The organism is Agrobacterium sp. GW821-FHT14E08, assembly GCF_058803865.1.
On the sequence record NZ_JBXAPJ010000001.1, the window covers coordinates 5481 to 704537 of the forward strand.

Here is a 699057-nt window from a genome sequence, read left to right on the forward strand (position 1 = left end):
GCTGAGACCGGCAATCTGATCCGAAGTGAGCGCCTGGATGCGGTCGGTCGAGAGGGCTTCGAGTTGTGTCGAGGAGAGTGCTGCGACCTGTGCTCGGCTCAGGGCGGCGATGGTGCCGGTGGTCAGTTTGCTGGCATCGAGGCCGGCAAAGGCTCTGGTGCTGATGGCCTTGATCTCATCGGTAGAGAAGGTTGCCAGATTGTCGGTCGACAATGCACCAAGCTGAGTCGAGGACAGGGCCGCGATCTGCGCTTTCGTCAGTGCCGCGGCATTGGTGCTGCTGAGGCCGGAGAGGGCGGCTGCGGAAAGGCCGGTGATGGCGTTGACGCTGATGGCCTTGATCTCATCGGTGGAGAAAAGCGCGAGTTCGGCGCTGCTGAGGGTACCGATCTGTGCGGAGCTGAGACCGGCAATCTGATCCGAGGTGAGCGCCTGGACGCGATCGGTCGAGAGGGCTTCGAGTTGTGCCGAAGAGAGTGCTGCGACCTGTGCTCGGCTCAGGGCTGCGATGGCGCCGGTGGTCAGCTTGCTGGCATCGAGGCCGGCGAGAGCTCTGGTGTTGATTGTCTTGATCGCGTCGGTGGAGAAGGTGGCGAGGCTCTCGGAGGACAGAGCGCCAAGCTGTGTGGAGGACAGGGCTGCGATCTGCGCTTTTGTCAGGGCCGCAGCGTTGGTGCCGCTGAGACCGGAGAGAGCGGCCGCGGAAAGGCCGGTGATGGCGTTGACGCTGATGGCCTTGATCTCATCGGTGGAGAAAAGCGCGAGTTCGGCGCTGCTGAGGGTACCGATCTGCGCGGAGCTGAGACCGGCGATCTGATCCGAGGTGAGCGCCTGTATCCGATCGGTCGAGAGGGCTTCGAGTTGTGTCGAGGAGAGTGCTGCGACCTGTGCTCGGCTCAGGGCGGCGATGGTGCCGGTGGTCAGTTTGCTGGCATCGAGGCCGGCAAAGGCCCTGGTGCTGATGGCCTTGATCTCATCGGTAGAGAAGGTGGCGAGGTTGTCGGTCGACAATGCGCCAAGCTGTGTCGAGGACAGGGCTGCGATCTGTGTCTTCGTCAGTGCCGCCGCGTTTTCGGTGCTGAGACCGGAGAGGGCGGCCGCGGAAAGGCTGGCGATGGCGTTGACGCTGATGGCCTTGATCTCATCGGTGGAGAAAAGTGCGAGTTCGGCGCTGCTGAGGGTACCGATCTGCGCGGAGCTGAGGCCGGCAATCTGAGTAGAGTTCAGCGCTTTGATCTGTTCGGTCGACAGGGCTTCAATCTGGCTGACGTACAGCGCCGTGACCTGAGATGCCGACAGGCTGTTGATCTGAGCGGAGCTCAGTTTTGCGATCTGGGACAGGGTCAGTCCCTTGACGGCGCTTACCGAGATGGCGCGAAGGTCTTCGGAGCCGAAAAGAGCAAGGTTATCTGTGCTCAAAGAGGCGATCTGAGACGAGGTGAGTGCCTTGATCCTGTTGTTATCCAGGGCATTGACGTCCGCCGAGGTCAGGCCGGCGATTGTGGACGTGGAAAGCCTGGAAATCTGCACAGCAGATAGTGAAGAGAGAATTGAAGTCATGAACGTGTCCCTTTAACCGGATGGCGACTGGTCACGCCTATCTGCCGCCAGACACCGTTCTTGATGGCAACGGTCCGACATCTGCAAATAAAGCGAAATTGTGAAGAACATGGCTCATGTGAACCTGCGCCGGAAAAGCATCATGCAATTCGAGCCGGAGAATTGGCCCGGATTTTCCACGCTAGCTTGTGCGAATGCCGCTCAATAATTTCTATCGCCTAAGAATTGTTGCGATATGAGGTTCATATCATTTAAACATTTAAAGTCGAGTTAATACTTGATGATTGTAAATTTAATTCTTTTATATTTCTAGTTATATATATTTATAAAAAATAAAATACTTAAGTTTCATATATTTATTTTTATATAAATTAATATATATGCATATTTAATTCGATTTTATCCAATAGATGCGTTATCAATTGATTTTTGTGCTTAGCCAACGAAGTATTTTTCTGAATTTAATCTAGAGAGATTGCGCGGATTTTGACGAGAAGATGCAGGGCTCCGTATGACTGCGCTTCTCTTGGGTCCCGCAGGCAGGTTCACTCCCCATGACGTGTCATGCTGCCAAGCTCAGGGAGCGTGACGGTGAGAATCGTCTTCATAGGGTCGGTTTGGGGACTCGCCGGTCATGCCGACGGCAAACATCTATTTTTTCTAATTTAAAGAATAGGCGACAAATACGAGAATATTTGATAGATTCAAAGTTACCGGTTGCGGTTTGACGCATGGATAAAAAATCACCGGGCGTCCCTATGCCGCCGGCCGGATCATGGCGCAGGAGGAGAGATGCTATGACGGCATTCCATGTCATGGCCGGCGCGAGTGGCGAATTTGCACGCCCCGAAGTCCGGAAGATAAATGTAGCGGATCTTGTGGATGCCCTGAAGTTGGGGCTTGAGGACTTTCGAGAGAAACCCTCCCATTACGTTTTTATCTGTCTTATGTATCCGATCGCGGGTGTTTTTCTCATCATGTGGAGTTCCGGCGCCAATCTGCTGCCGCTGATTTATCCTTTGATGTCAGGTTTTGCCTTGATTGGCCCGATCGCGGCCATCGGTCTTTATGAAATCAGTCGACGCCGTGAGCAGGGGTTGGATAGTTCCTGGCGTCACGCACTGGAGGTTCGGCACTCTCCGGCGTTGCCGTCGATCATTGCCGTCGGTGTCATGCTGTTTGCGCTTTTCGTCGTCTGGCTGATTGTCGCACAGCACATCTACACCACGAGTTTCGAGGCGGTTGGCCCGGTCTCGTTCTCAACATTTGTGTCAGACGTTCTGACGACCCCGCAAGGGCTGTCCCTCATCATTTGGGGTAACCTTGCCGGTTTCGTTTTCGCGGTCATTGTGCTGGCGACAACGGTGGTGGCTTTCCCGCTGATGCTGGACCGGGATGTGGGCGCGGTTGCGGCGGTGGATGCGAGCATACGCGCCACGCTTGCCAATCCGGTTCCGGTTGCGCTCTGGGGGCTGATTGTCGCAGCGCTGCTCGTCGTCGGCACGATCCCGGTTTTCATCGGTCTCGCGGTCGTTATGCCCATCCTCGGACATTCGACCTGGCATCTCTATCGGAAATTGATCGTTCCCGTTTATCCAAACCGTAAGCCTTGAATTCATAACGAAACCTAGTTGTCGATCACCCTTCCCGCCGTTGCGGCTTCCCCCAAAGGGAGCCGTGCCGGCCGGGATGGCGATGGAGCGCGTGAGGATGTCATGTTGTATCGATTTCTTGCCGTCTGTCTGCTTTTCCCCATTACCCTTCCGCTTGAGGCGCGCGCGCAGGAGGGCGACCCTGCCGCAGGCGCCACCATTTTCAAGAAATGCGGCATTTGCCATGTGGCCGAAACGGACCAGAACAAGGTAGGGCCCTCGCTGAACGGCCTGTTCGGCAGAACCGCCGGCACACATCCGAATTTCGCCTATTCACAGGCGATGCAGGATGCCGGCAAGGCCGGGCTGGTGTGGAACGAGACGTCGCTTCGCGATTATCTGCACGACCCCAAGGCGAAGGTTAAGGGCACGAAAATGGCCTTTGTCGGGCTGAAGGACGACACCGAAATCACCAATCTGATCGCCTATCTGAAGCAATATTCCAAGTAGCGGGATGACGCGTGGAAGAGCCGGGTCGGACTGACGTGATAAGGCCGAAAGAGGGGCGAACCGCCATTGCCGTCGCGATTGCCCGCCCGACGCGTTCATGAGATAATGCTAATACATTTCGCGACAGGATTGTGGAAATATTCGCGGCCGCGTCAGGGAAGTGTCAGGGGAGGAGGCGATGGCTGTCGTTGTGGTTCTCGTTCTACTGGTGGTGGGATCGATCATATTCCATCTTCTCAGCCCTTGGTGGTGGACGCCAATCGCGTCGAACTGGAGCTATATCGACAATACGATCACCATCACCTTCTGGATTACCGGCTTCGTTTTCTCGGCCGTCGTATTGTTTGTCGCCTATTGCGTGTTCCGCTTCAGGCACCGCCCCGGAAACCGGGCCGCATATCAGCCCGAGAACAAGCGTCTGGAATGGTGGCTGGCGGGCGGAACCGGGGTCGGGGTGGCCGCGATGCTGTTGCCGGGCCTCTTTGTGTGGAAACAATTCGTCACTGTTCCGGATGGTGCGGGTGAGGTGGAAGTCGTCGGTCAGCAATGGCAATGGAGTTTTCGGTTGCCGGGAGCGGACGGACGGCTCGGACGTGCGGATACGCGCGCCATTGCGCCTGACAATCCGCTCGGTGTGAACAGAAACGATCCTGCCGGAATGGACGACGTCATCGTCGAGGGCGGCGAGTTGCATTTGCCCGTCGGCACGCCGGTGAAAATGCTGCTGCGCGCGGTCGACGTGGTGCATGATTTCTACGTGCCGGAATTCCGGGCCAAGATGGACATGATCCCCGGTTCGGTCACCTATTACTGGTTCACGCCGACACGGACCGGAACCTTCGAGGTTCTCTGCGCGGAACTGTGCGGCGTCGGCCATCCGCAGATGCGCGGCACCGTCGTTGTCGATACCGAGGCCGACTATCAGGCCTGGTTACAGCAGCAGCCGACTTTCTCGAAATCGCTGGCCCTGGCGGAAAAGTCGGCGGCCAGATGAGCGCCACGCATCGTTGACGGAAAAACCGCGTCGGAGGAAACAGGGAGGACAGGAGATGGTCGAGATTGGGTCCGGCGCGGGGCAGGTCATCCAGCCAGCCGAGGTCGAGGATGTCGAGCTTTATCACCCGAAAAGCTGGTGGACGAAATATGTCTTCAGCCAGGATGCCAAGATCATCGCCATCCAGTATTTTCTGACCGCGACGGCAATCGGCATGGTGGCGCTGGTGCTTTCCTGGTTGATGCGCCTGCAACTTGGCTTTCCCGGCTATTTCTCCTTCATCGACGCCGAACACTATTATCAGTTCATCACCATGCACGGCATGATCATGGTGATCTATCTGCTGACCGCATTGTTTCTCGGCGGTTTCGGCAATTATCTGATCCCCTTGATGCTCGGCGCCCGCGACATGGTGTTTCCCTATGCGAACATGCTGAGCTACTGGCTTTATCTGCTCGCCGTGCTCGTGCTGGTCGCCGGCTTCTTCGCGCCCGGCGGGCCAACGGGCGCCGGATGGACGCTTTATCCACCGCAGTCCCTGCTTTCGGGAACACCGGGCGGGCGCGACTGGGGCATCATCCTGATGCTTTCATCGCTGATCCTGTTCATCATCGGCTTCACTTTGGGCGGGCTGAATTACGTCGTCACCGTGTTGCAGGGGCGAACGCGCGGCATGACACTGATGCGCATGCCCCTGACGATATGGGGCATATTCACGGCGACCGTCATGGCGCTGCTTGCCTTCCCGGCGCTCTTCGTCGCCGCCGTGATGATGTTGTTCGACCGGTTGCTCGGCACGAGTTTCTTCATGCCCGCCATCGTCGAGATGGGCGAACAGTTGAAGCAGGGCGGCGGCAGTCCCATCCTGTTCCAGCACCTCTTCTGGTTCTTCGGCCATCCGGAGGTCTATATCGTCGCGCTTCCTGCTTTTGGCATCGTCTCGGATCTGATCAGCACCCATGCGCGCAAGAACATCTTCGGTTACCGGATGATGGTCTGGGCGATCGTCATCATCGCGGCGCTGAGCTTTGTCGTCTGGGCACATCATATGTATGTCAGCGGCATGAATCCGAATTTCGGGTTCTTTTTCGCCACCACGACACTGATCATCGCCGTGCCGACGGCGATCAAGGTCTATAATTGGGTGCTGACGCTCTGGCGCGGCGATATCCATCTGAATTTGCCGATGCTGTTTGCGCTCGCCTTCATCGTCACCTTCATCAATGGCGGCTTGACCGGTCTCTTCCTCGGCAATGTCGTCGTCGACGTGCCGCTTTCGGATACGATGTTCGTTGTCGCCCATTTCCACATGGTGATGGGGGTTGCGCCCATCATGGTGGTCTTCGGCGCAATCCATCACTGGTATCCGAAAGTCACCGGCCGCATGCTGAATGCGGCGATGGGGCATATCCATTTCTGGATCACCTTTCTCGGCGCCTATGCCATCTTCTTCCCGATGCATTATCTTGGCCTGATGGGCGTACCGCGCCGCTATTACGAACTGGGCGAGACTGCATTCATTCCGCCTTCGGCGCATACGCTGAACATGTTCATCACCGTCGCCGCGCTGATCGTCGGCGCGGCGCAATTGCTGTTCCTGTTCAATCTCGCCTGGAGCCTGCGCTGGGGCAAAGAGGCGGGCGGCAATCCGTGGCGGGCAACGACACTGGAATGGCAGACGCCACAAACGCCGCCGGTTCACGGAAACTGGGGCAAGGAACTGCCGGTCGTCTATCGCTGGCCCTATGACTACAGCGTTCCCGGCGCGGCTGAGGACTTCCTGCCGCAAAACCAGCCGGCTGCGGCGGGACCGTCCGAGAGGGCGTTGTCATGAGCGCCATTCTCATTTTCATGGCCGGTATTGCCTGCATTATCGGCTGGTGGATGGCCAGCCAGCGGTTAACCTCGAAGCCCTGGCTGGAAGCGGGTGTGTCAGACGATGCGCCGGGGATGCGGGGCTCATCGGAAACAATCGCGAAACTTGGGCTCGGCATTTTTCTTGCTGTCGTCGGCGCCCTGTTCACACTGTTCATCAGCGCCTATCTCGGCCGCATGGGCGGTGCCGACTGGTGGGGTATCCCGATCCCGCGGTTGCTGTGGGTAAATACGGTGGCCCTTGCCGCCAGCAGCGTCGCGCTGCAATGGGCTAAAACCGAAGCCCGCGTAGATCGGCGCGAAATGCTGGATGTGGCGCTTGCCGTGGCGTTCGTGACGGCTGTTCTCTTTGTTGCCGGGCAGGGTCTGGCGTGGCGGCAACTGGTGTCCGCGGGTTATGTGCTGGCGGATAACCCATCGAACAGCTTCTTCTACATGATCACCGGATTGCATGGCCTGCACATATTGGGCGGGCTTTTCGTGCTCGGGCGCACGGCAATCCGCGCCCGGATCGGCCCTGCTGCGGGAGTTCGCCTGAGCGTGGATCTCTGCGCCATCTACTGGCATTTCATGTTCGTCGTCTGGCTGATCCTTTTTGCAATCTTCGCCGGCTGGGCGAATAGTTTTGTCGATCTCTGCCGTCAATTGGTCACGTGAGGAGTGTCGATCATGACCGCATCCACGGAAAGACCCTTAAGCGATCCACATCTGCGGCCCACGGGACGGCGCGGCGTTGCCGCTGATCTGTCATCGGACCAGCGGGCGTTCAAGAGCGTCTCCTGGGGCAAGGCGATGATGTGGATTTTCATCCTGAGCGACACCTTCATTTTCGGCTGCTTTCTCCTTGCCTATATGTCCGCGCGCATGTCGACCACCGCTACCTGGCCCAATCCCAGCGAGGTTTTCGCCCTGACGATCGGTGGCGAGGATATTCCGCTGATCCTGATTGCGATCATGACCTTCGTCCTCATCAGCAGCAGCGGCACGATGGCCATGGCCGTCAATTTCGGATACCGCCGCGATCGGCGCAAAACCGCCGCGCTGATGCTGGTGACTGCCGCCCTCGGTGCGACATTCGTCGGAATGCAGGCATTTGAATGGACGAAACTGATCGCGGAGGGTGTTCGCCCCTGGGAAAACCCCTTCGGTGCCGCTCAATTCGGTTCGTCCTTCTTCATGATCACGGGTTTTCACGGCACCCATGTTTCGATCGGGGTGGTGTTCCTTCTGATCGTGGCGCGAAAGGTCTGGCGGGGAGATTTCGATCAGGAAAGACGAGGATTTTTCACCAGCCGGAAAGGCAATTACGAGATCGTCGAGATAACCGGGCTTTACTGGCACTTCGTGGATCTGGTGTGGGTCTTCATCTTTGCATTCTTCTATCTGTGGTGAGAGGATGGCATCATGGCGCAGCAACAGTCACAACAGGGACAGCAGCATCCGATAAAACTTTATATGGTGGTCTGGGGACTGCTTTTTGTCCTCAGCGCCTGCTCCTATCTCGTCGACTATCTCGGCATCCAGAGCTATCCCAGATGGTCGCTGATCCTCCTGTTCATGGCGCTGAAGGCCGGGCTGATCATTGCGATTTTCATGCATATGGCCTGGGAACGGCTGATCTTGATCTATGCCGTCCTTCTTCCCCCCGTCCTCGTGCTGGTTTTCACAGCTTTGATGGTCTCGGAATCGCACTACACGCTCCTGACCCGTCTGGCTTTTCTGGGGGCTGGTTCATAGCTGCCGATCTCTGGGCTTTTGCCGCGCGCTGGACAGGTCTGGACGTGAAGGCGATGGAGGGCTGACTCACATCAGGAACTCGCCAATGATCCTGCTGTGGATCGCTCGGAAGATGTAATGGTGTTCAAGCCCGGAAGAACGGCGCGGATATGGTCGCCGAGAACTCGGACGGTCGAGGATGTCTGCGGATCGGCAAATTCCATCGCAATGCCGATGGTCGGCAGGGGCGGCAGCCCCTTTTCCACGATATGAAGATCAGGCGGAACGGCTGTCCTTGTCAGGACACTGATCGCATGGCCGGAGCGGGCGATGGCGATGAGGCCGGCAAGGCTGTTGCTGGCAAAGGCAACACGGTAACGGCGATTGGCAGCTTCCATGGCATCGCAGGCCGCACGGTGGTCAAGTGTCGCCGGTGCCGAAAGAGCAAGCGGCAGAATGTCCTTGGCAAGCAGATCCGGTTCCGGCTTATCCGCAACCCAGACGAAGCTCTCCCTGCGCAGGACGTCGTCATGGTCCGGATCGGATTGGGAGACCAGCGCGATGTCGATCTGCCGCCGCTGCAGGAGCGGGCGCAATTCTATTGTCGGCGCGCAGACCATGCGCAGTTCGACTTTGGGGTGGCTGGCGCAGAAGCCGCGCAGCAGTTCCGGCAGGAAGGCAATCGAATAATCCTCAGGGCACCCCAGGCTGACGGCGCCCTGCAATGTCTCCCCGTTCATGTCGGCAAGGATTTCGTCGTGCCGGGCAAGGAGCGCGCTGGCATGGGCGAGAAGTTTCTCGCCGGCAGCAGTCACCCGCACGCCGGAGCCCGTTCGCTGAAGCAGGGTGTGGCCGACCAGTTCTTCAAGCCGCTGCATCTGCGTGCTCAGCGCCGATTGCGTGCGCCCAACCTGCATCGCAGCCACGCTGATGGAGCCGGCACGGGCAACGATGACAAAGTTCTTCAGGAGCGTCAGGTCGAGCATGGCGATATCAAAATTATCAATATCTGAGTAAAATACTATCAATTAGACTGGGGCGGCAAGCGCCTGTTATTCTCCGCGAAGATAAAATTGGGGAATGCATCATGAACAATCTCGCAAAAAGCTTTGCCTCGCTCAATGATGAGCCTGCCTTCTGGGCAGCTGCCAACACACATCTGACCCGTTACGGGCCCGCCTTCGAGGATATCATCGTCGAGCGCGCCGAGGGCAGTTTTGTCTATGATGCGGATGACCGCGCCATTCTCGATTTCACCTCGGGCCAGATGAGCGCTTTGCTCGGCCATACCCACCCGGATATCGTCACCACCGTCAACCGGCAGATGGCTTCGGTTGCGCATCTCTTTTCCGGCATGCTGTCGCGCCCGGTGGTCGAGCTTGCGACGCGGCTGGCGGCTCTGGCGCCGGGGCTGGACCGCGTGCAATTGCTGACGACCGGGGCGGAATCCAACGAAGCGGCAATCCGCATGGCAAAGCTCGTCACCGGCGGTCACGAGATCGTCGCCTTCGCGCAGAGCTGGCATGGCATGACGGGCGCTGCGGCTTCGGCCACCTATAGCGCTGGCCGGCGAGGTTATGGCCCGGCCACGGCCGGCTCGCTGGTCATACCGGCCCCGAATGCCTATCGCCCGCGCTTCAAGAACCCCGATGGATCAAACGACTGGCAGGCGGAGCTGGACGATGCTTTCGAGCTGATCGACCGTCAGTCGACCGGGAACCTGGCTGCCTTCATCGCCGAACCCATCCTGTCGAGCGGCGGTATTCTCGAACTCCCGCTCGGTTATCTCGCCGCCCTGAAGAAGAAATGCGAGGAGCGCGGCATGCTGCTCATCCTCGATGAAGCCCAGACCGGCGTTGGCCGTACCGGGCACATGTTCGCCTTTCAGCGCGACGGCGTGACGCCTGATATCATGACGCTGTCGAAGACGCTCGGCGCCGGCTTGCCGCTTGCTGCCGTCATGACCAGCGCAGAGATCGAGCAGAAGGCATTCGAGAGGGGCTTTCTGTTCTATACCACCCATGTTTCCGATCCGCTGCCGGCGGCTGTCGGTGTGACGGTTCTCGATGTCGTGGCGCGCGATGGCCTGGTCGAGCAGGCGATCGCCCGTGGAAACCGTCTGAAAGAAGGTCTCCTCTCGCTGCAACAGCGGTTCGAATGTGTCGGCGATGTGCGCGGGCGCGGGCTTCTGCTCGGACTGGAAGTTGTCGCCGACCGGCACACGAAAGCCCCCGGTTTCGAGCTTGGCGCCCGTATCATGCAGGAAGCGATGCTGCGGGGCATGAGCATGAATATCGTCAAGTTGCCCGGCATGGGCGGCGTCTTCCGTATTGCACCGGCCTTGACCGTCTCGGATGCCGAGATCGATCTTGGACTGGATATATTGGCGTCGTCGATCGAAGCGGCGCAGAAGGCCGGCTAGGTTCGCCGCAGTCGTGATTTGCCTCTCGCCGGTGTCTGCAAACGCCGGCGAGAGGCAGGGTTACGTAGATTATGCCCGTTTGCTGACGGTGTTCGTTCCGAAGATGAGCTGCTGCGCCATCGGCCGACCGATGAAGCGCTCCGGGAAGATCGGCTGTGGAGCGCTGGCCCTGTTCAGTCGCTCAAGCTGATCCTGGGTGAAGGAAATGCTCAAGGCGCCGAAATTATCCTCGGCCTGCTCAAGGGTGCGTGCGCCCATGACCGGGGAAACGACTGCGGGATTGATCAGCGTCCAGGCAAGGGCGACCTGCGATCGCGAAACGCCGAGTTCCTCCGCGACTGTGCCGACGACATCGGCGACGGCGAGCGAGCGTTCATTGAGGTGGCCGGTCGATGCGATCACGCCCTTGCGGGTTGCCGCGACATTCGCCCCATTCTCGTCGCTCAGATCCGCGCGGCCATATTTGCCAGTGAGGATGCCGCCGCCGAGCGGGGACCATGGAAGAACACCGAGGCCGAGCGCCCTGGCCATGGGCATAAGCTCATGCTCGACGGTCCGCTCGACCAGGCTGTATTCGATCTGAAGCGCCACGAAGGGTGACCAGCCGCGGAGATCGGCAAGGGTCTGCATCTGCGCTACGCGCCATGCGGGCGTGTTACAAATGCCGACATAGAGGATCTTGCCGGCTCTCACGAGATCATCGAGCGAGCGCATGGCTTCTTCGGGCGATGTCGTGAAATCCCAGGCATGCAGGTAGAGGAGATCGATCCGGTCCGTGTCCAGCTGGCGCAGGCTCGTCTCCACCGACCGCACGAGGTTGAAACGATGGTTGCCGCCGGAATTGATATTCGCCGGATCAAGGGCCATCGTAAATTTGGTCGCAAGCACGATATTATCGCGCTTTTCTTTGATGAAGCCGCCAAGAAGGCGTTCCGAGGCTCCGTTGGTGTAGTTGACGGCGGTATCGATGAAGTTGCCGCCTCTGTCGACATATGCATCGAAAATGCGTCTGGCTTCTTCAGCGTCGGCTCCCCAACCCCAGTCAGACCCGAAGGTCATCGTGCCAAGCGAGAGCGGCGAGACACGCAGCCCGGATCGGCCGAGCAGTCTGTATTGATCGAGTGATTTCACTTCAGCCATGTTGGTATACTCCATTGGTCTTCGTTGAAGCGCTGGGATGCGCCGGGTGGGTGACACCTTTTTCCGCGAAAAACCTGTGAGGGCGGTAGATCGGATTTCCGGAATTCTTGCACGATTGTCTCAAGTGGGCAGGCCAGGACTGCCTTGCCCGACCGAAACATTGTCCGTGATTCTTGCACGATTGTCCGATAGGCGCGGTTCAGACTTTCGTCACGCGGACGCATATGAGATAAATGGCGAATGACCCCGGACCGCCACATCGTCGATATCATCACCCGACACGCGCCGCGAGACGGCACTTTTGAATGCCGGTTGCCGGGGGTGAAGCTCATCCGCTGTTCCCACCCGACCCTCCCCATGCCGGTGATCTATGAGCCGACGCTTTGCCTTGTGGCGCAGGGCCGCAAGCAGGCTGTGCTGGGGCAATCGGCCTTCATCTATGACAAATCGCGTTATCTGATCGCTTCCGTCGATCTTCCCGTCATGGGCTCCGTCATCGAGGCGAGTGCGGAAGAGCCATATCTGTGCATGCAGCTCGATCTCGATACGGTCGAGCTGGCGGAACTGGCGATCCGCTATCCGTCGAAATCTTCCGGAAAATCCCGGCCGCCGGCCGGTCTGCTGCTGAATGAGACCAATCCGGGGGTGCTCAATGCGACGGCACGCCTGTTGGGCCTTCTGGATACGCCTGACGATATTGACGCGATTGCGCCGCTGGCGCTTCGGGAAATACTCTATCGGCTGCTGACCGGGCCGGGCGGTGACGTTGTCCGGCACATGGCACAGGCGGGTACCCATCTCCATCAGATTGCCCGGTCAATCGTCTGGATCAGAAGCCATTTTCGCGAAGCCTGCCCCATAGAGACAGCGGCCGAAATAGCCGGAATGAGCCGCTCCACCTTTCACGCTCATTTCAAGGCGATCACCTTGATGAGCCCGTTGGAATTCCGGGCGGAACTGCGATTGCAGGAGGCGAGACGCCTGATGCTCAGCGAGGGGCTGGATGCAGCAACCGCGGGGTTTCAGGTTGGCTATTCAAGCCCGTCGCAGTTTTCGCGCGAATATGTTCGGGTTTTCGGAATGCCGCCATCGAAGCACGCCAATCTCCTGCGTCATCCTGTCGATGATCGGCCAGTGCCCCAGAGCACGGCAGCCAGCTAGGCAATAGCTGGGCCGGCACCCTATTTCATGTGGTCGGTGCCTGCCGGAAAAGTCAGCTGCACCCTTGCGCCTTCGCCGGGTTTTGAGCGGATATGCGCCTCGCCGCCGCTCTGGCGGACGAAGCCGTAGACCATGGCGAGGCCGAGACCCGCGCCGCCATATTCTTCGCGTGTGGTGAAATAGGGTTCGAATGCCTTGTCCACGGCCTCGGGCGTCATGCCGATGCCCTCGTCGGTAACGGCAATGACCAGCACATCCTTCTCGGCCGTGGCCTCGATCAAGATCAGGCCGCCGTCCGGCATGGCGGCTGCGGCATTCAGGCAGAGATTGAGAATGGACTGTTCGAAGAGCGCAGGATCGAGTTGGATCGACGGAAGGTCGTCATCGATATCAAGCGCGATGCGGCATTTCGGGCCGACTGCGATCTCGAGAATATCGGCCATGCCGCGCAGCAGGTTTGCGACGTTGATGTGGCTGGCATGGATCGGCTGCTGGCTGCCGATCGTCAGCATGCTGCTGGCGAGAGACCGGCCGCGATCCGCCGCCTTGCGGATACGGGCGATGTGCCGTTTCTGGCGGTCGTTGAAACCGGCTTCCCGCTCCAGGAGACCGAGACTGCCGGTGATGATGCCGATCATGTTGCCCACCTCATGGCTGACCTGGTGGGTCATGCGCATGATACCGTCCAGTCGCTGGGCCTTTACGGCTTCTGCTTCCTGGCGATCGAGAGCCGTCACATCACGGGCGAGCAGGACGATGCCGCCATCCGGCTGGCGTGACATCGAGACTTCGATCACCAGCTGATCTGCTGTGCGATGGCGCACGACGGCGCGGTCCATCAACTCGCCATGCCCGCTTTCAAAGGGCAATAATGCGGGGTCGATTTCCGGGACGGGTTCGACAAAACGGCGAAGCGGCAGCTTTCGCGATGAGCCGGAGCGTCCGACGAGCTCGATGATGCGGCGGTTCATGGTGATCGGCCGGCCAGCCGGATCAAACAGTGCTATTCCCTCATTCATGTTGCGGAAGGTCGAGCGGATGGTGCGCGCCGCCGCTTCCGCCGTGCGTCTGAGGCGCGAGACCCGGTCGACGCTGTCATGGAAGGCACGGAAGGCATCTAGCAGGCGGATCAACTCCGTCTCGGGCCCGGTGTAGGAAGGCGGGCCGACATCCTTCTCTCCCTTGGCAAGCGCGTTCATGCCGTTGGAGAGAGAGGCGATGCCGCGCGAGACGCGCATCACCGAGCGGATCGAGAAAATCGCCACCACCAGAACCAGAAGGGAAGCGACGGCGACGATGACCAGCAGCCGGCTAAGCGCATCGGAGGTCGAGATCAGGTCCTCGTTCAGGCTGCGGGCAACCGCGTCGCCCTGGGTTTCCGTGACATGGGAGAGATCGCGCGACACGGTGTGAAGCCGCGATACCGACGCACGGATTGCGAACATTTCCAGAAGATAGCGGCTCTGGGCCTCGAAAACCCGCTCATAGGGCTGCATTTCCGCCACCGGAAGACGCTCGCCGGGATAACCTTCCTGACGTGCCGTGGTTTCGGCGACGTAGCGGCGGCGCAGTTCGCCCAGCTGGAACAGGCTGTCGGAGGCGGATGCGGCCTGCACGATGCCGTTCATCCGCCGGCGCAATTCAGGATCGACGATACCCCGGCCAGTGGCGATTTCGCCGAGCGCCGCTGCCGCGTCCGCCTTGTGGCCTTGCGCCGCATCGGCATCCTTTGCCAGATCCAGCGTCTGCGCCCTGATAAGCTGGAGAAGTTCGACAATGCGGTCGTTGGAAAAGCCGCGTGTGACCCGATCGTCGCTGCCCGGCCCTGTCATTTCCAGCAGAATATCAACCTGCTGAACGACGGACCGGCTCTCGCTGGAAACGCGATAGGGAGAGGCGGCGTTCATCAGGAAGGGGGCGCTGGAGACGAGGTCCGAGACCTGTCGCGACACCAGGGACGCCTTGGCGAGGCTGGAAAAGGCCTGCAACCCATAGGCCGCCATTTCATCACGCGCGCGCTGCAGGCCGTAAATGGCGATGGCCGAGAGGCTGAAGACAAGGATGCAGATGAAGACGATCGCAAAGGGCAGGCGAAAGGCGATGGAGGAGAGGAAGGAGCGGCTGATCACGGGGAAAGCTCGCCCTCGTCGGTATGCAGCACATAACCCTTTCCGCGCCGTGTCTTGATGTGACGCGGCAGGTCCGGATTACGTTCGATCTTGCGCCTCAGCCGCAGCACCAGCACATCGACATTTCTGTCGATGTAGCGGTCGCTTTCAGAACCCAGTCTGTCGAGTATCTGCGAGCGGCTGACGGGCTGGTTGGGCGTTTCGGCCAGAATCTCCAGAAGCGCGAATTCGGCGCTCGTCAGCGTCTTGCTGCGATCGCTGAGGCAGACCGCCCGGCGCGCATCAAGATCAATCGCCCAGTCGCCGAGGTTGAGTGTCGCGCGGCCATGATCGCGCTCGCTATCCTTTTCCTGTTTCAGCGAGGGGATCGTCCGGCGCAGAACGGCCTTGATCCGGGCCGTGAGTTCGATGGGTTCGAAGGGTTTGACCACGTAATCGTCGGCGGCCGTCTCGAGGCCCAGAACCCGGTCGGCGGCGCTGCCGGCAGCTGTTACCATGACGATGCCGATGTCGATCTGGCTGCGCAACCGCTGGGCAAAGGTCCGGCCTGATGTGCCGGGCAGATTGTGGTCGACGAGTACAAGCTGCATCCTGTCCTTCGCCAATATCTCGTCAGCTTCCTCGGCGGAGCGCGCGCAGGTGGGCAGCCAGCCCTCGGCCTCCACGAGGTCCGAGATGAGCTCTGCCATATCCGGATCGTCCTCGACGATCAGAATGCGAACCTTCTGATTAAGCACTTTGTATTCCTCCCACCATCATCATAGGCACGGTGCCGACTATCTTCAAAGGCTCGCTGGTTATCTCTCCTGTCATAATTGTAATATCTGTAATCTTGTTCGGCGGTGCGGTGAAAGATTGGTAACCATTCTTCGATTGCGGCGCGGGCAGGATGTGACATGCTGTTGGTGGAGACTGGAACGGGGAGGTTCCAGGCAGGGAGGCTTAATTGAAAGCATTGACCGCACTTGCGGCGAGCATGGTCCTATGGCTGTGCGGCGCAGGGCATGGCATGGCCGAGCCGAAGTTGAACGTCCTTTGCGGCGTCGACGAGGCTTGGTGTTTGACCATGCAGCGGGCTTTCGAAGCCAAGGCAGGTCTCGAGATTTCGATGGTGAGGAAGAGCACCGGCGAAATTCTCGACCAGATTCGTGCCGAACGATCCCATCCCACTGTCGACGTCTGGTGGGGCGGTACTGGCGATACCCATTTGCAGGCCGGCTCGGAAGGCCTGCTGGAAGAGTACACGCCCGTGAATCAGCGGGATCTGCTGCCCTGGGCGCAGAATTTCTATGCGATGTCCGGCTCGAAATCGGCTGGCATCTATGCCGGTGCACTGGGTTTTGCCTATAATTCGGAACTGCTCGCGAAGAACGACCTGCCCGCACCCACCTGCTGGAAGGATCTGGCGAAGGATATCTATCGCGGCCACATCCTGACCGGCAATCCGAACTATTCCGGCACAGCCTTCACCATGCTGGCCACCCTCGTTCAGCTCTTCGGCGAGGAGGAGGCTTTTGGTTTCATGGCGAAGCTCAATCAGAACGTCGTGAGCTATACCAAGGTTGGTGCAGCGCCGGTCAAGGCGGCGGCGCGGGGCGAGATCATGATCGGCATTTCTTTCATGCATGATGCCGTGACCCAGAAAATCGAAGGTTTCCCGCTGGTGATCGTCGCGCCCTGCGAGGGGACAGGCTATGAGATCGGGGCGGTCAGCATCGTCAAGGGCAACCACAATGATGCGCTGGCACAGGCCTTCGTTGAATTCGCGCTGAGCCCGGAGGGGCAGGCGACCGGGGCCAAGGCCGGGCAAAATCAGGTGCCATCAAACGCCCGGGCGACATTGCCGCTGACGGCGCCTGACATATCGATGATCAAGATGGTGGATTACGACTTCGCCACCTTCGGACAGCCGGAAGAGCGAAGTCGGTTATTGAGCCGCTTCGATAGCGAAATCCACCCGAGGCAGACCCAGTAGGGCCAGAAACCAACACCTCAAAAAGACAGCGCGCGCGCCGCAGGGCGCCGCGACCGGCAGCGCCATGTTCGCGCATGGCCCAAGAATTCAGACGCAAGCTACAGGAGGATAACCATGCGACTGACGATACTTTCTACCCTGCTTTTTGCCGGCACGGCACTGAGCGCCGTTTCCGCACAGGCGGCGGGCGAACTCAACCTCATCTGCTCGGCCGATGTCGTCATCTGCGAACAGATGAAGGGCGATTTCGAAAAGTCGCATGACATCAAGGTCAATATGGTGCGCCTGTCTTCCGGCGAAACCTATGCCAAGGTGCGCGCGGAAGCCCGTAACCCGAAGACCGATATCTGGTGGGCCGGCACCGGCGATCCGCATATGCAGGCGGCCTCGGAAAACCTGACGCTGGAATACAAGTCGCCGATGCTTGACCAGTTGCAGGACTGGGCCGTCAAACAGGCGGAAAGCACGGGTTACAGAACTGTCGGCGTTTATGCCGGTGCGCTGGGCTGGGGCTACAACACCGAAATCTTCAAGTCCAAGGGTTACAAGGAGCCGAAGTGCTGGGCCGATCTGCTGGCGTCGGAACTGAAAGGCGAAATCCAGATCGCCAATCCTAACTCTTCGGGCACCGCCTATACCGCGCTTGCCTCGCTCGCGCAGATCATGGGTGAAGATCAGGCGATCGACTATCTGAAGAAGCTCAACGTCAATATCTCGCAATATACCAAGTCGGGTTCCGCGCCGGTCAAGGCAGCGGCGCGTGGCGAGACGGCGCTCGGCATCGTCTTCATGCATGATGCGGTGGCGCAGACGGCGGAAGGTTTCCCGGTCAAGTCCATCGCGCCCTGCGAAGGTACTGGCTATGAAATCGGCTCCATGTCGATCATCAAGGGTGCCCGCAACCTCGACAATGCGAAGACCTGGTACGACTGGGCGCTCACGCCGGAAGTCCAGTCGCGCATGAAGGACGCCAAGTCCTTCCAGCTTCCCTCCAACAAGACGGCGGAAGTGCCGAAGGAAGCGCCGAAGTTCGAGGACATCAAGCTCATCGACTACGACTTCAAGACCTATGGCGATCCGGCCAAGCGCAAGGCGCTGCTGGAACGCTGGGACCGCGAGGTCGGTGCGGTCGCAAACTGATCTGAACCGCTGATCTTAACTCCGGCGACAGGCATCCCGGCTTTTAAAGCCGGGGTGTCCGCCACTCTTTCATCGGCATGAAACAAGCGAGGTCGGCCATGACACGTGGCAATTGCAGGCTGGACATCGTCCTGGCGTTCGGGGCTTTTGCCCTCATTCTTCTTCCCTGGTATCGCATCGAAGGCGGCTTTTTCAGCTTCCGCTGGCTTTCCGGATTTTTCTCGTCGGCCAGCAATGCGCCCGGTGTGCTGCAGATCCTGTCCTATGGAAAACCATGGTTGGTTGGAATCGTTGCCTTTTTCCTTGCCGCGTGTCTTGTCCGGCCTATCGGCGATCCGATGCGGCGCGGCAGACTGCTTGCCATTATCGGTGCTATCGGCCTCGTTTTCCTCGCCTTGCAGGGGCTGGCCATCGGCTTTACCGGCTGGAGCTGGACGGTGAGTGAAAACCTCTTCGGCATGCTTGCCGATGGTCAGCCCTCCATGGGGGCAGGGGCTGTCGTCATGTCGTTCGTCTTCGTGCTGCTTTTCGCCTTCGGGCTTGCCGAACGCGGCGTCATGAAAGGAGACGCCTTTGTCGTCGGCGCAATTTCCGTTCTGGTTTTCCTCGTCACGGTTTTTGTTTTCTATCCGATCGGCAGCATGCTGGTCGCTTCCGTTCAGGATTTCGATGGCTCCTTCAACGCCGATGGCTTCATTCGTAATATTCAGGATCCCGGCATCTGGAGCCTTGGCTGCGTCACAGGCGAAGAGCGCTGCGGCGTTGCCTGGCGCACGTTGTTCCTTGCCCTGATGACCGCCTTCGGCTCGACCGTGCTCGGTCTCGGCTTTGCGCTGATCGCCACCCGCACGCGCTTTCCCTTCAAGAAGGGCCTGCGGCTTCTCACCGTTCTGCCGATCATCACGCCGCCTTTCGTCATCGGCCTTGCCCTGACGCTGCTTTTCGGTCGCGCTGGTGTCGTCACCGAGTGGCTTTCCTATCTCTTCGGCGTTGAGCCGGGTCGCTGGCTTTATGGCATGACCGGCATCTGGATCGCGCAGGTTCTTTCCTTCACGCCCATTTCGTTTCTGGTGCTGATCGGCGTGGTCGAAGGCGTTAGCCCGTCGATGGAAGAGGCGTCGCAGACGCTGCGCGCCGACCGCTGGCGCACCTTCTGGCGGGTGTCGCTGCCGCTGATGAAACCCGGTCTCGCCAATGCCTTCCTTATCGGCTTTATCGAGAGCATGGCGGATTTCGGCAATCCGCTGGTGCTTGGCGGCACCCATGGCGTGCTGTCGACGGAAATCTTCTTCGCTGTCGTCGGCTCGCAGAACGATCCCTCGCGTGCGGCGGTTCTGGCAATCATCCTCCTGTGCTTCACGCTTTCGGCCTTCCTTGCCCAGCGCTTCTGGCTGGCGGGCAAGAATTTCGCCACGGTGACGGGCAAGGGCGATAGCGGCGCGCATATTGCCCTGCCGCGCGGCCTGTCCATCGGCGTCCATGCGGTCGTCGTGCCGTGGATGATCTTCACCATCGTTGTTTATGGCATGATCCTTGTCGGCGGTTTCGTGAAGACCTGGGGTCTCGATAATTCACTGACGCTTGACCACTATATCCGCGCCTTTTCCGTCGGCTTTTCCAATGGCTCGATTGCCTGGACCGGCGTTGCCTGGAACTCGTTCTGGACGACCATGGAGATCGCGCTGGTTTCGGCACCGTTGACCGCTGCCGTCGGTCTTCTCACGGCCTATATCATCGTGCGGCAGAAGTTTGCCGGTCGGAACCTGTTCGAATTTGCGCTGATGATGAGCTTTGCCATTCCCGGCACGGTCATCGGCGTCAGCTACATCATGGCCTTCAACCTGCCACCGGTGGAAATGACCGGTTCGGCGCTGATCCTCATCGCCTGCTTCGTGTTCCGTAACATGCCGGTCGGCGTGCGCGGCGGCATTGCGGCGATGAGCCAGCTCGACAAGAGCCTCGATGAAGCCTCGCTGACGCTGCGGGCCAATAGTTTCCGCACCATCCGCAAGGTCATCCTGCCGCTCTTGAGGCCCGCAATCACGGCCGCACTGGTCTATTCCTTCGTGCGCGCCATCACCTCCATCAGCGCCGTCATCTTCCTTGTCAGCGCGCAGTACAACATGGCGACGTCCTATATCGTCGGTCTCGTCGAAAACGGCGAATACGGTGTGGCCATTGCCTATTCCTCCATGCTGATCGTTGTGATGATCACGGTCATTACCGGCTTCCAGCTTCTTGTGGGTGAGCGCCGTCTGCGTCGCGAAAACCGCGTCGCCGGCCTGCCGTCCGCTTCCTCCGTTCCTCTCGCTCAGGAGAAAACCGCATGATTTCCGTAAAGCCCGGTTCCGTCACCTTTCAGAATGTCCGCAAGACTTTCGGGGCCTTCACCGCCATTCCCGACCTGTCGCTCACCATCGAGCCTGGCACGCTGGTGACCCTGCTTGGTCCCTCCGGCTGCGGCAAGACGACGACGCTGCGCATGCTGGCGGGTCTCGAACACCCGACCTCCGGCCGCATCCTCATCGGTGACAAGGATGTCACCATGCTGCCGGCCAATGAGCGCGATGTCTCGATGGTCTTCCAGTCCTATGCGCTTTTCCCGCACATGACCGCGCTCGACAATGTTGCCTATGGCCTGCAATCCTCGGGATTGCGCAAGACGGAAGCGCGGGAAAAGGCGGAAGAGGGGCTGAAGCTCGTCGGCCTCGCCGGCATGGGCCATCGGCTGCCGGCAGAACTTTCCGGCGGCCAGCAGCAGCGCGTCGCGGTTGCCCGCGCTCTGGTGCTGGAACCGCAGGTATTGCTGCTCGATGAGCCGCTTTCCAACCTCGACGCCCGCCTTCGCCGCCGGGTGCGCACCGAAATCCGCGAATTGCAGCAGCGGCTGGGTTTTACCGCCGTTTACGTGACGCATGATCAGGATGAGGCGCTGGCGGTTTCCGACCGGATCATCGTGATGAAGGAAGGTGAGATCGCCCAGTCGGGTGCGCCACGCGACCTTTATGAAGCGCCAGCCTCCGCCTTCATCGCCGATTTCATGGGCGAGGCGAATGTCGTTGGCTGCGAAGTGTTGAGCCTTGAGGGGCCAGATGCGCTGATCCGCGTCGGCGGTGTGGATCACAGGGTTGCGGCACGCAACGCCCGGCCCGGCCCGGCAAAGCTTGCGGTTCGCCCCGGCTCGATTTCCATCGGCCAGCCGGGCGGGCAGGGGCTTGCGGGGCGGGTGCTGCACAGCGCCTATCTCGGTGGTCATGTCGAATATGAAGTCGAGACCGATATCGGCACGCTCTTCATCGTCGACCATGCGGTTGAGACCAGTCTGCCGCCGGCAAGCGATGTCACGCTCGGTTTCAGGAACCGTGGCATTGCATTGATTCAGGCCTGAGTTTTTCACCGATCTCACCCAGGGAGGGGGCAGACGTGGTTCTGCCCCCGGCATTTTTCTGTCCGGTCATGTCAAATAAATGTCTCACCGGGTCGCCTTAAGACTGGCTTAAGGTGCCGGCTGACTGTGTGTCGCCAAACAGGAGACATGCCGCAGAATGTACGACAGACCAATATTCATCAGCCGCAGAAATCTTCTCGCTCTGGGAGCCGCAAGTCTTCTGGCAAGCTGCGCCACATCCGGCCAGCCGCCGATGACGGCAACGCCGGTAAAGAGCGACGAACCTTTGCCAGAGGCCGCAACGCCGGTGACCCCGGCGATGTATGCGGCGATGCCGGACGAGACCTTTCCGATCCCGGCGGTAAACATCAAGCAGGTGGACCCGAAATACTGGCGGCAGGTCGTCGATTATCCGACCGAAGAGAAGCCCGGCACGCTGATCGTCGATACGCCGAACAAATTTCTCTATCACGTGCTTCCCGGCGGGAAGGCGAGGCGTTACGGGATTGGCGTCGGGCGTGACGGCTTTTCATGGTCCGGCCGGGCGACGGTCGCCTACAAGCGTGCGTGGCCGAAATGGACGCCGCCGGACGAGATGGTGGCGCGGCAACCCGCACTCCAGCCCTATAGCATCGCGAATGGCGGCATGCCCCCCGGTCTTAAAAACCCTCTGGGGGCGCGTGCGCTTTATATTCATCAGGGCGGCAGGGACACGCTTTATCGCCTGCATGGAACGCCGGAGGCCTTCTCCATCGGCAAGGCGGTATCCTCGGGCTGTATTCGCCTGCTGAATCAGGACGTCATCGATCTCTTCAACAATGTCAGGGATGGCAGCCCCATCGTGGTTATCCCCGATCCCTCGAAGCGCTCGCAACTCGGCGTCTGACTGCCGGCATATGAACGAGAGACCTATCACCATGAACGACATTCGAAACCGCGCGGATGAGGCAGGCTTTGCTGGCCTCAGACGCCGCGCCTTTCTCCTTGGCTCGCTTTCGGCTGTTTCCGCCGCTGCTTTTCCGGCTGCCGCATCCGCAAACAGCCTCAGGCTTGAGATGATCCTGCGTGATCCCGCCGCACCTGTTTCCGGCAATCCCGCCGGCAAACTCACCATGGTCACCTTCCTCGATTATAATTGCCCGTGGTGCAAGAAGACGGCCGTTCCCATGCGCGATGCGGTCTTGAAGGACGGGGATATCAGGGTGGTCTACAAGGACTGGCCGATCATTACGAAAGATTCCGTCGAGGGCGCCCGTCTGGCGCTGGCGGCAAATTACCAGGGTGGTTACGAGATCGTGCATCATGCGCTGATGGCGATCAAAGCCCGCAGGGCGGAAGCGGACGAGATGCGCGCTGCCGTGCGCGCGACAGGCATTGATTTCGCGCGCCTTGAGAGTGATCTCAAATCCAGGGCGACGGAGATCAATGCGCTGATTGAGCGCAATCATGAACAGGCAATGTCGCTGCAGCTGACCGGAACACCGGCCTTCATCATCGGCAAGTTTCTCGTTCCCGGCGCTATTCGGAGCGCGGAGGAATTCACCAGCCTTTTCGAAAAGGCACGCGAGCAGGTTTAGTTTTGCCGGATAATGGTGGTTTCAGGTCCGGTCGGACAGGAAGCCACCATTCTGCCAATCTGGCATCTGCGTTTCTCGCTAGCCTCGCGCCTTTGCGATTGCCTCCGTCAGGCCCTTGCGGTCGAGGACGCCGGCAAAGCTTGTTGATCCCACGACAAATGAGGGTGTGCCGACGAATTTAAAGGCGGCGGCCTGGATCCAGTTCCGATCCAGCAGGCCGGAAATCCATGCCTGATGCTGGACGACGGCCTTGCCGACGTCTTCGAAGGTGAGGCCTGCCTTTGCAAGGGCTTTTTCGACATCGTCCTGCTGCAATTTGTTCGGCGTATGAAACATCGCATCAAGTGTTTTTTCGTATTTGCCGAGCTTGGCGCTCGCAAGCACCGCCTGCGCCGCCATGACCGATGCACCTCCGAAGACCGGCCAGTCTTTCAGCACGAGCTTGACCTTGCCGTCTTTCTCCACCACGTCGCGGACCATCTCGTAGGACGTTTTGCAGTAGGGGCACTGGTAATCGAAATATTCCACGACCGTCACGTCGCCCTTCGGATTGCCGAGCACCGGCGCCTGCGGATCGTGCAGCACCATTTCCCGGCTGGTCGGGTCGCTTTTGGCGGCAGCGAATGACGGCGCGATGGCCGCAAGGCCGGCCATTGCGACGAGGTTTCGGCGTGTGAGGGTCATTGGCGAATTCCTGAGATGTTGGTAATTGCGGGTTTCACGGAGGCTTGCTGCGTCTGCGTGGCCGCGTCGATGACGGATCGCACCGAAATCTCGCCCACCATGCGGGCAGAGGAGAGTTCCGTCCCGCTTCTATCGAAGAACAGCATGGTCGGCGGGCCGATAACGTTGTTGTCTTTCATCAGTTGCTGTTTTTCGGGCGTGAGGTCTGAAAGATCGACGGAGACGAGGTTCGTATCCGCAAGGCTTTGAGCGACCTGCGGATCGGCAAGGACCGAGCGCTCTATGACCCGGCAGGAAACGCACCAGTCCGCGGTGAAATAGACGAGGCTTGGTTTTCCCGCCTCACTTACCGTTGCTCTCAGTTCATTGTCCGAAGCGACGGTGGTGAAGTTTGCCTTTGTCAGGCCGGTCGGGGAGGAGGCAATGACAGAATTTTGGGAGCCCTGGAGTGGCTGAAGCATGTTCGTGCCGCCGCTTGCCGCGCCGAAAGCGAGGAACGCACCATAAAGCACGGAAAGAAGACTTGCGGATTTCATGAGCCGGCGACCGACACCCGCCTGTGGTGACAGCGTATCGAAAGCACCGAAGAAGACACCAAGGGTCACGAGCAATGCTGCGGAAAGCGCGAGTGTTGCGGGTGCGGGAATGAGCCGGTCCAGATACCAGATGGCGGTGCCGAGGAAGATGAAGCCGAACAGCCAGCGGACCTGCGCCATCCAGGCACCCGCGCGCGGCAGGAGTGCTGCGCCGGAGGTGCCGATGAGGATGAGCGGAATGCCTTTGCCGATACCCAGTGCAAAGAGCGCCGCCGCGCCGAGCAACATGTTTCCGGTCTTGGCGATATAGAGCAACGCGCCTGCAAGCGGCGCCGTCACGCAGGGGCCGATCAGCAGCGCCGAACTGAAACCGAGAATGGCGGTCGAGCCGAAGGATCCGCCGAGCGAGCGTTGCGACCGCGCCAGCCGATCCCGCAGCCCCGATGGAAGCTGTACCTCGACCACGCCAAAACTGGCGATGGCAAGAAGGATGAAGACAGCGGCGGTGATGAGGATGGCCACCGGCGATTGAAGGGCAATCTGAAAGCTCTGGCCGAACCATGCGGCAAGGATGCCGAACAGGCTGAAGGCGCCGGCAAGGGCAACGACATAGGTTGAGGACAGCATGAAGCTGCGTCCAGGTGACAGGGAGGCTCCCTGACGACCCAGCGTGGCCGCAAGGATCGGGTACATGGGAAAGACGCAGGGCGTGAAGGCGAGCAGCACGCCAAGGCCCATGAAGGAGACGAGCAGAAGCGCTGTGCCGCCCTGATCCAGCATCCCCTCCACCATTCCCGGCTCGGCGGCGGGCGCAGGCCGGTCTATTTTTTCCGACTGTGCGGCGGGGGACATGGGGATGAAGGACTGGAATGCCGGCGGCGGTGACGGGTTCATCCCGAACGGCGCATCCACCTCGATCTGCGATCCGGTGATGGTGACGGTTCGCACCGGATAGCAGATGCCGCCATCCTGGCATCCCTGAAATGTCATTTTCATCGTCTGGGGCGCATCGGCGAGCGTGGCGGCCGCCTGCCCGAAATAGACCTCCGTATTACCGAAGCCGGGATCGTCCTTCATCTCGCCGGGCGATGTCTGAAGATCGAGCTGTTTTCCGTCACTGTCAGTGGCGTTGAGGGCGTCTCGATAGAGATAATATCCCTCTGCTATTTGCCAGCGGAAGGTGGCGGCTGTTCCCGTGCGGTCGATCGAGAGCTTGAACGCGTCTGCCATGTCCATCGGGGGATTGAGCGCGAAGGCGGGTCCGCAGACGGTGAAGAAGACGAGGAGCACGAACGAAAAATTGAGACGCATTCTTTTTCCTTATGGGATAGGCCTTTTAGGAGAGGCCTATGGGATAGTCCATGAGTGGCGCAGGCTTCCGGTGGCAAGCTTAAGCCAGCCTTAAGGTTCGTTTTTCAGGTTCCCGCACGTCAAAACATCCGTGCACCGGAATGATGGAGTAGTTTATGCGTCTGTTAGTGGTCGAGGACGATGATGTCCTGCTGGATGGTCTTCGTGTCGGGCTGCAGCTTGCCGGCTTCACCGTCGATGCCGTCACGACCCTTGAAGATGCAAAAACGGCCATCGACAGTTGCCGTTTCGACGCCGTCGTTCTCGACCTGATGCTGCCCGACGGTTCCGGCCTCGATCTTTTGCGTCACACCCGCAATGAGCGCAATCGGGTGCCGATCCTGCTGCTGACGGCGAAGGACGCGACCACGGACAAGATTTGCGGCCTCGATGCCGGTGCCGACGATTATCTGGGCAAGCCCTTCGATCTGGACGAAGTCGCCGCCCGCCTGCGGGCCATCATCCGCCGCGGCGAAGGCCGTTCGGAGGGGACGCTGTCCGCATTGGGCGTGACGCTCGATCCGGCGAAGATGGTGGCGAAGAGGGCCGACAGCATCATTCCCCTGTCGCGTCGTGAATTCGCGATCATCCATGCCCTCATGCAAAATCCCGGCATGATCTTCTCCAAACCGGTTCTCGAGGAGAAGCTTTATGGCTGGCAGGAGGATGTGGAAAGCAACACCATCGAGGTTCACATCCACAAGCTTCGCTCGAAGCTGGGTGCCGGCTTCATCGAAACGGTGCGGGGCGTGGGCTACCGTGTCGGGAGGGCTGCGTGATGTCCATTCGGGCAAGATTGTTCACCGTGCTGCTGTTGATGACGGGCGTCGTCTGGCTGTCCGGCTGCGTGTGGATTTATACCAGCACGAAGGCGCGGCTGGAGCATGTTCTGGATGCGCGTCTGATGGAATCGGCAAGCATGGTCGCTTCTCTCGTCGGCCACCGTCCGGTCGATATTGGCGTTGTCGGCCACATGCCCGCCACGGATGGTCATGCGGATGACGATGCGGTCGCGTCGATACCTTCTTATGAACGCCAGCTTGCCTGCCAGATCTGGTCGGTCAACGGTCGTCTCCTGAGCAAATCGGACAGTGCGCCCACCGCTTCCCTGTCTGAACATGTCTCGGGTTTTCAGAACACGGTCATCAATGGTGTCGAATGGCGCGTTTATGCCGTGGTCAAGCCCGATCTCGGCGTCAGGGTTCTGGTGGGAGACAGCATTCAGGTCCGCGACCGTCTTGTCGATGATGTGATCAAGGGACTTCTTTATCCGGCGCTTTTCATCATGCCGTTGATGGCCGGCCTCATCTGGTTCTGTGTTTCGCGGGGTCTTGCTCCCCTGCAGAAGCTCGCGAACGGTCTGAAAGCACGCGATGCAACCGAGCTTCATGCCTTCGCCGACAGGGGAACGCCATCGGAGCTTCGGCCGATGATCCACGCCTTGAACAGCCTTCTTGCGCGCGTTCAGGCGACGCGGGAAAGGGAGCGTGAATTCACGACCTATGCGGCCCATGAGTTGAAGACACCGCTTGCCGGCCTGAAGACGCAGGCGCAGGTGGCGATGCGTTCGACCGATCCCGAGGTTCAGCAACAGGCGCTCAGGCGTATCGAGCAGAGCGTCGACCGGACAAGCCGGATGGCGAAGCAGCTTATCGATCTGGCCGCCGTCGATGCCACCGAAACGCGGACGGCGAAAACCGGCGTGGATGTTCCCCGGCTCATTCTGGATGTCATTCAGGAACTTGAGCCGCTGAGACGACTACGGGAGGTGGATATTGCCTGCCAGCTCCCGGAAGAGGCGGATACGATTCTCGTCGAAGCGGACCGCTCGCTCCTTCGGCTTGCCATCAGGAATGTCATGGAGAATGCCGTGCAGCACTCGCCGAAGGGCTCGACAGTCGAATGCCGCGCCGAGTTGATCGGCGGCAAGGTCAACGTCGTTGTCATCGATGAAGGGGCGGGGATTGCCGTGGAGGAGCAGGAGCGTGTGCTGCAGCGTTTCTACCGTTCGCCGCGATCGGAACCGGGCGGAAGCGGCCTTGGGCTTGCGATCGTCAAGATGGCTATCGACCGTCTGGGAGGGCGATTGCAGTTCTTGAGATTCGATCAACGGTTTGCGGTGTCTCTGGAGGTTTGAAACGAGGGCCGCAATGCTGCGGCTCCCGTTTGTCTCAAATGTCCTTTGCGAGACGCAGCGCATCGTAGATCGCCGCATGGGTGTTGCGCGCCGCAACCGCGTCGCCGATGCGGAACAGCCGATAGGTTCCGGCAGGATTGCGCTCGACGGTCTGGGCAGTGCCCGCAAGCAGGGCGTCATAGGATATTTCGCCGAGGTTCTTCGAGCCGGGCTTGAGTTCGAAATAGAGATCGTCCAGCGGGATCGTGCCGTGATTGACGACGATCTGTTCCACGGTTCTCGATTTCGTCACGCCGCCATAATCGCTGCCGATGTGGGCGATGAGCTGGTTGCCGCTTCTTTCCGCGGCCTCCAGGCGGTAGGTGACGGTGAAGGTGACGTCGCGCTTTTGCAGCGAGCGCATGTAGGGAACGAGGTTCATCGCCATGACCTCAGGGGCAAAGGCACGGCCCGGCGTCATGATCTCGACTTTCGCGCCTGTCTTCGCGAGACATTCGGCGGCCTGCAGGCCCGCATGGTCGCCGGCATCGTCGAAAACCAGCACATTGGTGCCCGGCTTGACGTCGCCGGAAATGATATCCCATGCCGAGACGATGAGATCGTTGCCTTTTGAAAGCACGTCGGTGTGCGGCAGCCCGCCGGTGGCGATGATCACCACGTCGGGATTTTCCGAAAGAACCGTGTCCGCTTCCGCCCATGTGTTGAAATGGAAGGTGACGCCGAGCCTTTCGCACTGGCTCATGCGCCAGTCGATGATGCCAATCATTTCGCGGCGGCGTTCGCTTTGCACGGTCAGGCGGATCTGGCCGCCGGGATTGTTTGCGGCCTCAAAGACGATGACCTCATGGCCACGCTCGGCACTGACACGCGCGGCCTCGAGGCCAGCCGGGCCGGCGCCGACGATGACGATCTTCCGCCGTTCAGCTGCCTTGGTTATCTCATGCGGCATGGTTTCCTCGCGGCCCGTTGCCGCATTGTGAATGCAGAAAGCGAGGCCGCCCTGATAGATGCGGTCGAGACAGTAATTGGCTCCAACGCAGGGGCGAATGTCGTCTTCCCGCTTTTCCATGATCTTGCGCACGATATGCGGGTCGGTCATGTGGGCGCGCGTCATTCCGACCATATCGACCTTGCCGGAGGCGATCGCATATCGGGCGGTGGCCACATCCTGGATCTTGGCGGCGTGAAAGGTGGGGAAGCTGGTCGCGGCGCGGATTTCACCGGCAAAGTCCAGATGCGGGGCATTGGCCATGCCCTGAATGGGAATGACGTCGGTCAGACCGGGATCGGTATCGATATGGCCGCGAATGACGTTCAGATAGTCGATCAGGCCGCTCTCCTTCAGCCGTCTGGAGATTTCTAGGCCCTCTGCCTTTCCGGTGCCGCCCTCGAGACATTCATCGGCTGTATAGCGCACGCCGAGGATGAAATCGTCGCCGACGCGTTCGCGCATCGCCTTGAAGACGTCGAGACAGAAGCGCATGCGGTTTTCCAGCGAACCGCCATAGGGGGCGTCCAGCTCGTTTGTCAGCGGTGAGACGAACTGGTCGATGAGATGGCCGTAGGCCTCCAGCTCGATGCCGTCCATGCCACCTGCTTTCATGCGTTCTGCGGCATCGGCAAAATCCTTGATGATGCGCTCGATATCCCAGTCCTCGATCTTTTTCGGGAAAGCGCGGTGGGCAGCTTCGCGGTGATGGGAGGGGGCGAGGATCGGCAGCCAGTCACCCTTGTCCCAGCGGGTGCGGCGGCCAAGATGGGTCAGCTGGATCATGATGGCCGCGCCCTCTTCATGCACGGCGTCGGTCATTTCCCTGATCCATGGAACGATTTCATCCTTATAGGCCAGCAGGTTGTTGAAAACGGGCGGGCTGTCCTTCGAGACGGCGGCGGAACCGGCCGTCATCGTCATCGCCACCCCGCCTTTCGCCCGCTCGACCGTATAGGCGCGGTAACGCTCCTTCGGCATGCCGTCTTCCGGATAGGCGGGTTCATGCGAGGTGACGATGATGCGGTTGCGCAGGGTGAGATGCTTTAGCCGGTAAGGCTGAAGAAGGGGATCATTCGACATTGCCGTTCTCCGGATGGTGCTGATGGGAGAAGGCTAGGTGGAAATGTACATAAGTGTCAATTAATAAAACACATGTGTTTATGCTTTCGACAGGGGTGGACATTCGGCTTGTCGCAACCAGGCCTATTTGATAGGAAATCACCATGGAAGCGACATTGAACGAGACCGGTTGGCGCGGATCGCAGGAAGGGTGGCTGGAGGCTGCCTATCAGGCTCTGCTCGAGTCCGGTGTGGATTCCGTCAAAATCCTGCCGCTGGCGAAAAAGCTGAGCCTGTCGCGTACCAGTTTCTACTGGTTCTTCCGGGATCGGGAGGAATTGCTGGCAGCACTTGTCTCCCGCTGGCGCGAGAAGAATACCGGGAGCATCGTCAGGCAGTCGGAGGCCTATGCGGAAACATTGGCGGAAGCGATGCTGAATGTTTTCGATTGCTGGCTGGATCCCGGCCTTTTCGACAGCAAGTTCGAATTCGCGGTTCGAAGCTGGGCGCTTCAGTCGGATGATATTCTTGCCGAGGTGCGCAAAGCCGACCAGACGAGAATGGATGCGCTTTCGCGCATGTTCATGCGTTTTGGCCATTCCGAAACCATGGCGGATGTGCGCGCCAGAACCACCTATCTCGTCCAGATCGGCTATATCTCCATGCAATCGGAGGAGGATGTGGCCGTGCGGATGAAAAGGATCCCGGACTATATTGCGATTTATACCGGCGAGGTGCCGCAACAGCGCGAGCTTGACCGATTCTATGCAAGGCATGGATACAGGCCCGAGGCAAATACCTAGCGTGTGTTCGGAAGACGCTTTCTGAGAAGTCGCGCGATGGCGGTCGGCTTGTGTCTGGTGCTAAAGAAGAGTCCGGCTCCCGCCTGCAATGTAACTGCAATATTCACCGACCAGTGGTGGGCTGCAAGAACTCACCTTTGAGGAAAAGTCGTTGCGAATCCTGCTTCTTGAGGATGAACCCGAAATGGCGCGAGCGCTGCTCGAGGCCCTGCGCCGGCGCGATGTGCTTGCGGATCACGTCAGCACCATCAGCGATGCCGATGCCCTTGCCCGCGACGGGGCCTATGATGTGCTCGTTCTGGATCGCCGCCTTCCTGATGGTGAGGGGCTGAACCTCGTGTCGTCGCTTCGTCGGCGCAAACATTCCGTGCCGATCCTTGTGTTGACGGCGCTTGGAAGTGTCGATCATCGCGTTGATGGGCTCGATGCCGGAGCGGATGATTATCTCGCCAAGCCCTTTGCAATCGAGGAATTGCTGGCTCGCCTTCGCGCGCTGCACAGGCGCGGCCCTTCGCTTTCCGATAAATATGTGAGTTTTGGAAATCTGAGCATCGATCCGAAGAGCAACGAAATCAGTATTGCCGGTTCCATCATCGAGTTTCGGCGCCGGGAGTATCTGGTGCTTGAAGCCCTGATGCGACGGCCGAACCGTATCGTGACGCGATCCAATCTGATCGAGGCGGTTTACACCCTGGACGACGAGATCGAGTCGAATGCTCTCGATGCCCATATTTCCCGGATCAGGAAGAAGCTTGCACAGGCCGAAGCCACGGTCGAGATAAGGGCCGTGCGCAACATCGGCTATCTCATCCGGTCGACGGCATGAAGGAAAGACGCAATCGATCCCTGCGATGGGCGCTTATGAAGCGCCTTTTCGCCTTGCAGGCGTTCCTGCTCGTTCTTTTTGTCATTCTCCTCGTCGGCTGGATCTGGATCATCGATCCACGGCTGGAGGGCGCCAATGAGGAGGCTGCCCGCATTATCGCGGAAAGTGTGACAAAGGATGCGCAGGGCCGGGCGCAGGTGTCGGCCACGCCCGGATTGATGGAGCTGAAACAGCGGTATCCAAATCTGTGGTTCGTGGTGCGGGATGCCGATGGAATCGTCCTGCAATATGGAGAAGTCCCGGCACCTGCCCTGGCGGCGGCATTCCCCCGGAGCATTGAAAGGGCGCGCGTGGAAGCCGGGGAAACAGTCCGGGCCACGATGGAGAACCGCGATACGCCTGCGGGGCGGCTGCAATTCATTGCCGGGACGGAGAAAGGCTTCCCGAATGACGGCCTCAGTCTCTGGATCAACATCCAGCTGGATCTGGAAAAGGATGCCAATGGCGACATACGCTGGCTTACCGTGCTGCCGGGTGTAGGCTTCATCATCCTTATCGTCGTCGTGCCCATGCTGATCCTGACCGGCATCGCGACGTTGCTCGTAACCCCGAGAGCGGTCGGCCGTTCATTGAGTGGTCTGATCGAAACAGTCAAACAGGCGAAGTCGATCAATTTCGAAAACCGTTCCGCCCGTATCGACCGTTCCAAGGTGCCCAGTGAAATCATTCCGCTGGTGGACGCCTTCAATGTCGCGCTCTCCAAGCTGGATGAGGGATATAATCGTCGTAACCGCTTTCTTGCGGATGCCGCGCATGAGTTGCGAACGCCGATTGCAATTGCGCGTGTCCGGGCCGACCTTTTGCCCGATGACGCGCTGAGCCGGCAGCTCCGGGCCGATATTGATCGTCTCACACGCGTCGCCCATCAGCTGCTGGAGATGCAGGCGGTCGGCGCGGTGGAATTGCCTGCCGTGCAGCAGGATCTGAACACACTTGTCGAGCGCATCGCGACTGATCTTGCCCCGATCGCGATGGATGCCGGTTACGAGTTCGATTTCGAACCGAGCGAAAGCCATGTCGTGTTGACGATGCAGACGTCGATTGTCGAGATGGCGGTCGTCAACCTCGTCCGCAACGCCATCGATCATGGCGGCGGCAAGGGCGCTATCATGATCCGGGTCGGTGCTGCGGGCTTCATTGATGTTTGCGATGAAGGCCCGGGCATTCCCGTCTCCGAGCGCGAGCAGGTGTTCGAGCCGTTTCACCGCATCAACACGAATTCGCCGGGAGCCGGCCTCGGCTTGAACCTGGTCCAGAAGGCGGCCGAGCTTCATGGCGGACGTGTGCTGTTTGTCGATCTCGATACCGGTTTTTGTGTGCGGCTGGAAATTCAATCCATCTCATCGAAAAACGTTGCAGTTGGAAGCGAATAGGCTGCGCACGGCGCGATGAATCGCGTCCGTGACAATGAAATTCCTTACGATTTAGTTAAAGAAATTCTTCTAAGTATATTAAATAAATCACTTATTTTGAAGAAAATTTACGGCGTGCAATGCAGGCGTAACTCTCGCGGGGAAAATGCCCTTATCTGCTGAGCTCATCCGCATCTCGTGCTGATTTGCGCAAGCAGGCTAACGGGAGCCGGTTTCCGGTTCTTCAACGCGAACTGAAACCCTGCAAGCGCCTATGGCGCATCGGTTTCCCCTGGAGTCATTCATGTCGATCATCAAAAAATCGCTTGTCGCCGTGACCATCGCCATTGCGGCTGCAACAGGCGCCTATTCCGCCGATCTTACGAATTACAATACGCAGCAATCTTTTGATTACGGCAATCAGCCGGCCTTCTCATGGGGCGGCGCCTATGTCGGTGCGCATGGCGGCGTCGCCTCCCCAAGGTTGAACCCATTGGCCAGCGGCCGTGGACTGACAGGGGGCGTACAGGCCGGTTATAATTTCCAGTTCGGCTCCGGCGTTGTCGGCGCTGAAATCGAAGGTTCTTACCTCGGGAACGACGCGCGCGTGCCGAACGGCCGGTTGAGGGAGCGTTTCCGTGGTGCGGCCAAGATGAAGGCAGGCGTGGCGCTTGACCGCACGCTTGTTTACGGCACCGCCGGCCTGACCACCACGAAGTTCAAGGATGGAAACGGCGTCACGGGCCCCGATGGCTGGAAGCAGGGCTATCTGGTTGGTGCGGGTGTTGAGCAGAGCTTCGGCGGCGGCCTGTCGGCCAAGTTTGAATATAATTATGTCAGCACCGGAAATGTGTCGACAACGACTGCCAGCGGCAGGTCGAAGACCGATGTGAGTGATCATGTCATCAAGGCCGGCCTGAACTATCGCTTCTGACCGGTTCATCCGATGACAGATTTCAAGGAGAATGTTCAAAAGAACGCCGCCGCTTTAAGCATCAAAGCGGCGGTCAAACAGGCTGGAGTTTGAAATCCCGAAACGGTCATTCGCATTCTAGCGAAGGCTGCCGGAAACTCGTGACATACCATTCTCCACCGGAATTGCGTGTGAAGAACGTGTAGAAGCACTCTATGCGCTCCACATAACCCGGCGTCTCGGACACTTCGTAACGCTCGCCACGCCGTGTTGTCCGTACCTCACCACTCGACGATCCCGCGACCGCCTGCGTCTTGTTTTTTCGCCACTGATAGGCCTGCTGTCCTGAGCCGAGGCTGTAAATATTGTCCGGCGGCCCGTAATCCAGCATCACGCTGCTGATGGGAGCGCCGATGTAGCTTTTCATGACTGTCGAGGCACAGGCCGAAAGCAGGATCGACGCGGTGACGAGGGCAATCGCCGCCGGGAAGGCGGGTGACGATCTGTCGGACATGGGTAATTCTCCTCCGCTGCGGTAAGTTTCCACAGGGATAGGAACCAGCCATTACAAGTACATTGCACGTGAAGACCGCGATGCGGGCAGTGAGTCTCCGGGTGATCAGAGACTGGCGATGTTGCGGCCGATATGGCGCAGGATGCTTTTGAAAAGTTTCACTTCCGCAGGATCGAGGCCCTCGATTGCGGTTTTTTCGAACATGGCGGCGATGGGCATGAGTTCGTCGGCAAGTTCCTCGCCCTTTGGCGTCAGCGTGATGCGCACGATGCGGGCATTATCGGCCGGCCTGACGCGGCTGACGAGGTTGCGCCTGACGAGCAGGCCAACGAGCCGTGAGAGCGTGGAAATCTCCACCGACACCATGTCGGAAAGCTCGGTCAGCGTTTTGCTCTCATCCTGTCTCAACGCCGCCAGCACACGGTACATCGGCAGGGTCATGTCGTAGGAGGCAAGCCTCACGGAGAAGCGCTCTCCAAGCCGAACGCCCACCCAGTTGAGCAGGTAGGGTACCGAGTCAGTGAACTGATAGGACACAAGCAAAACCCCGATTGAGAACCACGTGCGCAGATGATGCGGCGCACCCATCGGCTGTACCGGCATAATCCATCAGTTTCAATAGCTTCGCTCCAGAAGATAGGGGGATGCGAGGCAAATTCGCGGCATTTAACAGTGGAAAAACATTTGCATTGACAAATGTTGCAAATGAAAATAACTAAGAATGCAGGATTTGGGAGGATCTCATGACATCAGCATTGTTTGGCCTGAACAATCTTGCGCCTGAAGGTGTCGGCCAGAATTTCCGTACGACGATGCGCCGTTTTCCGGCGACCGTGACGGTCATCACTGCCTGTGCCTCGGGTGATCAGCGCGATCACGGCATGACGGTCACGGCCGTCACCTCCGTCTCGATGGAGCCGCCCTCTCTTCTGGTTTGCCTGAACAACCGCACGCTGCTGCACGAATTGCTGCTCTGCCGGCCGGATTTCATCGTCAATGTGCTGACGCAGGATCAAATCGCCTTGTCCGATGCTTTCAGCGGCAAGGTTTCGCCGGAGGAGCGTTTCCGCGACGGCAACTGGCAGCGCCATGACAACGGCGTTCTCTATCTGCCCCAGGCCCATGCCGCCATTGCCTGCCGCCGTGTCGCGGCGATGCCATATGGAACGCATACGGTCTTTATCGGGCAGGTGGTTTCGGCCGATGTCAGCGAGACGACGCGGCCACTGCTTTACGAAAACGCGCAATATTGCGCCGCAAGCCCGGCACACGTGCCCGCCTGATATTTTTCGGCCGCATAATTCCCGGCCCAGTCATTTCCGGAAGGAGACAATCATGAACGATATGAGCCATGCGCCGCAGCCGGCGCAAACGAACCCGCGTGTTCGCCTCGCCAGCCGCGTTGCCGGCATAGCCGATCTTTTCCGGTCCAGCGCCAGACAGACAGAGGAAGCGCGGCGCGTTCCCGCCGCACATATCGAGGCGCTGCGCGGCATCGGCTATTTCGATATCGTCAAGCCCCGGGCTTTCGGTGGCAAGGGCGGCGACTTCGCCGAGCTTGTGGAAGCCAATATAGAGCTCTCGGCTGCCTGTGCGTCGACCGGCTGGGTGGCCGGCCTGCTTTCCGCCCATCAATGGCTGCTGGCGATGTTTCCTGCGGAGGCGCAGGCCGATGTGTGGAGTGAAAATCCCGACGCGCTTCTGTGCGGTTCCTATGCACCGGTGAAGATGGCGGAGGCAGCCGATGGCGGTTATCGCCTGAGCGGCAAATGGGCCTTCGCCTCGGGCTGCGAGAATGCCCAATGGTCTCTCTGCGCCGCCATCCTGCCGCCGCAGGGCGAGGGCAAGCCGGTTCCCGCTTTTCTTCTGGTTCCCGCCAGCCAATATGTCATTGAAGATACCTGGCATGTGGTGGGACTGGCCGGCACGGGTTCCAAGACGCTGGTTCTTGATGATGTCTTCGTTCCCAGACATCGGGTTCTGACCTTTCCCGACGCGACGAGCGGCCATACGCCCGGCGGACATTATTATGCCGAGGAAGGTCTCTTCAACATGCCGCTTCTGACCGGCATTCCCTCCTGTCTCGCGGCGGCCGGCGTTGGCGCGGCCAAGGGCGCGCTCGCCGCCTATGTTGACCATGTCGGTGGCCGGGTGACGCGCGGTGCAGTGGCGGGCGGCAATAACCGCATGGCTGAATTTCCCACCATCCAGCTGCGTGTGGCGGAAGCAGCGGCGAGTGTGGACGCGGCCTGCGAAATCCTGCTGCGCGATGTTGCTCGGGCACAGGCGCTTTCGCAGGCGAGGGTCGAGGGCCGGGCGGAATTCACGGTGGATGACCGCCTTCTCAGCCGTCGTGGCCAGTCCTTTTCGGTGTCGCTGGCGCTGCGCGCCGTGCAGGCGCTCAACGATTCCACCGGCGGCGTCGGGCTCGATCTTTCCAATCCGGTACAGCGCGCCTGGCGGGATGCGAATGCGGTCGGCCGTCACATCAGCATGAACTGGGATGCCGTGGGCACCATGATCGGCCAGAGCATGCTGGGTCTCGAACCCAAGGGTCAATATTGACCGCTTATCTGGCGGCACATGAACAGCGATTTCGGAGGAAACAACATGCAAGGCAAGGTCGCTCTCGAGGAGCATTTCGCAATCCCGGAAACACTTCAGGATTCGGCCGGGTTCGTGCCCGGCGATTACTGGAAGGAATTGCAGCACCGCCTGCTCGACATTCAGGATACGCGCCTGAGGCTGATGGATGCGCATGGCATCGAAACCATGATCCTGTCGCTGAATGCGCCGGCGGTGCAGGCCATTCCCGACACGAAGAAGGCGATAGAGATCGCGCGGCGTGCCAATGACGTTCTGGCCGAAGAATGCGCCAAGCGGCCGGATCGCTTCCTCGCTTTCGCAGCGCTGCCTTTGCAGGACCCGGATGCGGCGACCGAGGAATTGCAGCGTTGTATCAACGATCTCGGTTTCGTCGGTGCGCTCGTCAACGGTTTCAGCCAGGAAGGTGACGGCCAGACGCCGCTTTATTACGACTTGCCGCAATATCGTCCGTTCTGGGGCGAGGTCGAAAAGCTCGACGTGCCTTTCTACCTGCACCCGCGTAACCCGCTGCCGCAGGATTCGCGCATCTATGACGGCCACCCCTGGCTGCTTGGTCCCACCTGGGCATTCGCGCAGGAAACGGCGGTCCATGCGCTGCGCCTCATGGCGTCCGGCCTGTTCGACGAGCATCCGCGTCTCAACATCATTCTCGGCCATATGGGTGAGGGCCTGCCCTACATGATGTGGCGCATCGACCACCGCAATGCCTGGGTGAAACTGCCGCCGCGCTATCCGGCCAAGCGCCGTTTCGTGGATTATTTCAACGAGAATTTCCACATCACCACCTCGGGCAATTTCCGCACCCAGACGCTGATCGACGCCATTCTGGAAATCGGTGCTGACCGCATCCTGTTTTCCACCGACTGGCCCTTCGAGAATATCGACCACGCCTCCGACTGGTTCAACGCGACGAGCATTGCCGAGGCCGACCGGGTGAAGATCGGCCGCACCAATGCCCGCCGCCTGTTCAAGCTCGACGGGACCTGAGCCATGCAGCCCTTCGTCTATATGGCGGCCCCGGCCCGCATCGTCTTCGGCGCGGGTAGTTCGGTGGGCGTGGCGGAGGAAATCCGCCGTCTTGGCCTGTCTCGGGCACTGGTGCTTTCCACGCCGCAGCAGAAGGGTGATGCGGAGGCTTTGGCGGCCCGGCTTGGCCGGCTTGCCGACGGCGTCTTCTCCGATGCGGCCATGCACACGCCGGTCGAGGTGACGAAAAGGGCGGTCGATGCTTATCGCGCCGCCGGTGCGGATTGTGTCGTGTCGCTCGGCGGCGGCTCTACCACCGGTCTTGGCAAGGCGATCGCCTTGCGCACCGATGCGGCACAGATCGTCATCCCAACGACCTATGCCGGCTCGGAGGTGACGCCCATTCTCGGCCAGACGGAAAATGGCGTGAAGACCACCATGCGCGGGCCGGAAATCCTGCCGGAAGTGGTGATTTACGATGCGGAACTGACACTTGGTCTTCCGGTTGCCATCAGCATGACGAGCGGATTGAACGCCATGGCCCATGCGGCTGAGGCCCTTTATGCTCGGGATCGCAATCCCATCGCCAGCCTGATGGCGGTGGAAGGGCTGCGGGCGATGTTCGAGGCGCTTCCCGGTGTGAGGGCTGCGCCGCAGGATATCAGTTCGCGTGAAAGCGCGCTTTATGGGGCATGGCTATGCGGCACGGTGCTGGGTGCCGTCGGCATGTCGCTGCATCACAAGCTTTGCCACACGCTTGGCGGCAGTCTCGATCTGCCGCATGCGGAAACCCATGCGGTGCTGCTGCCGCACACCATCGCCTATGTGGAAGAGGCGGTGCCGGATCTGCTGGCGCCGCTGGCGGCACTGGTTGGTGGCAGGGCGGGAGCGGGGCTTTACGACTTCGCCGCCCGGCTCGGTGCGCCCGCCAGCCTCGCAGCCCTTGGCGTGCGGCCGGACGATCTCGACCCCATGGCCGAGCTTGCAACGGCCAATCCTTACTGGTGCCCGCGGCCAATCGAAAAAACCGCGATCCGCACCCTGTTGCAACGCGCCTTCGATGGTGCGCGGCCGGAGTGATCCGGCAAACAGGGCGCGGCAATGATGGGAGGAGAAGATTATGGACATGAAAACGACCGGTGACGACGGTTATTTCGTCGAGGAACGGTCGGCCGAGACCGTGATTGCCCGTATGCGGGACTGTGATGATCCGCGTCTCAAGGAGATCATGGCGGTCGTCACCCGCAAGCTTCATGAGGCGGTGAAAGAGATCGAGCCGACCGAGGAAGAATGGATGAAGGCTATCCATTTTCTGACCGAGGTTGGCCAGATCTGCAATGAATGGCGGCAGGAGTGGATCCTGTTCTCCGATATTCTCGGCGTTTCCATGCTGGTCGACGCCATCAACCATCGCAAGCCCAGCGGCGCGTCCGAATCCACCGTTCTTGGGCCTTTTCATGTGGCCGATGCGCCGGAAATGCCGATGGGCGCCAATATCTGCCTTGATGGCAAGGGCGAGGATATGGTGGTGACCGGCCTTATTCTGGATACTGACGGGGCGCCGGTCGCAGGTGCGCGCATCGATGTCTGGCAGGCCAATGATGAAGGTTTCTACGACGTGCAGCAAAAGGGCATTCAGCCCGATTTCAACCTGCGCGGCGTCTTCATCACCGGCGAGGACGGGCGCTACTGGTTCCGCGCCACCAAACCGAAATATTACCCGATACCGGATGACGGCCCTGTCGGGCAGTTGCTGCGGGCCATGGGGCGTCATCCCTACCGGCCGGCGCATCTGCACTATATCGTTTCGGCGCAGGGCTTCACCACGCTTGTCACCCATATTTTCGATCCCGATGATCCCTATATCCGTTCGGACGCGGTTTTCGGCGTGAAGGAAAGCCTGCTGGCCGATTTCCAGCGGGTGGAAGATGCGGAAAAGGCTGGGGATCTGGGTTTCACCGGCGACTGGTTCTGGTCGGTGAACCACGATTTCGTGCTCGCCCGATGACAGGCGCGAGCGATCGTCCCAGCTATTATGTACGTTTTGCAGAGAGCGATCCCGCTGCCGTGGAGCAGCGGGCGGCACAGATGGATGCTCACAAGGCTCATTTGCGTAACGAGGACGGTTTGCCGCAAGGGTTCAGAATTCTTGCATCCGGGCCGATGCAGGCTGAGAGCGGCGGGTCTGCAGCCGCCCTCATCATTGCCGAAGCTCTCTGCATCGAGGATGTGATTGCTTTCAGCGACGCCGATCCTTTTGTCATCCACGGCGTCTATAACCGCATTCGTATTTTGAACTGGACGCCGACATTATCGAGGATTTCAGGGCTGCGGCGCGACTGAAACCCACGTCAGTCATGGCAGCTGATGGCCGTTAATATTTCAATTGCAATTTTTGCAAACGCAACATTTAATCGAAGACGGGTGATATCGGCGATAGGTGTCTTGACAGGAGCGGGACACACATCAGGGTGGAGCAAGCCGGGTACCCACGGAGCAATCGCAAGAACGGGAAGACGCCGATCCATTCCGGATGGCGCGGTCATGCGTGAAAGGGAGGAATATGTCCACGAATTATATGAGCGCCGCTTCAGTGCGGACGAAGAACCCGGCCGGCGTCATCGCGACATGCGGTCTGATGATCATGTTCGATGGGTACGATCTGGTCGTTTACGGCGCGGTTGCACCGGCATTGCTGAAAGAAGGAGCATGGGCGCTCAATCCCGCCATGGTTGGGCGGGCTGCGGCGCTGACGCTGTTCGGCATGCTGCTCGGCGCATTATTCGCCGGCACCATGGCGGACCGCATCGGCCGCCGGAAGGTCGTTATCATCAGCCTCGCCGGATTCTCAGCGATGATGATCGCCTCGGCCATGACGCCGAACTTCCTCGCTTTTGAAATCACGCGTTTCCTGGCCGGTCTGGGGCTCGGCGCTCTCCTGCCGACGGTGACGGCGCTGGTGCTGGAATTCTCGCCGCCCAAACGCAGAGCGCAGGCAAATTCCCTGTCGTTCCTCGGCTACCTTATCGGCGGCATCATTTCCGGCCTCATGGGCATCCTTCTTCTGGAAAGCTATGGCTGGCGTCCGCTGATGCTGATCGGCGGCCTGCCGCTCATTCTTCTGCCGCTGTTCATGCGGTTCCTGCCGGAATCGCCGGAATGGCTGGCGAGCAAGGGCCGGCAGGCGGAAGCTGACGGAATTTGCGACACCTACGGCCTGCAACGCATCGTGCCGCATGCCAAAATTCAAAAGGGCGGCGTTGGCGCGCTGTTCTCGGAAGGCCGGCTGCTTTCAACACTGAATGCCTGGGGCATTCACTTTTGCTCGCTGCTCTTGACCTTCGGCATGGTCAACTGGCTGCCCACCATCATGAACAAGATGGGCTACGATATCAGCTCGGCACTCAGCTTCTCGATCATGCTCAATGTCGGGGCCGCGATCGGCATTCTCGTGGGCGGACGCTTTGCCGACAAGGGGAACGTCAAGGTGGTCGTGGCGGTTCTCTTCGCCATCGGTGCCGCCTCCATCTGGGCCCTGACAGTCAACAAGGGGCCGCTTCTCTATTTCTTCGTCGCCCTTGCCGGTGCCGGAACGATTGGAACCCAGATTCTTGCCAATGTTCTGGTTGGACGGCTTTACCCCGTCCATATTCGTGGCACGGGTCTCGGTTTTTCGCTGGCAGTCGGACGGCTGGGCGGCATTGCCGGTCCCATGATCGGTGGCCTCGTCCTGCAACGGGGGCTGGCGCCTGAGTGGAACTTCTACATTTTCGGCTCGGTAGCGCTGCTGGGGCTGGCGCTGACCGTCCTGACCCTGCTTTACCGGACGTCCAACGACGGACGAGCTTGACGGAGACCCTGCTGGCCGCGGGATGAAACCTGCGGCCAGCAGCGGCGAAAACAGTGCCTCAAGCGCGCATTGCCGATGACCGGCTGCCGCGCTACGGGATTTTACCTGGAGACGGGCGCGATGGCAGCCATTTGTTGCAATGTCCGTTCATTCGTGCGCTTTGCCCGTGCCAGCGCATCGTCGCGATCTTCCGGCAGCGTGTAGGTCATATAGGATAGCGATGTTTCGAGGTCGTTGTTGTTGTGGCCGAGAATGGCGGCGAAATAGCTGTTCTTGGTGACGTGGGGCGGCGCGAAATTATGATAGGCCACCTCGGCGTATAAGTGTCTGAGGCCATAGGGCTTGGGAAGTTCTTGCCGCGGCCAGAGATCCTCGAACAGATTAAAGACCGTGTCCCGCAGCAGCAGGCGGGTTTCGGACGAAAAATCGTCGATCGACATGCCGTGCCACAGTTTTCCCTGCCCGCTCGTGCGCAGGCGCTCATAGGCGGACAGAATGGTGGCGGAGCGGGCAAGAACCGGAATTTCGTAGGTAATCCCGAACTTCGTTCCTTCGCCCTGTTTCGTCTTGGCCTGGCCGTTGAAAAGGATGCTCCATTTGGAAACGCCCTTGCCATAGGGCGCCGGTGAAAACTCGGCCTGGGTAAAAATCTCATAGGGGCGTCGCCCCGTCATACCGATCAGGCCGATGCCGATCATCAGGGGATCGGCGGACAGGAGTTTATCGGCGCAAATCTTCAGAACCTGCTGGTAATTGTCGAAGGTGATCAGCGCGCCATGCTTGTTGGCGATCTTCTCCATCTTCACCCGGCGGGCGTCTTCATACATGGCGGCATCGCCGGTGGCGATCTTCAGCATCGGGTGATCGTCGCCGAAGGCTTCGCGGATGGCGTTGCGATATTTCGTGATGTAGGAAATGATCGTTGTCTGCGCCCGGCCCTTCATGGTGTCGATTTCAGCGTTCCACAAAGCCTGCATCTCTTCTTTGGCACCCATGCCGTTCATTGCCGAAATGAAATCGGCGATGCGCAGAAGAACGGTCGGCTTGCGACCGGCGGTGTTGAATTCCGCCCGTTCGATTTTTTCGACAATGGATGCCGCCACGCCGGTTTTCGGATAGTCCGCCCGCTCGATATAGGTGTTCAGCCGCTCACGCAGCTTTTTCATGTTGCAGATGGCAAGCGGCGTGCTCTTTGGGCCGAACTCGGCCTTCAGCGCATAGCGATATTTCATGATGTAAAGTTCGAGCGTCTTTTCCGTGCGGCCATTGTCGAAATGGTAGCGAACCTCGGCGTCCCACAGATCGCGGATTTTCCGGTTTCGCAAGGTGTCGTCGCTTTTCATCGCCTCCCTGACCCGGCCGACGAATTGATCGATCCGTTCCACGAGAACTGGTGTTTTTGTCTTTCTTTTTGACGTGGACATGCGGCGGCTCCCTGAACCGGTCGGGAAATATAAATCTGTGGTTGGCAATCAACAGAAGCATGGTTGTGGGAATACCATGAACATCCAGCGCCGGCCGGTTTCTTTTGAATAATACTTTAAGCGATTCCGCAAGCAGGGCCGCGAAGCGGGGACCATCAGGCAAGGTATTGGAACCGCATCGTCCATTCGGCGATGCCTGAAAGCCGCCAGTCGGGGACGGTCAGTCTGGTCAGTTTATTTGGGAAGCCTGGTCTTCAGCGATGTCACGATCCTGTTGGCAAGCGCTTCGTAATCCTCGTCGAAATGGTGGCCGCCTTCAATGCCGAGCGTTTCCACGCCCTTCGCCTTCAGGCCGGGGCAGGGGTCTTCATCCTCTTCCTCCGTGCCGTAAATGCACTGCACCAGTTTCGGATCGATCTTGGCGATGTCGTCCACCGTCTTGCCGCCCTTGCCTTCGCCGGCAACGCCGAGCCATCCCTGAACGGAAATCTCGAAATCCACCTCCGTGGACAGCCCCATGAGCGTGAGTTGCACGACATGCGATTTCGCGCGTTCCGGCAGCAGGTTGAAGGTCGCCGGAATGATATCGGCACCGAAGGAATAGCCGATCAGCACAACGTTTCGAACCTTCCATTCCTTGCGGTAGGTGTCGATGATGCGTGCAAGGTCGCCTGCGACTTCTTGTGGCTGTTTTTCTTTCCAGAAATAACGCAGGGCATCGACACCGATCACGGGTATGCCCTGCTTTTGCAGTGCGCCGCCCACTTCTTCATCGAGATCGCGCCAGCCGCCGTCACCGGAATAGATCACCGCCATGGTGTCCATCACAGGGCTTGTTTCCAGAACCTTGATCGGCAGGCCGAGCGGGCTGTCGGTATCGCCGGCGGCATCGACCTGATCGGACAGGGTCTGGGTCAGGACCTCGTCCGCCTTGTCGGTCACGTCCGTCACGTCGATATCGGGATGCAGCTTCACAAGCGCATTGACGTGGTCGCGGCCCTTCTGGTCCGCAGCGGGCGTGAACAGCACGCTGACGGGCGCAGGCAACGGGCCATCGGTCAGGCCATAGACCGTTTCACCATCCACCTTGTCCTTGGTGGCGGGGGTGCAAAGTATCTTTTCAAGCGGCAGGCCCGCCTTGGGGTCGACGGCGATGGCTTCCCGCACGGTGGAGACCGGGCTCTGTGCAATCATTGCCAGCGCCAGCGTTCCGCCCTTGCCGATGCCAGTGAGGATGGGTTGGCGGTAGCTGCTGGTGCCGGCGGTGCGCTGGATCTGCTGCGAGAGCGACTCGATGTCTGAGATCATATAGATGCACTCGTCCTCATCGGCCTCGAGCGCCTTCAGATACTCCTTGAAATCGATACCGACCACGGCGGCACCTTTTTCCACCAGCGCTTTGGCGCGGGTCTCATCGGCAGCCGTCCATCCGTCAGCATCGGAAATCAGGAAGACGCTGGCGAGAATTTCGCCATCCGGCACCATGATATGCTCGGAGGGGATCATGCCGGTCTCATAGGCCGGCTTATCCTGCGCGAAGGCGGCGCTGGACATAAACAGCGAGGAAGCGAACAGGGTGGAAGCGGCAAGCGCGGCCTTCAACATGGTGGGTTTCCTCATTTTCCGATCACTCCTCTGACGCCGCCGCTGATCAGAACCGTCGCATCCATCAACGCCAGAGCGGCGTCCGCACCGTTTTGCACGGCGAGGTAACGGGGTTCCCATTTCGGGTGGAACTTCGCCTTGAAGGCGCGAAGGCCCTTGAAGTTGTAAAAACGGTCGCCGTGTTCGAACAGCGTGCTGCCGATACGGTCCCAGACCGGCGCCGCATCACGCTTCGACATGCCGGACATGGGCGCCATGCCGAGGTTGAAGCTTTCATATCCAGCCTCGCGCAGATGCTGCATGATGCTGACGAAGAGAAAATCCATCGCGCCGCGCGGCGCATCCGGCGAAAAACGCATGAGATCGACGGTGGCTTCCTTTTTCGTGTCCGTTACCATCAAATTGGCGAAAGCGGTGATCTTTCCATCCTTGCGCAATACGGCGACGGGCTGCGACAGGATGTAATCCGGCTCGAAAGCGCCAAGCGAAAAGCGCTTTTCCCGTGTGTTGTGATGCGCAAGCCAGCTGTCGGAGACTTGTTTCAGCTCTTCCAGAATATCCGCCACATGCGCCTTTTCGACGACCTCGAAGCTCAGCCCGTCCCGCGCACCGCGGCTCAGCGACTGGCGAAGGGTCGCGAGCTTGCCACCCTTCAGCTCAAAGGCGGTGAGATCGACCAGCGCCAGTTCCCCAAGCTTGAAGGCGCGCAGGCCCGCATCGGCGCAATGGGAGAGCAGGAAAGGCGAAATCTGGTAAAAGGCCGCGCGTGCGCCCGCCGAACGTGCGGCTTCGACGAATTGCCAGACCAGATCGGGGAAATCCTCTTCGTCGCCCACCGGGTCGGCGAAGGCGATCCAGGAGCGGCCCTGAATACCGTACATGATGAAGGCATTGCCGCTTTCCGAGAACATCACGTGCTTGTCGCCCATACGCACCAGATTGGCGTCGGCCGCGTCCTGTTTCAGCACGATGTCGGTGGCGCTTGCCACGTCGTCGGCCTCGATTGCGTCCGGCCTGTAGGCCACCGGCCGCATGAGGCTGAAGATGGCGATTGTGGAGGAGGCGAGCACGAGGCCGAGAAGGGCGCGTAATCCGCGCGGCGCTTCCTCGGAGAATTCGAACTGCCACCACAATGTCTGACTGTAATCCGTATCGCGATAGACGAAGAGCAGAATGGTTGCCGCGCCCGCGACGATGACCGCCATGGCCGCAAGCCAGCTTGGCCCCAGCGCCTGTTTCACCAGCGAGGCATGGCGATTGAAGCTGCGCATATTGGCGGCAAGGGCGGCGATGAAGACACCGAGAATGGCCGCTTCGAAAACGGCGATGGCCTTGAGGAGGGAGAGAACCAGCGCCAGCGACGCGGCGACCAGCGCGATCCACCAGGCGCCGTCCAGCCGCTGTCCGAGGCCGCGCGAGGCGACGACGAGCACGAGGCCGAGAATGCTGGTGAGAAAATGCGCCGCCTCAATGATCGGCAGCGGCACGAAATTGGACAGGAAATCCAGATTGCTGTCCGGCGTTGGCGTCACGCTCGAGAAGATCAGCATGGTGCCGAGGATCATCGCGAAGGTTGACAGCAGCGGCGGGGCAAGGCGCACGGCAAGCTGGCTGATGTCGGAGACAACAGGCTTTGCCGCAAACTGCTTCATCTCCGAGACGAGCATCACCAGAATGGCGACCACCAGCGGCAGGACGTGATAGATCACGCGGTAAAGCACGAGGCTTCCGAGCAGCTGGTCAACGCTGATGGCGTTGCCGAGCCCTGCGACCATTACGGTTTCGAAGACGCCGAGACCGGCCGGCACATGGCTGAGGACGCCGAGACCGACGGCGGTAGCGTAGATCGCGAAAAATGTCGGCCAGCCGAGATGGGTGTCGGGCAGCAGCACATAAAGCACGGAGGCGGAGGCGGCGATATCAAAGGCCGAGACGAGGAACTGGCGGGAAGAGGTGCGGCTGTCCGGGAGGCGCAGACGCCAGGCGCCAAGCTTGATCGTGTGACCGTTGCGTCCGATATAGGCCGCAATGACAAGCGCGGCGATGACGGCCAGCGCGGCCCCTCTGAGGATCAGAGCATCGACGCCGATGATGGAGGCGATGCGCGGCGCGACGATGAAGGTGGAGATGGCGCTGACCGAAAGCAGACCAAGCCCGAAGGACAGGGTGACGAAGGCGATGACGCGGGCGATTTCGCCGGGTGAAAGCCCAAGCCGCGAATAGGCGCGAAAGCGGATTGCGCCGCCGCTCAAGGGTCCGAAACCGGCGGTATTGCCGATGGCGTAGGCAGCAAAGGCGGTTGCCGCCATGGGCGGAAACGGCAGCTTGCGGCCGATATATTCGATGGCATTGGCGTCGTAGAGTATCAGCGCGAAAAAGCTGAGCGCCGTGAAGACGATGGCGAGCAGGACCGCGGAGGCCGAGGTCTGCGTCAGCGCGTCGATGACATCGTCATAACGGACTTCCGACGTCAGGTGATAAATGGCGAAGGTCATCATCACGAAGACCAGCGTGATGGCGATCGCGGTCAGATAGGGTCGGTTTCTGGCAAAGAAGCTTTCAACCGCGGATTCTGCGAGGTCGGTCTGTGTGATTTCGCTCTTGTCTGCCATGTGCTTTATCCAGCGCCCGTTCCCAAGGTTGGCGAACCACAGGAATGTGTCGCTAATTCGTTTCGGTTGAGGAAATGTGATTAGCAGAAAAGCATGAAGTGTCGATGTGAAGTTTGTGACCGATTATCCCTGAATTGCGCCAAGTCTAAAGGCAAAAATGCAACTATGGAATGCATGATTTGCAGGATTGTTCCGAAAGGCGGCCAATTGACCGTCACGGTTGCTTGGTGGTGAGGTTTGATGCGACTACACGCTCCTTTCAATTGAAGGAGAATGCAAATGAACATGCCCACAAGAATAGTGCTTTCGCTCGTCGCCGCCATCGTAGTTGGTGGCGGCTTCATGACCTATGATAAGATGCGGGGTGCCGAATGGGTCGTTTCGCCGCAGCAGATCGATGAAGCCAGGGCCAGCGGACAGGCCGGTTATGAATCGCGTCCGGGCACCGTGACCGTTCGCCCGATCCGCAGTGAAACGGCGGATGTGCTGCCGATGAAATGGGCGATGTTTGCTCTGGTCGCAGGCCTTCTTGCCTTCCGGGCGACGGGCAAGAAAAAAGCGGCGAAGGCTTAAGGCCTGCCGCTTCATGTCTCCGGCGTTTCTGCGCCGGAGATGAATCTCAATTTATGCCTCATGCGCCCCAGGTCTTTTCCAGCACACGGATCCAGTTGCCGTGGCAGATTTTGGCAAGCGCCTCGTCGTCATAACCGCCGTTGCGCAGAGCCTCGACCAGCAATTGCAGGTCGGCCGCATCCTTCATGGCGGCGGGAATGGTGGTTCCGTCGAAATCCGAACCGAGGGCGACGTGATCGATGCCGATGCGGTTGACGATATAGTCCACGTGGCGGACCAGTTCGTTCAGGTCCGTATTCGGGTTCTTCACGCCATCCTGACGCAGGAACAGAACGCCGAAATTGATGCCGGCAAGGCCGCCCGTGTCGCGGATGGCGTCCAGCTGGCGGTCCGTCAGGTTGCGGCTGTGATTGCACAGCGCATAGGCGTTGGAATGCGATGCCACCAACGGCGCATCGGAAATATTGGCGATATCCCAGAAACCCTGCTCGTTCATGTGCGACAGGTCGACCATGATGTTCAGTTCGTTGCAGGTCTTCACCAGCCGCTTGCCGGCGTCCGTGAGGCCAGGGCCGATATCCGGGGTTGAGGGGAAACGGAAAGGCACACCGTAAGCGAAGATGTTCGGGCGGCTCCAGACCGGACCGAGCGTGCGAAGGCCCGCTTCGTAGAGAACGTGGAGCGCATCCAGATCGGCGCCGATCGCTTCCGCACCTTCGATATGGAAGACGGAAGCGAAAGCGCCCTCGGCTATCGCGTCGCGGATATCGGCGGCCGTGCGGCAAACCTTGAGCGCGCCTGCGGATTGTTTCTCCGCCCGGAACAAAAGGCCGGCCATGGCAAGCGTCGCCTTCAGCGCATCCGCCTCATTGGGTGTCGAGTAATCGCCATTGGCGTCCTTGTCCATGCTGGGCGAGGGCACATAGGCGGCGCAGAGGCCGCCGGCCAGGCCGCCCTTCTTGGCGCGCGGCAGGTCGATGTGGCCGACCGTATCCCCTTCGATGAGAAGCGTTTCGGGAGAAGCGTTGCCCGATCGCCATAACCGCAGAAGCACGTCGTTGTGGCCGTCGAAGACGGGTACGGTTTTTTCATCGGTCATGGTCATTCACCTTTGGATATGCGGAGCCGCGCGGGCGCGCGTCCGTCAGACTTTGTGGGAATTGGTAGAGGAAAGGTCAAGGCGGGAGCAAATGCAATCCGTGCATAGGCTCTGCCAAATTTGGAATTGGTCGCGCCTCGTTTGCTCATGGTAATCGCGGGGAAACATAAAAAAAATGACTGGATTGGGGCAGACCCATACCGTTTTCCGAAAAATAAGGTCCGAAAGGGGATTTTCGATGATTTCAAGACGCAACCTGCTGATTGCCGGCGCAGCCGTACCGTTCCTGTCCTATGCGCGCATTCCGGCATTTGCCGCGACACCCAAGGATATTCTGGTGGTGGCCCAGCAGCTGGACAATATGACGAGCCTTGACCCGCATGAAGGTTTCGAAGCCGTCGGCGGTGAAATCATCTCCAACATGTATCAGAAGCTGGTACGCGCCAATCGCGAAGATTCCACCAAGGTCGATCCGGTCATCGCGAAATCCTGGGAAGCCGATGCGGACAGCAAGGTCTTCACCTTTGTGATCGGTGACGAAGCGACCTTCTCCAGCGGTGCGAAAGTGACTGCGGAAGACGTTGCCTTCTCGCTGCAGCGCGCCATCAAGATGAACAAGAGCCCGGCCTTCATCATCAGCCAGTTCGGCTTCACGCCCGACAATGCCGAAACGACCATCGTTGCCGCCGACGACAAGACGGTGAAGCTGACGACGGCAAAGCCGACCGCCATCTCCTTCCTGCTGTATTGCCTCTCCGCCAATATCGGCGCGATCGTCGAAAAGAAGGCGGTTCTCGCCAATGCTTCCGGCGAAGACCTCGGCAATGGCTGGCTGCAGAAGAACAGCGCCGGTTCCGGCGATTTCGTCCTGCAGGCCTGGAAGCCGAGCGAAAGCGTAGCACTCACCGTCAACCCGAACGGTCCTTACAAGGGCAATATCAAGCGCATCGTGCTGCGTCACGTCACCGATCCGTCTTCCCAGCTCCTGATGCTGCAGAAGGGCGATATCGACATTGCCCGCGACCTCACCTCGGAGCAGCTGCGTACCGTCAAGAACGACGAGAACATCGAACTCGAGCGCAAGAGCATCGCTTCGCTGGTTCTGATCTCGCTCAACCAGGGCAATGAGAACCTCGCCAAGCCGCAGGTCTGGCAGGCGATCAAGTGGGCGCTGGACTATAAGGGCATGCAGGAAAACATCGTGCCGCTGACGCATGAAGTGCACCAGAGCTTCGAGCCGGAAGGCTTCCCGGGCGCCGTCAACGATATCCCGTTCCAGCGCGATGTCGAAAAGGCCAAGGCACTGATGGCCGAGGCCGGCCTTGCCGACGGTTTCGAAATCAGCATGGATCACTATTCCGCCCAGCCTTACCCGGATCTGGCGCAGGCCATCCAGGCGAACCTTGCCGATATCGGCATCAAGGTTCGTCTGCAATCGGCTGAAAACCGTCAGGTTCTGACCAAGATGCGCGCCCGCGAACACCAGATGGCGCTTTCGGCATGGGGCACGGATTATTTCGATCCGCACTCCAACGCCGATGTCTTCAACATCAACAAGGACAATGGCGACGACGCCAAGTCGAAGCCCTTCCTGTGGCGTTCGCGTTTCAAGAACGACGACTTTGCCGCCAAGGCGGAAGCCGCCCGTGACGAGAAGGACCCGGCAAAGCGCGTGGAGCTTTATGAAGCCCTGCAGCGCGAGCACATGCAGAACAGCCCGTTCGTGTTCATGTTCCAGACCACGAAGACGGCTGCCTTCCGCAAGGGCGTATCCGGTTTCGAACTCGGTGTTCTCTCCGAAGGCAATTCCTACCACGATGCGAAGAAAGCGTGACATTGAACAAGCGCGTCAAAAGCATATCGTCGATACTGGGCAGCGTCATTCTGACGCTGTTCGGTTTGATGGTCATCACCTTCATGATCGGGCGCGTCATGCCTGTCGATCCCGTCATCGCGGCGGTCGGCGACAACGCGCCTGAAGACGTCATCGTGCGCGTGCGTGCGGAAATGGGCCTCGACCAGCCGCTGGTCGTGCAGTTCTTCCATTACGTCTCGCAGGTCCTGCACGGTGATTTCGGCAATTCCATCCTGACCCGCAATCCGGTCTGGGTGGATATTACCCGTGTCTTCCCCGCCACGTTCGAACTTGCCACGGCAGCGCTCATTCTTGCAGCCCTGATCGGCATTCCGCTCGGCGTCTGGGCCGCGGTGAAGCAGGGCAAGCTGACGGACCAGATCATCCGCGTCGTCTGCCTTGCCGGCCATTCCGTGCCGGTCTTCATGCTGGCGCTGATTTCGCTGCTGGTGTTTTATGCCACGCTTGGCGTCGCACCCGGACCGGGCCGTCAGGACATCATCTATGACGGCATGATCACGCAGGTCACCGGCCTGATGACGGTCGACACGCTGCTTGCCGGTGACTGGGACGCCTTTTACGACGCCATCGCCCATATGGTGCAGCCGGTCTGCATTCTCGCCTATTTCAGCATGGCCTATATCACCCGCATGACGCGCGCCTTCATGATCGACGCGTTGAAGGGCGAATATGTCATAACCGCCCGCGCCAAGGGGCTTTCGGCCATGACCGTGATCTGGGGCCACGCCTTCCCGACGGTCGCCGTGCAGCTCGTCACGGTTCTGGCGCTCACCTATGCAGGCCTTCTCGAAGGCGCAGTGGTGACGGAAACCGTCTTCAGCTGGCCGGGCCTTGGCCAATACCTCACCGTCTCGCTCATGAACGCGGACATGAACCCCGTCGTCGGAGCAACCCTGTTGATCGGCCTGATCTATGTTGGCCTCAACCTGCTCGCAGACGTGCTTTACCGAGTAATGGATCCCCGCGTTCGATGATGTTAGCTAATTTCAGAAACTGGGCTCTGGATGAGACGCCGCATTCCCGCACACAGGCTGCCTGGGGAAACCGGTATCGTATCTGGCTGAACCTCAAGTCCAACCCGCTGGCGGTGATCGGTCTGACCATCATCGTCGTTTTCATCGCGCTGTCGCTGCTGGCGCCGTTCATCGCGCCCTATGATCCGGCGACGCAGAACCTCGGCAATCGCCTTGCCTTCCCGAGTGCCGAGCACTGGTTCGGCACGGATGAGCTTGGCCGCGACATTCTTTCGCGCATCCTTTATGGCGGCCGAGTCACGCTCGGCATGGTCATCGCCGTCGTCGTTCTGGTCGCGCCGATCGGCCTCGCCATCGGCTGCATCGCCGGTTATTTCGGCGGTATCGTCGATACGGTGCTGATGCGGGTGACGGACGTATTCCTGGCCTTCCCGCGCCTCATCCTCGCGCTTGCCTTCGTCGCGGCGCTGAAGCCCGGCGTTGAAAGCGCCATTCTCGCCATCGCGCTCACCGCATGGCCGCCCTATGCGCGTCTTGCCCGCGCCGAAACCATGACGGTGCGCGGCAGCGATTTCGTCGCGGCCTATCGCCTGACCGGCGCTTCCGCCTGGCGCATCATTGCCCGCCATATCGCGCCGCTTTGCGTGCCGAGCCTTATCGTGCGCATCACGCTCGACATGAGCTCGATCATCATCACGGCTGCAAGCCTCGGCTTCCTCGGCATGGGCGCACAGCCGCCTTCGCCGGAATGGGGTGCGATGATCGCCACCGCCAAGCGCTTCATCTTCGAACAATGGTGGGTCGCCACCATTCCCGGCATCGCCATCTTCCTCGTTTCGCTCGCCTTCAACTTCCTTGGCGATGGCCTGCGCGACGTTCTCGACCCGAAGGGACATTGAGCCATGCTGGTCGAAATCGAAAATCTGAAGATTGCTTTCCAGACCCGTACCAGCCGTTTCGAGGCGGTTCGTGGTGTTTCCATGAAGCTTGGCACAGAAAAGCTCGGCATTGTTGGCGAATCCGGCTCCGGCAAGAGCCTCACGGCGCGCGCGCTGATGAAGCTTCTGCCCTCCAATGCCGATATCCGTGCCGACAAGCTCTCCTTTGATGGCATCGACGTGCTTTCCGCCGGTGAAAAGCAGATGCGCCAGATCCGGGGAAAACGAGCGGGTTTCATTCTTCAGGACCCGAAATATTCGCTGAATCCGGTCAAGACCATGGGTGCGCAGATCGCGGAAGCCTGGCGCGCCCATAAGGGCGGCAGCAAGCGTGCCGCGATGGAAGCGGCAATCGCCCTGCTCGATCAGGTGAAGATCCGCAATCCGCGTCAGGTCGCCTCGTCCTATGCGCATGAGGTTTCCGGCGGCATGGGCCAGCGCGTGATGATCGCCATGATGCTCGCGCCCGATCCGGAATTGCTGATCGCCGACGAGCCGACCAGCGCGCTTGATGCGACGGTGCAGGCGGAAATCCTGCGGCTGATCGAGGAGCTGGTATCGGAACGCGGCATGGGCCTTATCCTCATCAGCCACGACCTGCCGCTCGTTTCGCATTTCTGCGATCGTGTCGCCGTCATGTATTCCGGCCGGGTGATGGAGGAGCTGAAGGCTTCCGAACTCCTGAAAGCCGAACATCCCTATACAAAGGGACTTCTGAACTGCATTCCCTCGCTGACGCATCCGCGCGAGCGTCTTCCCGTTCTCAACCGTGATGCAGCGTGGTCCAGCCAATGATCGACGTCGATAATCTCCGTATCAAGTTCGGCGACCGCGAAGTGGTGAAGGGCGTGTCCTTTTCGGTGGAAAAGGGCGGCAGCTTCGGCATCGTCGGCGAAAGCGGCTCGGGCAAGTCCACCATCCTGCGCGCCATGGCCGGCCTCAACGAAAGCTGGGAAGGCCGCATCGCCTTTGCCGGCAAGGACGCACCGCTGAAGCGCACGCCGGAATTCTTCCGGCAGGTGCAGATGGTGTTTCAGGACCCCTATGGATCGCTGCATCCGCGCCAGACCATAGACCGCATTCTCAGCGAATTACCGCTGGTGCACGGCATGGACAATATTGAAAAGCGCATCCAGCAGGCCTTGTCCGACGTGGCGCTGCCGCAGGCGGTGCGGTTCCGTTTTCCGCATCAGCTCTCCGGCGGCCAGCGCCAGCGCGTGGCGATTGCCCGTGCGTTGATTGCCGACCCGCAGGTGCTGCTGCTCGATGAGCCGACTTCGGCGCTCGATGTCTCGGTGCAGGCGGAAATTCTGAACCTGTTGCAGGACCTGCGTGCGGCACGCAACCTCACCTATATTCTCGTCAGCCACAATCTGGCTGTTATCGCGCATCTGTGCCCGCAGGTTGGCGTGATGTTGAACGGGGAAATGGTGGAGCAGCTGAGTGCGGGCGATCTGCGTGAGGGGCGGACCAAACACCCGCATACGGAAGAGCTGCGCAGCCTGAGCATCCGGCTGGAAGAGCCGGCTTAACGGCCGGTCACCTAGCCTCCGTTACACATGGATCGAGCGGGTGCCGCCCGCTTCTTCTCCCCGAGGGGGAGAAGTCCGCGGCAGCGGGATGAGGGGCAAGGGTGCGGTCTATCGCTGGCGTTGCCCCCTCATCCGACCCTTCGGGCCACCTTCTCCCCGGCGGGGAGAAGAAACAAGCGGTGACGCCGAGGCCAGCCGCGTCGAAACGAAGACACGAGACCGAACCATGCCACAGCAATTCGACTGGAACGCCGCTTCAACCCTTTCAGAGAGCTTCGTCTCGCAATGGGCGAGCAACGAGCCGGGCGGGGCGGTCATCGGTTTCGATCTCGATGGCATTCGCTTCGCCCATGCGGGCGGTGTCGAGAGCCTTTCGACATTCGCACCTTTCACGCCGCAGAGCGTGGTGCGTTATGCCTCCGTTACCAAACATGCCTTCTGCGCCATGGTGCTTGCGCATTCCGATCTGATCGGCCTCGACGACCCACTCGGCAAACATCTGCCGGAGCTGCAATCACCGCTTCGCGAGGTGACGGTGGGGCAGGCGCTGGATATGAGTGGCGGCCTGCCGGATACGCGTGAATGCCTCTCGCTGCTTGGCCTTTCCGTCTATACGGAAACGAAGGCCGGACCGCTTCTCGACTATCTGTCGCGGCTAAACCGGCTGAATTTCCCGGCCGGCAGCGAGGTGTCCTATTCCAATACCGGTTACCGGCTGGTGGAGGCGGCGCTGGAGCGTCGCGGTTTCCGTTTCGATGATTTTGTGCAGACACAGATTGCCGATCCCTTTGGCGTGTTTCTGAAGGCGCCGGATGTCTGGAACGATCCAGTCGACGGGCTGGTGCCGGGTTACTGGAAAGCCGAAGACAACTGGCAGCTTTCGGCCGCCGGCCTGCATATTTCCGCTTCGGGTAGCCTTGCGGGCAGCGCCGAAGCACTTACCCGTTGGTTGCAGGGTCTGATGCGCGGCGAGGGCAGCTTCGCGGGTGTTCTTGACGCGCTTTCGGCCGAGCGGCCGCTCGCGGATGGGCGGATGAGCGAATATGGTCTCGGCCTGCGCTGGTCGCATCTGGGAGACAGGCGCTTCGTCGGCCATGGCGGTTCGCATCCGGGCTACAAGACCTATTTCCTGCTCGATCCGGAAAATGGCACGGGTTTTGTCGTGGTGTCGAACCGAGAGGACACCAACGGCTTCAAGATCGCGCTTGAAAGCATGGCGGCCCTCACCGGCCTGCCTTTGCCCAAGCCGGCCGCCAGCCTGCCGGAAGGCCTTTACGTGACCGAAAGCGGGCCGTGGTGGCTGGAAATCAAGGGCAGCACATCCACCTTTATCGATGGTGACGACACGCTTTATGAAGATGTCGATGGCTGGGTCTCTTCCCGCTCCGCATCTTCTCCGATGCGTCTCAGGTTAGACGGTGATGCCATTGTCGGTGAGGCCGGTCACGCCGCCCGCCGTTTCCTGCCGGTCGGCGATCATGCCGTGCCGGATGATCTTTCGGGCTCGTGGCGCTCCGATGAGGGAGCGGAATTTTCGATCAGCGGCTCGTTGCTGACGATGGGCATCGGCCCGACGCGTCGCAGCATGCCTCTGAAGGCGCTCGGCAATGGCCGTTTCCTCTTCACGCTGATTGACGGGCCGTGGACGAAGCGCGTTTGCCTCAATCGTCTTGGCGCTGACCGGATCGAGCTGGTTTCCAGCCGGGCGCGGATGATCGAATATTCGCGAAGCCGCTAACGCTTGAGGCCAATCCCATCGCGTCTCGCAAACGCGACGTCATCCTCGGGCTCGACCCGAGGATCCATTGTCGCGCGTGGTTGTGGATCCTCGGGTCGAGCCCGAGGATGACGCAAGCGGCCCTTCGTCAGTTTCCTAAACGGCCCGAAGCTTTCTAAAGGGTTTCAATCAGCCCTTATTGCTCCTAATAAAGACCCCATGTTCCGGTTGAAGGCTGGGACAACATCTTTGTGGGAGAACAGGCCCTTGGAAGTCAAATGGCTCGAGGATTTCCTGGCGCTGGCCGGAACGCTCAATTTCTCGAAGGCGGCGGATGAGCGGCATGTGACGCAATCCGCCTTCAGCCGGCGTATCAAGCAGCTGGAAGCCTGGGTGGGTGCCACGCTGGTTGACCGCGCCTCCTATCCTTCCCGGCTGACCGAAGCGGGTGTGAAATTCGTGCCGGTGGCGCAGGAAACGCTGAAGCAGCTTTATCATGCCCGGCGCACGCTGCTTCAGGAAGAGGGGGCGGATGCCAGAACCGTTCGGCTGACGGCGCTGCATACCCTGTCCTTCACCTTCTTTCCCGACTGGCTGAAGCGGGTGAACGAAAAGGCGGGACCGCTGTTTTCGGTTTTGCGGCCGGATTCCGGCAGCATGGAGGAAAACCTCAATTCGCTGGTGGATGGGCAGAGCGATTTCCTTCTGACCTATGCCCATCCCGAAGTGCCGATGCTGCTCGATGCGCAGACCTTTGAGTTCCGCGCGCTGGGTGCGGAAAACATCATTCCCGTTTCCGCGCCGGCGAAAGATGGTTCACCGCTGCATGAACTCGTGGAAAATGCACGGAAACCCTTTGCCTATCTGGATTATGAAAAGGCCTCGTTCTTCGGGCCGTTGCTGCGCGATCTCCTGAGCGCGCGCCTGCCGCAATTCGAGCGGGTGCATGAGGGCAGCATGTCGGTGGGGCTGAAAGCCATGGCGATGGCCGGCTGGGGTGTCGCCTGGGTGCCGGAAAGTCTGATGCGGCAGGAGCTGGACAGCGGCGCGCTGGTGCGCGCCGCCGATGACAGTTTCGATATTGCCGTCGATATCCGGCTTTATCGTTCCAAGGAGAACCGCCGGCCCGTTGTCGAGCGTATATGGGCGGTTCTCGAAGGCTGATGTTTGCTTAAATCGCGGTTCGGCGGGCGTTTTCCAGATAGAGCGCGCGCAGACGGCTGACGAGCGGGCCGGGCTTGCCATTGCCAACCGGCTTGCCGTCGATCTTCGTCACCGAGACCACGAAGTTGGAGGCGCTGGTCAGGCAGGCTTCATCGGCATTCAGCGCCTCTTCCAGCGTGAAGGGCCGCTCTTCCAGAGTGAAGCCGGCTTCCCTGGCCAGTTGCAGGGCTGCGAGGCGGGTGCAGCCGGGCAGGGTCTTGTTGCTGTTGCCGCGGGTGATGATCTTCTTGTCGCCGGTGATGATATAGGCAGTGGAGGAAGCGCCTTCGGTCACGAAACCATCCTCGATCATCCAGGCTTCGTCGCAGCCCTCGGCCTTGGCGATGCGTTTTGCCATGACCTGCGGCAGCAGGCAGACGGTCTTGATGTCGCGGCGTTCCCAGCGCTGGTCGGGAACGGATTTGACGGCGATGCCGGCTTCCTCGACGGGGGTGCCGATCAGCTTCTTGGCCTGGGTGAACATGACCAGCGTCGGCTTCAGATCGGCGGAGAACAGGAAGTTGCGGTCTTCCGCGCCGCGCGTCAGCTGCAGATAGATCATGCCTTCGACGAGGTTGTTGTCTGTGATCAGGCGGCGTTCGGCCTCGACGATTTCCTTGGTCGTGACCGGCAGCGGCACGTCGATTTCGCGGGCGCTGCGTTCCAGCCGGGCCATGTGCAGGTCGCTGTCGATCAGCTTGCCTTCCAGAACGGAGGTAACTTCATAGATGCCGTCGCCGAACAGGAAACCGCGGTCGAAGATGGAAAGGCGGGCGTCCGCTTCGGGCAGGAATTCGCCGTTGACGTAAACGATGCGACCGGATGGGCTAGTCATGAAAACTCCGTCTGGAAAAGTCAGGCTGAAAGAAGGGTTTTAAGGGCGTCGATGGAAATGGCCTCGACCGTGGAGGCCTTGCCGGTGCCGGCATTGAAGCCCGTGGTCGTGGTTGCCGCGCAGAGCGAATTGAGGATCGCCTCCTCGGTTGCCTCTATAGCTGCCTCGAAGAGCGGCGAAATCGCGTCGTTGGAAAGTTCTGGATAGTCTGCGACGGCCTTGCGGCGCGCGGGCGTGCGGCGAAGGCGCTCATTGGTGGAAAATGCCAGTGCATAGTCACCTGAACCATTGCTGAGTGCGGCGCCCGTGCGGGCCAGTCCACCAAAGCTTCTGGCCGCCAGGCGTTTCAGATTGCGGGAGGAAAGCGGCGCGTCGGTGGCGACAATGATGACGATCGAGCCGTCCTTGTCCTTATGATCAGGGCTGACATAGGGCTTGCCGCAGACCAGCAGATGGCCGCCATAATTAGACTGCACCAGCACGCCGAGCGTATAGGTCGCCCCGGCGATGGTGACGATGCGGGATGCGGTGCCGATGCCGCCCTTCATGCCAAAGGCCACCGTGCCGGTTCCGGCACCAATGCCGCCCTCGGCCATGGGGCCTGTGGCAGCGTTTTGCAGCGCGGTTGAGATTTCCTCGACGGTCGGGCGCCCAGCGCGGATGTCGTTCAGGCGGGAGTCGTTGGTCTCTCCGACGACAGCATTGATCGAGACGACTTTCTCATTGCCCTGCTGTGCCAGCGTATGGCGGTTGATCGCCTCGATAGCCCGGCCCGTTGCCAGCGTATTGGTCAGAATAACAGGTGTTTCGAGTTCGCCGAGTTCCTCGATCTGGGTGGAGCCGGCAAATTTGCCGAAGCCGTTATAGACGGCGAAGGCGGCGGGCACCTTGTCCTGAAAGAGATTACCGCCATGCGGCAGGATCGCCGTTGCGCCGGTGCGGATCGTGTCGCCTTCGATGACGGTCGAATGGCCGATGGTCACGCCTTCGACATCGGTGATGGCGTTGAGCGGGCCGGTCTCGAAATGGCCGGGCCGGAAACCGATATCGCGCAGTCTCGGGCGGGTCGTCTGATGCATCGGGCGATCACTTTTGCGGAATGCAGGCTGAAATTGGAGCGGGCGCGGCTTGCGAAAAGCTTTGCCTGTCCGAACGTTAGCCTAGTTCTCCGCGAAACGGCATCGCAAAAATGGAATAGTTTTATGCGGGCAATGGATGCGCTCAGGAGGCGCGTAGCGCGGCTTCGCCTTCACGCTCCAGCCATTGGCGCATGGCTTCCTCGGTCTCATCGCGTGTGGGTGCGCCGATGCGGCCGCCGAAGATCGTGCATTTCAGCGCGGCGGCAACGGAGGAGAGCTGGATGGCCGCACGGCTTTCCATGCCCTCAGCCATCGCCAGCGCAAAGGTGCCGTGGAAGATGTCGCCCGCCGCCAGCGTATCCACTGCCTTAACCTGCATCGTCGTCTGGAAATGCACGGTCGGATCGCCGGCCTCCGTCCACCAGCAACCCGCCGGTCCGGCGGTGACGGCGATAAAGGTTTGCGGATAGCGGGCGTGTAGCACCGGTAGCATGTCTTTTACAGTTTCGATGCCCGTCAGCCCGGCGGCGGCGGGTTCGGAAAAGACGATATGGGTTGCGGCAGGGGCCAGCTTCTCAAGGGTTTCGATGGGTGCAACGTCGCCATCCAGAATGGCTGGTTTGCCCAGAGTGCGTGCCACAGTCAGAACATCGAGCGCCAGTTCCGGCCAACGCACATCCACCAGAACGGCGTCGAAAGGGGCAATATCTTCCGGCGTGCAGGAGCGTTTTTTCTCATGCAGCCGATGATCATAGAAAGGCACGATCAGCCGTTCTCCCCGGTCGTCGATGATGATCGTCGAGAGTGCCGAGCGCGCGCCGGAAGCGATCGTCATGCCGGCAACATCGATGCCGCTTTCGGCGAGATCGCGCAGGATGCGGGTACCGGTCTCGTCATCGCCCACCGCACCCCACAGGCTGGCGCGGCCACCCATGAGATGCACGGCATAGGCGGCGCTCGACGCCATGCCTTCGGCGATCTGCAACATCTCGTAGGGCAAAACCTTGCCCTCACCCTTGGGCATCTCATGCACGCGAAACAGGGTATCAAGCACGGCGGCTCCGACGCACAGCACATGCTTGCCGCCCTGTTTGTCTGCCATGCTGTTCACTCCCGTGATCTGTCAGATACGCTTGCCGCTGTCCTTGTCGAACAGATGCACGGTTGCAGGATCGATGGCAATGTGGATCGTATCGCCGAAGCGGACATTGAGGCGTTCGCGGAACAGGCAGGCGATCTCGTCGCCCTTGCAATTGAGCTTGGCGTAGATTTCCGAGCCCGTGCCTTCGACCAGTTCGACCCGTCCTTCGATACCGGTCTCGGCGGCGCGGATATGTTCCGGCCGCACGCCGTAGACGAGGTCACGGCCGCCTAGTTTGCCGATATCGGCATTGGCGGGCAACGGCAGGCTGAGGCCCTTTGCGGTGCGGAACACACCTTCTTCGACGCGGCCGCGAATGAAATTCATGGCGGGTGAACCGATGAAGCCGGCGACGAAGAGGTTGGCGGGATTGTCGTAAAGCTCCAGCGGCGCGCCGATCTGCTCGATAACGCCATCATGCAGCACCACGATCTTGTCGGCCATGGTCATGGCTTCCACCTGATCGTGGGTGACATAGATGGTGGTGGTGCCGATGCGCTGGTGCATGGCCTTGATCTCACCGCGCATCTGCACGCGCAGCTTGGCATCGAGGTTGGAGAGCGGCTCGTCGAACAGGAAGACCTGCGGATCGCGCACCAGTGCGCGGCCCATGGCGACACGCTGGCGCTGGCCGCCGGAAAGCTGGCGCGGATAACGGTCCAGCAGCTTTTCCAGCCCCAGAATGGCGGCGGCCCTGTCGACCTTGGCCCTGGTTTCCTCGGCGCTCACCTTCTTCAGCTTCAGCGCGAAGCCCATATTGTCCTTCACCGTCATATGCGGATAAAGCGCGTAGTTCTGGAAGACCATGGCGATATCGCGGTCGCGGGCCGGCAGGTGGCTTACCTCGCGCGCGCCGATGTGGATTTCGCCATCGCTCAGCTCTTCCAGCCCGGCGATCATGCGCAGCAGAGTGGATTTGCCGCAGCCGGAAGGGCCGACGAGCACGACGAATTCGCCATCCTTGATGTCGATATCGATGCCGTGGATGATGTTGACCGCGCCGAAGCGCTTCTGGACGTTCAGGATATTGACCGGTGCCATTGTAAAGGTTCCCGTTATAATTTGTTGGTTCAACCGCCCTTGACGGCGCCGGCGGTCAGGCCCGCCACGATCTGTTTCTGTGCGAACATGGTGAGCAGCAGCACCGGCAGCGTGACGATGAGCGCGGCTGCGGCCAGCGGACCCCAGCTTACCTGTTCGAAGGACAGCATGTTGTAGACCGCGACCGGCAGGGTGCGTGTTTCACGGCTGGCCAGCACGATGCCGAAGACGAAGTTGTTCCACGAGAAGATGACGGCGAGGATGAAGGAGACGACGATGCCGGGCTTGGCAATCGGCAGCGCCACCAGCCGGAACACCTGCCAGGAGGATGCGCCATCGATGCTCGCGGCCTCTTCCAGTTCCTTCGGCGTGGTCTCGAAATAACCGATCATGATCCAGACGACGATCGGAACCGTCACCACCAGATGGATGATGATCTGTGGCCAGAGTGTGCCCAAGAGGTTCAGCCATTGGAACAGCAGGAACAGCGGAATGAGGAAGGAGAGGCCGGGCGTCATGCGGGCGATCATGATGACGACGGCGGATTTTTCCGCCTTAAGCCGGGCGATGCCGTAACCGGCGGGCACGCCGATGACGAGCGCCAGAATGGTGGCGGCACCGGTGACGAGGACCGAATTCCAGAAATAGAGGAAGAAATTATTCTCCTCGAACACCTTCACATAGTTCGACCAGGCGAAACGTTCGGGAATGAGGATCGGCGGATAGGCGCCGTTGTCGATTTCATATTTCAGCGACAGCGAGATCATCCACATGAAGAACAGGATGACCGGCGAGATCATCACCAGCGCCACGAAGAACAGGCCGATGCGATCAAGCGTCTTGCGTTTCAGGATTTTTGCAGACATCAGCGATCCTCCATCTCGTTCCATTGCGAGCGCTGGCGCACCATCAGAAGCACGAAGGAGAGCGCCACGATGATGATGAAGAAGACGACGGCCATGGCCGAGCCGTAACCGATGTCGTAATAGGCGAATGCCGTGTTGTAGAGATAGATATTGATGGTTTCCGACGCCGTGCCGGGCCCGCCTTGAGTCATCGCATAGATGATGTCGAAGCTTTTGACGGCATCGATGGAGCGGATGATGACGGCGATCATCAGGAACGGCGCGATCATCGGCATGGTCAGATAACGGAATTTCTGCCAGGCATTGGCGCCGTCGATTTCGGCGCTCTCATAGGGCTCGCGCGGCACGGCAGCGAGACCACCGAGCACGATCAGCATGACGAGCGGCGTCCATTGCCAGGTCTCCACCAGCACCAGCGAGGGGATGACGGTGGACTGGTTGTAAATCCATTCCAGCGGGCCGATGCCGATGAAGGAGAGCAGATAGTTCAGGACGCCGAGCTGCGGGTGGAACATCATGGTCCAGACGAGCGCGATGGCGACCGGGGTCGCCATCATCGGCATCACGAAGACGCCGCGCAGGAAACCGCGCAGCGGAAACTGCGCATCGAAAACCAGCGCCGCCAATGTTCCGAGGAACAGCGGAGCGACGACCGACAGCACGGTATAGATGAGCGTGTGCCAGAGCGATTCCCAGAACCGTCCGTCACTGGCGAGCCGGATGTAGTTCTCGAAACCGATAAAGCTCTGCTCCTGTCCGAGCGTCCAGCGATGTGCGCTCATCCAGAGGGTGAACACCCATGGAAAAACGATTACCGCCGAAATGACGACAAGTGCCGGTATGACAAAGGGCCAGTAGTTGGGAGCAAGCCTTGCCGGCCTGCTCCCTTCTTTACGACTGACGCCTGTTTTGGTGTTTTCGATGCTCACGGAGGCCATTATCCCTCGCTACGCGCCAGAACGGGTGCGAACTGTTCCGTCGCCTTCTTGAGTTCGGCTGCCGGGTCTGCACCGCCGATCATGTTGGTGAGGCCGACGCCGTAGATGTCGCGGAATTCCGTCACAGGAATGATGACGGGCAGCGCAAGCTGCGAGACCTTGCCGGAACCGACGACCGCATCCAGCCAGGCAGCCGGCATCTTCACGCCTTCGCGCACCTTCTGGTCTTCGAGGATGGACTGGCGGAATGGAACGCCGGCGCCGGCCTGCAACAGACGCGCGCCCATTTCATGCGAAATCGCCCATTGGCAGAAGAGGTAAGCGGCTTCCTTCTTGCTGCTGGCTTCGACAACGCCGAGACCATCGCCGAAGGTGCCGGCGGCCTGGGTTGCAGGGCCCTTCGGCATGACGCCGTAACCGACCTTGCCGACGACGCGGGATTTTTCCGGATTCTCGATTGGCGGTGCAAAACCGACGCCATCGAACCACATGCCGATCTTGCCCTGCAGGAAGGCCGACTGCGCTTCCGCCCAGTTGAAGCCGGAGACGCCGGGAGGGGCTGCCTTGGTCATCAGGCGCTGGTAAAGCGCTGCCGCTTCCACCGCTTCCTTGGATTCGGTATCGATCTTTCCATCTGCGCTGATCGGCTTTGCGCCGTAACCCAGCATCAGCGAGGTCCAGACGGGGGTATTGGCGTTCTTCAGGCCACGGGCGACGAAACCATAGGTGTTGGTGGAAGGATCGGTGATCTTTTCCGCCGCGGTCACCAGTTCCTCGAAGGTCTCAGGGTATTTCAGGCCCTTTGCTTCGAAGAGTTCCTTGTTCCAGTAGACGATCCAGTAATCCACAGAGAAGGGCAGCGAGCGCAGCACGCCGTCACTATCCTTGGCAAACAGCATGCCGGCTTCGGCGAAATCCTTTTCGACGAGCGACGGATCGGTCAGCGACGGATCCTTCAGGAAGCCGCTGATATCGGCCAGCCACTTGCCCTTTTCGAACTGGCGCTTCTGAACGTGATAGCTCAGATGCACCACGTCGAAGCTCGGCTTGCCGGAGGAAAGCTCGATGACGACTTTCTGGCGCTGCTGCTGTTCGGGGGTTGCTTCGGCATTGACCTTGATGCCGGTCAGTTCTTCGAATTCGCCGAGATATTTGATCAGCGTTTCGCTGCGCGGGCTTTTGACGAGGTTGACTTCAAGCGTGGTGCCGGCGTGTTTTTTCCAGTTCACCGCTGCCGATGCCGGGCGAATGCCGAGCATCGCGCCGCCGCCAAGCGCCGCCGTGCCTGCCAGAAAGGCGCGACGCGTGGGGTTGAGCAATGAATGCGTCATGTCAGTTCTCCTCCAGATTAGCCGGAAATTCTCCTCACCCCGGCTTGTTGCTTATTTTCCTGCAATCCCGGCGCAGGACCCTCTTCAGTCCCTGCCGGAATTGCCCTAAACCGCCAGCGCCCTGTCCCTTGCGTTGCGGATATGGGCGGTCAGCCGCTCCACGGCGTCTTCGACGGATCGCCGCTCGATGGCCTCTAGAATGGCGAGATGTTCCTTCATCACCGATTTGACGTGACCGGCGATACGAAAGCGCTCCTGATTGATGAGGCGCATCTTGATGGAATTGACCCGATAGGCGTTCGAGATGATCGAATTGCCGAGCGCATCGATGAAGGCATCGTGCATGCCCCAGTCCACCTGCTGTGCATGCTGGTCCAGTTCCGGTGATTCCCCGCCGTTTTCAGCCGCTTCGGCAATATCGCGATGCTGTTTCAGGAGCTTCGCGATGGTTTCGTCGGAGGCCGAACGGGTAAAGAGCGCCACGGCCTCCTTTTCGAGAAAGATACGGAACTGGAACGCCTCGCGGATGAGGTTGAGGTCGATATGGGCGACCTGCAAGCCCCGCTGCGGCACGGTCTTGATCAGGCCCTCCGCCTCCAGCCGCGGAATTGCCTCCCGGATCGCCCCCAGCGGCAGACCCGTCAATTCCACGAGGCGGCGTTGCGAGATGAATTGCCCCGGGCGAACGTCACGCGAGAGAAGGTGATGCGTAAAACTCTCATACGCCCGTTCCCGCAATGTCTGTTCGCCGGTATCTTCCATGCTCAACCTTTCAAGGTCTGTTCAGGCGGCCTGTTTGCGAAACAGCGCATCGAAAGCGCCTTCGATCTGCCGCCGGTCCTCCGGTGAAATGGCGACGAGCGGCGCGCGCACGTCCGCCCAGATATTTTCGCCTGTCGTGTGTGATACCAGCACCTTGACGGCGGGCGTAACCGGGAATTTCAGAAGTTCCACAACAAGATCGACGATGCGCTGATCGTCCTTGCCATCGACGGCCATGGCGCGGACTTCCTGTGTCAGGAAATTGGCGACGCCGGAGATGGCGCCCTGGCCGCCGAGGCGAACGCCCCTTGCCAGATCGCGTTCATCGCCAATCAGGATGGCGAGATCGCCATGGTCCTTCAGCAGACGCTCGGTATGGCTCCAGTTGCCGGAGGAGTCCTTCACGCCGGTGACGATGCCGGGGAATGCCTTTTTCAGCCGTCCCACCAGCTCGACCGACAGTGTCACCATGGTCACGGAGGGGATGTTGTAGACGAGAATATCGCGCGCGCCCTTGCCGATCTTTTCGAAGACCGCCGAGAACCATGCAAACAGGCCGTCATCGCTGACATTCTTGAAATAGGAGGGTGGGGCGAGAAGAATATTGCGGGCGCCGGCCTTCAGGGCTTCGGCCGATTGCTCGGCCGCGTCCTCGATGGAATCCACCAGAACGCCGGTGACCAGACGGGAGGGCGCAATACCAGCCGCGATGAAGCGGGAGAGAATGTCTTGCCGTTCACGGCTGCCGACCGAACAACCTTCGCCCGTGGTACCGAAGAGCGTTACGCTGTCGCAGCCATTTTCAAGGCAGCGACGGGCATGGGCGATCATGGTGTCGATATCGACCGTTCCATCCGCTTTGAAAGGGGTCGTCAGGGCTGCCGAAAGGCCGAATTTCTGGGTCAATTAAGATGCTCCTCCAAGGTGACCGCGAATTGATAGCGCACTGACATGTTAGTTGTAAAGAGGTGATTGCAGTTTGATTGATCGAGGGGTGGCGATGACGGAACTCGCCCTGAAATCCGGTTGAGGAGCAAGCCTGCGAGGCTGGGATGGAACCGCGCCATCGGTCGAAGTGGGTGCTGTTCTATCAGCGGGCCGGTTGGTCTATCCTCTTTGCGGAGGCAAGCGGATAAATGCGAAAATAAAATTTGACTGTTGGAGTAAAGATTTTTATCAGGCAGTCTGAATATAGGGATAAAGGGACTATCATCATGACCATTGCGGAGCCGTCAGCGCCTGTAGCAGAGATCGAGCAGAGCCGTGTCAAGCGCCTCAAGGCGGCAACGCGCGGCGCTCATGGCGGTCTCGATGCCTTTATCATGGCGTCCAAGCCGTTCGAGAGCCGGGAGAACTTCGGCAAATTCGTGGAAACGCAGTATCTTTTCCATCGCGACCTTGATGTCTTCTTCTCCAATGCGACGCTTGACGGCCTGCTTCCCGATCTCAAGGGCCGCCGCCGTCTCTCCATGATCGAGCAGGACCTTGCCGATCTCGGTCTTGCCATTCCCGAAACGGTGGAGCCACGCTTTACCGGTGAAACGCCGTTCGATCTGCCCGAGGCCATGGGTTGGCTTTATGTGGTTGAAGGCTCCAATCTGGGCGCTGCTTTCCTGCTGAAGGATGCAGCGAAGCTTGGGCTTGGCGAAGAATTCGGCGCGCGTCATCTGGCCGGCGCTCCGGAAGGACGCGGCCTGCACTGGCGCACCTTCACCGCCGCGCTCGATGAAATTTCGCTGACGGTTGAAGAGGAAGAGCGGGTTGTCGCGGGCGCCGAGGCTGCCTTCCGGGCTGTGCATGCTTATGCGCAGCAGCGCCTCGTCTGAGGTTTTGGCATAGCTTTGCGATTGTTGTCCTCATCGCGCAGACGTGCCCCATTGCGCGGGTGTGTTCGATTGAGTCGTAAAATCCCTGCGGCGTTACCCCGGACTTGATCCGGGGTCCAGTGCGATCAAGTCCTTGATCGCGAAAGACTCCTCTCACGGCGCAGAGCGCCGTGGCTGGATGCCGGATCAAGTTCGGCATGACGGAGGTGAGCATTTCGGATGCCGTGCCACGCTCTGCTACCGTTTAGAGGGTCTCCCATTTCCCGCACATTGTATTCGGTATTTGCTGAATAAACAGGCAAATATTTTTACCAAATGATAAAAATTTTATCTTTTGGTCAAGGCTTGATGCGCCTCAAAATTTTATCCATTTGATAAAATTATTTTATTTGGTCTGGCACAGAACCTGCTACTCTTTTGTCAAGTCAGGAGACACCTGACGCTAAAAAGGGAACAGCAAAATGGAAGTTGGTGTTTTTATCCCGATCGGGAACAATGGGTGGCTTCTTTCCGAAAACGCGCCGCAATACAAACCGAGCTTCGATCTGAACAAGGCGATCACGCTCAAGGCGGAGCAATATGGTTTCGACTTCGCGCTGTCGATGATCAAGCTGCGCGGTTTTGGCGGCAAGACCGAATTCTGGGACTATAATCTGGAATCCTTCACGCTGATGGCGGGCCTTGCCGCCGTCACCTCCAAGATCAAGCTGTTCGGCACGGCCGCTACGCTGGTCATGCCACCGGCCATCGTTGCGCGCATGGCGACGACGATCGATTCCATTTCCGGCGGCCGTTTCGGCATCAACCTGATTACCGGCTGGCAGCGTCCGGAATATAGCCAGATGGGGCTTTGGCCGGGCGACGACTATTTCGGCGACCGCTACGAATATCTCGGCGAATATACCTCCATCTTGAAAGAGCTGCTGACGGAGGGCCAGTCGGACTACAAGGGCAAGTTCTTCCAGATGGACGATTGCCGCATGAAGCCGGTGCCTCAGGGCGACGTCAAACTCATCTGCGCCGGTTCCTCCAACTCCGGCATGGCGTTTTCAGCCAAGTTCGCCGATTACAGCTTCTGCTTCGGTGTCGGCGTCAATACGCCGAAAGCTTTCGCGCCCACCAATGAGCGGCTGCTGGCGGCAACGGAGAAGACCGGCCGCGAGGTTAAATCTGTCGTGCTGACGATGGTGCTTGCCGAGGAAAAATCCGAGGATGCCTGGGCGAAATGGGAGCATTACAAGGCCGGTGCGGATGAGGATGCGATCAAGTGGCTCGGCCTGCAAAGCGCTGTCGATACCAAATCCGGCTCCGACACCAATGTCCGGCACATGTCCAACCCCGTCTCGGCGGTCAATATCAACATGGGAACGCTGATCGGCTCCTATGAGGAAGTGGCGGCCATGCTGGACGAGATGAGCGAAGTGCCGGGAACGGGCGGCGTGATGCTGACCTTCGACGACTTCCTCGAAGGCGTCGAGAAATTCGGCAAATATGTGCAGCCGTTGATGAAGAGCCGCGCGCATGTTCAGGCTGCACTGGAGGCTGCGGAATGAGTGAAGCCGTCGTGGCGGGTTACAAGGGGCCGGAAAGCCGTTCGGAAAGCGTGACGCTTCCCGCCCGGCCGGAGCCGATCACCCTCAAGCCCAGCGAGACCGCCGTTGTCGTGGTCGACATGCAGAACGCCTATTCGACCGAGGGCGGTTATGTCGATCTGGCCGGTTTCGATATTTCCGGGGCCAAGGGCACCATTGCCAACATCAAGAAGACGCTGGATGCGGCACGGGCGGCGGGTGTTCAGGTCATTTATTTCCAGAATGGCTGGGACAAGGACTATGTCGAGGCGGGCGGCCCGGGTTCGCCCAACTGGCATAAGTCCAACGCCCTGAAAACGATGCGCAAAAGGCCGGAGTTGCAGGGCCAGCTGCTGGCCAAGGGGACGTGGGACTATGCCATCGTCGACGAGCTGCAGCCGCAGCCCGGCGATATTCTGGTGCCGAAGACGCGTTACAGCGGTTTCTTCAATACCAATATGGACAGCGTTCTGCGCGCCCGCGGCATCCGCAATCTGGTCTTCGTCGGCATCGCCACCAATGTCTGCGTGGAAAGCTCGCTGCGCGACGCCTTCCATCTCGAATATTTCGGGGTGATGCTGGAGGATGCCACGCATCATCTCGGGCCGGACTATATCCAGCAGGCGACGGTCTACAATGTCGAGAAATTTTTCGGCTGGGTCGCCACCGTCAATGATTTCTGCGGCGTCATCTCGCAGGCCGCACCCGTCAGCGCTTGATATCCAACCACAAGAGGAGAACGAAATGCCGAAGAAGATCGTTGTGCCCGCCGGCACCAGCAAACCCATCGCTCCCTTTTCGCCGGGAACCCTTGCCGATGGCGTGGTTTACGTTTCCGGTACGCTGCCTTTCGACAAGGACAATAATGTCGTGCATGTGGGCGATGCCAGCGCGCAGACCCGTCATGTTCTGGAGACCATCAAGTCCGTCATCGAAACCGCCGGCGGCACGATGGAGGACGTGACGATGAACCATATCTTCATCACCGACTGGGCGAATTACCAGGCCGTCAACACGGTCTATGCCGAATATTTCCCCGGCGACAAGCCGGCGCGTTATTGCATCCAGTGCGGCCTCGTGAAGCCCGACGCGCTGGTGGAAATCGCTACCGTCGCCCATATCGGCAAATAGGGCGAAACGGCAGATGATGCATTTCGAGGTTCATGGCCGGACTGATCCTGAGGCGCCCACAATCCTGCTGTCATCCGGGCTGGGCGGATCGGGCTCTTATTGGGCGCCGCAGATCGAAGCCCTTTCCGATCATTTCCGGATCGTCACCTACGATCATCGCGGAACCGGCAGGACCGGTGGCGAGGTGCCGCTGGAGGGCGGCATATCGGCGATGGCGGATGATGTGCTGGAAATCGCTTCGGCGCTGAACCTCGAGAAATTCCACTTCATGGGTCATGCGCTTGGCGGTCTGATCGGCCTCGATATCGCGCTGCGCCAATCCGGTCTCATCGACAGGCTTGTTCTGATCAATGCCTGGAGCAAGGCCGATCCGCATTCCGGGCGCTGCTTCGATGTGCGGATCGAGCTTCTGGAGAAATCCGGTGTCGAGGCGTTCGTGAAAGCCCAGCCGCTGTTTCTTTATCCGGCCGCCTGGATGTCGGAACATCAGGAGCGGCTGGCGCGGGACGATGCCCATGGCGTCGCGCATTTTCAGGGCAGGGCGAATGTGCTTCGGCGCATCGCGGCGCTGAGGGCTTTTGATGTCGATGGCCGCCTCGGCGATGTCGGCAACCCGGTACTGGTGGTTGGAACGAAGGACGATCTTCTGGTGCCCTATACCCGCTCGCTGCGGCTGGCGGATGGCCTGCCGAAGGGTGAACTCTGCCTTCTCGATTTCGGGGCGCATGCGGTCAATATTACCGAAGCTGACCTTTTCAACGCTCGGCTTTTGCAGTTTCTGCTACCGGCAACATGAACATTCTGACGGGATTTTTAGGACAATGACGACAGCACTCGACGACAAGGCACTTGCAGCACTTTTCACCGCGGCACGCACCCATAATGGCTGGGCTGACAGGCCGGTCGGCGACGAGACGCTGAGAGAGCTTTACGATCTGACGAAGATGGGTCCGACCTCGGCCAATTGCTCGCCGGGGCGTTTCGTATTCGTCCGCAGCCAGGAAGCGAAAGAAAAACTACGGCCGGCGCTTTCGTCGGGCAATCTCGAAAAGACCATGGCAGCACCCGTCACCGTGATTGCCGCCATCGACCGTGAATTTTACGAGAAACTGCCGATGCTGTTTCCGCATGCCGATGCCCGTTCGTGGTTCACGTCCAGCCCGGATGTGGCCGAGGAAACGGCCTTCCGCAATGCCACGCTGCAGGCGGGTTATCTCATCCTTGCAGCCCGCTCCTTGGGACTGGATACCGGGGCAATGTCCGGTTTCGACAAAGGCAAGGTGGATACGGCGTTTTTCGCAGGCACGACGTGGAAGTCCAATTTCCTGATCAATCTCGGCTATGGCGATCCGTCGAAACTCTTCGGTCGCCTGCCGCGCCTCGGCTTTGAAGAGGCCTGTGTCCTGGCTTGAGGGCCTGTTAAGGAAGGGTAGTTTAGATGCAGATGATGTCTCTTGAAAAGGAAGCGGATATGGAGACGAAGACTGCACAGCAGCGCAGCCTCGAATACAGAAACGCCATGGCGCGGCTCGGTGCGGCGGTCAATATCGTCACCACGGATGGTGCGGCAGGCCGGGCGGGTTTTGCGGCGACGGCGGTTTGCAGCGTTTCCGACAATCCGCCCACGCTTCTCGTCTGCCTCAACCGCAATGCCTCCGCGTATAAGGTGGTGAAGGCCAACGGCGTCATCTGCATCAATACGCTTGCTTCAAAACACGAGGTGCTGAGCACCCTCTTCGGCGGCAAGACGCCGGCGGAAGAGCGTTTCGCCGCCGGGAGCTGGGGTGTGCTTGAAACCGGTGCCCCGGTTCTGGAGGACGCGCTCGTTTCCTTCGATTGCCGCATCCGCGAGGCGCATGACGGCGGTACGCATGATATCCTGATCTGCGAGGTTGTGGATATGAAGATCAATGAAGGTGATGAGGCGCTGATGTATTTCAACCGGCGTTACCGGGTGCTTTGAGGCGGCCGTTTTGGCCGAGCACCAGCTCGAACCTCACCGTCGTCATCCTCGGGCTTGACCCGAGGATCTACGATCCGACGCGCGATGGATCCTCGGGTCAAGCCCGAGGATGACGTTCAGTGAAATCAAAAAAAGGGCGTTTCCGGCCTCCCGGAAACGCCCTTTTCATTTACTTGATCAGCGGCAGAAGATCGTTGATCGACTTCTTGGCGTCACCATAGAACATGCGGGTATTGTCCTTGTAGAACAATGGGTTCTCGATGCCGGAATAACCCGTGCCCTGGCCACGCTTGGAGACGATGACCAGTTTGGACTTCCACACTTCCAGAACCGGCATGCCGGCAATCGGCGAGTTCGGATCGTCCTGGGCGGCCGGATTGACGATGTCGTTGGAGCCGATGACGATGACGACGTCGGTATTGGGGAAGTCGTCGTTGATCTCGTCCATTTCCAGCACGATGTCGTAGGGCACCTTGGCTTCGGCCAGCAGCACGTTCATGTGGCCGGGAAGACGGCCTGCCACCGGATGGATGGCGAAGCGCACGGTCTTGCCGTCGGCGCGCAGCTTGCGGGTCAGTTCGGAGACCGCGGCCTGCGCCTGCGCCACCGCCATGCCGTAACCGGGCACGATGATGACGCTGTCGGCGTCATTCAGCGCGGCCGCCACGCCTTCGGCGTCGATCGCCACCTGCTCACCCTCGATTTCCATCGCCGGACCCGTCGTGCCGCCGAAGCCGCCGAGGATGACCGAGATGAAGGAGCGGTTCATGGCCTTGCACATGATGTAGGAGAGGATCGCACCCGAGGAGCCGACCAGCGCGCCTGTCACGATCAGCAGATCGTTGCCGAGCGTGAAGCCGATGGCGGCCGCCGCCCAGCCGGAATAGCTGTTCAGCATCGAAACGACGACAGGCATGTCGGCGCCGCCGATACCCATGATCAGGTGATAACCGATGAAGAAGGCCGCAAGTGTCATCAGCACCAGCGTCCAAGCGCCGGCGCCGTTGCAATACATGATGAGCAGCACGAGCGACAGGATCGCAGCGCCGGCATTGAGCAGATGTCCGCCGGGCAGCTTCTTCGCCTTGCCGTCCACCTTGCCGGCAAGTTTGCCGAAGGCGACGACGGAGCCGGTGAAGGTGACCGCACCGATGAAGACGCCAAGGAAGACCTCGACCTTCATGATCGCCAGTTCCACTGGCGTCTTATGGGCGAGGATGGCGGAAAAGCCGGTCAGCAACGAACGCGCGGTCTCATCGAGCGAGGCGACATGCGCTTCCTCGATATGGGCGTTGAAGCCGATGAAGACGGCGGCGAGGCCGACGAAGGAGTGAAGGGCTGCAACAAGCTGCGGCATCTCGGTCATCTGCACCCGGCTTGCGACGAAATAACCGAGAACGGAGCCACCCGCCAGCATCAGCAGCACGACGAGCCACTGCCCGACGCCCTTGCTGATCTCAGGTCCGAAGACGGTGGCGACAATGGCGAGGCCCATGCCTGTTATGCCGTACCAGACGGCGCGTTTTGCGCTTTCCTGTCCGGAAAGGCCGCCAAGAGAAAGGATGAAAAGAACGGCTGCGGCAACATAGGCCGCGGAAACGATACCAATGGTCATAAACTGTCCCCTACACGGCTCAGGACTTCTGGAACATGGCGAGCATGCGCCGTGTCACGAGGAAACCGCCGACGATGTTGATCGTCGCGATCAGGACGGAAAGCGAGGCGAGGATCACCACCAGCCAGTTGCCGGAACCGATCTGCAGCAGCGCGCCGATGATGACGATGCCGGAAATCGCGTTCGTCACCGCCATCAGCGGCGTGTGCAGCGAGTGGCTGACATTCCAGATGACCTGGAAGCCGACAAAGCAGGCGAGCACGAAGACGATGAAATGGCTCATGAAGCTTGCCGGCGCATAAAGGCCGACGAGAAGCAGTACAGCAGTACCGGCGACGAGCAGACCGACCTGGCTTTTCGTCTGCGCTTTGAACTCGGCACGTTCCTTGGCGTGCTTTTCCTCCGGCGTCAGCTCCTTTGCTTTTTCCTTTGGTTTCTGCGCGGCAATGGCCTGGATCTTCGGCGGCGGCGGCGGGAAGGTAATTTCACCCTGATAGGTGACCGTCGCGCCACGGATGACATCGTCTTCCATGTTGTGAACCGGCTTGCCGTCCTTGGCGGGCGTCAGATCGGTCATCATGTGACGGATGTTGGTGGAATAGAGCGTCGAGGCCTGCGTCGCCATGCGGCTCGGGAAATCCGTGTAGCCGATGACGATGACGCCATTGTTGGAAACGACACGCTGGTCGGGAACCGTGAGATCGCAATTGCCGCCGCGCTCGGCGGCGAGGTCGATGATGACCGAACCCGGCCTCATCATCGCCACCATGTCGGCGAGCCACAGTTTCGGGGCGTCGCGGCCCGGGATCAGCGCCGTGGTAATGACGATATCGATCTGCGGTGCAAGCTCGCGGAATTTCTCGAGCTGCTTCTCGCGGAATTCCGGCGAGGAGGGAGCGGCATAACCGCCGGTGGCGGCGCCATCCTGCTGCTGGTCGGCGAAATCGAGATAGACGAATTCAGCGCCCATGGATTCGATCTGTTCGGCCACTTCAGGGCGAACGTCGAAGGCATAGGTGATGGCGCCGAGCGAGGTGGCCGTGCCGATGGCGGCGAGACCGGCAACACCTGCGCCGATGACCAGCACCTTGGCGGGCGGCACCTTGCCGGCGGCGGTGACCTGACCGGTGAAGAAGCGGCCGAAATTATTGCCGGCCTCGATGACCGCGCGATAACCGGCGATATTGGCCATGGAGGACAGCGCATCCATCTTCTGGGCGCGGGAAATGCGCGGCACCATGTCCATGGCGATGACATTTGCGCCCTTTTCCTTCGCCTGTTCCAGAAGGTCCTTGTTCTGGGCTGGGTAGAAGAACGAGATCAGCGTCTTGTCCGAAGACAGGCGATCAATCTCCGACGTTTCCGGCGGACGAACCTTGGCGATGATGTCGGAACCGGCGTAAAGCGCATCGGCGCTGTCGACGATTGTTACACCGGCGGCGCGATAGGCGTCGTCGGAAAATCCCGCCGCCTTGCCTGCTCCGGTTTCGAGGATGCAATCATATCCGAGTTTCTGCAATGCCTGGGCGCTGTCGGGCGTCATACCGACGCGCGCTTCGCCCTCATATAATTCCTTAGGCGTCCCGATCTTCAAAATGGCTCTCCCTCTGCCTGAAAATACAGGGGGGTCATAACCTATTCAGGGGGGCTTTGTCTCCATATTGATTTTGTCTTGCCTGCGACGCAATGACAGCCCCCTGCGACAGTTCGTTCGATATCGCTGCGTGTGGAGCAATAAAAGAACCCGGCACCTGTGCGCCGGGTTCCGAAAATGTCCGTCAGGACGTGGTTCAATCCATGGTGTGGATGTCGCGATCCTTGGTTTCCGGCAGGAACAGCAGACCGACGACCAGCGTGATGCCTGCAAAAACGATCGGATACCAGAGACCATAGTAGATATCGCCCTTCGCCGCGCTCATCGCAAAGGCGGTGGCGGGCAGAAGGCCGCCGAACCAGCCGTTGCCGATGTGATAGGGCAGCGACATGCCGGAATAGCGGATGCGGGTCGGGAACAGCTCGACCAGCAGCGCCGCGATCGGGCCGTAGACCATCGTCACATAGATGACGAGGACGGTCAGAACGGCGATGATGACGACCCAGTTCACGGCGGCCGGATCGGCGACCATGGCGAAGGTGCCACCGCCGGCAATCGTGTAGACGGCCATTTCCGCCGCTCCGGCGGTCTCGGCCGGCGTCAGCAGCTTGTCCGCCACCAGCTTGTCGGTCGCAACCATCTTCTTGTCGGCGGCACGAACGGCTACCGCATTGAGGTTGAGTTCCGGGTTGGCGGCGATGAAGGCATCCAGTTTCGCATCCGGCACCTGCGCTGCGCCGCGCACCAGCGGATAGCCGCCGTCGTGCAATGCGATGTTGACCTGCTTCTGGAAGGCCTTGTCCTTCGCGGAAGCATCCGCGCCGGCTGCGATGGCGTCGTAGCTGGCGATGGTGGCGTCGCCGATCTTGACGCTCGCCGGCTCACCGGCCGCTCCCGCAACGACGTCATAGGGAACGGAGTTGCGTGTCAGGAACGAGGTGGCGATATCGCAGGATGTGGTGAATTTTGCCGTGCCTGTCGGGTTGAACTGGAACTTGCAGTCACCCGGAGCGGCAGTCACGGTGGCGCGAACGCTGGCCTGTGCTTGCGCAAGTGCCGGGTTGCCCGCCCAGGTGAGCGCCTTGAACAGCGGGAAGTAGGTCAGCATGGCGAGAACGAGGCCGGCCATGATGATCGGCTTGCGGCCGATCTTGTCGGAAAGCCAGCCGAAGAGCACGAAGAAGCCCGTGCCGAGGATGAGCGCTGCCGCGACCATGATGTTGGCGGACTGGCCGTCCACTTTCAGAATGCTCTGCAGGAAGAACAGCGCGTAGAACTGGCCTGTGTACCAGACGACGGCCTGACCGATGACGGCGCCGACGAGGGCAAGCAGGGCGATCTTGGCATTTTTCCACTGGCCGAAGGCTTCGCTGAGCGGTGCCTTTGAGGTCTTGCCCTCTTCCTTCATCTTCTTGAAGGCGGGGGATTCGTTCATTTTCAGACGAATCCAGACCGATACGCCGAGCAGCAGAACCGAGACGAGGAAGGGAATGCGCCAGCCCCAGGCGGCGAAGGCTTCCTTGCCGAGTGCGAACTGCACGCCGAGAATGACCACCAGCGACAGGAACAGGCCGAGCGTCGCCGTCGTCTGGATCCAGGAGGTGTAATAACCCCTGCGGCCATTCGGGGCGTGTTCGGCCACGTAAGTGGCGGCACCGCCATATTCGCCGCCGAGCGCCAGACCCTGAAGCATGCGCAGGACGATCAGGATGATCGGGGCTGCGATGCCGATCTGGGATGCGCCGGGCAGGACACCGACGAGGAAGGTCGAAACGCCCATGATGAGAATGGTGATCAGGAAGGTATATTTGCGGCCGACAATGTCACCCAGACGGCCGAACACCAGCGCGCCGAAGGGGCGCACGAGGAAGCCTGCGGCAAAGGCCAGAAGCGCGAAGATATTACGTGTCGTTTCCGGATACTGGCTGAAGAAGTTCGCGCCGATATAGATCGCGAGTGAGCCGTACAGATAGAAATCGTACCATTCGAAGACTGTTCCGAGAGAAGAGGCGAAAATCACCTTCTTCTCCTCACCCGTCATGGGACGGGCGGCGCCGCTCACGGCTGCAACGTTTGCCATTGTCTGTCCTCCACAGATGTCAAATGAGCGCATTGCGGAGCCCTGTCTCTCCTCCGGACTCCCCCTTGAGGGTGCAATGCGCATGACATCAGAGTGACAGAAAATTAACCCCAATAAGAGCGATGCTTTCGGATTATGACTTTAGTCTAATGTATAACGTGCAAAAATGTCGCAGGGCGGTTTTTGCATCTTCGCGCCGGGTGGCCCGGGACATGCCTTTTTTCTTGACACAACAGAGAAACCTTCTAATAGCTTCTCGCGAAGAAGGAGCATCACATTGCGCAGGCATGTTGCAGACATGATTGTCATGGAAGGACCGGCACAATCCGCCGGCGATGATCCGCGTCTTTCTTATTCTATCCGAATTACGGCCAAAACGACGATTAAAACCGTCTAACGTCTCTGGCCACCGCTCTCTCCCCGGTTTGGCTGGGGATCGAGGAAGCCGCAATGCGATGCGGGTTCCCACCTCACCCAAAAGAGGAGAGACAGAAAGAGAGCTTGATCATGGGTTTCAAAGTTGCAATTGCAGGCGCCACCGGCAACGTCGGTCGCGAAATGCTCAATATCCTGGCCGAACGCGGTTTTCCCGCAGATGAGATCGTGCCGCTCGCTTCCGCCCGTTCGCAGGGCACGGAAGTCTCCTATGGCGATCGCACGCTGAAGGTTTCCAACCTCGAAAACTACGATTTTTCCGACACGGATATTTGCCTGATGTCGGCCGGCGGCGACGTTTCCAAGAAGTGGTCGCCGAAGATCGGCCAGCAGGGCTGCGTTGTCATCGATAACTCGTCCGCATGGCGCTACGATCAGGACGTTCCGCTGATCGTTCCGGAAGTCAATGCCGATGCGGTCGAGGGCTTCACCCGCAAGAACATCATCGCCAACCCGAATTGCTCCACGGCCCAGCTGGTCGTCGCGCTGAAGCCGCTGCATGACTTCGCCAAGATCAAGCGCGTCGTCGTCTCAACCTATCAGTCGGTTTCCGGCGCCGGCAAGGAAGGCATGGACGAGCTGTTCCAGCAGACCCGCGCCGTCTTTGTTGCCGATCCGGTCGAAACCAAGAAGTTCACCAAGCGCATCGCCTTCAACGTCATTCCGCACATCGACGTCTTCATGGAAGACGGCTACACCAAGGAAGAGTGGAAGGTTCTGGCTGAAACCAAGAAGATGCTCGATCCGAAGATCAAGGTAACCTGCACGGCCGTGCGCGTTCCGGTCTTCATCGGCCATTCGGAATCGGTCAATATCGAGTTCGAAAACGAGATCACCGCCGATCAGGCACGTGACATCCTGCGCGAAGCGCCGGGTTGCCTTGTCATCGACAAGCGTGAAAATGGCGGTTACATCACCCCGGTCGAATCCGCCGGTGAGGATGCGACCTATATTTCGCGTATCCGTGAGGATGCGACGGTCGAAAACGGCCTCAACCTGTGGGTGGTTTCCGACAATCTGCGCAAGGGCGCGGCTCTCAACGCCGTCCAGATCGCCGAACTCCTGGTCAATCGTGGTCTCATCAAGCCCCGCAAGGCGGCAGCCTGATACGATTTTTTAAGGTTCGTTAAGTATAACCCGTCTGTTCTGTGTGGGGCAGGCGGGTTTCCTGATTGGCGATGATCACGGCCAGTTTATTTGCAGGCCTAGCTGCCGAAAGGCAATTTAGGCCGCCAAAAGGCAATTTGGCACCTGAATTCATACAGCGGTGACGTTTTGTTCTCGGGATGAGTTCCCGAAAGTATATCGAAGGCAGATTTTGATGCGGGCAATGAAGGCAATTCTGGCTGGTGTGGCCATGGTCTCGGTTTTGGCAGCGACGCCGGTTCTGGCTGCGCAATGCGGCAATACTTCGGCAGGGTTCGAGGCCTGGGTCGGCGCTTTCAAACAGGAAGCGGCGGGCCGCGGCGTCAGCGCTTCGGTGCTTGATCGCGCCTTCTCCGGCGTTTCCTACAACCGGGCTACCATCAGCGCCGACCGCGGTCAGCACAGCTTCAAGCTGTCCTTCGAACAGTTCATGCAGAAGCGCGGCGGTCAGACGATCATTTCGCGCGGCAAGACCATGAAGAAGAACAATGCCTCTCTCTTCGCCTCGATCGAAAGGACTTACGGCGTGCCGGCCGGTCCGCTGCTCGCCATCTGGGGCATGGAAACCGGTTTTGGCAGCTTCATGGGTAACCAGCACACGCTTTCCGCCGTGGCGACGCTTTCCTTCGACTGCCGCCGTTCGGACTATTTCACCGAGCAGCTCTATGCGGCCCTGAAGCTGGTCGGCAGCGGTTCGCTGAACGTCAATGCCAAGGGTGCAGCCCATGGTGAGATCGGCCAGACGCAGTTCCTGCCGTTGAACGTCGTCCGTTACGGCGTCGATTTCGACCGCGACGGACGGATCGATCTCGTCGGTTCGCGCGCCGATGCGCTGGCTTCCACGGCCAATTTCCTTGTCGGCCACGGCTGGCAGCGTGGCGCTGGCTATCAGCAGGGACAGGCAAATTATGCGGCCATCCAGGGCTGGAACGCTGCAAGCGTCTATCAGCAGGCCATCGCCTTCATCGGCAAGGCGATTGACGGCCAATAAGGCCGCTTCTACGGACTAAGGCCCACTTTCGTCATGCCGGGCTTGATCCGGCATGCAGCCACGGCGCGTCCGGCAAAAGTCTCCCGCATAATCGACGTCATCCTCGGGCTTGACCCGAGGATCCATCGCGCGTCAGGTTGTGGATCCTCGGGTCAAGCCCGAGGATGACGAAGGAGAGGTTGGTAGCCGTTGGACTTGCGGCTGATACGATCCTGTCGTTCTTTCAACCAAAAACCTATTTTCACAGATCCGGGCGACGAAAATCGCCCGTTTTGCCGTCCATCACCCACAATTCGCCGGTCGAAATATCGAACCAAGCGCCATGCAGCTTGACCTTGCCGGCGGTTTCCTGCGCCTTGACGAAGGGGAAGCCGCGCAGATTGGCGATGGAGTTGCGGATGGAAACCCGTTCCAGCGCCGTCTGGCGCTCCGACGCGGTCATGACATCGTTGCTCTGGATCTGCTCGGCGGCCGACTTGACCATGTTCATCCATTTGCCGATGAAGTCGCCCGGCGACAGGGGTTCGAGATTGGGATCGAGTGCGGCCTGAATGCCGCCGCAGCGGCCGTGGCCCATGACAACGATATCCTTCACCTTCAGAACCTGAACGGCATATTCGATGGCCGCCGAAGTGGCGTGGTACTGCCCGTCCGGCTCGAAGGGCGGCACCATGTTGGCGACGTTGCGGACGACAAAAAGCTCTCCCGGCCCGCAGTCGAAAATGGTTTCCGGCGCCGAGCGGGAGTCACAACAGGCAATGAACAGGGTCTGCGGTTTCTGCCCGGTGTCGGCCAGAACGCGGTATCTTTCGCGTTCATCGACATAGCGACCGCTCATGAAGTTCTTGTAGCCGTTGAGAAGGGTTTCCGGAAAATCTTTCATCTATCGCAGTACCGTTATGCTTGGACCAAGATCACGGGGCGAACCTGGTGCGTTGAAGACCAATTCCTGAAGCGCTATTTGCGCTTGCTGCGTGAAGGATGCAAGAGATGACGCATCTGCACCATGGCCATGGGTGTGGAAAGACTTGAAGAATCGGTCTCAAGCGTCAGTTCGTTCATCTCGCGTTTTTTCGTGCGGGCCAGAATTTCGAACACGCTGGCGGTGGCCAGCTGCAGCGCCTTTTCATCATCCAGGCCTTCGAGCAGGCGGGCGAGGAACAGCGCGGACATGAGGTCACCAAGTCCGTTCGGCGCATTCTCGATGGCGCGGTGTTCGGCAAGCAGGGCGTGCCGGCCGCTGAGATAAAGATTGCCGGTGCCGCCCGCCATCATCGGCACGGCCGAGGTGACCAGCATTTTCGGCGGCCCGAGTGCGAGCGCCGCATCCATGATGGCATTGTTGGTTTCAAGCTCGGCGCCGCTCATCCAAGCCAGTTCGTAGCGGTTCGGGGTCGCGACGGTCGCAAGCGGGATGAGGTGATCGCGGATGGCTTCGGCGGTCTCAAGGGGAATGTAAAGCCCGCCCAGATCGCCCATAACCGGGTCGCAGGCATAAATCAGCGCCGGGTTCTTTTCCTTCAGATTGCGGATCAGCCTTGCGACGGCGCGCACCTGTGCTGCACTTCCGAAATAACCGGTCAGAACGGCTTTGACCTCGCCAATCCATTTGGCGTTTTCAAGATCGGTCATGGCCTTGTCGAAGTCGTCGTCCTGAAAGCGCATCCGTGTGGAGGGGCCGTGGCCGGGGTGCCAGGGCATGACGATGGTGGGCACCGCCCAGACCGGATAACCCAGCGTCTCCAGCGCAAAGACCGCTGCGCGATTGCCGACGGAACCACGCATGACGTGGCTGGAAATGACGATGACGGCGCCTTGGGTATTTTCCTGCATCACGGCCTTCTTGCTTTCAAACATCGCAGAAAGCCCGCAAGAACCCCTGCCTAAAGATCAAGATGCGCTCTCATGACATATCGCAAGGCCGGTTTCCACCGTTAATCCCGCAAGGGTCTGTCCCGCAAAAGGATGGGCGGGAAGCTTGGGTTCCGCTCACCGACCGCGTCTGCATCGCCGGGTTGTGATCGCTGGACGGGCAAACCGCTCAACCATTCTGTTCAGGCATCGGGTTTTCCGAAAACCGCGATACACTTTTCGGTCCGATGCCCTATAGTTGCATCATGCTCGATCTCGTCATCGCCTATTGGCCGCATATCCTTGCCGTTCTCTCCATTTTGATGGGAACAGTGGCAGCCGTGCATGCAACCATGACGAAGGAGGAGGTCCGCTCGGCGCTTGGCTGGGTCGGCGTCATCGTCCTGTCGCCGATTGTCGGTGCCGTCATCTATGCCATTGCCGGCATCAACCGCATTCGCCGGTCCAACATCACCCAGCAGCGATCCTTCATGCTGGACGAGATCATGGATCGCGTGGCGCGTCTCGACGCGAGCGGCGAACTCATCGCCGCGCGGTTCGGACGCCGTTTCGAGGCGATGAAGACGCTGGGTGACCGGGTGACGCGCCATGCGCTGACAACGGGAAACACAATCGAGCCGCTTGTGACCGGCGATGTCGCTTATGCCGCCATGCTGGAAGCGATCGGGGAGGCGAAGCGGTCGATCATTCTCGAAACATATATTTTCGACAATGACAGGATCGGCGCGCGCTTTGTGGCGGCGCTGGAAAGGGCGAAGTTTCGCGGGGTTGAAGTCAGGGTGCTCATCGATGCCGTGGGTGCGCGTTATTCCGTACCGAGCATTCTGCCGACGCTCAGGGAAAAGGGCATCGTCGCGGATGTCTTCAACGGCAATGTCATCATGGGGCTTCGGCTGCCCTATGCCAATCTGCGGACCCACCGCAAGATTCTCGTGGTGGACGGACGCATTGCCTTTAGCGGCGGCATGAATATCCGCGAGGGTTTCACACTGGAATTCGGCGGCGAAAAACAGTCGCACGACACCCATTTCAGGATCAGCGGCCCGGTGGTATCGGATTTTTTCTCCATCGCGGCAGAGGACTGGCGGTTCACGACGGGGGAGCTTCTTGATACGCCCGTCTGGGACATTGCCATTCCCGATGGTGTGCCAGGATCGCAGATCGTCGCCCGGGTATCCTCCTCCGGGCCGGACAGGAGCATCGAGACCAGTCACAAGATGCTGATGGGTGCGTTTTCCGTCGCCCGCTCCTCCATTCTCATCATGTCGCCCTATTTTCTCCCCGATCGGGAGCTTATTTCGGCACTCATTACCGCAGCGAGGCGGGGGGTCGTGGTGGATATCATCGTGCCGCAAAGCAACAATCTGGTGCTGGTGGACAGGGCGATGACGGCGCAGTTCGACCAGATGCTGAAGAATTACTGCCGCATCTGGCGGGCAACGGGAGCTTTCAACCATTCCAAGCTTCTGGTGATTGACGGGTGCTGGACCTATATCGGTTCCTCCAACCTCGATCCGCGTTCCTTACGGCTGAACTTCGAGATCGATCTCGAAGTCATGGATAAGGAATTCGCTGGGGCGATCGGAAACCGCATCCGCGATGCGCGGGCAACCGCTTTACCTGTCCGGCTGAGCGAACTGAATGCGCGGCCATTCGTTGTCCGTTTAGTGGAGCGTGTCCTTTGGCTCGCTTCGCCCTATCTTTGACCGGAGGCATTGCAGCGTGAAGAAAAACGGTTTGCTGAACAGCGAAAAAACGGCTCTGGCGGCGAACAGCAGTTTGCCCGCCTTCGTCATGCAGTCGCTCCGCGACCGTCGCCAACGGCAGAATGCGGTGCAGGCGGGAAAAGATCATTCCTTCCCCGTCATCGCTTCCTATAATGTGCATAAATGTGTGGGCCGCGACCGCAAGTTCGATCCGGATCGTACCAGCCGCGTCATTCAGGAAATCGGTGCAGACATCATCGCGTTGCAGGAAGCCGACAGCCGTTTCGGCGAGCGAACGGGCCTGCTCGATCTTGCCCGGCTGGAGCGGGAAAGCGGGCTCGTTCCCGTGCCGGTACAGGCAGGCGTCAAGGCGCATGGATGGCACGGCAATGTCGTGCTGTTCCGGGAAGGCGCGGTCCGGGACGTGCATACATTGAAATTGCCGGGGCTGGAGCCGCGCGGTGCGCTTGTCGTGGAACTCGACCTGAAGAGCGGCGGCACGCTGCGCATCATCGCCGCGCATTTCGGTCTTCTGAGACATTCCCGCGCCCAGCAGGCCAAGGCGCTTATCGGCCTTCTGGAAGCGCGCAACGAATGCGCGACCATTCTGATGGGAGACCTGAATGAATGGCGGCTCGGCAATGGCTCGTCGCTCAATACTTTCAGGGACGCCTTCGGCGGCTTGCCGCCCGCGGTGCCGAGTTTTCCATCCAACCTGCCGGTGCTGGCGCTCGACAGGATCATCGCCAATCGCGAGGGGCTGATCGAGCAGGTGGAAGCGCATGACAGCGCGCTGGCGCGTGTCGCTTCGGACCACCTGCCACTGAAAGCGGCGATCCGGACCGACCTTCTTCCGACCTAAGTTCCCGCAATATCAGGTAAAGCGTTCAGAGCCTGTGCGCTGCCGCAAGGTGGCTCCGCGAACGGGCTTCCAGCAACGATGTGCGGATGGCCTCCATCAGCCGCTCGCGGTTGTTTCTGGTCTTGCCCCTGTCCAGATTCTGCGCGGAAAGCGCCAGGTCCAGACCTTCATGCATCACTATCGAATAGGCAACGGTTGTTGCCCAGGATTCGTAATCCTGCTCCATCATGTAGCCCCTGAACTAAATCATTTAGTCCGAATCACCCTGTTCTTGGAAATTACCACAAAATACAAAGCATAAAATAGCATTGTTTCTTTTGATGTTCGTCAATGCGGCCGAATATATTAAGTTTCCGGAGCTTCTAGTGAGATGCAATGTCCGGATTGTTGTCGCTTAAGTATTTGAAACAGATTCTATTTCAGAAAAATCGCATGAACGTTTTGTGTCATGAAAAACGCCGCGCATCGGGGGGATGCGCGGCGGGCTTGCGTCGAAGGTGGCGGTGGATGGGAGTGTGGTTTCAGCCGGCCTTTTCGAGCTTGTAGTCCGAATTGGCCGGTTCTTCCTGCTTGTGTTGGATGAGCGGACGGTTGCCCGCCAGCTTGCGAACCAGCACATAGAATACCGGTGTCATGAAGATACCGAAGAACGTCACGCCGATCATGCCGGAGAATACCGCGACACCCATGGCGGCGCGCATTTCCGCGCCCGCACCGGTGGAGACGACCAGCGGCACCACGCCCATGATGAAGGCGAGCGAGGTCATCAGGATCGGGCGCAGGCGAAGCCGGCTTGCCTCGATGGCCGCCTGAAGCGGCGTTCGTCCCTCGAATTCCAGCTCGCGGGCGAATTCCACGATCAGGATCGCGTTTTTCGCCGAGAGGCCGACAAGGACGACAAGGCCGATCTGCGTAAAGATGTTGTTATCCCCTCCTGTCAGCCAGACGCCTGTTAGAGCTGCGAGCACGCCGAGCGGAACGATCAGGATGATGGCGATCGGCAATGTGAGGCTTTCATATTGCGCGGCCAGAACCAGATAGACCAACAGCAACGCCAGCGGGAAGACCACGATGCTGGAGTTACCGGCCAGAATCTGCTGGTAGGTCAGGTCCGTCCACTCGTAGTCAATGCCGGCAGGCAGGGTTTCAGCGAGGATTTTTTCAATCGCCGCCTGCGCCTGTCCCGAGGAGTAACCCGGTGCCGGACCGCCGTTGATATCGGCCGCAAGGAAGCCGTTATAACGGTTGGTGCGCTCCGGTCCCGTCGTTGCATCCACCTTCAGCAGCGTGGAAAGCGGGATCATCTGACCCGTTGCCGAACGCACCTTCAGGCGGCCGATATCTTCCGCATGGGCGCGGAATTGCGCGTCTGCCTGCACACGCACGCTGTATGTCCGTCCGAAGGCGTTGAAGTCGTTGACATAGAGCGAACCCAGATAGATCTGCAGCGTCTGGAAGACGTCGCTGACCGAAACGCCCAGCTGCTCGGCCTTGGCGCGGTCGAGATCGGCGAAGAGTTGCGGCACGTTGATCTGGTAGCTGGAGAAGATGCCCGCCAGCTCCGGCGTCTGATAGGCCTTGGCGATGACCGCCTTGGTCGCTTCATCGAGCGCCTGATAGCCGTAGCCGGCGCGGTCCTCGATCTGCAGCTTGAAGCCGCCTGTCTGGCCGAGGCCGTTGACCGGCGGCGGCGGGAACATGGCGATGAAGGCATCCTGAATGCCTGCGAACTTCTGGTTCAGCTGCATGGCGATGGCGCCACCGGAGAGTTCCGGCGTCTTGCGGTTTTCGAAGTCATCGAGAACAGCAAAGACGATGCCGGAATTGGAGCCGATGGTGAAACCGTTGATCGACAGGCCGGGGAAGGCGATGGCGTGGCTGACGCCCGGCTGTTCCATGGCGATGTCGCTCATCCGCTTGATGACACTTTCCGTGCGGTCAAGCGTTGCGCCGTCCGGAAGCTGTGCGAAGCCGATCAGGTACTGCTTGTCCTGCGCCGGCACGAAGCCGCTCGGAACGGTGCTGAACATGCTGTAGGTGGCTGCGACCAGCGCCATATAGACGATCATCACCAGGCTCTTGCGCGTCACCAGCCCGCCCACGGTTTTGCCGTAGCCATTGGAGGCGGCCCCGAAGGCGCGGTTGAAGCCACGGAAGAACCAGCCGAAAAGCCGGTCCATGACGCGGGTCAGCCAGTCTTTCGGTGCGCCGTGTTCCTTCAGCAGCAGGGCTGCCAGAGCGGGCGACAGCGTCAGCGAGTTGATCGCCGAAATGACGGTGGAGATGGCGATGGTCAGCGCGAACTGCCGGTAGAACTGGCCGGAAAGGCCTGAAATAAAGGCGAGCGGCACGAAGACGGCGACCAGAACCAGCGCAATGGCGATGATCGGCCCGGACACTTCGCGCATCGCCTTATAGGTGGCGTCACGTGGCGAGAGGCCGTTTTCGATGTTTCGCTCGACGTTTTCAACGACCACGATGGCGTCATCCACCACGATGCCGATGGCGAGCACGAGCCCGAACAGCGTCAACGCGTTGATGGAGAAGCCGAAGGCATACATGACGGCGAAGGTGCCGATGATCGAGACCGGAACGGCGATCAGCGGAATGATCGAGGCGCGCCAGGTCTGCAGGAAGAGGATGACGACAAGCACCACGAGGCCAACGGCCTCGAGGAGTGTATCGACAACCTTCTCGATGGAGGAGCGTACGAATTTCGTCGTATCGTAGACGATCTCGTATTTCACACCGTCAGGCATTGCGAGCTGCAGATTGTCCATTGTGGCGCGGACATTGTCGGCGATTTCGATGGCATTGGAGCCGGGAGCCTGCAACACGGCGACAGCCACGGCGGGTTCGCCGTCGAGCAGCGAGCGCAGCGTATAGTCGGCAGCGCCGAGTTCGATGCGGGCGACATCGCGCAGGCGGGTGATTTCACCGTTGGCGCCGCTCTTGACGATGATGTTGCCGAATTCTTCCGGCGTCGTCAGACGGCCCTGGGCATTGACGTTGAGCTGCAGATCGACGCCGTTCGGGCTTGGGGAGGCACCGATAACGCCGGCTGCGGCCTGCACGTTCTGCTGGCGGATGGCATCGGAAACGTCGCTGGCGGCCAGATCATGCTCGGCGACCTTCTGCGGGTCGAGCCAGACGCGCATGGAATAGTCGCCTGCGCCGAAGACCTGAACCTGACCTACGCCTTCGATACGGGCAAGCCGGTCCTTGACGTTCAGCGTCGCATAGTTGCGCAGATAGGTGATGTCATAGGCATCGGTCTTCGAGACGAGGTTGACGACCATGATGAAGTCGGGCGAGCTCTTGACGGTGGTGATGCCAAGTGCGCGGACTTCCGCCGGCAGGCGCGGTTCGGCCTGCGACACGCGGTTCTGCACCAGCTGCTGCGCCTTGTCGGGGTCGGTGCCGAGCTTGAAGGTAACGGTCAGCGTCAGCACGCCGTCGGAGGTTGCCTGGCTGCCCATATAGAGCATGTCCTCGACGCCGTTGATCTGTTCTTCAAGCGGTGTCGCGACGGTTTCAGCGATAACGGCCGGGTTCGCGCCGGGATAGGTGGCGCGGACGACGACGGATGGCGGAACGACTTCCGGATATTCGGAAATCGGCAGGGCGCGCATGCCAAGAAGGCCTGCCACCACGATCAGGATCGACAGCACGCCGGCGAACACCGGCCTGTCGACAAAAAATCTGGAAATATTCATATCCAGTCCCTCTCCGGGTATATTTTGGAAATGCAAAGGCCGTTCCGGCGGCTTTTATGCCGCCGGTTCTGGCCGGTTCTGTGTAGAGTGCGTCTCGCGGGGGAGCGGGACGGGATTACTGCGAGGCGGCGACCTTGTCTTCCGCCTGCGGGGCGATGGTGGCGCCGGGGCGAATGCGCTGCAGACCGTTGACGACGATCGTATCGCCGGCGGCAAGACCGCTGTCGATGATACGCTGGCCATCGGCCGGTGCGCCGGGCTTGATCTGGCGGTAGCTCACCTTGTTTTCGGCATCGACCACGAAGACGAAGCGCTTGTCCTGATCCGTGCCGATGGCGCGATCACTGATGACGATGCGGTTTTCCGGCTTGGGTTCACCCATGCGTACCCGCACGAACTGACCCGGAATGAGCCTGCCGTCAGGATTTTCGAAGACCGCGCGGACACCGATGGTGCCGCTTGCCGAATCCACCTGGTTGTCGATCAGGTGCAGCGTGCCCTTGATCGGCGTGCCTTCATCCGAAAGCGTGCCGATTTCCACCGGGATCTGTTCGAGGGCGGGCAGCGCGCCGTCCGTCTGCGGCAGTTCGGCAAGCGCCTTGGCCACGACGCCTTCGCTGGCGTTGAAGCTGGCATAGATCGGGTTGACCGATACCAGCGTCGTCAGGGCAGGCGAGGTGGAGCCGGCGGCGACGAGGTTGCCGGCGGTGATTTCGATGCGGCCGACCTTGCCGGAAACCGGGGCGCGGATTTCGGTATAACCGAGATCGAGCTCAGCCGTCGTCAAAGCGGCGCGGGCGGCGCGAAGCTGGGCTTCGGCATCCGCAAACGAGCTTTGCCGCTGGTCGAGATCGCTCTGGGAGATGGTGCGATTGTCGGAAAGCCTGCGGCCACGGTCGAGTTCGGTCTTTGCAAGGCTTACCTTGGCTTCGGCCGAGGCGACCTGCGCTTCGGCGCCGGCGACGGCAGCCTGATAGGGGGCCGGATCGATGGTGAAGAGGGCGTCGCCTTCCTTCACCAGCGCGCCTTCGCGGAAATGCACGGCCTGTATCTGGCCGGCGACGCGGGAGCGGATCTGCACCCGGTCGACGGCTTCCAGACGGCCGGAAAACTCTTCCCAGCGCATGACGTCACGGCTTTCCACCTTGGCGACGGTAACGGGGATTGCGGGCGTTTCGGCAGGCGTGGAGGCAGCTGTCGCATCGCGGCTGGCGGGGAGGTCGAAAATGAGTGCTGCGGCTGCAACGGACATAGCAAGCCCGATACCGGCGCCCGTCAGGGCCCGGCGCTTTGTGGTCAGCGTCATGGGTTTCTCCTTGGCTCCGATCAGGAGCCGATCAGTTTCTCTATCTCTTTGTTTTGTCGCATGATCCGGAGGTAAAACCGCTACGCACTTTTACGGGACATGCTCAAAATACGGTATTCAGTGTCTTATCTGGTCAACGAAGGTCTTGAACTCCGAACAGACGGATGAGACCCATCCGCCGCCCTCTCCTTGATAAAGCCCCGTCCAGCCGATGCCGGCGGGGAAAACATGCTGCCGGACGCCGACACCGGAGGCGATGAGCCTGTCGGCATAACCGACCGTTTCGTCGCGCAGAGGGTCGTCCTCGGCGGTAAAGATCAGCGCCGGCGCCACCCGGTTCAGCCGCGTACACTGGCAGGGCGCGGCATAGGGGTGGAAAAACCCGCAGGCCTTGGCAAGGTAATGGCTCCAGCCATCGGCCCACCTTTGGCGCATGCCGATCCTGTCCGCGTCGCGGAAGGATTCCGTCGTCATCATCGGGTCGATCATGGGCGACAGAAGTATCTGACCGGCAAGCTTGCCAGGCATGCGGTCCCGGGCCTTGAGCGCAAGTCCCGCCGCCACATTGCCGCCTGCCTCTTCACCGGCCACGAACAGCAGCGATTTCGCGCCGCCATAATGCTTGCGATCCCGGCTCAGATGATCGAGCGCCTCATAGGCGCAATCGATCACCATCGGAAATTCGTTGCCGGAAGGCTTGCTATAGTCAGCCTCGACAACGATCGCACCACATTCCGCCAGGGCGCGGGCCACGGGAAGCTCCGGGCAATTGCCGCCCTTCTCCAGAAACGAACCGCCCCGCAAATAAAGGACGACGGGCGGGTGGCTGCACAGGCCGGCGCTTTCATATCGGCGCACCGAAAGCCCCGATGCGGAGCCTCCGCAGCTTTCGATATTTTCCCAATGCGCTTTCATCTGATCCGGTCCCGTCAGCCGCCGTTGGCAGCTCACCATATTTGCAAAATCTGAAATGCATATTATTGTTCGGACGAAAACGATCAAGTATGTCAAAATGAATTCACTATTCCAAATTAACGGACAATAGCTTCATGGATCAGCTTTCCGCCATGCGGGTCTTCACACGTGTCGTCGAAACCGGCAATTTCAGCCGTGCCGCCACCGCGCTGAACATGCCCAAAACCACCGTCACCAATATGGTGCAGGCGCTGGAGGCGCATCTGCAAACAACGCTTCTCAACCGCACCACGCGGCGGGTGATGCTGACGACGGACGGCGCTCTCTATTATGAGCGGGCCTCGCAGATTTTGTCGGAAATCGAAGAACTTGATGGCAGCATGTCCAGCGCTCAGGTTCAACCCTCCGGCCGATTGCGGGTGGAGATGGCCGGTGTCTTCGCGGACTTGGTGGTTATCCCACATCTCTGCGAATTTTACCAGCGTTATCCGCAAATCCGTCTCGACCTGGGTGTCGGAGATCGTCTGGTCGATTATATCGCGGAAAATGTCGATTGCGCGCTCCGGGTCGGCGTGCTGCGCGATCAGTCGCTGATTGCCCGTAAAGTCGGCGAGCTCAGCTTCGAGACATTCGCAGCCCCTTTTTACATCGAAAATTTCGGCATGCCCGAGAAACCAGAGGATTTGGAGAACGGCCACTATTCCGTGGGCTACCTCAATGCCACCACGGGCCAGATCATGCCGATCTCCTTCGACAATGGGGTTCGAAGTGTTGAGCTTACGCCCAATTACGTCGTGTCGGTAAATGACAGTCGCACCTATCTCAATGCGGCGCTGGCGGGTATGGGCATCGTGCAATTGCCGGTTTTCATGGTCAAGGATGCCTTGGCGCGCGGCGAACTGGTACCGGTTCTGCCGGAATGGCGGCGCGAACCGATGCCGATTTATGTGGTCTATCCGCAGACACGGCACGTCACCAACAAAGTCCGGGTCTTTGTCGACTGGCTGGCAAAGCTGGTTCACGGCATGGTTTGAGATCAGCTGCCGCCCGGTCCTTGCGGCGACAAAACTAATGGCAGCACGCGAACATGCGCGGCCATGTGTTCATTGCCGGCGAAAACGGCGTGCGAGTGCTTGCGCGGCTGCGCATCACTGAGACATTTGGAGAGAAATTGTCCGTCTGATCTGGAAAACTGGAGCGGGCGAAGGGATTTGAACCCTCGACCCCAACCTTGGCAAGGTTGTGCTCTACCCCTGAGCTACACCCGCTCAAAAACCGCTGGTCCGGGGTAGTTCGCTGGACTGCGGGCCGCCGAAGCGGCGACGGGTGCTATATCGCTCAATCGATTTTGGAATGCAATAGCTTCTTTGCGGTTTTGGCGGAAATTCCTCTGTCGCACATCATTATCCGGGCATGGTGAGCGAAGCCGTCCAAAATACCGGGCTTGCCGGTGAAGCCATTGTTAAAATTGATCTTTGCAGCTTTGTCTTTGGCTGGCACATGTCGTGTAACAGAAAAAATCACCTATTTACATTTGGTTAAAATCTGATTCGACAAGTGATTCGTTCGGGTGTACAAATTCCCTGTCCACAAGAAAAATCGAAACGATATTGGGAACGATACTTGGCATATCATCATCGGGAGGATGAGCCTTGTCGTACGCAGCTTTTGAACGGGTTGGCGCACAATTGTCGCCAGAGCAGATCACCGATCTGCAGACTATTTTCGATGGCGTATGTTTCGAATGCTTTCAAGACCGCAGCAGCCATGTTGCCAATGAGTGCGCGGCGGTTTTGATCCGCAGCGCCCAGCGCGGCATTCTCGACCACGAGATGTTGCGCGATATCGGTCTTGCGGTTTTACGTCGGCACTGATTGCGCCATATCGCAATAAAAAAGCGCCCGAGCATCTCGGGCGCTTTCGTGTGTGTTGTGGCGGCCGCTTCCGGCTCAGCTCTTCTCCTGAACATGCGCTTCGAGGAACCACAGCGACTTGTCGAGATCGCGCGAGGCGGCGGTGAAGATATCAGCCGTCGTCGGGTCGCCGGCCTCGTCGGAATCGTCGATGGCCTTGCGGATCATGTTCGCGACCTCGCCATAACGTTCGATCAGTTCTTCGAGATGGTCGTGGATCTTGTAGATATCGGTCGGATAGGCCTTGAGCTTCGTCGTCGAGGAAATCGATTGCAGGCTGCCGAGCGCCGTGCCGCCAAGCTGGACCACACGTTCGGCGATGGTGTCGCCGTGATTGTCGAGCTGGGTGCGGAAGGTGTCGAGAAGCTCATGCACGGCGATGAATTGCGGGCCCTTGAGGTTCCAGTGCGCCTGCTTGGTGATGAGTGCAAGGTCGATCACCGAGGCCAGCGATTCGTTGAGAATGCCGATCACGGTCGACTTGGCGTTGGAAGGCAGGTCGTTCTTCGTCTTGTGCGTCTTCATCGATGTCTCCTGAAGTTGCGGACGGAATGCCGCTTTGGAAAAGTCCGTCGTTTAACGTCCGGGCCTGAGGCCCTGTTCCATGTTAGGGAACGCGACGACAAAAATCCTGCACAATCATCATGTCATTCGTAAAACAGGCAGATGCGCCGGCCGTCTATCTCATTGACGCGGATCGGCATGTCGTAGATGTCCTTGAGGACGTCCGGACGAATGATCTCTTCCGCCGGCCCCTGATGGCAGATGCGGCCTTCGCGCATGGCGATGATGGTGTCTGAATACCAGGAGGCGAAGTTGATGTCGTGCAGCACCAGAACCACGGTCTTCTTCAGCTCGTCAGCGGCCTTGCGCATGATCTTCATCATGCCGGAGGCGTGTTTCATGTCGAGATTGTTGAGCGGCTCGTCGAGCAGCACACAATCGGTATCCTGGCACAGCACCATAGCCACGAAGGCGCGTTGGCGCTGGCCGCCGGAAAGCTCGTCCAGAAACCGGCCGGCAAGGGCTTCGAGATGCAGATATTCCAGCGCCCGGTCGATATGGACCTTGTCCTCGATGGTGGGGCGGCCCTTAGAATAGGGGTAACGGCCGAAACCGACGAGGTCGCGAACCGTCAGGCGTGAGGAGATGTGGTTGTCCTGCCGCAATATGGAGAGCCGCTTGGCCAGCGTGTCGGAAGGGGTTTTCGTGACATCCAGACCGTCCACCGTCACCGTTCCGGCATCCATCGACATCAGCCTTGCGATGATAGAGAGCAGCGTCGATTTTCCCGCACCATTCGGCCCGATGATGGAGGTGACGCCGCTTGCCGGAATGGAGACGGAGACGCCATCGACGACGAGGCTGTCGCCATAGGATTTGCTGATCTGACTGGCGATGATCATCGCGCACCCCGCTTCAAAATAAGACCGATAAAGACGATGCCGCCGAGAAATTCGATGATGATCAAGAGCGCCGTATCGAAGGCGAAGACCCGCTCCAGCACCACCTGACCGCCGACGAGGCAGATCACGGCGATGAGGATCGCCGCCGGCAGCACATAGGCGTGTTTGCCGTTGCCGGTGAGATAATGGGCAAGGGCTGCGACCAGCAGGCCAAAGAACATGACTGGGCCGACGAGCGCGGTAGAGACGGCGACGAGCACGGAGACCAGCACGAGGATGATGGTGACGGTGCGCTTGTATTCGACGCCGAGGCTGATGGCCGTGGCGCGGCCGAGCGAGAGGACGTCGAGCGTGTGCATGAGCCTGAGCCCGATGATGGTCACCACGCCTATGATGACGGCGGAGACGGCAAGAAGCGTCGGATCGATGGAATTGAAGCTGGCGAAGAGCACATCCTGCAGCACCGTATATTCATTGGGGTCCAGCACGCGCTGCATGAAGCCCGAGAGGCTGCGGAAGAAGACGCCGAAGACGATGCCGACCAGCACGAGAAGATGCAGGCTGCGTTCCGCGCCGACGAAAAGCCAGCGATAGAGCAGGGCGGAAAAGGCGACGAGCAGGCTGGTTTCAGCGAGAAATTTCAGCTGCGGATCGATCATGACAACGGTTGCCGAGCCGAAGACGAAGATCAGCCCGGTCTGCATCAGCACATAAAGCGAATCGAAACCCATCACCGAAGGGGTGAGGATGCGGTTGTTGGTGACCGTCTGGAACAGTACGGTGGAGACCGCGATGGCATAGGCCACCAGCAAGAGCGACAGAAGCTTGATGCCGCGAAACGGCAGCACGAAGCTCCAGCTGCCCTTGGCGCCCAGCGTCATGAAGGCGGCCATGGAGATGAGTGCGAATGCCGCAAGCACGAGCAGAACGGCTTTCGCACGCTGGTCGGGATGGCTCTCACGCATGGTGGCGTTTCCGCAGCAGGAGATAGAGGAACAGCGCGCTGCCGATGACGCCGACCACGGTTCCGATGGGTATTTCGTAAGGCGCACGCACGGTCCGGCCGATGATGTCGCAGGAAAGCACAAAGACCGCGCCCAGCGTCGCGACCCAGGGTACCGAGCGGCGCATATTGTCGCCGATCATCAGGCTGACGACATTCGGCACGATCAGCCCGAGAAAGGGAATCATGCCGACGGTGACGACGACGACCGCGCTCACCAGCGAGACGATGGTGAGGCCGAGCGCCATGACCCGGCGATAGTTGAGGCCGAGATTGGTGGTGAAATCGCGGCCCATGCCGGCCACGGTGAAGCGGTCGGCGGCGAGATAAGCGGCGATGGCGAAAAGGAAGCCGATCCACAGCAATTCATAACGGCCGCGCAGCACACCGGAAAAATCCCCCGTCATCCATGCGCCCAGCGATTGCAGGAGATCGAAACGATAGGCGAAGAAGGTGGTGACGGCGGAGATGACGCCGCCGAGCATGATGCCGATCAGCGGCACCAGCAGCACGTCGCGCAGCGGCACCTGCCTCAGGATACGCAGGAAAAGCGCGGTGCCGGCGAGCGCGAAGACGGCGGCCACCAGCATTTTGCCGAAGATTGGCGTGTCCGGCGCCAGCAGGGTGACGGTGAGCAGGCCGAGGCCGGCGGATTCGGTGGTGCCCGCCGTCGAAGGCTCCACGAAGCGGTTACGCACCAGCATCTGCATGATGAGACCGGCAATCGCCATCGAGCTTCCGGCCAGTATCAGAGCCAGCGTGCGCGGAATGCGGCTGACGAGCAGCACGCGCAGCGCGTCCGCGCTGGTATCAGGCGAAAAGAGCGTGGCGAGCGAGACATTGCTGACGCCGACGAACAGGCTGGTAATGGCGAGCACCAGAGCCAGAAGAAGGGCAAGGATGAGAGACAGGGATTTCACTTCGGCGGTTTTTCGAAAATGGTGAAAGCTCCCGGTGGCTTCGCAGGCTGTCGAAACAGTTGTTCGACCTCTCCTTTGTCATCCTCGGGTCAAGCCCGAGGATGACGTCGGGTGTGGAGCAGCCTTCAGGATCGGATGCCCGGCAGTCTTTACGACTTCTTCTCGGAGACGGCCTTGTAGACCTGATCGAGCAGGGTGGAGAGCGCCGTATAACCGCTGCTGACGATATAGGCCGCCTGCGGATCGAGATAAACGATCTGCTTTTTCTTCCAGGCATTGGTCTGGTGCACCAGCTCGTTGTCCAGCACCTGCGCTGCTGCCTTGCCGGGGTCGGTGGCGCGGCCGATGCCGGCATCGCGGTCGATCACGAACAGCCATTCGGGGTTAACCTCGGCCAGATATTCGAAGGAGACGACATCGCCGCGGTCGAAGCGGTCGTCGATGTCGGCTGCGACCGGCTTGAAGCCGATTTCGGTGTGCAGCCAGCCGGTGCGCGAACTCGGGCCATAAACGCCGACCTTGCCGGCATTGGTGAGGAGGATCATCGCGGTGCCGGAATTGGGTGCGATTTCCTTCAGCTTGGCCACTTTTTCATCGATGGCGGCATCGAGCTTCCTGGCTTCTTCCTGCTTGCCGAAGATATCGCCGAGCTTGGTGATGTTGGCTTTGACGCTGCCGATGAATTCCTTGGAATCCACCGACATGTCGATGGCGGGCGTGATCTTCGCAACGTCTGGATATTTCGCGCGCGAACGGCCGCCGACGATGACGAGATCGGCCTCGGCCGCATTGATCGCCTCATAATCGGGCTCAAACAGCGTGCCGACCTTCAGATATTTGCCATCGGCATATTTCTGCAGATAGGTCGGCAGGTTGGAGCTGACCACACCTGTCGGCTCGACACCGAGCGCATCGAGATTGTCGAGCGAGGGAATATCGAGAACCAGAACCTTCTTCGGCGCCGCCTTCAGCACGGTTTCGCCCTGCGCGTGCTTGATCGTCATTTCTTCGGCACTTGCCGTCATCGCGCCGAGGCTGAAGGCCGCTGCCGCCAGCAGCCGAACGGGGAAGGTGAAGTTGATGGCCACTGATATGTCCCTTGCAATATGGTTCCGAGCCGGCGAACGTGATCCCGCCGGGTTAACTTGATGTTGACGATCAGCTTTATTGGCAAGGTCGGCGGAAATCAAAATTATGTTTTAGAACGGTTCTGAATTGCCGTGAGCGGGAAAGGGGGAGCCGCGCGTAGCAAGACTCGTTGTGATCGCCGGATGTAAGACGCAGCCTAGCCGCGACATCCGTCATGCCGGACTTGATCCGGCATACAGCCGACGCGCGTCTGCGCGGCGATGAGGGTTCTTTCAGCCCAAGGACTTGGGCTGGCTGGATGCCGGATCAAGTCCGGCATGACGGGGTCTCAATAGCAGCAACAGGTAAGCAGGTTCCCCTCACTCCGGTGGCCAGTCACCGACGATTTCGCGTCTCTCCAGTTTCAGGGAGCGGTCCGGTTGCACGCGGTAGGTTTCGATCGCCAGCCGCCCGTCGCCCATGACGAATTCATTGCTGAGCGTGCTGCCGATGGGGGATTTGGTCAGTTTGGTGCGCGGCTGCCCGCCATAGGTGATGCTGCCGGGAATGGGTTCAACATCGGGGGCGGTGGTGCAGCCGGTAAGCGCCAGAACCATCATGATCGCGATCGTGCGCATGTTTTTCTCCTGCGTTTGGGGCGGATCATATCATGGCCGCGCCTGCGTCACACATCCCGTTGGCGTGAATAAAAAAGCCCCGCATCCGAAGATACGGGGCCAGTTGCCTTGGGAGGCTCTTGGTTTCTCAGTCCTCGTTGGCGGCAAGCTGCGTCAGCACCTCGCCACGGCCGCGGATACGCATGATAAGCGGGATGATGAAGGCGGCTGCCGCGACAGCGAACAGGCCGACGGCGATGGGTGAGGTGAACAGCACCGTCGGATCGCCCTGACCGATGGCCAGTGCGCGGCGAAGCTGCTGTTCCGCAAGCGGGCCGAGGATCAGGCCGACGACCGCAGGCGCAATCGGATAACCGAAGATGCGCATGACATAGCCGAGGATACCGAAGGCGAGCAGCATGCCGAGTTCGAAGACCGACGGGTTGGCGCCAATGGTGCCGAGCGTCGCGAACAGCAGAATACCCGCATAAAGCCAGGGCTTCGGAATGGTCAGCAGCTTCACCCACAGGCCGACGAGCGGCAGGTTCAGAACCAGCAGCATGAGGTTGGCGATGAACAGGCTGGCGATCAGACCCCAGACGAGCTGCGGATTGGTGGCGAACAGCAGCGGGCCAGGCTGCAGGCCGAACTGCTGGAAGCCGGCGAGCATGATGGCGGCGGTCGCCGTCGTCGGCAAGCCGAGTGTCAGGAGCGGCACGAGCGTACCGGCGGCGGACGCATTGTTGGCCGCTTCCGGACCGGCAACGCCTTCAATGGCGCCATGGCCGAATTCTTCCGGATATTTGGTCAGCTTCTTTTCGGTCGCATAGGACAGGAAGGTGCCGATTTCAGCGCCGCCCGCCGGCATGGCGCCGATGGGGAAGCCGATCAGGGTGCCGCGCAGCCAGGCTTTCCAGGAACGCGCCCAGTCCTGCGCACTCATCCAGACCGAACCCTTGACGGCTTCGACCTTGTCGTCGCCAGTCTGGCCCTGCGCGACAATGAAGAGCGTTTCGCCGATGGCGAACATGGCGACCGCAAGCGTCGTCACTTCGACGCCGTCGAGCAGGTCGGGAATGCCGAAGCTCATGCGCGTCTGGCCGGTCAGCTGGTCGATACCGACGATGGCAAGCGCAAAGCCGATGAACAGCGAGGTGAGGCCGCGCAGCGCCGAATCCCCGAAGGCGGAGGAAACGGTGACAAAAGCCAGCACCATCAGCGCGAAATATTCGCGCGGGCCGAAAACCAGCGCCAGCTTGACGATAAAGGGTGCAACGAAGGCCAGCGCGATGGTGGCGATGAGGCCGGCGACGAAGGAGCCGATGGCGGCGGTGGCCAGCGCCGGGCCGCCTCTGCCCTTGCGGGCCATCTTGTTGCCTTCGAGCGCTGTGACGATCGAGGCGCTTTCGCCCGGCGTGTTGAGCAGGATCGAGGTGGTCGAGCCGCCATACATGCCGCCATAATAGATGCCGGCGAACATGATGAGCGAACCGGCGGGATCGAGCCGGTAGGTGACGGGCAGAAGCAGCGCCACGGTCAGCGCAGGGCCGATACCGGGCAGAACGCCGACGGCGGTGCCGAGCGTGACGCCGATCAGCGCATAGAGCAGGTTCATGGGTTGGGCGGCAACCTCAAGACCGTGCAGCAGGAATTCAAAGGTACTCATGGACAGATGTCCCCCTGTCGGGCGGAACGGCTGGCTTTTGCGTCATCGCGCGCCAATTGTTCCTGTGATCTCGAATTTTGGTCGGAATGGCTGTTAGAAGAGCAGCCGTTCCAGAGGCCCGGCGGGCAGTGAAAGCTGCAGCAGCCGCGCGAAGATGAACCAGATGAAGAAGCTCAGGGCGATGCCGATGGGGATCGAATACCAGAGCTTGCGTTTACCGAAGGCGCGCGCCGTGAAGGCGAAGAGCAGGCCGGTGGCGATGGAGAAACCGGCAATGTTCAGCAGCAGCATCTGCGCGGCAAGGCCGGCGACGACCCAGATAACCGGGGCGATTTCCTGTTTGTCGCGTTCGGGAAAATCACCGCGCCAGGCCTCGATGGCCGTCCACAGCGCCAGGCCGATAAGACAGAAGCCGATAGCGTAAGGCACCGTTGCCGGGCCGACCGGCGAATAACCGGTGACGCTTGCGAGACGCGCGCTGTCCCAGAAGATCACCGAGGCGATGATGACGAGGAAGATGGCGATCGCCAGCGCCGCCCAATCAGGGCGGCGCTTTTGATGCTGCGAAGGGTTAGAACCCTGGCTCATTTTACCAGTCCGATGTCTTTGAGGATGGCGGCGGTGGCGTCGGTATCCTTGGCGAGCTGCGCCTTGAATTCGTCACCGGCGAGATAGGTGTCCATCCAGCTCTTGGTCTTCAGGGTTTCCTGCCACTTGGCGGACTTCACCAGCTTTTCGATGTCGGCATTGACGGCCTTTTCCTGTTCCGGCGTCAGGCCGGGAGGAGCAGCGACCATGCGCCAGTTCTGGACGACGACATCAAGGCCGCTTTCCTTCAGCGTCGGCGCATCAACGCCTTCCAGCTTCTCTTCACTGGAAACCGCGAGCAGGCGCAGCGTGCCAGCCTTTACCTGGCTTTCGAATTCGCCGTAGCTCGAAATACCGGCAGTCACCTGCGAGCCGAGGATCGAGGCAAGTGCTTCGCCGCCGCCGGAATAAGCGATGTAGTTGATCTTGGTCGGATCGACGCCGGCCGCCTTGGCGATCAGGCCAACCGCGATGTGGTCGGTGCCGCCAGCAGAGCCGCCGCCCCAGGAAACGCTGCCCGGATCCTTCTTGAGCTGGTCGACGAGGTCGCCGATGGTCTTCAGCGGCGAGGATGCCGGAACGACGATGGCTTCATATTCGCCGGTCAGACGGGCGATCGGCGTAACTTCCTTGAGGGTGACGGGCGCGTTGTTGGTAAGGATCGCGCCGACCATGACGTAACCGCCGACGATGAGGGCGTTCGGGTTGCCCTTCTGCTGGCTGGCGAACTGCGCAAGACCGATGGTGCCGCCGGCGCCTGGTACGTTCTGCACCTGAACGCTCTTGGAAATGCCTTCTTCCTGCAGCACGCTCTGCAGGGAGCGCGCGGTCTGGTCCCAGCCGCCGCCGGGATTGGCCGGCGCGATGATGGTGTAATCCGCTGCAACCGCCGGAAGAGCGATCACGCCCGCCAGAAATGTGCCGATAAGAAAATGCTTCACTTGGAAAACCCTCCTCAGGATGCCCTTTTGGGCGTCGTTTTTCGTTTATGCGGGGGGCTTTTCGGACGCGTCTGTACCGGCGCTGAATGCTCAGCGTGGGGCCTTGCAACCGTCCTGGATTTCCTCCCGCATCTTCTTCCGCCTCCACGGAATGAAGAAGAATTGCAGAGCATCACAAAAAGCTGTCATCTAACTGACGCTACGCAAGTCCTTGCGCATTTACTCTCTATTAATTTGTATCGGACGTCTACTGTGGCGTGTGTGGGTGGCCTTGTTTTGCGCCATTGAAGCTTGGTCCACACCCTCATTCCTGTGCTTGTCACAGGAATCCAGCCGACATGTGTCTACGCGGCGAGAAGAGTCCTTTCAGGCCAAGGACTTGGGCTTGCTAGATTCCTGTGACGAGCACAGGAATGAGGGGGAGCCTATTGCGACCGCAACGCCTCGTTCCAGCGCTCGATCAGGCGGCTGCGCTTGACCTGATCCAGATAGACCATCAGGCCGGGGCTGACCGGGACCGGGCGCAGTTGCGCGCCGTGGATGGCCTGCATGGTGTTGGCGGTGTTTTCGCCCGCCACTTCCGGGCTGACGGCGGGGATCTGCAGCTGCCGGGCCATGATCGTCTGGCCCTCCTTCGACATGAAGAATTCCAGATAACGGCGGCCGAGCGCCGGGTTGGCGGCGGCTTCCGGCACCAGACCAATGCGCGACATGACGACGGTATAGTCTTTCGGCAGCACGATGCCGACATCGGGGTGGCGCGAGGCCCAGTCCGCCGCATAGGAACCGAGAATATTGTAGCCCAGCACGAAACGGCCGTCGGAAACGCGTTCCAGAATGGCCGAGGAGGTGGAATAGACCTTCACGCCTGCCGCGCCCATGGCCTTGATGACGCTCCATATATCGCCGAACTGTTCCTGATCCCGTGACATGAACAGGAAGCCGACACCGGAGCGTTCGATGTCGTAAGTGGCGATGCGGCCGTGGATTTCCTTTGCATGACGTTCGAGATAATCAACGAATTCGGCACGGGTGGCCGGCGGTTTTTCGGTGGTGAAGCTCGGCTTGTGATAAACAAAGACCGCGGGTTCGAAGGTCAGCGCATAGGCGGTGTTGCGCCAGTTGGCCCAGGCGGGCCAGCGGGCGCTCATGGCGAGGTCAGAACGCTGGGCATAACCGTCATTGCTCAGCTTCACCTGCAGATCCATGGCGGATGAAAAGGCGAAATCGGCGGTCTTTTTGCCGGCATCGGTTTCTTTGACGATGCGGTCGTAAATCTCGCCCGTCAGCATATCCTCATAATGGACGGCGATATCGGGATTGGCCCTCTGGAAACCCTCGATCATCGGCGTCGCCAGCGGCTCATCCAGCGAGGAATAGACCACCAGCGTCTCGGCATCCGCCTTGCCGGAGGGTGCCGGAAAGATGGCGACTTGCGCAAGCGCCGGCGAGGCCATGCAAAGACAGAGACAGAGGAGAAGGCAGATACGCATGGAAAAGATCATGCAGCAGGCGCTGGCCATTCACAAGCGGTAAGGGTCTGGTTAAACTCGGCAATGCTGTGGGAGGGAAGATTTGCGTATTTTGCTGGTCGAGGACAATCAGGTGCTGTCGGAGGGGCTGTCGGCGCTTCTGCGCGGCAGCGGTTATGCGGTGGATGTGGTGTCCGATGGCGCTTCCGCCGATGCGGCGATTGCGGCTGAAAGTTTCGATCTGGTCATTCTCGATCTCAACCTGCCGGAGATGGACGGTATCGAGGTGCTGCGCTCCATGCGCTCGCGCCAGGACAAGGCGGCGGTGCTGATCCTGACGGCGCGCGGCACGCCGGAGGAAAAGGTCAAGGGGCTCGATCTTGGCGCTGACGACTACATGATCAAGCCTTTCGACATCACCGAATTCGAGGCGAGGGTGCGGGTGCTGCTGCGCCGCAATGCCGGTCTGCGCTCCTCGGCGCTGAGTTTCGGCAAGGTGCTTTTCGATCTCAATTCCCGCACCTTTTCGGCGGATGGACGTCCGCTCGATATTCCGGCGCGCGAGGTGGCGCTGCTCGAAGTGCTGTTCATGCGGGCCGGCAAGGTCGTCGCCAAGGAAGCGATCGTGCAGTCGCTGACCGGCTTCGACGACGATATTTCCGCCAATGCCATCGAGCAATATGTCAGCCGCCTGCGCAAGCGGCTCGCGCCCCACGGGCTGACGGTGAAGACGGCGCGCGGCATCGGTTATTATCTCGAAAAGCTGCCGGAGATGGCTGAATGAGACAGGCCGCCTATTCGCTCAGGCGGCGACTTTTAGGCTGGCTTCTCATTTCCACCGCCATCATCGGCTGTGTTGCGCTGACCGATACATGGCGCGAGGCGGTCAATACCGCCAATGTCGTTTCGGACCGGGTGCTTTCCGGTTCCGCACTTGCCATCGCCGAGCGGGTGGTGGTGGCAGAAGACGGCTCGCTGGAAGTCGATATTCCCTATGTCGCGCTGGAAATGCTGACATCGGCCGCGCAGGACCGGGTGTTTTACCGTGTCGACGGGCCGAACGGGCAATTCCTCACCGGTTACCAGAACCTGCCGACGGTGGAGAACCCGGCGGGTGATACCCCCGCCTATCGCGATGCCGTGTTCCGCGATGAACCGATCCGCATCGCTGCGATCAGGCGTTTCGCTTCCACCGGCATCAATTCCGTGCCCTTTTCCGTAACGGTTGCCGAAACCACCATTGCCCGCAGCCAGCTGGCGCAGGCGATCATCCTGCGCTCTGCGCTGCGCCTGCTGTTGATGATCGTCGGGGCGGCGATCATCGTCTGGATCGCGGTGACGATTTCGCTGCGTCCGCTTTACCGGCTCAGCGAAGCCATTGCCGAACGCAGCCCGAACGATCTGCACCCCATCCGCCAATCCGTGCCGGTGGAGGTGGAAAATCTGGTGGAAACGGTCAATTCCTTCATGGTGCGGCTGCAATCGGCGCTCGATGCCCTCCGGCATTTCACCGGCAATGCCAGCCACCAGCTGCGCACGCCGCTCGCCATCATCAGCACCCAGCTTGCGCTTTCAGCCCGTGCGGGAAGTTTAGAGGAAGCGCAGGCGGCGGCGCTGAAGGGCGGGGCGTCCGTGGCCCATGCCGAACATATCCTCGCCCAGCTGCTGCGCATGGCCAATATCGATGCCGCCGGCTCGAGCGAAAAACATGATTTTTCCGCGATCGATCTCGTGGCCGTTGCGCAGAATGTGACAGCCGATTTCGTGCCGCGCGCGTCGGAGGCCGGCATCGATCTCGGTTTTGAAGGTGAGGGCGAAGCGACCATTCTCGCCGAACCGCTCCTCATCGGGGAGCTGATCGGCAATCTCGTTTCCAATGCCATCAACTATGCCGGTCGCGGTGCGGAAGTCACCGTGCGTGTCGGCAGGGAGACGAGCGCCGTCTGGCTGGAAGTGGAGGATAACGGCCCCGGCATTCCACCGGAAAAACGCGCCATGGTGCGCCAGCGCTTCGCCCGAGGCGAAGCCAACGCCGCCCCCGGCGCCGGCCTCGGCCTTGCCATCATCGAAGAGATCGCCGGGCTGTTCGGCGGGCGGCTGACACTGGAGGATGGCGCGGAGGGGCGTGGGCTGAGGGCGCGGGTGGTGTTCGGTGGCGTGGAAAAGGCGCCATAACCCGTCGGTTTATCAGGCGGCCGTGTCCGCAGGCGATTTCGCCACTAGCGAGAGCCTGTAGCCCAGCGCGTCCGCGACCTTGGCAATCGTCGCCAGTTCCGGATTTCCCTCACCGCTCAGTGCCTTGTACAAGGTCTGGCGGGGAAGGCCGGTTTGTCTCGAAAGGTCAGTCATACCCTTGGCCCGCGCCACGACGCCCAGCGCATGCGCAAGCTCCTGTGCGTCGCCGCTCTCTGTGGCGTCGGCGATGTAAGCGGCAAGCGCTTCGTCACTATCAAGGTAGCGGGCAGCATCGTAATCGCGTGTCACAAGTGGCATGGTCTCACTCCTTGAGCGCTCTGGCCAGTTTCTTGGCTCTGGCGATGTCGCGGGACTGCGATGCCTTGTCGCCGCCACACAGCAATATAATGACGACATCACCGTGCCGGACAAAATAGACCCGATATCCGGGTCCAAGGTCGATCCTGAGTTCGCTGACGCCTTCGCCAACCGGTTTCACGTCTCCGGGATTGCCATCCGCCAGCCGGTAAATGCGGCGTGCGATGCGCGCGCGCCTGCACGTCGCGCAGACCCGCCAGCCAGTCGGCAAACTCGCTTGTTTCCCGGATTGTGAGCATGGCGCAATGTAAACTGTGGTTGTCATTTCGTCAATGACGAAGGTTTCATCCCATCCGCTCGGAAGCATAACTTCCCGGGCTTGGCGGGAAGACGACGGTGCGGTTGCCGTTGATGAAGGTGCGGTGGTGGATATGGGCGTGGATGGCGCGGGCCAGCACCTGGCTTTCCACATCGCGACCGAGCGAGACATAATCGTCGGCCGATTGAGCGTGGGTGATGCGCACCGTGTCCTGCTCGATGATCGGGCCTTCGTCGAGATCGGCGGTGACGTAATGGGCCGTCGCGCCAATCAGCTTCACACCGCGCTCATAGGCCTGCTTGTAAGGGTTGGCGCCCTTGAAGGAGGGGAGGAAGGAGTGGTGGATGTTGATGATCTGGCCCGACATCTTGCGGCACAAGTCGTCGGAGAGCACCTGCATGTAACGGGCGAGCACCACCAGTTCGGTGCCGCTCGTCTCGATCAGGTCCATCAGCTGCGCTTCGGCCCTGGGCTTGTTCTCCTTCGTCACCTTGATGTGGTGGAAGGGAATGTCGTGATTGACCACCACTTTCTGATATTCGAAATGGTTGGAGACGACGCCGACGATATCGATGGGCAGCGCGCCGATCTTCCAGCGGTAGAGCAGGTCGTTGAGGCAATGGCCGAAGCGCGACACCATCAACATTGTCTTCATGCGCTGGCCGTCGCCGTAAATGCGGGCCTCCATGCCGAATTTTTCGGCTACCGGCTGAAAGCCCTCGGTGATTGCCTGCAGCGTGGCGCCTTCCTCGGAAATAAAGGAGACGCGCATGAAGAACTTGCCGGTCTCGAGGTCGTCGAACTGCGAACTGTCGATGATATTGCAGCCCTTTTCCGCCAGATAACCGGAAATCGCGGCGACGATGCCGCGGGTCGATTTGCAGGCTACTGTCAGAACATAGGATGTCATCGTTTTCCCTCAAAGACTTTGCACCGGATGAGCCGGCGTAATTGGCGCGTTCCATAGCGCAGCTCTGCGGCGGAGCAAAGCGCCAAGAAGAATGCAGCCAAAGTCATAGGACGGGAAATGGGTGCGCGCCGTGCCGGAAGCGACATGGAATGTTCCACTGCCAGCACGGGGGTGTGCGGTGTTGCGGCGAGCCGCGGCCGCCTCAGGCGCGGCGCAGCCGCATGACCGCACGGCCGCGGCCGTCGATCAGTTCCAGCGTGCCCCGTCGCGGCTCCAGCCGGAAGGAACGGGCGCCTTCCAGTGCTTCGATGAATTGCCGTTCCTGGCGCATGATATCGGGTGCGCAGGCCATCTGTGTGGAAATCATCCGGCCGAAATTGACGCGGTTGCGGCTGATCTTCACTTCACCGCCGATGCCATTGCAGCCGGCATTGCCGGAAACGCGGCCTTCGCGGGAAATTTCCAGCGTCGCCTCACGGCGGCCGCGAACCCGTTCGCCGCGAATGTCCTGCACCAGCCAGCGTCCGTCGATACCGGCTTCCGGCTCCGGCCTGCCCGGGCCTGCCCCAACGCGCTCAAGCACGAGGTCGGTATCGTCGCGACCGCCGGTCAGCACCGAATAACGGCGGGTGGTGGTGAAAAGCAGCCGGTCGCGGTCGCGGATTTCGGCGCTCAGCGCATAGGAGCGGCGGGCGCGGATATCGCGGTCGTCATAACGCAGCACGAAGGGCACGGGCACCTGCCCGCGCGGACGGATGGTCGTTTCGGCGATCGTCTGCGAAGGCGCATCCGCGAGCGACACATCGATAAGGCGCACGGTGACGGTCACGCCCGGGGGCAGGGCGATCCGCTCGCGATAGGATACGCTGCCGCGCAGGCTTGCCGGTGCGGCTGCCGCGCGGCCCGCCGCAAAAAGCGGTGCAAGCGCGACAAGCCCGGCGAAACTGCGGCGCGAAAGAAGTGGCTGGCGGTCGTTCATGGTGCTTGCTCCGTGCTGATGCGGGTCGAATTTCAGCGGATGATAGAAAAAGGCACTGAACGGGCGATGAACCGGTGGAAATTTCCTTACGAGTCAGACGGAGACATCCCGGGTGGATGATGACGGGTGTGATCGCGAGAGCCGATGCCAGTGCATCCCCACCACCCTCATTCCTGTGCTTGTCACAGGAATCCAGCCGACGCACGTCTGTGCGGCGGAAAGGGTCTTCTCAGCCCAATGACTTGGGCTGGCTAGATTCCTGTGACAAGCACAGGAATGAGGAGGGAGGGAAACCGCCGGCGGAAGCAATATCCCGGCAGCGGCGGCCCCCATTCACTCAGCCGCGCAAACCGTCCCGCAGCGCTTCGAACTTTGCGAGCTGTTCGGCTCGCAGTTCCTTGTTCTCGTCACGGCGGACGAAAATCTTGAACATGGCGCCGCCCGCGGCATTCATGAACCAGACGGAACAGGAGCGCCGGCCGTGGAAACCGCGATCGACGAAAGTGATGCCGGCGCAATTGTCCTTCTTGATGTGACCGCCGATGGGGCTGTCGCCATGGATGTTGAACCAGCCGTGGCTTTCGCTGCCTTCCGGCAACTCGCCTGGCACTTCCAGCACGATATCGCCGGTCTGGACGATCATCAGGACTTCGCCCCAGCCGCGCATCTCGTTCCAGATCGCGTCGAAGCGGTCGGCGGGCGCGGAAACGGCCGCACCCTCGGGCAGGATCGCCAGAATCTCGGCAGGCGTCACCTCGGCCTTGGCGGCGATGGCTTCCACGATACCATCAGGCTTTTCGGCGAGCGCCGCGGCGGCGCGGGCCTGCCTGTCGTCATCGTTCTTTTGGGCTGCGATGCTCATCGGGCGGCCTCAGGCGGCAATCGAACGGCGTTCGCCATTCTTGTCTTCGTGGATGATGACGTCAAAGCCTTCAAAATGCGGACCGGAGAGATATTCCACCTTGCCGCGGTTTTCGCCGGCCTTGGCGTGGGCGGCGCGGAACTGTTCGGATTTCGTCCAGGCGAGGAAATCGTCCTTGGTGGCCCAGACTGTGTGCGAGGCATAAAGCGTGTGGTCATCCGCCTTCGGGCCTTTCAGCATGTGGAATTCAATATAGCCCTGCAATTCGCTGAGGTGCGATTTGCGCTCGCGCCAGATGGATTCGAAGGTTTCCTCGTAACCCGGCACGACACGAAAACGGTTCATTGCGATAAACATGAAATCCTCCCTTTAAGTTTCCAGTTTCAGTCAGGATATCCAGCCGTGGCCAAGTTGGAAAGAGGCTCACGGCAAAGCGAACAAAATTACTCCACTTATCGATTGCGCCTTCTATAAACATGTGCAAATAACTCAAGTTAAATAAGATGGGCAGGCCCATATCTGCCCGTGCCAGCTTGTGTTTCAGGATAGCGCCATGTTGAACTTTCGCCTTCGTCCGTTCGTTTTCGCCGCCCTCGTGCCTGCTGTGATTGCGGTTGCCGCGCCCGGTGCGCAGGCCTCCGACAAGGGCAATCCGGAGGCGAAACGCATCGTTGCCGTCGGTGGCACGGTGACGGAAATTCTCTATGCTCTCGGCGCTGAAGACCGCATCGTTGCGCGCGACAGCACCAGCAGCTATCCGGCGGATGCGCTTTCGAAGCCGGATATCGGCTATATGCGGGCGCTGTCGTCGGAGGGCATTCTGTCGCAGAAGCCCGATCTCATCCTGTCGGAAGACGGTTCCGGCCCGGCGGATGTCATCGCCATCCTCAAGGCCAGCGCGGTGCCTTTCGTCACCGTCGATACCCCGCCGAGCGGCGATGCTATTGCGAAGAAGATCGAGGATGTCGGTGCGGCGGTCGGTCTTTCCGACAAGGCGAAGGCGCTGGCCGCCGAGACCAAAGCCGGGCTGGACGCGCTGGCCAAGGATGTGTCGGCCGTGCCTGAAAAGAACAGGAAGCGTGTGCTCTTCGTGCTCTCCAGCGCCGGCGGCCGCATCATGGCAGCGGGCAAGGACACCGAAGCAGCCGCAATTATCGAGATGGCCGGTGGCATCAATGCCGCGCAGGAAATCAGCGGTTACAAGCCGCTCACGGATGAGGCAGTCATTGCCTCAGCACCGGACGTGGTGTTGACCATGGCGCGTGGCGACCATGCCGCCAAGGCGGCCGAGATTTTCGCGCTTCCCGCCTTCCAGTCCACGCCGGCTGCTGCAAGCAAGGCACTCATCAGCATGGACGGGCTTTATCTCATCGGTTTCGGCCCACGCACCCCGGCCGCCGGCCGTGAACTGGCAAACAAGCTCTACCCGGAGGCGGTGAAGCCGTGAGCCTCGCCGTCTTGAGTTCCACCGAAGGCGCCGCACCGGGTGACAGGTCCCGTCAGGGTGTCATCACCCTCGCGGTGCTTGTCGGCATCCTGCTGTTTGCCTGTGGTGTGTCGCTTGTCAGCGGTCCCACGGGTGTCGGCATTTCCGAACTCTGGGCTTATCTTACCGGCGGTGCTGCGGAACTCGATGCGCGTGACAGGGTCATTCTCGAGGCGGTGCGCCTGCCGCGCACGGCGCTCGGCATGTTGATCGGCGCGGGGCTTGGCGTCTCGGGCGCGATGATGCAGGGGCTGTTCCGCAATCCGCTTGCCGATCCCGGCATTGTCGGTGTCACTTCGGGTGCCGCGCTGTTTGCGGTTGCGGCCATTTCTCTCGGGGAAGGCGCGCTTGCCACGGTCGCCGTGTTTTTCGGACCGCATTTCCTGCCGCTGATGGCGTTTTTCGGCGGGCTTTTGAACACCTGGGTGCTTTATCTCATCGCCACGAAGGACGGGGCAACCTCCACCACCACGCTCATTCTGGCCGGTATCGCGGTGGCGGCAATCAGCGGTGCGCTGACGGGCCTGATGATCTTCGTGGCCGACGACCGGGCGCTGCGCGATATCACCTTCTGGTCGCTCGGTTCGCTCGGCGGGGCCACACCCGCCAAGGTGCTTGCCACCCTGCCGTTCATCGTCGTCGTGCTTGCCATCATTCCCTTCGTCGCCAGGGGGCTGGATGCGCTGATCCTTGGCGATGCCGCCGCTTTTCACATGGGCATTCCCGTGCAGCGGCTGAAACGGGTCGTCATTCTGGCCGTTGCCGCTGCCTGCGGGGCAAGCGTGGCGGCTGCCGGCTCCATCGGTTTTGTCGGCATCGTCGTGCCGCATCTTTTACGGCTTGCCATTGGCCCGTCGCACCGCTTCCTGTTGCCCGCCTCGGCGCTTGGCGGCGCGGCACTTCTGCTTCTGGCCGATAGTTTCGCCCGCACCGTCGCGTCACCGGCGGAATTGCCCATCGGTGTCGTCACGGCGCTCATCGGCGCTCCGGTCTTCCTGTTCCTGCTGCTTGGCCGCGGCAGCTTTTCCATGCGGAACATGCCATGATCCGGGCCGAAAACCTCACCCTTATCCGTTCCGGCCGCCGCCTGCTCGACGCGGTCAACGTCGATCTGAAGCCGGGTAAGGTCAATGTCATCATCGGTCCGAACGGTGCCGGAAAATCGACGCTGATGAAGGTTCTCTCAGGCGAGATGCGCGCCGAGGCCGGGTCTGTGACCTATAATGACATCGCCCTGCCGTTATTCACACCGGTTCAGCTTGCGCGCCTCAGGGCCGTGCTGCCGCAGAATACCCAGCTTGCCTTTCCCTTCACCGCGCTCGAAATCGTGCGCATGGGCGCTGTTGCACAAGGGTCGCGTGCGCCGGAAGAGCAGGCCCGCCGGGCGCTCACCAAGGCCGGGCTTCGCGGGTTCGAGCAGCGTTCCTACAACATGCTGTCGGGCGGCGAGCAGCAGCGGGTGCAATTTGCTCGGGCGTTGGCTCAGGTGCCGCATCCCGTGGAAAATGGCGAGGTAAGGGCGCTGTTTCTGGATGAGCCGACGGCCAGTCTCGATATTGGCCACCAGATAGCGGTGCTGGAAACGGCGCGCGATTTCGCCGCTGGCGGCGGTCTGGTGCTTGCCATCCTGCACGACCTCAACCTTGCGGCGGAATTTGCCGATCAACTTATCGTCATGCATGGCGGCAGGGTGACGGCGAGCGGGCCGTCGCTGGAAACGATCAGCGACGAGACGATCGCAAGGGTCTATGGCATTGGCGGCGTCGTCGGCCGGCTGCCGGCACGGCATATTCCTTACGTGCTGCCGCAATCGCGGCACCGCTGAGGCGGGGTCGTCGTCAGCTTTCCGGTCGGGTGACGATGAAGAGTGCGGAACCCAGCATGACGGCGGCGACGATGGCTGCGCGCAGAAGCGGCGGGTCGCTCAGAAACCAGAAAGCGGCGTAACTTACCGACATTGCCGAGAGTGCGGCGATCTTCGCCTTGCGGGCGATTGCGCCGCTCTCGCGCCAGCGGCGAAGCGAGGGGCCAAATCTGGGATGGGCCAGAAGCCATGCCTCCAGTTTCGGCGAAGAGCGGGAAAAGCACCACAGCGCCAGAAGCAGGAACGGCGTGGTTGGCAAAACGGGAAGAAACGCGCCGACGATGCCGGTCGCGACCATAAGCCAGCCAAGACAGAGGTAAAGAAGGCGCATGGATATGCCGGTATCATGAGTTCTCTACTCATGATAGAGCGGCGTGGCGAAAACTCTGTGCCGTGTTGCCGCAGGCCCTTGACCGCAAGGGAAAACCGGCGGCTTTCACCATCACATTTGCCGTGATCGAACCGTTGCCCGCCGTGGCAAGGCGCCTTTAGGGTTGAAAGCGCGGCGCTCTGTCTTTATCCCCTTGGTCCGCATGCCCGGAAGATAACCGGGCCACGACGAGGTACGAAGCAGAAGGAAACACCATGGCCAAGTTGATCCACTCGATGGTCCGGGTGCTGGACGAAAAGCGTTCGGTGGAATTTTACACGCAGGCTTTTGGGCTGGAGGTTGCGGAACGCGCCGAGTTCGAAAACTTCACGCTGATCTATCTCAGCAATGCCGAAGGCGATTTCGAGCTGGAACTGACCGTCAACCGTGGTCGCGAAGTGCCCTATGCGCTGGGCGACGGCTATGGCCATCTCGCTGTCAGCGTTGCCGATGTGGATGGCGAGCATCAGCGTTTCATCGAGCTAGGCCTGTCTCCCGGCAAGATCATCGAAGCCGACTATAAGGGCCAGCCTTTCGCGAAATATTTCTTCATTTGCGATCCCGACGGCTACAAGATCGAAGTGCTGCAGCGCGGCAACCGGTTCAAATAAAAAGAGGCACATCATGGCAGAGGCAGGCGTCAAACTTGAAGATAGCTGGAAACGCGTTCTTTCCACCGAATTCGCCAGCCCCTACATGCTCAAGCTGAAAGATTTCCTGCTTGCCGAAAAAACCGCCGGCAAGCGCATCTTTCCCAAGGGCGCGGAATATTTCCGGGCGCTGGATCTGACGCCGCTGGACCAGGTCAAGGTCGTCATTCTGGGGCAGGACCCCTATCACGGGCACGGGCAGGCGCATGGCTTATGTTTTTCCGTCCAGCCCGGCGTGCGCATTCCGCCCTCGCTCGTCAATATCTACAAGGAATTGCAGGCCGACCTTGGCATCCGGCCGGTCAATCACGGCTTTCTGGAAAGCTGGGCGAAACAGGGCGTGCTGCTGCTCAACAGCGTGCTGACGGTGGAAGAATCACGCGCGGCCTCGCATCAGGGGCAGGGCTGGGAAAAATTCACCGATGCCGTCATCCGCGCCGTCAACGACGAATGCGACCATGTGGTTTTCCTGCTGTGGGGTTCCTATGCCCAGAAGAAGGCGGCCTTCGTGGATCAGCGCAAGCATCTCGTGCTGCGCTCGCCGCACCCGTCACCGCTTTCGGCCCATAACGGCTTTTTCGGCAACGGCCATTTTTCCAAGGCAAACGCCTTTCTCGTCTCCAACGGCCGTCAGCCGATCGACTGGCAATTGCCGGAAACGGCTTAAGCGATTTTACCAGTCCCTCCGTCATTCCGGCCTTGAGCCGGAATCTAGGTTGCGCGCGTCCGCGCGCCGGGAAAAGTCCTTTCAGCCGAAGGACTTGGGCTGGCTGGATTCCGGCTCAAGGCCGGAATGACGGGGAGTGCAGCAAACATCTTTACAGCGTAGTCGCGTCCGGTTTAAGAATACTCGACTACAAAGTGAAGGATTTATGCCCGTGTCTCTTCTGTCTGCCGAAACTTCTGTCTCGCTGCCCGATCCCGCGTCGATTGTCGATGCTTTCGAGGATCATTTCTCCGAACATATGGAGATGGAGCGGGAAGGGACGACGGTGCGTTTCAAGGCGGAATACGGCCATGGCAGCTTCAGCGCCGAAGGCGGCCGGTTCGCCGCCCGGGTCAGCTGCGTGTCCGAACATATATTGATGTCGGTGAAGGCCATGGTGGCCGAGCATATTGTCGAGTTTTCCGGCAAGACGGGGCTCGATTTCCGCTGGAGCGGCCACGGCGCCTATCAGCGCGAGCTGCCCAATCTTTTCGTCGGCAAGGTTGCCCGCGCCTATAATCTGACGCCGCATATGCGCCGGCTCGTGGTTTCCGTTGAAAGCGGCATCGAAAGGCTCGTCACCGGCGGCATGCATGTCCGCCTGCTGCTGGTGCCGGATCAGGCCCGTGCACCGGTCTGGCCTTATCTCGCCCCCACTGGCGCCATCGTCTGGCCAGCGGATGACGATCTTCTGACACGGCGCGTCTATACCATCCGCTCCGGCGATGTCGGTCGCGGCGAGGTGGATATCGATTTCGTCATGCATGAGGGCGATGACATGCCGGGCGCGAATTTCGGCGCCACGGCAAAGCCGGGCGACGTTCTCGGCATCATCGGCCCGAGCGGCACTTGCCCGGAGGCGGACCGTTATGTCTTTGCCGGTGACGAGACAGCGCTGCCGGTGATGCTGCGCATGGCGGCGGAAATGCCGACCGGCAAAAAGCTCAGCGTTTACGCTGAAATCGACGATGAGGCGGAACGGCAGGAGATCGTCTGCGCCGCCGATGTCGAATGGACATGGCTTTACCGTCGCGGCAAGCCCGCCGGTACGGCTGGCCTGATCGAACAGGCGCTGCGCAGCCATGCATGGACGGGTGACCACGAAGGCCTGCATGTCTTCGTCGCCTGCGAGAAATCCGAGGCGAGGGCGGCGAAATCCTTCCTCACCGACGAGATCACCTTTCCCAAGGCGTCGCTGCGCGCCGTCGGCTACTGGACCATGGGCCTTGCAGACGATCATTGATCTGTGCCTTTAGGCTTGGTTGAACAGTAGGTTTGATCGTTCACCAATCGGGAACAATCCGTTCCTGTTGCCGGTCTATGCCTGCCGCGCCTCTTACCCCATCTTTACGCCATGAACAGGGCGGGCCCGATTGCGAGGCCTGCCAGTGCGAAAGGGGTTTACCATGCTGAACCAGATCAAGGGCCTGCACCACGTCACCTCCATGGCGGCGAGCGCACGGCAGAACAATGGCTTCTTCACCGATACGCTCGGGCTGCGCCGGGTGAAGAAGACCGTCAATTTCGACGCGCCTGACGTCTATCATCTTTATTATGGCGATGAGCTCGGCACACCCGGCTCCGTCATGACCTATTTCCCGTTCCCGCATATCGCCCGTGGCCGTCCCGGCACCGGTGAAGTGGGCACCACGCTGTTTTCCGTCCCGGCAGGATCGCTCGGCTACTGGCAGGAGCGCCTTTCGAAGGCCGGCGTGGATGGCCTGAAGGCCGACGAGGCCTTCGGCGACAAGCGCCTGCATTTTGCCGGCCCGGATGGCGACGGTTTCGCGCTGGTGGAGGTCAGGGACGACAGCCGCGCGCAGTGGATCGGCAATGGCGTCGGTGCGGATCAGGCGATCCACGGCTTTCAGGGTGCCTCGCTGCGTCTTCGCGATGAAGGGGCGACGGCCGAGCTTTTGAAATTCATGGGTTATCAGGAAGTGGATCGTCAGGACGGCGTTCTGCGCCTCGGTATTCCCGGCGGTAACGGTGCTGACTTTATCGACATCGAAACCATGCCGAATATTTCCGGCGCACGCCTGGGTGCGGGGTCCGTGCACCACATCGCCTTTGCGGTCGAAAACCGCGAAAAGCAGCTTGAGGTGCGCAAGGCGCTGATGGATACGGGCTATCAGGTGACGCCGGTGATCGACCGCGATTATTTCTGGGCGATCTATTTCCGCACGCCGGGCGGCGTGCTGTTCGAGGTGGCGACCAACGAGCCCGGTTTCGACCGGGACGAGGACACCGCCCATCTCGGCGAAGCGCTGAAGCTGCCGACCCAGCATGCGCATCTGCGCTCCGTGCTGGAAAAGCAGCTGGAGCCGCTGGGGGATGAGAAGGCGGTTTGATCATCCGGGCTTGGCCATTGAGTTTGGCAGGACGTTGCCACACGTTTCTTCTCCCCGTTCGGGGAGAAGAAACCAGCGGAAGCCCCTCACTCCATATGATTGCTCCGCTTGGCCGAAGAGACCTTGCGGAAGCCTTTGACCATCTTCCTTCCAGAAAGGATTCTTTCATGACCAAGGACAGCTATTTCCACAAATCCCGCGCCGGTTCTGCCGGTGCTCCGCTTTTCGTTTTGCTGCACGGCACCGGCGGCGATGAGAACCAGTTTTTCGATTTCGGCTCCCGCCTGCTGCCTGAGGCCACCATTCTCTCGCCGGTCGGCGATGTTTCCGAACATGGCGCGGCGCGGTTTTTCCGGCGTACGGGCGAGGGCGTCTACGACATGGCCGACCTTGAACGGGCAACCGCCAAGATGGCGGATTTCATTAAGGCGAACCGGGAGCATTATCAGGCCGGCCCGGTCATCGGTCTCGGCTTTTCCAATGGTGCGAATATTCTCGCCAATGTGCTGATCGAACAGCCCGAGCTTTTCGATGCTGCGGTGCTGATGCATCCGCTCATCCCGTTCGAGCCGAAGATTTCCCCCGCCAAATCAACGCGCCGGGTGCTTATCACGGCGGGTGAGCGCGATCCGATCTGCCCGGTGCCGCTGACGAAGGCGCTGGAAACGAGCCTTCAGGCGCAGGGCGGCACGGTGGAAACCGTGTGGCATCCGGGCGGGCATGAAATCCGCTCGGGCGAGATCGATGCAGTCAGGGGGTTTCTGGCGGCTTATGGAGGGTAGCTTTCTGCCCGACCTCATTCTTCACCGTCATGCCGGACTTGATCCGGCATCCAGCCAAGGCGCGTCTGCGCCGTGAAAAGAGTCTCTTGCGATCAAGGACTTGATCGCGCTGGACCCCGGATCAAGTCCGGGGTGACGGAGAGGGTAGGTGATCTGCCTTTCCACGTCGCATGCAGACAAATGGTCCTGCTACTCCAACTTCAGCGATATCCGCATTGCTGCAACTGCGCCTCGTAACGCAGCGCCATGTTGGCGGAGCGGCGGGCGGCCTTCTGGACCGCGGAATTGTTGCGCCAGCTGCCCTTCGCATAACCGGCATGGCCGGAATAATAAGCGAGGTAGAGATTATAGGGGTCGTTCAGCGAAATGCCGTTTTCGCGGCGGCTCTTGGCGTGGTACCAGCCGACGAAATGGATCGCATCGGTGAAATCGGTGCGGCTTGCCGACCAGCGGCCGGTTTCGCGCTGGTAGACACCCCATGTGCCGTCCAGCGCCTGAGCATAACCGTAAGCGGTGGACTGGCGTTTCCACGGAATGAAGCCGAGAAGTTTGGTGCGCGGCGGCCGCGCATAGGGGCGGAAGGCGGATTCGGTGTAGATCGTCGCCATCATGACAGGCACGGGTACGCCGAACTCGCGCTCGGCCGCCTTGGCGTCGCGTCGCCAGTTGTTGAAGATACCGTTCCGCTGCTCGAAAATCGCACAGGCATTGGTGACCTGTGACGGTGCGGTGGCACAACCAGCCAGAACGAGCATCAGAAAAACTACGGCAAATACGCCACGCATAACGGAACCCTTTCGTTCCGCTATTCTTAAATTGCTAACCATTAACGTCGGGTTTTAAGACAAGGTTAATTCAAATGCCGCCGATCAAGGGCTTGTTAACCCGCTGAAAATTCCTGTGTCCGGGATGGGGCGAAAGCGTGTGCCGCGCCTCTCCTGCGCGCCTTTTTTGAAATGCATTTATCCCCGCGCGTCCCCGGCCCAGCCGGGTCCGCTACACTCGCTCCATCCCGGTCATCGAGCGTGCGCGCGGCGCAAGGTGGGTGGGGCAGGCAGCCGAAACCGGGAAGTTTCCCAATGTCACGGTCAAGGCGGCCGGCATATGTCCATCCTCCAAACAGGAACCGGTTTGGCGGGCGGATCATATGTTGAAACCGGGGCCGCATCGTCTGCAAGACCCTGCACTACCCTTTGATACCCCCGCAGCGATGCGGCCCATTTATCGCGTCTCAACGCTGCGCCGGAATTCGGCGCGGTGATATCGGCGCATATTCGAAAAAAAGCGTCCGCTGTACAAAAATGAAAACCGATAAAATTGTAGCAATCGGCTTAAAGCGGCTGAAAACAGTGCTGTGCCATTGTGGGATCACAGACAAGGAGCGGACATCCTGCGCAGACAGGGGCTCCACAAAACAGAAATCGAGACCGGCCCAAGCCGGCGGATCGCCAAACGGGGTATGAAATGCTGAAGAAGATTATTGCTGCCGCCATCTGCGGAATTGCCATCGCTTCCATGTCCACCCATGCCGATGCGGCCGGTGCCGCCGGTTTTGCCCGTGGTTTTGCCGCTGTCGAGAAGAGCGCGGTGACGCAGATCGGTGTTTCGGCTCCGGGCGGGTTTGATGGCTGCGTTCTTTCCGCCGGCCAATGTGTTTCGACGATCGCCGCGCCGCTGACCGGCGAGCGCCGTGAAGAACTGCTGCGCGTCAACCGTGATGTGAACGCCACCATGGGCGCGCTTGATGATTATTTCTCCGGTTTCGGAGCCGGTGTCCCGGCAACGCCGTCGCTGAGCGCTGAGGATTGTGGCGATTGCGCCGCGATCAAGCGCACTGCCCTTGCCGGTGCCGGCTGGTCTTCCGCTGCGCTGCGCCTTGCCTTCGCCCTGAATGATGACGGATCGCTCGAAAAAGTGCTGATCGTTACCACCGACAAGGGCGATATCGTGCTCGGCAACGCCGTCTTTTCTCCGGCCGAGCGCGAAACCGCGCTTTAAGCCCATCTTTTCATGCCTGCCAGACTGCGCCGGTTTCTCCTGATCCTTGTGGGATCAGGGAGCCGGCGATTTTTTTCGTTCGGCAACGGCAATGCCCGCCAGCGCCATGACCAGTGCTGCGATCTGGTAGGTGTGCAGGGTTTCGCTGAGCACCACAACGGACAAAAGCGTGCCGAAAACGGGCACGAGGTTGATGAAGAGGCCGGCGCGGTTGGCGCCGATCTGTTCCACGCCCTTGATGTACAGGATCTGCGCGATGAGCGACGCAAAAATCGCGGCATAGACCACCAGCACCCAGCCCTTCTGATCCGGCCAGACAACGCTGTTTCGCGACATTTCCCAGAAGACCAGCGGCACCGAGGTGAGGAGGGCGAAAAAGGCAGGTATCGCCATCAGCGTGCGCCAGTCGACGGCGGGTTTCCAGCGCAGGATGACGGTGTAGATGGCATAGACCAGCACGGCCAGGAGCATGATGGCGTCGCCCGCATTCATTTCCAGCTGCAGCAGCGAAACCGGATCGCCATGGGAGGCGAGCAGCGCCACGCCTGCTATGGTGAGGCAGAAACCGGCGATCTGGCCGAACAGCACGCGGGTGCGGAACAGGATGAAGTTCAGCACGAAGATGACCATGGGAATGCCGGCCTGGATGACGGCGGCATTGATGGCTGAGGTGTGCTGCAGGGCCGTGTAGAGAAAGACGTTGAAGGCGGTGTAACCAACGCTGCCGAGCACGAAGAAATAGGGCAGGCGCTTTTTCACCACCGGCCAGTCCCTGATCAGCTGCGGCACGGAAATGGCGAAGATGATGGCGACGGCCAAAACCCAGCGCAGGAAGGTAAAGGCCATGGGGCTGATGTGGCCGACGGCCAGCTTTCCGGCAACGGTGTTGCCGCCCCAGCAGAGCGTGGCGATGATGAGGGCGATGTAGGCTTTCGAAGGCACGCTGATGTTTCGCTTCTTCAAGGGGCGGGAAAATGAAGGCGGGTGAACGGGGCCTTGCGCTTGCGCTTGTCCCCCCACGGGGCGAGATAATGCGGAATTCGGCGTTTTGTCACGGAAAAAGCAAAATTCACCATAAGAAACAGGGTCGCTTTCCGTAAAACAACACAGTATACATTCGCGGGTTTGGGTTTCCCATCGGGTTATCGGGCGCGCGAGCGCCATGAGCAGGAAAGCAAGAAATGACGAATGTTGTGGTGGTCGGCTCGCAGTGGGGCGACGAAGGCAAAGGCAAGATTGTCGACTGGCTGTCCGAGCGGGCAGATGTCGTCGTGCGGTATCAGGGCGGCCATAATGCCGGCCATACGCTTGTCATCGACGGTGTCAGCTACAAGCTTTCGCTTCTGCCGTCCGGCGTTGTGCGTCCCGGCAAGCTCGCCGTCATCGGCAATGGCGTCGTGGTCGATCCGCATGCGCTGATCGCCGAAATCGGCCGTCTGGAAGTTCAGGGCGTCAAGGTCACGCCGGAAAACCTGCGCATTGCCGACAATGCCACGCTCATTCTTTCGCTCCACCGCGAGCTGGACGGCATGCGCGAAGACGCTGCCTCCAACAGCGGCACCAAGATCGGCACAACGCGTCGCGGCATCGGCCCGGCTTACGAAGACAAGGTCGGCCGTCGCGCCATCCGTGTGATGGATCTCGCCGACATGGAAGCGCTTTCGGTCAAGGTTGATCGCATCCTGACGCATCACAATGCGCTTCGCCGCGGTTTCGGCGCTGCCGAAGTCTCGCATGAGACGATCATGGAAGAGCTGGGCTCGATTGCCGAGCGCATTCTGCCCTTCAGCGAAACCGTCTGGCTGCTGCTCGACAAGAAGCGCCGCGCCGGTGCGCGCATCCTGTTCGAAGGTGCGCAGGGCTCGCTGCTCGATATCGACCACGGCACCTATCCCTATGTGACCTCGTCCAATACAGTCGCTGGCCAGGCCGCTGCCGGTTCGGGCATGGGTCCGGGTTCGCTGGGTTATATTCTCGGCATCACCAAGGCTTACACCACCCGCGTCGGCGAAGGTCCGTTCCCGACCGAGCTGAACGACGAGATCGGCCAGTTCCTGGGCGAAAAGGGCCATGAATTCGGCACCGTCACCGGCCGCAAGCGCCGCTGCGGCTGGTTCGATGCCGCACTGGTGCGCCAGTCGGTCGCCACCAATGGTATTACCGGCATTGCGCTCACCAAGCTCGACGTTCTTGACGGTCTCGACGAGCTGAAAATCTGCGTCGGCTACAAGCTTGACGGGCAGGAAATCGACCATCTTCCGGCGAGCCAGGGCGCGCAGGCGCGGGTCGAGCCGATCTATGTCACACTGGAAGGCTGGAAAGAATCCACCGTCGGTGCCCGAAAATGGGCGGATTTGCCTGCTCAGGCAATCAAATATGTCCGTCAGGTCGAGGAATTGATCGGGGCGCCTGTCGCGCTTCTGTCGACAAGTCCGGAGCGTGACGACACCATACTTGTGACTGATCCGTTTGAGGATTAATGTCCTCGGCGATCTAGATTCATAAACCATATCGGGCCGGTACGTCGCCGGTCACGACGAGAAAGTGCTTATGGCGGATTTTGTAGCAGTCATTCGCAAGGCCGTGGATGGCTTGGCGAACAATACTCCCGAAAACCGGGCGAAGGTTTACGACAAGGCGCGCAGTGCGGTTGTGCGCCAACTCGAGAATATGAAGCCACGTCCGCCGGAAGAATTGTTGCGCCGGCAGATCGCCAAGCTGGACGCCGCCATTGCCGAGGTGGACAGCGAATATGCCGAGGCGCTTCCGGCGCTGGAGGACGATGATACCCTCCAGCCGGCGGCCGAAGAGACGGCAACATCCTATTATCAACAGGATGTTGCCGACGAACCCGAAGCCCATGCCGCCGAGCCGGACCATGCCGCCGAGCGGCAGGAGGAACGGTACGAGCCGGTTGAGGAAGAGCCTGCCCCGGTTGTGGCCGCGCAGCCCGAGCCGGTTTATGAAGAACCCGCCCGTGAGGAAGAGCCTCTCCACGAGACGCCCGTTTCCACCGCTGCTTCGCATGACGAGGAACGTTACGCGGAGCGCGAGCCGGAAGAGCTTTACGACGCGCCGGAACCCGTTCATGTGGCGCCGGCTCATGCTGCCGTTTCCCATGAAGAGGTCGGCACCTATTTTACCCGAGCGGAAGAGGAACCGGCTTATCAGCCGGAAGCCGAGCGCGATATCGCGCCTGAAACAACGCCTGTCCATGCCGACGATTCCGTGCCGCCCCATTGGGCGCAGCCGGTTGACGAGGATGATTGGCGCAAGCTTGATCAAGCCGAGGATGAGGAAGTCCGCCCGGCCGCTGAGGACTATGCCGAAGTCCGCAACGAGCGGGATGAACGTCCTGTTGTCGCCGGTTATGCCGCGCAGCATTATCAGGCCCCGGATGTGAGCTTCGAGCCTGAAAGGCGCAATGAGGAAGAGCATGCCGGCCATCGTGCCGGTGTTGATCACGATCCGATTTTCGGCGGACAGGGCGATTTTTCCGAACCCCGTCAGGCGGAAGACACGGCTCCGAAAAAAGCGGCCGTCGTCGAGGATTTCTCGTCCTATTTCCAGGACACGGATATTGCCATTCCCGCGAAGGACGCGCCGGCGCTGCCGCGCGCCGATAATGATCCCTTTGATGACCGGGCCGCGGCCAAGGAAAACAAGGAGCGCACCCCCTGGGACGATCTGGACGAGCTGATCGGTTACGACGGCGCGTCCTCCTCCAATCGGGCGACTGCGGATGAAACGCCCGCTTTGGGCGCGGGGGCCACAACACCGGCCTACATGGTCAAGAAGAAGCCGCGCCGCAACTATGCGTCGCTGGTGCTTGCCCTTGTCGGTGTCGGGCTTCTTGCCGGCGGCGGTTATGCGCTCTGGCAAAACCGTGACGCGCTGAACGACATGGTTGGCGGCCTGGTGCAATCGGCACAGAAGGGCGGGGAAACCCAGACACCTTCGCCCGATACGGCGCAGACGCAGACATCCACGCCGCCGGCCGGCCAGCAGCCACCGGCGACCGGGCAGCAACCCGCGACAAATCCGACCAACCACCAGGCGCAGCCGCATGGTGACGACGGTTCCGTCACCGGCACGAAATTCACCCAGCGGCTTCTGGCCGACGGGACAGAGCGTGACGAAGGGCCTGCTCCGGGTGCCAATGGCCAGCCGGTGACGGCGGAAGGCCAGTCGGTCTACGAACAGAACGTCGCGCCGCCGCCTGCGGGTGAGGCTCCGGCCAATACTGCGGGCGCGCCCGCGGGAACGCCTGCCGGCACGCCGCCGGCGCAGCAGCCCGCCGCTGCCGCCACCGGGGACCGCATGTTCCTTTACGAGGAAGTGCTGGGCCAGACGGTTCCGACCGCCATTCAGGGCAGCGTTTCCTGGTCGTTGCAGCAGGAAAACGACGCGGACGGCAAACCCTCGCCGACCGTGCAGGGCCAGATCACCGTTCCCGGCCGTGGCCTCAGCGCGCTGATCACCTTCAAGCGTAACACCGACCCGTCTCTGCCCGCAAGCCATCTGATCGAGATCGTCTTCTCGGTTTCGCCCGGCTTCGAGGGTGGTGCGATCGACAGCGTCCAGCGCATCGCGATGAAGAGCACGGAGCAGGATCGTGGCAACGCCCTGATTGCGGTTCCGGCCAAGATCACCGATGATTTCCACATGATCGCGCTCAACGACTTCCCGGATGCGATGAAGACGAATCTGGAGCTTTTGAAGAGCCGCAACTGGATCGATATTCCGGTTTCCTATCGCAACGGCCGGCGCGCACTGCTGACCCTGCAAAAGGGCAATGACGGCATCGCCGCCTTCGACAAGGCGCTCAGCGAATGGGCCGCTGCAACGCCGGCTGCCGGCGGACAGTGAGGATTGAAAGGGCGGCTCGGGTCGCCCTTTTTCGTTATATGGCTACGACGGTGTCTTTGCGTTTGTCGGGTGATGGGTGGGTTAGTTGGTGCCGGTGGGTGTGGCTCACCCCCTCTGCCCTGCCGGGCATCTCCCCCACAAGGGGGGAGATCTATATGCCGCGAGGTCTCGACCAACTCAACGGACGAGGATGAAGCGGCGGTAGAGCGTCTTGCCGATCTCCCTCCTTGTGGGGGAGATGCCCGGCAGGGCAGAGGGGGGTAAGCGGCATCCCCCGAAGCATGGATATTTTTCCTGCCGGTTTTCCTCCAGCGCAATCGCCGGTCTCGGATGGCAGGCCATTTCCAGTCGTCAGCCTTTTACCAACAAAAAATCCCCGGCCGAGGGCCGAGGATGATCCATGGCACGGACGCAAACCGCTCCGCACTTTTGCTGGATATGCTTTACGCATCCACCACGCGCAATGCGCGCGCAGCTTCCAACGCTTCCTTCTGCACCGCTTCCTGAACCTTTTCGAAGGCGCGAACCTCGATCTGGCGCACGCGTTCGCGGCTGATGTCGAACTCGGACGAGAGTTCTTCCAGCGTTACCGGGTCTTCCGCGAGGCGGCGGGCCTCGAAGATGCGGCGTTCACGGTCGTTCAGCACGCCCATGGCTTTCGCCAGCATGCGGCGGCGGGTTTCCAGCTCGTCCTGCTCGATCAGCACGGCTTCCTGGCTGTCGTGGTCGTCCACCAGCCAATCCTGCCACTGGCCGGATTCGCCTTCGGAGGCCTTGATCGGCGCATTCAGCGAGGCGTCGCCATGCAGGCGGCGGTTCATCGAGATGACTTCTTCTTCCGACACCTGCAGCTTGGTGGCGATTTCCTTGACGTGTTCCGGCTTCAGATCGCCATCGTCAATCGCCTGGATACGGCCTTTGAGCCGGCGCAGGTTGAAGAACAGGCGTTTCTGGTTGGCGGTGGTACCCATCTTCACCAGCGACCATGAGCGCAGGATATATTCCTGGATCGAGGCCTTGATCCACCACATGGCATAGGTGGCCAGACGGAAACCGCGTTCCGGATCGAACTTCTTCACCGCCTGCATCAGGCCGACATTGCCTTCGGACACGACTTCGCCGATCGGCAGGCCGTAACCGCGGTAACCCATGGCGATCTTGGCGACGAGACGAAGATGGCTGGTGACAAGCCTGTGGGCGGCGTCGCGGTCACCATGCTCGGCGTAACGCTTGCCAAGCATGTATTCTTCCTGCGGCTCCAGCATCGGAAATTTACGGATTTCGTCGAGATATCTATTGAGACCGGCTTCGCCGGCGGTAATCGTAGGCAAACTATTGCGGGCCATAAAGCACCCCCTTATCTATGGTCTGGAACGGTACCCTCTTTGGCCTGGCAAATCGCCCGCCCGAGGCACACCGTAAGCTGCGGGTCGTTACCGACCCCGCACGAACCCATGTGACAGATATGTATGCACCCGCCGCGTTTCAAGCGAACGCTGCGTTCACACATACGTTATGTTCCGGCGAAACTGTCTCTGACCTGTTTAACTTTCGAGCGGTAGATTCGTTCCGAAAATCCACCCAGTCCTGAACGTATCATCAGCTCATACATTACCCGCCTGCGCATGGGGTTATGCAGACGCACGACGGCAGAGCCGAGAAACTGCGTTTCGGCATGGCCAAGCGCCCGCAAGTCGGGTTCCTCGGCAATTGCACCGGCGTAAACCGCGTGAAACTCGCGGCGGCAGACATAGGTTTTATATTTGGTCATGGCGAAGCAGGCGAGGCTGTGGCCATGGGTGCGCAGGAAATCGGCAACCCCCACCGTCACTTCCGGCCAGGCGGGATTGAAAGTGTCGTCGAAGACGATGACGCCATGCGGGGCGATCACCTCCATCGCCAGCTTCGCATCCGCCAGAACATGGTGCAGGTGGTGCCCGCCATCAATGCTGAAGAAGCGCACGGGGCCGATCCGCGAGGTGATGTCGGCGGGTGCGAGCCGGGTGCTGTCACCCTTGATGATCAGGTCCTCATCCATCGCAAAGCCCAGCCGCCGGCCGTTTTCCATCAGGCGGTCATATTGGTCGAGGCTGCCATCCTCCGGCGGGTCCATTTCGAACAGGTCGACACCCAGAACCTTTTCCTGCCCCTGCGCGAATTTGCGCAGCAGGAAATAGGAGCGGCCATAATAAACGCCGATTTCCGCCATGCCGCCTTCAAACTGGTTTCTGGTCTGCGCCTGCAGCAGCGCCTTGAAAACAAGCGCATCGGGCGGATCGATATAGCCTTCGACGCTGCGCAAATCCTGAAATATAAACCGGCGTTCATCGATGTTCATGCGCGATAGATTCCCGTCATCATGCCGGTTCCGTTCGAGGGGAGGCGGATCGAACGAAAGGCGTCCCCCTGCGGCGTCTGTTGCTCGGCAGGTTTCAAGCCTTGCGGGGGCCGAGGAGGTGCGATGATTGAAGCGAAATTGGGGCGGTCTATAAAAAGGACCGACTGCGGAATATCGCTATCCGCTAATCTTTTTTTATTATCCGGGGCTTCCGGCGAGATGGGAGGCGCGGTTTTTTTGACCGCGCCATGCAGGTTTTCAGCTGCGCAGGGCGGTAAGCAGCTCCTGCATGTCATCCGGCATGTCGGTTTCGAACTCCATCACTTCGCCGGTGCGGGGGTGTTCGAAGGCCAGAAGATAGGCATGCAGCGCCTGTCGCGGGAAGCGGTTGACGGTGCTTCTGGCCGGCTCTTCAAGCAGGTTCGCCTTGGTGCGAAAGGCCGCGCCATATTCGGGATCGCCGATCAGCGGGTGGCCGATATGGGCCATATGCACCCGGATCTGGTGCGTGCGGCCCGTCTCCAGCCGGCATTCCACCATGGAGGCGAGGCAGGAAGCGTCGGACCGTTCGTGAAAACGTTCCATCACCTCGTAATGGGTGATCGCCTCGCGGGCATCATCGGCATCCTCACGCTTGACGGCGCGTTTGGTGCGGTCTGCGCCGCGGCCAAGTGCGGCGTCGATGGTACCGCGCAGGGTGCGCGGGCGACCCCAGACGACGGCCTTATAGGCCCTCTCGAGCGGTCCGGTGCGGCCGTGATCGGCAAATTGCGCGGCGAGATGGCGATGGGCATTGTCGTTTTTCGCCACGACCATGACACCGGAGGTTTCCTTGTCCAGCCGGTGCACGATGCCCGGCCGCTTGACGCCGCCAATGCCGGAAAGGCTGTCGCCGCAATGGTGGATGAGGGCATTGACCAGCGTTCCGGTCCAGTTGCCGGCGCCCGGATGCACGACGAGACCGGCCGGCTTGACGAGCACGATCAGGTCTTCGTCTTCATATTCAACGTCGAGCGGAATATCCTCGCCCTGCGGCTCGGGGTCTTCCGGCTCCGGCATGACGATCGCGATGCGGTCTTTCGGATGCACCTTCTTTTTCGGCTCCGTCACCGGCTTGTCGTTGACGAGAACCGCGCCCTGCTCGATCAGCGCCTTGATACGGCTGCGTGACAGATCGCCGCCGACTTCGCCCGCCAGCCAGGAATCCAGGCGGCCTTCGGCGTCTTCCCCGGCAATCAGGACTTTCCTTGCGTCTCCGCCTTGTTTAAAGGGGTCGTTCATTCTTATTTTTCCGATCCATCAGCATTTCAGGGAACCCGATGACGCAGATCGAGCAAGACGAACAGGAAGACAAGCCGCTTGATCCGGCCATGGAAAAAGTTCGCCGCAAGATGATCCGTTTGCAGATCGTGTCGGGCTCCGTGATGTTTATCAGCCTTATGGCCGTCTTCGGTGCGGTTGTCTACAAGGCGATGGGGCCGTCGAAGGCCGTCCAGACGCAGAGCGAAGCGCCGAACCTCGCGGTTCCCACCGGCAATGGGCCGCTGGCCGTCACCGCCAGCCTGCCGCAGGGCTTTGTGATCGACAATGTCAGCTATTCCGGCGGCGACATGCTGTTTTATGGCAGGCTGGCCAATGGCACCCGCAAGGCGCTGGTCTTCAACGTCGCGGCCGGCCGGTTCCTTGCCGATGTAACGGTCGATGGCCAGTGAAGCCAATAATCTGCTGGACGGCCGGGCGTTGATCCCGGTCGACGATCCGGCCGATCCGCGCATCGCCGCCTTTCGCGATATTCGCGAGCGCGACCTGACCGGGCGTCAGGGCCGCTTCATTGCCGAAGGCACGGTGGTGTTGCGCATGCTGGCCGCCGCCCATAAAGCGGGCGGTGCCTTTGCGGCGGAAAGCATCCTCATCCTTCGCAACCGGCTTGCCGGTGTCGCCGATATCCTTGCCGATTTCCCTGATGATGTTCCTGTTTATGTGGCCGAAGCGCCGGTGCTGGATGGCATTGTTGGGTTCCACCTGCATCGCGGCATTCTGGCGCTCGGACGGCGGGTTCAGGATCGCGGGCTGGAGGAGATGACGGCGGCGCTTCCCGCCTCGTCGCTGGTGCTCGTGGGCTGCGGCATTTCCAACCACGACAATCTCGGTGCGATGTTCCGTAACGCGGCGGCGTTTTATGCCGATGCGGTATTTCTGGACGAGACCTGCTGCGATCCGCTTTATCGCAAGGCACTCAGGGTGTCCGTTGGTTCGGTCCTGTCGGTTCCTTATCATCGCGGCGGCGGCGCGGTGGAGATGCTGGAGCGGCTCTCGGAGGCCGGGTTTGCGATCTGGAGCCTTTCGCCCAATGGCAAGACCGAAATACGCGACATTCCTCGATCCGAGCGCATGGCGCTGGTGATCGGCACCGAAGGCGAGGGGTTGCCGCAATCGGTGCTCTCGCGTTTTCACACGGCGCGGATTGCGCAGTCGCCGCAGCTGGACAGCCTGAATGCGGGGACGGCTTCGGGGCTGGCGCTTTATCAGATGGCGGGGGCGATAGGGCGGGTGTGATGCCGAGGCGTATGCGGCTTACCCCCCTCTGCCCTGCCGGGCATCTCCCCCTCAAGGGGGGAGATCGATATGCGGCACTCTTCAGACCATCTCTAACGTTGCGAATGCGCGAGGGTTAGCTCCCAGCTGATCTCCCCCCTTGAGGGGGAGATGCCCGGCAGGGCAGAGGGGGGTAAACCACACCCGCCGAGGGCCTAGTGTTTCCGCTTCTCCATCACTACCTTCGCCCGCTTCGCAAGGCTCTCCCGCCCCGATGAGCCAGAGGCCTTGGCCAGCAGCGCCGGAATGGGCGATTTTTCGCCCTCCTGCGCGGCGGTGAGCGCGATCATCTCGGCGGCAATCCTTGCGATTTCGCGGCGGATCGGTTCGTCATTGCCCGTGCCGCGTACGTTCAGCAGCCGTTCGGTGAGCGCCGTTCCCTGATTGCGGATATCCTCGATTTCCTGCTCCAGACCTTGCGACGCCGCTGATTCCGTCACGACGGGGGGGGCTGGTTCCTCTGCGGCCATTGCCGGTGCCGCCTCTTCTTCGTCGGCGGGTGCGGTTTCAAGCGCGGCGACTGGGGCAGGGGCCGCCGGTTGCGGCGGGTTAACCGTTTTCTCGACCGGCACGGCCGGGTTCGGCAGGCGAATGATCATGTCGTTGCTGCGGCCACCGGTTGCGGCCAGCTGTTCCTTGAGGCGGGCGACCTCCTGGTTGCGCAGCGTCAGCATCGTGTCGAGATCGGCGTTTTTCGCCATGACGGTCGCGACCTGTTCTTCCAGCCGGGTGACCTTGCGGCTTTCGCGGGCAACCGCCGTCATCGCCTCCTTGTTGCGGGCCGCCACATCCTGCAATTCGCGGGTCGCGGTCTCGCCTTCCTTGCGGAAACGCGTGGCGCTCTGCTTGGCCTGCTCCGCCTCAAGGTCGCGGGTCGCGGCGGTGATTTTCGAATCATCCAGTTCGCGCGTCAGGTTGGTCAGGCGGGCGGTGAGGTCCGACATCTGCGTGGCGCGCTCGTTTGCGGCCTGTTCCTGCTGCAGAAGGTTCGATTGTATGGTGCCGGCGCGTTCTTCGCTGGCATCGAGGGCGGCGCGCAATTCGCCGATCTCCAGCGTCAGTTCCTCGATTTTCAGGGAAAAGCCGCGATTCTGCTCGCCAAGGCGGTAGGCGTCGCTGGAGGCAGCCTCGTTGGCGAGGCGCAGCGAGGTGTTCTTCTCCCGTTCGGTGTCCAGTTCCTGGCGGACCTTGGCGTTTTCGGCCGCATACAGCGCGCGCGCCATGTCTTTCTGGGCGCGGACTTCCTGCGGGCTGATGGGCATGGTCGCGCGCAGGCGGTTTTCCGTATAGGCGACGATGCGGCGATGGATCGCGGGCGCGATCATCAGAGCCAGCAGGGTTGCGGTGAGAAAACCCAATCCGAAAAGAATGGCATATTCGATCACGCGGGACAGTCTCCGAAACTCAGATACGCGCGCATTCGGAAAGAGGGGCGCGAAAGCACGTTACGCTATTATTGCAACCGTGGGGAGGGGGCTCCCGGCAATTGCACAGGCGGTGTCGGCACCGCTTGTTTCTTCTCCCCTAGGGGAGAAGTCCGCGGCAGCGGGATGAGGGGGCAAGGATAGAGGGATACGGCAAGGTTGCCCCCTCATCCGACCCTTCGGGCCACCTTCTCCCCGGCGGGGAGAAGAAAGATGCCGCACCGTCCCGTCTTATCAGAAGGGGTTCCAGGTCGGCTGCTGGGTGAGCTTCAGGTAACCGACATTGATGCCGAGGCGCGCGCCGATGCCGGTGCGGATGGGTGCCAGCGTGACATCGCTGCTCTTCAGATAAGTCATGCCGACGCCGGCGACGATGAAGGCCGAGCCGCTGACGCCGCCGAAACGGCGGTAAAGCGCGTCGACCGAGGGCAGGTTGTAGACCAGCATCATGGCGCGGGTGCCCTGGCCGCCATAATCAAGCCCGAGCGAAGGACCCTGCCAGAAGACAGGGTGCTGGCCGGCATTCTTGGTGTAAAGCGTGCCTTCGCCATAGGTGAGGCCGGCAACGAAGGCGCCGGAGCCTTCCTGGCCGAGAATGTAACCGTTCGGAAGACCGTATTGCTGGAAGGCGCGCTCCACCACCTTGGCAAGGCCGCCGGTGGTTTCACCGAAGAATCCGTGGCCTGCATCCACGACTTCCTGCATGGAATATTGATCGCTGTTCTGGGCCGCTGCCGGTGCGACCCACATCAGGAGGCTCGCAAGGAGCGCGACAATCTTTCCCAGTCCGAGGCGTGCAATGGTGCGGGTTTTCGTAAGGCGCATCGTCATGTCCGTCCGTCTGTTTTGTTAACGCATCAGCCCGAAAAACCGAATCGGTTTTCGCAGGGGCCGGCGCGTAGAGTCAAAGTTCTACAGCATCTGTCGTGCGTCCTAGCGGATACACGGGGCTCCAATGTGGCCTGTTAAGGCATTTGGCATTTTGAAACCATCCTATTAACAATCGGTTTACCAAATATGGTGTCATTATGGCTTAACAATTTCCACACCGTCCGCGCCTCCCTTGCGCAGGAGAGAATTTTATGACGAGCAAACTCAATATCACGCTGTCCGGTCCCGATCTGGCGGCTCTTCTGTGCAGCCGTGTGTGCCATGATGTGATTTCTCCTGTTGGCGCCATCAATAACGGCCTCGAACTGCTGGACGAGGGCGGCACGGATGACGATGCGCTCGATCTCATCCGCACGTCAGCCCTTAACGCATCCGTGCGGCTGAAGTTCGCCCGCCTTGCTTTCGGTGCGTCGGGTTCCGCCGGCGCTTCGATCGATACGGGCGAGGCCGAAAAAGCCGCCAAGGATTTCGCCGCCGCCGAAAAGAAAGCGGAAGTCAGCTGGAACGGTCCGCGCGCCATCGTTGCGAAGAATCGTGTCAAACTCTTGCTCAACCTCTTCCTCGTCGCTTATGGCGCAATCCCGCGCGGCGGCAATGTGGATGTGCTGCTGGAAAGCCCCGACGGTGAAGCCAAGTTCGAAATCACCGTCAAGGGCCGGATGATGCGCGTTCCGGCCAAATTCGCCGAGATTTACGAAGGCAGGCTGGAAGAGGCCGTCGATGCCCATTCCGTGCAGCCCTATTACACGCTGCTTCTGGCCGAAGAGGCCAATATGGCGGTGGAATACAAGGTGCATGAGGATCGCATCGTCTTCACCGCGAAAACGATTGCCGAGTGACCGTTCAATTGCGGGCATGATTTTTCAGGAAAGGGCCGGGCTGCGTCTGCCGACGCACCGGCCTTTTTTCCGTTTTGGGGAGCACGTTCATGACACGCCTGACAACCGCCCGCCTCATCCTGCGGCCGCATGCTATCGGGGATGAAGCGCTTTATTGCGCCTTCTGGGGCGCGGATGTCCTGCCTATCGATGGTGTCAAATCGATTGCTCCGCTGGATGCGGAACTCGCTTTTGCCCGCCTCCTGCGCTTCATCGGCCACTGGTCCGCCTTCGGCTTCGGTCCCTTTGTCGTGGAGGAGGCAAAAACGGGGCGCATCGTGGGCGAGGTGGGTTTTGCCCATATGCGCCGCGGAAACGGGGCGGATTTTGACGGCGTGCCGGAGGCGATGTGGAAAATCGACAGAGAACTGGCCGGAAAGGGTGCCGCGACCGAAGCGGTGGCGGCCGCAACCGGATGGTTCGACAGTCGCGGGATTTCGCAGCGGACTGTCTGCATGATCGATCCGCTGAACAGCCCCTCCCTGGCCATTGCCGCCCGATTCGGCTTTCAGCCGTTTCGCGATACGATGTTTCGGAACAGTCCCGTGCGGCTTTTCGAGCGGTTGTCTGCGGCCTAGCGCCCTTATTCATGGGGCGGTCCGGTGAAGATGCTGTCTCGATCGCGTTTGAGGGCGTCCTGAAACCTGTTTGAGGTCTCAGGCGGAGGCGTTTTGCGGCAGGGGTTGGCCCAGATCAACTTCTGGAGCATCCCATGCGTCATTCTCTTCTGGCAGCAATCGTCATTTTCTTCGCCGCTCACGCGGCAATGGCGCAAAGCGCCATCGGTTTCAGGCAGATAGAATTGCCTGACGGGGCCGGCGCGAGAGCGCTTGCCGTCTCATTTTGGTATCCGGCGGCGCCCTCGGACAAAAGCGAGGTCGTGGGCGAGAACGCGGCCTTTTACGGTCTCGATGTTCAGCCGTCCGCCCCTCTCCTGGCCGGCGCGCGTCCTCTCGTGCTGCTGTCGCACGGGTTTGGCGGTAGCTGGCGCAATCTGAACTGGATTGCCGGCGAACTTGTTCAGCAGGGTTATGTCGTGGCTGCGCCGGATCATAACGGCGAATCATTTACCGAAGAGAATGCGACGGAGATCGTTCCCCTCTGGGAGCGGCCGCGCGACATCAGCAGGACGCTGACGGCGCTGCTCGACAGTGATCGGCTTGCGGGCAAGATCGACAGCAAGCGTATTGCCGTGATCGGTCATTCTCTCGGGGGCTGGACCGCGATGGAGCTGGTCGGGGCCCGCTATAGCGCCGAACTTGCCTTAAGGGACTGCCATGGAGAGAAAGCGCCGCCGCAATGCAAGGCGCCCCGGCTTTTGGCCAAGGTGGGGATCGTCGGTGACGGCAAGGCAGATCCACGCCTTTCGATGGATTTGAGCGATGTTCGCATCCGGGCGGCCATCGCGCTCGATCTCGGGCCGGCTTCCGGTTTTCTGCCGGAGACGCTGCAAGGTGTGGACGTTCCGGTTCTGGTTCTGGCTGCGGGTGTCGAGACACCCGAGATTGCCGCCATCAAGGCCGATTCTGACTATATCGCCCGCCATTTGCCGAAGGCGACGACCCTCTATCGGGAAATATCGGACGCCAGCCATTTCAGCTTCATGCAGATTTGCAAACCGAATGGCGAAAAAATCGTGGAGGAGCTTTCGCCGGGTGAAGGTTTCGTCTGCCGCGACGGGGGAGGCCGGGACCGCACAGCCATCCATGTGCAAATCGCGGAAGCAATTATCGGCTTCCTGAAAGTCGAAATGCGTTAACACCGGTGTCCGGGACGTCTCCACGCGGCGTGATGGTCGTGAGACGTCCCGATCTTTCAAGCGCCATTGGCCGGGTGATAGCGATAAACGAGGTCTTCGGGGTCGGAACGTGGTGCCGATGGATCGAGGGCGCCACCGATGCGCTCGGCGACAGCCGCTGATTTGCGGTTTTGCGGCGAGACGTAGCTGACGAGGGTTGGCAGGTTCAGGGTCTTGAAGGCCCAGTCGCGCATTGCCACAGCGGCTTCCGCAGCATAACCGCGCCCTTCGTGGCCATCGTAAAGCAGCCAGCCCAGCTCCTTTTCGGGAAAGAGCGGGCCGTGATTGATGCCGATCTGGCCGATGCATTCACCCGTGTCACCACGATCGATCATCAGCGCGCCGTGGCCGAAAAAGTACCAGTTGGCCAGATCGTGGCAGAACACGCCCCATGTCTTCCAGAGGTCATATGGCCCGCCGACGCCCATGGAGCGCGGCGACGCCATGAAGTCCTGATAGGCAGGAAAGTCTTCCATGACCAATGGGCGCAGCGTCAGGCGTTCAGTCTTAAGCGTGGGGATAGGGTGGTTCATGTGCCTTCGTCCTTTTTGGGAGCGTAGCTAGGCCCTTGTCATTACATGCCGATGACGTTGTCGCTTCTCCCTTGAAATCACAACAAAAAACCCGCTGTCGCCAGCGGGTCTTTTAAAAACTGTCCTGTCCTTGAGGGGTCAGGCGGTTTCCAGGAATTCCGTGGCGCCATCCGGCTCGCGCAGAACATAGCCGCGGCCCCAGACGGTTTCGATGTAGTTTGCGCCGCCTGCGGCATTTGCGAGCTTCTTGCGCAGCTTGCAGATGAAGACGTCGATGATCTTCAGTTCCGGTTCGTCCATGCCGCCATAAAGGTGGTTCAGGAACATTTCCTTGGTCAGCGTCGTGCCCTTGCGCAGCGAAAGCAGCTCGAGCATCTGATATTCCTTGCCGGTCAGGTGAACGCGCTGGCCGCCCACTTCAACCGTCTTGGCATCGAGATTGACGATCAGCTCGCCGGTGGCGATGACCGATTGCGCGTGGCCCTTGGAACGGCGGACGATTGCGTGAATGCGGGCAACAAGCTCATCCTTGTGGAAGGGCTTTGTCATGTAATCGTCAGCGCCGAAGCCGAGACCGCGAACCTTGTCCTCGATGCCGGCCATGCCGGAGAGAATGAGGATCGGCGTCTTGACCTTGGAAAGGCGCAAGGTTCTCAGGACCTCGTAACCCGACATGTCGGGCAGGTTGAGATCGAGAAGAATAATGTCGTAATCATAGAGCTTGCCGAGGTCCACGCCTTCCTCACCGAGGTCGGTCGTATAGACGTTAAAGCTCTCCGACTTGAGCATCAGTTCAATGCTCTGCGCTGTCGCGCTGTCGTCTTCAATAAGTAGAACCCGCATAATTATCCCCTTTGCCGCCCGCGAACCGGTAAAACATTGCCTCGCGCGATGCGGATCCAGACGTTGCCTGATTTGCAGGCTGCCACCAAATGGTTAACAAATTCTAATTGCCTTTGGCAAGGTGTATCGAATTTATTAAGCAAAGTAGGCATTTCGCTGTTTTTGCACGTGAATCCACCATCGCCAAAATTGAAGCTTAACGTGAGGATTTCCCGCTAAGTGATTCAATCGACTCTTACATCGTCTGGCCCGTTTTTTTGGACCTGGCATTTACCGACCCTTAAATGATCGTGTTTATCATTAACGATGCCCGTAAACGAAAGGTTAACGGCGGCGGTTTTTTATTAACGCCGGGTAACTTTTAGGAATCATTCCGGCACAACGGGTTAACCCGGCCGGTTGAACGGGCGGGTTAAACGGGCCGATCAGGGGGGCATAGTGCCTTTTTGATCCGGGTCTCGCTATCCATGGAGTATTGCGTATGAAGTCGCGTGACAGCCTGGTTCGCCTGAAGGAATTTCAGGTTAATGAAAAACGCCGGCAGCTTAACCAGCTGCAGCAGATGATGTCCGAGTTCGAGCGGATGGCAAAGGAACTGGTGCATCAGATATCTCTGGAAGAGAGCAAGTCGGGCATTACCGATCCGACGCATTTCGCCTATCCGACCTTCGCCAAGGCCGCGCGCCAGCGGGCCGATAATCTTCAGGTCTCGATCCGCGAGCTGAAGGCCCAGCAGGAAGCCGCCGAAGCTTCGCTGGAAGAGGTGCAGGCCGAATATGAAAAGGCCGCGGCACTGGAAAACCGCGACGGAGCGATCCGCGCCCGCGCCTGACGACCGGCGCAAATTCGATGAACGATCGTCCTCATTGACGGCTGCCGGTGGATCAGGAGGCGGCTTTCAATGACGGGACGCCGTGCATTTTTTTAACAAAAGGCCGCCCTTTGAGGCGGCCTTTTGTTTTTCCTGCACCTGGTTTTTCCGGTCAGGTTTCCGCCGGGGGCCCTGGGCGGGCATTTCGGTGTTTTCAATTGTCCGGGACGGGGGAAAGGCGTAATTTAACGGGGTTCCGATCAAGAACCGGAGGTTTTACGCGCGCGTCCCGAATATCCCCGCGCGGGTGGGCACGGGCGGTAACAGCAGGGAGGAAGAAATGGCTCGCCAATATATCGATTGCCGCGAATTCCCCAGTGACAGCAAATGCACCATCGCCATCTCCGCAGATACGCCGGAGGAGCTGATGGACGCGGCCGTTCAGCATGCCGTGGCAGTGCACGGTGCCGAGGACACGGCTGAATTCCGCGAGGAAATCCGCAGGAGCATGCATGCCGGAATGCCGCCGCTGAAGGTGGCGTGACGGGAGGACCGACGCGTACTTATGAATGACGCAAGATGGGAAGGGGTTGCGAGAGACCGGGGCGTATGCCGCTTGCTTCTTCTCCCCGCCGGGGAGAAGTCCGCGGCAGCGGGATGAGGGGGCAAGGGTAGAGATATCCGGCAACGTTGCCCCCTCATCCGACCCTTCGGGCCACCTTCTCCCCCTCGGGGAGAAGAAATATGCCGCGACGTTTGTGAATATTCTGCCCTTTTACAGAATTAAGCGCCCTTACCCGTTTATAACATCCGCCCATTCAGGATGGCGCAGCGTCTGGGCCTTGAAGAACGGGCAGAGCGGAATGATTTTCCAGCCGCCCTTGCGGGCCTCGTCGATGGCGTGGGCCGCGAGCGCCTGGCCGACGCCCTTGCCGCGCAGGGCATCGGGCACGCCGGTATGGTCGATAATGATCAGCGAAGGGGAGGTGCGGGAATAGGTCATCTCGGCCTTGTGGCCTTCGACGGTTGCCGAATATTCGCCGTGCGATCCGGTTTCGGTGCTGAGAATGTCCATGGTTTTCGCCTCCTTGTTGCGTTCGTTGTTTCCACTGTAACGGCTCGCGCCCGAATTGAAACAGCGGGAAAGAGAACGCAGCGGACACAAACCGGCGACAATGGTTTTACCGAAGGAAGGGTTCACCGAAGCAGGACAGGCCTTGCGGGGAGAAATCCGAAATCAAACCGAAAACCCCGTCGATAATCCGGCGGGGCGTTTTTGAGAATTCGGCTTTGGCGCGTTGCCGCGCGGGCGCAATATTAGTGGCGATATTGCTGGATGCGCGTGGTGCGCAGGCCTGCAAGGCCATGATCGGCAATCGAGGACTGCCAGGACAGGAATTCTTCAACGGTAAGCGTATAACGCTCGCAGGCTTCCTCGAGGCTCAAAAGTCCTCCGCGAACCGCTGCAACCACCTCCGCCTTTCTGCGAATGACCCAGCGACGGGTATTGGCAGGCGGAAGATCCGCAATCGTCAGAGGGCTGCCATCGGGGCCGATGACATATTTAACTCGTGGGCGTATCATTTCGGTCATTGGACACTCTATACAAACTCAAGACCATATGACGGGAACTTTAGCCCCGTACCTTTAAAAATTGCCTAAGCAGCTCTAGACAATTTATTAAGAATTTGAACGGTTTCGCCTGATTTGTTCGAGTCGCCTTATTTTGCGGGGGAAAAATTTTTCCAGAAATCGCATTTTTTATCGTCCATCGGTTGTTTCCCTCACAGCGCCGCAAGCGAAAGGCACGTTTTTCCGCTGCCATGGGTAAATTCCGCCGATCCCTCATGCTGCAGCCGCAGGCGGTCGCCGGCATTGAGCGGAAGAATGAAGGTGGCCGATTGTGAAGCGCCGGCGCTGGAGGCGTTTCCGGCAATGTTGCAATTGCCCGCCGTGCCGTTGACCGACAGCGAGACCCGGTGGCCGGAGGAGGAGGCTACGGCAAGCGACAGAATGGCGAGATAAAGACCCTTTGCAGGAACGATCAGTTCCCTTCCTTCGCCCGTGCCAACCGGGTCGCCGAGCGCAAAACCGCCCTCATCGATGAAGAGCAGGGAAAAACCCGCTGCCGAACCGTTGGCCGGTTTTGTCGTGCCCGCCGGCAGTCCTGCCAGCACTATGGCCCGGTTGGGCAGCGAGACGCGGCCGTCGGCGCTGCATGAAAGCGCTATATGCCAAGTGGCGCCATCAGCGCTGGTCTTGATTGCAAAGCCGTCACTGCCGGCAAGGCCCATTTCCGCCCGGCCGCTCCAGCCGGACTGGAACAGCAGCGATGCGGTATCGGCTTTCGCTGCCTTGTTGATCGCCATGCGATGGCTGCCATTCGCCTGGCCGTGGGTAAAAAGGCTGGCAGGGGCGGCGAGCGCCAGGCGGTTGCTGGCATCGGCCTCGGTGCCTATGCCCAGCCTTTGGAACGTGCCGGTTGCGGGCAGCGGCATGTCCTGCCATGTGCCCTCCCGCAACACACGATATTTCCCCTCGTCGATAAACCATGCCGTCCAGCCGGGCTGCGGCATTATCGAGAGCCAGGCGCCATCCTGCCGGAAGGCGAGCCTTCCGCCGTTGCCCACCCAGTCTCCCGTGGCATCAGGGGACAACAGGAAGCAGCTTCCCTCCGGCGCGGTTTCGGGCGGTGCGGCGACCACACCCCTGACGACCAGCTGGACGATCGCGTCCAGCCGTTGCAGCGCCTCATTATGGGTCACGTGTTTCTGCGCCTGGGAGGGCAGGATGTAGGGAAGCCGAAGTCTCGCCGTCTGTTCCGTCATGGTGTTTTTTCCGCGCTCGTGTCGTCTGCCGTGATTTTGATGCGGCGGGGCAGGGCGGGGATGAGCGGGGATGAGATTATTTCGGTTTGATGGGGGTTGGGGTGGTTTCTGTGTTTGCGGGAACGGCATCGGACGGAGAGGCGGTGTTCTGGCTTCGGCGTATGGGGCTTACCCCCCTCTGCCCTGCCGGGCATCTCCCCCTCAAGGGGGGGGGATCGACTCGCGGCGACGTTTCGCCCATCTCGACGTTTGAGGCTAAAATGGTGGTAAAGCTCCTTGCCGATCTCCCCCCTTGAGGGGGAGATGCCCGGCAGGGCAGAGGGGGGTGAAGCCGCATACGCGAAGCTTACCAAAACAGAAATCTGATACCGCGCGTCGCGGTAGTTCCCAGAGATGAAGTATTCTCGGGGTTACCCCGCCATCGCCCCTTCGGCGATGAAATCCGGATTGGCCAGCGCATCCTCGCCGTCGCCTCTCACCTCATAGGCAAGCGGTTGGCCGTCGCAATCCAGCGTTCTGCCGCCGGCGGCGCGCAGCACGGCATCGCCGGCGGCCGTATCCCACATCATGGTGCGGCTGAAGCGGGGGTAGATATCGGCCGCGCCTTCCGCCAGCATGCAGAATTTCAGCGAGGAGCCGACGGAAATGCAGTCTTTCAGCCCGTGTTCGGCGACGAAGGCTTCCGTTTTTGCCGTACAGTGCGAGCGGCTGATCAGCGCCACGGGCGAAGCGCCGCGCTGGCGGGCCCGGATGGGATGGCGCGCCAGGATCGTACCTTCGCCTGATATTGCGAGTTTTTCGGCGCTGCCGTCCTTGCCGGTCCATGCCTGGCCGCGGCAGGGGGCGTAAACCACGCCTGCCACCGGAACGCCGTTTCTGATCAGGGCGATATTGACGGTGAAATCGTCTTTGCCGGAAATGAATTCCTTGGTTCCATCCAGCGGGTCGACCAGAAAAAATTCCTTGCCCGTCTCCGGCAGGATGCCGTTCGAGACCGCCTCTTCGGCGACAACGGGAATTTCGGGAAAATTGGCGGCCAGCGCCTCAAGAATGATCGTCTCGGCGCGCTGGTCGGCCTCGGTTACCGGCGAGCAGTCATCCTTATAGGACACATTCGGGCCGGCGCGATGGACCGCCATGATCGCCTGCCCGGCGTCCAGCGCCGCTTTCGTCAATATGTCGATCATCTCTTTGCCGTTGCCATCCCATCGCCACCCCGTGGCGGGACCTTGCTATACAACCTGGCTACTCCTTTGGCCGTCATCCGTCAAACAATGGCGGCCGACAGGGCTAAAATAGGCATTCAGTCGCTATTTTTTTAGCACTTCCTGCCGAAATCATGGCTCTTTTGATCGGGAAACGGGCAACTGGTGTGGAAATTCCAAATTTTGTGCAGGATCGCCCGTTTTTGACTTCACATTTTTAACGAACACGATATGCATTTTGGTGTTGGGGGTAAGCTTGCGAGGGCTCCCCTATAATTAACATAACGAGGCGTGGCTCATCAGAGGTCATGCCCAGGGGAAAGACATGGAGTATTTTATCCAGCAGCTCATCAACGGGCTGACTCTTGGATCGATCTACGGCCTCATCGCAATTGGCTATACGATGGTCTACGGCATCATCGGCATGATCAACTTCGCCCATGGCGATATTTTCATGCTTGGCGGTTTCGCCGCGCTGATTGTTTTTCTGGTCGTGACATCTTTTGTCGCCGGCATTCCGGTGGCGCTTCTTCTGCTTTTGATGATGGTCATCGCCATGCTGATGACCGGATTGTGGAACTGGGTCATCGAGCGCGTCGCCTACCGGCCTCTGCGCGGCTCGTTCCGCCTGGCGCCGCTGATCACCGCCATCGGCATGTCGATCGCGCTGTCCAACTTCATCCAGGTCACGCAGGGTCCGCGCAACAAGCCGATCCCGTCGCTGGTGACGGAAAGCTACCATCTCGGTGCGATCACCGTTTCGCTGAAGCAGCTCATCATCATGGTGGTGACATCCGTGCTGCTCTTCGCCTTCTGGTACATCGTCAACAAGACACCGCTCGGGCGGGCGCAGCGCGCCACCGAACAGGACCGCAAGATGGCGGCGCTTCTGGGCGTTGATGTCGACAAGACGATCTCCATCACCTTCATCATGGGTGCGGCGCTCGCTTCGGTCGCAGGCACGATGTATCTGATGTATTACGGCGTCGCCTCGTTCAATGACGGCTTCATTCCGGGCGTCAAGGCGTTCACGGCGGCCGTTCTCGGTGGTATCGGCTCGCTTCCGGGCGCTGTTCTCGGCGGTCTGCTGATCGGCCTCATCGAGTCGCTCTGGTCGGCCTATTTCTCCATCGCCTACAAGGACGTCGCGGCATTCGGCATCCTGGCTTTCGTGCTGATCTTCAAGCCGACCGGCATTCTCGGTCGTCCGGAAGTCGAGAAGGTGTGAAACCATGACCAATATCGCTTCCGAACACGACACTTCCAACCCGAGCCTGATGGCAACGGCGGTGAAGGAAGGCATCTTTGCGGGCATCGTCTCGCTCGGCATGTTCATTCTCTACGTCGGCATCGTCACCTATCAGGACATCAACAACCAGCTCATCTGGGGCACCCGCTGGGGCCTGCTGGCGGTCTTCGTGGGTGTTGCCGCCGTCGGCCGTTTCCTGATGGTGGGCTTCATCAAGCCGTCGCTGGACCGCCGCAAGCTTGCCAAGGCCAAAAGCGGCATTCTGGAAATTTCCGAGGAAAAAGGCTTTTTCCACAAGCACTTCCTGAAACTGGCGCTGGTTCTGCTGCTGCTTTATCCCGTGATCGCCGTGCAATTGTTCGGCTTTCAGGGTTCGCTGAAATTTGTCGACAATTTCGGCATTCAGATCCTGATCTACGTGATGCTGGCCTGGGGCCTCAATATCGTCGTCGGCCTCGCCGGCCTGCTCGATCTCGGTTACGTGGCCTTCTATGCCGTCGGCGCCTATTCCTATGCGCTGCTCTCAAGCCATTTCGGCCTGTCCTTCTGGGTGCTTTTGCCGGTTGCCGGCATTCTTGCGGGTTTCTGGGGCATCATTCTCGGTTTCCCGGTCCTGCGGCTTCGCGGCGACTATCTTGCGATCGTCACGCTCGCCTTCGGTGAGATCATCCGCCTTGTCTTGCTCAACTGGACGGAAGTGACCAAGGGCACCTTCGGCATTTCCGGCATCGCCAAGGCGTCCGTCTTCGGCATCTGGTCCTTCGATGTCGGCGCGTCGAACAATTTCGCCAAGGCCTTCGGCCTGTCGATGTCGTCGGCCTATTACAAGATCTTCCTGTTCTACGTGATCCTGCTTCTGTGCATGCTGACGGCTTATGTCACCATCAAGCTGCGCCGCATGCCGATCGGCCGCGCCTGGGAGGCGCTGCGTGAGGACGAAATCGCCTGCCGTTCGCTCGGTATCGATACCGTCATCACCAAGCTCACCGCCTTTGCGACGGGTGCCATGTTCGGCGGTTTCGCCGGCTCGTTCTTCGCCGCGCGTCAGGGTTTCGTGTCACCGGAAAGCTTCGTCTTCCTGGAATCGGCCGTCATCCTCGCCATCGTCGTTCTCGGCGGCATGGGGTCGCTCACGGGCATCGCCATTGCGGCGCTGGTCATGGTCGGCGGCACCGAGGCGCTGCGTGAAATGGAATTCCTGAAGCATGTCTTCGGGCCCGATTTCACGCCGGAACTTTACCGCATGCTGCTGTTCGGTCTCGCCATGGTCATCGTCATGCTGTTCAAGCCGCGCGGTTTCGTCGGCTCGCGTGAACCCACGGCCTTCCTCAAAGAACGCAAGGCCGTCTCCGGCAGCTTTACCAAGGAAGGTCACGGTTGATGGCTTCCGGAACGACAACAATGGCAAATGATACGATCCTCAAGGTCGAACATCTCTCGATGCGCTTCGGCGGCCTGATGGCCATCAACGACTTCTCCTTCGAGGCGAAGCGCGGAGAGATCACGGCGCTTATCGGTCCCAACGGTGCCGGGAAGACCACGGTTTTCAACTGCATCACCGGCTTCTACAAGCCGACGATGGGCATGATCACCATGCGCCAGCAAAATGGCGAGGCGCATCTTCTGGAGCGGCTGCCTGATTTCGAAATCACCAAGAAGGCGAAGGTGGCGCGCACCTTCCAGAACATCCGCCTGTTCTCGGGTCTGACAGTTCTGGAAAACCTGCTGGTGGCGCAGCACAATGCGCTGATGAAGGCCTCGGGTTACACCATTCTCGGCCTTCTTGGCCTGCCGGCCTACAAAAAGGCGGTCAACAACTCGATCGAGAAAGCCAAATACTGGCTGGACAAGGCCGACCTGACCGACCGCGCCGATGATCCGGCCGGCGACCTGCCTTATGGCGCGCAGCGCCGTCTGGAAATCGCCCGCGCCATGTGCACGGGGCCGGAACTCCTCTGCCTCGATGAACCGGCTGCGGGTCTCAACCCGAAGGAATCGCTGGCCCTCAACGCGCTGCTGCGCGGTATCCGCGACGAGGGGACGTCTCTGCTTCTGATCGAGCACGACATGTCGGTGGTGATGCAGATTTCGGACCATGTCGTGGTTCTCGAATATGGCCAGAAGATTTCCGACGGTTCGCCTGACCATGTGAAGAACGACCCCAAGGTCATCGCCGCCTATCTGGGTGTCGAGGATGATGAAGTGGAAGACGTGATTGCGGAAGAACTCGACGGAGGAGCGGCCTGATGTCTGGTGAACCGCTTCTTAAAGTTCAGGGTGTCGAAACCTATTATGGCAATATCCGCGCTCTGGCGGGTGTCGATGTCGAAGTCAACAAGGGTGAGATCGTCAGCCTGATCGGCGCCAATGGCGCCGGCAAGTCGACGCTGATGATGACCATCTGCGGCAGCCCGCAGGCGCGTGTCGGCCAGGTGACTTTCGACGGTGAGGATATTACCCGTCTGCCCACCCATCTGATCGCCCGCAAACGCATTGCCCAGTCACCTGAAGGCCGCCGGATTTTCCCGCGCATGACGGTGCTGGAAAACCTGCAGATGGGCGCCAATCTCGACAATCTCAAATATTTCAAAGAGGACGTCGAAAAAATCTTCGTCATGTTCCCGCGGCTGAAAGAGCGCCAGAGCCAGCGCGGCGGCACGCTTTCCGGCGGCGAGCAGCAGATGCTCTCCATCGGCCGCGCGCTGATGGCAAGGCCGAAGCTTCTGCTTCTCGACGAACCGTCGCTGGGTCTCGCACCGCTGATCGTCAAGGGCATCTTCGAAGCGATCAAAAAACTCAACCAGGAGGAGGGGCTGACGGTCTTCCTCGTGGAGCAGAACGCCTTTGCCGCGCTCAAGCTTTCCGACCGCGCCTATGTGATGGTCAACGGCAAGGTGACGATGAGCGGTTCGGGCAGGGAGCTGCTGGCCGATCCGCAGGTACGCGCCGCCTATCTGGAAGGCGGCCGGCACTGAAAGATTTTACTTGCGCCGAAAATTTTGCGGCGCAAGATTGCAAACAGCATCCCGCCGGGCCTTCGGGCAAACGGCGGGATGTAAACAATAAAATGCCCTCCGGGAAAACGGCGGGACGACAGACAAGGCAGGGCTGGCGCATCGCGCCCGGCACTGATGGGGAAAGAGATGCAGGGCCTTTTTTTCGAGACCGATAGCGGCGTGCGTTATATTCTGCGCGCATTGGTTGTTCTTCTGGGTTTCTGGACCGCCTGGCGCGCGGGAAAATCCGTCGCCGATGGCTGGGGTGGTTACCCGCGTGTGGTCATCTACACGCTGGCATTGGGGCTCGTCATGCGGTTTCTGCATCATGCGCTCTTCAACGGACCGTTCATAAACGGTTTTTACTATGTGTTTGACGTCGTTCTTCTTCTGGTCTTTTCCAGCATCGGTTTCCGCATGCGCCGGACGAACCAGATGGTCAATAACTACTATTGGCTTTACGATCGCACGTCGGCATTCTCCTATAAGAAGAAGGATTGACAGTCGGATTCGTCCGGCTGCACAATGCTCGTCAGAGTGGAACAGTTTCCTGTTCAGTGAAGGTGGGTACTGAACAGGCCCTAGTAACCAACCCATCCAAAGGAACTGGGAGTAAAGTAATGAAGAAGTCTCTTCTTTCCGCCGTTGCGCTGACCGCCATGGTCGCCTTCAGCGGTTCGGCCTGGGCCGATGTCCTGATCGCTGTCGGCGGCCCGCTGACCGGCCCGAACGCTGCTTTCGGTGCTCAGCTTCAGAAGGGTGCCGAGCAGGCTGCGAAAGACATCAACGCTGCCGGCGGTATCAACGGCGAACAGATCAAGATCGTGCTGGGCGATGACGTTTCCGACCCCAAGCAGGGTATCTCGGTTGCCAACAAATTCGTTGCTGATGGCGTGAAATTCGTCGTCGGTCACTTCAACTCCGGCGTTTCCATTCCTGCCTCCGAAGTTTATGCCGAAAACGGCATTCTCGAAGTAACGCCTGCCGCGACCAACCCTGTTTTCACCGAGCGCGGCCTGTGGAACACCTTCCGCACCTGCGGTCGTGACGACCAGCAGGGCGGCATCGCCGGCAAGTATCTGGCCGACCACTACAAGGACGCCAAGATCGCCATCATTCACGACAAGACCCCCTATGGTCAGGGCCTTGCCGACGAAACCAAGAAGGCAGCCAATGCGGCCGGCCTGACGGAAGCCATGTATGAAGGCGTCAATGTCGGCGACAAGGACTTCTCCGCGCTGATCTCCAAGATGAAGGAAGCCGGCGTCACGGTTATCTATTGGGGTGGCCTGCACACGGAAGCCGGTCTGATCATCCGCCAGGCGGCCGATCAGGGCCTGAAGGCGAAGCTCATCTCGGGTGACGGCATCGTCTCGAACGAACTCGCCTCCATCGCCGGCGACGCTGTCGAAGGCACGCTCAACACCTTCGGTCCCGATCCGACGCTGCGTCCTGAAAACAAGGAACTGGTAGAGAAGTTCAAGGCCGCCGGCTTCAACCCGGAAGCCTACACCCTCTACTCCTACGCCGCCCTGCAGGCGATTGCCGGCGCTGCCAAGGCTGCCGGTTCGGTTGAGCCGGAAAAGGTTGCCGAAGCTCTGAAGAAGGGCACCTTCCCGACCGCGCTCGGCGACATCTCCTTCGACGAGAAGGGCGACCCGAAGCTTCCCGGCTACGTCATGTACGAGTGGAAGAAGGGCCCGGACGGCAAGTTCAGCTACTTCCAGCAGGGGACGTGAGTCTTACTGGATAATTGCCTATCGAAGCCCGGCAGCGATGCCGGGCTTTTTGTTTTAGGCCAAGTGGTCCGCTGAGACCTTTATGGTCTTGTTATCCTCGGGCTTCACCCGAGGATCCACCGCCGCGCGAGGAATGGATCCTCGGGTCGAGCCCGAGGATGACGTCGAGTGCGGGTTGTGTTGGCAGGCAAAATACACTCGGGATACGCCTTCAGCCCGCTTTCTCAGCCACCCTCTCCAGCACGATATCGGCGCGCTCCGAAACCGGAGCTTTCGGCAGCACCACAGTCTCATAATCCAGCCGGGCGTAATCACGCAGCAGGCGTTCATACTCCTCCACCGCCGCATCCAAACCGTGTTTGCGCTCGCTGTCTCCCCGGTAAATTTCCGGCCAGGGTGGGGTGAGGAAAACCAGTCGGTTATAGCGGTGCGTGTTTTGCAGCGTATCGATAAAGCTGTCACCGCTGACATGGCGAAGTGCCGAGGCGGCGTCGATCAGGCCTCGGTCGAAAAAGACGAGGCCATGCGGCGGGGCTTTTTGCCGGTCTTCGAGTGCGATGGCGATGGCGCGGCGGGCGAAGGCTTCGATGTCGATCCATGGCAGGGCCGTGCCGCCATTGCGGGTTTCTTCGATGACGATGCGGCGGCCGGGCTCTTCCACGGTGGCGAAACCGCGTCGGGCAAGCTCGGCGAGAAGCGTGGATTTTCCGCCGCCGGAGCAGCCGGAAAGGATGATGAAACGGTTCATGGGAACGTCCTCCTTGTTGGGGGATGCGAGGCATGTATGTGGGAATGGGTTGAGGCGTTGCCGCTTGTTTCTTCTCCCCGAGGGGGAGAAGGTGGCCCGAAGGGTCGGATGAGGGGGGAAACGTTGCCGGATTTCGGGGAGCTAGCCCCCTCATCCCGCTGCCGCGGACTTCTCCCCCTCGGGGAGAAGAAACAAGGGGCCGCCGCTCGACCAATAAGCGGACGCTGCGCTCAAGGAGAAAATATATGTTGGCCGAACCTTACCACATTAACGGCTGTCGTCACCCCTGATGCAGAATATGCGCTGCCTTCACAGCCGCCGATGCCCGGTTTTCCACCCCGAGCTTCACATAAATCTGCTCCAGATGCTTGTTCACCGTTCGCGCGGAAAGGCCGAGAATATCGCCGATATCGCGGTTGGATTTGCCCTTGGCGATCCACAGCAGCACTTCCGATTCCCGCGCGGTGAGGGAAAAATGCTCGCGCAGCAGGTGATCGCCGGATTTCTCATTGGCGGCGGTGAGGCGGAAGAGGAATTCATCCGGCCCCATGGCGCCGAGGAAGGACAGCTGCAGGGCGGGCCGCCCGGCCTCGGTGATGGTCAGCGGCAGGTCGCGGCCGGTTTCCGCCGCCGCCCGTTCTGCGAGCCAGCGGCCGATATGGCTGGTGACGATTTCCATGCCGTCGTCGCGGCCGGTGGCGGCGTTGACGAGGCGCGTCGCCTGTGGCGTCGACCAGTGGATGGCGCCATTGGCGCGCACGGCAAGCAGGTGGCGGCCGGCGGCGTCGAGCGCGACGCGGGCGCTTTGTGCCGAGCGGGCATTGGAGAGATGGACGCGGATGCGGGCGCGCAGCTCGTCGATGTTGATCGGCTTGGTCAGATAATCGACGCCGCCGGATTCGAGCGCCCGCACCACATGTTCGGTCTCGGTCAGCCCGGTCATGAAGATGACGGGCACCTGCGCCACCGCCGCATTGGCCTTCAGGCGGCGGCAGGTCTCGAAACCGTCCATGGCCGGCATGACGGCGTCGAGCAGGATGATATCGGGCGTGATGCGTTCGGCAATGTTGAGCGCGGCCTGGCCGGAGGTGGCGATGAGGGCGGAAAAGCCTGACTGTTCCAGCGCATCGGTAAGAAACCCGAGAGCTTCCGGGCTGTCATCCACCAGCAATACGATGTCTCTCGGGGCCGCCGCCTGACCGCTCATGCCTTGCCGTCTCCCGTGTCGTTATCCGCAAACCGTTTGAGAAAATGCGCGTAACCGGCCAGATCGAAGGCCTGCACATAGGTGCCGAGCTCCTGCGTGAAGGGCAGGTTTTCCGTGTTGCGGGCAAGATCGGCGAGTTTCGCCTCGATGCCGCGTATGTAGCCTATTTCGCCGAGCCGCTGCAAATCCTGAATGTGAATTGCACCGGGATGGACGATCTGCGCCACCGGCGGCGGCGATGGCGCGGGCGGCATATCCGCCTCGTAGATCCATTTCAGGCCGAGATGGACGGCAAGCCTGTCGCAAAGCTGGCGGATATCGACGGGCTTGGCGATGGCGTCATTGTGGTTGTCTTCTCCAGCACCCGCCACGGTCCCGTCGCCGATATTGGCCGAGAGCATGATGAGCGGTGCAGTCTGGCCGGCTTCACGCAGTTTCGTCACAAGCTGCCAGCCGGTCATGCCGGGCATGGAAATATCGATGAGAAAGAGGTCGGGCTTCACGCCTTCTATGAGCGTCAGGCATTCCGGCCCGCTCTGGGCGGTCAGCACCACGAAATCGAGCGGCACCAGCACCTGCCGCATCAGCTCGCGGTGATCCTCATTGTCATCGACCACGACGATGGTGCGGCGCGGGCCGGAATAGGAACGGATGGTCTTTTCCGCCGCCGGCGCCGTGCTTGGTCGGTGCACGGCTGACAGCATGAGGCGCACGCGGAAGGTGGAACCCTCATCCTTTGCGCTGGAAACGGAAATTTCGCCACCGAGCGTATTGGTGAGGAGCCTTGTGATGGTGAGGCCAAGGCCGAGGCCGGGCATGGGGCGCACGCTGTCTGCCTCGCCGCGCTGGAAGGGTTCGTAGATGCGGGCGAGGTCTTTTTCGGCAATGCCGCGGCCGGTATCGGAGACGGTGAAACTGGCCACCTGGCTGCGATAACCGACATCGAAGGTGACGGCGCCCTCATCGGTGAATTTGATGGCGTTGGAGATGAGGTTGACGAGGATCTGGCGCAGCCGCTTTTCATCGGTGCGGACATATTGCGGCAGGGCCCGCGACCGGTCATGGCGGAACTCCAGCCCCTTGGCCTGCGCCTGCGGGCGGAACATGTCGACGATCTGGTCGAGGAAATCCTGAATATTGATCTCGTTGGAATAGACCTGCAGACGGCCCGCCTCGATCTTGGAAATATCCAGAAGCCCGTCGATCAGGCCAGACAGGTGATCGGCTGAACGGCGGATGACCTTGATTGCCGATTGCCGGGGCGGGGGAATGGTGTCGTCGCGCTCGAGAATCTGGGCATAACCAAGAACCGCATTGAGCGGCGTGCGCAATTCATGGCTGAGGCCGACGACATAACGGCTCTTGGCGCGGTTAGCGGCCTCGGCCGTTTCCTTGGCGTCCTGAAGGGCGGCGTCGGTCTTCTTGTGAGCGGCGATTTCCTTCAGCAGCAATGTGTTCTGGCGGGAGGATTCCTCTTCCGCCACCACCCGGCTGTCATGGGCAAGCACGAGGAACCAGCAGACGATGCCGGCAATGACGGCGAAGACGAAAAACACGATGAGGATGGTGCGGTTCACCACATCGGCCGTTTCCGGCGAGGCGGTGCCGACCTGATGGGCGATCATCGCGAGAATGCCGCCGATGGCGGTGGCGGCAATCGCCGCCGCCATGCCGTAGCGGCCGAGCCGGGTGGCAAGCTTCGCCACCAGCTGATCCGGCAGGAAAGATTTCGCGACGGTGGCGACCTGATAGTTCAGCTTGGCCTTCGGCTTGCACATGTCGTGACAGCGGCTGTCCAGCGAGCAGCAGAGCGAACAGATCGGCGCGGCATAGGCCGGGCACCAGGCCATGTCCTCCGGCTCGAAAGGGTGTTCGCAGATGGAGCAGGTGATGCTGCTCTCTTCACGCCATTTCTGGCGCGGTTTGCGGGCAAGATAGAATTTGCCCTTCGTGCCCCAGGCAATCAGCGGCGAGGCGATGAAGGCGACGATCAGCGTCAGATAGGGTGCGAGCGATGCGGCGAGCGGTCCGAAGGCCCCGAAATGCGCCATCAGTGCAATGGTGGCCGCAAGCGCCATGGAGCCGACGCCGACGGGATTGATATCGTAAAGATGGGCGCGCTTGAATTCGATCCCGGGCGGGGCAAGGCCAAGCGGCTTGTTGATGAAGAGATCGGCGGAAATGGTGCAGAGCCACGCCATGGCGATGATGGAGAAGATGCCGAGTGTTTCTTCCAGCAGCCGGTAGATGCCGAGTTCCATCAGAAGCAGCGCGATCGCGACATTGAAGACCAGCCAGACGACGCGGCCGGGATGACTGTGGGTGAGCCGCGAGAAGAAATTCGACCAGGCGAGCGAACCCGCATAGGCATTCATGACGTTGATCTTCAGCTGCGAGACGACCACGAAGGCGACCATCAGCAGCATCGCCGCCGTCTCGTTGGGGATCATGTAACCGAAGGCGGTGAGATACATCTGCGCCGGATCGGCGGCGCGATCCACCGAGACGCCGGAGCTGAAGGTGAGCACCACGAGGAAGGAGCCGGCGAGCAGCTTCGGCACGCCGACGACGACCCAGCCGGAGCCCGCCAGGAACACCGCAATGCGGTGGCGCAGGCGGCTTTGCCCCTCGGCCGGCAGGAAGCGCAGGAAATCCACCTGTTCGCCGATCTGCGACATTAGCGCCAGAATGACGGCGGAGGCCGCGCCAAATTCCACGAGGTTGAAATCCGCGACCGTTCCCGGCGGGCCGGAAGCATGGTGAATACCGGCAAAGGCGCGCCAGAGATCGTATTTCTCCCAGTCCGACAAAGCGATGAACACGAAAGGCAGGACGTTGAGGATGATCCAGAAGGGCTGGGTGATGATCTGGAAACGGCTGATGAGCCGCACGCCATGGGTGACCAGCGGAATGACCATGACGGCCGAGATGATGTAGCCGATCCACAAGGGTATGCCGAGCGCCAGTTCCAGCGCGCCGGACATGATCGACGCTTCAATGGCGAAGAGCATGAAGGTGAAGGCGGCATAGATCAGCGAGGTGATGGTGGAGCCGATATAACCGAAGCTCGCGCCGCGCGTCAAAAGATCGATATCGACACCGTGACGGATGGCATAACGGCTGATCGGCAGGCCGACGGCCAGCATGGCGACGGCGGCGACGAGGATGGCGTAAAAGGCGTTGGTGGTGCCATAGGAGAGCGTGATCGCCCCGCCGATGGCTTCCAGCGCCAGAAAGGAAATCGCGCCGATGGCGGTGTGGGAAATGCGGTTGGAGGAAAATTGCCGGGCGCTCTTGGCGGTGAAGCGCAGCGCATAATCTTCCAGCGTCTGGTTGGCGACCCAGCGGTTATATTCGCGCCTGACGGGGATGATGCGTTGCCGTGCGGCCATGCCTATCGAGCACCTTTCCGCAACGGGCCTCTCACAGCCGCACCGACATGCCGCCATCCACCGTCAGCACATGGCCGTTGACGAAGGAGGCCGCGTCGCTGGCCAGAAACAGGGCAGCGCCGGCGATTTCATCCGGCCGGCCCCAGCGCTCCAGCGGCACCCGCAGCCTGGCGAAGGCCACCATCTCAGGATTTTCGGCAAGGGCGGCATTGGTTTCTGTCGCGAACATGCCGGGCGCGATGGCGTTGCTGGTGATGCCGCGTGCGCCATATTCCACGGCAATCGCCCGCATCAGGCCGGTCAGCCCCTGTTTGGCGACGGGATAGATCGCATCCCCCGGCCGGACGATATGGCCGAGAATGGAGGTGATGGTGATGATGCGGCCGTAACCATTGGTGTTCATGGCCTCCGCCGCATCCCGTGACAGCGAGATGGAGGAGGTGAGGTCGGTGCGGATCAATTCCAACACGTCCTCGTCGCTGAATTCGGCAAGCGGGCGGCGGTCGCGCGCGCCGACATTGTTGACGAGGATATCGAGATGGCCGAACTCGTCCATGATATGGCGAACAAGGGCGCTGCCGGCTGCGGTATCGGCAATATCGAAGGCGGCGTAATCGGCCTTGCCGCCAGCCTTGCGCAACGTGTCGACCGCCTGTTCCAGCGTTTCGGCATTGCGGCCGGTCAGCCACACATGCGCGCCCGCTTCGGCAAAGGCGCTGGCGATTTCAAAACCGAGGCCGCGGCCGCTGCCGGTGATGATGGCCGTGCGGTTTTCGAGAGAGAATTTCTGGAGAATGCCCATCGCTCACCTTCTTGCTTTAGAGCGTCGGACCGAAAACGACGGTGCGGTTTTCGGAAAATCCGAGGCTGTTGGTCAAAGCCACGCCGCTTGTTTGAGGTTGCGTATGGGAAGACTATGCCGTGTGCGGCGCTCGGCGAAAGGTCGCCTGACCGGCCCGGCCGTTCGGTGGACAGAAAAATGGCGTCGCCCGGTTGCGGGCGACGCCATGTCTTGGCTTATCAGGCAGCAGCCGACTTTGCGAGCGGCACTTCTGCGATCGTCTTCAGAACGACGGAAGCGATCTGGTAAGGGCAGCCCTGCGAGTTCGGACGACGGTCTTCAAGGTAACCCTTGTAACCGTTGTTGACGAAGGAATGCGGAACGCGGATCGAGGCGCCACGGTCGGCAACGCCGTAGGAGAACTTGTTCCACGGAGCGGTTTCGTGCTTGCCGGTCAGGCGCAGGTGGTTGTCCGGACCGTAAACGTCGATATGCTCTTTCCAGTTCTTGGCGAAAGCGGCCATGAGGGCTTCGAAATAGTCCTTGCCGCCAACTTCGCGCATGAACTTGGTGGAGAAGTTGCAATGCATGCCCGAACCGTTCCAGTCGGTGTCGCCGAGCGGCTTGCAATGGAATTCGACGTCGATGCCGTACTGTTCGCAAAGACGAAGGAGCAGGTAACGGGCGATCCAGATCTGGTCGGCGGCGCGCTTGGAGCCCTTGCCGAATACCTGGAATTCCCACTGGCCCTTGGCCACTTCGGCGTTGATGCCTTCGTGGTTGATGCCGGCTTCGAGGCAGAGGTCGAGGTGCTCTTCAACGATTTCGCGGGCAACCGAACCGACATTCTTGAAGCCGACGCCGGTGTAATAAGGACCCTGCGGAGCCGGGTAACCCTGTTCCGGGAAGCCGAGCGGGCGGCCGTCCTGGTAGAAGAAATATTCCTGTTCGAAGCCGAACCATGCGTCCTCGTCGTCGAGGATGGTTGCGCGGCTGTTCGAAGCATGCGGGGTGACGCCATCGGGCATCATGACTTCGCACATGACGAGTGCACCGTTGGAGCGGGCCGGGTCGGGATAGATCGCGACGGGCTTCAGCACGCAATCCGACGAGTGGCCTTCGGCCTGCTGCGTGGACGAGCCATCAAAGCCCCAAAGCGGCAGCTGCTCGAGTGTGGGGAATTCGTCGAATTCCTTGATCTGGGTCTTGCCGCGCAGGTTGGGGACCGGCTTGTATCCGTCCAGCCAGATGTACTCGAGTTTGAACTTAGTCATTACGAACCTCTCATAGGTAACAATGCGAAGCCTTGAGGCCTCCCGTGGCTTTGGCCACCGAAGCGCATTCGCGTTCAAGGGCTGACCCCTTAGATGCATGCCGCGTGCCAGATTGGCGATATCAGGCGATTTTTTCGAAAAATCTTTCAGGCCCCCTGTCGCGCAGGAGCCTGGATATCGCGCGTGGCTGGTTCTGCTGCGCTGCGGCAGGCAAATTCACCCCTCATGTTTCATCATTGAATCCTGATAGATAGCTGGCGTCTCCCGGCGGAATGCCCTGCTGCGGTGCAATGATTTCGGTTGCGCGCGAGGGATTGGCATTTGCCCCAAAAACCGGCGCTTTCGGAATGGTTTTTCTTGTAGATGAGACGATTAATGCCTATATTTTTCGCAAGGTGATTTTTTTTTAATCAAACGGAGCGAATCTGGCCTTTGCGGGTTAGCTCCAGACATAAAGTGCTTCGATGCAAACAAAGTGAGATGATCGAAATGGCAACTGGCATTCATCGCGAGACGGCAACGATCTATCAATTCCCGGTCGGCGGGCGCGCGGGTCTTTCCAAGTTCCGCAACAGCAGCCTCAGCGACCTCGAGCGTCAGGCGCAGGAGCCGCATATCGATTTCGGTTCGTGGTATCACGACGATGCGATCCGCGACGAAGAGCGGAATGACAAGCCGCATTCCTGATGGTCGCATTCCTGATGTGAGACCGTGCCGCGCATTTCTTCTCCCCGCCGGGGAGAAGGTGACCCGAAGGGTCGGATGAGGGGGCAACCCCTCCGTATATCGCGGCGCTCGCCCCCTCATCCCGCCGCCGCGGACTTCTCCCCGGCGGGGAGAAGAAACAAGCTGAGGCCTCCTGCTTCACAGACAAGCACCTTCAGGTTCAGCTTATTCCCAACCCCTCATGCATCTTTCGCCACCCCGCCTACGTCAATTGACGTATACGGTTTCGCTCTCACGAGATCGATAGTCCCTTCCAGCAGCGGCCGCAGATGCCGCTGAGCCTCCACGAGAGGCCAACAAGGAGAGGGGTTCTTCCGATGATATTCCGCAAGACGCTTAGTGCCGCGCTGCTTGGCGCGATCCTGTCCACCACCGCCTTCCACGGTGCTTTTGCCGCTGACGACACCATCAAGGTTGGCGTGCTGCATTCGCTGTCCGGCACCATGGCCATTTCAGAGACGACGCTGAAGGACGCCATGCTGATGCTCATCGACGAGCAGAACAAGAAGGGCGGCGTGCTCGGCAAGAAACTCGAAGCCGTGGTGGTCGATCCGGCTTCCGACTGGCCGCTTTTCGCCGAAAAGGCCCGCCAGCTGATTTCGCAGGACAAGGTCGCCGCCGTTTTCGGCTGCTGGACGTCTTCCTCGCGCAAGTCGGTTCTGCCGGTCTTCGAGGAACTGAACTCGATCCTGTTCTATCCGGTTCAGTACGAGGGTGAAGAATCCTCGCGCAACATCTTCTACACGGGTGCTGCGCCGAACCAGCAGGCCATTCCGGCCGTAGACTACCTCGCCAATACCGAAGGTGTCGAGCGCTGGGTTCTGGCCGGCACGGACTATGTCTATCCGCAGACCACCAACAAGATCCTGAAGGCCTACCTGATGTCGAAGGGCGTCAAGGAAGAGGACATCATGATCAACTACACGCCGTTCGGTCATTCCGACTGGCAGACGATCGTGTCCGACATCAAGAAGTTCGGCTCGGCCGGCAAGAAGACCGCCGTGGTCTCCACCATCAACGGCGACGCCAACGTGCCTTTCTACAAGGAACTGGCGAACCAGGGCATCAAGGCTGAAGACATTCCGGTCGTCGCCTTCTCGGTCGGTGAAGAAGAGCTTGCCGGTCTCGATACCGCACCGCTGGTCGGCCACCTTGCCGCCTGGAACTACTTCCAGTCCGTCGATGCGCCGGTCAATGCCGAATTCATCAAGACCTGGCATGCCTTTACCAAGAACGACAAGCGCGTGACCAACGACCCGATGGAAGCCGCCTATATCGGCTTCAACGCCTGGGTAAAGGCCGTCGAATCCGCCGGCACGACGGATACGGACAAGGTTCTCGACTCGATCATCGGCGTTTCCGTGCCGAACCTTTCGGGCGGCTACTCCACCGTCATGCCGAACCACCACATCACCAAGCCGGTGCTGATCGGCGAAATCCAGGCCGATGGCCAGTTCGAAATCGTGCAGCAGACGCCGCAGGTCGTGGGTGACGAGTGGTCGGATTATCTGCCAGACTCGAAGGATCTGATCTCGGACTGGAGGAAGCCGATGTCTTGCGGCAACTTCAATGTGGCCAGTGGGAAGTGCGGCGGCAAGGGTAGCTGATTAGCGGGTGGTTGCCGCCCCCGTTGTTGGGGGCGGTTTTATCATTGGAAACTGAGCAAGAATTACCCCCTCTGCCCTGCCGGGCATCTCCCCCTCAAGGGGGGAGATCGGCAAGGTGCTTTCTCGCCGCTTCATTCTCAAACATCGAGATGGGCGAGACCTCGCCACAGGTCGATCTCCCCCTTGAGGGGGAGATGCCCGGCAGGGCAGAGGGGGGTAAAGCCGCATATTCAGGTCGCGCCAAATTCAAACGCCCTGTCGTAAAACGCCCAAGGAACCCGACATGACGATCCGATCTTTTCTCGGAGCCATCTTCCTCTGGCTCAACCTGGGGATCGCAGCCCAATCCTTCGCGCAAAGCGAGCCGAAGGCGCTGATCGACCAGCTCGGCACGGCGGATTTCAAGCAGGCCGAAGTGCTGATCGGGCAGATTGCCGCCACGGGCGATGCGCGTGTCGTGCCGGCGCTCGAGGCTTTCGCGGCGGGCGATCTTTATGTGCGCAAGGCCGACAATCTGGTGTTCATGACGAAACCGGCAGGTTCCAATTTTACGCTGATCGATCCGCTGACCGGCGAAAGTGCGGGTGAAGCGCCGAAGGCGGCTGTCAGCAAGATCAAGGTCAACAATAATCTGCGCCGGGTCATCCGCGCCGCACTCGGCGGCCTGACCCTGCTCAGCCCGGAAAAATCCGTGCGGCTTTCCGCGGCCGATGCGGTTCTGAAAGCGCCGAGCGCGGAAAATCTCGAATTGCTGGAAGCGGCCATCGCCAAGGAGACCGATACTGAGGTGCGGACCCGGATGGAGGAGGCGCGGGCTGTCTCGCTGCTCTCCTCCGAACGGTCGCTCGAAGAGAAGAGGCAAGCAATCGCCACCATCAAGAGCCTTGGCGGGCGCGATGCCATCGGCATTCTGATGGCGGCTTCCGCGTCGGTGGATCAGAGCCTGAAACCGGATATCGACAGCGCCATATCGAGCATCGTAAGCTCCCTTGCCTTCTGGGACTATGCGCAGAATGTCTGGTACGGCCTGTCGCTCGGTTCCGTTCTGCTGCTCGCCGCTATCGGCCTTGCCATCACCTTCGGCGTGATGGGCATCATCAATATGGCGCATGGCGAGATGGTGATGATCGGCGCTTACTCCACCTTCATGGTGCAGGAGGTGATCCGCACGCATTTCCCCGGCCTGTTCGACTGGTCGCTCGCCATTGCTCTGCCCGCCGCCTTTCTGGTGACGGCCTTCGTCGGCCTCGTGATGGAGCGCGGCGTCATTCGTTTCCTTTACGGGCGGCCGCTCGAAACGCTTCTCGCCACCTGGGGCATCTCGCTCATCCTGCAACAGGGCGTGCGCTCCATCTTCGGGCCTACCAATCGTGAGGTCGGCAGCCCGAGCTGGATGTCCGGCTCCTTCAGCGTCGGTTATCTCAATTTCACCTGGAACCGGGTGTGGATCGTCTGCTTCTCGCTTTCGGTCTTCTTCGCGCTGCTGGTTCTCCTGAAGCGCTCCGCCTTTGGCCTGCAGATGCGCGCCGTGACGCAGAACCGCCGCATGGCCTCCTCCATGGGCATCCGCACCCCTTGGGTGGATGCCTTCACCTTCGCGCTCGGTTCGGGCGTTGCCGGTCTTGCCGGCGTGGCGCTGTCGCAGATCGACAATGTCTCGCCCAATCTCGGCCAGAGCTACATCATCGACAGTTTCATGGTGGTGGTGTTCGGCGGCGTCGGCAATCTCTGGGGAACGCTGGTTGGCGCCCTGTCTCTCGGTGTGCTCAACAAGTTCCTCGAACCGACGGTCGGCGCCGTGCTCGGCAAGATCCTCGTGCTCGTTCTCATCATCCTGTTCATCCAGAAGCGGCCGCGCGGTCTCTTCGCACTCAAGGGAAGGGCGATCGAAGCATGATTACCGGCTTCCTCCTGCGCGCGCTCGACCGCCGCATCTCCATCGCCATCGGCATCATTCTGGCCATCGCCGTGCTGGTGCCTGCCTCCAACCTGCTTTTGCCGGCCGACAGCGCGTTGCGCATCCCGACCTATATCATGTCGATGCTCGGCAAATATCTGGCCTATGCGCTGCTGGCGCTCGCGCTCGATCTCGTCTGGGGTTATTGCGGCATTCTCTCGCTTGGCCATGCCGCCTTCTTCGCGCTCGGCGGTTATGCCATGGGCATGTATCTGATGCGGCAGATCGGCACGCGCGGAGTTTATGGCCATCCGGTGCTGCCTGATTTCATGGTGTTCCTCAACTGGAAGGAGCTGCCGTGGTTCTGGCAGGGCTTCGACATGTTCTGGTTTGCGGCGCTGATGGTGCTTGTCGTGCCGGGGCTGCTGGCCTTCGTGTTCGGCTGGTTCGCTTTCCGCTCGCGTGTCAACGGCGTTTATCTCTCCATCATCACCCAGGCCATGACCTATGCGCTGCTGCTCGCCTTCTTCCGCAACGACATGGGTTTCGGCGGCAATAATGGGCTGACCGATTTCAAGGATATTCTCGGCTTTTCCGTACAGGCGGATGGCACTCGCGCCGTGCTGTTTGCCATGACGGCGGTGATGCTGGCGATCTCGCTGCTGATTGCGTCTGGCATCGTCAATTCCAAATTCGGCAAGGTGCTGGTGGGCGTGCGCGATGCCGAAAGCCGGGTTCGTTTCCTCGGCTTCAGGGTGGAAAACATCAAGCTCTTCACCTTCGTCGTTTCGGCCATGATGGCGGGCATTGCCGGTGCGCTGTTCGTGCCGCAGGTGGGCATCATCAATCCCGGCGAATTCTCTCCCGCCAACTCCATCGAAGTGGTGGTGTGGACGGCGGTGGGCGGGCGCGGGACGCTTATCGGGCCGATTATCGGTGCGCTGCTGGTGAATGGCGGGAAAAGCTACTTCACCGGCGCTTTCCCCGAATTCTGGCTGTTTGCGCTGGGCGGGCTGTTCATCGCGGTGACGCTGTTCTTCCCCAAAGGCATCGTCGGCACGCTGCAACACTATCTGGCCCGGCGGCGCGAAAAGCGGGTCGCGCTTACGGCAGGCGACGTCCAGCCGGGCAATGACAGCGGCTCGACAGTGACGCAACAGGCGGCGGAGTGAGGCGGATATGAACACGATTTCCGAAAACAGAACGAAAAGCCTGCTTTATCTCGACGGCGTCTCGGTGTCCTTCGATGGTTTCAGGGCGCTCAATTCCCTCTCCTTCGTGGTGGAACCCGGTGAGCTTCGCGCCATCATCGGCCCGAACGGTGCTGGCAAGACGACGATGATGGACATCATCACCGGCAAGACAAGGCCGGATACGGGCACGGTCCTGTTCGAAGACAGCATCGACCTCACCAAAAAGGACGAGGCGGATATCGCCCAGCTCGGCATAGGGCGGAAGTTCCAGAAACCGACGGTGTTTGAAAGCCATACCGTCTGGGACAATCTGGAGCTGGCGCTCAACCGCAAGCGCGGCGTGTTCGCGACGCTGTTTTACCGGCTGACGGAGGAAGACAAGGCCCGCATCGAGGAAATCCTCGCGACCGTGCGCCTCGGCCACCGCCGCGGCGACCTCGCCGCCAACCTCTCGCACGGCCAGAAACAATGGCTGGAAATCGGCATGCTCTTGGCGCAGGAGCCGAAGCTCTTGCTGGTGGACGAGCCGGTGGCCGGCATGACGGATGCGGAAACCGCCGAAACCGCCGTGCTTTTGAAGGAAATCGCCAAGACCCGTTCGGTGGTGGTGGTGGAGCATGACATGGGTTTCATTCGCGAGCTGGGAGTGAAGGTGACGTGCCTTGCCGAAGGCTCGGTGCTGGCTGAGGGGTCGATCGATTTTGTGTCGAACGATCCGAAGGTGATCGAGAATTATCTGGGGCGGTGATGGTGGTGTTTGCGCTCGTGATACCCCCCTCTGCCCTGCCGGGCATCTCCCCCTCAAGGGGGGAGATCAGATGCCGCACCCGCCCGTTCCATGGGCAGAGTTTTCGCCGCTTGCCGATCTCCCCCCTTGAGGGGGAGATGCCCGGCAGGGCAGAGGGGGGTAACGCCTCCCACCAATGCGCCAATGGAGTCTCACCATGCTGAACGTCGACAACATCAACCTCCATTACGGCGCAGCCCAAGCGCTCCGTGGCGTTTCGCTGACGGCGGAGATGGGCAAGATCACCTGTGTGCTCGGCCGCAACGGGGTGGGCAAAAGCTCGCTGCTGCGGGCCGTTACCGGGCAGCACGCCATTAGTGCCGGGACGATCAGCTTTGAAGGGGCGGCGCTGGACGGGCTGGCGCCTTACCACCGGGCCAAGCGCGGTGTCGGCTACGTGCCGCAGGGGCGGGAAATCTTTCCGCTGCTCAGCGTGCAGGAGAATCTCGAAAGCGGCTATGCGCCGCTGCCGCGTAAGGAACGGTTCATTCCCGACGATATTTTCAGCCTGTTTCCGGTGCTGCAATCCATGCTGGGAAGGCGCGGCGGCGATCTCTCCGGCGGCCAGCAGCAGCAGCTTGCCATCGGCCGGGCTTTGGTGACGCGGCCGAAGATCCTGGTTCTCGACGAGCCCACCGAGGGCATTCAGCCGTCGATCATCAAGGATATCGGCCGGGCGATCAAATATCTGCGCGATTCCACCGGCATGGCGATCCTGCTGGTCGAGCAATATCTGGATTTCTGCCGCGAGCTTGCCGATTACGTCTACATCATGGACCGCGGCGAAATCGTGCATGAGGGGCTGGCCGAAACGCTGGACACGCCGGAAGCGCGGCGTCACCTGACAGTATAAACCGAGACTAAAACCCCTGTGCGCCGATCACGGCGTGCAAACGGCCGATTAATATTTTGAAAGCCTATGCGTCTCGACATGGCATTCATGCGTAATTTTAGCATTTCATTGAATAAAAGCCTGTGATATTGGCAGCGCAAATGCTGCATGCGAGACACAGGAAAAGTCTATTCGCACGCCGCGACAGTTGATCCCTTACATTCCACGCACGTCCGACGTATCGTCGGGGAAACCGTGCCCAATAAAGGCGTGTCAATGAACCAAGACTTTGCCATTGGCCGGGCCGCCCGGCTGTTCCGCTCCGCCCGCACCCTCTTTCTGGGTCTTGCGATGTGCGCGAGCGCGGGTGTCGCAGCGTCGGCATCGACCTGCGGTCAGTTGCCCGGACCCGGCATGGAACCGGGCAGGCATGATTTTTCCATTCTCTCCAACGGTGAAAAACGCGACGGCGTCTATTTTGTTCCCTCGGCCTATGATGGAAAAAAGCCGCTGCCCGTGGTGTTCGATTTCCATGGCTCCAACAGCAATCCGCACGGCCAGCTGAACCGCAGCGGCTGGGACAAGCTGGCGGAACGTGACGGTCTGGTGGTCGTGGCGCTGGCCGGCAGCCTGAATGGCGAATTGCCCGGCACCCATGCCTGGAATGTTCCCGGCGTCACCAAGCGTCCGGGCGGGCTGGACGAGGTCGGCTTCATTCGCGATGCCATCACCATGGTGAAGGGCAAGTTCTGCGTGGATGAGGAGCGTTTTTACGGTTCCGGTTATTCCGGCGGCGGGCGCATGCTGTCGCAATTCATCTGCAATGGCAGCGCGGATTTCACCGCTGCCGGTTTCGTCGCCTCGCTGCGCGCGGGTTATCCGCTGGAGACCGAGGGCAAATGGGCACCGGATGCGGCAAGCTGCACGCCGGCGCGGCCGATGTCGATCATCGCCTTTGCCGGGCTGAAGGATCCGGCCAACCCCTATCAGGGCGGCGGTAAGTCCTATTGGCAATATGGCGGCGAGACGGCGCTGAAGCGCTGGGCCGAAATGGATGGCTGCAAGGGCGCTGCCAAAAGCAAGGTGGGCGAGAGCTTCACCGTTAATTCTTACGATGTCTGCAAGGCTGGTGCGCGCATCCAGTCCTATGTCATCGAAAACTGGGACCATGCCTGGCCGCGCGCCACCATGAAAGCCGAAGTGCTGGCCGCGAGCGCCGTCGTTACCCGCAAACCCGGCGGCGAACAGACGCCGAAGGCCGAACCCGCCGTGGAGCGCAAGATGCCCACAGGCGAAGTGACGCGCACGGTTGATGCGGCCGAAAGAATGTGGGATTTCTTCCGTAATACGGAAGGGCAGCTGGTGGTGGACGCCGTCGTCAAGAAGGATTGTGGTGCAAAGGCCGCGTCCGCTTCCGCAAGTACATCGGAGACCGCGTGCAGCAGCAACAGCAAGCCATCGGCCCTTCCGGTTGTGAAGACGCTCAACAACCTGTCCGGCAGCAGCGCGCCCGTGGCAGAGGACGCATTGTAACCAAAGCCGTTGAAGGGCGCAGCCGGCTGGAGGAACTGTTCCAGGAAGGTTGCGCCAAAATCCGCCTGCCGGAAACCTTTTCGAACGAAGCCGAAGCCATTCTCATCAATTCCTCCGGCGGCCTGACCGGCGGGGACGAACTCGAATGGCAGGCGGTTGCCGGCGCAGGCACCTCGCTGGTGGTGACCACGCAGGCCTGCGAGAAGGTCTACAAGGCATCCTCCGGAACCGCCACCGTTACCGCCCGGGTTTCCGCCGGGCCGGGCGCCCGATTGCACTGGCTGCCGCAGGAAACCATTCTCTTCGACCGGGCCTCGCTGACCCGCCGGCTGGAAGCCGATCTCGACCAATCTTCCGAATTCATCGCCGTCGAAGCCGTGCTGCTCGGTCGCCAGGCCATGGGCGAGGCGATGGCGCATGGCCTTTTTCGCGACCGCTGGCGTATTCGCCACGGGGGTAAGCTGGTGCATGCCGAAGAGCTTCTGCTGGAAGGCGAGGTAGCGGAGCTAACCGCAAAATCGGCGGTTCTGGCCGGTCAGGTCGCCTTTGCGACGCTGCTTTATATCGGGCCTCTGGCCGAGGCGCTTTTGCCTAAAATCCGGGCTATTGCCGGGGAAAGCGGCGGCGCCAGCGAATGGCAGGGCAAGCTTGTTGTCCGGGTCTCTGCCGCCGATGGTTTCTCCTTGAGAAAATTGCTTTTTCCGATCATTTCGCTCTTGCGAAACGGCGCGCCAGTGCCGAAAGTCTGGAATCTGTAAACCCTTCGGATCGTCGGCAACCGGCGTCCTTCGGGGTCTGTCAAACAAGTCGAATTTGGCCCCGGAAACGCTTTGATTTGCGGGGCAGGTGCGAAAGCTGCGGGACCACGATGAACCTTAGCCCAAGAGAAAAAGACAAGCTGCTGATTTCCATGGCCGCCATGGTGGCGCGCCGCCGGCTGGAACGCGGCGTGAAGCTGAACTATCCCGAAGCGATTGCGCTGATTACCGATTTCGTGGTCGAGGGCGCCCGCGACGGCCGTGCCGTGGCCGAGCTGATGGAAGCCGGCGCGCATGTCATTTCCCGCGACCAGGTGATGGAAGGCATCGCCGAAATGATCCATGATGTGCAGGTGGAAGCGACGTTTCCCGATGGCACCAAGCTGGTGACCGTTCACGAACCGATACGGTAAAGGGGCGAATATGGCGCTGGAGCTTCGACCCAATTGCGAATGCTGCGACCGCGATCTTGCTCCCGACAGCCGGGATGCGATGATCTGCTCGTTCGAATGCACCTTCTGCGTCGATTGCGTGACGGATGTGCTTGATGGCGCCTGCCCGAATTGCGGCGGTGAGCTGGTTCGCAGGCCCGTTCGCCCGGCGGCGAAACTCGTCAATAATCCGGCGTCGACACGGCGCGTCCTGAAGGCCGAAGGCTGCACGGCGGCCAACGCTGCCTGAGACAAAAGGGGAAATACTATGAAACCCGGCGAAATCATTACCGCAGAGGGCAGCATCGAACTCAATGCCGGCCAGCCGACCGTGACCATCGAAGTCGCCAATTCGGGCGACCGGCCGGTGCAGGTGGGCAGCCACTATCATTTCTATGAGACCAATGCGGGTCTTCTCTTTGACCGCGACAAGGCGCGCGGCATGCGCCTCGATATTCCCGCCGGCACGGCGGTGCGTTTCGAACCCGGCCAGAAGCGGGAGGTGACGCTGGTGCCGCTTTCCGGCAAGCGCGAGGTTTACGGTTTCCGTCAACAGGTCATGGGGAGGTTATGAAATGGCGACGGCGCATTATCATGGAAGCTGCCAGTGTGGCGATGTGAGCTTCGAGGTCGATGCCGATCTCGACCATACCGTCATCTGTAATTGTTCGCGCTGCAAGCGCCTGGGTTCCACGCTCGCCTTTGCGCCGCGTGAGAAATTCACGCTGCTTTCCGGCGAGGACAAGCTGGCGGAATATCTCTTTAACAAACACAAGATCCATCATCTTTTCTGCTCCACCTGCGGCATCGAGAGCTTTGCTTATGCCGATGGGCCGGACGGAACGCCGATGGTGGCGGTCAATGCCAATTGTCTCGATGGTGTCGATCCCCGGGCGCTGAAGCCGCAGGCTTTCGATGGCGCGGCGGCCTGAGCGATGGAGATGAGCCGAAAAAACGTCCTTCTGGCGGCGGTGTTTCTTTGTGCGACGGCCGGCCTGTCCATGCCGGCCGCTGCGCAGGGCGAGCCGGATTGCAAGGCCCCGCAGACGCAGGCGGACATGACCATCTGCGCCGGCAAGGATTACGAAAAGGCCGACAAGCAGTTGAACGCCGAATATCAGAAGCTGCGCAAGCTGCTCACCGAGCGCGACAAGGCGGCGGATGCAGATGGCAAGGGTGCGACCGACGCGCTGGTGACTGCCCAGCGCGCCTGGGTGGCGTTTCGTGACGCCAATTGCGCGCTTTCAGGCTTTCAGGCGCGCGGCGGTTCGATGGAGCCGATGCTGATTTCCTCCTGCCTTGCCGAGATGAGCGGCAAGCGGGCGGAAGAGCTGCGCCAGCTGTCGGAAGGTTTCTGAACGCATGGGGCGGCGCATCACGATCGTTGGAAACGGGGAACTGCCGCCGGGTGCTGCTGATTTCATCGATTGTTCCGATATCGTCATCCGCTTCAATGATTGCCGGTCGCTCGGGCCAGGCGGCACACGCACCGATGTGGTGGCGGTGTGCAATACCGGGCGGCCGGGCCTTGAGATGACTGAGGGGAGCGAATGGCGCGAGAGTGACGGCGTGCGGCAGGCCTCCGCCATCTGGTCTGTGCGCGATCCGGCAAAGTTTGCCGAAATGGAGCCGGATATCCGCGCGCGCTGGCCGGAACTGACCGATTTCTGCGCCGATTATACTCCGGGTTTTGCCGCCATCGCACGAGAAGCCGGCAAGGCTCACATCGTCATTCCGCGCGGTGTGCATGAAAGGCTTGATGCCGCGCTCCAAGCCTATGCGCCCGCGCCCTATGTCTGCCCCAGCACCGGCCTTTTCGCCATCGCCCATGTCCTCGAGAGCGTGAGTGACGATGGTGACGAGGTGGCGATTGCCGGTTTCGGCCATCAGGGCTGGAGCGGGCATCCGTTTGCCGCCGAACAACAGCTGGTCGAGGCCCTGGCGTCTCAGGGCAGGCTGACACGAATTTCTCCCACATCGATTTTCTCCGCGTCCGAAGGAGCCTGAGCCTATGCCTTACAAGATTTCCCGCGCCGCCTATGCCGGCATGTTCGGCCCAACCGTCGGCGACAAGGTACGTCTTGCCGATACCGAACTCTTCATCGAGATCGAGAAGGACCACACGACCTATGGCGAGGAAGTGAAATTCGGCGGCGGCAAGGTCATTCGCGACGGCATGGGCCAGAGCCAGGCGACACGGGCGGAAGGCGCTGTCGATACCGTCATCACCAATGTGGTGATCGTTGACCATAGCGGCATCTACAAGGCGGATGTTGGCCTGAAGAACGGCCGCATCCACGCCATCGGCAAGGCGGGCAACCCGGATACGCAGCCCGGCGTGACGATCATCGTCGGCCCTTCGACGGAGGCGATTGCCGGCGAAGGCAAGATCCTGACGGCTGGCGGCATGGACGCGCACATTCACTACATCTGCCCGCAGCAGATCGAGGAAGCGCTGATGAGCGGCGTGACCTGCATGCTGGGCGGCGGCTCCGGCCCGGCGCATGGCACGCTCGCCACCACCTGCACCGGCGCGTGGCATATCGAGCGGATGATCGAAAGCTTCGATGCTTTTCCGATGAATCTGGCGCTGGCAGGCAAGGGCAATGCATCGCTGCCCGCACCGCTGGAGGAGATGATCCTTGCCGGTGCCTCCTCGCTGAAGCTGCATGAGGACTGGGGCACGACGCCGGCCGCCATCGACAATTGCCTGACGGTGGCCGATCAATACGATGTGCAGGTGATGATCCACACCGACACGCTGAACGAAAGCGGCTTCGTGGAAGATACGGTCGCCGCCATCAAGGGCCGCACCATCCATGCCTTCCATACCGAAGGGGCTGGTGGCGGGCACGCGCCTGATATCATCAAGGTCTGCGGAAATCCCAACGTCATTCCGTCTTCCACCAACCCGACGCGGCCCTATACCGTCAATACGCTTGCCGAACATCTGGACATGCTGATGGTGTGCCACCACCTGTCGCCGTCCATTCCCGAAGATATCGCCTTTGCCGAAAGCCGCATCCGCAAGGAAACCATCGCGGCGGAGGATATTCTCCATGATATCGGCGCGTTTTCGATCATCTCTTCCGACAGCCAGGCCATGGGCCGCGTCGGTGAAGTGGCGATTCGCACCTGGCAGACGGCCGACAAGATGAAGCGCCAGCGCGGCCGCCTGAAGGAAGAGACCGGCGAAAACGACAATTTCCGTGTCCGCCGTTACATCGCCAAATATACCATCAACCCGGCCATCGCCCAGGGTGTCAGCCACGAGATCGGCTCCATCGAAGTCGGCAAGCGCGCCGATCTCGTCTTGTGGAACCCGGCCTTTTTCGGGGTGAAACCGGAGATGGTGCTGCTCGGCGGCTCGATTGCCGCCGCACCGATGGGCGATCCGAATGCTTCCATTCCCACGCCGCAGCCGATGCATTACCGGCCGATGTTTGCCGCTTATGGCAAGTTGCGCACCAATTCCTCGGTCACTTTCGTGTCGCAGGCGTCGCTGGATGCGGGCCTTGCCCAGCGCCTCGGGGTCGCCAAGAAGCTGCTGCCGGTGAAGAATGTGCGCGGTGGTATTTCCAAGGCGTCGATGATCCACAATTCGCTCACCCCACATATCGAGGTCGATCCGGAAACCTACGAAGTGCGCGCCGATGGCGAGCTTCTGACCTGCGAGCCGGCGACGGTGCTGCCAATGGCACAGCGTTATTTCCTGTTTTAACGGCGCCTCGTGTTGAGATCGATCAGAAGGTGGATCGGCGGCGGCCTGCTGCTGATCGTCCTGCTCCTTGTGTTCGGCACCATCGTGCCGCGCCCCTTTTTCGCCGATGGTGCAGGCGGCCCGAGGGATCGCGAGATATTGCTATTATCCAATCCGATCCACACCGATATCGCCCTGCCGGTCGATGAGGATCTGCGGCGGACATTTGCCGAATTGCAGGAAGACGGTATTGCGGTCAACCATCCGGCGGCGGCCTATCTGGTGTTCGGCTGGGGCGGCCGGTCGTTTTATACCGAGACGCCTACCTGGGCCGATCTGAAACCCATGCCGGTCCTGCGTTCGTTTACGCTGGATCAGTCGGTGATGCATGTGGATGTGACCGGGGATTTTCCCGCCGATCTGGCCGGGGTGAAACGCCTGCGCATTTCCGAAGCGGGGTATCAGCGCCTTCTCGCTGGTATCGGGGGGAGTTTTGTCAGGAGAGACCGCAAGGTTCAGCTTATCCCCGGTGTCGCCTATGGTTTCAATGACGCGTTTTTTGAGGCGAATGGCTGGTTCAATGCGTTTGCCGGCTGCAACACATGGTCGGCCGCCATGCTGCGGCAAGCCGGAATTCGCACCGGCTGGTGGACGCCCTTGCCCCCATTGCTGCGCTGGTCGGTCGATCTCCACAATTGATCCTCCGCCGATGCGGCATTTCATACATTCAACGACCTCAATCCGATTTTTATGCTGCACCGCAGCGCGTCTTGCGTTATGGAAACCGCAAAAGAATTCCGCGCGGATCGATCCCAAGCGATCCGCGTAAAACACCTGATCAGGAGAAAAGACATGCTCGGCAAAAAAGTGCCCGCCGTAACCTTCCGCACGCGTGTTCGCGACGAGGCCGTTGGTGGCCCCAACCCGTTCCGCTGGCAGGACATGACCTCCGACGATTATTTCAAGGGCAAGAAGGTCGTTCTCTTCTCGCTGCCCGGCGCCTTCACGCCGACCTGCTCGACCTACCAGCTGCCCGATTTCGAAAAGCTGGCGGGTGAATTCCGCGCGCTCGGCGTGGATGACATCTATTGCCTGTCGGTCAATGACGCCTTCGTCATGAATGCCTGGGCAAAGGGCCAGAACCTCGAAAACGTCAAGGTCATTCCGGATGGTTCGGGTGAGTTCACCCGCAAGATGGGCATGCTGGTCGCCAAGGACAATCTCGGCTTCGGCATGCGCTCCTGGCGTTACGCCGCCGTCATCAACGACGGTCTGGTGGAGCAGTGGTTCGAGGAAGAGGGTTATTCGGACAATTGCGAATCCGATCCTTACGGCGTTTCCGCGCCGCAGAACATTCTGGAAAACCTGAAGGCACGCGCTGCGGCCTGATTTTGGTTTTTGCGAAGGCCCGGCACCGATGCCGTGTCTTCGGGTGCCGACAGGAGGCGAAAACCTCTCCTCCGTCATCCTCGCCCTTGAGGCGAGGATCCATAGGCGTCTGACGGGTGGATCCTCGGGTCAAGCCCGAGGATGACGTCGAAAGTGGAGAAAGGTTTGCACCTGGCCCGGCTGTGATGCCGGGCTTTGTCATTCTTGTGGCCATGTGCCCTGAAATCGCGCCTTGAAATCACCCCGCCTATCCGGCAAAAATCAGACCCCCAAGACAGTTTCTGAAACGGATCATTCCATGCTGCGCGTCACCTCCTATCATCCGGCCGGAACCCCCGCCGACGAAGCCTCCGGTTATGTTACCCTGGCGCATGACCAGCGGCATCTGCGCCGCAAGCTGCTGCATCTGCAAAATGACGAGATGGTGATGCTGGACCTGAAGGAAGCCGTGCTGTTTGCCCATGGCGATCTTCTGGTGGTGGAGAACGGCGACTTGATCGAGGTCCGTGCGGCGGATGAAAAGCTGTTCGAAATCAAGGCGAAGGACCGCCTTCACCTGATCGAGCTTGCCTGGCATCTGGGCAACCGCCACCTTTCCGCGCAGATCGAGGAGGAACGCATTCTCATCCTACGCGACCACGTCATCCGCGCCATGCTGGAAGGTCTGGGCGCCACCGTGCGCGAGGTGGAAGAGCCATTCCAGCCTGCCCGCGGCGCCTATCACGCCCATGGCGGCCATTCCCATGGCCACGGGCATGATCACGGCCATCACCATCACGATCACGGTTGAGCCGTGAGCGAAGATCGCGGCGTTGCCGCGCTGTTGCGGCTCATGGCCTGGCTGTCGCCGGCCTTTCCCGTCGGTGGTTTTTCCTATTCCGGCGGGCTTGAAAAGGCGGTGGAGGATCGGCGTGTGCGCGATGCCGCTGAACTGGGCGGCTGGGTGGAGACGCTTCTGCGTCACGGCAGTCTCTGGAACGACGCGCTATTTCTGGCGGAAGCCTGGCGCAACGGTGAGGACGCCGCCGTCTTAAGCGAAACGGCCGATCTGGCACGGGCGCTGGCCGGTTCGGCGGAGCGCTATCGCGAGACGGTGCTTCTTGGTGATGCCTTCGTTGCCGCCGCCGGGGCCTGGCCGCATGCGGTTCTGGACCTGTTGCCGAAGGATGTTCCCTATCCCGTCGCCGTCGGTGCGGTGGCTGCCGGTCATGCGGTGCCGCTCAGGGAAACGATTGCCGCCTTTTTGCACGCCGGCGTCTCGCAGCTCGTTTCGGCGGGCATCCGCCTCGGGGTTGCGGGACAGAAGGATGGCGTCGCCATTCTGGCCGCAAGCGAGGCGATCATCGCGGAGATGGCGGCGCGGGCAATGCAATCCACGCTTGACGATCTCGGCAGCGCGACGATCATCGCCGACACGGCAGCCATGCGTCATGAAACGCAGGGCACGCGGCTTTTCCGGTCCTGATCGCGCTGCATGACGATCGTATTGAACGAGCGTATGCCGCTTGTTTCTTCTGCCCGCCGGGGAGAAGGTCGCGGCAGCGGGATGAGGGGGCGAGGGTAGCGATATTCGGAGAGGGTGCCCCCTCATCCGACCCTTCGGGCCACCTTCTCCCCGGCGGGGAGAAGAAACGCGCGGCACGATCTTTGCATATATTGAAGCGTCCCGTTGAGGGACTATGGTGAAACAAGACCAAAGCATATCGAAGGGAACAGCGTGATGAAATCGGGTAATGGGCCGCTGCGCGTCGGCATTGGCGGGCCGGTCGGTTCTGGCAAGACGGCGTTGACGGAAAAGCTCTGCAAGGCGATGAGCGCCGATTATTCGGTCGCGGTCGTCACCAATGATATCTACACCAAGGAAGATGCCGAGGCGCTGGTGCGCATGCAGGCGCTGCCGTCCGAGCGTATTGTCGGGGTCGAGACGGGTGGTTGCCCACACACCGCCATTCGTGAGGATGCCACGATCAATCTGCAGGCGATTGCCGGGCTTAATGCGCGGTTTCCCGATCTCGATGTGGTCTTCATCGAATCCGGCGGCGACAATCTCGCCGCGACCTTTTCGCCCGATCTGGCCGATATCACCATCTATGTGATCTCCGTCTGCCAGGGCGAGGAAATTCCGCGCAAGGGCGGGCCGGGCATTACCCGCTCCGATCTGCTGGTCATCAACAAGAAGGACCTCGCCCCCTATGTCGGTGCTGATCTCACCGTCATGGACAGCGATGCGACCCGCATGCGCAACGCCATGCCTTTCGTGTTCACCGACATGAAACGGGGCGATGGCGTGGAACGCATCATCGGTTTCCTGAAAGAACAGGGCGGCCTCTGAAATATGGCTATCTCCCGCCGTTTCGGCGCTTACGAGGTTTCCCGTTTTGTCGACGGTGTCTACAAGGCGCCGGTCGGCCATCTCATCCACCGGCAGGGCGCGGATGCGCTGGCCGGGGCTCTTGCCGGGCATGAGGGTGAAACGGTGGATATGGATGTCAACTGCTTTGCGCTGTCCGGGCCTGAAGGCATCTGGCTGATCGATGCCGGTTGCGGCACGGCCTGGGGTGCAGCCTATGGTCATGCCCGCGCGGCGATGATCGCCGCCGGGATCCAGCCCGCCGATGTGAAGCGCGTTATCCTCACCCATATTCATGGCGACCATGCGCTTGGCCTCATCGATGGCGACCGGCCTTATTTTCCCAATGCGGACATATGGGTTCCCGAGGCCGATCTCGGCTTTTTCAGCAGCGCGGAGGCGCGCAAGAGCCTGCCGCCCGCCCGGCAGGGCGGGTTCGATCTCGCCGCGCGGCTGCTCGATATTTGCGGCGCCATGCTGCGGCCGATCCCGACGGGAAAGATAGCGGATGATGTGGAGGCCATCGCCATGCCGGGCCACACGCCCGGACATACGGGCTATCTTATCGGCAAGGGCGATGAACGGCTGTTATTATGGGGCGATGTGCTGCATGTGAGCGCGTTGCAGGCACAGGATCCGGGTATCGGCTTCGTCTATGATATCGATTCCGAACTTGCCTATTCGACGCGTTTAAAGGCGCTTGGCGAAGTTGCCGATAATGACTGGCTCGTTTCCGGCGGCCATCTTGGCGGATATTTCCGTGTTGAGCGAGAGGGCGATAGTTTTCGCTTCGTGCCACAGCCGTTTTGATATCCGGGTGCAGGAAAATTCGAGGACGGGATACCGGCAGGTGTCCCGTCCTCGTCCTTCCCCCGGTATTGGCTTCATATCTGTTTCAGCGCCGCGACATCATTGACCTGGACGATGCGGCCGCGCACGGTGACCCCGGCTTTTTTCAAGGTCGAGAAGGCGCGCGAGAGGGCTTCCGGCGCAAGGCCGAGCTTGCCGGCGAGCAGGCTTTTCTGGAATGGCAACCGCAGTGAAAAGGATGTCGCGTCACGTGGGCCCTGATTGATGAGGTAATGGGCGACACGCTGCGGCGCTGTCTGCAGCCGGTCATTGGCGATGCAATCCATGGTTCCGAGCAGGCTGTTGGACAGGCAGCGCATGACGGCCTTGGCGATTGCCGGCTCCTGATCGATCAGGCTGCGGATTCTTGTCAGTTCGAAACGCGCCACGGTGCAGTTTTCCGCCGCCTGCGCGCTGTAACGATAGCTGTCGCTGCCGAAGATCAGGCATTCATTGAAGGTTTCGCCCGGGCCGCTGACGCGCACATCCGCCTCGCGCCCGTGCCGGTCCAGCCGGTAGAGCCTGACATAACCTGATAGAACGCAGTAGAAATATTGCGCCGTCTCGCCTTCCTTGAAGAGCACGTGGCGGGCGTTCACATTGATGACGCTGGCCGCCTCCATCAGCTTCAATGCAGCCGCGTCATCCGCTATCCCGATCAGGGGTGCGCGCAGCAGAATGTTCCTGTCCCTGTTGCTCAGCTTCACGGTCTTGTTCACGTCCATCCGGCTCCCGCTCAAACCTTTTGCCGGGCTGTCCGAAGCGATACGAAACCGGGGATGTTCCTTTTCCCTCACGCCTATCTGAAAAGAGCTCATCGCATTATCCTTCGACCGGCAACTCCCGATGCGAGGGAGATTAGCAGTTCACCTGAAAAGCGAATTGATTTCGATCAAATGGGTTTGCAGTCGTTAAGGGGGGAAATGACTGGGCTATTCGTGCTTCGAAGCACAGGGGAAAACATGGAGCGGGTGAGCGCCACATATTTCTTCTCCCCTAGGGGGAGAAGTCCGCGGCAGCGGGATGAGGGGGCGAGGGTAGAGATATGCGGAGAGCTAACCCCCTCATCCGACCCTTCGGGCCACCTTCTCCCCGGCGGGGAGAAGAAAGAAGCGGCGACGTTTTAGCCTTTAAACACCCGTAAAAGAAAACGCCGGGCACAGGGCCCGGCGTCTCAATCGTTATTCTGCAAGCTTCACTCCGCAGCGAGCGGCGGCAGCCGTAAGATGTTGCTGCCCTTGTCTGCGGTCTTGTCGCCGGTGCCCTTTTCCATGCTGGCGACCCGCGCCTCGAGCGAGGAGAGCGCCAGGCTGTTTTCGCGGGCGATCTCCGAGAGTTTCTCGTTGGAGAGGGCCTCTTCCTCCTCTTCCTTCTTACCGACGAAGCGGCCGAAGAGGTGGGCGAGCAGGCGCGAAAAGTCGTCCATGATCAGGAAGAAGGCGGGCACCACGATGAGCGACAGCACCGTCGAGACGATGATGCCGCCGATCACCGCAATCGCCATCGGCGCGCGGAACGAGCCGCCTTCGCCGACGCCGAGCGCGGAGGGCAACATGCCCGCCGACATGGCGATGGAGGTCATGATGATCGGGCGGGCGCGCTTGCGGCCGGCCTCGACCATGGCATGCACCCGTTCCATGCCGTGGCGGCGCATTTCGATGGCGAAGTCCACGAGCAGGATGGCGTTCTTCGTCACGATGCCCATCAGCATCAGGATGCCGATGAGAACGGGCATGGACAGCGCGTTCTGTGTGATGATGAGCGCGACTGCCACGCCGCCGATGGCAAGCGGCAGCGAGAACAGGATGGTGAAAGGCTGGATGACATCCTTGAACAGCAGGATGAGCACCACCAGCACCAGCATCAGGCCAAGCAGCATGGCGTTGACGAAGCCCTGCTGCATTTCGCCCTGCACCTTGGCGTCGCCGCTTTCGGCAAGGCGAACGCTTGCCGGCAGATCGGTTTCCGCTACGATGCGCTTGAACTCGGCCGTCGATGTATCGAGCGCCGTGCCGAAGGGCACGTCGGAGCCGATGGAGACGACGCGGTTGCGGTCGTTGCGCTTGATTGAGCTTGGGCCTTCCGAATAGTCGATATCGGCAACGCTATAGAGCGGCACCAGCGACCCGGAGGCGGTCTTGATCTTCAGCGCGCGGATGGTGGCGAGGTCGCGGCGGGTATCGAGCGATGCCTGTACGCGGATCGGGATCTGCCGGTCATCCAGCGAAATCTTCGTCAGCTGTGCGTCGATATCGCCGATGGTGGCGACACGCACGGTCTGAGAAATCTGCTGTGGCGTGATGCCGAGGCGGGCGATTTCATCCTTGCGCGGGCGGATCTGCAGTTCCGGACGGGGCAGGGCGCCTTCCGAGCTGACATTGGCAAGGATTGGCGAAGCGCGCAGGCGGCTCTCGAGCACGCCGACGGCGTCGTTCAGGTCCTTTTCGTTCGACGAGAGGAAGTTGAAGCTCAATTCACGTTCCGCGCGGTCATTCAGCTTGATGATGCGCACATCGGGGATGGTGCGGACCTTGGCGAAAATATCCCGTTCCACATCCCATTGTGGACGGAGGCGGCCCTTTTCTTCCACCTTTGGCAGATATTGGCCGATGAGCGGAAGGGAGCCGAGACCCTTGTTGACCAAGGTTTTCAGCAGCGAGTGATCGATATGCTGAAGGATGACGTTGACCGTGGCGCGACGAAGCTCCAGATCGCCCTTGGGCGAAGCGCCGCCGAGGATGAAGACGCTTTCCACACCGTCAATATCGCGGATGGCATGGAAAATTTCGGTCGTCGTGCGGTCGGTTTCGTCCAGCGTCGCATTGGGCGGCAGTTCCACCGAAAGCGTCACGCGGGAAGCATCGTCCGGCGGCAGGAAGCTGCCCGGTACCTGGCTCAGAAGATAGACGGATGCGACCAGAAAGCCGATGGCGCCGATGAGCGTCAGGTAACGCGCCCACCACTTGCGGGTGGTGGCGGAAACCATGCGCGTATAGGATTTCATCAGCCAGCCGTCATTGTCGGCATGGTCGTCCATCGCGTCTTCGGCACGCATCAGATAGGCCGCCATCAGGGGTGTGATGAGGCGGGCCACCGCCAGCGAGAAGAACACCGAGAAGGCGACCGTCAGGCCGAACTGGATGAAGTACTGGCCGGGAATGCCGGGCATGAAGGAGACAGGCACGAAGACGGCGATGATGGTGAAGCTGGTGGCGATGACGGCGAGGCCGATTTCATCCGCCGCTTCGAGTGCCGCCCGATAGGGCGTCTTGCCCATCTTGATATGGCGGGCGATGTTCTCGATTTCCACGATGGCGTCATCCACGAGAATACCCGTGGCGAGCGTCAGCGCCAGGAAACTGACGAGGTTGAGCGAGAAGCCCATCAGATCCATGATCCAGAAGGTCGGGATCGCGGAGAGCGGCAGGGCCACGGCGGCAATCAGGGTCGCGCGCCAGTTCCTGAGGAAGAGCAGGACCACGATGACGGCGAGGATCGCGCCTTCGATCAGCGTATCGAGCGCCGCCTTATAGTTGCCATAGGTGAAATAGACGGCGTCGTCGACCATTTCTATCGACACGTCGGGATGATCCTTGCGGACCTGATCCAGGCTTTCCGCCACGGTTTCGGCCACCGAAACCTCGCTTGCACCCTTGGAGCGGAACACCGCAAAGGTGACGGCGGGGTTGCCGTTGAAGCGCGAGAAGGACTTCTGCTCCTCATAGGTGTCCTTGACCGTGCCAAGCTCGGAGAGCTTCACGAAGCGGCCGTTGGAGAGCGCGATGGTGGTGTTGGCGAGCTGGGTGACGTCACGCGTATCGCCGAGCGTGCGGATCGTCTGCTCGTTGCCGCCAACCTGGCCGCGGCCGGAACCGAGATCGATGTTGGTGCCGCGCAGCTGGCTGTTCACCTCGGTGGCGGTGATGCCGTAAGCGTCGAGCTTTTCGGGGCTGAGCGAAACGCGCACCTCGCGGTCCGCGCCGCCATAACGGTCGACCTTGCCGATGCCGGACTGGCCCTGGAGCGAGCGCTTGATCGTGTCATCCACGAACCAGGAAAGCTCTTCCAGCGTCATGTTCGGCGAGGAGACGGCAAATGTCTGGATTGCCTGTCCTTCGACGTCGATCTTGCTGACAACAGGCACCTCGATATCGGCGGGCAGATCGCTACGGATCTTGTCGATGGCGTCCTTGGTGTCCTGAACGGCCTCTTCCGTCGGCTTCTCGATGCGGAAGACGACGGTGGTAAGCGATTGTCCGTCGGTGACGGTCGACTGGATTTCGTCGACGCCACTGATGGCGGCGACGGCGTCCTCGATCTCCTTCGTCACCTGCATCTCGAGCTCGGAGGGCGAAGCGCCGCTCTGGGTCACGGTGACGGCGACGACGGGGACGTCGATATTGGGAAAACGGGTGATTGGCAGGGCGTTGAAAGCCTGCATGCCAAGGACCATCAAAAGCGCGAAGCCAAGCAGCGGCGCAATCGGGTTACGGATTGACCATGCGGAAAAGTTCATCTCATTCCCTCAGTCAGTTGGACGCAGCCGTCTGGGCTTCAACCGGTCTTATCCGGTCGCCATCACGCACGAATGCTCCAGCTTTCTCGACAACCTTGTCACCAGCGGCAAGCCCGCTGACAATCTCGATAAAACCGCCGTCCTCTATGCCGGTCTCGATCTTCACCTGCTTGACGACGTCGCCTTCCACCTTGCGGGTGGTCGAGCCTTCGCGTCCGGAGGTGACGGCCGATAGCGGCAATGCGAGCGCGTTCGTCTGCTCGACGACTATTTCGGCGCTGGCATACATGCCTGATCGCGCCGGGCTGTTTTCCGGCAGCACCACATGTACGGAGCCGAGGCGCGTCGTCGGATCGACGGTGGGTGAAACGAGGCGCACCTTGCCCTCTATTTTCTCAGCTCCGCCGGCAACCGTCAAATAGGCTTTCTGACCGGTCTTGACCTTGAGGATATCCGTCTCGGAAAGATCGGCGACGAGTTCGATCGCGCCATCCTTGATGACGGTGAAAAGCGGGTTGCCCGCGCCGCTGGCAATGGCGCCAACCTTGGCGTTCTTGGCCGATACGATGCCGGTGACGGGGGTTTTAACACCCGTCCGCGTCAGCTTCAGATCGATGTCGTCGATCTGCGCGTCAACGACCTTGATGTCGGCTTCACCGGCGGAAACGGCCTGTTTGGCCGCATCGAGGCGGGCCTGCGCAACTTGAGCGGCGGCTTCGGTTTTTTCCGTCTCGGAGACGGAGCCCGAACCGCTCTGGCCGAGCTTTGCGGCGCGGTCGCGCTGGCGAAGGGCGTCGGCCAGATTGGCCTGCGCTTCCAGCACCTGCGCCTTGGACTGGGTGACGGAGGCTTCGGCTTTGGCCTTGTTGGCTTCGAGCTGGCTCTTTTGCAGGACAAGACTATCGGAAGACAGCACGGCCAGAACGGCATTCGCCTCCACCCGGTCGCCGATATCGGCGTTCAACGTGTCGATCGACAGGCCGTCAACCAGCGGCTGGACGTAAATCTCGTCCACGGGGCGGATCGTGCCGGTCGCGATGATGCGGTCCACAAGATCGCGTTTTGCGGCATGTGCGACGATGATCGAGGGGAGGTTCTGCTGTTTGACCGGTGCCTGCGTCTCCCCTTCGGCTGCTGCCGAAAAGGGCAGGGCCGTTGCGGAAAGAAGAAGGAATACAAAGCGGTTAAACGTGACTTTATGCTGCATGTGTCTTGGCTCGCGCAATATTCGATCGCATGTCCTGCAGCCTCTCGGCGTATATTAGAAGGTCATGCTGAAACGAATGTGAAACAAGGGATCACAATACTTCCTTTTCGATCCTCCCGATTCGAACGCCCCTCAACGCGAATCTTCAGCACTTTGCCGTCGTGCTTTTCTTACAAGATCAAATTTGGCAGTCTTGTGGGCGGGACTCTAATTGTTGTTGTCGTACAAATCAATCCGCATAGCCGCGATGCTTGATATACATTTTTGTATAGGTCGGGATATTGTAATTCGTCAAATACGTCACCAGCGAAAAAAGAAACGCGCGGACGGTGCCGCGCGTTCCATGCGTTCGGGTTCGATTTTACTATTTCAGCGCCGCATCGGTGATTTCGGTGGTGAAGGCGCCGGAGGGTTCCTTGGTGATGACCGGATCGGAACCGCCGCCAAGCAGCGTCTTGACGGTACGGTCATAGTCCGCCTTGTCGAGTGCGCCCTTCGAGCCGGCGGTCAGTTTTGCCACTTCGCCCATCATGCGCTTCTGGTGTTTTTCGGTTTGTGCGCCGGAGGCGTCGTTTTCAAGCACGATGCCGGCCGCATCGTCAGGGTTTTCTTCCGCCCATTTCCAGCCCTTCATCGAAGCGCGGACGAATTTGACCATGTCTTCCTTGAACTTGGCGTCCTTCAGCTTGTCTTCCAGAACGTAAAGCCCGTCTTCCAGCGTCGCCACGCCTTCCGCCTCGTATTTGAAGGTGACGAGTTCCTCCGGCTTGATGCCGGCATCGATGACCTGCCAATATTCATTATAGGTCATGGTGGAAATGCAGGCGGCCTGTTTCTGCAGCAGCGGATCGACATTGAAGCCCTGTTTGAGAACGGTCACGCCGTCCGCCCCGCCGGTGGTCGGGATTTTCAGATGCGCCATCCAGGACAGGAACGGATATTCATTGCCGAAGAACCAGACGCCCAGCGTCTTGCCCTTGAAATCTTCCGGCTTGGTGATGCCGGTTTCTTTCAGGCAGGTCAGCATCATGCCTGACGATTTGAACGGCTGGGCGATATTGACCAGCGGCACGCCTTTTTCGCGGGTGGCGAGTGCGGATGGCATCCAGTCGACGATGACGTCCGCACCGCCGCCGGCCAGAACCTGTGCCGGCGCAATGTCCGGGCCGCCGGGCTTGATGTCGACATCGAGGCCTTCGGCTTCGTAGAAACCCTTGTCCTTAGCGACGTAATATCCGGCGAACTGCGCCTGGGTGACCCATTTGAGTTGAAGGGTAATCTTGTCGGCGGCCTGCGCTCCGAATGCGGTCAGGAGTGACGCGCCGGCAAGAAGCATGGATGCAAGTTTCATTTTCATCGCTGTTCCCTTTTTCGTTATTACGTTCGTCCCCCACGGACGGACGGATGCCAGAAGGTGACGGCCCGCTCCGCGAGCGCCACGAGACCATAAAAGCCGGAGCCGGCGAGCGCGGCGAGCGCGATTTCGGCCCAGACCATATCGACATTGCTGCGGCCCATTTCCGCCGAGATGCGGAAACCCATGCCGACGATGGGCGTGCCGAAAAATTCCGCGACGATGGCGCCGATCAGCGCCAGCGTGGAATTGATCTTCAGCGCGTTGAAGATGAAGGGCCAGGCGGCTGGCAGGCGCAGCTTCACCAATGTCTGCCACCAGCCGGCGGCATAGGTGCGCATCAGGTCGCGTTCCATGTGGCTGGAAGCGGCAAGCCCTTGAACCGTGTTCACCAGCATGGGGAAGAAGGTCATGATGACGACGACGGCGACTTTCGACTGCCAGTCGAAGCCGAACCACATGACCATGATGGGTGCTACGCCGACGACCGGCAGAGCCGAGACGAAATTGCCGATGGGCAGCAGCCCGCGCTGGAGGAAAGGCGAGCGGTCGATGAGAATGGCGACGGCAAAGCCGAGGCCGCAGCCGAGCACATAACCCGTCAGTACCGATTTGATGAAGGTCTGGCGGAAATCGGCCCAGAGGATCGGCAGGGAGCCGGCGAGCCGTGCGAGGATGGCGCTCGGAGCCGGCAGCAGGATGGGCGGCACGGAAAAACCGCGCACCACGCCTTCCCAAAGCGCGAGGATGGCCAGCCCAAAGAGGAGCGGCACGGCGATGCGGCCGATGCGTTTTGCCGCTGGTGTGGAGAAACGGCGGCGCACCAGCCATTCGTTGAAGGCCCAGGCGGCAAGCCAGAACAGGATCGCGCCGAAAAACCAGCCGGGATGGGTCATGGCCGCGCTCCCATTCTCTTGAGGACGGCGGCATGGGCGATGCCTATGATGGACACCAGCAGCGCAGCCACACCGGCGGCCATGAACAGCGCCGCCCATATCTGCACCGTCTGGCCGTAATAGGAGCCGGAAAGCAGGCGCGCGCCGAGCCCGGCAACGGCCCCTGTCGGCAATTCACCGACGATGGCGCCGACCAATGCGATGGCGACGGCGATCTTCAGCGAGGTGAAGAGATAGGGCAGCGCCGAGGGCCAGCGCAGCTTCCAGAAGATCTGGCCGGGCGAGGCATTATAGGTGTGCATCAGGTCCAGCTGTATGGTTTCCGGGCTTCTGAGGCCCTTCACCATGCCGACGACGATGGGGAAGAAGGAAAGATAGGTGGAGATCAGCGCCTTCGGCAGCAGCCCGGAAATGCCGATGGAGTTCAGGACGACGATGATCATCGGTGCGACGGCGAGGATCGGGATCGTCTGGCTGGCGATGATCCACGGCATGACGGAGCGGTCCATGGCGCGGTTATGCACGATGGCGACGGCAAGCAGGATGCCGAGCGCTGCACCGATGGCGAAACCGAGCAGCGTGGCCGAGAGCGTGACGCCGGCGTGGTAAATGAGGCTGCGCTTGGAGGTGATGGCCTTGTTGACCGTGGTGTCCCACAGTTCTGCGGCAATCTGGTGCGGGGCGGGGAGAACCGGGCGCTCCTGGGCGAAGGTTTGCGGCAGGAGTTCGAAGAAGCCCGGTGTTTGACCGGCGCGGGTGGCCTGGTCGCGGGCGAAGGGCATGTTGAGGTAGATGACGGCGAGGTGCCAGAGGATGAGGATGGCGAGGAGGACGGTGAGGATGGGGAGGATGCGGTGGCGGAGGAGGGTCATGGGTTTTTGCTCCGTCGCTCACTGCGAGGGTGCGGTTTACCCCCCTCTGTCCTGCCGGACATCTCCCCCTCAAGGGGGGAGATCGACTCGTGGTTGGGTCTTGGCCATCTCAGCGTTTGCGAATGGAGCGGTGGTAGGGCCTCCTGCCGATCTCCCCCCTTGAGGGGGAGATGCCCGGCAGGGCAGAGGGGGGTAAAGCTGGCGATGACCTCACCCCTCATAGCTATGCCCCGCCTTCAGCCCCTCACGCACCCGATGCGCAATCGCCAGAAATTCCGGTGTCTCGCGAATCTCGAGCGGCCTTTCCCGTGGAAGGGTGGATGTGATCACATCCGTAACCCGGCCCGGCCGGGGCGACATGACGACGATCTTGGTCGAAAGGTAGACCGCTTCGGGAATGGAATGGGTGACGAAGCAGATGGTCTTGCCGGTCGTATCCCAGAGTTTCAGCAGCTGTTCGTTGAGGTGATCGCGCACGATCTCATCCAGCGCGCCGAAGGGCTCGTCCATCAACAGCAGGTCGGCATCGAAGGCGAGCGCGCGGGCGATGGAGGCGCGCTGCTGCATGCCGCCGGAAAGCTGCCATGGATATTTCTTGCCGAACCCGTTGAGGTTGACGAGATCGAGCGTGCGCTCGATGCGCTCGCGCTGCTCGGCCTTGGTATAGCCCATGATTTCGAGCGGCAGGGCGATGTTCTTTTCGATGCTGCGCCAGGGATAAAGGGCGGCGGCCTGGAAAACGTAACCGTAAGAGCGGTCCCGGCGGGCGTTTTCCGGCGTCGTGCCGTTGACGGTGATGTCGCCGGACGTGTGTTTTTCCAGATCGGCGATGACCCGCAGAAAGGTGGTCTTGCCGCAGCCGGAAGGGCCGATGAAGGAGACGAAATCGCCCTTGCCGACCTCCAGGTCGACATTGGAGAGTGCGTGCACCGGGCCATCACCCGTTTCGAAGGTGAGGCCGAGATTTCTGGCGGAAACGACGGAATAGGGGGAGGCCTGGTTCATCTGGGCTTGGTTTCGCTTTCCGTCAGGGCCGCGCGCGCCAGCGGCAGCATTTGGGTTTCCGTAAGCCTTGCGATCGTTATGCCGGTGTGGCGGTCGAGATCGAGCCAGCGCACTTCCTCTATTTCCGCCCGCGGGGCGACCTCTGTCTGAAGTCTGGCGATGAATGTATGGGCGACGACGTCGGCCCCCGTCTCATTGGCGGCCTCCTCGCGAAAGACGCCTTCATAACGGACGGCATTTTCGGGCAGCGTCAGGCCGATTTCCTCGGCAAGTTCGCGGTGAAGCGCCTGTTCCGGCGTTTCGCCCGGATCGATCTTGCCGCCCGGCTGCATGAATTGCGTGGTGCCGCGCTTGCGCACGACAAGCATCTGCCGCCGCTCATTGAGGAGAACGGCTGCGGCGATGACGATTTCGCGTTTCGGCCCGGCGCTCACGGTCATACACCCGATGCCGGGATGCCGCTGCGCTCCACCTTGCGCGGCGCGACGAGTTCCTTCCAGGTGGAAAGCGCCCGGCTGACGGCTGGATAAGGATCGCGGGCGATGAACTGGCCGTGACCCGGCTGCGTTTCGATGGTGGCCTCCTCGATGCTGACGAGACCGCGCGACAGGGTGTAGCGCGGCAGGCCTTTGACCTTCTGCCCTTCGAACACGTTGTAATCGATGGCCGATTGCTGGCTCGCCGCGCTGATGGTCTTTTCCAGCGCCGGATCCCAGACGACGATATCGGCATCGCTGCCGACGAGGATCGCGCCCTTTCTGGGATAGATGTTGAGGATCTTGGCGATGTTGGTGGAGGTGACGGCGACGAATTCGTTCATCGTCAGCCGACCGGTCGTCACGCCATGGGTCCAGAGCAGCGGCATGCGATCTTCCAGCCCGCCGGTGCCGTTCGGTATCCTGCGGAAATCGCCAAGGCCGAAACGTTTCTGCTCGGTGGTGAAGGCGCAATGGTCGGTCGCCACGCATTGCAGCGAGCCGGAGGCGAGGCCCGCCCAGAGGCTGTCCTGATGCTGCCGGTTGCGGAAGGGCGGGGACATCACCCGGCGGGCGGCGTGATCCCAGTCGGCATTGGCATATTCGCTTTCATCGAGGATCAGGTGCTGGATCAGCGGTTCGCCATAGACCCGCATGCCATTTTGCCGGGCGCGGCGGATCGCTTCATGCGCCTGTTCGCAGGAGGTGTGGACGACGTAAAGCGGGGCGCCCGCCATATCGGCGATGATGATGGCGCGGTTGGTGGCCTCGCCTTCCACCGAGGGCGGGCGGGAATAGGCATGCGCCTCCGGCCCGACATTGCCTTCCGCCATCAGTTTTTCCTGCATCTGCGCGACGATATCGCCGTTTTCCGCATGCACGAAGGGGATGGCGCCCAGTTCGGCGCAGCGCGAGAAGGAGGCGAACATCTCGTCGTCATTCACCATCAGCGCGCCCTTATAGGCCATGAAGTGCTTGAAGGAGTTGATGCCCTTTTCCCGAACCACCGTCTTCATCTCGTTGAAGACCTGCTCGCCCCACCAGGTGACGGCCATGTGGAAGGAATAATCGCAATTGGCGCGCGTCGCCTTGTTGTCCCATCGCTGCAGGGCATCAAGAAGCGACTGGCCGGGCTCCGGCAGGCAGAAATCCACCACCATGGTGGTGCCGCCGGCAAGCGCTGCGCGCGTGCCGCTCTCGAAGTCATCGGCGGAATAGGTGCCCATGAAGGGCATTTCCAGATGCACATGCGGATCGATGCCGCCGGGCATGACATAACATGCGGTGGCATCGAGTACCGTACCGCCGGTTAGATCGGGCCCGATCTCGGTGATCCTGCCGCCTTCGATCTTCACATCGGCCTTAAAGGTGAGGTCGGCGGTGACGACGGTGCCGTTCTTGATGATGGTGGCGGTCATTCCACGATCTCCGCAGTCTCGAGCACCGCATGCAGCAGCACATCGCAGCCGGCGGCGGCCCATTCCGGCGAAATTTCCTCGGCTTCGTTGTGGGAAAGCCCGTCCACGCAGGGGCAGAAGATCATGGTGGAGGGAGCGACCCTTGCCGTCCAGCAGGCATCGTGGCCGGCGCCGGAGATGATGTCCATGTGACTGTAGCCGAGTTTTTCGGCGGCAGAGCGCACGCGGCCGACCAGAACGGGGTCGAAGGTGACGGGATCGAAATGGCCGATGGCTTCGATCGAGCAGCCGACGCCGAGTTCTTCGGCGATCTGCGGCACTTCGCGTTCGAAGATGGCGCGCATGCTGTCGAGTTTCGCCTGTGAGGGGGTTCTGAGGTCGATGGTGAAGACCACCTTGCCGGGCAGTACATTGCGGGAATTGGGTGTGAAGATCATCTGGCCGACGCCGGCGACGGCGCCCGGCTGGTGGGCCATGGCCACCTCCTGCACCTTTTCGAGAATGCGGGCGGCGGCAAGGCCGGCATTGACGCGCATGGCCATCGGGGTGGAGCCGGTATGGGCTTCCTTGCCGGTCAGTGTCACTTCTAGCCACCACAGGCCCTGGCAATGGGTGACGACGCCGATCTGTTTGCCTTCCGCTTCCAGGATCGGCCCCTGTTCGATGTGATATTCGAAATAGGCGTGCATTTTGCGCGCGCCCACCTCTTCCTCGCCCAGCCAGCCGATGCGCTTCAGCTCTTCGCCATAGGTCTTGCCGTCGGTATCAGTGCGGCTATAGGCATAATCGAGATCGTGAATGCCGGCGAAGACGCCGGAGGCCAGCATGGCCGGGGCAAAGCGCGCGCCTTCCTCGTTTGACCAGTTGGTGACGGTGATCGGATGTTTGGTCTTGATATTGAGGTCGTTCAGGCTGCGCACCACCTCCAGCCCGGCCAGCACACCGAGCACGCCATCGAACTTGCCGCCGGTCGGCTGGGTGTCGAGGTGGCTGCCGATATAAACGGGAAGCGCGTCCGGGTCCTCGCCTGGGCGGGTGGCGAACATGGTGCCCATGCGGTCGACGCCCATCGTCAGCCCGGCCGCTTCACACCAGCGCTGGAACAGGCTGCGGCCTTCCGCATCCTCATCCGTCAGCGTGCGGCGATTATTGCCGCCGGCAATGCCGGGGCCGATCTTCGCCATATCCATCAGACTGTCCCACAGACGGTCGCCATTGACCGTCAAGTTCTTACCCGCCGCCATGAAGTGTCGTCCTCACCTGTTTTGTTTTTATCGAAGCAAAGCTTGTGCCGTTCCCTTTTTTGCCGGTTAAGATAACAGCCATTGCCTTGTGATGGCGATGGGGGATAAATTGACCGGCTGGTAAACATTGCAAATTCGCCATGGCGTCAGCAAGGGATTTTCGTGACGAATCGCACAAATTTTGCCTAAACTGTACGCGGAGATTATTTTTTAAGCATACTGTAACGGCAATTGCATCGAAAAGAAACAGAGAGCTGAGAATGGCCATACCGCGAGCAGCAAAAACACAGAAGCGGACCCGCATTCAGGAAGAAAAGCAGGAGGCGATTCTCGAGGCTGCGCTCAGTGTATTCTCCATCAACGGCTTTCGCGGCTCCACCATCGACCAGATTGCCGAGGCGGCCGGCATGTCGAAGCCGAATGTGCTTTATTATTTCCGTACCAAGGAGGCGATGCATCGCGCGCTGATCGAGCGGGTGCTGGACACATGGCTTGACCCGCTGCGCGCTTTTGATGCCAAGGGCAATCCCGAAAGCGAGATCCGCTCCTATATTCGTCGCAAGCTGGAAATGTCGCGCGATTTCCCGCGCGAAAGCCGCCTGTTCGCCAATGAAATCCTGCAGGGCGCGCCGCATATCGAGGACGAGCTGAAAGGGCCGCTGAAACAACTGGTGGATGAAAAGGCCGAGGTCATCCGCGCCTGGGTGAAGGCGGGGCGGATGGCCAAATGCGATCCCTATCACCTGATTTTCTCGATCTGGTCGACCACGCAGCATTATGCGGATTTCGATGTGCAGGTGCGGGCGGTGCTGGGTGAGAAGAATGGCGGCGAGGGCCGTTTTGAGGATGCGGCCCGGCATCTGGAGCAGCTTTTCATGGGCGGATTGCGGATAACCGGTTAAGCGGGGCGGTTCTCGCGAATATGTGATCGTTTCTTTCTGTCAAAACATGAGGAAAATTATCACCTTTATACTTTACTCCAAAACTCATCTTTATTATGGTGCCGGCATCCCCAACGTCGGGGCATTGAAAAATCAACCGGCAGGTGAGGGAATGGCACGCAAGGAAAAGAAGAAGGCCGAACGCGGCGGCAAGCAGGGCAAGGGCGCTCCCCAGACCGAGCGTGACGTGGCCGAACAGCAGCTTTCCGGCCCGAAAAGCTTTCTTTATGTCGGCGGCCGTGACTGTCAGGTTGCGCATCTTCGCCAGATCGCCAGCAATTTCGGCGCGGAGCTCATTCATCACGATGGCGGCCTGCGTGAAGCCGTCTCCCGCATCGATACCGTGCTTCCCTCCGTCGACTGCGTTTTCTGCCCGATCGACTGTATCAGCCACGATGCGTGTCTGCGGGTGAAGTCCGGTTGCAAGAAATTCGGCAAGACGTTCATTCCGCTGCGCAACGGCAGCAAATCCAGTCTGGAGCGGGCGCTGCAGACGATGAATGAACGGACCTCGAACGATGAGCGACGAGCGCAATAATTTTAAGGATGGAGTGCCAGCGGCGGCGGAAGCCTGCCGCGTGGAACTGCACAAGATGGCCGAACAGGCCGCCGATCCGGCGTTGCCGGACATCTATGAAATCATCGGTGAACGCGAAAGGCGCAACCGCCTTACCGGAAGCGGCGGCAATGTCGTGACCTTTCCCTATCTGCGCACCCGTCAGCCCGGTGAAACACCATCCTTCGAAATCGGCGCGGCGGCCGAAGAGGGCCGCAATATCCTGTCGTTTCGCTGGACGCGGCGTAAGGGCTAAAACTTAGCCCTTCGGCTTTAGAAATGCTCCGGCGCACAGCACCAGCCATCCGGCAATCATGCCGAGGCCACCTGTGGGTGCGGCGTAGGGAAACAGGCTGTGGCCGGAAAAATGCCGGGTGACGAGATCGCCGACAAAAACCGCAGTGCCGAGGCCGAGGATCAGGCCCGCGGGAATGGCGGTTCTGATGCGATCCGCGCCGATATGAAGCGCCACAAGCACCGGCGCATGCGCCAGCGCCATGGCCGAGGCATTGCCGAGCATATAGGTTTCGCCGGTATGGGTGGCGGCGGCTGCGAGCATCACGCCGGCCGCGCCCGTGAGGCCGCCCAGCAACAGAATAAAGGCCCGCAATCTTTCGCGGGGCAGGCTTGCGATGGTCGCGCTCTGCATGGTCATTGGTTGTCCGCCTCCTGGTTCTGCATGTGAAAGGCCAGCCGCTCGACCGGCGTCCAGATGATCTCGCGAAGCTTCGGATTTTCGATGGTCTCGTCCATGGCGCGGCGGAAGCAGAGCAGCCATTCATCCCGCTCGGCGGGGCCGATGGGGGCGACGAAGTGGCGGCGGCGGAGCATCGGGTGGCCGTGTTTCTCGACATAGACGGGCGGTCCGCCAAGATATCCCGTCAGATAATCGTAAAACTTCGCCTCGCTGCCAGAAAGATCGGCGGGATGGATCGCGCGGCAATGTGCCGCTTCGGGCAGGGTGTCCATCAATTCATAGAAACGCCGGGTCAGCGCCCTGACGGTCGCATCGCCACCGATCGCTTCATAAAGGGTAATGGTCTCGCCGCTCATAATCCGCCTCTTGTTGGCCCTCCGGTCCTTATCGCTCCATGGAGCCCGAAGAGCAACAGGGCACGGGCGGGGTGCGACATTTGCGACACCGCGCTGATAAGTTCTCAGTTTTCATTTTCGACGGATCGTTGAAGAGCCTCAACAGCGATTTTGAGCGGCGCCACATGTTCGGTGACCACGGCCCAAACGACGTCATCCGCGATCTTGTGGTACTCATGACGCAGAATATTGCCGATCCCACGAATCTGTTTCCACGGTACGTCCGGCGTAAGCTCCAGCAAGTCATCGGGTAGGTGACGGGACGCTTCGGAAACGATTTCGAGGGCGCGTTGCACGGCGAGTTTGAGGAGCCAATTTTGCTGGAAATCAGCGAGTGACAGGCCTGCGGTGTGGGTCTCAATGCCGTTTATGGCCTCCAGAATTTCGGCGAGAACCGGCCCGACCCTACGTCTGGTCATCAAAATATCCGTACTGCGGATTGTTCGATGTCATTCCGGAGCAGCGGGTGAAGGCTGTTGCGCGTCGTCACGTCGACTTCCACGGCCAATTCTTCTTCCAGAAACTGCTTGATACCGACGAGATCGATCAACGAGAAACTGCGTCCCGGATCATAGTCGATGAAGAGGTCCAGATCGCTGGAGGCAAGGGCCTCATCGCGGGCCGTCGATCCAAAAAGATAGAGAGACGTCGCGCCCATGCTTTTCACTGCATGGGCGTATTGCTTGAGTTTCCTTATTGCGTCCGTTCTCTTCATGCCCGCAGCTTACACCATCGCGTATGCGGCATCCACTCTCACCCAAAATTACGGATGAGATCGAGCCCCTTGTTCAGAAGCGTTTCGGCTTCATCCTGATTGGCGGCCTCGACATAACAGCGCATTTCGGGAGCGTTGCCGGAGGGGCGGAAATGGATGGTGCTGCCGTCGGTCAGCGCCACACGCAGGCCGTCTATGTCGCTGAGCGTTTTCACCGCGCCGACCGGGGCGAGGAAGGTTTCGAGATTGCTGCGTGAGGCGCGCAGATGCGCCATCAGGGCGGCGCTCTTTTCCTGCGCGAAGTTCTCCAGACGGTCGGCGGCGGCAACCGGCAGCCTGTAGGCGGCTGCGATTTGCGACAGGGGTTTTTTCTGTTCGGCGGACAGAAGCAACACGGCGAGGACAGGCAGGAAGCTGTCACGCGTCGGCAGCGGCGAAAGTGCCCTGCCGTTAAGTGTGAAGGCGGAGGCAGTCAACAGGCCGCCATTGGCCTCGAAGCCCATGACGCCGTTCTTTCCCTCGGCAAGCGCTTCACCCATGCCGGCGATCACGAAAGGCGAGCCGACCTTGGTGCGGACAACTTCGAACGAACCGCTCGCTTCAATGCCGGAATTGGAGGTGACGGGGGTGACGACCACGCCCGCATCGAGAAAATTGGCTGTGATGAGCCCGATCAGGTCGCCGCGCAGCGGCACGCCGTTTTCATCGGCGAGCAGGGGACGGTCGCCGTCGCCATCGGCGGAAACGATGGCGTCCAGACCGTGTTGCGGCGCCCATTCTTTGAGAAGCGCCAGCGTTTCCGGTGAGACCGCCTCGGTATCGACGGGAATGAAGGTCTCGGAGCGGCCGAGCGGCACGACATCAGCGCCATAATGGGCGAGAACGTCGACGAAGAGATCGCGCGCCACCGTGCTGTGCTGATAAACGCCGATCTTCAGGCCCGACAACGCCTTTTCCGGCAGCAGCGCGATATTGCGCTCGTAGAAAAGTTCGGCGGCGATTGCGGAGTGATCCTCTGCCGTTTCCGCCTCGTCGCTGATGCCTTCAGCCTCGACCTTTGCTGCGAGTGCGGCAATCGCCGTTTCATCCCGTTTGTCGATTTCGCCGTCGGGACGATAGAACTTGATGCCGTTGCGGTCGGCCGGAATATGCGAGCCGGTGATCATCAGGGCTCCGGCCTTGAGGGAAAGTCCGTAAAGCGCCAGCGCCGGGGTCGGCACCGTGCCGCAATCAAGCGGTGTCAGGCCGGCCTTTTTCAGCGCGGCAATGCAGGTTGCGGACACATCCGGGCTCGAATCGCGAAAATCGCGGGCCACAAGAATGGGGTCTCCCGCCTTTGCCTGGCCCGATGCGAGAAGGTGTCTTGCAAATGCCGTGGCATAGACGGCAGAGGCTTTTCCTTTCAGATCGACAGAGAGGCCGCGAAGGCCGCTCGTTCCAAATTTCAGGCTCATGCCAAACTCCGTTTCGATAAAATCTTTGAGGTTCAAATGGATAATGTAAAAATATAACGCCTGAAAGAACCGTATCGATCCATTCAAGTCAATCGTCTCTTTCATGGTGGTCGCGAATAGGCAATGATGACGGGCATGAGGCGGGTAACCTAAAATTCACCCGTCATATTTAAACTTGCCCGTTGATAGCGGCCTTGGCGACGGTGAAAACAATCCGTTGCCGGCCTTTTTGTGGTTCGTTCGAGTTGGATTGGCTGATGTACAGGCTTCAAAAGGCGGGACATAAGCAGGCACGTCCGCTGGATGAAAAAGCGGCGCCCGCCGCCAGACCCCATGGTTCCCTGCTGGACGATCTGGCGGACGAGGACGAGGTTTTCGAACGCACGGTGCTGAAAGAGCATCTTGAGCCGAAGCCGGCGGCCGCCATTGCCGAACCAGCTCCGGCCGCGCAATCCGTCAAGGCGACCTCGCCGAGCGCCAGTCTGGCGAATGCGCTGCCAGGCCTGAAATATATCGACAGGATCGGCCTGGACGATGTGCTCATCTGGCTGCGAAACGGCATTGTGTGGATCGTGCTTGCGATCATTCTCTGTGTCGCCGCGTCACTTTCCTATGCCTATATGACGCCGCCGCGCTACACGGCCTATACGGATATCGTCGTCAACCCCTCCAACCTCAACGTCGTCAGCGACGGGGTATTCTCGCCGAACCAGCAACGCGACACCCAGATTCTCGAGGTGGAGAGCAAGCTGCGCACCATTACCTCGCGCAATGTGCTGGCGCGGGTGGTGGATGAGCTGAAGCTTGACCAGGATGCGGAATTCATCAAGCCGCCGCCGCTTGCGCGGTTGAAGGCGATTTTTTCATCGAAACCGGAGGATGGCGACAACAGGGTCGGCGCGCTTCGTTCGCTCGGAGACCGGGTGGCGGCGGAACGCGATCCACGTTCCTTCGTGGTGACGCTTTCGGTCTGGACCAATGACGCGGAAAAATCCGTGATGGTCTCGAAAGCCATCGTCAAGGCTTTCGAAAGCGAGCTGTTCCAGACGACATCCGACAGCAGCCAGCGCATCGTCGATGATCTGAGGACCAGGCTGGAGGAAATGCGTGAGAACGTGACGGTGGCCGAAAAGCGCGTCGCGGATTTCCGCCGCGAAAACGGCCTGCAGGAAAATAACGGCCAGCTGGTCAGCAATCTTGCGTCCGGTGAGTTGAATGCGCAGGTGCTGGCGGCGCAGCAGCGTGTCATTCAGGAGGAATCACGCCTCAAGCAGATGGAGGCGGCGATTGCGCAGAACCGCACGCAGAGCGACGCCATCTTCGACAGCCAGACCATGAACACCATCCGCGCGCAATACAGCACCCTGCAGCAGCAGATCGGCGCGATGACGCTGACCTATGGCGCGCGACATCCCCGTCTGGCGACGGCGGGGGCGGAACGCGACATGCTGGAGCGCGGCATGGCGGACGAGGCGCGGCGCATTTTGCAGGCGGCGAAGACCAATGTCGCCGAGGCCCGTTCCTCGCTCGACGCCCTCAGGCTGAAAGCCGTGGCGGAGCGCGCCAATGTCTTTACCGACAACGAGGCGCAGGTGCGGCTGCGCGATCTGGAACGCGACGCCAATTCGGCCGCGGCGATCTACGAGACCTATCTCAACCGCTCGCGGCAGATCGCCGAGCAGCAGACGATCGATGCCACCAATGTGCGGGTGATTTCGCAGCCGGTGGCGCCCAATTCCAGAAGCTGGCCGCCGGGCAAGCTGATCTTCCTGATCGCCGGCGGCGTGGGCGGTCTGTTCCTCGGTCTTGGCATTGCCATAGCGCTCGGGCTTCTGGGTTATCTGCGCCGCAAGGATCATGCGGACATCGCGGCGCGCTAGCTCGAATGGGAGCGCTCGGGTCCGATTATTCCTCGGAAATCAGGCCGTCATAAACCTCGAGCAGGGCAGCGGCGATGGCAGCGCCCAGGGCATTGCCCGCATCACGGATGCCAGCCTCGTCGCCGTCACGGACGGAGACGGCAAGATCGGACGCTTCGTTTGCGACGATTTCTTTCGCCCGCTCTATCGCCCAAAGGCCGAAATCGCCGCGGTTGTCGATCGATATGGTTTCCATGGCCGGGACCTTTCCTTTGGTTTGGTTTCGTCGTCCCTTAACCCATCGGTAGCAAAACCGGAATAGGACGGAGAGGGAATGGCAAGGGTCACTCAACCTTCAGGCGTATAAATTGCTTGCCTCAAGCTCAGGATTTATAAAAATATTAATGATAGTTCTTCGTAGTGTTTGAAGCCTTATGGCCTAGCATCTGCGTGAATATAACAATGAAACGATGCCTATCTTGGACACCGGACAGAATATGACAGGGAGAGACATCCCGGATTCGGAAGGACCTGGCACAATCTGGCCGGTCATTCCGCTTGCGGCTTTGCCCATCACTGACGCGACGATCGACGAGACGGCACAGGATTTCATCCTGCGCGCGGAAGGCGAGCGCGCGGCCGGCTCCAGGCCGTTTTATTCGACCTCGGCGAATGGCCAGGTGATTGCGCTCTGCCATCAGGACAAGGAATTCGACGCCATGCTGCGGCAGGCGGACCAGATTCACGCCGATGGCATGTCGCTGGTGATCTTTTCCCGCAAATTCTGCACCACGGCGCTGCGGGAACGTGTCGCGACCACGGATCTCGTTCATGCGGTGGCCCGCCGGGCGGAAGAGACGGGCACGCGGTTTTATTTCCTCGGCGGTTCCGAAGATGTGAACCGCGCCGCCGTTGAGGAAATGCAGAGGCTTTATCCGCGTCTGGTCTTCTCGGGTCGGCGCAACGGCTATTTCAGGCGGGATGAAGAGGAGGCGATCCTCGCTGATATCGCCGCATCACAGACGGATATTCTCTGGGTTGGCTTCGGCATACCGCTGGAGCAACGTTTCGTTTCGCGCAATCTCGACGGGCTTTCCGGCATCGCGGTGATAAAGACCTGCGGTGGCCTGTTCGACTTTCTCGCTGGCAAGAACAGCAGGGCGCCGCAATGGATGCAGGATATGGGGCTGGAATGGCTCTACAGGGCCATGCTCGAGCCGAAACGTCTCGGCAAGCGTTATCTGCTGACCAATCCGATCGCCATTTATTCGCTGCTGAAACATCGCTATAGCGCTTCCGGTCAGAGCCGGTAGGGTCTCGCTGCGGCAAGGTCTGGCGCTGCTCCCGTCTCCCGCACCTTACTTAAGGCCATTCTAACTTATTGAATGAATGCGTCCCCGTGCCGAAATTCGTTGCAACTGCGCGCAACGGCGCTACATTAGGCGGATATTAGAAATTTATTCGAATCAGAGATATTTGAGGACAGCGATGGTTATTACGTCCGTTTCTCTTTTCATATATGGAATTGGTACCGTTACCTCTCTTGCCATGACCTATATCGAAGGCGCCCGCCGTGACAGGGATTGGGACCTTTATCGGGTGACCGGTATCATCCTTTGCTTCTTCTGGCCGGTTCTTGTGCCGCTTCTCATTCTCGCGGCTGTGTTTTCGTCATTCGGCTTCCAGAAACGGCATTTGAATCCTGTCTCGCTGCACAGGGAAAAAACCCTGAGCTGAGACTTGCGAGCCGAGATTTGCGCTGCAGACGGAACTCGTCCGTTTCAGGCCTTTTTCGCCGGTGCCTTGTAGGGGGTCAGCGTAATGCCGAGGCTCGCCAGCACACGGCCGATGGACATGAGCGGCGGATGGGTGGCGGGCAGCAGCGACCCGGTTTTAAAGAATGCGGAAACGGCGCGGACCACTGAAAGACACAGGCTGACGGCGTTTTTGGCGGTTAGCAGCAGCCCGCCCTTCAGGCCGGGGCGTCGGGCGCGGTCAATGCTGTAGTTGATGATGCCCGTCCTGAGCGAGCGCTCCATGATCCAGCGCGGCGCCATGCGGTTTTCCGGCACATATTCGATGATGAGGGCTTGGGCATTCCAGGCGAATTTGAAACCGGCCTTGCGGCAGCGGGTGAAGAAATCCATGTCGCCGCCGCCGAGGAAATTGAATTGCACGTCGAATTCCGGTTTTGCCAGCGTTTCGAAAACTCGTCTGGAGATCAGGCAATTGCCCGATCCGTGAATCTGATCGACGGGACCGGTTGGGGATTCGATGGAGCCGAATAGCGGATGCGACAGAACCGCCTTCGATGCGGGTGCGTCGAATTCGCGGTTGACCGGACCGCCAACGATATCAGCGCCGAAAGATCTTGCAGCCGAGACCATCTCGGCGAGCCAGACCGGGGAGGCCGCCTCGTCGTCGTCGATCATCAGGAACCACTCAGCGGAAGGATAACTCTGCCGGGCGGTGCGGAATGCGGTGTTGATGGCGTAACAATTGCCCTGTGTCGGTTCCACCAGAGCCTGACCTGTCACTTCATTTTCGGCAAAGAAGGAGCGCGCAACGGCAAGACCTGCCTGGCCTGCGCCATCATTGTCGACCACGACGATGGCGAAGGGAAAATCGACCTTCTGGGCCAAAAGCGACGCCAATGTCTTCCGCAAGCCTTCGGGCCTGCGGAAACTGGGAATGCACACCACCGCTTCCGGCATGATTTCGGACATGGAAACTCCTAAATACCGGCAAGCGCTGCGGCGGAAAAAACGACGGCCCTGAGGCTTTGGCGCGGGCGATTGAGGAATGTGTCGGCAAGCGCCGAAACGGCCTCACGATAACGGCGGGCGCGAAAGGCCTGCGCCACCGTATAGGCATTCATGTGATTTTCGGACCTGTGACGGAGCCGCCTCAGTTCCTGCGGCGTGATGGCGGCGACGATGGCGGGGTCCGAAAAAACCGCCTCGATCGCCGGTTCACAGTCCCGGAACGTCAAAAGCCGGTTCATCATCACGCTCGTCCTGTGCACCCGGTAATCGAGAACATGCTGGCCCGGCAGATAGACGAAGCGGCCGGCGGCGGCCAGCCTGCACCAGCCATACCAGTCTTCCGCGTAACGCAACGTCTCGTCAAAACCGCCGAAATCCTGAAAGATGCGCGTTCGGACCAGCATGATGCCGCCATTGACGATGAAATTTCCGCCCAAAAGCGGCTGCAGGATGAAACCATCAGGCTTTTCCCGCCGGCGGATGAGATTGCGACGGCCGATCTTGGCGCCATTTTCGTCTATACGCTCGTAATCGCCATAAACTGCAACGACATCTGGTCCGGAGACGCCGGCGCCAAGGGCGGCGATGGCGCCCGCTTTCAGGCGGTCGTCGGCATCGAGAAACATCGTCCACTCGCCGCGCGCCTGCGAAAGGCCGAAATTGCGCACGGCGGAAACGCCCTGCCGTCCCTGTGGCCGGGCCAGCAGTTTAACGCGGGGATCGGAGAAACCTTGCACCTTCTGTGCCGTTGCGTCGGTGGAGCCGTCATCGACGACCAGCACTTCGCAAACGGTTTCGCCCTGGAACAACACGCTTTCGATCGCTTCCACGATGTAACGCTCACCGTTGCGAACGGGAATGACAATCGAGACGGAAACCAAGACTTTAAACTCCATGGGGCGTGGGCCAAGAATTCGCACAGCGAAGTTACTACCCGATTAAGCGGGCTCGCGCCAATTATGACGTGGTATAGCGTCAGTTAACCTTGCAAATCTTTAATATCCTTTTGGCATGATTGAGATGTTATGTTTTGAGAATTAGAGCGCCCTTCGTCCTTCCGGATGTATCAGGACGCTCTGAAACTTTTGATCTGCGTATCGTTCCTGTCGAGAATCCATTCCGATTTTCGACCGATGCGCCGGGGTTGCGGAGGCGGGTAAATGCGGATCGGGCGACGGAATTTTCTCGGTGGTGCGGCATGTGCCGGCCTGTTGCATGGCATGGCTGGCCAGGGATTTGCCGCGCAGAAGAAAGCGCCGGTTAAAACAGCTCCCTATGGTGCGGCCGTTTATCTTCCTGACCTCACCGCCGATAGCCGCATCGGCGAGGCGGTGGTCAAATATTGCTCACGCATCACCCCCGTTACCGAAATGAAATGGGAGGTCATGCGACCTTCCGAAGAAGTGTTCGATTTTGCCGCCGCCGATGCGCTCGCCAATTTTGCGCGCCAGCACAATCTTTCCATGCATGGCCATCCGCTCATCTGGTACGCCTCCAACGCGCCCTGGCTTGCCGGCGTCCGCGGTGCGAAGGTCGAAAAGCTGATGGAAACGCACATCGTCAAGGTGATGGAGCGCTACAAGGATGTGATCCATAGCTGGGATGTGGTCAATGAGCCGATCCCCGACGTGCCCGGCAATGTCCGTTCGCGGCGCGACGCCTGGTATTACGGCGCGGGTCCGGACGCGATCAAAAAAGCCTTCGAGATCGCCCATGCCGTCGATCCGAAAGCCCAGCTGGTCCTCAACGAATATGATGTGGAGTTTTCGGTCGAAAAATCGCCGGCCAAGCGGGCAGCCTTCCGTAACCTAATTCTCGAACTGCTCGAGAAGGGCGCGCCCATCAACGCCGTTGGCCTGCAGGGGCATCTGCGCGGCGGCTGGCCCATCGCCAAGGATGAGCTTGCCGCCTTTACCAAGGAAATGCGCAGTTACGGTCTTGCCGTTCTGGTGACGGAACTGGATGTGATGGACCAGACGCTGCCCGCGCCGGAAGCCGAACGTGACATGCTGATAAACCAGCAGGTCCGTGATTTTCTCGAAGCGGCTTCAGAAGGCGGGCCGCTTTCCTCCATCACCACATGGGGCATTTCGGACCAATATACCTGGATCCGCTGGGCCTATCCGCGCCGGGACGGCACCGTGAACCGGCCGCTGCCGCTGGACTGGAGCTTCAACGAAAAGCCGATGATGGCCGTCATCAATGAATTCCGGAACCGTGGTGCATGACTATGAGTGCTGAAATGCCGCTTCCTCCCGTACAAAAGGCGCTGCAAATCAATCTTCATCCCTTCGATGCGCCGCATGCGGCCCTTACCCTTCCGCATCAGCTGCGGGTCTGGGGCGGGCAGGTGGACCGCATTCTCCTGACGGTCGATACCGGCCAGGTGGGGGCAGGGCGTTACAAGGGCAATGGCTTTGCGGCGGCGAGCAAACGCCTGTTCGACATGCTGGAGGAAATGCAGACCAACTATCCGCATCTCCATGTGGATGTCGTCGACTACAGCGATGCTGCGCGCCATGCCGTGACGGAGACGTTCTTTTCGCGCTCGCCGATCCCCTATCCCGCCAAGGCCTTCGACGGCGGCCCTTTCCATGTCTATTTCCACGGGCTGAAACGCGCCAATGCCCGTTATGTGATGCATATGGACAGCGACATGATGTTTGGCGGCGGCAGCCAGAGCTGGTTCGACGAAGCCATTGCGCTTCAGAAAGCCAATCCGGACGCGCTCTGTATCACGCCCTTTTCCGGGCCGCCGACCGTGCGCGGCGATCTCGATGTTTCGCGCCATGTCGGCATGCCGGGGGTTCGAAACATTCCCGAACCGCGCAAGCTGCCGTCACGCATTCCCACATGGCGCTTCGCCACCGTTTCCACCCGTCTTTTCATGATCGACATGGACCGTTTCGCAAAGCGTATCGGTTCGCTCGAATTGCTGAGGCCGGATGTCAAGCGGCGTATCCGTTCCTATGCCTATAACCAGCAACCGGTCTCGATGCCCGCCGAAGAGGTGCTGAGCACCAATATGATGCGCGTCGGCGTTCACCGGCTGGATTTTCTCGGCACCACAAAGGGCATGTATTCGCTGCACCCGCCTTATCGCTCGCCTGAATTTTACGCGGCGCTGGGCTCCATTGTCGAGCGTATCGAAAAGGGCGATATTCCCGAAGGCCAGCTCGGCGATTTCGACATCAACGGATCGATGGTGGACTGGACGAGCGCGCTTGCCGCCAAGACGCGCTCCAAACGTTATGCGAAGGCGCTGCGCCACCTGTTCTCGGCGAATGTGCAGCGTTTTACCAAGGCCTAACCGGGGTCGTAAGCCGGGCGCCTCATCATCGGCGCGGAGGCGCAGGTCTCAATAGTCGGTGATGAGCTTGCTCCAGCTCTCCGAACTCAGCCCGCCAATATAGATATCGCCGGCAAGCGCCCTTTCCCTGAGCGCTTCGTCCCGGGTGGCCATGCAGAAATAACCGCGATGACGGAACGTCATGTGGTTCTGGCGGTAAAGCGCGTTCATGAGAAAGGGCTGTGACATGCCCGTGACATGGGCATAGCCCTGATCGTCGAAATGCCGGAACAGGGCGTTGAGCACGTCGTTTTCGCGGCCGGCGTCGCAGACAAGGTTCAGCACATAGGCGGTCCGTCCCGCCTGTCCGAAGAACAGGGCAGCGCCGATGGCCTGGCCTTCGGCGTTTTCAATCGCGACGCTGCTCAATTCGCCGAGCGTGTCGTTGGCTCTGCTCATTTCTATCAGCCAGTGGAATTCCCCGTGGGACCATTCCGGGCGAACGGAAAAGCGCTCGATCATCGTCAGCGCCGTGCAGCGGAACGTTTCGAAATCCACCGGTCTCACTTTGGTGCCGGCGACCTCCTGCGGTCTGATGCCTTTTTTCCAGGAGCGCAGGATGCGGTCGGCAAAGCCGAGCACCATCAGAGCGGGCGTGGATTTTGCCAGCTGCGAACGGCGGGGCATGCCCAGCGCTATGGCGCAGAAAGGCTTCAGCGCCTTGTGCCATTGCAGACTTTCCATCGGCAGCATATTGCCGCCGATCGCGATCCAATGATCGGCACTGACGGGGGAAGCGGTGTCCGAAAACAGCATATCGTGTTTCGTCGCCCGCATGCCGCGGGACAGGCGCGCGGCTCCAAGCGCCCCGAGTTTTCCTTTCGACGCGAAAGCGCACAGCAATCTCGCCGTTATGGTTTCTCCGTTCGCGACAAATCGCATGGGTATGGCAAGGATGACGCTTGTGACCCCGTTTTCGCCCGCGTCGTAGACGACGCTGCCGTGATCAGGGTGAAAGGCGGGACTGCCAAAAAACAATGTCTCGATGTAAGAACGGAAGTCGAAGCTTCCTTCACGTCCGGTCTTCTTGAAAGCGCTATCGAGCACGACCTCGACGGCCGGGACGTCCTCCCTGAGCATGGGACGAACACCGGTTGCACCCGTCTGAACCGGGCGTTGTGTTGACTGATCGTTGTTGCTATCGTCCATATTGGTGTGTATCGGAACGTCCACCTTAGGTTTCCAGCCCTTTGCGTTTATGAAATCAACAAGCCAAAGATATATCGTTAGTTGTTAATATACGCTAAACAGAGTTTCGGATTATTACTTTAGTATATTCGTAATACAGCAAAATGTCGTCGCCGTTAAACAGAGGCAGGCGACCTCTTTCAGTGGCCTGTGTTTATCAAACAATAGGGAAATCAGCAACTTAAATTTGGAAGATGAAGATGGATCACGATGGAAATTCTATGTATTTCCATATGGTTACTTTCAAGTATCGTCTTCGGCTCCGTTCTTTCGGGGCAGGGACAGATCGCGTAAATACTATTCTTCCGTGTATTATGTATAACTAAAAAATAGGATTTTGGCGGGATATTCATATTATCGAAATGACGCATCGGTCACGATGCGGGCAGGCATGGAAAAAGGAAGAGAAAAACCCCTTATGGATGCAGCGCACGAACAGCAGGGGCGTGGCTACTGGCGGGACGTCCTGTTTTATGTGACGTTCCTTTATTTCACGGTCGGCTTTTTGCCCTATGTCTCGCTCTCGTCGACGTATATGGGGTCCGCAATGGCGGCCGGATCCAACCTGCTCAACCAGCTCACCGCCATCATTCTGCTGTTCAGTTTCGTGGCGTTCATGGCAAAGGAACGCTCTTTCTCCATCATCTTCACGCCGCGTCTGCTCATGGTGGCGATTTTCGGCTGGTATGTCTTCACCTCGCTGGTGGGCGAAGCGCCGATGTTTTCGCTGCGGCGGCTGTTCATGTGCGCGATCATCTGCGTGCTCGCCGACTGCTTTCTGCAGCTACCGCGCACGGAACGCCACTTCGCCACGCTGCTTGCCACCTGCACGATCATCATCCTGTTCCTGTGCTATTTCGGCGTCGTTGTCCTGCCTTCACGGTCTATCCATCAGGCGAGCGACGCGCTGGAGCCGCTTCTGGCGGGTAACTGGCGCGGGGTTTTCCGGCACAAGAACGAGGCCGCCTCCGTCATGACGGTGCTGATCATCGTTGCGATTTATCTCTGCAAGCGCTGGTCCTTTGTCGGCGGCTTGGCCCTGTTGCTGCTATCGCTGGTCTTTCTGGTCAAGTCGGGCGGCAAGACAGCGCTCGGCCTGTTGCCGATCATTATCGCGACGGGCTGGTTCATCATGCGCTGGCCCCGCTGGCGCTACGCGGTGGTGACCCTGCTTCTCGCCGTCTTCGCCGTGATTATCGTCGGCACCACGGTCGATCCGGTCTTTTCGCAGATGCTGACGAAAATGAAGATCGACGCAACCTTCACCGGGAGAACCGACATCTGGACCGTCGCCATCGATTATATCCGCCAAAGCCCGTTCATCGGTTATGGCTACCAGGCGTTCTGGCGAAGCGACGCGTTGATGACGAGTTTCACCGAGAACAATACCTGGGCGACGACGGCGCCGGATTCGCACAATGGCTATTTCGACCTTCTGCTTGCGGGCGGTGTGCCGGGCCTGGTGCTGGTGCTGATGTGGCTTTATCTGCTGCCGCTCCACTATCTCGGCAAAATGGATGACGCCACGCGCAACAGTCCTTTGACGAGGCTTTATGTCGGTGTGTGGCTCTATGTGCTGCTCTTCGGTTTTCTGGAAACGATTTTTTTCCTCAGTACGGGTTTCGTCTGGTTTTTCCTCGTCGTTGCCGTGATGGGTCTGCGTTTGCAGGCGAATGCCAGCCTCGTCGAGGATGAGGCGGAGCTGGAGCCGGCCCCGACTGCTGCGGGGGCGGATATGGTGCCCGAACATATTCGGCACCAGCCATCCCAGGCCATCCACCCCAGATGATATTTCGACGGCGCGGCTGCATCTGAAGCCGGTGCTTCATTTCCCATGGCTGGATTTCGGGCTGCCTGCACATTGCGCGCGGCTTCGCCAGCCTTTGCAGAATGGCATGCCGTGACGATCCGCAATGCTTCGGGACGGGGAAGCAGCCTCTGTTTTCCATTTTGCTGGGTCATATTTTTTCCGCCCGCCGGGGCATGAAGGAATTATAAAGTTTTTAATCATAATGATTTTGCAGGGCAATGAATTGAGGCGTGGGTGGAAACCCGTTGCTGCACTCTTTTCCCTGAAAACTTGGCTCGGCATTTCAGCTTGCTGGCGATAGTGCCGCACGGCCGGGGGAGAGTGGTCCGCCATTATTTGGAGGGCGGGGCAGGTTGTCTTCGGCGCATGTTTGATGCGGCCGCGACCAAAGCCGATGAGCGGCTTACCGAAGCCTTGATGATCGAGGTGTTCGACGTGCAATGTAAGTCTTGCCGAACACCTCCGGCACGGGGAAGGAGCGGTTTTTCATTGACGTGAGGTTTTCCGTGTCTTTTCTTCAAAATGCCAGCATCCGCACCAAGATCCTGTCGCTCATTCTGCCGCTCTGTATTGTCGGCCTCGGCGCCACCGCGTTCATGTCCAGCCGCTTCAAGGAAGCGGACACGGCCTATTCGTTCTTCATCGCCAATGATAATGCCGGTCTGGTGGAGCTTTCGCGTGCCAACCGAAACCTCGCTGCGGTGGCTTATGGCGCCTATCAGGTGATGGCCTATGATGCGAACGGCCCGGATATAAAGGTTGCCCGGGAATTCTACACCGAAAGCAAACGGCTTTTGGCGGTGCGTCTGAACAATGTCAAAGCGGCTTTCCCGAAAGAAGCGGCGACCATTGACGGTTTCATCGCCAAATCGCAGGAGATCGTCGCAGTCACCGACAAGGCCGTGGAATTCGGCGTGGCTGACCGCAATGCGGAAGCGGCGGCGGAGATGCTGAAGGCCGATAACTCCATTCGTCCGACAGCCAATGATATGGCGGCGTTTCTGGACAAGCTGGCCAAGGGCGTCATCAAGGGAAGTGACGATCTGACGGACAAGACCAATTCGACGATCCTGACGTCACTGGCAGTGATTGGGGTTGTTTTCTCCATCGGTATCATTCTCGCGCTGTTCGTCGCATCCCGCGGCATTACGGCGCCGATCGCCCGCCTGCGCGGACGCATGGTGTCGCTCGCAGCCGGCGAGACGTCAGCCGAGATCGACGGCACCAGCCGCAAGGACGAAGTTGGCCAGATGGCAAAAGCCGTTCAGGTGTTCCGCGAAAGCGCCATCGAGCGCATTCGTCTGGAACAGGAAACCGAAGCCAATCGCAGCCTGTCGGAAAAAGAGCGCATCGAGCGCGAGCAACAGAAGGCAAGGGAAGCGGCCGACGTCAAATTCGCCGTCGACAATCTGGCCGCCGGTCTCTCGAAGCTTTCGGAAGGCGATGTTTCCTATCGCATCGGCCAGCCGTTTACCGCGACGCTCGATGCCGTTCGCAATGATTTCAACATGTCCGCTGAAAAGCTGCAGGCCGCATTGACCAAGGTTGCGCAGAATGCCGGCGGCATTGGTGCTGGCGCCAATGAGATCAAGTCGGCTGCCGACGATCTGGCCAAGCGCACGGAACAGCAGGCTGCGGCCGTGGAAGAAACTGCCGCCGCCCTGGAGGAGATCACCACGACGGTGAGGGATTCCACCAAGCGCGCGCAGGAAGCCGGCCAGATCGTGAGCCGTGCGAAGGCAGGCGCCGAACAATCGGGCGAAGTGGTGCGCCGCGCCGTGGTCGCCATGGAGCAGATCTCCAAATCGGCCAATGAGATCAGCAACATCATCGGCGTGATCGACGAGATCGCCTTCCAGACCAACCTTCTGGCGCTGAACGCCGGTGTGGAAGCCGCCCGTGCCGGTGAGGCCGGCAAGGGTTTTGCCGTCGTCGCCCAGGAAGTGCGCGAGCTTGCCCAGCGCTCCGCCAATGCGGCAAAGGAAATCAAGGCGCTGATTACCACCTCCAACGATCAGGTACAGCAGGGCGTTCAGCTGGTGGGCGATACCGGCAAGGCGCTGGAAACCATCGTGCTCGAAGTGCAGGAAATCAACCGCCATGTCGTCTCGATAGTGGAATCCGCACAGGAGCAGTCCTCTGGTCTCCAGCAGATCAATACGGCCGTCAACCAGATGGATCAGGACACCCAGAAAAATGCGGCGATGGTGGAGGAAACCAATGCCGCAAGCCACAACCTCGCCAAGGAGGTGGCTTCGCTCAACCAGTTGCTCTCGCAGTTCAGGCTTGCCGATACCGCCTATCAGCAGAGAAGCCAGCCCGCGCCGGTTCGCAGTGCCGGTGGCAACGACAAATATGTGGCATCGCCCGTGCGCGCCCTTGGCCGCAAGATCGCCTCGGCATTCTCGGGCAGTGCCGCAGTCGATACGTCAAAGGACGACTGGCAGGAATTTTAAGACCGTCTGCCAGGACCATAACACGCCGGCGGAGCTGATATCCGGCCGGTAACCGGTAACATGCCGCACAAGACCTGATCTCTTGTGCGGCATGTTGGCGTTTTCATGCCTTCCGGCAAGCCTGACCGCCGACGCGGGGCGCTGCAGGATAGAGGTCACTTACCTTGAGGACACGGGATGTGGGCGGCGGAAACCGCTGCCGGCATGGCAGTCTTCCTGGGTCACCTCTTGCCCTCACGCAGCCTCCGCATCATTTCGATGTTGTTGAGTGACGTCTCCGACGTGGCGCGCATGGTTTCCATGGCGATCAAACCTTGCTGGTCCCGGCGCTGCTGCTGCTGGAGCATGCATTGGGTATAAGACTGCGAACCATATTGCGAACCGAAATTGGCGCATGTGTTTCCGTCCTGGTACAGATTTGCCCGGCGCTGCTCTTCAGGCGACATGCATCCGGTGAGCGCGAGGGTGAGGGCGAGCAGGCCGAGTGTCGTCCGGGTAAGCGCCTTCGTTTCAAGATTGGCCATTTGGTTTTTGATCCTTGGTTGTGATTGTTGCTGAAGCCCGCCGCAGGTCGATGACGATGTGGAAGGCGCAGGTGATCGGCAGCGCACCGGGAGTGCGACTTCGTTTTCATCGGGGGAATGATCAGTGGGTAATGTGGCCGCGACGGCCGCCCGCTCAGATGATACGGGGAATGATGTATATTGCTTCCAGAACCTCGTAGATCGCGGCAACCGCAAGGGCGAGGATGACAAGGCAATATATATTGGCAAGGGGAACAAGCCCGGCTTTCCAGGCTTCCCAGCGGGTGCTGACCCTGTATTCGCTTATCCGTAGAAATGTGCGTCCATGCACATAGGCGCCGAAAGCGGCCAGCACATAGGCCTGCCCCTCGATCAGAAGGGTTATGGAATGGGGTATGAGCATTGCCGTATGGGGCCCGAGGGGTGCGAACATGATGCCCCACAGGATACCGCGATGTAACGTCGCCAATATGCCGATGAAGGGGATGATCAGCGACGGCAAAGTCGTCATGACAAAGGCGACCAACAGGTTGATGATGAAAGTCATGCCCATCGCCTTGGGAAGATTCTGGGCGCCATAGGCTTCGGCGACGGTATTGAAGACACCTGGGCGCAGGTAAGCCTCATCAATACCGGTTTTCAGATAGGCCTGTATCTCAGGCAGCAGCATCGTCATCAGCATCGAGACGGCGAAGAGGCCATAAAAAGCTATATTGAGTGTGAGAAAAGCTCTCCTGTGCTTTCTGATGACGGCGACGGGACCATGTAAGACGTCCATTGGAGGTTCCATTGATTTTCAAGCGAGAGACCGGAACGGCCGATACGGCCATATGATAGGGCCCATACAGACTATATTGGTCTGTAATGGACCATTTTGGTCTATATGGGATTTTTTTGCCCGTCAAGTCTGGCGCGCTGGCGCTTTTTCCGGGAGGAAAGCCGCGTTTTTCTCTTTGTGGTGGGATTTTTCCGGTAAGGGGCAACGCCATTCCTTCCGCAAAACCGGTGTGGGACAGGCGGGTAGTGTCGGCCGCGCACAGCAAGGTTGCGTGGTTGCACGCGCAGAATCCTGCTGCAAACAGGGAATGGTCAGTGGTCTGGCGGGGTGGCCGCTAGGTCTGGGCTTATGCGGCGCGGTGGCCCAAGGCATCCATTGCCGCAGTGACGATCAGCCCGCGCCATTCCTGGGTCAGCTTTGTGCCAACCGCCAGGCTGGCGCAGACGCCCAGGCCAGAAAATGCGCTGGTGACCCGGATCAACCGCTCCATGTCGAGATTGCCCATATCGATGCCCAGCGCCTCATACATCATGAACCCGATTTCGTTCATCTGTACGTCTTCCGGGTTGGGATCCAGCGCTATGCGGTTGGAAAGTGCCGACACTCCCGGTTGGCGAAAGGCAAAATCGACAGCCGCTTCCACGACGGCGAGATCGCGTTCCCGGCCGACAGGCAGGGATTCGACGTTGCCACGGACCTCCTGCACATGTTCCCGGAGCGCTTTGACAACGGCGTCATACATCGCCTGCTTGCTGGGAAAATGGTGCAGTAACCCCGTCTTGGAGTAACCGACAGTGTCCGCGATTTGTTGAACCGAAGTATGCGCGAAGCCATGCTTGGCAAACAGTCCGGCAGCACAGTCGATGATCTCGGCTTCAATCTGGGATTTCGTCGGTCGGAGCATGTCTTGAACGTTTTATTCGATGATTGAGCATGTGACGGACACGTCGTCCGCACGCGCAGCATAGGAGAGTGGGCGGTGTTTGTCTTTCGATTATTCTTCGCAGACAAACGACGGTTCGCTTCGCGATAGGCTTAAGTGATGAGGGGCGTTGCGGACATTGGCATCGGGTGGCGAGCAACGTCTCCAGATAGTTTTGTGAAACGTCCGGCAGTCCCCGCCATCGCCAAAGCCGCTACTCTCTCGCTGGCCCCCCCCATTCACGGCACGCTGGAACGGTAAAGGTTCTGAAACCCCTCGAACATGGCGAAGCGTCTGTCGTGCCAGGCGGCGGATGGCGCGGAAGGATTGTAGGCGTTGCCGAGCACCGACATCCTTCGCATTGCGGTAACGAGATCAGGCTGGTGGCCGCTTGCCACCGCGGCGAGGATGGCGGACCCCAGCAGTACCGGCTCGGCGGTGCCCGCAGCGCGGATGCGCAGGCCGCAGGAATCTGCCAGAACCTGCCGGACGAGATCGCTTTCCCCGGCGCCGCCGCTGATGACGATGGTATCGACCGTCAGGCCTGCTTCCACCTGTGCCCTGAGAATCTGGCGAAGGCCGTAGCCGAGGCCGCAGAGCCCGGCCACATAAAGGCCGATCAGGCTCTCAAGACCATCGTTGAGGTCAAGACCGGCAATAATCGCCCGTGCATCGGGATCGGCATGTGGGGCGCGATTGCCCAGAAACTCCGGCACCACCATGATCTCACCCGCCAGCAGGGGGGCTTCGGAAAGGTTATCGACCCTTTCCAGGATGCGGTCGATCAGCCAGGCTGGCAGTGACTTTCCGGCCGTGCGGGCCTTGGCATTCGCTTCGGCTGACATTGGATGCATTTTCAGGAGGTGAGCGATCGCCGCACCGGCGGCAGACTGGCCGCCTTCATTCAACCAGAGGCCCGGCACCATTGCGGAGGCATAGGGCCCCCAGACACCCGGAACGAAACTGGGCTCGACGGAGGAGCTGAGGGTACAGGCCGAGGTGCCAAAGACATAGGCCATGCGTTGGGCCGGACCTTCGCCCTCGGCCTCTGCCCCAACGGTGCCAATCCCGCCGGCATGGGCGTCGATCAGGCCGGCGCCCACGGGGATGCCTGCCCGCAATCCGAGTTCTGCGGCTGCTTTTTCACTCAGCCCGTCGCCGACCGGAGCGCCGGCGTCCAGGATCGTCGTGCCGATGCGGCTGAAATCCTCGTCCGCAAGTTCACCGAGGCCGATGGCCCTGAAATAACTGGCATCCCAGCGCTTCTCATGGGCCAGATACGTCCATTTGCAGGTCACGGTGCAGACGGAGCGCGCGTCGTTGCCGGTTGCGCGCCAGGTCAGGAAGTCGGTGAGGTCGAAAAACGCACCGGCGCCCTTGAAAATTTCGGGCCGATTTTCCTTCAGCCATAGAAGTTTGGGCGTCTGCATTTCGGGCGAGATATGGCCGCCGACATAATCGAGCACCGGATGTTTGAGACTGTTGATGTGCGCTGCCTGTGGAATGGCGCGATGATCCATCCAAACGATAACATCGCGGTCCGGGTCTTCCGACGGGCCGACGGGAAGCGGATTGCCTGCCTGATCGAGCACGACGAGCGAGCAGGTGGCGTCGAAACCGATGCCGCCGATATGATCCGCGCTCAGGCCGGCTGCCTGCAATGCTCCTTGAACCGATCGGCACACGGCATGCCAGATTTTTGCGCTCGATTGTTCGACGATGTGGCTACCCTCGCGATAGAGGGGAATGTCGTGCTTCGCCGTGCCGAGCAGGACGCCGGCCGTATCGAAAATACCGGCGCGCGCGCTGCCCGTACCCACATCCACACCGATAAAGCAGGGCGCGCCGGTGGCGCTGTCCGTCGTTCCTGTCACCATAATCCTGCCCGACCCTGCCTTGACGGCGGCACGCAGCCGCCGAAACCTCCATTTCCTCTATAAATCTACATTATTGGGCAGGATGACAAGATCGCGGATGACGACATTGCGCGGACGCGACAGCATGAACAGCACGGCCTCCGCGACTTCTACGGGCTGCATCAGGCTGCCATTGGCCAGCGCCTCGGCCATTTTTTCCTTCGGCCAGTCGTCCAGAAGAGCCGTTACCACCGGGCCCGGCAATATTGCCCCGACCCGCACGCCATGCGGTGCGACCTGTCGGCGCGTGGTGTGGACAAAGGCCTGCACCGCGAATTTCGAAGCGGTATAGACAGGCTCCCAGACGACAGGGACCACCCCCGCCACCGAGCTGGTGAAAAGGATGTCACCTGATTTCTGCTCCACCATGTAAGGCAGAACCGCGTGCACGGAACGGAAGGCGGCGTTGATGTTGAGGTTCAGCATCCGGTCCCAGGCGTCCGGATCGCCCTCCGTGACCGGACCTCCGACATAAGCGCCGGCATTTGCGTGGAAAATGTCGAGCCGGCCGGTACGGTCGAGAATGCGGGGCAGAAGTCCCGAACACTGTGCGGTGTCGAGCAGGTCCGCGACCAGCGGCACCGCCCGTTCGCCGATGTCGTCGCAAAGCGCTTTCAGCCGCTCGCCGGCGCGGTCGATCAGGACGACGGTTGCCCCTGCCGCCGCCAGCGTTCTGGCGCATTCCAGCCCGATGCCCGAAGCCGCACCGGTGATTGCGGCGACCTTGCCTTTCATGATCTCAGCCATTTCTCGATATCCCCCCGGTCGTTCCCGCTCAGAAACGGATCTGCAGCTTCACATCTTCCGGCAGCCCCTTGGCGGCCCGCTCGAATGCGGCGATGCTGTCCTTGAATGCGAAGGTGTCGGTAATCAGCGGTTTCAAATCCACCTTGCCGGATGCGATCAGGTTGACAGCGCGGTCGAAATTGTTGGCGTAGCGGAACACGGTCTCGACGCGTGCTTCCTTGATGATGGCACCGGCGACGTCGAAGGCCGTCTGTTCCACCGGCAAGCCGACCAGTACCACGGCACCGCCCGGACGAAGCAGATCGAAGATGCCGCTATACGCCTTTGGGCTGCCACTGGCCTCGAACACGATATCGGCACCCCAGCCGTCTGTTGCCGCCTTTACGGCTTCGGGCAGCGAAGCCCGCGTAATATCCACCGTCTCGATGCCATCATATTGCGCGGCGATTTTCAGCTTCGGAACGGAAAGGTCCGAGATGATAACGCGCGAGCAGCCGCCCGCCAGCGCCGCCAGCGCCGTCATGATGCCGATGGGGCCGCAGCCGATGACGACAGCCACATCGCCGGGGGTGATGCGGGCGCGGGTCGCCGCCTGCAAGCCAACGGCAAAGGGCTCGACCATGGCGCCTTCCGCAAAGGACACATTGTCCGGCAGCTTGTAGGTGAAGGCGGCGGGATGGACCACTTCCGGCGTCAGCACGCCATGGATCGGTGGCGTTGCCCAGAAACGCACGTCGGGATCGACATTGTAGATGCCGAGCTTGGCGGCCCGCGACGAGAGGTTGGGTACGCCCGGTTCCATGCAGACGCGGTCGCCGACCGCAAATCCTTTCACCCGGTCGCCAACGGCCGTAACCGTGCCGGCCGCCTCATGGCCGAGCACCATCGGTTCGCGCACCACGAAGGAGCCGATGGCGCCGTGGGTGTAATAATGCACGTCGCTGCCGCAGACGCCTACGGTATGGATGGCGATCTTGACGTCATCCGGGCCGACCCTGCTCGGCAGATCGATGTCCCGGAGCGACAATTCGCCTTTACGTTCGAGTACAAGAGCAATCATGGTGTATCCGCCCATTCTTCCGGAGATCAGAGCGCCTTGCCTTCGGCGTCGAAAAGATAAATGTGGCCCGCATCGATGCCGGCGGTGAAGCTGGTGCCGACGGCAAGGTCGGGCCGGCCGGGGGCGACGATGATGATCGGCGTGTCATGCGCCTTGGCATAGATCTGCGTAGCGCCACCGAGGTTTTCGGAAAAATCCGCCTCAAGGGCGAGAATCGCCGTGCCGCCATTGATCACCAGATGCTCGGGGCGCAGGCCGACGGTTACGGTGTCGCCGACTTTGGCGTGCGTGGCGCGCTGCACCGTTAGCGTGCCGCCGATGAAGGCGGTGTGGGCAAGCGTCAGCGTGCCATCCGTGACCGCCGACACCCTGGCTGCGATGAAATTCATCTTCGGCGAGCCGATGAAACCTGCGACAAAGGTGTTGGCGGGGCGGTCATAGAGTTCGGTCGGCGTACCGATCTGCTCGACCAGGCCCGCCCGCAGAACCACGATACGGTCGGCAAGCGTCATCGCTTCCACCTGATCGTGTGTGACATAGACCATGGTTGCGCCGAGATTGCGGTGCAGCTTGGCAATTTCGACGCGCATCTGCGTGCGCAGGTCAGCATCGAGGTTCGAAAGCGGCTCGTCGAACAGGAAGATTTTCGGATTGCGAACGATGGACCGGCCGATTGCCACGCGCTGCCGCTGGCCGCCGGAAAGGGCGCGCGGCTTGCGCTCCAGAAGCTGTTCTAGCTGGAGGATGCGGGCTGCTTCGGCGACACGGGCCTTGATCTCGTTTTCCGGCAGCTTTGCCATCCGCAGGCCGAAAGCCATGTTCTCGAACACGCTCATATGCGGGTAGAGCGCATAGGACTGGAACACCATGGAAACCTCGCGCTTGGCGGGTTCCTCATAGGTGACGTCCTTGCCGTCGATGGTCAGAATGCCGTCGCTGACGTCCTCCAGCCCGGCGATCATGCGCAGGAGCGTTGACTTGCCACAACCGGACGGGCCGACGAAAACGACGAATTCACCTTTCGTTGCGGAAAAGCTCACGCCCTTGATGACGGAGATTTCTCCGAACTTCTTCTGAATATTATTGAGTTGCAGGAACGTCATGGATTTCAAACTCCGGATCACTTGGCGTTACGGCATATCGCCGGCGGGAAGGCGCGGGTTTTCGCCCGCGCGCTCCAGCAGCGCTGCCGCACATTCTTCGTCAGTCACGAGCCGTCTGATGTAGCCGGCCTTGATGATGGCATGGATAACGGGCACCTTGTGCAGTCCACCCGAAGCGAGGATGGAATGCCGCACGTTCTTGAGCTCGAGGAGACTGAGCGAGAGAACCCGCTCATTCAGGGGGTGATCGACCGGATTGCCATCCGCATCGAGAAAGACCCCCAGCAGGTCGCCGACTGCACCGGCCGCGATCAGAGCGTCGACATTTTCCGCCACCGTCGGGACTTTGATCAGCAACGAGCGCTCGGTCATGTCGCCACAGGACAGAAGCGCTACATCAACTGCCCTGGCCCGCCGCATGGTTTCACGAATACCGTGATGCGAGAGCAGGATTTCGCGGCTTTCAACGGTCGGGAAGTAGAGCGGCGCAACCAGATAATAGCAATCCGCCGCGATGATCCGCGCATAGCCTGTCGCCACTTCGAAGGTGCTGGAGCCGGAGCCGCGTGTCACGCCGCCCATCAGCGAGGTTACCCAGCTATCGGGCAGCGAACGGGGCGTCATGCGGCGCAGTCCGGCGGCAAGCGTCTTGCCCCAGCCGACGCCGAGACCCATGCCGTTTTCGAGAAGGCTATCGAGCAGAGTGCCGGCGGCGTCGCCAATCACCCGCTGCTGCTCCCCGGCGTCGGGCAGGGTGGGCACGACCGTGACGTGATCCAGCCCGAAGCGGGCCTTGAGCTGCTGTTCGAGGTTGACGCAATTGACCAGCGGGAGACGTATATCCACCACGACCGACCCATCGGAGCGAACCTGGCCGAGGATCTTGTTCACGCGCAGGCGCGTCACGCCCACCCGGTCGGCGATCTCCTGCTGTGTCAGACCGCCGACGAAATAGAACCAGGCCACGCGCGCCTTGAGCTGCTCGGCTTCCATGTCCCGCACGGTGCCGGTGTTTGCGTCGAAATTATTGTTGCCATCGTCCATGTCTGGTTCCGTTCTCATGCAAAAGCGTTGCGGAGAAGCGACGCGGATTTTTCGACGGCGTCAAGGATGGAAGCGTCATCCTGTTCAAAAGGATAGAACACTTCGAGGAAGACGGGCGCACCCGCCAGCCCCGTTCTGCGGACGAGCGACGCCACCTCCGCCGGATCGACCCGGCCTTGTGTGGTGAAATCCCAGTGGCGATCGAACTGGAAATCGGTCTGCTGGACGTGCAGCGCGCTGACGACATCGCGAAGGCCGCTTAACCACGGCTCCATGTCTGCGCCGGCTTTGCCATAGAGCGGCTCCACAGTTCCGTGGCCCCAGTCGAGACAATAGTTCCAGGCTACGGCGCTTGCCGAAACGTCGTCCATCATCCGCCGCGCCTGCGCCACCGTCCAAGGCCATTCGCGGCGCAAGGGGGTCGGTTCGACATAAAGACGGGTCAGGCCTTCGGTTTTTGCCCGATCCGCAAGACGTATCATGCGGGCGATGAGGTCGGTATAGTCCGCGTCGGGGATCGCATCCGCCTCCCTGCCGTCAATCCGCGAGGCCGTCGCCCCGAGCGGACCGCCGACGCTTTTTATTCCGGCCCTGGCGGCAAAGGCATAGGCACGACCGAGCCACGCTTCGGCATAGTCGCGTACATCCGGATCCGGATGAAGCAGCTGGTTGAAGGTGTAATGCGCAAGCCCGATGAAGGCGCTATGGATGGTGATGCCGGTGACGGCTGCATCCCTGCGGATCGTATCGGCATGACGGTCCAGCACGGCGGATGGCCACATGGGATCGACGAGATCCAGCGAAAACTGCACGAGATCGACTCCCATGCGCTCGCGCACCAAGGGAGCCCAAAGTCCGGATGTAACCCAGCGCTTGACGCAGAAGGAAAGGTTGAGGCCAAAGGCGATGGGATCCGTCACTTGGTCGCCCCCATGGTCAGGCCGCGCACCATATGGCGCGATACGATGAGGGCAAAGATCGTGACCGGCAGCACGATCACCGTTCCGGTGGCCATGATCTTGCCCCAGGGCAACTCGTAACCGGACATGAAGCTGGTCGCGATTACGGGCGCTGTCTGCACGTTGCGGCGGGTCAGCACCAGCGCGTAGAGCAGCTCGTTCCAGGAGAAGATGAAGGAGAAGATGGCCGAGACGGCAATCCCCGGCGCACCGAGCGGCAGGTAGATTTTGCGGAAGATGGTGAACTGATCGGCGCCGTCCAGTCGTGCCGCCTGCTCCAGGTCGGAAGGGATCGACTTGAACTGGTCGGTGCAGATCCATACGACGATCGGCAGGTTGAAGGTCAGATAGATCAGGATCAGCACGATATGGGTATCGAGCAGATTGGCCTGCATCGCCAGCAGATAGACCGGGAGCGCAAGCACGATCGGGCTCGTCATGCGGTTCGAGATGAACCAGAACCACAGGTCCGACTTGCCGCGAAATTCATAACGGGCCAGCGCGAAGGCGGCCGGCGCACCGAGAATGACCGCAAGAATGGTGGTGGCTGAGGCGATCAGCAATGAATGCCCCACCGCGCCGAGCACCTTGGAATCGGCGAAGATGGCCTCGTAATTTTCCAGAGTGGGGGTGAAAAACCACATCGGCGGCGAGGCGAGAATATCCGATTGCGTCTTGAAGCTCGCCGCAACCATCCAGAGGAACGGGAAAAGCGAGAAGAGGACAACTGCGGTCAGGCCGATGGCATGCAGGACGGTGCCGGATGAGAGACGCATCAGTTAACCTCCTTGTAGAATACGCGAATATAGAGACGACTGATCAGCACTGTGAGGATGAGCAGCAGGATCGCCTGCGCCGAGGCCGTGCCGAGGTCGAAGATGCGGAAGCCGACGCGCTGGATGTAGATGGACACGAGATCGGTCGCGGAACCCGGTCCGCCGCGCGTCATCACGAACACCATATCGAACAGTTTGAGGACGTCGGCCGAGCGAAGGATCATCACGGCGGTGAGGCCGGGCATGAGGTAGGGCAGCTGCACGTAGCGCAGCAGCGAGAGTTTCGACGAGGTCTCAAGTCTCGCCGCTTCCTCGATCTCGCCGGGCACCATGGAAAGGCCGGCCAGGAAGATGAGGGCGCAGAACGGTGTCCACTGCCATACATCCATGATGACGATGGCGGCGAAGGCGCCGCCGGGCGAGCCGAGCCAGTCGAAGCTTTCAAAACCGAACATGCCGAGAAACTGGTTCGCAACGCCGAAATCGCGGTTGAAGATCAACCGGCCGATAAGGCCGACGACGGCATAGGTGGTGGCAAGCGGCACGACGAGCGTAACGCGGGCCAGCGATTTCAGAAGGCCGAGACCGGTCTTGTGGAGCAGCAGGGCAACCCCCATACCAAGCGCGATCTGAATCGGCAGCACCGTCACGTAGAATTTGGCGGTAAGGAAGAGGCTTGCCCAGAAGGTGCTGTCCGTCAGAACCGAGGCGTAGTTTTCAAAACCGATGAAGGGAAAGCCCTCACGCGGGCGGGCGATGTTGTATCGCCGGAACGAGGTGACGATCGCAAAGAGCGTGGGGTAGATGCCGATCAGGAACAGCGCGATAACCGCGGGCGCCAGAAACCATGCCGGCGTCCAGCGTCCATATCCTCGGTTTGGTTTGGTTTGAATCATAACGTCCTCTCAGGCACCGGGTGCGGCCGCATCGGTGAAGTCACTCGAGATTGGTGTGGTTCGCCCGCATGGCGTCGGCGGAAATGCCGAGGCGTGCACGAAGCGAAAGGATCAGAAGTTCGAAGAGCACATAAAGTGCTCCCTCATAGAGCGAGCCCATGGGCAACACCGATATATCGGAGCCCTGGTCGTTCGCCATGGTTTGCGCCGGAACAGTGAGAATGGTGTCGGCGCGGCGCGCGGCCTTGCCGTCTGCCTGCGCGGTGACGAGCAGGATGCGTGCACCCGCCTCATGCGCAACGCCCATCAGGGCGGAAACTGTCGAGAAGTCGCCCGGACCGGCCGAAACGATCAGAAGATCACCCCTGCCGAGGCTCGGCGTCGTCATGTCGCCGACGACGGATGTGGCAAGGCCGAGATGGAACAGCCGCATGGCCAGCCCCCTGATCTGAAGTCCTTCGCGACCGACGCCGTAAAGCGCGATCCTGCGGGCATCGGCAATTTCGCGGACGCTGGCGTCGAAGTCGGCGGGATTTATCCGTTCGAGGCTTTCGGCGATTTCTTCAAGGGCCTGTCGGGAGTGTTCTAGCATTACGGGTCAACCGGAACTCTTGTGAAGAAGGAAGAAAGGACGGCGGGGGATGAGACCCGCCGTCCTCCGGGAGGTCGGGATTACTGCAGCAGCTTCTTCTTGCCGTCGTAATAACCATCCTTGCCAAGGATTTCCTCGGTGCGTGTGCCGATTTCCTTGGCGCCGTTCTCCACGGTCACTTCACCAAGCTGCATCTTTGAGCCCCATTCGGCGACGACTTCGGAAATGGCAGGCCAGGCCGGGAAGCGCGGACGGAACTCAGGGACGCCGGCCTGCCAGGAGGCGACCATCGGGTCGACGAACTTATACTTCGCCTTGATTGCCGGGTCGTCATAGACAGCCTTGCGGCCGGAAACGCCGCCAGCTTCAACATAGTCCTTGGCGATGGCTTCCGACGTTGCCCATTGAATGAACAGCCAGCTTGCCTTCTTCTGCTCTTCGGAGGCCTGTTCGGCGACGGCGAGAGAGAAGCCGCCAAGCGCAGGCAGGCGACCGGCCGGGCCGGCGGGTTCGGGCGCGACCGCAAGGCAATCGCCGAGCTTCGATGTCGCCGGATCGACCAAGGTACCGTAGAAGGCCGACCATTCGGTGATCATCGATACCTGGCCCTGCGCAAGCGCGTTGACTGCCTCCGCGTGATCCCAGCTCACGACGCCCGGCGGCATGTACTTGGCCAGATCCTGACGGAAGGTCAGGCCGGTCTGGCTTTCCTTGCTTAGAAGATTGGACTTGAACTCCTTGGTGAGCAGCGAGCCGCCGAATGGCCACAGGAAGCGCATAAAGCTGTCGGCCGATTGCGTTTCGCCGCGACGGGACTGAAGCGCATAGGCATACTGGTTCTTGGAAGCGTCCGTCAGCTTGGGGCCGTAGACGTCCTTGAGTTCCTGCCATGTGGCCGGCGGCTTGTCGAAACCCGCCTCCTTCAGCTTGCACGAATTATAGAACAGCAGGCCCGAATAGTTATCGAACGGCAGACCGTAGGTGGTGCCGCCCCATGAACCGAAGGCGTCGAGCAGTAGCGGGAAGAAGCCATCGAGCTTGAGGTTCGGGTCGGTGATGGATTTGTCCTTGGTCAGATCGTCAATCGGTACGATCCAGCCGCTTTCGGCAAATTCGCCAATCCATACGAGGTCGACCAGCGCAAGGGTCAAATCCCCGCGCGAGGTGAAGTTCAGCACCTGCTTTTCGCGGGTGTTCTCATAGGGAACGATCTCGTAGTTCACCTTGATGCCGGTCTTCTTTTCGAATTCCGGAAGCAGCTTGATGATGGCGCGGTAGCCGGGACGATCCAGGAAAATGCCGCTGATTTCGGTGCCCTTGAGCGGGGCCGCCGCCGTTTCCAGCCAGTCTGCCGCAGACGCGACGGACGGCAGGCTCGAAGACGCGACGGCAATCGCCAGAGCGCTCACAATGGTGCTAAATTTTGCTTTCATTTCTTTCCTCCTTCGTGCCGGCTGCTTTCGGGCTGGCCTGGCTTTCTCTCCGGTAATTGTCAGTTCAACCTGATGCTGTGCGGCATTTTTTGCAGGGCGTTGATCCTGCGGAAGCACCGTTCAAAAGCAGTCGATGGTTGGGTTTCGTCTGATGCGGAGCAAAGCTCCGCCCTCCGCAAAAGACGGATAGTTTATGAATTTCAGTTGTTTATAAAAATGCATTCTTCACATTTCCACTATTCGATACATTTGTATTTTAAAATTTGCAATAGCATCGATCGTAAAAATATGGCATCAGAGCGCGGTAGGGGGAGGAATGGTAAAAGATGCTTCCGAAGCGCAATTCCACAGATGAGATCGGCGTTCGTGCGGCATTCGCGCGCAAGATCGCCCGGCGCGCCGGTAGCAAGGCAAAGCGCCTTTTCTCCCATCCGAGGCGGTTGACCGCCCAGGTCAAAAGCTCGCCGCAGGATCTGGTCAGCGAGGCGGACCGGTCGGTCGAGGCCTATCTCCGGCACCAGATTTCCAGCCATTTTCCTGATGATGCGATTATCGGCGAGGAAAACGCCCCGACTGACGGCCGCTCCACTTTCAAATGGGTTATCGATCCGATCGATGGAACGATGGCCTTTCTGACGGGCCAACCCAACTGGACGGTTTCAATCGCCGTCCTGGAGGGAGACGAGCTTGTCGCCGGGGTCGTTTTTGCGCCGGTTCTCAAGGAAATCTACCATGCGATGCGGGGGCAGGGCGCCTGGCTCAATGGCCGGCAGCTCCTTATGCGGGACGACTGGACGATCGCCACGATCCCCGTTGGCTTCGGCGCGACGGAACGCGCGGACGCCGATCAGGCCGGAGAGTTCGTGACCAGGCTTTATCGTGAGGGTGGCGTGATTTTCCGTGTCGGCTCCGGTGCATTGATGCTCGCCTATGTCGCGGCCAGCCGCTTGTGCGGCTATTATGATCCACGTCTTTTCAGTTGGGACTGCATGGCGGGCCTGCTTCTTATCCGGGAGGCTGGAGGGCAGGCGGAATTTACCGGAACCCTTTTGGATCCGGGACCAATCTGGGCGGGAAATGCCCATGTTTTCGCCGATCTGAAGCGTATAAGCGAAGCCGCTGAGCCGGAGGCCGGGGCGAGGAGATAGTGTGCTGTCTGGTTGACGCGCCTTTCTCCACGCCGACTTTCCGCCTCCGGGACTATGGCGAATAGCCGGTTAGCCGGCACTCTGCGACATTCGCCACAACAGGCTGTCGATCAGTCGATCGGGAAGCAGCCAGGTAAGAAACATAATCAATTTGGCACCGCCGCCGGTAGCATAGCGCGGGCGCGGATTGCGCGCCGCCACGACCTTGCCGATCGTCCGCGCAACGACTTCAGGCGGAGAGGCCATGCTTGAAGCGTCGGCGCTTTTCAGCATCGCGGCATGGCGTCGAGCATAGGGGCCGTAGGCCGTGACTCCTGATCGCGCAAGCAAGCTGTCGCGCGCGATTTCGTTCCATTCGCTGCGGATTGCGCCGGGTTCGATAACGATCACGCGAATGCCAAATGGTTTGAGTTCGAGCCGCATGCAATCGGAGAGCCCTTCCACCGCGAACTTGGTGGCGTGATACCAGCTGCCGAACGGCTCGCCGAGTTTGCCGCCGACCGAAGTGACATTGACGATCGTTCCAGACTTTTGCGCCCGCATGAGCGGAATGACGAGTTGGCTGAGCCGCGCCAGACCCATCAAGTTCACTTCGACCTGGCGGCGGCCCTCTCCCATCGGCACATCCTCAAGCGCGCCATAGCTACCATAGCCGGCATTGTTGACGAGCACGTCGAGCCGCCCGCCCGCAGCGCGTTCGACGTCCGCCACCGCAGCGACGATCGAGGCGTCGTCAGTGAGATCGAGCGGAACAAGTGTCACTCCCAAGGCTTCAAGCGGTTTCATCCGGTCGAGTCGCCGGGCGGCGGCGAATACCTTGTAGCCGTCTTTGACGAGCTGACGGGTCGTCGCTTCGCCGATTCCCGACGATGCGCCGGTCACAAGAGCAGTTTTCATGTCGATTTTTGACTCCTATTCAATAGAGCCGCACTCTATAAGGGTGGAGTATGGTCCATGGTCAATAGGTAATTTCGTCATGCTGATTTCGGAATTTGCGCGCGCGGCGGGAATGAGTGTCGATACCGTCCGCTTTTATGTGCGCCAGGGGCTGCTCCACCCGCAGACGGGTATGAAGGGGGGCGCCAATCCCTATCAGATATTCGACGCTGAACAGGTCAATGGCGCACGCGTCATTCGCCTGATGCAGAGCCTCGGCTTCTCGTTGAAAGAAATCGGCGGCATTGCCGACGAATATCATCGTGGCGATATAACGCCCGAGCGCGGGCGCGCGATCATGGCCAGCCAACTCGGCAAACTGGAGGCCAAGCGGGACGGGCTCGACACGATGATCGCCTATACGCGCGCAAAAATCGCCTGGATGGACGGCGGGAACAAGGGTCCGGAGCCCAAACTGGCTGGTTTCGATGCGTGCGGCGTCGATGCGACACAGCCGGTGACTTCGGCCGCCTCATGAGCCCGTTTGGATTCGGTTGCAGGCTCTTACGACCACTTTCGCGACTTCATTGAGCGTCGAACGCGTCAATGGGCAGATTGTATCATGTTGCGAAGGGCTGAAATGGCGCACCCGACAGGATTCGAACCTGTGACCTTTGGAATCGGAATTGGAAGATATCGGTTATAAAGCTTTGTTTTAATTGGTCGTCGAAAAGAGCTGTGCTAGAACTGCGCTGCTCCGTTGCGCGATCCGTCGATGATTGGCGACGTCAGTCTGTTTGTTCGTCGCCTTGCTTGCCGTAGACAGTTATGTTGAGATTTGTATCTCTCGCGAAGTTGAGGGTATTTCAGCAGCTTAGAAATTCATGCAGCTTAAGTCTTAACGATTCAACGGTCTTGGTTTCACATTCCCAAACGATTAACGCAGACCATCCTCTTTCATGTAGCTGGCGCAAGGCTGCCTGATCTCGCGAAACATTACCTGCCAGTTTCTCGATCCAGAAGTCCGTCCTTGTCTTCGGTATGTTGGCATTTCGACATCCACTGTGCTGGTGCCAGAAGCATCCGTGCACGAAGATTAACTTTTTTCTTGATCGAAACACGATATCCGGCCGGCCTGGCAGGTCAGCACCATGCAGACGGTATCTGAAGCCATCGGCAAAGAGCAGGCGACGAACAGTTAGCTCCGGCTTTGTATCTTTGCCTCGGATACGTGACATGTTCCAAGCGCGGTGCGCAGGCGTGCCAGGCTTCGGGGACATGGGCGCTCGTCGAGACATTGAAATACCTAAACGCGTTGCTGAGCAGACACGCTCTATCGCGAAGATATAGGAACTTCAATCAACTCTGCTAAGGGCGGGTTGGCCTTGCCGACCATAGTATGCTGCAAAGCGCGCTGTGACGTCTTTTACAAAGGCTGGAGCTATCTGCAGAAGGGGCTTCTCGAAATCCTCTTTGAACTTCTTCTTTGAGATCGAGATTATGTCTTCAAAATCAATGTATCCCCCGACAAAAAAAGCGGTCTTAGGCAGCGCGTGATAGGATGACTTGTTGTTCCCATCCAGGTTTTTTTTCAAAGTGTTTCTACCGTCCGAGTTTTGCTTATTTTCAGGCAGATGCGCCTCGCATTCGGCAAGCGTCGATATCCTGCAAAGCATAATCATTCTCGCATTAAATTCCCCATTTGCTCTGAAAGTGAGATCACAAAGTGGATTTATAACGAGATAGTATTCCTTCGAACCACTGGGGCTAACAACGCTTCCGGTTCTTAAGACGTCGCCTATCGGAGGATAGATATAAAATTCCTCTGCGACACAGCTTTCCTCATCGAGATCGACCATTTGAATAAGGTGATTGAGAACATGTCGCATCAACGCTTTTTCTGATTTTTCAGAATTAGCCGCGCCATAAGCTTTCCATGCGGCCTTTTGATTCAAAATGTTCTTTTTATATACGTCGCTTAATGATTTCTCGAGAAGTCCCCGCGAACCCATTACTTTCGTTAGTCCCGAAGCGTGGATTTGCCTAAAGTCCTCTAATATGATGAGATTATCCGCTTCTCCTTTTTTTTGTACGTCAATGTGAACGTAAGCATAATCGGCCTCACTGGGCGTTCCAGTCAGTACGACTATCGGCATTCTGAGATTCCATTCATCAACCAGTTTTAGAATCTCATTTCCTTCGCCGCCTTTATCTCCCAATTTCATATCGATTACAGCACCATCGAAGCTGCGATCAATTTTCCCTAGTGCATCGTCCAATGTCTTACACTCGACGACGGATATCTCCGTCTTCTTTTCATGGTTGAAGCGCTCAACACTTTGAAGGAAGCCCTTACGATCTTCCTCGTTGTCCTCGACAAGTAAAAGCTTAATGCTCACAGTTCGCCCCCACTCACTGGCTGAAGTCTAAAATATGCCCCATCGGCCGATTCTAATACCTTGAGTTCAAGTCCATTTCTCGCAGCTGCCTCACCTGCAATTGCGAGACCAAGACCTGTACCGTCCGTCTTTGTCGAGAACTCTGGATCAAAAATAACCTCCGTTTCGATAAGAGCTTTGTCGATTCCCGGGCCATTGTCCCGATAGTCAATGTGGGCCAGCTTGCCTTCTTCAATTTCAAACCGGATTGTAATTTTTGGTAAGGTTACCCTCTTCTCCCGCAACCAATAGGTGCTGTTATCGATAAGGTTCGTGAAGATCGCGTAGAAGTCTTCTTTCCACCCTAAGAACTCGAAGTCTGATGGGCCTTCCAGAGCGGCTTCAATGCCGAGGTCGTTCATGGTCGTCTCGAAAACTTTAAGCGCACCATTGAGCGTGCTCGCGAGCTTAAAAAGATGCGATTCAGCACGTTTCCCAGAAGCCAATGGATCAAGACGGCTAAAGAGTTCAACAAACACCTTCGCGTTGTGGCCTAGCTCATTAGCTATCGGGAGGATCTTGGATAAATTTTCTGATGTAGGATTTTCGTTGAAGACCCTTGCCCAGTAATCAAGGTTAGGGACTTGATTTTTGAAGAAATTAAGAGGCCTACGCCCTTCATGGAGAACGACGTTGACAATTTTGCCGAGAGTTGCCTGGCCCTGATAGACAGCTACCGTCTGCCTTATGCTCTCAGCAGCTTTGTTCTTTTCGGCCATATCACGGGAAAGTATGTCGGAGATTTCCCGAGTGACCTTGGCATCAATCCCGGACCTTTCCAGTCTCGTGACAATATCGACTTTCACATGGTCATTTGTGAAGAGCTGACTTATTTGCTTTTCAACTCTAGATTTTGGTTTGCCTAGTTCCAGGGACCTACGAAGGGCAAATCTCCGTCGTTCGAGCTGCTCAATGACGCTCTGAGTGATTTCGATAAGTCTGTTGTAGGCCGCATTTTCTTTGAGGCCATCACGCGCGCTTTTTTCAACGAGGCCCGACTTCTCCTCTGATTCAATATGCACGAATCCGATGACTTGGTTGCTGCCGATTTTCCTCGATGGGTTTTGGATGCGCTGTTGGTTTAGTTTCAACCAATCGTATTGCGCATCGCCGAGCGGACGAATCCTGAACCCGTTTCTATAGACGCCGATACCGTTGTTAAGGTTCAGCAATTGGCGCGCGGCCAAATTCCCTATGTAGTTCCCTTCGCGATCCTTCAGACCTCTACGGATGATCTGATCAATGTCATCCTTATCGCGGTCATAAACTCTGATGTCGAATTTAAGAGATCCGCATGTCTTTTCATACAGGTCGGAAAAATCGACATCGAATTCTTCGCTGCTGGCATTGTCTATTTTCTGAGTAGAGTATTTTAATTTGCCGATGCCGCGATCATCAATATGCCCCGAGACCATGTAATCGTAAAACTCAAGTATAGGGAACGAATCAATAGTCTCGTCGGCATCCGGTACGCCTGCGAATCCGGAAATTTTTAGTCGTATGTCAAACTTTTCCTGCTTAACCTCAATGCCGGATATAGCAGCTGTAGGGGGTGTAAGCTTTCGGAGCTCGTACTTCAGTCTTTTGAACTGTGCGTCATTCCACTCTTCAAGCCCCTCGCGGCTTCCCTGCATTGTAAGAATAGTCCCCGGCGTCTGGGAGACTGTCTCCGTGTCGATCAACAGGTCAACTTCATCCAAATAGTCGGCTTGCTCGAAAACATCCCACTGAATGAACACCGAGGTTTTTTCACCGCTCTTGTTCGTGGTTTCGAGAAGCAGATCATCGCCAAGAATTGATGCCGCAAACCGACCAACCCCCTTCCTGCCTTGTAAAATGCGGCCATTGGGGCTCGTTCTACGGTGCAGCTTGTCACTAGTAGAGGGAACGAGCCATCTATTCACTACATCGCTTCGCGACATTCCGTGGCCTCCATCGGAAACCACTATCGTGTACTTGCCTGCCTCGGCATCTGCATTGAATTCAAGCAGTACGTACTCGGAGTCCGCATCGAAGGCGTTTTTGACCAGCTCAACAACGGCTGCATAGGGATCTTGGATGAGATCGCGCCCAATCGTAAGAATATGTCTACCCGCTGGCCGGATAGAAAATGTGCCGTCATCAATCATTTCCAATTCCTCCGAATTGACTCGGCTATTCGCCGTGCAAGCAGAACGGGGACCGCGTTACCTATCTGCTTGTACGCCGCCGTACGGCTGGGTTGGCCGCTTGCACTTTCGAAAAAATAATCGTCTGGGAATGTTTGAAGCCTTGCGACTTCTCTTGGCGTCAGCGACCGGTTCTGCGTGAGGTCCGGGTGGATGTAGTAATTGCCGTCCTTAGCGATATGAGCCACAATCGTATGAGAAAAACTTACATCAGGGGCCACAACTTTAAACCGGTCAGTGAACGACGTCCGATTCTTGTGAGTTTTGAGCTTTTCGGGAAGCTCGTCATAGGACAGCCGTTCCTTCAGCTTGACCCACCGGTTTACAACTTCTCTGAAGATGCTCAAGTCCCTGTCGTTATGGGGACGGGCGGCATGCCATGTAACCTGATTATTGGACGCTAATATTCCAGACTGGCGAAGCCATGAACTCGGTTTCGCGGCGACTGCCGTGACATAGGGAGTGCCTTGGCCTGCTCTTAAAGATGGTAGGTCGCCGATTGCGTCTTGGACCAGAAAATGGGCATCGACCTCTGCAATCTCAGGGAAAAAGCCATTTTCGGTGCCGAGTTTTCCGACGAGGATTACGCGTTTGCGTTTCTGAGGCACACCGAATTTTTCAGCGGATAGAACTTTCCATTCCACCGAGTAACCCGCGTCCTTGAACAGGGACAGCATCATATCTAAGTAGCGGCGCCCTTCTTTCTCCCGCGCAGAAAGGAGACCTACAACATTCTCAAAGACAAAGTATTTCGGTTTGTAGCGCCTAAGAAATTCGACATAATAGATAAAAAGGTAATTTCTCTTGTCGCCGACCATCTTAAAATCGGATCTGGCTCTTCCAACCAACGAGTAAGCCTGACAAGGAGGACCGCCAACAATGAGATCTGGTTTGCAGTCACCTATCAGATCATCGACCCGCTGGAATATCTGATCCAATTCCTCTTGGCCAATGGTCGCGTTGATCACGCGTGTCGGTGCCTGAGAAAGTTCGTAAAGCTCCGATCTCGATAGTCTGCCAGCCAAGTAATCGTTGTATTTCGATGAGAGCCCCATCGATTTCAACCGATAATAGGCCTCCCTAGTGCGCAACGTAAATGACGCGGCAAGGTCCGCTTCAACATGAGCAACTGGCTCAAATCCTGCTTGAATAAACCCTTCAGACAGTCCGCCAGCCCCCGCGAACAAGTCAATAAAGGTTAGTGGCGCTGAATGGCCCTTTTGGTCAAACATATAAAACCGAATAATGCACGATCCGAATCACAACGGATGCAGCGGTGCCCCCCGACGCATCACATCCGTTGATACTCTATAAGGAGTGTCGAGGCTACTGTAGTTTTAAAAGGTTTGAAACCTGTCGTTGTTCAGATAAAACCGCGTTGCTTAGGCAATTGCGCGCATGGCATTGGCGTAAGTACGTCATGTTAGTTGCAATTTTTTATTCGGTCTCTTTGCTCATTTCGCAAGGCCCGCAACATCTCGCCTCGATATGCGTGCGGCTGATTACTGCACTCGAGGAACAACGTGACCGCCAGATATGCCAAGCTAAGCCAGTCGAAAATATCAGCGAAGGAATGGATACGGCGCGTCACCGCGCCGATTGTCGGCGCTTGTGTAGTGATTACGTGTTGGGTTCTTTACGTGGAGTTATCGGCAGTACCTCCTTACATTTTGCCTGGGCCTGGTAGCGTTGCCATGGTGATTGTAAACGATTGGCCAATATTGGGCGCGGCGCTTTGGGTGACCGCTCAAACGACTTTTGTGGCGCTGCTCCTGGCTGTGGCAGGAGGGGTGCGCGCGGCGGTGATATTGGAACAATCTCGATGGATCGAGGCGTTGTTATCGCCGGTCATGGTGACATTGCAGGTAACACCAATTGTTGCGATAGCGCCGCTGATCCTGATCTACGCGCCGACGCCCTGGATTGCGCAGTTGATATGTGCGTTCCTCGTGACCTTCTTCCCGATCATGCTGAATACGCTACAAGGCTTGAAGAGCGCCGACCGAAACCACGCCGATCTGCTGAAGACCTATGGTGCGTCCCGTTGGCAGACCCTCGTTTATCTGAAACTGCCATCGGCACTACCGAGTTTCTTCGCGGGTCTCAAAATCGGAGGTGGGCTTGCGTTGGTGGCGGCGGTTGTAGGGGAGTTTGCGGCAGGACAGGCTGGTAACAATGCGGGCTTGGCCTTTCGCCTGCTAGAAGCGCAATACCGGCTCAACATGCCGCGCCTTTTTGCATGCCTTCTGCTGCTCGCCGTCCTCGGGGCAGCAATCTTTCGCGTAACCTCGATAATATCCAAATGTGCTCTTCGTCGTTGGCATGAGAGCGAGCAAAATTAGCCACTGCGAAGCCTTCAGAATCGAAACCTAACGAAACACACGTTTTCTGACGTTTGCGCTCTGGATGGCGCTGACGCCTTGATCCCGCAGGGCAATTCCTCGCTTCAAGCTGACGCTCGCCCTTCCTGCTCATCGGCAACATAACGAAAGGCATGGAAATTCTGCCTTTCATGAGGTTCTGATGAAGCAAGCTCGGGTTTTAACGGATGTCGAATTCAAGCGGTTGCTTGCGGTGGTGGCACAGATGAAACATGCGGGGCGAAACAGGCTTGCGCTGATGTTGTCGCACCTCGCAGGGTTGCGTGTCGGTGAGATTGCCGCCCTGACGGTGCGCGATGTTCTCGACAGCGACGGGAAGGTTCGCGAGCAACTGCGGCTGCGGGCCGAGATCACTAAGGGCGGTCATGCGCGTGTGGTGTTTCTCAACGAGAAGCTACGCAGGGAGATCGAACGGCATCGCAGCGAATGGCCCGAAAACAAGGACGCCGATGCACCGCTGCTGGTGACGCAGAAGCGGACGGCGTTTTCCGCAAACACGCTCTGCCAGTTGATGGGACAATTATATAAGAGCGCCGGTCTCGACGGGGCGACCTCGCATAGCGGTCGCCGATGGTTCATCACGCGGCTTGCACATTCCGGCGTCAGCCCGAAGGTCATCATGACGCTGGCAGGCCACCGCAACTTGACGACCACACAACGTTACATCGATGTACGAGACGACATGATGAAAGCGGCGGTCGATTTGCTTTGACCGTCGCCCATTCCGGTATGGCGAAAAGTTCGCTCACGAACTTTTCTGAGGAACACTATAGGGGCTTGGCGACCTCGATCCGCTTTGGCTTTGCGCCCCAGCAGGCCGTTTCGAATTCCTTCTTATCGAGCGAATGAGAACCTGCCTTCATGCGCAAACCAAGCTGGCCAAATTTTTCAACGAGCAGTTCATGTCCCTTCCGCATCTTTTTCGTCCGGTCGTCGTCACCGTTTGCGAACGTGCTTTCGCCTGACAGTTCTTCCAGAACCATGTTCCAGCAGGTCATGGACGAGTAGCCGAGTGAGACGGCTTGCAGCACGAGATATGTGTCTTCGCCATGTGTGCGGAAGCTTGGATCAGAGAGCAGCGGTTTCCGACCCTCTTTCTCAAAGTTACGGACAACGATCATGCTGCCTTTCAGGTCCGTGCTCTTCTTGAAGACGTGATTGTTCGTATACGGATTTCCAGGGGTATTGAGTTCTTTGCTGAAAGGAGCCTTCCTCCCATAGATCGGGGCAAAAACATCAACGCCACCATAGGCATTTTTCCGGTTCGCGGCCATTTCCGCAAACAGACGGTAGCTGCTGTTATGGCTTTCGGCCTGCATCAGCACTGCGTCGTCATCCATGATGATGCCCCAATCGAAATCGCTGGCATATAGCTGCTTGAGGCAATCGATGCGGTTTTCGATCAGGATGCGGGGACCGACGCGCGTGATGCCGCCGCCATGCTCGGCAAGCAGACCAAGCTCCTTGCTGGCGGCGATTTCTTCGTCGGTCCAATTGGACGCAATGACGTGAACCGGAATATCCGTCATCCGCCGCCACCATTCGAGTTGCCATTCGAAATCGAATTTTCGGTCGGCTCGGTGTTCGGCGTCGTCAGGCAAGAAACTCGTAATGAAGGCACCGAATGCGCGGCCGCTGGACGAGGGCATGGCCGGAAACGTCGTCTTTGCCCGCCTGTTCTTTTCGATCAACGCAAAGTTTCGGGGGCGATGATTGGGAGCGGCTGTAGCACTCGTAGCAGTGCTTGCAGAGGCCGATCCCGTTTTCGTTGTCCCCGAATGCGAAGAGCCGCCGGAGTTTCCTGATCGTGTTGAACCTTTCGATCCCGGCGGCGGCGTTTGCGGTGCAGGCGGCGTTGGTGCGGTTGCCGGAACGAACGGTTCGCAAATCTGCGTCGGGTCCATCTTCCTGCCGATGATCAACGGCGATCTGTATTCGACGGTATCGCCATTGACGAAGGTATGCCCGATGCAAAATGCAGCGTCTTCTACTTCGCCATGCGCGATGTACCCGCCAATGTCTTCACCATAGGCGAGGAACGAATTCCAGACAGCCTGCGCATCAGCGAGCAAAAGCTCGTTTTGGGGCAACGTGGCCGTCGCTTCCTTGAACGCTACAGACGGATAGTTGGTGTTCATCATGCCGGACGTCTGTTCGAAGCCGAGTTCGATATGCTTGCCGTTAGACACCCATTGGAACCGCTTGGGGCGCGAAATCGGCATCGTCCTTTGCGCGTTCGCCTTCTGAAACAGGGTCATCGCGATATCGAGATTCTTGCTATCTCGCTGCATCGCATCCAGCGACATCGTGAAGTGCCGTGTGCGCAATCCGAGTTTGCGGCCCTGCCGAAGCTTTTTATCTGCATAATCAGACACCGGCAACAATGTCAGACGCGTGGGGGACTTAGCGTTGTCGGCCAATATCAGCCCACCATTGTCCTCGCGGATCGTCCAGGCAGTGTCCTGCTGGAACTGCTGCCGGAAGATATCGGCATCGGCCAGATCGAGTATGAATTGACCCTTGCGGTTTAATTCGGGCAGCGCATTGGCCAGCGTGACGGTGGCATGCGTGAAGCTGTAGGCGTCGGAAAGAAAGCGGAGTTTTGTAACAGGGCCATCTTTGGCATCCTCGTTCCAGATGGCGATGCATTGCAACTGACCTGCCGATGACGGCTTGCAGGCGCCAGAAATCAGATCGACGGCGCGATACAGAGAAAACAGCGGCTTGTCAGCAAGCGGATGAGTGGTGACGGCCCTGTCACCAATCGCTTCCAGCAGGTACTTCTCGATTGTCGCGTCGCTATCGTCTTCCCGGATATCGACAAGGAAGGTCTGGCCACCCTGCGAAAACAGCATCGACCGATGAAAACCATCCGGCAGGCTGACACCCGGCAAAGCGGTTCTTACAATCGGCTTGCGCTTCAATTCTTCCGATATCGTACTCAACCGAATCGAGCGGAGCTTTTCGGCCTTGGCTGTCGCCGGTCGTGCAAAGTGCTGGACAGCGAGAGTGTAGCAGCCCGACACCCCACCGTTGCTGACGAGCCAATCGACAAATTGCTGATCGCCAATTGTTTCTGCCGCGAGAGCGAGAACATTGCTCATCTGGCTGCGCCACGATTTACTCCGCTTATCGGAGAAGGCCAGATCGACAAGGGCATTATAGGGATTGGCCTTCGTCACCTTGTTGCTAGCTTTTTCGTGATCACTCAGGAAGCCTTCAAGTGCCTGCGGGTCTTGGCGGATGCTTTCAACGAATTCGAAAATCTTGTCCAACGCGACATGCAGCAGGTTTTCTGTCTTGCTCTCGTGTTGCTCGAATGCGCTGGCTGCACTTTTGATCGTGGCGAACTGTGCTTCGTAATAATTTTGGTCGCGAATTGTTTGTTTTTTAACCGCTATTCCCACTGGATGCCTCACGCATTTTATTCAACGTGGCGCAATCAGACCGAGCAATCCTTAAAATTTGCAGACGGTCCCAATGCGAAAATTCTTTGATGGACGACATGTTTAACAAGCCCTCAAAATATGCCATCTACACCCCCGCTATCAGTCAGGAATTTGCGAAGCTCGGATATTCGCAGCACCTCAAGCGCAGCTTTGCGTTTCTCGAAACCGATCTGAACTTTCTCGACCCGAAGAGCGGCCTGTTTCACTACCCCTGTGCGCTTTATAGCGCAGGTCAGGCCGCAAAGACGGCGAACTCCGCACTCGAAGACAACATCGTAAAATTGCGCGACCGGAAGGCGACCACGGTCATCGGAGATAGCGGCGGTTTCCAGATACAGGGCAACCGGATCAAGTTCACTGGCGATCCGACATGCGAGCGCATGTTGCGGTGGCTGGAAACACATTCCGACTATTCGATGTCGCTGGACTTCCCAACCGGCGGCATCACACCCGGCAATGTCGCCATGCATGCCGAACGGCTGATAGCCGAAGGTCACAATCTCGATGCGATGTGCGCGGCCAACGGCCAGTCACTGGATTTCAACGCCTGCCTGAAGCAGTCTTTGCTCAATCTGGATTATTTCGTGCAAAACCGAAAACCGGGGGCCACGGAACTGCTGAATGTCCTGCAGGGCCGGAACGAGGCAGAAAGCAAAACATGGTATGAGGCCGTGAAGGGTTACGGCCTCGAAGGCTGGGCATTTGCAGGTGCTCACCAGAACTCCTTTTCGTTGTTGCTCAATCGCCTTCACGACATGCGCAACGATGGCCTGCTGCAAACAGCGAAGTGGATACACATATTGGGCATTTCCACGCCCTCAATCGCCTACCTGTTCAACGCGCTGCAACGCTGCGTGACCGAAATCAATCCCGATCTCCAGATCACGTTCGATACGGCAGGCCCGTTTATTTCTGCTGCGAAGTTTCAGGCGATGATGGCCCACAGGCTCGATAAAGACGGCTGGGCGTTCGCCGCTCCCGCATCAATGCCAAACGAGGGAAGCCCATCAGATCATCGAACTCTTAACGAGCTTGCATGGGAAATGGCGCAACGACGCCCCAAGGCCAAGCGGGGAAACAGCGTCTCGCAAAACGAGCACACCTTTTATGCGATCCCCGCGTCAACGACGATTGGCGCACGGGTAAAGATCAGCGAAATTCGCGCGGGCTCAGGCGGCTCTTCCGATCTCGACAATGACAGCATCATGATCCTCATGAACCATAACGCCGAAGCCTATGTCCGTGTGTTTCAGCAGGTGAACAGGATTTTCGATAATCCCGAGGAATACGAGAACGATGTTCCCGTCATCCTGAAAGGGTTTCGTTTCGCTATCGAGGATATTTGGGCTGACCCACAATCGAAGACGACGCAATGGCAATCATTCCTCGATTGTGGCCTCCGATAATTGAGGGGCTACTGTCTGTAAGCTAGCCCTCAGCTTAGTTCTTCGGCTTACAGTTTGAAATTGAGGGTCGTCGTGCGCCGTCAGTACCAACTACACAGTGGCAATCGCAATTACCTTCATATGAAGCGCAATTTCCATCACAACAACAGCTCCCGACCTTCTGAACATAGCTTGGGATCGACATTTTCTGTGATGGCATTATCCCCGCAAGAATAGTTCCGTCAGCGCATTGTTCACTGACAGTGTTAGTATAGTTTGTTGTTCCTCCTAATGAGTAGTTCATTGAAGAGATGGATGTCCCCTCAGCAAATGTAGCTTGGCACAACATCAACATAAACACGCTTAGCAAAAAAGAGCGGATAGCCATAGTCAAACTCTCCCCATTGCGTTTCGACCAATAGTTGCTAACAATAGCTTAGATCGACTTCACCCACAATGTGTGTTTGTAGGAATCGCGATGAGTCCATCTGACTGCGGTAAAAGACGTTATCCGGTTCAGCCAGTCGCTGTGACACGCCGCCAAGCCATCATTCTCGGAGTTTTCGCCCTCGCGATACCTCTACGCGTTGCTCATAGCCGTTCCTTCTCAGATCAGCGCGAAGCAGCGGAAAAGGCTTATCAACATATAGTTTCCCGAACACCTTTTCCCGGTTCCAGTAGTGCAATTGACTATCGCGACATGGAGGGGAAGCTTCGATACGAAATACTCCGTGCGTTAACGCCGCTCTCAATTCCCGCGCCTTTCCCAAGGGGAGAATGGGGGGCACTAATCAACGTTCAAGTCGTTGAGCGGAAATCCGACCGAGAGCCTTATCTGTTTGCGATCAGCTTGGTTGGTGCTGGCGCAACATATGCAGCCGCGTATAGTTCAGGACTGACAAAGGGATGGCAGCGCCAAAAACCAGGAGCAAATTATGTTGCGCGCGAGGATTTGAGCTTTTTTCTTTGGGTTCACAGGGACGGTCTGAATACTCCAATTTGGTTGACTTCCGAGACACCGCTCGAAGTGGACGAACTTAAGAAGCGGTTTCGTGCGGCGCGCGAGAAACTGGAATCTGTCACGACCAATGATGCGCGAGAAGTCAACGCGAAATCGTTGGGCTTGGCTGCATTCGAACAAGGGCGTTGGGCGGCTGAAGAGGGCGTACTCGATGAAAGCTCGGGCCTTCTCAATATTGGTGTGGCGCTAACAGACATCGCGCTTGGACTGCTCCCGGGCATTGGCCTTGCCAAAGACGCCTATGAGGGATTGACGGGAACACACCTGCTCACCGGAGCAGAACTGTCCAATACCGAGCGACTATTGGCGCTAGCGGGCATATTCGCGTTGGGGTTTGGTGGTGCTATAACCGCAGGAATAAAGGGTACTGGCAAAATCTTGGAGGCCACTTCAACCGCAAGGAAAATCAACAACACGACTCGTCGTTACATCAAACACCTTGAAGGTCCGGCTTCTGTCGTTACGAAACGATCCGCAGCTAGCGTAAATGCCGATTTCATCGCGCAAATCGTGAAAGATCACCCTCAAATCGTGGCCCCTCAACCGCCATGGTCCGATAGCAAAGCAGTTTTTGACTTCGTGGCATCTCGTGATTTTACCGTTTGGCGCGTGCACAAAAGTCCGATTGACGGTATCAATCCAGCCGCTGGTGATTGGGTAATGCGCGTGATGCCAAGCGGCCTCAGCCCCGCTGACGTTAAGGAACTTTACGCGCTACCGGCTGCCGATCCGATGATGCTCAAATCTATCTCAACGCTAAAAATTCCAAAGGGAACGGCGTTGCGTGTCGGTGAGGCAGGCCCGAATACCTTTGGTAGCGGGGGAATGGTACAATGGCAAATCTTAGATAAGGTGAAGCCGGAATGGGTCGTGGAAACACGGGCATTTCCCTAACCTAAATTGATGGATCTATGCCATTTGCCATGAGACTATCATTACGTGCTCACGAGAGGGACATGATCGCGCTAACCGCAGTTGGTCAGAAATGATGGGGTTCGTAAGCCCACGGTGAGGGCCGTCTTGCGAGATTGATGCGAACATCGGAAGTCCTAGTGCAAACACTAGGAGTAGTCCTATGACCAAACATCCGATTGAAGTGATCACGTCTGTCGAGCGCCGTCGGCGCTGGTCCCGCGAAGACAAGGAGCGGCTCGTTGCGGTCTGTCTTGAGCCCGGTGCGGTGCTTTCCGAGATCGCGCGATCAGCCGGCATCCACGTGAGCCAGCTCTTTCGGTGGCGCAAGGAGTTTTGCCGGATAGAGGAGCCGTCAGCACAGGCGGCGAACATGCTGGTGCCGGTGATCGTCTCGCAGGCCGTGTCGGCAGCCCAGCCCTTGGCCACGGAAGCGCCAGCCCCATCGCAGTCCCGCCGGAAGCGTAGCGATGTGACGATTGAGCTGGGCCACGGTCGCCGTGTGCGCGTGGACAGCGACATAAGCACAGAGGCGCTTGGCCGCATTCTCGATTGTGTACTGGGTCGGCGATGATCCCGGTTCCTGCTGGTGTGAAGGTCTGGTTGGCGAAAGGCTTTCCCAGTCTGTCGCTGATGGTGCAAGAGACGCTGAAGCGCGATCCGATGTGCGGGCATCTGTTCGTTTTCCGCGGTCGTGGCGGTGGTCTGATCAAGGTCATCTGGCATGATGGCCAAGGAGCCTGCCTGTTCACGAAGAAGCTGGAGCGGGGACGCTTCATATGGCCGTCGGCGGCCGAGGGGCCGGTCGTGATTACGCCTGGGCAGCTCGGTTATCTGCTGGAAGGCATCGACTGGCGGATGCCGCAAAGGACCTGGCGACCAACATCGGCTGGATGAGCAAAAACACTGGAATGGCGGGGGCGAATATGATTCCATCTCCCCATGAGCAACCCCATCGACCAGCTTCCAAATGACCTTGCCAGTGCGCTCGCACTGCTGGCCGAAGAGCGTTCGCGGCGTGTTGTTGCCGAGGTGGAAGCGGCGACTGCCAAGGCGGAAGCTGCCAGCGCAAAGGCGCTCGTGTCACATTCAGAGGCGCTGATCGCGCGGCTGAAGCTGGAGATAGAGAAGGTCCGCCGAAAGCTTTACGGCAGTCGCTCGGAGCGCAAGGCGCGGCTTCTCGAACAGATGGAACTGCAGCTCGAAGAACTCGAAGCTGATGCCGGCGAAGACGAGCTCGCGGCGGAGATGGCTGCCAAGGGCGCGAACGTCAGGGCCTTCGAGCGTAAGCGTCTGTCACGCAAGTCCTTTCCTGAACACCTGCCGCGCGAACGTGTCGTTATCGCCGCCCCAGCCAGTTGCCCCTGCTGCGGCTCGGCCAAGCTGTCGAAGCTTGGTGAGGACATTACCGAGACGCTGGAGGTCATTCCGCGTCAGTGGAAGGTCATCCAGACGGTGCGGGAGAAGTTCTCCTGCCGCGAGTGCGAGAAGATCACGCAAGCCCCAGCACCCTGTTTGCCGGCTCGGATCGTGGTGCTGAACGTGCGGCGTTCATGGCGACACTGATCATGAGCGCCAAGCTCAATCACATCGACCCACAGGCTTGGCTTGCCGACGTCCTCGCCAACATTGCGGACACGCCGGTCACAAAGCTGGAGCAACTGCTGCCGTGGAACTGGACAGCCAGGACGCCGAACGCTCAAGCGACCTGACCTGCGGCCTTCGCCGGATGCTCACTCGGGTTCTAAAGACTGAGTTTTATAACCCGATTTTGCGGCACGTTTACTGGTGGGCTACGATTTCTTCAAATTCAGCCCGACGCCCTTGCAGGAAAAGCGGGTATCAAATGCCTTGGTGTAATCGGTATCCGGTTTGAGCAGCTTAACCTTCAGGAGTTCGTCGGCAAGCTGCTTGTAGCGTTCGGTGGTCATGCAACCGATACCCTTGTCGAGCGCATCGCCGCTATCGACAATTCCGTATTGCTTCATCTTGTCGATGGCATATTCGATCTGGCCGTCTGTCATTTCGGGGTTCGTCGCTTTGATCAACGCATTCGCCGCGCCGTTGTCCCCGTACAGGTAGTTGTACCAGCCCTCGATTGAGGCATCTACGAACCGCTGCACGAGATCAGGGTTCATGTCGATGAGGCTTCGCTGAACGGTAATCGTGGTGGCATAGGGTTTATAGCCACTGTCTGCGAGTAGAAATATCTTCGGTTCGATGCCGGTCTGCTTCTTTATCTCATAAGGCTCTGCCGTAATCAGACCCTGTTGGGCAGAGTTCTGGTCGGCAATAAACGGTGCAGGGCTGAAATTGTAAGGCCTGTACTGTTCGTCGCGGAAGCCGCCGAAATTGGCCTTAATCCACTCGAAATATGCACCGAACCCGCCCTGCGTCATGAAAATCGTTTCGAGCTTGGCCAAGTCCTCGAACTTTTCGACGCCACTATCGGAGTGGGCCAAGATGACCTGAGCGTTCTTTTGATAGAAGGCGGCGACATCAACCAAGGGAATGCCCTGCTCGATGCCAACAAGCTGTTCCTGTTGGGTGCCCAAATAAAAGTCGAGCTTGCCAGTTAGCAGCAGGGCGCGGTTTTGTGCTCCCGGCCCGCCCTGTTGGATTTCAACGTCGAGGCCATATTTGGCGTAGGTGCCATCAGCAACGGCCTGATAGAAACCGCCATGATCAGCCTCGGCGAGCCAATCGGTGCCGAAGCGAACTTTATCGAGGGAATAGGCGGGCGAGGCGATGGAAACTGCGGAGATTGCCAGCGCGGCAGCAATCGCTGCCTTGCCGGATGAGATATGCGCGTTCATTGGAAATTCCTGATACGGAAAGATGCGGAAGTTAAACATGGTGATTGTATTGGCCGGCTGTTGGCCAAACGTTAAAGCAGATGTCGGCTGACTCCCCGCCTATCGAAATCACCAAAATTTCATCAAGTTGTCAGAGATCAGCGCGCGCAAGCACACGGGTTATCTTCCACCTCGTTCCGCGAAATCCGAGATAGCAGTGATATGCAGCATCAGGCACGGGGCCTCCCACATCTGCAAAAATAGGAATATCTGCGAACAGTTGACGGCCATCGGCAGTCATCTCGCACAAGGCATAGTTTTTCTCGGTGCTTACTCTTCGAACGACCGCGATGTTTTCCCTCCGGTACGCAGGCGGCGCTTGACTTGGAAACAAGTTCGATGGACCAGTCCAAGCCACCATTTCCTCAAGTTCGCGGAAGTTCCAGCGTGAAGGTGTACGTCCCTCTACAGCCGCAGCATCTGACAGTTTTTGTTCTAGGCTGTTATCGAATTTGCCAATGGCGAGATTAAACCGCTCGACGCTATGCGGATCGATATCTTCACTCGGCGTCGCGAGAATTCGGGTTTTTAGAGGTGCAAACAATGGCCCAGGTTGAATATCCCAGAGCATGCAAGCGAGATCAATGGCGCGACTTAGCTGCATGTTCAAAGGCGACAGCCGCCAACGCGCATCTTGCCCATCCACCCGACCTTGGCCATCCGCCCCACGTTCACTCCTTGGGTCGCCATCGTTCGGTGGGAATGGGTCCGTCAACGGCAGCGAAGGGTGTCTAATCAGCGAAAGGAGAGCGGGGCCTGTGCTGTTACCTGCATAAAAAATTTCTTGTTTACTCGATTGTCGATGCGTTGCCTGAAAGATGTAATATTCTCGCGTCAGTTCACGAGCACAGCCCTGCCGCGATTGCCCGCGCAAGAGCGTGCATCGAGATATCGGCACAATTTCGTAATCTTCGACAAGCTGTTGCTTCTCCTCGTCGCCTCGGCAGAAAATTGGCACTTGAGCATTATCCTTCACTGTTACGACCCAACTTCAAAATACATGGATCAGCAGTACTAAAGGCGGGGTAAATCTCTGATCGTGATTTTCCCCCGGCGACGGCAATGTATGCGAAAGACGGAAGAGAGGAGTTATTTCTCGCAATCTTTTGCCGAGCCTTTGTGATGTCGGCGAATGTCTGTGATTGCCCTTCTGGTGATCTCGTTCGCGAGCTTCTGCTGGAAATCTAGCAGTGCCGGGTAGTTGTCCAACCGCATTCGTTTCAGCCGCCATGAGATTCCGCAAAGCGTGGCAAGCCCCGGCTCTCGATCGACGGCGATGAGGTGCGAATAATAGCGTGGGCTACGTCCGAGCCATATTCGCGAGAATTCCATCTGTGAATTGGTCAGCCCATCCGCCCGCAATGCCTCGTAGATGTCTTTGATCTTCATTCTGCTATCTCCTTGAAACAAATATTTATTTCCAAGAAGGCACGGCGCTAAAATGGTGCTGGATAAATAGCACGTTATTTCAGCAGGGGATTTTCAATGAAGACAAGGATGGAACAGCTACAGGCAGATATGATGACGAAGGGTGTCTTCACCCGATATGAACGCCGCCAAATCAAAACGTTGACGAAAGCGAATGAAGCCCAGCGCCAATATGTGAGGGCGGCGCTTCCAGCGAACCATCTGGCCCGACGCTGGATGGACACTTGTGGCGAGGTCGATGATTACGGCAACATCGATTATTGCGGTGTCCCGCTTTGTCCGCGCTGCCATATGCGGGAACGCGCAGTGCAAACGGGAAAGGCCATCAAGAAGATATTCTGCGATGCAGCCAACGAGGAGCTTGCGTTTGCAACGATCCTGCTGCCGCCGCAACTCGACTTCACCGGGATGACCGATCTCGTCGAGAATGAAAAACGCCGTCTTCGCACGTTCATAGATCGCCAGCGCAAGAAGGATAGCCGATGGGATGATTTCCAATTGTTAGGTTGGTGGGAAATCGACCGCATGAGCTTTGGTGATTTCGAAACCTGTGGCCGCAAGACGCGATTGGCTTTGGATGCGTTGGGCTTTCCGCTGATGGAAGCCCCGGACAAAACAATCTGGCGTCCGCATCTTCATGCAATTGTCCGCAAGGGCGGATTGACCACGGAAGAAATCGCCAGCGCCTTACGCAAGGAAACCCACACGGCAAAATATCAGGTGGATATCCAGCCATTTCGCGCATATCGCGATGCCGGCGACAATATTCAGAATATCGTCCGCTATTGCCTGAAATTCCGCATCGAGTGCGGCTACAAGCGGCCAGATGCTCAGGATTTCATTGAGGCAGAACAAGCCGATGAGGCAAAGCCAGCCGAACGCAATTGGTGGCCAGCCGAAGATATCCGCGCATATGTGGACTGGCTATGTCTGGAGCGATCCGGCTTTCGATCGCTTCGCGTTGTTGTCGGGCAAGCCAAAGACAAATCGGCTAGTGGTGTTCAACATGTCATGTCTTCGAGCATTTCAATTGGTGAAGAGATTGAAGACGGTGAGAAATCGACAAATGCGATGCCTGACCGTTCTGGTACTCGAAACCATATTGATGAGATGGAAGTAAGTTCCGGTGTATCGGATATGAATGGGATTTTCGTTGTCGAAGACAATCGCGGTGTTTCAAGGAGTAATGCGGATATCTGCGATGTGGGAAATGGCGTAACGCGTTGTGTGTATAATAATATTGTACAGGATACTAACTGGACTGATGCCAGCAAAAGCAACCTCTTACAGCGACCGGGCGCTGGCGACATTCCTGCTGGTGTGATTGCTGTCAGCAAGACATCCAGATGCGCCGGAAACGGCGCTAGCCTTGCCGAGCGGCTGCGTAGTATCGCGGATATAAGGCAAGCCAGTGGTGATCGACGCGGCGGTGCGATGTATTGACAAAAGTTCGCTCACCGAACTTTTTGCCTCCGTTCATACAAACGAATAATCATCGTATATGGTCAGTCCCCGCAGCGCCTCCAATGCAGGATTTTCCCGGCACGCTTGATCGAAGACGCTGCGAACTGCCTTCGATGACGGCTGCGTTGCAAGCCGGGGAATACTCCCGGTGAGCGGCAAACCGGAAAGCTCCAGCTCTTCGACAATCCGTCCAGTCATCGCGGCGGCTTCCAGATATGCGCTGATCGGCAACGTCGGCGCGAAAGTCTGGTCGCGCACCAGATTGATGCCGAGCATCGGACGCAGCGCCATGATGTCGGAAATCCACAGCGATTGAAACACCGGCCCGTCATCAGTGAGATTGTGCAGAGCATCGACGGCATGCCCGCAGAGCCGGCTCCGTGTCAGCAGCATGACTGAATTGCCATCGGGATCGTAAAGCCGAGCGACCGGCGGGAAATTCGCATTCGGTCGCGCATGCCATTGAAGACGGTGAAGCAGGGTTTTCGGGAACACGCGTCGGTATCGCCCCGGCTGGTCCATCTCGTGGACGGCGACGTTTTTGCCCTCGGTCAGCGCAAACAACAAAATGGCCCGCCACGACAACGCCGACAGATAGCTGCGCTGGTGCATTTCTCCGTCGATTTCATAACGCAGGTTCAGCGACGTACCTTTGCGTTTGATCTTGTAGAGCCGTTCGGCTCCCACATGCAGATCGGCCATGAACAGCATGGCCAGGTCGATTTGCGCCTGCGTGGGCTTGTCGTCGTGATTGCCGGGTAAATGATCTTGCATCTGGGCTCCGCTCGATTTCGGCGGAAACAAAATTCCAGATGGTGCAAAGGGCGAGTTCAAAGACCCGCCCGAACGAATGGCGACAGTGCGTGTGCTTTCGGGGTCAAGCTTGACGGGCAACGCGCATCAAGCTGAAGCACAGAAGTGTCAAGGAACGTGGCCCAGCCCGAAAACAGTACCGCGCAGCGCCCCGCACCGAACGCGCGTCCATGGCGCTCTCTGACAGCGTTCCGGCCTATGCCGGAACGCACGAAGGGCATGGGACCAAGTATGATCCCATGCCCTTCGGATGCTTGTCCCGCAAAAACTGCGCCGGTTTACGCCAACTCCTAGCACTGACCTGAAATGAGTGGCTTGTTTTGCGATATGCAGGAGAAACGGGATAATATGCATCGTTGGGGAGAAATTGCGTTATCCTCAAATACTTGAGATTTGGACATGATCGATATTATTCATGATGGAATAGAACATGGCCCCGACGGATTTATTTATGAAAGAGACATTCGACTATCATAAGGCAAATCCCCACGTATCCCTTGAAGGTCATGTGAAAAGCCGAATTGTCGAGCTGGGCCGGGCACTGGATGGCAAGACCCCGATTTATCTCGACACGAATTTCTGGGTAAATTTGCAAAAAGCGGCCCACACGGATAAGGCGCCGGAAGACCACCGCAAGCTGCTGCGGCTTCTGCGGGACGCTGCCGCCAAAGGGCGAGTTTTCTGTCCGGCTAGCGAAAGCATATTCCTCGAACTTTTAAAGCAGTCGGACCTCAAATCGAGGCTGGAAACTGCCGCTCTTATTGACGAGTTGAGCCTCGGCGTCGCGATGCTTGAGCCGCAGGCAAGGGCTGCAACCGAGCTGGCGCATTTCGTTCACTCCATTGCCGGAGACAAAAACACCCTGCACCCTCTGAGTCATCTGGTGTGGCACAAGGTCCCCTATGTTCTTGGCCTGACCCATCCGAACCCCACACCGTTTGACGAAGAAACTCGGCTGGTCATTCAGAAGGCGTTCTTCGATGAAATGTGGGACATCCCTTTGGCGAAGATGGTCGGGATGTTGACCGAGTTGCCCGACCCGGTGGAATTAAACCTCGACGACAGCGCGGCCATCTTGAACGCCGGAATAGCTGAAAACGCCGATAGCATACGAAGCTTCCAGCAGGTTTTCGAGGCGGAGCTTCAGGGCGTGGCCGATCTTTATGCAGACACACTCGCCGATATCATCAATCAAATGAACCCCGATGAAAAAGCGCGTACAGCCCCGAAGGACGAAACAGAAAAGGCTGAGGTTCGCCGGATGGCCTATAATCTGCTGTTTCACGCCCTCAAATCCAACAAGGAGGTGCGACGCAGTCTGCCGTCCCTCTATGTTCACGCATGCCTTCACGCTGCTATCCGGTGGGACAAGCTCCGGCGATTGAAGGGCAACGACCTCTATGATTTCAATCACGCGTCTGCCGCGCTCGCTCATTGTCGCCTTTTTTTTACTGAACGCCCACTTCATGCTCTTGCTGCCGGAAAAAATATCGGCCTGGATAGGCTGTTTGATTGCCAGATCGTCTCCAGCGTACCCGACGCTATCGCCTGCCTCGAAAATCTTCCGAAGGCTTCTTGACGCCGTCAACACAGCGACAGCGTAGCTATGTATTGACGGCCTGACGCTGTGCTTGAAACCGGGTCAGTCGCTCAAACAAGGAGGGTTGCGGTGTCGTGAAGATGAATTGGCGAACAAAGTCGAGTTGGCTATCGTCGCGGCCATAGGCATATTTTTCGGCTTGGCCGACGACCTGCTCATTCATCGCTCTCACAAGCTCTCTGCGGTTGCCCGCCCATATACGCTGGGCAATCGCTACATCTTTGGCGGCCGCGAAGATTTTCGTCGGTCCAAGAGGCATCAGGATAAAGCCCTCCTGAGTGAGAAAATTTGGGGGTGCGACGACGGGCCGATCCGAAGTCAGCAGTTCAATGCTTGTGTCCGCCGCGTCGATCACCATCCATCGCATGTTGTTAATGCCACCACATATGTTGGGGTGGTCGATCAGTCTTCGCAGCATCAACGTCGCGTTGCGCTGGGCCAGATCGGGTTCCAGCAGGGCCACCGCTTCCCGTATCGTTGCAGGCTCATCCGGCTTCCTGACGGCCTGCCATCTCTCATCGAGTTGTTCGATCCCTTCCATCAGCTTCGTGAGATAGTCCTGCCGAAAATGTTTGAGATCGTTGGGCGCACGCAGCAGCAATGACAACATGAACCGTGACCACGCGCTGCGCATTGGCGGATTGTCAGTCATAGTATTGTCGCTCTCAAGCAAGGCCATTGCCTGATTTGCAAGCGTGTCTACCTGTTTGAAAAAGCCGTCTTCAACGATCTGTGCCTGCTCTGCCGGAACGCCCTTGATTTCATAAAGGCCACGTTCATGTCCCGTCTGCGTGGGCGAAACCCTCTTGGGCTGAATGCTGTTCTTCGCGGGATTTGGGCGGCTGAATTCACACAGAATCTTCTCAACGCCGCTGGCCCACCGCTTGGTGTAAAATTCAGGCAGGTAATGGTGTTTCAGGGACACTTGTTTCATGGGCGCTTCCGTGATCGAAAAAACTCAATTACGCGCTTTGAATCTGGAACGGCGAGAAAACCGATCAGCCCGCCAAGCACAGTGAAGACGAGAACTCCGGAAATTCCGCCAAACCCACCGACAATACCTGTCCCGGCACCAAGAAACGCACCGAGCAGACAGCCAGCCAAACTCCCGAAAATTCTAAATTTCATGTCATCACCCCAAGGCGTGCCTAAACTTAGTGCCAGATTTTTGCCAACGGCGGAGGCGGCCTTGACCAGCGTATCCGTCGTTGTTTGGATCGAGAAGACGGCCAGGCTGGATCAGGCTCGTCTTTGTACACCGTGCCATGTTCGACTTCGAGATATTCTCCACCGCCATTCATGTTCGATCTGGAACTCGAGCGTGCGCTTGATGGCGGTCGCCGTGACGTCATCATACATACCTTCATCTCTTCTGCTCTTGGTTTCCCTTCGCATCGTGCAGATGCGCAGAACTGTCAAGGAACGCGGCCTAGCCCGAAAACAGTACCGTGCAGCGCCCCGCATCGAACGCGCGTCCCTGACGCTCCTTGATGGCGTTCTAGCAACGCCGGAACGCACGAAGGGCATGGGATCAAATGATCCCATGCCCTTCGGATGCTTGCCCGGTAAAAACTGCGCTGTTTATGCGGACTTGCGCAGCATCTTGCCGCGTTCGACGGCAGCAGCGGTTAACTGCGCGTCGAGTTCGCCCGCGCGTACCGCCTCGATCAGCGTGTCGATGACCTTCGGCAGCGCCGAAAGCTCACCGATCTCGACAGCGTTCTTGTCCTTGGCGAATTCGATGGTCTTGCCCGCATAACGCAGGGCGAAAAACACCTTTCCGTTGCCGTCGGTGAACCAACCCTGACGCACACGCTTGGGCGCTTCGACCTCGACGCGGACACCTTCGGCATTCTTTTTGCGGACGATATGCGTCGGCGTGAACGCCTGACCGGCGATCTTTGCTTCCGCCATCTGCTTCTGCTCGGCCAGTGCGGCAATCATCTTTTCCCGCGAACGCTGCACTGGATCGGCGGTTGCGCGAGCCGGAACGGCGGAAGTGAGCTTGAGAGGCTTGAGGTGAGACATGCTGTGATCCTTTCCGAAACCATTGAACGTGTTTCCCGGATACAGCCGTCTGCCAAAAGGTCGAGCAAAGAGTTCATCCCGTTTGCGTGGTCCATTTTACCGAGAGTAACGAACAACTAAACGATATGGCGTATAAGCCGCCTCGGTTTCAAAGAACGGGGCATCGCGAGAAAATGGTTCAGCGCCACATGGTCGTCATTCCGAAGGATGACGGCGGAATTGAAGTTTATCCTCTGAAAAACTGGCTGCGTCAAAACCCTGAATACTTACCGGCGGGACTCGATGCAACGAGCAATACCTCGCATCAATTGCGCGCGGCCCTACGGCAAACCGGATGGACCATGCAGGAAACCCCGGACGAAGTGCGGTTGATTTTCCCCGGACATTCCGCGCATGTCGTGGAGGATCTGTTGGGCGGTGCCCACGACACCGAGAATGAAACCGGAAACGATGCTGCCCCGTATTTTTCACTCGAGTACCAGCTTCGAGATTTTCTGGCATCCAACCTTTCGTCTATCGATTTTGGAGGAAGACGGCTTCGGCTCTACGTCGATCCAACAGGACGGGATGGTATCGAATATCCCACGGCTGTCGGCCCTATCGACATTCTGGCCGTGGACGACACCGGAGCGTTTTTTGTCTTCGAACTCAAACGCGCCCAAAGTTCGGATCGCGTGTTGGGTCAAATCGCGCGATACATGGGGTGGGTCAAACAGACGATAGGCCGCGACGTAGAGGTTTCCGGCATCATCGTGTCCAAGTCGGTTAGCCGCAACCTGAAATATGCGCGCATGGTCGTCCCGAACATCCATCTTTTTGAATATGCCGTCAGCTTCAGCGTATCTCCGGCACACGACATCGCAACCGAGTGAAAGCGCACGTCAAGGAAGCCATCGCCGTTCGTTTGAAATTTAACAACTTCGAAAACGTGAACTAAATCTTCGCGACTTATGATTGCGGACATGGGCAAATTTTCGCTTTTGGTTATCGCGTCTTCGGCTACTGCCTTCCTTGCGGGAGGCGGTTACTCTCTCCTCCCACGTGGATGGTACGATCCCGCATGCAATATCCAAGGCAACATCTCGATCAATTCCGGTCAGCGGATTTTCCATGTGCCGGGGCAAGAGGACTACGACGCGACAATCATCCGCGCGAGATATGGTGAACGCTGGTTCTGTTCTGAGGCAGAGGCGCGAGAAGCCGGTTGGCGGAAAGCGTCGAGATGATAACCGTAAGGAGCAACGTATTGCGCAAGATCATTGGTTTCGTTTGTTTTCTGGTTCTGTCGTTCGGCTCGTTAACCCCGGCGAAGGCCGATAAACTTGGCTTCGCAGGAAACTGGCGGCAAATCGTCTCGAATGCCGGGAAATGCGACAAATGCCGGATCACCATCAAGCAACAAGGATCTATCCTGCGCGTTACGTCAAACAACGGCTGGTTTGCTATTGTTGAGACGGACAAGCGTGGAAAATCCAACACTTTGACAGGCGTCGGTCGGTGGAAGCCAGGGCATGGCGGCAGCTACAGCCGTGCGTCCTTTGACATTCATTTTACACTGACAGATGGCCAGCTTTATATGAACATGACCGTTCCGATGACGAACAGACCTACTCAGGTCATCAAGGCGATTTTTGATAAGCTGCCATCAAGCAATCGCGACAACGGTTCCATGATAAAGGCGTAGCTCGTGGCTGTGAAGCTGGTTCGGGTGTAGGCTTCATCGGAACAGTTGCAGTATGTTGTCGGCATTGCTGTTGGCGATCTGCAGGGACTGGATCGCAAGCTGTTCCTGTGTTTGCAGTGCCTTGAGCCGGGTCGAAGCCTCGTTCATATCGGCATCGACAAGACGGCGGATACCCTTGTCGATGCTGTCCATGAGCGTCTGCGCGAACTCTGTCTGCATATCGACGCGGGTCTTGACCGCGCCAAGTGTCGATCCGCCTGAGATGACCTTTTGCAGCATCGCATCGACGCCGGACAAGTAGTTGTCGAGGCTGTTGGTGGGATCGGTGATATCCACGTCGAGAATGTCGAAATCCGGCGCAGGACCGATATTGTCGGTGACGTTGCCGACCACCAGCGAGGAACGATAGCCCATCTGCGGGTAGACTGCGGGATCGACATCGAAGACGACGTTGCCGCTGGCTTCTGACACAATGAGGCCTTGGCTGGAAACGGCAGCATTGAGCACTGCCGCGAGATCGGTTGCGGAGTTGACCATGCCGTCTGATGTTCCGAGCGTGGCATCCACCAGATCACGGTCCACGGTGACCGTTTGCGTAGGATTGCTGTTGACGCTGAAGTCGAATGAGAATGCTACATCGCGATAGACGCGGAACGGTGACGTGAAAGCGAGTTGGTCCGTTGCGTAGCCACCCGGCCTATCTGAAATGGGTGTTCCCATGAGCCCGCCCGCATCGTTACCTGTGCTGTCCGATACGGCGCTCACCGCAATTGTAGACGCGTTTGCTCCGGTGTTTTCCAAGCTAGCGAGATCGAGCCCTGGTTGAAAGGGCGGACCGAAGACATTGCGGTCTGCCTTCACCAACGAAGATATTCCAGCCTCCGAGAAGGCTTGGTTGAGGACATCGGCATAATCGTTGATATTGTTTATGACTCCGTCTGTCGTGCCGAGCGCCGTATCGATCGTGTTCTTAGAGAAGGTAACCGTATGCGAGGCGCTTCCGTCGATCAGAATTTCGAAGCTAATTGTGTCGGCGACATCAAGGGTAACTGATCCGGTCATTGCGAAACCTTGCCCGCCCGCTGCGGAGTGGGCGTTCAGGCTGGCGTTTCTGAAGCCAGCAATGTCCGCAAGCGCGCGCGGGTCTTTTTGAAGTGCGCCTCCACCGCCCACGTTGAATAGGCTGAGATCGGCAAGATCGATGTCTGTGGTGCCGACACGCACTGAACCGTCAGCCGATCGGATGAACGACGACGTTATGCCCGTCGGCAGCGACGACAATTCCCAAAGGTTTTCTGGCGCATTGGTGTTGAGCCAGTTGACCCCCTTGAAGCTGGCCGATGTGGCTATGGAAAGCAGTTGATCTTTGAGTTGGTCAAGCTCGGTCTGGATTTTACCCTTGTCCAAACCGTCTTCTTTGGCGGCAACCAGCTTTGCCCGGAACCGGCTGAGAATATCAATCGTGCTTTCCATGCCCGCGTAAGCGACATCAACCTTTGCGGCACCAAGCCCCAAAGCGTCCAACACGGCCGAGAGTGCCATATTGTCGGAACGCATCGTTGTGGAGATCGACCAGTAGGCGGCATTGTCGGCTGCGGTTTGCACGCGAAGCCCTGAACTTACCTGCCGCTGCGTGTCGGCCATGTTGCTGCCAATCATGCGCAGGGTCTGCAGTGCTGCCAGTGCCGAGGTGTTCGTCAGAATGCTGGTCATGTTCGTGGCCTGCGGTCGATGTTGCCGTTATCCGTCAGCCGCACCAGCGTCCCGCTAAATGTCTTTGCACTCGACGGAAATTAACCTCTTGTTAACAGTACAGACCGCAGTAATCTCAATGAAACCTACGGTGATTTGCGTCGTAGATTTACAACTCACTCCCGCAAGCCACAGCCTTACGCCGATATAGACATTTGCACCCGGCGCTTCTCACGCTCGCCCGCCCGACAGCCCCATGTTAGCGGATCGCAACATGAGGAGGCCGCTATGGGCACCCAAGACAACAATGCATTTCCGATCCGGGCCTATTCCTACGTCCGTATGAGCACCCGCAAGCAGCTTCGCGGTGACAGCTTGCGTCGGCAGCTTGAGCGGTCGAAGGCGTTTGCGGACGAACACTCTCTGCTTCTGGACGACAGCTTGCAGGACTTGGGTGTCAGCGCGTGGAGGGGCAGGAACTTCAAGACTGGGGCGCTCGGCAAGTTTCTGTCCATGGTCGAAAGTGGCGAAATCCCAAAGGGCAGCTATCTGCTGATCGAGAGCCTCGACCGTCTGTCGCGAGAAGCTGTCCCGGACGCGCTGACGCTGTTCATGGCGATCATCAATGCGGGCATCATCATTGCGACCCTTGGCGAAGACAGGCAAATCTACAGTCGTGACCGGCTTAACGGGGATTGGACCAAGCTAATTATCGGGCTTGCGGTGATGTCGCGCGGTCACGAGGAAAGCCAGACGAAGAGCGAACGCATCAGTGCTGTTGCCAAGCGGAAGCGGGAACAAGCCCGCGAGGGTAAGGGCCACATCACCAGCATCACACCCGCATGGATAGATGCCAAACGGATCGACGCGAACCGATACGAGTTCACGCTGAACCATCACGCGGAGACGGTGAGGGCTATCTACGAGATGGCAATGCGCGGGCTCGGCGCGACGGCAATTGCTCGAAAGCTCAATGTGGACGGCGTTCCGGCCTTCAAGAGCAAGGACGGATGGTATCAGAGCATCATCAAGGCACTACTCACTCGGCACGATGTCATTGGCACATTCCAGCCGCATCGTATGCAGGACGGCAAGCGCGTACCGGATGGCGATCCCATTGAGGGTTATTTCCCCGCCGCCATCGAAAAGGACTTATTCCTGCGCGTTCAGGCCATGCGAAGCAACCCCGGCAGACCGGGTCGCAAAGGCGATACGTTCGCGAATCTATTTACTGGCCTGTGCCATTGCGCCCACTGCGGCGGATCGATGACAATGAAGCTCAGCCGTGTGAAGGGCAATGAGAACGGGCGCTATCTCGTCTGTGCCAACTATGTTCGAGGTCATCGCTGCAAAGACGGCAAGCGGCATTTCCGATACGAGCCGTTGGAGGCAGTAATCCTCGATCACGTTAAGGAGATAAATCTGGCGGAGACACTGCATGCGGCAAAGTTCGATGACACCCTGCGAGAGCTTGATGAGGCCATTGCCGGGTTGACGCTGCAACTTGAAGGGCTACGTAGAAGGGAGCAGCGGCTGGCTCAGGCCATTGAAGACGAAAACGAGCCGCCGAATGCCATTCTCAATCTGCTCAGGGCGAGGCAGAGCGAACGGCAAGCGGTCGAGGCAGAGTTACGGCATCAACAGACAGAACGCCAGCGTCAATCAATCCGACACGATAACTCTGCCAACATGGCCGACCGTATCGCAAAGCTTCGAGTGGCGTGGGAAAAAGCGGAAGAAGCCACGCGCTACGAACTTCGCTCAGAAGCCCACAACGCGATAAGGGAGCTTATGACGGAAATCAGTTTTGACAGCCCCAGTTATACGGCGGTCGTGATCATAGAAAACGGCGTGTCGGCCTACAGGATAAAAGACGGAATGATTAGCGCACTGTTCCGGGCATTTGCGGCGTGAATATCGGTGGGTGTTCCCATGCGAAAAGTTCGTTCGAACGAACTTTTCCGCCTGAGCAATTGCTAAAGCCGCGAAGCCATCCGCCGCAGGCTCAGCCTATCCGGCTCGTTTCTCGGCGTACCGCTTTGCGATTTGTTGCTCCGTGGACCCGTCCTTGCTGCCCCGCTTCAATTCCTCGATGCGTTCTTCGAGAAGCTTGATTTCAGCGTAGGCATCGTCATCCAACAGAACGGGTTCATTTGCATAGTCCTCTTGTCCAGGCCGGAGGAAGTCTTTGATCTGCTCGGTGTTCACTTGCGCATAGTGCTTATCGATCATCGCGAGTGACGTGCGTGTATTGCGGGCAACGTGGTGGACAGAGACGTTGTTTGCGAGCATCTGTGAGATATAGAAGTGCCGGAACGAATAGGACGTGCGACGAATGCCGCGATTGTCCTTTTCCAACCCTGCCGCAATCAGCAAGGCGTTGAGGCTTTTCTTGAACGACAGGATGCGATTGCCTTTCTCATCGACGAAAACCGGATCATCGTCCTGCGGCTCGCGTCCTATGTCATTGACGAACAGGTCCCAAAGCATGCCGAGTGCAGATAGTGCGCCGTAAAGCGGTACTGCGCTACCATGCTTGCTTTTGCCGTGAACCGCCAAACGAGCGTCCTGTTGATAGAGAGGGAGGTGTCGCGTTTCGCGAAACAGTGAGATATCGCCCCATGTAAGGTTCTTGGCTTCTGTAGGGCGTAGGCCGGAATTGGCCATCAGTTCGATATAGGCGTGCAGCCGAACGCGGTCAGCGCGAATTCCTTCGGTAACGGCCTTTTGGGTCCAGACACGCCCGTCCTTCGCCTTGATGACCTTGAGCTTCAAATGATGTTCGTTGATCCGCTCGGTACTTTTGGCGATGAGCTTCTCGTATTCCTCCGGCTTGAAGCCGGGACGACGATTGTCGGGCTTTTTCTTCGCTTCGACGGTTGGCAATTCCAAAGGCTTACAATAGCCCCATCGTGATGCCTGACGGAAAAGCTCGCGGATGATGACCATTTCGCCCTTCATGGTCGCCAAAGCAGCGACTTTGCGTGGTGCAGCGCGAGAGAAAACGCGACCATCTTCCCGCTCGCATCGGATTTTCTCGATCTTTGATCCCGGCCCCGTTGTCCAATAGGTCTTGCGCCATTCCAGATAGCGTTCGACGTCGGCGGTCGTGATGAGGTCTATTGCCTTGCCCCCGAAATAGCCGACCGGAAAACGCCGGATGATCGGGGGCCAGAAGGTCGGGTGATATTGGCTGCGTTCGTCACGCTCCGCTTCCGCGCAGACCTTTTCGATAAATTCTTCGGCCACCTCACAGAAGGGATGCTGGACCAGCGACAGGCCTTGCTTATGTCGATACTTCTGTTCGTGATAAATCTCGTTCGCCCGCTGTAGGGCGGCATCGTACTCGGCAATACCGAGCGACTTCTTGATCTGCCTGCCACCGAGCGAATAGCGCATGGACCAGTTTCGGGTGCCTTCACGCTGAAAAAGCGTGAAGGGGGCGTTTGGTGATTCGGGGGGGTGCTGCAACATAACCTGGGCTCCAATGGAGTTACTTCGGTCGGAGCACTGCGCTGGAACTGCGCTAGCTCCGAGACCGAGCCCGGAAACGCTACATTGAAATCATTGAGAAATTCCGAAGGATATGCGCTACTGAGCTAGGACTGAGCTAGCTTATTTCCAGTGCATATGAGGACAAGCAAAGACTGATAAATCAATGATTTCAAGAAGTTCGGTGGCGCACCCGACAGGATTCGAACCTGTGACCTTTGGAATCGGAATCCAACACTCTATCCAGCTGAGCTACGGGTGCAGCGGTCACGCTTGAATCGCGTGCAGCGGTTGGTTCATACCCCAGCTTTCTTTCTGCATCAATGTCTAAAAATCAAAGATTTGCGAAAGGGTGCCTGTTTTTCTGCAGGGTGAGGGCGGGGCCTGTTTCGGGGTGGCGACATTCGTCGTTGCCTGAAAGTGGCGATGTGTTGTCTGGCGTATTGCGTTTTTTGTGGAAAATTTTTTTCGCTTTTAAGTAGTATGTTATCGCCGAATCCGGCGGCGGTTTCGGCACCGTCGTGCGCAGGTGGCCGAATTGATGCAATGCCTTTGAAACAAGGCGGGTGAAATGCATTCAGCCCCTCAAAATCGGCGGGTAAATAGTCATACTTTTCTTATTCGCGAGATGTTGATCTGCTGTCAGAGTTCGGTTATCCGGGGATTAACTGTCAAATTATTATACAATATTAGTATCATCTACATTTATTTGGGATACAGTTTCGCAACATTGTCGGTTATGATTTCGGCAGGGTAAAGGAACGAATCAGGCGGGGGATCGGATGGCTTTGCGATTGGCACATAGCAACGGGCCGCGGGCGGAAAAGGCTGAAAGCGGTGGCACGGAGGCGGCGCATCCTGCGGCAATCGACTATGGGTTGCTGACGACTGCGATCGGTTATCATTTGCGGCACTCTCAACTTGCCGTGGCAAACGGGTTCTCCGATGTGCTGGCGGAACTGGGATTGCGGCCGGCCGATTTTTCCGTTCTCGTCATCGTTGGCGGCAATCCGGGGCTCAAGCAGAGCGATGTCGCCGAAGCGCTTGGCATCCAGCGTGCCAACTTTGTCGCGATTGTTGACAGCATGGAAGAGAAGAAGCTGCTTGTCCGCCGCAGATCGGAAGAGGACAGGCGCGTTCATTTTCTCGATATGACGGATGAAGGCGGCCGCCTTCTTGACCGCCTGTCTGACGCATGGCGGGACCGTGAGGAAAAGCTGATCGACCGGATCGGCGGCAAAAAAGCCCGTGACCAGTTGCTGGCGCTGCTCGGACGCCTGCGGGACTAAAAAACATCGATCACGCGACGCGGGGTCGGTACTCGTGGGCTGTGCCTCACGCAGTGCCGTCTTTGGGCCGTTTCTGACCTGTTGCGGCTTTCGGCGCCAGGCCAATCTTCAGCTTTCACGACAGCCTGATCGGCTGCGGATTGATTTACATTGCAATTTGCCTGTGAAACGGCCAAGACGCACTAGCCTGTCTGCGCCCTGACGCGCCGCACGATGGCAATGCAATGTAACGTGATGGGAAGGCCCGGACGGGGGACGCCATGCTGAATATCGATACGAGCCATCCGCTTTATCGCCCGCTGTGGGTCAGGCTGCTGATCGTCGGCTTTTGTGCGGCATGGGCCGTCATCGAATTCGTCAATCGCGAGTTTTTCTGGGGAACGATCGTCGGCGGCGTTGCGGCCTATGCGGCCTATGAGCTGTTGGTGAAGTTCAAACCAGCGAATAGCAGCGATGTCAGCAAGGATGACGCAGGGAAGGCTGCATCGGATGATGCCGCCGAAAGCGCGCCGGCGGAGAGGAACGATGCCGGCTGAGACACTCCTTATCTCTGGCCTGCACATTTCCGGGGCCTGACGCGGGATATTTTTACCGGAAATGCGCCCGCGCCCGCAGCATTCGGATCGCCTGGTCGATCAGGAGATTTGCCGCGGTCATGCGCAAGGTCGCATTGTGCCGGAATTCCGGCTTCACCCCATCGGGATGATTGAGCCGGGCAAAAGCGCGGCGTTTTTCCGCAAGTGTTGCTGCTGTATCGGTTTCATCGATTGCCAGCTCCACTGAGACGTCGGCGAGCGACGTCTTTTCGAGATAAGCCGGCATCGGCTCGGGCTCAGGCTCGCTTTCCGGCTCCGGTGGCGGAGCGGGATCCGGCAGAAAGGCGAGATAGGCGTCGAGATTGCCGTTTCCGGGTGGCGGCGCCTCAGGATGCGTGTCGGCGACGAAACCCGAACTGAAACCGGCGATGCGATGGCCGGCGGGCGGCGGCTGCTCCGCGCTTTCGTCTTCTTTTTCCTGTTTCAGTCTTTCGACGACCGACTGGAAGACGGATTGTCCGAAGAGCATGCGGCTTTTCCCTGCATCAGCCTGAATAAATCCGGCCTTATATAGAATGAAGTTGGCGTCTGGCTTGCCGCGTCAGATTCCAGTGAGTTTACGGCTTTCATCCAGAACCAGATCATAAAGCAGGCGGGCGCTGGGCGGCAAAACGCGGCCTTTGGTGGTGATGATGCTATAGGGCTTGACCACGAGTTCGAACTCCGTCGGCAGGATGCGCGTGCGGCCGATATCGGCCTGCTGGCCCGTCACGAACTCGGCCATATCCTGGGCGATCGGCGCTATCGCATCGGTGTTGCAGATGAGGGCGAGCGTCAGGAGCATGGAGGGCGTGTTGATGATGTTGCGCGGCATGGCGACGCCATGGGTGAGAAACACGTCTTCCATCGTTCTGCGCAAGAGCGCGCCGGGCGGCTGGAACACCCAGTCATAGGCGGAAAGGTCATTGAGGGTAACGGGTTCGCTGCCAAGCAGGGGGTGGCCCTCACGCACCACCAGACAGGCGCGCTCTATGCCGATTTCATGGACGGAGAACAGGCCGGGATCGAAATCATCCGGAATGCGGCCAATGATGAAATCATGCCGTGCGACCAGCAGTTCACGGGCCAGCACGTTGCTGCTTTCCACCTGCACGTTGATCTCGATGCCGGGATAGGTGTCCATCGCCCGTTTTATGGCGGGAACAACGAGGCTGACGGCCGGTGCGGTGACGGAGCCAATATAGACCGATCCGCCGCTGCCGGATTTCATCTGGTTGAGTTCGCGGCTCGCCTCGCGCAGTTCCAGCAATATGGTACGGGCCCGGCGGGCCAGCGCCTCACCGAATTTCGTCAGCACCACGCCGCGCGAGGCTCTTTGACAGAGCGGGCTTTTGACGATCGCTTCCATTTCCGAGAGCATGCGCGACGCCGCCGGCTGCGTCATGTTCATTGCTGCCGCCGCGGCGCTCACCTGTCCGTGCTCCTCGATCATGACAAGCATGCGAAGATGGCTCATCTTTAATCCGGCCCGCAGAAGCGGGTTGTCTTCAAAGACAAAAAGCGCGTCCGCTGTTTGCGTCTGCTCATACACTTTCTGGTTGTTCATGTGTCGCCTCATACCCCTCTATGGTTATTGTATCGATTTAATATATCACAATTGATATATGTTGGGCGACATATTCTATTTGACAGTTATATGGATTCAGAACAGTTTGCGAAATGCCGGGGAGGAGCGGCATCTGTTCCATTTCGCATCTGCGAGATCGGGACGGGCTAAATGCGGCTTCTTCCTCTGACGGCATGAATTTCATGGTGCACCGCAACAAGCGGCACCAGAGAAGGGTTCAAGGGAGAGAGTTAATGAAGTCCATTATTTCGCTGATGGCGGCTTGTGCCATCGGTGCTGCTTCCTTCGCAGCGCCGGCTTTTGCGCAGGACAAGGGTTCCGTCGGCATCGCCATGCCGACCAAGTCTTCCGCTCGCTGGATTGATGACGGCAACAACATCGTCAAGCAGCTGCAGGAAGCCGGTTACACCACCGACCTGCAATATGCCGACGACGATATTCCGAACCAGCTTTCCCAGATCGAAAACATGGTCACCAAGGGCGTCAAGGTCCTCGTGATCGCGTCGATCGACGGCACGACGCTGTCGGACGTTCTGAAGCAGGCTGGCCAGCAGGGCATCAAGGTCATCGCTTATGACCGCCTGATCCGCAACAGCGGCGACGTCAGCTACTACGCCACCTTCGACAACTTCCAGGTTGGCGTTCTGCAGGCGACTTCGATCGTCGACAAGCTTGGCCTGAAGGACGGCAAGGGTCCGTTCAACATCGAACTCTTCGGTGGTTCTCCGGACGACAACAACGCCTTCTTCTTCTATGACGGCGCGATGTCGGTTCTCCAGCCTTACATCGACAGCGGCAAGCTGGTCGTAAAGTCCGGCCAGACCGGCATGGACAAGGTCGGTACGCTGCGTTGGGATCCGGCAACGGCCCAGGCCCGTATGGATAACCTGCTGTCGGCCTATTACACCGACGCCAAGGTTGACGCCGTTCTGTCGCCTTACGATGGTCTGTCCATCGGCATCATCTCCTCGCTGAAGGGCGTTGGTTATGGCACGAAGGACCAGCCGCTGCCGGTCGTTTCCGGCCAGGACGCTGAAGTTCCTTCCGTCAAGTCGATCATTGCCGGCGAACAGTATTCCACCATCTTCAAGGACACCCGCGAACTCGCGAAGGTCACTGTTGGCATGGTCAACGCCGTTCTGCAGGGCAAGGAGCCTGAGGTAAACGACACCAAGACCTATGAAAATGGCGTCAAGGTCGTTCCGTCCTACCTGCTGAAGCCGGTTGCCGTGACCAAGGAGAACTACAAGCAGGTTCTCGTTGACGGCGGTTATTACAAAGAAGACCAGCTGAAATAAGCCTGAAGACACATGCGGGGATGACTTGGCGTCATCCCCGTTTTTCCATAAAAATAAAAACGCCGAAATTAATCGGGCGCTGGATTGCGATATGGCCAATACCATTCTCGAAATGCGGAACATCACCAAGACGTTTCCGGGCGTGAAAGCGCTTGAGAACGTCAACCTCAAGGTTAAAGAGGGTGAGATCCACGCACTCGTCGGTGAGAACGGCGCGGGAAAGTCGACCTTGATGAAGGTCCTTTCCGGTGTTTACCCCGCCGGCACCTATGAGGGCGAAATCCACTATGAAGGCGCAGTGCGGAATTTTCGCGCCATCAATGATAGCGAAGATATTGGTATCATCATCATTCACCAGGAGCTGGCGCTTGTGCCGCTCCTGTCGATTGCGGAAAACATCTTCCTCGGCAACGAGGTCGCTTCGAACGGCGTCATCAGCTGGCAGCAGACCTTCAACCGGACCCGCGAACTTTTAAAGAAGGTGGGCCTGAAGGAATCGCCGGAGACGCTGATTACCGATATCGGCGTCGGCAAGCAGCAGCTGGTCGAAATCGCCAAGGCGCTGTCGAAGAGCGTGAAGCTGCTCATCCTCGACGAGCCGACCGCCTCGCTCAACGAAAGCGATTCCGAGGCGCTGCTCAACCTTTTGATCGAATTCCGCAAGCAGGGCATGACCTCGATCATCATCACCCACAAGCTCAACGAAGTGCGCAAGGTGGCCGACCAGATCACCGTGCTGCGTGATGGCATGACGGTGAAGACGCTCGACTGTCATCAGGAAGAAATCAGCGAGGATGTCATCATCCGCAACATGGTGGGGCGCGATCTCGAGGATCGTTATCCGCCGCGCGACGTGCCGATCGGCGAGACCATTCTCGAAGTGAAGAACTGGAACGCCTATCACCAGCAGCACCGCGACCGGAAGGTTCTGCACGATATCAACGTTACCGTCCGCAAGGGCGAAGTCGTCGGCATTGCCGGACTGATGGGCGCAGGGCGCACCGAATTTGCGATGAGCGTGTTCGGCAAGTCCTATGGCCACAAGATCAGCGGCGAAGTGCTGATCGACGGCAAGCCGGTCGATGTCAGCACCGTGCGCAAGGCCATCGATGCCGGTCTCGCCTATGTGACGGAAGACCGCAAACATCTCGGTCTCGTGCTCAACGACAACATTCTGCACAACACCACGCTTGCCAATCTGGCCGGCGTGTCGAATGCCAGCGTCATCGACGACATCAAGGAAATGAAGGTGGCGAGCGATTTCCGCACACGCCTTCGCATCCGCTCCTCGGGCATCTTCCAGGAAACGGTCAATCTTTCGGGCGGCAACCAGCAGAAGGTGGTTCTGTCCAAGTGGCTGTTCTCCAATCCCGACGTGCTGATCCTCGACGAGCCGACCCGCGGTATCGACGTCGGTGCGAAATATGAAATTTACACCATCATCAACCAGCTCGCTGCCGACGGCAAAGGCGTTCTGATGATATCATCGGAAATGCCCGAACTGCTCGGCAATTGCGACCGCATCTACGTCATGAACGAAGGCCGTATCGTCGCTGAATTGCCGAAGGGAGAGGCGAGCCAGGAAAGCATCATGCGCGCTATCATGCGCTCAGGGGAGAAGAACTCATGAGTTCGGCAAACACAACAAGCGAAGAAAGTAACGTCATCTCGGTCGCGTCCTATATTCGCTCCAATATCCGCGAATATGGCATGTTGATCGCGCTCGTCGCCATCATGGTTTTCTTCCAGTTCTATACTGGCGGCATCCTGTTCCGTCCGGTCAACCTCACCAACCTCATCCTGCAGAACTCGTTCATCGTCATCATGGCGCTTGGCATGCTGCTCGTCATTGTGGCAGGCCACATCGACCTGTCGGTCGGTTCCATCGTCGCCTTCGTTGGCGCGATAGCGGCGATATTGACCGTGCAATGGGGCATGAACCCGTTTCTGGCGGCGCTGATTTGTCTCGTCATTGGCGGCATCATCGGTGCGGCCCAGGGTTACTGGATCGCTTACCACCGCATTCCCTCGTTCATCGTGACGCTGGCGGGCATGCTGGTGTTCCGCGGCCTGACACTCTTCGTGCTCGGCGGCAAGAACATCGGTCCGTTCCCGACCGATTTCCAGATCATCAGCACCGGCTTCCTGCCCGATATCGGCGGTATCGAAGGTCTCAACACCACGTCGATGATCCTGACGGTGCTGATCACGGTCGTGCTGTTCTATCTCGCATGGCGTCGTCGCGTCGTGAACGTGAAGCACGGCATCGATGTCGAGCCGTTCGGCTTCTTCATCGGCCAGAATATTCTGATCGCCGCTGCCATCCTGTTCCTCGGCTACCAGCTGTCGACCTATCGCGGCCTGCCCAACGTTCTGATCGTGATGCTGGTGCTGATCGCGCTCTACAGCTTCGTGACGCGCCGCACGACCATTGGCCGCCGCGTTTACGCCATGGGCGGTAATGAGAAGGCGACAAAGCTTTCCGGTATCAACACCGAACGCCTGAGCTTCCTCACCTTCGTCAACATGGGCGTGCTGGCCGGTCTTGCCGGCATGATCATCGCGACCCGCCTCAACTCGGCGACGCCGAAGGCGGGTGTGGGCTTCGAGCTTGACGTTATCGCGGCCTGCTTCATCGGCGGTGCTTCGGCATCCGGCGGCGTTGGCAAGATCACCGGTGCGGTCATCGGCGCCTTCATCATGGGCGTCATGAACAACGGCATGTCGATCGTCGGCCTCGGCATCGATTTCCAGCAGATGGTCAAGGGTCTCGTGCTGCTCGCCGCCGTGTTCTTCGACGTCTACAACAAGAACAAGGGCTGATCGCCCAACCCACATCGCAAGTCAAAAAAGTGGCCGGTTTCCGGCCACTTTCATAAGGTGCAGGCGCAATCGCCGAAGAAGATAAGGCGCGTGGCGCCAGAGGAAGGAAATCCCGTGCTCATTTCACAGATCAAGGATTCTAGCGGCGCGATCATCGTGGCCGTTCGCGAAGAGGGCGGCGAAGCGCGCGCCATCAAGGGTGCCCAGTCGGTTTACGCCCTCGCCATGGAAGCCGCCAATGGCGGCAAGAGCCTTGCCGATGTCATTTCCGCCCATGGTTTTGGCGATGCCGTCGATCTCGAAAAGGCCTATGCCGAAGGCCGTTTCCTGCCGCCGATCACCCATCCCGATCCGGCGCATCTGCATCTGACCGGTACGGGCCTTACCCATCTCGGTTCCGCCGCGACCCGCGACAGCATGCACAAGAAGACCACGGAAGCGGCGGAAGAAAACCTGACGGACTCCATGAAGATGTTCCGCATGGGTCTGGAAAATGGCAAGCCGAAGGCTGGTGAAAAGGGCGTTCAGCCCGAATGGTTCTACAAGGGCAACGGCCATGTGGCGGCGGCACCGGGTGCCGCGCTCACCTCTCCGTCCTTCGCGCTCGATGGCGGCGAAGAGCCGGAAATGGCCGGCATCTACGTGATCTCCGACAAGGGCGAAGCGGTGCGTATCGGCTTTGCCGTCTCCAACGAGTTTTCCGATCACGTCACCGAGCGGATCAACTATCTCTATCTCGCCCATTCCAAGCTGCGCCCCGCAAGCTTCGGCCCGGAAATCCGCGTCGGCGCCCCGCCGTCCGATATTCGCGGCACGTCGCGTATCCGTCGCGGCGACAAGGTCATCTTCGAAAAGCCCTTCGTTTCGGGTGAGGACAACATGTCCCACACCTTCGCGAATCTCGAATATCACCATTTCAAATACGGCCTGTTCCGCGCACCGGGCGACGTGCATGTGCACATGTTCGGCACCGCGACGCTCTCCTTCGCAGAAGGCATCAAGCCGGAAGCGGGCGATGTGTTCGAGATCGAGGCCGCCGGTTTCGGCCTGCCGCTGAAGAACCCGCTGGCGGTGCAGGCGGAAGAAGAGATCGCCGTTCGGCAGATCTGATCTGCGGACTGTGTGTGAAAAATGGTCGGGGGTGGGTCATCCCTCCCTCGACGTCATCCTCGCGCTTGTCCCGAGGATCTGCGACCGATTGATTTTACTCGACGTGGATAGATCCTCGGGACAAGCCCGAGGATGACGCCAGATAATAGCTCTTTCATCCGATTATCCCTTTGTGCGTCGCAACTTTCAAGCGCTTGCCTTATCAAACCCCCCACAGCTTTCCTTCCCCAACCTCCACCGAATTACCCGCCGGGTCTCGGATATAGACGGAATAGCTGTCATTCGGCCAATGGTGATAGTGTTCGATGGCGATGCCTAGCTCTTCGAAGCGTGCTTTCCAGCCGTCCACTTCCGCCTTGTCTTTCGCATAAAAGCAGAAATGGCCTTGCCCGGTTGCGCCATGGCGCGGGATCGGATTGTCCGGCGTGGCCTTACGCGATTGTTGCGGATCGAAGATCAGCAGCATCTGCCGGCCGCATTTGAAGAATACGAACTGCCCGGCTAGCCTGCGCACCACCTCCAGCCCGAAGACATCGCGGTAAAAGGCCTCGGCGGCGTCGAGATCATCCGCGTAGATCGCGGTTTCCATAATGGCGGCTGGCGGGCGCATGGTTTCCTCCGGTCATCCATGGGCTGTCCGGCGCGGGACAGGCGGCTTCAAGTTTTCGTGCTGTAGGTCAGCACGGTCAAATCGTGTTTGCCGACACCGCGTTCAAGGACGGTCCAGCCGCAATTGATATAGTAGGTTTCGAGATCGCGCTCACAACACAGATAGCTGATGTGGTGACCGAGTTCGGCCGCCCTTTTCGTCGCGGCCTGCATCAGCGCCCGGGCGACGCCCGAGCGCCGGCGGTCTTCTTCCACCCACAGGGCGGCGACCCAGGGCAGATATTGCGGACGTTCTTCCAGATCGCAATGGATGAGGAAGGCGGAACCGACGTAGCCGTTGTCATCATGGGCGACGAAGCCGGTTGGCAGGGTATGGGGATTGGTCATGTCCTTCAGATGTTCCGCAACATCGCCGACATGCAGGCCGCTATCCTGCCACCACGCCGTCCAGACCCGTTCAGCGATGATGGGCGCATGGGACTGGCAGTCCCGATAGTCGGAAATCCTGTACAAAATTGTCTCCCGGCCGTCTTCTCGCCCATGGGCTGAAGCCGGACCATGCCATGTAAATCAATGCCGTGATTTAACCGGTCGAGACGCGCTTTCGCAACCTGCGAGTTCCTGAAAAAAGGATCAGGATTTCGTTGCCGTGACATGCAGCCAGTCGGTCGGGACCTTGTCATATCCGCTGCCCTTCCGGGCTTCTATCTCCAGGCTTGTCCAGCCAAGCCGTCCGTACAGGTTTTCCAGCCAGGCTTTCGAAGGATAGTTGTAATAACGGCCGAATGTGTCACGGCCTTCCGCTTCTCCCGCCTTGAAGCTGGCGTAAAAAACGCCGCCCTGCTTCAGCGCCGCATGGATGCGGCCGATGATGCCGGGGAGGGCGGGGCGGGGCACGTGCAGCAGGCAGGCATTGGCCCAGATACCGTCATAACGGTCCCTGTCGCCAATATCCTCGAACAGCAATGTTTTGACGGGAATGCCAAGCCGGGCTTCCGCAGCCCTGGCGATATCGGGTGTTCCATCCGTCGGGTGGACGTCGAAACCCGAAGCCAGCATGAATTCGCTGTCCCGTCCGCCGCCGCATCCCAGTTCGAGGATACTTGCGCCAGCCGGCAGGCGCGACAGAAACTGATCCAGATGAGGCCGGTCCGGCGCCTGTCCCCTTGATGTATAGGCGCCGGCATTATCGGTGTAAAAGCCGATGGTATCGTCGTCTCTGGCGGTCATTGTCTCAACTCTGCGACTGGCTCTGGCTTTGCGTTTCCTGCACCGTTACCGAAACGCTCAGCGTTTCGCCGGCCGGACCGATGCGCATGCCTGATATCGGTGCGCAATCGCGGTAGCAGAGGCCGGAGGCGATGCGGACATAATGATCATCCGGGCAGATGTTGTTGGCGGCGTCGAAACCGACCCAGCCAAGCCCCTGAAGATGCACCTCGGCCCAGGCGTGGGTGGCCGTCTGCTGCGCCACTTCGTCCATCATCAGATAACCGGAGACATAACGGGCGGGCAGGCCGATCAGCCGTGCGGCCGAAATCAGGATATGGGCGTGGTCCTGGCAGACGCCCTTGCCGGCCTCCAGTGCCGTTTCCGCCGTGGTTTCAGTGTCGGTCGAGCCCGGCACATATTGAACCTTGCGGTGAATATTTTCCATGAGGTCATGCAGGCGGGCAAGCTCGCTGTCCCCGTTGCTGGTCTTTGCCATTTCGCGCACCAGTTTTCCCGGCTTGGTCAGCGGCGTCTCGCGCATGAAGAGCCACAGCGGCGCATTGCCGGTATGGGTACCGAACACACCGGCCTTGTCCTCGGTGATGACGAGGCCGCTTGCCAGAACCTTGACCTTCCGTTGCGGGCCTTCCGTTTCCACCAGGGCAACCCGGTTGCCGAAATGGTCGTCATAGGTCACTTCCACGGTCGCGCCATCGACCGAGACATCCCAGTCCTCAACCGTCTGGCACGGGCCGGTCTGCGGTGTCAGGCGCAGCCGCTGCAATGCATAGGGCATCGGCTCGTCATAGACATATTCCGTCGTATGGGTGATTTTCAGACGCATAAGATGTCCCCGTCCACGCGCTTACTGATAAAAGCGGTAGCCTTCCACGATTTCCTGGCCCAGCTGACCGTTGCGGTTGACAAATCTCTCCAGAAACTCGTGCAGACCTTCATCCATGACACGGCCGATGGTCGTTTTGCGCAGACTGTCGCGAATGCTTTCTGCCGTCTCATGCGCCTTGTGCCTTTCGCCGTAATCCTCGGCTATGTAATTGAGGTTGCTGGCGATCTTTTCGTAGCAATAGGCGAGCGAGCGCGGCATGCGGCCGTTGAGAATAAGGAAATCGGCAATATTGGCCGGTTTGTATTCCGCATCATAGACCCAGCCATAGGAGCGGTGGGCCGAGACCGACCGCAGGATGGATTCCCACTGCGCATTGTCGAGCGAGGAGCCGACATGGGCCACAGCCGGCAGCAGCACGTAATATTTCACGTCCAGAATGCGGGCGGTATTGTCGGCGCGCTCGATGAAGGTGCCGATGCGGGAGAAATTATAGAGATCGTTGCGCAGCATCGAACCATGGAAGGCGCCACGCACCAGACCGGCGCGATGTTTGATGACATCGATGGTCTGCGGCAGTTCGGCATGGTTGAGCTTGCGGCCGAGAATATTCTTCAGCTCGATCCAGAATTCATTGGTGGCTTCCCACGTTTCGCGCGTCAGCGCCGTGCGCACCATGCGGGCATTGTTTCGGCCCGCCTCGATGCACGACATGACGCTGGAAGGGTTCGCCTTGTCCCGCAGGAGGTAATCGATTGCATTGGCCGCCGTTACCTTCTCGCGTGTTTCGAGAAAGGCTTCATGGACGCCCGCACTTTGCAACACGCCGTCCCAGTCCTCATCGCCGCTGCCTGAGCGCGTCAGTGAAACGCGCAGGCCCGCATCGATCAGCCGGGCGATGTTTTCAGCGCGCTCGATATACCGGAACATCCAGTAGAGCCCGTTTGCCGTTCTGCCCAGCATGGCTTAGTCCTCCAGTACCCAGGTATCCTTGGTGCCGCCGCCCTGGCTGGAATTGACCACCAGCGAGCCCTGCTTGAGGGCAACGCGGGTCAATCCGCCCGGAATGATCTTCACCTTGTCCGACACCAGCACATAGGGACGCAGATCGACATGGCGCGGCGCGATGCCGTTCTTCACCATGATCGGCACGGTGGAAAGCGAAAGCGTCGGCTGCGCAATGTAGTTGGAGGGGCGGGCTTTCAGCTTGTCTGCAAACAGCGCCCGTTCCTTTTTCGTCGCGGTGGGGCCGACCAGCATGCCGTAACCGCCCGAACCGTGAACTTCCTTGACGACGAGATCGGCAAGGTTGTCGAGAACGTATTTCAGGCTGTCCGGCTCCGAACAGCGCCAAGTCGGCACGTTTTCCAGAAGCGGCTTGCGGCCGGTATAGAATTCGACGATTTCGGGCATGTAGGAATAGATCGCCTTGTCATCGGAAATGCCGGTGCCGGGGGCATTGGCGATGGTGATGTTGCCGGCGCGGTAGACATCCATGATGCCGGGCACGCCAAGCGCCGAATCCGGCCGGAAGGTCAGCGGATCGAGGAAGTCGTCGTCGACGCGACGATAGAGAACATCGATGGCCTCATAACCGCGGGTGGTGCGCATCTTGACCTTGCCGTCCATGACGCGCAGGTCGGAGCCTTCCACCAGTTCCACGCCCATCATGTCGGCGAGGAAGGAATGTTCGTAATAGGCGGAATTATAGATGCCGGGGGTCAGCACCGCGACGCGCGGCTTGCCGGAACAGCCGGGCGGGGCGAGCGAGGCGAGCGACTGGCGCAGCAGATAGGGGTAGTCCTCGACCCGCCGCACCCGGTTTTCGTGGAAGAGTTCCGGGAACATCTGCATCATCGTTTCGCGGTTTTCCAGCATATAGCTGACACCGGACGGTGTGCGGGCATTGTCTTCCAGAACATAGAACTGGTCTTCGCCGGTGCGGACGATATCCGTGCCGACAATATGGGTATAGACGCCGCCGGGCGGAGTAAAACCGATCATTTCCGGCAGGAAGGCTTCGTTTTTCTCGATGATTTCGCGGGGAATGCGCCCGGCGCGGATGATTTCCTGCTTGTGGTAGATATCGTCGAGGAAAGCGTTGAGAGCGAGAACCCGCTGTTCGATACCCTGGGCCAGCTTGCGCCACTCACGGCCGGAAATGATGCGCGGGATGATATCGAAGGGGATCAGTTTTTCTGAACTGTCGGCATGGCCATAGACTGCGAAAGTAATGCCGGTTTTTCGAAAGATGTTTTCCGCGTCTTTTGATTTCTGGATCAGGTGTGCCCTGTCCTGCCGGCTGTACCACTCGTTATAGTTTTCATATGGGCTTCGCGGCGTTTCGTCCGCATTTATCATTTCGTCAAATGCCAACTTCGATGTCCCCTTTTTTACCATATGAATACAACGCCAAATGCAATGCAAGAACTATGCGGAGGCCGTCGTGAAGATTTTTCAGCGCCCTAGAGTTTTAAAAAAGAAGCGTTTTTTGAGTTTCAGCCTATAAATGCGGCATCGGCAAATTGGTTGCGCGGCGTGGCGGGGCGTAACCGGGTGGTGGCGTTGTGCGCGCCATGGGCGAATGCATAAATTTTGTTCGTTCGCTTTCGGTTGATGGCTTGCTGGAGCTGCATCAGAAAATCTGAAACATGGCATCACGAAAAGGCCTTTGACCTTTTGCGGGGGTGGAGATATCGCCTTGCAGAGACGGCTCCGGTTTCTCCGCGGGGTGTTTGCCCGGCACCCGGCCCGCTCATTTTCCGGTTTGCCGAAGCCGCAGAAGTATCAATTCTCCGCATGTCTTATCGTTCCGGCCATATCCGGTGACCATGCCATGCGGCACAGGGGATGTTCCCATGTCGCTCGACCGTCTGGCTCCGGCCATCTTCGTCTTTCTGTGGTCGACCGGCTGGGTCACCGCCAAATATGCCGTCTATTATACCGGACCGCTGACATTCCTCTGCCTGCGTTACATCCTGGCCGGTGCGCTGCTGTGGGGGATCTGCCGGCTCTCCTCCATTCCGTGGCCGGAGCGGCGGGGCGATGTTTTCCGGGCGATCCTGTCCGGCATTTTCCTGCATGGCCTTTATCTCGGCATGATCTGGTGGGCGATAGGGCAGGGCGTGCCGGCGGCGATTGGCGGCATCATCGCCGGTTTGCAGCCGTTGATGACGGCGGTGGCCGCCCGTTACATGATCGGCGAAAAAATCTCGCCGCTGCAGAGGGCTGGCCTGCTTATCGGTTTTGCGGGCATTGCCATTGCCGTTCTGCCGAAGGTCATGGCGGCAGGCGCGCTTGGCCTGTCCGTGCCGCTTTACGCGGTGGCGGTGAATGTCCTTGGCATGACGTCGGTGACCTATGGCACGCTCTACCAGAAGAAATACGTCCATGGCGGAAACATCATGGCGGTGGCCACACTGCAATATGTCGGCGCGCTTCTGGTGACAGTTCCCTTTGCGCTGCTGCTGGAGGATGGGCATGTGGACTGGAGCCTTGGGCTTGCCGCCACGCTTGCCTGGTCCGTCGGGGCGATCTCCATCGGGGCGGTGGCGCTGCTTCTTTATCTGATCCGGCGCGGGCAGGTCTCGCGGGCCGCCTCGCTGATCTATCTGGTGCCGCCGCTTGCGGCCGTGGAAGCCGCCCTGCTTTTCGGCGAAACGCTGACGCCGGCCATGATTGCCGGCACGGTTCTGGCGGTGACGGGGGTTTACCTCGCCAACCGCAAGCCTGCCGCAGCGGTTGCGGTACGTTAATTACCACAACCTCATATTAGGGGTTTGTTAACCATAAAATTATACCTCTCGTTAATCTAGAGATTTGGCGGGGGTTACATGTCTATTTCACGTCGTGGTGTTCTGTTTGGATTGCCGCTGTTTCTGGCCGGCTGCGCCAATACCGGCATCGGCCAGCAGAGGCTGAATTATGGGGCGAAGCCGGAGGAGAAATTCCCGCTTCCCGCCATGCATCTGGACAAGGTCAAGCCGGAGCTCCGCCGGCAGGAAGTCACCTATGACACTGCGCATCCGGCCGGAACGGTGGTTGTGGATACGCCGGCGCGGCGGCTCTATTATGTGCTGGGCGATGGCCGGGCCATGCGTTACGGCGTGGGTGTCGGTCGTCAGGGTCTTGCGCTGAAGGGCGATGCCTATATCGGCCGTAAGGCGGAATGGCCCTCCTGGACGCCGACCGCGAACATGATGCGCCGCGATCCGCGCAACCTGAAATTTGCCGGCGGCATGGCGGGCGGCCCGAACAATCCGCTCGGCGCGCGTGCCCTTTATCTTTATCGCGGCGGCAACGACACGATGTTCCGTCTGCACGGCACCAACCAGCCGCAATCCATCGGCCACGCCATGTCGAGCGGCTGCATCCGCATGCTCAACCACGACATCATCGATCTCTACAGCCGCGTGCCGGTCGGCTCAAAGGTGGTTGTGTTGCAGGCTTGAGGGCGAGGCGGATTTTTCCGCCTTTGCCACACGAAAAAATGTCTGAAGCCCTGAGTTGATTTTTCCGGATCGATGTGAGTTTTATACGGTGAAATCAACTATTTGTTGAAAATCGACTTTTGCTTATTTTAGGTAGTCCTGCAATATCGGAAACGTGATTTCCGCTCTTCGGGACGTGTATCCATAAACGTGCCAGCGCGCTCTGACAGGCGCTTCATCACTTCAACGGGGACACATCTACATGGCAGCTTTCGACAATCTCTCCCGCTACCGACCTTACGCCCTTGCAGCGCTGCGCATCATCGCGGCGCTGCTTTTCATCGAGCACGGAACACAGAAGCTCTTCGGCTTCCCGGCATCGCAGATGCAGGGTTCGCTGCCGACGATGCTGTTGGTGGCGGCGCTTCTGGAACTCGTCGGCGGCATTCTCGTGCTGATCGGCCTGTTCACGCGTCCGGTCGCCTTCATTCTTTCCGGCCAGATGGCCGTCGCCTATTTCATGGCGCATGCGCCAAGCAGCTTTTTCCCGGCCCTGAACGGCGGTGACGCAGCCATCCTGTTCTGCTTTGTCTTCCTTTATCTGGTCTTTGCCGGTCCGGGCGCTTTCTCGGCGGATGAACGCCGGGCCTGATCTGCGAGACCATTGTTCACCGGTCTCTTTTACCAAAGCCCCGCATGGTGATGGCCATGCGGGGTTTCATGTTTTCAAAGGGTGAAAACTTCGGCCGCCGCCGAAGCATAGATGGTTGTTTTCGGAGTAGGAACGGTTCATCCTGAACGCTGTTGGAAAAATCGATCCGTGACCTCTCAAAATCCCATTGCCCGCGAATTGTTGTTACTCGCCCTGCTGTCCACGCTGTGGGCGGCATCCTATACCTTCATCAAGATCGGGGTGGAGACGATACCGCCGATCACCTTCATCGCACTTAGAACCCTGATTGCCGGGCTTTTGCTGCTGGCGGTCATCCGGCTGCGCGGGCTGCGTTTGCCGCGGGATTTTGCGACTTGGCGGCTTTTCTTCATTCAGGCCTGCATCAACAGCGTGTTACCCTTCACGCTGATCGCCTGGGCGGAACAGAGCATCGATGCCGGTCTTGCCGTCATTCTCAATGCGACAACGCCGATCTTCACCTTTCTTCTCACGGCACTCGTCATCCGCCACGAACAGGTCAGCGGGCGAAAGCTGTTCGGCACCATTGCGGGCATGACGGGTGTGTGCCTGATCATCGGTCTGGATGCGCTTGGTGGTGCGGGCGAGGCGCTATGGGGCCAGCTTGCGATGCTGACAGCGGCCTTTTCCTATGCCTGCGCCGCCATTTTCAGCAAGAACTTCAAGGGGCTCGATCCGATCATGCCGGCTGCCGGCTCGATGATTTGCGGTGCGGTCCTGCTATTGCCGGTAAGCCTGATCGTTGACCGGCCCTGGACATTGTCGCCTTCATCCGCGTCGCTTATCGCGCTTGTATGCCTCAGCGTCTTTTCAACCGCCCTTGCCTTCATGATCTATTTCCGGCTGATGCAGACGCTGGGTTCGGTCGGCACCACCTCGCAGGCCTATTTGAGGGTCCCGGTGGGTGTCGCCATCGGCATGGTGTTTCTGGGTGAAGTGCCGACGACCGCCATGTGGGTGGGGCTCGTCTGCGTGATCGCCGGTGTACTGGCCATGACCTTGCCATCGCGGCGTCGCCCGGTCGTGCAGGGCGGGTGAGGGGGCAAGGGTAGAGATATACCGAGAGGGCACCCCCTCATCCGACCCTTCGGGCCACCTTCTCCCCGGCGGGGAGAAGAAACGCGCGACAACGCCGAGCCCGGAAAGATTTGCGCCCTTTGTCGTGCAGGGCGGTTGAAGGCAAAGAAAAACCCCGCTGGCGGTGGCCAGCGGGGTTCGATTGGTGAGCGAGCGATTGCGTCTTGTCGCCTTCTCCCACTGGGACAAGAAACGCCCGGCAATGCCGAGCGTCTCCAACCCAGGCAGGGCAAGTTAGCGGTTGCGGCCGCGATTGCCGTTGCCGGAAGCGCGCTTTTCCTGGCCATTGCCGCCAGCAGGCGCGTGGCGGTTGGCGCCGTTGCCGCCGGGCTTGCGGGCGGGGCGGCGGTGCTTGCGGGGGCCGGCGGGACGACCTGCATCGCCTTCAGCCTGCTTCACGCGCTTGAAGTCCGACGTGACTTCCAGATCGTTATCGGCATCACGCGGTGCGTGGTTGCGGGAAGGACGGGATTCACCATTGTGGCGTCCGCCTTCGCGGGGGCCGCGCTGCTGGTGGCCGCCATTATTGTTGCGGCCGCGATTGTTGTTCGGGCGCGTCGGGCTGGCGAGGCCGGCCGGGCGTTCGCCTGATGCAACCGGAATATCGATCTTCATCAGCTTTTCGATGTCGTGCAGCAGGCGGGTTTCGTCCGGCGCACAAAATGCGATGGCGATGCCGTCGCGACCGGCGCGGGCGGTACGGCCGATGCGGTGAACATAAGCGTCGGGCACTTCCGGCAGGTCGTAGTTGAAGACATGCGTTACGGCCGGAATGTCGATGCCGCGGGCGGCGACGTCGGTTGCGACCAGCACCTTGATGTCACCATCCTTGAAGCCCTTCAGCGCCCGCTCGCGCTGGCCCTGGCTCTTGTTGCCGTGGATGGAGGCGACCTTGAAACCGATATGTTCGAGATGCTTGTAAAGCTTTTCCGCGCCATGCTTGGTGCGCAGGAAAACGATGGCGCGGCCATCCGGGTTCTCGTTCAGCGACTTCTTCAGGAGATCGGTCTTGTCGTTCTTGCCGGCGACGAAATGCACGTACTGCTCGACCTTGTCGGCAGCCTTGCCCGGAGGGGTCACTTCCACCTTGACCGGATCGGTCAGGTAGCTGTGCGAGAGATCGGCGATCGCCTTCGGCATGGTGGCCGAGAACAGAAGCGTCTGGCGCTTGGCCGGGACCATTCTGGAAATCTTGCGCAGGTCATGGATGAAGCCGAGGTCGAGCATCTGGTCAGCTTCGTCAAGCACCAGATAGGTCACCTTGGAGAGCGAGATGGCGTTGCGGGCGATGAGGTCCAGCAGGCGGCCGGGGGTCGCCACCAGAATGTCCGTGCCTTTTTCGAGCTGAAGCTGCTGCTTGTTGATCGACGCGCCGCCGACAACCTGGTTGATGCGCAGCGGCGTCTTCTTCACGAAGGAGCGCAGGTTGTCGCCGATCTGGTTTACCAGTTCGCGGGTCGGGGCAAGGATGAGGGTGCGGGCGGTGCGGTTTGCCGGACGGTCGGCCTGCTTCATCAGCATTTCGATGATCGGCAGGCCGAAGGCGGCGGTCTTGCCCGTACCGGTCTGTGCGAGGCCGATCAGGTCACGGCCTTCGAGCAGCAGCGGAATGGCCTTTGCCTGAATGGGGGTGGGAGTGGTGTAGCCAAGCTGGGCAACGCTGGCCACGATCTTTTCGGAGAGGCCGAGTTCGCTAAAACTGGTCAATATAGTGCCTTTCGGGGCGCCAAAACAAACTCAGCCGGAACAGGGCTGCTGTCCGGTGGTTTCGGCGTCAAGAACCCCGCGTGAATTGGGAACTTGTGGGTTGGAATAACTTTCTGCGCATCAGTGCGGCAAATGCCGTCTTCTGTATTCGTTGCGCTTTTCCTTCATGCGGGCCAGGTCTTCCTGATCATACGCTGCAGCTCACGCGGCTGCCGAAGGTGAAAGCTTGACGGGCATGTGGGCGTTTTGTCGGTTAAAGTCAAGCAATAGTTTTGTAACGCCGCTGCCCGGCGGCGCATGGCAGCCATGCGCAAGGTCGGTCGTTTAGGGTCGGAATGGTGCGGCCGGGGCGAATAATTATGGTTAAAAAAGGGTAACGGTACCGTCTCGTACATAGCAAAGAGCGATTTTCTCACATAACGTTTTTTGCAACGACGTCCGGAAATATTTGATTCGACAGGGATGGAACTGCACGGTGTGGAGTATCGATTGACCGAAGGCAGCGGGTTGCTGGAAAAAGCTTACAGGGCCGTTGCGGCTCTGGACCTGCCCGCGTGCATCAAGGACAGCGAGCTTCGCTATCTCATGGTCAATTCGGCCTATGCCCGGGTCATGGGGCGACCGGCAGCGGCGTTTCCGGGCCATACCAGCTTTTCACTTTCCGCTGACATTTACGACGCCGAGCGCGAGGACAGGGAGCGCCGCTCGCTGGTCTTTGCCACGGACGAGGTGATCAGCTGCCATGGCGCGGCCTCCTCCGGTCCTCACAGGCTTCGCTGCGAGCGCTTTATCGGCGACGATGGCAATCTGTTCCTGTTCGAAGTGTTTGAGGAAATGCCGTCCGCAATCGTTGAAGGTTTTCCGGGCGGTGGCGGCAGTGCCTTTGACCTGTTGTTCGGCAGCGGCGTCATCGATCTCATCGATGCCGGCATCGTGATTTATGACCGTGACAACCGGCTGATCTATTGCAACACGCGCTTTGCGGAATTCTACAGCGCCTTCGGCGTCGAGCTGAAGCCCGGCGTGCGGCTTGAGACGTTGATGGAGGCGGTCTATTTTTCGAGCGGCTACAGCAGCGGAAAAAAAGACGATTCCGCATTCGAAGGGTGGATGCGGGAGCAATTGCGGGATTTTTCCCTCCCCTATCTCGAAAGGGTAGAGCAGTTTGCCGATGGCCGCTGGGTGCGCATGGTCAACAAGCGGCTGGAAAACGGCATGCTGGTCGGGCTGCGCGTCGATGTGACGGAGTTCAAGGCGCACGAGGCGCTTCTCAGCACACAGATCCGCGAGACCTGGCTGCTACGGGCGGCGCTGGAGCAATTGCCGGTGGCTGTCTTCCTGCGGGACGATGAGCGTCGGCTGACCTTTGCCAATACGGCTTACGAACAATTCCTCGGAGGCGATCTCACCCGCTATATCGGCATGACCGAAAGCGAGATGTTTCCGGATGACAGTGAACGGTTCCGGATTGAAAACGAGCGGCTTCTTGCAACCGGCGAAGCGATAGAGAAAGCAGAGACCCTGCCGCTGCCGGATGGCGGCTCCGTTCCCGTGATAACCCGGGTTGGCCGGGTGGCGACACCCGACGACGAATATTATCTGGTCGGCTCCATCACCGATGTCAGCCTGCTTGATGAACGGGAAAAGGCGCTGATCGCCGCACAGGCGCAGGCTGAGGCGCTGCACCGCCAGCTGGAGGCGGTTCTCCACGCCCTGCCTGTCGGCGTGCTGCTCCTCAACGCCGATCTCGTCATCGAATATGTCAATCCGTTCTTCCATGAAGTCTGGGGCGAAATCGGCGGCGAGAAGTCGCTCGTCGGCAAAAGCTATCGGGAATTCATGGAAATGAATTTCGACAGCGGCCTTTACGACTATGGCGACATGCCCTTCGAGGAGCTTTATAACCAGCGCGCGGAGCGGCTTCTCAAGGAAGAGGTTTTCACGCCGCGCGAGGTTCGCAGCAAAAGCGGCAAGGTGACCGTCATTTCGAAAACCCGTCTTGATGGCGGGAAAATCCTCAGCACCTATGCGGATGTGACTGATGTGCGCATGCGCGACGCCGAGATCAGCAAGGCGAAGGCCGAGCTGGAGCGTGTCGGCGAATATATGCAGGGCGCCACGCGCGCCATGGCGCAGGGGCTTGTGCTTGTCGAGCAGGGCACGATCATCATGTCCAACGAGGCCATGGCGCGAATGTTCGACGTGCCGCCCCATTTGCTGGAAAAAGGCAGGAACTGGTCTGGTTTCTTTGCCCATTGCGCCGGGCGCGGGGATTTCGGCAGTGACGAGGCGGCGGCAGGGACGCTCGCCGCCTGGAGAGAGAATATCGCCGCCAACAGGCCGTTCTCCTGGCTCATTCACGTCGCCGGCAAGACCTGGCTCAATCTGGAGGCGACAAACAGTTCCGGCAATTACTGGCTCATCATCGTCACCGACGTAACCGACATGAAGATGCGTGAGGAAGAATTGCAGCGGCTGCTTTCACGCGCGGAGGCTGCGGACCGCGCCAAATCGGAGTTCCTGGCCAATATGAGCCACGAAATCCGCACGCCCATGAACGGCGTGCTCGGCATGGCGGAGCTGCTGGCCAAGTCCAATCTCGATACGCGCCAGAAGACCTTCACCGATATTATCGTCAAATCCGGCAATGCGCTTCTGACGATCATCAACGACATTCTCGATTTCTCCAAGATCGAGGCAGGGCAGATGCGGCTGCGCAGCGTGCCTTTCGATCCTGCCGAGGCGGTGGAGGACGTGGTTTCCCTGCTGTCTTCGGCGGCGCTGGAAAAGGACATCGAACTGGTCGTCCGGATCGATCCTTCGGCTTTCGGCAAGGTCATGGGTGACGCCGGACGGTTCCGCCAGATCGTCACCAACCTTGTTGGAAACGCCGTCAAGTTCACGGAAACGGGGCACGTGCTGATCGAGCTTTCGGCGCAGTCGGCGGAGGCGTCCGAGGCGATCCTGTCGTTGCGGGTGGAAGACAGCGGCATCGGCATTCCGGCCGACAAGCTGGAAACGATCTTCGACAAGTTCAGCCAGGTGGACGGTTCAGCGACGCGCCGGCATGAGGGAACGGGGCTGGGACTGGCGATCACCGTCGGCCTCGTCGGTCTTTTCGACGGCGTGATCAATGTCGTGAGCGAGATCGGCAAAGGATCGACCTTCGACGTCAATATTCCTTTCCAGCTCATCGAAAGACGGCGCGATGTTCCGCTTCCGGTCATGGCGATCGACGATATCCGGGTGCTCGTCATCGATGACAATGATGTCAATCGCCGCATATTGACCGAGCAGCTGAGGACATGGGGTATCGACGGCCATGCGGTCGAGGATGGGCCTTCCGGCCTTGCCGTGCTGCAGGAGGCCGCCGCCCTCGGCTTTGCCATCGACGCCATCATCCTCGACTATCACATGCCCGTTATGAACGGGCTGGATGTGGTCGAAAGGATCAGGGCGGATCGTCGTTTCGATGACATCGCCATCGTGTTCCTGACCTCCATGGATGTCGTCGGTGACGAAACGCTGTTTACGGATCTCAGCGTGCAGGCGCATCTTATGAAACCGGCACGGGCGCGTCTTTTACGCTCGACCCTGTTCGATGTGGTGCGGGATGTGCGGTTGAAGCGCGCCCGTCAGCATCCGTCCGCGCCGGGCGGGGCAGAGTGGGGCAATGCGCCTGTCCGGCCGGAAAGCAGCCCTGCCGAAAAGAAGCAGAAGGCTGTCCCGGCGGCGGCATCCAGCCGGCGTCGGCCCTGTCTTGTCGACGTGCTGGTTGCCGAGGACAATGACGTCAACCAGATCGTCTTCACCCAGATATTGCAGCAGGCCGGTTTGCGGTTCCTGATCGTCGGCAATGGCAAGAAGGCTGTTCAGGCCTGGGAAGAATATAATCCCGCCGTCATCCTCATGGACGTTTCCATGCCTATCATGAACGGGCATCAGGCGACACTGGCGATCCGGGCCGCCGAACAGGCCGCCGCCGACGGCCGGCATGTTCCGATCATCGGCGTTACCGCCCATACGCAGGACGCGGATCGCGAGCTCTGCCTTGCGGCCGGCATGGATGATTACCTGTCGAAGCCCATCAGTCCTGAAATCCTTGAGGACAAGATCGCGCAATGGCTGGGAGACAGCGGCGCGCGCCGCGACGCACCGAGCGTCTGACGATCCGGCGACGCGGGCAACTTAGCCGGACCGCTTGGTGCCGCAGAGCATTTCCCGTTTTCCCGCAAAACCCTTGCGGCGCTCCAGGTCAAAACCGGCAGCGATGAGATTGCGGCGGACGAAGCCAGCAGCGGCATAGGTGGCGAACGTGCCTTCCTGTGCGGTCTTGCCGAACAGCGTCTGCATGATTTCCAGCGACCACATGTCCGGATTGCGGGCAGGCGCGAAACCATCCAGAAACCAGGCGTCGAAGCTTTCGGTTCGGCTTGCAATGCCGGCGAGCGCTTCGCCGCACACCACCGTCAGGCGCGTGTCTGCGTCCAGCTCGATCTCGACTTCGCCTTTGGGTTCCTCGGGCCAGCGGGCAACCAGCGCCCTGCGTTCGGCATCCACTTCCGGCCAGCGGGAAAGCGCCCGGTCGATCTCGTCCGCCTTCATGGGGTAAAGTTCGAAGGACATGAAATGCAGTGTGGAACGGCCGTTGTGTGCTTCTTTCCGGGCCTGTTTCCACTGCCGCCAGGTTTCGCAGAGATTGAGGCCGGTGCCGAAGCCGAGTTCGCCGATGCGGAAGACGCCCTCCCGCTCAAGCCAGCGCTGCGGCAGGCCGTTTCCGGAGAGGAAGACATGGCCGCATTCCAGCCTGCCATCCGTCTGGCAATAAAAATGATCGTCAAAGGCCAGCGAATAGGGCATATCCCCCTCACGCCAGTCGAGGGCCGTCTGGTTTTTTCCGGTTGCCGAACCTGTAGCCGGGCCGGTCTCTGCGATAGTTTCGTTGGAATGTTTCATGGCTAAAGCCGATAATCCCGCTTTCGAACAGGGTCAATCGCCAAGATTGCAGGGCTCCGTGCCGCTGCTTATCGTCGGCGGCGGTATCATGGGCCTGTGGGCCGCCATCAAGGCGGAACGGCTCGGTATCGATGCCCTGCTGGTGGAAGCGGACCGGACTGGCGGCGGTGCGAGCGGCGGGCTTCTGGGCGCGCTGATGCCACATATGCCCGACCGCTGGTCGGACAAGAAGCAGTTCCAGTTCGATGCCCTTGTCGCGCTCGAAAAGGAGATCGCCGACCTGGAGGCTGAGACCGGGCTTTCCGCGGGTTATCGGCGGTGCGGCAGGATCATTCCCCTGCCGAAACCGCATCTGCGCACCATCGCTGAAAGGCACCAGCGGGATGCCGGGGAAAACTGGATATCGGGGGAGCGCTCGTTCCATTGGCATGTCGGTGACAGCCCTTCCGTTGCCGGATGGGTGGATGATGCGGCGGGAGAGGCGGGCTTCGTGCTCGATACGCTGGCGGCGAGGGTTGCCCCGCGTGCCATGATCGCCCTTCTCTCGGCTTTCCTGGGCAAGGCCCGGCATGTCAGCGTTGTCGAACAGTGCCGTGTTGTTTCGCTCGATCCGCATAGCGGACGGGCAATGCTGTCGTCGGGAGACGAGCTGCTCTTCGGCCATGTCATAGTTGCGAATGGGCATGGTTCTTTCCCCATGATCCGTGATGCGCTGGGTCTCGAAGCCGGTGTCGGGCTTGGTCAGGCGGTGAAGGGGCAGGCGGCCCTTCTTGACGCGGCGGCCGATCCGGCAATGCCTGTCGTGTTCCTGAATGGGCTTTATATCGTGCCGCATGAGGACGGCACCGTCGCCATTGGCAGTACCAGCGAAGATTGTTTTTCCGAGCCTTTCAGTACCGATGAAAAGCTGGAAAAACTACTTGCCGAGGCCTGTCGGGTGGTGCCCTCGCTTGCCCGCGCGCCGGTGCTGGAGCGCTGGGCCGGTCTGCGGCCCAAGGCGATTGGAAGGGACCCGATGGTTGGGTCGGTTGCCGGCCATCCGACGCTTGTCGCGCTGTCGGGCGGCTTCAAGGTCAGCTTCGGCCTTGCCCATTTTCTTGCCGATGCGGCGCTGCAAACCGTGTGCGGTCACACACCTGTCATCCCTTCCGGGTTCCGTCTTCAAGAACACGTGAGTATTGCCGTTGCGGACTTTAGAAAGTCCTGATCAGGCCCGCCACGTCGTTAATCTGTCACGCAAATCACTTATCTGCTGGCCTGCAACGAGGCCGTTTTGGCCGTTTTGCGTCGAGGTGACAGCGCATGCGATACGCCATTCATTTCACGCCTTCCCCCAATGACCCCCTGACGCAGGCGGCAGCTGCGTGGTTGGGGCGCGATGCCTATTCCGGTCAGGCGGTGGAGCCGCCCGGCATGATCGATCTCGGCATGCAGGAGATTTCCTACCATACGGCACTGCCGCGCCGTTATGGTTTCCATGGCACGATAAAGGCGCCTTTCCGGCTTGCCGAAGGCCATTCGGAAGCCGCGCTTCTGCGCGACCTGATGTATTTTTCCGGTAAGCAGGAACCCTTCGTGTTGCCACAACTAGTGGTGGCAAGGCAGGAGAATGTTTTCAGCCTCGTTCCCGAGCGTCCCTGCGAAGTGCTGCATTTTTTTGCCGCCCGGGTGGTGCAGGAATTCGACCGTTACCGCGCGCCGCTTTCCGAAGCGGAAATAGAGCGGGCGGATCCCGACCGGCTTTCTGCTTCGCAGCTGACCAATCTGCATCGCTGGGGCAGCCCGCATGTGATGGATGAGTTCCGCTTTCAGATGTCGCTGACGGGTGGCGTCGAACCCTCCAGCAGCCAGAGGATCGAGCGCGCCGTGCGCAAGGTTTTCGAGCCGCTCCTGACGCGGACGCTGCCGTTTTCCAGCCTCGCGCTGTTCATCGAGGATGAACCCGGTGCGCCTTTCCGGGTGCACTCGCTTCATCCCATGGGCCGCGTTTCCGCCCGCAGGATCGCCTGACAAACGCCGCACAGAAATCGTACACAAAAAAGCATCGGAATGTCGGCAAAATTCATCTCGACATTCCGGATGCGGATGCTACCGTCGCCGCATCGCATGTCTGAAGCGTGTCGAGTTCTCCCGTTTCCGGGATCGGGCTCTTCAGAGGCTTGTTTGCTTCCCGAGAGCGGTTTCCGCTTTGGGAGAGATGTTTTGGGTGGCTGAATGATTTCCGAGAACTATTCCCGCAATCTGGTGGGCTACGGTCGCAATGTTCCCGACCCGAAATGGCCGGGTGGCGCGCGTATCGCAGTGCAATTCGTGATCAATTACGAGGAGGGTGGCGAGAGCTGCATTCTCGACAATGACAAGGCGTCGGAATCGCTGCTGTCGGAAATCGTCGGCGCCCAGCCCTGGCCTGGCCAGCGGAACCTGAACATGGAATCGATCTATGAATATGGTTCGCGCGCCGGTTTCTGGCGGCTGTGGCGCATGTTCACCGGTCTCGGCGTCACCACCACCGTTTATGGCGTGACTGCCGCCATGGCCCGTAATCCGGAAGCCGTTGCGGCGATGAAGGAAGCGGGCTGGGAGATCGCCAGCCACGGCTATCGCTGGCTGGAATACAAGGATTTTTCCGAGGAGGAGGAACGCAAGCACATAAGCGAAGCCGTGCACCTGCATAAGGAGGTTACCGGCGAGCGTCCCTATGGCATGTATCAGGGCAAGCCTTCGGACAATACGCTGCGCCTTGTCATGGAAGAGGGCGGTTTCCTCTATTCGTCGGATTCCTATGCCGACGATCTGCCCTATTGGGTGAAGGGCGTGAAAGACGAGCCGTTCCTGATCATTCCCTATACGCTTGAAACCAACGATATGCGTTTTGCCACGCCGCAGGGCTTCAATTCCGGCGACCAGTTCTTCACCTATCTGAAGGATGCTTTCGATGTGCTTTATCAGGAAGGCGTCGAGGGCGCGCCGAAGATGATGAGCGTCGGCCTGCATTGCCGTCTTGTCGGCCGTCCCGGCCGTGCGGCGGCTCTTCGCCGTTTCATCGAATATGTGCTTGGCCATGAGAAGGTGTGGATCCCGCAGCGCATCGAGATCGCCCGTCACTGGCATCAACATCACAAGCCGGAGACGCTTTGATGACGCGTGAGGACTTTGTCAGCCGTTTCGGCGGCGTGTTCGAACATTCGCCCTTTATCGCCGAACGGGCCTATGATGCTGGCGGGATCAGTGCTGCCTTGACGGTGAAGGCGGTTCACGCCGCACTCACCGCGCAATTCCGCGCCGCTTCAGAGGCCGAACGGCTTGGTGTATTGCGGGCGCATCCCGATCTTGCCGGCAAGCTGGCGATTGCGGGGGAGTTGACGGCCGACAGCCGCAACGAACAGGCCGGCGCAGGGCTCGACCGGCTCACCCCGGAAGAGCACGCGCGTTTTACCGAATTAAACGGCGCCTATACCGAAAAATTCGGCTTTCCCTTCATCATTGCGGTCAAGGGGCTGAACAGGCACGATATTCTTTCCGCCTTCGAAACGCGCATCGGCAACGGTACGACCGAAGAATTTGAGACGGCGACAGCGCAGGTGGAGAAGATTGCCTGGCTGCGCCTTTCCGCGATGCTGCCGGAAGGCTGAATTGGCGAGTGGTGGCCGTTCTGCTAGAATCGCGCCGTCTGGAGATTGAGACCATGAGACCTTCCGAGGTGCTGGAAAGGAACAGGGAAGCGATCCGCGAAGCGACGAAACGCTTCAACGCGGCAAACCCGCGCGTGTTCGGCTCCGTCGCCCGCGGCGAGGACCGGCCGGACAGCGATCTCGATATTCTGGTGGATGCGCTGCCTGGCACGACATTGTTCGATCTCGGCGGTTTGCTGGAGGAATTGAAGGCGCTGCTTGGTGTGGAGGTCGACGTCGTCACCTCAGGCGGCCTGCATTCGGATATACGGGCGCGCGTTCTGAAGGAAGCCAAAGCGGTATGAGTACGGATCGGCTTCTGCTCTATCTGAAGGAGATGGATGTTGCCGCCTCCAGAATACAGGATTTCATTCAGGATATGGATGAGGCCGCTTTTTCCTCCGACACGCGGACGCAGATGGCGGTCATGATGGGTCTTGCCCTGATCGGCGAGGCGGTCGCCAAGCTGGACAAGCACTACCCCGCATTTTTACAGCAACACCCGGAAATCCCCTGGATCAAGATGAAGGGTATGCGCAATCTGATCGTGCATGATTATTTCCGGGCGGAGCTCTCGGTCGTCTGGAAAACGATAACGCAGAGCATTCCGGATCTGCAGGCGCGTCTCTCCCTCCTCCGAAACTGGCATGCCCAAGGTGAATGACATTTGACTGATTTTCTCGAGATAAAACCTCTTAGCAAAGAGGCTTTCGCATCCTTCGGCGATGTGATCGAAACGACACCCTCTTCCATGCGGCATATCAATGGCGGCCAGACCGAGCGGCATCATGCGCTCGCAGCCCCGGAGGCGGCGGGTGAGGGGGCGCGTATCATTCTCAACATTTTCCGTGGGCAGCCGCGCGCTTTTCCCCATGCAATCGAGATGATGGAGCGGCATCCGCTCGGCAGCCAGAGTTTTTCGCCGCTTTCCGGCCGGCCTTTCCTCGTGGTCGTCGCCGATGACGATGGCGGTCGGCCCGGCCGGCCGCAGGTGTTTCTGGCGCGGGGCGATCAGGGCGTGAATTACCGCCGCAATGTCTGGCATTATCCGCTGATGCCGTTGCAGGCGGTTTCGGATTTTCTGGTTGCCGACCGCGATGGGCCGGGTAACAATCTGGAAGAGTATTTTTTTGACAAGCCCTATACGATCGCGGAGCCCAAGCCATGACCGGTTTGACCACCCATGTCCTCGACGCCGCCCATGGTACGCCGGCCGAAGGGCTGACCATCGAGCTTTACCGGCTTTCCGGTGATCGCCGCGAGAAGCTGAAGACGGTAAAGACCAATAGCGACGGCCGTGTGGATGGCGGGCCGCTGCTTTTGGGTGAGAGTTTCAAGGCCGGGGAATATGAGCTGGTTTTCCACGCCGGCGATTATCTGCGCGGCAGGGGCGTCCAACTGGCGGAGCCGGCCTTTCTCGACATTATTCCCATCCGTTTCGGCATTGCCGATGAAAGCGGCCATTACCATGTGCCGCTCCTGCTTTCGCCCTATAGCTATTCCACCTATCGAGGAAGCTGATTGCCATGATCTTTGCCGCCATTGCCGATATTCACGGAAACTGCGCCGCTCTCGAGGCTGTGCTTGAGGATATCGCCAAGCTTGGCATCAAGGACATCGTCAATCTCGGCGATTGTTTCAGCGGTCCGCTGGAGGCGGGGTTCACGGGTGATGTGCTTGTTAGTAACTGGATTCCCAGCATTCGCGGCAATCATGACCGGGAACTGCTCGAGCGGGCGCCGGAGGAGATGGGAAGCTGGGAAAGACCGGCGCATGCGCAGCTGAGCGCCGCCCATCTGGACTGGCTGCGCACCCTGCCGTTCAGCATGGTTTTCAAGGATGTCGCTTATTGCTGCCACGGTTCGCCGCGCGGCGATCTGGAATATTGGCTGGAGACGCTTTCGGCGGAAGGCGTGCTGAAACTGCGGCCGCTGGCGGAGATCGAAGCTATCGCTGACGGCATCACCCAGCCGCTGATGCTCTGCGGTCACACGCATATTCCTCGTGCGGTACAGCTTTCCGACGGCCGGCTGATAGTCAATCCCGGCAGCGTCGGTTGCCCCGGCTGGAAGGATGACATGCCTTTTGATCATCACGTCGAGGCGGGCCATCCGCTCGCGACCTATGCCGTGCTGGAAGAGACAGCGCGCGGCTGGCAGGTCTATTTCCGGAATATCCGCTACGACAATCTGGCCATGGCCGAGATGGCGAAGGCCAACGGGATTCCGTATCTGGCCGATGCTCTGGCGAGCGGTTGGCTTCGCAAACGGACTTGAATTTTCCAGAGAGTTGTACTATTTATTGTACAACTTCCATCGGGATTTATCCATGCGTACCGTTATGTTTTCAAAAGCACGCGAATCTCTTGCATCGCTTCTGGATGAAGTGTCGCAGGACCGCGTGGCTGTGGAAATCGTGCGCCGCGACAAGCCGTCCGCCGTTCTTATAGATAAGGACGAATATGAAGGCTTGATGGAAACCTTGCATCTCTGCTCGTCGCCGGAGAATTTCGCCAGACTTAAAAAGTCGATGTCCGATGTGGACGCCGGCACTTTCGAAAGTCATGACCTTATCGACTGATTTTTCAAACCCATCGCGCATGAGTGCGAGCTTCTATCAGGAGAAACTCTCATGCAGCAAAAGGGCGCGATTGCTCTCGGCTGGAGCCATCAGGGCTGGGAAGACTATCTGCACTGGCAGCAATATGATCGCAAGATGCTCGAACGCATCAATGAACTCATCAAGGATTGTCGACGGCATCCATTTGAATGGATCGGAAAACCCGAGCCACTGCGTTTTCAGTTAAAGGGCCTATGGTCACGCCGGATTTCGCAGGAGCATCGGCTTGTCTACGAGTTGCGCGGCGAAGCCGAAAAGACGGTCCTGATCATTCACCCGTGCCGTTTCCACTACTGATCCTCACCCCTCGCTGGTCATCACCACACAGGCATAGGATTGCGCCTTCAGTTCCTTGCAGGCGGAAACCGCTGAGGACTGGTCTTCAAAGCCGGTGAAGCGGGCGCGGTAGAGCGTCGCCGATCCGCTTTGCACGGCTTCGGTATAGGGGGCGATCCCGGCATAGCTGCCGATGTTGGAGCGGGCATTGGCGAGCAGCGAGCGGGCGGCGGCTTCGCTGTCGGTCGCGGCAATCTGCACTTCCCAGCGGCTTCTCTGGCCCGTGGGCTGGCCGATGGCAGCGGTGGGGGCAGGTCTCGGAATGGCCGAGACCTGGATCATATCCGCCATCTGGTTATTGGCCGTGGCGATCTGCATGGCGACCGGGTCGGAGCGGCGCTCGGCGAACATCGGCAGTGGTACGGCAGCGGGCGGCACATCGAAGGTGCGGCTGACATTGGCGCTGGCGACGAGTTGTTCCGTGTTGCGGCTTCTCGATGCCTGCGGCACGGCCTTGTCGAGAAGGGCGGCCATCTGCGCATCGCGGCTACGCGCCGTCTTGCCGCCCAGCACGACGCCGACAACGCGGCGACCATTGTGATTGATGGCGCTGACAAGGTTGAAGCCGGAGGCATTGGTGTAACCGGTCTTGATGCCGTCCATGCCCTGATAACGATACATCAGATTATTGTGGCCACGGATGCGCTTGCCGCGGAAACTGAAGGATTCCATGGCGAAGAGGCCATATTCCTTGGGAAAGTCCCGCTGCAGCGCAAGGCCGAGCCTGGCCATGTCACGCGCCGTCGTCACCTGCGATTTGCTGGGCAGGCCGGAAGCGTTGCGGAACACCGTTTTCGTCATGCCGAGCTGGCGGGCCTTGCGGGTCATCATTTCGGCAAACCTTGCCTCGGAGCCGCCGAGGTGATCGCCCATGCCTTCCGCCATGTCGTTGGCGGATTTGACGATCATGCCATAAACGGCCTCACGCACGGTGAAGGTCTGGCCCTGGCGCACATAAAGCTTCGAGGGGATGGTGGCTGCGCCGTTCTTGGACATGGTGATCTTCTGGTCCCAGCGAAGCCGGCCGGCATGCAGCGCCTCGAAGGTCATGTAGAGCGTCATCATCTTGGTCAGCGAAGCGGGGTGGTTCAGCACATCGGCATTGCGGGCTGCCAGAACCTTGCCAGTATTGGCATCCATGATGAAGTGGGCGTAGCCGGCCTGCGCAGGCGATGCCTGCAATGAGAGGATCGCGCAAAAGAAGGTGAGTGCGAAGACCCATGCACCCGCCATTCCCCGTTTGACCGTTCCCGACATAATCCACCCCTTTTGTTCGATCGCCGCAATGAGCGAAGTTTTACTGACACTTTCCGGCAACAAAACCGCTAAAACTTTAGAGATCGCTTTCATGCTTAATTAAGAATGAATTTCAACCCGTATGCCGCCCTCACAATTTCCTTGAAAAGAAACCAACCATCCGGTATGTTAAGCGGCATGACAAATGCACATGAACGTAAAAAGCAGCCCGAGGTCGTGCGTCGCAATCTTCTGGATTGCGCGGCGAAACTTGCTGCTGATCAGGGTGTTGCCGCACTTTCGGTGCAGGCGGTGGCCAATGCGGCCGGGGTGACGAAGGGCGGGCTGTTCCACCATTTCGCCTCCAAGCAGGTTCTGCTGGAAGCGGTGATGGCGGACCTGATTTCGGCGCTGGATGCGGAAATCGATGCGCTCATCTCACAGGATTGTGAAGCCTACGGATGCTTCACGCGGGCCTATGTGAACGCGGTTTTTGCCGATCGCGGCCGGGATTCGGGCAGGCAATGGGCCGCGCTATCGGTTTCCATGGTCGGTGAGCCGTCGCTTCGGCGCATGTGGACCAGCTGGTTCGAGGGGCGCCTGAGCCGTCATAAAGAAACGGATGACCGGGTGATACTGGAACTGGTGCGGCTTGCGGCTGACGGCATCTGGTTTGCCGATCTTCTGGCCGATGATGGCAGGGCAGGTGGTGACAGGGCGGCTCTCAAAACGCAGATGATCGCCCAGACGAAAAAGGAAATGGAACGATGAATGCGGCTGTCTTTACCTATGGAGCGCTTGTCGCTGCCATTGTCTGCGAGGTGATCGCGACCTCATTCCTGCAGCAGTCGCAGCAGTTCACCCGGCTTTTGCCGACAGTGCTGATGGCGCTGTTTTATGGCGCGGCCTTTTATCTGCTGTCGTTTACGCTGCGGGCCATGCCGGTCGGCGTGGCCTATGCGATCTGGAGCGGGCTAGGCATCGTGCTGATTTCCTGCATCGGCTATTTCGTATTCCGCCAGACGCTGGATTTCGCCGCCGTGGTTGGTCTCGGGTTTATCGTGACGGGGGTGGTGATCGTGAATGTGTTTTCGAAGACGGTGGGGCATTGAGACTGGCAGCTGAGGTCCTTCGCGAGGGCAACATCCGCACGCCGTCACCCCGGACCTGATCCGGGGTCCAGCGCGATCAAGTCCTTGATCGTATAATACGCTCTTCACGGCGCAGACGCGCCGTGGCTGGATGCCGGATCAAGTCCGGCATGACGGCAGAGAATGGAGCGGCCTCCGACGTATCGCCGCGGCGCCTTCCGCCTTGTCCAACATCACGCCAGAATGCTGCGGTCCACATCCGTAATCAGCCGCTTGCCGCAAAGCGCCATGCTGACATCCATCTCCTTGCGGATGATCTCCAGCGCCGTGGTCACGCCCTGTTTGCCATCGGCACCGAGGCCGTAAAGGAAGGGTCGGCCGATATAGGTGCCCTTGGCGCCGAGCGCCACGGCTTTCAGCACGTCCTGACCGGAGCGGATGCCGCCATCCATATGCACCTCGACTTTATCGCCGACTGCATCGACGATCTTCGGCAGCATGGCGATCGAGGAGTGCGCACCGTCGAGCTGGCGACCGCCATGGTTGGAGACGATGATGGCGTCGGCGCCGGTATCGAGCGAGGCGCGGGCGTCTTCCTCGTCAAGGATGCCCTTAAGGATCAGCTTGCCGCCCCAGCGTTCCTTGATCCATTCGACATCCTTCCACGACAGGCGCGGATCGAACTGCTCCGCCGTCCAGGAGGAGAGCGAGGAGAGATCGGAGACATTTTTGGCGTGGCCGACGATGTTGCCGAAGCTGCGGCGCTTGGTGCGGGCCATGTCCATGCACCATTGCGGCCGGGTCGCCATCTGCCAGATATGTTTCGGGGTAAATTTTGGCGGTGCGGAGAGGCCGTTGCGCAAATCCTTGTGGCGCTGGCCGAGAATTTGCAGGTCGAGTGTGAGCACCAGCGCCGAGCAGCCGGCGGCCTTGGCCCGGTCGATGAGATTATTGACGAAATCCCGGTCCTTCATCACGTAAAGCTGGAACCAGAAGGGTTTCGAGGTGACGGAAGCGACATCCTCGATGGAGCAGATGCTCATGGTGGAAAGCGTGAAAGGCACGCCGAATTCTTCGGCTGCTTTGGCGGCCAGCATTTCGCCATCGGCATGCTGCATGCCCGTCAGCCCGGTGGGGGAGAGCGCGACCGGCATCGAAACCTTCTCACCGATCATCTCGGTGGCAAGCGACCGGTCGGTCATATCCACCAGCACGCGCTGGCGCAGCTTTATCTTTGCAAAATCATCCTCATTGGCGCGGTAGGTGCTTTCCGTCCACGCGCCGCTATCGGCATAGTCGAAAAACATTTTTGGCACACGGCGCTGAGCCTGTTGCTTCAGGTCCGCTATGGTCAGGATTTTGCCCATGGATAAAGCCTTCACATTTGAATGATGGCTTCACATAACATGAATGGGACGGCTGCAACATCAAAATCGACGGGGTTGATCACCAGAAAGCCCGCAAAAACAGCTCGGCTCCCAATAAAAGCAGGCAGATGAGAAACCAGCGCCGGAATGTGGCCGGGCTGACGATGTTACGGATCTTCTGGCCGAGCCACATGCCGAGAAGCGCAGGCAGCACGGCGAGTGCGGAAAGCGACAGATGCTCGACGCGGAAGGCGCCTTGCGAGGCGAGGCCGGCGGCAAGTGCAATGGTCGAAACAGTGAAGGAAAGGCCAAGCGCCTGCACGAGATCGTCGCGGTTGAAACCGAGCGACTGGATATAGGGCACGGCGGGCACGACGAAAATTCCGGTACCGCCGGTCAGCAGGCCGGTTGTCAGCCCTATGGCCGGCGAGAGCCTGGATTCCAGCCGTGCCGGAACGGAGAGGGGTTTGGCGAAGAGGCTATAGGCCGCGTAAGCCGCAAGGCACAGGCCGAGCGCCGAGGTGGTCCAGACGCCGGTTCCTGCCGTCATCAGCCGGATGCCGATGAGGGTGCCGCCGGCGATGGCGATCATCATCGGCCACAGCCGCGCGACGATGGCCCTGAAATCCGGCCCGGCCAGCAATTGCCAGATATTGGTGACGAAGGAGGGCAGGATCAGTAGCCCGGCGGCAAGGACGGGCGGCATGAACAGGCCGAGCACGCCCATGGCGACGGTGGGCAGTCCCATGCCGGTCACGCCCTTGACGATGCCCGCGATGATGAATGTCGCGAGGACCATGAGCATTGTGGTTGTGTCTAAATCCGGCACGGGGCACTCCAGAGGTCATTCGCGTTTTTGCCGACTGGTGTCAGGCAATCATAGGACGCGAGTGGGTGCGGCGGATTCCTTCTCCCCGCCGGGGAGAAGGTGGCCCGAAGGGTCGGATGAGGGGGCAACGTTGCCGTATCTCACCACCCTTGCCCCCTCATCCCGCTGCCGCGGACTTCTCCCCGGCGGGGAGAAGAAAGACGCGGCACCCGCTCACTCCAATGTGTGACCGATATAAATGAGGCCGCAGCTTTATGTTTCGGCCCCAGCCGAACTATGGCAGCACGCTCTTCATCGCCCTGCCGGCCACATAGGTTTCCACCACCGTGCGGTCATCACCCATGGTCAGCATCAGGAAGAGTTCTTCCGTCAGGCTGTTCACCACTTCCATTTTCAGCGCCATGGCAGGTGTCGAGGAAGCGTTCAGCACCGTGATGTCGGCGTCCGTGCCGGCCTCCAGCGTGCCGATGCGGTCGACCATCGAGAGGGCTTCGGCATTACCGCGCGTCATCAGATACCAGCTTTCCAGCGGGTTCAGGCGCTCGCCCAGCAATTGCTGGACCTTGTAGGCCTCATCCATGGTGCGCAGCATGGAATAGCTCGATCCGCCGCCGATATCGGTCGCAACCGCGATCCGCACCGGCTTTTCGCGCCGCTGCAGTTTTTTCATCGGGAAGAGGCCGGAGCCGATGAAGAGGTTCGAGGTGGGGCAATGCACCGCCACCGCGCCGGTTTCCGACAGCACGTCCGCCTCGCGATCCGAGAGGTGGATGGCGTGGCCGAGCAGGGTCTTTTTGCCCATCAGGCCGTAGCGCACATAGATATCGGTATAGTCGGTCGCTTCGGGGTAAAGCTCGCAGGTATATTTGATCTCGTCGAGATTTTCCGAGAGATGCGTCTGGATGAAGAGATCGGGGAATTCCTGCGCCAGCGCCTGGGCGGCTTCCATCTGCTTCGGGGTGGAGGTGATGGCGAAGCGGGGGGTGATGGCGACGTGGTTGCGGCCCTTGCCGTGCCAGTCGGCGATGACAGCGCGGGTCTCGTCATAGGAGGTTTCCGGCGTGTCCAGCAGGCCCTGTGGGGCGTTGCGGTCCATCATCACCTTGCCGCCCACCATCAGCATGTTGCGCTTCATGGCTTCCGCGAAAAAGGCGTCGGCGGAGGTCTTGTGCACGGAGCAATAGGCGGCGGCCGTGGTGGTGCCGTGGCGCAGAAGCTCGTCGTAAAAATGCGTGGCGATGCGCTGGGCATGGGCGCTTTCGACGAAACGGCATTCCTCCGGGAAAGTATAGGTGTTCAGCCATTCCAGCAGGTTGGCGGCATAGGAGCCGATGACCTGCATCTGCGGGAAATGCAGGTGCATGTCTATCAGGCCCGGCACGATGAGGTGCGGCCTGTGATCCTTTTCCTCGATGTCTTCGGGGGCCTGCTTGCGGATATCGGCGTATTCGCCGATGGCGGCGATCCGGCCGTCTTCGATCAGCAGGCCACCGTCTTCGATATAGAGATAGCTTTGCGTATCGTCGATCGAAAGCGGCGCGCGGCGGAAGCTCAGCAGGCGGCCACGCAGCAGAACCATGCTCATTCAGTCTTTCCTTCGGCTTTTCCAGCCCCGGAAACCGCACTTTCATACCATGCGGTCAGCACCTTGCGCTCATCCGGGGTGATGGCGGTGATGTTGCCGGGAGGCATGGCATGGCTGCGGCCGGCTTGCAAATAGATTTCGCGCGCATGGGCGGCGATCTGCTCGTCGGTTTCGAGCTTCACGGATTTTGGCGTGAAGGGCACGCCTTCCCACACCGGCTCGGCCGCATGGCACATGGAACAGCGGCCCTGAACCACATCGCGGGCCTTGGCGAAATGGGCGTCACTGACGAATTGCTGCTGCATCGGCGAAAGGGTGGCGGCCTTCTGTTCCTCCTCGCCGGTCAGCACCTTCGGCACGGTGGAAAGCCACATGATGACGATGAAGATGAGGGCGGTCAGCAGCCAGGTCCATGTAGGTTTTCCCTTGCGGGCATGGGTGGTGTTGAACCAGTGGCGGATGGTGACGCCCATCAGGAAGACCAGTGCGGCGATGATCCAGTTAAACTGCGTGGCAAAGGCTAGCGGATAATGGTTCGACAGCATGAAGAAGATGACGGGCAGCGTCAGATAGTTGTTGTGCAGCGAGCGCTGCTTGGCGATGCGACCATATTTCGGGTCCGGCGTGCGCCCGGCGATGAGGTCGGCCACGACGATCTTCTGGTTCGGAATGATGATGAAGAACACATTCGCCGACATGATGGTGGCGGTGAAGGCACCGAGATGCAGGAACGCGGCGCGGCCGGTGAAGACCTGCGTATAACCCCATGCCATCGCCACCAGCGCGACATAGAGCACGATCATCAGGCCCCAGGTATTGTTGCCAAGCGGCGATTTGCAGAGGAAATCGTAAAACAGCCAACCGATGGCAAGCGAAGCGAGCGACAGACAGATGGCCTGGAACTGGGTGAGCGCCAGCACCGAATGGTCGATGAGGAAGAGATCCGCGCCGCCATAATAAACGATGCAGAGCATGGCAAAGCCGGAAAGCCAGGTGACATAGCTTTCCCATTTGAACCAAGTCAGGTGCTCGGGCATCTGGGCAGGCGCGACCAAATATTTCTGGATGTGGTAAAAGCCGCCGCCATGCACCTGCCATTCCTCGCCATAGGCCCCCGGCGGCAGATGCGGCCGTTTGACCAGCCCGAGATCGAGCGCGATGAAATAAAAGGATGAGCCGATCCAGGCGATGGCGGTGATGACGTGGAGCCAGCGGACGGCAAAGGCCATCCATTCCCACGCAATGGCATATTCGTACATGCGGTTCCCCTGATCCTTGTGCAGCGCACCTTGCGAGAAATTTGACCTTTAGGAAAGGGAAAAGCAAAGGGCGGGAGGTGATTGTTCACAATCCGGTTCGCTTGTGTCCACAACATAGGCCGAAGTGGATCGCCTCTGGTGGCAGGCCCGGTAAAGTTGCAGCGGAGGTTTGCTGTCGCATAGTTTGTGCTTAGCTGGCTAACGCGACTCAGCTATTATCCTTTGTGCAGCCTGCCAATGTGCTAAAATAAAAGGCTGCGGAGCTTTGGAGTGCCCTGCGTCCGAAAGGACGCGACAAAGGACGCTCTAACTTTTTAAGTGGCGCATCGTTCCTGTCGAAAATCGGTCTCGATTTTCAAGCCGATGCGCAGGGCTCCCATGACATGTTTCGCTGGCGGTTCATGCCGAAAGCGGGTGCTGCGAACCCTGGGGCGGGGGCAGTTTAGGGGGCAGGTGTCGCAGTTCCCGGTGCCATCGCGTCCGGGTGCGTGTTGATGTGTGGAATTTGAATAAAGGGACGCAATGACCTTCCGGCAACCGCCGTTGTTTCAACGGAGACCATGCCGATGCGCCTTGTTCTGACGGTTCTCTTCCTGCTTTTGGCGTTCACCGCCACAGCGCTTGCCCATGAATCCCACAAGGGGTTCAAATATGAAAGCTATTGCTGCAACGGCGATGCCCAGACGGGAGATTGCCAGATGATCCCCACGCGAAGCGTTCGTGTCACACCGGATGGTTATGAGGTGTCGCTGGCCCCCGGCGATCATCGCATGGTCACGCGGCGGCATGTCTTCAACTGGTCGCAACGCGAGGCAAGACGGTCTGAGGATGGCGAATATCACCTCTGCCTCTTCCCGGATGAAGACACGCCGCGCTGTTTTTATGCGCCGGACATGGGGTATTGAGATGGCTGCGGCCGGCTTTCCTCGATCCGCTGCAATATCCAGTCGCGAAACAGCCTTATCTTGCGAATGTTCCTGCGGTTTTCCGGATAGACCAGCCAATAGTTCTGTCCTTCGCTGCTAAGATGCTCGAAGGGTTGATACAGCCGGCCGAGTGCAATTTCGTCCGCATAAAGTTCAGGGGTGAGCATGGCCACGCCCTGGCTGGCGATGGCCGCCGCGGCTTCGAATGCCTGGACGTTAAGGCGGCTGCGCGGATAACGGTCGAGGCCCGGATTTTCGACACCTACTTCCTGGAACCATTGGCTCCACCAGATGTCGCCGGGATCGATGATGCGCAGGCGCAGAAGATCCTCCGGCTTTTTCAATCCGCCGATGGTTTCGGCAAGGTCGGGATGCAGCATCGGCGTATAAACGCCCCTGACAAGCCGGTGATAAATCAATCCCTTGCCATCGTCGTTGCTCCAGCGGATGGCGACATCGCAATCGGACTGCGCAAAATCGATCAAGGCGTTGGAGGTTTCCAGCCGGACGGCGATCGAAGGATGTTCAAGCTGGAACGCCCCCAGATGTCGTGAAAGCCAGCGTGATGCGAAAGTGGCGGTGGAATGAATGGTCAGCGTCGTGTCTGACGTGTCACGCACATTGTCGACGGCCTCCCGCAGGCTGTTAAAGGCTTCGGCCACTCTTGGCGCCAGCTTCTGCCCGGCCTCGGTCAGCTGAACCTGGCGCGCTTTGCGTATGAAGAGCGGCTCACCGATATTCTCCTCCAGCAGCTTCACCTGATAGCTGACCGCCGTCTGCGTCATGCCCAGTTCCTCACCAGCCCTGGTGAAACTCAGATGCCTGGCAGCGGCTTCGAACACGCGCAAGGCATTCAGCGGGAACTGGCGAGACATTTTCATGGATAAGTTCTCTTTATGCTAATCGCCAAAGGTTTCATTGGTTTTTACTCATAAATCAGAGCATTTTTAGTCCAACTCATCAACTGAGCTTCTGACATTTTTTGAATGGAGACGAACATGCGCACAGCACTCTTGCGCGCGTGGTCCCGCCTGCGCGCGGGCCTGCGGACAGCGGAACGGTTTGCCCTTGAAAGCATTGCGCCCGACAATCTGGCGGATGAAAGCCTGCCCGACGGGCTCAGGCGTGATCTTGGCCTTGAGGATGGCCGTGTCGATTTTCGTTGCGACGGATTTCGGCAGCGGAAAATGCTTGCAACAACTCGGCTGCCACAAGGGCCGCTATGACGGCGGGGCGCTTGTCCCTGACGCTATTGCCACCGATGGGCAAAGTGAGTTTTGCAAGGCGGGAAGGCGGTTCGCCCTCCCGCTCCAGCCAATGGGAGAAGGTGGCGCGTTTGGTCTTTGAACCGATCATGCCGACATAGGCGAGATCGTCGCGGGCAAGCGCTTCCTTGGCTATGAGGAAATCGAGTGCGTGATCATGGGTGACGATGATCGCTGCCCCGTTTGCCGGGATTTTCGCGACGAGCGCCTCCGGCATGGGAGTGAGCACGGATGTGGCATCGGCTGGAAGATCGTGCAACTCCGTTTTTCGGGTCTCCACCACTGTCAGCGTCAGGGGCAGCAGCGACAGTGCTTCCGCCAACGCCTTGCCGACATGACCAGCCCCGAAAATGAAGACGGCGGCCTGCTGTTCGGCTTCGCCTTTCAGCCGCGTCTCTAGAGCGAGCGCGATCTCCTTCGTCACCCGCTGGAAGCGGATGAGGGTGCGGCCGCCGCAGCATTGGCCGATTTCCGGGCCGAGCGGAATATCCATGCGGTCCTCGGCCACACCGCTCCTCAGCATGGCGCGGGCATGGTCCATCGCCATATATTCGAACTGCCCGCCACCGATTGTTGCCCACAGCGCATCCTGACTTACCAGCATGAAGGTTCCGGCTTCACGCGGCGAGGAGCCTTTGACAGCCTCGATTTCCACGAGGATCGCGGCGGGGGAGCGGGCGAGGAAGTTGGAAAGGGAGGTGTCAGGCATTTGTTGGCCCCCTCACACCTTCTTCAGCCGTTCCACCGCCATCAGAACCCGTTCGGGCGTTGCCGGCGCATCGAGGCGCGGGCAGACCTTGTAGTCGGCGACGGAGGCGACCGCCATGGAGAGAGCTTCAAGAACCGAGATCGCCAGCATGAAGGGCGGTTCGCCCACGGCCTTGGAGCGGCCGATGGTGGGTTCGGCATTTTCCGCCCATTCCGCCAGCTTGACGTTGAAACTCTTCGGCCGGTCGGAGGCGAGCGGTATCTTGTAGGTAGAAGGCGCGTGGGTGCGCAGCCGTCCCTTGCCATCCCACCACAATTCTTCCGTCGTGAGCCAGCCCATGCCCTGCACGAAGGCGCCTTCCACCTGGCCGATATCAATGGCCGGGTTCAGCGACTTGCCGACATCGTGGAGGATATCGGTGCGTTCCATCAGGTATTCGCCGGTGAGCGTATCGATCGACACTTCCGAGCAGGCCGCGCCATAGGCGAAATAATAAAATGGCGTGCCACGGCCGGCGGTGCGATCCCAGTGGATTTTTGGCGTCTTGTAAAAACCGGCGGCGGAAAGCTGCACGCGGGCGAAATAGGCCTTTTTGATGAAGTCGTTGAAGGGGATTTCCTCGAGGCCGATGCGCACCCGGTTCGGCAGGAAGACGACTTCCTCTTCCGGCACATTCCAGTTCTCGGCGGCGAATTTGACCAGCCGCTCGCGGATCTGGCGGGCGGCGTCATAGGCTGCCATGCCGTTCAGGTCCGTACCGGAGGAGGCGGCGGTGGCCGAGGTGTTCGGTACCTTGCCGGTGGTCGTTGCGGTGATTTTCACCCGGCCGATATCCACCTGGAAGGCATCGGCCACCACCTGCGCCACCTTGGTATAAAGGCCCTGACCCATTTCGGTGCCGCCATGGTTCAGGTGGATGGAGCCGTCATTATAGATATGCACCAGCGCGCCCGCCTGATTGAAGGCGGTCATGGTGAAGGAGATGCCGAACTTGACAGGCGTGAGCGCGATGCCCTTGCGGATGATCGGGCTCGTTTTGTTGAACTCGATGATGGCGTCTCGTCGCGCGCGGTAGTCGCTGGAGGTTTCCAGCTCCTCGACGATGCGGGCGATGATGTTGTCCTCGACCTCCTGATGATAGGGCGTCGTGGTGCGGCCCGAGCCGGTCTCGCCGTAGAAATTCAGCTTGCGGATATCGAGCGGATCCTTGCCCACCGCATAGGCGATTTCTTCGATGAAACGTTCCGCGCCCAGCATGCCCTGCGGGCCGCCGAAACCACGAAAGGCGGTGTTGGAGACGGTGTGGGTTTTCAGCGGCCGCGAGGTCAGGTGCACATGCGGATAGAAATAGCTGGAATCGGCGTGAAACAGGGCGCGATCCGTGACCGGGCCGGAGAGATCGGAGGAAAAGCCGCAGCGGGCGGCATAGGTGGCATCGACGGCGTGGATGCGGCCTTCCTCATCGAAGCCAAGCTCGTAATCGACGCGGAAATCGTGGCGTTTGCCGGTCGCTGTCATGTCCTCGTCGCGGTCCGGGCGGATTTTCACGGCCCGGTTCAGCTTCTTGGCGGCGATGGCGCAGAGGGCGGCGAACTGGTTGCCCTGCGTTTCCTTGCCGCCGAAACCGCCACCCATGCGGCGCACCTGCACCGTGACGGCATTGGACGGCACCTGCAGGATATGGCTGACAATGTGCTGGATTTCGCTCGGATGCTGAGTGGAACTCCACAGCGTCACCTCGTCATCCTCGCCCGGCACGGCCATGGCGATGTGGCTTTCGAGATAAAAATGCTCCTGCCCGCCGATCCGCATGGTGCCGGTGAGACGGCGGGGTGCGACATCCATTTCGATCTTGGCATCGCCACGCTTAAGCGTCATCGGATCGATGACGAGCGCGCCGCCATTTTCAATCGCCGTGTCGATATCGGTGAAATGCGGCAGGTCCTTATAAGTGACCTTCGCCTTGCGGGCCGCCTTTCTGGCGATATCGCGGGTTTCGGCGAAGACCGCGAAGATCGGCTGGCCGTGGAATTCGACCTTTGTCTCGGCCAGCAAAGGTTCGTCGTGACGGCCGCCTGACGAGACATCGTTTTCGCCGGGCACATCCTTGCCAACCATGACCCACAGGACGCCCGGTGTAGCCTCGACTTCGGACAGGTCCATGGAGACGATTTCCGCATGCGCCCGGTCGGAAAGGCCAAGCGCGCCGTGAACGAGGCCGGCGGGTTCGGGAATATCGTCGATATATTCGGCGCTGCCCGTCACATGTTTATGGGCGGAATCGTGCCGGAGCGAGGCGTGTACAGGGCCGTCGATTTCGGTTTTGGTCTTGTCGAAGCTTGTCGTGTCCATGGTTCAAGCCTCCCCTTCATCAATTGCGGCATATGACAGCGACAATAAACCCTCATTCCTGTGCTTGTCACAGGAATCCAGCCAGCCCAAGTCTTTGGGCTGAAAGGGTTGTCTCGTCGCGCAGACGCGCGCCAACTGGATTCCTGTGACAAGCACAGGAATGAGGGAGGTTGTGGGTGTCGCCAACGTCATCGTCATCGTCATCGTCAAGCCTCCGCCAGTGAGAAACGGCTGAGTTCCTGCTTTTCGCCCGAAGTCTCGAGGAAGAACCGCGTCAGCAGGTTCTTGGCCGTCAGTTGCCGGTATTCGGCGGTGGCGCGCCAGTCGGTGAGCGGGGTGAAATCCTTGTCCAGCGCATCGCGCGCCGCATCGATCGTTTCCTGCGACCACTCTTTGCCGAGAAGTGCCGCCTCAAGATGCGCGGCGCGTTTCGGCGTGCCGGCCATGCCGCCAAAGGCGATGCGGATATCTTCGACGGTGCCGTCGGCATCGAGCGTCAGGTTGAAGGCGGCGCAGAGCGCGGAAATATCCTCGTCGCGCCGCTTGGAGATTTTGTAGACCGCGTAGTGGCTTTCGGCTTTCTGGAACGGGATGAAGAGTTTTTCGACGAATTCGCCGCTCAGCCGGTCCTGTTTGCCATAGTCGATGAAGTAGCTTTCCAGCGGCACGGTGCGGCTGCCGGAGGAGGAGCGCAAGGTTAGCGTTGCTCCAAGCGCGATCAGCGCCGGAGGCGTATCGCCGATGGGCGAACCGTTGGCGATATTGCCGCCGATGGTGCCCATATTGCGCACCTGCTCGCCGCCGAGGCGGTCGAACAGCCGGGCAAGCGGCGGGAAATGTTCCGCAATGGTCTTGAAGGCCTGGCTGTAGGTGACGCCGGCGCCGAGTGTCACGCCGTCCTCATCCACGCTGATGGTTTGCAAATCCCCGAGATTGTTAATGAAGATCACCGGGTTCAGCGCCCGCATCTGCTTCGTGACCCACAGGCCGACATCGGTGGAGCCAGCAACGATGGTTGCCTTTGGTTCAGCAGCGTAAATCTCGGTCAACTCGGCCAGTGTCGCTGGAATGATGGTGCGGTCCTCGCCGTGGGTGACGGTGATCGTCTCATTGGCGCGAATGGCCCAGAGCCTGGCCATGATATCGGTGCGGTCCCGTTGCAGCGGGTCGAAGAGCGCGCTCGGGCGGGCAGCGGCGATCTTTTCGGCGGCGCGCACGATCGGCTCATAGCCCGTGCATCGACAGAGGTTGCCTTGCAGCGCCTTTTCAATGTCGGCGCGGCCGGGGTTTTCACTGGAAAGCCAGAGACCGTAAAGCGACATGATGAAGCCCGGCGTGCAGAAACCGCATTGCGAGCCGTGGAAATCCACCATCGCCTGCTGCACGGGGTGAAGCGTGCCATCGCGCGCGGCCAGATGCTCGACTGTCACGATATGGGTGCCGTGCAGCGAACCTAAAAAGCGGATGCAGGCATTGACGCTTTCATAACGCAGCGAACCGTCCAGCAGCCGCCCGACCAGCACCGTGCAGGCGCCGCAATCGCCTTCCGCGCAGCCTTCCTTGGTCCCGGTCAACCGCTTGCTGATGCGGAGATAATCGAGAAGCGTGTCTGTCGGTCCGAAATCCTTCAGCGAGATGGTTTCGCTGTTGAGGATGAAGCTGATCGCGTCGTTCATGCAATGCCCTGCTTTTTTTGACCGGCTGCCGAGCCGGTTTCTTGTCATTGTCCCTGCGCATCATATGCACGCCCGCAGGCGTATATCGATTTCCGTTTTGGCAATTCATTGTTTCCAAAACGGAAATAAATTTCGGCAATTATTGCGCCGTCCAGCCGCCATCCACGGAAATATGGGTGCCGGTAATGTTGCTTGCGGCATCGCTTGCCAGAAACAGCGCGGCGGCGGCCACATCGTCGACGGTGACGAACTGCTTGGTCGCCTGCAGTTCCAGCATCACGTCGTTCTTCACCGCTTCTTCGCTGATGCCGCGCACCTTCGCCATTTCCGGTATCTGCTTTTCGACGAGCGGGGTCAGCACATAACCGGGACAGATGGCGTTGACGGTAACCCCGGTCTGAGCAAGCTCGAGCGCTGCCGTCTTCGTCAGGCCCATGATGCCGTGCTTGGCCGCCACATAGGCCGATTTGAACGGCGAGGCGACGAGACCGTGGGCGGATGCGATGTTGATGATACGGCCTTTTCCGGCCTTCTTCATCAGCGGTATCGCAGCCCGCATGGTATGGAAGGAACTGGTCAGATTGATGGCGATGATCCAGTCCCATTTCTCCGGCGGAAATTCCTCGATGGGCGCGATATGCTGGATGCCGGCATTGTTGACGAGCACATCCACCGAACCGAGTTTTTCGTTGGCGGAATTGATGAGGTCGGCGATCTCGTCCGGTTTCGTCATATCCGCCGGGTGGTAAAGCACACGCCCGCCGCTTTCTGCTTCCAGCAGAAGACGAAGCTTCTCAATCTCGTCCTCGTCACCAAAGCCGTTCAGCACGATATTGGCGCCCTCCCGCGCAAATCGCTGGGCGATGCCGAGGCCGATACCGCTTGTGGAGCCTGTCACGATAACTGTCCGATGCATGCTTTCCCCTTTTTGCATTACTTCGCACATATTTAAGCAGGGTATGCCCAAAGGGGGCGGGCTGGCAATCGCCCATTTCGGGGGAGCACAGTGGAGCGGCGAAACAGGCTGTGGCCATCCAATTTTTCGAAGCTAAGCATCCAGATTCTGCATTTGTGTGCGGGGCCTTCCGTTCCTATCTCTCAGGCAAGCAAACAGAGGTATCGTTATGGAACTCGGTCTTTACACATTCGCCGATGTCAATCCCAATCCTGCCGATGGTCGTGGCCCGGAAGGCGCGCGCCGGCTTAAGGATCTCCTGGAGGAAATCGAGCTTGCCGATCAGGTCGGGCTCGATGTTTTCGGGCTGGGCGAGCACCACCGCCCCGACTATGTCGCTTCCTCGCCCTCCACCGTTCTCGCGGCGGCGGCGGTGAAGACGAAGAATATCCGCCTGACGAGCGCCGTTTCGGTGTTGAGTTCGGATGATCCGGTGCGGGTGCTCCAGCAGTTTTCGACCGTCGATCTCCTGTCGAACGGCCGCGCCGAGATCATGGCGGGGCGCGGGTCCTTCATCGAATCCTACCCGCTGTTCGGTTACGATCTCGAGGATTACGACGTGCTCTTTGCCGAAAAGCTCGATCTGCTGCTGGCGTTGCGGGAGCAGGAAATCGTGACCTGGTCCGGCACCAAGCACCCCGCCATTCACGGGCGCGGCGTTTATCCGCGGCCCCTGCAGGAGCGTCTGCCGGTGTGGATCGCGGTTGGCGGCACGCCGCAATCGGTGGCGCGGGCAGGCGCCATGGGTCTGCCGGTGGCGCTTGCCATCATCGGCGGTGAATATCGCCGCTTTGCGCCGCTGTTCGATCTCTATCATGAGGCCGCGCGCCGCGCCGGGCAGGAAAAGACCAAGCTGCGCACCAGCATCAATGTGCACGGCTTCATTGCCGACACCACCGACAAGGCGGCGGACCAGTTTTACGGACCGCAGGCGGAGGTGATGAACCGCATCGGCCGCGAGCGTGGCTGGGGGCCGACGAACCGCGCGCATTTCGACGCTGCACGCGGGCCGGAGGGTAATCTCTTTCTCGGTGAGCCGGAGCTGGTGGCGGAAAAGATCATCAAGGCGCATGGCGTGTTCAGGAATGACCGCTTCCTGCTGCAGATGGCCATCGGCCTGATGCCGCACGATCAGATCATGCGCGGCATCGAGCTTTATGGTACGAAAGTCGCCCCTATCGTCAGAAAAGAATTGACGGGGAGCGCCGATCCGGTGAAAGCCACGGCCTGATGATTGCCAAGGCGGGCGCTTTCAGACCCGCCATACAGAACGACGGACAGAGACATGGTCATTTCCACCGAAGAAGAACTGGTTCTGCTGAAGGACATCGGCCGTTTGTGCGCCGTCGCGATGCAGACCATGGCGGACGCGCTGGAACCCGGCATCACCACGGCCGAGCTGGATGCCATCGGCCGCAAGGTGCTGGAGGATAACGGTGCGCAATCGGCGCCGGAATTCTGCTACAAGTTTCCCGGCGCGACCTGCATCAGCGTCAATGAGGAAGTGGCTCACGGCATTCCGGGTCCCCGCATTATCAAGGCGGGCGATCTCGTCAATATCGATGTCTCGGCGGTAAAGAACGGCTTTTTCGGCGATACGGGTTCATCTTTCGCCGTGCCGCCGGTGAAGAAGGACATCGAGCGGCTGTGCCGCGATGGCAAGCGCGCCATGTGGACGGGCCTGCAGCAGGTGAAGACCGGCCGGCCTTTTGCCGATATCGGCAATGCCATCGGCGCTTTTGCCAAGAAGAACCGCTATACGCTGATCACCAATCTGGCCAGCCACGGCATCGGCCGCTCGCTGCATGAGGAACCGAAGGAACTGGCGACCTGGCCGGACAAGGACGAGCGGCGCATCATGCAGGAAGGCATGGTGTTCACCGTCGAGCCGTTTCTCTCGACGGGCGCCTATTGGGCCGAGGATGGCGATGATGATCCATGGACGCTCTATAGCGATCCGAGCGCGCCGACGGTGCAGTATGAGCATACCGTGGTTGCGACCAAGAACGGGCCGCTGGTGCTGACGCTGGCTGAGTGAGGGGCGGGGACTGGCTTCCGTTCATCAAGGGCAAATTACAAAGGTCCATTGTCTCGTCTTGGCCCTTGGGTGAGGCGAGCGGGTGCCGCTTGTTTCTTCTCCCCGAGGGGGAGAAGTCCGCGGCAGCGGGATGAGGGTGCACCCTCGCTGGATTTCGGAGAGCTTGCCCCCTCATCCGACCCTTCGGGCCACCTTCTCCCCGGCGGGGAGAAGAAACAAGCGGCGACATCCGACGATTCATGACAGATAACGACCGCTTATAACGCCGATCAAAATAACTCGCTTGTCCCTTATCCGCCCCGTTGCGATAAGCCATGCATGAGCATCGACAAGCCACTTTCCGCCAAACATCTGACTGCACTTGGATTTTCCGGGGCGCTGATGATGGCCTCCGCCATGGGTTTCGGCCGCTTTTCCTTCACCCCCATTCTACCCGGCATGATGGCGGATGTTCCGCTTTCGGCGGGGGATGCGGGGATCGTGGCGGCTGGGAATTTCGCCGGTTATCTGGCGGGGGCGGTTCTGGCGGCCTATTCGTGGGGTTCGGGGCGGGAACGGCTGGTGGCGCTTTGCGGCCTGTTTTCCACCGGGGCATTGTTGCTTGCCATGGCGGCTTTCAACTCCGTCGCGGCCTTCACCGTCATCCGGTTTCTGGCCGGTGTCGCCAGCGCGCTGACCATGATCTTCACCTCGCAGATCGTTATCGGCCATGCCGTCAAGGCGGGCAGGGACAGCGTTCAGGCGCTGCATTATGGCGGCGTCGGTGCGGGCATCGCGATCTCCTCGCTTGCGGTCTATCTGATCGGCGTCGTTTTTGACGGCGGCGGTTCCTCATGGCGGGAGGAGTGGATTGCAGGCGCTGTCTTTTCCTTCATCACATTCATTCTCGTCTGGCGGGTGCTGCCCGCAGGCCCGCCGCGACATGCATCCTCGGTCGCGGAGCCGCCGCTCCACTGGACGCGGCCGCTCTTCCTGACGACGCTGGCCTATGGGCTTTTCGGCTTCGGTTACGTCATCACCGCGACCTTCATCGTGGCGATCGCCCGCATGGCCGCCGCCGGTGCTTTCGTGGAGTTTCTGGCCTGGTTCATCACCGGCTGCGCGGCTGCCATTTCGCTTTTTCTCTGGAAGCCTGTCTTGAAATCGCAGGGGCTGAAACGCGCTTTCGTGATCGTTCTTGCCGTCGAAGCCGTCGGTGTTTTCGCTTCCGTCATGCTGCCGCCGGTGCCGGGCGTGCTGGCAGGTGGTCTGCTTCTGGGGCTGACCTTCATGGTCATCACCGCTTATGGCCTGCAGCTCGGTCGGGAATTTGCCGGGCCGAGCCCGCGTCGTGCCTTTGCGCTGATGACGGCTGCTTTCGGCACGGGCCAGATCGTCGGGCCGCTCGCCGCCGGCTGGATTGCCGAGGTGACGGGCAGTTTCACCGCGCCCAGCATTCTCGCTTCGGCCGTGCTCGTCGTCAGCATTCTGCTGATGCTGCCAGTGCTTGCCACGGAGCAACGGCGTTAAGTCTTTGACGGCGTCCTGACCGGCCCGAATTCACGCTGTTTTGCGGGGATCGCGCCACCATCTGCGCCTTACATCTTGTTAAGGTCGTCGCTTCTCCGTTGCTGTGCACAAATTTCTGCCCTAGGTTCGGGCCATCTAGTGCTTCGCCAATAATGGCTGATTTCAAACGCGCGTGAGTTCGAAACGTGTTTCATTCCTTTTTTCCCAAACCGAAAATCTTCTTCACGTCGGCCATTATCTGGGCTTTTTTCGCCATTCTCGGATGGTACTTCATCGTTGAAGGGTTAGGTCGGTCTTGGGGCTATGTAATGCCTGAACAGGAACCCTACGATCTCAGCTACTTCCTGGTGCCGGCAAACCTGTTCTTCTACGGCTATCTGGCCTTGTGTCTGGCGGCGTTCGGCGGTGTATGGACTGTTATCGCCAAGGATCATCCCTGGAAATTCTGGTCCATCTGGGGATCGCTGCTGATTATCGCGGTGACCTATTTCGGCGTTCAGATTTCCGTCGTCATCAACAATTTCCGGCGGCCTTTTGGCGACCTTTTGCAAAATGCCCTGTCGAAACAGCCAGGTATCGAGGTCTGGGATTTTTACAGCCTTCAAATTGTCTTCGCCAAGATTGCCTTCCTCAGTATGGCGGTTTCGATCCTGACGGATTTCTTTACCAGCCATTATATCTTCCGCTGGCGCACCGCGATGAACGACTTCTACATGTCCAAATGGGAAAAGCTGCGCCATATCGAAGGTGCCTCCCAGCGTGTTCAGGAAGATACGATGCGGTTCTCCTCAACGCTTGAGGGGTTGGGCATCACGCTCATCAACTCGGTGATGACGCTCGTCGTCTTCCTGCCGATCCTGTTTGCGCTGTCGTCCTATGTCTCGGAACTGCCGATCCTCGGTGAAGTGCCGCATGCGCTGTTCTGGCTGGCGATTGTCTGGTCGGTATTTGGTACGGTGCTTCTGGCGACAGTCGGCATCAAGCTGCCCGGCCTGAACTTCCGCAACCAGCGTGTGGAAGCCGCCTATCGCAAGGAACTGGTCTATGGCGAGGACCACGCCGACCGCGCCCAGCCGCCGACAGTCAAGGAACTCTACTCCAATGTGCGGAAAAACTATTTCCGCATGTACTGGCACTATCTCTATTTCAACGTCGCACGGTATTTCTACATTCAGGCCGATGCGGTGTTCCTGCTTCTGATGCTCGTTCCGACCATCGTGGCGGGCAAGATCACCTATGGTATCTACCAGCAGATCGCCACGGCCTTCGGTCAGGTCAGCAATTCGTTCCAGTATCTGGTCAATTCCTGGACCACGATCATCGAGCTGCTTTCCATCCACAAACGTCTTGTGGCCTTCGAGGCCGCGATCGACGACAAGCCGCTGCCGGATATTGACGAGCGCTATCTTCAGCGGGAAGCGGAAGCCGGCGAGCTGGCGGCCAACAAGCCCTGAAAAAAGGCGGTCGATTGGCCGCCTTCAGGTCTTGAGCACGTCGTACGGAGACGATGTGTTTGGTGAACTGCCTCATCCGCACCCGTCACCCCGGACTAGATCCGGGGTCCAGCGCGATCAAGTCCTTGATCGCAAAAGACTCTTATCACGGCGCAGACGCGCCGTGGCTGGATGCCGGGTCAAGCCCGGCAGACGGAGGAGGGGTGTTCGACCTTGTCACGAACCGGAGAGTATGAGGAAGTTTACCCCTCGGTCTTCTGTTTCTTCCGCGCCTCGATCATCGGCATCGCCTCGGCATAGCTCACACAGGCGACATCCTGTCTGCCGCAGACTTCGCGCAGCAGCCGCTCATAGGCGTTCCAATAGGCGCCGCCATTCATCTTCACGAAGTGAAAGCCCATCTGCAGCGGAATGCGCTCGCCATTATATTGCCTGTCAAAAGCTTTGCGGAAGGCCGTATAGGCGCGTTCCTCGAATTCCTTCGAACGATCGGGCGTTTCGACGCCGATGGAGTGGCGGATGAAGAGATTATAGTCCATGGCGATGATCGGGCGGTTTTCCGGACCTTCGGGAATGAGCGGCAGGCCGAAATGCTCTATGCCCTCGCGCTCCACCGGCCATTCCGGCCCCTTGGTGATGCTGGTGGCGTCATAAACGAAGCCGTGCTTTTTCTGCGCGGCGGTCAGTGCCGGCCCCTGTGAGAGATAGGGCGCGCGAAAACCGTTGATCTTTTTCACCATGTTGCGCCAGCCTTCGGGTTCCTCGCCCTTTTTGCCGATCATCTGCCAGGCATTTTCCAGCGTGCTGGTGAAGGTAGTGAATTCGCCGTCCCATTGTTCGGCGGTCCATTGCCCGCCATCGAAATGGCCGCAGGTGTGGTTGCCGATCTCGTGGCCTTCGCGATAGGCCGCCCAGATGTTTCTGAGCCTTGCCTCCACCTCTTCGGGTGACTGGCCGAAACCGACATTGGAGCGACCCGCCTTCTGGCCGGGCCCCTGATAGGTCTTGGCGCTGGTCTTGCGGTCCATCACCAGCGTGCAGGCCAGGAAATAGGTGAAATGCGCGCCGACTTGCTTGCCGGTCGCACGGCTTCTTTCCCACAGCGTATTGTCGCCCGCACCGTCGAAGGACACGATGACGAGCTGCTTCGGCTTCTCAGCCTCTTCGGCAAAAGCGGGAAGGGCAGCGAGAAGCGACAGGGAAAAAGCGGCAAGTGAGCGAAACATCAGTCATCCGTCATATGAAACATCCTGGCCTTTTGCGGGTGGAATAAGGCGAAGCTTTGAATAGTCTGGCGTTTTCGTGACTTTCGGCCTAATTCCTGTTGCAGCTTGCGGTGATAGGGCCGCTTCGTTCCACCGGGGGACCGTGTTTCATGATTTTTCTCGCACTCTGTCTTGCCTTGTTTTTGCTGACGCATCTTTTGAAGGTGGTCGCACCGCAGTTTCGCACCCGGATGATCGCGGCGATGGGAGAGGGGCCTTTCAAGGGCGTCTATTCCCTTGTCAGCCTCATCACGCTCGGCCTCGTCATTTATGCCTTCGGTGAAGCGCGGCAGGAAACCGGAATGTTGTGGTATCCGCCGGTGTGGATGAGCCACATTGCCGTGACCCTGATGCTGCCGGCGATGATCTGTCTTATCGCCAGCCTCATACCGGCTGGCCACATCGCGACGAAGACGAAACATCCGCTCATCCTTTCGGTCAAGATCTGGGCGCTTGCGCATCTTCTGGCCAATGGCGAGACGTCTTCGATCCTTCTTTTCGTATCGTTCCTTGCCTGGGGCGTGGTGATGCGGATTTCGCTGAAGCGCCGAGAACGAGCAGGCGAAAAAGTGGTCCGGGACTTCGTTTCAAGCCGCTACGATCTGGTGGCCATTGTCGGCGGCATCGTTCTGTGGGGTGCATTCATCCTGAAACTGCACGAATGGTTGATCGGCGTTCAGCCCATCGCCATGTAGGAAATCAACGTTTCCCCCTTACATATCAGGCAAAATAGGCTAGAAGGCCGACCATGACCCGGTTGGCCTGACTTTTGCTGACCCGGGTAAGCGGCTTGGTATGTCCGCGAACGGATGGATCGGCGACGATCTCCGCGCGGGTAACGGAGAATTTGATGGCAAACGAAAATGATACCTTTATCCGCGAAGTGAACGAGCAGATCCGTTCCGAGCAGCTGTCGCGCTTCTGGGGCCGTTACGGTATCGTGGTCGTTGGCGCCGCCATTCTTGTGGTTGTCGGCGCTGCCGGTGCCGGCATCTACGAATACTGGAACACCAGCCGCGCTTCGAATTCCGGGGACCAGTTCCTTGCTGCGCTGAAGCTTGCTTCCGAAAACAAGACGGACGATGCGCTGAAGGCCTTTGCCGATCTGGAAACCTCCGGTCACGGCAATTACCCTGTCCTGGCGAAGTTCCGTTCCGCCACGCTGCTGTCGCAGAAGGGTGATGCGGCCGGCGCCATCGCCGCCTTCACCGCCATCGGCAACGACACATCTGCACCGCAGGTCTTCCGCGATACCGCCAAGGTGCGCGCGGCGTGGCTGCTGGTGGATAACGGCACCTATGATCAGGTCGTCACACTGGCCGAGCCGCTCAGCGCCGAAGGCCAGACCATGCGGGCGTCTGCCCGTGAGGCGCTGGGTCTTGCCGCCTACAAGGCCGGCGATTTCGTCAAGGCCAAACAATGGTTCGAGCAGATCGTCGGCGACGCGCAGGCGCCGCGCAACGTGACGAACCGCGCACAGATCATGCTCGACAATATCACCGCTTCGGGCAAAGCTGCTTAACGCCGCTTCGCCACGCGAGATCGCCCCGGCATTTCTTCGCATTGCCAAAGCGATCCAACTCTTTATTTTACGCATGTCTTTTGCCCAAAACAGGTAACGTTTTGGGCAGACTTGCTTCAAGGAACCAGGATCAATGAGCTTCACCGTCGCCATAGTCGGGCGCCCCAATGTCGGCAAGTCCACGCTTTTCAACCGTCTCGTCGGAAAGAAGCTGGCGCTGGTGGACGATACGCCAGGTGTGACCCGCGACCGCCGCCCCGGCGAGGCGAAGCTTGTTGACCTGCGTTTCACCATCATCGATACCGCCGGTCTGGAGCAATCCGGGCCGGAAACGCTTCAGGGACGCATGTGGGCGCAGACGGAAGCGGCAATCGACGAAGCCGATGTGACGCTGTTCGTCGTCGACGCCAAGGCCGGCCTGACGCCCGCTGACGAGACGCTGGGCGAAATGCTGCGCCGTCGTGGCAAGCCGGTGGTGCTGGTGGCCAACAAGTCCGAAGCGCGCGGTTCCGATGCCGGTTTCTACGACGCCTTCACGCTCGGCCTCGGTGACCCTTGCCCGATCTCGGCCGAACACGGTCAGGGCATGATCGACCTGCGCGACGCCATTGTCGAGGCAATCGGCGAAGATGTCGCTTTCCCGCCTGATGTGGATGAGGCGGAAACGGATATCGTTCTGCCGCGCAGCGAGCCGGGCAGCGAGGACGAGGAAGACGAAGAGCCGGTTTATGACGAGACCAAGCCGCTGCGCGTCGCCATTATCGGCCGGCCGAATGCGGGAAAGTCGACGCTGATCAACCGTTTTCTCGGTGAAGACCGGCTGCTGACCGGCCCGGAAGCGGGCATTACCCGCGACAGTATTTCGGTCGAATGGGACTGGCGCGGCCGTACCATCAAGATGTTCGACACGGCGGGCATGCGCCGCAAGGCCAAGGTGACCGAGAAGCTGGAAAAGCTTTCGGTGGCGGATTCGCTGCGCTCCATCCGCTTTGCCGAAACCGTGGTGATCGTGTTCGACAGCACCATTCCCTTCGAAAAGCAGGATTTGCAGCTGGTCGATCTCGTCATCCGCGAAGGCCGCGCCGCCGTGCTCGCCTTCAACAAATGGGATCTGGTGGAAGACCCGCAGGCCTATCTGGCCGATCTGCGTGAAAAGACCGAGCGTCTGCTGCCGCAGGCGCGCGGCATTCGCGCCGTGCCGATTTCCGGCCAGACGGGTTATGGCCTCGACCGGCTGATGCAGAATATCATCGATACCGACAAGATCTGGAACCGCCGCATCTCCACGGCCAAGCTGAACCGCTGGCTGGATTCGCAGACGACGCAGCATCCGCCACCGGCCGTTTCCGGCCGTCGTCTCAAGCTGAAATATATGACGCAGGTAAAGGCTCGCCCGCCAGCCTTCATGATTTCCTGCACGCGGCCGGAAGCTATCCCGGAAAGCTATACGCGTTATCTCGTGAACGGTCTGCGCAAGGATTTCGACATGCCGGGTGTGCCGATCCGTGTGCATTATCGTGGGTCTGATAATCCGTTTGAGAGCAAGGCGAAGAAGCGGCGTTGATTTTGACGCAGGGCGTCGCGGCCTGTTTCTTCTCCCCGCCGGGGAGAAGATGGCCCGAAGGGTCAGATGAGGGGGCAAGCTCTCCGCATATCGCTGGCCTCGCCCCCTCATCCCGCTGCCGCGGACTTCTCCCCGACGGGGAGAAGAAACAAGCGGCATCCGCTCGTTCCAATTTCACTGGCCGGTTTTGAAGAGTAAAAGACCATGCTGATCAAGCAGACCGACTATCACCGGATTTACCGCGTCATCAACAGCCTGCTCATCAGCCAGAATGCCGATCCTGCCTCGGCCTCCATGTATTTCAGCACTTTCGGCGCCTTCATCCTGCAGCAGCATTACAAGGTGAAAGCCGTGCCGAAGGGCGGGCTTTCGGCCTATAATCTCGGTGGAACCGTGCTGCTGTTCGCCGATCACCGCGAAGACGGTTATGTGACGGGTGCGGGCGAGAATTTCCACTGCTGGATCGAGGCGGATGGCTGGGCCATCGATTTCATGGCGCCGGCATTTTCGGAAGGTGCCGATGGGCTTTCCGTGTCGGCGAAAATGTTCCAGCGACCGCTTGCCGCCATGGCGGCATCCATCAACGATCTCGGGCAATCCGGCGATTTCTTCTATCGCTCCGAACCCGAAGCCACGGCCAAGCGCTTTGCCGACTGGCACAGGCAGGCGATGATCGGCGATATGGCGAGCGTTGCCGCCAACTGGTTCCGCAAGTCACCGAAACAGATGGCCGCATCGCTTTCGGTAACGGATCGCGACGGCAAGGCGCGGACCGTGCCGCTTTCCGGCCAGATGCTCACCGGAGCATGGTGAAAGCAGATTACGCCGCGCAGTGTCGATCCCGAAGGTTTTGTCAGCAAAAGGTCTTTTGATTTATAAGGCCAATGTTGCTACGCAGACTGGGCTTCAACAGCGACGGGATTGACGTGTTCCTATGGCCGATGACACCATTTCAATAAGCTTCACGCCCGATCCGAAACATGTTCCCGACTATGTCCACGGCTATCAACATCAGGCCTACGAAAATTACAGCATGATTTTCGACAAGTCCTGGGCGCGCCATTTTGCCTCGGCGAGAGTCAAGCTGTCCCTGTTTGCGGGAGCGGCTGCCGGTTTCATCTATTCCCTGAGTCTGCCGTGGTTTCCGGGTGTCTGGCCGGTGGTCGGTTATTGGGTGTTTGCACCCGCACCGTTTGTGGCCCTCGCCATATGGTTCATTATCTGGCGGGGCTCGAGAAAGGAGATGAAATCCGACTACGAGGTCCTGGCACATTGGAATATCGCCAATGATCGGATGTATTCGCCTCACACGGAGGTCGAGATAGGACCCGAGGGCTACAAGCAGGTCACACGGCTGGACACGGTACAGCTGAGCTGGGCGCGCTATCACCTCGCCATCACGCCGCCGGACAATCTGGTTCTGGTTTTCCACGGGACGGTGGTTGTCATACCCAACAACGCCCTGCCGATCCCTGCAAAGGACATCATCGAGAAGATCAATCACTGGTCCGCAGCCCAGCAGAAAGAGCTTCTTCCCTTATCCTGAAGCGGCATTGAAAATGGCGGTATCATCCGGAAACAGAGGACGGCCAGCGTGTTCTCGCGGCAGCCGCCTGACGTCAATCAGCAGCCCGACCCCGTTCTAAAGATAACGGCAGTCGCGTCCTGATTGCCTTGTGACATTCCCGCTTTGGTTCGTCCACTGTCTCGCAGCAAAAAAGGCAAGTGTTTGCCTTCAGGCAAGCTGCGACCGGGACAGAAGTGGCAGGGATTTTCCCGCCGCGTGGATGACATTGTCGAGGAATTGCCGCGATGCCTTTTCCCAGCTGTAGCTTCTGGAAAGCGCAAGCGCCTCCTGTGGCGAACAATTCAGGGCCGCGAGACAGGCATCGCGAAGATTGTCGTCCAGCGCACCGGCTGCCGGGTTGCCGCCGAGAATATCGATCGGTCCGGTGACGGGGAAGGCGGCCACGGGCACGCCGCTTGCCAGCGCTTCCAGGATGGTGTTGCCGAAGGTATCGGTCTTGGAGGGGAAAACGAAGACATCGGCCTGCGCATAGGCATCGGCCAGTTCCTCGCCGGTCTTGACGCCAGTAAACAGCACGCCGGGATATTTCTCCTGCAACTCGTGGCGGGCAGGCCCGTCGCCGATAACGACTTTCGATCCGGGCAGGTCGAGCTCGAGGAATTCCGGCAGGTTTTTCTCCACTGCTACCCGCCCGACCGTCATGAAGATCGGTCTTGGCAGATCGAAAGGCAGCGTGGTTTTCGGGCGGGGATGGAAGAGTTCGGCGTCGATGCCGCGGCTCCAGCGTTTCAGGTTCCTCACACCACGGGCTTCCAGTTCGGTCTCGAGGCTCTGGGTTGCAACCATGCAGGTGTTGCCGCCATTGTGGAACCAGCGCACGAAGGCATAAAGCCAGCTTTCCGGGATGGGAAAACGCGCCGCGACATATTCGGGAAAGCGGGTGTGATAGCTGGTGGAAAACCGCATATGGTTCTTCACACACCAGCGCCGCGCCATGAAACCAAGCGGGCCTTCCGTGGCGATATGCACGAAGGAAGGCTGGCTTTTTTCGATCTCCACGGCCACACGACGATAACCCGCGACCGAAAGGCGGATTTCCGGATAGGTGGGGCAGGGGATGCTGTAGAAACTCTGCGGCGTGACCATGTGCACATCCACGCCCAGCCGCGCAAGTTCGGTATTGGTGTTTTCTATCGAGCGAACCACGCCGTTGACCTGCGGGTGCCAGGCATCTGTGACAATCGTGATTCTCGTCATGAAACACTGATCCTGCTCATCTGCGCGTAGGCGATTCCCCATTGCCCGGCTTCCGCCCGTATATGCGGCGTGCGTGTTACAGGATCATGTCAGCGTCTTTGACGGCGGGGAAGCGTGGTTTGCGCGCAGAAGTTTGCGGTTGTCAACGGCGCTCCTTCTTTCCTCATCCCTGTGACAGGCAAAGGAATGAGGGGCGGAGGGGGCTATCCCACCAGTGGAAGGAGTTCGGGGCTGATGAGCGCGCCGTGATGGCCGATGACGGTTGCGGCCGCCCTTGCGGCAAAAACGGCGGCTTCCTGCGGCGAACTGCCTGTCACGTAACGGGCGAGAAAGGCACCGTTGAAGCTGTCGCCCGCACTCGTCGTGTCCACTACCTCCACGGCCTCCACCGCCGGCGCATGGCTGCGGCTGCCGCCGAAATCGAGCGTCGCGCCCTTGGCGCCGTCCTTGACGACGACATTGGCGACGCCGAGCGCTCGGTAACGGTCGATGGTGGCTTCCACGGTGGTATCGCCGAAATGGCTGGCTTCGTCATCGAAGCTCGGCATGACAAGCGTTGCGGCTCGCGCGCCGTTGGTGATCGTCTGCAGCATCGTGTCCTTGTCCGTCCACAGACGCGGGCGGATATTCGGGTCGAAGATCACGGGCTTGCCCACCGCTTTCGCCCGGCGCAGTTCCGCAAGGAAGGTATCGACATCGTGCGGCGAGGCGAGAATGGCGAGGGTGATGCCGGAGAAATAGATGACATCGGCGCTTTCCACCGTCCTGCGCAGGTGATCCGCATCGGCCGCCAGCTGCCTTGCGGCGGCGGCGTTGCGCCAATAGCTGAAGGTGCGTTCGCCGTCCTTGAGGTTGATCAGGTAGAGACCGGGCGTGCCGCCCTTGATGCGGCGGATTTTTTCCGTGCCTATGCCGGCATCCGCGATGAAGGTGAGCATGTCTTCAGAGAGAGGATCGTCGCCGAGCGCGGTGAAATAATCAACGGACCAATCTTCGGGCAGGCAGGCGCGCGCATACCAGGCGGTATTGAAGGTATCACCGGCAAAACCCTTGCGCAGCAGCCCGTTGCCGGCCTGCGACAGTTCCACCATACATTCGCCAATCGACAGAAACCGTCCGCCCACGCCGTCATCCTCCCGTTTTTTCCAGCCATGCGGCTTACGACGAGTGCGCGCCGCTGACAAGGGCGGTTCTGGCCGTTTGTGCATGTGCGAAGTTCCGGTTTACGCCGCCGCGATGGCTTTATATTCTCCTGCCAGACAACAGGAGATTGCCGATGACGCTACCCCATGCCCCGGCCCATAAACCTCAAGCGCAATCGGACTGGTGGAAGGGGGCGGTGATCTATCAGGTCTATCCGCGCTCGTTTCAGGATACGACCGGCGACGGATATGGCGATCTTGCCGGGGTGACGAAACGGCTGTCCTATATCGCCTCGCTCGGCGTGGACGGCATCTGGCTTTCGCCGTTCTTTACCTCGCCCATGGCCGATATGGGCTATGACGTTTCCGATTATTGCAATGTCGATCCGATGTTCGGCACGCTTGCCGATTTCGATGCGCTGATGGCCGAGGCGCATCGGCTGGGGCTGAAGGTCATCATCGATCAGGTCATCTCCCATACGTCTGACAAACATCCCTGGTTCGTGGACAGCCGTGCAAGCCGCACCAACAGCAAGGCCGACTGGTATGTCTGGGCCAATCCCAAGCCGGATGGCACCGCACCCACCAACTGGCTTTCCGTCTTCGGCGGCCCGGCATGGGAATGGGACGGCGTGCGCAAGCAATATTACATGCACAGCTTTCTCGCCTCGCAACCGGATCTCAATTTCCATAATCCGGATGTGCAGGACGCTCTTCTGGAAACCGTGCGGTTCTGGCTCGATCGCGGCGTGGACGGTTTCCGGCTCGATACCGTCAACCATTATTTCCACGACAGGCTTCTGCGCGACAACCCGCCGCTTCTCGACGAGGAGAGCTTTGGTCTCGATGCCTCCGACGTCAATCCCTATGGCATGCAGGACCATCTCTACGACAAGACACGGCCGGAAAACGTGGCTTTCCTGAAGCGTTTTCGCGCGCTTCTCGACGACTATGAGGGCCGCGCCACGGTGGGCGAGGTGGGCGACGGCGCGCGGTCGCTGAAGACGGTTGCGGCCTATACGTCCGGCAATGACAAGCTCAACATGTGCTATACGTTCGATCTGTTGGGGCCTGATTTCAGCGCAAAACACCTTCGTGGCTCGGTCGAAACTTTCGGCAAAATAGTCAAGGATGGCTGGGTGTGCTGGGCCTTTTCCAATCACGATGTGGTGCGCCACCTCAGCCGGTTTTCCGAAGGCGCGCAGGAGCAGACGCGGGTAGCGAAACTTGCCATCTGCGTTCTCGCCAGCCTGCGCGGCTCGATATGCCTTTATCAGGGAGAAGAACTGGGACTGACCGAGGCGGAACTTGCCTTCGAGGATCTGCGCGATCCCTACGGCATTCGTTTCTGGCCCGCCTTCAAGGGGCGGGACGGGTGCCGCACGCCGATGGTGTGGGAGACCGGCAAGCCGAATGCCGGTTTTTCCAGCGCAGAAAAGCCGTGGTTGCCGGTGCCCTATGCCCACGTCATGCAGGCGGTGGATGCGCAGGAGCGCAAGCCGGACTCGGTTCTGAACCACTATCGTGCGGTTTTGTCCTTCCGGAAAACCCATGGCGCGCTGCGCGACGGTGATATTGATTTCATCAAGACCAATCGCGATGTGCTGGCCTTCACGCGCCACAAGGGCGATGAAAAACTGCTCTTCGTTTTCAACCTCACCCGCGAACCGGTGGAATTCCCGATACCGAAGGCCATGCGGGTCACTGATATACTGCCGATGCCGGGTTTCGCACCGCTATTCGATGCGGGGGTCGTGAAGCTCGAGGGGCTGGATGTGTTTTGCGGGGTCGTTGGATGAGCGGGCAATTTGCCATCGAGACGGCTGGCGAATCATCGCTCGATGAGTGGTCGCTTCTGCGGCACCGCTTGTGGCCGGATGCTTCACCCGCCGAACACCGGTCGGAATTGCAGGACGTCTCCTACAATGAGGTTGGATTTATTGCCTATGATCCGGCGGGCATCGCCATCGGTTTCGCTGAAGCCAGCCTGCGGCAGGACTATGTCAACGGATGCGATACATCCCCCGTGGCGTTTCTCGAAGGTGTTTATGTGGAGGAGGCGTTTCGCAAACAGGGCGTTGCGGCTGCATTGATTGCCGAGGTAACCCGTTGGGCGACCAGCAAGGGTGTGAACGAACTTGCTTCCGATGCCGATATTTCCAATGTCGATTCACACCGCATGCATGCGGCGCTGGGATTTGAGGAAACGCAGCGGGTGGTTTATTTTCGCAAGCTTCTGCCTCCGGATTGAGGGATTGGGCACAGCAGAAGATGCAGCGATCTCTGCTGATTACGCATCCTGTTTCCCTCATTCCTGTGCTTGTCACAGGAATCTAGCCAGCCCAAGTCATTGGGCTGAAAAGACTCTCTCGCCGCGCAGACGCGCGTCGACTAGATTCCTGTCACAAGCACAGAAATGAGGAGGTCGGTGCGTCTTATGCGCTTTTACCGTCTTCCGCCGAGGCATTTTCCGCCAATCAGATCAGCGCAAACCGATCCACATCCACCATGCCCATGTCGGAAATCTTGAGATGCGGGATGACAGGCAGGGGCAGGAAGGCGACCTGCAGGAAGGGTTCTTCCAGCGTCGTGCCGAGCGCATAAGCTGCTTTTCTAAGCGTGTGCAGCGTATCGCGAACGGTCTCATAGGGTTCGAGGCTCATCAGCCCGGCGACGGGCAAAGCGATCTCGCCCGTCACCCTGCCATCTTCCACCACGACGAAACCGCCCTTGATTTCGCCGAGCCGGTTGGCGGCCAGCGCCATGTCGTCTTCGCTCACGCCAACGACGCAGATATTGTGGCTGTCATGGCCGACGGTGGAGGCTATGGCACCTTTCTTCAGGCCGAAGCCCTGAACGAAGCCGTTGGCGTGGTTGCCGTTCTTGCCGTGGCGTTCGATGACGGCGACCTTGATGATGTCGTTCGTGAGATCGACGGTGGTCTGGTTGCCATCCGTCGGCAGCCTGTAGCGGCGGTGCTCGGTAATGATCTTGCCGGGAAGCACGCCCATGACCGGGCTTTCGCCCTCCGTGACCGGCACGCCGAAATGCGAGGCGAGCACGGGTCTTGCCTTGACGCTGTCCAGACCGACGGGAGCGACCGGTTTGCGGGTTGCAAAGAGCGCATCATCGACGATCCGGCCGCCGGAAAGCACCATGCCGGCCTTGCAATTCTGCAGGCTGTCGACCACCACGAGATCGGCACGCCAGCCGGGCGCAATGAGACCACGATCGCGCAGGCCGAAGGCTTTGGCGGCGGAAATCGAGGCGGCACGGTAGATGGCGAGCGGCTCCACGCCGCTGGCGATGGCCGTGCGGATCATGTAATCGAGATGGCCCTGTTCGGCGATATCGAGCGGGTTGCGGTCATCCGTGCAGAGCGCCAGATAGGGCGAAAGGCGCTCGGTGATGATTGGCATCAGAGCATGCAGGTCTTTCGAGACCGAGCCTTCGCGCACCAGAATATGCATGCCCTTGCGGATCTTCTCCAGCGCTTCGGCGGCACTCGTGCATTCATGTTCGGTACGGATGCCGGCCGAGAGGTAGCCGTTCAGCGCCGTTCCCGACAGAAGCGGTGCATGCCCGTCGATATGCTGGCCCTGAAAGGCTTCCAGCTTCGCTATACATACCGGGTCCTTGTGGATGACGCCCGGGAAATTCATGAATTCGGCAAGCCCGATAACCTTTGGATGATCGCGAAACGGCAGCAGCTTTTCGATCGGCAGATCGGCGCCGGAGGTTTCCAGATGGGTCGCTGGCACGCAGGAGGAGAGCTGCACCCGGATATCCATGATGGTTTCCATGGCACTGTCGAGGAAGAATTGAAGCCCTTCCGCGCCCAGTACATTGGCGATTTCATGCGGGTCGCAGATGGCCGTGGTGACGCCATAGGGCAAAACGCAGCGGTCGAATTCATGTGGGGTGACCAGCGACGATTCGATATGAAGGTGAGTATCGATGAAGCCTGGAACCACGATTTTACCGGAAATATCGATTTCCCGGCGGCCACTGTAGCTTTCGCAGGTTCCGACGATGGTATCGCCACAGATGGCGATATCGGAGGCAACTAGTTCCCCGGTCACGAGATCGAAGAATCGCCCGCCTTTGAGAACAATATCTGCCGGTTCGCGGCCTGTACCCTGATCGATGCGTGTTTCAATTTTCGAATTCATGCGGGTTTTCTTCGGCTCCTGGTTTACGTCGTATGCGAGAATTTACAGTATTTACATTCTTGGGTTGTTCCTTGACTTATTCATGTTGATTCTTTGTGTTTTAAATATAACGAGAGTAAAAAATTTTCATATTTGTGTTATCTTATATTTAAAGTTCAGCATTTGAATAATTTTGGGAAAGTGTAACTTCATCTTTAAGGGCGGGCCGGTCCTGTGCTGGCGTTTCCAAGATAGCGGTTGAGGTTACCATCCCCGGGAAGGAAAATAAAAGCGTCTGATGCTCAAACGAATTTCCACCCAGCAATTGACTGTTGGCATGTTTATCGAAGCGGTCGAAGGAGCGCTTTCGAACAATGATTTTTTACGGCGGCACCGTTTCCTTTTGCGGCATGAGGAATTGATGCGTCAATTAAAACTGAGCGGCGCCGAAACCATCATCATCAACACTGCCAAGGGAAGCGACGTTGACGGTCGGCCGCGCTCGGGCGCGACCATTCCGCCGAAACCGGAAAATTGCCCGGAAACGATCGCCGCCGTGACCCATGCCGTGCGCTCGGCCGCCGACGCTATAGCCGAGACCTTTGCGGTCGCCGAAGCAGGCGGCTGCGTATCGCTGAAGGGCATGGCGTCCGCGGCGGGCAAGATTTCCGATGCGGTGCAGTCGAGCCCGGCGATCTTCATCGGCGTCACCCGTTTGAAATCGAAGGACGAGACGACATTCGTGCACTCGGTCTCCGTCAGCGGTTTGATGATCCATTTTGGAAATTATCTCGGGCTGGACAGGGGAACTGTCGATCTGCTCGGCATCAGCGGGCTGCTGCACGATATCGGCAAGGTGGAAATTCCCTCGTCGATCCTCAACAAGGCAGAAGGGCTGAGCGCCAGCGAGCGGGAAATCATCAATCTTCACCCGGCTTTCGGCCGGGATATATTGTCACGCAATGAACAGATGCCGGCCATGGTTCTCGACGTCTGCTTCAATCATCACGAACGGATAGATGGCGGCGGTTATCCAAGCGGGCGCGTCGGAAACGAAATCAGCCTTTACGCGCGGATCGCGGCAATCTGCGACGTCTATGACGCCGTCACCTCGGTCAGGCCCTACAAGAAGCCATGGACGGCGAATGATGCCCTGACCTGGATGCTGCGCCGGGAAGGCCATTTCGACACGCAGCTTCTGAAGAAATTCGCGCTGTGCATTTCCGCCTCGCTGCCGAGGGGTTAGGCGACCGAAAAAACACGAAGTCCGCAGGCTGCCTTTATCAGGGGAGGATCGGCGACGCTGAAGCAACGCCGCCGATGCAGAATGTTCAGGCCGCCTTCGTCTTCGCCTTGCGGGTCAGATGCACCACGACATTTTCGATCATCCGCATGCCGGCATCCTGGCCGAGCGTCATGATCGATTCCGGGTGGAACTGAACGGCAGCGACCGGCTCCTTGGCGTGTTCGATGCCCATGATCGTGCCATCCTCGCTTTCCGCCGTGATGATGAAATCACGCGGAAGGGTGGAGGGGTCGGCGAAGATCGAGTGGTAACGGCCAACGGTCACTTCCTTGCCGAGACCGGAGAAGACGAGGCCCGGTTCCAGCACGCGGATGCGTGAGGGCTTGCCGTGCATCGGCACCGCAAGCTGGCGGAGCTCGCCGCCATAGGCTTCCGCCAGTGCCTGAAGGCCGAGGCAGACGCCGAAGATCGGCAGTTCGCGGGCGCGGGCCGCCTTGATCGTCGCCTTGCAGTCGAAATCCGTCGGGCTGCCCGGTCCGGGAGAGAGCACGACGAGATCGGGCTGGAAGCGATCGAAGACCTCTGCCGCAACCGGCGTTCTGACTGTCGACACCGTTGCGCCGGTCTGGCGGAAATAATTCGCCAACGTATGAACGAAGCTGTCCTCGTGATCGACCAGCAGGATCTTGACGCCGTTACCCACCTTGGCGGCGTCACGCTTGGTGGCGGCGGCGTTGGTGCCTTTGGCATCGCGAATGGCTGATATCATGGCGGAGGCTTTCAGCTCGGTTTCGGCTTCTTCTTCCTGCGGATTGGAATCGTTTAGCAGCGTCGCACCCGCACGCACCTCGGCAATGCCGTCCTTGATGCGGATGGTGCGCAGCGTCAGCCCCGTATTCATGTCACCGTTGAAACCGACCATGCCGATCGCGCCGCCATACCAGGCGCGCGGGCTCTTTTCATGGCCTTCGATGAAGCGCATGGCCCACAGCTTCGGCGCACCGGTGACGGTGACGGCCCAGGCGTGGCTGAGGAAACCGTCAAAGGCGTCCATGTCATCGCGCAGGCGGCCTTCAATGTGGTCCACCGTGTGGATGAGGCGCGAATACATCTCGATCTGGCGGCGGCCGATGACCTTTACCGAACCCGGCTCGCAGACGCGGCTTTTGTCGTTACGGTCCACATCCGAACACATGGTGAGTTCGGATTCGTCCTTCTTCGAATTCAGCAGTTTCAGGATCTGCTCGCTATCGGCAATCGGATCGTCGCCGCGCTTGATGGTGCCGGAAATCGGGCAGGTCTCGATGCGGCGGCCCGAGACGCGCACGAACATTTCCGGTGAGGCGCCAACCAGATATTCCTGATGGCCGAGATTGATGAAGAAGGAATAGGGCGAAGGATTGATCGCCTTCAGACGGCGGGAGATCGCCGACGGATTGCTTTCACAACGCTCCATGAATTTCTGGCCGGGAACGACTTCGAACAGATCGCCGCGGCGGAAGCTTTCCTTGGCTTTCACCACCAGTTCGGAATATTCGCCGGGACGGTGATCGCCCTTGGGCGGGATGGTATCGGTGGTTTTGAACGGGTCGGGTGTGATCTCCGAGGATTTGCCGTCCGTGGTCACGCCAGCCTTTTCGAAATCGTAACGGTCGATCCAGGCCTTGGCGGAATAGTGGTCTACGACGAGGATTTCGTCGGGCAGGAACAGGACCATGTCGCGCTGGTCTTCCGGGCGCGCCAGCGACAGCTTGATCGCATCGAACTGGAAGGCAAGATCGTAACCGAAGGCGCCGAACAGGCCGATGGCCGAATCCGCATTCGAATAGAAGAGGTCGACGATGGCGCGCAGCGCCGTGAAGACAGTCGGGATTTTCGAACGCTCTTCCTCGGTGAAAACGCGGTCCGGTTCGTTGACGGTGAGGTCAAGGCGGCGGGCGGAGGAAGCGCCGAGGGTAAGATCGGGCGTGCCCTTCAGCTTTTCGGTGATGAAGGAAAGCAGCACTTCGCCGCGGCCATTATAGGCCTCGATCCACATCTTGCGGCCGAAACAGGAAATGCCGAGCGGCGGATCGACGATGGCTGTATCCCAGCGGGTGTAACGGCCCGGATATTCGTAGTTGGACGAAAAAACCGCGCCGCGATGGGAATCGAGCTTTTCGATATAATTATCGATGGCGCTGGCGTAATCGGCGGGCCGGCGCTTTCGGCTGACCTTGATGCCGCCTTTCGTCTCGTAGGTTTCCGCTCCGTCATCCTGAATGATCGTTACCATTTCTTTCGCACTTCCCGTTTTTCAGGCCCGATGACAGGCGGCAGAATAACAAAAAAGCCGCCTGAAAATTCGGGCGGCTTGGACTTTGTCTGAAGACATGACTGGTCAAGGCCGCGTAAAGCTGCTCCACCACCAGTTAGCAATGTTCATAGACACGATGTTCATGGGAAAATTGTTAGCGTGCACAATTGGCCTTGGCAAGGGGATTCCGACGGCGGAATGAACCTTACCGGGCGCCGTCGCGTTCCTGCCCTGCCGAAACGGTCAGGAGTGCCCCGCAAAATGCTTCATCGTCTGTGTTTTCTGGTGATCAGCCTCACATTGATTTCCGCTTCCGAACCGCCGCCGCAGGTGCCGGTGCCGCAACCGAAACCGGTTGAGGGGAAAGCTCCCGCCGGGGCGGAAAAACCGATGGAAGAGGATACGCAAAAGCCGGCTGAAGCGCCAAAGCCCGCCCCAAAACCGGAGATGCCGAAAGAGCAGCAACCCGATGGCAAGGAGTTTCCAGCCGGGAAGGGCTCCGACGGTGCGAAGAATGAGGGGGAGCGCAACGAAGACAAAGACAAAGACAAAGAGGGCGAGCGCCAGAAGCCGGCTGACGAGGCGGCAAAACCGGAGGAGAAACAGGCCGAACCGGTGAAGCCGGAAGATCCGGCCGCGTTGCAGGCCTGCCTTGGTGCCTTGAAGGAGATCGGTGCGGAGTTCAAGCAGCTTGAACCGATCCGGGATGAGGAGCAGGGCTGCGGCATTGAAGCGCCGATCGAGCTTTCCGTGGTCCTGCCGGGCATCAAGCTTGAGCCGTCAGGCACCATGCGTTGTGAAACCGCCCTTGCACTATCGCGCTGGACCAGGGAGATGATGCTGCCGGCGGCAGCCCTTGCCCTGCCGGAGAAGAAGGTGACGGCGATCGCCAATGCCTCGACCTATATCTGCCGCAACCGCAACAGTGCTGAAAACGGCAAGATTTCCGAACACGCAAAGGGCAATGCCGTGGATATTTCCACCATTGCCTTCGACAAGGGCGAGCCGCTGGTGATGAAGCCGCGCAGTGAGGATGGAACGCCCGAAGGCGCTTTCCAGCGAGCCATCACGGCAGCCGCCTGCCTGTTTTTCCGCACCGTTCTTTCCCCCGGCAGTGACGCCACCCATCAGGACCACCTGCATCTCGACGTGCTGGAACGGAAGGGCGGCTATCTCTATTGCCGCTGATAAAAAAAGGGCGACCCGAAGGCCGCCCCGACTGGAGATGATGTTTCTGACCCGTCTTAGAACTTCTGGGTCAGGGAGATTTTGAAGGTGCGGCCTGCTTCCGTGTAGAAGTCGACTGGCTGATTGACGCTGCTGACGGTGTTGGGATTGACGTCGCGAACGCCGACCGCATTCCAATATTGCCTGTCGAACAGGTTGTAGATGCCGGCCTGAATGCGCAGACCCTTGGTCTGTTCGGGCTCCCACCATCCGGTCAGGTTGAAGATGCCGTAACCGGGTGCGTCAAAGGTTGTCGCCACCTTGTCGTCGCGCATTCCCGAGGAGAAGATGCCGGTAAATTCCGTGCCCCATGTCTCCTGGGCGTAACCCACGCCAAGGACGGATTTGAACGGCGCGACCGTACGGATGAATTCGTTGGTGTCGGTATCCTTGCCATAGGCATAAGCAAGCGAGGCATGGGCGAAGAAGCCGTTTGCGAGTTCCTTGCGGACCTTGGCTTCCACACCGGAGATTTCGACATTGGCGCGGTTGCGATAGGTGAAGAGCGAGCCGTTGCCCCTGCCGCCGAAGCCGGGGAAGAGGGTGGTCGAGGTCGTGTATTGCTCGATGAAGTTCTTGTATTTGTTGTGGAACAGCGTCAGGCTTCCCGTCAGGTCCCCAGATGCGTAGTTCGCGCCGATTTCAAAGCCATTGCTGGTTTCGGGGTTGAGGGCAGAGTTGCCGACCACAGCATAACCGGAGCTGATGTTCGAGAAGTTCAGGTACAATTCGTTGATGGTCGGCGCACGATAGGCCATCGACCATTGGGCGAAGAGCTGGAGTTCCGGTGTGACGTCATAGGTAGCAAGCAGTTTCGGCGAGAAACGCGAGCCGCTATTGCCGCTCGGCAGGCCGAAGGTGTTGTAACCACTATTGCTGGATACAGAGCCATCCGGATCGTAATCGTAGGAGTCGAAGCGCAGGCCGGGGGTGAGGCGGAAGCCGTTGCCAAATGCGATTTCGTCATCGAGATAAAGGCCGAGGCTCTTGCCGCTGACGTCAGGCATGTCCGACTGCGAGGACGAGGTCACTCCGGCCGTGTTGGCGAAAAGCTCCTGGCTGAAATCGGTGGTCATGGCGTTGCCGCCGAAGCGCACCGTATGTTGCACGCCACCGAGTTCGAAACCGGATTCAAGACCGCCGACGATGCCGAAAGCGCTGTTGCGCATGCTGTCTTCGCGAATATAGAGCGAATTGTTGGTTAGGCGATCGCCCGCGCCGGATTCCTTGGAGAGGCGTGTCCAGTAAAGCGAAAGATTGGCGGCATCGATGAAGCCGTCGGTCGAGGGCGCCTCATATTCGTAGTCGAGCGATACGCGGTCGCGTTCCGTGTCCTCATAACCCCTGTAATCGCCGATCCGGTAGGTCGATCCTGAAACGCTGACGCCCTGCAGGGTCTTCATGTCGCTGCGGTTTCTCAGCGAATAACGCTCGGCCGTCAGGCCGATGCGGTGGCCGCCTTCCAGATCCTGGCGGATCTTGAACATCAGGTTGCTTTCATAGGTGTCGGCAGGGTTGGGCTTGGTACGGCGTGTTCCGTAAATGTCGGCGCTGCCCTTGTTGTCCGTCTCGTTGCCGCGCTTGTAGGACCCCTGGAACAGGACCGAGGTGTTCTCGATCTTCTTGGCGACGGCGAGCGATCCGCCGGCGCTTCTATCCTCGCTGTCATAAGTGGTCTTGGCAACGCCGCCCCAATCCCTGCCTTCGCCGATCAGGTCTTCCGGCTCGAGCGTGCGCAGCACCAGCGCACCGCCAAGAGCGCCGGAGCCGATGCGGCTGGAATCAGCGCCGCGCACCACGTCGACCGTCGAAAGCGATGAAAAATCAAAGCTCGAATTCGTATTGCTCAAGGTGGTGGTGGCCTGACCCTGGCGGGCGAAGTTTTCGAAGAAAGGAACGGGGATATTGTCGATCAGCGTTACGACACGTGCGCCGCCGAGGCCGCGAATGAACAATCCGCCGGGCCGGCCGGGCTTGGAATCCACGTAATCGACGCCCGGCTCGGTCGAGTTGCCGAGATCCTTGATGCTGCCGATGTCCTTCTCGCGGATGTCTTCGGCGGTGGTCTGGCTCGCCAGCGGGGTGTCGGCAGCGGCATTGGCGCTTTTAACGCGCTTGCCCTTGACCACGATCTTTTCGAGCGTGGTGGCGCCGTTCGCCTGCGAAGCGGCATCCTGGGCAAATGCTGGGCCAGCAAGCGGTAGAAGAGACATGGCGGTGCACAAAAGCAGCGTGGAATGCTTGCGCGAGATGGACATTAAAAACCCCCGGATAGGCGCGTGCATAAACCACGGCGCGCAAAAACGCGCCGCGCCTGCTGTCGCGGCTGAAACTGTTTTGATTTGTTACGGGCAAGCCGATAAGCGAGGACTAAAAAACATGACGATAACTGTCAACATATTATATATGACTTTTTACATCATGTTTTAAAGCATAACAGTGCGTTGCAAAAATGTGACGCTTCACCATGCCGCATCCAAAGCGGCAGATAGGGGCGAAAACGCCGCCATGCGGCCAAAGTCCCGACATTGCCGCTTGCTAGGATATTCGCAGCCAGTTTAGATGGCGACATAAAGAATGCCCTAACAATAAACAGATCATTAATCGGATACGGAAATGAAGTCTCTTGAACTGCTCGTCGAGCGGATCATTCTCTCCAGCCGCTGGCTGCTCGTTGTATTTTATCTCGGGCTCGTCGCGGCGCTGGCGGTTTACGCCTTCTCCTTCATGCTCAAGTTCCTGAAGGTTGCGAAAAACGTCTTCACCTACGATGAAGCGGACATGATCCTCGCCATGCTCGGGCTGATCGATGCGGCGCTGGTCGCCAGTCTCATCGTGATGGTGATGATCTCCGGCTACGAGAATTTCGTCAGCCGCTTCGATCAGGCGGATGACGAAGTTTCGTTTCTGGGCAAGCTCGACTCGGGCAGTCTGAAAATCAAGGTCGCCTCGTCGATCGTGGCGATTTCGTCGATCCACCTGCTGCAGATCTTCCTCAATGCCAGCCAGTATACGGACAGCCAGCTGATGTGGTTCACCATCATCCATCTGGCTTTTGTCGTTTCGGCGGTCATGCTCGGCTTCCTGGAAAAACTGATGGCCAAGCCGAAGGACAAATCTGAGAAACAGGTCATTTGATGAAGGTGGTCCGCTGAATATGAAGGTCGAAACCGTGTCTGCCCGCGCCGTATGTCCCATGCTTCGGCGTATCCCGGCCCCCCTTGGTGGCGGTGCCTGAATGCCGAAGACGGAGCGCCAGGCCAGCCTTTGCCGGGATCTGTCGGCTGCCGCCGACAGGCAGCAATGGCTGGTGGCGCTCCAGGCGGTGATGCAGGCTTTCGGCTATTCCCATGTGACCCTTCTCAGATTGCCGGGCTTCGGCAACGCCCAGGCCTTGCCGACGGTGGTGGAAAGCAGTCTGCCGGTCTGGGTCGTGAATGCGATGACCAAGAACGGTGCGCTTGGCGATTGCCCGGTCATCAAGCGCGGCGCCTCTTCGATGATGCCGCAATATTGGTCGCTCGATGATGCGGAGCTTGCCTGTGAGTCGCTGGCGGAGGCGGGGGCCTCGCTCAGCAGCATAGGCATCACTTCCGGTCTCATGGTGCCGGTCAACGGCATGAACGGATATCGTCATCTGATGAATTTCGCCGGCGACCGCGATGCCCTGTCGCAGGCGTCGCTGAACGAGCTGGGCATGATCGCGCTGCATGCGCTCGAAGCCTATGACCGCCTTTGCCGAAGCGGCTTCAAAGGCCCGTCACCGCTGACGAAGCGGGAGCTTGAGGTGGTGCGCTGGACGGCGCAGGGAAAGACGTCGGTGGAAATCGCCGAGCTTCTGTCCATCTCGGAACACACCGTCAACGCCTATCTGAACAACGCCATGCGCAAGCTGGACTGCGTCAACCGCACGCAACTGGTGGCCAAGGCCATACGCCAGCGCCTGATAGATTGAGCCGGCCGCAGGGCCGGCACCGTTAGCGGTCGAGAACCGAGCGGAGTTCGACGAGGTTCGAGCGAACCCGCAGAACGTAAAAACCCATGGTGGCGAGATGCGATGGCATGATCCAGCCGCTTTCCTCGCCGTTGGAAATGATCGCCGGCTGGATGCGCAGCGCCGCACGGGTCTGGAGCAGCGTGTCGTTCCACAGATTGGTCAGGTTGCGTTCGCGGATAACCTGCGCGAAGTCCGATCCGGCGGCGGAAAGCACGCCGTAATAGCCATAGAGCTGGCCATAGGCGAACCAGAAACGGTCATCGGCGCGGGTATCGAACCAGCCGCCATTATAGTTTTCCGACCGCTCCCGCAGGATGGCGGATGTCGAACCGATATCGCCGGCAATGCGATCGATAAACTGGATGAGGTTGTCGGCGCGGGTATCGAAGACGGCCTTGCAGGCGGTCAGTTCGCCATTGAAGGCCTGGAAGCTGCGGATGGCGGCGCGATAATAGCTGGGCGTCGGCGTCTTCGGGCCAAAGGGATCAAGGCCGAAATACCAGGAATATTCGCTGAACTGCATGTTGCCACGCGCTTCCTGGAGATTGTTGTTGATGCCGGAGGTTCCACGAACGCGGCCGAGCGTATCCACCAGTTCCACAGAGGTTCGGCGCACGGCCTGGTTCACGCCGCGCTGGAAGGACGCCTTGTTGTCGAGAAACGGCGTGCTGTCCCAGTCCATGCCGAAAAGGCCGAGGCGATAGAGCAGCATGGAGGAAATCCATGCGTTCTGGTTGACGTTGAAATCGGTGAGATCGGCCGCGGCATCGACGATGGCAGAGCGCTGGCACACCGGCGCTGAGGTGTTTGCGGCAGCGCCGGTTGCACCGGCGGGTGCAGCGGGGTTCGCGGCCGGCAATTCCTGTCCCGGCGGCACGGTGCGTTCGGCAAGCTTGTAACGGGAAATGTAATCCGGGTCGAAATTGCTCCAGACCTGCGTTTGCCACACGAAATATCCGTAGAAGCCGGCAAGGAGAATGAGCACCAGAGCGATCGGGCCCTTTACGATCCAGTTGCGGCCGCTATACCAGCCATGGGCGGCCATGAAAGGCCATAAAAGCCAGGCGACGACGAGACCGGCGGCCCTGCCGATGGCGCTGAAGGCTGCCTGAATCAAAGCGGTGATCCGGTCGATCATGTCGTCATAGTCTCCTCTGCCCGTGGGGCTGGATGCCGCCTGGAAAAGCTGCATCCGCGCCGCGCGTTCCCGGCATTTCATCAAACCGCGGTCATTTACTGCCTTGCAGATATGTCCCGCTCACCCGGGATACAACATGATTGCGAAACTTTTCTCAACCTGTGGTCCGCGCCGGCCGTTCCGGTATTCACAGCAGGCTTAACCGAACATCACCGGCCGCGGACAGTTGAGGATGCTCTTAGAGGCCGAGCCTGGCGATCTCGGCATTCAGCCGGTCGCGTGCCTTTTTCGGCAGTTTGCCATTCTTGAGGACATCCAGATTGGCCGGCGCGGCATCACCGACAACGACGAGCGCGACCATGCCCATGCCGAGATGCGGCGTGCATTTGATGACGTAGGCGCCTTCCTTGTCCACCGTCACCTTCACGGCCTCGTTCATTTTACCCTTGAAGTCAGCAGCCCCCTCGGGGATCATTTCCTTGACGGCTGCAGCATCGTGGCCCTTGTCGACGGGGACGAAGGTAATGGTGTCGCCGACGGCCGCCTTGATGCTTGCAGGTTCAAACACCATCGCCTGGCCGTCGCTACCTTTGTTGAGCATCTTCACCTCGATGTCCGCCGAGAGGGCGGGAAAGGCAAAAAGGCCGGCTGCGATGGCGAGGCCGGTTATGGTGGCAGTTTTGTTGTGCATATCTTTTGCTCCTGGGAGAAGGCACATCCACGCGAATGTGTCTTTGCGGTTCTAGCGCGGGAGCGGGCGGGTCATCCTTGCGAAAAATCAAATGCGGCAACCGGACGCAGGGTCAGAGTGTTTTCGCTTTTCTTCGAATCGAGAAAACACTCTAACTCTTTGTTAGTCGCACTTCCGGGCGGAAAACGGGGGCACTTTTTCTGGAAATGCTCTATTCGCCCTTGACCGTTTCCACCCAGTGGCGGCGGCAGAAGGAGACATATTTTTCGTTGCCGCCGACATCGATCTGCGCGCCTTCCCTGACCACATTGCCTTCATTGTCAAAGCGGGCGACCATCGTCGCCTTGCGGCCGCAATGGCAGATGGTGCGGATTTCGCGAAGCTCGTCGGCAATGGCGAGCAGTTCCCTGGAGGCCGGGAAGAGCTTGCCCTGAAAATCCGTGCGCAGGCCATAGGCCATGACGGGGATGTTCAGCCGATCGGCAATGCCGGCAAGCTGCCAGACGTGGTGTTCGGACAGAAAATTGGCTTCATCGATAAAAACGCAGGCGACCGGCGCTTCGGCGTGCAGGGCCGATACTTCGGAGAAAATATCGGTGTTTTCATCGAAGGTGCGGGCGTCGGAAGACAGGCCGATGCGTGAGGCGACGCGGCCGACGCCCGCCCGGTCGTCAAAGGCCGCCGTGAAAATCAGGGTGCGCATGCCGCGCTCCTGATAATTATAGGATGCCTGCAGCAGCATGGTCGATTTGCCTGCGTTCATCGCCGCATAATTGAAATAGAGTTTTGCCATCATCCACTCCCGGAGCGCCTTGCAGGGCTGCTCCAACCTCTTCAATCGGCACATCGCATTCCGCGGAATCGATGCCAGTCTATAAGCCGATGCTGTATTGAGCGTCTTTTGACGGCGAAGAAGCGGGTTGAAAAGTGCCGAGGCAGGAAAAACACAGATTTCCGCAACCTGCCATTTCCCGCATCATGGGGCTGAAACCGCCTAATTTGCGCGTTTTGTCGCAAACGGTGCGCCAAAGCACGCAAATGCACGCGAGTTGATTGTGTCCGGCAGATATTGATAATGGCAAGGGAACGAAAAAACAGGGAGCAAGCGAATGTTTGCAAATAGAAGTCGCTGTCTGGCTTTGGCCGCAGCAATCTCCGTCATGACGTTCAGTGCGGCCGGTGCCGCGGAGCCGGCAAGTTGCGGCACGGTGCGTTTCTCCGATGTGGGCTGGACCGATATCACGGCCACGACGGCGACCGCCACGGTACTCCTGAAAAGCCTTGGTTATGAAACCGACGTCAAGCTTCTCTCGGTGCCCGTGACCTACACTTCGCTGAAGAACAAGGACATCGATGTCTTCCTGGGCAACTGGATGCCGACCATGGAAGGCGACATCGCGCCTTACCGTGCGGACAAGTCGGTTGAAACGCTGCGTGAAAACCTGACGGGTGCGAAATACACGCTTGCGACCAATGCCAAGGGCGCCGAACTCGGCATCAAGGATTTCAAGGACATCGCCGCCCATAGCGCTGATCTCGGCGGCAAGATTTATGGTATCGAGCCGGGCAATGACGGCAATCGCCTGATCCTTGACATGGTGTCCAAGGACAGTTTCGGTCTGAAGTCATTCGAGGTGGTCGAGTCGTCCGAACAGGGGATGCTCTCCCAGGTGGCCCGCGCTGAAAAATCCGGCGAGCCCATCGTCTTCCTCGGCTGGGAACCGCATCCCATGAATGCGAATTTCAAGCTGACCTATCTGACCGGCGGTGACGACGTCTTCGGCCCCAATCTCGGCGGCGCGACGATCCATACCAATGTCCGCAAGGGTTACGTCGAGGAATGCCCGAATGTCGGTGCTTTCCTCAAGAACCTGCAATTTTCCCTGCCCATGGAAAACGAGATCATGGGCAAGATCCTGAATGACGGCCTTGAAGGCGAGGCGGCTGCAACCGCCTGGCTGAAGGCCAATCCGGCGGCGATCGAGCCCTGGCTCGCCAACGTCAAGACCAAGGACGGCAGCGCTGACGCCCTGCCTGCTGCCAAGAAGGCTCTCGGCCTCTAAGCTGCAAGACGATGCATGACTGTATCCGGCCTGCGCGGCGGGCCGGATCAGCGGGAAATAACGATGCCCATGCATGACCTTGCCTGTGAATTTTCAGACATTGAAGGTCATGCGCCAGCACCGCGTCCGGCAGTTCCGCTGCCGGCCGTCATTTCTGCATTGGAGCAATTCCGGTGAAACGGGATGACGATGCTCTATTTCTTTGTTGTCTGCGCAATTCCGGACGCAAAACCGCTCTGCACTTTTGCCGGAATTGTTTTAGTTCACGAAAGGTCTTTTCTTACCGTGGAATGGCTCAGCGCTCCTGAAAACCGCCTGCCCGTCGGCCGATATGCCAAGGAGGCCATTGACTGGCTGACCGGCAATCTCGCTTTTTTCTTCGATTGGCTTTCCTTCATTTTCCAAAGCGTCATCAATGCCCTGCTTTTCGTTCTGCAGGCGCCGCATCCGCTTGTCATCGTCGCGATCCTGACGGCTCTTTCGGCCTGGACGCGCCGCTCCTTCGGCATGCCGGTCTTCACGGCGCTTGGCCTTCTGCTCATCATCAATCTCGGATACTGGAAGGCGACGACGGAAACGCTGGCGCTGGTCATTGCTGCAAGCGCCGTGTGCATGATCATCGGCATACCGCTCGGCATATTGGCGGCGCGTCGCAAGTGGATCTATGCCGGCATGCGCCCGGTACTGGACCTGATGCAGACGATCCCAACCTTCGTTTATCTCATTCCGGCGCTGGTGCTGTTCGGTCTTGGCATGGTTCCGGGTCTCATTGCCACCGTCATCTTCGCCATTCCGGCACCCGTGCGGCTCACCCGTCTCGGCATCGTCTCGACGCCGCCGGCGCTGGTGGAGGCGGCCGTCGCCTTCGGTGCCACGCCATCGCAGGTGCTGCGCAAGGTGGAGCTTCCCTTCGCCGCGCCGCAGATCATGGCCGGCCTTACCCAGACGATCATGCTTTCGCTGTCGATGGTGGTGATTTCCGCCCTCGTCGGCGCCAATGGTCTTGGCGTACCCGTGGTGCGCGCCCTGAATACCGTCAACATCGCCATGGGCTTCGAAGCGGGACTGTGCATCGTCATACTGGCGATCGTTCTGGACCGGCTTTTCCGTCTTCCCGGCGCGGAGGATGATCTATGAGCGACGCCATCATCTTCGGAAATGTCGATATCGTCTTCGGCGACCGGCCCGACGCGGCGCTGCCGCTGATCGACAAGGGCAGCACGCGTGACGAGATCAATACCGAAACCGGACTGGTTCTCGGTGTCGCCAATGCTTCGCTCTCGGTCAGCGAGGGCGAGATACTCGTGCTGATGGGGCTTTCCGGCTCGGGCAAGTCGACCCTGCTCAGGGCCGTCAACGGGCTTGCGCCGGTGGTGCGCGGCAATGTCGGCGTGAAGACCAAGTCCGGCTATGTCGATCCCTATCGCTCGACGGCGAAAGCGCTGCGCGACCTGCGCATGCACACGGTCTCCATGGTCTTCCAGCAATTCGGCCTTCTGCCCTGGCGCAATGTGGCCGACAATGTCGGTTTTGGGCTTGAGCTTTCCGGCGTGCCGGAAGCCGAGCGCAAGCGCATGGTGGCCGAGCAGCTGGAACTGGTGAACCTGTCCGCCTGGGCCGACCGCAAGGTGGGGGAGCTTTCCGGCGGCATGCAGCAGCGTGTGGGGCTGGCGAGAGCCTTTGCCACCGGCGCGCCCATTCTTTTGATGGACGAGCCGTTCTCCGCGCTCGACCCGCTCATCAGAAGCCGCCTGCAGGACGAGCTTCTGGAGTTTCAAAGCCGGCTGAAGAAGACCATTCTTTTCGTCAGCCACGATCTGGACGAGGCATTCCGCATCGGCAACCGCATCGCCATGATGGAAGGCGGGCGCATCATCCAGTGCGGCACACCGCAGCAGATCGTCAGGCAGCCCGCCACGCAATATGTCGCGGATTTCGTGCAGAACATGAACCCGATCTCGATGCTGACCGCGGCTGACGTGATGAAGCCGGGTGTAGATGAGCGAAACGGCCGGCTGAATGTGGCAGCCACTGCCCGTCCGTCATCGCCGCTGATCGACATTCTCGATGCACTTGCGAAACATTCCGGCGCAATCGGCATCGTCGACAACGGCGCTATCGTCGGCACGATTTCAGCCGATGAAGTTGTGGCCGGACTGACCCGTCACCGCAAAAAATAATATTGCATCCTGCCTGAAACACAAAAAGGGCCTTCCACAACGGAAGGCCCTTTTTGTGTTTCAGGCGTTTCTTGCCGCGCAAGCTATACCTTCCCACAGTAGCAAAGAATATTTTTATCGGCATAAGTTATGCATTAAAATAATTGCTAATAAAAATCATATTGCAAACTTAGAGAAAATTGCGCAAAGTTAATCTAGATTCTGTTGCTCGCTGCTAAATTTAAGGTGGTAAAAGATTGTGGCCTTAAAATCCGGCATTGGGAATCAAGATTTCGACGCTCAACTTTTGATCGTTTGTTGCTTATAAATACTGCCGCTAATACATATCTTTATTGCTGAATTGACAAAAAACAGGCAAAAAGCTGATAATTTGGTCACAGTGTCTTAAGTAAATAACCAGTGAAGAATAGTCTTTGAAAGGGACACGATATAAGCAAGATTTAGGTATATACAACGTATCAACCGAATTATAAAAACATCTTTTGGAACACCTATAATAGCCACCATGACCGTCTTTTTGACTGTCATCAGGAGACTTGAGCGTATGGATAACCAATCTCTGTCGGAACATAGCATCGCCGCTGCAGACTTGCTCTCAGCGATGGCGAATCCCAAGCGCCTGATGATCTTATGTACGCTGGTGGATACGGAAGTGCCGGTCGGTGTTCTCGCCTCACAGGTTGGTCTCAGCCAGTCCGCTCTCTCGCAGCATCTTTCGAAATTGCGTGCGCAGCGGCTGGTAAAGACACGACGGGACGCGCAGACCATTTATTATTCCAGCAATTCCGAATCCGTCAAAAAGATCCTCGCTTCACTCGAGGAAATTTATTGCCAGGCGCAGAAGAGCAGCAAGACCGCCGCCTGATCCCACGGCCATCATTATAAGGCCCGGCGGCCCCAATCCGTTGAAACCGGCGCACGACGCCGGTTTTTCGTTTTCTGGCCCATCGTCCATTTTGACTGGTAAAAACGACCGGGTGGACAGATCGCGCCAGGGACGGCCTTCAGGGTTGTGACGCCGCCAATATCTGCTGCTTGAGCCGGCTTGCCGCGGCTGCATAACCGCCGTCCGCGCCGTCCACGAAATGCATGTGGTCCTTCGACAGCGGGGAAGGCACGATACAGGTCATCAAGGCGGCATCCTGTTCGTGCAGGCCGAAATAACAGGTTCCGGAGATACGCCCCGATTCCAGCCGTGCGCGGATTTTTTCGAGCCTGATGGCGTCTATATCCACCGTCATCTTCAGGCCGTCATCGAATTTCCTGAAATCGGTGTTGCTGGCGACCGAGCGCCTGTAACGATCCGCATTAAATCGTCCGAGCGACAGTCCCGTCAAACCGAGGAGATTGACGAGAAAGCTTTCGCCGAGGATACGGAGCGAACGGCGTATCTTGCCCCAGCTATCGCGATATGCCGCCCCGGCCCGGGCTTCGAGGCCGAGCCCCTCCCGCACGAAGCCGAGTTTCGGCCCATCCTCCGGCACGGGGTGGCCATGTCTTGCATCCTGTTCGGCCAGATCGACGAGATCGATGACGAGCTGGCGGAATGCCGGCATATCCCGTGAGGGACCGGGCACGGCGATGATCGACACCACCTTGCCATGGGTTGCCGGAATGGGGTTCCAGCGACACGAAAGCCCGGTCAGGTCCGGTCGCCCGCCTGTCGTTGCTGCGGGGAGAGCATATTGCCCATCCTTCATCCGCGCTTCCGCCCAGCTGTTGCCGCCGCCCGAAAACATCGCATAGGACACGTCCTCGCTCGCCTGGAAGCGGGCAACGCGAATATCGAAGCCGTTGTCGCGGATATCCTCTATGGGAACCAGCGCCACCCGCATTGCGAGGCTGAGGTCGTCCTTGACCCAGCGCTGCACGTTGGAAAGCGCGATGCCCGCAATAGATAGCCCGTCTGGCGGCACGGCGACGGCGGCGCCATCGCCGCCGAAAACGAAGGGCAGGTCGTGGCGCCCGAGGCTGTTGGAGATGCTGGAAATGACGGCGGCACCGGCCATGTTGACGGCCTTGTATCTGCCGGTGCCGATTGCCGAGGTCGAATCGATGATGTCGGCAATGGCCAGCCCCCATCCCGGCGGCAGGGCGCGATAAAGCGCCGGGTCGGCCACGTCTTCAAAATGCTGGAAGACGGGCAGGCCCGTCAGAAATTCGTCGTCTGCTGCGATCATGGCGTATTATCCCCGAGCCGTGGCCAAACGCAAAGGATTTACGCTGTCCCTCATTCGTTTCGATGACGCGATCTTGGCCAGCTTCGCGATTGATTTACCGCGAATAGACCTTATCCAGCAAAGGTGACTTGCATAAATCATCAAACCTTCCGTATGAGTTGAGTTGAAGGCTCGGAATTCAAACATGGAACGGGTTTTCGCCGGGAGGCGTCCGATAAGTTTCACTCGGTCGACGCCCAAGGCGCTCATCGGGTCCGCGACCCCCTATCCAAGGAGACACCAGGATGAAACTGAAGACATTGACCAGCGTGACGCTCGCAGCGTCCTTCGCATTCGCACCACTTGCCCATGCCGAAATCGTCATCGGCCTGATTGCGCCCCTGACCGGTCCTGTCGCCGCCTATGGCGACCAGGTCAAGAACGGCGCTCAGACGGCAGTCAATGAAATCAACAAGAAGGGCGGCATTCTCGGAGAACAGGTTGTTCTGAAGCTCGCCGATGACGGCGGTGAGCCGAAGCAGGGCGTTTCCGCTGCCAACCAGCTCGTTGCCGAAGGCATCCACTTCGTGGTCGGTCCGGTCACATCCGGCGTCGCCATTCCTGCATCGGATGTCTTTGCTGAAAACGGCGTCCTGATGATCACGCCGACGGCGACCGCGCCGGGCCTGACGAACCGTGGCCTTGCCAATGTTTTCCGTACCTGCGGCCGTGACGACCAGCAGGCAGAGGTTGCAGCGAAATACGTGCTTGGCAACCTCAAGGACAAGAAGATCGCCATCATTCACGACAAGGGCGCTTACGGCAAGGGTCTGGCGGATGCCTTCAAGACGACGCTGAATGCCGGCGGCGTTACCGAAGTTCTCTACGATGCCCTGACGCCCGGCGAAAAGGACCTCGGCGCGCTGACGGCCCGCCTGAAGTCTGAAAATGTCGACATCGTCTATTTCGGCGGTTACCACCCGGAAGCCGGTCTTCTTGTGCGCCAGCTGAACGATATCGGCGCCAAGGCTGCCGTTATCGGCGGTGACGGCCTCTCGAACAGCGAGTTCTGGAACATCGGCTCGAAGGCCGGCGAAGGCACGATCTTCACCAATGCTTCCGACGCGCTGAAGAATGACGATTCCAAGGCCGCCGCCGAGGCGCTGAAGGCCGCCAATATTCCCGCGGAAGCCTTCACGCTTAACGCCTATGCCGCCGTCGAAGTGCTCAAAGCAGGCATCGAGAAGGCTGGCAGCGCCAAGGATTCCGAAGCGGTCGCCACTGCTCTGAAAAGCGGCGATGCTTTCGCAACCGCAATCGGCAAGGTCACCTATGGCGAAAACGGCGACCTGACGTCGCAGGCCTTCTCGCTCTACAAGTGGCAGGACGGCAAGATCGTCGCCGCCGAATAAGGCGATAAGTACCGGCCGCACCCGCTGCGGCCGGTACCGTTTCCAAACGTCTGGAAAAGGGAATGCAGAATGGGCAACGATCTTAATGCCCCGGATGTGAGCGCCGCAGGCGCGGAGGACCTTCCGGACATCGGCTTCCGCCAGATATTCCCGATCATCAGAATTTTCGATGAAGCCAAGGCGCGGGAATTCTACGTCGATTTTCTCGGCTTCCAGATCGACTGGGAACATCGTTTCGGCGAAAACTTTCCGCTCTATATGCAGGTTTCCCGGGCCGGAATGGCGCTTCACCTCAGCGGTCATCACGGCGATGCGACGCCGGGCTCCAACGTCTTCGTCACCATGCGGGGCGTCCAAGCCTTTCAGCAGGAACTGGCGGGCAAGGATTATCGCTTCCTGAAGCCGGGGGTTGAGGCATTGCCCTGGGGCGAGATGATGGAAGTCATCGACCCGTTCGGCAACCGAATCCGTTTTTGCGAACAGAAAAGCGAGGCGTGACAGCCTTGGCGCGGCCTTGAGGGTCTTGACCTCGGCTGCGGTTTGAACGATAGAAAACGCAAATAGCGAACCGCGCGCACGGAAAACCCGTGCGCGCGGTTCGTGCGTTTTGGCAGTCGGTTCTGCAATTCGTTCGCATCCGCACGGGGGCAAAAAATGAACAGTGAAGGCAATGCACTGGTAAGGAAGCTCGCATTCTGGGGCATTCCGCTTTCTTTCGGCGTGCTGGGTCTCAAGCTCGTGGCCTGGTGGGTCACGGGGTCGGTTGCGCTGCTGTCCGACGGTCTGGAATCGACCGTTAATGTGGTCGCGGCCTTCATTGCCTATTTCGTCATTCGTTATGCGCAGAAGCCTGCCGATGACGATCACCAGTTCGGCCACCACAAGGCGGAGTATATCTCCGCCGTGGTGGAAGGCGTGCTGATTGTCGTTGCCGCACTGCTGATCGTGCAGGAGGCCTGGGGCGGTCTGTTCAACCCGCGGCTGCCGGAAGCGCCGGTTCTGGGTCTTGCCATCAACGCGTTTGCAGCTGTCATCAATGCGGTATGGGCAACGACCCTGATCCGCGTCGGCAGAAAATATGCCTCGCCGGCGCTTGCCGCTGATGGCCACCACATCATGTCCGACGTCGTGACCTCGGCGGGTGTTCTCGTCGGCCTCATTCTGGCTCTCGTGACGGGTTACGCCATTCTCGATCCGCTGCTCGCCATTCTGGTGGCTATCAATATCCTGTTTCAGGGATCGAAGGTCATTCTGCATTCGCTTGGCGGGCTGATGGACCGGGCCGTGGAGCCGGAAGAGGACGAGGCGATCAAGAAGGCCATCGCCGAACATTCCGGCGGCGTCATTGGCGTACATGACCTCAGGACGCGCCGCGCCGGCGCGGCCGCCTTCATCGATTTTCACGTCGTTGTCCCCGCAACGATGACGGTGCGGGCGGCGCATGATATTTGCGACCGCCTTGAAGATGCCATAAGGGACGTCATACCGGGCGCAAGCCTTGCCATTCACGTCGAGCCGGAAGGCGAAAAGGCGCATGGCGTCAAAGTGATTGTTTGAATAGTCAGGAGTTTTCCATGTCCGTGACGGATGTTTCCGGCCTGTCGCAGCTGGGCACGAAGGTCGATACGCCAGAGAGCCCGGAAAAGGCCATTCTCGAAAAAGTGCCGAACGGCAATGCCGGCACCGATTACGTGGTGCGTTTCACCGCGCCCGAATTCACCTCGCTTTGCCCGATGACCGGCCAGCCGGATTTCGCCCATATCGTCATCGACTATATTCCGGGTGACTTTCTGGTGGAATCCAAGTCGCTGAAGCTGTTCCTGCAATCCTTCCGCAATCACGGCGCTTTCCACGAGGATTGCTCCGTCTATATCGCCAAGCGGCTTGTGGACCTGTTGCAGCCGAAATGGCTGAGGATCGGCGCTTATTGGTATCCGCGCGGCGGCATTCCGATCGATGTTTTCTGGCAGACCGGAGCGGTGCCCGAAGGCGTGTGGCTGCCGGATCAGGGTGTTGCGCCCTATCGCGGTCGCGGCTGATCCGGCTGTTTAAAGTCACGAAGATTCAGGCGAACGAACCGTCGTCGCCTGAATCGGAATCCGCATCGTCAGCGCTGTCATCGTAGTCGGCCTGCTGGATATCGTCATCGTCGTTATTCTGCGGGTTGTTGCTGTCGCCGTAGTAATTGTTGATGACGGTTTCCTCGACGGGGGCGTTGCCGGCGGCAGTCCCGCCGCCGAAGGGCGACCCCAGGCCGAGTGACGACATGTGGCTGCCGAAAATTCCGCTCAGCGAATTGGCAAGCAGCATGCCGCCAGCGACGCCGGCGGCGGTGCCGAGCGCCCCCTGCAAAAAGCCGCCACCTGAACGGCCGACTGCGCCGGGCTGCTGGCTCCAGGGGCCGCCGGGTTGCTGTTGACCGGCTGGCGATCCCCAGGGACCGGCTGTCTGGCCGGCGGTATCGTTACGCCAGGATGTCTGTGGGGCAGGGGCGGGCGTCGGGGCAGGCGGCTGTGGCTGGCCGGTGCCGAAGATGGAACTCAGAAAACCACCCTGAGCGGCCGCCTGCGGGGCGGCATTGCCGCTTTCCAGCGCGTGGATGCGGTCTTCGAGCTGTTTGATATGGGCTGCCGCCGCTTCGAGACCCTTTTCCTGAACGATCACCGCCTGGGCGAGATAATAGGGGGCTGCGGGCTGATCGCGCACGGCGTCTGCGATCAATGTTTCCGCCTCGCGGTCACGCGGGGTGGCGGATGCGGTTCTGGTCCTGTCGAACAGGGCCTTGAGAAGCTGGCTTTCTTCCGGTGACATATGATGCCTCCTTACCGTGAAGCGAAAATCCACGATAAGGAGGTAGGCCTCAATTCCGGCTTTTCAAAGCGGTCCGAATTTTAAATTTCGGTAATGATCGTCAGCCGCCGAAGGCGAGCGACAGGCCCGCTATCGCCGTCAGCGCGCCGACGGTGCGGCTTGCGACTGTGCCGAAACGCGCAATGCCGAGGCCGAGTGCAATACCGGCCGCATGCAGGATGGCTGTCGCGATCATGAAGCCGATGCCGAATTGCCATGCGCCTGCGCTGCCGAGTTCACCGCCATGGGCGTGGCCGTGGAAAAGGGCGAAAGCGCCGACCACCGCAGCGGCGGCGGCCGTCGGAAGCCTTGCCGCCATGGCAACCAGCAGGCCGAGGCCGATGACGGAAGCGAGAATGGCAGGTTCGACGAAGGGAAGCCCGATGCCGTAGACCGCCATCACGAACCCGGCGGCCATGGTGCCGACAAAGGCGGAAGGCACGATCCACAATGCCTTGCGGTCGTTCTGCGCCACGGCGATCTGCGAGGCCCAGATGCCGACGGCCACCATCGCCAGAATGTGGTCCGCACCGAAGAAGGGATGGGAAACACCGGCCATGAAGGAACCGTGTTCTTCCGGGTTCAGATGGGCGAAAGCGGGCAGGGTGGTAATGCCCAGTGCGACGGCAGTGAGGCTTAGTCTTTTCAGCATGGTTCCCTCTTTTGATTGTCGCCGCCGGCATGGGAATCTTGGGGTTTCCCGCAACAGCGGCACTGCAATGAGGGGCCGACGATATCGCGAATGGCGAGAGGCTGTCCATGCGTCATCTGCCGGGGGTAATGTTTATTGTTCAGGCGCAAACCTTGCCTTTTTCTCTCATTGCCTTACGTAACAAGTCGCACTATGTCCGAAGGGCATGCACGAATTACGCTGGAGAGAGCCGTTGATGAACGAAGACGAAGACGACAAGAGCAAGGAACTGCCGATCGGCAAGGAAACGGAAGCGAATCTTTTCAAGTCGCGTTCGATCTTCATCTATGGTGGCATCACGCAGGAACTGGCGCAGAAGGTCTGCACGCAGCTCGTGGCCCTTGCCGCCGCCAGCGACGACGACATTCGCGTTTACGTCAATTCGCCGGGCGGCCATGTCGAATCGGGTGATTCCATCCATGACATGATCAAGTTCATCAAGCCGAAGGTCTATATCATCGGCACGGGCTGGGTCGCCTCCGCCGGCGCGCTGATATATGTATCGGTGCCGAAGGAACGCCGCCTTTGCCTGCCGAACACCCGCTTCCTGCTGCACCAACCCTCCGGCGGTACGCGCGGCATGGCATCCGACATCGAAATCCAGGCTCGCGAAATCATCAAGATGAACCAGCGCCTGATCAAGATCTTCTCCAAGGCTACCGGCCAGAGCGAAGAAAAGATCGCCAAGGATATCGACCGCGACTACTGGCTGAGCGCGGAAGAAGCCAAGGATTACGGCCTCGTCGGCAAGATCGTCGAAAGCCAGTCGGAACTTTAAGTTTCTGACTTTCCGTTGAAAAAGCCCGTGCCGGTGAGAACCGGCGCGGGCTTTTTCCATTCAGGCTAGAGCATTTCCAGTAAAAGCGGGATCGCCTTTACGTCAGGACAATGCGTAAAAACAAAGAGACAGAGTGTTTTCGCGTTTCGGAGAAAAGCGGAAATGCTCTGGTGTCATTTCATGGTGTCACAGGCCTTCATCATGTCGGCCTTTTTCATCTTGTCCATTTCCATGCCGGCCTTGTGCATGCAGTCCTTCTTGCTGGCCATGGACATGCCGTCCTTTTTCATCGTCTCCGTCTTCATGGTGTCGCTGTGCATGGTATCCTTCTTCATCGCATCGGTTTTCATGCTGTCGGCTTGGGCAATGCCTGCGAAAGACAGTGCTGACAGCATCGAGGCGGTGGCGATGGCGGCAAAAATGCGGGTCATGAAGGGTCTCCTCTGGACGTCGTTTTATGTCCGCCGGCATTGTGCCGGGGGCTCACTCTTGTCCATTCGGTCGGGAGTGGCCCATCGTTACAGCTTCACGCGCTTGTGACGAGATATTCGGGCGAGATTTTTTTCAGACCATTATGTAACAATATCCTGCGGACTGCGAATAACCTGATAGTGACGATGACAGGCAGCCTTTCGGAAGAAACATTAAAAATGCTGATGCTGCGTTCCCTTGACGGGGACGAAGGCGCCTATAGGCATTTGCTTCATGCCCTGCGCAGGCTGCTGATCGCCTATTACGGACGCCGCATGGCGTCCTCCTCCAGAGGTGATCTGGAGGATCTTGTGCAGGAGACGCTGTTATCGCTCCACGCCAAGCGGGAGACCTATGACCGTGCGCGACCCTTTACGGCGTGGTTTTTTTCGATAGCGCGCTACAAGCTCATCGACCACTATCGGGGCAGGGGCGCGCGCAGGCTGGCGGAAGTCGAGCTGGATGAGACGCTGGAGGCGGAATCGTCCGTCGACGCGGTCACGGCGCGCATGGATGTCGAGCGGTTGCTCGATGATTTGCCGGAGCGGCAACGCGACCTCATTCGACGGGTAAAACTCGAAGGTCAGTCAATCGCCGAAGCGGCAGAAAAATCCGGCCAGACCGAGCTTGCAGCGAGGGTCGGCATTCACAGGACATTGAAAATCCTGGCGGCAAAGTTGCGGGGAGACACGTGAGAAAGACGGATGACATCATTGACCGACTGGCAGGCGATCTGAAGCCTGTCCCCGCTTTTGCGCTGGAGCGCAGGCTGGCGCTTGCCGTCCTGGCGGGGATTGTTGTTTCGCTGCTGCTGCTGCTCTTCATTCTCGGGCTGCGCGGCGATATGGGCGATGCGATGACCGAAGTGGGTTTCTGGATCAAGTCCGCCTATAATGCCTTGCTGGCCGTGGCTGCTTTTTTTGCTGTCAGACGCCTTGCCCGGCCCGATGGCGAGAGCGGCCGTCTTTTCGTGTGGCTCGCGGTGATTTTCGTTGCAATGGCGGCGATAGCGCTCGTTCAGCTGGGGTTCGCCTTGCCGGGCAATTACGGTGCCCTGATCATGGGATCTTCGGCGCTGCATTGCCCGTTTCTGATCGTTGCTTTTGCGCTTCCCATCTTTCTGGCGAATTTTTCGGTTCTCAAGCGTTCCGCCCCCGCCGATCCGACACTTGCGGGTTTTGCCGCAGGCATCGCGGCAGGTGCGGCGGGAGCCTGGGTCTATTCGTGGTTCTGCACCGAAAACGGCATGGCATTCGTGCTGATCTGGTATTCGCTCGGCATTCTCTTGACCGGCTTTATCGGCGCTTTTGCCGGCGCACGTCTTCTGCGCTGGTAAAGGGCGCATCCATTGCCTGCAGCGCCTCTATTAGCCGATGCCGGCCCGGACGTCGTCCGGCCGGCATTTTGCTTTGGTCGATGTTACTCACTGACCCAGATTGGCGGGAATTGCGAAAGCCGCGAATTGGGTGAACTGTTTGCCCGCATTAAAATTGTCGTCCGAGGCGATGACGAATATCTGCTTGCCATCCACGACCGGCCCAAAGGCGAAGCTTTCGATATTGTCGATATCGAGGCCGAAATCGCCTTCGTTGATTTCGAACCACGGCGTTTTCGATACGGGACGCAGATTTGCCACGTCGATCCTGTCTTTGCCGAGGATATTCTCCGCTTTGGAAAGGTCCACGATGAAAAAGCGGATATGATTGCCGACGCCGGACGCGAAATTACGTTCCACGGCGACGAAACGGCCATCCGGCATGGCCGCCAGCGCTGAGAGACCGTTATCGTTATATTTCGGTTCGGCGGAAGTCGGGGTCTTGGAGATCGCTTCCGTGACGTAGACATGTTCCGCGACAGGTTTCAGCGTTGCAGTATCGATCACGAGGAAGCGCGCGGGGCTGCCGGCCTGCGGGGTGGCCTTCTGACCGTCCTGTGTCAGCGCATTTTCCGTGGCGGCGATGAGCTTTCCGGATGCCAGTGTCAGCCCCTCGAAGCCGAGATTGTTCTGCACGCCCCTGGTCTTCGCGTCATCGACGAGATAGGCGTTGGGCAGTTCCAGCCGCTTCACATTGCTGCCATCGAGGTCCGAGACATAAAGCGCTGGCTGGTTCTTCAGGTCGCGCTCCGAGGACCAGTAGAGCTTGCCGCCCTTGCGGTCGAGCGCGATGCCTTCGGCATCGATGCCCTTCGCGGCGAAAGCGGCGCCGGTCTCGTCCTTCAATTCCCGCGTGGCGGCGATGTTCAGCGTGACGACGCCTTCCGTGACTGCCAGTTCCAGTTCGTAATACCGGGCCGGGCCTTTTTCGACACGGTCATCGGAGATGGCGAGATAACGTCCGGTTTGGCTGTCGAAGCTCAGATCGGAAATGCCACCGAAGGTGACGCCATTGATGGAGAGGCCCGAAGGCACGACGATCTGGCCGAGAAAGGCCGGTGCTGGCGGGGTTTGCGCTGCGGCTGGAAGGGCAGCGAAACAGAAAGCGGCGATGGTGACGATGCGAAGCATGGAGACGACCCCTGTTGTGGCGGATGCCCTGTAATGACGACTGCCGAGAGGATTAGCGCCCTGCCGCTAAACTTTGATGACGTTTTCCATACCGCCGTACCTGAACTCTGACACCTCATCTTGCCAAGCCGCTTCTTTTTTGATTCTGAATAGATCAGTGCTTCATCCAAAGCGTGTCGCCATCTCCGGATGCACGCAGGCACGCTTCAAGTTTTGTTTTCCGCCTGTCGCCAGTGCAGCCGCTGTGCGTCTTCTGCGACGGGCAGCAGGCCGCAGAGTGCTTTTATGCTGAGAGATTTTTCCGTCCAGAGCCTGTTCATGGGGTGCCTGACCGCCTTTGTCGGCTTCGCCAGTTCCTTTGCCGTCGTGTTGCAGGGCCTGAAGGCTGTCGGCGCGACGGATTTCGAGGCGGCATCCGGGCTGATGGCCCTTTCGGTGGCGATGGGGGTTTGCGCCATCGCTCTTTCCGTCGCCACCCGGCTCCCCATCAGCATCGCATGGTCGACGCCAGGCGCCGCGCTGCTTGCGACCACCGGCGTCATTGAGGGCGGCTTTCCGGCGGCCGTCGGCGGGTTCATCATCTGCGCGATCCTGATCATTATCGCTGGCCTGTTCCGGCCGCTTGGAAAGGCGGTCGCCTCCATTCCAGCGCCGCTTGCCAATGCCATGCTCTCCGGCGTCATCATCGGCCTGTGTTTTGCGCCGATCAAGGCGATCGGCTTCAACCCGGCGCTTGGCCTGCCGATCATCCTCGCCTGGATCGTGGTGGGCGCTTTCCGGCGGCTTTTCGCCGTGCCGGCGGCCCTTGCCGCCTTCGTGCTGGTGATGATTTTCGGCGTTGAAATTCCGGCGGGTGCACTTGATAGCGTGGCGCAATCGCTGACACCGCCGATGGAATGGGTAACGCCCGTCTTCAGTCTCCACGCGGTTGTTTCCATCGCGCTGCCGCTCTTCATCGTCACCATGGCCTCGCAGAATATTCCCGGTATCGCGGTGCTGAAGGTCAATCATTACGATCCGCAGCCCGGACCGCTTTTCGCCTCGACCGGCTTCTTCTCGCTGCTTTCCGCACCCTTTGGCGGCCATGCCGTCAATCTCGCGGCGATTACGGCGGCCATGTGCGCGGGCGAGGACGCCCATCCTGATCCAAAGAGGCGTTACTGGGCGGCGATCATTGGCGGTGTCGGCTATATTATTTTCGGTCTTTTGGCGGGCGTGGTCACGGCCTTCGTGGCGCTGGCGCCGCCTATTCTCATTCAGGCGGTGGCAGGGTTGGCACTGGTTGGGGCCTTTTCCGGCTCCGCTGTCGCAGCCTTCAGGGAGCCGGAAACCCGCGAGGCGGCGGCCATCACCTTTCTCATCACCGCATCCGGCCTTTCCTTCGGCGGCATTTCCGGGGCCTTCTGGGGTTTGATCGGTGGGGGGCTGATGATGGCGTTGCAGCGGGTGGTGAAGCGTGGTTAGATAGGGAGCTTATTGTTTTAAAGAAAAATTATTTATGGATTTCGAATTCGATCCTGCCAAAAGTGAAAGTAACAAAGACAAACACGGAATAGATTTCGTCGAGGCAAGAGCGCTTTGGCTGGACGAGAAAAGACTGGTCGTTCCTCTCGAAACCACCTCCGAAGAGCGGTATATTATGATCGCTCAGTTGCGCGGAAAGTGCTGGAGCGCCGTCTATACCTACAGAAATGACCGGTTGCGGATCATTTCCGTCAGGCGTTCCAGAGACAAGGAGAAGCATCGTTATGAAGACGATAAGCGCTGAAGATTTCGACAAAAAATTCGATGATGGCGAAGATCTGGATGACTATGTCGACTGGTCCAAGGCAACCCGTCCCGGGCTGGAGTTGGTGCATGTCGATGTTGATCTTCCTGAAGAGGTTTTGCGGAAAGTGGATGCGGAAGCGGCGCGCCTTGGCAGGACGCGTCAATCCCTGATGGCTGAATGGATCGCCGAAAGGCTGGAGAGCGGCAGGCCGGGAAAATAACCGGCGCACGGCACAAGATCACTTGTCAGACCGCCAGCCGCTGTTTATACACATCGCCATGAGCAACAGCATCGCAACCATTTCCGGCATGAGCGCGCAGATTTCTGCGATGGCCTCGCCGTGCGGTGCACTCTCGCTTCTTAGCCTCGACCTTACACGCGGTTGCCGGGTCCAGTGAGGAGCGCCCGGCGGCCGAAAGCCCGCTGGCGCTAACGCTCCTCATCTCGAAATCTCATTTTATACTGGATTTAGGCTCTAAAGGGCCGCGCATCCGCCGATGGCTTGAAGAAGCCCGCGGACTGCGCAAGGAGGAAGCGAAATGGACGGCAAGATCACCAATATTTCCAAGGGCATGTCAGACGCGAGCGTGAAGTATCGCCCTTACCCGACCATCAATATCCCCGACCGCACATGGCCTGGCAAGACCATCGACAAGGCGCCGATCTGGTGTTCGGTGGACCTGCGCGACGGCAACCAGTCGCTGGTCAACCCAATGGGCCACGACCGCAAGGCCCGCATGTTCAAGCTGCTGCTCGAAATGGGTTTCAAGGAAATCGAGATCGGTTTCCCTTCCGCCTCGCAGACGGACTTCGATTTCGCCCGCTGGTGCGTGGAAGAAGGCAATGTGCCTGATGATGTTTCCCTGCAGGTGCTGGTGCAATGCCGCCCGGAGCTGATTACCCGCACGTTTGAAGCGCTGGAAGGCGCCAACAAGCCGATCATCCATTTCTACAATTCCACTTCCGAATTGCAGCGCCGCGTGGTGTTCGGCAAGGATGTGCACGGCATCAAGCAGATCGCCGTCGATGCGGCCAAGATGATCACCGACATGGCGGCCAAGGCCGGCGGCGGCTACCGCTTCGAATATTCGCCCGAGAGCTTTACCGGCACCGAGCTGGAAGTGGCGCTGGAAATATGCAACGCCGTGGTCGAGGTGGTGAAGCCGACGGCCGACAACAAGCTGATCCTGAACCTGCCTTCGACGGTGGAAATGGCGACGCCGAACATCTATGCCGACCAGATCGAATGGATGTGCCGCAACATCGACAATCGCGAAAACGTCATCATCTCGCTGCATCCGCATAATGACCGCGGTACCGGCATTGCCGCGACCGAACTGGGCCTGATGGCGGGTGCTGACCGCGTGGAAGGCACGCTGTTCGGCAATGGCGAACGCACGGGCAATGTCGACGTCGTGACGCTGGCGCTGAACATGTATACGCAGGGCGTGGACCCTGAGCTGGATTGCCGCGATATCGAGCGCATCAAGGATGTCTACGAATATTCCAACGAGATGACGATCCCCGAGCGTCATCCTTATGTGGGCGAACTGGTCTACACCGCCTTTTCCGGCTCGCATCAGGATGCGATCAACAAGGGCATGAAGGCGATCAAGGTCGCCAATCATCCCGTCTGGGAAGTGCCCTATCTGCCGATCGACCCGAAGGATGTCGGCCGCTCCTATGAGGCGATCATCCGCATCAACTCGCAATCCGGCAAGGGCGGCATCGCCTATATTCTCCAGCAGGACTACGGCATCAACCTGCCGCGCAACCTGCAGGTGGAATTCCGTGAGGATATCCAGCGCATCACCGATGAAGAGGGCGTGGAGCTGCCGGCCAAGCGCATCTACGAGCGCTTTATCGAGCGTTACGTGACGCAGCCGAATGCGCGCATCAAGTTCGTGGATCACCACACCTATCCGGCCGGTGATTTCAAGGGCGTGCGCATCGTGGCTGCCGAAATCACTGATAATGGCGAGGTGAAGCGTATCGAGGGCAAGGGCACCGGTCCGATCGACGGGTTCATCAATGCGCTGTCGGTTTATCTCGGGATTGACCTGTCGGTGAATGACTATTCCGAGCATTCGCTGCAGCATGGCTCGAACGCTTCGGCCATTGCCTATGTCGAGATGGAACATCCGGGCGGCAAGCTGTTCGGGGCAGGCGTCAATACGAATATCGTGGCGGCTTCGCTGGAGGCGATTGTTTCGGCCGCCAATCGGGTGCTGGAAGAGCGGGCAAAGTAAGTTTGCCTTGAGGGTGGGGCTTACCCCCCTCTGCCCTGCCGGGCATCTCCCCCTCAAGGGGGGAGATCGGCGGGAGGCCCTACCACCGCTCCATTCGCAAACGTTGAGATGGGCGAGACCCAACCACGAGTCGATCTCCCCCCTTGAGGGGGAGATGCCCGGCAGGGCAGAGGGGGGTAAGCCCCACGCGCCCGCGCCTGCCGTTGAAGCCGTGCTTAATCCGGCAGTTTCGGCACCACCCGGCGTGAGGGAAACAGCTCCCGCGTCACCGTCATGGCGATCAGCGACAGCGGCAGCGCCAGCATGGCCCCGGCCGCCCCCCACATCCACGTCCAGAAGATGATCATCACGAAGACGAGGAAGGGGTTTATCTCCATGTTGCGGCCCACCACCGCCGGAAAGGCGAGGTTTTCCATCAACAGGTGAATGGTGAAGAAGATCGCCGCAGGCAGAAGCGCGAGAATGATGTTGTCATGGGTGATGATGCCCGCCACCGTCAGCGAAATCGTCATGGCGGTGATGCCGAGAAATGGTACGAAGCTGGAGAGGAAGGCGAACAGCCCCCAGAGCAGCGGCATGGCCAGCCCGCCCAGATAGGCGATGACCACCATCGTCACCCCGAGCCCGGCATAGATCAGCGCTGCCGTGGCGAAATAGGTGCCGAGCACCTCTTCCACCGAGGCGATGATGCGGATGGTCCGCAGCCGTTGATGGCGGGCCGGAAAGGCCATGATGATCGCCTTGCGCAGCCGCAGGCGGCTGTAAAGGAACATCAGCAGCGCGGCGAGGAAGATCATGCCCTGAATAACGGCCGGAGTAACATTTGAACCGAGCACGGAAATGATCTCACCACTGCGCGAAATCAGCGATTCCATCGACATTGAGCCCATGCTGAAGGTTGCCGCCGAGATATTCAGCCATCGCAGGTTTTGCAGATAGGGCAGAAAGCGGTCGATGCTGCGCTCCACCAATGCCGGTCCTTCGGAGGCCAGTTGCGACACCGGGTCGATCAGCGAATTGACCACGAAGAACATCACCGCCGCCACCAGGGTGGAAAGAATGAGCGCGACGCCAAAGCCGGGAATGCCATAGGAGCCGAGTTTTTCAGCGGCGATGCCGAGTATCATTCCCACCACGATCGCCATGACCACCGGAATGAGAATGAGCGACAATTCGTGGATGACGGCCATCATCACGACCAGAAAAATGCCGATTATCGACCATGCCACGACGACATCCAGCGCTTCGCGGCCAAGCGGCTGCTGGCTGCGGGCATCGTCGCGGTGCGATCCGGACGCAAGCCCCTCAAGCGGGTCGGCCCTCGTGGCACCGGCAACGCCTGTGCCCGCACCCGTGCGGCCACCAATATTGCCCAAATTGCCGGCTTTTTCCGGTCTGGCATTCTCATTCATCGAACTGTCCCCCAATAAGACGACAAACGTTCGAAAAATGAGGCGGTTCCGGGGCGGTGAAAATTTCTGCCGCCCCGTCTTCCTTTACGCGGAAAGCTTCAGCCCGATGCCCCAGGGATCCTTCAGAACGATACCGTCGCTCTGCCGTTCCGTGGCGATTTCCAGCCGGTCGAGAGCCGCCGTCGCACGGTCAAGGGCATCACGCTCGTTGAATTTCAGCGAGTAGCCGGAAAGGCCGGTCATGCTGTCCTTGCGGGCCGTGGCGCCACGGCTGTTCCAGATATTGGCCGCCACATGGTGGTGATAGGCCCCGGAACCGAAGAAGCTCGCACCCGGATACCGCGCCATGATCTTTAGCCCCAGCACGTCCTGATAAAACTCGTCCGCCTGCGGAATATTGCCGACCTGCAGATGGATATGGCCGATGGCGGTTCCCTCTGCAGCGCCTTCGAACGCCGTCTTCGGCGCACTGTCGTAAAGCGCCTGAAGATTGAGGCCGAGCGTCGCCATCTCCACCGTGCCGTCCTGCTGATAGGTCCATTCCTCCGGCGAACGGTCGCGATACACCTCGATGCCGTTGCCTTCCGGGTCGGCAAGATAGATGGCCTCGCTGACCAGATGGTCGGACGCGCCCTGAAGCTGGATGTTGTTATGGGCGGCATGCGCCAGCCAGTGCGCCAGATCCTGCCGGCTCGGCATCAGGAAGGCGGTGTGGAACAGGCCCGCGGCATTGCGCGGCGCGCGTTCCGCCGCAGTTGAGGTGGAAAGCGTCAGCAACGGCTGGCCGTTGACGCCGAGAACCTCGCCGCTCGGGCTCTTTTCGATGACCGAAAGACCGATGATCTTCCGGTAAAAATCCGAAACGCGCGGCAGATCGTGAACGACGAGATGAGCCTGACCGACATAAGCCGGACGCGTCAGGGCGAATTGTTTGATTTCACTCATCATAATCTCCATATTGAATCTGACGCGCCGAGGGCCGATCGGTGGCCGCCGGCATCGTCCGACGCCGCTTTGCGGCGTTTGTCGAAAGCGAATATGGGCGGATTTCATCGTTCAGCAAAGATCGCCATCCGGCGATTGACCGTCCACAATTCGTTGACAATGCCCGCCCAAGCATGTCTCCCGGCTTTGACTTCGATCAAGGCGGAGGGCGTGCCGGCGGGGAATATGAGCTTGAGCCAAGAGAAACGGCAGATTACGCCAAAGGAGACAGCCATGTACAAAAAGATCATCGTACCGGTAGACCTCAGCGCCACCGACAAGGGTGAAAAAATCCTCGCCAAAGCCAAGGCGCTGCTGGATGCCGATGGCGAGATCGTCCTCATCAACGTGGTTGAGGAACTGCCCGGCTACATGGCTATCGACCTGCCCGTCGACCTCATTGAAAATGCCATCAAGGACGCCAAGGCGAAACTTTCTGACTTGAAGGCCAAGGTCGGTTTTAACGGCAGCCAGGAAATCCGCAGCGGCGCGCCCGCGCGTGAGATCATTGCCGCTGCCGAAGAGCACAAGGCGGACCTCATCATCATCGCGTCGCATACGCCGGACTTTACCAATTATTTCATCGGCGCCACCGCCGACCGCGTGGTGCGCCACGCCAAGTGCTCGGTGCTGATCGACCGCTAAAGTGAGTTGAAATCTTGGGGTTGCGGGCGATTTTCGCCCGCACCGGCTGGAGGAAAAGACTATGAATGTCGAAAGTTACGAGAAAATCCTGCGAGACCGCCAGCGCGAGCTTTATCGCCGCCTGCACAAAATCGAGGAGGATTTCGAGCAGCCGCGCAATCCCGATGACGATGACCGCGCCATCGAGCGCAGCAATGACGAGGTGCTGGACGAACTGGGACAGGTGGGGCAGGACGAACTGCGCGCCATCGACGCAGCACTCGACCGCATCGCAAACGGCACTTTCGGCATCTGCGTCAAATGCGGCAAACCGATTTCGGAGGATCGGTTGAAGGCCGTTCCCTATACGCCGTTCTGCCAGGAATGCGCTGCGGCGCTGTGAGGCGCGGCGTTGCCCCCTCGTTTCTTCTCCCCGCCGGGGAGAAGGTGGCTCGAAGGGCCGGATGAGGGGGCAAGCTCTCCGCACATCTCTGCCGTCGCCCCCTCATCCCGCTGCCGCGGACTTCTCCCCGGCGGGGAGAAGAACAAGCGGCACTCACTCGCTCCACGGTGATGGCTCTGGCTCGAGGCGACCCGCAACCTCTCCTTTCGCAACAACCCCGAACGCAATTTGATCGCCGTTAACCGGCTGCTGTCTTGTTCCTGTCTAATATTGTCTTCATGCTTGGTCGGAAGCACGCAGACGGGAATGGCCCATGAGTGAGTTATGGCGGTTCGGGCGCCAGTATGATTTTCACGAGATAGTCGCCGATGGCATCGTCCACGGCGTCGGCATTGTGTTCGCGCTGATCGGCGCCACGGCGCTGATTTTTTACGCGACCGTCTGGGGCAGCCTCAGCGCCATCGCGGCCGCGTGGATTTACGGCCTCGGTCTTGTTGCCTGTCTTTCCGTCTCCTTCACCTACAATATCTGGCCGCACTCCAGAGTGAAGTGGTTCCTGCGCCGGCTCGATCATTCGGCGATCTTCATATTGATCGCCGCCACCTACACGCCTTTCCTGATGCGCGGCATCCACGATCCGCTGATCGCCACCATGCTGGGGCTGATCTGGCTTGCCGCCATCTGCGGCATATTGCTGAAATGTCTGTTTCCCGGCCGTTATGATCGCGTCGCCATCGGCCTTTATCTTGCCATGGGCTGGAGCGGCATCATGGTGGTCGAGCCGCTCTCGTCGCATCTCGCCCCTGTCACGCTCTGGCTGATCGTTGCCGGCGGCGTCATCTATTCGCTGGGCGTGATTTTCCATGTCTGGGAAAAGCTGCGGTTCCAGAACGCCATCTGGCACGGTTTCGTCGTCGCTGCTGCCGTGGTGCATTATTTTGCCGTGGTCACCTCTTTCAGCCTTGTTCCCCTGGCCTCCTGAAGAGTGACGTCGTGACGTGATTTCCCGAAATCGTGGGCACTGGACAGCTATACGCGTCATCGCCTAATGCTCGCCCGAAGATCGTGCCCGGGAGGGCGCGGTGACGGCAAAATGAAGGCGAAGAATAATGAGCGTGGAACTGCGCGATGCGACAGTGGATGATCTCTCCGGCATCATGGAGATTTACAACGACGCGGTTCTGAATACGACGGCGATCTGGAACGAGGTGCTGGTCGATCTGGACAATCGCAAGGAATGGTTTTCCGCCCGAAAGTCACGCGGCTTTCCGGTGATCGTCGCGATCCTCGACGGCAAGGTTGCCGGCTACGCTTCCTATGGCGACTGGCGCGCCTTCGACGGCTATCGCCACACCCGCGAACATTCGGTCTATGTCCACAAGGACGCACGCGGCCACGGCATCGGCAAAAAGCTGATGCAGGCGCTGATCGACCATGCATCCGGCAATGACGTGCATGTGCTGATCGCCGCAATCGAATCGGAAAATCACGCCTCCATCCGCCTGCATGAAAGCCTGGGTTTCAGGGTTGTCGGCCGGTTTTCGGAAGTGGGCACCAAATTCGGCCGCTGGCTGGACCTGACCTGCATGGAGCTGAAGCTGAATTAGCAGCCCGGCCGGGATTTTTCTCAGGCCGGACGCCGGGCAAAGGCGAGCATGACGCCGAAGGCCATCATCATGGAGCCGCTGATCCGGTTCACGCGCTTCAGGGCGCGCGCATTGCGCATGAGACCGGACAGCCGCGAGCCGATAAAGGCATAAACGGTGATGGCCACCACCTCGAGCAGAAGGAAAATCACGCCGAGCGTGGCAAAACTCTGCCAATAGGCGTCCTTCTCGATGAATTGCGGGAAAAAGGCCGTGAATATCAGGATAGCCTTCGGATTGCCGGAGGCGACGAAGAACTCCTGCCGCAGATAGGTCCTGAGAATGGTGCCGCCGCCCGAGGAGACATCCGGAGCCGCGATATCGGCCCTGGAGCGGATGAGCTTGAAGCCGATCCACAGCAGGTAAGCAACACCGATCCATTTGATCAGCGAAAACATCATCTCGGACGCCATCAAAAGCGCGCCGAGCCCCAGCGCGGCAATCGCGATCATGCCTGCGAAAGCAACAAGCCTGCCGCTCGCCGCCACCACCGCCGTGGCCATGCCGTATCGCGCGCCGACCGTCATCGACAGGAGGTTATTGGGCCCGAACGCCATGTTCAGGGCAAAACAGGCGGGAATGAAAATGAGGATGGTTTCGAGTGCCATGGTGGTGATCCGGAAGGAGTGAGGTTGCGATAATCTCACTCTCCGCTCCGGCTGTCGAGACGGCCGCATCAGCAAAGAAGGCGGGTGAGGGCAGCCCGCCTTCTACGTGTCTTTTATCAGATCGGCTCGAACACCATCGAATGGCCGTTGATACAGTAACGCAGGCCTGTCGGCTTCGGGCCGTCGGGGAAGACGTGGCCAAGATGGCCGCCGCAATTGGCGCAGCGGATTTCCGTGCGCACCATGCCGTAGCTGGCGTCGCGGTGTTCCGTCACGGCGCCGGGCTTCACCGGCTCGAAATAGCTCGGCCAACCGCAGCCCGCATCGAACTTCGTATCGGAGAGGAACAGCGGTTCGTCACAGGCGGCGCAGCGGTAGAGGCCTTTCTGGAACGTGTCCCAGTAGGGGCCGGTAAAGGCGCGCTCGGTGCCATGTTCGCGCAGGATGTGATATTGCTCCGGCGTCAGCTGTTCGCGCCAGTCGGCATCGCTCTTGTTCACTTTGGGGGATGTCAGATCGCTCATGGAATGATCCTTTCTATTCCTGCCAGAAATAGTCATCGTCGTTGCCGATTGAAAGAGGGTACGTCCCATAACAAGTCCGTTATGGCAGGGATCGGGAGTCGATTTGGGTTGAGAAGGCGGTTCCTATGCCTTAACTGAAAAAATCGATTTGAAAGAAGAACGCCATTCATTGGCGCGCAGGGGTGGGGGACACCCCGGGAGATGTGAATGACATCAGATGTCACGCCGCTGACATTCCTGTCGCTGTTTTTGCCGTTTCTGGCAGCGCTCGCCGCGCCGGCGCTTGTGAAAAGGTTCGGTCACAATGCCGCGTGGATCCTGGCGCTCGCGCCAGGGCTGGCATTTGTCCATTTCGCCCTGATGCTGCCCGAGATCGCGGCGGGTGGCGTGGTCACCGGCGGTTATGCCTGGGTTCCGAGCTTCAACCTCAGCTTTTCCTGGTTCATCGACGGCTTGTCGCTGACATTTGCCCTTCTCATCACCGGCATCGGCCTGCTGATCGTGCTTTACGCCGGCGGTTATATGAAGGGCCATCCGCAGCAGGGCCGGTTCCTGTCTTTCCTGCTCCTGTTCATGGGGGCCATGCTTGGCGTCGTCGTCTCCGACAGCCTGCTGATGCTCTTCGTTTTCTGGGAACTGACCTCCATCACCTCCTTCCTGCTGATCGGCTTTGACCACGAGCGCGCGGCCTCGCGCCGCGCCGCGCTGCAGGCGCTGGTGGTGACGGGCGGCGGCGGTCTCTTGCTGCTCGCCGGGCTGATTTTCATCTGGGACATCAGCGGCATAACGCAATTGTCCATGCTGGTGCGCGGCGGCGACATATTGCGCGACAGCCCGTTTTATCTCGCCGCGCTGCTTCTGGTTCTTGGCGGCGCCTTCACCAAGTCGGCGCAGTTTCCCTTCCATTTCTGGCTGCCCAACGCCATGGAAGCGCCGACACCTGTTTCCGCCTATCTGCATTCGGCAACCATGGTGAAAGCGGGCGTCTATCTTTTGATGCGTCTCAACCCGGTTCTCGGTGATACCGCCGCCTGGCAGATATTGCTGCCCTTCTTCGGTGGCCTGACCATGCTGACGGGCGCGCTGCTTGCCGTGCGCCAGACCGACCTGAAACTGATGCTCGCTTATACTACGGTCTCATCGCTCGGCCTGCTGGTCATGCTCACCGGCTTCGGCGCGGATCATGCGATTGAGGCGGCGGTGCTTTATCTGGTGGCGCATTCGCTGTTCAAGGGCGCACTGTTCATGGTCGCCGGCATCATCGACCATGAGACCGGCACCCGCGACGTGACGAAGCTTGGCGGCCTGCGAAAAGCCATGCCGATCACCTTCGCGGCAGCGCTGGCGGCTGCGATTTCCATGGCCGGCTTGCCGCCCTTCTTCGGTTTTCTCGCCAAGGAAGAGATTTATTATGCGCTGGCGCATGGCAATCCGCGCGCCGTGCTGTTCACCGGCATCGCCATTCTCGGCAACGCGCTGATGTTCGCCGTGGCCTTCGCCGTGGCGCTGAAACCCTTCCTCGGCAAGCCGGTGAAAACCCCGAAACACGCCCATGAGGGGCCGCTTCTGCTCTGGCTCGGCCCGGCGCTGCTGGCGGTGAAGGGGCTGACCATCGCTCTCTTCTCCGGTATCGCGCATTTCTATATTTCGACGCCCATGGCAAGCGCGGTCGCGGGTGAGGCCCGTCCGGTGGAAATCTCGCTCATTCCCCATATCGGCGTGCCGCTCGGCCTGTCGCTGCTGACGATCGCGCTCGGCATCGTCCTCTATACGCGGCTTGTCGCCCTTCGCAGTCTGATGGACCGCACGTTCAGGGCGCTGGGGGCGGGGCCGGACAGGGGGTTCGATGTCTTCATCGAAGCGCTGGTGAAAATCTCGTTCCATGTGGCGAGGCTCATCCAGCCCGGCAGGCTGGAATTTTATGTCACCGCCACTTTCGCCGTCATCGCCGCCGTGCTGCTGACGCCACTGTTTCTTTATGGCGAACTTCCGTCAGTACCGGCATGGCCGCATGATGTTCAGATCCACGAGCTGACCTTCATCGCCATTGCCGTGGCAGGCCTTGTGGCGGTGCTGACCGCCTCCAGCCGGCTCACCGCCATCATTGCGCTCGGCATTCAGGGTTTTGCCGTGGCGGTCATCTTCCTGCTGTTCGGTGCGCCGGATCTTTCCTTCACGCAGTTCATGGTCGAGACGCTGTCGGTGGTCATCCTGACGCTGGTGATGACACGGCTTCGCCTGTCGCCGTCGGATCATCGTGGCCTTGGCCAAAAGCTGCTGGACAGTACCATCGCCATTGCCTGCGGAACCGGCTTCGCTTTGTTCCTGATGCGGGCGACGGAGGCGAGTTTCGACAATCGTCTGACCGATTTCTACAACACCTATTCCAAGGTCATCGCCCACGGCGCCAATGTCGTGAACGTCATCATCGTCGATTTCCGCGGCACGGATACGCTCGGCGAAATCGCAGTCGTGATGATCACGGGTCTCGCCATTCTCGCGCTCATCCGCATTCGCCCGGCCGCCGCCGTCAAGGGACCTGCCAAGACCGCTAAGAAGAAGGGAGCGCGGGCATGAACACGCTTATCCTGCGCACCGTCGCCCCCGTCGTCACCAGCCTCATGGTGCTGTTTTCCATCTTCGTGCTGCTGCGCGGCCATAACGAACCGGGCGGCGGGTTCATCGGCGGGCTGATTGCGGTCTCGGCGCTGGCAATCTATGGCATCGCTTATGGTGTGGCGGCAGTCCGCCGCGCCATCGTGTTTCATCCGCTCTCCATTGCCGGGGCAGGGCTGCTGATGGCGATGCTGTCTGGCATCGTGTCGATTGCCGCAGGCGTGCCCTTCATGACCGGGCTCTGGGTCTATCCAAGCCTGTTCGGCGTCGAGTTGCCGCTCTCCACCGTCATGTCCTTCGATATCGGCGTCTACCTCGTCGTGGTCGGCGCCATCACCTCCATTGCCTTGGCACTGGAAGAAAGGGAAAGCGACTGATGGAAGCGGTTTTCTCCATTCTCGTCGGCATCTTCTTTTCGGTGGCGATCTATCTCATGCTGTCGCGCCACAGCATCCGCATGCTGCTGGGCATCGCCATTCTTGGCAATGCAGTCAATCTTTTGCTGTTTACGGCGGGCCGGTTGACGCGCGAAGTGCCGCCGATCATTCCGGCCGGCATGGACACGCTGCCGGCGGGCGCCGCCAATCCACTGCCGCAGGCGCTGATCCTGACGGCAATCGTCATTTCCTTTTCCTTCTTCTGTTTCCTTCTGGTGCTGACCTGGCGCGCGTTCCAGGAATTGCAGACCGACGACACCGACGAAATGCGTACCGCAGAACCCGCAGGCGAGCCTTTGCCGCCGCTCGGTTATTGAGCGGGGCGAGGCGTAGACACATGGCTTCATCCACCACATCAGCAGTTTCCGATCTTTCCGCAGCGCTCGTTGTTGCTCCCGTACCGCTGTCCGACTGGCTGATCATCCTCCCGGTCGCGCTCTGCATCGGCGCAGGCGCCGTCCTGATGATGATGCGCCACGCCATCCGTCGGCATGCGGCAATTGCCATCACGGCGCTCGCCCTGCTGGTGATTCTCGATGCCGCCCTGTTGTGGAAGGTGGTGACGCAGGGACCGTTCACCATGGTCATGGGCCGCTGGCTGCCGCCCTTCGGCATCGCCTTTACTGCGGACCTCACCGGCGCCCTGCTGTCGCTTGCGGCGGCCATTGTGGCGCTTGCGGGCGCCATCCACGCCAGCGCCGATATTGACGCCAGCGGCAGGCGATATGGTTTTTATCCCTTCCTGATGCTGCTGATGGCGGGCGTCACCGGCGCGTTCCTCACCGGCGACCTCTTCAACCTCTATGTCTGGTTCGAGGTTCTGCTGATCTCGTCCTTCGGGCTGATCGTGCTCGGCTCGACGCGCGAGCAGATCGACGGCGCGCTGAAATATGCCATTCTGAACCTCATCGGCACGACGCTGTTCCTGATCACGGTCGGTTATCTCTATGCCATCTTCGGCACGCTCAATATGGCCGACATCGCGCTGAAGACGACCGACCTGCGCGGCACGGCGCCGCTGATGACGCTTGCCAGCCTCTTTACGCTTGCCTTCGCCATGAAAGCCGCGGCCTTTCCTGTGAATTTCTGGCTGCCCGCCTCCTATCACACGCCACGTATCGTCGTTTCCGCCCTGTTCGGTGGCTTGCTCACCAAGGTCGGCATCTATTCGCTGCTGCGCGTCATGGTCATGCTGTTTCCGGTGGAGCGCGAGGAACTCAGCATCGTCATCGCCATCTCTGCGGCGCTCACGATGGTGCTGGGCGCCATGGGAGCGCTCGCGCAGAACGACATCCGCCGTATGCTCGGTTATGTCGTCATATCCGGCATCGGTTACATGATGGCCGGCATCGCCATCGGCACGCCCTCCGGCGTGTCAGGCGCGATCTTCTACGCCTTGCACTCCATGGTGCTGATGACGGCGCTTTATCTCGCCGCAGGCCATGCCGCCCGTCTTGGCGGCAGCTTCAGCATGCGTGCGCTCAGTGGCCTTTACCGGCAGGCCCCATGGTTTTCGGCGCTGGCGCTGGCGCTGTTTTTCGCCGGCTCCGGCCTGCCGCCCTTTTCCGGTTTCTGGCCGAAGGCGGTGCTCGTCAAATCGGCGATCGATATCGGCGCATGGTGGCTCGCCGCTGCCATTCTCGCCTCCGGCTTCATTGCCACCATTGCCTTCGGACGGGTCTTCCTTCTGTGCTTCTGGCGTCCGGTAACGGTCTCGCCCGGCCAATCACCCGCACCGGCCGTGTCGCCTCCGGCGGCACCGTCGCTCGTGCCGCTGGTGGGCCTCACCGCGCTGGTGGTGGTCTTTGGCCTGTTTCCGGAAAGCCTGCTCAATCTCAGCCAGCAGGCGGCGGCCGGGCTTGGTGATCCGCAGGCCTATATCCAGTCGGTCTTTTCCAGGGGGGGCAGACCATGAGCCTCTATATCGTGCAGCTGCTTTTCGTCGCCGTCTGGCTTGCCGTGAGCGGCAGCGTCTCGGTGGCGAATATTGTCTTCGCACTCATCGTTTCGACGCTGGCGCTCGGCCTTATCCGCCACCAGCTTCCCGGCGGTGATAATCACTGGCTGCGTCTCACCCGGGTGTTGTCGCTCGTGCTCCTGTTCTTCAAGGAGCTGGCGCTATCTGCCTGGAAGGTGGCAGTGCTGGTGACGCGGCCGAAACTTGACGTCAAGCCCGGCATCTTCGCCTATCCGCTGACGGTGACCACGGATTTCCAGATCACATTGCTTGCCAACCTCATCACGCTGACTCCCGGCACGCTGTCGGTCGATGTCTCGGCCGACAGGAAAACGCTCTACGTCCACGCAATCGATTGCAGCGATATCGAAGCCACAAAGAACGACATCAGAAATGGCTTCGAAAAAAAGATCATGGAGGCGTTTCAGGGATGACGCCGGAACTAATAGTTTCATTTGCAACTATACTTGCGTCGGTTGTACTGTCGATCGCCTTTTTGCTGACAGTATATCGGGTTGTCGCAGGTCCGACCTTGCCGGACCGGATCGTTGCGCTCGACATGCTGGTCGGTATCGCCATCGGTTTCATCGCCGTCATCGCCATCCGTACCGGCTTCAACCTCTATGTCGATATTGCCATTGCACTCGGCCTCGTCGGCTTCCTGGCCACGGTCGCCTTTGCCCGTTTCGTGCTGTCGCGCGGGCCGGATGGCACGCGACGGTCGAAGACGGTGCTGGATGGGGAAAAGGCGTCGGAAGCTGTTGAAAAAACAGTGAAATCAGGACGGAATTCCGAAAAGGGAAGGGGTGGGCGATGATGGGCTGGATCGTGGCTATTCTTGTTGCGGCGCTGACTGTCTCGGGAGCGGCGTTCTCGCTGATCGCGGCGATAGGGATCAATCGCCTGCCGGATGTCTATACCCGTATGCATGCGGCTTCAAAGGCGGGCACGGTCGGGTCGGGCCTGCTTCTTCTCGCTGTCGGCATTCACTCCATGGAAATATCGACACTGGCGCGGGCGCTGGCCGGTTTCTTCTTTTTTGTCCTGACCGCGCCGGTCTCGGCACATCTTCTTGCAATGGCCGCGCACAAGGCAGGTTATCTACTGGATGTTAAATCGGTAGTTGATGACTTGAAGAAAATTTGAAGTTGAATTACCCCCAAAATAACGGGGGTATCCATTTTTCATTACTACTTGGCATAGTATTTTATCACCCGTGATTTTTTGTATTGGAATTAGACTGTTTTGAACTGAAAAATCCACAATAGGAATTTGACTTTTGCTGTTTTGCTGTTATCCCAATTAAGTGTAAAGTTGCTAATCGCGATTTGCATCTAGCCTCTTCATAGTCGGCATAGGCATTTTATTAATGTCTAATCTATGGCCCATCGGGCCATTGCTGCCCATGTCGCGGGCCGTAAGTTGAATCTCGGATCAATTCGTTTCCGGTTTTCGCTTGAAATCTAGGGGTAGATTTCATGTTGGTTTCAACAGGGCGAAGGTGGGGCACCGGGTAACTTCACATCGCTCGATGCGGCGTTCGCCCGCGTCTGGGGATCAATAAACAGGAGATACTTAAATGACGGAAACTGCATACGGTAACGCCCAGGATCTGCTGGTCGAACTGACGGCGGATATTGTGGCTGCCTATGTTAGCAACCACGTCGTTCCGGTAACAGAGCTTCCCGGCCTTATTTCGGATGTTCACACGGCACTCAGCGGAACATCGGCACCGACATCGGTGGCGGTCAATGTTGAGAAGCAGAAACCTGCCGTCTCCGTTCGCAAATCTGTACAGGACGATCACATCGTCTGTTTGGAATGCGGCGGCTCGTTCAAGTCGCTCAAGCGCCACCTGACGACGCATCACAGCATGACGCCGGAAGAATACCGCGAAAAATGGGACCTGCCGGTCGATTATCCCATGGTTGCGCCCGCCTATGCCGAAGCCCGCTCGCGGCTTGCCAAGGAAATGGGTCTCGGCCAGCGCCGCAAGGCCAGCCGCTGATTTTTCTAAGGCGGACCGGCCACTTCTTCTCCCCGCCGGGGAGACGGTGGCCCGAAGGGTCGGATGAGGGGGCAATGCCAGCGATAAATCGCACGCTTGCCCCCCTTATCCCGCTGCCGCGACCTTCTCCCCGGCGGGGACACGGCGGCAAACGAAACGCGGTCGTTCCATATGCAGCCTTGAAACCAAGCGTGGCCTCAAAGGCCATGACGTGCGGGAAGTACCTGCTCCCTTCATGAAAATGTCCCAGCCGGTCCGTTGACCGGCTTTTTTATTGCCGCACTTCTTGTCGATAGAGGAAAAAAATCCTTGATCGGCGTTGGCTATTTATCAAAAATAAAGCGAAATCAATCTCGTATTTTTCGCCGCCAAATTTGCGCTTCCCCGTAATCATCTCCGGGTGTATGAATTAATTCCTATTCGTAAAGGAGTTGCATATGCCGTCGGATATCTCGTCTTTGCCTCCCCCAGCGCTGCCCCACCCAAAGGCAGCTGATCGCCATCTTCGCAACTGGTCGCCTGCGGCCGGGCGTGATGAGATTTCGCGCATCTGCCGGCTGGTTCGCCAGCTGACAGGCGAAATAGTCCAGCTGATCGGCGATCGCCTGGCTGCCCGCCGCGACAGGCGGCGCACCGAATGCCACATTCGCCAGATCGCCATGTATGTGTGCCATGTGCAGCTTGGCATTCCCATGTCGGATATCGGCGTCTGTTTCGGCAGGGACAGAACGACGGTCGGCCATGCCTGCCAGGTGGTGGAGGACCGGCGCGACGAACCGGCTTTCGACGAATTTGTCGCCACGCTCGAGCGGCTCGCCGGCAGCATTTTCAGCGTGATGAGGGGTGGCCGCGATGAGTGAGGCGAAAACCGCGCCCGCCGCCGGCCGCAATCCTGTCCTCCTGCGATTTTTGCGTTTTATCGCGGCAGGCATGGCTGAGATTTCGCAGGATGGCGGCGATATGGTCTTGCGGCGACCCGCGGCTGGAAAGGAAAGGGCATCGCCGTTTCCGAGTGAAATCGTGCGGTTTGCCGTCTCCTCCGGGCTGGTTGACAGGCAGGGAAACACGCTTTCCGCCGCGCCGCCGCTTGCCGCCTATCTGAAACGTGCGATCGCGAAGGATCGCGACGAGATTTTTCAGGAGCAGCACCGGGACGTGCAGGCTGTGGTGGTGGATGTCGGTGAGGGCAGGCAGTCGGCCCGGCGCAACCTCAATACATCTCCACTGACCAGCCTTTCGCGCCTCAAGGAGCGCGACGGCTCGGCCTTTTTTACCGGCGATGCCTTGCAGGCCGGCGAACGTCTCGCCGCCGATTTTCACCGGGCGCATCTCAACCCCAGGGTCACGGCGACATGGGAGCCGAGAATTGCGAGCCGCACCAAGGGGGAGGCGGGTGGCGCGCTCGATCTTACCGAGGCGGCGATGGCGGCACGAACACGGTTTTCCCACGCCGCCGACGCGATGGGGCCTGAATTGTCCGGCGTCGCCATCGATATCTGCTGTTTCGAAAAGGGGCTGGAAACGGTGGAGCGGGAGAGGCAATGGCCGGCGCGTTCGGCAAAACTCATGTTGCGTGCAGCCCTGCAGTCGCTTGCCCGGCATTATGCGCCCCGGCCGCAGGGCACCAGAAGGACAAGCCACCATTGGGGCGATGAGGATTATCGCCCTTCGATGACGGCAATGGTGGTGACGGGGTGAGGGGTCAGGCGGCGAGCAGCCGGGCTTCCTCGCGTATACGCTTGACCATGGAGCGCAGACCGTTTGCCCGCTGCGCGGAGAGATGCTCCACCAGCCCGATTTTGTCGAACACCTCGATGGCGTCGAGGCCGGCGATCTCGGAGGCCTTCTTGCCGGAATAGACGGCAAGAACAATCGCGACGAGGCCGCGCACGATATGCGCGTCGGAATCGCCTTCGAAACTCATCAGCGGGTCTTCCGCGCCATCGCTGTGACTGACGAGCCAGACCTGACTTGCGCAGCCCTGCACCTTGTTTTCGGCGGTACGCTTGTCTTCCGGCAGATCGGGCAGCGCCTTGCCGAGTTCGATGACATAACGATAGCGGTCCTCCCAGTCGTCAAGGAAAGCGAAATCGTCAAGGATCGTGTCGAGAGAGGCCATTTGCGCGCCGTATCGTCCGTTATTGCATGTCTTTGCTACGATATAGGCGAAGTGCGGACGGTTTTGAACCATGGATAAAGAAAAAGCCCACGGAAAACGGGTTTCCGTGGGCAAGTCAGGCAGGCAGTCACGCAGGCGGACATATCCGGCTGCAAGCTCATGGTGGCGCGCTAACACGCGGCCGGGTAAAAATATCAGGGAGCGGGGCGCTTCTGCGGCAGGGGAATGATGGTGCCGGTCTTCAGCGTGTCGGCATTCCCAGGGAATTCGACGCTGATTGCGGGCGCTTCGGCCAGTTTTTCGCTCTCGCTGGCAAGCTCGGCTGCGGGAGCGGTCTTGTCACCGCTGGCAAGCTGCGCGTCGAGCAATTCATAGGCGACCTTGGCGCCTTCCTTTGCCCGTTCGCCAAGTGCGTGGAAGGTTTCTGCGCCCTTGACGCAGACATCGGGCTTTTCGATGCAGATGGCGCTGACATAACGATAGGCTTCACCGGCTGCCGAAACGGCGCTGGGAAGATCGAATGCCGAAGGTTCCTTGGCGGGATCGTTGTAGCTGCCGAAATAGGACAGCGCGACCAGCACCAGCGAAAACCAGAATGTTCCTTTGATCAGAAACCACATTGTCAGACTACCCTGCCAGATGATCTTGTTTTGAAGCCCCGCCCGTTTTGGGTCATCGGCCTTTGTCCCGTTTCCCGGGCTTGAGGAGAAGCTACAGGTGACCGGCGAACAGCCGATTGCAAAAAGCCGCGCAATTTAATTCAAATTGTATCTATTCTCCTCGTATCGGCACGCGGGCCGCCAATTCATTCGCATTTTAACAGTCCATGTTAAGCATAATTGCGACAGAGACCGCCTGTTCCGGGGCAAAGCGGCCGCCCGCTTTGCCACAAAGGTTAACACGATGGCAAAAATGAAGCGAAATCCGTCGCTTACCCGTCATTAACCATGATTGGCAAAGCTTCGAATAAATGCCCCGTAATGGGACTGCGGCGCATTTCGCAGGCCTTTGGCGTCATTCTTTTTATCCATTCCTTAAGCCGCCGCCTTCTATTGTCGGAGCCGTTAGATCCGCCTCAGGGATTCGGTATTGGTATTGCGTAATATGAGAGAAAAAGCGGTCGCACTGGTCGACCATGCAGCGGGCAGATGGCTCGCGCGCATGGAAGAGGACGCCGAAAGGCGCGCCGGAACCGTTGCGCGCCTGCGCCGGCTGATTGCCTTCGGTGCTGTCGGCCTTGTTGTTGTGCCCGCCCTCTTCAGCCTTGTCTTCAGCCCCGCCATTGCTCTGCCCATCGGTGCAGCACTGGTGCTGGCGCTGTTCCTGTCGGCCGCCGCCCTGTCGATCGCCTTTTCCCGCCCCGTGCGTGGCGTGGCGTCCTTTTCCGCTCCTGCCGGTGGCGATGACCTCATCGCGGCCTCGCAAGTGCCGGGCCTCGTGCTCACCATCAATGAAAACGGCCTCGTCGAACGGGTTTCCGGCCGCGACCTCGACAGGTTTCCGGCTGATCTCCAGGCCTGCAAGGGCCATGTCTTTGCCGAACATGTCTATGTCTCGGACCGTCTGGAACTGATGCAGGCTTTCGACCTTCTGCGGCAGGGCGAGGACAAGGCCAGCGCGGAACTCCGGTTCGAAACCGGCGCGAAATCGCGCCAGGCGCAGTTCATGCATGCGCGCATCGAGATGACGGCGATCCGCAGCGCGGCCGGCCGGCTGCGTCGGGTCGTCGCCCAACTCTCCGATGTCACCGAGATGGAGCTGCTGCGCCGCGATGTCGCCCGCAAGGCGGCCGAGGCGGAATCGGCCAATGACGCCAAGTCGCGTTTTCTCGCCGCCGTCAGCCATGAGCTGCGCACGCCACTCAATGCCGTCCTCGGCTTTTCCGATATCCTCGCCGGTGAATATTTCGGCAGGCTGGAAAACGACCGCCAGCGGGAATATGTCGGCTTGATCCGCCAGTCCGGCGCGCATCTCCTGTCGGTGGTCAACACCATGCTGGATATGAGCAAGCTGGAAGCGGGCCGTTACGAATTGCTGATGGAAAGCTTCCCGATTGCCGAAACCATCTCGTCCTGCGAAGCCATGCTCGGCCTGCAGGCGAAGGAAAAAGGCCTGACTTTGACGAGCCGCATCCAGCGCGGCATCGGTGAAATTTCCGCTGATCAGCGCGCCATCCGCCAGGTTCTCATCAATCTGGCCGGCAATGCCATAAAATTCACCGATGCGGGTGGTGTGGTATCGATCGATGCGGCGCGTGAAGGCCGGATGCTGAAACTGACGGTCAGCGATACCGGCATCGGCATCGCCTCCGACAAGATTGACCTTCTGGGCCAGCCTTTCATGCAGGTTCAGAACGAATATACCCGTCGCTATGAGGGCACGGGTCTGGGATTGTCCCTGGTCAAGGGCCTTGTGGCACTGCATGGCGGCACTTTCGCCATTGCCAGCAAGCCGGGCGAGGGGACAGTCGTAACGATCATGTTGCCTGCCGACGGTTCCGGCATGGCAGGTGGCGAAAACGCTGAAACCGAAAGCATGGTGGAATTTCCGCCGCGCATCAGGCAACTCGGCGAAATGGCCGCGATTATGAAGAAGGATGGTGACGATGGCCCCGCGAAAGCGAAAATCGCCTAAGAAAACAACGGCCCAGATCGGAGCCGGGCTTGTTTCCTTGGTGGTTTCGGCCATCGGGCGCGAAATCCTGCGCCATCCGAAGCTGGTAGGCGGCTCGGGCGCCTTCGCCGTTGTCTTCGGTTTTGTCGCCGCCAATGCGCTCTGGTATCAACCGGGCGTGCATCCGTCGCCTTTCCTGCGCACGCGGGATGCGGAAAACCCGAACGGTATTGCCGGTTATCGCCCGGCAGAGCCGCTCGGCACCCACGGCAACGTCACCACCTTTCGCATAGAGCGGCCGGCCGAGACGGAAGCGACGCAGCAACCGGCCGCCGAGACTGCGGCGCTGCCGCCAGCCGAAAGCCAGAAGCCGCAGCAGATCGTTGCCGATATTCAGGGCGAACTGAAAAAACGCGGACTTTACGAAGGCGACGCGGATGGCCGGATGGGGCCGAAGACCGCCGCCGCCATCATGTTCTTCGAAGAAACGCTCGGCATGGAACAGACCGGCGAGCCGACGACACGCGTGCTGGCAGCCCTCAGGATCGACGGCGCGACCGTTGCGGCAATTCCAAAGGACCGGCCGTCCGACACCAACACTGGTGGCGGAGTGGAAATCGACCCGGTCGCCGCCGCCATCCGCAAGGCGGAAAAGCCGCAGGTAAAGGCCGAACCAGCCTCCCTCAACAGCGCGGCTGCCGGCGCCAAACCCGCAAGCAGCGCACTGATCGCCAAGATCCAGCAGGGGCTGATCAATATCGCCTATGCCGACGTGAAGGTGGACGGCGTGGCCGGCCAGCAGACCCGCAACGCCATTCGCGCCTTTGAAAAACACTATCGCCTGCCGGAAACCGGCGAGCCGAGCGAGGCCGTGTTGAAGAAACTGAAGTCGATCGGGGCGATTTAGAGGTTTAGGATCGACGTTGCGGCAGGGTCGACGCATGCCGTGTTTTGTGGCACATCCACTTCCGTCATTCCGGCCTTGAGCCGGAATCCAGCCAGCCCAAGTCCTTGGGCTGAAAGGACTCTCTCGCCGCGCAGACGCGCATCGGCTGGATTCCGGCTCAAGGCCGGAATGACGGAAGTGGTGCCTGTATCGCCTCAATAAAGCCGTTGCCTATCTGAAAGCACCGCCAATGCGCCTCAAATCCGAAATCTTCGTCTCAGCCCTCATCCGCCGCGTTTTTGCCGCCGGCGGATTTGCCGCTGTCGAAAAAAAGGGGGCGGAGGATGCGGGTGCGATCTTTATCCGCCAGCGCTTTCGCGATGGCCGTGAAAACCTCTATGGACCGGCCCCGCAAAGTTTTGCCGATGACGAGGAAATCCGCACTGAGCGCCGTTTTGAAACGCGGCTTGCAGGTGTTGAGGGGGAGGAGGCCGCCGCCCTTCTGGAGAAGGAGCGCCGGTTCGACAGCGATTTGTGGATCGTCGAAATAGAAACCGATGAGATCGGCGCTCTCCTGACGCTGGTCGATCAGGTCTAGGCGAGCTTAACCCAGCGTTCCGGTTCTTTGAGCAGCCGGCGCGCTGCGGCCCGGCCGTTCGCGGCCATGTGTATAGCTGTCGGCCCTGCGCCAGCTTTCCACCCGCTCTTCGCATTCCACGGTATCGAGACGGTCGAGCAGGGCTTCGGCGCGGCTCATGTCGCCTTCGGTGGCGGCAAGATGCGGGTAGAAACATTGCAGGATGAAGGCGGCTTCGGAAAACTCCATGCCGAGCCCGATCAGCGTGGTGGCAAGCTGCGCGCCTGATATATCGAGCATGATGCGCTCCGACAGCCAGAAGCTGGACGATAGTGAATCCGCCAGTGCCACCGCAAATTGCCGGGCATTGCGCTCACGGGCAAACCGCACCAGCAGGGCATCCTGCACGTCGCTCAGGCGGCGCAGACCAAGAACGTCGTTTTCCGGACGGTTGAGATGATGCGCCATCTGTTTGATGCGCTGGCGCATTTCCTCTTCGAGTGCGGATGCGGCCGCAATGCCTGCCGCTTCTTCCGCCACCTTCGTTTCTTCGGCGGCGACCGTCACCTGCGGGGCGGCGGCATTCGCTTCCTCGTCCGGCCGCTTCAGATCTTCGGCATGGCGAAGACCCACGAGCGCATCGATGACGGTGGGGGAGAGGTCGTCCCGGCGCACGATGGCGCGCGCATGGGCAGCACCCTGGGTGCGGGCAATGGTTATCAGCGTTTCGTCATCAAGGCACTTCGAGGAAATGAGGAACGGGGCGGCGAGAGAAATCGGCTGGCAGGCGATAAAGAAGGCGACGGCTGAAGGCACGCTCGGGTGCTGGGAAAGCGCGGCGATCGCCTCCCGCTTGGCTTCTTCGGTGGACGCGTTGAAAAGCGGCATGAAGAGTTCGGCGAACTGCCGAAGGTCCGTTTTTGACGGATGGGACACATTCTCGAAATTCGTCACGGTGGCCATCAGCACCACATCTTTCTTCCTCACGGCTCTTGGCCTCTCAAGTTCTCGAAACCGGTCGGTCAACGCACTACCCAACAAACGCAAACACAATATCGGCTCAAATTAGAGCAAATCCGTTGACGCCCTGTTAACTATGGGCGGTGGCAAGGGATATTCTGCCTCTATCAACAAGGAAATTTTAAAACCTTCATCGCGGAGAAAAACGCATGGAACCTTGTCGCATCGCCTTTGTTTTCAACGGATGCAGGGTTCTGGCGGATAAGTTGCCGCCTGGAGATTAAGGTTAACGGATCATTAACCTCTGTCTGTTTGTAATTTCATGGGCAGTATTAGGAATTCATGTTATTCTGAAGTCCGGAATAAGAGCCAAAATGGCATCGAGATGCCTGAATGTCCGCATAGTCCTTCGGTAAGACGCTTTCGGTTTTAAGGGACATGCGAAAACCAGTCTGTGGGCTGGGTTATGCGCAATGTGATGGTGATGAAATTCCCGACGCAAGACGAGGCTTGCGCGGTTCCCATGGGCAACATTGACTCCCGAAGAGGAGAAAAGCATGGCAGACATTATTCCAATCGGCGACGCACGACGAAGCCTGCGCCCGGCCACCATGGCTGGCAAGGTCATCGGCCCTGCAAAGGTCGTGCTGTTTACCGGCGTGCGTTATGAAAAACGCGATGCCGAGCCGTCCGACAAGGTTGCGCGCAAGCGCAAGCCCGCACCGGAAACTGCTGCAAAGTCCTGATTACGCGTGATAAACCGGCGTTATTTCCACGGCGTCGGCTGGCATTTAGCCTCGTTCAAGAACCGTTCCGCTTCTTCCCCGAAACTTGGCTGCGGTACCATGGTCCGCAATACCACATATCCTTCCGACTGATCCGATTCCGCCAGAATGGCCTGTGACAGCGATGGCGGCTGCGCCTTGCGGATCGCCGCTATCTGCACCGCATCCGCCACCAGAATATCCATCACCCCGCCGGCGGACGTGCGGTCGTTCATGCTGAACACCTCGTTCGACGCCTTGTCGTAAACCGCGACCGACCAGAAGGGCACGGCGCCGAGTGCGGTAAGCCTGATCGGCTTTTCCTCGATATTGAAGGTGCAGACCGCGACCCGCATGAAGGGATCGCCGCTTCCCAGCGTCTTTTTCTCCGTCGTTTCTTCGAGCAGATGAAACAGATGCGGCTTTCCTTCCGCCACCGCGCGCGTATAGGCGTCGCGATTGCTGAAATGCGGTATCGCCAGAAGAATGATGACATGCAGCACGGCGGCGGCAACAAGGCCGGTAAGGATGGCAAGAAGGATCCTAAGCATTGCCACACCCCAGCTTGCGGATTTGCGGCATGGCGATGTCGATCAGGCCGGAACTGCCGGCGACCGGCGTGTCCAGCAGCGTCATCACCAGCTTGAAGGTCTGGCCCTGCGGCACCGCCAGCCAGTTGTAAGTCTGGGCGTCGGGCGCAATGGTGACGTCGATGCCGCCGTCCGCACTGCGCAGAAGCGTGCGGGAATTGAGCGCGAAGGGCCGTCCGGCATCTTCTGCCAGCACATTGCCCTGCTGGTCGGCGGTATAAAGCGTCCAGAACCGCGAAGGTGGTACAGCCCCCGCCAGCCGGTAGCGGCATTCGCCGCTCAGGCGCTGGCCGTCGCTATCCACGGAGGCGGTAAAAGCCAGCCCCTCGGCCGTTCCGTAAAGCAGCTTGCCGGCGTCGGCGCGGTGCGACTTGGCGTAGGGATCGGCCTCGATCGTCTGTGCTTCCGGAAAGGCATCCCATGAGCCGATGCGGATCGAGCCGAAGCCGGATGTCGCCTCAAGCGCTGCCAGTGTTGCGGTTATGCCGCCGCCAAAGGCGATCAATAGAGCGATGCCGACAAGGAATGGAACTCGAAACACGCTGTTTTCCCGTTTTTGTACAGGTCGAGGACTATCACTGATTCCCTGTTTGGAAAATGGTGCGCCTTGTTTAGTCTCTGTGGAAATGACCAGAAGAGGGGATTCCACCATGTCGCGACAATCCGCCATCGACCGCGCTATCGGCTTTTTTGATGATGGCACGTTCGAGCAGGACCTGTCGCGACGGGTTTCGTTGCGCACCGAAAGCCAGAATGAGGAGCGGAGTTCCGAACTCATCCTGTATCTCGAGCGGGAAATGATGCCCGCTTTCACCGCGATGGGTTTTTCCTGCACCATCCTGCGCGATCCAGCGGCGGATTTGCCGTTTCTGATCGCCGAACGGTTCGAGGACGACAATCTGCCGACCGTGCTGGGTTATGGCCACGGCGATGTGGTTCGCGGTCTGGAAGACGGCTGGGCGGAGGGTCTTTCGCCCTTTGTGATGTCAGAGCGCAATGGCAGGTGGTACGGGCGCGGCACCGCCGACAATAAGGGCCAGCATTCGGTCAACATGGCCGCGCTGAAGGCGGTGCTCGAGACGCGGGGAAGACTTGGTTTCAATGCCAAATACCTGATCGAGATGGGTGAGGAGAGGGGCTCCCCAGGCTTGCGGGAGATTTGCCGAAACCATGGCGAGCGGCTGAAAGCCGATCTCCTGATCGCTTCGGACGGCCCGCGCCTGAATGCGGAACGGCCGACCGTGTTTCTTGGCGCCCGCGGCGGCATTACCTTCGATCTTGTGATCGAGGCGCGCGAGGGCGGCCACCATTCCGGCAATTGGGGCGGGGCGCTTTCCAATCCCGGCGTGCAGATGGCGCATGCCATAGCGAGCCTTGTCGGCCCCTCGGGGCAAATCCGCGTGCCGGAACTGGTGCCGGAGGAACTGCCGCAGGCGGTGCGCGATGCGCTTGCCGATTGCGAGATCGATGGCGGGCCGGATGGCCCAACCATCGATCCGGACTGGGGCGAGCCCGGCCTTTCGACGGCCGAGCGGGTTTTCGGCTGGTGCACGCTGGAGGTGCTGGCCTTCGAGACCGGCACGCCGCGCGCACCAGTCAATGCCATTCCGCCACGGGCATGGGCGCGGCTGCAACTGCGCTTTGTCGTCGGCATCGATCCGGAAGCGGTGCTGCCCGCCGTGCGGCGTCACCTCGACAGGCAGGGTTTCGGCATGGTGCGGATCGCGCCCGCGGAGGATGAGATTTTCCGTGCCACCCGGCTTGATCCGCAGGATCCATGGGTTGGTTTCACCCTGCGTTCCCTTGCCAGCACCACGGGCAGAAAACCGGCGCTTCTTCCCAATCTCGGTGGTTCGCTGCCCAACGATATCTTCGCCGATATATTAAAACTGCGCACCATCTGGGTGCCGCATTCCTATCCCGGCTGCTCGCAGCACGCGCCGAACGAACATCTGCCGAAAGAGATTGCCCGCGAGGCCCTTGCCATCATGGCCGGACTTTATTGGGATATTGGCGAAGGGAACACGCCGCCGCTCTAAGCACCCATCACCAGCTTGAAGGCGATGGCCCACATGGTGACGGCGATGACGCCTTCGAGAATGCGCCATGCGGCAGGCTTTTCGAAGATCGGCCGCAGCCAGCGCGCGCCGTAGCCCAGTGAAAAGAAGAACAGCAACGAGCCGGTCGCCGCACCCGCGGCGAAGGTCTTTTCAAAGCCGGGAAACTGAGTCGAGATCGTGCCAAGCAGCACCACGGTATCGAGATAGACATGCGGATTGAGAAAGGTCAGCGCCAGGCAGATGGCCAGCGTCTGCCAGAGGCTGACCTCCCGCCTTTCCGCGACGGAAAGCGCCTCGGACGAGCGCAGGGCCGAATGCAGGCTTTTGGCGCCATACCAGACAAGGAAAGCAGCGCCCGCATAACGCATGACGGGATCGAGCGCCGGCATGACCGCACTTATCCGCTGAAAGCCGAAAACACCGACGGTAATCAGCAGCGCATCGGAAATGGCGCAGGTGGCGCAGACGGCAAAGACATGCGAGCGCGCCAGTCCCTGTTTCAGAACGAAAGCGTTCTGCGCGCCGATGGCGACGATGAGGCTGAGACCCATCGTCAGGCCGGTGAAGAATATTTGGATGTCCATGCCCGTCGTGGCCCCTGCCTCTGTCCATTGCGGAGTGGCCGAAGGTGTTGCTTCCGGACCGAGTGCTTGGATATTTTCATTGGATGGTTTAATCCAGTTAAATAATCTCAATCCGGATAAGCAGAGCTAATGTTGGTTGAATCATGTGGAAGGCTGATTTCATGCGCCGTCGCTCCCGTCCTTCCCTCATTTCTATGCTCGTCACAGGAATCCAGCCAGCCCAAGTCCTTGGGCTGAAAGAGCTCTCCCGCCGCGCAGACGCGCGTCGCCTGGATTCCTGTGACGAGCACAGGAATGAGGGTGGAGGAAAGCGCCACGAAAGACCGCGGGCCTTGTGCCTGCCATGCCCGTATCAGCCTCAGCATGGAGACCATTGTGCTTGACTATCCTTCCATGCGGGCGGTTGCGCTCGTGGCCCAGACCGGCAGCTTCGAAAAGGCGGCGCAGGTTCTGTGTGTCACGCCCTCGGCCGTCTCCCAGCGCATCAAGCAGCTGGAGGAGCGGCTGGGCGTGGTGCTGATCGTGCGCGGCAACCCCTGCGTGGCGACGGAAAAGGGCGAATGGCTCTGCCGCCACATGGATCATGTCGGCATGCTGGAAAGCGAATTGTTCCGCCAGCTTCCGTCGCTGCTGGAGGCGGGGGAGGTGCCAGAGCGCGTCACACTCAACATCGCCACCAATGCCGACAGCCTCGGCACCTGGTTTCTGGACGCGGTCTCGAAATTCACCGGCCGGTTCGATTATCTCGTCAATGTCGCGGTGGACGATCAGGACCACACGGTGGAATGGTTGCGCGGCGGCAGGGTGCTTGCCGCCGTCACCGCCCATGCCAAGCCGGTGCAGGGCTGCCGGGTCCTTGCGCTTGGCGTGCTCAGATACCATGCCACCGCCAGCCCGGATTTCATGGCGCGCCATTTCGCCGATGGCGTCACCCCCGCCTCGCTTGCCCGCGCGCCGGGCCTGACCTTCAACCAGAAGGACAGGCTGCAGGCGAGCTGGGTCAACAAGGTGCTGGGAGAGGATATTGCCTACCCCACCCATTGGCTGCCTTCTACGGATGGTTTCGTGAAGGCAAGCCTTTCCGGCATGGGCTGGGGGCTCAATCCGGTGCAGCTTGTCGGGGAGCACCTCAAATCGGGGAGGCTGGTGGAAGTCGTTCCCGGCACCCCGCTCGATATTCCGCTTTACTGGCAGGTCAACCGGCTCGCGGCGGAGCGGCTTGGCGGGTTTACGGCGGATGTGGTGGAGACGGCGCGCAGGGCACTTCTTTCTTGAGACGCGTCAAATAGTTTGCCATTCACTCCAACTCAACACGCGCGGAATCTGCGGTTTTGCGTCACCGCCAAGAAACGCGATATATTCCAGCGAGTGACCATCGGGATCCCTGAAGTAGACGCTGGCTGCTGGCATCCATGGGAAGACGACGGGCTCGTCGATCTCGTTTTCGCCGTCAAAGCCGAGGGGCGCCACGTTGTTCCGGCGTAGATAGTCCGGCGCGGCGAGAAGCTGATCAAACTCGACGCTGAAGGCAATGTGGAGCTTCATGTTGATGGGCGCGGAATGGATTGACCATAGGCCAAGCATCGATTGCCCACGTTCGCCGGTCCAGAAGAACGCTACATTTCTTTCCGGAAACCTTTGTGCCAACTCCAGGCCGACGACATTGCGATAAAAATCAACCGATCGTTCCAGATTCGAAACGGTCAAATGCGTCTCGAACAATGCTTTTACTTTCACCATTTCCTGTCCTCAATTGCCTGGCGCCTGCCCCTTCCGGGCATTCGCTCTCTTGCAACAGGACTGTGCAACCTCAACCATAATTGAGGTCAAGCACCCAATGCTGATTTTTCAAATCGGCGTGCAGTCTGCGGTCTTGAGGGAAGAACGCCTTTAGTGCGGATGAGCCGAGGCGGCCACGCCCTCAGCGCCTTTCCGCCTCATCCCTGCCGTCGCGAATGGCGGCTTCGGCTACTTTCTGCGTCGTCACGCTGAGCGCCGAAGCGTCTTTCATCTTCTTGGCGATGGAGCGGATGACGCGGGTGGCTTCCGCCGAGAGCGAGCGCGGGCGGGTGAGCGCCGGCATGGTGGGCGTGTTGGCGGATGCGCCGGCCACCTGTGCCGAAGGCTGCGGACGCGCGCCCGTCGGCAGCGGGTTCTGGATGCCGGGAATGGGGCGCAGCTCCATGCCCTGATGGGCATAGTCCATCAGCCGCTTGTAGGTCATGGCCGGAAGCGCGCCGCCGGTCATATTGTTCATCGGCGTGAAATCGTCGTTTCCGAACCAGACCGCCGTGGTGTAGTTGCCGGTGAAACCAATGTACCAGGCATCGCGATAAGCCTGCGACGTGCCGGTCTTGCCGCCGGAAACGATGCCGTTTTCCAGTGCGCCGCGCCGGGCCGTGCCCATGACGGGAATGGTCACCAGCATCTGGTTCATCTTCGCATTGGCGTCTTCGGAAAGCACCCGCTTGGCGGGCGGCTCGTCATGGCTGAAGTCGTAGAGAACGTTACCCTCATAATCCAGCACCTGCTCGATGCCGTGGCGGCGTGATTGCATGCCATCGGCCGGGAACACCGCATAGGCCGTCGCCTGATCGAGCACCGTCACTTCCGATGTGCCGAGCGGGATGGTCTTGTCGCTGCGCAGCGGCGTGGTGACCCCCATCGCCTTCGCCGTGTCGACGATCACCTGCGTGCCGAGCACATCCTTGGCCAGCCGCACCGGCACGGTATTGTAGGATTTGGCAAGCGCCACCTGGAGCGTCACCTTGCCGGCATAGGAGCGGCCGTAATTCTGTGGCGACCAGCCGCGCCAGGTCACGGGCGCATCGGAAATCACGGTATCGGGCTTCATGCCCTTTTCCATGGCGGCCGAGTAGGTATAGACCTTGAACGAGGAGCCCGGCTGGCGAAGTGCTGCGGTTGCGCGGTTGAACTGGCTTTCGCCGTAATCGCGCCCGCCGACCATGGCGCGCACGCCGCCGCCATTTTCGATCATCACCATCGCGCCCTGCTTGACGCGGTAACCCTCGCCATATTCGCGCAGCTCCATTTCCATCGCCTGCTCGGCGGCCTGTTGCAGGCCGGTGTCGATGGTGGTGCGCACGACCACGGTGTGGTCCTTGAACTTGCCTTCGGCGGCCAGCCGCTGCACTTCGTCGAATGCCCAGTCGAGGAAATAATCCGGCGCCTTCACGTCGGCGCGGTCGATGACGGTGGCCGGGTTGCGCCTTGCGCCGATCACCTGACCTTCGGTCATCAACCCGCTCTGCACCAGATTTGACAGGACGGTGTTGGCGCGCGCACGCGCGGCGGGCAGGTTGACGTGTGGCGCATATTTGGCTGGCGCCTTGAAAAGGCCGGCCAGAATGGCGGATTCGGCAAGCGTCACATCCGTCAGGTTCTTGCCGAAATAAAATTGCGCCGCCGCCGCCGCCCCGAAGGTGCCGCCGCCCATATAGGCGCGGTCGAGATAAAGGCTGAGGATTTCCTTCTTCGACATGTTGCTCTCAAGCCAGAGCGCGAGGAAGGCTTCCTTGATCTTGCGCTCCAGCGAGCGCTCATTGGTGAGGAACAGGTTCTTGGCAAGCTGCTGCGTCAGCGTCGAGCCGCCCTGCACGACGCCGCCGGCGCGGGCGTTTTCGCTCATGGCGCGGGCAAGGCCGATGAAATCGATACCGAAATGGTCGAAGAAACGCCGGTCTTCTGTCGCCAGAACCGCCTTGATGAAATGGTCAGGCATCTGGTCGATCGGAACGGAATCCTCGTGGATGATGCCGCGATGACCGATGGTGTTGCCGTAGCGATCAAGGAAGGTCACGGCGAAATCGCCGCGATAACGCCAGTCCTTCTTGGTTTCCTCAAAGGCGGGCATGGCAAGGGCCAGAACCACGACGGAACCTGCCGTTCCGAAGGTCAGCGCGTCGCCGGTCAGGTTGACGAGAAGCTTCTTCCAGCCGCGTACATGCAATTTGCGCGAGGCGATGGTGACATCTTCCCAGAAATCCACCAGCCTTGCCGCAGCCGTCCACAGGCCGGAATCGATGAAGCTATCGATCTTCAGCAGGATATGCCGTTTTTTACGGCCTTTTTTATCGTCTTTTTCTTCCTGCACCTGGCGATGTTTTCCTGTTCGACGCAACGCGGCCCATCGATATGTCTGCCCGATATTTCTGCTTCAACCAATTCCCGACGCAAAACCATGGCATGGTTGTGTCGGAATTGCTTGACGTGGCGGCCGCCGGCGGGCCAATGACCCCTTGGCGCCTGCCAATGTGCTAAAATATCGTACAAACCAGTCCTTGGCGATACGATATAAAGGATTAGGGACCGGTTAAACACTCCCGTCCAAGAGATCAAAATGAAACGGAAATGTTAACGATGAATGACGCGCCGTTCTGGAAAACCAAATCGCTCACCGAGATGACCGGTGAGGAATGGGAAAGCCTGTGCGACGGCTGCGGCCTGTGCTGTCTGAACAAGCTGGAGGACTGGGACACCGGTGAAGTGGTGTTCACCTCGGTGCGATGTCAGTTGCTCGATGGCGAAAGCTGTCGATGTTCCGACTATGAAAACCGCCGCGCCACGGTGCCGGACTGTATCCAGCTGGATTTGAAGAAGGTGCACGAAATCGGCTGGCTGCCACCCACCTGCGCCTATGCGCTGGTGCGCGACGGCAGGGATCTTTACTGGTGGCACTATCTCGTCTCCGGCGATACCGCCACGGTGCATCAGGCCGGCATTTCCGCGCGTGGCCGCACTGTCAGCGAACTGGATGTCCATGTTGACGACTTCGAGGATTATGTGGTCGACTGGCCGCTGACCGTGGGTGAGACGGTGGGCGAAAAAGAGAGGAGCTGAGGGAGAAGCCAATTTTTCCTTTGGTCCTATTCCTGCCCCATCGTTCTCCTAAACCGCTCTTCACCATTCCGGCAAATGATCCGCAAAATGCGGACGAGGGACATCAAAACGCATGCGCTACCGGCTGCCCGCCATCGTTCTTTCGTGCCTTGCCCTTCCGGGCATTTTGCCGCTTTCCGCTTCCGCCCAGCAACAGCCGCAGGCTTTTGAATGTACGCTGGTCACCTCGATCGAAACCGGCGCCGTCATCAACCAGCAGGGCGCCTGCGACCAGCGCGTGGCACCGGCTTCCACCTTCAAGGTGCCGCTTGCGCTGATCGGTTACGATGCCGGCATCCTTCAGGATGACAAGACACCCGCTTGGGACTGGAAACCCGGCACCGAGGCCCGCGCGCAGGACCGCAAGACGGTCGATCCCACCATATGGGAACAGGATTCGGTGTTATGGTATTCGCGTGAGATCACGCGCCGCCTCGGCCCAGAAAAATTCGCCGCCTATGTGAAGCGCCTCGGTTACGGCAATACGGATGTGTCCGGCGAACCGGGCAAGAACAATGGGCTTACCCATGCCTGGCTCGGTGCATCGCTGACGATCTCGCCCGTGGAGCAGGTCGGCTTCATTCGCCGCCTGCTGGCCGGCAACCTGCCTTTTTCCCGCGACGCGCAGGCAAAGACCCGCGCGATCGTGCCCGTCTTCGATGCGCCGGAGAGCTGGGCCGTACATGGCAAGACCGGCACCGGCTATATGCGCGACGAAAAGGGCAACCCTGATCGCAACCGCCCCTTCGGCTGGTTCGTCGGCTGGGCCGAGCGCGAAGGCCAGCACATCGTCTTCGCAAGGCTGCGCGTCTCCGACAAGCCATCGAACGAACCGCTCGGCCCCGCCGTGCGCGACGCCTTCCTGCGCGATATTCCCCGGCTGGCGGTACACCGGTGATGACGCCGCCTGCCTGACCCTTGCCCGAAAGGATAAGTGCATGTCGGACACCTCCAATGATGTCATCAGGCTCTACAATGAGCACGGCGCCGATTTCGACAGTCAGCGCGGCCGTTCGCTTGCCGAGAAGCCCTGGCTGGACAGGTTCACATCGCTCCTGCCACAGGGCGCATCCATTCTCGACATTGGCTGCGGTTCCGGGGAGCCGATCGCCGGCTACTTCATTGGCAATGGTTATGATGTGACGGGCATCGATTCGTCATTGCCGCTGATCGAACTTTGCCGCGCCAGATTTCCGGAAAAGCTCTGGGCGGTCGCGGATATGCGAAAGCTTGCGCTTGGCCGCCGCTTCGACGGGTTGATTGCCTGGCACAGTTTTTTCCATCTGAAGGCGGAAGATCAGCGCCGCATGTTCGGAATTTTTGGGCAGCACGCCAATGACGGAGCAGCACTGATGTTTACGGCCGGACCGGGAGAGGGGCAAGCGATCGGGACCTTTCAGGGCAAGCCGCTTTATCACGCAAGCCTTGCCCGGGAAGAATATGAAAGCCTGCTTGCAGCACACGGGTTCCGGCTTCTCGATCACGTCGTTGAGGATCCCGATTGCGGCGGAGCGACGATTTACCTCGCCAGACGCGTCGCGGCTTGACCCATCGCTTGCGCCGCCCGGTTGGATCGCGCATACGATCTCGCAAACCAGCTGTTTCCGGGGCGGCCTGATGCTTGAAAAGCTCAAACGATGGGCGAAATCCATTAAGCGTGACGTTCACGCCCTTTATCTTGCCGCGCGCGACCCACGCACGCCATTGCTTGCCAAGGCGGTGGCCGTGGTGGTGGCCGCCTATGCGCTTTCACCGATCGATCTCATCCCGGATTTCATACCTGTCATTGGATATCTGGACGATCTTCTCATCGTTCCGCTTGGTATCATGCTGGCCGCGCGCCTCGTGCCACCGCAACTGCTCGCCGAACATCGGCTGGCTGCCGAAGCCGCTCAATCGCGACCCGTCAGCCGCGTGGCCGCCGCGATATTCGTGCTTTTATGGGTTGTGGCGGCGCTCACGATTCTGTGTGCAGCAAAAAACTTCCTCTTCCCTTGACCTTCCCATCATGGGAATCTCTACATAGGGTCTCGAAAGGGGATTTCCCATGAACGAGACAGTCAGACACGCCCATTCACAAGATCCGGTTTCCATTCCAGTCGAAGGCATGACCTGCGCCTCCTGCGTGCGGCGCGTGGAAACGGCGGCGGCCAAGGTGCCCGGCGTCCTATCCAGCTCCGTGAACTTCGCCACGAAGAAACTCACCATCGAACCCGCCGACGGGTTTTCGGCCAGGGTGCTGGGCGCCGCCATCAAGAAGGTCGGTTACGACATCGCCCCGGAGCGGCAGGAATTCGTAGCGGAAGGTTTGCACGGCGAAGCGAATGCGGAACGGCTGAAAGCCGTTCTGGAGGCGGTCGCCACAATCGTTGCCGTCAAGGTCGATGCTGCCTCGGCCAAAGTTGCCGTGGAAATGATCGGCGGCCGGCGCGAACGCGATGCGCTTGTTGAAACGGCAAGACTTGCCGGTTTTACGCTGAAGACGCCGAGGGCGCACGATCATTCGGCCCATCACGGGCACCATGGACATCATCAGGCTCACGCTCATGAGGCAGCCGGCGCAACCGGCGGCCACGACCATATGCAGCATGCGGGCGAAGAGGGGGCGCTGAAGCGCGACCTGACGATTGCCGCGATCCTGACCGCGCCGCTTTTCGTGCTGGAAATGGGTGGTCACCTTTATGAGCCGATGCATCACTGGCTGATGGGCATCATCGAGACGCAGAACCTCTATTACATCTATTTCGCACTGGCGACGGCGGTGATCTTCGGGCCGGGCCTGCGTTTCCTGAAGACCGGTTTTCCGGCGCTTTTGCGCGGCGCGCCGGAAATGAACTCGCTGGTGGCGCTGGGCGTCACCGCCGCCTATCTCTATTCGGTCGTCGTCACCTTCGCGCCCGACCTGCTGCCGGAAGAGGCGCAGTTCGTTTATTACGAGGCGGCCACCGTCATCGTGACGCTGATCCTGACCGGACGGCTTCTCGAAGCCCGCGCCAGCGGCCGCACCGGGGACGCCATCCGTAAACTGATGAGCCTGCAGGCAAAGACCGCCCGGGTGGAGCGCGATGGTACCACCATCGATATTTCCCCTGAGGACCTGATGGCCGGCGATATCGTCGTCATCCGCCCCGGTGAAAGGCTGGCGGTGGATGGCGAAGTTGTCGAAGGCTCCTCCTATGTCGATGAATCGATGATATCAGGCGAACCCGTGCCGGTGGAAAAGACCATTGGCGCAACGGTTGTCGGCGGCACCATCAACAAGACAGGTGCTTTCAAGTTCAAGGCGACCAAGGTGGGCGCGGATACCATGCTGTCGCAGATCATCCGCATGGTGGAGGAGGCGCAAGGGTCGAAGCTGCCGATCCAGCTGCTGGTGGACCGCGTCACCGCGCTCTTCGTGCCCGTTGTCATCGCCATCGCGGTGCTGACCTTCATCGTCTGGGCGATCTTCGGTCCCGAGCCTGCCTATACTTTCGCGCTGGTCAATGCCGTGGCGGTGCTCATCATCGCCTGCCCCTGCGCCATGGGTCTCGCCACGCCCACCTCGATCATGGTCGGCACCGGCCGGGCGGCGGAGCTGGGCGTGCTGTTCCGCAAGGGACAGGCGCTGCAGGAATTGCGCTCGGCTGAGATCGTCGTGGTCGACAAGACCGGCACTGTCACCAAGGGTCGCCCGGAACTGACCGATCTGGTGGTTGCGGAAGGCTTCGCCGATAATGAGGTGCTGATGCTGGTCGCCGCCGTCGAGGGCCGCTCGGAACATCCGATTGCCGAAGCCATCGTCCGGGCTGCGGAAGAAAAGAAGGGTGCGACCCCTGCAGGACTAGAACCTGCGACCGTCGAAAACTTCGAAAGCGTGACGGGTTATGGCATCGCCGCCACCGTCAATGGCCGCAGGGTCGAAGTCGGCGCGGATCGGTTCATGGCCAAACTCGGCCATTCCGTGGATATCTTCGCTGAGGCTGCCGCAAGGCTGGGTGACGAGGGCAAGACGCCGCTTTATGCCGCCATCGACGGCAGGCTGGCAGCCGCGATTGCCGTCGCCGATCCGCTGAAACCCTCGAGTGTGACTGCCATCAGGGCGCTACAGGTCATGGGCATCGAAGTGGCGATGGTGACGGGCGACAATGAACGCACGGCGAATGCAATCGCCCGGCAAGTCGGCATTTCCCGCGTGGTGGCCGAAGTATTGCCCGAGGGCAAGGTGAAGGCGATCCACGAGATGCGCGCAGGCGGCAAGGTGCTGGCCTTCGTCGGTGACGGCATCAACGATGCGCCGGCGCTCGCCGAGGCCGATATCGGCATCGCAGTCGGTACGGGAACGGATGTCGCCATCGAAAGCGCCGATGTGGTGCTGGTCGGCGGCGATCTTCTGGGCGCGGTCAACGCCATCGAGATGAGCCGCGCGACCATCCGCAACATCAAGGAAAACCTGTTCTGGGCCTTTGGTTATAATGCGGCGCTGATACCGGTCGCGGCGGGTGTGCTTTATCCCGCCTTCGGCATCACGCTGTCGCCAATGATCGGCGCGGGCGCCATGGCGCTGTCCAGCGTCTTTGTTCTCGCCAATGCGCTGCGGTTGAAACGGGCGAAGGTGGCCCATCGGGAGGTGATGTCATGAATATCGGCCAGGCATCGGAAGCATCGGGCGTTTCCGCCAAGATGATCCGTTATTACGAGCAGATCGGCCTCATCACGCCGGCCGCCCGCACCGGCAATAATTACCGGGTCTATGGCGAGCAGGACGTGCATAATCTGCGCTTCATCAAGCGGGCGCGCACGCTCGGTTTTTCGCTCGAAGAAACCGAGACGCTGCTGAAACTCTGGCAGGACAAGACCCGCGAGAGTTCGGCGGTCAAGGAAATCGCGCTCGTCCACATCGCCGATCTCGAACAGAAGATCGCCGAGATGAAGAGCATGGTGAAGACGCTCTCCCATCTCGCCCATTGCTGCGGCGGCGACCACCGGCCCGACTGCCCCATCCTCGACGATCTCGCGGGCGCCGATAAGACCGACGCCCGGCCTGCGAGAACCCACTGAGCTTTAATGACAGCCGGTGCGAGAACATCGCGACCGGCGATAAGGAGACAACCATGAGTGCAACCACCTTCCTCATTCCTGATATGACCTGCGGCCATTGCGAAAAGACGCTGCGCGGCGCTCTCACGGAGGTACTGCCCGGCGCGTCCGTCAGCATCGACCTCGATGCCCACAAACTGACGGTTACGGGCGACGCCGCAACTGCGGAAGCGGCGATCCGCGACGCCGGTTATTCGCCGGAACGGGCGGGCTGAAGCATCTCGTTGCTGGAATGAACAGGAAAGATGTGCTACTGAGTAGCATCATCTTTCCTGTCGAGGGAGTGCCATCATGTCCGTCAAGGCCTCAGTTTCCATCTCCGATCAACAGGACAGTTTCGCCCGAAGGCTGGTGGAGGAAGGGCGTTACGCCAGCCTCAGTGCCGTCGTGCAGCGTGGGCTGGAACTGCTTCGGCAGGAAACGGAACTGAAGGACGCCGAACTTGCCGCGCTTCGTGATTTGCTGGTTGAGCGAGGGCAGGGCGACTTCGTCTCCGTGGAAGACGGCAAGGAAAGAACGGCGGCGATGATAGCAGCCCGGAAGGCCAGCCATGGCCTTTAAGGTCCTGCGTTCAACGCAGACGGATCAGGACCTCGGCCTCATTCTCGACCATCTCATCCAGTCCTATCTTGACCTCGGCGATGCCTTACCAGCGGCTTTCACACGCGCCGCGCGACGTGTGGGATCAATTGAAGCGGATATGGAAGCGCTTCACAAAGCACCTTTTCAGGGGGCATTATTGCCGGAAATATTGCCCGACCTTCGCCGGGTAACAAAAAATAAGGCTGTCTTTTATTTCGATGTCGATGAGGCAGAAAAGACCGTGCGTATTCTCGCCGTCTTCTTCGGCGGACAGGACCATCAGCGCCATATGTTGAAGCGCCTCTCGTCAGGCCCGGCCGCCGCCGCCAGTTAGACCTCGTCGAAAGCCCCGCCTTCCCGCGAAGGATTGCGGTCGATTACCCGTTCCTCGGCATCGTCGGGCAGGGCTTCGTCGCTTTCCTGATAGGGATCGTCCTCGCTCTCTGCCTCTTCCTCCTCGATTTCCTGTTCGATCGATTGCGGAATTTCTCCCTTGGCCGGAAGGGCGTCGATGTCGAGATCGAGCAGGTCCTCGCCCATGGCGTCTTCGTTGCGGGGCATGATTTTCTCGCGGTCCATGACGGTGTCCTTTCTGTCGGTCATTGAGCAAACGGTCGGGGACGCGGAGAGTTCCTGAGTCAGGTTATTTCGTTCAATCGCTATCGCGTGAAAAAGGCGTCTTGACCTCAACAGTGCTTGAGGTTCTAGTTTGCCCGCCGTACCCGAAAAAATGGAAAGGATACGGTTTTGACGAGTGTGGAAATGACGGAGAAAAACGGCTGGAGCGAATTGTTGAGCGGGGCGAACCTCTCGCTTCTGACCGTCATTTCCTCCGGTATCGGCCTGCATGCCTTCAATCAGTTTGCGGTGGTGACGGCCTTGCCGGTCGCGGTGCGTGAAATTGGTGGTGCTGCCTTTTACAGCTGGGCCTATAGCCTTTATTTCGTCGGTTCCGTGGCGGGGGGTGTCACCGCCGTTCTGTTTCGCGAGCGATTTGGCGCGCGCGCCGTCCTCCTCCTATGCTGCCTGATCTTTTCCATCGGCTCGGTCATGTCGGCGCTCGCCGACAGCTTTTTATGGGTCGTCATAGGCCGGGCATTGCAGGGGCTCGCCGACGGTCTGATCGTGGCGGTGTGCTACAGCCTCATACCCGCCGGCTTCCGTTCCGCCCTTCTGCCCAAGGTCTTCGCCATCGAGGCGGCCATCTGGGCGGTCGCGTCTTTCATCGGGCCGTTGACCGGTGGTTTTGCCACCGAGCACGTGTCATGGCGTGCCACCTTCCTTTTGTCGGCGCCCCTGATCGCGCTGTTGCTGGCCTATACGAACTCTGCCGTATCCGCCGAGAGGCCTGTGGTAGCGACGCGCAAACCGCTGGTGCCCTTGTCCCTTTGCCTTGTTGGCGCCCTCGCTTTTTCGGCGCCTTCCGCCTTTGAGGATGCGAGCCTGCGCGTCATCGCCCTGCTTGCCGGGGCAGCGCTGTTATGGGCGGCGCTGAAGGCAGGCATCCGCCCCTCCACCGCTCTTTTCCCGAAAGATTCCTTCCGGCTGAAAACGGTGCTCGGCAGTGGTTTCTGGGTGCTGTTCCTGATGTCCTATGCCCATGCGCTGGGCAGCGTCTATCTGGCTTACGTCGCCATCAATCTCTGGCAATACGAACCGACTTTCGCGGGCTTCATCGTCGTGACCATGCCGCTTGCCTGGAGCCTGGTGGCCATGCTCATCGGCAGCCTGCGCTCCGACCGCCTGCGGGAAATTTGCCTGCATTACGGTCCTTATCAGATGGTGCCGGGATGCGCCCTGCTTGGACTGGGGCTTTCGACGGGGAACTGGGCGGAAATGCTGGCCGGGCAAATCCTCATCGGTTCGGCCTTCGGCATGTCATGGGCAGGCATCAGCCAGGCGGCCATGGAGGCGGCACCTGAAGAGGAGCGCAAGATGACGGGCGCGCTTCTGCCCACGGTCGCGACACTCGGAGCCGCGGCCGGAGCGGGCGCAAGCGGCACGGTGGCGGCCGCAACCGATCTGGTCACGCAGATCGATCTCGCCGATGTGACAATGCCGATGGTTTATCTTTATGGGCTGGGCGTTCTCGTTTCGCTGCTGGCGATCCTGACCACGCGCGGTCTGCGAAGCGCGGAGCGTTAAATCTCCGCCACGTGGCGCGCGGCTTACGACTGGGTGGCGGCGATGGTGATCGCCGCCAGATAGACGACGAAGGACATGATCGCGATTGCGCCGATAATGATGATGATGCCCTTGCCGGCACGTTTTTTCTCGGCCTTGTTTTCATTGGCCTCGGTCGGAAACAGGATGGGATCGCTGGTATCGCGGATTTTGGTCATGCCGGTTCTCCTTTCGGCGGATGTATCGGGCGGTTTCGATCTATCAACCGCCCGATCCGCCAAAAGGTTCCTCAGGGTTTCAGCGCCCAGCTGGTGGCATGCACCACCGCGCCGGGGGCGGCCTTCAGCAGTGCCGAGCGAACCGGTTCGAAACCCTCAATGCGCTTGGTGCCCACATATCGGCCGCGATTGGCGAAGACTTCGATGGAGCCGTAATCGAGAAAGATGCGGATGCGCGAGGCTCTTGCGCCCCTGCCGATGTAATGCGGCGAAGGACCTTCCCGCCCGTCTTCGTGGCGGATCCACAGGCCCGTTTCATCGGAAACGACGCCCAGCCTGACCGCCGGATGATCGAGCACCAGTTCGAAGGGCGTGCCGGGCGAGGCAAGCTCGAACAATATTTCCACTGCCCCGTTGATGAAGGTAACGCGTTCGCCGGCGGCAAGCCGCGTGCGGTCGAGAATATGGCTGCGCAGGCTTTCCGCCGCACCGATGGGCGGGGTCAGAAGCTCGCCGTTTGCATAGTGAATCCGGCGCGGCAGCGTCATGGAGGTGGGGAAATCGATCTCCGGATTGGCATCCGCCCAATTGGCCAGCCAGCCGATGCCGATGATGCTGTCGCCATCCAGAAAGGCCTGGAAGGCGTAATTGTCGGTGCCGAAATCCAGTTCCTGCCCGGATTCCTTGGTGAAGACCTTGCCGTCGAACCAGCCGACATCGGCCATGGTCAGGTTCCTGCGGCCGGTTTCCGGGTCCTCCGAATGCATCAGCCCATAGACCAGCACCCAGCGGGTGGAGCGGGCATTGGCGGGTCCATCGAGCGGCAGCAGGCATGGGCATTCGATGGCCGTGGTTTTATAACGCGTTTCCACCCACAGCTTGCCCACATAGGTCCAGCCCGATGCGGCGGTGGGGTCCAGCGTCTCGTAAAGCAGGATCACACCGCCGCCATCGCTCTGGCTGCCGAGCACCATTTTCCACAGGCCGTCGGGGCCGCGAAAGACGTAAGGATCGCGGAAATCCGGCGTCAGCCCCTGTCCGTCCGGGCGGTGGCCGAGAATGACCTCGGCCTGTCCGGCCATGATGAGATCGGAGGAGGTGGCAGTGAGCTGTATCTGCTGTTCGGGAATGCGGTCCTGCACCTGCTCGGTGAAGAAGACGCGGATGCCCATGCCTTCCACCAGCGGAATGGTGGAGCCGGAATAGGCGCCGCCGCGCTTGTCGGGCCGCGTCGTCAGATCCTCTGAGGGAAAGAGGAAAATCGGCAGGTGCCGCCAGCGCAGATAATCCGACGAGACGGCATGGCCCCAATGCATGGTGTTCCAGCGCAGCCCGTGGGAATAATGCTGATAAAACAGATGCGGCCGCCCCTCGAAACGACCGAAACCGTTCGGGTCGTTCATCCAGCCGAAGGGCGGGCGGAAGTGATAGCTGCCGGGAAGCTCCGGTGCGGCATTATCAGGCTTGGTATGGACGACGGTAATGCCGGTTTCGAGCACATCCGACGCCGTGAACCAGTAGATGACGGAAACGGCTGTTGTGACCGTGTCGTAACTCAGCTCCACATGGCCGCCGCCGAAAACCTGATAGATTCGAAAACCGAACTCTTCCGTGTTGACGCTTGAAACCTCAGCGAATTTTCCATTCTGATTGGAAAAGGAGACGGCACCCGGCTCGGCATCTTTCTTCGCCTTCAGCCAGACATGGAAGGTGGCGTTGACGGGCAGATCGGTATGAATGGTGCGGATGGCGCTTTCCGGCTCGGCTGTAGCTTCAACGACGGTCATTGCTTTTCCTTTCCTTCGGCATTCTGCGGGTCAAGCATAGGAACGATGATGGCGCGGGAAAGTTCATTGCGCAAAATTGAATGAAGCGATGGAGGAGTGCGGCATTTATCGCTCGCATCCGTCGCCTTCCGGCCCCATATAGGGGCAAAGCAGGGAGTTTATCCGTGATGAAATTCGACAATTCCTATGCCCGCCTGCCGGAACGGTTCAGCGCCGCCGTGCTGCCGACGCCGGTGAAGGCGCCGCGGCTCATCGCCTTCAATCGCGGGCTGGCCGATGAACTTCTTCTCGATGTGGCCGGCCTTGACGATGAAAGGCTGGCGGCGATCTTTTCCGGCAATGTCGTGCCGCAGGGGGCCGAGCCGCTGGCCATGGCCTATGCCGGCCACCAGTTCGGTGGTTTCGTGCCGCAGCTCGGCGATGGCCGCGCCATTCTGCTCGGCGAGGTGATCGACAGGAATGGCAAGCGCCGCGATATCCAGCTCAAGGGCTCCGGCCCAACGCCGTTTTCGCGCAGGGGCGACGGTCGCGCGGCCCTTGGCCCGGTGCTGCGCGAATATATCGTGTCGGAGGCGATGTTTGCGCTCGGCATTCCCGCCACGCGGGCGCTCGCGGCCGTCCTCTCCGGCGAGAGGGTGCAGCGCGAAGTCGGCCTGCCGGGCGGCGTTTTCACCCGCGTGGCGGCAAGCCATATCCGTGTCGGCACGTTCCAGTTCTTCGCGGCGCGCGAGGATGACGAGGCGATCAGGAACCTTGCCGACTATGTGATCGACCGTCATTATCCCGAGGCGAAAGAGGCAGGCAATCCTTACCTCGCCCTGCTGCGCGGCATCGCGGAGAGGCAATGCGACCTCATCGCCCGATGGATGATGGTGGGCTTCATCCATGGCGTGATGAATACCGACAATATGGCGGTGTCAGGCGAAACCATCGATTTCGGCCCCTGCGCCTTCCTTGACGAATATCACCCCAACAAGGTCTTTTCATCCATCGATGCACAGGGCCGTTATGCCTTCAACAACCAGCCGGGCATCGCGCAATGGAACATTGCAAGGCTGGCGGAATGCCTGTTGCCGCTGCTCGATCCGCAGGTGGAGAAAGCCGCCGAACTCGCCAATGCCGTTCTCGCCGATTTCGCTGCCGCCTTTCCCAAACGCTGGCTTGCCGGCATGCGCGAAAAGCTTGGCCTGACGGTGGAGGAAGAGGGCGACATCGATCTGGTGCAGGCGCTGCTGGCGCTGATGCAGGCATCGGAAGCGGATTATACGCTGACCTTCCGGCGTCTTTCCAATGCGGCCAATGGCGATGCCGAACCGTTTCGCGGCATGTTCATCGATATTGCGGGGGCAGACGAATTTCTGGCGCGCTGGCGGGAAAGGGCCGGTCGCGAGGGGATTTCCGATTCCGAACGATCAGCGGCGATGCTCTCCGTCAATCCCGCCATCATCCCGCGCAACCATCGGATCGAGGAACTGATCGAGGCAGCGGTGGAAGAGGGGGATTTCGAGCCCTTCCACGCCATGCTGAGAGCAATCGCCACGCCTTTCGAGGAGCGGCCAGATAATTTCGTCTATATGCAGCCGCCGATGAGCCATGAGCGGGTGTTTCGGACGTTTTGCGGGACGTAACGGGTTCGTCAATCCTCGCCGTCATGCCGGACTTGACCCGGCATCCAGCCGCCGCGCGTCTGAGCGGCGAGAGAAGCCTTTTCAGCCCAAGGACTTGGGCTGGCTGGATACCGGCTCGAGGCCGGTATGACGGAGGAATGGGAGGAGATGTTCTCTCGCCCTTTTTCTCTTTTTCACCCAACCCGGGCCAGCGGCTCATGCGAACCGTAATAGTGGCCGAACCGGTTTTCGAGGAATTTCGGCAGCGCAACTTCCTCCTGTCGCACAAAGCCCTTCTGCGGCAGGGTGCCTTCGGCGAGCAGATCGAGAACCGTGCAGATGCCGGCGGCTGTGGTGATCTGGATGGCGCTCATCATCCGGCCGGAAACCGGGCCGGCATAGACCTTGTTGGCATAGGTTTCCTGCAGGAAACGCCCGTTGCGGGTGCCGCAGACGGTGACGAAGACGATGACCACATCCTGCATGGTGCCGGGCAGGGCGTTTTCGAACAGGTCCTTCAGCACATCGCGGCGATTGCGCAGGTTGAGATCGTTCAACAGCGCCTTCATGATCGCCACATGGCCGGGATAACGGATGGTGCGGTAATTCATCGTCCGCACCTTGCCTTCCAGCGTGGCGCAGAGCGTGCCAAGCCCGCCCGAGGTGTTGAAGGCCTCATAGGTGACGCCATCGAGTGAAAATTCCTCACGTTCCTCCAGCGCCGGAACGGCGGTCAGGCGGCCCTCGACGATCGCTTCGCAGGGCTCGATATATTCGTTGATCAGCCCGTCCGTGCTCCAGGTGAGGTTGTAGTTGAGCGCATTGGACGGATATTGCGGCAGCGCGCCGACGCGCATGCGCACGCTGTCCAGCTTGTCGAACTTGGCGGCCAGATCGGCGGCGACGATGGAGATGAAGCCGGGCGCAAGGCCGCATTGCGGGATGAGCGTCGTCTCGGCCGTTTCCGCCAAAGCCTTGACCTTGCGGGTGGATTCGACGTCTTCGGTGAGATCGAGATAATGCGTGCCGACGGTAACGGCCGCTTCGGCAATGCCCGCCGTCAGGTGGAACGGGGCGGCGGAGAGCACGGCGAATTTGCCTTTCAGCAGTGCTTCCAGAGCGGGGCGGTCGGTAATGTCGACGATTTCGGTATCGACCCGTTCATGCGCCGGCACATTGGCCAGCTGATCGGCCGAACGGTCGGCGACGGTGATGCGATAATCGCCTGATGCGGCCAGCATCCAGGCGATGGCCGACCCGATATTGCCCGCGCCGATGACGACAATGTTTTTCATGTTTTTGTTCCCCGCAGTGAATGCAAATGTGTCAGCGCAGATGCGCTTCAGGAACAGAATGCCAGTTTTTATTGACGATTCGCAGCTTCACTATGTGCGGATAGCGGGTTAATATTAGGCAATAAGACGACAGGATTGGTCACTATGACGATTGCCGACAAGGACCGGGCGCTGCTCGCCCTGCTTTCCGAAAATGCCCGCATGCCGGTGGCGGAACTGGCGCGCAAACTCGGCCTTTCGCGCACCACGGTACAGGCCCGAATCGAGCGGCTGGAAGCGGACGGGGTGATCGCGGGTTATGGCCTCAGGCTTTCGGAAAGTTATCTTTCAGGACTGGTGCGCGCCCATGTGCTGATCACCATCGGGCCGAAGGCGCTGCCCGGTGTGACGGCGGCGCTCGCCGCCATCAAGGAGGTGACGACGCTGCATTCGGTGAGCGGCACCTTCGACCTCATCGCCATTCTGGCCGCACCTTCGATCCTTGATCTCGACCGGTTGATCGACAGGATCGGCGCGCTTGACGGCGTGGAGCGGACGTTGTCGTCGATCATTCTGTCGACGCGGATTTCGCGGTAGGAGCGTTTGAGGGAGTGGAAGATACGCGAAACCCGCTTCCGTCATGCCGGACTTGATCCGGCATCCAGCCGACGCTCGCCTGCGCGGCGAATAGAGTCTTTTCAGCCCAAGGACTTGGGCTGGCTGGATACCGGATCAAGTCCGGTATGACGGAAGCGATGGTCTGCAAAACGAAGCGGCAAAGGAGTTTGCCGCTCCCATGTTTCTGTCGCTACGCGGACGCGAAGACCATCTAAACCACCACCCGCTCATCATAAGCCCTCTGCGCCGCCATCACCGCCTCGATATTCCCCTCCGCCCAATGGGCAAGCGCCGCCACCGTGTCGGTCAGCGTCCGCCCCAGCGGCGTCAGCGAATATTCGACCGTCACCGGCACGGTCGGGAACACCTGCCGGAAAATCAGCCCGTCGCGCTCGAGCTTCTTGAGCGTCTGCGACAGGACTTTCTGCGAAATGCCCTTGATCTCCCGCCGCAGCAGATTGAAGCGCACCGCTTCCACCCGCAGCCGGTCGAGGATCAGCAGCGCCCATTTGTCGGCAATCCTGTCCAGCACCATGCGGGTGGGGCAGCGGTCTTCATAGACGTCATAGATACGTTCCATGGGTTTGTTCCGTCGTTTCAGGGTCATGCCGGTTTCCGAAAGGAAACCAGATAACCGAAAAGTGCTCTCTTTTCATGATTTCGCAAACGCAGTACCTGTGTTTTCGAAACATGGTTTCCATTAGATACTACGGAGATTTGAGATGACAGGCAAGATACTCGTAATCGGTTCCACCGGCACCATCGGCACGCCGCTGGTGAAAGCGCTCCTTTCCAAGGGCGAAAGCGTGAAGGCCGCCTCGCGCAGCGGCAAGGCCACGGACGGCGCGGAAGGCGTGCGTTTCGATTATACCGACGCATCGACTTATGCGGATGCTTTCGACGGTGTTGACCGTCTGTTCCTCATTCTGGCGGGCGGGCGTCTGGATGCCATCGACGCGCTGACGCCTGTGGTCGAGGAGGCGGCGCGCCGCAAGGTAAAGATCGTGTTCTTGAGCGTCCTTGGCGTCGATGCCGATGATTCCATTCCCTATCGCCAGATCGAGCTGAAGATCATCGCTTCGGGCACGCCTTACGTCATCCTGCGACCCAACTGGTTTGCCGATAATTTCCACAGCTACTGGAAGGCCGGCATCGACCACGGAGAGATCGCCGTGCCGGCCGGCGAGGGCAAGTCGAGCTTCATCGACGTGCGCGACATCGCCGACAGCGCTGCCGCAGCCCTGACCTCTGACGCCTTTAACGGCAAGGCTTTCAACCTGACGGGTCCGAAAGCCCTAGGTTACGGCGAAGCGGCCGCGCTGATATCGCAGGCGATCGGCAAGCCGGTTTCTTACACTGCCGTTTCGGATGAGGTCTTCATCGGCATTCTCACCGGTGCAGGCGTGCCGCAGGACTATGCCTCGTTCCTCGCCTCGATCTTCTATCCCGTGCGCGAAGGCTGGACAGCACTGGTGACCGGCGATGTCGAGACGCTGACCGGCCATGCGCCGCGTTCACTGGAGACCTATATCGCCGACAATCTGGACCGGCTGAAGGGCTGAGGCTCCAGGCGAGCCTGCCGCGCTCACGCCGGATCGGTGGAGCCGCGGCGGGCCTTGAAGAACATCTTCAGCCGCTGGATCTCCTCGGGGTTCCAGCCGCTTGGCGCGGTCACCTCCGTCCATGCATCGATATAATGTTCCGGCGCATAGACATGGCCATAACCGATGGGCGCGGTGGTGGCGGCGGCGACATCGAGGCCGAGCTGCAGCAGGGTGACGACCGGGAACCAGCGGAAGGATGTGGAAACGTCAGGTCCGTGGTGCGCCATCCATTGCGGCCGCCGGTAAAGCGAGGCGGCCTCGAAGAAGGTGATCGGGTCGCTGGCATATTGCAGATAGACGATCCGCATCGGCCCCCATTCCGCATCGGGCATATGCGCGGTCGTATATTGGTTGGCGAAGCGGATGACGGAGGAATCGCGGAAACGCGGCAGCCATTCCGGCGTGCCCTTCACCCGGCCATTGGTGGCCATGCGCCATGTCGGGCTGGAAAAGGGCGGTCCGCTCCACAGCGCGCCCTGGAACGGGTCGGAGAGCACATCGTAGAGATCCGAGGATTTCTGCGAGTTGAGCGAACCGAGGCTGAGGCCATGCAGGTAAAGCTTCGGCCGCGTTTCCTTCGGTAGCGTGGTCCAGTAGCCATAGACGGCCTCGAACAAAGCGTGTGCCGTCTCGACACCGTAATCCGGCTCCGTCAGCAGCGCGATCCAGCTCGAGAGATAGGAATATTGCACGGCGACGCTGGCGATATCGCCATCATGCAGATATTCGACCGTATCGAGCGCTTCCGGGTCGATCCAGCCGGTCCCGGTGGGAATGACCACCAGAAGCACCTTGCGCTCGAAACCGCCGACGCGTTTCAGCTCCTCCAGCGCTAAGGCCGCTCTTTCTTCCGGCGTCGAAGCCGAGTTGAGGCCCGCATAGACCCTGAGCGGCTCCTTTGCCGGGCGATGGGTGAAGGCGGATATTTCGGTGGCCGCCGGGCCTTCGGCGACGAATTCGCGCCCGCGTCGGCCGAGCGATTCCCATGTCATCAGCGAGGCGCTGCTGCCGGTCTTGAGTGCGTCTGACGGGCGCGGCACGTCGGGTTCGATCAGCGCATCCACCTGCTTCAGCGAGGAATCGGCAAATCTGAGGCCGATATCGAAGATCAGCCCATTAAGCAGCATCCATGAGAGGATGATTGCCACTGCGATACCAAGCACATTGGCAAGGCGGCGTGGCAGGAAATGACGGCTGCGCGCCGCGAAGAACCGACGGATAAGCTGAAACAGCCGGCCGGCGCCGATGAGGATGGCGGCGACCAGCACGGCAAGGCCGCCGGTCTTGGTGGGGTGGGCGCTCGGCAGCGGATCGAGCTCCATCAACACGCGGATGGAATTCTGCCAGTCCTTCGCTTGCCATAAAAACGCGATGGCCGTGATGGCGGCAGCGAGCGCAATGAGAAAACGAATGCCGCGCGCATTGTGGCGCGAGGGTTCGGGCAGCTCCAGATAGGCCCAGATGGCGTGCAAAGCGACACCGATCAGATAACCGATGGCGAAGGAAAAGCCGCACAGCACCCCCTGCATCAGCCATGTACGCGGCAGGAGCGAGGGCGTGAGCGAAGCGCAGAACAGAATAGTGCCGAAGACGATGCCGGTTGCCGAAAGACCCGCAAACAACCGCTCAACCCATTGTTTCACCAACTTGACTTGCCCCTTGTGCTCATCGCCTGGTGCTGAGTGTAATATGTGACGGACGAGGGTGCAAATCCTGTTGGCAGGATAAAAATCACGATTATAGGAAAATAATCCTTTACAGCGTGACGGTGGTTTGATAGTGTTTGGCTACAGTCGGAGATTTGCGGCTGAAGACGGCGCACGGTCAAAAGGGTTGTCTCCGGTTTGATGGCAAGCTTCCCTTATAGTCGGTGCCATATTGTTGCCCATCCAGCCGCCGTCCAGTTTTGTTCTCTGCGCCAGAGCCCTTCTCCTCGTCATGCCGGGCTTGACCCGGCATCCAGCCGGCGCGCGTCTGCGCGGCGAAAAGACTTTTCAGCCCAATGACTTGGGCTGGCTGGATTCCGGCTCAGGGCCGGAATGACGGGGAAAAGATGTTCCGGCGCATAACCGCAATCGCTGCCATTTCTCTCGCAGGCCAATCCCATGACAATCTCCAGCAATTGCGATCCGGCGCTCTACGGCGTCTGGCCGGAAACGCCCGCCTATGCGGCTGAGGACATCCCGGAAGCCGCGCCGGAGACGAAGTCGCGGGCCGACAGGCTGGCCGCCGAAGATGCGGCGCGCAACGGCAGTTTGCGGCAATTGCTGAATGAGCTGACGGAGGAGATGCGCGAGCAGTTCTGCCTGTACCGCAATCTCCGCCAAGCGAGCGAAGCGGCCTTTCTGGCGACGGCGGAGGATGCTTCGGGCAAGCTGGCGCGCGCCGATGTGAAGGCTGCGACGGACCAGCTTTCGCTGATCGTCCGCACGCTGGAGCGGATCGACGCCCTGCAACGGGTGCTGGCGGAAGAAAGGGAAGCTCTTTTTAGCGAAGACGAAACCGAGGCCGGGGATTACGAAGCGGCGGTGGCGCATTTCCTCAACCGCATCGATGAACTGGCTGAACAGAAATGCCGCGCGAAGATGGAGGTCGATCCCGCCTGCAGCCCCCCGGCAGAAGCCGACACATGACGGATATGCCGACCGGACCCCATCTGCCGGCGCAGGTCTTCAACCTCCTGCGCGACTGGCGTTTCATCGGCAACCTGCCGCAGCAGCCGCCGGAGGGCGACTGGCGGACATGGCTTCTGATCGGCGGGCGCGGTTCCGGCAAGACCCGCGCCGGAGCGGAATGGGTGCATCGTGTCGCCTCCGTCGGTAAGCAGTCGGATTTGCGCATCGCGCTCGTGGCCGAAACGCTGGGTGACGCCCGTGAGGTGATGATCGACGGCATTTCCGGCATCTGCCGCATCGCCCGTCGCCATCGCCCCGCCTTCGAGGTGTCGCGCCGACGGCTCCTCTGGCCGAATGGCGCGATGGCGCAGGTGTTTTCTTCGGAAGACCCGGAAAGCCTGCGCGGTCCGCAATTCCACATGGCCTGGGCGGATGAGCTGGGCAAATGGAAATATCCGCAGGAAACCTGGGACATGCTGCAATTCGGCCTGCGTCTGGGTGAAACGCCCCGGCAACTGGTGACCACCACGCCACGGCCCATTCCGCTTTTAAAGGCGCTTCTTGCCGATCCCTCGACGCGGGTGGCGCGGATGCCGACGGCCATGAATGCGCGCAATCTCTCGCCTGGTTTTCTCAAAGCCATGCAGGACCGTTACGGTGGCACGCGGCTGGGGCGTCAGGAAATCGGCGGTGAATTGATCGACGAGCGTGAGGGCGCGCTGTGGAAACGCGCCGATCTGGAGGCGATTATCGAGGCGGCGCATGAGCCGCTCACGCGGATCGTGATGGCGGTAGACCCGCCCGCCGGCGTTGGCGAACATTCCTGCTGCGGCATTGTCGTGGCAGGGCTCGGCATGTCCGGGCGGCTTACCGTGCTGGCGGATTGTTCGGTGGAAGGCGAAACGCCGGCCGGCTGGGCCCGCGCCGTGGTCGCCGCCTTTCGTCGCCACGAGGCCGACCGAGTGGTGGCGGAGGTCAATCAGGGCGGGGAAATGGTGCGCGCCATGCTGCAGAGCATCGACGCCAACCTGCCGCTGACGCTGGTGCGGGCGAGCCGCGGCAAGTTCACCCGCGCCGAGCCGGTTGCCGCACTCTACGAGCAGGGCAGGGTGCGCCACGCCACGCGGTTTGAAAAGCTGGAAGACCAGATGACGGATTTCGGCCGCGACGGCCTATCCTCCGGGCGCTCGCCGGACAGGCTGGATGCGCTCGTCTGGGCGATAACGGCGCTGACGACGATGGTGGTGAGTGAACCGAAGGTGCGGGGCATGTGAGGACGGCGATTATTGGCTGCCGCGAAGGAGAGCCAATTACCGGTCGAGCGGATGCCCCCGGCTTCTTCTCCCCGAGCGGTCAGAAGGTGGCGCGCAGCGCCGGATGAGGGGGCCACGGTCAAGATGTGCTGAGAGAGTAGAGAGATGCGGAGAGCTTGCTCCCTCATCTGACCCTTCGGGCCATCTTCTCCCCGGCGGGGAGAAGAAAAGCCGAGGCACCGTCAACGCCCATTTCGGGCGTCTGGCCGGTCTTATTTCTTCGGGGATTGCGCCGGTTTCGGCTGGGAGCCGGTTTCACGCATCTGGCGCCACTCGTTCTCGAGACGGTCATAAACGTTCTGGGGGATTGTCGCTGTCATTGTGGCATTCCTCCTTGAATGATCGCCGCTGCTGAATTGCGCGGTGAGTGGAGTTAGCGCGCCAAGCTTCGGGAATTCAAGGAATTTTTTACCTCAAAACCGCAGCCTCCGGATTAAAATCGATTAAGGTTTTTTCAAATCGATTTAGTCCTGACGGCCGTCATGTGGAAAAACCGGGTGTTACGGCATCCCCGATTTTCAGGAGCCGGATTGGTCTGTGACGAGGTACGATTCTTAGCGTCGGCGCGGATTGAACCGGGGCGGACCAGATGATAACCCGTTACTCACACGCCGAGGGCGCAATTGAGTTTTGCATGACAGGTGACACCGTGATCCGCCATATCGTCTTTTTCACCGTTCCCGAGGAAAATCGCGACGCCGTGCGCCGGGGCCTTTCCGGGCTTACCGCCATACCGCATTCGCTGAAGCTGGAAATCGGCGAAAACGTGAAGAAGGATCAATGGGGCAATTCGGTCGATTTCATCGTTTATGGCGAGTTCGAAAATGAGGCGGCGCTGGCGGCCTATAAGGCCGACCCCGCCTATGATCTTTCCACCCGCACCGTGAAACCGCTGCGCGAGACCCGCATTGCCGCCGATTTCAACAGCGATACGGCGGTGAAAGCGCCGATCCGGTAATATCCGGTTTCGCCGAAGAGGGCTGGAGGGCGCGCACGCACTCCCGGACTGACAATGTGCGCAGACTTTTCTTTCGTCATGCAGGCTCAGGCATCCTTTCACCCTCATTCCTGTGCTTGTCACAGTAATCCAGCCACCGCGCGTCTGCGCGACGGAAAGAATCTTTTCAGCCCAAGGACTTGGGCTGGCTGGATCCCTGTGACAGGCACAGGGATGAGGTCGTGCGGACGGTCTGAGCCGACATTCAGATAAGGACAACTCCATGCGATTTCCCTTCTCCCTGCCGTGGCTGCGCCCGGCGGATGGCAAAGCTGTGCCTGAAAGCCAGAAAATGGCTGGTGGCTTCATGGCGGTGGCGGTGCAGGGCGGGCAGGCCTTCTGGTCCGGCCGGTCCTATGCGGCGCTCGCCCGCGAAGGCTTCATGAAAAACCCCGTGGCGCACCGTGCCGCCCGCATGGTGGCGGAAACATCCGCCGCGGTTAGCTGGCTGCTTTATGATGGCGACGAGGAATTGGCCGATCACCCGTTTTTGGCGCTGCTTTCCAGACCGAGCGCCCATATGGGCGGGCCGGATTTCTTCGAAGCGCTTTATGGCCACCTCATGCTGGCCGGAAATGCCTATATCGAGCCGTTAATGGTGGGCGAACGCCTGCGAGAGCTGCATCTGTTGAGGCCCGACCGGGTCAGCATCGTCGAAGGGCCTGATGGCTGGCCGGTGGGCTACGATTATCGTGCCGAGGGCCGCGCCATCAGGCGCATTGCCAGCGACCGTGACGGGCTGGGCCTGCTGCACCTGAAACTTTTTCACCCGCTGGACGACAGGGCGGGTTTTGCGCCGCTTGCTTCCGCAGGGGCCGCTCTCGATCTGCACAATGCCGCGAGCCAGTGGAACAAGCGCCTGCTCGACAATTCCGCCCGGCCTTCCGGCGCGCTGATCTATCAGCCGAAAGAAGGCGGCAATCTTTCCACCGAGCAATATGAACGGCTGAAACGGGAGCTGGAAGAGGGCTATCAGGGCGCGATGAATGCCGGCCGGCCGCTTCTTCTGGAGGGCGGGCTGGACTGGAAGGCCATGGGGCTTTCGCCCCGCGACATGGATTTTCTGGAGGCGCGCAACGGTGCCGCACGCGATATAGCGCTTGCTCTCGGCGTGCCGCCGATGCTGATCGGCATTCCCGGCGACAATACCTATGCCAATTACCAGGAGGCGAACCGCGCCTTTTATCGTCTCACCGTACTGCCGCTCGTTTATCGCACGGCGGCAAGGCTGTGCGGCTGGCTCGCGCCGGTCTTCGGCGCGGGGCTGCGCCTGGAGCCCGATCTCGACCGGATCGCCGGCCTCTCCGGCGAGCGGGATGCGCTCTGGGCTCGCATCGGCGCGGCCTCGTTCCTGAGCGACGAAGAAAAGCGCGAAGCCGTCGGTTACTGATCACGGCCGGGGAGGGCGAAGCTGCACCTTCCCTGATGAATCAATTTCTGAAGAAGCGGAATCTCTCCGTGAGACTTTCCGTCCAAGCGATTCCGAAGATTCGTAAAATCATCCATCGCGGGCGCGCAAAGAGCGCCTGCGGGCGACGCGGCGCGTCCGCCCGATAACCACATCCTAGAACGGAATGATTACCCATGTCTGAATTCGCCAATGAGGCCGGCATCTGGGCCGCCCGCATCACCGGCGCCGTGGCGGGCGCGGGTGTGTCGCTCGTTTATCTCCTGCCGAAAAGCAAACGCGAAGCCGCCAGCCGCTTCATCACCGGCGTTTCCTGCGGCATGATCTTCGGCGGGCCGGTCGGCCTCTGGATCGTGCAGCAGCTCGATATTGCCGGTGCGCTTTCGGGCCACGAGATCATGGTGGCGGGCTCGGCCGCCGCCAGCATGGTGGCCTGGTGGGGGCTTGGCCTGCTGGTGCGTGTGGCCGACCGTTACAACGCCCGTCCCCGCACCTAGCCTCCACACGGCCCCCTTTCCCGATTGCAGGAGTTACCCATGCACGCCTATCGCGGGCCACGTCCCGCCACGCGCAAATTCGCCAGTCTGGAACTGCGCGGCATATCCGGTGACGGCACGTTTTCCGGTTATGCCAGCGTTTTCGGCGAGGTCGATCTCGGTCGCGACGTGATCGAGCGCGGCGCTTTTCACCGCTCCATCGAGGAACGCGGCGCAGCCGGCATCCGCATGCTTTACCAACATGATCCGGCCGAGCCGATCGGCGCATGGCGCACCATCCGCGAAGATGAGCGCGGGCTTTACGTCGAGGGGGTTCTCGCCCCCGGCGTCGCCCGCTCCCGTGAGGTCCATTCGCTGATGAAGACGGGCGCGCTGGACGGGCTGTCGATCGGTTTTCGCACCGTACGTTCCAGCAGGGAGGGGCGTTCCGGCAAGGCGGCGCGCTCCGGCGTCCGGCGCATTCTGGAGGCCGATCTGTGGGAAATCTCGGTCGTCACCTTTCCGATGCTGCCTTCGGCACGGGTCTCCGACGTCAAGCATGCCCGCTTCTTCCGCGACCGCGAGACCGAACTGGTGCGCAGCATGCGCCGCGCCGCGCGCTCGCTTTTCGACACCGCCTTCAAACGCTGATTTTTCAACAGATACTTCCGACACAAGGATGGCGACATGACAGACCAGACCACCAAACCGGCCGCAATGACGGTCGCGCCGCAGATAAAGGCGGTGCCCGACACCATGACGGCCGCCTTCGACGAATTCATGGAGGCCTTTGAGGCCTTCCGCGACACCAACGACCAGCGGCTTGCCGATATCGAACGCAAGATGGGCGCCGACGTCGTGACCCGCGACAAGCTCGACCGCATCGACAAGGCGCTGGACGACAACCGCAGGATCATGGACGATCTGGCACTGAAGAAGGCGCGGCCCGCTCTCGGCCGCAGGGAAGCGCTCTCCCATGACGCGGATGAACACAAGGCCGCCTTCGAGGCCTATATCCGCCGGGGCGAGGAGGGCGCGCTGCGCGATCTGGAGGCCAAGGCCTTTGCCGGCTCGACCGGCGCCGATGGTGGTTTTCTGCTGCCGAGCGAGACGGATGGCGAGATCGGCCGGCGCATGACGGCGATTTCGCCGATCCGGGCGCTTGCAACGGTGCGGCAGGTGTCCACCGCGGTGTTGAAGAAACCCTTTTCGCCCGGAGGGTTTGCCACCGGCTGGGTCTCCGAAACGGCGGCTCGACCGGAGACGACGACGCCGAAGCTCTCCGAGCTTTCCTTTCCGACCATGGAACTCTACGCCATGCCGGCCGCCACACAGGGCCTGCTGGATGATGCGGCGGTCGATATCGAGACCTGGATCGCTTCGGAAGTGGACATTGCCTTTGCCGAACAGGAGGCTGCCGCCTTCGTCACCGGTGATGGCGTCAACAAACCGAAAGGTTTCCTCTCCTATACGGCCGTCACCAACGATAGCTGGAGCTGGGGCAATATCGGTTACGTCGCAACCGGCGTTTCGGCCGGCTTTGCCTCTGCCGGGCCGATGGATGTGCTGCTGGATACTGTCTATGGGCTGAAGGCCGGCCATCGCCAGAACGGCAACTTCGTGATGAACCGCAAGACGCAGGCGGCGCTGCGCCGCTTCAAGGATACGACCGGCGCCTATCTGTGGCATCCGCCTGCCGCCGCCGGCCAGCCCGCTTCGCTGATGGGCTTTCCGGTGGTGGAAGCCGAAGACATGCCGAATGTGGCCGCCAACAGCTTCGCCATCGCTTTTGGAGATTTCCGCGCCGGCTACCTCGTCGTCGACCGCACCGGCGTGCGCATCCTGCGCGATCCCTATTCGGCCAAACCCTATGTGCTGTTCTACACCACCAAACGCGTGGGCGGCGGCATGCAGAATTTCGAGGCGATCAAGCTGGTGAAATTCGGGGTGAATTAAGAACAGACTTCGCGGCCCATTTCCTCTCCCCGAGGGGGGAGAAGATGCCCCGAAGGGGCAGATGAGGGGGCAAGCTCTCCGCTTATTTCTGCCGTCGCCCCCTCATCCCGCTGCCGCGGACTTCTCCCCGGCGGGGAGAAGAAACAAGCGGTACCCGCTCGCTAATGCGATTACCTTCCTTCCGGAGACCCCATGACCTATGCCCTCATTCATCCGCCACAGGCGGAGCCGCTGACGCTTGCCGAGGTCAAGGCGCATCTGCGTCTCGACAGCGGCGACGAGGACGTGCTGCTCACGGCACTCATCCGCACTGCCCGCGAGCATCTGGAACGCACGACCGGCCTTTGCCTCCTGCGTCAGACATGGCGGCTTTATCTCGATCGATGGCCGCCGGGCAATGTGATTCCGATTGGCAAGGGACCGGTGCAAGCCATCGAAACGATTCTGGTTTTTGATGGTGACGGACGCGCCGCCGACATCACCGCCAATGACAAATTGCTTGATGGCGAGGCGCGGCCCGCAAGGCTGTGGCTGCGCGATCGGCCGATCCCTGGACGCGCGATGAACGGCATCGAGATCGATTTCATTGCCGGTTATGGCGAGGCAGGAACGGATGTGCCCGACACGCTGAAACGCGCCATGCTCCTGCATGTGGCCCAGATGTTCGCCTTTCGGGGCGCCGTCGCCTTGGAAAACCAGCCGGCAGGCGTTCCCGCCGGTTACGAGCGGCTGGTATCACCTTTCTGCCGCGTGGGTCTTTCGTCATGAACCTCGTTTTTCTCGACCCCGGCAAGCTGACGGCGCGGCTGGAACTGGAAGGGCGCACCGAGACGCCGGACGGGCAGGGCGGCGCTGTGGAAAGCTGGAATGTCCTGTGCTCGCTCTGGGCCGCGATCGAACCCGTATCGGACGCGTCCCATGAACGTGCCTCGGTCGAGAGCGTGACGATCACCCATCGCGTCTGGCTGAGCCATCGCAGCGACATCGCCGCCGGCATGCGCTTTCGCAAGGGTCGGCGCATTCTGGCGATCCGCACCGTGATGGACCCGGACGAAACCGGCCGCTTCATCGTCTGCCGTTGCGAGGAGGAAAGCCCGTGAGTGCAGCGAACCTGCTTCTGCAGGCGATTTTCGCACGGCTTGCCGGTGACGCCACGCTGGTGGGGCTTGTCCCCGGCGGTATTGCCGACCGGCTTTTACCGCGCGGGCTATTGCCCTCAATCATTATCGGAAACCTTGAAAGCCGCGACTATTCGACGGCGACGGAAAAGGCGGAGGAACATTTTCTGGCGCTGGAAATCTGGAGCGACGCCAACGGACGCGGACGCGCGGGCGAGATTGCCGAGCGGGTGAAAACCCTGCTCGACGATGCACCCCTTCCGCTTGCCGGCGTCTCGCTCGTCAGTCTGCAATTCCTTTCCAGCCGCTCGCGGCGGGAGCCGAAGACGCGGAATTTCCTTGCGGAAATGCGTTTCAGGGCGGTGACGGAATAGCGTCGTTTCAGGAGCCCTGCCTGCGCACGGCTTTCCACAGGACGATCAGCAGCAGAAATGAAATGCCGATCAACACGGAAGCGATGGTGAGCATCGCCGATACCCCGCCACGATCCAGCGCCATCGTGAAGACGACGGGTGCAACGGCAATGGCAAGGTTTTGCGGCAGCGAGATGCGCGCGGCCTGAAGGCCATATTCCTCCGGCGAAAACACCGCCAGCGGCAACACCGCCCGGCTGACGGTGAGAACGCCCGCACCGAAGCCGAAGAACACGATGAAGGCGATGAAAGCGGGCACGGCCGGGGCAAAAGCGAGCAGCAGCAGGAGCGAGAGCAGCAGAAGACAGAAGCCGATCATGGCTGTGACGAAAGGATTGCCGTGTTTTCCAAGCAGGAAATCCAGTCCGCGCGCTGTAATCGCAAGCACGCTGCGCGCCGCCGCCAGCTGCACGGCAAGCGATTGCGTGGCGCCCGCCTGCACCAGCAAAAGGGGCAGCAGCGGCGACAGGCCGAAGGTCGTGAAAGCGCTGATCGTCGTCATGGCGGCCAGCAGCAGAAAGGCGCGTCTCGTATCGACAGGCGAAGGTGCAATCGCGGCCGCTTCGCCTGACTTTGCGGTTCTACGGGCCGGGCGTCCCGGAAGGACGAAGACATAAAGAGGCAGAAGAACGAAGAGTTGCAGACAGGCATAAGCGATGAGGGTGCCGCGCCAGCCGAAGTGCTCGGCCGCAAGCGCGGTAAGCGGCAGGAAAACCGCCGCAGAAAGCCCGGTAAACAGCATCAGAAGCGTCAGCAACCGGCCGCTTTCCGCGCCGACGCGCTCAACAACGGCGGCATGGGCCGCTGTCGTCAGGCCGCAGGCAGCGGCAAGACCTATCACGGCCCAGCCGATGGCATAGCTTATCACGCCGCCTGCAAAGGCAAGCAGGGTAAAACCGGCGGCAAACAGCAACGAACCAGCAACAAGCACAGGCGCTGCGCCGTGGCGCACGAGCGTTTTCCCGAGATACGGACCACATAGCGCGCTGATGGTCATCATGACGGTGAGGCCGGCGAAAACCACCTCATTCGCGATGGCCAGCTCCTGTCCGATCCGTGGCCCAAGCACGGCCAGCATGTCGAAACCGCTACCCCAGCTGATGATCTGCCCGACCGCAAGCACGCCGATAAGGCGCACGCGAGACGTGGAGGGGGCGGTGTCGGACATGATGAAAATCGGGGGTGCGAGATGCGGGAGAGCTTTTGGTAGCAGGCCTATTGCTAGCCGGCAACATCAATCGAGACGACATCAACTGAAACGGCCCTGGCCGACACGAGAGGGAGAACATCATGGTGGCGCAGAAGGGCAAGGACCTGCTGCTGAAGATCAACAATGCCGGTTCCTATGTGACCGTGGCGGGGCTCAGAACCAAGCGGCTGGCCTTCAATGCGCAGGCCGTCGACATAACCGACGGTGAAAGCGCCGGACGCTGGCGCGAGCTTCTGGCCGGCGCAGGCGTGCAGCGGGCGTCGCTGACGGCGTCCGGCATCTTCAAGGATCTGGCGAGCGATGCGCTGGTGCGCGGCGCGTTTTTTGCCGGCACCATTCCGGGCTGGCAAGTCGTCATTCCCGATTTCGGCACCATCACCGGGCCGCTCCAGATCGTCGCGCTTGAATATTCCGGCCGTCACGATGGTGAGGTGCAATTCGAGATCGCGCTGGAATCGGCCGGTCTCCTCACATTTGGAGCGCTCTGATGCCGCAGGGATTGCGTTACGGGCGGGCGAACCGCCATCGCGGCGAGATCGAGGCGCTGATTGACGGCGAAAGGCGTATCCTCTGCCTGACGCTCGGCGCCCTCGCCGAACTCGAAACCGCCTTTCAGGCCGATGATCTCACCGCGCTTGCCGAACGTTTTGCAGGCGGGCGCATGAAGGCCGCCGACATCATCCGGGTGATCGGTGCGGGCCTGCGCGGTGCGGGCAATGTGTTTTCCGATGAGGATGTGGCAGCAGCAACCGTCGAGGGCGGCATTGCCGGCCACGCCGCGATTGTCGCCGATCTTTTGACCGCGACCTTCGCCGGTTCGAGGGGAGAGACGTCGCCGGACCCTTGAGCGCCGCAGCGGGCGGGGCAGGCGATACTACAGTGCGTCCGTTCCCCTGGGAGGCGGTAATCCACACCGGCTTCTGCCTGCTGCGGCTCTCTTCCGAAACCTTCTGGTGCCTGACGCCGAGGGAATTCTTCGCCATGACGGGTGGCACACGCGCTCTTTTCCGCACGGTCGACCGTCAGTCGATGGAGGCGATGATGCGGCGTTTTCCGGATGGGTAAGGTGGTCAGGAGATTTTTTTCGGACGACCGCCCTTCGCGCCGTTGGCGCGGCTGGCGGCGGCCTTGGCAGGCGAGCGGGATTGCCCACCCTTGCGCTGCGCTTCCATGAAAGTGCGGGTGCCGAAAATGCCATTCATCAGCCCGCTGATCGTATAGTCGATATCAAGGCTTTCCCAATGCAGGCCGGTCTCGCCAAGAAGCTCGACGTCGGCCATCTGTTGGGCTGTGGCGTCTTGCAAGCCTTCCAGTGCTCGGGCAGGAAACATGAACGAAGCGCCGTTGGTGAAATCAACGATGACGCGGGCCGATGCCGCTTCGAAACGCACTGAAATGGGAATGGGCCGTTCCGCACGTTCATGCTGCCAGCGCTTCTTGGCGGCGGCAAGTTCGGCGTCGCTGACCTCAACCATGATATCGTCTCCAGGTTTCCAGAAAAAGCGTCCGGTTTTCCTTGATCACCGCGACGGCACGCCTCACATTCCTGTCCGACATGCCGCCTTGCGTGATGACCGTGAGGCTTGTGATGTCGATACGGGCCTCACCTTCGCCATAGACATGAGCGTGCGGCGGCTCGTGGTCGGCCGTGTAGATGACAAAGCGCATGCCATGCTGACGCAGAACCGTGACCATGAAGACAATAACCCAAGAAGTTAGGTTTTTAAAGAGACGAAGTGGTTGCGGCAGCCGATTTTTGAAAGCTGTTTCAGCACCATGCATTCCCCAGTTGAATCAGAAAGGCAAGCGCGATGGCAGGCGAAGGATCGATTGCGGAAAGCCGCGGGGAGGCGGAAGCCCTTCTGGACGTGATGGGCGATCTCGAGCGGCGGTCCGAGAGGTTCGGTGCGGCTCTTGCCGCCGCCATGCAGTCAGCGACGACGGGTGGCAAGGGGCTGGACGAGGTGCTGCGCGGGCTGGGCGAACGGCTCTCCGGCATGGCGCTTTCCGCCGGGCTGAAGCCGTTTGAGACCATGATCGGCAACGCCGTCAGCGGGCTTTTGAACGGTGGCGGTTCGTTGTTCGCCTTTGCCGATGGTGGCGTGCCGGGGCGCAGCATCACGCCTTTTGCGGATGGCGGCGTGGTTTCCAGCCCCGCTTTTTTCCCGATGGGCGGCGGGCTTGGCCTGATGGGCGAGGCGGGGGCGGAGGCGATCCTGCCCTTGAAGCGCGGCTCGGATGGCGCTCTCGGTGTCGCCGCGCCGGCAGGCGGCGGTGGCGCGCAGATCGTTTTCAACGTGACGGCGACCGATGCGGCGAGCTTCAAGAAAACCGAAGGCCAGATCGCCGCCATGCTTGCCCGCAGCGTCGGGCGCGGCCAGCGCGGATTGTGACGTGCGGCATGTCCTCTTTGTCCCCATTCCCCTGATGAACGCAGGGATGGGGACGGCGGGATGCCATGAACGACGGCCCTGTTTTGCGAGCGGGCACCTTGATTTCTCCAACACAGTAAAAAGATTCGTGGAACAACAAGATGGCGGCATTTCATGAAGTGCGGTTTCCGCTGAGGCTTGCGCTTGGCGTGAGCGGCGGGCCGGTGAGGCGAACCGATATCGTCAACCTTTCCAGCGGCCGGGAAAACCGCAATCAGCGCTGGAAGAATGCCAGGCGCGCCTATGACGCCGGATCCGGCATTCGCTCCGTTGCCGATCTTTACGAGGTGCTCTCCTTTTTCGAGGCGCGTCGCGGCGAGCTTTACGGTTTCAGGTTTCGCGATCCAGTGGACTTCAAATCCTGCCCGCCGGGCGAGGCGCCTGCCGCGACCGACCAGAAGATCGGCACCGGCGACGGGATGATGGCGCGTTTTCAGCTGGTGAAGACCTATGCCGATGCCGGCGGTTCCTTCACGCGGCGGGTGGAGAAACCGGTCGAGGCTTCGGTCTCCGTCTCGGTTGAGGGTGTGAGGGCCTTGCCGTCGGATTTTTCGGTCGATCATGCGACCGGCATGGTGACGTTCAGCCCCGGGCGGGTGCCGCCCGCCGGTGCCGTAATCCGCGCGGGCTTCGAATTCGATGTGCCGGTGCGGTTTGCGATCGACCGTATCGATCTGAACCTGACCGCCTTCGAGGCGGGCCGCATTCCCTCCATTCCGCTGATGGAAATCCTGCCATGAAGATCGTTCCCCTAGCCCTTGCCGAGCATCTCGGGGGCGATGCGACGACCACATGCCATTGCTGGAAGGTGATGCTGAAGGATGGCATGGTGATCGGCTTTACCGACCATGACGAGGCCCTTTCCTTCGCCGGTGTGACCTATCTGGCCGAAAGCGGCTTCCAGGCCAGTGATAGCGATAGCGAAACCGGGCTGGGTGCGAGTGCAGGCGAAGTGACCGGCGGTTTCTCCAGCGAGGCGATTTCCGAAGTTGATCTGGCTGCCGGGCGGTTTGATGGGGCGAAGGTGGCGCTTTTCCTCGTCAACTGGCAGGCGCCGGAACAGCATATGCTGCTCAACATGCGCGAAATCGGCGAGGTGACCCGGGCGGGCGGCGCGTTTCGCGCTGAGCTGCGCAGCATCGCCCATCGTCTGTCCCAGCCGCAGGGCAGGGTCTATGGCCGCCGCTGCGATGCTGCACTGGGTGACCGGCGATGCGGCGTCGATCTTGCGCGGTTCACCGGCAGCGGCAGCGTTACGGGCGTGGATGTGGCCGGTAATCTGCTGGCGGCCGGGCTTGATGCTTTCGCCGATGGTTTCTTCAGCCGTGGAAAGCTGCGGTTTGTAACCGGCGGGCTCACGGGCAGGAGTTTCGATCTCGATGGGCATGACAAGCGCGATGGTGGTACGCGCCTGTCCTTCTGGCTGGCCCCGGAACGGGCGCCGTCGCCGGGGGATGTTTTTTCAGTCACGGCCGGCTGCGACAAGAGCTTCGCGACCTGCAAGGCGAAATTTGCCAATCACCTGAATTTTCGCGGCTTCCCGCATCTGCCGGGGGCTGATTTTGCCTATTCCTACGCCCGCGGCGGCGAGACCCATGATGGCAAGGCGTTGTTTCCATGACGAAGACCGGAGAAAAAGTGCTGGCGCTGGCACAAGGCTGGATCGGCACGCCTTACCGGCATCAGGCGTCTTTGCAGGGCGTTGGTTGCGATTGTCTCGGCCTCGTCAGGGGTATCTGGCGCTCGCTTTACGGCAAGGAACCGGAACTGCCGCCGCCCTACGCGCCTGACTGGGCCGAACGCGGTGGCGGGGACCGGCTGATGGATGCCGCGCAGCGGTATTTCCTGGAGCTACAAGGCATGGAGGAGGCGCTGCCGGGAGACCTGCTGCTGTTCCGCTGGCGGACTGAAGCGGCAGCGAAACATCTCGGCATTCTCGCAGGACCTCAGCATTTCATCCATGCCTATGAACAGGCGGCGGTGCTGCGTTCTGTACTGGTGCCCGGCTGGAAGCGGCGCATTGCCGGCATCTTCCGTTTTCCCGATCCCTGATATTTTCCGAGGCGACCATGGCGACCATTCTCTTTCAGGCGGCGGGCGCAGCACTCGGCGGCATTTTCGGCCCGGTTGGCGCCATCATCGGCCGTGCCGCCGGCGCGCTAGCGGGCAATGCCGTCGACCGCGCCCTGCTTTCGAACGGGCGGACTGTATCGGGCGCAAGGCTTTCGACGGCGCGCATTCCCGGTGCGGATGAGGGCGCAGCCATCAACCGGCTCTACGGCACGGCGCGGATCGGCGGCACGCTTATATGGGCGACGCGGTTTGAGGAAAGCATCGAGGTTGAGCGGCGTGGCGGCAAGGGTAATCGCGGCCCGAAAGTGGAGACCTATCGATACTTCGCCAATCTCGCCATCGGGCTATGCGAAGGTGAGGCGGCCATGGTGCGGCGCGTCTGGGCCGATGGGCGAGAACTGGACTTGACTGGCGTCGAGATGCGTTTTTATTCCGGCAGCGAGACGCAATTGCCCGATCCGCTGATCGAGGCGAAACAGGGTGCTGGCAATGCGCCGGCCTTTCGCGGCCTTGCCTATGTGGTGTTCGAACGCCTGCCACTCGACAATTATGGCAACCGCATCCCGCTCATGCAGTTCGAGGTGGTGCGCCCGGTTGGAAGGCTGGAAAAAGCCATCCGCGCCATCACCGTCATCCCCGGTGCGACGGAACACGGTTACGCCACGGCGCAGGTCTCGGAACGCACCGGCATGGGTGAGAGCCGCGTCATGAACCGCAACGGCCTGACGGCTGCGACCGACTGGCAGGCCGCAATCGACGAGTTGCAGGCGCTTTGCCCCAATCTTGGGAGCGTGGCGCTGGTGGTAAGCTGGTTCGGTACCGACATGCGGGCGGGCGAATGCCGTGTTCTGCCGGGCGTGGAAGTTGCAGGCCGTGACGGGGAAACCGCGCCATGGTCCGTTGCCGGTGTTGCACGCGGGCAAGCGCACCTCGTCAGCCATCACCGCGGCGGCCCGGCCTATGGTGGCACGCCCAGCGACGAAAGCGTGTTGCAGGCCATGGCCGACCTCAAGGCGCGGGGTCTTAAAGTGTGCCTTTATCCCTTCATGATGATGGATGTTCCCACAGGCAACGGTCTGCCGGACCCCTATGGCAAAAATGAGCAGGACGCTTATGCCTGGCGCGGCCGCGTCACCTGCTTTCCCGCACCCGGCAGGCGCAACTCTCCGGACCGCAGCGCCGGCGCGCGGGCGGAGGTTCTTGCCTTCTGCAATCGCGACGAAGGTTATCGCCGCATGGTGCTGCATTATGCGGCATTGGCGGCTCGGGCGGGCGGGGTGGATGCCTTCCTGATCGGCTCGGAACTGCGCGGGCTGACGGCGCTGAGGGACCAGAACGATGCCTTTCCCTTCGTCGAGGAACTCGTGCGCCTCGCACGCGATGTGCGCGCAATTCTCGGACCGGCGACGAAGCTGACCTATGCGGCGGACTGGAGCGAATATTTCGGCTACCAGCCGGCCGATGGCTCGGGCGATGTCTTCTACAATCTCGATCCGCTCTGGGCGAGCCCCGATATCGATGCCATCGGTATCGACAATTACATGCCGCTTTCCGACTGGCGCGACGAAGATGCCGCAAACGGCAATCCTGACGGCATGATCGGCCCGGATGATGCTGGTGCCTTCCGCCGCGCCATCACGGCGGGGGAGGGTTTCGACTGGTATTATGCCAGCGATGCCGACCGCGCCGCGCAGCGGCGCACGCCCGTTACCGATGGGCTGAAGGGCAAGCCATGGGTTTTCCGTTACAAGGATCTGCGAAGCTGGTGGCTGAATGCCCATTACGACCGGGTGCGAGGTGCGGAGAAATCGACGCCGACCGCATGGTTGCCGGGCGCAAAGCCGATCTGGTTCACCGAACTCGGTTGCCCGGCGGTGGACAAGAGCGCGACGCGTCCGAATGTCTTTCCCGATCCGAAATCGGCGGAAAACGCCTTTCCCTATTTTTCCCACCGAAGCCGCGCTGATAGCCAGCAGCGGCGGTTCCTGGAGGCGCATCTCGACCACTGGGGAAAGGGTGATGCGGCGATGGTCGATGCAAACAGGGTCTATCTATGGACCTGGGATGCGCGACCCTTTCCCGCCTTTCCGCAGAATGGTGCGGCCTGGAGCGATGGCGGCAACTGGCGCACCGGCCACTGGCTGAACGGGAGGCTGGGCACGGCAACGCTCGCCGATGCCATCGCCGCCATCCTCACCGATCACGGTTTTTCAGATTTCGACGTTTCCGCCGTCAGCGGCGATCTGGGAGGTTATGTGCAGGGTGACGTGACCTCGGCCCGAAACCTGCTGGAGCCGCTGATGGCGGCGTTTCAGGTGGATGTGGCGGAAGATGGCGGAACCCTGCGTTTCCGTTCCCGTAACTCGGCGGTCCTGCCTGTCCGCGATATTGCCGTACTTGCCGATCTGGAGGATGAGCCGCTGTGGTCGGAAAATCGCGGCCATGACAGCGATTTCGCTGCCGAGGCGGTGCTGACCTCGTTCAATCCGGCGCTCGATTACGAGCAGGCGAGCCTGCGTTCGCGCCGCATCGACAATGCCGGCAGCCGCGTGATGCGGCTTGACCTCAACGCAGCCGCGCCAGCCGAAACAGTGGAAGCGGCGGCCGATGCCCTTTTGCGCGACAATCGGCAGGCGCGTCGCACATTGCGCTTTGCGCTGACGCCGACGGAGATCGATCTGGAGCCCGGCGACTGCATCCGTCTTCCGCAGGATGTTTTCCCGCAGGCTCCTGCGGGACGCTTTCTGGTCAGCCGGATCGAGGATGGCGCGGTGCGGCAGGTGGAAGCCCGCGCCTTTTCTGCGGCTTTCTCCACCTTTACGGGCGCTGCGGAGGAGCGGCGCAGCAGCGGTGAAAGCGGTGCCGAAGGTTTTGCCCCGGAAGTGCTGTTCCTCGACCTGCCGCGCCATGACGGCATCGCGCCGGACGATTCGGCGCGCATTGCCGTCCTTGCAAAACCCTGGCGGCCAATCCTCGTTTCCGCATCACCCGGCACGGAAGGGTACCGGCAGCGCGTTGTGCTCGACCGGCCGGCAATGATCGGTCGGCTGGTCGTGCCGCTGATGTCCGGTCCCTCCGGTCGTTTCGATCGCAAAAACACCATCCTGCTCGATCTGCCCTTCGGCGAACTTTCCTCAGCGCCGGAACTGTCGGTGCTGAACGGCGAAAATCGCATCGCCGTCAGGGCCGCAAACGGCGTGTGGGAGATTGTCGGCTTTACGCGGGCTGAGGAAATCGCACCCTCGCGCTGGCGGCTTTCCACTCTGCTGCGCGGGCTTGGCGGCACGGAAGACGCGCTGGCGGCAGGCGCGACCATGGGTAGCCCGGTCGTGGTGCTGGATGCTGCGGTCCAGCCGCTCGGTCTTGCCGCAAGCGAGCGCGGACGCCGCCTGAACTGGATCGCGGAAGCCGCGGGCAAGGCGGGTCCCCCTGCCGGGCCTTTCGTTTTCGAAGGCGGTCTGCGCGCCGAAACACCGCTCGCGCCGGTGCATATTTCCGCAGAGCGGCGCAAGGACGGCATTCTGTTTAAATGGATGCGCCGGGGGCGGATGGAGGCCGATGGCTGGGACGCGACGGAGATACCGCTGGATGAACCTTCCGAGCGTTACCGCGTCGAGGTGCTGGATGGCGGGGCCGCCAGACGCATGGCGGAGGTCTCCGAACCTGTCTGGCTCTATGCTGCGGCGGACGAACTCACAGATTTCCCGACCTTGCGGGATCACATTTCCGTGCGTGTCCGACAGCTGGGCCGTGCGGTGCCTTCGGGAGTGGTGGCGCAGGCCATTCTCCCGCTCTGACATGTGCCTGAAAAACAACGAAAAGGACGAGATTATGGAGAGTACCAAACCATGGTATCAATCGCGCACGATCTGGGGTGCTTTGATTGCGGTTTTTGCACCGCTTTTCAGCATTGCCGGCCTTGACCTGCCTGCCGGCCTGCAGGGCGAACTGGCGGAAGGGCTGGTGACGGTGGCAGGCGGAATTGGCGGCCTGATCGCACTTTACGGCCGCCTTTCGGCGACCCGCGCCATTCGCTGAGCATGCCTGTCGGGATGCCGTTCCCGTCATCGCCCTTCACGGCGGGGGCGGCATTCATTTGCCATTCAGACGCTTTGCGCTACATATTCGGTCACAATAGGGTTCGAGACGCACCCGGTTTTTTGTGGAAGTTTGTAGAATGGCATCACCTCTCATCATCGCGACGCTTGCAGCCGGGCTTTCCGGTTTCACGGCGCCCGAGGCTGATTTGCAGGGCCATTACATCCTTGCTGCCAGCGATTGCGGCGCAGCCGTCGCCCGCGTCGTGCGCGAAACAGGCGGCCAGCTTCTTTCAGTCTATCCTTCCGGCGACGGTCAGTCCTGTGTCGTCACCGTTCTCGTCCAGGGCAATGGCGAGCGCCCGCGCAAGGTGACGATGCGCGTGCCGATGTAGCCTTGCCCGCATCGCCGAAATATCGGAAAACAATCCGAGACACTTAGCATGACCGGAACGCAGGCGGGCCGGGACACAGGAAAGGGCGGACAATGCGTATTCTCGTGGTTGAGGACGATGCCAATCTCAATCGTCAGCTGACCGATGCTCTGAAAGAGGCCGGTTATGTTGTCGATCAGGCATTTGACGGCGAGGAAGGGCATTATCTCGGCGATACCGAGCCCTATGACGCCATCGTTCTCGATATCGGCCTGCCGCAGCTTGATGGCATCACCGTCGTCGAGAAATGGCGTGCGGCCGGCAAGGCCATGCCCGTCCTCATCCTCACCGCCCGCGATCGCTGGAGCGACAAGGTGGCGGGCATCGATGCCGGCGCCGATGATTACGTTACCAAGCCTTTCCATGTCGAAGAGGTTCTCGCCCGCGTGCGTGCGCTCATCCGCCGCGCCGCCGGCCATGCTTCCTCCGAACTGGTCTGCGGCCCCGTCCGGCTCGATACCAAATCCTCCAAGGCGACCGTCAACGGCACGACGCTGAAGCTCACCTCGCACGAGTTCCGGCTCCTGTCCTATCTCATGCATCACATGGGCGAGGTCGTCTCGCGCACGGAACTGGTCGAACATATGTACGATCAGGATTTCGACCGGGATTCCAACACGATCGAGGTGTTCGTCGGCCGTTTGCGCAAGAAGCTCGGCGTTGATCTGATCGAGACGATCCGTGGTCTCGGTTACCGGATGCAAGCGCCGGCAGATGCGAAGTAATTCTCTCACCGCCCGCGTTTTGCTGCTCGCGTCTGCCTGGTCGGCGCTGGCGCTGGTGGTGATCGCCGTGGTGATCTCCACGCTCTACCGCCAGGGGGTGGAGCGCAGCTTCACCGATCTTCTCAGAGCGCAGCTCTATAACGTCATCAACTCCGTGACGATTTCCAACGAGAACACGCTTGCCGGCAGTCCGCAGCTCGGCGATCTCCGGTTTTCGCAGCCCGATACCGGCTGGTACTGGGTGGTGGAGCCGCTTGGCAATTTCCAGACCGCGCCGCTGGTGTCTTCCTCACTCGGCGTGTCAACGCTGCCGGTGCCGAGCATTCTCGACGCCCCCTTCGACAACAGATATGAGCGCTTTTATGCCGCTACCGACGAGGCGGGCAACAAGGTGCGCGTGGCGGAAACGGAGGTCGTGCTGGACGGTGAGGGCCGTGCGGCGCGGTTTCGGGTCTCCGGCAATCTGAACGTCGTCGAAGACGATGTGCGCGATTTCTCCAACAGCCTTTATCTGGCGCTCGCTGTTTTTGGCGTCGGCAGTCTGGTCGTCAACGGTCTGGCCATTCTCTACAGTCTGCGGCCGCTCGATCAGGCCCGTGTCGCGCTCGGCAAGATCCGGGGCGGTGAGGCGGAAAGCCTCGAAGGCGAATTCCCGCGCGAAATCCAGCCGCTCGCCAATGAGGTCAATGCGCTGATCGACAGCAACCGCCGGCTCGTGGAGCGCGCCCGCATGCAGGTCGGCAACCTCGCGCATTCGCTGAAAACGCCGATCGCCGTTCTTCTGAACGAGGCCCGCACGCTGGAGCCGCAGCATGGCGATCTGGTGCGGGCGCAGGCCGACGCCATGCAGGCGCAGGTGCAATCCTATCTTTCCCGCGCCCGCATCGCCGCCCAGCGCGGCTCGATCCTCGCCCGCGTCGAAGCTGAACCGGCGCTGGAACGGCTGGTGCGCGTGATGCGCCGCCTGAACCCCGACAAGCAGTTCGTGCTGAATTTCGAACAGCCCGGCGCCGTCCTCGGCATGGAGCAGCAGGATCTGGAAGAGGTCGTCGGCAATCTTCTGGAAAATGCCGCCCGTTTTGCCCAGACGCGCGTGGTCGTCACGCTTGCGACCGGCACGCACCCGTCCTCCGATGCGGAAATCGCCCGTCGTTCCTGGGTGGAACTGACGGTGGAGGATGACGGGCCGGGGCTTGAGCCGGAACAGATCAGCGAAGCGATGAAGCGCGGACGAAGGCTGGATGAGAGCCGGCCGGGCACCGGACTGGGACTTTCCATCGTTTCCGAGGTGGTGTCAGAGTACCATGGCCGCTTTTCGCTGTCGCGCAGTGGCATCGGTGGGCTGAAAGCCGATCTGATTTTGCCGGGCCTCTCGAAAGAGCTTGCGTGAGGCAAGAAAAAAAGCAAGAAATTCAATGGTAGCATATTAGGTGCGATGCGGTAGGAAGAGGACAGGGTTTGGTTGACGTGTATGATGGCTGTCGCTCCGTGACGATGCGTTCGCTGGTGTCACGCCCGGCACTTCTCTCTATCCTGTGCGTTTCGATGCTGAGCGCCTGCACCACCACGGGCACCCGCCCGGCGGGCGGCGGCCTGTTCGGCCGATCGTCGCAGCCTTCGACGCCTTTCCTTGCCAATCTTGAGGGTGGCATTGTCGGGCGAAGCGGCGTGCAACTTGACAGGGGCGACCAGACGAAGGCGCTGGAGGCCGAATACAAGGCGCTGGAAACGGCCCCGGTCGGCACGCCGGTATCCTGGACCGGCGATGACGCCAAGGGTCAGGTGGTCGCCAATGCGCCTTATCAGGTCGGCAACCAGAATTGCCGGCAATATTCCCACAGCCTGACGGTTGACGGGCGCGAAACCAGGGTGCGCGGCGCGGCCTGCCGCAATGCCGATGGAAGCTGGTCTCCCCTGACCTAAATCACTTTGACGTAAATCAAGGTCGCGAACCCCGCGCAATGACAGGAAGAGGCATGGCGGCACAGGCGGAATGTGCCGGCGGTGCGGCGTGATGTCTCAAATTCACGTCATTGCCGCGCTTCATGTTTCCATGTGCCGCGCATTCGAGTAATTGAGCCTTATGTTCTGGATTGTCGTTGCGATACTGACGGCGGCTGTCGCCATCGTCCTGATGTACCCGCTGATGCGGAAGACCGAGGTGGCTGAGACGCGCCGCGACGGCGAAGTTGCCGTCTATCGCGACCAGCTTGCCGAACTGGACCGTGAACGCGCCGCAGGCCTGATCGGCGAGACGGAGGCCGAATATGCCCGCGCCGAAATCGGCCGCCGGCTGCTTGCCGCTGCCGATGCCGGACAAAATGCTGAGAGCAGCACCCGACCGCTGAGGCACAATCTCGCCGCGACCCTCATCACCGTGCTGCTGCCGGCACTCGGGCTCTGTCTTTACATCTGGAACGGCAGTCCGGATGCGCCGGACATGCCGCTCGAGGCACGTCTTGAAAAACCCGGCAACGACATGAACCTGCTGATCGCCCGGGCTGAAAGGCATCTGGCGGAGAACCCGAATGACGGCGCCGGCTGGGATATTCTCGCGCCGATCTATTTCAAGACGATGCGGCTCGGCGATGCCGAGCTTGCCTATCGCAACGCTATTCGTATTCTCGGATCGAGCCCGGAACGGCTGACGGGCCTTGGCGAGACGCTGGTGGCGGGCAATGATGGTATCGTCATCGAGTCCGCGCGCGACGCTTTTGCTGAGGCCGAACGGCTGAAGTCGGGCAATCCGCGCGCCCGCTTTTACCTGGCGCTTGCGCTGGAGCAGGCGGGCAAGGCGGAAGAGGCGCGTGCAGCCTTTGCCGCGCTGGCCGCCGATGCGCCGGCCGGCGCGCCATGGCTGCCGCTGGTGCGCGAACACCTTGCCCGGACCGGTGGCGCGGCGACCCCTGCCGCACCCGGCCCAACCACAGGTGACGTGGCAGCGGCAAACGACATGACGCCTGCCGACCGGCAGGCGATGATCGAGGGCATGGTGGCAAGCCTTGACGCCAAGCTGAAAGATAACCCGGCTGATTTTGAGGGCTGGATGCGGCTGGTGCGCGCCTATTCCGTGCTGAAGAACGAAGCCAAGGCCGGAGAGGCCCTGCGGGCGGGACTGAAGGCTTTTCCGCCGGAGGGTGAGCAGGGCAGGCAGCTTCTGGCGCTGGCGAAGGAGCTGGGCGTTTCGGCCGGGCCGCTTCGGGGGAACGCGCCGCAGAATGCGATGCCGCAGGGAGTGACGCAATGACCCGCAAACAGAAACGACTGGCGATCATCGGCGGCGGCATGAGCTTCATCGTTGCAGCCGTGCTGCTCGTCATGTTCGCCTTCGGCCAGTCCATTGCCTATTTCTACATGCCGGCCGATCTGGAGAAGACGCCGGTCGATCCCGGCACCCGCATTCGCCTTGGCGGGCTGGTGGCGGAAGGCTCCGTCAAGCGCGGCGAGGGCCGCACGGTGAGCTTCACCGTGACCGACGGCGAAGCGAACGTGCCGGTCAGCTATACCGGCATCCTGCCCGATCTCTTCCGCGAAGGGCAGGGCGTGGTGACGGAAGGCGTTTTTGATGCCGCCACCCACGGCTTCGTGGCCGACAGCGTGCTGGCCAAGCATGATGAGAACTACATGCCGAAGGAAGTGGCCGACCGGCTGAAGGACAAGGGCCTATGGCAGCACACGGAAGAGGGCGGACAGCCTTCGGGCGCTGCGACTGAGGGGGCTTCGGCCGACAAGACCGGAGCGACAAAATGATCAACGAGATCGGCCACTATGTTCTGGTTCTGGCGCTCGCCGTGGGGCTGATCGTCTCGACCCTGCCGGTGATCGGCGCGCGGCGCAACGACCGGGCGCTGATGGATGTCGCCTCGCTCGGCTCCATCGTGATGTTCCTGCTGGTGGCCTTGTCTTTTGCTGCATTGACAAGGGCCTATGCCGTCTCGGATTTTTCCGTTCGTAACGTCTGGGAAAATTCCCATTCGCTGATGCCGACGCTTTACAAGCTGACGGGTGTGTGGGGCAACCACGAAGGCTCGATGCTGTTGTGGTTGCTCATTCTGGTGTTTTTCAGCGCGCTTGTTGCCGTCTTCGGTCGCAATCTTCCGGAAACGCTGAAAGCCAATGTGCTTTCCGTACAGGCCTGGATTTCCGTCGCCTTCCTGCTGTTCATCCTCCTGACGTCCAATCCGTTCCTGCGTCTGGAGCCGGTGCCGGCCGAGGGGCAGGACCTGAACCCGATCCTTCAGGATTTCGGTCTCGCGATCCATCCGCCGCTGCTTTATCTCGGTTATGTCGGCTTTTCCGTCTGCTTCTCCTTCGCTGTCGCAGCCCTTCTGGAAGGCCGCATCGATGCGGCCTGGGCACGCTGGGTCAGGCCATGGACGCTTGCCGCCTGGACCTTCCTGACCGCCGGCATCTCCATGGGTTCCTATTGGGCCTATTACGAACTCGGCTGGGGCGGCTGGTGGTTCTGGGATCCGGTGGAAAACGCTTCTTTCATGCCGTGGCTTGCCGGAACCGCGCTCCTGCATTCGGCGCTCGTCATGGAAAAGCGCGAGGCGTTGAAAATCTGGACCGTGCTTCTGGCGATCATGACCTTTTCCCTGTCGCTGCTCGGCACCTTCCTCGTCCGCTCCGGCGTTTTGACCTCGGTCCACGCCTTTGCCACCGATCCGAGCCGCGGCATCTTCATTCTCGGCATTCTCACGATCTTCATCGGCGGAGCCTTCGCGCTGTTTGCATGGCGTGCGCCTTCGCTGAAAGCTGGCGGCCTGTTCGCGCCGATCTCGCGCGAGGGTGCGCTCGTCCTCAACAATCTGATCCTGACGGTCTCGACCGCGACCGTGCTGATCGGCACGCTTTACCCGCTCATTCTCGAGACCCTGACGGGCGAAAAGATTTCGGTCGGCGCGCCGTTCTTCAACCTCACCTTCGGCCTGCTGATGATCCCGATCCTGATCGTCACGCCCTTTGGCCCGATGCTGGCTTGGAAACGCGGCGATCTGCTGGGCGCCTTCCAGCGGCTTTATGTGGCGGCGGCGATTGCTGCCATTGCCGGGCTGACGCTCTGGTACGTGGAAAATGGCGGTCCGGTGCTGGCGGCGCTCGGCATCGCGGCCGGTTTCTGGCTGATCCTCGGCGCGTTGGCCGATCTCTGGTATCGCGCCAATTTCGGCAAGCTGGCCTTCGGTATCGCGTTCCGTCGCCTGAAGGGCCTGCCGCGCTCGGCCTTCGGCACCGCGCTGGCGCATATGGGGCTTGGCATCACCGTGCTCGGCATCGTCATCGTCACCACCTTCGAGACCGAAACGGTGCTGGAAATGAAACAGGGCACGGTGGCGGAGGCGGGCGGCTACAGCCTCACCTTCGATGGTATCCGCCATGCCGTCGGCCCGAACTTCACCGAGGATCGCGGCCATTTCACCATCCGCAAGGCGGGCGTGGAGGTGGCCGATGTCTGGTCGTCCAAACGGCTCTATACCGCGCGCCGCATGCCGACGACGGAAGCCGGCATCCTGACCTTCGGCCTCAGCCAGCTTTACGTCTCGCTGGGTGACCCCATGGACGATGGCGGCATGGTGGTGCGCATCTGGTGGAAACCCTTCATCCTGTGCATCTGGGGCGGCACGCTGTTCATGATGGCGGGCGGTTTCATCTCGCTCTCCGACCGGCGGTTGCGGGTAGGTGCGCCGAACCGCAAGGCGAAGCCTGTGCGGGCTGCAATGCCGGAGGCGGCGGAATGAGGGAGAGAGTGGTAGGGCTGGCTCTTTTTCTCACCCTCATCTTCGCTGCAGCCTCTCCGGCCTTCGCCTTCAATCCGGACGAGGTGCTGAAAGACCCCGTGCTGGAGCAGCGCGCCCGGAACCTCACCTCGCAACTGCGCTGCATGGTCTGCCAGAACCAGTCGATCGATGACAGCAATGCCGAACTGGCGCGTGATCTGCGCGTTCTGGTGCGTGAGCGGCTGGTTCAGGGCGATAGCGACAATGCCGTCATCGACTATGTCGTATCGCGTTACGGTGAATTCGTGCTGCTGAAACCGCGCCTCAGCCTGCGCACCGTGCTTTTGTGGGGGGCGCCGATCGGCCTCACGCTTGCGGGAATTTTCGCCGTCTTCGTCTTTTCGCGCCGTCGCGCAACAGAGGAGCGGCCGCAGAAACTGAGTGCGGACGAAGAAGAGAGAATTCGCAATCTCATTGAAAAATAACCGGTTTCCATTTCCGTCCCCGGTTCTTTTTCAACATTACGGATTTTTCATTCGTCAGACACTTCGCCGTAAGGTGTTGCCTCCTATATCTTCATCATCCACCGCTTCTCCCCCGGTCAAACGGGCTCCAGTTGAATGAAGAAAGAAGGTACCCATGTCTCACTCGCAAAACGGACGTTTCCCGCTGAAGACGGCCCTGAAGGCCACGACCGTCGGCGGTCTTGCCGCTCTGATGCTTTCGACCGGTATCGCCGCGCCGATTTCCTTTGCCGCCCCCGTCGAAGTGAATGCGCCGCAGGTTCCGAGCTTCGCCAATGTGGTCGATGCGGTTTCGCCGGCCGTCGTTTCCGTTCGCGTGCAGTCGAACGTGCAGCCCGCTTCCGATGATTCCAGCAACTTCTCCTTCAATTTCGGCGGCCGTGGTCTCGACCAGCTGCCGGACGATCATCCGCTGAAGCGCTTCTTCAAGGAATTTGGCGGCCCCAATCAGGACCGTTCCGAGCGTGGCCCGAACCGCCACCGTGACGGCAAGGGTCCGCTGCGCCCGGTCGCCCAGGGCTCCGGTTTCTTCATTTCCGAAGACGGTTATGTCGTCACCAACAATCACGTGGTCGATGACGGCTCCGCCTATACGATCGTGATGAATGACGGCACCGAACTCGACGCCAAGCTCGTCGGCCGCGATCCGCGCACCGATCTCGCGCTGCTGAAGGTCGATGTGAACCGCAAGTTCACCTATGTGAAATTCGCTGATGACACCAAGATCCGCGTCGGTGACTGGGTCGTCGCCGTCGGCAACCCCTTCGGTCTCGGCGGCACGGTGACATCGGGCATCATTTCCGCCCGTGGCCGCGATATCGGCTCCGGCCCATATGACGATTACCTGCAGATCGACGCGGCCGTGAACCGTGGTAACTCGGGTGGCCCCGCCTTCAACCTCAACGGTGAAGTCGTCGGCATCAACACCGCCATCTTCTCGCCCTCGGGCGGCAATGTCGGTATCGCCTTCGCTATCCCCGCATCGGTTGCCAAGGACGTGATTGCCGACCTGCAGAAGGACGGCAAGGTTGAACGCGGCTGGCTCGGCGTGCAGATCCAGCCGGTCAGCAAGGATATCGCCGAATCGCTCGGCCTTTCCGAAGCCAGCGGTGCGCTCGTCGTGTCGCCGCAGGCCGGCTCGCCGGGCGACAAGGCCGGCATCAAGCAGGGCGACATCATCACCGCCGTCAATGGCGAGCCGGTCAAGGATGCCCGCGACCTGTCGCGCCGCATCGGCGGCATGGCTCCCAATGCCAAGGTTGAAATCTCGCTCTGGCGCGGCGGCAAGTCGCAGTCGGTCACGGTGACGCTTGGCGATCTCGCCAGCGACGACGCTTCAAAGGCGACGCCGACCCAGAACGACGACAAGGGCAGCCAGTCCTCCAGCGAGAAGGTACTGTCCAGCCTTGGCCTGACGGTGACCCCCGCCGATGACGGCAATGGCCTTGCCATCACAGATGTCGACCCCGACAGCGACGCCGCTGCCCGTGGCCTGAAGACGGGTGAGAAGATCACCTCCGTCAACAACCAGCAGGTTGCCTCCGCCGCCGATATCGAGAAGATCCTCGAACAGGCCAAGAAGGACGGTCGCTCCAAGGCGCTGTTCCAGATCCAGACGGACGACGGCAGCCGCTTCATCGCGCTGGATATCGACCAGGGTTGATAACTCGAATGGCGATGCCGGTTCTTCGGGAGCCGGCGTCGCATCGCGCTCTTGAGACGGGGCGGTTGAGTATGGCAGGGCGCTACGGCCCGTTTCTTCTCCCCGCCGGGGAGAAGGTGGCCCGAAGGGTCGGATGAGGGGGGAACCTCTCGGTAAATCTCTGGCCTCGCCCCCTCATCCCGCTGCCGCGACCTTCTCCCCGGCGGGGAGAAGAAATAAGCGGCGCCCGCCTGATCCATAGGCGATTGTTCCGCCTTGAAGCGCGATGGTGCTTCAAGGCCAGGTCTTCGGAGGAAATCTCATGGAAAACAAGGTTCAGGAAATGTCTGTCGCATCTCTTTCCGGTTGTGCGGAAAAGGGCGAGGGCGCTATTGTCCCGCACATGAAGATTCTTGTCATTGAAGACGACCTCGAGGCTGCGGCCTATATGACCAAGGCGTTCCGCGAAGCCGGGATCGTCGCCGATCACGCCAGCGACGGCGAGAGCGGCCTGTTCATGGGCTGCGAGAATGCCTACGACGTGATGGTGATCGACCGCATGTTGCCGCGCCGCGACGGGCTTTCCGTCATCAGCGAGCTGCGCCGCCGCGGCATCGAGACACCGGTTCTGATCCTTTCCGCGCTGGGGCAGGTGGATGACCGCGTCACCGGCCTGCGCGCCGGCGGCGACGACTATCTGCCGAAGCCCTATGCCTTTTCCGAACTGCTCGCCCGCATCGAGGTGCTTGGCCGCCGCAAGGGCAAACCCGAGCAGGACATGGTCTACCGCGTCGGCGATCTTGAGCTTGACCGGCTGTCGCATGATGTCCGCCGGGGCGGCAAGGAAATCCTGCTGCAGCCGCGTGAATTCCGCCTGCTGGAATATCTGATGAAGAATGCCGGCCAGGTGGTGACCCGCACCATGCTTCTCGAAAATGTCTGGGACTATCATTTCGACCCGCAGACCAATGTCATCGACGTACATGTCTCCCGTCTGCGCTCGAAGATCGAGAAGGACTTCGAGAAGCCGCTTCTGAAGACCATTCGCGGCGCTGGCTATATGATGAAGGACGAGGGCTGATTGGCGAAAATGGCCCGCCTCAGAATAGTGTTCCGGTCAACAGCGGTGCGCCTTTCGGCGCTCTATATTCTGCTGTTTGCGCTCTGCGCCGCCTTCCTGGTCTTTTATGTCACCGCCCTTTCCGAACGGCTGCTGAACCAGCAGACGCGCGATGCTGTGCTGCAGGAAGTCTCGGATGTGCAGCGCATCTATAGTCGCGGCGGCATCAACCCGCTGCTGAGGATGATGGAGCGCCGTGCCCGCCAGCCGGGGGCAAGCCTTTACGTCATCGCCGGGCCGAATGGCGAAATCCTTGCCGGCAACGTCGCCTCCGTGCAGCCGGGCGTCTTCGACAAGGAGGGCTGGACTGGCTTTCCTTTCCGTTACGAGCGTTATTCCGAAAGCGGCGACAGCGTCCAGCATCTGGCGACGGCCAATATCTTTCTGCTGGATAACGGGTTGCGCATCCTGATCGGCCGCGACCTTGGCGAACCGACCAAGTTCCGGGCGCTGGTGCGCAACGCGCTGATGGTGGCGCTGGCCATCATGGGCGGCGGCGCGCTGCTCATCTGGTTCGGCATCGGCCGCAATGCGCTGAAACGTATCGACCGCATGTCGGCGGCAACCAAGAAGATCATGGCGGGCGATCTATCCCAACGCCTGCCGCAGGGCCGTTCCGGCGACGAGTTCGACCGGCTTTCCGGTTCTCTCAACGCCATGCTCGGCCGTATCGAGAAACTGAATGAGGGTCTGCGGCAGGTCTCCGATAATATCGCCCACGACCTCAAGACACCGCTGACGCGGCTGCGCAACAAGGCGGCCGCAGCACTTGACGACGATGACGAAAGCAGACGGCGTGCCGCACTTGAGGGCATCATTGCCGAATCCGACCAGCTCATTCGTACCTTCAACGCGCTGTTGATGATTTCCCGCGTCGAGGCCGGCTCGATTGCCGCCGAAATGACCGATGTGGACATGTCGGCAATCGCCGCCGACAGCGCCGAGCTTTACGAGCCGGTGGCCGAGGATGCCGGGCTTGTGCTTGAGGCCGAAATCGAGCCTGGCCTGTCCGTAAAGGGCAATCGAGAGCTGATTGGACAGGCGCTGTCAAACCTCATCGACAATGCCATGAAATATGCCTGTGAGGGCGAAGGTGACAAGAAACTCGTCGTTCGCCTTGTGACGGAGCCGGAAGCCATCGTGCTTTCCGTTGCGGACCATGGCCCCGGCATCCCCGCCGACAAGCGCGGCGAGGTGCTGAAACGCTTCGTGCGGCTGGACGAAAGCCGCTCCAAACCCGGCACGGGACTTGGCCTGTCTCTGGTAGAGGCCGTGATGGAACTGCATGGCGGATCGCTCGTGCTTTCAGACACGGACGCCTCGAATGCGGCCTGCCCGGGATTGACCGTTTCGATGGTGTTTCCCCTTCCCAAGCCGTAGACTGTGCCGTCTGGCGAGATTATCGCCGGCGAGATCGCTTCGTGATCGACAAAAGGACCTGCGACGGATGGCAAGCACATCTCCCTCGACCGGCGACCGACACCACCCGATCATTCTGTTCGATGCCGAATGCGTGCTGTGTTCCGTGAATGCGCATTTCGTGCTGCGGCATGACGCGGCCGGATATTTCCGGCTGGCATCCATGCAGGGAGACGTCGGTGCGGAAATTTACCGGCGACATGGCATGGACCCGAAAAACCCGGCCAGCCTGCTCGTCGTGGAAGGCGAAAGGGTGCGACAGGACAGCGACGCTATTCTGAGCATCTATGAGGCGCTTGGCTTGCCGTGGCGGCTGCTCACCGTCCTGCGCGTCATTCCCGCATTTTTGCGGGATCCCGTTTATCGTTTTGCCGCGCGCAATCGCTACCGTTGGTTCGGAAAACGCGAGCAATGCTGGGTCGCGCCGCCGGAATACAGGGACAGGATCCTTTGACCTGGTGCGGGCTTCGGCCCGCAGCATGCGGTAATCTCCGTGCAAGGGAAAGATGCGCGACTGACTTCGGCCGCGCACCTTCTTTCAGGCGGGATGCTCCGGATCAGAAGGTGTAGGCGACGCCCAGCATCGCGAATGGCTGGATGTCCTTTTTCGACAGGGGGCTGTCCTTGGCATCGCCCAGCAGGAAGCCGACGCCACCGGTGCCGGTGATCGACCAGTTCTCGGTCATAAGATACGTCACGGAGGCGCTGGCATCGATGCGCTTGAAGCCCGATTTGGCGTCAAAGCGGCGCAGGCCCGAACGGGCGGACTGGGCCGCGGTGACGCCGAAATAGGATTTCATGTGCTTGTCATCCGCCCAGGTCGCGGAAAGGTCCGCGCCGAGGATGAACTGGTCGACTTTGTGCGAAACGCTGGCGCCGACGGTTGCCGTCAGACCTTCGCTGCCGTTGATGGTCTTGTCCACCTTCGCATAGACTTCGAAGGGATCGATGCCATAGGCAATGACGCCGCCGACCACGCCGCCCGCCTTGATGTCACCCATTCCGCGAAGGTTTTTCTTGTCGTCCTTTTCCTTGCGCCCGGCTTCCCATCCGCCCTTCACACCCAGTCTGAAGCCGTTGTGGTTCAGCAGGTTGACGGTGACGCCGCTGAAATCGATGCTGAGCGTGTCTCCATACTGGACGGACACCAGCGGAACCGCACCCGCTTCCAGCTTGTCCGAGCCTTCATATTTGGGAGCGTAGGCAGCACCCACGCCAAGCGTGATCTTCCACTCGCTGGAACTGCTGTAACGGGCATTGTCGAAATTGCCCTGCGGTTCGGCGAACCTGTCGGATTTGCCGATATCGGCAGCGAAGACGGGCGTAGAGACGGCCTGCGCCAGGGGCAGCGTGCCCAGGCACAAGGCCATCGCACGCAGGTTCTTTTGCCATTTCACTGTAAAAATCTGTTTCATGATCATATCCGTTGCAGCATCAAGCCTTGCAAAACCTGGGAGTCGGGTTTCGTTGAGGAGGACGCTACGCGGGCACAATTGCGGAGACATTACGCGAGATTGCCGGCCACGACCGAAATGGCGCTTCCGCATGCCGGGACCTGGAAAAGATCGGTAAAAACGGTTTTCCTGATCGCAAAGCGCCCCGCATTTGTTACAACGCGGGGTGTATGCGCCCGAAAGCTTCGACAATCGCGGCGGCAGGACGATTTTGCGGGGAGTGATCCTTCCCGAAAATCAGGCAGCGTCGAAGCGCAGGGCGCCCGGGAGAGGGAGAGAGACAGTGACGAAACGGGAAACCGCTGAAAGGCGGCTGAGCGAGGTTCTGCCGGGTGTGATCCGCCCCTATACGCAGACGGAACTGAAATCCGTTCTCTCGACGCTCAAGGATATCGCCAAGGCCGAACCGGCGGTGGCGGCGCTGCTCGCCGCCGAAAGCCCGCTGAAGGATTTCATCGCTGCGGCTTTCACGCTCTCGCCCTATCTGCGCGACATGGCGGCGGCGGATGAGGGGCTGCTGACGCTTGCGATTTCAAAGCCGCTGGAGCCGCTGCTTGCCGATCTCGTCCGTGAAGCGCGCGATTGCTGGAGGCCGGGCGAAGAGGGTGGCGTGCCCGTGGAAAACGAAGTGATGTCACGGCTGAGGATCGCCAAGCGGCGGCTTTCCTTCGTTGCGGCGCTTGCCGATCTGGCGCGCATCTTCACCGCCCGTGATACGACACGCTGGCTGAGCGACATGGCGGATGCATCGCTTTCCGCCGCTATCGATCACCTGCTGCTGGCCGCCCATGAGAGCGGCAAGCTCAAACTGAAGAACGTGGCCGCCCCAAGCGAGGGTTCCGGCCTGATCGTGCTTGGTATGGGCAAGCTCGGCGCGCGCGAACTGAATTATTCCTCCGATATCGACGCCGTGGTGTTCTTCGAACCTTCAGCCGGTATCATGGACGATCCCTACGATGCGACGGAGAATTTCGGCCGTATGATGCGCCGTCTGGTGCGCATCATGCAGGAGCGCACGGCCGATGGTTACGTCTTCCGCACCGATCTGCGGCTGCGGCCAGATCCCGGCTCGACGCCACTCGCCATTCCCGTGGAGGCGGCGCTGCTTTATTACGAGGGCAGGGGCCAGAACTGGGAACGCGCAGCCTATATCAAGGCGCGGCCGGTGGCGGGTGACATCAAGGCGGGCGAAAACTTCCTGCGCGAGTTGACGCCCTTCATATTCCGCAAATATCTCGATTACGCGGCGATTGCCGATATTCACTCCATCAAGCGGCAGATCCACGCCCATAAGGGCCATGGCGCGATTGCGGTGAAGGGCCACAATGTCAAGCTCGGGCGCGGCGGCATTCGCGAGATCGAGTTCTTCGCCCAGACCCAGCAGCTGATTGCCGGCGGGCGTATGCCGGCGCTCCGGGTGCGCGCAACGCAGGAGGCGCTTGCGGCGCTGACTGAGGCGAAATGGATCGATGCCGAAACGCGTGACAGCCTGACGGACGCCTATTGGTTCCTGCGCGAGGTGGAGCACCGCATCCAGATGGTGCGCGACGAGCAGACACATGTGCTGCCCGACACCGAAACCGAATTGAAGCGCATCGCCTTCATGCTCGGTTTTGAAGATACCAAGGCCTTTTCCGAAAAGCTGGAAGAGGTGCTGCGGCTGGTGGAGCGTCGTTATTCGGCCCTGTTCGAACAGGAAACGAAGCTCTCCGGTGAGGCCGGCAATCTGGTCTTCACCGGCCAGAAGGATGACCCCGATACGTTAAAGACGCTGTCAGCGCTCGGTTTCGGACGACCGGAGGATATTTCCCGCGTCATCCGCACCTGGCACAACGGCCGTTACCGGGCGACGCAATCGGTGGAAGCGCGCGAGCGGCTGACGGAGCTGACGCCGGACCTGCTGCGCGCCTTCGGTGAAAGCAAGCGGGCGGACGAGGCGCTGCTGCGTTTCGACAATTTCCTCTCCGGTCTGCCGGCCGGCATCCAGCTCTTCTCGTTGCTCGGCAACAATCAGGCGCTGCTGTCGCTTCTGGTGATGATCATGTCTTCGGCCCCGCGTCTTGCGGAAATCATCGCCGCCCGCCCGCATGTCTTCGACGGCATGCTGGACCCGGCATTGATGAGCGACGTGCCGACGCGCGACTATCTCGCCCACCGCATGGGCAATTTCCTCTCCAATGCCCGCCATTACGAGGATATTCTCGACCGTCTGCGCATCTTCGCCGCCGAACAGCGTTTCCTGATCGGCGTTCGGCTGCTGACCGGCGCGATCCGTGGCGAGGTCGCCGCCCGCGCCTTCACCCATCTGGCCGATCTGGTGATAGAGGCGGCGCTCAATGCCGTTCTGGCGGAAATGGAAGCGGCGCATGGGCCTTATCCGGGCGGGCGCGTCGCTGTCATGGGCATGGGCAAGCTCGGCTCCTTTGAGCTGACGGCGGGCTCGGATGTCGATCTTATCCTGCTTTATGACTATGACGATGCCGCTCATGAATCCACCGGCGCAAAACCGCTCGATGTGGTTCGCTATTTCACCCGCGTCACGCAAAGGCTGATTGCGGCGCTTTCCGCGCCAACAGCGGAGGGCGTGCTTTACGAGGTGGACATGCGGCTTCGCCCCTCCGGCAACAAGGGCCCGGTGGCGACGCGCATTTCCGCCTTCGAGAAATACCAGCGCGAGGAAGCCTGGACCTGGGAGCATATGGCGCTCTCCCGCGCCCGCCTGATCTGCGGCGATGCCTCGCTGATGGAAGATGCACGCCGCATCATCGCCTCCATCCTTTCCCAGAAACGTGACGTGGCCAAGGTCTCCGCCGATGTGTTGGAGATGCGCAGCCTGATCGAGCAGGAAAAGCCGCCGGAAAACAACTGGGATTTCAAGCTCATCAATGGCGGGCTGATCGACCTCGAATTCATTGCCCAATACCTGGCGCTGGTGGGGCCGGTGAAGGGGCTTGCCGGGCATGAACCGGGGCGCAACACGGCCGAGGCGCTGCAGGCGCTCGCTGCCCCTGTCATGGAGCCGCAGGCCTTTGATGAATGCATGGCGGCGATGGCGCTCTACACCGAAATCTCGCAGATCGTACGGCTATGCATCGATGGCGCCTTCAACCCGAAGGAAGCGCCGGCGGGCCTCACCGATCTCGTTTGCCGGGCGGGGGATTGCCCTGACATTCCCACACTGGAGGGGGAGGTGAAGCGGCTGGCGAAAGCGGTGCGGAAGGCGTTTGTGGCGACGGTGAAGAATGGTGGGTGAGGCTTCACCCCCCTCTGCCCTGCCGGGCATCTCCCCCTCAAGGGGGGAGATCGATATGCGGCACTCTTCAGCCCATCTCTAACGTTGCGAATGAGCGAGCGTTAGCTCCCAGCTGATCTCCCCACCTGTGGGGGAGATGCCCGGCAGGGCAGAGGGGGGTATCGCGCATTCGAGCTTTACGTATTGCAGGACAGTCAGCGCGTCCGACGCCACCTCAATGCACCGTCCCGCAGCACCCCGCCGCATGCGGAATGATGATCGTCACCACCGTGCCACGGCCCTCACACGAGCGGATTTTCATCGTGCCGCCATGCAGCTTCACGAGCGAGCGGGAAATGGCGAGCCCGAGGCCGGAGCCGCCCTGGCTCTTGGCATATTGGCTCTGCACCTGTTCGAAAGGCTGGCCGATCTTGTTGAGCGCCTGGGCGGGAATGCCGATGCCGGTGTCTGCGATGGTAAGGATCATCGCGGCCTGATGCACATGGGTGCGCAGCGCGATGCGACCGCCATCGCCGGTGAATTTCACGGCGTTGGAGAGCAGGTTGAGCATGATCTGCTTCATGGCGCGGCGGTCACCCTGCATGGTGAGACCGGCGCAGACCTTCTGCTGCACGGTGATGTTCTTCTGCTCGGCCTGAATGGCCGTCAGGCGCAGGGTCTCCTCGATCAGCGGCGCGAGATCGATGGTCTCGCGGTTGATGCGCATATGGCCCGCCTCGATCTTCGACATGTCGAGAATATCGTTGATGACGTTGAGCAGGTGTTTGCCGCTATCGTGAATATCGCGGGCATATTCGGAATATTTCGGCGAGCCGACCGGTCCGAACATTTCGTTTTGCAGGATGTCGGAAAAGCCGAGAATGGCGTTGAGCGGCGTGCGCAGCTCATGGCTCATATTGGCAAGGAATTCGGATTTCGCCCGGTTGGCGGCCTGCGCACGCTCTTTTTCGGCGAGGTAATTGGCATTGGCGTCGGAAAGCTCGGTCTTCTGCCGCTCCAGCTTGTGTTGCGAGGCGGAGAGGTCGCCGATGGTGGCCATCAGCCGGCGCTCGGAATCGCGCAGGCGCTCCTGATGGCGCTTCAGAAGGGTGATATCGGTGCCGACCGCGACGAGGCCGCCATCGCGGGTGCGGCGCTCGTTGATCTGCAGCCAGCGGTCATCGGCAAGCTGCACTTCGGTGGTGCGCGATAGGCCTGATTGATCGGGGTCAGCAACCCGCCGCTCCACCACCGGGCGGGCGGCGGCCGCATGCACGGTGCTTTTTTCCGTGCCTGCCACCAGCACGCTGTCCGGCAGGCCATAGGCCTTCTGGTAATGGGTGTTGCACATCACCAGACGGTCGTTCTTGTCCCACAACACGAAGGCTTCCGAGGTGGATTCGATGGCGTCGGCAAGGCGCTGGTCGGCCTCGGCGTAGCGTTGCGCAAGGCGGTGCTGCTCGGTCACATCCATGGCGATGCCGATGACGCGCGGGCCGTTATTGGTGCGGATGACCTGGGCGCGGGCGCGCAGCCAGACATAATGGCCCTTGGCATGGCGCATGCGGAAGATCTGGTCGATCTGGCGCAGGTTGCCGCAGCCGACGGCGCGGGCAAGCTCATAGAGATTGCCGTCTTCGGAATGCATCATGCGGGCGGCGTCGGAGAAGGACAGCGGTGCGGCCTTCGGCGGCAGCCCGAGAATTTCGTAAAGCGAACCGGACCAGAACATGCGCCGGCTGGAAAGATCGAAATCCCACAATCCGCAGCGGCCGCGAGACAGCGCGGTTTCGACCCGCAGGTTGGATTCGGCGAAGATATCGTCGGCGTCGCGGGCGCGCTTCACCTGCATGTAATAGGCATAGAGCACGACCAGCAGGATCGAGGAAATGCCGGCGAACAGCGTCACGTTCATGGCGATTTCGCTGCGCCAGAAAGAACGGATCGGTTGCAGCGAACGGGCCGCGATCACCATCGCGCCATCGTCACCGAAGGGGATCATCGTCGCATAGTGCTGCTGGCCGTCGATATTGGTCTCGATGGTACCGGGTGCGCCGGGGAAACGCTGCACGATGGCGATTTCCGGAAGCAAAGCCGGCAGCGACGTGCCGATATAAAGCATCGCTTCCTTGCCAGCGCCTGCGAAAATGCGGCCATTGCTGCCGGAGAGAAGCACCATGGTGCCATCGGCAAGGCTGCCGGACGGCAGCGCCGCAACGAGAGCAGCTTCTGCCTGGGTGCGCTCCTGCGAGGCGAAGACCGAACCGTTGTTGAGAAGAGCCGCCTTGGCAGTCAGCGCCGTCAACGCCGTGGAGTGGCGGGCGGCCTCTTCCATGCGGCCGTATTCGGCAGCGATGCCCAGCATGCGTGACGCAGCGACGACGACGAGGAAGGCGAGGATGAGAATGGGGATCAGGCGCTTCAGCAGGGTCTCGACCTGCAAGACCGGGCGGTCGGAGCCATTCATCAAACCCATCAGGTCGCTGGAGAGCCTTTCGCTCCAGGCCGCAAGATCAGAAAATTTGGCATACGGCCGCTCATCGCCCGCAGTCGCCCGCCGCACGTTCGTCATTGTCCCGCCTTCAAGATGTCCCCACTGATTCGAAGCGCCGCCGCTCGAATATGACTAGTGAATCAAATGCGATTCGCCGTGTCCAGAGGCAAAAGTTAAAAGAATTTTAACCCCTTGAACCGACTCCGTATTTTTTCGGGACGGTCTGTTTCCGCTTTGGCTAAGGCGGGAATTATGAACGAAATCAGTGAGCCGGCAATCTGATCCGGTCTTTGCGGAACGTCGCTGGAACAGGCGTCAGGCTCCGTCGAAGGCCTCGAGAGCCGGGCCAAGCGCACTGATCACGCCATTGCCCGCAGCGGGAAGACCGGTCAGCAACGCACTGATGATATCGTCGCGGCTTGCGCCCCGCACCTTGGCTTCCATCACGTGAAAGGCGAGACCGCTTTCCAGACGCAGGGCGGCAAGAATGCCGATATAGATCAGGCTCTGCGTTTTCACATCAAGCGTGGACGCCGCCCCTAGACCCTGCACGGCCTGAAACCATGCCGCCTTGTGGGCCGGAGCATCGGTCATGAGGCGCTGAAACGAAGCGCTGGTCTTGGACATGTCCGTCATCTGAAATTCCTTTCCGGTCTCTTCAGCCGTTCCCGGCCTCTCGCGAACCATCATGTCGCGCAACGCGATACGCCGCCTTGATGGCGATCAAGACGGCGTATCGGCATTGTCCGGAGTTTTGGCGTGGGGCGGTCAGCCCTTCAGGATGCGCCCGACGATGTCGCTTACATCCGTCGACAGTCCCTTGGCGTCGGCGATCGTCGAAAGCGCCGCCTTGGCGTGTTCGGCGCGGCTTGCCTCCAGCGACCGCCAGGAGCGCATGGATGTGAGAATGCGGGCGGCAAGCTGCGGGTTGCGCTTGTCGATGGCGATGATCTGTTCCGCCAGGAACCGGTAGGCCGCGCCATCGGCACGGTGGAAGCCGGTGGGGTTGGCGAAGGCAAGCGTGCCGACGAGCGAGCGTACCCGGTTCGGGTTGGTGGCGATGAAATGTTTGGATTTCATCAGCGCCTTGATCCGGTCGAGCGCACCGTCGCCCGGAATGGCGGCCTGCAGCGAGAACCACTTGTCGAGCACCAGCGCATTGTCGGCGAAGCGTGTTTCGAAGGCGGCAAGCGCTTCCTTTGTTTCCGTGCTTTCCGGGAAACGCTGGGTCAGGACGCTGAGCGCATGGGCGAGATCGGTCATGTTGGTGGCGTCGGCAAAGGCCTTCGCCGCGCGGGCCGGCGTCTCCTCGGCAAAGGCGAGATAGGTAAGCGCGCCGTTGCGCAACGAGCGGCGTCCAGCGCTTTCTGCGTCCGGGCTGTAAGCCTCGCCATCAGCCGTGCTGTCGGCAAGCCGCCGCAGCGTTTCGAGCCCGGCTGTCGCAATGGCCTTGATGGTGGCGTTGCGCGCCTTGTGGATGGCGTCCGGATCGTTGTCGCCGCCCATTTCGCGAGCAATATCCGTTTCGCTCGGCAAGGCCAGCGCCTGAGCCCGGAAGGCGGGCTCAAGGGCGTCGTTGCCGATGATTTCGATGAGCGTTGCGGTCAGTTCCGCATCCGTTTGAACGTCCTTGCCATTCTGAACGGCCCTGGTGGCGGCAATCAGCGCCGGCAGGGCAAGATCGGTCAGCGCCTGGAAACGGGCGAACATATCCGTCTCATGCCGGGCGATCTGCACCAGATCGGCCGCATTCTGCTCGAAATCCAGATTGATCGGCGCCGAGAAGCTACGATTGATCGACAGCACCGGCCGCGAGGAAATGCCGGAGAAGGAGAATGTCTGGTTGCGTTCGGTCAGATGCAGCACGCCGTCGCGATAGTCGCCGCCTTCGACGGTCTGCGGTTCGGCGATCTGGCCATTGTCGAGGATCAGCGCCAGCGACAGCGGAATATGACGCGGCTGTTTCACCGGCTGGCCGGGTGTCGGCGCGGTCGTCTGCTCCAGCGTCAGCCTGAAGGTGGCGTTGCCGGCGTCGTAAGCCGAGGAGACGGAGACGAGCGGCGTGCCCGCTTCGGTGTACCACAGAGAAAACTGCGAGAGGTTACGGCCGCTGGCATCCGCGAAGCTCCTGACGAAATCCTCGACGGTGGCGGCTTCGCCGTCATGGCGCTCGAAATAGAGGTCCATGCCCTTCTTGAAGTCGTTTTCCCCAAGGATCGTGGCGATCATGCGGGTGACTTCGGCACCCTTTTCATAAACGGTCGTGGTGTAGAAATTGTTGATTTCACGATAGGTATCGGGGCGCGGCGGGTGTGCCAGCGGGCCGGAATCCTCGGGAAACTGTTCCGATTTCAGGTGACGCACATCGGCGATGCGCTTGACCGGGCGTGAGCGCATGTCGGCGGAAAATTCCTGATCGCGATAAACCGTCAGGCCTTCCTTCAGGCAGAGCTGGAACCAGTCGCGGCAGGTGATGCGGTTGCCCGTCCAGTTGTGGAAATATTCATGCGCGATGATGCGCTCGATATTGGCGTAGTCAGCATCGGAGGCTGTTTCCGGGTCGGCCAGCACGAATTTGTCGTTGAAGACGTTGAGACCCTTGTTCTCCATCGCGCCCATGTTGAAATCCGATACGGCGACGATCATGAAAATATCGAGGTCGTATTCGCGGCCGAAACGCTCTTCGTCCCACTTCATTGAACGCTTCAGCGCGTCCATCGCATAGGCCGCACGCGGCTCCTTGCCGTGCTCGACGTATATCTTCAGCGCCACGTCGCGGCCGGACATGGTGGTGAATGTGTCTTCGACCACGCCGAGATCGCCGGCGACAAGCGCGAAGAGATAGCTGGGTTTCGGATGCGGATCGAACCATGCCGCAAAGTGACGGCCTTCATCGTAATTGCCGCCGCCGAGGAAATTGCCGTTCGACAGCAGTAGCGGATTGCCTTCCTTCGCCGCGATGATCGTCACCGTATAGGGCGCCAGAACATCCGGGCGGTCGGGGAAATAGGTGATGCGGCGGAAACCTTCCGCCTCGCATTGGGTGCAATAGACGCCATTGGTGCGGTAAAGCCCCATCAGCTGCGTATTGACCTGCGGATTGATGTAATTGGTGACGCAGATTTCGAAGGGCGCCTCAATCGGCAGATTGCGGATGCTCAGGCTTTCCGGCGTGGCGTCATATTGGCCGGCGGGAAGCTCCACCTGGTCGAGCAGCAGCCCCGAAAGCTTCAGCTCGTCGCCATCGAGAACGAGGGGAGCTGTCTCGTCAGCGCCTTCCCGGCGGTGGAAGATCAGACGGGCTTCGACCTTGGTATTCTTGGGGTCGAGTTCGAAGGTGAGATCCACCCGCTCCAGAACGAAATCGGTGGGGCGGTAATCTGCCAGGTGAACGATCTGGCCCGTGTCTGTTCGCATGACTGTTCCTGAATAACTTTGTCGTTGTCCTCCGGGCATCATGTCGTCATAAGGCCCGGATGTAAAATAGGTGCAGTATTCGTCACGTTCATGTGCGCGTCGGAGGACATTCTGTCCCGCCATGGAAGGCTTTTCCGGCCCCGCAGACGATCCTCCCGCTGCCGGACCTGCGGACCATCGCAGCAAATGTTGAACGATTGCTGAAATTGTATTTTATTTTCTTCAAATTTTAGCATGCCTCGCCTGTATTGGACGAAAGCAATGTCCTGTTACGGTCGGATCAACCGAATTCATGGGCGAATAACATTTTTTGATGTAAAGCGCCGGAGGAATGCTCTAGCCTTGCATAAATCCAATTCCCCTGCGTTGTCCTTCCCTGCATGAAAATTTCCCGATGGCGTGTTTGCGCAGCCGATATGAGTAACTGCCAATGAACGCCGAGCCGACAAATCCCTTTCGCGGGATAAGCATGAAGCTGATTTCGGTCGGCTTTTTTCTTGTCATGCAGACCTGTATCAAGGCCGCCGGTCCCGATGTGCCGGCCGGCCAGATCACCTTCTTCCGCTCCGCTTTCGCCATCATCCCCATCGTCGTTTATCTGGCCTGGCTGCATGCGCTGACAAGCGCGCTGCACACCAACAATCTGCTTGGCCATTTCAAGCGCGGTTTTCTCGGCATCCTGTCCATGGCCTGCGGTTTTTATGGGCTGACCATGCTGCCGCTGCCGGAATTCATCGCCATCGGTTACGCGTCGCCGCTGCTGGCCGTGGTCTTTGCGGCCTTCATTCTGCGTGAGAAAGTGCGTATCTATCGCTGGAGCGCGGTTTTCGTCGGCATGATGGGCGTGCTGGTGATTTTATGGCCGAAGATGACGCTTCTGAGAGAAGGCGGCTTTGCCTCCGGCGAAGGGCTGGGCGCGATTGCCGTGCTTTGCGGCGCAGCACTCGGTGGCCTCGCCATGATTCAGGTGCGGCAATTGGTGGACACGGAAAAGACGCCGACTATCGTGCTTTATTTCTCACTCACCGCCACATTGCTGTCGCTGGTGAGCGTGCCCTTCGGCTGGAGCGACCTGGATATGAGGCAGTCCATCCTGCTGATTACCAGCGGCATTTGCGGCGGCGTCGCGCAAATCTTCCTGACGGAGAGCTATCGCCACGCGGAAGTCTCCACCATCGCGCCTTTCGAATACAGCTCCATCGTCTTCGGCATTGTCGTCTCCTATATACTGTTCGGAGACGTGCCCACCATCACCATGCTGATCGGCACGGCAATCGTTATCATGGCGGGCATCTTCATCATCTTCCGCGAGCATCAGCTGGGGCTGGCGAGACGGGCGGCGCGCAAGGCCTCGACCCCGCAGGGGTGAGGGAGCCCAAATCTACGCGTCCTGCATGTTCTCAGGATAGGCGCGCGGCATTCTCATCCGCTGAATCTCACGAAAAATGCTTCTTCTCCGTCATCCCGGCCCTGAGCCGGGATTCAGCCGACGCGCGTCTGCGCGGCGAGACGAGCCGTTTCAGCCCAAGGACTTGGGCTGGCTGGATTGCGGCTCAAGGCCGAATGACGGAGCCGGAAGACGCATGGCCGAGGACGAGACAAAAGTGCAGTTTTCGCCTCAACTGGCGTTGGCGGAAGAAGGGACGGCCGGGCGGCACTGCAACCCTGTGAGTCGGCTCAAGACCTTGTCACAGCCTCGCGAAAAACACGCAAAAGCAAAAGGCGCCTTCCCGAAGAAAGACGCCAGCGCGCAATCATCTATATGGACAGGATTTTACGCCTGCCTGAATGCTCTCAGCGCTCGCGGAAATCCGCGAAGACAGCTGCGGGACGTGTGACGCGAACCTGCTGCATGGCAGCACGTGCGGTCAGCTGTTCGTTAGCGGCAGCGCCGAAACGATGGTAACCCTGACTGGAACGAGGGCCGAGGCCTGCCAGACGGAGTGTTTCAAAGCCGGAATGCACCGGACGGAAGCGAGTGGTCATTGCCTTGGTTCCTTAAACCGAATTCCTCCCAAGACATGGCGCCTATATCGCAGCGCAGCATGGATTCGGCAAGGCGGCCAAATGCGCCGCTGTTATGCGCATTGTGCATGGCTTTTTTCATAATTCGTTTACACTGAGCAAGAATAAGGCAATCAGCCTTCGGAGATTTTTGCCTGAAACGCTAATAAATCCTGCCATGCCAATGACTTGGAGGCAGGCGCGTTCAAAAGTTCCTGCGGATGCAGGCTGGCCAGAGCCGGTAAAACCATATGTCCGGCTGCGACATCACGCCACTGTCCGCGCAGCGTATGGATCGTTCCGGTGCCGCCAAAAAAGAAACGTGCGGTCAAGTTGCCCAGAAGCAACAGGTATTTCGGCTCCGCAAGAGCGATCTGACGCTCGATGAAGGGGCGGCAAATATCGATTTCGGCCTGAGTCGGCGGGCGGTTGCCCGGCGGTCGCCAGGGCAGGACATTGCCGAGCAGGATCGCGCTGCGCTCAAGGCCGATGGCCGCCAGCATCCTGTCGAGCAGCAGCCCCGTCTTGCCGGCGAAGGGCAGGCCCTCGCGGTCGTCATCCGCATCCGGCATGGGACCGATGACCATGATGGCGGAGGCAGGATCGCCCTCAGTGAACACCGTGTTACGGGCGCTGTTCTTGAGGTTGCAGCCGCTGAACCCCTCAAGCGCGGTTTTCAGTTCGGAAAGAGACCGCGCACTTTCCGCCGCAAAACGGGCGGCTGCCACGGCCTGTTCGTCCGGCACGGCGACATTTTGCTGAACGGCCGGTTGCTGAAGTGCGCCAGCCTGCGCAGCACCTCTTGCCGGAGCGTTGCGCCCCGGCGCCTGCCGCTGCGACGTCTCGGCATGGCGTTCTGCCCCACCGGTCTCCACTCGGCGGGCGGGTGCCTCTTGCCCCGCTACCGGGCGGGCAGCGCGGGCGGCGGCAAATTCGGCGAAACGGTCGAGCGGACTGTCCTCCAGCAACCAGTCCACGCCCGCATCCGCATGGAAATGCAGGAGGGCGGCAAGTTCGGCCGGGGAGAGGTCGTGAGCGGCGATCATGGCTGGAAATTATCCCATGTTCGCCGCCCGGGGAACCCGTAAATCACGCTGTCCAGCGCTGAATGTCACCGCTTTCGCCGATCATTGCGAGACCATGGGCAATCGAGAGCAATTCGCCACCGGTTTCGATCCGGTCCGCATCGAAACGGCGGGTGAAAAGCTCCCGCACCGCCGGTACGAAGGAGGTGCCGCCGGTCAGGAACACCTTGTCGATTGCATCAGGTGCGACCTGCGTCTTTTCCAGAACCTCGTCCAGCGCGCCCTCGATCTTGGCAAGGTCCTCGGCGATCCAGCTGTTGAAATCGCTGCGCTTGACCGTCTTGCGACCGGCCCTACCGAGCGGCGCGAAATTGAACTCCGCTTCCTCGGAGGAGGACAGGGCCATCTTGGTGGCGGAAATCGACTGATAGAGCGGATAACCCTCATCATGCTCCACCAGGTCGATGAAGAGTTCGAGTTTTTCCGGTTCCAGCGCCGAGCGCACCAGCGATTTCAGGTCGGTGAATTCCTTCGAGGTCTTGAAGATCGACAGCTGGTTCCAGCGGCCGAAATTGACGTAATAGCCGGAGGGCACATCCAGCACCTTGTCGAAGCTTTTGAACTTGCTGCCCTTGCCGATTTCCGGCGAGACGAGATTGTCGATCATGCGGAAATCGAAATGGTCGCCCGCAACACCCACGCCCGAATGACCGATGGGGGTGGCGGAAAGCTTGCCGGCATGGGTCTCGAAACGGATCAGCGAATAGTCGGTGGTACCGCCGCCGAAATCCGCCACCAGCACGTTGGCATCCTTTTTCAGGCTCTGGGCGAAATAATAGGCGGCCGCCACCGGCTCGTAGACATAGTGGATTTCCGGAAAACCGGCCCGGCCCAGCGCCTCGTTATAACGGGCAAGCGCCAGCGCCTCGTCCGGATTGCTGCCGGCGAAACGCACCGGCCGGCCGGCGATGACGGTGGAGACGTCGCCCGGCCATTCCGCACCCGCATAGGTCTTCAGCTTGCGCAGGAATACATCCATCAGATCTTCGAAGCTCTGGCGCTTGGCGAAGATGAGCGTGCCCTGGAAGAGCGGCGAGGCCGCGAAGGTCTTGATGGATTGCAGAAAACGGCAATCGCCCGCATTGTCGATGAATTGCCGGATGGCGGCATGGCCAGCTTCCACATGCAGGGCGGCAGCGCCCAGGCCAGAATCCTTCATGAAGGAGAGTGCCGTGCGCATGCTGTCATCCGTGCCCGCGCTGCTGGTGAAACGCATGGAGCGGCTGTCGCCGCCGCCATTGGAAAGAGCCATGACCGTGTTGGTCGTGCCGAAATCGAGGCCGAGAGCCCGCTTTTGCGTCATCGCCATATTCCTTGTCGCCGATAGATATAACCGCCCGGCCTTGGAAGCGGCCCGGCGTGAAAATAAGGGATGCCCTTGGCGTCCCGATGTCAGAGGAGGGCGGTTGATTGCACAAGCCCGGCGGAATGGCAAGCGCCGCGCTCGCGTTTATTGTGACATTTGCATGAAGTAATCACCGTCGACGGAACGGAGTCTTGTCGGTTGCATTAAATATTTTTTTGCATAAGCCGAGTATAAGGCTGAAATATAGCGTTTAAGAGCAGTTTATTTTTATATTTGTTGCGTTTGTAGACGGAGCCTCAATGTCCCGCAAGTCGGCCCGTTCCTTGCCTGAAGAAGTGCCGTCGGAGCAGCCCGCCCTCGTGCGCGGCGACGCGGAAGACCTTAATCGTCACCTCATGGAGCTGATGGAAGCGTCGCAGCAGGGTTATGCCCTTTTTGACGGCGGCGACACGCTGCGTTTTGCCAACTCCGCGTTCCGCCTGGCCCTTGGCATGGGGCCGGAAGATTTCCCGACATGGGTGGAGCTGATGCGCAGCGGCTACCACAACGCCAGTGGCACGGCCATAGAGACCACCGATTTCGAACTGTGGCTGCGTTCCGCCAGAACGAGGCGCGGCAAATTACCCTTCCGCACCATCGAGACCAGCCTGACTGACGGGCGCTGGATATTGACCACGGAAACGACGCTGCCCGGCGGCTGGATGCTGTGCGTGGTCACCGATGTCTCCGAACTCGGCATCGAATTGCGCGATCTGCGGCAGGAGCGTGACAGGGCGCTGAAATCGGCGCTGAGCGACGAACTCACCGGCCTCGGCAACCGCCGTTACGCCATGGATAGCCTCAACCACATGCTCGGTCCCAACAAGGCCCAGGCCCTTGCCGTCATCATCATGGATATAGACCACTTCAAGGCGGTGAATGACCGTTTCGGCCATGCGAGCGGCGATATGGTGCTGAAGGATTTCGCCGGTCGCCTCTGCGCCGCCGGCGGCCGCGACGATCTGATCGGGCGGATCGGCGGCGAGGAGTTTCTGCTCGTTCTCGGCGGCTCGCGCATGCTGAGTGCGCAAAACATCATGCAGACATTGCTGGCATCGTTGCGCGAGGCATCACCGCTGAGTGATGTGCCGGATTTCCGCTATAGCTGCTCGGCCGGCATTGCCTTTGCCAATCCCGGAGAGAGCGCCAGCGATGTGTTGCGCCGTGCCGACACGGCGCTTTATGAGGCCAAGAATACGGGCCGAAACCGCGTCGTGGTCTACGGAGCGGCCTCTTGAGCGGCCCGGTTCCTTTCGGCGTCAGTTAGACTTCGCCGCGCCGCCATCTACCCTGAGCATCGTGCCGGTGATGTAGCTTGCCGGTACCGAGCAGAGGAAAGCGCCGGCGGCGGCGAATTCTTCCACCGTGCCGAGCCGGCCGGCCGGAATGCTCTTGACGGAGGCCTCGCGAATTTCCTCGACGCTTTTGCCCAGACGCTTGGCGTTGGCGCCATCCAGCTCGTCGATGCGGTCGGTGTGGATGCGGCCGGGCAGGAGCAGGTTGGAGGTGATGCCGAAACCGGCGACTTCCGAGGACAGCGTCTTGCTCCAGCCCACCAGCGCCCCGCGCAGCGTATTGGAGAGCGCCAGATTGGGGATGGGTTCGAACACGCCGGAGGAGGCGACGGTCAGGATGCGGCCAAAGCCCTGTTCCTTCATCTGCGGCAAAAGCGCGTTGGTGAGCGTGATGACGCGCAGCACCATCGACTGGAAGAACGTCTCCAGCTTGTCCGTCGTGATCTCCTGTGCAAGGCCCGGTGTCGGGCCGCCGGTGTTGTTGACGAGAATGTCGATGCCGCCGAGCTTGTCCTTGACCGCCTGAACCATGCTCTCGACGAAATTGTCATCGGCAAGATCGCCCCAGACCCAGTCGGCCTTGCCCTTGCCGAGCGCATTGATCGCCTTGCAGTTCGCATCCAGCTTCTCACCGCTTCTGCCGACGAGAAGGACATTGGCGCCTTCTTTCGCCAGCGCCGTGGCAATGCCCAGCCCAAGGCCGCGTGAGGAGGCGAGAACGAGAGCGCGTTTGCCGGAAATGCCGAGATCCATGGGTTGTGTCCTGTCTTGTTTGCAGCAGATCGTGATTTCGAACGGGATTTCAGGCTAAAATCGCATGGATTTTTCGCTATCCCGCCCGGTCTGCCCTGTTTATAGGAAGGCAACGCCCGCTTTTGAAGGTCAAATACGCGCCATGACAGAACAATCTCTGCTAAAATTCTCCATCGCCGTCACTGTTCTTCTGGCCGCCTTCGGCATCGGCGCAGGCTTGTTCTCCGGCTCCTTCGCGGTGGTGTTCGACGGGGTTTATGCCCTGACCGATGCTTTCATGACGGTGCTGGCGCTGCTCGTGGCGCGGCTGATCGCCGCCTCCGCAGCGCCCAGGCCGGGTGGCAGGCTGGCAGAGCGTTTCACCATGGGTTTCTGGCATTTGGAGCCGATGGTGCTTGGCCTTAACGGCACACTTTTGATGGGGGCTGCGATCTATGCCCTGATCAATGCCGTCGACAGCCTGATGGATGGCGGCAGATCGATCGAGTTCGATTATGCCATCATCGTCACCTTTGTCAGCTTTGCGGTCTCGCTTGCCATGGCATGGTTCGTCAAACGCCAGAACCGCCGGCTGAAATCGGCTTTCGTGGCGCTGGACGCCAAAAGCTGGCTGATGAGCGCGCTCCTGAGCGTCGCGCTCTTCCTAGCCTTCGCCATCGGTTACGGGCTGACCGGGACAGGTCAGGCGTGGATCGCCCCCTATATCGACCCCGCCGTGCTGGCCCTGGTCTGCCTTGTCATCATCCCCATGCCACTCGGCAATGTGAAGCAGGCGCTCGCCGACATCCTTCTGGTGACGCCGCTGGAATTCAAGCAGCATGTGGACCGGGTGGCGGCGGAAACCGTCGAAAAATTCGGTTTCGCCTCGCATTATTCCTATGTCGCCCGCGTCGGCCGCGGCCGTCAGATCGAACTCTTCTTCATCGTGCCGAAGAACTGGCCGGCCCGGCGTCTGGAAGAATGGGACGCGATCCGTGACGAGATCGGCGACGCGCTTGGTGGCGAGGATGCGGATCGCTGGCTGACGATTGTGTTTACGACGGATGAGGAATGGGCGATCTGAGCGGGACGCCCGAGACTGGCCGCACGCAGTGCTCGAAAATAAGGACATCGACGCCCGAAAATCGGCGGTCGCAACGCATGGCCAGTGTTAGCAGTTTTCCGGATTGTTGCAGCGGCTTCGGCCGCCTGTAACGACTGATTGGATGAGCAAAAGCTCGGCAATATCGATCACAGGAGAGACCGCTATGAACAGTCAAATCGAACGTGCGGAAATATTCCGCAGCTTGCACATTCCGGGTGATCCCATCGTCCTCTACAACATCTGGGATGCGGGAAGTGCGGTGGCCGTTGCGCGTGGCGGGGCGAAGGCGATAGCCACCGGAAGCTGGTCTGTCGCCGCGGCACAGGGTTATTCGGATGGTGAGGAAATGCCACTGGATGACGCATTGTCAGTCGTCGCACGCATAACGAAAAGTATTGATCTGCCTCTCACCGTGGATTTTGAAGGCGGTTACGCAGATACCCCCGCCGCCGTCAGGCAAAATGTTGGCCGCCTGTTTGCCCTCGGCGTCATCGGATTGAACTTCGAAGATCAGGTGGTGCACGGCAAGGGTCTGCATGACATCGGTCACCAGTCGGATCGGCTTCGGGCGGTCCGCAGCGCGGCAAGTGATGCCGGTATCCCGGTTTTCATCAATGCACGAACGGATGTGTTTCTGAAGTCAGCGGAAGGGGTGGATCATGCAACCCTGCTGGACGAAATATTCGCCCGCGAGGCCGCCTATGCTGCAGCAGGCGCGGATGGCTTTTTCGTGCCTGGGCTGAAGGATAAAAAGCTGATCGAAAAAATATGCCGACAGACAACGCTGCCGATCAACGTCATGACATCGGGAGATACGGAAGAGGTTCGCGCATTGGCAGAGATCGGCGTCGCCCGGATCAGTTTCGGACCCGCTCCCTACGCAAGGGTCAGTCACGACCTGGAAAGCAGAGCGCGTATTTTTGCCTGAAAAGAGGCGCGCGCTTCACTCAAAATCCGGCTGTCAATCGGTATCGAACATCCGGGCGATCTTGTCGCCGACCTTGCCCTTTCGCTGGACAAGTGCTGACCTCTTCGGAGAGGAACAGTCCGGCAAGGTGAAAATGGCCACGGTAACAACCATACTGTGGCCGGCCGGACCACATTTGCGCGATCCCGGCAGGGGCGTAACTCGCCCTGAGCCGTCTTGCATCTGTCCGCTCGAAACCTACATGGGCGGGGTTATTGGCAAATGGGTATTCATGGACAAGTCAAGTTTTTCGTCGCTACAGACGCCACGTCTGATCCTCCGCCCGTTCCGGGATGAGGATTTCCCGTCTTATGCCGACTATCACGGTCGCAGCGACGTCTACAGATTTCTATACGCCTCACCGCCCCGGAAGACGGCGCTCGCGGCTCAGTTCGCCGAGATAGTGGTGGGTTCATTCAAAGAGGATGGCGATACGCTGCGGCTTGCGGTAATCCGGCGCGATGATGACGCGCTGATTGGCGAGGTGCTTCTGAAAATCGCCAGCCGGGAAGCGCTGCAGGCTGAAGTCGGTTATATCTTCAATCCGTCCTTCTCTGGAAAGGGTTATGCCACCGAGGCCGTGCAGGCGATGATCGGGCTGGGTTTTGACGTATTTGGATTTCACCGGATTTTTGCCCGGCTGGACACCCTGAACCGCGGCTCGATCGGGATCGTCGAACGTCTCAAAATGCGCCGGGAAGCACATCTCATTCAGAATGACCGCTTCAATGGCACGTGGGGTGACGAGTTCATCTATGCTGTTTTGAAGGACGAGTGGAAAACCCTGTCGCAGGCCTCGCCAGAATAACGCCCTGGATGGAGGGTTGGTATCAGCTATCGACCTCTAACGGTCAAACGCCGAGGGCTGAAGTTTCCCGGACCGCAGAAGATGCTGAAGCGTGTAGGCAACCGACAGGGCATCATCCAGCGCATCGTGTCCTTTGAGAACGGGGTGATCGATACCATAATAATCCGCAAGTTTGTTGCTTGGTGTTCGGGCAAGGTCTTCAAGGGGCATTCCGGCGGCAAGCAGCAGCTTGACGGCGTTATCGAACCGGGATGCAGGAATTGGCGGGCTTATACCGGCAATATAGCAACTGATCGCCATCATATTCAGTTCGTCTTTCCCCCAGGACCACAATTTCGCTCCTTGTGAGAACATTTCCACATCCGCCAGCGCCTTATGAAGGCTTGTGCCCTTCTCATCGATCTGTTCTTCGGTAATTCCGGTGAGGTTTGTAAAATATGGATCGAGCGCATATCTGTCGCCATACCGGTCAACAGGCGTGACATAGGATTTGAAGGTCTCCAGAACAGGGAAATCGGCTTCAAGGCCGATCCTCACCGCGCCGATCTGGGCGATGACGGGATCAGGATCGATTGCCGCACACCAGAACCGGCCTTGCGACCCCTGAATGCAGAGAAATTCACAGTCGAAGACGATAGCTGTTTTCATGTGTCTTGCCTGCCAATCGGATCGCTCGTCTTTGCCACACTAGTCCCGATCACCAGAATGGCAATGGTGGCTGCCAGCGCCTTGCCGGGGAGTAACTGGCGCTCGCCAAACGGTAACGGCTCTTGACGCCTAAACATGTCACCCTTATCCTCATATTACGTGAACGTAAAAGTAATAAATTACTCATCAGGTTGTCTGACAATTAAGTGGCGTGCGACATGTTTTGCCGCTATAGAAGCTCGACAAAGGCGTCCTGCTTTGCGAAGACAGGCGCTGGTGAATGCGGTGTCGCGGATGGCTTTTGACCGGCGCAGCCAATGCGGCGAAGATGCCAAAAAGCGGATATAACAACAGCCGGATGGGACCGGCGATGCGGAGAGGACAAGATGACGGAAGCGATGGAACTGCCCGAACGCGAAGCGATGGAATTCGACGTTGTGATTGTCGGCGCGGGTCCTGCGGGTCTTGCCGCCGCGATCCGCCTGAAGCAGGTGGAGCCGGAGCTTTCGGTTGTCGTTCTCGAAAAGGGCGCGGAAGTCGGTGCGCATATTCTCTCCGGCGCCGTGGTTGATCCCATCGGCATAGACAGGCTGCTGCCCGGCTGGCGGGAAGAGGAGGGGCATCCCTTCAAGACCGAGGTCAAGGACGACCAGTTCATGTTCTTAGGGCCGGCCGGCTCCATCCGCCTGCCGAATTTCATGATGCCGCCCTTGATGAACAATCACGGCAATTACATCGTTTCGCTTGGCCTCGTCTGTCGCTGGCTGGCGGAAAAGGCGGAAGCGCTCGGCGTCGAGATCTATCCGGGCTTTGCCGCCACCGAAGTGCTTTATAATGACGAGGGTGCGGTGATCGGTGTCGCCACCGGCGACATGGGCATCGAGAAGAATGGCGAACCGGGTCCTGCCTTCACCCGCGGCATGGAACTGCATGGCAAATATGTGCTGATCGGCGAAGGTGTGCGTGGCTCGCTCGCCAAGCAGCTGATTTCCAAATTCGAGCTTTCCAGAGATCGCGAGCCGCAGAAATTCGGCATCGGCATCAAGGAACTGTGGCAGGTCAAGCCGGAACACCACAAACAGGGCCTCGTGCAGCATTCCTTCGGCTGGCCGCTCGGTTTCAAGACCGGCGGCGGTTCCTTCCTCTACCATCTCGAGGATAATCTGGTCGCCGTCGGCTTCGTCGTCCATCTCAATTACAAGAACCCCTATCTTTATCCTTTCGAGGAATTCCAGCGCTTCAAGACGCATCCGGCCATCCGCGATACTTTCGAGGGTGGAAAGCGCATTTCCTATGGCGCACGCGCCATCACCGAGGGCGGTTACCAGTCGGTGCCGAAGCTGACTTTCCCCGGCGGCGCGCTGATCGGCTGTTCCGCCGGTTTCGTCAATGTGCCGCGTATCAAGGGCAGCCACAATGCGGTGTTGTCGGGCATGCTGGCGGCGGAAAAGATCGCCGCGGCGATTGCGGCCGGCCGTGTCCATGATGAGGTCGTGGAGATCGAGGCCGAATGGCGCGACGGCGATATCGGCAAGGACCTGAAGCGGGTGCGCAACGTCAAGCCGCTGTGGTCGAAATTCGGCACGCTCATCGGTGTCGGCCTTGGCGGTCTCGACATGTGGACGAACCAGTTGTTCGGCTTCTCCTTCTTCGGCACGCTGAAGCATGGCAAGACGGATGCAGAGAGCCTCGAACCGGCCTCGAAACACAAGCCGATCACCTATCCGAAACCCGATGGCGTTCTGACCTTCGATCGCCTGTCCTCGGTGTTCCTCTCCTCCACCAACCATGAGGAGGATCAGCCGGTGCATCTTCAGGTGAAGGACATGGCGTTGCAGAAGCGCTCCGAACACGACGTCTATGCCGGGCCCTCGACACGTTATTGTCCAGCCGGCGTCTACGAATGGGTGGAGAAGGATGGCGAGGAAACCTACGTCATCAACGCCCAGAACTGCGTGCACTGCAAGACCTGCGACATCAAGGATCCCAACCAGAACATCAACTGGGTGCCGCCGCAGGGTGGCGAGGGGCCGGTTTACGCCAATATGTGATGACGATTACGGCTGAAGCCTTCTTCTCTATCATGCTCGGGGCTGTCCCGAGCATCTGCAACGGGTTGATTTTACGATACGTGGATAGATCCTCGGGACAGACCCTAGGATGATGTCGAGCGTGGGAAGATCGCTCGCAATCACTCTCGACCGTTATTTTCGGAACGAGCAAGTCTTTGATTGCAGGGACTCATTCCCCACGACGCAGACGCGCCCTGACTGGTTGCCGGGTCAAGCCCGGCTTGACGGGATGTGGTATCCACAGCCCTGTTGCCCCCTGTCTATTTGTGGATTGCTCTTCGATTTCTTACATATAGGATGTTGGGGTGTTGCATGGTCGTGTGGCCCATGGATTGTGGTTCGGCGATGCGGTAACGCCTTCAATATGCATATGGTCCTAGGTCCGTCGCCCGGCGACAGGGAGTTACGAGAATGTCCGGCTTTCAAAGGCTGAATATCGTGCGGAAGACAAGGTTTGGTGCCGCTCTGGCGGCAGGCGTCATCGTCATCGTCTCATTGAGCGGCGGTCCGCTGGTGGCTGCCAGCTGCCGCACCGATGCCATGGCCGGCATCGACTGGCGCGAATGCAACAAGCGCCTTCTGATGCTGGGCGGCAGCAATCTCGATTCGGCGATGCTTTACGGCACGGATTTCACCTATACCGATTTGCGTGGCTCGTCGTTGAAGGGCGCCAATCTCGAGAAAGCCAAGCTCATCCGCACGGCACTGGGGGAGGCGAACCTGCAGGGCGCCAATCTGACCAAGGTTGAGGCCTATCGCAGCGACTTTACCGCCGCCGATGCGACCAATGCCAAGTTCATCAATGCCGAAATGCAGCGAACCAAATTCGAGAATACCAAGCTCGACGGTACAGATTTCACCAAGGCCGAACTCGGGCGGGCCGATTTTGAGGGCGCGACGCTGAACGGCTCGAAATTCTCCCTCACCAACCTGTCGCGCGCCCGCTTCGGCGGGGCAAAACTCGGCGGCCCGGTGGATTTCACCAGCGCCTTCCTGCTTTTGACAAGGATCGAAGGGCTCGATCTCTCCACGGCAACCGGCCTCGACCAGAAACAGATCGATATTGCCTGCGGTGACGCCAAGACCAAATTGCCGAACGGCCTGACTGCACCCGCCTCCTGGCCGTGCCCGGAAGAGCCGGACGACGACTGAAGGCATTCCGGCCCATTCATTGCAGTTGGGTTGCCGCAGCCGTATAGATGCGGTGCCCTTAGCCCGGCCGGGAGAGTTTGACCTGGCAAGGGGATCAGCCGGGGCTTCGAAAGAAGCAGAAGGGTTTCTCCCGCCCTCCCAGCACCAGACCGATCCGCCTGCCGGATGCGCGGGAAGCTTAAAAGCCCGAAAGCACGATCTTGCCCTTGGCCTTGTTGCTTTCGATCAGCGCATGCGCCTTGATCAGATTTGCGGCATTGATGGTGCCGAAAACCTCCGTCAGCGTCGTCTTGATCTTGCCGGCATCGACCAATGCGGCAACGTGGTTGAGCAGCTTATGCTGTTCGATCATGTCGGGCGTTTCAAAAACCGCGCGGGCGAACATCATTTCCCAATGGATCGACACGCATTTGCGCTTGAAAGCCATGACGTCGAAACCGCCGGCAGGGTCGTCAATCAGTGCGAAACGGCCCTGTGGCGCGATGGCCGCCACGCTGTCGGCGGCATGGATGTCGCTATGGGTGGTGGAGAAGACGAAGCCCGGCGCACCGAGACCGAGCGCCTCCACCTGCGGAGCGATCGGCTTGCTGTGGTCGATGACGTGATGCGCACCGAGTTCCTTTACCCACGCAATCGTCTCAGGCCGTGAAGCGGTGGCAATGACGGTCAGATCGGTCAGCGCCCGCAGGAGCTGGACGGCGATGGAGCCCACACCACCGGCGCCACCGATCACCAGAACGGCGTTCGCGGCACCTGGAACCGGCTCCTTCACCCGCAGCCGGTCGAACAGCGTTTCATAAGCGGTGATCGCGGTCAGCGGCAGGGCGGCGGCTTCCTCGAAATTCAGCGATTTCGGCTTGGCGCCGACGATGCGCTCGTCGACCAGATGGAATTCGCTATTGGAGCCGGGGCGGTTGATGACACCGGCGTAAAACACCTCGTCGCCGGGCTTGAACAGCGAAACCTTGTCGCCGACGGCCTTCACCACACCCGCCGCGTCGAAGCCGAGCACGCGAGCCGCGCCGTTTTCCGGAGCCTGATTTCGGCGCACCTTGGTATCGACGGGGTTTACCGAAACGGCCTTCACCTCCACCAGAATATCGTGCCCCTTCGCCTCCGGCTGGGGCAGGTCGATATCGACAAGGGCTTCTTTTGCAGTGATTGGCTGGTTCGTCCTGTAACCGATGGCGCGCATGAACAGTCTCCTTTGCTTGTTTGCGTGCCTCTTACTTGATACATATGAACATCGATCGCAAGAATGCACATTTTGTGATGATACATACAAAAAGGATACTGTGATGTCGCGACCGCGTGCCAAACTGACCGGCAACTTTCCCGGCTGCCCGGTGGAATCGGCCTTAAGTTTCCTCGATGGAAAATGGAAGGGTGTGATCCTTTATCACCTCATCAATGAGGGGACGCTGCGTTTCAACGAGCTGCGCCGCCATATTCCCAGCGTCACCCAGCGCATGCTGACGAAGCAGCTGCGCGAGCTGGAAGAGGCGGGCCTGATTTCGCGCACCGTCTTTCCGGTGGTGCCGCCGCGCGTGGACTATGCGCTGACACCGCTTGGCGAGACCATGCGGCCGGTAATCTCGGCGCTGAAAGTCTGGGGCGACGCCCATGTCGTCTGCAAGAACGGCGCAAAATATACCCAGCTTCCGCAGGCTGCTGAGAAGGCGGCCTGAAAAATCACGGGTAAAACCACGCCTGTGCTTGAGGGTTGCCGATGGTGCAATGCAACACGGATTTGCCCCGATTGATGCATAATGCTGCCATCGTGATTCGCAGCAGGGACATCAAAGCACATGAGCATGGGTTGGATGGAGGCCGGATTCCTCGGCCTTTTGCAAGGACTTACGGAATTTCTTCCGATTTCTTCAAGCGCGCATCTGCGGATCGCCGGGGAGTTTTTGCCCTCCGGCACGGATCCGGGTGCCGCCTTCACCGCGATTACCCAAATCGGCACGGAAATGGCAGTGCTGGTTTACTTCTGGTCCGACATCATGCGGATCGCCGCCGCCTGGCTGCGGCAGAACCTTCGCCTCGGCCCCTATGACAAGGCCGATGCCCGGCTAGGCTGGCTGATCATCGTCGGTTCGGTGCCGATCGTCTTTCTCGGCCTGTTCTTCAAGGATGCCATCGAACATTCGCTGCGTAACCTCTATATCACTGCCGTGATGCTCATCGTCTTCGGCATCGTTCTCGGTATCGCCGACAGGATCGGTGAAAAGCGTTACAAGCTGAACCAGCTGATCTGGCGTGACGGTATCCTGTTCGGTTTCGCGCAGGCCATGGCGCTTATCCCGGGTGTTTCGCGCTCCGGCGGCACCATCAGCGCCGGCCTGCTTTTGGGCTATACCCGCGAGGCGGCAGCGCGTTATTCCTTCCTGCTCGCCGTTCCCGCCGTCTTCGGCTCCGGTTTCTACCAGCTCTTCAAGAGCATCGGCGAGGATAATCCGGTCGGCTGGGGACCGACGGGACTTGCAACCCTGATCGCCTTCATCGTCGGTTATGCCGTGATTGTCGTGTTCCTCAAGCTGGTCTCGACCAAGAGCTATATGCCCTTCGTCTGGTACCGCGTGGTCATCGGCTTCATCCTGCTGGGGCTCCTGGGAACGGGTGTTATCAGCGCCGGTGGGTGAGGGGAGCCTCACTCTCCGTCATCCTCGGGCTTGACCCGAGGATCCATCGTGCGCCGGGTTGTGGATCCTCGGGTCAAGCCCGAGGATGACGATGGCGAGATTTCGATTTGTAAAAGTAAGGCCCGCTTTTTCCGAGCGGGCCTTTCGTCTTTTAGAGCAACGTGCCGCTCAGGATCACCAGCGCCACCGAGAAGTAGATGACGAGGCCGCTGACATCCACCAGCGTGGCGACGAAGGGGGCCGATGCGCTGGCGGGGTCAAGCCGCAGGCGCTGCAGCACGAAGGGTAACATGGAGCCGGCGAGCGAACCGAAGGTGACGATGCCGACCAGTGCCGAAAACACGGTGGCGCCCACCAGCAGCCAGTGGTCGCCGTAGTCGTAAAAGCCCGCCTGCTGCCAGACCGTCAGACGGAGGAAGCCGATGGCGCCCAGAATGCAGCCGAGCGTCAGGCCCGTCGGGATTTCCCTGAGCAGCACCCGCCACCAGTCGGAGAGCTTGAGTTCACCGAGCGCCAGCGCCCGGATGATAAGCGAGGTGGCCTGCGAACCGGAGTTGCCGCCCGACGACATGATGAGCGGAATGAACAGCGTCAACACCACGGCCTTTTCCAGCTCACCCTCGAAATGCTGCATGGCGCTGGCCGTCAGCATTTCACCGAGGAAGAGTGCTGCGAGCCAGCCGGCGCGCTTGCGGATCATGTCCGGAAAACCGATCGTCATATAGGGCTTGCCCAGCGCTTCCATACCACCGAACTTGTGGGCGTCTTCCGTGGTATCGGCGATCATGGTGTCGATCACGTCGTCAACGGTGACGATGCCGAGAATATGCGAGCGATCGTCGATGACGGGCAGCGCCAGAAGGTCGTGCTTGCGGATCAGCCGGGCGACATCCTCCTGCGACATCAGGGGGCTGGCGCAGACGATGCCTTCCTTCGATGCGACGGAGAGGATGGAAGCGCCGGGCTCACCGGTCACAAGGCGACGCAGCGTCACGACGGTGGAGAGCGTTCCGTCCTGCGCCAGCACATAGATGGCATAGACCGTTTCACGCGACCGCTCGACGACGCGGATGTGCGAAAGGGTCTGTTCCACCGTCCAGTCATCAGGCACGCTGACGAATTCGGTGGTCATGATCGAGCCGGCGGTGCGCGGCGGATACCCCATCAGATGCTTGATGGAGAGCGCCGTCGTGCGGTCCAGCCGGGAAAACAGCTTTGCGCGCGGTTCTTCCGCCATTTCCGCCATGACGTCGGCCACCCGGTCGTCAGACATCAGGTTGACGAAGCGGGCTGCCTGTTCGACAGGAATATGGGCGATGATGGCGGCTGCGCCATGCAGTTCCGGCCGGTCGAGAATGGCGACGGCCTTTGCCTGCGGCATGGCGAGGAGGGCGGTTGCGGCATCGCTGACATCGAGCGTGTTGAGGTGCTCGACGCGTTCGGCGATGGTGGTGGAGGAACCGGCGTTTCCGCTACGAAGAAGACGTGCGGCCTTGCTGGCCCTCTGGGAGAGGTTGTGGAAGTTCATGATTGCTCACCTTTCCGTCGATTCGCCGATAGCGGCGAACGCGGTGGTGAGCCGACAATGGTCGGATCAGTTCACGTTCGCCGGTCTCGGCAAAGGCAATCGACTGCTACTGTCGCTAGACATCCAATGATGCTCCGTTGAAATCCGCGCCGTGCTGGTTGGCATGCGCGTAAGGCCGTGTTGCGCCTGAAACCGAAAAGAGTCAAGCACCCGATTATGAAATTTCCGCAAGGTTCTGCACCGCGCCGAGGGGCGGCGATGCAGGCTGTAAAAAAGGCGACTTCAAGCCGCCTTTTCGCGTCGTTCGACGGTGACGGAAACGAGGAAAACACCAAGCCCGAGAAGGGAAAGAACCGCGCCGACATAACCTGTCGAGGCATAGCCATAACCCATGGCGATGACGAGGCCGCCGAGCCAGGCGCCGAGCGCATTGGCGATGTTGAAGGCCGAATGGTTGGACGCGGCGGCAAGCGTCTGGGCATCCTGCGCCACATCCATCAGCCGTGTCTGCACCGCCGGACAGGCGGCAAAACCGCAGCCGATCAGGAAGACGCAGAGGCACAGCATGAAAGGATCATGCGCCGTCATGCCGAACACCGCCATGACCAGCACGTTAAAGGCGAGCATGCCGCCGATCGTGCCGTTGAGCGAGATATCGGCCAGCCGCGAGCCGACCACATTGCCGACATTCATGCCGATGCCGAACAGCGCCAGCACCATGGAGACGGTTGAAACCGGCATCATCGCGACATCGGTGGTGGTCTTGGCGATATAGCTGAACACCGAGAACATGCCGCCGAAACCGACGGACGCGATGGCAAGCGTCAGCCAAACCTGTACGCGGCGGAAAGCGCCGAGTTCGCGCCAGACACTCGCCCCTTCCTCCACCCGGTCACGCGGCTGGAAGAACCAGAGCAGGGCCACCGTCAGAAGCGCTATGCCGCCCACCAGCATGAAGGCCGCGCGCCAGGACAGCAGCTGGCCGAAGAAGGTTGCAAGCGGCGTGCCGAGCAGCGTGGCGATGGTGAGGCCGAGCATGACACGGCCGACGGCGCGGGCACGCTTGTGGATCGGCGCCATGGAGGCCGCTACCAGCGCCGCAACGCCGAAATAGGCGCCATGCGGCAGGCCGGTGATGAAGCGCAGAATGGTGAAGCTCAGAAAGTCAGGTGCAATGGCGCTTAAGATGTTGCCGGCCGCAAACAGCCCCATCAGGCCAAGGAGCAAAGCGCGCCGCGTCATGCGTGCGGCAAGGACGGCGATGATCGGTGCGCCGATGACGACACCCAGCGCATAGGCCGTGATCACGTAGCCCGCCTGCGGCACCGTTACGCCATAGGTCGTGGCGACATCGGGCAGCAGGCCCATGATGGCGAATTCGCCGGTGCCGATGCCGAAGCCGCCGGCGGCAAGCGCCAGTTCAATCAGGGCGATGGCAAGCGGGGAAAGGGCCACAGCCGGGGCAGCCGTGTAAACGGTTTCATTCTCCGCATCAGAGCGGACTTCGGAAATTTTCGACTGGCTCATTGTGACCTGAGAAGGGGAGGGCCCCACAGAAAAAAGGGCAAGACCGTATGGGAGCGGTCTGCCCTGACTGGAGATGCGCGGTCATGAAAATGACCTTAAGTCATCCCTAACATGAAATGATGCGTTGCGGTAGAGCGATTCTCGGCAAAAGAGCATCTTCACGCGATGGTGTTTGGAACCCTATATAAGCCCAGGCATTTACGCGCGGCTGCCTCACGGGATCAGGTTGGAACATGAAGCTCATTGCAATTTTCAATCGTGACGGCGGCACCTTTCGCACCACGGATATGGATGCCTATTGCGACCACGCCCGTGAGGTCTTTTCCCGCGCAGGGCACGAGATCGATTGCCGTCTCGTATCAGGCAGGGACATTGTCGAAGAAATGGAGCGTGCCGCCGAGGAGCCGGGCATCGAAGGCATCATTGCCGGCGGCGGCGACGGCACCATTTCGGCCGCCGCCGGTATAGCCTGGAAACAGGGCATTGTGCTCGGCATTGTGCCCGCCGGCACCATGAACCTGTTTGCCCGCTCGCTGAAGCTGCCGCTTGATATCCGTCAGTCTCTGGAGACGCTGGCGAATGGCGAGGTCGCCAGTGTCGACATTGCCAGCGCCAATGGCAGGCTTTTCGTCCACCAGTTCTCCGCGGGCCTGCATTCGCGTATGGTGCGCTACCGCAACAATCTCGCCTTCGCCTCGCGCCTCGGCAAGATCAAGGCAAGCATCCGCGCCGCCATCAGCGTCATTCTCAATCCGCCGGTCTTTGAGGTGGAATATACCGTCAATGGCGAAACCCAGCACCGCAAGGTCTCGGCCATTTCCGTCTCGAACAATGAGTTTGGCCAGAATTCGCTGCTGGTGGCGGATAGCGTGTCGGGCGGCCATCTCGGTTTTTACCTCACCGATCCGCTGCCTCCCTCGGGTGTCGCAAAGCTCGTTTTCGACATTCTGCGTGGCAGGTTGAAGGAAAACGCCGCCGTAACGGCCATGACCGTGACGGATGTGGAGCTGCATTTCCCCAAGAAACGCCATGATGTGCGCTGCGTCATCGACGGCGAATTGCTGCCGATGGAACGGGACGTGGCGCTGGAGGTTCACGCCGGCGAATTGAAGGTGCTGGTGGGCCGGGCGTTTTTCGCATAGCGCGAACGGCGTACGTTTGGATTGGGAGCGCGCCGCTTGTTTCTTCTCCCCGAGGGGGAGAAGTCCGCGGCAGCGGGATGAGGGGGCGAGCTCTCCGTATACCGCTAGCGTTGCCCCCCCATCCGACCCTTGGGGCTACCTTCTCCCCGGCGGGGAGAAGAAACCGGCCACCTCCGCTCGTCCAGGCCGCCCCCTAAAAAACGCCAGTCTTGCCAAATCGAGGCCGCCCGGCCATGTTCGGCGGGCGCGGCAGCGTGAGCGCCGTCGCCTTTATGGGAGTGCGATCTGTCATGAATGAAGTCTCCAAGCCGATGTCCAATCTCGCCGCCATCGATGCCGCCCATCACCTTCACCCCTTTTCCGACATGGGCAAGCTGAATGCCGCCGGCACCCGCATCATCGAGCGCGCGGAAGGAGTGTTCATCTATGACAGCACCGGCAGGAAATATCTCGACGCCTTTGCCGGCCTCTGGTGCGTGAATATCGGTTACGGACGCCGCGAGATCGCCGATGTCGTGCAGCGCCAGATGAACGAGCTGCCCTATTACAACGCCTTTTTCGGCACCACCACGCCGCCCGCGACGCTTCTGGCGCAGAAGATCGCGTCGCGCGCCGGGCCGAAGATGAACCATGTCTTCTTCACCAATTCCGGCTCGGAAGCGACCGACACCTGGTTCCGCATGGCGCGCGTCTACTGGAAAGCGCTCGGCCATCCGACGAAAACCAAGGTGATTGCCCGCCGCAACGGCTATCACGGGTCGACGGTGGCCGGTGCATCGCTCGGGGGCATGAAATGGATGCATGAGCAGGGGAACCTGCCGATCGAGGGCGTGGCCCATATCGGCCAGCCCTATTGGTATGCCGAGGGCGGCGATCTCTCACCCGCGGAATTCGGCCTGAAAGTCGCCCGCGAACTGGAAGCGAAGATCGACGAGCTTGGCGAAGAGAATGTCGCCGCTTTCGTAGCGGAACCCATTCAGGGTGCCGGCGGCGTCATCGTGCCGCCGGAAACCTACTGGCCGGAAATCGCCCGCATCTGCAAGGCGCGCAACATTCTGCTGGTGTCGGATGAGGTGATCTGTGGTTTCGGCCGTCTCGGCTCCTGGTTCGGTTATCAGCATTTCGGCGTGGAGCCGGACCTCGCCCCCGTCGCCAAGGGCCTGTCATCAGGCTATCTGCCGATTGGCGGCGTCATCGTCTCGGATCGGGTGGCGGAGGTGATGTTGTCTGAGGTCGGTGATTTCAACCACGGCTTCACCTATTCCGGCCATCCCGTCTGCGCCGCCGCCGCCCTGGAAAACCTCCGCATCATCGAGGAGGAGGGACTGGTGGAGCGTGTGCGCGACGATATCGGCCCTTATTTTTCCGAGGGCTGGAAAAGCCTGACGGATCACGAATTGGTCGGCGAGGCGGTGAATGTCGGCCTGATGGGCGGCCTGCAGATAACGGCTGACAAGGCGACGCGCCGGCGTTTCGCCAAGCCGGACGACATCGGAACCGCCGTGCGCAACCATTGCCTGGCAAACGGCCTCGTCATGCGCGCCACCGGCGACCGCATGCTGGCCTCACCGGCGCTGACGATCAGCCGTTCGGAAGTGGATGAGATCATCGAGACCTTACGCAAGGGGCTCGATCACCTGCGTGATACGCGAGAGCATTTCCAGTAAAACTGCGTAGCGGTTTTACGTCCGGAAAATGCGACGAAAAACTCTTAGGGAGGACTAAAATGGCAGGACAGGAACATCATTACGCCGTGCAGGTGAAATGGACCGGCAATCGCGGCAAGGGGACTTCGGGTTATCGCGACTATGAACGCGACTACACGATTTCCACTTCGGGAAAGGCTGACATCGCCGGCTCCTCCGACCCCGCCTTCCGCGGCGATCCCGCCCGCTGGAACCCGGAAGACCTGCTGGTCGCCTCGCTCTCTGCCTGCCACAAGCTCTGGTACCTGCATTTCTGCTCGGTCAATGGCATCATCGTCGAAGACTATGTCGACAATGCCGAAGGTACGCTGGTGATGGAAAAGGATGGCGCGGGGCAATTCAGCGAAGTGGTGCTGAAACCGGTGATCACCATTTCGAAGGGCGATCCGGCCAGAGCGGATGAGCTGCACCATGATGCACACGAGAAATGCTTCATCGCACGCTCGGTGAATTTTCCCATCCGCGTGGAGGGGACGGTGAAGGTGGTTTGAGGCTCACGCCAGTCGCAGACCGAGATGATCGGCCATCGGCTGAAAGTCTCGGTCGTTTTGCAACAGCTTGTGCCCGTGCTCGATACAGTAGGTACCGATAATGAGGTCAGCGGTTTTACGCACGGTTTTCCCTGCGCCGCGAAGTTTTCGGTAGTTAGCGGCGGCTTTCACGGCAAGTTCGGGTGTCGGCATCGATACGAACCCGAAGCGCTTCAGTCGATCATGTATCGCCGCCGCCAGTTTGTCGTTGCGTTCTCCCTGCAGGATTTCGAGGAGAATAATGTCGCCGATGATGACGTTGGTAAGATCGCGAATATTGTCGAGCGCTGCGACTTGCGGTGTGGATTTATTCTGGAACCAGTCAATCCAGACAGATGTATCGACAACGATCATTCTGCGGCGTCTTGCGACTTGGTATCTTCTGCGCTCCAGCTATTGCGCACATCTTCCAGATCGCCACTCCAGCCGATGCCTCTCAGTTCCTGCAACGCTTTGCGTCGCCCGAGATTTTCCACCAGATCGCGCAACGCCTTTTCCACCGTTGCCTTTTTTGTCGAAAGGCCGGTGATTTCCATCGCCTCGGCGATCAAGGCGTCATCGAGTTCAATGTTGGTACGCATCGAAAATCCTTGGTGTATCGATTTTCGAAACAATACACCAAGGACGCTTTCTGCGATATCTGTTTTTACTGGAACGCCGTCTCGTAAAAGCTTCGAAGCTTGCGCGAATGCAGCGTTTCCGTCGGCATCGCGGCCAGTTTCTGCACGGCGCGAATGCCGATTTGCAGATGCTGGGCGACCTGGGTGCGGTAAAACTCCGTCGCCATGCCCGGAAGTTTCAGTTCGCCATGCAACGGCTTGTCGGAAACGCAGAGCAGGGTGCCGTAGGGCACGCGGAAGCGGAAGCCGTTGGCGGCGATGGTCGCCGATTCCATGTCGAGCGCTATGGCACGGGACTGCGACAGGCGTTTGACGGGACCGGCCTGATCGCGAAGTTCCCAGTTGCGGTTGTCGATGGTGGCGACGGTGCCGGTGCGCATGATGCGCTTCAACTCGAAGCCTTCGTAACCGGTGACTTCCGCGACAGCGCCTTCCAGCGCCAGCTGCACTTCGGCGAGCGCCGGGATCGGCACCCAGACCGGCAGGTCGTCGTCGAGAACGTGGTCCTCACGCACATAGGCATGCGCCAGAACATAATCGCCCAGTCGCTGACTGTTGCGCAGGCCGGCGCAATGGCCGACCATCAGCCAGGCATGCGGGCGCAGCACGGCGATGTGGTCGGTGATCGTCTTGGCGTTGGAAGGGCCGACGCCGATATTGACCAGCGTAATGCCGGCATGGCCCTTTTTCTTCAGGTGATAGGCGGGCATCTGCGGCAGGCGGGCCAGCACGGCGTCCGTTTCCGGCTTGTCTGAGTCGGCCGGGGTGACGATGTTGCCGGGCTCCACGAAGGCGGTGTAACCCTCGCCGCCATTCTTCATCAACTGACGCGCCCACGCGGCGAATTCATCGATATAGAACTGGTAATTGGTGAACAGCACGAAGTTCTGGAAATGGCTGGCGCTGGTTGCCGTATAATGGCTGAGACGGGCCAGCGAATAATCGATGCGCTGCGCGGTAAAGGGCGCGAGCGGTGCCGGTTCGCCGGGCACCTGATCATATTCGCCATTGGCGATGAGATCGTCGGTGTTGTTGAGATCGGGCGTATCGAACAGATCGCGCAGCGGCACGTCAGACAGCGAGGAGGCCGCCGCCGCCTCGACATAGGCGCCTTCGCCGAAAGCGAAATGCAGCGGAATGGGCGTGGCCGATTCCGACACTGTGACCGGAACGCCGTGGTTCTTCATCAGAAGCCCCAGCTGTTCCTTGAGATAATGGCGGAAAAGCTCCGGCCGGGTGATCGTCGTGGTGTAGACGCCGGGGGCGGTGACATGGCCGTAGGAGAGACGCGAATCGACATGGCCGAAGGTTGCGGTCTCAAGGCTGACCTGCGGATAGCAGGCGCGATAGCGGCCGGCAATCGGCGCGCCCTTGGCCAGTTCGGTGAAGGAATTGATCAGGAACGCCGTATTGCGTTCGTAGAGCGCGTTCAAAGCCGCCACGGCTTCTTTCGGGTCCGTGAATGTCTGCGGCGCGAAAGGCTCAGGAGTGACGAAGGTGAGGGGCGGAATCGTTGGTTTTGCTATTGTCATGGCCCATTATAAGAGGGCAATTTCGACAGGCAAGCGACAGAAATACGAAGAAACTGAAAAGAAACGGAAAATACGGCCGGGGCGAGGGTGGGGTGCCGGAATTTCAGCCGAGCGCGCCGCGTTGCAGGCTCATCAGAAGCACGAAACCGGCGCCCTTGGATGCCGGGCGGGGATCGGCCTTGTAAACCGCAAGTCCCGCCACCGGGCCGAGAAAGATCGATGCCATCAGCACCAGCCGCAGAGCGGAGAAGAGGCCGTTTGAAAAGCTGTTTATCATCGGCCGGTCCTCAAAGTACGACGGGGCAATTGGCGGCGGGCGCCGGGCTGTGCTGGCAGGCGATGGCCGCGCCGGCATTCACCCGCTGGAAACTGCGGTTGGGATTGACGACGAGCGAAGCGAAGGACATGGCGAAGATCGCCATGAGAAACGCGAAGATTGCCAGCCGGCTGATCAGCTTTGCCATGTCCATTCCCCTTTATTGGAGTTGATGGACAGAGTTTTGCCATAGTCGGACTGAACGGACCCTGAGACCCCGGTTCATATGGCATTCAGGGAGGTTAACGGGGTACGCTGCGGGTCAATTGAAGCTTTCGATGGCTTCGGAGCGTGCACAACCACCTGTCGAATCATGCCGGAGAGGCGCTGGCACGCTCGACAAATTCGGTGACAAGGCTGTCGAGTGCGGCGGGGTTTTCAACATCGACAAGCGGCATGCCGAGTTGCCGCGCCGATGCCAGCATCTCGGCATTTTCGCGCAGCGAGCGTTCGATGAAGGCATCCATGATTCGGCGCTGGCCGCTCGCTGCATCCTTGTACCGTGCTTGCGAGCGCATTCTCTCCAGAAGAAAGTCGTTCTCGGCATGGAGAAAGACACCGGCGGTCGCCTCGCCAAAAAGGGGCGCGACGAATTCCGGCCGCAGGGCCGCGCCCTCGAAAACGGCTTGATGGCCGGTGCGCGCTTTGCTGTCGATCAGCCCGCGGATCAGCGGCCAGATATTCTGGTGGTGGACCTTCAGAAACCAATGGATCGTTTCTGCCGATAGCTGTGTGTAATATTCCTCGACAGGCGTCGGTATGCCGGGCCAGGGCCGTCCCGGGTGGCGCGCGAGACTATCGGTCGATATTGCCTCGCACCCAAGCTTTGCGCCCAACAGACCGGCAAGGGTGCTTTTGCCGACATGTGAGGTGCCCGAGATCAGGATCGTGGAAAGGGTGGGTCGCATGCGTCGATCTTAATCGTGTTCGGCGGGACCGCAACGATACATCAACGGGTATGTCCGTTCCCCGCCACATCCGCCTGCGACGGCAGGCGAGCTTTCAAAGGCTCACCCGCCGTGCCTGATTTTACAGCCGCGTCCAGGTCTGCGACTTGCACAGTATCTTCAGAACGCAACCCTTCATGCTCAGCGAATTGCCGGAAACGGTGCCGGAGCCGCTATAGGTCTTGTCATTGGCGGGGTCGGTAATGTCACCGGCATAGCTGTTTCCCTTGCCGGAAAGCTTGCCGATCTGTTTTCCGGCATGTTTGCCGGTCTTCAGCGTCACGCAAAAAGCCGCGCCGCAGGGACCGATTGCGGCTGTCTCGCCGCTTGCCGTCTTCCAGTTGCCTTCAATGGGCTCGGCCGCAAAGGCAAGGTTGCCACCCATCGTCAGGGCGGCGGCAATCATCATTACACGCTTCATAAAAACTCCTCCCGAAATTCGCGCCGCCTCCCTGAACCGTGTCAGGGACCAATGCGCAGATCCAAACCCGTTGGCATGCCAAGCGCCATCCATGATGCACAGCCGCCCGGCGGCGCAACGATTGCTCGCTACGCCTGCTTTGTCCTTTGCCTGTTTCATCCTCATGACAGGCAGGCGGATGTTATTTTACGTTCACGTAAAAGGAAACAGAAATTTGCGGTCTTTATGGGGCCTCTTCACCCGCTGAAGGAGCGGAAAAGCGGGAAATCCAAAAATCGTTGTTTTGATCGTGGTGAATGAAGGGTTGAAATCCAATTCTGAAGTTTTCGTAAAATTCGCCGCAAAGTCCTTAATTTCCGCACCTTGCGATATTTAACAAAAAACCAATTTTACCAATCGTTTGCAGTTTGTTTGCGTCACATTAATCATGCCTTTTAAGCGCCCGTTGAAGGCCTCATGGCATATTCAACTCATCAAAAGCGCAGGGAAAACCTGCCGGCCGGAAGGACAAAAAAGCCGCATAAGACGGCAGGTTCGAACGGTAGCCTCGGCAAGAAGGCAATTGATGAAACAGGCGAGAAGACAGGGATAAAAACGATGGCACGCTTTGAAATTCGCGATATCGAAATGGCAGTTGCCGGTGGCGAAACCCGCGCCGACACCCTTTGCAATCTCGGCCTGGTCTATGCGACCGGGCGGGGATGCAAGGTGGATCTGGTCGCGGCCCACAAATGGCTCAACATCGCCGCGATCCGCGGATCGGAAAGAGCCGCTTCGCTGCGTGCCGATCTTGCCCGCAACATGACCAAGGCGGAACTGGCCGAAGCGCTGCGTGCCGCCCGCGACTGGATGACGATGCACTGACGCATCCGCATCCGCGATAGAATTTCCGGTCCGGTTCCCTCCAGTCCCGATGACCGGTGCAAACGAAAGTAAACCCGAAGGGGAATGCGGCGAGGGCTTCTGAACAGAAGCTTTTGCGCTGACACATCAAACCGCGACCGGCAGGAACAAGGCCGGCGCGGTTTTCTTATGTTTGGCGATGTCCTCTGCTGGAAAATGATTCGCGGGCAGGGGCTTGCGGGCGGATTTTGAATCGCATTCGCATCATATGGCAATTAGTTGGAGCCGGTACGGCAGTCCGCTTGGTTGTTTGAGTCCAAAACACTTCTCTCCCGTCATTCCGGCCTTGAGCCGGAATCCAGCCAGCCCAAGTCTTTGGGCTGAAAGGACTCTCTCCGCCGCGCAGACGCGCGTCGACTGGATTCCGGCTCAGGGCCGGAATGACGGAAGCGAGGGGATGTCGCCCGCCTCACCCAATCGCCTTGATGACCTTCGGCAACGCCTGCTCAAAGAGATCGAGCTTGTCATCCGGTCCCACACTCACACGAATGCAGCGATTGAGCGGGGCGATGCCCGGCATGCGGATGAATACGCCATGCTCCATCAATCCATCGACGATGGCGCGGGCGTAAGCACCATCGCGGTGACAATCGATGGTGACGAAATTGGTGGCCGAGGGGAGCGGCGAAAACCCGTTATCGCGGGCAATCGCGGCAATACGCTCGCGGGCGTTTGAGATTTTTCCGACGACCTCATGCAGATAGGCTTGGTCCTTCAGCGCCGCCAATGCGCCGGCGACGGAAATGCGCGCCATGCCGAAATGATTGCGGATCTTGTCGAAGGCTTCGACATTGCCAAGCGTGCCGATGGCATAACCCACGCGGGCGCCGGCCAGCCCATAGGCCTTCGAGAAAGTGCGCATGCGCAGGATGTTCGGCTGGCCGATCAGCGCGTCGATGGCCGGCACGGCGCTTGCGGGTGCGGTCTCGCAATAGGCTTCGTCCAGAATGAGCAGGCAGGTTTCCGGCAACGCCCGGGCAAAGGCGACGACCTCGCTTGCCTCCCACCAGCTTCCCATCGGATTGTCGGGATTGGCGAAATAGACCAGCGGCGCATTTTCCCGGATAACGAGATCGAGAAGCCCGTCGAGATCCTCGTGATCGTCGACATAGGGTGTGGTGACGAGTTTTCCGCCAAACCCGTTCACGTGATAATTGAAGGTGGGATAACCGCCGAGCGACGTGACCACCGGCGTTCCCGGCTCGACGATCAGCCTGGCGATCTCACCCAGCAACCCATCGACACCGCCGCCGATGGCGATATTGCCGCGCGCAACGCCGTGGTGGATGGCCAGCGCCTCCTTCAACTCGAAATTTTCCGGATCGCTATACATCCAGGTATCGGCGGCAGCATCGCGCATGGCCAGAAGCACGGAAGGGGCGGGGCCGAAGCCGCTTTCATTGGCGCCGATCCGTGCTTCCACCTTCAGGCCACGGTTCCGCTCGATGGCTTCAGGGCCGACGAAAGGAACGGTTGAGGGGAGCGAGACGGCAAGCGGCGTAAGGCGTGAGAAAGCGGACATTGGCTGAGAGTTCCGGTACCTGTTTTAAAACCCGGCACACAATAGGTGCAAAAAAACCGGACGCAAGCCGCGCCCGGTTATTGGATGACTGTTTTGGAACAGTTTTTTCCTCCGCCACTTCCCGACGGAAAAACCTGCCGGCGAATCGGGCGGCAGGCTGTGTCAGGTTCAGGCGCTGGTCTCGAAACTCAATCTGCGCACATGGTGCAGGAATTCGGCGTCGATCAGCATGTTAAAGCCGATCGTGACCTTTTCTTCCTCCCGGCGGATCAGCGTGCAGCCGATTTCGTCGCGAATACCGAGAATTTCCAGATAGAAATTGGCGGGCATCTCCAGATTCGGGCTGACTTCGAGTTCCGCGCCGTAAAGCGAGATGGTGCGCACCAGGCAGCGCATGGTGTCCTTGGCACTGAGGTGGTGCCCGATGAAGGTGATCTTGCCGGGTCGGTCGATCTGAAATTTCTCGTACTTCTCGTCCTGGGGGACGTTCTGACGGGGATCCATATGCAAAGCCATGACAACCTCCCGGATTGCCTCTTCCTGGTGCTGATTTTAACGCGGCTTCCTTGCCAGCGCGTGAAGGAAATTCGCGCAATTGTCTGTTTTCCGTCTCGACATGGGCCAACGCCCCTTACGCAATCCGATGTTTCCCTTGGGGAAAATGCGCTCGGCTTTGTCTGGTTGCAGGCGTGTCGCAGCCTGAGCTGATAATGTGTCATGCTTGCACCGGGCTGGCGTTGCCGTGCGGTTGACGCGGGCCGTACTTGGCGTTACGCCTGATCGGGCAATATGGCTTTGCGCGAGTGGGTGGGACTTGCCCGTCGCGATTCGTGTCTGGGAGTTGAATGTGACGGGTAGGCTGGTAATCGTCGGGGCGGGGCAGGCCGCTTTCGCGCTGGCAGCAAAGCTCAGGGCGCTGAAGGATGAGCGCCCCATCACCATCATCGGTTCCGAGGATGCCTATCCTTACCAGCGGCCGCCGCTTTCCAAAAAATACCTTCTCGGCGAAATGAGCTTCGACCGGCTGATGTTCCGGCCGGAAGAATGGTACGCGGAAAACAATGTCGATATCCGGCTCTCCACCTGGGTGGAGGAAATCGATCGCGCGGCCAAATCGTTGCGCATGCAGGATGGCAGCACGCTTTCCTACGACAGGCTGGTGTTGGCGACCGGTGCCGCCCCCCGCCTGCTGCCAGCCAGCATCGGCGGCGATCTCGAAGGCGTTCTGACCGTTCGCGACAAGCGCGATGCCGACCGGCTGATGGTGGAGATGAAGCCCGGCCGCCGGCTGCTGGTCATCGGCGGTGGTTATATAGGTCTGGAGGCGGCGGCCGTCGCCCGCAAGCTCGGCCTCGATGTGACGCTGATCGAAATGGCCGACCGTATTCTCCAGCGCGTGGCGGCGAAGGAAACGGCCGACATCATGCGCGGCATTCATCAGGCAAATGGCGTCGCGATCCGCGAAAAGACCGGCCTTGTGCGCCTTGTCGGCATGGATGGCCGGGTGGCTGCAGCCGAGCTTTCGGATGGTTCGACGCTCGACGTGGATTTCGTCATCGTCGGTATCGGCGTGACGCCGAACGACCGCCTTGCGCGCGAATCGGGCCTCGATGTCGGCAATGGCATAGTGGTGGACGAATATACCCGCAGTTCGGACAGCGATATTCATGCGGTGGGCGATTGTGCCTTGCTGCCCTGGCGCGGCCAGCATGTGCGAATCGAATCGGTCCAGAACGCGGTCGATCAGGCCGAGGCCGCCGCTTATGTGCTGGCCGGCACAGAAATCGCCTATGACGCCAAGCCGTGGTTCTGGTCGGATCAATACGAGGTGAAGCTGCAGATTGCCGGTTTCAATCTCGGTTATGACGAGACGGTGCTGCGGCCCGGCGCACGCGAAGGCAGCTGGTCTGTCTGGTATTTCCGCGATGGCCGCTTCGTGGCCGTCGATGCCGTCAATGATGCCAAGGCCTATGTTGCCGGCAAGAAATTGCTCGATACCGGCGCTGAACCGGACCGCGCCATCCTGGCGGACCCCTCCGCCGATCTGAAATTACTGCTCTCCTGAGGATATCATGCCCGCTCCAGAAAACCGTTTCAAAACCGCCATCCACGCCGGCAGGCCGCAGATTGGTCTCTGGCTCGACATGGGTGAGGCCATCACGGCGGAAATCGCCGGAACGGCGGGGTTCGACTGGCTGGTGATTGACGGCGAGCACGGGCCGAACGATCTGCGCAGCATCATCGACCAGCTGCGCGCCCTTGCCACGTCGCCCGCCGAGCCGGTGGTGCGCGTGCCGGTTGGCGAAAGCTGGATGATCAAGCAGCTCCTGGATGCGGGCGCCCGCACGCTGCTCGTTCCCATGGTCGATTCGGCGGCGCAGGCGGAAGCCCTGGTGAGCGCCATGCATTATCCGCCGCGCGGTATTCGCGGCATGGGGGCTGCCGTTGCCCGCGCCTCCGCTTTCAATACCATCACCGATTACGCCGACAGCGCCTCCGACAGTGTCTGCCTTCTGGTGCAGGCCGAAACGCGCGCCGCGATCCACGATCTCGACAATATTCTCGCGGTGGAGGGTGTGGACGGCGTCTTTATCGGCCCGGCGGATCTCGCGGCGGATATGGGTTATCTCGGCAAGCTGGATGAGCCGGAAGTGCAGGCGGTCATCGAGGCGGCAATCGTCAAGATCGTCGCGGCCGGCAAGGCCGCCGGCATTCTCACCTTCAACGAGACCTTCAATCGCCGTTATCTCGAACTCGGCGCGTCTTTTGTGGCTGTCGGTGCCGATGTCACGGAATTTTCCAACACGCTGCGCTCGCTTTCCAGCCGTTACAAAGGTGGGGCAGCACCTGCGGCGAAATCCGGATATTAAAGCTCAATCGTCGTTGCTGGCATTCAGCTTTTCCGGCGGAATGCCCTCTTCGCCGGAGGCAAGGTAGCCGCTGTTAATGAGGGCGGCGCGGACGATGCGCTGGATCGCCTCATCCCTGTCGAAGCCGTGATCTCTCGCAAAATCCGACAATGCCTCTTCAAGATCATCGCTAAACTGCATTTTCGCCCCCATTCTTCATGTCTTCAAACCAATACGAACAGGCAAGGCGAAATAAATCCCGCCTCGCCTGAATTTTGTCCTGTCACGCAGTCGATTAGCGCCAGCGATAAAGGCTGCTATTCGACGAGCTCTGCTGCGTGCCGGCGCCGACCGCATAACCGATCGCGAAACCGAGTGCGCCGACGATCGTCAGCAGCGAGGTTGCGGTGCCCGGATTTTCCTTGACCGCTTCCACCACATTCTGGCCCTGGGCGCGGACATTGCTCGCTGCCTTGCGAACGCGGCCGCGCGCCTCATCCAGAAATTCCGATGCGTCTTCACCAACGCCTTCCGCGCGGGCGGAAACCGATTTGGAGAGAGACGCGATTTGCGTGCGCAACTCCGCAATCTGATTTTCGATCGTGTCTTCGACAACATTCAGTTTGGTCTGAGCCATTAGAACACCTCTTTTGTTACCGAAGTGAGAACGTGCCGGCCTTAAAGAAGTTCCCCAATTCTCCCGTAAAGTTTGACCGACCGCCCTCCGTCCAACAGGTTTTTCGGCTTCTTGGCGAAAAAGCCTTGCATTCATTTTTTTTACGCAATAATCAGGCCGCACCGGAGAGGTGGCCGAGTGGTCGAAGGCGCTCCCCTGCTAAGGGAGTATACGTCAAAAGCGTATCGTGGGTTCGAATCCCATCCTCTCCGCCACTTCAGCGCATAGCGTAACTCCTCCCGAAAAAATCGTCTCAAGCCGACTCATAGTCGCTGCTCATGAAATCTCATGTGGCCGAAACGACGATACCCCTTATATGCAAATCATCAGTCAAAGCTTCTGTCGAAGCAGGTCTGCCGAATCGTTATCCGGTGAATCGGTGGCAGACGGCATGTGTTTCCCGATACACGCTGCGACATCATGCCAAGGGCCGGGCCGAGAACAGGCAAATATTTCCATCATTACTGGCCGGCGCAGCAACGGATCGCCGAAAAGGCGTGTAGTTTAGAAAGACCTTGTTAACTGCGCTAACTAACGGATTTTCAAGGAACTTCTTAACGCATCGTAAAGCCGCTTATCCTTTGGTGGTGCACTGTGTGTTGTTTCCGCAACAAACCGAAATGAAGCATATACGTAAATGCGGTTTATCGGATGTTGGCGATTGCAAGCCGCGAAACCTTTTGTATTTTCACGACCAGAAGCGAGGCGGTGGATCGTTTGGCTTCTAAGAACACGGGAATGGGGCAGGGAATGCTGTCCTTCAGCGAAAGTACCCAGACCCTTTTAAAAACTTTGACTGGAGGTCAACCATGAACATCAAGAGCCTTCTGATCGGCTCCGCTGCGGCTCTCGCAGCAGTATCCGGCGCCCAGGCTGCTGACGCTATCGTCGCTGCTGAGCCTGAGCCCCTTGAATACGTTCGCGTTTGCGACGCTTTCGGCACCGGCTTCTTCTACATCCCCGGCACCGAAACCTGCCTGAAGTTCGGCGGTTACGTTCGTTTCCAGACCAACATTGGCCGCGATGCCAAGGGTACGTCTGACTGGAACTCGTTCACGCGCGCCCAGTTCGAAGTTGACACCCGCACCGACACCGAACTCGGTGCTCTGCGTGGCTTCATCGGCTTCCGTGGCAATGCCGACAACGGCACTGCTTCTGGTTCCAGCGTTTTCGTTGACCAGGCCTTCATCGAACTCGGCGGCCTGAAGGTCGGTAAGTTCTACAGCTGGTGGGACGATAGCCTTTCTGGCGAAACGGACGAGCTGTCTTCCAACGCTCTGTTCAACTCCATTCGTTACACCTACGATGCTGGCTCGTTCTGGGCAGGCGTTTCGGTTGACGAACTCGAAGGCATCACTGTTGGTCCGTTTAACGAAACCGACAACAACGTTGGTGTTGCTCTCGGCGTTGGCGCCAAGCTCGGCGCTGCTTCCTTCCAGCTCATCGGTGGCTACGACACCGACCGCGAAAATGGCTCTGTACGCCTGATCGCAACGGCTGACGTTGGTCCGGGCACGCTTGGCCTGGCTGGTGTTTGGGCTTCCGGCGCAAACGCTTACTACAACGTCTCCGAGTGGGCAGTTGCTGCGGAATACGCCATCAAGGCAACCGACAAGCTGACGATCACCCCCGGCGTTCAGTACTACGGCAACTACGGCCTGGTTTCCTGGGATGACTTCTCGAACGACGACGGCTGGACAGCTGGTCTGACGCTCGACTACAAGATCACGCAGGGCCTCTCCACGAAGATCGCTGTTAACTACGTTGACATCGACAACCGTGACGACCAGGTTAAGGGTTTCGTTCGCCTTCAGCGTTCGTTCTAATCTGATCTGACATTGTCAGTGATGGAAAGCCCGGCTCTCGAGCCGGGCTTTTTCGTTTCTGTAACGCCTTTCCGGCAAGAGGTGTGGGGATCATCGCCACGCCAGTGGCCGGGTGCCGATTGGCTTTGATGTTTCGACCCGGCGTCGCAGCGGATGACTGGCCTTGATGGCAATTGCGGCTGTTGATTCGTGCGGGATCCTCTGCCTCCGGAAATGTACGAAGGTGGGACAACGAGTCGATTTTAAGCGCTGTCTGTGAATTCTGGAGAGCCGCAAATCCCTTTTTTGGACAATCTCACATGGCCTGATTGCGTCGGTATTTTGTTTTTGCGACGGATTTGACTCATGAGAAAGATTTGCCACTTTCCGCAAGTGCTTGAAATAAATCAAAAATTAACGATTTGTTAAGAAGTGCGTCGGGGTCGGTTAGAATTGTAGCTATTTCGCAACAATGAAAAACTAAGGACACCTTACTGTCTTCCTTTCGTCATGATTGCGATTGCCTGTCCGCCAGGTTTTGGCTCTAATCAGCTCCATAAGCGGCACGCATTCGTTAGTGCTTTCCCACCCGCTGCTTAGAAAATTGGCGTTTGACTGGAGGTCAACCATGAACATCAAGAGCCTTCTCATCGGCTCCGCTGCGGCTCTCGCAGCAGTATCCGGCGCACAGGCCGCTGACGCTATCGTCGCTGCCGAGCCTGAGCCCCTTGAATACGTTCGCGTTTGCGACGCTTTCGGCACCGGCTTCTTCTACATCCCCGGCACCGAAACCTGCCTGAAGTTCGGCGGTTACATCCGTTTCCAGACCAACTTTGGCCGTGACGCCAAGGGTACGTCTGACTGGAATTCGTTCACGCGCGCCCAGTTCGAAGTTGACACCCGCACCGACACCGAACTCGGTGCTCTGCGTGGCTTCATCGGCTTCCGTGGCAATGCCGACAACGGCACTGCTTCTGGTTCCAGCGTTTTCGTTGACCAGGCCTTCATCGAACTCGGCGGCCTGAAGGTCGGTAAGTTCTACAGCTGGTGGGACGACGATCTGAATGGCGAAACCGACATTCTGTCCACGAACACCCTGTTCAACTCGATCAAGTACACCTACGACGCTGGTTCTTTCCAGGCTGCTCTCTCGGTTGACGAGCTTGAAGGTTCGTACGGTCAGTACCAGTACGGTCCGGACAACAACGTCGGCATCGGCGGCATGATCGGCGGCAAGTTCGGCGCAGTTACCGCCAACCTGATCGCCAGCTACGACTTCGATGCAGAAAACGTTGCTATCCGCAGCATCCTGTTCGCTGACATTGGTCCGGGCACCTTCGGTCTTGCTGGTGTATGGGCTTCGGGCGACAACGCTTACTACGCAAAGTCTGAATGGGCTGTTGCTGTTGAGTACGCGATCAAGGCTACGGATCGTCTGACGCTTACCCCAGGCTTCGAATACCTCAGCAAGCTGGACGTCAACCCTGTTGACGGCGACTTCGTTGGCGACCGTGACGCCTGGACTGCTGGTCTGACGGTTGACTACAAGATCACCGAAGGTCTGGCTACCAAGATCACCGCCAACTACTACGACGAAGATGGTCGTGACGATGAAGTCACCGGCTTCGTTCGCCTTCAGCGCACGTTCTAATCTGATCTGACATTGTCAGTGATGGGAAAGCCCGGCTCTAGAGCCGGGCTTTTTCGTTTGAATATTTGCTGAAGCGGAAAACCGCGTGGCTTGGATAGGGAAACAAAAAAGCACCGGGCCAGCCGGTGCTTCGATGGTCTCACAGTGCTCGGCCGATGAACTTGACCTTTATCCCGCCCGTCCATGGCGCAGATCGTCGACAATATCGGCCTGTTGTCCCAGCCGTGACTTGTAGACCTGATAATTCTCCATCACCCGCTGCACATAATTGCGCGTTTCGGGGAAGGGGATGCGTTCGATCCAGTCGACCACCTCGTCGATGGGCTTGCCGCGCGGGTCGCCGTAACGGGCGATCCATTCCGGCACGCGCTTGGGGCCGGCATTATAGGCGATGAAGGTGAGGATATAGGAGCCGCCGAAACTGTCGATCTGCTCGCGAAGATAGTGAGCACCGAGTGTGGCGTTATATCCCGCGTCGCTCGTCAGCATCGCCTGCGTATAGGGCAGGCCATGGCGTCCGGCCACGCCCTTGGCGGTTCCCGGCAACAATTGCAGCAACCCGCGGGCATTGGCGGCGGAGACGGCGGCCGGGTTGAAGGCGCTCTCCTGCCGGGCGATGGCATAGGCAAGTGCCTTGCCGGAGCCGGCAATATTGGCGCTGGCGGGAATGACGCCGAGCGGATAGGCGAGGGCGGCCGCATCGATGCCGCGGCTGAACGCCGTCTTGCCGATCTGCAGCGAGACCTGATGGTTACCGTTGCTTTCCGCCCTTGCGGCCAGAATGGCAAGTTCGCCCGGGCTGTCGAGCTGATCGGCCAGTGACCGGTAAAGGCTGTCGGCCCGCCAGCCATAGCCCGCGGCCTCCAGCCGGTCGATGGCGCGCACGGCCTCTCTGCCAGCAAAGCGCTCCCGATCACCACCGCTTGGGCTGGGATAAGTGACGTTCAGCGTCTTTGTGCCGATCCGTGCTGCGGCAAGCTGGCCGTAAAAGGTGCCGGGATGGGCGGCAGCCCTGGTAAAGAAGTCGCGGGCATTGCCCGGCCCACCCGCTTCCGCTGTCCGCCCGAGCCAATAATAGGCGCGCGAAGCCGAAAGCGGCCGGTTCGAGGTCTGCAAAAGCGTATTGAAGTGGCGGGAAGCCGCCGCGGGGTCACGCAGCGCCCGAAGCGCGTACCAGCCGGCATGGAATTCCGCATCGGCAATATCGACGGCGGAGGTGGCCGAATGATTGGCGACAATGCGGTAGGCTTCGGCGAAATCGCCGAGATCGGCAAGGCCGCGGGCGATGATGCGTCGCTCATTCCACCATTCTCCGGGATTGACGAGCTTGCCCGCTTCCTTCGGCGCCTGCCGCAACAGGACCGCTGCTTCCGGATATTTCTGCTGGTTGCGCAGATTTTCAACCCGCGCGAAGAGAAAGGCCGTGTCGTTGCGCCATGTCGCGTCGACCTTGCCCAGAAGCGCGCCCGCATTGGCGGATCGCTGCAACACGGCGGCCCAGGCATTGTAAAGCGACTGCGCCTTGCCCAGATCGCCAAAGCGCTTGGCCTGGCCGATGCGGCTGCGATACATCAGATAGTCCATGCGCGCCTTGTGGTCGGCGGGCGTCAGATAGCTCGGGAATTCGGCAAGAACACGGTCTTCCATGTCCTTGTCCATGCCTTCGCTGACCCAGAGCCGGCGAATGAGGCTCTGCGCTTCCGCGCCCTTGCCGGAAGAAGCGAGGGCCTTGGCGAGTACCACGGTGCCTTCGGCGGTCTCCGGCCGGCTGCTGCCGAAAGCGGCAAGCACCTGGGACGCGGGTGGATCTTCACGGTAAAGCGCTTTTTCTGAATTGGCGCGCAAGGTTGCCGCACCCGGCCAGCCGGTCAATTCGCGCTGGGCTGCGGCGATCTCGGCGGAAGGCACATCCTTCTGGCCGGAAACGGCAATCGCCCAGGAGAGGATATGCCGGTCGAGGCTTCCCGTCGGCATGGCGTTGCGCAGCGCAATGGCGCGCGCGGCATCGCGGCTGGAAAGGGCGTCGAGGCCCGCTTTCAGCTGGCCCGCGTCATCAGGCCGGTTGAGGCGTGGTATCGCGCCGGTGATTTCGGGGGAGGCGGGCATGAAGGCGGGAACGGTCGGGGCATTCGGCTTCACATAGGGAAGCGGCACCGCACCCTCCGGCACGGGGCCGGCCAGTGCGTTCCAAACGGTCGCGGCAAGACCTGCCGCCATCAATGCCCAAACTGTCTTTTTCATACCGCTCTTCATTACCGGACGGAAACAATCGACCTTCTTGTATTGTCAATTCATTGCAGCGGGATTGCGGGAAGCGCCTGTGGTTCTGGTCCGAAATCCCGCCCTCAAATCTACGGAGAGTGAGGTTAACGAAACCTTACCTGCGGCTGCGCAATCCTATCAACTTTTATTCACCGGCCTGCGAGCGGCGCCTATTTCCACCGCCTCGTTTTTTCAGCTGCCGCATGACGCTCGCAGAGTGTCACACTTCCGACAATTTCGGACAAAATAGGCTTCCTTTGCGCTTGTCGGCGCCAAGGGCTGGCACTAATGTGTGCCGGTTTTAACCATCGAATGCGGCCGAAGCATGAACCGGCTCGGCGCCAGGAGCTTTGCATGTTCAAGGGATCAATTCCCGCCCTCATTACCCCGTTCACGGACAATGGCGCCGTGGACGAACAGGCGTTTGCCGCCCATGTGGAATGGCAGATCGCCGAAGGCAGCAACGGACTTGTGCCTGTTGGCACGACGGGGGAATCTCCAACCCTGTCCCACGACGAGCACAAACGTGTGGTCGAGCTGTGCATTGAGGTAGCGGCGAAACGGGTTCCGGTCATTGCGGGCGCTGGCTCCAACAATACCGATGAGGCGATCGAGCTTGCCCTGCACGCGCAGGAAGCCGGTGCGGATGCACTGCTGGTTGTCACCCCCTATTATAACAAGCCGACGCAGAAGGGCCTGTTCGCCCATTTTGCCGCTGTCGCCGAAGCGGTGAAGCTGCCGATCGTCATCTACAATATCCCGCCGCGCTCGGTGGTGGATATGTCGCCGGAAACCATGGGCGCGCTGGTCAAGGCGCACAAGAACATCGTCGGCGTCAAGGATGCGACGGGCAAGCTCGACCGCGTCTCCGAACAGCGCATTTCCTGCGGCAAGGATTTCATCCAGTTGTCGGGCGAAGATGGCACGGCGCTCGGCTTCAACGCCCATGGCGGCGTCGGCTGTATTTCGGTCACCGCCAATGTCGCTCCACGTCTCTGTTCGGAGTTCCAGGCGGCGATGCTTGCCGGCGATTACGCGAAGGCCCTGGAATATCAGGATCGCCTGATGCCGCTGCACAAGGCCATCTTCATGGAGCCCGGCGTCTGCGGCACCAAATATGCGCTTTCGAAGACACGCGCCGGCAATCGCCGGGTCCGCTCGCCGTTGATGAGCACGCTGGAACCGGCAACCGAAGCAGCCATCGACGCGGCGCTGAAGCATGCCGGCCTGATGAACTGAGACACGCCTGAGGCCTGAGAGGCGCGCAATGGACCGCTTCGCGACAGAAGCGTTCCGCGCGCCTTTTCTTTTTACGGCGACGATACTAAATAGAGCATGTCTCCCAAAAGTGGTCACCGGTTTTGGGACAAGGACATGCGCAAAAATATAGCTCGAAAACCGCTCCGACCGACAGGTCGCAGGCGCAATAAGAAAAACAAGGGATTGAAATATCATGGCCCCCAAAGGCAGCCAGCGCGTGGTGAACAAGATCGTTGCGGAAAACCGCAAGGCCCGGTTCAACTACGAAATCATCGACACCTATGAGGCAGGGCTGGTGCTGACCGGCACCGAGGTCAAGTCTTTGCGCGAAGGCAAGGCGAACATCGCCGAATCCTACGCCTCGGATGAGGGCGATGAAATCTGGCTGATCAACTCCCACCTGCCGGAATATCTGCAGGCCAACCGCTTCAACCACGAGCCGCGCCGCCGTCGCAAGCTGCTTTTGAGCAAACGCGAAATCAGCCGCCTGCGCGCCGGCATCAACCGCGACGGCATGACGCTGGTGCCGCTGAAGGTCTATTTCAACGAAAAGGGCCGCGCGAAGCTGGAACTGGCGCTCGCCAAGGGCAAGAAGCTGCACGACAAGCGCGAGACGGAGAAGGAACGCGACTGGAACCGGCAGAAGTCGCGTCTGCTGAAGGGTAACAACGCCTAAAATCTGCCTCCCTCATTCCTGTGCCTGTCACAGGAATCCAGCCAGCCCAAGTCCTTGGGCTGAAAGGACTCTCCCCGCCACGCCGACGCGTGTCGACTGGATTCCTGTGACGAGCACAGGAATGAGGAGAGGGAAAGCGCTTGATGTCGCTCAAGCAGCCCGATATGTCCGCTCCACATGCGCCCTCGAAGCCGAAACGCTGAATCTGCTGACAAGCGCCGCAAGATTGGCGCTGACATCGCTCAGATTATGCGTCGCCGCATTGGTTTCTTCCACCATGGCCGCATTCTTCTGGGTCAGATTGTCCATGCTGTTGATGGCGGCGCTGATTTCCTGAATGCCGACGGACTGCTCCTGCGCCGCCTTGGTCAGCGAGGTGATGTGATCCTGGATGTGATCCACCTTGTTGCCGATCGTATTCAGGGATTCGCCAGTCTTGTTGACCAGCGACACACCCTGCATCACATCATCGGAGGATTTGGCGATCAGGGTCTTGATTTCCTTGGCGGCGGTGGCCGAACGCTGCGCCAGCTCGCGCACTTCCTGGGCGACAACGGCAAAACCCTTGCCAGCATCGCCGGCACGGGCGGCTTCCACGCCGGCATTCAGCGCCAGAAGATTGGTCTGGAACGAAATCTCGTCGATGACGGAAATGATCTGGGTGATCTTCTGTGACGATTCCTCGATGGCGCCCATCGCTTTTACCGCTTCCGTCACCACATCGCGCGACCGTGCCGCCTCGACAGCCGAGCTTTCGACGATGGCCTTGGCCTCTTCGGAGCGCTGCGCCGAAAGCCTGGAAATGGTGGTGATTTCTTCGACGGCGGCGGCGGTTTCCTCAAGGGCTGCCGCCTGCTGCTCCGTCCGGCGGGCCATGTCGTCGGTCGCAGACGTCAACTCGCGGGTATTGCCCGATATCTTGTTGGCTTCCTCGACGATCTGCGCAAATGCACCGGAGAGATTGCCGACGGCCGTATTGAAATTGGCGATTAGCCCTTCGAATTGCGGCGCGGTTTTTTCGCCGATGCTGGAGGTGAGGTCGCCATTCGCCAGCTTGTTGAGCGCGTTGTTGAGCAGTTCGAGAACGTGGTCCTGCTCCTTCTTCATCTGCGCCTGCTCTGCCTCGACCTTCAGCCGTTCGGTTGCGAGCACGTCGAGGTAAACGGAGATGGAATAGTCCATGTCTAGAAGGGCGGCCTTGACGGTCACCGTCAGGGCGTCCTTCAGCTTTCTGGCCTTCTTTTCCACGAAAAGGCCCTTCAATTCGGAATCGATGACGGCTTTTACGATGCCATCAAGCATCAGCGCGTAACCGCCAATATACCATCGTGGCTCCAGCCCCAGCTTGGCATGGGTGCGGCCAATGGCGGTCACGGCATCGGTGTAATCCGAATTGAACGTACCGGAGGCAATGCGCGTCCAGTGCTTTACCTGCATGCTCTTGGCGTGCTGGATATGCGCATCGCTGGCGAAAAACTTCGCCGTCTCCGGCACCGTGCGCACCTTCGCATAAAAACGATCGAGAGACGCATCGAGAGAACCGGTGATGACGCCCTTCATGTCTGAAAGGTTTTGCCGCTGCTCGTGGCCAAGCCCCAGAAAATTCAGTCTCTCATCGAGTTGTCGGTCGTTTTTTGCTTGGCCATGCATGTCTAGTCATCCTGATTTGGCACCGAAATCATGTGGTTGGCGCCGTTGGGGTGATTTAGACACGTCTAAAATTAACCAAGTTATAATTTTGACTGTCTGAATTTGATGTTTGTTAATTTCAAAGGCAATTTTTACCTCACCGGCAGGACGGTTTCACCCTGCAATGTCGCCAAACAAAAACGCGCCCGCCTTTCGGACGGACGCGTTCGTGATTTAATCGCAGCAAAAACCGGGATCAGATCGTCTCAGGGCTCTCGACATGCCGGGCAGGGCGCTCGTTCGGATCGCGACCGATTTCGGCCTTCAGCGTCATCAGATCGATGAAGTGATCGGCCTGCCGGCGCAGATCGTCGGCGATCATGGCGGGCTGCGTTGCCATGGTGGAAACCACGGAAACCTTGCGGCCCTTGCGTTGCAGCGCGTCCACCAGCGTGGTGAAATCGCCGTCGCCGGAGAACAGGACGAGGTGGTCGACTGTTTCGGACTGTTCCATGGCATCGACCGCCAGTTCGATATCCATGTTGCCCTTGATCTTGCGGCGGCCGAGCGCGTCGGTGAATTCCTTCGCCGGCTTCGTCACGACCTTGTAGCCGTTATAGTCCAGCCAGTCGATCAGCGGGCGGATCGAGGAATATTCCTGATCTTCGATCAATGCGGTGTAATAATAGGCGCGCAGCAGGTATCCACGCTTTTGAAACGCCTTGAGGAGCTTGCGGTAGTCGATATCGAATCCCAGGCTTTTCGATGCTGCATAAAGATTGGCTCCATCTATGAAGAGCGCAATTTTCTCCCGTGGATCGAACATTCCATCCCATTCCTTTTTTTGGAAAGGCCATTATCTGGCTTTTATTTCCGGTCGCTAACGCAAAAAAACATGTCGTATCAACGAAGTTTGCGCATCGCCGTTGCGTTTTAAGTAAGGTAACTTCACCCGTATTCCAAGACAATTCTTCTAGACATTTTGTTCATCAGACGCCAAACATGGGCAATAAGGTGCCAAAAGACGCCAAAGACAGGAAAAACTTGAATTCCGCGGCCAATGGCTGTATCGGAAGCTGGAAAGCTTCGTCGCGAGAAATCCTGAATGTTTTTCGCAGGGCACGAAGCGCAGATTCAATAGGTTAGAGCATCCCTTGTGCACCCCAAACATTGCACGGCGCTCTGATCCACGACATTACGACACGCAAAGGACAGGCAATGGCCCGCGTCACAGTTGAAGATTGCATTGATAAAGTAGACAACCGTTTCGAGCTGGTGCTTCTCGCCAGCCACCGTGCGCGCCAGATTTCTCAAGGCTCCTCCATCACGGTTGACCGCGACAACGACAAGAACCCCGTCGTGGCGCTGCGCGAAATCGCAGAGGAGACGCTGTCTCCCGACGATCTGAAGGAAGACCTCATCCATTCGCTGCAGAAGCATGTGGAAGTGGACGAGCCCGAGCCCGATCCGGTCACGCTCGCAGCCTCCGCTGTCGCCGATGGCGAAGACGACGACCAGCCTGAAACGGTTACTTTCGACCAGATGTCGGAAGAAGAACTGCTGGCCGGTATCGAAGGCCTTGTGCCGCCGGAAAAAAATGACGACTATTGATCTGACTTTATGACGCCATTGGCGGGCGGTGGTTACCGTCTGTCAATATTTGCCGTCATAATCTGATCCCTATTGATGCAGCATTGTGCGCCGACCCTCAGGTTGGCGCGCTTTCTTTTTGTGGAATATCGCATGATGCGGCAATACGAACTCGTTGAGCGGGTTCAAAAATATAAACCGGATGCGAATGAGGCCCTGCTGAACAAGGCCTATGTTTACGCCATGCAGAAACATGGCCAGCAGAAGCGGGCCAATGGCGACCCCTATATATCGCATCCGCTGGAAGTTGCCGCGATCCTCACCGAAATGCATCTCGACGAATCGACCATTGCGGTGGCGTTGCTGCACGATACGATCGAGGATACCACCGCCACGCGCGCCGAAATCGATGAGCTCTTCGGCGAGGATATCGGCCGGCTGGTGGAAGGGTTGACCAAGCTCAAGAAGCTCGATCTCGTTACGCGCAAGGCCAAGCAGGCCGAAAACCTGCGCAAGCTGCTGCTTGCCATTTCAGATGACGTGCGCGTTCTGCTGGTGAAGCTCGCCGACCGCCTGCACAATATGCGCACCATGGAATATATGCCGGCCGACAAGCGCAGCCGCATTTCCGAAGAGACCATGGAAATCTATGCGCCGCTCGCCGGCCGCATGGGCATGCAGGATATGCGCGATGAGCTGGAGGACCTGTCCTTCCGTTATCTCAACCCGGAAGCCTACGAGACGGTGACCAACCGCCTGCAGGAACTGGAAACGCGCAATGAAGGGTTGATCAAGAAGATCGAGGACGAGCTGCGCGAGCTTCTCGTGGCGAACGGCCTCATCGGAGCCAATGTCAAAGGGCGTCAGAAGAAACCCTATTCGGTGTTCCGCAAGATGCAGTCGAAGTCGCTGTCTTTCGAGCAGCTTTCCGATGTCTACGGTTTCCGCATTCTGGTGGACGACATTCCCTCCTGCTACCGGGCGCTGGGCATAGTTCACACCCGCTGGCGCGTGGTGCCGGGCCGCTTCAAGGACTACATCTCCACGCCGAAGCAGAACGACTATCGCTCCATCCACACCACCATCGTCGGCCCATCACGCCAGCGTATTGAGCTGCAGATCCGCACCAAGCGCATGCATGAGATCGCCGAATTCGGCATCGCCGCCCATGCGCTCTACAAGGATGGTGAAAACGGGGAGGGCGATCTGCTCTCGCCGGAATCGAATGCCTATTCCTGGCTGCGCCACACCATCGAATCGCTGGCCGAAGGGGACAGCCCGGAAGAATTCCTCGAGCACACCAAGCTCGAGCTTTTCCAGGATCAGGTGTTCTGCTTCACGCCCAAGGGCAAGCTGATCGCGCTGCCGCGCGGCGCGACGCCCATCGATTTCGCCTATGCCGTTCACACCAATATCGGCGACACCACGGTTGGCGCGAAGATCAACGGTCGGATCATGCCGCTCGTCACCCGCCTGAACAACGGCGACGAGGTGGAGATCATTCGCTCCGGCGTGCAGGTGCCGCCGGCCGCTTGGGAAGAGGTGGTGGTGACGGGCAAGGCCCGCTCGGCCATCCGCCGCGCCACCCGAATGGCCATCCGCAAGCAATATTCCGGCCTCGGTTACCGCATTCTGGAGCGCACCTTCGAGCGCGCCGGCAAGGCCTTCTCCCGTGAAGCGCTGAAGCCCGTGCTGCATCGTCTGGCGCAGAAGGATGTCGAAGACGCCATCGCCGCCGTCGGCCGCGGTGAGGTCTCCTCGCTGGATGTGCTGCGCGCGGTCTATCCCGATTATCAGGATGAGCGCGTCACGGTGAAGATGACCGGCGATGATGGCTGGTTCAACATGCGCAGCGCCTCCGGCATGGTCTTCAAGATCCCCGGCAAGTCGCGCTCGGTTCTCGAGGACGACGGTGCGGCCGAGATGCTGGATGGGCCGGACCCGCTGCCCATCCGTGGCCTTTCCGGCAATGTCGACGTGCATTTCGGTGCCGCCGGCGCCGTTCCGGGTGACCGCATCGTCGGCATCATGGAAAAAGGCAAGGGCATCACCATCTATCCGATTCAGGCACCGGCGCTGCAACGCTTCGACGACGAGCCGGAGCGCTGGATCGATGTGCGCTGGGATCTCGATGAGGCGAACAAGTCGCGTTTCATGGCGCGGGTGATGATCAATGCGCTGAACGAGCCGGGCACGCTCGCCTCGGTGGCGCAATCGATCGCGACGCTTGATGTCAATATTCGCGGCCTCAACATGGTGCGCATCGGCACGGATTTCTCCGAGCTGGCGCTGGATGTCGAAGTCTGGGATCTCAGGCAGCTGAACCAGCTCCTGTCGCAGCTCAAGGATCTCGATTGCGTCTCGACAGTGACGCGTGCCTTCGATTGAGGCATTTTTGATCCTTTGCAAATACTAAAAAGGCCGCTGTTATGCGCTGAATGCATGGCAGCGGCCTTTTCCTGTCTCTGGTCGTGGAGGCGGTTTGCGACTATTTTCATCTCAGAAATTGAAGAGAAGGAAATGCGGCGTGCCGGTGGATGAACACCGATGAGAAACGCCAGTTCCAAACCGAAAGGACCGAAAATCATGTTTACTCCGCTTCGCAAGATCGCCCGTGCCGTTCGTGGCAAGACCACTCAGGAACGCGAATTCGAATATCTCAGCGCCTCCGTTTCGAATGTCGACCTGGAATTCCGCCAGCGCGAAATCGACCGTGGCCTGTTCCGCCGGTAATGCACACAGCGCATGGCAGCCAATCGCCATGCGTATGGAGCCAGCAGGTGCAGCCGTATCGGCCTGTGTATTGCTGTGTCTCGCAAAACTATGTGAATGCGCGCTTCAAGCGGGCGTCCCAAACTGGTTGACCCAATACGCCGCAAAAAAATCCGGCTCAGTCCCCTGTCGCAATAGGCGACACTAAATTGGGACTGATATCGAAGGCTCGATATTCACTGTATTCGTGACATCCCGCGTCCGCCATGCCGGACTTGATCCGGCATCCAGCCAGCCCAAGTCCTTGGGCTGGAAAGAGTCTTCTCGCCGCGCAGACGCACGTCGGCTGGATTCCGGCTCAAGGCCGGAATGACGGAAGCGGAGAATACACCTGCAAAAGAAATCCCTGCGTCATCTATGATGCTCTTGGCTCAGCCCGGGCGATGAAATAGACTGAGCCCATGCCGTTTCGCCGCCGTGAACCCGTTGGTTTTTCAGAGAAGATTCGCGACCTCTTCTGGCCGCGCACGGGTTTTACCCGTTCGCTGCGCTATATGAAGCTGCGTCTGCTGCGGCTTTCCGCTTCTCCGCATTCCGTTGCCGCCGGTGTCGCCATTGGTGTCGGCGTGGCATGGACGCCGTTTCTCGGCATTCATATCATCATCGCCATGGCGCTTGGCTTCCTCATGCGCGTCAATCTCGTTGCGGCCGCACTCGGCACCACCTTCGCCAATCCGCTGACATTTCCCTTTATATGGGCGTCCACCTGGGAACTGGGGCATTTCATCCTCGGTCGGCAGAGGGCGGAAAGCGCTGCCCATGTGGATTTCGTGGCGCTGTTCAGCCATCTTGAATTCCGGCAGATATGGACGCCGGTGCTGGAACCCATGACCATCGGCGCGATTCTGCCCGCAGCCATCAGCGCCGTCATCGCCTATGTCGCCGTTTATGGCCTCATCAGCGGCTTTCAGCGGCGCAAGATGGAAAATCTCGCGCACCGCGCCGCCAATAAAAATGCCTCTCTGGAGATGTTGAAATGATCATTGGATTGGGTAGCGACCTGATCGACATTCGTCGCGTTGAAAAGTCGATCGATCGTTTCGGCGACCGCTTCACCCATCGCTGTTTTACCGATATCGAGCGGGCCAAATCCGATGGCCGCAGGAACCGCGCGGCTTCTTATGCCAAGCGCTTCGCCGCCAAGGAAGCCTGTTCCAAGGCGCTGGGGACCGGACTTGCGAACGGTGTTTTCTGGAAGGACATGGGTGTCGTTAACCTGCCGGGTGGCAAGCCGACCATGGTATTGACCAATGGGGCAGGGGAAAGGCTGGCGGCGCTGCTGCCCGCCGGCCACCGCGCCAATATTCACCTGACGATCACGGACGACTTCCCCTATGCTCAGGCATTCGTGATTATCGAGGCGCTTCCCGTGAACGGGTAAGACGCGACGCTGCCGCATTGCCGCTCTATTTGCGGGCGTGTGACAGAAGCGCTTCCCTTCGGGCTGGAAAGGTTCTAGAGAAGTCGCAGAAATATGAAAGCGTTGCCGGCTGCGTAAAAACCGCTTGCCCGCCGCATATGCGATAAAACAACGGCCCGGAGGCCTTCGTGAAACCGAAGAAGCCGGGAAACAATCAGGCAGGTCTTTAAGTGTCCGAAAAAGCTGAAAAGAAGCAGAACGCCCTCTGGGAGAACGTCAAGGTCATCATTCAGGCGCTGCTGCTGGCCATGGTCATCCGCACCGTGCTGTTTCAGCCCTTCACCATCCCCTCCGGCTCGATGATGCCGACGCTTCTGGTTGGCGATTATCTTTTCGTCAACAAGTTCTCTTACGGCTATTCGAAATATTCGCTGCCCTTTTCGCCGAACCTGTTTTCGGGCCGCATTCTCGAATTCAGCAAGCCCAAGCGCGGCGATGTCGTGGTGTTCCGCCTGCCGCCCAATCCTGAAGTGGATTACATCAAGCGTCTGGTGGGCCTGCCGGGCGACCGCATCCAGGTGACGAACGGCGTGCTGTTCATCAACGGCCAGCCGGTGCCGAAGCAGCCCGATGGCACCTTCACCTCGGACTACCGTGCCGATCCGGGCGCCAATGTGCCCGTCTTCCGTGAAACGCTCGACAATGGCGTCACCTACGACACGCTGGACCAGTCGCCCGATTCTCGTGGCGACAACACGCGCGAATTCGTGGTGCCAGAAGGCCATTATTTCATGATGGGCGACAACAGAGACAATTCGCTCGATAGCCGTTTCGACGTCGGTTTCGTACCGGAAGAAAACCTGATCGGCCGCGCCAGCGTCATCTTCTTCTCGCTGGGCAATGACACGCCGTTCAGCCGCATTTGGGAATGGCCGGCCAACATGCGTTGGGACCGCCTCTTCAAGGTTGTGGAATGAGCAAGACCAAGCCGCTTTCGGCGGACGAGATTTCCCGTCTGGAAGCGTTGATCGGATATGAGTTCAAGGAAAAGGCCCGGCTCGACCGGGCCTTGACCCATGCCAGCGCCCGCTCGGCGGCGGCCGGCAATTATGAGCGGCTGGAATTTCTGGGCGACCGTGTCCTCGGTCTCTGCGTCGCCGAATTGCTGTTCTCCACCTTCCGCAACGCCACCGAAGGCGAGCTTTCGGTCCGTCTGAACCAGCTCGTCAGCGCCGAATCCTGCGCCGCGATCGGCGACGAGATGGGCCTGCATAATTTCATCCGCACCGGCTCGGATGTGAAGAAGCTGACCGGCAAGGCGATGCTGAACGTGCGCGCCGATGTCGTCGAAAGCCTGATCGCCACCATCTATCTGGACGGCGGGCTGGAAGCATCGCGTAAATTCATTCTGAAATACTGGCAGGGCCGCGCAACCAGCGTGGATGCCGGGCGACGCGACGCCAAGACCGAGTTGCAGGAATGGGCGCATGCCAGATTTGCGACCACACCCTCTTACCGGGTTGACGATCGTTCCGGACCGGATCACGATCCCCGCTTTACGGTGACTGTCGAAATTCCCGGCGTGAAGCCGGAAACCGGTGTCGAGCGCTCCAAGCGCGCGGCCGAACAGGTGGCGGCAACAAGATTGCTGGAACGCGAAGGCGTCTGGCAGAAGACCTCCACCCGGAACTGAGCACCCGGCGAACCGGGTGCCAAAATCGAGCGCATGGCGGACCCGCGGGCCGCATGTTGAATACCTCTGACCTTGATGGATAACATGACCGATCACGAAAACCCCGCCATTGAAGGCGAAGACAATAACCTTCCGACCCGTTCCGGCTTTGTGGCCCTTATCGGCCCGACCAATGCCGGCAAGTCGACGCTGGTCAACAGGCTGGTGGGCGCCAAGGTTTCGATCGTCAGCCACAAGGTGCAGACGACGCGCGCCGTCATGCGCGGTATCGCCATTCACAAGAATGCGCAGATCGTTTTCATGGACACGCCCGGCATCTTCAAGCCGCGCCGTAGGCTCGACCGCGCCATGGTCACCTCCGCCTGGGGCGGCGCGAAGGATGCCGATCTCATCCTGCTTTTGATCGACAGCGAGCGTGGTCTTAAAGGTGATGCCGAGGCCATTCTCGAAGGCCTGAAGGATGTTCCGCAGAAGAAGATCCTCTGCCTCAACAAGATCGACCAGGTGAAGCGCGAAGACCTGCTGAAGCTGGCCGCCGCCGCCAATGAGACGGTCGCCTTCGACCGCACCTTCATGATTTCGGCCACCAACGGTTCTGGTTGCGAAGACCTGATGGATTATCTGGTGGAGGCTCTGCCGGAAGGTCCGTGGTATTATCCGGAGGACCAGATTTCCGATCTGCCGATGCGCCAACTCGCCGCCGAAATCACGCGCGAAAAACTGTTCCTGCGCCTGCATCAGGAACTTCCCTACGCCTCGCATGTCGAGACCGAAAAGTGGGAAGAACGCAAGGACGGCTCGGTGCGCATCGAGCAGGTGATCTATGTCGAACGCGACAGCCAGAAGAAGATTGCGCTCGGCAAGAACGGCGATGCCATCAAGGCCATCTCCACCGCCTCGCGCAAGGAGCTGTCGGAAATCCTCGAACAGCCGGTGCATCTCTTCCTGTTCGTCAAGGTGCGCGAGAACTGGGGCGACGATCCCGAGCGCTTCCGTGAAATGGGACTGGAATTCCCGCGCGGCTAGCGCATCGGCGCGATGAGAACGTGCGCCCGCCTCCGTCATTCCGGCCTTGAGCCGGAATCCAGCCAGCCCAAGTCCTTGGGCTGAAGGAACTCTCTCGCCGCGCAGACGCGCGTCGACTGGATTCCGGCTTAAGGCCGGAATGACGAGCGGTAAATGTCGCGAACCAACGCGAACATCGAGATTGCCTCCAAAGCCTTCGTTTTTGTGTGTTGAAGCGTAGGGCGCGCCGCGATCCTTGAATGACTTGAATATCTTCACTCACCATCGGGAACCGAATGCGTTCGGGCGGGTTGTTCCAAAACAATTGGGCGCAACCTTTTTCGATGACGGGCATTCATGTCGCCAAAAAAACCGAACGGTATCTCCACCACGCCTTGCCAGCACTGTCCCCTGCGTGATCTGCCGCATTTCAGGGATTTTTCATCGCCCGAGCTGGATTTCGTTTCGCGTTTCAAGACGGGAGAGCTGGCGGTCGAAAGCGGCTCCGTGATCCTGATGGAGGGATCGCACAGCGCCCATCTTTATACGGTGCTGCATGGATGGGCTTTCCGTTACAAGACGCTGGAAGACGGCAGGCGGCAGATTCTCAACTACGTCATGCCCGGCGATCTCGTCGGCCTGCAGGGCACTGTGATGGGGGAGATGCAGCATTCAGTGGAAGCACTGTCTCCTGTCACCCTATGCGTCTTTGAACGGTCCCGTCTCAACAACCTCTTCACCGATCATCCGAGCCTTGCCTATGACCTCACCTGGATCGCGGCGAGCGAGGAACGCATGCTCGACAGCCATCTTCTGAGCATCGGCCGGCGCACCGCGCTGGAGCGCGCGGCCTATCTTATCGCGTTCCTCTACAGCAAGGCGAAAGCGGTCCATCTTGTGCAGGGCGAAACGCCTATCCCGGTCACCCAGCAGCATGTTGCCGATACGCTCGGCCTTTCCATCGTCCATACCAATAAGACCCTGAGAAAGCTCGTCGATCGCGGCCTGATCCGCTGGACGGACAAGGGTTGCCTGGTGCTGGACAATGCCGGATTGAGCCATGTGGCCGGCTGGGAAAGCGACGAAAAGCGGCAAAGACCCTTCATCTGATCTTCTTCGGACATGTCTTTTTTAAATGACGTTAGGGCCGTAATTTGCGACTCCTGTCCTGATATCTCGCAGGAGATTAATTAGGAGCCCACTGTCGCAGAACTGGTTGGCTCCTTCGTCTGGGAAGAAGAAAACATATGTTGCCACAACGGGTTATCATCGTTGAGGATGAATATCTGGTGGCGCTTGATGTCGAGGCTGTTCTCCAGTCCATGGGGGTCGAAATCATCGTCATCGCCACGACGCTCGCACAGGCCCGCGACGCCATCGAACAGGACGGCGCCGATTGCGTGCTTCTCGATGTCAGCCTTTCCGATGGCAAGAGTTACGATTTCGCGCGCCAGCTGCGGCAGGCGGGCATTCCCTTCGGTTTTGTCAGCGGTTACGGCGATACGACGGGGTTTCCCGAGGACCTTGCGAAGGCGCCCCTGCTCGGCAAGCCTTTCGGGGAAAATGAAATCATGGATTTCGTTCTCGGCCTCGTCAGCGTGGTCAATGACGCCGTAAAAGAATAACGTTTCCCCGCTGGATCGGTTATGATCGGGCCTGAATCGAAATTCGGACATGTTTCATGCAGTGGCAGGACGAGGCGATCATTCTTGGTGTCAAGCGTCACGGTGAGACAAGCGTCATCGCCGAGGTGATGACCCGTTCGCGCGGCCGTCATCTGGGGCTGGTGCGCTCCGGGCGCTCGCGCAGCATGCAGCCGGTGCTGCAGGCAGGAAACCGGGTGGATGTCATCTGGCGCGCGCGGCTTGACGATCATCTCGGCGAATACCGCATCGAGCCGCTGCAATTGCGGGCGGCACAGCTGATGGAAACGGCAACCGCCGTTTATGGCGTGCAGGCCATGGGCGCCTTGCTGCGCCTCTTGCCGGAGCGTGACCCGCATCCGCATCTCTATCAGGCGCTCGACGTCATTCTCGACAATCTCCATGATCCGGCTGACGCGGGCGAATTGTTCGTGCGCTTCGAACTGGCGGTGTTGAACGATCTCGGTTTCGGACTTGATCTCACCGAATGTGCGGCGACGGGGCTGCGTACCGATCTCATCTATGTATCGCCAAAAACGGGCAGGGCGGTCTGCCGCACCGCGGGCGCGCCCTATGCGGAGCGGATGCTGTCGCTACCGGCTTTCCTAAGCGAAGGCCAGTCGAAGGCGGCAGATCGCGACAGCCTTGCAGCTGCCTTTCGCCTCACCGCCCATTTCCTCAACCGGCATGTCTATGATCCGCGCGGCCTCCATGAAAACGCCGCCCGCGACGGTTTCGTGCAGGCGGCGTTGAAGGCGCTGGATCGCAAGGCGGTGCAGCCCATGCTCGATAAGGCTGTATAGTTTCAGGCTATCGCAGGCCGCGGTGCCGGCCGCTCCTGAATGGGCCAATGCACGATGGCCGCAAAAATTCCCATGCCGACGCCGAGCCACCAGACGAGATCATAAGAGCCGAGCCGGTCGTAAAGAAAACCGCCCAGCCAGACGCCGAGGAACGAGCCGATCTGGTGCGACAGGAACACAACGCCGCCCAGCATGCCGAGATGGCGGGTGCCGAACATGATCGCCACCAGCGCATTGGTTGGCGGTACTGTCGAAAGCCAGAGAATGCCCATCACGGCCGCGAAGATGATGACCGAAAGCGGCGACTGCGGCAGAAGCAGGAAGGCTGTGACGGCGATAGAGCGGGCGATATAGATGTAGGCCAGCATATAGGGCTTCGAATAACGCTGGGCGATGACGCCTGCCGCCAGCGAGCCGATGATGTTGAAAAAACCGATCAGCGCCATGGCGATCACCGCATAGCGCGGCTCGATACCGATATCGCCGAGATAGGCCGGGAAATGCGCAGTGATGAAGGCCACCTGGAAACCGCAGACAAAGAAGCCGGTGGTCAAAAGCAGGTAGCTCTTATGGCTGAGCGCTTCCCTCAGGGCCTCTCCTGCCGTCTGCTGGAACTGCGCCTGCGACTGGCTGCCGGAAGAGGAGTTGCCGCGCATCGGATAGGCCAGCAGCGGCACCAGCATCATCATCACGGCAAGCCAGACGAGACTGTCCGACCAGCCATAGGTCGAAATCAGGCCCTGGCTGATCGGCGCGAACAGGAACATGCCGGCCGAGCCCGCCGCCGTGCCGATGCCGAAGGCGAGCGAGCGCTGCTGCGGCGTGACGTGGCGTGCGAAAGCGGACAGGATGACGCTGAAGGAGCCGGCGGCGATGCCAAGCCCGACGAGAACGCCGCCGCCGAAATGCAGCCAGAAGGGCGAGGTGCCGAAGGACATGCAGATGAGGCCGGCCGCATAGAGGAAGCCGGAAAGCACGAGTACACGGCCGGTGCCAAACTTGTCGGCGATGGCGCCGAAGAACGGCTGGCCGAGACCCCAGAAGAGGTTCTGCAACGCCATGGCCAGACCGAAGGTGGACCGGTCCCAGCCGGTATCGGCGAGCATGGGCAGCTGGAAAAAGCCCATGGCTGACCGTGGCCCGAAGGTCATGACCGCAATCAGCGACCCGGCGACGATAATCAGCCAGGGCATCGTCTGGCGTGTGGCTTGCGACATGAAAATTCTCCCGCTGAAGCACCTTGCGGATTGGCGCAAGGCTTGCTGCAGATTCCCCGTTGATGAGAGGAATATTATCTTTTGTCAGGCCGCCCCACTAGCGACTTTTCTTGACGGCATTATTCGTGCGATTGATGAGACGCCCAGGATTGAATGCCATCGGGTAAGGTGAGGAAGCGATGAAGCAGAATATTTATGACGACCCGCAGTTTTTCGAGCGCTATAGCGCCATGCCACGCTCGCTTGAAGGGTTGAGGCAGGCGGGCGAATGGCATGAACTGCGCGCCATGTTGCCCCCTTTGAAAAACAGGACCGTTCTCGATCTCGGCTGCGGTTTCGGCTGGCATTGCCGTTATGCGGCGGAAGAGGGCGCGGCGCATGTTGTCGGTGTCGATCTTTCGGAGAACATGCTGCGCCGTGCCGCCGAGATAAACGGCGGACCCGGTATCGAATATCGCCGCGCCGCGATCGAGGATATCGACTTTGCGCCTGATAGTTTCGATCTGGTGCTGAGTTCGCTCGCTTTGCATTACGTTCGCGATCTTGATGTGGCCTTCGCGAAGGTTTTCACCGTCCTAAAATCCGGCGGCGACTTCGTCTTTTCCATCGAGCATCCCGTGTTCACGGCGCTGGACAAGCAGGATTGGTTCTATGGCGAGGAAGGCGAAATCCTGCACTGGCCGCTGGACAACTATCAGCATGAAGGCGTGCGCCATTCCAACTGGATGGCGGATGATGTCGTCAAATATCACCGCACGGTGTCAGGCATTCTGAACGCCCTGCTGGCCGCCGGTTTTGCGATCACGCGAATGGCGGAACCGAGGCCAGATCCAGCCTTGCTGGCGGAGCGGCCGGAACTGAAACACGAAGACCGCCGCCCGATTTTCCTGATTGTTGGGGCGCGTAAGCCGTGACATCACGCCGTACGTTGTATCGCTGGGGTGACACAATGATTGAGATCGCTGCGTCAGGCTCGAAGCTTGCCGTTGTCCATAATGCTCCGCCCCATCCTCATCCCTGTGCTTGTCACAGGGATCCAGCCAGCCCAAGTCCTTGGGCTGAAAGGACTCTTCTCGCCGCGCAGACGCGCGTCGACTGGATTCCTGTGACAAGCACAGGAATGAGGGGAGCGAGGGTGTACCGGAGTATCAGAACACCGCGCCATTTGCTGTGGGTTCGATTTGAATCGGACCGGCGACTTACCGCCGCTTGATCGCCCAGCCGTCTGGCCGTTCCTCGACCACCCTTGCCACATCGCCGACAGACAGCCTGCCTTCGCCGCGCGGTGTGACATTCCAGCCGAAAAGCGGGCCGGGCACGCGCCGGTCGCCGGACATACGGATACGGCCCATGGCCTTCATGGGGGAGGGCACATCGCGAGAACCGGTTGTCTGGTCCTGCGTGGTCATGATGCAGCGGGCGCAGGGTTTGACGAGGTCGAAACGGATGCCGCCGATCTCGATGGCCGCCCAGCGGTCCTCGGCCCACGGCTCGTCTGTTTCCAGCACGATATTGGGCCGGAACCGCTCCATGCCGACGGCGTCCTCGCCATTGTCGCGCATATTGTCGTTAAGGGCTGCAAGCGAGGCGGTGGTGGTAACGAGAATCTGGTAACCATCCGCAAAGGTGACGGGCGTTTCATTGCCGGTCCATTCAAGGCTTGCGATGCGTCTGGAGGCGTCGTCGAAAAACACCAGCTTCACCTCGCGCCCCAGCCATGCCGAAAGCGTGTCGTTGGTTTCGTCATCAGCAATATTGGCGCTGACGATCGATTTCCACACCGCTACGTCCATGCGCTCTCCGGAAGGCCGCGCGAAAATCTCGCTGCCCGCTTCTCTCGAAAGCGCCATGCCGCCATTCTCATGGCGCGCCAGAATAGTGGCGATATCAGGCAATTCGCGCTGCGTGATGAAATGGCCGGAAGGATCGGTCAGCATGGCGCGGCGGTCGCCGGGCAGGCCTTCCGCCGAGACATCGCTTTGCGAGAGGACGATGCCGCGCCCGCTCTTCAGCGGGTAGATGTTGAGTTCGGTCACACGCATGTCGCGTCTCCTCAGATTTCGTCGAGAAACAGGTCCAGCACCTGTTGCAGGCGTTCATGGCGGGCCTTGGCCATCTGCCGGCCCGTCTCGGTGCGAAAGCCGTCGGCCAGCTTGAACAGCTTGGTTTCGAAATGGTCGATGGCAAAGGCGCGGTCGTCAAGCGGCCGCTCCTTCGCCAGCGGGTCGACCGGGTCGTAGAGAGCCGAGCCCATGCGTCCGGCAATATAAAAGCAGCGCGCCGCCCCCACCATACCGATGGCGTCCAGCCGGTCGGCGTCCTGAAGGATTTTTGCCTCCAGCGTCTGCGGCTCGATATTGGCGGAAAAGCTGTGGGTGGTGATGGCATGGGCGGCGGCGTCGATATCGCTGCGTCGCCAGCCAAGGGCTTCAAGAATGCCGGCAGCTTTTTCCGCCGCCAGCCGCGATGCCTGCGCGCGGAGCGGCGAGTTCTTCTCCACCGCCACGCAATCATGCAAAAGCACGCTGGCCGCCAGCACCGTGCCGTCACCACCTTCGCCCGCATGGATGCGCATGGCGTTGCGGAAGACCCGGTGAATATGGGCAAGATCATGCGAGCCGTCGCCCGCATCGGCGGCGTGCGGTATCAGTTCCTGCGCAAGCGCCTCAAAAGGCGCGAAAGCCTCGGGCGCGATCATGCCTGCGGCTTCCGGGTGAGGATTTTCTGGTAGAACAGGCCGATGCCAATCAGCACCGCGCCAAGCCCGATGAAGGACAGCGCCCGCAGCACCCCTTCAAGATTGCTCATATCGATCAGGAAGGCCTTGGCGACGGAGATCAGCACGAAGGCGGCGGATGCCAGACGCAGGCTGCGGGCATTGAAGCGCGAGCCGAGCACGAGCAGCAGCACGCCGATCAGCAGCCACACCACCGAATAGCTGTAGGTTTCACCCTGCAAAAAGCCCTTCCAGTCGGCAATGTTCTCGCCCTGCCAGAAGCGGCGGACCGAAAGTGTGGCCCAGGCAAAACCGAGTGCCGCACCTGCCACCGCCAGCAGGCTGACATAGGGCGGGGGACGTTTGCCGCGCGCATACCAGGCGAGACCGCCATAGGCGAGCGCCGGCAGGAGGTAACCGATCAGCAGCAGATTGAGGAACGGGATGCGGCCGGTATTTTCGCCGGTGAAATAGGGATTGAGCGTGAAGAAATGCATCGTCAGCACGTTGATGACGGCGATCACGCCGGCAATCATCGAGCCGTAACGGAAGACGGGGCTGGGGCTCTTGAGATCCAGCGTCATCAGCACGCCTGAAAAACCGATGGTCAGCAGCGTATAGATCGACTGTTCGCCGAGCGTCGGCACGCTGTCATTGAGAGTGCCGCCATTCATCGCGTGGCGGATGAGGATGGCGACCGCCAGCAAACCCATGACGCTGGCGATGGCCTGCAGAAAGTTCTTTGCCCGGAAGTTCGGCCAGTCGCGCAGCATCCAGGCCGAGACGATGGCGAGCAGCGCCGGAATGCCATAACCCGGCAGCAGCGCGTTGAAGACCGGCGTGAGCCCAAGATTTTGCGGCCCGACAATGGTGGGTTCCCAGGCGATGCGGCCAAGAACGGCAACACTTGCCACCGCCATCACCCAGGGCAGAATATCCCAGTTGCGATGGCGGGTCGCCAGCACATAACCGAAGCCGATGACGGAGAGCAGCACGGTTGTGGCGAGCCCTTCCGTCAGCGTGTGCAGGCACAGTGCGAAGGCGGCAAACGAGCCGAGCACGAGGATGTTGAGCGGTTTGCGATAGGCATCATTGTTCTGCCGATGCAGCCATTCCGCGCCGGCGATCAGCACGAGGCCGAGGCCAAGACCATAGGCCGCATGCAGCCAGTCACGGCCGAGATTGCCATATTCGACGAAGCTTGCCGTGCCGAGCCAGACCGGGAAAAGCGCTGCAATCCCCGCCCAGAGCTGGGAGAAATCCGGATCATCCGCGCCCTTGCGTTTCAGGAAAGAGAAACCGCAGAGGAGAAGGATGACGCCAAGGCCGAGCGCCATGGCGATGGCCGCGGTGTAGCCCGTTCCGACGGGAGGAAGCGTGACGGCGGTATCATTTATCAGGCCGATGAAATCGATACCCTGCCGCGACATCAGGGATACTGCAGCCTGTGCGCCGAGTGCGGCGATAATGGCCGGCCACACCGCATTGTGTCGCGCAGCGCCAAGGGCGGCAAGCGTTGCGATGAGGACGGAAACGACGAGGGCCGGATGGGTGTCGATGCTGCCGTCGGTGAAGAGGAAGCCGATTGCCGGCAGGACCACGGCCATCGAGACAGTGAGGCTGATGGCAAGCGACGGGCGCAACAAAAGCCGCATGGCGCGAATGGCGCGCCGCTCAGGCGTGGTGCTGGCTTCGCTTTCCTCGGCGGGCGGCGTGTCGAAGTGCCTGCCGGGCCAGAGGAAGAGGGTGCCGGCCAGCATGACAAGCAGTGAAAGCGTCGGCGGCTCGGCGCTGATCGTCTCGGAAAAAGCGATATAGCCGAGCACCCAGAGGCCGAGGCCCGCATTGGCAAGCGAGGGAACCACGGTCCAGCCCTGCCTGCGCGCGGCCGCCGCGGTGGCAAGCCACGAGATCGTCAGGAAAACGAACAGCGCCCAGATATTCGGTGTTTCGCTGGAAATCAGCGCCGGCGTCAGCATCGACCCCAACAGGCCGAGACCGGCGAGCGCCTGTCCGTGCAGAAGCGAAAGGCCGATGGTGGCGAAGGCCACGAGCCCAAGCAGAATGAAGGCGGTGCCGGAGCCGATATAGTCATAAATGCCATAGGCCGCATAAACCACGCCGAACAGCGTCAAGGCACCGGCGGCCGTCAGCACGCCCGGTATCATGGCGTTGGCGTAAGTGGTGGCGATGCCCGGCACAGCCTTGCGGCGGATCGCCTCGCCGGCAAGGCCAAGAACGAGACCGAAAATGGCGGCGAGCGAAAGCCGCACGGCCGGGCTCAGGAGCCCCGCTTCGATGGAATATTTGACAAGGAAAATGCCGCCAAGCGCTAGCGCCAGGCCGCCAGCCCAGACGGCCCAGCGCGCGCCGAGCAGGCTTTCGAAGCTTTCCTTGGTTGCCGGTGCGGATGCAGCCTCACGGGCAAGCACGCGCTCCTCTTCCTTGCTGGCAAGGTCCTCCGCCTCCGCCATGGCGGCGGCCACTTCTGCTTCGGACGGGTGTTCGGCGTGGAGGGCTGCGTCTTCCTCAGATGCCGCGCTTTCCTCTTCCGCGTCGAAATCCGCTCTCTCCGCCCAATCGGCCGTCTCCGCCTGCGCTGCCACAGGGGAAGCCACCCCGGCCGCCATCAGCCGCTTAAGGCTGACAACCTCGCGCTCGAGAGACTTGATTCGGCTTGAATTGCGGATGCTTGCGACCAGCGTGTAGATGAAGGCCGCGATGACGGCGAGGATAAGCAGCGGGATTTCCAAACAGAACTCTCCAATTACGAAGCTGTTTTTAAAGCCCTTTTGGCGAATTTATGCAAGGCCCGGTTGATGAATGGCTGGGCCGCTGGGGAGTAAGCGTGTGCCGCTTGTTTCTTCTCCCCGCCGGGGAGAAGTCCGCGGCAGCGGGATGAGGGGGTGACGGTAGAGATATTCGGAAACGTCGCCCCCTCATCCGACCCTTCGGGCCACCTTCTCCCCGGCGGGGAGAAGAAGCCAAGAGGCGACGCTGTATCTTCAGATGGTCACGCCGCAAGCCAGCGCCGCGCCGCCTCGATATCTGCAAGCCCAAGCTCGTGTCCGTCATCCACCGTTTCCACCCCGGCCTGCGCGCCGCTGGAGGAAATCCTGTCTCGCAGCTCCGTCGCCTTGTCGCGGTATTTATCGCGTTCGCCGGCCACAAGCAGGAAGTTCCGCCCGGAAAGATCGGTTTCCGGCCAGGTTTCGAGAACCGGCATAGGCCGATAGAGCAGCGCGTCTCCGGCAAGCTCCGGATAAAGCGCTGCAAAGGCGGTATAGAAATTCGCGCCATTGGAATGGCCGACAAAACGAAGCCTCGAAGGATCAAGGCCATAGGACCGGATCGCGCTATCGACAAAGGCGGCAAAGGCTTCCGCCTCGGAGACGATATCCTTCTGGTCGAAGCTGAAATCGGGGTAACGGCGGAACCAGCGGGCGATGTCCTCTTCCGTGCTGCGGCCGCGAACGCCGAGAAGCGTGGCGCCCGGTGCCGCCCGGTGCGCCAGCGGCATCAGGCTCGTCTCGCTGCCGCCGGAACCGTGCAGCAGGATGAGGGTGCTACCGTCAGGCTTTTCGGGCGTGTAGAAGCGGTGCACGAAAGGCAGGTCGCGATAGACGATACGCTCTTCGCCGGGCATCGAAAATTGCGGCAGCGCGACGCGCACATCCGCCTCATCCTTCATGAAAAGCGGCGGAATGAACAGCTTTTCGCCAAGCGCTTCCAGGGGCTCGTCAACGGTCATGCCGGGCGCGTCGGTCGCCATTTCGATCAGAACTCCACCCGGTTCGCGGACATAAAGCGAATGGAAATATTTTCGGTCATGAGCATTTGTGGTGCTGGAATTCAGCGATTTCAGTTCACCCAGCACCGCGTTTAGCTCGTCCAAATCCTGCGCGCGGAAAGCGATATGATCGACGGTGCCGGTGCCCGGCGCGCTGGACCAGAAGCCGGTGGCGTCACGCACGTCGATAATGTCATCGCTCTTCGAAACGAGCCGGCGGATAGCGCCCGTCTGGCTTTCCTGCTGGTAACCGAAATATTTTGTGAGGAAAGCCACCGTTTCTTCCGGCACCTCGCTCAGCACGGTTGCGCCATAGATGCGGCGAATGGCGTCTTCTGCCGGAATGTCGTTGGTTACATGTGGTGTGGCATCGGGGAAGGCGTGGGTGCCGACCAGCTTGACGATGAGGCCATCAGGGTCTTTCAGCCGGATGACCGGGGCGCCGAATTCGTCGGATGGTCCCTCGGCGCGGATGCCGAATTTCAGCGCCCGCGTCAGCCAGAAACCGATGCTGGCGGGATCGATCGCCAGCGACACTTCCAGCGTCTGGCCATAACCTACACGGCCCTGGCCGCCATCTTCCCAGACCAGAAAGGTCAGAAGCGAGCCTGGCGAGGCGATGTCATCGCCATAGAGCAGATGAAGCTGCATGGCGTCTTCGAAGCCGGCCGTGCGCTTGGCCAGCCTTAAACCCAGGAAGCCGGCGTAAAAATCGACATTCGCCTGCACCTTCCGGGTGATCATGGTGATGTGGTGTATGCCCAGTGCAGAATTCATCGTGCCGTCCCGTCGTTTTGCCTGCCATTCGTGGCTCTATTTGTCTTACCCTGCACCTGATCCGCAACCCCGGCAAATGAGAACGCTGTGTTCTCTGCATGAACGGAATTGCCCTGGCTTCGTTGCATGCGAGATGGGCAGAGATAGGGCTTTTTGCCTCCATATCAATCAACGATGCATATAAAATAAGCATACAAAATAACGGCTATTTTGTATGCAATTTGATCTTGCCTTGAGGGCTGGAATTGGGTCTTATGCAACCAATCCAACAAAACCATCAGGGGGAATAGATGATGTTAACGCGCAGGTTGTTGTCCAGGGCTCTGGCCATTGCCGCTGTCGGCGCTGCCACCGGATTTACGCTGCCCGTAACGGGTGCTCATGCCGAAACGCCGGTGAAATTCACGCTCGACTGGAAGTTCGAAGGCCCCGCCGCCGGCTTCCTGCTGGCGCTCGACAAGGGATACTTCAAGGCTGAAGGCCTCGATGTGACGATCGACAGCGGCAACGGCTCGGTGGAAGCCATTCCGCGCGTCGCGACCGGCGCCTATCAGATGGGTTTCGGCGACATCAATTCGGTGATGAAGTTCCTCGATGAGGATCCGAGCCAGAAGATCAAGGCCGTCTACATGGTCTATGAACGCCCGACATTTGCCGTTGTCGGCCGCAAGTCGCTCGGCGTCACCGGCGATCCGAAGTCGCTGGAAGGCAAGAAGCTCGGCGCACCGCCGCCGGATGGCGCTTTCGCGCAATGGCCGGCCTTCAAGCAGGTCGCCGGGCTTGATGACAGCAAGATCAAGATCGAATCGATTGGCTTCCCGGTGCGTGAGCCGATGCTGGCCAAGGGTGATGTCGATGCCGTTTTCGGTTTCGCCTTTTCCGTGATCCTCAACTTGAAGAAGCAGGGCATTGCCGATGACGATATCTCGACCATTCTGATGGCCGAGCACGGTTTGAATCTTTATGGCAATGCGGTGCTGGTAAACACTGATTTCGCTGAGAAAAACCCGGATGCCGTCAAGGGGTTCCTGAAGGCGCTGGCCAAGGGCTTCGCCGATTCCGTCAAGACCCCGGAAGAGGGCGTGGCGGCCGTGCTCAAGCGCAACGAAACGCTCGACAGCGCCATCGAGCTCGAGCGCCTCAACATGGCCAACAGCATGAACATCAAGACGCCCTATGTGGTGGCAAACGGCATGGGCGGTGTTGATCCGGCAAGGCTCGCCGCTTCCGTCGAGACGTTGAAAGTCTCGCTTGGGCTCAAGGGTAACGTCAAGGCGGATCAGGTCTTCGACGCAACATACCTGCCGGCCAAGGAAGAGCGCATGCTTCCCTGAGGGGGGAGCTGTTGCGGACAGAACGAGCGGGTGCCGCGAATTTCTTCTCCCCGCCGGGGAGAAGGTCGCGGCAGCGGGATGAGGGGGAAACGTCCACCGTATTCGGAGAGCCTGCCCCCTCATCCGACCCTTCGGGCCACCTTCTCCCCGGCGGGGAGAAGAAAAATGCGGCGACGCCGGGCATAATCGGCGGCTTTGGAAGTGAGGCGGGACAACGAAGGCTGTAGACGCCCGTACCGGCCGAAAAAATGGGGACTGCGATGTCACATCTCGTGGAAATAGACAATGTCGACATGCGCTACGGCGGGTCGGCCGGCACGCTGGCCGTATCCGGCCTTAATCTGACGGTCGACAAGGGTGAGTTCGCGGCCGTCGTCGGCCCCTCGGGCTGTGGCAAGTCGACGCTCATGAAGCTGGTGACGGGGCTGCATATTCCGCAGAAGGGCAATGTCATCGTTGCCGGGCGGCAGGTCACGGAGCCGGTTTCCATCGTCGGCATGGCATTTCAGAACCCGACGATGCTGCCCTGGCGCACCACGCTTGAAAACATCCTGCTGCCGCTGGAGATCGTCGAGAAACATCGCCGGCGCCTGCGCGCCCACAAAGCTGAATATGTCGCGAAAGCCGAGCGGCTGCTGGAGATTGTCGGTCTCAAAGGCTTCGGCTCGAAATATCCCTGGCAGCTTTCCGGTGGCATGCAGCAGCGCGCCAATCTGTGTCGCGCCTTGATCCACGAGCCGGATCTCCTGATGCTGGATGAACCCTTCGGCGCGCTCGACGCCTTCACCCGCGAGGAATTATGGTGCGTCATCCGCGATCTGCACGCGGCGCAACGCGTCACCATCATCCTTGTGACCCATGATCTGCGCGAAGCGACCTTTCTGGCTGACAAGATTTTCGTGATGAGCGCAAGGCCCGGCCGGGTGCTGGCCGAGCACCGCGTGCCGTTTGCCCGTCCGCGCCAGCTCGATATCATGTATGACAGGGGTTTCAACGACATGGTGCAGGAACTGCATGGCGAGATCGCGCAGGCGAGGGTGGCAGCATGAGCGCGATTGTTGAAAGCACCGTGGCGGACGCGCCGCGCAAGCCCCTGATCGACCGGGTCAACTGGGTGAAAGCCGCCCCCTGGCTTTATACGCTGGCGCTGTTCCTGCTGTGGGAATTGCTGGTCTATGCGCTGAAAATGCCGCCGACCATTCTGCCGTCGCCAGTCAGGGTCGGTCAGGCCATCGTGCAATATTGGTCGCCGATCTGGAAGAATTCGCTGCAGACCCTTTATACAACGACGCTGGGCTTCGCCATTGCGGTGGCCGCCGGGCTCGCCATCGGCCTTTTTATCGGCTGGTCGAAAACCATCTATGCCGGGCTTTATCCGCTGATGATCGGTTTTAACGCCATCCCGAAAGTGGCGCTGGTGCCGATCCTCGTCATCTGGTTTGGCATTGGCACCGTGCCTGCGGTTCTTACCGCCTTCCTGATCTCCTTCTTCCCGATTGTCGTCAACGTCGCGACCGGCCTTGCCACCATCGAGCCGGAAACAGAGGATGTGCTGCGGGCACTCGGTGCAAAGAAGATGGACATCATGCTGAAGGTCGGCATTCCGCGCTCCATGCCTTACTTCTTCGGCTCCCTGAAAATCGCCATAACGCTCGCTTTCGTCGGCTCGGTCGTCTCTGAAACCGTCGCCTCGAATTATGGTCTCGGCAACATGATGAGTTCGGCGCAGAGCCAGTTCAATGTGCCGCTGGTCTTCGCCGGCCTGCTGATGCTCGCCGTGGAAGGCATCGTCATGTACGCGATCATGGCGTGGCTCGAAAAGCGCATGACCGGCTGGGCGCACCGCTCGACCATGGGGCAGTGAACTGTCGGCATGGCATGAGGCCGTCGCCGCTTGTTTCTTCTCCCCGAGGGGGAGAAGGTGGCCCGAAGGGTCGGATGAGGGGGCAAGCTCTCCGCATATCTCGACCCTCGCCCCCTCATCCCGCTGCCGCGACCTTCTCCCCCTCGGGGAGAAGGCGAAAACCTCATGCGCTCGCTTCTGGCGAAAACGCCATGCCTGCAAAGGGCTCAATGCGCCGCCATTTCCTTCACGATCTCGGGACCGTCCATCATGAAGGGATAATAGGTCGGCCAATTGGTCACCTCGTCGAGCAGCGCCTTGCGGTCATTGCCCCAATAAAGGTGGTAATGGCCGGCCTTGGCGGGCGCGATGGTGTGGTCGCTGAACTGGACGAATTGCGGAGCCGCAGCATCTCCAATGGTCTTCTTGAAAATGTACCTGACGCCGCGATTGCCCTTCTTGTAGGTCAGGATTTCGTAGCCGTCGGCGGCATAGGTAGCCTCAATGGGCTTGGCTCCGCGATAGAAGGAAAAGCTGTTGCCCTTGATGACGATGCGATTGACGTCCGTCTTGTAGCCAATGGCATAATAAGCGCGGTATTCTTCGGCGCTCTTGTCACCATGCGCTGCCTTTTCCGCCATCACCGGGTCGAGGGAGCCGTTCAGCAGATAGGGGTAGACCGACTGCCAGTCGCCTTCCCAGTCGGAAAGCGTGCGCGGCTTCACCTGGGCATCCTCGAAATAACCCTTGTATATCTGTTTTTCGGCTTCGGTCTGGCCATGGCTGTGGTCGTGGCTATGAGCGGAGGAAGCCTTGTCTTTGCCGGCCGCCAGTGCCGAGGCTGTCATCAACAGCATGGAACCGATTGCAAGCGCGCCGGTGACGCGGGTGATCGTTTTTTGCATTCTTCTGGCCCTTTGTGTCTATAGAACGAAATAAGTTATGTAATAACATTACGATCATGTCGTATAAACACGTCTATCTGTAGACGCAAGGTGCCTGCCATCATCTCAGCCTGAAAACGACGAAAGCCGGCTGAGCGCCGGCTATCCTGTCTGGAGAAAGGTTGAGAAAGGGATCTGGTCAGGAAACGCTGTTCTCAGGCGGGTTGCACGCTTATGTTCGCCTTGCGCTCGTCGAAAGCGAGTTTCATCGCCTTCGTCACCTCACGCGTGGTCACGAAATAATTGTCGCTGCGCACCCAATAGCGCAATTTCACCGTGGCGCTGTCGGCGCTGATCGAATCGACGAAGGTAACGGGGGCGGGGTCCAGCAACACCCGGCTTTCCGAACGCACCACGCGCATCAGCATGTCCTGCGCCGCACCCATATCCTCGTCATTCTTGACCGTCAGGCTCAATTCGTGGCGGCGCGAGGGGAAGCGGCTGTAGTTGGTGATCGGCACGTTCCACAGCGTGGAATTGGGCGCGAGGCGGTAAAGCCCGTCGCTGGTCTTAAGCTCGGTCGCAAACAGCCCGATTTCCATGACCGTACCGCTGACCGAGCTGGTCTCGATATATTCGCCGACCCGGAAAGGGCGCAGTACCAGAAGCATGATGCCGGCGGCGATGTTCTGTAACGTGCCCTGCAGCGCAAGGCCGATGGCGAGACCGGCGGCGCCGAGCGCGGCGAGAATGGAGGCCGTCTGCACCCCGAACTGGCCGAGTACCATGACCAGCACCAGAATGAGCACCACGTAACGAATGGCGCCTGCGAAGAAACCGGCAAGCGTCGCATCGAAGCCGCGGATGCGCGACAGGCCCTGAAAAGCCCAGCGCTGCAGGAATGTGGCGGCCAGCCAGCCAACGATGAGCAGCAGAAGCGCGCCGACGATCGAGAAGGAATATTGCACCGCAAGGGCACTCGCCTGCCGCACCGCGGCCTGCGATGCGACGATGATATCGGTTGCCTGTTGTTCCATGAATTATCCCGTGATTTTCATTGCTGTTCAGGGTTGGTAACGACCGGGTGCCGCAGGGGTTCCGCAAAAATGGAAGCTGTCAGGCACTGAGCGGCAATATGAACGGCACGTTGCCATCCGTATCCGCGCCCCTGCCGATTGCCTTGATCGCCTTGACCAGCCTGCCGTCCCGCCCGAGCAGCCGGTCGCCAATGGCGATGATGCGGGCATTGGGCGTGGCATAGGGCGAGGCGGCGCGCAGGCTGAGAGCAAGCGCCATATCGTCCTGATCCGGGTTGAGGCTGAGCGCTGTGATGACGGCAGCGGCGGGTGAGCGCGACACCCCCATCCAGCAATGGATGAGCAGCGGCGCCGACTGGTCCCATTCCCGCGCGAAATCGATCAGCTTCTGCACATGCGCGTCATCGGGCGCGATGAGGTCGCCCGTGCCCTTGAAGGCGATATCGTTCATGACAAGCGTCAGATGCCGCTCGGCAGCTATCACCGCCGGGCGGTGAAAGCTTTGCTCTTTGGCGATCAGCGTCACCATTTCGCGGGCCTTGTGCTTCACGGCCATTTCCGCGATCCGCGATAGCGGCGATACGACAATGGCCGTCATGTCGCACTCCCGGTCTTGACCGCGCGCAGCGCCTCGATTGCATCGAAACGTGCGATGAACAGCCTTTGCGCTTCGGTAGAAGGAAGCGGCGTGATGTCGAACATGTCGCGGGTAATGCCGCGGGGCAGTCCGAAGAATTTCTGTGCCTCGGCGATGGAAAAGCCGGCAAGCTCCGTCGCCTCGAAAAAGGCGGCAACCGTATCCGCCTTCTTGATCCGGTCCTTCAATTCGCGCGACGCGTGCGGCGGCAGGCCGAAGCGCAGATGCACAGCGGCTTCCAGCCGTTTTTCGACGGTTTTGTAACCGCCGCCGACAACCGATTTGAACGGCGAGATCATGTCGCCGATGACATATTCAGGGGCATCATGCAGAAGCGCCATCTGCATATCGTCGGGCGTGGCGCTCGCACACATGCGGCAGAAGATGGTTTCCACGATAAGGCAGTGCTGGGCGACGGAAAAGGCGTGATCGCCGCGCGTCTGGCCGTTCCAGCGGGCGACGCGGGCAAGACCGTGGGCGATATCGGCGATTTCCACATCAAGCGGCGAAGGATCGAGCAGATCAAGCCGCCGCCCGGAAAGCATGCGCTGCCAGGCGCGCGGACTTTTCGCAGACGCCACGCTTATTCCTCCGCCCGTGTTGCCGGGTCAGCCGCCGGGAAGGAAATGCCGGTCCAGGTCGGCAGGGTCACGGAGACGGTAATGTTATCCGCAAGCAAAGGCGTGCCGGATGCAAGCGCATCGGCAATGCGGTCGATCCGCACGATGGCAAGCGCCCTGCCGCCGCAAACTGTTCCAAGCGCGCCGACAGGTTTTCCATTGGCGGTAATCTCCGTCCCGGTGGCGGGAAGATCGCCGTGGGCGGTAACGGTAACGACGCGCCGCCGTGCCGTGCCGCGATGCTTCATACGCGAGACGACCTCCTGCCCGACGAAGCAGCCCTTTTTGAAGGAAACGCCGTCATTCACATCCATCAGCACGTCATGGGGAAAAGTGTCCTGCAGCGGATAATCCCGGCCGGATTCGGCAATGCCGTGGTCGATGCGCAGGGCGTCATAGGCGGCGGCCTCTCCGGAGGCCGATGCGCCCGCAACGCGGAACAGATCGATACCGGCCTTGGCAAAACGGCCATCCCGCACACCGGCTTCAGGCGCGTTTTCATTCCAGAACAGGCTCATGCCTTCCACGGGCTCGAGTTTGAGATCGACGGGTGCGCGCAGCTTGTACATGGTAAGGCGGCGCAGCAGCGCATCCTGTTCGCCAGCACCCGTTTCGATCAGATAATCCGGCCCATCGCGCGTTATCAGGAAATCGAACAGGATCTTGCCCTGCGGCGTTAGAAGTGCCGAGGCGCGGGCCTCTCCCTGCGGCAGATTTTCAACATCAGCCGTAATCAGATTGTTCAGAAACTCCCCGGCGCCTGTGCCGGAAACTCTGATCAGGCGGCGGTCGGCAAGAAAGGCGGAAGGCATGGCGTCACCGTTCGGTTCATCGAGTGCATGCCCGGCAAGGGTTGCTCCAGGCAGCCCAGGGCGATTGCGGATATGCTCTCTTTTGTTCTCGCGCAATTCCCGGCGCAAATCAGCAATGCGCTTTGGCCGGGCAGCTCATTTCGAACAGTTAGGATTTTTGCAAAAGAACGGCAAGCACCGCGACGCGATCAATCGCCGGCGGTGAAGAACTTCCACTTGCCATCAGGCGAGATGCCGATGCGGTAAAAGCTGTAATTGCCGTATTCCTGCATGTCCGCCAGATCGCCCGCCGTAATGATGCGCAGAAGCTCCACCTTTTCCGGCGCGGTCAGCGTATTGAGCGGCTTGCCGGCAAAATAGGGGAAAACATAGGCCTCATCGGGCGTACCGGCGTCGACATGAGCATAACCGGTCGACAGCAGGTCGATGATGATCGCCATCACCTCAAGGCCGTCGGGATCGCCCGAATAGCTTTTCAGCGCCGCGATCGGATCCTCGCCGTCATTGCCGTCTATGCGGAATTCCTTCTGGCCGGCCGCGATGAAGGGCCGCAATTTTTCAATATCGCCCGATGCGGCCGCGTCCATGATCTCCTGGCGCAGCTTGCGCACGGCTTCCGGTGCCTTGGAAATGTCATGCTCAATCACGACGGACATTTCGGGGGCGTTGTCCGGGGTGGCGGGCTTCTGGTTTGCCTGACCGGCGGAACGGTCGACCAGCGGATCGGGCAGGGGAATACCTTCCGAATCACCTTCGATCTCATCCGGCTCCGTCGGCTGGGGCTGCTGCGGCTCTCCGCCGTTTTGGGCCTGCGGCTCGCTTTCGGTATTTTGCGCCGGTTTCAGCTCGGAAAGGGCAAGGGCACGGCTTGGCAAGCCGATGGACCCCGCGGTCAGGGCAAGCAGGATGGACAGCATGGCGGAAGAGCGCAAAAGCCCCTTGCTCAGGCAAGACATGATAGACCCCTGCTTTACTGTATCACCCGCTGCGGAGAAAATTCGCCTTCAAGCATGCGCTGGCGCAGCGATTCCAGCATTGCTTCAGCGCCGGCCTCGCCATGCATGCGAATGGTTTCGCGCATGGCCAGAGCGATTGCGGCATCGGCGATGATCTCCGGCTCGATGCCGTCGGCCATGCCGTCAGCCCATGCCTCGTTCTGGTGTTCCAGAGCGACCTGCATCTTTTCATGCACGATCATATCGTCGATTTCGTTACGGCTCGTCTGCATTTTTCATCCTCGACAGGGCGGGCAAGTCCTTACCACCCTGTTAACAACACTATCAGTCTTTTATCAAAACGGCACGGCCTGCGGCGAAAAGAGGTTAATAAACCGCTAATTTCCGAACCTGGACGCGATTTCCTGAGCAAGTGTTGCCCCTTCGTTACGGTAGCTCTCTTCTGCCATGACAGCGGCGCGTGTGCAACTGGTGTGGATGGCCGCAAAGGAGCGGTATCCACGGTTGAATGCAGCCGTCATGCGCTGACGCCGCTCGGGCTCGTTGGCTGTGTCCGCAGCCAGAAGATCGCTCATGGATCTGCGCCAGTCCTCTGGACCGGAGGAGGGGCACAGGGTTCTCAAATATTGCACCGCTCCCAATATTTCCGAAAGCCGGGCCAGCCTGTCGTCATAGGGGGCGGGTTTGGGCGGCTGCGCCTCCGGCGGGCGTGCCTCCTTGGAAATGGCATTGGAAGGCTGCGCATAAGCGACGCCCACTTGCCCGGCCATGGTCAACATGGTCAGCAAAAGAGACAGGAAAATGGTTGGTCGCATCAAAATTATAGTCTGCCCCACACATACTCGTGAACTGTTGGCTCGTGAACATCCGGCGGGCGGATGGGTCCTAGATAATCGCGATTCTGGCTGGCTGGCAATCATGCAAGCAGACGCTCGGCACATTCCACCACACTTTCAGGAGCCGGCAGCCGGCGTATTTCCGCCAATGTGTACCAGCCCGCATCCGCAGCATCATCCGCCGCTGTCACCGCCGGGTTCGCATCCGTTTCCACGGTGAAGACGGAAAGGAAATAGTGGCTCGTCAGCGTGCCCTGCGCATCGTGCGACGGCAGATCATAGGTCGCGAATAATTGCGGTTTGCGCGCGACGATACCGGTTTCCTCGTGAAGTTCGCGAAGTGCCGTCTCTGCCGGTGTTTCCCCCTCTTCGCCGCGCCCGCCCGGAAAGGCGAACATGTCCTTGGAAGGCGGATTGATGCGGCGAACGAGCAGCAGCCGGTCTCCATTTCTGACGATCGCGGATGAGGCGGGGCGGGGCTTGATACGAAGGGTCATGAATGCTTTCGTCTGTCTCAGCCATTTGTGGCCTGTCTATCGGGTGCATGGACCCGGTGAACCGAATATGCGCCGCGCAAAAATCGATTCCGGTTTCTGCAGCGATGTTATAGTCGGGAATCGGTTGGATTGTGCACGCAGAAGACGGTGGAATGAAGGTCTATCTTATTTATGTTCTGGCCGCCCTTGCCGAAATTGCCGGCTGCTTTTCCTTCTGGGCCTGGCTCAAACTCGGCAAGACGGGATGGATATTGCTGCCGGGCATGCTGGCGCTTGCTGCTTTTGCCTGGCTTTTGACATTGGTGCCGACAGAGGCGGCGGGCAGGGCCTATGCCGCCTATGGCGGGATTTATATTGCCGCATCGCTGTTCTGGCTCTGGGGCGTTGAAGGGCATGTGCCGGATAAATGGGATGTCGCCGGCGGGGCCGTCTGCCTTGCGGGCACCGCTCTTATTCTATTCGGCCCGCGCAGCTGAGGAGACGAGAATGTGCGGACGTTTCGTCCTGAAAGCGACGCCGGAAGAAATCGCCGACTATCTTGATCTGATCGGCCTTGAGGGTTTTCCCGCCCGCTTCAACATCGCGCCCACACAGCCGATTCTGGTGGTGCTGGAGGGTGAGCGACAGGAGCGGGGCAGCAACCTGCCCAACCGCCGGGCCGTACTGGTGCGCTGGGGGTTCATGCCCGGCTGGGTGAAGGACCCCAAGGACTTTCCTCTGCTTATCAATGCGCGCTCGGAAACGGCCATCGGCAAGGCATCCTTCCGCGCCGCCATGCGCCATCGTCGCGTGCTTGTGCCAGCAACCGGCTTTTACGAATGGCGACGCCCACCCAAAGAGGAGGGCGGCAAACCCCAGCCCTATTTCATTCGCCCGAAAAATGGCGGCATCGTCGCTTTTGCCGGCCTTATGGAAACATGGTCTTCCGCCGACGGATCCGAAGTCGATACCGGCGCGATCCTCACCACCGCCGCCAATAGCGCAATCGGCCGCATCCACGACCGCATGCCGGTGGTGATCGCGCCCGAGGATTTCAGCCGCTGGCTGGACTGCAAGACACAGGAGCCCCGCGAGGTGGCCGATCTGATGCGGCCGGTTCAGGATGATTTTTTCGAAATGATCCCGGTATCGGACAGGGTCAACAAGGTCGCCAATGTCGGTGCCGACCTCATCGAGCCGGTGCCGGAAAGCGCACCGCTGGCAAAGATCAAGCCGCCGAAGGACGAGGGGCAGATGTCGCTGTTTTGATGTGCTTTTCAAACATTCGAGGCTGATCATTGCCGCTTGTTTCTTCTCCCCGCCGGGGAGAAGGTGGCCCGAAGGGTCGGATGAGGGGGCTAGCTCTCGGTTTATCGCTACCGTCGCCCCCTCATCCCGCTGCCGCGACCTTCTCCCCGGCGGGGAGAAGAAACAAGCGGTACCCGCGTGATCCACAGGCGATTGTCCTACCTTATCTGGAGGCGCTCAGCCGTTCCGCCCGATCTTCTGCAGCCCTTCCTGGATCATGATGTCGGAATAGACGCGGTTGCGGCCATTTGCCTTGGCAAGATAGAGCAGCTGGTCTGCGGCATTCAGCTGGTTGTCGAAGGGTTCGCCCTTTTCGATTTCCACGACGCCGAGGGAAATCGTCAATGCCATGCTGCTGCCGCTTAGCTGGCGGCCATTGCTCTCGACGGCGCCGCGCAGATCCTCGCAAAATTGATAGGCTGCATGCGCATCCAGCCCGCGCAGGAAGACGGCGAATTCCTCGCCGCCAAGGCGCGCGGGAATATGGCGCTGTTCATGGCACATGTCGTGGAGCAGTTCGGCGAGCTTCTTCAGAGCCCTGTCGCCGGCATCGTGTCCCAGCGTGTCATTGATCTTCTTGAAGTGGTCGATGTCGAGAATGGCGACCGCGCCGTTCTCGTCATTGTCGTTGATGACATCCATCAGCGCCCGCGTCCGCTCGAAGAAGGAGCGGCGGTTCGGCAGGCCGGTAAGGTGGTCTCGCTCCGCCAGTTCGCGCAGCCGTTTGAGCTGTTTCAGCGTTTCGATATTATTGTCGATGCGGCACTGCAGCTCTTCCGGCACGAAGGGGCGGTAGACGAAATCCGATGCTCCGGCTTTCAGGAAGCTTGCCGAAAGCAGCCGGTCCGTGGACGACGATATGCCGATGACCCGCAAATCTTCCGAGGAACGACTGTCGCGGATACGGCGCGTCAGCTCATAGCCGTCCATATCGGGCATATGGTAATCGGTGATGACGAGCTGGATCGACGGGTCCTGTGACAGGATTTCCAGGGCCCGCTTGCCGGAATGGGCCTCGCTGACCTTGAAATTCTGCCGCTCGAGAATTTCCACGAGGCCGGAGCGCGCCGTGCGCGCATCATCCACCACCAGCACGGAAAACAGCCTGTTTGTCAAAATCCGGTCGACCGTCTTGACGACGGCATCAACGGTGCGATGGCCATCCTTGACGATGTAGTCGATGATCTTCTTTTCGGCATAACGCTTGCGCGCCTCTTCATCCACCGTGGCGGTGAAAACGATGGCGGGCACCTTGTGGTCGGAGAGAAGTGCGAGAATTTCACCCTTCGGCGCATCGGGCAGATTAAGACCCGTCAGCGCCAGCGTGAAATCATGGGCGCGCAGCAGGGTATCGGCCTGTGCCATGCTGTCGCAATGGACAACCTCGGCTGCCGTTTCCTCCGAAAGCCGCGACTTCAGCAGCATGGAAAGAGCAACGGAATCTTCAATCAGAAGGATTTTATCCTGCATGCCTTATGAAGCCCCCCATGGCCCGTCTTCGTGGTTTTTCCCGCAACACCCGACTTGGTCCCATACCGCGCATAAGCAGCATCGGAGATCGGCTTTATTCGCTGTAGCAGGAAGAATCGCTAAAGTAGAAAATTTTTTGATGCCCAGTAATCGATACGAGACCATCCGTACAGTCGTCCCGTGGAAGTCGAATAGTCTACTTCGTTTTCGTTGCAGCTTCGTTACGGATTGGGGAACTTTATCAAGCAAGCCAGTTTATGCGGTTTCTTATGGATGACGCATAAATGGAAACGGCGCTAATATTAGCGCCGCGCCTTTATCGGGATGTTTTTGAATTCACTGTGGCCCGTCGCAAGGCCAGTCGCGGCCGAAGACGGTGAGCTTTTAAGAAAAGCGAATGTTTTCAGGCGGTTTTGGCGGCTGGCTTGCGTTTCAGCATCAGGGCTGCGGCCGCAACGGCCTTCAGTCCGAGCGGTCGGTAGTGGCTGTTGAGGTCGGGCTTCGCCTGCGGCTGCGCCTTCGTCTCGTTCGTCATTTCTCTTTCTCCACGATTCACGCCAATCGCCGTTTCGATGCGTGTGAACCACCTCTTTCGAGGGTAATCTTGACGGATTCGAGGCGAAACGAACCGAAGCCCGCTTTTCGGGCTGCGACATTTTGCGTCACATCAAGTGCTGGTTCGTACGGGAAAAATAATACCTGCGGTTTCAAATACCGCGATCGAGGCCGTTTCCGCCATTGGCATCGTCGTGCGCGTCTTCCTCGATCGTCAGCGTTCCATAGCGGCGGTGCCAGAGGCTGGCGCTGATGGGAATGAAGACGAGATAGGCGGCAACGGTCAGAACCAGCACTTCCCAGGTGAAGCTCATCAGCATCGCCACATAAAGCACGACGACGAGGATCACCGGCAGCACCAGATCGCGGCGGATGCGGCTGGTGCCGGATTTACCCGACCAGACCGGCAGGCGGCTGATAAGAAGATACCCGATCAGCACGGTATACGCGGCCGCGATATAAGCGAAAGGCTTGCCCGGCTCCACGCCAAGAAAACCGAGATAAACCGGCAGAAGCACCAGCATGGCGCCCATCGGGGCCGGCACGCCCACGAAAAACTCGTTCTGCCAGGGCGCTTTCACCGGCCGCTCTATCATGACGTTGAAGCGGGCCAGGCGCAGGCCGGCGGCGATGACGTAGATCAGGGCGGCGATCCAGCCGATCGAGCGCGCCTGGTCGAGAAGGTAGGCATAGACCACAAGGGCAGGGGCGACACCGAAATTGACGATATCGGCCAGACTATCCATCTGTTCGCCGAATTTGGAAGTCGCCTTCATCATGCGGGCGATACGCCCGTCAATGCCGTCGAGGAAGGCGGCGAGCAGCACCATGCCGACGGCCAGCTCGAAGCGGCCTTCGATGGCGAGGCGAACGCCGCTCAGGCCCGCACAGATGGCCAGAACGGTGATGAGGTTGGGAACCACGAGGCGAAAGGGAATTTCCCTCAGGCGCGGCCCACGGCCGCTATCGTTGCGGCCCTCAGGTTTTCCGTTCTGTTGTGGCTCCGAGATCGGCGTTTCCATGCGCATGCCCTTCCTGTTGCCGTTTCCGTCAGCCGCGGCGGCTGACGACCGGACCCTTGGCGGAACCGAATTCGGCAAGCACGGTTTCACCCGCAATCGCCGTCTGGCCCACCGAAACGCGCGGCTGGAAACCTTCGGGAAGGAAGATATCGAGACGCGAGCCGAAACGGATAAGACCGAAACGCTCGCCGGCATCAACCGGTTCATTCGGCTTGACCCAGCAGACGATGCGGCGCGCGACCATGCCGGCGATCTGCACGACGCCGACCTTGCCATGGGCGGTCTCGATGACGAGGCCGTTGCGTTCATTGTCTTCGGAGGCCTTGTCCACTTCCGCATTGAGGAACAGGCCGGGACGATAGGCGACATTGACGATGCGGCCGCGCACCGGCGCGCGGTTCACGTGGCAGTTGAAAACATTCATGAACACGGAGACGCGAACCATCGGCTCCTTGCCGAGTTCCAGCTCCAGCGGCGGTACGACGGTCTGGATGGCGGAGACCTTGCCATCGGCGGGGCTGATGATCAGATCGTCGTCCTGTGGTGTCACACGCTCGGGATCGCGGAAGAAATAGGCGCACCAGGCCGTCAGCACGAGACCGACCCAGAACAGCGGTTCGGAAATCCAGCCGAGCACCAGCGATGCGACGAAGAAGGCGGCTACGAAGACATAACCTTCCTTGTGGATCGGTACGATGGTGTTGCGAATGGTGTCGAACAGATTCATGAGATTCCTTGCTCCGGTTGCCGTCTGTCGCGTCCATATATGGTCGTGATACGACACGATCCACACGGCAATACGACAAATTTTGCCTAGCTGGTTACAGCCAAACGCCCCGCCCGGCAATGGCCGGTTACCGTAACACCCCAAGTTCCCCGGGGTTTCTGCCCGTCAATGCGCGGGTTCGCCGCGGTCGACCACACCCAGATCGTCGGTTTCGCGAACATGGCGCAGCATCTCTTCCGCCCGGATCGCTTCGCGCTGGCGGCTCCACATCGAGGCATAGAGGCCGTTATGCGCCATCAGTGAGGCGTGTGTTCCGCGTTCGGCGATGAGCCCTTCCTTCAGAACGATGATTTCGTCCGCGTGGATGACGGTGGAAAGACGATGGGCGATGACCAGTGTGGTGCGGTTTTTCGAGACGATATCGAGCGCGCTCTGGATTTCCTGTTCGGTATGGGTGTCGAGCGCTGAGGTCGCCTCGTCGAGGATGAGGATCGGCGGCGCTTTGAGAATGGTTCTTGCAATCGCCACGCGTTGTTTTTCGCCGCCCGACAGTTTCAGGCCACGTTCGCCGACCATGGTGGCGTAACCTTCCGGCAGCTTGCCGATGAAGGCGCTGATCTGCGCCGCATCCGCCGCCGCCGTGACATCCTCATTCGTCGCCGACGGGCGGCCATAACGAATGTTGTAGGCGAGCGTGTCGTTGAACAGCACCGTATCCTGCGGAACCATGCCGATCACCGAGCGCAGGCTCTTTTGCGTCACGTCGCGAATATTCTGCCCATCAATCGTAACCGCGCCTTCCTGAATATCGTAGAAACGGTAAAGCAGCCGCGAGATCGTCGATTTTCCCGCACCCGAAGGCCCGACGATTGCCACCGTCTTACCCGCCGGCACATCGAAGGAAACACCCTTCAGAATCGGCCTCTCCGGATCATAGGCAAAATGCACGTCGCGGAACGAGATCGCGCCGGGTCCGCTGGCGAGCGGTTTTGCATACGGCCTGTCGGTAACCTCGGCCTCGACCTCCAGAAGCTCGAACATCTGTTCGATGTCGGTCAGGCCCTGGCGGATTTCGCGGTAGACGAAACCGATGAAGTTCAGCGGTACCGAAAGCTGCAGCAGAAGGGCATTGACGAAGACGAAATCGCCGATGGTCTGTTCGCCGCGCTGCACGGCAAGCGCCGACATCACCATCATGACGGTGGAGCCGATACCGAAGATCACGCCCTGGCCGAAGTTCAGCCAGCCGAGCGAGGTCCAGATCGAGATCGCCGATTTTTCGTAACGCTCCATGGCGACATCGAAGCGTTTCGCCTCCATCTCCTCGTTGCCGAAATATTTGACGGTCTCGAAGTTCAGGAGCGAGTCGATCGCCTTGGTATTGGCGTCGGTATCACTGTCGTTCATGGCGCGGCGAATGGAGATGCGCCAGTTGCTGGCCCGGACGGTGAACCAGATATAGGCCCAGACGGTGATGACCGTGACCAGCACATAGGAAAAGCCGTAGGACGCCCAGAAGATGATGGCCGTCAGCAGGAATTCGATGAAGGTCGGGGCGGTGTTGAGAATGGTGAAGCGGACGATGGTTTCGATGCCCTTGGTGCCACGCTCGATAACTCGGGAAAGCCCGCCGGTCTTGCGCTCCAGATGGAAACGCAGGGAAAGCCGGTGCATGTGTACGAAGGTCTTGTAGGCGAGCTGGCGCACCGCATGCTGGCCGACGCTGGCAAACAGCGAATCGCGCAGCTGATTGAGGCCGACCTGGATCAGCCGCGTCAGATTATAGGCAATGACCAGCGCGACTGCGCCGAGCAGGAAGGCCGGGACCAGTCCTGCCATGTCGAGCTTGCCATTCAGCGCATCCGTCGCCCATTTGAAGAAATAGGGAACGGCAATCAGCACAAGCTTGGCGACAACAAGGAATATCGTCGCCCACACCACCCGCATCTTCAGGTCCCAGCGGCCCTCCGGCCACATATAGGGCCAGAGATTGATCAGCGTCTGGGTCGGGTTGCTGGAATCCGCCGAAATGGTTTTTTTCTTCGTGGCCATCATTCTCTCCGGTCACTGCCGGAAGCCGACAGCAGGACGGCGGCTTTGCTCAAGCCGCCGCGCGTGTCACAGATAGGATCGTCGCGGGTTCACCGCAACGATTCAAATGCTCAGGAGCCGCCCTTCAGCCGCTTGCGGTGAAGTTCCTCAGCATTCGGCAGGGCCTCTTTCGGCACGCCGAAAATCTGGCCGGGCTCAATCAGGTCAGGGTTTTTGATCTGGTCCTCATTGGCGAGATAGATCGTGGTGTAGCGCACGCCCTGTCCATAAACGCGGCGGGAAATCTGCCACAGCGTATCGCCGCGGCGGATGATGACGCTGTTCTGGCTTTCGGCGAGCGGCGCCTGTTCGAAGGTCTGCGGACCGGCAGGTGCCTGCGGCGCGGGAGCGGCCGGCGCCGTAATGTGGAGTTCGGCGAGGCGGCTTGCGAGCGAAGCGATGCCCTTGCCGATTGCCGCCACGTCGTTCGGCCACGCCTCGACCGATGTCAGCAGCTGACGTGCCTTGGCGGCGATGTCGCCCGCAAAGGCGGTGAAGGCCGGTTCGGTGGCTGCGGCAGTACGGAACTCGGAGAGCGACTTCAGGCCGATCACCACGGCGGAGCGGCCGGCAATTGCCTGGTCGAGTGCAGGTGTGGCCTGATCCTTGTAGAGATTGGAGAGAATGCCGAAAGCCTTGGCAACATCCGTGCGCAGCTTTTCGAAGGCAGCGCGGTCGCTTGCCGTGCTCTGGTTCTCAGCGGGGGCAGCCGTTGCGGTGGCGGCGGAAGGTGCCTGCATGGCGACGGTCGCCTGATCGGTCTGCGGACGCTCGAAAGGAACGCGCACGCGCACCTTCACCGTGCCGTCGGCATTCAGCTCTTCGACGGTGATGATATGGCTGCCAACGGTCAGGTCGACATTACCTTCGATGACGAAATGGCCGGAGGCTTCCGCCGTGGTCTTGCCGATTTCCTGGTCGTCGACCAGCGCGCGCACCGTCGAGGCAGCAGGCGCGGAGCCGGCAACGAAAATCTTCGATCCCTCGAATTCAACGGCGCTGACCTGAACGGTCGATGTCAGCGGCGCAGCGGCCGGAGCCGTGGCGCCGGCGGCAGGGGCGGGCGTGTTGCTGGCGCCTGTTTCGGAGGTGGCCGCAGGCTGCTGCGATTGCGCGGTTTGCTGGGGTTGAAGCGCTGGAGGTGCGGCCTCCGGCATTGCCAGCACGCGGCTTGCCTTGCCGGGTTTGGAAACCATGGCCAGAAGTTCGCCCGCCTTGTTTTCGGGCACGGAAACGGTTGCGACTTCTTCCGATTGCGTCGCCTTGCCGCTCGCGTCGGTCGAACGCAGCACCAGCTCGTGGTCGCCGGGGGGCAGGGGATTGTCGAAGACGGCGGCGAAATCACCGGTGCCGTCGATCGTCGTCTGCGCGATCACCTTGCCGTTGCTGAGAATTTCGAGCTTCGCGCCGGGCTGTGCCTTGCCCGCGACGACGGCCGAGCCATCCGGCTCGACGCGCAGCACGTCGAAAGTCGGCGCGCCGGGCGTGGCCTGGGCGGCATCGCCGGGTGCGGGTGCCGCTGCGGGCTGCGCCGGCTGGGCTGCGCCATCATCGGTGCCGGCAAAAACGCCTGCCAGGCGACGCACCTGTGCTGCCGCCGCCGCCGCGTTGTCGGGCAAGCCGCGCAGGAAGGCCGTGGTGCGTTCGGCCGCCGAACGGGCCGTGGTGATCAGCCGCGACGTGGTTTCATCCAGCGTTTCAGGAATTTCGATGTTGGTGAGTTCTTTGAGCGATGCCTCGACCTTCTTGCGCGCTGTCGCGAAATCGGCGTCGGAAGGAACCTTGCTATCGGCGAAAAGTGTGGTCAGATCCTTGATCGACTGGGTCGCGGAAGCGGCGAGACGCCCGACCTTGTCGGCAATATTGGCAGTCTCCTGGGCGGCGTCGGACAGAATGTCTCCGGCCTTGTCGCTGCCCATTTCGACGCTGTTCTTCACGGCATTGCCCGCCTCGTTGATGGCGTCGCCGATCGGTTTGCCGTCATTGGAAATCCTCGGCAGGACGAAAAAGATCATGAGCAGGGACGCAATCCCCAACACGATCAGCGCCAGCAAACCGGCTTTATTGTTTTTCATCCTGGAATCTCCGGGTATTTCAAGCGTTTCACACAAGTTGAGATTGCTAGCGTCTTACCTTGCCCCAGACAAGCGGCGTGTGGGCAAAAGGCCACATTTGCAAGGGATTTCCCAAATTTTCTTGACGCGCCGCATCCTGCATTGTTCCTTCCCCTCATGACGGACAAAAATACAGCGATTCGATCCATCTGCGTTTATTGCGGTTCCCAGCCCGGACGTGATCCGGCTCACATGGAGGCCGGCCGCGCACTTGGGAAATCCATTGCCGAAAACGGCATTCGCCTCGTTTATGGCGGCGGCACCAAGGGCATCATGGGTGCGGTTGCCAGCGGCGTTCTTTCCAATGGCGGCGAAGTAACCGGCATCATACCGGAGTTTCTGGTCGATATGGAGGCGACGCGCCATTCTCTCGGACAATTGAACGAGCTTGTCGTCACCAAGGACATGCATGAGCGCAAACATATGATGTTCGAGCGCTCGGATGCCTTCGTGACGCTGCCGGGCGGCGTCGGCACGCTGGAAGAGATCGTCGAGATAATGACCTGGGCGCAGCTCGGCCGCCACGCCAAGCCGATGGTCTTCGCCAATATCAACGGCTTCTGGAACCCGATGCTGGAACTGGTGCAGCACATGCGCGACCAGGGCTTCATTCACCGTGCCCATCTTCTGAACCCGCTGGTCATCGACGAGGTGAAGGACATCGTGCCCGCCATCATCGACCGGGCGCTGGCGCAGCAGAACCCTGAAGGCGATCCTTCGGTCATATCCCGCCTGTAATCCATGCGGCCCCAGCGTGGGCAGCGGTTTCGGGGTAACGATCTCCATCACTCAGCAAAAGAGCGTTAACGAGCCGCCAAGCGGTTCGTTATAATTTTAAGTGTATATTAATACAGTTTTAACTGCGGCATTGCCCCGCCCGCTCTTTTCATGGCCCCGTGACCGATCCTGTGCCAGCGTCAACAAGGCGTTGGTTGACCGCGAAATTTGTTTCGCCGCCAAGAGCGTGGGTGTTATCGGAAATGATTGCTTTTGTGGTGCGGCTAAAAAGCCGGGCGCATTTCATTATTCAAAGAAGTCCACTGCGGAGCAGGGAGGCCATCCTCGGCTCCGCCGCCCGCCGCAGGGTCGATGCGAAAATGCGGCTCGGGTTGCTCATCGCGGTCTTCGCGGTCCTTTATGGTGTGGTTGCCGCGCGCCTTGTTCAATATGGTTTTGCCGAACCTGTCACGACCGCCTGGATCAATAGCGGCGCGACCGCAGTCGCATCCCGCCCCGATATTGTGGACCGCAATGGCCGGTTGCTGGCGACCGATCTCAACATGGTGTCGCTCTATGCGGATCCGCGCAGGGTCGTGGACGCCGATGAAGTCGTCGAAAAGCTCGCAACCGTCATTCCCAATCTCGACTGGCGCGAGACACATCGCAGATTGCGTATGGACAGCGGCTTCCAATGGCTGCGACGCCAGCTCACGCCCCGGCAGCAGGCGGATATCTTGAACCTCGGCATACCGGGCATCGGCTTCCGGCCGGAAAAACGACGTTTTTATCCGGGCGGCCCCACGGCTTCGCATATCATTGGCCACGTCAATGTCGATAATCAGGGCCTTGCCGGCATGGAGCGTTATCTCGACCAGCAGGGTCTGGCCGATCTGCGCGCAACCGGTCTTGCAAGCGGCGTGGCGCTGGAGCCGGTAAGACTGTCGATCGATCTGCGGGTGCAGAATATCGTCCGTGAGATCGTCGTGAAGGCGAAAAACGACTATCAGGCGGAAGCGGCCGGTGCGGTGATCGTGGATGTGGAAACGGGCGAAGTGCTGGCCATGGCCTCGGTGCCCGATTACGATCCGAACGAACCGTCCCGTACCCTTGCCGATGGCAGCATCGACAGGGAGTATGAGAAAGGCTGGTTCAACCGAATGAGCAACGCCACCTTCGAGATGGGCTCCACCTTCAAGAGCTTCACGCTGGCCATGGGGCTGGATGCAGGCGCGATCACGCTGAATTCAGTGGTTGACGCAACGCGGCCGATCCGCATTGGCGGCTTCACCATCAAGGATTTCTGGGGCAGGAACCGCCCGCTTTCAATCCCGGAAGTATTTCAATACTCGTCCAATATCGGCACGGCGGCGGTTGCCGACATGGTTGGCGTCGAAAGCCATCAGCAGTTTCTGACGAAACTCGGGCTTCTGTCGCGGATGGAAACGGAGATGCCCGGCGTCGCCACGCCCACCCAGCCGCGGGCATGGAAGAAGATCAATTCCGTCACCATTTCCTTCGGGCACGGCATCGCCACCACCCCGTTGCAGACGGCGGTTGCCGCCGCAGCGCTCATCAATGGCGGAAACCTGATTTCGCCGACCTTCCTGTCGCGCTCTAGGGAGGAGGCCGCCGTGATTTCCCGTGCCGTCATCAATGGCAAGACCAGCGCCGACATGCGTTATCTTTTCAACTGGAACGGCATCAAGGGCTCGGGCAGGCGTGCGCAGGTCGATGGATTTCACGTGGGCGGCAAGACCGGCACCGCCGACAAGGTTATCAACGGCCGTTATGCCAAGGACATCAACTTCAACAGCTTCGTTGCCGCCTTTCCGATGCACAAGCCGAGATATGTGGTCCTGTCGATGATCGATGCGCCGAAGACGGGCGAAAACGGTGGCCGTACGGCAGCCTCGACGGCAGCACCGATGATCCGCGAAATCGTCACCCAGACGGCGGCACTTCTCGGCGTCAAGCCGCGTTTCGGTTACGAAGCGAACCCGCAGCTGCTGATGGATTATTGACCTCGGAGCGCTGTGCCTCTGCAAGGAGCGCTATGGTGGCATCCCCTCATTCCTGTGCTTGTCACAGGAATCCAGCCGACGCGCGTCTGCGCGGCGGAAAGACTCCTCTCAGCCCAAGGACTTGGGCTGGCTAGATTCCTGTGACGAGCACAGGAATGAGGGAGAGAAACTTCGACGGACTTCGTTACCGCTTGAGCCGCATCAGGCTCGAACCGGTATAGATCGCCAGCGCCAGCCAGATCATCGCAAAGGCCGCCATCCGCACCATGTCGAAAGGCTCCTTGAAGATGAAAATGGCGATCAGGAAGATCATTGTCGGTGCGATATATTGCATGATGCCAATGGTCGAGAGCCGCAGGAGTTTTGCGCCATTGCCGTAAAGAATGAGCGGAACGGCGGTGATGAGGCCGCTGGCGACCAGAAGCCAGGTGTCCGTCGCATTGCCCGCCATGAAATGCGCCTGTCCACTGAAGCCCAGCCATGCCATGACCAGCACGGCCGGGATGGACAGCAGCATGACTTCCAGCAGAAAGCCCTGTGTCGCACCAATCGGCAATGTCTTGCGGAAGAAGGCGTAAAAACCCCAGGAGACGGTCAGCACAATGGAAACCCATGGCAGGCTGCCCGCATGCCAGGTGAGGATCGCGACCGCAAGCGCCACCAGAACGATGGCGGCGATCTGCGCCGGATAGAGTTTTTCCTTCAGAAGCACTGCGCCGAGGAAGATGCTGAACAGCGGATTGATGAAATAACCAAGGGCGGCATCAAGCGCGCGGCCGGCGCCGATAGACCAGATATAGACGCCCCAGTTGATGCTGATAAGGGCAGCCGTCAGGCTTGCCATGGCAAGCATTTTCGGGTTCTTCAGCGCCGCCCTGATTTCCGTTGTTCGCCCGAGTGCGATCAGCACCGCCGCCGCGATCGGTACCGACCAGATGACGCGGTGAACGATGACCTCGATCGGCGAAATATGCGCGACCGCTTTCATGTAGAGGGGAAGAAACCCCCACAGCAGATATGCGGAAAGCGCGAAAGCAAAACCGCGCGCGCTGTCGCCGCCCTCTTGGGCCGGGAGCGTTTTGTCGAGTGCCATGGGAGTACCGCCAAATTGTTCGGATGGTCCTTTCATAGCGGATCGGCGTGGCGGGAGCCAATTCATTTCCGTGAAGGGTTCATGAGAAAAACTGCATGAATAAAAGGCGCATTGCTCTTGAAACAGGCGATTTTCACGACCGGAGGGATGATCCATGCCCGAAAACCCGCGTGAATCATTGTCTCATCCGGTCGTTTCAAGCATCTGAAAGAACTTATTATTTTCCTGCGAACCGGTCGTTTGCGCGGATCAGCTGGTCAAGAATGCCGGGTTCGCTCATGGCATGTCCGGCGGCCTCGACGATATGGAAATCGGCCTTTGGCCAGGCCTTGGCCAGCTGCCAGGCATATTTCAGCGGGCAGGGCATGTCATAGCGTCCATGGACGATGACGCCCGGAATATCGCTGAGCTTGCCGGCATCGCGCAGCAATTGCCCCTCTTCCAGCCAGCCGCCATTCACGAAGAAATGGTTCTCGATGCGGGCGAAAGCGATCGCATATTTGTCTTCGCCGAAATCCTCGACACGGTCAGGATCGGTGACGAGCGCGATGGTCGCGCCTTCCCACTGGCTCCATGCCTTGGCGCATTCAAGCTTCTTTGCCTCGTCGGTGCCGGTGAGATAGCGGTTATAGGCCTGCATCATCTCGCCGCGCTCGGCTTCCGGGATGGGCGCGATGAAGTTTTCCCAGCGATCGGGATACATTTCGGAAACGCCGAACTGGTAATACCAGTCCAGTTCCGGCCTGGTGACGGTGTAAATGCCGCGCAGAACCAGTTCGCTGACGCGGTCGGGATGGGTCTCGGCATAGGCGAGCGCCAGCGTCGAGCCCCAGGAGCCGCCGAAAACCAGCCATTTTTCGAAGCCGCAGAGTTCGCGCAGCCTTTCGATATCGGCAACGAGATGCCATGTGGTGTTGGCTTCAAGCTCCGCATGCGGCGTGGAGCGGCCGCAGCCGCGCTGATCGAACAGGATGACGTCGTAAAGGGCGGGATCGAAGACGCGGCGATGCGTGGGGTTCACCCCGCCGCCGGGACCGCCATGCAGGAATACCGCCGGTTTTCCACCGCGCGTGCCAACCCTTTCCCAATAGATCGTGTGGCCGTCGCCGACGTCGAGCATGCCGGTCTCGAGCGGTTCTATCTCGGGGTAAAAGCCGCGCAATTCTTCGGTCATGGGTCATCATCCTTCGTTGGCCATTCGGCCGTATCATGGTCCGGGTGCTGCAGGTTGTTCACCCGAGGGGGAGGGTTATCCGTTGCAGGTTCCGGCTCGACCGGCAAGCCATCGAGTGCGCCGAACCAGTGCATCTTGCCGGCGAGATTGGACTGCGCCTCGGGCCTTACCCGCTGCGGCTCGTCCAGCGAGCCGAGGGTGATATTGATGAAATCGGCACCCGGCATGTCGTAGAACAGCGGCGTGCCGCATCGGCCGCAGAAACCGCGGCGCACGTGATCGGAGGACTGGAACCATGCTGCTTCGCCGCGGGTCATTTCAAACTGCGTGAGCGTACTTGCGGCAAGCGGCATGAAATAATTGCCCGATGCCTTCTGGCACATGCGGCAATGGCACAGATGCGGATAACGCAGACCGCCTCCTATCCGATAACGCACCGCGCCGCACTGACATCCACCGCTGAAACCCTCGGCTCCGCTCATGCGCGCTCGTCTTCCGGCGGCCAGACCTGCGTGTCGTGATCCGGGTGCTGATAGGAGGTGATCTCCGCCTCGTCCACGCCCTGTTCCACGGCCGGTTTGCCGAACAGCTGCTCGATCCACGGCATGCGCCTGTGGAAATTGACCTGCACCTGCGGCTCGATCCGCTCCGGTTCATCGAAAGCGCCGATGGCTATCTCCACGCCGCCGGGATAATGATAGGTCAGCGGCGTGCCGCATTTGTTGCAGAAACCGCGATGGATTTTTCCCGAGGAGCGGAAAAGGGCAGGCTGGCCGCGTGTCCAGGTCAGATGCGCCTGATCGGCGCTGACCAGCGCGCCGAAGAAATTGCCGAAATGTTTCTGGCACATGCGGCAATGGCAGATTGAGGCCCGGCCGAGCTTGCCCGCATGGAAACGCACGGCGCCGCACTGGCATCCGCCGGAAAATCCCGTTTCGCTCATTATCTGTTCTCCGGTGGCCAGTTTTCAGTGTCGTGGTCGGGATGCTGGTAGGAAACGAGATCGGCGAGGTAATCCACCTGCGTCAGGTCGTCTTCGGTGGCAACGGCAGGCAGCGTGTGAAGCGTGTCGACGAAATCGATCTTGCGCTCCACGCCCCACTGAATGGTCGGCGGCAACGCGGCGGGATCGTCAAAAGCCCCGGCCGCCACCGCCACACCGTCAGGCGCTTCATAGGTCAGCGGCGTTCCGCATTCGGGGCAGAAACCGCGCTTGACGACACTGGAAGACTGGAAGCGTTTCGGCTCTCCCCGGGTCCATTCAAACTCCACGCCGCGCACCGAAACCAGCGGCGCGTAATAGGCCCCGAAAGCCTTCTGGCACATGCGGCAATGGCAGATGGAACTGTCTTTCAGTTCCCCGGAGGCGCGAAAACGGATCGCACCGCACTGGCATCCGCCGGTATATGTCGTCATGGTCGGTCCTCCTTCACCGTTCGGATAATGTGGAGACAGACATTGTCGATGTCTCTGAGGATATCCTCGTTCCAGAAACGGAGGACTGTCCAGCCAAGTTCCTCAAACGTCCGTGTTCTCTCTTGGTCATAAGCTGCCGCAGCATCGTCCGCGTGCTGAAACCCGTCCAGTTCGACAATGATCTTATGCGAGGGGCAAGCGAAATCAACGATATATCCGGCGACCGGCAGCTGGCGTCTGAAAGACAGGCCGTCAAGGGGGTGAGCGCGGACGGCGTTCCAGAACTTCAGCTCTGCGTCGGTCATGGCCTTTCGCATCTGTCGGGCATACGCGCGGTGTTTTAGCTCGACCTTGGCATGGGGCATGAGGGTGCTCGCGGCTTGAAAGGGTGCCGTGAGACTGGAGTATGGCGTGGTCGAAAGCAAGGGCGTGTCGTGGGGCTCCCCCCCCTCTGCCCTGCCGGGCATCTCCCCCTCAAGGGGGGAGATCGGCAGGAGGTGCTACCTCAACTTCACTCTTAAGCGTTGAGATGGGCGAGACCGTGCCACAGATCGATCTCCCCCCTTGAGGGGGAGATGCCCGGCAGGGCAGAGGGGGGTAAGCCGCAAGCCGCAGCAGCAAATTACCGCTTCAACTCCCACGTCGTCGTCCGCTCCCCGGTCTCCTTGTCCTTGCCATCCTTCAGCTGAATGCCCTTCTCGGAAAGCTCATCACGCAAACGATCCGCTTCCGCAAAGTTCTTCGCCTTCAACATTTCCAGACGCAACTGCACCAGCGCATCGACAGCCGAAACGATGGCCTCGTCCATTTCCGCTTTCTTCGGCAGGACACCCAGCAGGGCAGCACTCGCCGCAAAGGCGGGCAGCCTGGATGGGTCCAGATTGGCGGCGTGGGCCAGCGCATGCAGCGCCTGCACGGCGGCAACGGTATTGAGATCGTCGGCAAGCGCTTCGAGCACGGTGTCATCCGGTGCAGCATCGGAGGCTTCCGCTGCTGGCCACTTGGCGAGCAGGCGTTCGGCCTCTTCCAGACGCTTCACCGAAAAATCGATCGGCTCGCGATAATGCGTCATCAGCATGGCAAGGCGCAGAACCTCGCCCGGCCATTTCCGGCCGCCGAATTTCTCCGTGTGCAGCAATTCGTAGATCGTCACGAAGTTGCCCTCGGACTTCGACATCTTGCGGCCTTCCACCTGCACGAAGCCGTTATGCATCCACACATTGGCCATGACATGCGTGCCATTGGCGCAACGTGATTGCGCGATTTCGTTCTCATGATGCGGGAAAATGAGGTCGAGCCCGCCGCCATGAATATCGAAAACTTCACCGAGGTAGCGACCGGCCATGGCCGAGCATTCGATGTGCCAGCCGGGACGGCCGCGGCCCCAGGGGCTTTCCCAACCCGGTTCATTATCCGAGGACAGTTTCCACAGCACGAAATCGCCGGGGGTCTTCTTGTGGGCTTCCACCGCCACGCGCGCGCCGGCTTGCTGCTCGTCCAGCGGCCGCTTGGAAAGCTGGCCATAATCGGCCATCGAGCGGGTGTCGAACAACACCTCTCCGCCGGCCGTATAGGCATGGCCGCGGGCGATCAGCTTCTCGATGAGGTCGATCATTTCCGCGATGTAGTCGGTGGCGCGCGGTTCGACGGTCGGCGGAAGGCAGCCGAGCGTGGCCACATCCTCATGGAACTGGTCGGCGGTCTTTTTCGTCACCGCATGAATGGCGTCGTTCAGCGGCAGATGCGGATAATCCCTCAGCGCCCGCGCGTTGATCTTGTCGTCTAGATCCGTGATGTTGCGGGCATAGGTCACATGGTCTTCGCCAAAGACGTGGCGCAGCAGCCGGTAGAGAACATCGAACACGATGACCGGGCGCGCATTGCCGATATGGGCAAAATCATAAACCGTCGGACCGCAGACATACATGCGCACATTGTCAGCGTCGATCGGTGCAAATTCCGCTTTTTCGCGTGTGAGTGTATTGTGAAATTTCAGGCGCAAGGACATGCGGCAGTTCCCTAAAGGCAGAATATTATCCTGGCCGGAACGTTTATCTTTCTTGACCTTGCGGGAGACGAAAACGATCTGGCCGGTGGCGAACCAGCAAAAAAAATCTCAGCAGCAGGTGCAGATCATCGTTCTCATATCTTGCTTTATGGCGTGGCGGTGCGGCCCGGTCAAGAGCAACCGTGGTGACCAAATCGCCGCTCCGAGCGGAAAATATTCACTCCGGCTGGCGGTAGTCCGCGAATTTCCCCTCGCGCACGAGGAAGAGTTTGCCGGTTTCGGTCAGATCGGGCGAGGCGAGCGGAAGAATGGCCGCGGCCACCTCTGATGGATGCGGCACGGTGGCCGGGTCTTCACCGGGCATGGCCTGCGCACGCATCGCCGTGCGTGTCGCACCGGGATTGATGCTGTTGACGCGAAGCGCGCTCTTCTGCGTTTCCGCCGCCCAGGTGCGGGCCAGCGCTTCGACTGCCGCCTTGGAGGTGGAATAGACACCCCAGAAGGGGCGACAGCTATGGGCGGCGCCCGAAGACAGGATCAGCGCGCGGCCGGCATCCGACTTCAGAAGCAGCGGTTCGACCGAGCGGATCAGCCGCCAGGTGGCGGTGACGTTGATGTTCATGACCCTTTCGAAGACTTTCGCCTCGATATGTCCGACCGGTGAGATCACGCCGAGAACGCCCGCATTGGCGACGAGAATATCGAGCTTGCCCCAGCGCTCGAAGATATTCGCGCCCAGCGCATCGATGGCTTTCATGTCGGAAAGATCGAAGGGAACGAGCGTCGCCGTGCCGCCGACGGCCTTGATGGCGTCGTCCAACTCCTCAAGGCCGCCCACCGTGCGGGCGCAGGCGATGACATGCGCGCCCGCCCTGGCGAGTTCCAGCGCCGTGAAATAGCCGATGCCGCGCGACGCGCCGGTAACGAGAGCGATGCGGCCCTTGAGATTGATGGTCATGGTCCCCCCGAAAATGATTGCACTTCCTTCTACGAAGCGCCACGGGCCTTTCACAAGCGATTATATCGTCGCAGGCGAGGGCCTGAACAAAAGGCAAGAAAAAAGCGGCCACCGGAAGCCGGATGGCCGCTTTGTGTGAGGCGTATCAGCCGTTGCTGGCCAGCATGGAAATCTTGCTGCCCATCGCCTCGCCATTCTGGTCGAGAAGGCGGGTCGGATAATCGCCGGTGAAATAATGGTCCGTGAACTGCGGACGGGCCGGATTGCGGTTTTCCCCGCCAACGGCGCGGTAAAGTCCGTCGATGGACAGGAAGGCCAGCGAATCGGCGCCAATGAATTTCGCCATCGCCTCGACATCGGCATATTGGTTGGCGAGCAGCTTGTCTGCGTCCGGCGTGTCGATGCCGTAGAAATCCGGATGGAAGATCATTGGGCTCGCAACGCGGATATGAACTTCCTTGGCGCCGGCCTCGCGGATCATCTGCACGATCTTCACCGAGGTCGTGCCGCGCACGATGGAATCATCCACCAGCACCACGCGCTTGCCTTCGATCATCGCCCGGTTGGCGGAATGCTTGAGCTTGACGCCGAAAGCACGGATTTGCTGCGTCGGCTCGATGAAGGTGCGCCCGACATAATGGTTGCGGATGATGCCGTATTCGAAGGGAATACCGCTTTCCTGCGCAAAACCAAGTGCTGCCGGCGTGCCGCCATCGGGAACCGGAACCACCACATCGGCTTCCAGCGGCGCTTCCTTGGCCAGGTTCATGCCCATGTTCTTGCGCGTCGTATAGACGTTGCGGCCGCCGACGACGGAATCGGGGCGGGCGAAATAGACATATTCGAACAGGCAGAGACGCTCCGGCTGCGGCTTCGAGGGCTTGCGCGCATCGATGGTGATCGAACCATCAGGCTGGATTTCGCAGATGATGACTTCGCCGTTCTCCACGTCGCGAACGAATTTCGCACCGATGATATCGAGAGCGCAGGTTTCCGAGCAGAAGATAGGCTTGCCATCAAGCTCACCCATGACCAGCGGGCGGATGCCGATCGGGTCGCGGGCGGCAATCAGCTTGGTGCGCGTCATTGCCAGCATCGAATAACCGCCTTCCATCTGCCTGATGGCATCGATGAAACGATCGGCGGTGGAGGAGTGGCGCGAGCGGGCGATGAGGTGAAGGACGACTTCGGTATCGGAGGTAGACTGACAGATGGCGCCGGTGGCGATGATCTGGCGGCGAAGCGTCAGGCCGTTGGTGAAATTGCCGTTATGGGCAATGGAAATGCCGCCTTCTTCCAGTTCGGCAAATAGCGGCTGCACGTTGCGCATCGCCACTTCGCCGGTCGTGGAATAACGCGTGTGGCCAATCGCGATGGAGCCGGGCAGGCGGGCAAGGGTTGCCGGATCGGTATAATGATCGCCGACGAGGCCCATGTGGCGTTCCTGGTGGAAGCGCTTGCCATCGAAGGAGACGATGCCTGCTGCTTCCTGGCCGCGATGCTGAAGCGCATGCAGGCCAAGGGCAGTCAGCGCCGAGGCGTCGGCATGGCCGAGAATGCCGAACACGCCGCATTCTTCATGCAGCGTGTCGCCGTCGATCTCTTCCTTGAAAGTGGCCCCACGGAACGGGGAATGCGAAAGCGGCTCAATCATCCGGCTTGCCCTTGCTCTCTACCGAGAAAAAAAGAAAGACCTCTCCGGTGAGTATTTCCCCCGGTCGGTCCGTCTGTGTCGTGCTTGATATTTAGCACAAATAGCGCGCCTTGCATGCATTGCAAGGCGCGACACTGTGTCAATTATTCGTTGCCGGCGGATTTGTTGCCGGCACATCTTCCGCAGGCGCCTGCGTGGCCGTCGGCTCCTGTGGTTTTCCGAGGATGCGGGCGCGGATCTGCGGTTCGATATCGTCAGGCAGAACCGCCTCCAGCTTGCCCACCAGCCCATCGAGGAAGGGCTTGGACTTCGCCTGTGTCACCCATTCCGGTTGCGTCTTCACATCCACCAGCCAGTTCCAGAAGGCGACCGCGACGACAAGCAGCAGAATGCCGCGCGCTGCGCCGAACAGGAAACCGAGCGTGCGATCCAGCGCGCCGATGCGGCTGTCGATGATGAAATCGGCAATGCGCGAGGTGATGAAGGAAATCACGATCAGCGAGACGAGGAAGACGACGCCTGCCGAACCGGCAATAGCGATCTTGTCGTCATCGGTATAGTTGCGCGCATAGGGCAGCAGGACCGGATAGAGATAATAGGCAGCGGCGACCGAGCCGCCCCAGCTTGCAATCGACAGAATCTCGCGTGAAAAACCGCGCACCATTGCTAGAAGGGCGGAGAAAAGAACAACGGCGATGACGATGCCGTCGAAAATTGTAATGGGCATATACCAACTCCGGAGGTGCGACGCCTTGTCAGACGCTGCCTTGCCAATTTTGCGATCCTCTTACACCACTGTTTCCCTTGGCGAAAGGATCAATATTCGTCGTCCTCAACCTGTTTGAACCGGTTGCCGGAGCCGGCGATGCGGGCCACGAGGTCCGGAAGGCTTTCGATTTCCGTCCAGCGTCCCTTGCCGCCTTTCGGCAATTCAGCCGAAGCAGAAGGCAGAAGTGCGGCGGAAAAGCCAAGTTTTTCAGCTTCTTTCAATCGCTGGCCCGTATGCGAGACCGGCCGAACCGCGCCCGACAGGCTGATTTCGCCGAAATAAACACAATCGGCAGGCAGGGCAAGACCGGCAAGCGAGGAAACCAGCGCCGAGGCAATCGCCATATCGGCGGCCGGTTCGGAAATACGGTAGCCGCCGGCGACATTCAAATAAACGTCATGCTGGCCGAGCTTCACGCCGCAATGGGCCTCCAGCACGGCCAGAATCATGGCGAGGCGGGAACTGTCCCAGCCGACCACGGCGCGACGCGGCGTACCCAGCGACGTGGCAGCGACCAGCGCCTGCACTTCGACAAGCACGGGTCGCGTGCCCTCGATGCCGGCAAAAACCGCAGCACCCGGCGACTTTTCGTTGCGCTCGCCGAGAAACAGTTCGGAGGGGTTGGAGACTTCCCGGAGGCCGCGATCCGACATTTCGAACACACCGATTTCATCGGTCGGCCCGAAGCGATTCTTGACGGTGCGCAGGATGCGATGATGATGTCCGCGGTCGCCTTCGAAATAAAGCACGGCATCGACCATGTGCTCGACCACGCGCGGGCCGGCGATCTGGCCTTCCTTGGTGACATGGCCGACGAGCACCATGGTCGCGCCTGTCTGCTTGGCGAAACGGATCATCGCCTGCACGCCGGTGCGCACCTGCGTCACCGTGCCGGGGGCGGAATCGGCCGTATCGCTCCACAGCGTCTGAATGGAATCGATGATGACGAGATCGGGCCGCTTGCCTTCGGAAATCGTGGCGAGAATATCCTCGACATTGGTTTCCGCCGCCAGCAGCACATCGGTTTCCGCAGCCCCGAGACGCTGCGCGCGCAGTCGCACCTGCGCTACCGCCTCTTCACCCGAGACATAGATGATGCGATGCCCGCGCCGCGAAAGAGCCGCTGCGGCCTGCATCAGCAACGTCGATTTACCGATACCCGGATCCCCGCCGATCAGAACCGCCGAACCGCGCACGAAACCGCCGCCGGTCGCCCGGTCGAGTTCGCTGATGCCGGTCGGAATGCGCGGCGCTTCCTCGATCTCGCCGGAAAGCGAGGTGAGGGTGACAGGCCGACCCTTCTTGGGGGTCTTGCCCGGCCCGGAGCCGATGCCGCCCATCGGGTCTTCCTCGACGATGGTATTCCACTCGCCGCAGCCTTCGCATTTTCCCGCCCAGCGGGTGTGAACCGTGCCGCAGTTCTGGCACACAAATTGGGTCTTGGCTTTGGCCATCTTGTGTCAGTTTTCTTCTTGTTTGAAATGGTCGGCGGAGATGTCTTGGTGGCCGTGAAGCACGCGCAGCACATACATTTTATTATCATCGACAATGAAATAGATGCATCGCTCACGATAAGGGAAAGCCCGCAAATTCGGCGCGAAACTTCGAGGTACGCCCGTTATCCCATATCGCGCCAGCGAGATCATTTTGCCGTTGATGTCGTCTAGAAAGCGTCTGGCAGCAACGGGATTGAATTGGGCAATGTAATTATGATCGGCCAGAAGATCGTTCAGCGCCTGTGCGGTGACCACTAGACGCCTTCGCTTCATTCTGCTCCTCCGCCAGCTTCATAATGTGTGCGGTAAAATCATCTGCACTGGAGAACTCCATAACCCGGCCAGCCTCCACATCATCAAGCCCTTCCTGAATCAGTCGTTGAAGCTCTACAAGCTTGCCTTCCCTGCTGCCCAGCAAACGCAGACCAGCTGAGACGACCGAATCCGCGTCCTTAAAGACGCCCGCCGCCACCTGCTCCTCGATGAACTTCTCGTCCTGCTCGCTCAAATGGATTTCGGGCATTTCGATCTCCTTTTGTTCTCTTCTAGCACAGGTCACGGCAGCTTTCCAAGGGCTAAAGGCGTGGCTCAGTCGTCGGCCATCAGATATTGCCGCTCGTAACGCAGGCCAAGCCCCGTCAGCATTTCATAACCGATGGTGCCGGCCGCCCGCGCGGTCTCATCGACCGGCACATTGGGACCGAAAAGCTCGATATAGTCGCCGGCACGGATGGCGTTGGCCGGAATATCCGTCACGTCGAAAATGGTGAGGTCCATGGTCACACGGCCGGCGACCAGCACCCTGTGGCCGTTGACGACGCCATAGGCACCGCCATGGCCCATTTCGCGCAGTGGAATGCCTGAGCCGGAAAGCGAACGCTGGTATCCATCGGCATAACCCACGGAAGCGATGGCAAGGCGGCTTGCGCGCTTCAGCAGGAAAGTGCCGCCATAACTCACGGTCTGGCCTTCGCCCGCCTCACGAATCTGGATGATCCTCGCTTCGGCCTTGGCGACAGGCCGCATGGGATTGACCACCTCGTTGACCGCTTCGCCACCATAAAGCGCGATGCCGGGGCGGGTGAGATCGAAATGATAGTCATGTCCCAGAAAGATGCCGGCAGAAGCCGACAGGCTTGATTCGATTCCTTCGAAAGCGGCGCTAACCTTTCGGAATGATTCGAGTTGAACCCTGTTCATTGGCGAGGAGGGCGTGTCGGCGCAGGCGAGGTGCGACAGCACCAGAACCGGATCGAAACTCGCCGGCCGCGTCACGTCGTCGGCCAGAAACAGCGCGTCCTCGAGTGGCAGTCCGAGCCGGTTGAAACCGGTATCGACATGCAGCGCGCAGGGGTGATCGCCGCGCTCGGCAACCGTCGCCATCCAGAAAGAAAGCTGCTCCTCCGAGGCCAGAACCGGCGCCAGATCATTGTCGAAGACCTGACGTTCCTGACCCTGCCATATGCCTGACAGCACGAAAATGCGCGCTTCGGGGGCATAGGAACGCAGCGTCGCCCCCTCGGCCACCGTCGCCACGAAGAAATCGCGCGCGCCGGCATGGTAAAGCGTCGCCCCGCAATCCTCGATACCGAGACCATAGGCATCGGCCTTGACGACAGCAGCCGTCCGCGCCTCGCCGGACCGCTTCTTCATGTCCCGCCAATTATCGGCGAGCGCGCCGAGATCAACGGTCAGCCTCAGTGGCGCGTGTTCAAAAGCGTCGGTTTCGTTCTCAGCAAATGTATCTTCGAAGTCGTCTGTCATGCCATGCGTCCGGTTGATTTGGAACCGGCCAGACCCTAGCACTTTTGTTCAAGACGGTAAGGATCGAATGCTTTAAACTCGGCTCATGCACAATGTTTCGCAGGAACAGGCCATAGATGTCATGCCTATTGCCGCGACGGAAACCACGCGTTTCTGGCGCGACCGGCGTTTTGGCGGCATGGAATGTCTGAGCGCGACGTTCCTGACGCATGAATATTCCCCACATGCGCATGACACCTTCTCCATCGGCGCGATTGAAAGCGGCTCGCAGATTTCCACCATTCAGGGCACCACCGAACAGACGGGGCCGGGTCATCTCTATCTGATCAACCCGGACGAGATTCACGATGGCGCGCCGGGCGGCGGCGGTTATCGCTACCGCATGATCTATCCCGACAGATTGCTGCTGCGCGACATTATCGAGGATGTGACGGGCAGGGCCTTTCACGGCACGCCGTCTTTCCCCCGGTTTCTGCCGCGCGATCCACAGATGGCCATCGCTTTCCAGATGGCGCATCGCCGGCTGGAGGCCGGGTCCGGCGCTCTGGAAGCGGATGAGGGCATGTTCTCGGTTCTCGCCGCCTTGTTCGGCAGGCACGGCAGCGCCATCATCCTGCCCGTCAAAACCCGCGAGAAAACCGCGGTCCATACCGCGAGGGATTATCTTTCCGACAATTACGAGACCGATATCGGCCTTGAGGAACTGGCCTCGATTGCCGGCCTCAGTCGCGCCCACCTTATCCGCGCCTTTCGCAAGGAGTTTCATATCACCCCGCACGCCTATCTGACGGATGTGCGCATCCGGCAGGCGCGCCGTCTTCTGCGTGCGGGTGAGACGCCGGCCGAAGTGGCGGCGCTGTGCGGTTTTGCCGATCAGGCGCATTTTACCCGGCATTTCAAGGCGCGCACCGGCGTCACGCCAGGGCAATTCCGCGTGGCGTGATCCCGCCCGCGTTTCTTCGCCACAATGTCACTTTCGTTCAAGACGAGGTGGCTTGCCGGGCGTAATCGCCTTCTTCTGCAAGGGAGAATGCGATGTTCGTATCGGAAAAGCGCTCGGAATTCGGCGCGGGGTTGAGGGCCGCCGCCCCGCTGCTTGTCGCCATGGTGCCGATTGGCGTGGTGTTCGGCGCGGTCGCCATTGGCAAGGGCCTGTCGCCGCTGGAAGCCTCGCTGATGTCGCTGCTGGTCTTTGCCGGCGGCTCGCAATTTGTGGCCATGGATCTGTGGATGCATCCGGCAAGCTGGAGCGCGCTAGGTTTCGCAGCACTGCTGGTCAATCTGCGCCACGTGCTGATGAGCGCCTCCATCGCCGGCAAGCTGGACGATTTTACCGGCTGGCGAAAATACGCGGCCATGCTGGTGTTGACCGACGAATCCTGGGCGCTGTCGGAATTCAGGGTCATTGCCGGCAGGCTGACGGCAGCCTTCTTCACGGGGGCCGCGCTATCGATCTATTTTGTCTGGAACCTCGCCACTCTGGCAGGCGCGCTGCTCGGTTCCGTCATGGGTGATATGTCGGTGATCGGTCTGGATTTCGCCTTCCCGGCTGTCTTCATCGTGTTGCTCATGGGCTTTTGGAAGGGCAGGGAAACCGGTTTCGTGCTGCTGGCAAGTGCCGCCGCCGCCTATCTCACCCATACGCTGGTTGCGGGCGCCTGGTATATTGCAGCCGGCGCGCTGGCAGGGCTTGCCGTCGCGGCCTTCGGTCATGAAGAGCAGGCGGAGCAGCCGGTATGACGCTCGATATGAATACCCTGCTGGCGATTCTGGCCATGATGGCGGCAACCGTCGCCACGCGTCTTGGCGGTCTGCTGCTGGTCAGTCATTTCACCCTGACACCGCGTCTGAAAAAGGCGCTCGGTGTGGTTCCGCCTGCCGTTCTGATGGCCGTCGTCACGCCGACGGCGCTGGCAAGCGGACTGGCGGAGACAATTGCCTGCGCGGTAACCGCAATCGCGGCACTCCGCCTCAGCCTGCTGCCAGCCGCCACACTCGGCGTCGTCAGCGTCGCGCTGCTGCGCGGAATCGGATTGTGAAACAATACGGCCAAGGCCCTGAAAAGACTCCGTTCGTTCCATTCCAAACCTGAGGCATAGGTTGAGGGCGAAAACCATTCGCCCTCAAATATCCATATGGGATCAATGCTCTTCGTATTGGCTGAAGCTCGGGTCGGCCAGATCCGCAAAGCGGGTGAATTCGGACTGGAAGGCGAGCTTTACCGTGCCTGTCGGTCCGTGGCGCTGCTTGGCGATGATGACATCAGCCGTGCCCTTCACCCGGTCGAAATGTGCTTCCCATTCGGCATATTTCACATCGCCGGGGTCACGCGGCTCCATGTTTTTCACATAATATTCCTCACGGAACACGAACAGCACCACGTCGGCGTCCTGCTCGATGGAGCCCGATTCACGCAGGTCGGAAAGTTGCGGGCGCTTGTCCTCGCGGCTTTCCACCGCACGGGAGAGCTGTGACAGCGCGATGATGGGAACATTGAGTTCTTTGCCAAGCGCCTTCAGGCCCGTGGTGATCTGGGTGATTTCCTGCACGCGGTTTTCGCCGCCCTTGCCGCCACCGGTCATCAGCTGAATATAGTCCACGACCAGAACATCGAGGCCGCGCTGACGCTTCAGGCGACGGGCGCGGGCGGAAAGCTGGGCGATGGAGATACCACCGGTCTGGTCGATGTAAAGCGGCACCTTCTGCATCATCTGGGAGCAGGCGACGAGCTTTTCGAAATCGGCCTCGGTAATGTCACCGCGACGGATTTTCGAGGACGACACTTCGGTCTGCTCGGAAATGATACGGGTCGCGAGCTGTTCGGACGACATTTCGAGCGAGTAGAAGCCGACGACACCGCCGTTTTTCGCCTTGAACGAACCATCGGGCTGCACTTCCTGATCATAGGACGCGGCGATGTTGTAGGCGATGTTGGTGGCAAGCGAGGTCTTGCCCATACCGGGGCGACCGGCAAGCACGATAAGGTCGGAACGCTGCAAACCGCCCATGCGGGCGTCGAGGGAATGAATGCCGGTGGAGATGCCGGAGAGATTGCCGTCGCGCTCGAAGGCGGCCCCCGCCATGTCGATCGCCAGCGCCACTGCGTCGTTGAACGACTGGAAGCCGCCATCGTAACGGCCGGTTTCCGCCAGTTCGAACAGGCGGCGCTCGGTGTCCTCGATCTGCGCCTGCGGCGGCATGTCGAGCGGCGCGTCATAGGCGATGTTGACGACATCCTCGCCGATCTGGATCAGCGCGCGGCGCAGCGCCAGATCGTAAATCGCGCGGCCGTAATCTTCGGCATTGATGATGGAGACGGCTTCCGCCGCCAGGCGCGCGAGATATTGCGCCACCGTCAGGTCGCCGATCTTGTCGTCGGCCGGCAGGAAGGTCTTGATCGTCACCGGATTGGCGGTTTTGCCCATGCGGATGATATCGCCCGCCACCTCGAAAATCTTGCGATGCAAGGGTTCGTAAAGATGCACGGGCTTCAGGAAGTCCGAGACGCGGTAATAGGCGTCGTTATTGACGAGGATGGCGCCGAGCAGCGCCTGTTCGGCCTCGATGTTGTTCGGCGCTTCGCGGTAATGCGGTTCCGCCGGCTGCGCGGGGGTGATCTTTCTCACAGCGTCGTTCATGGTTTGCGCGATCTCCCTTTGCCTTGTCCTTAAACCTCGGGTTTGGCTTCCTGGGGCATGGCAGTCAATGATATTGTTGCAACACTATACGGCAGGCTGACGTCCGTTCTGAAAAGCTGGATCACATCTTCAGTTGTCCCCAGCAATCCACAGGCGGGTGGGAACGAGGTGCCGGAATTTCCCGGCAACGTGATTCGCTGCCATGAGTTTACCGCATGGCAGACCCGGCATGAAAGAAACTTGAAAATCGTCAGGCTTCCGAATAAATAGGCAGAAAATAAGTAGTGTGCTAATTATAAGGCTGGCTGATATGTCCCGCGAGACCGACAAGGAACAGCTACTCGATGAAGTCTCCGCTTTTACCCGCAAACTGCGCGCGTTTTTCGACGCGAGGGTAGGGGAAAGCGGCCTTACGCTGGCGCGTGCGCGTGCCCTTTTTGCCCTGTCGCGGCGCGGGCCTTTAACCCAGACTGAACTTGCCGAGGAAATGGAAATCGAAACGCCCACGCTGGTGCGTGTGCTGGATGGCATGGAAAAACAGAACCTCATCGAACGCCGCTCCGACGAAAACGATCGCCGCGCCAAACGCATTCACATGACAGCGGAGGGAGAGAAGACCTCGCAGACGGTGCAGGCGGTGGCGAAATCGCTGCGTTCGGAGATCGCTGCCGATATTTCCTCGCAGGAACTCGCAATGGCGCTTGATGTCATGCGCCGGCTTTCCGCCAATCTGCAAAATCTGGCAAGCGGGAGGGTGCAATCGTGAGCACCGTGTTGCCGCAGACAACGGATGAGGCCGCTTCCGCAAATACAGAAGCGACCGTCAAGCCGGACGACATTCCGGAAGAGCAGGCCGGCACGTCGCTGAGCGATGCAGACACAGGCGAGACCGCGCCGGAAGCTGCCGTTCCCGCCGCGCCGCAACCGGTGGAGCGGCCGGTGTGGCTGCGGCTGTGCTTCATTTTTGCGGGCCTGTCGTTCTTCATTACCCAGGGTCTGGGCATGAACCTCGTCATGGCCAATATCTACCAGCTTCAGGGCGAGTTTTCCGCAACGGTGGCGGAAGTGGCATGGCTCTCCGCCGCCTATATGGCGCCCTATGCCACGTTTTCCATCGCTCTCTTCAAGATCAGGGCGCAATATGGCCTGCGGCCCTTTGCCGAACTCTCGATCATCGCCTTTGTGGTCGCTTCCTGCCTCAACCTCTTCGTGACGGACCTGCATTCGGCCATCGTCATCCGCTTCGTCAGCGGCATGGCCGCCGCGCCGATTTCGTCGCTCGGCTTTCTCTACATTCTGGAAGCCTTTCCGCCCGCGCGGAAATTCTCGCTCGGTTTCAGCATCGCGCTGACCGGCACCTTGCTGTCGGCGCCCATAGCCCGCATCGTTTCGCCCTCTCTTTTGGAAATCGATGGCTGGAACGCGCTTTATTCCATGGAGGTGGGGTTTGCGCTGATCTCCTTCGCGATGATCTATGTCCTGAAAGTCACGCCGCCGCCGCGTGCGAAGGTCATCGAACGCATGGATATTCTGAGCTATCTGCTGTTTGCAGGTGGTCTCGGCTGTCTTGCCGTCATGCTCACCCTTGGCCGGTTCTACTGGTGGTTCGAAACATGGTGGCTGGGCGTGCTTCTGGCAACGTCGATCGCGCTCCTGACGCTGATGGCCTTCATCGAATTGCCGCGCAAAAACCCGCTGCTCGACCTGCGCTGGATTTTTTCGAAGACCAACCTGCATATTATTGCGGTGCTGCTCGTTTATCGCGCGGTTTCTTCCGAACAATCCTCAACAGCGGTCAGCTTCTACCAGCAGCTTGGCCTGCTGAACGACCAGACGACGACGCTTTATGCGCTGGTGTTGCTGGCGACGGTGCTTGGCGGTGCGGCCTGCGCCTGGCTGATGCTGACGAAATACGTGGATACGGCGCATGTGATTGCGCTGGCGCTGATCGCCGCCGGCTCGTTCATGGACAGCCAGTCCACCAATCTGACACGGCCGGGCGAAATGTATCTCAGCCAGATGATGATTGCCTTCGGCGCGGCCATGTTCCTGCCGCCCGTCATGTCCAAGGGTTTTGCCGCAGCACTTGCCAGAGGCGCACCCTATCTGGTGAATTTCATCACCATCTTCCTGTTCACCCAGATCACGGGTTCGATGCTGATGACCGGGCTGCTCGGTAGCTTCGTGACGCTGCGCGAAAAATTCCATTCCAATATACTGGTGGAAAATGTCCTGCTCACCAATCCTGTGGTCGCCCAGCGCGTATCCCAGCTTTCCGGCGCCTACAGCCATGTCATTACCGACCCGGCGCTGCTGAAGGCCGAGGGGCTTTCCCTTCTCGGTCAGCAGGTCAGCAAGGAGGCCTATGTGCTTGCCTATAATGATACGTTCCTGCTGATCTCCGTTGTTTCGGCGCTGGCGCTCGTCGCGCTTTTGATCCACCTTGCATGGCTGCGCATCCGCCCGTTCCTCCTGAGGGACAATGTCGATGCCGCACCGGCACAACAGTCTTGAACCTTCCAAGAGTGATACAATGCTGAAGAAGTTTTTTACCCCCGTTTCCATTCTCGTCCTGCTCGGCGGGCTCGCCGGCGTCGCACTGGTGCTTTACGCCTGGCGGCTGCCGCCGTTCCTCTCCACGGTCGAAATGACCGACAACGCCTTCGTGCGCGGTTACGTCACCACCATGAGCCCGCAGGTCAGCGGTTATGTCGTGGACGTGCCGGTGAAGGACTATCAGGAGGTCAAGAAGGGCACCTTGCTGGCGAAGATCGATGACCGCATCTATCGCCAGAAACAGGCGCAGGCGGCCGCCACGCTCGATACGCAGAAGGCGGCGCTCGACAATTCCCGTCAGCAGGAAAACGCCGCCAATGCCAATATCCTTTCCAGCCAGGCGGCTGTCGATGCCGCTGAGGCCTCTCTGAAGCAGGCGCAGCTTGCATCCGGCCGGCAGGATAATCTCATCAAGAGCGGTGTCGGAACCTCAAGCCTTCAGGAAGAGGCGCATGCCGCTCTTGAAAAGGCGCGCGCATCTCTGTCACAGGCGAAAGCGGCCCTCGAGGTCTCGCGGCAGGATCTGCAGACGATCATCGTCAATCGCAGTTCGCTGCAGGCGGCTGTCGCCAATGCCGAAGCTGCGGTGGAACTTGCGAAGATCGACCTCGACAATACGGAGATTCATGCGCCGGTAGATGGCAGGCTCGGTGAAATCGGCGTGCGCACCGGTCAATATGTCACGGCGGGAACACAATTGATGGCGGTCGTGCCGCATGATGTCTGGGTCATCGCCAATTTCAAGGAGACCCAGCTTTCCGGTATGCAGGTCGGCCAGCCGGTGACGATCTCGGTGGATGCCCTGCATCGTCGCAAGCTCAACGGCCGCGTCGAGCGGTTCTCGCCCGCCACGGGATCGGAATTCGCCGTCATCAAGCCGGACAACGCGACCGGCAATTTCGTGAAGATCGCCCAGCGTGTCGGCGTGCGCATCGCAATTGATGCAGATCAGCCGCTGGCGGCGGATCTGTCGCCGGGCATGTCGGTGGTCGTGCATGTGGATAAGAGCGTGGCGCCGGAGGGGGCGGAGACGGCGGCGAGGTAGTCGGTGCGGCAGGGAGCGCGTGGTTCACCCCCCCTCTGTCCTGCCGGACATCTCCCCCTCAAGGGGAGAGATCGATATGCCGCACTCGCTCGTTCCATAGGCAGGGTGCCGTCCGCTTGCCGATCTCCCCCCTTGAGGGGGAGATGCCCGGCAGGGCAGAGGGGGGTATCCAACGGCAAACTCCAACCCCAGAAACAAAAAACCCCGGATGTTTCCATCCGGGGTTTTTCTTCGGCCGCTAGGCCAAATCTTATTCGTCGTCGCCGTCGCGGTCTGCTTCCGGATCGAAGAAGTCTTCCGGACGCAGGGCGTCTTCGTCAACGCCGTAGATGGCGTCGGCGGAGGTGAGGCTTTCGCCCTTGGACTGACGCTCGGCTTCTTCGGCGGAACGGGCAACGTTCAGCTCGACCTGAAGCTCGACTTCGGCGTGCAGGTGCAGGGTGACGTTGTGCAGGCCGATGGTCTTGATCGGCGTGTTCAGTTCAACCTGGTTGCGGCCGATGTTGAAGCCTTCGGCAGCCAGGATTTCAACGACGTCGCGAGCAGCAACAGAGCCGTACAGCTGGCCGGTTTCGCCAGCCGAACGAACGACGATGAAGGACTTGCCTTCGAGTGCTTCGGCAACCTTCTGGGCTTCCGACTTGCGCTCGAGGTTACGGGCTTCAAGCGTTGCGCGCTCGGTTTCGAAACGGGTCTTGTTGGCGGCGTTGGCGCGCAGCGCCTTGCCCTGCGGCAGCAGGAAGTTACGGGCGTAACCGTCGCGAACCTTTACGGTTTCGCCCATCTGGCCGAGCTTGTTGATGCGTTCGAGAAGAATAACGTCCATCTTCTTGATCCTTTCTAGTTGTTGGTTTCGTTCGTATTGTCGGTTTTCCGTGCAGGCGTCAGCGAGATCGTGCTGCGCACGTCGCTCAAGCCGAGCACGAGAATGATGAACAGCGGAAAGACAAAGACCGCCGAGAGATAAGCGAGGATGAGAACCGGCAGACGCCAGTCCTTGCCGCGCGCTTTTTTATGCAGCGATGCATAACCTGCCATCAGGAAGCCCGCGCCGAAGGTGCCGCAGATGACGGCGCCAACCATGGCGGCGACGCCGCCGAAGAACATGGCCACGATGCCGGCCAGAAAAATGAAAATGGCGTTGCGGTGCATGCGCAGTGCGGAAGCAATGTCCTCACGCGGGCGGAGGCCCTTGCCGAAGGAACCGACCAGCCGGGTTGCGAAATAATAGGCCGCGAACAAAAGGATGACCCACAGGCCACCCTGAACGATCGGCAGCATCAGCACCAGCAGCGATTTTGTCTGGGCGAGCGCCTCGGCATTGGGCTCGAACAGTGGCTCGCGGTTCTGCACCGAGGTCATCATGATATCGACCATGCGGGCGACGAGATCAGGGCCGTAACCGATCATCCAGCCAAGAATGACGACGGCAACCGCAACCAGGAGGCAAAGATGCAGGACGATGCCGGAGAGCGGATACCAAGCAAGCAGATCATCCGGGCCGCCGAGTTCGGAGGCCGGGCGCGCCAGATTGGCGAGATGCGAAAGCCAGCCCGCCGGGATCAGCGTGAAGATCGCGATGGTCAGCGCAAACAGCGGCGACATGACAAGCGCGCCGATGATGGCCGTGGTGATGATCGCAACGACGGCGGCGCGGTTGCCCCAGCCCATGCCGGCGATGAAGATGGGCATGGCCGAGCCGGCATAGAGCAGGAAGGAAAAGGACGACTGTGCCGTTGCGCCAAGCGTTAGAAACGCGGCGCATATGCCGGCGAGAACGCCGGTGATCAGCACTGTCTGGTTCAACTTTTGCACTTCGCTGTCCTGCTGAAACTAAAGCAGTTAGAGGATCGCTCCTGAGAGCCTCATCCCCAACATGGGTTTTATGGTATCGATCCGCGCCCAACGCGGAAGGATTTGGAAGCCTTCAACCTACTGCTTAGAAGGCAGTAGCTTCAAAGGAGAAAGCGAGGCCGCGCCGAAACGCAGCCTCGCTTCAATTCATTACGCTACGACGTAAGGCAGCAGGCCGAGGAAACGGGCGCGCTTGATCGCCTGGGCGAGTTCGCGCTGCTTCTTCTGGGAAACGGCCGTGATGCGGGAAGGAACGATCTTGCCGCGCTCGGAAATGTAGCGCTGCAGGAGACGAACGTCCTTGTAGTCGATCTTCGGAGCGTTTGCGCCGGAGAAGGGGCACGTCTTGCGACGGCGGTGGAACGGGCGGCGTGCCTGGGAAGAGGATGCGTCAGCCATTGGTCAAAACTCCTTCTTATGCACGGTCTTCGCGCGGACGGCGCGGACGGTCTTCGCGGTCGCCGAAGCCACCTTCGCGCGGTGCGCGCGGGCCACGATCTTCACGCGGGCCACGGTCCGGACGGTCGCCGTCACGGCGCGGACGGTCGTCGCGATCGCGCTTCTGCATCATCGCGGACGGGCCTTCTTCGTGGGCTTCGACGGCGATGGTCATGTAGCGAAGAACGTCTTCGTTGATGCGCATCTGGCGCTCGACTTCATGGACTGCAGCCGCCGGAGCGTCGATGTCCATGAGAGCGTAGTGAGCCTTGCGGTTCTTCTTGATGCGGTAGGTGAGGGACTTCAGACCCCAGTTCTCGACGCGTCCGACTTTACCGCCGAACGATTCGATAACGCCCTTGTACTGCTCGACAAGTGCGTCGACCTGCTGGGCAGAAATATCCTGCCGGGCAAGGAAGATGTGTTCGTAAAGAGCCATTTAAGCTTTGCCTTTCTTGCGTTTCGTCCTTCACCCGGCAACGGCGCTAAGCCTCAACGACTGCTCTTGGGTAGGCGGTAAAGCCTTAAAGCAAGAAAAGCGTTGTTCGAGACGGTCGAGAGCGGAGACACGGGAGGCCGGAAAAACCTTATGGTTCCTGCTGTTTCGTCACCGAAACCAGCCCTCCGTTCAGCCACCAGCCAATTGGACCGGGTGTTGTGAACAGCGCGCTTATACGGATTTTTTGCATTTTGGCAATGGTTTTGTCAGTGAAGCGCGTTTTTCTTCAAAACGACGAACCATTTATGCGTGGTGTCGGCAATGTGGCCGCTTTCACTGAGTGGGATCGTTTTCTTCGTGACAGAGTCGAGAACGTTGAAGCCAATGACGTCGATTTCTCCGGGCCGTCTGGCAACGACAATATCGGTATGCGACTTATAGGTCCCGACTTTGTCGTAATATCCCTGGGCTTTTTGGAAGCTCACTTTCTCATAAGTATAGCCCACAATATCGCCCACATCCGGTGTCGCGCCGGGCTCTTTAAGGCGATACCCATGATAAAGGGCGTTTGTCGCGTTTTGCTGTCGCGCCTTTATGAAATGGCGAATCCAGACGGAATGGGCTTGCGCGAAGGGGAACTCTTTCTTGCTGAACTGTGCGGCATGAAAGACATATGAAATTCCGACGGCAGACCAGAAATACTCGTCGTTCATAATCTCGTCTTCAGTCGGTGTTCCGCCACCTACAGCATTGTAGTTTTTGATGACGTGCTTCGCGAATACGGGGTCATCATCTTTATGCCGGATGTTCTTGGCGCCAGTAGAAAGGTTCCATGTGGAATTGCCCCAATGGTTCCATTCGTTGCCAGCTATATTGAGAATGTCTGTGACCGTCTTCGCCATCGAACTCTCCCATTTGTAATATATTTTTTCGTTGAAAAATATCTATTCTATTCTGGATAAAAATCAAAAATTCACCGGAATATATATAAATATACGCCGGTGAAGATGATAATACAGAGTTTATTAAGTATTGAAAGCCGGTTTATTTTAATTTCGGCTTGAGGATAGTTCAGATCGGCATCGGATATTGCCGGTGGATCGCCGCGATCCCCTTCAGCACCTCGTCCGACAGCGTCACGTCGGCCGCCGCAATATCCACCTTCAGCTGCTCGATCGTTGTGGCGCCGATGATGGCCGAGGCCATGAAGGGGCGCGTGAGGCAGAAGGCGATGGCCAGCTTCGCCGGATCGATGCCATGCTGGGCCGCAAGCTCCAGATAGGCCTTGACCGGTGCTTCCTGAAACGGCTGCAGCCGACCGCCGAGGTCCTTGTTGATGGTGGCGCGCGAACCCGCCGGGCGTGCGCCGTTCTGGTATTTGCCCGTGAGCAGCCCCGCCGCCAGCGGCGAATAGGCGAGCAGGCCGACATCCTCGTGATGGGCGACTTCCGCCATGTCGAGATCGAAGCTGCGATAGAGCAGGTTATATTCGTTCTGGATGGTGGCGACGCGCGGCAAGCCGTGGGCCTCGGCGATGTCGATATATTTCTGCGTGCCCCAGGCGCTCTCGTTGGAAAGGCCGATGGCGCGGATCTTGCCGGCTTTCACCAGTTCGCCGAGCGTCTCGAGCTTCTCGGTGATTTCGGCGAGCGTGCGCTGCTTTTCCTGACCCGAGGCGTCGAAACTCCAGGCGCCGCGGAAATGATAGGTGCCGCGGTTCGGCCAGTGGATCTGGTAGAGGTCGATGTAATCGGTCTTCAGGCGCTTGAGGCTTGTATCTACCGCCTCGCGAATGGCTGCGGCGTCGATGTCGCGGCCGCCGCGAATATAGTCGCGACCGGAGCCGGCAACCTTGGTGGCGAGCACGACCTGGTCGCGCTTGCCGGTCTTTTCGAACCATGTGCCGATATAGTCTTCGGTGCGCCCCTGGGTTTCGGCGGAAACCGGCGTGGTGGGGTAAAGTTCGGCGGTATCGAAGAAATTGACGCCGTTCTCAACGGCATAATCCATCTGCGCATGCGCGTCGGCTTCGGTGTTCTGCGTGCCCCACGTCATCGTGCCAAGGCAAATTTCGGACACGGAAATACCCGTGCGGCCCAATAGTCTCTGTTTCATGGAAATGTCCCGGTACTTGGCGAGATGTTTTGAAAGGTGGCATGAAAGTAATGGGGAATTGCCGCAGTGCAAGAAAAAATATGATGAAAAGAATGCGGAAAATAGGTCGGCAAAACCCCGCGAGTGGGGCTGTCCGAGGGCTTCAAGCCTTGACTTCGCGGGCGGGAATGTGAATGGAAGTCCGAAAGAATAAAGGCAAGGCCAGACAAGAAGGACCACATCCCATGGGTATTGCATTCACATTTCCCGGTCAGGGGAGCCAGGCCGTCGGCATGGGCAAGGAACTCGCCGACACTTATGTCGAGGCGCGCGCCGTCTTCGAGGAAGTCGATGAGGCGCTTGGCCAGAAGCTTTCCGACATCATGTGGAATGGTCCGGAGGAAACGCTGACGCTGACGGCGAATGCCCAGCCGGCGCTCATGGCGGTGTCCATGGCGGTGATGCGGGTTCTGGAAGCACGCGGCCTGAAGCTCTCCGACGCCGTCTCTTATGTTGCGGGCCATTCGCTCGGTGAATATTCGGCGCTCTGTGCCGCCGGCACCTTCTCGATTGCAGACACCGCCCGTCTTCTTCGCATCCGCGGCAATGCCATGCAGGCCGCCGTGCCCGTTGGCGAGGGCGCCATGGCGGCGATCATCGGGCTGGAGCATGATGCGGTTTCGGCGATCTGCGGGGAGGCCGCCATTCTTGGCATCTGCCAGATCGCCAATGACAATGGCGGCGGCCAGCTGGTCATTTCCGGATCCAAGGCTGCGGTTGAAAAGGCTGCGGCCATCGCTTCCGAAAAGGGCGCCAAGCGCGCCATCATGCTGCCGGTTTCCGCGCCCTTCCACTCGGCGTTGATGGCGCCTGCCGCAGAAGCGATGCGCGAGGCGCTGGCGAGCGTCGAAAAGAACAACCCGGTCGTGCCGGTTATCGCCAATGTGCGCGCCGCTCCCGTTTCCGACGCCAATGAGATCGCCGCCTTGCTGGTTGAGCAGGTGACGGGCCAGGTGCGCTGGCGCGAAACGGTTGAATGGTTCGCCGCCAACAATGTGACGCAGCTTTACGAGATCGGCTCCGGCAAGGTGCTGACGGGCCTTGCCCGCCGCATCGACAAGACGGTGAACGGCGTGGCCGTCAACGGCGCTGCCGATATCGATCAGCTGCTTGCCACTCTCATCGGCTGAGAACAGGCTCACGCCCGTAACGGCTTTCTGTTTTACGATAATTCCCGATGCAAAACCGCTAAAAGGCTTTTTGCGGAATTGCTCTAAAGAAGGAACGGACCATGTTTGATCTGACAGGCCGCAAGGCTCTCGTAACCGGCGCGACCGGCGGCATCGGCGAAGAAATCGCCCGCCTTCTGCACAGCCAGGGTGCAACCGTCGGCCTGCACGGCACGCGCGTTGAAAAGCTCGAAGCGCTGGCGGCGGAACTTGGCGAGCGCGTCAAGATTTTCCCGGCTAACCTTGCCGACCGCGCCGAGGTCAAGGCGCTCGGCGAAAAGGCCGAAGCCGAGCTGGAAGGCGTCGATATCCTCGTCAACAATGCCGGCATCACCAAGGACGGCCTCTTCGTACGCATGAGCGACGAGGACTGGGACAATGTCATCGAAGTGAACCTGACGGCGATGTTCCGCCTGACGCGCGAACTGACGCATCCGATGATGCGCCGCCGTTTCGGCCGCATCATCAACATCACCTCCATCGTCGGCGTCACCGGCAATCCCGGTCAGGCCAACTATTGCGCCTCCAAGGCCGGCATGATCGGTTTTTCGAAGTCGTTGGCGCAGGAAATCGCCACCCGCAACGTCACCGTCAACTGCGTGGCGCCGGGCTTTATCGAAAGCGCCATGACCGGCAAGCTGAACGACAAGCAGAAAGACGCCATCATGGGCGCCATTCCCATGAAGCGCATGGGAACCGGTGCCGAAGTCGCTTCGGCCGTTCTTTATCTGGCTTCCAATGAAGCCGCCTACATGACCGGCCAGACCCTGCACGTCAACGGCGGCATGGCGATGATCTGACGGCGCTCAAGGCCGTCGTTAAAAGGATTGCGGCGCTGTTTAAGCACCTTCTTGGGTGCATGGCGTCGCAAGGCCCCGCCGGCCGGTTTCCGGCGAAATTGCCTGTCATACGCTGTGCTTAGCGCGTTTTCAGGCTTTTCGACCGGTTGAAACCGTGTTAAGCGGGCCAAGACTGTGAACAGTCGTCCCGGAGAGACAGGAAGCCGTTGCGATTTTGCGTGACGATGTCTAGCTTGGACCGGGTTGAACGGGTTTGCCCGCAGTGCCGGATTTGAACGGCGCATGAGGGCTCTAACAGGGCAGGGTGCCGCGAGGCATTCCCTTCAAAATAAAGGTCGAGGAAACCGACATGAGCGATATCGCAGAACGCGTAAAGAAAATTGTAATTGATCATCTTGGCGTTGACGCCGACAAGGTTGTTGAAGGCGCCAGCTTCATTGACGATCTGGGCGCTGATTCGCTCGATACCGTTGAACTGGTCATGGCTTTCGAAGAAGAATTCGGCGTCGAAATTCCCGACGACGCAGCTGACTCGATCCTGACTGTCGGCGACGCCGTCAAGTTCATCGAGAAGGCCCAGGCCTGATCGACCTTCGTGGGGAGGTGAAATACCCTCCCGTCTTGGCCCGGCTTGTCCGGGCCAATATTTTATCGTGAGACGGCACGCGCCGACAATGGTGCGCGTACTGGCTGATATCCGACCTTTCGACCGCAACCGGTCTGCGGCGGGTGTCATGCGAAAACTGAAAAATATTGCATCGTCGCTTGCGCCGCGTTCCATGGCGCCGGGCGCTGCAAAAGACCGATGATTTGGATAAGGGCGGAGCGTTGGCGATGAGGCGTGTCGTTATCACCGGTACCGGCATGGTATCTCCTCTTGGATGCGGAACGGAAGTGACCTGGGAGCGGCTGCTGGCCGGCCAGAACGGCGCCCGTCTCGTGACTGAATTCGAAGTCGAAGACTTGCCAGCCAAGATCGCCTGCCGCATTCCCGTCGGCGATGGCTCCAACGGCACCTTCAATGCCGATGACTGGATGGAAGTCAAAGAACAGCGCAAGATCGATCCGTTCATCCTTTATGGCGTGGCCGCCGCCGACATGGCGCTTGCCGATGCTGGCTGGCATCCCGAAACGGACGAGGACCAGATCGCGACAGGCGTTCTGATCGGTTCCGGCATTGGTGGTCTGGAAGGCATTGTCGAGGCGGGTTATACGCTGCGCGACAAGGGTCCGCGCCGCATTTCTCCATTCTTCATTCCCGGCCGTCTGATCAACCTCGTTTCCGGCCAGGTCTCCATCCGCCACAAGCTGCGCGGACCGAACCATGCCGTTGTGACGGCCTGCTCGACCGGCGCGCACGCCATTGGCGATGCCGCCCGGCTGATCGCTTTCGGCGATGCCGACGTCATGGTCGCGGGTGGCGCCGAATCGCCGGTCTGCCGCATTGCGCTTGCCGGTTTCGCCGCCTGCAAGGCGCTCTCCACCCAGCACAATGATGATCCGCAGAAGGCGTCCCGCCCCTATGACCGTGACCGTGACGGTTTCGTCATGGGCGAAGGTGCGGGCATCGTCGTTCTGGAAGAGCTGGAACATGCCAAGGCGCGCGGCGCGAAGATTTATGCCGAAGTCGTCGGTTATGGCCTTTCCGGTGACGCCTATCACATCACGGCTCCGTCCGAGGACGGCGAGGGTGCCTATCGCTGCATGGCGATGGCGCTGAAGCGCGCCGGCCTCACGCCTGATGATATCGACTATATCAACGCCCACGGTACCTCCACCATGGCCGACACGATCGAACTCGGCGCCGTCGAGCGGCTCGTGGGCGATTCGGCCCCGAAGATCTCGATGTCGTCGACCAAATCGGCCACTGGCCATCTTCTCGGTGCGGCGGGTGCGATCGAAGCCATTTTCGCCACGCTTGCGATCCGCGACAACATCGTACCGCCGACGTTGAACCTCGATAATCCCGATGTGGAAACGAAGATCGATCTGGTGCCGCACAAGGCGCGCAAGCGCCAGGTCAATGTGGCGCTCTCGAACTCCTTCGGTTTCGGCGGCACCAACGCCTCCCTCGTGCTGCGTCGTTACGAAGCCTAGACCATGTCTCCCAAAAATGCGCAGCGGTTTTGGGGTAAGGACATGCGGGGACCAGAAGATTAATCGCGGCGGTTCTTGCCGTCGCGGTTGCGACCCGGTGCCGCAGACCGTTTCAAGCGGGTGCGGCTCCTTCCCGCCGGGCGCATGAGGCGCGCTCTTTCATTTGAAGAACGCATTGCGGCCTGCGAAAGCCATTTCGATTTTCGCGCCGATATTGTAGTCGTTTATGGAAAGTTGGTTGCCGTTTCAGGGTGATCTGCCGCTGCAAACAGCTTCCCTTGACCGGCTTTGTCCGAAACGACGATTCGTGAAGTAAGACAAAGACGACTTCACGATATCTCTATGTGGTGCAGGAAGACATTCCGAACCTGTTTTTGCCGCATTACCTGCGCAAAAAGCGCTGACAACGCCGAACTGAAAAGGACCGACGGTGAGCGACACGAACCAGAACAGCCAGGGACAAAACGGTGCGGGCGAAGGCAATCGCGGCCCGATCATTCCGAAATCCCCGACGGAAGCGCTGCGGCCGGAAAAGGTGCCGGCACCGCCGAAGCGCTCCCGCAAGGCCCATGGCCAGCTGGTGATCTTCCTGAATTTCCTGATGACGCTTGCGGTTGCCGTCTGCGTTCTGGCCATTGCAGCCTTCTATTACATGATAAATGCGTTCCAGGAGCCAGGCCCGCTGCAGACGAACACGCATTTCACGGTGCGCAATGGCGCCGGTCTCATCGAGATCGCCAATAATCTCGAGCGTAACGATGTCGTCTCGAACGCCCGTGTCTTCCGCCTGATGACCGGCAGCTACCTGCAAAAGGACCAGACCCTTAAGGCGGGTGAATACGAGATCAAGGCCGGCGCATCGATGAAAGACATCATGATGCTGCTGGAATCCGGCAAGTCGATTCTTTACTCCGTTTCCCTTCCCGAAGGCCTCACCGTCAAGCAGATGTTCGCGCGTCTTGGAGCGGATGAAGTGCTGGACGGCGAATTGCCTTCGGCCCTGCCGCCGGAAGGCAGCCTGCGCCCCGATACCTACCGCTTCACCCGCGGCACCAAGCGCGAGGAAATCATCAACCAGATGAGTGCCGCGCAGGACAAGCTGATCGATATGATCTGGGAGCGTCGCGACCCCGATTTGCCAATCAAGACGGTCGAAGAATTCGTGACGCTCGCCTCTATTGTGGAAAAGGAAACCGGCAAGGATGACGAGCGGGCCCATGTCGCTTCGGTCTTCTACAATCGTCTGAAGAAGGGCATGCGCCTGCAATCCGACCCGACGATCATCTATGGTCTGTTCGGCGGTGACGGCAAGCCGTCCGACAGGCCGATCTACCAGTCGGACCTACAGAAGCAGACGCCGTTCAATACCTATGTTATCAAGGGCTTGCCACCGTCTCCCATCGCCAATCCGGGACGTGCCGCACTTGAGGCTGTCGCCAATCCATGGCGCACCGACGACCTTTATTTCGTGGCTGATGGCACGGGCGGTCACGTCTTTGCCAAGACGCTGGACGAGCACAACGCCAATGTGCGCCGCTGGCGTAAGATCGAAGCGGAAAAGGCGGCCGCCGGCGCCAATCCCGATGTTGCCGTGGATGGTCAGCCCGGCGGCGCAGAGGCGGAAAAACCCGCTAACAACTGATAATCCTGACCGGGCCCTGTGATCGCAAGGCCCGGTTTTTAAGGCATGATGGGGGCTTTCTGACGATGACATTGCAATCGATGACCGGCTTCGCGCGCAGCGAGGGAACATCCGGTCGTTACCGCTGGGCGTGGGAGCTGCGTTCGGTCAATGGCAAGGGTCTGGATATGCGCCTGCGTCTGCCGACCGGTCTGGAAGCGCTGGAAACGAGCCTGCGGGAGATCGCCGGTGCGCATCTGTCCCGTGGCAATATCCAGGCGGGATTGACGCTGTCTATTGCGGAAAACCGGCTGGAAGCGGTGATCAACCGCGATGCCCTTGCGGCGGTTCTCGCCCTGAAGAAAGAGCTTGGTGATGTCGTTGACGACAAGCCATTGAGCTTCGATACGTTGCTGTCGCTGCGCGGTCTGGTCGATTTTCGCGAGGCGGAAGATGACGCCGAGGCGCAGGCGGCGCGCAACAGTGATGTACTTGCCGGTTTTGCCGCCGCCGTCGAAAAGCTGAAGGACATGCGCGAGCGGGAAGGTGCGTCCCTGTTTGCCATCCTCTCCGGCCATATCGACAGGATCGAACAGCTTGCCGCCATCATTGAAAACGATCCTTCCCGCCAGCCCGAACAGATCGCCGCACGGCTTGCCCAGCAGATCGCCCTGATCGGCGAGGGCATGCATGGGCTTGATCGTGACCGTCTTCACGCGGAGGCGGCGCTGATCGCCACCAAGGCCGATCTGCGTGAAGAGATCGACCGGCTGCATTCCCATGTACAGGCATCACGCGAGCTTTTGAAAAATGGCGGGCCTGTCGGCCGCAAGCTCGATTTTCTTGCACAGGAATTTAACCGCGAGTCGAATACAATCTGTTCCAAATCGAACGCCAGTGCGGTAACCGCAGCAGGCATAGAGCTGAAAGTGGTTATCGACCAGTTCCGCGAGCAGGTCCAAAATCTGGAGTAGACCCATGGTCCCGATGAACGATTCCCCCGTCACGATTGCCCGTCGAGGGCTGATGCTGGTGATTTCGTCGCCATCGGGCGCAGGCAAATCCACGATCGCCCGCAACCTGCTCGAAAAGGACAAGAATATCAGCCTGTCCGTCAGCGTCACCACGCGCGCGCGCCGTCATAGCGAGATAGAAGGCATCCACTACCACTTCATCTCCAAGCGCGATTTTGAGCGCATGCGCGATAACGAAGAACTGCTGGAGTGGGCGGAAGTTCACGGCAATTTTTACGGCACGCCGCGCGAGCCGGTGGAAGTGGCAATGGCTGCCGGACGCGACATGCTGTTCGATATCGACTGGCAGGGTGCCGAACAGCTGCAGGACAAGATGAAGGCGGATGTCGTGTCCATCTTCATCCTGCCGCCGACCATGACAGAGCTGCAATCGCGCCTGCACCGCCGCGCCGAAGATACCGAAGAAGTGATAAAGACCCGGCTCCTCAATTCTCGCTCCGAAATAGAGCACTGGCGCGATTATGACTATGTCATCCTCAATGATGACCTGCAGGCCGCCTTCGAGGCGATTGAGGCGATCGTCAAGGCCGAACGCGTCCGCCGCGACCGCCGCCACGGCATGTTCGATTTCGTGCGCGCATTGCTGGAGGAAGAGCCGCAGCTCTGATCGCTGCGCTCAGGCTGCGATACCTAGCTTGTTTTATGGTCACATAGCCATTGGCGGGACAGGCGTTCATCCGCCGCATCTGGCGCCCAGCCATGACCCGTGGTGATCGTCTCCAGCACAACATTGGCCCCTGCTTTTTCAAGCTGATCTGCCAGATACGGCGCGTCCGCAGGATGTCGCCGCTCGTCATGGGTGCCCGCAAGCAGAAGCGTGGGATATCCGGTCAGGGCCGGAAAATGCTGGCCATGCCGCGGCGATAGCGGTCGAAGCAGAATGGCGCCTCTCGACAGACGGTGATTTTGATAAAGCGTTTCAGCCGCGATGATCGCCCCGTTCGAATATCCAACGAGGAAGGGACGCTCTCCCGTCTTCTGAAACACGACGTCGACGAACCGACAAAGGCTCTCGGCCTGATGTTTCAGATCGTCGAGATCCAGCCGCCTGTCGGGCGTCCTGCGGAAAAATGCGAACCCGTCTTCCCAGGGGATCGCGCCTCTCGGTGCAAAGAGAATTCCATTGGGAAAGACAGAGCGGCCAAACGAAACAAGATCATCTTCCGTCCGGCCTGAACCGTGCAGTAACACGACCGCGCAATCAGGATCGCTGGCAGGAGGGTCGAGCTTGTAGCGAAAGCCGGCATTCTCCATGCGCTCGTCCCTCTATTCGACTTCCTTGCCGCGTATCGCCAACGCGTCGCATGGCATTGGAATTTACAGGCTATTCGCCAATATCACGAATTCCTCGACCGACAGCGTTTCCGCCCGGCGTGTGGGATCAATACCCGCCTTTTCCAGCAGCGCCTCGCCACCAAGACTTTTTACGCTCTGGCGCAGCATCTTGCGACGCTGGCCGAAGGCGGCCTCGGTTACCTTTTCGAGCTTTGCGACATCGCAGGGAAGCGGCTTTTCCTTCGGCAGCAGGTGCACAACGGTAGAAGTGACCTTTGGCGGCGGGCTGAAGGCCTGCGGCGGAACGTCGAAGGCCATTTCCGATACCGTGCGCCAGCCGGCGAGAACGCCGAGGCGGCCATAATGGTTGTCGCCTTCTTCCGCCACGATGCGCTGGCCGACTTCCTTCTGGAACATCAGCGTCATGGAAAGCCAGAAGGGCGGCCATTCTTTCGGCAGAAGCCAGTTGACGAGCAGTTGCGTTCCGACATTGTAAGGCAGATTGGCGATGATCCGCACGGGTTCGCCGGCAGGAACCATCGTCTCGAAATCGGTCTTGAGGGCATCGCCTTCGATCACCTCGAGGCGTCCGGGATAATGCGCTTCGATTTCGGCAAGCGCCGGCAGGCAGCGGCTGTCACGTTCGACGGCAATGACCTTCTTGGCGCCGAGCGAAAGAATGGCGCGGGTGAGGCCGCCCGGGCCGGGGCCGACCTCGATGACCGTCACGCCCTCAAGCGGCCCTGCCGTTCTGGCGATCTTCTGGGTGAGGTTGAGATCGAACAGGAAATTCTGCCCAAGCGATTTCTTCGCATCCAGTCCATGCCGCTGGATGACATCGCGCAGCGGCGGCAGTCCGTCTATGGCCGCCATTATGCGCTGACCTGGCTGCGGGCGGAAATCTCCGCCGCCATCTTCAGTGCCGCGACCAGGCTCGCCTCATTGGCAATACCCTGACCGGCAATGCCGAAGGCTGTGCCATGGTCGGGCGAGGTGCGGATGAAGGGCAGGCCGAGCGTGACATTGACGGAATCGTCAAAGCCGAGCGCCTTGGCCGGAATGAGCGCCTGATCATGATACATGCACACGGCGACATCATAGCGCCGGCGGGCGGCATCGTGGAACATCGTATCGGCGGGCAGGGGGCCGAAAGCATCGATCCCGTCCTTCCGCAACCGAATGGTCGCGGGATGAACCACGTCGCGATCCTCGGTGCCGAGCGCACCATCCTCGCCCGCATGCGGATTGAGCCCGGCAACCGCCAGACGCGGCGCCTCGATGCCGAATTTCTGCCGGAGGTCCGCATCGATGATTCGGCAGGTCGTGACGATAAGCTCTTCGGTCAGCGCCACCGGCACGTCTTTGACCGGAATATGGATCGTCACCGGCACGACACGGACCTTGGGTCCGGCGATCATCATGACCGGTGTCACCTGCCTGCCGGTAAGACGCAAGGCAAGATCGGCGAGAAATTCCGTATGGCCGGGGAAACCGAAACCCGCCTCGTAAAGCACGGACTTGGCAATCGGATTGGTCACCACGGCTGAAGCCTTGCCCTCGACCGTCAGGGAAACGGCGGTCTCGATGGCCTTGATCGTTGCATGGGCCGCACCGACATGCGGCTGGCCTGCCTGAACCTCGAAGCCGACGGGAAGAGGAAGCACGGGAAAAGCGTCATCGAACAGGCTGACGGCATTCGCCGCATCGCAGGTCTCGATGTTGACCGGGATGCCGATCAGCGCCGCGCGGCTCGCCACCACATCCGGATCGCCGATGAAGACGAAGGGCGCTACGCCGTTTTCCCGACGCCTGGCCCAGGCGGTGATGGCGATATCGGGGCCGATACCGGCTGGGTCTCCCTGTGTCAGGGCAAGCGGCAGGGATGCATGTGTCACGGAAAGACCGGCTCTCGTATCAGGTGTTGACGATCTGCGCCTTCTTGCGCAGCTCATCCATATATTTCTTTTCGTTCGGGTTCTCGCCTTCCTTGGCCTTCATCAGGTCTTCGGACTTGAACACCATTTCCGCAGCATAATCGTCTGAAACCTGACGCTGCTTGCAGATCGCCAGATATTCGACGCCCTTTTCGGTCACGCGCGTGCCGGTAGTGCCGCCTTCCTTGGTTTTTTCCACCAGCGCCTTCCAGTCTTCCGGCAGTTCGGGCGCAAGAATACGTCCAAGATCCTTGATCGCCACGTCCCGCATGGTCGCAGCGAAGGTCATGGCCTGGTCGCAGCCGGGATAACGCTTGCGCGAGGCTTCGGCTTCGGACTTGCGCTTGCCGGTGATGGAGTTGCGCTTTGATTCCGGGATGACGAAGATCACCTGCTGCAGGAAATATTCCGTTGTGACCGGCTTGTCGCCACGTTCCTTCAGACGGGTGACGAGATCCTGCGTCGACATCTTGCCGCGTGCACCGTAGCGGGCATTGACGAGGCGCGGCCAGCTCATCTGGACGGCAATGAAGGATTTGAAATGGTCGGCGCCGACGCCAGCCTGCGACAGCACCTTGGTCAATTGCTGCGGGGTCATCTTGTTGTTGCCGGCAAAACGCGCAAAAGCGGCATCGACGTCTTCGGTGCTGACCGACATTTTCACGCGGCCGATTTCCTCGCGTTTCAGCGCCTCGTCGACGAGCTGCTCACGGGCTTTTTCGTTGAGATTGCCGGACTGGCGCTGCAGCTTCAGGAAGGCGACGCGCTTGGCAATATCGTCATTGGTAATCGGGGTCTTGTTGACGACGATCTTGACGGTGTTATCGGCGAAGGCCTGGCCGGCATAGGGCACAGCGACCATGGGAACGGCGAATATCGCAAAGGCAAAAGCAGCGCCACGCAAAGCCGTCTTTCCGAAATTCATCATGTCCTTCTCCCTTTCGTCGGTCAGGGTCCTGTTTCCCGTCCCGCCAATCTGTTCTGTCTGACGATGGGGTAATTCTGCACCCCGGCCTTTCAGACCTGCACCTGTGCATCCGCACCGCGAATTTGCCACGTATATACCATCGTGATCCGCAAAACGGCAATGTGTCGGTTGTTGAAAGAAAACCCGATATGGTCTTATGCCAAGCCGACACTGGCGTGTTGTTGCGGCAAAACCGTGACTTTTACTGGCCAAATGGCAAAAAGGCAGACCGCAATGCTGTGCGATCTGCCTTTAAACTCAGTAATTGTTCGGCTTCCAGCCGATATCCATATCGGCCCAGTCTTCGTTTGCAGAGCCGATGCTGACATCGCCAAGCGTACGGAAAGCCAGGCGGGCATTGATCGACCAGTCATTGGCGGCCTGCCGGCTGGAATTGATATTGCCCTCGTCGGAATAGCTGACCGTCAGGATCGTGCACTCATCCTGATAGGCAATGCCGATGCGGCGTTCAGCGGCAAACTTTCCGTTCAGATCGTAATTGATCGAGCCGAACAGCGACCAGTTGTCGTCCATGCGCAATGTGCCTGACGCCTGGATGATATCGCGGTCTTCGTTATAGCCATATTTCGGCTGCGCCTTGACCTGCGTATAGCTGAGCTTGCCGGTGAGGCGGCGGTCCGAATAGCTGATGCCCGTCTCCGACCGGTTGATGTCGAGATCGTCCTTGTCGAGACGCAGGCTCGACGACAGCGAAAGGCCGATCGGCGCATCGAAAGCCGCCATGGCGACGTAATCCGAACGGTCGGATTCAAGGCCCGAATTGGCGCCTGCATTGACGAGATCGTAGGAAGCGAAGGAATTGTCGCCTGCCAGATGGAAGGACTGGCCGGCAATGGCGCGAACGCCGTAGCCATTGTCGAAGGTGCCGTTATAGCGGAAGCCGATATTGGCGCGCGTGCCGCCTTCGATCCGGTCGAAACCGGAGAACTTGTCGCGCTCGAACAGGTTGGTCGCGTCAAACACGAAGGCCTGCGCATCCTCGTTGGGAAGCCGGCCGGCATATTGCTCATTCGGACGCACGAAGATCTGCGCGATCGGTTCGATCACGTGGCTGCTGTTGAGCGCCGTGAAGAGCCACGGATAACGCACTTCCAGACCACCGGTGACCATGCCGCGAAACGCTGCGTCGTCATGCATCATGCCCTGATAGGCATAGGATGTGCCGCCGGAGGTGAAGCTTGCCGGCGACATGTCTGTCCACATCGCATCACCGCGTGCGGCCAGAATTGGCGTGATCTGCAGGCCGCTATCCATCGTGAAGGTGCGTTTCCACTCGGCTTCGGTGGAAAGACGCGTGTAATCACCTTCAAGCCCGTTGAAGCGTGAATAGCCTCCAAGCGCGTAGGCATCCTGTTTGAGACGGGTGATGCTCGTCAGGTTGGTCGTCAGCGAAAGTTCGCCGCCATAGATCGGATCCGGCACGAAATAGCGGTAGTCGACGACCGGATGAACGATCGCCTGCTTGCGCTCCAGGGATTCGGTATTGTCCGTATCCTGAACATTAAAATAGTAGCCGCGTGCGTCGAAGCTGTTCCGCTCACCCGTGCCCGTCAAATAAATCTGATTGGTCTGAACGTCGTTCTTGTAACCCTTCAGCCCGTAAGTGCGCGAAAAGTTATTGTCGGTCTGCACCATTGCATCCCAGCCGAATGCCCAGCGGGGATTGATGGTGAAATCACCCTTGCTGGCGATCATGCCACGATTATCGTTGAGCGCGTCGCTGGTTCCGGCCGTGAAAGTATCGGACTTCTGCTGGCTGATGCCGGCAATCGTGAGCGTGTGCATGCCGGTTTCGAAACGCTGGCGCAATTCCGCCTGCAGAAGCAGACCCTGCGTCGTGTAATAGGTCGGCGTGACGGTCACATCCGATGTGTCGGAAAGGACCTGGAAATAGGGCACGCCGATGCCGAAACCGAGATTGTCGGTGATGCTCATCTGCGGGAACAGGAAGCCGGACTTGCGCTTCACCGTATTATCGGGAACCGTCAGGAACGGCACATAGGCGATCGAATGGCCAAAAAGCTGCAGGCGCGCCTTTTCGAGCCGGATCGTATGGGTCTTGCCATCCTGAACGACGCGCTCGGCCTTGACCTGCCACAGCGGCGCCTTTTCAGGCTTGGCGGCGCAAGGCAGACAGGCCGTATAGACGCCGTTGTTGAGGACCATCAGATCGCCTTCGAGGCGCTCGGCGCTTTCGCCCGCGATACGGGTATTGTCCGGGGTCTCGACACGCAACGCATTGACGAAGCCCTGACCGAAATCGTCAGTAACATCCATCTCGTCGGCATAAATCTTGTTACCGCCCGGCTCGATCAATTCGATGTTGCCATGGGCGATCACGCGGCCGGTCTGCTGATTATATTCCACTTGCTGGGCCACCATGCGGTAGCCCGAATACTTCATGCGAACCACGCCCTTCGCGATCACGCGCTGGGAATCGCGATTATAGGTCAGTTCATTTGCTGTAAGCAGGAGTTTCGAATCGTCTTGGCTTGCCGACGCGAGCAATCCATCCTGGCCGAAAGCGACCGGGCTGGATGCCAAATACGCGCACACAGCGGCACCTGTCAGAAGGGCCGTCCAAAGCCGCCTGATATTCCCGCGGTCATATACCGCCACTAGCCGTCCTCCTGATGAAGCAGAATGGTTGCCCCCAAAGCCAACGCCACGATAACTGGAACCCAGACCGCGACGGTGGGAGGGACAACACCACCACTCCCGAATGCCCTTACGAGCACGGTTACTACATAAAGCACGAAGCCGGAAACGATTCCACCCAGAATCACGGAGCGCGACTGGGCGAAGCGGCTGAACTTTAATGAAACGGTCGCGGCGATCAAGGTCATCGCAACCAGAAGCAGGGGCGTCGATAGCAGGAAATGATACTGCGTCTCAAGCGCCTTTGAAGATAGTCCAAAAGACTTTGCAACTTCGATCTTGTGAGAAAGGTCAAAGAAAGCAACGGTTTCCGTCTGTGTCATCCGTTCCTGGACGAATTCCCGTCTCAGATTGGTACTGATCCGCACGCTCTCTTGCCGAACTGGCACATGCCCGGCGCGCGTTTCCGTAACGCCGTTAAGAAGCCAGTAACCATCTTCCAACTTTGCCGACTTGGCATCCTGCCGCGAGACGATGTTTCCGTCCTTGTCGAGGTGGATGAGAACCACGTCGAGAAGCAGGGTTCCGTTGTCCTCGAAGCTCTTGGCGCCGATGATCGTGTCCTGGCCGCCGCTTGCCTGGCGCATCCACGGAACGATCTCCTGCTGGCGTCCGCCATTGGCTTCGTTGCGCAGGCCCGCCTCCATCGCCAGCGACCGGTTCTGGCCCCAGGCGGCAATGGGATTGAGGACGACGACGGACAGAATGCCGATCAGGACAGAGCCGAGGACGAAGGGAAGGATGAATTGCCAGGCGGAAATGCCGGCCGCGCGCGTGACAACCAACTCGTAACGCCGGTTGAGCGAGATCAGCGTCGTCATGCCGACGAAGAGCGCAATGAAGGGAACGGTCTGCTGCAGGATAAGCGGCAGGCGAAGCGCGGTCAGGCCAAGTGCTGCCGGAACGGTATAGCCGGGCAGGCCGGACATGCGCCTAGCCGTTTCGCTGAAGTCGGCAAGATAGATGATCGACGATACACCGAGCACGAACCAGACGGCCGTCATCAGATATCGTTTCAGGAAATAGCGGGCCAGCGTGTTGAAAATCATGCGTTACCGCTCCCCGAGCTTCGTGCCAGCCGGCTGGAGAAAAGACGGCGCAGACGACCGGCCGCATCGGCGATGACCTTCGGCATTTTCGGCTTGCGGCCCGTGATGAGAATGAAGGCGGCAGCGGCGCCGCTGAGACCCGGCACGGCATAGACCAGCGGAATGAAGGCCGCGCTCTGCTTGACCTGATTGGTAACATAAAAGCCCAGCCAGCGAAGCATGAATGCCGTCACCAGCGCAGCGACCATCGGATGCATGCGCGCCTCGCGATGCGAACGGGCATCGGCGGCGATGACCAGCGAGATCAGCGCGAAAGCGAATGCGAACATCCAGTCCGACAGCCGCTTGTGCAATTCACTGCGGAAGTTCTCCGGTGATCGCTTGTAACTCGCATTGTTTTCGTCGGGCGAGAGAAGGAAGCCGAGGCTCGCATCGCCGGGAGAAAGCGAGGGTTCCGAATCCTGCTTTTCCGACATCGTCGAAAGATCGAAGGCATAGGACAGGAACTTGACGATCGAGACCTTGCCGTCCGGCGTCTTCTGCTGCACTTCGCCGTCGCGCATGGTCAGCGATGTACCGCTTTCATCGATCATGCCTTCCTTGGCGTAATAGATGAGGTCGAAATTCGGATCGCGACGGTCGGCGACGAACAGGCCTTTGAGGATACGGCCCTGGCGCTGGGCGATCTGCACGTAAAGGCCGTCCTGAATGGTGCGGAAGGTCTTTTCCTCGATCACCGAGGACAGGAGGTCGGCATAGGCCGCGGCCACCATCTGCCGTGCGGAGCTTCGTGCAGGCGGCTCGATAAAATTGGTGATGGTAAAGGAAAGCGCGCTGAGAACGGCGGCCAGAATGAGAACCGGGCGAAACATGATCGAACGCGGCGCGCCTGCCGCATCGATGATGGCAAGCTCGGAATCATTGTTCATCGCCGTGAATATCTGGGTGATGCCGATGACGAGGGCGAAAGGCAGGACAACGGGGATCAGCGTCGGGAGAATCATCGTCGCGAGCGCCATGAAGGAGCCCATCGACTGGCCGGTATCGGTGACGAGATTGATTCTCTGGAGAACCTGGATGGTCCATATGATCGCGAGCACTGGCAGCAGCGCGACCAGAAACATCTGCGTTGTCCGCCGCAGGATATAGTTCTCGAGAAGCTTCATACGGCCCTGTTCGACATTGTTTTCCCGTGCGATCGCCCGCCGGATTTCCGCTTATCTAATCGCATCATTTGCAATTGGCTATTCCGGCATGCTCACAAATATGTTTTGCGCGACGATTTTTCCGCAGCCTGTGTCTTTTTGTGGAACAAGCTGTCGGTTTCATGACGTGACCGTGCATTCCACAAAAATACCTTTCCTTTAAAGAATATGGATCTTTAAAGAAGCCAGGCCTTTAAAAATGCGGGGTTGCGCCACGGGCCGAAAAGGCCATGATCAGACGCATCACGCCAGTCGTCCACGAAGAGCAGGAAAACATGTCCGCCAAATTCGATATTTCTTTCGCCAATTCCGCCTCGCTTGAAAACGCCCTTGCCGTTACGCTGCAGGCGTCGGGTGACGCACAGGCTGCTGCCGGCGCATCCGAAGCCGATCCGGGCGGCGTGATTGCCCGGGCGGCAAAGATTTCGGGCTTTTCCGCAAAATCGATGGCAACGCTCGATGTGATCGCGCCGCAGGGCTCGAGCGCCGACCGGCTTCTCGTCATCGGTCTCGGCAAGCCCGCGAAACTGGTCGCGCATGACTGGCTGCGCGCAGGCGGCACCGCCGCCGCCAACTTCAAAAAGGCCGACAAGGTTGCGATCTACCTCGATGCTCCGGGCGTCGAGGTTGGCGCGCAGGCGGCTGCGGATTTCGCGCTTGGCATTCTTTTGCGCGCCTACAGCTTCGATGCCTATAAGACCAAGAAGAAATCCGACGACGAAAAGACCCCGAAGAAAGTCGAAGTCGTCATCGTCACGGCCGCCCATCAGGAAGCGGAAAAGGCCTTTGCCGTGTCCGAAGCCGTTGCTGGCGGCGTGATTCTGGCGCGCGACCTCGTCAACCTGCCGCCGAACGTTCTCGGCCCGGTTGAGTTTGCCGAAAAGGCGGAAGAACTGCGCAAGCTTGGTGTCGAAGTCGAAATTCTCGGCGAGAAGGAATTGAAGAAGCTCGGCATGAACGCGCTTCTCGGTGTGGCGCAGGGCTCTGCGCGTCCGCCCCGTCTTGCGGTCATGCAGTGGAACGGCGGCTCCAAGAAGGACGAGCCTATCGCCTTTGTCGGCAAGGGCGTCGTTTTCGATACCGGCGGCATTTCGCTGAAGCCCGGTCTCAACATGGAAGATATGAAGGGCGACATGGGTGGCGCTGCCGCCGTCACAGGCCTCATGCATGCGCTTGCGGCCCGCAAGGCGAAGGCGAATGTGATCGGTGTGATCGGTCTCGTCGAAAACATGCCTGATGGTAACGCTCAACGGCCCGGCGACATTGTCACCTCCATGTCCGGCCAGACCATCGAGATCATCAATACCGATGCCGAAGGCCGTTTGGTTCTGGCCGATGCGCTCTGGTATACCAAGGAGCAGTTCAAGCCGAAATTCATGATCAACCTCGCCACCTTGACAGGCGCGATCACGGTTGCGCTCGGCAATCTTCAGGCCGGCCTTTTCTCCAATGATGACGAGCTTGCAACGCGCCTTGCGCAGGCAGGCGAGGTCACGGCGGAAAAACTGTGGCGCATGCCGCTCGGCAAGGATTACGACAAGATCATCGATTCCAAGTTCGCGGACATGAAGAACAGCTCGGGTCGTCTGGCTGGCTCCGTCACCGCCGCGCAGTTCCTCAAGCGCTTCGTGGGCGAAACGCCATGGGCGCATCTCGACATCGCCGGTACCGCCATGGGATCGCCGCTGACGGAGATCAACCAGTCCTGGGGATCGGGTTATGGCGTGCGTCTGCTGAACGAGCTCGTTCGCGCCCATTACGAAGATTGAAGCGAGCGGAGCGGTACGTCTGCGGATGACTGAAATTCTGTTCTACCATCTGACGGAATCGAAGCTGGAGGATGCGCTGCCGCCTTTGCTCGAGAAATCGCTGGAACGCGGCTGGAAGGTCGCGATCCAGACGGTGGACGAGGAGCGGCGCGATTTCCTCGACACCCATCTCTGGACCTTCCGTGACGACAGTTTTCTGCCGCACGCGACGGACAGCTCATCCGCAGCACAAAGCCAGCCGATTCTTTTGACGGCGTCTGTCGGCAACGCCAACGGGGCGAGCGTGCGTTTTCTGGTCGACGGCGCCGAACCGCCGGCGGTGGAGGCCTATGAGCGCATCGTTTTCATGTTCGACGGATATGATGCCTATCAACTCGAAATGGCGAGAAATCACTGGAAAAGGCTGAAGACCGAAGGTCATGCTTTGACTTATTGGCAGCAATCGCCGGAGGGGCGCTGGCAGAAGAAGGCCTGATCGCGTGGCATCGGGTTTCCGCGCAATTGGTTCCATATGCAAACAGACCGGCGAAAATTCGCATGTGGCGTCAACTGCCGGTTTTTGCATTATGCGCCAAAAGGGAGCGCACCTTAAACGGGCGCCCGATTTGATCGAGGCGTTCCGGTTGATCCGTCTGCCCTGATCAGGGGCGGCAGCCACGGGCGAAACAGCAGAAGGACATGAGCATGGGACAGGCGATATCGCGACCGGAGAGAGAAACCGAGCGTTTGGTCGCGGTTCGATCAATCATGTCCTTCAAGAATGCGGAAATGCCGGAACTGGAAGTGCTGTCGCAACTGGGGCAGGGGGTTTTTGAGGTACCGCGCGCAGCTGTGCATATCGTCGACGAAGATTGGCTCCATATTGCCGAACAGGCAGGGATGCAGCTTTCGGAATGCCCGCGCGATCTGTCTATCTGCAATCGCGTCATCGCCAGGCAGGATGTCGTGGTCATTTCCGATCTGACCCAGCACCCGGATTTCCGCTTCATGTCCTATGTAAAAGGCGGTCCGGAATTGCGTTCCTATGCCGGCGCTCCAATCGAGCTGGAACCCGGGCTGGTCGTCGGTGCCTTTTGCCTTGTCGATACGGTGCCGAGAAAATTCTCCCACGGCGAAATCGACAATCTGAAGCACTTCGCATTGCTGGCGGCTGCACTCCTGCGTCTTCAGAAAGCCAATTTCACGATGAGCCTGGCGGAGCGCGAATTGCGGGATGCGGCGATGACCGATCCGCTGACCGGCTTTTACAATCGCAAGGCGCTGGAGGCGATTGTCGACAGCCAGCTCGGCGCGGCCCTGCGGGAGAACGAGGCCTTCGGCGTGCTTTATCTCGATCTGGATGGCTTCAAGACGATCAACGACACATTCGGCCATCCGGCGGGAGACCGGGTGTTGACCGCCGCTGCCGCACGCATTCGCAATGCGATCCGCGCCGAGGATACGGTGGTGCGCATGGGCGGTGACGAATTCGCCATTTTCATCCCCCGTCCCAGCACATCTGAGGTGATGAACGGGCTGGCCGACAGGCTTCTGGCCGCTTTCCGCGAGCCCTTCGATGTCGACGGGCAGGCGGTCGGCGCCCGTCTCAGCATCGGTGGCGCAATCGCTCCGCAGGCGGGTTCGGACCGTGCCACGCTTTTGCGCAGCGTCGACGAGGCGCTGTATCAGGCCAAAAAATCAGGGCGCGACCGCTTCGTCAGCCGCGCCCTTTGATATATCTGGCTTCCGGCAACCCCTTGGCCTTCTCAGTCGTAGAAGGAATCCACGAATTTGTGGCGGCCGAGCAGGAAGGCGTCAGCCACATGGGTTAGCGGTGCAAGGTCGACGTCAGAGCGGCCGGCCTTGATGATCTCCGCGAAGCGCTCGTAAAGCGCCGGATATTCCCGTTCCGGCTGCGACAGTTTTTCTTCGCCGTTGATCGAAAGCTTCGCGCCGCCTTCCGACAGAACCATCCGTCCGGCCGCGGTTTCGGCAACGATATCCCAGCTTTGCTTGCCGGTCTGGCGCCAGTCGAATTCGGCGTGCACCGGCATTTTCGTCACGTCCGAAAAATGCAGGTCGGCGGCGATGGGCGCGTCACGGTTCTCCGGGAACTCAAGGGTGGCCTTGGTCAGGAACAGCGCGCGCGGCAGGATGTGGGTGATGATCGACAGCGCATTGATGCCGGGGTCGAACACGCCGAGACCGCCCGCCTGCCAGATCCATGCCTGGTTCGGGTGCCAGTGGCGCACATCCTCTTTCCAGATCACATGTACATTGTCGATTGTCGTCGAGGCGAGAAACGCCTTTGCGGCTTCCACCGCTGGCGCATAACGCGAGTGCCAGCTTGCAAACAGCGAGAGGCCTTTGGAATCCGCAAGGCGGACAAGGTCCTGAACCTCCGAAAGGGTCGCACCCGGCGGCTTTTCAAGAAAGACATGCTTGCCCGCATTCAGCGCGGCATAGGCGGCCTCGTAACGATATTGCGGCGGCATGCACAGCGATACCGCCTCGATCTGCGCAACGGCTTCCAGCATCGCCTCGATGGTGCCGTAGGAAGCCACGCCATCCACCGTGCCGTGGCGGCTCGCCGTGGCGATCAATTCGAAATCCGGATTGCCTGCAATGGCTGGAAGATGCTGGTCGCGAACGATTTTGCCGACGCCGACAATGGCAAGCTTGGTGGCTGACATGGACTGGAACCTGTTTGATTACGTCATGGGATAAAGTGTGACTTTACAAGTTTTTAGCAGAAACAATCAAAGGAGCAAGGTGATCGGCCTCGCAGGATCAGTGTTTTTTCGGTTCGTTACACTTGCAGCAAAAATAGCAGTTATTGCGCATTTATATTGTATTATTTCCGAGTTTTGCAAATATTATCTCGAAATATGAAGTTTTGATTTTTTGTTTTGAATGGATGTGGTTTAATGTATATTCAGTAAATATTCGATGATGACTTTATGAATTTTAGATTTCTCTTTAATAGATTCAAAAGAGCAAGTGTATGTTATTTTTATTTGAGGATGACCGTTCGTCCGGCTTCGTTCAGAAAGTCAACGAAAGCAATCGTCAATTCAATACATATGGATTGGTTTTCGGCATCCTCCTCTATAATCTGTACATATTCGTCGACATGACGCTGGTGCCCGAGATCATCTGGCTGGATCTCGTCGTGCGGTTGTTCATTATCACGCCGCTCCTGTTCCTTTATTTTCCCGCGCGCTATTATGCGGTACGGTTACGACCCGATGCGATCACCCATGAAGCGCTTCACGCGCTGGGTTGTGTTATCGTCGTCGGATCGCTGATGTTCATATATGCTAATGCGCAGACCGCGGCGGCGAGCGAATATTACATGGGCATCGTCACGGTCGTTCTTTACATGAATACGATCCATCGTGGACCGTTTCAGTGTGCCGCTATGGGAACGGTCGGATGCATGGCCGTTTTCATCATCGGCATGCAATATGTGACGGTGACGAGCGAGGTGGCCAAAATGCCGGCGATCATGTGTTCGGTCGGCATCAGCATTGTTTCATTATTCGCGGCCTATCGCATCGAAGAAGTTGATCGGCGGGATTATCTGGCGTCACTACGTGAAAAGACGCTGCTGCAACGTATTCAAAATGCCAATCATGAGCTTAAGCAGCTTTCGCATACCGATCAGCTGACCGGAATCCGCAACCGTCGCAGTTTTGACGAGGCGGCGGACAACGCTTCCGGCAATGGCGGCAGGCCACGGGCGCTCATCCTTCTCGATGTCGACTATTTCAAGAATTACAATGATTCAGAGGGGCATGTGGCGGGTGATGATTGTCTGCGAATGATTGCCGGCAGACTGCGCGGAGCGCTCCGCAAGGATGATGACGACAGAAGTTTCGTCGCGCGTTATGGCGGCGAGGAATTCGTGGTTTTGCTCGACAATTGCGCCGCGCCCGCAGCACTTGCCGTCGGGGAAAGGCTGAGACTGGCCGTGTCCGACGGGGCCATAAGGCATCCGAGCCGTCCCGACGGGCTCGCCATCGTCACCGTCAGTCTGGGAATAGCAGTTTCGATCGATGGCAGGGAAATAACATCGGAAATGTTGAACCGGGCAGATGTTGCGCTTTACGAGGCGAAGCGTCAGGGCCGTGACCGGTTGGTTCTGGCCACCGGGCATAGTGGGGCGATTGCGGGCCCGAAAGGCTTCGCCGGTGCCGAAACCGCCCCGGTAACATAGGCCGGCCGGATCGGTCTGCGGTGTATTTGAATATGGTCCCGCCAAAGGCGGGATTTGTGAAGGCCAAGTGCCGGAACGCCGGCGCCATAACAATAAAGACCGGGGGATATGCAGATGATGGAATTGATCGCCACCCAGGCGGCGGCATCCGCCGCCGAGCTTCCATTTCTGCTGCTCCAGGCCGCCGCCGTCGTCGGCATGGTGTCGGTGCTCATCCTCCTGCGGCGAAACATAGCTCTCGATGACACGCGCTATAAAATCTACTATGGCATTGTCTTCGGAGCGGCCGGCTTTCTTCTGACGCTGCTGGTTTCCGAGTTCATCAAGTTGCCCTCCAAGCCCTACATCCGCTCCGACCTCTTGTTCTTGGCAGGGGTATTGGGTTCATGGCAGGGCGGCTTGATAAGTCTGACACTTATCTCGGCAGGGCGTTTCCTGTTCGGGGGTCCTGCACTCTTTGGGGCCGCATTTCTGGATATGAGCATCATCTCGGCTTTCGGGATCATGATGTATGGCTGGATGCGCAGGCGCAGTCTCACCGAACTCGGTGTTCGGGAAGTCGTTGGCGTATTCGCGATCAGGATTTGCGCGGCATTGCTTGCTGTTTGTGTGACCTACAGTCTCAGCATGATAAGCCAGGATGTTTTTCTGAGTAATGTCGGGCGGCGCATCTTCGGCTCGGTCGTCGGTCTACCCATGATCGCCTGCCTGTTTCTGGTGTTGCGCAGTGAGGCGCGGGCGCGGGACGAGGTCAGGAAACGCGACGCTGCGGCCCGTACGGATTCATTGACAGGCCTGCCCAACAGGCGCGCCCTCAAGGATTATATCGAAACCGCGACGCGGCTCGACCCAGCCGTTCCGCACGCTCTCGTGCTGATCGAAATCGTCAATATCGCCGATGTCGCCGCCTGTGAGGGCGAAGATTGGGGCGATCTTTTCTGGCCGAGGCTGGCGCAGGAGATCTGCGACGATGACAACGGGCTGCTGTCGAAATCAAACGCGCCACGCAGCTTCATGTTCGGCGATACCACGCTTGCCGTCGTCCTGCGGGGAATTGCGCTCGAAAAGTCGGAAGGGACGAGATTGATGATGCGTCTCCACGATGGGCTGAGCGCATTTTCCAGGTCGACGGGGGCGGGACCGGCTCCGTATCTGAAAATCGGTGCCGCCAACCTCGATATGCTTTCCCGGCAGAATGTCGCCTCCTTCCTCCGGCATCTCAGTCTGGCGCTGAAGGGAGGCGAAAACCCGGTGCAGATTTTCCCCTTTTCTTTCGCCGAGAAAGCGACAAGGGACGAAGGGGTGCGGCAGATGCTGGTCAGCTGGATCAAATCCGGCGAGCCGCCGATCTATTATCAGCCGAAATTTGAAATGCATAATCGCCGCATGATTGGCGCGGAGGCCCTTTTGCGGGCGGTGGATGTGCGCGGACAGCCGCTCTCGCCCTATTATGTGCTGGAGATCGCCGAGCGCCACCGGCTGCTTGTGGAGTTCGAGTGGTCGACGATCGAAGCCGTTGTCCGCGATCTCGCCGACCTGCATAGCCTCGATCCGGATTTTCATCTGGCGGTGAATATTTCCGCCTCGTCCTTTGCCTCGCCGCGTTTCGCAGACCGGGTCGTGGCGCTTCTGGACAAAATGGCGGTGCCGGCGCATCGCCTGTCGATCGAGGTGACGGAGATGAGCAGGATACCCACCACGGACATCGTGCAGCAGAATTTCGACAGGCTGAGCGCTGCCGGCGTACGGCTGTCGCTGGATGATTTCGGCACGGGTTACGCCGCACTCACCCTGCTGGCGAGGTTCCCCTTCGAGGAGGTTAAGATCGATCACTGGATGACCTCCCGGCTCGACCAGTCAAGGTTCAGGGAGGCCATCGCGCTCGCCTTCGAAAGCGCCGAGCGTTACGGCGCCAAGCTGGTGACGGAAGGCATCGAAACGGAGGAGCAGAGCAGGCTTCTCATGCAGATGGGCATCCGTTTCGGCCAGGGTTATCTCTATTCACCTGCCGTGCCGCTTGAGCGATTGCAGCCGCGCAGGGAATGCGCCTAGTCCTGTCAAATGAAATTCGGCGTCCTGCGGATTGAATGTTGCCCTGGTCTGTGCTGAGGAAGTTCTTCAACGAACCCATGGTCCGACCGTGTTTTCCGGTCACGCGAGCGAACGCATGTTTGAAAACAACGACGCTGGGAACGACAGACCCGGCAAACCTTTGCCAGAGACGGCGTCCGCGCGGGCAACGGGCGCCAGCCCATTCCTGCGCATTGTCGCTGGTGCTGCGTCCGGTCGCCAGGGCATGCCGGGCGACCCGCGCCTGCCGGCCGCACGGTCCTTGCTCAGGACGCTGCTGGTCTGGGCGCTTTTTATGGTGGCGGTCATTTCCGCCCTGGCGGCTTATCAATATGTGAGCCTGCTTGGCGAACTGGAGCGGCAGAGCGATGCCCTGCAGGCTGAAGCCTCGCGCCGCGCGGACCAGCACGACGCCCATGTGACCGCGCTTTCGGCGGTGGTGCAGGCGGAGCAGGGTGCCAACCACAGCCTGCTGCTCGAAGTGGCGGCGCCGATCCTGCAATTTTACCCGCGTATCGACGAAGTCCAGCTGGTTTCCCTCAACGGCGAAAGTCCTGCCATCGGTACCCGGCCGCTCGAAGATGAACTGGCGACGGCGATCCGCAAGGCGGCATCGGTCTTTACCGGCCGGCCCGCATTGCTGGCGAGCGCATTCAGGCCCGGGCACTATATGATCGTCAAACGCAGCCCCAACAGCGAGACGGCGTCGAAAGTGCTGGTGCTTGCCGTGGACAGTGCGGGACTTTTGGCCTCCGATGCGCCATTCTGGTCGTCGAAACAGGCCGTGATCCGGCTGAAAATGCCGGATGGTACAGTGCTGTTCGGTCCGCAGGAGCCGACTGAAAAACCGCAATATGTCCGGCAGCTGAGCAGCGCCAGCCAGCCGCTGCTTCTGGAGGTTGCCCTGTCCATCACCTGGCGGGACCTTTTACCCGGCCGGGCTCTGCTGGCGGGGGTGACGGGCGCCAGTGTCATTTTCCTCCTCGGCATCGTGATGGCAAGGCAGAGGACGCGCATGCGGGTCGCCGAAAGGCGGGCCGAACTGAGCGGCATGGAAGCAAGGCTCACCCATGCGTCGCGCGTCAATGCGCTGGGCGAGATGGCCAGTGGCCTTGCACATGAACTGACCCAGCCCCTGACGGCGATATTGGCGCAGGCGCAGGCCGGCCGCCGGCTTCTTGCCCGTCATGACCTGGCAACACTTTCCGGGGCTCTGGATGACATGGTCGAGCAGGCGCGATGCGCTTCCAACATGCTCGACCGCTTCCGCAACTGGTCTCTGCCGCACCGCCAGCCGGCGATGGCGCATGACCTGCGCGTGGCGCTACGCAATGTCAATGCGCTGCTGGCCGGTGAGGCGGCGCGTCAGCATGTGGTTATCGATATCGCCGTGCCGGACGTGCCGCTTGCCGTGAGAGTTGACCCGGTGGAAATCGAGCAGGTGATGTTCAATCTCCTGCGCAACGCCCTCGATTCTCTCGGTAGCTCGGAGGTGAGAGGCGTAGTCACTGCCAGTCTAAGCCGGCAGGGCGATTTTGCGGTGCTGGAAGTCACTGACAATGGCCCCGGTGTCGCGCCGGAACTACGCGACCGGCTGTTCACGCCTTTCGCGACCACCAAAAACAACGGCATGGGACTGGGACTTGCGCTCAGCCAAAGGCTGGTGGAGCGCGCCAACGGTGAAATCCTTTATCTCGATGGTGAAAAGGGTGCCGTTTTCCGGGTCGTCCTGCCCATGGCGGAGGCACATAGACCATGACGTTGCCCGTCTATCTTGTTGATGACGATGCGGCGGTGCGCAAGGCGCTGATCCTCCTGTTGTCCACCGTTGGCATCAAGGCGAGGGGCTTTGCCGATCCCATGGTTTTTCTCGGGCAATTGCCGAGCCTCGAGCCGGGCTGCCTCATCCTCGACATCCGCATGCCGGCGATCACCGGCTTGAAGCTGCAGGAAAAGCTGTTGCAGGAAGGTGTCGACTGGCCGGTCATCATCATTTCCGGCCATGGCAATATCGATGCCTGCCGCCGTGCCTTTCGCAACGGCGCGGTGGATTTCCTCTCCAAGCCCGTGGATGAGCAGGATCTGATCGACGCGATCCAGAAGGCGCACCAGACGCTTGCCCGGACGCTGGATGCAAAGGCGCAGCAGGCCGAGACCGTGGCGCTGTTGTCGCTGCTGACAGCCCGTGAGCGGGAGATACTCGAACGCATCGCGCTCGGATTTACCACCCGCCAGATTGCCGATGGGCTTGGCCTGTCGCCGCGCACGGTCGACAGCCACCGCGCCGCCATCGGCCTCAAGCTCGGAACCACATCTCAGGCGGAAATGACAAGGCTGTGGCTGGAAGGCGGCGGGGACCGCTAGACGCGGATCGGTAGAACTACCGACTGGCCGGCCAGTCTTACGGATTCGCGGCTGGGCGCCTTGCGACTAGGGTGCAGTCCTCACCACGCAAGAGGACCTTTCCATGCTCCGTAACCTTTTTATCGCTTCGCTTCTGATTGCCCCTTCGGCAGCCTTCGCACAGTCCTTGCCGACCGCGCCCTATCTGCCGCTCGAAATGGCGGAGAAGGCAGCCAAGGCAGCGCTTCAGGCCTGCACCGCAAAGGGCAGCGCCGTCACCGTCACCATTGTCGCCCGTGACGGTGCCACCAAGGTGACGCTGAAGGCCGACGGTTCCGGCCCGCATACGGTCTCCAGCGCAACCGGCAAGGCCTTTGCGGCCGCATCGCTTGGCCGTGACATTGGCGAGATTGCCGACTTCATCGCTTCCAAGCCTGCCAATGAAGGTCTGCGGACCATGGATGAGCGTCTGGTCATTCAGGCTGGCGGCCTGCCGATCAAGATCGGTGAAGCCCTGGTTGGCGGTATCGGCGTCGGCGGCGCACCGTCGGGCGCCATTGATGCCGAATGCGCCCGCGAAGGCCTCACCGCCATCGGCGCGAAATAAGCATCGTCAATATGGATCCGGCGGCTTCGCAGGAAGCCGCCGTTCTGCACGCCAGCGCCGCGCCGTCGCGCATCAGCCCGCCATTGCTTCCTCATATTCGCCGGAAAGCAGCAGCCATTGCTCTTCCGCATCGGAAAGTTTGGCGGCGGCTTCGCCACGCTCTTTCACCTTCTGCGCGGCCTTGGCGGGCGCTTTTTCATACAGGGCAGGGTCCGCCAGTTCCGTGTCGAGCGCCTGAATCATTTTCTCAAGCTTCGCCGTCAGGGATTCGATTTCATTGATCTTTTTCTTGAGCGGGGCGAGCTGGGCGCGCTTTTCCGCATTGGCCTTACGCTGGTCGGCTTTCGATGCCTGATCGGCGGCGGCCTCGACCTTGTCTTCCTTCTTCTTGCCGGAGGAAACGACGAGATCGCGATATTCCTCCATATCACCTTCGAAGGTTTTGACCGTGCCGTCGGCCACAAGCCACAGGCGATCCACCGTCGCCTCGATAAGATGCCGGTCGTGCGAGATCAGGATGACGGCGCCGTTATAATCGTTCAGCGCCTCGATCAGCGCCCGGCGGCTGTCAATGTCGAGATGGTTGGTCGGCTCGTCGAGGATGAGCAGGTTGGGCGCATGAAAGGCCGCAAGCCCCATCAGCAGCCGGGCCTTTTCGCCGCCCGACAGGTCCTTTGCCGCCGTCGCCATCTTCTCCGTCGCAAGGCCCATCTGCGCCACCCGTGACCGCACCTGGGCCTCCGGCGCCAGCGGCATCAGCTTGCGCACATGTTCGACCGGCGTTTCATCCGGCACGAGGTCATCCAGCTGGTGCTGCGCGAAAAAGCCGATCTTCAGGCCGGGCGCGACCCGGAGATCACCCGCCTGCGGGGCAAGCCGGCCGGAGATGAATTTTGCAAAGGTCGATTTGCCGTTGCCGTTTGAGCCGAGCAGCGCGATGCGGTCGTCATTGTCGATCCGCAGATTGAGCTGTTTCAGGATCGATTTGCCCGGCTCGTAACCCACAGCGCCGCCATTGATGGCGACGATGGGTGATGCCGGCTGCTTTTCCGGTTCGGGAAATGTGATCGGCTGGACATGATCCTCGATCACGGCGGCGACGGTGCCCATGCGCTCCAGCGCCTTGATGCGGCTTTGCGCCTGGCGCGCCTTGGTGGCCTTGGCGCGAAAACGGTCAATGAAGCTTTGCAGATGTTTGCGCGCAGCGTCGTTCTTGACCTTGGCCTTCATCTGCAATTCGTCGGCCTCGGCCTTCTGCCGCTCGAACTGGTCGTAACCGCCGCGATAGAAGGTCAGCTTCTTCTGATCCAGATGCACGATGGAGTTGACGGCGTTGTTCAGAAGATCGCGGTCGTGGCTGATGATGATGACGGTATGCGGATAACGGCGGATATAGTCTTCCAGCCAGAGCGTGCCTTCGAGGTCGAGATAGTTGGTCGGCTCGTCAAGCAGCAAAAGGTCCGGTTCAGCAAACAGCACGGAGGCAAGCGCCACGCGCATGCGCCAGCCGCCAGAGAAGGAGGAGGCGGGGCGAAGCTGAGCCTCGTGATCGAAACCGAGGCCGGCAAGAATGCTCGACGCGCGGGCCTCCGCCGAATGGGCGTCGATATCGACGAGCCGCATCTGGATTTCGGCGATCCGGTGGGGATCGGTTGCTGTTTCCGCCTCGGCCAGCAGCGCGCTTCGTTCCTTGTCGGCGGAAAGCACGATGGAAATCAGCGATTCTTCCGTTCCCGGTGCTTCCTGTGCCACTTGGCCGATGCGCGCCTGTTTCGGGATCATTACCGAACCGCTTTCTGCCGAAAAATCGCCGGTGATGACCCGGAACAGGGTGGATTTGCCGGCGCCGTTGCGGCCAACGAGGCCCGCCTTCACGCCCGCGGGAAGCGTCACGCTGGCATGGTCAAGAAGCAGGCGCCCGGCGATGCGTGCGGAAAGATCGGTAATCGTAATCATGGCGCCGTTTTGGCTGAACTGCGTGGCCAAGGCAAGAGCGCCCGCGCCACACCACATCAGAATGCAGCGTCAACAGCCCAGCTGCGCCAGATAGCTGCTGCGGCTGTGCTGCGCCACGTCGCGGGAGTAGCCGGTGACGCAATTGCGCATGCCGCAGCGGGCGGAGAGCAGGGCGAGTTCGGCATGGCTGAAAAACTCGGCGGGCGTCGTCGTGCCGTCCACTGCCGCAACCCCGATCGATACCGTCAGATGTTCGCCTTCGCCCTCGCTGGTTACGAAGCGCAGGGCCGCCACGTTTTGCCGCAACCGCTCGGCAATCGCTTCGGCCGTATTTTGCGAGACGCCGGCAAACAGGAAGGCGAATTCATTGCCGCCGATGCGGGCCACGAAATCGTCCTTCTTGATCGTCTTGCGGAAGAGCGCGGCGAGCCGTCGAAGCGCCTTGTTACCGGCGGTGGGGCCGTATTTGCCGTTGATTTCGCGGAAGCGATCAATGTTGAGCAGCACCAGCGAGGTGGCGGACGCCGCCTGATCGCCCGCATAGAGATCCCCGAGTTTTTCAAAGAATGCCGCCCTGTTGGGAAGCGCCGTCAGGGCGTCACGCAGGGAATTCGCCTGAAGCTCGGCCCGGCGTTTTTCGACCTCGCGGATTTTCATCACGCCCATGGAGACGAAATGTTTGAGGCTGGTCTGTTCCTCGTGAATGTCGCCCATCAATTGCGCAAGCCGCTCCAGTGACGGTGGCTCATGCCGGTCTTCATCGGTAAGGCTGGTGACGAATGTTTCAGTCCGCTGCAGGCCGGCCTCCAGCCGCGCGGAAATCTGCTTGAGGGTTTCGAATGCCTCTGTCGCCATCTGTTCCGCCTCGATCCGGGAGAAACCGGGCAGATTGTGTCTCTGACCGACAATGTCGATTTCATGCTGTTGCGGCGCGTTGCCAAGTGCCAGAATATCGCGCCCCATCGCCGGATTATGTCCGGACAATATTTCATAGATCAGTTCATAATTGCGGGGCAGCGGCGCAATGTTCATCTTGGCGATGAATTGCGTGATCCTGGTAACGACAAGACCGTTTCTGGACTGTTCGCGTTTTTTATCGCCAGCAGATGTCGTCACGGTCAGCCCCAAAGAGATCGTATTTACGAATTCGCCGAAATAGTCGGTTTCCGAGTGGGGTTACTTATACACGCGACGGTTTAAAATAGCCTAAACTCGCGAGAGATTTTCGCCTTCTTCAAGCATAAACTGCGGCGTGGCGAAGGTCGTCCGTCGCAAACGGCTTTTGATCGATAACATGACAAATCCTGATTTGATTTCAGGCGACGGCCGTTCTTATATCGCCTCTCCGATAGTACAGAAGAGGGTGCAGCCTATGACGACCTCCAGAACCTTGTATTCGCTTTGCGGAAGTGACAGCTCCCGGCCGTTTTCTCCCCATTGCTGGAAAACAGTGCTTTCGCTGGCGCATAAGGGACTGGATTTCGAGGAACGCCCTTTGCCATTCACGGTGATACCCACCGTGGAGGATGGTTTTTCGAAGACGGTGCCGATCCTTCGTGATGGCGACCAGCTGGTGAGCGACAGCTTTGAAATCGCCCTTTATCTCGATGATGCCTATCCGGAGCGCCCGTCGCTTTTCAACGGGGAGGGCGGCAAGGCAATGGCGCGTTTTGTTGAAAGCTGGTCGCAGACCCAGCTTCACCCGGCCATCGTCCGCATTGCCGTGCTCGATATCCACGACATGCTGGACGAGCCGGATCGCCGTTATTTCCGTGACAGCCGGACGAAGGCGCTGGGACGGCCGCTGGAGGATGTGGTGGCGAACCGCGAGGCGGAGATCGCTGCCTTTCCGCTCCTGCTGGCGCCAATCCGCCGTATGCTGAGCTTCCAGCCCTTCATTGGCGGCACATCGCCGCTATTTGCGGATTACATCGTTTTCGGCGCGCTGCAATGGGCAAGGATCACCACCGGGGCGGATTTGTTTTCCGAAAACGATCCGGTCCGCGACTGGTTCGAAGGTTGCCTCGATCTCTACGATGCGAGAGGCCGCAGTGTGACAGCGGCGTGAAATGTCTGTTCTCATCGCTGCAATATGGGTGAACCCCCTTGTTTTCGGGAGTTTGGGCGGGTAAAGACCGCCCACTTTCTCTGAAGGAAAAGGAAACGGACACATGGCGATTGAACGCACATTTTCGATGATCAAGCCGGACGCAACCAAGCGTAACCTGACGGGCGCGATCACCAAGGTATTTGAAGACAACGGCCTGCGCGTCGTCGCCTCCAAGCGCGTCTGGATGAGCAAGCGCGAAGCCGAAGGCTTCTACGCCGTTCACAAGGAGCGTCCCTTCTTCGGCGAACTCGTTGAAGGCATGACCTCCGGCCCGACCATCGTACAGGTTCTGGAAGGCGAAAACGCCATCCTCAAGAACCGCGAAATCATGGGCGCCACCAACCCGGCCCAGGCTGCGGAAGGCACCATCCGCAAGACGTTTGCGCTCTCCATCGGCGAAAACTCCGTTCACGGTTCCGACGCTCCGGAAACCGCCGCACAGGAAATCGCCTACTGGTTCGCTGAAACCGAAATCGTCGGCTGATTCAAAATATCAACGGCTTGAATCGCCCTCTCAGGTGATTATGTGAAGCCGCTGAAAAGACTCTATGAAACGGAGCCGAAGGGCTCCGTTTTTTTATTTGTTCAGGAGGCGGGGCACCCCTCGACCGGCCGCATATCCATCGTGCCATCAGGTTTGAACACCTCTGGATTGGGCGTATAGAGCGGCCCGACCACCAGCGGCTTGGCCGGAAGAAGCGACTGGTCCGTGTCGGAGCGGATCGTCGTCTCTATCGTCTGCAGAATATCGCCTTCCGGCCCCTTGATGCGGATGGTGACCTTGTAGGGCCGGTCCTGTTTCACGCATTCGACCGGCGGGCTTTGAATGGCAATCTTTTCATCCATCGGGAAAATCTTCTCCCGGGTCGTCAACTCAGCGCCGCCTCGGGGGTTTTCGAAGGTCGCCTCCACCGTACTGCCGTCGCGGATGGGCGCAACGCGTTGCAGGGTTACCAGATAGGTCGCAATCGCCACCCGATAGTTGAAGACGAACATACGGCCCGAAACCCTCGCGACATCGCGCGGCTCATCCCGCTGGCAACCGGAGAGGGCCAGCGTCGCCGCAATCGCCAGCAATGAAACGGCAATTCCTTTCATTCCTCTGCCTCCTTCTTCCGATGATAGTGCCGGCTGGCCTTCTGTCGGTTGCCGCACACCGCCATGTCGCACCAGATCCGGCTTCTGTTCTTGCTGCGGTCAATGAAGAGCCAGCCGCAATTGCCGCAAATCTTCAGCCGCTCCTGCGTCTCTACTGCCAGCAGCGACAGGGCGGAATGGGCGGTCGCATTGCCGAGGCTCGTGGCGGACGGAAACGACCGTAATGCCGCGCCGCAGGCGAAAAGAAGCTCCGCCAGCCTGCCGTCATCATTATCGCCAATGGCGATCGAAGAACGGAAATAGCCGTCAATAGCTTCCCGCAGACCGAGAAAAACCGGCCGCTTTTCCGCTTCGGGGGCGATGAGCGCGGGAAATCTGCCTCGCTCTGCGCTGAGACGTATCGCGGCTTCGGCAAAGGCAACGATCTGCTCCTGCGTGGCAAAACGGTCGATCGATTTTGCCGCGTCGGAACGCAAGATGATGCTGTTGGCGACATCAAGTGCCAATGCGCCGCCTGCGAAACGATGAGCTGTCCAGCGAAAGGTCATGGCGCATATTATAACTATCAAAACGTATTTTAACAGTTATAATAATGATGGGAGGACGCGCTTGGCCTATTTCCTGCAACAATTGCTGAATGCCGTGCCGGTCGCCTCGCTTTATGCGGTTCTGGCCTTCGGCTACGCGATCGCCTTTTCGATCACCCGACGGGCGGATGTCACCTATGGCGCGATTTTCGCCTTCGCGGGCCAGACCTGCCTGCTATTTGCCGATTTCGGCTGGAACCGGCTGTGGCTGGTCCTGCCCGCAACCCTTGCCCTTGGGGCGGGGATGGGTCTCTTCGGTGGGCTTTGGGCGGCGGCCTTCATCGGCAGGGCGGTGATGCGGCCGCTGGCGAAAGCCTCTCCCAATGCGGTGACGGTCGCCTCCATCGGCGTGCTGATCGCGCTCACCGAAAGCGCCAGACTCGCCGCCGGCACCCGGCAATTATGGCTGCCGCCGCTTTTGTCCGAACCGGTGCATTTCTGGGCTGAGGGCGATTTTGCCGTTACCCTGACGCCGATGCAGATGCTGAATACGGCTGTTTTCTGCCTGCTCGTTCTCGCAGGCTATTTCTATTTGCGGCGTTCCGGCTTTGGCAGACGCTGGAAGGCGGTGTCGGACGATGCTTTCGCCGCCTCGCTCTGCGGGGTGAATGCGGGCAGAATATTCCTGCTGTCCTATTGCGCGGCGGGCCTTATCGCCGCAATCGCCGGCGTATTGGCGACCTTTTATTACGGCACAATGGATTTCGGCGCCGGGCTGGTATTCGGCCTGAAGGTCGTACTCATTTCGGCGGCGGGCGGTTATGCCAGCCCGCTCGTCTGCGCGCTCGGGGCCGCTGCCGTCGGTTTTGCCGAAACCCTGTGGGTTGGTTACGGGCCTGTCATCTGGCGGGATGCGGCCGTTCTGACGCTTCTGGTCGGTTGGCTGATCGTCATGCGCAGCAGGGTGGAAGCGCCCTAGAGCATTCCGAGGAGAAGTCGACGCCAGTTTTCCGTCCGGAAATGCGAAAACGACGAAGCGTCACCGCCACTTGTCCTTGGCCGTGTCATCCGTCGCCTTCGCCGCGATCCAATCGCCCGTCGTTCCATCCTTGCCATGTTCCTTTTTCCAGAACGGGGCGGATGTCTTGAGGTAGTCCATCACGAAATTGGCGCCGTCGAAGGCGGCCTGCCGATGCCGGGCTGCGGCGATGACGAGGACGATATTTTCGCCGGCAGCAATCTTGCCGTGGCGATGGATGGCAGTGAGACCGAGAAGGGCGAAACGCTCGATGGCGAGATCGGCGATACGGGTCATTTCCGCTTCGGCCATGCCGGGATAATGTTCAAGCTCCAGCGCTGCCAGCGTGCCGCCATCGTCACGGCAAAGCCCGGTAAAGGCCACCACCGCGCCGATGCTCCCGTCGCCTTCCGTCAGCCTGCGGGTTTCTTCCCCAGCATCGAAGTCTTCGCGTTGCACGCGGATCGTCGGCTTGACGGCTGGCTGCATCCGCTCATCCCCCGGTCATTGGCGGGAAAATGCCGATCTCGCGCGCGCCGGCAATACTCTCGTCATGCTCGACATGTTCCTGATTGACCGCAACGCGGATCACATCCGGAAATTCGAAGGCGGCTTCGTAGTTTTCGCCACGGGTCGCAAGATAGGCGATCAGCTCACCGGCCGTGGTGACGGAGGAGGGGATGTCCAGCTCCTCCTCGGCCGTACCGATCTTTTCGCGAACCCAGGCGAAATAAACGATCCGTGCCATCATTCTTCGTCCACGATGTGCTTGAGGCCCGCCTTGAAGTAGTCGTAGCCGGTATACATGGTCAGCGCTGCCGCGAGCCAGAGAAGCGTAATCCCCATCTCGGTCGTGTAGGGCAGAACCTTGTCGCCCGCAGGGCCAGCGAGAAGAAAGGCGATGGCCACCATCTGGATGGTGGTCTTCCACTTGGCGATGCGGGTGACGGGAACGCTGACCTTCAACGCCGCCAGATATTCGCGCAGGCCAGAGACCAGAATTTCGCGGCAGAGAATGGTAATGGCGGCCCAGAGCGACCAGCCGGCAATGGTGCCGTCAGCGGCCATCAGGAGCAGCACCGAGGCCACCAGCAGCTTGTCGGCAATGGGGTCCAGCATGCGGCCGATATTGGAGGTCTGGTTCCAGATACGCGCCAGATAACCATCGAGAAAATCGGTCAGCGAGGCGATGATGAACAGCCAGAGAGCCGTCCAGCGCGCGAAATCCGAGCTTTCCAGCTTTCCTTCGACGTAAAAACACAAAACGATGACAGGAACCGCCAGAATGCGGGCATAGGTGAGAAGATTGGGAATGTTATATGCGCGCGAAGCCATGGGAAACCTGTCAGTCTGGATAAGCTGCCTTGATGCCGCCCCTGACGCATAGGGTCAACACGTTATTATGTTTTTTTAGCAGTTCGTTGCGATACCGCGCCTTCAATCGCCACTGCTCTCATGGAAGTGATTGTAGATTTGCCGCGCCACCGCTTCTGAAATGCCGGTGACGTTCATCAGATCGTTGAGGCCTGCGCGGGAAACCGCCTTCGCCGTGCCGAAATGCTGCAGAAGCGAGCGCTTGCGTCCGGGGCCGATCCCCGAAATTTCATCCAGCGGATTGCGCACCATTTCCTTCTTGCGCCGCGCCCGGTGTGAGCCGATGGCGAAACGGTGCGCCTCATCACGCATGCGTTGAATGAAATAGAGCACGGGATCCCGTGGCGGCAGGGAAAAATCGCTGCGCCCATCCGCGAAGAAACGCTCGCGGCCCGCATCGCGGTCCACACCCTTGGCGACACCGATGGCGATCACGCTGTCGCGTATGTCGAGTTCATCAAGGATGGCCCGCACCGCCGTCATCTGGCCCTGACCGCCGTCGATCAGGATCACATCCGGCCAGGTGGGGAAGGGCATGTCGGCGGCTTCCTCCGGCGTTGGCGTCTGCGTCTGCCCGCGGTCGGGCTTGCCCTCTTCCTTCAACAGGCGCGAAAAGCGGCGGGTCATCACCTCGCGCATCATGCCGAAGTCGTCGCCCGGGGTGATGTCGGTCGATTTGATGTTGAACTTGCGATACTGGTTCTTCACGAAACCTTCCGGCCCCGCCACCACCATGCCGCCCACGGCATTGGTGCCCATGATATGCGAGTTATCGTAAATCTCGATCCGGCGCGGCACATAGGGAAGGTTGAAGGTTTCCGCAAAACCCTTCAGCAGCCGCGCCTGGGACGAGGTTTCGGCCAGCTTGCGGCCATGCGCCTCGCGCGCATTGGCAAGAACATGGTCGGTAATGTCCTTCTTCTCGCCGCGCTGCGGCACGCTGATCGTCACCTTGTGTCCCGCTTTTTCACCAAGGGCAGCCGCCAGAAGTTCCTGTTCCTCCACGGTTTCGGAAAGCAGGATCTGTTTCGGTACCGGTTTGTCGTCGTAGAACTGCGCAAGGAACGCATTGAGGATTTCCGAGCCGGGCAGCGATGGGTCCGCCTTCGGGAAATAGGCGCGGTTGCCCCAGTTCTGACCGGTGCGGAAAAAGAACACCTGAATGCAGGAAATGCCGCCTTCGTGATGAATGGCGAAGACATCCGCTTCCTCGATGCCGGCGGGGTTGATGCCCTGATGGCTCTGGACATGGGAAAGTGCGGCCAGCCGGTCGCGATAGACGGCGGCGCGCTCGAAATCGAGATCCTCGGCCGCCTCGTTCATCTGCCGTGCAATCGCGGTCTTGACGCTCTGGCTTTTGCCGGACAGGAAATCCTTGGCTTCCTTGACGAGTTCCGCATACCCCTGATCGCTGATCTCATGCGTACAGGGGCCGGAACAGCGCTTGATCTGGTAGAGAAGACAGGGACGTGTGCGCGTTTCGAAAACACTGTCGGTACAGGTGCGGATCAGGAAGGCGCGCTGCAGAGAATTGATCGTTCGGCCGACTGCGCCGGCCGACGCGAAGGGTCCGAAATAATCGCCCTTGCGCGCCCGCGCACCGCGATGCTTGAAGATCGCCGGTGCGCGGTTGTCGGCGGTAATGAGAATATAGGGAAAGGACTTGTCGTCACGCAAAAGCACGTTAAAGCGCGGCCGCAAGCGCTTGATGAGGTTGGCTTCAAGCAGAAGCGCCTCAGTCTCCGTGCGGGTGGTGACGAATTCCATATGGGTGGTGAAACGCACCATCTGGGCGATGCGGTTGGAATGGACACGGCCCTGCGCATAGTTGCCGACGCGCTTCTTCAGCGAGCGCGCCTTGCCGACATAAAGCACGTCGCCCGCCTCGTTGAACATGCGGTAGACACCCGGCGAATTCGGCAGGTGTTTGACGAATTCGCCGATGAGGTCCATGCCCTTCAGGCCGGATTCATTCTTCCAGCCCGCATTCCAGTCCATGCCGGCAACGTCGCGCGGAGCCTCGGCCGCTTCTGTTACGGCAAGGCTTGCATCGTCGTCTTCGTCGTCGGTTTCATCGAAGAGAATACCGCCATCAGGCAGCTTCTTTCCGTTCATTCATTAATCTCCGCCACATCAGGGGTTTCCCAGCCAAGGTGCTGGCCGCCGTCGAGCGCGATCATTTGTCCGGTGACCGACGGCGTGTCGAAAAGAAAGCGAATCGTCCGCCCGAACTCATCTGCGGCAGGACCACGCTTTAATATAAGGCCGTCGATCTGCGCCTGAAAGTCCTCCGGCGCCTGTCTTTCGCTTTTGAAGGTGGGACCCGGTCCGATGGCATTGACCCGGACGCGTGGTGCAAAGCTCTGCGCCATCGTCCGCGTCGCGGTCCAAAGGGCGGATTTCGAAAGCGTGTAGGAGTAAAAACGCGGCGTGAGCGCAAGCACGCGCTGGTCGATGATATTGACGATCAGCCCGGATTTATCCTGTGGCAATTGTTCGATGAAGGCGGCCGCGATGAGGGAAGGGGCCCTGACATGCACGGCAAAATGCGCATCGAAGACCGCCGGATCGGGAGCCTCAGCCGAATCGTTGAGGAAAACGGACGCATTATTGACGACGACGCCGATGGGGCCGAGCGCGGAAGATGCCTGTTCGACAAGCGCCATTGTCGGCGCAGATTGTGTCAGATCCGCCTGAACGGCGAGGGCTTTGCCACCGTTTTGCCTTATTTCGTTAGCGAATTCCTCGGCTTCAGCCATCGAGGCATTGGCATGGACGGCGATTGCAAAGCCGTGGGCGGCCAAATCCGTGGCGATCGCCCGCCCAAGCCTTCGGGCGGCTCCGGTTATCAAGACTGTCTTCGGTATATTTTCTTTCACGGCGGACCTGCATTTGCTCATCTCAGCCCTATTTGCTGGATATAAATGCAAATCGCAAGCTGTCCGTCGGCCCCAAAAGAATTGGGCGATTTTTTATTCACAATGCAATTTCGGTTTAATTTGAATATAACTAAGTTTAAAGCCAATCTATTGCTGATTAGGCTTCTGTTAGGGTTAATAAAACCCTTGTGGCAATTAGGCAACGTCTAATTCTAGTCACGTCTCTGCCCCAAACAATTCACATTTTGGCTCTTTGATCTCCGCATTCTCCCATCAAGTTCAGTTTCCAGAGGGGCGATTAACCCGACGATTTTTACACCGCGTCTGAAAACAATGTTTTGAGTGCAGAGCGGTCCTGAAAGGAGAATAGCATGCGTATTTTCGTAGCAACCCTTATGGCTTCGACCATGGCAGCCGCCGGCTTCTCGGCTGCTCACGCCGCTGACGCCGTAAACGAAGTGCCCCAGGCACCGGTGTCCTACGACCAGCCCGCACCGGTCAAGGATTGGTCCGGCGCTTACCTCGGTGGTACGGTCAACTATGACTGGGGCCGTTTCAGCTCCAGCAATGACGGCCGTGACGCCAAGGGCTTCGGTGGCGGCCTCTACGGTGGTTACAACATGCAGAGCGGCCAGATCGTTTACGGTGCTGAAGCAGACGTGAACCTGGGCGACGAGAAGGGCTCCGCCGGTACGGTTGCCGGTAACGCCGTCGAAGGCAAGCAGGGCGTCAACGGCTCGCTGCGTGGCCGCGTTGGTTACGACATGAACCCGTTCCTGCTCTATGGTACGGCCGGTCTTGCTGTCTCCGACAACAAGGTTCGTGACGCGACCTCCAAGGACAGCGCCACCGCCCTCGGTTACACCGTTGGTGCCGGTGTTGAAGCCATGGTTACGGACAACATCACCGCCCGTCTGGAATATCGCTACAGCGACTACCAGAAGAAGGACTACGGTCTCGACTCCGGCGCGTTCTCGCGTGGTTTCGACGATCACTCCGTCAAGGCCGGTATCGGCGTCAAGTTCTGATCCTTCTCGGATCGGTAAAGGAAAAGCCGGGGTTTACGCCCCGGCTTTTTTGTTTCTGCGGCATGTGCCCAGAATAAATGCCCGGCGATCAGGCCGGGCATCTGTCTTGCTTCTGCGTCAGGCGGCGGCCTTCATTTCGGCGTAGGCTTCGAAACGCTTGCCGAATGTCTCGGGCCACTGCGCCAGCGCATCTCGCCCTTCGGCCCATTCACCGGCGAAACGCAGATCGAGATAACCGATCATCGCCGCAAGCGCGAAATGGCCGCCATGCAGTTTCTTGCCGGTTTTCGGCAGGTTTGCATTCAGATGGTCGAGGCCCTTCACCACCTTTTTCCACTGCTTGTCGATCCATGGCTGGTGAATCTTGTCTTCGGGGCGAAAACGGCGCTCGTAAACGATGGCGAGCAGGCAATCCATGATGCCGTCGCAAAGCGCCTCCAGAATTTCCACTTCCGTGCGCTTGCCATTCTTCTTCGGGTAGAGCTTGCCGCCCGAAAGGCGATCCAGATAGTGCATGATCGCCACGCTGTCATAGACCGAACCGCCATCATCCAGCAGCAGGACCGGGATCTTGCCGAGCGGATTATTGTCCATCAGCGTTGCCGGCTCGGCATTGGTGTCGACGCGCACGGAGGTGATGTCGATGCCGAGATGGCGGGCGGCCATGCGCACCTTGGCGGAGTAGGGGGAGGCGGGCGAATAGAGCAGTTCCATGGTCGGGTCCTATGGGTTGACGTCGGGTAACTAGAGTATGTCCAACAAACTACGTAGCGGCTTTATGTCTGGAAAATATGTAAAATAAAGAAATAGGGCGCATCCGGTCCGCCTTAGCGAATGGGAACGATTTCTGTCGCACTGGCGCGGCAGCCCTTGCGGTCCAGCTCGGGGCACTCACGGAATGTCATGTCCCTGTTGAGGCAGATGCGGACTTCCTCGAGGCGCTTTCCATCGCAGCTGATCGAGACGCCGCGTTTCGACATGCCGGGATTGGCATCGGTGAAGGCTGTTTCTATTGCGTCCGCAGAGAGGCTGGCCGCTCCGGCACCCGAGGCAATCCTCTCCGGCAGCCTGACCGTCTCGAAGGCGGCCCGGGTTGCCGAGAAATAGTCCTTCTGCGAAAGGCCGGAGCACGAGCCGTGTTTGCGCCACTGGTGGCCGATCAGGCCCATGGAAGGCATGATGTCGAACATGGTACGGCCGATCGCGTCAGGCACACGGTCCGGTTCGCTGCTTTTGCAGAATTCGGGATAGCCAGTCTCGTTTTGCGGCCAAAGCCCATGCACGACGAAACCGTAACGCCGGTCGCTGCCGCATTGCTGGCGGTTACCGGAGCCTTCGGAACTGGCGCAGAATGCCGGCGACCAGGATAGGGAGAGAACGTAAAAATCGAAGCCGGTTCCGCGGGCTGCAGATTTGCCGCCAGCGTCGTTCCGGGCATTGTCCGGCTGGGAGCGCCCGGCCGGTTGCGACGGCGGATAGATGGTCCAGCCATTTGATGAATTGCTCGGGGCGGGTTTTTCCTGCGCAAACCAAAGCGCTGCAAGCGACAGAAGACCCAAGGCGATGAAACCCGCATAACGCTTCATTCCGCGCACGTTCCCCCGAAAATGGACGACCTCATATCACCGTCGGCGACAAATCGGTCTTACATAAATTTGTGAACGGGGCAAACGGGCAATCTTCCATGAAAAGGTTGAAAGCTTCGCCGCATAACGAATAAAGTCAGACGAATCTTCCGCGAAAGACGGAAGTTGGGCTGGGGTGAAGCTGGGGGAAATAGGCGGGCATGGCCGCATGACATTGAAGAAATACATCTGGCCCGTCGTTGGTCTGGCGACAATCGGTTTTTCAGCCTGGCTGCTCTATCATGAGCTGCGCGGCCTCTCGCTTGATGACCTGTGGGAAAGCCTGATGGCAATTCGCACGCGGGACTGGCTGTGTTCCGGCCTCTCGACGCTGGTGGCCTATGCCGCCCTTGCCGGTTACGACCGTATTGCGCTCCAGCATCTCGGCCGCAAGGTGAACTGGTTCTTCATCACGCTTACCTCTTTCACCACCTATGCGCTTTCCCACAATGTCGGCGCGTCAGTCTTTTCCGGTGCCGTGGTGCGATATCGCGCCTATACGTCCAAGGGGCTGAGTGTCGGGGAAGTTGGCGTGCTCGTCGCCCTTTGCTCTTTCACCTTCACCATCGGCACGATCATGCTTATCGGCATGGTGCTGGTCTATGAGCCTGACATTACCGAACGCTTTACCGGTATCCTGCCCGTAGAGGCATCGACGACAACCGGCATCCTGCTGCTTGTCGTTGTCGGTCTTTATGTGCTCGGCAGTCTCCTGAAGCTGAAACCGCTGAAAATCCGCTCGTTTTTCCTGCCCTATCCCGCGCCCAGACTGGTGGCGCAACAGCTGGTCATCGGTCCGATCGAGCTGATCGGCGCGGCGGGCATCATCTATTTCGCGCTGCCAGAGGCGGGAAATCCGGGGTTCATGATCATCCTCGGCATATTCCTGATTTCATTCTCGGCGGCGCTGATTTCGCACGCGCCGGGTGGGCTCGGCGTGCTGGAACTGGTCTTCGTCACCGGCCTGCCGGATATGAACCCGGCGGACGTGATTGCGGCGCTGCTCGTCTTCCGGCTGTTCTACCTCATCATTCCCTTCATCATGGCCCTGTTCGTGATCCTGTTCTTCGAGCGATCACAGCTTGCGCAGGCGCAGAAACGGGAAGGGCTGAGGTAGGCCCTCAATCCTCCTCCGGCTTTTCCTCGCCGCGCAGCCAGAAGGCGCGGTGCGAAGCGTACCGGTCCTGCGCCATCACTGTTTTCAGGAATGGCAGCAGCGTGTGCAGCTCGTCCTTCAGCGTATAGGGCGGGTTGACGATGATGAGACCGGAACCGCTTAAGCCATCCAGCCGGTCGCTTTTCACGGAAAGCTCGGCGCACAGCATCTTCGGAATCTCGAAGGATTGCAGCCGCTCGTGAAAATCCTTGATCGGCGCACCCTTTTTTAGCGGATACCACAGGCAATAGGTGCCGGTGGAAAAACGCCGATAGGCCTTGTTCAGGCCATCCGCGAGCCGCTGATATTCGTTCTCCAGCTCGAACGGCGGATCGACGAGGATAAGGCCGCGCTTTTCCTTTGGCGGCAGATGTGCGCCTAGCGACAGCCATCCATCCAGTTCGGTGACGCGCACCTGATAATCGCCCTCGAACAGGCGCGCGAGCGCCCGGCTGTCGTCCGGATGCAGTTCCATCGCCGAAAGCCGGTCCTGCGGGCGAAACAGCATGCGCGCGAGTTTCGGCGAACCCGGGTAGAATTGCACGCCGCCATCCGGATTGAGCTCCCTGACGGCGGAAAGATAGGGTTCCAGCAATTCGGCGATGGGAGCCGGCAGATCGGCCTCCATCAGCTTGCCGATGCCCGTCTGCCATTCGCCCGTCTTTTGCGCCTCTTCCGAGGACAGGTCGTAAAGGCCGATGCCAGCATGGGTATCCAGCACGCGAAACGCCTTGTCCTTGTTCTGCAGGTAGCGAACGAGGCGCGCGAGAATAGCGTGTTTGAGAACATCCGCGAAATTGCCGGCGTGGTAGATGTGGCGGTAGTTCATGGATCTGTCTCGCTTGCCGATGGTCAGGATGAATATTCTTGATGGACGTCACTTCGGCCTTTTTGCCGCATCGCTGATGCAATATAGAAAAGACATGAACCTTGCGACCCCGATTTCCGCTAAAAACGCCACTCCGAAGGCCGAAACCCGCATCGGCCACACGGTCTGCCCGCACGACTGTCCGAGCGCCTGCGCGCTGGAAGTCGATATCAATGCCGAAGGCCGCATCGGCCGTGTGCGCGGTGCCAATGCCAATACGTACACCGCCGGCGTCATCTGCGCCAAGGTGGCGCGTTACTCCGAACGTATCTATCATCCCGGTCGTTTGCTGACCCCGAAGCGCCGCAAGGGCGCAAAGGGGGCTGGCGACTGGCAGGAGCTTTCCTGGGAAGCGGCGCTGGACGAGATCGCCGACGCCTTCGTCAAGGCGGAAGCCCGGCACGGCGCGGAGGCCATCTGGCCCTATTTCTACGCGGGAACCATGGGGCAGGTGCAGCGCGATTCCATCGAGCGCCTGCGCCATGCCAAGAAATATTCCGGCTTTTTCGGTTCGATCTGCACCAACATGGCCTGGACGGGTTATGTCATGGGCACGGGCGCGCTGCGTGGTCCCGATCCGCGCGAGATCGCCAAAGCCGATGTCGTCGTCATCTGGGGCACCAATGCGGTCGCCACCCAGGTCAATGTCATGACCCATGCGGTCAAGGCCCGCAAGGAACGCGGCGCGAAGATCGTCGTCGTCGATATCTACGACAATCCGACCATGAAACAGGCGGATATGCGCATCGTCGTGCGTCCGGGCACGGACGCCGCGCTTGCCTGCGCCATCATGCACATCGCCTTCCGCGATGGTTATGCCGACCGCGACTACATGGCGCGGTTTGCGGACGATCCGGCCGGACTGGAGGCGCATCTGAAGACAAAAACGCCGCAATGGGCGTCTGAAATCACCGGTCTCTCCGTCGAGGAGATCGAGGATTTCGCAAGGCTCGTCGGGACGACAAAAAAGACCTTCTTCCGTCTGGGTTACGGTTTTGCCCGCCAGCGTAACGGCGCGGTCGCCATGCATGCTGCGCTGTCTATCGCGACGGTTCTCGGCTCCTGGCAATATGAGGGCGGCGGCGCCTTTCATAACAATGGTGATATCTTCCGGCTCAACAAGGCGGAGTTGATGGGCACGGCCTATGCCGACCCTGAGGTGCGCCAGCTCGACCAGTCGCAGATCGGCCGCGTGCTGACGGGTGACGCGGAAGCGCTGCGTCATGGTGGCCCGGTGACGGCGCTGCTCATCCAGAATACCAATCCCGTCAATGTCGCACCCGAGCAGCGGCTGGTGAAGCAGGGTTTCCTGCGCGACGATCTTTTCGTTGCCGTGCATGAGCAGTTCATGACGGAGACGGCTGAAGTTGCCGATATCGTGCTGCCCGCGACCATGTTCCTCGAACATGACGATATCTACCGCGCCGGCGGCCAGAACCACATTCTGCTCGGCCCCAAACTGGTGGAGCCGCCCGAAACGGTGCGCACCAATCTCTTCGTTATCGAAGAACTGGCGAAACGTCTCGGCATCGACCATATGCCGGGCTTTGGCCTTTCGGCCCGCGACCATGTTGACCGCATGTTGAAAGTCAGCGGCTGGGGCGATTTCGACACGCTGGCGGAAGACAAATGGATCGATGCGCAGCCCTCTTTCGAGGTGGCGCATTATCTCGAGGGTTTCGGTTATGGCGACGGAAAATTCCGCTTCAGCCCCGAATGGGCGACAGGGCCTTCTCCCAACCGGCCGCCGAAAAATATCGGCGTGATGGGCCCCGTTTCGCAATTCCCAAAATTCCCGGATCAGGTGGACGTTATCGAAACGGCCGATCAGGATCATCCCTTCCGGCTGGCGACATCGCCGGCGCGCAACTTCCTGAACTCCACTTTCGCGGAAACGAAAACCTCCGTGCAGAAGGAAGGCCGTCCGGAACTGATGATCTGTCCCGAGGACGCCAGCCGCAACGATATTGCCGATGGCGACATCGTGCGCATCGGCAATGGCCGCGGTGACGTGCGGCTCCATGCAAAAATCGTGGAGGGCGCCAGATCCGGCGTTCTGGTCGCCGAAGGGCTGTGGCCGAACAAGGCGCATCTGGACGGAGAGGGCATCAACGTGCTGACCGGCGCCGATGCCGTTGCCCCCTATGGCGGCGCGGCTTTCCACGACAACAAGGTGTGGCTGCGCCGGGAAGATCAGACCAGCGAGACTTGATATTGCGCCGCAACAGGGGCAGGCTCAGATAATTGCACGACAGGCAGGGACATATCCGGTGACACAGACGCAAGCGAAGAACATTCCGGCCGATACGGATGCGGGCAGAATTCGGCTGGTGGAAAAAGAAACCGTCTGGAAGGGCTTCGTGCATATGCAGAAGCTCGTTTTCGACCAGCGCATGCCGGATGGCAAAACGATCCGCATCGTGCGTGAAGTTCACGACCATGGCAGCGCCGCCGCCATCCTGCTTTACGATCAAAAACGCGACAGTGTGGTGATGGTGCGCCAGTTCCGCCCCGCCGCCTTCGTGAATGGCGATCAGAGCTTCATGATTGAAGTGCCGGCGGGACTTCTCGACGACGACAACGCCGCCGACGCCATTCGCCGCGAGGCGATGGAGGAATCCGGCTATGCGGTCGAGAAAGTTGACTACCTCTTCGACATGTATGCCAGCCCGGGAACACTGACGGAAAAAGTCAGCCTCTTCGTCGCCCGCATCGATCTCGACGTACAGGCCGGCGAGGGCGGCGGGCTGGAAACCGAAGGCGAGGATCTGGAAGTTCTGACCTACGGGCTGGACGAAGCCTTCGCGATGATCGCATCGGGTGAAATCACCGATTCCAAGACGATTATTTTGCTGCAATGGGCGATGTTGAATCGCACCCGGCTTTGACGTCGGTTTGATATGCGTGAGGGTCGCAGCACTCGCGACGAAATCGGCTACTTGCGACCCTTGTTTTTCCAGGCATTGATCCGATCCAGGGCCGCTTGTTTTCGTTGCGCCCGTTCTGCCCTTGTTGCGGCGATGAGAACTCGCCGGGCTTGGAGATCATTTGCCTTCACAAGATGCACCACAACCTCGTTTGTATTTCCCGACGATAGGCGAGGAGCAGGCTTGGCCAAGTAAGCTTATGGGGCGGGTGTCGCTGTCGGCTCAAAACCTTCCCTTGATGCCAGCCCCCACGAAAATCGACTGCAAGTCACCGCCGCCGGCATTTTTCTCCGATGACAGGTTTCCAGCGCCTGCGCCGCTATAGTGAGTGTCTCCGCGACCGAGGCTGGTGTAGTCATACGCGCCGTCGAGATAGATCGAGGCGTTCTCCGTCAGGTCATAGGCAACGCCCGCCTTTACCCCGAACATGCCGGCAACGTCGAATTTGTCGGTGAAGCGCATGTCGCGCATCCAGTGGTCGTCCGTGGCCTTGGCATAGACCATTGCGCCGCCCTCCACACCGGCATTGAGCGACCAGTTGCCGAACCTTTGGCCGCCCGTCAGGTTACCGTAGAAAACCGGGATTTGCTGGCGGTATGTTATCCCTTTCTCACCGTCGTTGAATTTGATGCTCAAATCCCTTCGCGAGAAAAGACTGTAAACGGCGCTGCCGCCATAGGCCGACCATTGCACATCCGTATAGCGAAAACCGACGCCGGCGCTGAGATATTGCTGCGGATCGTCCAGCAACATGCGATTGAGTTCGAGGCTTCCCGAAAAATAATGGTCGAGCCGCGTATCGTCATGCTGGGAACGGTGGCTCCAATTGTCCTTGGAGCTATCTCTGGAAAAAGGCCAAACCCAGTCATAGTCGGTCATATAGCCGTCGCCCTCGAAGCCGACGCGGCCTTCGGCCTTCACCCGCCAGCCGGGCGCAAGCTCAAGCCCGAGTGAGCCTCGCAGCGCCATGGCGTTTTTTGTTTCCCATTCGAGTTCGCTTAGCTTGCTACCGCCGATATGGACCGTTTCCGTCGCTTTGAGATTGAGAACGCCGGCATCGAGCGAAGCAGTGATGCCACCCTGTTCAGCGGCAAGCGGCAGGCTTGTGCCTATCAGCAAGAGGGCCGAAAGCGGAAGGGGAAATCTCAAAAACAGCATAATCGCTCCTGAATGACCGGAGGGCCTGAAATATGGGCCGTTGCGGGCATTAAAGGTGATTATGGTAAATGATTGGTTTATTTTGCCGAAAATACCATTTTAGGCATTTTTGTACTTTAGAAATACCTCTATCAAGACGCAGAAATCAGATTGGTATATTCAGATTTACTTGCGCCGTCCGTAATGACGGCTCTGCCGCCCTCCATCCGCACCTTGCCTTCCGCAAGCAGCTTCAGGGCCAGCGGATAAAGCTGGTGCTCGACGGTCAGAATCCGAGCCGCGAGTGTGTCTGCCGTATCGCCGGACATGACCGGCACCGCGCCCTGTGCAATCGTCGGGCCTTCATCCATGCCTTCGGTGACGAAATGCACGGTGCAGCCGGAAATCTTCATGCCGCTGTCGATGGCGCGCTGGTGGGTGTGCAGCCCGGGGAAAAGCGGCAGCAGGGAAGGGTGGATATTGATGATGCGACCTTCATAGGGAGCGATGAAGTCTCCCGAGATCAGCCGCATGTAACCGGCAAGACAGATGATGTCAGGTGCAATCTCGCCAAGCGCAGCCAGGATGGCACCCTCATGCTCGGCCTTGCTGGCATAGGTCTTGCGCTCGAAGACCAGCGTGGGAATGCCCAGCTCCCGTGCCTTTTCCAATCCGCCCGCCGAGGCCTTGTCCGATATCACGCAGACGATTTCCGCCGGGAAATCCACCGCCTGACAGGCCTTGGCCAGCGACACCATGTTGGAGCCGCCGCCGGAGATGAAAACGACGACACGTGCGCGGCTGGACGGGAGCGCGGCACTCATCATAGGCTGAGAGCGCCCTTGTAGATCGTGCCGTGCGCGCCCTCTTCGCGGGCCACCATGCGGCCGAGCGGGAAAACGGTCTCGCCTTCCGCTGTTAGGGCGTTCGTGACCTTCTCGGCATTTTCAGCCGAAACGACCACGATCATGCCGACGCCGCAATTGAAGGTTCGCAGCATTTCCTTGGCTTCGACGCCGCCGGTTTTTGCCAGCCACGAAAAGACGGCCGGAACCTTGATCGCGTCGAGATCGATTTCAGCTGCGAGATGCTTGGGCAGAACGCGCGGAATATTCTCCGGGAAACCGCCGCCGGTAATATGCGCCAGTGCCTTCAGCGCGCCGGTCTCGCGGATCGCCTTCAAAAGCGGCTTCACATAGATGCGGGTCGGCGTCAGCAGCGCTTCGCCGAGCTTCTTGCCGTCGGCGAAGGGGGCAGGGGCGTCCCAGGCGAGGCCGGAGATGGATACGATCTTGCGCACCAGCGAGAAACCGTTCGAGTGCACGCCGGAGGATGAAAGCCCGAGAATGACGTCGCCTTCGGAAATATCACCGGCCGGCAGAAGCTGGCCGCGTTCGGCAGCACCCACGGCAAAGCCTGCGAGATCGTAGTCGCCGTCGGAATACATGCCGGGCATTTCAGCGGTTTCGCCGCCGATCAGCGCACAGCCGGATTCGCGGCAGCCGGCGGCAATGCCGGAAACGATCGCCGCACCCTGGTCGGGGTCGAGCTTGCCGGTGGCGAAATAATCGAGGAAGAACAGCGGCTCCGCGCCCTGGACGACGAGATCGTTGACGCACATGGCGACGAGATCGATGCCGACGGTGTCATGATAGTCAGCATCGATGGCGATCTTCAGCTTGGTGCCGACGCCGTCATTGGCGGCCACCAGAACCGGATCGGTGAAGCCCGCGGCTTTCAAATCGAACAGGCCGCCGAAGCCGCCGATTTCGCCATCCGCACCGGGACGCCGCGTTGAACGCACCGCCGGTTTGATCTTTTCGACCATCAGGTTGCCGGCGTCGATATCCACACCTGCGTCACTATAGGTAAGACCGTTCTTGCCCGACTGGCTCATGGCTCTCGTCTCCGCTGGTTCCTTTGGCGTCGCCATTCGCACGGCACGGGGCCTGATGCAAGGGTTTGCGTGGCAAAAGCTCCGGTTTTTAACGGCTTTGCGAAGGTTTGACATTTTACCTGCCTCGGGTTTCTGGACCGGGAATGGTCCGTGCAGGCTTGAAAACGGGCCCTCGATGCACCTGTCCGGCGCCTGCCTGCCAGACGCTGCCGGATTGCCGGTCTTGACCATGTGCACATGCGCATCCTATCTCCATCATGGGCGGTTAAGGGACGGCGACAAGAGGATGAACGGATGCAACCCCATGTGAGTGGTACGAACCTGCGCCGACAGGTGTTTTTCTGGATCGGCGTGCTTGCCGTCTTTATCCTTTTCCTGATGGTCTTCAGCTCCATTCTCCTGCCTTTCGTGGCGGGCATGGCGCTTGCCTATTTTCTCGATCCGGTCGCCGACTGGCTGGAACGGCGCGGCCTCAGCCGGTTGATGGCAACCGTCGTCATTCTCGTTTCCTTCGTGCTGATCTTCGCGCTGTCGCTCATCATCATCATTCCGGTGATTGCCGCCCAGGCGTCGGAATTCATCACCCGAATCCCGCAATATATATCGTCCCTGCAGCAGCTGATCGCGGGTGCGGATACCAACCTCCTGCCTGATTGGGTGAGCAGCCAGATCAACTCGGTGAAGGAGAATTTTTCAAAGCTCCTGACGGAGGGCGCCGGCTTTATCGGCACCCTGCTGACGCAGATATGGAATTCCGGCAAATCGCTGGTCGACGTCGTGTCGCTGCTGGTCGTCACGCCCGTCGTCGCTTTCTATCTGCTGCTCGACTGGGACAGGATGATCGACAAGGTCGACAGCTGGATACCGCGCGACTACGTGCATACCGTCCGCCAGATCGCCCGCGACATGGACAATACGATTGCCGGTTTCGTGCGCGGGCAGGGGTCGCTCTGCCTTATCCTCGGCGTTTATTATGCTGTCGGCCTGTCGCTGGTGGGCCTCAATTTCGGCCTGCTGATCGGCCTTTTCTCCGGCCTCATCAGCTTTATCCCCTATATTGGTTCGATGGTCGGCCTCATCCTCGCCGTCGGCGTCGCCATCGTGCAGTTCTGGCCGGACTATATTTATGTCTTTCTGACGCTTGCCGTGTTCTTCTCCGGCCAGTTCATCGAGGGCAACATCCTCCAGCCGAAGCTCGTTGGCAAAAGCGTCGGCCTGCATCCGGTGTGGCTGATGTTTGCCCTGTTCGCCTTCGGCGCGCTTTTCGGCTTTGTCGGCCTTCTGGTTGCGGTGCCGGCCGCGGCGGCAGTCGGCGTGCTTGTCCGCTTCGCCTTGTCGCGGTATCTTGAAAGCGATCTTTACCACGGACACGCCGCCAACCTTCCGTGGGAGGCCAACCCTGCCTTGGAAGAAAGGGAAACGTCCTCCACCAAGGCGGACGGTCAGGGCTGACGATGACTGACCAGATCAAAACCGACAACGCCCGGTCGAAGGCCGAGCAGCTGCCGCTCGTATTTTCGCACCAGGCCGCCTCCGGCAGGGAAGACCTTCTCGTATCCGCTTCGCTCGAGGCTGCGGTCAGCCTCGTTGATGAATGGCCGAACTGGCCGTCGCCCGTGGTTGTGCTCGCCGGGCCGCCGGGTTCGGGGAAGTCGCACCTTGCCAATATCTGGAAAAACATCAGCGGCGCCGTGGAAATCCACCCGCAGGTCGGTGCGGATGCCGCGCGAGCGGCCGAGAGCGCACCGGTGCTTTTCGAAGATGCCGATCGCCGCGGTTTCGACGATACCGAACTCTTCCACGTCATCAACAGCGTGCGCCAGCACGGCAAGACGCTTTTGATGACCAGCCGACAATGGCCGGCCGCATGGCCGGTGACGCTGCCGGATCTGCGTTCGCGTCTCAAAGCCGTAACCGTGGTGGAGACCGGCGAGCCGGACGAGGGGCTTCTGGCACAGGTGCTGATGAAACTCTTCGCCGACCGTCAGCTTTACATGGATGACAAACTCATAGGTTACATCGTCAATAGAATGGAGCGTTCGCTCGATACGGCGCAGACGATCGTGGACCGGATCGACAGGCTGGCGCTCTCGCGTGGAACAAGGATTACCCGTCCGCTGGCGGCGGAAGTTCTCAACGCGATGGAAAGCGCAGCGGCGGGCGGGGGACTGGACGGCGATTGACTGTCACAGTTCCGTCGTCAAACTGTTATACGGGCAAGAAGGACGATCACGCGATGCAGCAGGATCACGGGACGGAATTAGGTCAGGGGATGGAACAGGGCATGGACGCAGTAGCGCAGGACAATTTGGACAAGGTTCAGCCGGTGATCGAGGGCGAGAACCTCTGGGACAGCCCCGCCCGTTTCATCAACCGCGAATTCTCCTGGCTCCAGTTCAACCGCCGTGTTCTTGAAGAAACGCTGAATACGGATCACCCGCTTCTGGAGCGGCTGCGTTTTCTCTCCATCTCCGCCGCCAATCTTGACGAGTTCTTTATGGTTCGCGTCGCCGGCCTTGAAGGGCAGGTGCGCCAGAAGATCACGGTCAAGACGCCCGATGGCAAGACGCCGGCCGAGCAGCTGGAAGACATTCTGAAGGAAATCGACAATCTGCAGATGGAGCAGCAGGCCTCGCTTGCCGTTCTGCAGCAATATCTCGCCAAGGAAGACATCTTCGTCGTGCGCCCTGCGGCACTTTCCGATGCGGATCGGACCTGGCTGGGCACCGAATTCGAGGAACGCATTTTCCCGGTGCTGACGCCGCTGTCCATCGACCCTGCGCACCCGTTCCCCTTCATTCCGAACCTCGGCTTCTCCATGGGCCTGCAGCTCGACAGCGTCAATGGCCGCGAGCCGATGACCGCGCTTCTGCGCCTGCCGCCGGCGCTCGACCGTTTCGTGCGTCTGCCGGATGACAGGAACGCCATCCGCTACATCACGCTTGAAGATGTGGTGGGCCTGTTCATTCACCGGCTTTATCCCGGCTATACGGTGCGTGGTTTCGGCACCTTCCGCATCATCCGCGACAGCGATATCGAAGTGGAGGAAGAGGCGGAAGATCTGGTCCGTTTCTTTGAAAGCGCCCTGAAGCGCCGCCGCCGCGGCTCCGTCATCCGCATCGAGACTGACAGCGAAATGCCGCAGTCGCTGCGCCAGTTCGTGGTGCATGAACTTGGCGTGCCGGATAATCGCGTCGCCGTTCTGCCCGGCCTTCTCGCGCTCAACACCATTTCGGAAATCGTGCGCGCGCCGCGCGACGACCTGAAATTCGAACCCTACAACGCCCGTTTCCCCGAGCGTGTGCGCGAACATGCCGGCGATTGCCTTGCCGCCATTCGCGAAAAGGACATGGTGGTTCACCACCCCTATGAAAGCTTCGACGTGGTCGTGCAGTTCCTGCTGCAAGCCGCACGCGACCCCGAAGTGCTCGCCATCAAGCAGACGCTCTATCGCACCTCCAATGACAGCCCGATCGTTCGCGCGCTGATCGATGCGGCCGAAGCGGGTAAATCCGTCACCGCGCTTGTCGAGCTGAAGGCACGTTTCGATGAAGAAGCCAATATCCGCTGGGCGCGCGACCTGGAGCGGGCCGGCGTGCAGGTGGTGTTTGGCTTCATCGAACTGAAGACCCATGCCAAGATGTCGATGGTGGTGCGCCGCGAGGACGGCAAACTCCGGACCTATTGCCACCTCGGCACCGGCAACTATCACCCGATCACGGCCAAGATTTACACCGACCTTTCCTTCTTCACCTGCAACCCGAAGATCGCCCACGACATGGCGAATATCTTCAACTTCATCACGGGTTATGGTGAGCCGGAAGAGGGCATGAAGCTTGCCATTTCGCCCTATACGCTGCGCTCGCGCATCGTGAAGCACATCAATGAAGAGATCGAACACGCCAAGCGCGGTGCGCCGGCGGCGATCTGGATGAAGATGAATTCGCTGGTCGACCCTGAAATCATCGATTCCCTTTACCGCGCCAGCGCGGCTGGCGTCGAGATCGATCTCGTCGTGCGCGGCATCTGCTGCCTGCGCCCGCAGGTGGCGGGACTGTCGGACAATATCCGCGTCAAATCGATCGTCGGCCGCTTCCTCGAACACAGCCGCATCTTCTGCTTCGGCAATGGTTTCGGCCTGCCTTCCGACAAGGCGCTGGTCTATATCGGCTCGGCCGACATGATGCCGCGTAACCTCGACCGCCGTGTCGAAACCTTGGTGCCGCTCACCAACCCCACCGTGCACGAGCAGGTTCTTTCACAGATTATGCTGGGCAATCTCATTGACAACCAGCAGAGCTACGAGATACTTGCGGACGGAACGTCGAGGCGCATCGAGGTGCGTAAAGGCGAAGAACCGTTCAACGCGCAGCACTATTTCATGACCAATCCCAGCCTTTCCGGACGTGGTGAAGCCTTGAAATCCAGTGCGCCCAAATTGATTGCCGGGTTGATTTCGTCCCGCAAGAAACAGGCTGAATGACTCGATCAGAAGCACAGGGGCGGCTGACCGGCCTTGCCCCCGTTTCCGTCATAGATATTGGTTCGAACTCCGTTCGTCTCGTCGTATATGAAGGCCTCTCCCGCGCGCCCGCCGTGCTGTTCAACGAAAAGGTCCTTTGCGGTCTTGGCAAGGGGCTGGCGCTGACGGGCCGCATGCATGAGGAAGGTGTTGGCCGGGCATTGATGGCCCTGCGGCGCTTCCATGCGCTTTCCGAACAGGCGCAGGCGCAGCAGCTCTACGTGCTGGCGACGGCGGCGGCGCGTGAAGCGGAAAACGGTCCGGATTTCATCCGCGAAGCCGAAGCGATCCTTGGTTGCGAGATCGAGGTGCTGTCAGGCGAGAAGGAAGCGCTTTATTCCGCCTATGGCGTTATCAGCGGTTTCCACGAGCCGGATGGTATTGCCGGCGACCTGGGCGGTGGTTCGCTTGAACTCATCGACATCAGGGGCAAAAGCTGCGGCGAGGGCATCACCCTGCCGCTCGGCGGCCTGCGACTGTCGGAGCAATCGGACGGCTCACTGGAAAAAGCCGCGACCATTGCCAGAAAACACGTCAAATCCTTCGCAAAACTTCTGGCGGCCGGCGAGGGGCGTACCTTTTATGCCGTGGGCGGCACATGGCGAAATATCGCCAAGCTGCACATGGAAATCACCGGCTATCCGCTGCACATGATGCAGGGTTACGAATTACCGCTGGAAGAAATGCTGAATTTTCTGGAAGAGGTTATCGTCTCCAGGGACAGCAAGGACCCGGCCTGGCAGGCGGTCTCCAAGAACCGCCGTTCGCTGCTGCCCTTCGGCGCCATCGCCATGCGCGAAGTTCTGAAGGTCATGAAACCGGCAAAGATCGCCTTCTCGGCGCAGGGCGTACGCGAAGGTTATCTCTATTCGCTCCTGACTGAGACCGAGCGGGATTCCGATCCGCTGCTGGTCACGGCCGACGAACTTGCCATTCTGCGCGCCCGTTCGCCTGAACATGCGCGTGAACTGGCGGACTGGAGCGGCCGCACCTTTCCGGTCTTCGGCATTGAAGAGACGGAAGAGGAAAGCCGTTACCGGCAGGCGGCCTGCCTTCTGGCCGATATCAGCTGGCGCGCCCATCCGGACTATCGTGGCCTGCAGGCATTGAACATCATCGCCCATTCCTCCTTCGTGGCGATCACCCATCCGGGCCGCGCCTATATCGCGCTTGCCAATTATTACCGTTTCGAGGGGCTGAACGATAACGGCACCACCCAACCGCTCGCCGCCATGGCGGGCGATCGCCTGCTGGAGCTGGGGAAGCTTCTCGGCGGCCTGCTGCGCGTCGTCTACCTCTTCTCGGCCTCGATGCCTGGCGTCGTCGACCACCTTAAATTCCGCAAATCCACCAATCCGGATGTGGATCTGGAATTCGTCGTACCGCACGACTATTGCGATTTCGCTGGTGAGCGTCTGGACGGACGTTTGCAGCAGCTTGCGAAGCTGACGGGCAAGCGATTGGCGTTCGTATTTGAGTAGCGAACGGATGTCAGCTTTCCGTAAATCAATGTAATGAATTGATCACGGCTATCGTGACAAGAGAATTCAATATTATACTCAATCAACAAGGGCTTCTAACCAGTTAGTTTTGCGATGACGCAAGAAAATTCCCCAGTTGTGCGGCGTATGGTGGCACTCATCAAGATCGTGTGGGTGGTGTCGATTATCGTTGCAGCAACCACCGTGGGAGCTTTGATTGGCTGGGAGCATCATGGATTTGTTGGAGCGTTAGTTCTTGGATTCGTCGGCTTCATTATTGGCGGCTTCCTAAGTTCGCCTTCTCTGCTTTTGCAACTGATAACTTAATGTTTCGCCAACCCGAGCCGCTTCGCATCAAGTTGTTTTCAACGCTTTCCGTCAGAACCGGTGCTGCGGCGTACGCTATGACCAGCGCTCGCAAAAGGCTTCTATATCGCTCGACTGAAAGTCGGAAAGCCGCGCCATGATCGTTTCGAATGGCCATTCCCACCACGCGATTGATGCAAGCTTTTCCGCGATGGATCGCGAAAATCGTTCGCGAATGATCTTCGCGGGAACGCCGCCGACGATGGTGTAGGGCAGCACATCTTTGGTGACGACCGCGCCCGCGGCGAGCACTGCCCCGTCTCCAACAGTGACACCCGGCAAGACGATAACCCCGTGACCGATCCAGACATCGTGACCGATGACGGCGCGGTCCTCCCTGCGCCGGTCGAAAAAGGCGTCATCGCGCACGGCATCCGCAGAATAATATTCAGGGCAATAGCTGAAACGGTGCATGGATGGCCGGTCCATCGGATGGTTCGGAGCGCCTATCCTGACCCCTGCGGCGATGGCGCAGAATTTTCCGGTCGTTGCATCGCCCACCATGCAACGGGGGCCAAGATAGGAGTAATTGCCGAGTTCGGCATTGTGCAGGGAGGTGTCAGCCAGAATTTCGCAGCATTCGCCGACGCTTGAATTTCTTATGCTCGCCGTCGCATGGATGACGGTCTCAGCGATTTTCGGGCGCTTGATCTGTGCGGTCGAATCCATTCCAGCCTCCGGATTTGCGCCTGCTTAACCGGTGATGATGAAGGTGCTGTGACGTGGAGTGGTCAAAGGAGTCCGGCCGGGCCGGGCATCCTTTCTAAAACGCAGATCACGCGCGATACCGCGTGACGCGAAATCCTGTCTTCACGCGGAATGTATCACTTGCCGGGGACACCCGCCGTGGCAAGCGTTTTCTTCCAGTAGTGGTCGGATATGTTTTGCGCGTTCCGAATGATGTGGCCGGCGATTTCGGGGTCTCCGCCCTCGAAGGTTTTCGGGTCGGCGCCGCATAACATCAGGAAGAGCTGCTGATGGGCGACGGCGGCAAAATAGTCGTGGGGCGGCGGCTGCATGTCTGAATCCAAGGCCCGGAATGCCTCAGTGACCTCTTTGCTGGCGCGTTCGAGCGCTGCGTGAATGGTGGCCATCATCGCTGCCTCCGTGCGCTCCAATATGGCCTGTACCTGCCGTTCCGCCGGTGTCAGGACCGGGCAACTCTCACTCATCGAATATCTCTCCTGTCGGTGCAACCATTCCACCGGGCGATATTATCGCAAGGATTGTGTCTGCTTTGCGGGAAAGATTGAAATCGTGGTCCTGAAACGCAACACGCTGGCTGACCACCGTGCCGCGATGCGTGGATCGAAACGGCAATGGGCTGGCACTGCTTTGCAAACGGCTCAGCCGTGCCCGAGCGCCTTGCGGATGCAGGCGCTGAGATAGGCATATTGCAACGGCGTTATCGTCGCCATGGCTTCCGTGCGGCTGGCAAGCCTGTCCTGATAGCCGACCGGAATATCGAACTGGCTGAAGGTGAAATCCCAGCGAATATCCTCGATGATATTGTAAAAATGGTCCGCGCCGCTGACGGCGGTTTTGGCGAGTTCGCCACCGAAAATATCCTGAATCACCAGCGCTGTGACGCCGCCCTGTCCCCGGGCGGGATTTTCGCGCGACCAGAGGGTGCTGGTCTCGCCCGACCAGCTTTTCCTTAAGGCATAATAGAGTCGTTCGGCATGGTCCTGCATGTGGGTCTTCCCTGTTTCGGAACCGCGTTCCGGGTCAGGCATGGTCAGAGGAGAAACGGAGCGCCGCGCAGCCTGAGAAGGCTGTGGGACGCTCCGACCGTTGAATTCGCACCAGGTGCGGACGGTACCGGAATGGATTCCGGCACCTTTTTTACTTCGCGTCGAGCAGGTCCTTGACCTCAAGCAGGACGAACTCGTTGTCATCGGCCTTGTCCAGCGCACGGCCGGCGGAGAAGGGCAGGTTGTTGTCGTTGCCGACGATGATATGCGTGGCGTCAACGCGATCGACATTCTCGATGGTGACGAAAGGCATGTCGTAGAAACCGTTGCTGCCGCCCTGACGCTTCTTGTTATCAGGATCGGAGATTTTCAGCAGATCGATATAGCCGATCTTGCGCGCGGCCTTGCCGACATTGGCGTCATTGAACTCGATCTTGTAGATGCGCTTGACCTTGGAGGGCACGGCAAAGCAGTTTGCTTCCGGCTTCTTCGGGTCGGCGCAGGCCTTGTCGGCGGTGCCGGCGCCATTGTCACGCTCGATGACCAGCGCCGTGCTGTCGTCCAGCATATTGAAGTCGCCGATGGCTTCGCCGCCTTGGGCCAAGGGGTAAAGCCAGGTGCGGCCGGTCCATTCCTTCTTGGCGGTGTCGAGTTCGATGATGCGCAGTGCGGTCGAACCGTCTTCGGTTTTCTCCACCTGGCCGTCGGCGGTGTAGAGCGGGCCTTCGAGAAGGCCATAGAGCCTGGAGCCATCCTTGGAGAGCGCCATGCCTTCATAACCGCCTGAACGCTTCAGGTTGAAAGCCGGCATTTTCTGTGTCGGGTTGCCGGGCAGTGCCAGGGTCGGATGATCCGGGGACTTCACCTCGATGTCGCCAGCCTTGGTGGTAATGACGTCGGTCAACTTGCCGTCGCGGGTGAATTTCAGGATGTAAGGCCCGAATTCCTCGCCCACCCAGAAACCATCGGCAACCGGCTGAATGGATTCGACGTCGAAATCCGCACCCGTCAGGTAACGCTTGCTCGAGCCTTCCAGAACGATCGGGAAGGGGGCCTTCATATCAGGGTCGGAGAGGAACACGGTTTCAAGCGCATTGACCTTGCCGGCGTCCCAGTCGAATTTCAGGTGGTGAAGCATCAGCATGGCGTCGCTGGAATTGAGCTTGGAACCGAAACCATTGTCGGAAAGGCTCCAGAAGCTGCCATCGGGCATGGCCTTGATGCCGGAAAAGCCCTGCATGGGCTGGCCGTTGAACGGCATGGAAAGGCCGGTCAGCCGCACACCGTCCTTGCCGGGCACGGTGCCGAGACCTTCAGCGCGCTTGCGGTCGGCCGTCGTGAACTTGGCGGAGGTCTTGAGGTGCTCCGGCGCATCGGCGGGTGCTGCGATGATGGTATTGGCCGGCAGAATGGCGTGGGAGACCAGCTTTGCCGGAAACTCCTTCTCAGCCGCATGCGAAGCGGTAGCGAGCGCAAGAAGAGCGCAGGATGCGAAAAGAACGTGCTTCATGATGGAGACCCCTCATTTCCTGTTGAAGACAGGATTGAGGCGATATGGTCGTCGCATGACAGGCAGGTGATTGTCGTTTGAAGCTTTGATGAATTTTGATGACGATGCCCTAAAAAGCCAGTATCGCCCCGCGTCTTGGCTTAAGCAGCAGGGGCCTGATACTGGCTGAGCGTACACACGCCGAGCGTCTGGCCGCGGCCCTTGACCGCGTGTTCGCCGAGATATTCGCTGCGCACGCCCTTGGGAAGCACAAGCTGATGCGCAAGATCGGCGGAAATCAGCACGGGGTGCCCCAGCATCTTGCTCAGCGATTCGAGCCGTGAGGTGGTGTTCACCGTGTCGCCGAAATAGGTGATCTTGTGATGGTCAACGCCGATTTCAGCGGTGATGACCGGTCCGCCATGGATGGCGAAGCGCAGGCGCGGCACTTCGCCGAAGCGGGCAAGCCACATATCGCGATTGCTTTCGATGGTCGCCTGGACGTCGAAAACGCAGCGCACGCAGGCCGCCCGCCTTATCGCCATGTGATAGGGCCAGGTGATGATGGCGGCGTCACCGATATAGTCGTCGATGACACCGCCGTGTTTTCTGACCGGCGCGGCATAGCTTGCGAAGATTTCACCGAGAAACTCCTGCGCCTTCAGGTCACCATGGGTTTCGGCGAAGGAGGTGGAGCCGACGAGATCGATAAAGATGAAGACCCGGTCTTCGCTCACCGGGCGTCTGTAGCGCCCGAGAATAAGGTCGATGAAGATATCGCGGCCGAGAAGCTCACGCACGCGCATGATGAAAACGATGATGCCGCAGACGATGAGGGTAAAGACGAGGGTTTGCACCTCGGCATGCACCGCCCGCTTCCAGGTGCCGGGAAATATCCCGCTGAGCCACAGGATCGTGCCGCCAAGCCCGAAGCCGCAAAAGACGAGGATGGCGTAGATGATGAGGCCGACGGCGATATAGGCCGGTGTCGGCAGGGCGCTGACCTGCCGCGACAGGCCCGGCATGATGTAGCCGCGCTCGAAAGCAAGGATGGGCGTGCAGGCGAACAGCGCATAGGTAGCACCGATCAGCGCGCCGCCGCCATATTCCAGAAGCGCATAGGCCACGCCGCTGCCGGCCACGGCAACGAAGAGCACCACGTAATCCAGAATGGGCAGCAATTTTCTCATATCGGTTCTTGATCTCGGGAAGGGAAGCCCGCCGTTCCCGCCGGGCGAAGCTTCTGTTCAGGTCATATGCGACATTAATGCGGAAAATGCGCTGCAAAAAGTGACCTTTCGGTAAGGTCACATGAAGGATTGGAAAGGTTGTTGCCCTGTTGCCGCAAAACGGGTGCTGATACCGCGCTACGTCTAATAGGATGTTCTGTAATAGACTGTTTCAAGCGGGGATTGCGGTCGGTCGTCCGGCGAGCGGTTCGACCATTTGATTGGAAAGGCGGCAAAGCGCAGCCGATTGCCCTCTATCCATGCCCGGTCGAACAGGGTTTCTCCTCTGCCGGCGAAAGTGATTGCAGCGCAGGTTTTGCCGTCGACATCGAAAGGAATATTCTCTTTCCAGCCGCTCAGGCCACAACCGGTGCCTTTCGGGTCGCCATTATAATGGTCGACGACAGCGGGGTCGTTCGGCGTCATGGTGATCGAGGTGACGGTATGGGCAAACAGCAGGCTGTCATGGTCTTTCAGCCCGCCATCCAGCGCGCCTTCGTAACGCACCTGCACCGTGGGCTGCTGGCAGCTGTTGCGGGCGTAGATCTGCGAGACGGCATGTATGCTTTCGCCACGTATCGTGATGCGCGTAACGATGCCGTGCCGGTCATTCTTGCCGATCTTCAGACAGTCGGTCGTCCATTCTCCCTGAAGATCGACCTTGCCATCGTCGGCGTGGCTGCTTGCGGGAGCAGGGAGGATGCCTGCGACCGCCACGGAGGCGGCCACCAGAAGCGTGCTGGCAGGTTTCATGGCAATACCCTCAAAGCGCAACTATCGGCACAGAGATGGAATGCGATGCGGGCGAAATTACGGTCCGGCGTGCGGGCGATTACGGCTCGCTCGCTGCCACCTCAACCGCCTCGACCTTCTTGCCGGCAAAACGCAGCGCCACTTCGCCGTTGATGAGTTTCAGCGCCACATCACCGAAGAGTTCCCGCCGCCAGCCGGTCAATGCGGCCACGCTCGCCTTCTCGCCCTCCGAGGCGATCTTGTCCAGATCCTCGCTATTGGCGATGACCTTGGCGGCGACGCCATGCTTGTCGGCGGTCAGCTTCAGGAGGACCTTCAGCAGTTCCACGGCAGCACCCGAGCCTTCCGGCGCGTGGCTGTGACGCGGTGCCTTCGGCATGTCTTCCTTGGGAAGCGCCAGCGCCGCATTCACGGTTTCGATAATCGCCGTGCCAGAAGCGGAACGCTCCCAGCCCTTCGGGATGGTGCGAAGCCGCGACAGGGCCTCGGCATCCTTCGGCTGCTGCTGGGCGATTTCGAAGATCGCATCGTCCTTCAGCACGCGTGAACGCGGCACGTTGCGCGACCGCGCCTCACGCTCGCGCCAGGCGGCGACGAATTTGAGGATCGCAAGTTCCGTCGGCTTGCGCAGACGCGATTTCAGCCGCAGCCACGCATCGTCGGGATGCATGTCGTAGGTATCGCGCGATTCGAGAATGTCCATCTCTTCGGTCAGCCACAGCGAGCGGCCTTCGCGCTCCAGCTGCGCCTTCAGCGCCAGATAGACATCGCGCAGATGGGTCACGTCGGCCAGTGCGTAGTCCAGCTGCTTGTCGGTCAGCGGGCGGCGGCTCCAGTCGGTGAAACGTGAGGATTTGTCGATCTGCACATTCTTGATCTTCTGCACCAGCTGGTCGTAGGAGATCGAATCGCCGAAACCGCAGACCATGGCGGCGACCTGGGTGTCGAAGATCGGATGCGGAATAAGCCCGCCGAGATGGTAGATGATTTCGATATCCTGGCGCGCGGCGTGGAAAACCTTCACGACGGCAGGATTGGCCATCAGCTCGAAAAGCGGGGTCAGGTCGAGACCCTTGGCGAGCGGATCGACCAGCACCTCGAGCGTCGGGCTCGCCATCTGCACAAGGCAGAGTTCCGGCCAGAAGGTCGTTTCCCGCAGAAATTCGGTGTCGATGGTGATGAATTCCGATTTCGCCAGTTCCGTGCAGGCTTCGGCGAGGGCGGCAGTCGTTTCAATCATTGCAAATGGCCACTCGTGAAAATTATCCGTCTTACTTTCCCTTTGCCGGGCGCATGTCAATACAAAGCCCGCTTTTGAAGGCTTAAGGATCGTTTTTCTCGGGCGGATTTGGCTCCTGCCCGTCCTTTTTGGGCGGCGGGGGCGCGGCGAGCTTCTGGAAATAGGCGGATGTGCGCAAAAGCGAGCGGAACCGCCAGTTCCTCTCCTCCACGGGAACGCCCTCGCGCATCCGCAGCCGGTATATGGTGTAGGCGATGAAAACGATCTGGATCGCGGCCGTATAGCTGAACAGCGCTTTCGGACCGAACTGGTCGATCAGCACGGAGGCAAGCAGCGGCCCGACGGTTGCGCCCACCGACCAGAAGAACAGCAGCCCGGCGGAAACCATCGCATGTTCGCCCTCCTTGGCATGGTCGTTGCCGTGAGCGGAACTCAACGAATAGAGCGGCAGGGCGAAGGCGCCGAAGATGAAGACGCCGATGATGTTGCTCCACTCATCCGTGCCGGCAAAGAAGGCGAGAAACAGGCCGACGATCACCGACCCGGCCGTGGTGGCGAGAATGATGATGCGCCGGTCGTAGCGGTCGGAATAGACGCCGAGCGGATATTGCAGCACCACACCGCCGATGATGCCGGCGCTCATGAAGGTGGCGATGGCGGTAACGGAAAGCCCGATCTGTTCGGCATAGATCGGGCCGATATTGCGAAACGCCGCCATGCTGAGGCCGACGGCCACGCAGCCGACCACGGCAAGCGGCGAGATGCGCCAGACCGCGAAAAGATTGAAAGGAATCTGTTTCGGCGGCGCGGGGTTGGATTTGTCGGCAAGCGAGATCGGCACCAGCGACAGCGTGAGCGCCATGGCGATCAGCGAAAACACCACCGGTCCGTCAATGCCGGCGACGGGAATGATATATTGTGCGAGCGTCACGGAGCCGAGATCGACGAAGCGATAGATGGAGAGCGTGCGCGCCCGGTTGGAATTCGTCACCTGCGCGTTGATCCAGCTTTCTATCGCCGCGAAAAGACAGGCGACAGCAATGCCGATGACGAAACGCATCAGCATCCAGAACAGCGGATGAATGACCAGCGGTATGGCGATCGACGCGGCCGACGCGACGGCCGCCATGGTGGCGAAGGTGCGGATATGGCCGATCTTGCGCAGAAGCCGCGTCACCGAAATGCAGCCAAGCGCAAATCCGATGCTGTAGGCGGCGCTGATGAGGCCGATGGTGCTGGCCGAAAATCCTTCGGAGAGGCCACGCAAGGCGATATAGGTTCCCTGCAGGCCGTTACCGCCGATCAGAATGCCGGCGGTGACGAGAAGCGGGATAAGAGGTCTGATCTGGCTCATTGCGGGCCGACTCGGTTTGGCGGGCTGATTAGGACTATCTAAAGCCAAGGAGGGGGAAAGGACAGCCAGAAGGCGACATTGTTGTGCTTTGCCTTGACAAATCAGGCTGGCCATGCGCTTTTCCGGCAAATTTCGACAGTGCCGCCCATCTGGCCTCCATCAGGCCCACGACACGTTCCAGGATAAAAAAATGCATCGTTACCGCAGCCACACCTGTGCCGCTCTCCGCAAGTCCGACGTCGGCGAAACCGTTCGCCTTTCCGGTTGGGTTCATCGCGTGCGAGATCATGGCGGCGTTCTCTTCATCGACCTTCGCGACCATTACGGCATCACCCAGGTGGTGGCCGATCCTGACAGCCCGGCCTTCAAGGTTGCCGAGACGGTTCGCGGTGAATGGGTCATCCGCATCGATGGCCTCGTCAAGGCGCGCTCGGAAGACACCGTCAACAAGGGCATGGCGACCGGCGAGATCGAGCTTTATGCGCAGGAAATCGAGGTTCTCGGCGTTGCCAAGGAACTGCCGCTGCCGGTCTTCGGCGAGCCTGACTATCCTGAAGACGTTCGCCTGAAATACCGCTTCCTCGATCTTCGCCGCGAAACGCTGCACAAGAACATCGTCAAGCGCACGCAGATCATTTCCGCCATGCGCACCGGCATGGCCGATGCCGGCTTTGCCGAATATACGACGCCGATCCTCACCGCTTCCTCGCCGGAAGGCGCGCGCGACTTCCTCGTGCCCTCGCGTATCCATGAAGGCAAGTTCTTCGCGCTGCCGCAGGCGCCGCAGCAGTATAAGCAGCTTCTGATGGTGGCCGGTTTCGACCGTTATTTCCAGATCGCGCCGTGCTTCCGCGATGAAGACCCGCGCGCTGACCGCCTGCCGGGCGAGTTCTACCAGCTCGACGTCGAAATGAGCTTCGTGACCCAGGAAGATGTCTGGACCACGATGGAGCCGATGATGACGGCCGTGTTCGAGAAATTCGCCGAAGGCAAGCCGGTTACGAAACAGTGGCCGCGCATTCCCTATGACGAGGCGATCCGCAAATATGGTTCCGACAAGCCGGACCTGCGCAACCCGATCGTCATGGAAGCCGTGACCGAACATTTCGACGGTTCGGGTTTCAAGGTCTTCGCCAACATGATCGCTTCCAACCCCAAGGTTCAGGTCTGGGCCATTCCGGCCAAGACCGGCGGTTCGCGCGCTTTCTGCGACCGCATGAACGCATGGGCGCAGTCTCAGGGCCAGCCCGGCCTCGGCTACATCTTCTGGAAGGAAGAGGAAGGCAAGGTCGGCGGTTCCGGTCCGCTCGCCAAGAATATCGGCGAAGAACGCACCGAGGCGCTGCGCCAGCAGCTCGGCCTTGAGGCAGGCGATGCCTGCTTCTTCGTCGCCGGCGATCCCGCCAAGTTTTACAAGTTTGCCGGTGAGGCGCGCACCCGCGCTGCCGACGAGCTGAACCTGATCGACCGCGACCGTTTCGAAATGTGCTGGATCGTCGATTTCCCCTTCTTCGAATATAACGAGGAAGAAAAGAAGATCGACTTCGCCCATAACCCCTTCTCCATGCCGCAGGGCGGTCTGGAAGCGCTGGAAGGGCAGGATCCGCTCTCCATTAAGGCGTTCCAGTATGACGCGGTCTGCAACGGCTTCGAAATCGCCTCCGGCTCGATCCGTAACCAGTCGCCTGAGCTGATGGTCAAGGCTTTCGAAAAGGTCGGCCTGTCGCAGAGCGATGTGGAAGAGCGCTTCGGCGGTCTCTACCGTGCCTTCCAGTACGGCGCGCCTCCGCATGGCGGTTGCGCATTCGGCATCGACCGCGTGGTCATGCTGCTGGTTGGCGCGAAGAACCTGCGCGAAATCACGCTGTTCCCGATGAACCAGCAGGCACAGGACCTCCTGATGAACGCGCCGTCGCCGGCAACGCCGACCCAGCTTCGTGAGCTGGCGCTGCGCGTCGTTCCGTCCAAGAAGGACTGATATGGTGAAGACGCTGCTCGACCGGGTTCGTGCAGCCTTCACCCGTGCATTGGCGGCCGCACTTGCGGCCGCTTTTGCGTTCTGGGTCGCGCATCGGTGGCTGGGCCATCCGCAACCCGTCTTTGCCGCAATCAGCGCGCTTATCTGCCTTGCTCCGGGAATTCCAAGCCATGTTCGCCAGGGCCTTGGCCTGATGGTTGGTGTCACCATCGGCATTCTCGTCGGGGAGATTGCGCTCCTCGTCCCGCATGATGTTGCTGAAATCCGGCTGGCCTCGGCGACCTTCATCGCCATGATCCTCGCCTCCATGTTCGGCCTGCCGCCGGTCGTGCCGATACAGGCTGGCGCCTCGGCCATGCTGGTGCTTTTGATGGGGCCGCAGGCTGCCGGTTTTGTCCGTTTTGTCGATGTGATCGTGGGTGTGGCGACCGGTGTGGCCGTAGCGCTCGTCTTCTTTCGCGAGCGGCTGAAGCTCTAGCGGTCTTGTCATAAAACCTTAATTAAACTGACAAATCCGGTAGATGAGTTCTTAAACCTTCTCAATCATTCATCCCATCGTGAAATCTGCAAACGAGGGTTGAATGTTTTCGCTGATCTCGACGTTTAGAATTGCGCATCGCGTATCCATGCTCGCACTGGCTGCGCTGTGCGGGATCGCCGTCATCGCGGGCATGCTGCTCTGGCAAAGACAGATGGAGGCGCGTTATCGTGTCGCCGAAGAGACGCTGATCGAGCGGGACGGGGTGCTGGCGGCGCTGGAGGACGGTTTGCATGAAAGCCGTCTTCATCAGAGAGATTTTCTGCTGACCCGCGATATGAAATCCGTTGCGCGGTTTGACCAGACGATGGATCAGGTCCGGCAGTCTTTGAACCATCTCGCAGACGAGGCCACACCGCAGACCCGGACGCGGCTCGAAGCGCTCGCGCAGGGTGCTGCTGCCTATTCCGACCGCATGAAGGCGCTGGTCGCCAAGAATGCGGAACTGGGCCTCACGCCGACAGAGGGCCTTGAGGGCGCCATGCGCAATGGCGTGCATTCCATCGAAAAGCTCATCGACACCGTCGCCAATGCCGAAATCCGTGCCAGCATGCTGATGATGCGCCGGCATGAAAAGGATTTCATTTTGCGGCGCGATGAAGCCTACACGGGCAAACATGCCGCCGAGGTGGAAACCTTCAAGGCGCTGGTGAAGCAGGAATACCGGCCGGGCGCGGAGCGCCAGCGCATCATGGATGCTCTGGAAATTTACACTGCCTCCTTCCGCTTTTATGCGCAGGCCGTGCTGGAGGAGCAGAAGGCGCGCGAAACGGTCGCCACTGCGTATAATGCGCTGCTGCCCGTTGTCGCGGATATTTCCACGGCCTATCAGCAGGAGCGGGAAGCCAGCGCGCTGAAAAATCAGACTGCGGCGGAAACAACCGTTTCCATCGTTGTCGCGCTTATCGCGCTCGCCGTTATCAGCCTTTTTGCCGGAGTTTATCTCATTGGCCGTTCGATAACCCGTCCAGCCACCGCCATTACCGGCGCGATGCGTCGTCTGGCGGGAGGTGAGACGGAGCTCGACGTCCCCGGCCTTCGCCGCAGTGACGAGTTTGGCGCCATGGCGCAGGCGCTTGAGGTTTTCCGGCAGGCGGCCATCGCCAAGATAGAGCTGGAGACCGAAGCCCTTGTCGCCCGCCGGCAGGCCGAAGAGGAAAAAGCGCGGTTCCAGCGCGAGGCGGAGGCCGAGGCGAAGACGCGGCTGATGCAGGCGACGACGGGACTTGCGGCGGCGCTGCATCGCCTTGCCGCCGGCGACCTCTCCTTCGAACTCCATGAGCCTTTCGCCCCGGATTTCGAAGCCCTGCGCCACGATCTCAACCGGACGATCCGCCAGCTCGATGTCGCCATGTCCGGTGTCGTGCAGTCGAGCGTGGCGATTGATGGCGGCAGCCAGGAGATCAGCCAGAGCGCTGCCGATCTCGCCCGCCGCACCGAGCAGCAGGCCGCCTCGCTGGAGGAAACCGCTGCCGCGCTGGATGAATTGACAACGAATATCCGCATTTCGGCGGAGCGTGCGGTGGAAGCCCGCGCGGTCGCCCATTCGGCAGACGAGGACGCCAGCCGCACGGCCGATCTCGTTGTCGATACGATCATGGCGATGGAAAAGATCGAACAGTCATCGGGCAAGATCGGAAGCATCATCAGTGTCATCGATGAGATTGCCTTTCAGACCAATCTTCTTGCACTCAATGCCGGTGTCGAGGCGGCACGTGCGGGCGAGGCGGGACGCGGTTTCGCCGTCGTTGCCCAGGAAGTGCGGGAACTGGCGCAACGCTCCGCAAAGGCGGCCGCCGAGATCAAGGTGCTCATTCGCAACTCCGGTACGGAGGTAAAGGACGGTGCGCGTTTCGTGCGCGAAACAGGGGCCGCCCTCTCGCGTATCGGCGGCTCGGTCAAGACAATCAACGATCATATCGAGGCGATCGCCGTCGCCACGAAGGAGCAGTCGCTCGGACTTTCCGAAATCAACGCCACCGTCAACCACCTGGATCAGGGCACGCAGCAGAACGCCGCCATGGTCGAGGAAAACAATGCCGCCAGCGCCATGCTGGCCGGCGAGACGGCGCGGCTGAAGGAACTGGTCTATCAATTCCAGCTGAGCGAGACGGACGTGCAGATGCAGAGGATGAGCCAGCGCGAAGCGGCCTGATATAGGTCCAGCCATTGAAAAGCGGGTGCGCAACTTGCCGCCCGCTTTTTTGCTGTCTATAGATGGGTCACTCACCACGGACCCGGTGAAACCCCGGGTGGCTCTTCTGGCCGCCGATCCGCCAGACAACGCAAAGCACCGACATTCCTTTTCAATCTACCGGACATGGCTCCGGCCGGTGCGTCATTCTTTGCGAAAAAATCAAATGAACAGATTTCAGACTTACAGACGTGAGTGGTTTTCCAATATTCGCGGCGATCTCCTTTCCGGCATCGTCGTGGCACTCGCCCTCATTCCCGAAGCCATCGGCTTTTCCGTCATCGCCGGGGTCGATCCGAAGGTGGGATTGTTCGCCTCCTTTGCGATTGCCTGCGTTTCCGCCTTTACCGGCGGCAGACCGGGCATGATCTCGGCGGCAACCGCCGCCACCGCCGTCCTGATGGTCACGCTCGTCAAGGAACACGGGCTGCAATATCTCTTCGCCGCCACCATCCTCATGGGCGTGCTGCAAATTCTGGCGGGCCTTGTAAAACTCGGCCGGGTGATGCGCTTCGTCTCGCGTTCGGTCATGACCGGCTTCGTCAACGCGCTGGCGATCCTGATCTTCATGGCGCAATTGCCCGAGCTGATCGGCGTGCCGGTCGAGACCTATGTCATGATCGCGGCCGGTCTTGCGATCATCTATCTCTTCCCGCTGGTCACCAAAATAGTGCCGTCGCCGCTGGTCGCCATTATCGTTCTCACCTGTGTTGCCGTCTTCTCCGGCATGGATATCCGCACGGTCGGCGATCTCGGTGAGTTGCCCTCGACGCTGCCGATATTCGCCCTGCCGCAGGTGCCGCTGACCTTCGAGACGTTGCAGATTATCTTTCCCTATTCCGTCGCGCTCGCCGCCGTCGGTCTGCTGGAATCGCTGCTGACGGCGCAGATCGTCGACGACATGACGGATACGGGCAGCAACAAGAGCCAGGAATGCATCGGGCAGGGGACGAGCAATATCGCCTCCGCCCTCATCGGCGGCATGGGCGGCTGCGCCATGATCGGCCAGTCCGTCATCAATGTCAGCTCCGGCGGTCGGGGCCGCTTATCCACCTTCGTCGCGGGCGCGTTTCTGCTGTTCCTCATACTGGTGCTGGACGATCTCGTGCGCATCATTCCCATGGCCGCGCTGGTGGCGGTGATGATCATGGTCTCCATCGGCACCTTCTCGTGGCGTTCCATCCTCGATCTGCGCCGCAACCCGCCATCTTCCAGCATCGTCATGCTGATCACGGTCGGCACGGTGCTTGCGACCCACGATCTTGCAAAGGGCGTGTTGGCCGGCGTCCTTCTCTCCGGGGTGTTTTTCGCGGGCAAGGTGTCGAAACTCTTCCATGTCCGGCCGGAGCTTTCAGCCGATGGCCGGGAGCGGGTCTATCGCGTCGATGGCCAGATTTTCTTCGCCTCGACGGAAAGCTTCATCGCCGCCTTCGATTTTGCCGATGAGGTTGAGGCGGTGACAATCGATGTCACCCAGGCGCATCTGTGGGATATTTCCGCGGTCGGCGCGCTGGATAAGGTGGTCCTGAAATTCCGCAAGGCCGGCAGGCGGGTTGAGGTGATCGGCGTCAACGAGGCAAGCGCCCACATGATCGACCGCTTCGCCCTGCACGATAAACAGGACGGCGCTGTCGCGCCGCTGCACTGAGTGCAAAAGAAAAGCCCCGGCATGACCGGGGCTTTTTGGTTCTATTCGTTTGCCGTTACCGTCACGCCGAGCATTTTCGGCAGGGTATTCGGCGCGCCCATCGCAGCGCCCATGATCATCGGGAACGGAACCGGCTTTTCCGGCTCTGCCGTGATCGAGAAGTTCTTCGGATTGTCGATATAGGTGTTGATCGCCGCCGACACCATGTTCTGCAATTCCGGAACGTTGAGCGAAGCCATCATGATCGGCGCCATGCCCTTGATGGTCTGGGCAAGCTGGTCGCCCGTCATGCCCTGCTGGCTTGCCGCATAGTCGATGGCGCGCTTGGTGATGCTGGCGTCTTCGAAGCTGATCTCGGCGTTGACGAAGGAGAGCTGCTGCATCAGGCCGAGCATGGCGAGGCTTGCTGCCTGGTCCGCCTGTTCCTTGTTCGGATTGGCGGCCTGCGCCTTCACCGTTTCCTGCATCGACTTGATGAAGTCGAGCGTGTAGCCGGAGAAACCGAACGACATGTTGAGACGGCCGACATTGTCGAGGTCGATGGCATATTCTTCGACGTCGATGGTGCCGGAGGCCACTTCCCAGCTGCCGCTCATGGTCATGTCGCCGGAAAGCGCCTGCAGATTGAGCTTTTCAATCGCGTCCTTCGTGCCGGGATCGGTCACGTCGCTGAGATCGGCCTTGAAGCCGGATGCGTCGAGTTCGAAACCGATAGAAGCCTTGTCGTCGCTGACGGACATGGTTGCGGTGCTTTCCTCGAGCGAGAAAGCCGGCTTGCCGTCGATGGAAACGGAAACCGGACCGCTATGCGCCTCATCGTAGAACATCAGCGCATCGATGGTGCCGGTGGTCGCATCGCCCGGAATGACGAGGCCGGACATGTAGATGTCGCTTGCCTTGATCTCCACATTTTCCTGCTTGTAGTCGATATTATCGAAGCGGGCGTTCTTGATCTTGTAGCCGCCGTTGTTTTCCTCGACGCCTTCGAGCGTCACATTGCCGACCGGGATCTTCTTGGCCGGATCGGCTGCCGCGTTGAAGGTCACGCTGTTCAGGGTCACCGTCGAGCCGTTGACGGCGACGGAACCGGCAGCGATCTCGCCGCCCTGCGCGGCATAGGCCGCATTGATCTTCTTCAGCACATCCCCGCCATCCAGCGCGAAGGCCGGTGCCGAAAGCGTAAGAAGCGCGGCACTCGCGAAAAGAACCTGCCGGGTGGATTTCAGTCTCATGATGTTTCTTCCCTCAACGTACGGCTGTGCACCGTGTCCGAATTCGAATGGTGATACTTATATTCGCGATTATTCAAAGGTCTATAGGATTTAGATCGATTCCCATGACGGCGGCATTGCGGCATTTGCAACGCGGTTAACAAAAAACAGCATGAAAGAGTTGCTTTCATCCACAGGGCAGACCCCCGAATTTCTTGCCGGGAATCGGCATTTCCGCTAGTCAAGCACCATGGGAAAAAATCTTGTACCTCCGTCAGGCGGAGACGATAACATTCATCCGGTCGATTTGAAGGCGGCGCTTGAAGAGCGCTACCTCGCTTACGCCTTGTCCACGATCATGCATCGTGCGCTGCCGGATGTGCGCGACGGCCTGAAGCCGGTTCACCGCCGCATCATTCATGCCATGAGTGAAATGGGCATTCGCCCCAACTCCGCCTTCAAGAAATGCGCCCGTATCGTCGGTGACGTGATCGGTAAATTCCACCCGCATGGCGACCAGTCGGTCTATGATGCGCTGGTGCGTCTAGCGCAGGATTTCTCCCAGCGTTATCCGATTGTCGACGGACAGGGCAATTTCGGCAATATCGATGGCGACGGCGCCGCCGCCTATCGTTACACCGAAGCGCGCATGACCGAGGTTGCGGCGCTGCTGCTCGAGGGCATCGGCGAGGATGCGGTGGATTTCCGCGCCACCTATAACGAAGAAGACGAGGAACCGGTCGTCCTGCCGGGCGCATTCCCCAATCTGCTCGCCAACGGCGCCTCCGGCATTGCGGTGGGCATGGCGACCTCGATCCCGCCGCACAACGCCCATGAACTTTGCGACGCGGCGCTTTACCTCATCAAGCATCCCGATGCGACGGTGGAAAAGCTGGTGGAATTCATTCCCGGCCCCGACCTGCCGACGGGCGGCGTGATCGTTGAGAGCCGTGAGAATATTCTTGATGCCTATAAGACCGGCCGCGGCGGTTTCCGCGTGCGCGCCAAATGGGAGACGGAAGATCTCGGCCGCGGCGGTTATCAGATCGTCATCACCGAAATTCCCTTCCAGGTGCAGAAATCGCGCCTGATCGAGAAGATCGCCGAGCTGCTGATTGCCCGCAAGCTGCCGCTGCTCGAGGATATTCGCGACGAATCGGCCGAAGACGTGCGCATCGTGCTGGTGCCGAAGAGCCGTACCGTCGATGCGACGCTGCTGATGGAATCGCTGTTCCGCCTGTCCGACCTCGAAAGCCGCCTGCCGCTCAACATGAACGTGCTGTCGCTCGGCAAGGTGCCGAAGGTGATGGCGCTGAACGAGGTGCTGAGCGAGTGGCTGGCGCACCGCAAGGATGTGCTGGTCCGCCGTTCCCGCCACCGTCTCGCGGCCATCGACCGCAGGCTCGAGATTCTCGGCGGCCTGCTCGTCGCTTATCTCAATCTCGATGAGGTCATCCGCATCATCCGCGAAGAGGATGAGCCGAAACATGTGATGATGGCCAAGTGGTCGCTCACCGACAATCAGGCCGAAGCCATCCTTAACATGCGGCTGCGCAACCTGCGCAAGCTCGAGGAATTCGAAATCCGCAAGGAGTTCGATGAACTCAGCAGCGAAAAGGCCGAGATCGAGGCGCTGCTCGCTTCCGATGACAAGCAATGGCAGACCGTCGCCTGGGAAATCGGCGAGGTCAAAAAGAAATATGCCAAGGCAACCGAGATCGGCCGCCGCCGCACCCAGTTCGCGGATGCGCCGGATGCCGATATCGAGGCCATCCAGCAGGCGATGATCGAGAAAGAACCGGTCACCATCGTCATCTCGCAGAAGGGTTGGATCCGGGCGCTGAAGGGGCATATGTCCGACACCTCGTCGCTCACCTTCAAGGAAGGCGATGGCCCGAAGCTGGCCTTCCCGGCGCAGACGACGGACAAGCTGCTGCTGCTGACGACAGGCGGCAAGGCCTATACGCTCGGCGCCGACAAGCTGCCGGGCGGTCGCGGCCATGGCGAGCCGATCCGCATCATGGTCGACATGGAGAACGATCAGGACATCTTGACCGCCTTCGTGCACGATCCATCGCGCAAGCTGCTGCTCGTCTCCACGGCTGGCAACGGTTTCATTGTACCCGAGAGTGAAATGGTCGCTAATACCCGCAAGGGCAAGCAGATCATGAATGTCTCGATGCCGGATGAAGCCAAGCTCGCCGTGCCGGTGACGGGCGACCATGTCGCCGTCGTCGGCGAAAACCGCAAGCTTCTGGCCTTCCCGCTTTCGCAGGTGCCGGAAATGTCGCGCGGCAAGGGTGTGCGCCTGCAGCGCTACAAGGACGGCGGCGTCGTTGACGTGAAGTGTTTCGCGCTTGCCGAAGGCTTGTCATGGTCCGACACGGCCGGCCGTCTGTTCAACAAGGTGGGTGAGGAATTGCGCGAATGGCTGGCCGACCGTGCCACTGTTGGCCGCACCGTGCCGAAGGGCTTTCCGCGCAGCGGGAAATTTGGCGGGTAACACGTAAATGACGTTCCCGGTTGCAAAGCCGGGACGTCTTTCCTGCTTTACTTACAAGAGCTCGGCATTCGCTGAGGCTTTACGAGAGTTCATTTTTCTTCAGGGTGGTAAACCTCCCACCCGCGTGGGGTCAGATGCTCCTGCGGATGGTAGCGGGTCTTGTAGCCCATCTTTTCCGAACCATCGACCCAGTAGCCGAGATAGACATGCGGCAGGCCAAGCGCGCGGGTGCGGGTGATGTGATCGATGATCATGAAGGTGCCGAGCGAGCGTTTTTCCAGATCGGGATTGAAGAAGGAATAGACCATCGACAGGCCGTCGCTCATCACGTCGCTGAGCGCCACGGCCAGAAGTTCGCCGCGCTTGCTGGAATCGATGCCGGAGCCGGGTTCGCGCACGCGATATTCGATGATGCGGGTGTTCACATGCGTGTCTTCCACCATGATCGCATAGTCCAGCGCCGACATGTCGGACATGCCGCCCGACTGGTGGCGGTGGTCGAGATAGCGGCGAAACAGGGCGAATTGTTCGGTGGAAGGCTCGGCGGCATGAACCGTGGCGACGACGTCCCTGTTGGCGGCCAGAACCCGCCGCATCGATTTCGTCGGCTGGAACTGTTCGGTCAGGATACGCACGGACACGCAGGCTCGGCAGTTTTCGCAGGCCGGGCGATAGGCGATGTTCTGCGAGCGCCTGAAACCGCCCTGGGTCAGAAGATCGTTCATTTCCGAAGCGCGCGGACCGACCAGATGGGTGAAGACCTTCCGCTCCATCTGGTTCGGCAGATAGGGGCAGGTGGCCGGCGCCGTAAGATAGAATTGGGGAGAGGGCGTCGCCTGCGTGTTCATCGAACCGTGATCGCCTCCTGCGTCTGTTATGAAAGCGCGCCGCGATTTCACGGGGTTGGCGGCGGCGCTTCAAGCGACATGCATAATGTCACAGAATGGCAAAATGCCGGAAAACGTCAACTGCGAGATGCGGCATTTGCGGGGTTTGAAAGCCACGTTTGCGTGGCTTTCCTCGATATCAGCGCGTTCTGACGATGACGGTGCCGAGCAGGAAGTCGTGAACGAGGCGCGAACGCTCGGTAAACAGGCCTGCAAGCAGGATCAGCGGCGTCAAAACCGAGTTGATGACCCAGAAAAGCACGATGTGAACGGTCGACAGCAGGAAATCGATTCGCCGTCCGTCCATCCGCGCCATGGCTATCCCCATCGCCCGCATGCCGGGGGTCGCCTGCGAGGGGCCGCCGAGCGTCATGCCGAAATAAAGCACGGCAACGATGACGAACAGCGCTGGATAGAGGAAGAAGCCGAGGCCGAGGGTAATCACGCCGAGAAAGAAGACGATGACCGCGGCCGGAATGCACAACAGGAGAACGATCGCATAATCGATCAGGAACGCGAAGACCCGCCGGCTCAGGACGCCGCTATAGGCGCGCCAGTCATCCGGTGCGGCATAGGTGGGGTTCTGGTCGAGGCTCATCGGTCGTTTTCTCCTGAGAAGGCATGACAGCGCGGCATGAGTGCCGTGTCAGCAGACAATATGGGAAGAAAACGACCGAATACAATAAGTGCGGGCTTCAGCCCTTTGCCAGTTTGCGTGCGGCCTCGATGGCGAAATAGGTGAGAACGCCATCGCAACCGGCACGCTTGAAACAGAGAAGCGTTTCCATCATCACGCGCTCGCCATCGATCCAGCCGTTCATCGCGGCAGCCTTGATCTGGGTATATTCGCCGGACACCTGATAGGCGAAGGTCGGCAGGCCGAAATTCTCCTTCAGCCGCCAGCAGATGTCGAGATAGGGCAGGCCGGGCTTGACCATCAGCATATCCGCACCTTCCTCCACGTCGAGAGCGGCATCGCGGATCGCCTCCATGCCATTTGCGGGGCTGATGTAATAGCTGTTCTTGTCGCCCTTCAGAAGGCCGGCCGTGGAAATGGCCTCGCGATAGGGGCCGTAATAACCGGAAGCGAATTTCGTCGCATAGGACATGATGCCGACATTCTGGTGTCCGGCGGCATCGAGACCGCGACGGATGGCGCCGATCCGGCCATCCATCATCTCCGATGGAGAAATAATGTCCGATCCGGCTTCCGCCTGCAGGATCGCCGCCTTGATAATCTGTTCCACCGTCTCGTCATTGACGATCTCGTCGCCGCGCAGAATGCCGTCATGGCCGTGGCTGGTGAAGGGGTCGAGCGCAACATCGGTGATCATGCCGATATTGGGAACGGCTTTCTTGACGGCGATGGTTGCCTTATTGATGAGATTATTCGCCTCGAGTGCGTTAGAACCGGTCTCGTCGCGCAGCTCCATTTCGATGTTCGGGAAGGTAGCAATTGCCGGAATGCCGAGATCGGCGGCCTCTTTTGCGGCTTCCACCAGCTTGTCGACGCTCATGCGGTTGACGCCCGGCATCGCCGGAATGGGATCGAGAATATTGCTGCCCGGCACGATGAAGACCGGCCAGATGAGATCGTCAACGGTGAGGCGGCTTTCCTGCACCAGACGGCGCGTCCAATCCGCCTTGCGATTGCGCCGCATGCGACGATGGCCGGTGATCTCGTCGACTAGATGCGTTTTGTCCTGCATGTAAGAATGTCCTTCGATCAAATTTGGAAAGCTGCATAACATGAAGCGCGGCCCATGCGAATGCGACAATCTTCCCTCATCGGCGTCCCGCACCGGCGTGATGTTTTGACAAGGCAGGCCGTGGAATTCAATATGGGCTGGTCGCCCGTTCGTCGAGACCGTATCTTCCGGCCATGGAACCTGATTCTCAACCTCTGCCGAAGCGTCCGCTTACGGAAATCCTCTTTCTGGTCTTCATGAGGCTGGTCGCGGTCTCCTGTTTCTGGTTTGGCCTGCAATATTGGGCGATGCTGACGGGATATTCGCTGGGCGGGCAGGGCCGGTTCGACATGCTGAACCTGCCCTGGCGGGTGGCGGGCAGTGCGCTGGCGGTGATTTTCCCGGTTGCCGCACTCGGCCTCTGGCTCGGCGCCTCTTGGGGGGCGGTCATCTGGGTCATGGGCGCGGGCGCGCAGATCGCCATGTACAAGGTGTGGCCGCATATCTTCGGCGCCAACACGCTGGTGCCCGTCATGCACGGTCTGGTGGCAACCATTTATATACTATTTCTGGTCGCTTTCTGGCTGGATCAGCGCCAAAATGAAGAGCGCGCAAGAATTGATTTACCATAAGAATAAAGCAATTCGGCCTGATTTTGGGCTGTATTTCAAGGCTAAGCTATTGATTTATAATGGGTTGGCCTGAAGCATTCCCGCTTCGCCACAAGTTGGGCCCTCCGGGGAAAATGCAGGTAACCATTTGTTAATCGTAGCTTTTAAGTAGAATTTTATGCGCATTGATTAGGTTCTCACTCAAGGCGGGAGACAAACAAACACACCGCCAAACAAAACAGTGAGGCAGTCATGATCAATAGCAAAGTTAAGCCGCAGGCCGTTGTTGCCGATGCACATGAAGATACCATCCGCTCGCTCTACATGGAGTCGCTGCACCTGGTGGAACGTCTCCACCGCCGCCTCCTCGATGTCATCAAGGATGAGTTCGACCGTCAGGGTCGCGATGACGTCAACGCCGTTCAGGCCCTGCTGCTGTTCAACATCGGCAATTCCGAACTGACGGCCGGCGAGCTTCGTTCGCGTGGTTATTACCTCGGCTCGAACGTCTCCTACAACGTCAAGAAGCTGGTCGACCTCGGTCTCATCAACCACCAGCGCTCGCGTGTCGACCGTCGCTCGGTCCGCATCAGCCTGACGGAAAAGGGCCAGGAAATCGCCGAAACGGTTGCCCGCCTTTATGAACGCCACGTCGGCTCGATCGAAAAGGTCGGCGGCATCGGCACCGGCGAGTTCTCCGAAATGAACAAGCTGCTGCAGCGCCTCGATCGCTTCTGGAACGACTCGATCGCTTACCGTCTCTGATCAAATAAGTAATTGAACCACTAAATATAATCCAGTTCTACACTGGAACGAAAGGGCGTAGCGGGTACTAAAGTGTACAACGTTGCGCCCGTTTCCGTTTCATCTCCGTATCACTGCTAAAAAGGGATGTCGTCGTCCATATCGCGTGAGAAGCCCCCTTTCGGACCCTCAATCTTCTTCTGAGGAGCCTCAAGCTTTTTCGGCACTTCAGGCGGCGGTAGCTGGGCTTGATCGGGTTCGGCGGATTTTGCTTTTCCCATCACATCACCAATGCGCTTAAACAGCTCATTTAGCGGATTGAGCGCCTTGCCGTACTCTTGAGCAAGCGCTGCACCCTCAAGCATGAAAAGCATGGCATTGTCGAAACGCGTCCGGCTGCGGTCAACGTCTGCGATGAAGAGATTGAGCTTTGCAAAGAGCGAATTGCGCTTACGCTCCTCAAGATCGGACTTTTGAATAACGCTAGCGATTTCATTGACCAGAGCATGAATTCGATCTTTCTCAGCGTCACTAAGGCAGACCGAATATACCTTGTGAGCTCGGGTCTGTCGGATTTGCACCGTCATAACGTAGCGCTGCACTTGATAGGAGAATTCGTCGTAGACTTCGTACACTCGACCTCGAGGTGGAAGCTCCCAACTGTCAAACTCAGTGATATTGAGAGCTGAGGCGGCTGAGAGAACCTTGCCCATGAATTCGAGGTTGAATTGGCTTCCGTCCTCGTTCTGGTCGAGGCGCAATAGGTTTTCTTTGAGTTCTTGTTGATAGCGGTGAACCAACTCGGAAAAGGCTATCCCATCATCCTCGTGTAGGTTTGCAAACTCTTCCAGAATAGATGCCATGGGTGCTCCTCTGTAACGCAACCTGAAAATAGGTTGAATCAGATACAGTTACAACGTGCGCGACTGCTAATTCCAAGGAAATTTGTTCTTTATTTGTTCTTTATTTGTTCGTTAAAACCATAGCGAGGAATGCAGGCTATCTCACGCAGCGATCAACGATACCGCCGCTCACCATTTTCTGCCGCGCACCTCATTCGCCATGAGCCAATCTGGCCCATAAGGTGAACCTTCGCCCGGCTTTTTCAGAGGTACACAGCTTCGTGAGAAGAGGGCCGTGACACGAATCGGCCATATTGATATGGGACGCGCAAGTCTAAGGAGCCGGCTTTTTCTCCTGTTGTTGCGGCAAGTGCCGATTGTACTGCCAGACACCAGCACCCTGATCATGCTTATCAGGTAATCCCGGCCGGCAGACACGTTATACGTGTTTGTTAATCATATTGATTTAGGCATTGTTGAGAATGCCGAAGAGAGTGGCTGGTAGGTAGAATGACAAAGAAATCCGTTTCCGATTCCGTATCGCGCCGCGCGCTTCTGCGTTCGGCCGTTTCCGTTGGCGCCGCCGCGCTTGCCGCGCCGGCCTTTGCGCAGAACGCGCTCAACGATCTCATGGGCTCTTCGCGCCGCGGCAACTGGGATGACCAGTTCGACGCCAATACGTCGCGTTCGGCCGTGGGCGTGGTTTCCAACAATCCGGTTCTCGGACGCGAAGCGCCTGTCTATATGCAGCAGGCGATCATGCAATATCAGCAGATCGTGCAGAATGGCGGCTGGCCGGAAGTGCCCGCCACCCAGCAGCGCCTTCAGATCGGCGTTTCCGACCCATCCGTGCATGCACTCCGCCAGCGCCTGATGGTTTCGGGTGACCTGCCGCGCGAAGCCGGAATTTCCAGCGCCTTCGATTCCTACGTCGACGGTGCGCTGAAGCGCTTCCAGGCCCGCCACGGCCTTCCCGCCGATGGCGTCAGCGGCGAATACACCACGAAGGCGCTCAATGTTTCCGCGCAGATCCGTCTGGCGCAGCTGCAGACCAACCTCGTGCGCATCCAGTCCATGTCGGGTGATCTCGGCCAGCGTCACCTGATGGTGAATATTCCGGCCGCCGCCATCGAGGCAGTGGAGAATGAGCGCGTCGTCCTGCGCAACACAGCCGTCGTCGGCCGCGCCAGCCGCCCGACGCACGTCATCAACTCCAAGATCTACGAGGTCATCCTCAACCCCTACTGGACAGCGCCGCGCTCGATCGTCGAAAAGGACATCGTGCCGCTGATGCAGAAGGACCCGACCTATCTGGAGCGGAACAACATCCGCCTCATCGACGGCAAGGGGCAGGAAGTTTCGCCAACCGCGGTCGACTGGTTCGCACCCAAGGCCCCGAACCTGATGTTCCGTCAGGACCCCGGCAAGATCAACGCCATGTCGTCGACGAAGATCAACTTCCACAATCCGAACAACGAATATATGCACGACACGCCGCAGCAGGGCCTGTTCAACAAGCTGATGCGGTTTGAGTCCTCCGGCTGCGTGCGCGTGCAGAACGTGCGCGACCTTACAAGCTGGCTGCTGCGCGACACGCCCGGCTGGTCGCGTCAGGAAATGGAACGTGTCATCGCGACCCGCGTCAACACGCCGATCAAGCTGGCGCAGGAAGTGCCCGTTTATTTCGTCTACATCACCGCATGGTCGGCGAAGGACGGCGTGGTGCAGTTCCGCGATGATATCTATGAGAAGGACGGCAACGCCGAACTGGCGCTGAACACCACGAGCGGCATGGAGCAGCCGGCCGGCGCTGTGGACGACGACCTGTTGCCGCGCAACTGATCCTCTGCCGTTGGGTTTTATCTCTAAATGAAAGGCCGCGCCCTGCCGGGTGCGGCTTTTCCTCTTTTTACTGCTGCTTTTGAAAAAACAACTGTCGTTTTTTGTCGCAACGTCGCAGTTTGACGGGCAAATCTCGCAGCCCGTATTGCTCTTGTCCGGGCAGGGCGCTAAGACGCCATCGCATTACTGTTTCAGGAGCCTTCACCATGTCGAACACAGATGCTTTCTTCTCCCGTCCGCTTGCCGAAGTCGATCCGGATATTTTCGGCGCGATCGAGAAGGAACTGGGTCGCCAGCGCCACGAGATCGAACTGATCGCCTCGGAAAACATCGTTTCCCGCGCCGTGCTCGAAGCGCAGGGTTCGATCATGACCAACAAATATGCGGAAGGTTATCCGGGCAAGCGTTATTACGGCGGCTGCCAGTTCGTCGACATCGCTGAAGAACTCGCCATCGAGCGCGCCAAGAAGCTGTTCGGCGTCAACTTCGCCAACGTGCAGCCGAATTCCGGTTCGCAGATGAACCAGGCCGTGTTCCTCGCGCTGCTGCAGCCGGGTGATACCTTCATGGGTCTCGACCTGAACTCGGGCGGTCACCTGACGCATGGTTCACCGGTCAACATGTCCGGCAAGTGGTTCAACGTCGTCTCCTACGGCGTGCGTGAAGGTGACAACCTGCTCGACATGGACGAAGTGGAGCGCAAGGCCAAGGAAACCCGGCCGAAGCTGATCCTCGCCGGCGGCACCGCCTATTCCCGTATCTGGGACTGGAAGCGCTTCCGCGAGATCGCCGATGAAGTCGGTGCTTACCTCATGGTCGACATGGCCCACATTGCCGGTCTCGTTGCCGGTGGCCAGCACCCGTCGCCGTTCCCGCACTGCCATGTTGCCACCACCACCACGCATAAGTCGCTGCGCGGCCCGCGCGGCGGCATGATCCTTACCAACGAAGAGGATCTGGCCAAGAAGTTCAATTCGGCTGTCTTCCCGGGCCTGCAGGGCGGCCCGCTGATGCACGTCATCGCCGCCAAGGCCGTTGCCTTCGGTGAAGCGCTGCAGCCGGAATTCAAGGACTATGCCGCACAGGTCGTCAAGAACGCCAAGGCACTGGCCGAAACCCTGATCGAAGGCGGTCTGGATGTTGTCTCCGGCGGCACCGACAACCACCTGATGCTGGTCGATCTTCGCAAGAAGAACGCCACCGGTAAGCGCGCGGAAGCAGCTCTTGGCCGCGCCTACGTCACCTGCAACAAGAACGGCATTCCTTTCGATCCGGAAAAGCCTTTCGTCACCTCTGGTGTTCGCCTCGGCACACCGGCCGGCACGACGCGCGGTTTCAAGGAAGCGGAATTCCGCGAAATCGGCAAGCTGATCGTCGAGGTTCTCGATGGTCTGAAGGTTGCCAATTCGGATGAGGGCAATGCCGCCGTCGAGGCTGCGGTGCGTGAAAAGGTCGTCGGCCTGACGGACCGTTTCCCGATGTACCCCTACATGTAAGAGAGGAAGACGATGCGCTGCCCATTTTGCGGTTCCGAAGACACACAGGTCAAGGACTCGCGTCCGGCGGAGGACAATACCTCCATCCGTCGGCGGCGCATCTGCCCCGATTGCGGCGGCCGCTTCACGACCTATGAGCGCGTGCAACTGCGCGAGCTGATGGTCATCAAGAAAAGCGGCCGCAAGCTGCCCTTCGACCGGGAAAAGCTGGTGCGATCCTTCGAGATCGCGCTGCGCAAGCGCCCGGTCGACCGCGACCGGATCGAGCGCGCCGTCTCCGGCATCGTTCGCCGTCTGGAAAGTTCCGGCGAGACGGAAATCCCCTCGGAAGAAATCGGCCTGCAGGTTCTCGAAGCACTGAAGAGCCTCGATGACGTGGCCTTCGTGCGTTACGCATCGGTCTATCGCGATTTCAGCCATGCCGAGGATTTCGAGAACGTGATTGCCGAAATCAACGCCAAGATCGCCCGCGATACGGACGCCGGAGTCTAGCCGTGACCACCCGTGCCGATGACGAAAGATTCATGGCCCGGGCAATCGAGGTTTCTCTCCGCCATCAGGGCCAGACGCTCACCAACCCATCGGTTGGCTGTGTTCTCGTAAAAGACGGAAAAATCATCGCCGAAGCCGTCACCGCCATCGGCGGCCGCCCGCATGCCGAACGGCAGGCGCTGGAAGTAGCCGGCGAGGCGGCGCGTGGCGCGACCGCTTATGTGACGCTCGAACCCTGCTCACACTGGGGCAAGACTCCGCCTTGCGCCAATGCGCTGGTGGAATTCGGCGTCGCCCGTGTGGTCGTGGCGGTAGATGATCCGGATGAGCGCGTTTCCGGCCGCGGCTATATGATTTTACGGGATGCCGGCATTGTGGTGGAAACCGGCCTGTTGCGTGCGGAAGGCCAGCGAGCGCTTGCCGGCTACCTCACGCGTCAGGTGAAAAAACGCCCGCATGTAATTCTGAAACTTGCCGTTTCCGCCGATGGCATGATCGGCAGGAAAGGCGAGGGGCAGGTGGCGATTACCGGTCCCGAGGCGCGCCATGCCGTGCATGAACTCCGGGCGCGTTGCGATTGCATTCTTGTGGGGATTGGCACGGCGATTGGCGACGATCCGGAACTGACGGTGCGAATAGCCGGTCTCGAGGATCGCTCGCCGGTTCGCATCGTGTTGGACCGGCATTTTGAATTGCCGCTGACATCGAAGCTGGTGAAGACAGCGCGGGAGGTGCCGGTGATCGTTGCGGCGATACCTCCCTCTGCCCTGCCGGGCATCTCCCCCTCAAGGGGGGAGATCGATGGAGCGCCGCTTCGCCCCGCATCGGCAGCTGGAGAGGGTGAGCCGGAGGCACAATTTGCACGAGCGGCTAGCCCCTTGCCTATCTCCCCCCTTGAGGGGGAGATGCCCGGCAGGGCAGAGGGGGGTAGCCGCGAGTCAAAGCGCCAACTCCTCACCGACGCCGGCGTCCAGATCCTCGAAGCCCCAACCCTCGAGAACCTCCTGCGCATTCTCGCCGAAAGCGGCATGTCGGAACTTCTGGTCGAAGGCGGCGCCTTTGCCGCAAAATCATTCCTTGAAGCCGGGCTGGTGGACCGTATCATGCTGTTCGAAAGCCCGGTCGTGATCGGCGAAGGCGGCATTGAAACGCCGCTAAGCCGTGCCGATATCACGGGCGACTATGCACTGGTCAGCGAAACCGCCTATGGGCCGGATCGCTGCTTCGATTATGAAAGGCCGATTTGATGTTTACCGGAATTGTCACCGACGTTGGAACCGTCTCCGAGCTGGAAGCCCTGGCGGAAGGCGTGCGTCTGCGGGTGGCGACCAATTACGATCCCAAGACCATCGATATGGGCGCGTCGATCTCCCATGGCGGCATTTGCCTGACGGTGACGAGATTGCCGGAAGACGGCAGCAATGAGCGCTGGTACGAGGTCGAGGCATGGGAAGAGGCGCTGCGCCTGACGACGATTGCCGGCTGGCAAAAGGGTACCCACGTCAATCTGGAGCGGGCGCTCAAGATCGGCGATGAGCTTGGCGGCCACATCGTTTCCGGCCATGTCGATGGCAGGGCGGAAATCCTTTCGGTGGAATCGGAAGGTGAGGCGGTGCGCATCCGCCTGCGCGCACCGGAGCATCTGGCGAAATTCGTGGCGCCCAAGGGTTCCGTGGCGCTCGACGGCACTTCGCTGACCGTCAACGCTGTCGAAGGTACGGATTTCGACGTGCTGTTGATCCGCCACACGCTGACTGTCACCACATGGGGCGAACGCCAGCCGGGCGATTTCGTCAATTTCGAAGTCGATACCATGGCGCGTTATGCCGCAAGGCTTGCGGAGTTTCCCTCAGCGTAATGTGACGATGCTTTGGAGAGAAGGACGCACCGACGCCTCCTCCTTCATTCCGGCCTTGAGCCGGAATCCAGCCAGCCCAAGTCTTTGGGCTGAAAGAACTTTTCCCGCTGCGCAGACGCGCGTCGACTGGATTTCGGCTCAAGGCCGGAATGACGGAAAGGGGAGTGCCAACACCTGAAATCGCGGCATATGCAATTGTTCTCAAGCACCCCGCTTCCGATGAAGCCGGAAACGCTATAAGACTTTTTAGCCGTTTGATATCGACCGCAAGCCAAACGGGGTAGGGGAATACATCATGCCGTCTTTCGAACTGCTGACAGCCTTTTTCATAACCACCGCCTTGTTCGCCTATATCCCCGGTCCGGCCATGCTTTATGCGGCGGCGCAGACCATGGCGCGCGGCCGGTTTGCCGGGCTGATGGCGGTGCTTGGTATCCATGTCGGCTGCTATTTCCACATTTTTGCCTCTGCGGCAGGGCTTTCGGTGCTGTTTCAGGCAGTGCCGTGGCTTTATCTTGCGGTAAAGCTATGCGGTGCACTGTATCTCATCTGGCTCGGCTTCTCGATGCTGCGCAGCAAGCTTGAGGGCGAGGCCGTCAATCTGGCCATCGAGCCGAAATCGGCGCGCCGCGCCTTCATCGACAGCATCATCGTCGATGTGCTCAATCCGAAGACCGCGCTGTTCTTTCTGGCCTTCCTGCCGCAGTTCGTGGACCCTGCGGCGGCCTTTCCGGTCTGGCTGCAATTGCTGATCCTCGGCATCGCCGTCAATTTCATTTTTTCCTCGGCCGATCTTGTCGGCGTGCTTCTTGCGGGCGCCATGGTCGGGCGTTTGAAGCGTTCCGGGGCGGTGCAGGTGCTTGCCCGGCGCGCGGCCGGAACGGTGCTGATGGGGCTTGGCGTCCATCTCGCCTTCCAGAAAACCTGATTGTCGCGAAGCCTCGCCGGAAGGCGTGAAACCCGGCCAAATGCCCCGCAAACGTGGCCTCTTGCGCCGCTGACACATGAAATTACTTGCCAAAAATGGCCAGCCGTGGTTTGACCGCCGCAAAAGCCGGTATGATCCGGCAGCAAGCTTTTCAGGAAAATATCATGTCCAAACCCCATCTTCTTATCGTGGAAGCACGTTTTTACGACGATATGGCGGATGCCCTTCTCGAAGGCGCGAAATTCGCGCTCGATGAAGCCGGCGCCACCTATGACGTCATTACCGTTCCGGGCGCGCTGGAAATCCCCGCCGCCATCGCCATGGCGCTTGATGGCGCTGACAATGACGGCACGGAATATGACGGTTTCGTCGCACTCGGTATGGTAATCCGTGGCGAGACATATCACTTCGACATCGTTTCCAACGAATCCTCCCGCGCGCTGATGGATCTTGCCGTCAGCGAATCGCTGCCGATCGGCAACGGCATCCTCACCGTTGAGAATGACGAGCAGGCATGGGCACGCGTGCGTCGTTCCGACAAGGACAAGGGCGGCTTCGCGGCGCGTGCGGCGCTGACGATGATCGAGCTGAAGAAAAAACTGGGTGGCTGAACGCATGTCGAATGTTGAAAATGGCGGTGAACCGCGCCAGCCTTCGGTAAAGCCAGCCAACCAGCGCGGCGCGGCCCGCCTTGCGGCCGTGCAGGCGCTTTACCAGATGGATGTCGGCGGAACCGGCGTTATGGAAGTCGTGGCCGAATATGAGGCGCACCGTCTTGGCCAGGAAGTTGACGGCGACACCTATCTGAAAGCCGACCCGTCCTGGTTCCGTTCCATCGTTTCCGGCGTCGTCCGCGATCAGACCAAGATCGATCCGCTGGTCCGCTCGGCCCTTCTGGAAGACTGGCCGCTGTCGCGTCTCGATGCCACCGTGCGCGCCATCCTGCGTGCAGGCACTTTCGAGATTCTGGAGCGCAAGGACGTGCCGGTCGCCGTCATCGTCACGGAATATGTCGAGATCGCCCGTGCTTTCTTCGAGCATGATGAGCCGAAGCTCGTGAATGCGGTGCTTGACCGCATTGCCAAGCAGGTGCGCGGCGAGGCAAAACGCTGAAGTAAAACAGGTGAGGAAGAGATGAGCGCGGTTTCCGTCCCCGGACTTGAAGTTCAACTGGACGAGGCGAAGCGCAACGTCTTCCTCCTCACCATCGCGCAGGCGATCATGGGATCGGCTGCGCCCTTAAGCTTTTCGGTTGGCGCACTTGCCGGCTATCAGCTGCTCGGCGCGGACAAGTCGCTGGCGACCGCGCCTCTCACCGGCTTCAATATCGGCGTTGCGCTCGGCGCCATCTGCGTGGCGGCCGCATCCCGCTTCCTTGGCCGCAAGGCAGGCTTCATGGTCGGCGCGCTGATGTGCTCGATTGGCGGCGGTATCGCTGCGGTAGCGCTTTTCCGTTCGGATTTCTGGCTGTTTGCCGTCGGCCTGCTGCTGATCGGTATTTCCGGCGGTTTCACGCAGAAAATCCGCTTCGCCGCCGCCGATGCCTCGCCATCCTTTTACAAGCCGAAAGCCATTTCCTGGATCCTGGCGGGTGGAATCATCTCGGCCATCGTCGGCCCGCAGCTCGCCATTTTCGGCAAGGATGTCTTCGCACCGATCACCTTCGCCGGCGCCTTTATCGCGCTGGTGCCGCTTGGCATCATCTCGATTGCGATTCTGGCATTCCTGAAATTACCGGATCCAAAGGCCGCCTCTACCCACGCGCACGCGGTGCGGCCCCTGTCGGAGATCGTCCGCACGCACCGTTTCGTCACCGGCATGGTCTGCGGCATCGGTTCCTACGCATTGATGACCTTCATGATGACCGGCGCACCGCTCGCCATGGTCGTCGGTTGCGGTTTCCCCTCCGAACTCGCGACCCTCGGCATTCAGTGGCATGTTCTCGCCATGTTCGGCCCGAGCTTCTTCACCGGTATGCTGATCTCCCGATTCGGAGCCGAGAGAATCGTTGCGACCGGCCTCATTGTGCTGATGGCCTGCGCCGTCGTCGCCCATATGGGCATCGAATTGTGGAATTTCTGGGCGGCGCTCATTCTCCTTGGGCTCGGCTGGAATTTCGGTTTTATCGGCGCTACCGCCATCATCACCTCCAGCTACCGCCCGCATGAGGCGGACAAGGTGCAGGGTTTCCACGATATCGTGCTTTTCGGCACGGTGGCGCTTTCATCGTTCTCTTCTGGCAAGGTGTTCACGGCCTGGGGCTGGTCGGTAATGAACCTTGTCATCTGGCCGGTGGCTGGCCTTTGCATGCTGCTTGTCCTGTCGCTGCTGCTGACCTCGCGCAAAAACGCCGCCTGAGATTGCGTCAGCGCTCTACCCCTTTCATGTTTCAGGCAAAATTGTGGGCTTGACGCCACGCCTTTCGCCAACGCAATCTTGCCGCGCAGGTCATTCTTCCTTGGGAGGGGAACAAATGGCCACGACAGGACCCGGAGCGCTTGCGATCATCCGGTCCTTGCACAAGGTTTCGCCACGCCGGGGAGGGAGTGAGACCCGGCTTTTTGGGAGGTAAGTGCGCATGACCGTAATACCCATAGTGATTTTATGCGGTATCCTGTCCGTGGTTTACGCGGTATGGGCGACCAAGAGTGTTCTCGATGCCGATCAGGGCAACGAGCGTATGCGTGAAATAGCAGGTTATATCCGTGAAGGCGCACAGGCTTATCTCACCCGTCAATATCTCACCATCGCCATCGTCGGACTGATCGTCGCCGTTCTCGCCTGGTATCTGCTGTCGGCCATGGCGGCCATTGGTTTCCTCATCGGCGCGGTGCTTTCGGGCGCCGCCGGTTTTGTCGGCATGCATGTGTCCGTGCGCGCCAATCTGCGCACCGCGCAGGCCGCCTCGCACAGCCTTTCCGCCGGTCTCGACATCGCCTTCAAATCGGGCGCGATCACCGGCATGCTGGTGGCCGGTCTCGCGCTGCTCGGCGTCTCAATCTATTATTTCATTCTGACCTCGGTGATGGGCCATGCGGCCGGTTCGCGTGAGGTGATCGATGCGCTGGTGTCGCTTGGCTTCGGCGCATCGCTGATTTCCATCTTCGCCCGCCTCGGCGGCGGCATCTTCACCAAGGGTGCCGATGTCGGCGGCGATCTCGTCGGCAAGGTCGAAGCTGGAATTCCCGAAGACGATCCGCGCAACCCGGCAACCATTGCCGACAATGTCGGCGACAATGTCGGCGATTGCGCCGGCATGGCCGCTGACCTCTTCGAGACCTATGCCGTCTCTGTCGTCGCGACCATGGTTCTCGCCGCGATCTTTTTTGCCGGAACGCCGATACTGGAAAGCGCCATGGTCTATCCGCTGGCGATTTGCGGCGCCTGCATCCTGACGTCGATTGCCGGCACCTTCTTCGTCAAGCTTGGCACCAACAATTCCATCATGGGCGCACTCTACAAGGGCCTGATCGCCACCGGTATCTTCTCGGTCGCCGGTCTTGCGGTCGCCACCCATGCGACGGTGGGCTGGGGCACGGTCGGCACGGTGGCCGGAATGGAGATCACCGGCACCAACCTCTTCCTGTGCGGCATTGTTGGCCTTGTCGTGACGGCGCTGATCGTCGTCATTACCGAATATTACACCGGCACCAACAAGCGCCCGGTCAATTCCATCGCCCAGGCGTCGGTCACCGGTCACGGCACCAATGTCATCCAGGGTCTTGCGGTCTCGCTGGAATCGACGGCGCTGCCGGCCATCGTTATTGTCGGCGGCATCATCGGCACCTACCAGCTCGGTGGCCTGTTCGGCACCGGCATCGCGGTTACCGCCATGCTGGGTCTGGCGGGCATGATCGTGGCGCTCGACGCCTTTGGCCCGGTGACGGACAATGCCGGTGGTATCGCTGAAATGGCCGGTCTCGATCCTGACGTGCGCAAGGCGACCGACGCGCTGGATGCCGTCGGCAACACCACCAAGGCCGTCACCAAGGGTTACGCCATCGGTTCTGCCGGTCTCGGCGCGCTGGTGCTGTTTGCTGCCTATTCCAACGACCTGTCCTATTTCGCCGCCAATGGCGATACCTACCCCTACTTCAAGGATATTGGCGAGATTTCCTTCAGCCTTGCCAATCCTTACGTCGTGGCGGGCCTGCTGTTCGGCGGCCTCATTCCGTACCTCTTCGGCGGCATTGCGATGACCGCGGTAGGCAAGGCGGCAAGCTCGATCGTCGAAGAAGTCCGCCGCCAGTTCCGGGAAAAGCCGGGCATCATGGCCGGAACGGAAAAACCGGACTATGGCAAGGCGGTTGATCTTCTGACCAAGGCGGCGATCAAGGAAATGGTCATTCCGTCGCTCCTGCCGGTTCTGGCGCCGCTCGTCGTTTATTTCGGCGTGTTGCTGATTTCCGGTTCCAAGGCGTCGGCCTTCGCGGCGCTGGGCGCATCGCTGCTTGGCGTCATCATCAACGGCCTGTTCGTGGCGATTTCCATGACCTCCGGTGGTGGCGCGTGGGATAATGCCAAGAAGAGCTTCGAGGACGGTTTCATCGACAAGGACGGCGTGCGCCACGTCAAGGGTTCCGATGCCCACAAGGCCTCGGTGACGGGCGATACGGTCGGCGATCCCTACAAGGACACTGCCGGTCCCGCCGTCAACCCGGCCATCAAGATCACCAATATCGTGGCGCTGCTGCTGCTTGCGGTTCTTGCCCACTGAGGGCTTAGGTCCGACGAATGAAAAAGGCCCGGGGAGCGATCCCCGGGCCTTTGAGTTTTCCGTTTCCTCTTCCGATCAGGGGGTGTTGTTGCCCTGACCGAGAATGCTCTTGGCGATATTGGCGCCCGAGGTGCCGCCGGAGAGCAGCTGCTGCAGGAACGTCAGATCCTTGCCGCCTGTCGGGGTGGTGCGGGAAATCGTGTCGAAGACCTTGCCGTCCTGCAGCGCATAATTGGCCTTGCGCTCGATCACGCCGTCCTTGTTGAAATAGATCGCGAGAATATTCTGCTCGACCAGCGTCGGCTTCATGAAGGCGGCGCGGCGCACACGCTTCTGCGAGATGTAGTAGAAAACTTCGTTGCCGAAGGTCGCCGTGGTCGAGGGCGTACCCATGGTCAGCAGAACCTGCTCGCGGCTGGAACCTTCGGGGATCAGCTGGAGCGCCTGGTCGTCCATGACATAACCATTGTGGAACACATCGGTCGTGCTGGTGCAGGCGGAAAGCAGGCCGGACGCGAGGACGATTGCGATGGCCGTTTTGCTCAGAATTTTGCCCTGACTTGCGGATTTCTGCTTGCTCAACTGCGTTTTCCCGACTGCGATCATGAATGGCACCTTCCGGCATTGCGTGGTGCACAGTGTCTGTGCACATGATTGTGTCAATCCGGGGACGGAAAATCCCGATCACCCCCCAAATTCAATGCTTTCCCGGCCTTCTGGAACTCCTCCGGTTCTCTTCGACTGTTTCAGCGCAAAGACGAACGTGACCGCGACAGCATTGCAATTCGTGGATGCTTCGGTAAACCAGCTTTGACAATCATGCAACAAGTGCGATGGGCGGTAAGCGAATTCACCGGTCACGTTCGGAAAAAAACAATGATATTCGGGCTGTTCAGGAAGAAAAACAACAATCGCGCCATAGTCGACCGCCAATATGCGACCTTGACGGCTGCTGCCCGCACGCCTGAATTTTATCTCGATCTGGGTGTTCCCGACACGGTGATGGGCCGTTTCGAAATGCTGTCGATCATCATGATTCTCTATTTCCGCCGCACCAAATCATCAGGTGTAAGCGGGCAGGAGATCGCTCAGGAGATCGTCGACGCCTTTTTTCAGGATATCGATCATTCCATCCGTGAACTTGGCATCGGCGACCAGGGCGTGCCGAAACGGATGAAGAAATTTGCCGGCATGTTTTACGGGCGGCTGGAATCCTACGCGGCGGCGCTGGATGCATCCGACCCCGTTGCCCTTGCCGCGGCGCTTGCGCGCAATATATATCCGCAGACAGACGATAAGGCGCCGCAGCTGGACGGGCTGGCGGGTTGGATGATGGAAACGTCTTCCGCCCTTTCCGCATGCTCCGAGGAAACGATAGCGACCGGAAGCCTGACGCTGCCCCTGCCTGGACAATGAGGTTTACGATGAACGCGCGACACGCCGCAAATGACGACCTGCCTTTTTCCTATCCCGTAAAGGTAGGCCATATTTCCGCCAATCCCGTCAGGATTGGTCTCGAAGCCAATGCCGAGGAGCTGAAGGCGCTGGCGAAATTCTGGGATGTGGTGTCCGTCGACTATCTGAAGGCGGAGTTGCAGGTTACCCGCTGGAAGAAGGATGGCATCAAGATCAAGGGCGAAGTGCATGCGGCCGTGACCCAGTCCTGCGTGGTGACGCTGGAGCCGGTCACGAGCAAGATCGACGAGGCGGTGGAGCACATCTTCGTTCCCGAAGGATCGAAGCTTGCGCGCATGGTCACCAATGAGGAGGGCGAGATCGTGCTCGACCCCGATGGTCCCGATATTCCCGACCAGTTCACCGGCGACAGCATCGATGTGGGCGCCGTGGTGGCGGAATTCGCGGCGCTTGCGATCGATCCCTATCCGCGCAAATCGGATGCCGAATTCGCTGATACGGCCGACAAGGAGCCCGAAGCAGAGAAGCGTCCGTCGCCCTTTGCCGTGCTGAAAGACTGGAAAAAAGACTGAATGGCCCCGACAGGCTGAAATAAATATATTGTATCAGGAGCCGGAAAAGGTATTTTCGCGCGAAATCCGCTTGAGTGGCGGCAAGAAGGATAAGGGACGAGTGATCAGAATAGCGATTGACGTCATGGGTGGCGATTTCGGCCCTGATGTTGCCATACCCGGTGCTGCCAAGGCGCTTGAACGGCATAATGATGTAACTTTTCTGCTCTACGGGCAGAAGAGCAAATGCGACCCCATTCTGGCACAATATCCCGCCCTTCGGGAAAAGTCGGTCTTTCACGATTGTGAAGTCTCGGTCGGCATGGATGAAAAGCCGAGCCAGGCGCTTCGTCGCGGCCGTTACGTCTCCAGCATGTGGCGCGCCATCGAGGCCGTGAAGCTGGGTGAAGCTGACGTCGTCGTTTCCGCCGGCAATACCGGCGCGCTGATGGCCATGGCCAAATTCTGTTTGCGCACCATGGCGCGGGTGGAACGCCCGGCGATCGCCGGCATCTGGCCGACGCTGAAAGGCGAAAGCATCGTTCTCGATGTCGGTGCGACGATCGGTGCCGATTCCCAGCAATTGCTCGATTTCGCCCTGATGGGTGGCGCCATGGCGCGCGCGCTGTTCGATATCGACCGTCCGACCGTTGGCCTGCTCAATGTCGGCGTCGAGGAGGTCAAGGGTCAGGAAGAGGTGCGTGAGGCCGGACGTCTCATTCGCGAGGCCGATCTCGGTACCATTGACTATCGCGGTTTTGTCGAGGGCGACGATATCGGCAAGGGTACGGTGGATGTGGTGGTGACCGAAGGTTTTACCGGCAACATCGCGCTGAAAGCCGCCGAAGGCACCGCGCGCCAGATCACCACGCTTCTGCGTGAGGCGATCTCCCGCAGCTTCTTTGCCAAGATCGGTTATATCCTGGCGAAAAGCGCCTTTGACGTGCTTAGGGAAAAAATGGACCCGCGCAAGGTCAATGGCGGCGTGTTTCTCGGCCTGAACGGCATTGTCATCAAGAGCCATGGCGGCACGGATGCCATCGGTTTTGCTTCCGCCGTCGATGTCGGTTACGACATGGTCCATAACGGACTGACGGCGAAAATTGAAAACGATCTGAAGATTTACCACGCAAGACGGCTTCCGCCCCCGGCGCCCGAAGCTCTCGTGGCTGACGAGGAATAAGGGAATGATCCGTTCTATAGTCCGTGGTTTCGGGGCAGCGCTTCCGAAGCGTGTCATGACCAACAGTGAAATCGAAGGCGTCGTCGAGACCTCTGACGAGTGGATCGTTCAGCGCACGGGCATCCGGCAGCGCTATATCGCCGGCGAAGGTGAAACGACCGCGTCGCTTGGCGAGGCGGCGGCCCGCGCCGCCCTCGACAATGCCGGCCTGACGCCTGACGATATTGATCTCATTATTCTGGCTACATCGACCCCGGACAATACCTTTCCGGCAACGGCGGTGAACATCCAGAACCGCCTCGGCATGACCCACGGTTTCGCCTTCGACATGCAGGCCGTTTGCTCCGGCTTCGTTTATGCCGTATCGACCGCCGATCTCTATATTCGTGGTGGCATGGCCAAGCGCGTTCTGGTGATCGGTTCGGAAACATTCTCGCGCATTCTCGACTGGAAGGACCGCACCACCTGCGTTCTGTTCGGTGACGGCGCCGGCGCGCTTGTGCTTGAGGCTGGCGAAGGCGAGGGCACCTCTAACGATCGCGGTATTCTCACCGCGCAGTTGCGCTCCGATGGTTCGCACAAGGAAAAGCTCTATGTCGATGGCGGACCTTCCACGACAGGTACGGTCGGTCATCTGCGCATGGAAGGCCGGGAAGTGTTCAAGCACGCCGTCGGCATGATCACCGACGTCATCGAGCAGGCCTTCGAGGCGACGAGCACGACGGCGGATGACCTGGACTGGCTCGTTCCGCATCAGGCGAACAAGCGCATCATCGACGGTTCCGCGAAGAAGCTCAACATCGACCCGGCAAAGGTCGTCATCACCGTCGATCAGCACGGCAATACCTCGGCGGCCTCTATTCCGCTGGCGCTCGCCGTTGCGGCCGGTGACGGACGTATCAAGAAGGGCGATCTGGTCATGCTGGAAGCCATGGGTGGCGGCTTTACCTGGGGCGCGGTGCTGCTGCGTTGGTAAGGCGCAATTTGTGCGTTTGCCGGGGTGATGGCGCGAAATCGGTTGTAATTTTCGCGCTGATGCCCCGATCAGATGCGCTGGAGCGGCCCGAGCCTGTGTCAAAACCGTATCAGTCGCTCTAAGCCCTTGCACTGATTGCCGAAAGCCTCAAATGAATCTGGAACAATCGCTTGACCGGTCGCCACAAGGGAAATAATCTCGGCGGCTCCTAGAGAAAAATTCAGACACGGTTTGTGGGGAAAAATGGCCGGGAAGACAGTGACACGCGCAGATCTTGCAGAATCTGTGTTTCGTAAAGTCGGGCTGTCCCGCACCGAATCCGCCGAACTGGTCGAAACGATCATCGACGAAATTTGCAACGCGATCACCCGTGGTGAGGTCGTCAAGCTGTCGTCCTTCGCGACATTCCAGATCAGGGAAAAGAACGAGCGCATCGGCCGCAACCCGAAAACGGGTGAGGAAGTTCCGATTTCGCCGCGCCGCGTCATGACCTTCAAGGCCTCGAACGTGCTGAAACAGCGTATTCTCAAGGCGCATACGGCCCGCAAAACTAAACAAAAGGGCCAGAAGGCTGGCTCCTGAGCCGGCCGTCCCAAAGCCTTTTTTGCCCCCCGGCAGGCCTTTTCTCCATTCTTCCTGTGAACATACTTGAATTTCAACGTGCAAGCCGTTGAAATCCGGTCGACTCGCATCATAATCAATTTTAATAAATGGCATCTTGCCGCTTCGGGCATCGATGCGGGGATCGCTTGAGGTCTTCGCGATTTGTGATGCACGGATCGGCGGTTGAGAAGCGTTCTTGTTCAGTGCCCGGCTTTATGCAAGGCGCTCCGGGTCCGGATGGGAGTGGAAATTTGGACAAAAGCCCCGACGCGTTTCGGACGATCAGTGAAGTGGCGGATGAGCTGAACCTGCCGCAGCACGTGCTGCGTTTCTGGGAAACGCGCTTTCCGCAGATCAAGCCGATGAAACGGGGTGGGGGCCGCCGTTATTACCGCCCCGATGATATCGATCTCCTGAAGGGCATTCGTCATCTTCTTTATGACCATGGCTACACCATCAAGGGTGTCCAGAAGCTGCTGAAAGCCAATGGCAACCGCTTCGTGGCGGCCATCGCCTCCGGCGATCTCGCCACCATGGAAGCCATCATGGCGGCGAGCGGTGAAAAGGAAGTCGCCGAACCGCGCGTCATCGATACCGATGGGGACGAGGTCGTCGGCCGTCCGAAGGCGAAGCCGAGCGGCCGTTTTTTCGGCTTCGGCGGTGGCGGCGGCGATGCCGAAATATCGGTCGGCAAGTCAGGTATCGGCAAGGATGATCAGGCGCTTTTGCAGGAAGCCCTGTTCGACCTCCTCGAATGCAAGCGGCTGCTCGATCAGGTTCGCTGACGGTTTTCCACAGCTCTCTTGAGGCACTTCCACCAAAAAGGTGGACCGCGGATTTTCGCCCGGGAATACGCAAAAACAAGGCGTTAGATCGTTTTCGCGATTTGGGGAAAACGCAAACTCTCTAAAATGCCAACCTTTCGGAAACTCCTTTGGCCGATAATGCGGCTCCGTAAAAAGGAGTCCGATCGTGAGCAACCGAAAATCGACAGCACGGCGCCGCACGGCGAAGAAATCGGGCGGCGGCAGCGTGTGGCCCTGGGTGCTGATGCTGGGCGTGGTTGCCGGCGGCATTCAGGCTTATGAACATCGCGACAGCCTTCTGCCACAGCGGCATGCCGCGAGGTCCACGCAGACGACGACAAATTCACCCAAGGTTGCCGTTGCCGCGAAACGCGAGGCCGCCGCGCCGGAGAGGGTGGCGGCCATTCGGCCAGCATCGCCGGTCTTGCCGGGCAGCGGGCCGGTGCCGCCACGCTCAATCGCCATGCCGCCGGCGCAGGTCGCTGCTATCCTGCCGGAAACACGTCCATCGGTCGAAAAAATCTCGCTTGGAGAAAAAACCGGCGCCTTTGCCTTTTGCGGCCGCTCGGGGCTTAACAACTGCGTGGCTGATGGCAACACCTTCTGGATGAAGGGCGTGAAAATGCAGCTTGCCGGTATCGAGGTTCCGCAGATCGACCGGGCGCGATGCATGGAAGAGCGCCAGCGCGGTTTCGTTGCGAAGGTCAGGCTTCGGGATATGCTGAATGCCGGCGCCTTCGATGTGGCCTCTTCCGGGGCCGCGGGCGAGCAAACCATGGAACGTAAACGGCTTTCGCGTTCGGGCGTGTCCTTTGCCGATCAACTCGTGCGGGAAGGTCTGGCACATCCGGCCTCGGCAAAAAATCAGTCCTGGTGTGGCTAAGGCCCCGTTGACCGAAACGGTCCCTCCTGTGTAGATGAGGCACTGTGGAGGCTTGGGGCTGGACGCTGTTTGTCCAAGGCCCGAACAATGACGAAACAGTTTTGCAGCGCCAGAGCCGGATCGGCAAGCGGCGCGGCATTGCGGACGTGGCGAAATCGGTAGACGCAGCAGACTTAAAATCTGCCGACCATTGGTCTTGCGGGTTCAAGTCCCGCCGTCCGCACCATTTTCATTCCAGATTACAAGATTTCTCTCTCGTTTTTCTGCGACCTGCGGGCTTTCCGCATGGGTTTTACGCCGGATTCGCTCATTTTTTGGCATAGACCGCACTGAATCAGGCGGGTTAGCCTAAAAAATGAACGTGGTTAAGCAGACGGCATTTTTCCGTAAAAATCACCCAAAAGAGCCTATTGACCTTGCCACGATGGGAAGCCCTATCTTTTTTTAATACAAGAAAAGAGGGGTCATAAGCATGTCACAAATCCAGCTCCGGGCGAGCCATACGATAGCCATCGATGGGATGACATGCGCCTCTTGTGTTGGCCGTGTGGAAAAGGCGATTGCCAAGGTGCCGGGTGTCCTCAAGGCTTCGGTCAATCTGGCAACGGAACGCGCCGATATTTCTTTTTCCGGTCCGCCTGATGTACTGGCCGTTATCGATGCCGTCCGGAATGCGGGATATGGCGTCGAAGAGAAAACCGTCGAGCTCGATATTGAGGGCATGACCTGCGCCTCCTGTGTCGGGCGTGTCGAAAAAGCGCTGAAGGCCGTCTCCGGTGTTTCCGGTGCGAGCGTCAATCTGGCGACGGAGCGCGCCACTGTCCGCGTCGCCGGCAATGCCGTCTCGGCCGCCACCCTGGCGGAAGCGATCAAGCAGGCGGGTTATAAGGCGAGCGAAACTGCCGCGGATAAAGCCAAGGGTGATGAGCCCGACCGGCGCGAAGCTGAACTACGCGGTCTGAAAATCAGCCTTGCTATCGCCGCCGCCCTGACGCTGCCGGTCTTCGTTCTGGAAATGGGCTCGCATATGGTGCCCGCCATCCATGACTTCGTGATGGAAACCGTCGGCATGCGGGAAAGCTGGTATCTGCAATTTGCGCTGACCACGCTCGTTCTGTTCGGGCCGGGCTTACGCTTCTTCAAAAAGGGCATACCGGCGCTTCTGCGGCTGGCGCCGGACATGAATTCGCTTGTCGTGCTGGGCACCGCCGCCGCCTGGGGATTTTCGGTGGTTGCCACTTTCGTGCCCGAGATCCTGCCGAGAGGCACGGCCAATGTCTACTATGAGGCCGCGGCGGTCATCGTCACGCTGATCCTGCTCGGCCGTTTTCTGGAAGCGCGCGCCAAGGGTCGCACCAGCGAGGCGATAAAGCGGCTCGTCGGCCTGCAGGCCAAGTCGGCCCGCGTGTTGCGCAATGGTGAAACCATTGACGTGCCGCTGCAGGATGTTGTGACCGGCGATGTGATCGTGGTCCGCCCCGGCGAGAAGGTGCCCGTTGACGGTCTGGTGCTTGATGGCTCCTCCTATGTCGATGAATCGATGATTACCGGCGAACCTGTACCGGTGACCAAGGTGGCAGGCTCCGAAGTTGTCGGCGGCACGGTCAACAGGAATGGTTCCTTCACCTTCCGCGCCACCAAGGTGGGTGCCGATACGCTGATCGCCCAGATCATCCGCATGGTCGAGGAGGCACAGGCCGACAAGCTGCCCATTCAGGCTTTGGTGGACAAGGTGACCAACTGGTTCGTGCCGGCGGTGATGCTGGCAGCACTCGCCACCTTCATCGTCTGGTTCGTGCTTGGGCCGGATCCCGCCTTGACCTTTGCGCTCGTCAACGCCGTCGCAGTCCTCATCATTGCCTGCCCCTGCGCCATGGGCCTTGCCACGCCGACATCTATCATGGTCGGAACTGGCCGTGCCGCCGAGATGGGTGTCCTGTTCCGCCGCGGCGATGCGCTCCAGACCCTGCGTGACGCCGACGTCATCGCCGTCGACAAGACCGGCACGCTGACGCTCGGCAAGCCGACGCTGGTTCATTTCACCACGACGGAAGGCTTCGATCCGGATGAAGTGCTGCGCCTTGTCGCCTCGCTTGAGAGCCGTTCCGAACATCCGATTGCCGAAGCGATTGTCGAGGCGGCGAAACATGGCGGCCTGACGCTTGCCGATGCGGAGGGCTTTGAGGCGACCCCTGGTTTCGGCGTAGCGGCAACGGTTGACGGTCGCAGGGTCGAGGCCGGAGCGGACCGGTTCATGGTGAAGCTCGGTTACGATGTCACGATGTTCGCGGACGAAGCCGACCGGCTTGGCCGGGAAGGGCAGTCGCCGCTCTATGCCGCCGTGGATGGCAGACTGGCAGTGATCATTGCCGTTGCCGATCCGGTCAAGCCGACGACGCCGGAAGCGATAGCGGCGCTGCATGCGCTTGGTCTCAAGGTCACGATGATCACCGGCGACAACCGCCGCACCGCCGAAGCCATCGCCCGCCGTCTCGGTATCGATGAGGTGGTGGCGGAAGTCTTGCCCGACGGCAAGGTGGATGCTGTGAAGAGGCTGGCCGCTGGCGGGCGGAAGGTTGCCTTTGTCGGCGATGGCATCAACGACGCGCCGGCCCTTGCGGCAGCCGATGTCGGGCTTGCCATCGGCACGGGTACGGATGTCGCCATTGAAAGCGCCGATGTGGTGCTGATGTCGGGTGATTTGCGCGGCGTTGCCAATGCCATCGCGCTCTCCAAGGCCACGATCCGCAATATCGGCCAGAATCTGTTCTGGGCCTTCGCCTACAATGCCGCGCTCGTTCCCGTGGCGGCCGGAATATTGTATCCTGTCAACGGCGTTCTGCTGTCGCCTGTTCTTGCTGCCGGAGCCATGGCGCTTTCCAGCGTGTTCGTCTTGACGAATGCGCTGCGCCTCAAAAGCTTTCGCCCGCCGCTTGTGGACAGATCATCCGACACGCAACTCGCAGCGGCCGAATAGGAGGCTGATGTCATGACGCCTGGAAACACAGTCTATCTGCCGCGGATCGGACGCAGCATTCTGGCGGCGCAGGGTGAAACCGTGCTTCAGGCCGCCCTTGCCGCCGGGATTTCTTATCCGCATGGCTGTCGCATGGGCCGGTGCGGGGCCTGCAAATCGCACCTCGTCTCGGGTGAGATCGACCTTCTCAAGCACACGCCCTTTTCATTGACCGAAGAGGAAAAGGTCGAGGGCCTGACGCTCGCCTGCCGCGCCGTGCCGCTGAGCGACGTGACCATCGGCTGGCTCGACGGAGAGGATGAGTTCGCCGATATTCCGACCGGCCGTTTCGAAGGCGTTATTGCTGAAGCGATTGACGCGACGCATGATATCAAGATCATTCGGATCAGGCTCAGCGACCGCGAACTGTTCACCTTCAAGGCGGGGCAATATGTGCGCCTGCTTTATCAGGACTGTTCGCCGCGTGACTATTCCATCGCCAGCCGCATCGATGAGGAACTGATAGAATTCCACATCCGGCATGTCCCTGGCGGCGTCACGAGCGGCCATATTTTCGCGAATGCCAGGGCTGGCGATCCTGTCACGCTCGTCGGTCCCTTCGGGTCTTCATACCTGCGCGAAAAACATTGCGGACCGATCCTCGGCATTGCCGGCGGTTCGGGGCTGGCGCCGGTGAAGGCGGTGGTGGAGGCAGCGCTTGCCGCGGGCCGGGCCACGGGTCGCGAGCGCCCGATCCACGTCTATTTCGGCGCCCGTGCGCAGCGTGACCTCTATATGGTCGACCGTTTCGAGGAACTTGCCGCAACGCACCGTAATCTGAGCTTCATTCCGGTTCTCTCGAATGAGGAACATGCGCAAATCCGGTGCGGTTATGTCGGCTCAGCCGTGGCGGATGACTTTGACGATCTCGATGGCTGGAAGGCCTATCTCGCAGGCCCGCCGGCGATGATCGAGGCGACGGTGCCGCAGCTTCTGGCAAGGGGCATTCGCACCGCCGACATTCATGCAGACGTGTTTTTCACCCCCGAAAGATAGGAGCAGGATCGATGAATATTGGCACAGCCGCGACCGCATCCGGTGTTTCTGCAAAGATGATCCGCCATTACGAAACGATCGGCCTGATCAAATCGGCAAACCGCACGGAATCCGGTTATCGGGTCTATACCGCCAACGATCTGGAAACGCTGCGCTTCATCCGGCGCGGTCGCGACCTCGGTTTTTCAATCGAAAAGATCCGGCAACTCATGACCCTGTGGCGCGATCCGGGCGGCGCATCCTGCGATGTCAAGCGCATCGTCATGGAACATGTCGTCGACCTGGAAGCCAAGATGCATTCGCTTCGGGACATGGCCGACACGCTTCGAAATCTCGCGACCTATTGCCCTGATAATGGTGAGCCGGATTGCCCGATCATCCAGGACCTGGCGCAATCGGAAGATCCCGATTTTGCAGCGGTGGCGGCGGTGCCCAAGCGGTCCGGCATGCTGAAGGGCACGTCCGGTCCACTGACGGAATTACATCGCCTCGCGAAATAAACAGCCGTTCCCTGTCGGGCACCGGCAGCCGATTGCAGTGCAAACACCAATTGTGGTGAAGGAGACCAGGCCATGTGGATACAGATATTACAGCGCTTTCTTATTCTGTGCCTGATGCTGGCGATCGTTTCCGTCATCGCGTTTCTTTTGCCCTATATGGCGGGCGGCGATCCGGCCCGCACCATTTTGATGTCGCGCATGCGCGATACGGCGCTCGATCCGCATGCGGTCGAGGCGCTGAGGGTAAGCCTCGGACTGGACCGTCCGCTTTATGTGCAATATTTCGCGTGGTTGTCTGGCGCGCTGCGGGGCGATCTCGGCTTTTCCTTCACCAGCAGCCAACCGGTAGCCGCCGAGCTTTTGCGGTCGCTCTGGGTATCGGTGACACTGGCGCTGACTGCCCTGGCGATTGCCGTCGCCGTCGCCCTGCCGCTCGGCACGCTGGCAGCGATGCGCCCCGGCGGACGGCTGGATAATTTCGCGACGCTGATGATCCAGACCTTCGTTGCAACGCCGGAATACTGGTTCGCGCCGATGTCGGCGCTGGTTTTCGCGCTTTATCTTGGCTGGTTGCCATCTGCGGGGTGGGATAGCTGGCGCTCGCTGGTGCTTCCCGCCCTGACCCTGACCTTGCGTCCGCTGGCCTATTTCACGCAGGTGACGCGCGCCGCCATGGCCGAGGTTCTTCGTGCGCCTTACATCACGGCGGCCCGCAGCCGCGGCCTCGGCATGCACAGCACGGTTCTGCGGCACGGTGTCCGCAATGGCTCGCTTCCGGTCGTCACCTTCTTCGCATTGTGGCTTGCTGGCCTGCTTGGCGGATCGGTGGTTGTAGAAGTGATATTCGCAATCCCCGGCATGGGCCGGCTGCTCTACGACGCCGTGGTCAACCGGGATATTCCTATGCTGCAGGGCGGTTTCATCTGCATCGTCGCCCTGTCCATTCTGATCAATACCCTGGCCGACGGCTTTTATGTCCTGATCAATCCAGCAATGCGAGGTCACCATGACCATTAGTCACTTTCCGAGCGCGACAGCTGCCGCCATGCCGATGACCACGCCCAAGCGCCCCTCGACACTGTCCCGGTTCACGGACTTCATCAGCCGGCGGCACTGGACCTTCTATGCGGGATCGGCGATTTTTCTCGTCATCATCCTCCTGCTGGTGATCGCGCCGTGGATTTCGCCCTACAATCCCGCGCAGCAGAATCTGCGCCTGCGGCTGAATGCCCCCAGCGCCGCTTATTGGCTGGGAACCGACCATCTGGGGCGCGACGTCCTGAGCCGGCTGCTGATCGGCGGCCGTTTCACGGTCACGATTGCCGCCATCACGGTCATTCTGTCGGTCGTCATCGGAACCTTTATCGGCATTATCAGCGGCCGCAGCCGTGGCGTCCTTGACGAGATATTGATGCGCGTGGTGGATCTGCTCATTGCCATACCGGATGTCGTGATCGCCATTTTCCTCGTCGCCATTTTCGGTCCGGGATATGGAACGCTGATCGCGTCTTTGACCATTGTCGGCTGGACACCCTTTGCGCGGCTGGCACGCGGGCTGACGCTTTCCATCAATTCACGCGAATATATCCGCGCCGCCGAAGTACTGGGCTGCACGCGGCGTTTCATCATCTTCCGGCATGTCATCCCCAACACCATCTGGCCCATCGCAGCCGTTGCCTTCCTGCGCTTCGGCCACAAGCTGATCACGGTGGGTGGATTGTCGTTTCTCGGCCTCGGCGTGCAACCGCCGGCCGCCGACTGGGCGCTGATGCTGGCGGATGCGCAGGCTTATGCGGAGCGGATGCCCGTTCTCGTCATCGCACCGGGTCTGGCGATTTTCCTGTCGGCGCTCAGCGTCACGTGGATCGGCCATGGCCTCAACCTGGAGACCAAGAAAACGAACGGTCACTGAGGTTCATGAAACAAACGATGATCGAGATCCGGAAGGAGAGTAATATCGCCTAAAGCCGCATGAAAATACGCAAATGCCTCCGATTCAAAAATAATAAGGGGAACTCTTATGAATATCGAAGGACAAACGCATGCCAATACGGCCATATCTCCGGAGCGGATGCCGCTTCTGGAAATCGAGGACCTGCACGTTTCGGTGCCGGCGCAAAATGGCCGCAAGTTTGTTATTTCGGGCCTGACGCTTTCCGTCAATGCTGGCGAAGTCGTCGCTCTCGTCGGCGAATCCGGATCGGGCAAGAGCATGACGGCGCTGTCGCTGATGCGGCTCTTGCCGCAGGGCGCGGAAATCAATTCCGGCCGTATTTCCTTTGCCGGTCGCGATATTCTGGCCTTGTCATCCTCCGAGCTTGATGCGCTGCGCGGCGCCGATATCGGCATGCTGTTCCAGCAACCCCAGGCCATGCTCGATCCGACCAGCCGGGTGAGGACACAGGTTGCCGAGCCGCTCTGGATCCACCGCAAGATGAGCCGACATGCGGCTCTCAGCCGGGTTGTCGGCCTCTTGTCGGATGTCGGAATTCCCGATCCGTCGGCGCGGGCGCAATGTTTCGCCCATGAGCTTTCGGGCGGCATGGCGCAACGTGTCATGATCGCGGCGGCACTCTCTGGTAATCCGCAACTGCTGATCGCCGACGAACCGACAACGGCGCTCGATGTCACCGTGCAGGCACAGATATTGCGGTTGCTTGACGATGAGCGCCGCAAGCGCCGGCTTGCGACGCTGCTCATCACCCACGACCTGTCGGTCGTCGCCGCATTCGCGGACCGGATAGCGGTGATGTATGCCGGTCGTATTGTCGAGGAGGGGCCGACCCAGGCAATCCTCAAGTCACCGCAACACCCCTACACCAAGGCGCTGATCAGCTGTTCGCTTCTGACGACAGACAGCGATGGCCAGCTGCTGACGATCCCGGGCTCCAGTTCGCAGGCCCATGACATGTCCTGCGGCTGCCGGTTTCATCCGCGTTGCGCGCTGGCCAAGTCGGCTGGCATGGGCAGCCGGTGCATGGCATCGGAACCCGATCTGAATAGCTTGCCCGAGGGGCGCAAAGCACGGTGCTGGGCGGTTGACGATGACCATGCCAGCCATACCAGTCACGCGGTCTGCTGAGGGAGGGTAGCGATGTTATCGACTGAGAAGACACAGACCCCGCCATCGGCGGACAGCAAGAACCACCCTTATGTGGTGGCGAAGAACCTCTGCAAATATTACCCGATATCCGGGCTTGGTCACCGGGTGGTGAAATCCGTCGACGATGTTTCCCTCACCATCGGCGAAGGCGAAGTGCTGGGTCTCGTCGGTGAATCCGGCTGCGGTAAAAGCACCGTCGCCGGACTGATAACGCGGCTGACCCACGCGACAAAAGGCGAGGTCAGCATTGGCGATCACGATATTCTGCATATGCAGGGTGAGACGCTCCGGCGCATGCGCCGGGTCGTGCAACTGGTGTTTCAGGACCCTTATTCCGCGCTCGATCCGCGCATGCACATCGGCCAGAGCATGGAAGCGCCGCTTGCCCAGCATGGCATCGGCACACGCGATGAACGTGTGGCCCGTGTTTTCAAGATGCTGGAAGAAGTCGGCCTCGATGCTTCCTTTTATGACCGTTATCCAAGCCAGTGTTCCGGTGGGCAATTGCAACGCGTGGTCATAGGGCGCGCGCTTCTTCTCAATCCGAGCTTCCTTGTGTGCGATGAACCGACATCGGCGCTCGATGCCTCGATGCGCACGCAAATCCTCAACCTGCTGATGGACATGAAGCGCCGTCACGGTTTGACGGTCCTGATGATTTCCCATGATCTTCGTGTTGTGCGTTATCTCTGCGACCGCATCGCGGTGATGTATCTCGGGCGCATCGTTGAAATCGCTGACCGCGAGGAGCTTTTCCGGGCACCGAAGCATCCTTATACGAAGGCGCTGATCGCCTCTTCGATGCTGGATGAGACCGGACTATATGCGCCGGAAATGCTTCTGGACGGAGATTTGCCAAGCCCGCTCAATCCTCCCGGCGGCTGCAAATTTCACACCCGCTGCAAATATGCGACGCAGATTTGCGGCGAAAAGGAACCGGTTCTGGAAACGGTCGCCGGGGAGCATTCCGCACGCTGTCACCATTGGCGCGAGTGGGGCTGAGGGACAACGCAATAACAGTCTTCTGACCCGATAAAAACAGATGAATAGTGCGTTTGCGATTTAATATCGGAATTATATTCCGAGTATAAAAACATAAAATGAATAATATTCAGATGGATGTTGAGCAAACATCTAGAGGATATGCTTTGTCATTCAAAAAAGTAATAAATGAAAATTGGAAATTTTGTGAATGTGAATGAATCGTGAGCGTTGTCATCAAAAATAAAAGGGGAATATTCTATGGTCAAACACACACTTTTGGCGACATGCGCCATTGTGGTTTCGTTCGGAGCTGACGCGGCAAAGGCCGCCACGATTACCTATGACGATAATTTTGGTGTGAAAACCGGTTGGCAGATGGCTTCTGACGACGCCTATCTCGGCTCACGCGCGGGTTGCTTCGAGAGCCTCGTACGCGTCGGCTATGATATGAAGCTGGAGCCAAGCCTTGCCGAGTCCTGGAAACAGACGGATCCCAAGGTGTGGGAATTCAAGCTGCGCAAGGGCGTCAAATTTCAGAACGGTGAGCCGCTCGATGCCAAGGCCGCGGTCAATGCGCTGAGCAATCTTCTGAAGGCGCCCGTTCCGGCCCGCGCCTTTTCGCCGAAGCTGATCGCCGCTGTCGAGGCTGGCGGCGACGATGTCGTGAAGATAACCACCATCGAGCCTTCGGTGCTGCTGCCGGCGCAGATGGCGAGCCCCGCCACCTCCATCCTTGCTCCATCCGCCTATAAGGACGGCAAGGTCGATCCGGTGGGAACCTGCACCGGACCTTTCAAGATCACGGAGGTTGACCCCAGCCAGCATATGGTTCTGGAAGCCAATCACGATTATTGGGGCGGCATGCCGAAGCTTGCGGGCGGACGCGTGAATTTCGTGCCCGATGCCGATACCCGCGCTACCCAGGCCCGTACCGGTGAAGCGCAGATTTCGCGCCTCGTCCCGCCATGGACGGTCAAGACCATCGAATCCACGGATGGCGTCAAGGTTGCGCCGATCCCATCGCCCCGCATCACGGAACTGTTGCTGAACAATTCGAAACCGCCTTTCAACAATATCAAAGTCCGGCAGGCGATCCAGGCCGCCATCGATACGGGCGGCATCGCCGACAGTATCTATGAAGGTGTGGTCAAGGGCGCGGCCATGCCCTTCGCAGCGGGTGAGCCCTGGGCTGAAAAGGAATCCAAGTCCACCTATGACGTGGAAAAAGCAAAGTCTCTGCTGAAGGAAGCGGGAGTTGCACCCGGCAGTCTGAAAGTGACGCTTCTCGCCTATACGGCGAAGACGGAGCTCAAGGATGTCGCGGCGATTATCCAGGCCCAGCTGCAGGAAGTCGGCATCAAGGTCGATGTTCGCGTTGCCGACTATAGCGCGATCGAACCGGATATGCTGGCCGGCAATTTCGACATGGCGTTGCTGTCGCGTGGTTACGCCACTGACGTCGCCGAACCGGCCGGTTTCCTCAACGCCGATTATACCTGCGGCGGCAGCTACAACATCTCGCATTATTGCAATGCGGATACGGACAAGCTGATCAAATCCGCTTACGCTGCGGCCGAGCCCGCCAAGCGTTACGCCATCTACGGCGAAGCGGCAAAAAAGATATATGACGAGGCCGTCTCGGTCTTCCTCATCCATGAAACCGTGTTCGACGCCTATTCGGCCAAGCTTGAAAACTACAAGCCGCATCCGCTCAACTACTTTATCATGACGAAGGATCTGACGACGAAGTAAACCGGCGTGATGTTGCTGATGAACAGAGGCCCGGCTCGCAAGAGCCGGGTCTTTTTTATGAGAAGGCCCTCGAGCCTCTCCTCCGTCATTCCGGCCTTGAGCCGGAATCCAGCCGACGTGCGTCTGCACGACGGGAAAATTCCTTTCAGCCCAAGGACTTGGGCTGGCTGGATTCCGGCTCAAGGCCGGAATGACGGAGGAGGGGAACATCACGAATACAACAAATGTTGTGGTTTTATCTACCGGCCGAAAACTGAAGTCAGACGCGTGCACAAGCCCGGTGTGTAACGGCATGTGGATGGTGTTCGCTTCATTAAAACCGGAAAACCTCCATCACCATCCCTGATCAAAAAAGGAGAGGGCATCTGCCGTTTGGGGAGGTAAGAGGGGCGAATGCTTATGTCATTCGCCGGGTATAAACTAAGTGCAGCGTGAAACCGGGCATGCAAGGCGAAGCCGGCGGCAGCGGGGATAAAGCGCCGCCGGTATTCCATCCGATCAGGCGCGCGCTTCCGGCGTATAGCCAGCAGCGGTGATGATTTCGACAATACGGGCCGCGTCGGAGACGCCGCCAACCACGACCGTGCGGCTTGCCGGATCGGCATGCACGGCGGCACCGGGAACGGTCTTTTCGATCGCGCCCTTGATCACACCGGCGCAGTGACCGCAGGTCATGTCTTCAACATGGAAAGAAAGGTCGGCATCAACAGGTGCGGCGGCGGTTTCGGGGTGATGCTGGTGGGCGGTGCACATAGGCGGTTCTCCTTGGTTTGGAAGTCGTGACAGGAGGAGCCTGGACTATTCCAACGTGGGAAGGTCAAGCGCTTTATTCATAAAGGCTGAAAGAGCGCGCTGCCATTTTAGCTACGCCAGAAAATCGGCATCAGGAGCACGAGAACGGTGAGGATTTCCAGGCGTCCGAGCAGCATCATTACCGAAAGGAGATAAAGCGCCGGATCGCTGATCGTGGAAAAATTGCCCGCCGGTCCGATGATCGGGCCGATGCCGGGGCCGACATTGGCAAGCGAGGTCGCAACGGCCGAGGTGGCGGTGAGGAAATCATAGCCCATCAGGCTCATGGCGAGGCTGCCGGCGATCCACAGCGCTATGAAGCAGCTGACGAAGAGGAAGATCGTTCTGATTGTATCGGGATCGACCACCTGCTGGCCGTAACGCACCGAATAGACGGCGTTCGGATAGATCAGCTTTTTCAGCCCCGCCCGCACGACATTGAACATGATGAGAAAGCGATACGCCTTGATGCCGCCCGCCGTCGAGCCGGAACACCCACCCATGAATGTTGCGAAAAAGGCGACGACGACAACGAAGGGCCCCCAGAGCGTATAGTCGTCACTCGCAAAACCACCCGTGGAAAGAATGGAGGTCATGTTGAAGAAGGAATGGCTGAGCGCATCATCCAAGGGCACGCCGTTCCTGAAGTGGTGATAAACACCGACCGCAATCGAGATCGCGCAGAGATAGCCGAGGAAGACGGCGATCTGCGGATCGCGCAGCGTCTCCAGCCTGCGGCGCACGGCTAGCAGGATCATGACCGAAAAGGGCAGGCTGCCGAAGATCAGGAAGATGGTGGCAATCCAAAGCAGCGCCGTATTGTTGAAATAGGCGAAAGACGCGTCATGGGTGGAGAAACCGCCGGTCGCGACCGTCGACATGGCATGGTTCAGCGCATCGAAATGCGACATGCCGGCAAAATCGTAAGCGATGGTACAGGCAAGCGTCATGATGATGTAAATGGCCACGAAAGCCCGGGTGAAGCTCGCCAGCCGCGCAAAAGGCCGGTCGTTGCCGGTATCGGAGGATTCCATGCGGAAAAAGGTCATGCCGCCGACGCGCAGCAGCGGCAGGATGAAGAGGCCGAGCGCCACGATACCGATACCGCCAAGCCAGCACAGCAGCGAACGCCAGAGAAGGATGCCCTGCGGTGCGTTGTCGAGACCGGCGATGGCTGTCGATCCTGTCGTGGTAATGGCCGAAACGGATTCGAATATTGCCTGGCCGAGCGTCAGGTTGAGTTCGGACAGGTAAAGCGGAACCGCGCCGACGACGGAAAAGACCAGCCAGAGCAGGTTGACGAGCAGAAAGCCGAAACGTTTGTTGAAGGAGGCTATCGGCCCGCGGGTCGCCAGCGCACAGGCAAGCGCAAAACCGCCGCACATGAAACCCGACAGCGCAAACACCATCCAGTCGTCATTGCCGTAATAGAGATCGGTGAGCGCCGGCAGAAACATGGCCGTCGCCATGTAAAGCCCGAAGATGGAAGCCACATAGATGACCGAGCGCAGAAGGTTACTGTTCAAGAAATGAAACCCGGAGTTCGTTGCCGCGCTGAAATGAGTCTTTGTCTCGGACGCCTTCCTATGGCATAGCGGGTGCCATTATGAATTTCAATGGATTGACTATCGTGGACAAGCAGCTTGTGGAAGCAGCGCGGCGGGAAGTGCGGGAAATATTCCCGGAAACGCCGTTGCAGTTGAATGAACATCTCAGCCGTCGGTATGGCGCGTCGATTTGGCTGAAGCGTGAAGATCTGTCCCCGGTTCGCTCCTACAAGATTAGAGGCGCATTCAATTTTCTCCGCAAGGCGGTGGCCAAGGCTGGCAAGAACAAGATTTTCGTCTGTGCGTCGGCCGGTAACCACGCGCAGGGTTTTGCTTTCGCCTGCCGCCATTTCGGCGTTCACGGCGTCGTTTTTATGCCGGTGACGACACCGCAGCAGAAAATCGAAAAGACCCGCATCTTCGGCGGTGAATTCATCAGCATCCGTCTGGTGGGTGATATATTCGACCAATGTTACGCCGCTGCCCGCAAATATGTCGAGGACAATGACGGCTACATGGTGCCGCCCTTCGACCATGAGGACATCATCGAGGGCCAGGCGACGGTCGCTGCCGAAATCATGGATCAGCTTCCGGAAGGCACGAAGCCCGATATCGTCGTCATGCCCGTTGGCGGCGGCGGTCTCTCTGCGGGTCTTTCAGGTTTTCTCGCCGGCACGGTCCGCAAGGAGAACTTCGTGTTCTGCGAGCCGGAAGGTGCGCCGAGCCTGAAGAAGAGCATCGAGCGCGGTGAACCGGTGACGCTGAACAAGGTCGACAATTTCGTTGACGGCGCCGCCGTTGCCCGCATCGGCGACCTGAACTTCAAGGCGCTGAAGGACTTTCCGGCCGAGCAGGTCTTGCTCATCCCGGAAAACGCCATCTGTGTCACGATCATCGAGATGCTGAATCTCGAAGGTGTGGTGCTGGAGCCGGCGGGCGCGCTGGCGATCGCCGCACTCGAAAAGCTCGGCCGTGAGAAGCTGGAAGGCAAGACGGTCATCGCCGTCGTCTCCGGCGGCAATTTCGATTTCGAGCGTCTGCCGGATGTGAAGGAACGCGCCATGCGTTACACCGGCGTGAAGAAATACTTCATTCTACGCCTGCCGCAGCGTCCCGGCGCCTTGCGCGATTTCCTCAACCTTCTCGGTCCGGACGACGATATCGCCCGTTTCGAATATCTGAAGAAATCGGCCCGCAATTTCGGTTCGATCCTGATCGGCATCGAAACCAGCGCGAAGGAGAATTTCGCCGGCCTGCTGGAGCGCTTCGAGGCGGCGGGTCTCGGTTATGAAGACATCACCGAAAACGATATCCTGTCGAACCTGATCATCTGATCGGGGAGTTAAAGACAGGGAAGGGCGGATCATCTCCGCCCTTCGAACGTGACATAGATTGAGGGAGTGAAAGCCATGGCATCGTTTTTTTCCAAAATCCTCTCGGCCTTCGGCTCCGGCCAGCCGTCTTCCGACGCGCCGCAGAAGACGGCCCAGGCGGAGCCGCATGCGCATGGCGAATATCTTATCTATGCGACACCGCTGAAAGAAGGCGGACAGTTCCGGCTGGCTGGCCGTATCGAGAAAAAGGTCGGTGATGAAGTGCTGGTGCACGAATTCGTTCGCGCCGATGTCTTCACCAGCCTGGACGATGCAGTGGAGTTTACGGTCCGCAAGGCAAGATTGATCATCGACCAGAACGGCGCATCGCTTTTCCCAGGAAAATGATGACGGTTTCTTGCGACTTGCATTAAGATTCCGTTGGTTGCTTCGGCCTATCGTCCCCGAGGAGCATGGAGTCGCGCCAATGAACGCGCGACGTGGATAGATAGGGCATGTGCCGATGCAATGGGCAAATCTGGCACTCTTCGCGACGGAGGCCATCGTCTATTTCGCGGTAATGACGGCATTCCTTCATTACCGGCATATTCTCGGCATCGGTGTTTTTCTCACCGCGCTGGGGGTAATGCATTTTCTGGAGACCTATCTGGCGGCCGTCTTTTACGTCGAGCTGCCCTTCGGCGTGGCATCTCCCGGCTCCTCGATCCTTTTTGCCGGCAAGCTGATGATGATCCTGATGCTTTATATGCGGGAGGATGCGGCGGTCGTCCGCCAGCCGATCTACGGCCTGCTTCTCGGCAATATACTGACCGTCATCATGGCGCAGATCATCCATTTTCATCAGACGGTGGCGATTGTGCCCGGACAATCGGTCAGCGCCGGTTTTCTGGATGAGATGGGCGTGCTGATGGTCTGGGGAACCAGCCTTCTTTATATCGACGCCATCGCCATCATCCTTTTCTACGAAAAGCTGGGGCGCTATTTGCAGCGCCATATCGTGCTGCGTTTCGCAATCTGCGGCGTCGTGATTCTAAGCCTGGATCAGGCCGGTTTTTACGCGGCGTTGCGATATATGCTGAACGCGCCGATCGATGTTTTTTACGATGGCTGGAAGGCGAAAATGGCGGCGGTCGCCATTTATTCTCTGCTCTTCGCCATCTATCTCAAGCTGACGGTGGCAAAGGGCCGCTTCCTGACGCGCCGCAGCGTTGCCGATGTTTTCAACGACCTCACCTTCCGGGAACGCTACGAGGAGCTTTTGTCCCGCTCCGGCCGCGACATGCTAACCGGCGTATCGGACCGCGCCCGCATGGAGCTCGATGCGCCTTCGGTTGTCGTGGAATGCCTGGAGAAAAAGCGCCCTGTCAGCGTGCTGATCGTCGATATCGATCACTTCAAGACCGTCAACGACACGTTCGGGCATTTGCAGGGCGATGAAATATTGCGGGAATTCGCCGCTGTGCTGAAACGCATCGTGCAGCCGCATGGCCATTTGTACCGCTTCGGCGGCGAGGAGTTCGTGGCGCTTTTGCCGGCGGTGCCGCATGAGGCCGCGCTCACCTTTTCGGCCAATCTCAGAATGGCGATCCTCGCGGACCTGCAACGGCCGGACGGCACACCATTGACCGTCAGCATCGGTGTCGCCACGGCTTTCGAGGACGGGCAGCTTTTTCGCGCGCTTCTATCGGAGGCCGATGCGCGGCTCTACGCGGCAAAAAATAACGGCCGGGACCAGGTCCACGGCCGTCACGGATTGTGGGTCGGCTGATAGCGGCAATCACGCCGCCATCAGACAGGCTCAGGCGGCCTGCGCCAGTTCGGCAACCTTGGCGCCGGCGGCTGCAACGGCCTTCTCGACGGCTTCCGGGCCGAATGCCAGACCTTCGACATAGATCACTTCCACATCGGTCATGCCCATGAAGCCGAGAACGGTCTTGAGGTAGGGCACGGCATGGTTCAGCGGAGCGGCGGGGCCTTCCGAATAAACGCCGGCTGCTGCGAGCACGATGTAGACCTTCTTGCCCTTGGCAAGACCTTCCGGACCGGTTTCGGTGTAGCGGAAGGTCTGGCCGGCGCGGGCGACGTTGTCGATCCACGACTTCAGGCCGGAATAGATGTTGAAGTTGATGAGGCCGGTGCCGATAACGACCGTGTCGGCAGCCAGAAGCTCGGCAACCAGCTTGTCGGAATAGTCGGCGGCAACAGCTTCTTCAGCCGTGCGCTGGTCAGCCGGCTTGCGGATGGCAGCGGTCTTGACGGTGTCGAGATGCGGAATGGGGTCGGCGGCGAGATCGCGGTGGACCAGGGTGTTGGAAGCCGATTTGGCCTTCAGCTTGCTGGCGAGTTCGCCGGAAAACTTGTTGGAGACCGATTCCTCGCCACGCGGGCTGGAGGTGATGAGCAGAATGTTGGACATGGTCTTTCCTTGCAATATGCGATGAATTGACGGGCGCCTTGGGAGGGCGGGAGAGCACGACGCCCTTCCATTGCCCCCTATATGAGGAATTGCTGCCATCAAGAAAACTGTGATAATGTGGAAGCCATCTATCGATGAAATGGATGGAACATGGACGCGAACCCGACGCTCGACCAATTGCAGGTGTTTTTGACGGTGGCTGAGACCGGCAGTTTTTCCGCCGCGTCGCGGACGCTCAATCGTGCCCAGTCGGTGGTCAGCTACACTATCGCCAATCTTGAGGCGCAACTGGAAGTCACCCTGTTCGAGCGCAATGGCGTTCGCCAGCCGCGGCTGACCGATGAAGGCCGCGCCATGCTTGAGGATGCAAGGCGCATCGTCGCCGGCCTGCAGGAAATGCGCGCGCGCGCCAAGGGGCTGAAGCAGGGGCTTGAGGCGGAACTTTCCGTCGCCATCAGTACCATGGTGCCGGCGGAGGCCATGGTGGCCGTGCTGCGGGATTTTCGCAAGGAATTCCCCACTGTCACCCTCAGCCTCAATGTCGGCGAGCTGGGCATGGTCATGGACATGGTGCTTTCCCGCAAGGCCGGCATCGGCATCGGCGGCGCGCTGCTGCGCCAGGATGACGAACTGGTCGTCGAAAAGGTCGGGCATTCCTTCATGCTGCCGGTCGTGGCTTCGGATCACCCGCTGGCGCAGATCGAACGGCCGCTGGTCCTTGGCGATGTCCGCGAGGAGGTGCAACTCGTCGTCACCGACGCGTCGGGGCTGACCAAGGGACGTGATTTCAACGTTCTGTCCTACAAGACCTGGAGGGTGAGCGACATCGCCACGAAATATCAGCTCATCAAGGGCGGTCTCGGCTGGGGCGGTCTGCCCGCATCGATCGTCCGCAACGATCTGACCAATGGCAGCCTGAAGGCGCTGGACCTCGAGGCCTATGAGCAGGGCGAGTACCCGCTCTTTGCGCTCCGCCGTGTCGATTCACCCGCCGGCCCGGCCGGCCAGTGGCTGGCCACGGCATTCCAGCAGCGTCTGTCGGCCTGCCCGAACCAGAAGGATTTCAACAGGATAGTTGCCGGAAGCAAGCAGAGGAATATTTCTGTCGCCGCAGAGTGAAATTATTTGAAACCGCGACAAATGCTTTTTGGCTGAGAAGGTGCCGCGTGTTTCTTCTCCCCGAGGGGGAGAAGTCCGCGGCAGCGGGATGAGGGGGCAACGTTCGTAATAAACCGAGAGCTTGCCCCCTCATCCGACTATTCGGGCCACCTTCTCCCCAACGGGGAGAAGAAAAAAGGCAGCAATCTCGGCACCAAGCCCCAGGCAACACCAATTGACGCAAGCGACCGGCCTGCCTATACCTAACCCACGGTCAGCAGTTCACCGAGGCATCGCCGTCCCGCAAGGGAAGCTAAACCTGCATTTGGAAAGATTGACAGCACTTATCCCGTGCCTTGTCGGAAGCCGGCGATCAGCGACACCGTTTCGGAATGGCACTTGAGGGTAAGTCATGCCACGTTCGATCCTTTCCATTGATATTGCCGACGTATCGACCTTTGCCAAATCGCTCCGCGAACAGATCGGCCGGCTGGACCGCCAGCCAAGCCATGTGGAGATGCTCAATCTTCTGAGCCGCGCTGCCGGGTTCCGCAATTTCCAGCATCTGCGTGCGTCACGCACGCCATCCGCCGAAAGCGGGCCTCCGTTACCGCAGACACGAGCGGAGACAATGCCCACCGCCAATGAGGGCAGGGTGCTGAAGACCGCGCGGATTTTCGATGGCGACGGCCGGTTGATGCAATGGCCCGCCCGCCGATCCCAGCAGGAACTATGCCTCTGGTATTTCTGGGCGAAAATCCCGGCCGGCCGCAGTTTCTCCGAACGCGAATTCAGCGGCTTTCTGGATGGTCTGCATCTCTTTCGGGATGCCGCGATGCTTCGGCGTGACATGGTCGGCCTGCGGCTGATCCGCCGCAACCGCGACGGCAGCGACTATCGGCGCATCGAGCAGAAACCACCGGCGGAACTGCCGCTGCTGCTACGCGCTGTGGTTGGCCGTGATTGAGGAATAGTCAGCGATGTGGCTGACAGGCTTTCATCAAGCTCAACGTCATCCTCGGGCTTGACCAGGGGACCCACACACCGCCGCAGTCAATGGATCCTCAGGTCAAGCCCGAGGATGACGTCGAGTTGGATGGAGGCGTCGTGGACAAGTTCGCCCTCCCGGCGCATTCCCGCCGGGAGGGCTGCAATCCCTAGAGAACCAGACGGAATTTCGCGAAACCTTCCGCGCCTTCACCGGCATCCTCGATCTTCGCGCCCTTGATATCGGCCGCATAGTGGCGGCCTTTCGGGCCGGTTTCGAAGATTGCCGAGGTATTGGCAACCGGCGCGAAGGACCAGTTGGCATCAGCAGACGGATTGATGGTGCCCTGATCGATGATATAGCGCACGATCACGTCGCGGTTGGTGTCGGGAGCCACGAAGATCACCTTGTCGGCGGCAATATCAGGGAATTTGCCGCCGCCGCTCGCCCGGTAATTATTGGTCGCCACCACGAATTTCTGCTCGGGATCGATCGGCTTGCCTTCAAATTGCAGGTTGACGATGCGGTTGCTGTTCGGATTGACCGCCTTGCCGTCCTTGTCGAATTTCGCCGGTTTGGAAATGTCGATCTGATAGGTGACACCGTCGATGACATCGAAATTATAGGACGGGAAATCCGCATTGAGCAGCGGCGCATCCTTGGCGCCAGCCTCGACAGTGTTGAACATGCCCGCCGACATTTCCAGCCAGTTCTTGACCTGCGCGCCGTTGATCAGCACCGCCTGCACGGTGTTGGGGTAAAGATAGAGGTCGGCGACATTCTTGATGGCAATGTCACCGGCGGGGACATCGGTATAATAGTCTGCACCGCCGCGACCGCCGGACTTGAAGGGCGCCGCTGCCGAAAGCACGGGCAGGTCCTTATATTGCCCTTCCTTCAGCATGTCCTTGATGTACCACGTCTGGGCATTGGAGACGATCTGCACGGAAGGATCATCGGCCACCAGTGCGAAATAGGAATAGAGCGGGGCGGACGTCTTGCCCACCGGGCGGCGCACATAAGCGAGGGCGGCTTCGTGATCGGCCTTGGCGGCGGCGATGACCTCCGGCTTGTCGGTAAAATCGGCAACGACCTTGCGGTTTTCATCGCGGTGATAGATCGGCCGGGCTTCGGAGGTGAAATCGACGATCTTCCAGCTCTTGCCGTCCTTTTCGAGCAGCAGGTCGATCAGGCCCATATGCGAACCCCAGAAACCCGCCATCACGGCAGGCTTGCCCTGCAAGGTGCCCTTGACGGCATCAACGCCCTCGATGCCGTCCCAGGTCTTCGGACCGGGGAAGACCAGATGCTGGTGGCCGGTGAAGATCGCGTCGATGCCTTCGACGCCCGCCAGATAGAGAGAGGCATTTTCCATGCGCTCGGTCTGGCCCTTGCCGTCGATGCCGGAATGGGACAGCGCGATGACGATATCGGCGCCTTCTTCCTTCATGACCGGCACCCAGGCTTTCGCCGCCTCGACGATATCGCGCGTCTGCGCCTTGCCCTCGAGGTTCTTGGAATCCCACATCATGATCTGCGGCGGCACGAAGCCGATGATGCCGACCTTGACCGGGCTGGTGACGCCCGCGCCATCGCGGATCTGCTTCTCCAGAATGACATAGGGCTTGAAGAACAGCTCGTCGTTCTTCGGATCGGAAGCAAGCTGGCCCTTGGTGAGGTTGGCGCAGACGTAAGGGAAGCCCGCTCCCGCCAGCGTGTTCGACATATAATCGAGGCCGTAGTTGAATTCGTGGTTGCCGAGCGTGCCGCAGTCGTAGCCGAGCACGTTCATGGCGTTGATGACGGGATGCTTGTCGCCGGCCTTCATGCCCCGCTCATAGGCGATATAGTCGCCGAGCGGATTGCCCTGCAGGAAGTCGCCATTATCCACCAGCATCGAATTTCCGGCTTCGGCACGAATGGTGCCGATGATCGAGGCGGTGCGCGCCAGCCCCATCGTGTCGTTCGGCTTGTCGGCATAATAGTCATAGGGAAAGACGTGAACATGGATGTCAGTCGTTTCCATGATGCGCAGATGCGCCTGATTGGCGGCCGCGCGCGCGGCAAACGGGTGCAGCATCACCAGCGCTGAGGAGGCGGCAATGCCGCTGAGAAGCGAACGGCGGCTGATGGGGTGGAGAGCGAGAAGCGACGACATGGGAACTCCTTCGGATGAAGCTTGCTCTGTCATGGAAGACGACAAGGTAGAAGCAATCGCCGAGGAGTCCATCATCAAAATGACAGGCCGGTGACGGAGAGGCCTGTTTTCAACCGTTTGATAAATTTTTTGTCACGACTGCGCCGCATGCGCCATCGCAAGGGAATGCGCTGCGTTCGCTCGGCGCATTCCGATTTCGAAAACCAGTGGCTTAACGCGCGAGCGTCGGCTTCACTTCTTCATGGAAGAAGCGGAAATAGGAGGAGAGCTGCGCCAGCGTATTGGTGGAAAGCTTCAGCTGCAGGCCGAGGCGGTTTTGATGCTGCCATTGCACCTCGCCCTCGATGAAGCCCAGATCCTCGCTTTGCACCTTGACCCGGCTACCCTTGGCGGCCGCGAAAGGTCCGTCCAGTTCGAGCGCCATGCCGGTGGCCGACAGGTCCAGCACGCGGCCTCGGGTCGACTGGCTGAAGTAATGCACGGTCGCAAAAATCCTGGTCTTGCTCCGGGGTGCGGCGCGGGTCACTATGTTGAGGTTGTTTGCCATTTTGCTGCTCAAATCAATTTGTTTCCGATGCCCCAACCATGACGCATAAAGCTTGAAGCCCGTTTAGTTCATCAGTTAAAATTGCAGGTAATCTTGCGATTATGCTGTATCGATACGGCACTGGTAACAATTGTTCCGGGCAGAGCGCACATGTACATAGGCGATATCGGTGCGGCTCAGGAGATGTTCGGCGCGTGAGACAATATCGCCTGTCGCCGTCACGGCGCCGGTGCCGTAGACGATCCGGTCGTCGCTGCCATATCCGCGAACGATATAATCCGGGCTATCGAGCATCGGGGGAACGGCATCCGTCTGGGGATATCGCTCACAGGGCTCAGCGTGAAGAAAGATCGGACCCGTTTCGGCATAGGGTTGGAGCGAGGGAAAGGGCCGGTAGGCGAGGATCAGCATGCCTTCACCCTGATTGATCTGCGAGAGGCAATGACGGCACGGCATGCCGCCCGGGGAAACGGCCTTCTCCGGCGGGTTGCCATAGGCGTCGGCAGCGCCCGCCCGGAAAGCTTCGGCATCCTTAGCCGGCATTGCTGTAAAAACGAGATCGGTCATGGTGGGGTCCTTCCGGTTCGGATCGGCGTTGCTTCTTTGCAGCTATGATCTCGAAACAGGACACTATCCACCCGATTCTTGAGGGGTGATGCAACCAGCCCATTGCGTGTTTCGTTAGCATCGGGAATCAGTGACGCTCCTCGATCCCGGAAGGTCTGATTTTATGTTCCGTCGTTTTCTGGCCGCCGTTCCGCTGGCTTTCGTTTCGTTGACGGCTCCGATTGCGGCGAACGCGCAGGTCGCCTCCGGTCTCGACGGCCTGTCCGACGAGCAGCTGCAGCAGGCGGTCAATTTCGTTATCGGCAACGCAATCTTCTCGCTCTACCACGAGGGTGCGCGCATGCTAATCTCGGATTTCGGAACCGCGGATACTGGCAGCGTCCAGGCTCCTGCCGATCAGCTGGCGGGCACTCTCATCCTCCAGGCCAATGAGGAATGGCTCGATACCGCGCTCGTCAACGCCACCGACAGCTGGTATCTGGCGCGCGAGGCGGAGACCTTGCCCGATCACGAAGCACCGGTCTTTTCCGCGCTGGTGCCTGACAGAAGCCGCGACCGCAACATGGCCTGCCTGATGGTCGGCCGTGACAAGGACGGTTATGGCGATCTTGCCGCCATGATGGGGCTGGACAATGCCGAATTCGGCAAATGCGCCGCCGCCTATCCCGGCGTCGCTTCGGCCTGGGAGAATTTTTTGGCGCCCCACCGCAGCCAGACACCTTCCAGATTTTCCGTCAGCTATGTGCCGCCGCGTGACCCTGAACTTGAACCCTATGCCATTATGGTCAAGGAATCGAAGGTTCTCGATCTCATCAGCCGCAGTTTCGGCGGTTATGGCCTCAAGGGCGACGTCAAGCTGACGGCAAAGTCCTGCGGCCGCCCCGATGTCTACTGGTCGGCGGAAAAGCGCGAGATCACCTATTGCTACGAGCTTGGTAAATTCCAGGCGGAGCTGATCGCCGATCATCTCCTGAACACTGTTACGGAAGACAAGGGCGCTGCTGGCGGACAAATTCCGACAGCGGTCAATCTGGAAAGAGAAATCTGAGGCAGATTGCCGGCGCTGGCGATCCGGCCTCCTGAATGATGGAGGAAAGTGCCATGCCGAAGGTCGTCGTTCGCAATTTCGCGATCTCACTTGACGGATATGGTGCCGGGCCGGACCAGAGCCTGCAGAACCCGCTGGGCGTGAACGGCGAAGAGCTGCATCAATGGGCGTTCAAGACCCGCACCTTTCACCGCATGTTCGGCAAGGAGGGCGGTTCGACCGGCACGGATGAGAAATTCTCCGAGAAAAGTTTCGAAAATATCGGCGCCTGGATTTTGGGGCGCAACATGTTCGGCCCTATCCGCGGCGCCTGGCCGGATGATAACTGGAAGGGCTGGTGGGGCGATGAGCCGCCCTATCACGTTCCGGTTTACGTGTTGACGCACCATGAGCGCCCATCCTTCACCATGAAAGGCGGCACGGTTTTCCATTTCGTCACCAAGGGCATCGAGGCCGCTCTGGACATGGCGCTCACCGCCGCTGACGGCAAGGATGTCCGCATCGGCGGCGGCGTTTCCACCATCCGGCAATATATGGCCGGGGGCATGATCGACGAATTGCATCTGGCGCTTGCGCCGGTTTTCCTTGGAAAGGGCGAACATCTGTTCGAAGGGCTGGATTTACCTGCGCTCGGTTATCGCTGCACGGAGACGGTATCGGGCGAGGGGGCCACCCACCTGATCATTGATAAGGCCTGATTGTAGCGTCTCTCCACTCTCATTCCTGTGACAGGCACAGGAATGAGGAGGCGTTTGTATAGGCCAAAACCTCAATTGCGCAGCGAGATTTCCAGAAGCTCGGTATCGGAAAGCGGCTCCACCCAGGCCTCATAGGTGCCGACAGGCGAAAAACCCATCATCTGGTAAAGCTGAAGCGCACGCGGATGATCAAGCGTGTTGGTTGTCACCGTCACGCGTTTGGGGTTGTCCTGCCAGGCGGCGTAAAGCGCCTGCAACAGGAACCACTTGCCGACACCCGCGCCGATCGCCTCTTCGAGAAGCCCGAAATAGGAAAGCTCGGTCACCTCGTCGTTCGCCTTGTTCAGCTCGAAGAAACCGGCAGGCGCGCCGTTCATGTAAAGAACCGTGACGCTGTTCTTCGGGTCCTTGAGGACGGCGGAGAGTTCCGCATCGCTCATGCGCATGCGTTTTTGCCAGTGCCAGCGTTTTCCCACCCGCCAGTAAATATAACGGTAGAAGTGCAGGGGAATATCGGTAACCCGCATCAGCGCCGTCTGGATATTGACGGGAATCGGCAGGCTGACCTTCGGCGGAGCAGTCATTTCCAGCTGTGTGACATGCGCCTTCAAAGGGCCATGCGATACCAGGGGGACAGGCTCGGCGGGGCCGGTGACGACAGGCGTATCTTCCAGTCCGCCCCATTCTGACCAGGAGCCATCATAGAGCGAATTGTCCCGATGGCCGAGCGATTCCAGCGCCAAGGTGATGACGGCGGCGGTGACGCCCGAGCCGCAGCTGGTGACGACCGGCTTGCTGAGGTCGATGCCCGCATCGGCGACCATCTTGCGGATGGCGGTAAGGTCCTTGAAATGGCCGTTCTCGGAAAAGGCAGTGGCCGGCAGGCTGCGTGCGCCGGGCATGTGGCCGGAACGCATGCCGGCACGCGGCTCGGCCTCGTCGCCGGTGAAGCGGCCGGCGCCACGGGCATCGGCGATCTGCTTTTCACCGCTGTCGACGATGCCGCGCATGGTCGACAAGGAAGTCACGCGCTTCTCGTTGAAATCAGGCGTGAAGGTGGCGGGTGCAATCTCCGGCGTGCCGGTTTCAAGCGGCCGGCCTTCGCGCTTCCAGCCGTCGAGGCCGCCATCCAGCACATAGGCCTTGCGCACGCCCATCACCCGCAGCATCCACCACACGCGCGGCGCGGAAAAGAAACCGGGGCCGTCATAAACCACGATCGTATCGGTGTCGCTGAGGCCGAGCGCGCCTGCCTGTTCCGCGAAGAATTCCGGCGAGGGCAGGGAATGCGGCAGGCCGGTGGTATGATCGGCGATCTTGTCCTGATCGAAGAACACGGCGCCGGGCAGATGGCCGGCTGCGAATTCTTCCGCGCCGTTGCGCTTATGCGCCGGCAGATACCAGGAGGCATCAACGACACGAAACCCGGCCGTGCCGAGCTGCTTTTCCACCCAGTCCGCCGAAACGACGAAACGGCTCTTATCCGTGCTCACGATGTTTCTCCCAATCTCAGGCAACAGCTTCAGGCGCGCCGAAACGAATGCGGAACCGCCTGTTCTCCTTGCCCTTCTTTTCTATCTTGGCAATGTGAATATCGCCCACTTCCTGCGTTTCGGAAACATGGGTGCCGCCGCAGGGCTGGCTGTCGATGCTGGAATTTTCGCCGATGCAGACGAGGCTGACCCGACCAAGGCCCATCGGTGGGCGCACATTCTTGGATTTGACGATACCCGGATTGGCCTGCAGCTCCTCGTCGGTGATCCATTGCAGGAAGACGGGATGGTTGGCTTTTACCAGCTCCATCAGCTTTGCCGTCACTTCGTCCTTGTCGATGGTCTCGGACATGTCGAAATCGACACGCGATTCGTCCTCGCCGACGGCGGCTCCGGTAATCGGCCACTGGCAAACGACGGATAGCAGATGGCAGGCGGTATGCATCCGCATCAGCTTGTAACGACGCGGCCAGTCCACATGCAGGGTCAGTTTTTCGCCGATCTCGGGGGAAGGCTGGCCTTCGAGCGGCACATGGACGATCACGCTCTTGTCGGCGCCGTTTCTGGTGATGCCGAGTTCGATGCGCGAACCATCGGCCCGCTCGAGAAAACCGCTATCGCCCGGCTGGCCGCCGGAGGTGGCGTAAAAGCATGTCTGGTCTAGCTCTATGCCGCCATCCTCATGCACCGCCGTGACGATCGCTTCTGCGGTGGAAAGATAAAAATCGTCACGGAACAGGGCATTCACAGGCATTTCGGCATGTCCTCAAACGGTTTCGTACGGAACCGCAATCTCGCTTTTCGTCGCCAGCCACTGCGGAATGGGAAGCCCCTTGGAGCGCAGGAAATCCGGGTTGAACAGCTTCGACTGATAACGATTGCCGTAGTCGCACAGTATCGTCACGATTGTATGCCCCGGACCAAGCTCGCGGGCAAGACGGATTGCGCCGGCAATGTTGATACCCGAGGAGCCGCCAAGGCAAAGGCCCTCTTTTGTGACGAGGTCGAACAGCACCGGCAGCGCTTCCGCATCCGAAATGCGATAGGAGAAGTCTGGTGTAAAACCTTCCAGATTGGCGGTGATGCGCCCCTGTCCGATGCCTTCGGTGATGGAAGATCCTTCCGATTTCAGCACGCCGTGCTTGTAAAATTCATAGAGGGCCGCACCCTCGGGATCGGCAAGGCCGATCTTGATGTCAGGGTTGAAATCGCGAAGGCCATCGGCCACGCCCGCAAGCGTCCCACCGGAACCGACCGAGCATATGAAGCCATCGACCTTGCCATCCGTCTGGTCCCAGATCTCAGGCGCCGTCGTTTCGATGTGGGCCTGCCGGTTGGCGATATTGTCGAACTGGTTGGCCCAGATCGCGCCGTTTTCATCGGTCGCGGCGAGCTGTTTTGCCAGCCGGCCGGAAACCTTCACGTAATTGTTCGGATTGGAATAGGGGGCTGCCGGAACCTCGACCAGCTTGGCGCCGAGAAGCTTCAGAGCGTCCTTCTTTTCCTGGCTCTGCGTCTCGGGAATGACGATGACCGTCTTGTAGCCCAGCGCATTGGCGACCAGCGACAGACCAATGCCGGTATTGCCCGCAGTACCCTCCACAATGGTGCCGCCCGGTCGCAACTGACCGCGCCGCTCGGCGTCGCGGATGATATAGAGCGCCGCGCGATCCTTCACCGATTGACCGGGATTGAGGAATTCCGCCTTGCCGAGGATTTCACACCCCGTCGCTTCCGAGGCGGCTTTCAGACGGATGAGCGGCGTGTTGCCGATAGCACTGAGCGCAGAGGGATGAATGGTCATGATTGAGCCTTCTTGTCTGAGCGGAAATTAGGTGCCGTTATGTCCCGTTACAACCGCCTCAAGGCAAGAAATTATCTTCCCGGCTTTGGCTTAGCCACGCAAAATTTTGCCGATACCCAATTTTATGCGTTCTTCTTGACGTCGGCATAGGCCGCAAGCGCTCTTTCACGCGCTTTTCCGTGGTCAATGATCGGCAACGGATAGGTCTTGCCAAGCTCGATGCCCGCCTTTTTCAACACTTCTTTCGGTGCTTCGAACGGCTTGTGGATGAATTTCCGCTCGAGCTTTTCGAGTTCGGGCACGAAGCGGCGCACATAATCGCCATCGCCATCGAATTTTTCGCCCTGCAGGATGGGGTTGAAGATGCGGAAAAACGGCGAGGCGTCCGCGCCCGAACCCGCCACCCATTGCCAGTTGGCGGCATTGGAAGCCGGGTCGGCATCCACAAGCGTGTCGCGAAACCATTTTTCACCCTTCCGCCAGTCGATCAGCAGATGTTTGATGAGGAAGGAGGCCACGATCATGCGCACCCGATTGTGCATGGTGCCGTGTTTCCACAATTGCCGCATGCCGGCATCGACGATGGGGTATCCCGTCATGCCGCGCGTCCAGGCCTCGAAGGCTTCTTCATCATCCCGCCAGCCGAAGGCGTCGAAACTGTCGTTCCAGTTTTTTTCGTCCAGTTCGGGAAAGTGAAACAGCAGGTGGTAGCAGAATTCCCGCCAGACGAGCTCCTTGCGGAAGCGGCTGATATCGTTGGAGGCGATATGGCGTGAGAGGCCTTTCGTCGCGTGCCAGACGGCGGCGGGCGATATTTCGCCGAGAGCCAGATGTGGTGCAAGCAGCGAGGTGGCATCCTTTGCCGGAAAATCACGGCCTTCTTCATAACCCTTCAAGGCGCCATCAATGAAATCGTCGAGTCTCTCCCGCGCACTAATTTCGCCCGGGGTCCATATTTCGCTGAAATCCTTGGCCCAGTCCGGTTTGGATGGCAGGAGCTTCCAATCGTTGAGTTTCTCTGATTGAGGCCAAGTGTCCGGTGCTTTCAGCCTCTTCGGCGCATCCGCCGGCGCATGTGGCTCCTCACCGCCCTCCAGCGCCCGCCAAAAGGGGGTATAGACCCGGTAGGGCCCGCCGGATTTTGTCTGTACCCGGGATGGTTCATGCAGCAGATGGCCGGCAAAGCTTTGAACCGTCAGGCCGTCGTCCCTCAGCGTCTGTTTCAGTGCCTTGTCCGTCGCCATGCCCGCCGGATCGTAGCGGCGGTTCCAGAACACTGTGTCGGCACCGGTTTCGGTTATCACATGGCGTAACGTCTCTCCGGCGTCGCCGCTTGCGAGCAGCAGACGGCTACCGGTTTTTTCCAGCTCGGTGGCAAGAGAGGCCAGCGAATGGTGAAGCCACCATTCCTGCGCACCGCCCAGCGGCCCGGAGGATTTCTCCCTTATATAAAGCGGGATCACAGGGCCGCCGTGTTCGAGCGCCGCAAGGAGGGCGAGATTGTCCGAAAGGCGCAGGTCCTTGCGGAACCAGACGATGACGGGAGAGGCTTCTGTCGGCATGAAAAGACCCGGTTCACTTCCGCTTGAACGAGTGTTGAAACGCTTTGTTCCGCAAATCGGCTAGAATGGGAAGATGGGGCACATGGTTTCTCGAGGGTTATTTTTTCGACCTTGAAACCGCAGGTGAAGGGAACCAACTGGAGGAGCCGGCGTTTGTCGCGGGTTAATAGAGCATGGAAGTGCAATCAATGTTGCTGAATGACGTTAAGTGGGAAAAGCCCGTTACCATCTCCCTTGAAAACGGTGCTCCCCGGATTTTCAACGGCGTTTACGAAGCCTTCGATTTTTTACAGCACGAATGGCCGAAACGTGGCGACAAGGCCCATGAACAGGCGCTTCGCCTGTGCCGTTCGTCGCTGATGGGCGATGTGGCAGGAGAAATCGCCCGCACCGCCTTCGTTGCCGCAAGCCGCCAGGCGCAATGCCTGATGGAGGACAAGGCGGAGGAACAGAATAAGATCGCATCCTGATCCGCATTTTCGGGACCGAAACCAGAAAGGCCACCCGCCAGAACCGGGTGGCCTTCGTCATTCAGGCGCAGGAAACGGGTTGTTTCGAACGCAGGATATGGCATCGTGCAGGCGAAATGACGGATCAAGACGGCAATGAGCAACCATTACGGTTATATTGTTTTTCCAACGGCACTCGGCCATTGCGGCCTCGCATGGGCAGGGCGTGGCATTGCCCGTCTGCAATTGCCCGGCGCTGACGCTGGCGAAACAGAAAAGCTGCTGCTGAAACGTCTGCCATCCTCCACGATCGCTGTTCCCGAGACACGGACGCGTGAGGTGATCGCGATGATCACCCGCTATTTCAGTGGCGAAGCAATCGATTTTGCCACCGTCGAACTCGATCTTGCCGGGCAGGATCGTTTTTTTCTCGATGTTTACGCCGTTGCGCGGCAGATCGGCTGGGGCCGCACGACGACCTATGGCGGCATTGTGAAAACGCTTGGCCTCGGCATGGAAAAGGCCCGTGATGTCGGACAGGCAATGGCGAAAAATCCCGTGCCGCTCATCATTCCCTGCCATCGCGTTCTGGCTGCGGGTGGCAGGCTTGGCGGCTTTTCCGCACCGGGCGGCACCAACACGAAATTGCGCATGCTTGATCTCGAAAATGCCGGCCGCAGCAACGCGGATGATGCGCAGGGCAGCCTGTTTTAAAGCAATGACAGATCAGCGCGCATGAATAGGCGTCTGATTTCTGCCCATTTCTCGTCAAATTGTCGCTAAATTGTCACAATACACGGACGCCCTCTAACATAAGGGCGAGACGTTTGAGAGTATCCGCGTTAATTCTATCCGCTGCATTGTCTTTTACAGTCGTGGCGTCAGCTTCGGCTGGCATGCTGAACCAGGCTGAAAAATACACCGGACTGCATGAATCCAAAAACAACAAGAGCCTGAAAAATATTCTCGGGGCAAATCCCCGCAGTACACCGTGGTGCGGCCTTTTCCTGCATGCCGTCGCCAGCAAGGCGGGCCGGCAATCGCCGAAATCTTATGGATTTGCGAAATCCTGGACCTCGTTCGGTTACGCCGTTCCGGTGAACCAGGCCAAGCCGGGTGATGTCGTCGTCATCCGCAACGGACGCGGTTATCATGCCGGTATATTGAAGGGCATGAGCGGCAAGACCGCACAAATCCTAGGCGGCAATCAGTCGGGCCGGGTGCAGGTATCGAATTTCAATCGCAAGGCCATCGTGTCCGTCCGTCGCTGAAGATCGACCAGGAAACATTGCATTGCCATAAAGGCGGGCCATGGCCCGCCCTTTTTGTTTTAAGGCGCCTATGGCTGTTCCCTGACGCCGGGCGCTGCCTCGCGCTGGTCGTCGTCCTCAAGGTCCGTGGCGACGATGAAGGCGTCTTCATGCTGCCGGGCCGCCTGTCGGCGTGCACGCAGGTTCATGGATTCATCCGGATAAATCTCGCCTCGCCTGGATTTGAGTTCGCTGTCGGTTTCGAAATGCGCCACGTCCTCGTCGCGAATGTCGAGCGGCTTGCTGTCTTTGTGTTTCGGCGCGTCCATGGATGATCCTCCTGACGGGTTTCCAGCAGGGCAAACGATCAGCGGCGAGGACGGTTCCCTATTTTTGAGGAAACGCCGCTTCGCGATGGGGCAGAGCGGAACAATTTCTTGCCTTTTCTGTTTTTCTCTCGGCACAATTGAAACCGGCGCAACGAAAGAGGGAGGCCCGTTATGAACCATGATCGCGAAGCCGCAATCCGTGAAAAAGCGCGCGCAATATGGGAAAGGGAGGGACGGCCGGAGGGACACCACGAACGGCACTGGATAGAGGCGGAGCGGGAGATTGCCGCAAGCGCGAAAACCGTGAAGGCCAATGGCAAAGAAGGCGCGAAAAAACCCGCTGCCGCCGCCAAGGCTACCGCAAAGAAGGCCCCGGCGAACAAGCCCTCGGTGAACAAGGCCCCGGCAAAAAAGGCAAAATCACCAGCAGTAAAATCGCTTCAGAAAGAGCAGAAGGCTGCAAGCCACGAAAAAGTCGATGACCTGACCGAGAGCCTTGAAGAAAGTTTCCCCGCCAGTGATCCGCCGGCTCTCACAAACGCCACCAAGGCGACGAAGCGCGCGGTCAAGAAAAGCTGACGTTCATAACCGTGCTCTGGGTAGCATAAGTGATGCTCGGCCCGAATATGCGTGTCGAATGCGCCTTGCCCGGCACCGGGGCAGGGCGCCGCCGGTGCTGGTCGTCAATTACCTGAGAGCGTTTCAGTCAGCATGTTGATCAGCGCTCTCAGGCCGGATGATACATGCCGGCGTCCCGAGTAGTAGAGACATAGCCCCGGATAGACCGGACACCATTCTTCCAGAACGCGCTTGAGGCGACCGTCTTCAAGTGCGTCTGTCGCAAGATGGTCGGGCACGAAAGCGATGCCTATTCCATCGATTGCCGCCTCCACCATCAGCGGTTGGTCGCTTAATGTGAGAGGTCCGGAAACGTTGATCCTCTCCACCACGCCCAGACGTTCAAATTCCCATCGATAGATAGCACCGCTTTCAAACCGGAATCGGATGCAGTCGTGGTTGTAGAGATCCTGCGGCGCGATTGGATAGCCGCGTTGCTCGAAATATCCGGGCGACGCAACCGCAGCAAAGCGCACCTCCTTCATGACTGGGATCGCCACCATGTCTTTCGGCACGGCCTCCGCCAGTCGGATACCGGCATCGAAACCATCGGCAACGATATCACTGAGCCTGCCATCACTGACTATGTCTAGATGGACCTGAGGATATTCGCGCAGGAAGCGCGCCAGCACGGGCCGCAATATCAAGCGGATAGCGCCTTCACTGGCATTGATCCGAACGGTGCCGGTGGGAACGGGAGCATTACCCTCCAGCTCCTGAACGGCCTCCTCAATCGATGCCATTGCCGGCCTGAGTTTTGCGGCAAGGCGTTCCCCCGCCTCGGTCAAGGAGACGCTGCGGGTCGTTCGGTTGAAAAGGCGGACGTTCAAACGCTGCTCGAGAACCTTGATCGAATGGCTGATCGCCGAGGGCGTCATGTTGAGCTCGGTTGCGGCGCTGCGAAAACTGCGATGGGCCGCGACCGTCAGGAATGCGGCAAAGGCCGCCAGATCGTTCCCCTTAGATTGGTGAATTGCTTTCATCATGTCATCAAGAATTGATCAGATTGTTTCGATAGTCAACGATCCATAAACTCCGCGCAGGGCGCAGCATTGCGGGGGGCAGCGACGGACTGGTCGCTTCCAGAGCCCCGAACCGCCAATTCCACCAGCGACCCGCCAAAGAGAGGAAAAGTTGATGAAGATGAAAGCTGTTGTGATGACCGGGGCGAACCGCCCCTGGGAAGTTCAGGAGGTTCCCATTCCCAGGGCAGAGCCCGGACTGGTCCTTGTGAAAGTCCACGCCTCCGGCATGTGTTATACGGACGTATGGGCTACGAAGGGTGCTGGTGGTGACATCTATCCGCAGACCCCGGGTCACGAAGTGGTCGGCGAGATTGTCGAGGTCGGCGCGGGTGTGCACACGCGCAGGGTCGGAGACCGGGTTGGCACCACCTGGGTGCAATCCTCATGCGGTCGTTGCCCATATTGCCGCCAGAACCGCCCGTTGACCGGCCAGACGGCCATGAACTGCGATTCACCCAGAACGACCGGTTTCGCGACACAGGGCGGACACGCAGAGTATATTGCGATCTCTGCCGAAGGCACTGTGTTGTTGCCCGATGGGCTGGATTACGTGGATGCCGCACCCATGATGTGCGCCGGCTACACCACCTGGAGCGGCCTGCGTGATGCGTCGCCGAAGCCCGGTGAAAGGGTCGCGGTGCTGGGTATCGGCGGGCTGGGCCATGTCGCCCTGCAATTCTCCAAGGCCTGCGGCTTCGAGACCGTCGCGATCACGCATTCGCCGGACAAGCACAAGCTGGCGACCGATCTGGGTGCCGACATCGTTGTCGCCGATGGCGAGGCGTTGCTGGCGGCAGGCGGCGCAGACGTTCTGCTGGTCACGACCAACGACTTCGACACCGCCGTAAAGGCGATGGCCGGCATAAGGCCCGACGGGCGCATCGTCCTTTGCGGGCTCGACTTCAGCAAGCCGTTTTCGATTCCGTCCGATGGCAAGCCATTCCACATGATGCGCCAACGCGTGATCGGCTCCACGCATGGCGGACAGCATTACCTTGCCGAAATTCTCGACCTCGCCGCAAAAGGCAAGGTCAAGCCCATTGTCGAAACCTTCACGCTTGATCAGGCAACCGAGGCATATGACCGGCTATCCTCCGGCAAGATGCGGTTCCGCGGTGTGTTCTTACCCTCGCAGGGCAAATAATTTTACGGCTAGAGCAATTCCGGCGACCCGTTTCGCCGGAATTGCTCCACCTAGAGAAATATTTCAGGATACGTTCCCATCCGACGGGAGCGAAGGTGTTTCCCTGTGCGGGCAGACGCACCGTGCGCCGAGATCCTTGCCTGTCGTTGCTGATGCCGTGTTCCCTTAAACTGCGCCACATATTTCACGACAACGTGCGCTGCCATCTAGGTCCTGTCCGACAGGGGTGCGGGTAGGAAAGTAACGAAAATGTATCAAAAAAGCAAACGCGCCGAGAATAGAGAATGCGCGGGAAAGTCTTGTTTCTCGGCCATATCAGCGGCTTGAAATGAAAAAGGGCTCGTATCTTTCGATACAAGCCCTTTGAAACTGGCTCCCCGGGCCGGATTCGAACCGGCGACCTGTCGATTAACAGTCGAATGCTCTACCGCTGAGCTACCAGGGAAAGTGCGCTGCTTGGCGCGGTGTGAGCGGGGTAATACAAATGCTTTTCCGATTTGCCAAGCGGTTTTTTCAAAAAAAACGCATTCCTCTTGTTTTATATCGCCGGAGTCCCGATTTTCCGGGCTTATCGCCTGTGAAAAAATTATCCACAGGCTGGATGCAAAAGGGCAGGATGGAATGAAATTCGGTATGGACCACAGAACGGGTCGCCTCAATCTCGGAAAATGGAGCCTCGCCATGCCGCGTTCGCGCGTCGGCAGGATCGTCACGGGTTCGGCGCTGGTCGTGGGCGGAACACTTGGATTCCTGCCCATCCTGGGTTTCTGGATGATTCCGCTTGGCCTGATCGTACTTTCGCAGGATTTACCGGCGGTACGTCGCAGACGGCGACGACTGGCAGTGTGGTGGGCATCGCGACAGAACCGCCGCGAGGCCCGCAATAAAGGCCGCCAGTAGCCGCTCAGCCGCCGATGGAGCTACTGATGCCCTGACCGGCCCAGAAGGCGGCATAGGCAAGCGCTGTGAAGTAGATGGCCGTGAGGCCAAGGAAGAGATAGCCGCCAAGCACCGTGATGCCATCCCGCTGGATCATGCCCGCCGAAAAAAGGAGGATGGCGACGCCCGGCAGCGTGTTGGAAAAGGGAATGAAGCCGAGCGGCATCATCAGCAGGACACCCGCTGTCATCAGGGCAAGGCCGTTTATCCTGTTGGCGACGATGCCCGTCGTCAGCGCGGGAATGCGCGGCCGGATGAAGCGATCGAGCTTGGAGACGATAGCGACACCCTTTTGCAGCGCTGGCACTAGCTTTGCCGTTTCCATCTGCCGGTCGAGAATTTTGGCGGGAAGCCACGGCAGGCGGTTAAGCGTGATCGCCAGGCTCACGAGAATGATTGCGGCACCGAAGACGGTGCTGACGCCGGGAATGGACACCGGTATGAGGAAGGGCAGGGAGGCAATCGCGCAGATGAGCAACAGGCCCTGTTCGCCAATCGCCTCCATCAGCTCGCGCAATGTGATCGTCTGACCCTGCAGTTTTCCTATCAGTTTCTCGAGCGTGGTGCTGAGCTTTTCAGACGTATCAGTGAATGCGAATTCGTTCGACATGCCGCTTCCCGGAAGTTGTTTTAACTCCGGGTTTGATAACATTCATCCGGCCCGATGCCTATCACCGATAGAAATCGGCATCTTCGCCGTCTGTCGCGTCGTTCGCCTTTGTTAGTGCGAAACCCAGCTGCTGTAAGCACCGGCGAGAAGAACCACCAGCAGGATGACAAGTATGACCGGGTTGATCGACGTAATGAAGCCGACATAGTCCATGATAACTTCCTCCTCTTTCTTCCACGCCTTATTCTATCGCAAAAACAGAGGTTTATCTACCATAGGGTGAAATTTCGCATCGCAGCAACCTGTTGCCGCTAGGGGCTGGAATTGTTTGTTTTTCCTGTTTTCCGCAATGCAAAAATAAATCTCTCCATATTTGCCCCAACATTTGCCATTGTCGTACGTTGTCTCTAAATCGTGATGGGGTGATGGGCTGAAACGGCCAGTGCCCTGCCGACAAACCGCCGCTGAGTTGCCTTGGCTCCCGCCTTGCCTTCGGTCTACGCTGATCTTCCCCGGGGACATGAAATGCTGAAAAACATCTATGCTTGGACGATGGCGCTTGCCGCCCGCAAGACGGCCGTTTGGTGGCTGGCGATCGTGGCTTTCGTGGAAAGCTCCGTCTTTGTCGTGCCGGCGGATGTGCTTTTTCTGCCCATGGTGCTGGCGAAGCCGAAGAAGGCGATGTTTTATGCATTTGTTGCCACGGTCGCCTCCGTTCTCGGCGGCATCGCCGGCTGGTTCCTCGGCCACTACGCTTTCGAAAGCATTGCAAGGCCCATTCTGGAATTTTACGGCAAGCTCGACAGCTTCGAGCACCTCAAGAATTCGGTGGACTATGAGACCATCGTTCTCCTGCTGGTGACATCCGGGCTTGCGCATCTGCCGCCGATCAAGGTCGTGACGATCCTCTCGGGTGCGGCCAATATCAGCCTCGGCCTGTTCATTCTTTCCGCCGTCGTCACGCGCGGTGCGCGCTTTTTCATTCTCGCCGGACTGCTGCAGAAATACGGTGAGTCGGTGCGCCATTTCATTGAAAAACGCCTCGGCGTCATCACGGCTGCGGCTGCCGCTGCGCTCATCGCGGTCTATGCGGTTTACGTTTTCGTGCGTTGACTGCGCGAAAATATCTACTCTTACAATACTGTCGCATAACTTTCAGCCTACTGTCAGAATCCGCCTGTATCCGTTCCCTTGTCGAATAAGGGAACCGTTTTATTATGCGAAGATTCTGGAAGTGCTCCTTTTGGGGCATGGGTATTGCTGTGCTTGCCACAGGCGGTTATCTCTACGCCATCCAGCTTCTCGGCAACTTCCACGAGGTGCTGGCTGGGCAGCTTTATCGCTCCAACCAGCCGAGCGTTGAAGAACTCGTTCGCTACACCAAGGAAAATGGCATCAGAACTGTCATCAACCTGCGCGGCCCGAATGAATCAAAAGCCTGGTATCAGGACGAAATTAGAACAGCGCGCGAGCTTGGACTGAACCATATCGATTTTGGCATGTCGGCAAGCCGGGAACTCAATATGAACGAGGTGAATCAGCTGGTCGCCATCATGCGCGATGCGCCGAAACCTATCCTCATCCATTGCAAGGCCGGTGCGGACAGGACGGGTCTCGCAACCGCGCTCTATCTCAGCCGCATAGCGCTTCTCAGCGAAAAAGAGGCTGAAAGCCAGCTTTCCATCCGCTACGGCCACGTCGGCATCCCCTATCTGTCGGCAACCTATGCCATGGACCGGACATGGGAAAATGTGGAAGATATGCCGATCACCGCCGACTTCGCCGTTGCCTCCAACGAGTTCTGAAGGCGGGTCGGTCAGAACTCCTGCCGCAACTTGAATATCCAACAGCAGCTGCGCGCCGCCTTGATTGAGCAGGCGACCTGTGCAGCTGCGAAGCCGTCGGTATGGGCCGGGTAAATTCACAAAGTCCGGGCATGTATTTGGATCACGTGGCGTGACATTTGCAGCAAGCCCGTCTCGAAAACAGGGTTATAAAGTTGCTCAGTCGCGTCCGGTATCGGGTGTCCATCCACGCGTATAGCCTTTTCCCATGATCGCAACCGCGAGGGAAAGCTGTTCCTGCAAATGCTCGATTTCGCCGAGAAGGGCCTCGACAGCCGCCTTCGCATCGCCGTCATGACACTGGATGACATATCCCGCTATGTCGTCCGGTCGTATGGGAGTGATTTTTTCAGCGTCGGGCATAGTGGATGACCTCTCTTTTGTTCACTAAATGTTCTAATTTTAGCGGAGAGTCAATAAGGCAATGCGCGCTGTCTCTCGACGGCCGACGGCTTTACAATCGAGTTCATATTTTCAGGGGTTTAACCCGTGAATGCGCTCGAACATAAATGGAATGCTCGAGAGCGAAATGGGCAGAACGGGGGATTTGAACCCGAGGCCTCCGGGGCCGGTGACGCGGAAGCAAGCGTTAATGAACCGACGGATCTTCGCCGTCCAGAAAGCTGCGAATCCCATCTTTTTCGCAGGTGGCCAGGAATTCCTCCCAGGCGTCCTTGTCGGTAGCGAAAGGCTCGTCCCAGGTGGTGACATCGTCGTGCTCGCTGATAACCTCGAGCGTCCAATCCTGCTGGGTGCCAGCGGGACGGTGGATATCAACCAGGACCGTGATGCCGTCGTCTTCAAACTCGCCTGAGAATTCTGAGTGTTCGATTTTCGTTTTTTTGGCCATCTCGGCACGCCTCATTCTCAGTTTTGGATAAACACACACCCGAACCGGTCTTAGTAATTCGCGCCTGGCGCTGACCGCAGGAGGGCTAAAACAAATATAGCCAGCTCTGGGGGAACTGGCTATCTATCTGTTTTTACTGGTCGGAGCGGCGGGATTCGAACCCACGACCCCTTGACCCCCAGTCAAGTGCGCTACCGGGCTGCGCTACGCTCCGAACCTGAAAGCCGTTTATATATAAGCCTGTTAGGGCGCAAGCGGAAAATCGTCTTTTCTCAAAAAAAGGAACAATGGATGTGGACGAGTGGAAGGGGAAAAGGCTTGGCTTCCCGCCGGATGGATAGCCCGTCAAACGCCTGACACATCACCTTTCCATCATTGCGGGAACCTGCCGTGGTCTTTGGCGTTCAAACGCAGCGGAACTGAAACTCAGGGAGATGAATATGTCTGAACTCGTCGTTGTTGGTTTTGACGGAACGGAAGAGGCCGATCGGGTCCTTCTGAAGCTTGCAAGCCTGAAAAAGGAATATCTGGTCGATCTGGAAGATGCCGTGGTCGTGGTTCGCGATGAAAACGGCAAGGTGCATCTGAAGCAGAGCGTCAATCTGACCGCGCTCGGCGCAAGCTCGGGTTTTCTGTCCGGCGGTCTCTGGGGCGGCCTCGTTGGCCTGCTGTTCCTCAATCCCCTGGCGGGATTTGCCATTGGCGGCGCGATTGGCGCGGGCACGGGCGCGCTTGCGGGGTCGCTGACGGATTTCGGCATTGACGACGATTTCATCAAATCGCTCGGCGAGACCATCCCGAACGGTTCTTCGGCACTCTTCGTGCTGATCCGCAAGGTGCAACCGGAAAAGGTGCTGGCGGAACTGGAAGGGCTGCGCGGGCGGGTCATCAAAACCTCGCTGTCGCCAGAGCAGGAAGCGCAACTGCAAAAGGCGCTTTCCGGTGGAACCGAACAGGCCGCTGCCGCGCCCGCCGCGTGAAGCGGGCAGACAAAGAAATGGCTGCGACATGATCCATGTCGCAGCCATTTCTCGACATAATCCGGAAACGGTCGCTTATACCGTCAGCGAGCCATCTTTCGCCTGTGGCCAGGTGAGGTAATAATAACGGCTGCCGACGCTGCCAAAAAAAGCATTGTCGCCGGAAACGCGGTCGACATAGGCGCCGCCAGCGCTCTTGGTATAGGCCGAGCCGTCGCGTTTGAGATGGTCCTTCAGAAAATCGCTCCAGCCCGTTGTTGCGATTTCCGATGCCGGTTTGGACGTTGTCTTCTTGTCGTCCTCCACATCCCATGCCTTTATCTGCACGCCTTCCGCCGGATCGGAGACGGTGAGCGTTCCCTTGGCAAGCGCTTCCAGCATCGCCTTGGCCTGTCCGGACTTGTCCGCATCCTTGGAAAGCTCTTCCAGCGTCTCTTTCAATTCCTTCATGAAGTCGGCCTGGGTAATATCCCCGGAAGACACCGTGTTCGTATCGTCGGTCTGCGTGTCGTCGTCGGAGGTCTGGCCATATTGGGCCAGAAGCTGCGTCAGCCTCGTATTGGTGGAAGACGAGGAGGAGGTGTCGACCCCGTAGGAAGCGAGCAGCGCCGTTCGTGGTGACGAGGAAGTGGTTGCCGCGGAATTGTCTTCCTGCTCCCTGATGGCCTTGAGGGCGAGCTTGGTGGCGGTGAGGCGTGTGGAAAGGTCGATGGAGGAGACCATTTTTCTAACTGTTCCATGATCGGCTCCGATACGCATCATTCGTACCGAACCGGCTCGGCGCGGATCCTCGATCCCGCCTTTCGTCCTCTCTCATAAGAAGACCGGGTGCATCCCACGCCGTTTCTGGCTTGGATTGCACCCGGTCTAAAGGCCGGACTTTGCGCGACGCTTGCGTCTTAATTTTCCTGAACGGAAACGCCGTTCGGGCCGATATTCATCTCGATCCCCTTCGGCTTGCTTTCTTCGTGCCAGACATAAGCTCCGAGCCCGACAAGAACGACCAGAAGGGCGCCGATAATGAGATAGAGATTATTGGTCTGCGTCATAAGATGTTTCCCCGTGTGACAACATAATCGGGGGCTAAACGCATGAAATAGCGCAGGGTTCCGTAAGGGTAAGTATTTTAGGAGTTGCTTCTGCTGCGGCGCAGGCTTTCGCGTTTTTCGAGCGCCATGCACCCCCACAATATGCCGAGCAGTAGGAAGAAATGCCGCCAGTGGTCGGTATCGATGACTGCGCCGATCATGACATGGCCGACGAAAGTCACCCAGGAAATGATCAGGAACGGCTGCCAGGGCCGCTGGCGCAGCAGATTCCTGAAGCCAGCGGCGATGGTCCAGCAGATCAGCGTGAGATAGATGACGAAACCGAACCAGCCATGCGTGGTCAGGCTTTTCAGCCAGATATTATGTTCGGCGGCCGGAAAGATATTGTCGAAGACCAGGGGGCCGATGCCGAGCGGATGCTCCATCGCCATCAGGAAACCGAGATAATGGCGGGCAAAACGCCCGAGATGTCCGCCATCATAGGATTGCACCGCCGAGGCGCGACTGGAGAACAGATCCGCCACCTGCTTGAACTGCAGCGCGATAATGACGGCCGCAACCATCAAGGCGACGGCGACAAGAAACAGCACGAGGATTTTCAGACGGAAGGCGGCGGTGCGTTCCTTCAGCAGCATGACGAAAACCAGAAGAACGGCCGAAAACAGGAATAGGCCCCATGCCGCGCGCGAAAACGACAGGAAGACGCCGAGCGACAGGATGAGCAGGCCGACGATCCGCCACGGCGCATGCATCGCCTTGCCGGTCAGCAGGCCGTAGATCAGGTAAAGCGAGGGTGTCACCAGAAAGGGACCGAAGACGTTCGGGTCCTGAAAGGCGCCTTTGGCGCGATCGTAAAGGGTGAAGACCTCGAAACCGGGAATGGCGTGGAAATAGCCGATAATGCCGAGCAGGGAGGTAATCAGCGCCGCCGCGAGCCAGGCCCGGAAAATCAAAAGCAGACGCTGATATTTATCCTCGATGATCGCCGCATAAAAAACCGAGGTCAGCGCCAGAAAGGTCGATACGGCGAGATAAAGCGGTCCCTCGTCCAGATCGGCCATGGTGGTGAGCGAAAGATAACCGCCGACGTTAAAGGCAAGCAGCAGGCACAAAAGCAGCACGACGGTTCGTGAAAGGCGCAAGCCCAGCAGGAACCAGATGGCCACCTGCCCAACCATCATCACCTCGTATGGCGCGGGCTCCGAAATCACGAAACCGGAAAGAAACACGCCGAAAGCGATAAAAAACGCACCGACCAGCCGCATGGCGGCAAGCGGCGCGTCGAAATCAGGGGCGTGCTGGTAGCCGGTGTGGGTCAATAGGCGTTTTCCGATTTGAGCAGTCGGATCGGCGTCAGGAACAGAATCTTGAGATCGAAGAACAGCGACCAGTTCTCGATGTAATAAAGGTCGTATTCGGTGCGGAACTTGATCTTGTCGCCGTGGTCGATCTCACCGCGCCAGCCGTTGATCTGCGCCCAGCCGGTAACGCCGGGCTTGACCTTGTGGCGCGCGAAATAATGCTCCACCACTTCGGTATATTTCAGGTCGCCCGTCTGGGCATGGACGGCGTGGGGGCGTGGTCCCACCAGCGAAAGATCGCCGTAAAGCACGTTGAAAAGCTGCGGCAGCTCATCCATCGAGGATTTACGCAGGAAGCGGCCGACCGGCGTGACGCGCGGATCGTTCTTCGTGACAGCCTTTTTTGCGGTCGGATCGCTGAGTTCCGTATACATGGAACGGAACTTCCAGACATTGATCGTTTCATTGTTGAAGCCGTGGCGCTTCTGCTTGAAGAGGACGGGGCCTTTGGACGTTGCCTTGACGGCGATGCCTGCGCCCAGCATCACCGGCCACAAAAGCGCAATGCCGATCAGGCTGAAGGTGATGTCGAATATCCGTTTCGCCACTGAATCCCAGTCGCGGATCGGCTTGTCGAACACATCGAGCATCGGCACATTGCCCACATGCGAATAGGCACGCGGACGGAAACGCAATTTATTGGCATGAGCCGCGATGCGGATATCGACCGGCAGCACCCAGAGCTTGCGCAGCAGCTGGAGAATACGCGCCTCGGCACTGAGCGGCAGGGCGATGATCAGCATGTCGAGCTTCGTCAGGCGGGCAAATTCCACCAGCTCCGCGAAGGTGCCGAGTTTGGGATATCCGGCGACCACTTCGGGCGAGCGCTCACTTTTGCGGTCGTCGAAAATGCCGCAGATGCGGATGTCGTTGTCCGATTGCTGCTCCAGCGAGCGGATGAGGTCTTTCGCCGTGTCACCGCCGCCAACGATGACGGCGCGGCGTTCCATGACGCCGTTGCGCCCCCAGTGGCGAATGGCAAAGCCGAGGATGAGCCGTCCGGTGAAAATCGCGATTGCGCTCGTGGCATACCAGATGCCGAAAGCCTGCCAGGAATGCAGCGCGTCGGGGAAAAGGGAAAGGAGGAAACAGGCGACGCCGACGAAGGAAAGGCAGACGGCGCCTTGAATGCGGGCGAACATTTTAAGCGGCGTTCGCAGCGTCGGAAGCTGGTAGCAGTCTCCCGCCTGCAGCAGGAACACGCAGAGCGCCGCACCCAGCACGCCAGTGCCGAAAACCGCCAGAAAGGTCTCGAGGCCGCGGTCGGCGGCAATGCCGTTGACGATGGCGGCGATGACCACAAGCATCGAAAATTCCAGCAGCCGCAACTGGCCGATGACCATGTTCGGGGAATGGTTGCCGACGCGCAGCTGGTTGGCGATCTGCCGCGCAAGTGGATTGAGAACGACCGTCTCGGACGCCGATGGTTCCCCGGCGTCACGCTCGGAGATCTGCTTGCGCAACGACGCCAGATCGAATTGCAGTCTGTCCTTGTCAGCCTTGGTCATTGCTTGGTCCGCACCCTCTAGCGCATCGGCCCGAAAACCGGAATCGGTCTTCGACAGGAACGATGCGCAACTTCAAAGTGGTAGAGTGTCCTCATGTAGCATCCGGATGGATGCACGCACTCTACGAGCAGGAAACTAGCCGAAACATGCTAAGAAACGTTTATGATGAGTTTTTCAGAAGAGTGGAATATACAATTAAAAATCGTGTTTTTGAAACGTTTCTAGGGCGAAAGCAGGTCGCGATAGAGCTTCATCATGTCATCGGCCATGACCGGGGTTGAAAATTTCGCCTTGAAGCTGTCGGGGAGGGGCATCACCCGTTTTGCCCAGTCGTCGTTTTCGGCGTCCTTGACCATGATCTGCGCCAGCGCACCGGCATCTCCGGCCGGAACGAGCGCCTCACTGTCCTCGCCCAGAACCTCGGCAATGCCGCCGACATGCGAGGCGATGACGGTTTTACCCGCCGCGAGCGCTTCCAGAACGATATAGGGCATGGCCTCGGCGCGGGAGGGAACCACCACTGTCGGCGCCAGTTCGAAAGCCTGTCTGGCGGGCATGGCGGCATGCATGGAAATGCGTTGGGAGAGCCCGGCCTTTTCGATCATCGCCGCATATTTATCCCTGTCCGGCCCGTCACCGACGATCACGCCGGACATGGGCCTTCCGATGCTGCGTTCCATGCTCGCAAATGCCTTGATGAAGACATCCGGTCCCTTCAGGTCGCGCAGCATGCCTATATAAAGGAAGCGCGCAGCGCCCTCTCGCGTGGGCACGGCCTCGAATTCGCTTTCCTGCACGCCGTTATAGATCATCGCGGTGCGCGTGCGCGGCTTGCCGACCTTTGCTTCGTAGGTCGCCTGCTCGAAATTGCAGACGAAACAGAGCGCGTCGGTAAAGCGCTCCTGAAACCGTTCCAGCCGCAGGAACAGCTGTCCCTTCAGGCTCTTGCGGTCATAGTGCAGGCTGCCGCCATGCGGCGAATAGAGGCGGGCTACGCGATACCTGTTTGCCCGCAGCAATGAGCCGATCAGCCGGGCCAATGCGCCACCCTTGGCGCTGTGCCCGTGCAGAATGTCCGGCCGCAAACTTTTGATATGGTTATAGGACTTGAGAAGGGCGGGCAGGTCGCCCGGGCTGATCGACCTTTTGATGGGAAGGCGGGTCAATCCCAGCTCCAGCATCGGGGCGATCTGCGCAAAAAGCCGCTCCTCATGGGCGCCGCCCGTGGAGCTGTCGCAGAGGATGCCGACCTTGTGGCCCTGTTTGACATGTTCTTCAATGAGGTCGCGTACATGGCGGAAGACACCGCCGACGGGCGAGCGGAAACAGTGAATGATGCGCAGGGGAGGGCCGTCATCCGACATCTGTGCCACTCCGTTCGTCAGAAGAAGCGTTCGCGCACATAGACCGTATCGCCCGCCAGAATGGGGGCGGTGATCCCGATCCGGCCGGTCAGCACCTCGGTATTGATCTTGCGGGTGATGTCGACATCGGCCTGATTGGCGCGCGGGGTGAAACCGCCGGCGATGGCGATGGCGTTTTGCACCGTCATGCCCGGCACGTAGGAATATTGGCCGGGACGGCCGACTTCGCCCATGATGAAGACGGGGCGATAACGGTCGATCTCGATCGTGACATCGGGATCGCGCAGATAACCCTGGCGCAATTTGGCGGCGATGGCGGCTTCGAGCTGCGGCAGCGTCTTGCCGCGGGCAGGAACCTGGCCGACGAGAGGGAAAGCGACGTAACCGGCCTGATCGACCGTATAGGTATTCGTCAGGCCGGTCTGTTCGAACACGTTGATGCGCAGCCTGTCGCCGCTATCGACATGGTAGGGCTGCAAGGCGACCTCGTGAAACGCCTTGGGTGCGGGTTGATATGCCGCGCAACCGGAAAGGGCCGTTAGGACGGCAAGCGTCAGTGCGGTGGCATGTCGTGATCCGGCGAGCGGCATCTCATCTGGCTCCGAGTCGATCTTTGATCATTCTTATCGTTCTGTTAGGGTTAATGCGCGGTAAACGCCCGACCCGAGTGATGATAATATCGGCTTTATTTCGTCGGATTCTGCGGGATTAACTGTTGTGTTACCGGAAAGACTTAAACTCCGCGAAAATTGGCCATCTATATTTGAGCGCCCGAGGTTTGCCTCGGTTACGGAGCCTGCATGAACGGCGATCGCATTGACGACAGGGATGTGGATATCGATCTTGCGCGGCTGGTCGCGGCCATATGGCAGCGCAAGGGCCGGATAGCGGCCGTGACGCTGCTGGCCGGGGGCGCCGCCTTCGTGATCGCGAGCATGATGTCGCCCGCTTACAAGGGGGAGGCGCGTGTCCTCATTGAATCCCGTGCGGCCTCCTTCGGCGCCTCGCAGCAGTCGAACGCACCGGCCGAACCCGTGCTTGATGAATTGACCGTTTCCAGCCAGGTGCAGATCCTGCAATCCGTGGATCTCATCAAGCAGGTCGCGAAGGACATGAAGCTTTATGAGCTGGAGGAGTTCGATCCCGAAGCGCACCCCTCCTTCATCTCAGGGCTGCTGGTGGCGATCGGCGTCAAGAAGGACCCGCTGCAGGTGCCGCCCGAGGAGCGCATTCTGACGGCCTTCCGCGAGAAGCTGCAGGTCTATCAGGTCGAAAGCTCGCGTGTCATCACCGTCGAATTTTCCTCCGAAGACCCGAAGCTCGCAGCAACCATCCCCAACGAGATGATGAAGGCCTATATCGCGTTGCAAAGCGGCGCGAAGCTGGACACGAGCACCGAGGCGGCGCGCTGGCTGGAGCCGGAAATCGCCAATCTGCGTGAAAAGGTACGCGATGCGGACCGGAAGGTTGCGGATTATCGCGCCTCGTCCGACCTTCTCTCGGCGGGGCAGGGTGAAACGCTCGCCACCCGGCAGCTCAGCGATATTTCGACAGAACTCGGCCGTATCCGCGGCGAAAGGGCCAATGCGGAGGCGCGGGCGGAAGGCGTGCGCAACGCGCTTGCGAGCGGTCGCCCTCTCGACACTTTCCCCGATGTCGTCGGCTCTCCGACGATCCAGCGGCTGAAGGAAAACGAAACGGCCATCCGCAGCCAGATTTCCGATCTCTCGTCCTCGCTGCTGGGTGGCCATCCGCGCATCCGGGCGCTGCGTAACCAGCTTGACGGCATACAGGCACAGATTCAGGAAGAGACCCGCAAGGTTCTCGCAAGTCTCGAAAACGAGGCCAATGTGTCCCGCCTGCGCGAACGACAGCTGGTGCAGCAGTTGAACGTGCTGAAGACGGAGAGCGTGCGCGCCGGCGAACAGCAGGTTGGCCTGAACGATCTCGAACGTGAAGCGTCAGCCCAGCGGCAGCTTCTGGAAACCTATCTTGCCCGTTACCGCGAGGCGACCTCGCGCGCAGGTTCCGTTGATTCCACGCCCGCCGATGCACGTGTGATCTCGGCGGCGGTGGAACCGCGCGAACCCTATTTCCCGAAGACCGGTGCCATCACCATCGTCGTTACGCTGGCGGCGTTCCTGCTCTCCTGCATCGTCGTCATGCTGGTGGAGCTGTTCACCGGGCGTGCCCTGAAGCCGGTAGGCAAAAACCACATTCCGCCTTTGTCCGATCCGCCTTCACCAACGCGGGCACCTGCGGAAAAGGACGAAACCACGGATGTGCCGGAGCAGCCCCTGTCCACGCCTCATGAGGATGAACAGCCCGCCGTCCGGGTGATGCCCGCCGCGGCTTCCCAGCCCATTATCGAAGAGGAGCGGCCGATACCCGTTGCAGCCGTCGCTGCTCCACCCGCCTTGCCGGCGGAAGAGCCGGCTGCCGCAATACCGGATTTGTCGGAAGACGAGACAGACGCCGAGGGCGATTTCTCGATCGATGCCGTCGCGGGATTCCTTGCTACACGCCTTGCCAAACCCGTCGCAGCCGTCGTCTCTCCGGCCGGTGATAGCGGTTCCACAACGACTGTCATGCTGGCGCGTGCCCTGTCGGAAATGGGCCGGTCGGTCGTTCTCGTCGATATGACGGCATCGGCCTGTCCGACGCGTCTTATGGCCCCCGAAGCTGGATTGCCGGGTGTCATGGATCTTCTGGCGGGTGCCGCGGCCTTTGGCGAAACCATTCACGGCGACCGACTTTCCGACGCCCACATCGTACCGCGCGGCAACGCGCAGCCACGCGAGGCCATGCGCGCCATCGATCGTCTGACGATGATCCTCAGCGCCCTTTCCGACGCCTATGATACGGTGCTTGTCGAATGCGGCGCCGTGCAGATATCGAGCCTTGAGAAGATGTTGCGCAATCTTCCGGCGGAAATCATCATTTCCGTGCCGGGCAAGGATAGCGAGATGCTGGAAAAGACGCTCGACGACCTGGTGGCTCAGGGATATGAACAGGCCTTGCCGATGACCGGCATGCGCAAGCCGGACCTTGCCGCCTGACCAGCTGCAAAATGCTTAGTCGGCGGCGGCCTCGGCGTCCGTCCGTCGCCGCCCGGCGCGGAAACGCTGGATAAGCGCATAAAGCGACGGATTGGATTTGATCAGGCTCTTTGTTCTCGCAATCGCCACGTAAGCGGATGCCGCAGCGCGGCCCTTTAATGTCACCGGCAGGAATATATCGTGCTGCACGGTGGAAAGCGGACACCAGCTGCGTTTGTAGGGCTGGTCGCCGACGCCGAAATCGAATAGCGCGGCTTTTTCCCTGCACGCCCTCTCGATCATCAGCCAGAACAACAACTCGCCGGGGCTGAGCTCCGAAACCGCCTCATCGATTGAGCCGAACTGACAGATGATATGATCCTGCTTGCGTGAAAGACCCGATATGGCGGCGATGACGCCTTCGTTTTCGCCGTGCAGACGAATGGCATGCAGTTCCAGAAGACTGTCCGTGCCCGTCTCCGGAAAATTGGCCAGGTCGTAGAAAAAATTCTTCACCGTCTGATCGCGAAAGGCACCCGGAATGCCCTGAGAGGCGAAACGGGCGGCCTTCTGCCGGAAGAAAGCCTGCAGCAATTCGCATTTCTCTTTGGGCGAACGGGCGATCACATGGCTATAGCCACCCATTTCCTCAGCCCTTCGGCTCTGGATACGGAATTTCTTTCGCCGTCTCTTGGCATTGACCTGCCGAAGGGTGTTTTCGAAACTGTCGAGCAGGGGAAGCTGGAAGGCCGGGTTCTGGTTTTCAACCGAAGCCAGATGCGAGAGCGGGTTGGTCCTGCCGCGCCAAATCAGCGGTATGTTCTGCAGGGCGAGAATATCGGCCCGGCCATGCAGCAGTTTTCGCGCCTCGCGGGCGATGGCCGCCGCGATCTTCTGTCCCGCCTCTTCGGCAAAGGACGCGTCGAAAAGTCCGGTATTGATATTGTTGAAACGTCCGCCGGGGAAGTGCGCCTTGCGGATGCCGCCTTCCTGAACGATTTCGAGCGGCAGCAGGAACACCGTCTTTCCGCCCTGACGGCCGCGAATGATGACAAGGGGGCTGTCCTGCGTTTGCGCCCAGATGGAGCACCAGCCGAAACCCTGGTGCAGGGAATTGAGTGGATCACGCTCCATCCGCTCCCAGTCGGAGCGGATGGCCGAGGCATCATCAACGAGATCGATGGACAAACGGTCGGCGCCACGCCGCTCGCCTTGCATGGCCGCAGGTTCCTTGCCCTCGCTTGTTGTGACCGGCCCCACAGCCGCCATCCACTCTCTCCGGTTGTTCCGATCGCACTATAGCGTTGAGCGGCAAACAATCGGTTTATAAAATTGCGACCTCTGGATGTCCCATGAAAAGAGGGCGGCTACCCCCGGTTTTTTGATCCGGCCATCCATTTGATGACGAGCATGGCGGGCAATATCCACAAAAGACCGCTCAGGACGAAATAGATGAGATGCACCCACCAGGGCGATTGCGCCAGCGTTGCCGATGCGATGGCCGTCGCCGCCACGGCGTAAACGACGACGAGGCAGATGATGACGATGGTGCCGATAAGCGATCTGAGGCGAGGGTGCATGAAGTCTTCCGTCATTGAGTATCTGCGCGGGACTATAGCGCCGCGACCCGATGCCGCAAACCCTGAGGCCTTGTTTTGTGGTGCCGGTTGGGGCTAATCAACATGACTGTATGATGGAGACCTGAAAGATGCGTTCGAGCGGCATGACGATGGCAAATGGTTCTGCGGAAATGGTGGTGGAGGCTGCCCTGCAGAAACAGGAGAAGGACCGCCGCCTGCTGCGCGTCTGGCTGCGCGTCGTGCTTTTCACGCTCTTCTGTCTGGTCCTCGTCGGCGGCGCCACGCGGCTTACCGAATCCGGCCTGTCTATTACCGAATGGAAGCCGATCCACGGCGCCATTCCGCCGCTTTCCGTTGCCGAATGGGAAGAGGAGTTCCAGCTTTACAAGCGCATTCCACAATATCAGGAAATCAACAAGGGCATGTCGCTTGACGAATTCAAGACGATTTTCTGGTGGGAATGGGCGCATCGTCTGCTTGCCCGCGCCATTGGCCTCATCTTCGCTTTGCCGCTCGCCTTCTTCTGGCTCACCGGCCGCGTCGAAAAGCGCCTGCGCCTGCCGCTGGTCGGCCTTCTGGCGCTGGGCGGCTTTCAGGGTTTCATCGGCTGGTGGATGGTCTCTTCCGGCCTCGTCAACCGCACGGATGTTTCGCAATATCGCCTTGCCACGCATCTGACCATCGCCTGCCTCATCTTTGCCGGCTGCATGTGGATTTTGCGCGGGCTGTCGCATCATTCCCCCGAGGCCGCCGACGAAAAGACGGGCAGGGGTTTTGCCGCACTGCTGACGGTGCTCTGTCTCTTCCAGATCTATCTCGGCGCATTGGTGGCGGGGCTGAATGCCGGTCTTTCCTATAATACCTGGCCGCTGATGGACGGCTCGCTGGTGCCGGGTGATCTATTCCTGCAACAGCCCTGGTGGATCAACCTCTTCGAGAACCCCAAGACGGTGCAATTCGTCCACCGCCTTGGCGCCTACACGCTGTTTGCCGCCACGCTGTGGCATATGGTGTCTATGGCGCGCGCCTTGCCTAATACACCGCATGCCCGCCGCGCGGTGCTGTTCTTCGTGCTCGTCTCCATTCAGGCGGCGCTCGGTATCACCACGCTTTTGATGCATGTGGATATTCACGTCGCGCTCGCTCATCAGGGCATGGCGCTGATCGTGCTCGGCTTCGCCGTCGCCCACTGGCGCGGGTTCATCGGCGAATATCCGGCGCCCGTTGCGATCGAAGTCAGGGACTGAGGTGGCTTAGAACTGCCCGAGCACCGTTTTGATGGTGGCCGCGACGGCGAGTTCGTTGTCGCGTTCCTCCGCATTGCCGTCCTCTTCATGCCACGCGGCAGAAAGGCAGCCATAGGCAAAGGCATATTGCAGCAATAGCCGTTCGTCCCGTTGCAGCGCCTTCGCAAAGATCGCCGCCATGGAGGCGATGCGCGCCTCGCTGCGGGTGAGGTCGAAACGGTCGAGCGGATTGGAGAACATGTTGGCGACATCGAGCGCCGCATCGCCGATCAGGCCGGCCGGATCGATGATGATCCAGCCGCGTTCACTGCGCATGATGTTCTCGTGATGCAGATCGCCGTGCAGCGGCTTCACATCCCGTTGCTGGCTGATCAGTTCCTGCGCAAGCCCGGCCGCCTCGATATAGGGGCTGTCCACACCGTCGGTACGGTCCTGTTCGGCCTTGCGGAACAGGCTCTCGAAATAGAGCGGCAGCGTCAGCAGGCTTGAAGGCGGCTGCTGTTGTGATGGCTGGTGATATTTGAGCAGGACATCGGCGGCGATTTCCGTGGTGGCATCGTCGTTGCCGTCGCGAAACAGCACGTCGCGCAGGGTCTCCGTGCCGGCATGTTCCATCAGCAGAATATCGTCAGAGCGGTCGAGCAGCTCCACGCAGCCGATGCCGGCGCGCCATGCGATGAAATCCGCGCCGCGAAGGCTGTCTTCCAGCACTTTCTGTTTCAGAACCTTTGCGACGGCGAGGGAACCGTCGCCGCGCGTAAGCTCGTAAACCACCCCGGCCGGCGTATCGGCAATAGGTTTCGCGGCCTCGATATTCCACGAGGCCGGAAAAGGTGGCGGAGCAATGTTCATGAGAAAAGTCTCATGCGGAGAGCATCAGCTCCATGTTCTGCACGGCAGCACCGGATGCGCCCTTGCCGAGATTGTCGAGCAGCGCGACGAGGTTGATGTGTTCGCCGCCCGGCGTACCGAAGACGAACAGTTTCATCGTATCCTTGCCTGCCAGTTCCTCGGCGTCGATGCGCGCGAGCCCCTTGCTTTCGGCAAGCGGCACCACATTGACGATGTCCTGTCCTGCATAGTGGGCGGTCAGCGCCGCATGGATCGTTTCGACGGTCGCGCCTTCCTTCAGGTCGGCGGCAAACAGCGGAACCTGCACGATCATGCCCTGCGGGAAACGCCCGACGGAGGGTGAAAACAGCGGTGCGCGGTCGAGCTGGCCATGAATGGTCATTTCCGGCACATGCTTGTGCTTGAGCGTCAGGCCATAAAGGAAATTATTGGCGCTGATCGCGTCATCGCGGCTCCGGTCTTCCATCTGGGCGATCATCTGCTTGCCGCCGCCGGTATAACCGGAAACCGCATTGACGCTGACCGGATAACCGTCCGGCAGCAGGCCTGCGGCGCGCAGCGGGCGCAGAAGGGCGATCGCGCCGGTCGGGTAGCAGCCCGGATTGGCGACGAGACGGGCGGAACGAACCTTCTCGCCCTGTTCCTTATCCATTTCGGCAAAGCCATAGGCCCAGTCCTGGTGGACGCGATAGGCGGTCGAGGTATCGATGATGCGGACATTGTTATTGCCGGCCACCATCGAGACCGCTTCCCGGGAAGCATCATCAGGCAGGCAGAGGATCGAAATGTCGGCATTGTTGAGCATATCCTCGCGCATCGCCGCATTGCGGCGCTCGGCTTCGGGTATGGACAGCAGCTCAATATCGCGGCGACCGGCAAGGCGCGTGCGGATCTGCAGACCCGTGGTGCCGTGTTCGCCATCGATGAAGATCTTCGCTGTCATGTCCTTGTCCTGACTTTTCAAAGGGTTGCGAGGGTAATCGGAATCAGTTTGGCAAGCGCCGTTTTCTTTATCAGCCGGCCTTGGCCAGTCGTTCGGCGCGCAGGCCAAGCATATACATTGCAACGGTGGCTCCGGCAATGGCGGTAATGTCAGCATGGTCGTATGCGGGCGCGACTTCCACCACGTCCGAGCCGCGAATATCGAGCTGGCCAAGCCCGCGCAGAACGGAGAGAATTTTGGCACTGGTCGGCCCGCCGGCCACCGGCGTTCCGGTTCCCGGCGCAAAGGCGGGATCGAGGCAATCGATATCGAAGGTCAGATAGGCGGGCATGCCGGCCGTGTGCTTGACGATCAGCGAGGCGATATCGCCCGCCCGCATTTCCTCCACCTCGTAACCGTGGAGGATGCGAATGCCGAAATCGTCAGGCGCATGGGTGCGGATGCCGATCTGGATGGAGCGGTCGGGATCAATCAGGCCATCGCGCACGGCGCGCGCCACGAAGGAGCCGTGGTCGATGCGCTTGCCGTCGTCGAACCAGGTGTCCTGATGCGCATCGAACTGCACCAGCGCCAGCGGCCCATGCTTGGCCACATGCGCCTTCAGGAGCGGCCAGGTAATGAAGTGATCGCCGCCGAGCGTCAGCAGGTAATCCGTCTTGGAGATGATCCGGCGCGCTTCTTTTTCGATCGTATCAGGCGTTTTCCAGTGATTGCCATAGTCGAGCAGACAGTCGCCATAGTCGATGGTCGGCATATGGGCGAAGAGGTCGCGCGCGAAAGGATATTGCGGATCGTTGTCGAAGATCGCCGAGGCGCGGCGGATCGCCTGCGGCCCGAAACGGGCGCCCGGCCGGTTGGAGGTGGCCGCATCGAAGGGAATGCCCCAGACGGCCGTCGATACACCCTTGAGGTTCTTGGTATATTTGCGCCGCATGAAGGAAAGGACGCCCGCATGGGTCGGGTCGGTGGCGGCCGATGTCAGCGTCGTTGCGGTGAAGGCATGGTCGATGGTTTTGGACGGCATTGATCACCCCATTGCGATTTGCGCCGAGGTTGCTGTCTTCCTGATGAAAAAACAAGGGAGGAGACCATGAAAAAAGGCGGAGCCGAAGCCCCGCCTTTCGAAGTTCTGAACGAACCGTTCGTAGAAGCGATTAGCGCTTCGAGAACTGGAACGAACGGCGGGCCTTGGCCTTACCGTACTTCTTACGCTCGACAACGCGGCTGTCGCGGGTCAGGAAGCCGCCCTTCTTCAGAACGGAGCGCAGGCCCGGTTCGAAGTAGGTGAGGGCCTTGGACAGACCGTGACGAACGGCGCCGGCCTGACCGGACAGACCACCACCGGCAACGGTGGCGATGATGTCGAACTGACCCGTGCGGGCAGCGGCGACGATCGGCTGCTGAAGGATCATCTGCAGAACCGGACGTGCGAAATACGTGGTGAAATCGCGGCCGTTGATGATGATCTTGCCAGAACCGGCCTTCACCCATACGCGGGCTACGGCGTTCTTGCGCTTGCCGGTCGCGTAGGAGCGGCCGAGGGTGTCAACCTTGCGGACATGCACGGGAGCCGAAGCTTCCGATGCCGGGGCGAGGTCTTTCAGAGAGGAAAGATCGGCCATTATCAGGCGCTCCTTACGTTCTTCTTGTTAAGCGCGGCCACGTCGAGAACGGTGGGCTGCTGTGCTTCGTGCGGATGGTTCGAGCCGGCGTAAACGCGCAGGTTCTTCATCTGGCGACGGCCGAGCGGGCCGCGCGGGATCATGCGCTCGATGGCCTTTTCAACGACGCGCTCCGGGAAGCGGCCTTCGATGATCTGGCGAGCCGTACGCTCCTTGATGCCACCCGGGTGACCGGTGTGCCAGTAGTACTTCTTGTCGGAGTACTTGTTGCCGGTGAAGGCAACCTTTTCCGCGTTGATAACGATGACGTTGTCGCCATCATCAACGTGGGGGGTGTAGGTAGCCTTGTGCTTGCCGCGCAGGCGGGTTGCAACGATGGTGGCGAGGCGACCAACAACGAGGCCTTCGGCGTCGATGATGACCCACTTCTTCTCCACCTCAGCAGGCTTCTGAACGAAAGTAGACATGGATTTCACTTTCTAACGTGGACCCGGCATCCTCTTTTAAGAGCATACGGGCGTTTCTTGTTGCTTGGTTTGGTTGCCATCAAAGGCAACCGCAAATGACCCTATTCCGGCTGGAATCCGATCTGGCGCGCTTATACGGTGTGCGGGGGAAAGCGTCAACATGACGAATTCTGGAGGCTGTAAAAATAAACAAGTAAAAACAATAGCTTGATGATGGGGTATTATTTTACCTCATTATTATGGCCCGTTTTACCCCAGTCGCATCACCAGAACGCCCGCTGCAATGATGCCTCCGGCAAGATAACGCCAGATGCTGGCGCGTTCTTTCAGGATCACCACGGAGATCACCAGCGCGAAGAGAATGGAGGTTTCCCGGAGCGCCGCGACGACGGCGACGGGCGCCTTGGTCATGGCGTAAAGGGCGAGCCCGTAGGAGAGAATGGAGCCGCCGCCGCCGATCAGTCCACGCCACCAGTTACGCCGGACATGCTGGACGACAGGGCTTACCCCGCGCTGGTAAAACGCAAAACCGAAAAGCAGCACCGGCGGCAGAAGAGACATCCACAGCGTATAAGAAATCGCATTGCCGGAAAGCCTTGCACCGACGCCATCGACGAAGGTGTAGGAGGCGATCACGAAGGCGTTGATAAGCGCAAGGATGATCGCCTTTCCGCCGCCCCGCCGCGCCTCGAAGGCGAGCGTCAATATGCCGCCGGAAATGATGGCGATCCCGGCGAGCGCAAGCGGGCTCAAAACCTCACTCAGAAAAAGACTGGTTGTCGCCGCGACGATCAGCGGCGCCACCCCGCGCATGACGGGATAGACAAGGCCGATATCGCCGATCGTATAGGCGGCGGCGACAAGGCGGAAATAGGCAAACTGCAGAACGGCCGAAGCAATCAGAAAAGGAATCGCCACGGGGGCGGGAAACGGCAGAAAGGGCAGGAAAGGCAAGGAGCAGGCGGCGGCCCCAGCCGCAATCAGCGAGGCGTCGAGTGACTTGTCGGAGCCGGATTTGACCAGCGCATTCCAGCCGGCATGCAGTATCGCGCCCAGGAGCACAAGAAGAAGAATGTCAATTGTCACAATAGAGACTCGCTCGCAGGCTATTCTGGACAACCTACAGCATCGGTTTGAAAACCGGAATCCATTTTCGACAAAGGTAATGCGGGACGGCTGATCGCCCGAAAGTGGATGTGAAACGCCGTTGGATCATGTTCTAGGCAGGCCGCAGCTGCTTTGCGGATTGCAACGCGTGTCAAATTTTCGGTTTATGCATGTTGCGAGGCAAGACGGTCGGCTTTCGCGTCAAGGGATGCCTCGCGCTGCCCATGATTTCATCTGCGAAAAGAGCCCACCAGTGCCGGACGCACAGCTGGTCTTCCTGTGATGGAGTGGTTTTTTCCTGAAATTTGGCCTGTTTTTATCGCCGGGTTTGACTGAAATCGCGTCGGCTCCCGCGCGAAAAACTGCATCAATTTAATGCTGCGACTGACGCTAAAAATGAAAAGGAATTTCATATCATTACTGAATGATTAACTGCAACGTTACAGATATGAATATGGATTGATTTGCAGAATAACTTTCTGAAAATTAGATATGCCTAATTCATCGGTGAACGGAATGAAAACAAACAGGAGACGAAGAGCGCATAAAATGCACGCAAATGTTGTTTTTGCAAGTATTTCTTCCAATATGCGCCTTTTTCGAAACTGGATTAGAATACTCAATACAACGGCGGTTACCGTATTTTTGTGAAATCATTTTGCGCGACCAAAATTCACGGACGGAGATGGCGACCTGGTGATTTTGTGATTTTCGGGCGGGGCAGGGGTTCAAGAAAGCGATGCCGTTTCCTAGATGGAGATGATCGCCGCTGGTAACGGCGCCAATGATGCTCATGCAGGAAACGTGATGCTTGCATCGGCTCTCCGACCGTGAGTTTGGGCCGGGAGCGTTTAAATTACCCGATCTGCCAGAAGGATAAGTTGACATGCAGCATGATACGTACGAGCCGGATTACCTCAGAAAAATCCTGACGGATGTCAGCACCATCGCCCTGCTTGGCGCTTCACCCAATCCGGACCGGCCGAGCCATGGCGTGATGCGCTTTCTGCTGTCCAAGGGTTACCGCGTATTTCCGGTCAATCCCGGTCAGGCGGGCAAGGAGATACTGGGGCAGAAGGTCTATGCCCGGCTGGCCGATATTCCCGAGCCGGTGGATATGGTCGATGTCTTCCGCGCGCCGGAATATCTGTCGGCCATCGTCGAAGAGGCGATATTGCTGCCGCGACGGCCGAAAGTGATCTGGGGTCAACTTTCCGTCAGGGACGACAATGCCGCGGCCAAGGCCGAGACCTATGGCATAAACGTTGTGATGGACCGTTGCCCCGCAATTGAGTATCCACGTCTCAATATTGTGCGATAGTTGGTACAGATCGGACTTATCATTTGGCGGCAAGGCATTATGATCCCTCCAAAATTTCATTGGAGGAAACAACATGTCGAGCAGCAATCCCGGTTTTTCAACGCTGGCCGTACACGCGGGCGCGCAGCCTGATCCAACCACCGGTGCGCGCGCGACGCCTATCTATCAGACGACGGCCTATGCCTTCCGTGACGCCGATCACGCTGCTGCCCTGTTTGGACTGAAAGAGTTCGGCAATATCTACACACGCATCATGAACCCCACCCAGGCCGTTCTGGAAGAGCGTGTTGCCGCACTCGAGGGCGGCACGGCGGCGCTTGCCGTCGCATCCGGTCACGCCGCGCAATTGCTCGTCTTCCACACATTGCTGCAGCACGGCGACAATTTCGTCGCGGCCCGGCAGCTTTATGGCGGCTCCATCAACCAGTTCGGCCATGCCTTCAAGGGTTTCGACTGGCAGGTGCGCTGGGCCGATGCGACCGATCCGGCCAGTTTCGAACGTCAGATTGACGAGCGCACGCGCGCCATCTTCATCGAAAGCCTCGCAAATCCGGGCGGCACATTTGTGGATATCGCCGCAATCGCCGAAGTGGCCCACCGGCACGGCCTGCCGCTTATCGTCGATAACACCATGGCAAGCCCCTATCTGCTGCGGCCGCTGGAACACGGCGCGGATATCGTGCTGCATTCGCTGACGAAATTCCTCGGCGGTCATGGCAATTCCATGGGCGGCATCATCATTGACGGCGGAACCTTCGACTGGTCGGCAACGGACCGGTATCCGGCGCTGTCACAGCCCCGGCCGGAATATTCCGGTGTCGTGCTGCACCAGACCTTCGGCAATTTCGCCTTCGCCATCGCCTGCCGCGTGCTTGGCCTGCGCGATCTTGGCCCGGCGATCTCGCCCTTCAATGCCTTTCTCATCCTCACCGGCATAGAAACCCTGCCGCTGCGTGTTCAGCGCCATTCCGACAATGCGCTTGCCGTCGCCAAATGGCTAAAGGCGCATCCGAAGGTCGGCTGGGTGCATTATGCCGGGCTGGAGGACAGCGACAACTACGCCATCCAGCAGCATTATTCGCCCAAGGGCGCGGGCTCCGTCTTCACCTTCGGCGTCAAGGGCGGTTATGCGGCGGGCAAGGCGCTGGTGGAAGGGCTGCAGCTTTTCTCCCATCTCGCCAATATCGGCGATACCCGCTCGCTCGTCATCCACCCAGCTTCCACCACCCATGCGCAGCTGACGACGGAGCAGCAGACGGCGGCGGGCGCCGGACCGGATGTCGTGCGCCTGTCCATCGGTATCGAGGACGTCAAGGACATCATCGCCGATCTCGAACAATCGCTTGCCAAGGTCTGATGCGGTCCGCCACACGGTCTTGATCTTGCATCGTTTCAGCTGAAATTTCACAGCCATTGAGCCGCCGCCGAGAGGCCCTGGAAACAGGGTGCTTTCGGTGGCGTCTATCTGAAACAATTCATGCATTTTCAGGATGAGGTGCTGCCGACACGCATCGGCAATCTGGGGAGGCGGGCAGGCGCTCTATGACTCTGGCCTCTCCAATTCATCTGGAAACGCTGTCGCCGCCAGGCGGTCGATCTGTCGAGTTCGCGACACATGCCGGCCGTGCATCTATCGATTCCGGAACCGAATCTGCCTAGAACAAAACCTTTGCAATCCCATCGCGAAAGATGCGCCAGATGAAAAGCTACACCGGACTGCTTCGAATTTTTACCTTCTCCCTTGCGATTGGAATTGTGGTCATTTCCGGTATTCCGGGCATAGCACCGGCTTCGCCGGCGCAGGCGCAGTCGGAATATTACCCGACGCAGCAGGATTTTGTCGGCAAATGGAAGCTCAGCGGTGCGACCACCCGCCCGCCGCGGGATATGAAGACGGAGCCAACGCCCGAGCAGGAGGCGGACGCGACATTGTTCCAGGAAACGGTGACGACATTTTATACCGCCTTTGATTATCTCGAGATCACCGCTGATGGGCGTTATAATTTCCATCAGGCGGGTGACCCGTCAGCTTCATGCGTTTGGTGCGGAACATGGTCTTTTGACAGGAGTTCGCTTTGGCTGAAACTCGATACGGCGCCCCGGCTCGATATTTATGCGAAGGATGGGGATATGCAGATGACATATACCGCCGAGCCCGACGGGAAATCGAAATATACCTGGCTGGTTTTCGGCTGGACAAAGATGGAATAGCGACGCGTTTCTTCTACGGCAACGCTCCGCCGGGATATTCGAGACTATTTGACGAGACACCCACAATTGCGCAAAGCTGTATCCCAACCACATTTGACGGACAGGGGACGTCATGACGAATTTTCTGTCCTTCGATGACGTTGCCGAACTGGAATATGGCGCGCCCGCGCCGGAACGGTTGATCTCCGGCGATCCCAGATTCACCACATGGAATCTCGAGGAGGCTCCCGGCGGCATCTATGCCGGCATCTGGCAGTCGACGCCCGGTAAATGGCGGGTGGTCTATGATGAATGGGAATATTTCAACATTCTCGAAGGCCATTCCATCCTGACCGAAGACGGCGGTGCGCCGCGCGATCTGAGACCGGGCGACCGTGTTATCCTGCGTCCGGGCTTTACGGGCACCTGGGAGGTCGTGGAAACGACGCGGAAGGATTATGTCATCCGGCTCTGAAACCGGATGGTCCTCGCGAGTGCTCTATCAGCCAAATCTCACCAACTGAGATCGAGCCGCTCCAGACCATGGAAATGATAAACATCCTTGACCCTGGGCGGCTCGGCGATCTTCAGGCCCGGCAGGCGTTTGAAAAGCAGGGGCAGGGCAAGATTGAGTTCCAGCCTTGCCAGCGGCGCGCCGATGCAGAAATGAATGCCGGCGCCGAAGGAGACATTGGCGCCTTCGTTGCGGTCGGGCTGGAAGGTCAGCGGATCGGAAAATTTTGCGGGATCGAGATTGGCGGCTGCCAGGATGAGGCTGACCTTGTCGCCACGCTTGAACGTGACGCCATCGATTTCGACAGGTTCCAGAACCCAGCGCTGGAAAATATGGACCGGGGCGCAGATGCGCAGCGTTTCTTCCACCGTCCGTTCTGTGGTCGCATCGTCGCTAAACAGGGTCTCTGGAGAGATGCCGCTTTCCAGAATGATGCGCACGGAATTACCGATCTGGTGAACGGTCGCCTCGTGCCCGGCATTCAGCAGCACGATGGTGGTGGAGATCAACTCATCGTCGGTGAGGTACTGGCCCTTGTGTTCCGTGTGGATCATGTGGCTCAGCAGATCGTCCTTCGGCTCCGCTCGCCGCTCCGCGATCACGCTGCGCACATAGTCTGAGAATTCATGTGCGGCCTTGTCGGCCAGAAGCTCGTCTTCCGGCGTGCGCTTGAACATGTACATGCCGACATAGGCATGCGACCATTTCAGAAGCTGCGGCCCCATCTCCTCAGGAATGCCGATCATGCGGGCGATCATCGTCACCGGGATGATGTCGGCATAGGAAGAGAGCAGTTCCGTTTCGCCATTTGCTTCGAAGGCGTCGATCAGACGGTTGGCGAGTTCCTCGATTTCCGGCTTCATCTTGTCGACATGCCGCGACACGAAGGCGCGGTTGATGAGCGTGCGCAGCCGCGTGTGTTCCGGCGGCTCCAGTTCCAGCAGCGAATGCTGCTCTGCGGCGTCGAAATGCCTCACATGGTCCTGCGGCTCCGCCAGGCCGATTTCCTCGCGGCTTGCCACATGCAGGATCTGCCGTCCGAACCGGCGGTCGCGCAGAAGGGCGCTGACGTGGTCGTATCCGGTGAAAAACCACTGCCGCTGCTCTTCCCAGTAGAAGGTGGGACATTCAGCGTGAAGGGCCGCATAGACCGGGTTCGGATCGCTGTAGAAAGCCGGGTCGCGGGCATCAAGGGAAACGCGGCGGGTGGCGGGATCGATTTTGAGAAAGGGAAATGTCGTTGTCATACCCATGATCTATTCCGCGCGCGGCGCTTTGGGAAGGGAGGGAAATCCCTTCCGGATACCCCTATGCATGTCACTGGATGGTTACATCATCATCGGCTGGCGATGGCGGCTATCCGGTTCAGGGCCGCGACCTGACGGTCGGCATTGTTGTCCATCGGATTTTCCTCGCGGTCCGAGGCGGGCACGACGACATTGGCCGAATTGACGTGGATGACGGTCCGATTGCGCCCGGCCTTCTTGGCGGCATAGAGCGCGCGGTCGGCTTCCGTCATCATCACGCTCAGGTCCGCATCCTTGATCATCGCTTCGGATATGCCGACGCTTGTGGTTACCTCTATGCCTTCACCGCGCGAACTGATCTTTGAAAGGCGCAGATTGCTGCGGATGGCTTCCGCAAGCGTCGCTGTGCTGGAAGGACTTTCGACTTCGGCAACCAGAGCGAATTCCTCGCCTCCCATTCTGACGAAAAGGCCGCGATCGCCGATCGCGCGCTGCGCGATATTACAGAAATGCACGAGCACCGCATCGCCGGACTGGTGGCCATATCTGTCATTGATCTTCTTGAAATGATCGATATCGAACAGCACCAGAGCCACATAGCGGCTGGATCCCGGTGACCGCTTTTTGATGCGCTCGAACTCTTCCAGGAGACCGCGACGGTTGAGAACGCCGGTCAGATGATCGGTCATGGCGAGCCGGTGGAGACGAATCTCCGTATCCTCCATGATGATCTTGGCGCTGATCATGATGATGGCCGTGAAGCCGAGCATGCCGGAAATGGAGAGCGCCGACGTCATGGGAATGGCGTTGGGAACCGCGGCATTGGCGGGGATGACGATGGATGCGACGAGCGCCCCGGCAAAAGCCTGCAGGATCAGGATCGTGGCCAGTACCTTTCGGCTGCGTGTTGTGCGCGCCCTGCTGGCCAGAAGGACACCGGCGAGCATGAAATAGCCCGTGGCAGCACTGGCATGATAAAGCAGGATGCGGGCGACCATGTCTTCGCGCACGGATGGCACGAACATTCCGGCGATCCACAGCAGGGCGGGAATTGCAATCCAGCCGCCGAGTTTGCGCTGCTCCAGGCCTAACAGGCCCGCGAGCCAGAAACCGAAGGCGGAAAGCGCAAGCGTATTGCCGACCTGAATGGACAGAAAACTGGAAATATCCCCGCGAAAGGCCACCATGACAGTGCCGAAGCCCGTGGCGAGGAAGCCGGCGGCGAAATAGAGATTATGCCGGCGGGAAGGGCGGTGCAGCCACAGCGTTCCCAAAAGCACGGCAAGGGTGAACGTTTCCGCCGCCCATAGTAGCGTGCTCGTCTTTGCATCCAGCATTGCAAAATCCTATCTGCGCCATAATGCCGTAAAAGCGGGCCCTTGCGCACGAGGTGCGTTATGCCCGCTTGAATTGTTGAGCTGCCATTTCGCCCGGATGGGCGCATTCCCCCGACGGGAACCGAAAATTCGCTGGTCAGTATCTGTAGCAAATACTAACGAGTTCTTGCCGGTGAGAAGTTATATCTGTGCATGGCGGCCGATTTTTGCCGTCGTCGCCTGCCATAGTAAAAAAATGGTGGCGGCGAAGGAAAGAGGCCCGACCGGCACCAGGCGGTTCGAAAGCCCCGTCAACCTCGGCCCGAAAGGCCCGCAAACGCTGTTGAGCCGTTAAGGATATGCGGCTTCGTGTCTTGAAGTACGGGGCAGGGACACTCTATGTAGGAAGAATGAAGGTTAGAAGTGATTCCGGAGCGGTTTTTCGCGAAGGGCAGAGTTTGACAAAGGACGGACATGAAAAATCCAGTTGATACCGCCATGGCTCTGGTGCCGATGGTCGTAGAGCAGACCAATCGCGGCGAACGCTCCTACGACATATTTTCCCGTCTTCTCAAGGAACGCATCATTTTCCTCACCGGCCCGGTGGAAGACCAGATGGCTTCGCTCGTTTGCGCGCAGCTGCTTTTCCTCGAGGCGGAAAACCCGAAGAAGGAAATCGCGCTCTACATCAATTCGCCGGGTGGCGTCGTGACCGCCGGCATGGCGATCTACGATACGATGCAGTTCATCCGTCCTGCGGTCTCCACGCTCTGCGTCGGTCAGGCTGCATCCATGGGTTCGCTGCTTCTGGCCGCCGGTGAAAAGGGAATGCGTTTCGCAACCCCGAACGCCCGCATCATGGTGCACCAGCCCTCCGGCGGTTTCCAGGGGCAGGCTTCGGACATCGAACGTCACGCCCGCGACATCATCAAGATGAAGCGCCGTCTCAATGAAGTCTACGTGAAGCATACGGGCCGCACGCTCGAAGAGGTTGAAAAAACCCTTGATCGCGACCATTTCATGGATGCAGACGAGGCGAAGGACTGGGGCGTGATCGACAAGATCCTGACCTCGCGCCAGGAAATCGAGGGCGCCGCCGCGAATTGAGGCGCGACGCTTTTTTGACGTTTGTTTAACCCCGCAAAGTAATTTCGGGGCTTTCAACCGGAACAGAAAGCGATATTAGTATATATAAAGGCTGTGTTGAATTTTTATGACGTGGCCTTTGGTTTGATGGGGAATTCGTTGCAGCCGGTTGTCAGCTCCTGTATCTGATACGGCTAGTACCCCGGGAAACGAGGCGGATACGGCAATGCACCCAAGGGCTGGCCGTATCGGCGGGCGGTAAGTTGACCGCGATCCGTTTGGCGGACCTGCGGCGTGCTGGAAGGAAAGAGATATGAGCAAAGTCAGCGGCAGCAACGGCGGCGACTCTAAAAATACACTCTATTGTTCATTCTGCGGCAAGAGCCAGCACGAAGTCCGGAAACTCATTGCCGGACCGACGGTTTTCATCTGTGATGAATGCGTCGAATTGTGCATGGACATCATCCGCGAGGAGAACAAGACGTCGATGGTGAAGTCGCGCGAGGGTGTTCCCACCCCGCAGGACATCATCAAGATCCTCGACGAATATGTCATCGGCCAGAAGCAGGCGAAGAAGATCCTGTCTGTTGCCGTTCACAACCATTACAAGCGCCTCGCGCACGCCTCCAAGAATGGCGATGTCGAGCTGGCGAAGTCGAACATCATGCTCGTCGGTCCGACGGGTTGCGGCAAGACCTATCTTGCCCAGACGCTCGCCCGCATCATCGACGTTCCCTTCACCATGGCGGATGCAACGACGCTGACCGAAGCCGGTTATGTCGGCGAGGACGTGGAAAACATCATCCTGAAGCTGTTGCAGGCTGCGGATTACAATGTCGAGCGCGCCCAGCGCGGCATCGTCTATATCGACGAAGTCGACAAGATTTCCCGCAAGTCGGACAACCCGTCCATTACGCGCGACGTGTCGGGCGAGGGCGTTCAGCAGGCGCTTCTGAAGATCATGGAAGGCACGGTCGCTTCCGTTCCGCCGCAGGGCGGCCGCAAGCATCCGCAGCAGGAATTCCTGCAGGTGGATACGACCAACATCCTGTTCATCTGCGGCGGCGCCTTTGCCGGCCTCGACAAGATCATCTCGGCCCGTGGTGAAAAGACCTCGATCGGCTTCGGTGCGACCGTCAAGGCGGAAGACGATCGTCGCGTTGGCGAGGTGTTGCGCGAGCTGGAGCCGGAAGATCTGGTGAAGTTCGGTCTTATCCCGGAATTCATCGGTCGTCTGCCCGTTCTGGCAACGCTGGAAGACCTTGATGAAGATGCGCTGATCCAGATCCTGTCCGAGCCGAAGAACGCTCTGGTCAAGCAGTACCAGCGCCTGTTCGAGATGGAAGATGTGGAACTGACCTTCCACGAGGACGCCCTTCGCGAGATCGCCCGCAAGGCGATCACCCGCAAGACCGGCGCCCGCGGCCTGCGCTCGATCATGGAAAAGATCCTTCTGGACACCATGTTCGAACTGCCGACGCTGGAAGGCGTGCGCGAAGTGGTGATCTCCAACGATGTGGTCAGCGGCATCGCCCGTCCGCTCTACATCTATGCGGATCGTCAGGAAGAAAAGACCAACGTTTCAGCCTGATTGGTTGATCCGGTCTGTGGTGAATTTGAAAGGCCCGCACCCGTGCGGGCCTTTTCCGTTGGGCCAGGGCGCGAAACTTGCGCCTAACTTGGCTGAGCCCGATTTTGCGTTTGGAGCGGATTGCGCTTTGCTGATAAAGTCTTACAACTGATTTGCAGCGCGATATGACGGAAATGTGAATTACCGTCGGCGACCCGGTTCCTGATCCTTTGGGATAACCGGAAATGTCGGGAGTAATAGCCGGCGCTGGGTTTTGTGGAATTTTACGGTCTTGCCGCTGCGGGTGGACCGTCTCTTCCGGTGACTTGAAATCGGTGTTTCGAAACTCCACTTTCAGTCTCGAGAAATGAATATGTCGGGCGCCCCAAGACGTCCGGCAAAGTGTCCCGAAAGGGACCATGGAAAGGAAATGATATGACGAACATCACGTCTGCGGCATCTGGCGGTACCTATCCGGTACTTCCCCTGCGCGACATTGTCGTTTTCCCGCATATGATCGTTCCCCTGTTCGTCGGGCGGGAAAAATCCATTCGTGCGCTCGAGGAAGTCATGGGTTCGGACAAGCAGATCATGCTTGTCACCCAGATCAACGCCAGCGATGACGATCCAACCCCGGACGCCATCCACAAGGTCGGCACGGTCGCCAACGTTCTCCAGCTCCTGAAGCTGCCCGATGGCACCGTCAAGGTTCTGGTGGAAGGCAAGGGCCGCGCCCAGATCGATGAATATACCGGCCGTGAAGACTTCTACGAAGCCTCCGCGACGCCGCTCCAGGAGCCTGCCGAAGATCCGGTCGAGATCGAGGCGCTGTCGCGTTCGGTCGTTTCGGAATTCGAGAGCTATGTAAAGCTCAACAAGAAGATTTCGCCGGAAGTTGTCGGCGCTGCCGGTCAGATCGACGATTATTCGAAGCTGGCCGATACGGTCGCTTCGCACCTGTCGATCAAGATCACCGAAAAGCAGGAAATGCTGGAAACCGTCAGCGTGAAGCAGCGGCTTGAAAAGGCGCTCGGCTTCATGGAAGGCGAGATTTCCGTGCTTCAGGTCGAAAAGCGCATCCGCTCGCGCGTCAAGCGCCAGATGGAGAAGACCCAGCGCGAATATTACCTGAACGAGCAGATGAAGGCGATCCAGAAGGAACTCGGCGACGGCGAGGACGGCCGTGACGAGATGGCCGAACTGGAAGAACGCATCGCCAAGACCAAGCTTTCCAAGGAGGCCAAGGAAAAAGCCGAGGCGGAAATGAAGAAGCTTCGCCAGATGAGCCCGATGTCCGCGGAAGCGACCGTCGTGCGCAACTATCTGGACTGGCTGCTGGGTCTGCCCTGGGGCAAGAAGTCGAAGATCAAGACCGACCTCAACGCTGCCGAAAAGATCCTCGATCAGGATCATTTCGGTCTGGACAAGGTCAAGGAACGCATCGTCGAGTATCTCGCCGTCCAGGCGCGCGCCTCGAAGATCCGTGGCCCCATCCTGTGCCTCGTCGGCCCTCCCGGCGTCGGCAAGACCTCGCTCGCCAAGTCGATCGCCAAGGCGACCGGCCGCGAATATGTGCGCATGGCGCTGGGCGGCGTGCGTGACGAGGCGGAAATCCGCGGTCACCGCCGTACCTATATCGGCTCCATGCCGGGTAAGATCGTCCAGTCGATGAAGAAGGCCAAGAAGGCGAACCCGCTCTTCCTGCTCGACGAAATCGACAAGATGGGCATGGATTTCCGTGGTGACCCGTCGTCTGCTCTGCTCGAGGTGCTCGATCCGGAACAGAACTCCACCTTCATGGACCACTACCTTGAAGTGGAATACGACCTGTCCGACGTGATGTTCGTGACCACGGCCAACACGCTGAACATTCCGGGTCCCCTGATGGACCGTATGGAAGTGATCCGCATCGCCGGCTACACCGAAGACGAAAAGCGCGAAATCGCCAAGCGTCACCTGTTGCCGAAGGCGATCAAGGAACACGCCCTGCGTCCGGAAGAGTTCTCGGTCAGCGATGACGCCCTGATGATCGTCATCCAGCAGTACACCCGTGAGGCGGGCGTGCGCAGCTTCGAGCGCGAGCTGATGAAGCTTGCACGAAAGGCCGTGACCGAGATCATCAAGGGCAAGGTCAAGTCCGTGGAAGTCACCGCAGCCAACGTTCCGGATTATCTGGGCGTTCCACGGTTCCGCCATGGCGAGGCCGAGCGCGAGGATCAGGTCGGTGTCGTCACCGGTCTTGCCTGGACGGAAGTTGGCGGTGAGCTGCTCACCATCGAAGGCGTGATGATGCCGGGCAAGGGCCGCATGACGGTGACCGGCAACCTCAAGGAAGTGATGAAGGAATCCATTTCGGCGGCGGCATCCTATGTCCGCTCGCGCGCCGTGGACTTCGGCATCGAGCCGCCGCGCTTCGACAAGAGCGACATCCACGTTCACGTTCCGGAAGGCGCGACCCCGAAGGACGGGCCCTCCGCAGGTGTTGCCATGGCCACCGCCATCGTCTCCATCATGACAGGCATTCCGGTCTCGAAGGATGTGGCGATGACGGGCGAGATCACGCTTCGTGGTCGCGTGCTGCCCATCGGCGGCCTGAAGGAAAAGCTGCTTGCGGCGCTTCGTGGCGGCATCAAGAAGGTGCTGATCCCGGAAGAAAACGCCAAGGATCTGGCGGAGATTCCGGACAATGTGAAGAACGAGATGGAAATCATCCCGGTTTCGCGCATGGGCGAGGTGATCGAACACGCGCTGCTTCGCAAGCCGGAGCCCATCGAGTGGGACGGCAGCATCGAGACGCCCGTGATCGCCACCGTCGAAGGTGTCGATGACGGCAGCCAGACGATCGCGCATTGATCAAGGCATCGGCGCGGAGGCCGGAATCGGTTTTCGCAAAAGGTGATGCATAGAATCAATGCGTTAGGTGCCGGAAGGCACAGGCGGTGCTTCGGCCCGCACAAGTGATGCCAATTTGGCACGAATATGTGGAAGGCCGGCAGAAATGTCGGCCTTTTTTGTGAAAAAAACCGCAGACCCCTTGTTTTTCAGGCGATTCCAGCGCTTTTGAGTTGCTGCGCGCGGATGCGAACGTATTCTGCGCCGGCTTAATTTGAGTCGTTTCAAACCATTGAAAGGGGTGGAAACATGAACAAGAACGAGCTCGTGTCTGCTGTTGCCGAAAAGGCTGGTCTCACGAAGGCAGATGCTGCTTCCGCTGTTGATGCGGTATTCGAAACCGTACAGAACGAACTGAAGAGCGGTGGCGACATCCGCCTCGCTGGCTTCGGCAGCTTCTCCGTTAGCCGCCGTGAAGCCTCCAAGGGCCGTAACCCTTCCACGGGTGCTGAAGTCGATATCCCGGCTCGCAACGTGCCGAAGTTTTCCGCAGGCAAGGGCCTGAAGGATGCTGTTAACTCATAAGGTTTCCGGAAAGCCGCAACGCCCGGCGGCGGGCGGGCGGCTTTTCAGGTTCACGAGGAAACATGTTTTGACGCCTTGACGCCATCATGCCGGCCCGAAAACCGGGCGGCTTTTCGAAAAGCTTTTTTCGGATAGCCCAGTTTTTCAACCCGCATGATGTTGATTGAAAGTAGGGGAGCGTGCCTGTGTAGCCCCCATCCGGTCACACGGTGTTCCGATACGCGGAATGTGCGCATAAACAGGAAAGCCCGGTCTTTATGGCCGGGCTTTTTGATTCACCCGACAGGAAATGTCATGCCACTGTCATGTCTTTGACGCAGAAGCCATGGGGTATTTCTGGACCCAAGGGGGATTATGATGGCGTTCCGATTTTCTCATATGGCTTTGACTGCTGCGCTGCTCACATCCGCAGCCTTTCCGGCTGCGGCCGAGCCGGTTTTTAACCGCATTGCATCCTTTCCGGTGGCGAAGAACCTTCCCGCGGACAAGGACGCCAAGTCCGTCACCTCAGCTGAAATCGTCACCGCCAGCGAAGACGGCAAGACGCTGATCTATTCAGACAGCCCGCTTGGCGGCATCGGCTTCATTGACATCACCGATGCGAAGGCCCCCAAGGCTGGCGGCGCCCTGCTGCTCGAAGGCGAGCCGACCTCTGTCGCCGTTGCAGGTATCAAGGTTCTGGCCGGCGTCAATACGTCGGAAAACCGCGCCAAGCCGTCCGGCAAGCTGGTAACGGTCGACATCGCCACCAAGAAGATCGAGGCAAGCTGTGATCTCGGTGGCCAGCCTGATTCCGTCGCCGTTTCCCCGGACAAGACTTTTGCCGCCATCGCGATCGAAAACGAACGCGACGAAGAGGTAAACGAAGGCGCCCTGCCGCAGATGCCCGCCGGTTATCTGGTCACGGTCGGCCTGAAGAACGGCGTCGCTGACTGTGGAACGCTGAAGAAGATCGAACTGACTGGCCTTGCCAAAATCGCTCCGGAAGATCCGGAACCGGAATTCGTCTCGATCAATGCCAATGGCGAGATCGCGCTCACGCTCCAGGAAAACAACCACATCGTCATCCTCGACGGCAAGACCGGCACGGTGAAGACGCATTTCTCCGCCGGTAAGGTCGATCTCGAAGGCGTCGACACGAAAAGCGATGGCCAGCTGAAGTTCACCGACAAGCAGGAAGGCCGCAAGCGCGAGCCGGATGCCGTGAAGTGGCTGGACAATGACCGCATCGTCATCGCCAATGAAGGCGATTGGCAGGGCGGTTCGCGCGGCTTCACCATCTTCGACAAGACCGGCAAGCTCGTCTACGAATCGGGTTCGTCGCTCGAACATGCGGTTGCGGCCATCGGCCACTACCCGGAGAAGCGCTCCAAGGCCAAGGGCATCGAGCCGGAAGGTCTGGAAGCGGCAACATTCGGTGACCAGAAATATTTCTTCGTGCTTGCCGAGCGCGCCTCTGTTGTCGCGGTCTACAAGGACACTGGCAAGGAGCCGGAACTGACGCAGCTTCTGCCGTCCGGCGTTTCGCCGGAGGGAGCCGTCGCCATTCCCTCGCGCAACCTTCTGGTTACGGCTAACGAGGTCGATCTGGTCGAGGATGGCGGCGTTCGCTCGCATGTCATGCTTTACGAGCGTGCCGAAGGCGAGGCGGCCTATCCGCAGCTCGTCTCCGCCACCGTCGACGGCGCGCCGATCGGCTGGGGTGCTCTTTCGGGTCTGGTCGGCGATGCCGAGAAGCCCGGCATTCTCTACGCCGTGTCCGACTCGGTCTATGGCAACCAGCCGTCGATCTTCACCATCGACGCAACGAAGAAACCCGCCACCATCACCAGCGTGCTGCGCGTCAAGCGTGACGGCATCGCTGCCCAGAAGCTCGACATCGAAGGCATCACGCTCGACGGTAAGGGCGGCTTCTGGCTGGCATCGGAAGGTGACAGCGCCAAGCTTGTTCCGCATGCGCTCTACAACGTCAACGCCAAGGGTGAAATCAAGGCTGAAATCGCGCTGCCGAAGGAACTTCTTGCCGGTGAGACCCGCTTCGGTTTCGAAGGCGTGACCATGATCGGCAAGGGCGACGACGCGACGCTGTGGATGGCCGTTCAGCGCGAATGGGGAACGGACGAGAAGGGCATCGTCAAGCTCGTCTCCTATAACCCGAAGTCCAAGGAATGGGGCGCCGTGCGTTACCCGCTCGACAAGACCGAAGCAGGCTGGGTCGGCCTTTCCGAAATCACCGCCCAGGGCGACTATGTCTATATCGTCGAGCGCGATAACCAGATCGGCGACAAGGCGAAGATCAAGAAGCTCTACCGCGTTGCAATCGCGGACCTGAAGCCGGGCAAGATCGGCGGCGAACTGCCGCTGGTGGCCAAGCAGGAAGCGCATGATTTCCTGCCTGACCTCAAGGCCCAGACCAATGGTTATGTCGTCGACAAGCTGGAAGGCTTCACCTTCGACAAGGCGGGAACGGCCTATGCCGTCACCGACAATGACGGCGTCGACGATTCGTCCGGTGAAACGCTGTTCTTCACTGTCGATCTGAAGGCGATCAACTGATCGCCCCCGATAGTGCCGCAAATGAGAAAAGCCGGGCATAGCCCGGCTTTTTTATGTGGCATAAGCAAGCCGGTCAGGGCCCGTTTGGTGCGATGTTAATGCAGGCTGCTAAGCCGGCATTGCTGCTTCGTTGTCGGTCATCGGGGATTTGTCGGGGGACAGGGTGCAAAAGCCGAGGACCGATCGCAAAGGATCACCGCCCCATGGAATTCTTGCTTTTGGGAGTATTGTCTTTTTCCGAGTCCTGCTGGACCCAGCGAAAAAAAATATAAACAGGCAGCGCTATGAGCGCGAGTGTTACAAACGCGTCGACCATGGTTTCATCCATTATTTCTACCGCTCATCATGAAACGGCTCGAAAATAATGCCCGAAATCTCTTTAAAAAGTCTGAATCTGCTTATTTTTCGGTATGTTGCGGGGTGGCACACAGACCTAAAAAAGCTGTCGGAATGTGGAACAGAAGTGCCGATTTGGCATAGACGGGAACCGTAAAATGCGATTCCTCATCTCCAGAACGAGGATCCGGCTTCGATAATCCGCATGCCAGCGGGTAAGGGAATGATTCTTAAGCTGGAAATTCACATCAAAGAACGCGTGTCACGACAAACGTCGGGCTCAACTACGCAACGATCTGGATGATTTGGAAAATGGTGGGCGATGAGAGACTCGAACTCCCGACATCCTCGGTGTAAACGAGGCGCTCTACCAACTGAGCTAATCGCCCTTCGCGTCCTGCGGATCATGTCCGCCGCGTCGGTGGCCGTGATGTATTCGGATCGGAAAAAAACCGCAAGGGCTTTTATGAAGTTTTTTTGTTTTTTTTGCCGGCAGCTTTTTCCTGCGTGAATGGCTGATGGCGAAAAGGCAGCAACTGCGGGGTTTTTGGCAAAAACCGAAGCCGCAACCAGCTTGAACGACACATGGGAATCTTCCTGCGGACGCCCGTGTCTGTGGACAAGTTTTTTGTTTTCGTTGGGAAAAGCCCGCAAAACAGGGCGTTTGCCGCAATCGCGTTCTAAGGCCTTCCGGTTTTTCCCGATCAAAATGAAGAAGCTTATTCTTTTGTCGTGAAACCTGCTTGACACCCCCGCACGAACGCCGTAGTTAGCCGCTCATCGAACAGCCGAGGCTGGTTCGAGCGGCGGGACAAGCTCCTGTCGTCAGGAGATGC

At 59.7% G+C, this 699057-nt stretch carries 673 protein-coding genes, 7 tRNA genes, 4 pseudogenes and 1 other annotated feature; of the genes and pseudogenes, 374 read left to right on the forward strand and 310 right to left on the reverse strand.

From position 1 onward, the window contains the following. Nucleotides 1-1560, reverse strand: a pseudogene (locus tag AC1ROR_RS00025) (ice nucleation-like protein); the annotation flags it as partial. A gap of 797 nt (nt 1561-2357) precedes the next feature. On the opposite strand from AC1ROR_RS00025, the gene AC1ROR_RS00030 reads away from it, so the two are divergent. The 7 genes from AC1ROR_RS00030 to AC1ROR_RS00060 all read left to right on the forward strand — a co-directional run bounded on the left by AC1ROR_RS00030 (nt 2358) and on the right by AC1ROR_RS00060 (nt 8268). Continuing rightward, entirely contained in the window at nt 2358-3173 is an 816-nt protein-coding gene (locus AC1ROR_RS00030) for a DUF2189 domain-containing protein (RefSeq protein WP_498588270.1), read from the forward strand. Between the two features lie 102 nt (nt 3174-3275). Continuing rightward, entirely contained in the window at nt 3276-3662 is a 387-nt protein-coding gene (locus AC1ROR_RS00035; protein ID WP_142170076.1) for a c-type cytochrome, read from the forward strand. 178 nt (nt 3663-3840) lie between these two features. Beyond that, the gene (locus AC1ROR_RS00040) at nt 3841-4656 is read left to right on the forward strand and encodes a cytochrome c oxidase subunit II (RefSeq protein ID WP_080835979.1); all 816 of its coding nucleotides are present in this window, start codon (nt 3841-3843) and stop codon (nt 4654-4656) included. 55 nt (nt 4657-4711) lie between these two features. Further along, a complete protein-coding gene (locus AC1ROR_RS00045) occupies nt 4712-6490 on the forward strand; it encodes a cbb3-type cytochrome c oxidase subunit I (RefSeq protein ID WP_035224346.1) in 1779 nt (592 codons plus the stop codon). Further along, complete coding sequence (locus tag AC1ROR_RS00050) at nt 6487-7188, forward strand: cytochrome c oxidase subunit 3 (RefSeq protein WP_498588271.1); 702 nt, start codon at nt 6487-6489, stop codon at nt 7186-7188. The genes AC1ROR_RS00045 and AC1ROR_RS00050 overlap by 4 nt, the downstream gene beginning before the upstream one ends. Before the next feature lie 12 nt (nt 7189-7200). Next, nucleotides 7201-7923, forward strand: coding sequence for a heme-copper oxidase subunit III family protein (locus AC1ROR_RS00055; RefSeq protein WP_498588272.1), 723 nt, complete (start codon nt 7201-7203; stop codon nt 7921-7923). A gap of 12 nt (nt 7924-7935) precedes the next feature. Next, nucleotides 7936-8268 (forward strand): cytochrome C oxidase subunit IV family protein, encoded by a 333-nt coding sequence (locus AC1ROR_RS00060; protein WP_035224355.1) that lies wholly within the window; start codon nt 7936-7938, stop codon nt 8266-8268. Nucleotides 8269-8339: 71 nt separating this feature from the next. On the opposite strand, the gene AC1ROR_RS00065 is transcribed toward AC1ROR_RS00060, so the two are convergent. After that, on the reverse strand, nt 8340-9233 hold the full coding sequence (locus tag AC1ROR_RS00065; protein ID WP_498588273.1) for a LysR family transcriptional regulator: 894 nt from the start codon (nt 9231-9233) through the stop codon (nt 8340-8342). Between the two features lie 101 nt (nt 9234-9334). Here AC1ROR_RS00065 and AC1ROR_RS00070 point away from each other — a divergent pair, with 101 nt between their 5' ends. Further along, nucleotides 9335-10669, forward strand: coding sequence for an aspartate aminotransferase family protein (locus tag AC1ROR_RS00070; RefSeq protein ID WP_498588274.1), 1335 nt, complete (start codon nt 9335-9337; stop codon nt 10667-10669). Nucleotides 10670-10738: 69 nt separating this feature from the next. On the opposite strand, the gene AC1ROR_RS00075 is transcribed toward AC1ROR_RS00070, so the two are convergent. Next, nucleotides 10739-11809: an aldo/keto reductase gene (locus AC1ROR_RS00075; protein ID WP_498588275.1), complete on the reverse strand. Its 1071-nt coding sequence runs from the start codon at nt 11807-11809 to the stop codon at nt 10739-10741. 240 nt (nt 11810-12049) lie between these two features. Here AC1ROR_RS00075 and AC1ROR_RS00080 point away from each other — a divergent pair, with 240 nt between their 5' ends. Then, a complete protein-coding gene (locus AC1ROR_RS00080; RefSeq protein WP_498588276.1) occupies nt 12050-12970 on the forward strand; it encodes an AraC family transcriptional regulator N-terminal domain-containing protein in 921 nt (306 codons plus the stop codon). A 20-nt stretch (nt 12971-12990) separates the two neighbouring features. Here the strand turns inward: AC1ROR_RS00080 and AC1ROR_RS00085 are convergent, their stop codons facing one another. Both AC1ROR_RS00085 and AC1ROR_RS00090 read right to left on the reverse strand, forming a co-directional pair. Beyond that, a complete protein-coding gene (locus tag AC1ROR_RS00085; protein ID WP_498588277.1) occupies nt 12991-15099 on the reverse strand; it encodes a sensor histidine kinase in 2109 nt (702 codons plus the stop codon). Continuing rightward, a complete protein-coding gene (locus AC1ROR_RS00090) occupies nt 15096-15836 on the reverse strand; it encodes a response regulator transcription factor (protein WP_164056433.1) in 741 nt (246 codons plus the stop codon). Before AC1ROR_RS00090 ends, AC1ROR_RS00085 begins: the two co-directional genes overlap by 4 nt. 209 nt (nt 15837-16045) lie before the next feature. Here AC1ROR_RS00090 and AC1ROR_RS00095 point away from each other — a divergent pair, with 209 nt between their 5' ends. The 6 genes from AC1ROR_RS00095 (at nt 16046) to AC1ROR_RS00120 (ending at nt 23179) form a co-directional block, all read left to right on the forward strand. Next, a complete protein-coding gene (locus AC1ROR_RS00095; RefSeq protein WP_498588278.1) occupies nt 16046-17074 on the forward strand; it encodes an ABC transporter substrate-binding protein in 1029 nt (342 codons plus the stop codon). A gap of 114 nt (nt 17075-17188) precedes the next feature. Further along, entirely contained in the window at nt 17189-18214 is a 1026-nt protein-coding gene (locus AC1ROR_RS00100; protein WP_498588279.1) for an ABC transporter substrate-binding protein, read from the forward strand. A gap of 98 nt (nt 18215-18312) precedes the next feature. Beyond that, nucleotides 18313-20544 carry an ABC transporter permease gene (locus tag AC1ROR_RS00105; protein ID WP_498588280.1) on the forward strand — a complete coding sequence of 744 codons (2232 nt, stop codon included), beginning with the start codon at nt 18313-18315 and terminating at the stop codon, nt 20542-20544. Then, nucleotides 20541-21602, forward strand: a complete 1062-nt coding sequence (locus tag AC1ROR_RS00110; protein ID WP_035224373.1) for an ABC transporter ATP-binding protein — start codon at nt 20541-20543, stop codon at nt 21600-21602. The genes AC1ROR_RS00105 and AC1ROR_RS00110 overlap by 4 nt, the downstream gene beginning before the upstream one ends. 157 nt (nt 21603-21759) lie before the next feature. Further along, nucleotides 21760-22488: a L,D-transpeptidase gene (locus AC1ROR_RS00115; RefSeq protein WP_498588282.1), complete on the forward strand. Its 729-nt coding sequence runs from the start codon at nt 21760-21762 to the stop codon at nt 22486-22488. A gap of 31 nt (nt 22489-22519) precedes the next feature. Continuing rightward, complete coding sequence (locus AC1ROR_RS00120) at nt 22520-23179, forward strand: DsbA family protein (protein WP_498588284.1); 660 nt, start codon at nt 22520-22522, stop codon at nt 23177-23179. 78 nt (nt 23180-23257) lie between these two features. On the opposite strand, the gene AC1ROR_RS00125 is transcribed toward AC1ROR_RS00120, so the two are convergent. Continuing rightward, on the reverse strand, nt 23258-23863 hold the full coding sequence (locus tag AC1ROR_RS00125; protein ID WP_498588285.1) for a DsbA family protein: 606 nt from the start codon (nt 23861-23863) through the stop codon (nt 23258-23260). Beyond that, a complete protein-coding gene (gene dsbD / locus AC1ROR_RS00130) occupies nt 23860-25710 on the reverse strand; it encodes a protein-disulfide reductase DsbD (protein WP_498588287.1) in 1851 nt (616 codons plus the stop codon). Before dsbD ends, AC1ROR_RS00125 begins: the two co-directional genes overlap by 4 nt. 155 nt (nt 25711-25865) lie before the next feature. On the opposite strand from dsbD, the gene AC1ROR_RS00135 reads away from it, so the two are divergent. Together AC1ROR_RS00135 and AC1ROR_RS00140 are read left to right on the forward strand one after the other, a co-directional pair. After that, nucleotides 25866-26528: a response regulator transcription factor gene (locus tag AC1ROR_RS00135; protein ID WP_035224384.1), complete on the forward strand. Its 663-nt coding sequence runs from the start codon at nt 25866-25868 to the stop codon at nt 26526-26528. Continuing rightward, the gene (locus AC1ROR_RS00140) at nt 26528-27886 is read left to right on the forward strand and encodes an ATP-binding protein (protein ID WP_498588288.1); all 1359 of its coding nucleotides are present in this window, start codon (nt 26528-26530) and stop codon (nt 27884-27886) included. The genes AC1ROR_RS00135 and AC1ROR_RS00140 overlap by 1 nt, the downstream gene beginning before the upstream one ends. A gap of 34 nt (nt 27887-27920) precedes the next feature. Here the strand turns inward: AC1ROR_RS00140 and AC1ROR_RS00145 are convergent, their stop codons facing one another. Further along, on the reverse strand, nt 27921-29957 hold the full coding sequence (locus AC1ROR_RS00145; protein ID WP_498588289.1) for an oxidoreductase: 2037 nt from the start codon (nt 29955-29957) through the stop codon (nt 27921-27923). Between the two features lie 143 nt (nt 29958-30100). On the opposite strand from AC1ROR_RS00145, the gene AC1ROR_RS00150 reads away from it, so the two are divergent. From AC1ROR_RS00150 to AC1ROR_RS00165, 4 genes are all read left to right on the forward strand, one after another. Beyond that, on the forward strand, nt 30101-30739 hold the full coding sequence (locus AC1ROR_RS00150) for a TetR/AcrR family transcriptional regulator (protein ID WP_313615250.1): 639 nt from the start codon (nt 30101-30103) through the stop codon (nt 30737-30739). 151 nt (nt 30740-30890) lie between these two features. Beyond that, nucleotides 30891-31565 carry a response regulator transcription factor gene (locus AC1ROR_RS00155; protein ID WP_498588290.1) on the forward strand — a complete coding sequence of 225 codons (675 nt, stop codon included), beginning with the start codon at nt 30891-30893 and terminating at the stop codon, nt 31563-31565. A gap of 35 nt (nt 31566-31600) precedes the next feature. Continuing rightward, nucleotides 31601-32998 (forward strand): sensor histidine kinase, encoded by a 1398-nt coding sequence (locus AC1ROR_RS00160; protein WP_498588291.1) that lies wholly within the window; start codon nt 31601-31603, stop codon nt 32996-32998. Nucleotides 32999-33281: 283 nt separating this feature from the next. After that, nucleotides 33282-33911, forward strand: a complete 630-nt coding sequence (locus AC1ROR_RS00165) for an outer membrane protein (RefSeq protein WP_080835946.1) — start codon at nt 33282-33284, stop codon at nt 33909-33911. A gap of 106 nt (nt 33912-34017) precedes the next feature. On the opposite strand, the gene AC1ROR_RS00170 is transcribed toward AC1ROR_RS00165, so the two are convergent. Together AC1ROR_RS00170 and AC1ROR_RS00175 are read right to left on the reverse strand one after the other, a co-directional pair. After that, a complete protein-coding gene (locus AC1ROR_RS00170; protein WP_498588292.1) occupies nt 34018-34404 on the reverse strand; it encodes a hypothetical protein in 387 nt (128 codons plus the stop codon). Between the two features lie 105 nt (nt 34405-34509). Then, on the reverse strand, nt 34510-34941 hold the full coding sequence (locus tag AC1ROR_RS00175; protein ID WP_080836833.1) for a MarR family winged helix-turn-helix transcriptional regulator: 432 nt from the start codon (nt 34939-34941) through the stop codon (nt 34510-34512). A gap of 206 nt (nt 34942-35147) precedes the next feature. On the opposite strand from AC1ROR_RS00175, the gene graD reads away from it, so the two are divergent. The 7 genes from graD to AC1ROR_RS00210 all read left to right on the forward strand — a co-directional run bounded on the left by graD (nt 35148) and on the right by AC1ROR_RS00210 (nt 41827). Then, nucleotides 35148-35687, forward strand: a complete 540-nt coding sequence (gene graD / locus AC1ROR_RS00180) for an FADH(2)-dependent resorcinol hydroxylase reductase component (RefSeq protein ID WP_035224398.1) — start codon at nt 35148-35150, stop codon at nt 35685-35687. Between the two features lie 52 nt (nt 35688-35739). Next, complete coding sequence (graA, locus tag AC1ROR_RS00185) at nt 35740-36969, forward strand: FADH(2)-dependent resorcinol hydroxylase oxygenase component (protein WP_498588293.1); 1230 nt, start codon at nt 35740-35742, stop codon at nt 36967-36969. Nucleotides 36970-37014: 45 nt separating this feature from the next. Beyond that, the gene (gene tsdA, locus AC1ROR_RS00190) at nt 37015-37998 is read left to right on the forward strand and encodes a gamma-resorcylate decarboxylase (RefSeq protein ID WP_498588294.1); all 984 of its coding nucleotides are present in this window, start codon (nt 37015-37017) and stop codon (nt 37996-37998) included. A gap of 3 nt (nt 37999-38001) precedes the next feature. Then, a complete protein-coding gene (gene graC / locus AC1ROR_RS00195) occupies nt 38002-39057 on the forward strand; it encodes a maleylacetate reductase (protein ID WP_498588295.1) in 1056 nt (351 codons plus the stop codon). A gap of 40 nt (nt 39058-39097) precedes the next feature. Next, on the forward strand, nt 39098-39985 hold the full coding sequence (graB, locus tag AC1ROR_RS00200; protein WP_080835934.1) for a hydroxyquinol 1,2-dioxygenase: 888 nt from the start codon (nt 39098-39100) through the stop codon (nt 39983-39985). Next, nucleotides 39982-40320, forward strand: a complete 339-nt coding sequence (locus tag AC1ROR_RS00205) for a YciI family protein (protein WP_498588296.1) — start codon at nt 39982-39984, stop codon at nt 40318-40320. Before graB ends, AC1ROR_RS00205 begins: the two co-directional genes overlap by 4 nt. Before the next feature lie 220 nt (nt 40321-40540). Further along, nucleotides 40541-41827, forward strand: a complete 1287-nt coding sequence (locus AC1ROR_RS00210) for an MFS transporter (protein WP_498588297.1) — start codon at nt 40541-40543, stop codon at nt 41825-41827. 101 nt (nt 41828-41928) lie between these two features. Here the strand turns inward: AC1ROR_RS00210 and telA are convergent, their stop codons facing one another. From telA to mprF, 3 genes are all read right to left on the reverse strand, one after another. After that, nucleotides 41929-43251, reverse strand: a complete 1323-nt coding sequence (gene telA, locus AC1ROR_RS00215; protein WP_142170121.1) for a telomere resolvase TelA — start codon at nt 43249-43251, stop codon at nt 41929-41931. A 234-nt stretch (nt 43252-43485) separates the two neighbouring features. Further along, nucleotides 43486-44871: a virulence factor gene (locus AC1ROR_RS00220; RefSeq protein WP_498588298.1), complete on the reverse strand. Its 1386-nt coding sequence runs from the start codon at nt 44869-44871 to the stop codon at nt 43486-43488. Beyond that, nucleotides 44868-47468 carry a bifunctional lysylphosphatidylglycerol flippase/synthetase MprF gene (gene mprF / locus AC1ROR_RS00225; RefSeq protein ID WP_498588299.1) on the reverse strand — a complete coding sequence of 867 codons (2601 nt, stop codon included), beginning with the start codon at nt 47466-47468 and terminating at the stop codon, nt 44868-44870. The genes AC1ROR_RS00220 and mprF overlap by 4 nt, the downstream gene beginning before the upstream one ends. Before the next feature lie 279 nt (nt 47469-47747). On the opposite strand from mprF, the gene AC1ROR_RS00230 reads away from it, so the two are divergent. Continuing rightward, nucleotides 47748-48041, forward strand: a complete 294-nt coding sequence (locus tag AC1ROR_RS00230) for a hypothetical protein (RefSeq protein WP_035224423.1) — start codon at nt 47748-47750, stop codon at nt 48039-48041. 58 nt (nt 48042-48099) lie between these two features. Here the strand turns inward: AC1ROR_RS00230 and AC1ROR_RS00235 are convergent, their stop codons facing one another. After that, entirely contained in the window at nt 48100-49140 is a 1041-nt protein-coding gene (locus tag AC1ROR_RS00235) for a dipeptidase (protein ID WP_498588300.1), read from the reverse strand. 238 nt (nt 49141-49378) lie between these two features. On the opposite strand from AC1ROR_RS00235, the gene AC1ROR_RS00240 reads away from it, so the two are divergent. From AC1ROR_RS00240 to AC1ROR_RS00270, 7 genes are all read left to right on the forward strand, one after another. Then, a complete protein-coding gene (locus tag AC1ROR_RS00240; protein WP_080835916.1) occupies nt 49379-50974 on the forward strand; it encodes an ABC transporter substrate-binding protein in 1596 nt (531 codons plus the stop codon). A gap of 2 nt (nt 50975-50976) precedes the next feature. Next, nucleotides 50977-51990 carry an ABC transporter permease gene (locus AC1ROR_RS00245; RefSeq protein WP_167377540.1) on the forward strand — a complete coding sequence of 338 codons (1014 nt, stop codon included), beginning with the start codon at nt 50977-50979 and terminating at the stop codon, nt 51988-51990. Continuing rightward, entirely contained in the window at nt 51987-52889 is a 903-nt protein-coding gene (nikC, locus tag AC1ROR_RS00250) for a nickel transporter permease (protein ID WP_498588301.1), read from the forward strand. The genes AC1ROR_RS00245 and nikC overlap by 4 nt, the downstream gene beginning before the upstream one ends. A gap of 3 nt (nt 52890-52892) precedes the next feature. Continuing rightward, nucleotides 52893-53723, forward strand: coding sequence for an ABC transporter ATP-binding protein (locus AC1ROR_RS00255; protein WP_080835913.1), 831 nt, complete (start codon nt 52893-52895; stop codon nt 53721-53723). Beyond that, nucleotides 53720-54460, forward strand: a complete 741-nt coding sequence (locus tag AC1ROR_RS00260) for an ABC transporter ATP-binding protein (protein ID WP_142170126.1) — start codon at nt 53720-53722, stop codon at nt 54458-54460. The genes AC1ROR_RS00255 and AC1ROR_RS00260 overlap by 4 nt, the downstream gene beginning before the upstream one ends. 226 nt (nt 54461-54686) lie before the next feature. Further along, nucleotides 54687-56198 carry a serine hydrolase domain-containing protein gene (locus AC1ROR_RS00265; protein WP_498588302.1) on the forward strand — a complete coding sequence of 504 codons (1512 nt, stop codon included), beginning with the start codon at nt 54687-54689 and terminating at the stop codon, nt 56196-56198. Between the two features lie 246 nt (nt 56199-56444). Continuing rightward, nucleotides 56445-57341 carry a LysR substrate-binding domain-containing protein gene (locus tag AC1ROR_RS00270; RefSeq protein WP_191856018.1) on the forward strand — a complete coding sequence of 299 codons (897 nt, stop codon included), beginning with the start codon at nt 56445-56447 and terminating at the stop codon, nt 57339-57341. Nucleotides 57342-57348: 7 nt separating this feature from the next. On the opposite strand, the gene AC1ROR_RS00275 is transcribed toward AC1ROR_RS00270, so the two are convergent. The 9 genes from AC1ROR_RS00275 to AC1ROR_RS00315 all read right to left on the reverse strand — a co-directional run bounded on the left by AC1ROR_RS00275 (nt 57349) and on the right by AC1ROR_RS00315 (nt 66279). Beyond that, a complete protein-coding gene (locus AC1ROR_RS00275; RefSeq protein ID WP_080835899.1) occupies nt 57349-58215 on the reverse strand; it encodes a D-amino-acid transaminase in 867 nt (288 codons plus the stop codon). A 20-nt stretch (nt 58216-58235) separates the two neighbouring features. After that, a complete protein-coding gene (locus tag AC1ROR_RS00280; RefSeq protein ID WP_498588303.1) occupies nt 58236-59294 on the reverse strand; it encodes a DmpA family aminopeptidase in 1059 nt (352 codons plus the stop codon). Nucleotides 59295-59436: 142 nt separating this feature from the next. After that, nucleotides 59437-60396 (reverse strand): sugar kinase, encoded by a 960-nt coding sequence (locus tag AC1ROR_RS00285; RefSeq protein ID WP_498588304.1) that lies wholly within the window; start codon nt 60394-60396, stop codon nt 59437-59439. Between the two features lie 21 nt (nt 60397-60417). Further along, nucleotides 60418-61476 carry an ABC transporter ATP-binding protein gene (locus AC1ROR_RS00290; protein ID WP_454686403.1) on the reverse strand — a complete coding sequence of 353 codons (1059 nt, stop codon included), beginning with the start codon at nt 61474-61476 and terminating at the stop codon, nt 60418-60420. 29 nt (nt 61477-61505) lie between these two features. Further along, a complete protein-coding gene (locus AC1ROR_RS00295; protein ID WP_026363927.1) occupies nt 61506-62327 on the reverse strand; it encodes a carbohydrate ABC transporter permease in 822 nt (273 codons plus the stop codon). 14 nt (nt 62328-62341) lie between these two features. Beyond that, nucleotides 62342-63280 carry a carbohydrate ABC transporter permease gene (locus AC1ROR_RS00300; protein WP_020011696.1) on the reverse strand — a complete coding sequence of 313 codons (939 nt, stop codon included), beginning with the start codon at nt 63278-63280 and terminating at the stop codon, nt 62342-62344. Next, entirely contained in the window at nt 63280-64611 is a 1332-nt protein-coding gene (locus AC1ROR_RS00305) for an ABC transporter substrate-binding protein (protein WP_082182867.1), read from the reverse strand. Before AC1ROR_RS00305 ends, AC1ROR_RS00300 begins: the two co-directional genes overlap by 1 nt. 105 nt (nt 64612-64716) lie before the next feature. Beyond that, nucleotides 64717-65373: a GntR family transcriptional regulator gene (locus tag AC1ROR_RS00310; RefSeq protein WP_003492081.1), complete on the reverse strand. Its 657-nt coding sequence runs from the start codon at nt 65371-65373 to the stop codon at nt 64717-64719. A gap of 21 nt (nt 65374-65394) precedes the next feature. Next, nucleotides 65395-66279: a dihydrodipicolinate synthase family protein gene (locus AC1ROR_RS00315; RefSeq protein ID WP_498588305.1), complete on the reverse strand. Its 885-nt coding sequence runs from the start codon at nt 66277-66279 to the stop codon at nt 65395-65397. Nucleotides 66280-66587: 308 nt separating this feature from the next. On the opposite strand from AC1ROR_RS00315, the gene AC1ROR_RS00320 reads away from it, so the two are divergent. The 7 genes from AC1ROR_RS00320 to rutF all read left to right on the forward strand — a co-directional run bounded on the left by AC1ROR_RS00320 (nt 66588) and on the right by rutF (nt 71864). After that, complete coding sequence (locus AC1ROR_RS00320; protein WP_003492075.1) at nt 66588-67199, forward strand: biliverdin-producing heme oxygenase; 612 nt, start codon at nt 66588-66590, stop codon at nt 67197-67199. A 461-nt stretch (nt 67200-67660) separates the two neighbouring features. Continuing rightward, entirely contained in the window at nt 67661-68752 is a 1092-nt protein-coding gene (rutA, locus tag AC1ROR_RS00325) for a pyrimidine utilization protein A (RefSeq protein ID WP_003492073.1), read from the forward strand. Next, nucleotides 68749-69489 carry a pyrimidine utilization protein B gene (rutB, locus tag AC1ROR_RS00330; protein WP_003492071.1) on the forward strand — a complete coding sequence of 247 codons (741 nt, stop codon included), beginning with the start codon at nt 68749-68751 and terminating at the stop codon, nt 69487-69489. The genes rutA and rutB overlap by 4 nt, the downstream gene beginning before the upstream one ends. 25 nt (nt 69490-69514) lie before the next feature. Continuing rightward, nucleotides 69515-69901, forward strand: coding sequence for a pyrimidine utilization protein C (gene rutC / locus AC1ROR_RS00335; RefSeq protein ID WP_003492069.1), 387 nt, complete (start codon nt 69515-69517; stop codon nt 69899-69901). A 13-nt stretch (nt 69902-69914) separates the two neighbouring features. After that, nucleotides 69915-70697, forward strand: a complete 783-nt coding sequence (rutD, locus tag AC1ROR_RS00340; protein ID WP_498588306.1) for a pyrimidine utilization protein D — start codon at nt 69915-69917, stop codon at nt 70695-70697. A 25-nt stretch (nt 70698-70722) separates the two neighbouring features. After that, nucleotides 70723-71313 carry a malonic semialdehyde reductase gene (locus AC1ROR_RS00345; protein WP_080835874.1) on the forward strand — a complete coding sequence of 197 codons (591 nt, stop codon included), beginning with the start codon at nt 70723-70725 and terminating at the stop codon, nt 71311-71313. Between the two features lie 26 nt (nt 71314-71339). Next, nucleotides 71340-71864, forward strand: coding sequence for an NADH-dependent FMN reductase RutF (rutF, locus tag AC1ROR_RS00350; protein WP_080835870.1), 525 nt, complete (start codon nt 71340-71342; stop codon nt 71862-71864). A 169-nt stretch (nt 71865-72033) separates the two neighbouring features. On the opposite strand, the gene AC1ROR_RS00355 is transcribed toward rutF, so the two are convergent. The 3 genes from AC1ROR_RS00355 to AC1ROR_RS00365 form a co-directional block, all read right to left on the reverse strand. Then, entirely contained in the window at nt 72034-73479 is a 1446-nt protein-coding gene (locus AC1ROR_RS00355; RefSeq protein ID WP_080835866.1) for an NAD(P)(+) transhydrogenase (Re/Si-specific) subunit beta, read from the reverse strand. A 19-nt stretch (nt 73480-73498) separates the two neighbouring features. Then, complete coding sequence (locus AC1ROR_RS00360) at nt 73499-75073, reverse strand: Re/Si-specific NAD(P)(+) transhydrogenase subunit alpha (protein ID WP_498588307.1); 1575 nt, start codon at nt 75071-75073, stop codon at nt 73499-73501. Nucleotides 75074-75269: 196 nt separating this feature from the next. Continuing rightward, nucleotides 75270-77153, reverse strand: coding sequence for an MFS transporter (locus tag AC1ROR_RS00365; RefSeq protein ID WP_035224467.1), 1884 nt, complete (start codon nt 77151-77153; stop codon nt 75270-75272). Nucleotides 77154-77660: 507 nt separating this feature from the next. Between AC1ROR_RS00365 and AC1ROR_RS00370 the strand changes: the two genes are divergently transcribed. Both AC1ROR_RS00370 and AC1ROR_RS00375 read left to right on the forward strand, forming a co-directional pair. Then, nucleotides 77661-78695, forward strand: coding sequence for an aspartate-semialdehyde dehydrogenase (locus AC1ROR_RS00370; RefSeq protein ID WP_035224470.1), 1035 nt, complete (start codon nt 77661-77663; stop codon nt 78693-78695). 214 nt (nt 78696-78909) lie between these two features. Beyond that, a complete protein-coding gene (locus AC1ROR_RS00375; protein ID WP_080835861.1) occupies nt 78910-79725 on the forward strand; it encodes a lytic murein transglycosylase in 816 nt (271 codons plus the stop codon). 241 nt (nt 79726-79966) lie between these two features. On the opposite strand, the gene AC1ROR_RS00380 is transcribed toward AC1ROR_RS00375, so the two are convergent. Together AC1ROR_RS00380 and pdxY are read right to left on the reverse strand one after the other, a co-directional pair. Next, complete coding sequence (locus tag AC1ROR_RS00380; protein WP_035224474.1) at nt 79967-80608, reverse strand: carbonic anhydrase; 642 nt, start codon at nt 80606-80608, stop codon at nt 79967-79969. Nucleotides 80609-80682: 74 nt separating this feature from the next. Further along, a complete protein-coding gene (gene pdxY, locus AC1ROR_RS00385; RefSeq protein WP_035224685.1) occupies nt 80683-81558 on the reverse strand; it encodes a pyridoxal kinase PdxY in 876 nt (291 codons plus the stop codon). Nucleotides 81559-81842: 284 nt separating this feature from the next. On the opposite strand from pdxY, the gene AC1ROR_RS00390 reads away from it, so the two are divergent. Both AC1ROR_RS00390 and AC1ROR_RS00395 read left to right on the forward strand, forming a co-directional pair. Continuing rightward, nucleotides 81843-83303, forward strand: a complete 1461-nt coding sequence (locus AC1ROR_RS00390) for a phospholipase D-like domain-containing protein (RefSeq protein WP_498589149.1) — start codon at nt 81843-81845, stop codon at nt 83301-83303. A gap of 16 nt (nt 83304-83319) precedes the next feature. Next, nucleotides 83320-84165, forward strand: a complete 846-nt coding sequence (locus AC1ROR_RS00395; RefSeq protein WP_035224477.1) for an endonuclease/exonuclease/phosphatase family protein — start codon at nt 83320-83322, stop codon at nt 84163-84165. A 25-nt stretch (nt 84166-84190) separates the two neighbouring features. Here the strand turns inward: AC1ROR_RS00395 and AC1ROR_RS00400 are convergent, their stop codons facing one another. The 4 genes from AC1ROR_RS00400 to AC1ROR_RS00415 all read right to left on the reverse strand — a co-directional run bounded on the left by AC1ROR_RS00400 (nt 84191) and on the right by AC1ROR_RS00415 (nt 90102). Further along, a complete protein-coding gene (locus tag AC1ROR_RS00400) occupies nt 84191-84394 on the reverse strand; it encodes a hypothetical protein (protein ID WP_164056449.1) in 204 nt (67 codons plus the stop codon). Nucleotides 84395-84686: 292 nt separating this feature from the next. Further along, nucleotides 84687-87881, reverse strand: coding sequence for an efflux RND transporter permease subunit (locus AC1ROR_RS00405; protein ID WP_035224484.1), 3195 nt, complete (start codon nt 87879-87881; stop codon nt 84687-84689). Between the two features lie 115 nt (nt 87882-87996). After that, entirely contained in the window at nt 87997-89187 is a 1191-nt protein-coding gene (locus tag AC1ROR_RS00410) for an efflux RND transporter periplasmic adaptor subunit (RefSeq protein ID WP_080835857.1), read from the reverse strand. A gap of 117 nt (nt 89188-89304) precedes the next feature. Continuing rightward, complete coding sequence (locus AC1ROR_RS00415) at nt 89305-90102, reverse strand: alpha/beta hydrolase fold domain-containing protein (protein WP_080836819.1); 798 nt, start codon at nt 90100-90102, stop codon at nt 89305-89307. A gap of 134 nt (nt 90103-90236) precedes the next feature. Between AC1ROR_RS00415 and AC1ROR_RS00420 the strand changes: the two genes are divergently transcribed. Continuing rightward, nucleotides 90237-91136 carry a LysR family transcriptional regulator gene (locus AC1ROR_RS00420; protein WP_035224493.1) on the forward strand — a complete coding sequence of 300 codons (900 nt, stop codon included), beginning with the start codon at nt 90237-90239 and terminating at the stop codon, nt 91134-91136. A gap of 159 nt (nt 91137-91295) precedes the next feature. Here AC1ROR_RS00420 and AC1ROR_RS00425 read toward each other — a convergent pair. Beyond that, nucleotides 91296-91370: transfer RNA gene (locus AC1ROR_RS00425), tRNA-Gly, on the reverse strand. A gap of 384 nt (nt 91371-91754) precedes the next feature. Here AC1ROR_RS00425 and AC1ROR_RS00430 point away from each other — a divergent pair. Then, on the forward strand, nt 91755-91976 hold the full coding sequence (locus AC1ROR_RS00430) for a hypothetical protein (protein WP_003522612.1): 222 nt from the start codon (nt 91755-91757) through the stop codon (nt 91974-91976). A gap of 75 nt (nt 91977-92051) precedes the next feature. Here the strand turns inward: AC1ROR_RS00430 and dps are convergent, their stop codons facing one another. The 10 genes from dps to AC1ROR_RS00480 all read right to left on the reverse strand — a co-directional run bounded on the left by dps (nt 92052) and on the right by AC1ROR_RS00480 (nt 101747). Continuing rightward, a complete protein-coding gene (gene dps / locus AC1ROR_RS00435) occupies nt 92052-92540 on the reverse strand; it encodes a DNA starvation/stationary phase protection protein Dps (RefSeq protein WP_080835854.1) in 489 nt (162 codons plus the stop codon). Between the two features lie 122 nt (nt 92541-92662). Beyond that, nucleotides 92663-93421, reverse strand: coding sequence for an iron ABC transporter ATP-binding protein (locus AC1ROR_RS00440; RefSeq protein ID WP_498588308.1), 759 nt, complete (start codon nt 93419-93421; stop codon nt 92663-92665). Then, a complete protein-coding gene (locus tag AC1ROR_RS00445; RefSeq protein ID WP_498588309.1) occupies nt 93418-94386 on the reverse strand; it encodes an iron chelate uptake ABC transporter family permease subunit in 969 nt (322 codons plus the stop codon). The genes AC1ROR_RS00440 and AC1ROR_RS00445 overlap by 4 nt, the downstream gene beginning before the upstream one ends. Next, entirely contained in the window at nt 94379-95344 is a 966-nt protein-coding gene (locus AC1ROR_RS00450) for an ABC transporter permease (protein WP_448736328.1), read from the reverse strand. Before AC1ROR_RS00450 ends, AC1ROR_RS00445 begins: the two co-directional genes overlap by 8 nt. A 149-nt stretch (nt 95345-95493) precedes the next feature. Further along, nucleotides 95494-96432, reverse strand: coding sequence for a siderophore ABC transporter substrate-binding protein (locus AC1ROR_RS00455; RefSeq protein WP_035228013.1), 939 nt, complete (start codon nt 96430-96432; stop codon nt 95494-95496). Nucleotides 96433-96792: 360 nt separating this feature from the next. Then, nucleotides 96793-97050, reverse strand: a complete 258-nt coding sequence (locus tag AC1ROR_RS00460; protein WP_003491898.1) for a hypothetical protein — start codon at nt 97048-97050, stop codon at nt 96793-96795. Nucleotides 97051-97177: 127 nt separating this feature from the next. After that, nucleotides 97178-98695, reverse strand: a complete 1518-nt coding sequence (locus AC1ROR_RS00465; RefSeq protein WP_003491896.1) for a tripartite tricarboxylate transporter permease — start codon at nt 98693-98695, stop codon at nt 97178-97180. Between the two features lie 93 nt (nt 98696-98788). Next, complete coding sequence (locus AC1ROR_RS00470; RefSeq protein ID WP_003491894.1) at nt 98789-99283, reverse strand: tripartite tricarboxylate transporter TctB family protein; 495 nt, start codon at nt 99281-99283, stop codon at nt 98789-98791. Beyond that, nucleotides 99280-100224, reverse strand: a complete 945-nt coding sequence (locus tag AC1ROR_RS00475; RefSeq protein WP_035228016.1) for a Bug family tripartite tricarboxylate transporter substrate binding protein — start codon at nt 100222-100224, stop codon at nt 99280-99282. Before AC1ROR_RS00475 ends, AC1ROR_RS00470 begins: the two co-directional genes overlap by 4 nt. A 425-nt stretch (nt 100225-100649) precedes the next feature. Continuing rightward, the gene (locus AC1ROR_RS00480) at nt 100650-101747 is read right to left on the reverse strand and encodes an ABC transporter substrate-binding protein (protein ID WP_498588310.1); all 1098 of its coding nucleotides are present in this window, start codon (nt 101745-101747) and stop codon (nt 100650-100652) included. 52 nt (nt 101748-101799) lie between these two features. Between AC1ROR_RS00480 and AC1ROR_RS00485 the strand changes: the two genes are divergently transcribed. Both AC1ROR_RS00485 and AC1ROR_RS00490 read left to right on the forward strand, forming a co-directional pair. Then, entirely contained in the window at nt 101800-102480 is a 681-nt protein-coding gene (locus AC1ROR_RS00485) for a response regulator (RefSeq protein ID WP_003491888.1), read from the forward strand. Beyond that, a complete protein-coding gene (locus AC1ROR_RS00490; protein WP_498588311.1) occupies nt 102477-103871 on the forward strand; it encodes a sensor histidine kinase in 1395 nt (464 codons plus the stop codon). Before AC1ROR_RS00485 ends, AC1ROR_RS00490 begins: the two co-directional genes overlap by 4 nt. A 12-nt stretch (nt 103872-103883) precedes the next feature. Here the strand turns inward: AC1ROR_RS00490 and AC1ROR_RS00495 are convergent, their stop codons facing one another. The 6 genes and pseudogenes from AC1ROR_RS00495 to hmuQ form a co-directional block, all read right to left on the reverse strand. Then, the gene (locus AC1ROR_RS00495) at nt 103884-104189 is read right to left on the reverse strand and encodes an addiction module antidote protein (RefSeq protein WP_026363923.1); all 306 of its coding nucleotides are present in this window, start codon (nt 104187-104189) and stop codon (nt 103884-103886) included. 4 nt (nt 104190-104193) lie between these two features. After that, a pseudogene (locus tag AC1ROR_RS00500) lies at nt 104194-104488 on the reverse strand (type II toxin-antitoxin system RelE/ParE family toxin). A 45-nt stretch (nt 104489-104533) separates the two neighbouring features. Beyond that, on the reverse strand, nt 104534-105418 hold the full coding sequence (gene purU, locus AC1ROR_RS00505; protein ID WP_003491882.1) for a formyltetrahydrofolate deformylase: 885 nt from the start codon (nt 105416-105418) through the stop codon (nt 104534-104536). Nucleotides 105419-105620: 202 nt separating this feature from the next. Then, entirely contained in the window at nt 105621-106397 is a 777-nt protein-coding gene (locus AC1ROR_RS00510) for a YbaY family lipoprotein (protein ID WP_498588312.1), read from the reverse strand. Nucleotides 106398-106734: 337 nt separating this feature from the next. Further along, the gene (hutX, locus tag AC1ROR_RS00515; protein WP_142168862.1) at nt 106735-107259 is read right to left on the reverse strand and encodes a heme utilization cystosolic carrier protein HutX; all 525 of its coding nucleotides are present in this window, start codon (nt 107257-107259) and stop codon (nt 106735-106737) included. Between the two features lie 9 nt (nt 107260-107268). Continuing rightward, a complete protein-coding gene (hmuQ, locus tag AC1ROR_RS00520) occupies nt 107269-107616 on the reverse strand; it encodes a heme-degrading protein HmuQ (RefSeq protein WP_003491868.1) in 348 nt (115 codons plus the stop codon). Between the two features lie 196 nt (nt 107617-107812). On the opposite strand from hmuQ, the gene AC1ROR_RS00525 reads away from it, so the two are divergent. Genes AC1ROR_RS00525 through AC1ROR_RS00535 form a run of 3 tightly spaced genes read left to right on the forward strand, consistent with a single transcriptional unit; the run spans nt 107813 to nt 110570 of the window. Then, nucleotides 107813-108706 carry a heme/hemin ABC transporter substrate-binding protein gene (locus AC1ROR_RS00525; RefSeq protein ID WP_498588313.1) on the forward strand — a complete coding sequence of 298 codons (894 nt, stop codon included), beginning with the start codon at nt 107813-107815 and terminating at the stop codon, nt 108704-108706. After that, nucleotides 108703-109791, forward strand: a complete 1089-nt coding sequence (locus tag AC1ROR_RS00530; RefSeq protein ID WP_003491864.1) for a FecCD family ABC transporter permease — start codon at nt 108703-108705, stop codon at nt 109789-109791. The genes AC1ROR_RS00525 and AC1ROR_RS00530 overlap by 4 nt, the downstream gene beginning before the upstream one ends. After that, on the forward strand, nt 109788-110570 hold the full coding sequence (locus AC1ROR_RS00535; RefSeq protein ID WP_035228034.1) for a heme ABC transporter ATP-binding protein: 783 nt from the start codon (nt 109788-109790) through the stop codon (nt 110568-110570). Before AC1ROR_RS00530 ends, AC1ROR_RS00535 begins: the two co-directional genes overlap by 4 nt. A 13-nt stretch (nt 110571-110583) precedes the next feature. On the opposite strand, the gene AC1ROR_RS00540 is transcribed toward AC1ROR_RS00535, so the two are convergent. Further along, a complete protein-coding gene (locus AC1ROR_RS00540) occupies nt 110584-110940 on the reverse strand; it encodes a YbaN family protein (protein WP_498588314.1) in 357 nt (118 codons plus the stop codon). Nucleotides 110941-111194: 254 nt separating this feature from the next. Between AC1ROR_RS00540 and AC1ROR_RS00545 the strand changes: the two genes are divergently transcribed. From AC1ROR_RS00545 to AC1ROR_RS00565, 5 genes are all read left to right on the forward strand, one after another. Next, nucleotides 111195-111590 carry a VOC family protein gene (locus AC1ROR_RS00545; protein ID WP_003491858.1) on the forward strand — a complete coding sequence of 132 codons (396 nt, stop codon included), beginning with the start codon at nt 111195-111197 and terminating at the stop codon, nt 111588-111590. 13 nt (nt 111591-111603) lie between these two features. Then, entirely contained in the window at nt 111604-112296 is a 693-nt protein-coding gene (ung, locus tag AC1ROR_RS00550; protein ID WP_003491856.1) for a uracil-DNA glycosylase, read from the forward strand. A gap of 205 nt (nt 112297-112501) precedes the next feature. Continuing rightward, entirely contained in the window at nt 112502-113578 is a 1077-nt protein-coding gene (locus AC1ROR_RS00555) for a siderophore-interacting protein (protein WP_498588315.1), read from the forward strand. A gap of 163 nt (nt 113579-113741) precedes the next feature. Next, nucleotides 113742-114686, forward strand: a complete 945-nt coding sequence (locus AC1ROR_RS00560; protein ID WP_498588316.1) for a VOC family protein — start codon at nt 113742-113744, stop codon at nt 114684-114686. Between the two features lie 167 nt (nt 114687-114853). Next, entirely contained in the window at nt 114854-115468 is a 615-nt protein-coding gene (locus AC1ROR_RS00565; RefSeq protein ID WP_498588317.1) for an alpha/beta hydrolase, read from the forward strand. Nucleotides 115469-115668: 200 nt separating this feature from the next. Here AC1ROR_RS00565 and AC1ROR_RS00570 read toward each other — a convergent pair whose 3' ends face one another. Next, nucleotides 115669-116253, reverse strand: coding sequence for a transglycosylase SLT domain-containing protein (locus tag AC1ROR_RS00570; RefSeq protein WP_080835799.1), 585 nt, complete (start codon nt 116251-116253; stop codon nt 115669-115671). A 679-nt stretch (nt 116254-116932) separates the two neighbouring features. Here AC1ROR_RS00570 and AC1ROR_RS00575 point away from each other — a divergent pair. Next, entirely contained in the window at nt 116933-117466 is a 534-nt protein-coding gene (locus AC1ROR_RS00575; protein ID WP_080835796.1) for a transglutaminase-like cysteine peptidase, read from the forward strand. Between the two features lie 54 nt (nt 117467-117520). On the opposite strand, the gene AC1ROR_RS00580 is transcribed toward AC1ROR_RS00575, so the two are convergent. Continuing rightward, nucleotides 117521-118408, reverse strand: coding sequence for a DMT family transporter (locus AC1ROR_RS00580; RefSeq protein WP_167377485.1), 888 nt, complete (start codon nt 118406-118408; stop codon nt 117521-117523). A 239-nt stretch (nt 118409-118647) separates the two neighbouring features. Here AC1ROR_RS00580 and AC1ROR_RS00585 point away from each other — a divergent pair, with 239 nt between their 5' ends. Together AC1ROR_RS00585 and AC1ROR_RS00590 are read left to right on the forward strand one after the other, a co-directional pair. Then, nucleotides 118648-119946, forward strand: coding sequence for an adenylosuccinate synthase (locus AC1ROR_RS00585; RefSeq protein WP_035228045.1), 1299 nt, complete (start codon nt 118648-118650; stop codon nt 119944-119946). 70 nt (nt 119947-120016) lie between these two features. Next, nucleotides 120017-122335, forward strand: coding sequence for a hypothetical protein (locus AC1ROR_RS00590; RefSeq protein WP_498588318.1), 2319 nt, complete (start codon nt 120017-120019; stop codon nt 122333-122335). Between the two features lie 443 nt (nt 122336-122778). On the opposite strand, the gene rpoH is transcribed toward AC1ROR_RS00590, so the two are convergent. The 3 genes from rpoH to AC1ROR_RS00605 all read right to left on the reverse strand — a co-directional run bounded on the left by rpoH (nt 122779) and on the right by AC1ROR_RS00605 (nt 125954). Further along, a complete protein-coding gene (gene rpoH / locus AC1ROR_RS00595) occupies nt 122779-123681 on the reverse strand; it encodes an RNA polymerase sigma factor RpoH (protein ID WP_035228050.1) in 903 nt (300 codons plus the stop codon). 167 nt (nt 123682-123848) lie between these two features. Further along, nucleotides 123849-124673, reverse strand: a complete 825-nt coding sequence (locus tag AC1ROR_RS00600; RefSeq protein WP_498588319.1) for a class I SAM-dependent methyltransferase — start codon at nt 124671-124673, stop codon at nt 123849-123851. Between the two features lie 258 nt (nt 124674-124931). After that, a complete protein-coding gene (locus tag AC1ROR_RS00605) occupies nt 124932-125954 on the reverse strand; it encodes an RluA family pseudouridine synthase (RefSeq protein WP_498588320.1) in 1023 nt (340 codons plus the stop codon). A gap of 38 nt (nt 125955-125992) precedes the next feature. On the opposite strand from AC1ROR_RS00605, the gene AC1ROR_RS00610 reads away from it, so the two are divergent. Together AC1ROR_RS00610 and AC1ROR_RS00615 are read left to right on the forward strand one after the other, a co-directional pair. Then, the gene (locus AC1ROR_RS00610) at nt 125993-126385 is read left to right on the forward strand and encodes a hypothetical protein (RefSeq protein WP_059754555.1); all 393 of its coding nucleotides are present in this window, start codon (nt 125993-125995) and stop codon (nt 126383-126385) included. Next, nucleotides 126375-127229, forward strand: coding sequence for a TrmH family RNA methyltransferase (locus AC1ROR_RS00615; RefSeq protein ID WP_498588321.1), 855 nt, complete (start codon nt 126375-126377; stop codon nt 127227-127229). The genes AC1ROR_RS00610 and AC1ROR_RS00615 overlap by 11 nt, the downstream gene beginning before the upstream one ends. A gap of 194 nt (nt 127230-127423) precedes the next feature. On the opposite strand, the gene AC1ROR_RS00620 is transcribed toward AC1ROR_RS00615, so the two are convergent. Continuing rightward, a complete protein-coding gene (locus AC1ROR_RS00620) occupies nt 127424-128653 on the reverse strand; it encodes a coiled-coil domain-containing protein (protein WP_498588322.1) in 1230 nt (409 codons plus the stop codon). Nucleotides 128654-128926: 273 nt separating this feature from the next. Then, nucleotides 128927-129523 (reverse strand): DUF1134 domain-containing protein, encoded by a 597-nt coding sequence (locus AC1ROR_RS00625; protein ID WP_035219939.1) that lies wholly within the window; start codon nt 129521-129523, stop codon nt 128927-128929. Between the two features lie 251 nt (nt 129524-129774). On the opposite strand from AC1ROR_RS00625, the gene chpT reads away from it, so the two are divergent. The 3 genes from chpT (at nt 129775) to AC1ROR_RS00640 (ending at nt 132220) form a co-directional block, all read left to right on the forward strand. Continuing rightward, on the forward strand, nt 129775-130422 hold the full coding sequence (chpT, locus tag AC1ROR_RS00630) for a histidine phosphotransferase ChpT (RefSeq protein WP_498588323.1): 648 nt from the start codon (nt 129775-129777) through the stop codon (nt 130420-130422). 89 nt (nt 130423-130511) lie between these two features. Then, nucleotides 130512-131039: a GNAT family N-acetyltransferase gene (locus tag AC1ROR_RS00635; protein WP_035219941.1), complete on the forward strand. Its 528-nt coding sequence runs from the start codon at nt 130512-130514 to the stop codon at nt 131037-131039. 134 nt (nt 131040-131173) lie between these two features. After that, nucleotides 131174-132220, forward strand: coding sequence for an alpha/beta hydrolase family protein (locus tag AC1ROR_RS00640; RefSeq protein WP_498588324.1), 1047 nt, complete (start codon nt 131174-131176; stop codon nt 132218-132220). Nucleotides 132221-132276: 56 nt separating this feature from the next. Here AC1ROR_RS00640 and AC1ROR_RS00645 read toward each other — a convergent pair whose 3' ends face one another. Both AC1ROR_RS00645 and ctrA read right to left on the reverse strand, forming a co-directional pair. Then, the gene (locus AC1ROR_RS00645) at nt 132277-132792 is read right to left on the reverse strand and encodes a GNAT family N-acetyltransferase (protein WP_498588325.1); all 516 of its coding nucleotides are present in this window, start codon (nt 132790-132792) and stop codon (nt 132277-132279) included. A gap of 138 nt (nt 132793-132930) precedes the next feature. Further along, a complete protein-coding gene (ctrA, locus tag AC1ROR_RS00650; protein ID WP_003522926.1) occupies nt 132931-133635 on the reverse strand; it encodes a response regulator transcription factor CtrA in 705 nt (234 codons plus the stop codon). Nucleotides 133636-134116: 481 nt separating this feature from the next. Here ctrA and AC1ROR_RS00655 point away from each other — a divergent pair, with 481 nt between their 5' ends. Beyond that, complete coding sequence (locus AC1ROR_RS00655) at nt 134117-134467, forward strand: flagellar export protein FliJ (RefSeq protein WP_003491821.1); 351 nt, start codon at nt 134117-134119, stop codon at nt 134465-134467. Between the two features lie 319 nt (nt 134468-134786). Then, a complete protein-coding gene (locus AC1ROR_RS00660) occupies nt 134787-134990 on the forward strand; it encodes a DUF1059 domain-containing protein (RefSeq protein WP_498588326.1) in 204 nt (67 codons plus the stop codon). Between the two features lie 249 nt (nt 134991-135239). Here AC1ROR_RS00660 and AC1ROR_RS00665 read toward each other — a convergent pair whose 3' ends face one another. The 4 genes from AC1ROR_RS00665 to cysQ form a co-directional block, all read right to left on the reverse strand. Continuing rightward, nucleotides 135240-135521 (reverse strand): GNAT family N-acetyltransferase, encoded by a 282-nt coding sequence (locus AC1ROR_RS00665; protein WP_003491801.1) that lies wholly within the window; start codon nt 135519-135521, stop codon nt 135240-135242. 242 nt (nt 135522-135763) lie between these two features. Next, nucleotides 135764-136039: a CtrA inhibitor SciP gene (gene sciP, locus AC1ROR_RS00670; protein WP_003491799.1), complete on the reverse strand. Its 276-nt coding sequence runs from the start codon at nt 136037-136039 to the stop codon at nt 135764-135766. A gap of 191 nt (nt 136040-136230) precedes the next feature. After that, complete coding sequence (locus tag AC1ROR_RS00675) at nt 136231-137274, reverse strand: DUF2793 domain-containing protein (protein ID WP_142168900.1); 1044 nt, start codon at nt 137272-137274, stop codon at nt 136231-136233. Between the two features lie 410 nt (nt 137275-137684). After that, nucleotides 137685-138461: a 3'(2'),5'-bisphosphate nucleotidase CysQ gene (gene cysQ / locus AC1ROR_RS00680; protein ID WP_498588327.1), complete on the reverse strand. Its 777-nt coding sequence runs from the start codon at nt 138459-138461 to the stop codon at nt 137685-137687. Between the two features lie 343 nt (nt 138462-138804). Between cysQ and AC1ROR_RS00685 the strand changes: the two genes are divergently transcribed. The 6 genes from AC1ROR_RS00685 (at nt 138805) to AC1ROR_RS00710 (ending at nt 144463) form a co-directional block, all read left to right on the forward strand. Further along, nucleotides 138805-139707 carry a branched-chain amino acid ABC transporter permease gene (locus AC1ROR_RS00685; RefSeq protein WP_035219954.1) on the forward strand — a complete coding sequence of 301 codons (903 nt, stop codon included), beginning with the start codon at nt 138805-138807 and terminating at the stop codon, nt 139705-139707. A gap of 4 nt (nt 139708-139711) precedes the next feature. Next, complete coding sequence (gene livM, locus AC1ROR_RS00690) at nt 139712-141109, forward strand: high-affinity branched-chain amino acid ABC transporter permease LivM (RefSeq protein WP_035219956.1); 1398 nt, start codon at nt 139712-139714, stop codon at nt 141107-141109. Further along, nucleotides 141109-141975 (forward strand): ABC transporter ATP-binding protein, encoded by an 867-nt coding sequence (locus AC1ROR_RS00695; RefSeq protein WP_035219958.1) that lies wholly within the window; start codon nt 141109-141111, stop codon nt 141973-141975. The genes livM and AC1ROR_RS00695 overlap by 1 nt, the downstream gene beginning before the upstream one ends. Then, on the forward strand, nt 141975-142703 hold the full coding sequence (locus AC1ROR_RS00700; protein ID WP_003491772.1) for an ABC transporter ATP-binding protein: 729 nt from the start codon (nt 141975-141977) through the stop codon (nt 142701-142703). Before AC1ROR_RS00695 ends, AC1ROR_RS00700 begins: the two co-directional genes overlap by 1 nt. A gap of 168 nt (nt 142704-142871) precedes the next feature. Beyond that, complete coding sequence (locus tag AC1ROR_RS00705; protein WP_003491771.1) at nt 142872-143225, forward strand: DUF6867 family protein; 354 nt, start codon at nt 142872-142874, stop codon at nt 143223-143225. Between the two features lie 119 nt (nt 143226-143344). Next, nucleotides 143345-144463, forward strand: a complete 1119-nt coding sequence (locus tag AC1ROR_RS00710; protein WP_003491769.1) for a branched-chain amino acid ABC transporter substrate-binding protein — start codon at nt 143345-143347, stop codon at nt 144461-144463. Between the two features lie 211 nt (nt 144464-144674). Here the strand turns inward: AC1ROR_RS00710 and AC1ROR_RS00715 are convergent, their stop codons facing one another. The 5 genes from AC1ROR_RS00715 to AC1ROR_RS00735 form a co-directional block, all read right to left on the reverse strand. Next, a complete protein-coding gene (locus tag AC1ROR_RS00715) occupies nt 144675-145211 on the reverse strand; it encodes an AAA family ATPase (protein WP_498588328.1) in 537 nt (178 codons plus the stop codon). Between the two features lie 280 nt (nt 145212-145491). Next, on the reverse strand, nt 145492-146418 hold the full coding sequence (locus AC1ROR_RS00720; protein WP_498588329.1) for a response regulator: 927 nt from the start codon (nt 146416-146418) through the stop codon (nt 145492-145494). Next, nucleotides 146415-149810 (reverse strand): hybrid sensor histidine kinase/response regulator, encoded by a 3396-nt coding sequence (locus tag AC1ROR_RS00725; RefSeq protein ID WP_498588330.1) that lies wholly within the window; start codon nt 149808-149810, stop codon nt 146415-146417. The genes AC1ROR_RS00720 and AC1ROR_RS00725 overlap by 4 nt, the downstream gene beginning before the upstream one ends. 31 nt (nt 149811-149841) lie before the next feature. Beyond that, on the reverse strand, nt 149842-150612 hold the full coding sequence (locus tag AC1ROR_RS00730; protein WP_498588331.1) for an SDR family oxidoreductase: 771 nt from the start codon (nt 150610-150612) through the stop codon (nt 149842-149844). 218 nt (nt 150613-150830) lie between these two features. After that, nucleotides 150831-151865, reverse strand: coding sequence for a glutamine synthetase beta-grasp domain-containing protein (locus AC1ROR_RS00735; protein ID WP_003520621.1), 1035 nt, complete (start codon nt 151863-151865; stop codon nt 150831-150833). Between the two features lie 480 nt (nt 151866-152345). Here AC1ROR_RS00735 and AC1ROR_RS00740 point away from each other — a divergent pair, with 480 nt between their 5' ends. The 21 genes from AC1ROR_RS00740 to aidB all read left to right on the forward strand — a co-directional run bounded on the left by AC1ROR_RS00740 (nt 152346) and on the right by aidB (nt 169878). Beyond that, nucleotides 152346-152552: a DUF2735 domain-containing protein gene (locus tag AC1ROR_RS00740; protein ID WP_003520619.1), complete on the forward strand. Its 207-nt coding sequence runs from the start codon at nt 152346-152348 to the stop codon at nt 152550-152552. A 356-nt stretch (nt 152553-152908) separates the two neighbouring features. Next, complete coding sequence (gene urtA, locus AC1ROR_RS00745; protein WP_035219970.1) at nt 152909-154198, forward strand: urea ABC transporter substrate-binding protein; 1290 nt, start codon at nt 152909-152911, stop codon at nt 154196-154198. Nucleotides 154199-154481: 283 nt separating this feature from the next. Then, a complete protein-coding gene (gene urtB, locus AC1ROR_RS00750; RefSeq protein WP_498588332.1) occupies nt 154482-156095 on the forward strand; it encodes an urea ABC transporter permease subunit UrtB in 1614 nt (537 codons plus the stop codon). Beyond that, nucleotides 156092-157267, forward strand: coding sequence for an urea ABC transporter permease subunit UrtC (gene urtC, locus AC1ROR_RS00755; protein WP_498588333.1), 1176 nt, complete (start codon nt 156092-156094; stop codon nt 157265-157267). The genes urtB and urtC overlap by 4 nt, the downstream gene beginning before the upstream one ends. Before the next feature lie 7 nt (nt 157268-157274). Next, complete coding sequence (gene urtD, locus AC1ROR_RS00760) at nt 157275-158036, forward strand: urea ABC transporter ATP-binding protein UrtD (protein WP_020808761.1); 762 nt, start codon at nt 157275-157277, stop codon at nt 158034-158036. Between the two features lie 196 nt (nt 158037-158232). Then, entirely contained in the window at nt 158233-158928 is a 696-nt protein-coding gene (urtE, locus tag AC1ROR_RS00765; protein WP_498588334.1) for an urea ABC transporter ATP-binding subunit UrtE, read from the forward strand. A 255-nt stretch (nt 158929-159183) separates the two neighbouring features. Next, on the forward strand, nt 159184-160440 hold the full coding sequence (locus AC1ROR_RS00770; RefSeq protein WP_498588335.1) for a CE1 family esterase: 1257 nt from the start codon (nt 159184-159186) through the stop codon (nt 160438-160440). Next, on the forward strand, nt 160344-161198 hold the full coding sequence (locus AC1ROR_RS00775) for an urease accessory protein UreD (protein ID WP_498588336.1): 855 nt from the start codon (nt 160344-160346) through the stop codon (nt 161196-161198). The genes AC1ROR_RS00770 and AC1ROR_RS00775 overlap by 97 nt, the downstream gene beginning before the upstream one ends. 110 nt (nt 161199-161308) lie before the next feature. After that, a complete protein-coding gene (locus AC1ROR_RS00780; protein ID WP_035219978.1) occupies nt 161309-161611 on the forward strand; it encodes an urease subunit gamma in 303 nt (100 codons plus the stop codon). 10 nt (nt 161612-161621) lie between these two features. After that, entirely contained in the window at nt 161622-161879 is a 258-nt protein-coding gene (locus AC1ROR_RS00785) for a DUF1272 domain-containing protein (RefSeq protein ID WP_498588337.1), read from the forward strand. A gap of 18 nt (nt 161880-161897) precedes the next feature. Then, nucleotides 161898-162203 carry an urease subunit beta gene (locus AC1ROR_RS00790; RefSeq protein WP_035219981.1) on the forward strand — a complete coding sequence of 102 codons (306 nt, stop codon included), beginning with the start codon at nt 161898-161900 and terminating at the stop codon, nt 162201-162203. Nucleotide 162204: 1 nt separating this feature from the next. Next, a complete protein-coding gene (locus AC1ROR_RS00795) occupies nt 162205-162561 on the forward strand; it encodes a GFA family protein (RefSeq protein ID WP_020808768.1) in 357 nt (118 codons plus the stop codon). Nucleotides 162562-162570: 9 nt separating this feature from the next. Continuing rightward, on the forward strand, nt 162571-162987 hold the full coding sequence (locus AC1ROR_RS00800; RefSeq protein ID WP_498588338.1) for a lysozyme inhibitor LprI family protein: 417 nt from the start codon (nt 162571-162573) through the stop codon (nt 162985-162987). 4 nt (nt 162988-162991) lie between these two features. Then, the gene (locus AC1ROR_RS00805; RefSeq protein WP_498588339.1) at nt 162992-163636 is read left to right on the forward strand and encodes a Urease operon accessory protein; all 645 of its coding nucleotides are present in this window, start codon (nt 162992-162994) and stop codon (nt 163634-163636) included. 4 nt (nt 163637-163640) lie between these two features. Then, nucleotides 163641-165350, forward strand: a complete 1710-nt coding sequence (gene ureC / locus AC1ROR_RS00810; protein ID WP_035219985.1) for an urease subunit alpha — start codon at nt 163641-163643, stop codon at nt 165348-165350. A gap of 9 nt (nt 165351-165359) precedes the next feature. Then, complete coding sequence (locus AC1ROR_RS00815; protein ID WP_167377480.1) at nt 165360-166028, forward strand: TIGR02117 family protein; 669 nt, start codon at nt 165360-165362, stop codon at nt 166026-166028. Nucleotides 166029-166181: 153 nt separating this feature from the next. Then, nucleotides 166182-166718, forward strand: a complete 537-nt coding sequence (locus AC1ROR_RS00820; protein ID WP_080835745.1) for a peroxiredoxin — start codon at nt 166182-166184, stop codon at nt 166716-166718. Between the two features lie 298 nt (nt 166719-167016). After that, a complete protein-coding gene (gene ureE / locus AC1ROR_RS00825) occupies nt 167017-167508 on the forward strand; it encodes an urease accessory protein UreE (protein WP_035220654.1) in 492 nt (163 codons plus the stop codon). Nucleotides 167509-167511: 3 nt separating this feature from the next. Then, on the forward strand, nt 167512-168183 hold the full coding sequence (locus AC1ROR_RS00830; protein WP_498588340.1) for an urease accessory protein UreF: 672 nt from the start codon (nt 167512-167514) through the stop codon (nt 168181-168183). A gap of 255 nt (nt 168184-168438) precedes the next feature. After that, entirely contained in the window at nt 168439-169050 is a 612-nt protein-coding gene (gene ureG / locus AC1ROR_RS00835; protein ID WP_498588341.1) for an urease accessory protein UreG, read from the forward strand. 3 nt (nt 169051-169053) lie between these two features. After that, nucleotides 169054-169878, forward strand: a complete 825-nt coding sequence (aidB, locus tag AC1ROR_RS00840; RefSeq protein WP_498588342.1) for an AidB family quorum-quenching N-acyl homoserine lactonase — start codon at nt 169054-169056, stop codon at nt 169876-169878. 74 nt (nt 169879-169952) lie between these two features. On the opposite strand, the gene AC1ROR_RS00845 is transcribed toward aidB, so the two are convergent. The 10 genes from AC1ROR_RS00845 to AC1ROR_RS00890 all read right to left on the reverse strand — a co-directional run bounded on the left by AC1ROR_RS00845 (nt 169953) and on the right by AC1ROR_RS00890 (nt 182905). Then, the gene (locus AC1ROR_RS00845) at nt 169953-170642 is read right to left on the reverse strand and encodes a Crp/Fnr family transcriptional regulator (protein ID WP_035219999.1); all 690 of its coding nucleotides are present in this window, start codon (nt 170640-170642) and stop codon (nt 169953-169955) included. 470 nt (nt 170643-171112) lie between these two features. Then, nucleotides 171113-174433, reverse strand: coding sequence for an efflux RND transporter permease subunit (locus tag AC1ROR_RS00850; protein WP_035220000.1), 3321 nt, complete (start codon nt 174431-174433; stop codon nt 171113-171115). A gap of 13 nt (nt 174434-174446) precedes the next feature. Then, complete coding sequence (locus tag AC1ROR_RS00855; protein WP_080835739.1) at nt 174447-175640, reverse strand: efflux RND transporter periplasmic adaptor subunit; 1194 nt, start codon at nt 175638-175640, stop codon at nt 174447-174449. Between the two features lie 364 nt (nt 175641-176004). Then, nucleotides 176005-176997, reverse strand: a complete 993-nt coding sequence (locus tag AC1ROR_RS00860; protein ID WP_035220004.1) for an ABC transporter substrate-binding protein — start codon at nt 176995-176997, stop codon at nt 176005-176007. A gap of 20 nt (nt 176998-177017) precedes the next feature. Next, on the reverse strand, nt 177018-177890 hold the full coding sequence (locus tag AC1ROR_RS00865) for an ABC transporter permease (RefSeq protein WP_498588343.1): 873 nt from the start codon (nt 177888-177890) through the stop codon (nt 177018-177020). Beyond that, complete coding sequence (locus tag AC1ROR_RS00870; RefSeq protein ID WP_080815977.1) at nt 177887-178762, reverse strand: ABC transporter permease; 876 nt, start codon at nt 178760-178762, stop codon at nt 177887-177889. The genes AC1ROR_RS00865 and AC1ROR_RS00870 overlap by 4 nt, the downstream gene beginning before the upstream one ends. 210 nt (nt 178763-178972) lie before the next feature. After that, entirely contained in the window at nt 178973-179767 is a 795-nt protein-coding gene (locus AC1ROR_RS00875; protein WP_003520586.1) for an ABC transporter ATP-binding protein, read from the reverse strand. Beyond that, a complete protein-coding gene (locus tag AC1ROR_RS00880; protein WP_498588344.1) occupies nt 179764-180207 on the reverse strand; it encodes an NUDIX hydrolase in 444 nt (147 codons plus the stop codon). The genes AC1ROR_RS00875 and AC1ROR_RS00880 overlap by 4 nt, the downstream gene beginning before the upstream one ends. Next, the gene (gene hydA / locus AC1ROR_RS00885; RefSeq protein WP_498588345.1) at nt 180204-181661 is read right to left on the reverse strand and encodes a dihydropyrimidinase; all 1458 of its coding nucleotides are present in this window, start codon (nt 181659-181661) and stop codon (nt 180204-180206) included. Before hydA ends, AC1ROR_RS00880 begins: the two co-directional genes overlap by 4 nt. Further along, nucleotides 181658-182905: a Zn-dependent hydrolase gene (locus AC1ROR_RS00890; RefSeq protein WP_167377477.1), complete on the reverse strand. Its 1248-nt coding sequence runs from the start codon at nt 182903-182905 to the stop codon at nt 181658-181660. The genes hydA and AC1ROR_RS00890 overlap by 4 nt, the downstream gene beginning before the upstream one ends. Nucleotides 182906-183165: 260 nt before the next feature. Here AC1ROR_RS00890 and AC1ROR_RS00895 point away from each other — a divergent pair, with 260 nt between their 5' ends. The 3 genes and pseudogenes from AC1ROR_RS00895 to AC1ROR_RS00905 all read left to right on the forward strand — a co-directional run bounded on the left by AC1ROR_RS00895 (nt 183166) and on the right by AC1ROR_RS00905 (nt 184658). Then, a complete protein-coding gene (locus AC1ROR_RS00895) occupies nt 183166-183807 on the forward strand; it encodes a TetR family transcriptional regulator C-terminal domain-containing protein (RefSeq protein WP_035220013.1) in 642 nt (213 codons plus the stop codon). Nucleotides 183808-184060: 253 nt separating this feature from the next. Next, a pseudogene (locus tag AC1ROR_RS00900) lies at nt 184061-184384 on the forward strand (DUF2325 domain-containing protein); the annotation flags it as partial. Beyond that, nucleotides 184365-184658 (forward strand): hypothetical protein, encoded by a 294-nt coding sequence (locus AC1ROR_RS00905; protein ID WP_498588346.1) that lies wholly within the window; start codon nt 184365-184367, stop codon nt 184656-184658. The pseudogene AC1ROR_RS00900 and the gene AC1ROR_RS00905, both read left to right, overlap by 20 nt. Before the next feature lie 3 nt (nt 184659-184661). Here AC1ROR_RS00905 and AC1ROR_RS00910 read toward each other — a convergent pair whose 3' ends face one another. The 5 genes from AC1ROR_RS00910 to uppO form a co-directional block, all read right to left on the reverse strand. After that, entirely contained in the window at nt 184662-185057 is a 396-nt protein-coding gene (locus AC1ROR_RS00910) for a DUF423 domain-containing protein (protein WP_498588347.1), read from the reverse strand. After that, nucleotides 185054-185455: a group II truncated hemoglobin gene (locus tag AC1ROR_RS00915; protein ID WP_498588348.1), complete on the reverse strand. Its 402-nt coding sequence runs from the start codon at nt 185453-185455 to the stop codon at nt 185054-185056. The genes AC1ROR_RS00910 and AC1ROR_RS00915 overlap by 4 nt, the downstream gene beginning before the upstream one ends. A gap of 104 nt (nt 185456-185559) precedes the next feature. After that, complete coding sequence (locus AC1ROR_RS00920; RefSeq protein ID WP_498588349.1) at nt 185560-185913, reverse strand: HepT-like ribonuclease domain-containing protein; 354 nt, start codon at nt 185911-185913, stop codon at nt 185560-185562. Next, nucleotides 185913-186209, reverse strand: a complete 297-nt coding sequence (locus tag AC1ROR_RS00925; protein ID WP_498588350.1) for a nucleotidyltransferase family protein — start codon at nt 186207-186209, stop codon at nt 185913-185915. Before AC1ROR_RS00925 ends, AC1ROR_RS00920 begins: the two co-directional genes overlap by 1 nt. Before the next feature lie 38 nt (nt 186210-186247). After that, nucleotides 186248-187663, reverse strand: coding sequence for a polysaccharide biosynthesis phosphomannomutase UppO (gene uppO, locus AC1ROR_RS00930; RefSeq protein WP_498588351.1), 1416 nt, complete (start codon nt 187661-187663; stop codon nt 186248-186250). A 257-nt stretch (nt 187664-187920) separates the two neighbouring features. Here uppO and uppM point away from each other — a divergent pair, with 257 nt between their 5' ends. Further along, the gene (uppM, locus tag AC1ROR_RS00935; protein ID WP_498588352.1) at nt 187921-189543 is read left to right on the forward strand and encodes a polysaccharide biosynthesis protein UppM; all 1623 of its coding nucleotides are present in this window, start codon (nt 187921-187923) and stop codon (nt 189541-189543) included. 25 nt (nt 189544-189568) lie between these two features. On the opposite strand, the gene AC1ROR_RS00940 is transcribed toward uppM, so the two are convergent. Continuing rightward, nucleotides 189569-189778, reverse strand: coding sequence for a hypothetical protein (locus tag AC1ROR_RS00940; protein ID WP_003491679.1), 210 nt, complete (start codon nt 189776-189778; stop codon nt 189569-189571). 256 nt (nt 189779-190034) lie between these two features. Between AC1ROR_RS00940 and uppL the strand changes: the two genes are divergently transcribed. Together uppL and AC1ROR_RS00950 are read left to right on the forward strand one after the other, a co-directional pair. Further along, nucleotides 190035-190835 carry a polysaccharide biosynthesis UDP-hexose transferase UppL gene (gene uppL / locus AC1ROR_RS00945; protein ID WP_498589150.1) on the forward strand — a complete coding sequence of 267 codons (801 nt, stop codon included), beginning with the start codon at nt 190035-190037 and terminating at the stop codon, nt 190833-190835. A gap of 175 nt (nt 190836-191010) precedes the next feature. Next, a complete protein-coding gene (locus AC1ROR_RS00950) occupies nt 191011-191259 on the forward strand; it encodes a hypothetical protein (RefSeq protein ID WP_035220026.1) in 249 nt (82 codons plus the stop codon). 44 nt (nt 191260-191303) lie between these two features. On the opposite strand, the gene uppJ is transcribed toward AC1ROR_RS00950, so the two are convergent. Beyond that, the gene (gene uppJ / locus AC1ROR_RS00955) at nt 191304-192248 is read right to left on the reverse strand and encodes a polysaccharide biosynthesis UDP-hexose transferase UppJ (RefSeq protein ID WP_035220028.1); all 945 of its coding nucleotides are present in this window, start codon (nt 192246-192248) and stop codon (nt 191304-191306) included. 8 nt (nt 192249-192256) lie between these two features. After that, nucleotides 192257-193168 carry a polysaccharide biosynthesis endo-1,4-beta-xylanase UppH gene (gene uppH / locus AC1ROR_RS00960; protein WP_498588353.1) on the reverse strand — a complete coding sequence of 304 codons (912 nt, stop codon included), beginning with the start codon at nt 193166-193168 and terminating at the stop codon, nt 192257-192259. Between the two features lie 279 nt (nt 193169-193447). Here uppH and uppI point away from each other — a divergent pair, with 279 nt between their 5' ends. Both uppI and uppG read left to right on the forward strand, forming a co-directional pair. Then, entirely contained in the window at nt 193448-194515 is a 1068-nt protein-coding gene (gene uppI, locus AC1ROR_RS00965) for a polysaccharide biosynthesis UDP-hexose transferase UppI (RefSeq protein ID WP_137038101.1), read from the forward strand. Between the two features lie 2 nt (nt 194516-194517). Next, the gene (gene uppG / locus AC1ROR_RS00970) at nt 194518-195597 is read left to right on the forward strand and encodes a polysaccharide biosynthesis glycosyltransferase UppG (protein ID WP_035220031.1); all 1080 of its coding nucleotides are present in this window, start codon (nt 194518-194520) and stop codon (nt 195595-195597) included. Nucleotides 195598-195645: 48 nt separating this feature from the next. Here the strand turns inward: uppG and AC1ROR_RS00975 are convergent, their stop codons facing one another. Beyond that, nucleotides 195646-196716: a GNAT family N-acetyltransferase gene (locus AC1ROR_RS00975; RefSeq protein WP_498589151.1), complete on the reverse strand. Its 1071-nt coding sequence runs from the start codon at nt 196714-196716 to the stop codon at nt 195646-195648. 526 nt (nt 196717-197242) lie between these two features. On the opposite strand from AC1ROR_RS00975, the gene uppW reads away from it, so the two are divergent. Further along, a complete protein-coding gene (gene uppW, locus AC1ROR_RS00980) occupies nt 197243-198613 on the forward strand; it encodes a Wzy-type polysaccharide biosynthesis protein UppW (RefSeq protein ID WP_167377476.1) in 1371 nt (456 codons plus the stop codon). Nucleotides 198614-198649: 36 nt separating this feature from the next. Here the strand turns inward: uppW and AC1ROR_RS00985 are convergent, their stop codons facing one another. Further along, complete coding sequence (locus AC1ROR_RS00985; protein WP_208612395.1) at nt 198650-199075, reverse strand: hypothetical protein; 426 nt, start codon at nt 199073-199075, stop codon at nt 198650-198652. Nucleotides 199076-199140: 65 nt separating this feature from the next. Between AC1ROR_RS00985 and AC1ROR_RS00990 the strand changes: the two genes are divergently transcribed. Continuing rightward, nucleotides 199141-201090, forward strand: coding sequence for a methyl-accepting chemotaxis protein (locus AC1ROR_RS00990; protein WP_498588354.1), 1950 nt, complete (start codon nt 199141-199143; stop codon nt 201088-201090). 221 nt (nt 201091-201311) lie between these two features. On the opposite strand, the gene AC1ROR_RS00995 is transcribed toward AC1ROR_RS00990, so the two are convergent. The 13 genes from AC1ROR_RS00995 to AC1ROR_RS01055 form a co-directional block, all read right to left on the reverse strand. After that, nucleotides 201312-201614: a hypothetical protein gene (locus AC1ROR_RS00995; RefSeq protein WP_142168945.1), complete on the reverse strand. Its 303-nt coding sequence runs from the start codon at nt 201612-201614 to the stop codon at nt 201312-201314. 154 nt (nt 201615-201768) lie between these two features. Continuing rightward, complete coding sequence (locus AC1ROR_RS01000) at nt 201769-202392, reverse strand: hypothetical protein (protein ID WP_498588355.1); 624 nt, start codon at nt 202390-202392, stop codon at nt 201769-201771. A 346-nt stretch (nt 202393-202738) separates the two neighbouring features. Continuing rightward, nucleotides 202739-203296 (reverse strand): TetR/AcrR family transcriptional regulator, encoded by a 558-nt coding sequence (locus AC1ROR_RS01005; RefSeq protein WP_498588356.1) that lies wholly within the window; start codon nt 203294-203296, stop codon nt 202739-202741. A 257-nt stretch (nt 203297-203553) separates the two neighbouring features. Further along, nucleotides 203554-205191 (reverse strand): FGGY-family carbohydrate kinase, encoded by a 1638-nt coding sequence (locus tag AC1ROR_RS01010; RefSeq protein ID WP_498588357.1) that lies wholly within the window; start codon nt 205189-205191, stop codon nt 203554-203556. 57 nt (nt 205192-205248) lie between these two features. Beyond that, nucleotides 205249-205977 carry an SDR family oxidoreductase gene (locus AC1ROR_RS01015; RefSeq protein WP_142168953.1) on the reverse strand — a complete coding sequence of 243 codons (729 nt, stop codon included), beginning with the start codon at nt 205975-205977 and terminating at the stop codon, nt 205249-205251. 28 nt (nt 205978-206005) lie between these two features. Next, nucleotides 206006-207037: an NAD(P)-dependent alcohol dehydrogenase gene (locus tag AC1ROR_RS01020; protein ID WP_035220671.1), complete on the reverse strand. Its 1032-nt coding sequence runs from the start codon at nt 207035-207037 to the stop codon at nt 206006-206008. A gap of 26 nt (nt 207038-207063) precedes the next feature. After that, a complete protein-coding gene (locus AC1ROR_RS01025; protein ID WP_498588358.1) occupies nt 207064-208140 on the reverse strand; it encodes an ABC transporter ATP-binding protein in 1077 nt (358 codons plus the stop codon). Nucleotides 208141-208167: 27 nt separating this feature from the next. After that, on the reverse strand, nt 208168-209184 hold the full coding sequence (locus tag AC1ROR_RS01030; RefSeq protein WP_498588359.1) for a sugar-binding transcriptional regulator: 1017 nt from the start codon (nt 209182-209184) through the stop codon (nt 208168-208170). Between the two features lie 14 nt (nt 209185-209198). Then, complete coding sequence (locus AC1ROR_RS01035) at nt 209199-210104, reverse strand: sugar phosphate isomerase/epimerase family protein (RefSeq protein WP_498588360.1); 906 nt, start codon at nt 210102-210104, stop codon at nt 209199-209201. Beyond that, nucleotides 210101-210919, reverse strand: a complete 819-nt coding sequence (locus AC1ROR_RS01040) for a carbohydrate ABC transporter permease (protein ID WP_142168959.1) — start codon at nt 210917-210919, stop codon at nt 210101-210103. Before AC1ROR_RS01040 ends, AC1ROR_RS01035 begins: the two co-directional genes overlap by 4 nt. Continuing rightward, nucleotides 210919-211815, reverse strand: a complete 897-nt coding sequence (locus AC1ROR_RS01045) for a carbohydrate ABC transporter permease (RefSeq protein WP_498588361.1) — start codon at nt 211813-211815, stop codon at nt 210919-210921. Before AC1ROR_RS01045 ends, AC1ROR_RS01040 begins: the two co-directional genes overlap by 1 nt. 40 nt (nt 211816-211855) lie before the next feature. After that, complete coding sequence (locus AC1ROR_RS01050; protein WP_498588362.1) at nt 211856-212407, reverse strand: SIS domain-containing protein; 552 nt, start codon at nt 212405-212407, stop codon at nt 211856-211858. 80 nt (nt 212408-212487) lie between these two features. Next, nucleotides 212488-213840 carry an ABC transporter substrate-binding protein gene (locus AC1ROR_RS01055; protein ID WP_035220046.1) on the reverse strand — a complete coding sequence of 451 codons (1353 nt, stop codon included), beginning with the start codon at nt 213838-213840 and terminating at the stop codon, nt 212488-212490. Nucleotides 213841-214166: 326 nt separating this feature from the next. Here AC1ROR_RS01055 and AC1ROR_RS01060 point away from each other — a divergent pair, with 326 nt between their 5' ends. Beyond that, nucleotides 214167-214988, forward strand: a complete 822-nt coding sequence (locus AC1ROR_RS01060; RefSeq protein ID WP_498588363.1) for an inositol monophosphatase family protein — start codon at nt 214167-214169, stop codon at nt 214986-214988. A gap of 69 nt (nt 214989-215057) precedes the next feature. Here AC1ROR_RS01060 and AC1ROR_RS01065 read toward each other — a convergent pair whose 3' ends face one another. Beyond that, nucleotides 215058-215885 carry an oxidoreductase gene (locus AC1ROR_RS01065; protein WP_498588364.1) on the reverse strand — a complete coding sequence of 276 codons (828 nt, stop codon included), beginning with the start codon at nt 215883-215885 and terminating at the stop codon, nt 215058-215060. Between the two features lie 79 nt (nt 215886-215964). Here AC1ROR_RS01065 and AC1ROR_RS01070 point away from each other — a divergent pair, with 79 nt between their 5' ends. Continuing rightward, a complete protein-coding gene (locus tag AC1ROR_RS01070; RefSeq protein ID WP_142168969.1) occupies nt 215965-216402 on the forward strand; it encodes a MerR family transcriptional regulator in 438 nt (145 codons plus the stop codon). A 328-nt stretch (nt 216403-216730) separates the two neighbouring features. Here AC1ROR_RS01070 and AC1ROR_RS01075 read toward each other — a convergent pair whose 3' ends face one another. Genes AC1ROR_RS01075 through AC1ROR_RS01090 form a run of 4 tightly spaced genes read right to left on the reverse strand, consistent with a single transcriptional unit; the run spans nt 216731 to nt 221702 of the window. Further along, entirely contained in the window at nt 216731-217162 is a 432-nt protein-coding gene (locus AC1ROR_RS01075) for a very short patch repair endonuclease (protein ID WP_498588365.1), read from the reverse strand. Nucleotides 217163-217219: 57 nt separating this feature from the next. After that, nucleotides 217220-218263 (reverse strand): hypothetical protein, encoded by a 1044-nt coding sequence (locus AC1ROR_RS01080; RefSeq protein ID WP_498588366.1) that lies wholly within the window; start codon nt 218261-218263, stop codon nt 217220-217222. Next, nucleotides 218260-220431, reverse strand: a complete 2172-nt coding sequence (locus tag AC1ROR_RS01085) for an ATP-binding protein (protein ID WP_498588367.1) — start codon at nt 220429-220431, stop codon at nt 218260-218262. The genes AC1ROR_RS01080 and AC1ROR_RS01085 overlap by 4 nt, the downstream gene beginning before the upstream one ends. Beyond that, a complete protein-coding gene (locus tag AC1ROR_RS01090) occupies nt 220428-221702 on the reverse strand; it encodes a DNA cytosine methyltransferase (protein WP_498588368.1) in 1275 nt (424 codons plus the stop codon). Before AC1ROR_RS01090 ends, AC1ROR_RS01085 begins: the two co-directional genes overlap by 4 nt. Before the next feature lie 291 nt (nt 221703-221993). On the opposite strand from AC1ROR_RS01090, the gene AC1ROR_RS01095 reads away from it, so the two are divergent. Together AC1ROR_RS01095 and AC1ROR_RS01100 are read left to right on the forward strand one after the other, a co-directional pair. After that, nucleotides 221994-222812, forward strand: a complete 819-nt coding sequence (locus AC1ROR_RS01095; RefSeq protein WP_498588369.1) for an ABC transporter permease — start codon at nt 221994-221996, stop codon at nt 222810-222812. 181 nt (nt 222813-222993) lie between these two features. Continuing rightward, the gene (locus AC1ROR_RS01100) at nt 222994-223563 is read left to right on the forward strand and encodes a tyrosine-type recombinase/integrase (RefSeq protein WP_114835702.1); all 570 of its coding nucleotides are present in this window, start codon (nt 222994-222996) and stop codon (nt 223561-223563) included. 55 nt (nt 223564-223618) lie between these two features. On the opposite strand, the gene AC1ROR_RS01105 is transcribed toward AC1ROR_RS01100, so the two are convergent. Then, nucleotides 223619-226258 (reverse strand): hypothetical protein, encoded by a 2640-nt coding sequence (locus AC1ROR_RS01105; protein WP_498588370.1) that lies wholly within the window; start codon nt 226256-226258, stop codon nt 223619-223621. A 26-nt stretch (nt 226259-226284) separates the two neighbouring features. Here AC1ROR_RS01105 and AC1ROR_RS01110 point away from each other — a divergent pair, with 26 nt between their 5' ends. The 6 genes and pseudogenes from AC1ROR_RS01110 (at nt 226285) to AC1ROR_RS01135 (ending at nt 231330) form a co-directional block, all read left to right on the forward strand. Further along, a complete protein-coding gene (locus tag AC1ROR_RS01110; protein WP_498588371.1) occupies nt 226285-227706 on the forward strand; it encodes a hypothetical protein in 1422 nt (473 codons plus the stop codon). A 457-nt stretch (nt 227707-228163) separates the two neighbouring features. Then, nucleotides 228164-229600 (forward strand): pre-toxin TG domain-containing protein, encoded by a 1437-nt coding sequence (locus AC1ROR_RS01115; protein WP_498588372.1) that lies wholly within the window; start codon nt 228164-228166, stop codon nt 229598-229600. Nucleotides 229601-229781: 181 nt separating this feature from the next. After that, nucleotides 229782-230192: an IS66-like element accessory protein TnpA gene (gene tnpA, locus AC1ROR_RS01120; RefSeq protein WP_498588373.1), complete on the forward strand. Its 411-nt coding sequence runs from the start codon at nt 229782-229784 to the stop codon at nt 230190-230192. Beyond that, complete coding sequence (gene tnpB / locus AC1ROR_RS01125) at nt 230189-230515, forward strand: IS66 family insertion sequence element accessory protein TnpB (RefSeq protein WP_498588374.1); 327 nt, start codon at nt 230189-230191, stop codon at nt 230513-230515. Before tnpA ends, tnpB begins: the two co-directional genes overlap by 4 nt. Nucleotides 230516-230560: 45 nt before the next feature. Beyond that, nucleotides 230561-231130: pseudogene (locus AC1ROR_RS01130) on the forward strand (transposase domain-containing protein); the annotation flags it as partial. Nucleotides 231131-231171: 41 nt separating this feature from the next. Beyond that, complete coding sequence (locus AC1ROR_RS01135; protein WP_498588375.1) at nt 231172-231330, forward strand: transposase domain-containing protein; 159 nt, start codon at nt 231172-231174, stop codon at nt 231328-231330. Nucleotides 231331-231411: 81 nt separating this feature from the next. On the opposite strand, the gene AC1ROR_RS01140 is transcribed toward AC1ROR_RS01135, so the two are convergent. The 3 genes from AC1ROR_RS01140 to AC1ROR_RS01150 form a co-directional block, all read right to left on the reverse strand. Beyond that, the gene (locus AC1ROR_RS01140) at nt 231412-232434 is read right to left on the reverse strand and encodes an ABC transporter substrate-binding protein (protein ID WP_498588376.1); all 1023 of its coding nucleotides are present in this window, start codon (nt 232432-232434) and stop codon (nt 231412-231414) included. Nucleotides 232435-232564: 130 nt separating this feature from the next. Next, entirely contained in the window at nt 232565-233449 is an 885-nt protein-coding gene (locus AC1ROR_RS01145) for a hypothetical protein (protein WP_498588377.1), read from the reverse strand. A gap of 113 nt (nt 233450-233562) precedes the next feature. Further along, nucleotides 233563-233862 carry a DUF6626 family protein gene (locus AC1ROR_RS01150; RefSeq protein WP_498588378.1) on the reverse strand — a complete coding sequence of 100 codons (300 nt, stop codon included), beginning with the start codon at nt 233860-233862 and terminating at the stop codon, nt 233563-233565. A gap of 96 nt (nt 233863-233958) precedes the next feature. On the opposite strand from AC1ROR_RS01150, the gene AC1ROR_RS01155 reads away from it, so the two are divergent. Beyond that, nucleotides 233959-235344 (forward strand): hypothetical protein, encoded by a 1386-nt coding sequence (locus AC1ROR_RS01155; RefSeq protein WP_498588379.1) that lies wholly within the window; start codon nt 233959-233961, stop codon nt 235342-235344. A gap of 33 nt (nt 235345-235377) precedes the next feature. Here AC1ROR_RS01155 and AC1ROR_RS01160 read toward each other — a convergent pair whose 3' ends face one another. Further along, nucleotides 235378-236259: a DUF2958 domain-containing protein gene (locus tag AC1ROR_RS01160; protein WP_498588380.1), complete on the reverse strand. Its 882-nt coding sequence runs from the start codon at nt 236257-236259 to the stop codon at nt 235378-235380. Between the two features lie 349 nt (nt 236260-236608). On the opposite strand from AC1ROR_RS01160, the gene AC1ROR_RS01165 reads away from it, so the two are divergent. Then, nucleotides 236609-237757, forward strand: coding sequence for a hypothetical protein (locus AC1ROR_RS01165; protein WP_498588381.1), 1149 nt, complete (start codon nt 236609-236611; stop codon nt 237755-237757). Between the two features lie 25 nt (nt 237758-237782). Here AC1ROR_RS01165 and AC1ROR_RS01170 read toward each other — a convergent pair whose 3' ends face one another. Then, complete coding sequence (locus tag AC1ROR_RS01170; protein WP_498588382.1) at nt 237783-238712, reverse strand: DUF4238 domain-containing protein; 930 nt, start codon at nt 238710-238712, stop codon at nt 237783-237785. 647 nt (nt 238713-239359) lie between these two features. After that, nucleotides 239360-239806: a DUF6641 family protein gene (locus tag AC1ROR_RS01175; protein WP_498588383.1), complete on the reverse strand. Its 447-nt coding sequence runs from the start codon at nt 239804-239806 to the stop codon at nt 239360-239362. Nucleotides 239807-239979: 173 nt separating this feature from the next. Here AC1ROR_RS01175 and AC1ROR_RS01180 point away from each other — a divergent pair, with 173 nt between their 5' ends. The 3 genes from AC1ROR_RS01180 (at nt 239980) to AC1ROR_RS01190 (ending at nt 241490) form a co-directional block, all read left to right on the forward strand. Next, the gene (locus AC1ROR_RS01180; protein WP_498588384.1) at nt 239980-240678 is read left to right on the forward strand and encodes an endonuclease NucS domain-containing protein; all 699 of its coding nucleotides are present in this window, start codon (nt 239980-239982) and stop codon (nt 240676-240678) included. A gap of 90 nt (nt 240679-240768) precedes the next feature. Continuing rightward, entirely contained in the window at nt 240769-241032 is a 264-nt protein-coding gene (locus tag AC1ROR_RS01185; RefSeq protein ID WP_498588385.1) for a sunset domain-containing protein, read from the forward strand. Between the two features lie 20 nt (nt 241033-241052). Next, nucleotides 241053-241490, forward strand: a complete 438-nt coding sequence (locus tag AC1ROR_RS01190) for a hypothetical protein (RefSeq protein WP_498588386.1) — start codon at nt 241053-241055, stop codon at nt 241488-241490. 33 nt (nt 241491-241523) lie between these two features. Here AC1ROR_RS01190 and AC1ROR_RS01195 read toward each other — a convergent pair whose 3' ends face one another. Further along, nucleotides 241524-243203: a flagellin N-terminal helical domain-containing protein gene (locus AC1ROR_RS01195; protein WP_498588387.1), complete on the reverse strand. Its 1680-nt coding sequence runs from the start codon at nt 243201-243203 to the stop codon at nt 241524-241526. A 267-nt stretch (nt 243204-243470) separates the two neighbouring features. Between AC1ROR_RS01195 and AC1ROR_RS01200 the strand changes: the two genes are divergently transcribed. Continuing rightward, complete coding sequence (locus AC1ROR_RS01200; protein WP_498588388.1) at nt 243471-245096, forward strand: recombinase family protein; 1626 nt, start codon at nt 243471-243473, stop codon at nt 245094-245096. A 96-nt stretch (nt 245097-245192) separates the two neighbouring features. On the opposite strand, the gene AC1ROR_RS01205 is transcribed toward AC1ROR_RS01200, so the two are convergent. From AC1ROR_RS01205 to AC1ROR_RS01215, 3 genes are all read right to left on the reverse strand, one after another. Next, on the reverse strand, nt 245193-246656 hold the full coding sequence (locus AC1ROR_RS01205; RefSeq protein WP_498588389.1) for a tyrosine-type recombinase/integrase: 1464 nt from the start codon (nt 246654-246656) through the stop codon (nt 245193-245195). A 203-nt stretch (nt 246657-246859) separates the two neighbouring features. Next, nucleotides 246860-246936, reverse strand: a tRNA-Arg gene (locus AC1ROR_RS01210). Between the two features lie 72 nt (nt 246937-247008). Continuing rightward, nucleotides 247009-247251 carry a hypothetical protein gene (locus AC1ROR_RS01215; RefSeq protein ID WP_498588390.1) on the reverse strand — a complete coding sequence of 81 codons (243 nt, stop codon included), beginning with the start codon at nt 247249-247251 and terminating at the stop codon, nt 247009-247011. 205 nt (nt 247252-247456) lie between these two features. Between AC1ROR_RS01215 and AC1ROR_RS01220 the strand changes: the two genes are divergently transcribed. Then, entirely contained in the window at nt 247457-247963 is a 507-nt protein-coding gene (locus tag AC1ROR_RS01220; RefSeq protein ID WP_035220049.1) for a MarR family winged helix-turn-helix transcriptional regulator, read from the forward strand. 260 nt (nt 247964-248223) lie between these two features. Further along, the gene (locus tag AC1ROR_RS01225) at nt 248224-248499 is read left to right on the forward strand and encodes a hypothetical protein (RefSeq protein WP_080835661.1); all 276 of its coding nucleotides are present in this window, start codon (nt 248224-248226) and stop codon (nt 248497-248499) included. Between the two features lie 52 nt (nt 248500-248551). Here the strand turns inward: AC1ROR_RS01225 and AC1ROR_RS01230 are convergent, their stop codons facing one another. Beyond that, on the reverse strand, nt 248552-249028 hold the full coding sequence (locus AC1ROR_RS01230; protein WP_498588391.1) for a hypothetical protein: 477 nt from the start codon (nt 249026-249028) through the stop codon (nt 248552-248554). Nucleotides 249029-249100: 72 nt separating this feature from the next. Further along, a complete protein-coding gene (locus AC1ROR_RS01235) occupies nt 249101-250105 on the reverse strand; it encodes a LysR family transcriptional regulator (RefSeq protein ID WP_139786048.1) in 1005 nt (334 codons plus the stop codon). Between the two features lie 254 nt (nt 250106-250359). On the opposite strand from AC1ROR_RS01235, the gene chvE reads away from it, so the two are divergent. From chvE to araD1, 4 genes are all read left to right on the forward strand, one after another. Then, on the forward strand, nt 250360-251424 hold the full coding sequence (chvE, locus tag AC1ROR_RS01240) for a sugar ABC transporter substrate-binding protein ChvE (RefSeq protein ID WP_035220054.1): 1065 nt from the start codon (nt 250360-250362) through the stop codon (nt 251422-251424). Nucleotides 251425-251515: 91 nt separating this feature from the next. Further along, entirely contained in the window at nt 251516-253054 is a 1539-nt protein-coding gene (gene gguA, locus AC1ROR_RS01245; protein WP_498588392.1) for a sugar ABC transporter ATP-binding protein GguA, read from the forward strand. Continuing rightward, the gene (gene gguB / locus AC1ROR_RS01250) at nt 253051-254247 is read left to right on the forward strand and encodes a sugar ABC transporter permease GguB (RefSeq protein WP_035220056.1); all 1197 of its coding nucleotides are present in this window, start codon (nt 253051-253053) and stop codon (nt 254245-254247) included. Before gguA ends, gguB begins: the two co-directional genes overlap by 4 nt. A 114-nt stretch (nt 254248-254361) precedes the next feature. Then, entirely contained in the window at nt 254362-255357 is a 996-nt protein-coding gene (gene araD1, locus AC1ROR_RS01255) for a 2-keto-3-deoxy-L-arabinonate dehydratase AraD1 (RefSeq protein WP_498588393.1), read from the forward strand. Between the two features lie 202 nt (nt 255358-255559). Here araD1 and AC1ROR_RS01260 read toward each other — a convergent pair whose 3' ends face one another. The 6 genes from AC1ROR_RS01260 to AC1ROR_RS01285 all read right to left on the reverse strand — a co-directional run bounded on the left by AC1ROR_RS01260 (nt 255560) and on the right by AC1ROR_RS01285 (nt 260398). Beyond that, nucleotides 255560-255967: a VOC family protein gene (locus AC1ROR_RS01260; RefSeq protein WP_498588394.1), complete on the reverse strand. Its 408-nt coding sequence runs from the start codon at nt 255965-255967 to the stop codon at nt 255560-255562. Between the two features lie 47 nt (nt 255968-256014). After that, nucleotides 256015-256479, reverse strand: coding sequence for a GNAT family N-acetyltransferase (locus AC1ROR_RS01265; RefSeq protein ID WP_498588395.1), 465 nt, complete (start codon nt 256477-256479; stop codon nt 256015-256017). Between the two features lie 120 nt (nt 256480-256599). After that, entirely contained in the window at nt 256600-257196 is a 597-nt protein-coding gene (locus AC1ROR_RS01270; protein ID WP_498588396.1) for a class I SAM-dependent methyltransferase, read from the reverse strand. A 4-nt stretch (nt 257197-257200) separates the two neighbouring features. Beyond that, nucleotides 257201-258022 (reverse strand): transglutaminase family protein, encoded by an 822-nt coding sequence (locus AC1ROR_RS01275; protein ID WP_035220064.1) that lies wholly within the window; start codon nt 258020-258022, stop codon nt 257201-257203. A gap of 21 nt (nt 258023-258043) precedes the next feature. Continuing rightward, nucleotides 258044-258985, reverse strand: coding sequence for an alpha-E domain-containing protein (locus AC1ROR_RS01280; protein ID WP_035220066.1), 942 nt, complete (start codon nt 258983-258985; stop codon nt 258044-258046). A 3-nt stretch (nt 258986-258988) separates the two neighbouring features. After that, nucleotides 258989-260398 carry a circularly permuted type 2 ATP-grasp protein gene (locus AC1ROR_RS01285; protein WP_035220068.1) on the reverse strand — a complete coding sequence of 470 codons (1410 nt, stop codon included), beginning with the start codon at nt 260396-260398 and terminating at the stop codon, nt 258989-258991. Between the two features lie 482 nt (nt 260399-260880). Here AC1ROR_RS01285 and AC1ROR_RS01290 point away from each other — a divergent pair, with 482 nt between their 5' ends. From AC1ROR_RS01290 to AC1ROR_RS01305, 4 genes are all read left to right on the forward strand, one after another. Further along, complete coding sequence (locus tag AC1ROR_RS01290; protein ID WP_498588397.1) at nt 260881-261777, forward strand: DMT family transporter; 897 nt, start codon at nt 260881-260883, stop codon at nt 261775-261777. Nucleotides 261778-261855: 78 nt separating this feature from the next. Next, on the forward strand, nt 261856-262473 hold the full coding sequence (locus AC1ROR_RS01295) for a L,D-transpeptidase (protein WP_035220071.1): 618 nt from the start codon (nt 261856-261858) through the stop codon (nt 262471-262473). Between the two features lie 241 nt (nt 262474-262714). Further along, entirely contained in the window at nt 262715-263104 is a 390-nt protein-coding gene (locus AC1ROR_RS01300; protein ID WP_035220073.1) for a DoxX family protein, read from the forward strand. A 168-nt stretch (nt 263105-263272) separates the two neighbouring features. Then, nucleotides 263273-264181, forward strand: a complete 909-nt coding sequence (locus AC1ROR_RS01305; RefSeq protein ID WP_498588398.1) for a DMT family transporter — start codon at nt 263273-263275, stop codon at nt 264179-264181. A 273-nt stretch (nt 264182-264454) separates the two neighbouring features. Here the strand turns inward: AC1ROR_RS01305 and AC1ROR_RS01310 are convergent, their stop codons facing one another. Then, nucleotides 264455-265927 (reverse strand): DEAD/DEAH box helicase, encoded by a 1473-nt coding sequence (locus tag AC1ROR_RS01310; protein ID WP_498588399.1) that lies wholly within the window; start codon nt 265925-265927, stop codon nt 264455-264457. A 462-nt stretch (nt 265928-266389) separates the two neighbouring features. Here AC1ROR_RS01310 and AC1ROR_RS01315 point away from each other — a divergent pair, with 462 nt between their 5' ends. Then, nucleotides 266390-270094, forward strand: coding sequence for a PAS domain-containing hybrid sensor histidine kinase/response regulator (locus tag AC1ROR_RS01315; RefSeq protein WP_498588400.1), 3705 nt, complete (start codon nt 266390-266392; stop codon nt 270092-270094). A 21-nt stretch (nt 270095-270115) separates the two neighbouring features. Here the strand turns inward: AC1ROR_RS01315 and mnmC2 are convergent, their stop codons facing one another. After that, complete coding sequence (gene mnmC2 / locus AC1ROR_RS01320) at nt 270116-270883, reverse strand: tRNA (5-methylaminomethyl-2-thiouridine)(34)-methyltransferase MnmC2 (protein WP_498588401.1); 768 nt, start codon at nt 270881-270883, stop codon at nt 270116-270118. On the opposite strand from mnmC2, the gene AC1ROR_RS01325 reads away from it, so the two are divergent. From AC1ROR_RS01325 to AC1ROR_RS01375, 11 genes are all read left to right on the forward strand, one after another. Beyond that, nucleotides 270882-272090, forward strand: a complete 1209-nt coding sequence (locus tag AC1ROR_RS01325) for an NAD(P)/FAD-dependent oxidoreductase (RefSeq protein WP_498588402.1) — start codon at nt 270882-270884, stop codon at nt 272088-272090. The two genes, mnmC2 and AC1ROR_RS01325, sit on opposite strands and share 2 nt — an antisense overlap. Nucleotides 272091-272185: 95 nt before the next feature. Beyond that, nucleotides 272186-272893 carry a DUF1045 domain-containing protein gene (locus AC1ROR_RS01330; protein WP_080835628.1) on the forward strand — a complete coding sequence of 236 codons (708 nt, stop codon included), beginning with the start codon at nt 272186-272188 and terminating at the stop codon, nt 272891-272893. A gap of 204 nt (nt 272894-273097) precedes the next feature. Beyond that, a complete protein-coding gene (gene puuE, locus AC1ROR_RS01335; RefSeq protein WP_498588403.1) occupies nt 273098-274021 on the forward strand; it encodes an allantoinase PuuE in 924 nt (307 codons plus the stop codon). Continuing rightward, complete coding sequence (gene uraD, locus AC1ROR_RS01340; RefSeq protein ID WP_498588404.1) at nt 274018-274515, forward strand: 2-oxo-4-hydroxy-4-carboxy-5-ureidoimidazoline decarboxylase; 498 nt, start codon at nt 274018-274020, stop codon at nt 274513-274515. Before puuE ends, uraD begins: the two co-directional genes overlap by 4 nt. A gap of 53 nt (nt 274516-274568) precedes the next feature. Then, nucleotides 274569-274859: a nucleotidyltransferase family protein gene (locus AC1ROR_RS01345; protein ID WP_498588405.1), complete on the forward strand. Its 291-nt coding sequence runs from the start codon at nt 274569-274571 to the stop codon at nt 274857-274859. Next, a complete protein-coding gene (locus AC1ROR_RS01350) occupies nt 274856-275218 on the forward strand; it encodes a HepT-like ribonuclease domain-containing protein (protein WP_035220083.1) in 363 nt (120 codons plus the stop codon). The genes AC1ROR_RS01345 and AC1ROR_RS01350 overlap by 4 nt, the downstream gene beginning before the upstream one ends. Before the next feature lie 3 nt (nt 275219-275221). Next, nucleotides 275222-275722: an ureidoglycolate lyase gene (locus AC1ROR_RS01355; RefSeq protein ID WP_498588406.1), complete on the forward strand. Its 501-nt coding sequence runs from the start codon at nt 275222-275224 to the stop codon at nt 275720-275722. Next, nucleotides 275719-276075 carry a hydroxyisourate hydrolase gene (gene uraH / locus AC1ROR_RS01360; RefSeq protein ID WP_080835613.1) on the forward strand — a complete coding sequence of 119 codons (357 nt, stop codon included), beginning with the start codon at nt 275719-275721 and terminating at the stop codon, nt 276073-276075. Before AC1ROR_RS01355 ends, uraH begins: the two co-directional genes overlap by 4 nt. A 5-nt stretch (nt 276076-276080) precedes the next feature. Next, nucleotides 276081-276830: a metallophosphoesterase family protein gene (locus AC1ROR_RS01365; RefSeq protein ID WP_498588407.1), complete on the forward strand. Its 750-nt coding sequence runs from the start codon at nt 276081-276083 to the stop codon at nt 276828-276830. Between the two features lie 52 nt (nt 276831-276882). After that, nucleotides 276883-277134: a type II toxin-antitoxin system Phd/YefM family antitoxin gene (locus tag AC1ROR_RS01370; protein ID WP_035220091.1), complete on the forward strand. Its 252-nt coding sequence runs from the start codon at nt 276883-276885 to the stop codon at nt 277132-277134. Between the two features lie 51 nt (nt 277135-277185). Then, complete coding sequence (locus AC1ROR_RS01375; protein ID WP_498588408.1) at nt 277186-277470, forward strand: Txe/YoeB family addiction module toxin; 285 nt, start codon at nt 277186-277188, stop codon at nt 277468-277470. A 3-nt stretch (nt 277471-277473) separates the two neighbouring features. Here the strand turns inward: AC1ROR_RS01375 and AC1ROR_RS01380 are convergent, their stop codons facing one another. Next, nucleotides 277474-278742 (reverse strand): serine hydrolase, encoded by a 1269-nt coding sequence (locus AC1ROR_RS01380; protein ID WP_498589152.1) that lies wholly within the window; start codon nt 278740-278742, stop codon nt 277474-277476. A 189-nt stretch (nt 278743-278931) separates the two neighbouring features. Here AC1ROR_RS01380 and AC1ROR_RS01385 point away from each other — a divergent pair, with 189 nt between their 5' ends. Further along, entirely contained in the window at nt 278932-279516 is a 585-nt protein-coding gene (locus AC1ROR_RS01385; RefSeq protein ID WP_498588409.1) for a TetR/AcrR family transcriptional regulator, read from the forward strand. Further along, nucleotides 279513-279857, forward strand: a complete 345-nt coding sequence (locus AC1ROR_RS01390) for a DMT family transporter (RefSeq protein WP_498588410.1) — start codon at nt 279513-279515, stop codon at nt 279855-279857. Before AC1ROR_RS01385 ends, AC1ROR_RS01390 begins: the two co-directional genes overlap by 4 nt. Nucleotides 279858-280069: 212 nt before the next feature. On the opposite strand, the gene AC1ROR_RS01395 is transcribed toward AC1ROR_RS01390, so the two are convergent. The 4 genes from AC1ROR_RS01395 to puuD form a co-directional block, all read right to left on the reverse strand. Further along, nucleotides 280070-281203, reverse strand: coding sequence for an alpha-hydroxy acid oxidase (locus AC1ROR_RS01395; RefSeq protein ID WP_498588411.1), 1134 nt, complete (start codon nt 281201-281203; stop codon nt 280070-280072). Nucleotides 281204-281282: 79 nt separating this feature from the next. Then, nucleotides 281283-282002: a sulfite exporter TauE/SafE family protein gene (locus tag AC1ROR_RS01400; protein ID WP_498589153.1), complete on the reverse strand. Its 720-nt coding sequence runs from the start codon at nt 282000-282002 to the stop codon at nt 281283-281285. A gap of 304 nt (nt 282003-282306) precedes the next feature. Next, on the reverse strand, nt 282307-283617 hold the full coding sequence (gene guaD / locus AC1ROR_RS01405) for a guanine deaminase (protein ID WP_498588412.1): 1311 nt from the start codon (nt 283615-283617) through the stop codon (nt 282307-282309). Then, on the reverse strand, nt 283614-284876 hold the full coding sequence (puuD, locus tag AC1ROR_RS01410; RefSeq protein ID WP_003494446.1) for a urate hydroxylase PuuD: 1263 nt from the start codon (nt 284874-284876) through the stop codon (nt 283614-283616). The genes guaD and puuD overlap by 4 nt, the downstream gene beginning before the upstream one ends. A 566-nt stretch (nt 284877-285442) precedes the next feature. On the opposite strand from puuD, the gene AC1ROR_RS01415 reads away from it, so the two are divergent. Further along, nucleotides 285443-285781 carry a hypothetical protein gene (locus AC1ROR_RS01415; protein ID WP_035220103.1) on the forward strand — a complete coding sequence of 113 codons (339 nt, stop codon included), beginning with the start codon at nt 285443-285445 and terminating at the stop codon, nt 285779-285781. Here the strand turns inward: AC1ROR_RS01415 and AC1ROR_RS01420 are convergent. From AC1ROR_RS01420 to AC1ROR_RS01440, 5 genes are all read right to left on the reverse strand, one after another. Then, nucleotides 285757-286683: a LysR substrate-binding domain-containing protein gene (locus AC1ROR_RS01420; protein ID WP_035220104.1), complete on the reverse strand. Its 927-nt coding sequence runs from the start codon at nt 286681-286683 to the stop codon at nt 285757-285759. The genes AC1ROR_RS01415 and AC1ROR_RS01420 overlap by 25 nt on opposite strands. Nucleotides 286684-286921: 238 nt before the next feature. Beyond that, on the reverse strand, nt 286922-287776 hold the full coding sequence (gene xdhC, locus AC1ROR_RS01425) for a xanthine dehydrogenase accessory protein XdhC (protein WP_498588413.1): 855 nt from the start codon (nt 287774-287776) through the stop codon (nt 286922-286924). 12 nt (nt 287777-287788) lie between these two features. After that, entirely contained in the window at nt 287789-290128 is a 2340-nt protein-coding gene (xdhB, locus tag AC1ROR_RS01430) for a xanthine dehydrogenase molybdopterin binding subunit (protein ID WP_498588414.1), read from the reverse strand. Nucleotides 290129-290334: 206 nt separating this feature from the next. Next, entirely contained in the window at nt 290335-291804 is a 1470-nt protein-coding gene (xdhA, locus tag AC1ROR_RS01435; RefSeq protein WP_498588415.1) for a xanthine dehydrogenase small subunit, read from the reverse strand. A 139-nt stretch (nt 291805-291943) separates the two neighbouring features. Beyond that, nucleotides 291944-292720 (reverse strand): 3-hydroxybutyrate dehydrogenase, encoded by a 777-nt coding sequence (locus tag AC1ROR_RS01440; RefSeq protein WP_080835583.1) that lies wholly within the window; start codon nt 292718-292720, stop codon nt 291944-291946. 208 nt (nt 292721-292928) lie between these two features. Here AC1ROR_RS01440 and AC1ROR_RS01445 point away from each other — a divergent pair, with 208 nt between their 5' ends. From AC1ROR_RS01445 to sbmA, 4 genes are all read left to right on the forward strand, one after another. After that, nucleotides 292929-293990 (forward strand): LLM class flavin-dependent oxidoreductase, encoded by a 1062-nt coding sequence (locus tag AC1ROR_RS01445; protein WP_498588416.1) that lies wholly within the window; start codon nt 292929-292931, stop codon nt 293988-293990. Nucleotides 293991-294044: 54 nt separating this feature from the next. Continuing rightward, entirely contained in the window at nt 294045-294797 is a 753-nt protein-coding gene (gene map, locus AC1ROR_RS01450) for a type I methionyl aminopeptidase (protein ID WP_065655656.1), read from the forward strand. A 318-nt stretch (nt 294798-295115) separates the two neighbouring features. Then, entirely contained in the window at nt 295116-296306 is a 1191-nt protein-coding gene (locus AC1ROR_RS01455; protein WP_498588417.1) for an MFS transporter, read from the forward strand. Nucleotides 296307-296491: 185 nt separating this feature from the next. Further along, nucleotides 296492-297760, forward strand: coding sequence for a peptide antibiotic transporter SbmA (gene sbmA / locus AC1ROR_RS01460; protein WP_080835570.1), 1269 nt, complete (start codon nt 296492-296494; stop codon nt 297758-297760). Between the two features lie 242 nt (nt 297761-298002). On the opposite strand, the gene AC1ROR_RS01465 is transcribed toward sbmA, so the two are convergent. Further along, nucleotides 298003-298986: a polysaccharide deacetylase family protein gene (locus AC1ROR_RS01465; protein WP_498588418.1), complete on the reverse strand. Its 984-nt coding sequence runs from the start codon at nt 298984-298986 to the stop codon at nt 298003-298005. 149 nt (nt 298987-299135) lie between these two features. Here AC1ROR_RS01465 and AC1ROR_RS01470 point away from each other — a divergent pair, with 149 nt between their 5' ends. From AC1ROR_RS01470 to AC1ROR_RS01490, 5 genes are all read left to right on the forward strand, one after another. After that, nucleotides 299136-299720 (forward strand): NnrU family protein, encoded by a 585-nt coding sequence (locus AC1ROR_RS01470; RefSeq protein WP_142169022.1) that lies wholly within the window; start codon nt 299136-299138, stop codon nt 299718-299720. Nucleotides 299721-299875: 155 nt separating this feature from the next. Beyond that, a complete protein-coding gene (locus tag AC1ROR_RS01475) occupies nt 299876-300547 on the forward strand; it encodes a tetratricopeptide repeat protein (RefSeq protein ID WP_498588419.1) in 672 nt (223 codons plus the stop codon). Nucleotides 300548-300680: 133 nt separating this feature from the next. Then, nucleotides 300681-302111, forward strand: coding sequence for a ribosome biogenesis GTPase Der (der, locus tag AC1ROR_RS01480; RefSeq protein ID WP_035220119.1), 1431 nt, complete (start codon nt 300681-300683; stop codon nt 302109-302111). Between the two features lie 204 nt (nt 302112-302315). After that, nucleotides 302316-302924 (forward strand): DUF2026 family protein, encoded by a 609-nt coding sequence (locus tag AC1ROR_RS01485; RefSeq protein WP_498588420.1) that lies wholly within the window; start codon nt 302316-302318, stop codon nt 302922-302924. Nucleotides 302925-303045: 121 nt separating this feature from the next. After that, a complete protein-coding gene (locus AC1ROR_RS01490) occupies nt 303046-303657 on the forward strand; it encodes a hypothetical protein (RefSeq protein WP_498588421.1) in 612 nt (203 codons plus the stop codon). 189 nt (nt 303658-303846) lie between these two features. On the opposite strand, the gene AC1ROR_RS01495 is transcribed toward AC1ROR_RS01490, so the two are convergent. Next, the gene (locus AC1ROR_RS01495) at nt 303847-304896 is read right to left on the reverse strand and encodes a bifunctional monoglucosyl/glucuronosyl diacylglycerol synthase (RefSeq protein WP_035220697.1); all 1050 of its coding nucleotides are present in this window, start codon (nt 304894-304896) and stop codon (nt 303847-303849) included. A gap of 203 nt (nt 304897-305099) precedes the next feature. Further along, nucleotides 305100-306020 (reverse strand): sugar kinase, encoded by a 921-nt coding sequence (locus tag AC1ROR_RS01500; protein ID WP_498588422.1) that lies wholly within the window; start codon nt 306018-306020, stop codon nt 305100-305102. Nucleotides 306021-306172: 152 nt separating this feature from the next. Between AC1ROR_RS01500 and bglA the strand changes: the two genes are divergently transcribed. Both bglA and aac(6') read left to right on the forward strand, forming a co-directional pair. After that, a complete protein-coding gene (gene bglA / locus AC1ROR_RS01505) occupies nt 306173-307837 on the forward strand; it encodes a beta-galactosidase BglA (protein ID WP_498588423.1) in 1665 nt (554 codons plus the stop codon). Further along, nucleotides 307834-308289 carry an aminoglycoside 6'-N-acetyltransferase gene (gene aac(6'), locus AC1ROR_RS01510; RefSeq protein WP_498588424.1) on the forward strand — a complete coding sequence of 152 codons (456 nt, stop codon included), beginning with the start codon at nt 307834-307836 and terminating at the stop codon, nt 308287-308289. Before bglA ends, aac(6') begins: the two co-directional genes overlap by 4 nt. 226 nt (nt 308290-308515) lie before the next feature. Here aac(6') and ade read toward each other — a convergent pair whose 3' ends face one another. Further along, a complete protein-coding gene (gene ade / locus AC1ROR_RS01515) occupies nt 308516-310210 on the reverse strand; it encodes an adenine deaminase (protein WP_498588425.1) in 1695 nt (564 codons plus the stop codon). A gap of 277 nt (nt 310211-310487) precedes the next feature. Here ade and AC1ROR_RS01520 point away from each other — a divergent pair, with 277 nt between their 5' ends. Next, on the forward strand, nt 310488-311435 hold the full coding sequence (locus AC1ROR_RS01520; protein ID WP_080835541.1) for an HD-GYP domain-containing protein: 948 nt from the start codon (nt 310488-310490) through the stop codon (nt 311433-311435). An 85-nt stretch (nt 311436-311520) separates the two neighbouring features. On the opposite strand, the gene AC1ROR_RS01525 is transcribed toward AC1ROR_RS01520, so the two are convergent. After that, the gene (locus tag AC1ROR_RS01525; RefSeq protein ID WP_498588426.1) at nt 311521-313710 is read right to left on the reverse strand and encodes an anthranilate synthase; all 2190 of its coding nucleotides are present in this window, start codon (nt 313708-313710) and stop codon (nt 311521-311523) included. Nucleotides 313711-313992: 282 nt separating this feature from the next. Between AC1ROR_RS01525 and AC1ROR_RS01530 the strand changes: the two genes are divergently transcribed. Then, nucleotides 313993-314919 carry an extensin-like domain-containing protein gene (locus tag AC1ROR_RS01530; RefSeq protein ID WP_498588427.1) on the forward strand — a complete coding sequence of 309 codons (927 nt, stop codon included), beginning with the start codon at nt 313993-313995 and terminating at the stop codon, nt 314917-314919. A gap of 56 nt (nt 314920-314975) precedes the next feature. Here the strand turns inward: AC1ROR_RS01530 and AC1ROR_RS01535 are convergent, their stop codons facing one another. Then, on the reverse strand, nt 314976-317216 hold the full coding sequence (locus tag AC1ROR_RS01535; RefSeq protein ID WP_498588428.1) for a TonB-dependent hemoglobin/transferrin/lactoferrin family receptor: 2241 nt from the start codon (nt 317214-317216) through the stop codon (nt 314976-314978). A 358-nt stretch (nt 317217-317574) separates the two neighbouring features. On the opposite strand from AC1ROR_RS01535, the gene AC1ROR_RS01540 reads away from it, so the two are divergent. After that, complete coding sequence (locus AC1ROR_RS01540) at nt 317575-318096, forward strand: TIGR00645 family protein (protein ID WP_035220133.1); 522 nt, start codon at nt 317575-317577, stop codon at nt 318094-318096. Nucleotides 318097-318196: 100 nt separating this feature from the next. Beyond that, nucleotides 318197-318913, forward strand: a complete 717-nt coding sequence (locus tag AC1ROR_RS01545; protein ID WP_080835523.1) for a helix-turn-helix transcriptional regulator — start codon at nt 318197-318199, stop codon at nt 318911-318913. Between the two features lie 22 nt (nt 318914-318935). Here the strand turns inward: AC1ROR_RS01545 and AC1ROR_RS01550 are convergent, their stop codons facing one another. The 3 genes from AC1ROR_RS01550 to AC1ROR_RS01560 all read right to left on the reverse strand — a co-directional run bounded on the left by AC1ROR_RS01550 (nt 318936) and on the right by AC1ROR_RS01560 (nt 321577). Continuing rightward, nucleotides 318936-320093, reverse strand: coding sequence for a DUF2333 family protein (locus AC1ROR_RS01550; protein WP_035220700.1), 1158 nt, complete (start codon nt 320091-320093; stop codon nt 318936-318938). A gap of 238 nt (nt 320094-320331) precedes the next feature. Further along, complete coding sequence (locus tag AC1ROR_RS01555) at nt 320332-320784, reverse strand: pseudoazurin (protein ID WP_498588429.1); 453 nt, start codon at nt 320782-320784, stop codon at nt 320332-320334. Between the two features lie 211 nt (nt 320785-320995). After that, a complete protein-coding gene (locus AC1ROR_RS01560; RefSeq protein WP_498588430.1) occupies nt 320996-321577 on the reverse strand; it encodes a thymidine kinase in 582 nt (193 codons plus the stop codon). A 367-nt stretch (nt 321578-321944) separates the two neighbouring features. On the opposite strand from AC1ROR_RS01560, the gene AC1ROR_RS01565 reads away from it, so the two are divergent. The 4 genes from AC1ROR_RS01565 to AC1ROR_RS01580 all read left to right on the forward strand — a co-directional run bounded on the left by AC1ROR_RS01565 (nt 321945) and on the right by AC1ROR_RS01580 (nt 325892). Continuing rightward, nucleotides 321945-322847: a choline ABC transporter substrate-binding protein gene (locus tag AC1ROR_RS01565; RefSeq protein WP_374701174.1), complete on the forward strand. Its 903-nt coding sequence runs from the start codon at nt 321945-321947 to the stop codon at nt 322845-322847. Nucleotides 322848-323132: 285 nt separating this feature from the next. Further along, the gene (choW, locus tag AC1ROR_RS01570) at nt 323133-323984 is read left to right on the forward strand and encodes a choline ABC transporter permease subunit (protein WP_498588431.1); all 852 of its coding nucleotides are present in this window, start codon (nt 323133-323135) and stop codon (nt 323982-323984) included. Then, on the forward strand, nt 323981-325027 hold the full coding sequence (gene choV / locus AC1ROR_RS01575; RefSeq protein WP_035220141.1) for a choline ABC transporter ATP-binding protein: 1047 nt from the start codon (nt 323981-323983) through the stop codon (nt 325025-325027). The genes choW and choV overlap by 4 nt, the downstream gene beginning before the upstream one ends. 544 nt (nt 325028-325571) lie before the next feature. Beyond that, on the forward strand, nt 325572-325892 hold the full coding sequence (locus AC1ROR_RS01580; RefSeq protein ID WP_003524068.1) for an ArsR/SmtB family transcription factor: 321 nt from the start codon (nt 325572-325574) through the stop codon (nt 325890-325892). Nucleotides 325893-326031: 139 nt separating this feature from the next. Here the strand turns inward: AC1ROR_RS01580 and AC1ROR_RS01585 are convergent, their stop codons facing one another. Next, on the reverse strand, nt 326032-327207 hold the full coding sequence (locus AC1ROR_RS01585) for a DUF3095 domain-containing protein (protein WP_498588432.1): 1176 nt from the start codon (nt 327205-327207) through the stop codon (nt 326032-326034). 284 nt (nt 327208-327491) lie between these two features. Between AC1ROR_RS01585 and AC1ROR_RS01590 the strand changes: the two genes are divergently transcribed. The 4 genes from AC1ROR_RS01590 to queF all read left to right on the forward strand — a co-directional run bounded on the left by AC1ROR_RS01590 (nt 327492) and on the right by queF (nt 330637). Beyond that, nucleotides 327492-328598 carry a branched-chain amino acid ABC transporter substrate-binding protein gene (locus AC1ROR_RS01590; RefSeq protein WP_035220144.1) on the forward strand — a complete coding sequence of 369 codons (1107 nt, stop codon included), beginning with the start codon at nt 327492-327494 and terminating at the stop codon, nt 328596-328598. Nucleotides 328599-328667: 69 nt separating this feature from the next. After that, nucleotides 328668-329096 carry a glyoxalase superfamily protein gene (locus tag AC1ROR_RS01595; RefSeq protein ID WP_080835515.1) on the forward strand — a complete coding sequence of 143 codons (429 nt, stop codon included), beginning with the start codon at nt 328668-328670 and terminating at the stop codon, nt 329094-329096. Nucleotides 329097-329252: 156 nt separating this feature from the next. Continuing rightward, nucleotides 329253-330155 (forward strand): cation diffusion facilitator family transporter, encoded by a 903-nt coding sequence (locus tag AC1ROR_RS01600; RefSeq protein WP_080835512.1) that lies wholly within the window; start codon nt 329253-329255, stop codon nt 330153-330155. A 17-nt stretch (nt 330156-330172) separates the two neighbouring features. Continuing rightward, a complete protein-coding gene (gene queF, locus AC1ROR_RS01605) occupies nt 330173-330637 on the forward strand; it encodes a preQ(1) synthase (protein WP_080835508.1) in 465 nt (154 codons plus the stop codon). Between the two features lie 25 nt (nt 330638-330662). Here queF and AC1ROR_RS01610 read toward each other — a convergent pair whose 3' ends face one another. Further along, entirely contained in the window at nt 330663-331409 is a 747-nt protein-coding gene (locus AC1ROR_RS01610; protein ID WP_080835504.1) for a DUF2076 domain-containing protein, read from the reverse strand. A gap of 100 nt (nt 331410-331509) precedes the next feature. Further along, a complete protein-coding gene (locus AC1ROR_RS01615; protein ID WP_080835501.1) occupies nt 331510-332100 on the reverse strand; it encodes a HupE/UreJ family protein in 591 nt (196 codons plus the stop codon). 235 nt (nt 332101-332335) lie between these two features. Between AC1ROR_RS01615 and AC1ROR_RS01620 the strand changes: the two genes are divergently transcribed. Continuing rightward, nucleotides 332336-332917 (forward strand): ATP-dependent Clp protease proteolytic subunit, encoded by a 582-nt coding sequence (locus AC1ROR_RS01620; protein ID WP_080835498.1) that lies wholly within the window; start codon nt 332336-332338, stop codon nt 332915-332917. 173 nt (nt 332918-333090) lie between these two features. Here AC1ROR_RS01620 and AC1ROR_RS01625 read toward each other — a convergent pair whose 3' ends face one another. Next, complete coding sequence (locus tag AC1ROR_RS01625; protein WP_080835494.1) at nt 333091-333348, reverse strand: pentapeptide MXKDX repeat protein; 258 nt, start codon at nt 333346-333348, stop codon at nt 333091-333093. A 219-nt stretch (nt 333349-333567) separates the two neighbouring features. Between AC1ROR_RS01625 and AC1ROR_RS01630 the strand changes: the two genes are divergently transcribed. Continuing rightward, on the forward strand, nt 333568-334083 hold the full coding sequence (locus AC1ROR_RS01630) for a sigma-70 family RNA polymerase sigma factor (RefSeq protein WP_035220149.1): 516 nt from the start codon (nt 333568-333570) through the stop codon (nt 334081-334083). Beyond that, nucleotides 334080-334724 carry an NrsF family protein gene (locus tag AC1ROR_RS01635; protein ID WP_080835491.1) on the forward strand — a complete coding sequence of 215 codons (645 nt, stop codon included), beginning with the start codon at nt 334080-334082 and terminating at the stop codon, nt 334722-334724. The genes AC1ROR_RS01630 and AC1ROR_RS01635 overlap by 4 nt, the downstream gene beginning before the upstream one ends. Nucleotides 334725-334811: 87 nt before the next feature. Here AC1ROR_RS01635 and AC1ROR_RS01640 read toward each other — a convergent pair whose 3' ends face one another. Continuing rightward, nucleotides 334812-335894: an esterase-like activity of phytase family protein gene (locus AC1ROR_RS01640; protein ID WP_080835487.1), complete on the reverse strand. Its 1083-nt coding sequence runs from the start codon at nt 335892-335894 to the stop codon at nt 334812-334814. 285 nt (nt 335895-336179) lie between these two features. Between AC1ROR_RS01640 and AC1ROR_RS01645 the strand changes: the two genes are divergently transcribed. The 4 genes from AC1ROR_RS01645 to leuA all read left to right on the forward strand — a co-directional run bounded on the left by AC1ROR_RS01645 (nt 336180) and on the right by leuA (nt 339914). After that, the gene (locus AC1ROR_RS01645) at nt 336180-337358 is read left to right on the forward strand and encodes a benzoate/H(+) symporter BenE family transporter (RefSeq protein WP_498588433.1); all 1179 of its coding nucleotides are present in this window, start codon (nt 336180-336182) and stop codon (nt 337356-337358) included. Nucleotides 337359-337392: 34 nt separating this feature from the next. Next, nucleotides 337393-337662 (forward strand): BrnT family toxin, encoded by a 270-nt coding sequence (locus AC1ROR_RS01650; protein ID WP_003494557.1) that lies wholly within the window; start codon nt 337393-337395, stop codon nt 337660-337662. Continuing rightward, nucleotides 337643-337885 carry a type II toxin-antitoxin system BrnA family antitoxin gene (gene brnA, locus AC1ROR_RS01655; RefSeq protein ID WP_498588434.1) on the forward strand — a complete coding sequence of 81 codons (243 nt, stop codon included), beginning with the start codon at nt 337643-337645 and terminating at the stop codon, nt 337883-337885. The genes AC1ROR_RS01650 and brnA overlap by 20 nt, the downstream gene beginning before the upstream one ends. 319 nt (nt 337886-338204) lie before the next feature. Continuing rightward, nucleotides 338205-339914 (forward strand): 2-isopropylmalate synthase, encoded by a 1710-nt coding sequence (gene leuA, locus AC1ROR_RS01660; RefSeq protein WP_498588435.1) that lies wholly within the window; start codon nt 338205-338207, stop codon nt 339912-339914. Nucleotides 339915-340129: 215 nt separating this feature from the next. Here the strand turns inward: leuA and AC1ROR_RS01665 are convergent, their stop codons facing one another. Both AC1ROR_RS01665 and AC1ROR_RS01670 read right to left on the reverse strand, forming a co-directional pair. After that, on the reverse strand, nt 340130-341326 hold the full coding sequence (locus AC1ROR_RS01665) for an AI-2E family transporter (protein ID WP_080833844.1): 1197 nt from the start codon (nt 341324-341326) through the stop codon (nt 340130-340132). 84 nt (nt 341327-341410) lie between these two features. Continuing rightward, nucleotides 341411-342271, reverse strand: a complete 861-nt coding sequence (locus tag AC1ROR_RS01670) for a VOC family protein (RefSeq protein WP_498588436.1) — start codon at nt 342269-342271, stop codon at nt 341411-341413. A 273-nt stretch (nt 342272-342544) separates the two neighbouring features. Here AC1ROR_RS01670 and AC1ROR_RS01675 point away from each other — a divergent pair, with 273 nt between their 5' ends. The 4 genes from AC1ROR_RS01675 (at nt 342545) to AC1ROR_RS01690 (ending at nt 344944) form a co-directional block, all read left to right on the forward strand. Further along, nucleotides 342545-342955: a universal stress protein gene (locus AC1ROR_RS01675; protein WP_035218337.1), complete on the forward strand. Its 411-nt coding sequence runs from the start codon at nt 342545-342547 to the stop codon at nt 342953-342955. Between the two features lie 61 nt (nt 342956-343016). Beyond that, nucleotides 343017-343337: a TraR/DksA family transcriptional regulator gene (locus AC1ROR_RS01680; RefSeq protein WP_498588437.1), complete on the forward strand. Its 321-nt coding sequence runs from the start codon at nt 343017-343019 to the stop codon at nt 343335-343337. Nucleotides 343338-343650: 313 nt separating this feature from the next. Next, nucleotides 343651-344319, forward strand: coding sequence for a PAQR family membrane homeostasis protein TrhA (trhA, locus tag AC1ROR_RS01685; protein WP_035218333.1), 669 nt, complete (start codon nt 343651-343653; stop codon nt 344317-344319). A 127-nt stretch (nt 344320-344446) separates the two neighbouring features. Beyond that, nucleotides 344447-344944, forward strand: coding sequence for a GNAT family N-acetyltransferase (locus AC1ROR_RS01690; RefSeq protein ID WP_035218331.1), 498 nt, complete (start codon nt 344447-344449; stop codon nt 344942-344944). Nucleotides 344945-344964: 20 nt separating this feature from the next. Here AC1ROR_RS01690 and AC1ROR_RS01695 read toward each other — a convergent pair whose 3' ends face one another. Both AC1ROR_RS01695 and msrB read right to left on the reverse strand, forming a co-directional pair. Then, complete coding sequence (locus AC1ROR_RS01695; RefSeq protein WP_035218328.1) at nt 344965-345591, reverse strand: LysE family translocator; 627 nt, start codon at nt 345589-345591, stop codon at nt 344965-344967. Nucleotides 345592-345707: 116 nt separating this feature from the next. Beyond that, nucleotides 345708-346115: a peptide-methionine (R)-S-oxide reductase MsrB gene (gene msrB, locus AC1ROR_RS01700; RefSeq protein WP_082183942.1), complete on the reverse strand. Its 408-nt coding sequence runs from the start codon at nt 346113-346115 to the stop codon at nt 345708-345710. Between the two features lie 207 nt (nt 346116-346322). On the opposite strand from msrB, the gene AC1ROR_RS01705 reads away from it, so the two are divergent. From AC1ROR_RS01705 to AC1ROR_RS01750, 10 genes are all read left to right on the forward strand, one after another. After that, complete coding sequence (locus AC1ROR_RS01705; RefSeq protein ID WP_498588438.1) at nt 346323-348692, forward strand: putative monovalent cation/H+ antiporter subunit A; 2370 nt, start codon at nt 346323-346325, stop codon at nt 348690-348692. Next, on the forward strand, nt 348689-349108 hold the full coding sequence (locus tag AC1ROR_RS01710) for a Na+/H+ antiporter subunit B (RefSeq protein WP_035218320.1): 420 nt from the start codon (nt 348689-348691) through the stop codon (nt 349106-349108). Before AC1ROR_RS01705 ends, AC1ROR_RS01710 begins: the two co-directional genes overlap by 4 nt. Further along, nucleotides 349108-349485, forward strand: coding sequence for a Na+/H+ antiporter subunit C (locus tag AC1ROR_RS01715; RefSeq protein ID WP_003497192.1), 378 nt, complete (start codon nt 349108-349110; stop codon nt 349483-349485). The genes AC1ROR_RS01710 and AC1ROR_RS01715 overlap by 1 nt, the downstream gene beginning before the upstream one ends. A 20-nt stretch (nt 349486-349505) precedes the next feature. After that, a complete protein-coding gene (locus AC1ROR_RS01720) occupies nt 349506-351083 on the forward strand; it encodes a Na+/H+ antiporter subunit D (protein WP_498588439.1) in 1578 nt (525 codons plus the stop codon). Then, a complete protein-coding gene (locus tag AC1ROR_RS01725; protein WP_035218314.1) occupies nt 351080-351559 on the forward strand; it encodes a Na+/H+ antiporter subunit E in 480 nt (159 codons plus the stop codon). Before AC1ROR_RS01720 ends, AC1ROR_RS01725 begins: the two co-directional genes overlap by 4 nt. Further along, nucleotides 351556-351942 carry a cation:proton antiporter gene (locus AC1ROR_RS01730; protein ID WP_498588440.1) on the forward strand — a complete coding sequence of 129 codons (387 nt, stop codon included), beginning with the start codon at nt 351556-351558 and terminating at the stop codon, nt 351940-351942. Before AC1ROR_RS01725 ends, AC1ROR_RS01730 begins: the two co-directional genes overlap by 4 nt. Continuing rightward, nucleotides 351939-352271 (forward strand): monovalent cation/H(+) antiporter subunit G, encoded by a 333-nt coding sequence (gene mnhG, locus AC1ROR_RS01735; RefSeq protein WP_035218310.1) that lies wholly within the window; start codon nt 351939-351941, stop codon nt 352269-352271. Before AC1ROR_RS01730 ends, mnhG begins: the two co-directional genes overlap by 4 nt. Before the next feature lie 433 nt (nt 352272-352704). Beyond that, entirely contained in the window at nt 352705-353133 is a 429-nt protein-coding gene (ros, locus tag AC1ROR_RS01740) for a MucR family transcriptional regulator Ros (RefSeq protein ID WP_400155616.1), read from the forward strand. 437 nt (nt 353134-353570) lie between these two features. Next, on the forward strand, nt 353571-353993 hold the full coding sequence (locus AC1ROR_RS01745; RefSeq protein WP_498588441.1) for a helix-turn-helix domain-containing protein: 423 nt from the start codon (nt 353571-353573) through the stop codon (nt 353991-353993). Further along, entirely contained in the window at nt 353986-354831 is an 846-nt protein-coding gene (locus tag AC1ROR_RS01750) for a DUF6456 domain-containing protein (protein ID WP_498588442.1), read from the forward strand. Before AC1ROR_RS01745 ends, AC1ROR_RS01750 begins: the two co-directional genes overlap by 8 nt. 4 nt (nt 354832-354835) lie before the next feature. Here the strand turns inward: AC1ROR_RS01750 and AC1ROR_RS01755 are convergent, their stop codons facing one another. Further along, the gene (locus tag AC1ROR_RS01755) at nt 354836-355252 is read right to left on the reverse strand and encodes a SufE family protein (protein ID WP_035218967.1); all 417 of its coding nucleotides are present in this window, start codon (nt 355250-355252) and stop codon (nt 354836-354838) included. Nucleotides 355253-355446: 194 nt separating this feature from the next. Next, nucleotides 355447-355872: a DUF5330 domain-containing protein gene (locus AC1ROR_RS01760; RefSeq protein WP_035218306.1), complete on the reverse strand. Its 426-nt coding sequence runs from the start codon at nt 355870-355872 to the stop codon at nt 355447-355449. A 484-nt stretch (nt 355873-356356) separates the two neighbouring features. Here AC1ROR_RS01760 and AC1ROR_RS01765 point away from each other — a divergent pair, with 484 nt between their 5' ends. From AC1ROR_RS01765 to AC1ROR_RS01775, 3 genes are all read left to right on the forward strand, one after another. Then, nucleotides 356357-357886, forward strand: coding sequence for a sensor histidine kinase (locus AC1ROR_RS01765; RefSeq protein WP_142169636.1), 1530 nt, complete (start codon nt 356357-356359; stop codon nt 357884-357886). Next, nucleotides 357858-358772: a peptidoglycan-binding domain-containing protein gene (locus AC1ROR_RS01770; protein ID WP_498588443.1), complete on the forward strand. Its 915-nt coding sequence runs from the start codon at nt 357858-357860 to the stop codon at nt 358770-358772. The genes AC1ROR_RS01765 and AC1ROR_RS01770 overlap by 29 nt, the downstream gene beginning before the upstream one ends. A gap of 229 nt (nt 358773-359001) precedes the next feature. Next, the gene (locus AC1ROR_RS01775; RefSeq protein WP_498588444.1) at nt 359002-359349 is read left to right on the forward strand and encodes a DUF1491 family protein; all 348 of its coding nucleotides are present in this window, start codon (nt 359002-359004) and stop codon (nt 359347-359349) included. A 6-nt stretch (nt 359350-359355) separates the two neighbouring features. On the opposite strand, the gene AC1ROR_RS01780 is transcribed toward AC1ROR_RS01775, so the two are convergent. Further along, nucleotides 359356-360291, reverse strand: a complete 936-nt coding sequence (locus AC1ROR_RS01780; protein ID WP_498589154.1) for a DUF2336 domain-containing protein — start codon at nt 360289-360291, stop codon at nt 359356-359358. Nucleotides 360292-360845: 554 nt separating this feature from the next. Between AC1ROR_RS01780 and AC1ROR_RS01785 the strand changes: the two genes are divergently transcribed. Then, on the forward strand, nt 360846-361034 hold the full coding sequence (locus AC1ROR_RS01785; RefSeq protein ID WP_498588445.1) for a hypothetical protein: 189 nt from the start codon (nt 360846-360848) through the stop codon (nt 361032-361034). Nucleotides 361035-361054: 20 nt separating this feature from the next. On the opposite strand, the gene AC1ROR_RS01790 is transcribed toward AC1ROR_RS01785, so the two are convergent. Continuing rightward, nucleotides 361055-361603 carry a DUF1254 domain-containing protein gene (locus AC1ROR_RS01790; RefSeq protein WP_035218296.1) on the reverse strand — a complete coding sequence of 183 codons (549 nt, stop codon included), beginning with the start codon at nt 361601-361603 and terminating at the stop codon, nt 361055-361057. Next, nucleotides 361596-362183, reverse strand: a complete 588-nt coding sequence (locus AC1ROR_RS01795; RefSeq protein WP_498588446.1) for a DUF1214 domain-containing protein — start codon at nt 362181-362183, stop codon at nt 361596-361598. Before AC1ROR_RS01795 ends, AC1ROR_RS01790 begins: the two co-directional genes overlap by 8 nt. A 109-nt stretch (nt 362184-362292) precedes the next feature. Here AC1ROR_RS01795 and AC1ROR_RS01800 point away from each other — a divergent pair, with 109 nt between their 5' ends. Then, nucleotides 362293-363681: a M20 family metallopeptidase gene (locus AC1ROR_RS01800; protein ID WP_498588447.1), complete on the forward strand. Its 1389-nt coding sequence runs from the start codon at nt 362293-362295 to the stop codon at nt 363679-363681. On the opposite strand, the gene AC1ROR_RS01805 is transcribed toward AC1ROR_RS01800, so the two are convergent. Continuing rightward, entirely contained in the window at nt 363678-364286 is a 609-nt protein-coding gene (locus AC1ROR_RS01805) for a LysE/ArgO family amino acid transporter (protein WP_142169644.1), read from the reverse strand. The two genes, AC1ROR_RS01800 and AC1ROR_RS01805, sit on opposite strands and share 4 nt — an antisense overlap. Before the next feature lie 375 nt (nt 364287-364661). Between AC1ROR_RS01805 and AC1ROR_RS01810 the strand changes: the two genes are divergently transcribed. Next, complete coding sequence (locus AC1ROR_RS01810) at nt 364662-365561, forward strand: LysR family transcriptional regulator ArgP (protein WP_498588448.1); 900 nt, start codon at nt 364662-364664, stop codon at nt 365559-365561. Nucleotides 365562-365567: 6 nt separating this feature from the next. Here AC1ROR_RS01810 and AC1ROR_RS01815 read toward each other — a convergent pair whose 3' ends face one another. Both AC1ROR_RS01815 and AC1ROR_RS01820 read right to left on the reverse strand, forming a co-directional pair. Then, nucleotides 365568-366026: a VOC family protein gene (locus AC1ROR_RS01815; RefSeq protein ID WP_035218287.1), complete on the reverse strand. Its 459-nt coding sequence runs from the start codon at nt 366024-366026 to the stop codon at nt 365568-365570. Nucleotides 366027-366207: 181 nt separating this feature from the next. Next, on the reverse strand, nt 366208-368400 hold the full coding sequence (locus AC1ROR_RS01820) for a transglycosylase domain-containing protein (RefSeq protein ID WP_080833876.1): 2193 nt from the start codon (nt 368398-368400) through the stop codon (nt 366208-366210). 266 nt (nt 368401-368666) lie between these two features. Here AC1ROR_RS01820 and AC1ROR_RS01825 point away from each other — a divergent pair, with 266 nt between their 5' ends. From AC1ROR_RS01825 to AC1ROR_RS01865, 9 genes are all read left to right on the forward strand, one after another. After that, nucleotides 368667-369146, forward strand: coding sequence for a YcgN family cysteine cluster protein (locus AC1ROR_RS01825; protein WP_035218282.1), 480 nt, complete (start codon nt 368667-368669; stop codon nt 369144-369146). A 112-nt stretch (nt 369147-369258) separates the two neighbouring features. Further along, the gene (gene blaOXA, locus AC1ROR_RS01830; RefSeq protein WP_035218280.1) at nt 369259-370083 is read left to right on the forward strand and encodes a class D beta-lactamase; all 825 of its coding nucleotides are present in this window, start codon (nt 369259-369261) and stop codon (nt 370081-370083) included. A gap of 40 nt (nt 370084-370123) precedes the next feature. Continuing rightward, nucleotides 370124-370732, forward strand: a complete 609-nt coding sequence (locus tag AC1ROR_RS01835; protein ID WP_498588449.1) for a class I SAM-dependent DNA methyltransferase — start codon at nt 370124-370126, stop codon at nt 370730-370732. Nucleotides 370733-370802: 70 nt separating this feature from the next. Next, nucleotides 370803-371183: a YkvA family protein gene (locus AC1ROR_RS01840; RefSeq protein WP_035218277.1), complete on the forward strand. Its 381-nt coding sequence runs from the start codon at nt 370803-370805 to the stop codon at nt 371181-371183. Nucleotides 371184-371232: 49 nt separating this feature from the next. Further along, nucleotides 371233-373806, forward strand: coding sequence for a heavy metal translocating P-type ATPase (locus tag AC1ROR_RS01845; RefSeq protein WP_498588450.1), 2574 nt, complete (start codon nt 371233-371235; stop codon nt 373804-373806). Continuing rightward, nucleotides 373803-374225, forward strand: a complete 423-nt coding sequence (cueR, locus tag AC1ROR_RS01850) for a Cu(I)-responsive transcriptional regulator (RefSeq protein WP_149742211.1) — start codon at nt 373803-373805, stop codon at nt 374223-374225. The genes AC1ROR_RS01845 and cueR (AC1ROR_RS01850) overlap by 4 nt, the downstream gene beginning before the upstream one ends. A gap of 53 nt (nt 374226-374278) precedes the next feature. Continuing rightward, the gene (locus AC1ROR_RS01855; protein ID WP_196380542.1) at nt 374279-374479 is read left to right on the forward strand and encodes a heavy-metal-associated domain-containing protein; all 201 of its coding nucleotides are present in this window, start codon (nt 374279-374281) and stop codon (nt 374477-374479) included. Between the two features lie 76 nt (nt 374480-374555). Next, on the forward strand, nt 374556-374825 hold the full coding sequence (locus tag AC1ROR_RS01860) for a ribbon-helix-helix domain-containing protein (RefSeq protein WP_035218272.1): 270 nt from the start codon (nt 374556-374558) through the stop codon (nt 374823-374825). Beyond that, nucleotides 374815-375180 (forward strand): type II toxin-antitoxin system RelE/ParE family toxin, encoded by a 366-nt coding sequence (locus AC1ROR_RS01865; protein ID WP_498588451.1) that lies wholly within the window; start codon nt 374815-374817, stop codon nt 375178-375180. Before AC1ROR_RS01860 ends, AC1ROR_RS01865 begins: the two co-directional genes overlap by 11 nt. Here AC1ROR_RS01865 and AC1ROR_RS01870 read toward each other — a convergent pair. Beyond that, nucleotides 375177-375425, reverse strand: coding sequence for a hypothetical protein (locus tag AC1ROR_RS01870; protein ID WP_498588452.1), 249 nt, complete (start codon nt 375423-375425; stop codon nt 375177-375179). The two genes, AC1ROR_RS01865 and AC1ROR_RS01870, sit on opposite strands and share 4 nt — an antisense overlap. A gap of 183 nt (nt 375426-375608) precedes the next feature. On the opposite strand from AC1ROR_RS01870, the gene AC1ROR_RS01875 reads away from it, so the two are divergent. Continuing rightward, nucleotides 375609-376991 (forward strand): MFS transporter, encoded by a 1383-nt coding sequence (locus AC1ROR_RS01875; RefSeq protein ID WP_498588453.1) that lies wholly within the window; start codon nt 375609-375611, stop codon nt 376989-376991. A gap of 23 nt (nt 376992-377014) precedes the next feature. Here AC1ROR_RS01875 and AC1ROR_RS01880 read toward each other — a convergent pair whose 3' ends face one another. Both AC1ROR_RS01880 and AC1ROR_RS01885 read right to left on the reverse strand, forming a co-directional pair. Then, complete coding sequence (locus AC1ROR_RS01880; protein WP_020009686.1) at nt 377015-377188, reverse strand: hypothetical protein; 174 nt, start codon at nt 377186-377188, stop codon at nt 377015-377017. Nucleotides 377189-377259: 71 nt separating this feature from the next. Beyond that, nucleotides 377260-378975: a glycoside hydrolase family 32 protein gene (locus AC1ROR_RS01885; RefSeq protein WP_498588454.1), complete on the reverse strand. Its 1716-nt coding sequence runs from the start codon at nt 378973-378975 to the stop codon at nt 377260-377262. Between the two features lie 167 nt (nt 378976-379142). Here AC1ROR_RS01885 and AC1ROR_RS01890 point away from each other — a divergent pair, with 167 nt between their 5' ends. Beyond that, nucleotides 379143-380603 carry a protein adenylyltransferase SelO gene (locus tag AC1ROR_RS01890; protein ID WP_498589155.1) on the forward strand — a complete coding sequence of 487 codons (1461 nt, stop codon included), beginning with the start codon at nt 379143-379145 and terminating at the stop codon, nt 380601-380603. A 173-nt stretch (nt 380604-380776) separates the two neighbouring features. Here AC1ROR_RS01890 and AC1ROR_RS01895 read toward each other — a convergent pair whose 3' ends face one another. Next, entirely contained in the window at nt 380777-381877 is a 1101-nt protein-coding gene (locus tag AC1ROR_RS01895; RefSeq protein ID WP_498588455.1) for a saccharopine dehydrogenase family protein, read from the reverse strand. A 144-nt stretch (nt 381878-382021) separates the two neighbouring features. On the opposite strand from AC1ROR_RS01895, the gene AC1ROR_RS01900 reads away from it, so the two are divergent. Next, a complete protein-coding gene (locus AC1ROR_RS01900) occupies nt 382022-382453 on the forward strand; it encodes an Lrp/AsnC family transcriptional regulator (protein ID WP_003522324.1) in 432 nt (143 codons plus the stop codon). Nucleotides 382454-382685: 232 nt separating this feature from the next. Here AC1ROR_RS01900 and AC1ROR_RS01905 read toward each other — a convergent pair whose 3' ends face one another. After that, nucleotides 382686-383054 (reverse strand): winged helix-turn-helix transcriptional regulator, encoded by a 369-nt coding sequence (locus AC1ROR_RS01905; RefSeq protein WP_498589156.1) that lies wholly within the window; start codon nt 383052-383054, stop codon nt 382686-382688. A 142-nt stretch (nt 383055-383196) separates the two neighbouring features. On the opposite strand from AC1ROR_RS01905, the gene AC1ROR_RS01910 reads away from it, so the two are divergent. Beyond that, on the forward strand, nt 383197-384036 hold the full coding sequence (locus AC1ROR_RS01910) for an SDR family oxidoreductase (protein ID WP_498588456.1): 840 nt from the start codon (nt 383197-383199) through the stop codon (nt 384034-384036). A gap of 23 nt (nt 384037-384059) precedes the next feature. Here AC1ROR_RS01910 and AC1ROR_RS01915 read toward each other — a convergent pair whose 3' ends face one another. Further along, nucleotides 384060-385700 (reverse strand): alpha/beta hydrolase, encoded by a 1641-nt coding sequence (locus AC1ROR_RS01915; protein ID WP_498589157.1) that lies wholly within the window; start codon nt 385698-385700, stop codon nt 384060-384062. Nucleotides 385701-386183: 483 nt separating this feature from the next. Between AC1ROR_RS01915 and AC1ROR_RS01920 the strand changes: the two genes are divergently transcribed. The 10 genes from AC1ROR_RS01920 to AC1ROR_RS01965 all read left to right on the forward strand — a co-directional run bounded on the left by AC1ROR_RS01920 (nt 386184) and on the right by AC1ROR_RS01965 (nt 394335). After that, the gene (locus tag AC1ROR_RS01920) at nt 386184-386711 is read left to right on the forward strand and encodes a hypothetical protein (protein WP_498588457.1); all 528 of its coding nucleotides are present in this window, start codon (nt 386184-386186) and stop codon (nt 386709-386711) included. After that, nucleotides 386708-387967 (forward strand): DNA-packaging protein, encoded by a 1260-nt coding sequence (locus AC1ROR_RS01925; protein ID WP_498588458.1) that lies wholly within the window; start codon nt 386708-386710, stop codon nt 387965-387967. The genes AC1ROR_RS01920 and AC1ROR_RS01925 overlap by 4 nt, the downstream gene beginning before the upstream one ends. 688 nt (nt 387968-388655) lie before the next feature. Further along, nucleotides 388656-388964, forward strand: coding sequence for a Dabb family protein (locus tag AC1ROR_RS01930; RefSeq protein WP_035218953.1), 309 nt, complete (start codon nt 388656-388658; stop codon nt 388962-388964). 262 nt (nt 388965-389226) lie between these two features. Next, on the forward strand, nt 389227-390393 hold the full coding sequence (locus AC1ROR_RS01935; RefSeq protein WP_498588459.1) for a phage portal protein: 1167 nt from the start codon (nt 389227-389229) through the stop codon (nt 390391-390393). Nucleotides 390394-390587: 194 nt separating this feature from the next. Beyond that, a complete protein-coding gene (locus AC1ROR_RS01940; RefSeq protein WP_080833897.1) occupies nt 390588-390908 on the forward strand; it encodes a DUF6107 family protein in 321 nt (106 codons plus the stop codon). A gap of 39 nt (nt 390909-390947) precedes the next feature. After that, on the forward strand, nt 390948-391538 hold the full coding sequence (locus AC1ROR_RS01945) for an HK97 family phage prohead protease (RefSeq protein WP_035218257.1): 591 nt from the start codon (nt 390948-390950) through the stop codon (nt 391536-391538). A gap of 36 nt (nt 391539-391574) precedes the next feature. Continuing rightward, nucleotides 391575-392843: a phage major capsid protein gene (locus AC1ROR_RS01950; RefSeq protein ID WP_498588460.1), complete on the forward strand. Its 1269-nt coding sequence runs from the start codon at nt 391575-391577 to the stop codon at nt 392841-392843. Nucleotides 392844-393035: 192 nt separating this feature from the next. Next, nucleotides 393036-393611, forward strand: a complete 576-nt coding sequence (locus tag AC1ROR_RS01955) for a head-tail connector protein (RefSeq protein WP_498588461.1) — start codon at nt 393036-393038, stop codon at nt 393609-393611. Further along, nucleotides 393608-393943 carry a phage head closure protein gene (locus AC1ROR_RS01960; protein ID WP_498588462.1) on the forward strand — a complete coding sequence of 112 codons (336 nt, stop codon included), beginning with the start codon at nt 393608-393610 and terminating at the stop codon, nt 393941-393943. Before AC1ROR_RS01955 ends, AC1ROR_RS01960 begins: the two co-directional genes overlap by 4 nt. Further along, on the forward strand, nt 393940-394335 hold the full coding sequence (locus tag AC1ROR_RS01965) for a DUF3168 domain-containing protein (RefSeq protein WP_498588463.1): 396 nt from the start codon (nt 393940-393942) through the stop codon (nt 394333-394335). Before AC1ROR_RS01960 ends, AC1ROR_RS01965 begins: the two co-directional genes overlap by 4 nt. A gap of 7 nt (nt 394336-394342) precedes the next feature. Here the strand turns inward: AC1ROR_RS01965 and AC1ROR_RS01970 are convergent, their stop codons facing one another. Further along, the gene (locus AC1ROR_RS01970; RefSeq protein ID WP_498588464.1) at nt 394343-395542 is read right to left on the reverse strand and encodes an MFS transporter; all 1200 of its coding nucleotides are present in this window, start codon (nt 395540-395542) and stop codon (nt 394343-394345) included. Between the two features lie 122 nt (nt 395543-395664). Between AC1ROR_RS01970 and AC1ROR_RS01975 the strand changes: the two genes are divergently transcribed. The 3 genes from AC1ROR_RS01975 to AC1ROR_RS01985 are packed head-to-tail and all read left to right on the forward strand — an operon-like array spanning nt 395665 to nt 396649. Continuing rightward, nucleotides 395665-396072: a phage major tail protein, TP901-1 family gene (locus AC1ROR_RS01975; RefSeq protein WP_498588465.1), complete on the forward strand. Its 408-nt coding sequence runs from the start codon at nt 395665-395667 to the stop codon at nt 396070-396072. Beyond that, nucleotides 396072-396431, forward strand: coding sequence for a gene transfer agent family protein (locus AC1ROR_RS01980; protein WP_142169688.1), 360 nt, complete (start codon nt 396072-396074; stop codon nt 396429-396431). Before AC1ROR_RS01975 ends, AC1ROR_RS01980 begins: the two co-directional genes overlap by 1 nt. Then, nucleotides 396428-396649 (forward strand): rcc01693 family protein, encoded by a 222-nt coding sequence (locus AC1ROR_RS01985; protein WP_498588466.1) that lies wholly within the window; start codon nt 396428-396430, stop codon nt 396647-396649. Before AC1ROR_RS01980 ends, AC1ROR_RS01985 begins: the two co-directional genes overlap by 4 nt. A 5-nt stretch (nt 396650-396654) precedes the next feature. Here AC1ROR_RS01985 and AC1ROR_RS01990 read toward each other — a convergent pair whose 3' ends face one another. Both AC1ROR_RS01990 and AC1ROR_RS01995 read right to left on the reverse strand, forming a co-directional pair. Further along, a complete protein-coding gene (locus AC1ROR_RS01990; RefSeq protein ID WP_498588467.1) occupies nt 396655-397059 on the reverse strand; it encodes a DUF2442 domain-containing protein in 405 nt (134 codons plus the stop codon). Next, a complete protein-coding gene (locus tag AC1ROR_RS01995; RefSeq protein WP_498588468.1) occupies nt 397052-397279 on the reverse strand; it encodes a DUF4160 domain-containing protein in 228 nt (75 codons plus the stop codon). The genes AC1ROR_RS01990 and AC1ROR_RS01995 overlap by 8 nt, the downstream gene beginning before the upstream one ends. 116 nt (nt 397280-397395) lie before the next feature. Between AC1ROR_RS01995 and AC1ROR_RS02000 the strand changes: the two genes are divergently transcribed. The 18 genes from AC1ROR_RS02000 to AC1ROR_RS02085 all read left to right on the forward strand — a co-directional run bounded on the left by AC1ROR_RS02000 (nt 397396) and on the right by AC1ROR_RS02085 (nt 416161). After that, nucleotides 397396-397977, forward strand: a complete 582-nt coding sequence (locus tag AC1ROR_RS02000; protein ID WP_498588469.1) for a phage tail tape measure protein — start codon at nt 397396-397398, stop codon at nt 397975-397977. 140 nt (nt 397978-398117) lie between these two features. After that, entirely contained in the window at nt 398118-398756 is a 639-nt protein-coding gene (locus AC1ROR_RS02005; RefSeq protein ID WP_498588470.1) for a phage distal tail protein, Rcc01695 family, read from the forward strand. After that, entirely contained in the window at nt 398753-399637 is an 885-nt protein-coding gene (locus tag AC1ROR_RS02010) for a phage/gene transfer agent baseplate hub protein (RefSeq protein WP_498588471.1), read from the forward strand. The genes AC1ROR_RS02005 and AC1ROR_RS02010 overlap by 4 nt, the downstream gene beginning before the upstream one ends. Further along, nucleotides 399634-400068, forward strand: a complete 435-nt coding sequence (locus AC1ROR_RS02015) for a C40 family peptidase (RefSeq protein ID WP_498588472.1) — start codon at nt 399634-399636, stop codon at nt 400066-400068. Before AC1ROR_RS02010 ends, AC1ROR_RS02015 begins: the two co-directional genes overlap by 4 nt. Before the next feature lie 17 nt (nt 400069-400085). Continuing rightward, on the forward strand, nt 400086-403886 hold the full coding sequence (locus tag AC1ROR_RS02020) for a baseplate multidomain protein megatron (RefSeq protein WP_498588473.1): 3801 nt from the start codon (nt 400086-400088) through the stop codon (nt 403884-403886). Between the two features lie 34 nt (nt 403887-403920). Continuing rightward, entirely contained in the window at nt 403921-404127 is a 207-nt protein-coding gene (locus AC1ROR_RS02025) for a hypothetical protein (protein WP_035218952.1), read from the forward strand. Nucleotides 404128-404266: 139 nt separating this feature from the next. Further along, on the forward strand, nt 404267-404521 hold the full coding sequence (locus AC1ROR_RS02030) for a hypothetical protein (RefSeq protein WP_003497070.1): 255 nt from the start codon (nt 404267-404269) through the stop codon (nt 404519-404521). Between the two features lie 92 nt (nt 404522-404613). Beyond that, nucleotides 404614-405285: a response regulator transcription factor gene (locus AC1ROR_RS02035; protein ID WP_003509815.1), complete on the forward strand. Its 672-nt coding sequence runs from the start codon at nt 404614-404616 to the stop codon at nt 405283-405285. Then, a complete protein-coding gene (locus AC1ROR_RS02040; RefSeq protein ID WP_498588474.1) occupies nt 405275-406675 on the forward strand; it encodes an ATP-binding protein in 1401 nt (466 codons plus the stop codon). The genes AC1ROR_RS02035 and AC1ROR_RS02040 overlap by 11 nt, the downstream gene beginning before the upstream one ends. A gap of 104 nt (nt 406676-406779) precedes the next feature. Then, nucleotides 406780-407208, forward strand: a complete 429-nt coding sequence (locus tag AC1ROR_RS02045) for an RT0821/Lpp0805 family surface protein (RefSeq protein WP_080836539.1) — start codon at nt 406780-406782, stop codon at nt 407206-407208. A gap of 160 nt (nt 407209-407368) precedes the next feature. Beyond that, complete coding sequence (gene ccmI / locus AC1ROR_RS02050; RefSeq protein ID WP_498588475.1) at nt 407369-408532, forward strand: c-type cytochrome biogenesis protein CcmI; 1164 nt, start codon at nt 407369-407371, stop codon at nt 408530-408532. Next, a complete protein-coding gene (gene ccmE, locus AC1ROR_RS02055; protein ID WP_035218206.1) occupies nt 408529-409035 on the forward strand; it encodes a cytochrome c maturation protein CcmE in 507 nt (168 codons plus the stop codon). Before ccmI ends, ccmE begins: the two co-directional genes overlap by 4 nt. After that, nucleotides 409032-411023, forward strand: a complete 1992-nt coding sequence (locus tag AC1ROR_RS02060; RefSeq protein WP_498588476.1) for a heme lyase CcmF/NrfE family subunit — start codon at nt 409032-409034, stop codon at nt 411021-411023. Before ccmE ends, AC1ROR_RS02060 begins: the two co-directional genes overlap by 4 nt. Continuing rightward, nucleotides 411020-411487, forward strand: a complete 468-nt coding sequence (locus AC1ROR_RS02065) for a cytochrome c-type biogenesis protein (RefSeq protein WP_498588477.1) — start codon at nt 411020-411022, stop codon at nt 411485-411487. Before AC1ROR_RS02060 ends, AC1ROR_RS02065 begins: the two co-directional genes overlap by 4 nt. 154 nt (nt 411488-411641) lie before the next feature. Further along, the gene (locus AC1ROR_RS02070) at nt 411642-413189 is read left to right on the forward strand and encodes a Do family serine endopeptidase (protein WP_498588478.1); all 1548 of its coding nucleotides are present in this window, start codon (nt 411642-411644) and stop codon (nt 413187-413189) included. A gap of 301 nt (nt 413190-413490) precedes the next feature. Further along, nucleotides 413491-414249: a response regulator transcription factor gene (locus tag AC1ROR_RS02075; RefSeq protein WP_035218197.1), complete on the forward strand. Its 759-nt coding sequence runs from the start codon at nt 413491-413493 to the stop codon at nt 414247-414249. Nucleotides 414250-414258: 9 nt separating this feature from the next. After that, nucleotides 414259-415668: a sensor histidine kinase gene (locus AC1ROR_RS02080; RefSeq protein ID WP_080836541.1), complete on the forward strand. Its 1410-nt coding sequence runs from the start codon at nt 414259-414261 to the stop codon at nt 415666-415668. A 67-nt stretch (nt 415669-415735) separates the two neighbouring features. Beyond that, complete coding sequence (locus AC1ROR_RS02085) at nt 415736-416161, forward strand: thiol-disulfide oxidoreductase DCC family protein (protein WP_498588479.1); 426 nt, start codon at nt 415736-415738, stop codon at nt 416159-416161. Nucleotides 416162-416264: 103 nt separating this feature from the next. Here AC1ROR_RS02085 and AC1ROR_RS02090 read toward each other — a convergent pair whose 3' ends face one another. After that, the gene (locus AC1ROR_RS02090) at nt 416265-417128 is read right to left on the reverse strand and encodes a MipA/OmpV family protein (protein WP_498588480.1); all 864 of its coding nucleotides are present in this window, start codon (nt 417126-417128) and stop codon (nt 416265-416267) included. Between the two features lie 316 nt (nt 417129-417444). Here AC1ROR_RS02090 and AC1ROR_RS02095 point away from each other — a divergent pair, with 316 nt between their 5' ends. Continuing rightward, complete coding sequence (locus tag AC1ROR_RS02095) at nt 417445-420414, forward strand: bifunctional [glutamine synthetase] adenylyltransferase/[glutamine synthetase]-adenylyl-L-tyrosine phosphorylase (RefSeq protein ID WP_498588481.1); 2970 nt, start codon at nt 417445-417447, stop codon at nt 420412-420414. 214 nt (nt 420415-420628) lie between these two features. Here the strand turns inward: AC1ROR_RS02095 and AC1ROR_RS02100 are convergent, their stop codons facing one another. The 3 genes from AC1ROR_RS02100 to pepN all read right to left on the reverse strand — a co-directional run bounded on the left by AC1ROR_RS02100 (nt 420629) and on the right by pepN (nt 426304). Next, on the reverse strand, nt 420629-422965 hold the full coding sequence (locus AC1ROR_RS02100) for a PAS domain-containing sensor histidine kinase (RefSeq protein ID WP_498588482.1): 2337 nt from the start codon (nt 422963-422965) through the stop codon (nt 420629-420631). A 237-nt stretch (nt 422966-423202) separates the two neighbouring features. Further along, the gene (locus AC1ROR_RS02105; protein ID WP_498588483.1) at nt 423203-423523 is read right to left on the reverse strand and encodes a carboxymuconolactone decarboxylase family protein; all 321 of its coding nucleotides are present in this window, start codon (nt 423521-423523) and stop codon (nt 423203-423205) included. 132 nt (nt 423524-423655) lie between these two features. Then, nucleotides 423656-426304, reverse strand: a complete 2649-nt coding sequence (pepN, locus tag AC1ROR_RS02110) for an aminopeptidase N (RefSeq protein ID WP_498588484.1) — start codon at nt 426302-426304, stop codon at nt 423656-423658. 430 nt (nt 426305-426734) lie between these two features. On the opposite strand from pepN, the gene AC1ROR_RS02115 reads away from it, so the two are divergent. Next, the gene (locus AC1ROR_RS02115) at nt 426735-427673 is read left to right on the forward strand and encodes a DMT family transporter (RefSeq protein ID WP_498588485.1); all 939 of its coding nucleotides are present in this window, start codon (nt 426735-426737) and stop codon (nt 427671-427673) included. Between the two features lie 425 nt (nt 427674-428098). On the opposite strand, the gene AC1ROR_RS02120 is transcribed toward AC1ROR_RS02115, so the two are convergent. From AC1ROR_RS02120 to AC1ROR_RS02130, 3 genes are all read right to left on the reverse strand, one after another. Further along, the gene (locus AC1ROR_RS02120) at nt 428099-428290 is read right to left on the reverse strand and encodes a hypothetical protein (protein ID WP_035218182.1); all 192 of its coding nucleotides are present in this window, start codon (nt 428288-428290) and stop codon (nt 428099-428101) included. A gap of 152 nt (nt 428291-428442) precedes the next feature. After that, a complete protein-coding gene (locus tag AC1ROR_RS02125; RefSeq protein ID WP_498588486.1) occupies nt 428443-429354 on the reverse strand; it encodes a uracil-DNA glycosylase in 912 nt (303 codons plus the stop codon). A gap of 43 nt (nt 429355-429397) precedes the next feature. After that, complete coding sequence (locus AC1ROR_RS02130; RefSeq protein WP_498588487.1) at nt 429398-430696, reverse strand: Hsp70 family protein; 1299 nt, start codon at nt 430694-430696, stop codon at nt 429398-429400. Nucleotides 430697-430998: 302 nt separating this feature from the next. Here AC1ROR_RS02130 and AC1ROR_RS02135 point away from each other — a divergent pair, with 302 nt between their 5' ends. Beyond that, nucleotides 430999-431976: a sensor domain-containing diguanylate cyclase gene (locus tag AC1ROR_RS02135; RefSeq protein WP_498588488.1), complete on the forward strand. Its 978-nt coding sequence runs from the start codon at nt 430999-431001 to the stop codon at nt 431974-431976. A gap of 21 nt (nt 431977-431997) precedes the next feature. Here AC1ROR_RS02135 and AC1ROR_RS02140 read toward each other — a convergent pair whose 3' ends face one another. Beyond that, nucleotides 431998-432786: an SDR family oxidoreductase gene (locus AC1ROR_RS02140; protein WP_498588489.1), complete on the reverse strand. Its 789-nt coding sequence runs from the start codon at nt 432784-432786 to the stop codon at nt 431998-432000. A gap of 142 nt (nt 432787-432928) precedes the next feature. Between AC1ROR_RS02140 and AC1ROR_RS02145 the strand changes: the two genes are divergently transcribed. The 3 genes from AC1ROR_RS02145 to AC1ROR_RS02155 all read left to right on the forward strand — a co-directional run bounded on the left by AC1ROR_RS02145 (nt 432929) and on the right by AC1ROR_RS02155 (nt 435645). Next, entirely contained in the window at nt 432929-433849 is a 921-nt protein-coding gene (locus AC1ROR_RS02145; RefSeq protein WP_498588490.1) for a cation diffusion facilitator family transporter, read from the forward strand. Nucleotides 433850-434033: 184 nt separating this feature from the next. Beyond that, nucleotides 434034-434798, forward strand: coding sequence for an isocitrate lyase/PEP mutase family protein (locus tag AC1ROR_RS02150; RefSeq protein ID WP_498588491.1), 765 nt, complete (start codon nt 434034-434036; stop codon nt 434796-434798). A gap of 271 nt (nt 434799-435069) precedes the next feature. Further along, nucleotides 435070-435645 (forward strand): GNAT family N-acetyltransferase, encoded by a 576-nt coding sequence (locus tag AC1ROR_RS02155; RefSeq protein ID WP_498589158.1) that lies wholly within the window; start codon nt 435070-435072, stop codon nt 435643-435645. A gap of 36 nt (nt 435646-435681) precedes the next feature. Here the strand turns inward: AC1ROR_RS02155 and AC1ROR_RS02160 are convergent, their stop codons facing one another. Next, entirely contained in the window at nt 435682-436293 is a 612-nt protein-coding gene (locus AC1ROR_RS02160) for a 3'-5' exonuclease (RefSeq protein WP_498588492.1), read from the reverse strand. A gap of 386 nt (nt 436294-436679) precedes the next feature. Here AC1ROR_RS02160 and AC1ROR_RS02165 point away from each other — a divergent pair, with 386 nt between their 5' ends. Both AC1ROR_RS02165 and AC1ROR_RS02170 read left to right on the forward strand, forming a co-directional pair. Beyond that, nucleotides 436680-438344, forward strand: coding sequence for an electron transfer flavoprotein-ubiquinone oxidoreductase (locus AC1ROR_RS02165; protein ID WP_142169734.1), 1665 nt, complete (start codon nt 436680-436682; stop codon nt 438342-438344). Nucleotides 438345-438776: 432 nt separating this feature from the next. After that, nucleotides 438777-439517: a pentapeptide repeat-containing protein gene (locus AC1ROR_RS02170; protein WP_498588493.1), complete on the forward strand. Its 741-nt coding sequence runs from the start codon at nt 438777-438779 to the stop codon at nt 439515-439517. Between the two features lie 178 nt (nt 439518-439695). On the opposite strand, the gene AC1ROR_RS02175 is transcribed toward AC1ROR_RS02170, so the two are convergent. Continuing rightward, nucleotides 439696-440712 carry a zinc-binding alcohol dehydrogenase family protein gene (locus tag AC1ROR_RS02175; RefSeq protein WP_498588494.1) on the reverse strand — a complete coding sequence of 339 codons (1017 nt, stop codon included), beginning with the start codon at nt 440710-440712 and terminating at the stop codon, nt 439696-439698. A gap of 103 nt (nt 440713-440815) precedes the next feature. Here AC1ROR_RS02175 and AC1ROR_RS02180 point away from each other — a divergent pair, with 103 nt between their 5' ends. Both AC1ROR_RS02180 and AC1ROR_RS02185 read left to right on the forward strand, forming a co-directional pair. Then, the gene (locus tag AC1ROR_RS02180) at nt 440816-441205 is read left to right on the forward strand and encodes a winged helix-turn-helix transcriptional regulator (RefSeq protein ID WP_035218162.1); all 390 of its coding nucleotides are present in this window, start codon (nt 440816-440818) and stop codon (nt 441203-441205) included. Between the two features lie 120 nt (nt 441206-441325). Next, nucleotides 441326-442162: an undecaprenyl-diphosphate phosphatase gene (locus AC1ROR_RS02185; protein ID WP_080833958.1), complete on the forward strand. Its 837-nt coding sequence runs from the start codon at nt 441326-441328 to the stop codon at nt 442160-442162. Between the two features lie 151 nt (nt 442163-442313). On the opposite strand, the gene mgtE is transcribed toward AC1ROR_RS02185, so the two are convergent. Then, nucleotides 442314-443690: a magnesium transporter gene (mgtE, locus tag AC1ROR_RS02190; RefSeq protein WP_498588495.1), complete on the reverse strand. Its 1377-nt coding sequence runs from the start codon at nt 443688-443690 to the stop codon at nt 442314-442316. Nucleotides 443691-443972: 282 nt separating this feature from the next. Then, nucleotides 443973-445217, reverse strand: coding sequence for an MFS transporter (locus AC1ROR_RS02195; protein WP_080833962.1), 1245 nt, complete (start codon nt 445215-445217; stop codon nt 443973-443975). Nucleotides 445218-445450: 233 nt separating this feature from the next. On the opposite strand from AC1ROR_RS02195, the gene AC1ROR_RS02200 reads away from it, so the two are divergent. The 3 genes from AC1ROR_RS02200 to AC1ROR_RS02210 all read left to right on the forward strand — a co-directional run bounded on the left by AC1ROR_RS02200 (nt 445451) and on the right by AC1ROR_RS02210 (nt 448556). Continuing rightward, nucleotides 445451-446359 (forward strand): diacylglycerol/lipid kinase family protein, encoded by a 909-nt coding sequence (locus tag AC1ROR_RS02200; RefSeq protein ID WP_035218153.1) that lies wholly within the window; start codon nt 445451-445453, stop codon nt 446357-446359. 290 nt (nt 446360-446649) lie between these two features. Then, nucleotides 446650-448026: an aspartate aminotransferase family protein gene (locus AC1ROR_RS02205; RefSeq protein ID WP_498588496.1), complete on the forward strand. Its 1377-nt coding sequence runs from the start codon at nt 446650-446652 to the stop codon at nt 448024-448026. Between the two features lie 59 nt (nt 448027-448085). Further along, entirely contained in the window at nt 448086-448556 is a 471-nt protein-coding gene (locus AC1ROR_RS02210; RefSeq protein ID WP_035218150.1) for an OsmC family protein, read from the forward strand. A 3-nt stretch (nt 448557-448559) separates the two neighbouring features. Here the strand turns inward: AC1ROR_RS02210 and vapC are convergent, their stop codons facing one another. From vapC to AC1ROR_RS02245, 7 genes are all read right to left on the reverse strand, one after another. After that, a complete protein-coding gene (gene vapC / locus AC1ROR_RS02215; protein ID WP_498588497.1) occupies nt 448560-448949 on the reverse strand; it encodes a type II toxin-antitoxin system VapC family toxin in 390 nt (129 codons plus the stop codon). Then, on the reverse strand, nt 448946-449176 hold the full coding sequence (locus AC1ROR_RS02220; protein WP_035218145.1) for a type II toxin-antitoxin system VapB family antitoxin: 231 nt from the start codon (nt 449174-449176) through the stop codon (nt 448946-448948). Before AC1ROR_RS02220 ends, vapC begins: the two co-directional genes overlap by 4 nt. A 65-nt stretch (nt 449177-449241) precedes the next feature. After that, the gene (gene amn, locus AC1ROR_RS02225; protein WP_498588498.1) at nt 449242-450747 is read right to left on the reverse strand and encodes an AMP nucleosidase; all 1506 of its coding nucleotides are present in this window, start codon (nt 450745-450747) and stop codon (nt 449242-449244) included. A 103-nt stretch (nt 450748-450850) separates the two neighbouring features. Further along, nucleotides 450851-451024, reverse strand: coding sequence for a hypothetical protein (locus AC1ROR_RS02230; RefSeq protein WP_167377408.1), 174 nt, complete (start codon nt 451022-451024; stop codon nt 450851-450853). A gap of 10 nt (nt 451025-451034) precedes the next feature. Beyond that, nucleotides 451035-451217, reverse strand: coding sequence for a hypothetical protein (locus AC1ROR_RS02235; protein WP_035218142.1), 183 nt, complete (start codon nt 451215-451217; stop codon nt 451035-451037). A 157-nt stretch (nt 451218-451374) separates the two neighbouring features. Further along, nucleotides 451375-451971 (reverse strand): AAA family ATPase, encoded by a 597-nt coding sequence (locus tag AC1ROR_RS02240; RefSeq protein ID WP_498588499.1) that lies wholly within the window; start codon nt 451969-451971, stop codon nt 451375-451377. Between the two features lie 121 nt (nt 451972-452092). Next, on the reverse strand, nt 452093-452431 hold the full coding sequence (locus AC1ROR_RS02245; RefSeq protein ID WP_498588500.1) for a DUF2147 domain-containing protein: 339 nt from the start codon (nt 452429-452431) through the stop codon (nt 452093-452095). A 51-nt stretch (nt 452432-452482) separates the two neighbouring features. On the opposite strand from AC1ROR_RS02245, the gene AC1ROR_RS02250 reads away from it, so the two are divergent. Further along, entirely contained in the window at nt 452483-452731 is a 249-nt protein-coding gene (locus tag AC1ROR_RS02250; RefSeq protein ID WP_498588501.1) for a hypothetical protein, read from the forward strand. 297 nt (nt 452732-453028) lie between these two features. Next, nucleotides 453029-453295 (forward strand): SEL1-like repeat protein, encoded by a 267-nt coding sequence (locus tag AC1ROR_RS02255; RefSeq protein ID WP_003496982.1) that lies wholly within the window; start codon nt 453029-453031, stop codon nt 453293-453295. A gap of 448 nt (nt 453296-453743) precedes the next feature. On the opposite strand, the gene AC1ROR_RS02260 is transcribed toward AC1ROR_RS02255, so the two are convergent. Both AC1ROR_RS02260 and AC1ROR_RS02265 read right to left on the reverse strand, forming a co-directional pair. Then, a complete protein-coding gene (locus AC1ROR_RS02260; protein WP_498588502.1) occupies nt 453744-454856 on the reverse strand; it encodes a pyridoxal phosphate-dependent aminotransferase in 1113 nt (370 codons plus the stop codon). A gap of 168 nt (nt 454857-455024) precedes the next feature. Further along, entirely contained in the window at nt 455025-455372 is a 348-nt protein-coding gene (locus AC1ROR_RS02265; protein ID WP_035218137.1) for a hypothetical protein, read from the reverse strand. A gap of 331 nt (nt 455373-455703) precedes the next feature. Here AC1ROR_RS02265 and AC1ROR_RS02270 point away from each other — a divergent pair, with 331 nt between their 5' ends. Both AC1ROR_RS02270 and AC1ROR_RS02275 read left to right on the forward strand, forming a co-directional pair. Further along, nucleotides 455704-456921: an NAD(P)/FAD-dependent oxidoreductase gene (locus AC1ROR_RS02270; protein WP_498588503.1), complete on the forward strand. Its 1218-nt coding sequence runs from the start codon at nt 455704-455706 to the stop codon at nt 456919-456921. A gap of 7 nt (nt 456922-456928) precedes the next feature. After that, a complete protein-coding gene (locus tag AC1ROR_RS02275) occupies nt 456929-457726 on the forward strand; it encodes an aldolase/citrate lyase family protein (RefSeq protein ID WP_498588504.1) in 798 nt (265 codons plus the stop codon). Nucleotides 457727-457729: 3 nt separating this feature from the next. Here AC1ROR_RS02275 and AC1ROR_RS02280 read toward each other — a convergent pair whose 3' ends face one another. Then, nucleotides 457730-457906, reverse strand: a complete 177-nt coding sequence (locus AC1ROR_RS02280) for a hypothetical protein (RefSeq protein WP_498588505.1) — start codon at nt 457904-457906, stop codon at nt 457730-457732. A 94-nt stretch (nt 457907-458000) separates the two neighbouring features. Beyond that, entirely contained in the window at nt 458001-458342 is a 342-nt protein-coding gene (locus AC1ROR_RS02285) for a hypothetical protein (protein ID WP_003496975.1), read from the reverse strand. Nucleotides 458343-458505: 163 nt separating this feature from the next. Between AC1ROR_RS02285 and AC1ROR_RS02290 the strand changes: the two genes are divergently transcribed. The 3 genes from AC1ROR_RS02290 (at nt 458506) to AC1ROR_RS02300 (ending at nt 461837) form a co-directional block, all read left to right on the forward strand. After that, a tRNA-Ser gene (locus AC1ROR_RS02290) sits at nt 458506-458596 on the forward strand. A 594-nt stretch (nt 458597-459190) separates the two neighbouring features. After that, complete coding sequence (locus tag AC1ROR_RS02295) at nt 459191-460207, forward strand: porin (RefSeq protein ID WP_498588506.1); 1017 nt, start codon at nt 459191-459193, stop codon at nt 460205-460207. Nucleotides 460208-460814: 607 nt separating this feature from the next. Beyond that, complete coding sequence (locus AC1ROR_RS02300; RefSeq protein ID WP_498588507.1) at nt 460815-461837, forward strand: porin; 1023 nt, start codon at nt 460815-460817, stop codon at nt 461835-461837. A 168-nt stretch (nt 461838-462005) separates the two neighbouring features. On the opposite strand, the gene AC1ROR_RS02305 is transcribed toward AC1ROR_RS02300, so the two are convergent. After that, nucleotides 462006-464078, reverse strand: a complete 2073-nt coding sequence (locus tag AC1ROR_RS02305; protein ID WP_498588508.1) for a lytic transglycosylase domain-containing protein — start codon at nt 464076-464078, stop codon at nt 462006-462008. A 375-nt stretch (nt 464079-464453) separates the two neighbouring features. Between AC1ROR_RS02305 and dapA the strand changes: the two genes are divergently transcribed. Next, nucleotides 464454-465338 (forward strand): 4-hydroxy-tetrahydrodipicolinate synthase, encoded by an 885-nt coding sequence (gene dapA, locus AC1ROR_RS02310; protein ID WP_035218085.1) that lies wholly within the window; start codon nt 464454-464456, stop codon nt 465336-465338. Nucleotides 465339-465552: 214 nt separating this feature from the next. After that, the gene (gene smpB / locus AC1ROR_RS02315; RefSeq protein WP_046798750.1) at nt 465553-466035 is read left to right on the forward strand and encodes an SsrA-binding protein SmpB; all 483 of its coding nucleotides are present in this window, start codon (nt 465553-465555) and stop codon (nt 466033-466035) included. 150 nt (nt 466036-466185) lie between these two features. Here the strand turns inward: smpB and AC1ROR_RS02320 are convergent, their stop codons facing one another. Together AC1ROR_RS02320 and AC1ROR_RS02325 are read right to left on the reverse strand one after the other, a co-directional pair. Continuing rightward, nucleotides 466186-467685, reverse strand: a complete 1500-nt coding sequence (locus AC1ROR_RS02320; RefSeq protein WP_498588509.1) for a methyl-accepting chemotaxis protein — start codon at nt 467683-467685, stop codon at nt 466186-466188. 235 nt (nt 467686-467920) lie between these two features. Then, entirely contained in the window at nt 467921-468490 is a 570-nt protein-coding gene (locus AC1ROR_RS02325) for a LabA-like NYN domain-containing protein (RefSeq protein ID WP_035218078.1), read from the reverse strand. Nucleotides 468491-468882: 392 nt separating this feature from the next. Between AC1ROR_RS02325 and rpoZ the strand changes: the two genes are divergently transcribed. The 11 genes from rpoZ to recO all read left to right on the forward strand — a co-directional run bounded on the left by rpoZ (nt 468883) and on the right by recO (nt 478530). Further along, the gene (rpoZ, locus tag AC1ROR_RS02330) at nt 468883-469275 is read left to right on the forward strand and encodes a DNA-directed RNA polymerase subunit omega (RefSeq protein ID WP_498588510.1); all 393 of its coding nucleotides are present in this window, start codon (nt 468883-468885) and stop codon (nt 469273-469275) included. Nucleotides 469276-469407: 132 nt separating this feature from the next. Next, on the forward strand, nt 469408-471642 hold the full coding sequence (locus AC1ROR_RS02335) for a RelA/SpoT family protein (RefSeq protein ID WP_003521127.1): 2235 nt from the start codon (nt 469408-469410) through the stop codon (nt 471640-471642). 198 nt (nt 471643-471840) lie between these two features. Beyond that, on the forward strand, nt 471841-471987 hold the full coding sequence (locus AC1ROR_RS02340; protein WP_162180472.1) for a DUF3563 domain-containing protein: 147 nt from the start codon (nt 471841-471843) through the stop codon (nt 471985-471987). A 440-nt stretch (nt 471988-472427) separates the two neighbouring features. Then, the gene (locus AC1ROR_RS02345; RefSeq protein ID WP_080833988.1) at nt 472428-473006 is read left to right on the forward strand and encodes a DUF2062 domain-containing protein; all 579 of its coding nucleotides are present in this window, start codon (nt 472428-472430) and stop codon (nt 473004-473006) included. Next, nucleotides 473003-473407 carry a holo-ACP synthase gene (acpS, locus tag AC1ROR_RS02350; protein ID WP_035218058.1) on the forward strand — a complete coding sequence of 135 codons (405 nt, stop codon included), beginning with the start codon at nt 473003-473005 and terminating at the stop codon, nt 473405-473407. Before AC1ROR_RS02345 ends, acpS begins: the two co-directional genes overlap by 4 nt. Nucleotides 473408-473616: 209 nt before the next feature. Then, nucleotides 473617-474363 (forward strand): signal peptidase I, encoded by a 747-nt coding sequence (lepB, locus tag AC1ROR_RS02355; protein WP_003496938.1) that lies wholly within the window; start codon nt 473617-473619, stop codon nt 474361-474363. After that, nucleotides 474360-475079, forward strand: a complete 720-nt coding sequence (rnc, locus tag AC1ROR_RS02360; protein ID WP_035218055.1) for a ribonuclease III — start codon at nt 474360-474362, stop codon at nt 475077-475079. Before lepB ends, rnc begins: the two co-directional genes overlap by 4 nt. 75 nt (nt 475080-475154) lie before the next feature. Continuing rightward, nucleotides 475155-476105 carry a GTPase Era gene (gene era, locus AC1ROR_RS02365; RefSeq protein ID WP_035218044.1) on the forward strand — a complete coding sequence of 317 codons (951 nt, stop codon included), beginning with the start codon at nt 475155-475157 and terminating at the stop codon, nt 476103-476105. A gap of 336 nt (nt 476106-476441) precedes the next feature. Then, on the forward strand, nt 476442-477194 hold the full coding sequence (locus AC1ROR_RS02370) for a Crp/Fnr family transcriptional regulator (RefSeq protein ID WP_035218042.1): 753 nt from the start codon (nt 476442-476444) through the stop codon (nt 477192-477194). 137 nt (nt 477195-477331) lie between these two features. Continuing rightward, entirely contained in the window at nt 477332-477709 is a 378-nt protein-coding gene (locus tag AC1ROR_RS02375; RefSeq protein ID WP_080833990.1) for a response regulator, read from the forward strand. Nucleotides 477710-477765: 56 nt separating this feature from the next. Next, nucleotides 477766-478530 carry a DNA repair protein RecO gene (recO, locus tag AC1ROR_RS02380; protein WP_498588511.1) on the forward strand — a complete coding sequence of 255 codons (765 nt, stop codon included), beginning with the start codon at nt 477766-477768 and terminating at the stop codon, nt 478528-478530. Between the two features lie 2 nt (nt 478531-478532). Here recO and AC1ROR_RS02385 read toward each other — a convergent pair whose 3' ends face one another. Next, nucleotides 478533-479747 (reverse strand): MFS transporter, encoded by a 1215-nt coding sequence (locus AC1ROR_RS02385; RefSeq protein ID WP_498588512.1) that lies wholly within the window; start codon nt 479745-479747, stop codon nt 478533-478535. 179 nt (nt 479748-479926) lie between these two features. Between AC1ROR_RS02385 and AC1ROR_RS02390 the strand changes: the two genes are divergently transcribed. Beyond that, nucleotides 479927-480661, forward strand: coding sequence for a class I SAM-dependent methyltransferase (locus AC1ROR_RS02390; protein WP_498588513.1), 735 nt, complete (start codon nt 479927-479929; stop codon nt 480659-480661). Nucleotides 480662-480946: 285 nt separating this feature from the next. Here the strand turns inward: AC1ROR_RS02390 and AC1ROR_RS02395 are convergent, their stop codons facing one another. The 4 genes from AC1ROR_RS02395 to AC1ROR_RS02410 form a co-directional block, all read right to left on the reverse strand. Next, nucleotides 480947-481789, reverse strand: a complete 843-nt coding sequence (locus AC1ROR_RS02395) for an MOSC domain-containing protein (RefSeq protein ID WP_498588514.1) — start codon at nt 481787-481789, stop codon at nt 480947-480949. Between the two features lie 11 nt (nt 481790-481800). Next, complete coding sequence (locus tag AC1ROR_RS02400; RefSeq protein ID WP_498588515.1) at nt 481801-482445, reverse strand: HD domain-containing protein; 645 nt, start codon at nt 482443-482445, stop codon at nt 481801-481803. Beyond that, nucleotides 482442-485216 carry a DUF2339 domain-containing protein gene (locus AC1ROR_RS02405; protein WP_498588516.1) on the reverse strand — a complete coding sequence of 925 codons (2775 nt, stop codon included), beginning with the start codon at nt 485214-485216 and terminating at the stop codon, nt 482442-482444. The genes AC1ROR_RS02400 and AC1ROR_RS02405 overlap by 4 nt, the downstream gene beginning before the upstream one ends. Nucleotides 485217-485476: 260 nt before the next feature. After that, nucleotides 485477-487030 carry a VOC family protein gene (locus AC1ROR_RS02410; RefSeq protein WP_498588517.1) on the reverse strand — a complete coding sequence of 518 codons (1554 nt, stop codon included), beginning with the start codon at nt 487028-487030 and terminating at the stop codon, nt 485477-485479. A gap of 290 nt (nt 487031-487320) precedes the next feature. Between AC1ROR_RS02410 and AC1ROR_RS02415 the strand changes: the two genes are divergently transcribed. From AC1ROR_RS02415 to AC1ROR_RS02425, 3 genes are all read left to right on the forward strand, one after another. Continuing rightward, nucleotides 487321-488364 (forward strand): ABC transporter substrate-binding protein, encoded by a 1044-nt coding sequence (locus tag AC1ROR_RS02415; protein ID WP_498588518.1) that lies wholly within the window; start codon nt 487321-487323, stop codon nt 488362-488364. 260 nt (nt 488365-488624) lie between these two features. Beyond that, the gene (locus AC1ROR_RS02420) at nt 488625-489413 is read left to right on the forward strand and encodes an ABC transporter ATP-binding protein (RefSeq protein WP_167377412.1); all 789 of its coding nucleotides are present in this window, start codon (nt 488625-488627) and stop codon (nt 489411-489413) included. Beyond that, nucleotides 489410-490228 carry an ABC transporter permease gene (locus AC1ROR_RS02425; RefSeq protein ID WP_498588519.1) on the forward strand — a complete coding sequence of 273 codons (819 nt, stop codon included), beginning with the start codon at nt 489410-489412 and terminating at the stop codon, nt 490226-490228. Before AC1ROR_RS02420 ends, AC1ROR_RS02425 begins: the two co-directional genes overlap by 4 nt. A 206-nt stretch (nt 490229-490434) precedes the next feature. Here the strand turns inward: AC1ROR_RS02425 and AC1ROR_RS02430 are convergent, their stop codons facing one another. The 9 genes from AC1ROR_RS02430 to AC1ROR_RS02470 form a co-directional block, all read right to left on the reverse strand. After that, nucleotides 490435-491112: a ZinT family metal-binding protein gene (locus tag AC1ROR_RS02430; protein WP_498588520.1), complete on the reverse strand. Its 678-nt coding sequence runs from the start codon at nt 491110-491112 to the stop codon at nt 490435-490437. A 194-nt stretch (nt 491113-491306) separates the two neighbouring features. Then, nucleotides 491307-492128 carry a mechanosensitive ion channel family protein gene (locus AC1ROR_RS02435; protein ID WP_035218021.1) on the reverse strand — a complete coding sequence of 274 codons (822 nt, stop codon included), beginning with the start codon at nt 492126-492128 and terminating at the stop codon, nt 491307-491309. 79 nt (nt 492129-492207) lie between these two features. Next, nucleotides 492208-492726 (reverse strand): tyrosine phosphatase family protein, encoded by a 519-nt coding sequence (locus AC1ROR_RS02440; protein ID WP_498588521.1) that lies wholly within the window; start codon nt 492724-492726, stop codon nt 492208-492210. Further along, the gene (locus tag AC1ROR_RS02445; RefSeq protein WP_498588522.1) at nt 492723-493346 is read right to left on the reverse strand and encodes a YfbR-like 5'-deoxynucleotidase; all 624 of its coding nucleotides are present in this window, start codon (nt 493344-493346) and stop codon (nt 492723-492725) included. Before AC1ROR_RS02445 ends, AC1ROR_RS02440 begins: the two co-directional genes overlap by 4 nt. 2 nt (nt 493347-493348) lie before the next feature. Then, nucleotides 493349-494197, reverse strand: coding sequence for a CAF17-like 4Fe-4S cluster assembly/insertion protein YgfZ (ygfZ, locus tag AC1ROR_RS02450; RefSeq protein WP_498588523.1), 849 nt, complete (start codon nt 494195-494197; stop codon nt 493349-493351). A gap of 188 nt (nt 494198-494385) precedes the next feature. After that, nucleotides 494386-495153 carry a hypothetical protein gene (locus AC1ROR_RS02455; RefSeq protein ID WP_498588524.1) on the reverse strand — a complete coding sequence of 256 codons (768 nt, stop codon included), beginning with the start codon at nt 495151-495153 and terminating at the stop codon, nt 494386-494388. A gap of 14 nt (nt 495154-495167) precedes the next feature. Beyond that, nucleotides 495168-495425: a hypothetical protein gene (locus AC1ROR_RS02460; protein ID WP_003496894.1), complete on the reverse strand. Its 258-nt coding sequence runs from the start codon at nt 495423-495425 to the stop codon at nt 495168-495170. A 105-nt stretch (nt 495426-495530) separates the two neighbouring features. Then, nucleotides 495531-495971 (reverse strand): TIGR02301 family protein, encoded by a 441-nt coding sequence (locus AC1ROR_RS02465; protein ID WP_080834010.1) that lies wholly within the window; start codon nt 495969-495971, stop codon nt 495531-495533. Between the two features lie 98 nt (nt 495972-496069). After that, nucleotides 496070-496486, reverse strand: a complete 417-nt coding sequence (locus AC1ROR_RS02470) for an NUDIX hydrolase (protein WP_035218014.1) — start codon at nt 496484-496486, stop codon at nt 496070-496072. A gap of 152 nt (nt 496487-496638) precedes the next feature. Between AC1ROR_RS02470 and AC1ROR_RS02475 the strand changes: the two genes are divergently transcribed. Together AC1ROR_RS02475 and AC1ROR_RS02480 are read left to right on the forward strand one after the other, a co-directional pair. Further along, nucleotides 496639-496962, forward strand: a complete 324-nt coding sequence (locus tag AC1ROR_RS02475) for a YnfA family protein (RefSeq protein WP_035218012.1) — start codon at nt 496639-496641, stop codon at nt 496960-496962. Nucleotides 496963-496972: 10 nt separating this feature from the next. Next, entirely contained in the window at nt 496973-497734 is a 762-nt protein-coding gene (locus tag AC1ROR_RS02480) for an SOS response-associated peptidase (protein WP_498588525.1), read from the forward strand. Between the two features lie 216 nt (nt 497735-497950). On the opposite strand, the gene AC1ROR_RS02485 is transcribed toward AC1ROR_RS02480, so the two are convergent. The 6 genes from AC1ROR_RS02485 to AC1ROR_RS02510 all read right to left on the reverse strand — a co-directional run bounded on the left by AC1ROR_RS02485 (nt 497951) and on the right by AC1ROR_RS02510 (nt 505713). Continuing rightward, nucleotides 497951-499243, reverse strand: a complete 1293-nt coding sequence (locus AC1ROR_RS02485) for a GGDEF domain-containing response regulator (protein WP_080834015.1) — start codon at nt 499241-499243, stop codon at nt 497951-497953. A gap of 403 nt (nt 499244-499646) precedes the next feature. Then, the gene (locus AC1ROR_RS02490; protein WP_003496883.1) at nt 499647-499778 is read right to left on the reverse strand and encodes a hypothetical protein; all 132 of its coding nucleotides are present in this window, start codon (nt 499776-499778) and stop codon (nt 499647-499649) included. Between the two features lie 172 nt (nt 499779-499950). After that, nucleotides 499951-500820 carry a CDP-diacylglycerol--serine O-phosphatidyltransferase gene (pssA, locus tag AC1ROR_RS02495; protein ID WP_142169789.1) on the reverse strand — a complete coding sequence of 290 codons (870 nt, stop codon included), beginning with the start codon at nt 500818-500820 and terminating at the stop codon, nt 499951-499953. 28 nt (nt 500821-500848) lie between these two features. Beyond that, the gene (locus AC1ROR_RS02500) at nt 500849-501547 is read right to left on the reverse strand and encodes a phosphatidylserine decarboxylase (RefSeq protein WP_003496881.1); all 699 of its coding nucleotides are present in this window, start codon (nt 501545-501547) and stop codon (nt 500849-500851) included. A 165-nt stretch (nt 501548-501712) separates the two neighbouring features. Next, nucleotides 501713-503599, reverse strand: coding sequence for an ABCB family ABC transporter ATP-binding protein/permease (locus tag AC1ROR_RS02505; RefSeq protein WP_498588526.1), 1887 nt, complete (start codon nt 503597-503599; stop codon nt 501713-501715). A gap of 110 nt (nt 503600-503709) precedes the next feature. Continuing rightward, nucleotides 503710-505713 (reverse strand): LysM peptidoglycan-binding domain-containing protein, encoded by a 2004-nt coding sequence (locus AC1ROR_RS02510; RefSeq protein WP_498588527.1) that lies wholly within the window; start codon nt 505711-505713, stop codon nt 503710-503712. A gap of 156 nt (nt 505714-505869) precedes the next feature. Here AC1ROR_RS02510 and AC1ROR_RS02515 point away from each other — a divergent pair, with 156 nt between their 5' ends. Continuing rightward, nucleotides 505870-506490, forward strand: a complete 621-nt coding sequence (locus AC1ROR_RS02515; RefSeq protein ID WP_065115288.1) for an LOG family protein — start codon at nt 505870-505872, stop codon at nt 506488-506490. Nucleotides 506491-506732: 242 nt separating this feature from the next. Further along, nucleotides 506733-508493, forward strand: coding sequence for a peptidoglycan D,D-transpeptidase FtsI family protein (locus tag AC1ROR_RS02520; RefSeq protein ID WP_498588528.1), 1761 nt, complete (start codon nt 506733-506735; stop codon nt 508491-508493). 184 nt (nt 508494-508677) lie between these two features. Here AC1ROR_RS02520 and rarD read toward each other — a convergent pair whose 3' ends face one another. From rarD to alr, 14 genes are all read right to left on the reverse strand, one after another. Then, a complete protein-coding gene (gene rarD, locus AC1ROR_RS02525) occupies nt 508678-509586 on the reverse strand; it encodes an EamA family transporter RarD (protein WP_035217999.1) in 909 nt (302 codons plus the stop codon). A gap of 217 nt (nt 509587-509803) precedes the next feature. Further along, a complete protein-coding gene (gene pip / locus AC1ROR_RS02530) occupies nt 509804-510760 on the reverse strand; it encodes a prolyl aminopeptidase (protein ID WP_498588529.1) in 957 nt (318 codons plus the stop codon). Beyond that, nucleotides 510757-511242, reverse strand: a complete 486-nt coding sequence (locus tag AC1ROR_RS02535; RefSeq protein WP_498588530.1) for a GFA family protein — start codon at nt 511240-511242, stop codon at nt 510757-510759. Before AC1ROR_RS02535 ends, pip begins: the two co-directional genes overlap by 4 nt. After that, entirely contained in the window at nt 511239-511703 is a 465-nt protein-coding gene (locus AC1ROR_RS02540; RefSeq protein WP_142169803.1) for a GFA family protein, read from the reverse strand. Before AC1ROR_RS02540 ends, AC1ROR_RS02535 begins: the two co-directional genes overlap by 4 nt. Next, the gene (locus AC1ROR_RS02545) at nt 511703-512176 is read right to left on the reverse strand and encodes a GFA family protein (RefSeq protein ID WP_003520697.1); all 474 of its coding nucleotides are present in this window, start codon (nt 512174-512176) and stop codon (nt 511703-511705) included. Before AC1ROR_RS02545 ends, AC1ROR_RS02540 begins: the two co-directional genes overlap by 1 nt. Next, the gene (locus tag AC1ROR_RS02550) at nt 512173-512541 is read right to left on the reverse strand and encodes an endonuclease domain-containing protein (protein ID WP_498588531.1); all 369 of its coding nucleotides are present in this window, start codon (nt 512539-512541) and stop codon (nt 512173-512175) included. The genes AC1ROR_RS02545 and AC1ROR_RS02550 overlap by 4 nt, the downstream gene beginning before the upstream one ends. 257 nt (nt 512542-512798) lie before the next feature. Next, nucleotides 512799-514184, reverse strand: a complete 1386-nt coding sequence (gene cysS, locus AC1ROR_RS02555; protein ID WP_498588532.1) for a cysteine--tRNA ligase — start codon at nt 514182-514184, stop codon at nt 512799-512801. 217 nt (nt 514185-514401) lie between these two features. Beyond that, complete coding sequence (locus AC1ROR_RS02560) at nt 514402-515142, reverse strand: SDR family NAD(P)-dependent oxidoreductase (RefSeq protein WP_498588533.1); 741 nt, start codon at nt 515140-515142, stop codon at nt 514402-514404. Between the two features lie 145 nt (nt 515143-515287). Continuing rightward, nucleotides 515288-516796 carry an amidophosphoribosyltransferase gene (gene purF / locus AC1ROR_RS02565; RefSeq protein WP_498588534.1) on the reverse strand — a complete coding sequence of 503 codons (1509 nt, stop codon included), beginning with the start codon at nt 516794-516796 and terminating at the stop codon, nt 515288-515290. Nucleotides 516797-516935: 139 nt separating this feature from the next. After that, nucleotides 516936-517523, reverse strand: a complete 588-nt coding sequence (locus AC1ROR_RS02570) for a CvpA family protein (protein WP_003520707.1) — start codon at nt 517521-517523, stop codon at nt 516936-516938. An 89-nt stretch (nt 517524-517612) separates the two neighbouring features. Continuing rightward, a complete protein-coding gene (gene radA, locus AC1ROR_RS02575) occupies nt 517613-519019 on the reverse strand; it encodes a DNA repair protein RadA (protein WP_003520708.1) in 1407 nt (468 codons plus the stop codon). 6 nt (nt 519020-519025) lie between these two features. Then, the gene (locus AC1ROR_RS02580; RefSeq protein WP_142169811.1) at nt 519026-519316 is read right to left on the reverse strand and encodes a type II toxin-antitoxin system RelE/ParE family toxin; all 291 of its coding nucleotides are present in this window, start codon (nt 519314-519316) and stop codon (nt 519026-519028) included. After that, on the reverse strand, nt 519273-519584 hold the full coding sequence (locus AC1ROR_RS02585) for a type II toxin-antitoxin system ParD family antitoxin (protein WP_020810635.1): 312 nt from the start codon (nt 519582-519584) through the stop codon (nt 519273-519275). Before AC1ROR_RS02585 ends, AC1ROR_RS02580 begins: the two co-directional genes overlap by 44 nt. 65 nt (nt 519585-519649) lie before the next feature. After that, a complete protein-coding gene (alr, locus tag AC1ROR_RS02590) occupies nt 519650-520825 on the reverse strand; it encodes an alanine racemase (RefSeq protein WP_498588535.1) in 1176 nt (391 codons plus the stop codon). A gap of 85 nt (nt 520826-520910) precedes the next feature. Between alr and AC1ROR_RS02595 the strand changes: the two genes are divergently transcribed. From AC1ROR_RS02595 to AC1ROR_RS02605, 3 genes are all read left to right on the forward strand, one after another. Further along, a complete protein-coding gene (locus AC1ROR_RS02595; RefSeq protein ID WP_498588536.1) occupies nt 520911-521768 on the forward strand; it encodes an AraC family transcriptional regulator in 858 nt (285 codons plus the stop codon). A gap of 92 nt (nt 521769-521860) precedes the next feature. Continuing rightward, nucleotides 521861-522565, forward strand: a complete 705-nt coding sequence (locus tag AC1ROR_RS02600; RefSeq protein ID WP_498588537.1) for an AzlC family ABC transporter permease — start codon at nt 521861-521863, stop codon at nt 522563-522565. After that, a complete protein-coding gene (locus tag AC1ROR_RS02605; RefSeq protein WP_035217976.1) occupies nt 522562-522864 on the forward strand; it encodes an AzlD family protein in 303 nt (100 codons plus the stop codon). The genes AC1ROR_RS02600 and AC1ROR_RS02605 overlap by 4 nt, the downstream gene beginning before the upstream one ends. A gap of 102 nt (nt 522865-522966) precedes the next feature. Here the strand turns inward: AC1ROR_RS02605 and AC1ROR_RS02610 are convergent, their stop codons facing one another. After that, nucleotides 522967-524463 (reverse strand): replicative DNA helicase, encoded by a 1497-nt coding sequence (locus AC1ROR_RS02610; protein WP_035217974.1) that lies wholly within the window; start codon nt 524461-524463, stop codon nt 522967-522969. Nucleotides 524464-524773: 310 nt separating this feature from the next. Here AC1ROR_RS02610 and AC1ROR_RS02615 point away from each other — a divergent pair, with 310 nt between their 5' ends. Genes AC1ROR_RS02615 through AC1ROR_RS02625 form a run of 3 tightly spaced genes read left to right on the forward strand, consistent with a single transcriptional unit; the run spans nt 524774 to nt 528064 of the window. Next, nucleotides 524774-525229 (forward strand): MarR family winged helix-turn-helix transcriptional regulator, encoded by a 456-nt coding sequence (locus AC1ROR_RS02615; protein ID WP_003496842.1) that lies wholly within the window; start codon nt 524774-524776, stop codon nt 525227-525229. Continuing rightward, nucleotides 525226-526977: an MFS transporter gene (locus AC1ROR_RS02620; RefSeq protein WP_498588538.1), complete on the forward strand. Its 1752-nt coding sequence runs from the start codon at nt 525226-525228 to the stop codon at nt 526975-526977. The genes AC1ROR_RS02615 and AC1ROR_RS02620 overlap by 4 nt, the downstream gene beginning before the upstream one ends. Before the next feature lie 19 nt (nt 526978-526996). Continuing rightward, on the forward strand, nt 526997-528064 hold the full coding sequence (locus tag AC1ROR_RS02625; protein WP_498588539.1) for an HlyD family secretion protein: 1068 nt from the start codon (nt 526997-526999) through the stop codon (nt 528062-528064). A 250-nt stretch (nt 528065-528314) separates the two neighbouring features. Here the strand turns inward: AC1ROR_RS02625 and rplI are convergent, their stop codons facing one another. The 6 genes from rplI to AC1ROR_RS02655 all read right to left on the reverse strand — a co-directional run bounded on the left by rplI (nt 528315) and on the right by AC1ROR_RS02655 (nt 532910). After that, nucleotides 528315-528890 carry a 50S ribosomal protein L9 gene (gene rplI, locus AC1ROR_RS02630; RefSeq protein ID WP_003496836.1) on the reverse strand — a complete coding sequence of 192 codons (576 nt, stop codon included), beginning with the start codon at nt 528888-528890 and terminating at the stop codon, nt 528315-528317. Between the two features lie 14 nt (nt 528891-528904). Beyond that, nucleotides 528905-529879 (reverse strand): YybS family protein, encoded by a 975-nt coding sequence (locus AC1ROR_RS02635; protein ID WP_080834041.1) that lies wholly within the window; start codon nt 529877-529879, stop codon nt 528905-528907. 189 nt (nt 529880-530068) lie between these two features. Then, on the reverse strand, nt 530069-530317 hold the full coding sequence (gene rpsR, locus AC1ROR_RS02640) for a 30S ribosomal protein S18 (protein ID WP_003502063.1): 249 nt from the start codon (nt 530315-530317) through the stop codon (nt 530069-530071). Nucleotides 530318-530333: 16 nt separating this feature from the next. Further along, a complete protein-coding gene (rpsF, locus tag AC1ROR_RS02645; RefSeq protein ID WP_003496829.1) occupies nt 530334-530795 on the reverse strand; it encodes a 30S ribosomal protein S6 in 462 nt (153 codons plus the stop codon). A gap of 266 nt (nt 530796-531061) precedes the next feature. Further along, nucleotides 531062-531697, reverse strand: a complete 636-nt coding sequence (locus AC1ROR_RS02650; RefSeq protein WP_498588540.1) for a DUF2272 domain-containing protein — start codon at nt 531695-531697, stop codon at nt 531062-531064. A 169-nt stretch (nt 531698-531866) separates the two neighbouring features. Beyond that, the gene (locus AC1ROR_RS02655) at nt 531867-532910 is read right to left on the reverse strand and encodes an aldo/keto reductase (protein WP_080834043.1); all 1044 of its coding nucleotides are present in this window, start codon (nt 532908-532910) and stop codon (nt 531867-531869) included. A gap of 224 nt (nt 532911-533134) precedes the next feature. Between AC1ROR_RS02655 and fabD the strand changes: the two genes are divergently transcribed. The 7 genes from fabD (at nt 533135) to gmk (ending at nt 540277) form a co-directional block, all read left to right on the forward strand. Further along, nucleotides 533135-534079, forward strand: a complete 945-nt coding sequence (fabD, locus tag AC1ROR_RS02660; protein ID WP_498588541.1) for an ACP S-malonyltransferase — start codon at nt 533135-533137, stop codon at nt 534077-534079. Nucleotides 534080-534180: 101 nt separating this feature from the next. After that, a complete protein-coding gene (gene fabG / locus AC1ROR_RS02665) occupies nt 534181-534918 on the forward strand; it encodes a 3-oxoacyl-[acyl-carrier-protein] reductase (RefSeq protein ID WP_035217957.1) in 738 nt (245 codons plus the stop codon). 349 nt (nt 534919-535267) lie between these two features. Continuing rightward, a complete protein-coding gene (locus AC1ROR_RS02670; RefSeq protein WP_003502080.1) occupies nt 535268-535504 on the forward strand; it encodes an acyl carrier protein in 237 nt (78 codons plus the stop codon). Nucleotides 535505-535752: 248 nt separating this feature from the next. Then, entirely contained in the window at nt 535753-537015 is a 1263-nt protein-coding gene (fabF, locus tag AC1ROR_RS02675; protein ID WP_142169827.1) for a beta-ketoacyl-ACP synthase II, read from the forward strand. A 430-nt stretch (nt 537016-537445) separates the two neighbouring features. After that, a complete protein-coding gene (mltG, locus tag AC1ROR_RS02680; protein WP_035217954.1) occupies nt 537446-538657 on the forward strand; it encodes an endolytic transglycosylase MltG in 1212 nt (403 codons plus the stop codon). 65 nt (nt 538658-538722) lie between these two features. Then, complete coding sequence (locus AC1ROR_RS02685) at nt 538723-539610, forward strand: YicC/YloC family endoribonuclease (protein ID WP_142169829.1); 888 nt, start codon at nt 538723-538725, stop codon at nt 539608-539610. Nucleotides 539611-539614: 4 nt separating this feature from the next. Next, on the forward strand, nt 539615-540277 hold the full coding sequence (gene gmk, locus AC1ROR_RS02690; RefSeq protein ID WP_035217948.1) for a guanylate kinase: 663 nt from the start codon (nt 539615-539617) through the stop codon (nt 540275-540277). 23 nt (nt 540278-540300) lie between these two features. On the opposite strand, the gene AC1ROR_RS02695 is transcribed toward gmk, so the two are convergent. The 7 genes from AC1ROR_RS02695 to AC1ROR_RS02725 all read right to left on the reverse strand — a co-directional run bounded on the left by AC1ROR_RS02695 (nt 540301) and on the right by AC1ROR_RS02725 (nt 548740). Beyond that, nucleotides 540301-540924 (reverse strand): alpha/beta hydrolase, encoded by a 624-nt coding sequence (locus AC1ROR_RS02695; RefSeq protein ID WP_498588542.1) that lies wholly within the window; start codon nt 540922-540924, stop codon nt 540301-540303. Nucleotides 540925-540987: 63 nt separating this feature from the next. Then, nucleotides 540988-541818, reverse strand: a complete 831-nt coding sequence (gene rsmA, locus AC1ROR_RS02700) for a 16S rRNA (adenine(1518)-N(6)/adenine(1519)-N(6))-dimethyltransferase RsmA (protein WP_035217944.1) — start codon at nt 541816-541818, stop codon at nt 540988-540990. Continuing rightward, complete coding sequence (gene pdxA, locus AC1ROR_RS02705; protein WP_498588543.1) at nt 541818-542840, reverse strand: 4-hydroxythreonine-4-phosphate dehydrogenase PdxA; 1023 nt, start codon at nt 542838-542840, stop codon at nt 541818-541820. Before pdxA ends, rsmA begins: the two co-directional genes overlap by 1 nt. A gap of 19 nt (nt 542841-542859) precedes the next feature. Further along, nucleotides 542860-543807 carry a SurA N-terminal domain-containing protein gene (locus AC1ROR_RS02710; RefSeq protein ID WP_035217940.1) on the reverse strand — a complete coding sequence of 316 codons (948 nt, stop codon included), beginning with the start codon at nt 543805-543807 and terminating at the stop codon, nt 542860-542862. 297 nt (nt 543808-544104) lie between these two features. Further along, nucleotides 544105-546486, reverse strand: a complete 2382-nt coding sequence (locus tag AC1ROR_RS02715) for an LPS-assembly protein LptD (RefSeq protein ID WP_498588544.1) — start codon at nt 546484-546486, stop codon at nt 544105-544107. Beyond that, nucleotides 546486-547574: an LPS export ABC transporter permease LptG gene (gene lptG / locus AC1ROR_RS02720; RefSeq protein WP_035217936.1), complete on the reverse strand. Its 1089-nt coding sequence runs from the start codon at nt 547572-547574 to the stop codon at nt 546486-546488. Before lptG ends, AC1ROR_RS02715 begins: the two co-directional genes overlap by 1 nt. Continuing rightward, nucleotides 547571-548740: an LptF/LptG family permease gene (locus AC1ROR_RS02725; protein ID WP_035217934.1), complete on the reverse strand. Its 1170-nt coding sequence runs from the start codon at nt 548738-548740 to the stop codon at nt 547571-547573. Before AC1ROR_RS02725 ends, lptG begins: the two co-directional genes overlap by 4 nt. Before the next feature lie 314 nt (nt 548741-549054). Here AC1ROR_RS02725 and AC1ROR_RS02730 point away from each other — a divergent pair, with 314 nt between their 5' ends. The 3 genes from AC1ROR_RS02730 (at nt 549055) to AC1ROR_RS02740 (ending at nt 552261) form a co-directional block, all read left to right on the forward strand. Beyond that, nucleotides 549055-550548 (forward strand): leucyl aminopeptidase, encoded by a 1494-nt coding sequence (locus tag AC1ROR_RS02730; RefSeq protein WP_498589159.1) that lies wholly within the window; start codon nt 549055-549057, stop codon nt 550546-550548. 25 nt (nt 550549-550573) lie between these two features. Next, complete coding sequence (locus AC1ROR_RS02735) at nt 550574-551023, forward strand: DNA polymerase III subunit chi (RefSeq protein WP_035217932.1); 450 nt, start codon at nt 550574-550576, stop codon at nt 551021-551023. Between the two features lie 209 nt (nt 551024-551232). Further along, nucleotides 551233-552261: a sensor domain-containing diguanylate cyclase gene (locus AC1ROR_RS02740; protein ID WP_498589160.1), complete on the forward strand. Its 1029-nt coding sequence runs from the start codon at nt 551233-551235 to the stop codon at nt 552259-552261. Between the two features lie 32 nt (nt 552262-552293). Here AC1ROR_RS02740 and AC1ROR_RS02745 read toward each other — a convergent pair whose 3' ends face one another. Then, complete coding sequence (locus tag AC1ROR_RS02745) at nt 552294-553220, reverse strand: Gfo/Idh/MocA family protein (protein WP_142169845.1); 927 nt, start codon at nt 553218-553220, stop codon at nt 552294-552296. A 311-nt stretch (nt 553221-553531) separates the two neighbouring features. Here AC1ROR_RS02745 and AC1ROR_RS02750 point away from each other — a divergent pair, with 311 nt between their 5' ends. The 5 genes from AC1ROR_RS02750 (at nt 553532) to AC1ROR_RS02770 (ending at nt 559766) form a co-directional block, all read left to right on the forward strand. After that, complete coding sequence (locus tag AC1ROR_RS02750) at nt 553532-554746, forward strand: GGDEF domain-containing protein (RefSeq protein ID WP_498588545.1); 1215 nt, start codon at nt 553532-553534, stop codon at nt 554744-554746. 114 nt (nt 554747-554860) lie between these two features. After that, nucleotides 554861-556798 (forward strand): EAL domain-containing protein, encoded by a 1938-nt coding sequence (locus AC1ROR_RS02755; RefSeq protein ID WP_498588546.1) that lies wholly within the window; start codon nt 554861-554863, stop codon nt 556796-556798. A 115-nt stretch (nt 556799-556913) separates the two neighbouring features. Then, on the forward strand, nt 556914-558575 hold the full coding sequence (locus AC1ROR_RS02760) for a sensor histidine kinase (RefSeq protein WP_498588547.1): 1662 nt from the start codon (nt 556914-556916) through the stop codon (nt 558573-558575). Beyond that, nucleotides 558572-559180, forward strand: coding sequence for a response regulator transcription factor (locus AC1ROR_RS02765; protein ID WP_035217923.1), 609 nt, complete (start codon nt 558572-558574; stop codon nt 559178-559180). The genes AC1ROR_RS02760 and AC1ROR_RS02765 overlap by 4 nt, the downstream gene beginning before the upstream one ends. A gap of 103 nt (nt 559181-559283) precedes the next feature. Next, nucleotides 559284-559766, forward strand: a complete 483-nt coding sequence (locus AC1ROR_RS02770) for a GlcG/HbpS family heme-binding protein (RefSeq protein ID WP_080834068.1) — start codon at nt 559284-559286, stop codon at nt 559764-559766. Nucleotides 559767-559838: 72 nt separating this feature from the next. On the opposite strand, the gene AC1ROR_RS02775 is transcribed toward AC1ROR_RS02770, so the two are convergent. Continuing rightward, nucleotides 559839-561722 carry an ABC-F family ATP-binding cassette domain-containing protein gene (locus tag AC1ROR_RS02775; RefSeq protein ID WP_498588548.1) on the reverse strand — a complete coding sequence of 628 codons (1884 nt, stop codon included), beginning with the start codon at nt 561720-561722 and terminating at the stop codon, nt 559839-559841. Nucleotides 561723-561791: 69 nt separating this feature from the next. Further along, on the reverse strand, nt 561792-562838 hold the full coding sequence (locus tag AC1ROR_RS02780) for a GGDEF domain-containing protein (RefSeq protein WP_498588549.1): 1047 nt from the start codon (nt 562836-562838) through the stop codon (nt 561792-561794). A 256-nt stretch (nt 562839-563094) separates the two neighbouring features. Here AC1ROR_RS02780 and AC1ROR_RS02785 point away from each other — a divergent pair, with 256 nt between their 5' ends. Together AC1ROR_RS02785 and ndk are read left to right on the forward strand one after the other, a co-directional pair. After that, nucleotides 563095-563790, forward strand: a complete 696-nt coding sequence (locus AC1ROR_RS02785) for a glutathione S-transferase family protein (protein WP_080836585.1) — start codon at nt 563095-563097, stop codon at nt 563788-563790. 103 nt (nt 563791-563893) lie between these two features. Then, nucleotides 563894-564316, forward strand: coding sequence for a nucleoside-diphosphate kinase (gene ndk, locus AC1ROR_RS02790; protein ID WP_003496769.1), 423 nt, complete (start codon nt 563894-563896; stop codon nt 564314-564316). Between the two features lie 101 nt (nt 564317-564417). On the opposite strand, the gene AC1ROR_RS02795 is transcribed toward ndk, so the two are convergent. Then, a complete protein-coding gene (locus tag AC1ROR_RS02795) occupies nt 564418-564930 on the reverse strand; it encodes a hypothetical protein (protein WP_498588550.1) in 513 nt (170 codons plus the stop codon). Further along, nucleotides 564927-565478 (reverse strand): CGNR zinc finger domain-containing protein, encoded by a 552-nt coding sequence (locus AC1ROR_RS02800; protein ID WP_498588551.1) that lies wholly within the window; start codon nt 565476-565478, stop codon nt 564927-564929. The genes AC1ROR_RS02795 and AC1ROR_RS02800 overlap by 4 nt, the downstream gene beginning before the upstream one ends. Before the next feature lie 61 nt (nt 565479-565539). On the opposite strand from AC1ROR_RS02800, the gene AC1ROR_RS02805 reads away from it, so the two are divergent. Then, nucleotides 565540-566436, forward strand: coding sequence for a branched-chain amino acid ABC transporter permease (locus tag AC1ROR_RS02805; RefSeq protein WP_498588552.1), 897 nt, complete (start codon nt 565540-565542; stop codon nt 566434-566436). 60 nt (nt 566437-566496) lie between these two features. Here the strand turns inward: AC1ROR_RS02805 and AC1ROR_RS02810 are convergent, their stop codons facing one another. The 5 genes from AC1ROR_RS02810 to AC1ROR_RS02830 form a co-directional block, all read right to left on the reverse strand. Continuing rightward, on the reverse strand, nt 566497-566964 hold the full coding sequence (locus AC1ROR_RS02810) for a molybdenum cofactor biosynthesis protein MoaE (protein WP_035217904.1): 468 nt from the start codon (nt 566962-566964) through the stop codon (nt 566497-566499). 4 nt (nt 566965-566968) lie between these two features. Further along, entirely contained in the window at nt 566969-567223 is a 255-nt protein-coding gene (gene moaD, locus AC1ROR_RS02815) for a molybdopterin converting factor subunit 1 (RefSeq protein WP_082184077.1), read from the reverse strand. Further along, nucleotides 567223-567810, reverse strand: a complete 588-nt coding sequence (gene pgsA / locus AC1ROR_RS02820) for a CDP-diacylglycerol--glycerol-3-phosphate 3-phosphatidyltransferase (RefSeq protein ID WP_045015850.1) — start codon at nt 567808-567810, stop codon at nt 567223-567225. The genes moaD and pgsA overlap by 1 nt, the downstream gene beginning before the upstream one ends. Nucleotides 567811-567912: 102 nt before the next feature. Next, entirely contained in the window at nt 567913-569964 is a 2052-nt protein-coding gene (uvrC, locus tag AC1ROR_RS02825; protein WP_498588553.1) for an excinuclease ABC subunit UvrC, read from the reverse strand. Next, nucleotides 569961-570749, reverse strand: coding sequence for an SDR family oxidoreductase (locus AC1ROR_RS02830; RefSeq protein WP_498588554.1), 789 nt, complete (start codon nt 570747-570749; stop codon nt 569961-569963). The genes uvrC and AC1ROR_RS02830 overlap by 4 nt, the downstream gene beginning before the upstream one ends. Nucleotides 570750-571099: 350 nt before the next feature. Here AC1ROR_RS02830 and AC1ROR_RS02835 point away from each other — a divergent pair, with 350 nt between their 5' ends. After that, a complete protein-coding gene (locus AC1ROR_RS02835; RefSeq protein WP_035217887.1) occupies nt 571100-571756 on the forward strand; it encodes an outer membrane protein in 657 nt (218 codons plus the stop codon). A 117-nt stretch (nt 571757-571873) separates the two neighbouring features. On the opposite strand, the gene AC1ROR_RS02840 is transcribed toward AC1ROR_RS02835, so the two are convergent. Together AC1ROR_RS02840 and AC1ROR_RS02845 are read right to left on the reverse strand one after the other, a co-directional pair. Then, entirely contained in the window at nt 571874-572470 is a 597-nt protein-coding gene (locus AC1ROR_RS02840) for a glutathione S-transferase (protein WP_035217884.1), read from the reverse strand. Nucleotides 572471-572583: 113 nt separating this feature from the next. Beyond that, nucleotides 572584-573342 carry a ribonuclease T2 family protein gene (locus tag AC1ROR_RS02845; protein WP_498588555.1) on the reverse strand — a complete coding sequence of 253 codons (759 nt, stop codon included), beginning with the start codon at nt 573340-573342 and terminating at the stop codon, nt 572584-572586. A gap of 208 nt (nt 573343-573550) precedes the next feature. Between AC1ROR_RS02845 and AC1ROR_RS02850 the strand changes: the two genes are divergently transcribed. Beyond that, a complete protein-coding gene (locus AC1ROR_RS02850) occupies nt 573551-574498 on the forward strand; it encodes a lysylphosphatidylglycerol synthase domain-containing protein (protein ID WP_498588556.1) in 948 nt (315 codons plus the stop codon). Between the two features lie 4 nt (nt 574499-574502). Here the strand turns inward: AC1ROR_RS02850 and AC1ROR_RS02855 are convergent, their stop codons facing one another. After that, on the reverse strand, nt 574503-575366 hold the full coding sequence (locus tag AC1ROR_RS02855) for a 23S rRNA (adenine(2030)-N(6))-methyltransferase RlmJ (protein ID WP_498588557.1): 864 nt from the start codon (nt 575364-575366) through the stop codon (nt 574503-574505). Nucleotides 575367-575394: 28 nt separating this feature from the next. Between AC1ROR_RS02855 and AC1ROR_RS02860 the strand changes: the two genes are divergently transcribed. Further along, the gene (locus AC1ROR_RS02860; RefSeq protein WP_498589161.1) at nt 575395-577617 is read left to right on the forward strand and encodes a molybdopterin-containing oxidoreductase family protein; all 2223 of its coding nucleotides are present in this window, start codon (nt 575395-575397) and stop codon (nt 577615-577617) included. A 58-nt stretch (nt 577618-577675) separates the two neighbouring features. Next, nucleotides 577676-578293: an NUDIX domain-containing protein gene (locus AC1ROR_RS02865; protein ID WP_035217876.1), complete on the forward strand. Its 618-nt coding sequence runs from the start codon at nt 577676-577678 to the stop codon at nt 578291-578293. 261 nt (nt 578294-578554) lie between these two features. On the opposite strand, the gene AC1ROR_RS02870 is transcribed toward AC1ROR_RS02865, so the two are convergent. From AC1ROR_RS02870 to purM, 3 genes are all read right to left on the reverse strand, one after another. After that, entirely contained in the window at nt 578555-579490 is a 936-nt protein-coding gene (locus AC1ROR_RS02870) for an omptin family outer membrane protease (protein ID WP_498588558.1), read from the reverse strand. 131 nt (nt 579491-579621) lie between these two features. Further along, entirely contained in the window at nt 579622-580296 is a 675-nt protein-coding gene (purN, locus tag AC1ROR_RS02875) for a phosphoribosylglycinamide formyltransferase (RefSeq protein ID WP_080834086.1), read from the reverse strand. Further along, nucleotides 580293-581366: a phosphoribosylformylglycinamidine cyclo-ligase gene (purM, locus tag AC1ROR_RS02880; RefSeq protein WP_080834088.1), complete on the reverse strand. Its 1074-nt coding sequence runs from the start codon at nt 581364-581366 to the stop codon at nt 580293-580295. Before purM ends, purN begins: the two co-directional genes overlap by 4 nt. Nucleotides 581367-581660: 294 nt before the next feature. On the opposite strand from purM, the gene AC1ROR_RS02885 reads away from it, so the two are divergent. From AC1ROR_RS02885 to ppx, 4 genes are read left to right on the forward strand one after another with little or no spacing between them, the layout of a single operon-like run. Continuing rightward, nucleotides 581661-582818: an AI-2E family transporter gene (locus tag AC1ROR_RS02885; protein ID WP_035217867.1), complete on the forward strand. Its 1158-nt coding sequence runs from the start codon at nt 581661-581663 to the stop codon at nt 582816-582818. Nucleotides 582819-582820: 2 nt separating this feature from the next. Then, on the forward strand, nt 582821-583549 hold the full coding sequence (gene hdaA, locus AC1ROR_RS02890; protein ID WP_498588559.1) for a DnaA regulatory inactivator HdaA: 729 nt from the start codon (nt 582821-582823) through the stop codon (nt 583547-583549). Between the two features lie 53 nt (nt 583550-583602). Next, nucleotides 583603-585849, forward strand: a complete 2247-nt coding sequence (locus tag AC1ROR_RS02895) for an RNA degradosome polyphosphate kinase (RefSeq protein WP_498589162.1) — start codon at nt 583603-583605, stop codon at nt 585847-585849. Next, nucleotides 585846-587369 (forward strand): exopolyphosphatase, encoded by a 1524-nt coding sequence (ppx, locus tag AC1ROR_RS02900; RefSeq protein WP_035217861.1) that lies wholly within the window; start codon nt 585846-585848, stop codon nt 587367-587369. The genes AC1ROR_RS02895 and ppx overlap by 4 nt, the downstream gene beginning before the upstream one ends. 402 nt (nt 587370-587771) lie before the next feature. Here the strand turns inward: ppx and AC1ROR_RS02905 are convergent, their stop codons facing one another. From AC1ROR_RS02905 to AC1ROR_RS02940, 8 genes are all read right to left on the reverse strand, one after another. Continuing rightward, nucleotides 587772-588404: a DapH/DapD/GlmU-related protein gene (locus tag AC1ROR_RS02905; RefSeq protein ID WP_498588560.1), complete on the reverse strand. Its 633-nt coding sequence runs from the start codon at nt 588402-588404 to the stop codon at nt 587772-587774. 155 nt (nt 588405-588559) lie between these two features. Further along, complete coding sequence (locus tag AC1ROR_RS02910; protein ID WP_498588561.1) at nt 588560-588907, reverse strand: hypothetical protein; 348 nt, start codon at nt 588905-588907, stop codon at nt 588560-588562. A 174-nt stretch (nt 588908-589081) separates the two neighbouring features. After that, a complete protein-coding gene (locus tag AC1ROR_RS02915; protein ID WP_498588562.1) occupies nt 589082-589429 on the reverse strand; it encodes a YunG family protein in 348 nt (115 codons plus the stop codon). Nucleotides 589430-589580: 151 nt separating this feature from the next. After that, on the reverse strand, nt 589581-590939 hold the full coding sequence (locus tag AC1ROR_RS02920) for an esterase-like activity of phytase family protein (protein WP_498588563.1): 1359 nt from the start codon (nt 590937-590939) through the stop codon (nt 589581-589583). 140 nt (nt 590940-591079) lie between these two features. After that, on the reverse strand, nt 591080-592108 hold the full coding sequence (locus AC1ROR_RS02925; protein ID WP_035217846.1) for an adenylate/guanylate cyclase domain-containing protein: 1029 nt from the start codon (nt 592106-592108) through the stop codon (nt 591080-591082). Nucleotides 592109-592291: 183 nt separating this feature from the next. Next, complete coding sequence (locus AC1ROR_RS02930) at nt 592292-592900, reverse strand: hypothetical protein (RefSeq protein WP_498588564.1); 609 nt, start codon at nt 592898-592900, stop codon at nt 592292-592294. 79 nt (nt 592901-592979) lie between these two features. Beyond that, nucleotides 592980-594140 (reverse strand): ribonuclease D, encoded by a 1161-nt coding sequence (gene rnd / locus AC1ROR_RS02935; RefSeq protein WP_498588565.1) that lies wholly within the window; start codon nt 594138-594140, stop codon nt 592980-592982. 82 nt (nt 594141-594222) lie between these two features. Further along, nucleotides 594223-595494, reverse strand: a complete 1272-nt coding sequence (locus tag AC1ROR_RS02940) for an MFS transporter (RefSeq protein WP_498588566.1) — start codon at nt 595492-595494, stop codon at nt 594223-594225. A gap of 190 nt (nt 595495-595684) precedes the next feature. On the opposite strand from AC1ROR_RS02940, the gene aspS reads away from it, so the two are divergent. The 4 genes from aspS (at nt 595685) to AC1ROR_RS02960 (ending at nt 601852) form a co-directional block, all read left to right on the forward strand. Continuing rightward, a complete protein-coding gene (aspS, locus tag AC1ROR_RS02945) occupies nt 595685-597472 on the forward strand; it encodes an aspartate--tRNA ligase (protein WP_498588567.1) in 1788 nt (595 codons plus the stop codon). Nucleotide 597473: 1 nt separating this feature from the next. Further along, nucleotides 597474-597950, forward strand: coding sequence for an FUSC family protein (locus tag AC1ROR_RS02950; protein WP_003496707.1), 477 nt, complete (start codon nt 597474-597476; stop codon nt 597948-597950). A 103-nt stretch (nt 597951-598053) separates the two neighbouring features. Continuing rightward, nucleotides 598054-600165, forward strand: a complete 2112-nt coding sequence (locus AC1ROR_RS02955) for a methyl-accepting chemotaxis protein (RefSeq protein ID WP_498588568.1) — start codon at nt 598054-598056, stop codon at nt 600163-600165. A 75-nt stretch (nt 600166-600240) separates the two neighbouring features. Next, nucleotides 600241-600296 (forward strand) — a sequence feature (sul1 is cis-regulatory element that is thought to sense ions involved in sulfur or methionine metabolism; They are found in Alphaproteobacteria). Nucleotides 600297-600370: 74 nt separating this feature from the next. After that, entirely contained in the window at nt 600371-601852 is a 1482-nt protein-coding gene (locus tag AC1ROR_RS02960) for a SulP family inorganic anion transporter (protein ID WP_498588569.1), read from the forward strand. Nucleotides 601853-601893: 41 nt separating this feature from the next. Here the strand turns inward: AC1ROR_RS02960 and AC1ROR_RS02965 are convergent, their stop codons facing one another. Then, nucleotides 601894-603084 (reverse strand): aq_1923 C-terminal domain, encoded by a 1191-nt coding sequence (locus AC1ROR_RS02965; protein WP_498588570.1) that lies wholly within the window; start codon nt 603082-603084, stop codon nt 601894-601896. 229 nt (nt 603085-603313) lie between these two features. On the opposite strand from AC1ROR_RS02965, the gene parC reads away from it, so the two are divergent. Then, a complete protein-coding gene (gene parC, locus AC1ROR_RS02970; RefSeq protein WP_498588571.1) occupies nt 603314-605566 on the forward strand; it encodes a DNA topoisomerase IV subunit A in 2253 nt (750 codons plus the stop codon). An 89-nt stretch (nt 605567-605655) separates the two neighbouring features. Here the strand turns inward: parC and AC1ROR_RS02975 are convergent, their stop codons facing one another. From AC1ROR_RS02975 to hemB, 3 genes are all read right to left on the reverse strand, one after another. After that, complete coding sequence (locus AC1ROR_RS02975; protein WP_080834112.1) at nt 605656-606414, reverse strand: arginyltransferase; 759 nt, start codon at nt 606412-606414, stop codon at nt 605656-605658. Nucleotides 606415-606592: 178 nt separating this feature from the next. After that, a complete protein-coding gene (locus tag AC1ROR_RS02980) occupies nt 606593-607051 on the reverse strand; it encodes an RDD family protein (RefSeq protein ID WP_035217820.1) in 459 nt (152 codons plus the stop codon). A gap of 97 nt (nt 607052-607148) precedes the next feature. Then, nucleotides 607149-608162 (reverse strand): porphobilinogen synthase, encoded by a 1014-nt coding sequence (gene hemB / locus AC1ROR_RS02985; RefSeq protein ID WP_498588572.1) that lies wholly within the window; start codon nt 608160-608162, stop codon nt 607149-607151. A gap of 173 nt (nt 608163-608335) precedes the next feature. Between hemB and AC1ROR_RS02990 the strand changes: the two genes are divergently transcribed. Further along, nucleotides 608336-608773, forward strand: a complete 438-nt coding sequence (locus AC1ROR_RS02990; RefSeq protein WP_035217818.1) for a DUF6163 family protein — start codon at nt 608336-608338, stop codon at nt 608771-608773. Between the two features lie 234 nt (nt 608774-609007). Beyond that, nucleotides 609008-609517, forward strand: coding sequence for a transcriptional regulator LdtR (gene ldtR / locus AC1ROR_RS02995; RefSeq protein ID WP_026363448.1), 510 nt, complete (start codon nt 609008-609010; stop codon nt 609515-609517). 116 nt (nt 609518-609633) lie between these two features. On the opposite strand, the gene AC1ROR_RS03000 is transcribed toward ldtR, so the two are convergent. Continuing rightward, a complete protein-coding gene (locus tag AC1ROR_RS03000; RefSeq protein WP_142844840.1) occupies nt 609634-610359 on the reverse strand; it encodes a hypothetical protein in 726 nt (241 codons plus the stop codon). Between the two features lie 489 nt (nt 610360-610848). Between AC1ROR_RS03000 and AC1ROR_RS03005 the strand changes: the two genes are divergently transcribed. The 10 genes from AC1ROR_RS03005 to AC1ROR_RS03050 all read left to right on the forward strand — a co-directional run bounded on the left by AC1ROR_RS03005 (nt 610849) and on the right by AC1ROR_RS03050 (nt 621671). Further along, complete coding sequence (locus tag AC1ROR_RS03005; RefSeq protein ID WP_498588573.1) at nt 610849-612180, forward strand: L,D-transpeptidase family protein; 1332 nt, start codon at nt 610849-610851, stop codon at nt 612178-612180. A gap of 206 nt (nt 612181-612386) precedes the next feature. Next, nucleotides 612387-613676 carry a serine hydroxymethyltransferase gene (gene glyA / locus AC1ROR_RS03010; RefSeq protein ID WP_035217816.1) on the forward strand — a complete coding sequence of 430 codons (1290 nt, stop codon included), beginning with the start codon at nt 612387-612389 and terminating at the stop codon, nt 613674-613676. 12 nt (nt 613677-613688) lie between these two features. Continuing rightward, on the forward strand, nt 613689-614168 hold the full coding sequence (nrdR, locus tag AC1ROR_RS03015; RefSeq protein WP_003496675.1) for a transcriptional regulator NrdR: 480 nt from the start codon (nt 613689-613691) through the stop codon (nt 614166-614168). A gap of 2 nt (nt 614169-614170) precedes the next feature. Beyond that, nucleotides 614171-615415, forward strand: coding sequence for a bifunctional diaminohydroxyphosphoribosylaminopyrimidine deaminase/5-amino-6-(5-phosphoribosylamino)uracil reductase RibD (ribD, locus tag AC1ROR_RS03020; protein WP_498588574.1), 1245 nt, complete (start codon nt 614171-614173; stop codon nt 615413-615415). Next, on the forward strand, nt 615415-616026 hold the full coding sequence (locus tag AC1ROR_RS03025) for a riboflavin synthase (protein ID WP_035217813.1): 612 nt from the start codon (nt 615415-615417) through the stop codon (nt 616024-616026). Before ribD ends, AC1ROR_RS03025 begins: the two co-directional genes overlap by 1 nt. A gap of 295 nt (nt 616027-616321) precedes the next feature. Then, nucleotides 616322-616954 (forward strand): LysE family translocator, encoded by a 633-nt coding sequence (locus tag AC1ROR_RS03030; protein ID WP_035217812.1) that lies wholly within the window; start codon nt 616322-616324, stop codon nt 616952-616954. 164 nt (nt 616955-617118) lie between these two features. Further along, nucleotides 617119-617565: a 6,7-dimethyl-8-ribityllumazine synthase gene (locus tag AC1ROR_RS03035; protein ID WP_020809943.1), complete on the forward strand. Its 447-nt coding sequence runs from the start codon at nt 617119-617121 to the stop codon at nt 617563-617565. A gap of 4 nt (nt 617566-617569) precedes the next feature. After that, nucleotides 617570-618067, forward strand: coding sequence for a transcription antitermination factor NusB (nusB, locus tag AC1ROR_RS03040; protein WP_004441180.1), 498 nt, complete (start codon nt 617570-617572; stop codon nt 618065-618067). Nucleotides 618068-618088: 21 nt separating this feature from the next. Next, complete coding sequence (locus tag AC1ROR_RS03045; protein WP_498588575.1) at nt 618089-619312, forward strand: MFS transporter; 1224 nt, start codon at nt 618089-618091, stop codon at nt 619310-619312. A 220-nt stretch (nt 619313-619532) separates the two neighbouring features. Then, the gene (locus AC1ROR_RS03050; protein ID WP_035217807.1) at nt 619533-621671 is read left to right on the forward strand and encodes a sodium-translocating pyrophosphatase; all 2139 of its coding nucleotides are present in this window, start codon (nt 619533-619535) and stop codon (nt 621669-621671) included. Nucleotides 621672-621746: 75 nt separating this feature from the next. On the opposite strand, the gene AC1ROR_RS03055 is transcribed toward AC1ROR_RS03050, so the two are convergent. Then, nucleotides 621747-622277 carry an outer membrane protein assembly factor BamE gene (locus tag AC1ROR_RS03055; protein ID WP_035217805.1) on the reverse strand — a complete coding sequence of 177 codons (531 nt, stop codon included), beginning with the start codon at nt 622275-622277 and terminating at the stop codon, nt 621747-621749. 270 nt (nt 622278-622547) lie between these two features. On the opposite strand from AC1ROR_RS03055, the gene AC1ROR_RS03060 reads away from it, so the two are divergent. From AC1ROR_RS03060 to AC1ROR_RS03135, 16 genes are all read left to right on the forward strand, one after another. Further along, a complete protein-coding gene (locus AC1ROR_RS03060; RefSeq protein ID WP_035217802.1) occupies nt 622548-623087 on the forward strand; it encodes a ubiquinol-cytochrome C chaperone family protein in 540 nt (179 codons plus the stop codon). 8 nt (nt 623088-623095) lie between these two features. Further along, nucleotides 623096-623659, forward strand: coding sequence for a YceD family protein (locus tag AC1ROR_RS03065; RefSeq protein WP_035217799.1), 564 nt, complete (start codon nt 623096-623098; stop codon nt 623657-623659). Between the two features lie 100 nt (nt 623660-623759). Next, complete coding sequence (gene plsX, locus AC1ROR_RS03070) at nt 623760-624821, forward strand: phosphate acyltransferase PlsX (protein ID WP_035218905.1); 1062 nt, start codon at nt 623760-623762, stop codon at nt 624819-624821. Nucleotides 624822-624825: 4 nt separating this feature from the next. Then, nucleotides 624826-625797 carry a beta-ketoacyl-ACP synthase III gene (locus AC1ROR_RS03075; RefSeq protein WP_498588576.1) on the forward strand — a complete coding sequence of 324 codons (972 nt, stop codon included), beginning with the start codon at nt 624826-624828 and terminating at the stop codon, nt 625795-625797. 243 nt (nt 625798-626040) lie between these two features. Next, entirely contained in the window at nt 626041-626379 is a 339-nt protein-coding gene (locus AC1ROR_RS03080) for an integration host factor subunit alpha (RefSeq protein WP_216331131.1), read from the forward strand. 272 nt (nt 626380-626651) lie between these two features. Then, complete coding sequence (locus tag AC1ROR_RS03085; RefSeq protein ID WP_080834117.1) at nt 626652-627185, forward strand: MerR family transcriptional regulator; 534 nt, start codon at nt 626652-626654, stop codon at nt 627183-627185. 187 nt (nt 627186-627372) lie between these two features. Further along, on the forward strand, nt 627373-628089 hold the full coding sequence (locus tag AC1ROR_RS03090; protein ID WP_216331135.1) for a nuclease: 717 nt from the start codon (nt 627373-627375) through the stop codon (nt 628087-628089). A 140-nt stretch (nt 628090-628229) separates the two neighbouring features. Then, a tRNA-Leu gene (locus AC1ROR_RS03095) sits at nt 628230-628315 on the forward strand. Between the two features lie 246 nt (nt 628316-628561). Further along, nucleotides 628562-631066, forward strand: a complete 2505-nt coding sequence (locus AC1ROR_RS03100; protein ID WP_498588577.1) for a heavy metal translocating P-type ATPase — start codon at nt 628562-628564, stop codon at nt 631064-631066. A 12-nt stretch (nt 631067-631078) separates the two neighbouring features. Then, complete coding sequence (locus AC1ROR_RS03105) at nt 631079-632101, forward strand: 2Fe-2S iron-sulfur cluster-binding protein (RefSeq protein WP_498588578.1); 1023 nt, start codon at nt 631079-631081, stop codon at nt 632099-632101. A gap of 11 nt (nt 632102-632112) precedes the next feature. Further along, on the forward strand, nt 632113-632601 hold the full coding sequence (cueR, locus tag AC1ROR_RS03110) for a Cu(I)-responsive transcriptional regulator (RefSeq protein ID WP_035217785.1): 489 nt from the start codon (nt 632113-632115) through the stop codon (nt 632599-632601). 72 nt (nt 632602-632673) lie between these two features. Further along, entirely contained in the window at nt 632674-633618 is a 945-nt protein-coding gene (locus AC1ROR_RS03115) for an ABC transporter permease (RefSeq protein WP_035217782.1), read from the forward strand. Continuing rightward, a complete protein-coding gene (locus AC1ROR_RS03120; protein WP_051795859.1) occupies nt 633608-634513 on the forward strand; it encodes an ABC transporter permease in 906 nt (301 codons plus the stop codon). The genes AC1ROR_RS03115 and AC1ROR_RS03120 overlap by 11 nt, the downstream gene beginning before the upstream one ends. Nucleotides 634514-634621: 108 nt before the next feature. Beyond that, entirely contained in the window at nt 634622-635683 is a 1062-nt protein-coding gene (locus tag AC1ROR_RS03125; protein ID WP_498588579.1) for an ABC transporter ATP-binding protein, read from the forward strand. 12 nt (nt 635684-635695) lie between these two features. Then, on the forward strand, nt 635696-636706 hold the full coding sequence (locus AC1ROR_RS03130) for an ABC transporter ATP-binding protein (protein WP_498588580.1): 1011 nt from the start codon (nt 635696-635698) through the stop codon (nt 636704-636706). 240 nt (nt 636707-636946) lie between these two features. Next, entirely contained in the window at nt 636947-638440 is a 1494-nt protein-coding gene (locus AC1ROR_RS03135; protein ID WP_035217778.1) for an ABC transporter substrate-binding protein, read from the forward strand. A 498-nt stretch (nt 638441-638938) separates the two neighbouring features. Here AC1ROR_RS03135 and AC1ROR_RS03140 read toward each other — a convergent pair whose 3' ends face one another. Then, nucleotides 638939-639193 carry a heavy-metal-associated domain-containing protein gene (locus tag AC1ROR_RS03140; protein WP_498588581.1) on the reverse strand — a complete coding sequence of 85 codons (255 nt, stop codon included), beginning with the start codon at nt 639191-639193 and terminating at the stop codon, nt 638939-638941. A gap of 107 nt (nt 639194-639300) precedes the next feature. Then, nucleotides 639301-640758, reverse strand: a complete 1458-nt coding sequence (locus AC1ROR_RS03145; RefSeq protein WP_035217776.1) for a TrkH family potassium uptake protein — start codon at nt 640756-640758, stop codon at nt 639301-639303. An 80-nt stretch (nt 640759-640838) separates the two neighbouring features. Here AC1ROR_RS03145 and ilvA point away from each other — a divergent pair, with 80 nt between their 5' ends. The 3 genes from ilvA (at nt 640839) to AC1ROR_RS03160 (ending at nt 643881) form a co-directional block, all read left to right on the forward strand. Next, nucleotides 640839-642113, forward strand: a complete 1275-nt coding sequence (ilvA, locus tag AC1ROR_RS03150) for a threonine ammonia-lyase (protein WP_080722820.1) — start codon at nt 640839-640841, stop codon at nt 642111-642113. 75 nt (nt 642114-642188) lie between these two features. Continuing rightward, nucleotides 642189-642500 carry an HlyU family transcriptional regulator gene (locus tag AC1ROR_RS03155; RefSeq protein ID WP_142172159.1) on the forward strand — a complete coding sequence of 104 codons (312 nt, stop codon included), beginning with the start codon at nt 642189-642191 and terminating at the stop codon, nt 642498-642500. A gap of 115 nt (nt 642501-642615) precedes the next feature. After that, nucleotides 642616-643881 (forward strand): GGDEF domain-containing protein, encoded by a 1266-nt coding sequence (locus AC1ROR_RS03160; RefSeq protein ID WP_498588582.1) that lies wholly within the window; start codon nt 642616-642618, stop codon nt 643879-643881. Between the two features lie 30 nt (nt 643882-643911). Here the strand turns inward: AC1ROR_RS03160 and AC1ROR_RS03165 are convergent, their stop codons facing one another. Beyond that, nucleotides 643912-644529: an FMN-dependent NADH-azoreductase gene (locus AC1ROR_RS03165; RefSeq protein WP_035217771.1), complete on the reverse strand. Its 618-nt coding sequence runs from the start codon at nt 644527-644529 to the stop codon at nt 643912-643914. Nucleotides 644530-644679: 150 nt separating this feature from the next. Between AC1ROR_RS03165 and AC1ROR_RS03170 the strand changes: the two genes are divergently transcribed. Continuing rightward, a complete protein-coding gene (locus tag AC1ROR_RS03170) occupies nt 644680-645648 on the forward strand; it encodes a LysR family transcriptional regulator (protein ID WP_142172155.1) in 969 nt (322 codons plus the stop codon). A 391-nt stretch (nt 645649-646039) separates the two neighbouring features. Continuing rightward, nucleotides 646040-646594: a DUF2087 domain-containing protein gene (locus AC1ROR_RS03175; protein ID WP_498588583.1), complete on the forward strand. Its 555-nt coding sequence runs from the start codon at nt 646040-646042 to the stop codon at nt 646592-646594. A gap of 190 nt (nt 646595-646784) precedes the next feature. On the opposite strand, the gene AC1ROR_RS03180 is transcribed toward AC1ROR_RS03175, so the two are convergent. The 3 genes from AC1ROR_RS03180 to AC1ROR_RS03190 all read right to left on the reverse strand — a co-directional run bounded on the left by AC1ROR_RS03180 (nt 646785) and on the right by AC1ROR_RS03190 (nt 649887). After that, a complete protein-coding gene (locus tag AC1ROR_RS03180) occupies nt 646785-648773 on the reverse strand; it encodes a bifunctional 2',3'-cyclic-nucleotide 2'-phosphodiesterase/3'-nucleotidase (protein ID WP_498588584.1) in 1989 nt (662 codons plus the stop codon). Between the two features lie 211 nt (nt 648774-648984). Next, nucleotides 648985-649320 carry a PilZ domain-containing protein gene (locus AC1ROR_RS03185; protein WP_035217761.1) on the reverse strand — a complete coding sequence of 112 codons (336 nt, stop codon included), beginning with the start codon at nt 649318-649320 and terminating at the stop codon, nt 648985-648987. Between the two features lie 99 nt (nt 649321-649419). Then, a complete protein-coding gene (locus tag AC1ROR_RS03190; protein WP_498588585.1) occupies nt 649420-649887 on the reverse strand; it encodes a DUF1203 domain-containing protein in 468 nt (155 codons plus the stop codon). Nucleotides 649888-650050: 163 nt separating this feature from the next. Between AC1ROR_RS03190 and AC1ROR_RS03195 the strand changes: the two genes are divergently transcribed. Both AC1ROR_RS03195 and AC1ROR_RS03200 read left to right on the forward strand, forming a co-directional pair. Continuing rightward, on the forward strand, nt 650051-650935 hold the full coding sequence (locus tag AC1ROR_RS03195; RefSeq protein WP_498588586.1) for a DUF4344 domain-containing metallopeptidase: 885 nt from the start codon (nt 650051-650053) through the stop codon (nt 650933-650935). Between the two features lie 53 nt (nt 650936-650988). Beyond that, nucleotides 650989-651633, forward strand: coding sequence for a dihydrofolate reductase family protein (locus AC1ROR_RS03200; protein WP_498588587.1), 645 nt, complete (start codon nt 650989-650991; stop codon nt 651631-651633). A 71-nt stretch (nt 651634-651704) separates the two neighbouring features. On the opposite strand, the gene sseA is transcribed toward AC1ROR_RS03200, so the two are convergent. The 4 genes from sseA to AC1ROR_RS03220 form a co-directional block, all read right to left on the reverse strand. Next, nucleotides 651705-653126 (reverse strand): 3-mercaptopyruvate sulfurtransferase, encoded by a 1422-nt coding sequence (gene sseA, locus AC1ROR_RS03205; RefSeq protein WP_035217758.1) that lies wholly within the window; start codon nt 653124-653126, stop codon nt 651705-651707. Between the two features lie 16 nt (nt 653127-653142). Continuing rightward, entirely contained in the window at nt 653143-653880 is a 738-nt protein-coding gene (locus tag AC1ROR_RS03210; protein ID WP_080834136.1) for an alanyl-tRNA editing protein, read from the reverse strand. 12 nt (nt 653881-653892) lie between these two features. Next, nucleotides 653893-654930: a cysteine synthase A gene (locus AC1ROR_RS03215; RefSeq protein WP_035217756.1), complete on the reverse strand. Its 1038-nt coding sequence runs from the start codon at nt 654928-654930 to the stop codon at nt 653893-653895. Between the two features lie 122 nt (nt 654931-655052). Continuing rightward, on the reverse strand, nt 655053-656492 hold the full coding sequence (locus AC1ROR_RS03220; RefSeq protein WP_498588588.1) for a cryptochrome/photolyase family protein: 1440 nt from the start codon (nt 656490-656492) through the stop codon (nt 655053-655055). 188 nt (nt 656493-656680) lie between these two features. Here AC1ROR_RS03220 and AC1ROR_RS03225 point away from each other — a divergent pair, with 188 nt between their 5' ends. From AC1ROR_RS03225 to AC1ROR_RS03235, 3 genes are all read left to right on the forward strand, one after another. Continuing rightward, nucleotides 656681-656962: a DUF982 domain-containing protein gene (locus tag AC1ROR_RS03225; protein WP_498588589.1), complete on the forward strand. Its 282-nt coding sequence runs from the start codon at nt 656681-656683 to the stop codon at nt 656960-656962. Between the two features lie 135 nt (nt 656963-657097). Beyond that, complete coding sequence (locus AC1ROR_RS03230) at nt 657098-657655, forward strand: methylated-DNA--[protein]-cysteine S-methyltransferase (RefSeq protein ID WP_080834142.1); 558 nt, start codon at nt 657098-657100, stop codon at nt 657653-657655. 113 nt (nt 657656-657768) lie between these two features. Further along, nucleotides 657769-658212: a TIGR02594 family protein gene (locus AC1ROR_RS03235; protein WP_035217751.1), complete on the forward strand. Its 444-nt coding sequence runs from the start codon at nt 657769-657771 to the stop codon at nt 658210-658212. A 68-nt stretch (nt 658213-658280) separates the two neighbouring features. Here the strand turns inward: AC1ROR_RS03235 and AC1ROR_RS03240 are convergent, their stop codons facing one another. Continuing rightward, a complete protein-coding gene (locus tag AC1ROR_RS03240) occupies nt 658281-658520 on the reverse strand; it encodes a hypothetical protein (protein ID WP_498588590.1) in 240 nt (79 codons plus the stop codon). Nucleotides 658521-658691: 171 nt separating this feature from the next. On the opposite strand from AC1ROR_RS03240, the gene AC1ROR_RS03245 reads away from it, so the two are divergent. Further along, nucleotides 658692-659099 carry a DUF2934 domain-containing protein gene (locus tag AC1ROR_RS03245; protein WP_498588591.1) on the forward strand — a complete coding sequence of 136 codons (408 nt, stop codon included), beginning with the start codon at nt 658692-658694 and terminating at the stop codon, nt 659097-659099. A gap of 104 nt (nt 659100-659203) precedes the next feature. Here the strand turns inward: AC1ROR_RS03245 and AC1ROR_RS03250 are convergent, their stop codons facing one another. Further along, the gene (locus tag AC1ROR_RS03250) at nt 659204-660124 is read right to left on the reverse strand and encodes a LysR family transcriptional regulator (RefSeq protein ID WP_498588592.1); all 921 of its coding nucleotides are present in this window, start codon (nt 660122-660124) and stop codon (nt 659204-659206) included. 151 nt (nt 660125-660275) lie between these two features. Here AC1ROR_RS03250 and AC1ROR_RS03255 point away from each other — a divergent pair, with 151 nt between their 5' ends. Continuing rightward, the gene (locus tag AC1ROR_RS03255; RefSeq protein ID WP_498588593.1) at nt 660276-661307 is read left to right on the forward strand and encodes an alcohol dehydrogenase catalytic domain-containing protein; all 1032 of its coding nucleotides are present in this window, start codon (nt 660276-660278) and stop codon (nt 661305-661307) included. A 370-nt stretch (nt 661308-661677) separates the two neighbouring features. On the opposite strand, the gene AC1ROR_RS03260 is transcribed toward AC1ROR_RS03255, so the two are convergent. Further along, a tRNA-Asn gene (locus AC1ROR_RS03260) sits at nt 661678-661752 on the reverse strand. 176 nt (nt 661753-661928) lie between these two features. Here AC1ROR_RS03260 and AC1ROR_RS03265 point away from each other — a divergent pair. Further along, on the forward strand, nt 661929-662207 hold the full coding sequence (locus AC1ROR_RS03265; RefSeq protein WP_035217748.1) for a hypothetical protein: 279 nt from the start codon (nt 661929-661931) through the stop codon (nt 662205-662207). 4 nt (nt 662208-662211) lie between these two features. Here AC1ROR_RS03265 and AC1ROR_RS03270 read toward each other — a convergent pair whose 3' ends face one another. Then, a complete protein-coding gene (locus AC1ROR_RS03270) occupies nt 662212-662856 on the reverse strand; it encodes an exopolysaccharide biosynthesis protein (protein WP_035217747.1) in 645 nt (214 codons plus the stop codon). A gap of 525 nt (nt 662857-663381) precedes the next feature. Between AC1ROR_RS03270 and AC1ROR_RS03275 the strand changes: the two genes are divergently transcribed. Continuing rightward, nucleotides 663382-663969, forward strand: coding sequence for a YqaA family protein (locus AC1ROR_RS03275; protein ID WP_035217745.1), 588 nt, complete (start codon nt 663382-663384; stop codon nt 663967-663969). A gap of 137 nt (nt 663970-664106) precedes the next feature. Further along, nucleotides 664107-664661, forward strand: coding sequence for a dual specificity protein phosphatase family protein (locus AC1ROR_RS03280; protein ID WP_035217736.1), 555 nt, complete (start codon nt 664107-664109; stop codon nt 664659-664661). Nucleotides 664662-664859: 198 nt separating this feature from the next. Here AC1ROR_RS03280 and AC1ROR_RS03285 read toward each other — a convergent pair whose 3' ends face one another. The 3 genes from AC1ROR_RS03285 to AC1ROR_RS03295 form a co-directional block, all read right to left on the reverse strand. Beyond that, on the reverse strand, nt 664860-665063 hold the full coding sequence (locus AC1ROR_RS03285; protein ID WP_080834156.1) for a hypothetical protein: 204 nt from the start codon (nt 665061-665063) through the stop codon (nt 664860-664862). A 226-nt stretch (nt 665064-665289) separates the two neighbouring features. Then, nucleotides 665290-665550, reverse strand: coding sequence for a hypothetical protein (locus tag AC1ROR_RS03290; protein WP_035217731.1), 261 nt, complete (start codon nt 665548-665550; stop codon nt 665290-665292). Between the two features lie 137 nt (nt 665551-665687). Next, nucleotides 665688-665764: transfer RNA gene (locus AC1ROR_RS03295), tRNA-Pro, on the reverse strand. A 226-nt stretch (nt 665765-665990) separates the two neighbouring features. On the opposite strand from AC1ROR_RS03295, the gene AC1ROR_RS03300 reads away from it, so the two are divergent. Continuing rightward, on the forward strand, nt 665991-666530 hold the full coding sequence (locus AC1ROR_RS03300) for a DUF1269 domain-containing protein (protein ID WP_080836604.1): 540 nt from the start codon (nt 665991-665993) through the stop codon (nt 666528-666530). A gap of 75 nt (nt 666531-666605) precedes the next feature. On the opposite strand, the gene AC1ROR_RS03305 is transcribed toward AC1ROR_RS03300, so the two are convergent. The 6 genes from AC1ROR_RS03305 to uppC form a co-directional block, all read right to left on the reverse strand. Beyond that, on the reverse strand, nt 666606-667253 hold the full coding sequence (locus AC1ROR_RS03305; RefSeq protein WP_498589163.1) for a hypothetical protein: 648 nt from the start codon (nt 667251-667253) through the stop codon (nt 666606-666608). A gap of 176 nt (nt 667254-667429) precedes the next feature. Then, complete coding sequence (locus tag AC1ROR_RS03310) at nt 667430-667579, reverse strand: hypothetical protein (RefSeq protein WP_003496532.1); 150 nt, start codon at nt 667577-667579, stop codon at nt 667430-667432. 77 nt (nt 667580-667656) lie between these two features. Continuing rightward, nucleotides 667657-668898 carry a polysaccharide biosynthesis O-antigen ligase family protein UppF gene (uppF, locus tag AC1ROR_RS03315; RefSeq protein WP_498588594.1) on the reverse strand — a complete coding sequence of 414 codons (1242 nt, stop codon included), beginning with the start codon at nt 668896-668898 and terminating at the stop codon, nt 667657-667659. Next, nucleotides 668895-670448: a polysaccharide biosynthesis glycosyltransferase UppE gene (uppE, locus tag AC1ROR_RS03320; RefSeq protein ID WP_035217723.1), complete on the reverse strand. Its 1554-nt coding sequence runs from the start codon at nt 670446-670448 to the stop codon at nt 668895-668897. Before uppE ends, uppF begins: the two co-directional genes overlap by 4 nt. Nucleotides 670449-670669: 221 nt before the next feature. Continuing rightward, entirely contained in the window at nt 670670-671812 is a 1143-nt protein-coding gene (uppD, locus tag AC1ROR_RS03325; RefSeq protein ID WP_498588595.1) for a polysaccharide biosynthesis type 4 glycosyltransferase UppD, read from the reverse strand. Nucleotides 671813-671829: 17 nt separating this feature from the next. Further along, nucleotides 671830-672402: a polysaccharide export protein UppC gene (gene uppC, locus AC1ROR_RS03330; RefSeq protein ID WP_035217718.1), complete on the reverse strand. Its 573-nt coding sequence runs from the start codon at nt 672400-672402 to the stop codon at nt 671830-671832. Nucleotides 672403-672612: 210 nt separating this feature from the next. Between uppC and uppB the strand changes: the two genes are divergently transcribed. Next, nucleotides 672613-674871, forward strand: coding sequence for a polysaccharide biosynthesis protein UppB (gene uppB, locus AC1ROR_RS03335; RefSeq protein ID WP_498588596.1), 2259 nt, complete (start codon nt 672613-672615; stop codon nt 674869-674871). Between the two features lie 15 nt (nt 674872-674886). Here the strand turns inward: uppB and uppA are convergent, their stop codons facing one another. Beyond that, nucleotides 674887-676119, reverse strand: a complete 1233-nt coding sequence (gene uppA / locus AC1ROR_RS03340; RefSeq protein ID WP_498588597.1) for a polysaccharide biosynthesis GNAT family N-acetyltransferase UppA — start codon at nt 676117-676119, stop codon at nt 674887-674889. A gap of 98 nt (nt 676120-676217) precedes the next feature. Then, entirely contained in the window at nt 676218-676430 is a 213-nt protein-coding gene (locus AC1ROR_RS03345; RefSeq protein ID WP_498588598.1) for a DUF2842 domain-containing protein, read from the reverse strand. A gap of 143 nt (nt 676431-676573) precedes the next feature. Here AC1ROR_RS03345 and AC1ROR_RS03350 point away from each other — a divergent pair, with 143 nt between their 5' ends. Continuing rightward, a complete protein-coding gene (locus AC1ROR_RS03350) occupies nt 676574-677677 on the forward strand; it encodes a COX15/CtaA family protein (RefSeq protein WP_498589164.1) in 1104 nt (367 codons plus the stop codon). Nucleotides 677678-677683: 6 nt separating this feature from the next. On the opposite strand, the gene AC1ROR_RS03355 is transcribed toward AC1ROR_RS03350, so the two are convergent. From AC1ROR_RS03355 to AC1ROR_RS03380, 6 genes are all read right to left on the reverse strand, one after another. After that, nucleotides 677684-678529: an aminoglycoside phosphotransferase family protein gene (locus tag AC1ROR_RS03355; protein WP_498588599.1), complete on the reverse strand. Its 846-nt coding sequence runs from the start codon at nt 678527-678529 to the stop codon at nt 677684-677686. A 10-nt stretch (nt 678530-678539) separates the two neighbouring features. Next, a complete protein-coding gene (argC, locus tag AC1ROR_RS03360; protein ID WP_498588600.1) occupies nt 678540-679472 on the reverse strand; it encodes an N-acetyl-gamma-glutamyl-phosphate reductase in 933 nt (310 codons plus the stop codon). Between the two features lie 70 nt (nt 679473-679542). Continuing rightward, nucleotides 679543-680496 (reverse strand): agmatinase, encoded by a 954-nt coding sequence (speB, locus tag AC1ROR_RS03365; protein WP_080817200.1) that lies wholly within the window; start codon nt 680494-680496, stop codon nt 679543-679545. 130 nt (nt 680497-680626) lie between these two features. Beyond that, complete coding sequence (gene rpsI, locus AC1ROR_RS03370; RefSeq protein WP_003521540.1) at nt 680627-681094, reverse strand: 30S ribosomal protein S9; 468 nt, start codon at nt 681092-681094, stop codon at nt 680627-680629. Nucleotides 681095-681096: 2 nt separating this feature from the next. Next, entirely contained in the window at nt 681097-681561 is a 465-nt protein-coding gene (gene rplM, locus AC1ROR_RS03375) for a 50S ribosomal protein L13 (RefSeq protein ID WP_003502335.1), read from the reverse strand. 249 nt (nt 681562-681810) lie between these two features. Next, on the reverse strand, nt 681811-682647 hold the full coding sequence (locus AC1ROR_RS03380; RefSeq protein ID WP_498588601.1) for an EamA family transporter: 837 nt from the start codon (nt 682645-682647) through the stop codon (nt 681811-681813). A gap of 907 nt (nt 682648-683554) precedes the next feature. On the opposite strand from AC1ROR_RS03380, the gene AC1ROR_RS03385 reads away from it, so the two are divergent. The 4 genes from AC1ROR_RS03385 (at nt 683555) to AC1ROR_RS03400 (ending at nt 686654) form a co-directional block, all read left to right on the forward strand. Beyond that, nucleotides 683555-683989 carry a CoA-binding protein gene (locus AC1ROR_RS03385; RefSeq protein WP_035217701.1) on the forward strand — a complete coding sequence of 145 codons (435 nt, stop codon included), beginning with the start codon at nt 683555-683557 and terminating at the stop codon, nt 683987-683989. Nucleotides 683990-684062: 73 nt separating this feature from the next. Continuing rightward, a complete protein-coding gene (locus tag AC1ROR_RS03390; protein ID WP_080834174.1) occupies nt 684063-685346 on the forward strand; it encodes an O-acetylhomoserine aminocarboxypropyltransferase in 1284 nt (427 codons plus the stop codon). Nucleotides 685347-685687: 341 nt separating this feature from the next. Beyond that, entirely contained in the window at nt 685688-686200 is a 513-nt protein-coding gene (locus tag AC1ROR_RS03395; RefSeq protein ID WP_080836607.1) for a hypothetical protein, read from the forward strand. Between the two features lie 112 nt (nt 686201-686312). Then, nucleotides 686313-686654, forward strand: coding sequence for a cupin domain-containing protein (locus tag AC1ROR_RS03400; protein ID WP_035217693.1), 342 nt, complete (start codon nt 686313-686315; stop codon nt 686652-686654). A 38-nt stretch (nt 686655-686692) separates the two neighbouring features. On the opposite strand, the gene AC1ROR_RS03405 is transcribed toward AC1ROR_RS03400, so the two are convergent. Both AC1ROR_RS03405 and AC1ROR_RS03410 read right to left on the reverse strand, forming a co-directional pair. Continuing rightward, on the reverse strand, nt 686693-687946 hold the full coding sequence (locus AC1ROR_RS03405) for a cytochrome P450 (protein WP_498588602.1): 1254 nt from the start codon (nt 687944-687946) through the stop codon (nt 686693-686695). Between the two features lie 83 nt (nt 687947-688029). Continuing rightward, nucleotides 688030-689277: a GGDEF domain-containing protein gene (locus AC1ROR_RS03410; RefSeq protein WP_498588603.1), complete on the reverse strand. Its 1248-nt coding sequence runs from the start codon at nt 689275-689277 to the stop codon at nt 688030-688032. Between the two features lie 453 nt (nt 689278-689730). On the opposite strand from AC1ROR_RS03410, the gene clpP reads away from it, so the two are divergent. From clpP to AC1ROR_RS03435, 5 genes are all read left to right on the forward strand, one after another. Further along, nucleotides 689731-690363, forward strand: a complete 633-nt coding sequence (clpP, locus tag AC1ROR_RS03415; RefSeq protein WP_003521529.1) for an ATP-dependent Clp endopeptidase proteolytic subunit ClpP — start codon at nt 689731-689733, stop codon at nt 690361-690363. Nucleotides 690364-690655: 292 nt separating this feature from the next. Then, complete coding sequence (gene clpX / locus AC1ROR_RS03420) at nt 690656-691933, forward strand: ATP-dependent Clp protease ATP-binding subunit ClpX (RefSeq protein WP_035217682.1); 1278 nt, start codon at nt 690656-690658, stop codon at nt 691931-691933. 414 nt (nt 691934-692347) lie between these two features. Then, nucleotides 692348-694765 (forward strand): endopeptidase La, encoded by a 2418-nt coding sequence (gene lon / locus AC1ROR_RS03425; protein ID WP_035217679.1) that lies wholly within the window; start codon nt 692348-692350, stop codon nt 694763-694765. 288 nt (nt 694766-695053) lie between these two features. Continuing rightward, the gene (hupB, locus tag AC1ROR_RS03430; RefSeq protein WP_003496481.1) at nt 695054-695329 is read left to right on the forward strand and encodes a DNA-binding protein HupB; all 276 of its coding nucleotides are present in this window, start codon (nt 695054-695056) and stop codon (nt 695327-695329) included. Between the two features lie 357 nt (nt 695330-695686). Continuing rightward, nucleotides 695687-697885 carry an esterase-like activity of phytase family protein gene (locus AC1ROR_RS03435; protein ID WP_498588604.1) on the forward strand — a complete coding sequence of 733 codons (2199 nt, stop codon included), beginning with the start codon at nt 695687-695689 and terminating at the stop codon, nt 697883-697885. Nucleotides 697886-698534: 649 nt separating this feature from the next. Here AC1ROR_RS03435 and AC1ROR_RS03440 read toward each other — a convergent pair. Continuing rightward, nucleotides 698535-698610 (reverse strand) — tRNA-Val (locus tag AC1ROR_RS03440). Nucleotides 698611-699057: the final 447 nt, after the last annotated feature.

Bases quoted from the DNA above. Each gene is read 5' to 3' on its own strand.
- AC1ROR_RS00030 (WP_498588270.1), top strand. From the start codon at position 2,358: ATGACGGCATTCCATGTCATGGCCGGCGCGAGTGGCGAATTTGCACGC.
- AC1ROR_RS00035 (WP_142170076.1), top strand. From the start codon at position 3,276: ATGTTGTATCGATTTCTTGCCGTCTGTCTGCTTTTCCCCATTACCCTT.
- AC1ROR_RS00040 (WP_080835979.1), top strand. From the start codon at position 3,841: ATGGCTGTCGTTGTGGTTCTCGTTCTACTGGTGGTGGGATCGATCATA.
- AC1ROR_RS00045 (WP_035224346.1), top strand. From the start codon at position 4,712: ATGGTCGAGATTGGGTCCGGCGCGGGGCAGGTCATCCAGCCAGCCGAG.
- AC1ROR_RS00050 (WP_498588271.1), top strand. From the start codon at position 6,487: ATGAGCGCCATTCTCATTTTCATGGCCGGTATTGCCTGCATTATCGGC.
- AC1ROR_RS00055 (WP_498588272.1), top strand. From the start codon at position 7,201: ATGACCGCATCCACGGAAAGACCCTTAAGCGATCCACATCTGCGGCCC.
- AC1ROR_RS00060 (WP_035224355.1), top strand. From the start codon at position 7,936: ATGGCGCAGCAACAGTCACAACAGGGACAGCAGCATCCGATAAAACTT.
- AC1ROR_RS00065 (WP_498588273.1), bottom strand. From the start codon at position 9,233: ATGCTCGACCTGACGCTCCTGAAGAACTTTGTCATCGTTGCCCGTGCC.
- AC1ROR_RS00070 (WP_498588274.1), top strand. From the start codon at position 9,335: ATGAACAATCTCGCAAAAAGCTTTGCCTCGCTCAATGATGAGCCTGCC.
- AC1ROR_RS00075 (WP_498588275.1), bottom strand. From the start codon at position 11,809: ATGGCTGAAGTGAAATCACTCGATCAATACAGACTGCTCGGCCGATCC.
- AC1ROR_RS00080 (WP_498588276.1), top strand. From the start codon at position 12,050: ATGACCCCGGACCGCCACATCGTCGATATCATCACCCGACACGCGCCG.
- AC1ROR_RS00100 (WP_498588279.1), top strand. From the start codon at position 17,189: ATGCGACTGACGATACTTTCTACCCTGCTTTTTGCCGGCACGGCACTG.
- AC1ROR_RS00105 (WP_498588280.1), top strand. From the start codon at position 18,313: ATGACACGTGGCAATTGCAGGCTGGACATCGTCCTGGCGTTCGGGGCT.
- AC1ROR_RS00110 (WP_035224373.1), top strand. From the start codon at position 20,541: ATGATTTCCGTAAAGCCCGGTTCCGTCACCTTTCAGAATGTCCGCAAG.
- AC1ROR_RS00115 (WP_498588282.1), top strand. From the start codon at position 21,760: ATGTACGACAGACCAATATTCATCAGCCGCAGAAATCTTCTCGCTCTG.
- AC1ROR_RS00120 (WP_498588284.1), top strand. From the start codon at position 22,520: ATGAACGACATTCGAAACCGCGCGGATGAGGCAGGCTTTGCTGGCCTC.
- AC1ROR_RS00125 (WP_498588285.1), bottom strand. From the start codon at position 23,863: ATGACCCTCACACGCCGAAACCTCGTCGCAATGGCCGGCCTTGCGGCC.
- dsbD (WP_498588287.1), bottom strand. From the start codon at position 25,710: ATGCGTCTCAATTTTTCGTTCGTGCTCCTCGTCTTCTTCACCGTCTGC.
- AC1ROR_RS00135 (WP_035224384.1), top strand. From the start codon at position 25,866: ATGCGTCTGTTAGTGGTCGAGGACGATGATGTCCTGCTGGATGGTCTT.
- AC1ROR_RS00140 (WP_498588288.1), top strand. From the start codon at position 26,528: ATGTCCATTCGGGCAAGATTGTTCACCGTGCTGCTGTTGATGACGGGC.
- AC1ROR_RS00145 (WP_498588289.1), bottom strand. From the start codon at position 29,957: ATGTCGAATGATCCCCTTCTTCAGCCTTACCGGCTAAAGCATCTCACC.
- AC1ROR_RS00150 (WP_313615250.1), top strand. From the start codon at position 30,101: ATGGAAGCGACATTGAACGAGACCGGTTGGCGCGGATCGCAGGAAGGG.
- AC1ROR_RS00160 (WP_498588291.1), top strand. From the start codon at position 31,601: ATGAAGCGCCTTTTCGCCTTGCAGGCGTTCCTGCTCGTTCTTTTTGTC.
- AC1ROR_RS00165 (WP_080835946.1), top strand. From the start codon at position 33,282: ATGTCGATCATCAAAAAATCGCTTGTCGCCGTGACCATCGCCATTGCG.
- AC1ROR_RS00170 (WP_498588292.1), bottom strand. From the start codon at position 34,404: ATGTCCGACAGATCGTCACCCGCCTTCCCGGCGGCGATTGCCCTCGTC.
- graD (WP_035224398.1), top strand. From the start codon at position 35,148: ATGACATCAGCATTGTTTGGCCTGAACAATCTTGCGCCTGAAGGTGTC.
- graA (WP_498588293.1), top strand. From the start codon at position 35,740: ATGAACGATATGAGCCATGCGCCGCAGCCGGCGCAAACGAACCCGCGT.
- tsdA (WP_498588294.1), top strand. From the start codon at position 37,015: ATGCAAGGCAAGGTCGCTCTCGAGGAGCATTTCGCAATCCCGGAAACA.
- graC (WP_498588295.1), top strand. From the start codon at position 38,002: ATGCAGCCCTTCGTCTATATGGCGGCCCCGGCCCGCATCGTCTTCGGC.
- graB (WP_080835934.1), top strand. From the start codon at position 39,098: ATGGACATGAAAACGACCGGTGACGACGGTTATTTCGTCGAGGAACGG.
- AC1ROR_RS00205 (WP_498588296.1), top strand. From the start codon at position 39,982: ATGACAGGCGCGAGCGATCGTCCCAGCTATTATGTACGTTTTGCAGAG.
- AC1ROR_RS00210 (WP_498588297.1), top strand. From the start codon at position 40,541: ATGTCCACGAATTATATGAGCGCCGCTTCAGTGCGGACGAAGAACCCG.
- telA (WP_142170121.1), bottom strand. From the start codon at position 43,251: ATGTCCACGTCAAAAAGAAAGACAAAAACACCAGTTCTCGTGGAACGG.
- AC1ROR_RS00220 (WP_498588298.1), bottom strand. From the start codon at position 44,871: ATGAGGAAACCCACCATGTTGAAGGCCGCGCTTGCCGCTTCCACCCTG.
- mprF (WP_498588299.1), bottom strand. From the start codon at position 47,468: ATGGCAGACAAGAGCGAAATCACACAGACCGACCTCGCAGAATCCGCG.
- AC1ROR_RS00230 (WP_035224423.1), top strand. From the start codon at position 47,748: ATGAACATGCCCACAAGAATAGTGCTTTCGCTCGTCGCCGCCATCGTA.
- AC1ROR_RS00235 (WP_498588300.1), bottom strand. From the start codon at position 49,140: ATGACCGATGAAAAAACCGTACCCGTCTTCGACGGCCACAACGACGTG.
- AC1ROR_RS00240 (WP_080835916.1), top strand. From the start codon at position 49,379: ATGATTTCAAGACGCAACCTGCTGATTGCCGGCGCAGCCGTACCGTTC.
- nikC (WP_498588301.1), top strand. From the start codon at position 51,987: ATGATGTTAGCTAATTTCAGAAACTGGGCTCTGGATGAGACGCCGCAT.
- AC1ROR_RS00255 (WP_080835913.1), top strand. From the start codon at position 52,893: ATGCTGGTCGAAATCGAAAATCTGAAGATTGCTTTCCAGACCCGTACC.
- AC1ROR_RS00260 (WP_142170126.1), top strand. From the start codon at position 53,720: ATGATCGACGTCGATAATCTCCGTATCAAGTTCGGCGACCGCGAAGTG.
- AC1ROR_RS00265 (WP_498588302.1), top strand. From the start codon at position 54,687: ATGCCACAGCAATTCGACTGGAACGCCGCTTCAACCCTTTCAGAGAGC.
- AC1ROR_RS00275 (WP_080835899.1), bottom strand. From the start codon at position 58,215: ATGACTAGCCCATCCGGTCGCATCGTTTACGTCAACGGCGAATTCCTG.
- AC1ROR_RS00280 (WP_498588303.1), bottom strand. From the start codon at position 59,294: ATGCATCAGACGACCCGCCCGAGACTGCGCGATATCGGTTTCCGGCCC.
- AC1ROR_RS00285 (WP_498588304.1), bottom strand. From the start codon at position 60,396: ATGGCAGACAAACAGGGCGGCAAGCATGTGCTGTGCGTCGGAGCCGCC.
- AC1ROR_RS00290 (WP_454686403.1), bottom strand. From the start codon at position 61,476: ATGGCACCGGTCAATATCCTGAACGTCCAGAAGCGCTTCGGCGCGGTC.
- AC1ROR_RS00300 (WP_020011696.1), bottom strand. From the start codon at position 63,280: ATGGCCTCCGTGAGCATCGAAAACACCAAAACAGGCGTCAGTCGTAAA.
- AC1ROR_RS00305 (WP_082182867.1), bottom strand. From the start codon at position 64,611: ATGACGCATTCATTGCTCAACCCCACGCGTCGCGCCTTTCTGGCAGGC.
- AC1ROR_RS00310 (WP_003492081.1), bottom strand. From the start codon at position 65,373: ATGGAAGATACCGGCGAACAGACATTGCGGGAACGGGCGTATGAGAGT.
- AC1ROR_RS00320 (WP_003492075.1), top strand. From the start codon at position 66,588: ATGACCATTGCGGAGCCGTCAGCGCCTGTAGCAGAGATCGAGCAGAGC.
- rutA (WP_003492073.1), top strand. From the start codon at position 67,661: ATGGAAGTTGGTGTTTTTATCCCGATCGGGAACAATGGGTGGCTTCTT.
- rutB (WP_003492071.1), top strand. From the start codon at position 68,749: ATGAGTGAAGCCGTCGTGGCGGGTTACAAGGGGCCGGAAAGCCGTTCG.
- rutC (WP_003492069.1), top strand. From the start codon at position 69,515: ATGCCGAAGAAGATCGTTGTGCCCGCCGGCACCAGCAAACCCATCGCT.
- rutD (WP_498588306.1), top strand. From the start codon at position 69,915: ATGATGCATTTCGAGGTTCATGGCCGGACTGATCCTGAGGCGCCCACA.
- AC1ROR_RS00345 (WP_080835874.1), top strand. From the start codon at position 70,723: ATGACGACAGCACTCGACGACAAGGCACTTGCAGCACTTTTCACCGCG.
- rutF (WP_080835870.1), top strand. From the start codon at position 71,340: ATGCAGATGATGTCTCTTGAAAAGGAAGCGGATATGGAGACGAAGACT.
- AC1ROR_RS00355 (WP_080835866.1), bottom strand. From the start codon at position 73,479: ATGACCATTGGTATCGTTTCCGCGGCCTATGTTGCCGCAGCCGTTCTT.
- AC1ROR_RS00365 (WP_035224467.1), bottom strand. From the start codon at position 77,153: ATGGCAAACGTTGCAGCCGTGAGCGGCGCCGCCCGTCCCATGACGGGT.
- AC1ROR_RS00370 (WP_035224470.1), top strand. From the start codon at position 77,661: ATGGGTTTCAAAGTTGCAATTGCAGGCGCCACCGGCAACGTCGGTCGC.
- AC1ROR_RS00375 (WP_080835861.1), top strand. From the start codon at position 78,910: ATGCGGGCAATGAAGGCAATTCTGGCTGGTGTGGCCATGGTCTCGGTT.
- AC1ROR_RS00380 (WP_035224474.1), bottom strand. From the start codon at position 80,608: ATGAAAGATTTTCCGGAAACCCTTCTCAACGGCTACAAGAACTTCATG.
- pdxY (WP_035224685.1), bottom strand. From the start codon at position 81,558: ATGCAGGAAAATACCCAAGGCGCCGTCATCGTCATTTCCAGCCACGTC.
- AC1ROR_RS00390 (WP_498589149.1), top strand. From the start codon at position 81,843: ATGCTCGATCTCGTCATCGCCTATTGGCCGCATATCCTTGCCGTTCTC.
- AC1ROR_RS00400 (WP_164056449.1), bottom strand. From the start codon at position 84,394: ATGATGGAGCAGGATTACGAATCCTGGGCAACAACCGTTGCCTATTCG.
- AC1ROR_RS00405 (WP_035224484.1), bottom strand. From the start codon at position 87,881: ATGAATATTTCCAGATTTTTTGTCGACAGGCCGGTGTTCGCCGGCGTG.
- AC1ROR_RS00410 (WP_080835857.1), bottom strand. From the start codon at position 89,187: ATGACGCTGACCACAAAGCGCCGGGCCCTGACGGGCGCCGGTATCGGG.
- AC1ROR_RS00415 (WP_080836819.1), bottom strand. From the start codon at position 90,102: ATGAAAGCGCATTGGGAAAATATCGAAAGCTGCGGAGGCTCCGCATCG.
- AC1ROR_RS00420 (WP_035224493.1), top strand. From the start codon at position 90,237: ATGGATCAGCTTTCCGCCATGCGGGTCTTCACACGTGTCGTCGAAACC.
- dps (WP_080835854.1), bottom strand. From the start codon at position 92,540: ATGAAGACGCACAAGACGAAGAACGACCTGCCTTCCAACGCCAAGTCG.
- AC1ROR_RS00440 (WP_498588308.1), bottom strand. From the start codon at position 93,421: ATGATCATCGCCAGTCAGATCAGCAAATCCTATGGCGACAGCCTCGTC.
- AC1ROR_RS00445 (WP_498588309.1), bottom strand. From the start codon at position 94,386: ATGCGTGAGAGCCATCCCGACCAGCGTGCGAAAGCCGTTCTGCTCGTG.
- AC1ROR_RS00460 (WP_003491898.1), bottom strand. From the start codon at position 97,050: ATGCGCACGATCGCGATCATGATGGTTCTGGCGCTTACCGGCTGCACC.
- AC1ROR_RS00465 (WP_003491896.1), bottom strand. From the start codon at position 98,695: ATGAGTACCTTTGAATTCCTGCTGCACGGTCTTGAGGTTGCCGCCCAA.
- AC1ROR_RS00470 (WP_003491894.1), bottom strand. From the start codon at position 99,283: ATGAGCCAGGGTTCTAACCCTTCGCAGCATCAAAAGCGCCGCCCTGAT.
- AC1ROR_RS00480 (WP_498588310.1), bottom strand. From the start codon at position 101,747: ATGGCCAGCGCCTGCTGCATGATCTTTTCCATGCGTATCTGCCTTCTC.
- AC1ROR_RS00490 (WP_498588311.1), top strand. From the start codon at position 102,477: ATGAGACAGGCCGCCTATTCGCTCAGGCGGCGACTTTTAGGCTGGCTT.
- AC1ROR_RS00495 (WP_026363923.1), bottom strand. From the start codon at position 104,189: ATGCCACTTGTGACACGCGATTACGATGCTGCCCGCTACCTTGATAGT.
- purU (WP_003491882.1), bottom strand. From the start codon at position 105,418: ATGACATCCTATGTTCTGACAGTAGCCTGCAAATCGACCCGCGGCATC.
- AC1ROR_RS00510 (WP_498588312.1), bottom strand. From the start codon at position 106,397: ATGAACGACCGCCAGCCACTTCTTTCGCGCCGCAGTTTCGCCGGGCTT.
- hutX (WP_142168862.1), bottom strand. From the start codon at position 107,259: ATGAGCATCGCAGCCCAAAAGAACGATGACGACAGGCAGGCCCGCGCC.
- hmuQ (WP_003491868.1), bottom strand. From the start codon at position 107,616: ATGTTTATCGCAATGAACCGTTTTCGTGTCGTGCCGGGTTACGAGGAA.
- AC1ROR_RS00525 (WP_498588313.1), top strand. From the start codon at position 107,813: ATGTTGAACTTTCGCCTTCGTCCGTTCGTTTTCGCCGCCCTCGTGCCT.
- AC1ROR_RS00535 (WP_035228034.1), top strand. From the start codon at position 109,788: ATGATCCGGGCCGAAAACCTCACCCTTATCCGTTCCGGCCGCCGCCTG.
- AC1ROR_RS00540 (WP_498588314.1), bottom strand. From the start codon at position 110,940: ATGCGCCTTCTTTACCTCTGTCTTGGCTGGCTTATGGTCGCGACCGGC.
- AC1ROR_RS00545 (WP_003491858.1), top strand. From the start codon at position 111,195: ATGGCCAAGTTGATCCACTCGATGGTCCGGGTGCTGGACGAAAAGCGT.
- ung (WP_003491856.1), top strand. From the start codon at position 111,604: ATGGCAGAGGCAGGCGTCAAACTTGAAGATAGCTGGAAACGCGTTCTT.
- AC1ROR_RS00555 (WP_498588315.1), top strand. From the start codon at position 112,502: ATGCCCGTGTCTCTTCTGTCTGCCGAAACTTCTGTCTCGCTGCCCGAT.
- AC1ROR_RS00560 (WP_498588316.1), top strand. From the start codon at position 113,742: ATGCTGAACCAGATCAAGGGCCTGCACCACGTCACCTCCATGGCGGCG.
- AC1ROR_RS00565 (WP_498588317.1), top strand. From the start codon at position 114,854: ATGACCAAGGACAGCTATTTCCACAAATCCCGCGCCGGTTCTGCCGGT.
- AC1ROR_RS00570 (WP_080835799.1), bottom strand. From the start codon at position 116,253: ATGCGTGGCGTATTTGCCGTAGTTTTTCTGATGCTCGTTCTGGCTGGT.
- AC1ROR_RS00575 (WP_080835796.1), top strand. From the start codon at position 116,933: ATGCTGAAGAAGATTATTGCTGCCGCCATCTGCGGAATTGCCATCGCT.
- AC1ROR_RS00585 (WP_035228045.1), top strand. From the start codon at position 118,648: ATGACGAATGTTGTGGTGGTCGGCTCGCAGTGGGGCGACGAAGGCAAA.
- AC1ROR_RS00590 (WP_498588318.1), top strand. From the start codon at position 120,017: ATGGCGGATTTTGTAGCAGTCATTCGCAAGGCCGTGGATGGCTTGGCG.
- rpoH (WP_035228050.1), bottom strand. From the start codon at position 123,681: ATGGCCCGCAATAGTTTGCCTACGATTACCGCCGGCGAAGCCGGTCTC.
- AC1ROR_RS00600 (WP_498588319.1), bottom strand. From the start codon at position 124,673: ATGAACATCGATGAACGCCGGTTTATATTTCAGGATTTGCGCAGCGTC.
- AC1ROR_RS00605 (WP_498588320.1), bottom strand. From the start codon at position 125,954: ATGAACGACCCCTTTAAACAAGGCGGAGACGCAAGGAAAGTCCTGATT.
- AC1ROR_RS00610 (WP_059754555.1), top strand. From the start codon at position 125,993: ATGACGCAGATCGAGCAAGACGAACAGGAAGACAAGCCGCTTGATCCG.
- AC1ROR_RS00615 (WP_498588321.1), top strand. From the start codon at position 126,375: ATGGCCAGTGAAGCCAATAATCTGCTGGACGGCCGGGCGTTGATCCCG.
- AC1ROR_RS00625 (WP_035219939.1), bottom strand. From the start codon at position 129,523: ATGACGATGCGCCTTACGAAAACCCGCACCATTGCACGCCTCGGACTG.
- chpT (WP_498588323.1), top strand. From the start codon at position 129,775: ATGACGAGCAAACTCAATATCACGCTGTCCGGTCCCGATCTGGCGGCT.
- AC1ROR_RS00635 (WP_035219941.1), top strand. From the start codon at position 130,512: ATGACACGCCTGACAACCGCCCGCCTCATCCTGCGGCCGCATGCTATC.
- AC1ROR_RS00640 (WP_498588324.1), top strand. From the start codon at position 131,174: ATGCGTCATTCTCTTCTGGCAGCAATCGTCATTTTCTTCGCCGCTCAC.
- AC1ROR_RS00645 (WP_498588325.1), bottom strand. From the start codon at position 132,792: ATGAACCACCCTATCCCCACGCTTAAGACTGAACGCCTGACGCTGCGC.
- ctrA (WP_003522926.1), bottom strand. From the start codon at position 133,635: ATGCGGGTTCTACTTATTGAAGACGACAGCGCGACAGCGCAGAGCATT.
- AC1ROR_RS00655 (WP_003491821.1), top strand. From the start codon at position 134,117: ATGAAGTCGCGTGACAGCCTGGTTCGCCTGAAGGAATTTCAGGTTAAT.
- AC1ROR_RS00660 (WP_498588326.1), top strand. From the start codon at position 134,787: ATGGCTCGCCAATATATCGATTGCCGCGAATTCCCCAGTGACAGCAAA.
- AC1ROR_RS00665 (WP_003491801.1), bottom strand. From the start codon at position 135,521: ATGGACATTCTCAGCACCGAAACCGGATCGCACGGCGAATATTCGGCA.
- sciP (WP_003491799.1), bottom strand. From the start codon at position 136,039: ATGACCGAAATGATACGCCCACGAGTTAAATATGTCATCGGCCCCGAT.
- AC1ROR_RS00675 (WP_142168900.1), bottom strand. From the start codon at position 137,274: ATGACGGAACAGACGGCGAGACTTCGGCTTCCCTACATCCTGCCCTCC.
- cysQ (WP_498588327.1), bottom strand. From the start codon at position 138,461: ATGATCGACATATTGACGAAAGCGGCGCTGGACGCCGGGCAGGCGATC.
- AC1ROR_RS00685 (WP_035219954.1), top strand. From the start codon at position 138,805: ATGGAGTATTTTATCCAGCAGCTCATCAACGGGCTGACTCTTGGATCG.
- livM (WP_035219956.1), top strand. From the start codon at position 139,712: ATGACCAATATCGCTTCCGAACACGACACTTCCAACCCGAGCCTGATG.
- AC1ROR_RS00695 (WP_035219958.1), top strand. From the start codon at position 141,109: ATGGCTTCCGGAACGACAACAATGGCAAATGATACGATCCTCAAGGTC.
- AC1ROR_RS00700 (WP_003491772.1), top strand. From the start codon at position 141,975: ATGTCTGGTGAACCGCTTCTTAAAGTTCAGGGTGTCGAAACCTATTAT.
- AC1ROR_RS00705 (WP_003491771.1), top strand. From the start codon at position 142,872: ATGCAGGGCCTTTTTTTCGAGACCGATAGCGGCGTGCGTTATATTCTG.
- AC1ROR_RS00710 (WP_003491769.1), top strand. From the start codon at position 143,345: ATGAAGAAGTCTCTTCTTTCCGCCGTTGCGCTGACCGCCATGGTCGCC.
- AC1ROR_RS00715 (WP_498588328.1), bottom strand. From the start codon at position 145,211: ATGAACCGTTTCATCATCCTTTCCGGCTGCTCCGGCGGCGGAAAATCC.
- AC1ROR_RS00720 (WP_498588329.1), bottom strand. From the start codon at position 146,418: ATGAGCGGTCAGGCGGCGGCCCCGAGAGACATCGTATTGCTGGTGGAT.
- AC1ROR_RS00725 (WP_498588330.1), bottom strand. From the start codon at position 149,810: ATGGCCGCACGGCAACGCATCATCCCCGTCAGGCGCGAATATAACCGC.
- AC1ROR_RS00730 (WP_498588331.1), bottom strand. From the start codon at position 150,612: ATGGGCATTCTCCAGAAATTCTCTCTCGAAAACCGCACGGCCATCATC.
- AC1ROR_RS00735 (WP_003520621.1), bottom strand. From the start codon at position 151,865: ATGACTAAGTTCAAACTCGAGTACATCTGGCTGGACGGATACAAGCCG.
- AC1ROR_RS00740 (WP_003520619.1), top strand. From the start codon at position 152,346: ATGATCGAAATGGCAACTGGCATTCATCGCGAGACGGCAACGATCTAT.
- urtA (WP_035219970.1), top strand. From the start codon at position 152,909: ATGATATTCCGCAAGACGCTTAGTGCCGCGCTGCTTGGCGCGATCCTG.
- urtB (WP_498588332.1), top strand. From the start codon at position 154,482: ATGACGATCCGATCTTTTCTCGGAGCCATCTTCCTCTGGCTCAACCTG.
- urtC (WP_498588333.1), top strand. From the start codon at position 156,092: ATGATTACCGGCTTCCTCCTGCGCGCGCTCGACCGCCGCATCTCCATC.
- urtD (WP_020808761.1), top strand. From the start codon at position 157,275: ATGAACACGATTTCCGAAAACAGAACGAAAAGCCTGCTTTATCTCGAC.
- urtE (WP_498588334.1), top strand. From the start codon at position 158,233: ATGCTGAACGTCGACAACATCAACCTCCATTACGGCGCAGCCCAAGCG.
- AC1ROR_RS00770 (WP_498588335.1), top strand. From the start codon at position 159,184: ATGAACCAAGACTTTGCCATTGGCCGGGCCGCCCGGCTGTTCCGCTCC.
- AC1ROR_RS00780 (WP_035219978.1), top strand. From the start codon at position 161,309: ATGAACCTTAGCCCAAGAGAAAAAGACAAGCTGCTGATTTCCATGGCC.
- AC1ROR_RS00785 (WP_498588337.1), top strand. From the start codon at position 161,622: ATGGCGCTGGAGCTTCGACCCAATTGCGAATGCTGCGACCGCGATCTT.
- AC1ROR_RS00790 (WP_035219981.1), top strand. From the start codon at position 161,898: ATGAAACCCGGCGAAATCATTACCGCAGAGGGCAGCATCGAACTCAAT.
- AC1ROR_RS00795 (WP_020808768.1), top strand. From the start codon at position 162,205: ATGGCGACGGCGCATTATCATGGAAGCTGCCAGTGTGGCGATGTGAGC.
- AC1ROR_RS00800 (WP_498588338.1), top strand. From the start codon at position 162,571: ATGAGCCGAAAAAACGTCCTTCTGGCGGCGGTGTTTCTTTGTGCGACG.
- AC1ROR_RS00805 (WP_498588339.1), top strand. From the start codon at position 162,992: ATGGGGCGGCGCATCACGATCGTTGGAAACGGGGAACTGCCGCCGGGT.
- ureC (WP_035219985.1), top strand. From the start codon at position 163,641: ATGCCTTACAAGATTTCCCGCGCCGCCTATGCCGGCATGTTCGGCCCA.
- AC1ROR_RS00820 (WP_080835745.1), top strand. From the start codon at position 166,182: ATGCTCGGCAAAAAAGTGCCCGCCGTAACCTTCCGCACGCGTGTTCGC.
- ureE (WP_035220654.1), top strand. From the start codon at position 167,017: ATGCTGCGCGTCACCTCCTATCATCCGGCCGGAACCCCCGCCGACGAA.
- ureG (WP_498588341.1), top strand. From the start codon at position 168,439: ATGAAATCGGGTAATGGGCCGCTGCGCGTCGGCATTGGCGGGCCGGTC.
- aidB (WP_498588342.1), top strand. From the start codon at position 169,054: ATGGCTATCTCCCGCCGTTTCGGCGCTTACGAGGTTTCCCGTTTTGTC.
- AC1ROR_RS00845 (WP_035219999.1), bottom strand. From the start codon at position 170,642: ATGGACGTGAACAAGACCGTGAAGCTGAGCAACAGGGACAGGAACATT.
- AC1ROR_RS00850 (WP_035220000.1), bottom strand. From the start codon at position 174,433: ATGAACTTTTCCGCATGGTCAATCCGTAACCCGATTGCGCCGCTGCTT.
- AC1ROR_RS00855 (WP_080835739.1), bottom strand. From the start codon at position 175,640: ATGCAGCATAAAGTCACGTTTAACCGCTTTGTATTCCTTCTTCTTTCC.
- AC1ROR_RS00860 (WP_035220004.1), bottom strand. From the start codon at position 176,997: ATGAAAATGAAACTTGCATCCATGCTTCTTGCCGGCGCGTCACTCCTG.
- AC1ROR_RS00865 (WP_498588343.1), bottom strand. From the start codon at position 177,890: ATGACCCATCCCGGCTGGTTTTTCGGCGCGATCCTGTTCTGGCTTGCC.
- AC1ROR_RS00870 (WP_080815977.1), bottom strand. From the start codon at position 178,762: ATGACCCTCCTCCGCCACCGCATCCTCCCCATCCTCACCGTCCTCCTC.
- AC1ROR_RS00875 (WP_003520586.1), bottom strand. From the start codon at position 179,767: ATGAACCAGGCCTCCCCCTATTCCGTCGTTTCCGCCAGAAATCTCGGC.
- AC1ROR_RS00880 (WP_498588344.1), bottom strand. From the start codon at position 180,207: ATGACCGTGAGCGCCGGGCCGAAACGCGAAATCGTCATCGCCGCAGCC.
- hydA (WP_498588345.1), bottom strand. From the start codon at position 181,661: ATGACCGCCACCATCATCAAGAACGGCACCGTCGTCACCGCCGACCTC.
- AC1ROR_RS00890 (WP_167377477.1), bottom strand. From the start codon at position 182,905: ATGGCGGCGGGTAAGAACTTGACGGTCAATGGCGACCGTCTGTGGGAC.
- AC1ROR_RS00895 (WP_035220013.1), top strand. From the start codon at position 183,166: ATGGCCATACCGCGAGCAGCAAAAACACAGAAGCGGACCCGCATTCAG.
- AC1ROR_RS00905 (WP_498588346.1), top strand. From the start codon at position 184,365: ATGAGCGACGAGCGCAATAATTTTAAGGATGGAGTGCCAGCGGCGGCG.
- AC1ROR_RS00910 (WP_498588347.1), bottom strand. From the start codon at position 185,057: ATGACCATGCAGAGCGCGACCATCGCAAGCCTGCCCCGCGAAAGATTG.
- AC1ROR_RS00915 (WP_498588348.1), bottom strand. From the start codon at position 185,455: ATGAGCGGCGAGACCATTACCCTTTATGAAGCGATCGGTGGCGATGCG.
- AC1ROR_RS00920 (WP_498588349.1), bottom strand. From the start codon at position 185,913: ATGACCAGACGTAGGGTCGGGCCGGTTCTCGCCGAAATTCTGGAGGCC.
- AC1ROR_RS00925 (WP_498588350.1), bottom strand. From the start codon at position 186,209: ATGAAGAGAACGGACGCAATAAGGAAACTCAAGCAATACGCCCATGCA.
- uppO (WP_498588351.1), bottom strand. From the start codon at position 187,663: ATGAGCCTGAAATTTGGAACGAGCGGCCTTCGCGGCCTCTCTGTCGAT.
- uppM (WP_498588352.1), top strand. From the start codon at position 187,921: ATGTACAGGCTTCAAAAGGCGGGACATAAGCAGGCACGTCCGCTGGAT.
- AC1ROR_RS00940 (WP_003491679.1), bottom strand. From the start codon at position 189,778: ATGGAAACCATATCGATCGACAACCGCGGCGATTTCGGCCTTTGGGCG.
- AC1ROR_RS00950 (WP_035220026.1), top strand. From the start codon at position 191,011: ATGGTTATTACGTCCGTTTCTCTTTTCATATATGGAATTGGTACCGTT.
- uppJ (WP_035220028.1), bottom strand. From the start codon at position 192,248: ATGTCCGAAATCATGCCGGAAGCGGTGGTGTGCATTCCCAGTTTCCGC.
- uppI (WP_137038101.1), top strand. From the start codon at position 193,448: ATGCGGATCGGGCGACGGAATTTTCTCGGTGGTGCGGCATGTGCCGGC.
- uppG (WP_035220031.1), top strand. From the start codon at position 194,518: ATGAGTGCTGAAATGCCGCTTCCTCCCGTACAAAAGGCGCTGCAAATC.
- AC1ROR_RS00975 (WP_498589151.1), bottom strand. From the start codon at position 196,716: ATGCTCAGGGAGGACGTCCCGGCCGTCGAGGTCGTGCTCGATAGCGCT.
- uppW (WP_167377476.1), top strand. From the start codon at position 197,243: ATGGATGCAGCGCACGAACAGCAGGGGCGTGGCTACTGGCGGGACGTC.
- AC1ROR_RS00995 (WP_142168945.1), bottom strand. From the start codon at position 201,614: ATGGCCAATCTTGAAACGAAGGCGCTTACCCGGACGACACTCGGCCTG.
- AC1ROR_RS01000 (WP_498588355.1), bottom strand. From the start codon at position 202,392: ATGGACGTCTTACATGGTCCCGTCGCCGTCATCAGAAAGCACAGGAGA.
- AC1ROR_RS01005 (WP_498588356.1), bottom strand. From the start codon at position 203,296: ATGCTCCGACCGACGAAATCCCAGATTGAAGCCGAGATCATCGACTGT.
- AC1ROR_RS01010 (WP_498588357.1), bottom strand. From the start codon at position 205,191: ATGGTGACAGGAACGACGGACAGCGCCACCGGCGCGCCCTGCTTTATC.
- AC1ROR_RS01015 (WP_142168953.1), bottom strand. From the start codon at position 205,977: ATGGCTGAGATCATGAAAGGCAAGGTCGCCGCAATCACCGGTGCGGCT.
- AC1ROR_RS01020 (WP_035220671.1), bottom strand. From the start codon at position 207,037: ATGATTGCTCTTGTACTCGAACGTAAAGGCGAATTGTCGCTCCGGGAC.
- AC1ROR_RS01025 (WP_498588358.1), bottom strand. From the start codon at position 208,140: ATGACGTTCCTGCAACTCAATAATATTCAGAAGAAGTTCGGAGAAATC.
- AC1ROR_RS01030 (WP_498588359.1), bottom strand. From the start codon at position 209,184: ATGGACGATGGCAACAATAATTTCGACGCAAACACCGGCACCGTGCGG.
- AC1ROR_RS01040 (WP_142168959.1), bottom strand. From the start codon at position 210,919: ATGCGTCTCTCATCCGGCACCGTCCTGCATGCCATCGGCCTGACCGCA.
- AC1ROR_RS01045 (WP_498588361.1), bottom strand. From the start codon at position 211,815: ATGATTCAAACCAAACCAAACCGAGGATATGGACGCTGGACGCCGGCA.
- AC1ROR_RS01050 (WP_498588362.1), bottom strand. From the start codon at position 212,407: ATGCTAGAACACTCCCGACAGGCCCTTGAAGAAATCGCCGAAAGCCTC.
- AC1ROR_RS01055 (WP_035220046.1), bottom strand. From the start codon at position 213,840: ATGAAAGCAAAATTTAGCACCATTGTGAGCGCTCTGGCGATTGCCGTC.
- AC1ROR_RS01060 (WP_498588363.1), top strand. From the start codon at position 214,167: ATGCTTCCGAAGCGCAATTCCACAGATGAGATCGGCGTTCGTGCGGCA.
- AC1ROR_RS01065 (WP_498588364.1), bottom strand. From the start codon at position 215,885: ATGAAAACTGCTCTTGTGACCGGCGCATCGTCGGGAATCGGCGAAGCG.
- AC1ROR_RS01070 (WP_142168969.1), top strand. From the start codon at position 215,965: ATGCTGATTTCGGAATTTGCGCGCGCGGCGGGAATGAGTGTCGATACC.
- AC1ROR_RS01075 (WP_498588365.1), bottom strand. From the start codon at position 217,162: ATGTCTCGACGAGCGCCCATGTCCCCGAAGCCTGGCACGCCTGCGCAC.
- AC1ROR_RS01085 (WP_498588367.1), bottom strand. From the start codon at position 220,431: ATGATTGATGACGGCACATTTTCTATCCGGCCAGCGGGTAGACATATT.
- AC1ROR_RS01090 (WP_498588368.1), bottom strand. From the start codon at position 221,702: ATGTTTGACCAAAAGGGCCATTCAGCGCCACTAACCTTTATTGACTTG.
- AC1ROR_RS01100 (WP_114835702.1), top strand. From the start codon at position 222,994: ATGAAGCAAGCTCGGGTTTTAACGGATGTCGAATTCAAGCGGTTGCTT.
- AC1ROR_RS01115 (WP_498588372.1), top strand. From the start codon at position 228,164: ATGAGTCCATCTGACTGCGGTAAAAGACGTTATCCGGTTCAGCCAGTC.
- tnpA (WP_498588373.1), top strand. From the start codon at position 229,782: ATGACCAAACATCCGATTGAAGTGATCACGTCTGTCGAGCGCCGTCGG.
- tnpB (WP_498588374.1), top strand. From the start codon at position 230,189: ATGATCCCGGTTCCTGCTGGTGTGAAGGTCTGGTTGGCGAAAGGCTTT.
- AC1ROR_RS01135 (WP_498588375.1), top strand. From the start codon at position 231,172: ATGGCGACACTGATCATGAGCGCCAAGCTCAATCACATCGACCCACAG.
- AC1ROR_RS01140 (WP_498588376.1), bottom strand. From the start codon at position 232,434: ATGAACGCGCATATCTCATCCGGCAAGGCAGCGATTGCTGCCGCGCTG.
- AC1ROR_RS01150 (WP_498588378.1), bottom strand. From the start codon at position 233,862: ATGAAGATCAAAGACATCTACGAGGCATTGCGGGCGGATGGGCTGACC.
- AC1ROR_RS01155 (WP_498588379.1), top strand. From the start codon at position 233,959: ATGAAGACAAGGATGGAACAGCTACAGGCAGATATGATGACGAAGGGT.
- AC1ROR_RS01165 (WP_498588381.1), top strand. From the start codon at position 236,609: ATGGCCCCGACGGATTTATTTATGAAAGAGACATTCGACTATCATAAG.
- AC1ROR_RS01170 (WP_498588382.1), bottom strand. From the start codon at position 238,712: ATGAAACAAGTGTCCCTGAAACACCATTACCTGCCTGAATTTTACACC.
- AC1ROR_RS01175 (WP_498588383.1), bottom strand. From the start codon at position 239,806: ATGTCTCACCTCAAGCCTCTCAAGCTCACTTCCGCCGTTCCGGCTCGC.
- AC1ROR_RS01180 (WP_498588384.1), top strand. From the start codon at position 239,980: ATGGTTCAGCGCCACATGGTCGTCATTCCGAAGGATGACGGCGGAATT.
- AC1ROR_RS01185 (WP_498588385.1), top strand. From the start codon at position 240,769: ATGGGCAAATTTTCGCTTTTGGTTATCGCGTCTTCGGCTACTGCCTTC.
- AC1ROR_RS01195 (WP_498588387.1), bottom strand. From the start codon at position 243,203: ATGACCAGCATTCTGACGAACACCTCGGCACTGGCAGCACTGCAGACC.
- AC1ROR_RS01200 (WP_498588388.1), top strand. From the start codon at position 243,471: ATGGGCACCCAAGACAACAATGCATTTCCGATCCGGGCCTATTCCTAC.
- AC1ROR_RS01205 (WP_498588389.1), bottom strand. From the start codon at position 246,656: ATGTTGCAGCACCCCCCCGAATCACCAAACGCCCCCTTCACGCTTTTT.
- AC1ROR_RS01215 (WP_498588390.1), bottom strand. From the start codon at position 247,251: ATGCATTTCACCCGCCTTGTTTCAAAGGCATTGCATCAATTCGGCCAC.
- AC1ROR_RS01220 (WP_035220049.1), top strand. From the start codon at position 247,457: ATGGCTTTGCGATTGGCACATAGCAACGGGCCGCGGGCGGAAAAGGCT.
- AC1ROR_RS01225 (WP_080835661.1), top strand. From the start codon at position 248,224: ATGCTGAATATCGATACGAGCCATCCGCTTTATCGCCCGCTGTGGGTC.
- AC1ROR_RS01230 (WP_498588391.1), bottom strand. From the start codon at position 249,028: ATGCTCTTCGGACAATCCGTCTTCCAGTCGGTCGTCGAAAGACTGAAA.
- AC1ROR_RS01235 (WP_139786048.1), bottom strand. From the start codon at position 250,105: ATGAACAACCAGAAAGTGTATGAGCAGACGCAAACAGCGGACGCGCTT.
- chvE (WP_035220054.1), top strand. From the start codon at position 250,360: ATGAAGTCCATTATTTCGCTGATGGCGGCTTGTGCCATCGGTGCTGCT.
- gguA (WP_498588392.1), top strand. From the start codon at position 251,516: ATGGCCAATACCATTCTCGAAATGCGGAACATCACCAAGACGTTTCCG.
- gguB (WP_035220056.1), top strand. From the start codon at position 253,051: ATGAGTTCGGCAAACACAACAAGCGAAGAAAGTAACGTCATCTCGGTC.
- AC1ROR_RS01260 (WP_498588394.1), bottom strand. From the start codon at position 255,967: ATGCGCCCGCCAGCCGCCATTATGGAAACCGCGATCTACGCGGATGAT.
- AC1ROR_RS01270 (WP_498588396.1), bottom strand. From the start codon at position 257,196: ATGACCGCCAGAGACGACGATACCATCGGCTTTTACACCGATAATGCC.
- AC1ROR_RS01275 (WP_035220064.1), bottom strand. From the start codon at position 258,022: ATGCGTCTGAAAATCACCCATACGACGGAATATGTCTATGACGAGCCG.
- AC1ROR_RS01280 (WP_035220066.1), bottom strand. From the start codon at position 258,985: ATGCTGGGCAGAACGGCAAACGGGCTCTACTGGATGTTCCGGTATATC.
- AC1ROR_RS01290 (WP_498588397.1), top strand. From the start codon at position 260,881: ATGTCGCTCGACCGTCTGGCTCCGGCCATCTTCGTCTTTCTGTGGTCG.
- AC1ROR_RS01295 (WP_035220071.1), top strand. From the start codon at position 261,856: ATGTCTATTTCACGTCGTGGTGTTCTGTTTGGATTGCCGCTGTTTCTG.
- AC1ROR_RS01300 (WP_035220073.1), top strand. From the start codon at position 262,715: ATGGCAGCTTTCGACAATCTCTCCCGCTACCGACCTTACGCCCTTGCA.
- AC1ROR_RS01315 (WP_498588400.1), top strand. From the start codon at position 266,390: ATGGAACTGCACGGTGTGGAGTATCGATTGACCGAAGGCAGCGGGTTG.
- AC1ROR_RS01325 (WP_498588402.1), top strand. From the start codon at position 270,882: ATGGCTAAAGCCGATAATCCCGCTTTCGAACAGGGTCAATCGCCAAGA.
- mnmC2 (WP_498588401.1), bottom strand. From the start codon at position 270,883: ATGAAACATTCCAACGAAACTATCGCAGAGACCGGCCCGGCTACAGGT.
- AC1ROR_RS01330 (WP_080835628.1), top strand. From the start codon at position 272,186: ATGCGATACGCCATTCATTTCACGCCTTCCCCCAATGACCCCCTGACG.
- puuE (WP_498588403.1), top strand. From the start codon at position 273,098: ATGATTTCCGAGAACTATTCCCGCAATCTGGTGGGCTACGGTCGCAAT.
- AC1ROR_RS01345 (WP_498588405.1), top strand. From the start codon at position 274,569: ATGAGACCTTCCGAGGTGCTGGAAAGGAACAGGGAAGCGATCCGCGAA.
- AC1ROR_RS01350 (WP_035220083.1), top strand. From the start codon at position 274,856: ATGAGTACGGATCGGCTTCTGCTCTATCTGAAGGAGATGGATGTTGCC.
- uraH (WP_080835613.1), top strand. From the start codon at position 275,719: ATGACCGGTTTGACCACCCATGTCCTCGACGCCGCCCATGGTACGCCG.
- AC1ROR_RS01365 (WP_498588407.1), top strand. From the start codon at position 276,081: ATGATCTTTGCCGCCATTGCCGATATTCACGGAAACTGCGCCGCTCTC.
- AC1ROR_RS01370 (WP_035220091.1), top strand. From the start codon at position 276,883: ATGCGTACCGTTATGTTTTCAAAAGCACGCGAATCTCTTGCATCGCTT.
- AC1ROR_RS01375 (WP_498588408.1), top strand. From the start codon at position 277,186: ATGCAGCAAAAGGGCGCGATTGCTCTCGGCTGGAGCCATCAGGGCTGG.
- AC1ROR_RS01380 (WP_498589152.1), bottom strand. From the start codon at position 278,742: ATGGCGGGTGCATGGGTCTTCGCACTCACCTTCTTTTGCGCGATCCTC.
- AC1ROR_RS01385 (WP_498588409.1), top strand. From the start codon at position 278,932: ATGTTAAGCGGCATGACAAATGCACATGAACGTAAAAAGCAGCCCGAG.
- AC1ROR_RS01390 (WP_498588410.1), top strand. From the start codon at position 279,513: ATGAATGCGGCTGTCTTTACCTATGGAGCGCTTGTCGCTGCCATTGTC.
- AC1ROR_RS01395 (WP_498588411.1), bottom strand. From the start codon at position 281,203: ATGGGCAAAATCCTGACCATAGCGGACCTGAAGCAACAGGCTCAGCGC.
- AC1ROR_RS01400 (WP_498589153.1), bottom strand. From the start codon at position 282,002: ATGGTCCTCGCGACATTCATCATCGCGGGCATCGTCAAGGGCGTGACC.
- guaD (WP_498588412.1), bottom strand. From the start codon at position 283,617: ATGAGCATGGTTCTGCTGCGTGGCCGCCTGCTGAGCTTCCGCCGCGCG.
- puuD (WP_003494446.1), bottom strand. From the start codon at position 284,876: ATGTACGAATATGCCATTGCGTGGGAATGGATGGCCTTTGCCGTCCGC.
- AC1ROR_RS01415 (WP_035220103.1), top strand. From the start codon at position 285,443: ATGCGCCTTGTTCTGACGGTTCTCTTCCTGCTTTTGGCGTTCACCGCC.
- AC1ROR_RS01420 (WP_035220104.1), bottom strand. From the start codon at position 286,683: ATGAAAATGTCTCGCCAGTTCCCGCTGAATGCCTTGCGCGTGTTCGAA.
- xdhC (WP_498588413.1), bottom strand. From the start codon at position 287,776: ATGCCTGACACCTCCCTTTCCAACTTCCTCGCCCGCTCCCCCGCCGCG.
- xdhB (WP_498588414.1), bottom strand. From the start codon at position 290,128: ATGGACACGACAAGCTTCGACAAGACCAAAACCGAAATCGACGGCCCT.
- xdhA (WP_498588415.1), bottom strand. From the start codon at position 291,804: ATGAACGACGCGATCAGCTTCATCCTCAACAGCGAAACCATCTCGCTG.
- AC1ROR_RS01440 (WP_080835583.1), bottom strand. From the start codon at position 292,720: ATGCATCGGACAGTTATCGTGACAGGCTCCACAAGCGGTATCGGCCTC.
- AC1ROR_RS01445 (WP_498588416.1), top strand. From the start codon at position 292,929: ATGGAACTCGGTCTTTACACATTCGCCGATGTCAATCCCAATCCTGCC.
- map (WP_065655656.1), top strand. From the start codon at position 294,045: ATGGTCATTTCCACCGAAGAAGAACTGGTTCTGCTGAAGGACATCGGC.
- AC1ROR_RS01455 (WP_498588417.1), top strand. From the start codon at position 295,116: ATGAGCATCGACAAGCCACTTTCCGCCAAACATCTGACTGCACTTGGA.
- AC1ROR_RS01465 (WP_498588418.1), bottom strand. From the start codon at position 298,986: ATGTTTCGCTCACTTGCCGCTTTTTCCCTGTCGCTTCTCGCTGCCCTT.
- AC1ROR_RS01470 (WP_142169022.1), top strand. From the start codon at position 299,136: ATGATTTTTCTCGCACTCTGTCTTGCCTTGTTTTTGCTGACGCATCTT.
- AC1ROR_RS01475 (WP_498588419.1), top strand. From the start codon at position 299,876: ATGGCAAACGAAAATGATACCTTTATCCGCGAAGTGAACGAGCAGATC.
- der (WP_035220119.1), top strand. From the start codon at position 300,681: ATGAGCTTCACCGTCGCCATAGTCGGGCGCCCCAATGTCGGCAAGTCC.
- AC1ROR_RS01485 (WP_498588420.1), top strand. From the start codon at position 302,316: ATGCTGATCAAGCAGACCGACTATCACCGGATTTACCGCGTCATCAAC.
- AC1ROR_RS01490 (WP_498588421.1), top strand. From the start codon at position 303,046: ATGGCCGATGACACCATTTCAATAAGCTTCACGCCCGATCCGAAACAT.
- AC1ROR_RS01495 (WP_035220697.1), bottom strand. From the start codon at position 304,896: ATGACGAGAATCACGATTGTCACAGATGCCTGGCACCCGCAGGTCAAC.
- bglA (WP_498588423.1), top strand. From the start codon at position 306,173: ATGACGCTACCCCATGCCCCGGCCCATAAACCTCAAGCGCAATCGGAC.
- ade (WP_498588425.1), bottom strand. From the start codon at position 310,210: ATGAATTCGAAAATTGAAACACGCATCGATCAGGGTACAGGCCGCGAA.
- AC1ROR_RS01520 (WP_080835541.1), top strand. From the start codon at position 310,488: ATGCTCAAACGAATTTCCACCCAGCAATTGACTGTTGGCATGTTTATC.
- AC1ROR_RS01525 (WP_498588426.1), bottom strand. From the start codon at position 313,710: ATGGTAACGATCATTCAGGATGACGGAGCGGAAACCTACGAGACGAAA.
- AC1ROR_RS01530 (WP_498588427.1), top strand. From the start codon at position 313,993: ATGCTTCATCGTCTGTGTTTTCTGGTGATCAGCCTCACATTGATTTCC.
- AC1ROR_RS01535 (WP_498588428.1), bottom strand. From the start codon at position 317,216: ATGTCCATCTCGCGCAAGCATTCCACGCTGCTTTTGTGCACCGCCATG.
- AC1ROR_RS01540 (WP_035220133.1), top strand. From the start codon at position 317,575: ATGAAGTCTCTTGAACTGCTCGTCGAGCGGATCATTCTCTCCAGCCGC.
- AC1ROR_RS01545 (WP_080835523.1), top strand. From the start codon at position 318,197: ATGCCGAAGACGGAGCGCCAGGCCAGCCTTTGCCGGGATCTGTCGGCT.
- AC1ROR_RS01550 (WP_035220700.1), bottom strand. From the start codon at position 320,093: ATGATCGACCGGATCACCGCTTTGATTCAGGCAGCCTTCAGCGCCATC.
- AC1ROR_RS01555 (WP_498588429.1), bottom strand. From the start codon at position 320,784: ATGCACAACAAAACTGCCACCATAACCGGCCTCGCCATCGCAGCCGGC.
- AC1ROR_RS01560 (WP_498588430.1), bottom strand. From the start codon at position 321,577: ATGGCAAAACTCTATTTCAATTATGCGGCGATGAACGCAGGCAAATCG.
- AC1ROR_RS01565 (WP_374701174.1), top strand. From the start codon at position 321,945: ATGACGTTCAGTGCGGCCGGTGCCGCGGAGCCGGCAAGTTGCGGCACG.
- choV (WP_035220141.1), top strand. From the start codon at position 323,981: ATGAGCGACGCCATCATCTTCGGAAATGTCGATATCGTCTTCGGCGAC.
- AC1ROR_RS01580 (WP_003524068.1), top strand. From the start codon at position 325,572: ATGGATAACCAATCTCTGTCGGAACATAGCATCGCCGCTGCAGACTTG.
- AC1ROR_RS01585 (WP_498588432.1), bottom strand. From the start codon at position 327,207: ATGATCGCAGCAGACGACGAATTTCTGACGGGCCTGCCCGTCTTCCAG.
- AC1ROR_RS01590 (WP_035220144.1), top strand. From the start codon at position 327,492: ATGAAACTGAAGACATTGACCAGCGTGACGCTCGCAGCGTCCTTCGCA.
- AC1ROR_RS01595 (WP_080835515.1), top strand. From the start codon at position 328,668: ATGGGCAACGATCTTAATGCCCCGGATGTGAGCGCCGCAGGCGCGGAG.
- AC1ROR_RS01600 (WP_080835512.1), top strand. From the start codon at position 329,253: ATGAACAGTGAAGGCAATGCACTGGTAAGGAAGCTCGCATTCTGGGGC.
- queF (WP_080835508.1), top strand. From the start codon at position 330,173: ATGTCCGTGACGGATGTTTCCGGCCTGTCGCAGCTGGGCACGAAGGTC.
- AC1ROR_RS01610 (WP_080835504.1), bottom strand. From the start codon at position 331,409: ATGTCACCGGAAGAAAGCCAGCTTCTCAAGGCCCTGTTCGACAGGACC.
- AC1ROR_RS01615 (WP_080835501.1), bottom strand. From the start codon at position 332,100: ATGCTGAAAAGACTAAGCCTCACTGCCGTCGCACTGGGCATTACCACC.
- AC1ROR_RS01620 (WP_080835498.1), top strand. From the start codon at position 332,336: ATGAACGAAGACGAAGACGACAAGAGCAAGGAACTGCCGATCGGCAAG.
- AC1ROR_RS01625 (WP_080835494.1), bottom strand. From the start codon at position 333,348: ATGACCCGCATTTTTGCCGCCATCGCCACCGCCTCGATGCTGTCAGCA.
- AC1ROR_RS01630 (WP_035220149.1), top strand. From the start codon at position 333,568: ATGCTGATGCTGCGTTCCCTTGACGGGGACGAAGGCGCCTATAGGCAT.
- AC1ROR_RS01640 (WP_080835487.1), bottom strand. From the start codon at position 335,894: ATGCTTCGCATCGTCACCATCGCCGCTTTCTGTTTCGCTGCCCTTCCA.
- AC1ROR_RS01645 (WP_498588433.1), top strand. From the start codon at position 336,180: ATGCTGAGAGATTTTTCCGTCCAGAGCCTGTTCATGGGGTGCCTGACC.
- AC1ROR_RS01650 (WP_003494557.1), top strand. From the start codon at position 337,393: ATGGATTTCGAATTCGATCCTGCCAAAAGTGAAAGTAACAAAGACAAA.
- brnA (WP_498588434.1), top strand. From the start codon at position 337,643: ATGAAGACGATAAGCGCTGAAGATTTCGACAAAAAATTCGATGATGGC.
- leuA (WP_498588435.1), top strand. From the start codon at position 338,205: ATGGACGGCAAGATCACCAATATTTCCAAGGGCATGTCAGACGCGAGC.
- AC1ROR_RS01665 (WP_080833844.1), bottom strand. From the start codon at position 341,326: ATGAATGAGAATGCCAGACCGGAAAAAGCCGGCAATTTGGGCAATATT.
- AC1ROR_RS01670 (WP_498588436.1), bottom strand. From the start codon at position 342,271: ATGAGTGAAATCAAACAATTCGCCCTGACGCGTCCGGCTTATGTCGGT.
- AC1ROR_RS01675 (WP_035218337.1), top strand. From the start codon at position 342,545: ATGTACAAAAAGATCATCGTACCGGTAGACCTCAGCGCCACCGACAAG.
- AC1ROR_RS01680 (WP_498588437.1), top strand. From the start codon at position 343,017: ATGAATGTCGAAAGTTACGAGAAAATCCTGCGAGACCGCCAGCGCGAG.
- trhA (WP_035218333.1), top strand. From the start codon at position 343,651: ATGAGTGAGTTATGGCGGTTCGGGCGCCAGTATGATTTTCACGAGATA.
- AC1ROR_RS01690 (WP_035218331.1), top strand. From the start codon at position 344,447: ATGAGCGTGGAACTGCGCGATGCGACAGTGGATGATCTCTCCGGCATC.
- AC1ROR_RS01695 (WP_035218328.1), bottom strand. From the start codon at position 345,591: ATGGCACTCGAAACCATCCTCATTTTCATTCCCGCCTGTTTTGCCCTG.
- msrB (WP_082183942.1), bottom strand. From the start codon at position 346,115: ATGAGCGATCTGACATCCCCCAAAGTGAACAAGAGCGATGCCGACTGG.
- AC1ROR_RS01705 (WP_498588438.1), top strand. From the start codon at position 346,323: ATGACATCAGATGTCACGCCGCTGACATTCCTGTCGCTGTTTTTGCCG.
- AC1ROR_RS01710 (WP_035218320.1), top strand. From the start codon at position 348,689: ATGAACACGCTTATCCTGCGCACCGTCGCCCCCGTCGTCACCAGCCTC.
- AC1ROR_RS01715 (WP_003497192.1), top strand. From the start codon at position 349,108: ATGGAAGCGGTTTTCTCCATTCTCGTCGGCATCTTCTTTTCGGTGGCG.
- AC1ROR_RS01720 (WP_498588439.1), top strand. From the start codon at position 349,506: ATGGCTTCATCCACCACATCAGCAGTTTCCGATCTTTCCGCAGCGCTC.
- AC1ROR_RS01725 (WP_035218314.1), top strand. From the start codon at position 351,080: ATGAGCCTCTATATCGTGCAGCTGCTTTTCGTCGCCGTCTGGCTTGCC.
- AC1ROR_RS01730 (WP_498588440.1), top strand. From the start codon at position 351,556: ATGACGCCGGAACTAATAGTTTCATTTGCAACTATACTTGCGTCGGTT.
- mnhG (WP_035218310.1), top strand. From the start codon at position 351,939: ATGATGGGCTGGATCGTGGCTATTCTTGTTGCGGCGCTGACTGTCTCG.
- ros (WP_400155616.1), top strand. From the start codon at position 352,705: ATGACGGAAACTGCATACGGTAACGCCCAGGATCTGCTGGTCGAACTG.
- AC1ROR_RS01745 (WP_498588441.1), top strand. From the start codon at position 353,571: ATGCCGTCGGATATCTCGTCTTTGCCTCCCCCAGCGCTGCCCCACCCA.
- AC1ROR_RS01750 (WP_498588442.1), top strand. From the start codon at position 353,986: ATGAGTGAGGCGAAAACCGCGCCCGCCGCCGGCCGCAATCCTGTCCTC.
- AC1ROR_RS01755 (WP_035218967.1), bottom strand. From the start codon at position 355,252: ATGGCCTCTCTCGACACGATCCTTGACGATTTCGCTTTCCTTGACGAC.
- AC1ROR_RS01760 (WP_035218306.1), bottom strand. From the start codon at position 355,872: ATGTGGTTTCTGATCAAAGGAACATTCTGGTTTTCGCTGGTGCTGGTC.
- AC1ROR_RS01765 (WP_142169636.1), top strand. From the start codon at position 356,357: ATGAGAGAAAAAGCGGTCGCACTGGTCGACCATGCAGCGGGCAGATGG.
- AC1ROR_RS01770 (WP_498588443.1), top strand. From the start codon at position 357,858: ATGGCCCCGCGAAAGCGAAAATCGCCTAAGAAAACAACGGCCCAGATC.
- AC1ROR_RS01775 (WP_498588444.1), top strand. From the start codon at position 359,002: ATGCGCCTCAAATCCGAAATCTTCGTCTCAGCCCTCATCCGCCGCGTT.
- AC1ROR_RS01780 (WP_498589154.1), bottom strand. From the start codon at position 360,291: ATGGCCACCGTGACGAATTTCGAGAATGTGTCCCATCCGTCAAAAACG.
- AC1ROR_RS01785 (WP_498588445.1), top strand. From the start codon at position 360,846: ATGGCAGACATTATTCCAATCGGCGACGCACGACGAAGCCTGCGCCCG.
- AC1ROR_RS01790 (WP_035218296.1), bottom strand. From the start codon at position 361,603: ATGCTTAGGATCCTTCTTGCCATCCTTACCGGCCTTGTTGCCGCCGCC.
- AC1ROR_RS01800 (WP_498588447.1), top strand. From the start codon at position 362,293: ATGTCGCGACAATCCGCCATCGACCGCGCTATCGGCTTTTTTGATGAT.
- AC1ROR_RS01805 (WP_142169644.1), bottom strand. From the start codon at position 364,286: ATGGACATCCAAATATTCTTCACCGGCCTGACGATGGGTCTCAGCCTC.
- AC1ROR_RS01815 (WP_035218287.1), bottom strand. From the start codon at position 366,026: ATGGTGAAAGTAAAAGCATTGTTCGAGACGCATTTGACCGTTTCGAAT.
- AC1ROR_RS01825 (WP_035218282.1), top strand. From the start codon at position 368,667: ATGAATGACGCGCCGTTCTGGAAAACCAAATCGCTCACCGAGATGACC.
- blaOXA (WP_035218280.1), top strand. From the start codon at position 369,259: ATGCGCTACCGGCTGCCCGCCATCGTTCTTTCGTGCCTTGCCCTTCCG.
- AC1ROR_RS01835 (WP_498588449.1), top strand. From the start codon at position 370,124: ATGTCGGACACCTCCAATGATGTCATCAGGCTCTACAATGAGCACGGC.
- AC1ROR_RS01840 (WP_035218277.1), top strand. From the start codon at position 370,803: ATGCTTGAAAAGCTCAAACGATGGGCGAAATCCATTAAGCGTGACGTT.
- AC1ROR_RS01845 (WP_498588450.1), top strand. From the start codon at position 371,233: ATGAACGAGACAGTCAGACACGCCCATTCACAAGATCCGGTTTCCATT.
- cueR (WP_149742211.1), top strand. From the start codon at position 373,803: ATGAATATCGGCCAGGCATCGGAAGCATCGGGCGTTTCCGCCAAGATG.
- AC1ROR_RS01855 (WP_196380542.1), top strand. From the start codon at position 374,279: ATGAGTGCAACCACCTTCCTCATTCCTGATATGACCTGCGGCCATTGC.
- AC1ROR_RS01860 (WP_035218272.1), top strand. From the start codon at position 374,556: ATGTCCGTCAAGGCCTCAGTTTCCATCTCCGATCAACAGGACAGTTTC.
- AC1ROR_RS01865 (WP_498588451.1), top strand. From the start codon at position 374,815: ATGGCCTTTAAGGTCCTGCGTTCAACGCAGACGGATCAGGACCTCGGC.
- AC1ROR_RS01870 (WP_498588452.1), bottom strand. From the start codon at position 375,425: ATGGACCGCGAGAAAATCATGCCCCGCAACGAAGACGCCATGGGCGAG.
- AC1ROR_RS01875 (WP_498588453.1), top strand. From the start codon at position 375,609: ATGACGGAGAAAAACGGCTGGAGCGAATTGTTGAGCGGGGCGAACCTC.
- AC1ROR_RS01880 (WP_020009686.1), bottom strand. From the start codon at position 377,188: ATGACCAAAATCCGCGATACCAGCGATCCCATCCTGTTTCCGACCGAG.
- AC1ROR_RS01885 (WP_498588454.1), bottom strand. From the start codon at position 378,975: ATGACCGTCGTTGAAGCTACAGCCGAGCCGGAAAGCGCCATCCGCACC.
- AC1ROR_RS01890 (WP_498589155.1), top strand. From the start codon at position 379,143: ATGAAATTCGACAATTCCTATGCCCGCCTGCCGGAACGGTTCAGCGCC.
- AC1ROR_RS01895 (WP_498588455.1), bottom strand. From the start codon at position 381,877: ATGAAAAACATTGTCGTCATCGGCGCGGGCAATATCGGGTCGGCCATC.
- AC1ROR_RS01900 (WP_003522324.1), top strand. From the start codon at position 382,022: ATGACGATTGCCGACAAGGACCGGGCGCTGCTCGCCCTGCTTTCCGAA.
- AC1ROR_RS01905 (WP_498589156.1), bottom strand. From the start codon at position 383,054: ATGGAACGTATCTATGACGTCTATGAAGACCGCTGCCCCACCCGCATG.
- AC1ROR_RS01910 (WP_498588456.1), top strand. From the start codon at position 383,197: ATGACAGGCAAGATACTCGTAATCGGTTCCACCGGCACCATCGGCACG.
- AC1ROR_RS01920 (WP_498588457.1), top strand. From the start codon at position 386,184: ATGACAATCTCCAGCAATTGCGATCCGGCGCTCTACGGCGTCTGGCCG.
- AC1ROR_RS01925 (WP_498588458.1), top strand. From the start codon at position 386,708: ATGACGGATATGCCGACCGGACCCCATCTGCCGGCGCAGGTCTTCAAC.
- AC1ROR_RS01935 (WP_498588459.1), top strand. From the start codon at position 389,227: ATGCGATTTCCCTTCTCCCTGCCGTGGCTGCGCCCGGCGGATGGCAAA.
- AC1ROR_RS01940 (WP_080833897.1), top strand. From the start codon at position 390,588: ATGTCTGAATTCGCCAATGAGGCCGGCATCTGGGCCGCCCGCATCACC.
- AC1ROR_RS01945 (WP_035218257.1), top strand. From the start codon at position 390,948: ATGCACGCCTATCGCGGGCCACGTCCCGCCACGCGCAAATTCGCCAGT.
- AC1ROR_RS01950 (WP_498588460.1), top strand. From the start codon at position 391,575: ATGACAGACCAGACCACCAAACCGGCCGCAATGACGGTCGCGCCGCAG.
- AC1ROR_RS01955 (WP_498588461.1), top strand. From the start codon at position 393,036: ATGACCTATGCCCTCATTCATCCGCCACAGGCGGAGCCGCTGACGCTT.
- AC1ROR_RS01960 (WP_498588462.1), top strand. From the start codon at position 393,608: ATGAACCTCGTTTTTCTCGACCCCGGCAAGCTGACGGCGCGGCTGGAA.
- AC1ROR_RS01970 (WP_498588464.1), bottom strand. From the start codon at position 395,542: ATGTCCGACACCGCCCCCTCCACGTCTCGCGTGCGCCTTATCGGCGTG.
- AC1ROR_RS01975 (WP_498588465.1), top strand. From the start codon at position 395,665: ATGGTGGCGCAGAAGGGCAAGGACCTGCTGCTGAAGATCAACAATGCC.
- AC1ROR_RS01980 (WP_142169688.1), top strand. From the start codon at position 396,072: ATGCCGCAGGGATTGCGTTACGGGCGGGCGAACCGCCATCGCGGCGAG.
- AC1ROR_RS01990 (WP_498588467.1), bottom strand. From the start codon at position 397,059: ATGGTTGAGGTCAGCGACGCCGAACTTGCCGCCGCCAAGAAGCGCTGG.
- AC1ROR_RS01995 (WP_498588468.1), bottom strand. From the start codon at position 397,279: ATGGTCACGGTTCTGCGTCAGCATGGCATGCGCTTTGTCATCTACACG.
- AC1ROR_RS02000 (WP_498588469.1), top strand. From the start codon at position 397,396: ATGGCAGGCGAAGGATCGATTGCGGAAAGCCGCGGGGAGGCGGAAGCC.
- AC1ROR_RS02005 (WP_498588470.1), top strand. From the start codon at position 398,118: ATGGCGGCATTTCATGAAGTGCGGTTTCCGCTGAGGCTTGCGCTTGGC.
- AC1ROR_RS02010 (WP_498588471.1), top strand. From the start codon at position 398,753: ATGAAGATCGTTCCCCTAGCCCTTGCCGAGCATCTCGGGGGCGATGCG.
- AC1ROR_RS02015 (WP_498588472.1), top strand. From the start codon at position 399,634: ATGACGAAGACCGGAGAAAAAGTGCTGGCGCTGGCACAAGGCTGGATC.
- AC1ROR_RS02020 (WP_498588473.1), top strand. From the start codon at position 400,086: ATGGCGACCATTCTCTTTCAGGCGGCGGGCGCAGCACTCGGCGGCATT.
- AC1ROR_RS02025 (WP_035218952.1), top strand. From the start codon at position 403,921: ATGGAGAGTACCAAACCATGGTATCAATCGCGCACGATCTGGGGTGCT.
- AC1ROR_RS02030 (WP_003497070.1), top strand. From the start codon at position 404,267: ATGGCATCACCTCTCATCATCGCGACGCTTGCAGCCGGGCTTTCCGGT.
- AC1ROR_RS02035 (WP_003509815.1), top strand. From the start codon at position 404,614: ATGCGTATTCTCGTGGTTGAGGACGATGCCAATCTCAATCGTCAGCTG.
- AC1ROR_RS02040 (WP_498588474.1), top strand. From the start codon at position 405,275: ATGCGAAGTAATTCTCTCACCGCCCGCGTTTTGCTGCTCGCGTCTGCC.
- AC1ROR_RS02045 (WP_080836539.1), top strand. From the start codon at position 406,780: ATGCGTTCGCTGGTGTCACGCCCGGCACTTCTCTCTATCCTGTGCGTT.
- ccmI (WP_498588475.1), top strand. From the start codon at position 407,369: ATGTTCTGGATTGTCGTTGCGATACTGACGGCGGCTGTCGCCATCGTC.
- ccmE (WP_035218206.1), top strand. From the start codon at position 408,529: ATGACCCGCAAACAGAAACGACTGGCGATCATCGGCGGCGGCATGAGC.
- AC1ROR_RS02060 (WP_498588476.1), top strand. From the start codon at position 409,032: ATGATCAACGAGATCGGCCACTATGTTCTGGTTCTGGCGCTCGCCGTG.
- AC1ROR_RS02065 (WP_498588477.1), top strand. From the start codon at position 411,020: ATGAGGGAGAGAGTGGTAGGGCTGGCTCTTTTTCTCACCCTCATCTTC.
- AC1ROR_RS02070 (WP_498588478.1), top strand. From the start codon at position 411,642: ATGTCTCACTCGCAAAACGGACGTTTCCCGCTGAAGACGGCCCTGAAG.
- AC1ROR_RS02075 (WP_035218197.1), top strand. From the start codon at position 413,491: ATGGAAAACAAGGTTCAGGAAATGTCTGTCGCATCTCTTTCCGGTTGT.
- AC1ROR_RS02080 (WP_080836541.1), top strand. From the start codon at position 414,259: ATGGCCCGCCTCAGAATAGTGTTCCGGTCAACAGCGGTGCGCCTTTCG.
- AC1ROR_RS02085 (WP_498588479.1), top strand. From the start codon at position 415,736: ATGGCAAGCACATCTCCCTCGACCGGCGACCGACACCACCCGATCATT.
- AC1ROR_RS02090 (WP_498588480.1), bottom strand. From the start codon at position 417,128: ATGATCATGAAACAGATTTTTACAGTGAAATGGCAAAAGAACCTGCGT.
- AC1ROR_RS02100 (WP_498588482.1), bottom strand. From the start codon at position 422,965: ATGACGAACGTGCGGCGGGCGACTGCGGGCGATGAGCGGCCGTATGCC.
- AC1ROR_RS02105 (WP_498588483.1), bottom strand. From the start codon at position 423,523: ATGACGGACATGTCCAAGACCAGCGCTTCGTTTCAGCGCCTCATGACC.
- pepN (WP_498588484.1), bottom strand. From the start codon at position 426,304: ATGCGAACAGACACGGGCCAGATCGTTCACCTGGCAGATTACCGCCCC.
- AC1ROR_RS02115 (WP_498588485.1), top strand. From the start codon at position 426,735: ATGAACGCCGAGCCGACAAATCCCTTTCGCGGGATAAGCATGAAGCTG.
- AC1ROR_RS02120 (WP_035218182.1), bottom strand. From the start codon at position 428,290: ATGACCACTCGCTTCCGTCCGGTGCATTCCGGCTTTGAAACACTCCGT.
- AC1ROR_RS02125 (WP_498588486.1), bottom strand. From the start codon at position 429,354: ATGATCGCCGCTCACGACCTCTCCCCGGCCGAACTTGCCGCCCTCCTG.
- AC1ROR_RS02130 (WP_498588487.1), bottom strand. From the start codon at position 430,696: ATGACGCAAAAGCGGGCTCTCGGCCTCGATTTCGGCACGACCAACACG.
- AC1ROR_RS02135 (WP_498588488.1), top strand. From the start codon at position 430,999: ATGTCCCGCAAGTCGGCCCGTTCCTTGCCTGAAGAAGTGCCGTCGGAG.
- AC1ROR_RS02140 (WP_498588489.1), bottom strand. From the start codon at position 432,786: ATGGATCTCGGCATTTCCGGCAAACGCGCTCTCGTTCTCGCCTCCTCA.
- AC1ROR_RS02145 (WP_498588490.1), top strand. From the start codon at position 432,929: ATGACAGAACAATCTCTGCTAAAATTCTCCATCGCCGTCACTGTTCTT.
- AC1ROR_RS02150 (WP_498588491.1), top strand. From the start codon at position 434,034: ATGAACAGTCAAATCGAACGTGCGGAAATATTCCGCAGCTTGCACATT.
- AC1ROR_RS02155 (WP_498589158.1), top strand. From the start codon at position 435,070: ATGGACAAGTCAAGTTTTTCGTCGCTACAGACGCCACGTCTGATCCTC.
- AC1ROR_RS02160 (WP_498588492.1), bottom strand. From the start codon at position 436,293: ATGAAAACAGCTATCGTCTTCGACTGTGAATTTCTCTGCATTCAGGGG.
- AC1ROR_RS02165 (WP_142169734.1), top strand. From the start codon at position 436,680: ATGACGGAAGCGATGGAACTGCCCGAACGCGAAGCGATGGAATTCGAC.
- AC1ROR_RS02170 (WP_498588493.1), top strand. From the start codon at position 438,777: ATGTCCGGCTTTCAAAGGCTGAATATCGTGCGGAAGACAAGGTTTGGT.
- AC1ROR_RS02175 (WP_498588494.1), bottom strand. From the start codon at position 440,712: ATGCGCGCCATCGGTTACAGGACGAACCAGCCAATCACTGCAAAAGAA.
- AC1ROR_RS02180 (WP_035218162.1), top strand. From the start codon at position 440,816: ATGTCGCGACCGCGTGCCAAACTGACCGGCAACTTTCCCGGCTGCCCG.
- AC1ROR_RS02185 (WP_080833958.1), top strand. From the start codon at position 441,326: ATGAGCATGGGTTGGATGGAGGCCGGATTCCTCGGCCTTTTGCAAGGA.
- mgtE (WP_498588495.1), bottom strand. From the start codon at position 443,690: ATGAACTTCCACAACCTCTCCCAGAGGGCCAGCAAGGCCGCACGTCTT.
- AC1ROR_RS02195 (WP_080833962.1), bottom strand. From the start codon at position 445,217: ATGAGCCAGTCGAAAATTTCCGAAGTCCGCTCTGATGCGGAGAATGAA.
- AC1ROR_RS02200 (WP_035218153.1), top strand. From the start codon at position 445,451: ATGAAGCTCATTGCAATTTTCAATCGTGACGGCGGCACCTTTCGCACC.
- AC1ROR_RS02205 (WP_498588496.1), top strand. From the start codon at position 446,650: ATGAATGAAGTCTCCAAGCCGATGTCCAATCTCGCCGCCATCGATGCC.
- AC1ROR_RS02210 (WP_035218150.1), top strand. From the start codon at position 448,086: ATGGCAGGACAGGAACATCATTACGCCGTGCAGGTGAAATGGACCGGC.
- vapC (WP_498588497.1), bottom strand. From the start codon at position 448,949: ATGATCGTTGTCGATACATCTGTCTGGATTGACTGGTTCCAGAATAAA.
- AC1ROR_RS02220 (WP_035218145.1), bottom strand. From the start codon at position 449,176: ATGCGTACCAACATTGAACTCGATGACGCCTTGATCGCCGAGGCGATG.
- amn (WP_498588498.1), bottom strand. From the start codon at position 450,747: ATGACAATAGCAAAACCAACGATTCCGCCCCTCACCTTCGTCACTCCT.
- AC1ROR_RS02230 (WP_167377408.1), bottom strand. From the start codon at position 451,024: ATGATAAACAGCTTTTCAAACGGCCTCTTCTCCGCTCTGCGGCTGGTG.
- AC1ROR_RS02235 (WP_035218142.1), bottom strand. From the start codon at position 451,217: ATGGACATGGCAAAGCTGATCAGCCGGCTGGCAATCTTCGCGTTTCTC.
- AC1ROR_RS02240 (WP_498588499.1), bottom strand. From the start codon at position 451,971: ATGCGACCCACCCTTTCCACGATCCTGATCTCGGGCACCTCACATGTC.
- AC1ROR_RS02245 (WP_498588500.1), bottom strand. From the start codon at position 452,431: ATGAAGCGTGTAATGATGATTGCCGCCGCCCTGACGATGGGTGGCAAC.
- AC1ROR_RS02250 (WP_498588501.1), top strand. From the start codon at position 452,483: ATGCGCAGATCCAAACCCGTTGGCATGCCAAGCGCCATCCATGATGCA.
- AC1ROR_RS02255 (WP_003496982.1), top strand. From the start codon at position 453,029: ATGGCACGCTTTGAAATTCGCGATATCGAAATGGCAGTTGCCGGTGGC.
- AC1ROR_RS02260 (WP_498588502.1), bottom strand. From the start codon at position 454,856: ATGTCCGCTTTCTCACGCCTTACGCCGCTTGCCGTCTCGCTCCCCTCA.
- AC1ROR_RS02265 (WP_035218137.1), bottom strand. From the start codon at position 455,372: ATGGCTTTGCATATGGATCCCCGTCAGAACGTCCCCCAGGACGAGAAG.
- AC1ROR_RS02275 (WP_498588504.1), top strand. From the start codon at position 456,929: ATGCCCGCTCCAGAAAACCGTTTCAAAACCGCCATCCACGCCGGCAGG.
- AC1ROR_RS02280 (WP_498588505.1), bottom strand. From the start codon at position 457,906: ATGCAGTTTAGCGATGATCTTGAAGAGGCATTGTCGGATTTTGCGAGA.
- AC1ROR_RS02285 (WP_003496975.1), bottom strand. From the start codon at position 458,342: ATGGCTCAGACCAAACTGAATGTTGTCGAAGACACGATCGAAAATCAG.
- AC1ROR_RS02295 (WP_498588506.1), top strand. From the start codon at position 459,191: ATGAACATCAAGAGCCTTCTGATCGGCTCCGCTGCGGCTCTCGCAGCA.
- AC1ROR_RS02300 (WP_498588507.1), top strand. From the start codon at position 460,815: ATGAACATCAAGAGCCTTCTCATCGGCTCCGCTGCGGCTCTCGCAGCA.
- AC1ROR_RS02305 (WP_498588508.1), bottom strand. From the start codon at position 464,078: ATGAAAAAGACAGTTTGGGCATTGATGGCGGCAGGTCTTGCCGCGACC.
- dapA (WP_035218085.1), top strand. From the start codon at position 464,454: ATGTTCAAGGGATCAATTCCCGCCCTCATTACCCCGTTCACGGACAAT.
- smpB (WP_046798750.1), top strand. From the start codon at position 465,553: ATGGCCCCCAAAGGCAGCCAGCGCGTGGTGAACAAGATCGTTGCGGAA.
- AC1ROR_RS02320 (WP_498588509.1), bottom strand. From the start codon at position 467,685: ATGCATGGCCAAGCAAAAAACGACCGACAACTCGATGAGAGACTGAAT.
- AC1ROR_RS02325 (WP_035218078.1), bottom strand. From the start codon at position 468,490: ATGTTCGATCCACGGGAGAAAATTGCGCTCTTCATAGATGGAGCCAAT.
- rpoZ (WP_498588510.1), top strand. From the start codon at position 468,883: ATGGCCCGCGTCACAGTTGAAGATTGCATTGATAAAGTAGACAACCGT.
- AC1ROR_RS02335 (WP_003521127.1), top strand. From the start codon at position 469,408: ATGATGCGGCAATACGAACTCGTTGAGCGGGTTCAAAAATATAAACCG.
- AC1ROR_RS02340 (WP_162180472.1), top strand. From the start codon at position 471,841: ATGTTTACTCCGCTTCGCAAGATCGCCCGTGCCGTTCGTGGCAAGACC.
- AC1ROR_RS02345 (WP_080833988.1), top strand. From the start codon at position 472,428: ATGCCGTTTCGCCGCCGTGAACCCGTTGGTTTTTCAGAGAAGATTCGC.
- acpS (WP_035218058.1), top strand. From the start codon at position 473,003: ATGATCATTGGATTGGGTAGCGACCTGATCGACATTCGTCGCGTTGAA.
- rnc (WP_035218055.1), top strand. From the start codon at position 474,360: ATGAGCAAGACCAAGCCGCTTTCGGCGGACGAGATTTCCCGTCTGGAA.
- era (WP_035218044.1), top strand. From the start codon at position 475,155: ATGGATAACATGACCGATCACGAAAACCCCGCCATTGAAGGCGAAGAC.
- AC1ROR_RS02370 (WP_035218042.1), top strand. From the start codon at position 476,442: ATGTCGCCAAAAAAACCGAACGGTATCTCCACCACGCCTTGCCAGCAC.
- AC1ROR_RS02375 (WP_080833990.1), top strand. From the start codon at position 477,332: ATGTTGCCACAACGGGTTATCATCGTTGAGGATGAATATCTGGTGGCG.
- recO (WP_498588511.1), top strand. From the start codon at position 477,766: ATGCAGTGGCAGGACGAGGCGATCATTCTTGGTGTCAAGCGTCACGGT.
- AC1ROR_RS02385 (WP_498588512.1), bottom strand. From the start codon at position 479,747: ATGTCGCAAGCCACACGCCAGACGATGCCCTGGCTGATTATCGTCGCC.
- AC1ROR_RS02390 (WP_498588513.1), top strand. From the start codon at position 479,927: ATGAAGCAGAATATTTATGACGACCCGCAGTTTTTCGAGCGCTATAGC.
- AC1ROR_RS02395 (WP_498588514.1), bottom strand. From the start codon at position 481,789: ATGCGTGTGACCGAACTCAACATCTACCCGCTGAAGAGCGGGCGCGGC.
- AC1ROR_RS02400 (WP_498588515.1), bottom strand. From the start codon at position 482,445: ATGATCGCGCCCGAGGCTTTCGCGCCTTTTGAGGCGCTTGCGCAGGAA.
- AC1ROR_RS02410 (WP_498588517.1), bottom strand. From the start codon at position 487,030: ATGAATTCTGCACTGGGCATACACCACATCACCATGATCACCCGGAAG.
- AC1ROR_RS02415 (WP_498588518.1), top strand. From the start codon at position 487,321: ATGATGTTAACGCGCAGGTTGTTGTCCAGGGCTCTGGCCATTGCCGCT.
- AC1ROR_RS02420 (WP_167377412.1), top strand. From the start codon at position 488,625: ATGTCACATCTCGTGGAAATAGACAATGTCGACATGCGCTACGGCGGG.
- AC1ROR_RS02425 (WP_498588519.1), top strand. From the start codon at position 489,410: ATGAGCGCGATTGTTGAAAGCACCGTGGCGGACGCGCCGCGCAAGCCC.
- AC1ROR_RS02430 (WP_498588520.1), bottom strand. From the start codon at position 491,112: ATGCAAAAAACGATCACCCGCGTCACCGGCGCGCTTGCAATCGGTTCC.
- AC1ROR_RS02435 (WP_035218021.1), bottom strand. From the start codon at position 492,128: ATGGAACAACAGGCAACCGATATCATCGTCGCATCGCAGGCCGCGGTG.
- AC1ROR_RS02440 (WP_498588521.1), bottom strand. From the start codon at position 492,726: ATGACGGCCATTGTCGTATCGCCGCTATCGCGGATCGCGGAAATGGCC.
- ygfZ (WP_498588523.1), bottom strand. From the start codon at position 494,197: ATGCCTTCCGCCTTTCTTGCCGACCGCCGCCTGATCAGAGTTTCCGGC.
- AC1ROR_RS02455 (WP_498588524.1), bottom strand. From the start codon at position 495,153: ATGTCTTGCCTGAGCAAGGGGCTTTTGCGCTCTTCCGCCATGCTGTCC.
- AC1ROR_RS02460 (WP_003496894.1), bottom strand. From the start codon at position 495,425: ATGCAGACGAGCCGTAACGAAATCGACGATATGATCGTGCATGAAAAG.
- AC1ROR_RS02470 (WP_035218014.1), bottom strand. From the start codon at position 496,486: ATGACCCTTCGTATCAAGCCCCGCCCCGCCTCATCCGCGATCGTCAGA.
- AC1ROR_RS02475 (WP_035218012.1), top strand. From the start codon at position 496,639: ATGAAGGTCTATCTTATTTATGTTCTGGCCGCCCTTGCCGAAATTGCC.
- AC1ROR_RS02480 (WP_498588525.1), top strand. From the start codon at position 496,973: ATGTGCGGACGTTTCGTCCTGAAAGCGACGCCGGAAGAAATCGCCGAC.
- AC1ROR_RS02485 (WP_080834015.1), bottom strand. From the start codon at position 499,243: ATGCAGGATAAAATCCTTCTGATTGAAGATTCCGTTGCTCTTTCCATG.
- AC1ROR_RS02490 (WP_003496883.1), bottom strand. From the start codon at position 499,778: ATGACGAACGAGACGAAGGCGCAGCCGCAGGCGAAGCCCGACCTCAAC.
- pssA (WP_142169789.1), bottom strand. From the start codon at position 500,820: ATGGAAACGCCGATCTCGGAGCCACAACAGAACGGAAAACCTGAGGGC.
- AC1ROR_RS02500 (WP_003496881.1), bottom strand. From the start codon at position 501,547: ATGAATCTGTTCGACACCATTCGCAACACCATCGTACCGATCCACAAG.
- AC1ROR_RS02505 (WP_498588526.1), bottom strand. From the start codon at position 503,599: ATGGCCACGAAGAAAAAAACCATTTCGGCGGATTCCAGCAACCCGACC.
- AC1ROR_RS02510 (WP_498588527.1), bottom strand. From the start codon at position 505,713: ATGAAAAACAATAAAGCCGGTTTGCTGGCGCTGATCGTGTTGGGGATT.
- AC1ROR_RS02515 (WP_065115288.1), top strand. From the start codon at position 505,870: ATGACGGACAAAAATACAGCGATTCGATCCATCTGCGTTTATTGCGGT.
- AC1ROR_RS02520 (WP_498588528.1), top strand. From the start codon at position 506,733: ATGATTGCTTTTGTGGTGCGGCTAAAAAGCCGGGCGCATTTCATTATT.
- rarD (WP_035217999.1), bottom strand. From the start codon at position 509,586: ATGGCACTCGACAAAACGCTCCCGGCCCAAGAGGGCGGCGACAGCGCG.
- pip (WP_498588529.1), bottom strand. From the start codon at position 510,760: ATGACCGAAGAATTGCGCGGCTTTTACCCCGAGATAGAACCGCTCGAG.
- AC1ROR_RS02535 (WP_498588530.1), bottom strand. From the start codon at position 511,242: ATGAGCGGAGCCGAGGGTTTCAGCGGTGGATGTCAGTGCGGCGCGGTG.
- AC1ROR_RS02540 (WP_142169803.1), bottom strand. From the start codon at position 511,703: ATGAGCGAAACGGGATTTTCCGGCGGATGCCAGTGCGGCGCCGTGCGT.
- AC1ROR_RS02545 (WP_003520697.1), bottom strand. From the start codon at position 512,176: ATGACGACATATACCGGCGGATGCCAGTGCGGTGCGATCCGTTTTCGC.
- AC1ROR_RS02550 (WP_498588531.1), bottom strand. From the start codon at position 512,541: ATGCCCCATGCCAAGGTCGAGCTAAAACACCGCGCGTATGCCCGACAG.
- cysS (WP_498588532.1), bottom strand. From the start codon at position 514,184: ATGTCCTTGCGCCTGAAATTTCACAATACACTCACACGCGAAAAAGCG.
- AC1ROR_RS02560 (WP_498588533.1), bottom strand. From the start codon at position 515,142: ATGACCATCAATCTCAAGGGCCGCATCGCTCTCGTTACCGGCGCGTCG.
- purF (WP_498588534.1), bottom strand. From the start codon at position 516,796: ATGATTGAGCCGCTTTCGCATTCCCCGTTCCGTGGGGCCACTTTCAAG.
- AC1ROR_RS02570 (WP_003520707.1), bottom strand. From the start codon at position 517,523: ATGCCCATTACAATTTTCGACGGCATCGTCATCGCCGTTGTTCTTTTC.
- radA (WP_003520708.1), bottom strand. From the start codon at position 519,019: ATGGCCAAAGCCAAGACCCAATTTGTGTGCCAGAACTGCGGCACGGTT.
- AC1ROR_RS02585 (WP_020810635.1), bottom strand. From the start codon at position 519,584: ATGCCCGAAATCCATTTGAGCGAGCAGGACGAGAAGTTCATCGAGGAG.
- alr (WP_498588535.1), bottom strand. From the start codon at position 520,825: ATGACAGACGACTTCGAAGATACATTTGCTGAGAACGAAACCGACGCT.
- AC1ROR_RS02595 (WP_498588536.1), top strand. From the start codon at position 520,911: ATGCACAATGTTTCGCAGGAACAGGCCATAGATGTCATGCCTATTGCC.
- AC1ROR_RS02600 (WP_498588537.1), top strand. From the start codon at position 521,861: ATGTTCGTATCGGAAAAGCGCTCGGAATTCGGCGCGGGGTTGAGGGCC.
- AC1ROR_RS02605 (WP_035217976.1), top strand. From the start codon at position 522,562: ATGACGCTCGATATGAATACCCTGCTGGCGATTCTGGCCATGATGGCG.
- AC1ROR_RS02610 (WP_035217974.1), bottom strand. From the start codon at position 524,463: ATGAACGACGCTGTGAGAAAGATCACCCCCGCGCAGCCGGCGGAACCG.
- AC1ROR_RS02615 (WP_003496842.1), top strand. From the start codon at position 524,774: ATGTCCCGCGAGACCGACAAGGAACAGCTACTCGATGAAGTCTCCGCT.
- AC1ROR_RS02625 (WP_498588539.1), top strand. From the start codon at position 526,997: ATGCTGAAGAAGTTTTTTACCCCCGTTTCCATTCTCGTCCTGCTCGGC.
- rplI (WP_003496836.1), bottom strand. From the start codon at position 528,890: ATGGACGTTATTCTTCTCGAACGCATCAACAAGCTCGGCCAGATGGGC.
- rpsR (WP_003502063.1), bottom strand. From the start codon at position 530,317: ATGGCTGACGCATCCTCTTCCCAGGCACGCCGCCCGTTCCACCGCCGT.
- rpsF (WP_003496829.1), bottom strand. From the start codon at position 530,795: ATGGCTCTTTACGAACACATCTTCCTTGCCCGGCAGGATATTTCTGCC.
- AC1ROR_RS02650 (WP_498588540.1), bottom strand. From the start codon at position 531,697: ATGGCGAAGACGGTCACAGACATTCTCAATATAGCTGGCAACGAATGG.
- AC1ROR_RS02655 (WP_080834043.1), bottom strand. From the start codon at position 532,910: ATGAAACAGAGACTATTGGGCCGCACGGGTATTTCCGTGTCCGAAATT.
- fabD (WP_498588541.1), top strand. From the start codon at position 533,135: ATGGGTATTGCATTCACATTTCCCGGTCAGGGGAGCCAGGCCGTCGGC.
- fabG (WP_035217957.1), top strand. From the start codon at position 534,181: ATGTTTGATCTGACAGGCCGCAAGGCTCTCGTAACCGGCGCGACCGGC.
- AC1ROR_RS02670 (WP_003502080.1), top strand. From the start codon at position 535,268: ATGAGCGATATCGCAGAACGCGTAAAGAAAATTGTAATTGATCATCTT.
- fabF (WP_142169827.1), top strand. From the start codon at position 535,753: ATGAGGCGTGTCGTTATCACCGGTACCGGCATGGTATCTCCTCTTGGA.
- AC1ROR_RS02685 (WP_142169829.1), top strand. From the start codon at position 538,723: ATGACATTGCAATCGATGACCGGCTTCGCGCGCAGCGAGGGAACATCC.
- gmk (WP_035217948.1), top strand. From the start codon at position 539,615: ATGGTCCCGATGAACGATTCCCCCGTCACGATTGCCCGTCGAGGGCTG.
- AC1ROR_RS02695 (WP_498588542.1), bottom strand. From the start codon at position 540,924: ATGGAGAATGCCGGCTTTCGCTACAAGCTCGACCCTCCTGCCAGCGAT.
- rsmA (WP_035217944.1), bottom strand. From the start codon at position 541,818: ATGGCGGCCATAGACGGACTGCCGCCGCTGCGCGATGTCATCCAGCGG.
- AC1ROR_RS02710 (WP_035217940.1), bottom strand. From the start codon at position 543,807: ATGATGAATTTCGGAAAGACGGCTTTGCGTGGCGCTGCTTTTGCCTTT.
- lptG (WP_035217936.1), bottom strand. From the start codon at position 547,574: ATGATTTTCAACACGCTGGCCCGCTATTTCCTGAAACGATATCTGATG.
- AC1ROR_RS02725 (WP_035217934.1), bottom strand. From the start codon at position 548,740: ATGAAGCTTCTCGAGAACTATATCCTGCGGCGGACAACGCAGATGTTT.
- AC1ROR_RS02730 (WP_498589159.1), top strand. From the start codon at position 549,055: ATGTCCGCCAAATTCGATATTTCTTTCGCCAATTCCGCCTCGCTTGAA.
- AC1ROR_RS02735 (WP_035217932.1), top strand. From the start codon at position 550,574: ATGACTGAAATTCTGTTCTACCATCTGACGGAATCGAAGCTGGAGGAT.
- AC1ROR_RS02740 (WP_498589160.1), top strand. From the start codon at position 551,233: ATGGGACAGGCGATATCGCGACCGGAGAGAGAAACCGAGCGTTTGGTC.
- AC1ROR_RS02745 (WP_142169845.1), bottom strand. From the start codon at position 553,220: ATGTCAGCCACCAAGCTTGCCATTGTCGGCGTCGGCAAAATCGTTCGC.
- AC1ROR_RS02750 (WP_498588545.1), top strand. From the start codon at position 553,532: ATGTTATTTTTATTTGAGGATGACCGTTCGTCCGGCTTCGTTCAGAAA.
- AC1ROR_RS02755 (WP_498588546.1), top strand. From the start codon at position 554,861: ATGATGGAATTGATCGCCACCCAGGCGGCGGCATCCGCCGCCGAGCTT.
- AC1ROR_RS02760 (WP_498588547.1), top strand. From the start codon at position 556,914: ATGTTTGAAAACAACGACGCTGGGAACGACAGACCCGGCAAACCTTTG.
- AC1ROR_RS02765 (WP_035217923.1), top strand. From the start codon at position 558,572: ATGACGTTGCCCGTCTATCTTGTTGATGACGATGCGGCGGTGCGCAAG.
- AC1ROR_RS02770 (WP_080834068.1), top strand. From the start codon at position 559,284: ATGCTCCGTAACCTTTTTATCGCTTCGCTTCTGATTGCCCCTTCGGCA.
- AC1ROR_RS02775 (WP_498588548.1), bottom strand. From the start codon at position 561,722: ATGATTACGATTACCGATCTTTCCGCACGCATCGCCGGGCGCCTGCTT.
- AC1ROR_RS02785 (WP_080836585.1), top strand. From the start codon at position 563,095: ATGACGACCTCCAGAACCTTGTATTCGCTTTGCGGAAGTGACAGCTCC.
- ndk (WP_003496769.1), top strand. From the start codon at position 563,894: ATGGCGATTGAACGCACATTTTCGATGATCAAGCCGGACGCAACCAAG.
- AC1ROR_RS02795 (WP_498588550.1), bottom strand. From the start codon at position 564,930: ATGAAAGGAATTGCCGTTTCATTGCTGGCGATTGCGGCGACGCTGGCC.
- AC1ROR_RS02800 (WP_498588551.1), bottom strand. From the start codon at position 565,478: ATGACCTTTCGCTGGACAGCTCATCGTTTCGCAGGCGGCGCATTGGCA.
- AC1ROR_RS02810 (WP_035217904.1), bottom strand. From the start codon at position 566,964: ATGCAGCCAGCCGTCAAGCCGACGATCCGCGTGCAACGCGAAGACTTC.
- moaD (WP_082184077.1), bottom strand. From the start codon at position 567,223: ATGGCACGGATCGTTTATTTCGCCTGGGTTCGCGAAAAGATCGGTACG.
- pgsA (WP_045015850.1), bottom strand. From the start codon at position 567,810: ATGGCTTCGCGCGCATATAACATTCCCAATCTTCTCACCTATGCCCGC.
- uvrC (WP_498588553.1), bottom strand. From the start codon at position 569,964: ATGAACGGAAAGAAGCTGCCTGATGGCGGTATTCTCTTCGATGAAACC.
- AC1ROR_RS02830 (WP_498588554.1), bottom strand. From the start codon at position 570,749: ATGAGCAAATGCAGGTCCGCCGTGAAAGAAAATATACCGAAGACAGTC.
- AC1ROR_RS02835 (WP_035217887.1), top strand. From the start codon at position 571,100: ATGCGTATTTTCGTAGCAACCCTTATGGCTTCGACCATGGCAGCCGCC.
- AC1ROR_RS02840 (WP_035217884.1), bottom strand. From the start codon at position 572,470: ATGGAACTGCTCTATTCGCCCGCCTCCCCCTACTCCGCCAAGGTGCGC.
- AC1ROR_RS02845 (WP_498588555.1), bottom strand. From the start codon at position 573,342: ATGAAGCGTTATGCGGGTTTCATCGCCTTGGGTCTTCTGTCGCTTGCA.
- AC1ROR_RS02850 (WP_498588556.1), top strand. From the start codon at position 573,551: ATGACATTGAAGAAATACATCTGGCCCGTCGTTGGTCTGGCGACAATC.
- AC1ROR_RS02855 (WP_498588557.1), bottom strand. From the start codon at position 575,366: ATGAACTACCGCCACATCTACCACGCCGGCAATTTCGCGGATGTTCTC.
- AC1ROR_RS02860 (WP_498589161.1), top strand. From the start codon at position 575,395: ATGAATATTCTTGATGGACGTCACTTCGGCCTTTTTGCCGCATCGCTG.
- AC1ROR_RS02870 (WP_498588558.1), bottom strand. From the start codon at position 579,490: ATGCTGTTTTTGAGATTTCCCCTTCCGCTTTCGGCCCTCTTGCTGATA.
- purN (WP_080834086.1), bottom strand. From the start codon at position 580,296: ATGATGAGTGCCGCGCTCCCGTCCAGCCGCGCACGTGTCGTCGTTTTC.
- purM (WP_080834088.1), bottom strand. From the start codon at position 581,366: ATGAGCCAGTCGGGCAAGAACGGTCTTACCTATAGTGACGCAGGTGTG.
- AC1ROR_RS02885 (WP_035217867.1), top strand. From the start codon at position 581,661: ATGCAACCCCATGTGAGTGGTACGAACCTGCGCCGACAGGTGTTTTTC.
- hdaA (WP_498588559.1), top strand. From the start codon at position 582,821: ATGACTGACCAGATCAAAACCGACAACGCCCGGTCGAAGGCCGAGCAG.
- AC1ROR_RS02895 (WP_498589162.1), top strand. From the start codon at position 583,603: ATGCAGCAGGATCACGGGACGGAATTAGGTCAGGGGATGGAACAGGGC.
- ppx (WP_035217861.1), top strand. From the start codon at position 585,846: ATGACTCGATCAGAAGCACAGGGGCGGCTGACCGGCCTTGCCCCCGTT.
- AC1ROR_RS02905 (WP_498588560.1), bottom strand. From the start codon at position 588,404: ATGGATTCGACCGCACAGATCAAGCGCCCGAAAATCGCTGAGACCGTC.
- AC1ROR_RS02910 (WP_498588561.1), bottom strand. From the start codon at position 588,907: ATGAGTGAGAGTTGCCCGGTCCTGACACCGGCGGAACGGCAGGTACAG.
- AC1ROR_RS02915 (WP_498588562.1), bottom strand. From the start codon at position 589,429: ATGCAGGACCATGCCGAACGACTCTATTATGCCTTAAGGAAAAGCTGG.
- AC1ROR_RS02920 (WP_498588563.1), bottom strand. From the start codon at position 590,939: ATGAAGCACGTTCTTTTCGCATCCTGCGCTCTTCTTGCGCTCGCTACC.
- AC1ROR_RS02925 (WP_035217846.1), bottom strand. From the start codon at position 592,108: ATGAGAAAATTGCTGCCCATTCTGGATTACGTGGTGCTCTTCGTTGCC.
- AC1ROR_RS02930 (WP_498588564.1), bottom strand. From the start codon at position 592,900: ATGAAACCTGCCAGCACGCTTCTGGTGGCCGCCTCCGTGGCGGTCGCA.
- rnd (WP_498588565.1), bottom strand. From the start codon at position 594,140: ATGATTGAAACGACTGCCGCCCTCGCCGAAGCCTGCACGGAACTGGCG.
- AC1ROR_RS02940 (WP_498588566.1), bottom strand. From the start codon at position 595,494: ATGAGCCAGATCAGACCTCTTATCCCGCTTCTCGTCACCGCCGGCATT.
- aspS (WP_498588567.1), top strand. From the start codon at position 595,685: ATGCATCGTTACCGCAGCCACACCTGTGCCGCTCTCCGCAAGTCCGAC.
- AC1ROR_RS02950 (WP_003496707.1), top strand. From the start codon at position 597,474: ATGGTGAAGACGCTGCTCGACCGGGTTCGTGCAGCCTTCACCCGTGCA.
- AC1ROR_RS02955 (WP_498588568.1), top strand. From the start codon at position 598,054: ATGTTTTCGCTGATCTCGACGTTTAGAATTGCGCATCGCGTATCCATG.
- AC1ROR_RS02960 (WP_498588569.1), top strand. From the start codon at position 600,371: ATGAACAGATTTCAGACTTACAGACGTGAGTGGTTTTCCAATATTCGC.
- AC1ROR_RS02965 (WP_498588570.1), bottom strand. From the start codon at position 603,084: ATGAGACTGAAATCCACCCGGCAGGTTCTTTTCGCGAGTGCCGCGCTT.
- parC (WP_498588571.1), top strand. From the start codon at position 603,314: ATGGGAAAAAATCTTGTACCTCCGTCAGGCGGAGACGATAACATTCAT.
- AC1ROR_RS02975 (WP_080834112.1), bottom strand. From the start codon at position 606,414: ATGAACACGCAGGCGACGCCCTCTCCCCAATTCTATCTTACGGCGCCG.
- AC1ROR_RS02980 (WP_035217820.1), bottom strand. From the start codon at position 607,051: ATGAGCCTCGACCAGAACCCCACCTATGCCGCACCGGATGACTGGCGC.
- hemB (WP_498588572.1), bottom strand. From the start codon at position 608,162: ATGCAGGACAAAACGCATCTAGTCGACGAGATCACCGGCCATCGTCGC.
- AC1ROR_RS02990 (WP_035217818.1), top strand. From the start codon at position 608,336: ATGGAACCTGATTCTCAACCTCTGCCGAAGCGTCCGCTTACGGAAATC.
- AC1ROR_RS03000 (WP_142844840.1), bottom strand. From the start codon at position 610,359: ATGGCATCTATTCTGGAAGAGTTTGCAAACCTACACGAGGATGATGGG.
- AC1ROR_RS03005 (WP_498588573.1), top strand. From the start codon at position 610,849: ATGACAAAGAAATCCGTTTCCGATTCCGTATCGCGCCGCGCGCTTCTG.
- glyA (WP_035217816.1), top strand. From the start codon at position 612,387: ATGTCGAACACAGATGCTTTCTTCTCCCGTCCGCTTGCCGAAGTCGAT.
- nrdR (WP_003496675.1), top strand. From the start codon at position 613,689: ATGCGCTGCCCATTTTGCGGTTCCGAAGACACACAGGTCAAGGACTCG.
- AC1ROR_RS03025 (WP_035217813.1), top strand. From the start codon at position 615,415: ATGTTTACCGGAATTGTCACCGACGTTGGAACCGTCTCCGAGCTGGAA.
- AC1ROR_RS03030 (WP_035217812.1), top strand. From the start codon at position 616,322: ATGCCGTCTTTCGAACTGCTGACAGCCTTTTTCATAACCACCGCCTTG.
- AC1ROR_RS03035 (WP_020809943.1), top strand. From the start codon at position 617,119: ATGTCCAAACCCCATCTTCTTATCGTGGAAGCACGTTTTTACGACGAT.
- nusB (WP_004441180.1), top strand. From the start codon at position 617,570: ATGTCGAATGTTGAAAATGGCGGTGAACCGCGCCAGCCTTCGGTAAAG.
- AC1ROR_RS03045 (WP_498588575.1), top strand. From the start codon at position 618,089: ATGAGCGCGGTTTCCGTCCCCGGACTTGAAGTTCAACTGGACGAGGCG.
- AC1ROR_RS03050 (WP_035217807.1), top strand. From the start codon at position 619,533: ATGACCGTAATACCCATAGTGATTTTATGCGGTATCCTGTCCGTGGTT.
- AC1ROR_RS03055 (WP_035217805.1), bottom strand. From the start codon at position 622,277: ATGATCGCAGTCGGGAAAACGCAGTTGAGCAAGCAGAAATCCGCAAGT.
- AC1ROR_RS03060 (WP_035217802.1), top strand. From the start codon at position 622,548: ATGATATTCGGGCTGTTCAGGAAGAAAAACAACAATCGCGCCATAGTC.
- AC1ROR_RS03065 (WP_035217799.1), top strand. From the start codon at position 623,096: ATGAACGCGCGACACGCCGCAAATGACGACCTGCCTTTTTCCTATCCC.
- AC1ROR_RS03075 (WP_498588576.1), top strand. From the start codon at position 624,826: ATGATCCGTTCTATAGTCCGTGGTTTCGGGGCAGCGCTTCCGAAGCGT.
- AC1ROR_RS03080 (WP_216331131.1), top strand. From the start codon at position 626,041: ATGGCCGGGAAGACAGTGACACGCGCAGATCTTGCAGAATCTGTGTTT.
- AC1ROR_RS03100 (WP_498588577.1), top strand. From the start codon at position 628,562: ATGTCACAAATCCAGCTCCGGGCGAGCCATACGATAGCCATCGATGGG.
- AC1ROR_RS03105 (WP_498588578.1), top strand. From the start codon at position 631,079: ATGACGCCTGGAAACACAGTCTATCTGCCGCGGATCGGACGCAGCATT.
- cueR (WP_035217785.1), top strand. From the start codon at position 632,113: ATGAATATTGGCACAGCCGCGACCGCATCCGGTGTTTCTGCAAAGATG.
- AC1ROR_RS03115 (WP_035217782.1), top strand. From the start codon at position 632,674: ATGTGGATACAGATATTACAGCGCTTTCTTATTCTGTGCCTGATGCTG.
- AC1ROR_RS03120 (WP_051795859.1), top strand. From the start codon at position 633,608: ATGACCATTAGTCACTTTCCGAGCGCGACAGCTGCCGCCATGCCGATG.
- AC1ROR_RS03125 (WP_498588579.1), top strand. From the start codon at position 634,622: ATGAATATCGAAGGACAAACGCATGCCAATACGGCCATATCTCCGGAG.
- AC1ROR_RS03130 (WP_498588580.1), top strand. From the start codon at position 635,696: ATGTTATCGACTGAGAAGACACAGACCCCGCCATCGGCGGACAGCAAG.
- AC1ROR_RS03135 (WP_035217778.1), top strand. From the start codon at position 636,947: ATGGTCAAACACACACTTTTGGCGACATGCGCCATTGTGGTTTCGTTC.
- AC1ROR_RS03140 (WP_498588581.1), bottom strand. From the start codon at position 639,193: ATGTGCACCGCCCACCAGCATCACCCCGAAACCGCCGCCGCACCTGTT.
- ilvA (WP_080722820.1), top strand. From the start codon at position 640,839: ATGAATTTCAATGGATTGACTATCGTGGACAAGCAGCTTGTGGAAGCA.
- AC1ROR_RS03155 (WP_142172159.1), top strand. From the start codon at position 642,189: ATGGCATCGTTTTTTTCCAAAATCCTCTCGGCCTTCGGCTCCGGCCAG.
- AC1ROR_RS03160 (WP_498588582.1), top strand. From the start codon at position 642,616: ATGCAATGGGCAAATCTGGCACTCTTCGCGACGGAGGCCATCGTCTAT.
- AC1ROR_RS03165 (WP_035217771.1), bottom strand. From the start codon at position 644,529: ATGTCCAACATTCTGCTCATCACCTCCAGCCCGCGTGGCGAGGAATCG.
- AC1ROR_RS03170 (WP_142172155.1), top strand. From the start codon at position 644,680: ATGGACGCGAACCCGACGCTCGACCAATTGCAGGTGTTTTTGACGGTG.
- AC1ROR_RS03175 (WP_498588583.1), top strand. From the start codon at position 646,040: ATGCCACGTTCGATCCTTTCCATTGATATTGCCGACGTATCGACCTTT.
- AC1ROR_RS03180 (WP_498588584.1), bottom strand. From the start codon at position 648,773: ATGTCGTCGCTTCTCGCTCTCCACCCCATCAGCCGCCGTTCGCTTCTC.
- AC1ROR_RS03185 (WP_035217761.1), bottom strand. From the start codon at position 649,320: ATGGCAAACAACCTCAACATAGTGACCCGCGCCGCACCCCGGAGCAAG.
- AC1ROR_RS03190 (WP_498588585.1), bottom strand. From the start codon at position 649,887: ATGACCGATCTCGTTTTTACAGCAATGCCGGCTAAGGATGCCGAAGCT.
- AC1ROR_RS03195 (WP_498588586.1), top strand. From the start codon at position 650,051: ATGTTCCGTCGTTTTCTGGCCGCCGTTCCGCTGGCTTTCGTTTCGTTG.
- AC1ROR_RS03200 (WP_498588587.1), top strand. From the start codon at position 650,989: ATGCCGAAGGTCGTCGTTCGCAATTTCGCGATCTCACTTGACGGATAT.
- AC1ROR_RS03210 (WP_080834136.1), bottom strand. From the start codon at position 653,880: ATGCCTGTGAATGCCCTGTTCCGTGACGATTTTTATCTTTCCACCGCA.
- AC1ROR_RS03215 (WP_035217756.1), bottom strand. From the start codon at position 654,930: ATGACCATTCATCCCTCTGCGCTCAGTGCTATCGGCAACACGCCGCTC.
- AC1ROR_RS03220 (WP_498588588.1), bottom strand. From the start codon at position 656,492: ATGCCGACAGAAGCCTCTCCCGTCATCGTCTGGTTCCGCAAGGACCTG.
- AC1ROR_RS03225 (WP_498588589.1), top strand. From the start codon at position 656,681: ATGTTGCTGAATGACGTTAAGTGGGAAAAGCCCGTTACCATCTCCCTT.
- AC1ROR_RS03230 (WP_080834142.1), top strand. From the start codon at position 657,098: ATGAGCAACCATTACGGTTATATTGTTTTTCCAACGGCACTCGGCCAT.
- AC1ROR_RS03240 (WP_498588590.1), bottom strand. From the start codon at position 658,520: ATGGACGCGCCGAAACACAAAGACAGCAAGCCGCTCGACATTCGCGAC.
- AC1ROR_RS03245 (WP_498588591.1), top strand. From the start codon at position 658,692: ATGAACCATGATCGCGAAGCCGCAATCCGTGAAAAAGCGCGCGCAATA.
- AC1ROR_RS03250 (WP_498588592.1), bottom strand. From the start codon at position 660,124: ATGATGAAAGCAATTCACCAATCTAAGGGGAACGATCTGGCGGCCTTT.
- AC1ROR_RS03255 (WP_498588593.1), top strand. From the start codon at position 660,276: ATGAAGATGAAAGCTGTTGTGATGACCGGGGCGAACCGCCCCTGGGAA.
- AC1ROR_RS03265 (WP_035217748.1), top strand. From the start codon at position 661,929: ATGAAATTCGGTATGGACCACAGAACGGGTCGCCTCAATCTCGGAAAA.
- AC1ROR_RS03270 (WP_035217747.1), bottom strand. From the start codon at position 662,856: ATGTCGAACGAATTCGCATTCACTGATACGTCTGAAAAGCTCAGCACC.
- AC1ROR_RS03275 (WP_035217745.1), top strand. From the start codon at position 663,382: ATGCTGAAAAACATCTATGCTTGGACGATGGCGCTTGCCGCCCGCAAG.
- AC1ROR_RS03280 (WP_035217736.1), top strand. From the start codon at position 664,107: ATGGGTATTGCTGTGCTTGCCACAGGCGGTTATCTCTACGCCATCCAG.
- AC1ROR_RS03285 (WP_080834156.1), bottom strand. From the start codon at position 665,063: ATGCCCGACGCTGAAAAAATCACTCCCATACGACCGGACGACATAGCG.
- AC1ROR_RS03290 (WP_035217731.1), bottom strand. From the start codon at position 665,550: ATGGCCAAAAAAACGAAAATCGAACACTCAGAATTCTCAGGCGAGTTT.
- AC1ROR_RS03300 (WP_080836604.1), top strand. From the start codon at position 665,991: ATGTCTGAACTCGTCGTTGTTGGTTTTGACGGAACGGAAGAGGCCGAT.
- AC1ROR_RS03305 (WP_498589163.1), bottom strand. From the start codon at position 667,253: ATGGTCTCCTCCATCGACCTTTCCACACGCCTCACCGCCACCAAGCTC.
- AC1ROR_RS03310 (WP_003496532.1), bottom strand. From the start codon at position 667,579: ATGACGCAGACCAATAATCTCTATCTCATTATCGGCGCCCTTCTGGTC.
- uppE (WP_035217723.1), bottom strand. From the start codon at position 670,448: ATGACCAAGGCTGACAAGGACAGACTGCAATTCGATCTGGCGTCGTTG.
- uppD (WP_498588595.1), bottom strand. From the start codon at position 671,812: ATGTCGGATGACGGCCCTCCCCTGCGCATCATTCACTGTTTCCGCTCG.
- uppC (WP_035217718.1), bottom strand. From the start codon at position 672,402: ATGCCGCTCGCCGGATCACGACATGCCACCGCACTGACGCTTGCCGTC.
- uppB (WP_498588596.1), top strand. From the start codon at position 672,613: ATGAACGGCGATCGCATTGACGACAGGGATGTGGATATCGATCTTGCG.
- uppA (WP_498588597.1), bottom strand. From the start codon at position 676,119: ATGGCGGCTGTGGGGCCGGTCACAACAAGCGAGGGCAAGGAACCTGCG.
- AC1ROR_RS03345 (WP_498588598.1), bottom strand. From the start codon at position 676,430: ATGCACCCTCGCCTCAGATCGCTTATCGGCACCATCGTCATCATCTGC.
- AC1ROR_RS03350 (WP_498589164.1), top strand. From the start codon at position 676,574: ATGACGATGGCAAATGGTTCTGCGGAAATGGTGGTGGAGGCTGCCCTG.
- AC1ROR_RS03355 (WP_498588599.1), bottom strand. From the start codon at position 678,529: ATGAACATTGCTCCGCCACCTTTTCCGGCCTCGTGGAATATCGAGGCC.
- argC (WP_498588600.1), bottom strand. From the start codon at position 679,472: ATGACAGCGAAGATCTTCATCGATGGCGAACACGGCACCACGGGTCTG.
- speB (WP_080817200.1), bottom strand. From the start codon at position 680,496: ATGCCGTCCAAAACCATCGACCATGCCTTCACCGCAACGACGCTGACA.
- rpsI (WP_003521540.1), bottom strand. From the start codon at position 681,094: ATGGCCGATCTTTCCTCTCTGAAAGACCTCGCCCCGGCATCGGAAGCT.
- rplM (WP_003502335.1), bottom strand. From the start codon at position 681,561: ATGTCTACTTTCGTTCAGAAGCCTGCTGAGGTGGAGAAGAAGTGGGTC.
- AC1ROR_RS03385 (WP_035217701.1), top strand. From the start codon at position 683,555: ATGCAGCATGATACGTACGAGCCGGATTACCTCAGAAAAATCCTGACG.
- AC1ROR_RS03390 (WP_080834174.1), top strand. From the start codon at position 684,063: ATGTCGAGCAGCAATCCCGGTTTTTCAACGCTGGCCGTACACGCGGGC.
- AC1ROR_RS03395 (WP_080836607.1), top strand. From the start codon at position 685,688: ATGAAAAGCTACACCGGACTGCTTCGAATTTTTACCTTCTCCCTTGCG.
- AC1ROR_RS03400 (WP_035217693.1), top strand. From the start codon at position 686,313: ATGACGAATTTTCTGTCCTTCGATGACGTTGCCGAACTGGAATATGGC.
- AC1ROR_RS03405 (WP_498588602.1), bottom strand. From the start codon at position 687,946: ATGGGTATGACAACGACATTTCCCTTTCTCAAAATCGATCCCGCCACC.
- AC1ROR_RS03410 (WP_498588603.1), bottom strand. From the start codon at position 689,277: ATGCTGGATGCAAAGACGAGCACGCTACTATGGGCGGCGGAAACGTTC.
- clpP (WP_003521529.1), top strand. From the start codon at position 689,731: ATGAAAAATCCAGTTGATACCGCCATGGCTCTGGTGCCGATGGTCGTA.
- clpX (WP_035217682.1), top strand. From the start codon at position 690,656: ATGAGCAAAGTCAGCGGCAGCAACGGCGGCGACTCTAAAAATACACTC.
- lon (WP_035217679.1), top strand. From the start codon at position 692,348: ATGACGAACATCACGTCTGCGGCATCTGGCGGTACCTATCCGGTACTT.
- hupB (WP_003496481.1), top strand. From the start codon at position 695,054: ATGAACAAGAACGAGCTCGTGTCTGCTGTTGCCGAAAAGGCTGGTCTC.
- AC1ROR_RS03435 (WP_498588604.1), top strand. From the start codon at position 695,687: ATGGCGTTCCGATTTTCTCATATGGCTTTGACTGCTGCGCTGCTCACA.